A 915,854-nucleotide genomic window follows, 5' to 3' on the forward strand; every position below is an offset into this window, starting at 1 on the left:
AGCCACGGCGGTCAGGTCCGCGATCGGGCTCGGGCTGCGACCCAGGCCGCACGACTTGCAGCCGAGCTCGGCGGCCGCACACCGACGGCCAACGAGATCGGTGTCTTGCGGGCGTGGACGAGTCTGGCGCAATGGGTCGGCACCGAGCGGGGAATGGCGGCGATCGGACGCGTCGAGGAGCACTGGCCCGGCTACGGCGAGATCGCCGCCGGATCGATCCTCAACGCCTACTACACCGACACCGATGTCATCCTCGCGACGTGGGCGTGGCTCGAGCGCCGCGGCGTCCGCGACGGCTATGGCTTCGAGCCAGGTTGTGGCAGGGGCGACTGGATCGCCGCTGCGCCAGAACGCATCCGCTTCGATGCGGTCGACATCGATCCCGTGTCGGTCAAGGTCGCCCGCGCCTTGACGGGCGCCAACGTCACCGAATCGCGTATCGAGGAGTGGCACCTCGCCCGGAGCGACCGCGCAACCGAGAACGGTGGCTATGACGTGGTGGTCGGCAACGTTCCGTTCTCATCTCACAAGCCCGGTGTCGGCAACCCGCACCGCGACAACCTGCACAACCTGGCAATCGCTCGATCGGTGGCGATGCTCCGACCGGGCGGTGTTGCAGCGGTGATCACATCGCGTTTCTCACTCGACTCCAGAGACCGGTCGTGGCGGCAACGCCTCGCCGTCGAGGTCGATCTGGTCGCCGCCATCAGGCTGCCGTCGCGAACCCACCGTGAGGCCGGCACCGACGTCGTCACTGACCTGATGATCCTGCGCCGCCCGCTACCCGGCGAGCAGCGACCGACCCCAGATTGGACCGAGGTCGAAGACCTGAGGCTCGACGAGAAGACCTCGACTCCGGTGAACCGGTACTGGCGCCAACATCCGGATCATGTGCTCGGCGTCGTCGAGCCCGGCGGTGCCTACCGACGAGAAAACTTCACCGTCACCGGCGACCGGCCGGCACACGAATCGCTCGCCGCTGTGCTCGAGCGGGTCGAACTCAAGTGGGCGCCGACCGGACACGCACCTGCCATCGACGAACCGAAACCCATAGCGGCGAGCACGACCGCTGGACGGGCGCTGCCCGCCGGATCGATCGTGACCGACCCGTCCTCATCGACCGGATTCTCTCGCGACGGGCTCGAACATCTATGCGCAGCCAAGAACCGCAACCAGCTGCGGCTGCTGGTCACGATGAGGGACCGAGCGCTCGAATACCTCGACGCACCCACAGATGAGGGCCGCATCGAACTGGCGGACCTGTACGCCAACTACCGCGACACCTATGACCAACCGCTCAACGCCTACGACCTCGTCGCCGTCAAACCGGTCAAACGCCGCAGCGACACTGACGACGACAACGTCGACGAGGCAACTGGGGAACGGACCCAGGTTCGTCGCCGCTACCCGAAGCTCGAAGGTTTCCGGACCGACCCGTCGTGGTGGTCCGTCGCTGCGCTCGAGGACTTCGACGACGACACCGGCCAGGCAACCCCCGCCGCAATCCTGCAACGTCCGATCCTCGACCCAAGCGGTGAACACTGGCCCGCCCGGGCGGCCACCATCGAGCAGGCCGTCGCCAACTCGCTCGCGCGCTGGCATCGCATCGACACCGACTACGTCGCCACGCAACTGGACGCGGATCCAGCGGCGGCGCTCCACCAACTCGCTGAGGTCGCCTTCCACACTCCGGAAGGGGAGTGGGAGCTCGCGGCCCACTACCTGTCTGGCGATGTCGTCGCCAAGCTCGACGCCGCGATCGCAGCAGCTCCTGACGACACCACGTTCGAACGCAACGTCGCGGCGCTGCGCAACGTGCAGCCGACACCGCTGACCGCAGCGGAGATCACTCCCGAGTTCGGCGTCACCTGGCTCGAGCCCGACGACATCGCCGCGTTCATCTCCGATCACGACGGCGGCAGCATCACGGTGAAGTACCACCCACCGACGGGGCAGTGGTCGTACGACGGCTACGGCTCCTCTCTGTCAAGAGGTGGGTTCGGGGTGGGCATATGAGGACGTCTGTTGGCGTGTGCCGTCCGCGTGATCAGCTCGCACCTCGAGGCTGATTCTTCGTTGCGGCCACACCCCGAACCCGACGCCGAGGTTAGACCGGGGTCGGTCGTGGTTGCATCGGCTTGCCGTTCATCCGCAGTGTCGCTGGTGACCGATACGACGGTTCACCTTGTCGTGTCGATGGCCGGCGTGGCCAGGTGTCGTCTTGGGTTTGGTCGTCTTGCCGGTCGACTTGGAGTTGGCGCCACACGGCGTCGGTCACACGTCGTTTCAGACAGCGGAGTGCTTCGAGGCGGCTCTTGCCTTCGGCGATCTTGCGGCGGTAGTAGTCCCGTCCGGGGGTGTCGAATCTGATCTGGGTGACCGCAGCCATGTGGATGGCTCGGTTGAGTTGACGGTTCCCGGAACGTGACAGTCGATGCCGGTTCACATCACCGGATGACACTGCGATCGGGGCGGTCCCGCAGTAGCTCGCGAAGTGATCACGGGTGGCGAAACGGGAGACGTCTTCGACCTCACCGAGAATCAACGCAGCGTTGATCGGCCCGACCCCATACACCCGCGTCAACGTGGTGCCCGACGCCTTCACGGTGGCGTTGATGCGCTTGGTGATCTCATCGATCTTCAGATCCAGCCGGGCGATGTCGTCGATCAACTCCATCGCGAGCTCAACCCGCATCTGATCGGCGACGTTGTCGACCTCAAGTGCTGTGAGCAGGTCAAACGCATGCTCAGCTGACAGTGACAGTCGCGCCCCACCCGAGATCAGTTCGCGCAAGAACCTGTGCAGCCGGCACACCGCGGAGGTGCGTGACCGCACGAGTTCGGTGCGTCGATCCGACAACAGTTTCAACGCCACGTTCGGACCGTCAGGCTGCACCCGACGCAGATGCTTGGAGTGGATCGCAGCACGAGCGATCGCGACCGCGTCGGTGTGATCGGTCTTGGTGCCGTGCCCGGTCGAATACACCCTCACCCGAGTCGACAACTTCGCCGGCACATCGATCACCGTCTCACCCGCGGCGACAAGCCGTTGGGCGATGTTGCGGCCCATCCCATTCGCACCCTCGACCGCCCAGACGAAGCGGCGTGGTTCACATACCAACAGAGCAAGCGGTCGGTTCGGGCGGCCGCTCACGCTCCAGGAAGGGAGGTGTCATGAGCAAGGGCAACACGACGTCGCCGAAGCACACTGCACCCGAGTGGTACGACGTGCCGAGTCTCGCCAACCTCCTTGGTGTGAGTGAGGGGTTCGTCCGCTCGATGGTCTACCGGCGAGAGATCCCTTATGCGAAGATCGGCAAGTTCGTTCGCTTCGATCCCAACGAGATCGACCTGTGGCTCACAGAGCGACGCGTCGACGCGCTTTCATGATCGGGAGCTGTCAGAGCACGTCGCGTTCCGCTGTGATACGGATGTCCATTGCGGCTGCGATCTCCGCATCTCGCTGCGTCGACCTGTTCAGGTAGCGAACCGATGCATCGGACGTGGCGTGCCCCATCCGCGCCATCAGCTCCTTGATCGAGGCGCCAGCGCTCGCAGCCGTCGTGCTCGACAGGTGGCGGAGCGAATGAAACCGAACGTTCGGGTCGACATCGGCGTTCGCCTTCGCCCTCTTCCAGTATGGAGTGAAGTACCGGTAGAGGAGGGGCCGGCCCTTGACCGACGTGAACACCAGGGCATCTCTGTCTTCTTCGGTGAACTCGTCGAGGTGTGCGCGCAGAAGCGCCGCTGTGCTCTCGGGGATGACGACGGTTCGATGAGCTGACGCCGTCTTCGGCTTGCCGAACGTTGCCCCAACGCCCCTCTCGAATGTGAGAGCGCGATCCACTCGGATAGTCGAGTGGTCGAGGTCGACGTGGCGACGAGCCAGACCTGACAGTTCGCCAAAGCGGAGCCCGGATGTCGCGGCCAGCCAGACCAATGCCCGGAATCGAGGCTCGATCTCATCGGCGAGACGTGCAACGTTGCCGTACGTGGGCAGTAGCCCTTCGTAGGTCTCCTCGCGCGCCGCACGCTTGATGTTGACCGGGTTGCTTCGCAAGTGGCCGTCTTCGACCGCTGTGCCCATGATGGTCCGAAACAATCGGTAGACCTTCGCTACCGTGTTCGCGGCGAGGTGCGTCTTGTGCAGTTGCCCGTACCACGTGCGGACGGCGGCTGGAGTGATGTCGCGAAGCCGAACGGACTCGAAGCGTTCGAGGATCCACTTGAGCTGAGAGTCGTACGTATCGCGTGTGCGGGCACGAAGGTCGCGCTCGTCCAGCCATCGTCGTGCGTAGACCCCGAAGCGCTCGGAGCCCGCTGACGGGTTGATGTGTGCGCCACGGTTGAGATCGGTCTCGATCGACGCAAGCCAGACCCGCGCGTCGGCCTTCGTGCGGAACGTGTGATCTGCCGGCACCTGCCGACCGAGGTGCCAGTACCGGGCCTGAAAGCGTCCGCTGGGCATCTTCCGGATGGTGCCGAACTGGCGTGCTCTACTCATCTGTGCCGCCCTGTTGCGGTCTGTTCTAGGCACGTTGTAGGCACGAACACAGGTTAGACCTGGAATCGACGACCGTCCAGGGTTCGTCGAAAACCGCAAGTGACCAGGCACTTTGCCTGGTCACTCGGTGAGAGCGGATGAGGGGAATCGAACCCCCGTATTCAGCTTGGGAAGCTGATGTTCTACCATTGAACTACACCCGCGAGGCCCGCTGGGCGGGCGTCCGACAGGTTAGCGGGCGGTGCCCTCGAGCGGGAATCGTCCGCTGGATGTTCTCCGGTGGGTTCCGTCTGCGCCGATCGCGGGTAGTCCTGAACCCGTCATGTCACCGCCAGCCGCAGATCCATCCGACCCGAACGTGGTCGACGTGACCGCGGAGCTCGCCGATGAGACCCAGGGTGGTGCGAGCGTGCCCGACACGGTCGTCGGCCGAGGTCGTGACGCTCGGCATCCGTTCCAGATCCCCCGCCTCGGCTGGAAGGACATCGCCTTCCGCGTGAAAGACGAGTGGGGCGACGACCACGTCGGGCTCAGTGCCGCAGCCGTGGCGTTCTACTCGTTCCTCGCGCTCATCCCGGCGCTCGCTGCGCTCGTGTCGATCCTCGGCCTCGTGGCACGAGGCAGGAATCCCGAGGAGGTCATCACCGACCTGTTCGGCGCGCTGCCCGACGAAGCACGCAGCTTGCTCACCGATCAGTTGGACACGATCTCGTCGCAGTCGTCCGGATCGTTGTCGTTCGGTCTGATCATCGGCGTCGCGCTGTCGCTGTGGACCGCGTCCGGCGCGATCGGTCAACTCGTCAACACGATCAACATCGCCTACGACGAGGAGGAGACCCGCAGCTGGTTCCATCGCAAGGCGATGGCGCTCGGCCTCACCCTCGGCGCGATCGTGTTCGTGGCGTTCGCCGTCTTCGTGGTCGTCGGCTTCCCCGAGCTGATCTCGCGCACCGGGCTCGGTGTCGGCACCCGTCGCCTCCTCAACATCTTGATCTGGCCGGGCCTCGCGTTGTCGTTCGGTGGCGCGCTCGCGCTGCTCTACCGCATCGCCCCCGACCGGAGCGCCGCGCACTGGAAGTGGGTGTCGGTCGGCTCGATCTTCGCCGTGCTGGCGTGGGTGGCGGTCACCCTCGGCTTCCGCTTCTACGTCTCCTCGTTCGGTTCGTACAACGAGACCTACGGCTCGCTCGCCGCGGTCGTGGTGATCCTGCTGTGGCTCTGGCTCACGGCGGTCATCGTGTTGCTCGGTGCCGAGATCAACGCCGAGATCGAACACCAGACCGAGGTCGACACGACCGTGGGTGGCGACCAGCCGGTCGGCCGTCGCGGCGCGGTCAAGGCCGACACCCTCGGCAAGCTCCGCCACTGAGCAGAGGAGACCGACCCCCGCCGCTCAGGCGTCGTCGTCGGCGATGTCGGGCCCTTCCCAGTAGCCGGCCATCAGCTCGCCGACCCAGGCCGGTTCGACGACCTCGCCGCGCGGGAGGAACTCCCGCATCACCGGCTTGATGTCGAGCACCGGCGTGCCGTCGATCGCGTCGAGCCCCCGGACCCGAACCTCCCGACCGTCGACGCCGACGAGCCGGCAGATCGTGACGGCCAGCCGGTTCGGTCGCTTGCTGCCGCGCTGGGCGAAGATGCCGACCCGCGGCCAGTCGGGGTTGCCACGGGGGTGGCGGGCGTCGGTCGTGACCTCGTCGTCGGTCAGCGTGTGGAACCGGAAGATCACCTCGATGTGCGAGAAGGCGTCGAGCCCCATCAGCGACTCGTCGGTGAACCGGTCGGTCAACGTGATCGTGGCGAACTCACGATCCCAGCCGTCGTCGCGCCGGTCGGTCCGCCCGCCGCCGACGAAGCCGATCGGTTCAATGCGGTGCTCCATGCCTCGATCCATACCGATGCCCGATGCCATGCAGCTCACTCCTCGTGACGTTGTCGGTCCATCGCATCGGCGACCCGATGAGCCCCGCGTCGATCGCCGGACCGTAGCCCGGCGATGGCGCCGTCGAGATCACCTGGCGGTTTGTTCTGGCTCAGCTTCCGCTTGGCGTCGACCCGCGTGACCTCGATCGAGATGCCGACGATCCCTCGGAGCAGCCCGTCGATGTAGGTGTCCGGGGCATCGTCGACCGACCACGGTGACGGCATCTCGGCCTCGTGATGATCGGTGAGGTCACGGACGAGCCGCAGCGTCCATTCGGGATCGTGGGTGACGAGCCGGCCGTGCAGATGCACGACCTCGTAGTTCCAGGTGGGCACGACCTTGCCGTGCTCGGCCTTCGATGGGTACCAACCCGCTGACACGTACGTGTCGCTGACCGGGACGACCAACAGTGCGTCGGCCGGTGCCGCAGCGAGCACCGGGTTCTGCCGGGCGAGGTGCGCTCGTACCAGGGTCGCGTCGTCGTCGATCAGGAACGGTGCGGGCGTGGAGACCAACCCGTCGGTACCGGCCACGGTGAGATGGCCGAACCCTGCCGCACGCGCCATCGTCGCGACGGCGCCGCGGTCGGACTCGGTGAAGTCGCGGGGCATGAACACGCCGTCACCGTACTGACGGCCGGCGACGTGGGTAGACCGGGAATCGGGGTCACTAGAGTCGGCGAGCATGATCCTCTCGGACCGGACCCTGCGCGAACAGTTAGCGGCGGGACGCATCGTGATCGACCCGCTCGACGAGTCGCTGATCCAGCCGAGTTCGATCGACGTGCGGATCTCCAACCTGTTCCGCGTGTTCCGGAACCACACGCGCGCGGTCCTCGACGTGAAGGACGATCTGCAGGACCTCACCGAGTTGATCGAGATCGACGCCGACGACCCGGACGCGTCGTTCATGCTGCACCCAGGGGAGTTCGTGCTCGGGTCGACGTTCGAACGGGTCGCGGTGCCCGACGACCTCGTTGGTCGCGTCGAGGGCAAGTCGAGTCTCGGCCGACTCGGCCTGCTGATCCACTCGACCGCCGGGTTCATCGACGCCGGATTCGACGGCCACATCACCCTCGAGCTCGCCAACGTCGCGAGCCTGCCGATCACGCTCTACCCGGGGATGAAGATCGGTCAGGTCAGCTTCATGCGGATGACCACCCCGGCCGACAACCCGTACGGCAAGGGTGCGGCGGGCTCGAAGTACCAAGGCCAACGTGGCCCCACCCCGAGCCGCTACTTCGAGAACTTCCGCTGACCGGCGGCGCGACGGCGCGTCGTTCCTGGTGGTCCGATCGCCCGGGTCGACGGGCCGAGCGGTTCGGGGTGGTGCCGGTGAGCATGAGCGTTCACCCGGCACCACTGCGACGTCTCGCCCGGGAGCCGCTCCCGTGGCGTTCACTAGTGTTCCACTTCATGGACGGGCAGAACGGAACGATCGCACGGAGTCGTTGCGATGAGTGAATCGAAGTTGGAGGGCGGACCCGGCCCCGACTGGCGCCCGAGGAACGTCGTAAACACCTGCTCGACGTCGCGGCCGAGATCGTCGAGCGCGAGGGTGTCTCGGAGCTCACGGTCGAACACGTCGCGCGGCGGGCGGGCGTCTCGCGCGGGCTGCTGTACGCCTATTTCGACAACCGTGCGGGGCTGTTGATGGCGCTCTGGGAACGGGTGTCGGCATTCTGGAACATCGAGACGATGCCGCCGATCGACGAGCAGCTCGAGGGGCGCACGGTCGAGGAGCTGTTCGAGGCGCGCCTGGTCGACAACACGCGGTGGTTCCTCGACAATATCGAGGAGGGCGGCATCGTCTACTACCGACTGATCTCGGAGCCGCAGCTCGAGAAGGTGTGGGAGGAACGGCGGCGCGAGATCCGGAAAGCCGATCTTGCTTGGTGGACCGAGCTGATCGTCAGGCTCGGGGTGCGGCCGGCGCGAGCGCAGGTCTGGGCAACGCTCTTCACCTCGGTGACGCCGGTCCTGTGGCCACTGATGGTGCGTGGTGAGGTGGAACGCGACGAGATCGAGCTGGTGATGTTCACCGCGGCTCGTTCCTCGCTCCAGGCCTTGCTCGCCGCCGAGCGGGACGACGCCGATCTCTCGGCGACCCGGGCGGGGTAGACCACCGCTGCGGCGTCGGCGCTCCACCTTGCGCGGCCACCGCGCCTTGTTGTACCGTCCGTCAACAATCTATTGAACACGGGTTCAATAGCACGTCAGAGGGGGTTCGATGAGGACTGGAACACATCGTGGGGCGCGTCGTCGCCTGGTTGCATTGGGAATGGCAGCGGGTCTTGCACTCGCCGCGTGCGGAGGCGGTGACGACGACACGTCGGCCGAACCCGACGAGTCGGCGGCAGACACCGGCGAGGCCGAAGACACCGCCGAAGGGAGTGACGACGGCGATGCCGACGCCACGACCTCCGAGCCGGCCACCGAGGACGAAGCCCCGTCGGGCGATGCCGTGCCACTCCGGTGGCGTACACAGGCAGCGAACCAGTCCGAAGCCGACGTCTACACCGACATCAGCAACGAGATCGACGCCGACCTGCCGCATCTCGACATCTCCTACGAGGCCGGCGCCAACGACGGCACGTCGTACACCGACCTGCTGAAGACCGAATTGGCTTCCGGCACGGCACCCGACGTGTTCTGGATCCCCGGCGCCAGCATCGCCGACTTCGCGACGCGCGACCTGCTGTTGGACATGCGTGACATCGCCGACGCGACCGACCACTCGGACAGCGACTTCTACGAAGGTCCGATGTACCACCTGACCTACGACCACGAGGCCGGCGAGCCCGGTGGCACGCTGTGGGGCCTCCCTCGCGACGTGTCCACCTTTGCGCTCTACCTGAACCTCGACCTCATCGCCGAGGCCGGCGCCGAGGATCCGCGCGACCTCGCCGCCAACGGCGAATGGAACTGGACCACGCTGCAAGAGGTGTCCGAGGACATCACCGCCCTCGGCGGCGAAGTGCGTGGCTTCGGTGCCGACGCCTGGTGGGGCACCTGGAGCTACTGGGTCAATGCGGCCGGTGGCGGCATGTACAACGAGGATCGCACCGCGTGTGGCCTCGACTCGGCCGAGTCCCTCGAAGGTCTCACGTTCGCCCGGGACTTCTTCGCCTCCGGCAACACCGTCTCGTGGGGTGAGAACTCCTCCGAGCCGTTCCTCGCCGGTTCGGTCGGCATGAACGTGACCGGTCGCTGGACCGTCCCGGCAGTCCGCAGCCTGGCGGAGTTCAACTGGGACGTCGTGAAGCTGCCCGACGGCCCCGGCGGTCCGAGCAACTGGCTGTTCTGGGGTGCCTACGTCGTCAACGCCGAGACCGAGCATCCCGAAGAGGCCTGGGAACTCGTGCAGGCGCTCACCTCGCCCGACGTGCAGCAGGGCCTGTCCGAACTCGGCACGAACATCCCGAGCCGCAGCGACCAGGAGAACATCGACGCCTTCCTGACCTACTCACCGCCGGAGAACAACCAGGCCTTCATCCAAGGTCTGACGGAGAACCCCGAGACCGAGGGCCCGCTCTGGAACGGTAGCTGGCCGGCGTTCTACGACACCGTGAACTCCCGAGTGGTCGACGTCATCAGCGGCGACGAATCGATCGAGAGCTTCGCCGACACCATCTGCACTGAGGCCAACAACGCCGCCTTCGGGGGCTGAGTCCTCTCGACGAGGGGGAGGGTGGTGACACCCTCCCCCTCGGAGTGCACCCATGAAACTGGAACAAGCGACATCGCCAACCTCGGTCCCTGACCGTCCGTCGGGGCATCGTTACCGATTCGTCGTCACGTGGCACGCTGCGCTCGCGGTCTTCTTCGTGGTGGCCTTCATCGGCGCGATCACCGGCCCCGGTGCCGACCTGGTCGGCCCATTTCGGCACATCCTCGTCGGGCTGTCGGCGTTCGGCATGATCGCCAACATCTTCGTCGTCGCGCCGCTGCACCGGCACCGCGACATGGGCCGCACGGTCTCGATCATGGTCAACTACCTGACGATCGTGGTCAGCGCGGCAGTCCTCCTGTCGAGGGTCGGCGTCTTCGAAGGTTTCGACGAACTCGCGACCCGCTTCGAGGGGGCCATCTACTGGTTGCTCGTGCCCTTCGTCGGTTGGTTGTGGATGCTGTTCTCCGACCGGATCGGGCAACCGCATCTCCGTCGTGGCGGCACGTGGATGGTGCGTGGTGGCGCGGTCGTGTTCATCTTCGCGATGGGCATCATCGACGGTGTCGTCGCGATCGCCGGCGAACTTGTCGACGTCCGCTCCCTCGTGCTCGTGGCGTTGATCGCCGGTGCCGCATACGCGATGCGCGTGATGTGGGGCGCCCGTGCGAGGAATGACTACGGCACGACCAGTTGGCGACAAGAACAGATCGAAGGGTTGCTGTTCCTGTCGCCCAACGTGCTGGGTTTCCTCTTCTTCTTCGCCGGGCCGCTGGTGTTCTCGCTCTTCATCTCGTTCTGGGACTGGGACGCCCTCGGCGACAAGAGCTTCGTCGGGTTCGACAACTACTTCGACCTGTTCCGCGTCGACATCGCGTTCATGGAGAGTTCCACGGCTCCGGCCAGCGAAGCGCTGAAGACGAACTACGCCGAAGCGTTCCGCTTCAACCTGTTCGGGCAGAACATCCTGATCTCGGCGATCGACCGGGCCTTCTGGCAGTCGTTGCGCAACATCGTCATCTTCCTGGCCGTCGCCGTTCCGGCCAGCGTGATCCCCGGCCTGGTCGTGGCCAACCTACTCAACAGCAAGCTGCCCGGGATGAAGTTCTTCCGGGCGGTGTTGTTCATCCCGAGCATCGCCGGCGTCATCGGCATCTCGCTGATCTGGCGGCAACTCTTCAACGCCTCGGTCGGCTGGCTGAACTATCTCCTCACCGTCTTCCTACCCGGCGACTACGAGATCCGCTGGCTCACCGACCAGAGCACGGCGCTGTTCGCCATCGCGATCGTGTTCGCGTGGATGACCTTCGGGTTCAACTCGGTCCTGTTCGTCGCCGGTCTGCAGGGCATCCCGGTCGGGCTGTACGAAGCTGCCCGCCTCGATGGTGCGAGTTCGTGGCAGCAGTTCCGATACATCACCCTGCCGATGTTGAAGCCGACGACGTTCTTCGTCGTGGCGATCACGACGATCAACTCGATCCAGATGTTCGAGATCGTGTTCGTCCTCATGACACCGCCGGAAGGCCCCGGTAACTCGACGCTGACACCGGTGCTCTACCTGTACCAGCAAGGGTTCCAGAACTTCTCGCAAGGCTACGCATCAGCGGTTTCGTGGGTGCTGTTCGGCTTCATCTTCTGCATCACGCTGGTGCAGTTCAAACGGAACAAGAGCAACGGGACGGAGGCCATGGCATGAGCCGTCGCACCTCACCCCCACGGACCCGGAAGCGCAAGGTTTCGGCGGCGCTGACCTACGCCGTGCTGATCGGGTTCAGCGTCATCGTGCTGTTCCCGTTCGTGGTGGCGTTCAGTACGAGCCTCAAGGCTCCTGCCGACGTCTACAACTACCCGCCGACGCTGATCCCGCGTGCGCCGGCGACGGTCGAGGTCACCGGGTTCGACGAACCGGCACCGTTGCTCGACCTCGAGATCGACGGCGAGACGGTCGAGGTCGCACTGGTCGAGGACGGCGTCTCCGCCGGCGTGTACGCCCCGGTCGCGACGCCCGACGACGAATCGACGTACCTCCTGCTCGACGACGACGACTTCGTCGGCAGCGGGGAGCGGATGGCGGTGCTGGTCAACGGTCGCGAGCGCGAACGCGAGATCGGTACGGCAACCTACGAGGACGAATCGATCGAGGTGGTCCGCGTCCGGAGCACCACCGCGGCCCGGTTCGTGGTGCCCGACGACCCGACCGTCGAGTACTTCGGACTGCCGTCCGACGGCGAGCCGGTCAAGACGACGTCGCTGCGGACCGAGAACTTCGGTGAGGTCCTCGAACTCCAGCGCCTCGACCGGGCGCTCACCAACTCCATCCTGGTCACGTTGCTGGTCGTGTTCGGGCAGGTGTTCACCTCGGTGCTGGGCGGATACGCGTTCGCCCGCCTCCGGTTCAAAGGCCGCGACCAGATCTTCATGATGTACCTCGGCTCGATCATGATCCCGTTCGTGGTCCTGATCGTGCCGCTGCACCAGCTCATGGTCTCGATGGGCTGGATCAACGGCATCGTGTCGCTGATCGTGCCGTTCATCTTCTCGGCGTACGGCACCTTCCTGATGCGACAGTTCTTCCTGTCGATTCCGCGGTCGCTCGAAGAGGCCGCACTCATCGACGGCGCGAGCCGATGGACGATCCTGTGGCGGATCATGGTGCCGCTGTCGAGACCGCCGATCGCCGCCCTGTCGGCATTCGCCTTCCTCTACGCGTGGAACTCGTTCCTGTGGCCGGTGCTCACCATCAGCCTCGGCAACGAGGAGAACCGCGTGCTCACGCTCGCGCTGCAGGTGCTGGGCGGACGGGCAGGCGACAACCCACACCTCGTGCTCGCCGGCGTGATGATCGCGATCGTCCCGCCCGTGCTGGCCTTCATCGCCGCTCAACGACACTTCGTCGAGGGCGTCGCTGCCCAAGGAATGAAAGGATGACCGATGTCAACCGATAGTGCCGAACTCATCTCCCCTCACGATCTCGGCTGGGCCGAGCACTCGCCCGACGATCCCGAGGTCGTCGAGCTCCGTGAGCACCTCCTGGAGAACAACGGCATCCACGGTCTCGAGCGGTTCCAGCCGCACGAGATCGACCGCGCCGTCGAGGTGTTCCGACGCGACGGCTTCGTCGTGGTCGAGAACGTGCTCACCCCCGAGCAGACCGAGTTCCTCCGCGCCGGCTGCGACGAGATGATGAGCGAGATCGTCACCCGTGACAACGCCGACCGTGCGGGCAACCGTGGTTCGCACCGGTACTCCTTCGGCGGCACGAGCTCGACGCGCAGCATGCTTCATCGGCCCGAGTGGCAGATGCTGCTCGATCTCCCGACGCTCACCCCGATCATCGAGGCGATCTTCGAGAACGACGACTACATCCTGCGTGCTGCCAGCGGTGACTTCTGCCTCGCCGGCGCGGTCAACTACCAGCCGCTGCATGCCGACGTGCACGACTTCATCTCCAAGGAGCGGTCGCCGGTGTCGTCGTTCCACGACCCGTCCGGTCGTCTGACGATGAGCGAGATCCCGACGCCGTACATGGCGATCAACTTCCTGCCGCAGGACGTGACGCCGCTGAACGGACCGACGCGCCAGATCCCCGGCAGCCAGTACCAGCGCGGCCAGATCCCGTCGCTCGAGACCGAGCCGGAGTGGATGCGTCTCAGCACGGTCTGCCCGGCGCCGGCGGGAGCGGTCCAGATCCGCGACACGCGCGCCTGGCACGGCGGCACCCCCAACGTGTCCGACCGCGCGCGTGCGATCCCGAACCTCGAGATCTACGCGCCCTGGTTCCGCGAGTCGCTGATCCCGGGCATCAATCGATCCGATTGGGAGCAGCTCTCGGAACGGGCGCGCAAGATGACCCAGTTCGTGGTCGCCGACTCGGCGCATCCGATCACGCCCGAGATCATGACGCCCGAAGCGATCCGGATGCAGCGGGCCGCCCGCGCCGCTCGGTCCTCCTGACCCACGGCGTCCGCCACCCTGCGGCGGGCGACCCGACCGATCGACCCGACGGATCGACCCGACGGATCGACTCAGCTGAAGACGATCGTCTTGTTGCCGATCAGGTGGATGCGGTCCTCGGCCCACGCGCGCACGGCGCGAGACAGGACGAGTCGCTCGGTGTCCTGACCGAGGGCGACCAACTGCTCGGCGGTGTGGGCGTGGGTCACGCGGGCGACGTCCTGCTCGATGATCGGACCCTCGTCGAGGTCGGCCGTGACAAAGTGTGCGGTGGCGCCGACGATCTTGACGCCGCGCTCGTGGGCCTGGTGGTACGGCTTGGCGCCCTTGAAACCGGGCAGGAACGAGTGGTGGATGTTGATCGCCCGCCCACGCAGGTGTGCGCACAGGTCGTCGGACAGGATCTGCATGTAGCGAGCGAGCACCACCAGATCGATGTCGTGCTCGGCGACCAGCGCCTTGATCTCCGCCTCCTGCTCGGCCTTGGTGTCGCGGGTGACGGGCAGGTGACGGAACGGGATGTCGTACCGTTCGGCGACCTCGGCGCAGTCGGGGTGGTTCGACACGATCACCGGGATGTCGACGGCGAGCCCGCCGTTGCGCCAGCGGTACAGCAGATCGACCAGGCAGTGGTCGAACTTCGACACCATGATCAGCACGTTCGGCCGTTGGTCGATCGGACGAACGGTGAGTTCGATGGGCCGATCCCCGAGCCGGCCGGCGACGGCATCGCGGAGGTCGTCGCTGCTGTCAGCGGTCGCGACGACCATGCGCATACAGAACGTGTCGGTGTCGGGATCGGTGAACTGGGAGTTCTCGATGATGTTGCCGCCGACGTCGAGCACTCCCGCCGTGACGGCATGGACGATCCCGGGCCGGTCGGCGCAGGTCAGCGAGAGCACGTGCGTGGTGGACATGGACGACATTCGATCGGCCGAACGGCGATCTCGAAACCCGGCTCTTCACCGGAGGGTTGGAGCGCTCTACACTGACGCGGGGCGGTGCCGTCCGGTGGCGCCGAGGGGAGTGTTCGATGCATCTGACCGACGACCGATGGGGCGAACTCATCGCCACACGAGCCGACGATCCCGGGCGCCCGCTCGAGATGCTCCGCGCGCGTCCCCGCCGTCCGCTGCTCACCGACGGCCGGTTGTTCATCGTCGCCGCCGACCACAGCGCGCGAGGCATGCTCGGCGTGCCGGGGGAACCGTTCGCGATGGCCGATCGGCGCCGCACGCTCGAGTCGCTGCTGATCGCGCTGTCGTCCGACTCGGTCGACGGCGTGCTCGCCAGCGCCGACATCATGGAAGAGCTCGCGCTGCTCGGTGCGCTCGACGGCAAGCTCGCGTTCGGCACGATGAACCGCGGCGGGATCATGGGCGCCGACTGGGAGCTCGACGACCGCATGACCGCGTACTCGGCGGCCACGATCGCCGATCACGGTCTCGACGGGGGCAAGGTGCTGCTGCGGCTCGCCGACGACGACGCCGGCACCGCACCGACGCTCGAGGCATGTGCACGGGCGGTCGACGAGTGCGCCGCTGCGGGCCTGCCGATCATGGTCGAGCCCCTGCCGTACCACCACGACCCCGCCACCGGCGCCGCCAAGCTGCTCGACGACGACGATGCGCTGCTCCGGGCGGTCGCCATCGGGTCGGGCCTCGGCGGCACGTCGTCCGCGACCTGGCTGAAGGTGCCGGCAGCGAAGGATCCGGCGCGCATGCTCGCCTGCACCACGCTGCCGGCGCTGATCCTCGGTGGGAGCCCGGGCCCCGACCCCGAGGCGACCTACGCATCGTGGGAGCGGTCGATGGAGGTGCCGAACGTTCGTGGCCTCGTCGTCGGACGCTCCTTGCTCTATCCGGCCGACGGTGACGTCGAGGCGGCGATCGACCGCGCCGCGTCGATCGTGCGGCCGTCGTGAATCGTCCACGGCCGACCGTCGCCGACCTGCGGGCCGGCAGGGGGCAGCGGCAGTTGTCGATGGTCTACGTCACCACGACCGACGAAGCGGCGGCGTGCGCGGCCGCCGGCATCGACGTGCTGTCGATCGAGATGTCGTACTGGGACGCAGCGATGCGCGAAGCAGCCGGTGACTGTTTCGTCCAGGTCGGCCTGCAGTACGGCGTGCTCGCGACCACCGACGACTACCTGCGCGCCGCCCACGCCGCCGTGCTCGCGGGCGGCGACGCCGTGTACTGCGCGGCGAGCACCGAGATCATCGCCCGCCTCGCGGCGGAGGGCATCCCTGTCGTCGGTCACGTCGGTCTGATTCCATCGCGCCGCACCTGGACCGGCGGGTTCAAGGCGGTCGGCAAGACCGTCGAGAGCGCCACCGCCGTGTTCGACCAGGTCAGGGTGCTGGAGGCGGCCGGTGCGTTCGCCGCCGAGATCGAAGTCGTTCCCGCCCCGATCACCGCCGAGATCGCATCGCGCACGTCGCTGCTGCTGTTCTCGATGGGTGCCGGCGTCGGCGGCGACGCGCAATACCTGTTCGCCGAGGACATCCTCGGGTACACCCGCGGCCACCGCCCGCGTCACGCCAAGGTGTACCGCGACTTCGCTGCCGAGCACGATCGGCTCCAGCGCGAACGGGTTGCGGCGTTCGCCGAGTTCCGCGCCGACGTCGACGCGGGCTCGTACCCGCAACCCGAGCACCTGGTGACCGTCGCCGACGACGTCGTCGCCGAGTTCGTCGACCGACTCGACGCCACACCACCACCCTGATCGATTGGAGGTCACCATGACCGATGTTCATCAACTCCCGACGTTCGGCCGGCACCTGTGCCGGATCGACGACTTCGTCGCGATCATCGAGCAGCCGACACCGACACCCGAGTTCGCGTCTCGCCTCGAGCAGCGGGTGCCCGTGTTCGAGGCGTCGCATCTCCGTGACGTGATCACCGACGCGGCCTCCCAGCGCGCGGTGCGTGACGTGCTGGCCGAGGTGCTCGACCGCGGTGCCGGCATCTTCGTGATCGCCGGTGCGTTCGACCACGCCGTTGTCGATCGGGCGACGAGCGCGTTCGAGGCGATGATCGAACAGCAGCATCGTGAAGGCCGCGCGGTCGGCGACCACTACGCCAAACCCGGAGCAAACGATCGCGTCTGGAATGCGATCGAGAAGCTCGCCGTCGAGGCGCCCGACGTCTTCGTCGACTACTACGCCAACGACATGGCCGCGCTCGGAGCGCTGGCGTGGCTCGGCCCGAACTACCAGATCTCGTCGCAGGTCAACGTGGTCAACCCCGGTGGTCAGGCACAGCAGCCGCACCGCGACTACCACCTCGGGTTCATGACCGACGATCAGGCCGAGTCGTACCCGGCGCACACGCACCGGCTCTCGCCGATGCTCACGTTGCAGGGCGCCGTCGCCCACTGCGACATGCCCGTCGAGACCGGCCCCACCATGTACCTGCCGTTCTCGCAGCAGTACGAGCTCGGCTACCTGGCGTGGCGCAACCCCGACTTCATCGCCTATTTCGACGAGCACCACACCCAGTTGCCGCTCGCGAAGGGCGACATCGTGTTCTTCAACCCGGCACTGTTCCACGCGGCCGGCTCCAACGTGACCGCCGACGTGCGCCGCATGGCGAACCTGCTCCAGATCTCGTCGGCGATGGCCAGGGCGATGGAGACCATGGACCGGATTCGGATGACCAACGCCGTCTACCCGGCGTTGCTCGACCGGCAGGCGGCCGGCACCGATGCCGACGCGTTGGGCAACGCGCTGACCGCAGTGGCCGACGGCTACGCGTTCCCCACGAACCTCGACAACGACCCGCCGCTCGGCGGACTCACCCCGCCGTCGCACCTCGACATCCTCCGCGACGCGCTGACGGAAGGAGCCTCGCCCGAGGAACTCGCAGCACGTCTCGATGCGCTCGCGGCCCGTCGCCGCTCGCACTGAGCGCGTTGCCCCGAGCGTTCAGCGGAGCGCGACCAGCCGGTCGTGGGGGATCGCGTGGACCGTCCGGCCGAGGTGGCCCGTCATCGTCTCGGCGGCGCAGAGCGCGTTCCAGATCGACTCCTCGACCGCCTCGGCCGCGGCGTTGAACAGTGGGGTCATCGCGTCGGCCGGCAACGTCTCGACCGAGACCGGCCGCGTCGCTCGCAGCGGCACACGGTTGGCGGTGGAGAACGCGAGGAAGATGTCGCCGCTGCCGTTGCCACCGGTGCCACCGACCCGCGCCAACCCGATCGTGGCGCGGCGCGCGAGCCGCGTGCACTGATCGGCGAGCAGCGGAGCGTCGGTCGCGATGACCACGATGATGGAACCCGCGTCGGCCACGGCCGGGTCGGTGGGGAGCGGCACGGCGTGCTCGTCGATCTCCGCGCCCACCGGTCGGCCGTCGAGTCGGAGTAGACCGCGGGCGCCGTAGTTCGCCTGCACGATCGCGCCGACGGTGTACCTCCCGCCGGCCGTCTCGACCACCCGTGACGAGGTGCCGATCCCGCCCTTGAACTCGTGGCAGACCATGCCGGTGCCACCACCCACGTTGCCCTCGGCGACGGTGCCGTCACCGCGCTCCGCGGCGTCGGTCATGGCGGCCCGCACGTCGTCGGCGGTGAGATGGAAGGCGTCGATGTCGTTGAGGAACCCGTCGTACGTCTCACCCACGATCGGCAGGCACCACGACGCGTCCGGGTCGCGCTCGACCTCGGCCGCGACCAGCGTGTCGCGGACGAGACCGACCTGGTGCGTGTTCGTGATGCCGATCGGGCCGCTGATCAGACCCGACTCGGCGAGCCAGTGCGAGCCGGTCATCTCGCCGTTGCCGTTGAACGAGCAGATGCCGCCGTTCGAGAGATCGTCGGACTCGGACGGCGGGCGCGTGTTCACGATCGTGACGCCGGTGCGTGCGATCCGAGGTTCGTCGCGGACGACGGTTCGGTGGCCGACGGACACACCGCCGACGTCGGTGATCGCGTTCAGTCCTCCGGTCGGGAACGTGCCGATCGTGAAACCGAGATCGCGGAGTCGTGCCATCGGGAGAGACTACGACCGCGAGCGGCCGACCGAGTTGCACGCCGGTGAGGTGGCGCGGGCACGAACTAGCTTGCGGTGATGGGGAATGTACGCCAGGCCGGCCGCCACCTGACCCACTTGGTCCGCAGTCGCGTGCGGTGGCTGCCGTCACCCGAGAACACCGAGTCGCCCCTGCCCTACGTCGCTCGCCGGCCGACGGTGCACCCGGTCCTGCCGGTGCACGACATGGACGCCGCGATGTCCTACTACCGGTCGGTCGGCTTCGCGGTCGTCGCCTACGACGCCGGCTACGCGTGGGTGCGCACGTGCGGCTGGGAGATGTTCCACCTCGTCCTCGCCGCCGGGGCGGCGCCCGGCGGATCGGTGGTCGGTGCGTACCTCCATGTCAGCGATGTCGACGAGTGGCACCGTGCGATTCGAACGAACGCACCCGACGTCCCGATCGGCGCCATCACCGACACCCCATGGGGGATGCGTGAATTCGCGTTGACGGATCCGAGCGGCAACGTGGTCCGCATCGGCCGGCCCCGATGATCGTCACGCAGCAGGTGATGCGGTCGTCTCACGGACGATCAACGACGGCGGGTGCGTCAGGTGGCGAGCTTCGGTACGTCCGTGCTCGATCCGCTCGATGAGCATGTCGACGGCGCTCCGGCCGATTTCGTCACGGCCCTGGTCGACCGTCGTGAGTCCGACGTGGCGGAGCGCCGCGACGAACGTGTTGTCGTAGCCGACCAACGAGATGTCGTCGGGTACCCGGCATCCGGCGTCGTCGAGTGCATCGAGCGCTCCGAGCGCACTCATGTCGTTGCCGGCGAAGATCGCCGTCACCGGACGCGCGTCGGCGAGCGCCGCCTCCGCGGCGGTCACCCCGGCGGCTTCGGTGAACCCGGCACGCACCAGGTGTGGTTCGAGCCCGGCCGCCTCCATCGCCCGCTTGTAGCCGGTCCGCCGCTGACTCGCTCCGGCGCCGCGCCCGCCATCGAGGTGGACGATGTGGCGATGCCCGAGCGTGACGAGGTGCTCGACCACCAGCCGCGCTCCCGCGGCATCATCGTTGTTGACGGTGTCGACGAGCTTCGACGTCATCGGGCGGCTCGCCACGACGACCGGGATCGATCGCGCCACCTTCTCGATCGCCGCGGTGGCGATCCGGGCACCGGTCAGGATGACGCCGTCGACGTCGAAGTCGACGAACGTCTCGAGCGCCGCGACCTCGTCACGGTCGGAGATGAACGCGCTGTTGAGCAGCAGGCGGTATCCCGACGCATCGGCGGCCGCCTTGACGCCGTCGACCACCCCGGCGAAATACGGGTTGTGCAGGTCGTTGATGATCAGTCCGAGCGTGCGCGTCTGCTTGCTGGCGAGATGCCGCGCATTGAGGTTCGGGCGGTACCCGAGTTCGGCCGCTGCGTCGAGCACGGCGGCACGCGACCGGTCGCTCACCTTGTCGGAATCCCGCATGACCAGACTGACGAGCGCCCGCGAGAGACCGGCTCGCTGCGCCACATCGTCCATCGTCGGTTTCGCCATGGTTCCCCTGAACAGCTCTTGACTTCGACCGATACAAGCACAAGGATGAGAGCGCTTCAATCATTGGAGCGCTCTAATGCCGAGGGGAAGCAGTTGAGAAGTTCGTTGTTGGAACGCGTCGGTTCCGCGCCCATCTCGTGGGGGATCTGCGAAGTGCCGGGCTGGGGCGCCCAGCTTCCGGTCGATCGAGTCCTGAGCGAAATGGTCGAGCTCGACCTGACGGCGACCGAACTCGGCTCGATCGGTTACCTGCCGACCGATCCCACGGAACTGCGCGAGTTGCTCGACCGGTTCGGCATGCGGCTGACCGGCGGCTTCAACGCCCTCTGCCTGCACGACGCCGACCGCGCCGACGACATGCTCGCCCGCGCCGCAGCGAGCGCCGATCGTCTCGCCGCCGCCGGTGCGTCGCACTTCGTGACCTGTGCGGTGAGCGACCCCGACGACTGGCAGCGGCCCGAACTCTCCGACGACGACTGGTCGACGCTGTTCGACCATCTCGCCCGCGTCGACGAGTTGTGCCGTGAGCGCGGACTCGTCCAGGCGTTCCACCCGCACGTCGACTCCGTCGTCGAGACCGCCGCGGAGATTCAGCGTGTTCTCGAACGGACTACGGTTGGTTTCGTGCTCGAGACCGGGCACATGCTGATCGGGGGGATGGATCCGCTCACCTTCGCCGTCGACCACGTCGACCGGGTGGTGCTGGTGCATCTGAAGGATGTGAACGTGGGGTTGATCGAACCGCTGAACCGTGACGAGCTCACGCTGATGCAGGCCGTTCAGGCAGGCATCTTCCCGCCGCTCGGCGATGGCGGTGCGCCGATCGCCGAGGTGGTCCGTGCCCTCGAGGGCGCCGGCTACCAGGGCCGCTACGTGATCGAACAAGACGCCGCTCTCACCGACGGTCTCCCGACCCACGGTGAAGGCCCATTCCGCGACGTTGCCCGCAGCGTCGTGTATCTGCAATCGATCGCCTCGGCGATCGCTGCACCATTCGAAACACACAACAAGGGGGAAATTCCAACATGAGGAAACTGCGTACCATCTTGGTGCCGATCGCCGCGCTGTCGCTCGTGGCCGCTGCCTGCGGCGGCGACGACGACACGACGGCCGACGACACCGGTGACGACACCACCGCCGACACCGGGGGCGAAACAGGGGGCGACGACACCGCCGACACCGGGGGCGACGACACGGCCGACACCGGGGGCGACGACACCGTCGACGCCTCTCAGGGTTCCGACTTGACGTTCCACATGATCACCCACTCCGACGACGGACCGTTCTGGTCGGTCGTCAAGCGCGGCATGGACGCGGCGTGCGCCGACCTCGGCGTCGACTGCGTCTGGGCCGGGTCCAACAACGATCCGGGTGTCCAGGTGCAGCTGATCGAGACCGCCATCTCCGAAGGTGTCGACGGCATCGCCTCGTCGCTCCCGAGCCCCGACCAGCTGGTCGGCCCGCTCCAGGACGCCGTCGGCCAGGGCATCCCGGTCATCACGCTCAACTCCGGCGTGAACCAGTACCAGGAGATCGGTGCCATCACCCACGTCGGCCAGACCGAGTTCATCGCCGGCCAGGGTGCCGGTGAGCGGTTCAACGACCTCGGTGCGACCAAGGTGTTCTGCGGTCGTCAGGAAGAGTCGAACGTCGCGCTCGAAGAGCGCTGCGACGGCCTCGAGGACACGTTCTCCGGCGAGGTCGTGTCCGAGTTCGTCGGCCTCGACGCCGACCAGACGGCCCAGCAGGGCGCGATCGCCGCTGCGCTCACGGCCGACCCGGACATCGACGGCTTCATGGGCACCGGCCCGGTCATCGCCGTGTCGGGTCTGAACGCCGCCAACGATTCCGGCCGTGACCTCGTCGGCATCGGTGGTTTCGACATCACGCCCGAGATCATCACGGCCATCGAAGCCGGTGACATCGCGTTTACCGTCGATCAGCAGCAGTACGTGCAGGGCTACATGCCGATCCTGCTCCTCTACTTGAACGTCACGAACCTGAACACCGTGGGCGGCGGCCAGCCGATCCTCACGGGCCCGGGCTTCGTGACACCCGAGAACGCGGCCGAGGTCGCGGCACTCGTCGACGCAGGCACTCGCTGACCTGACGACGGCCGGTGATCTCACCGGCACCCGGTGTGGACGGGGGTCGACCAGGAGGTCGGCCCCCGTCTCCGCACCGAAGACTCGCACCACGATTCGCGACACTGGTCGCGAGATCACGTACAGCAATCGGAATCCGAGGGGAACATCGTCACGATGAGTGATTCGACTGTCGCAGCAGCAACCGGAGCCATGGCCGCCGGCGGGGACGAACGTCTCGCCTATCGAGGCGTGTTCCAGCGGCTCTTCATCCGACCCGAGATCGGCGCCATGATCGGCGCGATCGGCGTCTGGGTCTTCTTCTGGGCGGTCAGTGTGCCGTTCGGCACCGCCAACGGCGCGTCGAACATCCTCGACAACGCCTCGATCCTGGGCATCATGGCCGTGGCCGTGTCGGTCCTGATGGTCGGCGGTGAATTCGACCTGTCGTCCGGCGCCAACACCGGGGCGATGGGCATGCTCGTCATCCTGCTCTCGAAGGAGGCGGGTGAGTTCGGCGGAGCCGGTTTCAACCTGTGGATCGCCGTGCCGCTCTCGCTCGTGATCGCACTGGGCATCGGCTTCTTCAACGGCTGGATGGTCGAGAGCACGAAGCTCCCGAGCTTCATCGTCACCCTCGGCACGTTCTTCGTCCTGCGCGGCATGAAGCTCGGCTTCTCCAAGCTGATCGTCGACCAGATCCAGGTCGGCGACATCCGCGACTCATCGGGTCACGCCTTCTGGCAGAAGGTCTTCGCTGCCGAGTGGGACCGGGCGCAGCACCAGTTCGGGGGGCGCGACGCGGTCTACACGATCGCGGTCCTGCTCGGGATCGCGATCATCGTGCTCGCCGTGTACGAGATGCATTTCGAACATCGCAAGGACGGCCTCAAGCAGATCGGCCTCGTCCAGTTCCTCGTCGGGGTCGGGGCGACGGTCGCCGGCATCGTCACGCTGCACGTCACCGACGGCACCGGAGGCAACTGGCTCGGCGCCGCCATCATCGGGGTCGGCACACTGCTCGCCCTGTTCGGCTACGCCACCTGGCGGTTCCAGCCCAGCGCCACACGCGAGAGCTTCGTGATGGACGCCGGCGTCGCCAAGTTCGTCGGCATCGGTGTCGGGTCGCTCGTGCTCGCGTTCCTCGCCTCGATCCTGTGGGACGCCAACGACGCCGAGAACTTCTTCTTCCCGTTCACCTACCAGGGTTTCCGGGCGACGCTGATGCTGGTCTTCGTGATCGCCGCCGGCACGTCGTTCGCGATCGCCGCCCACCGGGCCCGCGGCACCGGAGCGACCACACGCTTCGCCGTGACGCTGCTGGTCGCCGCCATGGTGACCACGACCGCCTTCGTCGTCCAGGCCCAATCCGAAGCGGTCAAGTTCCGCGCCGAGACGTTCAGCGTCCTGCTGGCGCTCGCACTGATGGTGCTGGTGTGGGGCGTCGTCGGGTTCGTGTTCGACGAGCGCAACCGGGTCCACCCCCAGGCCGATCGTGTCGGCGCCCGTCTCGTCCAGGCCGGCCTCGTCGTCGCGACGATCGGCATCGTCGTCAAGCTGCTCTTCACGACCAACGCCGAGATCCTCGCCGAGATCGCGCCCGCGAAGTTCTCGATGCGCAACGTCTGGTTCATCGTCTTCACCGCCGCCATGGTCTGGCTGCTCGGCAACACCCGGTTCGGCAGCTGGACCTTCGCCGTCGGCGGCAACAAGGAGGCAGCACGCCAGGTCGGTGTGCCGGCCGCCCGCACCAAGACCCAGCTGTTCATGCTGGTGTCCGGTGCAGCATGGCTGGTCGGCATGTTGCTGGCGTTCCGCCTCAACACGATCCAGGCCAACACCGGCAACGGACTCGAGTTCAACTACATCATCGCCGCCGTCGTCGGCGGCACGCTGCTCACCGGCGGCTACGGCACGGCGCTCGGCGGGGCGATCGGTGCCCTCATCGTGGCGATGGGCACGCTCGGTATCCCGTACGCCCGTTGGAACTCCGACTGGCAGTACCTCTTCCTCGGCGTGATCCTCCTGCTCGCGGTGATCGCCAACCGATCGATCCGCACCCGAGCCGAGACGCTCCGACGATGACCGGCCGCACCGACCCGACCGCCTCGACCGAGACCGACCAGGAGAACCGACATGGCTGAACAGCATCTGCTCGAACTCGACAACATCTCGAAGTACTACGGGAACATCATCGCCCTCAGCGATGTGAGCACGTCCGTCAACGCGGGCGAGGTGACCTGCGTGCTGGGCGACAACGGTGCGGGAAAGTCGACGTTCATCAAGATCCTCGCCGGTGTGCACCAGCAGTCGGAGGGCACCATTCGCGTGAACGGCGATGAGGTCAAGTTCGACTCGCCCCGCGATGCGCTCGACAAGGGCATCGCCACCGTGTACCAGGACCTCGCGATGGTGCCGCTGATGTCGGTCTGGCGCAACTTCTTCCTGGGTTCCGAACCCACCAAGGGCATCGGCCCGCTCCAGTGGATCGACAAGGCCGAGGCGAAGCGGATCGCGAAGGAGGAGATGGCCAAGATGGGTATCGACATCCGCGACACCGAGCAGCCGGTCGGCACCCTGTCGGGCGGCGAGCGCCAGTCGGTGGCGATCGCGCGCGCCGGGTACTTCGGCGCGAAGGTGCTGATCCTCGACGAGCCGACCTCGGCACTCGGTGTCAAGCAGTCGGGCGTCGTGCTCAAGCGCATCGTCGAGGCCCGCAACCAGGGTCTCGCCGTGATCTTCATCACCCACAACCCGCGCCACGCGTACCCGGTCGGCAACCGATTCCTCATCCTCAACCGCGGCCAGTCGATGGGGTCGTTCGCCAAGGACGACATCACCGTCGACGAACTCACCCAGCTCATGGCCGGCGGTGCCGAGCTCGAAGCGCTCGAGCACGAACTGCAGACCGCCACCGGCAACGGCGGCTGAACCGCGCCCATGACGATCCCCGAACTCCTCACCATCGGGCGGGTCAGTGTCGATCTCTACGCGGAGCAGGTCGGTGTCTCGATGACCGAGGTGACCACGCTGCGCAAGTCGGTGGGCGGCACCTCGACCAACGTCGCCGTCGCCGCCGCCCGACTCGGACACCACGCCGCTGCCGTCACCAAGGTCGGCGACGACGAGTTCGGGCGCTACATCACCCACGCGCTCGAACACACCTTCGGCGTCGACACCCGCTGGGTCACGTCGGATCCTGAACTCAAGACGCCGCTGGCGTTCGCCGAGCTCGATCCCCCCGAGGATCCGACGATCATCTTCTACCGCGAGCCGCGCGCACCCGACCAGAACCTGCGTCTCGACGACGTCGATCTCGACGTCGTCCGGGAGGTCCCGCTGTTCTGGGTACCGGCCTCCCGATTCGCTTGGGAGCCGAGCCGCTCGACGGTCACCGAGCTGCTGCGCGCACGCGGTCGACGCTCGCACACCGTGCTCGACCTCGACTGGCGCCCGATGTTCTGGAACTCGCCGGCGGAGGCCTCCGAGCAGATCGCACCGATGCTCGACCACGTCACCGTCGCGATCGGCAACCGCGACGAATGTGAGATCGCGGTCGGTACTCGCGACCCCGACGAGGCGGCCGACCGCCTGCTCGAACGGGGGCTCGAGATCGCCGTCGTCAAGCTCGGTGGCGAGGGCGTCATGGTCGCCACCGCCGACGGTGTGCGAGAGCGGATCCCGCCGTTCCTGGTCGACGTGGTCTGCGGCCTCGGGTCGGGCGACGCGTTCGGTGGCGCCTTCTGTCACGGCCTGCTCAGCGGCTGGGACCTCGTTCGCTCGGTCGAGTACGGCAATGCCGCCGGCGCGATCGTCGCCGGACGCCTCACCTGCGCCGACGCCATGCCGACCGCCGACGAAGTCGACGCGTTCATCGCCGGTCGCACGTCCAGCACCACCTCGAACACCACCCCCTCGAACACCACTGGAGCACCATCATGAGTTCCCGCCGCCGACTCGGCATCGGCGTCATCGGATTCGGCTGGATGGGACAAGCCCATTCCCGATCGGCGGCGCGGATCTCGTCGCTGTTCCCCGACCGCAGTTTCGACACCGACCTGGTGATCTGCGGTGACAGCGTCCCGCAGCGGCAGATCGAGGCGGTCGAGGGCTTCGGGTTCCGCGAGGCCACCGCCGACTGGCGCAAGGTCGTCGAACATCCCGACGTCGACGTCGTCTACGTCACGGCGCCGAACATGATGCACGAAGAACTCGCGATCGCCGCGGCCGAGGCCGGCAAGGCCGTGTTCTGCGAGAAGCCGGTCGGCGGCAAGCCCGATCAGACCGTGCGGGTCGACGCCGCAGCGCGTGCCGCCGGCGTCATCACCGGTGTCGGCTACAACTACCGCTGGGCGCCGCTCGTGCAGCACGCCAAGCACCTGATCGACTCGGGACAGCTCGGCGAGATCACGAACTACCGCGGCCGCTTCTTCTCGATGTACGGCGCCGACCCGATGGGGCTGCTGTCGTGGCGGTTCCTCGTCGACGAGGCGGGGTACGGCGTGTCGTCCGACATCCTCTCCCACGCCGTCGATCTCGCCACGATGCTGATCGGCCCGATCACGTCGGTGTCGGGCACGATGGAGACGTTCATCAAGGATCGGCCGCTGCCCCGGGAAGGTGGTACCCACTACGACCGTGGCTCGCCGGCCGACCCGACGGGCACGGTCACCAACGAGGACTACGCGGCAGCGATGGTCACGTTCCACAACGGTGCCCGCGGCACGTTCGAGTCGTCGCGGGCGATCATCGGACCCGAGTCGCAGATGGCGTTCGACGTCTACGGCACCAAGGGTGCGCTGCGCTGGAATCTCGAGACGATGAACGAACTCGAGGTGTTCATCAGCGACGAATCGGGTGCGGCGCCCCGCGGCTACACCAAGGTCTACGCCGGTGACCGGTACCCGTACCACGGTCACTTCGTACCCGGTGACGCCAACTCGATCGGGTACGAAGACCTCAAGGTGATCGAGAACTACGAGTTCCTGTCGGCGGTCGCTTCGGGCGTCCAGCACGAGCCCGGTTTCGCCGAAGCCGTCGACTACGTCAGCTTCCAGGCCGCGTGGCTGCGATCGTGCGAAACGGGCAGCTGGACCGACGTCGTCTCGCTCCGGGAGGGCACCTGATGGAAACCGTTCGACTCACCACCGCCGAAGCGATCGTCCGCTACCTGATCGCCCAGAAGACCGTGATCGACGGCGACACCGTGCCGCTGTTCCCCGGTGTCTACGCGATCTTCGGGCACGGCAACGTCACCTGCCTCGGGCACTCGCTCGAACAGCACCGCGACGAGCTGCCCACGTGGCGCGGCCAGAACGAACAGGGCATGGCCCTCGCCGCCACGGCGTACGCGAAGGCGACGAAGCGCCGGCAGATCATGGTGGCCACATCGTCGATCGGGCCGGGCGCGACCAACATGATCACCGCGGCCGGGGTGGCGATGGCCAACCGGCTGCCGTTGCTGCTGATCGCCGGCGACACGTTCCAGTCGCGTGTGCCCGACCCCGTCCTGCAGCAGGTCGAGCACTTCGGCACGCCGTCGACCACCGTCAACGACGGCTTCCGGCCGGTCGTCCGCTACTGGGATCGCATCACGCACCCGGCGCAGGTCGTCCAGTCGCTGCCACACGCGGTCAACACGATGCTCGACCCCGCCGACTGCGGCCCGGCGTTCATCGGCTTGCCGCAAGACATCGCCGCCGACGCGTACGACTACCCGGTGCGGTTCTTCGACGAGGTCGTGCACGAGCCGCGCCGCCCGCGCCCCGATGACGGCGAACTGGCTCGTGCCGCGGCCGCGCTCGCAGCCGCCGAGAAGCCGCTGATCATCGCCGGCGGCGGTGTGCACTGGTCGGAGGCCGAGTCCGAGCTGCGCAGGTTCGCCGAGCGCCACAACATCCCCGTCGTCGAAACGGTGGCCGGTCGCACGTCGCTGCCACAGTCGCACCCGCTGCACGCCGGACCGATCGGCGTCACCGGCTGCACCAGCGCCAACAATCTCGCCGCCGAGGCCGACGTCGTGCTGGCCGTCGGCACGCGGCTGCAGGACTTCGCGACCGGTTCGTGGACGGTGTTCCAGAACGAGTCGGTGAGGATCATCGGGCTCAACGCCGCCCGGTTCGACGCCACCAAGCACCTGGCGCTGCCCCTCGTCGCCGACGCCCGCGAGGCACTCACCCAGTTGACCGACTCGCTCGGTGCCTACCGGGCGCCCGACGACTGGTCGACGACCTGCGCATCCGAGGTCGCGCAGTACCACGCCTACATCGACAAGATCGCGGCGCCCGACAGCAGCGCCGACAGCGGTCTGCCCACCTACGCCCAGGTCGTCGGAGCGGTCGACCGCCTCGCCACGGCCGACACGTACGCGCTCACCGCGGCGGGTGGCTTCCCGGGCGAGCTCGTCAACGGATGGCGATCCGACGTCGTGCACTCCTTCGACACCGAGTACGGCTTCTCGTGCATGGGCTACGAGATCGCCGGCGCGTGGGGCGCCAAGATGGCGCTGCCCGACCGTGAGGTCGTCGCGTTCGTCGGCGACGGTTCCTACCTGATGATGAACAGCGACCTCTACAGCTCGGTCCTGTCGGGCCACAAGCTGATCGTCGTCGTCTGTGACAACGGCGGGTTCGCGGTGATCAACCGGCTCCAGATCAACCAGGGCGGCGTGCCGTTCAACAACCTGATCGCCGACGCCAAGATCCTCGACGAGGTGCGCGTCGACTTCGCCGCCCACGCGGCGGCGATGGGCTGTCGCACCGAGACCGTCGCCGACATCGCCGAACTCGGGGCGGCGTTCCTGCGAGCCCGTGAGGCTGACCGCACCACCGTCATCGCGTTGCGCACCGATGCGTACTCGTGGACGGAGGGTGGCGCCTTCTGGGAGGTCGGCGTGCCCGAGGTGAGCGACCGTCCCGAGGTCGTCGCCGCTCGCGCCGAGGTCGACGCCGGCAAGTCGGATCAGCGGGTGGGTTGGTGATGAGCGGTCGGTTCCACGAGCGGGTCGCCCTGGTCACCGGCTCGACGCAAGGGCTGGGGCGTGCCCTCCTGCTCCGGATGGCGGGCGAGGGTCTCGCGGGTGCGGTCGTCACGGGTCGCAATGCCGAGCGTGGTGCCGACGTCTGCGCCGAGCTGGGGGAGCTCGGCTGCGAGGCCGTGTTCGTCGCTGCCGAACTCGATTCGGCCGACGACATCGACGCGCTGATCGCCGCGGCCGACGACCGCTTCGGTCACATCGACCATCTCGCCAACTGCGCCGCCGTGACCGACCGCGGCGACGTCTGGACGACCACGCCCGACTTCTGGGACTGGATGATGGCCGTCAACGTCCGTGCGCCGTTCCTCCTGACCCAGGGCGTCGCCCGGATCGCACGCCGCGAGGGCCGGCCGGCATCGGTGGTCAACATCGGCAGCGTCGCCGGGTACGGCGGCCCCGACTTCATCACGGCCTACAGCGTCTCGAAGGGCGCGCTGCTGACCCTCACCAAGTCGCTCGCGTTCCAGTTGATGCGCCACCACATCCGCGTCGTGCAGGTGAACCCCGGCTGGATGGACACGCCGGGTGAAGACCTCATCCAGCGCAAGTACCACGGCGGTGGCGACGACTGGCTCGAGCGGGCCGAGGCCGAGCGGCCGTTCGGTCGGCTGATCAAGACCGACGAACTGGCCCGCACCCTCGCCTTCGTGCTGAGCGACGACGCCGGGATGATGACCGGCTCGATCATCGACTACGACCAGACGGTGCTCGGCGCCGGCGCCGGTGAACTCCCACCCCTGCTCGAACCGGACGGCGACCGGTGACCGACTACAGCCTGACCGGACCGTCGTCGGTCGCCGCGGTCGAGCGCGGCCTCGCGAACGCAGAGTGGTTCGCGCCCGTGATCGACCCGGAGCGACTCCGAGAGCTGCAACGCCGGTCGAACACACGGGCCGCCGTCGACGTCGCGCTGTGGCTGGCGCTGATCGTCGCATCGGGCGTGTGGGCGTACTCGACGATCTGGTCGTGGTGGTCGATTCCCGCGTTCATGGTCTTCGGTGCGCTGTACGGCGGCGCCGCCGACGCTCGCTGGCACGAATGCGGTCACGGCACCGCGTTCCGTTCGCCGCTCGCGAACGACGTGATCTACCACCTCGCCTCGTTCATGCTGTGGCGTGGCCCGACCGTGTGGCGGTGGTCGCACTACCGGCATCACACCGACACGATCATCGTCGGCCGCGACGCCGAGATCGTGTTCCAGCGACCGCCCAGTGTCGGACGCGCGGTGTTCGCGTTCACCCACCTGCAGGGTGGCCCGCAGATGTTCGCCCGTCTCGTCCGGCATGCGGCCGGTCGCCTCGACGACGACGCGAAGAACTTCGTGCCGGAGACCGAGCACCGACGCGTCGTGTGGGAATCGCGCATCATGGTCGCGATCGTCGGGGCCGTCGCGGTGTGGAGCCTCGTCGCCTGGACGATCGTGCCGCTCATGTTCATCGGCCTGCCGACGATCTACGGCGGCTGGCTGGTGGTGTTCTTCGGCATCACGCAACACGCGGGCATGCGCGAGAACGTGCTCGACCACCGGTACAGCACGCGCAGCGTGGCGATGAACCCGGTGTTCCGGTTCCTGTATCTCAACATGAACTACCACGTCGAGCACCACCTGCTGCCGAGCGTGCCGTACCGGGCGCTGCCCGACCTGCACGACGAGATCAGCGATCAGCTCGCACCCCGGAAGCCGAACACACTCGCCGCGTATCGCGAGATCTTCCACGCGCTGCGTCGGCAGTCGACCGACCCGACGTGGGAGATCCCGCTCGACGTGCCCGACGTACCGTCGGCGACCCGGCAACGGATCGACGTCGGTGAGACCAACTGGGTTCGACACGCCGACGGCGGCCTCGACATCGGCGCGGCCGACACGCTCGAGGCCGGGCAACTGCGTCGCGTCGACATCGACGACCGCACCTTCGTCGTCTGTCGCCTCGCCGACGGGCAACTGTCGCTCGCCGACGGTCTGTGCACCCACGCCGAGGTCCATCTCGCCGACGGTGCGATCGTCGACGGGCAGATCGAGTGTCCGAAGCACAATGGACGCGTCGACGCGGTGACCGGCGAACCCACGCGTAAACCGATCCGTACGGCGCTCTGTGTCTACGACGTCGACGAGATCGCCGGTCGGATCGTCACGCATCTCACCGTGAGGAGCAACACCCATGTCTGACCTTCGAATCGGTGTCCTCGGCTGCGGCCGAATCGGCCGGATGCATGCCGAGTTGATCGCGGGCCGCGTCGAGGGCCTTGCGCTCGGCGCCGTGTACGACGTCGTGACGGCGGCAGCGAACGACACGGCAGCCAGGTTCGGTGGTCGCGTCGCCGACACCCCGGAGTCGCTGATCGAGGGCGATGACGTCGACGCGGTGGCGATCTGTTCGTCGACCGACACGCACATCGACCTGCTCGTCGCCGCGGCGGCGGCCGGCAAGCCGGTGTTCATCGAGAAGCCGCTGTCGCTCGACCTCGCACAGGTCGACCGCGGCGTCGCCGCGGTCGACGCCGCCGGCATCTCGGTGCAAGTCGGGTTCAACCGCCGCTTCGACCCGAGCCATCGCGCGGTGCGCGATCGGGTGCAGCGCGGCGACCTCGGCGACGTCCACCTCTGCCGGATCACCAGCCGTGATCCGGCGCCGCCGCCGATCTCCTACATCGAGGTGTCCGGCGGGATCTTCAACGACATGACGATCCACGACTTCGACATGGCGCGGTACGTCACCGGCAGCGAGGTCGTCGACGTCTTCGCCCACGGTGCGGTGCTCGTCGATCCGGCGATCGGAGCGGCCGGCGACTTCGACACGATCGTCGTCACGATGCGACACGAGAACGGCGCGATCACCACGATCGACAACTCGCGCCAGGCGGTGTACGGCTACGACCAGCGCGTCGAGGTGTTCGGGTCGGCCGGTCTGGCGATGTCCGACAACCCCCTGAGCACCACGACGGTGTTCCGCGACGCCGACGGCGGCCACCAGTCGACGGTGCCCTACTTCTTCCTCGATCGTTACATCCCGTCGTACCTGGCGGAGTGGGCGGCGTTCCGCGACCTGGCGCGCGACGGAGGACCGTCGCCGGTGTCGATGGCCGACGGCCGCGCGCCGCTCGCACTCGGCATCGCCGCGCTCACCTCTGCCCGTGAAGGCCGGATCGTCCCCGTCGCCGAGGTCGGTTGATGCGCGCCTACATCACCGGAGCGACCGGGTTCGTCGGATCGAACATCGCGTCGGAGTTCGCGGCGATGCCCGACACCGACGTGCACTGCCCGGTGCGGTCGGCGCACCCCGACCCGGGGCTGTCCACCGAATCGCTCGATCTGCTCGACGACGCGGCGCTGATCGCCAGCGTCGAGCGGTACCTGCCCGACGTCATCGTGCACGCGATGATCCTCAACGACCACGACCTGATGTACGCCGACCGGCACCTCGCCTGGCACTCGTACGTCGGCACCACCGAGGTGCTCGGCGACGCCGCGAATCGGATCGGCGCGACGCTGATCCTGGTGTCGACCGACTGGGTGTTCGACGGCACACAGGGCCCGGCCGCCGAAGACACGCCGCCGAACCCGATCAACCTGTACGGCGTCCTCAAGCTCGCGAGCGAGATGGTCGTGTCGCAGCGCTGCGAGCGCGGGGCGATCGCCCGAGTGTCGGGTGTGCAGGGCCACCACCGGGCCCGGCCGACGACCCCCCGCTCGCAAGATCTGGGCTACGGCTACCTCGCCGCCTCGATCGTCGACGCGCTCTCCACCGGGAACCGGTTCACCGTGTGGGAGGCGCCCGACATCAACAACGTCGCCACCCTCAGTCTGGCGAGCGAGACCGGCCGGATCATGCATGCGATCGCCGGACTCGACGACCCGCGCGACGTCTTCCACTGCTGCGGCTCCGAACCGGTCAGCCGCCGCGAGCTCGCGTACGCGACCTGTGACGTGTTCGGCCTCGACCGGGAACTGCTCGACTTCGGCCCGCCCGACGACGCGGCGATGATGCGGCACGCGGTCCCGTACGACACGTCGTTGTCGACCGACCTGACCACCGCCCGACTGGGCACGACACCGCTGACGACGGTCGAGATCCTCGAACGCTTCAGCGACGAACGCGCACGAACAGGAGCACTCACATGACCAGCACGACCCGATCCGGCCCGATCCGCCCCGCCGACGGGCCGGGCACATTGCTCGACATCACGCCGGAGTCCGCCGGTTGGTCGAACGTCGCGTTCGCGATCCACGACGTACGCGCCGGTTCGCCGCACCGGGGTGGCACCACCGACCGCGAGACCGCGATCGTCACGATCGAGGGTGCCGGCCGCGTGCTCGTCGACGGGCTCACGGTCGACGTCACCCGCACGTCGGTGTTCGACCAGGTCGGCCGCATCGTCTACGTGCCGCCCGGCGTCGACTTCACGATCGAGACCGACGGCGCGCTCGTCGTGGCCGTCGGGTCGGCACCGGCCGAGGGCAAGCTGCCGGTGCGCGTGTTCGAACCGTCCGAGATGCGCAGCGAGATCCGCGGCGGTGGATCGTCCTATCGCCAGGTGGTGCACGCGCTCGCGTACCCGCTGCCCGCCGAGCACCTGATCCTCTACGAGGTGTACGTGCCGCGTGGCACGTGGGCCGGCTGGCCGCCGCACCGCCACGACGGCGTCGACGGTTCGCCGTACCTGGAGGAGGTGTACTACTTCCGCCTGCAGGGTCCGGAGGGGTACGTGCTCCACCGCAACTTCACCGACGGCGCAGGACTCGCCGGCGTCGGCGACGATTTCGACGAGGTCGTCGTCGCCCGCGACGGCGACGCGGTGCTCGTGCCGCAGGGGTACCACACGTCGGTCGCCTCGCCCGGCTCGAACATGTACTTCCTCAACTACCTCGCCGGCGAGCTCGAACTCGACGACCGCAAGACGCCGCCGTGCTTCCACTCCGACCACACCTGGATCGAAGCCGATTGGGACGCCGGTGCCTGGAGCCTGCCCGTCGTCCCCCTCACGTGAGTTGCGTCCGGTGAGTCTCGACGGCCTACGCGACGACCGTGGTGTCTTCCGCGTGCTCGCGGTGGACCATCGCGACTCGTTGCGGCTGTTCCTCGAACCCACCGCGCCCGAATCCGTCCCGAACGAACTGCTCACCTCGATCAAGGCGGAACTCGTGCGAGCGGTGTCGCCGTTCGCGACGGGGGTCATGCTCGAACCCGAGTACTCGATCCCGCAGCTGATCGACGACGGATCGCTCGCCCCCGGTGTCGGCTTCATCGCTGCGCTCGAGTCGCAGGGGTACCTCGGCGACCCGGGTGCCGGCCCGACGACGATCCTCGACGGCTGGTCGGTCGAGCAGGCGGCGGCGAGCGGGGCGTCCGCCGCCAAACTGCTCCTGCCGTACCATCCCGATCGGCCGCTGGCCGCCGCCCAGCGAGCGGTCGCCGCCGACGTCCTGGCCGAGTGTCGACGCGCCGGGCTCCCGTTGGTGCTCGAACCGCTGTTCTACGCCGTGCACGACGCGGCCGAACGAGCCCGGGTGGTGCTGACCACGGTCGAGCACTTCGCCGACACCGGCGCCGACCTGTTGAAGCTGCCGTTCCCGGTCGACCCGGCGGTGGTCGTCGACCACGACCAGCGTGTCGCCGCCTGCGCAGCGGTCACCGCGCGATGCGAACAGCCATGGGCGCTGTTGTCGGGTGGCGGCGGATTCGAGGTGTTCGCCGAGCAGGTCGCGGCGGCGCTCGAGGCGGGGGGATCGGGCTTCATGGTCGGCCGTGCGCTGTGGGGCGAGGCAGCCCGCTGCCCGGCCGAACGCCGCGCCGACGTGATCGCCGACACCGTGCTTCCCCGCTGGCACACACTCGCGGCGATCGCTCCATCGTCGTCCGAGCCGTCCCCCGAACCGCCGTGACCCCGCCTTCCCCGACCGAGTTTCCAGCCACGAACACCCCCAGAGAGAGACGATGATGACCGAGTTCTTCGACACCGTTCCCGAGCCGATCCGCTACGAGGGACCCGACAGCGACAACCCGCTCGCCTTCCGTTGGTACGACGCCGACCGCGTCGTGTTCGGCAAGACGATGGCCGAGCACCTGCGCTTCGGTGTCTGCTACTGGCACTCGTTCGCGTGGGATGGCTCCGACATCTTCGGCGGCGGCACGCTCGATCGCCCGTGGAACCCGATGACCGCGAGCGGCGCTGCCGCCGGTCTCGACCCGATGGCGGCCGCCAAGCTGAAGATGGAGGCGGCGTTCGAGTTCGTGCAGAAGCTCGGAGCGCCGTTCTTCTCGTTCCACGACGTCGACATGGCACCCGCCGGCGCGACGTTCGCGGAATCGGCCCGCAACCTCGACGAGCTGGTCGACCTCGCCGCCGAGCACATGGAGCGCACCGGCATCGACCTCCTGTGGGGCACCACCAACGCCTTCTCGCACCCCCGGTTCATGTCGGGCGCCGCCACCAACCCCGACCCGGCGATGTTCCAGTACGCCGCGGCGCAGGTCGCGCACTGCATGAACGCGACCCACCGGCTCGGCGGCGCCAACTATGTGCTCTGGGGCGGCCGGGAGGGCTACGACACGCTGCTCAACACCGACATGCGCCGCGAGCTCGACCAGCTCGGCCGGTTCATGAACATGGTCGTCGAGCACAAGTACGCGATCGGGTTCGACGGCACGCTGCTGATCGAGCCGAAGCCGATGGAGCCGACCAAGCACCAGTACGACTACGACGTCGCGGCCGTGTTCGCGTTCCTCCAGAAGTACGGGCTCGAGAACGAGATCAAGGTCAACATCGAGGTCAACCACGCGACGCTGTCGGGTCACGACTTCCAGCACGAGGTCGCGACGGCGGTCAACGCCGGGATCTTCGGGTCGATCGACGCCAATGCCGGCGACGATCGGCTCGGCTGGGATCTCGACCTGTTCCCGAAGTCCGTCGAGCAGATGACGCTCGGCATGCTCGAGATCCTGCGCGGCGGCGGGTTCACGACCGGTGGCCTGATGTTCGACACCAAGCTGCGTCGCCAGTCGATCGCTCGTGACGACCTGTTCCACGGCCACATCGGCGGCATGGACACGATGGCCCGCTCGCTGCTGGCCGCGGCGTCGATCATCGAGGACGGCGAGATCGACCGCCGCCGTGACGAGCGCTACGCCGGCTGGAACGACCGGGCCGACATCCTCGACGGCGAGGTCACGTTGCAGCAGCTCCACGACGCCCAGATGACCGGTGCCGAGCCGCAGCCGGTGAGCGGCCGACAGGAGGCGCTGGAGCACCTGGTGGCCCGCCACATCGAGCGGGCTCGCTGAGCGATGGCGCGGCAGTTGGTCGTCGGCGTCGACTCGTCGACCCAGTCGACCAAGGTCGAGGCTCGCGATCTGCAGACCGGTGAGGTCGTCGCGACCGGTACCGCCAAGCATCCGCCCACCGCGCCGCCGGTGTCCGAGCAGGACCCGCAGGCCTGGTGGGTTGCGCTGGTGAGCGCGGTCGAGCAGCTCGGCGACCACCGCGACGACGTCGTGGCGATGTCGGTCGCCGGCCAGCAGCACGGGCTCGTCCTGCTGGACGCGGCCGGGGCGCCGGTGCGCCCGGCCAAGTTGTGGAACGACACCACCTCGTCGCCGCAGGCCGACCGCCTGGTCGACGACCTCGGCGCCGATCACTGGGCGGAGCGGACCGGCAGCGTGCCGGTCGCCGCGTTCACGATCACGAAGCTCGCCTGGGTCGCCGACCACGAACCCGAACTGCTGGCCCGCGTGGCGAAGGTGATGTTGCCGCACGACTACCTCACCTGGCGGCTCACGGGGGAACACGTCACCGACCGAGGGGACGCGTCCGGCAGCGGCTGGTACGACCCGACGAGCGGTGTCGGGCTGTCCGACCTGCTGGCAGCCGCCACCGGCGGCGACGGCGCGACGTGGCTCGGGCGGGTGCCGCGGGTACTCGATCCGAGCGAGCGAGCCGGTTCGCTCACGGCCGCGGCAGCGACCGCGCTCGGCCTCCGCCCCGACGTCGCCGTCGGCCCCGGCACGGGCGACAACATGGGGGCGGCGCTCGGCCTGGGGCTGCAGGCCGGCGACGTCGCGATCTCACTCGGTACCTCCGGCACGGTGTTCGCGGTGTCGGCGAGCGCCACGCACGACCCGTCCGGAGCGGTCGCCGGCTTCGCCAGTGCGAGTGGCGACTTCCTCCCACTGGTCTGCACGCTCAATGCCACGAAGGTGACCGACACCGTGGCGCGCTGGCTGGGTACCGACCCTGCCGGTCTCGCCGACCTGGCACTCGCGGCAGCCGACGACCCGGGTGAGGTCACCCTGGTGCCGTACTTCGACGGCGAACGCACACCGAACCTGCCCGACGCCACGGGCACGTTCGCCGGACTCACCAACACGACCACACGCGAGCAACTCGCGCTCGCCGCGCACGACGGTGTGCTGTGCGGTCTGCTCGACGGGGTCGACGCGCTCCGCGCCGTCGGAGCGACGGTCGACGGTCGGGTGTTCCTCGTCGGCGGTGGCAACCGGTCGGCGGCCTATCGACAGCGCGCGGCCGATCTGCTCGGGCAGCCGATCATCGTTCCCGACACCGACGAGACGGTGGCGACGGGCGCCGCGGCACAGGCCGCCGCCGTCGTGACCGCTTCGTCGTTCCGCGACCTCGCGAGCACCTGGGGTCTGGGCGCGGGTGCCGGGGTCGATCCGGCGAACGATGCCGGTGGGGTCCGCGACCGGTACCGGACGACCGCAGGCTGAGCGCCGCCGATCGATCAGGCAGCGTTGGTGAGCACCTGGACGCGACCGTCCTGGTGGATCAGGGCGGAGAGCTGCGCATGCCAGACCACCTGGAGGATCACGTGACCCTCGGCGTTGCGAGCACGTGCGACCTCGGTGTCGAGCCGTGTCAACACGTCGCGGATCTCGGTCAGGTCGGCCGGCGGGAGGACGCCGACGTCCGACAGTGCTCGATCCAGGTCACAGTCCGAGGCGCGAGCGGCGACACACAGTCGCTGCAGATTCTCGGCCGACGGTGGTCGAAGCATGCCAGCTCATCGGCACCCGGCAACGCCCGCTTGAACGCGTTATCGCGCGAGACGGCAACGCCGCCGACCGACCGATGTCAGCTCTGGTCGCCGCGAGCGACGTCGGTCGGATCGTCGCCCCGCTCGATCGCCTCGACCATCGCGCGCGCCTGACCGATCCAGTCTTCGCGCTCGACCCGGCTGTCGTGGAGGTCTGGCAGGATGTCCTGCAACGACTCGACCGACGAGTTGGCGATCTGGGCGAAGGTCCGGATGCCGGCACCGTTGAGGATCTCCTCGATCGCCGGGCCGATGCCGACGAGCAACTTCAGATCGTCGCCGGCCGCGTCGGAGATCTCGTGTGTCTCGGTGATCTCGTCGCCGGTGGCCTCGGTCGCCGGTTCGAGCGTGGCGGTGCCCGCGGTCGAACCCTGCCCGGAGAAGCCGGGTACCCGCAGCGGGGTCCCGAGCGGCACGTTGAGGTGTGCATCGGGCTGCGCCATCTTCGATTCGCCGTTCTCGATCGCGTCGAGCAGGTGGATGGCGAGATCGGCGACCTTGACCTGGTCTTCTTCGACCCCCGCGCCCTTCACGCCGTCGTCGAGCATGATGTAGCAGAACGGGCAGGCGGTGGCGACACGGCTGGCGCCGGTCGACAGGGCCTCGGCGGCGCGCTCGTCGTTGACCTTGACGCCGATGTCCTCCTCCATCCACATGCGGGCGCCGCCGGCGCCGCAGCACATGCCCGTGGTGCCGTTGCGTTCCATCTCGACGATCTCGATGCCCTTGATCGAACCGACCACCTTGCGGGGCGCCATGTAGACGTCGTTGTGGCGGCCGAGGTAGCACGAGTCGTGGTACGTGATCCGCTCCTCGAGGGTGGCCTGCGACACGTCGAGTCGGCCCGACTCGATCAGCGACTCGAGCAGCTGCGTGTGGTGCACGACCTCGTAGTTGCCGCCGAGCTGCGGGTACTCGTTCATCAGCGTGTTGAAGCAGTGCGGGCACTGCGTGATGATCTTCTTCACGCCCATGCCGTCGAGCATCTCGATGTTCGGCATGGCCAGCATCTGGAACAGGTACTCGTTGCCCGATCGGCGGGCCGAGTCGCCGGTGCACATCTCCGACGGCCCGAGGATCGCGACGTCGATGCCCGCCCGCGTGAGCAGCTTGGCCATCGCCTGGGTGACCTTCTTGTTCTTGTCGTCGAACGAACCGGCACAGCCGACCCAGTACAGGTACTCGGCCTCGAACGGTTCGCCCGGATCGACGACCGTGACCTCGGCCAGATCGTTCGCCCAGTCGCCACGTTCGCCCTGGTTGAGACCCCACGGGTTGCCCTGGTTCTCCATCGCCCGATACGCGTTGCCGAGCTCGGCGGGGAAGTTCGACTCCATCAGCGACAGGTAGCGCCGCATGTCGAGGATCTTGTCGAGGATCTCGATGTTGACCGGGCAGATCTCGTCACACGCCTTGCAGCTCGTGCACGCCCAGATCTCCTCGGGGGTGATGCGCTCGAACAGGCTGTTGGCGCCGATCGTGATCTCGGCGTCGGTGCCGAGCGGGGGGCTGACCTGGGGGTTGCCGGTGGCGGCCATGACCTCGCCGGTCTTCAGCACGATCTCGCGCGGGTCGAGCGGCTTGCCGGTGGCATGGGCCGGGCACACGCTGGTGCAGCGCCCGCACATCGTGCAGGCGTCGGTGTCGAGCAGTTGCTTCCAGGTGAAGTCCTCGACGACGGATGCGCCGAACGACTCGAGTTCGGTCTCCATCAGGTTCGGCATCGGCTTCATCGCGCCCTTCGGACGGTCCTTGTCGCGCAGGTACATGTTGAGCGGCGACGTGAACATGTGACGCAGCATGGTGACCGGCAGGATCGCGAGGAACACGATGAACGAGAGCACGTGCGCCACCCACGACCACTGGTGCCAGGTCTCGAGTGCACCGAGCGACAGGCCGTCGACCGTCTGGGCGAGCGGGTACCCGATGAAGCTGTACCGCTCGTAGCTCGGGGTGCCCTCGACCGCGATCCGGAACATCTCCGACGTGAAACCGGTGACACCCAGCACGAGGAAGGTGCCAAGGATGACGGCGTGTTCCGGCTTGGACTTGATGCGGATCCGATACGGCTTCTGGACGTAGCGGCGCACGATCGCCCAGAGCACACCGACCGTGAACACGAGACCGGCGAGATCGCCGACGAACGAGTACGCCTGATAGGTGCGGCCGTGGAGGAACTTGAGTTCTTCGGGCAGCTGGTGATCGACCTCGAGCACCGTGGTCACGCCGAGCAGCACCAGGAACCCGAAGTACATGAACGAGTGCATCAGGCCGGCGGCCGAGTCGCGCAGCAGTGTCTGCATGTAGACGCCGGCGCGGAAGTCACCGGCCCGCTTCTTGGCGTTCTTGGCGGTGGTCTTGCGCTTGGCCGGTGCGCCGCGCTCCCAGTTCTTCATGCGGTTGGCGAACTGGATCGAGCCCCACACGAGCATCACCGGGATGATCGTGTAGAACGCCACCACCAGGGCATCGGGCACGTTGACGAACACGGTCCGGTGGATCGCGTTGTCGTTGTGCCACCCGGTGATCTGCGGCACGATGCCGGAGATCACCGTGAAGACGGCGATGCCGATCCCGAGCCCGAGGGCCAGGTGATGGGGCTTGATGCGGCCGGGCCCGGAGGTGGCTGCAGCGGTGGTGTCGTCGTGCGCGCTCATGACGCGCCACACGCTACTCGCCGGTACCGCCTCGGCAGAAGGTCGCCGGACGGCTCATGCCCCGCGAACGAGCGGCGGGTCAGCCGAAGGACTGGCGATCGAGATTGCGGATGTGGCCGGCGAGGGTGCCGAGGAGCTTCATCGCGATCTGCGGGTGCTGCTCGATCACCTGCTGGAAGTGCCGCTGGTCGAGCACGAACAGGGTGCAGTCGGTGTCGCAGATGACGCTGGCGGTGCGCGGTCCGTGGTCGAGCAGCGAGAGTTCGCCGACGACGGCGCCAGGGCCGAGCGTGACGACCTTGCGACCGTTCCGGCGGACGGTGACGTCGCCGTCGAGCAGCACGAACGCCTCGCGACCCATCTGGCCCTGATCGACGATCAGCGTCCCGGCGGTCATCACGATCTCGTCACCGGCCTTGAGGATCGCCTGGAGTTCGCGTTTGGAGCACCCGGCGAACATCGGGACGGACTTGAGATGTTCGAGCTGAGCTGCCTTCGACGCCATGCCCGAAGAGTAGCCGCGCCCCGCGACGTCGGCGACGGTCGCGTGCGGGGTCGCCGACGCGTCAGAACTCGATCAGGCTCTGGCGGTAGTCGTCGGGCGCCTCGAAGCCGAGCAGGTTCAGCAGCGTGGCGGCGACGTTGGCGAGGCCGGCGTCGGCGACGGGTGCCATGTGGTACTCGCCGTCGTAGTTCGGGTCGTAGATCGCGAACGGCACCGGGCTGAGCGTGTGCGACGTCTTGACCGAGCGTTCGCCGTTCTGCTCGGTGTACATGATGTCGGCGTTGCCGTGGTCGGCGGTGAACACGAGGACCCCGTCGAGCTCCTCGATGACGGTCGTGAGCTCGGCGACGCACTCGTCGATCACGGCCATCGCCTCGACGGTGGCCTCGAGGTTGCCGGTGTGGCCGACCATGTCGCCGCTCGGGAAGTTGAGGCGTCCGAATCGGTACTCGCCGGATCGCAGCAGGTCGATCACCTCGGCGGTGATCTCGCGCACCTTCATCGCCGGGGTCTCGTCGAACTCGACGTTGTCGCTCGGGATCTCGACGTAGTGCTCGAGCGATCGGTCGATGTAGCCCGAACGATTGCCGTTCCAGAAGTAGGTGACGTGACCGAACTTCTGGGTCTCGCTCACGGCGAAGCTCCGTACGCCCTCGGCACACAGGTAGTGGCTCATCGTGCGCTCGATCTCGGGCGGATCGACCAGGAAGTTGGTCGGGACGTGCAGGTCGCCGTCGTACTCGAGCATCCCGGCGAAGTACACGTCAGGGCGATGGCCGTTGCCGTCGGAACGGTCGAAGTGCTCGAACTCGTCGTCGTCGTACGCCTGCGAGATCTCGATCGCCCGGTCGCCGCGGAAGTTGAACATGACCACGGCGTCGCCGTCGCGCATCGTGCCGACCGGGTTGCCGGCGTCGTCGACGACCACGAACTCGGCGAGGTTCTGGTCGCCGGTGCCGGCACCCGACTCATCGGCCTCTCGGTACATGGTCTCGACCGCGTCGGCGGCCGATGCGAACGGCCGTCCCTCACCGAACGTGTGGCACCGGTAGCCGCGCTCGACCATCGGCCAGTCGGCGCCGTAGCGGTCCATCGTGATCTTCATCCGACCGCCGCCCGAGGCGATCCGGAAGTTGCGTCTCTCGCCGGCGGCATTGATCTCGGCGAGCACCGACTCGGTGCGTTCGACGTAGCGGAGCGCCGAACGGACGTCGACGTCGCGGCCGTCGTGGAGGATGTGGACCGCCACGCTGGTGACACCGTCGTCGGCGGCGCGGCGGAGCAGGGCGTACAGGTGCCCGACGTTCGAGTGCACGTTGCCGTCGGAGTGGAGCCCGAGCAGGTGCATCGTGCCGCCGTGCCTCGAGTGTTCGACGACCTGTTTCCAGGTCTCGGTCTCGAAGATCGCCCCCGACTCGATGGCGCGATTGACCAACTTGGCGCCCTGGGCGAACACGCGGCCCGCACCGAGTGCGTTGTGACCGACCTCGCTGTTGCCCATGTCGTCGTCGGACGGCAACCCGACGGCGGGGCCGTGGGCGGCGAGTTCGGTGTAGAGCTCGCCGCCTTCGAGCGCGTCGAGTCTCGGTGTCTCGGCGACGGTCACGGCGTTGCTGGGCCCGGCGGGAGCCACGCCGACGCCGTCGGCGATGACCAGCAGCACCGGTCCGGGTCGGCCGGCGAACGACGGGAGCTTCGCGAGTTCGAGCGTCATGGCATCGAGTCTACGAACCGCTCACGGCCGCCGTTCCGATGTCGCCGAAGCGCACCTACGCTGCATGGATCGAGGTCATGTGATCGACGACGAGACAAGGAGTGGTCCATGGGACTGTTGAACAAGCGCAACATCGCGAAGGCCAAGGCGCTCGCGGAGAAGAACAAGGACAAGATCGCGTCCAGCGTCAACAAGGCGACCGACGCGATCGACAAGAAGACCGGCGGCAAGCACACCGACAAGCTGAAGAAGATCGACGACGCCGCCAAGAAGTTCGCCGGCGACGACGCGACGGCCGCCGACACGACGAACGACGCCACCGGCAACACCGGCACGAACGACGCCACCGGCACCAACTGAGCGCCGCTCGTCGGCGAGACCGCCCGGCCGTTCACGACGAACGGGCCGGGCGGCCGATGTGGGGGAGTGCTGATGATTCGGTCCCGAGCGTCGTGCGGATGGGACCGGTTCGTGCCGGGTCAGTCGAGCGGGCGGGCGTAGCCGCGGTCGAGCTGGACGAAGCCGGCTCGTTCCCAGAACGGATGCTCGTCGCTCCGGTCGGTCCCGCTCATCACCTGGACCCGTCGGCACCCGAGGTCGCGGGCCCGGCCGACGGCGTGATCGACCAACATCCCGGTCACCCCGCTGGTCCGGTACTCCTCCGCCACCCGGAGGAGCACGATCTGGGCGGTGCGTCCGCCGCGCTCGTGGAGTTGCCGGTAGGCGACGAGTTGCAGGACGGCCACGATCTGACGGTCGTACTCGGCGACGAGCAGGTAGTTGCCGTCCGTGCGGTCGATCTCGGCGAGTGCGTCGCGGTACGAGCCGTTGGTCGAGCCGTCCGGGCCGCTGTCGGCGCCGCTCGATCCGCGGAGCAGCGCGCCGAGCGCCGGGAGATCCGTTCCGACCGCGTCGCGGAAGTAGGCCTGCATCGTGGCTTCATTGTTCCACCTGGGCCCCGTACGATCGGATGATGGCCGGAGATCCGACGATCGAACCCGAACTCTTCGCGGCAGCCCGCATCGTGCAGGACAACGCCCACGTGCCCTACTCGCGTTTCCCGGTCGGAGCGGCACTGCGGACCCCGTCGGGTTCGGTGTTCGTCGGGTGCAACGTCGAGAACGCCGCCTACCCGGAAGGAACGTGCGCCGAGGCCGGAGCGATCGCGGCGATGGTGGCCGCCGGCGAACGACAGATCGAGGCGCTCGTGACCGTGTGCGAGGGCGAGGCGCTCGGCACCTGCTGCGGTGGGTGCCGGCAGAAGATCCGCGAGTTCGCCACCGACGGCACGATGGTCCACAACGCCGGGCCGGACGGCGTGCGCAAATCGTTCTCGATGGCGGAACTGTTGCCCGACTCGTTCGGCCCCGAGCACCTCTCCGGCTGATCCCCCTCGGCGCCGCCGCACTACCGTGCGCCCCGCATGAGAGATCTCACAGGGCAGGTCGTCTGGATCACCGGAGCCGGTACCGGCATCGGGGAGTCCGCCGCCAAGAAGCTCGCCGCCGCCGGATGTGTCCTGGTCGTGTCCGGTCGTCGACCCGAGCCGCTCGATGCGCTGGTCGCTGCGATCGGCGAGGCCGGTGGGTCCGCGTCCGCCGAGGTGCTCGACGTGTCCGACCGGTCAGCGGTCGCCGCGGTCGCCGAACGCATCGGGCACGTTCAGCCGGCGAAGAAGCCCCACATGCCGTTGGCGATCTCGACGTCGCCGAGGAGGTGTTCGTGGCCGTCGGCGTCGACGGCGACGACATCGGTGAACGTGCCCGTCGCGAGCCGGTTGTCGGTCGGGGAGACCTCGAGCGTGCCGCTCACGATGTTCCAGGTCTCGTCGACCAGGGGCTCGGGCTCGCCCTCCTCGATGACGTCGTCGCACCAGTTGGCCATCAGGTCGACGCCGAAGTGGATGGCGCCGTCGAGATCGGCCAGGTCGTACGCGCCGGCGACGGGACCCTGTTCCCAGTCGATGTCGACGAAGCCGACCACCATCGACACGGTCTGGCCGGCGTTCGCCGCCGCGAATCCGTAGCCGCACCCGTAGTCGTCGTCGAGGAAGGCGTCGAGGCTGTCCGTGACCTGCTCGAGGGCGATGAGTTCGTAGCCGAACTCCTCGTCGGCGATCGTCTCCTCGACGTCGATGTAGAGCGACGTGGGCGCCCCGGTCGCGTCGTAGGTGACCCGGATGTCGGCCGCGGTGCCGATCGCCGCGTCGATCTCGTCGAACCACTGCTCGATCGTGCGTGCCCAGTCGAGTCCGCCCGAGTCGACCGTGTGGCCGTCGATGGCCTCGACGGTCACCTCCTGTCGGTCGCAGTAGCAGCTCGGCGTGTACGTGTACCGGTACGAGGTCCAGTTCTGCGCCGTCCAGCGTTCGCGGGCGGCGGCGAGGTCGGCGCGCATCCGTTCGGCGTCGTACCTCGGGGTCTCCCCGGGCGTCGTGCTGGGCGTGGTGATGGGCGTCGTGATGGGTGTGGTGGGCGTGATGGTGGGCTCGGTCGGGTCGGTCGGTGCCGGGTCGATCGAGTTCGGCGCGGCCGGCGACCCACCGGTCGGGTCGGCCTCGCCGCAGGCGGCGAGTGCGAGGAGCGACACCAGGATGACGGAGATCGGCGAACGGCGCATGAGGGTTTGGACGTCGTCGGTCCCGGCGTGGTTCCCGGATGCGCCGACAGAATGCGCCGACAGAAGTTGAGTCATATCGACTCAGGTTTCCTGGCGGCCGCGTTGCCGACGGGATCGCCCCTCCCTAGACTTGAGTCCACTCAACGCAAGTTCTCCCCCGACCATCCGAAAGAGGAGCGTTTCACATGCCCAAGGCAGTCGGTATCGACCTCGGTACCACCAACTCCGTCGTCGCCGTGCTCGAAGCCGGCGAACCCGTCGTCATCCCCAACGCCGAGGGCGGCCGCACCACGCCGTCCGTCGTCGCGTTCTCGAAGGCCGGCGAGGTGCTGGTCGGCGAGGTCGCGAAGCGTCAGGCGATCACCAACCCCGATCGCACGTTCCGTTCGATCAAGCGCCACATGGGTGAGTCGTGGAAGTCCGACGACGTCGACGGCAAGACCTACACCCCCCAGGAGATCAGCGCTCGTACGCTCATGAAGCTCAAGCGCGACGCCGAGTCGTACCTGGGCGACACCGTCACGCAGGCCGTCATCACGGTCCCCGCGTACTTCGACGACGCCCAGCGCACCGCCACCAAGGAGGCCGGCACGATCGCCGGCCTCGAGGTGCTCCGGATCATCAACGAGCCCACCGCAGCCGCGCTCGCGTACGGGCTCGACAAGGGCGCCGAAGACGAGACCGTGCTCGTGTTCGACCTCGGCGGCGGCACGTTCGACGTGTCCGTGCTCGAGATCGGCGACGGCGTGTTCGAGGTCAAGTCGACCCACGGTGACACGAGCCTCGGCGGTGACGACTGGGACCAGCGCATCATCGACTGGCTCGTCCAGCAGTTCAAGAGCGCCCAGGGCGTCGATCTGTCCAACGACCGCATGGCGATGCAGCGCCTCAAGGAGGCCGCCGAGAAGGCCAAGATCGAGCTGAGCCAGACCCAGTCGACGCAGATCAACCTGCCGTTCATCACGGCCAACGCCGATGGGCCGCTCCACCTCGACGAGTCGCTCACGCGCTCGAAGTTCCAGGAGATGACCAGCGACCTCATGGAGCGCTGCCGGATCCCGTTCGAGCAAGCGCTCAAGGACGCCGGCGTCGAGAAGGGCGACCTGCACCACGTGATCCTCGTCGGCGGCTCCACCCGGATGCCCGCCGTCACCGAGTTGGTGCAGTCGATGACCGACAAGGAGCCCAACAAGACGGTCAACCCCGACGAGGTCGTCGCGGTCGGCGCCGCGGTCCAGGCCGGTGTGCTGCGCGGCGACGTCAAGGACGTCCTGCTGCTCGACGTGACTCCGCTCAGCCTCGGCATCGAGACCAAGGGTGGCGTCATGACCAAGTTGATCGAACGCAACACGACGATCCCGACCAAGCGCACCGAGGTGTTCACCACCGCCGAAGACATGCAGCCGTCGGTCGAGATCCACGTCATCCAGGGTGAGCGCGAGATGGCGAGCTACAACAAGACGCTCGGCAAGTTCCAGCTCGTCGATCTGCCGCCCGCCCCCCGCGGCGTGCCCCAGATCGAGGTCACGTTCGACATCGACGCCAACGGCATCGTGCACGTCGCGGCCAAGGACCGGGCCACCAACAAGGAGCAGTCGATGACCATCACCGGTCAGTCGACCCTCGACAAGGACTCCATCGATCAGATGGTCAAAGATGCCGAGGCCCACGCCGAAGAGGACAAGGCGCGGCGTGAAGAGGCCGAGATCCGCAACAACGCCGACTCGCTCGTCTACCAGACCGAGAAGGTGCTCAAGGATCAGGGCGAGAACGTGCCCGACGACGAGAAGGCGGCCGTCGAGGGCCCGCTGAGCGAGCTCAAGGAGGCGCTCGGCGGCAACGACACCGCGGCGATCAAGGAGGCCACGGAGAAGCTCATGTCGGCGAGCCAGGAGTTCAGCCAGAAGCTGTACGAGGCGGCAGCGCGTGATGCGAACGCCACCGGCACCTCGGCCAGCGGCCAGGGCGACGCTGCCGGGTCGGCCGGCGACGACGACATCGTCGACGCCGAGATCGTCGACGAGGGCGAGAGCGAGGAATCGTGAGCGACGTCCCGGGCGCCGTGCCCGGTGACGACGAGCGCGGCAGCGAAGTCGACGACTACACGGGCCAGGTCCCGCGGGTCGACCCCGACGACGCCGTCACCGACGACGAGGGCGCACAGCCGTCCGGTTTCGGTGACGGCGACGTCGCCGACGTCGACGACGATGACGTCGACGGCGAGTTCGACGCGCTGGTCGGTGACCTCGATCTCGACGGTTCGGCCGCGGAGATCGACATCGCGGCGGTGGTCGCCGAGCGCGACCAGTACAAAGACGCCGCGATGCGGTTGCAGGCCGACTTCGAGAACTTCCGCAAACGGAGCGCCAATCAGGCCGCCGGCGACGTCGACCGGGCGACCGGGCGGCTGGCCGAAGCGTTCCTGCCGGTGCTCGACGCCGCCGAGGCCGCCTACCTGCAGCATCCCGACGAGGTCGGACCGCTCCTCAACGTGCTGCTGGGTGAGCTCAAGAAGCACGGTCTCGAGGCACTCGATCTCGAGACCAAGCCGTTCGACCCCGAGGTGGCCGAAGCGGTCGCCCACGAACCCGGTGACGGCGGCGACGTCGTCGTGGCCGAGGTGCTCCGCAGCGGCTACACGTGGAAGGGCAGGACGCTCCGCCCCGCCATGGTCAGAACGAAGGACTGAAGCCCCGGGAACATGGATCCGCCCGGTGACCGCGACGCCGAGCGGAGCTCGGAGCGGTCAGGGTGGGCAGTTGGGACATCAAAGGAGGTGAACACGGATGAGCGCACAGCGCGAATGGTTCGAGAAGGACTACTACCAAGTGCTCGGCATCGCCGCCGACGCGTCGGCGAAGGAGATCACCAAGGCGTACCGCAAGCTCGCCCGTGAACTCCACCCCGACCAGAATCCCGGCGACGCCGCCGCCGAAGAACGCTTCAAGGCGGTGTCGTCCGCCTACGACGTCCTCGGCGACCCGGCCAAACGGGCCGAGTACGACGAGGTCCGACGGCTCGGTCCGATGGCCGGCGGTCGGCCGGGCGGCGGCCCCGGCGGTTTCTCGTTCAACGTCGGCGACATGCAGGGCGGCGACATCGGCGACCTGCTGGGCAACATGTTCGGGCGCGGGGCACGCCAGCCGGGTCACCGGGCGGCCGCACCGCAGCGCGGCGCCGACCTGACGGCGCAACTCACCCTCGACTTCGCCGATGCGGCGACGGGTCTCACGACCACGTTGCACCTCACCAGCGACGCGCAGTGCTCGACCTGCGACGGGTCGGGCGCCAAGCCGGGCACACAGCCGTCCCGATGCGGGGTGTGCGGCGGCCGTGGTGTGCTCGACGACAACCAGGGCATGTTCTCGTTCTCCACGCCGTGTCGCAACTGCCAGGGCACCGGATCGGTGATCACCGATCCGTGTCCGACCTGTCGCGGCAGCGGTGTCGAACGTCGCCCCCGTGAGGTCAAGGTCCGGATCCCCGCCGGGGTCAAGGACGGGCAGACCATCCGTCTCGGCGGACGCGGCGCGCCCGGACGGAACGGGGGCCCCGCCGGCGACCTCCTCGTCGAGGTCGCGGTCCAGGCGCACGAGCGTTTCGGCCGATCCGGCGACAACCTCACGGTGCACGTGCCGGTCACCTTCCCCGAGGCCGCCCTCGGCGCGGAGATCGATGTGCCGACGCTCGACGGCCCCACCGTCAAACTCCGCATCAAGCCCGGCACCCAGAGCGGCTCGCGGCATCGGGTGAAGGGCAGGGGCATCACCACGCAGTCCAAACGCTCCGGCACCTCGACCGGCGACCTCATCGTCACCATCGACGTCATGGTGCCCACCGAACTCACCGACGCCGAACGCGAGGCGATCGAGCAACTCGCCGCCGCGGCTACGGTGGAGACGAGGAACGTAACATCATGAGCCCACGGTCACGAACCCACGCGGTCTACGTCATCTCGGTCGCTGCCGAGCTGGCCGGCATGCACCCGCAGACGTTGCGCATCTACGAGCGGCGTGGCCTCGTGCAGCCGGCACGCACGCAGGGCGGCAACCGACGCTACAGCGACGCCGACATCGAGCGCCTCCAACGGATCTCCGATCTGGCCGAACAGGGGATGAACCTCGAAGGCATCCGGCGCGTCATGGAACTCGAGTACGAGAACAGCCGGCTCCGTGCCGAACTCGCCGAGGCCAAGGCCGCCGCGACGAGCGCGCGTTCCGAAGCCGAACGTCGGCAGCGTCGAGATCTCGTGCCGCTGCGACAGGCGATCGCCGTGTTCGGCGAGCGCCCCGGGTTCCTCGACGATTGATCGCGTCGTTCCGGCGCGTTCCTCGCTGCCGGAGCCGCGGGATCGTTGCGTTGCGGGCGGTCCGGTGCGCTGCGTCCTGACGCTGGGAGTGGCACACTGAGCACGTGAGGTCACAGGCCGTTCCGTGGCAACGGGTGCTGTCGGTGGTGGTCGCGGTCGTCATCGGGCTGACCGGTGTGATCGTGGCCGTTCGTGCCGACGGCTTTCCCGCGCTCGACGCCACCGTGCCGCGCGCCACCCGGTGGTTCGTCGACCAGAGCGACGGGCGCATCGTGCTCGCCGACGGATTCTCGGGCCGCGCCCTCGCCCGGCTCAACACCACGGGGGACGGGCAAGTCCTCGAAGTCGCCCAGAGCGCGAGCGGCGTCGTCATCGTCGACCGGTCGGCGGCGACCGCGCGAACGATCGATGCGTCGGCGCTGCGGCTCGGGCCACCCCAGTCGATCGGACTCGTCGCCGAGCCGACGACGATCGTCGGCGTCAGCCAGGCGGGGCTCGTCGCTGTCGACCCCGCCTCGGCCCAGGGGCTCCTGCTCCCTCCGGGTGGCGACCCGCTCCCGTTCGAGATCGACGCCGGCGGAGCAGGTGACGCCACCAGGATCGCACCCGACGGGGCGGTGTGGACGATCGCGGCCGGCCGCCTGTCGCGAATCACCACGACGGGGCGTCAGACCATCGTCGGCGGCCTGTCCGACGCTCGCTTCAGTCTCGTCGGTGGCACCCCGCTGATCCTCGACGCCGGACGAGGCCGCGTCCGGTTCGGTACCGGCGCGTGGATCGACATGCCCGCCGACGTCGCGATCGACGAACTCGTCGTACAGATCCCGGGCCCCACCGCACCCTGCGGGTGGATCGGTGGCGACGACCGACTGTGGTGCGTGGGCGATGACGGCTTCGACGAGTCGGTGACGATCGACGGACTCGACATCGACGGTGCCGACTCGTTCGCGATCGCCGGCGACGCGGCAGCGCTCGTTCGCCGCTCGCCGTCGGAGATCGTGCGGCTCGACTGGCGCGACGGCACCATCGAGGACGCCGTCGTCGCCGATCCGGCACCCGGCGCCTCGCTCGAGGTCGCCGCCTCCACCGACCTCGTCTGGATCGACGAGGTCAACGGCGGCGTCGTCTGGGCCGTCAACCCGTGGGGTATCACCGCGATCCGCAAAGACGATCAGGCAACCCCACTGCTCGGCGAAGCCGGCGAGCTGCTCGAGGAGGGTGCCGGAGGTCAGGTGCCGAGCGTGCGCGGCGGCGAAGACCGCACCGGCGATGCCGATCGCGAACCCGACGACAACGGCATCGACGACCCCCCGGTCGCGGTCGACGACCCCGTGACCGCTCGCTCGGGCACCAGCGTGCCGATCGCGGTGACCGCCAACGACTACGACCCCGACGGTGAAGCGATCGCGCTGTTCCGTGTCGACCGGCCGGGCTTCGGCAAGGTCGAGATCGCCAACGCCACGACGGTGCTGTATCAACCCGAGCCGGGATTCGTCGGCCTCGACGAGTTCACGTACACCATCGTCGATGGCGACGGCACCGAAGCCACCGCAACGGTCAATATCGAGCTGCTCCCGGTCGACGCTCCCAACCAGGCCCCGATCGGTGCCCCCGACGTCACCGAGACCGGACCGGACGCGGCGGTGATCATCGACGTCCTGCTCAACGACATCGACCCCGAGCGAGACGCGCTCAGGGTGGCGTCGTTCACACCTCCCGATGTCGGCGGCACGATCACCGAGACCAACGCGCCGTCGGGGCTCCCCGGATTGCTGTACCGACCACCGGCGGGCGCGTCCGGAACGGCGACGTTCACGTACCGCCCCGTCGACACGTTCGGAGCGGTCGGCGAGCCGGTCGCGGTTCGCGTCGACATCGCCCAGCCGACCGACGACAATCGGCCACCGATCGTCAAACCGGACGCGGTGCGTGTCCGGCGCGACATCGCGGTCACGCTGCCCGTGCTCGCGAACGACCGCGACCCCGACGGCGATCGCCTGAGCCTCAGCCTCGTCCAGCCGATGCCGCCCGGGATCGACGTCCGGGTGCGGGGCAACGAACTGGAGATCATCGCTCGTGCCGGGGCTGCCGAACTCTCACCGTTCTTCTACTCGGTCGACGACGGGTTCGGTCACGTGGTCAACGGGTCGGTGCTCGTCGCCCTCATCGCCGATCTCGAACCGAATCGCCCGCCGATCGCGAACGCCGACACCGCGTCGGCGGTGGTCGGTAGGACCCAGGTGATCGACGTCCTCGCGAACGACAGCGACCCGGACAGCGACCGGGTGATCCTGGTCAGCGTCGAGCGCGACGCTGACGTGCCGAACGCCGGGGCGATCGCCGTCCAGGGGTCTGCGGTTCTGTACACGGCGGCGCCGATCGCGACCGACGACGACATCGCGATCGACCGATTCACGTACACGATCACCGACGGCAACGGAGGAACGGCGGTGGGCGAGGTCAGTGTCCGCGTGCTCCCGGAGGCGATCGCTGCGCCGCCGTTCGCGCAGGACGACGCGGCGACGACCGACGTCGACGTGCCGGTCACGCTCGACGTGCTCCGTAACGACGGCGACCCGTCGGGCGAGCGTCCGACGATCGTCGGCAGCCCCGGCTGCGCCGGCGGTGGTCGAGCCGTCGTCACCGCCGACGGTCGGGTGACCTTCACGCCGCCGGCTGGTCGGGCCGGGGTGTTCAGCTGCACCTACGAGGTAGGGAACACCCAGGGACTTCGGGATGATGCGACGATCGTCGTCAGCGTGCTCGAGCCGGAGATCACGAATGCCGCTCCGGTGGTCAACGACGAGGACGTCACGATCGTGATCGGCACGACGACCACCGTCGACGTGCTCGCCAACGACAGTGACCCGGACGGACCGCGGTCGGAACTCCGGGTGCTGTCGAGCACTCGACCGACGCTCGGTACCGCCACGCGAACGGGTAGCCGGATCGAGTTCACCGCCGGACCGGTGACCGGGTTCACCACCATCACCTACCAGGTCGGCGACGCGACGACCGGCGTGACGACCGGCCGGCTGGTGTTCCGCATCGTGGAGCCCGACCCCGTTGCCCCGTTCGCCAACGACGACGCCAGAACCATCACCGGTCCCGCCGTCCCGACCACGCTGGCGGTGCTCTCCAACGACGGCGACCCGGATGGCGACGTCGGTGACCTCCGCGTCACGAACGCCATCGTGGTCGCCGGTACGGGCACGGTGACCTTCGACGATGCGTCGGTCACGATCACCACCGAGCCGGACTACGTGGGTGAGGTGGTGGTGCGCTACTCGATCGTCGACGACGACGACCTCGTCGCGAGCGCGCGTGTCGTCCTCACGGTGCTCGAAGAACCCAACCGTCCCCCGGTCGCCGGCGACGATGCGGCGACGGTGCCGAACGGCGGCACGATCTCGATCCCGATCGCGCTGAACGACATCGACCTCGATGGTGACCCGCTCGACTTCTCGATCGTGAGCGCTCCCAACTCGGCGTTGGGTACGGCCCGTCTGGAGTCGGGCGCGCTGGTCTTCGTGGCGGTTCCCGACGCCAGCGGTACCGCCACCGTCGTGTACCGAGTCGACGACGGCGAGGCGACCGACGACGCGACGGTCACGATCACGGTGCTGCCGTGTACCCAATCGCGCCCGACGGCGCCCGATCTCTTCTTCCAGACCGGGTATCAGCAGCCGATCGCGATCGATCTCACGGCGACCGCCGGCAACGGGACGGTCGTCGACGTCGGGGCGCCGCTGTCCGCACCGAGCGGCGTCTACACACCGCCGGCCGGCGAGAACGGCAACATCACGTTCAACTACGCGGTACGGAACTCGTGTCGGATCCAGGCGGTCGGGACCGTCGTGATCGATGTCAACCAGGACCCGCTGGCGACGTCGTACCAGACGGCGATCGGGCGTCGCGAGCAGGTCGTGATCCCGGTCTCGGCGCTGGCATCCGACGCCGAACCCCTGGCCATCGTCGGTTGGGAGAACCTCCCCGAGTGGATCACCGTCGTCGAGGAGCAGCGCGCGCTGTTCGTCGACCCGGCCGGCCGCAGCGGCCGCATCGAGATGACGATCATCGTGGCGGACCCCGGGGGGCTCCAGGCTCGGGTACCCGTCGTGATCGACCTGGTGAATCTGGCACCGGTCGCACAGCCGGATGCCGTGGCGATCACCAACGACCCGGTCGTCGTGTCGCCGCTCGCCAACGACTCCGATCCCGACGGTGACCCGATCAGCCTCGGTGCGGTGCCGGCGAACCTGGTCTTCTCGAACGGCGAGGCCGGCACGATCCAGCAGCTCGCCAACGGTCAGCTCCGCATCGATGCCGCGAGCGGGCTCGGTGTCGCGACGTTCCAGTACACGATCGTCGACTCGCTCGGACTGACGTCGTCGCCGGCGACCGTGACGGTCACCGTGAACCGTTCTCCCGTGGCGCCCACGGTCGAGATCGAGCTCGATGCCGGGACGAGCGTCACGGTGCCGGTGCCTGCGACGGATGCCGAAGGCGGTCCGTTGACGCTCGCGATCATCGGCGACCCGACGCCCCTCACCATCACGGTCGCCGGGCTCTCGGTGACCGTCTCGGCGCCACTGGTCGCCGCCGGGCGGCAGTTCTCGGTCGGGTACCGCGTGACCGACCCGCAGGGTGCGACCGCAACGGGGACGCTCGACATCTCCGTGGAGCTGCCGGTACCGACCACCACGACGACGACCACCACCACGACGACCACCACCACGACGACGACCACCACGACGACCACCACCGTTGCGCCGACGACCACCACGACCACCACCGTTGCGCCGACGACCTCGACGACCTCGACCACGTCGACCACGACACCGACCACGGTGCCGTAGGTCCGGCAGGGCCGGCGTCAGCGGCGGCGGATCTTGAGGGGGTGATCGGCCGAGGTCAGGCAGCGGCCGGTGTCGCAGTCGAACTTCCAACCGTGGAGCGTGCAGACGAGCACGTCGCCGCGACGGCCCGAATCGATCTCGCCGAACACCGTGAGGTCGGCGTTGCGGTGCGGGCAACGGCGCTGCACGACGTAGTCGCCGAGTTCGATCTCGGCCTCGGTCTCGGTCGGCGGGTCGAGCTTGCGGATCGCCTCGGCCTCGGTGCGGCGCATTCGTTCGACCGACAGCGACTTGAAGAAGTTGTAGAGGTACTCGTTGAAGTCGCCCGCGCGCCAACCGGTCCACCGACAGGAGAGGAACAGCGAGTTCGACCAGTCGACCGCCCGATCGGCTGCGACCTGCTCGACGAGCGGTCGTGGGATGTCGAACCGGAACGCGTACGGTTCGCCGTCGAACGGCCGGACCTGTGCGTTGGGGAAGTCGATGACTATCTCGAGGTCCCCGGCGCGGAACAGACAGTTGGCGCCGACCGCGTCGCACAGCGTCGGCGCCATGCGGAGGAGGGGCTCCCACCACGCGGCCAGGGTCGACAGCAGGTCGGTCGATGCGCTCGGCCACGACGCCTTCATGTCGTCGAGCCACGGCATCCAATCGGCTTGGTAGTCGCGTAGGTACGTCCGCTTGTCGTCGAAGATCGCAGCGACCTCGGGCTCGGCGACCGGGTGCCGGGTCGTGATCCCGTCAGGACCGACCTCGAACTCGGTGCCGGGGATGGCGAGTTCGCCACGCCGGCCGCGGTCGGCGAGCAGTTCGAGGAACGCCCGCTGGTCGGGGAAGATCGACATCTCGTCGCCGTCGATCACGTTGAGATGCCACAGGTCCGGGTCGAGGAATGCGGGTGGGCCGGCGCTCGGGACGACCGCTCGGGCGTCGATCGCCTCGACGTACTTCATCGCCCGCGTGAACTGGCTGTCGACCTTGGCTTCGCACAATCGCCGCTTCTCGTCGTCGGGCATGTCGTACACCATCGGGTACCAGATCGCTCCTGAGTACTGGAGCCAGTGCAGGTCGACCGGGCCGTGGGAACGGAGCGCGTCGAGATCGGTGGTCCGACAGTCGTTCTGGTTCACGAGTCGGGACGTCCCGTCGGAGACCATCATCGCCGAGTCGCCACCGGGGCCGTCGGTGATCGACACCTCGGTGTGGATCGCGATCGTCAGACCGGGAGCGATCTCCAGTTCCTCGCCGTCGACGGTCGGCACGAACTCGGTGAACCCGAGCCGACCCAGCGTCCGCCGCTGCTCGCGCGTGGGATAGCCGGGAAGGAGGATCGGGATGTCACGCCGAAGGTGCTCGCGCAGCCACGGCTCGTCGTGGTGGTCGGCGTGCAGATGCGTGACGTACAGGAAATCGGCCTGCTCGATCCGTTCGAGGAGGTCGTCGCTCAGTTGGTCGTTCCGAGGGAAGACGAACCACGAGCCGAAGAATGCGGGGAGGAACCACGGGTCGCACAGGATCGAGCCGCTGTCGGTCTCGACGAGCATTCCAGCGTGTCCGATCGACGTGGCGCGCATGGCTGCGAGGGTATCGGCGTCGAGGAAATGTCAGGTCAGCTGCTCCACGCTAAACGGGAGCGACATGCTGGCCGATACGGCCGGGTACGTCCCGGGTCGATCGGCGAGGCCGGGATCAGGCGACGGGCGGGTCGGTGTACTGCTGACCCGCCCGGGAGACGTGCTCGGTCCACTGGGTGCCGTCCCAGTACCGGAGCTCGAATCGTGACGACGGATCGGCGTACCAGCCGGCGGGTGCGGCACCTGCGCCGGCCGCGGCGCCACCGAGCTCGGTCGGTGCAGTTTCGGCCGCCGGCTCGTCGGCCACCGTGAAGTGGTCGCCGGTGTCGTCGCCCGAGACGGGTTCGTCGGCGGCGGTCGTGGAGACGCCGGCGGCCCACCCCGGTGTCTCGGCGACGGGGTCGCTGGGCGTGTCGGCAGGCTCGTCGGCCGGTGCCGAGTCGGCCCCGGTGTCGATCGGGGTCGGGGTGGCGGCGACGACGGGCATGTCGCGCTGGTTGGAGTGGCCGGTGCCATCGGCATCGCGCGACAGGTACGCGGTGACCGAGCTCCCGGTCGGCACGATCGCGACCACGGTCCACCCGGCCCGCGACTGTTCGGTGAGCTGGTCGGCGAGCGTACCTGCCTCGTAGGACGACACGCTGATCGAGGAGTATTCCTGCATAGGTGGTCACCCTAGTTCGTGCTGCGCATCGTTACTCGGTGCCCCCGTGGCCGCTCTCGCCGACGGTCCGTCGGCGAGGTGTCGACGAGGTGTCGACGAGGTGTCGACGAGGTGTCGAGGGGTGTGAATGGGTCCTTCGTCACGAGTTGACGACGTTGCTGCCATCTGGACGCTTCGGTCGCACATACTGGACGGATGGTCGACACCATGCAGAATCTGACGGCGCTGTTGGCGATCGTCGCGGGGGTCGGCTCCGTGCTGATCCTGGTCGCCCGCGTGCTGGCACCCCGGGTACCCGCTGCGGCGGCGGCCGGGAGGGCCGTCGTGGCGATGCGAGCGCCGTTGACGTTCGCGGTCGCAGCCGTGGCGACCGCCGGGAGCCTCTACTTCTCCGAGAGCGCCGGCTACATCCCGTGCCGGCTGTGCTGGTTCCAGCGGATCGCCATGTACCCGATCGCCGTCGTCGCCCTGGTCGCGTTGCTCCGCCGGGACCGCGCCGCTCGCTGGTACATCCTGCCGCTGGGAACCATCGGGGCTGCCGTGTCGACCTACCACGTCATGATCGAGTGGGGCTGGTTGAACGACTCGGAGTCGTGTGCCCTGTTCGGTCCGTCGTGTGCCGATGTCTGGTTCGAAGCGTTCGGCTTCGTGACGTTGGCGTTGATGGCACTCGCTGGTTTCGTGTCCATCATCGTGCTCAACACCGTGTCGTTCGACTCGGTCGACCCCGAGGAGATCCCGTGAACCTTTCCCGCCGCATCATCACGATCGGGCTGACCGGTGCACTGGCGCTGACCGCGTGCGGGGGCGACGACGACGGTGCGTCGGCGACGAACCCGCCGGCAGCCACCGACGACACGGCCACCGACGACACGACCACCGACGACACGGCCACCGACGACACGGCCACCGACGACTCGGCCGGTCCGGGTGACCCCGGCGATCCGGTGCCCACGATCGCTCCCGATCTGCCCGAGGAGTTCCTCGAAGGTGTCGGCCCGCTCGCGGTCGTCGGCGATCCACTGCCGCCGTACCCCGAGGGCGGTGACGATCCGGCGATCGGGATGACGGCGCCGGTCCTGGTCGGCGAGACGTTCGACGGTGAGCCCGTCCGCATCGACGCAGCCGTCGACGGACCGACCTGGGTGGTGTTCCTGGCCCACTGGTGCCCGCACTGCAACGACGAGATCCCGGTGATCAACCAGCTCCGCGACGAGGGACGTATCCCCGATGGCGTCAATGTCGTCGGGGTGAGCACGGCGTTCAACCCGGGTCGGCCGAACTGGCCTCCGGGCGAATGGCTCGACGATCTGGACTGGACCTTCCCGGCGATCCCCGACGGCATCGACACCGAGCGCGAGACCTACATCGCGGCGGCCGACTTCGGTATCGGCGGGTTCCCGTTCTCGATGCTCGTCGACGGTGACGGCACGGTGACCGCCCGCTGGTCGGGCGGGAGGCCGATCGACGAGCTCGAGTCGCTCGTGACGAGCAACCTCACCATCGGCTGACGCCCGACCGACACCTGGAGCGACGTCGACGTGTCGTCAGTCGAGGGAGCCGAGCTGTTCGGCTCGCGCCAGGACCTCGCGCAGCGGTAGCCCGAGCGATGCGGCAGCGCGCCGGGCGTCGTCGTGCTCGGCCTTGACGCGGTGCCCGCTCACCTTGAGCCGGATCTCGTGGCCGTCGACCTCGACGCTGCGCTCGACGCGCTGCTGCGGCCACCGCCGCACCACCGAGGCCCGTACTCCCAGCGTGCCGGTCTCGTCGATCAGCACCCGACGCGTCTGCTCGAACGCAGCGTCGTCGCACAGCGCGCTGACGGTGTGGGCGGGGCGGCCCTTCTTCATGACGATCGGGGTGACCCACGCGTCGTGGGCGCCGGCGGCGAGGAGCGAGGTGATCGTGTGCGCGAGCACCTCGCCGGTGACGTCGTCGACGTTCGCCTCGAGCAGGTGACACGGTCGGCCGGTCGAGTCGGCCTCGGGCGCGGCCACCGATTCGGAGCTGCCGACGATCGCCTGCACGACGTTGGGACGCCCCGGAGGGTCGGCGGTGCCCGCACCGAACCCGGTTGCAGCGACCGTCATGGCCGGCATCGGCCCGCATGCGTCGCCGAGCACGGTGAGGAGCGCCACGCCGGTCGGCGTCGACAGCTCCATCGTGGTGTCGACCCCGGTCGTCCGGGCGTCGGCCGCGACGAGGAGTCTCGTGACTGCCGGCACCGGGTTGGGTAGCCGACCGTGGGCGGTGTCGACCGTGCCGTGGCCGACCGCGATCGGTGAATAGGTGACTCGCTCGACGCCGAGGTCGTGCAGTGCGGCGCAGACGCCGACCACGTCGAGGATCGAGTCGAGTGCGCCGACCTCGTGGAGTTCGACGTCGTCGGGGTCCATGCCGTGGATCGCTCCCTCGACCTCGGCGAGCCGCCGGTAGACGGCGAGCGCGTTCGCGGCGACCGGTGCGGGCAGGTCGGCGTCGGCGATCAGCGCGAGCACCTCGCTCGCCGGCCGGTGCGGATGGTCGTGGTCGTGGTCGTGGTCGGGTGCGTCGATCGCGATGTTGGTCCACAACGACCCGACGCCGCACCGCTGCACCGGTTCCCACGTCGCGGCGTACCCGTCGAGACCGAGCGCGCCCCAGGCGTCCATCACGGCCAGACGGTCGGCGCCGGCGTCGATCAGCGAGGCGAGCAGCATGTCGCCGGCCACCCCGGCGCAGCAGTTGAACCAGACGGTGGGGGTCATGCCCGCAACATTCGCACGATGGCGGATGCGGCACCGAAGCCGTTGTCGATCCCGACCACGCTGACGCCGCTCGCGCACGACGCGTGCATCGCGAGCAGGGCGGTCACGCCGTCGAGTCCGGCCCCGTACCCGACCGAGGTCGGCACGGCGACGACGGGACACGAGGTGAGGCCACCGATCACGCTCACGAGGGCACCCTCCATGCCGGCGACGGCGATGATCGCGTCGGCGGAGGTGATCTCGTCGAGGTGGGCGAGCAGTCGGTGGAGCCCGGCGACGCCGACGTCGTGACGGCGGTGCGCCTCGATGCCGTAGGCGGCGAGGGTGACGGCGGCCTCGTCGGCGACAGGGATGTCGGCGGTGCCGGCGGTGATGACGAGGACCCGTCGACCGTTCGAGACGGCTGGTCGCCGCCAGAGCAGCGTGGTGCCGTGCTGTTCGGCTCCTGGATGGGCGGCGGTCAGTGCCGTGACCTGGTCGCCGTCGGCGCGGGTCACGAGCACCGGCCCCTCGCCGTGCTCCAGCAGTTCGCCCACGATCCGCACGCACTGTTCGGCCGACTTGCCCGGGCCGTAGACCGCCTCGGGGACGCCCTGCCGCAATGCTCGATGGTGGTCGACGAGAGCGTCGCCGACGTCGGCGAACGGGAGCCGTCGCAGGGTGCGCACGGCGTCGTCGGCCGACACCGACCCGTCGCGGATGCCGTCGATCAACTCACGCAGGTTCGCCTCGTCCACGCCGCCATCGTGCCAGACACATTCCGAATCGGCACAGGTCGCGGCGGGCCGGCCGCGTAGCCTCGTCTCCCATGACCAGCGAACCGTCCGTCGACCCGTCGAGCGCTCCGCCGAGCGTCGGGTTCTTCGGACCGTTCGGGACGTTCACCGAGCAGGCGCTCCGCACCCAGGTCGACCTCGTCCGAGGTGAGGTCACGGCGTTCCGCACGGTGCCCGACGTCCTCGACGCCGTCACGGCCGGCGAGATCGATCTCGGCTTCGTGCCGATCGAGAACTCGACCGAGGGCATGGTCAACTTCACGCTCGACGCGCTCGCGTTCGACCATGAACTGATCATCGTCCGCGAGGTCGTGCTCGACATCCACATGTGTCTCGCGGCACGACCGGGGACCCGCCTCGACGAGGTGACCGAGGTGCTGTCGATCCCGGTCGCGACGGCGCAGTGTCACCGGTTCCTCCGAGAGCACCTGCCGACCGCGGAGATCCGGACCGCGGTGTCGACCGCCGGCGCGGCCCAGGCGGTGAGCGACGACGAGACGCCAGGTCTCGCCGCGATCGCTCCGCAGGTGGCCGCGCAGCGGTACGGACTCGATGTACTGGCCGACAACATCGAAGACCACGAGGCCAATCAGACCCGCTTCGTGGTGGTGGCGCGGAGCGGCGTGCCGGCACCGACCGGGCACGACCGCACGGCGCTCGTGGTCTACCAGCGTGCCGACGAGCCGGGCAGTCTGATCTCGATCCTGCAGGAGTTCGCAGCCCGACGCCTGAACCTGTCGAACCTGATCTCGCGACCGACCAAATCGGGTGGGCTCGGCGACTACTGCTTCATCGTGTTCGCCGAGGGTCACGTCGCCGACGATCTGATGGCCGACACGATGCGGGCGCTGCACGCCAAGCAGGGAGCGGTGAAGTTCTTCGGGTCGTGGCCACGGGCCGATGAGCGAGCCCTCGACGCACGGGAGCACGCCGACGAACGCTGGCGTGCGGCCGACGACTGGGTCGGCGAGATCCGCCGCGGCGTCGGCACCTGAACGCTACGAGGTGACGCCGATCGGGTCGGGCACCGGACCGATTAGGTCGGGTGCCGGACACGGGTCGGGTATGGGGGCGCCGACGGTCCACGGGCGCGGGCACGGCCGGTGTTCGAGCGCGGCGATCCAGCGGGCCACGTAGTCGGTGATCGCGTAGGCGCCCGCTCGCGTGACGTGCGTGCCGTCGTGGAACCAGTCCTGCCGACCGTCGCTGTACTCGAACCAGTCCGCGAGGACCACGTCGGTGTACTGGGGCAGCGTCGTCAGTCGACGGAGGTCGACGTTGTTCTCCTGGTAGGCCCGCCGCGCCGTGTCGCGCCGCACGGTCTCGTTCTGGGTGAACCAGACGATCGTGTGTGCGCCCTTCGCTCTGGCGCCGTCGACGACCGCGTCGAACTCGCGCGGGAAGTCGCTGAACCAGTCGTTGTACCCGGCCTTGACCACGACGATGTCGAGCGTGCCGGGCGTCCCGAGGATCGCCTCGACCGCGGTGTTCGGCGTGCGGTAGGTGACGTTGCTGAAGCACGACGGTCGGAGGAGACGCCGGCACGATTCGGCGTCGATGACCGAGTCGAAACCGCGCAGGGCAGCCCACGAGTCGGTGTAGACGTCGATTCCGGCGAGCGTCGAGTCGCCGACGAGCATCACCCGCGACCGGGTCGGCGTGTTGGGCGGTGGCGGAGTGGTCGCCGCGACGGAGGCCCCGGCGAACCAACCGGCCAGGTCGACGACGAGGTCGGTGCCGGCCAGCGACCAGTACGCGAGTCCGCGGTCGCCGACACGGGTGATGGCGGTGTTGGCGATCGTGTGGTTCCAGAAGGCCGGATTGACCGCTGACGTCGCCGGCCGTGGGGCGCCGGCGGGGTATGCGGTGACGAAGCCGGCGCGGTCGGCGTCGGTGACGGTGACGTTCGTGACGACCGAGGCAGCGGCCCCTCCGGGGACGTGTGCGTCGATCGGGAGCTCGATCGCACCTCCGGGGTGTAGCCGCGGGCGGTCGATGCGTGTGTCGAGCAGCCGTGTCGGGCTCAACGGATGGAAGAGCCCGTCGGTCGTGTCGGCGGCCGTGGGCCCCGTGAACCAACCGGTCAGGTCGACGATGACGTGACCGCCGGTCAACGACCGGATCGTCAAGCCGGCCGGCGACACGGGAGCGATCAGCGATGCCGCCGTGGCCTGGCCGCTGCCGTCGAGGTTCATGAACGACGTGGTCCGCACGGGTGTACCGGCCGGCCGGACCGACAGGTAGCCGGGAGCCGGGTCGCCGACACTCGTCACGTTGACGGCCAGCGCGGTGGCGTCGGGATCGACCCCCGCCGGGAGCGGAATCGTGAGGTCGCCGTTCCGGCCGAGCGGCTTGGCGCCACCGGCGGGGGTGCGGGTGTCGACGAGCCGTCGCGTGGTGACCGAGACCAACCGCCCCGACCGCGACGACTCGGCTCGAACGAACACCCCCGACACGTCGACGACGAGTTCGCCGGGCACCAACTGGAACAGCTCGATCGCTCCGTCGTCGCCGACCGGGACGATCGTCGAATTCGACGTGACGCGATCGGTCCGCGTGTTCAGCGTCGACGCGAGCGGGCGGTCGGCTCCGCCCGGGTAGGCGGTGACGAACGCCGGTGTCGAGGTCGGGAGCGCGGTCACGGTGACGGCGACGGCCGTCGCGTCGGGTGCGATTCCCGGACGGCCCACGATGTCGACCCGGAGTGTCGAGGCGTCGAGGCGGGTGCAGCCGCATGCTCGCTCGCGGGTGTCAGCGAGTCGAAGCGGACCCACAGGCGCGTATGCGGTCGCCGCCGACGTCGCGAGCGCGTTCGCCGGGGTGTCGTCGGACGTTGCCGGAACTGCGCCGACGGAGGCCACGACGGTGGCAGCCGCGAGGAGCGTCTGTCCTACTCTTCCAGCCATGAGTGCAGCCCCCGTCTCCGTCGTCACCGGTGCCAACTCCGGCATCGGGCGTGCCACAGCCTTGCATCTGGCCGAATCCGGTCACAATGTGTTCGGAACGGTCCGATCGATCGCACGGGCGGGCAAGCTGCTCGAAGCGGCGGAGGAACGCGGGGTCGGCATCGAACTCGTCGAGCTCGACATCGCCTCCGATTCGTCGGTCCGCGATGGCTTCGCGCAGATCCTCGAACAGGCCGGCAGCGTCGACCACCTGGTCAACAACGCCGGCATCGGCGGCAACGGTGTCGTCGAGGAGACCTCGGCGGAGCGGCTGCTCGACGTCGTCAACGTCGACCTCTGCGGCGCGGTCCGATGTCTCCAGGCGGTCATGCCGGGCATGCGCGTGCGTGGGAGCGGCACCATCGTGAACATCACGTCGGTCGCCGGGCGACTGGCCGGGATCGCCCAGGCGCCGTACGTCGCGGCGAAGTGGGCGCTCGAGGGCATCAGCGAGCAACTCGCGATCGAGGTGGCCCCGTTCGGTGTGCGCGTCGCGATCATCGAGCCCGGTGTCACCAAGTCGTCGATCTTCGGCAAGAACGCCGACGCACCGAACGAATCGGGTGCGTACGGGCCCCACTACGAACGCATGCTGCAGATGTTCGCGGCCGGCTACCACCACGCGACCGACGCCGTCGAGGTCGCCCGGGTCATCCTGCACGCGATCGAGACCGACGATCCGAAGCTCCGCTACCCGGTCAGCTGGGGCGGACCCGAGATCGTCGCCGGGCGGGCGGCGATGACCGACGAGCAGTGGGTCGAGCTGGGGCGTGCGGAGACACTCGACGATTACGTCGCCCAGTTCGGCGAGTACTTCGGGCTCGACATCTCGCTCTGAGTCGGGGCCGGCGCTGGTTGGCCGACTGATGGCATCGTTGGGGCGTCGCAGGCTGCTCGACGACACGATCGTCGACGTCACGCTCGACGCGTACACATCGTCGGCAACCGCGGCCTGATGTCGAAAGGCACGTTCGTGCACGAGACATCACCCGCGTGGAGATCCACGAGTCATCCAGCGAATGGTGCCGACCCGGCCGACGAGCCGGGCCAGAGACGGGCACTGGGCAACGCGGATCGTGCAGGGACGGCCAGCGGCACATATGGGTCGATCGCGGTCGGCCAGGCCAAGATCTGAACGGCAGAACAGGAACGTGAGGCTCAGGCCGGCGCGTCCGGGAGGATGACATGACGACACGACAGGTACCCAAACCGAGCGACTTCGCCGAGCTGTTGAAGTTCCAACGGCCCACCTTGAACCGCACGCAGGCGCGGTTGGCGCGTGCCCACACGATCGCCGACCTACGCGACATCGCCAAGCGGGTCACGCCGAAGGCACCGTTCGATTACACCGACGGTGCCGCCGAGAGCGAGCTGACGCTCGCACGGGCACGACAGTCGTTCCGGGACATCGAGTTCCACCCGGCCATCCTGCGCGACGTCTCCGATGTCGACACGTCCTGCACCGTTGCCGGGGGCACGTCGGCGATGCCGTTCGGGATCGCCCCGACCGGCTTCACCCGGATGATGCACACTGCCGGCGAGCGCGCGGGGGCCGCGGCGGCCGGTGCCGCCGGGATCCCGTTCTCGCTCTCCACCGTCGGCACGACGACACCCGAGGAGGTAGCGGCCGCGAACCCGAACGGACGGAACTGGTTCCAGCTGTACATGTGGAAGGACCGCGACCGCTCGATGGCCGTGATGGAGCGGGCGGCGACGAGCGGGTTCGACACCCTGCTCGTGACCGTCGACGTGCCGGTCGCCGGTGCCCGTCTCCGCGACCGGTACAACGGGCTGACGATCCCGCCGACGCTGACCGGCCGTACGGTCCTCAACGCGATCCCGCGCGTGCGCTGGTGGTTCGATTTCCTGACCACCGAACCGATCGGGTTCTCGTCGTTCAAGAATTTCGACGGGACCGTCGCCGAACTGCTCGATTCGATGTTCGACCCGACGGTCGACTTCGACGACCTGGTGTGGATCAAGGACCAGTGGCCCGGCAAGGTCGTCGTGAAGGGCGTGCAGACGCTCGACGACGCCCGCCGATGCGTCGAGCTCGGCGTCGACGGTGTGCTGCTGTCGAACCACGGCGGCCGCCAGCTCGACCGGGCACCGGTGCCCTTCGAACTCCTGCCGTCGGTCGTGGCCGAACTCGGTGGCGACACCGAGGTGATGATCGACACCGGCATCATGTCGGGTGCCGACATCGTCGCTGCGGTCGCGCTCGGCGCCCGCTTCACACTCGTGGGCCGGGCCTACCTGTACGGGCTGATGGCGGGCGGACGTGCGGGCGTCGACCGGGCGATCGCGATCCTCTCCGACGAGATCGTGCGCACCATGAAGCTGCTCGGTGTGCGGTCGCTCGACGAACTCGAACCCGGTCACGTGACGCAACTGCGCCGCTACCTCCCGGTCACCGACTCCTGAGGGGTGCCGACCAGCCGGGGTGTGTGGCGGAACGGGGGGGATTCGAACCCCCGGACCCGTGAAGGTCGTCCGCTTTCAAGGCGGGTGCAATCGTCCACTCTGCCACCGTTCCGTCGCCCAGGTTACTGATCCGGCAGCGGCGCGCACCGGGTTCGGTTTCTGGACCGTCCGCACATAGACTCGCTGGCGGAGAAGTGCCAGAGCGGCCGAATGGGATGCCCTGCTAAGGCATTGACCGGGGTAACTCGGTCCGTGGGTTCAAATCCCACCTTCTCCGCCACGAGCCGAACCCCTTGGGGTTCGGCTCGTTTCGCGTTCGGGTCCGTGCCCGCGATGCGCTGCTCAGGCGTTGAACGGGGTGACTCGGTCCGTGGGTTCACATCCCACCTTCTCCGCCACGACGACCGCGAGCACCGCGATCGAGTTGCTTACAACGGTGTCATTTGGTTGCGGTTCGATGACGACGATGTTGCGGTTTGATGACGGAACGAGTAGACCTGGGGTTCGCACGTCGGCAACCGACGGGCGTGACCACACACCGAACACCCCACGATTCGATGCGACGTTCCGACGACACCTCTCCGTTCGATCACGAACACGAGACCAGCGCCGACCTGACCCAGGAGTTCTGGGGTGCCGATCACCGGCACGACCGATGGGCGCAGGGCGACCGGTCGACCCGCCGCAATCGCCGGGTCGACGACACCGGTTCGATGCGGGCGCTGCGAGACGGCGTGGCCGCCTTCCGTCCCCAGCGGGTGGAACTGCGCGACCCGACCGGACAGGTCCGGCGCACACGAGCGCACGGTGCGCCTCGGCCCACAGCTCCGTCGATGTCCGATCGGCGTGCGCACGCCACGATCGGGGATCTCGCCGCCGGCCACTTCGACGATCGTCTCGACCTCGACCGCGACGACGACCGCGACCACGACCATGACCTGCCGCTGACGCCGGTCGGCCCAGCGACACAGCGCCTCGGGCTCGGTGCGGTCGACCCGCTGCTCACCCGCCTCGGCGCGCTCGTACTGGTCGGGGTGCTGCTCGTCCCGCTGGCCCTGGCGCTGCGACCGTCGTCTCCCGAGGGGCCCGATACGTTCCAGATCGACGCGCCCGTCGAGCAGGGCGGCGTCGCGGCGGGTGCCGCCCCGGTCGCCGACACCGCACCGTCAGCGACCGACCCGTCCATCGCCGTCGACGGCGAAGCGTCGGCCCCGACCGACGCGGCCTCGGCATCGGAGACGACCGCCGTCGTCGCCTCGTCGGCCGCGCCGGGCGTCTCCTCCTCGGACACGACGACGTCCACCGAAGCGGCGGCGAACGCCACTTCCTCCACGGCGGTGTCCGTCGGCGACGCGACCGAGAGCGTCGACTCGGGTATCTCCGGTGCGGCCACCGCCGAGGTCGCCGCCGAGCGGATCGTCCCCGAGTGCCCGCAGACCTACACCGCTGCCCCCGGCGACTCGTGGTATGGCATCGCCGACGCCGCCGGTGTCTCGCCCACCGCATTGATGGCCGAGAACTTGGCGACCGTCCACACCGTCATCCTCGCCGGTGACGACATCTGCCTGCCGAGCGGCGCCACCATGCCGACGCCGCCGACAACCACCCCGACGACCACGCCGACCGACACGACCACGCCGACCGACACGACCACGCCGACCGACACGACCACGCCGGCCGCGCCGACCACGACCGACGCGCCGACCACGACGGTGGCGTCGACGACGCCGTCCGGTTCTCCCGGCACCGGCGCCTCGGTCGACGAGGTCAAGGCCGTCATCCGCAGCATCTTCCCGGAGAGCGAGTGGGACACGGCGTTCACGATCGCCGACCGAGAGAGCCGCTTCGTCCCGACCGCCTACAACGGGTGGTGCTGCTACGGGGTGTTCCAGATCTACTGGAACGTGCACCGGAGCTGGCTCGACGATCTGGGGATCACCTCGTCGTCCGATCTGTACGACCCGCTCCTCAACGTGCGGGCGGCGTACGCGATCTGGCAGCGCGCCGGCAACAGCTGGTCCCCCTGGTCGACCTACGACGGCTGACCTGACCGAAGCGTCGCGGACGGTCGTTGCGGATCCGAGTGGGGTTCGTCGTCCGACCGGTCTAGAATCTTCCCCGCTCAGCGCCCGTAGCTCAACGGATAGAGCATCTGACTACGGATCAGAAGGTTTGGGGTTCGAATCCCTACGGGCGCGCTGACCGGATCCACGGATCTACCAGGTCCGATACCGAACGAGGGCCCCGCCGAGAGGCGGGGCCCTCGTGCGTTCTCGCCCAGGGCTTCACGAGGTCCGCAGGACGTGATGCCGAGCGCGCACCCCGGAGGCTGCGATGTGTTGCTGTCGGGGACGCACCATCCTCGAGTCGCGCGTGGACCAACGTGAGCGAGCGCAGACGTTTGCGGGCGCTCGAATCAGGGTACGGAGCGGACGAGGCGGTCGGGCGACGAACCACCGCCCGGCCCTGACCGACGAGGAGGCCCCGATTGGCAGACGTCGCGATCATCACCGAAGCATGCATCGACACGAAGGATCGCGCGTGCGTCGAAGTGTGCCCGGTGCAGTGCATCTACGAGTACGACCCCGGACAAGGGGTGCTGTTCGCCGAGGATCAACCCGACGCGGGGGTGGTGAACACCCATCAGCCGGCCCCGGACGCGATCGGCATCTTCGCCGACACGTTGCTCTACGTCAACGTCGACGAATGCACGGCGTGCACGGCCTGCTACGAACCGGGCGTGTGCCCGGTGGGCGCCATCTATTCCGCCGACCTGGTCCCGGACGGTTCCGCTTCCGCCAAGTACAACGACGACGACCCACATGCCGGACACGACCACACGTTCTTCCTCGAGCACACCCGCGCCGTGTTCGCCGACTGAACTCGTCGGCCGCGGCGAGACCAGCCGGGCACCGGTGTTCTGACGCCGATCACTTCCGCAGACGGGTCACGACGACGGTCGATGGCGCTCCGGATGGAGTCTCGGCGCCAGCGCGAACGAGGCCAACCAGAACGCAACGCCCGTTGCCGCGACGATCGACAGCACGGCGCACGACCGGGAGACCTCCCGACGTCCGGGGTTCGATTTCGGACGGAACATCAGACGTCCCCATCCCCCCGTTCGTCGGGTCCATCGGCGAAGTCGTCTGGGTCGGCCGAGTCGATGAACGATCTGAACTCTTGGGTGATCCGATCGATCTCGTCGTCGGTGAACGGCTGCGACGGGTCCTGCATGATCGCCACCGATGCTGCATCGAACACCTCGCGACGCACCGTCACCGGAGCATCGACCCGCAGCGCCAGCGCCAGACCGTCACTGGGCCGGGCGTCGATCCTCCGATCGCCGTGTTCGGTGTGCAGCCCCAGTTCGGCGATGAACGTCCGTTCGGCCATCGCGACGATCGCGAGATCGCTGACCTCGGCGCCCGCCGCGTCCATCGCAGCGACGAACAGATCGTGGGTGGTGGGTCGAGGAAGCTCGACGTCGGCGAGCGCGAAGCCGATCGCCTGAGCCTCGGTCGGCCCGATGAAAATGGGCAGCACGCGATCGGACGCCTCGAGTCGCCCGAGCAGCACGATCGACAGTCCCGTCGACGGCTCGACCTGCAATCCGAGCACCTCCACGGGCATCGCCTCGCCCGGCGCGTCCCCGTGATCGTGGTCCGGCATCATCCTGTGTCCTCCTCCATACCGCGCGACTACCCCGATCGAGCATCGGGCAGACGCGTCCGGTGATCGCCGACGGGCCCCCGGCCGGACGTCCGAACGGATTCGCCCGGCTACGCGGCGTCGACGCGGACCGCGCTTCGGAGCCGGCGGAGCGCGGACTTGAGCAGGCGCGACACCTGCACCTGGCCGATGCCGAGTTCCGAACCGATGTCCTTCTGGGTCCGATCCTCGAAGTAGTACCAGTAGAGGACCTTCTTCGATCGTGTGTCGAGGTTCTGTACGAGCCTCACCACGTCCAGCCGCTCCACAGGCTCCGGCAGCTGCAGGTTCGTGGCGACCAGGCGGTCGGCGATGTTGCCGTGTTCGCCGTCCTCACGGTCGATCGACGTCGTTCGGTACGCGGCGTTCGCGTGCAGGGTCGTCGTGACTGCGTCCCGGTCGAGGTTGGCACGTTGCGCGATCTCCTCGTCGGTCGGCGGGCGTCCGAGTCGTTGCTCGAGCCGCTCGCTCGTGCCCAGCACGAGCGAGCGGAGGTCCTTCGACGTACGTGAGACCGACAGCGCCCACGTCCGGTCGCGGAAGTGTCGACGGATCTCCCCGTCGATGGTCGGGCGTGCGTAGCTCTCGAACGTGGTCGGACGGTCCGGCTCGTACCGGTCGGCAGCCTTCACCAGACCGAGCCGGGCGACCTGCGTGAGGTCGCTGAGCGGTTCCCCACGTCCGCTGAACCGTCGTGCACACTGTTCTGCGAACCAGTTGTACTCCTCGACGATGCGATTTCGCAGTTCGACATCGCCGGTTCGGCGGTATCGGCGGGCAATTCGGTCGACGTTGCACGACGCCGACAGTGACTTCGTAGGCATTCGGGACCTCCGGCACGGATCTCGGGCGAATGATGCGACGTCAGCGCCGTGCCGTCGCTGCTCGTCGCGTCGACGACGCGATCAAGGTCCAGGACCGGTCGAGGTCTTCAAGGTTCCCCGATGTGCGCCGGCTCAAACCTTGGTGACGCGAACGTCGCGCTGGTGCTCGATGCCGGCGACCACGGTCGACGCCGGCGGCGCCCGGGTCGCGACGTGGGTGCGTGGTCCGTCCGACGGTTGCCGATCCTGCCTGGCGGGTAGGTGTCGGTCCGTGAGCGAGCACACACGCCGATCGACACCGACGTCGACCATGTCCCGGCCCGATGCTGGGAGGACGCGATGACCGGGCCACCGGGCGACGACGACCCGACACTCGACCAACCCGGAGCGGAAGACGGCGCGATCGACGAGACCGAGCGCCGCGCCGTCGAACGTTCGACGTCGGAGGTGCTGGGAGCCGGAGTCCGCCGGGACGGACACGGCGAGATCGTGCCCGACCCCTATCCGTCGGGCGACGAGGATGAACCGGACCACGACGTACTGGATGAGCATCGTGACGACGTTGACGTCGTCACCGGGCAATCCGGTGTCGGACGGCGCGCGGCCGACACGCAGGGCTTGACGACGGCCGACGCAGACACAGAGAGCGCAGACACGCACGACGAGACCGGCGACGCGGTGACGGAGTGAGCGGCTGCCCGGGCGTCCGGTGAGCGAGTGGACTGAACCGCGCGGGCGAGCTGCGGGGTTGTGACCGCCGGATCGCGGGTAGTCCAGTCGACGTGACCGACGCACGACTCGACGCCACCTTGCACGCCACCGACTTCGGCATCACCGTCGTCAGCGACATCGGGTGTCCGTGGGCGCACGTGGCGATCCACCGGCTCGAACGTGAGCGCCTCCGTCGGGGTTTGGACGTCGAGCTGCCGGTCGACCATCGCGCCTTTCCGCTCGAGCTCATCAACGGCCGGCCGACGCCGAAAGAGGTGCTCGACCGGGAGATTCCACTCTGTGAGCGTCTCGAACCCGACGCCGGCTGGGGGCAACCGCTCGACCCGTGGTCGTTTCCCGTGTCCACGTTGCCGGCCCTCGAAGCGGTACAGGCCGCCAAGGAGCAGGGGGCGGCGCAGAGCGCGGCACTCGACCTCGCGCTGCGGCGCGCGATGTTCGCCGAGTGGCGTTGCATCGCCGTCTTCCCGGTGGTTCTCGAGGTCGCGGCCGAGGTCGAGGATCTCGATGTCGACCGGTTGAGCGTCGAGATCCGCACCGGTCGACCGCGTGCCGAACTCTGGGCGGACCTCGACCAGCTCGCGACCGAGGTGCCGGGCAGTCCGACATTCGTGCTTCCGGATGGTTCGATCGTCCACAACCCGGGCGTCGAGATCGGTACCGACGACGACGGATGGCCGACCGTCGAGCGGGACGAACCCGAAGCGATCGCCGACCTGGTCACGGCAGCGCTGGCGGTCGGTCGCGCCGACTGAGCGACAGCCGGCACCTCCCGTGATCGAACACGGTCACGGATCGGTGATCAGCCGAGGTCGGGCTCCGGGACGACGAGAAGTGGCACCTCGCTGACGCGCCGGAGATCGTCGACCACCGAATCGTCGAAGAGGCGACCGAACCACCCGCGCTGGTGGGCGCCGAGCACGACCACGTCGACGTCGTGCTCGCTCGCCACGGCACCGATCGCCGTGGCCGGATCGCCCACTTCACCGACCGGAGCTGCGTCGACGCCGAGTGCTGCGACCTGCTGTGCGGCAACGAGGCGTGCATCGTTGATGGCATCCTGCGTTCCGGCACCCCCGTCGAGCCGCATCGCCGACACGACCGGGACCGGCGGGTAGGGGTAGCCGTAGATCGGACCCCAGCGCGGGGTCGACCCGTGGGCGGCCGGCTCGACGTGTACGGCGAGGTAGGTCGCGTCGGGCCCGAACAGCGACACCGCGGTCAGCGCGGCGAAGTGCGCAGCATCGGTCTCGTCGATGGCCAACAGCACGGTCGTCATGAGGACCAGCTACCCGATTGGAGCGAGTTTGATTCATGGTCCTGCCCGGCCGCCGGCCGTCGCAGCCGCTGAACCCGGTTCATTGGTAGGTGATCAGATCGGGGACGGGAGCGAGATCGAGCACCTCCCATGGCTCGAAGATGTCGATGTCCTCGTCGAAGAACAGCTTGAAGCCGTTGTGCAGCGGCGGGTCCACCGCGACGATGTCGTAGGTGCCCAGCTTCTGGGCCTGCGTGCCGAAGCCGTCCATGTGGATCACGATCGCCACACCCGCCGGTTCCCGGAGCAACTCGCGGCGCGTGAGCATCCGCGCCTGGAACTGGTGAACCACCAGCATCTTCTCGGGCAACGAGTGCTCGGCGACGAGCGAGGCGAGGTAGTCGGCCACCTCATTGACCTCCGTGGCGTCGACCTGCCCGACGACGTCGCCGGGCACCTGACCGGGTCCGACGTTCCACTCCGGGTCGAGGGCCACGTGGACGTTCGGCTCACGGAGGAACGACTCGTATCGACGAAGCTCGCTCAGGAAGTCGCCCTGGCCCGGTTGGATGTCGAGGATCAACAGCAACCCGTGCTCGGTGGCCGCGTCGAGATAGCGCTGGACGTGTTCGGCGCTGGACGGGGATCGATAGAGGCCGGCGTCGCCGGGCGAGCTGGTCGCGATGGTGGCGATCAACTCGAATGCTCCCTGCACCGGCCGGTCACCGGCACCGTACGGCTCGGCGATGGCCGCCAGACGATCGGCGGCCTCGTCCGGGGGCTGCTCGCCCAGGACCCCCAGCCGCGCATCGGTGTCGTTGCCGTAGAGCGCGACCAGTCGGCGGCTCGGAAACAGCGGTTCGGGCGACGGGCAGGTCTGCGACGTCGTCGCGGGCTCGCCGGCGATCCATCCGACGACGTCGACGACGAGATCGGTCGCACCGTGATTGAAGATGCAGGTACGACCGGCCTGGTCGATCGGTGCGATGACCGCATTCGCGACGGTGTCGCCCGCGCCGTAGTTGACAGCTGACGTGACGGGTCGGTCGCCGACGTGCACGGTCAGGAAGCCCGGTTGGCGGGCGCCGACCGCGGTCACGCTGAGGATCGCCGCCGAGGCGTCGGCGGGAACGCCGGCTCTCCCCACCACCTGGACGGCGGTCGACGAGTGCGGCCCACGAACACCGACGCCGGAGGACGCGCCGTCGACCGTGGCTCCGCCCGGGCGCGAGTCGACGAGTCGACCCGAGGAGGGCAGCATCTCCGCCGCTTCGAGCGTTCCCATCAGATCGACGACGAGGTGTGTCGAACCCACGGTCGCGATGCAGATGTCCCCGGCGGCGTCTGGCTCGACGAATGCGGCGACGGCGATCGTGTCGCCGGCAGCGAAGTTCAGGGTGGACGCCGGCTCCGACCTCGCCCCGCAGCGATGCACGGCGAGGTAGCCCGGGGTGGTGGCGTCCACCGCGGCGATCGAGACGATGAGCGGCCCGGTCGGGAGCGTGGTCCGGCCGGTCACCGGTACGCGGAGGATGTCGCCGGTCGCGACCGGGCCGATCGAACTCATCCTGCCGTCGACCGTTCGGCCGCCGGCTCGCGAATCGACCAGGCGGATCGGGACACCTTGGTCCTCGAACTCCTCGTCGGTCAGCAGGTGGGTGAGATCGACGACCAGGTGCGTGGTCGTGAGCACGTAGATGCACGCCCGACCCCGATCGTCGAGCGGTGCCACGGCCAGGACGGCGACGACCTCGCCCGCCCCGTAGTTGAGGTTCGAGGTGTCGGGTCGTGCCGTCCCGCATTCGAACACGACGGCGTGGCCGGGACCGCTGGCATCGACTGCGATCAGGTTGAGGACAGCCGCAGCGGGAGCCTCGATCCGGCCCGCCCGGTCGGCGACGGCCACCTCGAGCACCGTGCCACCGCTCACCGGTCCTGTCGCCTCGAATCGCCCGTCGATCGTCGTGCCGTTCGGCCGGGTGTCGACGATCCTGCTGGTTGCGGACACCGCCGCACCGGCCGGAGCGACCGGCCGTCCGACCGACACCGCCGTGGCGAACAACGTCAACACGATGACGACGCGGGTGAAGCGCATTCGGCGGCGTCGGAGCGAGACGAGTTCCGAACGAGTTGGAGGTGCCATGTCGACGGACCTACCCGACGGTCGTCGACTTCATGCACCGCCGGTCGGTGGCGACCTGGTCGGGACGAGCGCCGATGTCGCCGACCAGTCCGACACGTCACCGGCGATCGTCGCGCGTATGGATGCGCCGAGCGACGGGGTCGCGCGTATGGATGCGCCGAGCGACGGGTAGGTGGGTACCAGGCAGATCGCGACGACAGGAGGTCCACCATGGCTCGACGACACGACGACGCCCGCCGGCATCCGGCATCACGCCCGCCGGCGACGAACATCGAAGCATGCCGTCGGCGAGCGACACCGCGACCTGCTCGGCTCCGAACAACTCGCCTCGCTCACGACGGGCAGGTCCTCGGAACGATCGGCGCGTGATGTCTCCTGAACCGGACCCCGGCACCGAGGACAGCGTCAGCGTTCGCGAGTGGGTCGAGCGACGGATGCCCGTCGCCGACCTCGCTTCGACGTCGGAACCCGAACCCGTCCTGCTCCGGCACAACGCGGTCGCGATCGCGCGTGATCCGGACGCTGCCCGATCGGTGGTGCTCGCGTGGGAACGGATCCTCCCCGAGGATCGCGCCGTCGGCTTCCTCGCCCGAGGTACCTCACCGGAACAACGGGACGTATCCGGTCGCGCCGACGCTGCGGGGGTCACGGGCCACGCCGCTGCTCGTGTCGTGCGCGGGGGTGTCCCCGGAGCCGTCCTCGGGGCGTTCGTGGTCGCCGTCGCCGTCTGGATCATGGAAGGGTCGACCACGGTGCTGATCGGGGCGTTGCTCGGCGGCGCTGCGTTCGGCTTCGTGGCCGGCGGCATGATCAGCTTCGCGACCGGCACCGGGTGGGGCGCCGCGTACCGGGACAGCTTCGTCGACGAGGAGCAGACCGACCTCCTCGTCGTGTCCATCCACTCCGACGACGAGGCACCGATCGCCGAGGCGGCTGACGCAGTCTCCGGTGTCGAGGCGGTGGAACTGTTCTTCGTCGACCGGACGGGTGGGAGTTCTCGGCTGCGTTGAGGCGACGGCCGAGACGACGTCGGCACCGATCATCGACGTCGGCGGGTGATGGTTGCGTGTCCGCCCCCCCAAACTGCGTCGAAGGCGACCGGCGACGCTCGCTGGGGCAGAACTCCGCTGGGTCAGAACACCGCTGGGCAGAACTCCGCTGGGTCAGGACTCGGTGTCCGTCGCTTCATCGACGGTCGTTGTGGGCGGCCGGCGTGCAGTCGCCAGTTCTCGGATCGTGCGACGACGTGCTCCTGACATGTCCTCGTCGCCGACCCTGGGCTCGGCGATGCGGAGCGACAGGTAGCCGATCGTGCCCACCGGGATCGGGGCCCAGAACGACAGGAGGCGCCATGCGAGTACGCCGAGGGCTGCAACCTGGCCAGGCGCTCCGAGCGCGACGAGCATCGGGATCAGTACCGCCTCCACGATGCCGAGCCCACGAGGTGTGATCGGCACGGCGGCGATCACGTTGACGACGCCGAACGCGATGAAGATCGCGAGCGGGCTGCCCGACCACCCGAACGCACCGAGCATGATCCACAGCGCGGCAGCTTCGGCGAGCCAATGCGCTGCGGCCCAGCCGCCGACATGGAGAGCGAGTGGGCGGTCGGACACGAGTTCTCGCACCTGTTGCACGAAGCGATCGACCGGCGGCCCGACCTCGTCTTTCTCGACGCCGGGGATCGCTCCGGCGATCCGGGTGATCGTGTCCACGAGCCGAGCTGCCGACCGCGTCACGGCGGCGGTCAGGAGACCGACGGCACCGAGGGCGACGGCGCCAACCGTCGCGGCGACACCGAAGTTCGCGTGAAACCCGTTCATCGGGATCCACACGGCGAGCGCCGATCCGAGGGCCACATTGAGCACGACGGACGATCCCACGCCCCGGACGGCCACGGCGAAGCCGGCCGAGGTCCCATCGACACCGGAGTCGGTCAGGAGTCGGTACCCCAGTGCCGTCCCGGCAGCCGTTCCACCTGGAACGGTGTGGCTGACAGCGGCAGCTGCCAACTCGATGCGCACGACGTCGAAGAGTCGGGGCGTCTCGTGCCGGGGGAGCACCGTTCGGACCATCTGGGCCTGCGCGACGAATGCTGCCACCACCAGCACTCCGGCCGCGACGACGCGCAGTGGATCGACGTCGGCGACGAGATCGAGGGCGTCTTCGGCTTCGTCGAACTGCGGCAGTACGAACCACCAGACGACCAGACCGACGACGAGCGCGGCGAACGCCCACCGCAACCCGGTGGGCAGCCATCCGAGCATACTCACCGCTCCGGGAAGGGGTGGCCACGAGGATGCATGTCCGGATGCGTACCCCCGAAGGACCGTCGCGCATGCACGGCCCGGGAGCGGTGAACACGCCGCGGTGCGCCTCGTCCGGGGTGAATACCAGTCGCCCGGCTCGGGTATGGATACCGGGAGCCGGGGATGGGACCTCGCCCTCTGGTCTCATCCCCGGAAGGCTCGCTCGCGAGCACTCGGCGAGTTCGGCGGGGCGGCTGGAGGACAGTCCTGAGGTCGACCAGGAAGCTCAGCCGGCGTTGGCGCAGCGCGGTCGCGATTTGCGCACGGCTCGCCGGACCTCGTGTGCCCGCCGGTTTCGCCCTCGATGCAGCCGGAGCGAACTGTGTCGACGACGGCGCTGCCCGCCAGGGTGGTGATGTGCGTCGCACGGATACCGAAAGCCGGGCGATCATCGTGATCCGGCTGGTCGGCGTGACGACCAGCCTGCTGTGAGCCACGGCGACCCGCTGCGCCGAACCCCGGGCTGTCAGACGATCAGGCGCTGCCAGCCGGCGTACCGTTCGCGCACGGCCCCGAGCGGTACTGCCGCAACGGCGACGGCGACGCCAGTCGACGTCACGGCGAGGGCGTAGCCGGTGTCGGTGGCGGCCGGCCAGACGAATCCGGCGACCCCGAGCCCGACCACGACGTTCAACCATCGCATCGCCCGCACCGCCTCGCCCATCGCGATGACGGCGCAGACCGTCACCGCGGCTCCCCCGATGTGGGCGACATCGGCGGCACCGCTTCGGATGTCGACGTCGAACACGGCCGGAGCGAACAGCAGCCAGATGCCGAGCGCGGTGGACACGAGGAGCCACGGCGTCGCCACGAAGCCCCACGTCGCAGCTCGCAGAGCGGCGACCGGTTCGTCCGGGAACCGGTGGACCGCCGGTGTGCGCTCATCGGGCTGGCTGTCGTCACCGCTGCCGCCCAACCAGAAGATCGTCCAGACCGAGCCGTTCCGGTCGCCGCGACGCGCGGAGTCGCGCACGTGCTGACCCATCGCCACGACCTCGTCGATCTCGAGTGGGATCATCGGCAGCATGACTGCGGCCGCGAGGATGCACAGTGTGCACCAGTCGTGTACGACGACCGGTTGCGACATGACGAGCGCGATGTGCGCGAGTCCGAGTGGGATGACGAGGATCCCGAAGATCGTGACCATCCACGGCATCGTCCGCCATCGCGCCGGCCCGCCCATGTAGCCCATCAGGAACTCGAAGCTGTAGGCCACCGCTCCCATGCCGGCGTCGGAGACGGGCCACGTGTGTGACATGTCGCTGTCGAGCACGCGCCCGGTGCCCCCACCGAAACCGAAGAACGGGTCCCAGACCGTGTCGATGTAGCCGAGTTGATATGCGGCGAGGTAGCGGGACACGAGCAGCCCGACGAAGCCGAGTGCGATGAGGATCCAGCGCTGGTCCCAGCTCGACGGGTTGTAGGTCCACCCTGGCGGGCGAGGTGGCCCCATCTGCATGTAGCGCGCCATGTTCGGCATGCCCGGGACGAGGATGGTGAGCGCGATCACGCCCAACCCGATGAACGAATCGTTTGCGAAGGCTGCCGCGCTCGGCGACCAGAACACGACCGGCGCGAAGACGAGCCACACACCGACGCCGCAGGCTGCCCACCACGTGACCGGACGATTGGGGCGCAGCATCGCCCATCCGAAGCCGACCAACAGCGCGCCGCTGACGACGTCGGACCAGGTCATCAGACGAGCCCGCAGGAGATCGTGCGTCCCGTCGGAGAACCAGACGCCGCGTCCACCGCTGGGAACGGCCCAGATCCGCTCGTCGAGGTATCCCAGCGTGAATGGCGACTGGATCAACCAGATGCCGATCACGATGATCGTCCATGGGATCCAGACCGTCAGGCGGTGGTGACGTTCCAGCGGGGTTTCGTCCGAGCGTGACGCGTCGGAGCTCCCCAGGTCGCTGTCGCCCTCCACCTGGGCCATCGGACGGGTGACACCGCGACGGCTCATGCCGCCTCGTCGCCGGTCCCGGATCGTCGATCCAGCGCTCGTGAGATGGGATGCAGCACGGCCAGCGACCCCAGCGCCAGTGCGGCGACGATGAGTGCAGGCTGCCACAGCCCGAGCCCGCACGCGACTCCGATTGCCGCTGCGACCCACAGGGACGTCGCCGTGGTCAGACCCGTGACTTCGCCGCGGTGTTTCACGATCGTGCCGCCGCCGATGAAGCCGACGCCGGCCGCGACGTACGAGGCGATGCGGCTGGGATCGACCTGGATGTTCGGGTCATCGGCATCGATGAAGTCGTCGAACGAGGCGACGGACACCAGGGCGAACAGCCCTGCTCCCAGCGATAGGAGCATGTGGGTTCGAAGACCGGCCTCGTGGCCCTTGAGGTCGCGCTCGATGCCCAGCATCCCGCCGAGCAGGCACGCCAGACCCAGCCGGCCCGCCATGTGCCAGAGACCGACGTCCATCAGGGGCTCGGCTGCGCCGCTGAGTCGAGCGGCGCGAGCCTCGAACATCGCGGCCGTGGCTGCCCGTGCGGACTGCTGTTCGATGGTGGTGACGACAACTCGACTCCCTCGTTTCCTGGGGTTCCTCGCTCATGCGAACCGAGGCCGCTCAGATCCGACCGACGCGTTCCGGCCGAGTCCTTCCCGCGATGGCTCCGCCGTAAACCCCGCGCGGGAGCGAGGAGACTCAGTTGCCCAAGCGTTCGGTGCGGAAGACCTCTTCGTCGTCGACGGTGCCGACGAAAACACCGTCGAGCTCGGTCACCGACGCACCGGGCAACTCGGAGGTAGCGCCCGTCAACGTCGCGAGGCCACCGGCCTGCGTCACGCCCGTGCAGTCGACCTCCACCGCCGTGACGTCGTCGGCCGCGTCTGCTTCACATGCCAGGTCGCCGTCGAGCGGATGCCCGGCGCTCTCGAACTGTTGGGCACCCTGGGTGCTCGCGATGTTGCGGGCCGCCAGCTCGATCGTGTCCTCGGCCAGTTCGTCGGCCGCCTCGCCCACCTCGGACACGACGGATCGCGCGTCGTCTTCGATGGCGTCGCCGTCGTCGCACCCGGCCAGTGCCGCCACCAGCAGCCCGCCCGCCGCGGCGACCCGCCGGCAGCGTGTCGTGGTTCGGCTACCAGGTGGTCGGCGTGCGGACCGAACGGTGGATGTCGAGTTCCTCTGCGTTGGCTCCATGGACATCTCGTTCCCGACATCGGACGCCGGCATACGTGGTCGCGAGGTCGAACGGCTCTGTCGAACCAACTCGTCGCAGCGGGTCGTTGATCGAGATGGACGATCGAGATGGTGGATCGAGATGGCTCATCGCTCGGCTTCCAGCCCCAGCCGGCACTTGGCCTCGAACCACCAGCTCGAATTCGGCGCGAGTCGGGTGATCTGGGAGACAGCGATCAGTGTCATGACGAAGCCGGCGAACGGTACGACGATCGGCAGCCGGCCGAGGGCGGCGAATCCGAGCCCTGCGCTCATCGCTGCGAGGAGGCCCCATGTCCATGTTCTGTTCTGCAGCCTCGTTCGTAGGGTGCCCGCCTGCCGACGTTCACGTATCCGATCTGTGATCTCGTCGAAGCGCCGACGTTCGTCGTCGGTCAGGGGCGGGGAGCAGTGTTCCCCACGAGGGTCGAACGGTCTGCCAGAGCGGCGAGGGTGACCCGGCTCGTCATGCCGATCCACGGCCGCTCCCGATGGTCGAGTCGGTGACATCCACGGACGATGACTACCCGCTCTGCGCAACTGCCAGACGCGTGAGGTGACATCGAGACGATCGTGTCGCAGATGGTGGCCCGGCGCGTGTCGTCGGATGCAGCGCTCATCGGTCGGGGGGCCAGCAACGTGGCCACAAGCGGCAGGAGCGGCGCATTGTGTACCGGAGTTTCGGGTAGGTGACGTGACGATGACCGCGCTCGACGACATGCTTCGGATCGGCCAGCACATTTGGCTGGATGACATCTCGACGACGATCCTCGACGACGGCACGCTGGAACGCCTCCGCGACGAGTGTGGGGTGACCGGCGTGACCGCCAACCCGACGATCTTCGATCGGGCGATTGCCGAGGGCGCATACGACGAGTTCATCGTCGACGCCGAGGGCGACGACCACGAGGTGTTCTGGAATCTTGCGGTACGCGACGTGGGTCGGGCCGCGGACCTGTTCGCAGCGATCAACCGGTCGTCCGGTGGTCGGACCGGCTATGTGTCGATCGAGCTCTCGCCGCGTCTGGCACGGTCCGCAGTCGACTCGGTCCGCCAGGGCGTCGAACTCAGTGACCGAATCGCCCGCGACAACGTGATGATCAAGGTGCCGGGCACGGCGGAGGGCATCGACGCGATCGAGGAACTCACGTTCCGAGGCATCAACGTGAACGTCACCCTGCTGTTCGGGATCAGCCAGTGGCAAGCGGCGCGACGGGCCTACGAGCGTGGCATGCACCGACGTCGCCAAGACGGTCGCTCGATGGGCGTCACGTCGGTGGCCTCGTTCTTTCTGTCACGCATCGACGCTGCTCTCGACGGTGACCTGCCCGACGAGCTCCGCCATCGCGCCGCCGTACTGTCGGCTGCGGCGGTCCAGGCGGAGTGGCGGGACGCGAACGAACGTCGGGAGTGGCGCCAACTCGCCGATGACGGCGCACTCCCCCAACAGTTGCTGTGGGCGAGCACGTCGCCGAAGACGGACGACCTCGCCGAGACCGACTACGTCGCCCAACTCGTCGCCCCCGACAGCGTTGCGACCCTCAAACGGGAGACGCTCGATACCGCGTGTGGCCTCGAGCGCCTGGACATCAGCCGCCTCGATGATCTCGATCGCACGTCGATCATGGAGACGCTCAGCACGATCGAGCGCCGAACCCGTCCACTTGTCGAAGTCGCCGACGAACTCCAGCGCGACGGCCTCCGGAAGTTCACCGACTCGTTCGACTCCCTCCTCTCCACGATTCGCGAGGTTCGTCGCCAGCGGTGACCCTCGCCTCCACGTGTAGGAGCTGCATCGAACAGGCCGCACGTCCCCCATTCGTTCTCAGGCCGAGATGTCGCGCCGCGTGAAGGTGGCGGTGGCCGCAACGATGCTGACCAGCAGCCAAGCGAGCAGCACCACGACCGCCTGCGTCGCGCCGACGAGATCCGAGACGCCGGGCGCTCCTTCGGCGGTTTCGGCGAAGCTTCCCGCGAGCGAACCGGCGTTGGTGCCCGGAAGGACCTTCGCCGCTGCCTCGATCAACTCGGACTCGGCAGCGAAGTTGCGCAGCAGGAGCTCGACCACGAAGAGGTAGACCAATCCGGCGCCGATGACCGTGCCGCCACTACGGGCGATGATTCCGCCTGCCAGTCCGATCCCGGCGCCGACCGCAAGGATCAGCCACGCCGCCGCCAGGCCCCGCACCAGCTCGACGGCGGGTGGTGGCGAGGCGGAGGCCCCCTCGATGGCGGCGATGGTCAGCGCGCTCGCGGCCCCGGCGACGAACGCGGCGACCGCGAGCAACACGACGGAAACGACGAGGGTCAATGCCTTTGCCGCGATCATGGTCGTACGCCCACGACCCCAGAGCGCCAGCGACCGGATCGTCCGCCACTGGTACTCGTTGCCCGAGCTCAACGCGCCGAGCACGAGCGCCAGAGCCAGATAGAACAGGGGGAACCCGCTGATCGCGTTCTCCACGAGGCGTTCCGGGAGGAGCAACTCGAGCGGTACGGAATATCCCTCCCCGGGTTCCGCTTCGGCACCGTTGTTCCCGGCGGCCGAGCCGTCGGTCCCGGGCCCGACGAGGTACGGGATGAGGTATCCGAACACGATCGCCATCACCGCTGCGGCGACGGTCGCCCACCACATCGCCGGTCGACGGAGCAGCTTGCCGAACTCGAACCGGACTGCCTGCTTCACGTGGACGTCAACTCCATGTAGGACTCTTCGAGACTGCGCCGGCGCTCGGAGATTGCGAACACATCCACACCCGCCGCCACCAGCGACCGCGTGATCTCCGGTGCTTGATGCGGTGAGGCGAGGATGACCAGCTCATCGCCGTTCCCGTCGTGTCGTACGTCGACGCCGAGTTCGGCGAGTGCGCGCACCGCCATGTCGACCTGGGCCACACGCGCCACGAGTTCGTCGCCATCGCGGCGGCGCAGCTCGTCGAGATCGCCTTGGAACACGAGTTCCCCGTTGCTGAGCACCGCGACTCGGTCGCACACGCGTTCGATCTCGGTGAGCATGTGACTCGAGACGACGATCGTCCGACCCTGGGCACCGAGTTCTCCGAGCAGCTCGCGGATCTCGACGACGCCCGACGGGTCGAGCCCGGCGCTCGGTTCGTCGAGGAGCAACAACTCGGGATCGTGGATGAGCGAGCAGGCGACTCCCAGCCGTTGGCGCATGCCCGTCGAATAGCCGCCCGCAACCCGGTCGGCTGCCTCCCCGAGCCCCACGACGTCGAGCTGGCGGGTGACGGCCTCGTCGTCGGCGCCGACGAGCCGACCGAGCATGCTGAGGTTCCGTCGGCCCGAGAGGTAGGGGTAGAGCGCCGGTTCCTCGATCATCGCGCCGACGCGCGTCGGCTGGGCTCCCGGCTCGGCGCCGAGTACCACCGCCTCCCCGCTCGACGCCCTGATCAATCCGGCCAGCATCCGCATCGTCGTCGACTTGCCGGAGCCGTTCGGTCCGAGTAGGCCGAAGATCTCACCGGTGCGAACCTCGAGGTCGATCGACCTGACCGCAGCGTGGTCGCCGAACCGCTTCGTGAGCCCGGACGTCCGGAGAGCGACGTCTTCGCCGCCGTTGGACTCATTCGTCACGGGTGCGGGCGACATCATGGGCGTTGGGCGCAGCGGTGTCGGTCGGTGGTGGCGCGAACATCACGGAATCGGACATGCCGGACAACTACCCGAGGCGAACGTTCGACATTCGGAGCCGACACGACCGACTGCCGACGCCGTGCATCGACCGCCGGACAAGTTGCCGTTCACGGTTCGTGTCGGGTGTCGCGGTGGGTTCGGTCGTCTCGATCGAACGAGGTGCACGAGCGACGTGTCGCAAGCACGGTATTCGGGTACGAGCGACGGGGAGATCTCGTATGCGCCGTCGACACACCCCCATCAACGAGAGCGCCGACACTCGTCCGCGCTCGTTCCGAACGATCTGCCGCCGCTACACGAGCCGGATGCTCGTGGCCGTCGGTGTCGGCGTCGGCGTTCTCCTCACAGCGTTCGCCACGTGGTGGCCCCTGACCGCTGCCGTCGTCGCGGTCTTCTTCGTGGTGGCCTCGCTCGCTCGACCGTGGTGCATCGCGGTGCGCGACTCGTGACTGCAGCCGGCGCGATCGCGGCCGCTGTGCCGGCCACCCGAGCCTCCCGCTCGCAGAGTCGGACGAGCGGGTGAAACCAGCAGGGCTGGCAGATGGGCCGTCGCCGCGGCCCGTGCTCGTCCGGGTGCCGCCGGCGCCGGGATCTGTCATCACCCGCCTCCGTCGCCCGTCACGGAATTCTCGAGGGTTCAGTGCCTGTCGGTGCGACGCCAGTAGCCGGTCATCGACACGGCGGTGGCCGGCATGCGGAGTTCGTGGCGGAGGTACTTGCGCACGGCGGTGATCTGCCGGGACTCGGCGGCGCCGAATGCGACGAGTTCCGCTCCGTCGGTGACCGTGGCGCGCACCTCGTCGAGGAGCCGGGCCCCGGTGCCGGGCGCGGCTCCGCCGCGGTGCAGCCACGTGACGTCGACATCGCTGCGGGTGAAGGTGATTTCGTGGTCGGCGTCGATCGTCTCGGCGATCACTCGTACGGGGGCGGTGGGTGGTAGCTCGTCGATCAGCGCGGCAACGGCGGCCAGACCGCTCTCGTCGACGACGAATAGGTGCGGTCGTGCGTCGTGGGTCGCACCGAAGCCCTCGCGAGGCCCCCAACATGCGACGCGGTCGCCGACCTGGCAACGGGCCGCCCACCCGCCGACGCCGCCCTCGTGTCGGTGCAGCACCGCCCAGAGCGTCAGTCGATGCCGGCCGGGGTCCCACGCTCGCACGGTGTAGTACGCCGCGAGCGGAGCGGTGTCGGGGTCGGCGTCCCGGAGGTCGACCATCGAGTAGCCGTCGGGGATCTCCGGACCGCCCCGTCGCGGCACCATGAGGTACACGAACTGGTCGCCGCCGACGGAGGGGAAGTCGCTCAACCCGCCGGCGAGCACGATCTCGCGCAGGTTCGGAGTCAGGTCGCGAACCTCGACGACCCCGGTCACGAACGTGGCGAGACCCGCCACCGCGGCCAGCTCGCGTTCCACGCTGGTCAGCGGGACCGCGGTGCCGGCCGCGGCTCGGGCCCGGGTGATCGTCGCCATGACCTGGGCGCGAACGTCGTCCACCGTGGTCGCAACCGCCTCGAAACCGATCTGCGACCGCGACCGCCGTCCGTCGACGACCACGTCGAGATCGATCCCGGCAGCATCGACGGCGACGATCTCGGCATCGACGACGGCCGCCCAGCCGCCCAGGTGTCGGGCGACGAACAGCACGGTGTCGGCATGGTTGGCGTTGAAGTGCTCGATCGTGAGGTCGAGCGCAGCGGCAACGTCCGGTGCCAGCGCGGTCACCCGGTCACCGCCCGGGTCACGCTCGCCGGCTCGAACGGCCGGCAGGCACACGGCAGCCGAACGCCGATGACGAGCGTCGTCCCGCTCCCGTCGCACATCGAGCAGGTCACGACCCCGAACGCTCGTTCCGCGACCGAGCCCCACGGGAGCGGGTCCACCATCACGACGGGCAGGCGTTGCGGGCCGAGGCCATGAACGTGCAGAACTCGTCGCGCCCGACGGTCCACACGCCGTCGACGCGTGCCATCTCACCGTCGAGGGCGGTGTAGGCGGTGGCGTCGCCGAACAGCACGTCGTACGTCACGGTCGCGACGTCACCGTCGACGCGGACAGCGGTCGGCGCGAGGCCGATGCCGCCCATCGCCTCGCCGGCTGCCGTGTACGACTCGACGGTCGCGCGGAGTTCGTCGGACGACTCCAGGTACGGCGCCTTGACGTCGAACCCGATCGTCGAATCGAACACGGTCGACCAGGCGGCGGCGGCGGCCTGCTCGTCGTCGTCGAGCACGCCGTCGTCCGGGTCGTCGAGTGCGATCGCCGATGGCACGACGGTGGTCGGGTCACCGTCGACGGCGAGGGCCAGTTCCGGCACGAGTTCGTCGATCACGAACTCGAGGCTGAGCGGACTGGCGTGCGAGAACGCGCCGCTCAACAGCGGGTCGGCGACGACCTCACGACCCTCGGTGTAGGCGGTCAGCGTCGGCCGCAACGGCATCGCCCGGACGGCCGCGTAGCCCGACTCGTCACCGAGGATCCAGATCAGCGTGTCGACGTCGAGCGTCGCCAGCTCCTCCTGACTGACGCTGAAGTAGAAGCTGTCGCCTGCGAGCTGGTCGAACTCGGGCGGGATGACGAATCCGAGTTCGGCCATCACCTGGCTCCGGATGTCGTTCGACGAGTATGCGCCCGGCAGTTCCTCGAAGGTGAACGCCACCGCCGTGGTGGCTCCCTCGAACTCCGGGTGGGCGGCGCGGGCGTCGGCGAAACGCTGTTCGGTCTCGGCGAGGACGGCCTCAGCCTCGGCGGTACGCCCGAGCGCCCGACCGGTGACCGCGAGCTGCTCCCGCCACGGCGTGCCGTAGTCGGGGAACTCCCCCGGCTGGGCGATCGTCGGCGCGATCGTCGACAGCGTAGCGTAGTCGCTGTCGCTCATGCCCGACGCGATACCGAGGATGATGTCGGGCCGCATCGCTGCGATCTGCTCGAAGTTGAGCTCGGCGGCGGCGATGACCTCGGGCTCGGCGTCGCCGAGTTCGTCCTGCGCCCACGGCCAGGTCGCGAACGGTTGGTCGCCGTACCAGTCGCGCACCCCGATCGGCGTCACGCCGAGGGCGAGGATGCCGTCGTGCTCCGCGAACCCGATCGACACGACGCGCTCGGGGTCGGCGTCGATCGTCGTCTCGCCGTACTTGTGCTCGATCGTCACGGGGAAGGCGGCCGCCGCCTCCTCGCTCTCGTCGTCGCCGGGCGCCGTCGATTCGGACGACTCGGACGACTCGGACATGTCGGCCGAGTCACTCGATTCGGCGGGCTCGTCCGGCTGTTCCTCGGCGCTCGCGGCGGGGTCGGTCGCCGTCTCGGTCGGTGCCGTGTCGGTGACGGTGTCGTCGCCGCCACACGCAGCGACGAACGCTGCTGCGACGACGACCGAGATCAGGCGGTGGCTGGTGACTCTCACGTGGGTGTTCTCCTGTGTCGGGGGTGATGATCTGGTGGTTCAGTGCTGCGGTTGCCCGGTGGTGTCGGCGATCAGCTCGTCGACGAGGCAGGTGGCGACGAGCCAGGCGGCGGTGGCATCGAGGGCCGACTCACGATCGGGCCGTCGATCGCGAATCCGCACGGCGCAGAGTCCGAGAGCGGGGTCGGGCTTGACCGTCACCGCGATCGACGGGCCGCCGATCGCAGCGTCGTCGGCCGGGCGCCGTCGGACGATCTCGACGATCGCGTCGTCGGGGAGCGAGGTGACGAACCATCGCTCGTCGTCGTCGGTGGAGGACTGGAAGAGGCCGGCGCCGAGGTGCACGAGTCCGCCGACGAGCTCGATGTGTCGTACCGACCGGGTCGCGGTGTCGGCGGCCGCGCTGTGCGCGAGCAGCACCGAACGCAGCCGGCAGGGGGCGATGGTGGCGCCGAGGCAGCTGTGCGACACGAGGATCCGTGCCCCGCTCGCCATCACCAGCCGCAACGAGACGCCGGGGACGGTGTGGGCGAGGCACGTTGCCTCGCGGAGGCGGGTCAGACGGCGTCGGGTGGCGCTGTCGTGAGCGCTCGGATGGTCGTCCCGGTGACGGTCGCCGTCGTACATGGCCGGTGACCATACATGTTAAGGATACCTAACGCAATACGGTAGGGGTCGCGACTACGTGTGCCGCGGTCGGTGTCGCTCCTGGCCGCTGTCCCGATCCCCGGCGGTGGCGGCTCCGGTCCCGACGAGGGCGCGGCCGTCGATCCGGTGATGACGTCGAACTCGACCGGCTCGGCCATGCGGCATCGAGGGGGAGATGCGCCTCGTCGACGGGCTCGTGACCTTCCTCGGTGGCTGAGGTCGCCGCCGAGGGTCTCAGACGTCCTGCGCCTGTTCGGTGAGCCACTGACGTTTGACCTCGCGCCAGGCCTCGTCCGTGTGGTCTCGCCGCCAGTACGGAGAGATCGATGCCGCCGATCGATCGACGCCGCGCTCCGCGATCAGGAAGCGTCGCACGGCGCGCACCTCCGCTGCTTCGCCGTGCACGAACACGTCGGCCCGTCCGGGATGCCACCCGAGGCGCGCGACCGCGTCCGCGAGCAGTTCCTCGGGCGCCGCCGACGTGCACCGGTGAAGCCAGCGTACGGAGGCACCGCCTGGCATCGCGATCTCGTGTTCGGGGCCGTCGACGACGACGATGACCTCGCATCGCCGGTCGTCGTCGAGCACCTCCATCGACGCGGCGATCGCCGGGAGGGCGCTCTCGTCCCCGACCATCAGGTGCCACGCGGCCGTCGGATCCGGCCGGTAGTCACCGCTCGGCCCGGCCATCTGGAGGCGGTCGCCGACGGTCGCCCGCTGTGCCCACCGGCCTGCGTACCCGGCGTCGCCGTGGGCGACGAAGTCGATCGTCAACCGGCGCGTGTCGGGATCCCATGCTCGGACCGTGTACCGCCGGTTGCGGGGCCGCATCGCCGGGTCGAGATCCCGAACCGCATCGGGGTCGAACGGCACCGAGTACGGCACTCCGTCCGGGACGAACGCGGCGTTCACGTACTGGTCGGTGGCATCGGTCCGTGTGAAGCCGGCGAGCCCCGCGCCGCCGAACACGATGCGGATCATGCTCGGTGTCAGTCGATCGACGGCCTCGACGGTGCCGTACTGGACGTGCTGCTGGTCGGTCGATGGCATGGGGCTCCTCGGGGTGCTGGTCGTGCGACAGGGGGCCGTCGCCGGTCGCCGGACCGCTGTCTCGACGGCCCGGCGCGATCACGGACTCGCAATCTGTTAGGCAAGCCTAATATGCTCTGGTCGCTATGCCTACTACGCTTGCCCCTCGGACCGTCACCGCGGCGCCGGACGAATCGCCCGGCACGGCGGCGAGGGTCGACGACGGCCGGTGCGGGTTCGGCCGACGACGTGCCGTCGACGTCGCCACCCTGGTCGCACTGCTGTCGGCCGTCGTCATCGCGTCGCTGGCGGTCGGCGCGAAGGCGGTCCCGGTCGGATCGGTGATCGAGGCGTTCACGTCGTACGACCCGACGAACACCGACCACCTGATCGTGCGCGAACTCCGATTGCCGCGCACGATCGTCGGGCTGCTGGTCGGCGCGGCGCTGGGCGTCGCCGGTGCGCTGATGCAGGCCGTCACCCGGAATCCGCTCGCCGACCCCGGCATCCTCGGCGTGAACGCCGGTGCCTCGTTCGCCGTGGTCGTCGGGATCTGGGCGTTCGGCGTCGGCTCGGTCCTCGGGCTCGTCTGGTTCGCGTTCGCCGGCGCCGCCATCACGTCCGTCGTGGTGTACCTCCTCGGCTCGGTGGGTCGTGGGGGAGCGACGCCGGTGCGACTCGCCCTCGCCGGAGCGGCGCTGAGCGCGCTGCTGTTCGCGTTGACCCGAGCGGTCACGCTGCTCGACACCAGCACGCTCGACCAGTTCCGGTTCTGGGCCGTCGGCTCGCTGTCGGGCCGCGACTCGGAGATCGTGTGGAACCTCGGCGGCTTCATCGTCACCGGCCTCGTCCTCGCCGTGGCCGTCGCACGCCCGCTCAACGTCCTCGCCCTCGGCGAGGACACGGCGGCTGCGCTCGGTACGAAGGTCGGTTGGACACGGGCCGTCAGTGGTCTGGCGATCATGCTGCTGTGCGGCGCCGCCGTCGCTGCGGTCGGCCCGGTCGGGTTCGTCGGTCTCGTGGTGCCGCATGCGGTCCGGCCCCGGTTCGGGCCCGACCAGCGGTGGTTGATCCCGGTCTGCGCGATCGCCGGGCCGGCCCTGCTGCTCGTCTGCGACACGCTCGGGCGTGTGGTCGCTCGTCCCGGGGAGATCCAGGTCGGGATCATGACCGCCGGCATCGGTGGTCCGGCCTTCGTGTTGCTCGTCCGCCGGATGCGGGTGATCCGGCTGTGACCGTGACCACCGTGACGCCGTCGGCCCGGGCGGCGATCGGGAGGACCGACCGCCACTGCCGGTCGCGCTGCCGGGTCGTCCGGACGCGATGGTGCTCGGTCCGGATCGACGTTCGCGCCGTGGCGATTTGCGCCGCGCTCGGAGCGGCGACCCTCGCGGTGACGTGCTGGTCGATCATGGTCGGCGACTTCCCGCTCTCGATCGGACAGGTGCTGGCAGCGCTGTTCGGCGACGGCGGTGAGGATGCCGAGTTCATCGTGCAGACGCTCCGCCTGCCGCGGGCGCTCACGGCGATGCTCGTCGGCGCCGCGCTCGGCATGTCGGGCGCCGTGTTCCAGTCCCTCGTCCGCAACCCACTCGGGTCGCCCGACATCGTCGGCTTCCAGCAGGGTGCGGCGTTCGGCGCCGTGTTCATGATCGTGGTCGCAGGCGGCTCGAGCCTCGAGATCGCCACCGGCGCCGTCGCCGGCGGTGTTGCCACCGCGCTGCTCGTCTACCTGCTGGCGTGGAAGCGCGGCCTGGCGGCATCGCGCCTGGTCCTCGTCGGGATCGGCATCGGCTTCGCGGCATCGGCCGCCGTCGACTACATGATCACGCGAGCGAACATCCACGACGTGCAGCGAGCCGCGGTCTGGCTCACCGGCTCGCTCAACGGCCGCAGTTGGTCGCACGTGCGCACCGTCGGCATCGCCTTGGCGCTGCTCGCTCCGCTCATCGTGCTCGGACAGCGATCGCTCGATCGACTCGAGCTCGGTGACGACGCCGCGGCGGCGCTCGGGATCAGGACCGGCCGCACCAAACTCGTCCTCGTCGTGTTGGCCGTCGGGCTCGCCGCACTGGCCGTCGCCGCCGCCGGGCCGATCACGTTCGTCGCCTTCGTGGCCGGTCCGGTCGCCCGTCGGCTCGTGAAGACCCCGGGCGCATGCGTCGTGCCGGCGGCGTTCGTCGGCGCCTTCGTCATGGTCGTGGCCGACCTCGCCGCCCGCCGGGTGCTGGCCCCGACCGAACTGCCCGTCGGCATCCTCACCGCAGTGGTCGGTGCGCCGTACCTCATCTGGCTGCTGACCCGACGAGCCCGGACGGGGACGTTGTGACACGGCGTCGGCCGACTTCGGCAATCTGGACGATCGTGCTGGTCGCAGCCGCGTGCGGTTCAAACGGTTCGGTCGCGACGCCGGACACTCCGGTCACCGTCGTCGCGCCGGACGCGACGGGTGCGACCACGACTGCACCGACCACGACCGGGCCGACCGCGACGGCGGCGACGTCCGCGACCACCGCTGCACGGGTGGTGTCCCCCAACGGTCACGCCGTGATCGACGACCGGGGAGCGGAGGTCCACGTCGCTTCGACCGAGCGGGTGATCCCGCTCGACGGCGACGTCGCCGAGATCGTGTACGCGCTCGGTCTGGGCGACCGCGTCGTCGCGACCGATCTCTCGGCGACCTATCCGCCGGCAGCGGACGCCCTCCCGCAGATCGGGTATCAGCGTGCGCTCGTCGCCGAGCCGATCCTCGCCTTCGAACCGACGCTGCTGATCGCGACCGACCTCGCCGGACCACCCGAGACGCTCGACGACCTCGAACGCGTGGGTGTGCCACTCGTCGTCGTGCCCGACGAGGCGACGCCGACCGGCGCCGCCGAGAAGATCCTCGCGGTCGCCGAAGCGCTCGGCGTTCCCGATCGCGGTCGAACCCTCGCCGAGCGGGTGCAAGGTGAGATCGACGCCGCCATCGACACCGTCGCCGACGCGCCGACCGGTCTGCGCGTCGCCACGCTGTACGTGCGGGGGAGCGGTACGCAGCTCGTCCTCGGTGAGGCCTACGCGAGTCACTGGTTGATCGAGGCCGCGGGAGCCATCGACGTCGCCGACGAACTCGGCGTCGTCGAGTCGGCGCCGATCACCGACGAGGCGATGCTCGTCGCCGCCCCCGACGTCCTGCTCGTCCCCGCCTCCGGCCTGGAATCGGTCGGCGGCGTGACCGGCCTGCTCGACGCGCTCCCCGCGTTGGCCAGGACCCCCGCCGGTGTGGCGGGAGCGGTGCTGTCGTACGACGACCAGCTGATGCTCGGCAACGGCCCGCGCGCCGGATCGTTCCTCGCCACGTTGATCGCCGACCTCCGCGACCGCGCGCCGACCGAATCGTGATGTCCATGCCGGCAACCCTCGACACTTCCAGGAGACGTACATGTCCGTGACCGATGCCCATGACGCCGGGGCGCCGCCCGTGGCGGGCGATCCCGCCAACTTCCCCTCGCACGCCGAACTCGTCCGCACACTCCTGGTCGCGGCCGGGTTCGGGTCGCTGACGACGATCACCGAGCGCGGCTATCCGTACGGCAGCCTCGCCGCGTTCTCGGTGCTGACCGACGGGTCGGCGCTCATGTGTCTGTCGGACATGGCCGAACACACACAGAACGCGCGCCGGGTCGAACGCGCCGGACTGTTCGTCGCGGCGCCTCGCTCGTCGGACGACACGCACGATCCGCTCGACGAACCGCGGGCGAGCATCGTCGGTGACCTGCGCCCGTTCGACGCCACGCCGTCCGACGTCGAACGACACCTCGCCCGCCACCCGCAGACGGCGAACTACATGGATTTCGCCGACTTCGGCTGGTGGCGACTCGAGATCGTGTCGGCCCGCTTCGTCGGGGGCTTCGGCTCGATGAGCTGGGTCGACGGCGCCACCATCGCCGCCGCTCCGGCCGACCCGGTGCTCCCCCGTGCGCGAGCCGCGATCGACCACATGAACGCCGACCACGCCGACGCATGCCTCGACATCGCCCGCCGGCTCGGCGGTCTCGACACGGCGACGTCCGCGACGGTGCACGCGATCGACCGCCACGGGATGACCCTGTACGTCGACACCGCCGCCGGGTTCCGCGTCGCCCGCCTCGGGTTCCCGGACGGTCCGCTCGACGATGCCGGTCAGGTGCGCGGCGCGGTCGTCGAACTCACCCGTCGCGCCCGCGACGTCGGCGAAGCGTGACCCGACTCGCAGCGAGCCAGGCGACGCTGGCCTACGACGGTCACGTCGTCGCCGACCGTCTCGACATCGAAATTCCCGACGGACGGATCACTGCGATCGTCGGACCGAACGCCTGCGGGAAGTCGACCCTGCTCCGGGCGCTGTCACGTCTGCTGCGGCCGAGCAGCGGCTCGATCTTCCTCGACGGTCGCGAGATCCACCGGCTCCCGACCAAGGAGGTCGCGCGACAGCTCGGCCTGCTGCCGCAGAGCCCGATCGCCCCCGACGGCATCACCGTGGGCGACCTGGTGGCGCGCGGGCGGACGCCGCACCAGTCGCTGCTGCAGCAGTGGTCGCACGCCGACGAGGCCGCCGTGCTGTCCGCACTCGAGGCCACCGGCACCGCAGCACTGGTCGATCGGGCGGTCGATGAGCTGTCGGGCGGACAGCGTCAACGGGTGTGGATCGCCATGGCGCTCGCCCAGGAGACCGAGTTGCTCCTCCTCGACGAGCCGACCACGTACCTCGACATCAGCCACCAGATCGACGTGCTCGATCTCGTCGCCGCGCTCCAGCGCGACGCGGGTCGAACGATCGTGGTCGTGCTGCACGACCTGAACCTCGCCTGTCGGTACGCGCACCACGTCGTGACGATGCGCGGTGGCGAGATCGTGGCGTCGGGCGCTCCGGGGGAGATCATCACCGCAGAGCGTGTCGAGCAGGTCTTCGGACTCCGATGCGTCGTGATCGACGATCCCGTCAGCCACACGCCGCTGGTCGTGCCGATCGGGACCACCAACTCGTCGACACCGGGCTGACCGCCTGGCCGCGACGCTGTGTCAGGTGTCGATGCCGCGCACGGCGTCGACCACGAGTTGCACGTACAGGTCGCCGAGCGCGTCGCGTTCGGCGGTGTCGCTGGTCGGGCGGACCTGCCACATCAACGGATCGAGTCCGCCCCACAACACACGGATCGCGAGGTGCGCCCGCTCGGCGGGCAGGCCGTAGTCGCGCGCGGCCAGGTCGGCGAAGAAGCCGATCGTGCGGTCCTGACGTTCCCGGCGTTCCCGGCGTCCGATCGGTCCGGCCGGGGTCCCGCTCAACGGGTTGAACACGCGGCCCCACACGTCGGTCGCGTCGAGGAGGCCGCGCACCAGTGCCCGCAGTTTCGATTCGAACCCGCCGTCGGCGCCGCGCACGAGTTCGATCAGGTGGTCGTCGAGCCGCTGCGCCTCGCGCCGGTACAGGGCGATCGCCAGGTCGTCCCGGTTGTCGAAGTGCTTGTAGACGAGCGCCCGGGTCACCTCGGCCCGCTCAGCGACCGAACCGATCGAGATCGCCTGCTCGCCGTCCGCTCGGAGGATGTCGAGGGCGACGTCGAGGATCGCGGTCCGCCGGGCTGCTGCCGACAACCGCTCGCCGTGGCGTGCTCGATCCTGGGAGGTGGTGGCGATCCGACGAACCTACATCGGGTGGCGTGCCCGGGCTTGGTGTGGTCCGCGAGCGGGCGCGTAGCCTGCGCGCATGTCCGACCGCGACGAGTTGTACGCACGCTTCGACGTCGACGACCCGGCGTTCATCGCCGATCCGTACCCGACGCTCAACGCGATCCGGGAGGCCACGCCGATCTACCGCGACGAGGCGGCCGGCCACTGGGTCGTCACCCGGTTCGCCGACGTGCACTCGACGCTGCGCGACCGGCGACTCGGCCGCGACTACTCGCACCGGTTCACGCCGGCCGAGATCGGACAGCCCGATCCCGACCCGCGCTGGTCCGACTTCCACCGGCACGAGGCCTGGTCGCTGCTGGCGCTCGAGCCGCCCGACCACACCCGCCTCCGACGGCTGATCTCGAAGGTCTTCACGCCCTCGTCGATCGCCCGGCTCCAACCGCTGATCGAGTCGACGTCCGACACCCTGCTCGATCGGTGCGCCGAACTCGGTGAGTTCGACCTGCTGGCCGACTACGCCCAGCCGTATTCCGTCGCCGTGATCTGCTCGATGCTGGGTGTCCCGATCGAGGACACGCAGCGGCTCCTCGACTGGTCGCACGCGATCGTCAAGATGTACGAGTTGCGCGCCTCCGACGAGGTCAAGCGGTCGGCCGACGAAGCGGCCGGCGAGTACATCGCCTACACCCGCGATCTGATCGCGGCCAAGCGGCGGCACCCCGACGATCGGCTGCTGTCGCAACTGGTCCAGGTCGAGGATGCCGGCGACGTGCTGACCGAGGACGAGATCGTCTCGACCGCGATGGTGCTCGTCGAGGCCGGCCACGAGGCGACGGTCAACACATTGGGCAACGGGTTCCGGGCGCTGATGCACCACCGCGACCAGCGGTGGCGACTCGTCGGTGGCGAGGTCGCCCCGTCGACCGCGGTCGAGGAGCTGTTGCGGTTCGACGCCCCGCTCCAGATGTTCGAACGGTGGGTGCTCGAACCAGGCGTCGAGATCGCCGGACAACCGGTCGAGGTCGGCGACGTCGTCGCGATGCGGTTCGGTTCGGCGCAGCGCGACCCGCGACGGTTCGACCGTCCCGACGAGTTCGACGTCGGGCGCGGCGACGCCGGCCACATCGGGTTCGGCGGCGGTCTCCACTTCTGCATCGGGGCTCCGCTGGCCCGAGCCGAGCTCACGCGATCCGTCGCCGGCCTCGTCGACCGGTTCCCCGATCTCGAGCTGCTCGAAGAACCGTCGTATCACCCGACCTTCGTCATCCGCGGGCTGACGGCGCTGCGGCTCGCCGCCCGGCGCTGACCGGCACGACCGGAGTGTCCGGCTCCCGTGCTGGTACGGTGCGGGCTCTTGGGTGAGTCGTCTCGCTTGGGTTCGAGGCCGTCTCCCACGTCGCCGACCAAGCCGTCTCGCTCGACCAATTCAGAGAGCGAGGAATCATGGCGAAGGCCAAGAAGAAGGTCACCAGGTGGTCGGACGGTTCGATCGACCCCGAGGACCTGGCTCCGAGTGAGCGCATCGCGCACGAACTCGTGAGCGAGTTCGCCGACCTCGCGCCCTCCGTCGAGAAGATCATGGAAGCCGAGATCAGCGACGACGGTCGGATCGAGGCGCTCGAACTGTTCCGTACCTCGCTCGACTCGATCGGCGATCCGAATCGCAACCCGCGCACCGCGATCGAGGCCGCCGGCGGCACACCCCCGCCATACCGCACCGAATAACGTCACCCGGTCGGGCGATCGAAACCCCACGGCTGCGGGGTGATGCCCCGGAATAGCGTTGTCATCGGGTCGGATCTGCAAAGCCCGCCTCAAGATTCGGGTGGGCCCCTCAAGTCGGGTTGCCGCCGCCCGATGACGAACCATGAAGTTGGTTCGAAGGGCGTCGCTGGTGTTCAGCCTGGTGCTGATCGTCGCGATCGTGGTCGGCTACGCCGTCCGGACGTCCGAGCTCGCGCGTGACCGCGATGCGAGCCTGGCCTCGTCCGCCGAACTCGGCAGCGCACGACTGTCGGCGCTCGTCGACGCAGCGTCGGTCGCCTCCCGTTCCGCGGGTGGCGCCGATCCGGCCAACACGGTCGAGATCGCCGAAGCGCTGGCCGCTGTCCACCCCGGCCTCGGGGTCTGCGTGATCACGGCCGGTGGATCCACGTGCGCCGGCGACGGACCGATGCCCGCCGCCGACATCGTCGACGCCGAGCAGGAACGACGCTCCGACCTCGCCGGCCCGGCCGAGGCTGCAACCGGGGTGTCGGTGTACGACTCGCTGATGACGATCGAAGCGACCGGCCCCCACGTCACGGTGTTCGCCGCCGCACCCATCGGGATCGGCATCGTCGACGGCCGCACCGCGCACACGGTGCAGGCCACGACGCTCCTGCCGGCCGATGTCCCGGTGGGCGGGTTCTCCGACGCCCAGGGGCGGCGACAGACGACGGCCGCGGTCGAGGGTGTGCCGAACGTCTACGTGAGCGCGATGGTTCCCGCCGAGGTCAGCCTGCCCGGCGACGAATTCCGCTTCTACCTCATCATCTTCTCGCTCGCCGTCGTGCTCTTGCTGCTCGCCGGCGTGACGCTCGTGGTCGAGCAACGCAACCTGCACGAGCGGGCCAGCTTCGACTCGCTCACCAAGTTGCCGAACCGCGGCGAGTTCGAACGTCGGGCGGCCGAGATCCTCGCCACCGCAGACCGGTCCGAGACCGGTGTGTGTCTCCTGCTGTTCGACCTCAACGGGTTCAAGCAGATCAACGACACCCACGGACACATCGCCGGCGACGAAGTGCTGAAGGTCGTCGGATCCCGCCTCCGCAAGGCGGTCCGCGACCACGACGTGGTCGCTCGATGGGGCGGCGACGAGTTCGTCGTCGTGATGCCCGGCATCGCGACGCCAGAGATGGGCAGCCGTCGTGCGCTCCAACTCGCCGAACAGGTGGGCGGTCGCACCCGTCTCGACGGCATCGAGGCAGCGCTCAGGGTCAAGGTCAGCGTCGGTGTGGCGATCTGGCCCGAGCACGGCGAACAGCTCGACGACCTCGTCGTCGCCGCCGACCAGGCGATGTACGAGGCCAAGCGCGAGGGCGTGACGTGCAAGGTGGCGGCCCCGAAGCCGCCTCAGCCGAGCCTGGTCCATACGCACGCCTGACCGTCGGCTGTCTACGCTGCGAGGCGTGGCCACCGTCGAACACGCGCTCACCTCCAAGCTCGCCGGTTTCGGGACGACGATCTTCGCCCAGATGTCGGCGCTCGCGGCGTCGACCGGCGCGATCAACCTCGGCCAGGGATTCCCCGACACCGACGGCCCGATCGAGGTGCTCGACGCCGCGGTCGAGGCGATCCGGTCGGGCGTCAATCAGTATCCGCCCGGCCCGGGCATGCCCGACCTGCGTGCGGCGATCGCCGAACACCAGCTCAGGTTCTACGGGCTGACCTTCGACCCCGACACCGAGGTGCTCGTCACCGCCGGAGCGACCGAGGCGCTCGCCGGGGCCCTCCTCGGCATGCTCGATGCCGGCGACGAGGTGGTGCTGTTCGAACCCATGTACGACAGCTACCAGGCGTGCATCGCGATGGCCGGTGGTGTGATCAAGCCCGTCGTCCTGGAGCCCGGTGACGACGGCCGGTACGGCTTCGACCGCGAACGGTTCCTGGCCGCGTGCACATCGTCGACGAAGCTGATCCTGCTCAACACCCCGCACAACCCGACCGGCAAGGTGTTCACCCGCGACGAACTGGAGTTCATCGCCGGTGTGGCCCAGGAGCGTGACATCCTGGTCGTGACCGACGAGGTGTACGAACACCTGGTCTTCAGCGGCTCCGAACACGTGCCGATGGCCACGCTGCCGGGCATGGCCGAGCGCACGATCTCGATCTCGTCCGGCGGCAAGACGTTCAACACCACGGGGTGGAAGATCGGTTGGATGTGTGGCCCGGCACCGATGATCGACGCGGCGAAGACCGCCAAGCAGTTCCTGACCTACGTCAACGGTGCACCGTTCCAGCCGGCGATCGCAACGGGTCTGCGGCTGCCCGACACGTTCTTCCAGGCGCTCGCCGCCGACCTCGAGGCCAAGCGCGATCGTCTGGTGCCGGGGCTCGAGGCCGCCGGGCTGATCGCCTACCGGCCGGAGGCGACCTATTTCACCACCGTCGACATCCGTCCCGTGCGCCCCGACGGTGACGGGGTCGCGTTCTGCCTCGGCCTGCCCGAGTCGATCGGTGTCGTCGCCGTGCCCAACCAGGTCTTCTACGCCAACCCCGAACACGGCCGTCACCTGGTGCGGTTCGCCTGCTGCAAGCGGCTCGACGTCCTCGACGCCGCCGTCGAGCGTTTGGCCGGCCTCGCCGACCAGGGCTGACGCCGGAGCCCGGCGGGACCGGATCAGCGGCCGGAGAGCGCCTGGACGCAGGCGTCGAGCAACATGCTGAGATACCCGTAGAGGTGGTATTCGGGTGAGTCTTCGAGGTCCTGGTCGACCTCGTCGCGATCGGGGTCGTCGGAGACGTCGAGGATCACGCCGAGCACCAGTCGGATCGAGTTGATCGACTGCATCACGGCGATGAGCCGGCCCTCGTCGATCGGCGCATCGCCACCGACCGCCTCGTCGATGATGTCGAACGCGGCGAGTTTCGACTGGACGAGTTCGTCGCGCATCAGCCGCTGGTACTCGGCCTCCATCTCGTCGTCGTCCGGATAGGCGACCGGGAAGAGTCGGACGATCAGTGCCTGCGCCTCGGTGTCGGGGTCGTCGTCGGTGAGCACCGCGCGCAGCTGCCCGACGAGCCGTCGGATCAGCGCCGCCTCCTCGTCGTGGAGGTCGATGACGAAACCCGAACCGGACCGCCGGACGGGGCGGCGGAAGATGCCCATCACGGTCGGCGTCGACGGTCAGGCATCGGGTCCGTCCTTCTCCATCGTCGCCCACAGGCCGTGCTCGTGCAGCCGGAACACGTGCATCTCCGCCTGCTCGCGGCTGCCGTTGGCGACGACGGCGCGACCCTTGTGGTGCACGTCGAGCATCAGCTCGGTCGCCTTCTCCGTCGAGTACCCGAACAGTTTCTGGAGCACGAAGGTGACGTAGCTCATCAGGTTGACCGGATCGTTCCAGACCAGCACGATCCACGGGTGGTCGGGCGCGAGGTGCTCGTCGAGGTCAGGTTCTTGGACCTGGGTCGGTTCGAGCGTGGTGGGCACGACTCCATTGTGCCGGAACCATCGGTCAACGGGTCGCGCCGGCACGTTGGCCGGTTCGTCGGCGGGGCCGTACGATGGCGGCACCATGGCAGTCGGCAGCCGACCACTCGTTCCATCCCGGTTGGCGCCGGGCAGCGTCGCTCACGGGACGCGCCGTCCCGCGACGTCCACGGTGGGGTCGTACATCGCGCTGACCAAACCGCGCATCATCGAGTTGCTGCTGATCACCACCGTGCCGACGATGGTCGTCGCCGAGCGCGGCTGGCCGTCCACCTGGCTGGTGCTGATCACCCTGGTCGGCGGCACGCTCGCCGCCGGTGGGGCGAACGCCATCAACATGTTCGTCGACCGCGACATCGACAAGCTGATGGAGCGGACCAAGAACCGGCCGCTCGTCACCGGCGTCATCGAACCGCGCAACGCGCTCGTGTTCGCCGTCGCGCTCGAGGTCGTCGCGTTCGCGGTCCTGTGGGCCGGCGCGAACCTGCTGTCGGCGGTGCTCGCACTCGCCGCCACCGCGTTCTACGTCGGTATCTACACGCTGTGGCTCAAGCGCACGAGCCGCCAGAACATCGTCATCGGCGGCGCGGCCGGCGCGGTCCCCGTGCTCGTCGGGTGGGCCGCGGTCCAGAACGATCTCTCGTGGACCCCGGTGGTGCTCTTCGGTGCCATGTTCTTCTGGACGCCGCCCCACTTCTGGGCGCTCGCCATCAAGTACGCCGACGACTACCGCGCCGCCAACGTCCCGATGCTGCCGGCCGTCGTCCCGTTCGAGCACGCGGTCCGCCAGATGGTCGGCCACACCTTGGCGATGGTCGCCTGCACGTTGATCCTGATCCCGGTCGCCGACCTCGGTTGGCTCTATTCGATCTCCGCGGTGGTGCTCGGGGCGATCTTCATCGCCGCCACCCTCTGGCTCGGTCGGCATCCGACGGCGACCGCCTCGATGCGGGTGTTCGGGTACTCGATCACGTACGTGACGGTCCTGTTCGGAGCGATGACACTCGACATCCTGCTGTGATCGACCCGCGGCTCGCTGCGTTGCTCGACCGGCACGGGTTGACCCCCGACCGTGTGGCCGAACTGTTCGGCATCGCCGCCGAGCGGATGCGGACCGAGGTCGCGGCCGTCGTCGTCGAGTCCGAACAGGGCGCGGCGGTCCCCGTCGTGTCGTTCGCCGACATCGCCGCCGGAACGGTCGACGACTCGACGGTCGACGCCGTCCGACGACGTGGGTGCACGGTCGTGCGGGGCACCTTCGACCGATCCCTCGCCGAGCAGTGGGACGACGACGTGGCCCGCTACCTCGAACAGAACCGCTTCGAACACGAGTACCTCGCCCGCTACCCCGATGGCGGCGGCCGCCGGATCTGGGGCGTCTACTGGTCGCCGTCACAGGTCGCCGCCCGACAGCACGAGCACATGGAGGCGACGCGATCGTTCCTGAACTCGTTGTGGCGGCACGAGTCCGACGGCCGGTCGTGGTTCGACCCCGACGACGACATCGGCTACCCCGACCGGTTGCGTCGGAGGGCACCCGGCGTCGAAGCGAGCGGACTGCCGCCGCACTCCGATGCGGCGTCGTGCCGTGGCTGGCGGATCGCGGAGAACGAACACGTCTTCCGCGAGGTGCTCGCCGGACGTTTCGACGCGTACGACCCGTGGGACGCGGCGTACCGCACCACGGCCGACCCCGACCGTGATGCGCCGTCGTCGGTGTTCCGGACATTCCAGGGTTGGACCGCGCTGTCGGAGATGCGCCCCGACGACGGCGTGCTGCACCTGCTGCCGATCCCGCGGGCGGCGGCGTACATGTTGCTGCGGGGGATCGCCGGCGAGCTGGGCCTCCTGGGGGCCGAGCCCGAGCCCGCGCCGAACCGGTTCGGTGCCGACGAGCTGCTCCTCCCGGCGCTCGTGCCGATCCCGGCCGTCGAGCCCGGCGACACCGTCTGGTGGCACAGCGACGTGATCCACTCGGTCGCCGACGCATCCAACGACACGCGCTGGGGCAACGTCATGTACATCGCCGCCACGCCCAGCTGCGAGCGCAACGACGCCTACCGCGCCTCGATGTTCGAACGGTTCGAAGCCGGGCTCAGCCCCCGCGACTTCCCCGACGAGCACTTCGAAGCCGGGTTCACGGGCCGGCCGACCGTCGACGATCTCGATGCCGTCGGTCGTCGCCATTTCGGTCTGCCCGCCCTCGTGGACGACTGACGTCGACGTCCTGCCGGGAGCGCGACCGCCGCGATCCGATCCGGACGACCCGGCAATGTGCATGTTTCGACGGAATGGGGTATGCCTGTGTCATGACGTCGAGCACGTCCCGTGCCGCACTCGGCGTCGACAGACTCGAACGGAGGACACGACATGGAGGCGACATCGCCACCAGAACCCGTCCGACCGACGGAACGCGGTCGGTCGGGCGACGCCGACTGGCTCGCAGGAACCGGCGACGGCACCGACCCCGACCGTCACGTCCACATGGTCGTGCTCGGTCCGCCCGGCGCGGGGAGTTCGACGGTCGGGCGGATGGTGGCGCACGAGCTCCATCGCCCCTACGTCGACCACGACTCGGTCGCCGGCCTCGACCGCGACCCCGGCGGTGGCGACGGGTCCGGCGTTGATGACGACGGCACCCACGACATCGAGGTGCTGCGGCGCGTCCTCGCGACCCACGGCTCGGTGGTCTACGGCGCCGGTGGACGTGTCGCCGAGCAGGTTCGCCCCGACGACGTCGCCGGCGCGTACCTGGTCTGGCTCGACGCGAGCCCCGAGGTCGTCGTCGATCGGCTCGGTGACCGGGAACACCCCGTACTCGGCCCCGATCCGCTGAGCGCGCTCCGTGATTACGTGGCGCGTGTCGATCCGACAATACGAGAGCGCGCCGACCTGACCGTCTCGGTCGACGACGTCGAGCCCGCCGTGGCGACGGAGCGGATCCGGCAGGCGTGGCGTCGGCATGTCGACGAGATCGAGTCGGCCTCGTGACCGACGCCGAACGTCGGTGGGGGACCGAGACCCAGCACGCGATCGAGAACTTCCGCATCTCCGACCGCACGATGCACCCGTCGCTGATCCGCTGGCTCGCACTGATCAAGTCGGCCGCAGCGACCGTCAACGCCGACCTGGGGCTGCTCGACCGGGACATCGCCGACGCGATCGTCGTTGCCGCCGACCGGATCGTCGACGGCGAGTACCCCGACCAGTTTCCGGTCGACGTGTACCAGACCGGGTCGGGCACGTCGACGAACATGAACGTCAACGAGGTGGTCGCCGCGCTCACCGACCACCTCGCCCACCCGAACGACCACGTCAACATGGGGCAGAGCTCGAACGACGTGATGCCGACCGCGATGCGGCTGGCGGCGTGCGAGATGATCGAACTCCGTCTCGTTCCCGCGACCGACGCCCTGGTCGAGGCGCTGCGGGCCCGAGCCGCCGAATTCGCCGACGTGGTGAAACCGGGCCGGACCCACCTGATGGATGCGGTGCCGGTGCTGCTCGGCGACGAGTTCGCGTCGTGGGCGGTCCAGATCGAGGAGGCGTCCGAGGTGATCCGGTCGTCGCTCGTCCAGCTCGCCCGGGTCCCGCTCGGCGGCACCGCGGTCGGCAACGGACTCGGCTGTCACCCCGACTTCCCCGCACGCGTACTCGACCTGGTCGCCGATCGGGCCGGACTCACGATCCGTCCGAGCTCGCCACCCGACCGGATCGCCCGTCAGGGCGGCCACGACGCCGTCGTCGCCGTCTCCGGCGGGCTCAACGTGCTCGCGACCGCGCTCACGAAGGTCTGCAACGACCTGCGGTGGATGTCGAGCGGGCCCAACACCGGGCTGGCCGAGATCGCGATCCCGGCGCTCCAGAAGGGCTCGTCGATCATGCCGGGGAAGGTGAATCCGGTCATCCCCGAAGCGGTGCTCCAGGTCTGCGCTCGGGTCATCGGCAACCACACGACGATCACGGTGGCCGGGATGCAGGGGAACTTCGAGCTCAACGTGATGATCCCCGTCGTCGCCGACGCCGTGCTCGAATCGATCGGGATCATGACCAACGGGTGCCGAACGCTGGTCGAGCGCTGCATCGCCGATGTGACCGCCGACGTCGAGCACGCCAGGGCGCTGGCCGCGCGCAGCCTCCCGCTCGCGACCGCGCTCAACCAGGACCTGGGCTACGAGCGGGTGGAGGAGATCGTGAACGACGCTCGACAGACCGGTCGCAGCGTGCGCGACGCCGCCCTCGCGCTGGGCGTCGACCCCTCCCTGGTCGATCGGCGCCTCGACCTCGACCGGATCGCGCGCGGGGCCGCGGACCCCGATCGCGCCTGATCGGCGGTCCTGCGGCGACGGTCGTCGGGCGGCTGCGCTGCCCGGATCACCTCGATACGCTGGGGTGTCGACCCGATCCGACCGACCGTCGAGCAGGAGACGAGGTCCGGCCAACCAGCCCGTCGACGTGGTGTGCCGCCCGAACACGAACCCGCGGCAGCCCGCCGAATTTCCTGTTCGGCGTGGCCCGGCCAGTAGAGTTCGCTCGGTAGTGTCGAGGCAGCTCTCCGGACCCTCGGACCCATGTACCAGGCCAGCGAAGTTCAAGGAACTCACAACGTCCCATGACGACGATCGATACACGTGCAGACACGGCGGCGGGCGGCGACGGCTCGTCGGCCCTCGTGTCGTTCTTCGCCGGCGCGGCGAACTGGGTCGTGACCACCGACCACAAACGGATCGGGCGCATGTACCTCGGCGCCGGCATGCTGGCGCTCGCCGCCGCATCGGTGCTGGGCCTCGTGCTCGGCCTCGAACGGGCCGACGAGTCGAGCGCACTGCTCGACGGCGACGCCCTGCTCCAGGTCTTCCAGGCCTATCGAGTCGGGCTGGTCTTCGGCGCCGTGATCCCGCTGGCGCTCGGTCTGGCGATCGCGATCGCCCCGCTGCAGCTCGGCGCCCGCTCGATCGCGTTTCCCCGGGTCGCGCTGACCGGTTTCTACGCATGGCTCGGCGGTCTGGCCCTCACGATGTCGGCCCTCGGTGCCAATGGCGGCATCGGCGGCGGTGACGCCGACGCCGTCGACCTGTTCCTCGCCGGCCACGGTCTGATGATCGTCGGACTGCTCGCCTCCGCCGGCTGCGTCGCCACGTCCGTGCTGACCACCCGGGCCCCCGGCATGACCATGCGCCGCGTCCCACTGTTCGCCTGGTCGTCACTGGTCGGTGCGCTGGGCATGTTGCTCGCGCTGCCGGTCGTCTTCGGTGCGATCGTCTATCTGTTTCTCGATCACCGCTACGCACAGCTCAACTTCGGTGGTTCCGAAGGCATCGCCGCCTGGATCGGCTGGGCGTTCTCGGTGCCGGCCGTCGTCGTGTTCGCCCTGCCGGCGATCGGGTTCGCCGCCGAGACGATCCCGGTCACGTTCAAGGCCCGCCCGGCCGTGCGCGGCGTCGCATTCGCCGGGATCGCTCTCGTCGCGGTCACGGCACTCGCCGCCGTCACCCAGCAGTTCGTCCACGCGGTCACGTTCGACACCTCCGGTCAGGAGTTCCTCGAGGGCGCCGTGCCGATGCTGGTCTTCACCGGTTTGCCGCTGCTCGGGCTCCTCATCGTGATGGCCCTCGGCGCGTTGACCGCCAAGAACGGCCTCGCCGACGGTCGGCCTCGCGTCTCCGCACCGTTCGTGTTCGGGTTCCTCGGGCTCGGCATGATCACCGTCGGCCTCGTCGGCAACCTGCTCCAGAGCATCACCGACCTCGAACTCCTCGGCACCACCTTCGAAGAGGGCGCCACGCTCTACGTCGTCGACGGCACGGCACTGGCCGTCATGGGCGGCGTCGTGTTCTGGGCGCCGAAGCTGTGGGGGCGGGTGCTGCCCGACAAGAAGGTGTTGCCGCTCGCACTGCTGGGCGTGCTCGGCACGATCCTCGCATCCCTGCCGCTGTACATCGCCGGGTTCCTCGACCAGGCCGGCGGCATCCCCGCCAACGACGCCGACGTCGCGACGTTCCTGTCGATCGGCGACGTCGAGGGCGAGGCGCTCTGGACGATCCTCTCGCTGGCCGGTCACGGCCTCGTCGCTCTGACGGTCGTCGCGTTCGTCGGCCTGATGCTCGCGACCTTCACCGGTGACGGCGACGCCGCCGACGACAATCCGTACGGCGGCCACACGATCGAGTGGAGCACGCCCTCGCCGGCTCCCGCCCACAACTACGAGCACGTCGCCACGGTGGCGTCCCCGACGCCCCAGTTCGACCTGACCCACGAAGGGAGCCAGTCGTGAGCACTGCGACCGGCCAGCTGGCACTGCCCCCCGCAGCCCCGGCGGCGCCCCGACGTCAACTGTTCATCGGCACCGCCGTCGCCTGTGTCGCGGCGACGATGCTCATCGGCGGCATGCTCGCGATCTGGGTGCTGCTGCGCGAACGGGTCGTCGACGGCGGCGGCCGTTTCCCGGTCGACCACATCATCCCCGAGGTCGCCAGCAACGTGATGCTGATGACCGTCTGGGCGCTCTGTCTCTTCGCCCAGTGGGCCGTGTACTCCGGTACCCGCGGCGACCGGGCCCACACGGCCCTCGCGCTCGGCGTGACCGGGCTCCTCGCGATCGCCTTCATCAACGCCCAGGCGTTCGTCTACGTCGACATGGGCGTCGAGATCAACGAGACCTATTACGGGGCGCTGTTCTACGCCATCACCGGTGTCATGCTGGCGCTGGTCGTGGCCGGCCTCGTCTACTCGACCGTCGCCGCCTTCCGGGCGCTCGGTGGTCGACTGGCCGAAACCGAGATCCTCTCGGCGCACGCCCTCTACTGGTACTTCATTGCCATCGCGTACAGCGCGGTCTGGTTCTTCGTCTACGTCACCAAGTGAGTCAGCACCCACGATGTTCACCACCGGTTCCAAACTCCTGATCGGCTCCGCCGCCGCCTCCGCCGTCTTCGCGGTGGTGTACGGCATCGCCCAAGGCGGTGCGCTCGGCACCATCGGCCTGATCTCCGCTGCCGTCGCGCTCGCCGGCCTCGCCGGGCTCAACACGTTCGTCAGCGACTCCAACGTCTCGGCGATGGACCACGATGCGTTCGCCACCTCGGCCGCCGCACAGGCGACCGCTCGGCCCAGCCTCTGGCCGCTGCTGGTCGCCCTGGGTGCGACCACCGTCACCCTCGGTCTCGTCACCTCCCGGGCGTTCTTCATCGTCGGTTTCATCGCGATCATCGCCGGCGCCATCGAGTGGCTGTTGCAGGGCTGGAGCGAGCGGGCCTCGTCCGACCAGGGGTACAACGCCGACGTGCGCAACCTGATGGCCGACCCCATGGAGCTGCCGGTCGCCGGAGCCATCGGCGCCGCGGTCGTGGTGTACTCGTTCAGCCGCATCATGCTCGGCCTGCCGTCCAAGTCGGCGACGGTCATCGCGTTCTCGGTCGCGGCAGCGGTCGTGCTGGCGGTCGGCACGTTCGTCGGCCTCAAGCGTGGCGCCTCCAAGACCTCGCTGACGGGGGCCTTCTCGATCGCCGCCGTCGCCCTGATCGGTGCCGGCACGTTCGCCGGCCTCAACGGCGAACGCGACATCCATCCGCACCATTCCACGGCGTACATCGCCGAAGAAGACGAATGCGGCACCGAGGAGACCGAAGCCGACGAGCGAGCCAGCCAGACCGTGGCCGCCAAGTCCAACCTCGCCGCCGAGCTCACGTTCGACGGTTCGACGCTCACCGCCGAGGCGACGGGTTTCGACGGCAGCTTCGACTCGCTGACGCTGCCCCGTTCGAACCCGAGCAACATCATCTTCCGCAACGAATCCGACCACCACGCCCGTCTGGTGATCGAGATGCACCCGGCGATCGTCGACGGCGAACCCGCCGGGCCCGAGCGAATCTGCACGGCGCTGGTCGACGAGGGTGGTGCGCAGTTGCTCACCATCGTGTTCGATCGGCCGAGCATCGCGCTCGAAGACGGCTACGAGTTCACCGTGGCCGGTAGCGAAGCCATCCTCGAAGTGGTCGTGCCGTGAGCCGTCCGGCTACCCTGACCGAGAAAGTACGGACAAGCCCCCTCATGACCGAATCTCGCTCCACCGCCCGTCGTACCGGTCTCGCCGTCGCTGCACTCGGCGCCGCCATGGTGCTGTCGTCGTGCGCCGCCGACGCCCCGCAAGACACGTGGGCACCCGAGGGCCAGTACGCCCAGGAGATCCACGACCTGCAGTGGTGGGTGTTCGCGATCGCCGGCGTCGTCGGCGTGATCGTGTTCGCCGTCATCATCTTCGTGGTGATCAAGTTCCGTGACCGTGGTCAGCCGATCCCCGAGCAGTCGCACGGCAACGCGCTGATCGAGTACGCGTTCATCGCCCTGCCGGCGGTGCTGCTCGCCGTGATCGCGATCCCCACCGTCGGTCTGGTCATCGACCTCAACGACACCGACGACGCCGAGTGTGTCGTCAACGTCACCGGTCAGCAGTGGTGGTGGGAGTACGACTACCCGATCGACGCCAACGGTGACATCTGCGGCTTCACGCCCACCGGCGATGCTGCCCCGATCGTCACCAGCGGCCAGATGATCATCCCGACGCAGGCCAAGGTCGTCATCCGCGGCACCAGCCGTGACGTCATCCACTCGTTCTGGGTGCCGAAGCTCAACGGCAAGCGCGACATGGTCCCCGGACGCGTGCACACCTGGAACTTCCAGGCCGAACGGCCGGGCATCTTCGCCGGTCAGTGCGCCGAGTTCTGCGGCCTCTCGCACGCCAACATGCGGATGGAGATCGTGGCGCTCGACGACGACGATTTCCAGGCGTGGATCGACAACCAGCTCGAGCCGTACCAGGCGCCCGAAGCCGACACGCTCGCCGCCGCCGGCGAAGCGACGTTCATCGCCCAGTGCGCCCGCTGTCACCAGATCGACGGCCTCACCGACGCCGACGGCGAATTGATCGTGGCGCAGCCCGAGAACTTCGTCTGGAGCGGAGCGGCGCCGAACCTCACCAACCTCATGACCCGCAACACGTTCGCCGGCGCCACCTGGGATCTCCTGACCCCGTCGTGCCGCGACGACGTGTGGGAGGCCGATCCCGACGAGTTCGGAGCCAAGTACCTCGAGGGCGTCACCGAGGAATGTCTCAACGAGATCGACCTGAAGGAGTGGTTGCGCGACGCCCCGGCCAAGAAGCCGATGTACGCCGACCCCGAGCTGCTGGAGGAGACCGACGACAAGGTCCGCGGCATGCCGAACCTCAACCTGTCCGAAGACCAGATCAACGAACTGGTCGCCTACCTCCTCGAGCGGAAGTGATCTGAGATGGCTCTGATCGAACGTCCGGCACCCGACACGCTGACACCCGCCGTCGCGACCCCCGAGTCGACCTACGGTGCGTTCCGCCGTCCCGTCCACTCCACCGGTTGGAAGTCGTGGCTCTTCACGATCGACCACAAGAAGCTCGGCATCATGTACGGCGTCTCGGCGCTGTTCTTCTTCCTGGTCGGTGGCCTCGAGGCCCTGCTCATCCGTGCGCAGCTGGCCGGCCCCGAGGGCACGATCCTCTCGGCCGACAAGTACAACCAGATGTTCACGATGCACGCCACCACCATGGTGTTCCTGTTCGTGATGCCGATGGCGGCCGCCTTCGCGAACTACTTCGTGCCGCTCCAGATCGGCGCCCGTGACGTTGCGTTCCCACGCATCAACGCGTTCGGCTTCTGGTGCTTCATCTTCGGTGCGATCTTCATCAACACGTCGTGGCTCCTCGGTGGCGCCGCCGACGGTGGGTGGTTCATGTACGCACCGAACTCCTCGGTGCCCTTCTCACCGACCAACGGCATCGACTTCTGGGGCCTCGGCCTCCAGATCACCGGTATCGCCTCGCTGACCGGTGCGATCAACCTGATCGTCACCGTGATCAACATGCGGGCACCCGGCATGAGCCTGATGAAGATGCCGATCTTCACCTGGATGATCTTGGTCACCCAGTTCCTGCTGCTCTTCGCGATCCCGGTCATCACCGTCGCCCTGTTCCTGCTGATGTTCCAGAGGTCGTTCGACGCCACCTTCTTCTCGGTCGAGGCGGGTGCCGACCCACTCCTGTGGCAGCACCTGTTCTGGATCTTCGGACACCCCGAGGTGTACATCCTGATCCTGCCCAGCTTCGGCATCGTGTCCGAGGTGCTCCCGGTCTTCTCGAAGAAGCCGTTGTTCGGCTACCCGCTCGTCGTGTTCTCCGGTGCGGCGATCGGCTTCGTCGGCTGGGGCGTGTGGGCACACCACATGTTCGCTTCCGGTCTCGGACCGATCTCGGTCGCCGTGTTCTCGGTGTCGACGATGGCGATCGCGATCCCTACCGGCGTCAAGATCGTCAACTGGACCATGACGCTGTGGGGCGGCAAACTCCGATTCACGACGGCGATGCTCTTCGCGATCGGCCTGATCGTGCAGTTCACGGTCGGCGGTCTGTCCGGTGTGACCCACGCCGTCGCACCGTCCGACACGCAGCAGACCGACACGTACTACATCGTCGCCCACTTCCATTACGTGCTGTTCGGTGGCGCGATCCTCGGTATCTTCGCCGGGCTCTACTACTGGTGGCCGAAGATGTTCGGCAAGCTCCTCGACGAGAAGTGGGGCAAGTGGAACTTCTGGATGATGATCGTCGGCATGAACCTCACGTTCGGCCCGATGCACATCATCGGCCTGCAGGGTCAGCCCCGGCGCATGTACGTCTGGACCGAGGCCCGCGCCGGATCCGGCTTCTTCGATCTGGGCTTCTGGAACCTGATCTCGTCGATCGGGTCGTTCGTCCTCGGCATCGGCGTGCTGCTCTTCTTCGTCAACGTGTTCCTCTCGCACCGTCGTCACGGCCCGGCGCCGCTCGACCCGTGGGATGCCCGTGCGCTCGAGTGGCTCACCACGAACCCGCCGAAGGAGCACAACTTCGATCGCGTGCCGACCGTCGGTCATCTCGACGACTTCTTCCACCGCAAGTACGAAGATCGCGGCGAGGACGGTCACCACGACTTCCACCAGGTGGCCACGGCCGAGGAACTGATGGCGGTCGAAGAGGCCAACGCCGATCCCGACATCCACCTGCCGTCGCCGTCGTACTGGCCGATCGTGCTCGCCTTCGGCCTGCCGGTGATGGCCTACGGCGTGATCTACAACTTCCTGCTGATCCCGGCCGGCGCAGTCATCGTGCTGTTGGCGATGTTCGGCTGGAGCCTCGAGCCGCACACGGCGACCGAGGCCGACTACGACCCGCCGACCCCCGAGGGTGGCGCCGAACTGGAGGTCGCCGATCATGGCTGACGCCGCTGTCACCGACACCGCGCCCGAGGCGCACGACGCCCACGGTCACGACGGCCACGGTGCCCACGTCACGTCGACCGGGCTGTCCAACAACAAGCTCGCGATGTGGATCTTCCTGGGGTCCGAGTGCCTGCTCTTCGGCGGCCTCATCTCCACCTACATGCTGTATCGCGGCCGCCACAGTGAGAACCTCGGCCCCGACCAGGTGTGGGACATCCCGTTCACGTCGGCGTCGAGTTTCGTCCTGCTGATGTCGTCGCTCACGATGGTGCTGGCCGTCACGGCTGCGCAGCGCAAGGACGACCGCAACACCCGTTTGTGGCTCACCGTGACGGCGCTGCTCGGTTCGCTCTTCGTCGCCGGCCAGGTCTACGAGTTCACGACGTTCTACCGCGAGGGCCTCGGCTTCACGACGAGCCTGTTCTCGTCGAGCTTCTACACGCTCACCGGCTTCCACGGCGTGCACGTGTCGGTCGGCGTCATCATGCTGCTCGCCACGGTCGGCATGATTCTGAAGAACCGCATTCCGGGCGACAAGGCCGAGGTGGTCGAGTTGGTCGGCCTGTACTGGCACTTCGTCGACATCGTGTGGATCCTGATCTTCACCCTCGTCTACCTGATCCCTGCCTGATCGAGAGCGATATGTCTGACATCACCGAAACGACCGAACTCGGCGACGGCTACGACCAGCCGAACGAAGCGGTGGCCGAATCCGTCGAGCACGGAGAACACACCGTCGACGCCACGCCCGACGACCACCCCGGCGAACACTGGTCGGACCTCAAGTTCGTCTACCTGGCGCTCGGTCTCGCGGTCATCACCGCCGTCGAGGTGGCGCTGAGCTACATGGTCGACGACCTCGGGCCGGTGTTCCTGCCTGCGTTGCTGATCCTCATGCTGGTCAAGTTCTTCGCGGTCGTGATGTACTTCATGCACCTCAAGTTCGACAATCGGCTGTTCAGCCTGATGTTCTACCTCGGGCTGGGTCTGGCGGTTACCGTGTACGTGATCGCCCTGTTGACCTTCCAGTTCTTCAACTCCTGAGAGAGGGGCGCCGACATGGCGCGCACCAACGTGATCGCGGCCGATCTGACGGTCGATCCACTGGCATTCCAGTGGCACCCGGAGGTCTGGCTGCTCGTCGCCTTCCTGACCGCGGCCTACGTGTACATGGTGCGCGTGATCGGCCCGCGGGCGGTCCCCGCCGGTCGTCCGGTCGTGTCGCGCATGAACATGGTCGCCTTCCCGTTGGCGATGCTGACGCTGTGGATCGCGTCCGACTGGCCGCTGCACGACATCAGCGAGGAGTACCTCTACTCCGCCCACATGATCCAGCACATGATGCTGAGCTACTTCCTGCCGCCGCTCGCCCTGATGGCGACGCCGACGTGGCTCGCACGGATCCTGCTCGGCGAGGGCGCGATCCGACGGTCGGTGCAGTTCTTGTCCAAGCCCGTCATCGCCGGGGTGCTCTTCAACGCGATGGTGATGATCCTCCACATCCCGCTGCTGGTCAACGCGTCGCTCGACAACGGAGCGCTGCACTACGCACTCCACGTGCTCGTCGTCGCGACATCGCTTCTAATGTGGATGCCGGTGTGCGGACCCGTCCCCGAGTTCCGGATGGGCATCCCCGGTGCGATGGTCTACCTGTTCCTGCAATCGGTCGTGCCGACGGTGCCGGCCGCGTGGCTGACCTTCGCCGAGGGGGTCGTCTACGACGCGTACGACCAGCCGCTGCGATTGTGGGGCATCAGCGCAGTGAGCGACCAGCAGCTCGCCGGTGCCGTCATGAAGGTCGCAGGAGGATTCTTCCTGTGGTCGATCGTGATCTACCTGTTCTTCAAGAAGTTCGCGGTCCGCGACGACGAGGCGTACAACTTCAGTCGCCGCGGCACCATCCCGTCGGCCGAGATCGTCGGCAACGACGACACGCCGCTCACCACCGCCGACGTCGAGCGTGAGTTCGCGGCGACGACACCGCCCGACGCCTGACCTCGGATGCACCGGCCGGTCGCCATCGCCGATCGCGACACGATCGAACTCGCCCTCGGCCTTCCGGCCCTGGTCCCCCACTTAACCGATGATCCGTCGCCCGGCGCGACGTCTGCGCTGCGGCGGCAGATGGCCCGCTTCAGCGGCCCCGGCGAGCACCCGCAACGGCGTGCCCTCGTCGACGCCGTGATCGCCGGACTCGACGTCGACGACGCCGAGCGTCTCGCTCACGCCACCGCCCTCGAACGGCTCCGGACCGGCACCGTGACCCACGCCGACCTCGCGACCACGATCCCGACCGCCACGCTGATCGAACTGCTCGCGCTCCCGGTCGACGCCGAATCAGCGACCCGCGACGTCGAGGCGATCGTGCGGGTGATCGGCCGAGGTGAAGCGGCTGACGACTCGGCCGACGCCGCGACCGAACGCCTCCTCGCTGCCGTGCCCGACCCGAGTGTCGCGGTCGCGGTCGTGTCGTTGCTCTATCAGAGCTTCGATGCGACGGCCGCGCTCGTCGCGACCACGCTCGCCGCCCGTTCCACGGGGGCAACGCCCGAGCCGGCGGTGCGCGCCACGCGACGCGTCGCGACCGCCCCGACCGACGTCGGTCGACACCGCCTGGAGACCGGCGACGAGGTCGTGCTCGAGATCGGGCCGGCCGGGCTGCCCTTCGGCGCCGGCCCGCACGCGTGCCCGGGGCGCGAGCTCGCCGAGGCGATCGTGCGCGGCATCGTCGCTGCGCACGACGAGTCGGCGCCCGCTCCCGGTTGAGGCAACCTCTTCGGGGCACGGCGGCGACGGGACACTACGCTCGTCCCCGTGATCGACGTCCGACTGCTTCGTACCGACTTCGACGACGTGCGCGCCGCGATCTCGCGACGCCATGACGACAGTGCACTGAGGGCGCTCGACCAGGCCCGCGAGCTCGATGCGCGTCTCCGCTCGATCGGCGCCGAGCGAGACGAACTCCGTTCCCGTATCAACGGGATCTCCAAGGAGGTCGGGATGCTGCGCCGTGACGGCAAGGTCGACGAGGCCGAGGCGCTCCAGGCCGAGAGTCGAGCGATCGGCGAGACCGAGAAGCACCTCGATACCGAACACGACGAGATCGAGGCCCGCCTGCGTGACCTGCTGCTCGTGATCCCCAATCTGCCCCACGCCCACGCGCCCGACGGGGAGTCCGACGCCGACAACCCGATCGTCACCGGACCCTTCGTGCCCGACGGCTTCCCCGATCACCAGCGGGTGCCGCACTGGGAGTCGGCCGTCGAACTCGGCATCCTCGACAACGAACGCGCGACCAAGATCGCACGGTCGATGTTCACGATGCAGCGCGGCGCCGGTGCCACCCTGGCTCGGGCCCTGTGTCAGCTCGCCCTCGATCGCAACGCCGACGTCCACGAAGAGATCAGGGCGCCGTCGCTGGTCTCCACCGCCACGCTCACCGCGACCGGACAACTCCCCAAGTTCGCCGACGACGCCTTCGCGATCGAACGCGACGATCTGTGGTGCAGCCCGACCGCCGAAGTCCCCCTGACCTCGATCTATGCCGGTGAGCTGCTCGACGCCGACGATCTGCCGAAGCGGTTCATGGCGTACAGCCCGTCCTACCGTCGTGAGGCGGGTTCCGCCGGCCGCGACACCCGCGGCATGCTGCGAGCCCACGAGTTCGACAAGGTCGAGATCCTCGCGCTCTCGACGCCCGAGCACGCGCCCGACCTGCTCGACGACATGGTCGCCCGGGCCGAGAGCCTGATCGTCGACCTGGGCCTGCCGTACCGGATCATCGAGATCTGCACCGGCGACATGGGCCAGAGCCATCACCGGAGTTTCGACGTCGAGGTCTACGCCCCCGGCGCGGACGCCTGGCTGGAGGTGTCGTCGATCAGCTGGTTCGGCGACTACCAGGCCCGGCGCGCCAACATCAGGTACCGCCCGGTCGACGCCGACGGCGCGCCGGTCAAGGGCACCCGATTCGTGCACACGCTCAACGGTTCGGCGCTCGCCGTACCGCGGGTGTGGGCGGCGATCATCGAGAACTACCGCAACGACGACGGCTCGATCACGGTGCCCGAGGCACTGCGGCCGTACATGCGCGGTATCGAACGGATCGAGCGCGCGTAGATGGTGGCGTCCGACGATCGCCAGGCCGTGATCCGTGACCGTCGGGTGCAGTACGAGACGGCCGGCCTCGACGTGGGTGACGTGGCCGCCGACCCGATCGACCAGTGGCTGCGGTGGCACGACGAGGCCCTCGTTGCCGGCGTCGCCGAACCCAACGCGATGACCGTGTCGACGGTCGATCTCCACGGTGTGCCCGACGCGCGCATCGTGCTCGCCCGAGGGGTCGATCGGTTCGGTTTCGTGTTCTACACGAACTACGAGTCGGTCAAGAGTCGGCAGCTGAACGCTCGACCCGTCGCTGCTGCGACGTTCGGTTGGCTCGATCTCCACCGCCAGGTCCGCGTCCGCGGGTCGGTCGAACGTGTGAGCGAACAAGAGAGCGACGAGTACTTCGCGTCGCGGCCACGGGCGAGTCAGATCGGGGCGTGGGCGTCGCCGCAGTCAGAACCGATCGGCGATCGCGACGAACTCGATCGGCTGGTCGCGGCACAGCACGTGGCGTTCGAGACGGCCGACTCGGTGCCGCGACCCGCGTTCTGGGGTGGCTGGCGCCTGGTGCCCGACGAGATCGAGTTCTGGCAGGGGCGGACCAGCCGGCTCCACGACCGGATCCGGTACCAACTCACCGACGATCGCTGGCACATCTCGCGCCTCGCGCCGTAGCTGAACGTTCCCGAAACGGTTCGGCCCGGGGTTTGACCTGGGACCGGCCCGCGTCCAACCTGGTGCGATGCAACATGGAGCCACCCGCGTGCTGGTCGTCGACGACGAGCCGACGGTTCGGGAAGTCGTGGTCGGGTATCTGCGGCGCGACGGTCACGAGGTCCGCGAGGCCGAGGACGGCACGAGCGCACTCCGGTTGCTCGACAGCGAGGAGTTCGACCTGGTCGTGCTCGACATGATGCTGCCCGGGGTCAACGGGCTCGACATCCTGCGTCGCGTCCGAGCGGCGGGCGACATGCCGGTGATCATGTTGACCGCCCGCGCCGAGGAATCCGACCGGGTGGCCGGGCTCGAGCTGGGTGCCGACGATTACGTGGTCAAGCCGTTCTCGCCGCGGGAGCTGGCGGCTCGGGTCAACGGCGTGCTGCGACGTGCCGCACCGAAGGCCCCGGCCACGAGTGATCGGCTGGAGTTCGACGGCCTGGTGATCGACCACCGGTCGCGCGAAGTCGTGCTCGACGGCGAGCTGGTCGAGTTGACGCCGAAGGAGTTCGACGTGCTGGCCCATCTCGCCGGCGCGCCGCGGCAGGTGTTCTCCCGCGCCGACCTGTTGCGCGACGTCTGGCAGTCGTCGCCCGAGTGGCAGGACTCCGCAACGGTGACGGTGCACGTGCGCCGGATCCGCAACAAGATCGAGGCCGACCCCGAGAACCCGCGCTGGATCACGACGGTGTGGGGTGTCGGGTACCGGTTCGAACCATGACCCGCCTCGGGATGAATCGCCTCGGCCGCCGCTTCATGTGGGCGTCGATGGGCGTGCTCGCGGTGGCGGTGGTGATGATCGTCATCGCCGCGCAGCAGATGTTCATCAACGACCAGGACCTCGGCTTCCTGCTGTGGATCCTGATCCCGGCGACGGTCGCCGCCGCGATCGTCGCCTGGCTGCTGTCGGCGCCGATCGCCCGTGACGCGAAGCGGTTGAGCGATGCGGCGACACGCGTCGCCGGCGGTGATCTCGGCGCACGCTCCGGGGTGGTGCGCGCCGACGAACTCGGCGACGCCGCGTCGGAGTTCGACCGCATGGTGGTGCGCCTGGAGGCGGTCGAGAAGGAGCGGAGCTTGATGCTCTCGTCGATCTCGCACGATCTCCGGACCCCGCTCGCCGCGTTGCGGGCGTCGGTCGAGGCGATCCGTGATGGGGTGGCGCCCGACCCGGACGCGTCGTTGAAGGGGATGGAGCATCAGGTGCAGGCGCTGGCCGCGCTGGTCGACGACCTGGGACTCCACACGCGGCTCGCGAGCGGCACCTTGGCGATGCGACCGGCGCGGATCGACCTGACCGAGCTCGCCGACGAGGCGGTCGAGACCCTGCGGCCGCTGGCGACGGCGAGCGACGTGCGGTTGTCGATCGTCGCCGCCGACCGCATCGTGATCACCGCCGACGCGGCCCAACTCGGACGCGTCGTCAGGAACCTGATCGAGAACGCGATCCGACACGCCCCGAGCGACAGCACCGTCACCGTCGAACTGGAGGTGCAGTCCGGCGCCGCCGTCGTGCGCGTCGTCGACGAGGGTGATGGGTTCCCGCCCGAGCTGGGCGACCGTGTGTTCGAGCCGTTCACTCGCGGCGATCCGGCCCGCGACGTCCGGACGGGTACCGCCGGTCTCGGGCTGGCGATCGCGGCCGCGATCGTCGCCGCGCACGGTGGCTCGATCTCGATCGTGTCGGCCGCGCGTCCCGGCGGCGCGGTCGAGGTTCGCCTCCCCGCGTGACAATCGCCGCCCCACTCGCGCTCAGAGTGTGTTCCATCACCCGATGGGAACATTTTCTTTACACTCCCATGACTCGCCGTCTAGCTTCCCCAGTGAGCGGTTCGCCGCTCATCGGCTCCTCGCGACCCACCCGCTTGGGACGAGTGAAGCCGACGGGCATCCAAGGTGTGGGGGCGATTCCGCCGATCGCCCCCACACTGCCTGTCGACCGACCGCCCCGACACCCGGATGCGGCGTTGGCGGTTTGCTCGTAGACTGGCCTGAATGCGCACCCTCTCGCAGCCGCCCGACGTGACCCCGCAGGCCAACGAACCGTGCTGGTGCGGGAGCGGGCGCAAGTACAAGCGGTGCCACAAGAAGCTCGAGGGGCGCGTGCTCCCGGGTGAGGTCTCGCCGATGCGTTCGGTGCCCGACCACATCGTCCGACCCAACTGGGCCGAGACGGGTGAGCCGGTCTACTGGGACGAAGAACGGGTCAAGACCCCCGAGATCATCGAGAAGATGCGCCACGCGGGCAGGGTCGGTGCCGAGATCCTCCGTCTGACCGGCGAGTTCATGCAGGTCGGGATGACCACCGAAGAGGTCGACGAGTACTGCCACCAGCTGTACATCGAGCGCGACGCCTATCCGAGCACGCTGAACTACAACCACTTCCCCAAGAGCCTCTGCACGTCGGCCAACGAGGTCATCTGCCACGGCATCCCCGACTCCCGGGTGATCCAGGACGGCGACATCATGAACCTCGACTGCACGGCGTACGTCGGCGGTGTCCACGGCGACACCAACGCGATGTTCCTGATGGGCGACGTCAGCGACGAGCACCGCGAACTCGTCCGGCTCACCGAAGAGTGCACGTGGAAGGGCATCGAGGCGATCCGGCCCGGCCGCCCGATCAGCGACGTCGGCCGTGCGATCGAAGATCACGCTCGGGCCCACAAGCTCGGTGTCGTCAAAGCGTTCGTCGGCCACGGCATCGGCGAACAGTTCCACACCGACATCCAGGTGCTGCACTATTACGACTCCCGCAACTCGATGATCATGCGGCCCGGCATGACCTTCACGGTCGAGCCGATGATCACGCTCGGCACGTGGCAGCACAAGATGTGGGACGACGACTGGACCGCCGTCACCGCCGACGGCAAGTGGACCGCGCAGTACGAGCACACCTGCCTGGTCACCGACGACGGCGTCGAGGTACTCACCGGCGGCGACGGGGCGGTCTCGCCGACGGCGCCCTGGAACCGCTGACCGAAATCGCCGGCGCCGGGAACTCATCGTCCGCTCGGGGCGACCACTCCGTCATGAAGCGATCCGTTTCCGTGCTCCTGACCGCTGCCATCGCGCTGACCGCGTGCGGCTCCGACGACGATGTGACGGTCGCCGGCGCCTGGGCCCGCGCCAGTGCGCCCACCCAGACCTCCGGTGCGGTGTACTTCGATCTGACGGTCGCCGACGACGACGCCCTGATCGGCGCCTCGGTGCCGGCGTCGGTGGCATCGAGGGCGGAGATCCACGAAGTCGTGATGGTCGATGGCTCGATGGACACGTCCGAGGACGCTCACGACATGAGCGGGGACGACATGGACGACACGGAGATGTCGGAGGGTTCCGACGACATGAGCGACACGAGCGACATGGACGACATGGGCGACATGGAGGGTGGTCAGATGAGCATGCGGGAGCTCCCCGACGGGCTCGCGCTGACCGCCGGCGAGACCGTGTCGTTCGAACCCGGCAGCTACCACGTGATGCTGCCGGAGCTCGCCGACCCGCTCGAGGTCGGTGACGAATTCGACCTGACCCTCGACTTCCGGAACGCCGACGACGTCACGATCACGGTGCAGGTCGCCGAGACCGCCCCGTGATGCGCCTGGTCGCCGCCGGCGCGGCGCTCGTGCTGGCATCGTGTGGGGGCGACCCGTCCGAGCCGTCCGCACTCGATGGCGCCGACGTCACCGTCGACGCGCCATCCGACGGCGACCGGCTCCCCGACGTCGATCTCATCTCGCTGGCGTCGGGTGAGGAATCGTCGCTCGCGCAGATCGACGGGCCGGCCGTCATCAACCTGTGGGCGACCTGGTGCGCCCCGTGCCGTGCCGAGATCCCCGACTTCGAAGAGGTCCATCAGGCGCGCGGCGACGACGTCCGGTTCGTGGGGATCAACATCGGCGAAGACCTCGACGACGCACAGGGGTTCATCGACGACATCGGCGCGACCTACGACCAGTTCGCCGACCTCGACGGTGATGTCTCGGTCGCGCTGTCGGCCACGGCGATGCCGGTGACGGTGGTCATCGACCGTGATGGCGTCGTCACGACGCGCCACCTCGGCCCACTCGATCAGAACGGGTTGAACGACGCGATCGACGCGGCGTTGGGCGTCACGACCGGCTGATCGACCCGACGAGCAACGACCTGATCGAGAGCAGCGCGATCGCCGTCCCGCCCGCCAGTGCAGCACCGGTGGTCGCTCGGTCGAACCAGAACACCAGATCGGTCGGCAACACCGGCTTGGAGAACACGTCCCGGCGACCGAAGGCCCACAATGCGAGCTGGAGCCCGCTGAGCGCGAGCAGGCCGCGGATGAGGAGTTCCGAACGCCCGTAGGTGGCGATCGCGGCGAGACCGGCGACGAGCGCGACGGTCGGCATGATCCACCACACCATGAGCGGGCCGGTCTCGCTCGGGAGCGAGAGGTACTGGGCGGCCCCGGTCACCGACGCCGCCAGGGCCACGAGCAGTGTCATGAGCGTTGCGGTCGCGGGACCGAGCCACCAGCCGAGGAGGACGAGCTGCAGACCGAGGAGGATTCCGACCGCCGTCGGCCACCATGACGGAGCGGCCACCAACGTGGTCTCGACGGTGATCCCGACGGGACGGCCGTCGACCGTGATCGGAATCGTCTGGACGGGCAGCGACATGCCGGGCTCGAACCCGATCGGTGGTTCCGGTGCCATCCAGTGCGACCGGTGGTCGTGCCACGCCCAGGTGCGACCCGAGCCGACGGTCTGCCATTCGGGTTCCGCCCGGAAGTCGACGAACGGCGGCACCTCACTGACACCGAACCGGTTCTCGTTCTCGTAGGTGGCGGCCGAGAGCCGGTTGGTCGAAATGGTCCCGTCCGGCGCGAACCTGAGGTACGGCTCACCGGCGTATCCGTACACGATCACCTCGGCGTCGCCTGGCGCGGTGAGGCGGACGAACGAGTCGCCGCCCTCGATCGAGACGACGAGTCCGTCGATCGACGGCGCGACCGACACGATGGTGGTGCGGTAGTCGGTCGGGCCGGCCGCATCGGCGTGCGCGACCGTCGGCGTCATCGCGATGGTGAGGCCGATGGCGGCCGCCAGCCACTTCATGCTCGGACGCGCAGGGTGAACTCGCCGGCGGAGTGCACGGTGCAGCTCCCCGACAGCTCGCCGGGTGCCGTGAACTGTTTAGTGAGCGTCTCACCGGCGCCGACGTAGAACACGCCGACGATGTGCCCTTCGTCGTCGGCGTTGATGATCCGGATCGCTTCGCCGACCTCGACCGTGAGTTCGCGGGGGACGAGGTCGACCTGTTCTCCCTCGTCGATCCGGTCGGCGGTACCGGCCGGGATGAAGTAGTCGTACTCGAAGGCGGTGACGTCGGCGGCGCTGCCGATGCCGACACCGGTGCTGTCGTCGCCCGGTCGGATCGCACGGCCGATCAACAGACCGCCCACCACGACGAGCGGCACCAGGACGACGAGCAGGAGACGCTGCCACCGGGTCACGTCTCACCGTCCAGCAACTGTCGGAAGTCGGCGGCGAGCGCATCCTTCGTCACGCCGAACGGCCAGGTCAGGGCGAGCCGGCCCTGGTCGTCGACCGCGTACAGGTCGGTGCGGTGGCCGACCTCGATCTCACCGTCGGCGTTGGTCGCCACGTCGTACGACGTCCCGAAGGGAGCTGCCACCCGTGCGAGCAGCGAGGCGTCGTCGGTGCCGAGTGCGTGCCCGTCGTCCGGGAAGAAGCCGCCGATGTACTCGGCGAGGATCGGCAGGTCGCGGTCGGGATCGATCGTGATCATGGCGACGTCGATCTTCGACGGGTCGTCGAGCTCGCGGCGGGCCAGCCGGACGTCGGAGAGCGTGGTCGGGCAGAAGTCGGGGCAGTTCGTGTACCCGAAATAGACGACGAGCAGTTCGCCGGGTTCGGCCCGGAGCGCGAACGGCTCGCCACCGTTGGAGAGATCGGGCAGTTCGAACTCGCCGACCTCGGGCGCCGGCTCGCGGACGTAGCCGGCGAGTTCGCCGCCGTCGCCGGCATCGGCGGCGGTGAGGTCGTCGGTGCCCCCGCAGGCGATGAGCAGGACGGCGGATGCAGCGATCGTTGCGATCCGACGGATCACGGGGTCACCACCGCGAGCGCCTCGATGTAGGCCACGAGTTGGTCGACCTCGGTGTCGGACAGATTCGTCGTGGGCATCGGCAGGTTGTAGCCCTCGACCAGCTTGGCGCCCGGGTCGACGATCGACTCGACCAGGTACGCACGGTCGGCGACGACGGGGTCCTGGCCCTGGATCGACGCCTCGGTGCCGAACAGGCCGGCCAACGGCGGGCCGACGCCTCCGCCGGCGTCCGAGCCGTGGCAGGCGGCGCAGCCATTGCTGCGGAACACGTCGCGCCCCTCGGCGGCGGCGGGTGGGAGATCGATCTCGGCCGCCGAATCGTTGGAACCGCACGCGGGGAGGAGTGCGAGACCGAGCGCGGCGAGGCTGGTGATGGTTCGATTCATCGAAGACCCGGTCGTCGGCGACGGTCGTCGAGTTCCGCCTCGTCGGGGTTTTCTGTCGCAGCGAGCGCACCGATCAACTGCTCGCGCGCCCGCGAGACGCGAGAGCGGATCGTGCCGATCGGGACGTCGAGCACCTCGGCTGCTTCGTCGTATCGCAGGCCGTTGATCTGAGTGATCACGAACGCCGCCCGGCGGTCGTCGTCGAGCTGATCGAGGAGTTCCGCCCACTCGGGGTGGAACGCATCGGATGCCGGCGCCGACATGTCGTCGCGAGCCAGGCCGGTGACCCGCCGCTCGAGACGGCGCCGTCGGATCCGTTTACGGGTGGCATCGGCGCACGTGCGCCGGGCGATCGTGAGCAGCCAGTGCTTGGCGGGGCCCTCGGCCCGGAAACGGTGCAGCGAGGCGATCGCTCTGGCGTAGGTGTCCTGGGCGAGATCGTCGGCGTTGTCGCGGTCGCCCAGGTACCGGCACAGGGTGCTCACGTCGTGGTGCGTCTCCGCGATGAACTGGCGCAGCGCCGCCTCGTCGCCGCCCTGGGCGTCGAGCAGGAGTCGCGTGAGCCGGTCCATCAGGCAATCATTGTGCCGCGGGAACCGCGCGGTCGGCAGGGACGACCGTCACATCATGGGACGACACACAGGATCCGATGCCGCCGCCGGGCAGCCGTTGTCGTGCGAATCGGCGCGCGAACTGATCTCCGCGGAGGCCGACGACGCACTGCTCGGCCACGACGTTGACATGCTCGACGTCCACCTCGCTGGGTGTGCAGCGTGTACCTCGTATCGCGCCGACGTGGTGTCGCTCGCCCGTTCGACGCGGGTCCGAGCGGTCGACTTCGACCCCCGCTTCGTCGATGCCGTGATGCAGCGGTCCAGGCCGGCGCGCCTCGGTCGCGGCGGTTGGTTGCGGCCGGCGCTGGCCTGGTGCGGTGTCGTGCTGGCCGGCCAGAGCGTGGCGCCGCTCGTGTTCGGTGAGCTCGACGGCACGCCCACGCACGTGGCGCGCCACGTGGGCGCGTCGACCCTGGCGCTCGCCTTCGGCCTGCTGTTCGTGGCATGGCGTCCGCATCGTGCCGCCGGGCTCCTACCGTTCGCGGGTGCGCTGTTCGGATCGATGTTCGCCGGTGCGATGTTCGACGTGTTCAGCGGCGACCGGTCGCCGGTGTCGGAACTCGCTCATGTCGCCGAACTCGTCGGCATGGTGCTGCTGTGGATGGTCGCCGGGTCGCCGGGGTGGCATCGTGTCGAGCGCGCCGTCAACCTCGGTCGCCGGGGAGTCGTTGCGTCCACCAACTGACGAGGTGCTCGGCCGCCGTCCCGCCGACGCCGAACGCCTCGCACACGGCGCGGCCGACGGCGACGACCTCGCCGGCGCGGAGTGCGTCGACGGCCGGTTCGAGCGACCCGGCCGGCCAGGGCGTCGCGGCGAGCGACGTCGGCCCGATGCGGACCGCGGTGGTCGACAACCCCGTGCCGGCGCCGTGCTGCCACGCAGCGACGGAGGCGATCGGTGAGGTGAGGACGGCGGCGATCTCCCAGACGTCGTGCCCCTGGGTGGGTGTCACCGTCGTGACCGGCACCCCGGGCAACCACGCACCGTCGGGATCGGCGACGGCCTCGATGATCCGGGTCTGGTTGGCGACGAGCACCTTCGGGACCAGCTTGCGTTCCGCCCAGGCCGGGAACCGACCGGTCAGGCGTCCGAGATCGACGCGCGGATGGTCGAAGTCGCGTTTGGCGAACCTGACCGGGCGGCGCCCCCAGTGGCATTCGCCCGGATCGATCAGCCCGCTCGTGACGAGTGGCGGGCCGTCGGCGTCGTCGCTGACGGCGGGCACCAAGGCGTAGTACTCGTCGCGGAAGTTGGCGTTCAGGTCGGCCCGGTCGCCGAGCGTGCCCGATGTGGCCGACGCCGCGATGCCGAGCGACGGCACGCCGAGTCGTTCGGTGACGACGCCGGTCCATGCGGCCGGAGGGATCGGTGACGTCGCCGGGCGCTCGAGCCCGATCGCGCACACGTTCACGCTCGCGTCGAAGTGCCGCTGCGACGGCGACCACCACGACCACGCCAGTCGTGCCATCTCGCCGACCTGACGTCGCACGGGTTCGGCATCGCGGGCACCGAGGACCGATTGTGGGAGGACCAGACCCACCCGGCCGCCGTCGGGCCGGGCGAGGCGCGTCGCCAACGCGAGGAACTCGACCGCAGCGTCGGCGTAGGGGCCACCGCCGTGCCGGCTGCGCCCGCCTCGGGTCGTGTCGACCGCCATCTGCGACAGGAACGGAGGGTTCCCGATCACGACGTCAGCGGTGAACGACCCCCACTCGTGGGTGAGCGCATCGGCGTGGATCCGGCGGATCCGCTCGTCGGTGATCGCTGCGAGGGCATTCGCATCGATGTCGCAACCGACCAGTGCCGAGGTGCCGCCGGCGGCGGCGATGCGGTCGCCGATCGCCGTGAGGAACCGGCCGTCGCCGCACGCGGGGTCGACGACCGTGATCGGGCGATCGCGAGACGCGGCTACTCCGTCGAGCACGCCGTCGAGGACGATGTCGATCAACTCGGGTGGCGTGTACCAGGCGCCCAACTGCTTGCGAGCATCGGTCGGAGCGGGCATCCCGACATGCTGACACGGGGCCGGATCGAATGCGGGCACTACGTTGTGGCGGTGCCCGATCGGTACCTGACGTTCAGCCGCGACGACTGGGCGGTGCTGCGCGCGGCGACGCCCCTCACCCTGCGCCAACACGATCTCGATTCGCTCCAGGGCATCAACGAGCGCATCGACCTCGACGAGGTCGTCGCGATCTACCTACCGCTGTCCCGGTTGCTGAACCTGTACGTGAGCGCCGTGCAGGACCTGCAGCGGGTGTCGGCGACGTTCCTCGGGTCGATGTCCCCGCGGGTGCCGTACGTGATCGGCGTCGCCGGTTCGGTGGCGGTCGGCAAGTCGACGTTCGCCCGCATCCTGCAGGCGCTGCTGAGCCGCTGGCCGAATCATCCGCAGGTCGACCTGGTCACCACCGACGGCTTCCTGTATCCGAACTCGGTGCTCGCCGAGCGCAACATCATGGACCGCAAGGGGTTCCCCGAGAGCTACGACACGCGGTCGCTCCTGGCGTTCCTCCGGGCCGTCAAGAGCGGCGAGGCCGAGGTCGCCGCCCCGGTCTACGACCACGTCGCGTACGACATCCTGCCGGACGAGACCGTCGTGGTGCGCCGTCCCGACATCGTCATCGTCGAGGGGCTCAACGTGTTGCAGGTCGACCGTGAGGGTGCCGAGTTCGTCAGCGACTACTTCGACTTCTCGATCTACGTCGATGCCGACGTGGCCGACATCGAAGACTGGTACGTCCAGCGGTTCTTCGCCCTGCGCGAGTCGGTGTTCCGCGACTCCGGCAGCTACTTCCGCAACTTCGCCGACCTGACCGACGAGCAGGCCGAGATGACCGCTCGACAGATCTGGGCGGCGATCAACGGACGGAACCTGCGCGAGAACATCGCCCCGACCCGCGCTCGGGCGTCACTGATCATCCGGAAGGAACGCGACCACCGGGTGAGCGAGGTCTCGCTCCGGAAACTGTGACCGGGCGTCAGCGTCGTCCGGCGAGGTGGACCCACTCGCGGACCGGGCGATCGGGAGCGTCGCGGACGTCGGCGGCGTCGAACCCGGCGGTGTCGTCGGGCTCGGCCGTCACGCCGACAACCACGACGGGAGATCGCGGATCGATGCCAGTTCGTCGAAACCACCGTCGTGATGTCGGACGACCTCGTGCTCCCAGGTCACGTGATACGGGATGTGGACGCCCTGCGCACCGATCTCGAGCAGCGGGAGCACGTCGGATCGCACCGAGTTGCCGACGAACAGGAACGTCGTCGGGTCGACATCCCACTCGCCGAGCACGCGGCGATACGTGGCCGGGTCCTTCTCCAGCACGACCGACAGGTGTTCGAAGTGGTGCTCGATGCCCGAGGTCGTGATCTTGCGGGTCTGGTGGACGAGATCGCCCTTCGTGATCAGGACCAACCGATGGGTGCGACCGACCGCAGCGAGTGTCTCGGGGACGCCGTCGAGCAGCTCGACCGGTTGCATCAGCATGTCGTGGGCGTGGTCGACCAGCCGACCGATCACCGCCGACGGCACCCGTCCCGATGTCGCCGTGACCGCGGCCTGGACCATCGACAGGGCGAACGCCTTGACGCCGTAGCCGGACACCGAGACGTTGTCGCGTTCGATCGCGTGGAGGGCATCGGTGACGTCGACGCCGTCGGGCGCGTGCGGGGCGACGAGTTCGATGAACATCTCCTCGGCCTCGCGGAACGTCTCCTCGCTCCGCCAGAGCGTGTCGTCGGCATCGAACCCCACGACCTCGAAGGCCTCCCCGCGTGTCATGTCGAACCGATCAGCGGTGGATCGCGTTGAGGTAGTTGTAAATCGTGATGCGGCTCACGCCCATCGCGTCGGCGACGTCTTCGACCGCGCGGCGGAGGATGAAGGCGCCCCGTTCGTCGAGCAGACGGACGGCGCGCTGCTTGTCTTCGCGCGACAGTGCCGGCAGCGGCCCGCCCAGTTCGGCCTCGACGGTGTCGATCAGCCGGTCGAGCGCACCGTGCAGCGGGGGCATCCTGACCGCTCCGATGAGTTCGCCTTCCCAGTTGAGCGGGACGTCGGCCGGTTCTCGCTGGTCGGCCGGCACGATCGTCGCGCCGACGGCGTCGACGACCGGCTTGATCGCCCGCACGACCGGGTGCATCTCGCTCATCCCGCCGCCACGTCGACGTTGATATGGGTGGCGCCGTGCTGCAGCGCGATCCCGACGACGGTCGCGACGACCTCGCCGGCTCGGTCGTCCTCGACGACGCAGGCCGACCCGAACGGGCCGACCTCGATGTCGAGGCCCGTCGCCCGGAGGGCCGCGGCGGGTGCGGTCACGTGCTCGCCGGGCTCGCCTTCGTTGAAGGGTTCGATCGTGAACTCAACCCGCTGCACGGTGTCAGGTTACGTGACGGAGCCGACGGCGTGCGCCAGGAAGCCGACGACGTTGGTCAGCCCGGGCCGAACCCGGCGATCATCGGCAGCAGCATGGCCTCGCAGGCGGGCAGGAACGGCACGGTCGCCATCAGCGCCCGGAGTTCGTCGCTGGTCACGAAACGAACCTCGGCGACCTCGCCGTCGGCGAACTCGAACGGGCCGTCGGAGACAGCGAGGAACACCTGAGCGAGCTCGCTCGACCGGTCGTCGTCGAAGCGGCCGTGGCCGATCGGCATCAGCTCGACGTCGTGGACGCCGAGTTCCTCGGCGAGTTCCCGGGCCGCTGCCACGTCGTCGGGCTCGCCGACACCGACGACACCCCCGGCCCCGATGTCCCACCACCCCGGGTGGAGATCCTTCGTGTCGGCGCGTCGTTGCACGAGCAGCCGTCCATCGGTGGAGACGACGACGATCGCGACCGATCGGTGGAGCAGGTTCTCGCGGCGCATTCGGGCACGGCTGACGATGCCGAGCACGCGCCCGTCGTCGTCGATCCACTCGACGGGTTCGGCCCCCGGGCCCGCTGCGCACGCGTCCACGGGAAGGGCCTACCATGCGGCGATGACGCTGGACACGCTCCGAGACGAAGCCGTGGAGTTGCAGCGCGACACCGTGGCGCTGCGGCGGGCACTCCACGAGCGACCGGAGGTCGGCAACGATCTGCCGCTCACCCGTGAGCGCGTGCTCGAATCGCTCGACGGCCTGCCGCTCGACCTGACGCTGCACGAGACGACGTCGGGTGTCTCCGCACTGCTGACCGGTGGGCGGCCTGGGCCGACCGTGCTGCTGCGCGGCGACATGGATGCGCTGCCGCTGCACGAGGACACCGGGCTCGACTTCAGTTCTCGCGTCGACGGCCGGATGCACGCCTGCGGACATGACACCCACACGGCGATGCTCTCGTCGGCGGCCAAGCTGCTCGCAGCGCACCGGGACGAGATCCCCGGTCGGGTGCTCTTCATGTTCCAACCGGGCGAAGAGGGGCACCACGGCGCCAAGTACATGCTCGACGAGGGGCTGCTCGACGTGCCGCCGCTCGATGACGGCACCGAGTCACCGGTCACTGGCGCATTCGCCCTCCACATCACGTCGACGATGCCGACCGGTCTCGTCGCCACCAAGGGTGGCCCGATCCTCGCGTCGGCCGACGAGTTCACGATCCGCGTGCACGGAGCGGGTGGTCACGCCAGCGCGCCGTCCCAGGCGATCGATCCGGTTCCGATCGCGTGCGAGATCGTGATCGCCCTCCAGACGATGATCACGCGCCGGATCGACACCTTCGACCCGGCGGTCGTGACCGTCGGCCAGATCCACGCCGGGACCACCACCAACATCATCCCGGCCGTCGCCGAGATCAATGGCACGATCCGTACGTTCAGCGAGCAGACCCGGGCCCGCGTGCACGACCACCTTCGTCGGGTCGCCGAGAAGATCGCCGAAGCGCACGGCGCCACCGCGGAACCGGAGGTCGTGCTCGGCTACCCGGTCACCTCGAACCAGCACGAGTTCGCATCGTTCACGCTCGACGCGGCTCGGGCGTCGATCGGACACGAGCGGGTGATCGAACTGCCGAACCCGATCATGGCGGCGGAGGACTTCTCGTACGTGCTCGATCGGATCCCGGGGGCGATGATGTTCCTCGGCGGGACGGCGCACGACCGGGATCCCGCCACGGCGCCGGCGAATCACTCCAACCTGGTGACCTTCGACGAAGACGCCATGACGACCGGTGTGGAGATGTACGCCCAGATGGCGCTCCGCCACCTGGGCGTCAACGACTGAGCGCGGCGTACGTCGACGCCGCGGCGGCGAGGCCGTCGATCAGCGCCTCGGTGTGCGGGGTCAGGCCACCCTCCCAGTCCCACCACAGCGGGCTGGATCCACGCACACGCGGCGGGAGTTCGATCTGCACGCCCTGCTCGACCGGGAGATTCACGGGGTTGCGGTCGTGCACGCCGCGCAGCTCCTTGGGGATCGCGTCGAGGTCGTCGATCACGTCGTAGGCCGGCAACGCCCGCCGGAGGTGGCCCGCGACGTGCCCGGCGAGACGACGGTTCTGTCCGCCGAGCAGCAGCGACGTCATCAGCGCCGGTCGACCGAACCCGTGGACGGTCACGACGATGTCGACGTGGCCGATGAACTCGGTGAGGCGCGCCGAGTCGGCCGGAGCGACCCGGGTCGACGGCAGATGCAGCTCCCAGTGCGGCGGGTGGAGCACCCCGTAGTAGCTGGCGCCGCTCCGCTCGGCGGCGGCGCGAGCGATGACGTCGGTCGTCTCCTCGAGACCGCCGCCGTGGTAGGCCATGAACCCGAACGAGCCCCGCAGTTCGAGCTCCTCCCGCACGCCGTCGAGCGCGAGGAGCTCCGCGAACGTGGGCGTTGCCATGTCGCCATCGTGCCACGGGACCCGTGCGAACCGCACCGGGGCGGTCCAACCCCATCGGTGCTGCCGTTAGAGTCGGCCCGATGCTGGTGTGGATGGATCTGGAGATGACCGGGCTCGATCACACGTCCGACGTGATCGTCGAAATCGCGACCCTGGTCACCGACGACGACCTCGATGTCGTCGCTGAGGGTCCCGACCTGGTGGTTCATCAACCCGACGACGTGCTCGCCCGGATGGATCCGTTCGTCGTCGACATGCATACGAAGTCGGGGCTGCTCGACCAGATCAGGGCGTCGACGATCACGCTCGAAGCGGCGGGCGCGGCGACGCTCGCCTTCATCCGGGAACACGCACCGGTCGCCCGAACGGTGCCCCTGTGCGGCAACTCGATCGGCACCGACCGTCGATTCCTCGCCGCGTACCTGCCCGAGATCGAGGAGCACCTCCACTACCGGTCGGTCGACGTGTCGAGCCTCAAAGAACTCGTGAGGCGCTGGCATCCCGACGTGCTCACCCAGCGCGGCTGGAAGCAGGGGGCCCATCGGGCGCTCGACGACATCCGAGAGAGCGTGTCCGAGCTCCAGCTGTACCGCACGCTGGTGTTCTGCGAACCCGACGAGGTCGCACGGCGGCTCGCCGTGATGCAGGCGGCGCAGGCCGCCGAGGCCGGGGCCGATACCGAGACCGCCGAGCCCGGGGCCGACGCCGCACCGCTCGAGTCCTCCTCCGAGTAGCGAGGGCCCGATCCGACTCCCGACGTCGCCGACCTCGATCGAGTTCGCCACGGCGACCGGTGAGGCGGCACACTGGCGCCATGCGCGCAGTCGTGATCGAGGAGTACGGCGGACCCGAGGTGCTGCAGGTGACCGAGGTCCCCGACCCGGTACCCGGCCCCGACGAGATCCTGGTGCGGGTCGCCCACACGGCGATCAACCGGGCCGACACGCTCCAGCGCTCCGGTGGCTACCCCGACCCGCAACGGCGCTCCCACGAGATCCCCGGGCTCGAGTACGCCGGGACGGTCGAGGCCGTCGGCGACCGGGTCCGGCTCTGGGCGGTCGGCGACCGGGTCATGGGTATCGAGGCCGGGGCGTGTTACGCCGAACTGGTCACCACCCACGAGCGTCAGGCCTTGCCGATCCCCGACGGCATCGATCTGGCCGACGCCGCCGCGATCCCCGAGGTGTTCCTCACGGCGTGGGACGCACTCGTCGTCCAGGGCGGGTTGGCGACCGGCCGCTGGGCGCTGGTGCACGCCGGCGCGTCAGGTGTCGGCACGGCCGCGATCCAGATCGCCTCGGCGATCGGCGCGCGGATCGCGGTCACGTGCTCGGCCGGCAAGATGGACGCCTGTCGTGAGCTCGGCGCCGACCTCGTGCTCGAACGATCGCCGGCCGACTGGTCGTCGGTCCTCCGGGCGGAGCTCCCGGGTGGCGTCGACACGATCCTCGACGTGGTCGGTGGTGCCGAGGTCGACCGCAACCTGAGCGTGATCGCTCCGCAGGGCACGATCGTCCAGGTCGGTCTGATGGGCGGCGCCAAGACCGACGTCAACGTGGGCCTCCTGCTCGTGAAGCGGGTGCACTGGATCGGCACGACGCTCCGGGCCCGCCCGATCGAGCAGAAGGCGGCGCTCTCGCAGCGGTTCATCGCCGAGATGCTCCCTCGGTTCACCGACGGTTCGCTGCGTCCCGTGATCGACTCCCGGTTCTCGCTCGACGACATCGCCGACGCGCATCGCCACATGGAGGCCGACGCGAACGTCGGCAAGATCCTGATCGACGTCTGACCTTCCGGTACGCCGCGAAATCCGCGCGGAAAAGCGCGAGGTGTGCGTCGGATCCCGCTCTGGACCGGTGTGACAACAGCACCGCTCCCACCGCCGACCACCCCACCCCGAACGCCCTCCGCGGCCGTTCGGAAGAAAATCTCGCAGGACGCGTATCAGACAACAGTGTTCTCGTCTCTGTGTGTTCGACCCGAGCGGCAACGGTCCGCTCAGCAACACCGGAGGCAACCATGACGCTGCTCGACATCACCATCACCGATCTGGCCGACACGGAGGTCGATCCGGCGATGGATGAACCAGCCCGGTCGAGCTTTGCCCGCTGCGCCGACGGCAACGGCACGCTGACCCACCTGTTCTTCTCCGACGACGAGTTCGACATCGCCAGGGCGAAGGCGATCTGCGGGAAGTGCGGGCTCGCCCCGACGTGCCTCGACGATGCGCTCGATCGAGCCGAACCGTATGGCGTCTGGGGCGGACAACTCCTGGTCGAGGGGGTGGTCGTGGCGATCAAGCGGGGCCGCGGCCGCCCCCCGAAGCACCCCAAGCCGGTCCTCGTCGTCGACGAGGTCCCGGTGCCACCACACCTGGTGGCCTGAGCGGTCGGTCGGCACCTGGCGGAGGTCCGACCGACCGCCGAGACGTTCCGGGCGGGCGGGCCCGGATCGAAGCTCGGAGGTGTCCGCACGTCCCCCGCGGAAACCTCCTTGACGTGAACGTGCGCAGCGTGCTCCACTGGAGCCTGCTGCGCACGTCCGCGTGCGCTGCACGAACACCCGCCGACACGACAACGACACGACGAGAAAGGACGAACCGATGGTCACGCTGCTGCCGAACCGCCAGGTCCTGGATCGCCCGCGCTCTGCCGTCGCGTCCCACGTCGTCGTCCCGAACACGGGCGGCAACTGGCGTCTCGGTTCGGCCGCTCCGGCCTTCGGCGGTACCACCGGTCTCTTCTCGGGCGCTTGCGCTGCCTACATGGGCGAGACCACCGGCACCCAGGTCGCGAAGCACACGATCAAGCGCCCTGCCCGGCACCTCGGAACGAGGTCGACGTAACGAAACGTCGAACTACCTCACACCGAGGCCGCCGGGTTCCGAACCCGGCGGCCTTTTGCGTTTTTCGGCCACGAGTCCAGGTCATGCATCACCAACCACACCAACCACACCAACCACCGAATCAGCACCACACGAACCAGAAAGACAGCACCATGAACATGATCCAGCTCCAGGCCATCGACGACACCTCCGTCTCCACCGTTCAGGTCGCGCGCTGCGCCGACGGCAACGGCACCCTGACGCCGCTCTTCTTCTCCGATCACGTCCTCGACATCGCTCGAGCCAAGGCGATCTGCGCCAAGTGCGCCCTGGCCGAATCGTGCCTCGACGAGGCGATCGAACGGGAGGAACCGTGGGGCGTCTGGGGCGGAGAACTGCTCTCCGGCGGACGAATCGTGGCCAACAAGAGACCCGGTGGCCGACCTCCCAAGAGGCCGCGGCCTCCGGTCATCGTCGACGAGTTGGGCGTGGTCGAGAACGACGACGACCCGATCCCCGTCGCATAGTCCCCCGGAGCGGCCCCGGAACTCACGCGGTTCCGGGGCCGAAGGGACCCCGTAGCCTGTCGACCATGGACGTGTCGCGCCGCACCGTGCTCGCCGCAGGCGGCGCCGGGTTGGGCGCAGCCGCCGTCGCCGTGCTCGGTGGCGCCTGGTTCGCCGGCGTGCTCGACGACGAGCCTGACGTCGACGGCGAGGTACTGCTCGACGAGCCGGGCGTCTATCAGCAGCCGATCGACGGGGTGAACGCCGACGTGTCGGGTGAGACGGTGCCCGACGTCGTCATGTTCGACACCGACGGAGCCGAGGTGCGGCTCTCCGACCATCGCGGCACACCGATGATCCTGAACCTGTGGTTCGCCAACTGCCCGCCGTGTCGGCGCGAACTGTCCGACTTCGCGGCGGTGCACGCCGAGGTCGGAGATCGTGTCCGATTCATCGGGATCGACCCGTTCGACACCGTCGACGCGATGCAGCGCTTCGCCGGCGAGCGCGGGGTCGAGTACGACCTGTGGCGCGACCCCGACCGCGACTTCACCGCCGAGATCGGCGTCATCGCGTTCCCCGTCACGCTGTTCGTCGACGAGGCCGGCCGGATCCTGCGCCAGACGGGTGAGATCGACGCCGACGACCTGCGAGCCGGCATCGACGAACTGTTCTGACCCGGCTCTCCACCCGGTGGGGGTCTTGGGTACCGTCGCGACGTGACCACCGAACCGTCCGTACTCGCTGCAACGATCCCCGTCCGCCCGGCCGCGACGGTGATGCTCGTCCGCGACGGCGACGACGGGCTCGAGGTGTTCATGCTGCAGCGCACGCACGGCGCGGCGTTCGCCCGCAGCCAGTACGTGTTCCCCGGCGGCAAGGTCGACGACGCGGACCACGGTGACGTGTTCGAGCCGATCTGCGACGGACTCGACGACGGCCCGGCATCAGCCCGGATGGGCATGGACCACGGTGGGTTGGCGTGGCTGGTCGCGGCGATCCGCGAGTGCTTCGAGGAGGCGGGGGTGCTGCTCGCCCGACCGGTCGACGCCGACGACGTGATCCGGTTCGACGATCCCGAGGTGGCCGCCCGGTTCAACGAGGCCCGCCACCAGGTGCACGACGGCAGCCTGTCGCTGGCCGACCTCTGCGAACGCGAGCGCCTGATGCTCCTGGTCGACCGGATGCACCTCGTCGACCACTGGGTCACCCCCGTCGGCGAGCGCCGCCGCTTCGACACCCGCTTCTTCGTCGCGCGCGCCCCTGACGCGCAGGAACCGCTGCACGACGACGGCGAGACGATCGCCAGCCTGTGGGTCCGTCCGGCCGACGCCCTCCGCATGTGGGAGGCCGGTGAGCTGCAGATGTTCCCGCCGACGGTGGTGAGCCTCGAGTTCCTCCGGCCGCACCCGAACGCCGACTCGGCCATGGATGCGGCCGCCGCCGTCGGCGTTCCCGAGACGGTGCTGCCGAAGATCCGACTCGACGACGAGGGCAGGATGGTCGGCATCCTGCGCCGCGGCGACGATGGCTACGACGATCTGCCCGAACCCGAGTTCGTCATCGGTGCACCGCGCTGAGGTGCGGTGTGATCAGGTGGTGGTGTCGTGCTCGTCGAACGCGGCCGACACCGCATCGAGGAGGCGGGCCGAGCATCCGGCCATGTCGACGTCGTCGCCCGCGTCGGGAGGTGCGATGTCGGTGGCGATCCGGTCGGCGATGTCGCGGAAGACCTGCGCGGCGGCGCTCCGGTCGGCGACCGCGACCGGCTGACCGGCGTCGTTGCCGGCGGCGACCGCGGGTTCGAGCGGGACCGAGCCGAGCAGCGGTGCACCGATGTCGTCGGCGAGGGCCTGACCGCCGCCCGACCCGAACAGCGCGTAGGTCTCGCCGTGATCGCACGTGAACGCGCTCATGTTCTCGATCACGCCGACGACGGGCAGGAAGCTGCGCTTGGCCATGTCGGCGGCACGTTGAGCGACCTTCTGCGCCGCGATGGCCGGCGTCGTGACGATCACCATCGACGTGCGTGGCAGGAGCCGAGCGAGACCCATCTGCACGTCGCCCGTGCCGGGCGGCATGTCGATCAACAGGTAGTCGAGCTCGCCCCAGGCGACGTCGGCCAGGAACTGCTCGACCGCCTTGGTGAGCATCAGGCCGCGCCACATGAGCGCGGTCGACTCGTCGACGAGGAAACCGGTCGACACGACCTTGAGCAGGCCGTCGCCGACGCGCAGTTCGTTCGGGATGATCTTGGGTTTGTCGGAGCCGGGCACCGTCTCGGCTTCCATCCGGTCGCTGATGCCCAGCAGCCGTGGAACGGAGAAGCCCCAGATGTCGGCGTCGAGCACACCGACGGTGTGGCCGGCCGCGGCCAGCGCCGCCGCCAGGTTGACCGTGACCGAGCTCTTGCCGACGCCGCCTTTGCCGCTGGCGACCGCGAGCACCTGGCAGGTGAGCGGGATCTCGGTGTCGGGGGCGTTGCCCCGCGCGTTCCAGCGGGCCTTGCTCATGACCTCGGACCGTTCGGTGGCGTTCATCTCGCCCCACTTGATCGTCACGTCGCTCACACCGGGATGCAGGCCGACGCGCTCCTGTACTTCGCGCTTGATGTCGGCCCGGAGCGGGCACGCACCGATCGTGAGTTTGATGCCGACCTCGACGACGCCGTCGTCGTCGACCGAGACGCCGGGCACCATGCCCAGCGAGACGATGTCCGACCCGAGTTCGGGATCGATGACGGTGCCGAGCACGGCCATCACCTCGTCGTGTGTCGGCGGTGCTGCTGACGTGGAGTCGGACATGTCGATCATTTTACCGGCCGGAGCCGTGTAATCTCGGGTCATGGCCGTGCCTCCTGCGCAGATGTCTCCGGACCCCCGGGCCCGGCTCGACCTGTTCAAGACGCTCGGCGACAACACGCGCTACGCGATCTACCTCGAGCTGGCACGGGCGACCAAGCCCTTGACGACCGCCGAGGTCGCCGACACGATCGAGCTGCACCCGAACACGGTGCGCCCGCACCTCGAGCGCATGCGCGACGCCGGGCTGGTCGTCGTCGAGGTCGGCGGTCGCGGTGAGATCGGTCGGCCGCAGCATCGCTATTCGTTGGCAGCCGACGCGCCGTCGCTCGGCCTCGAACCACCGGTGATGCCGGTGCTCGCCCGGATGGTGCTGTCGATGGCCGAGCGGCTCGGGGCGAGCGCCGACGACGCCCGAGCGGTGGGCGACAGCGAGGGCGCGGTGCGGGCCGAGCGGTTCAGCGCCGCGCCATCGAGCCTCGAAGCGATCGTGTCCGAGCTCGACATGCTCGGATTCGACCCGGTGGTGTCCGACGACGCCGACGACCCGGATGCGGCCGTGATCGCCTTCGCGAACTGTCCCTTCGGCGATCTGGCGGTGGCGCACCCCGACCTGGTGTGCAGTCTGCACCACGGCCTGATCGCCGGTTTCGTCGGGCAGATGGGCGACACCGAGGTCCGGTCGTTCTGCACCGTGGTCGACCGAACGCCCTGCCAAGTCACCGTCGGTGACGTCAGCCGGTAGGCTGATCGGTGAGTTTCTACTCGAACCCAGCGACTCCGCAAAGGGGATGACGATGATCACGTTGACCGATACCGCCGCTTCCAAAGTCAAGGAACTCCTCGACGCCGAAGGCGCCGCGGACCTGGCACTCCGTGTCGCGGTTCGTCCCGGCGGCTGCAGCGGCTTCTCGTACGAGATGTTCTTCGACGGCGACATCGCCGGTGACGACGAGCAGGCCAGCTTCGGCGAGGCCAAGGTCGTCGTCGACCCGGCGTCCGCTCAGCTCCTCCAGGGAGCCACACTCGATTACAAGGACGGGCTCGACCAGTCGGGTTTTGCGATCACCAACCCGAACGCGTCGCGCACGTGTGGCTGCGGGCAGAGTTTCTCCTGACCTGATCTGCCGCGTCGGTTCGCCGACGTTTGTGTTGCACTCCGTTGACGAGGTTGCAACCGATGCTGACCCTCTGAGATGGTGACCCCCATGGTGTCCCCGTCCACCCAGCCTGCGTCGCGTTATCGCCGCCGCATCCTCGGGCTCGGGGCCCTCGCGACCGGCGCGCTGTACGTGATCGGTGCCCCGATCTTCAACGGCCGCATCGAATCCGATCTCGAGCAGCGGGTCCCCACCGAGCTCGCTGCCGCCGGTTTCGCCGGCCTCACGGCCTCGTTCTCCGGCCAGGACGGCACGTTGACCTGCACCGCGCCGCTCGACGATCCCGAATCGGCGCGCGCGGCCGCCTACGACGTCCGCGGTGTGCGGGCGATCGAACTCGACCGTTCGTGTCGCGTCAACACGGCCGCTTCGACCGGCGACGACGCCTCGGTCGAGGCCGACGACGCGGTCGCCGAGACGACCACGGCGACGACCCGGGTCGCGACCACGGTCGCGGCGACCGACCCGAGCGACACCAACCCCGACGCCGACCTGGTCACCGTGAGCGACATCGTCGCCGCCAACCCCGACCTGGCATTCCTCTCCGTCCTCCTGGCCGACACCGACATCGGTCGGTCGTCCGACCCGATCACACTGTTCGCGCCGAGCAACACCGCGTTCGACGCCGTACCCGCCGACGTGCTCAGCCGGCTGCAGAACGATCCCACGCTGTTGGCCGAGGTGCTGAGCCACCACGTCGTCGAGGGGACCTACACGACCACCGACTTCGTCGACGGCGACCTCATGGCCGGCGACGGCAACACGCTGCGGATCTCGGCCGACGACGTCGTCACCGTCAACGGTGCGATCCTGGTCTCGACCGACATCCTGGCCAGCAACGGCGTGGTCCACGTGATCGACGAGGTGCTGCTGTCGGCCGATGTGCTCGCCGAGCGCGACACCGAGCTGGCACCTGCCGCGATCACGTACGACGGCAGCTCGATGTTGCTCACCGGCGTGGTCGCCAGCGAGGTCGAGCGCCAGGCCATCGTGGCGGCCGCGGTCGCAGCCGTCGGTACCGGGGGTGTCACGGATCAGCTCACCGTCGACCCCGACACGGGCGTCGAGGCCGGCACGGCGGCCCAGCTCGGTGAACTCGTACGTGCGATGCCCGACAACCTCCTGTCGGGTGAATCCGGGTTCAACGGCACCGACCTCTACGCCAATGGCGTCCCGCGTTCGCCGGCCGGCCGTGACGCCTTCACCGCTGCCGCGGCGGCCGTCGGCGTCGAAGCCGACCTCATCGACCCGCCCGACGCGTCGGAGGACGACGCCGACGACCTCGAGGCGCAGCTCAACGCGTTCGTGACGGAGAATCCGATCCTGTTCGAACCCAGTTCTGCGGTGCTGTCCGAGTCGGCGATCCCCATCATCGATCGGGTCGCCGACGACGCACTGTCGTTCGGCGGCATCTCGATCACCGTCGAGGGCCACACCGACAGCGACGGTCAGGCGATCGAGAATCTGCAACTCAGCCAGAACCGGGCCGAGGCGGTGCGCGCCGCCCTGATCGAGCGCGGGCTCTCGCCCGAGGCGGTCGACGCGGTGGGCTTCGGCAGCGATCGACCGATTGTGGTCGAAGGTGTCGAAGACAAGAACGCCAGCCGCCGGGTCGAATTCCGCGTGGTGACGACAACGTGATGTCGCACCTGGCAGCATGTTGAACGAGACGACCGAGGTGGAGATCTGATGCCGTACACACTGATGAAGGGGCTCGTCTGGGTGCTCCTGGCCGTGCTGCTGGGCATCGTGATCGGTTGGCTCCTGCGCAGCGTCGCCGCCAAACGGCAGGTCGAACGGGCCCGGGCGGCCAACCTCGGAACGGCCGAGCGCGACGAACTCGAACGGCTCCGTCGGCGTGTCGCCGAGTTGGACACCGTCGATGCACCGAGCCGGCCCGTCGCGGCCGAGATCGCCGCCGATGGGCCGGCGTCCACGCCGGTGCAGCAGCTCCTGTCGACCCCGACGCCCGAGCCGGCTCCGGCTCCGGCCGTGCCCGACGTCTCGGCGCCCGATCTCGATGCGGCTGCTGCGGTGATCGGCAGCCGGATCGTGGCCGACGATCTGACCGTCGTCGAGGGGATCGGCCCGAAGATCGCCGAACTCTGTCACGGCATCGGGATCCGAACGTGGTCCGATCTCGCCGAGACCGAGGTCTCGCTCCTGCGCACGATGCTCAACGACGCCGGACAGCGTTTCAAGGCGCATGACCCCGGTACCTGGCCGCAGCAGGCCACCCTGCTCGCCAGTGGCCTCTGGGACGAGTTCGTCGCGCTCACCGATCGGCTCGACGGTGGTCGCCCTGTCGGCTGACCAGGTCGAGTTCGAACTCAACGGCGACCAGGTGCAGGCACCGGCGTCGGGGTCGTTGCTCGACTCGTTGCGGGAGTCGTTCGGCATGCACTCCGTCAAGGACGGGTGCAGTCCGCAGGGTCAGTGCGGTTGCTGCACCGTCTGGGTCGACGGTCAACCACGCGTCTCGTGCGTGACGCCGGTCGCTCGCGTCCGTGGCCGATCGGTCACGACGATCGAGGGCCTACCCGACGCCGACCGCTGGGCGGCGTCGTTCTGCGACCGGGGTGGCAGCCAGTGCGGCTTCTGCACGCCGGGCATCATCATGCGTGCGGCCGCCCTGCCCGACGCCAAGCGGTCGTCGCCCGACGCGGTGCGCCAGGCGATGCTGGCACACCTGTGCCGGTGCACCGGGTGGCAGCCGATCGTCGAGTCGGTGGTGCAGGTTCACGAGCCGGTCGTGGTCGATCGGTCGGAGGTCGATGCGGCGCGTCGAGCCGAGCTCGAGGGTGGCGTCGCTCAGACGGTCGGGCCCGAGGTCGCGCTCGGGCGCGGCGGGTTCGCCGACGACACAGCGCCGCCCGATGCCCTCGTCGCGGTTCGAGCCGTCGACGGATCATGGGTGGTCGGCGACACACTCCACGAGGCACGCCTCGCGAGCGGCAAGGTGCAGGGCCGTCGCACGACCGCGCCGCTGGCCTGGCCGCTCGACCTCCCGACCGGGGAGTGGGTGCGCACGCTGCAGACCACGTGGGTCGAGCCGGGGTACCTCGAACCCGACGCGTCGTGGTGCGAACCCGGAGGCGAGCCGATGAGTTCGCACGGCAACGGTGGCGCCTTCGGTGGCAAGCAGGACGGTGAGCTCGGCACGATCGCTCGCCGTCTGGCCGACGAGCACGGTCGTCCCGTCCGCGTGCTCAGCACCCGCGAGGATGTCGTGATCACCGGGCCCAAACGCCCACCGGTCGCCGCGGGCGTCCGGGCCGACGGCACCGGCGTCATCCACGTGGCGCGGTGCGACGGCATCGTCGAACGCATCCACGCGGCATCCCCCCACCTGGAGGTCGTCGAATTCGACGTCGCCGGTCCGCCGAGTTCGGTCGCGCTGCGCGGCGCCGGATGGGCCGAAGCGGCGACGCTGCTCGCCTCGCTGCAGCCGGGCCCCGAGTTCTCGGTCGAGTCCCCCGACGGAGCTCGCGCGACGGCGGTGCTCGACGACGGCGGGTCGATCCACGTCTCCGTGTCGTGCGGCGCGGTCCTCGACGCCGTCGTGCTGCGGAGCTATTGCGTCGGTGCCGCCCACATGGCGCTGGGTTGGGTGAGGTCCGAGGGGCTGTCGGTCGACGACGCAGGTGTGCCGCACGACCTCACGATCCGCTCGTTCGGCATCCTCCGAGCGGTCGACATGCCCGCGGTCGAGGTCGAGGTCATCGAGAGCGACGCCGAGCCGGTCAACGGCAGCGACGCCGTGGTCGCCGCGGTCGCCGCTGCGGCGTGGTCCGCAACCGGGTTCGCCCCGCGCTGGCCGACCGACCACTGACCCGACGCGCGCCCGGCTCCGGGCCGACTACCGTCGGCGCCATGAGCAAGCCACTCGGTCCGTACACGCCTGCCGTCCGCGCCGGCGACTTCATCTTCGTCTCCGGTCAGCTCGGCATGGCCGACGGCCAACTGGCGAGTGGGGTGGCTGCGCAGACCGCGCAGGCGGTCGCCAACCTCGCCGGGCAGCTCGAGGGCCTGGGGGCTTCGCTCGACGACGTGGTGAAGACCACGTGTTTCCTGGTCGACATGGACGCCTTCGCGACGTTCAACGAGGCCTACATCGGTGGGTTCGGTTCGCATCGGCCGGCGCGCTCGACGATCGCGGTCCGCGAACTGCCCGCCAACGGGCTCGTGGAGATCGAGGCCGTCGCCCACCGTCCGAACGGCTGACCGGACACAGCACCGGCCCGGGCCCGCGAGGGGCACCGGGCCGGAGCTCGTGTGGCGGTGTCGTCGGCGGTGCCGAGACGGGGTGTCAGGCGTTGACGCGGTCGGCGGCGGGGGCCACCAGTTGGACGTCGAGCTCGAGTGCGACTTTGTCGGAGATCATGACCTTGTCGCCACCGAGCGGCATGTTGAACTCGATGCCGAAGTCCTTGCGGGAGAGCTCGCCGGTGGCGGTGAAGCCGGCCCGCGTCGACTGGTCCATCGGGAACTCGCTCGTGCCGAAGAACTCGACGTCGAGTTCGACGGGGCGGCTGATGCCGTTGATCGTGAGTTCGCCGGCCAGCGTGTAGTCCTCGGCCTGACCGGAGACGCCGGTCGACCGGAACGCCATGGTCGGGTTGGCCTCGGCATTGAAGAAGTCGCTCGAGAGCAGGTGGCCGTCGCGGTCGGCGTTCCCGGTCGAGACGCTGCCGAGGGCGATGACGGCCTCGACGGCGGTGCTGGTGACATCGTCGCCGATCTCGACGGAACCCGAGACGTCGCCGAAGCGGCCACGGACCTTGGCCAGACCGAGGTGACGGACGGTGAAGCCGACGTCGGTGTGGGAGGGATCGATCGTCCAGCGACCGGAGGTGAGGGGGAGTTGATTGCTCATGCAAGTAAAAGTATCACGCAAACATTGCTAACGCAACTAAATCGTCCGATCCTCGACGGACACCGTATTCCGGCCGATCACGGCGGACTTCGTTGCCGTCCCGGCGGCGGCTACGCTTCGGGCATGGCCGGAGCGATCGCAATCGTCGTCGTGTTGTTGATCTTTCCCACGCTCGTGCTCATGAGCGGTGGGGTGGCCTCGGCGATCGTCGGCTTCGTCCTGCAGCGTGACGGCGAGGTCCGCCACGAGGGCAGCGAGCTGCTCGACCTCGACGACTGACCGTCGGACGGCTCGCGGTCGCCGATGAACGGTCGGGGCATCTGACACACTCGGGGCATGCATCGGCACGACGCCTCCACCGAAGCGCTCACCGACGCGATCGTCCGGTACTCGGCCGACCGGATCCGACTCGATCCGCCGCCCCTCGACGGGCCCCGCACGGCCGACGAACTGCGGGAGGCGGTCGGGCGTACCGTCACCACCGAAGGCATCGGCGGGCTCGAAGCACTCCGCGTCTTCGGCGAGGTGCTCGCACCGGCGTGCATCTCCGTCGACCATCGGCGCTTTCTGTCGTTCGTGCCGGCAGCACCGACCGAAGCGGCGATCCTGTTCGACCTCGTCGTCGGGGCATCGAGCATCTACGCCGGTTCGTGGCTCGAGGGAGGCGGAGCGATCTACGCCGAGAACGAGGCACTCCGTTGGATCGCCGACCTGGCCGGGCTGCCCGCCGAAGCCGGCGGTGTCTTCGTGTCGGGCGGCACGGCCGGAAACCTGAGCGCGCTGATCGCAGCCCGTTGGAAGTGGCGCTACGACGCCGACGGTGCCCTCGACCGTGTGCGTGGGCTGGTCGTGACGTCGAGCGGTGCGCACTCGTCGGTCGCCCAGGCCGGCCAGGCGATGGACGTCGACGTGATCAAGGTGCCCGCCGACGAGGCCGGCCGGATGCACGGTGACGCGCTCCGCGCAGCCGTCGAGGGCCTCGCCGACGAGGATCGGGAGCGACTGTTCGCCGTGGTCGCCACGAGCGGCACCACGAACGCCGGCGTCGTCGACGATCTCGCGGGTGCCGCCGACGTGTCGACCGAGGCGGGGGTGTGGTTCCACGTCGACGGTGCGTACGGCGGGGCGGCGCTCGCCGCGCCCAGCGTCCGCGACCGGTTCGACGGTGTCGAGCGCGCCGACAGTTTCATCGTCGATCCGCACAAGTGGTTGTTCGCACCGTTCGACTGCTGTGCGCTGCTGTATCGCGACCCCCGCGTCGCACGAGCCGCCCACACCCAGAAGGCCGAGTACCTCGACGTGCTGCAGGGAGCCGACGACTGGAACGCCAGCGACTACGCACACCACCTCTCGCGACGGGCGCGCGGCCTGCCGCTGTGGTTCAGCTTGGCCACGCACGGCACCGACGCCTACCGCGACGCGGTCGAGACGACCCTGGCGGTCGCCCACGGTGGCGCCGACCTGATCCGGGCGAGCGATCACTGCGAACTGGTGGTCGAGCCCGAGCTGTCGGTCGTCGTGTTCCGTCGGATCGGCTGGACGCACGACCGGTATCACGCATGGAGTCGACGACAGCTCGCCGACGAGGAGTCGTTCGTCGTCCCGACCGCCTGGGACGGCGAGACGGTGCTCCGGTACTGCGTCGTGAACCCGCTCACCACGATCGACGACCTCGCCGCCATCCTGGAGTCGCTTCGTGACTGATCTCGTGATCTCCGGCGCCCGCTGCGTCGCCACGCAGGACGACCGCCGTCGTCAATTGACCGGAGGATGGGTCGCCGTCACCGACGGACTCGTCGAGGCGGTCGGCACCGGCGTGCCGCCGGCCGCCGACCGTACGATCGACGCGAGCGACTGCCTGGTCACGCCGGGTCTGGTGAACACGCACCATCACCTGTACCAGAACCTGACGCGGGCGTATCCACCGATGACCGACAAGCCGCTGTTCGGTTGGCTGCAGTCGCTGTACCCGCTGTGGGCGTCGATCGACACCGAGGCGGTGTACGTCTCGACGTGGGTGGGGTTGGCCGAGCTCGCCCTCTCCGGGTGCACCACCTCGTCGGACCACCTCTACCTCCACCCGAACGGCGCCGGCGACCTCCTGTCCGCCGAGATCGAGGCCGCGCGCGACCTCGGGATGCGATTCCACCCGACCCGCGGTTCGATGTCGCTGTCGCACAAGGACGGCGGTCTCCCGCCCGACCACGTCGTGTCCGACGACGACACGATCCTCGCCGCGTCGGAGGAGGCTGTCGCGCGACACCACGACCGGTCGTGGGGCGCGATGACCCGGGTGGCGCTCGCACCGTGCTCGCCGTTCAGTGTGACGGAGGAGCTGATGGTGCGCACCGCGGAGTTGGCCGAACGGCTCGACGTGCGGTTGCACACCCACTTCGCCGAGAACGCCGAGGACGACGAGTTCAGCCTCGCCACCTTCGGGTGTCGCCCCATGGAGTATCTCGAACGGACCGGGTGGGCGACCGATCGAACATGGGTCGCTCACTGCGTCATGCCGAACCCCGATGAGGTCACCCGCCTGGGTCGTGCCGGTGTCGGCGTCGCCCACTGTCCGTCGAGCAACCTGATCCTCGCATCCGGCATCTCGCCCGTCGTCGACCTCCGTGCGGCCGGCGTCCCGGTGGGCCTGGGCGTCGACGGTTCGTCGTCGGCCGACTCCGCCTCGCTGTGGCTCGAGGCCCGGCAGGCCATGCTGCTCGCCAAGCTCCGCAACGGTGCTGCTGCGGGTACCGCCCGGATGGCGCTCGAGGTGGCCACGCTCGGTGGTGCGGCCTGTCTCGGCCGTACCGGCGAACTCGGCGTGCTCGCTCCCGGCGCCGTCGCCGACATCGCGGTCTGGTCGCTGACGGGTCCGGCGTTCGCCGGCGCGATCGCCGATCCCGTCGAGGCGTGGTTGCGATGCGGCCCCGCCTCGGCCCGTGACACGATCGTCGCCGGGCGCTCGGTCGTGAGCGACGGCAGGATCGTGTCCGATCGACTGGACGATCTGCTCGCCGAGCACGACCGGATCAGCCGCCGGATCCAGCAACTCGAGGGATGAACCGCGCGCGCCCGACAGTCGGTGGGGGATCGGTGCAGAATGGGTTCGTGTCGCTGCCGGCCCGCCTGACCCTCCTGTGTGCAGCGGTGCTCGGAGGGTGCGCCTGGGACGGCCCGTCCGTCGCCGTTCGGGTCGTCCCCGAGGTGTCGAGCGACGCCGGTGTCGGCGATGTCGGTGGCGCAGGGCGCAGTACCGATCTCGGCGGTGGCGACGGAGCGACCGCGTCGGGATCCGAGCGCGGTGCCGCGCCCGGCGTCGACGGGGCCGCGCCCGGTGTCGACGGAGCCTCGGACCCCGGGACCGAGATCGAGGTCGTGCCCCCGTTCCCGAACACGGTGGCGGTCGTCGGGGACTCGCTGACCCTGTCGGCCCGCGACCAGATCACGTCCGAGTTGGCCGAGCTCGGCCTCGACGTGCTCGTGGTCGACGGCGTCGAGAGTCGACGCATGATCGCCGGAAGCTCGGTTCGTCCGTCGGGACTCGACGCCATCAACACGATCCGCGACGATCTCGCCGTCGAGCCCGACCTCTGGGTGCTCGCGCTCGGTACCAACGACGTCGGTGCCCAGGTCGACGAGCAGCGGTTCCGTGACGACCTGCGGACCACACTCGCGGGGATCGATCCGGACACCCCCGTGGTCTGGGTCGATCTGTGGATCCGCGACCGGCGCGACGCCGTCGTCGTGGCGAACGGTGTGATCCGCGACGAGATCGGTGAGCGGGACTCGCTCGCCGGGGTCGTCGGGTGGTTCGCGCACGGCGCGGACGACGGCATGATCACCGGAGACGGTGTGCATCTGACCGATCGAGGTCAGGAGGCGTTCGCGACCGCGATCGCCAACCAGGTGCGGTCGATCTACCGCCGCTGACCGGCGAGTTCGTCGGCCAGCCGGCCGAACGCATCGCCGAGCACGCCGCCGACCGTCGGGAACGGCTGCAGCGTCCGACGGAGCCGTTCGACGGGCACATGTCCGTCGATTGCGATCACGATCGCGTGCGACAACTCGTCGAAGCGTGCACCGATGCCGTTGGCGGCGACGACACAACCGGTCGATCGGCGTGCGGCGACGGCGAGGAAACCGGTGGCGTGCTCGTCGGTGCTGTTCCGTGGCGGATCGACCTCGATTTCCACCCGGACGACGTCGTCGTCGCCCTCCAGCTCGGTCCAGCGGGGCCCGACCGTGATCACCGGTGGTTCGATGTAGATGCAGCCGGGGATCACACTGTCGCCGTATCGGCGCGTGCCCGAGCCGACGAGTTGGTCGGCGATCACGGCACCGTGGGCGTTGGCGACGTGTGTGTACTGCTCGCGGCCGGCGGCGTCGCCGGCGACCCAGACGTGGTCGGCACCGACCACGCCACCGCGGTCGTCGACGTCGAGATCCTCGAGGGTCACACCCAGCGATTCGAGCCCGAGGCCCGACAACCGGGGCCGTCGTCCGGTGGCGACGACGAGGCGCTCGGCGCGGTGCACCGTGCCGTCCGCGAGATGCACGGCGGCCTCGTCGTCGGACAGCTCCACCCGCTCGACGGAAACGCTGTTGACGACCTCGACCCCGAGACGGGTGAGGTGTTCGCCGATCAGCCGACTCACTTCGGGGTGGAACGTGTCGAGCGGACGCTCGCTCTCGTCGAGCGTCGTGACCTGCGACCCGAACCCGGCGAACAGGTAGGCGAGTTCGCTGCCGATCACGCCGCCGCCGATCATGACGACCGATGCCGGCCGGTCGGAGGTCGACAGCGCGTCGCGGCTGGTCCACACGCGGTCGTGTTCGAGGTCGAGCCCGTCGATGTCGGGCGCGATGGCCCGAGCGCCGGTCGCGACCACGATGTCGGTCACCGCGTACTCGGCGCCGCCGGCGCGGACGATACCGACGCCGGCGATCTCGGCGCGTTCGCGCACCAATGCGACGCCCTGGTCGCGGAGACCTTCGGCGTGGTCGCTGTCATCCAGGTGCGAGACGATGTCGTCGCGTCGTCGGACGGCGTCGTCCCACGAGCGCCCGGAGCCGGCGTCGTGCAGCATCGACTTGCTGGGCATGCACGCCAAGAACGGGCATTCACCACCGACCAGGTCGGGTTCGAACACCACGATGTCGAGACCGTGTCCGGCCAGATGCCCGACGAGCGCTCCGGCGGCAGATCCGGCGCCGATGATCGCGACGTCGAACTCGCCCCTGGTCACGAGCGGAGCTGTTCGATGATCGCCGCGGAGAAGGCCGGGAGGTCGTCGGGGTTGCGTGAGGAGATGAAGCGACCGTCGACGACGACCTCGCGGTCGACGACGTCGGCACCGGCGTTCCGGAGGTCGGTTCGGATCGACGGCCACGACGTCATCGTCCTGCCGTTCACCAGTTCGGCTTCGATCAGCAGGCTGGGTGCGTGACACACGGCTGCGACCGGGACGTCGCGAGCGGCCATCCGCTTGACGAATTCGACGATGTCGTCGTCCGTGCGGAGATGATCGGGCGAGAACCCGCCGGGGATCACGAGCGCGGCGTAGTCGGCCGGGTCGGCGTCGGTCACGACGGTCGTGATGCTGACCTCGGTTCCGTTCTTGCCGGTCACGACACCGGTCTCGGTGCCGATGACGTCGACCTCGTGGCCGGCCTCGATCAGGGCAGCCTTGGGCGTGCCGAACTCACTGTCTTCGAAGTCGTCCGCGAGGACGAAGGCGATCTTGCTCATCTGAAACCTTTCCGTCACGGTCGTTCCGTGGACATCGGAGCGGTACCCGGTCAGCGCCGATTCATGCGCAGGATGTCGGCGGGCCCCCACGGTCGACCCGCGTGGACCGTCGTCGATGTCGTCAACGTCGTCGATGCAGCGACCGCTACCCGGCGCGGCGACCCTCTGCGATGGCCAGGATCGTCCCACCGCGCGCCCACCGCCCCGGGAGGCAGATCGGTTCGATGTCAGGGCTCACGTCGTGATACGAGCCGTCCGACAGCTTGAACTGGTTCGGCTTGCTCGGACGCAGACGGTACCGGTAGTCGACGACTTGCAGCGGACCGAACTCCTCGGTCGCCCAGGCAACGGTGACGAGGTCGTCGTCGCAGTGTGGACACGCAGCGCCGGGGTCCCCCGACTGAACACCCGCATGCAACTCGCACGGTACCTGCACGGCGTGACGTCGGCGGTCGCGGCGGGTGTTCGCACCAAGCGTGCTCGCGGCGCCGATCGGCCAGTCGACGGGCAGATCCCCACTCCTGCTGAAGTCGAACCAACGCCCGGCAGCCAACCAGCGCTCGACCGCTGCCCGCCCGGGGGTCAACGCGGTCGGCGCAACGTTCGTGGCGACACCTGGATCACGGCCGATGCGGTCGAGTCGCCGCAGTCGCGGCGATCGATCGACGCCGGCCGCGGCGGTGTCGAACCTGCGGTTGTCGAAGTCGCCTGTGAGTTCGATCGCGAAACTCATCCTCTCGTCCCTTCCGTCACGGGTCGGTCATGACGAAGGTCGTGTACCCGTCGGAAACCCGATCCATGCCAGTGCGGGCGTTATTTCAGAGCCATCGCACTCGTCCTCGGATCAGACCGGGACCACCCGGACGTCTAGTCTCTGCTGGCGCCGTCGGATGTCGGCGGCAGGGAGGGGACGGGGTGTACGAGATGGATGTGGACGAGACGGTGGAGGGACGCCCCTGTACCGACGTGTCGTTGTACACACCCGACCTCGATCTGCTCGCCTACATGCTGCAGGACCTCCGCAGCCTGATCCGGTCGAGCGATGCCGGCAAGGTCGAACTCGTCGCCCACGAACCGATCATGTGGGCGGTGCACGGTCTGCGTCGGCGGACGGTCGTGTGCGACCTCGAGCAGATCCGTCGGTACGACCGAGTGTGCACGGTCGGGTTCTTCGCCGAGCGACGTGAGTTGATCGACTACCCGTCGCTCGATGAGCTCGAACTGGGTCTGCTGCTCGAGTTCCGGAACTACCCGGGGATCCTCAGTTACAGCTCGATCGAGCTCGCGAACGATTTCTGGGCCAATCTCGTGATCCACCGGGTGCCCGACGACACCGAGTCGTGGCGGGAGAGTTCGGCTCACGTCCGGGCCGTCGAGGTGTCACCGGAGCTGTACTCGGCCATCCGCATCCACAACGGGCACCTCGAGGGCGGGGTCGCCGGGAGCGGTGCGGTGGCGATCGACCGCACCAAGTACTGGGACTACGAAGACGACCCGGTGTGGCAGGGCCTGCGAACTTTTGATCCGCCGCTCGAACGGATCAGGAAACAGGTCTGACGGCGTCGTCGTTCGCAGCGGTGGCGACGTGCAACGTCACGATCGCGACGTCGTCGCGCTGGTGCCGCGTCGGGTGCAGTTCGCGCACGATGTGGTGCGCGAGTTCGGGAGCCGCACGATCGGCGGAGCCGAGCACGGTTCGGAGCGCGTCGACCCCGATGTCGAGCGACTCGCCCGGGTGCTCGACGAGGCCGTCGGTGTAGAGCACCAGGGTGTCGCCGGGGCAGAGGGTGTGGGTCTGCACGGTGTACTCGTGGTCAAAACCGGAACCGAGCGGCGGGCCGCTGGTCGTGCCGAGGGTGGCCGACGTACCGTCGGCGGCGACGAGCACCGGGAGCGGGTGCCCGGCGGTGACCCATCGCAACTCGAGGGTGGTCTGGTCGAGAATGGCGACGATCGCCGTCGTGAAGCTGGATGCCAGCTCGGTCAGGACGTTCGCCGCCGCGAGAGCGATCTGGTCGGGTTCGTGGCCCAGGAGCGCCAGCGTGTGCACCGTCGAGCGTGCCCGCGCCATCTCACCGACGGCGACCGAGCCGTGGTTCGCGACGTCGCCGATCGCGATGAGCGTCGATTCGTTGCCGAGGTCGATGAGGTCGTACCAGTCGCCGCCGGCCGACGCGACGACGGTTGCCGCTCGGTACACGTGGGTGGTGACGACGCCGTCGATCGGGTCGAGCCGCGCCTCGAAGGCCTGCTCGATCGACCGCAACACCGTGGTCTGCTCGGCCAGCAGTCGGGCGCGCGAGGCCGCCTGTGCGGTCAGGTTCGCCAGCGTGTAGAGCGCGAGCCTGACGGGGGTGTCGAACTGATTGGGCTGGTCGAAGATGACCCCGATCGCGCCGGCGACGTCGTCGTCGGTCCGGAGCGGGAGCACCGCCCAGGCACCGTGTCCGCTGCGCTCGGTCACGTCGGCATGGTCCGGGTACCGTTTGTCGAACGCCTCACGGTTGGAGAAGAACAACGGTTCACCGGTGGAGAGCACGTCGGAGAACGGTTCACGACCGGGCTCGATCGTGAACGAATGCCACTCGGCGACGGTCGCGGCAGCGATGCCGGCGGAGGTCACCATGCCGAGGCGATCGCCGTTCGCGAGGATCAGCGACCCGGCCGACGCACCGACCATCGCCAAGCCGTCGCGCATGACGGCGCGCCCCACCTCGTCGGGATTCGCCGCCCCGACCAGTGACGACGCCAGGTCGTTGAGGTTGCGGAGTCGTGTCACCGCAGCGGTGAACACGTCGTCGACCGCATGTGTCTGCGTGGGCGACGAGGCGGTCGCCGCCTCACCGTCGGCCTGCAGACGGAGACGTTCGTCGATGAAGGCGGTGACCTCCTCCGGGTGGTTCACCACCAGTTCGACGTGGCCGTCGCCATCGAACAGCGGGAAGTTGGTGACGTGCCAGTACCGCGGCTGGTATTCGCCGTCGGTGAGCACGTCGTAGCGCATCAACGGCATCGAATCGATCGCACCGAACGCGAGCACGGCCGTCAGCGAACGACGCAGGCTCGACGGGGAAAGGTCGTCACGTATCGACGGGTTCTCCGGGAAGACCTCGAAGACGTTCCGACCGATGAGATCGGCGGTGCTGCGGCCGGTCACGGCGAGATAGGCCGAGTTGACGGCCACGTAGTCGAAGTCCGTGGTCAGGACGGCGAGCGGCGACTCGATCGTGTCGAAGATGTCGGCCAGCCGCGTGCCGAGCACGCGCCAGGTATCGACGGAGAGTTCGGCGTCGTTCACTGCTCTCAACGTACCCCAAGTACGCGCACGCCGCGTTCGGATCGACGCGGTCGGTGCTCAGCTGCCCCAGCGGGACTGACCGAAGCGGTAGCCGACCGATCGGACCGTCGCGATGAGATTGGCGTACTCCTCGCCGAGCTTGGCGCGGAGGCGCCGGATGTGGACATCGACGGTGCGGGCGCCGCCGTAGTACTCGTACCCCCAGACTCGGGAGAGCAGGATCTCACGGGTGAACACCTTGCCGGGGTTCTGCGCGAGGAACTTCAGCAGCTCGTACTCCATGTAGGTCAGATCGAGCGGTCGCTTCGCGATCGTCGCCTGGTAGGTCTCGAGGTTGAGCAGGAGTTCGCCATACTCGACCAGGTCGCTGCGAGCCTCTGCGACACCGGCATTCGTCCACATCAGGTGTCGGACCCGGGTCTCGAACTCGGCCGGATGGAACGGCGTGAGACAGAAGTCGTCGAACAGTTCGTCGCGCAACTCGAGCTCGCCCAGCTGTGCGCCGCCGATCAGCACCATGATGCTGCCGGACGTGTCGTCTTTGCGGAGGCTGCGAGCGAACGCCCACGCACTCTCGGTCGACTCGGTGCAATCGATGATCGCCCCGGCCCAGCCGTCGGAGGGCTCGATGTCGGACGCCTCGTCGAGCGACCCGATGCCCTTCCACGAGTAGCCGGCCAGATCGAGCACCCGAGCGACATCGGGGGTCACCGCCGCCGAGAACACGGCGATCGGGCGCGGTTCGTCGGTCACCACGCCCCCAGGTATCGATCGAGTTCGAACTGGCTGACGTGCGTCTTGTAGTCGCGCCATTCGCGGCGCTTGTTGCGCAGGAACCACTCGAAGATGTGGTCGCCGAGCGCCTCGTGGACGAGTTCGGACCGTTCCATGGTCCGCAGCGCCTCGTCGAGTGAGTGCGGGAGCTGGTTGATGCCGAGCTTGGCGAGCGCCGCGTCATCCATCTCGAACAGGTTCGCGTCGGCTTCCTCCGGCAGTTCGTAGCTCTCGTTGATCCCGCGCATCCCGGCCGCGAGGAGCAGGCTGAACGCGAGGTACGGGTTGCAGCCCGGGTCGGGTGAGCGGTACTCGAGGCGAGTCGCGACCGGATTGGCGTTCTTCGCGATCGGCACACGGATCAGGCCGCTGCGGTTGTTGCGCGCCCAGCTGATGTGGACCGGAGCCTCGAAGCCGGGGACCAATCGCTTGTAGCTGTTGACGGTCTGGTTGGTGATCGCGGTGATCTCAGCGGCGTGGACGATCAGGCCCGCCATGAACGACTTGGCGAGCGGCGAGAGCTGATGGGGGTCGTCTGGGTCGTGGAAGGCGTTCTCGTCACCGCGGAACAGCGACATGTGCAGATGCATCCCCGAGCCCTGGAGTCCCTCGAGCGGCTTGGGCATGAACGTGGCGTACACACCCTGGCTCGCGGCGACCTCCTTGACGACGAGCTGGAAGGTCATGACGCTGTCGGCCATCGTGAGCGCGTCGGTGTGGCGCAGGTCGATCTCCTGCTGGCTCGGCGAGTCTTCGTGGAAGCTGTACTCGACCGGGATGCTCATCTGCTCCAGCTTGCGGATCGTCTCCTTGCGCAGGTTCCCGGCCGCATCGCGGGTCGTGAGGTCGAAGTAGCTGCCCTGGTCGAGCGGCACGGGACGCTGGCCGGGCCCGGTCGGCTGTTCGAAGTAGAAGAACTCGATGTCCGGAGCGATGTAGAACGTGAAGCCCTCGTCGTGAGCGGCCTGGACGTGGCGGCGGAGCACCTGCCGGGGATCGCCCTGGAACGGGGTGCCGTCGAGGTTCTGGATGTCGCAGAAGACGCGCGCCTCGGCGGCTCCGGGTTCGCTCCAGGGGATCAGCTCGAAGGTGTCGGGGTCGGGGACGGCGAGCACGTCGGATTCCTGGATGCGCGAGAACCCGTCGATCGACGACCCGTCGAACGTCATGCCGTCCTCGAGGGCGTTCTCGAGTTCGGCTGGGCTGATCGCGAAGCTCTTGAGATCGCCGAGCACGTCGGTGAACCACAGGCGTACGAGACGCACGCCGCGCTCCTCGACGGTGCGCAGCACGTAGTCGCGGTGTTGATCGAGCATGGCGGTTCCAGTCTGATGGATCGAGGGCCGAGATGGAAGCGTCGGCCGGGAGAGAACAGAAAGCGAACGGGGGCCTCGCGTGCGAGGCCCCCGTTCGACGAGTATCGGTCGGCCCCGGAGGGCCGAACTCACTTCTTGGTGGCAGCCTTCTTCGCCGCCGTCTTCTTCGCGCCGGGCTTCTTGCCGGCCTTCGGGTCGCCACAGACGACCTCGGTCAGCATGCGAGCCACCACGTACGGATCGCAGTTGGCGTTCGGGCGACGGTCTTCGGCGTAGCCCTTCTTGTCGACGGCGACCTGCCACGGGATGCGGATCGACGAGCCACGGTCGGAGACGCCGTAGCTGAAGTGCTCCCACGACGCGGTCTCGTGGGCACCGGTGAGACGGTCCTTGATGCCGTCGCCGTACCCCTCGAGCAGTTCGAGGTAATTGTCACCGACGGCGTCGCAGGCGGCGATCACGGCGTCGTAGCCGTTCCGCATGGCGTTGTTCGAGAAGTTCGTGTGGCAGCCGGCGCCGTTCCAGTCGCCCTTTTCGGGCTTGGCGGCGAAGCTGATGACGACGTCGTACTCCTCGGCGATGCGGTGGAGCAACCACCGTGCGATGTGCATGTGATCGCCGACCTCGGTCGGGCCGGCCGGACCGATCTGGAACTCCCACTGTCCGGGCATGACCTCGGGGTTCGTGCCGGAGATCTTGAGGCCGGCGTCGATGCAGGCCTGGGTGTGCTCCTCGACGATGTCTCGGCCGCTGATGCGACCGGTGCCGACGCCGCAGTAGTACGGGCCCTGCGGTGCGGGCAGGCCGCCACCGTCGGGGAAGCCGAGCGGGCGCCCGTTGGCGCGGAGCATCGTGTACTCCTGCTCCATGCCGAACCACATGTCCTGGTCGGCGTACTTCTTGGAAGCGGCGCGGGCTGCGGCGCGGGTGTTGGTCGGGTGCGGACGACCGTTGACGAGCATGACCTCGCACATGACGAGCACGTTGCGACCGCCGCGGATCGGGTCGTGGCAGGTGAAGACCGGCTTGAGGACGCAGTCGGACTTGTCGCCCGTGGCTTGGTTGGTCGACGAGCCGTCGAAGCCCCACACGGGCATCTCCGAGGTGTCGTCGTGCATGATCTTCGTCTTGCTGCGAAGCATGGGGGTCGGCTCGGTTCCGTCGAGCCAGATGTATTCAGCTTGGTACGCCACGAGTGGGTCCTTCCACGTCATCAGATAGTAGGGGCAGCGGCACGATGCCACTGGGCGATGACACGACCATGTTCGCAATGTGAACGCCGTGTGAACAAACCCGGGGCTGTGCTGGAACCGGCAGGTGAGCTGGTGACCGAGACGCCACGGGTACTCTCGGGGCATGTCGTTCGAGGCGCGTCGACGCCGACGAACCACCCCGCTCAGCGCCGCCGTGCTGGTGCTGATCGGTGTCGGTTCCGGTTGTTCGTTCTCGGGATCCGATGGTTCGAGCGCTGCCTCGGCGACGCAACCGCTCGACGGCACGGTCGTCGCGACCGACCTGGCTCCGAGCCAGATCGACGCCTCCACCGTGCCGCCGCCGGCCCGCGTCCCGTCGTGCACCGCCGAGGCCGTCGACGTCGTCGCCGGTGAGCGGGTGGACGGCGTCGATCAGGTCGTCGACCTGATCAACCGTGGTTCGGTCAGGTGCGATGTCGACATCAGTGGCACGGCGAACGCGTCGGCCGACATCGAGCCGAGTGTCGTCCTCGGACCCGGCGAGATCGGTCATGTCTGGGTGTCGGATCGCGGTGGGTGCGATCGGACCACGGCCGATCCTCCAGTCGAATTCGATGTGATCGTCAACGGTGTCGTGTACCCGATGGTGACCACCTTCGTCGCCCATTGCGGTGTGGAGCTCTGGGCGTTCTTCACTGACTGATGCGCTCGCTCGGTACCGTCTGGACCCCTTCGGCTCGCGCGCCTAGACATCCCACGGGCGGTAGGTGTCAAGCGGCGAGGTTGAGCCGGTGGGCCCAGGCGGTGTGTTCGTCGTAGATGGTGTGGTGGCGGAGGCAGCCGTGGAGAATGCCGACGAGGCGGTTGGCGAGGGCGCGTAGTGCTCGGTGGTGGGTGTCGCCGGCGGCTCGGCGGGCGTCGTAGAACAAGCGGGCTCCGGGGCTGGCGGTGAGTGTTGCGAAGGCCCACTGGTAGCAAGCGTCGGCGAGGCGCCGGTTGCGGGCGTAGCGGGCGAGCACGACGTGATGTTTGCCCGAGGCGCGGGTGATGGGTGACATGCCGGAGTAGTTCTTGCGAGACTTGGCGTCTGCATAGCGGTTCGGGTCGTCCCCGAACTCGGCGAGCACCCGGGCGCCGAGCGTCATCCCCAATCCTGGCAGGGAACGGATGACCTTGGCGTCCGGGTGTTGTTCAAAACGGTCGGCCAGCTCGGCCTCGAGGCGGTCGACCTGGATCTGCATCTCGACGATCACCGCCACGAGAGCGGCAACGCTGGCGCCCATCGCGTCAGTGACCAGAGCGGGTGCTTCGAGCTGCTCAGTGCGGAGCGCGGTCTGGATCTCGACGCTGCGTTCGTCGATGCGCCGTTGCCGACCACCGCGACGCAAAGCAGCGGCGATCTTCGAGCGTGACAGCAGCTTGCCGGTCATCGGGGTCGGCGCGATCGTCAACACCGCGAGAGCATCGCGTCCGGCCAGTTCATCGAATGCTTCCAGAGCTGCCGGGTAGAACTCGCGCAACGTGGAACGCAGCTGGTTGGTGTGGCGTTGCCGGCTCCAGATCATCGTCTGATGCGCCCGGGCGAGCACTTTGACGGCTTCGGCCAGTTCGCTGTCGCCGGCCACCGGCCGGTGATTGTGAGCGTCGGTGCGGGCCAGGTCGGCGAGCACCTTGGCGTCACCGGGGTCGGACTTGGCGCCCGACGTCGAGTGCCGTTCGCGATAGCGCGACGTCGACATCGGATTCACCGCCAGCACCGTGTACCCGGCAGCCACCAGGGCGCCGATGAACAACCCCCTGTCGGTTTCGGTCGCGACGATCACATCGGCCGGGTCGTCGACGCGACCGGCCACCAACTCGTGGAACCGGGCGACACCCTCCACACCTTCGGGCAGCCGGCCGCCGCCGAGCCGTTGGCCGTTGTCGTCCTCGACGAACACGTCGTGATGGTCCTCAGCCCAGTCCAGGCCGACGAACACCTGCCTCATCGGTCACCTCCTTGTTCAATCGGTTATCGTTCGAGCCCGAGGCGACCAGCAGCTCCCTAATGGTTCAGTGCTCGCAGCACGTCATCCCACCAGCCATCACGAGTCGACCTCACCAACCGACCGGCGCACGATCTAGGCGTAGAGCTCGAGGCTCTGGCTCCAAAAGTGCTGACCGACCGGCGGCTCGGAACCATCCTGACCGATCACACGGCTTCGGACGATCGATCCCCATTAGGTTCTGGGTATGAGTTGGATCGAGCGGTCGGTCGAGGAGCGGCTCGCGAACGCGGCCGCCGGTGGCGAACTCGACACACCCGAACTCAACGGCAAGCAGCTCGACCTCGACACACCCCGGGGCCAGGGGTGGTGGGCCGATCAATTCACGCGCCGTGAGCTGAGCCACGATCGCCGCCGGCGGGCCGAGGCCGCTGCTTCGGCGGCCCGGGTCGGCTTCTGGCGGGCGACGACGCTCGACGACCTGCGCGATCGTGTCCGCGACGCCAACCACGCGATCGTGCGAGCGAACATCAACCTGATCGAGACCGATCGTCTCACGCCGTTCGATCCGGCCGACATCGAAGACCGCTGGCGCCGCCTCCAGGCCTCCTGAACCAGTTGGATCCGACGGGTGTCACACCCCGCTGTCACGCTGACGGGAGTTCGAAGGGAGAACGTCATGCGGGTCCTGATCGCCGTCAACCAACAGCGCCGGGTGCACGAGCACCAGGCGGGAGCAGCCGTCGATGGTGAGCTGGTCACCCCGATCCTGCTCGAGTGCACCGAGCCCGCCCGGTGTCGGTGCAACCGGTCCTGGGCGGGGTTGTCGACCACCGGATTCTCGGGCCTGGCCGAGGTGGCCGATCGTCCGAACCTCGACCGGTCCGAACTACGGCGAGCGATCCACAGTCTTCTCGACGAGGTCGGCTGGATCGCCGATGTGGTGCAGGCGATCGAAGCCGATCGGGCCGACGGAGTGCTCGACGTCGACGACCCCGTGTGGGCGGTCGAGCGGATGATCGACGACCATCTGGCCCAGATCGACGAGATCTGCGCGACGTTCCCGGTCGGCACGGTGTTGTCGCGGCTCGGCGACCTGGTCGCCCCCACCGTCGAATCCCGCTCCGCCGCCTGATAGGCAGTCTCGTGCATTGCAAACGCATTGCGTTCGGAACGATGTGGGAGTAGCAATGGAGACCGTGCAGCAGTTGGTGATTCGAGTACCCGACCAGATGGCGGCCGCAGTCGACGCGTTGGTCGAGGCCGGCGAGTACGACACGCGCTCCGACGCGGTACGAGCGGCGGTCGAGGCGCTGCTCGATCGGCGCCGCCGCGACGAGATCGGTCGTCAGATCGCCGCCGGCTACGAACGATTGCCGACCACCGACGCCGAGATGGCCGAGGCGGACGCGGCTGCCGTTGTGATGATCGAAGCCGAGCCATGGTGAACGTTCGCCAAGGCGAGGTCTGGTGGACGTCGGCACTCGACAAGCGTCGGCCCGTACTCGTCGTGACCCGCAACCAGGTCCTCGATCGACTCGGCACGATCGTCGTTGCGCCGGTCACCAGATCGGTGCGCGGTATTCCGAGCGAGATCGCCGTCGGCTCGCACGAAGGGCTGCCGAGCGATGGGGTCGCGTCGTTCGACAACCTGTTGGCGATTCCACGCCATCGACTCGACGTGCGTGCCGGTCGGCTCGACCGACCGCTCACCAGGATCTGTGCCGCTCTGTCGGCGATGGCTGACTGCTGACTGGCCCGGTTGGAGGCACGGGGTCCGCGACGAGAGCGCGACCAACCCGTCGACGATCTCGGGCACCGAATCGACCCGTGCCTCCGGGTGGAGCCGGTGCCGCGCTGCGATCCGACGGCGACGCTCGTCGTCGGAGACCCGAATCACTCGCTCGGCTTCATCGGCAGCACGGTGCGCCATCCGCCGTCGACCTCGTGCAGCGCCGCGGCGACCGCCGGCGCGGTGGGCACCAGACCGATCTCGCCCACACCCTTGATGCCGTACGGCGACCGGGGTTGCGGCACCTCGACGATGCGGACCTCGATCTCGGGCACGTCCTTCGCCCGCAGGATGCCGAGCGAGCGCAGCGTCATGTTGGTCGGGAACCCGGTCTCGGGGTCGGTCGGGAACTCTTCGGTCAGCGCGTAGCCGAGCCCCATGTGCACGCTGCCCTCGATCTGGCCCTCGACGAGCATCGGATTGACGGCCCGGCCCACGTCGTGCACGGCGACGACTCGTTCGATCGTGCCGGTCTCACGGTTCGCGACCGCCATCTGCGCCGCGAAGCTGAAGCACGAGTGGATCGTCGGGTTCGGCACGTTCGGATCACCGAGCTTCTGCGTCCAGTCGACGACGTACTCACCGGTGTGATCCACGTCGGGTGCGCAGTCGGCGGCGAGCGCGGCCTGGCAGGCCCGCTGCACCGAACCGGCCGCCATCAGCGTGCCACGGGATCCCGTGGTCTGCCCGAAGCCGAGTTCACGTGACGTGTCGACGATCACGTCGATCCGGTCGGGGTCGATGCTGAGTTCCTCGGCCGCGACCTGCAGGGCCACGGTGTGCACGCCCTGGCCCATCTCGGTCCAGCCGTGGCGGACCTCGACGCGGTCATCGGCCGAACGGAACCGCACGACCGCGCCGCACTTCTCGTGGAACCCGTTGCCGAGGCCCGAGTTCTTGAGCCCGAGCCCGAGCCCGACGGCGAGCCCGGCGGCGCGGGCCTCGTCGTAGGTGGCCTTGATCTCGTCGAGGCACGCCTCGGCGCCAGCGGCGCCGTCGTCCATGATCTGGCCCGGGCCCCACACCTCGCCGGGCTTGATCACGTTGCGTTTGCGGATCTCCCATCCGGAGATGCCGGCCTGCTCCGCGAGCCGGTCGAGGACACCCTCCATCGCGAACTGCGCCTGGTTCGCGCCGAAACCGCGGAACGCACCGCACACCAGGTTGTTGGTGCGCACGGCGATGGTCTCGATGTCGATCGCCTCCCACCGGTACGGGCCGCAGGCGTGTCCGGCGGCGCGCTCGAGCACCTTCATGCCGACGCTCGCGTAGGCGCCCGAGTCGCCGACGCCGCGAACGCGCAACCCCGTGAGTCGTCCGTCGGCATTGCAGCCCGCCTGGTACTCGAGCCGGATCGGGTGCCGCTTGGCGTGCATCCGGAAGCTCTCCTCGCGCGACAGCGTGCACTTGACCGGCCGGCCGAGCAGCCACGCCGCCAGCGACGCATGCGCCTGGTTGCTCATGTCTTCCTTGCCGCCGAACGCCCCACCGTTGGAGACCAACTCGACCGTGATCCGGGTGGTGTCGACCCCGAGCACCGTGGCGATGTCGTTTCGGTCGTCCCAGACGCCCTGGCCTCCGGAGTAGACGTGCATGGTGCGGTCGTCGCCTTCTCCCGTCGGCACGGCCAGCGTCGACTCCGGCTCGAGGAACGCATGCTCGATCCGCTGGGTCTGGAACGTCTCGCTGACCGTGAACGCACTGCCGGCGAGGACGTCGTCGACGGCGTCACCGCGCTGGTACGCGCTGACCGACAGCGTGTTCGAATCGGTGCCCCACACCGAGAGCGGGGCGTCGTCGGCCAACGCGGCATCGGCGTCGGTGTTGGGCGGGAGCACGTCGTAACCGACGTCGACGAGGTCGGCGGCAGCTCGCGCCTGCTCGCGGGTCTCGGCGACCACGATCGCGAGCACGTCGCCGGGGCACGACGTGAACCCGCTGATCGGGATCATGACCGGCCAGTCCTTGTAGATGATGCCGACCCGGAGGTCGCCGGCGATGTCGGCGGCGGTGAACGTCGCCACGACACCCTCGGCCGCCTCGGCGGCGGAGGTGTCGATCGCGGTGACCTCGGCACGCGCGTGGTCGGTGAGGCGAAGGGCGGCGTGCAGCATGCCGGGCACCCGGATGTCATCGACGTAGTCGCGGTCGCCGAGGGTGAGGGGCGCGGCTTCGTACTTGGCGCCGCCGCCACCGATCGCGCCCGACAGTGCCGGCGCGCAGGCCGTGCCCTGCGCGACCGATTCGATCGCGTCGAGGATCTTGACGTAGCCGGTGCAGCGGCAGAGGTGGGCGCCGAGATGCGGCTTCATGCCGTCGCGGGTGAGCGACGAGCCCTTCTTGTCGATCTGCGCCTTGGCCCGCATCACGATGCCGGGGATGCAGAAGCCGCACTGGAGGCCGCCGCACGCGGCGAAGGCGTCGGAGAAGGCCTGCCGCTCGGGCTCGGCGACGCCTTCGAGCGTGACGATGCTGGTGCCCTCGACCTTGTCCAACGACTGCTGGCACGACACGACGGCCTTGCCGTCGATCAACACGGTGCAGCAGCCGCACTGGCCCGACGGGGAGCAGCCGTCCTTCGGTGACGTGACGTCGAGCTCCTCGCGCAACGCCGACAGCAGGTGCGGGTGTCGACCGCGAACGGTCACCGGCGTGCCGTTCAGGATGAACGAGTGCGGTGAGGTGGCCCCATCGGTGGTGGCGCGGTCGTCGAGATCAGTCACGCTTGACAGTTTGTCAAAGACGGGGTGGATTGTCAGGCAGCGGCCGTCGACGTCACGCGCCGTTCACGCGGCAGCGACGTCGTTCAGGCCCGGTCGAGCATCACGCCCGGCCGGTCACACACGACGCCAGATGATCGGGAAGAACACCGCGCCGGCGCTGCCGGTGGCGGCCGTGATCGTCAGTTCGTCGCCGGCCTGGACCCCGGCGAGGGCGGTGGTGCCGCCGCCGGGTAGGTCGTCGCTGCCGATCGTCAGTGGTTCGCCGAGCGCCGACGAGCCGACCGAGATGACGTACTCGGTGGCGGAGATGATCGTCCGACCCCCTTCGACGGTCCAGTCGAACGTGCCGCCGCCGTTGATCGCCAGATCGGAGAGGGGTGAATCGACCAGGAAGAGCGTCACGTCCCGGTACTCGAGCGTGCCGGTGCCGCCCTCGTCGAACGTCATCAGCAGGTCGCCCGTGACGGCGCCGACATCGATGGCCGGCGCCTCGGGTCCGAAAACGGACGCCTGCTCGAACATGAACGCGATCGAGTCGGGCTGCGCCCGCCAGGTGCCCGACATGTTGCCACCCGTCTCCGGTTCGGTCGTCGCGACGGTGGTCGGCGTCGGTTCCTCGCAGTCGGCCGTGTCGGGGTCGAAGCGATGGACCGCCACGCCCAGCGTGGTGCTCTCGGTGGAACGTCCGACCAGCGACGCCGTGAGTTCGACGTCGCCGGGTCGGGTCCGCGTCTCCGGGAACGCCGGGGTGCCGTCGGGACACTCGCACATCCCGCGGGCGCGGTCGGGCATGTTGGGCCCGGTCGCGGTCCACCCGCCACCCCATGCCGGCTGCTGCACCGTGCCGGCCGCCAACCAGCTGACCCCGTCACCGAGGCCGGCGACCGCGGCGTCGAACATGGCCGCGTTGTTCGGCGACGCGTCGACGGCGGCCCGGATCGAGTCCCAGACGTCGGTCTGCTCGGCGATGCGCGACCAGAACCCGATCGCGTCGTACGTGCGCGAGTACAGCGGCCACGCCCGGTCGATGTCGAACAGCGGCACGGTGTACCCGGTCCACCATTCGCTGCTGAAGCGGGTGGTGCCACCGATCAGTTCGCCGGCGTAGGCGGCGATGCCCTCCTTCATCCAGTCGTCGGTGGCGTTCAGGCGGGCGACGTCGAGGCCGATCCGCGTGAAGTGCCAGCAGTGCACCAGTTCGTGGACGATGATGCCGCGGAACTCGGCGCTGGTCGTCTCGCGATCGCGGAGCTGCATCTGGCAGTCGATGTCGAGTCCGTCGTCGGCGTAGCCCTCCCGGATCGAGCTGTCGGGCCCCAGGCTGAGGTTCTGCGCGCCGGCGGTGCCGAGCGACGAGCCGTCGACGACCACCACGTGGACCTTCAGCGGCGGTCCGCCGAGCAGGCTGCGGAGCGAATCGGCGACCGAACGCACGGCGAGCTGCATCTCGCTCGACACCGGTGATCGGAAGCCGCGCACGGCCGACTCGTCGGGGTACAGCGTGAACTCGTCGATGATCGCGGCCTCACCGAACACGGCGTCGACCTGCTCGTCGACGAACGCCTGCTGTTCGGGGGTGAGTCGGTCTCGGAGTCGGTCGAGATCCTCCAGCACGTGGGTGGCCGACGGGAGCATCGTGTCGTCACCGGCGACGACCTGCCCACCGGGCACCGGTGCGAACAGCGCGGAGAACTCGGCCAGCGCCAGATCGAGTTCGTCGACCGTCGGGTCGGCCCGGAGCAGCTCGAGCTGCACCCACGCAGATGTGTCGTCGACGCGGTCATCGGCCACGGTGGTCGGCGGCGCGCCGGTCGGAGGCGGTTCGGTGTTCGCCGGTGCTCCGGGGGTCGTCGACGGCACAGGTGCGACGGTCTCCGCCGCGGGGGTGTCGCCGGAGCTGCAGGCCGACGCCAGCAGGGCGCTCACGGCGACCAGGACACTCCGGTGTTTCATCGACCTGTTGTATCAGCCGCCGTCGACGGGCACGGGCTGTTTTGCAGCCGACCGACGGCTCGATGTTCAGAAGCCGGTGATGCAGCTGGGGAGCCGGTCGGCAGCGAAGAAGGCGTCGGCTCGGCGTAGCACGTCGCCGTCGCCGCCCGTGATCCGTCCGGCGCGAGCGAGCAGGCTCGGTCGGACGCCTCCGAGATAGATCGCGCCGAGCGTTGCACGGTTCATGCGGAGGTGGGGCCTCGACCGCACCTTCTTCACCGTGGCGCCGTGGTGATCGCCGTCGATCCGCCACCGTTCGGCTCGGTCGCCGAGATCGACCTCGATGACCAACACGTCGTCGCTGCCGTAGGTGCGTGCCCGGAGCGCGGTACCGGCATCGCGGATGTGGAGCCACAGCATGTCGTTGACCTCGGTCGTGCGGATCGCTCGTTGATCGTCGACGATGTACGGCAGTGCATCGTCGAGGGCCACTGCCCGGAAGCTGCGGATCGGGCCGACCAGGTCGACCGAGAGCACGGTGTGCCACAGCGCGGCGTGCGCCTCCGGTGTGATCGCCACGAGGTCGATCACCGTGAGCTCGTGGGCCGGATGGCCGTCGTTCCAGTTCGACTTCACCTTCCATGCGGCGTAGCCGTCGGCGTGCAGCGCGACCGACACACCGTCGCCGTGATGCTTCCTCGCCAGCGCGTCGGCGGCCGGGTTCCGTTCGATCTCGCCGTTCTTGGCCCGGCGGTACCGGTCGAAGATCCCGGGCAGCGCCGGATCGTCGAGCGTCGTCATACGCACCGAACCGGGGACGGGACGGAACTCGGTGCGGACCTGGGTCCGGCGGCGGTCGATCTCGGTGACCCTGAGGTACGAGGCGATCCCGTAGCCGAAACGCTCGTAGATACCGCCCTCGCTGGCCGTCAGCATCGCGATCGGTTCGTTGCGGGCGTCGATGTCGTCGTGGAGTTCGGCCATCAGGCGGGTGAGGATGCCCTGCCGACGATGGGTGGGCGCCACCGCGACCCAGGTCACGCCACCGGCGCTCACTTGAGCGCCGCCCGGAACGGTCACCTCCTGCCGATAGCTGCCCGCGATCCCGACGAGGTCGTCGCCGTCGTGGGCGACCCGGAAGCGATCGAGGTCGAGCGTGGCGCGGGCGAGTTCGGTCAGGTCGTCGGGCCACGGGTCGCCGAAAGCGATGCCGTCGAAACGGAGCATCGTCGGGAAGTCGTCGTCGGTGGGGACACGGATGTCGATCTGGCCCATCCGACCAGTCTCGACGGCGGGGTGGCCCGGCGTCCACGAGGATTCGCAGGCGGTCCCGGTGCGATGTCAGGGCAGCGTCGTCGCGACCGGCTCGAGGGGCGGCTCGTCGGGCAGCGCGATGACGATCGGTTCGTCGGGTTGCGTGAGTCGGTGCCGGATCAGTTGGGGCACGTTGCCGAGCAGGGCGACTCCGTCGACCTGCACGATCCGGTCCTCGTCGGAGTCGGCGACGTACACGGCGTACTCGAGCAACGTCGGGCGGTCGGAGGGCACGAACTCGCCGACCGGACCGAACGCGTAGATCTGCCACTCCGGCACCACGTCGCCGGCGATCTGTGTCACGAACTCGCGCGCGTCGCCGACGTCGTCGATCGTCACGATCTGGCGGCCGCGTGTCCGCATCGGGTCGTACGTGTCGGGACGGAGCGGGCCGAGCAGGAATCGGTCGAGGTAGTCGTGGATGTCGCCGTCGACACCGGGGGGAAGGATCTGTTCGTTGCGGATCCGTTGCTCGCGCTCGGTGCCGGGCTGGATGTAGGTCGTCCCGGTCGCGACGTCGACGATCACCTCCTCGATGTAGGAACTCGACTCGAACACGAGCCGGTACCGGTCTCGCTCGGGATCGCGTTCGATCGACACGTCGAGGACGTACCCGCCGTAGCCGAGTTCGACGCGGGTGTCGCTGCGGCGGGAGACGTCGTCGCCGAGCCTGGCGACCGCGGCGGCGATGTCGTACTCCACGACGTCGCTCAGGACGGCGCCCGACGCCGGCGGATACGTCGGGACGGCGACCGGCTCCGTCGGCGTGACGGGAGCGACGACCGAGCCGGTGGGAGTTTCGGGCGCTTCGGGCCGGGTCGTCCCCGTTCCGGGTGCCGGGAGCGTCTCGAGCGCTCGCAGCGTCGGCGGTGTCGTGATGCCCGCCGCCGAATCGCCGACCGGCGACGGCTCGGAGTCCGCGGGATCGTCGGCGACGAGGCGGACGACGGCGACGACGACACCCAGCGTCACCCCGACCGCCAGTGCCACGCCGACCAGCCGTCGCCAGTTCGGCGCGGACGGCTCGAGCCCGTCGGGAGAACGCTGCTGGTCGACATCGCTCGTGAGCGGCACGTCGACGACCACGGCGCGGGCATCCACGACACCGTCGACCGCGGGCCGCTCCCAGCCGTCACTCAAGTCGTACCCCGCGCTGCGACGTCAGTCGCGTGTACACCTCGGGGCGCCGGTAGCGCTCCATGTCGAACAGCGTCCCGGTGTACTGCCGGCACCAGTCGAGCTCGCACTCGGCGATCACGAGTTCGTCCCCGGTCGTGATCGACCGGGCCAGGATCTCGCCGGACGGCGCCACGATCAGCGTGTCGGCCAGCGAGTCGACGCCCTCCTCGACGCCACCCTTCGCGACGACGACGACGAACGTCCCGTTCTGGTAGGCGCCCGACTGGGCGACCAGCGCGTTGTGGAATCCCTGGAGCGGGTTCTGGCTCGGGTCGGGCGCGTAGTGCAGCGGGGTGTTGTATCCGCAGAGGATCAGCTCGACCCCCTGGAGGCCCATCTCGCGGTACGACTCGGGCCAGCGCCGGTCGTTGCAGATCATCATCCCGACCCGTCCCCCGAACGCCTCCCACACGCCGAACCCGTCGGGCGAGGGTTCGAAGTAGTAGCGCTCGGCGTGCTGGAACGGACGGTCGGGTTCGTGCTCCTCGTGGCCGGGGATGTGCACCTTCTTGAACGTGCCGACGATTTCGCCGTTGCCGTCGACGAGCGTCTGGACGTTCCAACGGTGGGTCGCGTCGCCGTCGCGTTCGAGGAGCGCGTAGCCGAGGCAGAAGCCGATGCCCAGGCGTCGGGCCTCGTCGAACAGCGGCTGGGTCGCGTCGTTGGGCATCGACGTCTCGTACCAGTGGTCGGCCTCGGTGATGTCGTCGACGAACCAGCGCGGGAAGAACGTCGTCAACGCGAGCTCGGGGTACACGACCAGGTCGCTGCCCGCCGCGGCGGCGTCGCGCAGCAGTGCCAGCAGTCGGTCGACGACGTCGGCGCGGTCGTGGTCGCGCTGGATCGGGCCGAGTTGGGCCGCTGCCACTTTGACGGTTCGGGTCATGGGGCACAGTTTGGCGTGCTGCGGGCAGGCGTACCATGGCGACCTGTGATCGCGCAGCGACGTCCGAACGAGCTCAACGAGTTGGAGACCACCCTGGTCGACCGGATCGCCGCAGCGGCGGGAGGTCCGTCACGCAGCGAGCCGGGGATCGATCCGGATCGCCTCCGGGGCATCTTCACCGCCCAGGTGCAGAGTCGAGTGGTCGACCACGTCGCACGCTGGCTGCGCAGTCGCGGGCACGGCTACTACACGATCGGATCGGCAGGCCACGAGGGCAACGCGGCGATCGCCGCCGCGCTCCGTCCGACCGATCCGGCGCTGCTGCACTACCGATCGGGTGGGTTCTACTGTGCCCGGGCGCAACAGGTGCCGGGCCACGACCCGGTCCGCGACGTCCTCGCCGGCATGCTCGCCCTCACCGAGGAACCGATCGCCGGCGGTCGCCACAAGGTGTTCGGGCACCCCGACCTCGCCGTGATCCCGCAGACGTCGACGATCTCGTCACAGCTGCCACGAGCCCTCGGCATCGCGCTGGCGATCGGACGATCCCGCCGACTCGGTGTCCCGTCGCCGTGGCCGGCCGACGCGCTCGCCGTCTGCTCGTTCGGCGACGCCAGCGCGAACCACTCCACGGCGCAGGGTGCGATCAACGCCACGGCCTACTCGGCGCACGCCGGACTCGCGGTGCCGCTGCTCCTGGTGTGCGAGGACAACGGGCTCGGGATCAGCGTGCCGACCCCCACTGGTTGGATCGAGGCGGCGTTCTCGGGACGACGCGGTCTGCGCTACGTCCAGGTCGACGGCAGCGACCCCGCCGCCGTCCACGCGGCGACGAGCGAGGCCGCCGCCGACATCCGTCGGACGCGCCGGCCCGTGCTGCTGCACGTCGCGACCGTCCGCTTCCTCGGGCACGCGGGCACCGACGTCGAATCGGGCTACCGGACGGCGTCGGCGGTCCGGCAGGACCGTGAACGCGACCCGATCCTCGGCACGGCCCGTGCCCTGATCGAGTCGGGTGCCGCGACCGCCGACGAGTTGATCGGCGAGTACTTCCTGACCACCGAACGAACCCGGGCATTGGCGCTCGAGATGGCGACCCACGGCACGCTGAGGTCGCGCGCCCAGGTCATGTCGCCGCTCGCGCCTCGCGACGCCGCGCGGGTGGCCGAAGTGGCCGGTCGTGCGGCGAACCCCGACGTCCGCGCCGACGTGTTCGGGGCGACGGTGCCCGAAGCCGAGGGGCCGCTCACCCTGGCGGAGACGATCAACCGATCGCTGTCCGACATCTTGGCGTCGACCGATCACACGCTGGTGTTCGGTGAGGACGTCGCGGTCAAGGGTGGCGTGTACGGGGTGACCCGCGGACTCCAGAAGCGCTTCGGCGCGGCCCGGGTGTTCGACACGCTGCTCGACGAGCAGTCGATCCTCGGCAATGCCTTGGGTGCCGGCGTGTCGGGGCAGATCCCGATCCCGGAGATCCAGTATCTGGCGTACCTGCACAATGCGATCGACCAGCTGCGCGGCGAGGCTGCCAGCCTGTCGTTCTTCTCCAACGGGCAGTACCGCAACCCGCTCGTCGTGCGTGTGGCCGGGTACGCCTACCAGAAGGGGTTCGGCGGCCATTTCCACAACGACAACGCGATCGCCTCGCTGCGCGACATCCCTGGGCTGGTGATCGCCTCGCCGGCCCATCCGTCCGACGCCGCACCGATGCTGCGGACGTGTGTGGCCGCGGCGATCGCCGATGGCACGGTCTCGGTCTTCCTCGAGCCGATCGCGCTGTACCACGAGCGCGACCTGCACGAGCCCGGCGACGGCGTGTGGCTGTCGGAGTACGCGGCACCCGACCGATGGGCAGACGAGCACGTTCCGATCGGGTCGGGACGGCTCGTGCGCGACGGCGACGACGTCTTGATCGTCACCTGGGCGAACGGTCTGGCGATGTCGCTGCGCGCGGCGCGCGAGCTCGCGCAGCATGGTGTGTCGTGCCGGGTGTTCGACCTGCGGTGGCTCGCACCGATGCCGATCGACGAGGTGCTCGAGCATGCCGGGCAGGTGGGACGCGTCCTCGTGGTCGACGAGACCCGCGCCAGCGGCGGCGTTGGCGAAGGGATCGTCGCCGGACTCGTCGCGGGCGGCTTCGGCGGCCCGATCCGGCGGGTGGCCGCCGCCGATTCGTTCGTCCCGCTCGGCGATGCGGCGAACCTGGTGCTCGTCGGCGTCGACGAGATCGTCGGCGCTGCGTCGGCGTTGGCGGTCTGACGGGCGGTCGAAGCCTCGCTCGCGCCGCGCACCCACTACGTTCTGTTCCGTGAGTTCGATGCAGGACAAGATCGACGACCTCCAGAAACGCCGTGAGGCGGCACTGGCGGCCGGTTCGGAGCGCTCGGTCGAGCGGCAGCACGCCAAGGGCAAGATGCTCGCCCGCGAGCGGATCGAGTACTTCCTCGACGACGGCAGCTTTCACGAGCTCGACATGCTCGCCCGCCACCGTGCCCACGAAGCCGGGCTCGGTGAGCGGCCGTACACCGACGGTGTGATCACCGGCTGGGGCACCGTCGACGGCCGGAAGGTGTTCGTGTTCTCGCAGGACTTCACCGTGTTCGGTGGAGCGCTCGGCGAGGTGTTCGCCGAGAAGATCCACAAGTTGATGGATCTCTCGCTGAAGACCGGTGCACCGCTGATCGGTCTGAACGACGGCGCGGGCGCCCGGATCCAGGAGGGCGTGGTCAGCCTCGCCAGCTACGGCGGGATCTTCCGCCGCAACGTGCAGGCATCGGGCGTGATCCCGCAGATCTCGGTGATCCTCGGGCCGTGCGCCGGTGGCGCCGTGTACTCGCCGGCGATGACCGACTTCATCTTCATGGTCCGCGAGTCGTCGCACATGTTCATCACCGGGCCCGACGTCGTGAAGACGGTCACGGGTGAGGAGGTCACGCTCGAAGAGCTCGGCGGCGCGATGTCGCACGCGTCCAAGTCGGGTGTGGCGACGTTCGTGGCCGACGACGAGAAGGCGTGCCTCGACGACGTTCGGTTCCTGCTGTCGTTCCTGCCGGCGAACAACCTCGAACAACCGCCGGTGGAGGAGCCGACCGACGATCCCGAGCGGCTGTGTCCCGAGCTGACCGACATCCTCCCCGACAGCCCGAACCTGCCGTACGACATGCACGCCGTGATCAAGTCGGTGGTCGACGACGCCGAGTTCTTCGAGTACTTCCCGCACTGGGCCAAGTCGATCCTGTGCGGGTTCGCCCGCGTCGACGGTCAGCCCGTCGGTGTGGTCGGCAACCAGCCGATGATCCTCGCCGGCGTGCTCGACATCGAGTCGGCCGAGAAGGCGGCGCGCTTCGTGCGCACGTGCGACGCGTTCAACATCCCGATCCTCACCTTCATCGACGTGCCGGGCTTCCTGCCGGGCGTCGACCAGGAGTACGGCGGCATCATCCGGCACGGCGCCAAGCTGCTCTACGCGTACTGCGAGGCCACCGTCCCGCGCATCTCGATCATCACCCGCAAGGCGTACGGCGGCGCGTACGTGGTCATGGACTCGAAGTCGATCGGTTCCGACCTCTCCTTCGCGTGGCCATCGGCCGAACTCGCGGTGATGGGTCCGCAGGGCGCGGTCGAGATCGTCTATCGCCGCGAACTGCAGCAGGCGGCCGACCCGGTTGCCCGCCGCGCCGAACTCGTCGCCGAGTACAGCGAGAAGTACGCCAACCCCTACGCAGCCGCCGAGCGTGGCTTCGTCGACGACGTGATCGACCCGGCCGAGACACGCCGCAAGGTCGTCGCCGGTCTGCGGGTGCTGCGCTCGAAGCGCGAAGACCTGCCGCAGCGCAAGCACGGCAACGTCCCACTCTGATCCGCCGAGGCCGTCCGATCGGCCCATCGGTGGATCGCAGGATCGGTGACGTCGTCGCCGGCAGCCTGGTCAAGGGCTGTCGATGACGAGCGTCGGTGTTGGTTGTACTTGATTCGTGCCGTCGCCGACCTGTCCGGACTCGTTGAAGCCCCAGCACATGATGTCGTGGTCGGTCGTGGTGACGCAGGCGTGGAACCGGCCGCCGCTGATCGAGGTGACCGGAGCAAGACCGTGGACCGGACCGGCGATCTGGGTCGTGTCGGCTGATGTGGATGGGGCCAGCCCGGCAGTCGCGGCCGATTGGGACCCCCAGCAGTAGAGGTTCTGGTCGGTGCGCAGTGCGCACGCCCAGTCGTCACCTCCGGCGATCTCGGTGATCTCTTCGGCTGGCTCGCCGGTCGTTGCGTCCTTGACATCGACGGGCGTCAACGATCGTCCTGTGGTTCCGTTGCCGAGCATCGAGTTTCCCCAGCACGCTGCCTGGGAGTTGGTGCGAACGGCGCAGCCTCGGAGCGAGCCGAGTGAGATGGAGGTGGCGTCGGTCAGGCCGGCGACGAGACGCGGTGCCTCGGAGTCGGTGCCGGAGCCGTCTCCGAGAACACCGGTGCTGCCCATCCCTCCCCAGCACAGGACGCGACCGTCGGACCGTCGAGCGCATGCGTACTCGTCGGCCACCTCGATCTCCGCGATGTCGGAAAGTCCGGCGATCTGGGTTGGCGTCGCAAGAGTTCCGGCACCGAAACCGGCCCCCCAGCAGTGCACCGTTCCGACAGACCGCAGCGCGCACGTGTTCAGGTACCCGGTTTCGACGTCGACGACGTCATCGAGCCCAGGCACCTGGATGGCTATCCAGCGCACATCGGTCTGGCCATCGCCGAGCACAGGTATGACGCCGCCTCCGCCCCGACACCAGACGGTGCCGTCGCTGCGCAGGAAGCACGTGTGGGTCCAGTCGATGGCAACATCGACAGCGTCGTCGAAGATGCCGAGCGGGTATGGAGCGAAACGTGACGGCGGTGTCGCCAGGCCCTGGAAGGCAAACTCGTCCTGCGGGTTCGAACCCCAACACGACACGCGGCCGAGCGAGTCGATCGAACACGTTCCGCGAGCGTCCGCGACGACCGAGCGGATGGCTGCTGGTTCTTCCACGAAATAGCCGGCGACGTCGACGACGACGTCAGGGTTCCCGGCAAGGTTGTAGATGCTCACCTTGCCGCCGGCGCCGAGTTTGGCGATCACGAGGTTCGGCACCGTGTGGCCGCCACCGCGCATGTTGAGATTTGACGTCTCCGGTCGTTGACTGCCGTACGGCCACACCGTCAGGAACGAAGGAGCATCGGCTCCGACTGCCGTCACGTTCAACACCACCGAACTGACACCCGTCAGCGGCACACCACCGATGCCGAGCACCGGAAACTCGAGCTCGTCGCCCTGCCCGACCGGCATGCCCCGGTTCGTCCCGCCCGGCGTCACGGACTCGCCGGGCCGAGTCTCGAGCAGCCGGGCGGGCTGCAAGGGGACAAAGGTGCCCCCAGTTGTGAAGTATCCGGCAACATCGACGATCACGTCGACCGAGCCAGCCAGATTGAAGATCGACACCTTTCCGTCCGTCCCCACCTTCGCGATGACGAGGTTTGCCCGGGTCTCGCCCGGAGCTGTGTTCAGGTTCGACGCCACCGGTCTCGTCTGGCCGGCGGGCCACACCGTGATGAACGACGGCGATGTCGGATTCGTGACCGCCACGTTGAGCACCACTGCATCGACACCGGAAGCGGGCACACCACCCCGACCGAGCACGCCCAGATCGAACCGACCCGCCGCGCCGATCGGATTCCCCGGCAGCTCACGTCCGTCAATGGTCGTCGTTCCCGGCCGGGTGTCGAGCAGACGCGCCGGAATGAGCGGCTCGAACCCATCGGTTTCCGGGAAATACCCCGCGACATCAACAACCACATCGACAGTGCCGAAACGATTGAAGATCGACACCTTGCCGCCCGTGCCCACCTTGGCGACGACCAGGTTCGGAACCGATTGGCCGGGAACGAAGTTGACGTTCGAAGCCTCAGGCCGAGCCTCCCCGGTCGGCCATGCGGTCAGGAACGACGGTGCCGTCGGGCCGGTCGCCGTCACGTTGAGGACAACGGCCGCAACGCTGGCCGCCGGAACACCACCGCGACCCGTCACCACCAGTTCGACCGTGTCGTTCGTCCCGATCGGTCCGCCGGGAAGCCCGAGGCCATCCACGGTCACCTCACCTGGCCGAGTGTCGAGCAACCTCGCCGGTACGAGTGGCGTGAACCACACCGGTTCATCCGTCGGCGGCAACACAGACGGACCACCGATCGCAGTCCCCCCGATCACCACCGACGACGAAACGACCACGACCACGACCGTGGCGAGCCGAGACAGGACTGATCTGATGGTCCGATGGCGCACGGCGGAAACTCTGACACAACGTGCCTCCTCGACCCCCACCCATCACCTACCGTCGGCCACGGGCCCGAGTTGCGGTCTGGACGTCCGGTCGAACGCGCTCCTCGCGCGGGCGCTAGTCCTCGGTGAGGTCGGTCAGGTCGTTGGCGACACCGCCGGGATCGGTGATCGTCGGTGATTCGCCGTCGACCTCCAGTGGGGCACCGGGTCGCTCGGGGCTGTCGTCGCCGCAAGCGGTCAGCGCACCGGTGGCGGCGACGGCGAGCAGCGTCGGGACGAGCCATGTCGTCAACGGTCGCTTGGGTCGGGATCGCGTCGTCATGAACAGGGGCGTGCCCGGTCGACAGGCGGCTCAAACGGCTGCGGCGCGGTTGATCGCCGTCGCAGCGACCGCTGTCAGACCGGGCGCCGGCGCTCTCGGTGTCGTCGCACCTTCGAGCGGCCACCGCAGGCGGACATCGAGCACCATCGCATCGAACGGTTCTTGCTGGTGTCGTAGACCACCCAGCGGCAATGGGCGCATGCCTTGAGGCGGTACCACGTGCCGTCGTCGACGGCGTCGGCGATGCCGAGCAGCACCTGCGCGACCAGGTGTTCGGTCGTGCCGGGAGCTGCTGCAGCTTGCATGGGAACCCCGTCGCCGCGGGGTCCGAACCGGAAAGACACGGACGCGCATCGCCGGGCCAGCGCGGTGGTCGCCTCGTCGTCGGGTTCGCCGTCTCGGTGGGCGATGGTCGCGTCACGAACGAGTTCGCGTACCTCGGCGAGCCGGGCGCGCTCGGCCATGGTGGCGGCGATAGCGGCGCGGCCCTGGGCTCGGAGCCAATCGTCGAAGTCGTCGACGTCGGCGAGCCGATCGGCGCCCGATTCGAGATTGGTGGTGTTGCAGAACCGGCGGACGAACTCGAGGCCCCGCGGCGCATGGCGATCGGCCGGCCAGGCGGAATCAGGGAGCGTCCTGCCCCGCGCGTCGACTGGATGTCCCGCTGCCATGTAACTATCATAACCAGAATGACAGTTACATGGCGATGCGTCTGGCCGGCCACGATCGCCGTGCTGGTGGCGATGCTGCCGGCCGCCGGATGTGGGTCGGACGGGCCGGGTGACGCGGCCGGCGACGAACTTCCCCGGACGTCGACCGACGCTCCGACGACGGTCGATGCAGACGACACCGCGGACGACACCGCGAACGACCGTGCGGACGGGGTACCGCCGACGAACGTGGTCGCGGCGCTCGGCTATCCCCGCGACCTGCTCGACCGCGGCCGGGTCAACATCCGGATCGATCGACCCGACGACGTCGAGTTCGTGCTGCTCGACAAGCAACTCGTGGCTCGGCACTTCACCCCGGCACCGGTCGAATCGCGCCGCACGGTCGTTCCGACGAACGGCCAGGTGGTGGCGGTGCAGACGCTGTTCGGCGACGTATCGGACTGCGTCGACTCGAGCCCGGTCGAGGCAGAGCTCGTCGTGTCGTACCTCGCGGGTGATGATCCGACGGTGCGCCGGACGTCGTTGGAGGTCGATGACGCCACGACGCTCGACCAGATCCGGCTCCAGATCTGTACACAACGGCAGGTGATCGACGGGAACGAGTTCGACTTGCAGGTCGACGAGATCGACGGCGAGACGATGTCGGCACGACTCGTCGTGCGTCGGGTACGGGGGAGTGATCGGCTCGCGTTCGACGCCGTCAAGGGCACCGTGCTGTTCGGCGCCGAGGCCGACGTCCCTCCCGGTTCGCCCGAACGAGTGCTCGAAACCGATCAGGACGAGACGACGATCGGCTTCACGTTCTCGGTCAATCGGTGCGACCCGCACGCCGTTGCTGAGACCACGAGGAAGTACGGCCTCGAGGTCTGGGTCGCCGTCGGGGACGTCGCGGCGCAGCGGATCGACGTGCCGATCGACGATGTCGTCGCGCAACTCGACGAGATGCTCGAGCGCTGCAAGGAGCGCACCGGGCAGTAAATGCCCGAACCCGGCACGGAGAACTGACAATGTGGCCGGGTGAGCAACGTTCCGCCGCCACCACCCGCTTCCCCGCCTCCTCCGCCCCCGGGGAATCTGCCGCCGTCGCCATCACCGCCGCCGCCTCCGCCCCCACCGGGCAATGTGCCGCCGGCCTACGACGCCTCGGTCGGGTCGGTGAGCTACGCCGGATGGTGGCAGCGTGTCGGCGCCCTCGTCATCGACGGTCTCGTCGCGATCCCGTTCGTGATCCCGGGCGTCATCGTGCTGGTCGCCGGGCCGACCGAGGTCAACTTCCGTGAGAACGGTATCGACGGCACCGGGTTCTACGAGGAGCCGACCGGTGGCACGATCGGCCTCGCCGTGCTGTTGTACCTGGTCGGCATCATCGGCTACCTGATCTTCTACTGCCGGCGCGTGAGCCGCACGGGTTCGAGCATCGGCATGAGCGCCACCGGCTACCGCATCATCGACGCCCGCACCGGCGGCAACATCTCGATGGGGAGATCGATCGGGCGATTCTTCGCTCGGTACCTGAGTGGTCTGCCGTGTTACCTGGGTTATCTCTGGCCGCTGTGGGACAGTGAGAACCGCACGTTCCACGACATGATCGTGCAGACGCGAGCCGTGAGGAAGTAGTCGGACCGCGGGTCAGCGAGCCCAGGTCGTCGAGTCGACGCCGAGTTCTTCGAGCCGGCGTTGGAGGAAGACAGGCACGCCGAACGGCTTGCCGGCCTCCAACTCGGCGACGTGCTCGCCGTCCTCGGCCCACATGTGGCACGTCCCGATGTTCAGGCGCCAGCTGTCGTCGTTGCCGGCCGGTCCCACGCCGCCCTCGACGCCACGCTCCCGAGCCGACGCGGCGCGCATCGACCAGAAACACTGCATCGCCACGGGCGCCATCGCCTGCAGCAGCGCGGTCGTATGGGTGCAGCCGCGCGGTCCGCCGAAGAGTTCGCGCACCTTGTGGGTGAAGCCGCGGGCGATCGAGAGCCCGATCAGTTCGCGGTAGTGCTCGGTGATCGTCGGACAGCCGGTCATCGGATGGGTCTCGAACAGGACGCCCGCATCGACGATCTCGAGCGTGGGGAAGGCGATCTCCAGGTCGAGTTGCATGTGGTGGATCGTGAGCGGATCCGGGTCGTCGGCGAGGCACAACCCCGGCGGCTTCTGATCACGCACGGCCCCACGGATGATGATGCGATCCGCCGCCTTGCGGTAGGCCCGGACCCGGTACTCACGATCGTGCAGGATCGGCATGCCAGGGGGGTCGGCGTCGAGAATCGAGTCGGTGTCGAACAGGTCCACGCCCCGATGTAAGCAGAGGGTCGGCGGTCGCGCCTCAGCGAGCGCCGTGGACTAGCGTCGTCGACGTGGGCAACACCGAGATCTCACCGGCACCGACCGACGAGGAAGCCGTCGCGATCATGGCGGCCGTCGAGGCGCTGTGGCCGAAGCCGGCCGCGCCGGTGAGCGGCCTTCGCGACCGCTCCGCCGCCTGGCGGTTCAGCGGCCGATGGTGGCAGCGCGATCGTTTCGCTCCGGCCGCCCGCCCCTGGAACTGACACCGTCGGTGGTGTGGACGCGCGTGGCCCGCACCTGAGCAATCCTGCGGCGCGTCGGACGCGAGCGACCAGCGGGCCACCCACCCCGGCGATCACGACGGCAACGGCTGCGTCCGGATTCTGCTGCTGACCGTCCGATCGGGTCGGCATCCGAGCCGGTGACGTCGTGCAGGGCGCGTCGTTCAGGGCGCGTCGTGCCTGGTCAGGGTGGGTCCGCGAACCGTGTGACACCCTGTGGTCATCATGGGGGCATGGACATCTTGTTGGTCGCCGTGCTCGTGGTCGGGGTCGGGGTCGCCACCGCGCTCGCCGCGGTCGAGTTCACTCGGCGGCGGTACGAAGCGATGGTTCCCGCCGCCGACGAGCCGCCCGATTCCACGGAGCCCGATGTGCCCGAGGTGCCCTTCGACCAGGTCGTGCACGAGGCGATCTCCGCAGCGCTCGCCGAGATGCGCACCCAGACGGCGGCCGATCGCGACGCCGCCGTGCACGCCGCGCTCAACCAGGCGGCCGTGCTGCAGCGCGAGCACCTCGGTTCGGCGGCGCAGCAGGCGCGTGAGGCCTCGTCCGCCGAGCTGACGGCCAAGAAAGACGTCATCGACAGCCGACTCGACCAGGTCCAGGCCGAGATGCGCACCGAGTTGCAGAAGCTCGGCACGATGGTGACGCAGCTCGCCACCACCAGTGCGCAGAAGTTCGGCCAGGTCGACCAGTCGCTGCGGAGCCACGCCGAGATCACCCAGACCCTGTCCGAGTCGGCGCAGGCGCTGCGCGAGGCGATGGCCAGCCCGACGGCCCGCGGCCAGTGGGGCGAACGGATGGCCGAAGACGTCCTGCGGCTCGCCGGGTTCGTCGAGAACGTCAACTACCAGAAGCAGACGCAGCTCGAGGGCGCCACGGGCCGGCCCGACTTCACCTTCCCGCTGCCGAAGGGCCACGAGCTCTACATGGACGTCAAGTTCCCGATGGCCGGGTACCTGCGGTACCTCGACGCCGACACCGACGCCGAACGCCAGGCGCACCGTGCGGCGTTCCTGCGCGACGTGCGGGCGCGGGTCAAAGAGCTCGCCAAGCGCGACTACGCCCGCGAATCGGCACGGTCGTCGGTCGACTACGTCCTGCTGTTCCTGCCGAACGAACAATTGACGGGTTTCATCCACGAAGGTGATCCGAGCCTGATCGACGACGCGATGGGGCAGCGGGTCGTGATGTGTTCGCCCCTCACGCTCTTCGCGTTCCTCGGGGTCATCCGCCAGGCGTACGACAACTTCGTGATCGAGCAGACCAGCGACCAGATCCTGGCGCTGATCGGCAAGTTCGGCAATCAGTGGCAGAAGTACAGCGAACAGCTCGACAAGGTGAAGTCGAGCTTCGATCGACTCGACCGTCAGTTCGACGATCTCGTCGGGACCCGCAAGCGGCAGCTCGAGAAGCCGCTGCAGCAGCTCGAAGCGGTCCGCCGCGAGCGCAACCTGCCCATCGACGGTGAGCTGTTCCCCCACGTGGGCGACGACGACGGTGAGTCCGACGACGCCACCCCCGCCAACGTGCGCCGCCTCGGCGCCTGACCCGCCGGTGGTACCCCACCGACCGGCGGGCGCGAGTTCGGTGGCACAATCACTGCGATGAGTCAGCCAGCCTTCGACTTCGGCGACGAGCCGATCGACGATCCGGTCAACCCGACCTACTCGGTCGGGGAGCTGGCCGAGGCGATCAACGACCAGTTCCGCCGCGGTTTCTCCGACGGGGTGTGGGTGCGCGGCGAGATCGACGGTCTGCGCAACAGCGGGCCGCACACGTACTTTGCGTTGGTCGAGCACGGCGACGCCGGCAAGGCGGTCCTGAACGTCTCGTTGTTCGCGCCGATGAAGCGCAACCTGACCCCGCTGCTCAAGAAGCATCGGCTCGAACTCACCAACGGCATGAAGGTCAGGATCTTCGGCCACCTCGACTACTACGCCCCCAACGGTCGACTCGGTCTCAAGATGGCCGGGATCGACCCGCGGTTCACGCTGGGCGAACTCTCCCAGGCGCGCGACCAGGTGATCCGTCGCCTGGTGGCGACCGGGCTGTTCGATGCCAACCGTCGGCACTCGCTCTCGCCGGTGCCGTTGCGGGTCGGCGTCGTCGCCAGCGTCGGGACCGCGGCCTGGCACGACTTCCACGACGAGATCGACCGGAGCGGGCTCGGGTTCCATCTCCGGGTGTGCGACTCACGGGTCCAGGGCGAATGGGCCGTCGAGTCGGTGTCGGCGGCGATCCGCACCTTGGCGGCGCGGCGCGACCTCGACACCGTCGTCGTCATCCGCGGTGGTGGAGCCCGCAACGAACTCTCGACGTTCGACGCCGAGGCGATCGCCCTGGCGATCGCCACCAGTCCGCTGCCCGTGCTCACCGGGCTCGGGCACGAGGTCGACCGGAGCGTCGCCGACGAGGTCGCCCACACGGCGCTCAAGACACCGACGGCCTGCGCCGGAGCCCTCATCGAACGCGTCGGCGCCTACCGTGACCACACCGAGCAGCGGTGGGCCGCGATCGCCGACACCGCCCGCCGCGACCTGTCCGACGCCCACGGCCGCCTCTCCGACCGAGCCCACCGGGTGGCCCGCAACACGCATGCCGCCGTCGAGCGGGCCGACGAGCGGCTGACCACACGGGTCGGGCGTCTCCGGCTGGCGCCGGGCCAACAGCTTCGTCAGGCCGACGCCGCGATCGACCGTCGGGCCGACCGCATCGTCGAGCGAACGCCCGCCTCGCTCGCCGGTGAACTCCGGCACCTCGAGTCGATCGAGGCGCGAGTGGCGCTGCTCGACCCGGTGAACCTGCTCCGGCGAGGGTGGAGCATCACCCGTGACGCCGACGGCGGTGTGGTCCGCTCGGTCGAACAGGTCGAACACGGTGGCATCGTCACGACCCAGGTGGCCGACGGTACCCTCACGAGCCGAATCGAGAAATCATGACGACCGAGCACGACGACACCCCCACGACCGGTTATGCCGATGCGCTCGGTGAACTCGACGGCATCCTCCGGGAGCTCGAGGGCTCCGACGTCGACGTCGATCGTCTGGCCGACCGCGTCGCCCGCGCCGCCGACCTGATCGCCCTCTGTCGCGACCGGATCGGGAACGCTCGGCTCCGCATCGACCAGGTGATCGCCGATCTCGACGGATCGAGCGTCCCGCTCGACGACGAACCGACCTAGCCTCACCTCGTGCCTGCGCCCGCCAGCCTTCGACGCATCGCCGATCGCGTCACGGCGCGACTCGACGAGGTGCTGGTCCCCGAACTGCAGCGTTGGGTCGAACTCGACGCCGACCTGCGCGAGCCGATGGCCGAGATCTCCCGGCTGGTCCTGAGCGGTGGGAAGCGACTCCGGCCGGCGTTCTGCCATTGGGGCTACGCCGCCGCCGGCGGTGACCCCGACGACCAGATCGTCGCCGACGCGGGTGCGGCATTCGAACTCATGCACGCGTTTGCGCTGTTCCACGACGACGTGATGGACGACGCCGCCAGCCGGCGCGGCGAGCCGACCACCCACGTGGTGTTCGCCGAACAGCATCGGAGTGCCGGATGGGCGGGGGAGTCCCGTCGATTCGGTGAGGGTGTCGCGATCCTGATCGGCGACCTGGCGTTCGTCTACGCGGATCGCCTGCTCGCCGACGCCGGTCCGGCCGCATGGCGGATCTGGAACGAGCTCCGGATCGAACTCAACGTCGGCCAGGTCCTTGACATCCTCGGTTCGGTGCGCGGCGTGCGCGACGTCGCACAGGCCGAACGGATCTGCCGCTACAAGTCGGGCAAGTACACGATCGAGCGCCCGCTCCACCTCGGTGCCGCGCTCGCCTCGCCCTCGGGACTCGACGAGTTGGGCGAGACCCTCAGCGCCTACGGGCTGCCGTTGGGCGACGCGTTCCAGATGCGCGACGACGTCATGGGAGCATTCGGCGACACCGCGTCGACGGGCAAGCCGGTCGGCGGTGACCTCCGCGAGGGCAAGCCGACGCCGTTGTTGGCTCGCGCGATCGAGGCCGCGACACCCGACCAGCGGGCGGTGCTCGCCGGTGTCGGACGCCCGGGTCTCACCGATGACGATGTGGCGTCGATCCAGCAGGTGATCATCGACACCGGGGCGCTTGCCGACCTCGAACGCACCATCTCGTCGCGCACCGCCGAGGCGATCGGGGCGATCGAGCGTGCCGACATCGACGCGACAGCGCGTGCCGAACTCGTCGAGTTGGCGTCGTTCGTGAGCCACCGAGTCAACTGATGCGCGTCGTCGTCATCGGGGCCGGTTTCGGCGGCCTTGCCGCTGCGGCCCATCTCGTGGCAGCGGGTCACGAGGTGCACGTCGTCGAGCGTTCCGAGCGAGCTGGCGGGCGAGCGGCCGGCGCCGCCGAACGGGGTTTCTCGCTCGACCTCGGTCCGACGGTGTTCACGATGCCGCAGCTGCTCGAAGACGCGTTCGGCGCCGTCGGTGCGTCGATGTCCGACCACGTGACCATCCGACCGGCCGATCCGATCTACCGAGCGGTGTTCGCCGATGGCTCGGAGTTGCGTGTGCGCCCCGGCCGGGCAGCGATGACCCAGGAGGTCAGGGAGTTCGCCGGCGACCGTGAAGCCGGCGTGTTCAACGAGTTCTGCGACTGGGTCACCGATCTGTACGAGCTGCAGATGCCGAACTTCATCGACACGAACTACGACTCGTTGACGGGTGCGCTCCGCCCGTGGCGAGCGGTGATCGATCTGGTCAGGGCCGGGGGGTTCCGCCGCCTCGATCGGAAGGTCGCGTCGTTCTTCGAAGACGACCGCCTCCGACGGGTCTTCAGCTTCCAGTCGATGGCTGTCGGTGTGGCCCCGCACCGTGCGCTCGCGCTCTACGCGGTCACGACGTACATGGACGCCGTCGCCGGCGTGTACTCGGTCGACGGTGGCATGCACCAGGCGGCGGCGGCGCTGGCGAAAGTGATCGGCCAGGCCGGTGCCACCTTCGAATACGAGTCCACGGTCGCCCGCATCCTGCGCGACGGGGCCGGCGCCACGAGCGGGATCGAGCTCGGCAACGGCGAGCGTCGGCCTGCCGATGCGGTCGTCTGCAACGCCGATCTGCCGGTTGCGTACCGCACGCTGATCGGTGGCGTCGATGCGCCGCGCGTTGCCCGTCGCGGCACCTATTCGCCGTCGTGCGTGGTCTGGTCGGCAGGCGTCGCCGGGGCTCCACCGCCAGGCGCCGCACTCCACAACCTGCACTTCGGCGCAGGGTGGGGCGAGGCGTTCGACGACGTCACCCGGCGCGGACGACCGATGTCCGAACCGTCGATGCTCGTGAGCATCCCGTCGATCGGTGATGCCTCGCGCGCTCCCGCCGGCTCGTCGACGTTGTCCGCGGTCGAACCGGTGCCGAACCTCGACGGCAAGGTCGACTGGGTGCGCGACGGTGAGCGCATCACCGATCGTCTCCGCCGTCGCGTGGCCGATGCGGGCTATCCGGTCGACGACGTCCGCGTCGAACGCGTCATCGGGCCGCTCGAGTGGGAACGCCAGGGGCTCGAGCGGGGGACCCCGTTCGCGCTCGCCCACACCTGGCGGCAGACCGGTCCGTTGCGTCCCGCCAATCACGACGAGCGGGTTCCGGGCCTGTTCTTCGCCGGGGCGTCCACGTTGCCGGGCGTCGGTGTCCCGATGGTGCTCCTGTCGGGAAAGCTCGCCGCCGAACGGGTCGAACGCTATGCCCGGGACACGTCGACGGTGAAGTGGTGAGCGGCAGCCCGCGTCCCGATCACGCCTGATCGTCCGGACGACCTCGATCATCCGCCCGCCGCTCGCGTCGGGGCCTGGTCGACGTGGCCGAGGCCACGGTCGAAAGCCAGGCGTGACCGCCCGGGCGATGGTGTCACAATCTCGTCGTGGACACCCGCACGATCGCCGCCGAACACGAACTGCCTGCGCTCGCCGAGCTCGCCGAGTCGCTCCAGCGGTGCCCGGAGACGCATGTGATCTTCTTTGGTCTCGATGCGCCCGGCATCCTCGCGGAGCTCGCCGAGGCGACCTGGAGCGACGTGTCGGCGGTGGTGGTCGACGGCGACCACGTGATCGGTTGGATGGTCGGCGACGTCGACCCCGAGATGGGCCGTGTCTGGTGGCTGGGTCCGTTCGTCGCCGCTGACGCGGACGACGAGTGGGAGCCGATCGCCACCGCACTGCTCGCGGCCGGGCGCCGACAACTGTCGGCCGAGGTCGACGAGGAGGAGATCGCGGTCGATGCCCGCTTCGAGCGGTGCCGCGCCTGGGCGCAGTCGGAGGGGTTCGCCGAGGAGGAGGGTTCGGCGGTGCTCCGGCTCGACGTCGACCTCGACCCCGAGCCGGGGTCGGCAACGGTTCGCGAAGTCACCGACGTCGACCACGACGTCGTCGCCCGGCTCCACGAGCAGATGTTCCCCGGCACCCACACGACCGGCCGCGCGCTGGTCACCGGCCACGACGACATTCACCGCCGCCTCGTGATCGAATCCGACGACGAGGTCGTCGGCTACATCGCCGTCGAACGCCAGGCCGACGGTTCCGGGTACATCGACTATCTCGGCGTGGAACCGACCGCCCGCCGGAACGGTCTCGGCGCCGTCCTGGTTCGTGCCGGGGTGGCCGAGCTGCGCCGCCTCGACGTGACCGACATCGGACTCACCGTCCGCGTCGGAAACGAGGGTGCACGGGGGCTCTACCGGTCACTGGGCTTCGACGAGGAGCGGGTCGCGATCCCACTCCGACGCGGTTTTTCGATCGCGTGACGTCGCGATCGCCAGCGCCGACGGTCGCTCGTCTGGTAGGACAGCTGACGTGAAAGCCGTCGTCGTCGGGTCCGGAATCGGGGGGTTGACCACGTCGATCCGGTTGGCGGCGGCAGACCACCACGTGGTCGTGCTCGAGCGGAACCCGATCGTCGGCGGCAAGGTCGCCGATCTCGACGAGGCCGGATACCGCTTCGATCTCGGACCGACCGCGCTGACCCTGCCCCACCTGTTCGACGACGTGTTCCGGCTCGCGGACACGACGCTGGCCGACGAGGTCGAACTCGTTCGGCTCGACCCGCAGATCCGCTGCTGGTGGCCGAACGGGTCGACCCTCGATCTGCGCGACGACCCGGTGGAGACGATCGCCGAGATCGAGCGGCTGGCTCCGGGATCGGGTCTGGCGTGGCACGAGTTCGCCGAACATACCGCCAAGCTCTGGGAAACCAGCGAGCGGACCATCCTGAGCGCCCCGCCGGGATCGTCGCTGTCGAGGGTCACGTCGCCGCTCGAACGTGCCCGCATCGACGCCCGCCGCACGCTCGCCAAGGCGTCGGCGTCGTTCTTCGATGATGAGCGGTTGCAGCAGCTCGTCAACCGGTACGCCACGTACTCCGGCTCGTCGCCGTATCGAGCACCGGCCACGCTCGCCGGAGCGGCGCACATCGAGCAGGCCCACGGCGTCTGGCACGTGACCGGCGGGATCGGCCGGCTGCGCGACGCGCTCGCCCGGGTCGCAGGATCGATGGGCGTCGAGATCCGGACCGATGTCGACGTGGGTCGCATCTCCGTGCAGGGTGGAGCGGTCGCAGGTGTCGAACTCGCCGACGGGGGGTCCGAGCCGGCCGAGATCGTCGTGTCGAACGTCGATGCGTCACACCTCTACGTCGACCTGCTCCCGAGCCCCAAGCAGGCCAGACAGCTCGACAAGGCGGGGCCGTCGACGAGCGCGTTCGTGCTGTGCGCGGCCATCCGAGGACGGACCGAGGGCATTGCACACCACAACGTGTTCTTCCCCCTCCACGACCGCCAGGAGTTCCAGTTCCTCGAAGCCGGCCAACTCGCGATCGACCAGACGATTCATGCCTCCGTGTCGGCGGTGACCGACCCGGGGCAGGCGCCGCCCGACAGCGAGAACTGGTGCATCCGGGTCACGACACCGCCGGCGATCGGGATCGATCGGAAGCTGATGACGGCCGGCGTGCTCAACCGGCTGGCCGAGCGTGGCTTCGACCTCCGGAACCGGGTCGAGTTCACGCGAACGCTGCTCCCGGCCGACTTCGATGCCCGGTACCGGGCGCCCGGAGGTGCGATCCACGGCACGTCGTCGAACGGCAAGCGGGCGGTGTTCTCGCGGCCCGACAATGTCGGCCCGGTCGACGGCCTCTATCTCGTCGGCGGATCCGCGCATCCCGGCGGTGGCCTCCCCTTCGTGGCGGCGGGCGCCCGCATCGTGGCCGACCTCGTTGCCGACCGACACGGCGATTCGTGACGTCGCTCGACACCGCGATCGGCGTCGAGCCGGCGACTCAGGCCTGGTAGAGCTCGAGGCCGGCGCGGATCGAGTCGGCCTCGCCGACCCCCGGCTCACCGGCGACCGCTCGAATCCACGACGGCCGGAATCGGGCGACGACGGTGATCGGCTGGTCGAGATCGGACCCCTGCACCGCCAGACGGCTGAACGCCGTCGCGTAGTCGGGCGGTCGCAGGTCGCGACCCAGCTCGGCGAGGGCGTACGGGTCGGGCGGCGCATCGACCGGATCGAGGGAGAACACCGGCTGCGACGTCGGTGAGCTCGGGCCACCCGACAGACCGGGTCCGTCGGCGAGCACGACCCCGCGCACGAGCGCCGGTCGGGCGCCGGCGATCAGCAGGGCGATGTAGGCGCCGAGCCCGCGCCCGACGATCGTCGCATCCCCGAGGTGTTGGATCGCTGCGTCGGCGTCGGCCATGAGGATCTCGGCCGTGTACCCGCCGCCGACCGGCATCGTCGACGCCCCGTGGCCCGTGAAATCGAGCGCCGTGATCGGACCGTTCCACCCGGCGACGGCGTCGGGCACCTCGCTCGGCGACCGCTCGCCGAGCCCGTGGAGGAGGAGCAGCGGGTGACCGGCGTCGGCCTCGCGCAACGTGTGGAGCGCAAGTCGGACTCGGTTGTGGATCAGGGTCTCGATGCTCATGACGCCCTCCGAACCGGCCCGAGGAAGTCGAGGGTGAGATCGGCCACCATGGCGGGTCGTTCGATGTGGGCGAAGTGCCCGACGCCGTCGAGCACGTCGAGTCGTCCGCCCTCGGGGACGTAGGGGAGGACGTCGTCGGGCGTCGTGCCCCAACCCATCTCCTCCTCCAATTCGACGAGCATGCCGTAGAACGGGACACCGAGACCGGCGAGCCGGTACAGCGACCACTCAGGGCGCCACGGGCCGAATCCGCCGAACCGGATGGCCGGGTCGAGTTTCCAGCGCCACCCTTCGTCGTCTTGGGTGGCTCCGACGGTCACGAGGTAGCGGAGCCAGTCGATCGAGTGGCGCGAGTTCATCCGCCCTCGGCGAGCGGCCAGTTCGTCGATCGTGCCGGGCTTGCGCTGCGCTCCGGCGGTCCGTCCCCGATGGTCGAGCCAGCCGGTGACCTCGCCGGTGAGCATCTTCGTGCGTTCGTGCTCGGCGATGTCGGGGATCCGCCGCTTGGACGGGATCCCGTCGATGTTGACGAGCGCGGAGAAGCGGAACGGTTGCGCATCGACGAGTTGGACGAGCAGTGCGCCACCCTTGCTGTGACCGACCGTCGGCACGGCGGCGCGGCCGGCGACGTGGTCGAACACGAACGCGGCGTCACGGAGGTCGGCGTCCCACGAGTACAGGTGGGCGTGGTCGCTGTCGCCGTGGCCGCGATGATCCCAACTGACGACTCGCCATCCGGCGTCGGCGAGGAGCGGCGCGAACACGTCGAACGTTCGTGCGAAGTCGAACCCGCCGTGGGCGAGCATCAGTGGTGGCGAGTCGGCGTCACCCCACTCGTGCAGCGCGATGCCGACACCACCGGCGTCGATCCGGTACTCCCGATCGGGAACGCGGACACCGGGAACGTCGATGATCGGGTCGGAGGGCACGAGGTGAGGCTAGGCAGCGCGTCTACGCTGTGGCGCATCCAGCGCATCCTTCCTCGTCCGTTCCGGCCCGACCGGCTTACCCTGCTCCCCGCGCTCGCCCTGGTGCTCGTCGCCGCGGCGGCATGCGGCGGTGAGAGCACCGAGGGGCTCGGCACGCTGCCCCCGATCCGCACGACGACCACCAGCAGCACGACGACCACGCTGTTCGACCCGACGATCGAGCTCTACACGGTCAAACGGGGCGAGAACCTGTCGCTGATCGCCCGCAGTTTCGAGGTACCGCTCGAGTTCCTGATCGAGGCGAACGAGGATGTGATCAACGATCCGAACAACGTCCCACCAGGGGTGACGCTGAAGATTCCGCCTTATCGCATCGTCGACGAGCTCCCGACACCCTCATCGACCACCGAGGCCCCCTGACGACGGTTGACAGGGTTCCGGCGCGGGTCTTCGTAGACTCGACAGCATGAGTTTCTGGCCCAACCAGGATCACTGGAGCGTGAAGATTCCGTTGCGGACGCCACATCCGCGACTGGCCGCACTCGACGAGACCGGCGTGGTCGTCCTTCGCGACATGCCGGTCGATGTGCCACGCAGCGAATGGGAGACGCTCGAGTACCTCGACTGGAAGTCCGGTGGCGACACCAACTTCGCCCCGATCGCCTCCGCCGACGGGCAACTCGACTGTCGGGGTTTCTGGGACAAGGGCAAGACCGACAAGGACGCCCTCTGGACCTCCAACGCCGAGATCGCACCCACCCTGCGGTCGTACGTCGACGACGTCGGCGCCAACTTCGGCCGCGTCCGCACGATCAAGCTCGAACCGCAAGACCGCGAGACGGCGATCCGGTCGATCCATCGCGACGACAACAACCGCTTCAACCCCGACGACGAGGGCTGGGTGGTCCGCTCGTGGGTCGAGCTCACCGACAACCCGAACAGTTACATGCTCCTGATGGACAACGACGCCGACGGACTGCCCGACCCTTCGACCGAACGCCGGGTGCCGTTGCACCGCGGCGCACGGTTCGTGGTCGACACGCAACGCCTCTGGCACGTGGTGGTCCACCTCGGTGACGCGCCACGGTACGCACTGATCACCAGCTTCGAATCCGGCCCGGCCCTCGAAGCCTGGATCGAGTCAGAGCGTGTCGCCGTCCCGGCCTGACGGCGCTCGCCGTCACGGCCGGCCGGCCGAGCGGCAGATGCGTCTGCCCGGTCCGATCGACGACCGGCCCGGCCGCTCCCGCCTGCCGTCGGGCATCATCATCGGCATCGGGGCGATCGTCGTCGTCGGTGCCGTGGTGTGGCTGACGCGTGGCTCCGACGCCGGCAGCCCTGCCGGGCAGGCGATCGACGGTTCACCGACGGTGTCGGACCCGTCGGCAGACGCGACCGGCCCGCGAACGGACGGGTCGTTCCTCGCACCGTTGTCATCGCCGGTGCGTCTCGTCGACACCCGGTCCGGACAGACGACCGTCGACGGCCAAATCGCCGGCATCGGCGTGATCGCCGCCGGCAGCACACTCGAAGTGCCGATCAGCGGCCGCTCGGGCGCCGGAACCGAGACCGGCCTGGTGGCGGTGACCATCACGGCCACCGCCGGGCCCGATCCGAGCGAGATCGTGGTCCAACCCTGTGGCGGCGAGATCGATGCGTCGCCGAGCGTTCGGGTCCGACCGTCGCGAACCACCATCCGCAATCTCCTGGTTCCGCTGAGCACCGGCGGGACGATCTGTGTCGTGCCGTCGACGCCGGTCGACGTGGTCCTCGACGTCACCGCGTTCGCGGATCAGGCTGCGGTCCGACCGTTCGCCAACCCGGTCCGAGTCGTCGACACGACCGCTGCCGGGGTCACCGCCGACGGCAAGTTGGCCGCCGTGGGGGTCCGGCCCGAATCGTCGACGCTCCGCGTCCCGCTCGCCTCCCGGTTCAACGGTCTCGGCGACATCGGCGGCCTGGTGGTCAGCCTCTCGGCGGTCGAGCCACTCGAAGCGGGCACGGTGACCGTGTTCGCTCCCGAATCGACGCCGGGCACGCCGGCGATCGAGTACGAGGAGGGGACCACCGAGCACACGATGGCGGTCGTCCCGGTCGGCGCCGGCGGCGAGCTCTGCCTGTCGACGACCGGACGCACCGACCTGGTGCTCCACCTGCTCGCCCTGATTCCGTCGTCGGCGCTCGCCCCGGTCGAGGCCGCAGCGGACGCGTCGTGTCCCGGGCAGACCTTCTTCCCCGACCGTCGTGTCGTCGCGATGTACGGGACCCAGCGATCGGCCCGGCTCGGGGTGCTCGGCGAACAGACGCCGAGCGAGACCGCCGCCCGGCTCGAGGAGATCGCCGAACCGTGGCGGGCCGGCGACGAACCCGTGCTGCCTGCCTTCGAACTGATCGCGACCCTCGCCACCGGCACCCCCGAAGACCGTGACGTCTACAACATCCGGTCGTCGCCCGAGTTCGTGCAGGAGTACCTCGACGTCGCCCGCCGCCACGGGTACTACCTGATCCTCGACATCCAGCCCGGCCAGTCCGACTTCCTCACCGAAGCGAAGTACTACGAAGCATTCCTCCGGCAACCCGATGTCGGCATCGCGCTCGACCCCGAATGGCGCACGCCGGCTCCGGCCCGGCCGAAGGGAGGTGTCGTCGGCCAGGTCGACGCCTCCGAGGTCAACCAGGTCATCGACTACGTGGCGCAGCTCGTCGCCGAGGAAGACCTGCCGGAGAAGCTCGTGATCGTGCACCAGTTCCAAGATCGCATGATCACCAACCGCGACCAGCTCGTCGAACGACCAGGTGTGGCGTTGACGATCCACATGGACGGGTTCGGCGATCGCCCCAACAAACTCGATTCGTACGACGTCGTCCGGGCCGATCCGCCGCTCGACATGGGCCTCAAGCTGTTCTACGACGAGGACACCGACCTCCTGGGTGCCGCCGAGGTGCTCGGCGGCCTGTTCGATCCGCTGCCCCTCCTGATCACGTACCAGTAGACGCCGGTGCCACACCGCGGTGCGTCGCGGTGAGGTCGACGATGTCGTTCATGATCGTCGCGAGTTCGAAGTCCTTGGGGGTGTAGACACGGGCGACGCCGGCGTCGGTCAGACGAGCCCGGTCGTCCTCGGGGATGATGCCGCCGACCACCACGGGGGCGTCGACGCCGTCGGCGCGCAGTCGGGCGACGAGGTCGGGGACCAGTTCGAGATGCGATCCGCTGAGGATCGAGACGCCGATGACGTCGGGATCTTCGTCGCGGGCCGACGCAACGATCTGATCGATCGTGAGCCGGATCCCCGAGTAGATGACCTCCATGCCGGCGTCGCGGGCGCCGACCGCGATCTGCTCGGCACCGTTGGAGTGTCCGTCGAGCCCGGGCTTGGCGACGAGCAGCCTTGTCGGGCCGCCCGGCAGCGCACGCGACCGTTCGGCGACGGCGGCCAGCGGTCCACCCGCGCCGCCGGTCGCTCCGCCGACCCCGGTGGGGCCCCGGTACTCACCGAACACGTCACGCATCACGAGGCCCCACTCGCCGGTGGTGCCGCCGGCCTTGGCGAGCGCGATCGTCGCCGGCATCACGTTCTCGTCGGTGCCGGCCACGCGCCGGAGTTCGTCGACGGCGGCATCGACGGCGGCCTGGGTGCGCTCGCTGCGCCACGCCTGGACGTCAGCTGCCATCTCGGCGCCGACCGCCGGGTCGACCGTGAGGATCGCACCGGAGCCGCCCAGCGGCGAATCGGTGGTCTCGGTGAAGCCGTTCACACCCACCACGATCTGTTCGCCCGACTCGATGCGTCGAGTGCGCTCGGCCATCGAGGTCACGAGCCGAGCCTTCAACGTCTCGATCGCCTCGAACGCACCGCCCATCGCGAGCACGTCGTCGAGTTCGGCCTGGGCCTGCTCGCTCAACTCGGATGTCTTCGCCTCGACCACATGGGACCCGTCGAAGAGGTCGTCGTATTCCAACAGGTCCGATTCGTAGGCGAGCACCTGCTGCATCCGCAGCGACCACTGCTGGTCCCAGGGGGTGGGGAGGCCGAGCGCCTCGTTCCACGCCGGGAGCTGGATCGAGCGGGCGCGTGCGCGCTTCGAGAGCGAGACGCCGAGCATCTCGAGCACGATGCGCTGCACGTTGTTCTCGGGTTGCGCCTCGGTGAGCCCCAGCGAGTTGACCTGCACGCCGTAGCGGAACCGGCGCGCCTTCGCGTCGGTCACCCCGTACCGCTCGAGCCCGATCAGATCCCACATCTCGGTCATCGCACGGAGTTTGCAGATCTCCTCGACGAACCGGATGCCGGCGTTGACGAAGAACGAGATCGACCCGAACACCTGGCCGAACCGGTCGTCGTCGACCTGGCCGGAGTCACGGACCGCGTCGAGCACGTCGATCGCGGTGGCCATCGCGTACGCGATCTCCTGGACCGGCGTCGCCCCCGCCTCCTGGAGGTGGTACGAGCACACGTTCATCGGGTTCCACGCCGGCGCGTGCTCGGCACACCAGGCGACCATGTCGACGATCAGCCGCCGCGACGCCGCCGGCGGGAAGATGTACGTACCTCGCGACAGGTACTCCTTGACGATGTCGTTCTGGGTCGTGCCCCGCAGCTCGTTCGACGCGACACCCTGCTCGTCGGCGTTGGCGACGTACAGGGCCAGCAGCCACGACGCGGTGGCGTTGATCGTCATCGACGTGTTCATCTGGCCGGGCGGGATGCCGTCGAGCAGCGTCCGCATGTGACCCAGGTGGGCGACCGGCACGCCGACCTTGCCGACTTCGCCGCGCGCCATCTCGCTGTCGGGGTCGTAACCGGTCTGCGTCGGCAGGTCGAACGCGATCGACAACCCCGTCTGCCCCTTGGCCAGGTTGGTGCGGTAGAGCGCATTCGATGCGGCGGCCGTCGAGTGCCCCGAGTAGGTCCGCATCATCCACGGGCGGTCACGTTCTGTCGTCACGGGTAGCTCCTCTGGAATTCTGTCTCAAGGTCTGGCGTCGGCGCGTCGATAACACGTTGTCCGACCGACAACGCCGGGCCACAACGATGTGGCGGGAACCTCCGACCGGCATCTGGGACAAACGGTCGGTCAGATCTCGATGCCGGTGGGTGGCGGCCCACCGGCATCGGGTACCACTCCGTGCTGATGGCCTCGACTGGCCGCCGTTCGCTGGCGCTCACTTCGGCTGCTCTCGGCTGTGGCTCGTCGCTGGCGCTTCCCTCGCCCCGTGGGCTGATGGCCTCGACTGGCCGCCGTTCGCTGGCGCTCACTTCGGCTGCTCTCGGCTGTGGCTCGTCGCTGGCGCTTCCCTCGCCACGTGGGCTGATGGCCTCGACTGGCCGCCGTTCGCTGGCGCTCACTTCGGCTGCTCTCGGCTGTGGCTCGTCGCTGGCGCTTCCCTCGCCACGTGGGCTGATGGCCTCGACTGGCCGCCGTTCGCCGGTCATGTCACGGCCTCGTGCAACCGCTCGAGATAGTCGTCGCGAGGGATCTCGATGATGCCGAGCGACGCCAGGTGCGGTGTCTGCCACTGCACGTCGAGCAACGTGACGCCCACCTCGCGCAACCAGCCGACCAGGTGGACCAACGCGACCTTCGACGCGTCGGTCGCGGTGTGGAACATCGACTCGCCGGCGAACAGCCCGCCGATGTGCACGCCGTACAGACCACCGACGAGTTCGTCCGAGCCCGGCCGATAGATCTCGATCGAGTGCGCCCAGCCGAGGTCGTGCAGTCGCTCGTACGCATCGACGAAGTCGCGGTTGATCCATGCACCGGCGCGTCGCGGGTCTCCGCACGCCTCCATCACGGCCCGGAACCGGGTGTTCATCCGCACGTCGTAGCGTCGAACGCTCCGGCGGAGCGACCGGGTGACGCGCAGACCGTCGAGCGGCAGGACACCACGCGGGTCGGGTGAGAACCAGGCGATCCGTCGACGGTCGAACGGCATCGGGAACATCCCGTTGCGGTAGCCGGCGAGCAGGGTGCCGGGTTCCAGGTCGGCACCGATCGCGACGATGTCGCTGTCGTCGACGGGTCCGTCGGACGGCATCGTCCACCGGGTGGGTGGCGGCTCGATCGGGGTGATCGTCCGCTGCCCCGACAAGCCCGTCGACCCGAACGGCCGCTCTCGTCCTTCGCTCACCTCACCATCCTCGCGCTCGCTGCCCCTGCGCACCCCGGTGAGGGTGCTCATCAGTAGGAGTAGAACCCGTGGCCGCTCTTGCGGCCGAGTTGCCCGGCCGCGACCTTTCGACGCAACGTCGGCATGGCGGCGTAGTTCGGATCACGGAACTCTGCGTACAGCGCGTCGAGGATCGAGAGCGAGGTGTCGAGGCCGACGAGGTCGAGCAGTGCGAACGGTCCCATCGGGAAACCGCACCCGCCCTGCATCGCCGTGTCGATCGACTCCATCGACGCCGTGCCGTTCTCACTCAACCGGATCGCGTTGTTGAGATAGGGGAACAGCAGGGCGTTGACGATGAAGCCGGCGCGGTCCTCGACGAGGACGGCGTCCTTTCCGCATCGCTCCGCGAATGCCGTGGCGCGAGCGATCGTGTCGTCGCTCGCCGTGACCGGGCGGACGATCTCGACCAACTTCATCATTGGCGCAGGGTTGAAGAAGTGGATGCCGCACACGAGCGCGGGACGCTGTGTGGCCATCGCCAGTTCGACGACCGGCAGCGTGGAGGTGTTGGTGGCGAGCAGACCTTCCGGCTTGACGATCTGCTCGAGTTCGGCGAACAGGGCCTTCTTGATCGTGAGGTCTTCGACGACGCTCTCGATGACGAGATCGCAGTTGGCGAGCTGACCCAGATGGTCGGTCACCCGGATGTGGCCGAGGATCTCGTCGCGCTCGTCGGCGGTCAGACGTTCTTTGGCGACCTGCCGATCGAGCCCGCTGCCGATCGTGGCGAGGACGGCCTCGGCCCCCTCCATCGTCCGAGATCGGACCACGACGTCGTGACCGGCCCGAGCGGCGACCTCGGCCAGCCCGGCCCCCATGATGCCGGAACCGACGATGCCCACCTCGAAGATGTCTGCCATGACGGCAGGATAGTTACCGCTGGGTAACCCGCGTCAACTCGGAGCGTCGGGCGTGAGGGGGCGGCGTCAGAATCCTCCGCCGGGCTTGACCGTCATCAGGTAGATCAGCGCCAGCACCATGACGCCGAGCACCGGGCCGATGCGCTCGATCTTGGCCATCGCCGATCGGTCGCCACCGGCCAACTGCCGTTCGGCCGGGAACATCGCGCCGTGGAGGACGCCGTTGAGGGCGATCCAGACGAGGATGCTGAGCCACACCCAGGTGTCGCCCCACTCGATCAACCCGTCGCTCATCGAGACGAGCCCGAATCCGATGACGCCGGCGACGACCACCGCGATGGCGTAGATCTGCGCTGACGCGGCGATGCGCTGCGAGAGGGCCACGAGGTCACCGTCGTCCCGCCGCTTCTCGAGTTCGAACAGGATCGGGTGCACGACCGCCGGTGCCATGGCGACCAGGACGGCGACGATGTGGAGGAAGAGGACGAGGTTGTACCCGGTGTCCCGGTACGCAGCGATCAACATGGTCCGAGACGATAGTCCGGATCCCGGAGGTGCCGATCAGCCCCAGGCGAACACCGGTTGCTCGAAGTGATCGACGCGTTCGCCGACCCGTCCGAACAGGCCGACCTCGCGGAACTGGTAGAGCACCGCGCCGGTCGGGGCGTGGATCAGATCGCCACCGAGCGGCACCTGGACGACCGGCCGGTCGCTCTCGGGGATCGAGACGAAGCGGGTCTCGCCGTCGCGCAGCGCATGGAGACCGATCCGATACACCGCGACGACCTCGTCGGGCGACGGGCGCAGATCGCCGTTGCCGCCGGCCCAGAGCACGATCGGCGTGATCACGTAACCCGACCGAGTCGGGTAGTCGTCGAGCCACCCGACGACGGCCTCGTCGCCGAGGCGGAGACCGACCTCTTCGTCGAGCTCGCGGAGCGCCGCGTCGACCGGGGTCTCGCCGGGGTCGAGTCGGCCGCCGGGTAGGGCCCACTGGCCGGCGTGGCTGTTCAGCCGTGACGCGCGTCGGCAGAGCAGGAACGCCGCCCCGCCGGCGACGCCGATCATACGGCCGTCGAGGCCGCCGATGTCGCCGGGCACACGCTCCATGGTCCAGTCGTCGGGCATCTGGGCGTCGAGCCGGTCCTCGCCGACTTCGCTGTCGGTGAGGACGATCGCGACGGCGGCGTGCTTGCGCCCGTCGAGATCGGCCGTCCGACGATCGTGACGCCCGAGGTGATCGGTGAGTCGATCGCGGAGGTCGGCGGAATAGTCGATGGTGTCGGGGACGTTCACGGTGCGACCACTGTCGCATCGCGGTGGCCGCCAGTGCGAACCCGACGAACACCGATCACCCGGCACCGCCGGTACAACGACGACTGGGGCTTCGAGACCAACCTGCTTCGTCTGCGAACCGACGAACGAGCGTCGGCTGCAGATCGAGTTCTTCCACGACGACCGTCATGCGGTGACCGGTCGGTCGCGGGCGTCGGTTCACGCCGCGGGCGGGTACCAGCGCTGTCGTGCCCAGAGTGCGACGTAGACGAGGCCGACGAGAACCGGCACCTCGATGAGGGGGCCGACGACGCCGGCGAGCGCCTGGCCGGACGAGACACCGAACACACCGATCGCCACGGCGATCGCGAGCTCGAAGTTGTTCCCCGCCGCGGTGAACGCGATCGAGGTGTTTCGCTCGTACGTGAGCCCGAGTGCCACACCGACGGCGAAGGCCCCACCCCACATGACGGCGAAGTAGATCACCAACGGGATCGCGATGCGGACGACATCCCACGGTGCCCCGGTGATCGCGTCTCCCTGGAGGGCGAACAGGATCACGATCGTGAACAGCAGCCCGTAGAGGGCGATCGGGCCGATCTTCGGGAGGAAGGTGCCCTCGTACCACTCGGTCCCTCGACGGCGCTCACCGATCATCCGAGTGAGGAAGCCGGCCGCGAGCGGGATACCGAGGAAGATCAGGACGGACTTGGTGATGTCCCACACCGTGACGTCGATCCCGTCGGAGTCCAGGCCGAGCACGCCGGGGAGCAGTTCGAGGTAGAAGTAGCCGAGCAGGGAGTAGGCGGCGATCTGGAACACGGAATTGATCGCGACCAGCACGGCAGCGAGTTCGCGGCTCCCGCAGGCGAGGTCGTTCCAGATCAACACCATCGCGATGCAGCGGGCCAGGCCCACGATGATGAGCCCGGTCCGGTACTCGGGCAGGTCCGGTAGCAGCACCCACGCCAGGGTGAACATGAGCGCCGGGCCGATGAGCCAGTTCAGCACGAGCGACAGGACCAAGGACCGTCGGTCGACCACGCTGCCGATCGAGCGGTACTCGACCTTGGCGAGCACCGGGTACATCATCGCCAGAAGTCCGACGGCGATCGGAAGTGACACCGAGTCGATCTTGACGCGGTCCAGCGTGTCGTCGAGCCCGCTGAAGGTCTTGCCCAGCAGGATGCCCGACACCATCGCCACGCCGATCCACACCGGGAGGAAGCGGTCGAGCGTCGACAGCCGGGCGACCACGTGGTGTTCGTCGGGTTCGGCGCGGACGTCGGTCTCGTGGGTCATGCCGGCGACCGTTCGCCGCCGCCGGCGAGCGCTGCGTCCGCGCCGAGCGCGGCCCGGATCGCGGCCAGACAGCCGGGGTTGAGCCGGAACCATGCCCACTTGCCGCGCTGTTCACGGGTGATCACGCCGGCCTGCACGAGCTGTGAGAGGTGGTGGCTGACCGTCGGTTGCGACTTGTCGACAGCGCTGGGCAGATTGCAGGCGCACATGTCACCGGTCGGCGACGTGGCGATCAGCGAGAGCAGCCGGAGTCGGGTGGGGTCGGCCAGCGCTTTGAGCTGCGCGGCCAGCACCGTCGCGCCGGTGTCGTCGAGCGGTGCTTCGAGCACGCAGCAGTCCGGGGTGCAGGCGATGTCGGTGTCGGTCATGAGAAACATATTGACAGACTTCGATACATCTGGCAACATATCGACATCAGTCGATACGAAAGGAATCACACATGCGTCTCCAACTGGCCCTCAACGTGACCGATCTCGGTGAAGCGGTCGACTTCTACTCCAAGATGTTCGCCACCGACCCGTACAAGGTGAAGCCCGGCTACGCGAACTGGGAGATCGAGAACCCGCCGCTGAAGCTGGTCGTGTTCGAACGGCCCGACGCTGAACCCGGCTCGATCAACCACCTCGGCGTCGAGACCGAGTCGGCCGACGAAGTCGTCGCCGCTGAGGCGAGGGTCGCCGCGGCAGGACTCGCGACCTCGGGGATCGACGACACGATCTGCTGCTTCGCCGAGAAGGTGGAGACGTGGGTGCAGGGCCCCGAGGGGCACCGGTGGGAGTGGTACGTCAAGCAGGCCGACCACGAGACCCAGCTCGAGAACGTGATCGTCGCCGGCGCCGGTGTCGGCACCACCGCCTCGGTCGCCGCTGGCGCCTGCGGTTCCGGCGACTGCTGCTGATCCGTCGTGGAGGAGCCGGTCGGTCCGCCCCGACCGGCTCCTCGCCCGCGACGTGATCGCCGGGCGACGGCCTTCCCGCCTGCCGTCAGATCTGCTTCGGCGCCGATGGCGGCGTGGGTGGGGTGCTGTCGGAGTGCCCGGATCAGGTGTCGTTCGACGGATCCCACTCGACCGTCGGGTCGGGGATCGCATCGATCTCGCGCTCGGCGCGACTGCGGGCCCGTGCCCGCTCGATCAGGTCGTCGACGTCGTCCGGGTCCTCGGGGTCGACCGCCGACCCGCCGGCGGGACCGGTCGGCTTCGCGTTGCCGTTTCGGGTGGCGATCATCTTCTTGACCTTCACGATCAACCAGATACCGCCCACGATGATCACCAGCCAGATGAACACCGTGCCGATCGGGATGCCGCCGCCGCTCGCGGTCGAGGTCGAGGGGTCGGTGGTCTCGGGGAGCACGCCCGACGAAGCGATGCCGTGGTCCGTCGCCGACTCGATGTTCGCCGCCAGTGCCTCGGCAGCCTCGTCGATCGTGGCGTCGCTGCCCTCGTCGATCGCGAAGTGGGAGATCGTGATGCCGTACGGGCCCTGACGCCAGGTGAGTGTCCGGGTCCAGAGACCCTCGTCGGCGCCGAAGAACGCGACGCCTCCGTCGAAGGGCGCCTCGGCCTCGTCGAGCTCGTTCTCGGTACCGACCACGACCGACTGCTCGACGAAGGCACGCGCCGCTTCGTCGGTGGTCCAGAGCGTGATCTCACGCAGGAGGATGTCGTCCTCGCCCGAGGTCCACACGTCGACGGCGGCACGCATCGCCCGGGCCTCGGCGGAGGCGCCGTCGACATGGGCCGTCGCCTGGGGAGCCAGCGGCGCGTATTCCTCGAAGGTGAGATCGGCCGCCGCCCCGTCGGCCAGGTCGAAGCCGGCAGGCACCTCGGTGCCGAGCAGCTCGGCCGGGCTGGTGGTGCCCGTCGCGGTCGCGAGCGCGGCAATGACGATGGCGAGTGGCTTCATGGCTATCCCCTGTATCCGTGGGTGATCGGCATCCGGCGATCCTTGCCGAACGCCTTCGGGCTCACGCGGACGCCGGGCGGCGATTGGCGTCGTTTGTACTCGGCGATGTCGACGAGCCGGGTGATCCGACGCACGATGTCGGCGTCGTTGCCCATCTCGATGATCTCCTGGGCGGTGCGGTCCTGCTCGACGTACAGCTCGAGGATCGGGTCGAGCACCTCGTACGGCGGGAGCGACTGGTCGTCGCGCTGGTCGGGCCGGAGCTCGGCCGACGGCGGTTTGGTGATCACGTCGGGAGGGATGACGTCGCGCCCGGCAGCCCGGTTGACGTACCGGCAGAGTTCGTACACCTCGAGCTTGAGGACGTCCTTGATCACGGCGTACCCGCCGACCGAGTCGCCGTAGATCGTGAAGTACCCGACCGCCAGCTCGCTCTTGTTGCCGGTGGTGAGCACCATCCAGCCGAGTTCGTTGGAGAGTGCCATCAGCAGCTGGCCGCGACATCGCGACTGGAGGTTCTCGTAGGTGAGGCCGGGCTCGCGACCTTCGAACGACGGCCCGAGCATGTCGATGTACGCCTGGAACGCCGGTTCGATCGAGATCGTGCGGAAGTCGATCCCGAGGTTCTCGGCGAGCAGTTCGGCATCGGATTTGCTGTGGTCCGACGAGTAGCGCGAGGGCATCGACACACCGTGCACGTGCTCGGGTCCGAGCGCATCGGTCGCGATGCAGGCGACGATCGTCGAGTCGATGCCGCCGGACAGACCGATGACGACGTCGCTGAATCCGTTCTTCCGGAGGTAGTCGCGCGTGCCGAGCACCAGCGCGTCGTACAGCTCGCGGTGGGTGTCGAGCGGCTCGGCGATCGGCGATTCGATGACGAGGTCCTGGGTGCGTGGCGCGCCGCTGACGTGGACGATCGGGAGTTCGGCGTCGGTGGCCTTGCCGCGCGGATCGAGCAGTCGGCCGCGCCACACCGGCGGCACGGGCACGTCGACGATCATCACGTGGTCGACGAACTGTGGCGCCCGCGCGAGCAGGTTGCCGTCGGCGTCGACCACGAACGACCCTCCGTCGAACACGAGCTCGTCCTGGCCGCCGACCTGGTTGACGTACACGATCGCGGAGTGGGCATCCTGGGCTCGCGTCGCGACCATGCGCTCGCGTCCGGTGTCCTTCTCCCAGTGATACGGGGAACCGTTGATGTTGATGTTGAGTTCGGCGCCGCCGGCGGCTTGGGTCGCCAGTGGGCCGTACGGCGACCAGATGTCTTCGCAGATCGACACGCCGACCTTGATGCCGCCGATCTCGTACAGCTCGAGCGGGTCGTTGTCGGTGCCCGGCGTGAAATACCGCTGCTCGTCGAACACGGCGTAGTTCGGCAGGAGGCGCTTGCGATAGGTGCCGACGACCTCGCCTCGCACACAGACCGCAGCGGCGTTGTACAGGTCGCGGTCGGCGTCGACGAACCCGACGACGGCCGCACACTCGCCCGTGTGGGCCGCGAATGCATCGAGCGTCTCCCGGTTGGCCGTGACGAATCCCGGCTTCAGGACGAGGTCTTCTGGCGGGTACCCCGTGGTGGAGAGCTCGGGGTAGGCGATCAGGTCGCACCCCGAGGCCTCGGCGTGGTCGTACGCCTCGATCAGCTTCGCCAGGTTGCCGTCGAGATCACCGACCGTCGGGTTGATCTGAGCGAGCGCGATACGCAGAACGGTCACCCGTTCAGGGTAGCGACCACCACCATCAGCATCGGCGTTCGGCACGCCCAGCTCGACACCGTCGCGACAGGGGCTCCGACGCGGCGGGCACGCAGGCCGTGCCGCGGTGCTGCGGTCGCGTCGCGAAGCTGGGGCCCACACGGGGATGTCGTCGCGACATGGCCGAACAGGCGGGTGGGTCGGCGCCGGGCGTGTCGCGGCGTTGCGGGTGGGGCGCACGTCGTCGCGACACGGCTTGGGCTTCGCTGCCGGTCCCGACGGCGGTCGGAACCGCTGTCAGTTGGAGAAGTAGCCGACCACGTCGACGACCAGGTCGGTCGCGACGAGGGAGGTGAAGAACGTCGTGTCCGCGTTTGACACGGTGGTGAACGCCAGTGCGGCGCGCGTCTGACCCGACGCTTCGTAGTTCACGCTCGACACGACCGGTGGGTTCGGGCCGGGGTGGGCCGAGATGTAGCCGGGGGCCGACGTACCCGTCGCCGTGATGTTCTGTACGACGGCAGAAGCGCCTGCGGCAGCATCGGGGATCGCGACCTCGCGCGGGTCGAGCGCCGACATCCTGGTCGTGCCGATCTCGAGTCGACTGTCGACGCTGCGGGTCGGGGCGATCGTGTTGTAGAGCCCCGTCGTGGACGATTCGGCCGAGTCGTCGGTGACGTAGCCGAGCACATCGACCACGACGTCGGAGATGTTGAGCGTCTGCAAACTGACGAACGCCGCGCCGTCGAGCGGGATCACCATCATGTTCGCCCTGGTCTCACCGACGAGGACGTTGACGTTCGACGTGCCGGTGTACGCCGTGCCGCCCGGGTGGCCGCCGACGAAGCCGCCAGGGGCCGCGCCGGAGATCGCGCCGACCGAGATCACGATCGCGCCGACGGTGCCGTCGCCGGGAACGTCGGGATGGGCGAGGACCTCGACATCGATCCGGTCGCCTTCGCGTGTCCACGGGTTCGGGCTGCCCGAGTCGATCTCCTCGCCGGCCGGAAGGCGGGTGTCCGCGACCCTGCTCGGGTCGATCGCGACGAATCGCCCGTCGTCGGTCGCTCCATCGGTGGCGACGAACCAGCCCATCACGTCGACGACGACACGGCCGGTGGTCGACGACTCGAGCACGAACGTGCCGTCGTCGGCCAGCGCGACGACGGCACTGTTGGCGGCGGTCGTCCCGGGACGGTCGGCGTTGAGGGCCGACGTTCCCGGCCGCGGTGTCCGTGACGCCCATGCGCGCACGAATCCAGGGCCTGCCGTCCGGTCGTACGTGAGGTTGACGAGCGCAGCTGCGGCGCCGGCGGGCGGGTCGAGGTCGACGACCCGAGTCGTACCGTTGAACACGTCGCCGCCGGCCGCGGCACCCGTCCCATCGCCCGTGTCGTAGGCCCGGAACGGTGTCACCGGCACCAACTTGAGGCCGCTCCCGTCCGGCTGAGCCGGCATCGACGGCGGGCTGATCATGCGGAGGCCGCCACCGACCTCGACGTAGTAGAGGACCATGGTGCCGTCGGCGTCGAACCCGAACGTCATGTCGGTCAGACCGAACGCGCCGGTCGCGAACGGCGTGCCGTAGTCGATGCTGCCGTCGGCCTCGCGCAGCCAGATGCGGCCGCTGCCGCCGTCGCCGAACAGGTACGCCCCGTCGAACTCCTCGGGCCACAGACCGTCGGGCACGAACGCGCCGGCGGTGATGTACGTGCCGAGCGCGCGCCCGTACGACGTGACCGGGTCGGTGAGCGCGGCCGGCGGCGCCGGGCAGTCGGAGGTCTGACCCTGCGGGCACGACCCTTCACGTGTCGGCCACCCGTAGTTCGCGCCGACCTCGCTCGCATTGACCTCTTCGAACGTGCCCTGGCCGACGTCGTTGATGAAGAAGTCGCCGGCACCGTCGTTGCGATCGACAGCGATCCGATACGGGTTGCGGAGGCCGTAGGCGTAGATCTCCTGGCACGTGGTGGTGGGCGAGGCGTTGATACCGCTGGATGCACAGCGGGAGGTGCCGGCGCCGCTGAACGGGTTGCCGGGCGCAGGCGCGCCGGTGCGCGTGATGCGAACGATCTTGCCGTTGAGCAGCGACAGGTCCTGCGCGGCGTCGTTGGAACCGGCGGAACCCGAGTTCCCGCGCGGGTCGGTGCCGGCATCACCGATCGCGACGAGGAGGTTGCCCTCGCCGTCGAAGTCGAGATCGCCACCGTTGTGGTTGCCGCCGGTGGACGCGATGTTGTCGAGCAGGATCGTCTCCGAAGCGGGGTCGATCGAGTCGCCCGTCATCGTGAAGCGGCTGACCCGGTTGACGCAGCCGGCGGCGGTCGACGCCGTGTAGTACACGTACACCCAACCGTTGCCGAGGAAGGCAGGGTCGGCCGTCAGACCCAGCAGCCCACGTTCACTGTTGCTGCACGGGGAGAGGTCGATGGCGGTGGTGAACGCGTCACCCGGTCGAGCGACGCGCACGCGGCCGGTGCTCTGCTCGAGGACGACGATCTGGTCGCTCGGCAACCATTCGACGGCGGTCGCCCGGTCGGCGCCGGCCACGAACGTGTCGGTGAATCCCGCGGGTGGCGTCGCCGCCTGCACCGGTCGGTCGACGGTGGCCGTGACGGCCGACGCGGTGACGAGGGCGCCGACGCCGAGGAGCAGTCGAAGTCGCATGGACCGAACGTACTGCGGCTCGCCGGCCGTGTTCGCGCGGGCCCCGGCCGGTCGGGTGCGGTCAGCCGTGGCCGGCGATGTCGACGACGACGTCGGCGTCGGTCAGCGTGAACACGCACAGGGCGCCACTCGTACTCAGCTTCGCGACGACCTCGTTCGCCCGCACGACACCCGTGTCGTAGTTGAGGCTGCTGGCGGTCGGCACGGTGCCGCACGGGTACACGGTGGCGAACCCCGGGCCGCCGCGCCCGATCACGGTGACGTTGGCGACGACGGTCTCGGCGTCGTCGGGGATGTCGCCGCGTCCGGCGATGTCGATCTCCCAGGTCGTGCCGGCACGCCGAGTGCCGGTGGCGCGGAACACGCCGTCGAACGTCGACTCGGCCCGCGAGTCGGCGTACCGCCGTGGCCCGGTCGTCTCGACGCCGGGGTCCGCAGGGAGATAGCCGACGACATCGACGATCACGTCGACGCCGGTCAGCGTGAACACGCACATCGTGCCGTCCGGCGAGAGTCGGGCGACCACCTCGTTCGGGCGGGTGATGCCCGGCCCGTAGTTCAGGCTGCTGGCGTTCGGCACGGTGCCGCAGGGGTACACGGTCGCGTATCCCGGATCGGTACCGCCGGTCACCGTGACGTTCGCGACGACCGCGGTCGCATCGGCCGGCACCTCGCCGCGTCCGGCGATCTCGATCTGCCAACTCGTACCGCCGCGCCGGGTGCCGGTGGCGCGGAACCCGCCGTCGAACGTCGACTCGGCCCGCGAGTCGGCGTACCGACGCGGCGAGAACGGCTCGTACGGTGACTCGGCGCTGACGTAGCCGACGACGTCGACGATGACGTTCGCCTGCGTTAGCGTGAACACACAGAGCGTGCCAACGGGAGAGAGCTTGGCGACGACCTCGTTCGCCTCGACGCCACCCGGGCCGTAGTTGACGCTCGACGCTGTGGGCACGCTGCCGCACGGGTGGACGGTGGCGAACCCGGGACCGGCGCCGTCGAGCACGGTCAGGTTGACGACGGCGGCCGTCGCGCCGACGGGAACATGGCCCCGGCCGGCGATCTGGATCTCCCACCCCGACCCGGCGGGACGCGGGCCGGTGGCGCGGTGGCTGCCGTCGAACGTGTCCTCGTCACGCGAGTCGGCGTAGCGGGTGGGGGTCAACGGTTCGAATGCGGCCACGGTGGCGGGTTCGCAGACGTCCCCGATGCCGTCGCCATCGGCATCGCCCTGCGACGGGTTGGCGATCGACGGGCAGTTGTCGTCGGCGTCGGCGACACCGTCTCCATCGCTGTCGACGAACGAGATCCTGACGTCGAAACGCGTGGTGGCCGTTCGTCCGCCTGGGTCGGCGACCGTCACCGCGACCTCCACGGTTCCGTCGGCGTCCGCCGGGGCGGTGATCGTCATCGATCGAATCGCGCCCGCTCCGTCGATCGCGATGTTGCCGTCGGGCAGCAGCGACGGGTTGTCCGAGTCGGCGGTGACCGTGAGCGAGCTCGCGGCATCGTCGGCGTCGGCGACCGAGATCGTGATCGGGTCGGTGGACCGACCGGGTGTGACCGTGATGTCGGCGATCGCGCCGATCGTCGGGCGGCACGAGGCTTCGTCGCCGAGCGCGGTGAGCGACGCGACCGCATCGACGCGACCGGCGCCGACGGCATCGACATCGAACGCGCCGATCGGCGCCGCACCGTCGGTCAGGGCCGACTCGATGTCGTCGGCGTCGGCACACGGCCGAGCGTCGGCGAGGACCGCGGCGACGGCGGCAGCGTGCGGTGCAGCGGCCGACGTGCCGAAGAACCGGAAGTCCGGGCCGGCGGGCGACCCGAAGAAGGAGTTGACCGCGCCGTCGGTCGCCGTGATGTCGATGGTCGAGCTGGCGCACGGTGAGATCGCCGGTCGGGGTGACACGCCGGACACCTGCTGCCAGCAGAGTGACGCCGGGCCGCGGCTCGAGAACCTCTCGGGAGCGGTGGTGGTGTCGTACCTGATGGCGGCGACCGACACGGCGGTCGACTCGGCCGAGTGGCCGAAGATCGTCGGTCCGACGATGTCGCCGTTGGCCGACTCGTCGTACTCGACGGCGGACAGCCCGCTCGACCTCACGAGCACGGTCCGCAGTCGGGGTGTCCCGGTCGGGTCGGGGCTCGCTCCGTAGCGGGCGACGACGATGTCGAACGTGCGCGTCTCGCCGGTCGTGTTCCGGTAGCTGAGGAACTCGCCGGCCCGCTGGTTCGCGGCGTTGTCGAGCTCCGACGCGGCGACGATCGTCCCGGTTGCGGTGTCGACGAGATAGAGGTCGAGGTCGGTCGTGACGCCGTACATCGGCTCGCTCCAACCGAGAGCGAGGACGATCTCGCCGCCGTTGACGATGGTGAGTCCGCCGCCGTGGTCGACGGCGGCGCCGCCGTCCATGTCGTGGCACGCGTTCTGGAACACCGGCACGCCCACCGGACAGGAGGACGGTCGGAAGGCCGGCGACTCGTACGAGGCGACATCGTTCCCGCCGACGATCGCGTTGGCGTTGCCGGCGGACGTGAAGTGCATCACGCCGCGGGTCGTCCGGTTCTCGTCGATCGCCTGTGCGATCAACCCGTCTTGGAACATCGGTTCGAGGAGGTAGCCGATGTCGTCGGTGATGATGTCGGCGCCGTCGATCCCGAGTTGTCGGATCTGGGCGGCCATCGCGACCTCGCCGTCGAACCCGCTCGCGAACACCAGGTCGGCGCCGGGAGCGAGGTCGTGCACGATCTGGAGCATCGCTCGCCCCTCGTCGGAACCACCGCCGGCGAACTCGGCCTGCACGGTGACCGGACTCGTCCGGTCGCACGGGTTGCCGGGGCCGGGAAGTTCGCCTTCGGCGATGTCGGCCGTGGCGCCCCCGAGGTTGTCGAACGAGTCGGAGATGACGCCGATGACGACGCCCGACCCGTCGGCACCCGACACCGATCGCAGGTCGTCGGCGCCGAGGTGGGCGTCGCCCTCGCTGATCGTTCGGGTCGTGCACGGGGGATCGCTCGGAGCTGCCGGAGCGCGCCGCTCGGGCGCGACGGATCGGTCGGCACGGAGCGGAGCGACGACCTCGGTCACGTACGTGACCGTCGGCAGATCGGCCAGGCGTCGGAGTGCGCCGATCGGCACCGCAACCGTGGCGAGCACGGGTCCGTCATCGGTGGCGATCAGCTCGGCGCCGACGTCGGCCAGGGAAGCGAGGGCGGCCGCGGTCGGCTCGGCGAGTGTGACGTCGACGACGAGCCGGCCGCGCCCGTCGCGAAGCAGGGAGCCGACCTCGCTGGCCGGGAGTCCGGCGGCGACGGCCAGGCCGTGGGTGGACCGCCCGATCGGCGAGAGCTCGGCGACGGCGGCGAGCCGAGGGCTCAGGCCGTCACCGCGTACGGGCGCGAGCGTCCGGCCGACGGCGGGGGACACGACGGGAAGCGCAACGGAGGGAGGGGGCATCGACATCAGCACGACGGCCGCCACCGCGAACGCGGCGGCCTTCCTGCCTGGCCGGGACATGTGGGCGATCATGCGGCTACGGAGGTCATCCTGGCTTCATCGGTCACCCTTCCGCCGATCATGAGTCGGTATCCGCGGTGAACGTTCCGACCCGACCCGAGCGGAACGCGGCTCCTAGCTTGGGCCGGAGCATCGACGAGGGGGTCGTATGAAGTTCGTCTGGTTCAACCTGCAACCGTGGCCGGACCTGCCGGAGAATTTTCGGCAGGAGCACCGGTCGGTCTGGGTCGACATCCCGAGTTCGCTGTTCGATCCCGAGCGCGCACACGAGGTGTACAACTCGTACCTCGACCAGCTCGAGTTCGCCGACGAACTCGGCTTCGACGGGATCGGCTGCAACGAGCACCACCAGAACGGCTACGGGCTCATGCCGAGCCCCAACATCATCGCCGCGGCGCTGGCGCGCCGGACGAGCAACGCCGCGATCTGCGTGATCGGCAACTCGATCGTCGGCTACAACCCGCCGACCCGGGTCGCCGAGGAATTCGCGATGCTCGACTGCATCTCCGGTGGCCGCCTGATCGCCGGGTTTCCGGTCGGCACGCCGATGGACACCAACTTCTGCCTCGGCCAGATCCCGGCGCTCACCCGCGACAAGTACGTCGAGTCGCACGACCTGATCATGAAGGCCTGGACCGAGCCGGAGCCGTTCGCGTTCGACGGCCGGTACACGAAGTTGCGCCACGTCAACATCTGGCCGCGGCCGGTGCAGCAGCCGCACCCGCCGGTGTACATCCCCGGCGGCGGATCGATCGAGACGTGGGACTTCTGCCTCGACCACGACTACAACTACTCGTACCTGTCGTTCAGCGGGTACAAGGCGGGCAAGTCGCTGCTCGACGGCTTCTGGCAGCGCCGCGAGGAGCGCGGCGATCGTGACGACAATCCGTACCGGGCGAGCTTCGCCCAGATCATCGCCGTCGCCGACACCGACGAAGAGGCCGAGCGGCTCTACGCCGAGCACATCCTCTACTTCTTCAACAACTGCCTGCACGTGTACCCGGGCTTCGCCGACCCGCCCGGCTACCGAACGCTCAAGACGCTCAAGGCCGGCAAGCTGAGCCAGCTCCGCAAGGAGTCGATGGAGCTCTTCCAGAAGCTGACCTGGAGAGACCTGGTCGAGTCGGGTGCGGTGATCGCCGGCAGCCCCGACACGGTCGCCGAGCAGATGGAGACCCTGGCCGCCGATCTGCGGGTCGGCACCGTGTTCTGCCTGATGCACACCGGCAACATGCCCGATTGGAAGGTGCGCAACTCCTCGCAGCTCTTCGCCGAGAAGGTGATGCCGCGGCTGAAGAACATCTGGCCCGATCACGACCCGTCGCCGTGGTGGTGTTCGCCGATGGCCGACCGACGCACGAACGACGCGGCGAGCGTCGACGCCGCCCGTCGGCCCGCCGACATTCCGGCCGACGGCGTGTCCGACATCGAGGGGGCGCTGTGAGCACGATCGCACAGCGCGACGTCACGACCCGGCGCGGCATCGACGCGACCGTGCACGTGCGCGGTACGGACGGCTCGCCGATCGTGTGGTTCCACGGTGCAGGTGGCGTGCAGCGATCCGAGCCGGTGCTCGACGCGCTGGCGGACGATCATGTCGTGTACGCACCCGAGTGGCCGGGTTACGGCGGGCAGGAGACCGAGACCCGGCTGTTCGACATGCTCGACTTCGCGCTGCACGGCCTCGACCTCGTGGAGGCACTCGATCTCGATCGCCCGCCCCACGTCATCGGTCACTCGATGGGTGGCATGATCGCCGCGGAGATGGCGGCCCTGAACCCCTCGACGATGGCGTCGCTCACGCTGATCGGCGCGGCCGGGCTCTGGCTCGACGAGTACCCGGTGCCCGACCTGTTCTCGATGGTGCCGTTCGAGCTGGCCGAGGCACTGTTCGTCGACCCGGTCGCGGGCGAGCAGATGCTCACGGCCGGACGCGACTTCACCGACGACGACGCGCTGATCGACTTCATGGTCGGCAACGCCCGGCGTATGGGCACGGCCGGCAAGATCCTGTTCCCGATCCCGAACCGAGGCCTGGCCGATCGGTTGTACCGCGTCACCTGCCCGACCACGCTCGTGTGGGGTGAGCTCGACCGGATGTTCCCGCTCGTCTACGCCGAACGGTTCCGAGAGCTGCTGACGTCGACCGATGCTCGGCTGGTCACCGTGCCCGATGCGGGCCACATGGCCCCGTACGAGCAGCCCGACGCCGTCGTGGCTGCCGTCAGGCCGACGATCGACTGACGTCACCCGGCATCGCCACCGACGCTGCCATTGGCGCTGTTCTGATCGATGTCGAACAGGCATTTCGGGTCGACCCCATCGTTCAGCCGGACTCCGATGAGTTGTCAGGCGTATCACGAATCGTCATACTTGAGTCATGGCGAAGGCGATCTCGGTTCGACTCGACGAGGAGACGGAGCGGGCACTCCGTACGCTCGAGGCGACCGGGCTGAGTCGTTCCGACGCGATCAGATCCGCGCTGGTCTCGTCGGCAGACCGGCTGCGACGGGGGAGCGAACTTGCTGCTGAAGTGGCCGCACTCGAAGCCGACGAGTCCGATCGCGTCGAGATGCTCGAGGTGTCGTCGCTGATGGAGTCGATGCGTGCGCCGGGGTGAGGTGTACCGCTTCCGAACCCCCAAAGGTGTCGGCCATGAACAGCAGCGAGCGCGGTACGGGGTCGTGGTGCAGGCCGATGAACTGCTTCCTCGTTCGGTGGTCGTCGTCGCCCCGACATCGCGCAGCGCCCGCTCGGCGTCCTTCCGACCCGAGATCGTCGTCGCCGGTGACACGACTCGCGTGCTCGTCGAGCAGATCGGTGCGGTCGACACACAACGTCTCGGCGCCCGAACGGGCTCGCTCTCGGCCGAGGAGATGTGGGCGGTCGACGACGCGCTGGCCACGGTCCTCGGCCTGAACTGATCCCGACGACATCCATCGAGTCCTGACCATCTCGGCTCCGGGAACCGGGCGCTGCGCAGGGCCTGCACGCGCACGCCGGGGTCGAACCGGTCAGGTGCCATTGGCGCCGGCGGCGTTGCCGATGTTCACTGGTGCGGTGACCGAAACGCCCGCGAGCCACCTCCGCCGGTACACCCGGCGTGTGGTGATCGCGGTCGTCGTGGTGGCACAGCTCACCATGATCGTCGTCGCGTACGACTCCGACCACAAGACGTTCGGCTTCCAGATGTTCCCCGAGTCGAGCCGTTGGGGCGCCGAGATCGTGCGGGTCCAGGTCGACGGCTCCCGGGTGCCGATCGACGACGGCTGGGAGTACCGCTGGTCCGACCTCGTCCGGGGTCGGGGGCTGACGTACCCCTCGGGTGAGCAGCACGCCGACTCGGGTCTGCGGAACCAGTTCGGCTACCTCCAAGGTGCGCTCGACTGGGTCGCCGAGAACACGCCGGAGGACACGACCACGGTGTATCTCGAGGCCGAGGTCACGTACACCGACAACGGTCGTGGGCCGTACGAGCGCACGTTCCGCTCCGTCGATCGGACGGACATCGTGGCGCCGTGAGCGGCCTGGTTGCAGCGGCCGGCGATCGCCTGCGCGCGTGGAATCGGCAGATCGACGACATCGGCGACGTGCGCGCACTGAGCGTGCTCCGGATCCTGCTCGGACCGATCGTGCTGCTGCACTTCGAAGCAACGTTCCGGATGGCGGCGGACGGTGTCGTCTACTCCGACCGCTTCTACCTGCCGTACGCGGACTGGTACCCGGAGGCCGGCCGTTCGCTGTACGTGTGGATGCTGATCGCGGCGGGTGTGGCGGCGGTGGCGATGTCGGTCGGGTTCCTCACCCGGGTCGCGACCGCCTACTCGGCGTTGTTCGTCGGCTACCACGTCTTCCTCTCGAAGACGCACTTCGCTCACAACCGAGCGTTCCTCCTGATCCTGCTGGCCACGGTCGCGATCGTGCCCGTCGGCCGGCACTACTCGGTCGACGCCTGGATCCGCCGTCGGCGCCACCCGGACACGAGGTTCGATCAGCGAGCGCCGCTCTGGCCGCTCTGGCTGGTGCGGTTCGAGGTGGCGGCGGTGTACTGCGCCTCGGCGACGTCGAAGGTGATCGACGGGGACTGGTGGGGTGGGCTCATGCTGCAGCGTCGGGCGATCGACGAGCGGGCCCAGGCGATCGACGAGGGGGCGCCGGTCTGGCTGATGGACCTGCTGGCCGACGCCGACTTCCAGTGGTGGTTCGCCAAGGTCGCGGTGCTCACCGAGTACGTGATCGGACTCGGGTTCCTTCACCGGCGGACCCGGTTGCTGGCGATCTGGATCGCGATCCCGTTCCACGTGTCGATCCAGATCGGCGCTCGCGTCCAGGTGTTCTCGTGGGCGGCGCTCGCCGCGCTCGGGATCTGGGTGATGCCGAAGGTGCGCGACCGCGTGCTGGTCGTGCCGCCGGGCCACGCCGTGGAGCGGGCCGTTCGAGCACTCGACTGGTTCGGCCGATTCGAGGTGCGGCACGGCGACACGGTCGAACTGCTCGATCGGCCGGGTGACGACGGCAGACGCGAGCGACGCGTCGGTGCCGACGCGCGGTGGACGGTGCTCAGCCGACTGCCGCCCACGTTCTGGTTCGCGGCGCCATGGTTGGTGGTCGTGCGGCGACGCACCCGTGATCGAGCCGCAGTGCGGGCGGTCACTGATAGCTGACGAACCGTGGTGCCGGCTCGTTCGCCATCGTCTCGGCAGGCGTCGGTGTCGGCTGGTCTTCGTCGTAGAAGTTCTTCCATCCGGTGAACGCGCCCTCCGGCAGTGTCGACACGACCCGCCCCCAGGTACCGCGTTTGAGTTCGAGCGTGCCGAATCCGTCCATGTGGATCACCACCTGGACGTTCTCGGTGCCGCGGATCCGCTGCTTGTCGGTGATCATCGACTCGGCGAACTGGTGGACGATGCACATCTTCGGCGGGAGGCCGTTGGCGGTGATGAGCCCGTCGATGTAGTCGATCGTCTCGTTGACCTCGGTCGCGTCGACGGTGCCGATCCGTCCGCCTCCCGGTTGCTGATCCGGGCCGACCCGCCACTCGGGGTCGAGTGCGATGCTGGCGTGTGGTTGCAGCCAGAGCGCCTCGTACTCGCGGGCCTGGTCGGGGAACCGACTGCGTCCGCTCTGGAGGTCGAACACGACGTGCATGTCGTTGGCCGCCGCGGCGTCGAGGTGTGGTTCGAACTTCTCGAACGAGAACTCGTTGGAGAAGTCGCCGTCGGATCCGGAGTCGGCGCCGGCGACCGAGGCGATGATCTCGAACGTCGGCACGACCCGCCGCCCGAACCCGTCGTAGGCGGCGGCGACGAGGGCGGCGCGGGTCGCACCCGCCACCGCGTCCTGCTCGCCGAGCACGCCGAGTCTGGTGGAGCCCGGGTGTCCGTAGAGCGCGACGTAGAGCGCTTCGGGGTCGTAGGCGCCGGGCGGGAGCGACGGGTCCGTCGGCTCGGTCGGCTCGGTCGTGTCCGGTGGCTCGCTGGTCGTCGGCTCGCTGGTGGCCGGCTCGCTGGTGGTCGTCGTGGAGGTCGAACTGGTCGTACTCGTCGTGGATGCGACGGTCGAGCCGGGAGGCGGGCTCGATCGCGGGGCCGTGGTGCTGCTCGTCGGCGGTGGGGTCGACGGGCGGGGTCCGGCGGTTGACGAGGTCAGTTGTTCGGAGCGTGTGCAGGCCGCGGCGAGGGATGCGAGACCGGTGGCGAAGGCGCCTCGCAGGAGCGCACGCCTGCCGAACGGGGCAGCGAACCTCTCGGGTGTTCCAGGTGGTGGTTCCGTCGGATCTGACAAGCGATCCACCCTGCCACGACTCGGGTGCGGATCGGGCGCGCGCCCCCGAGTGGCTCAGCCGGCGGTGGGCGCCGGGCGGAACAATCCGGAGCGCACGGCGAGTACGAGACCGGTCGCCGGGAACAGCACCGAGACCAGGAGCGCGGTCTCGTACGTGCCGCTGATCGACTCGACGAGCGCGAACAGGGCCGGTCCGATCGCGCTGCCGATCACCATCACGCTCATCTGGACCCCGGCGATGGCCCCGAGGTGGCGTCTCCCGAACAGGCGCGGGAGCGCCGCCGAGGTGAGTGGGGCGTAGCAGCCCTGTGAGAAGCCCCAGGCGGCGATCGCGACGACCGCCCACAGGGTCTGGTCGATGTGCGAGATCGACAGGTACATGATGATCTGGGCGATCGACATGGCGGCCGCTATCACGATCGCCGGGATGACGTCGACCAGCCAGCCGCCGAGCAGGGTGATCGGCACGCTGACGAACGCGATCGGCACGAAGATCTGCACGATGCGGTCGTCGGAGAGGCCGAGTTCGGCGCCGAAGTCGACGATGTGGAAGGTGAGGGCGGTGCTGGTCGCCGCCATCGCGGCAACCGGCGCGGTGACCGCCCAGAACCGGAGGTCGCGGATGGCTTGCGCACGTGTCTGGTCGTCGTCGGTGCCGATCGGCGTGTCGTTGCGCACGCTGCCGTCGGCGTGTGATTCGGCGATGCCGCCGTCGAGCACGAGCCCCGACGCCTCGGGGCTGACCCGGTACAGCACGATGATGGCCGAGCCGATGACGACGACGAGGAACGCTCCGATGATGCGCCAGGCGGTCCGGAAGCCGTCGAGGTCGATCAGCGCCAGCAAGATCGCCGGGCTCGCCGCGAACGCGAAGCTCATGAAGGCGTTGGAGACCGAGCTCACGAGACCGCGCCGACGGTCGAACCATTGCGAGATCATCGTGCGCGACGAGAGGGTCAGCAGGCCCTGTCCGCTGAACCGGAGACAGCCGAAGCCGATGCTCATCACGACCATGCCGACGGGGGTGCTCATCGCGCCGACGAAGCTGAGCCCGGCGACGGTCGCAGCGAGACCGAGGGTCGCCGCCATCGCGACGACACGCGATCCGTAGCGGTCGATCGCTCGGCCGCCGAGCGGCAGCAGGAACCCGCTGGTGCCGGTACCGATCAGGTAGGCGATCGACAGCTGAAGTCGGCTGAGTCCGGTGGTCCCGGTCAGCTCGTCGGTGAACACGCTGACGCCGGCCGTCTGCCCCGGGATCGACGCCATCACGCCGAGCGTGCCGACGGCGAGTACGACCCAGCCGTAGTAGAACCCGACCTTGGCGGGGTCGAACGGCCACCGGCCGGGGGAGCGACGGACCGGTGCGGGCGCGGGAGGGCTCTGAACCGTCACGAACGCCGACACCGGAAACGAAGCACCGAGCCAACCTACGCCGCGCCCGACCGGATCCGAAGTGTGACATCGGGCGAACGGGCCCGACCTGGTCGGGCCCGTGAACGACGAAATCCGGCCCCTGAGGACCGGATCTCGATGTCGTTGGTCGGGGTGAGAGGATTTGAACCTCCGGCCTCCACGTCCCGAACGTGGCGCGCTAACCAAGCTGCGCTACACCCCGTAGCGGACGCTGATGTTATCCGGTGGTTGCCGGTTCTTCCTCGGCTGTGAGGTCAACTTCCGATTCGACGCCGTCACCGTCGACGTCGCCGACCGGTTGTGCGGCAGGCACCGGCGGCAGGCCCTCGAAGTAGGTGCCGCCCTGCGTGACGGCCATCAGGGCACGGCGCAGCCGGAGGGCGTCGAGCGGCTTGATCAGCCAGCCGTCGGCGCCGGAACGCTGGGCGAGGAACACGTCGGCCGACCGGTCGAGCAGCATGACGGCGGGCACGTGCGGTGCCCGACCGCTCGACTCGTCGAGCCGCAGGTCCATGGTGATCGCCATGCCACCCATCGACCCCACCTGGAGATCGAGGATCGCCAGATCGGGCACGCGGTCCTTGACCACGCCGGCGACGAGACGGCCCTCGCGGCACACGGTGAACGTCGTGTCGGGTCCGCCGAGTGCGGCGGTGACCTCGTTGACGATCCAATCGGCATCGGTGGCGAGCAAGATGTGCACGCCCCGACGTTACCCGGCAGGCGTGGATTCGTGGAAGAGATGGGCGCCCAGGAGCTCGAGCGCGGCGACATCGTGCACGTCGCTCGGCAGCCGGGGTACCTCCACCACGACTCGCTCCCCGACCCGTTCGACCAACGGTCGGAGTTGTTCGCGCTCGGCGTCGGCGATGGTGCGGAGTTCGGCCAGGTTGGTCCACAGTGCCGCCAGATCGCGATCGCCACGATCGCGAGCGGTGGCGGCCCGCCGGGTGGCATCGGCGACGGTGCCGTCGCCGAACCGCGGGAGGAGCCGGTTGACGATCGTCGCAGCCACGTCGAACCCCTGCTCGTGCAACTGCTCGGCGAACCACACCGCCTCGACCACCGTGTCGCGCTGTGGCGACGACACGAGCACGAACTTGGTGGCGTCGTCGTGGAGGAGGGCGGTCACCTGTTCGGCGCGCTCGCGGAACCCCACGTCCATCCCGGCGAACGCCTGGAAGAACGCCACGGCGTCGGCCAGCACGTCGGACCCGACGACTCGGCCGATCGCCCGCAGGATCGGCTGGGTCGCGATCGACAGCACCTTCATGCCGGTCCGGGTCGGCATCATCAGCAGTTTGAACGCGGTGTGGTCGAGGAACCGGCTGAGCACGCCGGGCGCCTCCAGGAAGTCGAGCGCGTTGCGGCTGGGCGGGGTGTCGACCACGACGAGGTCGAATCGGTCGTCGCCGTGGAGTTCGTGCAGCGCCTCGGATGCCATGTACTCCTGGGTGCCGCTGAGCGCACCGGCGATGTTCTGGTAGAAGCGGTTCTCGACGATCCGGTCGGCCTGCTCGACGTCGGTCGCGTGTGAACGCACGACCCGTTCGAACATCGCCGGCGTGTCGAGCATCATCGCCCACAGCTCGCCACCATCGGGGCCCGATTCGACGGCGACCCGCTGAGGCACCCCGCTCAACCCGTCGGGGAGCCCGAGTGCGTCGGCGAGCCGGCGGGCGGGGTCGATCGTCACGACGACCACACGGCGCCCGCGCCGGGCTGCTTCGATCCCGATCACCGCCGCCGCGGTGGTCTTGCCGACGCCTCCCGAGCCGCAGCACACGAGCACGCGAGCACCGTCGACGACGGCGTCGAGCCTGCCGGTGCTCATGATGCGAGCTCCGCTGCGATCGCCGCGACGTCGGCGGCGGTGATGTCCGCCGTCGGCCGTGCGGCGAGGTGGACCTGCTCGATCGGCACGTCGGCTGCGAGGCGCGCCAGTTCCGCCTGCTGGGCACCGATCCGCTCGCGGCGGAACTCGGCGGCGGCGACAGCGTCGTCGACCTGGACGTGGGCTCGACCGAAGTCGACGGCGGCCGGATCGGGCAGGTCGACCGCCGGGTCGACCTGGTTGACCACGATCGGTGCGAGCCGCACACCGACCCGCTCCTCGATCGAGAACGACAACTCGACCAGCTCGTTGACCGGTGTCGTCTCGGGCAGGGTGACGAGTACCACCTGGCACCGGTCGGGGTCGGCCAGCAGAGCCTGCACGTCCGTCGCCTGGTCGCGCACCGGACCGCTGCGCACGGCGTCGAGCAGGCCGGGCGCCGCCGTGAGGAACGTGATCGCGTGCCCGGCGGCCGGGCCGTCGACGACGATCAGGTCCCAGTCGCCGGACCGTTCGAGCTGCTTGATCTTCCCGAGCACCACGAGATCGTCGATGCCCGGCGCGGCGGTCCCGATCACGTCGATCACGCCGGTCGACGCCAACCGCTTCGCGATCCGCTTGAAGCCGTGCTCGAACAGGTACTCCTCGAGCAGCTCGGCCGCGGACAGGTGCCGGATCTCGAGATCGGGGACCAAGCCGTCGAGCGTCGGTTTGCCGTCGAGCTCGACCACGAGGACCCGTCGGCCCGCATCGGCTGCGGCGCGCGCCAGAACTGCCGTTACCGTGGTCTTCCCCACGCCGCCCTTGCCCGCCACGATCACGAGATTCGTCGCGGTGAGCTCGGCAACAGTTACGTTCGACACACGATCTCCGGAGGCACCTGTGCGCAGACTACTGATCGGCATGCTCGCTGCCATCGCAGCGTTCAGCGCCGTGGCTCCCGGCGCGGCTGCGCAAGACGAGGCCGAGGCCACCGCGCCGGTCGACGTGCTGCAGGTCAACGGTCTGTTCGACGACATCGTGGTCGCCGAGATCGGCGCGGCGATCGACCGGGCCGACGACCAGGGCAGCCAGGCGCTGATCCTGCAGGTCGACTCGCGCGGCGCGGTCGTGAGCGACGAGGCGATCGCCGATCTCATGGTCCGGATCGACGACTCACCGGTCGCGATCGGTGTGTGGGTCGGCCCGAGCGGGGCTCGCCTGTACGGCACGCCGGCTCAGATCCTCACGGTCGCCGACGTGACGGGCATGGCGCCCGGTTCCCGTGTCGGCAACGTCGGCGCGCCGATCTCCGACTTCGACCTGGGCCCCGGCCTGAACGAGTTGCGTTCGCGCACCGTCGGTCTGTCGGAGGCCCGCTCGCTCGGGGTGTTCAAGCAGCGGATCTCCGATCTCGGGATCGCCACGTTGCCGAACATGATCGACGCACTCGACGGGTACAGCGAGAACGGCGTCGAACTCGACACGACGATCGAGACCCTCACCGACAGTGGCGTCGTGCAGCGTGAGACGATCGCCCCGGTCCGCTTCTCCAAGCTGGGTCTCGTCGACCAGTTGTTCCACACGGTCGCGAGCCCGCCGGTCGCGTACCTGCTGCTGTTGATCGGTCTCGCGCTGATCGTGTTCGAGTTCTACACCGCGGGCGTCGGCGTGGCCGGCGTGGTCGGTGCGGTGTGTGCGATCCTCGCCGCCTACGGCTTGGCGGCGTTGCCCGCTCGCGGCTGGGCGGTCGGGCTCATCGTCGCGGCGATGTTCGCGTTCGCGGTCGATGTCCAGGTCGGCATCCCGCGCTTCTGGACCGGTGTCGGCATCGTGCTCACGATCGTCGGCAGCCTGTGGTTGTTCGAGTCGGTCGACGGCACCTCGCTGCGTCCGTCGTGGCTGTCGTTGCTCGTCGGCATCGGCGGGGTGATGTTGACGTTCATCGTCGGTATGCCGTCGATGGTGCGCACCCGCTTCGCGACCCCCACCGTCGGTCGCGAGTGGATGATCGGCGCAGAGGGCACCGCCGTCACGGCGATCAGCCCCGAGGGCACGGTCAAGGTCGGTGCCGGCGAGTGGCACGCGCGCACCAACCGGGCGACCCCGCTCGAAGCGGGCGAAGCGCTGCGGGTCGCTGCGATCGACGGCGTCACACTCGAGGTCGAGCCGCTCGAAGGTGCCGCCCGTGACTACCGCGAGATGCGCAAGAAGCCCAGTGACGGGAGCGACATGTCCGACGACGCCGGCACCGACGCCGTCGTCGACGGCTGACGCCCCGCCGCTACTGCTGCGGCGGGTGCAACGCGACGAACTGGGCGGTCGCCTCTGCGGCCCGCTCCTCGACTGCCGCCGAGTCGGGGGCCGGCTCGCCGAGTAGGCAGCGGATCTGCGTGTCGCGGATCACGAGACCGTAGAACGTCTCGAATGCCTTCGCCGGATCGTCGATCCCGATCAGGCCGGCGGTGTCGAGACGGGTCAGGTACGCCTCGACGATCGGCCCCACTCGATGGCGGCCCGAAGCGAGCAGTTCGTCGGCGAGCGACGGGATCGTCATCGCCGCCCGGTTGAGCGCGATCGACGAAGGGCTGGTCAGGAGTCGGAGCAGGTTGCCGCCGAAGCCGGTCAGGGTCGCGAGCGATGCCTCACCGCCCGCCAGCGCCTCCTGGACCCGCGCTGCGCTGGTGTCCGCGTTGTGTCGGATCAGCGCGGCGACGAGACCGTCCCGGTTCTCGAACCACGAGTAGAGGGTCTCCTTCGATGCGCCCGCCCGCCTGGCGATCGAGGCCATCGTGGCCGCGGCGACGCCGTGTTCGACCAGTTCGGCGAGCGCCGCCTCGATCACCTCGAGTCGCCGACGTTCCACGTCGGCGGCCTTGGGACGTCCTCGGCGTCGCGTGGTGGGTCGGTCGGGCACTTGACAAGCGTACCAGCGGGTACCATTATGTCTTAATCGAACCAACTGGTTCGATTAATGAACACGATCGAGGAGCCGACGATGACCGACCTGCTGATGACCGACCACGACCGCCGGGACCGCTCGGAACGACCCGAACCCCGGACGGCGCCGGTCGCCGCGGCGAAGAACACCGCGGTCGCGGCATCCTCGACGAAACCCTCGTCGGTCGCCGGGGCGATACTCGGGGTGGCGGCCGTGCTCGCCGGGCTGTTCGCCGGGTTCTTCCTGACCTATTCGGCGTCGGTCCAACTCGGCCTCGCCCGGGTCGACGACCTCACCTACGTCCGGACGTTCCAGGCGATCAACGCAACGATCCGCAACCCGGCGTTCGCCGTCATGTTCTTCGGCTGCGTGCCGTCGATCGCGATGGCCGCAGCCCTTCACCGGCGGACCGACCGTCGCACCGCGTTCGCGCTCGTCGTCGGCGCGGTCCTGTGCACGGCGGTCGTCGTGATCACGTTCTCGTTCAACGTGCCGTTGAACGACGAACTGGCGACGTGGGTCGAGCCAACGGCGGATCAGGCGCGCGTGGCCCGAGCGGACTTCGAGACCGTGTGGAACCGCTGGAACCTGGCCCGGACGATCCTGTCGGTCGCCGGGGCGATCGCCGTGGCCACCGCCGCCGTCACGTCGAGTCGGGCAGCCGCGGACCGGCGATCCTGAGATCACCGCGTCGCCGGGTGACGCCTCGGGCGTCGAGTTCGGCCACGATCGGCAGTGCGAACTTCCGGCTCGCTCCGGTGCGATCGCGGAACTCGGCGACCGTGAAGCCCGCCTCGTCGGCGGCGAGGAGTTCGGCCGCGACGCCGGCCGCCGTGTCGATGGCATCGACGTGGAACACGATCTGGTCCCGCTCGACCAACGTGCCACGGCGGATCAACTCGCGAATCGCCGTGCGGTCGGCGTCGGTGGGCATGTCCGGGGTGAAGCCGCCCGCTCGGATCTGCTCGATCAACGGGTGACCGTCGAACGGGTCGACGGCATCGGCAGCCCGGGCCCGACCCAATTCGACCGCGACACCGTCGAGCGTCTCGAGCAGCGCCCGTTCGTGGTCGGCCAGCGCCGCGGTGTCGAATCCCAGGTCGTCGGCCTCGGCGACCGCAGCACGCAGCCGCTCCTCGGTCGCGGCCAGTTCGTCCGGTGTGGTCACCCAGCGTCCGACGGTGGGCTCGACGACCTCACCGGTCAGCAGTTCGAGGTCATCGACGTCGACCCATCCGCGCTCTCGCACCACACGTTCGACCGACCGGTCGGGCCGGGCGCGCGACGCCCGGGTGATCGGATCGATGTCGAGAACCTCGCCACCGCCGATCGTCTCGTCGCGGCCCGACTCGCGCAGCACGTAGCGGTCACCGGGCAGCAGCGGCAGTTCGGTGTCGAGGAAGAGGCGAACCGAACCCGACGTACCGGGGGCGAGGGCCTCGCCACCGAGCACCCGAACCTTCACGGTCAGTTCGCGCGAGCCCACGTAGGCGGCGTAGGCGCCGCGTCGGGACACGTCGTGGCCGAGCCCGGCGAGTACATCGAGGGAGGCGTCGAACCGGTCGGTGGTCCGCCATCGACCGGGCGTGACCACGGCGTCGCCGCGGGCGATCTCGTCGTGGCCCACGCCGTTGAGGTTCAGCGCGACCCGGTTGCCCGGGCCGATCTCGTCGACCCCGGCACCGAGCGACTGGATCGAGCGGATGCGGGCACTGTGTGCGCCCGGCTCGATCGAGACGGTGTCGTCGTGGCGGAGCGTGCCACCGGTCAGCGTGCCGGTCACGACGGTGCCGCTGCCCTTGGCCGCGAACACGCGGTCGATCCACAGGCGAGGCCGATGTCGATCGGCGCTCGGCGGTGTCTCGGCCACCAGCGTGTCGAGCGCGGACCGCAACTCGTCGAGTCCGTCGCCCGTGATCGACGCGACCGGGACGATCGGGGCGCCGTCGAGGAACGTGCCACCGACGTGATCGGCCACCTCGAGGGTGGCGATCTCCAACCACTCGTCGTCGACGAGGTCGCGTTTGGTCAACGCGATCACGCCGTGGCGAAGACCGAGGAGTTCGAGGATCCGGAGATGTTCTTCCGACTGGGGCTTCCACCCTTCGGTCGCGGCGACGACGAACAGGCACGCGTCGACGCCGCCGACGCCGGCGAGCATGTTGCGCAGGAACCGGACGTGGCCGGGCACGTCGACGAAGCTGACCTCAGCGCCCGAGGGCAGGGCGGTGTGCGCGAAACCCAGGTCGATCGTGAGACCGCGCCGCTTCTCCTCCTCGAACCGGTCCGGGTCGGTGCCGGTCAGCGCCAGCACGAGTGACGACTTGCCGTGGTCGACATGGCCGGCGGTGGCGACGACCCTCATGGCGTCGCGGTGGGGAGCGATGCGAGCGCCGCTGCGACGATCGTGTCGTCGCCGGCATCGACCGATCGGAGGTCGAGCACCGTGCGCCCATCGCGGGTCCGGGCGATCACCGGGGTGTCGTGGCCGCGCAGCTCGGTCAGCCGGTCGCCCGGGACTGCGATGCCGATCGACGGCATGCTGACACCCGGTGCCGAGCCGGCGCCCGGGAGCGCGAGCGTGTCGACGACAGAACCCGCGCCGGCGTCGGTGATGATCTGCTCAGCCCGCCGACGGAGCACGTCGATCGGCTGGTCGACCATCCGCCAGAACGCGACGTCGGTCGCCACCCGCTTGTCGAGGTAGGCGAGGGCGAGGTCCTGCAGGGCGTTGAGCACCAGGCCGCCGCAGCGCAGCGCACGCGCGAGCGGGTGTTTGGCGCACCGCTGGACGAACTCGGCACCGCCGACGATGATGCCCGCCTGCGGCCCGCCGAGCAGCTTGTCGGCACTGAACGTCACGAGGTCGGCGCCGTCGGCGAGCGCCTGGACCGCCGCCGGTTCTCCCGCCAGCCACGCCGGCGGCGCTCCCTGCAACCAGGGCACGTTCGCATCGATCAACCCGCTCCCGATGTCGGCGACGACCGGCACGTCGAGCGTGGCCAGCTCGGCGATCGAGGTCTCCTCGACGAACCCGTCGACCCGGTAGTTGCTCGGGTGGATCTTCATGACCACGGCGACGTCGTTGCCGGGTCGAACGATGGCACGCTCGTAGTCGCTGAGACGGGTGCGGTTGGTCGTGCCGACGTCGACCAGTCGGGCGCCCGACTGCTCCATCACCTCGGGGACACGGAACGCGCCCCCGATCTCGACCGACTCGCCACGCGAGACGGCGACATCGCGACCTTCGGCGAGCGCGGCGACGACCAGCAGCACCGCCGCTGCGTTGTTGTTGACGATGATCGCCGCCTCGGCGCCGGTCAGGGTCGCGAACAACTGCCCGACCGCCCGCTGTCGCGAACCGCGCTCGCCCGTGGCGAGGTCGAACTCGACCGTCTGGGGTCGCGCCGGTTGACGGTGGGCCAGCGGTGCGCGGCCGAGGTTGGTGTGGAGCAGCACGCCGGTCGCGTTGACGACCGGCGTCAGCAGCGAGCGGCGGTACGCGTCGACCCGATGGGGGAAGGCGTCGACGGCGCCGTCGGCGATCGCCGTCCGGGCTAGCTCGACCAGGATCGGGTGGGGGAGTCCGGAGCCCGAACGGGCCAACGCGTCGACGGACGGTGGTCGGCCACTGGTTCCGCTCATCGTCGAAAGCCTACGCTCGACCCTCGTGCCGTCGCCCATCGTCGATCAGAACCCGCCGAATCACCCTCGACGTCCGAGGGGTGTGTCGTGAGCCTGCCGATCGACCTGGTCCGGCTCGACCCCGAGCTCCCGCTCCCGGCGTACGCGCATCACGGCGACGCCGGGCTCGACCTGTACGCCCGTGAAGCGGCGACCCTCCCGCGCGCCGGCGGGCGCCTGCTGATGCCGACCGGCATCGCGATCGCGATCCCGGTCGGGTGGTGCGGGCTCCTGATGCCGCGCAGCGGGCTGGCGCTCAGACACGGCATCAGCGTCGTCAACACGCCGGGACTGATCGACGCCGCCTATCGCGGCGAGATCAAGGCGATCCTGATCAACACCGACCCCGACCACGACTACGAGATCGCTCGCGGCGACCGGGTCGCGCAACTGGTGATCCAGCGGGTCGAGGACGTCGCCTGGAACGTCGTCGACGAACTCGACGGCGTCGACCGGGGTGGCGGTTTCGGTCACAGCGGCCGCTGAATCGCGGGTTGTACCAGGCGCTCAGCGGATTGCGAGTAATCGCGAGTTGTGCCAGGCGCTCAGCGGATTGGTCGCTTCGCTCCCATCCATTCCGCTGCGCTGCCCCGTGACGATGGGTCGCAGTTCGCCTGGCGGCTCACGCTCCAGGCACAACTCGCGATCAGGATTCGGTGATCGTGACCGACTCGATGATGATCGTCTCGAGCGGGGGGACACCGTTGTTGGCCGGGTTCGCCACCGCGTCGAGATCGGCCACGGTGGAGTCGAGCCCCTCGGTGACCTGGCCGAACAGCGAGTAGAGCGGCGGCAACGAGGCGCCGTCGTCGCCGGTGATGATGAAGAACTGGCTGCCGTTGGTGTCGGGCCCGCTGTTGGCCATCGCCAGGGATCCGATCCGGTACTCGCCGGCGACCGGCAGTTCGTCGGGGAACCGGTAGCCGGGTCCGCCGGTTCCGGTGGCGGTCGGGTCGCCGCACTGCACGACGAACCCAGGGATCGCACGGTGGCACTCGGTGCCGTCGAAGTAGCGGTTGCGGGCGAGCATCACGAAGTTGTTGACCGTCTGCGGCGCCTGCTCGGGCAGCAGTTCGATGGTGATCGGTCCGAAGTTGGTGACGATCTCGGCGGTGTAGACCGCGCCGACGTCGATGCAGAACGGTTGCATCTCGTCGAACTGCTGGACCTGGGGTGCCGACTCGTCGATCGCGCAAGCGGCCTCGTCGGCCTTCGGTGGCGCCGTGATCACGGGAGGCTTCTCGATCGCGAGGACGTCGATCACGAACGTCAGAGCGTCACCGGGGCGGATGTCGCCACGGTCGGCGTCGCCGTAGGCCAGTTCGGCGGGGATGTCGAGCTGGCGGCGCGTGCCGACGCGCGCTCCGACGAGGCCGAGGTCCCAACCCTGGATGACGCTGCCGGCGCCGAGCTGCACCGGGAACGGCTGACCGCGGTCGTAGCTGTTGTCGAACTCGAACCCGTCCTCGCTGCGGACGCCGACGTAGTTGACGACGACCGTGTCGCCGGCCTCGGCCTCGGGCCCCGTGCCCTCGATGAGGTCGGTGACGACCAGTTCGGTCGGGAGCTCGTCGGGGATCTGTACCTCCGGCTTGCCGCCGGGGAGCTCGGTGTCGACCGTCGTGGTCGATGCGCCGTCGTCCGCGCCGTCTCCATCGTCGGTGCCGTCGTCGGTGCCGCTGATCTCGTCGTCGTCGGTGCCGTCGACCTCGGCGGCCGGCTCGGCGACCGGGGCAGGATCGTCGGAGGCACCGCACGCCGCGACGAGTGTGACGGACACGAGGGCGAGCCCGGCAGCGCGGGTGACCGGGTGCCTGCGCATCAGTTCGACGCCGGCGTGACCGAGCGGACGTCGATGACGAACGTCAGCGCATCGCCGGGCTGGATCGGGTCGCCCGGCGGGTTGTCGCCGTACGCGAGTTCGGCCGGGATGTCGAGTTGGATCTGCGAACCGGCCTGGGCGCCGACGAGGCCCTCGTCCCAACCCTGGATGACCCCACCTTGGCCGAGCGTGACCGGGAACTGCTGGCCGCGGTCGTAGCTGTTGTCGAACTCGGTGCCGTCTTCGGTGCGCACACCGACGTAGTCGACGAGCACGGTGTCGCCGGCCTCGGCTGCGGGGCCTTCACCCGGCGACAGCACCGTGACGACGAGATCGGTCGGCGCCTCGGCGGGCACCTCGACCTCGGGCTTGGGCAGCGGCTCCAGGGTCACCGGCGGCGTCGTGGGCGTGGTGTCGAGCGGCGGGAGCGTGATCACGGTCTCGGGCTCGTCGTCGCCGCCGTCGAACGCTCCGCCGACCCAGGCGATCAGCACGACCGCTCCGATGGCCGCCACGATGCCCATCGTCCAACGCAGGGCGTTGCGCTTGACGACGTCCTGTCGATCGGCTCGCGCCTCTTCGATCAGACGTTGTTGACGGTTGGCCTTCTGTCGTTCACGCTTCTCAGTACCCACGAGTGCGCGAGGTTAACGGCGCGCCGGCCCGGTTGCGGCGCGCCACCCGGCCCTTCGGTGGGACGAGCGCCTCAAGATGCGTGGCCTCGGACCCGATAACCGTCTCGAACGACGGGTTTCCGTCGCGCGGACTGACGGACAGCAGCCTCATGGCGACACGGGTGAGCACAAGCGGGAGGACGGATGGGGTTCCTCTCACGCGCACCCGCCGACGGGTCGCAGGTTGCCTCCTCGGCCTCGGTGGCGTCGCCCTGCTCGTCTGGCTCGCGTGGAGGGTCGCCACGCTCGACGCCCACCTCGTCGCGATCGTCACGCTGTTGATCGAGTTGTCGGGTTGGACCGGTGGTGTCGCCGTCGCCGTCGGCCTGCTGACCGCGACGACGCCGCGTGCGGTGCTGCAACCCGACGAGACCTACCGGTACGCCGTCGTCGTGGCCGACCGTGTCGGCCGCACCCGGTCGACCGACTTGCACCACGACCTCCGCGCAGCGGTCGAACGCCTCACCACCCGCACCGCCGGTGGACCCGCCGACCGGGCGATGATCGGCGTGCTGACCGACGGGCCGCGGCGGATCGCGCTCGTCGCGACGCTCACGCTCGCGCTGCTGCTCGGTGTCGCACCGCTCGAGGTCCCGCCCGTCTGGGCGCTCGTCGCGTTCGGTGCCGGCACGATGCTGATCGCTGCATCCCACGTCGTCGCGTCCGACGGCCGGATCCGTTTCGGTGACCGGACCCGCTGGTCGTTCGCGACACTCGGCGAGGTGTTCTCGCCCGCCGACCGAGCCGGTCAGGCGCCGCGCCGGTGGGTGGGCACGGTCGGAACGATCGTCGTGCTGAACCTGGCGATCGCACTTCGCGGCATGAGCGACCGTTGGACCCACGGCTTGCCGGCGATGACCGACGACGAACGACTGGTCGCGATGGTCTGGGCCGGCCTGCTGGTACTCGGAGGTCTCTACACCCTGCGCACGACTCCGTCGCCGCAGCTCGGCAACGCCCATCTCGTCTCACGTCGCCTCGAGGAGCGAACGGCTCGTCAGTCAGCGCTCGGCGCTGCGGTGTGCCTCGGACTCGTCGGCCTGTTCGCCGGGGTCCTCCCCGGGAGCGTCGACCCCGGTGCGGACGACCCCATTCGGGTCGAAACGCCGGCGCAGATCGAAGCGGGCGGTGGCGTCGGTGGTTGACGTGTCGACCGAGATCCAGACCCCACCGAGATTCGGGACACGTTCGTCGACCCAGCCGAGATGGCGGATGATGGTGCGGATCACGCCCGAGTGGGTGGTCACGACCACGGCGCCGGTGTCGGGTGACGACCGACGTGCGATCGTGAGGAGCGCCTCGCTCGCGCGCTCGATCACGTGTTCCGCCGACTCGAACGTCGGTGGCCGTCGGTGCTCGGCGAGGAAACCCGGATACGCAGCGTCGATCTGGTCGGGGGTCATGCCCTGCCATTCGCCGGCGTCGGCTTCACGGAGTCGCTCGTCGAGCCGCACGTCGCCGAGCCCGAGATGTGCGGCGATGATCTCGCCGGTCTCGGCGGCCCGGGCGAGCGGACTCGACCACACGGACTGGAACCGGTCGCCGGTCGCCGCCAGAGCGGCGGCTGCGTCGACCGCCTGCCGGCGACCCAGATCGTCGAGCGGTGAGTCGGCGAGACCCTGCCACCGGCGGATCGCGTTCCACTCGCTCTGCCCGTGTCGCAGCAGCAACAACGACACGAACCTGGCGACCATCCCGACGGAGGGTAGCGGTCACAGTACGCTGTGCCAGATGGCTCAGGTTCGCCTCTTCGCTGCAGCGCGTGATGCCGCGGGCACCGGTCGTGACGAGCTGCCCGGTGAGACGGTCGGCGACGTCCTCGAATGTGCGCGGGAGCGATACGGATCGACGTTCGACGCCGTGCTCGGCACCTGCCGAATCTGGGTGAACGGCGAACCGGCCGATGCGCTCGACACCATTGGTGCAACCGACGAGCTGGCGGTCCTTCCGCCGGTGTCAGGAGGATGATCGTGAACGCAACCGACCCACAGGCGCTGTCCCTCGACGAACTGCGAACGCTCCGCAACGAACTGCAGAGCGAAGACGACGTCGTGTCGTACGTCCGCCGGGTCGCGCAGGCGCGGCTCGACCTCGTCCGTGCCGAGTCCCACCGCCGCGAGCGAGGCGAGACCCACGAAGACCTGTCGAGCGAGCTGCGTGTCGTGCTCTCGAGCCATCTGACCGGCGGGCCGCCCCGGCCGCCTCGTCCGGTCGAGAACCTCGACGACAACGAACTCTCCGACCGGCTCGACAAGGTGTGCGCCGAACACGGATTCAGCCGGCTCGAGGAACTGATGCCGAGCGAACTCCAGAACCTCGACGAGCAGTTGACCGCATTCGAGCGCCAGGTCTCCGATGACCGGCGCGAGCGGTACGAACGCCTCGACGCCCTGAGCGCCGAACTCGTCCGTCGCTACCGCGATGGCGAAGCCTCGGTCGACGGTCTGCTGGGCGGCTGACATGTCGCCCGGCGACGAGTCGGACGACGCCGGGCCGTCGTCGGATCACGGACGGTCGCCGATCGATCCGCTCGACGTCGGATCGTTCATCCGCTCGCAGCGCGAACGCGCCGAGATTTCGATCCGCAAGCTGGCCGAACTCGCCGACGTCTCCAACCCGTACCTCTCGCAGATCGAGCGCGGGCTGCGCAAGCCGTCGGCCGACGTGCTGCAGCAGGTCGCCACGGCGCTCCGGATCAGCGTCGAGTCGCTCTACGTGCGCGCCGGGATCCTGCCCGACGAGGGTCGTGGCGTGAGCACGGTGTCCGAGGCGATCGAGCACGACCCCGACCTGACGCCCGAGCAGAAATCCGCGTTGCTCAACGTGTACGAGAGCTTCCTCGCCCAGTAGCCCGGGGTGTTCGGGCCGTTTCGCGCAGATCGCCGCCGGGTACGCCCTCCCGGCCCGCTGAAGCGACCGGGCAGGAGGACCCATGGGCACCAGTCGGACGGGAACGGTGAGTGCCGGACGTCGTGTTCGGCGTCCGGTGATCGGGAATGTCGACCGCATCGGTAGCGTTTGAACTCCTGATGCGTCGCGTTGCTGTCATCTCCCTCCACACGTCACCGCTGCTGCAGCCCGGGTCGGGCGACAGCGGCGGCATGAACGTGTACGTGCGAGAGATGGTCTCGTCGTTGTCGCAGGCCGGGCTCGAGTGCACCACGTACACCCGGGCGGATCGTGACGACCTGCCGCCCGAGGTCTGGGTCGAGCCCAACCACCGTGTGGTCTACATCGAGGCAGGTCCCCACCACCTCCCGAAAGAAGCGCTGCCCGAGATCGTCGACGAGTTCACCGACCGGGTGCTCGAAGATCTCGCCCGCAACGGTGGCGCCGACGTGGTGCACGCCAATTACTGGCTGAGCGGCGTCGTCGCCCACCGGATCAAACACGAGCTCGACATCCCGTTCGTCTCCACGTTCCACACGTTGGCGCGCGTCAAGGCCGAGGGCGGCGACCCCGAACCGGGTTGGCGCGACCGTGCCGAGGCCGAGCTGATCAATTGCGCCGACGCGATCTGCGTCAGCTGCGTCGAAGAAGAGCAGCAGTTCCGGCGGCTCTACGGCGACCCGCAGGGGCAGATCGAGATCGTCGCGCCCGGCGTCGAGCACGCATTCTTCGCCCCGGGCGACCAGGGCGGGGCGCGAGCCGCGCTCGACCTGCCGGCCGATGTCCCGGTGATACTGTTCGTCGGACGGATCCAGCCGCTGAAGGGTCCCGACGTCGCGATCCGGGCGCTGCACGCGCTCGGTCGGTCCGACGCCCTGCTCCTCGTGGTCGGCGGTGCCAGTGGGTCCGACGGCGACACCGAGATCGCACGCGCGCACCAGCTCGTCGACGAACTCGGCCTGCACGACCAGGTCCGGTTCGTGCCGCCCCAACCGCACCACATCCTGTCGACGTACTACCGGTCCGCCGACGTGGTCGTCGTGCCCAGCCGCAGCGAGAGCTTCGGGCTCGTGGCGCTCGAAGCGGCGGCGTGCGGCATCCCCGTCGTCGCGAGCGCCGTCGGCGGTTTGCTGTCGCTGGTCGACGACGGCGAGACCGGTTTCCTGATCCCCGACCGCGACCCCACCCGGTTCGCCAAGGCGATCGGGCAGATCCTCGACGAACCGCTGCTCGCGGCGTCGATGTCGCAGGCGTCGGCCGATCGTGCGGCTCGGTACACGTGGGGCTTCGCCGCAGCCCGCCTGCGTCGCCTGTACTCCGACCTGACCGCCCGTCAACTCGTCCTCGGTGAGTGACCGGCCGCTGATGGTGCCGGCGTGACCGACCTCCACGCGGGCGAACGTCTCGGCGACCTGCGTCGACGGATCGACGGATGGCTCGACGAGTTCGCCGACGGCAATCCGATGATCGCTGCGGTCGACCGGGGGACCAGCGACGACACGTCGTTCGGTGAACCGCGCTGGTACGTGCGGATGATCGGCGAGGAGAAGGACTTCACCACCGTGTGGTTGACGCTCGGCCAGCGGATGTTGCGGTACGAGACCTACGTCATGCCGGCCCCCGAGGAGAACCAGGCCGAGGTCATGGAGTTCGTCCTGCGTCGCAACGACCAACTCGTCGGCGCCCACTTCTCGGTCGGCGCCGAAGACGCGCTCTACCTGCGGGGTGAACTTCCCGACATCGCGGTCACCGCCGACGAGATCGACCGCGTGCTCGGCACGGTGTACACGACGGTCGAGGCGACGTTCCGGCCGCTGTTGCGCCTGGCGTTCGCCAGCCGGTTCTCGGGCTGATTTCCCCTTCCCACTGCTCGTTCCCCCCACTCGACACGTCCGGGTGGCGGATCGGGGAAGTCGGAAACTCCGTGCCACCCGGACACTCGCGTGGGTTCGCCGGCCGGGGCTCGGGGGTTAGCGTTGGGCGGATGTCGTTCGAGTTGGTGGTCGTCGGTGGCGGGAACATGGGGGCAGCACTGCTCGGTGGGATGCTCGAATCCGGCATCGCCGATCCGGCGACCACGGCCGTCGTCGAACCATTCGACGCCCGTCGAGCCGAGCTGACCGAACGGTTCCCCGGGGTGACCGTGGTCGCGGACATGCCGGCGTGCACGTCGGCGATCCTCGCGGTCAAGCCGCCCGACATCACGACGGTCGCCGCCGCGGCGGTCGCGGCCGGAGCCCGTCGCGTCCTCTCGGTCGCCGCCGGTGTGACGACGACGACGATCGCCGCCGCGACCGGATCGGGCGTCGCCGTGTTGCGCACGATGCCGAACACCCCGGCGCTGGTCGGACAGGGTGTGTCGGCGCTCTGCGGCGCAGAGGGCACCTCCGACGACGACCTCGATTGGGCCGAGAACGCGCTGCGCGGCGTCGGGCTCGTCGTCCGGGTGGCCGAGAGCCAGCTCGACGCCGTGACGGGGCTGACCGGTTCGGGCCCGGCGTACCTGTTCCTCGTCGCCGAGGCGCTCATGGACGCCGGCGTCGTCGCCGGCCTGCCACGGGCCGCGGCCGAGCAGATGGTCGCCCAACTGCTCGTGGGCTCGGCCGCGTTGCTCGCCGAACGCGGCAAACCGGCCGACCTCCGAGCGATGGTGACCTCGCCCGGCGGCACCACCGCAGCCGGGGTCCGAGTGCTCGAAGAACGGTCGGTTCGAGCCGCGTTGATCGACGCGGTGCAGGCCGCGACCGAGCGAAGTCGCGAGCTCGGCGCCGAGTGACCGCGAGAAGAATCTTGGTGTGACACTTTTCTCACCAGGTTCCGTGCCCTACAGTGATCTCTGGTAAGCGCATCGGCGAGAGCTGGTCGCGCTGCAGGGCCGGTGCCATCGGGGGGTTGGCACCGGCCCTCACACTTCTCCGGGGCGCCGATCACAGCGTGATCACAGCGTTCGGCGGGTGCGGTCGGCAGGCTCGTGGGTAGCGTCGGCGGCGTGACCCGCTTCGACTCCGTGTCGTTCCTGACCGATTACGGCACCGCCGACGAGTTCGTCGGCGTGGTCAAGTCGGTCATTCGCGACCTCGCCCCGCACGTCGGCGTCGTCGACCTGACGCACGAGATCCCGCCGTTCGACGTCCGAGCCGGATCGCTCGCCCTCGCTCGATGCATCGGGTACGTGCCGTCGGGTGTGGTCCTCGGCGTCGTCGACCCGGGCGTCGGCACCCAGCGTCGAGCCGTGGCGATCGAGGTCGCCGATGGTGCCGGCGTGGTGATCGGCCCCGACAACGGACTGCTCGCACCGGCGGTGGCGATGGCAGGTGGGGCCGAGCGTGCGTTCGAACTCACCAACCCCGAGTACCAGCTGCAGGCCGCCGGAGCGACGTTCGCCGGTCGTGACGTGTTCGGTCCGGCGGCGGCACACGTCTGCAACGGCGTCGACCTCGCCGAACTCGGGCCCGAGGTCGATCCGGTGCTGCTGCTCCCCGGCACGGTGCCGCTGTCGCGCCTGGAGGACGACGAGCTGATCGCCGAGGTGCTGTGGGTCGACCGGTTCGGCAATGCACAGCTCAACGTCGGGCCCGATGACCTGCCACCGACGTGGGGTCGTCAACTCCAGGTCCGGATCGGGATGCCGACCGACCCGTCGGGCGTCACCGCCCGACGCGCCGTGCGAGCGTCGCACTTCGCCGAGCTCACCGGTGGGGCCGTCGGCCTGGTACTCGACTCGTACGGCATGCTGGCGGTCGCGATCGATCAACGGTCGGCCGCCGACGAACTCGGACTCGCCGCCGGCGACCAGGTCGTCATCGTGGCGCTCGACGACGACCCGCCCGTCGAGACGCCGGTGGCCTTCGGCCGACGCTGAACGTCGCCGGATAGCCTGACCCCATGCGCCCAGCAACCACCTTGACCCTCGGCCTGCTGCTCGCGGCGATCCTCGTGGCCGGGGTGATCTCGCTCGTCCGACTCTGAGCGCCCCGGCGGAGTACGCTGCCGACGGTGGGGTCAGAGTCGGAGGGAATGAACATCGCGCGGTTGATCGAGCCGCACCCGGCCGACCGTGTCGCGCTGATCTCCCGGAACCGGGAGACGACCTACGGCCAGCTCCGTGATCAGACCGATCGTGTCCGTGGCGGGCTGATCGCCCAGGGGATCCGATCCGGTGACCGTGTCGTGATCCTCTGCGAGAACAATCGGTACTTCGTGGTGTCGTACCTGGCCGTCGTCGGCCTCGGCGCGATCGCCGTCCCGCTCAATCCGTCGAGCCCGGCCCCCGAGATCGAGCGCGAACTCGTCGCCGTCCGCCCGGCGGCGGCCATCATCGGTCCGGCTTCCGTCGCCGCCTGGCGGGCGATCGATGCCGAGCGGGTGCCGTCGCTGCGGACCGTGGTGCGGGCCGAGGGCGAGACCGGGCCCGGTGAGGTCTCGATGACGGCGCTGCTCGAATCGGATCCGTCGCCCGTCGTCGACGTCGACGGCGACCACATCGCCGTCATGATGTTCACGAGTGGCACGGCCGGGTCGCCTCGCGCCGCGATGTTGAGCCACGCCAACCTGATCAGCAACATCGAACAAGACGTCACGGCGCTCGATCACACACGCGCCGGCGATGTGGTCTACGGGGTGTTGCCGCTCTTCCACATCTTCGGCCTGAACGTCGTGTTGGGCGTGTCGTTCACCGTCGGTGCCACCGTGTTGCTCGTGCAGCGCTTCGATCCGGCCACCGCCGTCGAGTCGATCGTGCAGCGGCGCGTCACCGTCGTGCCCGGCGCCCCGTCCATGTGGGTCGCGTTCAGCCACTTCGACGAGTTGCCCGACGACTCGTTCGCCACGGTCCGGCTCGCGTTGTCGGGCGCCGCGCGGCTGCCGAAGGCCGTGTCCGACAAGATGCGCGAACGGTTCGACGTGTCGATCTACGAGGGCTACGGCCTCACGGAGGCGTCGCCGGTCGTGACGAGTTCGGCCGGTCTCGAGTGCCGACCGGGATCGGTGGGTCGGCTGCTCGTCGGTCAGGAGATGCGTCTGGTCGGCGACGACGGCGACGACGTCCCCGTCGGTGACGCCGGCGAGATCTGGGTGCGCGGCGCCAACGTGTTCCACGGCTACTTCGAGGAGCCCGAGGCCACCGCCAAGGTCCTCGTCGACGGCTGGCTGATCACCGGCGACATCGGCATGGTCGACGACGACGGCTACCTGTACCTGGTCGATCGGGCCAAGGACCTCATCATCGTGTCGGGCTTCAACGTGTTCCCTGCCGAGGTCGAAGAGGTGTTGCAGAGCCACCCGGCGATCGCCGAGGTCGGCGTGCTGGGTGTCCCGCACCCGCATCAGGGCGAAGCCGTCAAGGCGTTCGCGGTCCTGGCCCCCGGCCACGACATCGACGAAGACAGCCTCATCGACTACGCCCGCGACTATCTCGCCCGGTACAAGTGCCCGACCAAGGTGATCTTCGTCGACCAACTGCCGCGCAATGCCGCCGGCAAGCTCGTGCGACGTGAGCTCGAAGGCACGGTGCTCGGTTCCTGACCGAGGTCGACACAGGGCGTCGGCCGACCGTCCGCCTTTGTGAAATCGTGCACAAGGGTTCTAGGCTGTTCGTCGATGCCCCCACACCGCACGCGTCGCAGGATTCCCGAGGCCACGGTCGCCCGGCTGCCCGTGTACCTGCAGATCCTGATCGAGCAGTCGGAGAGCGGCGTCGAGAGCGTGTCGTCGGAGGGCCTCGCCGAACTCGCCGGCGTGAATGCGGCCAAGGTCCGCAAGGACCTCAGCTACCTCGGCAGCTACGGCACCCGCGGGGTCGGCTACGAGGTCGAGTACCTCGTGTTCCAGATCCGACGTGAACTCGGCCTCGACCACGAGTGGCCCGTCGTCATCGTCGGCGCCGGCAACCTCGGTCAGGCCCTGGCCGGCTACGGCGGTTTCAACGGTCGCGGTTTCCCGGTCGCGGGCATGGTCGACGTCGACCCGGCCAAGGTCGACACGGTCGTCGCCGGCGTTCGGGTCCGCCCACTCGACGAACTCCCCAAGATCGTCGGCGCCGGCGGTATCTCGATCGGTGTGATCGCCACGCCGCCGGGGGCAGCGCAAGACGCCGCCGACCGACTGATCGCCGCCGGCGTCACCAGCATCTTGAACTTCGCACCGATGGTGCTGTCGGTGCCGTCGACGATCTCGGTCCGCAAGGTCGACCTCGCCGTCGAACTGCAGATCCTGACCTATCACGAGCAGCGCAAGGCGAGTGCCGCTCCGCGCAACGCCGACCAGGTTCACCCGTTCTCCGCCGACCGCCAGCGCGGTGCGACAGCGTAGGCTGGACTGGTCATGTCGATCCTCGCCATCGGAGTCAATCACCGCAGCGGGCCGCTGAGCGTGCTCGAGCGGGTGACGCTCGCTCCCGACGAGGTGGCCAAGGCCGTCGAGGGGCTCGCCCAGCTCGACAACATCCGCGAAGCCGTCGTGCTGAGCACGTGCAACCGCACCGAGATCTACGCCGTCACCGAGAAGTTCCACGGGGCGTACGCCGACATCCGTGACTTCCTGTGCAACCTCGGCGACATCTCCGCCGACGAACTCCATCCGCACCTGTTCTCGCAGCACGACGACGCCGCCGTGATGCACCTGTTCGAAGTCGCTGCCGGGCTCGACTCCGCCGTCGTCGGCGAGTCCGAGATCCTCGGGCAGCTGCGCCAGGCCTGGGAGGTCGCCCAGCGTGAGGGTGGCGCCCGCACGACCCTCAACCTCCTGTTCCGCCACGCGGTCGAGGTCGGCAAGCGGGCACGGACCGAAACGGCGATCGCACGTGGGACCGCATCGGTCAGCCATGCCGCCGTCGAGATGGCCGTCGAACACCACGGTTCGATCAGCGGTCGCAACGTCGCCCTCGTCGGAGCCGGCGCCATGGGCGAAGGCATCGCCGTCGCACTGCGCGGCGCCGGCGTCGGTGACGTGCTGGTCGTCAACCGTTCACCCGAGCGTGGCCGGGCACTGGCCGAGCGCATCGACGGCAGCGCACTCGGTATCGACCGGTTGTCCGAGGCGCTCGATGCCAGCGACGTCGTCCTGACCTCCACCGGTTCGGGCGAACCGATCATCACCGCCGATCTCGTGCGCGATCTCGACCGGGGCGGCCGCCCGCTGCTGTTCGTCGACATCGCCGTTCCCCGCGACGTCGCACCCGACGTCGCCGAGCTGGCGGGTGTCACGGTGCTCGACCTCGACGACCTGAGCACCTGGGCCGACCGCGGTCGGGCCGAACGGCTGGCCGAGGTCGATCGCGTGACCGCCATCGTGAGCGAAGAGGTCGAACGCTTCGAGCTGCAGTCGGCAGCGCTCCAGGCCGCACCGCTCGTGTCCTCACTGCGTGAGCGGGCCGAGGCACTCCGAGCCGCCGAACTCGAGCGGCACGCCAAGCGGCTCAGCCAGCTCGACGATCAGCAGCGTGAGACGGTCGACATCATCACCCGGGGCCTCGTCGCCAAGTTGTTGCACGAACCGTCGGTTCGCTTGCGCAACCAGGCGGGTACGCCGCAGGGTGAGCGGAACGCGGCGGCGGTCGCCGACCTCTTCGACCTCGGCTGACCGACCGTGATCCGCATCGCGACCCGCGGGAGCCGTCAGGCGCTGACCCAGGCGACGGCCGTCGCCGACCAACTCGTCGTCGCCGGCCATGAGACCGAGATCGTGATCATCGACACCGTCGGTGACCGATCGCAGGCGACGAACGTGCCGCTGCACTCGATCGGCGGCCAGGGCGTGTTCGTCAAAGAGGTGCAGCAGGCCGTGCTCGACGGCCGAGCCGACGTGGCGGTGCACTCCGCGAAAGATCTGCCGACCACTCCGACACCGGGTCTGGTCATCGGCGCGTTCACGCAGCGTCGTTCGGCCGCCGACGCGTTGATCGGTCGGTCGCTCGTCGACCTGCCGTCGGGCGCCACCGTCGCGACCGGTTCGGTGCGTCGCCGTGCCCAGCTGGCCCGGGCGCGGCCCGATCTGGAGTTCGTCGAACTCCGCGGCAACATCCCCACACGACTCGAGAAGGTGCCCGACGGTGGCTCCGTCGTGATGGCCGTGGCGGCGCTCGAGGTGCTCGACATGACCGATCGCATCGCCGACGTCCTCGACACGGCCGAGTTCGTGCCCGCCGTCGGCCAGGGTTGCGTCGCCGTCGAGTGTCGCTCCCGCGACGGCAAGGTGCTCGATTCGCTCGCCGGTATCGACGATCCCGACACGCGCCACGAGGTCGCCGTCGAGCGGGCGTTCATGGCCGAGCTCGGGTCGGGGTGTTCGCTGCCGATCGGTGCGCACGTCGACCACCGGCGGCTGTTCACGTTCCTGGCCAACTTCGACACCGGGGTGACGGTCTCCGACACGATCGAACTGTCCGACGACGACCTCGAGGCCGACATCGCGACTGCACGTCGGGCCGCCGTCGAGGCGCACGAGCACGTTTCGGGTCGGTGAGATGCAGCGACGTCCTCTCTCCGGACGTCGCGTCGTCACGACCCGTGATCGTCGGGGGCACCTCGATGCCCGCCTGGCGGCCGTCGGTGCCGACGTCGTTCACGTCCCCCTGATCTCGATCGAGCCGAGCGCCGACGACCGCATCGACGCAGCGCTGGAGGATCTCGGCGCGTTCGACTGGTTGGTCGTCACCTCACAGCACGGTGCCGAACGGGTCGGTCGAGCGGCCGCCGGCCATCCGATCCGCCTGGCAGCCGTCGGATCGCGGTCGGCGGCGGCGCTCGAACGTCTTGCCGGCCGACCCGTCGACGTGGTTCCCGACCGGCAGACGGCCGCCGATCTGGCCGAGGCGATCGGTGCGGGCGGAGGCCGGGTGCTCGTCGCCCAGGCCGATCGAGCCGACACCACGCTCGTCGACCGGCTCACAGCGAGCGGGTTCGACGTCGAGGCGATCACGGCCTACCGGACCGTGCTGCGACGCCCGACGTGGCAAGAACGGCGGGCGGCGATCGGGGCCGACGCGGTCGGGTTCGCGAGCGGTTCCGCGGCAGCGGCCTGGGTCGCGGCGTTCGGGTCGGACACGCCGCCGGTCGTCGCCGCGATCGGCCCGACCACGGCGGAGGCCGCATCGGCACACGGCCTCGAGGTGACGCACGTGGCGGCCGATCACGACGTGGAGGGCTTGGTCGCCGTCATCGTCGCGGCCTTGGCCGCGCCGTCGTAGAATCTCGGCGACCGCGACGATCACACCATGAGACGACTTTTTTCGACACGGCGGCTCGTCGCCGCCTCGCTCTCGGCGGCAGTGGCGCTGGCCTCCACCGCCCACGTGCCGATGGTCGACGCCCAGGGGCTCGTGCAGCAGGCGTCGTCCGACGTCGCCGATGCGGCCGAGCCGTCGATCAGCGAGGACGGCCGCTGGGTCGTGTTCACCGGCCGGGTCGGCGACCGCACGTCGGTGTTCCGCACCGATCTCGAACTCGACACGACGACCGAGATCTCACCGGTGCCGCCGAGCGTGCGTGCCGGCGACACGATCCACCCTCGCCTCTCACCCGACGGCTGCGTCGTGGTCGCCATCACCGAGATCCCGTACGACCTCTTCCGCGACGACGACCGTGACGAGCGCTGGGATGTGTATCGGTTGCTGGTCCCCGAGTGCGGTGGTCAACCGAACTCGTGGGAGCTGGTGTCACTGTCGAGCCGTACGGGTACCGCGATCGACGGGGTGTTCACCGACTCGGCCCCGGCGCTCAGCGGCTCCGGATCGCAGATCGCCTTCGTGCATCAGGCCGCCGGCGCGTCCGACGGTGTCGGGACGATCACGATCGTCGACGTGTCCGTGCCCACCAGCGCCCCGGGCCGCGAGTCGACCGTGGCCGGCGTACCCGTCGAGGCCCCCAACCGGGCGTACGTCTACGCCGGGTTCCGCCAACCCGTGCTCTCGCAGAACGGGCGCCACCTGGCGTTCGTCGCCGACGCGACCGCCTCGGAGGCCCTGCCAGGGTGGGCCGGTGGTCCGGTGCCCGGGGAGCAGGCGACCTCACAGGTGTACGTGTGGGACCGTCTGGCGGCCGACCAGCGGCGAGCCGTGCACCTCGTGTCGAGCCGCAACGGCGTCCCGACGAGCGCGGGCGCGTCATCGCCGGTGATGTCGGAGGACGGGCGGATCATCGTGTTCACGTCGCGCGACCGCACGCTGGTCCCGGCGGCCCTGCCCACGTGTGTCCCCGAATGCCCGATCCAGATCTACCGCTACGACCGCGACACCGACGGCAACGGCATCTTCGACGAGCCTCCCCGACGCGACCCGCTCGAGATCGTGTCGGCGGTCGATGCCGGCGTCGTGGAGGTCGGTGTCCCGCGTGCCGGCAATGCGTCCTCGTGGGCGCCGGCGGTGAACGCCGACGGAAGCCAGATCGCCTTCGTGTCCGACGCGACCAATCTGCTGCCGAGCCGGCGTGCCGGCGGCGGTGGCGCCGGCGACGGCGATCTGGTCGTCGCAGAGTTCGAACTCGGCCAGCTCCGGCGGGTGCTCGACGGCGCCGACGCGACCGACGTACCCGGGGCGCACGGACGGCCGGCGCTCTCCAAGACCGGCGAGACGATCGTGTTCGAGACGATGGCGGGAGCGAGCATCGACGGGTTGCGCCGCGTCACGACCGGAGGCATGCGGCAGATCGTGACCGTGTCGGCCACCCCGCAGCTGTCGCTCGCCTCGCTCGACTTCGGCACGGTGCTGCGCGGCTTCGAGAGCACCGAGCTCTACGTCCGGGTGTTGAACTCGGGTCCGGCCGCGTTCGAGCCCACCAACGTCATGGTGACGTCGAACTTCAAGATCACGGGTGGAACCTGCAGCCGCGGCGTGCTGGTGGCGGCGGGAACATCGTGCTCGGTGAACCTCACGTTCAACCCGACCGCGGCCAGGGGGTACGAAGGCACGCTCACCGTCGGAGGTGACGGCCCGAATTCGCCGTCGGTCTCGGCGACGGTGCGCGGTGCGGCGGGCGAACCGACGCTCCTCGCGGATCCGGGCGGCGTCGATCTGGAACCTGCCGTCGTCGGCGAGGTGGGGGGCCGTGTCGCGATCGACATCGACAACATCGGCTTCACCCCGACCTCGATCGCGAACATCCGCCTCGGGGGCACACACCCCGACGACTTCGTGGTCCTCGATCAGAGCTGCACCAACCGGGCGCTGAACCCCGACGCGAGCTGCACGATCGAAGTCGAGTTCCGTCCGCGTGGCGTCGGCTACCGGAGCGGGCTCCTGCTGGTCTCCGCTCCATCCGGCCAGTACACGGCGGCGGTGCTCGGCGGCTTCGCTCGCTACGAGCCGACGTTCGAGACCACGGCCGAGACCACCGACGAACCCGCTCGTGCGGGGCGACCGCTCGGTCTCGGCGGTGCCGGCTTTCCGCCCGACACCACCGTCGCGATCGGTTTCGACGACGGGAGTCCGCCGTTCGCCACGGTCGAGACCAACAGCGGTGGCGGTTTCCTCGCGATCGTGAACCTGCCGTCCCGGTTGCGGGTGGGTGAGCGTCGCCTCGTCGCCACCGCCAAGGACGGAGCGGTCGCGAACGTCACCATCGACGTGCTCGGATCGGTGTCGCGACTCAACCCGGCCGTGCCCGGCTACGGGTTCTGACGAGCCGTCCGATCACTCGTCGATCGGGAGGACGCGGCCGCCGAGCAGTACGGCGATCTCGCAACCGGTCCCGGAGGTCTTGCCGGCGGCGAGGCAGTCGACCGCGAGCACGACGTTGTCGTTGGGACCGAAGGGGATGGGCGTCACCCGGGGCTGGAACTCGTTGGCGGAGTTCATCGCGCCCAGGTCGATCTCGTACAGCACGTCGCCGTTGCGGAGCAACTGGGCGGTGCCGATGTCACCGTTCGTGTTCTGGAACACGACGTCGCTCAGCAGGAACTGCGAATCGGGTGGCACCGAGAGCGATTCGCTGCGGTCCTGGTTGATGCCGACGTCGACCGCGATCCGCCACGAGACCGGTTCGCCGGCGTCGGCCGCGGCGACGACCTCGGGTTCGTCGTCGACGGTGTCGTCGGGTCGGGTGCTCGGTGTGTCGGCGAGCGTCGTGGCCGGCGCCACACCGATCTCACGGATCCGGTCGTCGACCGCATCAGCGGCGGCGTCGTCGATCGCCGGCTCGACGACCGCCGACCACAACACGATCGCCAGCACCACGGCGGCGGCTGCCCCGAGCACCCGGGCGAGCGTTCCGGCCGGGATCGTCGGGGGCTGGATCAGCGTCGCCCGGCCGGTCGCCGGGGCGTGATCTTGTTCGGTGGCCTCGATCTCGAAGTCGAGTTGGCGCTCGGAGCGCCGGAGGAAGCTGCGCTGTGCGGTCAGCTTGAGTCGGACGAGGCTGGCTGAACCGGGGGCGACCCCGACGGCCGGCGGATCGAACGCCCCGTCGACGCGCTGACTGGCGTCGACGAGATGGAGCCGACAGCTCGCCAAATTGTTGCCATGGTTCTCGACCATGAACTCGAACGTCGCCCGTCGCCGGCCGCGCTGGAGTGGCTGGAGCGCCGTGATGCGTCGATCATCGAACGCGGTGACGGTGGCGATCGTCTCGGCGATGACCGCTTCGTCGGGGTCGCCCTGGGGGATGACCCGCACGGCGATCGCCGTGGGACCCGCGGACGTGGTGTGGATGGCCGGCGGGCGGACCACGACCTCGACCACGTCGCGAGAGCCGCCGAACAGCGTGATGTTCGGGCGGGTGACGGTGGTCCAGGCGGCCGCGAGGCCGGCCGGGATGACGGTGTACGACTCCGTGTGATCGCCCACGTTCTCGACGGCCAGCGACAGCGACGTGGATTCACCCGGCTGGACCGAGATCTCGTCCTGGGCGAACCACACCTGCACCGACACGACTGCGACGCTACCGCTCCCACCGTCCGCCGAACGCGCACCGCCGGCGGTGGGCCTGTGCGGGCGGTGGGCGCGATGCGTACCATGCCAGGCATGGCCAGCCCCAGCGCCGACTTCCCCCAGCACCGGCCGCGCCGACTGCGATCCACGCCGGCGATGCGCGACCTCGTCGCCGAGACCAACGTCGCGGTCACCGACCTGATCGCTCCGCTGTTCGTCCGTGAGGGCATCGACGAGCGGATCGAGATCACCTCCCTGCCCGGGGTGTTCCAGGAGACACGCGAAAGCCTCCGACGCGAGGTCGCCGGGCTCGCCGAGCTCGGTGTGAAGGCCGTGATGCTGTTCGGGGTGCCCGCAACGAAAGACCCGACCGGGTCGGGCGCTTCGGATCCCGACGGCATCGTCCAGCTCGCGCTCGCAGATCTCGTGGCCGAGGTCGGCGACGACGTGGTGCTGATCGCCGACCTCTGCGTCGACGAGTACACGAGCCACGGTCACTGTGGCATCGTCGGGGCCGACGGCACCGTCGACAACGACGCGACGCTCGACCTGTACGCGGCGGCCGCGATCGCTCAGGCCACCGCCGGCGCACGGATCGTGGCGCCGAGCGGGATGATGGACGGCCAGGTGGGTGTCATCAGGTCGGCGCTCGACGAACACGGCTTCACCGACGTGTCGATCCTGGCGTACGCCGCGAAGTACGCGAGCGGGCTGTACGGGCCGTTCCGCGACGCGGTCGACGTCACGATCCAGGGCGGCGGTGACCGCAAGGGCTACCAGCAGGACTTCCGCAACGCGCGCGAGGCACTGGTCGAGGTCCGGGCCGACATCGCACAGGGCGCCGACATGGTCATGGTGAAACCGGCGCTCTCGTATCTCGACGTGATCCACGAGGTGCGGCGAGAGGTCGACGTGCCGCTGGCGGCATACCACGTGAGCGGCGAGTACTCCATGATCAAGGCGGCTGCGGCGAACGGGTGGATCGACCACGACGTCGTGGCGCTCGAGCAACTCACCGCGATCAAGCGCGCCGGCGCCGACATCATCCTGACGTACCTGACCAGATGGTTCGCCGAACGCGCGACCGGAAAGGCGATGACATGATCCCCGTCTGCGACCCCGAGCGATGCACCGCTGCAGGATGCTCGGCAACCGTGTGTGTCGGTGCCGGCATCCCGTCGAACGACGAGATCTTCGAGCGCTCGTCCGAGGTGATCCCCGGCGGCGTCAACTCGTCGATCCGGGCGTTCTCGTCGGTCGGTGGTCGGCCCTACGTCGTCGCCAGGGCGCAGGGAGCGCACGTCTGGGACATCGAGGGAACCGAGTACATCGACCTCGTGCAGAGCTATGGCGCGATCATCCTCGGTCATGCCCATCCGGCGATCGTCGCCGCGGTCACGGCGGCGGCGGCCGACGGCACGTCCTACGGGGCTCCGACCCCGCGCGAGATGAAACTCGCCGAGGCGATCACCGAGCGCGTCGGATCGTGCGAGCAGGTCCGGTTCATGAACTCGGGCACCGAGGCCACGTCGACCGCGGTCCGGCTCGCCCGTGGCTACACCGGGCGCGATCGGGTCGTCATCTTCCACGGGAACTTCCACGGGGCAACCGACGCGCTGTTGGCGGCGGGTGGGAGCGGCGTCGCCACGCTCGGCCTGCCCGGCACCGCCGGCGTACCCGACGGTGCGGTCGCCGAGACGATGGTCGTGCCGTACAACGTCGTCCCGACACTCGACGAGACCGTGGCGTGCGTGATCGTCGAGCCCGTGGCCGCCAACATGGGTGTCGTCGCTCCGACGACCGGGTTCCTCGAGGGGCTGCGGGCCGAGTGCGATCGGGTCGGCGCCGTGCTCGTCTTCGACGAGGTCATCACTGGTTTCCGGCTCGGGCTCGGCGGTGCGCAGGCGAAGTACGACGTCTGGCCCGACCTGACCACGTTCGGCAAGGTGATCGGCGGCGGACTCCCGATCGGTGCCGTCGGCGGGCGTCGAGACATCATGGAGACGCTGACCCCGCTCGGCAAGGTCTTCCACGCCGGCACGCTGTCGGGCAACCCGATCGCGACCGCCGCCGGACTGGCTGCGCTCGATCTCCTCGACGGCGACCTCTACATCGAGCTGATGGCACGGGCACGACACTTCGCGGCACAGATGCGTGATGCGTGCGCGGCGGCGGGCTTCCCCGCCCAGTTCCCGGTCGTCGGCACGCTGGTCGGCATGGTCTGTGGCGACGTCGACCGCCCGACCGACTTCGACAGTGCCAAGCAGACCGACGAGGCGGCGTTCGCCCGGTTTTTCCGTGCCATGTTGGCCGAAGGCGTCGCGATGGCGCCCGGCGCGTACGAGGCGATCTTCGTGGGTGCAGCCCACACCGACGACGTCATCGCCCAGATCGCGGACCGCGCCCACCGTGCGGCCGCGGTGGCAGCGAGCTGAGTCCGGCGCCGGTCCCGCGAGCGGGGAATCGGTGGTCAAACTGTTCGGCCCGCGCGACGATGGGTCCCTGTGAGTTCCGGGACCGAGTTCGCCGCCGCGCTCGTCGAACCGATCGATCGGACGCTGTCCTCCGCCCGCGAGCCGGGTGAGTTGGGGCAACTCCACCTCGCCAGAGCGATCGCGCTCCAGGGCCGTTCGGGGCGCGACCACGTGGCGGTGGCCGGCGAACGCCGTCGGCGCCGGCTGACCGCCGTCGCCACTCGCTCGACCTGAAGCGGTAGCGTCCAACGCACCATGCGGCAGATCTTCAGCGTGCGCTTCTTTGCCGCGGTCGGCGGCGTGGTCGCCCTGTTCTTCCTGCTCACGACGATCTTCGCCACCCGTGAGGTGATCGAGGGTGGTGACGACGGGCCCGGAGGGGTCGAACTGCACCGGATCGACCTCGTCGAAGAGGTCCAGTCGGTGACGAACCCCCAGTTCGCGCTGACGATCGACGGCGTCGCAGCGAACGACACCGACCTCGTGATCGACCGGTCGCGCACGCTCCGCATCGTCGAGGACACCCCGGGCGTGGATCATTGCCCTCGATTCCCGGCCGCCGGCGCCTGTGCCGTGCTCGCCGACCTGCTCGGGGAGGCGGTGGTGTGGTTCGCCCTGGTGCCGAACGGCGCGAACCGGACCGTCGACCTGCCGGCGATCGACACGCTCGACGACGGTCTGGCGACGCTGGTCAACGGCTGGCAGGTTCCGTTCGCTCCGGTGCTCGACCGTCGCTGCGCCGACGAGTACACGTCGTATCGCGAGTTCCGCGACGTCTTGGGTGACGACTTCACCTCGGTATTCGGTATCGACGAGCGGCGCCTCGTCGCGGTCGAGTGCAACGTCCGCGTCGACTACGCCCCGGTCGTCACCGTCGCCGAGGGTGCGGAGATCGGTGACCCGGACGCCACGATTCCGCCGCCGCCCGACACCGTGCCCGGCGCGACGATCGATGTGCGGGCGGGTGCCGAACTCGAGCCGGCGGTCGAGGACGCCGTGGTCGGTCGGGATCTCCCGGATGCGACCGGGCGGTTGGAGGAGGCGGGTTGGTCGGTCCGCACCGACGATCTCGACGACCCCGACGAGACGTTCACCGCCGACCTCCGACCGGATCGGGTCACGCTGCGCCACCGTGACGGTGTCGTCGTGTCGGTCACGATCGGCTGAGGCGAGCCGCCGCGGCAGCGGTCCGTCGCTCGCCTCTGGTGGACGGTCCGATCGCCGCGACACGTCACGAGGACGAACACGAGGCGAACTCGCGAGCCGCATTTGGTACGTCGCGAGGGCCTGTGTATGGTCGACGACGAGCTACCCCCACGGCGGTGATTCCAGTCCTTACCCCCCTCGACAACGATCCGGTGCACATCACGGTGCGCCCTCCTACCCGCGACGATGCCGCAGACATGTGGCGACTCGCCGAGACTTCGGTCGATTCCAACTCCCCCTACAGCTATCTCATGCTGGTCGAGTACTTGGCCGGCACGTGCGCGGTGGCGGTCGATGACGACGGCGCCCTCGCCGGGTTCGTCACCGGGTTCCGGGTCCCGGACGATCCGTCGACGTTGTTCATCTGGCAGATCGCCGTGTCGCCCGACCGGCGCGGCCTCGGCATCGGCGCGCAACTCCTCGACGGGCTCGCCGGACGCCTGGCCGCGCCCCGACTGCGCTACCTCGAAGCCAGCGTGACGCCGGGTAACGACGCGTCCGCAGCGCTCTTCCGTTCGTTCGCGGAATCGAGACGAACCGAATGTGTCGAAGAGGAACTCTTCGATGCTGCCGATTTCCCCGGCGAACACGATCCGGAAGTGCGCTACCGGATCGGCCCCTTCTGACCTCGCGGTCATCTGCACGGAATCACCAGCACGTCCCGAGCGTCGCTGCGCGCCTGCTCTCGCTCGGCATCGACGATGCCGACGCGCCACCGCACCGAGATCACCGACCGAACACATCGCTTCCGACGAGCGAACCAGAAAGGAAACCGAACATGGCAACGACCGAACAACCGGCCGCCGAGCGACCGCACGGCCACGAGGATCCGGGCCGTCCCGGTGGCGCAGGCGATCTCTCCACGTTCGAACGACTCGAGTCCGACGTGCGCTCATACTGCCGCGGCTGGCCGACCGTCTTCGAACACGCCGAGGGCGCCGTCCAGACCGATCGTGACGGCCACCGCTACCTCGACTTCTTTGCCGGTGCCGGCGCACTCAACTACGGACACAATCCGCCTGAGTTGACCGATGCGCTGGTCGACTACATCACCGGACGCGGTGTGACCCACTCGCTCGACATGGCATCGGTGGCGAAGGAGCGCTTCCTCCTCACGCTCGACGAGGTGATCTTGCAGCCCCGCGGCCTCGACTATCGCGTCATGTTCCCCGGGCCGACCGGCACGAACGCCGTCGAGTCGGCGATCAAGCTGGCTCGCAAGGTCACGGGACGCGAGACCGTCATCAGCTTCACCAACGCGTTCCACGGCATGACGCTCGGCTCGCTCGCCTTGACCGGCAACTCGGTCAAGCGGGCCGGCGCCGGGGTCCCCCTGGGCAACGCGGTCAAGATGCCGTTCGAGAACACGTACGGTGACGAACTCGACACGCTCGACCTGCTCGACTCGTTCCTCACCGACGCCGGCAGCGGCGTCGACCTCCCCGCCGCAGTGATCGTCGAGACGGTCCAGGCGGAGGGCGGCGTCAACGTGGCGTCGGCCGGCTGGATGCGGCGACTCGGCGGCATCTGCAAGCAGCACGGTGTGCTGCTCGTCATCGACGACATCCAGGTCGGATGTGGGCGCACGGGGCCGTTCTTCTCGTTCGAGGACATGGGCTTGGACGAGCAGCCCGACATCGTCTGCCTCTCGAAATCGCTCAGTGCGTACGGCCTGCCCTTCGCGATCGTGCTGCTCGATCCGCGCTGGGACGTCTTCACGCCCGGTGAGCACAACGGAACGTTTCGCGGCAACAACCTCGCGTTCGTGACCGCCGCCGCCGCGATGGAGCGGTGGTGGCGCGACGACGCGCTCACCGACGACGTGCGTCGCCGTGCGGCGATGATCGAGACCGAACTCGACTCCCTCGTCGACGAGCACCCGGGCCTGTTCGAGGAGCGCAGAGGCCGCGGACTGATCCAGGGCGTGTTGTGCTCCGAGCCGGAGGACGCCGGGCGGATCTGTGCTGCGGCGTTCCAGCGAGGGTTGTTGCTCGAGACCGCCGGTCCGGACGACCAGGTCGTGAAACTGCTGCCACCGCTGACGATCAGCGACGAAGAACTCGGTCGCGGCCTCGACATCATCCGCGCCGCCGTCGAACAGACGGTCGACGATCAGGGGCAGCGCCTCCTCGACGCGCCTGCTGCGGCGGGGACGACGTCATGATCGTGCGGACGCTGGGCGAACTCGAGGACACCGAACTCGACGTTCGCGCCGACACGTGGAAGTCGCGGCGCTTGTTGCTCGCGAAGGACGCGATGGGCTTCTCCCTCCACGACACCGTGCTCTACGCGGGCACGGAGACCGAGATGCACTATCAGAATCACCTGGAAGCCGTGTATTGCATCGAAGGGCACGCGGAGATCACCGTTGCCGACACCGGTGAGGTCCACGAGCTTCGTCCGGGCACCGTGTATGCGCTCGACGAACACGATCGCCACGCGCTCCGGGTCTTCGAGGACTTCAGATGTGTGTGCGTGTTCAATCCGCCGGTCACCGGTCGGGAGGTCCACGACGAGCACGGGGTGTACCCGCTGCTCCATGAATCGGAGGAGGACGCGACCGCGCAAATGCCGAAGGACGATCCGACATGAGCACCGTCGACCGGTACCGATCGCGAACCGGTGGCGAGGAGCAGGTGTCCGACCGGCTCGACCCCGTGTTGTGGGGTGGACCCGACGTGCCGGGCCCATTGAGCAGCGAACAGCTCCGACGCTTCGAGACAGATGGTTTCCTGATCCTCGAGGACTGGCTGGATCGCGACACCGTGGCGGCGTGCCTCGACGACGTCGCCGCGCTGGGTCGATCTCCCGAGATCGCCGGCGACGAACGCTCGATCCTCGAACCCGACTCGGGCGCGCTCCGGTCGCTGTTCCAGGTCCACCGGTCGGGATCGGTGGTTCCGGGGCTGGTCGGCGACCGGCGTCTCGCCGGAGCGGCACAGCAGATCCTCGATGACGACGTCTACGTGCACCAGAGCCGGATCAACCTGAAACCGGCCTTGCACGGCAAGTCGTTCTCGTGGCACTCCGACTTCGAGACGTGGCACGTCGAGGACGGGATGCCGGCGATGCGTGCGGTGAGCGCCTCGGTCGCCTTGACCGACAATCACTCGTGGAACGGCCCACTGCTGCTGATCCGAGGCTCGCACCTGCGCTACGTCGCGTTCGGCGGCCGCACGCCCGACGACAACTATCGAACCTCGTTGCGGCGTCAGGAGTACGGCAGCCCCGATCTCGAGGTGCTCGCGGCGTTGTACGAGCACGGCGACATCGTCACGTTCGACGCACCTGCGGGTTCTGTCGTGCTGTTCGATTGCAACGTCATGCACGGGTCGCCCGACAACATCTCGCCGGTGTCTCGAACGAACCTGTTCGTCGTGTACAACGCGATGACGAACGCGCTCCAGGACCCGTTCGGAACCGACCGGCCCCGACCCGAGCACATCGCCGAACGTTCCCCGGAGCCCCTCGTGCTCGGCTGAGCCGACGAGTGGTCACATGGCGGCGACGGCCGACGCGGCGGCGACCCCCGAGTCGAATGCGCCCTCGACCTTCGGTCCGGCGAACAGGTCGCCGGCGAGCACGACGCGGTGCTCCTCGTTCACCCAGCACGGATCGGGCCACGGCTCGACCGGGCCGGCGAACCGCCATTTCTTCACCTGGACGTCGGTCACCGAGGCCTCGCCGAGCCACGGTCGGGCGCGTTCGAGCAGGAGGTCGCGCAGCGAGTCGGTGTCGTCGTCCCAGTGGTCGGAGCTCCACGGTTGCGTGGCGTGGAAGGTCACCGCCGGCACCGGGCTGATGCCCTTGGCGTGGTTGTCGCCGATGAAGCCGAAGGGGGCATCGGCATCGGTCGGGTCGAACTGCACGCCGCCGGGTGACGGAACGGCGCTCGGACCGTCGAGCACGGTCAGGAGACCGATCGTGCGGTGGTACTCGCGGCGGAACAGCGCGTCGGGCACGCCGAGCTGTGCCTGCACGAGCAGCGCCCACGACTGCGGCACCGGACACGTCAGCACGAGTGCGTCGACCTCGTGCACGACGCCGTCGTCGATCACGACGTCCCAACCCGCCTCGGTCGGTCGGCATGAGAAGACGAGCCGGCTCGTCAGGCAGTCCAGGCCCGTCGCGAGGTCCTTGGCGAGTGTGTTCATCCCGGACGTGCCGCAGTAGCGCGGGTGACCGTCGGGTGTGTCGGCGAACCCGTGGCACCAGACCCGGGCGATGTCGCGAGCGACCCAGTCGTCGACCTGGCGCCGGAACGCGTCGCCACGGGCGGTGAAGAACTGCGCCCCGTGGTCGAGCCGCGCCGAGCCGATCCGTCGAGTGGCGAGACGTCCGCCCACCGAGCGTCCCTTGTCGAAGACCACGACCTCGTGCTCCGACGACAGGCGGCGCGCTGCGACCAGGCCGGCGAGTCCGGCACCCACGACGGCGACCCGCATCAGCCGGTCGCGGTCGCGGGCGCCTCGAGCGACGTCGAGGTGGTCACGGCCCGTTCGGCTCGGCGGAGGAAGTCGAGCATGATCCGATTGAACGTGGTGCCGTGTTCGATCATGAACCCGTGGGCGGCTCCGCTGATCACGACCAACTCGGCCGTGGGGATCGCCTCGGCGATCTCTTCGGAGTCGCCACGCGGGGTGAGGATGTCCTGGTTGCCGACGATCACGAGCGTGGGCACCTCGATCTCGCCGAGTCGTTCGGCGAGCTGGTCGTCGATCGACAGGATGCCGGCGACCTGTCCGGCGAAGGCATGGGCGGGCCGCGACAGGGCGAGCGGGCCCATCCAACCGATCGCGGGGGCCAGCCGACGGAACGATCGTGGTCCGATCACCCAGCGGGCGGCGGCCGCGGTCATGGCGCCCATGCCCGAGGCCTGTGCCGTGTCGGCCCACTCGGCGAGGAGTTCCTTTCGCCAGGGATGGTGCCGGCACGCGGTGCAGGCCAGCGTCAGCGAACGCACCCGGTCGGGGTGGCGGAGCGCCATGATCTGGCTGATCACGCCGCCCATCGACGCGCCGACGACGTGGGCCGACTCGACGCGGGCGTGATCGAGCACCGCGGCCGCATCATCGGCCATCTGCTCCATGGTGTACGCCCCGTACGGCTTGTCGCTGCGGCCCGCTCCACGGTTGTCGAACGCGATCGTGCGGAACCACGGCGCGAGCGCGATGCGTTGCAGATCCCAGAGGTGCTTGTCGGCGCCGAGACCCTGGATCATCAGGACGGGAGGCCCCGACCGGCGCCCGGACTCGCGGTAGTGGAGCCGCACCCCGTCGGACGCTCGTACGTACGGCATCACAGGCCCCCGATGCCGCCGGTCGGCAGCCAGTCGAGCGGCGTGCCCGTGAGCGTGCCGCCCATCTCGTCGAGCAGCGCATCGATCCTGGCCTGGAGCAGATCGGCGGTCTCGAGCTCTTCGAGCGGCCCGCGCCGACGTCGCCGGAGCCGGGCGGGGGCACCGATCTCGACCCGCGCATTGCGACGGACCGGCACGGACACCGTCGCAGCGGGGAGGACCCGGACGCCCGCGGCCACGGCCGCGCCCACCAGGCGGTGGTCGATCAACCCGGATCGTTGGTTGGTGGCCTCGTGGTCGGCACCGAGCACGACGAGGCTGCCGGCGCGCAGCGCACTCTCGACCTCGGCCTCGACGGGGAGGAGGCCGCCGAGTCGTTGCATCAGCGGCCCGATCGGAGCGACGTCGGGGCGGCCGACGAAGCGGACCGGACGGTCGACCTCGGCCCCGATCGCCAATGCGGCGAGGATCGGTGCGAGCGCGAACCGTCGGGCGTTGACGACGATCAGCGCTCCGGTGCGTTTGGGCAGGTGCTCGGCGCCACCGACCGAGGTGCTCCAGCGCAGTTGACTGGCCGACCAGATCCGGTTGACGAACGCGTTGTCGCGTCCCCAGTCGTCGACCTCGTTGGCGGTCCAGGCCCGGAAGGTCTGCACCGAGGACGAGGCGAGGTCGGTGGCCGGTTTGCCGACGGCGCGGACGGGCATCGAGATCACGTCGGCGAGTTGGCGGGCGGGATTGGCCATCACGCGACCGCCCGGGCTGCTGGAGTGTGCACCACGCTGGGCCACCGGTAGAGCTGGTCGATCACGTCGCTCGTCGTGGCGGTCGGGGCGAAGCCGAGTACCTCGGCGGCGCGAGCGTTGTCGCCCAACCTGCCGCGCACCAACATCTCGTGCACGTGGTCGGGGAGCGGTGCGCCGGCGAGGTAGGCAGCGGCCTTGGCGGCGGCCCACTGCGGCCCGACGACGGGCACCGGAACACGATGGCCTCGACGGGTCGCCTGATACGCGGTGATCGCTCCCGGAGCGACGATGTTGACCGGCTCGTCGAGCGCCAGCCGGGCTGCGGCGACGAACGCCTCGGCGGCATCGTGCTGGTGGACGACGGCGAACGGAGGGTCGGACAGCGCGCTGAACGGCACCGCGGGCATGCGGAGCAGGCGTCCGAGCGGGCTCGGTACGTGAGGTCCGAGGACGCTCGCGAGACGGAGTCGGCCGACCGCGACCCCGATGCGGGAACCGATCGCCGTGGCGGTGTCTTCGATGTCGAGCAGGGTCCGGCCGTACCCACTGGTGGGGAACGGCACGACGTGTTCGTTGGGGCGGGTCACCGAATTGCGGCGACGGCCGTAGACCTCGAGGCCGCTGCGGACGACGATCGCCTCGAGCGCTCGGCATTCGGCGGCGGCGCCGAGGATCGAAGTGGCGGCATCGTCGGTAAGTTGGCGTGCGTTGCCGGGTGTGGCCCGCGAGTACGGCTCCCACACGGCGATGTGGACGACCACGTGCGGGTTGAACCGTGTGATCTCCTCGACGGTGCGGTCGTGCTGGCCGGCGACGATACGATGGAAAACCGCACGCCGAAGCCGTCGTCGAGGTGGATCGGTGCCGATGCCTTCGAGCGGTCCGACCCAGGGCTCGTTCTCGAGCAACATGGCGACGCGGCATCCGAGTTCACCGCCCATACCGCTCACGAGCACACGCTTGCCTGCCATCATGAATCACGCTAGCCCCGTCCCCAAGGTGTCGACCCGATCCGTCGGGTGGTTCGTGGTGACCCTGGCGCTCGTCGTCGGGGCCTCGGCCGTCGCCGCATCACCGGGCGCGATCGATCGTGCGGCACACGTGTCGTCGCCGGCCGAGCGGATCTTCGTTGCCGGCGAGGGTCTGACCTTCCCGATCGACCCGCTGCCGCGGTGTGAAGTGTTCGACAACTTCGGCGGCCACAGCAAGGCGTTCGGCAGCGGCGGCCACCAGGGTCTCGACATCGGCGCTGACCTCGGCCAGGAGGTGTACGCGGTCGAGGACGGCACGCTGTACCGCCAGTTCACCGACGTGTCGAGCAGCGCCGGCCTGGGCTGGGGTCTGTGGTCGACGACCGACGTGAAGTACCGCTACTACCACCTCGACGGCTTCGCCGAGGGGTTGGCGGTCGGCGACGAGGTCGTCGCGGGCCAGCTGATCGGCTACGTGGGTGACACGGGCAACGCGAGTCCGGGTGGCTGGCACCTGCACTTCGAGGTCCGCCCCGGTCCGCACCCGCGCTACGGGTCGGCCGCGCCGGTCGACCCGGTGCCGCTGCTCGCGATCCCGAGCATCTGCAACGTGTACTGATCAGCCGAAGCCGCGACTGTCCTGCTTGAGCGCCGTGTCGATCGACAGGGCGCTTGCGACCACGAGCGAGTTGAGCGGTTCGGGCGCTCGCTGGGTGATCTGGAGGACGTAGTTGTCGGCGGTGGTGAACATCGTCTTCGCGATGCCCTCGAAGGTCTTGGTGACCCGTGCGATCTCGTGGCCGTCGGCGTTCTCGATCCGGAAGTTCCAGGCCCGCCAGTTCTCCGCCTTGATCGCGCCGAGCTGCTGCCCGTCGGCCATCAGACCGAAGTTGATCTTGCCGATCATGTTCTGCTGCACGACCCGGCCGATCTCCCGGTCGTCGGCGTCGCTCACGATCACCGTCGACTTCATCACCTTGGCCGGCCGTGTGATCTGGAGGACGACGCCGCCGGTCACGTCGGTGACCTGCAACTTGTGCGTCATGAACTGGTCGAGGCTCGAGACGAGGCGCATCACCTTCTTGGCCGTGGACTGACCGACCTGGTTGACGGCGGCGATCTGTGTGCCCTGCTGGTCGAACACGCTGTACTGGTTGTTCAGCTCGATCAGCTTCGCCTTCTGGTTCACGACCAGGATCGGCTCGGTCAGGATGCCGCCGCCCCCGCCCGCCACCGGGCCGTCGAGGCCGATGCCGCGGTGACCGGTGCCGCGCAGCTGTTGATCGATGGTCTCGGCCTTGCCCTCGTTGCCGAGCGTGAGCCCGCTGTCGAGTCGGTCCATCCGGGTGGCCGGTGGCGGTGTCGGTGCGTCGACGGGGTCGGTTCCGGTGATGCCCTGGTCACTGACGTGGTCGGTCCATGCGGCGCCGTCCCAGTACCGGAGCTCGTGCCGCCCGGTCGGGTCGGGGTGCCAGTTCGCCGGAGTGTCGCTCATGTTCCGAGCCTAAGGCGTCGCCGACGCCCGAACGAGTTGTTCGTGTGGCTGCGGGCGCTCAGTGGCGGAGGCCGGCGGCGGCCATGATGACGTCGCGTGCCCACGGGTCGAGCTGACGGCCGGTCAGCCGCTCGGTGACGGCGATCGCCTTCGTGTCGTCGTCGACGAGGCCGGACCAGCGGATGTAGCCACCCATGATGCCGACGAGACGGTCGCCGAGTTCTTCGCCGTGGACGAGCAGCTTGGCACCGTTCTTCAACAGATCGTCGAGCTCGCGGTAGAACGCGGTGAGCCAGGCGTCGCGCTCGTCGGCCTTGAACGGGCGATGGCGGTATGCCAGGTTGAGATCGTCGTAGTTGTGCAGGTTGTGCGGTGCCTGGATGATCGAGATCGCGTAGTTGAAGCCGTTCTCACGGATCCAGATGATCTCCTCCTGGCGTCGGACACGACGGTGGTTGTCGCCGTAGCCGCCGGGACGCTCGCAGATCGCGAGCTTGTCCTTGAGGATCCACGTGAAATGCCGGGGCTTGATGCCCAACGCCCACTTGCCGCGCAGCTTCGGCGGCATCAGTTGGATTCCTGGATTCGATGGGATGAGAACTCGTGATGCGATGGCATTGCGGGGTCCGACTCTACCTTGCCCACGCGAACGAGCAATTCGGAGGTCCCATGTCACACGATCGGGGGCGGCCGCCGGCGGTCCGGATCAGCCTCCGACGACGCGAAGACGCTGGTTCGACCGCTCGACACGGCGCCCACCGGGGAGTTCGCAGGCCACCACGGTGCCGCGAGCCACGGCGAGCACGCGCTCGACGGCCGCCGCGTCGGGCGGGTACCCGGCGTCGAGCAGCCAGCAGCGGATCGCCCGTCGAGCGAGGACCGTCGGCGCGTCGGCGACGGCGAGCGCGTCGGTCGGGTCGATGCCGGCGGCGAGTCGATCGAGGAACTCGCTGTCGTCGCGCAGCAACCCGGCCGTTCGTTCGAGGATCGGTACGAGGTCGCGTCCGGCGATGTCGGTCAGCAGCGGCAGCGCTTCGGCCCGGATCCGGTTGCGCCACACGTCGGGTCGGTCGTTCGAGGCGTCGTGGACGGGGGTGATCCCGAGCGACCGGCACACCGCAGCGGTGTCGGTGCGACGGAGGGAGAGGATCGGGTGGGTCGGTCCGGGTCGCATCGCTCCGAGACCACCGCTGCCGCTGCCACGCACGAGCCGCAACAGCACGGTCTCGGCCTGATCGTCGGCGGTGTGACCGGTCGCCGCATCGGGCGGCAGGGTGCGCCGCCTGGCCTCCCGGGCCCGGGCCTCGAGATTGGGGCCGGGTTCGACGTCGACGGTGTGCAGTACGAATCGGACGTCGAGCCGGTCGGCGATCGCCCTGGCCCGTTCGGCGTCGTCGTGCGACTCGGCTCGGATGCCGTGATCGACGTGGTGCGCCGTGACGGCGAGGCCGGCGTCACGGGCGAGCGCGATCAGCGCCGTGGAGTCGCCACCGCCCGAGAACGCGCAGGCGATCGACGTGGCGGCCGGTGGGAACGTGCAGCGACCGAGCAACTCAGCGAACGCCGGAGCGCAGCGAGGCCCGTCGCCCGATGTCAGAGCTCTTGCTCGCGTTCGCGCTTGCCGCCCGGGAAGCGCTGCGACGACACCGTCTTGAGGTATCCGCCGACCAGCCCGACAGTGGCGCCGATACCGGCGATCAACATCGCGACGCCGATCCACCAGTGCCAGATCTGTGCAGCAAGCATGCCGTCAGCGTAGCGACCCGGGGTGGCCGCCGCTCAAGTCCGGTGGCGCCGGGACCGGCGAACGATCGCCGCAGCTGCCGACCAGGCGAGGTAGCAGAGTCCGGCCGCGGTCGCTCCGGCCCCGATCCCGACGACGTTCGCCAGGGCGTCGGTGGCCTGAACGTTGCGGGTGGTGGCGTAGCGACCCTGTGCCAGTTCGAGCCCGACGCTGATGACGGTGAGGACGGCGACGGCGATCAGCAGGCCACGCCAGGTCCAGATCGCGAAGCCGACCAGGACCGTGACGACGCTCCAGAGCGCCACGTGGACCATGAAGTCGGGTTGGGTGATGTCGGGACCCGAGGCGAGTTCGACCCGGTTCCCGGTGTCGATCCGTTCCCAGAGTCGGCGGGCCCGGTCGCCGAACAGCGATCGCAGGACGCCCGGTGCCCGATCCGAGAGCAGGAGTGCGGCGGTGGTGAGGATCGCGGCGACCCCGAGGAGTCCGACGAAGAGCCGGCCCGAGGCCGGCGGACGGTCGGCCGGTGACCAGCGCCGCTTCGGGGGCGACGGCTGCCGCTCCGGTTCGACGACCGGGATCTCGAGTGTGTCCATCGGACGCGACGCTCAGGTCGGTTCGATGGTGAGGTCGTCGTCGGTCGCCCCGATGATCCCGTCGCCGTCGAAGTCTTCGTCGAAGCACTGTTCGATGCGTCCGAGCAGGCCGGCGGGCATCTCGTCGTTGCTGCACTTCCGCCGGATCGCCAGCTTCAGCTCCGCCTGGAAGTCGAACGCCTGGTGACAGTCGACGCAATCTCCGAGGTGCGCGTGGATGTGTCGGCGCACGTCGTCGGGCAGTTCGTCGTCGAGGAAAGCGTCGAGTTCTCGAATGGTTTCTCTGCAGTTCGCCATGTGTGACTCAGTCGTCGGAGTGTCGGTCGTCGAACGTCGTGGTCAGCCCACGAGCCTTCGCGTAGTCGTACAACGCGCGCTGCATCGCTTTTCTTCCCCGATGGAGCCGTGACATCACGGTACCGATCGGGATGTCGAGCATCTCGGCGATCTCCTTGTAGGCGAAGCCCTCGACATCGGCGAGCAGCACCGGGAGACGGAAGTTGTCGGGGAGGTCCTCGAGCGCCTGTTTCACCTCGTCGTCGGTGAACACATCGAGGAACTGCTCCTCGGCCGACATGCTCGCGGCGGCGGTCTCCATCGAACCGAGGCGGCGGTACAGGTACAGATCCTCGAGTTCGCCGAGGTCGCTCTCCTGCGGACGACGCTGTTTGGCCCGATACCGGTTGATGTAGGCATTCGTGAGGATCCGGAACAGCCAGGCCCGCAGATTGGTGCCCTCCTGGAACGTGTGGAAGCTCCGGAAGCCGCGCAGGTAGGCCTCTTGGACGAGGTCCTCGGCGTCGGCTCGGTTGCGGGTCATCCGGAGTGCTGCGGAGTAGAGCTGCGGTGCGTACTCCATCGCCTGGTCGGCGAACTCCTGCTGATCGGCCACGAGTGGCGACCCTAGTGCTTGGCCCTCACTCGGCCCATGCGGCGTGCCGCAGGGCCGTCGCCGACCCGGCCGGTCGCGAACGACCGGGTCTCAGGGTGAGTCGGCCGCTCGGGTTCGTTCGGCCTCGAGTTCGGCGACGAGTGCGTCGATCGACGTGACGAAGCGCTCCAGGTACTCGGCGAACTGTTCGAGTTCGTCGTCGTCGAACGGGTCGAGCAGACGTTGCATCCCCAGGTTGCGCAGGCGACTCACCTGCCGAATCATCTTCCTGCCGGTGGCGGTGACACGCGCCGTGACGATCCGCTTGTCGGCCTCCGCCGCGACACGTTCGGCGAGGCCGTGCCGTTCGAGCCGCGTGATCGCCCGGGTGGCGGTGCTCGGATCGACCCGGAGTGCGTCGGCGAAGTCGCTCATGCGCCATCCGGCCGGCTCCGACGCGAGGATCTCGAGCGCGTCGAGTTGCGCCTGTTCGAGCGGCGGACCGTCGGGGCCGAGCAGATGTGCACGCAGGGCAGCGCCGGAGGCCCCGCGCCGCAGTTCGCGCCACGACAGGGCGATCCGGCGTGCCGTGGCGTGCTCCGGTGTGCTCATGTGCGGCCGATCATCCGCCGGTCACGGCGCGGTTCGGGTGGCTGCGTCGCCGACGCCGCGCAGCCTCTCGTCGCCGGCGAGCTGCTCGAGATACCAGTCGTAGGTACTGCGCAGGCCGGTCGCCAGATCGATCGTGGACTCCCATCCGAGCGCGTTGAGCTTCGACACGTCGAGCAACTTGCGGGGTGTCCCGTCGGGTTTGGTCGGGTCCCACCGGATGGTGGCGGAGGGGTTGACGAGGTCGCGGATCGTCTCGGCGAGCTCACGGATCGAGAGGTCGACGCCGGTGCCGACGTTGATGTGAGACTCGCCGTCGTAGTTCTCGAGGAGATGGAGGCAGGCCGCGGCGAGGTCGTCGACGTGGAGGAATTCGCGGTACGCCGATCCGGTACCCCACACGTCGACGGTGTTGTCGTCGGTCGCCGCGGCATCGTGGAACTTGCGGATCAGGGCCGGCAGCACGTGAGACGAGTCGAGGTCGAAGTTGTCGCCGGGGCCGTACAGGTTGGTGGGCATCGCCGAGATGAAGTCGCAGCCGTATTGGCGCCGGTACGCCTGACAGAGCTTGATGCCGGCGATCTTCGCGACGGCGTACCACTCGTTGGTCGACTCGAGCGGGCCGGTCAGGAGCGCGTCTTCGGTCATCGGCTGGTCGGCGTCGCGCGGATAGATGCACGACGAGCCGAGGTAGAGCAGCTTGCGGACACCGGTCTCGTAGGCGGAGTGCACCACGGTGCCGTGGATCATCAGGTTGTCGTAGATGAACTCGGCCGGTCGGGCGGCGTTGGCGCCGATGCCGCCGACCGTGCCGGCGACGAGGAACACGTAGTCGGGTCGGTTGGCCTCGAACCATCGCGACACGTCGGACTGGTCGCGCAGGTCGAGTTCTTGGCGGGTGGCGGTGAGGATGTCGGTGAAGCCCTCGGCTTCGAGTCGTCGCACCAGCGCGGACCCCACGAGCCCCCGGTGCCCGGCGACGTACACGCGGGCCGAACGATCGATCGTCGTCATGGGGCGACGATACCCAACCACCGGGCCGGTCGGGAGGTGCCGGACGGGAGAACCCGTCAGCGGGTACCGACGACGAGTTGGTCGACCGGAGCGAAGTCGTCGGTGAGCACGAGCGCGCCGTCGAGGTAGTCGTCGATGTCGGCGACGAGCGAACCGGGGTCGCCGCGTTCGATCCGGGCTCGGTTCCATGCGGCTGCGTCGACGGGCCGGTCGCTGGCGACGACCACGGCGTTGCCGCTGAGCCCGTCGGTCAGACCCTCGCCCGGCATCACGGCGACGAACGGCAGGGCGGACCGGATCGTGGCTGCCTCGGCCTGCAGGAACGACTGTGCCGACCCGTCGATGATGTTGGCGACGTAGAGCCCGCCCGGCCGGAGCACCCGGGCGATGTCGGTCATGAACTCCTCGGTCGCGAGGTGCCAGGGCACGGCGCGGCTCCCGAACGCGTCGCCGACGACCACGTCGGCCGAGTCGGTCGCTCGGTCACGCAGGCTCAGCCGTCCGTCGCCGACCACGATCTCGAATGGGTCGGTGTCGACGCCGAGGTCGTCTCGCACGACGTCGACCAGCGTCGGGTCGATCTCGAGGACGGCCTGTGCGCTCCCCGGCCGCGTCTCGTCGAGGTACCGGGGCACCGTCATCGCCCCACCGCCGAGCGCGACCACGTCGAGAGGACCGCTCGGCGCCAGGGTGTCGATCGCCCCGACGATCTGACGGATGTACCAGAAGTCGAGGTGGGTCGCGTCGTCGAGGTCGACGTAGCTGTGTCGGAGGTCGTCGAGGACCAGGATGCGACCCGACGGGTCGTCGGCGTCGACCTCGATCGAGATGCAGTAGTAGCTCGACTGCACGTCGCACGGCTGTGGCACCAGCGCGTGGCCGCCGGCCGCGACCGCGGCGATCGCGAGCGCGGAGGAGGTCGCGACGTGTCGGGTCGCACGGTCGGTCAGCCAGAGCGCACCGCCGGCGACGACGAGGGCGACCCCGACCGACAGGATCAGCGTGCTGACCGCTGCGAACGCGACGAGGACGAACCCGGCGAGGAACGTGCCGACGATCGCCCCACCGGTGCTCCATGCCGAGAGACGGCCGACGACGTCGCCGGTGCGGTCGAGGTCGCGGAGTTGCAGTTTGATGACGGCCGGCGGTACGGCGCTGAGCACCGCGGCCGACGGCAGGAACCCGACCGCCGCCAACAGCACGCTCGGCAGGCCCTGGGTGTTGGCGCCCGCGGTCCCGCCCAGCAGCCGGACCACCGGGACCGACGCGATCGCGAGCGCTCCGCCGAGCATCAACAGGAGCGGGATCAGGCCGCGCGGGTCGTGCCGGTCGGCGAGCGAGCCGCCGACGCGGGCACCGACCGCGATCCCGGCGAGGATCGTGCCGATGATCGCGGTGTAGGTCTCGAGGTTGACGCCGACGTACGGCGCCATCACCCGACCGGCGAGGATCTCGAGCACGAGGACGGCCCCGGAGGTGCCGGTCACGAGTGCGATCGCGAGCCAGCCGGGCAGGGGGCGGGTGGCGTTCGGGGCGATGGTTCCGGACATCAGTCGTTCGGCACCATGATCCGGAGCGATCGCGGCGCTGCCGCATAGACGAGCGTCGAGGCGGTTTCGCGCCCGTCGCCGTCGCATTGCGCATCGACCGGCCGTGCCCACCTGACGGTGATCCGCTCCGCCTGGCCGACCGACGCCTCGTGCGCCGGCGGCGAGTCGCCGCGCAGGATCGCGACGGCGAACCGCAGGAATCCGGCGATCGAGTGGCGGCGCAGGATCACGACGTCGAGCCGCCCGTCGTCGAGCTCCGCGTCGGGTGCGACGTGGAGTGAGGCCGAGCCGCGCTCGCCGACGTTGAGCACGAGCACCGTGACGGCGCGACCGCGGAACCACGGGGCACCGTCGAGGTCGATCTCGACCGGTGTCGCCCGAGTCCGGACCCAGGTGACGATGCCCGTTGCCACGAAGCCGAGCCGACCGAATCGTTTGGTGGTCTCGTCGACGTGGCTGATGATGGCCGCGTCCCACCCCGAACTGCTGTTGAGCAGGAACGTCTCGGCGTCGGAGTCGTCTGCGGCGATCCGGCCGAGGTCGATCGTGCGGTCGGTGGTGCCGGCAGCTGCGGATGCGGCGAGCTCGAGGTCGTCGACGCCGAGCACCCGCGCGAGCAGGTTGACGGTGCCGCCCGGGACGACGGCCAGGGCGACATCGCTCCCGGCGAGGCGCGCCGCCACGGTGCGCTGGGTGCCGTCGCCGCCGATCGCCGCGACCGCGTCGACGCCCTGCGCGACGAGTTCGTCGACGGCGTCGGCCAGCGCGGCGGGGTCGTCAGGGGTGGTCGTCGTGACCGTGCAGCCGAGGTCGCGCAGGGGCTCGACGAACCCGTCCGCCACATCGGTGCGCTCCGGGTTGACGACGACGCCGATGAGGCGCGTCATCGGCGCAACCAACCGTCGAAGCGGCGGGTGAGCACCGGCATCAGCAGCCACGACAGGATCGCCACGCCGATCACATTGCCGACCAGGACCGCCAACGGGTTCGTGAGGTCGGGGTACAGCTGGTCGCGAAGGACGCCGAGCACCATCGATGTCGGGTACAGCGCCAGCAACACGAGCGCGGCCTGTTTCCATCGTTCGGGCGCCGTCGACGTTTCGCCGGAGAACCATCCGGCGAACCCGCCGACGATGTTGACCGTGCGCTCGCTCTCGAGGATCGGATCGATCTCGGCGAGGACACGGCGGCGTTCCGACGAATCGAGCCAACGATCGAGGGAGGCGCGATCGGTGAACGAGAAGATGATCGCGGTGTCGTCCTGCGTACCGGGCACCGGCTCGACCAGTTCCGACCGGATGAATCCGTCGAACCGGTCGAGCACGTCGTGGAGGCGGCGGTACCACCCGCGGAACTCGACGTTGGCGTTCGGGTCGATGCGGAACGAGGCGACCGCCGTGACCGTCAGTGCGGTGTCGGCCAGCGCGATGACCTGTTCGCGGACGGCGCCGTCGAGCAGCTGTTCGCCCTCGGCGACGAGTTCACGACGTCGAGCCGACATGAGCCAACCGTCGAGGTACTCGGGCGACGCGAACCGGTAGACGATCACCCACTCGTCGGGGTGCTGGACGTTGGGTGGTTGCATCGTCGACTCGACGTGGCCCGGCATGGCCGTGGCGGCGTCGCTCAACCGTCGCAACCAACGTTCGCCCTCACGTTCGCGGCCGGGCAGGAACCGTCGGGCCACGATGACGGTCGGCGGATGTGTGTCGGTCATCGCGACACCGATCGGTTCATGCCGACCAGTGTGCCAGCAGGCGAGATCAGCGCCTGCTCGCGTAGGTTCGGACGATGCCGTTCGCGAGCGTCCGAGGAATCGACATCTGCTACGAGATCCACGGGTCCGGCCCGCGGGTGGTGGTGATCAGCGGCACCGGTGGCGACCTCCGCCAGAACCCCCAGCGGCACCGTCAGCCGTTGGTCGAGGGTCACGAGGTCCTCCTGTACGACCAGCGCGGCCTCGGTCGATCCGGCAAGCCCGACGTCGAGTACTCGATGGGCGACTACGCGGACGACTGCGCCGCGCTGATGGACGAGCTCGGCTGGGATCGGGCCCATGTGGTCGGTATCAGCTTCGGCGGGATGGTCGCGCAGCACCTGGCCCTCCGACACCCCGAGCGGATCGGTCGGCTGGTGCTGGCGTGCACGTCGTCGGGCGGTGCCGGCGGCGACTCGTTCGATCTGCTCGCGGTCGCCGACCTGCCGCCGGCCGAACGCGCCGCGATCGTGATGCCGATCATGGATCGCCGCAACGACATGACGACCGACCCGCCGACGCTGGCGCCGGTGTTCGACATGCTGATGGCGGCGATGGGCGACGGCCGACCGATCAACGCCGACGAACCCGGGTCCGCCCTCGGTGCACGTCGGCAACTCGAGGCCCGGGCCCGACATGATGTTTTCGACCGGCTGGGCGAGATCGTCGCTCCGACGTTCGTGATCGGCGGGCGGTACGACGGTCAGGCACCGCCCGAGAACGTCGAACGGCTCGCCGCGGCAATCGAGGGTTCGCGCATCGAGTTCTTCGGCGGCGGGCACATGTTCCTGCTGCAGGACCCGTCGGCCTGGCGGTCCGTCATCGAGTTCTTGGACCGGGTTGACTGACCCGAGCATCCGGAACGAGGAGCAACCGCCCGCTGTACGGGTGGTCGCCGGAGCCCAGAAGGGGAATTGAACCCCTGACCTACGCATTACGAGGGAGATCTGGACGTTCCGGCGAGTCCCTCGGAGGCCCATCTACCTGGTGTTTCGCGAGGTCGACGTTCCGTCGAGTCCCGCCGTTTCCGCCTCAACCAAGCAGATTTCTTGGTTGGATTCTTGGTTGGGGCCGGGCTACGAGGGGTCACCCTGGAGGTGACGGAATGCTGCACGTCAGTTCGCAGCCACGTCGATGCCACACGTCCGCTCCGCGTCTGTGCTGTTTGGGGCCAGGCTCGCCGCGAATCGATCGATCGACCTGACCCAGTCCTGAACCGTCGCCTCCGGCGCGGCGGCGGCGGCGTGGAGTGCCCGGTGCTCTGGTGCGGCGGCCGCGAGATCGAGGTCGTCGATCACGTGGACGACACCGTCGTGAAGTGCCGCAGGCGGCTCCTGCGGTTCGGTGAAGCGCAGGTCGCAGAGGTCGGCGAGAACGTCACTGAGGTTGGCGTCGCCGCCGAGCGTCGTGTCGAGGACTCCGGCGATCCCGAGACCCATCGACACGCCACAGACACCACCGACCAGAATGACGATCGGGCCGAGTGAGGCGATCGCTCGTGCCCAGGCGTTCGGGTCCGCCGAGTCGGTGCGTTGGTCGACTTTCGCCTTGACATAGAGCAGGGCGAGGCTGAACATCCCGATGACGCCACCAACGTAGGCGAATCCCCACCTGTTGATCAGGTCCGCTCCGGCGTGAGCGACGAGGCTTAACGGGTCTCCTTGCTGAACTGTTGTCCATGTCGTGTCACGCCCACGATTCTGTCGTCTGTTGCGTCGCTCACATCAGGCGGATACCTTCGCATCTATGCAGGTATCGGAGGCGAGTGCGTTGGATGGATGTGTCGTGAAGCGCGTCGATGCCGGGCGCGTCGAATCGGTGTCGAGTTCGTTGATCGAGACCGATGAGGCGGTGGATCTGGCGGAGATGTTCCGGCTCCTCGGTGATCCGACCCGGGTGCGGATCTTGTTCGCCCTGTTGGAGGCGGGTGAACTGTGTGTCTGCGACATCGCAGCCGTGGTCGACACGACCGAGACAAAGGTGTCCCAAGCGATGCGGCTGCTCCGCAACGCCGGCGTCGTGCGGAACCGCCGCGACGGCCGCAACATCTTCTACCGACTCGACGACGCACACGTCCGCATGCTGCTCGATCTCTCCCGCGAGCACCTCGCCCACAGTCGGGATTCGCGCTGATGGGCGGCGATCACGACCACGGCCCCGGACTCGCCCGCGCCGGCGAGCGCCACCGCGGCCGCCTCTCGATTGCGTTCGTCATCATCTTCGTGTTTTTCGTCGTCGAAGCGATCGCGGGATTCGCCACGAACTCGTTGGCGTTGCTTTCCGATGCCGGCCACATGTTGACCGACGTGATCGGGATCGGCATGGCGCTCGCTGCGATCCAGCTCGCGTCACGGTTCGAGCAGCGCGCCGATGACGGCGTTCGGTCGTCGCACACGTTCGGGCTGTACCGGCTCGAGATCCTCGCCGCATTCGTCAACGCCCTGTTGTTGTTCGGGGTTGCGATCTGGGTGTTGATCGAAGCGGTCCGCCGCATCTTCGACGAACCCGAGGTGCTCGGCGTCCCCATGTTGGTCGTCGCCGTTTTGGGGTTGGTCGCGAACCTGGTGGCCTTCGCGTTGCTGCGGGAGGGCTCGAAGGAGTCCCTCAACGTCGAGGGTGCATACCTTGAGGTGCTCGCCGACACGATCGGCTCGGTCGGTGTCATCGTCGCCGCGATCCTGTTGCAGGTGTTCGGCTGGGCGTGGGTCGATCCGGTGATCGGTGCTGCGATCGGATTGTGGATCCTGCCGCGCACGTACCGATTGGGCCGTCGGGCGGTGCGCATCTTGCTGCAAGCCGCGCCCGACCACGTCGACCTCGACGCGCTGTCGGCCGACCTGGAAGCGATCGACGGGGTCGTCGACGTACACGATCTTCATGTGTGGACCCTCACCTCGGAGATGGACGCCGCCTCTGCGCATCTGATGACCGTCGATGGCACCGACGCACACGACGTCCTCGACCGCGCCCGTCACGTGCTTGCCGACTCTCACGGCATCACGCACGGCACCTTCCAAGTCGAACCTGACACCCACGAAGGTTGCCACGAGGTCACCTGGTGAAACGCCAACGACGACCCATACCGACGGCCGTACGGGCGACCATCGACGAACTCGTCCGAAGCGCCCGATCCGCCCGCAACGACAACAACAGTGTCGAAGCGTGGCGATGCCTCGAGGACGCCCATGTCCTGTCACAACCGTGGGTGCGTCCGCACGTGCGCGTCCACCTCGCGATGCTCTCGCTCGGCTGGGCCCAGCGTGACCGACGCGAGATCCCCGGCCAGTTGCTCCGGTTGGTCCTCGCCGGGCCCGGCAGCGCACTCGGCCGATACCCGACGGGCAACACCGGACGCTCCGACGTCACGGCGTTCGAGCCGATGCCTATGCGCGACGACCTCGCCGCACTCCTCGCCGAGAACGACAACGACACGGGCCAAGCCTCCGACGGTGAGGTGCTCGACGCAGGCGAAGTCCGCACGCTGTACGACCGGGTCGCGCCCTTCTACGACATCGCGGCCGCACCCTACGCACCGTTCGGCGGTCGCCGACTTGCACACCGTGCGATCGACGAACTCCACCTCGCACCAGGCGACACGGTCGTCGACCTCGGAACCGGCACCGGCTGGAACCTTCCCCACCTGTCCAACGCCGTCGGCCCCACCGGACACGTGATCGGGGTCGACGTCTCACCCGGCATGCTCGACCGGGCCCGCCGACGCATCAACCGACATCACATCGACAACGTCGAACTCGTCGAACACGACATCGCCACCTACGAGCCACCGACGCCACCCAACGGCGTCGTGGCAACGTTTGCCATCGAGATGCTCCCCAACTACGACGACGTCATCCGCCGCTACATCACATCACTCGCCCCGAAAGGCCGCATCGTCACCACCGGCCTGCGCCACCCCGAACGCTGGCCGGAATGGCTCATCACACTCGGCACCGCCCTGATGCGGGTCTTCGGTGTGTCAGACGCCTACCGGAATCACCGACCGTGGGAGACGATCCAGACCAACACCGACAACGCCACCTACACCGAGCGCTTCGCCGGCGCGAACTACCTCGCCGCCGGGACCCGACTCGACGAGCTCGCAATCGAGCCAACTCCATGACTGTCAGCCGATTCTCCATCCCACGGATGGACTGCGCCGCCGAAGAACAACTCGTCGAGATGGCACTCGCCGGCATCGACACCATCAACCACATCGAGATCGACCTCGACCAGCGCGTCGTCGCCGTCGACCACGACGCCTCACCGCGCATCATCGACGACGCACTACGCCGACTCGACCTCGGCAGCACCCACCTCGACGACCACGACGGCACCCTCGTGCCCAACACCGACCAGCGCTCCGAGCGACCCGCGCTCGTCTTCGCATTCATCGTCAACGCGGCGTTTTTTGTCGGCGAACTCACCGTCGGCCTGTGGAGCAGATCGATGGGGCTCATCGCCGACGCGCTGGACATGGGAGCCGACGCCAGCGTCTACGCACTCAGCCTCGCCGCCGTCGGCACCAGCGTCGCTCGCAAGAACCAACTCGCCCGCACCAGCGGCTACCTCCAACTCATACTCGCCTTCGTCGGGCTCGCCGAAGTCATCCGTCGATTCATCGCCATCGACCAACCACCCGAGACCACATCGATGATCGCGATGTCCGTGCTCGCACTCGCCGGCAACGTCGCCGTCCTCGTCGCGCTGCAACGAGTCCGAACCGGCGAAGCTCATCTCCAAGCGAGCTGGATCTTCACCGCCAACGACATCAAGGTGAACCTCCTCGTCATCATCGCCGCAATCGCCGTCGCGTTCACCGACTCGGCCGCCCCGGATCTCATCGCCGGCGCCATCATTTTCGTCGTCGTCGCCAACGGCGCCCGTCGCATCCTCAACATCACTCGTTGACTTCACGGCGATGCCGGGCGGCAGCGCACCTCCCCAGTGGCCGTTGCCAGGTCGGGAACGCACGACCGACCCGATCGGGCGCGGCACGGCTCGTGCTGTCGCGACCATCCATACTGGTGCCCGTGAGTCGGATTGGCCGCCTGCGTCGCCGCGCCCACGACGATCTAAATCCACCGTTCGTCCACGCCGCGGGCGCTACGGGCGGAGTGGCGCCCCGCTGCGATCCTGCTCAACGCCGTTGGCGCTCAGCTACGCCTGACCTTGATGCCGTTCAGACGACGGAGCGCGGTCATGACGCGACGCCGATTTCGATGGGTCGGCCGGTGCTGCGCCATTCGGGGAAACCGTCCTGTAGTCGTTGTGCGGTTCGGCCTCGGCGACGCAGCATCCGTACGGCGTCGTCGGCGAACACGCAATATGGGCCACGGCAGTAGGCGACCACGTCGACCCTGGACGGGAGCGACTTGACGTGGTTGGCGAGGTCGTCGATCGGGATCGACACGGCCCCGGCGATGTGTCCGGCTGCGTACTCGGCCGACGGTCGCACGTCGACGACGACGACGTCGCCTCCGGCGATGCGTTCGGCGAGCTCGTCGCGCCCGATCTGGTCGAGCCTGGTGCGGTCACCGAGATAGGCGGCGGCGAGTTCGTCGAGCTGTTGGTGGTGGGCGGCGGCAACGTCTCGAAGCGCTGCCCAGAGTTCAGCGACCCGGTCGGAGGCGAGCCGGTAGTAGATCCGCGTGCCATCGCGTCGGGTCGCTACGAGCCCGGCCGTGGCGAGCACGCGGAGGTGGAACGAGGTGTTCGCGACGCTCTGGCCGATCTCATCGGCGAGTTCGTCGACGTGGCGTTCGCCTTGGGCCAGCACGTCGATCAGCTCGGTTCTTCGTCCGTTGCCGAGTGCCTTGGCGACCTCGCCGAACCCGTCGAACAACGCTTCCTTGGCGCGTCGATTACCCATCTCGATCCTCCTTCTCGTCTTCAAAGAACTACTTGACAAGCTAATGACCGACGGGAGTATATTCAAGGGAATACTTGAGGAGAGCGCGATGGCTGGCATCCGGATGTTCGTCGACGATGATCGCCACCTTGATGTGCTCGAGGTGTCGCGATGAGCGCCCCGACCGACACCGACGCGTCGACCCTGCGGCTCGGGCTGCGCGAGAACATCGCCCAGTTCTCGCTCCTCGTCGGTGTCAACGCGCTCGTCGGCGGGATGATCGGCCAGGAACGTACCGTCCTCCCGCTGCTCGCCACCGACGAGTTCGGGTTGACCGCGTTCACCGCGACGCTCACCTTCATCGCTGCGTTCGGCATCGTCAAAGCGGCAACCAACTTCTTCGCCGGCACCCTGTCCGATCGTCACGGCCGCAAGCCGGTCCTGATCGCCGGCTGGCTGATCGGGCTCCCGGTTCCGTTGCTGTTGATGTGGGCGCCCACCTGGGGCTGGGTGGTGTTCGCCAACGTCCTGCTCGGCGTCAACCAGGGGCTCACCTGGTCGACGACGGTGATCATGAAGATCGACCTCGTCGGACCGGCCAAGCGTGGGTTCGCGATGGGGCTCAACGAGGCCGCCGGCTACGGAGCCGTTGCGGTCACCGCCCTGGCCACCGGCTACATCGCCCAGCAATGGGGGCTGCGACCGGCGCCGTTCTTCCTCGGACTCGCCTATGCCGGACTCGGACTCGGCATCTCGGTGCTGTTCGTTTGCGAGACCCGCGCCCACGCCCGTCACGAAGCGGCCAACCACGTCACCACCAACGACGGCCTCCACGACCAGCTCTCGACCCGTGAGATCTTCGTCCTCACCTCGTTCCGCGAGAAGGCACTGTCGGCGGCGTCACAGGCCGGGCTCGTCAACAACCTCAACGACGGCCTCGCATGGGGACTGTTCCCGATCTTCTTCGCCGACGCCGGGCTCTCGGTCGGAAGGATCGGCGTGCTCGCCGCCGTCTACCCCGCCGTGTGGGGCCTCGGCCAACTCGTCACCGGCGGCCTGTCGGACCGGATCGGCCGCAAGCCGCTGATCGCCGGTGGCATGCTCACTCAAGCCGTCGCGATCGCGCTCATCGCCGCCACCACGGGATTCTGGGCCTGGGTGGGCGGTGCCGCGCTACTCGGTGCCGGTACAGCGATGGTGTACCCGACGTTGCTTGCCGCGATCGGTGATGTTGCCCACCCGGCCTGGCGCGCCCGCTCAGTCGGCATCTACCGGCTCTGGCGCGACGCCGGCTTCGCGGTCGGGGCCCTCCTCGCCGGCGTCCTCGCCGACCTCGTCTCGATCGAAGCCGCCATTTACGCCGTCGCCGCGCTGACGGCGCTGTCCGGGCTGGTCGTCATCGTCCGCATGTACGAGACTCATCCGCCCACACATCGCTGATCAACGTGGGTCAGCGGATACGTGGCAGTGCTCTCGACGAACCAACCCAACCGCCCGTGCATCCCGACGCTGCGACGACTTCTCGAAGCTCCGACGCCAGCTCGACGCGGTCCGACTCGACGTTGCGTCCCCCGACGTCGTCGTCAACGCGTCGGCACTCGGCCAACTTCGATCACGCTCGATCTCCGGTGGATCGTCGAAGCCGCCAGCCGTCGCTGTTGAATTTCCGCGCCTTTGCCGCAACACCGACCGCAAGAGCTGCCAGCCACACGCAGCCATCGGCCTCGCCACCACCGTGCATGCCTGGAGGGGCGAACTCCTCGCCTCGCGGGCCACCGGCCTCGGATCCGCTCATGGCCTCGGGTGTAGTCCTACAGCGTGTCGTTTAGGGAGTCGGTGTCACGGGTAGAGGTGCGGTCATGGACGAGAACAGACTGACAACCGACCGCGAGGCGCCCGACGAGCTCGGGGTGGGGCCGGGGGGCGACGGACCGCACCGAGAGACCGGCGACGAGAACGCCGAGGACCATTCGGCTGCGGGAGGTGTTCACATGAGCTACCTCCGGTTCGGGGCGATGATTGCCACTTCCACGATCGTGATGTTCGGGCTGATGTACCTCAACACGTACGCGTGGGACCACGTCAGGTGGAGTGAGACGCGCGCCTACATGGCAGTAGTGATGGGCGCGACGATGGCCGTCATCATGCTCGGTTTCATGCTCAGCATGTACAAGAGCACCATGGTCAACGTCGGGATCGTGGCCGCTGCCGTCCTGCTGTTCGCAGGATCGCTCTGGTTGGTCCGCAGCCAGACGACGGTTCAGGATCGGTCCTACATGCGCGCGATGATCCCGCACCACTCGATCGCCATCTTGACCAGCGAGCGCTCGGAGCTGGCCGACTACCGAGTGTGTGAACTCGCTGTCGAGATCATCGAGGCCCAGCGCCGCGAGATCGCAGAGATGGACTGGCTGATCGAGGACATCGAGGAGAACGGGGCCGTCGCGACCGCGGCCGAAGCCGAGGAGCGCCCCGTCCCCGACTTCACCGGTACCAGCATTCGAACGTGCGGTTGACCGGCCGATGGCCTGAGACGGCGGGCCGGCCGCGCGTTGCCATGCGCGGGGCTCCGTCCGGCCCGACGACCGGAATGTTGGTCGTCAGCGGCTCGTCTGCAGCTGATTGCCGGCCGCCGTCCAGGCGTTCATGCCGCCCTCGAGGTCGACGATGTTCGTGTAGCCGAGTTCGACGAGGGTGTCGGTTGCTTGAGCCGACATGTTGCCCGATCGGCAGTAGAGCGCGATCGGTGCGTCGAGCTCGGCCGGCAAGTCGTCCCACCTGCCGATCTCGTCGAACGCAACGAACGCGTCCGTACCGTCGATGTGCCCCTCGTACGGGACGTGCACGTTCACCAGCACAGCGGAGGGCTCGGCGCCCACGAAGTCGACGAATCCGTCCACGTCGAGGAGTTGGCTCGGAGAGGCAGGGACCGTCGTCGCGACCCCCGTGTCGACAGCCTGGTCCGCGTCGCCGCCGCATGCGACTGCACCCAGTGAGAGCGAGGCTGTCACGGCCGCGACCGGCCAGCGAGACGTCAGGTACGACATGGCGTCGTAGGCTACCGCGATCGATTCGTGCGGTCCGGTCGCGGGGACATGCGGCGCGCGGTTCAGCGCAGGAGCGGGCGGAACGCGACCGGAATGAGGCTGGGTCCGGCTGGCGCTCCGCATGCTGCGTCGACCAGTGGATACGCGTTCACTGCGGCGTCGCCCGGCCGCGCCTCGAAGTGGAGGTGGTCGCCGCGAGCGTTGCCCGTTTGGCCCACGTAGCCGATCACCTCGCCGGCTCGCACCTCCCGGCTCTCACCGGCCCAACCGTCGAGATGTGCGTAGTAGAACCGCTCACCGGTCGAAGCGGTCAGCCAGATGGCGTTGCCGCCGAGGTTGCTGCGCTTGAACTCGGCGGCACCGTCGCGTACTGCGACCACCGGGGTCGCGCGTTCGGCTTCCATGTCCACGCCTTCATGTCGGCGTCCCGACGAGCGGGCGTCGCCCCAGCTGTCGATGAAGCTGCTCGGGCCGGCGACGGGACAGGCATCGAGGGGTGCGACCGTGGCCGGATCCGATGTGGCCGGCCGCTCGTGGGCCGTCGCCACGTGGGGGCCGAGCAGCGAGATGCCCAGTCCGACGAGAGCTGCGGCGGAGTGCTTCCAGGGCGAAGACATTCCGGAATGTTACGAATAGATGTCGATTGCGCAACGGGTACATGTCAATCTCGCGAGTGGCACATGTCACTGTGCCGAGGCACACGTCGACATCGCCCCCTTTCGTGATCTACGACACGGCGTAGCACGATACTTATGTTGCGATAGCGTGTCGGTTCCATGACGGCAGCTTCGTCTCCCATCCGCCGTACCCGGCTCGCGATCGCCCTCCTGATCGCTGCGCTGGTGTCGATCGGTACCGGGCAACTCGCCTCCGCGCACACCGACTTCGACTCGTCCTCTCCGACCGACGGTGCGGTCGTCGACGGTCCACTGAGCGAGGTCGTGGTCAACTTCACGAACCCTGCTCGACCAGCCGGTGAGGGTTTCCAGCTGCTCGATCCGAGCGGAGTAGTGCTGGCGCCCTCGTCGATCGACGAGACCGACGGTACGTCGTTCGTGCTGACGTTCGAACCGCCGCTCGAGGCCGGCACGTACGGCCTCCGCTGGAGTGTGCAAGCTGGCGATGCGCACCCGATCGAGGGGTCGTTCCGCTTTGACGTGGCAGGTGGTGCGTCAACAACGGAGCAGGCAGCGGAGACTCAAGCCGTTCCCCCGCCGCCGACGACAGCAGCGGCGCCACCGACGACGTCGGCTGCGGCGCCGACGAGTTCTGGCGGCATGGACATGACAGATCCCGACCACGTGGCGATGTCCGACAGCACACTTGATGCATTCCTCACTGTCGATTCGGGTGACGACGGGTCCGCCGCCGTGGGGAGCGCGGGCCGGACCGCGTCGATGCTCGGGATGATTTTCGGTGTCGGGGTGCTGGCCGCATTGGTCTGGACGGTGCGAGGCCACAGGGAGGAGCTCGTCTCGCAGCTCAACTGGGTTCGACTCGCAGGGCTCGTGGTCGTCACCGGAGGGTTGATCGAATACGCCGCGCTGACCGAGAACGATCCCGCGGCATCGCTCGGCACATTGCTCAGCACCAAGCCTGGCCTGGCGACAGCCCTCAAGATGGTGGGCGGTCTCGCCGTCATGTTCGGGTTCCACGAGCGCGCTGGGCGGATCATTGCGCCCGCCCGTTCACTCTCGGCTGCTGTCGCCACCGACCTTGCGCCTCGCACCGATGTCGGACCGATCGCGCCAGTGCGACACGGTGACCGCGTCGACGAGCACCGTTGGACACCGACATCGACTGCAGCGTTCGGTCTGTTCGGCTACGCATTGGTGCTGATCTCGTTCTGGTTCGACGGTCACACGGTGAGCAAGGGCCCGTGGGCCGTCCACTCTCTCGTCAACCTCGTACACCTGGGCGCCGCCGCAGTATGGGGCGGCGGCGTGTTCGCCATCACGACGATTGCGTGGATGCGTCGTCGGCGATCAGAGCGGGTCGGTCTCGCTGCGATGGTGGTTCGGTTCTCCTCGATCGCGACCGTGTCGCTCGCGTCGGTGATCGTCGCAGGTCTGGTGATGACCTGGATGGTGCTCGACTCGCCGGGCGATCTGTTCGGGACCCCGTGGGGTCGCATCCTGCTCGCGAAGACTGCCGTGGTCGCGGTTGCGGCCGGCCTCGGCGGGTACAACCACTTCCGGCTGCGCCCGGCACTCGAGGAACGACCTGACGACCCGAACCTCGCCAGGGAGCTGCGCGTCAGCCTCTCGATCGAGTCCGCTGTGTTCGTCGTCATCGTCGTCCTCACCGCGATCCTGGTCGCCTCGGCCACCTGAAGTCCCGGCCACCGCACCGGATCGAGCCGGCACCGCGCACACTCGAGCGACCGGTGAGGTCGCGCCGGATGACGCGACCCCACCGGCCTGGTCACACGTTGATGGTCATCTTCATGCCCGCCTCCCAGTGCCCGGGCTCGTGACACCCGATCATCGTCGCTCCAGGCGACTCGAAGGTGTGCATCATCTCGACGGTCTTGCCAGGCTCGACGACGACCGAGTGGAGCTCGGTCATTTCGCCGTCGTGGGGCATCGAGCCCGTGCCCATGCCGTCGTGAGTTCCGCCCATCTCCGCCATCTCGGCGTGGTGGGCTTCCTGTTCAGCCTGGTTGCCGAAGACCGCTTCGTGACGGACGGCACCGTCGTTGCGGAACACGAATCTGACCGTTTCGCCGACGGTCGCGTCGACATCGGCAGGCGTGTAGGCCATGTCGGTCATCGAGACCTCGATCGTGCGAGGTTCGCCGGAAGAATCTCCGGCAGGGTCGCTGTTGGCGTCGCTCCCGCAGGCTGCGAGGGCGACGGTGGACGCGACGATGAGCGCGAGTGCTCGTTTCATGGTGCTGTTCTCCTTGGTTCGAAAAGTGGATGTTGGGTACGAACGCTCAGGAGAGTCGCGGGACCGGCGGATCCACATCGGCCGGGCAACCGGTGCTCATCGCCGCTGGCTGGGTCTCGTGGGAGTCCGAGACAGCGATCGACGACGGCTCGGGGAAGTGCAGATCGACCGAAACGACGCACGCCATGCCTGGGTGGCTGCCCGCCATCGACGTGCTCCCAGAATGGTCACTGTGGTCCCCGAGTGGTGTTGAGTGCGGCCCTGACTCCGCTCTTGGGTCGACGTGCCCGGGGTGGGCGGTCGGCGGCTCGTCGAACCCGACGATCGACGGCTGGGCCGCGCTGTGCGCACCACCGCCTGCGATGCCGGCAACGCAGGCAATTGCTCCGAACAGCAGCCCCACCGCCACGGCCACCAACACGACCCACTGCGAGAATGGTGTCGACGACCGCGACAGCGCCAGCCGAGGGGTTCGATCGACAACGATGCCGGCCATCGGCGCGAACGCTAGTGCCGCGCTCGATCGGTTCCACCGCGTCCTGGAAGCGCAGCTCCAGCTCATCGGGGCCGAGCCACTACCTCCCTCCAGATGCCCCAACGCCGGAGTTCGACGACATCGAGGTTGGCCTGTGCGATGTTGTCCTCGGTGCGGCGGTTGATGTTCGGGCCGATGAGGCGGCGCACGATCGGGTTGATCCGGTCGAACAGCCACCCGAGCAACAGAGTGCGTGGTCGGACGTGCTCGAGCAGCAGCACCTGACCATCGGCCCGGACCACTCGAGCGGCCTCGCGAAGGCCGGCAACCGGGTCGGCGACCGAGCAGAACATGCACGTCGCCACGACGGTGTCGAAGGTCGCGCCATTGAACGGCAGCCGTTGTGCATCGGCCACCTCGAAGCGGACCGGCACGCCCAAGTGTTCGGCGCGGTTCCGCACTCGGGCGAGCATCCGCACCGAGGTGTCGATGCCCGTCAGGTCCACGCCGGACGGGTAGACACCCAGGTTCCGACCGGTTCCGACGCCCACTTCGAGGGTGGCGCCGTGCGCTCGTGCGAGCAGGCGGTGTCGGCGACGATCGACGCCTCCCAGGCGATCCATTGGCCGATCGATGAGATCGTAGAAGCGAGCGACCCGGTCGTACCGGGCCGTGACGTCGGCCTGGCCGCCGGTCCGTGTCGTCGCTTCGCTCATCTGAGTTGCTCGACCCGTTCCCGGTACTCCTCGGTCGTGAGCTCACCTCGCGCGTAGCGTTCGGCGAGGATCTCACGGGCACGATCGGCCGGGTCCTTGGGCGGCGAGGATGTCGCGCCGTTCCCGGTGGTGGCTCGCACGAGCCACACGATCAGGACGACGAAGAGCGCCATCATCGCGATGCCCCACAACCACATCCATCCGCCACCCCAGCCGTCCATGTGGTCCCAGCGGTCATCGTTGATCGTCGCCAGCAGTCCAACGAACAGAGCCATGTCGTTCTCCTTCCGTCGTAGAGTTATCTACGACATGTTGTCGTGGTTCAACGATCGCGCACTCCCCGCCCTCGGGGTAGGGACCAATGCCCTTACCCCTATGGGGTATGCGTGATGGGCCGTCAGGCTGGTGCCTCGGTCCGTGCGAGCGCTTGGTCCGCTGCGCTGGTGGGCGGTCCGCTCGCGCTGTGGTCCGCCATGCACGGGTCGGCGATGGCTGGCTCGGGATGGACAGCGCCGCGCTCCAACCGGCGACCGTTCGGTCGGCTGTGGGCGCGATCGCTGGGACCGGACGGCGATGCAGTGGTGTTGCTGCACGGTCTGATCTCGACGGGCGATGTGTTCGGGGCCGCGTATGAGCAACTCGCGTCCACACATCGGCTGCTCGTGCCCGACCTGCTCGGGTTCGGGCGCTCGATGGACGAGCAGCGCTCGTCGTTCGGCGTCGACGCCCACCTCGACGCTCTTGATGAGCTCGCAGAGCGCTCGGGCTTGTTCAACTCCTCGCGGTGGACGTTGGGAGCGCATTCGATGGGCGTCTCGCTGGCACTTCGTTGGGCGATCCGACACCCCGATCGCGTGGTTCGTGTGGTCGGCTGGGGAGCCCCGACCTGCCCGACGCCTGAGCGGGCGCGACGGCACGTGGCCGGGAGCGCAATGGCGAGGCTGTTCGCGCTCGATACGCCCATGGCCGCGCGGGCCTGTGCCTTGAGCTGTCGGCACCGAACGGTCGCGGGATGGCTGAGCGCTGTCGCGGAGCCCCAGCTCCCCGTCGCGGTCGCGCGGCAGGCGCCGCTCCACAGGTGGCCCGCCTACCGCGACGCGATTCGATATCTGGTGATCGACGTCGACTGGGAGGAACTCGTGACGACCTGTGCACGCCTTCGGGTCGATATCCGATTCGTGTGGGGGGAGCGCGACGCGGTCGGTGACCGGGTCTACGCCGAGCAACTCACATCAGGCAGGGCTGGGCGCGTCGATGTGCTGGACCACGGCGACCATCGACTGCCGCTGACGAACCCGGCGATGTGCATCTCCCACCTCACCGACGGGCTCGGGTGAGGTCGGTCAACGAGTCATAACCCACTGCCCTGTGTCCGCGACGAGAGCGACGAAGCCGACGAAGTCAAGTATCGACGAAGCCACGGCCGCGATCGGCCGACTGCTCCGATCCTGACCGCGACCGGTCGACGAGCGACGTAGACCGCGTCGCAATCACCGAGCTCGGCTACTACAATCTGTAGCTGGCCGCCACCTGGCCACCTGCGTTTGCCACTTCCCATGCCCGTAGATCCCGCTCGTTCTCCGTCACGGCTCGCCGACGCCCCCCGAACGCCGTTCTGGCGTCTGCACGTCGCCGTGGGAATGATCGCCGTCGTCGCGACCGCTTGTGCCACCACGGTGGCGAGCGGCGAAGCGGTCGAACCTGACCGTCCGGCCACGCAGGAACAGGCTCCGGCCCTCGACGAGTCTGCCGCGACGAGTTCTCCGAGCGAGCCGCCGCCGGGGTCGGGGACGGCTCCGGCGACCACGATGCCGGCCGAATCGACATCGACGGTCGAGACGACGGCAGCCAGCACGACCACCGCACCGACGACCACAACCACGACCACGACCACGACCACGACCACCGATCCGCTCCGCGGCGTTCACGCCCCAGCATGCGTTCGCATCGCCGAGGAGGGCGGCTTTGAGGTCGTGGACGCCGAGGCCGGCCCGACGAGTCTCTGGATCGAGAACGGGTTCCGCGACGCTCCCGCGATCGGCGACTTCGTCGACGTGTGCGTCGACAACGGCATCAACGACATCACCGGCGACCCGGCTCTGCGCCACGACGATCCGGCGGTCATCACGGCTGTCGCCGATGACGTTCGACGGCAACAACAGAAGCTCAACGAGCTCTTCGCACCGTACGCTTCGACGCCGCTCACCGTCGATGGCATCTCGGGACCGCTGACCGGCCAGCGCCTCTGTGCGGCCAGAGTCGCACTCGGGCTGGATCCGTCCGTGACGGACCTGCAGCCGGGCTCCGATGAGCACTCCACGCTGTTGGCCGCCGCCGAGTTGCCGACACCGGCGTCGACAGCGACGGCGTCCGACCGGTGGGTGCTCATCGATCGTACGTGCCAGTGGATGTTCATCGGCTCTGGCTCCGAGCTTGTCTTCGCGTTCCCGACATCGACCGGCACGGAGGGGTTCGAGACGCGCACACAGGACCGAGCCGATGTGTTCCGGTACAACCCCGCCGTCGACAACGGAGGATGGCACGACAGCAGCGAGTACCCGGTGGGCGTCGACAACCCACTCAATGGCAACCTCTACAAGCCGCTGTATTTCGACCTCGGCCAAGCCATCCACGGAGCGAACAACGTGCCGCCGGAGCCGGCCAGCAAGGGCTGCGCCCGGCTCAGTGTGGTCAACCAGGAACGGCTTCTCGACTGGCTCGGCCTGCTCGACGCGACCGAGGAAACCTGGCGGAAGCCCGAGATGAACCTCACGGTGAACGTTCAGGGTGAGTTCGTTCCGCGAGCGCTTCGATCCTGACGGCGCTCACCAGGGCACTGAACGCCGCCGTCAGACCGCCGCCACGGCCACGTCCACTCGCATGCCTGCCTCCCAGTGTCCTGGCACATGGCATCCGATGATCGTGCTCGACATGTCTTTTTCATCGAAGGTCATGGGTCACCTCGCCCATTTCCCCCGGTTCGAGGACGAGTGGTGCAGCCGCGTCTCCGTGGCCGTCATCGCCGTCCCCGTCAGCATGGTCGCCGCTGGGTTCGACTCACCGACAGCGCGGTTCGACAGTTCGTCGGCGCCGGCCGGGACTCACTGTTGCTCTTCCAGGACATCGGGCGAGGCAACGAGACGGCCGCAGCTCGCGTGTACGCCAGCACCGCCAGTGGCTCGCAGCTCGTGCAGGTCGACGACTACGACCAGGCGATCGACGAACTCGACGACGCCCGACACGCGCTCGAGCAGAAGCGATCCGAAACTGCCGACGCAGAGGAATCGTGGGCCGCGCTCAAGGCGGATGCGGAGCAACAAGTCCTCGATCTGCAACGCATCGAGCAGGAGCGACTTGCCGACGCTGAAGTGCAGCACGAGTTGGAGCGGCAGCGTCAGGCGCGCGCCGAACAGGAGCGGCGCGAGCGCGAGCAGGAGGCAGAGCGCGAAGCGGCCGCGAAGGCGGCCGCACAAGCCGCGGCTGCATCGGCTGGAGGAACATCGAACGGGAGCGGCGGCTCCAGTGGTGGCGGGGGCCAGGGCGGCGGTTCGGCGTCGGACGGATCGCCGACACCGGTGGCACCGCCGACGCCGACACCGGTGGCACCGCCGACGCCGACACCGGTCGCACCGCCGACACCGCCTGCGAACGCCGGCAACGGCATGGTGTGCCCCGTCGCCGGACCCCGGTCGTTCGCAGACACGTGGGGCGCACCACGATCGGGCGGACGCAGCCATGAAGGCGTGGACATGATGGCTCCGGGTGGGACGCCGCTGGTGGCCGTGGAATCCGGATCGGCGACGTTCAAGACGAACCGCCTCGGAGGCAACGCAGTGTGGATCACCGGGTCGTCGGGGACCAAGTACTACTACGCCCACTTGAGCGCGTGGGAAGGCTCCAGCAGGAGCGTGTCTCGAGGAGAAGTGATCGGCTACGTGGGCGCCACGGGCAACACGAGCGTGAACCACCTGCACTTCGAGGTCCACCCCAACGGTGGACGCGCCGTCAACCCGTACCCCTACGTGCGGGCCACGTGCTGACGATCAGTCGGGAATCCGTCGTGGCGACGCCGGGTTGACAACTACGACTTGTAGTTTGGAAGCGAGGCGACGCACCGCCGACCCGTGATGATGAAGAGAACCCGACGACACCACAGACACGAACCCGACATGGAGGCGGTCTATACCCGGCGACGCTTCCTCCTGGCCAGCGCTGTCGCCGCAGTTCCGATGGGGGCCTGGTGGGGTTTCGGACGATCAGGCGGATCGAGCGGCAGCGAGCGTCCGATCTCGTCGGTTCCGGCGACGACGCCAGGACGCAGTTCGCCCTCCACCATGCCGGTAACGGACCCGGCGACCACCCCGACGTCGACGTCGACGTCGACGCCGACCTCGACCGTTCCGCCACTGGGCCATGAACTCGTCGAAGGCATGGTCGATCCCAAGATCGGACTCATGCAGCAACGCCTGACCGATCTCGCGTTCGATCCGGGCCCGGTCGATGACTATTACGGATCGGCGACCGTCCGGTCGGTCTGGGCGTTCAAGAAGCTCATCATGGGAATCCCGCGCGAATCGGCCGACGGAACCGTGACCCCGGAGGTCTGGGAGCGCATGTTCGCTCCGGTCGTCGTCGCACCCCGCCGCACGCCGGGCGGTCGCCACCTCGAGGTGTACCTTCCCGAGCAGGTCGCCGTCCTGTTCGACGGTGGCGCGGTACGCGTCGTGTCGCACGTCTCGAGCGGCGAGGGTGTGGAGTGGTGCGACGAGGTCACCGTCGATCTCGATGACGGAACCACCGAGACCAAGGGCATCTGCGGCTTGTCGATCACTCCGGGCGGGGTCTATCACTTCGAGCGCAAGGTCGAAGGGTGGCGGAACGCGAAGCTCGGCCGGCTCTACAAACCCACCTACTTCAACTACGGCATCGCCATCCACGGTGCCTCGAACGTGCCGAGCTATCCAGCCTCTCGCGGATGCGTCCGCTTCCCGATGCACATCGCCGAGTACCTCCAGGACCTCGTCGAGATCGGTGACATGGTCTACGTGTTCGACGGCGTCGAGGAACCCGAACACTACGGAGCGGCACCGATGATCTTCGACTGGCCCGACCCCGACTACACGACGACCACCAGCACCACGTCAACCACCACCACGACGTCAACCACCACCACCACGACGACCGTCCCCGAGTCCGCGACCACGACGCCGCAACCACCGCCGACCACGACGTCGACGAGCGTGCCGAACAGCTCGCCGACGACGACCACCACCGTTTCCCCGGATCCCTAGTTCGGGCGAACCTCCACCCCGCTACGAGCGGGCGCTCGTGTCCGCGACCAGCGCTCGGCGCTATCCAGGGCAGAGGGTGACCAGCAGGGCCACGACGTGATGGGCTTGGACGGCGGCCGACAGCGTCACCGCAACGACACCGAGTCCGATCGCCGAGACCCAGAAGCCCTCGTGTCGGAGCGGCTGCGGGCGCAGCAGCGCTTCCATCCGTGCGACGACCCCGAGCCCGTTGAAGGCCGCAACAGGTCGAGGTGCCTCGGACCGCCCGAGCGCGACCTTGGCCAGCGTCAAGGCAACGCGTTCGCGGTCACCGCCCGCGGCGTCGACCGCCTCTTCGTCCGCCCAACGCTCCAGTGCGAACCGGAGCCGCCGCCGCAACCACTCGAGCGGCGGCACCAGCGACGCTGCCAGCTCGGCCGCCAACAAGTGGCGATCATGACGGTGGCGGGCATGACCCCGCTCGTGTGCCAAGACGACCGCGAGTTCGTCACCATCGAGGGCTTCGACGAGCCCGGAGGACACGGCGATCCGCCGCCCTGGCCCCGGCAACGAGTACGCGAACCAATCATCGCTGTTCACCAGAGCGAAGGCGCCTGCCTCGGCGCAGCGATGACGTCGCCACGCGCGCACCGACCGGGCGAACCGAACCGCTCCGAGAGTGAGTAGGCCTGTCGCGGCGGCACCCAGCCACGGGTCGACTGACGCATGGAAACCGAGCACCGAGCGGCACCACTCGATGCCACCGCCGAGCAACGGCAGGTGCACCAGGAACCCGACCGCGAGCACGACCAGCGTCGGGACCACGGCGACGGTCACCGCCAGGATGCCACCCGTCAGCAACGCGGCGGCTAATTGGGGGCGGACGCGACGGTGCAGCGCAGTGACGACCACCGCGATTCCAAACGCGGTGAGTAGCGGCGACACCGTTGCCAGAGTTGTCATTCGCCCCCTCCGAGCAGACGACGAATCGCGGCGCGATCGCGGTGCGACAAGGCCCCGACGAAGCCACCGAGTGCGCCCTCCCGATCAGTGGTCGACGACAGGACGGCGTTCATCTGTGCGACGGCGAGTTCCGACTCAGACACCGCAGCCGAGTAGGCGAATGCCCGTCCGCGCTGTTCGCGCACCGCTCGGCCCTTGTCGTGAAGTCGCCCCAGCACGGTCATCACGGTGGTGTACGCGAGGTCGACGTCGAGGCGCTCGCTCACTTCGGCTGGGGTCATAGGGCTGTTGGCGTCCCACAGCACCTCCATGATGTCCCGCTCCAGCGCACCATCGGGTCGACGGCTCATCAGAACTCCTCCTCGCTCACCGTGTCATCCTAGGAGACCTCGCTCGGCTCCACCTCGACAACGGGATCGTCATGCTCCCGCGCTCGTTCAGCACCGCGAGGGTTCACCCGAGTCCGGTCGACGATGAAGAACGCGGTTACCCCGACGAGCACGATCATCGACATCCACTGGTTCCAGCGCAAGCCCGCAATCTCCGGTGCGGGGTCGATCCGCAGCCCTTCGACCCACAGCCGACCGAGGAAGTAGCCACCCAAGTAGAACGCGAACAGCCTGCCCGGCCGCAACCACGCACGACGATCCGTCATTAGCAGCACGCCACAGAGGGCAAGGCTCCACATCGATTCGTAGAGGAACGTCGGATGGAACGTAGTCCCGGATGCGTACCCGGCGGGCAGGTGAGCGTCGTCGATCTGCAGCGCCCACGGCAAGGACGTCGGGCGGCCGAACAGTTCCTGATTCCACCAGTTGCCCCAGCGGCCGATCGCCTGTGCGAGCGCAACCGCTGGTGCTGCGATGTCGAGCATGACTCGGATGTCGATGCCACGCCGGTGCGCGGCAACCAGGCCGATGGCAACTCCGCCGGCGAGGCCACCCGGGATCCCGAGGCCGCCTCGCCACAGCGCAGGTATCGCCCAGAGATCGGACGCGAACCGATCCCAGTCGGTGACCACGTGGTAGAGACGCGCGCCGACCAAGCCTCCCGCGACGGCCCACATCCCGACGGCGGCGATGTCGTCCTTGGACGCGGCCTGCCGTTCTTCGGCCCTTCGACCGGCCAGCCAGACAGCGGCGGCCACGCTCAGGCCGATCATGAGCCCGTATGCGGTGACGCGCAGCGGGCCGATGTGCAGCGAGGACGACGGTGGACTGGGAATCGAGGCAACGAACGCATGCATGAAGCTCGAAGTGTACTACTACACTTTGTCGTCGTGACATCAGTGAATCCGAACCCGGCGACACTGCCGCCGACCCGGCGCATGGTCCCCCAGAGTTTCACGCGTCGCAGGTTCCTGAGCGGCGTCGCCGCTGGGGGACTGTCGGCATGGCTCGCGTCGTGTTCGTCGGACGGCAGGAGTTCGTCGCCGTCGACCCTGCCATCGACGTTGTCGGGCTCAAGCACAACTGGTCGTGCCGCCCTCGGCGCGGCGTTCGCTCAGCCGGAGGTGTTCGCCAGCAGTCGCGGCCTCCTCGAGGTCGTGCTCCGCGCCGAAGAGGCTCAGGTTCCGTGGGTGATTCGACGCGCTACTGCCTCACGTACAACGGGACGACGCCGGGCCCGACGCTGCGTGTGCGGCCAGGTGATCGGCTCCAGATCCGACTGGAGAATCGACTCGAGGAATCGACCAACCTGCACACCCACGGCCTCCACGTCTCGCCGGAAGGCGACGGCGACAACGTCTTCGTCGCCGTCGGTCCGGGTGAGGACCGCACGTACGTCTACGACATCCCCGCCGACCACCGCAGCGGCCTGTTCTGGTACCACCCGCATGCACACGGCACGGTCGCCCGGCAGGTCGCAGGTGGTCTGGCCGGTGCAATCATCGTGATCGACGATGTGGACAACGCGCCCGATCTGGTGGGTTCGAACGAACGCATCTGGATCCTTGCCGACCCGCCGATCGGTACGAGCCGCGGGATCCTCGACACGAACGCGATCGACCAGATGACGGGCCGCGAGGGTGACGTGGTGCTCGTGAACGGTGTTCTCGCACCCGAAGTGCCGGCACGCGTCGGCGAGCTCGAGCGCTGGCGGGTGGTCAACGCCAGCGCCTCACGGTATTACCGGCTGGTGGTCGACGACCACGACCTGAACGTCATCGCCACGGACGGCGGGCGTCTCCCAGCTCCCGTCGCGGTGGGCGAAGCCTTGCTCGCGCCGGGAGAACGAACGGAGTTCCTGATCGCGCCGAGCGCCGAGGGCACCTTCGCAATCCGGTCCCTCCCCTACGACCGGGGTGGCGTGGGGATGGGTGGCATGGGCATGGGCGCGTCCGGCGGTACGTCGACCGAGACGATAATTGCCACCATGATCGCCGCCGGCACCGGCGACCCCGCAGCGCTCCCCAAGACGTTGCCGATCACCGACCATCCCCTGCCCGACGCCACTGCGTCACGTGCCCTCGACCTGGGGATGGGTCACATGATGGGACGGGGCGACATGGTGTGGACGATCGACGGGCGGCCGTTCGACCCAGCGCGAACCGACATCGAGGTCGAACTCGGGGTCGTCGAGGAGTGGGAGATCCGGAACCCGACCGGTATGGACCACCCGTTCCACCTCCACGTGTGGCCCTTCCGGGTGGTCGACGGAGCGAAGGCCTCGGGCTGGAAAGACACGGTCAACGTGCCAGCAGGAACATCGGTACGGGTGATCGTGCCGTTCACCGGCATCGCCGGGCGAACCGTGTATCACTGCCACATCCTCGACCACGAAGACCTCGGCATGATGGGCGTCATCGGCACAGGATCGGGGCGCTGATCGCAATGCCGGGATTCGCCGACCGGCAGCGAGCAGTTGCCGGACTTGATCAGGCGCGGAGCACCGGTAGCGTCGGGGCCAAGATGAACGTCGAACCTCGGAACGCGAGACGTGTCCTCGCAGCGATCACGATTGCGCTCGCCGTCGCCGGATGCGGGGGTGGGGGTGATGACGGTTCAGCCGTTGCGCCATCTCCAGCGACGTCCACCGACGTGGAGAGCAGCGAGTTGGCGGGCGTGTACTTCGACGTCCGGCGCGACCCCGGTTGAGGTTGCTGCTCCGGGTGGGTCGTGTACCTGCAGAACCACAGCGCTGAGGTCGAAATGACGGACGACCCCGATCGAGCTGCGTACCGGGCCGAGGTCGGCGTGCCCGACGAAGCTGCCTCGTGTCATACCGCGATCGTCAACGGCTACGCACTCGAAGGCCACATCCCGGTCGGCGCGATCGAACGGCTCCTCCAAGACCGTCCCGACGCAGTCGGTCTGGCCCTTCCGGGAATGCCTACCGACTCCCCTGGGATGGGCGGCGACGTGACCACCTGGGAAAGCCAACCCGTCATGCTCATCGGTCACGACGGCTCCCTTCAGCCATTCGACTACTGAGCCCGAGACGCAGACCGCTCACCGGGAGATCACTCACTGAGCCGAGCCTCGATGACCTGGCAGCGGTGCGCGTCGACACAGTCGGCCGGGTCGGATCGGTCGGCACGCTCCATCAGTTCATGGAGTTCGCGTCGTGCAGACTCCAATCGGTGGATCTGGACGTCGACCTCGGTCAGCTGCCGCTGAATGAGGGAGCGGGTGTGTTCGCAGCTGCGCTCACCCTGGCCCTTCAGCTCGAGGATGGACTTGATCTCGGTGAGCGTCAGCCCAGTCGCCTGGGCATCGCGAATGAAGCGGAGCCGTTCCAGCGTCGTCGAGTCATATGCCCGATACCCGGACGGCGTCCGATCCGGTGTCGGTAGGATGCCGATCGATTCGTAGTAGCGAATCGTCTTGGTCGTCACCGCAGCCTGTTCAGCAACTTCGCCGATACGCATGGCGCTCACCGTCCCGAATCCGTGGCGAGATCGTCACGCGGCCGGAGATCCAACCGCCGGAGCAACTGTGCGTTGGCGGCGACGATGATGGTGGAGAGGCTCATCGCGACCGCCGCCGCTGCAGGCGGCAGGGTGAGCCCGGCAAACGCGAACGCCCCGGCTGCGACGGGGATCGCGATCACGTTGTACGCAGTCGCCCAAACGAGGTTCTGGATCATCTTGCGATAGCTCGCCCGTGAGAGGTCGATCACCCCGGTGACCGCCCGTGGATCGCTCGATGCGAGCACGACACCGGCCGACTCGATCGCGACGTCGGTACCTGCTCCGATCGCGATGCCGACCTCGGCGCGGGCGAGCGCTGGTGCGTCGTTGACGCCGTCGCCGACCATCGCGACGCGTAGACCGCGCTGCTGGAGCTCGGCGACCTTGGCGTCCTTGTCCTGTGGGAGCACTTCGGCCATGACCTCGTCGATACCGAGTTCGGCGGCGACGGCGTCGGCGACCTGCCTGGCGTCGCCGGTGATCATGATCACCTGTTTCCCACGGGCGTGCAGGGCGTCCACGGCGGCTCGTGATTCGGGCCGAATCTCGTCCGCGACCGTGACCGCGCCCACCACCTCGCCGTCGTGGACGACGTACAGGACGGCGCCGCCACGGTCACGCCACGTCGTGATCCGATTGGCGAGCTCGCCGGGTTCATCGAGCGCCAGATGGTCGAGCAGTGCGGGCCCGCCCACGGCGATCTCGTGTCCATCCACGATGGCGGCGATGCCGCGTCCCGTGATGGCATCGAACTCCGACGCAGCCGGCACGTCACCGAGTTCGTCTCCGACGGCGACGATCGCTCGTGCGATCGGATGCTCGCTGTCGGCCTCGGCTGCCGCAGCGAACCGCATCATCTCGTCGGCGTCCCATCCCTCGATCGCTTCGCGATCGATGACGGCGTGGTTGCCCTTGGTGAGGGTGCCGGTCTTGTCGAACATCACGGCGTCGACGGTGCGCATCCGCTCGAGCGCCAGCCGGTCTTTGACCAGGATCCCCGCTCGTGCGGAGGTCGCGGTGGTGATCGAGATGACGAGCGGGATCGCCAGTCCGAGCGCGTGTGGGCACGCGATCACGAGCACGGTGACCGTGCGGATGACGCCGTTTGCGCCGTCGCCGAGCGCCGCCCACACGACCAAGGTCATGACGGCGGCTCCGGTGGCGACGTAGAACAGTGCAGCTGCAGCCCGATCCGCGAGCGCCTGGGTGCGCGAGTTCGAGCTCTGGGCATCGGCCACCAGGCGTTGAATCCCGGCCAGCGCCGTGTCGTCGCCCAGAGCGTCGACGCGGACGCGGATCGCCCGATCCGATGACACCGTGCCCGCCACCACGCGATCGCCCTCACCACGGTCGACCGGACGGGACTCGCCCGTGATCATCGACTCGTCCATTGCCGCCGATCCGTCGATGATTACACCGTCGGCGGGAACTCGACCGCCCGGGCGGACCAGCACGACATCGCCCCGTTCCAAGTCGGCGATCGCGACCTCGATCGGTTCGCCGTCCTCGATTCGCTCAGCCCGATCGGGCAGCAACTCAGCCAGCGCCGAAAGCGCCCCTTGTGCCTGGCCAATTGCCTTCATCTCCTGCCAGTGACCCAACAGCATGATGACGATCAGCGCCGCCAACTCCCACCAGAAGTCCAGTTCACCCCAGCCGAGCGAGCTGGCGAGTGACGACCCGTAGGCGACGGTGATGGCGAGGGCGATCAGGAGCATCATCCCCGGCTGGCGAGCTTGGACCTCGTGCACCGCGCCCTTCAGGAAGGGCTGTCCACCCCACAGGAAGATGACGGTGCCGATCACCGGTGACACCCACGCCGCCCATGAGGCGTCGATGGAGTACCCGAACCACTCCTGGACCATGTGTGAGAAGACGATCACCGGAATCGCCAGCAGTAGGTTCCACCAGAACAGTCGCCGGAACATTGCCGGATCGTGCCCGGCGTGCTTGTCATGGCCGGCATGCGAGTGCTCGTCGTGGCGGGGCGGGTGTCCGCGATCGTGAGTTCCATGCTCGACGTCGGCGTCGGGCGTTGCGCCGTGGCCCTCGTGTCGGCTTTCGGCCGTCGCCTGATCGTGTGTTGCCATGGATCGCTCCCACTTCTCGCTGCTCAGATCGGGGTTCATGAGATTCTTGATGTCCTACCTATACACCTTCCCCCTGGGGGCAAGGTCAACACCTGGTTCGCAGATTCGCCGCCGTCTCTGCGAGCCCCGGCTGCGGGATCACCGTTCGAGGCCGATCTCGGTGGACGACCCGCGTTCAGGGGCATGGAACACCGGTTCGAATCCGTGGTCGGCCGCCCAGTCTTCGAGCGGCGTGGTGAGAGCTTGGACTTCGCTGCGGCCGAGAAGACCCGTACTGCCGAAGGTCGCCAGCGCGTCAGCACTCGCTTCGATGGTGACCGGGAAGCCGTCGGCCCATCGACGCCAGGTGTCGAGCGCTTCGGAGAGCGCGTGGAGTTGGTCGGTGTCGACGTTTCCGAGCAGGAAGTTGCGTCGGAGGGGGAGGTTTCTGATCGAACGCTCGGCGCGTTGGATCTCGTCGTGAGCTGTTGAGATCGCATTGGTGGCCGGGCGGGCGGTTGCTTCGACGGCAGCGAGAAGACCTCTCGCCTGTGCGAGTTCATCATCGGCTCGGCCCGCTCTTCGGCGCGCGGCGGGACGCTTGATCGCCTTGGCTCGGCGGAGGGCTGCGTTGGTCGTCCACACTTGTTGTTGGGCGGATTCGACGTCGGCGCGTGCGTTGTCGAGCGCTGGTCGGTGGGGGTCGAGGAGGCGTTCGGCTTCGAGCAGTTGTTGTTGGGCGTTGTCGAGTTCGGCGTGGTGCCGGTCTGCCATTGCGTCGAGTTGCGCGCGCTTCTCTTCGACGCGCTGGAGACGGCTGGTGATGTTGTTTGTGAGGTCGTCGAACCAGTGCGGGAGGATGCAGCGAGGTTGTGGTGTGGAACGTTGCCGCCCGAGGTGTCGGGTCGTCTCGGCGAGTGCTCGGCGTTGCGCGATCGCGGGTAGGTCGACTCGGTCGTTGGCGATGACGCGTTCGAGGATGTCGCGGGCTTCGTCGAGGTCGTGTGTTTCGGTGACGACGAGCATGAGGTTCTCGGTGCGGCCTCTGGTGGCGCCGACGTAGAGGCCGCGCCTCGAGGTGGCGTCGGTGACGACTTCGATTGCGGCGGCGGTGGTGTCGCCTTGGTTGCCGTGCTCGGTGGCGGCGTAGCCGAGGTGGACGTGTTCGGCGGCGTAGTCGGCGGGCAGTTCGACGACGCCTGTGCCTTCGTTCGACGACGCGGTGACGGTGCCGTCGGCGCCGATGCCGGTGACGGTCCATGTTTCGCGGTTGCGGACGACGTCGCCGGTTGTCGTGGTGAGGCGGCGGTTGTTGCGTCGGGTGACGACGACGTCGCCGACGCACGCGAACTCGGTGCCGCCGATCGGCGCGAGCGTGGTCGGGTCGATGTCGCCGGCGGCCGCTCGTGCTGATTGGATCGCCGTGTTGATCCGGTCGACGTGGTCGTTGCTGGACGCGGTGATCGCGAGGGTCTCGCCCGCGGCGTGGGTCTGGCTCCACCGGTCGACGACGAGCGCGACTTGTTCGTCGAACGTGCCGGGGATGATTCGGTCGTGGGCGATGTAGTCGTCGAGTGCTCGTGGGTCGCCGCGTCGCAGTTTGAGGGACGCGGCTGGCTCCCAGGGTTCGGTGAAGCGGTGGATCCGGTCGAGTTCGTGAACCCGTCCGGTGACGGTGAGTTCGTGGAACATGCCACCTCGGCCAACCGCTTGGAGTTGGTAGGGGTCGCCGACGAGCGCCACCCGCCATCGTCGAGCCGCGGCGAGTTGTGCGAGTTCAGAGAGGGAGTGGGTGCCGACCATGCCGGCTTCGTCGACGATCACCGTCGTGCCGGCCGGGAGTCGATAGTGGTCGAGGGGTGGCCGGTCGGTCCGGTTCCATTCGTGGAGGAGTTTGTCGAGCGTGTCGGATTCGATGCCGGTCTCTCGTTTGAGGACACGGGCGCCCTTCGCCGACGGCGCAACTCCGAACACCGGGCGGCCAACACCGTGGAGGTCGTCGATCGCGGCGCGCAGTGTGGTGGTCTTGCCGGCCCCGGCGGGTCCGACGACGAGGACGAGTTGGTCGTGGCCAGCGACTGCGGCGGCGACGTCGGCCTGCATGACGTCGAGGTGCGCGCCGTCGACGGTCGTTGACGGTCGGGGGTCGTCGGCTTGGGCGGCGAGCGCCCACGATGCGATCAGTTCTTCTTCGGCGAGGATGGCGTCGGTGGTGATGTGCGGACTGATCGGTTCGTGAAACAGCGATCGCCCGTCCGACACACGCCGCGGCGTCGCCGTGTGGTCCGGGTCGAGTTCGATGCAGTGGCCGACGACGGCGTCGGCCCACTGCTCGATGCGCTCCGCCCACTGCTTGCCGGTGAGTGTGGGGTCGGGTCGGGCGACGTCGGCCACGGCGGCGACGATCTGGGCCCGGTTCCACGACGATCCCGATGACGACAACGCGTCGATGAGTTCGGCGACCGTGATCGTCGGCGGCCGCTCGTCGCGATCGACCTGCTGGGTTTGGAGTTCCTCGATCAGCCCGAAAGCGTCCCAGCCGGCTGCCGCGGCCTCGGTGTCCCACCGTGTCGTGAGTTCGGAGACGCCGGTGCCGGATTTGCGCGCCCGCGTGTCGACCGCGGCCTCCCGCTTGAGCGCGCCGATTTCCCACTGGTTGGGGTCGCGTCCCTTCCGCGCGGCGAAGTCGTCGACCTTGACGGCGACAGCTTCGTTGATCTCGTCCGCCCGCTTCGAAAACACGGCGAGCAGATCGTCGGGCATGGCGGCCATCTCGGCCTGGCCGTTGTCGATCGTTGCCCAGTCGATACCGAAACGGTGGGTGAGTTCGTTGCGGAGCACCGACTGGTAGAGGCCGCCCAGCATCCTCTGGTGTCGCTTGAGATAGCGGGCGTCGAGGGCGAGCCAGCGGCCAGCCGCGGTCTGCACCTTCGCCGAGATGACACAGTGGGTGTGGATCTGTGGGTCATCCGCGCGAGATGTCGTCTGGCGGAACGCAGCGATCGTGAGACCTTGCGAGTCGGGGTGGAGTCGGCCGCCGGCGGATCGGATGCGGGTCGTCGAACCGAACCGTTCGAGGTGGCCGAGGGCAGCGTTGACGGCGACGTCGTGCGCGGCGAGGAGTCGCTCGTCTCGGGTGAGCGCCCACAACACACTGAGTGACTTCGGTGCGGAGAAGGTCGCGTCGAACCCGGCGACCGCCTTCACAACCGTGCCGTTCGCGAGTTCTCGGTCCCGGAGAGCTCGCCCGAGCGGTGTCCCAGTTGTGGGGTCACGGCCTTCGAGGACCGACTGCAGATCGTCGGCGATGACGTCACCGACGAGGTCGAGACCCGGTGCTTGGCGGCCGAGCCACTTCCCGGGAACCTCACCGGGCGCCTCGGTGAGATAGCGGGTGTAGTAGTCGACAGCGGCGGCCGCCGAACCGGCGTAGATCGTGCGAACCCGCAACATCACGACCCGCCCAGACGTTTGGGCACTTGTCTGTTGAAGAAAGTGGGAAGTGATCGTGAACTGGTCATGGTGATCCGCGGGGGAGTCAGTCCTCGAAGAGTCGAGGAGTCGTGGGACGGCGAGTGGTGCGACGCGGGTGGCGAGTCGTCGTGTGCGGTGACGGACTCCGCGTGTCGTCGTCGCAATCGGTGTGACCGACCTGGTGGTCGACGGTCGGGTGTTCGGCGATCGGCCAGGTGATCGGCGCGCCGATGTAGTGCTCGAGCCGGACGCGCGGGACACGGAGGCCTCGGCCGACCTTCAGCCCCGGGATCTCGTCGGCGTCACCGGTGGCCCGGTAGCGGTGGATCGACTCGTACACGAAGGTCAGCCCGCAGCGCAGCACGGCGGCGGTCTCGGCCACCGTCAGCAGATCCGGCGGCGCGCTGTTCGACGGTGGAGTGTCGAGTTGTCGTCGTGTCGGCATCGCATCGGTCCTTCATGGGATCACCCCACCCGTGAACCGGACGCTCGACGTCGAGCCGAGTGGGACCCAGCCCGACGACAAAGGCGTCCGATCACCTAATGAAATGCCGACGAAGGCGCTTCTCGTTACAGAATTTCTTGGTCAACCAACTCCGAGCAATCGATCGAACATGGGCAGAACGACCGCCGCCGCCGACCTCGAGACTTCGGCGGTCGTTGGCAAACGATCGTCGGTCAGATGCCGCCGACTGCGGTGAAGCTGGCGCATCGATGTGGAGGCCGACGATCGCGACCGGTCGTAATGCGTGCGTCAGTCGGTGACGCGGTCAGCCCAGTAGAACGGGCGACGGCGTTCGTGATGTACGGCGAGGATCTCGAGGTCCTCGCTGGCGACTCGGTAAACGACAACATACGGGAAGCCGGCGAGAGCGATCTTCCTCTCGAGCTGTTCACTGCTGTCGTCCTGGCGCGTCAGGGTCCCGGCGTTCGGCCAACGCGCCGCGCGCTCAGTCGTTGCTCGGACGGCGCCGAGGAAGCGGCCGCCAAGTCCGTCGACGCGGTTCTCGTACCAGAGTTGTGCTTCCACCACTTCGGCGGTCGCAAGAGGGTGAAACCGGACGGCGCGCGTCACCGGGGACGTCGGGCTTGATCCACCTTCGCAAGGACATCGTCCCAGGAGTCGGTGGTGACCTCGCCGGAGTCGATCTGGCGGGCTCGTCGAGCCGCTTCGTCGGCCCAGAGTCGATCGAGCTCTGCCTGGTCGGTCTCGACCGATCGATCATCGAGGCTGTCGAGGAGTTCGACAGCCAGTTGTGCCCGGGCTGCCTCTGGCAGCGCGAGCGCTTCAGATCGCAGCGCGTCCGTCTGGGCGGTCATGCTGCCACGATACATCGTCGCCGGCCCGCCGACTGGAGCAAGGCGGCCGCTCGCCGAGCGGGGTTCGTTCGGCCTTGAAAGACGTGATTATGGAGCGGCCTCCGTCGGTTCGAAGGCGTGCGATTTCGCCGGCGGTGCGGCGCGGGTTGCCGCGATCCGGCAGGTGATTATCGCTCGGGTGCGACGGCGCCTCTGAAGGGGTCCCGGTTGGAACTGGGCCAGGTGGTCAATCCAGCAGGCCGCCAATTACGTCGGCGGCTTGGCGGTCGCTGGCTTCGAGGAAGTGGGCGTAGACGTTCAGGGTCGTCGCTGCGTTGGCGTGGCCGAGCCGCCCGCTGACGGTGCGGACGGGGACGCCGGCGGCGAGGAGTTGGGTGGCGTGGAGATGCCTCAGATCGTGGAGGCGGACGCTATCGAGACCGGCCTGCTTGCGCACTCGGGTGAAGCGACCGGTGATCGTGTCGGGGTGTAGGGGGTCGGCGCCGTCGGCCGATTCGGTGAACACGTAGCCGTCGGGATCGAGCTCGAGGTCGCACGCGTCAGCTCGTTCCTCGAGACGTCGACGCTGGGCGTCGAGCACGGCGACTGTCGCATCGTCGAGTGCGATCCGGCGTGAGGCGTGGGTCTTGGTGTCCTTGACGACGGTGCCACCCGCGACGGATGCGATTGAGCGCTTGATCGACAGCGTGCGAGTGCTGCGGTCGAGGTCGGACCAGCGCAGTCCGCACACCTCGCCGCGTCGTGCCCCGGTGGCCGTCAGTACTCGGAGCAGTGCGCCGTACTCGGGGTCGTCCTCGTCGGCGAGCTCGAGCATGCGCTTCACGTCGACGATCGAGGGCGGGTTGATCTCGCGCTGACGGAGCTTCGGCGGCGACGCCGCAGCCGCCGGGTTCATCGGAACGATGCTCCACTTCACCGCTTGGCCGAACGCTCCCCGGAACACGGCGTGCACGTGCCGGATGGTGGCAGGGGAGAGGCCGCGCTCCTTCGAGAGCATCGCGTAGTAGTCGTCGAGACGCTTCGTCGTCACTCGACCGAGTCGCAGCGATCCGACGTCGGGTTTGATCAACCGCTCCGTCAAGCGGCGGTACTCGCGCACGGTGGTCGGCGACAGCGAGCCCTCGACGTGGTCGATCCACGAGTCGAGCAGTTGGCCGAGCGTCTTGGCCGTCGAGGTGATCTTGCCCTCCGACACCTGGGCCACGAGTGCGGCGAGCGCCCGTTGCGCCTCGCGTTTGGTGCCGTAGTGGGTGCGACTGAGCTGCTTGCGGAGGCCGGTCTCCGGGTCGCGCGGGAGCTGAACGATCAACTCCCAGTTGCCGGCTTGGCGCTCACGCAATGAGCCCTTCATGCCGACGATCCTAAACCGAATTCTTGGTTAGCTGCTTGGTTGGAGGTTGTTGACTTCGCAACGACTCTCGAAAAACGCCCATCTACCAGGCATTTCTCAGAGCCCAGAAGGGGAATTGAACCCCTGACCTACGCATTACGAGTGCGTTGCTCTACCGACTGAGCTATCTGGGCCGGACCGAACGGCGAGAGCGGGGCTACCCGTGGTCTCGTCATGCGGACTGCGGGACGGGATCGTATCGCCTGAGAACGGCCGCGCCGACCTCGAATCGGCGGAGGGACGGCGAGTCTCGTGACCGGGGCGTGCCCGTCAGATCGTCGACGCCCACTCACCTGCCGTCGCCACGGCGGCGGTCAGGGCCGTGCCCCAGGCCAGGTCGATCGCCGTGATCTTCCACGTGAAGCCCTCGATGGTGGCCATGCTCGTCAGGTCGTACGTCGCGTAAGCCAGGAACCCGACGGCGGCGCCGGCGAGCGCCGCCGTGCCGATGCCGTCGTACCGGTCGACGACGAGGGCCACGACGCCGACCACGTACACGACGTAGAAGACCGCCGCGGCGGCGACGTTCGGCTTCGGGCGCATCAGCTCGCCGATCTCGTTCTCGTAGAGCTTGCGGGCGACGACGCCGAGCCAGAGCTCGTCGAGCACCCCCATGGTCAGCCCGCCGGCGATCAGAGCAGCAATCCAGTTCACGTGGATGCAGTACCCCGTTTCGCCGGGCTGATGCATCGGGCTGACGCATCAGCGCGCGTGATCAGCGCCGAACGCCTCTGATCAGCTGGTCAACACCGGGAGCGACCACAGCAGCGATTGGAGCAGCAACGTCTCGTTGGGGTTGCGCTCGAGCACTTCCATCGCGTCGTGGATGTGCCGGACGGCGTCGGCCGCCGCGTCGGGACGGCTCATCTCGCCGGCGAGCAGTGCGTCCCGATACGCGCCGGCGATGACCGTCAGGCCCGCCAGCAGTTCGTCGGTGCGGTGTCGGCGCAGCTCGCGCTTGTGTCGGTCTTCGAGCGCCTTCTTGCCGCTCCCTCGCTCGCCGTACTGTTTGATGCGGGCGTCGAGCACCTCGACCTCGGAAGCGTGACGGTCGGTCAACGGCGCTGCTGCTGCTTCGATCCTGGCCATGAGGTCGTCGACGAGCTTCAGTGCGGTGGCGCCGGTGCCGTCGAGCTGCCGGGGCACCTCGGCGAAGGCACGTCGGCGGGCCGCCAGCTCGGGGTCGGCGCCGAGGACTCGCGCCCGATCGACGTTGCCGCCGGCGGCAGCCGCCGCCTCGGCCGCAGAATCGGGATCGACCCCTTCGCTGACGAGTTGATCGGCGATGTGCTGCTCGTCGACCGAGCGAAAATCGATCCGGGCGCAGCGCGACGAGATGGTGATCAGATCCTGCGGCACGAAGTCGGCGAGGATCAGGAACGTCGTCGACGCCGGAGGCTCCTCGATCGTCTTGAGCAGCAGCGCCGCGCCCTCGGGGCGCAGCAGATGGAACTCGTCGAGGATCATCACCTTGCGGTCACCCTCGGACGGCGCCAGCGATGCGGTGCGCACGATCTCGCGCGCCTGGTCGAACGAGATCGACGGGCCGACCCGACTGACCTCCTTGACGTCGGGGTGTTCGCCGCGCAGGACGAGCTCGGCGTCGCGGCGGGTCGCGTCGTCGACCCCGCCGATCAGGAGCGCCGCGAACGCGCGGGCGGCCTCCTTCTTGGTCGAACCTGCCGGTCCGACGAACAGGTAGGCGTGGACGGGATCGGCGGCAGCACGCTCGAGTCGCTCGACGGCGTCGTGCTGACCGACGACGGACGACCAGACGGATTCGGCGACGGTCATCCGACACCCAGCCGATCCCGGACGGCGTCGCGGATCGCCGCCGTGACGTCGTCGGGGTCACCCGATGCGTCGATCACGACCCAGTGATCCGGATCGTCGGATGCCATGGTCGCGAACCCGCGGTCGACCCGGCCGTGGAAGTCGTCGCCGGCGAGTTCGAACCGATCGCGGTCGCGCTTGGCCATGCGCCGTGCGGTCACGTCGTCCGGCACGGTGAGCAGGATCACCAGGTCGGGCCAGGTTTCGCCGATCGCCCATTCGTTGATCAGCCGCACCTGCTCGAGCGGCAGGCCTCGGCCGTAGCCCTGATAGGCGAGGGTGGAGTACACCGATCGATCGCTGACCACGTGGCGGCCCGCGGCGAGGGCGGGACGGACGACTTCGGCCAGGTGTTGCGCCCGGTCGGCGGCGACGATCAGCGTCTCGGCGTGGTCGTCGAGGTCGGTGACCGACGTGTCGTGGAGGATCTCGCGGAGCCGTCGACCGATCGCCGTGCCGCCGGTCTCGCGTGTGATCACGGCGTCGAGGTGCTCGGCGAGTCGCGCCGCGTGCGTGCTCTTGCCGCAGGCCTCGGCACCCTCGAACGCGATGTAGAACGGCATCGGGCGGCCACCCTACTGGCGGCGACCCGATCCTTCGATCTCAGTCGTCGTCGCTCCCGGCAGCGTCGCCGCCGTGTCGATCGGCGGTGTCGTGTTCGCCGTCGGCCACTGGGTGGGTCGCGGCGTCGGCGGCGTCATCGCCGGGTCGCGGCGCCGGCTCGTCGAAGTCGTCGAAACGGCTGGTCTCGGGTGCCAGCACCGTGCGAGCGGCCGGTGCCGGCCCCTTGGGAGGCCTGGCCGGTGCGTAGAGCCCCCACAGCACGCCGAGGGCGATGCCGGCCACCACGAGCACGATCGTGGTGACGAGGCTCAGCGAGACGACCTTGGTGACGACGGCGACGACGGCGAGGCCGAGCCCCATCAGGAGGCCCCAGATCGATCCGCGGATCGGATGCCGTTTCGTCTCGGTCTGTCCGGGGGTCATCGTGGTTCGTGTCGATGCGGTCATGTCACACCTTCCAGGTCCGTGCCGGTCGGGCGTTGAACAGGATGCCGAACAGGCCACCGCCCAGCAGGGCGAGTCCGGCCAGCCCGACGGGGTCGGTCAGCCCGTTGCCGAGGAACTCGACGTGGCCCTTCCCCATGCACGGGCCGAGGTTCGCGGAGGTCAGCTCGCCTTCGACCCGCACCTTGGCGCTGAACTTCACCGGCAGGTCGTCGGCGAGGTCGACCAGGCCGGCGTTGCGGTTGTTCCCCGACGAGTTCGGATCGCCACCGGAATCGAGGCTGATCCCGCTCGTCTTCAGTGACCAGCGGTGCTCCATCGGTCCGTCGCCGGAGCGGGGCATGAAGCCGAAGTAGACGACGACGCCACGGGTGTCGACGCGGAACGGGTTGGCCGAGGTGAACGCCTGGTCGCCGTCGAGGAGGTCGATCGGCGGTCCGTCGTCGCCGGTGTCGAACGCGGCGTCGATCCGCCGTCCGTCCTGGTCGAACGAGAAGGCGAAGCCTCCGCACGGGCCGGTCACCTCGCTGCCGGTACCGAAGTCGTCGACGTCGGTCGACAGTTCGGTGAGCTCGACCAGTTGGCCGAAGAGCATGTCGGCCTCGTCGAGGTCGTACTCGCCCGGGTCGCCCTCGGGGATCAGCGCTCGAATCGCCTCGAGCGCCTCGTCGTCGATCGTCGGCGGAGGCGGACTGCCGGCGTCGACGGTGCCGCCACCGATCACGCACATCACCCCGATCACCAGCGCTCCCCAGCGCCATCGTGTTCGTCCCGTCATGACCGCCCCCTTCCAGGTCGTCTCGACATGTGAGACGGTACCTCACCCGATCGGGTGAAGGTACGGAATTGGCCGGGCGCGGCCCACCGGGCGTTCCGGTGGGGGAGGGGTCAGGCGTCGTCGTCGGGAGCGACGGTCGACTTCGCGGCGGCTTGTCGGGCTGCCGTCTTCTTCGCTGCCGTCTTCTTCGCAGCGGTCTTCTTCGCGGCCGCCTTCTTCGCCGGCTTCTTCTTGGCGGCGGCCTTCTTCTTGGTGGCTTTCTTGGCCGTGCCACCCTTGGCCGCGACGACGTCGCGACGGATCGCGAGCAACTCGAACGCACGCTCGGGCGAGATCTCTTCGATCCGGTCGCCCTTGCCGATCGATGCGTTGGTCTCGCCGTCGGTGACGTACACACCGAACCGACCGTCCTTGGCCACCACGGGCCGTTCGCTCACCGGATCGGTGCCGAACTCGCGCAGCGGGCCCTTGGCCGCCATGTTGCGACCACCGCGTTTGAACACCTTCGGCTCGGAGAAGATTTTGGCCGCTTGGTCGAGTGTGATCGTGAGGAGCTGCTCCTCCGAGTCGATCGACCGGAAATCCTTCTCCTTGACCACGTACGGCCCGTAGCGACCGTTGTTGGCGACGATCTCCTTGCCGTCGGCCGGATCTTCACCGAGCGAGCGCGGGAGCTGCAACAGCTTCTTCGCGTCGTCGATCGTGATCGAGTCGAGCGCCATGTTGGAGAACAGGCTCGACATGCGCGGCTTCTCGAGGCCCGGTGGCAGATCGTCGGGTGCGCCCCACTGCACGTACGGCCCGAACCTGCCGCTCTTGGCGAACACCGGGTAGCCGTCCATCTCGCCGATCGGCTCGTCGCTCTTCGGGAGCGCCAGGAGTTCGAGCGCCTTGGCGACGTCGAGTTCGTCGGGCGGCATGTCGTCGGGCACGCTGGCGGTGTCGTCGCCGCGCTTGACGTAGGGCCCGTACTTGCCGGGCTTCGCCACGACCAGTTCGCCGTTCTCGTCGTGCCCGAGCGGGAACGTGTTGATCGCAGCGGCATCGATCTTGTCGAGGTTCTCCTCGACGATCTTCTTCAGCCCCGGCAGCGTCTCGTCGTCGCCGAAGTAGAACCGCTTCAGCCAGTCGTCCTTCTGCATCTTGCCGTTGGCGATGGCGTCGAGGTCGTCGTCCATCTTGGCGGTGAGCGCATAGTCGACGAGGCCACTGAAGTGTTGTTCGAGGAGCCCGACCACGGCGAACGCGGTCCAGGTCGGCACGAGCGCCTGCCCCTTCTTCCACACGTAGCCGCGGTCCTGGATGGTCTGGATGATCGACGCCCAGGTCGACGGGCGACCGATCTCGAGTTCTTCGAGCCGCTTGACGAGCGACGCCTCGGTGTAGCGGGACGGCGGGCTGGTGGTGTGCCCGTTGGGCGTCAACGAATCGACCGGGACGACCTCGCCCTGGGCGAGCGGCGGGAGCAGCGCTTCCTTGGTGCCGTCGCCGTCGTCGTCGGCGGCGACGTACACGGCCCGGTAGCCCGGGAACGTGATCGTGGTGCCCGACGCGGCGAACTCGCAGTCGGTCTGCTCGTGCTCGGAGATCGCGCCGAGCCGGACGCTGACGGTGACACCGGCCGCGTCGGCCATCTGCGACGCGAGCGTGCGCTGCCAGATCAGCCGGTACAGCGAGAGCTCCTGGCTGTTCAGCTCGCCCTCGACCTGCTTCGGCGACCGGTACGGCGTGACCGGGCGGACGGCCTCGTGCGCCTCCTGGGCGTTCTTCGACTTGGAGGTGTACTGCTTGGGTTGCGGCGACAGGAACTTCTGGCCGTACTCGCTCGTGATCGCGTCGCGGGTGGCGGTGAGCGCCTCGGCCGACAGCGTCACGCTGTCGGTACGCATGTAGGTGATGAAGCCTCGTTCGTACAGCCCCTGGGCGACGCGCATCACCTGCGACGACGACAGGCGCAGCTTGCGGCCGCCCTCCTGCTGGAGCGTCGACGTCATGAACGGCGGCTTCGGGGTGGAGCGGTACGGCTTCTCCTCGACCGAGCGGATCGAGAACGTGGCCTGCTCCAGCCCGGCGGTGAGGGCCCGGGCGCGGGCCTCGTCGATCGCGACCGCTCTGCCGCTCGGCGACGCCTTGATCTCACCGCGATCGTCGAAGTCCTTGCCGCTCGCGACCTTGGCGCCGTCGACCGCGACCAGCTTGGCGTCGAACGCGGGGCTCGTCGCGGTCAGCAGGTCGATGTCCCAGTACGACGCCTCGACGAACGCGATCCGTTCGCGTTCGCGCTCGACGATCAGTCGGATCGACGGGCTCTGGACCCGACCGGCGGACAGGCCGCGGTTGACGCGGCGCCACAGCACCGGCGAGACCTCGTAGCCGTACAGACGGTCGAGGATGCGGCGGGTCTCGGCGGCGTCGACGAGGCCGTAGTCGATCCCGCGCGGGTTGTCGATCGCGTGGTCGATCGCGGCCTTGGTGATCTCGTGGAACACCATCCGCTTGACCGGCACCTTCGGCTTGAGGTGCTCGATGAGGTGCCACGAGATCGCCTCGCCCTCGCGGTCTTCATCGGTCGCGAGATAGAGCTCGGAGGCGTCCTTGAGCGCAGCTCTGAGCTCTTTGACCACCGTCTTGCCGCGGTCGGTGAGTTCGTAGGTGGGCTTGAATCCGTTGTCGACGTCGATGTTCAAGCCCTTGCTGGGCAGGTCGGCGACATGGCCGACCGAGGCGCGCACGTCGAAGTCGCTGCCGAGGAATTTCGAGATCGTCTTGGCCTTCGCGGGTGACTCCACGACGACGAGTGGCTTCGCCATTGCTGCCTTTGGCTAGGGGATGGGTGGTCGGGTTGTCAAGAGGTGATCATGGCTGAGTCTGCCGCGAATTCGGTCCATGCCCACCTCGCGCGCGTTCGGCGCGCCGTCGGGAGCCGGGTCATCGACGGCGCCGACCGGACCGCTTGAGTCGACGGGCGAGGTCGTCGTTGTCGACGAGTTCGACCATCACCGACAGCGGTGTGACCGGCGGAGCGGCCTCCGGCTCGGCTCGACGTTCGGCGACATCGACGTCGCGCAGCCCGAGCGCCGATCGCATCCACCCGATCGGCCGTCGCCACCACACGACGGCCCGAAGATGCGGTTCGCCGCGGTCCAGCAACGTGGCCCGGATGTGCTCGACGGCGATGGGGCCGTGGAGGCGCTCGACGATCTCGAACGCCGCCTCGACGGCACTGATGCTGCCTTCGCAGGTGATGACGTTGCCGGACATCACCATCCGGCGGGCGTCGGCATCGGAGCCGTACCGCCGCAGCAGGTCGCCGGCCAGCCAGTGGGTCGCGGCGGGTTCGCCGTGGAGGAGACCGGCCGACGCCAGCACGACGGTGCCCGTCGAACTCGCCGCCACGTAGCGTGCCGACCGCTCCATCCTCACCAGGAAGCGGCGGAGAGCGGCGTCGTCGGCCGCGCGCTCACATCCGATCCCGCCCGGCACGACCGCCACATCGACGTGATCGAGGTCGTCGAAGCCGACGTCGGCGATCTGTCGTCCTCCCGGTCCGGCAAAGGTGCCACGGCGCGTCCCGACGACGACGACCTCGGCGTCGTCCATCGCGCCGAGCACGGACGAGAACGCCTCGCACTCGGCGGCGAGAACGCCGTCGTAGACCACGATGGCGATGCGCACGCATCCATCCTCACACGGCGGGTGACGATGTCAAGCGGCTCCGATGCTGCGCCGACGGGTACCGTCGCGCCGTGGCACCCGATCCCGATCTCGGCTGGAACGATGCGCTCGAAGCGTCGTGGCAGCAGATCGGCGCGCCCGGCCGCCCCGGACGCGTCTCGCGCATCGATCGTGGATGGAGCACGGTGATGCGACATGCCCGTGACACCGAGCCGCTCCGGACGCGCAACTTGTACGTCGACGTCGCGATCGGCGACTGGGTCGTGCCCACCGCCGACGAGGAGCAGATCGAACACATCATCGAACGTACGTCGGCCTTCGTGCGGCGAGCCTCGTTCGACGGCGACCGGTTCGAGGCCGACGCCTTGGCGGCGAACATCGACGTCGTGTTCCTCGTCCACGCACTCGGCTCGACGCCGAACCAACGGCGCCTCGAACGCGAACTGGTGCTCGCGTTCGATTCGGGCGCCGAGCCGGTCGTGCTGCTCACCAAGGCCGACATCGTCGACGACCCGGAGCCCGCCCGGCTCGAACTCGCCGAGGTCGCGCTCGGGGTCCCGGTGCTGGTCGCCAGCGGCCTGGCATCGCAGGGGATCGAACCGATCCGCGAGTACGCCGCCGGCAACCGCACCCTGGCGTTCCTGGGGGCCTCGGGCGTCGGCAAGTCGACGCTGGTCAATGCGCTGCTCGACGACGAGGTGATGGACACAGGTGCCGTTCGGGTCGGTGACCAGCGCGGTCGCCACACCACGGTCGCGGCCCAGCTGCTGCGCATGCGTGGTGAAGGGTGGCTGGTCGACACGCCGGGTGTTCGGGCGGTCAGCCTCTGGCTGAGCGGCGACGGCATCGAGCGGGCGTTCAGCGACGTGTTCACGCTGATGGACGACTGCCGGTTCCGCGACTGCAAGCACGATCGCGAGCCCGGCTGCGCTGTTCAGGCGGCGGTCGCGGACGGCCGACTGGACGCGGCACGACTCGACAGCCTCGAGCGACTCGTCGCCGAAGAGGCGGCGCTCGAGGCCGAACAGGAGCGTTTCCTCAGGCGCGGCGACCGACGCGGCGCACGCAAGCCCCGTTGATCCGAGGGCTGCGCCCGAGCAGGCCGGATACGACATCGAGCGACGTCGCTCACTAAGTTCGACAACGCCCCCAAACACGAAGGAGCGTCACATGGCAGGACTCGAGAGCACCGTCGACATGTTCGATCTCAGGATGTCGGACGACGCTCGTCCGCTCTACGAGAAGGTCAAGAAGTTCATCGCCGAGGAGATCGAGCCGAACACGGCCGAGTTCTTCCGGCTCGGCGAAGGCCGGGCGGAGCGATGGGGCTACGGCGACGGGCAGCTCGAGCTGCTCGAGTCGATGAAGTCGAAGGCCAAGGAGCAGGGCCTGTGGAACTTCTTCCTCCCCGACGCCGAGACCGGCGAAGGTCTGTCGAACCTCGACTACGCGTACATCGCGATGGAACTCGGCAAGAATCCGATCGCGTCAGAATGTCTCAACTGTGCGGCACCCGACACCGGCAACATGGAAGTGCTCGAACGGGTCGGCACGCCGGAGCAGAAAGAGCAGTGGCTGAAGCCGCTGCTCAACGGTGAGATCCGGTCGGCCTACGTGATGACCGAGCCCGACGTCGCCTCCTCCGACGCCAAGCAGATCCGCTGCAGCGCCGTGCAGGACGGCAACGAGTGGGTCATCACCGGCGACAAGTACTACGCGTCCGGTGCCGGCGACCCGCGCTGCAAGATCATGATCGTGATGCTGCAGACCAACCCCGACGGTCCGCCGCACAAGCGTCAGTCGCAGATCCTCGTGCCGATGGACACCCCGGGCGTCGAGATCATGGGCCCGATGCACGTGTTCGGCGAGGACGATGCGCCGCACGGGCACATGCACATCCGGTTCAACGACGTGCGCGTCCCGGCCGAGAACATGCTGCTCGGCGAGGGCCGTGGGTTCGAGATCAGTCAGCTCCGGCTCGGACCGGGCCGCATCCACCACTGCATGCGTTCCGTCGGCGCGGCCGAGCGGGCGCTCGGCCTGATGGTCAAGCGGGGTCTCACCCGCGAGGCGTTCGGCAAGCGGATCTCCAACCTCGGCAAGAACGTCGAGGTGATCGCCAAGGCCCGGATCGAGATCGAGGCGATGCGCCGGATGGTCCTGACCGGCGCCAAGGCGATGGACGAACTCGGCAATGCCGAAGCTCGGGTCTGGGTCAGCGCCGTCAAGGCGATGGTGCCGATCCGGACCTGCGCGATCATCGACGAGGCGATCCAGATGCACGGCGCCACCGGCGTGTCGCAGTGGACGCCGCTCGCTCGGATGTACGCCAGTCAGCGCACGCTGCGGATCGCCGACGGGCCCGACGAGGTGCACTGGTTCGTCGTCGGCCGTGCGGAGATCGCACTCTGGGAGCAGGAGGCCGCGTCGTACGACCCGAAGACGGAGTACTACGACAACCTCGGCTCCCACGAGGCCGGGGTCTTCTCCGGCCCGGGCTGACCGTTCGGCGGCTCAGCAGGTCACATCGTGCTGGGCTTGCGCCACAGACCGTCCTCGTCCCGATCCCACCACGTCGCCGCGACCACGGCCGTGGTCGGGATCGGGCCGTAGACGTGCGGGAACAGCTCGTCGCCACCCTCGACTCCGGGCTCGACGCGTACCTCGGCGTCGATCAGGTCGGGGTCGAGGTGGAGCAGGACGAGCTCGGCCGTGTTCGCGTAGAAGCGGTTCGCGACCCCTTCGACCTGGCGCGGATACGAGCAATGGATGAACCCCTCGTCGTCGAGGGTCTTGCCCCGGGTGCTGATTCGGTACTCGCCCGCGGCCCGGGCAGCTGCCCAGTCGTCCGGGAGAGCGATGTGGAGGAGTTCGTCGCGTTCGTTCATGAGGCGTGCCCTTGTTGCACGCCTGAATCCTAGGAGACCTCGGGGGACCTGTCGGCGACCGTGTCGCCGAGCGAGCCGACGACGTCGACCGCACGATCGAAACGGGTGTCGGCCAGGCGACGACGCAGACGTTCTCCGGTGCACACCACGCGCAGCACAGCGCCACCCGAGCGAGCGGTCGCCGCTGCACCGAGCAGCAGTCCGAGTGCAGCGTCGTCGAGCACGGTGACACCGTCGACGTCGATCGCCAAGGCCGCTCCTGCACGGACACCGGTGAGCAGACGCTGGCAGGCCGCATGGAGTTGTGGCAGCGCTGCCAGGTCGGCGGTGCCCTCGAGTGCGAGCACGCTGTGGCCGGCCACCTCGTGGTGTGTGGTTCGTAGTTGCATCAGCGCGCAGGGTAGCGAGGAGGTCGGAACGCAGCGAACGTCGGCGCTACGGCGGCTCGCGCCGCATCGTCACCGTGGCGTCGAGATCGATGTCGCCGATCACGACGCCGAGCAGTGGGACCCGGCTGCGGGTCGTGTGCCTGACGGTGACCGTCACGTTCGAGGCCCCGACCGCGGTCGTGGTCGCGATCGGGTCGAGGTCGGTCGCGGCAGCGGCGGCGGCAGCGGCTGCCGATGCGGGCGATGCCGAGACCGCAGCCGCCCGCGCGCCGTCGCGCGCCGCCAGTTCGAGCGCGAGCTGGTCGCGCACGATCACCGCGACCTGGACCACGCCGAGGACGAGGACGACCACGAGCGGTAGCGCGATCGCGAACTCGACGGCGGCCTGGCCCCGGTCGCGGTGGGCGCGGGTCATACCCGGTCGGTGACCGACTGGATCACGCGGTCGAACAGGCCGCTGACGGCCGCGGCGCCGCCGCCGGCGGTCGCCCACGCGATCACCAGCAAACCGACGAGTGCTGCCGCCAGCAGGACCAGTGCGTACTCGGTCGTGGCCTGCCCGCGTTCGCTGCGCCATTCGACTCGGCGGGCGAGGGCGATGAGGAGGTCGTACATGATGGAGCTCGTTTCGTTCGGTGATGTCGGACGTTCAGGGCGAGGTGCCCGTGATCGTCGAGATGGCCCCCAACACGGCGGGAGCGATGGCGAGTAGGACGAACGACGGCAGCGTGCAGGCCACCAGCGGGAACGACAGCCGCACCGGCAACGTGCGCGCCTGCTGCTGCGCCTGTCGGCTGCGATCGGTTCGGACGTCGGCCGCCAGCTGGTCGAGGATCGGGCCCAGCGGCAGCCCGTAGCGGTCGGCGGTGATCAACGCGTCGGTGAAGTAGGCCGCGTGGTGGCCGAGCCACGACGGCAGCGCGTCGAGGGCATCCGCGAGCCGGCGACCGCGATGCATGTGGTGGGTGACCTCGTCGAGCAGCGCGGTCAGCTCGGGGCCCGCGTGGGCGGCCGCCATCTCGACCGCAGCGGCCGGGGTCAGGCCGGCACGAACACCGATGATCACGAGCTCGATGAAGTCGGGGAGCTCGGCCCGCGCCGCGGCGCGCGAGCGGCGTTCGGAACGTCGGAGCATCCTCACGCCGAGACCCCGGCGATGATCCGGCGCATCCATCGCCATCCGCCCAGGTTGAGCACCCCGCCGGCCACGATCGCGCTCGCCCCGATCGGCGACGTCGCTGCGGCCCGAGTGGATGTCGACGTGGCCAGCAGGAGCGCGAGCATCGCCACCGGCAGGATCGTCATGACCAGCGCCGACAGGCGGGCTTGGGCGCTCTGGGTCTGCCGCTCGGCCGCGTCGGCAGCGCGGCTGCGCAGTGTCATCGCCGCTCGATCGAGCGGCTCGGCCGGCGGACCTCCGTTGACCGCGCATGCCCTGAGCACGGTCATGGCGAGGTCGAGATGGACCGACGGCGTCGGGCCGGCCAACGCGTCGGCGAGACGACTGCCGCGGTCGAGCGCCAACACGACCGCATCGACGTGCGGGGCGCAGCTCGGCGGTGGTGCGGTCGCTCGGAGTGCGGCGCCGAGCGTGGAGCCGCTGCGAACGATCCGGGCGAGGCCCTCGCACCAGGCCGCGACCTCGGCCGCCGTGATCGGCTGCGAGCGATGGCGGCGAGGACGGAGGACGCCGAGCGATCTCGCCGCTTGCGGGCGCTCCGCTCGCGGGAACCGGCGTGGACCGGGACGGGGCCGCACGGCGGCGCCGAGCGCGACCACCGCGAGCACCGTGCACCAGGCGGCGATCACCGTCGACTCCGGGTGGGGTCGGCGACCTTTCGGCCGGATTCGACGAGGTGTCTCCCGACCGGTTCGCCGTCGCCCTCGACCACTTCGATGATCTCGCGCACGCTGCGGCGTCCGGCGGGGTCGCGAACCACGTGGACGACTGCGTCGAGCGAACGGCTCACCTGGCGACGGATCGCGGTCAGCGGCCAACCGGGAGCGGCCTGGAGCACGAGGGTCTCGACGCGGCGGAGACCGTCGACGGCGGCGTTGGCGTGGCAGGTCGACAACGACCCGTCGTGTCCGGTGTTGAGCGCCTCGACCACGGCGACGACCTCGGGCCCTCGGAACTCGCCGACCACGAGGCGATCGGGTCGGAGACGCAGTGCCGTGCGGACGAGCTGCGCGAGTCCGACGGGTTCGACGCCATCCACACCGGGCGGCCGGGCCTCGAGTCGGACCACGTGCCGGCGATCGTCGAGCACGAGTTCGCTCGTGTCTTCGATGATCACCAACCGTTCGCCGTCGGGGAGGGTGTCGGCCAGCGCGGCGAGCAGTGTCGTCTTGCCGGACGAGGTGGCTCCGGTGACGAGAACGTTGCTCCGTCGGTGGACGAGGTCGCGCAGCACGCCGACCACCTCCGGCGACGCGAACTCGTCGATCGCGACGCGGCGCCGCCGGTGACGTCGGATGGTCATCGTGGTGCCGTCGACCGCGACGGGGTCGACGACGGCGCAGAGCCGTGCGCCGTCGAGGAGCCGAGCGTCGACGATCGGGTTCGTCCGGTCGAGCCGCTTGCCCAGCGGTGCCAACACCCGTTCGAGCACGACGTCGACCGCCCCGGGATGCAGGTCGTCGAGTCGGGTGAGCGTGCCCTGCCGATCGACCCAGACCTCCCGGCCGCGGTTGACCATCACCTCGTCGACATCGGTGTCGTTCACCAGCCCGGCGAGGGCATCGAGACCGTCGAGCCGAGCGACGGCCTGGTCGATCACGACCGAGCGTTCGTCGGCCGGCGACAGCGGCGCGAGGCGATCGACGACATCGGTCACCACGGTGATCACGTCGCCGGGTACGCCCCGTGCGCGGGCGCAGACGTCGTCGACGAGACGGTCGTGGAGCATCACGCAGCCCGACGGAGCTGACGTCGCCATGCGCCGGGGAGCCGGCTCAGCAGCAGACCGGAGTCGACGGCCCGGGCGATGGCAGGATCGAGCAGCACCGTTGCGACGATCGGCGAACCGACCGACGCCTCGACGTCGGCCGGCCGCAACTTGCGCCCTGGTTCCTCGACCAGCACGACCCCGGACGGGTTCGCCCCGAGCGTGGTCGCCCGGGTCAGGGCGAGGTAGCAGGCTCGGGTCACGAGCAGCGTCTGGTCGGCCGCGGCGATCAGCGCGGCGGGTGGTTGGCCGGTTCCGGCGTCGACGATGACGCCGCGGGGCTCGGCCCGGAGGTGCGCCCCCAGCTCGAACCATCGCCGCGGGTCGCGGTCGGGCCCACGGCGCCCGGCCGGGAGCACGGAGAGCAGGTCGGTCGCCGGCTGCTCCAGTCGGGTGAGGCGATCGGGCCCGGCATCGGAGCGAAGCCAGTCGTCGACGCCGGGGCCGTCGGGTTCGGGCAGTCCGAGCACCGTCATCGCCTCGCCGGCGAGATCGACGAGCAACGTCGGGGTGTCGACGGCGAGTGCTCTCGCAACGGCGTACACGGTGGTTCCGCTCCCGCCCTTGGCGGCCCAGCAGATCGTCAGCATGTCGTCCTCCACATCTTGCAGGTGGAGGGGAAGCCGGACATCTCACACTACCGGCCCATTTCGGAACCGACCGTCTCAAGGCTCGTCAAAGTCAGTTCAGGTTTTCCACAAGCCGGTTCAGCTCGGTTGTCGGCGTGTCGATGTCATGTGCACATCCGCAACTTTGCGCCAACTCCCGGAGGCCGCACCATCATGACGCTCACGCTCGACCCGACCTCGTTCGACAACGAGGCCGAAGCCCAGCTCGCGTCCGAGCCTGCCACGCAGGCCCGGACGAGGAAGTTCGTGAGATCCGAGCCTCCGAGCGACGATGGTGTGCGACCGGTCACCCGCTCGTTGATCGCGCTCGCGACTGCGTCGGCGCTGGCCCTCGGCGGTGCGGCCGTCGCCGGATTCGACGACGCTCCGAAGGTCGTCGAACGCCCGGTCGTGGGCATGTCCGACGTCGTCGACCAGGTCGGTGCGCGCGCTGCGTGGTCACAGGGGATCACCGGTTCCGGCGTCGTCGTCGCCGTCATCGACACGGGCGTCGCCCCGGTCGCCGAACTCTCCGATCAGATCATCGCCACCGTCGATACCAGCGGGGAACGGTTCGACCCGACGTTGTCGAGCGGCGACGGGTTCGGGCACGGCACCCACATGGCCGGGATCATCGCCGGCCGCGCTCCGTCAGCCGACGTCGAGTCGGGCTCCGGCTTCGTCGGTGTCGCACCGGACGCCAAGATCGTGTCGGTCAAGGTCGCCGACCGCACCGGTGCGGTTTCGGCCGCCGGCCTCCTCGACGGCATCGATTGGGCGATCGCACATCGCGACGAGTTGGGCATCGGCGTGCTGTCGATCGCGATCGACTCCGACACCGGGGTGCCGTACGAGGCCGACCCCGTCGCAGCAGCGCTCGAACGTGCGTGGGCTGCGGGCATCGTCGTCGTCACGGCCGCCGGTAACGACGGCCCCACGTCGAACGGGCTGAACTCCCCATCGCACGACCCGTACGTGATCAGCGTCGCCGGCCTCGAGTCAGCGTTCGGCGATTTCGAGGTCCCCTCGTGGGCGAGCCGCGGTGATGCAGATCGTCGCCCCGATCTCGCGGCCCCCGGCGCCCACATCGCGAGCCTGCGCGCCCCGGGCAGCGATGCCGACGTCAACCACCCCGAGGGATACGTCGACGACCAGACGTTCCTGGGAAGTGGGTCGTCGCAGGCGGCCGCGGTGGTCGCCGGCGTGGCCGCGCTGTTGCGTTCGGCCGATCCGACGCTGTCGCCAGATGAGGTCAAGGCGGCGCTGATCCGTTCGGCGCAACCGCTCGACGCCTCGCCGGACTTCGTCGGCGCCGGCGTGGTCGACGTGATGGCGGCGCTGTCGGCCGATGTGAGCAACGCGACCCAGACCTGGATGCCGTCGACCGCAGCGTCGATCGTCGCCCCGGCACGGCACGAGTTCACCGCCAACGACCTCTGGACCGGTAACACGTGGACGGGCAATACGTGGACCGGCAACACGTGGACGGGCAACACCTGGACGGGCAACACCTGGACGGGCAACACCTGGACGGGGAACACGTGGACCGGTAACACCTGGACGGGCAACACCTGGACGGGGAACACCTGGACGGGGAACACCTGGACGGGCAACACCTGGACGGGCAACACGTGGACGGGCAACACCTGGACGGGGAACACCTGGACGGGCAACACCTGGACGGGGAACACGTGGACCGGTAACACGTGGACCGGTAACACCTGGACCGGGAACACGTGGACGGGTAACACCTGGACGGGGAACACCTGGACCGGCAACACGTGGACGGGCAACACCTGGACGGGCAACACCTGGACGGGCAACACCTGGACCGGGAACACCTGGACGGGGAACACCTGGACGGGCAACACCTGGACCGGTAACACCTGGACGGGCAACACCTGGACCGGTAACACGTGGACGGGGAACACCTGGACGGGCAACACCTGGACGGGCAACACCTGGACGGGCAACACCTGGACCTGACCCTCGCAGACCGTCAGATGACGGACCGACGGTGACCGGAGGGAGCGGGGACCACCCGCTCCCTCCGGCGCGTTGGGAGTAGGTTGCTCAGCAATGGGTCAGGAGCCCCCGATTGACGCACGACGAGGTTGAACACACCCGGCCCAACGCCGGCGCGGTCGTGCGTGTCCGCCCTGACGTCCAGGTCGCGGCGATCACCCTCGGGATGCTCGCCGTCGCCGTCGGACTGTATGCCCTGCTGAGCGATCCGCGCGACGCCACCGTCGACACCGGGTGGTGGGCGATCGTCTCGGTCGCCGTCGCGTTCGGAGCGTTCGAGTACTCGGTCTTCAACGTCGTATTCCGGCGCCACGGCATCGCGTTCTCGATGTCGGAGATCCCGATGGCGATCGCGCTCGTGTTCGTCTCACCCGCGGCCGCGCTGATCGCCCGCCTCTCGGTCTCGGTGATCGTGCTGTTGACCAAGCGGCGCAATCGTGGCGTGAAACTCGCGTTCAACACCGTGTTGCTCGTCCTCGACCTGATGCTCACGTACACGCTCTTCCGTGCGCTCGTCTCGTGGTGGGGCGACGGTCCGGTCGGATTGATCTGCGGTGCAGTCCTGGCCCCCGTCGTCACCGCGCTGGCCACCTCGGTGCTCATCTCGACGGCGATCTCGCGCTACGAGGGTGACCTGCGCGAGCGGGTCGTCGCCGAGATCAGCGGCACGTGGTGGTTGTACCCGGTCACGTCGGTGCTCGGCGCGATGACGCTCGCCCTCGCGCTGATCGAACCGGTCCTCGTCGTCTTCGCCGTCCTGCCGACGGTGGGGATCTGGTACGTGCTCAACAACTTCGGCGTGCTCAACCAGTCGCTGCGCGACCTGCGCACGCTGCACGGGTTCGCCGGTCGGGTCGGCCGCACCCTCGACCCGCACCAGATCGGCGAGGTGGCGGTCGCCGAACTGTTCCAAGATCTCCGCGCGACCGGGGTCGCGATCGTCCGGTTCACCGACGACGGCGCCGTCGTGCACCAGCGCGGGCAGGTCCCCGTCGACCTCCCCACGTCGGGCGATGACGATCGTTGGGTCGAGCTGATCTCCGAGCCGGCCGCCCAGGTCGTCTCGCCGAGCGCTGCGCGTCGTCTCGGTGCCTCCGGTGCCGAGACACCGCTGCTGGTGGCCGGCATGTCCGACGCCGGTGCCGTGTTCGGCGCGATCGTCGTGTTCGTCCAGTGGAACACCGGGGAGGAGTTCGGCGACGCTGCGATCGTCCGGTTGACCAGCATGTCGGAGCAGCTGTCCTCGAGCCTCCGTAAGGGCGTGCTGCACGAGCGTCTGGAGTGGGAGGCTCGGCACGATGCGTTGACCGGGCTCCCGGGGCGGACCCTGTTCGAGCGATATGTCTCCGATGCCGCTCAGTCGCCGAAGACCGGCGTCTGGGCGGTGATGATGCTCGACCTCGACCGGTTCAAGGAGGTCAACGACACGCTCGGCCACCACGCCGGCGACGCGTTGCTCGTCGAGTTCAGTCGTCGGATGACCGCGGTCCTCGGCCCGCGAGACGTGTTGGCGCGCCTGGCAGGCGACGAGTTCGCCGTGCTGTGTCGGCGGGCGACGAGTGACGAGATCTTCGACCTCGCCCAGACGTGTGTGACCGAAGGCGGCCGGCCCGTCACGCTCGACGGTCTCGAGATCGTCGTGACCGTCAGCGTCGGAGTGGCCGAGATCATCGAGCGCGACGGCGAGGCGACCAAGCCGATGCGGCGCGCGGACATCGCGATGTACAACGCCAAGTGGCAGCGGACCGGCGTCGAGATGTACCGCGACGAGATCGACCGGAGGACACCGGCTCGACTCTCGATGCTCGGCGATCTGCGCACGGCGATCGAGACCGATCAGCTGACGGTCGTGTACCAGCCGAAGCTGAATCTGGCGACCGGACGGGTCGTCGGTGCCGAGGCGCTCGTGCGTTGGGATCATCCCATCCGCGGCACGGTGCCACCCGCCGAGTTCGTTCGCGTCGCCGAGGACACCGGCCTGATCAAGCAGCTGACCGACATCGTGCTCGCCAGCGGCATCAGGATGCTGGCCGAGATCCAACGAGCGGGTCTCGACGTCGACGTCTCCGTCAACGTGTCGACCCACGATCTCTTCGACGCCCGCCTCCCCGACCGTGTCCGCGGCTACCTCGGCTCCCACCACGTCGACCCGTCGAGGCTCACGCTGGAGATCACGGAGTCGTCGCTGTTCGTCGACGCGCCCCGCACTCGGGCGACGATCGACGGGCTCTACGAGGTGGGCCTGCGGATGGCGGTCGACGATTTCGGTACCGGGTACTCGTCGCTGAGCTACCTCCGACGGCTGCCGGTGCACGAGCTGAAGATCGACCAGAGCTTCGTGGCCCGCATGCTCGTCGACCCGCAGGACGAGGTGATCGTCCGGTCGACGATCGATCTCGGCCACAACCTCGGCCTGGCGGTCGTCGCCGAGGGTGTCGAGTCGTTCGACGTGCTCGACCGGCTCCGCGAGTTCGGGTGCGACGTCGCGCAGGGGTATGCGATCTCCGAGCCGATGCACGCCGACGACCTGGTCGACTGGTTGCAGGGAGTGTCCACCCGCGCGTGGCAGAGCGCCGCCGACTGAGCCTCAGTCGGCGGCACCGGTCACGTTGTGCAGCGGCTCGCCGTCGGTGTGACGTCGGAAGTTCTCGATGAACTGCCGGATCGATCGTTGGCGCGACCGATCGGTGTTGCCCGACGAGTGCGGGGTGATGATGACGTTGGGCAGGTCCCACAGCGGGCTCGTCGACGGGAGCGGTTCGGTCGCGAACACGTCGAGACCCGCGCCGCCCAGATGACCGGATGACAGCGCATCGGCCAGCGCGACCTCGTCGACGATCTCGCCGCGACCCACGTTGACGAACCACGCGCCGCGGCGCATCGTGGCGAACGCGTCGGCGTCGAACATGCCGGCGGTCTGCGCGTTCAGCGGCGCGGCGACGACGATCGCGTCGGCCCAACCCAGCAGTTCCGCGAGCTGCTCGTTCGGCCAGGTCTCGCAGGGTTCGTCGCCCCGGACGGTGCGGCGGAGACCGACGACATCCATCTCGAACGCCCGGGCCAGCCGTTCGACCTCGGTGCCGATCCCGCCGAGTCCGACGATCCCGAGACGGAGCCCGTGCAGGTCGCGGGACGGTCCGGGCGACCAGCGCCGCTCGCTCTGGGCCCGGTTGAGCCGAGGGAGATCGCGGCTCAACGCGAGCAGGTAGAGCATGACCGTCTGAGCGATCGACGGCGCCGACGATCCGGCGCTACAGGTCACCGTGACGCCCCGGTCACGGATCGCGCCGAAGACCGGGTGGTCGGTGCCGGCCGAGAACGACTGGAGCCATTCGAGGTGCGGCGCCCGCGTGCAGGCGCCGAGGAACGACCCGGATCGTTCCGGCCACGTGTCGCCGGAGAAGAATGCGATCGTGATGCGTTCGAGATCGGCCGGTGCCACGTGCTCGCTGCCGACCAGTCGGACGACGTCGATCGTCGGGTCGATCGCGACGATGTCGTCGCCGTGGTCGTCCCAGAACGTGTCGGAGCAGAAGAGCGTCGCCATGTCGGTCGACGGTAATCAACCGACCGTCGAAGTTCGGGCTCGTGGTGTGCGAACGGATGGGGCGATCGGGTGGAGTCGGCGTTCGGTCGGCACCCGCCGGTAACGTGCGGGGCACTACCGGGAGGTGTCTGGGTACCTGGTGGGCTCCGCCGCCTTCAAAGCGGTTGGGACGGGCGATCCCCGTCCGGCGGGTTCGATTCCCGTCCACCTCCGATTGCAGTCGAACCCTGGACCGCATGCACCGCCACGTGGGGTGATGCGGCTCCAGGGTCCGATGTCCGGTTCCGGAGCACAGGGTGAGCGCACCGCGTCGGTCAGATCTCCTCGATCGCCAGTGCCAGTTTCATCGCTCTGGCGGTCGGCCACCGCCGATCGGTCGTGATGATTCGGTCGGCGCGGGAGGTCTCCGCGGTCGCAATGACGAGCGCGTCGGGGAGCTTCAACGTGCGATGCCGGGCGCGAAGCCCAGCTGCTCGTGTGGCGATGTCCTCGTCGAGGGGGACGACGGACACGGGCAGCCGACCGATGGCAGTGCGCACGAGTTCGACTGCTGTCGTGCTGCGTCGGGCGGGACCGACGAGACACTCGGCCAGCGCCGATGCCGCTATCGAGAGCCTGTCGGCCTGTCCGAGGGCATTCGCCAGGGCTGAGGTGGCAGCGTCGTGGTGGGTGTCGTCGGCATCGAGGAACGCGATGATGACCCCTGCGTCGAGGTGGGTCAGTCCCATTCGGAACGAAGGTCGTCCAACTCGGTGGGGTGGTAGGTGCCGGTGAGCGCTCCAGCGAACTCGGCGACGACGTCGTGTTCGCGCTGCAGGATGACTCGTCCAGCTCCGTCGGCGTGAGCGACCACGCGGTCACCGACCTCGAGACCGGCATTGCGGAGTGCGTCGGCTGGAATGGTGATCTGATTCTTGGAACTGATCGTGGATGTCCCTCGTCGCCGTTCCTTTACATTCGCCATTCAAGTAAGGGTAACGTTCGAGTCGGCCTTCGGCAAGAGGGAACTCGGCGCCGAGGGAGTTGGGGCGGGCTCTGTTGCGACGTGAGCCGCGAGATGTGTGCTCTCGGAACGGTCGCGTCGGCACACGTCCCGGCGCGCGGCACCGGCTGCACCTCCCATGACGCGGCGAGCAAGCGCGTCGTCGCGCGATGGTCACGGGGTTCTCACTCACCGGCTCCCGCCCGTTCACGTCACGTTCAGGTCGGGTCGATAGGCCGTACCCGTCTGCTCGAAGCCAAACGAAGGAGAACCATGAAGATCCGTTCCGTCACCGCACTTGCGGCACTGTCCCTCGCCGGGTCGGCGCTCGCGATGAACCCGGCGCAGGCGGCGGCGCCCGGCGTCTCCAGCCAGGCCGAGTTCCTCGCGGCCGTCGATGCCGCCAACGCCGACTCGTCCATCGGTGAGATCGTCTTCGCCCCGAACGCCGTCATCGAGTTGACCGACGAGGTCCGCTACACGGGCGTGCAGGACCTCACGCTCGTCGGGCGAGGGGCGACGCTGTCGGGTGTGTCGGTGCCTGCCGACACCGACACCTGGGACTCCGGTCTGTTCGCCTCCGAGTCCGGGGGCGATCTGACGGTCGAGCGCCTGACGTTCGCCGACAGCTTCAACAACGGCCTTGCGGTCTTCCTCCCCGAAGGTTCGGGCACCGTCGAGATCGTCCTGGACCGGGTCACCGTCAGCGACGCCCAGTTCCACGGCGTGCTGATCGACGGCCAGGCCACCACGGGCTACAACACCGACGACTTCATCCATCCGAACTGCGTCGACCCGTATCCGGTCGACTCGGGCACCTCCATCGATGTCACCGTCGACCGTTCCGAGATCACGGGAGCGGGCCGGCTCGTCGGCTATGACATCAGCCAGGCGACCGGCTGCCCCCAGGACTTCGACGGGCTGCGCGTCGACCAGGGTGGCGCCGGTGGCCTCGTCGCCGACCTCGACCGGTCGACCTTCGACGGCAACCTCGCCGACGGCGTGGAACTCGACGAGAAGGGCGTCGGATCCGTCGACGCGACGGTCGATCGATCCACCTTCAACGACAACGGCGACACCGTCGCCATCGAGTGCACGGTCGAGAACCTGTGCGGCGGCGACTTCGGCGACACGATCGAGGACCTCGACGACGGCTTCGACATCGACGAGGAAGACGCCGGCGACCTCGTCGTCGTCGTGTCCCGTTCCGAGGTGAACGACAACCGCGACGAGGGCATGGACATGGACGAGGCCGGCGAGGGATCGATCGTCGGCACCGTCGTCAAGACCGAGGCATCCCGCAACGGCGACGAGGGCTACAAGGCGTCCGAGGCCGATGCCGGCGACAACACGGCCGACATCTCGATGTCGACGTTCCAGGGCGCCGGGAACGATCAGATCGAGGTCGAGTCCGAAGGCGGCGACGGATCGGGCGTCGTGACGGTCGACATCTCCAAGATCACCTCCACGGGTGCCGAGGGGTCCGGGGTCAAGGCCGTCGAGGACGACGGTGGTGCGGTGTTCGTGATCGTCGACAAGTCCATCCTGGCCGACAACGGCGGGTGGGGCGTGGAGGCAGCGGGCGGCTCCGGCTCGGTGAACGTCTCCAAGTCGGATCTGTCGGGCAACGCCGACGGCGAGGTCGACCTCGACGACTGACCCGCAGCGCACCCGACCGCCGCATGCAGCACGACCCGGTCCGCTCTTGACGGACCGGGTCGTCGCCGCGATCGGTCAGCGCCGGTACAGGTCACCGGAGAGGTACTTGAGCCCGGTGTCGCAGGCGAGGGTGACGACGGTCTTGCCGACGCCGATCTCTCGTGCGAGTTCGATCGCGCCGACCACGTTGAGTCCGGTCGATGCGCCGGCGAGCAGGCCTTCCTCGGCGGCGAGGCGCCGGGCCATCTCGAACGCTGCGTCCTCGGAGATCGCTCGGATCTGGTCGAAGCGATCGAGGTCGAGCAGCGGAGGCACCATCCCGATCCCGATGCCCTCGACCGAGTTGACCCCCGGCCGTCCGGTCGAGATCACCGGGCTGGAATCCGGTTCGAAGATCACGACCCGTGCCGAGCTGCCCGCCTCGTCGAGGGCATCCGCCACGCCCGTGGCCATACCGCTCGTGCCGACCGCGCAACAGAAGACGTCGATCGGCTGCTCGAGTTGGTCGAGCAGTTCGACGCCGACCTGGCGGTAGCCGACCAGCGAGTCGGTGTTGTTGAGCTGGTCCGTCCAGTACACGTCGGGGTCCGCCGCGAGTTCGCGTGCCGTTTCGATCATCCGGGGGGTGAGGTCCGGCGTGATCTTGCCGCCGACGCTCGGCACGATGGTCAGGTCGGCACCGAGGGCGGCCATGGTGGCGAGCTTCTCGGGAGCAAACGCGTCCGATGTCACGACCTTGAAGTGGTAGCCCTTCGCAGCGCAGACATATGCGAGCGACGAACCCGTGCTGCCCGCCGTGTACTCGAGCACCGTCATCCCCGGGCGGAGGTCGCCGCGACGCTCGGCCTCGGTGATCATGGCCAGCGCCATCCGGTCCTTGTACGACCCGGTCGGGTTGAACCACTCGAGCTTGACGAACACGTCGGCGGCGTCGTCGGGCACGACCTTGCGCAACTGCACGACGGGGGTGTGCCCGACCACCTCGGTCATCGACTGGCCAACCCTCATGGTGATCCCCCTGTCGCTCGAGCGATCACGACCCTGATCCGCCTACCGGCGTGAGACCCCGCAAACCGCCGCCGGACCATAGACCACATCCGACGACCCGATGAACCAACGGCGCCACGGCTCATCGCGAGGTCGCGACGGGTGCTCGACCTGAACGGGCCAACGATCGCATGTGCCGCGTCGGAGAGATCGGTGCCCGAATGATGGTGACCACGTCATTCGTCGCAGCGATACAGATCCCCGTACACCTTCGAATGTCGGAATTCGGTAAGAATCTCGACGACGGTGCCTCGCCGCAGTCCATCGATCGCACACTGACCGGATGGTCGGTGAGGGGGCGTGCGTGCTGGTCGTCGACGACGATCGCGGCGTACGAGATGCCTTGTTCACCGCGCTGCGGTACGAGGGATACGACGTCGTCGCGGTGCCGAACGGGGGCGATGCGCTGAGCCGCCTCGATGGCGACCACGGCATCGACGCCGTGGTGCTCGACCTCTCGATGCCGGTGATCGACGGCCTGTCCGTGTGCAGCGCCGTTCGGAGAAGGGGCGACCGCACCCCGATCCTGGTCTTGACGGCACGCACCGAGGTCAGCGACCGGGTCGCCGGCTTGGACGCCGGAGCCGATGACTACCTCACCAAACCGTTCTCGCTCGACGAGTTGTTCGCGCGGTTGCGCGCACTCCTCCGGCGCTGCGATCGCGATGGTCCCGTGACACAGGTGTGCGGCGACCTGTCCGTCGACCTGGCGCAGCGCAGCGCGCGGCGCGGTGAGCGGTCGATCGAGCTGACCAAGACGGAGTTCGAGCTGCTGGCGCTGCTCATGCGGCACCCCGGCCAGGTGCTCTCGCGAACGACGATCTACGAGCGGATCTGGGGATACGACTTCGAGACCAACTCGCGCTCGCTCGACGTCTACGTGTCGTATCTGCGCGCCAAGCTGGAATCCGGCGGTGAACCGCGACTGCTCCACACCGTTCGTGGCGTCGGCTTCACGATTCGGGGGGACTGATGACGCTCCGGACCAGGGTGGCGCTCCTCGTCGGGGTCATCGCCGCATCGGCGATGTTCGTCGGTGGCCTCTGGTCGTACGCGGCGGTGAGCGACGAGCAGTACTCGGCCGTCGACCGTTTCCTCGAGCGGCGCAACGAGGCGCCTGGTCAGTTGGACCGCATCCCTGTTCCGCCCCCGGGAACCATTGCGCTCGAGGGAATCCGTCAGCAGATCGACGACGGGGTGATCTTCCAGGTCACGGCCCCCGACGGTGCCGTGTTGGTCACCTCCGACCCCGACGTCGTGCTCGGTCTGCCCGATCTCGGCACGCTGGGCGAGCTACGGACGATCACGATCGACGGCGAGCGGTTCCGCGTGGGTGCCGACACGAACGCCGGCGGCAACATCGTCCAACTGGCGCGCAGCCTGGCGGAAGCCGATGCCACGGTGGGAGCGATCCGTCGGCGGCTCTGGCTGCTCGGCATCGTCGTCTCGGCGATCGCCGCCGGTCTCGGCTGGCTCCTGGCGGCATGGACGACGCGCCCGCTCGAACGCCTGACTGCCGTCGTCGACCACGTGGCCGGCACCCGAGATCTCGACGTGCCGCTCGACATGTCGTCGCCCGGTTCGGGGCGTTCCGAGGTGCACCGGTTGTCGGCCAGCTTCTCGACGATGCTCGCCGCCCTGCGACGCTCGCGCGAGCAGCAGCGGCAACTCGTCGGCGACGCCGGCCACGAGATGAGAACACCGTTGACCACGCTCCGCGCCAATGCCGAACTCCTCCAGTCCGGTCGGCTCACCGACGACGACCGGGCTCGTTCGCTCGATGCGATCGTGCGGGAGGTCGACGAACTGACGAAGCTCACCAACGAACTGGTCGAGCTCTCGGCATCGGACGATGCGGGCGAGTCGGTTCGACCGATCGACGTGTTCGACATCGCGACCGCGGCGACCGAGCGTGGCGCGATCCGTCATCGTCGGCGGATCGAGTTGCTGGGGACGCGCTGCTCGGCCGACGGGCAGCCGGCGGCACTCGACCGGGCCGTGACCAACCTGATCGACAACGCGGCGAAGTTCTCGCCCCCGGACGCCGCGATCACGGTCACCGTCGAGTCAGGGCGCCTCGCGGTCCGCGACCACGGACCTGGCATCGGTGCCGACGACCGTGCCCGGGTGTTCGAACGCTTCTACCGGGCCGATGCTGTGCGAACCCTGCCGGGCTCGGGGCTGGGGTTGGCGATCGTCGCCAAGGTCGCAGCCGACCACGGTGGAGCAGCGTTCGTCGACGACCCGGACGACGGTCAGGGCGCGATCGTCGGTTTCACGTTCGCGACCGCCCGCTGAGTCGGCGCACGCCGACGTTCCTGACGGGGATCTCGCCGGCTTCTAACGGTTCTCTCACCCTGCGCCGGGAGCGTGGTGAGCATGACTCCCACGACGCCTTTGCCCACAAGACGGTTCGTCGCACTGCTGGCCGGCGGAGCGCTCGCGCTCACGGCATGCGGTTCCGGTGCTTCGGCCGAGACCAGTGCTGCCGACGGGCTCGCCACGCTCGAGACGGACAGCGCGGCGACATCCGACCCGTCGATCACGTCGGAAGGCGTGGACTCTGTCGCCGGCGACCTCGCTGCCGACGAGGCGGCACTCGCGCTGTCCGAGTGTCTGCGCGCCGAGGGGCTCGACGTCCCAGACATCGGTGTCGACGCCGACGGCAACATCGACCTCCGCGGCGCCTTCGAAGACCTCGGTCCCGGCGACGACTCGTTCCGAACGGCGATGGACGCCTGCAGCAGTGTGCTCGAGGGAGTGGAGTTCGGCGGCGGCGGACGTGGGGCGGGCCTCGCGGAAAATACCGAGTTGCAGGACGCGTTCCTGGAGTTCTCCGACTGCATCCGGGCCGAGGGTTTCGAAGATGTCGCCGACCTGACCTTCGGCGCCCCGGGCGCGGGGCAGGTCGGCGGTGCCACCCCGCCGACCGGCACCGGCGACGGTGAGGGCCCGGGTCGCGGCCAGCGCGAGGGCGGATTCGGTGACCGGAACGACCAGTTCGCCGGACGTCTCGGTCTCGATCCCGAGGATCCCGAGGTGATCGCGGCGCTCGAGGTGTGCTCGCCGATCATCGACCAGGCCTTCTCGGGCGCCGGTATCGGCCAGCCGGGCGAAGGCGCCTGACATGTCGCAGGACACGTCCGAACGACTCGAAGAGCACGCCGTCGGCTCGCCGTCGACGAACGGAGCAGCTCCGCGGCACTCGTCGCTCGACGACCGCATCGCCCCTCGCCGGCGCCGATGGCCCTGGCTCGTCGTCGGCGCCGCGATCGGATGTGGCGGCACCGCTGCGGTCGCGGTGACCGGCGAGGGTGGTGAGGCCGCCGAGCCGATCGTCGAAGAGACGGTGCAGCTCTCGACCGTGACGGTCGAGACCCGCGATCTGGTCGAAGAGGTCGAATGGTCGGGCACACTGGCCGCCGGTACCTCCACGGTGATCAACGCACAGGAGAGCGGTGTGATCACCGCCGCCCTCGAGGACGGATCCACGGTCGAGCGAGGCGACGTTGTCGCCGTGATCGGAGCCGAACCGGTCGTCGCCCTGTTCGGATCGGTGCCGATGTGGCGCGATCTGCGCAACGGCGATGTCGGTGACGACGTGCGACAGCTCGAAGCGAACCTGGTGCGGCTCGGTTTCGACGTGGACGGCGACGTCACGATCGACGACGAGTTCACCTCGGCCACCGAGACGATGGTCGAAGCGTGGGAGGAGTCGCTGGGCCTCGAGGCGACCGGCACCGTGCTCAGGTCGCGCGTGATCGTGCTGGCCGGACCGTCGGTGGTCACCGACCCTGCGGTGGTCGGCTCGACCGCTCGTGCGGATGCCCAGCTGGCCGTGATCGACACGCTCGCCGAGACGGTCGACGTCGTCGGTTGGCAGTACGACGTCGACGACGAGACCCCCGGTGCCGTGACGTCGATCGCTCCGGTCGGCACACCGATCGAACACGGGACGGTGCTCTATTCGGTCGATGGCGTCGACGTCGTGGCCGTCGTCGACACCGACGACGTCACCGACGCCGTGCTCGCGGCCTTCGAGACCGGTGACGTCGAACAGATCGAGAGCGTGCTCGTGTACATCGGCTTCGATCCCGATCAGCAGATCGTCATCGACGACGAACTCGACCTGGCCACGGCGGCCGCCGTGCAGCGGTGGCAGGGGTCGGTCGGTCTGCCACCGACCGGCTCGACAAACCCACGTGACTACGTGCCGGTACCGGCGGCAGCCTCCGACGCCTTCGCCGTCGACACCCCGTACCTTGCGGTCGGTGACCTGCTCGGTGAGGGTCGCGTGGTCATGAGCCTCGGTGCGCCGACCCTGTCGGTCTCGGCCGACATCGCGGTCGCGGAGATCGACGAGTTCGCAGTCGGTGACGGCGTGACCATCGTCCAACTGGACGAGACCGAGTTCGTGGCCACGGTGGCCGAGATCGCCGACGTCGCCTCCGGCACGACCACGGGACAGGATGCGGAGCCCACGGTCGCCGTGACGTTCGACGTGGTCGACGAACCCGAGCGGTACGTCAGCGGCGCCGTCACGATCGTCACCGAGTCGTCACGGATCGACGGTGCGGTCGTCGTGCCCACCCGGGCGCTCATCACGCTGGTCGAAGGCGGGTTCGCCGTCGAAGTTCGGGACGCCGACGGCAGCACCCGACTGGTCGGGGTGGAACTGGGCACGTTCGACGACGGCGTGGTCGAGATCATCGACGGTTCGCTCGAACCCAGCGTCGAGGTCGTGGTGCCGTCGTGAGCCACGCGGCGCTCGAGCTGAGCGATGTCTCCAAGGTGTACCCCGGCTCTCCTCCGGTTCGGGCGCTCGACCACGTGTCGCTGCGTGTCGAACACGGCGAGCTGGTCGCCATCGTCGGACCGTCCGGTTCCGGCAAGTCCACGATGCTGCACGTGATGGGCACCCTCGACCGGCCGACGTCCGGCACGCTGCACATCGACGGCATCGAGGTGTCTCGGCTCGGCGACCGCAAGCTGTCCGCGGTCCGGTCGCGGCGGATCGGCTTCGTGTTCCAGCAGTTCTTCCTGTTGCAGGGCGCGAGCGCGCTCGACAACGTCGCGAACGGGCTGCTGTACTCGGGTGTCCCGGCCAGGACCCGGCGTCGACGGGCAGCGGAACAACTCGACCGGGTCGGTCTCGGTCACCGCCTGCATCATCTGCCGAACGAGTTGTCGGGTGGCGAACGCCAGCGCGTCGCGGTCGCCAGAGCGCTGGTCAACGAGCCCTCGATCGTGCTCGCCGACGAGCCGACCGGCAACCTGGACAGCCGTTCCAGCGCGGCGGTCATGGAGCTGCTGCACACCCTGCACGAGGAGGGGAGCACGATCCTCGTCATCACCCACTCGCGGGAGATCGCCGCGTCGTTGCCTCGTCAGGTCGAGATGACCGACGGCCATCTCTCCGAACTCGCAGGAGCGAACCGATGACCGCCACACTCGAACGCTCCGTGGCTCCGAGCGCCACCTCGTCGGCACGGCTCGGCGCGAGCCGGCTGCGCCCGGTCGACGTCGCCGCCGTCGCCACCGACGGTCTCCGTCAACGCAAGATGCGTACGGCGCTGTCGGCGCTGGGCATCACGATCGGGATCGCTGCGATGGTCGCCGTGCTCGGTCTGTCGGAGTCCAGCCGGGCGGATCTGAGCAACCAGATCGAGGAACTCGGTACGAACCTGTTGACGATCGAGCCGTCGGGTGGTTTCGGCGGTGGCGACGGCGTGTTGCCGGAGGAAGCCGTCGCGAAGCTGGGCCGGATCGGACCGATCGAGGTCGTCGCCGACGTCGTCGCGCTCGATGAGCTCCCTCTCCGCAACGACGTGATGAGTGTCAACGAGACGAAGGGCCTGACCGCGATCGCGGCCGACGTCGACCTCGTGTCGACGCTCCGCGGGTCGGTGGCCGCCGGTGACTGGCTGGACGGCACCTCGGCCGAGACACCGAGCGTGGTGCTCGGCTCGGTCGCCGCCGAACGTCTGGCGATCACGTCGGTCGCCGACGGGCCGATGATCACGATCGGTGGAGAGTGGTTCACCGTCGTCGGGATCCTCGACGAGTTCCCCTTGGCCGAGAGCTACGACCGAGCCGTGTTCATCGGTAAGCCGGTCGCGCAGTCGACGTTCGATGTCGAACTGAACGCGAGCACGATCTACGTGCGGACCGAACCCGATCAGCTCGACGCCGTGCGCGGGGTCATCTCGGCCACGGTCGACCCGCAGAGTCCCGACGAGGTGTCGATCTCCCGGCCCAGCGACGTGCTGGAGGCGCAGGAAGCCGCCGACTCGGCGTTCACCTCGCTGTTCCTCGGCCTCGGTGCCGTTGCCCTGCTCGTCGGTGGCATCGGCATCGCCAACGTGATGGTGATCGCCGTGATCGAACGTCGCAACGAGATCGGTCTGCGGCGTGCGCTCGGCGCGACCCGGGCCCACATCCGGCGGCAGTTCCTCGTGGAGGCCCTGCTGCTCTCCAGCCTGGGCGGCGTCGCCGGCGTGAGCCTCGGTGCCGCGGTGACGGCGTTCTACGCCGACATCGAGGGATGGGGTGTGGTCATCCCAACGATCGCGCTCGTCGGCGGCCTCGTCGCCGCACTCGCGATCGGCGTCATCGCCGGTCTGTACCCCGCCATGCGCGCCGCCCGTCTGGCGCCGACAGAAGCCTTGAGGTCAGCATGAGTCGCCGCACCACACGCCGCAAGATCGTCTCGTCCGTCCTGGTCGTCGCGGCGATCGGTGGCATCGGCGCCGCAGCCTGGGTCGCGAAGGAGCGTCTGTCGGTCGAGGAGACGGTCGAGGAGCCCGAGCCGGCGATCACGTCGTCGGTGGCAGAGGTGCGAACCCTGTCTGTCGATCACGAAGCGGATGGGACCTTGGTGTACGAGCCATCGATCGCCGTCGTCGCCCCCGCTGCGGGCACCGTCACCGGCATCGTCGATGCAGGTGTCTCGCTGTCGGCCGGCGACGTGATCGGCGTGGTCGACGACGTGCCGATCGTGTGGCTCGACGGTGACGTGCCCGCGTGGCGCACCATGTCCAACGGCGATGTCGGCGACGACGTCGCCCAGCTGGAGGCGTCGCTCGACGCGCTCGGCTACAACGCCGACGACGATGTCACGATCGACGACGAGTACACGTCTGCCACCGCGTCGATGGTCGAGGACTGGCAGGAGGCACTCGGCGCCGCGGCCACCGGGCGTGTCGAACTCGGGACGGTCGTCTTCGGTGGAGGCCGGTCGCGCATCGCCGCCGTGTCCGTCGCCGTCGGCGCCTCCGTCGGTGCGGACACCGAACTGGTCTCGCTCGGGAGCTTCGACCGCATCGCCTCGTTCGAACTCGATCCCGGCGATGCCGTGACCCTCGCGGTCGGCGATCCGGTGTCGGTCCGGCTCCCGGATCGTTCGGTGGTCGACGCCGTCGTCGAGCACATCCAGCAGGCGGCCGACACGTGGACGGTCACCACCACGTCAGGTCAGGTCGAACTGCCCGAGCTCGACGTGGTCGACGTCGGCCTCGAGTGGACCCGCGACATGGTCACCGACGAGTTGACGATCCCGAGCTCGGCGTTGCTCCGACTCGACGACGGCACCTACGTCGTCGACGTCCTGCACGACGACGTCACCGAACGTCGTGTGGTCGAGGTCGGCACCGCGGTCGGCACCCGGGTCGCCGTGTCGAGTGGCCTGTCGGCCGGTGACACCGTCGTCACGCTCTGACCGCGATCGCCGTGGGGGTCTCGTGCCCCGCACAGGCCGAGCGGCCCAGCCTGGCGTGGTCGGCCACCGCCTGACCGCCGGGAGCCTCGCCGTCAGGCGGGACGGATCAACTCGAACAGGTCGGTGCTGTGGCTGTAGAGGTTGCCGACGTGGCGCCCGACCGCCCGGAGGGCGGCCTGGTCGACTCGCGTGCCGTCGAGCAGTTCGGGGTCGACGTGGAACTCGGTCGCCTCGCCGATCACGAGCGCGCTGCCGTGTTCGGGGTGGCCGATGTCGACGATCTGCGTGACGACGCACTCGATGTTCGCCCGGCTCTCGCCGACCATCGGCGGCCGGATCGTCACCGACGGCACGGCGGTGAGCCCGGCGGCCTCGAACTCGTCGACGTCGGCGGGGTGGCTGGCCGAGGTCGCGTTCATCGCCTCCGCCACCTCGACCGTCACGATGTTGATCGTGAACTCGCCGACGTCGCGGACGTTGGCCAGGGTGTCCTTACGGCCGCCGCGGCCGGGTGAGAACACGAACGTCGGGGGTGCACCGCTGACGCAGTTGAAGAACGAGTACGGCGCCAGATTCGGGACGCCATCGGCGGAGATCGAGCCGATCCAACCGATCGGTCGTGGCACGATCAATCCGGTCGCGAGCTTGTACGGGTCGGCGCCGGTCAGTTCGGCGACGGTGAAACGAGTCTTGTCCACGGGGTACTTCCTGGTCGGGGTCGAACGCTCAGTCTGCCGGGTGTCGCCGGCCGAACGTCGGGTCAGTCGGACCGCACGCTGCCGGCGGGGGTGACCTCGGCCTCGTTCTGCAGGGCGGCCTTGAAACTCGGTGTGGCCTGCAGGGCGATGATGTCCGCCGGCATCTCGATACCGGTGTCGTCGAGCCGTCGTTTGACCGCTTTGATCGCCGCGTCCTTGACCCGGATCGAGTCGAACCGACGCGAGTCGGTCCAGAACATGGCAGCGATGTCGACGGTCGACACGTTGAGGTTCTCGACCACGGCGATCGGAGGCGGCTCCATCCGAACGCCGTCGACCTCCCGCAGCGCAGCGGTGACGGCATCGGTCGCCTCCTGTGCGTCGTTCTCGTAGGCGATGCCGACGACGAACCGCTGCCGGTGGTCCTCGTGATGGGTGTGGACCACGATCACGTTCTTGTACACGTCCCGGTTCGGGATCACGACGAGTTCGCCGTCGTACTTGATGATGCGCGTCTCACGGATCGTGATGCCCTCCACGGTGCCCGATTGGTCCATCACCTCGATCTGATCGCCCGATTGGAACGGTTGCCGGAACAGCAGCAGCACACCCGACAGCGTGTTCTCGAGGATGTCCTGGAAGGCGAACCCCACGGCGACCGAGAAGAAGCCCAACCCGGCCAGCAGGTCGACCGGTCGCACCGACGGGAAGGTGATCGCGAGTGCGACGAGCACGATGAGGCCGAGCAGGATCCACGAGATCAACTTGCTCATCACCCGGGCGAAGCTGGGAGTGTGGCGACGCTCGAACGACCGGTGCAGGAGCCAGCGGAGCCCGCGCGCGACGACCCAGCCGAGCAGGATGATGGTGAGTGAGGCTCCGATCCGCGGGAGTGCGTCGAGGGTGTTGTCCCAGAGCGAGCTCGCGGACTGTCCGATCTCCGCGCCGGCATCGTCCACGACTGACTCGAGCATGGGGCGGTGATACCCCCGGTCGGGAGCGCTCAACCGCCGTCCCGGGCGTACGCTGGGTGCAGAGTCCGAGCAGAGGAGTGGTCATGGGTCGGAGCAACACACAGGTCGCCGTCGATGTCGTCGACGCGGCGGGCGATGCCATCGGCGACGTCACCGAGGATCTCGCCGACCTCGCCGAGGCCGCTGCCTCGACCGCTGCGGTCGTCGGTCGCACCGGTTTTCGCATCGTCGGGCGCACGATCCGGTTCGTGGCGCGTCACCCGCGCGAGGTGCTGGCCGGCGTGGTCATCGTGACGGTGGCCGCCGCCGCTGCCAGGTTCGTGCGGTCACGCTCGTCCGAGTCGCCGAGCTGAGGTCGACTCACCCAACGAGGGTGTTGGCGAAGATCTGCCAGCCGAGCGCACTCTTCGCGACCAGGCTGAGCACGCCGTACACGCGCTCGCCGAACACGTAGTCGCTCCACTTGCCCACACGCCGGTACTGCAACCACTGGTTGACGGCGAAGCAGTTGAAGAGCACGAAGATCGACACGAGGATGCCGTACACGAACGTCGGCGGTTGTTCCGATCCGTCGAGGCTGAGGCCGGCGAACAACGCCGCGGCGATCGCGATCCACGGACCGGCGCCGGCGACGCAGCCGAACCAGAACGGGCTCCACCAGGTCGCGGTGCGGTCGGGGGCGTTGGCGACCTCCATCGCCCAACCGAACAGAATCATCGAGGCGTTGACGAACGCGATCGCGATGAGCGCTGCGATGTCGGTCACCCCGGTGATGCCGGCGATGAGGACGATCATGAGCGTGGCGCTGAGCGAGTACTCGACCCACCGGAATCGGTTCCTCCCGTTCCGGAGTTCGTCGAGATAGGTGCCGAAGCCGACCGTGGCCACGACGAAGTGGAACAGCGAGGACAGGAACATGAACGTCGCCGTCCCCCACGCCAGCGGGATGCCGCCGATGTCGGTGAAGTTGCCGTCGCTGATCGGGGTCCCCGGCGGTCCGTTGGTGGAGAACGTGGTGACCGGCAACTCGAACGACCGGTCGCCGAGTACGACCATCAACATGCCCGACACGAGGTGCAGCGCCCCGAGCCCGAGGTTGAGTCGACGGAGGCCGGAGGCGCGTTCGTCCGACACGTGCACGGGCGAACTGGAGGTCATGCGACCAATGATCCCACGGTGCGGACGATTTCAATCCTGTCCCGGGCCCAGCGTGGCGGTCATCGCACGTTTCAGTGGTGCTACCGCCGGGTAACCCAGGGGCATGACGCTTTCCACGATTGACCTCACCCAGCGGCTCGACCAGCTCGAGAACCGCCTGCCCCCGCTTCCCGCGAAGTCGTTCGCGCTCGGCCGCGCCACCGTGCGGCGCACGAACGACGTCGTGATCTCCGTCGTGTCCGACGTGGCCCGACGCATGGACACCGTGGTGAACACCGCTCGCACCGGTGCCCGCACCACCGCCGGTCAGGCCAAGTCCGCGGTCGAGCGCACGGCGAACATGGCCGAGACGACCGCCAAGCAGACCGCCGGTCAGGCCAAGTCGGCCGTCGAGCGCACCTCGAAGATGGCCGAGACGACCGCCAAGCAGACGATCGGCCAGGCCAAGCGCCAGATGGACGCGACCACTGCTACGACCCGCGAAGCGACGGGCGAGCTGCTCGACGACGCGACGGCGACCGTCGACCCCGACGCGACACCTCGGGGTATCGCGTACGAGGAGTGGACGAAGTCCGACCTGTACGACCGCGCGCAGGAGCTCGACATCGACGGCCGCAGCAGCATGTCGAAGCGCCAGCTGATCACGGCGCTCCGGTCGGCGTGAGAATCTCACGGGCCGGAGGTTTGACCCGGTCGACGCAGGGAATGATCCACTCATGAAGTTCTCCACCGGATTCCTCGCCGGGGCCGTCGTCGGCGGATACCTGATCTACAACATGACTCCGCAACAGCGTGATCGCGTTGCGACGACGGCGAGTTCCACCGTCGACAAGGTCCGATCCAGTTCCATCGTGAACTCGATCTCCAGCAACATCAGCGACGTGGCAGGCGCCACGTCCGACCGGGTCGCCGACGTGGTCGACACGGCCGGCTCGGCTATCGCCGACACGGTGGGCACCGACGGAGCCGATTCGTCCACCGAGTCGACGACGCCGGGCTCCGGACCGATCACCGTCTGACCCGACCCCAGACCCCCCGAACACCCCCCAACTCGAATGCCCCGGACAATGATGTCCGGGGCATTCGCAATTCCTCGTGGAGTTTGGTCGACCGGTGTCCCGGGCACCATGTGGTCGTGAACTCGACCGACGGCCCGTCCGACAACGAACTGATCGACCTCGCCCGGTCCAACACCGACCGGGCGTACGCCCCGTACTCGAAGTTCGAGACGGCGGCGGCGGTCACGACCGACGCCGGCGACGTCGTGGTCGGTGTCCTGGTCGAGAACGTCTCCCTCGGACTGGCGATGTGCGCGGAGCGGGCGGCGATGTTCTCGGCGGTGGCCTCGGGTGCCAAGCCGACCCGGTTGGCACTGGCCGCCCCGGACACCGACGGGTCGCTGACCTGGCCGTGCGGCGCCTGCCTCCAGGTCGCACTCGAACTCGGTGGGCGCGAGATGATCGTCGTGGTCGGGGACGACGACGATGGTCCCATCGCCGTGTCGACGGTCGGCGAGCTGTTGCCGAACGGACCGAAGGTCGGCGCCTGACGGCTTCGTTCAGGTGAGGTCCTTGCGGTACTCCACCTCGGGGACCTTGACCTCGCAGTAGTCGTCGAAGTCGGCGGTCATGCCCGACGTCTGCCAGCCGAACTTCTCGTAGAACGCCCGCGCCCGCGGATTGTCGTCGAGCACCCACAACACGGCGCTGTCGAATCCTTCAGCGCGCAGCCGGGTCTCGGTGTACTCCATCATCGTCGCCGCCAGCCCGTTGCCCCACATGTCGGGGTGGAGGTAGAACGCCCACACCTCGCCGCGACCGGTGAAGCCGCGCGCCCGTTCACGTTCGGGGCCGTAGGAGACGAACCCGACCACACGGTCGCCGTCGTCGCTCGCCTGCACCGCGACGGCGACGCGATGGCCGGGAGCGAACCTCCACAGGTTCCAGAAGGAGCGGCGCGACGAGTCGAAGTCGTCGGCGTACAGGACCGACCGCGGGAAGACATGGGCGTAGCCGGCGCGCCAGGACGCGACCTGGACGTCGGTGATGCCGTCGGCGTCGTCGCGCGTCGCTGCCCGGATCTCGAAAGACATCGACCCAGTTTGGCAAACGCGGCGTGTCGCCGCCCGATGGACCGGCGCGTGTCAGACGGCGAGGAGGTCGCGGGCGCCGGTGTCGCTCGACGGGTGGCGCAGCTTGCTCATCGCGCGGGCCTCGATCTGGCGGATTCGCTCACGGGTGAGGTTGAAGTGTTCGCCGACCTCTTCGAGCGTGCGCGGCTCGCCGCGATCGAGACCGAAACGGAGCTTCAGGATTTCGCGCTCGCGTTCGTCGAGTGGGGCGAGCAGCCGCGCGATCTCCTCGGGGAGCAGCGCGGTGGCGGCGACCTCGAACGGCGATTCGGCCGATCGGTCCTCGACGACGTCGCCGAGTTCGGCATCGCCGTCTTCGCGCAGCGGCTCGGAGAGCGAGAGCGGTTCGGCGGCGAAGCGGAGTGCCTCGGTGACCTTCTCCTCGGGCATCTCGACCTCCTTCGCCAGTTCGGCGAGGGTGGCCGGGCGGCCGTACTTGAGCTCGAGTCGAGAGCGAGCCTTCTGTAGGCGGGCGAGCGTGTCGCCGGCGTGCACCGGGAGGCGGATCGTGCGACCGGTGTTGGCGATGCCCCGCGTGATCGCCTGGCGGATCCACCAGGTGGCGTACGTGGAGAACTTGAAGCCCTTTCGCCAGTCGAACTTCTCGACGGCGTGCATGAGACCGAGGTTGCCCTCTTGGATCAGGTCGAGCAGCGGGAGACCGGACGCCTGGTACTTCTTGGCGATCGACACCACGAGGCGAAGGTTGGACTGCACGAACTGACGCTCGGCCTCTTCGCCCTTGCGGGCGAGACGGCGGAGTTCACGCTTCTTGGCCGGCGTCACCTCTTTGCCGCCGGCGTCGAGGGTCTCGATCGCCTCCTTGCCGGCTTCGATCGCTTTCGCGAGACGGACCTCGTCGTCTTTGGTCAGCAGGGTGTACTGGCCGATGTCGGTCAGATACAGGCGGACGAGGTCTTCGTCGTCACGGTCGACGCGATCTTTGGCCACGTTGTTGGCTCCCTTGGGTCCGATGCTTGGACGAGTCGCCGAATCGGCGATCGCTGATGCCTCTCAGGTCGTCTGGTCGGTGCTGACGTTCGGGGTGCCACTCCCGTTCGCCTTGCGGGCTGCACGATCCACCAGGTCACTGAAGGGTTGTGCTAACGATACCGACGCGCTCCAGATGGCCAACCAGCGGGGCCCGTTTCCCCGGCGGATAACTGTGTTCCGTATGGCTGGCCTGGTGGTATCTCATTTTCAGATCGGAACGTATCGCTCTCACGGGGCCCGTCGGGTGGCTCGAAGCCGCCCGATCGGGTGACCTCGGGAGTTCGTCGGGCGGGACGCGGTTTCCGGTACCGGGATGCCCCTGACCGGTATGATTGGAGGTCACTCGTGCCCTCTGGGCACGGAGATTCCGAAGGAGGGATCGATGGCAAATCCGGTTCTGAACGACCGAGCGCTGGCGCAGGCATCCAACACGTGGGCGCCGCCCGAGCCCAACACCGAGTACTTCCCACCCGTGAGCGACGGGCCGAGCAGCCCGTACGTGCGCGAGACCATGACCGTCAACGGCGTGATCAGCGCCACGGCCACCCTGTTCGTGCTGCTGCTCGCGAGCGCCACGTTCGGTTGGCTCTCGACCGGCGCCCCTGAGGAGGTCCTGTTCTCCGACGGCAGCGTCGGCTACCAGAACACGATCCCGATGCTCGCCTGGGGCGGTCTGATCGTCGGCATCGGTCTGACGTTCCTCCTGATGTTCAAGCCGCACCTCGCGAAGTTCATCGCTCCGATCTACGCGATCGCCGAAGGCTTCTTCGTCGGCGCGATCTCGCGGGCCTACGAGAACCTGTACGACGGCCTCGTCGTCCAGGCGGCCGGCATGACGCTCGCCGTGTTCGCCGTGATGCTCGTGCTCTACCGCACCGGCGTCATCAGGGTGACCGAACGATTCCGCAAGATCGTCGTCACCGCCACGATCGGCGTCATGGTCTTCTACGGCATCAGCATGCTGATCAGCCTCTTCGGCGGCTCGGTCAGCTTCCTGTCGAGTCCGAGCCTGCTCGGCATCGGCTTCAGCGTGCTGGTCGCCGGTCTGGCGGCGTTCAACCTGGCGCTCGACTTCGACTTCATCGAGAAGGGTTCGAAGCAGGGCCTCGACAAGAACTTCGAGTGGTACGCCGCGTTCGGACTCCTCGTCACGATCATCTGGCTGTACCTCGAACTGCTCCGCCTGCTCGCCAAGCTCCGCGAGCGGTGACCCCGCTCGGCGAGGCAGTGGCCGCTTCGGCGGCTGGCGCTGCGCTCGCCGGCGCGGTCGGATCCTTGGCCGGGGTCGCCGCGCCCGCCGCGATCATCGGCGGGCTCAACGGGTTCGTCTCCGGCCGGCGCGGCATCTACGACTGGCGTTCGCCCAAGGGTGTCGGCGCCTTCGCGCTCGACTCGACCTGGGCGCTCGCCACCACGTTCTCCGGGGTCGTGTCGCACGGCGTCGCCGCGGTTCGTGGCGATGCGGGCTACTCCGACGAGCTGAGCCGTCGCCAGAACCGTCACGTCTACGCCCGCGGGTTCCAACCGCGGTCGCGGTTCGCGACCACGTTCGGCAACGTGGTCAACGGTGCCGGCGATCTCACGAAGCCGCGCCGGGCCAAGCTGGTGACCGACCACGAGGACGTCCACGTCTGGCAGGCCCGATGGTTCGGGCCCCTGTACCCGGCGCTCTATCTCGGTTGGGCGGTCGGCGGCGGCGTCGGCGGAGCGGCACTCTGGTTGCTGCGCCGACGTGACGAGCCCTTCACCAAGGTGGTCGAATCGTGTGCGTACTACCTCAACCCGTTCGAGTACTGGGCGTACAGCCGCGACGACCATTGGCCGCCGCACGGTCTCGTCGAATCGATCGGGCCGAAGCGACCGATCGTGCGCAGCTTCGTCAGCTTCCGCTGACCGGGACGCCGCTCGGTCGGAACGAACCCCGGTCCGTGCGCTCGTCAGGGGTTGCGCAGGTCGGAGACGTCGCGGCGTACGAGCGTCAGCACCCGGTGGGTGCCGGGGTCGAGGACCGGGTCGGCCCGTCCGGAGAGTCGGTCGAGTTCGTCGAGCAGTCGGTCGATCACCGAGCGGTAGGCCACCGGGTCGGGCCCACTCGGGAGCCGGGTCCGACTCGCGTCGGTGACGGCGGCTTCGAGGTCGACCGGCGGGATCGTGGGGGAGCGTTGCGCCCAGAGTTCGGCGTGCCAGGCGTGCCGGTGGCACGCGGTCGCGTACCACCGCTGGTGCTCGACGTCGGCGTCGGCGACCCACGCGCCGAGTTCGCGGAAAAGGTCGAGGCTCAGCGCTCGCTGCCGGGCGCAGACGTCGCCCAACTCGACGATGCCGAGTGTTCCGGTGCTCACCGGGCCACCGCCCACCACGCCGCTTCGGCGGCTCCGAGATCGGTCGCGGGCTCGCCGTCGGCGACGTACTCGAGCAGCATCCCTCGGAACGGTCCGCCGACCTCGAGCTTGCCGAGGATCGCGTTGACGCCCCAGACGACCCGGTCGAGGATCACGAAGCTGGGCGGCATGTTGAGATGCTCGATCACGTCGGAGTGTGGGCCGTTGACGTCGAAGATCTTGGCGATCGTGTCGATCATCCACTGTCGGGTGAACGTGAACTCGTCGGTCAGGTACGGGACGTAGGGGCTCGAGACGTAGTCGAAGACGTGGTCGGCGTCGAGCCCGTGATTCGCTCGGAGGAATCCGCTCTGCTCCATGGCGGCGACGAGTCGTTCGGGATCGCGGTGCACGATCACGGCGTCGAGGGTCGGTCGCAGCGTCTCCCACTCGCCGGGTGACCAGCGTTTGACCAGCCCGTAGTCGAGGAACGTCACGCTGCCGTCGTGGTGAAACTTGTAGTTGCCGGGGTGCGGGTCGCCGTTGAAGGCGCCGTGGCGAACGACCGCGTGCTGGGAGAACCGCCACACGACCTCGCCGGCTCGCTGTTTCGTGTCGTGGCTCGCGGTGGCGCGGAACTCGTCGAACGACATGCCGTCGACCCACTCGGACGTCAGCACCTTCTCGGTCGAGTACTCGGTGACCACACGCGGAATCCGGACCCAGGGGTGACCGGCGAACAGGCGGGCGAACTCCGCGGCGTTGTCGGCCTCGAGGCCGTAGTCGAGTTCTTCACGCATCCGCGCCCGCAGTTCGTCGACGAGACCCTTCGCGTCGAGCCCCTTCAGCATCAGCGAGGAGAACATGCCGTACATCACCTCGGCGGCGTCGAGATCGGATTCGATCGCCTCGTGCACGCCCGGGTACTGGACCTTCACGGCGACGTCGCGCCCGTCGTGGGTGACCGCCCGGTGCACCTGACCGATGCTCGCCGCGGCGGCCGGCATGTCGGTCCAGTCGAGGAACACCTGCTCGGGCGGACGGCCCAGCGCATCGGTGACGACGCCGGCGGCGAGGCTCGGTGCCATCGGCGCGGCGTCGGCCTGGAGCGTGGCGAGCGCGGCCTGCGCCTCATCGGGCAGCGATTCGAAGATGAAGCTGATCATCTGGCCCGCCTTCATCAGGACGCCCTTCATCTCGCCGAGCTCCTTGGCGACGTCGGCGGCGGTGCGGACGGCGAACTGGGTGTCGAGTTCGGCTCGGCGCTCGGCGGGTGAGCCGACGCCACGCACCTTGGACGCAGCGAACCGGACCGAGTTCCTGGCCGACAGCTTCCAGACCCGTGCCGATCGTCCGAGGCGACCGATCGGTCCCGAGCGTCTGGCGGCGATGCTCGCCGCGGCGACGGACGCGGCGATCGCGGTCAGCGTCGCGATGGAGGCACGGCGAGGGACCATGTCGGCCGAATCAGACGCGGCGTGCGACCGGGTTGGCCGCGAGGACCTCGTCGGGGATCGGATCGCCCGTCACCTCGTCGACCCAGTAGCTCCCGTCGTCGAGCGCGGCCAGCGCGGCCTCGACCGCCGTGAGGTCACGCTCGATCGCCGCCAGGTCGGGCGACGCCGTCGCCGGATCGGCCGGCGTCGGGTCGGATGCTGCTCCCTCGTCGGGTGCATGGTCGGCGTCGGTCACGGGTCCGACGCTACCCGGTCGTCGGCCGACCCCGGAACTCGGTCGGAGACCGAGCCGAGGGTTGAACCGTCGGGAGAACAGAGCGAGGGCGATCTCGACCGATGATGGCGGAATCATCGGGAGCTCGCCCTCGCCGCCCCATTATGACGTCGTCAAGATCTCATCGAACCGGGCGCACCTGTTGCGTCCGTCACACGCCCGCGACGGACGATCGAGACCCGCCGCTCCGTCCGTCGTCCTCGTCGTCCGGGCTTCAATTTGCCGAGAATCTCGGTCAAAAGTATGCAAACTTGCGGGAATACTGTAACGTCGGGCATCACCTGAACGAACGTCCGTGGCGGAAGGGAGTGACGTGACAGGATTCCGACATCTCGGCGACACCGATCGCGTGACGCCTCCCGATCGAGGCATCACGTTCGTCGAGATCCTCGTCACGATCACGTTGCTCGGCACCGTCGTCCTCGGCGTGCTCGCGGCGACGCAGGCGTCGGTCCGCGCGTCGCGAGTGAGCCGCGAAGCCGCTCGCGTCGAGTCGGCGCTCCTGACCGCCGCCGAGCGGATCGAACGGGCCCCACGTTCCGACGCCGCGTACCGGTGCGATCTGAGCGGCCCGGTGTATGCCGCGGCGCAGCTCAAGCTGGGGGTCACCGCAGCACAGGCGCCGTCGTACGCAACGGTCAGTTACCAGCACCTGGCAGCGGGGGTCTGGGTCGACGGCGCCTGTCCTGACGGGTCGTACCTCCCGAACCTGGTGCAACGCATCACGGTCACCATGACGAGCCCGAACAACGGGCTGCAACGAGAAATCGAGGTGCTGAAGGGCGATGCGTAGACACCACGACGATGCCGGCATGACGTTGATCGAACTGGTCGTCTCCGTCGCGGTTGTGGCCCTGATCGCCACGGTGCTCGCAGCGGCGATCACGGTCGTGTTCCGCCAGGCACCCGAGACCACCGCACGCGCCGACACGGCCCGCTGGGAACAGAACCTCGGGACCTGGTTGCCGGCGGACCTGACGTCGGCCGAGTGGCCCGACTCGACCGACCCCGCTCAGGCCGTCGGCTACGTGGCGTACGAGCCGTGTGCCACGGCCGCCTGCACGTTCGGCGACAACATCGCTCATCTGTCGTGGAACGACGAAGGTGTCAACGTCGACGTGAGCTACCGATACGGCGTCACCGCCGACGGCACCTACGAGTTCCGTCGGGTCGAGTGTCGCGGCGGCTCGTGCCGGACCGTCACCCTCGTGCGCGACATGCCGCCGCCGGCGGCCGGTGGCACGCCGCCGATCAGCGTGACCTTCCCGCCGGACGTGCTCGAGACCGACCCGAACGGCAGCGAGATCGTCAACTCGAGCGGGCGCCGCGTCACCGTCAGCGTGTACGGCGCGGCGGGCACCGATCTGCTCACCTTCAGCGGTGGTGGCGTCGAGCGCGTCGACCTCGAACCGGCCGCCATCCAGCCACCCGAGTTCCTCCAGGCACGTAGTGGTTGCGGCGGACCGATCACCCTGATCGTCGACGAGTCGGGTTCGCTCAGCAACGCCGACGTCAACCGCGTCAAGGCCGGCGTCGAGTCGTTCGTCGAGACCTTCGCCGGTACGCCGACGCTCCTCCAGATCGTCGGGTTCAGCAGCCGGGCGCGCGTGCTCGACGACAACCCGAACTCGTCGCCGCATCCCTGGAACTACTGGTTCGATCTGTCCGAACAGTCGGTCGTCGACGACCTGCTCGGCTCGTCGTCACCGATCGACGACCTCGACAACAGCGGTGCGACCAACTGGGAAGATGCGCTGTACCGGGCCTTCTACACCGAGGGTGGCCAGACCTACGAGGCCGTCTCCAACCCGGCGACGCCGCCGGCCGAGCTGGTCGTGTTCTTCACCGACGGCCTGCCGACCAACGACCGCGACACCGACAACCAGACGGGCGCCGAAACCCCGGAGGCGCCATCGGTGCCGAGCCACTTCGACTACGACAACACGACCGATGCCACCCAGTTCAGTCCGCGAGGCTGGTACCGGGCCAGCTGGTTGCTGCAGCAGACGTCGACGCGGGTCATCGGCGTCGGCGTCGGCAATCAGATCGACGACTGGGTCAACCTCGACCGTGACACGACCATCCCCGACTCGGTGATCGCTTCGAGCTGGTCGGCGCCGTACCGATCGGGCACCGGCTTCTCCCACGCCCGTTCGTTCCTGGCCGAGGTGCCGCTCGGAGACCTGATCGCGGGCAACGACCTCAGCAATTTCAGCGGCACGACCTCCGATCGCTATCTCAAGGTCGAGTACGCAGGCGGATGGGACCCCGCTGCGGTCAAGGACGCCGACATCCTGACCACCACCGACTTCACGCAGTTCGGTGGTGCGCTCGAGTCGATCGCCCTCGCCGAGTGCGGTGGCTCGCTCACCGTCCAGACCCGCAAGGCGTCCGACGGAACGCCGCTCCGGTCAGCGGTCACCTACGAGGTGTCGGGCGTCGATCGGCCGCTCACCGAGAGCACGACGTCGGCGGTCAGCAAGACGGCCGTGTTCGACATCTCCACCGAGGGGGGTACCACCGCCGAGGTGCTCCTCCAGCCTCGCACGCTCGAGGGCACCGGCTACACCGCCGACAACTGGGTGTGCCGGAGTCGCAACGTCGAGATCACCGACCCGAGCAAGCTGTCGTTGGCCGATCCGGGCGCGGGAGCGATCGGCGGCATCGACATCACCGTCGCCGCCAACGAGGCCGTGTCCTGCATCCTGTTCGTCGTCCCGGAGTGACCATGTCGAAGCGAGTGACCGTGACCGAACGAACGAGGCGACCGGCCGAGACCACGCGATGGGTCCAGCGGCACCGTGACGAAGGCGCGGTCCTCCCGCTGGTGCTCGTGCTGATCGTGATCGGCGCCCTCGTCGTGATCCCGTTGATGGACTACACGGTGTCGGTCCTGCGGGCCAACAAGGTCGAGGAGGAGAAGACCCGCAACGTCGAGGCGGCCAAGGGTGGGGTGCGCACGGCGCTGCGTCAGCCCGCCTCGCTGTTCGGCGACAAGGACCGGGCGAACGCCGGCTGTCCGGCGAACCCGGCCGATCTGCTTCCGGCCGACGGCACCGTCGCCAACGACATCCCGGTCTCGGTCACGTGTTCGCCCATCCGTGAGCTGAGCGCCAACGAGGTGTTCGGCTTCGAGGTGCCGGTCGGCGCGGCCCAGCTCCAGATCGCGCCCGACCCGACCGGGTTCGCACGCTTCAGCGGGGTCACGGCCAGTTCCGGCGAGGCGCCGCCGTACCCCGTGACCGGACTCGATCCCGAGTGGGCCTGGTGGCAGGGATTCGTGTGGACCAACCCCGCCGACTCGGCCGAGACGAAGACGATCTGGGTGCCCGACCTGCCGAGCTTCACCGACGAGGCCCGCCCGTCGACGCCCCTCACGATGCCCGGTTTCGACTGCCAGGTGTTCCTCCCGGGGCGCTATCCCGATCCGCTCGACCTCGATGCCGGTGGGCCCAGCGCCAACTTCTACTTCGCCAGCGGCGTCTACTACTTCGAGCAGCCCGTGACGATCTCCGGCGACATCGACGTCGTCGTCGGCCAGGGGCTGGCCGACTTCGGCATCACGAACGACTGTGCCGACGACACGCAGGTCGGCGCCAACGTCAGCGTGCCGGCCAACACCGTGTACGGCATCGACGGCAACAGCGGTGGTGCCACCTGGGTGTTCGGCGACGAGGGACGCCTCGAGGTGAGCGATGCCGGCGGTGCCCCCTCGGTGCGGTTCAACCAGCGGTACGCCTCGGAGGATCGCGGCGGCTGGACCAACATCTTGAGCGTCAACGGTGACTGGTCGTTCGACAACGGCGACACCGCCGACGACGACGAGTTCGACGACCCGAACGGGGCCCATACGGCCACCAACGTCAACCACGTCGATCGGAGCCGGGTGCTCCAACTCGACTCCGGTGGTGACGTGCTGCCGGTCGCCCTCGGTGCGCCGGGTGCGGCCTACGTGCCGAGTCATCCCGATCTGACCGACGAGGCGCGGATCCCCGAAGCTCCCACGTCGATCACGGCGGCGGCGCGGATCTCCGGCACCGACGGTGCGATCCTGGTCACGTTCGAGGGCGTCGAAGGGGCCGACACGAACGGCGCGATCATCACCGAGTACGAGGCCGGGATCGAGGCCCGTGCCGCCGAGCCGTCGACGCCGGCACCCACGACGACCTGCACGACGGCGGGTGACCCGGCGACGTTGCTCCCCACGGCCGAGGGCGCGGACGGCGTCGACCCGTGGTCGCGGCCACATCCCGAGAACGCGGCCGACCCCGATCGCTACGCCTGCCTGATCACCGGTGCCACGATCGGGTCGACCTACTGGGTCACGGCTCGTGCCCGCAACGACGCCGGTTGGAGCGAGTGGGCCGACCCCGACCAGGTCGCTGCGGCGGCCTGGTCGTCCGCGACGCCGATCGTGCCGACCGCCGCGCCGAGCAACGTGGACGTGGCGCCGTATGCCGCAGATGCGAGTCGACCGAACGCGGCGCTCGTGACGTGGGACGCACCGACCGCGCTCGGCGAGGCGCCGATCGTCGGTTACGACGTCGAGGTCTATCGCGTCTTCACCGAGCTGGTCGACCCTGCGTCGACGACCACCACCACGACGACGACCACGACGACCACGACGACCACGACCACCACGACGACGTCGTCGACGACGACCACGACGCTGCCGCCGCCACCACCGTCGACGCCGTGTGGCCCGCCGCTCGATTGCGCCTCGATTCCGGCGTGCCCGACCGGACAGGAACCCATGGCTCGGGATCTCGGTTTCACGTCGGGGTGGGGTTGGACATGCGTGCCCGGCTGCCCTGCCACGTCGACCCTGTACCGCAACAGCTCGAACGGTCGGTCGTGTGCCCCGATCGACTGCGACGACGACGACTACCCGGCGGGCTTCTGGATCTTCTGGACGTGCCTACCGCTGCCGAACACGGTCGTCATCAACTCCGGGGTGCCGAACTACATCTGCCCGTCGGGTACCGACCCGTTCTTCGGGTTCGGCGTGATGTTCTGTCGACCCGATGGACCGATCGGATTCATGTCACCGGCTCGCGAAGCGTCACCAGCGCCCGAAGTTCCTGCCGTGGTGCCCGCGACGTCCGGTCCTCCGACGTCGGGCCCACCCGTGCTCGTGCCGATCGAGGTGGAGGAGCTGGTCGACGTTGCCGAGGCGAAGTGCTCGACGGTGGCCCGCATGGAGAAGTTGCCGGAAGACGTCGGCCGAGAGTGGACGCCGCCGCCGACCGAGTGCGTGCTGTCCGACCTCCCCGACCTGCCGACCACCGACACGAACGGTTGGGACAACGTGGGCTACCGCGTCAAGGTGACCGCGCGGAACGCTGCGGGCAGTTCTGCGCCCGGCACGTTCGAGCCGCCGTTCATGACCATCCCCGGGGTGCCGGCCACGCTGTCGCCGGTACCACCCGAACGGGTCTGGTTCCCGCATTACGACACGTCGATCATCAGCATCGACGCGTCGGGTGCGGGTTCCACCGTCGTCGACATCCCCGGCTTCGTGTCGGTGCCGATGGGCCGGATCACGATCTCGAATCCGAACGGTGATTCGATCGGCTTCGCCGGCGGTGTCACCGCCGGCCGCATCGTCATCGACGACGCCCGGGCGACGCTGCCGTTCGGCTACGTACCGTCGGTCGTCATGCAGCGTGAGGTGCTGATCACCGCGACCGCGGGGAACATCACCTCGAAGGCGACCGTCAAGGTCAACTCCGACACCAGCTACGGCATCCTCCGCTGGATCACCCAGTAGCCCGTCGCCGGCGTCGTCTCCGCGGTCGCACCGAAATCCCTTGCGGGCGATCGCGGCGTGCGCAACACTCGGATCACGACGAGTCCGAGGGGAGACGAGTTCATGTCGAAGTTGCGCACGATCGGGATCGGGGTGGTTGCCGCCTTGGTGGTGGCGGGGGTCACGACCACGGCGGCGGCCGCGAGTCCGGCCGCGTCTCCGCCCGGTCCGGCCTGGATGGTCACCGTCGGCGATTCGGCGATCTCCGGTGAGGCGGGTCGTTGGGCCGGTAACACCAACATGTCGTCGTGGCGTCACGACACCGGTGCCGACGCCTACTACGACAACGCTTCGAACACCGCCGAGACCACCGCCGGGTGTCATCGGTCGAAGGCCGCGGAGGCCCACATCGGCGACGTCAACTCGCTCAATCTGGCATGTTCGGGTGCTCGCACCTACACACAGACCGGCGGCGACTTCAAACCGGGGCTCGACTGGTACGACGGCCCCGCCGGCAAGAGCCAGGTCGTGCAGCTCCAGGAGTTCGCCGCCACGAACGACGTCGATGCGGTGACGATCCTGATCGGTGCGAACAACTTCGGGTTCGCCGACATCGTGCAGCAGTGCGTGACCAACTGGCTGACGTCCCCGTGGTGGTGGAAGAACTACTGCAACGACGACCGTTCGATCAAGAACCGGTTCACCTCGAGCGCCGTCGACGCCCGCACGAACGAGGTCGCCGGCGCCATCGCCAACGTGTCGCAGGCCATGACCAACGCCGGCTACACGAGCGACGACTACAGCGTGATCATCCAGACCTACTGGTCGCCGATCCCGCGCGGGAGCGACATCCGCTACTCCGAACGCGGATGGACCCGGCAGAGCATCGGTGGGTGCGGCATCTGGAACCGTGATGCGAACTGGGCCAACGACACCGCGGTCGTGAAGATGAACCAGGCGCTCACCGACGGCGTCGTCCGGAGTGGGATCGACAACTACGTGGTGCTCGACATGTCGCGCTCGCTCGACGGGCACCGGCTGTGCGAGCAGGGCGTTGGCCTGCTCGAGGAGGTGGGGCTGGGCGCCTGGACCGATGCCGGAGCGGCCGATGCCACCGAGTGGGTGAGCCAGATCAGGACCGTCACGACGATCTTCGGGCCGTACCAACTCCAGGAGGGCATCCACTCGAGCTACTGGGGCCAACTCGCGATGCGCAACTGTCTGCGGCAGGCGTACAACGGTGGCGCCGTGCGGGGCGGTACCTGCACCAGCACCGGCGGCGTGAACGGCAACGGCGAACCCAATATGGCGCTGAGCTGACCGAACCCGAACGGAGCGAACCGGGTTCGCTCCGTTCAGCGCAGGTTGCGCAGCGCCCGTTCGCGCTTGCGGCGCTTGTTGTTCCGGGCGATCGCCACGAACGCGATGAATGCGCCGGCGACGACGATCCAGACGACGAGGCCGATCAGCGCCGCCGTCGAGACCGGCCCGGCCCAGGCGCCGCCTTCGCTCGCCGGTCGTTGCACGGTGGCGGTGTAGACGTTGACGGACGAACCGTCGAGCGGTGCCGTCCACTCGATCACCCCGTCGTCGACTTCGGTCCCGGTCTCTGCGGAGATCAGCTCGCCCGGGAGAGACACCCGGAACACGAATGACATCGCGTCGGCCGGCGTCGAGCCGTTCGCGGCGAACTCGTCGGCGAACGGCAGGCCGCCGACCGCCGCGAGGAGATCGGCGTCGGCGAACGACTCGAAACCGTTCGGCAGCCGGAGGTCACCGTCGATCGCATTGGTGGTCTGCTCGTCGGCGGGGGTGCGTGCGGCGCGCATGTCGGTCAGCGGCGGTCCGATGCTCTGCAGGACGTTCGCCAGCTCCTCGGGTGAGGTGAAGTCGTGCGTGAGGGTGATCGTCGAGCTGCCGTCCGCCGCGACGGTCGGGCCGTCGACGACCCAGCCGTTGGCGACCGCGTCGTCGAGGCGAAGGTCGTCGACCAGCCCGGGGACCTGTGCCATCAGTTCGGCGTCGGCAGCCGCGTCGACCGTCACCACGCCGGTGCCGTCGGGCTCCATCGCCACGTCGACGGTCACGTCGAGGCGGCATGCGGTCAGGGCGAGCAGGCTCACGAGGACGAATGCGAGTCGGCGGGTCACGGCGCTCCATCATCGCAGCCGATCGCGTCGCCGCGCGGTCAATGCCCGGCGGAATTCCGGCTTTCCCGGCGGTGGTTCGTGAAACGATGGACCCATGCAGGTGCCGGACGCGATCGACGACGAGCCGAACCGGTTCTTCGACGGTGGCACCGATGGCGAGCCACCCCGGACGCTGCCCGACGCGGCGTACGAGTTGGGTCGGGTCGTCGTGGCGCTCGACGGACAACCCGAACGGGAGTGGTTCCAGCTGCGCCGACGGGTCGGCTATCGCGACCGCCACCATGGTGATCTGCTGGTCCCGCGCGACTGCGCGACGTTCTACAGCGACCTGACGTCGGTGCCGGCGTTGTTCACCTGGTTGGTCCCGAAGTCGGGCGACCACCTCCCGGCGGCGCTGATCCACGACGGGCTCGTCCGAGCCGAGGGAGCACCGCCGGACCACATCGGACCCGACATGAGCCGGGTCGATGCCGATCGTGTGTTTCGCGACGCGATGGCCGATTCGGGCACCGGCCTGATCCGGCGGTGGATCGTGTGGACCGCAGTCACCCTGGCGACGATCTGGGCGCAACAGGGGACCGCCACCTCAGCACGGCTTCGGACCTACTACCGCTGGGTGATGGTCGCGACGCTGGGCTCGATCGCGTGGCTCGGTTACCAGGCGACCGCCGACCTCGTCGATCGGTCGGGGCGGTGGTGGTGCACCTACGAGCTCCCGTGGATCACCGGCGACACGTGGTGGGAGGAGCTGCTGAGCGGTGCCGTCGGTGCCGTCGCCGTACCACTCGTGCTCAGCGTGCCGTGGGGGCGGTTCCGTCGTGCCGGTGCGATCGCCGGGGTCATGCTCGGCGCGCTGTTCCACGTGACGCTCGCGCTCGTGCTGCTGAGCGGGGTCTACACCGTGCTCGAAGCCGTGGCCACCGATGGTCGGTCGGGTCTGCGGCGACTCGGCGCCCGGGTCCTGTCGCGGTGGCGAGCGGTCATCGGTGGAGCGACCGTGATCGCTGCGGCCGTTGCCGCGTGCATCGTGCTCTGACGGGTGGTCGGCGGCCCCACGGCGAGCGGACGCCTGCCCCGCTCGCGATCGTGATCGCGAGCGGGGCGTGGTTCAGCTCTCGTCGTTGGGAGTATCGTCGGCGGTCGCCGTGGTGGCGAGTTCGACGGCGGCCGGCGGCACGAATCCCTCGACGGCGTTGAAGGTGAACACCTTGCGCTCGGCGTCTTCGGGATCGGGTTCGACGTCGACGACGATGATCTCGCCGGCCGAGAAGGTCTTGTAGAGGATCCTCTCGGACAGGACGTCTTCGATCTGCCGCTGGATCGCACGGCGTAGCGGGCGGGCACCCAGCTGCGGGTCGTACCCGATGGTGGCGAGATGCTCCTTCGCCGCCTGGGTGACCTCGATGCCGAGACCCTGACCCTCGAGCTGCCCGATGAGGCGCTTGAGCATGAGATCGACCATCTGGACGACGGCCTCGAGCGGATGCTCGTGGAACACGATCGTCTCGTCGATGCGGTTGAGGAACTCGGGCCGGAAGTGCGACTTGAGGGCGTCGTTGACCTTTTCCTTCATCCGCTCGTAGCTCATCGCGGTGTCGCCGGTGGTGAACCCGACGTTGGCCTTGCGCAGATCCTGCGTGCCGAGGTTGGAGGTCATGATCAGCACGGTGTTGCGGAAGTCGACCGAGCGACCCTGCGAGTCGGTCAGGCGACCCTCTTCGAGGATCTGCAGCAGCGTGTTGAACACGTCGGCGTGCGCCTTTTCGATCTCGTCGAACAGCACGACCGAGAACGGCTTGCGCCGCACGGCCTCGGTGAGCTGGCCGCCCTCTTCGTACCCGACGTAGCCGGGGGGCGAGCCGACGAGGCGGCTCACCGTGTGCTTCTCCATGTACTCGGACATGTCGAGGGTGATCAACGACGAATCGTCGCCGAACAGGAACTCGGCGAGCGTCTTGGCGAGCTCGGTCTTGCCGACGCCGGTCGGGCCCAGGAAGATGAACGAACCGCTCGGACGCTTCGGGTCCTTGAGGCCCGCACGGGTGCGGCGGATCGACTGCGACACGGCGGCGACGGCGTTCTCCTGGCCGATGATCCGCTTGTGCAGTTCGTCTTCCATGTTGAGGAGGCGAGCGGTCTCTTCTTCGGTGAGCTTGTAGACGGGGATCCCCGTCCACAGCGACAGCACCTCGGCGACCGCTTCTTCGTCGACCTCGTCGAACAGGTCGACGCCGGACGCCTTGACCTCGACCTCTTTGGCGGCCTTCTCTTCGAGCAGCGCCTTCTCCTGGTCGCGGAGGCTGCCGGCCTCTTCGAACTGCTGCTCTTCGACGGCACGCTTCTTGGCCTCTTGCACGTCGTCGAGCTTGCGCTCGAGTTCGCGCAGATCGGGCGGGGTCTGCATGCGCTTGATGCGCAGGCGCGAACCGGCCTCGTCGATCAGGTCGATCGCCTTGTCGGGCAGGAACCGGTCGCTGATGTAGCGGTCGGCGAGGTTGGCCGCTGCGACGAGCGCCTGGTCGGTGATCGTGACCCGGTGGTGCGACTCGTACTGGTCGCGGATGCCCTTGAGGATCTCGATCGTGTGGGCGAGCGTGGGCTCGTCGACCTTGACCGGCTGGAAGCGACGCTCGAGCGCAGCGTCTTTCTCGACGTGCTTGCGGTACTCGTCGAGCGTCGTGGCACCGACGGTCTGGAGTTCGCCGCGGGCGAGCATCGGCTTGAGGATGCTCGCGGCGTCGATCGCTCCCTCGGCGGCTCCCGCACCGACGAGCGTGTGGATCTCGTCGATGAACAAGATGATGTCGCCGCGGGTCTTGATCTCCTTGAGGACCTTCTTGAGCCGCTCCTCGAAGTCGCCGCGATAGCGCGAGCCGGCGACGAGTGCGCCGAGGTCGAGCGTGTACAGCTGCTTGTCGTGCAGCGTGTCGGGCACGTCGTTGTTGACGATCATCTGCGCGAGGCCCTCGACGATCGCCGTCTTGCCGACGCCGGGTTCGCCGACGAGCACCGGGTTGTTCTTGGTGCGCCGGGAGAGGATCTGCATGACGCGCTCGAGCTCGCGGGTACGGCCGATGACGGGATCGAGCTTGTGCTCGCGCGCCATCTGCGTGAGGTTGCGACCGAACTGGTCGAGGATCTGGCTGTTCTTCTCGTCGTCGCCACCCTTGGAGCCGACGCCGGCACCGGCCGGCCCCGCTTCGGAGCTGCCACGGCTGCCGGCACCCGACTCGCTGCCGCTGCCGGCGGGACCCTGGTAGCCGGAGAGCAGCTGGATGACCTGCTGGCGCACCCGGCTGAGGTCGGCGCCGAGCTTGACGAGCACCTGGGCTGCGACGCCCTCACCTTCGCGGATGAGGCCGAGCAGGATGTGCTCGGTCCCGATGTAGTTATGGCCGAGCTGGAGCGCCTCGCGCAACGACAACTCGAGCACCTTCTTGGCCCGCGGCGTGAACGGGATGTGACCCGAGGGCGACGAGCCGCCCTGGCCGATGATCTCCTCGACCTGGTTGCGCACGGCCTCGAGCGAGATCGAGAGCGACTCGAGCGCCTTGGCGGCGACCCCTTCGCCCTCGTGGATCAGGCCGAGCAGGATGTGCTCGGTCCCGATGTAGCTGTGGTTCAGCAGGCGCGCTTCCTCTTGAGCGAGGACCACGACCCGGCGAGCCCGGTCGGTGAAACGTTCGAACATGTGTCGCCTTTCCTTCAGATGGCGAATACGTGTGTTCACTCTATCGGGAGGTCATCGACCTGCCCTGGCGTCTTCGTCCAACTGCAACATCGGCACGGTCCGAGCGCGAGATGAATGTCGATGAGGTTTCCCCCAGCTCCGGCCAGCGCCTAGCCTGCAGAGGTGCCCGACGCCCCTGTGACGTCTCCGTTGCTGTCCCTGCCTGGCATGGGCCGCGATCGTGAGCGGATCGAAGTGGCGATGCGCGCGGCCGTACGGACGTCCGACGACTACCTCACCGAGATCGCATCGCACCTGATCGTGGCGGGCGGCAAACGCCTCCGCCCGGTGCTCTCCGTCGTCGCGGGGCGCATCGCCGGCCCGTCGGTCGCCGACGATGTGATCCAGGGTGGCGTCGCGTGCGAGCTCGTGCACCTCGGATCGCTCTATCACGACGACGTAATGGACGAGGCCGAGACGCGGCGCGGTGTCGAGACCGTCAACGCCCGATGGGGAAACCTGCAGGCGATCCTCGCCGGCGATTTCCTGCTGGCGCGCGCCTCGGAGATCGCAGCGTCGCTCGGTACCGAGGTCGCCGGGCTCCTGGCCCGCACGATCGGGTGGCTGTGCGAAGGGCAGATCGAGGAGTTGCGCCACACGTACGACGTGCAACGGCCCGAGGCGAGCTACCTCGCGTCGATCCACGGCAAGACGGCGTCGCTCTACGGAACCGCCGCCCGCATCGGCGGCATCGTCGCCGGGCACGACCGGGCGACCATCGACGCGCTGACGGAGTACGGCAACGCGTACGGCATGGTGTTCCAGATCGTCGACGACGTGCTCGACCTCACGGCCACCGCCGAGCAGCTCGGCAAGCCGGCCGGCCACGACATGGAAGAGGGCGTCTACACGCTGCCGGTGCTCCGCACGATCGGCGCCGGCGGTGCCGCAGCCGACGAGTTGACGCAGCTCCTCGGCGAGCCGCTCGACGCCGACCAGCGCGACCAGGCGCTGGCGATCGTCCGCTCCGGCGCCGGCATCGAGAGTGCGATCGTCGCCGCCCGCGAGTTCGTCGGTCGGGCGGTCAATGCCTGCGACCGCCTCGGCGACGACGATGCCGTCGAAGCGCTGCGGCTCGCTCCCGCCGCGTTGCTCGCCACCGTCCTGAACAGCATCGACAACTGACGCCCACCCGCCGTCTCCGGCGGAAGAGTGTGTGGTGGGGTCGGATCGGGCAAGCTGGTCACCTGTGCATGTCGTGATCGTCGGAGCCGGAGAAGTCGGGTGGTATCTCGCGGAGCGTCTCGGCGCGGAGAATCACGATGTCGTGGTGATCGAGCAGGACGAAGTGATCGCCCGAGCCCTCGGTGACGAGCTCGACGTGCAGACCGTCGTGGGCAGCGGTACCCATCCGTCGGCGCTCAGGGCGGCGCGCGTCGAGCGAGCCGATCTCGTCGCCGGCGTCACCCAGGACGACGAGGTCAACCTGATCACCGCCGCGCTGTCGAAACAGATGGGCGCCAAGCAGACCGTCGTGCGGCTCCAGACCGACGAACTGCGCGGGCCCGACGGTGCCGAGCTGCGCGAACTCCTCGACGCCGACCTCATCATCGACCCCGATGCCGACACCGCCGAGGAGATCCTCCGGCTGGTCAGCGTGTCCGGTGCCGACGAGGTGTATCCGATGGCGAACGGGAACCTGGTGGTGCTCGGCGTCGTGGTGGGCGAGGAGTCACCGATGGTGTCGCAGACCCTCGCGAGCATCGCATCGGTCGATCACTGGAGATTCCTGTTCGGCGCGGTCACACGCGACGGTGAGACGATCATCCCGCGCGGCGATCTCGAGGTGCGGGTCGGCGATCACGTCCGCGTCCTCGCGAACGTCGACCAGCAGCAGACCGTGCTCGAGGCGCTCGACGCGGTCGGCCGGCGGGTCCGGCGGGTCATGGTGCTGGGCGGTGGCTCGGTCGGCGCCCGTGTCGCCGAGCATCTCGTGCACAGCGCCGAGGTCACGCTCGTCGAACGCGACATCGACCGGGCGACTGCACTCGCCGAACGGCTGCGCAAGGTCACCGTCGTGCACGGCGACATCACCGACACCAACCTGCTCACCGAAGAGGCGGTCGCCACCGTCGACGTCGTGATCGCGGCGACCGGCGAAGACACGGCCAACGTGCTCGCCTGCGCGTTCGCTGCCGCCGAGGGCGATGCCTTCACGGTGGCGGTGCTGCACCGTCTCGCGCTGCTCCCGCTCGTCCGCCAGTTCGGCATCGACGCTGCCCTCAGCCCGCGCACGGCATCGGCCAACGCGGTCCTGCGGCAGTTGCGCGGCGGTACGTCATCGGTCGCGACCTTCCTCGAGAGCGACGTCGAGGTCGACGAGTTCGTCATCTCGCCCGGGAGCCCCGCCGACGGCGCGGTCGTCCGAGACCTGCATCTCCCGCGGTCGGTGCTGCTCGGTGCCGTCGTGCGCTCCGACGGCGGGAGCGAGATCGTGCGGGGTGACACGCAACTCAGCGCAGGCGAGAGTGTCGTGCTGTTCGCCCGTCCGGCGGCACTCGACGAGATCCGTCGAGTGTTCACCCCGTGAAACTGGGTCGCGCCTCGCTGGGCGATCTCGGAGAACGGTGGGCTCGCGACACCGAGTCGCTGCTCGGCCATGTCCTCGGACTCACGCTGTCGGTCACCGGCGGGGCGATCGTCCTGTCCGGGTTGATCGGCTGGATGCACGACGGCCCGCACGTGCTCACGCTCGTCGCTCTCGGCTTCGTCGTGGCCCTGGTCGGTCTCCTGCTCTGGCAGGGCACTGCGCTCCCACGTCAGATCCGCATCCTCGACGTGTTCGTGACCGTGACGCTCGCGTGGGTCACGCTCACGGTCGTGGGTGCGCTGCCCTACGTGTTGACCGGCACGATCACCGCATTCGACGACGCGATGTTCGAGTCGATCTCGGGATTCACCACCACCGGTGCGACCGTCCTGCGGCCGATCGAGGGGGCGGCACCCGGCATCCTGTTCTGGCGTGCGATCACGCAATGGATGGGTGGCATGGGCGTCATCGTGCTCGTGGTCGCGGTGCTCCCGACGGTCGGGTCCGGCGGCATGAGCCTGCTCGAGGCCGAGGCGCCCGGCCCCACCGGTGAGCGGCTGACTCCGCGGGTCCGGCACACGGCTCGTCGGCTGTGGGGTGTCTACCTCGGCTTCACCGTCGTGCTGGCGTTGGCGTACATCGGGGCGGGCATGAGCCTCTACGACGGCGTGGCCCACAGTTTCACCACCGTCTCGACCGGCGGATTCTCGCCGTACAACCGCTCGCTCGGACACTTCGACTCGGCGCTGATCGAATGGATCGCGATCGTCGCGATGTTCGTCGCCGGGTCGAGCTTCACGCTGCTGTATCGCCTGATCCGCGGTCAGGCCGGGCCGCTCCTCCGCTCGAAGGAGTTCCACCTCTACACCGTGCTGGTCGTCTCCGTCGCGGCCGTGCTGTTCGTCGTCAACGACGCCACCGGTTCGGTCGCCGAGCGGATCCGCGGGGCGTTCTTCGCGACGACGACCGTCGCGTCGACGACCGGGTACGCGACCGACGACTTCGGGTCGTGGTCGCAGGGGGCCCAGGCCGTGATCCTGCTGCTGCTGCCGATCGGTGCGATGGCCGGCTCGACCGCCGGCGGTGTGAAACTGGTCCGCGTGCTCGCGGTCGGCAGCTACGCCCACCGCGAGGCGCTCCGTCATCTGCACCCTCGACTGGTGCGCCCCGTGCGCGTCGGCGGTGGTGTGATGCCCGACCGCACCGCCAACAAGATCGTCGGATTCCTGATCCTCGCGCTCGCGACGTTCGGCGGGGGAGCGATGGCGATCGCGCTCACCGGCCCCGACATCATCACCTCGTTCTCCGCCGCGGCGACCGCGTTCGGCAACGTCGGCCCGGGGCTCGGCGACGTCGGCCCGACGAGCGACTTCCTCGAGCTGCCGCGGATCGCACGCTGGGTGACGATGGTGCAGATGTTGCTCGGCCGCCTGGAGATCTACCCCGTGATCCTGGCGCTGTCGGTCGTGACGCTGCGGCGCCGGTACCGAGAACTGACGGTCTGAGCGCCGGTCGTCCGGGGCCGGCGGTCGGGTCAGGCGTCGGGAGCGACGAGCGCGATCGCCCGACCGATCCGGTACGCGGTCTCGGGCGGCCCGACGCGAGGCCCCGAACGGAGCGCGTCGGTCGTGATGCGGAGGTAGGCCTCGGCGAACGACGACCGCCGGGTGACGGCGCGCTCGGCCCGCCGAGCGACGGCGGGCCGTCCGAGCAAGCGGGCGGTCAGACGACCCACCTGGTAGTACGAGCCGTACCGCTCGTCGAGCAGCTGCGTGTACCGCTGGAGATGGGCGGCGTCGCCGGTGCGGATCGCCTCGTCGACCACCTCGGCCGCGAACCATCCGGTCTCGAGCGCGGCCTCGATGCCGGTCCGCGAGAACGGGTTGGCCGCGCCGGCGCTGTCGCCGACGAGCAGGTACGTCGGGCCGGCTGACGGGCCCACCGACAGGCCGACCGGGAGGCGGCGACCGCTCGGCGGGTCGACCGGCGGGCCGGTGATCCGCCAGGCATCCGAGCGGTCGTCGACCAGCCGCTGGAAGAGGTTGGCCGGATTGACGACCCGGAACGACGGTGAGGTCGACATCATCACGACGCCGACGGTCACCGTGCCGTCGCCGACGGGATACATCCAGCCGTGGCCGATGATCGGCGTGCCGGAGCGGTCGCGGAGGTCGAGGATCAGTTCGACGGTGTCGGCGTCGTGGGCGTCGGACGGGAAGGCGGCCTGGTGGGCGAGGCCGTAGGGCCAGCTCGGCTCGCGGAACGTGCCGAGCGCCCGACCGAACTGGCTGTTGGCCCCGTCGGCGATCACGGTGTACCCGGCGCGGGCCTCGAACGCGGTGCCGTCGGGCGCGGTGACGAGTGCGCCGCGGACGAAGCCGCGGTCGATGATCGGGGCGGTCGCGGTGTGCCCGGTGAGGATCGTGACCCCGGCCGCCGTGGCGCTCGCGGCGAGGGTCCGGCCGAGGCCGTTGGACACCAGGCCGTGATCGGGGAGATCGGGATGGTCGGGCCACTCGACGCGAGACGAGTGCTCGGCGGTGGTCAGCCGGACGTGGTCGACCCGATGTCCCTCAGGCGCCCCGACCCGCAGTCGTTCGAGCATGTGGAGCGCCCGAGGGTTGAGGAGCGCCGACGCGCGACCGGGCTCGTGGGATGTCTCACGTTCGATGACGACGACGCGATGGCCGCGCCGTGCGAGTTCGAGCGCCGTTGAAGCACCCGCCGGCCCCCCGCCGACGACGAGTGCGTCGGACCGGGCGGACGGGTGGGCGGTCACCCTTGCTCGGGTTGACCTGCGTTGGCCGAGTCGGCGAGTGGCTCGGTTCGGGCCGGACCGGGACCGATCGGGATGATCGTGTCGTCGACCTCTTCGAGCGCGAGGAGCGACTCGCCGCCCTCGAGCGCATCGAACAGCGGCGACTCCTCGGAGCACCACTTCTCGAACTCTTCGTCGTACGCCTCGTTCTCGTCGGCGCCGCCGAGCACGTAGCGCTCGTGGCAGACCACCCCGAGCAGTTCGTAGTCGGTCAGCGCACCGCCGGCGTCGGCACCCTGTGCCGGCATGACGCCCTGTTCGCCGGTGACGCGGGCGCCGCCTTCGCGGTCGGGATCGCCGTAGATCTCGATCTCCGCCAGCGAGTACTCGGCCGAACCCCAGTACACGAACCGGAGCTGGTCTTCGATGTTGGGGAAGGTCTTGAGGACCTCGCCGTCCGTGAACGCGTAGCCGACGCCACCCTGGCCGGCGCCGCCGTGGCAGGAGGCGCAGTTGCCGTAGACGAGTTCGCCCTCGGCGAGCGGGCCGGCGGCCTCTTCGGCCTGCGTGGTGACTGCGCGGGCGTACATGAACGCCCACACGGGCAGGAGCGCCAGCGCGGTCATGGCCCAGAACGGCACCTTCTTGCGCGACTTGTAGGCCGCGACCACGGGGATGTCGGGCTTGGGCGGCTCGGGTGCGGCCGGCGAGGGTGCGGCGGCGCGCTCGACCGGCCCGCTCGGAGCGGCGGCGGCCGGCGCCGACGACGATGTGGTGGCCGGGGTCGATGCCGCGGGGGCGGCATCGCCACCCTCGGCGTCGCCGCCACCCATCGCGGACCGCCGTTCGCGGCTGCGCTTGAGCAGATGTTCGGGGATCTCGGTCATCGCAGGACTCCGCCGGTGGCGTCGGGTGAGATGTTCGTGCTGTCGGTCATCGAGTTTGTCTCCGGTGCGAGTGAGGGAGCGCCAGCGAGTGAGCGGTTGGTCCGTGGCCGTCGTGGCCGGGAACGCTGTGGCAACGATAGACGGCCGGAGGTGGCTTTCCCGAATTTCTCCGGAGAACTCGTGCACTTATGCACAACCTGCCCGGGCCGACAAACTGCACTGCCAGACTGGATGTCTCCCGGCGAGGCCGGGCGACTACAGTACGACAAGTCGACTTCGTGCTGGTGTTCGTGAGGCGCAGCTGTGCCTCCACATCAGGACGGATCGAGATCTAGTTCGACGACAGACGCTTCGATGACGACAGCACCGGCACACGAAAGGGCACGACGATCCAGATGATGATCGCCTTCAACTGGTGGAACCCCCTCGAGGGCAAGGCGGTTCCGGGCATCAACACGGCGTTCCTCGTGTCGTTGATCGCCACCACCGTCATGACGCTCGTGGCGATCCCGTACGGCAAGCGCCGCCCCAAGGGCACGCCCTTCTCGTGGGGCGAGGCCATGCTCGGCTCGGTCTACGTCTTCGGCGTGCTGTTCCTCGCCTTCGGTGTGGTGCCGCACCAGTGGATCGACCACGCCGACAAGAACCTCGGCTGGGACCGCACCAACATCATCTACGGCCCGTTCGACATCCTGAAGCCCGATTCCCTCGGTGGCTGGAATCCGATCACGCTGCAGTACGAGGCGATCCGCGACATCGTCGTCGTGATCATCCACGTCTACTTCTTCGGCCTGATGCTCTTCATCTGGAGCTGGTGGCAGAAGCGCGGCGACGACGCCGGCCAGAAAGAGATCCCGACCAGCACCTACGGTCGCCCCCTGGTGAAGAAGAGCTGACCCATGGCGAAGACCGACGCGAATCCCCCGATGATGCCGTACACCGACGAGTACTCGCTCGTCGAGGTCGACGCGGACTATCTGACGCGGGCGGTCAAGCCGAAGCAGTTCATCCACATCGACCAGTCCGAGTGCATCGCCTGCGAGGGATGTGTCGACATCTGCCCGTGGAAATGCATCCACATGGTCAACACGAGCGCGATCGTCGAAGCCGACGGCACCGAGCAGCCGGGGCTCGACCCGTCCGACGCCTTCATGTTCACCATCGACGACGACATCTGCACCCGGTGTGCGTTGTGCGTCGATCGGTGCCCGACCGGGGTCATCATCCTCGGCAAGATCGGCCAGCCCACCGCGGCCGGCGATTCCCATGCCCGCACCAACAGCCATGGCTACGGCTATGGCATGAGGCTCTGAGCGAGACATTTCATGGCAAAGATCATTGACGACACACCGAAGCCCACGATCAAGGATCGGGTGCAGACCGCGACCGACAACGTGCAGGGCGGTCAGGTCTGGTCGAGCATCTTCCGGCCGGGTTCGATCTTCCGCAAGGGCTACAGCGACAGCCCCCGCAACCGTTCCTACGTGATCATGAACTCGGTGCTGTACCACCTGCACCCGGTCAAGGTGAAGCGACATGCGGTCAAGGTGAGCTACACGCTCTGCCTCGGCGGACTCAGCTTCTTCCTCTTCATCCTGCTCACGGTCACCGGCATCTTCCTGATGTTCTTCTACCGACCCGAAGCGACCGCGGCGTGGGACGACATCTCCAACCTGCAGACCTCGGTCACGTTCGGTCTCCTGGTCAGGAACATGCACAGATGGGGCGCGCACCTGATGGTGCTGTCCGTGTTCCTCCACATGGCGCGCGTGTTCTACCACGGCGCCTACAAGGCCCCGCGCGAGTTCAACTGGGTCATCGGTGTCATGCTGCTCAAGCTCACGCTGCTGCTGTCGTTCACCGGCTACCTGCTGCCGTGGGACCAGTTGGCGCTCTGGGCCGTCGCCGTGGGTACCAACATGATGGGGTACACCCCGGTGTTCGGTCAGGACGTCAGATTCGTGCTGCTCGGCGGTGCCGAGATCGGCTCCGAGACGCTCCTGCGCTGGTACGTGCTGCACGTGCTCTTCCTGCCCTTCGTCATCGTCATCTTCATGGCCATCCACTTCTGGAGAGTCCGAAAAGATGGCGGCATCAGTGGACCGTTGTGATCGGAGTTCGATGTGACTGAAATCCCCGAACATCTGTTGAAGCGGGCCAAGGAGGCGCGCGACAAGTCGACGGCTGCCGAACCGGCGGCCGAGGCGGCCGCGCCCGCCGACGAGCCGGCCGGCGACTCACGCATCCCCGAACACCTGCTGCAGCGCAGCAAGGCGGCCAAGGCCAAGTCCGAAGGCGGCGACGCCGAGGCGGCGGGCGGCGGTGTCGCCGTTGCCGACAAGGTCGCGTCGGTCGTGCAGGCCACCCCCGGCGGTGGTGGCGTCCCGATCGGCGCCGGTCCCGGCGGTCACACGCAGCGGTTGTTGACCGTCGTCAAGTCCGGGTCGATCCAAGACGTCAAGGCCCAGCCGGTCGACAAGGTACACACCTGGCCCCACCTGCTCGCCGCCGAGTTCGTCGCGTCGCTCGCCTGCCTGACGTTCACGTTCCTGTTCTCGATCTGGGTCAACGCCCCGTTGCTCCAGCTCTCCAACCCCAACCAGACCCCCAACCCGTCGAAGGCCCCGTGGTACTTCCTCGGTCTGCAGGAACTCCTCACGATGTTCCACCCGATGATCGCCGGTGTGACGATCCCCGGTGTCGGTCTGATCATCCTGATCTTCGCCCCGTACATCGACAAGAACCCCTCGAACAAGCCCGAAGATCGCAAGTTCGCGATCTCGCTCATGACCGTGCACCTGATGTTCTGGGCGGTGCTCGTCATGATCGGTTCGTTCTTCCGGGGACCCGGATTCAACTTCACGCTGCCATGGCGCGACGGACTCTTCTTCGAGCTGTGAGTGTTGAAGTAGGCAAGGAGGCAACAACATCATGAATGCAACCGCCGTCATCATCATCGCCATCGGCGCAGCCGTCGTACTCGGCGCGCTCGCGTTCCTCACGCTCGCCCGTCGTACCGACGTCCGTGGAGCGGGCGCGCTCAGCGCCGAAACGGTCAAGCGCGACACGTCGGCCCGACGCAGCAGCGAAGCACTCGTCGACGCCCGCTCGGGCGCCGAGGTCGAAGCCGCCGCCGCAGCAGCTCGCAAGCCCGGCGCCGGGCTCGCCCCGGTCTCGTCCGACACCGGCATCACCCCGTGGACCCCGCCGGATCCCGAGGCGCTCGGCGTCAGCCGTCGCCAGTTCTTCAACCGTGCGACGATCTCGCTCATGGCCGCCGGCCTCGGGACCTTCTCGGCCGCGAGCTTCGTGGCGTTCCTCTGGCCGACCAAGACCGGTGGCTTCGGCGGCAAGGTGCCGATCGGCCGGATCGACGACATCCGCTCGGGTATCCGCACCGGCAACGGGTTCTTCTACGCTCCCGAGGCCCGGGCCTGGGTCACCGAGTACCCGTCCGACGCGATTCCCAAGGCCGAGGAGGCGTACGGCACCAGCCTGATGCCCGGCATCGAGCAGGGCTTCATCGCCAGCTACCAGAAGTGCCCGCACCTCGGTTGCCGCGTCCCGCAGTGCGTCTCGAGCCAGTGGTTCGAGTGTGGTTGCCACGGCTCGCAGTACAACCGGGTCGGCGAGAAGAAGGGCGGTCCGGCCCCGCGCGGCATGGACCACTTCCCGCTCGAGTTCTCGGCGGCCGGCGAGGTCACCGTCGACACCGGCACGATCGTCCAGGGCGTCGCGATCGGCGTCAACACGACCGGGCAAGAGGCCGAAGGTCCACACTGCGTCGGAGCCGCTGAGCACTGATGCGCATCCCCTCGATCGTCTCCCCGAACCAGCCTGACGGAGCAGTAGCACGCCGATGATTGCACTCACATCCACCTCGATCGCGTGGCTGCTCTTCGCGATCATTCTCGGCGGTTGGGCCGTCTATGCCGTCCTCAACCTGCGGCAGGCCCACGACGAACTCGGCTCCGAAGTCGAGATGGCCGCGAACCGCAAGAAGTACTACGAAGACGAAGAGCTCGAAGGGCCGCGCCTGACCCGCGTGCTCGGGATCGGCGTGATCCTGCTGGTCATCGTCGTGGTCGGGCTGCCGCTCTACTGGATCCTCGAGCCGTCCCGGTTGGCCGGCGCCACCGAGGCCAAAGAGGAGCAGTTCATCGAGTGGGGTTCGCGCCTGTACGCCCCGACGGCCGACGGTGGCTTCAACTGCGCCGGCTGCCACGGCGCCAACGGTGGCGGCGGCGCCGCTCCGTACAACCTGACCGATCCGGCGACGGGCGACGTGACGGCGGTCAGCTGGGCCGCACCGGCGCTCAACACGATCTTCTACCGGTTCGACGAAGACGAGGTCCGCTTCATCCTCGTGTACGGGCGTCCGTTCTCGCCGATGTCGCCGTGGGGCGTCGAGGGTGGCGGCCCGATGAACGACCAGCAGATCGACACGCTGCTGGCGTACCTCCACAGCATCCAGATCGACCGCGAAGACTGTGGCGTCGGCGAAGACGACGCCGCCACGTGCCCGTCGGGTCACCTGCCGAGCGACATCCAAGACGACATCGATCAGCTGGCGCAGGCCTCGGTCGACGACGGCACCTACGCCTCCTACGGCGAGGCGCTCTACAACCTCGAACTCGCCAGCGGTGCCTACAGCTGCGCCCGGTGCCACACCCCTGGTTGGAGCTGGGGCGACCCCGGCGTCAGTGGCCAGGGCGCGTTCGGTTGGAACCTCACCGGCGGCAAGGCCAACTCGGCGTTCCCCAACGAGGCAGACATGATCGACTTCATCAAGAACGGCTCCGTGCTCGGTGCCAAGTACGGCATCCAGGGCCAGGGCAGCGGCCGCATGCCCGGCTTCGGCTCGATGCTCACCGATGAGCAGGTCCAAGCCATCGTCGAATACGTGAGGAGCTTGTGATGCACGCAGCGCTGCTGGCCATCAACTGGGAGCCCGAGCTCCGCGGCATTCTCACCGTCATCATCGGCACGGTCGTGTGGATGGGTTCGATCTACCTGATCCTCGGCACCAACCTCGGTGCCCGGCTCGGCTTCCTCGTCGCGTTCACCGGCCTCATGGGCTGGATGGCGCTGATGGGCATGGTGTGGTGGATCTACGGCATCGGCCTCAGGGGCGACGTGCCCGAGTGGAAGCAGATCCCCGGCCAGACCGTGATCCAAGAGGTCGATCTGCTGCATCAGGCAGGTGTGCTCGACGACCCGATCGAGATCGACCCGTCCGACCCGGTCGTCGCGTCTGCCGTGGTCAAGGACCAGCTCGAGAGCCAGGGCTGGTACCAGGTCGCCGAATCGGCCCCCGAGTTCGGCCAGGCCGAAGCGTCCGCCGGGGTGTTCCTCGAAGAAGAGGGTGCCCTCGGGCCCGGCGAGTTCGAAGTCACCGCCGTGTACGAGGTCGACCCGCCCCACGAGTCGGCCTACCCCAAGCTCGGCCCGAACGGTGAGTTCGACCAGATCGCCTTCTTCCACAAGCCGTACTACACGCTGGTCGAAGTCGCGCCCTTCGTCGAGCTGCGTCCCGAGGAGGGCCGTGCGCCCATCCCACCCGAGGTCGACGAGACCCAGCAGCGCCAGTACGTCTACATGATCCGCGATCTCGGTTCGCTGCGCGAACCGGCCGCGTACATCACGATCGGTTCGACCCTCATGTTCCTCGTGCTGTGCTTCTTCCTGCACCGGCGTGATCGGATCGTCGCCGAGAACCGAGCCCGAAAGGCGCTGGCGCAAGGCTGATCATGGCCCAGTACCTGCCATTCGTCGTGCTGATGGCGTTGGCCATCGCGTTCGGTGGCCTGAGCTTCGTCGCATCCCGCCTCCTGGCGCCGAACCGTCCGTCGGCCGCCAAGGAAGCGCCCTACGAGTGCGGCATCGTCCCCAGTCGCGAGCCGCCCGAGCGGTTCCCGGTCAGCTTCTACATCGTCGCGATGCTGTTCATCATGTTCGACATCGAGATCATCTTCCTGTACCCGTACGCCGTCGAGAGCGGCACGCTGGGCACGTTCGGGTTCTGGTCGATCGTGATGTTCTCGGTCGTGTTCTTCCTGACGTTCGTGTACGAGGTCGCCCGCGGCGGTCTCGAATGGGGGCCGCTCCACACCTATCGACGCCTCGATCGCGATGCAGCGATGGTGTCGGCCGAGCGCGACTCGACCACCACGATCCGCCGCGTCGGCCTCGAGGGCCGTGTCGACGCCGGCGAATCGTCCACCGAGATCGAAGCTGCCTAGGAGGCCACGTGGGAGTCATCGATGATGTGCTCGCCGACGGAATCGGCGGTCTGAGCCACAACGCGATCACCGGAAAACTCGAAGACCTCGTCAACTGGTCCCGGTCGCGCTCGTCGTGGCCGGCCTCGTTCGGCCTCGCCTGCTGTGCGATCGAGATGATGGCCACCGGCGCCGCGCACTACGACATGTCGCGCTTCGGCATGGAGGTCTTCCGTGCGTCGCCGCGTCAGGCCGACATCATGATCGTCGCCGGTCGCGTCAGCCAGAAGATGGCGCCCGTGCTCCGCCAGGTCTACGACCAGATGATGGAGCCCAAGTGGGTCATCTCGATGGGCGTGTGCGCCAGCTCCGGCGGCATGTTCAACAACTACGCGATCGTCCAGGGTGTCGATCAGGTCGTCCCGGTCGATGTCTATGCGCCGGGCTGCCCCCCGACGCCCGAGACACTCATCCACGCGATCGAGACGCTCCACCAGAAGATCGAAGACGGCGAGATCATGCGTCGTCGGGCCGAGACCGGCGCCGGCGCCAATCTCCACGTCGAAGAGATCGCTGCGACCACGACGCCCGTCCTCCTGGGAACCAAGTGACATGAGCGAAGTGAGCGACGACACCACCCTCGCGGCCGGAGACGGGTCCGACGCCACCACCGACCTGTACGGCTGCATCGCCGGTGACAGCCTCGGGCAGACCGTGCTGCACCCGACCCGCGAGCAGTACGTCGACGTCATCAAGACGCTCGCCGACGAGGGCTTCACGCTCGTCATCGACCTCTGCGGCGTCGACTATCTCCAGCACATGCGGCGGCCGCTGCCCGCCGGCGTCGTCCCCGAGCGCTTCGAGGTCGTCGTGAACCTGCTCGACATCACGCACCGGCGGCGGATCCGCGTCCGGGTCCAGGTCCCCGATTCCGACCCGACGCTGCCGTCGCTGTTCGACGTCCATCCGGGGAGCGAGGCGTACGAGCGCGAGACCTACGACATGTTCGGCGTCGTCTTCACCGACCACCCCGACATGACCCGCATCCTGATGCCGGAAGACTGGGACGGCCACCCGCTCCGCAAGGACTACGCGGTCGGCACGATTCCCGTCCAGTTCAAGGGAGCGAACTCGTGACCGCGACCGACTGGACCCCGTCCCGGGCCCCCGCCCAGACCTCCGAGGGCGCGCAGGAGATGACCGCCCGTTCCGAGATGGGCCCGCGCGAACTGCTCCGCGAGGTCGGCTCGGTGCTGCGCATGAGCGAGGCCGAAGCGGCCCTCCTCGGCGATCTCCCGGAAGATCCCGACGAAGACCAGACCATGATCATCAACATGGGTCCGCAGCACCCGTCGACCCACGGCGTGCTCCGACTCATGCTCGAACTCCAGGGTGAGACGGTGCTCCGGTGCAAGCCGATCATCGGGTACCTGCACACCGGCATGGAGAAGACCGGCGAGCAGCTGACGTTCATGCAGGGCGGCACCAATGTCACCCGCATGGACTATCTGAGCCCGATGGCCAATGAGCTCGTGTTCTCGATGGCCACCGAGAAGTTGCTCGGCATCGACGGCGACATCCCCGAGCGCGCGGTCTGGATGCGGATGCTCCTCGCCGAGCTCAACCGCATGAGCAGCCACCTGCTGTTCATGGCGACCAACGGCATGGACCTCGGCGCCGTGTCGATGATGATCTACGGCTGGCGCGAGCGCGAAGAGGTGCTGCGCTTCTTCCAGAGGGTCACGGGACTGCGGATGAACCACAACTTCATCCGTCCGGGTGGGCTCGCCGCCGACCTGCCGCCGGGTTGGCGCGACGACGTACTGCGCCTCCTCGACCTGATTCCCGAACGGCTCGAGGAGTACGACATCCTCATGACCGGTCAGCCGATCTGGCGTGAGCGGTTGCAGGGCGTCGGCGTGATCACGCCCGACGAGGCCCTCGCACTCGGTGCCGTCGGCCCGATCCTGCGCTCGACCGGCGTCGCCTGGGACCTCCGGCGCGACATGCCCTACCTGCGCTACGACGAGATGGACTTCGATGTCATCGTCGGTACCTACGGCGACGCGTACGACCGGTACGCGATCCGCCTCAACGAGATCCGCGAGTCGATGAAGATCGTCCGCCAGATCCTCGACCGGATGCCCGAAGGTGACTTCCGCATCCAGGACAAGAAGGTCACGCCGCCGCCGCGCGCTCGCATCGACGAGTCGATGGAGGCACTGATCCACCACTTCAAGATCTTCACCGAGGGTTTCAAGGTGCCCGAGGGTGAGGTCTACATGGGGATCGAGTCGCCGCGTGGCGAGATCGGCTGCTACATCGCGTCCGACGGATCGCCCACGCCCTACCGGATGCACATGCGGGCCCCGTCGTTCGCGAACATCCAGTGCCTCCCCCACATGATGCGCGGTGGCCTGGTCGCCGACGCGGTCGCCGTGATCTCGAGCGTCGACCCCGTGCTCGGAGACGTCGACCGATGATGACGACCGTTGCTCGGAGGACCGCATGAGCCGCCTGAACGATCAGAACGTGGCGTTGGCTCGCGAGATCATCGCTCGCTATCCGAAGCAGAAGTCGGCGTTGATCCCGCTCGTGCACCTGTCGCAGGAGCAGAACGGGTACGTGACCGAGGAGGCGATGCGACACGTCGCAGAACTCATCGACGTCACGCCGGCCGAGGTCTACGGAACGGCCAGCTTCTACGAGATGTTCCGGTTCGAGCCGACCGGCAAGTACCTCATCAACATGTGCGGCACGATGTCGTGTGCGCTCATGGGAGCGAACGAGTTGATGCATCACGCCGAACACAAGCTCGGGGTCAAGGCCGGCAGCACCACACCCGACGGCTTGTTCACGCTCCAGCACGCCGAGTGCCAGGCCGCGTGCACCGAGGCGCCGACGCTCCAGGTCAACTACCGCCACCGGTATCGCGTGACGCCGGAAGAGTTCGACCAGCTGATCGACGACCTGTCGTCCGGCAACCTCGACGGCGAGATCCCGCCGCACGGCACGCTCGGCCGCAATCGTCAGCTCATCCCGACCGACAAGGCGGTGGGCGCCGTACATCCCGATGACGTCGACGGTGGTCCGGCGTGGGTCACGATCACGGAGGCCGAGTCATGACCGCCGCCGGTTCCTACGAGTGGGCGCCCGGGTACTACGACGACGGCGACCGCCCACAGATCGTGACGTCGCGATTCCGGTACGACGACTCGTACACGCTCGACCGGTACCTGTCGACCGGTGGTTACGAGGGGCTCCGCAAGGCGCTCGACTCGAAGCCGGAGGACGTCCACACCGAGGTCCGCAACTCGACGCTGCTCGGTCGCGGCGGCGCCGGTTTCCCGGCCGGCGTCAAGTGGGGATTCACCCCGCAGGGCGTGTGGCCGCGCTACCTCGTCGTCAACGGTGATGAGTCGGAACCCGGCACCTACAAGGACCGCCTCCTCATGGAGCTCGATCCGCACCAGCTGATCGAGGGCTGCCTGATCGCCTGCTACGCGGCCGGACTCAGCCAGTGCTTCCTCTACGTCCGTGGCGAGATGGCGCTGGCGCACGAGCGCATCGCGGCCGCACTCAACGACGCGTACGACAACGGCTACGTCGGCAAGAACATCCTCGGCACCGACTTCAGCGTCGACATCGTCCTGCACTGGGGTGCCGGCGCCTACGTGGTGGGCGAGGAGACCGCGCTGATCGAGTCGCTCGAAGGCGAGCGCGGCATGCCGCGCCTCAAGCCGCCGTTCTTCCCCGCCGCCGTCGGGCTGTACGGCAAGCCGACGATCGTCAACAACGTCGAGACGCTCGCCAACCTGCCGTTCATCGCCAAGAACGGTTCGGCCGCGTACACGGCGATCGGCACCGAGACCTCGCCGGGCACCCGCATGATCGCGGTCTCCGGACACGTCAAGCGGCCGGGCGTGTACGAGATCGTCAACGGTTCGACCACCTTCCGTGACCTGATCTACGGCGACGAGTTCGCCCAGGGCATCCGCGACGACAACGACCTCAAGGCGTTCGTCCCCGGTGGCGGTTCGGCACCGTGGTTCCTGCCCGACCAGCTCGACATCGCGTTCGAGGGCAAAGAGGCGGGCCAAGCCGGTTCGATGCTCGGTTCGGGCGCGGTGATGGTCATGGACTCGACCACCGACATCCCCGCGGCCGCCCTGACCCTCGTGAAGTTCTACGCCCATGAATCGTGCGGCAAATGTGTGCCGTGTCGCGAGGGTGGCACCTGGCTGTACCGCATCCTCGAGCGCATCGTGGCCGGCGAGGGCACCGACGCCGACCTCGCGACGATCCTCGAGGTCGGCGAGACGATCTGCCCCGGTGAGATGCCACACGCGGCGAGCGAACGCCTCGGCATCGAGGCCCGGCCGTTCCCCTACAAGATGACGACGATCTGCTTCGTGGGCCCGTCTGCGTACGTGCCGGTCCACTCGGCGATGACCCTGTTCCCCGAGGAGTTCGAGGCGCTCGTGACGAAACGTGAAGTGCGTTCGCTGATCCCGGTCACGGCCGCACCGGTCGGAGGTGGCGCATGAGCGACGAGACCAACGACGTGCGCGACGACGACGGCGACATCATCGAACCCGACACCGCTGCCGCCGACGGCACCGAGGCCGAGCACGACCCCGAGGTCCAGCCGACCGACGACGTTGCCGATGCCCCCACCGACCCCGAGCCCGAGCCCGATCCGAACCTGGTCACGATCACGCTGAACGGCCGCGAGGTGCCCACGCAGAAGGGCGAGCTGCTGATCGCGGCCGCCGAGCGGCACGGCGAGTACATCCCGCGTTTCTGCTACCACCCACGCATGAGCTCGGTCGGCATGTGCCGCCAGTGCATGGTCGAGGTCGATACCGGCCGCGGTCCGATGCTCCAACCGTCGTGCATGATCACCGTCGCTCCCGAGATGGTGGTCGAGACCGAGTCGCCCACCGCCAAGCGGGCGCAGGAGGGCATGATCGAGCTGCTGCTCGCCAACCATCCGCTCGACTGCCCGGTGTGCGACAAGGGCGGCGAATGCCCGCTCCAGGACCAGGCCTACTCGCACGGTCCCGGCGAGAGCCGCTACGTCGAGCAGAAGCGTCACTACGCGAAGCCGATCCCGATCAGCGAGAACGTGCTGCTCGACCGCGAGCGCTGCATCCTGTGCGACCGCTGCACCCGGTTCGCCGACGAGGTCGCCGGCGACAAGCTGATCCATTTCATCGACCGCGGCAACGGCACGCAGGTCAACACGTTCCCCGACGAGCCGTTCTCGTCGTACTTCTCCGGCAACACCGTGCAGATCTGCCCGGTCGGTGCCCTCACGGCGAAGCCCTACCGGTTCAAAGCTCGCCCGTGGGACCTCGAACAGGTCGAGTCCACGTGCACCACGTGCTCGGTCGGCTGTCGTATCTCGGTGCACTCCAGCCGCGACGAGCTGCTGCGTTTCCAGGGCGTCGACGTCGAGTCGGTCAACTGGGGTTGGATGTGCGACCGAGGTCGCTTCAACTTCGAAGCGATCGAGTCCGATCTGCGGATCGCGAACCCGCTCGTGCGTGGCGAGGCCGGCCTGGCCGAGACCTCGTGGAACAGCGCCATGTCGATCGCCGCCCAGCTGCTCGGCGATGCCGACCCCGGTGCGATCGGTCTCATCGGCGGGGCGCGCGGCACCAACGAAGACGCGTTCGCGTGGGCCGCGCTCGCCGATGCCATTGGCATCGAGCGTCGTGACGCCCAACTCGGCGACGGCCTGCCGGCCGAGATCCTCAGCGTGCCCCGGGCGACGATCGCCGAAGCCGCCAATGCGCCGACCGTCATCCTCGTGGGCCCCGACATCAAAGAAGAGTTGCCCGTGCTGTACCTCCGGCTGCGTGACGCGGTCGAGCAGGGGCGCACCAAGGTGATCGAGTTCTCCTCGCAGTCGACCGGCATGACGCGCTACGCCTGGAAGTCGATCCGGCACGCGCCGGGCGTCGCCCCGTCCGAGATCGCCAAGGCGCTCGCCGATCCCGCCGTCGCGGATCAGATCGCCACCGGCGACGTGGTCGTCGTCGGCGGTCGCAACAACCTCGCCGTCTCCGACGAGACCGCATTGTCGGCCGTGACCGCGGTGCTCGACGCCGTGCCCGCCGCTCGGCTCCTGCCCGCCTTGCGTCGCGGCAACGTCGTCGGTGCCCTCCAGCTGGGCCTGGCTCCTGCCACACCCGAGCACGATTCGCTCTCGACGTTGCGGGCCGCCGCCGACGGCAAGATCGACCTGCTGGTGCTGCTCGGCTCCGACCCGATCAACGACTGTCCCGATGCCGACCTCGCCCGCCGGGGTCTGGCCGGTGCCCGACGGGTGCTGTCGATCGACACGTTCCTGTCCGAGTCGACGCAGGTCGCCGACGTCGTGCTCCCCGCCGCAGCGTTCGGTGAACAGACGGGCACGACCACCAACCTCGAGGGTCGCGTCAGCCGGGTCAACCAGAAGGTCACCGCACACGGGATCTCTCGTCCCGACTGGATGATCGCCAGCGACCTGGCCCTCCATCTCGGTCACGATCTCGGATTCGGTTCGCACGACGACGTCACGACCGCGATCGCGTCGCGTGTCGCGGCCTACGCCGCCGCGACACCGGCGGCCGTCGACGCCGATCCCGAGGGCGTGCTCGCCGTCGGCTTCGATCGCGAGCTCCCCAGCGTCGCCGGACACGACGCTCCGCCGAGCGGCTACGACTATCGGCTGGTGGTCAGCCGCAAGCTCTACGATCGTGCGGTGCTCACGTCGATGTCGCCGTCGATCGCGAAGCTGCCGATCGGTGCCGGCGCCCACGTGCACCCACTCGATCTCGACCGCGTCGGCGAAGCCGAAGGTGTCGAGGTCCGACTGGTCAGCTCGAAGGGCTCCGTCGTGATGCCGCTCGTCGCCGACGACACGGTGCAGCGCGGCACGATCTGGGCCCCGTTCAACCAGGCCGGTGCCGACATCACCGAGCTGGTCGACGCCGCGGCAGCCGTCACCGACGTTCGAATCGAGCGCATCGCATGATCGTCTCGCTGCTCGCCGCCGACCCGCTGCTCGACACCGAGATGATCGGGTGTCTCCCATGATCGCCTCGCTGCTCGCCGCCGACCCGCTGCTCGACACCACCGACTGGTGGTGGCAGGTCATCGCGATCGTCGGTGCCAAGGTGCTCGTCGTCTTCGTCCTCGGGCTCGTCAGCACCATGTTCATGGTGTGGTTCGAGCGCAAGATCGTCTCGGGCATGCAGAACCGTGTCGGACCGAACAAGGCCGGCCCGTTCGGTCTGCTCCAGACACTCGCCGACGGCACCAAGTTGTTCTTCAAAGAAGACCTGCTGCCCGAGAAGGCCGACAAGTGGGTGTTCCGTCTCGCGCCGTTCCTGGCGTTCGTCCCCGCGTTCCTGGTCTGGTCGGTGATCCCGCTCGGTGGCGACTTCACCAACGGCAACGACGGCACGGTCACCTGGGGTGACTACACGACCCGGATCCAGCTGATCGACGCACCGGTCGGCATCCTGATCGTGCTGGCACTCAGCTCGATCGGCGTGTACGGCATCATGCTCGCCGGGTGGGCGTCCGGCTCGAAGTACCCGTTGCTCGGTTCGGTCCGCGCCTCGGCCCAGATGATCTCGTACGAGGCGGCGCTCGGCCTGAGCCTCGGTGCCGTGCTCCTCATGTCGGGCACGCTCACGACCTCCGGCATCGTCGGCGGCCAGGACGGCGTGTCGAACTGGAACATCGTCGCCACGGGGTTCATCCCGTTCGTGATCTTCCTGATCGCCATGACCGCCGAGCTGAACCGTCCGCCGTTCGACCTCGTCGAAGCCGAGCAAGAACTCGTCGGCGGTTTCAACACCGAGTATTCGTCGATCCGATTCGCGCTGTTCTTCCTGGCCGAGTTCATGAACGTGATCACGATGTCCGGCGTCATGGTCACCCTGTTCCTCGGCGGCCCGCAGCCGCTGAACCTCGGCAACATCGAGCTCGGCTCGATCGTCGAGGACGGCAACATCTTCGCCTGGGCCGGACCGCTGAGCGGGACGATCTGGGTCACGATCAAGGTGCTCGCGTTCCTCTACGCCTACGTCTGGTTCCGGGCGACGCTCCCGCGGTTGCGGTACGACCAGCTGATGGACTTCGGTTGGAAGCTGCTGATCCCGGTGGCGCTCGGTTGGTTCCTGGTGCTGGCGGCCCTGCAGATGGCGCGTGACGAATACGACGGCCTCGGCCCGGTGCTGCTCGCCGGCGTGATCGCGATCGTCGTGCTGTTCGTGGCCTATGCGCTGTTCAATGCAGCGCTCGTGGTGAGCAAGCGCAATCGAGAGCGCGAAGGAGCGGCGTACTGATGGGTTACCTGGACGGTTTCGCAGTCACCATTCGCCAGCACCGCCTCTTCGGCGGCAAGCAGGTCACCACCGAGTACTCGGGTGGCCGCTACGCCAAGAAGCACGGCAAGGCGAACGATCCCGACGTCGGCGACGACGAGAAGATCCCCAAGCCCGAGCGTCTGCACGGGCGCCATGTCCTCAACAAGTACGAGGACGGCATGGAGAAGTGCATCGGCTGCGAGCTGTGCGCCGGCGTGTGCCCGGCCAAGTGCATCTACGTGCGGGGTCAGGACAACGACCCGGAGAACCCGACGTCGCCGGGCGAACGCTTCGGGTTCGTCTACGAGATCAACTATCTCCGGTGCATCCACTGTGACCTGTGCGTCGAGGCGTGCCCGACCGAGGCGATCACCGAGACGAAGCTGTTCGAGTTCAGCTTCACCAACCGCCAGGACGCCATCTACACCAAGAAGGAGCTCCTCGTCGACGACGAGGGCAAGCCCAAGCACCTGCCGTGGGAAGACTGGCGCGACGGCGAGGACGAGCACACGTCCGGCTGGATGCGCGCCACGTCGCCGTCGGGCGACGCCACGTTCCGCGGCGTCGTCGGCTGGAGCAACGAGCTCGGCCACGGCGAGCGCGCCCCCGAGCCCCCGCAGCCGGAGGCCGACGCATGAGACTCGGCTGCATCCGACCCCTTCGAGACGCGATCAGCGACGGCCTGCGTGGCCGGGGAACCCGGTAATGGAACTGCTCGTCTTCATCCTTGCGTCCGCGATGGTGCTCGCCGGTGGGCTCGGCGTCGTGCTCCGCTCCAACCCCGTGCATGCGGCGCTCTCGCTCGTGCTCACGCTGTTCGGCGTCGCCGTGCACTTCGTCGCGCTCGAGGCCCACTTCCTCGCCGCCGTGCAGATCATCGTCTACGCCGGCGCGATCGTCGTGCTGTTCCTGTTCGTGATCATGCTGCTCGGCGTCGACAAGTCCGAAGACCTGTCGATCGAGCCGTTCCCGATCCAGCGCCCGGTCGCGATCGTGATCGGTGCCGCCGTCGCCGGTCTCGTCATCGCAGCGGTCGTGCGGGCTCGCGACACGATCGCCGAGACCGACACGCCGCTCGCCGCCGACGGCGACAGCAACATCCAGTTGCTCGCCCGCAACCTCTTCAGCGACCACGTGTTCGCGTTCGAGTTCACGTCGATCCTGCTGATCGTCGCGGTCGCCGGCACCGTGGTCCTGACCCGTAAGGACAAGCGGAAGGTGGAGCAATGAGCGCAGCGATGCTCGGCGCCGTCACGCCGACCACGACGTACTACCTGATCCTGTCGGCGCTCCTGTTCGGCATCGGCGCCGCCGGTCTGATGATCCGCCGCAACCCGCTGATCATGTTCATGTGCATCGAGCTGATGCTCAACGCGGTCAACCTGTCGTTCGTCGCCCTCGCGGTCCGCTTCGGCAACATCGACGGCCAGACCGCGGTGTTCTTCGTGATGGTCGTCGCCGCCGCCGAGGTGGTGGTCGGACTCGGGCTGATCATCTCGCTCCTCAAGCGCCGTCCGGGTGCGAACGCCGACGACCTGGCAGAGCTCCGAGGATGAGTAGGAACGTATAACGCATGCTCGACGTCATCTGGTTGATTCCAGCGTTCCCGCTCGCCGGGTTCTTGCTCATCTTGCTGTTCGGTCGCCGCCTCGGCGAGCCGCGCAGCGGCTATCTCGCAGCGACGATGGTGCTGCTGTCGTTCGTCGTGTCGGTCGGTGCCTACTTCGACCTGCTGTCGATGAGCGAAGAGGAGCGCTCGCACGTCGAGTCGCTGTTCTCCTGGGTGCCGGTCGACTCGCTGCAGATCGACATGGCGTTCCTCGCCGACCCGTTGTCGATCACGATGTGTCTCTTCGTCACCGGTATCGGCTTCCTGATCCACCTCTTCGCGATCGGGTACATGCACGGCGATCCGAAGTTCTCGAAGTTCTTCCTCTACCTCAACCTCTTCGTGCTCTCGATGACGTTGCTGGTCCTCGGCGAGAACCTGCTCGTCACCTTCCTCGGCTGGGAGGGCGTCGGCACGTGCTCGTACCTGCTGATCTCGTTCTGGCACACCAAGGACGCCAACGCCTCCGCCGGCAAGAAGGCCTTCGTCACCAACCGCATCGGTGACTGGGGCTTCATGTTGGCGATGTTCCTCGGGTTCCAGGCCATCGGCTCGGTCAGCTACCTCAACCTGAACCTCGCCGCCGAGTCGGGTGCGATCGGGCAGAGCACGGCGACCGGTATCTCGATGCTGCTGTTCGTCGGAGCCGTCGGGAAGTCGGCGCAGTTGCCGCTCTACGTGTGGCTGCCCGACGCGATGGCGGGCCCCACACCGGTGTCCGCGCTCATCCACGCCGCGACCATGGTCACCGCCGGTGTGTTCCTGATGACCCGCATGAACCCGATGCTGGCCGCTGCGGCGCCCGAGGTGAGTGTGCTCATCGCCTGGGTCGGCGCGATCACCGCACTGTTCGCGGCCACGATCGCCGTCGCCCAGACCGACATCAAGAAGGTGCTGGCCTACTCGACGGTGTCGCAGCTCGGCTATATGTTCCTCGCCGTCGGTTCGGGCGCATTCGTCGCCGCGATCTTCCACATGGTCACCCACGCCTTCTTCAAGGCGCTCATGTTCCTCGGTTCCGGCTCGGTGATCCACGGCATGCACCACGAGCAGGACATGCGCAAGATGGGTGCCCTCCGCAAGGTGATGCCGGTCACCGCGGCGACGTTCATCATCGGCTGGCTCGCGATCGCCGGCGTGCCGCCGTTCGCCGGCTTCTGGTCGAAAGACGAGATCCTGCTCTTCACGCTGGCCGAACGCGGCCCGGTGCTCTATGCGATCGGTCTCGTCACCGCGGTGCTCACCGCGTTCTACATGACCCGCCAGGTCATCATGGTCTTCTTCGGTGACGCCCGGTGGGGCAGCCACGCCAACGAGGCGGAGGCCGCACATCTCGAGCACGCCGACGACGAGACCGATGGCGCCGAGGCCGATGCGGTCGACGATGCCCACCCGGTCGAGACGCACGGCGCACACGGCGAGTTCAAGCCGCACGAGTCGCCTCCGATCATGCTCTTCCCGCTCGTCGTGCTCGCCGGTCTGGCGATGGTCGGCGGCATCATCCAGTTGCCGTCGTTCGGGTTCATCCCCTCCGACTGGCGTCACAAGCTCGAAGACTGGCTGCACCCGATCGTCGCTCCCGGCGAAGCCGAGATCACCGGCTCGTCGGCGTACGACGCCAAGGAGCTGCTCGCCGTGCTCGCCATCGCGTGTGCGCTCGTCGGGATCGCCGCTGCGGTCGCGATCTACGCCAAGAAGATGGCCAAGCCCGTCGAGCCCGAGATCCTCGCCGACGGCTGGGGCTACGACCGAGCGATCAGCGCGTTCATGGGCGGACCCGGCCGGAAGGCGTTCGACGCCATCGCCTGGTTCGACAAGACCATCGTCGACGGAGCCGTCAACGGTGCCGCGACCACGATCTCCAAGAGCGCCGGCGTCATCCGGCGCGGCCAGACCGGCAACGTCCGCAACTACGCGGGCATCCTCGGCGCCGGTGTCGTGCTGCTGCTCGTCTGGTTCGTGATCGGTCGAGGGGTGCTGTGATGTCCGCGTTGTTCGCTGCCGAGGCCGGGCAGGGCCCGATCGCCTTCCCGATCCTGTCGATGCTGGTGTTCCTGCCGGTCGCCGGTGCCGTCCTGATCACGGTGCTGTCCAAGCACCGCCGTGAGTACGTTCGCCTCGTCGCGGCGATCACGTCGGTCGCCACCGGCGCTATGAGCGTGTGGCTGCTCACCGAGTTCGACGGTGACGACGCCGGGTTCCAGTTCGTCTCGAAACACCCGTGGATCGAGCAGTGGGGTATCTCGTGGCACCTCGGTGTCGACGGCATCTCGCTGTTCCTGATCGTGCTCACGGGTGTGCTGTTCCCGCTCGCGATCATGGGCATCGATCCGCACAACGACGATCCGGCGCAGGACAAGCCGTACTTCGCGTGGCTGCTGCTGCTCGAGGCCGGCGTCATGGGCTCGTTCATGAGCCTCGACCTGTTCCTCTTCTTCGTCTTCTTCGAGATCGTGCTCGTCCCGATGTACTTCCTGATCGGTGGATGGGGATACGAGGGGCGCGTCTACGCCGCGACCAAGTTCTTCCTCTACACGATGATCGGCTCGGCGTTCATGCTCGTGTCGATCATGGCGACGGTCTTCATCGCGAGTCGCAACGGCGTCGACGGGATCACGTTCGACCTCGTCCAGATCGCCGAGAACGCCGACTTCGCGGCGTCGACGGGACGATGGCTGTTCTTCGGATTCGCCGTCGCCTTCGCCGTCAAGGTGCCGATCTTCCCGCTCCACACCTGGCTGCCCGACGCCCATACCCAGGCACCGACCGCCGGTTCGGTCGTCCTCGCCGGTGTCATGCTGAAGCTCGGCACGTACGGCCTCTTGCGGTTCGGCCTCTATCTGTTCCCCGAGGCGTCGTACTGGAGCCGCCATCTGTGGCTCACGCTGGCGGTGATCGGCATCATCTACGGCGCGATCGCGGCGACGATGCAGAAGGATCTCAAGCGCCTCGTCGCCTACTCATCGGTCGCGCACCTCGGCTTTATCGTGCTCGGCACCTTCGCATTCACCACACAGGCGATCACCGGTTCGGTCATGCAGATGGTCAACCACGGCATCTCGACCGGCGCCCTGTTCCTGATGGTCGGGTGGATCTACGAACGACGCAAGACACGCCAGATCAGCGAGCTGAAGGGCATCCAGTCGGTCGCCCCGATCTTCGCGGCCGGGTTCATGGTCGTGATGCTCAGCTCGATCGGCGTGCCGGGCCTCAACGGGTTCGTCGGCGAATACCTGATCCTGATCGGCGCCTTCATGTCGGCGCGCTGGTACGTCGTGATCGCGGCCACCGGAGTGATCCTCGCTGCGCTGTACCTGCTGTGGGCCTACCAGCGCGTGTTCCACGGCGAGCCCGACGAGGCCAACAAGACCTTCGCAGAGCTCAAGCTCAAGGAGGCGGCGGTGCTGGTGCCGTTCCTCGGGATCATCGTCTTCACCGGCGTGTATCCCAAGCCGATGCTCGACCGGATCGAACCGGCGGTCGAATCGTTGATCGAGAGTGTCTCGTCGCGCGGCGGCTTCACCGCCGAGACGCCGGGTGAGTTCGACCCGTCGACCGTCGTGATCGAACACGAAGGTGACGACCACGACGACGACCACGAGGGCGACGAGGGCGACGAGTCGCACGAGGAAGAGAACGAGTGATGTTGGCGCAAGAATTCCTCGCTCCCGAGGTCGAGTGGTACCACCTCAGTCCGATCCTCACGCTGGTGGCCGGCGCCATGTTCCTGCTGGTCGTCGGTGCGCTGACACCCACGTGGCCCCGCAACCTGTACGCGGCCGTCACCTCGCTCACCGCCTCCGCAGCCGGCCTCCTGGCGTTTCTCCAGTGGCGCACGATCGACGACGACGGTCCGTCCACGCTGCTGAGCCGTGCGCTCGCGTTCGACACGTTCGCGCAGTACCTCACGATCACGATCTGCGTGGCGACATTGCTCGTCTCGCTGGTCACCGCCGACGAGCTGCACCGCACCGGCCGTGACGGGCCCGAGGTGTACGCCCTGTTCCTGGTGGCCGCAACCGGCGCCGTCGTCATGGGTGCCGCCAACGATCTGATCGTGCTGTTCCTCGGTCTCGAGACGCTGTCGCTCGCCCTGTACGTCCTCGCCGCCAGCGATCGTGACCGGTCGGCCAGCCAGGAGTCGGGCATCAAGTACTTCGTGCTCGGCGGCTTCGCCTCTGCCTTCTTCCTGTACGGCATCGCGCTGATCTACGGCGGCACGCAGTCGACCAACATCGGCGAGATCATCGCGTCGTTCCAATCGAGTGTGCTCATCGACGGCCAGGACACGCTCGTCCTCGCGGGCATCGCACTGCTGATCGTCGGACTCGCGTTCAAGGTGGCGGCGGTGCCGTTCCACGTCTGGACCCCCGACGTCTACCAGGGCGCCCCCACGAACGTCACGGCGTTCATGGCCTCGGTCGGCAAGGCCGGAGCGTTCGCGGCGATGCTGCGCGTGCTCGTGATCGCCCTGCCGTTCCACCGCGACGACTGGCGGCCGGCGATCTGGGTGCTGGCGCTCCTGACCCTCGTCATCGGTTCGGTGCTCGCGGTCGTCCAGACCGACGTCAAGCGCATGCTGGCGTATTCGTCGATCAGCCACGCCGGGTTCATCCTGGTCGGCGTCGAGGCGGCGGGGCACGACGCCGGCGAGTTCGTGCTCGGCGACGGCATGCCGAGCGTGCTCACCTATCTGCTGCTGTACTCCGTGCTGACGGTCGGTTCGTTCGCGGTGGTCGCCCTCGTCGGTCGGAGCAACGGCGGCGACACGTCGCTCGATGCGTTCAAGGGGCTCGCCAAGCGCCGCCCGGCGCTGACGCTCGGCCTCACGGTCTTCCTGCTCGCCCAGGCAGGCGTGCCGCTCACCTCGGGCTTCGTCGCGAAGTGGGGCGTCATCCAGGCCGCCGTCGAACAGGAGAGTTACGCGATCGCGATCGTCGCCATGGTCGCTGCGGTCGTCGCGGCGTTCCTGTACCTGCGGATCATGGTGAACGCCTGGCTCGAGCCCAGCGGCGAGGCGACCGAGCAGGAGGCCGTGCCGTTCGCGACCGGCTTGGCCGTCGCCCTCGCCGCCGCGTTCACGATCTTCATCGGTGTTTGGCCCAACTGGCTCCTCGACGCCGCCGAATCGGTCACCCAGTACGCACGCTGACGCTTGACGGACCCCGTGCCGTCGGGCATCGTGGGTGCATGTCGGATCGTCGTCGTGTGCTCGTGCCGCAGGCGCTGGGTGCTGACGAGTTCCTGCGGGTCACCTGGCACGACGGCCGGCGGCTGATGGTCTTCTCGCAGTGGGACGGCGACCGGTGCGTGGCGGCGACGCCCGTCAAGGTCGAGCAGCTCGGTGAACTGGCCGAACTCGTCGTCACGGCGTTCACCCGGTCGGCTGCTCAGGGCCCCGAAGCATGGCCTGCTCCGCTCGGCGCCGACGTCGTGGCCCTCGATCCGTCACCGGCCGAGTGGCGTGCGGACGAGGTCAGGCCGGCTTGATGCCCGGCGGCGGGTTGCCCGTCGCCTTCTCCCACGCTGCCGCAGCGGTGCGCTTCGACACCACGCGGGCGAGACCGGCGCCGATGCCCGATGCGACGCCCCACGCGAGCGCGTCGGTCCAGTTGATGCGCCGGTCGGCAGGGTTCAGCGGGGGTTGATTACTGCCCGGCCACATCGTGCTCAGCAGGTTGCGGACGGCGATGGCGGCGGCGGCGCCCGTCACCAGACTCAGGGCTTTCCAGCTGAACGATTCCATGCCACGGCGGTACCCGGCCGCGGCCACCCCGAAACGACGGGTCAGTCGGTCCCGATCGGCCGGTCGACGACGGTCGGGTCGGGGATTCGTGAGCGGATCGCCCAGTTGAACGACTTCCATCCTTGGGTCGGGTCGGCGATCGAGACCTTGCACCGCTCGGCGTCGTCATCGCTGATCGGTTCGGCGCCGGCCGCCTTCACGTGGACCTCGGCGACCCGCTCGGCCATCAGGAACCACCCGATCGCCTCGTCGATGCTGCCGCCGACGGTCAGGAGGCCGTGGGCGCGGAGGATCGCGAGCTTGGTGTCGCCCAGCGCCGCCGCGATCCGCTTGCCGCCGTCGGTCGACTGGACATCGACCTCACCGTCGGCGAACACGGCGTGGTCACCGTGGAAGGCGACCGCTTCCTGGCAGATGGTGCGGAACGGCTGCCCGTGCGCCGACCAGGGCGTCCCGTAGCCGGTGTGCGTGTGGGCCGCGCACACGACGTCGGGACGCGCCTCGTGCACCGGCATGTGGATGTAGAAGGCGGTCGAGTTGATCTCGCCACGGCCCTCGATGACGGAGCCGTCGGGGCCGACGAGCAGGAGATCGCCGACCGTCGCGTGGCTGAACGGCACGCCGTAGCGCAACAACCAGAAGCTGTCGGTGCGCTCGGGGTCACGAGCCGTGATGTGGCCGTCGCCCTGTTCGCCCCAGTGGTACGCACCGAACAGGCGGTACGCCAGAGCGAGACGTCGCTGCCGGTGTCGGCGGAGCTCGACGAGGTCGTCGATGACCGGTTCGAAGTCGGCCGGAGCCAACGGCGGGTGCGAGTTCACACCGCCATCGTACGGGCCGCACCCGTCGGTACAGTTGCCGCATGGCCGCCCGGCACCCGTTCCGTCTCCTGCTCACCGTGGCGATCGCGGCGCTGATCGGATCGGTGTTCTCCCCGGGGCTCGCCGAGGCGCACACCGACTTCGACTACTCGCTGCCGACCGACGGGGCGTCGGTCGGTGAGCCGGTGCGCGAGATCACGGTCGCCTTCACCACGCCGGTCACGCTCATCGGCAACGGGTTCGCCGTGCTCGACCCCCAGAACAACGAACTCGAACCGTTCGCCGTCACCGACGACGACGCCGTTTTCCGGTTGCAGTTCGACCCGCCGCTCGCCGGTGGCACGGTCGCGGTGAAGTACGAGGTGCGCGCCGAGGACGGTCATGTGCTCACCGGCAACTTCGTGTTCAACGTCGACGCACCCGTACCGACGACGGTGCCTCCGACCACCGAGTCGAGCACCACGCTCGTGACGACGCCGGTCACCGACGCGCCCACCACGCCGCCGACGACGGCACCTCCCTCCACGTCCGATGGCGTCGACCAGACCACGCCGAGCGCGGCCACCACGCAGCCGATCGACGACGTGGTCGATGTGGTCGACGACGACGGTGGATCCGGCAACGGCATCGTGGTGGCCCTCGCAGCCGTGGTCGCCCTGGCGGCCGGCGGCTTCCTGCTCGTCAGGTCACGCACCTCGACGTGATGCGCGGCATCGCCGTCGTCGGGTCGACGCCACTCGACGACTTCCTGAACGATGCGTCGTCCTCCGACAGGGGCGAGCTGCTGCAGCGGGTCGGCCTGTTCGGTTCGCTCTTCGGGGTGACGCTGGTCGTCGGCCTGCTCGTGTTCCTCGCGGTCGTGCATCGGGGGAGTCGGGCCGAGGTCGCGGTCCTCCTCCGCGCCGTCGCCGTCGCCGGTGGGATGACCGTGCTCGGTGCCGCGGTCGAACTCGCGGGCGTGGCGTCGATCGGCGGTCTGTCGTGGTCGGACGCGTTGACCGACGACACGGGCGCCGCGCCGATGGTCCGTCTGCTCGGCGGCCTGCTCGTCGTGCTCGGGTTGTTCGACCACACCGTCCCCGTCGACGAACACCACGACGCTCACCAGGACGCACACCATGACGAACACCATGACGAACACCACGAGGTGCTCAGCGACCGGCCGGATGACCAGCCGACCCTCGGGCCCGACGGTGACGTCCGGTGGGTTCCGGCCTCGGCATCGGCGTTCGGCATCGTCGGCGCCGCCGTCGGCGTGGTGTCGTTCTGGTTCGACGGCCACACCGTGTCGCGCGGCCCTCGGGTGGTGCACGCCGTCGTCGACCTCGTCCACGTCACCGCCGGCGGCGTCTGGTTCGGCGGTCTCGTCGGGCTGTGCGTCGTGGCCCTGCTGCGGCGAGGTTCCTCGGTCGCTCCGATGGTCGTCCGTTTCTCGTCGGTCGCCGCCGGTGCACTGGTCATGGCGACGCTCGCCGGTTCGCTGATGACCCTGATGGTCATCGACGGCTTCGACGACCTGACCGGCACCGAGTGGGGCCGCCTGCTGATCGTCAAGGTGGCAGCGGTCGGGGCGACGACGCTGTTCGGCGCCTACAACCACTTCGTCGTCGTGCCGGCCCTCGAGGCGGCACGATCCGCCCGGGCGATGGAGCGTCGGGCCGTCGCGACCATCGGCGTCGAGGTGGCGCTGTTGGCCCTCGTCGTCGCCGTGACGGTGTTCCTCACGAGCGCGTCGATCAACTGAGGCGGGGGATAACCCCACCCCGGATCCGCCGGGGTGCTCCATGTCGCCGGACGAACGCGATCAGCACGATGGAGGCATGCACGCAACGTCTGTCATCACCGCCGTCCCGGCGGCGCCCTCCGCCGTCGGGACCGCCCTCATTGAGGCCCACGACCTCACCCGTGTCTGGGGCAAGGGCAGTGCCGCCCAGATCGGCGTCGGCGGGGTCGACCTCACGATCCATCGTGGCGAGGTCGTGGCCGTCATCGGACCGTCCGGTTCCGGCAAGAGCACCCTCGGTGCGCTGCTCGCCGGGATCGACCGCCCGACGTCGGGGTCGCTCGTCGTCGACGGCACCCGTATCGACCGGATGAAGACCGACCAGCTCGCGGCCTGGCGCGGTCGCCACGTCGGCATCGTGTTCCAGGATTTCCACCTGCTGCCCACCCTCACCGCCGCCGAGAACGTCGAGCTCGCGATCGAGCTGAGCGGCGCCGGCGCAGGACGGCGTCTTCGCCGGTCGGCCGCCAGGGCGGCGCTCGACCGGGTCGGCCTCGGCGGTCATGCCCGAAAGCTCCCGGCTCAGATGAGCGGTGGTGAGCAGCAGCGCGTCGGGATCGCCCGCGCGATGGTGACGCAGCCACCGCTGATCGTCGCCGACGAGCCGACCGGCGCGCTCGACCAGGCGAACGGGCACGCCGTGTTCGAGCTCCTGACCGGCGCGGCGAAGTCCGGGACCACGGTGGTGTTCATCACGCACGACCTCACACTCGCCGGGGCCGCCGACCGGACGATCTCGATGATCGACGGTGCGGTTGCGTCGAACGTCACCAAGGCAGGTGTGTGATGCGCTCCATGCTCCGACAGTTCCGGCGGGCTCCCGGCCGCATCACGGCGAGCATCTTCGCGCTCGCCCTGGCGGTCGGTGCGATCGGTGTGCTGGCGATCCCGACCGTGGCGGGAGGAACGCTGGATGACGCCGCCGAGCGCGACGGCCTCGCCGACATCGTGGTCGACACCACGCCGCTGGATTCGAAACAGCTCGTCCGGATCAACGGGCTCGACGGCGTCGAGCGGGCCGAGGCGCAATCGACGCTGGCGGTTCGCATGGACGACGGATTCCTCACCCGGATGATCGGTCTCGACTTCGAGACGCAGACGATGGACCGGGTCCAGTTGATCGCCGGTCGGCTGCCGGCCGCTCCCGACGAGGTCGTCACCTCCCCGTCGATGGGAGCGATCGGCTCCGTCGTCACCGCCAACGGTGTGCCGTACGAGGTCGTCGGTCACGGTGGCACACTGTGGTGGTCGGACAGCGACGTGCTGTACGCGCCGGTCGCCACGGTGACCGCGCTCACGGTCGGGGGTGGCACGAACCGATTGGTCGTGACCGCCGTCGACGATGACGAAGCCTCGCTGCGAACGATCTCCGGTGCGATTCGCGCCGAGCTCGACCCCGCCGGCGACACCTACACGACCTTTCCGGTCATGATGCCCGACGGCTCGACGCCGATCGACCAGGACATCAGCCAGGTCAGCTCGCTGATCGGCCTGCTCGGCGTCTTCGCCGGTCTCGTCGCACTCGTGCTGCTCGCCTCGACCACCAACACGCTGATCACCGAACGCACCCGCGAAGTCGCGGTGATGCGAGCCCTCGGCGGCCGCAGCCGTCAGCTGCGCCGGCGCCTGCGTCGGATCGCGCTGGGGATCACCGGTATCGCACTCCTCGTCGGTCTGCCGCTCGGCATCGTCATCAGCAACCTGATCGCGCGGATGGTGCTCGAGGAGTTCGTCGGGGTCACCCCGGCGATCGCCGTCGACTGGCGGGTCGTCGCCCTCAGTGCTGTCGGCGCACTCGTCGGCGCCCGCCTCGTGGCCGCTCGTGCGGCCCGCAAGGTGGTCAAGCTCCCGCTCGCCGAAGCGCTCCGCGACCGCGACGGTCGTCCGTTCGGGCGCAACCGGGCCCACCGCCTGGTGACCAGGATCCCGACGGGCGGTCTCTTCGGCCGGCTCGCCACGCGGGCGTCGGTGCACCGGCCGGCGCACACCGCGTCCGTCGTGGCCCAGATCTCGGCCGCCGTCGGTGCGGCGTTCCTCATCGTCAGCCTCACGGCGTCCGTCAACGGCTTCAACACCGCGGCGTACGCCCCGTGGTCGTGGGAGTCACTCACGATCGCTCGCGATGCCGGTCTGCCATTCGATCGGTCGATCGTCGACGACCGGACCGGCGCCGAAGCCGGCATCTGGATCGACGGTGAGATCGAAGCGTGGGAGGTCGACGTGTTCGGTCTGTCGAACGACACCGAGTTCTTCGACCCCATGATCAGCGACGGGACGTGGCTGCGTTCCGACACCCGCGAAGCGGTGATCAGCGCCGGCTTCGCGTCGCGCAACTCGATCGGGGTCGGGGACACCGTCACGCTCGAGTTGGCGGCCGGCCCGACGAGCTTCGACGTCGTCGGGATGTCCGACGACCACGGCAGAGCGATCTACGTCGATCGGGACGTGCTCGCCGCCGATCTCGGCATGCCAGGACACGCCAACACGGTCTGGTCCGACCGGGCCGACCCCGACGTGGCGTGGGGCGCCGCCGTTCGGACGAACACCGCTGCCGATCTGGCAGCGGACGACAAGGCCGGCCGTGACGCGATCGTCTACATCTTCGGTGCGATCGGGGTGATCGTCGGCGGTGTCGCCGCACTGGCCGTGATGTCGTCGATGACGGTCAGCCTCTACGAACGTCGCCACGAACTCGCGGCGCTCCAGGCGATCGGGGCGCGCAAGCGGCGACTCCGTGGCCTCGTGATCCGCGAACTCGTCCCGATCGCGACGCTCGGCATCGTCGGTGGACTCGGGCTCGGGGCGCTCGGGAACCGTGGCATCATCGCTTCGTTCGAGTCGAGCAATGCGATCGACATCGGCGTCGTCGATGCCGTCGGCTCGATCCCGGTCATCGTGGCGGGGTCGTTCGTCGCCCTCGTCGCGCTCTCGCTGAGCATCGTCCGGACGGCGACCCGGCGTCCGGTCACGGTGACGTTGCGGAGCGCGGCGTGACCACCTCTGCGACGGACCGGACGCCGGAGCGCGACACTGTGTCGGTGAGCGATCTCCCACCGCCGCCTTCTCCGGCGGCCCCACCGCCCGATTCGGGTGGCAGCGGCGACGGGTTCGACTTCGACTGGGATCGGGCGAAGGACCTCGCCGAACGCTGGTTCCGTCCGCTGACCGAACGAGAGGGATGGATGGCGCTCGTCTACCTGTTCGCCGGCGCCCTGGTCTCGCCGTTCCTGTTCGGATTCATGATGGCGGCGGCGGCGCTCACCTTCGGGCTCAGCTTCGTCGTCGTCGGACTCCTGCTGATCGTCCCGACATTCCTGTTGATCGAGGTCTTCGTCAAGCTCGAGCGATCCCTGGCCGCGCTCGCCGGACACCGGATCGAGATGCGGCCGACGGCCACCCTCGAGGGGTCGCGGATCACGGCGCCGCTGCGAGCGCTCACCGACGAGGTGCGGTGGCGGCAGGCCGGGTTCATCGCCGCCAACGTCGTCATCGCGCCGGTGCTGTTCGCGTTCGGGAGCTTCCCGTTCTCGTTCGTGACCCAGGTGCTGTTCGGCGATGTCCTCGTCTTCGGACTCGACTTCGGCATCGGCTCCGACCTCGGAGTCGGGACGACCGGCATCCTGGCGTTGCCACTCGCCGCGTTCTTCGCCGGCGCGATCCCTCGGGTCGCGATCTGGATGGCGGGGATCAAGGCGCAGATCGCCGGCTGGTTCGTCGGCACCGATCGTCTGGCGCTCGCCGAGGAGCGGGTCAGCCTGCTGTCGTCACAGCGCTCCGACATCCTCGACGCGGTCGCGAGCGAGCGGCGCCGGATCGAGCGCAACCTCCACGACGGGGTGCAGCAGCAACTCGTCGCGATCGGCCTCGACCTCGGCATGGCCGAGCAGCAGATCGAGCAGCATCCCGACCGGGCGAAGGAACTGATCGGGAACGCCCGTTCGAAGGTACAGGGATCGATCGGCGAACTCCGCCAGCTCGGGCGCGGGCTGCACCCGGCCATCCTCGAAGACCGCGGGATCGACGCCGCGCTGTCGGCGGTCGTCAGCGGTTCGTCGATCCCGATCTCGGTGCAGGTCGACCCCGATCTCGACCTGTCGACCGACGTGGGCGAGACCGTCTACTTCGTCGCCAACGAAGCGATCGCCAACGTGCTCAAGCACGCGCAGGCGCGTGTCGCCTCCGTCCACGTCGCCAAGGTCGCGGCCAACGTGCGTGTCACGATCCACGACGACGGCATCGGCGGCGTCGACGCGAGCCGGGGGACCGGGATCGCCGGCATCCGAGCCCGCGTCAACGCGGTCGACGGGAGCCTCACGATCACGTCACCCTCCGGTGGTCCCACCACCCTGATCGCGGAGATCCCACGAACATGACCGCCGACCGGATCCGTGCCGTCGTCGCCGACGACTCCGTGCTGCTCCGCGACGGGGTGGTGCGCCTCCTGACCGACGACGGCATCGACGTGGTCGCCGCGGTCGGTGACGCCGACGCGCTGCTCGACGCCGTGACCGAGCACGAACCGGACCTGTGCCTCGTCGACGTGCGGATGCCGCCGACCCACACCGACGAAGGTCTGAAGGCGGCGGTCGAGATCCGCCGCCGCCATCCGGACATCGCCGTGCTCGTGCTGTCGCAGTACGTCGAGGAGCGCTATGCCGGCGAACTGCTGGCCGGTGACGTCGCCGGGGTGGGCTACCTGCTGAAGGACCGCGTGATCGACGTCCAGGACTTCCTCGCATCGCTGCGTCGCGTCGCGGCCGGTGGCAGTGCGGTCGACGCCGAGGTGATCAGTCAGATCCTGGGGCGGTCGCGCAAGACCGGCGAGCTCGATCGGCTGACGCCGCGCGAACGTGAAGTGTTGAACCTGATGGCCGAAGGGCTCTCCAACGGCGGGATCGCGGAGCGGCTCGTCGTGTCGAACGGAGCGGTCGAGAAGCACATCTCCAACGTGTTCATGAAGCTCGGTCTCGACCCCGAGGACGGCAACCACCGTCGGGTCATGGCCGTCCTGACCTTTCTGCGCGCCTGATATCACACGTTTCATGCCGTCCTGACGGGTGACGAGCTCGCCGGGATCTGACACAGACTTGACGCGTGAGGTCTTGAACCCGGTGGGTGGGCGGATGTTAGGTTCGGCCCTCCACGGGTGGATGGAACGTTTGTTTCACCCCGTGTTGTCCACACATCGAAAGGGAGTCAATGAGTAGGAAGCGGTCAATCCTGTTGGCTGCGGCACTGGGTGTGGCCACGGCCATCCCCGTCGGTGTCGCGCAGTCATCCCCCGCCGCGGTCACCGCCGCACCGGTCGTCGAGACGAGCACGAGCGGCAGCTACGTGGTCGTCATGCAGGCCGACCCGTTGCTGGGCGAGTTCGCCCAGGGCGAACTCAACTCGAAGGCGGCGAAGAAGAAGGGTGCGGCGATCGCTCGCGGTCACGCCAAGACCCTCGAGCGGGCCGGCGTCGACGCGAACCGCAAGGTCCAGAGCTTCACCAACGCCGTCAACGGATTCTCGGCCGTGATGAGTCACGACGAGGCCGTCGCGGTCGCGCTGCAGAAGGGCGTCGCATTCGTTGCTCCCGACGAACTGCGGCAGCTCACCACCGACGAGTCCGCCGACTTCCTCGGACTCGACGACGCCGGCGGCATCTACGACCTCGGCTACGACGGCGACGGTGTCGTCGTCGGCGTGATCGACTCGGGCATCTGGCCCGAGCACCCGAGTGTCGCCGACGACGGCAGCTATTCGGCTCCGCCGATCAGCCTCTCCGAGGTCACCGACGATCAGGGCAACGTCTTCCCGGCGTGCGACTTCGGTGGTGGCGACGACCACCTCGCCGACGGGCTCACCGACGACGCGTTCAGCTGCAACAACAAGCTCATCGGCGCCCGTCACATGATGCCGACCTACCTCGCGCTCTCCGGTCTCACCGACGTCGAGTACGACTCGGCTCGCGACGAAGACGGCCACGGTACGCACACCGCCACCACGGCCGCCGGCAACGCCGACGTCGCGGCGTCGGTGTTCGGCGTCGACCGCGGCAGCGTCACCGGTGTCGCCCCGCGCGCCCACGTCGTTGCCTACAAGGCACTCGGCACGCTCGGCGGTTACGGCTCCGACCTCGCCGGCGCGATCGACCAGGCCGTCGCCGACGGCGTCGACGTCATCAACTACTCGATCGGCTCGACCTCGTTCGCGATCGGACCCGACGATGTGGCGTTCATGTTCGCCGCCGATGCCGGTGTGCACGTGGCGACCTCTGCGGGCAACTCCGGCCCCGACGCAGCGACCCTCGGCTCACCGTCGTCGGTCCCGTGGCTCACGACCGTCGGCGCCTCGACGCACAGTCGGACGTTCGAAGGTTCCGTCACCCTCGGCGACGGAGCGTCGTACTTCGGCGCTTCGATCACCGGTGGGACCGACGAGGCCCCGCTCGTCGACGCCGAAGACCTCGGTAACCCGCTCTGCCTCCTCGGCGAAGGGTTCAGCGAGGACGTCGCCGGCAAGATCGTGCTGTGTCAGCGTGGTGCGGTCGCCCGCATCGACAAGTCGCTGGCCGTCTACGAGGCCGGCGGTGCCGGCATGGTGCTGTTCAACACGTTCGACGCCGACAGCGAGGTGACCGACAACCACTGGGTGCCGTCGGTGCACATCAACTTCACCGACGGCTCGGCCGTCAAGACGTACATCGACGACGAGGGTGCCGCCGCGGTCGCCGAGATCGGCGCCGGCGAGTACACGACGATCGATGCCCCGTGGATGGCTGCGTTCTCGTCACGAGGCGAGAACCTGCTGTCGAGCGACATCATCAAGCCGGACGTCACCGCGCCCGGTGTGAACATCCTCGCCGGCAACACGCCGACGCCCACCGCGGGTGCCCCCGGGCAGCTGTACCAGTCGATCTCCGGTACCTCGATGTCGTCCCCGCATGTCGCCGGTCTCATGGCCCTGATCGATCAGGCGCATCCCGACTGGTCGCCGGCCGCGGTGAAGTCGGCGCTGATGACGACTGCGTACACCGACGTCTTGAAGGAAGACGGCGCCACGCCGGCCGACCCGTTCGACATGGGGGCCGGTCACGTCGACCCGAGCGGTGCCGCATGGGCCGAGAACTCGCTCTTCAACCCGGGCATCGTCTACGACGCCGGGTTGTTCGAGTACGCCGGCTATTCGTGCGGTGCCGACCTCGGCATCTTCTCGTCGGGTGACTGTGCGTTCCTCGAAGGAGTTGGTGTCCCGTCCGATCCCAGCGACTTCAACCAGGCCTCGATCGGCATCGGCGAACTCGCCGGTTCGCAGACGGTCGTCCGCACGATCTCCAACGTGTCCGGCCGGGCGCTGAAGTTCGCCGCCGAAGTCGACGCACCCGCCGGGTACTCGGTCACGGTCTCACCGGCGATCATCCACGTCCCGGCCAAGAAGTCGGCCACGTTCCAGATCACGATCACCAACGACTCGGCTCCGGTCGGGGAGTGGGCGTTCGGTTCGATGACGCTCGTCGAGCAGACCCGTGGCAAGGGCAAGGCCTACTCGGCCCGGTCGCCGATCGCCGTTCGTGGCGTGACGCTGGCCGCACCGAGCGAGGTGTCCGGCACGATCGCCGCCGGGGGCACGTCGTTCGACATCGACTTCGGGTACACGGGGTCGTACACGGCGGCTGCCCACGGTCTGGCAGCTGCAGCGACCCAGAGCGGCACGGTGTTCCAGGACGACGACCAGACGTTCAGCCCGGCCGACCAGGGTGTCGGCGCGACGCTCCACACCGTCGACGTCACCGATGCGGCGTTCCTGCGGATCCACGTGCCGCCGGTCGCCAACCCGGACACCGACCTCGACCTGTTCGTGTACGGCCCGGACCTGACGCTCGTCGGCTCGTCCGGCAACGGCGGCACCAACGAGACGGTCGACATCCTGTTGCCCCCCGACGGTACGTACTACATCTTCATCCACGGCTGGGGTATCGGCACACCGGGCGAGGTCCCGCCGGCATCGGCCGACTACACCTTCGACACGTTCGCCGTGCCGTTGGAGGCCAACACCGGTTCGCTCGACATCGTGAGCGCTCCGGCGTCGGCTGAGCTCGGCACCGTCGGCACGGTCGAGGTCAGCTGGCCGTCCGACCTGGCATCGGGGAACTACCTCGGTGCGGTGTCACACACCACCGACGACGGCCTCGCCGGCCTGACGCTGGTGGCCGTCGACGGCTGATTCCACCCCGGCCGCCCTGCGGTCGACGGCGAAGGGGCGCTTCGGCGCCCCTTCGCCGCGTCCGGGATCAGCGCGAGACGTCGCCGGGCGGGCAGTAGAAGACGGGGCGTGAGCCGCCCTGGTGGTAGTCGTACGGGAACCCGTCGAGGCGGAGCACGATCTTGGTTCCGTTCACGATGGCCTGCGTGTACGACATGCCCGGCTGCGGGCAACCGAGGCTGCCGTCGGGCCATTCGACCTCGTCGACGCTCGCCACCTCGATCGCCGACCGGTCGGCGCCGGTCCGCTCGACGAGGTCGTCGATGGCAGCTTGGACGACGTCGCTCGCGATCACGTCGTCGGGGACGGGGGCGTCGGTCGTCATCGGGTCCTCCGGGGTGCTGGTCGCCGGGGTGGTCGCGGGCGGGGTGGTCGCGGGCGGTGTGGTCGTCGCGTCGGTCGACGACACGACCGGTGCGGATGTCGAACTCGGCGGAGCCTCGGTCGGCGTCGGCGGGGTGCCGCTGGACGACGAGGTCGACGAGGGCGACGAGGTCGAGTCGCCGCCGCAGGCGACGATCGCCACCGTGGCCAGCAGGGGCCAGAGTCGGAGACGGCGTGTGGTGGACCGGCGGGACGGCGTGGGTGCCATCACGATGGTCTACACCGAAGCGAGTGCGGCTTCTCGTCGCTCGGCGAGGCGCTTGGCGACCTTCTCGCTCTTGGCCATGCGCTTCATGAGTCGCTCGCGCGCCTCTTCACCTTCCTGGCCGAGGCCTTCGATGCTCTCGACGTTCCAGGTGCGCAGCACGACCGGGACGAGGATCTGCTCGTGGTGCACCGTGAGGTCGTAGATGCCGGCGGCCGCGATCTTCTTGGCGTGTTCGATGAAACCGGGGATGCCGGTGCCCGGCATCGCGAAGTTGCGGACCTCCGCTTCCATCGCGACGACCATGCCGTCGGGGTCGACCTCGATCGCGGCGGCGGCGAGATCGCGGTAGAAGAGCTGGTGCAGGTTCTCGTCGCCGGCGACGCGCATCATCACGTCGTAGCCGGCGGGGTCGCCCATCATGCGGCCGGTCGACCGGTGCGCGATACGGGTGGCGAGCTCTTGGAGGGCGAGGTAGATGAAGCCGTGCTGCAGCGTGGCCGGGTCGGGCGTCTCGCCGAGCGACACCTGCGCCATGCGGCAGCGCTCGAGGTGGTGCGGGTCGATCGCCCGGGTGGCCATCAGGTAGCCGTAGATCGCCATCGCGTGGCGGCCTTCCTCGGCCGTCCATCGACGTACCCACGTGCCCCACGGCCCGTCGGCGCCGAACAGCCCTTCGACCGTGCGGAAGTAGTAGGGGAGGTTGTCCTCGGTCAGCAGATTGACGAGCAGCGACGAACGGACCGCGTCGTCGATCGTGTGCCCGGCGAGATCGGCGTCGGCCTCGGACCAGGTCTCCCCGGCGATCGGGTCGCGACCTCGGCCGTAGGGGACGTGTTCGTGGGGGAACCATTCCTTCGACGCAGCGAGGTGGCGTTCGAGCAGTTGCTCGACGGTCGGTTCGAGTTCGGCGAGGAGTTTGGTCGAGTCCAGCACGGTGTCATGGTAGCTGCCTACCGACCAGTAGGTAGCCCGGGAGCGTGCGAATTCGCGAAGTTCTCACCAATCGCTCCATCGGGTGATGGTGCGACATCGGCAGGGCCGGCCGTCGACGAGACGGCCGGCCCTGCGGCTCACTGGAGGGGTGACGTCAGCTGATGTAGGCGACGACGTCGATCACGACGTCGGTGGCCTTCTCGGTGTACGCCTTCACGGTGCCCGTGGAGCTCAGCGCCACGGTGATGCCGTTGGCGACGAACTCGCCGGCATCGACCCAGTTGATGCTCGACCCGACCGGGGTCGGGCTGTCGGGGGTGTCGCCGTTGAAGACGAGCGCGTAGCCGAGTGCGTCGGTGTCGGCGACCGTGATGTTGATGATCGCCCCCGACGCGTTGGCCGGCAGGTCGGTGAACTCGGTGAGGTCGATCTCGCGGACCTCTCCGGCGGCGTGGCGACCCTTCTGGCCGGCGGGCGCCTCGCCGGCCCGCGAGTCGTAGGCGCGCTGCGAGTCCCACAGCATCACGGTGCCGCCGCCGTTCAGCTTCGTGAAGTTCGCGCCGTCGGCGGTGTTGTAGTACAGGTCCCCGGCGCCGTCGACGAACAGCTCGCCGACGAGGTGCATCTCGTCCTGCGGCGCACCGACGGCCACGTCGTCACTCGGAATGAGTCGGGCCGAGGCCTTGCCGCCGACGAACTCGCCGCCGTAGCCGCCGACGGAGATGCCGCCGATACCGGCACCGGCGCCCCGATGGCGGCCCCACGTGGCGGCGACGGTGTTCGGTGCGTCGGCGGGGGTGTCGCCGGCGACGGAGTGGCCGGCACCGCGCGCTTCGCCGTAGACGGCGTGTGAGCCGTTGGTGGCGTCGAGGACGATGCCTTCGACGCCGCGGGCGGGTCCGGCGAGCGGGACGTCGGTGGCGGTGTTCACGCCGCCGACGCCGGCACCGAGGCCGCCGTGGCGACCCCAGGTGGCGGCGACGGTGTTGTTGCCCTCGCCGTCGGCTCCGGCGGCGTCGGCGGGGGTGTCGCCGGCGACGGCGTGGCCCCCACCGTTGGTGATGCCGAGCACGGCGTGCGAGCCGTTGGTCGGCATCTCGACGATGCCCTTGACGCCGTTCGCCGGTCCGGCGATCGGCTGGTTCTCGGCCAGGCTCTGGCCTTCGGTGGCCGCGGCCGGCCCGAAGTGTCGTCCCCAGGTCGCGGCGACGGCGTCATCGGTCGTGTTGTTGACCACGCCGGCGATCGCGTGACCCTCGCCCTCGGTCACGCCCAGCACGGCATGGCTGTTGTTGTCGGCGTTCGAGAGCGTGCCCTTGATGGCGTTGTTCGACCGGTCGGACGAGGTCCCCGAGTTCACGATCTCGGTGGTGGAGGAGGACTCGTTGACGCCGCCGTCCGATGCGTCGGCACCCAGGACGACGTTGTCGCCGTCGGCTGCACTCGCGGTCGAGGCCTTGGTGATCACGGCCGCACCGGCGAGGCCCGCGCCGGCCAGGAACATCCGTCGACGGTTGATCCCACCCCGTTCCTCGGTCGTCTCGACGGTGGTGTCGGGGTTGAGTTGGTCGGTCATTGAAGATGTCCTCCTGGGGTCATGGTTCTCGGGTGGTTGCCCACCGGCCCTCGGCTGGAACGGCCCGTCGCTGGGAACGACGGCGGTCGCGCCGGAACCGGGATGGTCGTGATTCGGAGTCGCGAAGGAGGTGGATTGGTTCGGACGGAAAATCTTCCCGACCCGCCACTTCTGTTCGTGCGCTCGTGATCCGAGCGCGGGAGAATTTCGACGTCGGAGGGTTTGGGAACCGCTTCACAACCCCTGGTAGCCTCGCTGCTCGATGTCGCTGTTTCTTCGCGATTACCTCACCATCGTCTGGTTCGGCCTCGCGGCCATCGTCCTCGGCGGTCTACTCCTCGGTCTCGCTGCCGCGGTCAGGCCGTCGCGCCCCAACGCGCAGAAGCTGATCGCGTACGAATCGGGCGTCGATCCGGTCGGTATGGGCTGGTCACAGAGCCAGATCCGCTACTACGTGTTCGCGTTGCTGTTCGTCATCTTCGACGTCGAGGCCGTCTTCATCTTCCCGTGGGCGACGTCGATGGAGCGATACGGCTGGTTCGGTCTGATCGCCATGCTCGTGTTCATCGTGCTGCTGCTCGATGGTCTCGTCTACGCCTGGAAACGAGGACTCCTCCGATGGGTCTAGTCGACAAGGGCCGCATGCCGGCTCCGCTCACGAAGCTCTTCAACATGGGCCGCTCGTACTCGATGTGGGTGTACCAGTGGGGCCTCGCGTGCTGCGCGATCGAGATGGGTGCGGCCTTCGCGTCCCCTCGCTACGACGTGATGCGCCTCGGCGTGATCCCGTTGCCAGCGAGCCCGCGCCAGGCCGACCTCGTCGTCGTGTCCGGCACCGTGACCGACAAGATGGCACCGGCCGTCAAGCGCCTCTACGAGCAGATGCCCGAGCCGAAGTACGTGATCTCGATGGGGTCGTGCGCCAACTGCGGTGGCCCGTACTGGGACTCGTACTCGGTCACCAAGGGCGTCGACCAGATCATCCCGGTCGACATCTACGTGCCCGGCTGCCCGCCCCGGCCGGAGGCGCTGCTCGAAGGTATCGTCCTGCTGCAGCAGCGGATCAAGCACGAAGACATGGCGGCCAAGTGGCGCGGCGACGAGTACACCTCGCTGCAGAAGACCGCCGCCATCGAATCGGCCGAGCCGATCGTCGTCGGGGGTGGCCCGATTGAGTGAGACCGACACGCAGGACGAAGCGCCGGCGTTGCCCGGTGACGGCCTGCGCGAGGGCGTCGTCGACGCGCTGCGCGCCGACCTCGGCGACCAATTGATCGACACCCACCTCCTGCCGCAGGACGACCTGTGGGTGCGCGTCGCCCCCGAGGCCTGGACCTTCGCCGGCCAGTCCCTCAAAGCTCAGGGTTTCGACTACTTCTGTTTCCTGTCCGCCATGGACTGGATGCCGTCGCCGTACGGCAAGGGCGAAGACGACCCCGACGCCGAGCCGACCGAGCCCGACACCGAGATCAGGCAGGGGTACGCCGGCGGCGAGAGCCGATTCCAGTTGATCGCCCGACTCACCGACATCGAGCGTCACGTGGGCGTCACGATCAAGGCCGACGTGCCCGACTCGCTCACGATGCCGACCTGGATCCCGTTGTTCGCCGGCGCGAACTGGCACGAGCGCGAGACCCACGAGATGTTCGGGATCGGCTTCGACGGCCACCCCGACCTCCGCAACCTCTACCTGCCCGGCGAGTTCGAAGGGTTCCCGCTGCGGAAGGACTTCCCGCTGCTGTCGCGCATGGTCAAGCCGTGGCCGGGCATCGTCGACGTCGAACCGATGCCCGACTTCGACGAGCCCGAGGCCCCCAAGGCCGACGACACCGCCGCCGGCGACGCCGTCGAGGCGGCGACCGAGTCGTCCGCCGACGCCGACGCGCCGAGTAGCGACACCGACGAGTCGGCGAGCGCAACGGTTGTCGACACGCCGCCGACCGACGACGTCGCCGCGCCCGCGGCCGACGCCGATGCCGCTGCGACGGGCGACGCCGTGGCTGCCGCCGACGCGACGCCCGACGCCGTCGAGCCGACGTCGGCTCCCGACGCTCCCTCGGACGACACCGCAGGCTCGGGCGACGAGCGGCCGGGCGCCGACGGTTCCGTCGAGGCCGACCTCGAGCCCGGCACGACGACCGAGTCGACCGACGCCGATGCCGAGGCGCCGACCCCGGGGCCTGCCACCGAGGAGCATCCCGACGGACTCACCGGCGGCGACACCAACGAATCGAGCGCCTCATGACGATGCTGAACGAGCGTCAGCAGCTCTCCTACATCGCCGGTCAGGCCGCCGATGCCCGACTCAACGTCGAACTCGAGACCGAGGGCATGACCCTCAACATCGGGCCGCAGCACCCGGCCACGCACGGCACCTTGCGCATCATCGCCCGCCTCGACGGCGAGCAGGTCGTGTGGGCCGAGCCGGTCGCCGGATACATGCACCGCGGCTACGAGAAGCTGACCGAGGTTCGCACGTTCCCGCAGGTCACCACGCTGATCAACCGCATCGACTGGCTGGGCAGTTTCGCCAACGAGGTCCCCTTCATCCTCGCCGCCGAGAAGCTGATGGAGATCGAGGCGCCACCCCGCGCCCAGTACATCCGCACGATCCTGTTCGAGCTGAGCCGGATCGCGAACGTCGGTCTGTTCCTCGGCGACCTCGGCGTCCAGCTCGGCGCCGTGACGCCCGTGTTCCTCGCCTTCCGCGACCGCGAGTACGTGCTCAACCTGATCGAAGGCGCCACCGGCGGCCGCTTCCACCCCAACTTCGACCGGATCGGCGGCCTCAAGGACGACCTGCCGAAGGGCTGGGTCGACGAGACCCGTCAGGTCATGCGCAAGCTCCGTGGCTTCTGCGACGAGATGGAAGACCTGCTGTTCGGCAACGAGATCTTCCAGTCCCGGACCCGTGGCATCGGCGTGATCCCCGCCGACGTCGCCAAGTCGTACGGGCTGTCGGGCGCCAACCTGCGTGCCTCCGGCGTCGACTGGGACCTGCGTCGCGACCAGGATCTGCCGATGGTCTGGAACAAGGCCGACTGGAAGGTCTGGACGCACCCCGACGGTGACTCGTGGGCCCGCTGCTGGGTCCGCCTCCAGGAGACCCGCGAATCGTGCAAGATCGTCGAGCAGTTGATCGACGACATCCCCGCCGGCCCGGTCATGGCCAAGGTGCCGCGCATCATCAAGGTGCCCGAGGGCGAGGCCTGGGTGTCGACCGAGAACCCGCTCGGTGAGATGGGCTACTACGTGGTCAGCAAAGGCGATCTCGGCCCGTTCCGCGTCAAGATCCGTTCCGCGAGCTTCAACAACATCTCGATCACCCCGTGGGTACTCAAGGGCGTCTACGTCCCCGACATCATCACGATCCTCGCCAGCCTCTACTTCATCCTCGGAGACATCGACCGGTGATCGCCCAACTCGCTGTCGAGGTGCCCTACTGGGGCCAGTCGCTCCTGCGCGTGCTCGGTGGCATCGTCGCGGTGCTGCTGCCTGCCGGTGGCATCGTCTACCTCTTCCTGTTCAAGATGATGTCGTTCATGCAGAGCCGTCTCGGTCCGATGGAGGCCGGGCCGTACGGCTCGATGCAGCTCATCGCCGAGGTCGGCAAGTGGCTGCAGAAGGAAGACATCATCCCCGAGAACGCCGACGCCAAGATCTTCAAGATCGCACCGATCATCGTGCTGGTGTCGACGTTCCTCCTGATCGTCGTCGTGCCGTTCGGTCCCGACGCGCTCTTCACCAACTTCTCCGCCGGCGTGTTCTACGCGCTCGCGATCGGTTCGGTCTCGGTGATCGGCATCCTCGTCGCCGGTTGGTCGAGTGCCAACAAGTACTCGCTCCTCGGTGGTCTCCGTGCCGGTGGCCAGTTGATCGCGTACGAGCTGCCCATGGTGCTGGCCGTCGTCGGTGTCGTCATCCAGGCCGGCTCGATGAATCTCCAGCAGATCGTCGTCGCCCAGAACACCCAGGAGATCTTCGGGCTCGACTGGATCGGCAACCCGTTCGTGATCACCCAGTTCGTCGGCTTCGTGGTCTTCATGATCGCCGTGCAGGCCGAGCTGACGCAGCCGCCGTTCGACATGCCGATCGCCGAGTCCGAACTCGTGTCGGGGTACATGACCGAGTACTCCGGCTTCCGGTTCCTGATGTTCTTCATCGCCGAGTTCGCCACCGCCGGCGTGTTCGCCTTCATCGCCTCGGTGCTGTTCCTCGGCGGCTGGGGCGTCCCGTTCAGCTGGTTCGGATGGACCGGCATCGACTCCGTCGACAACTGGATGAACGTCGTCGGTCCGATCATCATGATGTCGAAGATGATGGCGCTCGTCGGCATCATCATGTGGGTGCGCTTCACCTACCCGCGGTTCCGCGAAGATCAGCTCCAGCGTTTCGCCTGGAAGGTGCTGATCCCCGTGTCGCTCGCCAACATCGTGGTCACGTCGATCCTGAAAGTCGCGGTGTAACGACCATGCCCAAGCTTCCCGGACTCATCAAAGGCCTCGGCATCACCATGGGCACCATGGCGCGCACGGCCAAGGACGGTGCCAACACCGTCCAGTACCCGCACGCCAAGGAGACGCCGCCCACCCGGGCACGCGGCGTGATCGCGCTGCACAACGACAACTGCACGGCGTGCATGCTGTGCTCGCGCTCGTGTCCTGACTGGTGCATCTACATCGAGGCCCACAAGCAGCTCGCCCCGCCTCGCCGCGCCGGCGGCAAGCCGCGCCAGGTCAACCACCTCGACCGGTTCGACATCGACTACGCGCTCTGCATGTACTGCGGTATCTGCGTCGAGGTCTGCCCGTTCGACGCGCTGTTCTGGAGCCCCGAATACGAGTACTCCGAGCCGCGCATCGCCGATCTGCTGCACGACAAGACCAAGCTGGGCGAGTGGATGGAGACGGTGCCAGAGGCGCCGGCGCTCGAAGCAGGAGCACAGACGAAGTGAGTGCCGTCCTCGCCGCCGACATCAACGTCGCGCAGAACGTCGGGTTCTACATCATCGCCGCGATGATGCTGTGGGGCGCGTTGCGGGTCGTCACCACCAAGAACGTCGTGCACGCCGCCCTGTGGCTGGTCGTGGTGCTCGGCGGCGTCGCCGCCCAGTACATCCTCGCCGCGGCGGAGTTCGTCGCCGTGTCGCAGATCTTGGTCTACATCGGCGCGGTCATGGTCTTGTTCCTGTTCGGCATCATGCTGACCCGGGCCACGATCGGGCAGGAGACCGACCTGAACAACAAGGGATGGGGCGTCGGCATCCCGGTCGCGCTCCTGCTGTTCGGCATGTTCGCCTGGGTCGTCATCGACCAGTACCGCGACGACGTGATCAGCGACCTGCCCGGCGACCGGATCGCCACCAGCACGCAGCGCATCTCCGACGGCTATCTCGGCGACTATCTCGTTCCGTTGATCGCACTGTCGTTCGTCCTGCTCGCCGCCGCCATCGGCTCCATCGTCCTGGCTCGCAAGGACTGACCATGCTGGCTGTCAACTTCTTGCTCCTGAGCGCGGCCCTGTTCAGCATCGGCGTGTTCGGTGTCATCGCCCGCAAGAACGCCGTGATGGTGCTGATGTCGATCGAGTTGATCCTCAACTCGGTCAACCTCAACCTGATCGCGTTCGCACTGATGAACGACGACATCGACGGGCACATCTTCGCCCTCTTCGTCGTCGCCATCGCCGCCGCCGAGGTCGGCGTCGGCCTCGGCATGGTGCTGATGATCTACCGCAACCGCCGCTCGATCGCACTCGATGAACTGTCGGAGATGAAGGGATGAGCGAGCGCAGCGAGGGAGTCCCTGTGGTCGAGCGAGCGCCAGCGAGCCGGGCACCGATGGGGTGCCGGGGGCGCAGCCCCCGAGGAGAAGAGGGCTGATGTTGCTCGCAGTAGAAGAAGCCGCCCACGCCGGCGGTGTCGCATCAGGCTGGTTCCTCGAGAACGCGTGGTTGATCCCGGTCATCCCGGCGATCGCGTTCTTCGTCATCATCTTCTTCGGCAAGCGCCTCCCGCGCGGCGGCAGCGAGGTCGGCATCGCCAGCATGACCGCATCTCTCGTGATCGCGGCCGGCGCCGCGTTCGAGTGGATCGGCGCCGTTTCCGACCAGACCGACGAAGCCGTGATCCGCCAGGTCGTGTGGTGGCAGTCGGGCGGCATCGAATTCGGGATCGGTCAGCAGATCGACGGCCTGTCCGTCATGATTCTGCTACTGGTCACCTTCATCTCCACGTTGGTGCAGATCTACTCCACCGAGTACGTCAAGGGCGATCGTCGCTACACGCACTTCTTCGCTGCCCTCACGCTGTTCTCCGCCGGCATGTTGGCGATGGTCATCGCACCGAACATGGTCCAACTCATCCTGGGGTGGGAGATCATGGGCCTGTGCTCGTTCATGCTGATCGGGCACTGGTGGGAAGAACGGGCCAACAGCGAGGCTGCGCTCAAAGCGTTCTGGACCGTCCGCGTCGGTGACGTCGGTCTCCTGGTCGGCACCGCGATGCTGCTCGGCATCTTCGGAACCCTCGACATCCAGGGCATCAACGAGCTCGCCGCCGCCGGTGAGTTCGAGAGCAAGTCGCTGCTCATGTGGGCGGCGGTGGCCCTGTTCATCGCCTGCATCGGCAAGTCGGGTCAGTTCCCACTGCACACCTGGTTGCCCGACGCCATGGCGGGCCCGACGCCGGTGTCGTCGCTGCTGCACAGTTCGACGATGGTCGTCGCCGGCGTCTTCCTGGTGGCCCGCATCTACCCGGTGTTCCATGTCGGCCTCGAGATCAATGCCGTCGGCCAGTCGTTCAACCTGGTCGCCGTCATCGGCGCCGTCACGCTGGTGGTCGCTGCCGCCCTGGCGTTCGTCCAAGACGACATCAAGAAGGTGCTGGCGTACTCCACCGTGTCGCAGCTCGGCTACATGATGTTGGGTCTCGGCGTCGGCGCCTGGACGGGTGCCGTGTTCCACATCGTCACGCACGCGTTCTTCAAGTGCTGCCTGTTCCTGATCGCGGGCTCGATCAGCCACACGGCGAGCCATCACAGCTTCGACATGAAGAAGGACATGGGCGGCCTGTGGCGCAAGATGCCGGTGTCGTTCTGGTCGTGGATCGTCGCGACCGCTGCGCTGGCAGGTGTCCCGCTGTTCTCTGGCTTCTTCTCCAAGGACGAGATCATCGACTCGGCCAAGCACTACGAGTACACGACGCTCTGGATCCTCTCCGTCGTCGGCGCCGGTATGACGGCGGCCTACATGGTCCGTGCGACGTATCTCACCTGGTTTGGTGAGCCCCGCGGCGCCGCCGCACACTTCATGGGCGTCGATCACGGAGCGGGTCACGACGAGCACTCGGCGCACGCCGACGACGCCGAACACGCCGAGGCTCATCTGCCCGACGCCACCGACGGAGCGGCCATCCACACCGGCCATGGCGACGACCACGGCCACGACGACCATGCGGACGAACATCACGTCGTACACGGCAAACCGTTGCCGTTCGCGCCGCACGACTCGCCGTGGAAGATCACCGTCCCGATCATGATCCTCGCGATCCTGGCGGTTGGCTCCGGCTACCTCAACGCGCCGGCGTTCAACATCCACTGGTTCGAGAACCAGACCGAGTCGTCGATCGGTCTGCCGATCGACCACGGCGACGAGGGTGGCGAAGAGAGTCCAGGCGACCACGACGAGGAAGCCGCCGACATCACCGAGTTCGCGTCGGCCGGTTTCCCCATGGCGTCGGCCGAGGGCGACGAAGCGCTCCATTACGAAGCCTCCGGCAAGTTCAAGGTGCCCGAACCGCCGACGTTCATGTGGAGCGCCGCCATCTGGCCCGGCCTCACGCTGGTCGCGCTCGGCGCCGGCCTCAGCCTCATGCTGTCGCTGGCCGTCTTCGGCCGTCGACGCAACCTGTTCTCGCCGCTGGTCGGTTTGACCCAGCGCAGCAAGCCCATCGGGGCGTTCCACGCGTTCCTGGTCAACAAGCTCTATCTCGACCATCTCTACGAGAAGGTGATCGTCCGTGGCATCGCCCACCCGATCTCCAACGCGGCGTACTGGATCAACCAGCACGTCATCGACGGCGTCGTCAACGGTGCCGGCCGGAGCGGCAAGCGCACCGGTGACTGGGTCTACCGCAACATCGACCAGCGGGTGGTCGACGGCGCGGTCAACGCATCCGGCATGGCCGCCAGCGAAGGTGGTCACGCCCTCCAACCCGTCCAGTCCGGCAAGGTCAACCAGTACGGCGCGCTGCTGTTCGGCGCCGCCGCGGTCGGCGCCATCGTCTTGATCCTCACCAACGTCTAAGGGCCCAAAGGCAACCATGGAAGTTCTCACCAACGACAACTGGCTCCTCACGGTCGGCACGTTCCTCCCACTCGTGGGTGTGCTGCTCATGATGTTCACCCCGGGAGCGGAGGAGCGGCTGCAGAAGCAGATCGCCATCGTGACCGCGGGCGTCACGATGCTGGTCGGCATCTACACGCTCATCCAGTTCGACTACGGGCAGGCCGAGAAGCTGCAGTTCGCGGTCGACGAGACCTGGATCAGCGTGATCAAGTCGAACTACACGATCGGACTCGACGGCATCAGCCTGCCGCTGTACTTCCTGTCGATGGTCGTGACCTTCCTGGTCGCGATCTACACGTGGGACAACATGCCCGACATCGGGAACCCCAAGGCGTTCCTGATGCTCATGCTGGTGCTCCAGGTCGGCATGGCCGGATCGTTCATCGCCCAGGACCTGATCCTGTTCTTCGTGTTCTTCGAGCTGGTGCTGCTCCCGATGTACTTCATGATCGGTGTGTGGGGCGGCGAGGATCGCCAGTACGCCTCGCTGAAGTTCTTCCTCTACACCATGTTCGGCTCGGCGCTCATGCTGGTCGCGTTCCTGGCGCTGTTCTTCCAGGCCGGTGGCGAGAGCTTCGGCTTCGAGTACCTGATGACCAACGGCGCCCTCATCGACAAGGACGTGCAGATCTGGATCTTCGCCGGCATGTTCGTCGGGTTCGCCGTCAAGGTGCCGATGTTCCCGTTCCACACCTGGCTGCCCGACGCCCACACGCAGGCGCCGACCCAGGGTTCGGTGATCCTGGCCGCGATCCTGCTGAAGCTCGGCACCTACGGTTTCGTGCGCATCGCGATCCCGATGTTGCCGCAAGGGGCCAAGGCCTGGGCGCCCGCGATCGCGATCCTCGCCGTCATCGGCATCATCTACGGCGCCCTCGGCTGCCTGGCCCAGACCGACATGAAGCGCCTCATCGCGTTCTCGTCGGTCGCCCACATGGGCTTCGTCATGCTCGGCATCTCGACCCTGACCCCGATCGGCATCAACGCCGCACTGTTCGGCATGGTCGCCCACGGTCTGATCACCGGCATGCTCTTCTTCGTCGCCGGCTCGGTCAAGCACCGGTACCACACGCTCGAGATCAAGCGGCTGTCCGGCATGTTGATCCAGATGCCCCGGATGGGCTGGATCCTCGGTTTCGCCGCCATGGCGTCGCTCGGACTGCCCGGTCTCGCCGGGTTCTGGGGCGAGTTCCCGGCGCTGCTGGCGTCGTGGAATCCCTCCGACGTCTTCTCCAGCGGCCAGGTCGACCTGTTCCGGGTGCTGACCGTCATCGCCGCCCTCGGTACCGTGCTCGCCGCCGCCTACCTGCTCTGGCTCTATCAGCGCACGGCGTTCGGTGAGCCGAACCCCGAGTTCATGTCGCACGGCACGCCCGCCCACTCGCTGAGCGCCGCCGCCAACGCCGATCACGACCACAACGACGAGATCCACGACGTCTCGATCGTCGAGTGGATCGCCTGGACGCCGTTCCTGGTCGCCATCGTCGTGTTCGGTGTCTACCCGCAGTTGATGTTCAAGGTGATGGACCCGGCTGTGACCCAGCTCGTCGAGCGGGTGGGGGCCGGCATCCCGTGATCGCCGCGCTCCTCGCCCAGGCGTCGGACTGGATCCGACCCGATGTCGATTGGCATGCGCTCGCGCCCGAGCTCGTCCTGGTCGTCGGCATCAACCTGGTGCTCCTCATCGACCTCTGGCTCGAAGATTCCAAGAAGTGGATGATGGGCGCCCTCACCGGCTTCGTGATGCTCGGGGCGTTCATCCCGGTCGTCACCCTCGCCGTCATCGGCGACACGCCGGTCCGATCGATGTTCTTCGATCGCTACGTCGTCGACGAGTATTCGCTCATCCTCAAGGCGCTGTTCCTGTTGGTCGGTTACGTCATCGTGCTGATGAGCCAGACCGAACTCGAAGAGGGCGGCTACTACCAGGGTGAGTTCTACGTGCTGCTCCTGGTCAGTGTGCTCGGCATGGTGATGATGGCATCGAGCCGCGATCTCGTGTCGGTGTTCGTCGCCCTCGAACTCCTCTCGATCCCCGCCTACATGATGGCGGCGTGGCGCAAGCGTGACCCGAAGTCGAACGAGGCGGGCGTCAAGTACTACCTGCTCGGTGTGTTCGCCTCCGGTGTGCTCCTGTACGGCATGTCGTACCTGTACGGCACCACCGGCACGACCAAGCTGACCGAGATCGGTGCCTCGCTCGCCGACAACCCGATCACGTCGATGCAGGTCATCGCGGTGGTGTTCGTGATCGTCGGGTTCGGCTTCAAGGTCTCGGCCGTGCCGTTCCACACCTGGGCGCCCGACACGTACGAGGGTGCACCGCTGCCCGTCACGGCGTTCCTGTCGGTGGCCTCGAAGGCGGCCGGGTTCGTCGGTCTGATCTCGATGTTGTTCCTGGCGCTGTACGCCGCCGACGGCGTTTACGAGCCGTTCCTCTGGGTGCTGGCCGCCCTCACGATGACGGTCGGCAACGTGCTCGCACTCCGTCAGACCAACATCGTGCGCATGCTCGCCTACTCGTCGGTCAGCCAGGGCGGCTTCATCCTGATGCCGCTCGCGGTGATCGCATCCGGCGACGCGGCCGATCCGGCACTCAAGTCGGTCGTCATCTACCTCTTGATCTACGCATTCTCGAACCTCGGTGCGTTCGCGGTGATCATGGCGGTCAGCCGCAAGACCGGCAGCGGCCAGATCTCGTCGTTCGGCGGCTTGCTCAGCTACGCCCCGGCCCACGCACTGCTGATGACGCTGTTCCTGGCGTCGCTCACCGGCATCCCGCCGTTCGGTATCTGGATCGCCAAGCTCCAGGCGTTCAAGACCCTCATCGACGCCGGCGACGACGCCGCGTACGCCCTGGCGATCGTTGCCGCCGTCAACACCGTCGTCTCCGCGGCGTACTACATGAAGGTCATGCGCGAGATGTGGATGAAGCCGGTGCCCGACGGCGACGTCGCCCCGATCTCCACACCGCAGCCGATCTGGGCCGCACTCGGCATCTGCGCCGCGGGCACCGTGGTACTCGGCATCCTGCCGGGTCTCGTGCTCCGGTTCGCCGATCTGCGCGACCTCACCGGCGCCTTCGGACCGTGACCATCGCGAGTTGTGCCTGGAGGTCGAGCGGATAGGTGAGGCTCTGTCGAACCTGGCCGCTCGACACTCCCGATGGATACGGGGAGGAATCAGCGGAATGAAAAGGAGCGGAGCGACCTATCCGCTGATCCTCCAGGCACAACTCGCGATCGGACGGCCGGCATGACTGAGCCGATCCCGTTCGACCGGTTCATGGCCGACGCGCTCTACGGCCCCGACGGGTTCTACTCGACCGGCGGCCGCGCCGGCCGGCGCGGCGACTTCATCACGTCACCGGAGGTCGGGCCGCTGTTCGGCGCCGTCGTGGCGCGTTTCCTCGATGCCGAATGGCGCCGGATCGGTGAACCCGACCCGTTCCTCGTCGTCGACGCCGGCGCCGGCCCGGGCACGCTGGCGCGGGCGATCCTCGGCGCATCACCCGCATGTGCGTCGGCACTACGCTACGTCACGGTCGACGTGTCGGGCCCGCAGCGAGAGCAACATCCGTCGGGTGTCGAGTCGCTGGCCGAGCTGCCGGCCGGTCCGTTCGACGGCGTGATCATCGCCAACGAGCTCCTCGACAATCTCCCGTTCCGGCTGGCGGTCTTCGACGACGGCTGGCGCGAGGCATACGTGATCGCGGGCCCGGACGGACAGTGGGCCGAACACCTGAGCGACCGATTCGACCCGCTGCCGCCCGTCCTGCCGTCGGCAGCGCCCCTGGGCGCCAGAGCACCACTCCAGGATGCCGCTGCCGACTGGGTCGTAGCGGCACGCGCCCGACTGCGTTCCGGCACCGTCGTCGTCATCGACTATGCCACGCCGACCACGGCGGGCCTCGCCGTGCGCCCGTGGCGTGAGTGGCTCAGGACCTATCGTGGCCATCAGCGCGGTGATCACTACCTGCGTGAGCCTGGTTCACAAGACATCACGACCGAGGTCGCCCTCGACCAGTTGCCCGAACCCGACGCGGTCCGGTCACAGGCGCACTGGCTGCAGCTGCACGGGATCGATCAACTCGTCGACGAGGGCAAGCGCCACTGGGCGGAGCACGCATCCCGTCCGGACCTCACCGCCCTGCGCATGCGCAGTCGCGTCGCCGAGTCCGAAGCCCTGCTCGACCTCGGTGGCCTCGGTGGTTTCACCGTGTGCGAATGGCGAGCGCGTTCGGCGCCGTGACCTGGCGCTTCGATTTCGCCACCGATCGCGGTCAAGTTCACGCCCGCACCTGCCGATGCAACGTCGGAGAGCCGAGGGAACATGCCAGGCCGTTGGGGCCCAGCCACGGTTCGGAACCGGGAAGTGAAGCGTTGATATGGACAGTTGGTCGAACGGATCGCCGGCAGCACATGATTCGCACGCGGCCGGAGCAGCCCACGACACCGACGTCATGTCGCGCCCGGCAGGCCATGATGCACGTGATGCCGGTATGAGCGATCGCCACGCCACCACGGTCGGCTCCGTTGCGGGCCTCCGAGCGATGCGACGACGACTGGCTGAATGGCTCGGTGAGCTCGGCGTGGACCTGCCCCTCTTCGTCGCCGACGTACAGTTGGCCACCGTCGAGGTCGTCACCAACGCGTTCGTCCACAGCTCGGCCGCCTCGGTCGACGTGTCGCTCGAGATCGTCGGCGACGACGTCGTCGCCACGATCGCGCACCAGTCGGCGATCCCCACCCCGTTGAACGAGCCCACCGCTCTGCCCGGAGACGACAGCGCCACTGGCCGCGGACTCTTCGTCGTCGACCAGATCGCCCGCGCCCGCACGGTGTTCCACACCGCCGGGGCGAGCACGATCCGACTCGACATTCCGCTGCCGTCGGTCTGACGCCGCTGCAGCGTCGGCCGACCGCGCGCTCGGGCACGAACTGTTCAGGGAACCTCAAGAAGCACGAATTCCGGTTTTGCATCGATGCGGGCCGGGGAAGAGTGAACCCACCCATCCCGCGGTGGGTGACAGCGATCGACCCACGAGGCGGTAGACCATGTACGAGACCACGAACCCGATGATCGGACGGCCCGCGCCCGGTCCGTCGTCCGCGCCGACGTCCGACCTGATCCCCGGTGTCGACGAGTTCGTGGGAGCCGAGTTCGACCGGTACCACGACCAGCTGATGACGCTGATGCGGCATGCGAATCGGAACGTCGACTTCGACCCGATCGTGCACCTGCAGACAGGTTCCGTCGTGGGGAGCGAGGCGTTGGCGGCCTTTCCGGGTCAACTGTCGACCCTGGCGTGGTTCCGGGTCGCGCACGCGATGGGCATCGGTGTCGACCTCGAACTGTCGGTGCTCGATGCCGTCATCGAGCGGTATCGCGAAGAGGCCACCGGCTTCATCGGGGTGAACGCCTCGGCGGAGGCGCTGGTCGACCCGCGCTTCCTCGAGCGTCTCCACGACGTCGACGACGATCGTCTGGTGGTCGAGCTGACCGGGCAGACATCGCTGCCGAGCCTCGGCCGTTTGCGTATGACGATCGACAAGGTCCACGCCACCGGGACCCGACTCGCGATCCATGTCGCCGACCTCGGGCCGGCGTCGTTGCGGTCGATCACGAGTCTCGAGCCCGACGTGGTCAAACTCGATCCGGTGCTCACCGCACAACTCGCCGCCGACACCGCCGATGTGGCGGCGGCGCGGAACTTCTTCGAACGCTGCCGCCACGACGGGATCTTCGTCGTCGCCGTCGGCGTCGAGCGTGCCGAGCAGCTGCGGGCGCTCGAGGGCCAGAGCGTCGATGCGTACCAGGGGTGGTTGGCGCGTGCGGAGCGTCCGCCGTCCTCCCTGGACCGCCTGGGATAACGGGGAGATAGCCACCCGTTTCCAGGGCATTCGCCCTCGAAACGAGGGCCGAACGACCCCTCGCGGTCCCAGTTAGTTGTTATAACAACTGTGTTGGTCAAGGCTCGGCGATCACCGGCCGAAGCAACAGCATCGTGACCACTCATCTGACTCGGGCTGCCACCGCGCCCACGACACCAGAGCTGCCACTGCTCCAGCGGATCGATGTCCGCCGCCGCACGCGCGACGCGCTCCTGTTCTGTGTCGTCCTGATCGGCTATGTGGCGGGCGCCTACTTCGCGTTCTACCTCCTCGACCTCTCCGGGCTCGGCGCCGTCTTCTTCGTGCCCGCCGGGATCACCTCGGCGGCCCTCCTGCTGAGCGATCGCCGTCAGTGGCCGTTCGTGCTCGCCGCCGCCTTCCTCGCCGAGTTCTACGTCGACATCGATTCCGGCGGCTTCTCGATGTGGTCGCTCCTCGGTTTCGCCGCCGCCAACACGATCGAACCCGTGGCGGGTGCGCTCATCGCCACCCGGGGGCAACGCCGCCGGATCGACATCCGTCGCCGGTGGGACCTGTTCGGTTTCATGGCCGGGGCGGTCATCATCGGCCCGACGATCGGCGGCGCGATCGGCGGGTTCACGGTCTTCATGGGTGGCGGCCCGTTCCGGAGCATCTGGTGGTCGTGGGGCCTCGGCGACAGCCTCGGCGTGCTGGTCGTCGGTGGCCTCCTCCTCACGGTGTTCACCTACGAACGCGGCTCGGTGAACACCGTGGAGACGGTGGTGCTGATCGGCCTCACCACCGCGTTCGGCTTCTTCCTCCACTGGGTCACCGACCTGCCGATCGGCTTCCTGGCCGTGGTGCCGCTCGTGGTGATCAGTGCTCGGCTCGGGAGCCTCGCCGCTGCGGCCACGAGTGTGCTCGTCGTCGCGGTCGCCGTGACGTCGTGGATCCCAGAGGACGCGCTCGTGGCCGGCATGGAGGGCTCGCGCGGCATCCTGCTCGTCAAGTTGCAGCTGTGGGCGATGGCGGCCGCCGGCCTGCTGGTCGCCGCCGAGTCGTCGGAGCGCCAATCGGCATCCGCGCTCGCCGGCTCCCGACTGCGTGCCACCGAGGTGCTCCGCGAAGCGCTCGCTCCCGACCCGTTGATCCGGTCGGACCATGTCGACGCCGAGGGGATCTCGCAGTCGCCCAACGAGGAGCTGAAGGTGGGTGGCGACTGGTACGACGTCGTCCCGCTCCCCGACGGTCGCGTCGCGATCATGATCGGCGACGTGGCGGGGCACGGCGAGGAGGCGCTCATCACGATGGGCAAGTTGCGCTTCGCCGCATCGGCGCTGTCGATGTTCGCCAGCGAACCGGGCGAGATCGCCGACGCGCTCGACGTGTTCGCCCGCTCGACGATCACACGACCCTACGCGACCGCGTTCTTCGCCATCTTCGACCCGGCGCGACGTGAGCTCAAGTATTCGACCGCCGGGCACCCCCCGGCGATGCTCGGAGCCGCCGACGGCAGTTGGCGGTGGCTCTACGAGGGTCGTTCGACCCCGATCGGCCTGCCGTTCCCACGGGCGCGCCCGTCGGCCACCGTGCAGCTGGACGGACCCGCGACGCTGGTGATCTACACCGACGGTGTGGTCGAACGGGCGGGCGAGATCATCGACAGCGGGCTCGCGAGAGTCTTCGACGCCGTGGTCCGGTCGCCCGATCGGCCGGTCGCCGACCTGGTCGACGAGGTCACGACGTCGACCAACCACGACGACACGTCGTTCGTGCGGATCCGTCTCCGCTGCTGATCCGTCGGTCCGGATCGGGCGTCGAACCGGCGGGCGCCGGATCGGTCACGAGCGGGCTCGGCGAGCACGCCGTCGCCCGCACCGCACGCTCAGGCCAGGTTGAAGAACTCTTCGAGGCTGCTGAGTTGGAACAAGCGCAGCACCGCCGGCGACGGGTTGCGGATGGTCAGCGTGGCCCCCTGCGCTTCGACGGCCTGCTGCGACGCAATCAGGGCTCGGATGCCGCTCGAGTCGATGAACGCGACGCCGGCGACATCGATGACGACATCGCCCTCGCGCTCCGCGATCGCGTCGGCGAGCTGACCGGCGGTGGAGGCGTCGATCTCGCCGACGACCTCGATCACACCGTCGACCTCGTTGAGTTCCAGTTCTTCTGATTCTTCCATGGGGGTTCCTTGTCGTGGGCGAAGGCGCCCAATGGTACTGGAATCGCCGCCGCACGCTCCGGAACCCGGGGTGGTCGCCGTCAGTGCCGGATGGAGAACATCTCCCACGGGCCGATCGTGAACGCGGTGCGGTCGCCGGCGGTCGTCTCGATCTCGACGACCTGCGACGCGTCGGTGTCGTTGTGACCGAAGACGCCGACGGTGCCGTCGGGGTTGACGAACGCCACGGTCGGAAACCGGTCGACCCGGTTGGTTCCCACACGGACGGCACCGGGGTCGGCCGCCCGTGACAGGTGGGCGAGCGTGAAGAACTCGGGGCCGGGTGCGACCGTACCGGCGGCGGGATCGATGGTCAGCAGACCGCGGCAGTTGTCGCAACCGCCCGGCAACGTGACGGTGTCAGGGGTCTGGGCGAGGTTCCACATGAGCAGCCCCGACGCCCCGGCTCGGATCGATTCGGTGACGAGCACCCTGCTGTCCCACCCGAACGTGCTCGTCCAGTTGTCGTCGGTGCCGGTGCACTCGGTCACGACGGCCGGCACCGACAGACCTGCCATCTGGTCGGGGGTGCCCTCGTAGCAGTGGAATGCAGCGGCGTCGAAGTCGGCGCCGTCGATGACGGTGTCGACACGGTCACGGTCGGCCCAGTTGTGGTCGACCGCCCAGAGGTCGACGCCGTTGGCGTCGAGGGCCGGTCGCACCGTGCGAGCCAGGTCGACCAACTGTTCGTCGGAGATCGTCATCGAGGGGTAGTCGGCCAGGTGGCCGGGCTCGTTGGCGAGGCTGATGGCATCGATCGGTGCGCCGGTGGCGAGCAACCACTCGACCTGCTGTCGGAGGAGAGCGGCGTAGTCCGCTTGGGCGTCGGTTGCGAGGCCGCCATCGGAGGCGATCATCGAGTCGGGCGCCGTCCACGGTGTCGCGACGAGGCCGAGGTCGGGCTGCAGCTCGAACGCTGCGATGGTGACGTCGGCGGCCCTGCGGGCCTCGGCCGTCGGCGTGGCGACCCGGGAGCGGGCGTCCCACCCCCAGGTCCACGCGGTCGCGGAGAAGTCGGTGGCGGACAGCGGCAGGCGTCCGAGGTCGAGTTGTGCGCCGTCGGCGCGGCTCGGGTCGAACAGCAGGCCGAGCGCATCGCCGTCGGCGGCGAGCAGGTCGACCGACACGTCGGTGAAGGCCCCGCCCACGCCCATCCACTCCTGGCCGATCTCGTCGAGGTCGATCCGCACCGATCGCGTGGCCGGAGCGGAACTCCCGGTACCGACGGCGGCGAGACGCCGCGAGCCGTCGATCGGCGACGTGGCCGTGACGGTCCAGCTGTCGACCGGAGCGACTCGTTCGATCCCGTCGGCCGAGGCGACGGCGGGGCCGTCGGCGAGCGCAGCCTGCGGCTTCACGTGCAGTTCGAGGACGGCGAGCATGAGCACCGCGACCGCCGTCACGAGGACGGAAAACTCGAGGAACGTGTTCCCTCGTTCGGTCGGCTGCTCGGTCATGGCAGGAACGTCCCCCTGGCGCGCACCGCGTAAACGCGAAACGGCAGGTTGTTTCCTCAAGATCGCGTCTGGTCGGGCGGGCCGGCTCGGCCGGTCGCCACGGCGGCGTCAGCCGAGGTTTCGTCGCACCGATCGGACCGCTTCGTCGGTCGCCGTCGCGTACCCGCCGCCGAACTTGATCGCGTGGACCGTGAGCGGCGCCAACTGGTGCAGCGGGAGCCGTTCGCGCCAGCCGTCGCCCAGCGCGTACTCCTGGTCGTATGCCTCGAAGCACTCGATGCCGAAGCCGCCGAACAGCCGCATCATGGCCAGATCGAACTCGCGATGCCCTCCGTGAGCGGCCGGATCGATCAGCCACGACGTTCCGGTGACGTCGATCAACCGATTGCCGGCCCAGAGGTCGCCGTGCAGACGTGCCGGGGGTTCACGTGGCACGCCGAGTTCGTCGAGGTGCTCGGAGATCCACCGGATCCCCTCGAGTGTCGTCGGAGCCAGTGCTCCGGCGTCGGCCGCGAGCCCGATCAGTGGCTGCAGCCGTTGGGTGGACAAGAACTCGGTCCACGTGTCGCACGGTTCGTTCGGCAGGGCACGGCTTCCCGTCGTCCGTCGATCGGCGCGCCCGAAGTGTGGGGCGCCCGAGCGGTGCAGCCGGGCGAGCGAGCGTCCGAACTCTGCGTCGGAGCCCCGGGAACGGCCCGTCTCGATCCAGGGCAGCGCGAGGTGCGGTGGAACGTCCTCGTCGCCGTCGGACACCGACAGCACCTCGGGCACCGACGCGGCCGCCGCCGCCCGGAGCCACTCCAGCCCGGCAGCTTCGGTGGTGAAGAAGTGCGTCGGCGGGTCGCGATGTGTCTTCACGAAGACGGTTCGACCGTCGGCCAACTCGAATCGGTGGGACTCGGCGACGTCGCCACCCGTGACGCCGGATGTCGCGACGACCGCCACGTCGAGCGTCGCGGCGATGGCCTCGACGAGGCGCATCGAATCAGCCGTGACCCACGGCGTCGACGATGATGTCGGCGGTCGTGAGCGTGAACACCGAGGTCGGACGCGGAACGACGGTCGACGGGGTCATGGTCCATGAGTGTGGCACGCCCGGTGGCGAGGGTCCCGGACGGTGGGGCGCCCAGCTTGCCGATCGGGTGGGAGTGGACCGGACCGAGCTGACGGTGGCTGTTCTACGATGGCATGCCATGACCGAGGAGCACCATGACACGATCGACGCGCTGATGGCGGAGCACCGGAAGTTTCCGCCGTCGGAGGCATTCCGCTCGGGCTCGCTCGTGAGTGACACGTCGCTCTACGACGAGGCCGAGGACGACGAGGGTTTCTGGGCTCGTCAGGCCGGTGCCCTCCGCTGGACCAAGGAATGGGACACGATCCTCGACTGGCAGTTGCCGAACGCCAAGTGGTTCGTCGGCGGCGAACTCAACGTCGCCGACAACTGCCTCGATCGTCACGTCGAGGCCGGCTTCGGGGATCGGGTCGCGATCCACTGGGAGGGCGAACCGGGTGACACGCGCACCATCACGTACTCCGATCTGCTCGACGAGGTGTCGAAGTTCGCCAACGTCCTGAAGGGACTCGGGGCGACCAAGGGCGATCGGGTCATGATCTACATGCCGATGATCCCGGAAGCGGCGGTGGCCATGCTCGCGTGCGCCCGCATCGGCGCGCCTCACAGCGTCGTGTTCGGCGGGTTCTCCGCCCAATCGCTGTCCGACCGCATCGACGACGCCGACGCAAAGCTGCTGATCACCGCCGATGGCGGGTACCGGCGCGGCGAGGTGTTCCCGCTCAAGCCGGCGTGCGACGAAGCCGTCGAGAACACCTCGACCATCGAGCACGTCGTCGTCGTCAAGCGTGGTGGCAACGACGTGACGATGGTCGACGGTCGGGACCACTGGTACCACGACCTGATGGACGGCGCGTCCGCCGACTGCCCGGCCGAGCCGATGGACTCCGAGGACCTGCTGTTCCTGCTCTACACCAGCGGGACCACGGGCAAGCCGAAGGGCATCATGCACACGATGGGTGGCTACCTCACCCACGTCGCCTTCACCCACAAGTACGTGTTCGACCTGCATCCGGCGACCGACGTCTTCTGGTGCACGGCCGACGTGGGTTGGATCACGGGTCACAGCTACATCGTCTACGGCCCCCTGGCCAACGGATGCACCCAGGTGATGTACGAGGGTGTTCCCAACTACCCGGCCAACGACCGCTTCTGGGAGATCATCGAGAAGTACGGCGTCACGAAGTTCTACACCGCACCGACGGCGATCCGCACGTTCATGAAGTGGGGAGCCGACGAGCCGGCCAAGCACGATCTGTCGTCGTTGCAGTTGCTCGGTACCGTCGGTGAGCCGATCAACCCCGAGGCGTGGATGTGGTACCGCGAGCACATCGGCGGCGGGAACTGCCCGATCGTCGACACCTGGTGGCAGACGGAGACGGGCGGCATCATGATCAGTCCCCTGCCGGGTGCGACCACCACGAAGCCCGGCTCGGCCACGTTCCCGCTGCCGGGGGTGACGGCGGAACTCGTCGACGACGACGCGAACACGGTGAGCAACGGTGGCGGCTACCTCACGCTCACCCGGCCATGGCCGGGCATGCTCCGAGGGATCTGGGGTGACCCGCAGCGCTTCAGCGACACGTACTGGTCGCGGTTCCCGGGCCGCTACTTCGCCGGCGACGGAGCCAAGCTCGACGACGACGGCTATCTCTGGCTGCTCGGCCGCGTCGACGACGTCATGAACGTCTCCGGCCACCGAATCTCGACGACCGAGGTGGAGTCGGCCCTCGTCTCGCACCCGTCCGTCGCCGAGGCCGCCGTCGTCGGAGCCACCGACGCCACGACGGGTCAAGCGGTGTTCGCATACGTCATCCTGCGTGGTGGTGCCGACGTCTCGGTCGCGGATCTCCGCGACCACGTCGCGCACGAAATCGGGGCGATCGCGAAGCCGAAGGCGATCTTCATCACCCCGGACCTGCCCAAGACGCGGTCGGGCAAGATCATGCGGCGGCTGCTCCGCGACGTGGCCGAGGGTCGCAACATCGGCGACACCACCACACTCGCCGACGCATCGATCGTCGACGAACTCCAGAGCCGAGCCGCCGGCGGGGGTGGCGATGAGTGACGGTCCCCGACCCGACAGTGGCGAACCCGACGACGAACCCCTCGGTGACTCCGATGCGTCCCGTCGGATCGAGCCGCCCAGCCTCAAGGACCTACTGGGCGATGCCGATGACACTGACGTGCTTGATGGACCCACCGGACGCCCTCGCCTGACATGGGATGCGGTCACCGATTCCGGTGGCGCGCCCGTGGAGACCGATCACCGACCCTCGCCCCAGCCGTCTCGCGGCGACTCGTCGTTCCAGTTCGACCTCGGCGGAGCGCTCGCGCGTCTCGCCGGCGATGCGCCGGCCGAGACGCCCGCGGCCGATGAACACCCGACCCCGACCGAACCGGTTCCGCCCCCGTCACACGAGGCGGTCCCACCGGTCGCCGAGCCGGCCGCTGCGCCCGACCCCGAACCGTTCGTCGCCCCACCCTCGGCGACGCCGCCGCCCCCGTCCCGCCTGACGCGCCCGATCGAGCCGATGACGTACGAATCGGTCGTCCGGGAACCCTCGACGCCGCCCGTCCCGGCACCGCCCGCCGCCACTCCGCCGCCTGTCGCGCCGCCGCCCGCCGAGGCACCGCAGCCCGACTATCCGCGACGGGTACCGGGCACCCACCTCGAATCACAGATGCGGCCGGCGCAGGATGCCGTTCCGGAGATCAGGGAGGCCACGCCGGCCGATGCTGCTCCCCGGCCCTTCAGCCGTTCGTCCGTCTTCGACGATCTGGAGTCGGGCAATGCCACGGGTGCTCCGAACCTGCCCTCGTCGTCCACTGCCGCGGCACCGAGCGTGCCGACCGCTGCCCCGAGCGTCCCGTCGCCGGCGTTCATGCCGAGCCTGCCGGCGTCGAACCCGGCAGCGCCGCCGCCGATCGCCGAACCGGTCAGCTCGGCACCGTCCACCCCTGACATCAATGCGCTCCGTTCGGCTCAGCTCCGGGCCAGCAAGCAGCAGCGCCAGGGCAAGATGTTCGCTCGCTCGCTCCTCGCCTTCGTCGTCATCGGCGGCCTGATCGCCGGAGCCCTCGTATTCGGCCGATCCCTGCTCTTCGACACCGAATGGGATGCCCAACTGACGCCGATCGTCAACGAGATCGAAGCCGAGCGTGGATCCTTCGATCGTCCCGTGCCGCTCGTCGCCGTCCCGGCGGCCGAACTCGGCGAACGTCTGCAGGCCGCGGCGATCGGCGACGCCTGGGTCGAACGCGTCCCGGAATGGCGTGCGCTCGGCGTCGCGACCGGATCGGTCGACGCAACGTCGGTCGGTGCTGCGTTGACCGTGTCGACGACCGCCGTGTACGACCCGACCGGTGATCAGATCTATCAACTCGAAGGTGTCGACCCGGCGGTCGGTGCCGGCGATCTTCGCGTGGCGCTGAACCAGGCCTTCGACGCCCAGTTCGCCGATGCGAACCCTGATGCGAACCCCGATGTGTCCGACGCGTCGGTCGGCGACGACATCGAGCTCGGCAACGGTCTGACCGGAGTCTCCTCGCTCGAATCGATCGCCACCAGAGCCGTCGACGAGGTGCTCGCGACCGGTGGTGCCGTCGGCGCCCGAGAGCCTGCCGACGACGCTCTGCCGCTCCCGATCGCGTACGAACTCGCCGCCGTCAAGGTCCTCGGCGAGCCGATCCTGTCGGCGATCGGGCTCGACCCCGCCACGTACACGGTCGGTGATCCCTATCCGGCCAGCATTGCAACCGTGCTCGACGACGCCCCGGCCACGGCGGCAGGAGCGCTGATCCAACCCGGTGAGGTGTCGCTCGCAGCGCCGCGAGCGCTCGGCAACGACGACTGGTCGTTGGCGTGGGGTGCCCGTCTGCCGGGGGCGACCGTCGATCTGCTGGTCGACCAGGTCGTCGCCGACTCCTACCGGCCGGTCTCGCGGGCCGGCGTGACGTGCTTCGTCGCAGTGTTCGACACCGTCGATGAAGCGGCCGGCAACAGTGTGTTCGCCTCGCTGCTGACCTGGGCGGCGAACGCCCCTGCTGCATCGCAGGCACTGGCCACCTCGGTCGGGCCGACACGGGTGCAGCTCGATGCGTGCGACCCGGGCGCCGAAGCGGCATCGCCGGCGAATGCCGGGACGGTCGATGCGTTGATCGATCGCCAGCAGCGCCGACTCACGAACTGACCGGCCGATCGGGCGTCACGGCCCGAGCCGACCCGTTGGCTCAGTCGCGGAAGTTGTTGAACTGCAGCGGAATGCCGAGATCGCCGTTCTTCAGGAGCGCCATGACATCTTGCAGATGGTCACGCTTCTTGCTGGAGACGCGAACCGTTTCGCCCTGCGTCTGACTCTGCACGCCCTTCGGTCCCTCGGCCTTGATCAGCTTGTTGATCTCCTTGGCCTTGTCGCTGGAGATGCCGACCTTGATCGTGACGACCTGACGGACCGTGTCGTGCGATGCCTCCTGGACGTCGCCGTACTCGACGCCGCGCAGGGAGACCCCGCGCTTCACGAGCTTCTCCTCGAGCACCGTCCGGAGCGCGTCGAGGCGGTCTTCGCTGACGGTGGCGAGCGTGAGCACGAGCTCGTTCTGCTCGATCGACGAGTTCGTGTTCTTGAAGTCGAAGCGGTTCGCGATTTCGCGACTTGCTTGGTCGACGGCGTTGCGGACTTCCTGGCGATCGACTTCGGAGACGACATCGAAACTGGGCATGTCGTCAGGTTAACGGCTGGGGGAATCGGTCTCCTGGCCGGTACGATTCCGGGTCGGTTCGGCGGCAACGTCGAGTCGACCAACAGATTGGGTCGGTGCCCGAGTGGCCAAAGGGAACGGGCTGTAAACCCGTCGGCATTGCCTTCGAAGGTTCAAATCCTTCCCGGCCCACCATTGTGATGTCGCGAGACATCTGCAACACCCGAACCCTCAGGGGTTCGGGTGTTTGTGTTTTCGGGGTGGGTTCTTTGGTTTGCCGGTGGGTTGGTAGTCGCGTGTGGGGTCGAGGGTGAGGTGGCGGAGGAGTTCGCCGGTGGTGGCGTGGATGATGCGGATGTCGAGGTTGTGGATGAGCATGGTGATGGGTGTGCCGGTGTGGGTTCGGCCGATGCCGATGTGGTGGAGGCGGCCGTTGTGGCGGAGGGTGACGCGTCCGGTTGTGTCGACGCGGTCGGTGCGTGTGCGCCAGGTGTGGGTGGGTTGTCCTGGGCTGGCTTTGGGGAGTGTGGTGTAGGCCTGTGTGGGGGTGCGGCGGTTGAGGGAGCGGTGGGGGCGGTGGTGGTTGTAGATGTTGGTGAAGGTGTCGAGTTGGTGCTGGAGTTCGTCGAGGGTGGTGGCGGCTGGTTGTTGGGTGAGCCATTTCTTGAGGGTTTGTTGGAAGCGTTCGACTTTGCCGCAGGTGGTGGGGTGGTTGGGGCGTGAGTGTTTTTGTTCGATGCCGAGGTCGATGAGGTGTTGTTCGAATCGGTTGGGGCCGTTGGTGCCGCCGCGGGAGAACCGGGCGGTGTAGTAGAGGCCGTTGTCGGAGAGGACGCTGGCGGGGTGTTGGTGCTGGTCGCAGGCGTGATCGAAGGTGGTGACGACGATCGGGGCGGTGACGGTGCGGTGGGCGGTGACGGAGAGTGCGTAGCGGGAGTGGTCGTCGAGCCAGGTGAGGATCTCGGCGCCGGTGGTGCCGTTGGCGAGGGGCCAGTGGGTCATGTCGGTTTGCCACATCTGGTTGGGGAGTTCGGCTTGGAACCGGGTGTAGGACGAGCGGGGTCGTTTGCGTGGGTTCGTGGTGATGCGTCGGGCGGCGATCAGGTGGCGGCGGATCGTGGAGATCGATACGTGTGTGTCGTGGTGTTGTTCGAGGTGCCAGCTGATGGTGGCGGGGCCGGCATCGAGACCATTCGAGTCGAGCTGGTCGCGGAGGTTCACGATCAGTTCGATCAGTTCATCTGTGAGCCGGTTCGGTGAGGTGTGTGGGCGGCGTGATCGGGGTTGGAACGCGGTGTCACCGTCGGTGCGGTAGCGGGCGACCCACCGTGACACGGTGGCTGTCGATACCTGGTAGGAGCGGGCGACCTCAGCTTGAGAGCGGCCCTCGAGCACAACGGACAAGATCACCTGCTGACGCTTCGACACCGACCAAGCTCAGCCGAGCCGGCGTTGCAGATGTCGTGATCAGAACCGTTGCACATGTCCTGAACTCACACACTTCCCGGCCCACCATGACAGCCCGTCAGCGTTGCTGGCGGGCTGTTGTCGTTGCCGCAGCCGGTTCGGTGAACCGCAGGCGATCCTGCTCGATCCGGGCGAGCGCCGGCGGTGCGTCACGGGCCTCGGCGAGGGCCCGTTCGAACTCCGCTTCGGCGGTCGACCGGTCGCCGGCGAGGTCGGCGAGCCGGGCGAGGACGTGGGCGGTCGGGCCCCATGACGCGCCGCCACCGCCGTAGCACGCGAGGACCACCCAGTGCGCCCGGTACGGCTCGAGCAACACCCGCAACGATCGACCGGCCGCTTCGTTGCGCACGGTCGCTGCGACGTGACCGAGCAGCGCCAGCGCCAGGAATCGGTTGGTGTCGGTCGGGAGGTTCGCGTACCCCGTGCGGTCGAACCAGCGGAGCGTGTCATCGGCCTGGTCGAGGTCGCCGGCCTCGGCGGCGCAGAAGGCGAGCACCGCCCGGTAAGCCGGGATCTCGGGGTGGCGCTCGACGGCGCCGGCCAACGTCGGCATCATCTCGCCCGGCCGGCCCTGGTACAGGCGAATGTTGACCAGGTTCACCGCGAGACAGGCCTGGGCCTCGGCGACCGTGCGACGGGTGGACGCCGCCGCGTGCGCCAGTTCCTCGGCTCCGTCGAGGTCGCCGGCGTGGAGCGCCCGGAGATATCGCCAGGTCGTGATCACCCAGCGCCAGTACGGCTCCGGATAGCGGTCGGCGATCTCCGACGCGGCGTCGAGTGCCCGGGACGCGCCGGCCAGGTCACCGGTGCGGATCAGATCTTCGTGCCGGTAGCAGTGTGCGGCGATGAGGGTCTCCGACCCGACCTGTCGCCGCGGCATCGCCAGCACCTCGGCGATGTTCGCCAGTCGCGACTCGACCGCCGGGGGATCGAGGTGTGCGTACCGCTCGCCGAGGAGGGCCGCCGCCAAGGGGCGTGGCGAAGGTGGATCGAGTACCCGCATCCGGGTGAGCGAGCGCGTCAGGAGTTCGCAACGCTCCGCGGCGTCGTCGCTCAGCAGCAGGCTGAACGCGAGTTCGCGTTCGAGATCGCTGAGCAGGACGGCGGCCTCGCGCCCGCGCGTGAGGCTCAGGTGCTCGATGGCCTGTCGCAGCGCGTCGTCGATCGACGACCCGCCGGAACCGGACGCCGCGCCGCGCCCGGCTCGCCCGCTGAGCGCCAGCGCGCTGGCTCCCTCGATCATCGGGAGGTCGTCGGCGATCGCCGACAGGCGCGCTTCCTGCAACACCACGGCCGCGTCGTCGAACCGTTCGAGGCACACGAGCGCCCGACCGAGCCCGACGAGTGAGCGGCCACGGGTGCCCGGCGTTCGTACCGCGTCGACCGCGACCCGGAACAACTCGGAGGCGCGTTGCCACGCGCCGTCGGAGAGTTCTTGTTCGGCGGCTGCGGCGGCGTGTTCGGCTGCCGACTCGGAGCACGGCTCGCCGGCCCGGGACAGATGGTGAGCGATTCGTGCGTGATCGGGCGCTCCTGCGTCCGCTCGCTCGATCATGGTCTGGCCGATGTGTCGGTGCAGTCTCGCCCGTTCGAGTGGGCCGATGCCGTCGAGCACGATGTCGCGGGTGATCGCGTGGGAGAACTGCAACGTCGAGACGGTGTCGCCGACTGTGAGGAACCCGTCGGACACGAGTTCGTCGCATCGGGCGGTGACCTCGCCGGGGTCGTACGGGCTGCAGGCCTCGAGGAGCGCCGGATCGACATGCCGCCCGATCACGGCAGCGAGGCGCAGCAGTCCGGCGTCGGCAGGCGGCAGGGCTCGAATGCGATGCGTGACCCATTCCCGGATCGCGGTCGGGATGTTCGCAGGATCGATCGGTGAACCGTGCCGTCGTGCGGCACGCGCGATCTCGCTCACGTAGAGCGACAGGCCCCCGGTCCGATCGTGGACCACCTCGGCGAGCCGGCGGCCGGCCGGCATGTCCGGACGCTCGATCAACGCCTCCACGTCATCGACCGTCAGCGGGTCCAGCCAGATCGTCCGTGTCGGCACGATCCGTTCGAGCGCGCCGATCGCGTCGTCGTTGCCGAGGTCGGTCGGACGGCTCGTGGCGATGACGAGGATCGGGCCCGTCGCCCCGTCGAGGGCCTCCTCGAGCAGCGCGAGCGAATCGGTGGAGGCCCACTGCAGATCGTCGACGAACCAGATCGTCGGTTGCCGGGCGATCGTGCGGGTCAGCTCGACCACCGCCCGACGGAGGTCGCGTCCATCGTCGGGATCGGCCGCGTCGCCGATCCGCCCGGCGGCGAGCCGGATCGTTCGTTCGGTGGCGGCGTGCTCGGCGGCGAGTTCCGGCTCGGACGCGAGCAGTCGGAGGAGGGCCTCGATCAACGCACCGGAGGAGCGTCCGCCGGAGCTGCGATGTCGGCCCCAGACCAGACGTGTCGCAGCGTTGCGTTCGAAGACCTCATGGCAGAACCGGTCGGCGAGCCGCGTCTTGCCGATGCCGGCGCGTCCCTTGAGGATGACGAGCGCCGGCCGCCGCTGCGTGGCGACAGCGTCCCAGGCCTCGTGCAGGTGCGCCAGGGCGTCGGTCCTGCCGACGAACGGTTCGTCGAAGTGAGGGTGCAGCGTCGGTCGGCCGACGGTCGAGGGGTCGTCCGTGTCGGGGCCGTCGGAGTCGGAGCCGAGGATCGTGCGTTCGAGGTCGACGAGTCGATCGCCGGGCGGCAGGCCGACTTCGGCGAGGTGCCGGCGAGCGGCATGGCAGGTCAGCAACGCCTGGCGGCGATCGCCGAGCGTGTGCTGAGCCGTGGCGAGGAGCACCCAGCGCTGCTCCCGGTAGGGCTCGTCGATCACGGCGGCGTGGAGTCGCTGGATCACGTCGCCGTCGAGGCCTCGGGCGACGGCGATCTCCAGCGCTCGTTCGTCGTCGGTGAGGATGCGACCGCGGATGCGTTCGCGTTGCGCCTCGACCTCGGGGGTGTCGGCCAGGTCCGGCAACACGGCGGCGCCGGCCGTCGCCGACGAGTCATCGATGACGACGCTGGGAGCAAGGGCGTATCCGGTGGCCTCGGTCATCACGGCGTCGCCGGCCGCACGCCGGATGCGGGCGATGTGATTCTGAATCGACTTGTGCGCCGAACCGGGGACGGCGTGCCCCCAGATCAGCGAGGCGATTCGGTCGGTGTCGGCCGGCACGGGGTGGGTCACGACGAGTGCGGCGAGGACCGAGCGCTCCTTCGGGCGCAGGTCGACGGGAGTCCCGTCGTGGTCCAGTCGGAGCGGGCCGCGGACGTTGACCGTCCAGCCCACCGTCGCCGGCGGCGTCGTTTCGTCGTTGTCGTTCATGTCCCGCTGACCCCGGTGACGCTCAGCGTCATCGGGACCCAAGCGCACCGTACGCGGTCGGCACAAGGTCCGTCCAGACGGACGCGCGTCGTTGGCGCGGGTGGTGTCGGCCCGCGGTCTCAGAGCAGGAGTTGCATCACGGCCACGTCGAGCCACCGTTTGAACTTGCGTCCGACCTGGCGTTCGATCCCCACGAGTTCGAAGCCGCAGGCGGCGTGCAGTGCTCGTGAGGCCTCACTCGACGCCTCGATGCGGGCGATGATCGAGTGGAACCCCGACTCGCGGGCGACGCCGATCAGGTGGGTCAACATCTGCTTGCCGACGCCGCGTCCACCGAAGTCCCGGTGGACGTAGATCGAATTCTCGACGGTCGTGCGGTACGCAGCACGCTCCTTGTACGGCGAGAGCGAGGCGAAGGCCACCACCTGGCGCGTGGCCGGGTCGACACCGACGATCGCGGCGAATGCGCCGCTTCTCGCAGCGAGCCAGTCGCGCTGTGCCTCGACGGTTCGCGGCACGAGATCGAACGTGGCGGTCGTCTCGGTGACCTCTCGGTTGTAGATCTCGGCGATCGCTGCCGCATCGACGCCGGTCGCCAGACGGATCGTGATCGCAGGGGTCGAGGGCATCGCTCGGAGACTAGCGACCGGCGCCGCCCGTGGAACGTCCGGTTCGGCCCGCTGCGGACGCCGGAAATCCCGGTTTCTCGCGCGGTGTGATCCCCCTCGCGGCCGCTACACTTGCACGCCGGTCCGCGGCTCCGCCGCGCACCGAAAGCAAGAGCGCCCTCTTAGCTCAGTCGGCAGAGCACAGCCATGGTAAGGCTGGTGTCGTGGGTTCGATTCCCACAGAGGGCTCGACCAACCGGTCGGGGTACACACCCCGTCCGGGGGCCAAGGCCTGGCGCCGTAGCTCAGTTGGTCAGAGCATCCGGCTCATAATCGGAAGGTCATCGGTTCGATCCCGATCGGCGCTACCAGGATCCTGCACCCGCAGGATCGTTCAGAACACAGGTCCCATACACCGAAGGCAAAGGGAAAAGGCAATGAGCAAGGCAAAGTTCGAGCGCAACAAGCCGCATGTCAACATTGGCACGATGGGTCACATCGACCATGGCAAGACGACGTTGACGGCGGCGATTTCGAAGACGTTGTCCGATCGCGGTTTGGCTGATTTTGCTGCGTTCGACACGATCGACAAGGCGCCGGAGGAGAAGGCTCGTGGTATCACGATCTCGATTGCTCATATCGAGTACGAGACCGAGAACCGGCATTACGCGCATGTCGACATGCCGGGTCATGCCGACTACATCAAGAACATGATCACGGGTGCGGCGCAGGTCGATGGTGCGATCTTGGTGGTCGCGGCGACCGATGGTCCGATGCCGCAGACGCGTGAGCATGTGTTGTTGGCCCGTCAGGTCGGTGTGCCGGCGATCGTGGTGGCGTTGAACAAGGCTGACATGGTCGACGACGAAGAGCTCCTCGAGTTGGTGGAGTTGGAGATTCGTGAGTTGTTGAACGAGTACGAGTTCCCGGGTGATGATGTTCCGGTGATCCCGGTGAGTGCGTTGAAGGCGCTCGAGGGTGATGCGGATGCTCAGGAGCAGGTGATGGCGTTGATGAATGCTGCTGATGAGTTCATTCCGGAGCCGGATCGTGATCTGGACAAGCCGTTCTTGATGCCGATCGAGGATGTGTTCACGATCACGGGTCGTGGCACGGTGGTGACGGGCAAGGTCGAGCAGGGCATCGTGAACACCGGTGATGAGATCGAGATCGTTGGGTTGCGTGATACGCAGAAGACGACGTGTACGGGTGTTGAGATGTTCCGTAAGTTGCTCGATCAGGGTCAGGCGGGTGACAACATCGGTGCGTTGTTGCGTGGTATCGACAAGGAGAATGTCGAGCGTGGTCAGGTGTTGTGTAAGCCGGGCAGTATCACGCCGCACACGAATTTCGAGGGTCAGGTGTATGTGTTGACGAAGGAGGAGGGTGGTCGTCACAAGCCGTTCTTCAACAACTATCGTCCGCAGTTCTTTTTCCGGACGACGGATGTGACGGGGACGATCGAGTTGCCGTCGGGGACGGAGATGGTGATGCCGGGTGACAACGTCGAGATGACGGTGGAGCTCGGGAAGGCGATCGCGATGGATGAGGGTCTGCGGTTCGCGATTCGTGAGGGTGGTCGTACCGTGGGTGCCGGCCGTGTCACCAAGATCCTCAAGTGATCAACTGACCTGACGAACGATTCCGTGCGGGTGTCGCCCGAGCCGACCATCGGCTCGGGCGCACTCCGTCTCGGAGGACCGAACACACCGAAGCCCCGCTGGGGCCTCGGAAGATGTGGCGCCGGCGTCCTGCCGGCCCCAGTGAGCGAAGCGAGCGAACGAAATGGCCAAGTCCGACAAGCGGGTGAAGATCACCCTCGAGTGCACCGAGTGCAAGCGGCGCAACTACATCACGATGAAGTCGAAGATCAACGACCGTGAGCGCCTCGAGATGAGCAAGTACTGCAGCAACGAACGCAAGCACACGATGCACAAGGAGACTCGCTGACTCGTCAGGGTGCCTGACGAGGGACCGCTGGTACGCTGGTGATCCCATCCGAGGGCAGTAGCTCAGTTGGTAGAGCATCGGTCTCCAAAACCGACGGTCGGGGGTTCGAGTCCCTCCTGCCCTGCCCAGACGAGACGCGTAGAAAGAACCCATGTCACTCGATGACCTGAACCGTGAACAGAAGCGTGCTCTGAAGCGCCAAGGCGCTTTGGACGAGAGCGGCGCGCCCGCGAAGGCACCGCGTGCCCAAGCGACGCGCGAGCGGGTCGGGCCGACGCAGTACCTCCGTGAGGTGCGCGACGAGATGCGCAAGGTGGCTTGGCCGAGCCGCCCTGAAGTGGTTCGCTACTCGATCATCGTCACCGCCACCGTGGTGGTGTACACCGCTTTCGTCGGCGGTATCGATTTCGGCCTCCGGTACGTCGCAGATTGGTTCTACGCATGAGTGACAACGACACCGACCTGGTGACCGACGACGTCCAGGCCGATGGCGACGCCGCGTCCGACTCGACCGAGGCGCCGGCCGACCTCCTGCCCGTCGGCGATGCCGACATCAGCGAGGGAGCCGAGCCCACCGAGGCCGACGTGCCCGTGCTCGACCAGGCCGACGCCGTCGAGGCGAGCGAACTCCTGCCGATCGGCGATCTGGCCGACGTCGCCGATGCGGCCGACGCCGAAGCGACCGACGACGCCGAGACCGGCGGTGCGGCAGCAGCCGCCGAGCCCGACGACGACGTCGAGGTCATCTCCGAAGCCGATGCGGTGGCCGAGACCACCGACGACGTCGAGGAGGACGACCCGTGGACCCGACCGGGTTCGTGGTACGTCGTGCACACGCAGTCGGGCTACGAGAAGAAGGTCACGGCCAACCTCAACGCCCGCATCCAGTCCATGAACATGGAAGACATGATCTACGAGGTCGTGATCCCCATGGAAGAGGTCGTGGAGTTCAAGAACGGCAAGAAGCAGACGGTGCAGCGCAAGGTGTTCCCCGGCTACCTGCTCGTTCGTTGTCGCATGACCGACGAGTCCTGGTACTGCATTCGCAACACGCCGGGCGTCACCGGCTTCGTCGGACAGAGCGACCGCGGTCAGAAGCCCACGCCGCTGCGCCGCCGTGAGGTCCGCACGTTCCTGTCGACCAAGACGCCCGGTGCCGACGCCGAGGCCGCACGCCCCAAGCCCAAGCTCGATTACGAAGAGGGCGAGAGCGTGCGCGTCAAGGAAGGCCCGTTCGCCGACTTCCTCGGCACGGTCGCCGAGATCAACGCCGATCACATGAAGCTGAAGGTGCTCGTCAACATCTTCGGCCGCGAGACCCTGGTCGAGATGGACTTCAGCCAGGTCAGCAAGCTCTGACCCGCCGGGTCGAACGATTTCACCGAGATAGAGAGACACCAAGATGGCAAAGAAGAAAGTCGCTGCGATCGTCAAGATCCAGATCGAGGCCGGCAAGGCGAGCCCCGCGCCGCCCGTGGGTACCGCGCTCGGACCGCACGGCATCGCGATCATGGACTTCGTCAAGGCGTACAACGCCAAGACCGAGGCCCAGGCCGGCACCGTGGTGCCGACCGAGATCACGATCTACGAAGACCGCACCTTCGACTTCATCCTGAAGACGCCGCCGGCCCCCGTGCTGATCCGCAAGGCGCTCGGCCTCGACAAGGCCGCCAACAATCCGGGTTCCGAGACCGTCGGCACGATCACCGACGCGCAGATCGAAGAGATCGCGAAGATCAAGATGCCCGACCTGAACGCGAACGACATCGAAGCCGCCAAGCAGCAGATCCGCGGCACCGCCCGCTCGATGGGGATTGCGGTCGGCTGACGCCGCCGGGGCCGACTTCGTCGGCCCTCCAGCGACTCCGTCGCTGGCAATCCTTTCTCCGGGCTTCGCCCGGAATCGTCGGCTCCGCCGACTCTGCACGTTGGGCACACTCCGGGCTTCGCCCGGAACGTCAGCTCTGCCGACACCGCCGAACGTGCGTCATTACACCAACCACAGCTCGGCCTCGGAGGACCTCGCCGGGGGAGCTCAACCACGAGGGAGACAACCAATGTCCGGTAAGAAGTACACAGATTCACTGAAGAAGTTCGATCGGGAGCAGTTCTACGGCCCCATCGACGCAGTCCGGCTCGCCAAGGAGACCGCCACCGCGAAGTTCGAGGAGAACCTCGACGTCGTGTTCCGCCTCGGTGTCGACCCCCGCAAGGCCGACCAGATGGTCCGCGGCACGGTTGCGCTGCCCTCGGGCACCGGCAAGGACGTCCGGGTCGCGGTGTTCGCGCAGGGTGAGGCCGCCGACGCCGCACGGGCTGCGGGTGCCGACCTCGTCGGTGCCGACGACCTCGCCGCCACCATCGAAGGTGGCGAGATGGAGTTCGACATCGCCATCGCGACACCCGACATGATGCCGACCGTCGGCCGCCTCGGCCGCGTGCTCGGCCCGCGTGGCTTGATGCCGAACCCCAAGACCGGCACGGTGACCACCGACGTCGGCAAGGCCGTCGAAGAGTTCAAGGGCGGCAAGGTCGAGTACCGCACCGACCGTTACGGCAACGTCCACGTGCAACTCGGCCGAGCTTCGTTCGAGCAGGAGCAGCTCGACGCCAACTTCCGTGCCGTGCTCGAGGAGATTCAGCGCGCCAAGCCGGCGTCGGCCAAGGGCCGCTACATCAAGAAGATCACGGTCTCGGCGACGATGGGCCCCGGCGTCCGCGTCGACATCAACCGCCTCAAGGTCGAGCAGGACTGAATCCTCGCCGACACGGCACCCTGAACGAACGGACCCCGGGCACTCGCCCGGGGTCCGTCCGTTTTCAAGCGAGTTCGATCAGGTGAGGCGACCCTCGTTCGCCACTCGCGGTCAGGTGCCGGCGCGCGGATGACCGTCCGAGGACTCAGGCCGTCGCCGCGAGTTCGGCGACCGCGGCGCGCCCAGCCTCGTACCCGCGCTCGGCGATCTCCCTGGCCCGCTTCGTGTCGGTCAGCCCGTAGCCACGCACGTCGGGGGTGATGACCACGTCGGCGTGGTCGGTCGAGTCCTGCCGACCGAGCTCGGTCAGGCGCATCAGCAGTTTCGACAGCGATGCCCCACCCGGAGCGGTGTTCCGGCGTCTGAGCCGGTCCCAGCCGTTGAGGATCCCCGACCCGTCGAGGCCACCGACCTCGAGCCCCGTCGGGTCGCCGACCTCGACCGCGATGAGGCGAGCGTTCGGATGCCGGTTCCGGGCGATCTCCGATGGCATGTTGGCCACCAGCCCACCGTCGACCAGCAGCATGCCGTCGACGGCGAGCGGCGGGAAGAGCCCGGGAACCGAGCCGCTCGCACGAAGCGCCTGCCACATCGGACCACGGTCGTGGACGAACGGCCGAGCGGACACGAGGTCGCACGAGACCGCGGCGAAGTTGATCGGGAGTTCCTCGATGTTCATGCCGCCACCGAGTTCTTGGAGCCCGGTCGTCATCGTGCGCCCCGACATCAGGGCGACGCTGGGTGGTGTGAGGTCGCGCCGCCAGCGGGCGGCTTCGAACCACTGCAGCATCTGGCGTTGGGCGTCGACCGGGTCGCCCAGCCGGGCGAGGAGGCCCCCGACGACGGCGCCGGCACTCGTGCCGATGATGCCGTCGATCGGCACGCCGGCCTCGACGAACGCGCGCGCCACGCCGAAGTGCGCGAAGCCACGGGCCCCGCCGCCCCCGAGCACGAGCACGTTCGAGGTCCCCGTCATCACCCGGGCGAGGCGCGCGAGATCGTCGGCGTCGGTCGCCGAGACGTTCACGTGCGAGACGAGGGTTCGCCGGCGGATCCACTCGGTCGTCGGTGGGCGTCCGGCCGTGCGCATGATCAGGTGGGTCGGCACCTCGGCGATACGGGCCGCGCACGCCGGATCGCGTTCGGTCTCGGTGAGTTCGGCGCTCGCCCTGTCGTTCGCGACGATGTTGACCCGATCCGCGTGGCGCAGACAGAGGCGGGTCCACGCGGTCGGTCCCCGGTCGGCGATGAGCAGCGAGATCTGGACGCGGTTCTCGATCTCGAGGAGCCAGGCTGCCGGGTGGGTGACGCCGACGACATCGTCGGCCCCGAGCACCACCGTCTCGTAGTCGGTCAGCCGTTCAGCGAGTTGGTGCGCGAAGGTCGACAGGTCGTCGTCGTCGACCGGGAGCAACACGATGGTCGCCGGCAGCGAGGGCCGGGCGGGCTGCGTCATCGCGGTGCGGAGTCGATCGACGACGACCGAGGCGAACGGGCGGAGCATCGCCGGGTGGTGCTGGACGAGGCGAGCGAACGACTCGGCCGGGAGCCGGAACAGGTCGGTGTCGCGCATCGCCCGGACCGTGGCGGCCCGATCCTGGTCGGTCATCACGGCCATCTCGCCGACGACTTCGCTCTTGCCGATCTCGCCGACGAGGACGTCGGCGCCGTCAGGCCCCACCACCGTGGCCCGCAATCGACCGTGTCGAACGATGTACAGCTCGGCGGCCGGTTCGCCCTCGACCATCAGCGTCTGTCCGGTCGTCAACCGGACGCCGTCGAAGGCGTTCCGGAGTTCGTCGAGCGCCTCGTCGGTGACCGAGGCGAACAGGCCGCACTCGGCGACGGCTCGCGCGACATCGCTCGGGTCGACGTCGAAACGTTCGAGTGGCTCAGAGGTCGCCATCGTGTCGGATCAGATCGGTGAGGCGCTCGGCGCCGACGTGGGACCGGAACTGTTCGGGTGTGTACCCGGTGACGACCGTGGGGCCGCCGGCGCGGGCGGTGGCGGACCTCGGGAGATCGAACAGTGGGCCCATCTCGCCGAAGTGCTCGCCAGGGCCGAGCGTCGCGAGCAACTCGGTGTGATGGTCGGGCCGCTCCCGCTCGATTCGGATCTCACCGGCATCGATCAGATAGATCAACTGGCCGCGCGATCCCTGCTCGAACAGCAGGTCGCCGGTTGCGAGTTCGGTCACGACCGGCTCGGACGCATGCTCGTGGAAGCGGGGGACCATCTCGATGATCCGGTCGGCCAGGGGGAGCAGTCGGTCGTCGTGGGTGGCCACGACGACCACACGTCCCGGCGCCGCGAGCTCGCGGAGGAGCCGGAGGACGCCCTCGACCTGGATGTAGTCGAGGCTGGCGGTCGGTTCGTCGGCGATGATCAGCGACGGATCGTGCGCGAGCGCCCGTGCCAGCGACACGCGCTGTTGCTGACCTCCCGACAGCTGCGACGGCCGGTGGTGCATCCGCTCGCCGAGACCGACGTGGTCGAGCAACTCGGTGCCGCGGGCGGTCGCCCGTTTCGACGACCACCCGGCAGCTCGCAGGGGTGCGGTGACATTGCCGAGGGCGTCGAGGCTCGGGACCAGGTTGAACGACTGGAACACGATGCCGACCTCGCTCTGCCGGTAGGTCGTGAGCTCGGTTCCGGTGAGGGCCGCCACGTCGGTGTCGCCCCAGCGGATCGTGCCGGCCGACGGCGTGAGGATGCCGCCGAGGCAGGACAGCAAGGTGGTCTTGCCGCACCCGCTCGGACCGAGCAGCACCGCCAGCTCACCGTCGTCGGCGTGCATGGAGAATCCGTCGAGTGGTCGCACGCTGTACTCGCCGGCGTCGTACTCGACCGTCAGGTCGTCGATGATCAGATCGGACATGCCGTCACCTCACCCGAACGCCTGGCTCGGGTCGACTCGGATCGCGCGGCGGACACCCACGATGCTCGACAGGACAGCGATCACCACGGCCACCGGGATGACCGGCCAGGCGACACGGAGTGGGAGCGACAGCAGCCCGGGGTACACCGGCTTCATGAGGTGCGCCAGGCCGATGGAGAGCACGCCGGCGATCGCGCCGACCATCGCCGCCTGCAGCCCGAGCCCGACCACGAGGTCGAGGTCGGAAGCGCCGGTGGCCTTGAAGATCGCGAAGTCGCGAATGCGTTCGATCGCAGCCAGGTAGAGGACAGCACCCACGATCACGATCGCGAGTGCCCACAGCGTGAACGTGAACGAGTCGATCGACCGCTTCGCGGCAGCGGTCCGATTCAGGACGTCGTCGAATCCGTCGGCCCGGGTCTGGACTTCGACGCCGGCGGGAAGTGCACCGATCTCGCCGTCGCCGTCGACGGCGACCGCGGTGACGACGTCGGCGCCGCCGGCGAACAGGTCGAGAGCTTGTCGCCGATCGATGAACACCCCGGCGTTCGCGATGTCCCACGTCGCGTGTTCGGATCGACCGACGACGGTGAACTCCTCGCCGGCCAGGACGAACCGCTCACCGGTCGCGAGCCCGAGGATCTCTTCGTCGACGACGGCCTCGCCGGGGCCGCCGACGCGTCGGCCGTCGACGAGTCGGAAGCCGGGCTCGTCGCCGTTCGACCCCACGACGATGACACCCTGCGGAGCTCCCCCGGTGAGGATCGCGGTCGGGATCAAGAACAGCGAACGGGTCTCGACCCCGTCGGCCTCGGCGATCTCGCCGACGAGCGACGCCGGCAGGGGAGTGGTCGCGGTCATCGGGCCGGAACTCCCACTCGCGACGACGTACCGGTCGGCGTCGAAGACGTCGAGGAGTCGCTCACTGCGCAGCCGGAAGCCTTCGGAGAACGCGGCCAGCAGCAGCGTGACCGCCATCACCAGGGCCATGCCCAGCCCGATCACCATGAATCGCGTCAGGCGTGACCGGAAGTCCGGCCATGCCACCATCCACACGAATCCCCAGTTCAGCACGTCGCCCCTTCCGCCGCACGACGAACTGTAGCCATCACGATCGGACCGTCGTCGCCCCGAGGGCGCTCGAGGGCCCGACGGATTCGATGCACGAGGTCGAGGGAACCGATCGAGCGGTCGGTATCGTTGCCCGCTGACATACATCCGGTTGCTCGCCGAAGACCGCTGGCCCCGCACCCGATCGAAGATCGGGGAACGGAGAATGGGTTCGCCCCACCAGCCGAGGTGCACGCTCCTACGGGAATCGTTCGTTCCACGTGAACGGTCGCTCCTCGTGGCGTCGCCCACCCCGACACGTTCGGGAGCGAGCCACGAGTTGAAGCGAAAGGAGGTGCACACACATGAGTGAAACAGACACCCCGTCGACACGCGAACCACGTGCCGACAAGGTTGCCATCGTCGAGGAGATCACCGCCAAGCTGAACGACGCTCGGGCGGTCTTCGTGACGGAGTATCGCGGGATGACCGTGCCAGCGATGGCCGAGGTCCGCAACGCGCTTCGCCCCGCCGACGCCCAGCACGTGATCTACAAGAACACGCTGACGCGTATCGCGGTGAAGAACGCCGGCATCGAGGGTCTCGACGAACACCTGCTCGGCCCCACGGCCCTGACGTTCGTCAACGGTGACGTCGCCGGTGCCGCGAAGGCGCTGCGTGACACGGCCAAGACCCAGCCTGCCCTGATCATCAAGGGTGGCGTGCTCGGCTCGGCCGCGCTGTCGGCCGACGACGTCAAGGCCCTGGCCGATCTGCCGTCGCGCGAGGAGTTGCTGGCGAAGTTCGCCGGTGCGCTGCAAGCGCCGCTGGTCAAGACCGCCGGCCTGTTGCAGGCCCTGCCACGCAACTTCGCCTACGGCCTCAGCGCCCTCATCGAGAAGCAGGACGCCTGACGCCCCGCCTCTGACACCCATCCGTCAACAACAACCGATTTCCGCACCACCACGGTGCAACCACTTTCAACAAGGAGACCAACACCATGGCAACCAAGGACGAGATTCTCGACGCCATTTCCAACATGACCGTCATCGAGCTCAAGGAGCTCCTCGACGCCTTCGAAGAGAAGTTCGAAGTCACCGCAGCCGCCCCCGTGGCGGTCGCAGCAGCCGGTGCGCCGGCCGCTGGTGGCGAAGAAGCCGCTGCCGAGCAGGACGAGTTCGACGTTGTCCTCACCGAGGCCGGCGGCCAGAAGATCCAGGTGATCAAGGCCGTGCGCGAGCTGACGAGCCTGGGCCTCAAGGAGGCCAAGGACCTCGTCGACGGCGCACCGAAGCCGATCCTCGAGAAGGCCGACAAGGCAGCCGCCGATGCGGCCAAGGCCAAGCTCGAAGAGGCCGGCGCCACCGTCGAACTCAAGTGAGCCGAGCGCCATCGGCGCTCACCTGAATTGACGGAGCCCCGGGGAGACCCGGGGCTCCGCCGCGTCTCCGAGCCGGCCGACCGTCGATTCGGGCCTGCTACCGGGCTGTTACCCGCCGTGTCTACGGTGATCGACATGAATCGGAGCGGGACGACAGGTCGGACTCGAACGCGCGCCGTGCCGGCCGAACGCCACGATCCCGTCCTCGTTGCGGCGACGTGAACGGCGGCGCAGAGTTCGTCGGAGTATTGGCGGCACTCCGGCCGAGCGGATCCCGATCCGGTCGCTCGAGCGCTCGGTTCGCCCTCGGCATGGTCGTCGCGGTGGTCGCGGCTTCGTGCAGCGGTGGCGACGGTGCCTCCCCGTCCACGAACACGCCGGGCTCGACAAGTTCGGTCGCGATCACCGAGCCGGACGCACCTGGGTCATCCACGACGACGCCGACCGACCCGGGGACGCCGACCACGATGCCGGCGTCCACCACCACGGCGGCCACGGCGTCGACGGCGTCCACGACCACGGCGACCACGGTGCCGCCGGAGCCGTATCGGGCTGGTGTGGTGTTCGACGATCCGGTCGAGGTGTTGTCGGTGCGCCCTGGTCTCGTCGGACAGGCGTATTCGGTTGCGATTGCTCCATTTCACATCGCCGATCTGGGGGAAGAACTCTGGGTCATCGGCGGCCGGTGGAACAGCTCGGTCGCGGCCCGGTCGTTCGACGACGGCCGGACCTGGACCGAGGTGTCGTTCGCGGCTCCGCCTGCGACCGGCGAGACGATCGTCGAGCACGTGGCGCGAGGTGCCGATGGGCGCTACGTGGCGATCGCCAGGCGGGAGACGTCGTGCGAACTGTTCGAGGAGATCGAGGGCGGGTTCACCCGCCATTTCGTCTGCAAACAACGCCGCCCGGTCGTCTTCGTGAGCGACGACGGCGCCAACTGGACCGAATCGACTCCGGCAGGCCTCGCACCGCCCGACGGTTCGTCGCTGCGCATCAACGACCTCATCACCGTCGGCGACCGCTTCGTCGCTGCCGGCACGGTCGAAGGCTCGGCATGGCGTGCGGTGCTGTTCTCGTCGCCCGACGGACTCACGTGGACCGCCGAACGCTCGATCGTCGGCGCCGACAGCAACCCGATGAGCTCGAAGGCGCTGGCGTACGACGGCTCGACGCTGGTGTTCATCGCCAACGAGTCCCCGTGCGCCGGGGTGAACTTCAACACCGCCGGCTGGGACCTCGGCGCGGGGGTCGCGAAGCACGGTCGGATCTTCGTGGGCGCCGATGTCGACTCGTTGACCCTGCAGCAGCCGAGTGACCATCCGCTCGCCGCCGCGCCGTTCGTGCCGCCCGACCCTGCGAACCCGTGCGGTCCGGTCGACGGGGTCCCCTTCAACTTCGCGGGAGTCAGCCCTGGGTTCGACCTCGAGCTGATCGACGGGGCGTTGACCGTGTTCGAGAACGGCCGAACGCGGGAACAGCGCGACCAACTCGAAGCCGCGCGCGACGCCGACGACGAGGAGCTGTACAACGAACTCGTGACGAGCATCGGGACGCGTCGCTGGGCCCAGTTGGTCGACGGCGAGTGGGTCGTGACTGACATCGTCGGCGTCAACGTGGACAGGGCGGCCTCCTGGGCGACATCGCTCGGGAGCAACTCGTACACGGCCGTCGTCTCGGGCGGGCCGGCATCCATCAGGACCTTGACGGGCGGCCCCCCGGTGCACGACGTCTTCACCGTGACCGACGACGTCCCCGCACAGGTGCGGTCGACCATCCCGATCGCGGTCACTCGGCCGATCGGCACGGTCGGGGTCGACGGTGGCTACCTGCTGTTCGGTGTTCAGGCCCGCGACCCGTTCCTCCCGTATGTGCCGGGCGACCCGGCGAGGGTGGTCGCGTGGCGCGCCACCTCAGGTGAGGGGCCGCCGCTCGACACGTGCGCCCTCGAACCGGGCGGGTACTGCGTGTTCAGCGACCTGAGACAACACCCGGACTACCCCGACTTCTCGGGCCGCGACCTGTCCGGCGTCGATCTCACCGGTACCGACATCGGCGAGGCGGTCTTCGACGGTGCCGACCTGTCGGGGGCATCGCTTCGGCTGGTCACCAGCGACCGCAATCCCGACGCGAGCTTCGTCGGTGCCGACCTGACCGGCGCGCAGGCGCAGCGTGCCGAGATGGGCGACATCTCGGGTGCGCTGGTCGACGGTGCCAGCTTCGTCGACAGCGAGATACTGCGCGCCGACGGGGTCGACTTCTCCAACACGGCCATGTTCGAAGCGAACCTCTGGGACCTCACCGGGGTGACGTTCGGCAACACCGACCTCACCGGTGCCCGGCTGGATGTCGTCGACACCCTTCCCGACCTCACGGCGTTCAACTACGAGACGATCTGGATCACCGTCAACCCGTCGGCCGAGGGCTCGCTCGAACTCGACCTGTCCGGTCTCGACCTGACGGGGGTGACCGTCAGCGGAGGGCTGAGTTCTGACCCGGCTGTGGTCACCAGCCTCGACGGGACGGTGCTCACCGACACCGTCTTCCGGAGCGTCGACCTGACGCAGATCGACCCGACGATCGATCTCAGCACGGTGAACATGCAGTTCGGCGTGATCTGCCCCGACGGCGGCGAGCCCGACGGCCTCCCGCGCTCGTGTGACCGCGACCCGTGACGCCGTTCGCAACCAGACCGTCGTCGACCGGTCGGGTATCGGTGCGCGGCCGATTCTCCGCGCGACGAGGTCGTCGCGAGCGGTCCCGCCGATGTGCGTCGTTCTGCGTTCGGACGCGATGAACCCCCGGGCTGTACAACCCGGGGGTTCGAGGCGCCGACTCGCAGGCGGACGCGGTCGACGAGTTGGCTCGGTCAGCTGCTGTAGCCGCTCCCTGGGGAGCCAGGGCTGGCCGGGCTGGCCGCACTCTGAGCGCTGACTGGGCTCGCGGGGCTGTCTGCGCTGTCGGTTGCCGGGGTCGGAGCTGGAGCAGGTGCTTGTGTGCCCGGCGTATCGGGAGAGTCAGGGCTGGCAGGCGATGCCGGGCTGTTCACCGAGACGGGACTCTCGGCGCCGGCCGGTGTCGCCGGGCTGGCCGGTGATGTCGGGCTGTCGGGTGTCGCCGGGCTGGCCGGTGAAGCCGGGCTGTCGGGGCTGGCGGGCGTTGTCGGGCTGTTCGGCGAGTCCGAACTCCCGACCGAGTTCATCTCGGCGACGGGCGGCGCCGGCCGCTCGTCCGTGCGGCCGGTCACGGCGGGCGACCGGGGCGACAGGTTCACCGAGGCCGCGGAGGCCAGCGACGTCGACGTCGGCGGGATCACGACCGGGGCCGAGAGCCGGGGTGCACTGTTGGGTGCGTCCTGCAACTCGACCTGACCCGGGGTGAGACCCCCGGTGTCGTTGCCGGCGAGTGCGAACCCGCCGAGGCCGACGCCGGCCACTGTGCCGACGGCGGCGGCGACCTTCCAGTTGAGCCTCGTGGTGGTCGTCGTGCTGGTCTTCGCTGGGGTGTTCATCTCGATCGTTCTCCTTCGAGTTCGGACGGGGTCGATCCGTTCGACCGGCCCCCTGGGGTGTCTCGATCGGGTTGCCCGATCAGGAGTTCATGGTGCGCAGCGGCTCGTGTGAGGGTCGTGAGTCATGTCTGAGACTTCTCTCATCTTCGTTCGCACGTCCCATCTCGTCCGCAGTCACCGATCGGTCCGACCCCCGCCGTGTCGAGCAGCCGCTCGGCGAGGTCGAGCCGTCCGCGGACGACCGTGGCCCAGTCGTCCTGCTGGATGCGGAACGGTCCGGTGGCGAGGCCGACGAGCACGGCTGCGGTGACCGTGTCGAGTTCGACGGGGTCGGTGCGGACCGTGAACCCTCGCCACAGTTCGTCCGCATACCTGTCGATCGCGGGCCCGGTGCCGTCGACGGCCGCGCCGGCGCGATACCGGAGGTGGCCGATCACGGTCGCCATGTCGTCGACGGGGTCGCCGGGACCGACGTCGTCGATGTCGAGCACACCGATGATGCTGTCGGTGTCGACCACCAGTTGCCCCTCGTGAAGGTCGCCGTGCACCGTCGGGCCGTGCCGGGCGAGTGCCTGTTCGGCGAGTGGCTCGAAGCGCTCGATCAACTCGTCGAGGCGGTGCCGTTCGGCCGGCATGACGCTCGCGAGCATGCGGGCATGACCGCCGGCGTCGAGGCACCGTGGCCGTCGGGGAGCGGCATCCGTGAGCTCGACCGATCGAATCCGCTCGATCACGTCGACGAACCCCTCCGGCCGCGGCCAGGGCGGCGTGCCCGTCTTCAGCCGTTCGCGCAACGTCGGTCCTGCGAGTTCGGTCATCGCCAACCAGCCGAGCTCGAGGTCGGCGGCCAGCACCTCCGGGACGGGGACCCCGGCGCCACCGAGTCGGACGTGGCGATCGACGAGCGCGGCCGTCGTGTCGGGCGCGGTGAGCTTGACGTACCGCACGCGTCCCATGGCATCGGTCGTCCGTACGACTGCTCGTTCGGTCGGTCGATAGGCGACCACCTCGAGTGCGACCGGGCCAGAGACCACCTCGCCGAGCAGCGCCTCGGCGCGACCGGGCGTCACGGCACGTTCGAGCGCCGTCAACATGGGGTCGAACGGCCACCGCCAGACCCCGACGATCAGGTGGTCGCCCGCGTCGGTCGTGGCCTCGACCGGCACGGTGCCGGGCGGGGGACCGGCGGCGGTGGTGGCTGCGATCAAGGTGTCGTGGTGTTCCCGACCGTGGCGACGGATCGTGGCGTCGTAGCGCACGATCAGATCGAACCCGGGTCGGTACTGCACGTGGCGTGGGCGGCAGGCGACCAGCTCGGCGCCACTCGACTCGACGGCGGCACCGAGTGCATCCGCCGCTGCGGCACTCGTCAGATGCGCGGCCGCGGGGAGCACGGGGTCATCGATGAGCACGTCATCAGCGTGCGCTGCCGAGATGGGAACGTGGTGACGACCGGATGAGAACTCTCTCATCCGGAGCGGGTGCCGGGCTCGGTCAGGTCTCGAGCCGGTACCCCATCCCGCGGACCGTGTTGATCACGCCGTCGCCGAGCTTCTTGCGCAGGTAGCGAACGTAGACGTCGACGACGTTGGAACCCGGGTCGAAGTCGTAGCCCCAGACGTGACTGAGCAGCTGCTCGCGATCGAGCACCTGGCCGGGATGGCGGAGGAACGTCTCGAGGAGTGCGAACTCGCGTGCGGTCAGCTCGATCGTGCGGTCGTCCGCGGTGGCCCGTCGGGAGCGAAGATCAAGCGACACCCCACCCGCGCTCAGGACGGTGGTGTCGTCGGCCACGTCGTCACGCAGGCGGAGGCGGACGCGAGCCAGCAGCTCCTCGAACCGGAACGGCTTCGTGACGTAGTCGTCGGCGCCTTCTTCGAGGCTTCCGACGGTGTCGTCGACGCCGTTGCGCGCGGTCAGCACGATCACCGGGAGGCGTTCGCCTCGGCCGCGGACGGCGCGCAGCACCTCCCGACCGTCGAGACCGGGCAGACCGAGGTCGAGGATCATCAGGTCGAACGCTTCGTCGCGGGCGAGGGCGGCGGCGTCGGTACCGCTCGTGACCGCGACCGTGCTGTACCCGTTCGACCGCAGTCCTTTCTCGAGGAACGACACGATTCGGGACTCGTCCTCGGCGATCAGGATGCGTGTCATCGGGATGGCTCCTCGGGGGGTTCGATGGGGAGGTGGATCGTGAATCGTGCACCACCGTCGGTTTCGTGCGACGCCGCGGCGTAGCCGCCGTGGGCCCGGGCGATGGCGTCGACGATCGACAGGCCGATGCCCATGCCCTCGGCCCGGCGCGACCGGCTCGCCGCGCCCCGGAAGCGACGTTGGAAGAGTTGTTCGAACGCCGCCGGTTCGATGCCCGGTCCGGTGTCGCGGATCCAGATCCGGACCGGTGTGGCGGCCGGACCGTCGGCCGCCACACCGATGCCGATCTCGTCGCCCGATTCGGTGTGCTGGACGGCGTTGGCGGCCAGGTTGAGGACAGCCTGCACCAGGCGGTCCCGATCGCCGATGATCGCGAGCTCACCGGCCCGTGGCGCCATGTCGATGACCCATCGGCGTTCGTCGAGTCCGTCGACCTTCTGCTCCACCGCCTCGACGAGGTCGGCGAGGTCGATCGGGCCGAGGTGGAGGAACGCGTGCACCTCGGCTGTGGCGAGGAGCAGCAGGTCGTTCACGTACCGGTTCATCCGGTCCAGCTCGTCGGTGATGACGGCGACCGTCTCGGCGCGTTCGTCGGGATCGTCGCCGAGGAGATCGAGATGGCCCTGCGCGATCGTGATCGGCGTGCGCAGTTCGTGGGCGACGTCGTCGAGGAATTGGCGCTGGTGCACGAAGCTCACCTCGAGTCGCTCGACCATGTCGTTGAACGTGGTCGTGAGCTCGGCCAACTCGTCGTCACCCTCGACCGGGATGCGGCGCGACAGGTCCGTGTCCGTCACGCCTCGCGCGGCAGCGGTGAGTTCACGGACCGGGCGGAGTACCCGTCCCGCGAGTGACCAGGCGAGCGCCCCCGAGATCACCAGCACGACACCGCCCGCGATCAGGAGCACACGAACAACGTCCAGGATTTCGCGCCGGTCGATCTCGGGGAAGTGAGCCACCACGAACACGCCGGTGGTCTCGCCGTCGGCGACGAGTGGCGTGGCCAGATACCGCATCTCGCCGACGGCGGTGTCGACGGTCGCGCGCTGCGGACCCGTGCCCGATGTCCATGCCGCGACGATCGCCTCGTCGGTGAAGACCGCCGGCGGTGCATCGAAGCTCGAGAAGTACGGCCGCCCGTCGACGACGGTGTAGAAGGCCTCGTTCTCGGCGGGCACGCTGCGCTTCAGGAACACGTCGAAGATCGCAGCGGCGTCGGTGCCGAACGGCTGGCCGGTCGCCGGGTCGGTGCCATCGGCGAGCAGTCGGAGTTCCTCGACCTCCTGCGCGAAGGCGCGTTCGATCTCGCGGTCGAGCCGGGCGAGCAACACCTGATGGGTGACGAGGATCGAAATGCCCAGCGCCGCGGCGAGTAGGCCGACGTAGCCCAGCACCACCCGGGTCCGAATGCCGATCCGTACCCGGCGATGTCGCCGCTGCTCAACCGTCGTCATCGTCATCGTCATCGTCATCGGGATCGTCGTCATCGGGATCGTCATCGGGATCGTCGTCGTCGTCATCGTCATCGTCATCGTCATCGGGATCGTCGTCGTCGTCATCGTCATCGTCGTCGTCGACCGGTGCCGGCTGCGGCGGCGGCGGGGCGGCGGTCGGCGGGGGTGGGGGCGGCAGACCGATCGTGGTGACGGGGGCGTTGCCGGGCGGCGGTGAGGTGGTGGGAGCGGTCGTGGACGGGGTGGTCGGTGATGTCGTGGTCGCCGCGGGGTTCGAGGTGGGCGCGGGCGAGGACCGCGTGGTCGTGGTGCTGGTTGTGGTCGTGGTCGTCGTCGTGGTCGTGGTCGTGGTGCTGGCGGCGACGGGCCCGACGAGTTCGATCGGGTCGACTGGAGCCGGATCACCCCGGAACGCGCCGAGCGCCAGGTAGACCAGTCCGACACCGAACGCGACCGAGATGGCGAACACCGTGATCACCTGACCCACGCGCATCAGCCCGGAACGGCTCACGACGGACGGCACGCCCGATCGGTCGGATGACCGGTCGCAGGTCGGGACGAACGGAACTGCACCAGGTCGAGTGTGGCGGGTCTCACGGAGGATCCCGTGAGATCCAGATGAGAACCTTCTCATGACGGACCGTCCCGAGCGACTCCCGCGAACGTGGATCCTTGACAGGGGCGGTCGATTTCCGTACCGTGTGCCTCAATTCGGGCAGGAGGCCGGGAGGCCGCCTTCGATCCGATCCAGAGCGCTCCGTTGCGACGGTTGACGATCCTGTGACGATCAGGATAGGCTCGTCTGTTGCCGTGCGTCTCCTTGCCCTTCACCAGAATTCCGGTGTGGCTCTGGCGCGCCCAACAAACCGTGCCAACAACATCGAGGTGATCTGTGGCTACTCGCTCGACCGTGCGTGAACGCTATTCGTTTGCGAATCTGGACGAACCCCTCGAACTGCCGGACCTGATCGCGGTACAACGCGAATCGTTCCAGTGGTTCCTCGAGGAAGGGCTCGCGAACACCTTCCGCGACATCAGCCCGATCAAGGACTTCTCGGAGGCGTTGCAGCTCGAGCTCGAGTTCGACCCGTTCGACGAAGATCTGCGCCCGCCGCCGAAGTTCACGGTGGAGGAGTGCAAGGAAAAGGACATGACCTACAGCGCGCCGATCTTCGTGCGCGCCCGGTTCATGAACCGCAACACCGGTGAGATCAAGGAGCAGACCGTCTTCATGGGCGATCTGCCCGCGATGACCGACAAGGGCACGTTCATCATCAACGGCACCGAGCGCGTCGTCGTGTCGCAGCTCGTTCGCAGCCCCGGCGTCATCTTCGAGCCGGGCGAGCGCTACCGCCTGCGTAACCTCACCAAGCACCAGCTGGTCAAGGGCACGATCCATCCCTACCGCGGTGAGTGGATGGAGTTCGACGTCGAGCACCGCCCCGGCAAGGACGTCACCTGCGGCACCCGCGTCGCCCGCAAGCGCCGGCTCGGCATCTTCATGCTGCTCCGTGCGCTCGGTTACGACGAGGAGAACGCTCCCGGCTTCCTCGACCGGTTCGTCAGCCACTTCGACTTCCTCGAGGGCCAGTGGGAGAAGGAGCGCGACCTCGCGCCGACCCAGGACGAAGCGCTCGTCGAGATCTACAAGCGAGCCCGTCCGGGTGAGCCGCCGACCGTCGAATCGGCCAAGGCCTACTTCCGCAACGCGTTCTTCGAGAACCGTCGCTACGACCTCAGCCGGGTGGGCCGCTACAAGCTCAACCGCAAGCTCGGCGCCGAGGTCGAGAAGATCGGTGAGCAGTTCGGTCTGCTCGGTGCGGTCAACGCCATGGGCGAGCCGCTGCTCGACCTGCCAGAGGAGAGCCAGCACGTCCTGAGCCGCTGCGAGGTCCTCGCCGCGGTCACGTACATGCTCAACCTCGTCAAGCAGGAGCCGGGCTACCGACTCGACGACCAGGACCACTTCGCCAACCGCCGCATCCGCAGCGTCGGCGAACTGATCCAGAACCAGGTCCGCATCGGTCTCAGCCGCATGGAGCGCGTCGTGCGTGAGCGAATGACGACGCAGGACGTCGAGGCGATCACGCCGCAGACGCTCATCAACATCCGCCCGGTCGTCGCAGCGATCAAGGAGTTCTTCGGAACCTCCCAGCTGTCGCAGTTCATGGACCAGGTGAACCCGCTGTCGGGTCTGACCCACCGTCGCCGTCTCTCGGCGCTCGGCCCGGGTGGTCTGTCCCGTGAGCGCGCCGGATTCGAAGTCCGCGACGTCCACTTCAGCCACTACGGCCGCATGTGCCCGATCGAGACCCCGGAGGGCCCGAACATCGGCCTGATCGGTGGACTGTCGACCTACGCCCGTGTCAACGAGTTCGGGTTCATCGAGTCGCCGTACCGCAAGGTCGAAGGTGGCAAGGTCACCGGCGAGATCGTCTACATGGCCGCCGACGAAGAAGAGAACTACGTCGTCGCCCAGGCCAACACGCCGATCAACGAGGACGGCTCGCTCAAGGGCGAGCGCGTGCTCGTGCGTCGGTCGCCGCAGGCCGCCAGCCTCGACGACCTCCGCAAGATGCTCGAGCAGGAGAGCTTCTTCGGTGCGACCACCGACATCGGTTACGTGCCGCCCGTCGAGGTCGACTTCCTCGACGTGTCGCCGAAGCAGATCGTCTCGGTCGCCACGGCACTGATCCCGTTCCTCGAGCACGACGACGCCAACCGCGCCCTCATGGGTGCGAACATGCAGCGTCAGGCCGTGCCGCTGATCCGTGCCGAGGCGCCGTACATCGGCACCGGCATCGAGAAGCGTGCCGCCGGCGATGCCGCCGATCTGATCCTCGCCGACGACGACGGTGAGGTCATCGAGGTCACCGGCGCGTCGATCACGGTGCAGTACAAGAACTCGGGCAAGCGGGTCTACGGCCTGTCCAAGTTCCGTCGGTCCAATCAGGACACCTGCATCAACCAGCGTCCGCTGGTCCGTGAGGGCGACAAGCTCAAGCAGGGCGACGTGATCGCCGACGGCCCGTCGACCGACAACGGCGAACTCGCGCTCGGCAAGAACCTGCTCGTGGCATTCATGCCGTGGGAGGGCTACAACTTCGAGGACGCGATCATCCTGTCCGAGCGGCTCGTGAAGGACGACGTGCTCACGTCGATCCACATCCACGAGCACGAGGTCGATGCCCGCGACACCAAGCTCGGCCCCGAAGAGATCAGCCGTGACATCCCGAACCTGAGCGACGACATCCTCGCCGACCTCGACGATCGCGGCATCATCCGCGTCGGCGCCGAGGTCGGCCCGGGCGACGTCCTCGTCGGCAAGGTCACGCCGAAGGGCGAGACCGAGCTGACGCCCGAAGAGCGCCTGCTCCGTGCGATCTTCGGTGAGAAGGCCCGCGAGGTGCGCGACACCAGCCTCAAGGTGCCCCACGGCGAGTCCGGCAAGGTCATCGACGTCAAGGTGTTCAACCGCGACGACGGCGACGAGTTGCCGCCCGGCGTCAACCAGCTCGTGCGGGTCTACGTCGCACAGAAGCGCAAGATCAGCGTGGGCGACAAGCTCGCCGGCCGCCACGGCAACAAGGGCGTCATCTCCAAGATCCTGCCGATCGAGGACATGCCCTACATGGCCGACGGCAGCCAGGTCGACATCATCTTGAACCCGCTCGGTGTGCCGTCGCGCATGAACATCGGTCAGGTGCTCGAGGCCCACCTCGGCTACGCCGCCCGGTGGGGCTGGACCGACCCGAAGTCGGGCACGCAGATCGGTGACGAACCCCTGCGCGGGACCGAGCTCAAGACCCGGCCGCGGACCAAGCCGTCGACCTTCATCGCCACGCCCGTCTTCGACGGGGCCAACTGGGACGAGGTGGAGAAGTCGGGCAAGCACCCGACGATCCAGCAGATCTTCGAGAGCCTCAACGCCGACGGTGCCGACGGTGAACGCCTGATCGGCATCAACGGCAAGCAGACCCTGTACAACGGTCGCACCGGAGAGCCGTATGACAACCCGATCACCACCGGGTACATGTACATCCTGAAGCTGGCCCACCTGGTCGACGACAAGATCCACGCCCGTTCGACCGGCCCGTACTCGATGATCACGCAACAGCCGCTCGGCGGCAAGGCCCAGTTCGGCGGTCAGCGCTTCGGCGAGATGGAGGTGTGGGCCCTCGAGGCGTACGGCTCCGCGTACTGCCTGCAGGAGCTGCTCACCATCAAGTCCGACGACGTCCTCGGCCGCGTGAAGGTCTACGAGGCCATCGTCAAGGGCGACAACATCCCCGAACCCGGCGTGCCCGAGAGCTTCAAGGTGCTCATGAAGGAGATGCAGGCACTCTGCATCAGCGTCGAGGTGCTCGGCGACGACGGACGCGAGATCGAAATGCGTGATCTCGACGACGAAGTCTTCCGTGCCGCCGAAGAACTCGGTATCGACATCTCCCGGCCCGAACGCGGGACCGACGAAGACGACGCGCGACGTGCCGCTGAGCGCGCCGCACGCTGACCGGAACTGACGAGAGAGACAAAGGAACCCAACAATGCTCGACGTCAACATGTTCGACCAGCTCAAGATCGGGCTGGCCACTGCTGAAGACATCCGCCTCTGGTCACACGGCGAGGTCAAGAAGCCCGAGACCATCAACTACCGCACGCTGCGCCCGGAGAAGGACGGCCTCTTCTGCGAGAAGATCTTCGGGCCGACCCGTGACTGGGAGTGCTACTGCGGCAAGTACAAGCGCGTTCGCTTCAAGGGCATCATCTGTGAGCGCTGCGGCGTCGAGGTGACCCGCTCCAAGGTGCGCCGCGACCGGATGGGCCACATCGAGCTCTCCGCTCCCGTGGTGCACATCTGGTACCTCCGCGGCACCCGGTCGTGGCTGGCCTACCTCCTCGCCGGCATCGAGCCGAAGGAAGAGCTCAAGGCCAAGATGCTCGAGAAGGTCATCTACTTCGCCGCCAACCTCGTGTCGTGGGTCGACGAAGACAAGCGTCACGAAGACCTCGAGAGCCTCGAGGCCGAGTACCTCGAAGAGCGCGACGAGATCCGCAAGGAACTCGAGCTCGCCGTCGACCGCCGCTTCAAGGAGCTCGAGGCCGAGGCCGAGGCGGCCGAGGCCGAGGGCACCGACACCAAGAAGATGAAGCGTGACGCCGACAAGGAGATCGAGGCCCTCCGCGAGCGGTACGAGCTCGAACTCGACCTCGTCGAGCGTGCGTGGGACGAGTTCAAGAGCCTGCACAGCCGCAAGATCATCGAAGACGAGATGCTGTGGCGTGAGCTCAAGGACAAGTACGGCGACTACTTCGAAGGTGGCACCGGCGCCGACGCGATCAAGGGCCTGATCAACCGGATCGACTTCGACGTCGAAGAGGTCAACCTTCGGGCCGCGATCGACCCGCAAGAGGGTCAGAAGCCGCTCAGTGCCCAGCGCAAGCAGAAGGCCATCAAGCGCCTCAAGATCGTCGCGTCGTTCAACCGTCGCAACGAGTCAGGGCGCCGGATCAACGATCCGATGGCGATGATCCTCGACGTCGTGCCGGTGATCCCGCCGGAGCTGCGTCCGATGGTGCAGCTCGACGGTGGCCGCTTCGCCACGTCCGACCTCAACGATCTGTACCGCCGGGTCATCAACCGGAACAACCGCCTGAAGCGCCTCCTCGATCTCGGTGCGCCCGAGATCATCGTCAACAACGAGAAGCGCATGCTGCAGGAAGCCGTCGACGCGTTGTTCGACAACGGCCGCCGCGGTCGTCCGGTCACCGGGCCGGGCAACCGTCCGCTCAAGTCGCTGTCCGACATGCTCAAGGGCAAGCAGGGCCGGTTCCGCCAGAACCTGCTCGGCAAGCGCGTCGACTACTCGGGCCGTTCGGTCATCGTGGCCGGCCCGACGCTCAAGCTGCACCAGTGCGGTCTGCCGAAGCTGATGGCGCTCGAGCTGTTCAAGCCGTTCGTCATGAAGCGGCTGGTCGATCTCGAGTTGGCGCAGAACATCAAGACCGCCAAGCGCATGGTCGAGCGGCGCCGCCCGCAGGTGTGGGACGTCCTCGACGACGTCATCAAGGAGCACCCGGTGCTCCTCAACCGTGCACCGACGCTGCACCGCCTGGGTATCCAGGCGTTCGAGCCGGTGCTGGTCGAGGGCAAGGCGCTCCAGATCCACCCGCTGGTCTGCACCGCGTTCAACGCCGACTTCGACGGCGACCAGATGGCCATCCACGTGCCGCTGTCGGCCGAGGCGCAGGCCGAGGCCCGCGTGCTCATGCTGTCGGCGAACAACATCCTGTCGCCGCAGTCCGGTCGCCCGATCGTGACCCCGACGCAGGACATGGTGATCGGCGGGTTCTACCTGACCGAGCACGTCGAGGGCGCCAAGGGTGAAGGTCGTGTCTTCCGCCATCTGTGGGAAGCCCAGAAGGCCTACGAGGAGAAGGCGCTCGAGCTGCACGCGACGATTCAGATGCGTCCCGGCAACGGCGTCGAGCCGTACGAGACCACGCTCGGACGTGCGCTCTTCCAGGAAGCCCTGCCCGACGGCTATGCCGAGCAGTTCGGCTACATCCAGGGCACGATCAAGAAGCGCGAGATGGGTGTGATCGTCGAGCGCCTGTCCGACAACTACAACGCGGTCGAGGTCGCCAACGCACTCGACAACATCAAGAACCTCTGCTACCGCTATGCGTCGCAGTCGGGCCTGACGGTGTCGATCGACGACGTCAAGACGCCGGCGGCCAAGCGCGAGATGATGGACGAGTACGAGGCGCAGGCCGACAAGGTCGAGACCCAGTTCCGTCGCGGCATCATCACCGACGGCGAGCGCCGCCAGCAGGAAGTCCGGATCTGGACCGACGCCACTGCCGAGGTCCAGGCCGCGATGGAGGCCGAGTTCAAGGCGCAGCGCTTCAACCCGATCGACATGATGGTCGGCTCGGGTGCTCGCGGCAACATGACGCAGATGCGTCAGATCGCCGGCATGCGCGGCCTGGTGGCCAACCCTCGTGGTGACATGATTCCCCGCCCGATCAAGTCGAACTTCCGTGAGGGTCTCGAGACCCTCGAGTACTTCATCGCCACGCCCGGTGCCCGCAAGGGTCTGGTCGACACGGCGCTGCGTACTGCGGACTCCGGCTACCTGACCCGCCGTCTCGTCGACGTCGCCCAGGAACTGATCGTGCGCGAAGAAGATTGCGGCACCTCACTCGGCATCTGGATCCCCAACGTCCACGCGGACACGCCGAACCAGCGCACCTACCTGGAGACGAAGTTGTTCGGCCGTGCGCTGCTCAACGACATCACGCTCTCCGACGGCACGACCATGGCCCGCAACACGATCGTCGGCGACGACGAACTCGTGACGCTCCGTGACGACGACGCGATCGACCGGGTGCGTGTGCGCTCGGTCCTCACCTGCGACGCCGAACTCGGCGTGTGTGCGCTCTGCTACGGCCGGTCGCTCGCCACGGGCAAGTCGATCGAGCTCGGTGAGGCCGTCGGTGTCATCGCGGCGCAGTCGATCGGTGAGCCGGGCACCCAGCTGACGATGCGGACCTTCCACACCGGTGGTGTGGCCGGCAAGGACATCGCCGGTGGTCTGCCTCGCGTCGTCGAGCTCTTCGAGGCACGCACCCCGAAGGGCGCCGCCCGCCTGGCCAAGGCCACCGGCGTGCTGCGTCTCGGCGAAGACGAGGGCAAGGGCATCCCGGTCACCGTGGTCGACGATGCCGGCGAAGAGCACGAGACGCTGCTCCCGCTCGGTGCCCGCCCGATCGTGGCCGACGGTCAGGAGATCAAGGCCGGCGACCTGATCACCGACGGTCCGTCCGACCCGAAGGAGCTCATGGAGATCAAGGGCATCCGCGAAACGCAGGTGTACCTGGTCGAAGAGGTCCAGAAGGTCTACCGCGACCAGGGTGTGTCGATCCACGACAAGCACATCGAGCTGATCGTGCGTCAGATGACGCGCCGGATCGGCGTGCAGGAGCCCGGTGGCACCGAGTTCCTGCCCGGCGAGCGGGTCGACTCCAAGGTGTTCCGCGACACCAACCGTCGCATGGTCGAAGAGACCAAGCGGCCCGCCGAGGGGCGCCCGGAGATCATGGGCATCACCAAGGCGTCGCTGGCCACCGAGTCGTGGCTGTCGGCTGCTTCGTTCCAGGAGACCACCCGGGTGCTGACCGAGGCCGCCATCGACGGCAAGTCGGACAGCCTCATCGGCCTCAAGGAGAACATCATCATCGGCAAGCTCATCCCGGCTGGTACCGGCATGATGAAGTACCGGGAGTTCGGCATCGAAGCCCCCGAGTACGAGCCGATGACGTACTACTCCAGCGACGTCGAGGACGAAGACCCCGCAGCGTTCCTGGCGAACCTGCACGGTTCCTACGAGGGCCAGCCCGCCACCAGCTGATCCCCGACGACCCGAATCGAACGGCCCGGAGCTTCGGCTCCGGGCCGTTTCGCGTTCCCGGGACCGTCAAGTATTCGATGCGCATCGGTCAAGACACCCTCAAGGCGATCACGAACGGCGTCGATAACAGGTGTCAAGCACTTGATATATCGAACGATGACCGACCTGGATCAATCTGTCACGACCGTGTCCCGCCCGGGAGCACGACCTCAACGCGTGGTGATCAACCGCGCCCCGGAGCCGTCCGAGGTGCAGCGGCGGCTCGAGCGGGAACGCAACCGGTTCACGGCCGGTGTCGTCGACCCGGCCGAGTTCGCGATCGAACTCGCCGCCGAGTTCGACCGGCGCAGCCGGGGCGGCCGCAACTGCATGGTCGGGACGATCTCGATCTTCGAGATGCCCGGGCTGCTCCACAAATACGGCCCGGGATACGTGTTCGACCGGGTCACCGACGTCACCGCGCTGCTCCATGACGTGCTGACGCCGATGGACATCGTGACGATCTCGGAGACCGGCGAGATCCTGATCATGGCCCGGGAGTCCAGGCTCTCCGCCGCGATCAGCCGGGTGGACCGGGTGTGCAGGGCGATCGCCGGCCGCCGGTTCGATCCGGACGGGGAGGGCGTGTTGCTCACGCCGTCCGCAGGCGTCGCGACGCTCGACGACGGCACTGATCCCGCCGACGTCGTGCGTCGCGCCGTCGACGCCCGCGAGTTGGCGGCCGGGCACCTCGACCTCCGGGTGCACCGATGGGAGCCGGCGATGTCCGCCGACACCGCACCGGAGGAGCGGCAACCGTTCGACCGCTTCAAGTGGCAGGACATCAAGGAGCGCCTCCGCGCCCCGACGCAGATCCTGTCGACCTACGTGCTCGGGCTCGTGATCCCCTTCTGCTTCTACTGGGGGATGGCGAACGTCGTGGGGCTCGACATCACCTACTGGATGTACCTGACCGTCGTGGCGACGCTCGTCCTCACCGGCGTCATGATCCTCGTGGAGGCGCAGTACGCGGTGCGGCAGAAGGAACCGCCCGAGGTCGACTCGTACCCCGAGGCGACGGCGATCATCTGCGCCTACCTCCCCAACGAAGCGGCCACGATCATGGGGACGCTCGATGCGTTCCTGAACATGGGGTACCCCGGCGGCCTCCAGGTGATCCTCGCCTACAACACCCCGAACTCGATGCCGGTCGAGCGCGAGCTCGCGAAGCTCGCGGAGGAGCACCCCGACCTCGACGTCGTGCGCGTCGAGGGCAGCACGTCGAAGGCGCAGAACGTCAACGCCGTGTTGGCGATGGCGCGCGGCGAGTTCACCGGCATGTTCGACGCCGATCACGAACCGCGACCCGGGAGCTTCGAGCGCTCGTGGCGCTGGCTCGCCAGTGGGTACGACGTGGTGCAGGGGCACTGCATGACCCGCAACGGTGAAGAGACGTTGCTGGCCCGGATGATCGCCGTCGAGTTCGAGTCGATCTACGCAGTGGCGCATCCGGGTCGCGCCAAGCTGCACCGGTTCGGCGTCTTCGGCGGCTCGAACGGCTACTGGCGAACCGAGCTGCTCCACGAGACGCGCATGCGTGGCTCGATGCTCACCGAGGACATCGACTCGTCGATGCGCACGGTCGAACGTGGCCTCAAGATCCGCTCCGACCGCGACGTCGTCTCGCGCGAACTGGCGACCACGACGTTCGAGCAGGTGTGGAACCAGCGGTTGCGGTGGGCGCAGGGTTGGTTCCAGGTGACGATGATGCACACGATCCGCGTGTGGAAGTCGCCCGGGCTGACGTTCCGCCAGAAGTTCGGAGCGTCGTACCTGCTCGGGTACCGCGAGGTGTATCCGTGGCTGTCGCTGCAGATCTTCCCGCTGGTCGCCTACTGGTTGTCCCGTGGCGACACGCTCAGCTACGGCTGGCCGATCTTCCTCTGTACGACCCTCTTCGTGCTCCACATCGGACCGGTCCAGACCTGGTACGCCTACCGGCTCGCCGACTGGGAGATCAAGCAGCACAAGAGTTGGTTCTGGGCCTATCTCTTCTTCTCGACGATCTTCTACACCGAGTACAAGAACACGATCGCCCGCGTCGCTCACATCAAGGAGTTCGTCGGGGAGCGGGCTTGGAAGGTGACCCCTCGCGGCGACGCACCGATCGAATTCGAAGACGAGGACGATGACGACCTCGACGAGGTGACCGACGAAGTCGGCGAGTCGAGCGGGGGCGCGCCCGACCAGGTCGTCGTGGTCACCGCATCCGGCCTCCCGACCCGTGCCCGCGCCGCCGCCGTGCCCGCTCCGGCCGTCGTCGCGCCGGGTCCGGTACCTGCCGGCGTTCGCCGCGCCGAGCGGGTCGGACGTCGAGACGACGCGTCGAACCCTGGCGGGCTGCCGGTCCGTCGTCCCGGGATCGAGGCCGACCCACCGATGCCGAGTCGCCGCGAACCCGCCGCGTTGCGTGCCGACGGGCTGCCACAGCGGACGCCGGTCGAGCCCGGAGAACGCGCGCCGGCGCCGAGCCAAGGCCGTACCGACCTCTTGGGCGGCCGTCCGCTCCCTGCCCGGACGTCGGACCGTGCGGACCGCGATCCCGGCGAGGAACTCGAGTCGGACCGACTGGGTCGTCATGCTGCCGGTCTGCACCCGACGGTCGGGCCCGCCGGCGAACCGTTGTTGGGTCGACGCCCGGGCCGCGGGCCCGTCCCGCGGGCACCCCACCTGGACGAGTCGCTGATCTCCGCCCGTGTGCGTGAACTCGTCGAGCGTCCGTTGCCGCAGTCACCGCCCGTCGGCGAACCCCTGCTCGGAGAGCGACGCGCCGAGCAGATCAAGCCCTAGCCGCTTCTGGCTTCGCTCAAGAATGTGAGTTTTGTGTGAAGTCGCCGGTCAGGCGCTCCGATACACCCGTTATGACACCTGTTCGCCCTCGCGCTTCGATCGTGCTCGTGGCCGTGATCGTCCTCACCGCCTCGGTGGGGGAGGCGGTCGCCGAGGCAGCTCCGGCATCGGTCACCGCACCCGCGGTGGTCGCCGAACCGGTGGTCGACGATCTCGAGCCGTACGCGGAGGTCGATGAACCGGTCTCCGATCTCACCGTCGACCACTGGTTCGACGTGGGCGGGCAGTCCCTGGCCGACGTGCGCCACGGGGTCGAGCCCGACGCGACCGTCGAGCAGCTGGGTGGATTCGAGTCGCCGGTGAACATCGGCGACGCCTACGCCACCCGCATCCGAACACTCCTGACGCCGGAGGTGTCGGGGCGATACCGCTTCTGGATCTCCGGCGACGACGACATGCGACTGTTCATGAACGCCGATGGTGCCGACCCGGCGGGGGCGAGCCGCATCGCCTACATCGCCGGGTGGACCACGTACCGCCAGTGGAACCGCTTCTGGAGTCAGCGTTCGGTCTGGATCGAGCTCGAAGCGGGTGTGTCCTACTACGTCGAGGCGATCGGGAAGGAAGGGTCGGGCGACGATCACTTCTCCGTCGCCTGGGAACTCGCCGACGGATTCGACCGCGAAGTCGTGCCGGCGCGGGTGCTCGAGGCGACTCAGCTCGGCGGGGGTGGCTGGCGGGCGGCGACGCCCGTCGGCCTGCCCGGTCTGCCGGCAGCGATGTCCGATCCCCAATGGACATCGGCCGTCGGGCCCGAGACGATGGTGGTCGGTTGGGCGCCGGTCGACGGTGCCGACTGGTACGAGGTGCGGCTCGAGGGCTCCGGCGAGGCTCGCACCGAGATCGCAGACGGGCCGAGCGTGGTGTTCGACGACCTGGTGCCCGACACCCGCTACCTCATCGAGATCGCTCCGGCGAGCAACGCCGGACGCGGGCGAGAGGTCGGCCGCGTCGTCGTGACGGCGAGCGGACCGTACCCGACCCCGGTCGCTCCGCCGGCCGGCGATTCGCCCGCCGTCACGTACGACCATTGGGACACCGGCTGGTGGACGCTGACCTCGGTGCCGGCCGGTCTCGCCCCGGAGTCGACGACGACGCTCGACACCGGACTCGAGGCCCCGCCGATGCGCGGGAACAACCACGCCTCGCGCCTCCGGGCGGTCATCACCCCGAAGCGCACCGACGCGTACACCTTCCACCTCGCCGGGGACGACGACGCTCGCCTGCTCTTCAACGCCGACGGCGCCTGGGCGCACGGCGCGGTGCCCGTCGCGTACGTCTCGGGTTGGACCGAGCAGTACCAATGGGACCGCTACGCCAGCCAGACCACGGAGAGCTTCGATCTCGTCGCCGGCGAGTCCTACTACATCGAAGCGATCGGCGTTCACGGTCTCGGCCTCGACCACCTCGAAGTCGGCTGGAGCACACCGGGGTCTGCGATCGAGGTCGTGCCGGCGGACGTGCTCGAGCCGACGATGTCGGGCGCAGGCGGATGGCGTGAGGACGCGAGCGGGCTGCAGGCCGCCCCCGGCGCGGTTCGCAACGTCGTCGACACCTGGTTGTCGGAGACCTCCGTGCAGCTCACCTGGGACGCACCGCTCGTGACCGACGAGTTGGGCGTCGCCGCCCACTACGTCGTGAGGATCGCCGGGACGACGGTCGCCGATGCGGTCACCGAGTCGACGATCAGGTTCGACGGATTGGTCCCCGGGGTGTCGTACACCGTCGAGATCGCCGCCGAGAACGACGAGGGCTCCGGCCCGACCGTCGACCACCGAGTCATCCGCGTCGTCCCGACGACCACCACGACCACGACGCCGGCGACGACCACCACGACGTCGGCTCCGATGACGACCACCACGTCGGCTCCGACCACCACGACCACCTCCACGACCACGGCTCCGACCACCACGACCACGTTGGCTCCGACCACCACGACCACGACCACGACCACCACCACGACGTCGGCTCCGACCACCACGACCACGGTGCCGTCCAACCCGCTGCCCGACCTCACCGCCGGGTACACCATCCTCGCCACCGGTGGTGACGAGTGCGAAGCCCGGCTGCAGCTGTCCGGATCGTCGATCGACGTGTTCGGCAACCTCCGCTCGAACGGCGACGTCATGGTGCAGGGCAGCAGCGTCACCGTCGACGGGGTCATCTCGTTCGGCGGCTCGTCGAACGTGTCCCACAAGGTCGTCAGCGACGGTGTGGCGCTCGACGAGACCACCACCGCCTCGGGTCTGACCTGGTCGGTGGCCGACTTCGCCCTCGGATCCCCGGTCGGGTTCGATGTCGCCCACCACCGCCACGACGGGTCCTGGTCGGTCGGCGGCGCCGTGTCGCCGGGCATCCACTACGTCGACGGTGACGTCCAGATCTCGGGCAACGGTGTCGACCTCAGCAGGGTGACGATCGTCGCGACCGGCACCGTCGGCATCTCCGGACCGGGCCTCGTGCTCAGCCCGGCGGCCCCCGGTCTGCCCACGGTGCTCTCGGGCGCGACCGGCTGCTACCGGACCGGGATCAACCTCTCGGCGAGTTCGATCTCCTGGAGCGGCGTGCTCGCCGCCCCGAACGCTCGGGTCCAGGTCAACGGGTCCGACCTCCAGGGCGGCCAGATCCTGGCTGCGTCGGTGCAGATGTCGGGCTCGCGGATCGAGATCGGCCGCTCGTCGCTCGCCGATGCGATCGTCGACTCCGGCGAGCCGGTCGTCTATCTCTCGTCCGAAGCGCTCGATGCCGCCAACCGGGCCGGCAGGGCGATCCGTCGGGGTCTCGGCGCCTGACGTCGCGGGTTGCCGCGACGCAACGCTGCCCATAACATTGCAGGGTCCTGTGAGAGGGAAGGTCCCTCGTCGTGCTGACACGCAGTGACACCGAACCGACGCATCAACACCGTCAACGAAGAAGGTCTGCCTCGTGCCCACCATCCAGCAGCTCGTCCGACAGGGTCGGAGCTCCAAGTTCACCAAGAGCAAGACACCGGCGCTCAAGGGTTCGCCCCAGCGCCGGGGTGTGTGCACCCGCGTGTACACCACGACCCCGAAGAAGCCGAACTCCGCACTGCGCAAGGTGGCGCGCGTCCGGCTCTCGAGCGGTATCGAAGTCACCGCCTACATCCCGGGCGAGGGCCACAACCTGCAGGAGCACTCGATCGTGCTCGTGCGCGGCGGTCGTGTCCGCGACCTGCCGGGTGTGCGATACAAGATCATCCGTGGAGCACTCGACGCCGCCGGCGTCAAGGGCCGCAAGCAGGCTCGCAGCCGTTACGGCGCGAAGCAGGAGCGCTGAGTCATGCCCCGTAAAGGTCCCGCCCCCCGTCGCGAGCTCGTCGCCGACCCGATCTACCGCTCGGTCGTCGTCACCCAGTTGATCAACAAGGTCATGCTGCACGGCAAGCGCAGCATCGCCGAGAAGATCGTGTACGACGCGATGTCGCTGATCGCGACCAAGACCGGCGAAGAGCCGCTCGACACCGTCAAGCGCGCCGTCGAGAACGTCAAGCCGCCGCTCGAGGTTCGCAGCCGTCGCGTCGGTGGCGCCACGTACCAGGTCCCGGTCGAGGTCCGTCCTCGCCGTGCCGGCACGCTCGCCATCCGCTGGCTCGTCGACTTCAGCCGGGCCCGCCGTGAGAAGACGATGGCCGAGTGCCTCGCCAACGAACTCATGGATGCCGCCAACGGCTTGGGCGCCGCGATGAAGAAGCGCGACGACATGCAGAAGATGGCCGACTCCAACAAGGCGTTCGCCCACTACCGCTGGTGACGTCCCGAGTCGTGCCCGTCGCGACTCGCCACGACATCCTCGAACGACCCGCCGGCGACGGCGGGTCGTTCGCTGTTTTCGGCGGAGCAGCGTCGAGGAGTGCCGGGTCGTCCGACCGCTAACCTCCCCGCGCATGAAGCTGCCGTTCCGATCGTCGCCGCTGCGGCGCTACTTCGAGCACAACGACGGTCACCTGATCGACAAGTGGATGCACTACTTCGGCATCTACGAACGCCACTTCGCGCCGTTCCGCCGCACCGATGTGCGGCTGCTCGAGATCGGCATCTCCCACGGCGGTTCGCTCCAGATGTGGAGGAGCTACCTCGGGCGTCGGGCGACGATCGTGGGGGTCGACATCGAGCCGCGGGTCGCCGACCTGGCCGAACCCGGCATCGACGTCCACGTGGGGAGCCAGTCCGACCCGGCGTTCCTCGCCGAACTCGTCGAACGGTACGGCGGATTCGACATCATCATCGACGACGGCAGCCACTGGTTCCGCGACCAGCAGGTCAGCCTCGACGTACTGTGGCCGGCGCTGTCCGAGGGGGGCGTCTACCTGGTCGAAGACGTGCACACGAGCTACCTACCGACCTACGAGGGCGGGCGCGGTGTCGACGAGACGTTCATCGGGGCGATCAAGGAGCGGATCGACGACCTGCACGGTTACTGGATCGAGGGGCAGGCGCCGCTCGAGTCCGAGTCGCGTCGATCCGACGAGCCGGCGGTCAACCGCTGGACGACCACGATCGAGGGCATTCACGTGTACGACAGCGTGGTGGTGCTCGACAAGCGCACCCGCGAGCGGCCGACCCGCCGAATGACCGGGCGGCCGGCGTTCGACACGCTCTACGACCATCCGGTCGAGGGGTTCATCGACGACGCGCACCGGGCACAGCTGGCCTCGCTCGGTCGGCCGATGGCGCGCCTGCGCCGCGCCGTCCGCGAGCCGCGCGCCACGTGGGCACGCGTGCGCTCCCGCTTCGGTCGCTGACCCGAACCGCCCGCTCGAGCGGCCGTCGCGATTGGTTCGGATTTCACGAACGCACTAAGATGGGTGTTCGGGGAACGAACGCGATGGGGGTCGTGACATGAACGTGCAGTCGATCATCGGATCCAAGGGGACCGACGTCGCCACCATCGAGCAGGTCGCGACGCTGGCCGACGCCATCGCCCGGCTCGGCGAGCACGGCATCGGGGCGCTCGTCGTCTCCGGCGACGGCAGCGCCATCGAAGGGATCGTCTCCGAACGCGACATCGTGCGGGCCGCGTCCCGCAGCGGTGCCGACTCGTTCGGAGCCACGGTCGGATCGGTGATGTCGACCGACGTCATCACGTGTTCGCTCGGCGATGGCGTCGACCGCCTGATGAGCCTGATGACCGAGCGCCGCATCCGTCATCTGCCGGTCGTCGACGATCGCGGACGGCTCGCCGGCATCGTGTCGATCGGCGATGTCGTCAAAGCCCGACTCGCCGAACTCGAGCAGGAGAACCAGGCGCTCAGCCAGTACATCTCCGGCCACTGACCCGGCGCCCCTCGACGTCCGTCCGCATCGCGGAGATCGACGGGAATCCTGTCCGTCCCAGGTGGTTGTTGGAACTCGGCCGATTACACTGGCCGATCGTGTTCGTGGCCGGTGCTGACCGGCACGACCGACGTTTTGTTCCTTGAGAGTTCGACCCGAAAGACGGAAGTGATCTGACGATGGCCAAGCGAGAGTTCCCCCTCGAGCGCACCCGCAACATCGGCATCATGGCGCACATCGATGCCGGTAAGACGACGACGACGGAGCGCATCCTCTTCTACACCGGGAAGAGCTACAAGATCGGCGAAGTCCACGACGGCGCCGCCACCATGGACCACATGGCGCAGGAGCAGGAGCGTGGCATCACGATCACGTCCGCGGCGACCACGTGTGTGTGGGACAACCACCGCATCAACATCATCGACACCCCCGGGCACGTCGACTTCACCATCGAGGTCGAGCGCTCGCTGCGCGTGCTCGACGGTGCGGTCACGGTGTTCGACTCGGTCGCCGGCGTCGAGCCGCAGACCGAGACGGTCTGGCGGCAGGCCAACAAGTACAACGTGCCCCGGTTCTGCTTCGTCAACAAGATGGACCGCATCGGCGCCAACTTCTATCGCACGGTCGACATGGTGAAGAGCCGCCTCGAGGCCAACCCGCTCGTGCTGCAGCTCCCGGTGGGCGCCGGCGGCCCCGAGTCGAACGAGCCGTTCATCGGTCTGGTCGACCTGATCAAGATGAAGGCCCTGCTCTGGCTCGACACCGACGAGAAGGACCTCGGCGCCACGTACGACGAGGTCGACATCCCCGACCACATGGTCGACCAGGCGAACGAGTACCGCGAGGCGCTCATGGACACGATCGCGACCGAGGACGAAGGGCTCATGGAGCTCTACCTCGGCGGCGAAGACGTGCCGGTCGACATGATCAAGAAGGCGATCCGTCAGGGCACGCTCAACAACGACTTCGTGCCGATCCTCTGTGGCTCGGCGTTCAAGAACAAGGGTGTCCAGCCGATGCTCGACGCCGTCATCGACTACCTGCCGTCACCGCTCGACGTCGAGCCGGCGCACGGGGTCACCACCGAGGGCGGCGAAGAGGTCGACGTCTATCGCGGCCCGAAGGACGATCCGTTCGCGGCGTTGGCGTTCAAGATCGTCGCCGACCCGTTCGGCAAGCTCACCTACTTCCGGGTCTACTCCGGCGAGATCAACAAGGGCGACGAGGTCTACAACTCCACCAAGGAGAAGCGTGAGCGTCTCGGCCGCATCCTGTTGATGCACGCCAACCAGCGCGAAGACCTCGACATCGCGATGGCCGGTGACATCGTCGCCGGGCTGGGCTTCAAGGAAGTCACCACCGGCGACACCCTCTGCGACCGCGACCACCACGTGATCCTGGAGAAGATGGAGTTCCCCGAGCCGGTCATCCACGTGGCGATCGAACCGAAGACCAAGTCCGACCAGGACAAGCTCGGCAAGGCGCTCAAGTCGCTGTCCGACGAGGACCCGACCTTCCGCATCCGCTCCGACGAAGAGACCGGCCAGACCGTGATCTCGGGCATGGGCGAGCTGCACCTCGAGGTGCTCGTCGACCGCATGATGCGCGAGTTCAACGTCGAGGCGACCGTCGGCAAGCCGCAGGTGGCGTACCGCGAGACCGTGACCAAGAAGGTCGAGGGCTACCAGTACAAGCACATCAAGCAGTCCGGTGGCTCCGGTCAGTTCGCCGTCGTCAAGCTCGACATCGAACCGAACCCGGGCAAGGGCTACGAGTTCGACGACAAGATCACCGGTGGCCGCATCCCGCGCGAGTACATCCAGCCCGTCAACCAGGGCATCCAGGCCGGCCTCGAGTCCGGGGTGCTCGCCGGCTACGGCATGGTCGACGTGAAGGTCAGCCTCGTCGACGGCCAGTACCACGACGTCGACTCGTCCGAGATGGCGTTCAAGATCGCCGGGCAGGCAGGCTTCAAGGAAGCCGCCGCCAAGGCCGGTGCCGTGCTGCTCGAGCCGATCATGGCCGTCGAGGTCGTCACGCCCGACGAGTACCTCGGCGACGTCGTCGGCGACCTCAACCGTCGTCGCGGTCGCATCGAGGGCATGGACGCCAACGGCAACGTGCAGCAGGTCAGGGCCCAGGTCCCGCTCTCCGAGATGTTCGGCTACTCGACCGATCTCCGCTCGTCCACCCAGGGCCGGGCCACCTACACCATGCAGTTCGCCGAGTACCAGCAGGTCCCCGAAGCGATCGCATCCGACATCGTGAAGCGGGTCCGCGGCGAGTGATCGCCGAGGTTCCCCGTTCCTTGACAACCCACATCTGATTCACCAGCGACAGTCGTCGTAGAAAGCACACGAGAGGTAGAGACACATGAGCAAGGCAAAGTTCGAGCGCAACAAGCCGCATGTCAACATTGGCACGATGGGTCACATCGACCATGGCAAGACGACGTTGACGGCGGCGATTTCGAAGACGTTGTCCGATCGCGGTTTGGCTGATTTTGCTGCGTTCGACACGATCGACAAGGCGCCGGAGGAGAAGGCTCGTGGTATCACGATCTCGATTGCTCATATCGAGTACGAGACCGAGAACCGGCATTACGCGCATGTCGACATGCCGGGTCATGCTGACTACATCAAGAACATGATCACGGGTGCGGCGCAGGTCGATGGTGCGATCTTGGTGGTGGCGGCGACCGATGGTCCGATGCCGCAGACGCGTGAGCATGTGTTGTTGGCCCGTCAGGTCGGTGTGCCGGCGATCGTGGTGGCGTTGAACAAGGCTGACATGGTCGACGACGAAGAGCTCCTCGAGTTGGTGGAGTTGGAGATTCGTGAGTTGTTGAACGAGTACGAGTTCCCGGGTGATGATGTTCCGGTGATCCCGGTGAGTGCGTTGAAGGCGCTCGAGGGTGATGCGGATGCTCAGGAGCAGGTGATGGCGTTGATGAATGCTGCTGATGAGTTCATTCCGGAGCCGGATCGTGATCTGGACAAGCCGTTCTTGATGCCGATCGAGGATGTGTTCACGATCACGGGTCGTGGCACGGTGGTGACGGGCAAGGTCGAGCAGGGCATCGTGAACACCGGTGATGAGATCGAGATCGTTGGGTTGCGTGATACGCAGAAGACGACGTGTACGGGTGTTGAGATGTTCCGGAAGTTGCTCGATCAGGGTCAGGCGGGTGACAACATCGGTGCGTTGTTGCGTGGTATCGACAAGGAGAATGTCGAGCGTGGTCAGGTGTTGTGTAAGCCGGGCAGTATCACGCCGCACACGAATTTCGAGGGTCAGGTGTATGTGTTGACGAAGGAGGAGGGTGGTCGTCACAAGCCGTTCTTCAACAACTATCGTCCGCAGTTCTTTTTCCGGACGACGGATGTGACGGGGACGATCGAGTTGCCGTCGGGGACGGAGATGGTGATGCCGGGTGACAACGTCGAGATGACGGTGGAGCTCGGGAAGGCGATCGCGATGGATGAGGGTCTGCGGTTCGCGATTCGTGAGGGTGGTCGTACCGTGGGTGCCGGCCGTGTCACCAAGATCCTCAAGTGACCGACGATTCGAACTGAAGAGAGACTGACATGGCACAGAACATTCGAATCCGCTTGAAGGCGTTCGATCACGAAGTCATCGACCAGTCGACGAAGAAGATCGTCGAGACGGTCAACCGGACCGACGCCACCATCCGTGGCCCGATCCCGTTGCCGACCGACAAGCACCGGTACACGGTCATCCGTGGACCGCACGTCGACAAGGACTCGCGTGAGCACTTCGAGATGCGCGTCCACAAGCGGCTGATCGACATCGTCAACCCCAACGCCAAGACCATCGACTCGCTGCAGCGCATCGAGCTCCCGGCCGGCGTCGACATCGAGATCAAGATCCAGCAAGCCTGAACCGACAGGTGATCCGAGCCGGCCACGTCGCCGATTCGGACACAACATGAACCCCGAGAGCCGGTGGCGTGATGCCACCGGCTCTCGTCGTTGTCGGGGGCATGTGTGAACACTGCGTGTCGAGCCGTCCCCGGCGTGCGAGCGGGGTCGCGAGAGGGGCTATTGTCCGCCCGATGACTGCGGCCGTGTCGATGCGATCGGTGACCAAGCGGTTCGACGATGTCGTCGCGGTCGATGCGCTCGACCTCGACATCGCCGACGGCGAGTTCTTCGCCCTGCTCGGGCCCTCGGGATGCGGCAAGACCACCACCCTCCGCATGATCGCCGGGCTCGAGATCCCATCGGCCGGCAGCTTGAAGATCTTCGGTGACGAGGTCGGCACCCTGCCGCCGAACAAGCGGCCCGTCAACACGGTGTTCCAGAACTACGCACTGTTCCCGCACATGTCGATCGCGGACAACGTCGCGTTCGGCCTGAAGATGCAGAAGGTCCCCAAGGCCGACGTGGCCCGCCGCGTCGACGAGGCGATCGGCCTGGTCCGACTGGGTGGCATGGAGAACCGGCGCCCGAACCAGCTCAGCGGTGGTCAGCAGCAGCGTGTGGCACTGGCTCGCGCCCTCGTCAACCGACCCAAGGTGTTGCTGCTCGACGAACCGCTCGCCGCGCTCGACCTCAAGCTCCGACAAGGCATGCAGATGGAGCTCAAGCAGTTGCAGCGCGAGGTCGGCATCACCTTCGTGTTCGTGACCCACGATCAGGAAGAAGCGCTGTCGATGGCCGACCGGATCGGTGTCATGGGCGACGGTCAGCTCCTGCAGGTCGGCACGCCCGAGGAGATCTACGACGCGCCGGTGAGCCGCTTCGTCGCGGACTTCATCGGACGGTCGAACTTCCTGCCCGGTACCGTCGAGTCCGACGACATCGTCTGCCTCGCCAACGGCACACGCATCGCCGTGAACTCGGCCGGTGCCGCCGGCGATCAGGTCGCCATCAGCCTGCGCCCAGAACGCGTCCAGATGGGTGCGGTGGGAGAGGCGCCCGACGGGCGGCCTTCGCTCGTCGGCACCGTTCAACTCATGACGTTCCTCGGGAGCGCGATCGTGTACCAGATCGCGTTCGACTGGCTGACGATCGAGGTGCGCGCCGAGAACCGGCCGAGCGTGGAGCGCCGACAGGTCGGTGACACGGTCAGCGTCTGGTGGCGCGACGACGCGGTCGCGGTGGTGCCCGGGTGAGTATCGACGCCGCAGAGTTGGCGTCGGGCACCGACGACGCCGACCACGCCGCGATCGGCGCGGACGTCGAGCGTCGTCTGCGCGCCGGTGACCGTCGCCGTGGCTTCCTGCTCGCTCTGCCCGCCTACGCGTACATGGTGCTGTTCTTCGGCGTCCCGTTGGTCATCGTGTTCGCCTACAGCTTCTCCACCCGTTCGCGCACCGGTGATCCGACCTTCTCCGAGCTCAGCTTCGACGCCTACGCGAAGTTGAAGGAGGAACTGGTCCGCAACGTCGCGATCAGGTCGGGGATCCTCGCTCTGGTCACGACCGTCCTGTGCCTCCTGTTCGCGTATCCGTTCGCGTACTTCGTGGCGACCCGCAAGGCGTCCACCCGGAACCTGTTGCTCGTCGCGGTGATGATCCCGTTCTGGACCAACTTCCTCGTCCGCAACTACGCGTGGCGGGTGCTGCTCTCGACGGGCGGGCCGATCTCGTCGGTCACGGAGACGATCGGACTCGGCGAGACCGACCTGCTGTTCACGCGGACGGCGGTCGTGATCGGTCTCGTCTACTCGTTCCTGCCGTTCATGATCCTGCCGCTGTACGCCTCGATCGAACGGATCGACTGGCGGCTGGTCGAGGCGAGCCGGGACCTGTACTGCAGCGGATGGAAGTCGTTCACCAAGGTCGTGCTCCCGCTTTCGCTCCCGGGGGTGATCGCCGGGTCGATCCTGGTCTTCGTGCCGAGCCTCGGTGCGTACGTGACGCCGGCGATCCTCGGCGGCGGCAAGGAGGCGCTGCTCGGTGAGTACATCGTGGGGCAGTTCCTGACGGCCCGCAACTGGCCCGTCGGTGCCTCGCTCTCGTTCGTCCTGATGACCGTCATGCTCGGCGCGACCATCGTGTACTTCCGGTCCGGGGGCAAGAACCTGTGAGTTCGTCCGCGAACCCCCGAGGGATCACCCGATGGCTGCTGGCCGGCAACGGCGGGTTGGTGCTGCTGTTCCTGTACGCCCCGATCATCCTGCTCGTGATCTTCAGTTTCAGCGCCGCTCGTGACCCGGGTGCCTGGGGCGGGTTCACCTTCGACTGGTATCGCGATCTCGGCAACGACGACAACGTGCAGAAGGCGATCGGGATCTCCGTCAAGGTCGCGATCGTCTCGACGATCGTCGCGACCCTGCTCGGCACGATGGCCGCCCTCGCCCTCGAACGGTTCCAGTTCCGGGGCAAGAAGGTGTTCGACGCGCTGCTGTACCTGCCGATCATCATCCCCGACGTGACGATGGCCGTGATGATGCTCCTGTTCTTCACGAAGGCGTTCGACGTCGTCGACCTGCTGTTCGGCATGCGGATCGGCAAGGGGTTCGCCACCGTCGTGGTCAGCCACGTCGCGTTCAACATCGCGTTCGTCTCGGTCGTCGTCCGGGCCAGGATCGCCGGGATGGACCAGACACTCGAGCAGGCCGCGAGCGATCTCTACGCCACGCGCTGGCAGGGCTTCCGGTACGTGACGTTGCCGCAGATCATGCCCGGCGTGCTCGGCGGGGCGCTCTTGGCGTTGACGTTGTCGCTCGACGACGTGGTCGTCACCCAGTTCGTGTCGGGACCCGGCAGCACGACGTTGCCCGTCTACGTCTTCGGCCTGATCCGGCGCGACGTGACGCCGCTGATCAACGCCGTCTCGGTCGTGATGCTCCTAGCATCACTCGTACTCGTCATCGCCTCACTCCTCGCGCAGCGTGCAAGTGCGGGACGACGGCGGCGAGATCTGATCACCACAGGGATCACTACAGGGGAGGAATAGATGAAGAAGCGACTGGCACTACCGCTGAGCGCGGTGCTGATCATCGGATCCGCCGCATGCGGCGGCGACGACGAAGGGACCTCGAGCGGCAGCGATTGTGAGGCCGGCCAGACCGACGGCGACCTCGCGCTGTACAACTGGTCCGAGTACCTCGACCCCGATCTGATCTCGGCGTTCGAAGCCGAGTACGACGTCACGGTCACCCAGGATTTCTACGACTCGAACGAGGCCATGCAGCCGGTGATCGCCGCCGGCAGCTCGGGCTACGACGTGATCGTCCCGTCCGACTACATGGTGTCGATCCTGATCGAGGGCGAGGACATCATGCCGCTCAACAAGGACGCGATCCCCAACTACGACAACCTGCTCCCGGAGTTCGCGTCCGGGCTGCCGTACGACCCCGACGGAGAGTACGTCGCCGCCTATCAGTGGGGTTCCACCGGACTCGGCGTCAACCTCGGCGAACTCGGCGACGACTTCCCGCGGTCGTGGGGACTCGTCTTCGACCCCGAACTGCGTGCCGAGTACGGCCTCGACGGCAAGGTCTCGCTGTTGAACGATCCGCGCGAGACGCTCGGCGCGGCGTTGAAGTACCTCGGCTATTCGCTCAACACCACGAGCGAGGAGGAGCTCGACGAGGCCCGCGACCTGTTGCGAGACACGGTGAGCGCACTCGCCGCGTTCGACTCGGACTCGTACGACGAGAACCTCGGCAACGGGACCACGATCGTCGGGCACGGCTACTCCGGCAACATGTTCGCCCAGTTCATCGACGCCGACGACCCCGAGAACTGGGACTACTTCATGCCGGAGGAGGGTGGCACGCAGTGGGTCGACAACATGGCCGTCGTCGCCGACGCGCCGCATCCGTGTACCGCGCACACGTTCATCAACTTCCTGCTCGATGCCGACAACGGGGCGGCGTTGTCCAACTGGAACTACTACGCCAGCCCGAACGAGGCGTCGCAGCCGATGATCGACGACGCGGTCAAGCCGTTCCTCGACAAGGCGACAGCCGGCGTCGACCCGGACAAGATCGAGTTCATCAGCGACACCGGTGACTTCGAGGTCAACTTCAGCGACGCCTTCACCGAGGCTCGCGGCTGACGTTCCGACCCGTCGGGCGGCGAGGGAGTCGCCGCTCGACGGGTGGATCGCACCCCGGTCGCAGGAATCCCATCCGGTCGGCCGGTGTTGCCACAGGTGTGAAGAAGGTGAGAACCATTCCGTCGCCCGTGACGAATGGTCAGTGTGATTGATAGACCTGGACCCATGACACCGCTGCCTCCCCCCGACAGGCCCGGTTCTTCCCCGGCGTCGACGTGGGCGTCACCGACGATCGTCGAGTTGACACCGAACGGGCCGGATCGGCGCGACGACTCCGCGCCACCGCCGCCTCCCCCGCAGCGCAAGCGGCGTCGCTGGGCGGGCCGTGTCGCCGCCGGTGCCGCGCTCGCGATCGCGATGGTCGGTGCCGGCGTGACCGGAGCGGTGGTCCAGCATCGGCTCGACGAAGACCCGACACCGCCGCAGCGCTCGTCCGGCGAGGCGCTCGACATCGGCGCGGTCCGCGCCGACGACCTCCCGCCGATCGACGTCGCCGCCGTCGCCGCCTATGTCGCACCGTCGATCGTGACCATCAGCGCCGACATCGACGGCCCCGAGGGCGTCGGCGGGTCGATCGGCACCGGCGTCATCACGACGTCCGACGGCGAGATCCTCACCAACGCCCATGTCGTCGAGGACGCCACGGCAATCCGTGTCCGCCTGGCGGGCGAGACCGAACCGCGTCCGGCCACCCTGCTGGCCGCCGACGCCGGCAACGACCTGGCGCTGCTGCGGGTCGCGGGCGACGATTTCGTCCCCGCCACCTTCGCCGACGCCGATTCGATGCGGATCGGCGACGAGGTCGTCGCGATCGGGTTCGCACTCGACCTCGACGGGGCACCGTCGGTCACCCGCGGCATCGTCTCCGCCCTCGACCGGACGATCGTCACCGCCGGGGGTGCACTCGACGGTCTCGTGCAGACCGATGCCGCCATCTCGTCCGGCAACTCCGGTGGACCGTTGGTCGATGCGCTCGGCCAGGTCGTCGGCATCAACACCGCCGTGGCCAGGGGCGATGCCACCGTCGCCGCGACCAACATCGGCTTCGCGATCTCCGTGGGCGAGGCGCTCCCGATCATCGAATCGTTGCGTGAACAGGCCGACGGCGAACCTCGTGACGAGGGCTATCTCGGCGTCGGACTCGACGACCGACGCGACGGCGGCCAGGGTGCGATCATCGCCCAGGTCGAGGAGGGCACGCCGGCCGAGGCGGCCGGGCTGCTGCCCGGCGACATCGTCATCTCCGTCGACGGGGCGCCGATCGAGGGTGGCGCCGGCCTGGTCGCAGCCGTTCGCGACCAGGAACCGGGCGACGAACTCGAGATCCAGGTCGTGCGTGGGAGCCAGGTCGTCACCGTGACGGTCGTGCTGACCGATCGACCCGAAGCCTGATCGCGGGTCGAACCCCGCAGGTTGTGGTGCCTGAACGGCACCGATAGCATTTCCTGGCCGTGTCCTGAGGGAACTCAGTCACGAACATAATCGCAATCGATGTCCATGTGAGCCTGATCCGGGTGACCGGCAGGGACCTCATGGCAACAACGTGACCGAGTGCTCCGCACGCCGTTTCGGCTGCGGAGCATTTGCGTGAGAAATCACCGGTCGCCAGTCAGCAGTGGATAGCCCCGCCGGGGCTCGATCAACAGCAAGGAACAGCCGGTATGGCACAGACAGTGATTCTCGGCGAGAAGGTCGGGATGACGCAGAAATGGGTGGATGACAAGGTCATCCCCGTCACGGTTCTCCGTGTCGAGCCCATGCGCATCGTCCAGATCAAGACCAACGAGCGCGACGGATACACCGCCCTGCAGGTGACCTACGGTCATCGCGAGGCGAAGAAGCTCAACAAGCCCGATGCGGGCCATTTCGAGAAGGCCGGCGTGCAGCCGGGCAAGCGGCTCGTCGAGCTGCGTCTCGACTCGGTCGACGGCTTCGAAGTCGGCCAGGAGATCACCGTCGAGTCGATCGCCGCCGGCAGCCGCGTCGACGTGACGGGCACCAGCCGAGGCAAGGGTTTCGCCGGTGTCATGAAGCGCCACAACTTCCGAGGCATGGGCGAAGGCCACGGCGTGCACCGCACGCACCGTATGCCCGGCTCGATCGGCGCCTGCTCGTTCCCCGGTCGTGTGTTCAAGGGCCAGCGGATGGCCGGCCACATGGGTCACGAGCAAGTCACCACGCTCAACCTCGAGGTCGTCGATTCCGACGTCGAGCGCAACGTTCTGCTGATCAAGGGCTCGGTTCCGGGTCCGAACGGCGGCGTCGTATCCGTCCGCAACGCCGTCAAGGCAACTGCCTCGTCGACCGGGAAGGGAGCCTGATCAACATGTCGCAGATCACCCTCAAGAACGCAGCCGGCAGCGACGCCGGCAAGGTCGACCTCGACGACAACACGTTCGGCATCGAGCCCAACGTGCCGGTCATGCACCAGGTCGTCACCGCTCAGCTCGCCGCCCGACGGGCCGGCACGCAGAGCACCAAGACCCGCAGCGAAGTCCGTGGTGGTGGCGCCAAGCCGTACCGCCAGAAGGGCACCGGCAACGCCCGTCAGGGCTCGATCCGTGCGCCGCACTACAGCGGTGGTGGCGTGGCCCTCGGCCCGAAGCCCCGCAAGTACGACCAGAAGACGCCGAAGAAGATGATCGGCCTCGCACTCCGCTCGGCGCTGTCCGACCGTGCCAACGAGGGCAAGATCATCGTCGTCGACTCCTGGGGTTGGGACTCGCCGAGCACCAAGGCCGCCAAGTCGGCGCTCGCCGGTCTCGGCATCGACGGCAAGGCGCTCGTCGTCGTCGACCGTGACGACGCCGCTGCGGCACTCAGCTTCCGCAACCTCGTCGAGGTCCAGCTGATCACCCCGGCCGAACTCAACGCCTACGACGTGCTCTGCAACGAGTACATCGTGTTCACGCAGGCCACCCTGCCCGCACCCGCCGCACCGAAGGTCACGAAGACCGAGGCCGCCCCCAAGTCAGCCGACGAGGGAAGCGCCAGCGACGAGTCGGAGGACGGGAGCGGTCAAAGCGAAGCGGAGACCAGTCCCGTCCCATCAGAATGGGCCGGATCGGCCAAGGCGCTCCCCGACGACGCGCAGCCCGAGGGCTACGACATCAAGGGCAACGCCGACTCGATGCTCTACCACGTGCCCGGGAGTGCGTTCTACGACCGCACCGTCGCCGAGGTCTGGTTCGACACCGAAGAGAACGCGGAAGCCGCCGGCTTCCAGAAGCCGCCGTCACAGCGTGACGCCGCCGACGAGAACGAGAGCGAAGGCTGATGAAGGACCCACGCGACATCATCATGGCGCCGGTCGTCTCCGAGAAGAGCTACGAGCTCATGGAGACCGGCGTCTACACGTTCAAGGTGCATCAGAGCGCCAGCAAGCCCGAGATCCGCGACGCCGTCGAGGCGATCTGGGGGGTCGAGGTGCTCAAGGTCAACACCCTCAACCGCAAGGGCAAGGCCACCCGAGTCCGAGGCACGAACCGCACCGGTTCCAAGCCGAACACCAAGCGCGCCATCGTCACGCTGGCAGCGGGCGAGATCCCGCTGTTCGAGAACTGAGGTCATCATGGCGATTCGTTCACGCAAGCCCACGAGCCCCGCACGTCGTTTCCAGACGTCGTCCGACTTCTCCGAAGTCACCAAGTCGACGCCGGAGAAGACGCTGCTGGCATCCAAGCCGAAGACCGGCGGCCGCAACGCCTACGGTCGCAAGACCTCGCGTCACCGCGGTGGCGGCCACAAGCAGCGCTACCGCGTGGTCGACTTCAAGCGGACCAAGGATTCGGTGACCGCCAAGGTCGCCGCCATCGAGTACGACCCGAACCGCACCTGCCGGATCGCGCTGCTCCACTACGCCGACGGCGAGAAGGCCTACATCCTGGCGCCCAAGGGCCTCAACGTGGGCGACCACGTCGAGAGCGGCCAGGGCGCCGACATCAAGCCCGGCAACGCACTGCCGCTCCGGTACATCCCGGTCGGTACCACGATCCACAACGTCGAGCTGCGGCCCGGTCAGGGTGGCAAGGTCGGTCGTTCGGCCGGCATCGCCGTCCAGCTGGTCGCCAAGGAAGGCGACTACGCCACGCTGCGTATGCCGTCGACCGAGATGCGTCGAGTCGCCATCGACTGCCGTGCAACGGTGGGCGAAGTCGGCAACTCCGAGCACGAGCTCGTCAAGATCGGCAAGGCCGGTCGCAACCGCTGGAAGGGCATCAAGCCCCAGACCCGCGGTGTCGCGATGAACCCGGTCGACCACCCCCTCGGTGGTGGTGAAGGCCGGACGTCCGGTGGTCGTCCCGCCGTGTCCCCGTGGGGCAAGCCCGAGGGCCGCACCCGTTCGAAGAAGAAGGCCAGCCAGAAGATGATCGTCCGTCGTCGCCGCTCCGGTCGCGGGCGTCGCTGAGGGATAGGGAAGAAGCAGAACCATGACACGCAGTCTCAAGAAGGGCCCCTTCGTCGACGAGCACCTGCTCAAGAAGGTCGATGCCCAGAACGACGCCGGCGAGCGCAAGGTCATCAAGACCTGGTCGCGTCGCTCGACGATCATCCCCGACATGGTCGGTCACACGATCGCCGTCCACGACGGCCGCAAGCACGTCCCGGTGTACGTCACCGAGTCGATGGTCGGCCACAAGCTCGGTGAGTTCAGCCCCACGCGGACCTTCAAGTTCCACGCTGGGCAGGAAAAGGGAGCTCGTCGATAATGCGCGGACCGAAGCTGAACGAAGGTGCCATCACGGCGACGCTCGAGCCGGGCGTCCGTCACGGCACCAAGGCCACCGCCAAGTACGTGCGGTCGTCGGCCTACAAGGCGCGGGTCGTGCTCGACCTGATCCGCGGACTCGATGTGTCGCGCGCCGACCAGGTGTTGCAGTTCACCGAGCGCGGCATCGCCCACGACATCCGCAAGGTGCTCGCCAGTGCGGTCGCCAACGCGAGCAACCCCGACAACACGGGTTCGTACATCGCCGACGCCGACGAGCTGTTCGTGCTCGCCTGTTTCGCCGACGAGGGCCCGACGCTGCGTCGTTTCCGCCCCCGTGCCCGTGGCCGCGCCACCCGCATCCGCAAGCGCACCTGCCACATCACGATCGTCGTCGCTCGCATGAGCGATGACCGACTCGAGGTCGTGCGGGCCCGCATCGACGGCAACACCGCCGGTGCCAGCGCCAACCGTCAGGCACGCGTCGAGCGCAGCCGCAAGCGCGCCGAAGCGGCCAAGGCCGGCGTCGACGCGATCGAGGCCGACGAGGCCACCGAGGATCTCGACGACGAGACCGCCGAGGACGTCGTCGGTACCGACGACGCCGAGGTGCAGGGTTTCGCCGACGTCGCCGATGCGGCCGACACCGCCGACGACAGCGGCGACGACGCCGTCGAAGCTCCGGCCGGTGAGTTCGCCGCTGCCGACTACGCAGGTGCCGTGCTGCCCGATGCCGATGGCAACGGGCCCGACACCCACCCGATCAAGGGCAACGCCGACTCGATGCTCTATCACACCCCCGACAGCCGCTACTACAAGGTCACCAAGGCCGAGGTGTGGTTCGACACCGAAGAGAACGCCGAGGCCGCAGGCTTCGCCAAGCCGGGCACCCAGAAGGACGAGGACTGATTCATGGGTCAGAAGATCAATCCGTACGGCTTCCGCCTCGGCGTGAGCACCGACTGGAAGAGCCGTTGGTTCTCCGAGCGTGAGTACAAGCAGTACCTCACCGAAGACTGGAAGATCCGTGAGGCGATCATGAAGCGGCTCGAGTCCGCCGCGATCAGCCGCATCGAGATCGAGCGGACCCGCGACAAGCTGCGCGTCGACGTGCACACCGCACGCCCGGGCATCGTCATCGGTCGTCGTGGCGCCCAGGCCGACGAGCTGCGCCAGATGATCACCGACATCACCGGCAACCAGAAGATCCAGCTGAACATCGTCGAGATCAAGACCCCCGAGCTCGACGCTGCGCTGATCGCACAGGGTGTCGCCGACCAGCTCGCCAACCGCATCGCCTTCCGGCGTGCGATGAAGCGGGCCGTCCAGAACGCCCAGCGCGCCGGTGCCCTCGGCATCCGCGTGCAGTGCTCCGGCCGCCTCGGCGGCGCCGAGATGAGCCGCACCGAGTGGTACCGCGAAGGCCGTGTGCCGTTGCACACGCTGCGTGCCGACATCGACTACGGCTTCCGTGAGGCGAAGACCGCCAACGGTCGCGTCGGCGTGAAGGTGTGGCTCTACAAGGGCGACATCCTCCCGTACAAGCCGGCCAACGAAGACAAGATCGCTCGTGAGGCGGCCATGGCCGTCGGCGAGACGTCGGGTCAGACCGCCGACGACGGCCCCCGCAAGGTCGTGTCGTCGGCAGCCCGCCAGCGCCAGGTCGCACCCGAGCCCGAGACGCAGCCCCTGATCAAGGACGCTGACCCCGAGCTCGAGAAGTTGCTCGACGAAGAAGAGACCATCGCCCGCAAGACCGGCGAAGGGGAGTGAGGAATCCATCATGTTGATGCCCCGCAAAGTCGCACATCGCAAACACCATCGTGGTCGCACGAAGGGCAAGGCCAAGGCCGGCACCGAACTGCATTTCGGTGAGTACGGCATCCAGGCCCTCGAGCCGGGCTGGCTGACCGCCCGCCAGATCGAGGCCGCCCGTATCGCCATGACCCGCGCCATCCGCCGTGGCGGCAAGGTCTGGATCAACATCTTCCCGGACAAGCCCGTCACGAAGAAGCCCGCCGAGACCCGCATGGGTTCCGGCAAGGGCAACCCCGAATTCTGGGTCGCCGTCGTGCGCCCGGGTCGTGTGCTCTTCGAGCTCTCGTACCCGGACGAGGCCACCGCCAAGGAAGCCATGAACAAGGCGATCCAGAAGCTCCCGATCAAGGCACGCGTCATCACGCGTGAGGAGATGATCTGACATGGCACGCAAGAACAAGCTGGCCGAGATGGACCTGACCGAGCTCGTCGAAGAGCTGCGCGAAACCAAGCACGAGGCGTTGAACCTCCGCTTCCGGAACGCGACCGGTCAGCTCGAGAACACCGCTGAGATCCCGAAGGTGCGCCGACAGATCGCGCGTATCAACACCCTCATCCGTCAGCGTGAGATCGCTGCGGCCGAGGCGGAAGGCTGAGAGACATGAGCGAAACAGACACCACCGCCACCGAGGCGTCGAGCACCGAGCGCACGGCCCGGAAGGTTCGTGAAGGCGTCGTGACGTCGGCCGGGATGGACAAGACGATCGTCGTCACCATCACCGACCGCGTGCGTCACGCCAAGTACAACAAGTTCGTCCTGAAGAGCAAGAAGCTCTACACCCACGACGAGACCAACGACGCCGGAGTCGGCGACAAGGTCCGCGTCATGGAGTGCCGGCCGATGAGCAAGAACAAGCGCTGGCGTCTCGTCGACGTCATCGAGCGGGCACGGTGAACCGATGATTCAGCAAGAGTCGCGACTTCGGGTCGCCGACAACAGTGGTGCCAAGGAAGTCCTCTGCATCAAGGTGCTCGGTGGCACGCGCCGCCGGTACGCCTCGATCGGTGACGTCTTCGTGGCCACCGTCAAAGATGCCATCCCGGGCGCCGGGGTGAAGAAGGGCGACGTCGTCAAGTGCGTCGTCGTCCGAGTCAAGAAGGAAAAGCGTCGCCCGGATGGCAGTTACATCCGCTTCGACGAGAACGCAGCCGTGCTGATCAAGGACGATCTCACGCCTCGCGGCACCCGCATCTTCGGCCCGGTCGGCCGTGAGTTGCGTGATCGCAAGTTCATGCGCATCGTGTCGCTCGCACCGGAGGTGATCTGACATGAAACTCCGCAAGGGAGATCCGGTCCGTGTGATCACGGGCAAAGACAAGGGCAAGGAAGGCGTGGTCGAACACGTCTACCCCAAGGCCAACAAGGTGATCGTCACCGGTGTGAACACCGCGTCGAAGCATCAGCGTGCCGCTCGTGCCAACGAGCAGGCCGGGATCATCGACCGCGACATGCCGATCGACGCCTCCAACGTCATGTTCGTGCACAAGGGCAACACCGTGCGTCTCGGATACACCGAGAACAGCAAGGGTGAGAAGGTCCGTATCGCACGCCCGAGTGGTGAGGAAGTCTGATGAACGCCACCGCAACCCAGCCCCGTCTCAAGGCGCGGTACAACAACACGATCAAGGCGCAGCTCGCCAAGGACCTCGGCATCGAGAACGCGATGCAGATCCCGAGGCTCGACAAGATCGTCATCAACATGGGCGTCGGCCGGGCCACGCAGCAGCCGTCGCTGCTCGAAAAGGCCGTCGACGAGCTCACGCTGATCGCCGGCCAGAAGCCGGTCGTCACCAAGGCGCAGACCTCGATCGCCGGCTTCAAGCTCCGTGAGGGCCAGGCCATCGGCACCAAGGTGACGCTGCGCGGCGATCGCATGTGGGAGTTCTACGACCGCCTGATCTCGGTGGCCATCCCCCGTATCCGTGACTTCCGCGGTCTGCCGGCTCATTCGTGGGACGGCCGGGGCAACTACACGTTCGGTCTCAACGACCAGACCGTGTTCCCCGAGATCAACGTCGACAACGTCGACCACCAGCGGGGCATGGACATCACCATCGTCACGACGGCGGTCACCAACGAGGCCGGCAAGGCGCTGCTCGATGCGTTCGGCTTCCCCTTCAAGAAGGGCGCCGACGCCGACAACGCCCCCCGCAAGAAGAAGAGCCGTGGTCCGTACCGCGGTGGCAAGAAGAAGTGAACGAGTAGGCGAGAGAGAGATACGACATGGCCAAGAAAGCACTCGTCAACAAGGCGGCTGGTACGCCCAAGTTCAAAGTTCGCGCCTACACCCGCTGCCGCCGTTGCGGCCGGTCCCGTTCGGTCTTCAGGAAGTTCGGCCTCTGCCGCATCTGCTTGCGTGAGCTCGCACATGCCGGTGAGATCCCCGGCCTGACGAAGTCGAGCTGGTGAGGGAGGAAGAAACATGCTGACTGATCCCATTGCCGACATGCTGACCCGGATTCGCAACGCGAACACGGCGATGCACGACGAGGTGCGTATGCCCTCGTCGAAGCAGAAGGTCGCACTCGCCAAGGTCCTCGAATCCGAGGGCTACATCGGAGGCTTCGAGGTCGCACCGTCGACCAAGGGCCCCGGCGACGTGCTCACCATCTCGATGAAGTACTCCGACGATCGTGAACGCACGATCTCCGGCCTTCGTCGCATCTCCACCCCGGGCTTGCGCGTCTACCGCAAGTCGACCGCCGTGCCTCGTGTGCTCGGTGGTCTCGGTGTGGCCGTCCTGTCCACCAGCCATGGGCTCATGACCGACCGCGAGGCGCGCAAGCGCAACGTCGGCGGCGAAGTCCTCTGCTACGTCTGGTGAGCCAGAGGATCGAAGGGAAGACTCATGTCTCGTATCGGTAACGCACCCGTCACCGTCCCGTCCGGCGTCGACGTCACGGTCGCCGACGGCAACGTCACGGTCAAGGGCCCGAAGGGCTCGCTCAGCCGCCCCATCCCGGGTGGCATCGAGATCCGTCAGGAGGACGGCGCACTCACGTTCGTGCGCCCCAACGACGAGCGCAAGAACAAGGCGCTCCACGGCCTGACCCGGAGCCTCGTCAACAACATGGTCATCGGGGTCACCGACGGCTACAAGAAGCAGCTCGAGATCGTCGGCGTCGGCTACCGCGCCGAGGCCCAGGGTGCCAATGCGCTCCGGCTCAATCTCGGCTTCAGCCACCCGGTCAACGTGACCGCTCCCGAGGGCATCACCTTCGAGGTCCCGGCCCCGACGCAGGTCGTCGTGTCCGGCATCGACAAAGAGGTCGTCGGCCAGGTGGCCGCCAACATCCGCAGCATCCGCAAGCCCGAGCCCTACAAGGGCAAGGGCGTCCGGTATGCCGGCGAGCGCGTCCTGCGCAAGGCCGGCAAGGCAGGTAAGAAGTAATGAGTGACATCGCCAAGGCACGCCGTGAGGGCCGCATCCGCCGCCATCGTCGGGTCCGCAAGAAGGTGCACGGCACCGCGGCCCGTCCGCGCCTCGCCGTTCACCGGTCGAACAAGCACATCACCGTCCAGGTGATCGACGACGACGCCCGCCGCACGCTGGCGGCTGCGTCCACCAACGAAGCCGACCTGCGCAGCAGCAGCGGTGCGACGGTCGCCGCGGCCGAGCGCGTCGGTCAGCTCGTCGCCGAGCGGGCCAAGGCCGCCGGCATCGACACCGTGGTCTTCGACCGCGGTGGATTCGCCTACCACGGTCGCGTCGCTGCGATCGCCGAGGCAGCACGCAAAGCAGGTCTGGAGTTCTGATGGCGTACAACAACGACAATCGCAACGATCGCGACAACGAGGGCGGGCTGCGCGAGTCGCGCGTCATCACGATCAACCGTGTCGCCAAGGTCGTCAAGGGTGGCCGTCGCTTCAGCTTCACGGCGCTCGTCGTGGTCGGTGACGGCAACGGTCGCGTCGGCCTCGGCTACGGCAAGGCCAAGGAAGTTCCGTTGGCCATCCAGAAGGGCACCGAGGAAGCCAAGCGCAACCTCTTCGAGGTGCCGCTGGCCGGTTCCACGATCATCCACCCCGTGCTCGGCTCGACCGGTGGCGGTCGTGTGCTCATGAAGCCGGCATCCGTTGGTACCGGCGTCATCGCCGGTGGCGCCGCACGCATCATCCTGGAAGAAGCCGGTGTGCACGACATCCTGTGCAAGTCGCTCGGCTCCGCCAACCACATCAACGTCGCCCGCGCCACGATCGCCGGTCTCAAGTCGCTCCAGCGGCCCGACGAGATCGCCAAGCGCCGTGGCATCCCGGCCGACACGTTCGTGCCGAAGGGTCTGCTCAAGGCGTACGAAGAGCGCCAGAAGCAGATGGCTGCCGGCGTCTCCACGAGTCAGGACTGAGGGAACGACCAATGAGTGAGAACACCATCTCCGTCAAGCAGGTGAAGTCCGCGATCGGCGAGAAGCCCAAGGCTCGCGGCACCCTGCGGGCGTTGGGTCTCGGCCGGATCGGCAAGACCAACACCCTTCCCGATCGCCCCGAGATCCGCGGCATGATCCATCGTGTGCCGCACCTCATCGAAGTCACAGAAGGAGCTGAGTGATCATGCGTGTCGACGATCTCGCACCAGCACCAGGTTCGAAGCGGCGCGCCAAGCGCGTCGGCCGCGGTATCGGCGGCAAGGGCGGCAAGACCGCCGGTCGCGGTACCAAGGGACAGCGCGCCCGCAACACGGTCGCGCGCGGTTTCGAAGGTGGCCAGATGCCCCTCAAGCAGCGGGTGCCGAAGCTCAAGGGCTTCACCAACCCGTTCCGCGTCGAGTACTCGGCGGTCAACCTCGACACGCTGAACGAACTCGGCGAGTCGACGGTCGATCCCGACCTGCTCGTCGCTCGTGGCATCGTCCGGAAGGGCGCCTTCGTCAAGATCCTCGGCCGCGGTGAGATCACCGCCAAGCTCGACGTCCACGCACACGCGGTCTCCAAGGCGGCCGAAGCCGCGATCACGGGTGCCGGTGGCACCGTCACGCTGATCACGCTGCCGTTCAAGGAAGAGGGCAAGGCGGGCCGACCCGCCGCCAAGGGCAACCAGTTCACGAACCGGTAACTCCGGTCGACCTGCGACGGCGGCGGCTCCTCGCGAGCCCCGCCCGCTAACCTGCCCGAGTCCCCGAACACGAGGAAAACATCGCCAGTGCTGTCGAATTTGTTGAACATCTTCAAGGTTGCGGATCTTCGGAACAAGATCCTGTTCACCTTCATGATCGTGGCGCTGTACCGCATCGGTGCCGCCATTCGTGTGCCGGGCGTCGACCCGCTCGCGATCGATCAGCTCCAGGAGAGCACCGGCGACGGTGTGCTCGGCTTGTTCAACCTGTTCTCCGGCGGTGCCTTCGAGTCGTTCTCGATCTTCGCGCTCGGCATCATGCCGTACATCACGGCCAGCATCATCATGCAGGTGCTCGGCGTCGTCATCCCCAAGCTGGAAGAACTCCAGCAGGAGGGTGCCGTCGGTCAACGCAAGATCACGCAGTACACCCGCTACGTGACGATCGCGTTGGCGCTGTTGCAGTCGACGGTGCTGGTCTTCCTGTTCGGTACCGGCGGTGGCGGCGCGTTCTTCAGCGCGGTCCAGGCGCCGTCGGTGCCGCTGTTGCCCGACGGCATCTGGCCGCGCGGCTACCTGATCATCCCCACCCTCGTCGCCGGCACCGCCGTCCTGATGTGGATGGGTGAGCTGATCTCGCAGCGTGGCATCGGCAACGGCATGTCGATGGTCATCTTCGCCTCGGTCGTCGCCTCCTTGCCCGGCGGGTTCTACTCGATCCTCCAGGTCAACAAGGTCTTCTGGTTCGTGGTGATGATCGTCGTCACGATCGGGATCATCGTGGCGGTGGTGTTCATCGAACTCGGCCAACGCCGTATCCCGGTCCAGTTCGCGAAACGTGTGGTAGGCCGTCGGATGATGGGTGGCCAGAACACCTACATCCCGCTCAAGGTCAACCAGTCCGGTGTGATCCCGATCATCTTCGCCAGCTCGATCCTGCTGCTGCCGGCCATCATGGTCAGCTTCCTCGGCAACGGCGACGCGAACAGCAGCAACTGGTGGGACAAGGCTCGTGGCCAGGCCCAGGAGTTCGTCGACCAGTACATCCTGAACAGTCAGAACCTGGTGTATGTCACGATCTTCGCCCTGTTGATCATCGCCTTCGCCTACTTCTACAACTCGATCGCGTTCGACCCGGTCCGCCAGGCCGACCAGATCCGCCGTCAGGGCGGGTTCATCCCCGGCGTCCGTCCCGGTCCGCAGACCGAGGCGTACCTCGGCAAGGCCGTCAACCGGATCACGCTGCCGGGCGCCGTGTTCATCGCGATCATCGCGATCCTGCCGTATCTGATCCTGTGGGCCGCCGACGTGAACTCCTTCGCCTTTGCCGGCACGAGCGTCCTCATCTCGGTGGGTGTGGCCCTCGAGCTGATGCGCCAGATCGACAGCCAGCTGATGCTGCGCAACTACGCCGGGTTCCTGAAGTAGTCGCCGTCCCGTGATCCCGGGTGCACGCCTCATCATCCTCGGCCGGCAGGGAGCCGGTAAGGGGACGCAGTGTGTCCGACTGTCGCGCCACTACGTCGTCCCGCACATCTCGACGGGTGACATGCTGCGCGCCGCGGTCCGCGAGGGCACCGAGCTTGGCCTGCTCGCGAAGCAGATCATGGAGGAGGGCGGTCTGGTCGGCGACGACATCATGATCGGCCTGGTCGACGAGCGGCTCGCCAAGCCCGACGCCGACAGTCGCGGCTACATCCTCGACGGGTTCCCCCGCACGGTCGCGCAGGCGCAGGCGCTCGACGAGCTGACCGCCGCCAAACCGATCAACACGGTCATCGACCTCGACGTGCCCCGCGAAATCGTGCGCGAGCGTCTCTCGGCGCGGCGCGTATGCCGTGACTGCGGCACCAACTACACGGCGAGCGACAACGAACCGTCGCCGTGGATCTGCGACGTCTGTGGCGGCGACGTGCAGCAGCGCGCCGACGACACACCCGAGGCGGTCGACCGTCGTCTCGACCTCTACGAGGAGCAGACCGCTCCGTTGATCGAGTATTTCAGTAGCCGCGGTGCACTCGCCGTGGTCAATGGTGTCGGGCATCCCGACCACGTGTTCAAGCGTCTCACCGACGCGATCGAGGCCCGCCGGTAGGCGGCCCACCGCTAGCACATCGCCTCGGAAAAGTGGCGGATCCTGCCATTGGGGATCGCGCCCGCTTCCGATAGCATTGCTAGTCGGTCTGTGTGCAGACCACCAACGAAAGTCCGCTGAGCTGGGGAAATCCTCAGTTCGTACCGAGGAGAGTTTCCCCTGGCAAAGCCCAAAGACGACGCCATCGTGCTCGAAGGCACGATCGTCGAGTCGCTTCCGAATGCAATGTTCCGTGTCGAGCTCGAGAACGGCCACAACGTGTTGGCCCACATCTCGGGGAAGATGCGGATGCACTACATCCGCATTCTGCCCGGCGACAAGGTGCAGGTGGAACTCACTCCCTACGACCTCACCCGAGGCCGTATCACGTACCGATACAAGTGAGCCGAAGAATTGAGATGAAGTCGTGAAGGTCCGACCGAGCGTCAAACCCATGTGCGAGAAGTGCCGCGTCATCCGCCGGCACGGCCGCGTCCAAGTCATCTGTGAGAACCCGCGCCACAAGCAGCGCCAGGGCTGAGAAGAGAGTACGAGAATGGCACGTATTGCTGGCGTCGACATCCCCCGCGAGAAGCGGTTGGAGATCTCGCTCACCTACATCTTCGGGATCGGTCTCACGACCTCCCAGAAGATCTGTGATGAGCTCGAACTCGACCGGAACACGAAGGTGTCCAACCTGACCGAGGACGAGGTCAACAAGATCCGTCAGTACGTCGACCAGAACCTCACCATCGAAGGTGACCTGCGTCGCGATGTCCAGAACGACATCAAGCGCAAGATCGAGATCGGGTGCCTGCAAGGCGTCCGCCACCGCAAGGGCCTTCCGGTCCGCGGGCAGCGCACCCACACCAACGCCCGGACCCGCAAGGGCCCGAAGCGCACGGTGGCCAACAAGAAGAAGGCAGTGAGGAAGTAAGCCATGGCCAAGGCAAAGCCGGGCGGTCGTCGCCCCCGCAAGCGCGATCGCAAGAACGTCTCCTCGGGTGTCGTGCACATCAAGAGCTCGTTCAACAACACGATCGTCACCATCACCGACGCACAGGGCAACGTGATCTCCTGGGCATCGTCGGGTGCCGTCGGCTTCAAGGGCAGCCGCAAGAGCACGCCCTACGCTGCCCAGCAAGCCGCCGAGCGCGCGGCGAACGCAGCGATGGAGCATGGTCTCCGTCGCGTCGAAGTGCAGGTGAAGGGCCCGGGTTCGGGTCGCGACACCGCGGTTCGTTCCATCCAGAACACCGGCATCGAGGTCACGTCCATCAAGGACGTCACGCCCGTGCCGCACAATGGCTGCCGCCCGCCGAAGCGGCGCCGAGGCTGAGGTAGATCATGGCTCGTTACACCGGACCCAAGGTGCGCCTTTCGCGTCGCCTCTCCACCAACATCTTCGAGAACGAGAAGGGCCGCAAGGCGCTCGATCGTCGTCCCTTCCCGCCGGGGCAGCACGGCCGGACCCGCCGTCGCAACGCCGGCAGCGAGTACCTCGCCCAGCTGCAGGAGAAGCAGAAGGCCAAGTACATCTACGGTCTGCTCGAACGGCAGTTCAAGAAGACCTACAACGAGGCGAACCGTCTGCAGGGGCCGACCGGTGAGAACCTGTTGATCCTCCTCGAGACCCGTCTCGACAACGTCGTGTACCGAGCCGGCTGGGCATCGACCCGCCCGCAGGCCCGTCAGTTCGTGAACCACGGTCTGATCAAGGTCGACGGCAAGCGAGTCGACATCCCGTCGTACCGTCTGAAGCAGGGGCAGGTCGTCACGCTGAGCGAGAAGGCCACCAACATGATCGTCGTGCAGCACAACATCGACACGCTCGACCGGTCGCTCGTCGGCTGGCTCGAGACGGGCGATGGTGGCAAGCAGGTCACCGTCCGCAGTCTCCCCCAGCGCGAGCACATCGATGTGCCGGTGCGCGAGTCCCTCATCGTCGAGCTCTACTCCAAGTAGTCCGCTCGCCGCCGCGGCGTGAGCCGCCGCACCTCAACACGTCACCCGCGAAATCAGCGTCATCGGACGCTCAGAAAGGACCCGGCAGCACATGCTCGTCATGCAGCGCCCTTCCGTCGAAGCCCTCGGCGAGGAGAGCAACAACCAGCAGCGCTTTGCGATCGGTCCGCTCGAGCCCGGCTTCGGCCACACGCTCGGCAACTCACTCCGTCGTACCCTGCTCTCGTCGATCCCCGGCGCAGCGATCACCACGGTCCGCTTCGACGAGGCGCTCCACGAGTTCGACACGATCTCGGGCGTCGCCGAAGACGTCACCGACATCATTCTCAACCTGAAGGACGTCGTGCTGACGTCGGTCGCCGACGAGGCGGTCAACCTGCGCCTCGACGTGCGTGGCCCGGCGGTCGTGACCGCCGGCGACATCGAGTGCCCCGCCGACGTCGAGGTGCTCAACAAAGACCTCCACATCGCGACGCTCAACGGCAAGGCACGCCTGTCGATCGACCTCAGCGTCGAGCAGGGTCGCGGCTACGCGTCGAGCCAGCGTGAGATCGAGACCCGCACGATCGGTGTCATCCCGATCGACGCACTGTTCAGCCCGGTCCGCCGGGTGAGCTTCGAGGTCGAGCCGACCCGCGTCGAGCAGTCGACGAACTACGACAACCTGATCATGGAGATCGAGACCGACGGCTCGATCGATCCGGCCGACGCGCTCGCCTCGGCCGGCGCCACGCTCCGGTCTCTGGTCGACCTCGTGGCCTCGATGAGCGAGGAGCCCAAGGGCCTCGAGCTCGGCGAGATGATCGACACCACCACCTCGTCGCCCGACCTCGACCTGCCGATCGAAGACCTCGATCTGTCGGAGCGGCCGCGCAACTGCCTCAAGCGGGCGCAGGTCAACACGGTGGGCGAGTTGCTCACCAAGAACGAGGACGACCTGTTGAACATCACCAACTTCGGCCAGAAGAGCCTGGACGAGGTCAAGGAGAAGCTGGACGAGCGCGGCCTCACGCTGCGCGGCTGACGTCCAGTTCGCACTGATTCGAAAGACACACTGACATGCCTGCAACCCCACGCCGCGCCACCAACTTCGGTGGCAGCTCCCAGCACCAGCGACTCATGATGGCCAACCTGGCCGCGTCGCTGTTCGCTGCCGAGGGCATCACCACGACCGAAGCCAAGGCGAAGGCGCTCCGCCCCATCGCCGAGAAGCTGATCACCAAGGCCAAGAAGGCCCAGGACGGCCCGATGCGAGTGCACCGGATCCGCCAGATCCAGGGCTACCTCGGCGACCGCGAGATGACGCACAAGCTGATCAACGACGTCGCGCCGCGGTACACCGAGCGCAACGGCGGCTACACCCGCATCCTGAAGCTCGGGCCGCGCCCGGGCGACGCCGCCAAGATGGCGCGCATCGAACTCGTCTGATCGACGACCCGGACCGGCGCAGCCCGTCCGAACGGTCCCGACCACATGGTGCAGAACTGACTCGAACCCGGTGCCACGGCACCGGGTTCGAACAATTCGGGGTGGCGGCCGACACGGACGCTCATGGCCTCCCAGGGCGCCTCGGTGCCGGCGATGACGTCGACGGTGTTCCCGTCGTCTGCGGGCCAGGCCGCCCGTAGTCTGGCCGGATGCCCGAGGTCGCATCGTCCGCCGACGCGGAACTGCGTCGCGCCCGGTTGACGGTGGCGTATCGCGGCACCGACTTCCGCGGCTTCGCGGAGAACCGCGGCGTCCGCACGGTGATGGGCGATCTCGTGAGGGCAGCGTCGAAGGTCGCCCGCCGCGATCTGGAGTTCTCGATGTCGGGTCGCACCGATGCCGGCGTGCACGCCTGGGGCCAGGTGATCTCCGGAGACCTCCCGGCCGGTCTCGACCTGGGCGATCTGCAACGGCGGGTCAACAAGATGTGCGCCCCGGAGATCGCCATCCGTTCGGCCGAATGGGCGGAACCCGACTTCGATGCCCGCTTCTCGGCGACCTCCCGTCGGTACCGGTACCACGTGTGGAACGATCCGGCGCCGAACCCGCTGCTCGCCGACATCAGCTGGCACGTGCACCGACCTCTGGACGTCGACGCGATGCAGGCGGGTGCGCTTCCGCTGCTCGGCGAACACGACTTCGGATCGTTCTGCCGCAAGCCGAAGATGCCCGACGACATGGAGCCGGCGAGCTTGGTGCGGATCCTCCGCGAGGCGTCCTGGACCCGCGTCGACGACACGCCGATGCTGCGTTTCGAGATCGCCGGGAGCGCGTTCTGCCACCAGATGGTCCGTTCGATCGTCGGCACGCTCGTCGACGTCGGGCTCGGCCGGATCGCGGCGGCCGCGATGCCCGGGATCCTGGCCGCCCGCAACCGGGAGTCGGCCGGCACCGTCGCCCCGCCGACCGGGCTGGTCCTCTGGGAGGTCGGCTACGACGGCGTCCGCTGGGATGCCGACCGCGAGAGCTGAGGGCGAGAACCTGGCGGGCACGTTGCCGCGCGTGCCCGCGGCCCCATATCATTACCCGGTTCATTTGCGGCCCTGTCGGCTGCCTGGCTGCGACACCGATTGCAGAGAGTTGCGAGAGCGAAGTTCGATGAAGACGTACACACCGAAGTCCAGCGAGATCACCCGTGAGTGGCACATTGTCGACGCCGAGGGCATGGTCGTCGGCCGCATGGCGACCGAGGTCGCCCGCCTCCTGCGCGGCAAGCACAAGCCGACCTACTCGCCGCACATCGACACCGGCGACCACGTCATCATCATCAACGCCGACAAGGTGATCATGACCGGCGACAAGGCCGCCAAGAAGCAGATCTACCGCCACTCGGGTTACCCGGGCGGCATCAAGAGCGAGACGTTCGACAAGTTCCTCGCCCGCAAGCCGGCCGACGCGGTGCGTCGCACGGTTCGGGGCATGGTGCCGAAGGGCCCGCTCGGTCGTCAGCAGATGACCAAGCTCAAGGTCTACGCCGGCCCCGAGCATCCCCACCACGCACAGGCTCCCAAGCCGTTCGAGATCAAGCGCTGAGAACGAGGAAACCATGACTGCTCCGCTCACCCAGACCACCGGCCGCCGCAAGCGCTCGGTCGCCCGTGCCCGCCTGCGCCCCGGCACCGGCACCATCACGATCAACGGCAAGACCTTCGCCGAGTACTTCCCGACCGATGCCCAGCGCATGGTCGTCAACGAGCCGCTCCGTGTCGCCGAGGCCGAAGAGTCCTACGACATCGACGCCTCGATCCACGGTGGTGGCGTCAGCGGGCAGGCCGGCGCGCTGCGCATGGCGATCGCCCGTTCGCTCGTCGAGCTCAACGGCGAACTGCGCGACCCGCTGAAGAAGGCCGGACTCCTCACCCGCGACCCGCGGAAGAAGGAGTCCAAGAAGTACGGCCTCAAGAAGGCCCGCAAGGCCCCGCAGTTCACCAAGCGCTGATCCCGGCACTCGCCAGGATCCAACGCTCGTGCGCTTCGGCACCGACGGTGTCCGCGGTCGGGCGAACACCGAACTCACTCCGGCCTTCGCGCTGAACCTCGGCCGCGCCGCGGCCCGGGTGCTCGGTGCCGAGCAGGCGATCGTCGGCGGCGACAGCCGGATCTCCACCCCGATGCTCGAGGCGGCCTTCGTGGCGGGACTGGCCTCCGAGGGGGTCGAAGTCCATCGACTCGGCGTCACCCCGACCCCGGCGGTGGCGTTCGAGGCCGCACGCCTCGGCGCCATGGGCGCGGTCATCTCGGCGTCGCACAACGCGTACCACGACAACGGCATCAAGCTGTTCGCCCCCGGTGGCACCAAACTCCCCGACGAGGTCGAGGCGCGGATCGAAGCGGCGCTCGACACGCTCGGCGACCCGACCGGTGAACCGGGGCCCATCCACGGACGCGGAGCGTCGGCCGACGGGTACATCACCCATCTGCTCGACGTGCTCGAGGGCCGTGACCTCACCGGGATGGGCGTGGTGGTCGATGCGGCCAACGGCGCGGCGTCGCATCTCGCCGCCGACGTGTTGGAACGTACCGGCGCCCGCACGATCGTGGTCAACGCCCAGCCGAACGGGACCAACATCAATGCAGCGTGCGGCGCGACCGATCCTGCAGGTCTCCAAGCGGTCGTCACCGCAGAACGAGCCCAAGTGGGGATCGCACTCGACGGCGACGCCGACCGCCTGATCGCGGTCGACGAACTCGGTCAGGTCGTCGACGGCGACCACATCATCGCGATCTGCGCCCTCGACCTTCGTGAACGTGGCCTCCTCCGCGACGACACCGTGGTCGTCACCGTGATGACGAACCTCGGCTTCCGACTGGCGATGGAGTCGGCCGGCATCGACGTCGTCGAGACGCCCGTCGGCGACCGGTACGTGCTCGAGGCGCTCAACGCCGGCGGGTACTCGCTCGGCGGCGAACAGTCGGGCCACGTGATCTTCGCCGATCGGGCCACGACGGGTGACGGCCTGTTGACCGGTCTCGTGCTGCTCGACGTGGTGCATCGGTCGGGCAAGCCGCTGTCCGAACTCGCTGCCTCGGCCATGACCCAACTTCCCCAGGTGCTGGTCAACGTGCCGGTGGGGGCGCGGCGCGACGACGCCGTCGAGCTGCTCGCCGCCGACGTGGCCGCGTGGGAGCAACGACTGGGTCACACCGGTCGGATCCTCGTTCGTCCGAGCGGTACCGAGCCGCTGGTTCGGATCATGGTCGAGGCTCCGACCGGCGAGCTCGCGAACGACGTCGCCGAAGCGTTGCGTGACGTGCTCGTGACCGCGACCGCCGAGTGAGCGCGGCCACACCGATCCGCCCCCGCTCGGTAACCTGATCGTCATGTGCGGCATCATCGGTGTGCTCGGTCGGCCGACGTCGCGCCCGGTGCCGGGTCGAGACGAACTGGTGCACCTGCTCGATCAGGCCATCGAGTGTCGAGACGACGTCGCCGGCGCCACCGCGGTCCTGCGACGCATCGACGCACTGCTGCGTGGCGTGCCCGGTGTGTCCGCCCTCGCCGATCACCCCGAGACCGTCGCCCAGATCACGTCGCGACTCGACCGACTCGACGGTGTGGCCGACGAATTCGATGCGTCGATCGAGGCGGCCGCACCCGCTCCCGAGGAGCTCGAGCAACTCAGTGCCCGTTCGATCGAGTTCCGTGACGTGCTGTGGGCGATCCGGTACGACCGGCTGCGAACCGCCCGTGAGGTCGGTGGGCTCGCCGGGCGCGACGCCGGGGCCGGCTCGCTGGCCGGCTATCTCGCCGTGCAGCAGGCGTTCTCGGCACTCGATCGTCTCGAGGTGCGGGGGCGCGACTCGGCCGGAGTCCACGTCTTCGTGAACGAGCACGGACTCGATCTCGATGACCCGGCGGTCCAGGCTGCGATCGCCGATCGGTCCCACGACCTGACGTATCAGTCCGGCTCGGTCCGTGTCGTCGAAGGGGTCCTGTCGTTCGTCTACAAGAAGGCCGCCGAGATCGGCGAACTCGGCGACAACACCCGTGCGCTGCGCGCTGCGGTGGCCGGCGACGACCTCCTTCGTCGGGCGTTGGCCGCGCCGACCGCACGCACCTCGGTACTCGGCCACACCCGTTGGGCGAGCGTCGGCATCATCTCCGAACCGAACACGCATCCACTCAACAGCGACGAGATGGAGCGTTCGCCGGCGACGGCGCCCGAGGGCCCGTACGTCATCGCGGCCCTCAACGGTGATGTCGACAATCACGCCGACCTGCGCGTCGAACACGGCCTCGAGATCCCGCAGCAGGTGACCACCGACGCCAAGGTGATCCCGACGATCATGTCGCACCACGTGGCAGCCGGTTCCGCGTCGGTCGAAGCGTTCCGCCGGACGGTGTCGGCGTTCGAGGGCTCGGTCGCGGTCGGCGCGATGAGCGCCGACCACCCGCACCAGATGCTGCTCGCGTTGCGGGGCAGCGGCCAGGGCCTCTACGTCGGTCTCGCCGACGACTGCTACATCGTCGCGAGCGAACCGTACGGCGTCGTCGAGGAGTCCGACCGGTACGTCCGCATGGACGGCGAAGCGGGCGGAGAGGTCGTGGTACTCGACGCGTCCTCGGCCGGGGAGATCGGTGGCATCACGCGCATCGGTTACGACGGCTCGGCACTCCCCGTCACCGACGACGATGTGACCCCCGCCGAGGTCACCACGCGCGACATCGATCGTGGCGACGCACCTCACTTCCTGCTGAAGGAGATCGGCGAGGCGCCCCAGAGCCTCCAGAAGACACTGCGGGCCAAGATCGTCGAGCGTGACGGACTGTTGGCCGCCGCGGTCGGCGAACGGGCGCTCCCGGCGTGGATCGCCGAGCGTCTCGCGAGCGGTGCGATCCGCCGCATCCGTGTCATCGGCCAGGGCACGGCCGCAGTCGCCGGGCAGAGTGCCGCGGCGCTGCTCGACGAACTCTGCGGAGGTGAACTCGACGTCGATGCGATCGCCGCGACCGAGCTGTCCGGGTTCCACCTCCGGCTCGACATGAGCGACACGCTGGCCATCGCCGTCAGCCAGAGCGGCACGACCACCGACACCAATCGAACCGTCGACCTGCTCCGGGCGCGCGGTGCCGCCGTGATCGGCATCGTCAATCGGCGCGGGAGCGACCTGGTCGACAAGGCCGACGCCGTGTTGTACACGTCGGACGGTCGCGACGTGGAGATGAGCGTCGCCTCCACCAAGGCGTTCTATGCACAGGTGGCAGCCGGTGCGCTCCTCGCGTGCGCGATCAGCGAAGCCGCAGGGTTCGGCACGGCGACCCGCCGCCACGAGCTGCTCGCCGGCCTTCGCACCCTGCCCGACGCGATGCGCCAGGTGCTGGCCAATCGTGAGCAGATCGCCGATGCCGCCCAACGACTGGCGCCGTCGAAGCGCTACTGGGCCGTGGTCGGCAACGGGCCCAACACGGTCGCGGCCGAAGAGGTCAGGATCAAGCTGAGCGAGCTCTGCTACAAGTCGATCGCCGCCGACGTCACGGAGGACAAGAAGCACATCGACCTGTCGAGCGAGCCGCTGATCCTCGTCTGCGCGGCCGGTCTGCGTGGGAGCACGGCCGACGACGTGGCCAAGGAGACCGCCATCTTCCAGGCCCACAAGGCGACGGCGATCGTCGTCGCCGACGAGGGCGAGGTCCGCTACAGCGCCGCGGCCACGATCGCGGTGCCGCCGGTCGACCCGGCGCTCGGCTTCGTGCTGTCGGCCATGGTCGGTCACCTGTTCGGCTACGAGGCAGCGCTGGCGATCGATGCGTCGGCCCGGCCGCTTCGCGAGGGCCGCGAGCTCATCGAGCGGGCGGTCGCCGACCACGACGGTGGCGACGCGGTGCTCGCGTCGATTCGCGCCGAACTGCCGGCCGTGTCGCGCAAGTTCGCGGACGGTCTCCGTGACCGCCTGTACGACGGCCATCTCGAAGCGAGCAGCGCGGTCCGTTTGTCGGGGCTGATGCGCGACGCGCTGGCAACCAATCCGGTCGAGACGTACGCAACGTCGTCGGGCAAGGTCGGCACGCCCGGCGCGCTCATCGACGACCTCGTCGCCGGCCTGACCCAGGCGATCGAAGAGCTCACCCGGCCGATCGACGCGATCAAGCACCAGGCCAAGACCGTCACGGTCGGCATCTCCCGCAGCGACGAAGGCGTGCTCGACCGGGCGCTGGTCCAGGCCACGCTCGCCGCCGGTCCCGGCCGCGATGTGCTCAGCTACCGCACCCTCAAGGTGCTGGCCGACCTCGACCCCGCCGTCATCGAGGTCACCGGGTTCACCCGGTACCGGATCGAGGGCGACACCATCTCGATCGTCGACCGCGGCGGCATCTCTCGCGAGCTGCAGAGCCGGGTCGACCAGAACGCTCGGCTCGTCGGTACCAAGCACCGTGTCGCCGATGCTCGCGAGTTGCTGGTCGCCCGCGGCCGCCGCGACGGACGGATCGTGATCTTCGTGCCCGAGGTGAAGGCCGACGTCTGTACGGGTATCACGTTGCTCCACGTCCGGTTACACGATCGCCTCCCGGCCGACACGATGCGCGCCGTGCTGCAGGGGTACGACCACCGGTTCGATCGCCTGGTCGACTGGGTCTCCGAGACCGAGGGCGAATTCGACCAGAGCAGGCTCGGCGAGCTCCCCGTCGCCGACCTGCTGATCGCGCCGATCTCCGAGACCGCCGACCTCTGGCGAAGCTGACCGCATGATCGGCATCGGGGTTGACGTCGTCGAGATCGAACGGTTCCGCCGGTCGCTCGAACGCACGCCGACGATGCGCGACCGGTTGTTCACCGACGTCGAACTCGCCTACGTCGCCCCGCAGAGCGACCCGGTGCCGTCGCTCGCCGTACGGTTCGCCGCGCGCGAGGCGGTCATGAAATCGCTGGGACTCGGCCTCGGTGCGTTCGGGTTCCACGACGTGTGGGTCGAACGCGCATCATCGGGCGCACCGTCGTTGGCGTTCGCCGGACGGGCAGCCGAACTCGCCACCGAAGCCGGCGTCACCCGATGGCACGTGAGCCTGACCCATTCCGATCTCGTCGCCGTCGCGTACGTGCTGGCGGAGTGAGGCGTCCGCGTCGATGATCCCGGTCGCCACCCCCGACGACAAGCGCTCCGCCGACGAGACGGCCGACGTCGAGCTCGCCACCCTGATCGAACGTGCGGGCGCCGGTGTCGCCGCGACGGCGATCTCGCTGCTCGGTGGCCGCTACGGGCGCACCGTCAACGTGCTCGCCGGGCCCGGCAACAACGGAGCCGACGGGCGTGTCGCCGCGTCCCGGCTCGCCGCCGAGGGCATCCGGGTGAGGGTGTTCGACGCGCTCGACGCGCCGTCGACGCTGCCGGCAGCCGATCTCGTGATCGATGCCGCGTTCGGTTCCGGTTTCCGCGACACGTGGCGGTGTCCCGACACCGGTTCGGCGAAGTTGCTCGCGGTCGACGTCCCGACCGGGCTCGACGCCGCGACCGGCATCGCCGGCGATCACACCCGTCGTGTCGATGCGACCGTCACGTTCGGCGCGCCGGCCCCGGGGCACGTCCTCCAGGACGGGCCGCGCCTCGTCGGTGAACTCCATGTGGTCGACATCGGACTCGACATGCCGACGTCGACGATCCATGTGGTCGAAGCGGCCGATGTCGCCACGTGGGTCCCGGTCCGATCGGCCGACGCCCACAAGTGGGCCGACGGTGTCCGCATCGTCGCCGGAAGTGCGGGGATGACGGGCGCCGCCCACCTCGCGGCGGCCGCCGCGATGCGAGCGGGTTCGGGGATGGTGGCGGTCTCGAGCCCCGGCATCCACTCCGATGTCCCCACCGAGGTGATCGACCGCCGGATCCCACCGTTCGACTGGTCGGGGGCGGTGCTCGCCGATCTCCACCGGTACCACTCGCTCGTCATCGGTCCCGGGCTGGGTCGCGAGGAGTACACGATGCCGTCGGTGGTGACCACGGTGCTCGAGGCGGTGGTCCCCACCGTGGTCGACGGTGACGCGCTGTTCGCGCTCTCGTGGAACGAGGAGGGCAACCCGTCGTTCCTCACCGAGCGCGAGGTGCCGACCGTGCTGACGCCGCACGACGGCGAGTTCGGCTTGCTCACCGGGCGCCGTCCCGGTCGCGACCGCATCGCCGCGGCGCACCACCTCGCCAGGATGGCCGGAGCCGTCGTGCTGCTCAAGGGTCCGACCACGGTGGTGGCCGAGCCGAACGGCCGCACGCTCCTGGTGACCAACGGATCGGAACGGTTGGCGACGGCGGGGACCGGTGACGTGTTGTCGGGCCTCATCGGGTCGTTCCTCGCCCGCGGTGCCCGCGCCTTCGAGGCCGCTGCCGCGGCCGCCTGGGTGCACGCCGATGCGGCGACCCGATGCGGTGCCGGCTTGGTCGCCGGTGATCTGATCCCGCTGATCCCCGACGCCATCGAGGCGTGCCGGTCGGCATGAGGCGTCGTCCACTCGTCCGCCGGGTCGCCGTCCTCGCAGCACTCACCAGTGGCGCGTTGGTCGGTGTCGCTGTAGCTGCCGACGGTATCGACGGCGCGGCCGAGACGCCCACCCAAGCTGCCATCCGGCTCGATCCACCCGACCGGGCGGTCGTGATCGGTGACTCGGCGATCGCCGCGCTCCGATGGGTGCCGGGCGCCGACAATGCGATCGTCGGCTTCGGACACACGCTCGATCTCGAGTCGTGCCGACGCTTGTTCCTCAGTTCGTGCATCGGGCGCGAGCAGCGGCGCCCGCCGACGCTGTACGACGCGATGGACTTCCACGCAGGCAAGTACGGCACCTTGGTCGTCGCCACCGGCTACAACGACGGTCCCGAGGCGTTCGATGCATCGTTCCGGGCGGTGGTCGACAAGGCGCGCCTGCAGGGGTTCGATCGGATCGTGTGGTTCACGCTGCGCTCCGACGTCGACTACGTCTCGCCCGGGTCGGTCGGCAACCACGAGGTCTTCGCCGAGAACAACGCGTCGCTGCACGACCTGCTCGCCACCGGCGACTTTCCCGACGTCGTGCTCGCCGACTGGGGCGGCTACACCGCCGAGCTGAGCCACTGGTTCGTCACCGACGGTGTCCACTACCGCCAGATCGGTGCCTGGGGCGCTTCCGACTACCTCTCGCGCAAGATGGCGTTCCTCGACGGACGCGCCTGCCCGTTCGCCGTCGACCCGTCGCGAGAACCCGAGAACCCGTGCCCCGATCCCGACGTCACCGGCCCGGTCGCCGACATCGAGGCGCTGTACCCGATCGGTGAGGACGGGGTGCTCTGCTACGAGATCGGTGACGACCGCACGATCGAGTGCCGGTCCGACACCCACGTGATCCAGCTCACCCGCGTGCTGCAGTTGGGTGACCACGGCGATGATGTCGAGGCCCTCCAGACCCGCCTCGTCCGGCTGGGGTTGCTCACCGTCGGAGCCGACGGCAGCTTCGGGCCGTCGACCCGTTCGGCGGTCGAGTCGTTCCAGCAATCGAACGGGTTGACGATCAGCGGGGTCGCCGACGTCGCCACCCTGGACACGCTCGGTTTCGACACGAGCGCGGTCTCCGGATGACCGACGAAGACGACCCGGTCGGTCGGTGGGCCTGGGCCGAGATCGAGCCCGACGCGATCGAGCACAACGTGCGGGTGATCCGCGCCGCCGTGGCGCCGTCCGACGTGTGGGCGGTGGTGAAGGCCGACGGCTACGGCCACGGTGCCGTCGTCGTCGCCGAGGCCGCGCTGCGGGGCGGTGCCGCCGGCTTGTGCGTGGCCCTCGTGATCGAGGGTGTCCGGCTTCGAGCCGCCGGGCTCGACGCGCCGATCCTCGTGCTCAGTGAGCAGCCGGTCTCGCAGATCGACGAGATGCTGGCCAACGGTCTGACGCCGACGGTGTACACGCCCGAGTTCGTACGGGCCCTCGCGGCGCGGTCCGCCGATGTCGGCGTGCACGTCAACATCGACACGGGGATGCAACGGGTCGGTGTCCGAGCCGGCGACGTGACCGGGCTCGTCGATGCGCTCGCGTCGTCGGACCTGAGCGTCGAGGGGGTCTTCACCCACCTCGCGTGTGCCGACGAACCACGGGCCGACTCGAACCGGCTCCAGCTCGACCGCTTCGACGCCGCGCTCGCCGAACTGCGCCGTGCGGGAATCGAGCCCCGGCACGTGCACGCTGCCAACTCTGCCGCGGCGCTCGCGTTGCCCGACACCCGACGTTCGTTCGTGCGTTCCGGGATCGCCATCTACGGCGTCTCGCCGGGCGCCGGAGTCGACCACCTGTGCGGCGAGCTCCGGCCGGCGATGACCCTCGCCGCCCGAGTCTCGTTCGTCAAGCGGGTCGATGCCGGGTCGAGCATCTCCTACGGATGGCGGCACCGCTTCGAGCGCTCGACCACCGTCGCCACGGTCCCCATCGGGTACGCCGACGGCGTGCCGCGCCGTCTGGGCACCCTGCCCGATCGGCCGGGCGCCGAGGTGCTGATCGGCGGCCGCCGCCATCTCATCGTGGGCGTGGTCACGATGGACCAGTTCATGGTCGACGTCGGCGACACCGAGGTGCGGGTCGGCGACGAAGCGGTGCTGATCGGTGCCCAGGGCGACGACCGCATCCGCGCCGAAGACTGGGCCGACCGTCTCGGCACGATCGGATACGAGGTCGTGTGCGGAATCGGCGTTCGCGTGCCGCGGGTCGTTCGGACTCGCCGCGAACCCTCGTAGCATCGAGCCGTCATGATGTTGCGCGCCGACTCCCTCGCCGCCACGCATGCGATCGCCGCCGCGATCGCATCGCTGTCGCGGGCCGGCGACATGATCGTGTTGGCGGGCGAGATGGGCGCCGGCAAGACCGCCTTCGCCCAAGGCTTCGGTCGTGCGCTCGGGATCACCGACGCGATCACATCGCCCACCTTCACACTCGTGCACAGCTACCCCTGCCCCGACGGCCGACGGACGCTCCACCACGCCGACATCTACCGTCTCGACCGCACCGGCGACGTCGAAGAGCTCGCGCTGCACGAACTCGCCGAGTTCGGCGGCATCGTGTTGATCGAGTGGGGCGATGTGGCAGCCGGGGGCCTCGGTGAGCACCTCGAGGTCAGACTGCGTCACGATGACGACCTCGACATCGATACGACCGAGGAGTCCGACGACGACTCCGACGACGAGTTCGGACTCGACTCGTCACGCACGATCGAGCTGCACGCCACCGGCTCGTCGTGGGCCGGTCGATGGGACCGACTCCAGTCCGACCTCGAGGCCTACCGGTGGTGACGGCGACATGTTGATCCTGGGGATCGAAACCGCGACCGAGCAGGTCGGTGTCGCGATCGGCGGCCACGAGGGCGTCATCGCCACATTCGAGGTCGCGCGAGGGCGGCGTCACGCCGAGATCCTGACACCGGCGATCGAGTTCGTGTGTCGGCAGGCCGACATCGAGATCGAGGAGATCGGCTGCATCGCGGTCGACACCGGACCGGGTCTGTTCACCGGGATGCGGGTGGGCCTCGCATCGGCGAAGGCCCTGGCACTGGCACTGCGGATCCCGGTGATCGGGATCAGCTCGCTCGACCTGCTCGCGTTTCCGTGCCGGCACACCGACCGGGTGGTCGTGCCGGTGATCGACGCCCGCAAGGCCGAGGTGTTCTGGGCGATGTACCGACAGGTGCCGGGCGGCGTGCAGCAGGTGAGCGCACCCACCGTGGGGCCGGTCGCCGACCTCGTCGCCGACCTGTTGGCGCGCAGCCAGGACGTGCTGTGCGTCGGCGACGGTGCCGAGCGGTATCGCGCCGAGATCATCGACGGGTACCGATGCGAGATCTCGGCGCCGGTCCACCCGTCGGCCGCTGCGCTGGTGCAACTCGCCCACGCGAAGGCCCTGCGCGAGGAATGGGTGCGCCCCGACGAACTCGAACCGGTGTACCTGCGAGCGCCCGATGCGCAGATCAACTGGGCGACCCGCGAGAGCCGACCGTGAGTGTCGTCCCACGCTTCCTCGGCAGCGACCGGGACGCCGAGTCCGAGGCGATCGTCATCGAACCGATGCGACGGCGCCACCTGCGTCAGGCGATGCCGCTCGAGGCCGCGGCCTACCCGACGTCGTGGTCGCGTTCGGTGTTCGAGGGTGAGCTCGACCAGGTGCGTGACGGGTCGCGTCACTATCTCGTCGCCCGCCGAGGCCGAACGGTCGTCGGGTACGCCGGTGTCTGGATCGTGCCCGACCCCGACGGCGACCAGGCCCACGTCACCAACGTGGTCGTGGCACCGTCGGCACGACGGCAGCGCATCGCCAGTCGGTTGCTCGTCGCTCTCGCGACCGAGATCATCGCCCGCGGCTGCGTGGCGTGGACGCTCGAGGTCCGGGCGTCGAGCGAGGGGGCTCAGGGGCTCTACCGAGGGTTCGGATTCGCCCCCGCGGGTGTCAGGAAGAACTACTACGACAACAGTGAGGACGCGATCGTGATGTGGTGCCACGACATCGACACACCCGAGTACGCCGAGCGGCTCGCGAGGTTGGCGGCATGACCCGATCGGTGGTCCCCGACGAGTCGACGCTGGTGCTCGGCATCGAGACCAGTTGTGACGAGACCGCGGCCGCGCTCGTCATGGGCGGCAACGACGTGGTGTCGAGTGTCGTGTCGAGCCAGATCGACATCCACGCCGACTTCGGTGGAGTGGTGCCCGAAATCGCCAGTCGCGCCCATCTCGAGTCGCTCAATCCGGTCATCGCTCGGGCGATCGTCGAAGCGGGAATCGACGAGCAACGGATCGACGCCGTCGCGTGCACGAACGGTCCGGGGCTCATCGGGGCGCTCCTCGTCGGCGTCTCCGCCGCGAAGTCGCTCGCGCTCGCCTGGGACGTGCCGTACGTGGGCGTCAACCATCTCGAGGCGCACCTGTACTCGGCGTTCCTCGAAGACCCGTCGCTCGAGTTCCCGCTGGTCGTGCTGCTGGTGTCGGGTGGTCACACCATGTTCATCGAGATGCGCGACCACGGTCGGTACCGGCTGCTCGGTCAGACGATCGACGACGCCGCCGGCGAGGCGTTCGACAAGGTCGCCCGCTTCCTCGACCTCGGGTACCCGGGCGGTCCGGCGATCGACGCGGCGGCGCTCAACGGCGACCCCGACGCGATCCGGTTCCCGCGCGCGATGACCGACGACCCCGACAACCTCGACGTCAGCTTCAGCGGGTTGAAGACGGCGGTCACCAACTACGTGCGCAAACACCCCGACGTCGGCTCGGCCGACGTGGCGGCATCGTTCCAGATGGCCGTCGTCGACGTGCTCGTTCGCAAGGCGCGGCGCGCCGCCGAGATGGTCGGCGCGACCGGCATCGTGCTCGGCGGAGGCGTCGCGGCCAACTCGTTGCTGCGCGAGGAGATCCTGGGGGCATGCGCCGCCGACGGCATCCGTGGGTTCCTGCCGAGTCGTGCGATGTGCACCGACAACGCAGCGATGATCGCGGCCGCCGGCTGGTACCGATTGAGCAGCGACGGCCCGACCGCGCTCGACTCCGGGGCCACGCCCAACCTCAAGTTGCCACTGCTGACCGACGGCTGACCGACCTCGATGGCGGCCCTATCTCGGGGCGGTGTCGGTGTCGGCCAGGTGCTTCGCTGTTCCGCTGACGGGGACGTCGGTGGCCTGCTTGGGGTAGGTGCCGAACAGACGGTCGCCGGAGTTGGTCGTCACGCCCAGCCAGTAGTGCTCGTTGCGATAGTGGTGTCGTCGGTGGTTGCGGGCGATCCGCCGGTAGTACCGGGTGCGCGGTCGGTAGGTCGTGTGCACCATGAGGTGCACCCACTCGTAGTGGATCAGGCCGATCGCCACGCATGCCCATGCGGTGACGAACGGACCGAGCATCGGCCAGCCGACGATCCACATCAACGGGATCGACCAGGCCGCGGTCACGGCGCCGAACGCGACGACGAAGACAGCGGCGTCGATGCCGCGGAGCAGCAACCAGTCGATGTCGGTCGGATCGAGGTGATGGCGGCGGTGCCCGCTGCCCGTGTCGAGCGTGCGGCTCGTCCAAGAGCTCTCCGGCGCGTGCAAGAGGTGCAGATGGATGATCCACTCGACGGTGCCGGCGATCGCGATCGTGATGGCGATCACCGCGGCGTCTCCGAGCCCGAAGCCGCCGATCGCGAGTCGAGCCACGACCAGTGCGGCGGCCGCGACGAGCAGGACCTGCGCCGACCCACGGCCGACGAACAGCCGGGCGATCTCACGCTTGGTGCCGAGTTCGTTCGAACGAGGGGCGTCCATCAGCGTGCTCCCTGCATCAGCGCAATCCCATGTGGTGGCCCATGGCGGCGGTGGTCGAGCGGAACAGCGCTGCATGGTCGGTGGTCATTCCCCGGGTCTGGTTCGTCAGCTCGAACCCGATCAGCCCGAACAACTGCGTCCAGGCTGCGAGGAACGCGAGCACCGCCGCGTCGGTGGCCTCGACGTCGACCAGTCGAGCGAGCTGGTCGAGATCGTGCGCCAGCTCGGCTCCATGGTCGTCCGGTAGCGGCACCGGTTCCAGTCGGCCGGCGATCGCAGCGTCACGCAGGACGCTCAGGAGTGCGAACGTCACGCGGGTGCCGGGCGCGACCGTGTCGTCGGGCGCCGCATACCCCGGGACCGGCGAGCCGTACAGGAGGAGGTAGTCGTGCGGGTGATCGAGTGCCCAGCTCCGTACGGCGCACGCGGTCGCGGTCCATCGGTCGAGATCGGTGTCGTCGACGTGTTGCCGGGCGGCCTCCTCGGTTGCCGAGCCGAGCGAGTCGTAGGCCTCGATGATGAGGCGGGTCAGCAACTCGTCGCGACTCTCGACGTAGCGATACACGGCGGAGGAGACCATGCCGATCTCTCGAGCGACCGAACGCAGGGAGAGCCCGGAGGCGCCGACCTCGGCGAGCTGCCGGCGAGCGGCATCCATGATCCGTTCGGTGGTCGCCGCTCGGTGTGCGGCTCGGGTCGTCATGGGACCAGTGTGCCCGACGACACGCAATAAACAAGAGCACTGCTCTTGCTTTTGTGTTCGGGTTCGTGTTCACTCGAACGAGAGCACCGCTCTCGAAACTCACAACACCCACCCGATCGACAGGAGATCGCCATGAACACCACGACCGACACCACGACGGGCAGCACGACCGCACCGCGCCGCTACCTCGAGCCCGACTGGGTCAGCCGGCACATCGTCAACCGGATCGTCACGGCACTCGTGAAGCTCGGCGTCGATGCCCGGGGTGCCCGCGAACTGCAGGTCCGGGGGCGCTCGACCGGCGAGTGGCGAACGGTGCCCGTCAACCTGCTGACCCACGACGGTGCCATGTACCTCGTGGCGCCTCGCGGGGACACGCAGTGGGTCCGCAACCTGCGCGTGGCGGGAGGCGGGCGACTCCGTAAGGGGCGCCGCGCGGACGACTTCACGGCGGTCGAACTCGCCGAGGTGGACAAGGTGCCCGTCCTGCGGGCCTACCTGGAACGGTGGGCGTTCGAGGTCGGGAGGTTCTTCGAGGGCGTCGATCACGAGTCGTCCGACGACGAACTCGCGCAGGTCGCACCCGGCTTCCCGGTCTTCCTGGTCACGATGACCTGACGGCGGACGCGGCGTGAGCGGTCGTGCCCGATACCGTTTTCGAAGATGTTGCCCCTCCGGATCGGATCCTTCACGCCGGCGGTGCCGGTCGTGCTCGCTCCCATGGCTGGCGTCACGAACGCGGCGTTCCGGTCGATGTGTCGCGACTTCGGGCCGGACCTGATCTACGTCAACGAGATGGTCATGTCGACCGCGGTGGTCCACCGCAACGACAAGACCCGCCAGATGATGAAGTTCGAGCCCGACGAATCGCCGCGTTCACTGCAGATCTACGGGAGCGATCCCGAGATGCTCGGACGTGCGGTGCACATGGTGTGCGACGAGGGGCTCGTCGACCACGTCGATCTCAACTTCGGTTGTCCGGCGGCCAAGGTGACGCGCAAGGGCGGCGGCGCCGCGGTGCCTGCCAAGCCGGCGCTCCTGCGACAGATCCTGCGCGCCGCGGTCGGCGCCGCCCGTCCGTACGGCGTGCCCGTCACCGCCAAGTTCCGGATGGGCCTCTGGGACGACCTCCGCACCGACATCACCACCGGGTTGATCTCCGCCGAGGAGGGTGTCGCGTGGATCGCGCTGCATGCGCGCACGGTGGAGCAGCACTACGCGGGCGAGGCGCGATGGGAGGCGATCGCCGAACTGAAACAGGCGGTCGACGGCATCCCGGTGCTCGGCAACGGCGACATCTGGGAGGCGAGCGACGCGCTCGACATGATGGCGCAGACCGGGTGCGACGGGGTCGTGATCGGACGTGGCTGCCTCGGGAGGCCGTGGCTGTTCGGTGATCTCGTCGCCGCACTGTCCGGCGGCACACCGCCGCCGACCCGGCTCCTCGGCGACGTCGTCGACACGATGATGGAGCATGCCCGCCGTCTCGTCGCGCACCATGGCGGCGGCGACCAGGAGCCGTTCGCGATGCGCGACTTCCGCAAACACACCGGCTGGTACCTGTCCGGATACCCGGTCGGACCGGCGGTGCGACGCGAGATGTCGATGGTCTCGTCGCTGCGAGAACTCGCCGACCTCGTCGGTCCGCTCGACCGCTCGTTGGCGATCGTCGACGGAGGCGAGCGGATCAAGCGCGGCCACACCAACGGCCCGCGCAAGGTGTCGCTGCCCAAGGGATACCTCGATCACCTCGACGATCTGACGGTGCCCGACGACGGTGCCGTGATGGCGCTGTCCGGCGGCTGACACCGCACGCGAGGGCGTCGGACGCCGGTCCGCAGCGGTTCAAATTGACTCGCGTCGTGTCAGCGGCAAGGATCGGTACACGGTGTTCCCGGTTCCGGCCGGCATGCGCCGTGGGGATCATCGACGACCGATCGACAGGGGAGTTTCGACATGGCCACTGCTGGCTCAATTCTGGGGAACGCCGTGCACCGTCTGGAAGACCCGACGCTGCTCACGGGCGACGGCAAGTACGTCGACGACCTGGTCGAGACCGGAATGCTGTACACCGCGTTCGTCCGCTCAACGGTGGCCCACGGCACGATCGAGTCCGTCGACGTCGGCGACGCCGAGTCGATGCCCGGTGTCGTCGGCATCTACCACGCACGGGGTGACGACCTGGGGCTCGCCCCGGTGCAGGGCTTCGCGATGATGCCCGAGACCTACAACCGTCCGGTGTTCGCCACCGACAAGGTCCGCTTCGTCGGCGACATCGTGGCCGTGGTCGTCGCCGAGTCGCAAGCGCACGCCAACGACGCCGCCGAGGCGGTCATCGTCGACTACGACGTGCTGCCTGCGATCATCCGTGCGGCCGACGGGCTCGCGGCCGACGCTCCGCTGCTGTTCCCCGAGGCCGGCTCCAACATCTGTTTCGCCAGCCAGTTCCCCGAGGGCGGCACCGATGACGACCCGTGCGAAGGGGCCGCCGCGGTCGGTGAGGTGCACATGGTCAGCCAGCGGCTCGCCGGTGTGCCGATGGAGAACAACGGCGTGGTCGCCGTGCCCGAGGGCGACGAGCTCACGATGTGGGTCTCGCACCAGACGCCTCACTCGATCCACGCCGGGTACGCGCCGGCACTGGGCCTCGAGCCCGAGAAACTCCGCGTCGTGTGTCCGTGGGTCGGCGGCGGGTTCGGGCCCAAGGCCGCCGCCTACGTCGAACACATCGCCGCCGGAGCGATCGCACTCAAGCTGCAGCAGCCGGTCAAGTGGGTCGAGGCCCGCTCGGAAGACATGGTGTCGCTCGTCCACGGCCGTGACTACGTGATGAAGGCTCGGCTCGGTGTCGACGGCGACGGCAAGATCGTCGGTCTCGACGCCGAAGTGCTCGCCGCCGCCGGCGCCTATCCCGCGATCGGTGCGATCCTGCCGATGCTGACCCAGATGATGTCGGTCGGCGTGTACGAGGTGCCGAAGGTGCGCTTCGACGCCAAGACGGTCCTCACCAACAACACCACGGTGGGTGCCTACCGTGGCGCCGGTCGACCGGAAGCCACGCAGCTCATCGAGCGGGTGATCGATGCCGCGGCGGCCGAGATCGGTATGGACCCGGCCGAGATCCGTCGGATCAACTTCATGCAGCCCGACTCGTTCCCGCGGGTCACCATCACCGGTGGCGCGTACGACTCCGGCGAGTACGAGAAGGCGCTCGACGCGGTGCTCGAGGCGTCGGGTTACGCCGACCTGCGCGAGCAGCAGGCCGCCCGTCGTGCATCGGGTGATGCCAAGCAGCTCGGGATCGGTGTGTCGGCGTACGTCGAGGTGACCGCCCCGGTCGGCCTCCACGTCGAGTACGGCGCCTGTGAGATCAACGACGACGGGTCCGCGACCGTGTTCGCCGGTACGAGCGTGCACGGTCAGGGCCACCACACGTCGTTCGCGATGTTGGCCAGCAACGTGCTCGGCATCCCGATGGACAAGATCTCGCTGGCGAACTCCGACACCGCCACGGTGCCACGTGGCTCCGGCACGTTGGGATCACGCTCGCTCCAGACCGCCGGTAGCGCGATCCACCTCGCCTCCGAAGGGGTCCTCGAGCGCGCCAAGCAGATCGCCGCCCACATGCTCGAGGCGTCTCCCGACGACATCGAGCCCGGCGACGGTGGTCTCCAGGTCGCTGGTGTGCCGGCCAAGAGCGTGTCTTGGATCGACCTCGCAGCGGCGTCGAAGGATGCCGCGAAGCTGCCCGACGGTCTCGACCCCGAGGCGCTCAAGCACGAGCTCGACTTCGATGGCGAGAACTCGACGTTCCCGTTCGGCGCCCACGTGTCGGTCGTCGAGGTCGACACCGAGACGGGACGCGTCGAGATGCTGCGTCACATCGCGGTCGACGACTGCGGTCGGATCCTCAACCCGATGCTCGTCCGTGGCCAGCAGCACGGCGGTATCGCCCAGGGTGCGGCGCAGGCGCTCTACGAAGAGGTGCTGTACGACGAGGACGGCAACCCGATCACGTCGAACCTGATGGATTACGCGATCCCGTCGGCCGCCGAACTGTGCAGCTTCGAGACCTCGAACACCGAGACCGACAGCCCTCGGAACCCGTTGGGCGCCAAGGGCATCGGCGAGTCGGGGACGATCGGCTCGACGCCGGCCATCCAGAACGCCGTGATCGACGCGGTCTCGCATCTCGGTGTGAAGCACATCGACATGCCGTGCTCGTCGCAGCGTGTCTGGGCTGCGATCCAAGCGGCTCGGTGACGGCGGCCAATCGGCTGGTTCTCGCTTCGGCTTCGCCGCGGCGTCGTCGCCTGCTGACGTCGATCGGTCTCGTCTTCGACGTCTCGCCGGCCGACGTCGACGAGACCGAACTGCCGGGTGAACCGCCCACCCTCTACGTCGAGCGCATCGCGGCCAGTAAGGCTCGCGCCGTCGTGTCGCGCACGCACGGTCCCGAACTCGAACACGCGGCGGTGCTCGCGGCCGACACCACCGTCGACGTCGACGGCGAGATCCTGGCCAAGCCGCTCGACGACGACGATGCCCGCCGCATGCTGCGTCGGTTGTCGGGCCGCACCCATCGGGTGCACACCGCCGTGTTCGGGTGGGGTCCCGACGGGGAGCACGCCGTGACGGTCACGACCGACGTCACGTTCGCTCGCCTCAGCGAGCAGGGCATCGACTGGTACCTGTCGATGGGGGAACACCTCGACAAGGCCGGCGCCTACGGGATGCAGGACGCCGGCGGGGCGCTGGTGCACCGCATCGAGGGCAGTCCGTCGAACGTGATCGGGCTCCCGCTCGCCGAAACGATCGGCGTGCTGCGGGCCTGCGGCGTCGCGGTCACCGGCGGCTGAGGTCGCCATCGGCACATCGGTGCATCGACGCATCCGTCGCGATCGTTAGCACTCTCGGGGGGCGGTTGCTAACGGTGGGGTCGATGGACTAGTCTTAGCAGTCGCCCGAGGAGAGTGCTAACGACCTCGGGTCCACTGTTCAAACCCTTGTGACACGCCAATGGAGGCATGCACCCATGAACCTGAAGCCGCTGGACGACCGCATCGTGGTCAAGCCAAACGAGGCCGAGACCCAGACCGCGTCTGGTCTCGTCATCCCCGACACCGCCAAGGAGAAGCCCCAGCAGGGTGTCGTTCTCGCCGTCGGCCCCGGCAAGCGCGCCGAGACCTCCGGTGAGCTCATCCCCGTCGGCATCGAAGTCGGCCAGACCGTGCTGTACTCCAAGTACGGCGGCACCGAGGTCAGCTCCAATGGTGAAGACGTCCTCGTCCTCAACGCCCGCGACGTGCTCGCGATCGTCGAGAGCTGAACCCCCCGAACGCAACGAAAAGGACTGATATCGCATGGCAAAGATGCTGCATTTTGACGACGAAGCACGCCGCTCGCTGGAGGCCGGCGTCAACAAGCTGGCCGACGCTGTTCGCGTGACGCTCGGCCCGAAGGGCCGCAACGTGGTGCTGGACAAGAAGTTCGGCGCCCCGACGATCACCAACGACGGTGTGTCGATCGCCAAGGAGATCGAGCTCGAGGATCCCTTCGAGAACATGGGCGCCCAGCTCGTGAAGGAAGTGGCCACCAAGACCGACGACATCGCCGGTGACGGCACCACGACGGCGACCGTGCTCGCTCAGGCAATGGTGCGCGTCGGCATGAAGAACGTCGCCGCCGGTGCCAACCCGATGGCCGTGAAGAAGGGCATCGAGAAGGCCGTGGCCGCCGCTGTGGAGTCGATCCAGAGCCAGGCCAAGGACGTCGACGACAAGACCGACATCGCCAACGTCGCGACCATCTCGGCCGCCGACGCATCGATCGGTGAGGTCATCGCCGAGGCGATCGACAAGGTCGGCAAGGACGGCGTGGTCACGGTCGAGGAGTCGAACACGTTCGGCACCGAGCTCGAGTTCACCGAGGGTATGCAGTTCGACAAGGGCTACCTGTCGCCGTACTTCGTGACCGACGCCGAGCGCCAGGAAGCGGTGCTCGAAGACGCCTACATCCTGCTCAACCAGGGCAAGATCTCGACGGTGCAGGCGATGCTGCCGGTGCTCGAAGCCGTGATGAAGACCGGCAAGCCGCTGGTCATCATCGCCGAAGACCTCGAGGGCGAAGCCCTCGCAACGCTGGTCGTCAACAAGATCCGTGGCACGTTCAACGCCGCCGCCGTCAAGGCGCCGGGCTTCGGCGACCGCCGCAAGGCGATGCTGCAGGACATGGCCGTCCTCACCGGTGGCCAGGTCATCAGCGAAGACGTCGGCCTCAAGCTGGAGAACGCCACGATGGACCTGCTCGGCACCGCCAAGCGCGTCGTCATCACCAAGGACAACACCACCATCGTCGATGGTGGCGGCACCTCCGAGGACATCGACGGCCGCGTCAACCAGATCAAGGCCGAGATCGAGAACACCGACTCCGACTGGGACCGTGAGAAGCTCCAGGAGCGCCTCGCCAAGCTGGCCGGCGGCGTCGCCGTCATCCAGGTCGGCGCTGCGACCGAGATCGAGCTCAAGGAGAAGAAGCACCGGATCGAAGACGCCGTGTCGTCGGTTCGTGCGGCCATCGAGGAAGGCGTGGTCGCCGGTGGCGGCACCGCCCTCATCCGTGCCCGTGGCTCGGTCCAGGCGGTCGTCGACAGCCTCGAAGGCGATGAGCAGACCGGCGCCAAGCTGGTCTGGGAGTCGCTGACCGCTCCGGCCCGCAACATCGCCGAGAACGCCGGGCTCGAAGGCTCGGTCATGGTGCGTGCGGTCGAAGCCGAGACCGGAGCGAACGGTCTCAACGCGGCAACCGGCGAGATCGTCGACATGCTGAAGGCCGGCATCCTCGACCCCGCCAAGGTGACCCGTGCGGCGCTGCAGAACGCAGCCTCGATCGCGGCCCTCGTGATCACCACCGAGTGCCTCGTGGCCGACAAGCCGGAGCCGGCCGGCGCCGGTGGCGGCGGCATGGGTGGCATGGACCCGATGGGTGGCATGGGCGGCATGATGTGACATCACGAGTTGTGCCTGGCACAACTCGCGACTGACACCTGGTGTCATCGACGGCCCGGGGCTTCGGCCCCGGGCCGTTGCGCGTCCGGGGTTGACCGACGGTCGACCGGTAGGTTGCAGCCCATGTCCGACCGAGCGATGCGTCCATTCTGGATCCATCAGTTGTCCGAGTACCTGATCGGGATCGCGCTGGTCGCACAGGGGCTGCAGGAGCAGGACCCGCTCGTCCCCGCGCTGGCGGGTATCGCCGTCATGGCCAACGTGGCGATCGTGCGCGGGCCACTCGGCGCATTCAAGTGGGTCGGACGGAGCCTCCACCGGTGGCTCGACATCGTCGTGATGCTCGGCATCCTCGTGGCCGCGTTGCAGCCGTGGTTCGACGTGCCCGCCGGTGGCCGGCTGATCATGCTGGTGATGCTGGTGCCGCTCGGGTTCCTGTGGTTCTACACCGACTGGGCCGAACGCCGCAGTCGCAAGGAGCGCCGGGTCGACCGAGCGAGTGTGAAGAGCGAGGACGTCGGGCGATCCGCCGGACGGATGGCCGGCAACGCGTTCAAGGCGATCAAGAAGAAGTCGGAGTAGCGGCGGCGCGGGCGGCTTCCATCTTCTCGGTCGTCAACTTGGACCGACCGAAGAGGAAGCACGCAGCGATGATCGCGGCCTGGGCGAACCAGGTGGAGCGCAGCGCGAACTCGCGGTCGACCTGTCGTTCGAGTACCCACACGATCGCGCCACCCAGCGCAGCTCCGATCGGGATCATGCCCCACGCGAAGAAGCGGTACACGCTGTTGACGCGTCCGAGCAGACGACTCGGGATGATCGTCTGCCGGAGGCTGACCGTGATGACGTTCCAGAGAATGCCGAGGAACGCTTCGAGACCGAAGATGACGATCACGAGCGGCCACCACGGCACCAGGCCGATGATCACCGGCCCGATGGCCATGCCGCCGAGCGCGATCGCGAGCGCGGTGCCGCTCCCGAGCCGCTTCGAGATCGCCGGGGCGACGTTGCCGCCGATCAGCCCGCCGACCGCGCCGCCGAAGAACAGCACGGTGAACAGCAGGGGCCCGATGTCGAGCACCTCCTGGGCGAACAGCACGATCGTGGCGCCGCTGACCATGCCGGCGGCGTTGAGCAACCCGAGGATGATCGCCATCGGCCGGAGCAGGGTGTGCGACATCAACCAGCGAACGCCCTCGCCGAGTTCGGCGCGGAACGACTTATTCGGGGCCGCCTCGTCGCGGTCGGCACGGAAGGTACCGGGGATCAGGAAAACCATCGCGGCGGCCAGGAAGAACGTCGCCGCGTCGACGAAGAACGGCAGTGCGAACGCGGCCAGCAGCAGGACCGATCCGAGCGGCGGCCCGGCGAACGTGTTGGTGACGTTCTCGATGCTCCAGATCCGACCGTTGGCCTTCTCGAGCTGGTGCGGCTCGACGATGTTCGGCAGGATCGTCTGGTTGGAGTTGTCACGCAACACCTCGGCCATGCCGAGCAGCAAGGTCGCGCCGAGCACGATCAGGAACAGCCCGGTCTGCGTGCCGGTGACCGCGTCGAGTTCGTCGGGGCCCGGCAGCGTGTCGCTTGCGCCGAGGACCGCGAACGCAACCACCAGGGTCAGACATCCGCGCAGCACATCCATCGTGATCATCGCCTTGCGGCGGTCGACCCGGTCGGTGATCACGCCGGCCGGCAGGGTGAAGATCAGCCACGGCAGGCGCTGGGCGACCGCCACGAGCGCGATCAGCATCGGATTGCGGGTGATCGCCGACGCCAGCCACGGGTACGCGACGGTGGCCATGCCATCGCCGAGGTTCGACACGACCGTGCCGGTGAACAGCTTGTAGTACGACGATCCGAGACGCTGGTCGCCGACCGTGACCGGGCTGCTGCCGTCGCCGGTGTCGTCGATCTGGGTGTCGGTGTCGCTCATGTCTCGGCCTCGTCGTCGAGTGTGGTGGATGGTGGTCGGTCGTTACCGGTCGGTTTCCGGGCGGGGAGACGGTTGGTGGGGAACAGGGCGATGTACAGCCCGTACTCCGTGTCACCGCTGCGCGGTTCCTCGGCGAACTCGAGCGCGAGCGCCTGGAGGCGGTCGGCGAATTCGCGTGCGCGGCGTTGGGGGATGCGGGCGTGCCGGTACGTGCTGGTCGCGTGTCTGCCCTCGGCGGCGAGTCGCTCGACGTCCATCTCCGCCAGGACGTCGCGGATGAAGGGGATCTCGCCGGGCCGGTCGGGCAGCACGAACGTGAGGGCGGGGCGACCGTAGAACCGCTCGTCGATCGCCCGCACCCGACGTGTCCGGACGACCCGCAGGAGACCGGCCTCGACGAGGACGTCGACGTGGTACGCCACCGAGCCGCGGGGTCGGTCGAGTCGTTCGGCCAGCTCCGTGACCGACATCGCCCGTTCGAGCACGAGATCGATGATCGTGCTGCGCAGCGGGTCACCCAGCGCCTTGAGCTGGGCGGGCGTGTCGACCTGGAACTCGGCGGCGAGATCGTAGTCGCGTCGTTCGGGGGACGGGGACGCCTGGCGATCGTCCCCTCGCTCCGTCCCGCCCTCGTGGCGTCGATCGTCCGACATTTCCCGAACAATAGGGAGAAGTCGGACGAAAGGCAAGGTCCACCCCAGCCGGAGCGGCCGTAGGCTGTACGGTATGCCGTTCGAGCGTCCAGCCCCCGACCTGACGAAGCTCCTCGCCGCCTGGGAGGAGTTCGAGCGTGGCGAGCAGCAGCCCGGCAAGGTGCTGGCCAACCTGAAGACGGCCGGCCTGCCCGAGGTGCTCACCGAGCTCATCGAGAGCGGCTGGACCCCCTCCGTCACCGCATCGTGACGTGACCGCTGCGGCCGGGCGGCGCCCCGGAGGTCAGCAGATCGTCCCCCGCCCGACCAGGTGGGCGCCCGGCCCGCCGGCGCCCTGGGAGATCGGCGCGAGTCCGTCGCTCGACGAGGTGCTCGCCGCCGTGCCGGAGACCGATCGCCCGTCGCTCCCGTCGTTCCCGAATGCACGCCATTCCGCAGTGCTCGTCACGCTCACCGAAGGCTCCGCTGGGCCGGAGGTGCTGCTGACGCGACGGTCGTGGGAGATGCGCAGCCACCGCGGCGAGATGAGCTTTCCCGGTGGCCGGACCGATCCGGGTGAGACCCCGGTCCAGACGGCGCTTCGAGAAGCGCACGAAGAGGTCGGCCTCGAGCCGTCGGACGTGACGATCCACGGCGAACTCGAACACCTCAACACGGTCGTCAGCCGGAGCTACATCGTCCCCAAGGTCGCGACCGTGGCCCGGCCCCTGGCGCTCGAGGCGCAGACGATGGAGGTCGAACGGGTCATGTGGGTCCCGCTCGCCGAGTTCACTCGCCCGGACACGTACCGTTCGGAAGTGTGGGGGATCGGCCCGACCGACCGCACGCTGCACTTCTTCGAATTGGATGACGAGACCGTCTGGGGGGCGACCGCGCGCATGCTCGTCGACCTCCTCACGCGCACGCTCGGGGTGTCGTTCGATCCCCGCAGCGCCTGACCCGACCGCACGAGTTGCGGGGCCGAGGATTGATCCGTCGACCGAACGGGTAGTCACCCACAGACTGTGGATGCGCCTGTGGAGAACTCCACGCGTGTAACTACATCGACGACGCGCGCCCCGGCGAGCGGCCGGGAGCGAACGGGCCGAGAACGTCATCGTCCCCACCGTCGATCATCGCAGCCACGCGGAATCCGACCGTCGGGCCGATCGTCAAGCCGATCGCTCCGAACCCGGTGACGATCCACGTCGCATCGTCGATCTGCCCGATCGTGGGCCGGTGAGAGTCGGTCGGGAACGGGCGCAACCCGACCCGGGTCTCGATCAGCGACGCGTCGACGAGGCCCGGTGCCAGGTCCAGCGCTCGATCGAGCACCCGCCGGACCCCGTCGGCGGTGACACGTGGGTCGGCCACACCGTCTTCGCGTGTGGCCCCGACGACGATCCGGCCGTCGCCGAACGGCACGATGTAGTGGTCGGCCGGTGGCAACACCGACGGCCAGCGACCGGTGTCGACCCCGGTGAGTCCGAGATGGCAGATCTGGCCACGCTGCGCCGTCACGCCGACCTGCTGTCGCCGTGCTCGGAGGAGTTCGTTCGTCCACGCACCACCGGCGACCACGACGGTGTCGGCGTCGATGGAAGTGCCGTCGACCGTGACCGTCCCCGGGCCGATGTCGACCGTGCCGGCACGAACGCTGCCGCCCAGCCGGCCGACACCGTCGACCAGGCCGGCGGCCAACCGCCGACCGTCGATCCGAGCGCCACCCGGCACGAACCAGCCCTCCCAGCCATCGGCGAGCGGCGGGAACATCGCACGGGCGGCCGCCGCGTCGACACGTTGCGGTGTGCCGGCCACCTGCGACGCGGCGCATCGCATCACCAACCGATCGGCCTTGACCTGGTCGGGGCCGCCGTCCGGACCGATGACGAGTGCGCCGTTCGTGGCGTGCCCGACGTCGTCGATGCCGACCTCGGCGAGGGCGGCGAGCACTTCGGGATACGCCTCGGCCCCGGCGGCGTACAACCGGTACACATCGCCCTCCAGCGCGGTCGCCCACGGGGCGATGATCCCGGCGCCCGCCGCGGTCGCGCGTCCGGTGCGGGCGTCGTCGATCAGCGTCACCGTCGCGCCGGCCCGCGCAGCGGCGAACGCCACCGAGGCCCCGGCGACGCCGGATCCGACGACGGTGACGTCGCTCATGCGCCGACGCGCTCGACGAGCGAGTTCCAGAACGCCTCGACGTGGCGCCGTTCGGTCGTGCGGGCGCCGATGCTGACCCGCATCACCGAACGGCCGTCGAGCACCGTCCGGGTGACGTGCGACTCACCGCTCGCGTTGACGTCGGCGATCAGACGGTCGGTCGGGCCATCGTCGGTGCCGGCGACGCGGAGGCAGAGCAGGTTCAGCGGATGTGGTGCGACGACCTCGAAGCGGTCGTCGGCGGCCACCCACGCCGCCAACTCCTGCGTGAGCGCGACGTCACGTCGGATCCGCTCCCGGATCGATGCCACACCGTCGAGGCGGATCGTGAACCAGAGTTTCAACGCACGGAAGCGTCGTCCGAGCGGCACCTGCCAGTCGCGGTAGTCGATCGCCCGGCCCGACTCGGCCGCCTCGGAGCGGAGGAACTCCGGGAGGATGCTCAGCGCACCGAGCAGCGCTGCGCGGTCGGTGACCCAGAACAGGGTGCAGTCGAAGTTGACGCCCATCCACTTGTGTGGGTTCGTGGCATAGCTGGCGACCCGGTCGAGCCCGTCGTTGACCCACCGGTGGTCCGGGACGAGTGCGGCGATGCCGCTCATCGCGCCGTCGACGTGGAGCCAGATGTCGTGGGCGTCGCACACGTCGGCGATCACCGCAGTCGGATCGAACGCCATCGACGACGTGGTGCCGTGGGTCGTGCACGCGAAGAACGGGACATACCCGCCCTGCACGTCGGCCTCGACCGCTGCCGCGAAGGCGTCGGGTCGCATCGCGAATCGCTCGTCGTGATCGATGATCCTGATCCGATCGGTCCCGATGCCGGCGATCCGCAGCCCTTTCTCCAGCGCCGAATGGGCGTGGGCCGAGATGTACGCGGTCAGCCGGCTGGTGTCACCGGTGGTGTTGACCGTGCCGGCCGTCGCCTTCCAACGGGCGGCGAGGATCGCGACGAGTGCCGCCTCGCTCGCCGATCCCTGGATGACTCCACCGCCGCGTTCGCTGGTCGAGTGGAAGGTGTCGGGCAGGCCGAGCAACTCCTGCATCCAGTCGAGCATCAGCGTCTCGATCTCGGTGCAGGCGGGCGACGTGACCCAGCTCATCCCCTGCACGCCGAGCCCGGCGGAGAGCAGCTCGCCGAGGATCGACGGGTAGGTCGTGTTGGCGGGGAAGTAGGCGAACCAGTTCGGGTGCTGCCAGTGCGTGATCGTCGGCACGACGACGCGCTCGATGTCGGCCATCACGTCGGCCCACGGCTCCGGCTCGGTCGGCGGATGTTCCGGCAGCATCGCCCGGACGTCGCCGGGCTCGACGTCCGGCACGATGCGCTGCTCGCCGACCCCCTCCAGGTAGTCGGCGATCATGTCGATCAGCGCGTAACCGTTGGTGCGGAACTCGTCGGGCGTCACGTTCCCGACGTTAGGCGGTCACGGAACGCGTCGGACCTTCGGCTCTGGCGGCAGCCCGTTGCAGGGCGGACAGTGGTGGCGTGAACGGTTTTCGGTACAGCGTCGTCGCCTCCCCGCTCCACGATCAGCGGTCGGTCGATCGGATCACCGAACCCGTTCGACGACAACTCGTCGCGCTCGGTGGGGGCGCCGCGAACGGCGAGGCGGACGTGGACGTCGAGCTCGACGCCGAACGGCCGCACGTGGTGGTCGTCGCGACCGGTGGGACGGAGCGAGCGGTCCTCGACCTGGTGCGGCGCCGCCGCGCTGTCGTTCCGTGGGAGCCGGTGGTCCTGGTCGCTCATCCACTTCACAACAGCCTGGCCGCTTCGATCGAGTCGATGGCGCGGCTGCGGTCGGACGGGGTACGGGGTTGCGTCGTGCAGGCGACGGAACTGCTCGTCGACCGGGAAGCGCTCGCGGGCGCGATCTCCGATCTGAGCGTGCTGTTCGCCGTCCGGGGATCCCGCATCGGGCTGGTCGGCGAACCGTCCGACTGGTTGGTCGCGAGCGTGCCGACCGCGGTGGACCTCCGCGCTCGGTGGGGGATCGAGTTGGTCGACATCGGCATCGGCGACACCATCGATCGCACACGTCGTGTCGACGCGGCGGAGGCCCGGCCGGTCGCTGTGCGCTTCACCGCCAAGGGTGTGCCGACTGCCGAAACCGTGGCGGCGGCGGCGCTGCACCCGGCACTGGTGGACGGCATCGAGCAGGCAGGGGTCGACGCGGTCGCCGTGCGCTGCTTCGACTTCATCACCGAACTCGCCACGTCCGGATGCGTGGCACTCGCCGAGCTGAACGACACCGGGGTCGTCGCCGGCTGCGAGGGCGACGTCGCATCGACGGTCGCCATGATGCTGGTACGTGAACTCACCGGTCGGCCGAGTTGGATCGCGAACCCGGCGCGGATCGACGCATCCACCAACTCGCTGCTGCTCGCGCACTGCACCGTCGCCCCGTCGATGGTCGACGACCTGGAGTTGCACACGCACTTCGAGAGCGGGCTCGGGGTCGGACTGCGGGGCACCTTCGCTCCCGGACCGGTCACGCTGCTGCGCCTCGGCGGCACATCGCTCGAACGACACTGGTTCGCCGAGGCCGAGGTGGTGGAGGCAGGTGCGTCACCCGATCTGTGTCGCACACAGGTCACGGTACGTGTCGCCGACGACCATCCGGTCGGCCGACTGCTCGACGATCCGCTCGGCAACCACCTGGTGATGGTGCAGGGCCACCATGGAGAGCGCCTGGAGCGGTGGTGGCGCCTCGCCTTCGGCGATCAGTGACCGGCGGCGACGCGCCGGTCTTGGGCCGCCTTGGCCTTCCGGGCGCTCGCCACGATTCGCCACACGATCAGGGCGAGCCCGGCGAGGATCGCGATGAGCACCAGGCTCTGGTGCCAGCCGCCGCGGGCGTCGCTCCCGCATCCTGGCTTCGGCACGGCGCTGATGCATTCGCTGATGTCGCGATCGGCCGGGATGAACTCGTTCACCGGGGTACCGGTGCCGTCGGCATCCCGGACGAGTTCGGTGTCGACGGCGCGGGACGGCTCGGTGGCGCGGTCGGCCAGGGCGTACATCTGGACCGCAACGGCCACCACGCACAGCACCATGAGCACCACCGTCACTCGACGCCGCCGGGGCAGCGATCGCCACGTGCTCATGGGATTGGACACCCCAGTTGTCTACCATCGGAACCTTGAACACCGACGCCGCCCCCGAGCTCGATGCCGCCGCCACCCACGACACCGTGCTCGTGGTCGACTTCGGGGCTCAGTACGCCCAGCTGATCGCTCGCCGCGTCCGCGAACTCGACGTCTTCTCCGAGATCGTCAGTCACCGGATCAGTGCCGCCGAGGTGACCGAACGGGCCCCGGCCGCGATCATCCTCTCGGGTGGGCCGGCGAGTGTCAACATCGAGGGGACACCCCGGCTCGACCCGGCGATCTACGACCTCGGCATCCCGATCTTCGGGATCTGCTACGGGGCGCAGTTGATCGCCATCCAGCTCGGCGGGACCGTCGGGCGGGGAATGGCCGGGGAGTACGGTCGGGCGCGACTCACGCGGACCGCTGATTCCTCGCTGCTCCCGGCCGACCTGCCGGACGAGCACGACGTCTGGATGAGCCACTTCGACGCGATCACGGTCGCGCCGCCAGGGTTCACGCCGACCGCCGGCACGAAGGATGCCCCGGTCGCCGTGCTCGAGAACGACACGCGGAAGATCTGGGGAGTGCAGTACCACCCCGAGGTCGTCCACTCGCCGTTCGGCATGCCGGTGCTCGAACGGTTCCTCCACGATCTCGCCGGGTGCCGGACCGACTGGAGCATGTCGTCGGTGATCGAGGAGCAGGTCGCCGGGATCCGCCAGCGGGTCGGTGACGCCCGGGTGATCTGCGGGTTGTCGGGTGGTGTCGACTCGTCGGTCGCCGCTGCGCTCGTCCATCGGGCGATCGGTGCACAGCTGACGTGCATCTACGTCGACACCGGCCTGATGCGCAAGGGCGAGAGCGAGCAGGTCGTCGAGACGTTCCGGCGCAACCTCGGGATCGAGCTGATCCACGCCGACGAGGGTGAGCGGTTCTTCGATGCGCTCGCCGGTGTCACCGAACCCGAGGCGAAACGCAAGGTGATCGGCGAGCAGTTCATCCGTGTGTTCGAGAAGTACACCGGTGGAGTGTCCGACGCGAAGTTCTTGGTGCAGGGCACGCTCTACCCCGACCTCATCGAGAGCGGTGGGGTCGACGGCACGGCGTCGGTGATCAAGAGCCACCACAATGTCGGCGGACTGCCCGACGACATGGAGCTCGAACTGATCGAACCGTTGCGCGACCTGTTCAAGGACGAGGTGCGCGCGCTCGGCTCCGAACTCGGACTGCCCGACGAGATGGTCTGGCGTCAGCCGTTCCCCGGCCCCGGTCTCGGCGTGCGGATCATCGGCGAGGTCACGCCGGGCAAGGTGGCGCTGCTCCAAGACGCCGATGCGATCGTCCGCGAAGAACTCGCGGCCGCCGGTCTCGAACGTGAGATCTGGCAGTCGTACGCGGCGTTGCTGTCCGACGTCCGGTCGGTCGGCGTGATGGGCGACGAGCGCACCTACGGCAACCCGATCGTGATCCGGGCGGTCACGTCCGACGACGCGATGACCGCCGATTGGGCGCGCATTCCGTACGACGTGCTCGAGAAGATGTCGCAGCGGATCATCAACGAGGTCTACGGCGTCAATCGAGTCGTCTACGACATCACCTCGAAGCCGCCGGGCACCATCGAGTGGGAGTGAGCCGGCGCCGGTCCCGACCGGGTCCTACGGATACGGCCTGACCCCCGAACGGTCAATCGAAACATTGCCGGTCGCGTCGCAACGTGTTCGTAATATTCGGTACACTGCCGACTCGTTCTATGAAGCGTCGAATTTCTCACCTCCTGGTCGCCGCATCGACGGTGGTGTTCGTCGTGCCGACGGCGTTCCCCGAGGCCGCCTACGCCTCCGTGTCCGATCAGCGGCGCGAGGTCGAGCGCATCGTCGACGAACTCGACCGACTCCACACACAGGCCGACATCCTGGCCGAAGACTGGGCCGAGGCCGAGGACAACCTGCGTCAGCTCGACCAGGAAGTGATCGAGGCCGAGGCCAGGGTCGCGGCCAAGGAAGCAGAGCTCGGCGCGTTGCGCGGCGACCTGTCCGAGATGGCCGTGCGAGCGTTCACCGGCGCCGGCGGCGACGTGCTCGGCCCGCTGTTCTCCGATGCCGAGCAGTACGGCGACACGCTGTCGCGCGACCAGTTCAGCCGGGTTGCGCTGAGCGTCGGCACCACGACCACCGACGACCTCGACGAGTTCGTGGCCGAGCTCGACGCCGAACGCGACGACCTCGAAGACAAGCGCGAACAGGTCGCAGCGCTCAAGGTCACGATCGAGCAGAAGCGTCAGCAGACCGAAGAGCTCACCGCTCAGTTCATCGAACGGCGTGCCGATGCCGAAGCTCGCCTCGGTCAGCTGATCGAGGAAGAAGAAGAGCGTCGTGCCGCAGCAGCGTTCGCTCGACTCCAGGCCGAACTCGAAGCGGAGCAGGCAGCTGCCGCGCAGGCGACCAGCAGCGGTGGCGGCAACGGCGGTACCTCCGACTCCGGCGGTACGTCCAACTCCGGTGGCGGCTCGTCCGACTCCAACTCCAACTCGGGTGGTGGCGGCAACTCGAACGCCGGTGGCGGCAGCTCGAACTCCGGTGGCGGCAGCTCGAACTCCGGCGGCGGCAGCTCGACGCCGGCCCCCGCCCCTGCGCCCGCCCCGGCCGTGTCCGGACTCGCCGGTATCGCCGTGCAGGCCGCCATGGCCCAGCAGGGCGTCCGATACGTCTACGCCACGTCGAAGCCCGGCGTGTCGTTCGACTGCTCCGGTCTCACGCACTATGCGTGGGGTCAGGCCGGCGTCTACCTGCCTCGCAACTCGCGGGCCCAGGCGGCAGCGACCCCCCGGGTGTCGCCCGCAGCCGCCCAGCCCGGCGATCTGATCTTCTACTACTCGCCGATCAGTCACGTCGGCATCTACCTCGGCGGCGGCCAGCTCGTGCATGCGCCGAACTCCGGCAGCGTCGTGAAGGTCGCCAGCGTCAGCTGGGGCAAGGTCACCGCCGTCGGCCGCCCCGGCTGAGTCGGGCCGGATCGCCCGATCGCCGCGTTCCGCCTCACCGCTCGCTGTCCGAAGACAGCTCGGGTTCGTCGCGCCTTGCGCTCGAACGATCCGATCCCGACTCAGCTTCGCTGATCCATGGGCGTGGGCGCGCGTGCGTGGGGTGCTCGGTTGCTGATTTGCCGCGTTGCGGCTCATGGCTCGCTGTCCTGAGACAGCTCGGGTTTGTCGCGCCTTGCGCTCGAACGATCCGATCCCGACTCAGCTTCGCTGACTGTGAGTGCGCTGGGTCGGCGTCGTGCTCAGGGTCTTGCGGCTCATGGCTCGCTGTCCTGAGACAGCTCGGGTTCGTCGCGCCTTGCGCTCGAACGATCCGATCCCGACTCAGCTTCGCTGACACCCGTTCGAGGCGTGGTGAGGCAGACTGACCGACGATGATCTTCGGGAGCGACAATCAGGCCGGCGCCTCGGAGCGGGTGCTCGATGCGATCTCCGACGCATACCGCTCACACCACGATGCGTACGGGGCCGATGCGATCACGGCGGCGGCAGTCGACGCGTTGCGCGAGACCTTCGACACCGACCTCACGGCGTGCTTCGTATCGAGCGGCACCGCTGCGAACATGCTGGCGCTCTCCACCATGGTGCAGCCATGGGACGGCGTCGTGTGCCACCACCAGGCGCACATACTGCTCGACGAGTCGACGGGGCCGTCGCTGTTCACCGGCGGTGCGAGCATGCTCCCCGTCCCCGACCGGGATCTCCGCCTCGACCCGGGGCGGTTGGCGACGATGCTCGACCGCCTGCCGAGCGACGGCCCGCACAACGTGCGGCCGAGAGCGCTGTCGATCACCCAGGCGAACGAGTGCGGTCAGATCCACACCGTCGACGAGGTCGCTGCACTGAGCGCGGTCGCCCGCGATCGGAACCTCCGCGTCCACATGGACGGTGCCCGGTTCGCGAATGCGGTCGCGAAGCTCGGGGTGCACCCCGGTGACGTCACCTGGCGGGCCGGGGTCGACGTCCTGTGCCTCGGTGCGAGCAAGAACGGCGCGGTCGCCGCCGAGGCGATCGTGTTCTTCGACCGGGAGCTCGCGGTCGACGTCGAGTACCGACTCAAGCGGACGGGTCACCTGACCTCGAAGGCCCGGCTGTACGGCGCACAGTTCCTCGCGTGGCTCGCCGACGACCACTGGCTCGACCTCGCCCGAACCGCCAACCGCCACGCCGATCGGCTTCGCGCCGCGTTGGTCGGACTCGAGGGCGTCCGGCTCGCCTGGCCGAGCGAATCGAACGAGTCGTTCGTCGTGCTCGACCGCTCGGTCCACGACGCGTTGATGGCCGCCGGCGCATCCATGTACGAGTGGTACCCGAACGCGCTCCCGGAGGGCGAGCACCTCGCCGAGGGCGAAGTGCTCGCCCGGCTCGTGACGTCGTTCGCCACCACCGACGCCCACGTCGACGAGTTCGTCGCCGCCGTGCGTGCTCCCAGCCGGAGCTGAGCCGACTCGGCTGCGGCGGCCGGGTCCGCTCGCACTACGGTCGGAGATCGTGCGGGGACTCGACGACGACCGGGTGAGTCACTGGCTCGCCGAGAACATCGACGGGGCCGTTGGCCCGTTCCGGTACGAACTGATCGTCGGTGGGCGATCGAACCTCACGTTTCGGGTCACCGATGCGTCGGGCACCCGCTACGTCCTCCGCCGACCGCCGACCGGCCACGTGCTCGCAACCGCCCACGACATGGCCCGAGAGCATCGGATCATCACCGCCGTCGGCCGGACCGGTGTCCCCGTGCCCCGGACGCTCGGCCTGTGTCTCGACGAGTCCGTGAACGGTGCGCCGTTCTACGTGATGGAGTTCGTCGACGGACAGGTCCTCGATTCGCCCGAGTCCGGCGCGCTGCTCCCGGAGGCGTTGCGGCCCGTAGCCGGCGAGCACCTGATCGACGTCCTCGCCGACCTCCACGCGGCCGATGTCGACGAGATCGGCCTGGGTGACCTCGCCCGCCGGGAGGGCTACGTCGAGCGCCAGATCAAGCGGTGGTCGACCCAGTGGGAGAACTCCAAGACACGTGAGATCGCGGCGATCGAGGAGGTTGCCCGGCACCTGGCGTCCAACGTCCCCGTGCAGCACGGCGTGTCGATCGCCCACGGCGACTACCGCTTCGGCAACTGCCTCGTCGACATCGGGACCGGCCGGGTGACCGCCGTGCTCGACTGGGAGCTCTGCACGCTCGGTGACCCCCTGGCCGATCTCGGCTACCTGGGCGTCTACTGGGTGCGACCCGACGGTGGCAGCCGCGACAACGACCCGACGGGTGCCGGTGGCTACCCGTCGTTCGCCGACATCGTCGAGCGCTATGCCAACCGCACCGGGCGTGACGTGTCGCAGATCGACTACTACGTGGCGTTCTCGTCGTGGCGTCTCGCCGTGATCAGCGAAGGTGTCTACAACCGCTACCTGCACGGCGCGATGGGTGATCAGAACGACCCGGAGGCACTCGAACGGGTTCGTCTGGCCACCATCGAGTTGGCCGAGCAGGCGCTGGCAGCGGTTCGGCGATTGTCGTGACCCACCGTGGTGCCGACCCGCTGGCCGGCTGGGAGCGCGCCTCGTTCTCGGCGGCGGGTTTCACCCACGACACCTATCGGCGCGGTGCGGGGCCGGGCGTCGTCGTCATCCACGAGATCCCCGGCATCACTCCCACGGTGATCGACTTCGCCGACGACGTGGTCGCGCGCGGCTTCACGGTGGTGATGCCCGACCTCGTCGGTACACCGGGCAGGCCACCCAGTCACCCGTACATCGCCGCGAGCATGGTCAAGGTGTGCATCTCCCGGGAGATCACCGCCTGGGCGCTCGATCGCACCACGCCGCTCACGCCGTGGCTCCGTGCGCTGGCACGTGCGCTGCACGCCGAGGTCGGCGGACCGGGCGTCGGGGCGGTCGGCATGTGCTTCAGCGGCGGATTCGCCCTGGGGATGATGGTCGACGACATCATGCTGGCGCCGGTGCTCTCGCAGCACTCGTTCCCGATCGCCCGCGGTCGCGGCGACGCCGGCGGCAACCTCGGGTTGTCGCCCGACGACGAGGCCGAGGTCGTCCGACGTGCCGAGGAGGGATGTCAGGTGCTCGGCCTCCGATTCACCGGCGACCGCCTGGTGGGGACACGGTTCGACACGCTCCGCGAGAAACTCGGTGACGCATTCATCGCGGTCGAGCTGCCGAGCACGTCGCCGAGGGACCATTCGGTGCTGACCGAGCAGCGCGACGAGCCGAGCGTGCAGCGGGTGCTCGACTTCCTGGTCGAGAAGCTGCACGGTGCGGACGGAGCAGCTGGGTAGCGCCTGACTCGAACGGTACCCCCGTAGGGTATGTGCCGAGTCCCCGGTACACTGGCGACATGGCGCAACCCGGCTACCACGACGACAAGGCGGCGGTGCTCGCACGACTCAAGCGTGTCGAAGGGCAGGTCCGAGGCCTGCAGCGCATGGTCGACGAAGACACGTACTGCATCGACGTGCTCACCCAGGTGTCCGCCGCCACGCGGGCGCTGCAGGGCGTCGCCGTGCAGTTGCTCGACGACCATCTCCGGCACTGCGTCTCGAGCGCGGTGCAGTCAGACGATGATGCCGAGGCCGATCGCATCATCACCGAGGCCTCCAAGGCCATCGAACGATTGGTGAAATCATGAACACGCAGACCCTCACACTCTCCGTCCCCGGGATGACCTGTGGCCACTGCGAAGCCGCGGTCAAACAGGAGGTCGGATCACTCGCCGGCATCGCCGACGTCGCCGTCGACCTCGACAGCAAGGACGTCGTCGTCACGGGCACGCAACTGGACCGCGACGCCATCGTCGCCGCCATCGATGAAGCCGGTTTCGACGTCGCCTGACCTCGTCACGCTCGACGTGACGGGGATGACGTGCGCAGCGTGCGCGTCGCGTATCGAGCGCAAGCTCAACAAGCTCGATGGTGTCACCGCGTCGGTCAACTACGCCACCGAGCAGGCCCGCGTCGAACTGCCGGCCGACGCCACCGACCGCCTCGCGGTCGACGACCTGATCGCGACGATCGAGGCGACCGGCTACGGCGCACACGTGCCGTCGGACGACACCGAAGCGCCGGACCGGCTCGCATTCCTGCGGCGACGACTGATCGTCGCCATCGTCTTCGGGCTGCCGGTGCTGCTGCTGTCGATGATCCCGGCGCTGCAGTTCGACGGATGGCAGTGGGTCGCGCTCGTGCTCGCCACCCCTGTCGCGACGTGGGCGGCGTGGCCGTTCCACCGGGCGATGGTGCTGAACCTCCGCCACGGCCAGACCACCATGGACACCCTGATCTCGGTCGGCGTCACCGCTGCCTACGCCTGGTCGGTCTGGGCGCTGATCTTCACGTCCGCCGGCGACATCGGGATGTCGATGTCGATGTCGCTCGACGTGCGCGGCGAGAGCGGGTCGCACCACATCTACCTCGAGGTCGCGTCGACCGTCGTCGCGTTCATCCTCGCCGGCCGCTACTTCGAGGCCAGCGCCAAGCGCCGTGCCGGCGACGCACTCCGGGCACTGCTCGACCTCGGAGCGAAAGACGTCGCCCTGCTCGCCGACGACGGGACCGAGCGCCGGGTCCCGATCGACGCGCTCCGCGTCGGCGACCGATTCGTGGTCCGCCCCGGCGAGAAGATCGCGACCGACGGCCGGGTGATCGACGGTCACGCGGCGGTCGATCGCTCACTCGTCACCGGCGAGAGCGTCCCGGTCGAGGTCGGTCCCGGCGACGACGTCATCGGTGCCACCGTCAACGCCGACGGACGGCTCGTGATCGAGGCGATCCGGGTCGGTACCGAGACGCAACTCGCGCAGATGGCGCAACTGGTCGAGGCCGCCCAGTCGGGGAAGGCGCCGGTGCAGCGGCTCGCGGATCGAGTCGCCGCGGTGTTCGTGCCGGTGGTGATCGCATTGGCGATCGCCACGTTGATCGGCTGGCTGGTCGTCACCGGCGACACCGAACGTTCGTTCAGCGCCGCGGTCGCGGTGCTGATCATCGCCTGTCCGTGTGCGCTGGGATTGGCGACACCGACGGCGCTCCTGGTCGGCACCGGTCGTGGCGCCCAGCTCGGCATCGTGATCCGCGGTCCGGAGATCCTCGAGAACACGCGCCGGATCGACACGATCGTGCTGGACAAGACCGGCACCGTCACCACGGGTGCGATGGCGCTTGGCGACGTCAGACCCGCCGAAGGTGTCGATGCTGCGGAGTTGCTGACGATCGCCGGCTCGATCGAGGCGGGCAGCGAGCACCCGATCGCCCGGGCGATCACCGACGCTGCGACCCGGACCGCGGAGCTCCGTGCGGTCGACTCGTTCTCGAACGAGGCCGGCAGTGGCGTGCGCGGCACGATCGACGGCGTGGAGTACCGAGTGGGCCGGCCCACCGCTGAGGTCCGGGTCGACGCCGGTGAGACCGTGGTCGAGCTCCGTCGCGGAACCGACGTGCTCGGGCACCTCGCCGTCGCCGACTCGATCAAACCCACGAGCGTCGAGGCGATCCGTCGGCTTCGTGCGCTCGACCTCGAACCCGTCCTGCTGACCGGTGACAACGAGGTCACGGCCCGCTCGGTGGCGGAGGCGGTCGGGATCGACGTGGTCCACGCAGGTGTGATGCCGTCCGACAAGGTCGACGTCGTCAGCGAACTCCAGAGGGCCGGCAAGAACGTGGCAATGGTCGGCGACGGTGTGAACGACGCAGCAGCGCTCGCTCAGGCCGACCTCGGCATCGCGATGGGATCGGGCACCGACGCCGCGATCGAGGCGAGCGATCTCACGTTGATCCGCAACGACCTCATGTCGGCGGCCGACGCGATCCGACTGTCGCGACGCACGCTCGGCACGATCAAGGGCAACCTGTTCTGGGCGTTCGCCTACAACGTGCTCGCGATCCCGCTCGCGATGTCGGGTCGCCTGTCACCGGCGATCGCCGGTGCGGCGATGGCGTTCTCCAGCGTGTTCGTCGTCTCGAACTCGTTGCGCCTCAAGCGCTTCCGCCCGCTCGCCTGAACCGCTCGGGCCTACGCTGCCGCGGTGGGAGAGAGCGACGTGATCGGCCGAACGGCGAGCCCGTCGACGCGGTCGTCGCTGGCCGGTGACCTTCGTGCGATCGGCGTCGAGCCCGGGATGACCCTGATGGTCCACGCGTCGCTGTCGCACCTCGGGTTCGTGGCGGGAGGCGCCCATGCTGTGGTGCTGGCGTTGCTCGACGTGCTCGGGCCGGCCGGCACGATGGTCATGCCGACCCACTCCACCGACCTGACCGATCCGGCGGGTTGGACGAACCCGCCGGTGCCGACCGACTGGTGCGACGAGATCCGAGCGGCGATGCCGGCCTACGACCCGTTGCTCACGCCGACGCGATCGATGGGGGCCATCGTGGAGTGCTTCCGGCACGTGCCCGGTGTCGTCCGGAGCGACCATCCCACGGTGTCGGCGGCCGCCGTGGGCCCGAACGCCGGATTCGTGGTCGCCGATCACCGGCTTCCCGACGGGCTCGGCGATCATTCACCGCAGGCGCGTCTGTACGAGCTCGACGGCAGCGTCCTCCTGCTCGGAGTCGGTCACGGCAACAACACGTCGCTGCACCTCGCGGAGCGGCGGTCGGCCCCGCCGGATGCGCTGACCCGGCGGCAGTCGTCGCCGGTCACGGTCGACGGTGAACGCCGATGGGTGGTGTACGACTGCCTCGTCGACGACCCGAACGATTTCGACACGCTCGGCGGCGCGTTCCGTTCCGCCGGCCACGAACGTTCGGGGTCGGTCGGTGCAGGCGTCGGGCGGCTCATGCGCTCGCGCGACCTCGTGGACTTCGCCACGGGATGGATGGACGAGCACCGCACCTGGATGACGGTCGGCGGCGCAGGCGACCGGTCAGCCCGCGGTTGATTCGGTGGCGAGGTCGCGCGCGGTTCGGTAGTCGGCCTTGCCGTTGGGTGCCCGGGGCACCGTCGCGACGAACACGACGCGCTTCGGCGCCTTGAAGTGCGCCAGTTCCGATTTGACCGACGCGATCACATCGGCCTCACTCACGGAGGCATCCTCGGCGAGCGAGGCGACCGCGGTGACCGCCTGACCGAACTTGTCGTCGTCGATGCCGACCACGAGGCAGTCGACGACGCCGTCGACCCGTTTGACGGCTTCCTCGACCTCCTCCGGGAAGATCTTCTCGCCGCCCGAGTTGATCACCTGGCTGCCGCGCCCGAGGAGGATCAGCGTGCCGTCGGCCGCGACCCGGGCGAAGTCGCCGGGGAACGAGTAGCGGAGCCCTCCGATCGTGCGGAACGTGCGGGCCGACTTGTCCGGGTCCTTGTAGTACCCGATCGGGATCATCCCGCCGGCGGCGACCATGCCGACCTCGTCCGAACCGGGGGTGACCTCGGTGTCGTCGTCCTTGAAGACCTTCGTGTTCGGATTCATCGCGAACTTGGCGGTCTCGGTGGCGAGGCCGCGCATCGTGACCTGGTTGCCCATCGAACCCTCGCTCGAACCGATCGCGTCGAACAGGATCGCCTGCGGGATGCGATCGAGGAGTGCCTCCTTCACCTCGGTGGTCCACATCACGCCGGACGAGAGCATCATCTTCAGGTCGGACGTGTCGTAGGGCTCGCCGCGCTCGATCGCGGCGTCGATCGCGGCGATGATCGGCTTGGAGAACGAGTCGCCGACGATCGTGTTGTGGGTGACGTGGTGCCGCTGCATCGCCGTGAGCATCTCGTCGGCGTCGAGGCTGCGGTTGGTCAGCGTGATCACGTGTCCGCCCGCGAAGTGGTGGATGCAGGCGCCGAGCCACAGCCCGGTGCCGTGCATCAGCGGTGCTCCGGTGATCGACACCGAGGCGTCGCAGCGCCCGTGGAGGTCGCGCACGATCTGCGGCACGTCGTCGGCCGAGTCGGGCACCGGCAGGCCGAGGCCCTGGAACCCGATCGTGCAGAGCCCGCCCGAGATGTCACCCATCGCGTACATGACTCCCTTCGGCAGACCGGTCGTGCCGCCGGTGTAGAGCATGTACACGTCGTCTTCCCGACGGGTGATCCGAGGCATCGGGTCGTGTCCGGCGACGGCGTCGCGGAACGACATCGCCCCCTCGACCCCTTCGCCGGCCGGTGCCGGACCGTCGTCGACTGCGATGAGCAGCTTCAGGTCGGGAAGCCGGTCGACGACGCGCGCGACGCGATCGCCGAGGGAGGTGTGGAACACGATCGCCTCGGCGTCGGAGTTGTCGATCAGGTACCGCAGTTCCTCGTCGAGGTACCGGTAGTTGACGTTGACCGGAACGCCGCGCATCTTGAACGCGCCGTACTGCGCGACCAGGTACTCGTTGCCGTTGTACAGATAGAGCGCCACCTTGGCGTCGGGCCCGAGACCGGCCGACGTGTACGCCGCCGCCAGTCGCGCGGCCTGGTCGTCGTACGTCGACCAGGTGAGCGTGTGCTCTCCGTTGGTCGCTGCCGGGGCGTCGGGGACGACGTCGGCGATCGATTCCCACACGGTGGCGAAGTGCATCTCCATCGCCGGAGCGTAGGACAGTTCTTCGTGTCGCTTTTTCAGCGATCCCGGTGCCGGGTCCCGGCGCCCCAGGTGATCGTGATCACCCGCGCCGGCTCGACGACGTCCATCGTGTGCCACGTGCCGGCCGGCATCACGACGAGTTCGGGTGCCCGCACGACGACGGGATCGCCGGCCTCGGTGTGGATTCGAACGGCTCCGTCGGTGACGAGGATCACCTCGTCACCATCCGGGTGCATCTCCCAGTTGGACCAGTCGGCCGTGACCGGCGTCGCCATCACGAGCCGGCCGTCTTCGAGGTCGGTGCGCTCGTCGATCGTCGGCCAGAAGTGCTCGTCGATCTCGAGCACGTTCAGCCCCGGGCCGCGCTCGAGATGCAGGTAGGTGTCGGTGAGGTCGATCGGTCGCATGCGGTTCCCCGTCGTCATGTGTCGGCGGGTCCGTTCAGTAACCGGGGGCCGGCTGCCAGAGCGTGAACGCTCGACCCTGGTCGTCGACGCAGTCGATGCTGATGCCGGAGTCGGAGCCGGACCGCTCGACGATCCGCCCGTCGAGCTCGACGACCCGGTCGGCCATCGCGTCGGCGTCGTCGACCCGGAAGTACAGGTGGGCCGGTGCGTCGACGCCGCCGGGCGTCATGCCCATCGGCAGCTTCGTGTTGGAGATGTGGGCGTATTGGTCGCCCGCGTGGCCGTCCTCGGTGACCCACCCGAACAGCGATCCGTAGAACGCACGGGCCGTGGCGGTGTCGTCGAACGGGATCGTGAGGTAGCCGACCTCGACCGGAGCGCCACCGGCTGCGGCGTCTGCGGTGTCGGGCGTGACGACCTCGAACGCCCCGCCGAAGCCCTCGGCGATCTCCTCGTTCGACGGGTCGGCGACCTCGGTCTGCACCATCCACTGGTGCCCGTACGGATCGCCGAAGGCACATGCCCGGTGTCCGTACGGCTGGGTCTCCGGTGGGCGCTGCGCATCGGCACCGTTGGCGAGCGCGCGTGCCCAGACCGCGTCGACGTCGGGGACCTGGAGGTTGAGCTTGACCGGCGACCCGCCGACCGTGCGCGGGCTGACCGCCCCGTAGTCCGGGTACTCGTCGGCGAGCATGATCTTGGCCCCGCCGACGTCGAGTTCGCCGTGACCGATGCGGCCGTCGTCGCCGACGTAGCGGACGAGTTCGGTCGCTTCGAACACGACCTGGTACCAGTCCATCGCCGCGGCGGCGTCATGAACGCTGAGGTAGGGCACCAGCGTGTTCGCCGGTGATGCGGCGGTCGCACTCGCCGTGGTGGCGCCGGCGGTCGGGGTGGTGGACGTGTCGGTCATGGCAGGTGTCCTCTCGGGAAGTTCGATCTCGGGTGCGAGCGCGGCGGTCACCCGAGCTCGAAGCTGTTCGGCGAAGCGCCGGTTCGGGGCGACGGGCTCGTCGTCGTGTCGGAGTGCGTCGAAGGCGGTCATCGTGCGACCTCCTCGGTGTCGTCGGGGTGGAGGGATTCGTAGACCTCGCGGAACGCGCGCCGGGCACGGACCAGGAGCGCCTCGGTGGCGTGGACGGTTCGATCGAGCATCGCCGCGACCCGCTGGACGTCGAGATCGTCGACGTAGCGCAACGTGAGTGCAGCCCGGTGATGCGAACCGAGACGTTCGAGAGCATCGCGGGCGGCGAAACCGTCGAGTTCGGCCTCCCACGGGTCATCGTCGTCGGGTGGGGCGTCGACCGCCTGCAGATTGCGGGTGTCGCGCTCGACCCGGCGCCAGTGATCGACGAGTTTGTGTCTGGCGATGCCGACGAGCCACGCCGTGGTGACCGCGGCGACCGCGCCCCGTCGGATCGACTCGACGGCGGCCATGAAGGTCTCGGCCGTGATGTCCTCCGCGACCGTCGAGTTCCGGCACCGGTGGAGGAGGTACCCGTACACCTGGGGGAGCGCGTCGTCGTAGATCGCGAGGAGGTCGTCCCCGTGGTCGTCGTCGCTCGCCGGCAGGCCCATACCCCTCCATCGTCACAGGTCACGGAACTCCAACGGGTCCGACGCAAAATTTTCTCGGCGACGGAACCCCGCCCGGAGTCGTCCGGGGGTGTTCGGCGCGACGACACTGACGGAATGGCAGAGATCCACGGCACCGCAGACGAGTCGTACGACCGGTTGAGCGAGCTGCTCGGCGCGAGCATCGACAGCGGGAAGGACGTCGGTGCGTCCGTCAGCGTGACGGTCGAGGGTGAAACGGTCGTCGACATCTGGGGCGGCTGGTCCGACGAGGCCAGAACCATCCCGTGGGAGCGCGACACGATCACCAACGTCTGGTCGACGACGAAGACGATGACCTTCCTGAGCGCGCTGCTGCTCGTCGAACGCGGACTGCTCGACTTCGACGAGAAGGTGGCGACCTACTGGCCCGAATTCGCCCAGAACGGCAAGGCCGACGTCGAAGTGCGCCATCTGATGGGCCACACGTCGGGGGTGAGCGCCTGGATGCGGCCGGTCACCGTCGACGACATCTACGACTGGGACAAGTCGACCGCGATGCTCGCCGAGCAGGAACCGTGGTGGGAGCCGGGCACGGCGTCGGGCTACCACGCCCTCAACCAGGGCCACCTGATCGGCGAGGTGATCCGCCGCATCGACGGCCGCATGCTCGGCGACTTCTTCGCCGAGGAGATCGCTGGCCCGCTCGATGCCGACTTCCACATCGGGCTCGACCCGAGCGAGTTCGGGCGTGTGTCCAACGTGATCCCGCCGCCACCGTTGCCGATGGACATGACGCAACTCGACCCCGACAGCGTGCTGGTGAAGACCTTCACCGGTCCGGCTCCCGCGGCTGACGTCGCGTGGACCGACGAGTGGCGCCAGGCCTGCATCGGCGCGGCGAACGGCCACGGCAACGCCCGCTCGGTCGCTCGGATCCAGGCGGTGATCGCCAACGGCGGCACCGTCGGCGACGTCGAGTTGCTGTCGGCCGAGACGATCCGGCAGATCTTCCGGGAGCAGGCGCACGGCGTCGATCAGGTGCTCGGACTCCCGGTGCGATTCGGCATGGGGTATGCACTGCACTCCGAGGCGGTTCCGTACCTGCCCGAGGGCAACTATGCCTACTGGGGTGGCTGGGGTGGGTCGTCGATCATCTGCGACGTGGACCGCAGGATCAGCTTCGCCTACGTGATGAACCGGATGGACGAAGGCCTGCTCGGCGACACACGAGGCATCGACCTCGCCACCGAGGTGTTCGGCACCTGATCGCGATCTGCGTCAGGCGAGCATGCTGCGGAGCATCCACGCGGTCTTCTCGTGGACCTGCAACCGCTGGGTGAGCAGGTCGGCCGTGGGCTCATCGCTCGCCCGCTCGACGACGTCGAACATCGAGCGTGCCGTTCGCGCGGTCGCCTCGTGGCCCTTGACCAGCCGTCGGATCATCTCCTGGGCGTCGGGACGGTCGTCGTCTTCCTCGATCGACGACAGCTCGGCGAACTCGCGATACGTGGCCGGTGCCGGTGCGCCGAGCGCCCGGATCCGTTCCGCCACCTCGTCGACCGCCAGCGCCAGCTCGTTGTACTGGGTCTCGAACATGAGGTGGAGGGTGTTGAACATCGGGCCGACGACGTTCCAGTGGTAGTTGTGCGTCTTCAAGTACAGCGTGTAGGAGTCGGCCAGGACCTTGGAGAGCCCTGCCGCGATCTCGGTCCGGTCGGCGTCGCTGATACCGATGTCGATCTGCATTGCGTCACTCATGGAAGTGCCTCTCTGTCGTTCCGAACGAGTCGTTCGCCAGGAATTGTGCGGACAAACAGTACAACCGGACACCCGATCGGGTTGTTCCGATCTCATCGCAATTCGGGTCTGGAGGGTCCTGATCTGGGAAGATGTCGCACCGTGAGCGACATCGACACCGCGACCGACAACACCTGGCTGTCCGACGACGATCTCGAGCAGGTGCGCGCCCAACTGCCGATCGTGTACGTGGAGGCGATTCCGGTCCGGGTCGACGGGCTCGGCCACGTCACCGAGATCGGACTGCTGCTCCGTCAGGCGCCCGACGGCACGATCAGTCGGCTGATCGTCAGCGGCCGCGTCAAGTACGGCGAACGGGTGCGTGACGCGCTGATGCGCCACTGCGAGAAGGACCTCGGGCCGCTGGCGCTGCCGCAGATCCCGCCCGCGACCGCCCCGTTCACGGTCGCCGAGTACTTCCCCGATCCCGACGTCAGTGGGTTCCACGACCCGCGACAGCACGCGGTCAGCCTGGTGTTCATCGTGCCGGTCGACGGCGACTGCGAGCCGACTCAGGAGGCGCTCGACCTCCACTGGTTCACGCCGTCCGAAGTGTGCACACCCGACGTGATCGGACAGATGACCGGTGGCCAGGACCGCCTGTTGCGTCTCGCGCTCGCGCACGTCGGCCAACTCCCGTAACCGCACCTGACGCCCGGAGCAGTATCCACCCGTGGGTGCCTGATGCCGCGTACCCTTTCCCCTCATGCCGGTGGCAGACATCGCTCGCACCGCCAGCGCCATGAGGACCGCGCTGATCGGGCACCCGATGCTGAGGTTCGACGCCCCGAAACTGATCGGGCCCGTGCCGCAGGCCGGCCGGATGGTCGAGACCATCGAGGCGCGCGGCCGCCACCTCGAGGTGATGTGGGACGACGGGATCGTGCTCGACACCCACCTCAAGGGCAAGAGCGAGTGGCACGTCTACCGCAAGGGATCGCCCTGGCGCCGGTCGTGGGAACAGCTGCGCGCATCGATCCAGACCGACGAGTTCGTCGCCGTGTGTTTCGACGCTCCCAACGTCGAGACCTACCGTCAGCCCGACCGGCAACGCCACCCCGGGCGAGGGCGTCTCGGCCCCGATCTGACCCGCGTCGCCGACCCGAGCGAGGCCGTCGACCTGCTGTTGTCGTACCCCGAACGCGAGGCTCGGTTGCGTGACGTGATGGTCGACCAGCACGTGATGCAGGGCGTCGGCAACGTGTACCGGTGCGAGGTGCTCTGGGCCGCCGAGCTCAGCCCGTGGGCACACATCAGCGATCTGACCCATCACGATGCGATGTTGATCGTCAGCACGGCGGCGAAGATGGTCCGTGTCAACCAGGGCCGGGTTCGCCGTGCCACCACGCAGTACACGAGCGCCGGTCTCGCCGTCTACGGCCGCAACGGGCAGGGGTGCATCCGCTGCCACGAGACCATCGAGGCGCAACCGGTCGGCAGGAGTGGTCGCATGCTCTACTGGTGCCCGGGCTGCCAGGTTCGGCTCGATCGCCGATTGCCGCCCGAGGTGCGAGACATGGACCCGCACCCGGCGGCCGTGAAGTACCTCAACGAACTGCCCTGGCGCATCCGCGACACCAACTGAGCGTCGGTCGTCGCCGCACCGTCAGCGGAGCTCGCGACGGAGCGCGAACCGCAGGCCGCTCCACATCTCGTCGATCGCGCACACCTTGTTGTCGACCCAGCCGGTCGGGAGGAACTCGTCGCGCAACACGTCCTCGGTGATGTCGGTCGGTACCTTGCTGGCCTTCTTGGGCCAGGCGAGCCAGACGGTGCCGTTCGGCGCCACCGCTGCAGTGAGCTTCGAGAAGTCGGCGATCATCTTCGAGCGCTTCGTGTAGAAGGCCACGACCACGTCGAGGCCGGGTCGCACCTGCGTGCGCCATTCGGCCGATGACGGGAGTTCGCCGAGCGTCTCGGCGAATCCGTCGGGGGCGTGCTTGGTGGCGAAACGTGTGCCGTCGGTGATCCCCAGCTTCTTCGGCAGCGGGGTCCTCGAGTAGCCGGCCATCAGGCTCGTCCCAGCATTCGGTCGACCCGGATCTCGATCGCGACTCGGTCGTCACGTTCGCGCGGGGCCTGGTAGCGCTCGGTGTACGCGGTGACGGCGGTGGCGACCCGGTCGACGTCGGTGACGACGCGGCACTCGCCCTCGAGCGTGAGCCAGCGGCCGCCGTCGACCTGACTGACGGCGGCCCGCCCGCCGCGCTCGGCGTTGACCACCTTCTGCGATCCGGCGAAGGTGATGATCCGTACGACGCGTTCGTCGTGCGAGTAGCCGAAGCCGACGGGCACCACGTGGGGCGACCCGTCGGCTCGAAGCGTCGTGAGCGTGGCGAGGTGCCGGTCGGTGAGAAAGCCGAGCACGTCGTCGCCGGGGTGGTCGAGGTCGATCGCCATCGGCCCAGTGTGGCCGATGGCGACCGACCTGTCACTCGGAGGAGATCGCGTCGAGCACGTTCATCCGGGCCGCCTTGCGGGCCGGGTAGATCGCGGCGACCACGGCGGCGACCACGGCTCCGAACAGCACGATCACGATCGTGCCCCACGGCATGGTGACTCCGTCGATCACGTTGTCGGGCACGGCGATGCTGAGCGCGGTGCCCATCAACGTGCCCACCACGAGGCCGACGACGACGCCGAACACGGCCACGATCACGGCCTCCCAGCGCACCGCCCGTCGCAGCTGACGACGGCTCATGCCGACGGCCCGGAGCAGTCCGATCTCACGAGTGCGCTCGAACACCGACAGTGCGAGGGTGATCGCGATGCCGAGGAACGAGATCAGGATCGCCATGCCGAGCAGCGTCGTGATGACCACCAGCAGCTGGTTGATCTGACCCTCCTGCTCGGCGCGGAACTCGGAGTTGTCCTGCACCTTGGCCTGGGGGAACTCGGCGACCGACTCTTGCACGGCGGTCCGTGCGGCTTCGAGGTCGACGCCGTCGGCGAGCCGGGCGAGCACGAACTGGTCGCGCGGGGCCTGGTCGGTCACCGACTCGAGTTCGTCGATCGAGATGTACCAACTCCCGCCGAGCGAGTTGTCGTCGAAGATGCCCGAAACGGTGAGCGTGGACGACTTGCCGTTCTGGTAGGTGATGTCGATGCTGTCGCCGACTGCGAGGCCGTAGTCGTCGGCCTTGGTGTCGAGCACCATCACCCCACGACCCGAAGCCAGGCCGTCGAAACCGCCATCGGTGACGTCGAGGTCGGCGAGTTGTGGGAAGGCCACCGGGTCGATGGCTGTGAAGCCTTCGCTGCCGTCGTCGACGGTGCCGGAGATGAACCGGAACGGTGACACGGCACCGAGTTCCGGCAACGCTGCCATCCCGGAGGCGACGCCGGGCGGAAGTCCCTGGAACGACTCGTCGGTCACGATGTAGTCGGCGGTGATCGACCGGTCGAGGATGCGCCCGAACGTGTCGCGCAGCGACGATGCGAACACCGCGGCCGCGCTGATCAGCGCCACGCCGATCATCAGCGCCGAGGCTGTGCGCGCGGTGCGGCGCGGGGAACGCATGGCATTGTCGCGGGCGAGCTTGCCGGGAGCGCCGAACCGCAGTTGGATCGGCGCGCCGATCGCCGCGCTGACCGGGCGAGCGACCGTGGTCGACAGGCTCGTCACGCCGAGGAACGTCATCAGCGCCCCGATGCCGGCGAACGCCGCCAGGCCCACACCGCCGCCGGGGCGGAGGAAGAGCCCGATCAGGAAGAGCACGACGCCGACGCCGGTCACGACGGCGCCGCCGACGAGTCGACGGCTGGCGGCGAGGGCCGTGAACCCCATCTCCGGCCGCATCGCGGCGACCGGCGGGATCTTCGAGGCGCGACGGGCCGGCACGATGACCGACACCAGCGTCACCCCGACACCGACGATCGTGGCGAACACGATCGTGCGTGGCAGCAGCTTCATCGCGATGTCGGGGAACCCGGCACCGGCAGCGTTGAAGATGCCGATGATGCCCTGTGCTACGAGGAAGCCACCGAAGATCCCGACGATCGTGGCAACGACCGAGACGACGAGTGCTTCGACGACGATGAGTCGCCGGACCTGCTTGGCGTTCGCGCCGATCGAGCGGAGGAGCGCCAGCTCGCGCAGACGCTGTCCGATCGTGATGCCGTAGATGTTGTTGATGATGAACGCCGAGACGAACGCGGTGACGAATGCGAAGACGAGCAGACCGGTGCCGAACACGTCGATGATGCTGTTGATGCCGTCGGACGCCTCGTCGGCGACCTGCTGGCCCGTGACGACCTCGGTGCGGGCGGGGAGCATCTGTTCGATGGCGGCCTGCACCGTGGCGACGTCGGCACCGTCGTCGATCGCGATCTCGATCGTGTCGACCGTGCCCCCGGCGTTGAGGATCTCTTGTGCCGAGTCGGGGTCGAACAGGGACGTCGTGGCCCCGCCGAAGCCGTCGCTGTCGCCGAGGCCGACGAAGCCGACGATCGTGAACGACCGTTGGCCGGTGTCGAAGACGATCGAGATCTCGTCATCGATCGCGTAGTCGACCCGGTCGGCCGTTGCCTTGTCGATCGCCACCTCGTCGGGGCCCTGCGGCGCACGGCCGTCTTTGAGGACCACGCCGTCGAGCGCGCTCTCGCCGCCCCACGAGAGACCGAGCGCGGGTGCGCCGTTGGTCGGGATCGGGTCGCCGTCCTGGTCGAGCATCTGGGCGTAACGATTCACACTGCCCTGGACGAGCGCGACACCGTCGACCGCAGCGACCTGGTCGACGAGGTCGGCAGCGACCGGGTCGCGGACCGCCTCGGTCTCGTCGACGCCGATGAGTTCGTTGCGAACCACGAGGTCGACGTCTTCGTTGAGGTCGGAGAAGAGGTTGTCGAACGTTGCCTTCATGCTGTCGGCCAGCACGAACGAGCCGGAGACGAAGGAGACCCCGAGCAGGATCGCGAGCCCGATGAAGATGTTGCGGCCCAATCGGGCGCGCAAGGATTTGCGTGCGAGTGTTCCGATCATCGTGATCAGTGTCCGATCTGCAGCATGCGGTCGATGATGCTCTCAGCGGTCGGTTTGGGCATGTCGTGGACGATGCGGCCGTCGGCGAGGAAGACCGCTCGGTCGGCGTACGCGGCGGCGTAGGGGTCGTGCGTGACCATGACGATGGTCTGCCCGAAGTCGTCGACGGCCGAACGCATGAAGTTCAGGATCTCCGCACCCGAGTTGGAATCGAGGTTGCCGGTCGGTTCGTCGGCGAAGATGATCGTGGGGCGACTCGCCAGGGCGCGAGCAACGGCGACCCGCTGCTGCTGACCGCCGGACAGTTCGCTCGGCCGGTGCTTGAGCCGATCGCCGAGACCGACGGTCGCGATCACGCGGTCGATCCACGCCTCGTCGCCTGAGTCGCCGCCGAGCATCATCGGCAGCACGATGTTCTCGCGGGCGGTCAGTGTGGGAACCAGGTTGAAGGCCTGGAACACGAACCCGACCTGCGTACGCCGCAGCTCGGTGAGCTGCCGATCGTTGAGATCGGAGAGTTGGGTGTCGCCGATGAACACGGACCCGCTGGTGAGCGAGTCGAGGCCGGCCAGGCAGTGGAGCAGCGTCGACTTGCCGCTGCCCGATGGGCCCATGATGGCCGTGAACCGACCGGGCTCGAACGCGATCGACACGTCGTCGAGGGCGTGGACGGCGGCATCGCCGGTTCCGTAGGTCTTGCGGGCGCTGGAGGCGCCGGCAGCGGCGGTGAGCGCGGATGTCGGGGGCGCGGTTTCGGTCATGCCCCCTGTCTACGCTCCGGGTGTCGCAGCGACATCAGACCGCAGGATGATTCGGTGTCGGCCTTTCGGACGAGGTGGGTTCCCCGTCCCACGGACGCTGGGCGGAGGGGTACCATCGGCGTCCTTGCTGCAGTGTCCCTCTTGCTCGGAAACCGTTCCCGACGGCGCGCGTTTCTGTCCGTCGTGTGGGGTGCCGCAGCAGCCGGAGTCGGCAGCTACGACGGCGGCGGTGCTCGAGGAGCGACGGATCGTCACGGTGCTCTTCGCCGACCTCGTCGGGTTCACCGCGCTCTCCGAGCATCGCGACCCGGAGTCGGTCAAGCGGCTCGTCGACCGGATCTTCGAACAACTCTTGCGCGACGTCGAGCAACACGGCGGTGTCGTCGACAAGGTGCTCGGCGACGCGATCGTCGCGATGTTCGGGGCGCCGGTCGCGCACGAGGACGACGCCGATCGAGCGGTTCGGGCCGGACTCGCGATGCAGGGATCGCTGCGCGAGTTCCGCCAGAGCAACCCGGCCGACGCCGTGCGCATGCGGATCGGGATCAACACCGGCGAGGTGCTGGTCGGCTCGCTCGCCGGCAGCGACTACACGGCGATGGGCGACGTCGTCAACACGGCAGCGCGGCTGCAGGAAGCCGCACCGCCGGGCGCCGTGCTCGTCGGCGCCGCCACGCGGGAGCTGTGCAGTCCGACGATCAGGTTCATCGACGCCGACTCGATCCAACTCCGTGGCCGCGAGCAACAGACGGCGGTCTGGCGTGCCGTGGCGGTCGAGACCGCCACGGTGCGTCGCCGCTGGCTCTCCGACGTGGCCTTCGTCGGACGAACCGGCGAGGTGGGGATGCTGCGGGCGATGCTCTCGAGCGTCGTCGCGGGGCGGAGTGCGATCGTGTCGATCGCGGGCGAGGCGGGCATCGGCAAGTCGCGGCTCGTCCAGGAGGGGATCACCGTTCTCCTCGCAGACCACCCCGAGACCTTCGTACTCGAAGGGGCATGCGCGCCGTACGGCGAGACCAACGTGTGGTGGCCGGTGACCGGATCGTTGATGGCGAGACTCGGATTCGACCGCAACGAGTCGGCCGAGACGTCGCGTCGTCGGATCGTCCGCCGGGTCGAAACGGGCGGTGAGTACGCGCCGGGCACCCACGAGTTCGACCGAACGGTCGAGTTGGTGATGCATCTGCTGGGCCAGCCGTCGGGTCTCGACGCGCTCGGTCCGGCCGGCCTGCGCGACGCGGTGGTGGCCGGGATCGTCGACGCGCTGCGTCGGCGTGCCCAGAAGGGCCCGGTGGTCGTGTGGGTCGACGATCTGCAGTGGGCGGCCCCGCTGCTGGTCGACCTGCTCGAATCGGTCGCCCGTCAGTTGGCGGGGCTCCCGGTGTTGATCGTGACTACCTGCCGCCCCGACGACCAGGGCATGGGTGATTGGCCGCCACCGGTCGACCCGGCGCTGACCATGCACCTGTCGCTCGAAGCGCTGAATCCCGAGGAGTCGGCGGCACTCGTGACGCACGCGGCGGGCAAGCAGCTGCCCGATGCGATGGTCGAGCGGATCTCGACTCGCAGTGGCGGCAACCCGCTGTTCCTGATCGAGCTGGCCCGCCTGGCCGCGTCGTCCGACGATCCGAGTGGCGAGACGCTGCCCGGCTCGCTGCGGGCGCTCATCGCGGCACGGCTCGACCAGTTGACCAGCGCACAGCGTCAGATGCTCGACAACGCCGCCATTCTCGGGAACCAGGGCCGGGTCACCTCGCTGCGCGAGTTCGCCGGCGAGTTGGGGCAGGAGTTCGACGACGACGATCTCGACGGCATCGAGTCGCACGGGTTGATGGTGCGGCAGGGATCGCGCTGGCAGTTCCGCAGCGACGTCGTTCGCGAGGTCGCCTACCAGACGCTGACCAAGCAGATCCGGGCGCAGCGCCACGCCGGCGTCGCGCGCTTCCTGGCCTCGTTCGAACCGACCCTGGTCGACCGGCGGGCACATCATGCGGCGACGGCGGCCGAGTTGAGCGAGGAACTGGGTGCGATCCATGAGGTGCCCGACAGCATCGGGGTCGAGGCCGCTCGGCTGCTGCTCTTGGCGGCGAAGCGATGGTCCGAACAGGGTGCTCACCGCCGTGCGCTCGGCCTGGTCGACCGAGCGCTGCGGCTCGGCACCGCCGAGGAGGAGGTGCATCGAGATCTCCTGCTGCTCAGGGTCGAGTCGCTGGTCGACCTGCACGACATGCGTCCGGCCCGCCGCCGTGCGAGCGAGTTGGCCGTGTACGCCGACGAGACCGACGACCGTGTGCTCCGTGGCGAAGCGGCGCGCCTGCTCGGCACGATCGACCAGACCGACGGCGAACTGGTCGCAGCTCGCCAGAACCTGACGGCGTCGGTCGCCGAGTTCCGCAGCATCGGTGACGAGGCTCGTCTCGCCGAAGCGTTGCGCGCCAGGGGATTCGCCGAGGTGTTCGGCGGGTCGCTCTCCGACGCCGATCGGTTCCTCGACGAGGCGGAGCGACTCTTCGTCGGTCTCGACGACGCGCGGGGCACGGCTTGGGTGTACCAGCACCGGGCCTGGGTGTCGTTTCTGTCCGGTGACCACGGCGAGTCCGAGCGCCGGCTCCGCCACGCGATCCAGGCGTTCACCGAACTCGAGGACCGCGCCGGCAAGGCGTGGTCGCTCGGCCTGCTCGGTTACGTGCACCACTTCACCCGACGTGACGACGAGGCGCTCGAGTTGGCCGGAGAGGTGTTGGCCGACGCGAAGCGGTGGGGCGACGAGTGGGGTAGTTCGATGATGCGCAACCTCCAGGCCAGCGTGTGGCTCTGGCGCGGTGAACTCGACGAGGCGCGCCGCCGGGCCGAAGGGTCGCTCGCCGGGTTCCGGCGGATCGACGACCGGTTCGGCATGGTGCAGGCACTCGGCACGCTCAATCGGGTCTACGTGGCGCTCGGTCACCGTGCCGAGGCCGACCGTTCGGTCGAGGAGATCCTGGCGCTGTCGGGCTCCTTCGGCGAGTTGGCGTACCCGCTGATCGCCGCTGCCGGCACGTCGATGCACCAGGGTGACGGTGAGCGTGCCGCCGAGTACGCCGCCGAGGCGGTCGGTCGGCTCGACACGACCGGTGCCAACGTCGACGAGGGCCGGGTCATCACCGCCTTCGGTCGGCTCCTCGCCGGCGACGTCGACGGCACACTCGTGCAACTCCTCGAGGTCGACGTCGATCGGTCACCCTTCGCGCTCGCTGCTCGGGCGACGGCGTACGCGGTGATGGGGGATCGGGAGCGGTCGCTCGCCGACGTGAGCGCGGTCGAGGCGATGGACGCGGTCAGTTACTGGGATCTCGGTGTCGCGAGGGTCGCCGGCGCCGCGGTGTCGTACGGGGCCGAAGCCGAGCGACGCCGGGCCGAACTCACCGACGCCGTGGCCGGCATGGAGGACGTCGTGCTCGCGGCATACACGGCCGACGTGCTCGCCCGGCTCGGCCACGGTGTCGAACGCGAGCGGATGGCGCCGTTCGGTGGCTGGGCCGACGTCGCCGCGGCGGTCGTGCCGGGCGACGTGGCCTGAGCAGGGTCAGCTCGGCTGCTTGGTGACCCGCAGGTACGGCTTCTGCTCGTCCCAGCCGTCGGGGAACAGTTCCTTCGCCTCTTCGTTCGAGAGCGCGGGGACGATGATCACGTTGTCGCCGTTCTTCCAGTTGGCCGGGGTGGCGACCTTCTTCTCGGCGGTGAGCTGCAGCGAGTCGATCACGCGGAGGATCTCGTCGAAGTTGCGCCCGGTCGACGCCGGGTAGGTGAGCGTGAGCTTGACCTTCTTGTCGGCGCCGATCACGAACACGGAGCGCACGGTCAGCGTGTCGTTGGCGTTCGGGTGGATCATGTCGTAGAGGTCGGCGACCTTGCGGTCGGGGTCACCGATCATCGGGAAGTTGACGGCGGTGCCCTGCGTCTCCTCGATGTCGCCTTCCCATCGCTCGTGCGAGTCGACGGGGTCGACCGAGAGGCCGATCACCTTGACGTTGCGCTTGTCGAACTCGGGCTTGATGCGGGCGACGTAGCCGAGCTCGGTCGTGCACACCGGGGTGAAGTCCTTGGGGTGGCTGAACAGCACACCCCACGAGTCGCCGAGCCACTCGTGGAAGCTGATCTCGCCCTGGGTGGTCGGGGCGGTGAAGTCGGGTGCGGTGTCGCCCAATCGGATGGCCATGTCGTTCTCCCTGTCGATCGTTGTGTTGCGGTTGGTCGCGCGTTGCGCGCCGTCCACTGTAACCACGCAATACCCGACATAGTCACTCGGGTTTTGAGCTCATTGACATGTGACCAATGAGTCACCTATGTTGGGCCTCGATGGACGACGTGTTCAAAGCGCTTGCGGACGAAGGACGGCGAGCGCTGCTCGACGCCCTCCGCGAGCGCGATGGGCAGTCGCTGGGCGAGTTGTGCGAGGTGTTGCCCGACATGACCCGGTTCGGCGTGATGAAGCACCTGCGGGTGCTCGAAGACGCCCATCTCGTGCTGGTCGAGCGTTCCGGTCGATCCAAGCACCACCACCTCAACCCCGTCCCCATTCGCGAGGTCCACGACCGGTGGATCGCCCCCTATCGCCAGCCCGTGGTCGCCGGGCTGCTCGCCCTGCGCGACCGAGCCGAAGGAGCATGACGATGGCCGCAACGGCACACCTCTACGAGATCTTCATCCGGGCCCCGCGTGAGCGGGTGTGGCAAGCCCTGACCGACCCGGACGACACGGTGCGCTACTTCCACGGCACACGGTTCGAGTCGACGTTCGAGCCGGGCGCACCGTTCCGCAACCTGATCGTCGACGGCGAGGCGCTGGCGGTCGACGGTGTCGTCGAGACGTTCGAACCGCCCCATCGGCTCGTCATCACCTGGCACGTGAACTACGACGCGGAGATGGCGGCCGAACCGCCGGGGCGCGTCGAGTGGACGCTGACGCCGGCCAACGACGACGGCTCGGTCACCCGGGTCACCCTCCGGCACGCCGACCTCGCGCTCAGCCCGAAGACGTGGGCGCACGTGAAGCTCGGGTGGGTCGGTGTGATCGACAGTCTCAAGTCGCTGCTCGAGACCGGTGAAGCGTTGCCCGCCGTCGACGACGCGGACGGTGACGCGAGCGTCGCCGAGATCGAGGGCAACTGGCATCGTGCACAGGCCGTGACCGCCAACAACTCGGTCTGGGAGCTGCTCGACGGGCGCGAGCACGGCGGCGACGACGCCGATGAGTTGCTCCAGCGTGCCTACGCAGCGGCGTACCACTGGAAGCGGGCGACCGGGAGCACCGCCGTCAACATGGCTCGTGCGTCGTGGCTGGTGTCGCGATCGCACGCGGTGCTCGGCCACGGTGAGGTCGCGCTCCACCACGCGGAGCGCAGCGCCGGATTCCTCGAGCGGGCGGGTTCCGCTGCGGCCGATTTTGATCACGGCTACGTACACGAAGCTCGCGCCCGAGCGCTCGCGTGTCTCGGCCGGTTGGACGAGGCGGCCGGCTCGTACCGGCTCGCGGCTGCCACGGACGTAGCCGACGAGCAGGACCGGTCGATCTACCAGGGCGATCTGGCGTCCGAACCGTGGTTCGGGCTCGAGCGCTGAGCGTGGCGCCCGAGCGAGTCAGGCGGTCATCAGGCGTGCGTCACCGAAACCGACACCGAAACGCACACACCAGATGACGACCTCGTCGTAGACATCGAGGTCGACGTCGGCGGGGATCTCGTAGTTCTGGTCGCCGATGTTGCCCGTCAGGTCGCCGAGATCGATGTAGTCCGACACGTCGCCGGTCGAACTGTTGACCAGGTAGACGTTCAGGTCCGGCCCGTTGTCGGTCGCGAAGTTCTCGAACCGCAGGAAACGCTGACCGGTTCCGTTGCCGAGGACGAGTGCGTCTCCGGAGGTCGGGTGCGCATCGCTCTCGAACGTCCCGACGTACTCGGTCACGATCTCCGGGACCGATGCGACGGTGGTCGGTGGTGTCGTTGGTGGTGTCGTTGGCGGTGTCGTCGGCGCAGCGGTGACCTCCGGCGCCGGGGAGCTCGCGGTGGCGGGCGTCTCGCTCGCCGACCCGGTGTCGGGTGCGTCGGTGCTCGGCGGTGGTGTGGTCGTCGGGCTCGAGTCGGCCGCCGGGAGGGCGGCGGCCGGAGCCGCCGACACGGGGGCGGCGTCGAAGACGGGGCCGGCTTCGTCGACCACGTCGTCGACGAACAGCGTGTGGACGCCGAAGAACCCGAATGCGAGCCACGCCAGTCCGGCGACGAGGGCGACGGCGGAGGCACCGACACCGATGGGGTGTTTGCGGATGAACGACATCATGGTCATGGAACCGGCCTGGCCGCCGGAACGTTCCGGAATGTTCCGGTTTGTGGACGTGTTCACGACTCGTTTCGAGATCCGACACATCTCGCCGTCGCTACGGTGGGCTCATGAGCATCGAGGTGCCCCTTGACGAACTGGCCGGCGAGATCGGGCGCCGGGGGTTCTGCTACCTGCTCACGGTGTCGGAAGGCGAGCGGCCGCACCTCCTGGCGCTGCGTCCCGACGTCGTGGGGTCGGGTGCCGACCACGTGCTGCGCTTCGAAGCCGGCGGCGGCCGCGCGTGCCGTAACGCGGCAGAGCGGCCGAACGTGACGCTCGTGTTCCCGCCGATGCCGCATTCCGACGGCATGAGCCTCGTCGTCGACGGCACGGCCGCGGTCGAGGGCCCGACCGTCGAGGTCACGCCCACCTGGGCCGTGCGCCACCGCGCCGCTCCCTGACGGGCCGCGCGGGGTGCCGACCGGCATCGGGGTTCACGTCGGGCGGGGGAAGGCGGCGACGAAACGGGCGCCGCCCAGGTCGCTGGTCTCGACCGAGATCGAACCTCCGGCGGCGGTGACGACGGTGGCGACGACCGCGAGTCCGAGTCCGGCGCCGCCCTCGTCGCGAATCCGTGCCTCGTCGAGTCGGACGAAGCGCTCGAAGATCCGCTCGCGGTCTCGTGGGGCGACGCCGGGGCCGTCGTCGTCGACGGTGAGTTCGACCCGGTCGTGGATCGTGGCGAGCGACACCTTGACCGTGGAGGTGGCGTGGCGTGCGGCGTTGTCGAGCAAGTGGCTGACGGCCCGTGCGAGTTCGTCGGGCCGCCCGCGTACCTGGCCACCGGACACCTGGCGCGTCTCGATCGGGACCCGCCGTGGACGTGCCGCCGCCGTGATCACGATGTCGTCGAGATCGACGATGGCGCCGGGCGGGGCGAGCGTCTCGTCGTGTCGGGCGAGCGCGAGGAGGTCGTCGACGATCGTGCCGAGTCGCTCGGACTCCGCGAGTACCCCGGCCGCGAGATCGCGAGCGTCGCCGTCGTCGGTGTGGGCGAGGACGACTTCGGCCTGCGTGTGGATCGACGCGATCGGCGAACGGAGTTCGTGCGAGGCGTCGGCCACGAACTGTCGGCGTCGACGGTCGTCGTGGTGGAGGCGATCGAGCATGTCGTTCATCTCGGTCGCCAGCGCCGAGATCTCGTCGTTCGAAGCGGGCACGGGCACACGTTCGTGGAGGGTGCCCGTCCGGATCCGTCCCGTCTGGTCGGTGATCGCACGGACGGGACGGAGGGCACGGCCGGCGAGCAGCCAGGTGACGAGCCCGGTGAGCAACATCGCGAACGGGACCGCGATCCAGATCGCGGATCGCAGGCGTTCGACCGTTCGGTCGATCCCGTCGGTCGATGCCGCCACGATGACATCGACGCCGTCGACGTCGCGGGTGCCGAACACGAAGTGGTCGACCGTGCGCTGTGGCCGACCGAGCCGATCCGTGCCGTCGGCCCCGGGTGGGTCGAGCACGTTGCGTTGTAGGTCGCGCAGGAAGTCGTCGGAGAACAGTTCGTCGCCGATCGACTCGAGGTCGCCGAACTCGCCGAAGTCGCCGAGGTCGCCGAGGTCGAGCAGCGGGCCGAGGTCGGCGTCGAAGCGGTCTTGCAGATCGGTGAGGAAGTCGTCGAGCGAGGTGCCGCCGTCGGCGAAGATGTCGTACGGCGAGCCGAACACCGAGGTCGGGTTGAGCACGTCGGCGAGCTGTTGCAGGCGGGCGCCGGTGATGACGGGGCCGTCGGTGCTCGCCGCAGTGCCGTTGTCGACCCGGACCCGTCCATCGGCGTCGACCTGGCCGACGACGCCGGTGACCGGGACGACGACCAGGGACCCGTCGGCGCGGAACGACCGGAGGCGGTCGAGGGCGCCGACGTCGTCGAGGGACGCGGCGAGATCGGCGATGTCGGGTCCAAAAAGCGTCGTCAGCTGTGGCGACCCGAGCTCGTCACCGGTCGAGGTGGTCACGACCACGCGGCTCTCGAGCGTCGCGACCTCGGCCGGGACCTCGGCGTCGAGCCGATCGTCGATGAGTGCCCGCTCGACCGACCGCGGTGCGAGGAGGGCGGCCGCCACCGCGACGGCACCGACGACGAGCATCGCGGCGACGGTGAGCCGGCCACGGACCGACCCGATCATGTGACGGTTCCCGTGAGCTGGTACCCGACGTTGCGGACCGTGCGGACGGCGGACCGTCCCAACTTGCGGCGGAGGTAGCCGATGTAGACCTCGGCGATGTTGGGGTCCCCTTCGAAGTCGAATCCCCACACGCTGTCGACGAGCGACTGCTTCGCCACGACGTCGGGGGCCCGCCGTGCGAGGTACTCGAGGACTGCGAACTCGCGGGGTGTGAAATCGATGCGGCGCCCGTCGGCGAGACGGCAGGCGAGCTGCCGTGGATCGATTCTCAGGTCGCCGACCACCAGGTCGTCGCCGCCACCGGCTCCACCCCGGCGGAGGAGTGCGCGCAGACGCGCGATCAGCACGACCAGCGAGAACGGTTTCCGGAGATAGTCGTCGGCGCCGAGGTCGAGTGCCTCGGCCTCGTCGTACTCGCCGACCTTGGCCGTGAGCATCAGGATCGGGGTCGTGTTGCCGTCGGCCCGGAGGTCGCGACAGACCTCGTAGCCGTTCTTGCCCGGGAGCATGATGTCGAGGATGATTGCGTCGTAGTCGACTTCGGTGGCCTGCCATGCCGCGTCGAGTCCGTCGTGGACGACGTCGGTGTCGAACCCCTCTGCGTGGAGCGCGCGGGCGACCGAGCGGGCGAGCCGTACCTCGTCGTCGACCACCAGGATGCGCACCTCCACAGTCTGCCGGGTGTGACGAACGGCGCTCGACGGTGCTCCGGCCGCGCACTCAGCTTCGCCTCAGGAGCGTTCGGCATGATGGGCGCATGAATCCGTTCGATCTGCCACCATCCGGTGATCCCGTCTCCGTCGACGGGCCGCATGCGCCCGAGCGGTCGCGGCGTGGACGGACGGCGCTCGTCGCCGTCGTGACCCTCGGTCTCGTCGGCGCCGGCGTCGCCGGCGTGAGTCAGTTCGCGTCGGCCGACCGGCCCGATCTGGCCGCAGCGGCCCAGGACGAACCCGACGACACGATCGCGCCGCCCGATGACCCGGTCGAGGATCCGACGGGTGAACCGGCCGACGACGGTTCGGGTGACGATCCGGCCGAACCGTCGGGATCGACGGACGGCGAGATCGTGATCGACGTCGGCGACGGCGAGCCCGTCGTCATCGACCTCGGTGAACTCGGCACCGACCGGATCACCGATCTGACCGAGTGTGCCGGGTTGCCCTCGTTCGACCCGGATTCCCCGTTCGGGGAGTTCGGTCCGGGCGACTTCCCGCTCGATCTGGGTCGGCTCTTCGATGACCTGCCGCTCGATGCCCTCGACGATCTGGAGGGGGACTGGCTGGAGCAGGACTGGCCGACCGACCTCGGCGGCTTCGACCTCGACGGAGGAAGCGTCACGATCGTCGGACCCGACGGCGTGTCGGTCGTCGACCTCGGCGACAACGGATCCGTCACCGTCACGTCGGACGACGGCGAGGTGACGATTTCGACCGAGGGTGATGCGCAGGTCGACGATCTCGATGATCTGTTCGGTGAGTTCGGCCGGATCTTCGAGCAGGGCTCAGGACGGTTCGGCGAACTCTTCGACGACGAGCAGTTCGATGAGCTCTTCGATGACGACTTCTTCCAGCACTTCGACGACGACGTCTTCGACGGCTGGCCCCGCCTCGAATCGCTCGACGTCGAGGCGATCGAGTCGTGCATCGACGAGGTACTCGGCAACTGAGCTGCTGGGCAGCTCCCTCGGGGAGCGGTCTTCCACGGGCTCGACGCCGACACGGGGGAACACCACCGCCCGACCGCCGGATATCGTGGCCACCGGTCGCGTCCGGCGCGATCGATGCCCCAGTAGCTCAGTGGATAGAGCATCGGTTTCCTAAACCGTGCGTCGCAGGTTCGATCCCTGCCTGGGGCGCTGTAAAACACCTGGTAGATGGCGGTGTGCATCGAGCGCCGAACGGCCACTACCCCTCGTGGTAACGCCGTGGTAACGTGATTTCGTGGCCAGCGGGACGATCTACCGCCGTGAGACGCCGTCGGGGGCGTCGTCGTGGGTCGCCCACGCCACCTGGCAGGAGGGCGGCAAGCGGCGCCAATCCAAGCGCTCCTTCCGCACGAAGAAGGAGGCGCAGGCCGCGCTCACCGAGCTGCTCGCCGCCCACCAGACGGGGACGTTCGTCGCGCCGAGCAGGATGCCGTTGCGCGACTTCGTCGAACCGTGGCTCGCGGCGCTCGAGAACCAAGGGCGCAAGCCGACGACGCTGCGCGGCTACCGCAGGTCGCTCGATGCGTACGTGCTGCCGCGACTTGGCGACGTCGCGCTGCAGGAGTTGCGTGCGTCCGACCTCGACGCGCTGTACGCAGAACTGCTCCGCTCGGGTGGCCGGCGTGGTCAGGGCCTGTCGATGACGACAGTGCACCACGTGCACGCGGCGATGAACAAGATGCTGCACGACGCCGAGCGCAAGGGGCTCGTGATCCGCAACGTCGCCAAGCTCGCCAACGCACCGACGTTGACGACGGCGCGGGCGAAGGGGCCCGAGATGCGGGTGTGGTTGCCCGACGAGCTGGCGAGGTTCCTCGCCTCGATCGAAGGCAACCGCAACGAGATGCTGTTCCGGTTGATGGCGATGACCGGGATCCGCCGTGGCGAGGTCGTCGCGCTGCGATGGTCCGACGTCGAGCTGTCGGGTCATCGGTTGACGGTGAACCAGGCGGCCACCGTGATCGACGGCGATGAGGTGGTCGCCGTGCCCAAGACCCGTCGAAGCCGCCGCGTGATCGATCTCGATCCCGACACGGTGTCGATGCTGCAGCGGCATCGTGCACGCCAGCGGGAACAGTTCCTCATGCTCGGTGTCTCGGCGACGGCGAGCGACCGCGTGTTCACGAACGAGATCGGCGAGCCGTTACGTCCCAACTCTGTCGGCCAGGCGTTCCGTCGGCTCGTCGACGCAGTGGACCTCTCGGTGATCAGGCTCCACGACCTGCGCCACACGCATGCCACGCATCTCTTGATGGCGGGCGTCAACGTGAAGGTCGTCAGCGAGCGCCTCGGTCACTCCTCGGTCAGCTTCACCCTCGACACCTACGGCCACGTCATGCCCGGCCAACAAGCCGAAGCAGCCGCAGCCGCCGCGGCGCTGATCAATCGACCATCGTGACAGCACGTCACATCTACAATCGACGAGTCGATCCGTCCCGACGGTTGTTGGTCGCCAACTCGTGAGCGAGGTTCGGCCCGGGTGAGACACGTTGACCCTCCACTTCCATCCGGACATACTGGACGGAGCCCGAGTCAGTAGACGAGGGAAGTGAGCCCGGCGTTCTCCCCCGTATGAGGAGCCGCCGGGCTTTGCGCTTCAGGTGGCCGCGAGATCGATGTCGACGAGGAGGCCCGACCAGTGACGGCGAATCGCGTTGACATCACGGCTGACCACAACAGCGAGGATGATGCCGGATTCGTGTGGACGTTCCTCGCGAAGCCGAGGACCTGGAGGCCATCTGGCCGGGCGAGGTGGTCGTTGCCGGGTCCCCGCTGGCGCCGGCGGTCTGCGAGGTCGTCAACCTGGTCGAGAAGCCGGTTGGCATGGTGGTCCATCTTCGGGTGCTCCGAACCTCTGTCGAGCGCTACGGCTGACGTCGGTCCCGACGATCGCCCACCAAACGCAGAGGCCCGCCGAAGCGGGCCTCGCGCCCAGCCACCGAAGCGACTGGGGGAATAGCTGACAAGGTAACCGCTCGTCTTGACCGTAGGAACGTCGGATTGGGTCGTCTGGGGGCTTGCGGTTGTCAGACGGGCGGAGCGACGAGTTCGAACGCCGCGATGTTGGCCGGACGGACCACGGTGAAGTGTGTTCGGTCGACCGTCGCGACACGGACGGCTTTCAGCCGTTCAGCGATCGCGACGAGGCTCGCATCGGTGCCACCGAGTGGGAGATCTCGGTACTGATCGACGAGCTCTCGTATGCGTCGCCAGTCGTCGGCGGTCAGGGACTCGATCCTCAGGCCGCCGTCGAGAATGGAGTCATACAGCGCAACTTCGGCGTCCGGGCCGAGTTTGCGGTCGAGGAGGTAGGCGGCTTCTGCGATCACCATCGGGGTGGTGATGAACGGCCCCGGATCCGTGTTGAGGAGGTCGCGGTACTGCGCGTGGTGTCGATCGTCGCGATCTGCTGCTGCGACCAGAGGGCCGGTGTCGACGATCAGCACTCGTCAGCTTTGGCCAAAGCCGTCGGCGAGGAGTTCATCGATCTGATGACTGATTCCGTCGCCGCTTGCGCCGATCCCGACGAACGCGAGCTTCGGCTGTTCGCTCGGAGCGTCGAGGACGTGACCGCGGAGGAGCTCGGTTGCGAGTTCGTCCGCCGTCGTCCCGCGAGCAGCAGCGGCGGCTGCGAGCTTCCGAGCGAGCTCGTCAGGCACGTGAAGCGTGGACGACATGGTTCGAAGTATACGCGGCCCGTTCGTGGCCTTGTCGATCGCTGGTCGTCGAGCACTCTTGGCGTTACGAGGTGGCGAGCAGCTTCTCCATGGCTTGAGCCTGCGACTACAGGCCGATGTCGAGTCCGGGTGGTTCGGGTCGTGGCGGGTGGTGGATGGTCGGCTGCACGGTGGGCGCCGGTTGCCGTGGGGCGAGGTCGTTCTGGTGGATCCATGTGGTGAGGGGTTCGGCGAGGGCTCGGTGGTGGCCGCCGGTTTGGTGGAGGTGGTGGGCGGCGTTGACGAGAGCGGCCGGTGGCGGGGTGTGGCCGGTGGCCCAGGCGTGCCAGGTGTCGAGGGCGTCGAGGCGTTGCTCTGCGGTAGCGAGTCGGTTCTCGTAGCGGTCGAGGGTGCGGGTGAGTTGCCGGTCGATCTTGAGCTGCTGCTGTAGCCGGTGGTGTTCCTGTCGGAGCTGATCGCGTTGGTCGAGCAATGGCCGTGCGCGGCGGGTGAGTTCGTCGAGCGCGGTGCGGGCGGTGGCGGCGTCGTCGTTGGCCTCAGCGAGGTCGCGGCGTGCGATCCTGCGGTGGAGCCGTCCTGTGTTGGCGAGTTCTCGTTCGGCGTCGCGTCGGCGTTGTTCGGCGTGGTGGAGGTCGGTCGTGGTGCGGGCGATCGCGTGGTCGTGTGGTGCGCAGCGGGGTTCGAGGTCGGTGAGTCGTCGGCCGAGCTGGTCGATGCGCTCCCGGAGCTCCGCATCACGTTGCTGTTCGGCAGTGTGCGCAGTGGTGGCGTCGGCGAGTTCGGTTCGGGCGGTCCGGTGGAGGTGGGTGAACCAGTCGGGGATCTCGCATCTTGGCTGCAGCGAAGTCGTCGGAACAGCGGCGGCGAGTTCTTGTCGGGTTCGGGTGGCGGGGTGGTCGGCGCGGTCGGTGGCGAGGATGTGTTCGAGGACGTCGATGGCGTCGGTGATGTCGTGGGTGTCGGTGACGACGCAGACGAGGTTGGTGGCCCGTCCGCGGGTGATGGCGACGTAGAGGCCGCGGCAGGTGGTGGCGGGTGTGGCGAGTGTGATGGATCCGGTGGCGGTGTCTGATTGGTTGCCGGGTTCGGTGGCGGCGTAGCCGAGTTGGACGTGTTCGGTGACGTAGGTGTGAGGGAGGGTGATGGTGCCGTGTCCGTCGATGCGGGTCACGGTCAGATCGCCGGTCGGGGCGATGTGGTCGATGGTCCAGTAGTCGCGGTTGCGGACGGAGTCGCCGCAGGTGGTGTGGAGGAGGCGTTGGTTGTGTCGGGTGACGATTAGGTCGCCGACGAACAGTCGTCCGTCGCCGTGGTGGATGCCGGCGCCGAGTTGTCCGGTCTCGAGACGGTGAGCTTGCACGGCTTGGTTGATGGCGTCGACGTGTTCGTTCGTGGTCGTCGTGACGGCGATGTGTTCGCCACGAAAACGCGCACTCATCCAGAAGTTGGCGATGTTGTCGCAGTGCTCGGCGAAGGGTGCGGGGTGGATGCGGTCGTGGTCGAGGTAGGGCTGGAGGCCGGTCGGGTCGCCGTGTCGCAGCTTGAGGGATGCGGCGGCTTCCCAGTCGTTGTCGAACCGGTGGATGGTGTCCAACTCGATCGTGCGTCCGGTGGCGCAGAGTTCGGCGAACATCCCGCCACGGCCGACGGCTTGGAGCTGTTGAGGGTCACCGATCAGTGCGAGCCGCCAGTGGTGCTCATCAGTCAGAAGGGTGAGTCGATACAGGTCGCTGGTGGCGAGCATGCCGGCTTCGTCGATCACCACCGTGGTGCCGGGAGCGAGGTCCCAGTCGGGTCGGGGTGGCCGGTCCGGGCGGGTGTGTTCGTAGACGAGCTTGGCGACCGTGTCACAGGCCATCCCCGTCCCGGTTTCGAGGACACGGGCGGCCTTCGCGGTGGGGGCGAACCCGACCACCTGTCGGCCGTGTGTGGTGAGGTCGTCGGCGGCGGTGCGGAGCATGGTGGTCTTGCCTGCCCCGGCCGGGCCGACGACGAGCACCAACCGCTCCGTGCCGGCGACCGTGGATGCGCCTTCGGCTTGCATCAAATCCAACCCGGTCGTGTCGATCGTCGGGGACGGGTCGGAGGGGTCGCTCTGCTGGTCGATCGCCCAGGACATGATGTGTTCTTCTTGGGCCAGGATCATCGCGCTGGTGTGGTGGCGGGCGGACGGTTCGATCCACACCGACCGACCATCGCTACGCCGCCGGCGGGGCTGGCCGGTGGGGTCGAGGTCGATGCAGTCGTCGAGCACCCGATCCGTCGCCCGCTCCAAGAGGGCGGCCCAAGAGCGTCCGTCGATGCCGGGTCGGGGGCGGACGGTGTCGCACAGGGCTTGGGTGACGTCGAGGCGATGCCACGCCGACCGCCCCTCGGCCAGTGCGGCGACGACGTCGCCGACGGCGACCCGTTGCGGATCGACGGATGGTGTCTGGGCGGCCGCTGCGATGCCGGCAGCCAGGGTGTCGGCGGTGACACCGACGGTCGCTGCCTCGCGCCGCCACACCGCACGCAGATCCTCGGCTCCGGTGCCTGACTTGCGGCCGCGGGTGTCGGCGGCGGCTTCACGGCCGAGCGCCCCACGTTCCTTCGGCGTCGGGTCGCGTCCCTCACGATCCCAGAACTCGGCCAGCTTCGCCTCGAACGCGGCGTCGACCTGCGCCGCCCTCTTCGAGAAAACGTTCAACAACTCGGCGGAGACGCCGGCAATGTCGGCTTGACCTTTATCGATGTCGGTCCACGCGACACCGAAGCGGGCAGTGACCTCGGCGCGCAGCACCGACTGATACAAACCACCCAGCGCTCGTTGATAGCCCTTCAGGGTTCTCGCGTCGAGGGCCAGCCAGCGGCCGTCGTCGGTGCACACCTTGGCCGAGATCACGACATGGGTGTGCAGCTGCGGATCATCCAACCGGCTGGTGGTTTGCCGGAACACCGCAGCGGTGAGCCCGTTCGTGTCGGGATGCAAACGGCGACCGTTGGAACGGATGCGGGTCGTGGACCCATACCGTTCGAGATAGTCCACGACAGCTCGCACGGCGACGTCGTGGCATTCGGCGAGACGCTCATCCCCGGTGAGCGCCCACCACACCGACAACGACTTCGGCGCCGAGAACGTCGCGTCGAACCCCGCCACCGCCTTGCGCACTTTGCCGGACTTCTTGATCCGGTCGACGAGCGGATACCCGAGCCGTGTCCTCGAGATCGGGTCGCGGCCCTCCAACAAGGATTCCAGCTGCTCGGTCGTCACCTCACCGGTCAGCCCGAGGAGGTCGGCCTGGTGGCCGGTCCACTGCCCGGGCAGCTCGCCGTCGGCCTGGGTCAGATAGCGGGTGTAGTACTGCGCCGTCGCGGTCGCCGATGACGCGTACAAGGTCGTCACACGCAACATGAGGGACCTCCCCAGAGCGCGCGGGCACCTGTCTGTCCTTCAGGGGTTGTCGATCGGGATGAGGAGGTGTGCATGGTGGGGCTCCGCTTCAATCGGTACGTGGGAGCGGCCGGTCGGCGAGGCGCTGCGGGTGACGGGCAGGGTTGCCGGGTCGGGGCTGGTCGAGATCGATCGACGGGTGGCGCGCTGGGGAGGTGACCTCGCTCAGGGCTGTGATCGCGCAGTGGCCAGGGACGACGCGTGATGCCATGCAGCCTTCGACCGCGGTGTCGATGCCGTAGCGGATCGACCTGGCGTCCGAGCGCACGCCGGCGTGGCAGCGCACGTCGAGGCCGGTCACACACGAGCGCAGCGTCGACGACGTTTCATCGTCTGCGGACGGCCCGGGCGACGACGCGACCAGACTCTCGGACCGCGCCGACGCGAACCAGTGGACCCGGCCAGCCGACGGGCCAGCCGAGCCGGCAACGCTGGTGGTATGTGGCTCAGCGCGCACCGGTCACCTCTGCGGCAGCGAGCGCGACGTCGGCGAGGCCGGCGTCGCACAGCCGAACGACACGACCGGTCATCGCCAGCTCGAGCAGCGCCCACTTCGGGACCCGCAGACAGCCAGCGACTCGGATCACCGGGAGCCCTTCCATCCCGCCGGACGCTTCGTAGCGGGCGGCGAGCTGGTAGGCCAGCGACCGTCCGATCCGCAGCACCTGACCGGCCTCTTCGACCGTCAGCACGACGACATCGGGGATCCCGGGTCCGAACAAGGCGTCCATGGACGTCGACGCTGAACGGTCGACGTCCCGGAATAGGTCCCGGATTACCACCCGACCAAGCAAAGACTTCGCGAAATCACAGACCCGCCGATCCGGGAACCACCCCGATTACCACCCGGATCACCACCGGACGTCCGCCGTGCGGTGGAGGAGTTCCCGAATCACTAACCCGGGCGTCCCCGGCCCGACGCAGGGAGCGCCCGAATCACCACCCGGGCGTTCCCGGCCCGAGTCAGGGAGTTCCCGAACACCCCCGGGCGTTCCCGGCCCGACGCAGGGAGCCCGAATCACCACCCCGGCGTTCCCGAATCGACGCCGGAGCTCCGAGCCTGGCCCAACGTCAACTCAACCGTCATGTCGCCCAACAGAAGTGTCAAGGGCCAACAGGATCTGCCCGGTGGCGGACAGTGGAACTGCCCAGCCGTGGCCAACAGAACTGCCCGGCGGTGGCCAGTAGTTCTGCCCGGTAGGTCAGGTGGTCAGTGGTGTCACGGCGGGTTCAGGGGGTGGCTGCAATTTCGGGGTTCCACCGGTTGGTGCGTGTGACGGGCGATGATGCCCGCTGTCAAAACCACACAAATCACCAACCGGTGGAGGTCACAGCATGCCAGGCGAAGCATTGGTAGAGAGCGAACGCGTCGTCATCGAGATCGGAATTCGGGCCGGTCGTAAGAACCTGCAGATCGCGACCGAGCTGGGTCGAGATCCGTCCACGATCTCTCGAGAGATCGAACGCAATGGCGGCCGAGACGGCTACGACGCCGAACGTGCACAGCGCCGCGCTGACAAGAAGCGGAAACGACCCAAGTCACGGTTGGAGGCCGACCCGGACCTTGGTGTGTATGTCGCCGACCGGCTCGGCCTGCGTGATTCACCCATGACGATCTCGATCGAGCTCGCACGAGGCGTCCACGGTGTGGTCGCGTCGATCTCGCACGAGTGCATCTATCAGGCGATCTACAACAAGCGTGGCCTCGACCGTCACGCCCGACGGTGTTTGCATCTTCGCCGCCGCCGCCGCCGCCGCCGCAACCACCGCAACACCGTGTGCGACAAGTACTACAGCCATCCCCTCGGCGACTATCCGACGATTCACAACCGCCCCGAAGATGCGAACGACCGCACTGAGATCGGCCACCTCGAAGGCGACTTGATCACCGGCAGCTACAACCGGTCAGCGCTCATCACCGTGTTCGACCGGGCCAGCCGCAACTGCTGGATCCAACCCACCGCCAACAAGTCTGCCGACGCCGTGTTCGCACTCGTTGCCCTGTTCGAACGGATCCCACCAGCGGCCCGCAAGACGCTGACGTGGGACCAAGGCTCCGAAAGTTGAGTGCCAGGGAGTGGTGTACGACCGGGCGGTGACCTGGTGAGGGTCCACCGGTGATGACGGCCATCGCGTCAGTCTCAAGAAGACAGTTCAACGACTACTTGAGGAGAAGACACGATGACCGTCCCTACCACTATCGACGCGGCTGGCTGGCTGCGCAACTATCTCGAGGCCGATGACGGCGACCAGGACCTGGCGCGTGACATGTTGGCGGCGTTCGTGCAGGCGTTGATGTCGGCCGAGGCGTCGGCTCAGTGCAGCGCCGCGTACAACGAACGCACCGACGAGCGCACGAACAGCCGCAACGGCTATCGGCATCGCGATTGGGACACCAGGGTCGGCACGATCGATTTGGCGGTCCCGAAAGGTGCGTGAGGGCAGCTACTACCCGGTGTGGCTGTTGGAGCATCGCCGCCGCGCTGAACAAGCTCTCGCGTCGGTGGTGGCGCAGTGCTACGTCGAGGGGGTCTCGACGCGCCGGGTCGATGATCTGGTGCGAGCGATGGGGATCGATGGGATGTCGCCGTCGCAGGTCTCGCGGTTGGCCGCCACGCTGGATGCGAAGGTGGCCGAGTTCCGCAACCGACCCTTGGACGCCGGCCCGTATCGGTATGTGTGGATCGACGCCCTGACGCAGAAGGTGCGTGAGGGTGGCCGGGTCGTGAACGTCTCCGCGGTGATCGCGACCGCGGTGAACAACGAGGGGCGCCGCGAGATCATCGGGTTCGACATCGTGACGACCGAGTCGACGGCGTCGTGGACCGAGTTCCTGCGTTCGTTGGTTGCCCGAGGCCTGTCCGGGGTCGAGCTGGTGATTTCCGATGCTCACGGTGGCATCAAGGCCGCGATCGGCCAGGTGCTGGCCGAGGCGTCGTGGCAGCGTTGCCGCACCCATTTCATGGCGAACTTGGCGACGAAGTGCCCCAAGGCGTCGTGGCCGATGGTCGCCACGCTGGTGCGGTCGATCTTCGAGCAACCCGACCGTGACTCGACCTGGTCGCAGCTCTACGACGTCGTCAACAAGTTGCATGGCGCCGGCTTCGCCGAGATCGCCGACAAGGTCCACGACGCCGCCGATGAGATCTTGGCGTTCACGGCGTTCCCGGTCGAGCACTGGCCCAAGATCCGCTCCAACAACCCCCAGGAGCGGCTGAACAAGGAGATCCGCCGGCGCACCGACGTCGTCGGCATCTTCCCGAACAGGGCTGCTGTGATCCGCCTCGTCGGAGCGCTGCTCGCCGAGCAGACCGATGAATGGGCGATCGCCCGGCGCTACATGTCCGCCGAATCGCTCGCCAAGCCCCGCCACACCGAGGAGGTGAACCACGACGAACCCGCCGAGCTCGAAGCCGCCGCTGGCTGAACGAACCCGATCCCAACTGCCGGTCACCGGTCACGCGAATCGGCGGCGACCGGGCAGACGCGCACGCCCCCACACCGACCACGAAACTTCTTGAAGGAGGTGCTTGACACCAGAGCCTGAAACGCGTTCAATGACCGCCGAGCCGAGCAACACAAATCAGCTCACGGCTGACGAGATGACCGTCGACACCGACGCCTCGCACACCACCCCACGGCACTTGACCCGCTTCGAAATGCGCTGGCGCTCATCGATGGCGAACCGTTCGAGGAAGCGGGCTACGAGTGGGCGGACCTCGACGCTCGCCTCTATGAACGGATCGTGGAGGCCGCAGCGCGGCTCTTCGAACTCGCGTGCGAAGCCGGTGACTTTGCGTCGGCGCGGGACGCTCTGGTGCGTGGGCTCCAGGGTGTACCCGGCCACGAAAAGCTCTATCGGCTACGCATGCAACTCGAGCATCGATGTGTCGGACCTACAGCAGTGCATGGCGTCTTCAACGATCTGACTTACCAACTCGATGCGCTCGACTGCGAGCCGTCGGATGAAACGTTGGCCACCTATCACCATCTGACCGGTCGGCGAGCAGCGTCGTGATTGTCCGCTGCTCGATGCGACTGTGACAGCACCGGCCTGTGCCCGATCGAGTGGCGGGACCGTGGTTTCCTCAATCTGACTCGACCAGTAGTACTTCAGGGCGTCGCTGAGCACTGTGTTGCAGGCGTTCCCACCGTCCCCGCCACATCCGGCTCGAGCAACTTGCCGAAGTGGACCGATTGGTCGGTCGCCATTATGGAGCTCGTCGTTGGGGCGTGCTGCGAAGGGTTCGTCAATCACGCTCGTCGCGCTCACCTCTCCGCCACGATCCCCGATCACATCAGGGTTGCGCCGCCGTCGACGAGCAGCATCTGCCCAGTGACATATGACGACAGGTCAGACGCGAGGAACAACGACGCATCGCCCATGTCGGCCGGGTCACCCCATCGACGTAGCGGGATTGACTCCAGCGAGGCTTCATAGACGGCCTCGTCGTAGCGGCTGCGCTCCGTCAGCTTGGTGCTGACCAAGCCGGGCGCCACGCCATTCACTCTGATGGAGTCGCGAGCCCAAGCGTGCGCGAGAGACTTCGTCAGCGTGACCAGTGCCCCCTTGCTTGCGGCGTACGCGGGTTGCCCCGGGGTGGCGATAAAACTCGATGTCGAGCCGATCAATACTACCGACCCGGCGGACTTAGAGAGCAGTGGATGGAACGCCGTACACACACTCATCACGCCGTTGAGATTGACATCGATCACAGAACGAAAGATGTCCATGGTGTACTCGGCGCGGGAGTAGGCGACGGTGCCGACGCTCACGACGAGCACGTCGAGACGATCGAAGGACGCAGCAAGGGCGGTGACCGCAGCGTCGTCGACGATATCGAGTTGGTGGAAGCTCATTCCTCCGAGATCAGTGTCGGCGTACTCATCAGGTGTCGCCCGCGTGCCGGTGACGCTCACCTCGGCGTCTGCGTCGAGGAATCTGCGCGCGATACCCAGGCCGATGCCGCTTGATCCGCCGGCTACGAGCACGCGTCGGCCCATGAGGTCGATTGACACCGTCATTGAAGTCAGTCTTCGGCGGCCACTGGCGGTTTGGTGTCGTCGGTTGGTGCTGAGCTGACCGCATCGGGCACACCGAGCACCATGTTGTAGAGGTCTTCATGCTTTGCACTCGGGCAGGGAAGGCGAATGAAGTAGGTCGAGTGACACATCCCGTGGTCGACCGGTCCGTAGACGTTGTGGCCTCGGTCACGCAATCCCCACCACCTCGCGGGACTCATGCATTGTGTTGCCTCTCGAGAGCGGTTCGTAGTGCAGGACACGACGATTCCGTGGCGGGTGGTCATGACAACAGACGGATGATGTCCGCCGCCAGGTGTTCTGGTACGTGGAGGGGTCCGAAGTGGTGCAGATGGTCGTACTGGATGAGCCGCGCCGATGGCAGTGCCTCAACAAGCGCTGCGGCGTGGTCGGCTGGTCCGGGAGACGTGGTGGCCTTTCCGGCGGCCACCGTGACCTCGGACATCACGTCAGCGAAGCGGTCGAGGGTCATTCTTACTCCGTCCTCGAACGACGCCGCTTCGTGTTCGGCCCGACACGCGAGGCGAACCGTTCCGTCTGCCAGGTCGCGAAAACCGAATTGGACGTATTCGGCGAGCGAGTCGGCGCGCAGCGAATTGAGCGGCGCTCGTCCAGCATAGCGATGGAGTGCCTCCGCCCGAGAGTTGAAGACCTCCCGTCGGTTCCGTGCGGCATCGATCAGGCGCCCCCCGGGGTGGCTGTCGACGGGACCAGCAGGGAATACGATCGGTTCGAAAAGGAAGGCACCTGAGACGGTTCCAGCTCGCATGGCTTCCAGCAGGAGCACCGAACTCCCACCCATCGAATGGCCGAAGGCGCGCACAGGCCCACCGCCGAGTTTGTCCACAACGGCCGACAGATCTTCCGCCATGCGAGACCAGGAGAAGTCACCTGAGTGAGGTGCCTCCGAGTCACCGTGACCCCGGTAGTCGATGGCCCAGACACTGAAGTGTGACGCGAGCGCGGCTCCGAGTGGTCTGTAGCATCGGCCATGGAAGCCGGTGGCATGGCTGATGACGAGTGGTGGTCCATCACCACCAAGGTGATGCATCACGATCGCTGTGCCATCCGCAGATCGGACCATGTGTGCGTTGGGGTCGTCTCGAATTCGCCACTCGGCGGCGTTCAGGTACTCGTTGCCTTCGTGACGAACGACATGAACGATCGAGCTGGGCTCAGATTTTTCGATCGAGACCACCCTGTATAGATCGTCGATGTCAGGTAACCCGATCACCGCGTGGGGATACAGCAGGTCGGCAGTCTGCGACCGGTGGACGATTGTGCCACTTTCGTCATCGAAGAAGATGATCGATTCCACGGCTAGCTCCGTTCTCCTGGGCTGTCCACAGAGTCACAGAATGCGGTGATCATCCCAAGGAGATCCTCCGTGGCCTCTCGATGCGGCCAGTGGTCGACACCGGCGATGCGCTCTAGCTCGACGGCGCCCGAGACTCTGGCAGCAATGCGCTCGAGTTGCTCGTCGGAGCCGAATCTGTCGAGCACACCTTGAACCGCAAGAACAGGGCACGTCACCGCTGCCAGTTCTGCGTCCAGACTCCAGTCCACCGATCCAGCAGCAGTCCACACGGCAGCCCAGTTCTCCAGCAGTGCCTCGGGACGGCGATGCTGTCGGCGGAGACTCTCGAGCAACTTCCCGTGGTTCGCCATCAACCCGGCGATTTCGTCAATTGCCAGCTGTTCTACGAAGACGTGCGCAGCAATCGACACGATGCCGAGCGGTGCCACTGCGTCACCGCGGGCGTATGGGTAGGCCAGGGCGATCGAAGCTCCATCACTGTGCCCGACCAGAATCGGCGCGGCTTCGCCGCGTTCGGTGAGCAGTGACGCGAGCGTTCGAGCTTCGTCGATTAGGAACGTCGTGGGCCAAGGGGCCGGCCGGTCCGGTGACCGTCCATAGCCCAACCTGTCGTACGCGACCACTTTGCGGCAGGTCGCACGGGCGAGAGCAGTAGGGAACTGACCCCACCCGGCCACCGACCCAAGGCCCTCGTGAAGCAGCACGATGGGGGCGCGCCCCAACGTGCCTGCCAACTCGAATTCTTCGATGTGGAGCTGAAACCCCTGTTCAGCGTCCATATCCACCCCCCCCCCCCCCGAAAGCTGTTTCGCAAGAGGCCGCATCGGGAATTACTTGACGTCGACCCCACAACCCGATTATTCTACCCGCTAGTCGATAGAAAAATCAATGATCGACATCATCATCTAGTAGCAGGCAATGAGGGGGCACACGTGCGTAAAGATGCTGTGGGGAAGGTCGTCTACGAGGCGACACTGAGAGTCGAACCGGTCAAGCTCGCGGAACTCTCTGCCGCCATCGGGACTGAAACGGCGTCCGAGACCGCTCGGATTGTCCCGTGGTTCGGTGTGACCATAGGTGGAGATCAGCGCTTGGTTGACACCCTGGACATGGATCTCAGTAGAGCACTTCTGGCTGGCCACCGGTACGACTGGCGCCGGCCCGTCGAGCCGGGCGAGGAAATCCAAGCGCGGGTCACCGTCGATCAGGTTTTCAGCAAGGGTGACAATGACTTTGCCGTGTTGACGACCGAGTTCCGCGACGCCGCGAACGAACTTGTGCAGACGCAGACCACAACCTTTATCGAGAGGGGAGTCGCATGATTGACCGCGCTACCACCAACGCGATCACGAGGGTCCAGATTGCTCGGTACGCCGGAGCAGTTGGGGACTTCAACCCGATGCACCTCGACGACGAATTCGCCCAAGCGGCTGGGCTTCCCTCGGTGATCGCTCATGGCCCGCTCACGTTGACACTCGTGATCGATGCCCTCGTGGCGCAACTCGGTGTTGCCCAGCTGAGGAGTTTCGATGCACGACTGCGAGCCCCGGTCTTTCCCGGCGATGCTCTCGAGATCGTCTCGATCGACGACGGTCTGGAAGTCCGTAACTCGAGCGGCGGCGTGGTCGCCCTTGTTCAGCTCGAGACTACGGACGGAGGGTCAGCCCAGTGACCTACGAATTTCTTCTGGAGGAGGTTCGTGAGGATGGGGTTCGTGTGCTCACGCTCAACCGGCCGGACAACTTGAACTCGTGGAACACTCAGATGCGTCGGGAGATGGGCCAGGCGATCGGTGCCGCTGCGGTCGACCCTGAACTGAGATGTCTCGTGATCGCAGGAGCAGGTCGAGCGTTCTCCGCTGGGGAGGATGTGCGGGGCATGGGGGAGTTGGCCGATATCGGCACCCGTGCGTTCAGAGCGACTGCCCGCGGTATTCATGATGTCTTCGACACCGTTGAGGCCATGGAGGTACCGGTGATTGCGGCTATCGATGGTGTTGCTGCTGGCGGAGGATTCGAACTCGCTCTGTCGTGTGACTTCAGGGTGGTTTCGGAAGCCGGGCGGTTCGTTATGCCGGAAGCCAAGGTTGGCCTGATCCCTGGCAGTGGCGGGTGTTCGCGGCTAGTGCGATACATCGGTCTCGGTCGGGCCAAGGAGTTGGTCATGTTGGGTGGCAGGCTCGACGCTCAGCAAGCGCTGCAGCTGGGCCTCGCCACGGAGACATGCCCGCAGGGCGAGGCCGTCGAGACGGCTGTCGCTCTGGCTGGCCGCATCGGTCAACTTGCCCCGCTTGCGGTCGGCATGGCAAAGCTGGTGCTCAACACCTGTACCGACGTCGACTCTGAGACTGGTCGCCGGCTTGAACGGCTCGGGCAGAGTATTCTGAAGACGACCGAAGACCATCGGGAAGGGGCGCAAGCCTTCGTCGAGAAGCGCCCGCCCGAGTGGCGGGCGCGTTGATGGGGCGGAGATGAGGGGAATGGGGACTCAGCAAATGAATGACGATCAATTCTGGAACCGATGCACGCAGACTGCGCCGCGTGAGGTGCTTGATGCGATGCATCTCACAAAGATCAGGCACCTCGTGGGCTGGGCATATGATCACTCGCCGCTCCATCGGCGCATCTACGACGAGGCCGGAATCAAACCTGCCGACATCCAAACCTGGGACGATTACCACCACCGTTTGCCCTTCACTGACAAGCCCGACTACGTTGCCGACCAAGAGGCGAGCGGCACTTACGGTGGCCTGGCGCTAGGCGCCGAGCAATGGCAGCAGTACTTCCACACGACGGGAACTACCGGTCACTTCCTGAACGAGGTCTTCTCGCGCTACGAGCAGAACAAGGCCGGATCACAGTACTGCTACGGCATGTGGGACCACGGCCTGCGCCCGGGCGATTCGGCGTATTTCTGCTTCGACTTCGGCATGTGGATCGGATTGTGGAGCTATTACTGGGGAGTACGTAACTTGGGCATGACTGTTGTTTCGGGCGGAGGTGTCTCCGGCGTGGAGCGGGTCCGTCAGATACTCGATCGTCGGCCCACGATGGTCATCGGAACACCCACCTATCTCCTTCACCTTGCTGAGATAGCAGATCGAGAGGGCCTGGACATCAGGAAAGCTGGCGTCCGGGTGCTGGCCGGAGGTGGTGAGCCCGGGTTGTCGGTGCCCGTTACCCGGGACCGGCTTCAAGAGGCATGGGGCGTCAAGGACCTCTACGACGCATACGGCGTCGGAGAGGCGCTGTTCATCGGCCAGTCCTGTCAGGAGTGGGCTGGCGGAGTCCACGTCATCGAAGATGTCTGCCACTCCTATTCGGTCGACCCGAGCACTGGTGATCCAGTAACGGACGCAGCGCAAGTCGGCGAGCACGTCATCACCAGCTACACACACTTTGCTCAACCCTTCATCAAGTACCGCACTCACGACCTTGTCCGCATCGATGAGGCACCAGATCACGGCTGTGGTTGGAGCTGGAAACACATGCCGGGCGTTGTCCTCGGACGCACCGACTTCATGGTCACTATCCGAGGCGTCAACGTCTATCCGACGGCGGTCGAGAACCTGATCGGTGAGGTGCGCGGCCTGAGCAACATCTATGAGTTGCACATCAGCCGTCGAGACGGCATGGACAGGATGCTGGTAAAGGTCGAAGCCGTAGAAGGTGGTGCCGATCTCGACGTGCTCAGTACCGAGCTCGCAAGTCACCTCCGCAACAATCTCGGTGTGCGTCTCGAGACCGAGGTTCAGCAAACCGGCACGATGCCTCGCTACGAGTTGAAGACTAAGCGCATTTTCGACAGTCGTTCTGAGAAGGACCGTCCGGAGTTCAGTCTGGGAAGGGCATGACCGTGACCAATGATGCAGTTACTAGTTTTGGGGACGACGTCGACGCACAACTGGAGCGCCTAGCGGCCCTGCGCGGCCAGCTCCGCGAGGAACGTGCTGCTGCGGTGTCGCCGGCAGTTGCGAGGGCGTTGGAACTGGCGGAGATTGAGCTCTTTCTCGGCCTGACGTGTCTTGGCTACTCCGACGAACTCTTCCCACATGAGAAATGACTCCACCAAAGTCAGCGCCTGGGCTCGGGATCTACGTGCTGCCAGGTCGGACGACCGATCCGGCAGCAGGACTCGACGAGGCCCGTGAGGCGGAGCGAGCTGGCTTCGGCGCGGTCTATGTCAGCGAACGCCTCGATCTTAAGGAGGCAGCGGTCACCTGCGGTGGCCTCGTCGCGGTCACTGAACGCGTAACGGTGGGCACGGCGCTGATCCATCAGGGCACGCGCCATCCCCTGACGATCGCTGCCATGTCGGCGACGCTGCAAACCATGAGTGGCGGACGGTTTGTCCTCGGCATAGGGCGAGGCCTCGGTGCGCTCACGCCGTCGCTGGGAGTGCCCAGATCGACGCTTGCCAGCATCGAGCACCTCGTCACGACGCTGCGTCGGCTCTGGGCCGGTGATCGCATCACGGAGACAGGTCCCGCCGGAAGTTTCCGGGGGATGCGTTTCGCCGACATCCCCGAGTCGGCTCCCCCAGTGCTATTCGGCACGATTGGACCACGGGGTCTGGAGTTAGCTGGCCGGGAATTCGACGGTGTGATCCTGCACCCGTTCCTTACCACCGAAGCGGTGAACAGGTCAGTGACCATCGTGAGGGAGAGCGCCGAGCGTGCGGGCCGAGACCCCTCGTCGCTCCACGTGATCACGACGCTCGTGGCCAGTCCCGACCTGCCGTCCGAACGGACCGATTTGGCCGTGCGTTCACGAGCGGTCAGCTATTTCCAGGTGCGTGGGCTAGGCGAGCAGCTCGTCGAGTGGAACGGCTGGGACCCCGCCGTTCTCGATGCACTCCGCAATCATCCGACCTTGAGCGGGCACGGCATTGCAGATACCTCGCTGACGCGTGACGGCCTGGTTGCGGCGTCGGAGAGCCTTCCGGACGAGTGGTTCGAGGCTGCCGCCGCCGTAGGCCCGGCTCGACTGTGCGTGGAACGGGGTCATCAGTATCTTGCTGCGGGCGCTGACGAGGTGCTCATCCACGGAGCGTCACCTGCCGAGGCGGCCGCCATGGTGCCGCTTTGGGCTACGGAACCGTGATCGGCTCAGCGGCAGACCACTCGATTGCGGCGACCCTTCCAAGGGTGGTCGAAGCGGATATCGGTACAACGACGCTGCACCATCTCCAGCGGCTAAAGGGCGGCTACTCGCGGCAGATGTGGGCTGTCGATCTGCTGGACATTTCGGATCGGATCCACGCGTTCGTGTTGTGCATGGACACGCCAGAAGGCGTTGTGCGGGAGGGTGAGCAGACGCTTGATCGGGCAAGCGAAGGGCGATTGCTGCGGGCCCTCCATGCTTCTGGATTGCCAGTACCCGACGCCTTGGCGTGGGGTGACGCGGATAGTGCTTTGGGGCGACCCTTCGTTCTAATGGAGCGCATCGCTGGTTCGACAGCGGTAGGTCCGCTCGCGCGAGATCGATATTTCGTCGAGCGCCATGATCTTCTCGCTCACCAAATGGCCGACATGCTTGCGTCGATACACGCTGCCCACGTCCCAGCGGGATTTCTTGACGCTCCGGTTTCGCCTGCCGCCGACGAGCTGGAACGGTGGCGGCAGGCCGCCACTGCGACGCGCGATGCGCAGCTTCCGATCTTCGGCGCCGTCTTCGAATGGTTGGATCGGAACCGGCCCACCAGCAGCGGGAGACCGGTCCTTGTACACGGTGACTTCCGAACTGGCAACTTGATCTACGACCACACCGGCTTTGTGTCCGTTCTAGATTGGGAGATGGCACACCTGGGCGATGCGCTCGAGGATGTGGCCTGGGCGCAACTCATCTGCTGGCAGCTCGGCACCGGCCGAGTCGGCGGGCTCGTCGACCGCAACACCTGGGCGAAACAGTACGAGCGAGCATCGGGTCGCCGGATCGACGGCGGGTCCCTTAGGTTCTGGGAGGTGCTTGGGTCCTTAAAGATGTCGATCCTTGCGTGGCGTGCAATCCAAGTCACGGCCGACGGCAAGGAGCGGTCGCTTCTCGAACAGCTCCGCGCCGACCTTGCCCGCGAACTGGCAACGCAAGTGGCCGGCTAGCCCACGTCTGTTCAGTCAGCAGGGTGCTGATATCACATCGTGCGTCGATGGTGCGCGTCGTATGTAGCTCTCAGGACCGAGTCGACGATGACACGGATCCCTCGCATCGGCCTGCTTTATCGAGACCGATTAGACGCTTGATGCGCATCGTCGGCGATAGCGCCACTACGGACTTGGTTTCTTGGCCCTGACCCGATTTCTGCCGTTCCGGCCGACGATACGAGAACGCTGAGCCAGACCGACCGGTGACAGCGGTGTAGTTTCTTTGATGTGCCTCGTGCGGAATGGATGAAGTCGGAGTTGCAGGGCAGTCCGTCAGGCTGGGTGTTTGTCTGGACGTCGACCCGAATTCGGTTCCGTTATTCCAACTCTCGAACTCGGATCTGTGACGCAAAATGAGCAGTGAGCAGAGGTCAAGCACTTCGGCAGGGCCAATCGCTCGCAAGCGGGGCCGGCCTCGGCACGAGGAACCTAGCCAGGAGTACGAGACGAAGCGGCGCGAGGTTGTCAGCGTCGCGAGTGAGGTCTTCCGAGTGCAGGGCTACGACGCCGGCACCCTCGAGGACGTCGCCGCAGCAATGAACCTGCGAAAAGCGAGTCTCTACTACTACGTCAAGTCAAAGGCAGACCTGCTGCGCCTGATTTTTGATCGTGCCATCGACAGATCGCTGGAGCAGATCGAGGAGTACCTAGCCATTGAGGATCCACGCGATCGGCTTGAAGCGCTGATCCGTCATCAGGCGGTCACGGTTGCCAAGGATCCGGCCCTGTTCGCAGTGTTCTTCGACCACCGCGCAGGCCTGAACGATGACGATATGGCGGACATCACCGCTAAGGAGAGGCGGTACCTCCGCCACTTCATCGAAGCGGTCGAAGACGCTATGGACGCCAACGTGCTGCCGAAGGCTGACTCGCGCATGATGGCGGCTACTTTGATCGGAATGTCCAGCTGGGTCTACAAATGGATGGATCCAGTTCGCGATGATCCCCTGGTCTTCGCAGACCTGTGTGTTCAGTTGATCCTTCGACCGAGGGGCAACGATGAATACCGCAAGCGAACCGGGTGACATCGCCGGCCCACCGTTGGGTCGGCGCTGTCGCGGCGAGTTGCGGTCAAGAGGACGCACCACAGGCGTCAGACTGCGCGATCACGCTCTCCCACGGTCGACGTATTGATCGGCACGACCGCACGACGATGGATCTCCCGGGGCGGGTTCGGTAGCCGCCGCCGTCGTCGCGGCTGGCGAACCTACACCTCGGAATTTGTTCGACTCACCGGTTGACAGAAATAAGTCTGTCACGTAGTGTTGCTTCGAAAGGGAGGTATGACATGAGTGTCACCATGGAACGACGGGTGTATCAAGAAGGCGATACGGACATCCCCGAAGAGTTCACAGAACTGCTTACCCGGATGCTGACGCATCATCTTGAGAACTCGACGAATCCGCACTACACCCAGCTCTTGAGCCACCTGTGGGACCGTTGCATGACGCTGGCTCCGGATGAGAAGCTCAAAACAACGTTTGCCAAGCTCATGCAGCAGGAAGTTGAGCACGGGGTCATCACGTCAAGGATTCTCGCCGGCCTCGGCGTCGGACCGATCGATGCGCCGATCCGCCAGTATCTTTTCCACTTGCCGATCGACAGCTTCTGCGACCTATCGATGTTCCATGCCCTCGGCGATCGCGTCGGCTGCTACATCGGCGAAACGTGGCACGGCGTGCCGTACGAGCCGCTGCTATCCGTCGCCGACCGGCTCCATAAGGACGAGGTGTTTCACGCTACGTTCGGTCTTAGCAACCTGCGACGGGTTTGTTCCACTCCCGAGGGACTGGCTGAGGCGAATGAGAAGATCAAGATCTGGTGGCCAGCAGCGCTCGATATGTTCGGACGCTCGGACTCAGATTTTTCCGACGCGTACGTGCGCTGGGGACTGCGCGAGCTGAACAACGAGGACCTCCGCCAGCAGTACATCGCCGAGACGCGTCCTCTGCTCGAAGAACTCGGCATCACCGTCCCGGCCGATACCGACAACAGGCGATTCCTTTAGTCGGGATCCAGTCGGCGGCGGGTGACTGACCTATGGCAGCCGAGATGGAAGACAAGTCAACCGGGGGACTCGCATCTGGTCGTAAGCCGGTCGTCAAGTTCACGAGACACAGTGAACATGCGCTGGCCATGGAGGTCGGACTCGGAGACTATCGCGAAGTTTTTTTCGTGTTGATCGGTGAGCGCAGCGTCGCGATCAGTTCCTACGACGAAACGGATCCGACTCATCGCGAGCCGACGGTTTTCGTCTTCCCTAAGCCTTATCAATGGTCTGTCGACCTCGACGACGACGAATTGATGGTCCAGATCTGGCAGGCGACCGGCGTGCAACGGTAAAGGTGACGTGGGGGCAGTGGAATGACAGAAGATGAAGAAATCTCAATCGACACTTTCACCGTGCGAGGTCATCGCAACGGCAGCCTTGTGCACGTCACGTGGACAAGCGGTGCGCTAAGCGGAGATCCTCCGACGGTCGACGCCGTTGAGGTGGAGGCCGAAATCGCTTCGCTCAGCGGTAAGGACCGCATGACGAAGCGCGCGACCTTGACTGCGGGGAGCGATCCACTCGCCGATGTGCTGAGCGCCGCCCGACTAGTTTGCCATGTGATCGATCGCGTTGCGGAAATCTCTCCGGCTGAACTCGAGACCGCACTGCAGGCCGAATCGATCCCACTCGACTGAGTGTCGTTCGCCGCGTCGCTCATACTCAGCCCGTAATCGTCGCCCGGTCCTCGCTGAAGTCGAACCAACTCTTGACGCGTAGCTCGTTTCTCGATATCTTTCTACCTTGCAGTCGATAGAATCGACCACGGACCGGGGGGTACCGATATGGGGAATGCGTTGCGGGGCCGGACACGCCTACAAGCATCGAGTGTCTGGTTGAGCGTGGAGCGCAACCTATGACCCAGGCAATTGTTGGTGGGCTTACTTCTGGAGCCATTTACGCCCTGCTCGGCCTTGGAATCGTGATCGTTTACGGGGTGTCACGATTCGTGAACCTCGCCCAAGGCGAGTACTACGTGTACGGCGCGCTTCTCTCCACAACGCTGGTAGCCGCCGATGTCCCCATTTGGATCAGCGCGTTGCTCGCCATCGGCGCCGTAGCGATCATGTCCGCAGCCCTCGAGCGCATTGTCTTCTCGCGACTCGTTGACGCCCCACATGCCGCACAACTGCTGGCGGGGATCGGCGTCGCCTTCGCCCTGGCCGGGGCTGCCCGCGTCTTCTGGGGCACACAGGAACGAACGCTGCCCGCCTTTTGGGATAGAGACCCAATCGAGGTTCTCGGCGCGCGTATCAGCATGCAGGTCCTCGCCCTCTTGGCGACACTCTGTCTGCTGTGGCTTCTACTGTGGCTCTTGCTTCATCGAACGATGCTCGGAACGATGATGCGTGCCGTCGCGACGTTGTCGGGCCGGGCAGGGCTGCTCTCGGTCAACGTCACGATGGTCACGACCGTGGCCTTTGCCCTGGCCGGCGCCGCAGGCGCCGCAGCTGGCATCGTCGTGACCCCGCTGGTCTTCGTCACGTACCACTCCGGTCTGCTACTCACGATCTACGGCTTTATCGCCGCCGCGTTCGGTGGGATGCGTTCGATCCGGGGCACCGTCGCTGGCGGGCTGCTCATTGGCGTTCTCGAGTCACTGATGGCGTACTACGGCGATTCCGCCCTGAAGACGCCAATGGCATTCGTCCTGCTCGTACTGATCCTCGTCTACCGAGCATCACGGGAGAGCGATAGCGCAGGCTTGCTCTCGGCGGTCCGGTCGGCCAGGACTCGCGCCCAGTCGATGGCGGCACTGCCGCCTGTCGCTCCACCAGCCATGCTGCTCCGACTCACCGGCCTCCGAGCTAACGCGATCGGCGTCGGTCTGGTCGCCCTCTTCGCTGTTGCAGGACCCGTCGTACTGTCACCCTACTGGGTCTCGCTGTTGAGCTTCGTCGGAGTCTTTGTGATCGTCGGCATCGGCCTCGACCTGCTCCTCGGCTACACCGGCCAACTCTCGCTCGGACAGACCGCCTTCATGGGTGTCTCAGCCTACATGGTTGCACTCAGCTCGGAATGGTGGGGCCTGTCCGCATGGCCCGCGGCGCTGATCGCCGTTGCGTTCACGGTCTCGTTGGCAGCAGGGCTCGGAGCTGTCGTGCTCCGTCTGCGCAACTACTACTTCACACTGGCCACGCTCGCGATTGCGATCGCGGCCGAGGCTCTTGTCAGCGGTCTGCCTGCACAGCTCGGTGGTCCCTCCGGACTGCGCGTCCGCACGACTCTGTCCTTGCCCGGATTCGTGCTCGACACGTCGAGTCGGCTGTTCACCGCGACGTGGATAACGGTCTGTGTCGCGTTGGTCGTGGCATTGCGCCTAACGAGATCTCGTGTGGGCCTGGCAATGAAGGCCGTCGGCGCCGATGAAGCGCTCGCTTCGGCAGCGGCGATCACGCCGTTCACCACCAAGCTCAAGATCTTCATCGTCTCGGGTGTCTTTGCGGGGGTGGCTGGGGTGCTGTACGCCCACACCCTGATGTACGTCTCGCCTAGCTCACTAGGACTGCTCGGAGGCTTCGATGCGGTCGTCGGGCTCCTGCTAGGAGGCTTTGGCACCGTGTGGGGCGCAGTCGTGGGTATCCCAATCATCCGGCTCGCCCCGCAGTTCATCGAACGCTTCGCGGAGTATCAGGAGCTGATTTACGGTCTACTCGTCGTAAGTCTCGTCGTGCTGTTGCCCGACGGCCTTGTCGGTGCATCGTCGAAGGCGTATGGACGCGTACGCCGTGGAACATCGGCGCCGTCCGACGTGGCGGACACTGGCCGCGCAACAGCCGCAGTATCGCACGCAGGCCCATCGGACAGGGAGGCGCCTGTGCGGAAGTCCGCCAGCAACGGCCAAGTCGTATCCCTTGAGGTTGGGGAAGCCGCCCAAACCACCGGTCCCGCTCTGCGGGCTGACGGAGTGAGCAAGAAATTTGGAGGAATTCGAGCGCTCAGTGACGTCCACCTGGCGGTGAGTCCGGGACGGATCGTCGGCCTGATAGGGCCTAACGGAGCGGGCAAGAGCACGTTCCTCAGCGCACTCGCCGGGAGCTTACAGCCCGACAGCGGGCAAGTCACGATGTCGGGTCAGGACATTACCGGGTTCTCCGCCGATGCCCGTGCCCGCTACGGACTCGCAAGGACGTTCCAGCTCCCGCGCATCCCCCATCAAATGACCGTGCTCGACGTCGCAATGCTCGGCACCTATCGCCGTGGGCATGTCGGCGTGTTTCGCTCGGTGCTCGGGGCTACCTCGGGCGAACAGCGGGCGATGGAAGCAGCGGCGATGGAGGCGCTTGAACTGACCGGTATCGCTCATCTGAGGCACCTCGAAGCGGATCGGCTAAGCACGGGTGAGCAGAAGATGCTCGAACTGGCCCGAGCGCTAGCCAGTGCCCCGCAGGTACTTCTCGCCGACGAACCGGCCGGGGGACTCTTCGACGATGAAGTCGCCCGGCTCGAGGAACTACTCCGGAAGCTTGCTTCTCAGGGCCTCAGCATCGTGCTCGTCGAGCACCACATGGAGTTGGTGATGAGCGCGTGCTCCGAGATCGTTGTGCTCAACGAGGGGCATGTGATCGCGATCGGCGCCCCGAAGGTCGTCCGGTCCAACCAGGAGGTGCTCGATGCCTATCTCGGTGTCTGACGATGGCCGACTCGACGTCACAGGGCTCACAGCGGGCTATGGCCAGGTCACGGTCGTGCGCGACGTGAACCTGCGGGTGGATCGCGGTGAGTTCGTCTGTCTCCTCGGCGCCAATGGCGTGGGAAAGACGACGCTCCTTCGGGCCATCGTGGGCGACGCCGACGTCAGTAACGGGAGTGTCACCTTCGATGGCCGTCAACTGACCGGAATCTCTTCGCACCGGGTGACCCGGGCCGGGATGGCGATCGTTCCCGAGGGGCGGGGTCTGGTCAGCGACATCTCTGTTCGAGACAACCTCCTGCTCGGATCAATTCCTTGGAACCGGAAATACTCGTCGGCTGAGCTCTCCAGCTCGATGGACGAGATCTTCGATCGATTTCCCATACTTGGACAGCGCCGGTACCAACTCGCAGGTCATCTGTCGGGTGGCGAGCAACAGATGCTCGCGATCGGACGTGCGCTGATGTCTCGCCCGCGACTTCTGGTGTTGGATGAGCCATCGCTTGGACTTGCGCCGCTCCTCGTCCGACAGGTCTTCGACGATCTGGCCGCAGCTAACCGGGACGGATTGACAATTCTCGTTGCAGAACAGAACGCCGCAGCGGCACTACGTGTCGCCGAGCGTTCACTTGTCATGGCGGGGGGTCGGATTGTTCGCGAAGGAACAGCGGATTCACTCCGCGACTCCCACGAGCTTCGAGCGATGTTCCTCGGCACGTCGAAGAACGGCTCGGAACCCGATTCGGCGATCGCTGGGAGCTGTTCTGACGCCGTCAACCAGTCAACACCAACACAGCACCATGAGGGGAACCACAAATGAAATGCAACAATCGACTCACGAAAGCGCTGGCTCTTGTCGCCGTCGTATCGCTCACCGCGAGTGCGTGCGGTAGCGACGACGACGCAGCGCCAAGCACGGACGCAGCGCCAGACACCGCAGTACCCGACACCGCAGCGCCAGACACGGAAGCGCCAGACACGGAAGCGCCCGACAGTGACGACTCGGTTGCCTCCACCGAGCCCGCCGGGAATCTGCCGGGATCTGGCGAGAGTTTCACTGTCGGCGTGATCCTGCCCCTCACGGGGCCCGCCGCATCCATCGGGGCGGACTTCGAAGCTGGGCTCAAGGTCTTCGGGGAAATCGACCCCACCGCGGCGCAGATGGATATCGAATTCATCGTGTGCGACGACGAGACGACGCCTGATGGAGCTTCCTCGTGTGCACTTCGGCTCAGCCAACAGGACAACGTCGACATGATCTATGGACCGGTCATCTCGGGAATGCACGCGGGTGCCACACCGGTGTTGGCTGGCGGGCCACCGTCCGTCACTCCTTCCCCCTACGTCTCGGTGGAAGAGGGCGATCCGATCTTCTCGGCGGCGGGCCGAGCGAGCGACCTCGACCGTACGACGCTCGAGTACGCCGCTGAGCGCGGGTTCGAGAGGGTTGCTCTGCTGGCCACCACCGACACCACAGGTGAGACCGCGGTACAGAACATCCAGGCAGCAAACGAGGATCTAGGACTGGATATTGCGATCGAGCGAATGGGACCCGCCGACGTGGACGTTTCATCGCAAATCAACCGCCTACTCGAGACCGATCCCGAGTACGTGTATATCGGCGCCTCCGGTGCAGCTGTCGGGGTCGCGCTACAGGGCTTCTCGCAGGCCGGTTCCGATCTGCCGACCGCCCTTATCTGGTCGAACACCACAAAGGGATTTCTCGATGCCGCCGGTCCGTTGATGCCCACCGAGACGCTCTACGGAGTCGCACCATCTTGGCTACCGGAGAACATCGACGACCCGGAGCGCGCACAACTCATCCGTGATTTCCAGGAGGCATTCGAAGCAGAGGCCGGGGTTCCGCCGTCGTTCGTGGTGCAAGGTGCATATGACGCATTCCAGTTGATTGCGGCTGCTCTGTTGAACACCGGTGGCGACAGCGAAGCAATCGTCGAGTACATCGAGGGCCTCACGGACTTCCAAGGCCTGAACTGGCTGCTCAGCTACTCCGAGACGAACCGTCTCGGCAGTGAGTCGGGCAACTACGTCATGATGCGCTACGACCCGGACAGCGGTTCCTGGTCCTTGGCCGACTGACGTGATCACCGCGCGGCCGGCAAACCTGCACCGATGCCGGCCGCGCGGTTGATGGGCGATCGCTCTAGTGGCGTGGCCAGTGTCGGAGCAACCGGAGAGAGCGACCTGCCATGGATCAAAATCGGAATCTCGATGCTTCGCTACGCCGTCGTGGACGACCGCGTCATGCCGAACCCAGCCCAGAGTATCGGGCGCGCCTTGACGAGATTGTCGCCGTAGCGACGGAGGTATTCCGCCAGAAAGGTTATGAAGCTGGTTCGCTCGAGGATGTGGCGAAGGAACTCGGCCTGCGAAAGGCCAGCCTGTATTACTATTTCGAGAGCAAGAGTGCTCTGCTTCATCTCATCTTCGAACGAGCGATCGACGATGCCCTCCAGCGCATCGCATCGATTGCGATGATCGAGGACCCGAGAGAACGACTCGAAGCCCTCATTCGCCACCAGGCGGTCCGTGTCGCCAGTGAGCCATCCTTGTTCACGGTCTTTTTCGACCAGCGCCCGAGCCTCAATGCTGTTCATTACAGTGAAATATTGGCGAAGGAACGTGCGTACGTTCGCGCCTTTGCCGACGCCGCTCAATCAGCGCGCAATGCAGGGCTCCTACCTGACGCGGACCCACGGACGCTTGCGGACATCCTGCTCGGCATGACCAACTGGTCGTATAAATGGTTCGATCCCGACCGAGACGACCCAGAGGCCTTCGCCGACATATGTGTCGCTCTGATCTTCTCCGATGTCAGGGACCGGACCGAGGACGATTGATGAGAACGGGTTGATCTCCGACCCTGCCCGGCCTGTACGCATTGAACGCCACCGACCGGAACGCGGTCGACGAGCAAACCCGGACCATGACCTACCGACGCTGTGAACCTGAATCCGAGCGACGTTTGAGGTGGAGCGGGCTGCTTGAGTAGTTTCCTCTTCCGGCGCAGAGTGGCTCTTTGATTCTCGGTGATATCGAAGGCATCGAGCCTCGATGAGCCAATGATGCTACGACTATGCGAGCGTGGCTCACTGGGCCTGCCGAGGGGTGCGTGATCGGCGTCGGCGCAAGTGGCCGACCGGTCGCTGGTCCCCAGCCGAGGTCCGTCGCCTCGGACGCAGCATCGCGAAGTGAGCCGATCAGATCCGCCTTAGCATCGCGCCCACGTCGCCGATGGGCCGACCACCTTGTCCAAGCGCTTGTAGCACGTCGTTCGAGCTCGTCGACCTCCGACAGCACCGAGTCCGCTGCCTGCTCTGTGGCTCCTAGCCCAAATGAGCTCCACGACCCACGACGCAACCCTGAAGCGCGCAGAACCCCTTAACCCGCTGCGATCGCTCGTTCTGGCGATCTACCTCCGCTTGGGTCGGGCGTTATCCGCAACGAACTTAAGGATTGCGATGTGTTTGTCGGTGTCATGTTTCATGATCTCCACCAAGATGACCCACAACGTCGTGTGCTGGAGATCATGCAACTCCTTCTGGAGTCGCTTAAGTTCTTTGGCGTCCGCACGTTCGTGTTTGAGCAGCCGGTGGGTTACTTCGAGTAAATCGGCTGAGTCAACCTGATCTAGGTCGAGACGCGGTATCACTGGATCAGCCCGGGTAAGTTCAGCCTCCGTTTTCAGCGAGGACGCCAATTCCGTGAAATAGCGGTGGTGACGGCGCTCGTCCTCAACCAAGAGATTTATCAGATATGCCAACGCTTTAGAATCTGTAGTCTCGGCGACGCTGACGTACTCTTCCAGGATTTTGCCTTCGTTCTTGGTGTGATCGATGAGATACGAAAACAACTCGCTCTCCCAAACACTTGCTCCTACGGGCGGCTTCATCGTCTCGTCTTCCATGGTGACAAGTATGGCGCGTTTGTCAGTAGTCAGTGTCAGATGGTGCGCTACTACACATCCAACACGTGAATAGCCAATGTGGTCAGCCCAAGTAAGGCCGGCCACAACGTTCGCCGTCTGCGTCTCACGTGCAGAAGTTGGCCTTGTGACCAGTTGAGTGCCAGGGAGTGGTGTACGACCGGGCGGTGACCTGGTGAGGGTCCACCGGTGATGACGGCCATCGCGTCAGTCTCAAGAAGACAGTTCAACGACTACTTGAGGAGAAGACACGATGACCGTCCCTACCACTATCGACGCGGCTGGCTGGCTGCGCAACTATCTCGAGGCCGATGACGGCGACCAGGACCTGGCGCGTGACATGTTGGCGGCGTTCGTGCAGGCGTTGATGTCGGCCGAGGCGTCGGCTCAGTGCAGCGCCGCGTACAACGAACGCACCGACGAGCGCACGAACAGCCGCAACGGCTATCGGCATCGCGATTGGGACACCAGGGTCGGCACGATCGATTTGGCGGTCCCGAAAGGTGCGTGAGGGCAGCTACTACCCGGTGTGGCTGTTGGAGCATCGCCGCCGCGCTGAACAAGCTCTCGCGTCGGTGGTGGCGCAGTGCTACGTCGAGGGGGTCTCGACGCGCCGGGTCGATGATCTGGTGCGAGCGATGGGGATCGATGGGATGTCGCCGTCGCAGGTCTCGCGGTTGGCCGCCACGCTGGATGCGAAGGTGGCCGAGTTCCGCAACCGACCCTTGGACGCCGGCCCGTATCGGTATGTGTGGATCGACGCCCTGACGCAGAAGGTGCGTGAGGGTGGCCGGGTCGTGAACGTCTCCGCGGTGATCGCGACCGCGGTGAACAACGAGGGGCGCCGCGAGATCATCGGGTTCGACATCGTGACGACCGAGTCGACGGCGTCGTGGACCGAGTTCCTGCGTTCGTTGGTTGCCCGAGGCCTGTCCGGGGTCGAGCTGGTGATTTCCGATGCTCACGGTGGCATCAAGGCCGCGATCGGCCAGGTGCTGGCCGAGGCGTCGTGGCAGCGTTGCCGCACCCATTTCATGGCGAACTTGGCGACGAAGTGCCCCAAGGCGTCGTGGCCGATGGTCGCCACGCTGGTGCGGTCGATCTTCGAGCAACCCGACCGTGACTCGACCTGGTCGCAGCTCTACGACGTCGTCAACAAGTTGCATGGCGCCGGCTTCGCCGAGATCGCCGACAAGGTCCACGACGCCGCCGATGAGATCTTGGCGTTCACGGCGTTCCCGGTCGAGCACTGGCCCAAGATCCGCTCCAACAACCCCCAGGAGCGGCTGAACAAGGAGATCCGCCGGCGCACCGACGTCGTCGGCATCTTCCCGAACAGGGCTGCTGTGATCCGCCTCGTCGGAGCGCTGCTCGCCGAGCAGACCGATGAATGGGCGATCGCCCGGCGCTACATGTCCGCCGAATCGCTCGCCAAGCCCCGCCACACCGAGGAGGTGAACCACGACGAACCCGCCGAGCTCGAAGCCGCCGCTGGCTGAACGAACCCGATCCCAACTGCCGGTCACCGGTCACGCGAATCGGCGGCGACCGGGCAGACGCGCACGCCCCCACACCGACCACGAAACTTCTTGAAGGAGGTGCTTGACACCAGAGCCTGAAACGCGTTCAATGACCGCCGAGCCGAGCAACACAAATCAGCTCACGGCTGACGAGATGACCGTCGACACCGACGCCTCGCACACCACCCCACGGCACTTGACCGGCTCCGAATCCGCCAACGACACCGCCGACACCTCACCACCCGTCACCGACCACGGCAACAACACACCCACCGCCAACAACACACGGCCAAGCCCCGCCCCAACACCACACCGCTCAACCATGACGCCTACCTCTCACTCGCTCACTGACGCCCCAGCCCCCTACCCACCACCACGCCGATCCAAACATCACCGTCACACAGCCTCGACAGAGCCTTTCGTGGTAACGCCGTGGTAACGGACGGCGCAGAATCACTCGTCACAAGACAACACGAGATGGACGGCGAATCGGCGTTTCCCCTGGTAGATCACTACGAGCCAACACGAGGCGACACCAGCTGGACCCGTCCGGGGCGTTTCCTAAACCGTGAGTCGCAGGTTCGATCCCTGCCTGGGGCACGTATCGGCGTCGCACGTGCGGGCCGCCCGCACGGCCCGTTCTGCGCTGGGCCGCGGTTGCACGGGTGGTGCGCCCTAAGGTCGATCCGATGGGTTGGCCACTCCTGTCGCGTCACAGGGAACTCGATCACGTCTGCAGATCGCTGGTGGGCGGCTCGGCGCTCGTCGTCCACGGACCGATCGGTGTCGGCAAGTCGACGCTGCTGTCCGAGGCGATCTCCCGGCTCGAACTGCCGAGCCGATCGGTGATCTGGGCGCACGCCACGGACTCGACCGCGGCGATCCCGCTCAGCCCGTTCGCCGGCCTGCTCCCGGCGACACCGTCGGCCGACCCGACCGCGATGCTCCGGTCGGTACTGGGCGAACTCGAGCGGCGCAGCGCTCGTGACGGCGTCATGGTGGCGATCGATGACGCCCACCTGCTCGACGATGCCTCACTGAACCTGGTCGGGCTGCTCCTGACCCAGCCCTGGGCGCGGGTGGCCATGACCGTGCGCACGGGCGACGGTGCGAGTGCTGGGGTGCTGGCGATCACGCGGCACCCCCGTGTCGAACGGGTGGAGCTGGGTCCGCTCGATCGAGCGGCGACCGCCGAGGTCCTGCGCGTCTCGCTCGGACCGGTCCATGCCGACCTCGAAGCCGAGCTGTGGCAGGCCACGCAGGGGAATCCGCTGCTGGTGCGAGAGTTGATCGAACATCCGGAGGGGCGGTTCGAACCGGACTCCGACGGGTACTGGACCCGCGTGGGCATGCTGGTGCCCCATCGGCTCACCGACCTCGTTCGTGAGCGGATGTCCCGGGTCGACGACGGCCGGCGAGCGGCGCTCGAGGTGGTCGCCGTCTCCGCGCCCGCTCCCTACGCGATCATCGAAGCGGCGCTGGGTCGCGACGTCCTCGCGTCGTTGGAGCACGACGGGCTCGTATCGGTGACCGGGTCGGGAGACGACGCCACCGTACGCCCCGCGCACCCGATCCACGGCGAGATCCTGGTCGCGCACACGGCCGACCGACGGCGACGGGATGCCTACGGGCGCGTGGCCCGAGCCACTGCGGGATTCGACCACTTGATCGACCGGCTGCGGGTGGCCGTCTGGCAACTTCGCAGCGGCACGATCGACGACCCCGCCGTGGCGATCGCCGGAGCGTCGATCGCGCTCGGTCGCCACGACCCGGCGCTCGCCGAGGCCCTCCTCGAGCCGCTCCGCACGGAGCCGCCGTCACCCGACGTCGCGATTCCTCTCGGTCGGGCCATGGCGCTCCAGGGCCGACCCGCCGAGGCCGAGGCAGTCTTCGCCGCGTCGGTACCGTCCGACGACACCGTCGCGACGGAGCTCGCGTCCGCACGGTCGTTCAACCTCGCTTTCGGGTTGGGGCGCGCCGATCTCGCGATCGAACACCTCGCGCTCGTCGCCGGGCAGGTCGCCGACGGCTCGCTGCGGAGTCGACTCGACGCCGAACGCGGCGTCGTCGCCGGCCTCACCGGTGACTTCCAGTTGGCGATCCAGGCCTCCGAGGCGGCGCTCGCGTCATCGGCGGGCGAACGGACACGGACCTCGGCGTACGTGAGCCTCACGCTCGCCAACGCGATGCTCGGCCGGTGCGAGGGGTTCGACGATCTCGTGGCCGCCGGGGTGGAGTCCGCGTCGGCCACGCGCGACCAGCTGCCGTTCGCCCGGGCCCAGATGCTCATCATGCAGGCGCACGCGATGATGGCGGCGGGCCAGTTCGCCGACGCCGTGTCGCTCGTGTCCGACGAACTCGACTCGATGGACGCCGACGAGCCGACGCGCGCACCGTGGTTGGGCACGCTCGCCATCGCGCTCGCTCAGCAGGGGCGCATCCCTGCCGCGACCGAGGCCGCGCGCGCTGCGCACGAGGCGGCGCTCGTCGCCGATCCGTTCGCACTGGTCGATCAGGCGGCGACCATGGAGCGATGGTGTGAAGCGATCGCAGGTCGCCGGTCGACGCCTCCCGCGGGCGGCCCGAATCCCGACGTCCGTGTCGCGGTGTGGGCCGGACGAGCCGACGCATGGTCGATCGCCGCCGCCGGTGACCTCGACGACGCCTCGGAGCGAGCGGTCGCTGCCGGCTCGGTCGCCGTCGGTGCACAGCACCTCGCCTGGGGAGCGATGGCACTCCACGACGCGGTGCGGTTCGATCGCCCCCACCTGGTGGTCGACGCGCTGGAGGCGGCGTCCGCGTCGTCGGGCGCAGGGTTCATCGGCTCGCTCGCCCGACACGCTCGCGCGCTGGCCGATCGTTCCGCCGAGGGGCTGGCGTCACTCGTCGAGACGTTCGGGCAGCACCGGTGCCCGCTACTCGCGGCCGAGGTCGCAGCGCAGCTCGGACGGCTCCTTCACGAGTGTGGTGAACCGATCGAAGCGGCTCGCGCGGCGGCGATCTCGATGACGTGGGAATCGCGCTGTGACGGCGCGGAAACGCCGGCGCTCCGAGCCAGACCGACGCTCGTGGGTGAACGCGAGTGGCAGGTCGCGGCCGAAGCCGCCGAGGGTTGGACGAGCCGCGAGATCGCGGAGCGTCAGTTCATCTCCGTCCGCACCGTCGACAACCACCTCGGATCGACGTACCGCAAGCTCGGGCTGGACGGGCGCGCCGACCTCGCCGACTACTTCGCGACCGACCCCGACGACAGTTGATCTCGAAGGACGCCGGCGACATCGGGTGATCGAACCTCTCGGGTGACGACCTGGGCTATTCGCGGATCTGGGACTGTGTGTACAGCTCGATGCCGATGTCGTCGATCATCGTGATCTGTGTGTCGATCCAGTCGAGGTGCGACTCCTCGCCGATGACGAGCCGTTCGAGCAGCTCGCGGGTGCCGGGGTCGCCCTCGTCGACCGCGAGCGCGACGCCGCGGCGGTAGCGGTCGATCGCATCGACCTCGAGCACGCGATCGACGTCGAGCTGCTCGCGAACGGTTTCACCGATGCGCACGCTGCCGAGCCGTTGCAGGTTCGGCATTCCGTCGAGGAGCAGGATCCGGTCGATCAGGAGTTCGGCGTCGCGCATCTCCTCGAACGACTCCTCCCGATACTTCTTGGCGAGTCGTTGCCAGCCCCAGTTCTCGCAGAGCTTCGAATGGGCGAAATACTGGTTGATCGCCGTCAGTTCGGCGGTCAGGGCTTCGTTGAGGAACTCGAGCATCGCTGGGGAACCTTGCATGAGGCGAACCTACCGGACGATCAGGCGACCGCCAGACGGACCGGGGTGACCGATTCGTCGAGCACGCGCTGGATCGATTCGTGGCAGCCGCCGCATCGTCCGCCGGCGCCACAGCGGTCGGCGACCTCGACGCAGCTGCCCGCCCCCGCCATCACGGCGTTACGGACCGCCCGATCGGAGACTCGTTCGCAATGACAGATGATCATCGCGCCGGGGTCCCGTCGAGTGCGAGGACGAGCGGCACGTGACGCAGGCCGAGGGCCACCGCGGTCGACACCGAGATGCGGCGAGTCGTCGGGGTCCGGTGGCCGGTTCCGTGGATCCACGCCGTCCAACCGGCATCGTCGTGCGGTTCGTGGATCTCGACGTGATGCACCCGCTTGAGCGCTCGGGTCCATTTGGACGCCATCTCGAAGTCGGGTCGGGTATCGACGGTCCGTCGCCCGGCGGATGAGCACAGCTCGAATCGTGCCGGTGCGTCGCCGACGGCGACGGTGGCCCACGCTCGTGCGAGCGGTGCTGCGCTGGGCTGTTGACGCATCGAACTCATCGGGGACTCTTCCGGTCGAACGGTAGGACGGGCTGGACATGGATGTTAACCCGACCTAACGGGTCTCGGCAAGTCTAAAGATTGATAAGTTTGCCTGAACGGTGCGGCCAGCCATCGACAGGGCGTCCGGCGACCCGTACCGTGGTGCACATGTGCCGGAACATCACCACCCTGCGTGGACTCGAACCCTCCGCGACGCCCGACGAGATCGAGGCGGCGGCGCGCCAATACGTCCGCAAGGTGAGCGGCGTCCAGAAGACCTCGGACTCGACAGCGGAGGCATTCGAGCGCGCGGTCGAGATCGTGACCGCGGCCACCGAGGAGCTGCTGACCTTGCTCCCTCCCCGCAAGGTGCCGCCGAAGTCCGAACCGCCATTGCGCAGGATCGCGCGAGCCAGGGCCGTCACGTAGCGATTGCCACGTCGCCCATGACGCGAACGAGCCCGGGGTGTCGATGACACCCCGGGCTCGTTCCGTCACCTCGTCGAGATGAGCGTGTTGTGGTCCCGATCAGCTCGTGGCGGCCACGACTGCGGTGGAGATGGCCAGCGCCGAGGACGGCATGTGCTGGGCAGCGTCACGCAGCAGGTCGAAGACCTGGCCGTCGCCGGCGACGAGGGAGTCGATCGTCGCGGTCAGGGTCGAGATGTGCATGTCCAGGTTCATGACCAGGGCGTCGGCGGGGAGCTCACCGGCGGTGATCTCCTCGAAGAACGCTCCGGCGGCCTGCTGGTAACCCGACAGGTCGGTGAGCGCCTGCTCCTTCATGGCGTCGTCGCCGGTGGCGGCGCCGAGTGTGTAGTCGACGAAGAAGCCGATGTGCTCACGCCACAGGCCGAGGAACGCCTCGGCGTTGTCCGGACCGGCAACGGAGCCGATGACCTCGGACAGAGCGACCGAGTTGGCGTCGAGCGTGGCAGCTGCGGCCTGCACGGCCGGGGCTTCCATGTCGCCGCCGGCTTCGACGGCCTGCTCGATGGTGATGCCGGCGAGGTAGACGTGCTCCTGGAGCAGGTTCGTCAGCACCGCGCGGGTCTCGGCCGGGCCGCTCGTGACGTCACCGGGGAACATCTCCGGGACGGCGTTCGAGATACCGGTCGACAGCAGGAGTGCTGCACCGAACATGTGCTGCGCTGCCTCGCGGAGGTTGTCGAACGCATCCGCCTCGCCGGCGACGACCGAGTCGATCGCTGCGGTCAGGGTGGCGATGTGGCCGTCCAATCCGGCGATCAGGTTGTCGGCCTGGATCTCTCCGCCGGTGATCTCCTCGAAGAACGCGCCGGCGGCCTGCTGGTAGCCCGACAGGTCGGTGAGGGCCTGGTCGACCTTGGCCTGGTCATCGGTCGCCTTGCCGAGCGTGTAGTCGACGAAGAAGCCGATGTGCTCACGCCAGAGGCCCAGGAACGCTTCCCCGTTCTCCGGGCCGGCGACGCTGCCGACGGCTTCGCTCAGCGCCACGGTGTTCTCGTCGAGCGCTGCGATGGCGGCGCCGACCGTGGGGTCCTCGAGGTCGCCACCGGCGTCGACGGCGGTCTCGATCGTGATGCCGGCGAGGTAGACGTGCTCTTGCAGGAGGCTGGTCAGCCCGGCCCGCAGCGTCGAGGCGCCGTCGTCGGTCGTCGGAGCTGCATCGTCGGACATCTCGTCCGACGCATCGTCGGACATGTCATCCGACATGTCGTCGCTCATGTCGGACATCTCGTCGCTCATGTCATCGGACATGTCGGACATCTCGTCGCTCATGTCATCGGACATGTCGTCGCTCATGTCGTTCGCGTCTTCGGTGACCTCGGCGGTCGCCTCGGTGGTGACCGGGTCGGCAACGGGGTCGTCGCCGTTGTCGCCACAGGCGGTGGCCACGAGGCTGAGAGCGGCAACAGAGGCCACGAGGTGCTTGGTGAGGGGTCGCATTGGGTGGTTCCTTTCGGGGTGTGTTCACGGAGATGACCGCTTCAGCGGACCATCGACAGCTGATTCGGAACCCCCGACGGACCGGATTGGGCGGTGGTGACATTTTTCGGTTCGGCACGTGTCCGGAGCGTTCGGCGCCGGCCGGCCGGCAGCCGCCGCCCCGCACCCACCCTCGTTCGATCTCCGCACCGGTCCAATCCGGCGGTCGGGGCAGGACGAACCACTGACATGAACCTTCGCTCCCTCCCCGTCATCGCTGTCGCACTGGTCACCCTCGGTGCCTGCGGGGCATCATCCGACGACGTCACGACGGCCACGACCGCGAGCAGCGTTGCCGATGCTGCCGACGGCACCGCTGCCCCCACCGGCGAGAACGTCGTGACGATCTCCAGCTCTCGCTTCGACCGGTTGGAGCTGCGCATCGCCCCGGGAGAGACGGTCACGTTCGTCAACACCGATGCGTTCGATCACACGGTGACGTCCCGGGACGACTCGCCCGTCGAGTTCGACTCGGGCGATTTCGGTCAGGACGAGACGTTCGAGTTCACGTTCGACGAGCCGGGTGAGTACGCCTACTTCTGCCGCATCCACCCCACGATGCGGGCGGTGGTGATCGTCGAATGACCGCGATCATGTCGGTTCACGCCGCACCGTCCGGGTTCGGCCTGATCGAGCGTGTTGCCGCTCGGCGTCCCCGACGTGGGACGATGGCGGGTATGACTTCTGGTGTCCCCGAACGGGACCTGGCCCGACCCGCGCTCAGCGCGATCGAACGCGCTGCATCCGGCGACCAAGCCGCCTTCGCCGAGTTCTACGACGAGGTCTCCCCCGTCGTGTTCGGCACCACCTTGAAAGTGCTGCGCAACCAGGCGATGGCCGAAGAGGTGACCCAAGACGTGTTCCTCGAGCTGTGGAAGCAGGCGCCTCGCTACGACCGCTCGAAGGGATCGCCGAAGGCGTGGGCGGCGACGATCGCACACCGGCGGGCCGTCGATCGCGTCCGCTCCGAGGAGTCGGCGCGAGCCCGCGACGAGGCCGACGCCAACCAGATCGTGGCCGAACACGACGTCGTCGTCGACGAGGTGACCGCCAACTTCGAGCGTGCGACCGTGGTCGCCGCGCTCGCCCGCCTGTCCGAGGCACAGCGCGAGGCGGTGAGTCTCGCGTTCTACGGCGGCCACACGTACCGCGAGGTCGCCGTCATGCTGGATGTACCGGAGGGCACGATCAAGACGCGAATACGCGACGGCCTCATCCGTCTCCGAGACCTCATGGGAGTCACGCCATGAACACCGACCTCCACTCCCTCGCCGCCGCCTATGCACTCGACGCCCTCGACGACGACGAGCGAGCAGCGTTCGAGGCACATCTCCCTTCGTGCGACACGTGTCCGGCGGAGTTGGCCGACTTCGCCGAGGTCGTGGGTGAACTGGCCGACACGACGAGCGTCGCCGCGCCGGCCCAGGTGCGTGAGCAGGTGCTCGCCCGGATCGACCGGACCGAGCAGGTCTCCACGCCGTCGCCCTCGGCACCGTCCGCTCCGGTCGAGTCCGCCGCTGCCCCGATCGTCAGCCTCACCGAACGCCGACGCCGGAAGCTGTCGGTCGCGAACATGTTGACCGCAGCCGCCGCTGCCGTGCTCCTGATCGTGGGTGCGGTCGTCATGTCGGGCCAAGGCGGGGGGAGCGACTACGACGACGTCGCATCGGCCTCTGATGCGATCGTCGCTCAGCTCGCCGGCGATCGTGGCACGGTCGACGTGGCCTACTCGGCCGAACTCGATCGGGTGGCGCTGCGTGGTGAGGGTCTCGATGACCTCGAGCCCGGCCTGCGTTACGCGCTCTGGGCGATCGCCGACGAGACGCCGATCCCGGCCGGCCTGTTCGACCCCGACGACGGAGCGATCGATGACGCCGTCGACCTCACCGACGTCGATGCGCAGGCATGGGGGATCACCATCGAGCCGGAGACGGGTTCCGACGTCCCGACCGGCGAGATCCTGTACTACGCCGAGACCTGACCCGTCGGCGCCGTCGCCCATGGGCGGTAACGTCGCCGCGTGGCTGCAACTGCTGAGTACGACTTCATCATCGTCGGCGGCGGGTCGGCCGGCTGTGCCCTCGCGAACCGCCTGAGCGCCGATCCGGAGCACCGTGTCCTCGTGCTCGAAGCCGGCCGGACCGACTGGAAATGGGACGTCTTCATCCACATGCCGGCCGCGCTGGCGTATCCGATCGGGAGTCGCTTCTACGACTGGAAGTACGAGAGTGAGCCAGAGCCGTTCATGGGCGGCCGACGTGTGTACCACGCCCGCGGCAAGGTCCTCGGCGGGTCGAGTTCGATCAACGGCATGATCTTCCAGCGCGGCAACCCGATGGACTACGAGAAGTGGGCGCAGCGTCCGGGTATGGCCGACTGGGACTACGCACACTGCCTGCCGTACTTCAAGCGGATGGAGACCTGCCTCGCCGGTGCCGACGACTGGCGCGGCGGCGACGGCCCGCTCGAACTCGAACGCGGCCCGGCGACCAACCCGCTGTTCCAAGCCTGGCTCGACGCCGGCGAGCAGGCCGGGTTCCGTCGCACCGACGACGTCAACGGGTTCCGTCAGGAGGGGTTCGCCCCGTTCGACAAGAACGTCCGGCGCGGTCGCCGGCTCAGCGCCGCCCGGGCCTACCTGCACCCGGTGCTCGACCGGCCGAACCTGACCGTGATCACCCGCGCCCAGGCGAACCGGGTCGTCTTCGAGGGCAAGCGGGCCGTCGGTGTGGAGTACCGACGCAACCTCCGCACCCACACGGTGCGGGGGGCCGAGATCATCTCGTGCGGCGGCGCGTTCAACTCGCCGCAGCTGCTCCAACTCTCGGGCATCGGCGACCGCTCCCATCTCGAATCGCTCGGCATCGACGTCGTGCACGACCTGCCCGGCGTCGGCGAGAACATGCAGGATCATCTCGAGGTCTACATCCAGTACGCGTGCAAGCAACCGGTGTCGATGCAGAAGCATCTCGCCAAGTGGCGGATGCCGTGGATCGGGTTGCAGTGGCTGTTCCGGCGAGGCCCGGCGGCGACCAACCACTTCGAGGCGGGAGCGTTCGTGAAGAGCAATCCCGACGAGCCGTACCCGAACCTGATGTTCCACTTCCTGCCGATCGCTATCCGCTACGACGGATCGGCGCCGAGCGGGCCGATGACGACCGGCGACGGCTACCAGGTCCACGTCGGTCCGATGTTCAGCGACTCGACCGGCACGGTGAAGATCTGCTCGACCGACCCGCGGCAGCACCCGGCGGTGCAGTTCAACTACCTGTCGACCGAGCGTGATCGCCGCGAGTGGATCGAAGCGGTGCGGACGGCCCGTCGGATCCTGAACCAACCGGCGTTCGAGCCGTACAACGCCGGCGAGATCTCACCGGGTGCCGACGTCGAGACCGACCAGGAGATCATGGACTGGGTCGCCCGCGACAGCGAGACCGCGCTCCACCCGTCGTGCACGTGCGCGATGGGTACCGACGAGATGTCGGTCGTCGACCCGGCGACGATGCGGGTGCACGGCGTCGAGGGTCTCCGGGTCGTCGACGCCTCGGTGCTTCCCATCGTGACCAACGGCAACATCTACGCGCCCACGATGATGGTGGCCGAACGGGCCGCCGACCTGATCCTCGGCAACGGCGTGCTGCCACCCGACCACGCCGACGTCTGGGTCGCTCAGGACACCCCGTGAGCGAGCAGCCGAACATCCTGTTCGTGATGGCCGATCAGCTGAGCGCGCTTTTCCTGCGGTGCTACGGCGGCGCCACCGCGATCACGCCGAACATCGACCGGCTCGCCGAGTCGGGTGTGGTGTTCGACACCGCGTACAGCAACAGCCCGCTGTGTGCGCCGGCCCGGTTCTCGATGATGAGCGGGCAGTTGAACTCGAAGATCGGCGCGTACGACAACGCCTCCGAGTTCCCGGCGAGCATCCCGACCTTCGCGCACTACCTCCGAGCGGCCGGCTACCAGACCTGCCTGAGCGGCAAGATGCACTTCGTCGGGCCCGATCAGCTGCATGGCTTCGAGGAGAGGCTCACCACCGACATCTACCCGGCCGACTTCGGGTGGACGCCGAACTGGGGCGACCCCGACGGTCGGTTCGACTGGTGGTTCCACAACCTGGACAGCGTCACGAGCGCCGGTGTCGCCGACGTCTCGAACCAGCTCGACTACGACGACGAGGTGGGCTTCCGTGCGGTTCGCAAGCTGCGCGATCTCGCCCGCACGACCGATAAGCGGCCGTGGCACCTCACCGTGTCGTTCACCCATCCGCACGACCCGTACGTCGCCCGTCGGGAGTTCTGGGACCTCTACGACGGTGTCGACATCCCGCTCCCGGCCACCTCGTCGATGGCCGAGGCCGACGTCGATCCGCACAGTGCCCGGCTCCGGAAGGTGATCGCGGCCGACGTCACCGAGGTGGCCGACGAGCAGATCCGAGCCGCTCGTCGGGCGTACTTCGCGAACATCTCCTACGTCGACCGCTGGATCGGCGAGCTGCTGACGACGCTCGCGCGGCACGACATGCGCGACGACACGATCGTCGTGTTCACCGCCGATCACGGCGACATGCTCGGCGAGCGCGGCCTCTGGTACAAGATGAACTTCTTCGAGCACAGCGCACGTGTGCCCCTCGTCATCAGCGCTCCGAAGCGGTTGGCGCCTGCCCGTGTCTCGACGCCGGCAACCCTGCTCGACATCGCCCCCACGCTGATGGACCTCGCCGGCATCGCTGCAGCACCACAGTTCGACGGTGCGAGCCTCGTGCCGTTCGTGTCGAACCCCGAGCCGGGCCGCACGGTCGTGGGGGAGTACCTCGGCGAGGGCGCGGTCGCTCCGATCTTCATGGTTCGTCGCGACCGGTGGAAGTTCGTCTGGTCGGAGGCCGACCCGCCGCAGCTGTACGACGTGGATGCCGATCCGGCCGAACTGACGAACCTCGCCCCGGTCGGCGAGCACGCCGACACGGTGGCGACGTTCACCGCCGAGGTGTTCGAACGATGGGACCCGGAGCGCATCGACGGCGAGGTCCGCGCCAACCAGCGCGCCCGCGCCGACGTCGACCGGGCGCTCCGGCAGGGCCGCTACCAGGCATGGGACTTCCAACCGACCACCGACGCCGCCGAGCAGTACATGCGCAACCATCTCGACTTGAACGACGTCGAGAGTGGACGCCGAGCCTGAGGACTGGCGTCTCAGGTCAGGTGTTTGAGCAACACGTGCTCGTCGTAGCTGACGCCGTGGTCGTCGTCGGAGTGGATCACCCGATCCGTCACCTGCCAACCGGCTGACTCGTACAGACCGATGGCAGGGACGTTGCCGACCATCGTGTGCAGTTCGAACGTGCGGTGGCCGGCCTCGGACATCTGCGACTCGGCAGCGGCGAGCAACGTTCGCCCGATCCCACACCCCGCATGGTCGGGGTCGACGAACAGGTGCAGGAGCTCATTGCCCACGACGGTCGAGTACCCGACCACCTTCCCGTCACGCTCGGCGACGGTCACCCGGGCATCGGACCCCGGCTCGAGCCAGTCGGCAAACCGTGCGAGGTTGCGATTCGGGTCGAGACGGTCGACGGCCTCACGCGGCGTGACGAGTTCGGCGAACTTCGCCATCCAGCAGCGGTGATGTACCGCGGTCATGGCGACGACGTCGCCCGAGACTCCGGGACGGATCAGATCGATGCTCGTCGACATGCCTGCAGTCTGGTCGATCGGACATCCACCATCGGGTCGACGTGCCGTGGGCGCGACCACCTCGCGACTGTTGCGGACCCGACTGAGGTCGCCGGCCGACCCGTCCGTAGTGTGACGCCGTGACCGGCGTCGAGACCCACCGTCGAACGGCCGGTCGGGCGAGTCTGGTGCCGGGTTCGCGCGGGTTCATCATCGTGCTCGCCGCGTGCATGGCCATCACCGCACTCGCGATCGACGCCGCGCTCCCGGCGTTCCCCGAGATCCGCACGTCGTTCGATCTGGCCCCCGGCGCCACGTCGGTCACGGGCATCATCACGTTCTTCTTCATCGGGTCGTCGCTCGGTCTGCTCCCGGCCGGGATCCTCGCCGATCGCTTCGGACGCAAGCCGGTGATGTGGGGTGGGCTGGCGCTGTACGTCATCGGTGCGGTGATGTCGATCTTCGCACCGACCCTGTGGATGATGTTCGTCGCCCGGTTCATCTGGGGTCTCGGTTCGGCAGGACCTCGCGTCGCTGCGATGGCGATGGTGCGCGACGCCTACGAGGGCGAGCAGATGGCCAAGCAGATGTCGCTGATCATGGCGGTGTTCATCCTGGTGCCGGCACTCGCTCCGTCGCTCGCCACCGTCGTGCTGCTCGTCGGCCCGTGGCAGGCGATCTTCTGGATGTGCGCGGGCGTGGCCCTGCTCGTCGGTTCCTCCGTGACGCTGTTGCCCGAGACCTTGGCCGTCGAGTCGCGACGGGCGCTCCACGGTCGCGACATCGGCAACGGTCTGCGGGCGATCGTCACGACACCCGGCACGCTCGGTTACCTGGTGGCGCTCACGGCGATGACCGGGGTGTTCCTGTCGTACCTCGCCAGCTCGGAGATCATCCTCGACCAGGTGTTCGGCCTCGAGGAGTGGTTCCCGGTGTTCTTCGGTGTGATCGCCGTCGCGATGGGCTCGGCGATGTACGCCAACGGCCGCTTCGTCGAGCGGCTCGGTCTCCAGCGCATCATCCGGCTGTCGTTCATCGCCAACCTGGCCTCGGGTGGCTGCCTGCTGGCGGTCGCGATCGTGACGTCGGGACGACCGCCGTTCTTGCTGTTCGCGGTGCTCCTCGGCATCGTGCTGTTCTTCCAGCAGATGTTGATCCCGAACCTCAACGCTGCCGCGATGAGCCCGCTCGGCCACGTCGCCGGCTCGGCCGCCGCGATGCTCGGCATGATCCCGGGCGTGCTCGGCGCCGTGATCGGTGGGTTGATCGATCGACAGTTCGACGGCACCGTCCGACCGATCGCGTTCGGGTTCGTGATCTCGTCGGCTGTTGCGGTGGGCGGCTGGCGATGGGCGGCCCGATCCGAAGCGGCGCCACCGGTCGTGCCGGGTCAGGTCGGCTGATCGATCCGCAGACGCCCTGACTGCCTGGTCGCGACGATCCGGTCGGCGACCTCGTCGGGCGAGCCGACCGCCGAGTCGAACACGTGACGGCGCAGATCGTCGCTGCAGGACTCGGTGAACTGATCGTGCAGCGACCGGGTGGCGGTGGCGTCGTCGAACTCGTGGTCGCGTCGCGCGCCGATGCGGTCGAGGCAGACCTCGACCGGCGGGAGCAGCAACGCGTAGTCGAACGGCCCGGTGGCGGCGACGAACGTGTCGAGGAACCACGGGCCGACGACGCCGTCGTACACGGTCTCGTAGCCGGCGGTGCGATAGTGGGCGGCCGTCGTCGCCTGGATCTGCATGATCGCTTCGTTCTGGTGCCGCGCCTCGACCCGCCAGGGTTCGATCAGACCGTTGCGGAGGAATCGGAAGAACGCGTCGCCCTCGATCAGGGCGCTCGGCGTCATCCGGTCGGCGAGCAGTCTGCCGATCGTCGACTTGCCGGCACCCGGCGGCCCGGAGACGATCAGCAGCGGCCCGGCCTGCGCCGGGCGATGGTCGGTGTCGGGCTCACCGGTCATCGGTCGGCTCCTCGCTGCGTCGGTTCACGGTACGAGACGAGCGCGATCAGCTGGAGCGCCGTCGCTGCGATCAAGAGGGTGGCGTACCCGCCGGTGGCGTCGATCGTGAAGCCGAGGACGAACGGGCCGGCGGCACCGGCGGCGCCGACGACCACCTGCTGCATGCCGAGCAACGATCCGATCCGCCGCTGGCCGTACAGCTCGGCCGAGTAGAGGCCCTGCAGCGGCGAGACCGAACCGAACGCCAGCCCGGTCAACACCACGAACACCCAGATCCAGGCCAGCGAGCCGGCGGCGACCAACGCGAGGGTACCGAGGGTCATCGTGACGTACGTGAGGCGCAGCGCGTTGACGATGCCGACCCGCGACGTCACCGTCGCGGCGGCAGCACGCCCGGGGAGCGAGAGCAGGCCGCGGATGCCTGCCATCGTCGACGCCATGCCGATCGTCACGCCGGTCGCCTCGATGGCGCCGACGTGGTGGACCTGGATCGCTATCAGTCCGGCCATCGCAGCCGAGCTGGCCAGCAGCCAGCGCCGGACCAGCGGCGATCGGATCGCACTGGCGACGTCGGCGAACCCGGCCGCCTCGGCGTGGCCGTCCGGGTCGGCGAGCACCCTGCGGTCGCCGCGCACCCAGATCAGCGCCGGGACGGTGCACACGATCATGAAGCCGACCATCGCGCGGATCGCAGCCCGCCACCCCCACGCCTCGACGAACGCGCCGGCGAGCGGGAATGCGATCGGCGAAGCGAGCCCACCGATCACCGTCAGCCACGTGTACGCCCGGGGCCGTTCGGCCGGCGTGGTGATCCGCGCGGTGACGGCCATCGTGGCGTTGTAGTACAGGCCCGCCGAAGCGATCGCCCCACCCATGCCCCACGAGACCACGAACAGCCAGGCGTCGTCCACCGTGGAGCTGAGGATGAGCAGGGCCGAGCCGGTGACGAGGGCGAACGCCATGACCGGCTGCGCTCCCACCCGGTCGAGCATCCGCCCGGTACCGAGCGACATGACACCGCCGACCACGGTCGAGACCGCGAACGCCGCCGAGATCGACGCGTTCGACCAGCCGGTGTCGTCGCGGATCGGTGACACGAAGGCGCCGAAGCCGTAGAGGATGAGCCCGAATGCGCCGACCGTGACGACGCCGAGCAGCACGACCTGCAAACGCCACGGAGCGGCGGCAGCGTGGGGCGTGGACGTGTGGTTCATCGGTCGGCGCTGGTCCCGGCCGATCGCCCGGTCCGCCGCCGCATCACGATCTGACCAGTTGGCCCAGGACCTCGGGGTGGATGCGCCACTCGACGTAGACCATGAGCATTCCTCCGGCGAGCATGATGCCCCCGCCGACGAGACCGAGCACGGTCGGTGAGATCGCGATCATCGCTCCACCGATCAGGGGCCCGACGACCCGGCCGAACGCCATGACCGACTGGGCGTCGCCGGCGCGCTCCTCGGGGAAACGTGAACGTTCGGCCAGGAGCACGAAGGCCCCCGGCGTGCCCATCCAGAAGGCGAACCCCCAGACGGGCAATGCGATCCAGAACGCTGCCGGGTGATGCACGGTGCCGACGAGCACGGCCATCGCCCCGGTCACGGCCATCCACAGGCCCGGCAGTTTCCGGGTACCCCGGTAACGCGCCGACGGCACGCTGGCGAGCGCGTTGGCCGAGAACACCAGCGACACGGCGAAGGCGCTCAGGCCGACGTCGTCCTGACCGATCACGCCGGCGAACACGAACACGGCCGAACCGCCGCAGGTGCCGAGCCCGAGCGCGAGCAGGATCGCCGCCGCGGCACGGGTCGGGCGATGTCGCTCGGCCTTGGGTCGGGCGGCGGCGTCGAGCCGGGTGGTGCGGATGAAGAACAGAGGAACCAGATGGATCGCGGCGAGCCCGTAGAAGAGCAGGTCGGGGCCCGACCGGTCGATCACGACGGCCACGATCGGCGCGCTGATCGTGCCGACGATCGGACCGATGACGGCGACGTCGCCGGTCTTCTCGTTGTTGCCGAACACTTCGGCCCACGCGATCCACGCGATCAGCCCGAGCGAGATGCCGCTGACGAGCCGGGCGCCGACGAGGAACGAGAACCAGGGTGCCCAACCGGACGCGAGGTTCGCGAGTGCACCGACCAGGACGGCGATCACGAGCATTCGCCGGCGGGCGCGCAGGAACCGGCCGGCCAGCCAGGTGGTGAGGCTGAAACCGATCAGCTGGGCGGTCGAGATGATGCCGACCGTGCTCACGCTCACCTGCTGATCGACCGAGACACCGCGCACCAGGAACGGGGTCGCCGAGAAGACGATCGTGCTCACGGCGGTCGCGGTGAGCACGCCGGCGGCCACCTTCGGTCGCAGCGTCTGGATGACGCGGACGGGGGTTTGCAGCATTGCTAGGCGGCGGCGCGTTCGGCGCGCATCGTCTCGAGGGCCTCGGCGATCGCGGCACGTGTGCGATCACGCAGGGCCGGCACGTCGGCCTTGGTGAGCCCCTCGGTCGGGATCGGGTCGAGCACCCTGACCTCGGCGTCGCTGAACCCGAACCGCCAGTCGTGCTTGACGAGCGCATCGCGGGTGCCGAGCACGGCGATCGGCAGGATCGGGTGACCGGTCTGCACCGCGACGCGGAACGCGCCTTCCTTGAACTCGCCGAGTTCGCCGGTCTTCGACCGTGTGCCTTCGGGGAACACCATCACGGACACCTTCTTCGCGAGACGGTCCTTCATGTCGATGAGCGCCTGCGCGCCCGCCTTCTTGTCGCCGCGCACGAGGCGGATGTCACCCGAGAGCCACATCATCCAGCCGACGAACGGGATCTTGAAGAACTCGCTCTTGCTGAGCCACTTCATCTCGAACGGCAGCTGCGAGATGAGCAGCATGTCGACGAAGCTCTCGTGGTTGCCGACCATGACGTACGGTCGGCGGGGGTCGTCGGGGACGTTGCCGCTCACCGTGAACGTCCACATCGGGTTGAGCTTCTCGTGCACGACGGTCAGCCGACGGAACACGTAGCCCGTGTGATAGCGGCCCGGGTCGAACGGTGCGGTGACGAGCCGGGTGATTGCGGTCAGCGGGGTGAAGATGATCACGACGACGCCGAGGACGAACCACGACCAGATGCTCAGCACGGTGCGGGCGGCGTTCGATTTCAGGAGGGACGTCACGCAGGCGAGTGTACGAGTCGTGGTGCGATCGGTTCCGCACCGGCGCGTCGTGTGCGGTGGCGAGTCGCCGCGGGTGGCCGGGAGACGGGTGACTCGCCCACGCTGGATGGGACGAGAGAACCTGAGACCTCGTTCCGGTCTGTTCGGGGTGGTGCCACTCGAGCCGACGTTGCCGTCGATGCGCGCCGGTGCACGGGATGCATCGGTCAGGCGGTGAGCGTGAGCGTGAGCACAGGGTCGTCGGGTGGCCCGGCGCCGGAGTTGACGTCGTGCGCTGGCTCGTCGGTGTGGCCGGGCGGTCCGGTGCGGTTGGTCGGGCCTGTGCCGCGAGGCCGTTCGAGCGGAACCGTGGCGAAGAGTTCGCCGTCGGATTGTCGAATGGTCAGCGTGCGGTCGGGTTCGAGATGGAGTGACCAACCGCCCTCGTGGACGACGTGGTGGTGCCGGCTGCACAACGGGAGCAAATTCGCGAGATCGGTCGGTCCGCCGTGCTCCCACTCGTGGATGTGGTGGATCTCGCAGCGGTGGTACGCCACATCACACCCGTGGAAGGCGCAAGACCGATACATGGCTCGCAGCGCCCGGCGCTGGGCACGGTTCGCGAGCCGTCGGGCCTGCCCGACGTCGACGGCGACGCCGTCGGCGTCGAGGATGATGGGAACGATGGTGCCGTTGCACATCAACCGGACCACCGACGCCGGCGGGATGGGTGAACCATCGTCGAACTCGCAGATCGAGTGGTCGTGGAGTTCGCCGGTCGAAGCGGTGCGCTCGTCGACGTGGAGGCGGATCTCGGCCTCGGCCGCTCGCTCGGCCTGGTGCCCACCGGTGACGAGGTTGCCCAGCGCCTCGGCGGCGACGGCCGCTCGGTCGACCGACCGGTCGCCGCCGGCCTTGATCAGCGCGGCCGTTTCGGCGTCGAGCGAGTTGAACACGGCATGACCGAGCTCGGGGTGGAGCCGGGCGTTGAGGACGTACATGCCCTCGCGATCGATCTTCTTGGAGAGTCGGGTCTCGCGGCGTTGGCGCTCGGCACGCTCCACACCGGCGTCGCGCTCGAGGTGTCGGATCATGTCGCGGCAGTTGCGACCGAACTCCTCCGGCGTCATGCGGGCGGCGTCGGTGGCGAGTGCAGCCTCGTGCTCGAAGAACTCGGCGAGGATCTCGTCGTCGACCCGCGTGGTGGCGTTGGCGAGCGCATCGGCGTGGCCGGCGGTGACCGCACCGTCGGCGAGTTGGTCGGCCAGCGAAGGTGCATGGCCGAGCGCTTCGGCTCGACGTTCCTTCTGGCGGGCCTCGTTGGCGGATACGCCACCGTTGCGGGTGTGGAGGTCGGTCGCAGGTGCGCTCTGGCCGGCGACGCTGAGGTGCTGCACGTGAGCGGTCAGCCGGGCCTCGTACGAGTCGATGAACCCGCGCACCGCCTTGATCTGGCCGAACACCTGGGCGGCCCCTGCTCCGTCGAGCAGCGCAACGTCGGCCGGCAGCACCGCACGAACGGCGGCTGCGGGATCGACGATGATCGTCATGAGTCCATGATATCGAACATATGTTCGATTATCAACCCGGAGTTGAACCTCTACTGGGCGAACATCCAGTGGGGGCCGTGTCGGCCCTCGGGCACCGTCGACCGGTCTCCGACTCCGAGGCGCGTGCCGGAGGCCCCCGAGGTCGGGCGCGAACCCGTTGAGTAGGGCGCTGCACGTGGTCTCCGGTCCCGACTGGTCGGAAGAGGTGAGACCCGATCGCGGCCTGAGCAGGCGCTGTGGGGCAACGTTGAGGCGCGACTCCTTGTGCCTTGTCGCACCAAATGAAGCGATCGACCAATCTGTCGTTTCGTCGGCAGTGGGCGCCGACAGGTCGCCTGCTGTGGGATGCCGGGACGGCATGATCGAACCGTTCTCGCGCCGCCGGTCCTGCTTCAAGTCTGTTGACGATCGCCACTCCGGGTGTGCCCAGGGTCCGGGCGGGCGCCGGTCTGTCAGGTGATGAGGCTCGGGTTGCAGCCAACGGACGCCAGTCGTGGGCCGTCTGACCACCACCGATCTGCCCGGTATTCGTGGACTGCGTCGTCCGACAGCGCCTGGCTACAACTCGAAGTCGCCGCTCGCGTCGGTCACCCCCTCATGCCGTCGATCGCCCCGTCGACGCAGGGAATGTCGTCCACGGCCGCGTCGCTGACGAAATTGCCAAGCGCTGCACTGGGGCCCGGTGTGGTGCGTTGCGCTCGAGCTGGTCGTCACTACCGAGCGCCGATGTCGGGTGCCCCGAACTGCACTTCGGAGGCAGGCGCTGTCCTTGAACCGGATTGCTCAGTAGGGATCGACGACTGGCTCGTCTGCGTCGCTCGCACCGATACGGGCTGCCGCGGAGTTCTTGAGGTGCCCGACCGGCACATGGCCGGCCGCAGCTGCGAGTCCGAACGCAGGCATGTTGCCATACACAGCTTCGTACTCCCCCGCTCGCACTTTGAACGTCTCGTGCCAGATCCCGACATCGCCCGAGTCACGAACCGCTTTGTTGAACTGTCGCCACGGCTCCAAGTGAGGCAAGTCGGAATCTCGCGCGAAGTGGTCGAGGTCCTCGAAGCTCCGCCAGTACTGGACCAGGACCGTCGTCCGCCCGATCCACTGCTGGTACCCGAGGCAGCCGAGCTCTGGGTGTTCGTCGATCACCCGCAACATCCTGGGCATCGCCGTTGCCACCGGCCACCACTTCCGAACCTTCCACGGATTGTTGAAGCGCATCCCGATCAGGAACACGACGAAGTCGCCCTCGACCTCGGCGGTGAACCGTCCTGCGTGTACACCCATGGGTCGTCAACCTTCTCTCTTGCCGTCAGAAGTTCCGCGAACAGAGTGCATCTTTCCGCACTCGCCCCCCTCGCGTCGAACGCCGGCAACGGTCGCCGAGAGCTAGGCGTCCCAGAACGCCGGATCGAGGCACGCATAGCGACGCGGGCGGCGAGATCCGCCCGGTCGTCAGGTCGAGGTCGCTCGGTTCGGTCGTTCGACGCGAGCCGCTACGCGGTCGGCGTCGGGGGCGACTTGGAGGAGACTGCCGGTGGTGCCGGTCGCGAGTTGTGCCTGGCACAACTCGCGATGTCAGCGCTCTGGCGGAGGTGGTGCGCTGCGAACAGGTCGCTGGCGTTACTCGCACCGGCGATCGCGTCGGCGGCGAGGATCACCGCGGCTGCCGTGTACGACGAGTGCTCGTCTTCGGGGAACACGATCCGGTCGGGGTGCACGATGCCCGTGAGGTACGCACCCGACTCCAACCGATGTGGCCGTGTCCAGCGCAACAGATCGGTCGCGGTGACGAAGTCGCCGATCACGGCGTACGCGAGCGATGCCTCGGCGGTCTCCGAGGCGGTCACCCACGGCTCGTCGGCGACGCAGCGGATGCCCAGATGCTCCATCGAGAAGATGGGCCAGCCGTCGGCCATCCTGGCCTTGGCAGCCTCGTCGACGGTGGCCCCGGCCAGCACCGGGTAGTACCAGTCCATCGCCCAACGGGTCTTCGGCTCGAATGCGTCGGGTCGGCTGTTGATCAGCTCGACCATCGTGTCGGCGGCCTCGACCCAGTCGGGTCGTGGCGACCCGGTGGCACGTCCGGCGGCCGCACCACACCTGAGCGCGTGCTGGATCGACGACGAGCCGGTCAGGAGGGCGTAGTCCCACGGGCGGGTGCCGTCGGCTTCGATCGCCCACAGGACGAGTCCGTCGTCGCGGCGCAGCGAGAGGACGAAATCGAGCGCTCGTTCGACGGTCGGCCACAGGTTGTCGACGAAGCTCCGGTCGCCGGTGCACCGCCAGTGATGCCACACGCCCGTCGCGATGTAGGCGCAGACGTTGGTGTCGATCTTGGCCTCTTCGATCGTGTCGTCGCGTTCGCCGTCGGGCACGTAGTAGTTGTGCCAGCTCCCGTCGGGGCGCTGGATGTCGGCCAGCCACTCGTAGGCCCGCTCGGCCTCGACGTGGAAACCGGCGACGTCGAGGGCCATCGCCGACTCGACGTGGTTCCACGGGTCGCTGTGACCGCCGGGGAACCACGGGATCATGCCGCTCGCGGTCTGCAACGAGGCGAGGTGCTCGCCGGAGGCGATGACCTCGTCGCTGGTGAGTACGCCTGGCAGATCGGGGATCGAGCTCATGTGCGCTGCTTCGTGCCGTAGTGCACCGAGCTCTTGCCGAGCACGGGGGACAGCACCTTCTCGGCGAGCTTGGTGGTCGTCGGCTGCTCGATGATGTCCCATTCGAGGAAGCGGCGATACCTGGCGACGGCGGGATGGTCGTCGTTGCGTGGGCCGACCGCGCACTTGAGCCACCAGTACGGTGAGTGCAGCGCGTGCGCGCGGTGGTAGCCGTCGACGTCGAGTCCGGCGGTGCGCAACTTGGCGCTCAGTTCGGTGCGGCTGTAGATCCGGACGTGACCACCGACGCTCTTGGGGGCGTGGTACTCGTCGCTGAGTTTCCAGTTGATCGTCTCGGGCAGCCAGGCGGGCACCGTGGCGGCGAAGCGGCCACCGGGCTTGAGGACCCGCACCATCTCGGAGACCGCCGCAACGTCGTCCTGGATGTGCTCGAGCACCTCGGAGGTGATCACGACGTCGAATGTCGCATCGGGGAACGGCAGCCGGGTGGCGTCGCCGCGCAGCACGCCGATCAGCTTGTCGGCCGTGATCTCGCCGGCTTCGACCATCGCTGCGAGCGTGTCGCGGGTCTCGACGACCTCGTCGGCCGCGTAGTCGAGTGCGACCACGTGTGCACCCCGGCGGGCGCACTCGTACACGTGCCGACCGAAGCCGGCACCCACGTCGAGCACACGGTCGCCGGCGCTGAGCCCGAGTTGATCGAAGCGAATCGTCAGCATGGGTTCAGAGGCGTCCGTTCCGGCGGAGCTTCTCGATGTTCTGCGGCATCGCCAGCACCTCGCGGTACTGCTCGACGGTCAGCTCGGCACACCGCTTCCAGGTCCACCGTTCGAGCACACGCTGTCGGCCGGCCTCGCCGATGCGGGCCCGCGCCTCGGGGTTGGTCAGCGCGCCGTGGATCGTCGATGCCAGATCGCCGGCGTCGCCCTTTCGGCATCGGAACACGGTCTCGCCGTCGGTGCCGGTGACCTCGGGCAGCGCGCCGCCGTCGGTGGCGACGAGCGGTGTGCCGGAGCACATCGCCTCGATCGCCGGGAGGCTGAAACCTTCGTACAGGCTGGGGACGACCGCGAGTTCGGCTTCGCTGTAGAGCTCGACGATCCGCTCGTCGGTCACGCCCGAGACGAAATCGATGTGGGGAGAGAGGTCGTACTGGTCGATCAGGTCCATCGACTTGCCGGGCTTCGGCTTGCCGATGATCGTGAGCGTGATCTCGTGACCGTCGGCCCGCAGCTTGGCCATCGCCTCGACGAGGAACGCCAGGCCCTTGAGCGCCACGTCGGCCGACGCGGTGGTGATCAAGCGCCCGGGCACCCGGGCCACGCCGTCGACCGGCTTGAACAGGTCGGGGTCGACGCCGACCGGCACCAGGCGCATGTTCTCGAGCGGCACGCCCATGTCGGCGTGGATGTCTTGGATCGAGTTCTCGCTGACGACGACGACCCGTGGCATCTTGGAGGCCACCCGTCCCTGCATCTTGACGAACCCGTACCAGCGTCCGATCGACCACCGTTTGAAGCGGTTGGGTGCGGCCTCCATCTCGAGCATGCGGTCGCGGGTGATCGGGTGGTGCAGGGTGACGATCAATGGCACCTGCTGCTCGAGCTTGGCGATCCCGTAGCCGAGGCACTGGTTGTCGTGGACGAGATCGAACTCGCCGAGGCGGCGCTGCAGGTGGTGGTTGACCCGTGCGCTGAACGCGAGCGGTTCGGGGAACTGACCGGTCGAGAAGATCGCGGTCTCGAGGAAGTCGTACCTCGTCTTGAACTCCCAGTACGCCGGGAAACGACCGGGGTAGTGGTCGTTGAAGAGATCGAGGCTCGGCAACTTCGTGAGTTCGACCCGGTCGTCGAGGACGGGGTACGGCTGGCCTCCCAGGACCTCGACGGAGTGGCCGAGGTCGACCAGCGCCTTCGTGAGGTGGCGGGTGTAGACCCCCTGGCCCCCGACGTGCGGCTTGCCCCGGTAGGTCAGGTAGGCGAGTGACAGCGGCGCGTCGGGGTCGAGGCCGGCCGGTTTGGACATCGTGACAGGCTACCGGTGGGTCATTACCCTGCGGTAACCGAGCCCGGTCACCCGCAGTAGGCCGTCTGGACGTCGGTCTCCCCGGACACGACCGTACGGTTCCCGAACCCGTCGGTCGCCGTGATCGTCCACGTGAAGAGTCCGGTGTCGGGGCCCTGCTGGCCGTCGAAGTCGAGGTCGACGCTCGCGAACCAGTCGGCTCGACGCTGCGTGAGGTTGGCGACCCGGCCGCCGTTGGGTCCGGTGATGCGCCAGAGGGCGGTGATCGGCGGCGACTCGTCGGTGATCACCGCGGTGGCCACGAGCGGGTTGTCGCCGGCACCGACGACGATCGGGCAGTGGGTGGCGCCGGGTCGCCGGACCTCGACCACCGGCGGTCGGGCGATGACCCCGTCGAGATCGACAGCCGCCGAGGTGCCCGGTCCGACGAACGTGAGCCGTTGCGTGGTGAGCGGGCCTTCGACCGACCAGGTCCGGTCGATGGTGACGACCACGTCGAGCTGCGCTCCCGGCGCCAGGGTGCCGTCGCTCGGCGACGCCGAGAACGGGGATGCGACGCCGCGGAACCCGCTCGGTCCGGTGAGGCTCGACCAGTCGACGGGTGATCCGCCGGTGTTGCCCAGCGTGATCGTGGCGCTGTCGCGGGTCGCCCCGAAGTCGATCGATCCGGCCGAGAGCGTCAACGCTCCGGGTGCCACGGTCGTGGTCGTGGCCGGCGGATTCGTCGTGGTGGTCGTGGTGGTCGTGGTCGGCGGTGGGATCGTGGCGGGTGGCAGCGTGACGACGACGGGCACGGTCGATGTCGTGCTGGTACCGGTGGTCGTGCTCGTGGTGCTGGTCGTGCTGCTGCTGGTGGTGGAGGTGCTGCTCGACGCGGTCGTCGTGGTCGAACCGTCGGTCGTGGTCGGCGCCACCGAGTCGACGGCGGTCACAGGTGCGGCGAGGGTCGTCGACGCGTCGTCGATCGGGGAGGTGGTGGTCGTCGTGCCGTCGCCGATGGCCAACTCGGCGTCACCGTTCGCCAGCACCCACGCGGTGGTGCCGCCCACGAACAGCAGCGCGAGGGTCGACAGCGTGATCCAGAGGCCGAGCCGTCGGGCCTGCCGGAGGGCAGCCGGAAAGCCTCCCGGCGCGCCGAACCCGTAGCTCGGCTCCACGCCGCTCCCGGCAGCAGCCAGCACCCGATCGCGCAGGTCGGCCGGCGCGGCGAACGCCGGCGCTGCACCGAACAGCGCGAGCGGCGCCACCTTGCGGCGGGACCGTTCGCAGATCTCGCAGCGGTCGATGTGGCGGGCGACGCGCTTGCGGATGAGCACGGTGAACTCACCGTCCCACCCCGAGAGGATCGAGGCGAGTTCGTCGCAGTCGTCGCGACCGCCGCTGGCGACGCAGTACGCACCGAGGCTTCGCTCGGTCCGCTGACGCATGCGGTGCACCAGGCCGTAGCTCTGCTGGGTCGTCACGCCGAGCGCATCGGCGAGGTCGTCGCCCTCCAGGCCCTGGCGCACGCTCAGTTCCAGCACGAGCTGGTCGCGTTCGTCGAGCCCCACCGCTGCGTTGCGGACGAGTTCGGCGAGTTCTTGGTACTCGAGGCCGGCCGACTCGTCGTCGGTCTGCGGGGGGAGCGCCATCTCAGCCGTCGGCTCCGTGAAGTCGGTCAGGACGACCCGCTTGCGTCTGCCCGAGCGTCGATAGACCTCGTTGCGCAGGATCGCGAAGAGCCACGGCTTGAGCCGCGACGGGTCGCGCAGCTGTGACATTCGCTCGGCGGCGACGACGAACACGTCCTGGGTGATGTCGGCCGCATCGTCGCGGTGGCGCGTCATCGCCGCGGCCGTGTCGTACAGCGTGGCGCCGTAGCGGTCGTAGATCGCTGCGAACGCGGCGCGGTCGCCGGCGAGATGGTCGGTTACGAGCTGGGCGTCCGTCGTCGTCGATGTCATGGGTCATGGGCCTCGTCCTCTGGGGGTCCAGAGGAACGAGGCCCGGGAATCTCGCGATTCTTCCAGAGATTCCGACCGGGTCGCCGGAGCATTTCCGGGCCGAGGGTCGTTAGGCGGCGAAGGCGGCGGCGATCACGTCGTCGTAGGTGTCGGCGAGGTGGAACGTCATCTCGGCACGGACCCGCTCCGGCACGTCGTCGAGGTCGGGTCCGTTGCGCTGCGGGAGGACGACCTCGGTGAGGCCCATCCGATGCGCGGCGAGCACCTTCTGCTTGACCCCGCCGATCGGCAACACCTGACCCTGCAGGGTGATCTCGCCGGTCATCCCGACGGTCGACTTGACCGGTCGGCCGGTCAGCAGCGACACCAGCGCCGTCGTCATCGTGATGCCCGCCGACGGCCCGTCCTTCGGCACGGCACCCGCAGGCACGTGCACGTGGAACCGCTGGCGGAGGGCGTCGTCGGTCAACTGCAGGTCGGCGGCGTGCGATCGCACGTAGTTGAGGGCGATCTGGGCGGATTCCTTCATCACGTCGCCGAGCTGGCCGGTCAGGGTGAGCCCCGGTTCGGTGTCGGGTCCGGTGGGGAACGCCGTCGTCTCGATGAACAGCACGTCGCCTCCGGCGCCGGTGACCGCGAGGCCGGTGGCCACACCCGGCACGTTGGTCCGATCCGGGATGTCGTCGACGACCTTCGGGCGGCCGAGCCAGTCGCCGAGCCCGTCGGCGGTGATGTCGATCGGTGTCGCGGTGCCGGTCGCGACCTTGGCCGTGACCTTGCGCACCAGACGGCCGAGCTCTCGTTCGAGTGATCGCACGCCGGCTTCGCGGGTGTAACCGGCGATGATCGCACTCACGACGCCGTCGCCGAGCCGAACTTCGTCGGGGGTGAGCCCGGCACGTTCGACCTGACGGGGGAGCAGGTAGCGGTCGGCGATGAAGACCTTCTCGTCCTCGGTGTAGCCGTCGAGCCGGACGATGTCCATACGGTCGAGCAGCGGCCCCGGGATGGTGTCGGCCACGTTGGCGGTGGCGATGAACACCACCTGGGAGAGGTCGAGGTCGACCTCCAGGTAGTGGTCGCGGAACGTGTGGTTCTGGGCGGGGTCGAGCACCTCGAGCAGGGCGGCGGTCGGGTCGCCCGACCAACCACCGGCCGTCAGCTTGTCGATCTCGTCGAGCAGGATGACCGGGTTCATCGTGCCGGCCTCCTGGAGCGCCCGCACGATCCGACCCGGTTGCGACCCGACGTACGTGCGCCGGTGTCCACGGATCTCGGACTCGTCGCGGATGCCGCCGAGTGCGACCCGGACGAACTCGCGGCCCATCGCCCTGGCGATCGACTCGCCGAGGCTGGTCTTGCCGACGCCGGGAGGCCCGACGAGCGTGATGATCGCACCGTCACCCCGGCGACCCGACGACGCAGCCACATCGAGATCGCGGTCGCGACGCAGCTTGCGGGTCGCCAGGAACTCGACGATCCGGTCCTTGACGTCGTCGAGCCCGTAGTGATCGGTGTCGAGTTGGGACTGCGCCGCGGCGAGGTCGAGTTCGTCGCTGCTGACCTGCCCCCACGGCATCTCGAAGATGCGATCGAGCCACGTCCGGACCCAGGCGTGCTCGGGCGACTGCGCGCTCATGCGCTCGTAGCGGTCGAGCTCCTTGGCGATCGCGTTGCGGACGACGTCGGGTGCGTCGAGGTCGGCGAGTTTGGCGCGGAACTCGTCGGCCGTGTCGTCGTCGCCCTCGCCGAGTTCCTTGCGGATCGCCGTGAGCTGCTGGCGGAGCAGGAACTCGCGCTGGTGCTGGTCCATGCCCTCGCTCACGTCGTTGCGGATCGTCTCGGCGATCTGGAGCTCACCGAGGTGCCGGCGGGCCCAGGCGAGGATCGCGTCGACCCGATCGGACGGGTCGACCGCTCGGAGCACCCTGGCGAGGTCGTCGCTCGCGAGGTCGGCCCACGTGGCGACCGCATCGGCCAGCGCCCCCGGTTCGCGGATGTTGCCGAGGATGTCGGGCAGGCGACGCGAGCGGCGCAGTTCGGCGATCAGCTCGAGCGTGGCGCGGAGTTCGCGGGTGGTCATCTCGAGCGTGGCCGACGGTGGCGGGTCGTCGATCGGTTCGACTCGCAGGTGCGCGGTGCCGTCGACGTCGAGGCGCTCGACGGCTCGGGCCCGGCCGTCGATGTGAACGATCGCGACCGGGTCGCCGTTGGGCAGGCTGCCGATGTCGGGCACCGAGGCGATGACGACGATCTCGCCGCCCGGGTTGCCGACGTCGGCGGATGCGTCGTGCGTGATCGCGAGCCGTCCGGCGGTGCGGGCGACCTCGACGGCGTGTCGACGGGCGGGGTCGTCGAGGCCGAGGGTGACCGTCGCGCCGGGGAGGACGACGGTGGACAGGGAGATCGTGGGGAGGGTGAGCAGGGTCGACGTGGCAGTCATACGCTCAGGGTAGAGGCATGATTGCTGAGTCGCTACGACTCATGATTACAGTCTTTCGTCACGTCGTGCGGATCGGCGGTGCCGGCCGGTGGGTCCGGCACGTGGGGCCGACGTGGGCTCATGACGGACGCTGTGCCGTGAGCCGGAACGACGCCGTGAGGGACGCACCGGGTTCGACGACCACCGGCCGGATGTTGAACGCATCCGGTGGCCCGGTCTGCGGCTCCACGCAGGTGGCGCCCGGAGGCTCGTCGTAGACGACCCAGTCGGTCAGCGCCGATTCGAGCGTGACGTCGACGCCGTCGATCCGCAGGGTGACGGACTGCTCGTTCACGAAGCAGTCGTCCCACGGCCCGCCCGGCACCTCGATCAGCTCGTCGACCGTGATGTGGTCGCCGTCCCGGCGGTACATCCGGGTCGGATGGAACTCGAGCCGCTGGGGCTTGCGGAACCACGGGTGCCAGCCGAACGAGACCGGGAACGCCCGATCGTCGGCGGTCACGCTCATCGCGCAGGTGAGGGCGTCGTCATCGACCTCGAACGTCTGCAGCGCGGTCCCACCGAACGGCCAGGTGACGTCCCGAGGGAGGTCGAGGCGAAGGTCGAGCCGGCGCTCGGTGTGGGCGGTCACGGTCCACGCCACGGTGAACCCGACGCCGTGCATCGCGTGACCGTCGTGGTTGCGCGGCAGTTCGTACGTCTCGCCGCGGAACTCGAACCGGCCGGCCCTGATCCGTCCGGCCCACGGGACCATCGGGTAGGCGCCCCAGGCGAGCGGGTGGGCGTCGACCTGGTCGCGCCCGACGAGCAGGGCGACGCCGTCGGCGGTGATCTGGGCGATCCGGCCGCCCGCCTCGGGGTCGACCTCGACGTCGATCGACCCGGCGGCGATGGAGGGAAGCGTGGGGAGGTTGCTCACGGTCTCATCATCGCCGATCCGGTCGTCGATGCGCACGGCGTGACAGGCTGCGGGGATGCGTGCGTTGATCCAGCGTGTGATCGAAGCGTCGGTCGACGTCGTGCTCCCGTCCGGCGAGACCGAGCGGACGGGCGCGATCGGGGCCGGCGTGTGCGCGTTGATCGGAGCCACCCACGACGACACCGTGGACGACGCCGAGAAGCTCGCCGCGAAGATCTGGCATCTACGGATCCTCGACGACGACGACGGCGTGATGAACCGCTCGCTCGCCCAGCGTTCGGGTGACGGTGCGCCGGCCGAGGTGCTCGTCGTCAGTCAGTTCACGCTGTACGGCAACACCGACAAGGGACGCCGGCCGAGCTGGGTCGACGCGGCCCGACCCGAGCACGCGGAGCCGCTCGTCGACGCCGTCGTCGAGCACCTGCGCGGTCTCGGCGCCACGGTCGCGACCGGACGCTTCCGCACCGAGATGCGGGTCGGGCTCGTCAACGACGGGCCGGTCACGCTGTTGTTGGAGACCTGAACCGCTCGCTCCAGCCGCCGAACCACAGCGATGCCAGCAGCAGCCCGATCGCCAGCGCAACCCAGGGGGCGTCGCCGAGCGAGGTGTACCAGGTACTCCCCGATCGGAGCGGCACGTCCATGGTGATGACGCGCTGTTCGCTCACGTCGGTGCGCTGGAACACGTCGCCGTCGGGCGACACGAAGGCCGAGAACCCGGTGGGAGACACCTGGACCACCCAGCGGCCGGTCTCCATCGCTCGGAGGCGGCTCGACGCGACCTGCTGCGTCTGCACGATCGTCCCGGTGTAGCTGGCACCGTTGGTCGGGTTGAGGAGGATGTCGGCATCGGCCGCCGCTCGACCGCGATCGCCGAAGAACACCTCCCACGAGATCATCACGCCGAGCCGGGCACCGTCCGGCAGCGCGATCACGGCCGGGTCGCGGCCGCGCAGGGCGTCGGACGGGATCTGATCGAGCGGAGCACCCAACGCCTCGAGCACGCCGCGCAGCGGCACGTACTCGCCGAACGGGACGATCCGGACCTTCTCGTAGTTGCCGGTGACGTCGCCCTCGGGGGTCACGATCACCTGGGCGTTGACGAAGCTGCCGTCGGTCGGGTGCGCGCTGAACTCGGAGTCGACGGTCACGCCGACCGCGAACGGCACATCGAGCCGCGCCGCTTCGGCGGTGATCTCGGCGAACGCCTCGCTGTCGTCGAAGGCGATCCCGTTGACGTCGATGCCGTTCTCCGGCCAGACGACCACGTCGAGTTCGTCGCCCGGTCGAATCGTCGCCGTGGCATCGAGGTGGGCGCGGGTCACCCGCGAACTCGGGACGTCGAGCGCCGACGTCCCCTGTTCGCCGCCACCCTGGACCGCCGCGACGGTCAGCGGCTCGACGTCGCGGTCGGTACCGGACGGAGCGACGAGCGCCACGAGCACGACGACGGCGGCAGCGGCCAGTGCAGCTGCTTCGATCGTGCGCAGGGTGGGGCGGGTCGAGTCGTCGGAGCGGGCTTCGGCCATGAGCCGACGCAGCAGCTGCGCGATCGCGACGCCGATCTGGAACACGAGCCACGTCAGGAGGATCACGCCACCGACCCGGGCGACGGCGAGCAACGGGCCGCCCGCCTGTGAGATGCCGATGGTCGCGAGGGGCACGCCGCCGAACGGCACCAGCATGCGGACGATCTCGGCGAGCGTGTGGGCGGCAGGTCGGCCGATGACCCGCCATCGACCCGTTGGTGCGATCGCCGCGGCGGCCGCGTGCAGCGAGGCGAACAGCAGCGACGTGACGAGATAGCCGGGGGCGGTGAGGAACCACATCCACGCCATCCCGATCACCATCCACGGCAGACCGAACGCCAGACCGGCCCACGCCCGCCGGGAACGGATCGACTCGTCGCCGAGCGCGAGTTCGAAACACACGATGCCGACGAACGCGAGCGGCCAGAACCCCCACGGCGGCATCGCCAGCGCCACGAGCACGCCGGCCCCGCCACAGCCGATGAGGCGCGCGAGGGGCATGGGCGGCGGTGCGGCGGCGGGCATCAGGCGTCGGTGGATTCGACGAGGTCGGCGAACACGACGATCCGCTGTGCCGTCGACCCGGGGGGATGGCACGCGAACAACGTCGCGGTCGCGGTCTCGGTCGGTTCGACGATCCAGACGGCGGTCGGTTCGACCACCTCGACCCGGTCGACGACGTACGTGTGCACGCCGGTCTCGTCGGTGAAGACGATCTCGTCGCCGGCCACGAGTTGGTCGACGTTGCGGAACACGCGATGGCTGCTGGTGCGGTGTCCGGCGACCACGACGTTGCCGGTCTGCCCCGGCATGGCCGAACCCGGCCAGTGCCCCGGGCCGTAGTCGAGTGTGGTCAGGCGGATGCCTTCGTACATGGTCATGTCGACGTCGAGCTTCGGGATCGCGATCGACCCCACCTCGATCACCGGCTCGTGTGCGTACGCATCGACGGGCGGCGCGATCGGCTGCGCAGTGGTGGCCTCGACGACGAGGGTCGACGTGGTCGTCGGCGGCAATGTGGTGGTGGAGGGCGTCGCCGGCAAAGTCGGCGGGACGGTGGTCGTCGTGACGGGGGTGGTCGTGGTCGGCGCCGCCGTGGTCGGTGCCGCGGTGGTCGGCGCTGCGGTGGTCGGTGCCGGTCCGGTCGATGGGGCGGCGGCGACGACGGTGTCGTCATCGGACCCACCGCACGCTGCGAGCGTCAGAAGCGAGGTGACCGCGAGCGCGCAGATCGAGGTGCGCCGGATCGTCTGGGGCGCTGGTGCAGCGGGGCGCATCGGGTCCATCATGTCAGGAACCCATCGGCCGTCCCGGTCGTCTCCTTGACGATTCGGGCGGCACGTTCGCCGTCGGCGATGCACGCCGGGATGCCGATGCCTCGGTAACTGGCCCCGGCGATCGCCAACCCGGGTGGCAGTGCTGCCTCGACGGCCGCGACCCGTTCGTGGTGTCGCGGTCGGTACTGCGGAAACGCGTCGTGCCAGCGGGTGATCGACACGTGACCGGGTTGCAGATCGAGGTCGAGATGGCGGTTCAGGTCGTCGATGCTGTTGGTGATCACCGCGTCGTCGTCGAGGTGGCGAACCGGCAGGCCGTCGCGACCGAGCGAGGTACGCAGGATCTGCGTCCCGTCGGCCGGCCGCCAGTGCGCCCACTTCTGCGACCCGAACGACGCCGCGGTCACGAACCGCTGGTCGGGCTTCGGCACCAGATAGCCGCTGCGACCGTGCAGCCGTTCGGGCCACGCCTCGCCGGCGACCGCCAGCCGGACCATGATCACGTCGGCGAACTCGATCGCCCGGAGCAGCCTCGCCGCGTCGGGCGACGCTGTGTCGAGGAGGCGGGCGGTGCTCGCGGCCGGCGACGCGATGACCACGGCGCCGAAGCGCTCGCCGTCGACCACCCAGCCGTCGTCGCCGGGCTCGATGGCCGTCGCCGCCCGACCGGTGTGGATCGTGCCGCCACGTTGGCGAACGTGGTCGGCCGCAGCGCCGACCAGAGCAGCCATGCCCTGCGTCGGCGCGGCGAAGATCGGGCCGGACGCGGTCGGTGCCGCAGCGCGCGCGGCCCGGCCACCGAGCAGCAGGCTGCGGTGACGCTCGGCGAGCCCGGCGAGTTGCGGCACCGCCGCCAGGCTGGACCGGTCGGTGTCGGTCGCGTAGATGCTGCCGACGAGCGCGTCGACGAGGCGCTCGTGCACCTCGTCACCGAAGCGTTGCCGCATCAGGGCCCCCAGCGAGTCGCCGTGGTCGCGGCGTGGGAGCACCGGTTCGATCGCGGCGCGGGCCTTGCCCCGCCAACTGAGCAGGGAGGTCGTCGCGAACGGTCGGATCGCGGCGGGCATGCCGAGCACGATGCCGCCGGGGATCGGGTGCAGCCGGTCGTGCCACACCGCGGCCGATGCCTCGGTCGGTGAGGTCAGGTCGGTGACGCCGAGCCGCTCGGCGAACGCCACGGCGGCGGGCACGCGGGTCAGATAGGCGTCGGCGCCTTCGTCGATGTGATCGAGACCGGCGAACGGCGACGTCGTGATCTTGCCGCCGACGCGCGGACCCGCTTCCCAGAGTTCGACGGTGAGGTCGGTGCGATCCAACAGCGAGACGGCCGCGGACAGCCCGGCGATGCCGCCACCGACGACGAGGACTCGTCGGTCGCTCATCAGCCGGCGGCGAGGTGGATCCGGTGGGCGAGCGCCGCCATGACCGCCGGCGCGTCGTTGACGCTCGCGGTGCGATCGAACGCCAGGCCGACGCCGTCGGCGCGCTGCTTGGCCTCGATGTCGAGGTCGTAGAGGACCTCGAGGTGATCGGCGACGAACCCGACCGATGACACGACGACGCCGTCGGTCTCGTCGTCGGCACCGAGTTGATCGATGACCTCGAGGATGTCGGGGCCGATCCACGGTTCGGGTGTGCGCCCGGCGCTCTGCCACGCGATCTGCCAGTCGGTGCCCTCGACGAGGCCGAGCCGTTCGGCGACGACCTCCGCCGTGGAGCGGAGCTCGCTCATGTACGGGTCGCCGCCGAGCACGATGCGCTCGGGCAGCGAGTGGGCGGTGAACAGCACCCGGGTGCGTTCTGGCATGTCGGCGAGCCGTGCGCGCAGGTCGTCGGTGATGAAATCGACGAAGGCGGGTTCGACCGCCCACGACTCGACACCGGCGACCTCGATGCCGTGCGGCTCGGCCGCGTCGCGGGCCCGACCGAGGTACTGGCCGATCGAATACGCGGAGTAGTGCGGGGCGAGCACGGCACCGACGATCTTCGAGCACCCGCGGGCGGCGACCTCGTCGACCGCCGCCTCGACCTTGGGGTCGGCGTGCTTGAGGCCGAGCACGACCTCGTACCGGTCGGGCTCGATCGCGTCGAGCGCGATCTGGATCGCGTCGCGCTGCGCCTCGGTCAGCCGCGCGAGCGGCGACACTCCGCCGATCGCCTCGTAGCGCGCGGTCAGGTCGGCCAGGGCCTCGTCGGTCGGTGGGCGTCCACGACGGATGTCGGTGTAGTACGGCAGGATCTCGTCGCGCGACCGCGGCGTGCCGTAGGCCATCAGCACGACGGCGATCCGGTCGGCACTCACGCCGCGGTCTCCGCGTGGACGAAGTCGACGACGGCTTGGAGCACATCGGGATCGGAATCCTTGTCGACGCCGTGACCGAGGTTGAAGATGTGCCCGGGGTGGCCGTCGTTGTCGTCGAGCACCCGCCGGGCGCCCTCGAGCGCAGGTGCGGTGCCGGCGAGCACGAGCGACGGGTCGAGGTTGCCCTGGACGACCGTGTCGGCCCCGAGCCGGGTGCGGGCGTCACGGATCGTGGTTCGCCAATCGAGGCCGATCACACCGGGGCCGGCCGCCTGCATGCGTTCGAGCAGGTGGTCGCAACCGATGCCGAAGTGGATGCCGACGACGCCGGGGTGGCGGTCGGCGAGCTCGCCGAACACCCGCTCGGAGTGCGGGAACACGAACCGGTCGTAGTCGGCGACCGACAGGGAACCCGCCCACGAATCGAACAGCTGGAACGCGCGAGCGCCGTGTTCGAGCTGCAGGTCGATGAACGTGATCGCGCTCTCGGCGAGGCGCTCCATGACCCGGTGCCACAGCAACTCGTCGGTGTACATCATCGCCTTGGTGTGCCGGTAGGTGCGGCTCGGCCCGCCCTCGATCAGATAGCTGCCGACCGTGAACGGCGCACCGGCGAACGACAGCAGCGGCACCTCGTCGGGGAGTTCGGCGACGAGCAGGTCGACCGTGTCGGCGACGTATGACACGTCGTCTGGTTCGAGCGGCCGGAGGCGGTCGAGATCGGCGATCGAGCGCAGCGGCCGCTCGGCGATCGGACCGGTGCCCGGCTTGACGTCGACGCCGAAACCGACGGCGTGCGGGGGCACCACGATGTCGCTGTAGAGCACGGCCGCGTCGACCCCGTATCGGCGGACCGGTTGGAGTGTGATCTCGGTCGCGAGTTCCGGCTGCTTGATCGCGTCGAGGATCGAACCCTCTCCTCGGATCGACCGGTATTCGGGCAGGCTGCGACCGGCCTGGCGCATGAACCACACGGGCGTGTGCGGTGCGGGGCGACCTCGGGCGGCTGCGAGGAACGGTGCCTCGCTGGTGGTGTCGTTGCCGGTCATCTGATGGAGGACGCTACCGGCGCCGCTAGAGTATCTCGACCCCCGATTCGGCGGTTCGACGTGGCCACCGAGACCAAATCACTCTGGAATCGATGACCCAACACCACCCCGATCTCGCTGACGAACAGGCGTACATCGATCACGCCTACGACTGTCTCGAAGAGAGCCGCGTGGTCGCCTGGAAGCTGCGTGACCTGAGTGAGGCCGATCTGGGTGGCACCTTCCAGGCCCGGTTCGAACGCAATGCGTTCGACGAAGCGCTCGTCAAGCGGTTGACCGATCTCGACCTCGGCAATGCCGCGCTCGTGTTCGGGCGGATCGACCGCTACCTCGTCGACGACGACGGCACGCAGGTCGGCGGCGAACTCGAGAGTTTCCACATCGGCCGCCTGGCGGTCGCCGAACAAGACGCCGAACCGGTCGTGGTCGACTGGCGGGCACCGGTCGCCGAACCGTTCTACCGCGCCACCGGCCGCGAGCCGATGGGCCTCGCGCGTCGGCGCCACTTCGCGGTCGAAGGCCGCAAGCTGATCGGCATCGAAGACGAACTCTTCGGCGAGGGGCACCTGGGTGTCGGCCACGACGAAGGGCTCGCCGACTCGGCCGCGTCGGGCGACCTGCGCGGCTACAGCACGTTGATCGCCTCGCTCGAACGCGGCCGGACCGGAACGCTCGGTGACATCGTCGCCACGATCCAGGGTGAGCAGGACGAGATCATCCGGTCGCCGCAGCAGGGCGTCCTGGTCGTCCAGGGTGGCCCCGGCACCGGCAAGACGGTGGTCGCCCTGCACCGCGCCGCCTACCTGCTCTACACGCACCGCTTCCCACTCGAAGACCAAGGTGTGCTGGTCATCGGCCCGAACCGCGTGTTCCTCCGGTACATCGAGCAGGTCCTCCCGTCGTTGGGTGAGGCAGGCATCGAGCAGGTCGTGCTCGGCGACCTCATCCCCGGCGTGTCGCTCGCGGCCCGCGGCGTCAACGACGACTCGTCGCTGGCGGCTCGGGTCAAGGGCGACGTTCGGATGAGCGACGTCATCGACCATGCGGTCAACGATCGGGAGCGACCGTTGCGTGACGATCTCGTCCTGCCGTTCCGGTCGGGGTACGTGCGGTTGCGCGCCGCGGAGACCAACCGGATCGTCCGTCACGCCCGGCGACGCTTCCGCCGCCACAATGCCGCACGCAAATGGGTCGAGGGCGAGTGCTGGGCCGCGATGGCGGCGACCTGGCGTGGCGACGAGGTCACCCCGCGCGACGTGCGCTCCGAGATCCGCTCGCTGCCCGAGATGCGCGAGGCGTTCGAACGCATGTGGCCGGTGCTGGCCCCCGCCGAGCTGCTCCACGATCTCTTCGGGTCGATGGGGTTGCTCCGCCTGGCCTCCGACGGCGTGCTCGAAGATCGTGAGTACAAGTCGCTGTACCGGCCCCGCAGCGAGTCGGTCCACGATGTGCGGTGGAGCCACGCCGACATCGCACTGCTCGACGACGCCCGCGAGGTACTCGGCCCGAAGCCCGGCAAGAACGGCAAGATCGACGAGTTCGACGAGATTCGCACGTACGGTCACATCGTGATCGACGAGGTCCAGGACCTCACGCCGATGCAGCTCAAGATGGCGACCCGCCGTTCGCTCAATGGTTCGATGACCGTGGTCGGCGACCTCGCCCAGGCGACCGGGCCGATGGCCCCCGACGACTGGGAGGACGTGCTCCAGCACCTGCCGGATCGCAAGCCGGCACGCGTGATCGGCCTGTCGGTCGGGTATCGCATCCCGTCGCAGATCATGGAGATGGCCAACCGGGTGATGCTCGCAGCCACCCCGAGCCTCCGGGCGCCGGAATCGGTGCGGGTCGGCGACTCGTCACCACGGGTGATCCGTGCCGACGACCTCGTCGCCGGCGTCGTCGACGAGGTCGCGCACCTGCGTCATGCGATGGCGTCGGGCAGCATCGCGGTGGTCGCGCCCGACGACCGGTGCGATCCGATCTCCGAGGCATTGCAGGCGCGCGGATTCGAACACGGGCGAGCGGTGAGCAGCGGGCTCGACCAGTCGCTCACCGTGGTGCCGGTCAGTGTCGTCAAGGGTCTCGAGCTCGATGCCGTCGTGGTCGTCGAGCCGAGCGAGATCGTGAGCGGGCAGGAGCACGGGCTCCGTGCGCTCTACGTCGCACTGACCCGCAGCACGCAGCGCCTCTCGGTCGTCCACCACGACGACCTCCCGCCCGCCCTCCGTCAGAGCTGAACCCCGGTACAGATCGTCAGCAACCGGCCGGCGAGTCGATCGAGCACCTCGATGCCGTCGTCGACGAATCCCTTCCGTTGCCATCGGAGGCGCCGCTGTGGGACGAGTTCGAGCACGGTGACGACCATCGACGGAGCGGCGAGCAGGTGCAGCGCCACGGGGATGCGGGTGACGTGGTCGCCCGACAGGGCGCCGCGCCAGATCAGGTACCGGTCGCGCTCGGCGGCATCCGTCGCGTCGTGACCGACGTCGAACCCGGCGATCGGTTGGTCGAGCCAACGTCCGGAGACCGCAGCAGCGACGGCGGTCGACGGCCGCACGAGGAGGGGCCGGACGATGTCGGTGTCGCCGCCGCGCCGGGCACCCGTGACCGGGAGCCGTTGCCCCGGCCGGTGCCCGGGTCGAGCCTGGAGGTCGAACATCGCGATCCCCGCCCGGTGGAGCAGGTCGCCCGCGCCGCGGTTCCGGTGCTCGTCGCGATGGCCAGGTTCGCCGCCGTGCCCGCGTTCCGAGCTGTTCGTGGTGCCGGTCGCGAAGACCTCGAGTTCGCCCGGGCGGGCCCACTCGCTCATGGACCGACGGTATCGCAGCGGACCGGTGGGTGTCGTCCGTCAGACGATCACCGGCCGGCGGCGGGGGGTGACGCCGATCCGGGTGAAGATCGGGAGAAAGATCTGGGCGAGGGGGCCGATCGAGATCGCGTAGGCGATGGTGCCGATGCCGAACGTTCCGCCGAGCAGGATGCCCGTGACGAGCACGGCGAGTTCGATCGAGGTGCGCACGACTCGGATCGAACCTCGTCGGCGCGCGATCCCGGTCATCAGACCGTCGCGAGGGCCCGGCCCCATCCCGGCTCCGATGTACATGCCGGTGGCGATGCCGTTGCCGACGATCCCGAGGACGAGCAGGAGCCAACGCAGCCAGAGCTCGTCCACGTCGGGGATCACGACCAGGAACACCTCGACGCCCAGTCCGACCAACACCGCGTTGGCGACGGTGCCGACTCCGGGTCGTTCCCGCAGCGGAATCCACAGCGCGAGCACGGCGAAGCTGGTCAGCACGATCGTCGTACCCAACGACAGACCGACGGTGTCGGCGAGACCCTGGTGGAACACGTCCCACGGGTCGAGCCCGAGGTCGGCCCGCAGCAGCAGCGTCAGGCTGAACCCGTACAGCGCGAGGCCACACAGGAGCAGGGTGGTCCGGCGAGCGAGCACGGCAGCACGGTAGCGAGCTCGGCGTCGACCGGAGCCTCCGGTTCGCCGGGAGGCATCAGGGGGCCGGTTGTAGCGTGCCGGGGTGAGTTCGGAGCCGGTCACCCAGCGCGGCTACAGCGCCGTCGACCGACGAGCGCTGGGTTCGGTCGCCACGCAGTTCTTCGTGAACGGTGCGGCGTTCGCTTCGTTCGTGCCGCGTCTGCCGGAGATCCGGGAGCGGGTCGGGGTGGGGCTCGACGGTCTCGGGCTGATCATGACCCTCGCGATCACGATCGGGACGGTCGGGAGCCTCCAGGCGCCGCGCCTGATCGAACGCTTCGGCACGCGTTGGACCCTGGTCGTCGGCGGGGTGCTCCTGACCTCGGCGCTGCCGACCATCGGGTTCGCGACGGCGCCGGTCGTCTTCGTGTTCGGTGCCGCGGCGATGTTCGTCGCCGACGGGTTGGTCGACGTCTCGATGAACCTGCAGGGCTCGTGGTTGAGCGCCCGGCGGCACGCCCCGGTCATGAACCGGCTCCACGGGCTGTGGAGTCTCGGCACCGTCGTCGGTGGACTCGTCGCTGCGCAGGCGGCGGCGTCCGGGGTCTCGCTGCAGACCCATCTCACGGTCGCTGCTGCGCTGATGCTCGCGTCGCTCACGTTCGTCGGTCGCGGCTTGCTCACGGTCGACGAGGGGCAGACCGACCGGGACGCCGACGCCGATGCGGAAGCGCCGTCCCCGAAGCGCACCGGCGCGGCTCGCTCCGCGCTGATCGTGCTGGCGGTTTCCGGTGCATTCTCGGTGACCGTCGAACTCGTGTCGGGCGACTGGGCTGCGTTCCGGCTGAGCGAGGACTTCGGCGCCACCGCCGGTTTCGCCGGGTTGGGCTACGTCGCGTTCACCGTGGGAATGACCGCCGGCCGACTCGGGGGCGATGCCGTCGTCATGCGGATCGGTGACGCGCGACTGCTCCGGTGGGCGATCGTCGTGTCAGGGCTGGGGCTCGCCGGCGCCGCGTTCGTCCCGAACCGGTGGGCGGTGCTCGCTGCGTACGGCGTCGCCGGCATCGGCACTTCCACGTTCTTCCCGAAGTTGTACGACGACGCGGCCAGGTTCCGAGGCCGTCGAGGTACCGGGCTGGCGTGGCTCCGCACCGGATCGAGCGTGACCGCACTGATGATCCCCACGCTCGTCGGAGTGCTGGCCGCCACCTCGCTGTCGGTCGGCGCGGCGACGGCGATCGTCACGCTGCCCTGTGTGGCCGGCTTGCTGGCCCTCTCGCTGCGTCGGTGAATCAGCTGCGGCCAAGGTAGGCGTCGTTCACGTCGGCGAGGATCTTGTAGCCCTTGCTGGCGTCGGCCGGGCGGCGCCGCTCGACCCCGGTGCGAGCGAGTTCGATCGCCTGCTGGAAGTTGAACAGGTCGTCGGGATCCTCGGCGCGGATCTGACGCTCGGCGACCCGCCACAGCTCGTCGAGTCGGTCGAGGGTCTCGACGGCGTCGTCGTCGTCGATGATCCGTTGATCGAGGTCGAACATGAGTCGCTCGATGTCGGTGAGCAGTTCGCCGATGGGCGCGTCGTCCTCGACCGGCGCGAGCGTGGTGGTGGTGGCGTCGGGTGAGGTGTCGACGGTGGTGACGGATTCGTCGACGAAGGTGGTGCCGCACGCCCCCAGCGTGAGCACGGCGACCAGGGCGAGGGCCCCGGCGGCGGGTCGAGTCACGCGGTGACCAGGATCCGTTCGCTCGCAAAGGCGCCGACCCCCACGTGGCGCCCGTCGATCTCGATCGTCATGGTGCCGTCGGGTGACGACGCCGTGATGACACCGGTGCAGCCCGGACGGAGCGACGACTCCTCCAGGAACTCGAGCAGCCCGGGTGTGAACTCGAGTTCCTCGGGAATGCGACGGACCGTGAACTGCTGCCCGACCGGCTGATCGGAGAGTGGCTTCGAGTCGGGCTCGACGTAGTCGCTGCCCGGGATCGGGTTGCCGTGCGGGCAGGTGGTCGGCGAGCCGAGCATGTGGTCCATCGCCTGCTCGACGTTCTCGCTCATGATGTGCTCCCACTTGCCGGCCTCGTGGTGGGCCTCGGCCCACGACAGTTTGAGGACGTCGGTGAGGAACCGTTCGGCGAGCCGGTGGCGGCGCACGACCCGCTGCGCGAGTTCGAGGCCGCTGGCGGTCAATTCGATCGAGCCGTCGTTCGTGATGAGCCCTTCGTGTTCGAGCTTGCGGATCATCTCGCTGACTGCCGGGCGACTGACCTGCAGACGTTCGGCCATGCGCGCCTGGATGATCTCGACGTCGTCCTCGGCGAGTTCGAAGATGCACTCGCAGTATTCCTCGAAGGCTGGATGATGCTCTCCGGCGGCAGGCATGCCCCCAGTCTACGGGCTCTCGGGAGCGGTGTGTCCGGCGGCCAGAACTCGCAGGTCAGCCGCGCTTGAGGCGGCGATACCAGCTGTCGCCGTAACGCAGGCGCCGTTCGAGCTGATCGACGGTCGCCGAGGCGACCTTGGGCACCCCCGCGAGCCGGTTGAGTTCGCCCTGCACCCGGGCGTGACCCCAGCCGGTGATGTCGACGAGGCGTTTGGCGAGGTCGGCGTTGCGCGTGCGGAGATCGTCCTTCTGTTCGGCGACGCTGAGCGAACTCCACGACACGAGACCGGCCTCGGTCGGGACGTCGGGCAGATCGATCGCGAGCGCGGGGTCTTCCTCGAACACCGGCGACGGCGGATCGGGCTCGTCGTCGAACATCTCCACGCCCGACTCGGTGACGGCGTGGAACTTGATGCCGGTCGCGGTCGACGACACGACGGAGAACAGCGACAGCTGCTCGGCGAGGTCGTCGGCGTGGACCTGCCGGTCGAGTTCGCCCTGCTCGGAGAACTCGTCGTCGTTCTGGCTCGGTGGCCGCAACACGTGACGTCGGGCCTCGGCGATCTGGAACGCATGGTGGCGAAGCCGAGGGTCGTCGGGGACGTACACGTACGCCTTCTGGGTGGCGCGGCCGGCCTGCCACCGCACGAAACGCCCGACCGCCTGCCGGAAGAAGAGCTCGGTCGACGTGGTGGTCGAGTACACCCCGACCCGGAGGCGGGGGATGTCGACGCCCTCGGAGACCATCCGCACCGCGACCAGCCATGGCCGGTCGTTCTGGGCGAACTCGGCGATCTTGCGCGACGCCTGTGGGTCGTCGCTCACGACGACGTCCGCGGTGGTGTTGAACCGGTTGCGGAGCAGGCGGGCGATGCCCTGGGCGTGCTCCTGGTCGATCGCGATCGCGAGCCCGCCGGCGTCGCGCTGCTCCTGGCGGATCTGACGCAGACGGTCGTGGGCCTGCCCGAGCACGGTCGGCAACCAGTCGCCGTCGAGCGACAGCGCGGTCCGGAGCCGCGCAGACACCTGGTCGCGGGCGAGCTCGTCGTTGAAAGTCGCCCGCAGCACATCGCCCGACGGGGTGCTCCACTCCATCTGGCCGTCGACGCGTGGGAAGTACACCGGCCGCACGACGCCGCCGTCGCGGAGCGCGTCGGCGTAGCCGTAGGTGTAGTCCGAGTGCGCGAGATCGCCCTCGGCGGTGACGTCGTACCGGACGAACGGGATCTTGGCGCTGTCGCTGCGGAACGGGGTACCCGACAACGACAGCCGCTTGTCGGCGAGCTCGAACGCCCGGCGGATGCCGTCACCCCACGCTCGCTCGTCGCCGGCGTGGTGCACCTCGTCGAGGATCACCATGCCGCCGGCGGCCAGTCCGCGCAGCGCGTCGGCGGAGGCGGGCATCGAGACCTGCTGGTAGGTGGTGACGATCCCGTGCACGTCGCGGGCGATGCCCTGTCCGGGCCCCCAGTCGGGATCGAGTTGGAGGCCCATTCGGTGCGCCGCGAGCGACCACTGGATCTTCAGGTGGCTGGTGGGAGCGACCACGATCAGGCGTCGCTGTTCCTCGGCCAGGGTGGCGCGAGCGCACGTGAGTGCGAACGTGGTCTTGCCGGCACCCGGGGTGGCGACGGCGAGGAAATCGGGTCCGTCGCTCGCGTTGAAGAGGTCGAAGGCTTCGCGCTGCCAGGGGCGGAGGGTGACGGTGCTCACGGGACCGTCGATTCTGGCCGCTGGGACGTCACTGCCCAACCTTCCCGGAAACTGTCCCCGGAACGAGGAACCGCACGGAGCGAACCCGGTTCGCTCCGTTGGGTCCTGGGAAGTTCACCTCGACCCGGTCCACCCCGTCGTCTCGGATACCGTCGGCGGTATGCCGCGACCCGGGGCGCCCGATCGGTGAGCACGCCGAAACCCATCGCCGAGGCCACGCTGGTGCAGTTGCGGCGGGCCCGCGACCTCGCCGACCGACACTTCTCCGAGCCGCTCGACCTCGATCGGCTCGCCGGAGCCGCGATGCTCAGCAAGTACCACTTCCATCGGCTGTTCACAGCGACGTACGGCCGCACACCGGCGACGTACGTGTCGGAGCGACGGATCGAGCGGGCCCAGGATCTGCTCCGAGCGACCAACCTGACGGTGACCGAGGTCTGCTTCGCGGTCGGCTTCTCGAGCCTCGGTTCGTTCAGCAGCAGATTCCGCGAGATCGTCGGCGAGACGCCGAGCGACTTCCAGCGTCGCTACGGCGGCAACGCGCCCCGAATCCCCGGGTGCTACGTGTTCATGTGGGGATTGGCCGAACGCAAGTCCGCAAGCGGGGAGAAGCCACCGATCGAAGCCGACTCGTAGCGTCGGGCACATGATCACCAACGTTTCCCTCGTCAGCGTCTGGGTCACCGACCACGACGCCGCCAAGACCTTCTACACGGAGACCCTCGGGTTCGAGGTCGGCGACGACCTGATGCTCGGGCCGGACTTCCGCTGGCTCACCGTTTTTCACCCCTCGCAGCCAGAGCTGCACCTGCACCTCACACAGCCCGGCCCGCCGCTGTCGGACGAACTGGTGGCGGCGATGCGGCGAGCCCAGGCCGAGGGAGGATTGCCGGGTGTCGGCCTCAACGTCGACGACTGCCGAGCGACCCATGCCGAGTTGGCCGCCAAGGGCGTCGAGTTCCTCCAGGAACCCCAGGACCGTCCGTACGGGGTCGAGGCGCTGATGCGCGACAACTCGGGCAACTGGATCGTTCTCGTGGAGCCGAAGGCCTACACCGACGCCGACTTCGAGGGCTTCGAGGGCTTCGACCCGAGCTGATCGGCCGCCTCGGCTGGAACACTGGCGAGGAGCGAACCCGGTTCGCTCCGCTCGCCTTGCTCTGGCACACTGGGGGGATGCGCCTGTGACGAGTCCGGTCCGTTTTCGAATCACCTGGAGTCTCTCGCATGTCCGCAACCCTCTCGCTGCACGACCTGACCGTCAGCCGCGGTGCCCGCACGATCCTCGACTCGGTCGATCTCCTCGTCGCTCCCGGTGACCGGATCGGCGTCGTCGGCCCGAACGGGGTCGGCAAGTCGACGCTGCTCGCCGCCGCGGCCGGCGAGCTCGTCCCCGATGCCGGTGAGGTCCGGTTGGCGCCGCCGGTGGCGAACGTCGGCTCGTTGCGACAGGAACCCGATCGCTCGGGCGAGACGGTCAGGGAGCTGCTCCACCGCCGGACCGGTGTCGCCGCCGCCCAGCGCGAGCTCGATGCCGCCACCGAGCGGCTGGTCGACGAGACCGCTGCGTCCGCCGACCGGTACGACCGCGCTTTGCAGCGCTGGCTGGCCCTCGGGGCAGCGGATCTCGACGCCCGACTGGGCGTCGTCGCCGCCGATCTCGGCATGTCCGATCGGCTGCTCGACCAGGCGACGTCGTCGTCGCTGTCCGGCGGAGAGGCTGCGCGCGCCGGCCTTGCCGCGATGCTGCTGTCGCAGTTCGACGTGTACCTGCTCGACGAACCCACCAACGATCTCGACCTCGACGGGCTCGACCGGCTCGAGGCGTGGGTGCTCGGGCTCGCCGCACCCGTGCTGCTGGTCAGCCACGACCGTCGGTTCCTGCACCGTGTGATCACCGGGGTCGCGGAGATCGACGAGTTCACCCACCGGTTGTCGATGTTCGGCGGTGGTTGGCAGGCGTACCTCGACGAGCGCGAGCGGGCCCGCCGGCACGCATGGGAGGCCTTTGCCGATTACGACACGAAGCGACGGGGGATGGCGGAGCGCGCGCAACAGCAGCGCGAATGGGCGCAGCAGGGGCAGTCGAAGGTCAAACGATCGGCCAACGACGAGCCCGACAAGAACATCCGCGCCTTCCGGATGAACCAGACCGAACAGCTCGCCGGCAAGGCAGCTCAGACGAAGCGGGCGTCCGAACGACTCGAGGTGGTCGACAAGCCGCGCGAACCGTGGGAGCTCCGTCTCGAGATCCCGGCCGCGTCACGCAGCGGAGACGTGGTCGCCCGTCTGTCGGGAGCGGTCGTCGACCGTGGGAGCTTCCGGCTCGGGCCGATCGATCTCCTCGTGTCGTACGGCGATCGGATCGCACTGGTGGGTCACAACGGCGCCGGCAAGTCGACGTTGATCGACCTCGTGCTCGGACGGATCGCTCCCGACCACGGCACGGCCGACCTCGGCAGCGGCGTCGTGGCGGGCGAGATCGAGCAGGTCCGCGCCCAACTCACCGGTGCGAACACGCTCGTCCGCTCGTTCGTCGACGCCACCGGGATGGACGTCGGCGACGCTCGCACGCTGCTCGCCAAGTTCGGGCTCGTCGGCGACCACATCGAACGGCCGACGGCCTCGCTGTCGCCGGGGGAGCGCACCCGTGCGTCGCTCGCGCTCCTGATGGCGAACGGGGCGAACCTGCTCGTGCTCGACGAGCCGACCAACCATCTCGATCTGCCGGCGATCGAACAGTTGGAGCAGGCGATCGACACCTTCCCCGGCACCGTGCTGCTCGTCACCCACGACCGTGAATTCCTCGATCGGATCCGGGTCAGCCGGACCGTCCGACTCCACGACGGTCGAATCGACGGAGACCGGCCGCCTTCGGTGAGGTAGGGACAACCCTCGTCGAACGTCGGGGCAGCACAGTTCCCCGGGCATCGCCTCGCGCCGGATACTCGCAGGATGGGACCCGACCGATCAGTAGACCAGAGCACACGTCGATGGACGGCCGTGCTCGTCGCCGCCGCGACGACCGTCGCCGGCGCCCTCGTGCTCCACACGCCCGCCGTCGCCGATGTCGAACCGTCGGGTCAGTTGTGTTTCGGGGTGGATGGGTCGCCGGGTGATGCGGCGATCGTGAATGTGACGCCGGTGGAGGCGTCGGGGTTGGGGTTCGGGTTGTTGGTGTCGTCGGATGTGAAGTCGGATCCGCCGGTGGGGTCGAACGTGAACTTCGGGCCGGGTTCGGTGGATCCGAATGTGGCGGTGGCGCCGATCGGTGTGGATGGTGAGGTGTGTCTGCAGAACTCGGAGCATTCGTCGGTGGATGTGGTGGCGGATCATCTGGGGACGGTCGATGGTGGTGTGTTCACGGCGGCGACGGTGTCGGGTGCGCCGGATCGCAAGGTCGACACGCGTGATGGGTTGGGCGGGGGTCGTCTGGCGCCGTCGGGTCAGTTGTGTTTCGGGGTGGATGGGTCGCCGGGTGATGCGGCGATCGTGAATGTGACGCCGGTGGAGGCGTCGGGGTTGGGGTTCGGGTTGTTGGTGTCGTCGGATGTGAAGTCGGATCCGCCGGTGGGGTCGAACGTGAACTTCGGGCCGGGTTCGGTGGATCCGAATGTGGCGGTGGCGCCGATCGGTGTGGATGGTGAGGTGTGTCTGCAGAACTCGGAGCATTCGTCGGTGGATGTGGTGGCGGATCATCTGGGGACGGTCGATGGTGGTGTGTTCACGGCGGCGACGGTGTCGGGTGCGCCGGATCGCAAGGTCGACACGCGTGATGGGTTGGGCGGGGGTCGTCTGGCGCCGTCGGGTCAGTTGTGTTTCGGGGTGGATGGGTCGCCGGGTGATGCGGCGATCGTGAATGTGACGCCGGTGGAGGCGTCGGGGTTGGGGTTCGGGTTGTTGGTGTCGTCGGATGTGAAGTCGGATCCGCCGGTGGGGTCGAACGTGAACTTCGGGCCGGGTTCGGTGGATCCGAATGTGGCGGTGGCGCCGATCGGTGTGGATGGTGAGGTGTGTCTGCAGAACTCGGAGCATTCGTCGGTGGATGTGGTGGCGGATCATCTGGGGACGGTCGATGGTGGTGTGTTCACGGCAGCGACGGTGTCGGGTGCGCCGGACCGCAAGGTCGACACCCGCCTCGACGACATCCGCGACGAGTGCCGTGGCTCCACCGGCACCAGCTACGAGACCCCGACCGCCCGCACGATGTTCGGGCTGTCGTCGCGGGCCTACGAGGTGGAGCCGGGTGTGGCACGGGCCGGCCAATTCCTGCACCTGATCGGTGACGAGACCGTGCACTACGCGCCGCAGATGTCGTGCTGGCAGCTCGTGACGGCGATCCGTGGCAGCCACGGCCTGCTCGGCGCGCTGACCGACACCGAGGTGATCGTCGCTCGCAACACCGAGACGAACGACCTCGTCGTGTCGTTCCGCGGCACCGAACTGAACCTGGCCGACATCCTCACCGACGTCAGCGCCACCCGGGTGCCGTGGCAGCTCCCGAACGGCCAGATGGTCTCCAATGCCGTTCACAGCGGGTTCGCCGGCGCCTACCTGGCGGTTCGCGATCAACTCCTCGAGGTGCTCCGTGCCAACGAGCAGTCCGGCGAGCCCGACGCTCGGGTGTACTTCACCGGACACAGCCTCGGCGGTGCCCTGGCGACGGTGGCGTCCCTCGACCTGGTCGACGACATGATGAGGCTCGGCTACGCCCGTCACGAGGTGGCGACCTACACGTTCGGTGCGCCTCGATCGATGTCGGAGGAGATGGTCGGCCACCACGCGACGTACGTGCCGGTGTCGTTCGCCGTCGCCAACCCGCGCGACCCCGTGCCACACGTGCCGAGCGCGATCGGCTCGAACCCGTACTCGCAGATCCGCAACATGACCGTGCTCAACGGGCGCGACGACGACACGCGGGTCCGTGTCGACCGTGGTGACGGACGCAACTACGGCGGCTGCGTCACGCTCGTGCCGACGGTCGTCGACCACGGACGCACCGAGTACGCCAAGCGGGTCGGCGCCACCGACTTCCTCGGCGCTCCGTCGGTGTGGATCACGATCTCGAGTGGCAACATCCGGCTCGACTGGGACTCGCCGCTCGAAGGGCCGTGCGACTGGGTCGGCCTGTGGCGCACGTCGGGCACACTCACCAACCCCGCGAACCCGATCCGCGATCGCAATGTGCTGATCGACACGAACGACACTCACACCACGACCGTCGGCAAGGGTGACGACTACTGGATCGGCTACGTCGACATCTTCGGCGACCTGATCGCCACCCGCGAGTACTTCCCGGCGACGCCGAGCGTGTCGCTGCGGCGCAACGAGAACTTCATCGGCGGTGACACGATCGACTTCGTGTGGTCGGTCAGCGACCCCGGCGACCACGACCTGATCGTGCTGTTCGAGGACAATCCGTACATCGTCGGCCCGAACGGCTACTACCGCAGCATCGTCGGTCGGGTCGAGGCGAAGGCGGACACCAACTCGCCGGAGCGCACCCAGATCCGGGTCGGCTCCGACCCCGACCGGTGGTGGGTCGCGTACGTCATGATCGACGACAGCGGGAACCAGCGCATCCTCCGGACGTCGCACGGGGTGCAGGGCTGACGGTCGGCGGGGCGGCGGGGTCGGCGGGCGGTCAGGAGCCGTCCGGATGCGGCGTCTAGCCTCCGGCCATGCCCGACACCTCGCCCGGCACGACGACCGACCCGATGATCGACCGGACGGACGCCGGGGACGACGACGTCGAACTGCTGTCGATCGCCGAATCGGAGATCCCCGAGGTTCGGAGCGAGGCGAAGAACTGGCTGATCGCCAACAACGCGTCCGATCAGCGGGCGATCACGATCTTCGCGATCGGGGTGGCGGTGTTCGCCGTGATCCTGCAGGCGTGGTGGCTGGCCGTGCTCGCCGGTTGCATCCTGTTCGTGCTGCCGTTCCGCTGGATGGCCGGTCCGCACTTCCGGCGCGGCGATCTCCGGCGCGGCATCCTCTGGGCCAATCTCGGCGCGTGGTACCTGCTGTTCCCGCTGGTGATCATCCTCCCCGACACGCTGCCGATCGCCATGCAGAACGTGATCGGTCCGGTCGTGCTGGCTGCCACGTACCTCGATCGTCGACTGGTTCGCCGACTGATCCCGGGCACGATCCTGATCGCGGTTGCGATCTCGTTCATCAGTTTCACGACCGACGGGGTCGGCCTCGACGAGGCGGCGCCGCGATGGCTGTACCTCACGGTGATCCTCGTCTATGTGGGTGCCAACATGTGGCTGGTCATGAGTGACATCCAGGAACTGAACCTCGTGCATCTCCGCAGCCTGCAGCGTTCGGTTCGTCAGAACCGCGAGCTGCAGGCGGCCGACCAGGCGCTGCGCGTGTCGAGACGGCGTCTGCTCGTGGCCGCCGACGAGGAGCGGATCCGCCTGGAACAGGATCTCCACGACGGGGCCCAGCAGCGGTTGGTGGCACTCTCACTCCAGCTGCGGCTCGCGGCCGAACTGGCCGAAGAGGGTCACGCGCCGACGAGCGAGTCGCTCATGGCGATGCACCACGCCGCGACCGAAGCGGTCGACGAACTCCGTGACCTGGCGCAGGGCGTGTATCCGGCCCGGTTGCACGAGTTGGGTCTGGCGCGTGCGTTGCACGCGGTGGCGCGCCGGTCCCCGGTTCCCATCGACGTCGCCGACACGACGTCGGGCGAGATCGATGCGAGCACCTGCCTGGCGCTGTACTTCGTGTGCGTCGAGGCGATCCAGAACGCGACCAAGCACGGAGGCACCGACACGAAGATCGCGATCACCTTGGCGATCGACGGCGGGCATCTGGTGGTCACGATCGCCGACGACGGGCCCGGTTTCGATCCGTCGGTGCACACCGACTCGCGGGGCCTGCTGAACATGGCCGACCGCGTCGGCGCCCTCGACGGCGAACTCACGATCGACACCGCTCCGGGTGCCGGCACCACCGTCATCGCGCGGCTGCCGCACGCATCGGCCGAGCTCGAGGAGGCCGGGGTATGAGGCGAGTGGTGATCGCCGACGACGCACTGCTCCTGCGACAGGGGGTCACATCGGTCCTGGCGACGCTCGACGGGGTCGAGGTGGTCGCCGAGGCCGACGACCATCCGACCCTGCTGGCGGCGGTCGACGAGCACCGGCCCGACCTGGTCATCACCGACGTGCGCATGCCGCCGACCCACACGAACGAGGGCATCCGGGCGGCTCGCGAGATCCGCGCTCGCTATCCCGACACCGGCGTGATCGTGCTGAGCCAGTACCTCGACGCCGACTACGTGATCGAACTGCTCGAGGAGGGGACCGAGGGGCTCGGCTACCTCCTCAAGGAGCACGTCGCCGATCGTCGCCAACTCGCCTCCGCGATCGACGCCGTCTGCTCGTCGAGTTCGTCGATCGACGCCGCTGCGATCGAGGTGTTCGTCCAGGCGCGCTCGCGACGCCCGTCGCCGTTCGACGACCTCACCGACCGCGAGCGTGAGGTGTTGGCGCTGATCGCCGAAGGGCTGCGCAACAGCGCGATCGCGGAGCGCATCCACCTCAGCGAGAAGTCGGTCGAGAAGCACATCAACTCGATCTTCTCGAAGCTCCACCTGAGTGACGAACCCAAGAGCAACCGCCGCGTGCGCTCGGTCCTCCTCTGGCTCGCCGAGCACTGAAGCGGTCGCCGGCACCCGTGCTGCGGCACCTCATCGGACCCGGGTGCGACCGTGGCACACTTCGTTCATGGATCGTCGGATGAAGATCGGGGTGCAGTTGCCGGAGGTCGAGTGGGAGGTGCCGTTCCCCGAACTGCTCGAGATGGCGCGCACCGCCGAGGCGGTGGGGTTCGACTCGTTGTGGCTCGGCGACCACCTGCTGTACGACCTCGAGGTCGGCCCTCGTGGGCCGTGGGAGGTGTGGACCTCCCTCGCGGCGATCGCCGCGGTGACGACGACGATCGAGATCGGTCCGCTGGTCGCCTCGACGAGCTTCCACGCGCCGGCGATGCTCGCCAAGCAGGCCGCGACCGTCGACGCGATCTCGCAGGGTCGTCTGACCGTGGCACTCGGCGCCGGGTGGAACCGGCGCGAGTACGACGCGTTCGGGTTCCCGTTCGATCGACGCGTGAGCAGGTTCGAAGAGGCGTTCACGATCATCCGGACGTTGCTCACCGACGGGTCGATCGATTTCCACGGCGAGTTCTACGACGTCGATCGGTGCGTGCTGCATCCCCGCTCGCCCCGACCGGGTGGCCCGCCGCTGATGGTCGGCTCGATCGGTGACCGGATGCTCGACATCACCCTGCCGTACGTGGCCTCGTGGAACATGTGGTGGAGTCAGTACGGCAACTCGGTCGAGGGATTCGTCCGGGAGCGGGAACGTGTCGACGAACGCCTCGCCGCGATCGGCCGCGGTCCCGGCGAGGTCGCTGCGACCGCATGTGTGCTGGTGCAGCTCGATGGCGGTGCCGGCCGCGTCATGGGCGACTACGACGGGGGCGAAGCGGTTCGGCCCGTGCGCGGCTCGGTGTCCGAGATCGCCGACCGGTTGCTGGAGTTCGAGGCGGCCGGAGCGGCGCACGTGCAACTCGTCGTCGACCCGATCACCCGCGACAGCATCGAGTGGCTCGCCGACGTGATCAGCGCCGTGCGCCGCTCGGACCGCTGATCACCAGAACAGCGTGCCGCGACCGCCCTTGAACGGCCCGGTCACGTTGCCGGTGATCCAGCCGCCGTAGAAGTCGCCTTCGTTCGGATCGACCCGTTCGTCGTCGACCCAGCACTCGTCGACCGACTGCGCGTAGAACGCCCAGTGGTCACGGATCGGAGCGAACGCCGGAGTCGGATCGGTGTAGGACCACGCCGCATCGCGACTGCGCCGGTCGCCGACCACGATGTCGGCGTACCGGGCGATGCCCTTCCACTCGCATCCGGTTCGCTTGTCGGAGGCTGTGAGGTGGTCGTCGTCGACGAACGCCGCAGCGACGTAATAGGCAGGCGCCTGGCTGGTTTCGAGCACCCGCATCGCGTGCGGGGCGTCGACGATCGTGGCACCACCATGGATCACCCTGATCCGCCAGTCGACCCGCTCGACGGCCGGTGGTCGGGGAAACTCCCACACCGACTCGACGGCCTTGCCGTTCGGAGCGGTCGCGCCGGCACCGCCCGCCGCCTCCAACTCCGCCTCGCCACGAACCGCCATGACACGAGGCTAGTGGCGCGTCAGGCGACGTTCGAGCTCACGGATCGGCACATCGGTGACGCTCGCTCACGTGGACGGCCTGTGCACGGGGCCCGCCGACGTGATCAGGGTGCCGGTTCCAGGACGGGTCTGAAGCGTCCCAGCGACGCGAGTATCGAGCATGGCCTACGGGCCGGTCTGTGGCGCGCGCTCCTCGCTGAAGGCAGTGATTCTGCGTGGTGAAGTGTGCGGCCTCACGAACGAGGGTCGTGCTTCAGATCGACCAAGGTCGTAACGAGTTCGGTCAGTCGATCGATCCGCGCTCGACAATCCATTGCGTGGGTTGACCGGTCACGGTCGCAATGTGGTCGAAGTCTGCGTCGTAGTGCAAGACCGTGAGCGATACGGCCTCGGCGACGGCGGCGATGAGGAGATCGGGGACCTTGCGGCCCTTCAGTCCATGGGCGGCCAGCTCGCGTTGAACCTGTCGTGCCCGGTCGAAGTGATGTTCTTCGACATCGATTCGGCGGAACGCCCCGAGCGCCACGATGAGACGGTCCCACTCGTCTCCGTTTCGCGCTGAGTACCCGATTTCGAGGTCGGTCATGGTGGTGCGTGCCAGGCCTTCGCTGTCGAGTTGTTCGATTCGCTGGAGGATCGACGGTGCGCTGATTCTGGTGAGGACGCTCGTGTCGAGCAAGAACATCAGCGCCACGCTGCGGAGCGGTCGTCGAGGTCCGCGTCGGCCAGGACTGAGAGCGCGCTCGCGAGTTGTGTGCTGCGCTGATCGGCGGCGCTACGGAGAGCTTCGTTGACAGTGTCCTTGATCGTGCGGGTGCCGAGTCGGGCGCGGGCGGCATCGAGTGCATCGTCATCTACGTCGATCAGTCGCTTGGTCACGCCGCCAGTATATACGAGACATCGCCGTAGGTATACGCGCAGGGCGAGTGGCGGATGCGATTTGAAAGCACAGCAGTTGGGGCCGAAGCGTGGCGCGATCGGGCCGCCATCGACCGGATTACGGCGCGCGTGTTCTCTGCGGCACGTCGTGGACCTTGGATTCGCGTCACTGACCTTCTGCGTTCGTCACGTCCTTCTACACGCCGCCCACCGCAAGTCGGTTCCCTGACCGTCCACCAAACACGTCGTCGATCAGCAACCTCGGCTGCCCGCAACCTCACTTCCGATCCTTCGACGGGACGTCGGGACCGAGCGGTAATCCCGGATCAGGACACCCAGGTCCGCGGGGTCTGTCAGATCGTTGGAGCGGCCCGGCAACCTCGTCACACCCCGTCGGTAGCCTGCGGTGATCGCTGATCATCCGGTGTTGGAGGCGTTCTCGCCGGCTGTGCACGAATGGTTCGCGTCGTCGTTCCCGTCGCCCACCCCGCCGCAGGTCGAGGGCTGGCCGCACATCGCCGCCGGCGAACACACACTCATCTGCGCCCCGACCGGCTCCGGCAAGACGCTCACGGCGTTCCTGGCGTCGATCGACCGGTTGGTCACGACACCCCGCCCCGACGAGCGCTCGCATCGCACCCGGGTGCTCTACATCTCGCCGCTGCGAGCGTTGGCGTTCGACATCGAGAAGAACCTGCGGGCACCGCTGACCGGCATCGGGTTGGCCGCCGAGCGGATCGGCGAGCCGTTCACCGCCCCCGAGGTCGCGATGCGCACCGGCGACACGCCGTCCAACGACCGTCAGAAGCTGATCCGCCGCCCACCCGACCTGCTGATCACCACCCCCGAGTCGCTGTACCTGATGCTCACGTCGAAGGCCCGCGAGACTCTGGCGGGTGTCGAGACGGTGATCATCGACGAGATCCACGCGATGTCCACCACCAAGCGCGGTGCCCACCTGGCGATGACGCTCGAACGGCTCGAAGAGGTCACCGATCGGCCGCCGCAACGGATCGGTCTGTCGGCCACGCAGCGACCGTTGGAGGAGACCGCTCGCTTCCTCGGCGGCTACGCCGACGCCGACACGCCACGTCCGGTCCACATCGTCGACACGGGTGTTCGCAAGGAGCTCGAGGTGTCGGTCGTCGTCCCGGTCGAAGACATGGGTGCGCCCGGCGACGACAGCGCACCGATGGGGCAGCCCGGCGGAGCCGAGCGGCGCTCGTCGATCTGGCCGAGCGTGTACCCGAGGGTGCTCGAACTCGTGTTGGCGCACCGTTCGACGATCATCTTCTGCAACGCCCGTCGTGCCGCCGAGCGCCTCGCGGCGAAGCTCAACGAACTCGCCGAGGAGCAGGGCATCGGCATGAACCCCGAGACCGGGCTGATGACCGAAGATCTGGTCAAGGCGCACCACGGCTCGCTCGCCCGCGAGCAACGGATCGTGATCGAAGACCAGCTCAAGCGCGGGACGCTCCGGGCGATCGTGGCCACGTCGTCGCTCGAACTGGGCATCGACATGGGCGCGGTCGACCTCGTGATCCAGGTCGAGTCGCCCGGCGCGGTCAGCCGTGGGCTCCAGCGCATCGGCCGCGCGGGTCACAGCGTCGGTCAGCCGAGCAAAGGGTCGATCTTCCCGAAGCACCGCAGCGACCTGATCGAAACGGCCGTCGTGGTGCGCCGCATGCTCGACGGCGAGATCGAGCACACCAAGTACCTCCGCAACCCGCTCGACGTCCTGGCCCAGCAGATCGTCGCCCACACGGCGATCACCGGCGACGTCGCCGTGTCCGAGCTCGCCAGCCTGATCCGCCGGTGCGCGAACTTCCACGACCTGTCCGACGAGCTGCTCACCAACGTGCTCGACCTGCTCGCCGGTCGGTACCCGAGCGAGGAGTTCTCCGAGCTGCGTCCCCGCATCGTCTGGGATCGTGTCAACGACGTCGTGCGCGCTCGCGACGGTTCCAAACGATTGGCGGTCACGAGCGGCGGCACGATCCCCGATCGCGGCCTGTTCGGTGTGTTCCTGCCCGACGGCACCCGGGTGGGCGAACTCGACGAGGAGATGGTCTACGAGAGCCGTCCCGGTGAGACGTTCCTGCTCGGTGCCTCCACGTGGCGGATCGAAGACATCTCGTTCGAGCGGGTCACGGTCACCCCCGCTCCAGGCCAGCCCGGCAAGATGCCGTTCTGGCACGGCGACCGTCCGGGCCGTCCGCTCGAACTCGGGCGGGCCCTCGGCGCCTTCGTCCGCGAGATCCGGGCCCTGTCCGACGACGATGCCGGCGAGCGTCTGCGCGGCCACTACGCGCTCGACGCGTTCGCCGCCAACAACGTGGTGCAATACCTGAGCGAGCAGGCCGAGGCCACCGGGGCGGTACCCGACGACCGCACGATCGTCGTCGAGCGGTTCCGCGACGAGATCGGCGACTGGCGCGTCTGTGTGCTCAGCCCGTTCGGTACGCCGGTGCACGCGCCCTGGGCGATGGCGATCGAGCGCCGTCTGATCGACAAGTACGACCTGCCGGTCGAGACGATGTGGGGCGACGACGGCATCGTCATCCGGCTGCCCGAGGCGGCCGACGAGCTCGACCTCGACGTGTTCATGATCGACCCGGACGACATCGACGAGCTCGTCGTGTCATCGTTGCCGCAGACGTCGCTGTTCTCGGCCCGCTTCCGCGAGTGCGCCGGTCGTGCACTGCTGCTGCCTCGCCGCCGTCCCGACAAACGCACGCCGCTGTGGCAACAGCGTCAGAAGGCGGCCGACCTGCTGGCGGTCGCGTCGAAGTATCCGACGTTCCCGATCCTGCTCGAGACGTCTCGGGAGTGTCTGCAAGACGTGTTCGACGTCCCGGCGCTGCGCGAGGTGCTCGGTCAACTCCGCACCCGCCAGCTCCGACTGGTCCAGGTCGACACGCAATCGTCGAGCCCGATGGCGTCGAGCCTGCTGTTCAACTGGATCGCCCAGTACATGTACGAGGGCGACGCTCCGCTCGCCGAGCGTCGGGCCGCCGCGCTGGCGCTCGATCGCGACCTGCTGCGTGAGCTGCTCGGCGCCGAAGAACTCCGTGAGCTGCTCGACCCGGGTGTGCTCGCCGACGTCGAACTCGAGCTGCAGTGCCTCGCCGACGGTCGCCGGGCGCGGTCGGCCGACGAGTTGCACGACGTCCTGCGCAAGGTCGGCGATCTGACCGCCGCCGAGATCGACGTGCGCTGCGAGGGCAGTGGTGCCGACTGGTTGGCGAACCTGATCGACGAGCGCCGTGCGATCGAGATCGGCATCGGTGACGATGTCCGCTTCGCCGCCGCCGAAGACGCGGCGCGCTACCGCGATGCGCTCGGTTGCTCGGTCCCGCTGGGGCTCCCGATGGCGTTCACCGAGCCGGTCGCCCGCCCGCTCGAAGAACTCGTCGGTCGCTTCGCTCGCACCCACGGTCCGTTCCTGGCCGCCGACGTCGCGCGCCGGTTCGGTGCACCGCCCGAGCGGATCGACGGGGCGATCGCCGCGTTGGCCGGCGACGACCGTGTCGTGCTCGGCGAGTTCCGGCCCGACGGGGTGCAGCGCGAGTGGTGCGACGTCAACGTGCTCCGACAGCTGCGGCGGCGCTCCCTCGCCGTGCTCCGCAAGGAGGTGGAACCGGTCGAACAAGACGCGTTCGGTCGGTTCCTGCCGGCGTGGCACTCGATGCCGGCCGATCGGCGCGGTCTCGAGGCGTTGGTCGACTCGATCGGCATGCTCGCCGGCGCGCCGATCGTCGCCTCGATGCTCGAACGCGATGTGTTGCCGTCACGGCTGCTCGGCTACCGACCCACGATGCTCGACGAGCTGTGCGCATCGGGCGAGGTCGTCTGGACGGGCGCCGGGGCGATCGGGTCGCGCGACGGTCGTATCCGCGTCTGCTTCGCCGATCAGATCGGGCTGCTCGCGCCAGGGTGGGAGACCGGCGACCAACCGGCGGGTGAGGTGCACGAGGCGATCCGTGCCCGCCTCGCCGAACGCGGCGCGAGCTTCTGGGGGCAGTTGCGTGAGGCGGCGCCCGAGGCGACCGACACCGAGCTGCTCGTCGCGCTGTGGGACCTCGTGTGGGCCGGTGAGGTCACCAACGACACCCTCGCCCCACTCCGGGCGCTGATCGCCGGCGGCGGAGTCGTGGCGCCCAAGAAGTCGGGCCGGCGCTCGGGCGGTCGTCCACGCCCCGGTCGGCTGACCCGGCTGGGGCCGCCGGCGGGTGCCGGCCGCTGGAGCCTGGTCCAGCCGCTCCTCGCTCCGGCCCCCACGTCGACCGAGGCTGCCCACGCGCAGGCGATGCAGATGCTCGAGCGGTACGGCGTCGTCACCCGCGAGGCCGTGTTGGCCGAGGGGGTGCAGGGTGGCTACGCCTCGGTGTACGGCGTGCTGAAGGTGCTCGAAGAGCGCGGCCGCGCCCGGCGCGGGTACTTCGTGGCCGGTCTCGGTGCCGCACAGTTCGCGCTCCCGGGCGCGATCGAGCGGCTGCGGGCGACCCGCGACGTCATCGATGTCGAACTCGACCCCGATCGCGCGCCGGCGCCGATCATCGTCGCGGCGACCGATCCGGCCCAGCCGTACGGCGCCGCGCTCGCGTGGCCGGTCACACCGGGCCGACCCGCCCGCAGCGCGAATGCGTTGGTGGTGCTGCGACAGGGTTCACCGCTCGCGTGGTTCGATCGTCGGAGTCACCACCTGGTGACGTTTCCCGACACCCGTACCGACCCGTCGTGGGCGGCCGCACTCGCCGGGCTGGTCGGCACCGGACGCGAGCGGAGCGTCGAGGTGCGCAAGGTCGATGGCGGTCCGGTGGGCGACGAGGTCGCCGAGATCCTCCGGTCGGCCGGCTTCGTCGACGGCTACCGCGGGCTCGTGATCAGGAGCTGATCGTCAGCCGGCGACGAGTTGCTCGTCGGCGTGCACCGCCCGGTCGCGGCCCTGCTGCTTGGCCAGATGGACCGCATGGTCGGCGTGCTCGATGGCGTCTTCCAGTTCGTTGCCGACCCCGCCGGCGATGCCGACCGAGACCGTGACGTTGGCGCCGTTGGGGAGGTCGACCTCACGGGCGGCCTCGACGATGCGGTTGGCGACCAGACGGGCCTCGGCGGCGTCGGCGCCCGGCAGCAGCACGCAGAACTCCTCGCCGCCGTAGCGGTACACCACGTCGTCCATGCGCACGTGGTGCTCGAACACCGTTCCAAGGCGCTTGAGCACGTCGTCGCCGGTCTGGTGGCCGTACGAGTCGTTGACACTCTGGAAGTGGTCGACGTCGATCATGATCACCGAAGTCGGGGCATTGCCGGCTGCGGTCTGCAGGTCATGGTCGAGTCGGCGTCGGGTGGCGAGACCGGTCAGTCCGTCGCTCCAGGCGAGGGCGTCGAGTTCGCCGGGGTCGGTCCGACGCCAGAGCGTGTTGGCCAGCGCGGCGGCTCCGAGGATCAGGAGCGAGACGGCAGCGACCAGCAGCAGGGCGTACGACGGCCCGTTCGAGTCGTCGCCGCCGGCGGTGACGGCCGAGGGCGTCGCCGCGATGCGAACGAGGTCGTCGATCGCTGCCTGGTAGACCACGGGCTCCGGGACCACCGACACCGATGTGGTGTCGCCGGTAGCGAGGTCGGGGAGGCGTTCGAGGGTGGTCTCGATCGCCGGCGTCAACGAGACACCGAGATTGCGGAGCTGCACGAGCACCGACTGGCCCAAGCCGTCGACGGCGCGAAGTTGTGAGCGCACCGCGTCGAGTTCGGCGGGTGAGACGGCACCGGGGGACGTGGCTTGCTCGACCAGGGTCAGTTCCTCGGCGAGAAGATCAGCAGCATCGGTGGCGAGCGTGTGGATGGCTTCGTCGCCGCCGATCGACGCCTGCACGTGCCCGGCGGGGACCAGGGCGACCGCGGCGACGGTGGCAGCGAGAGCGTGGCGTAGGTTCAGCATCACCTTCAAGATCGGCCCGATCCAGCAAATCTTGAGTGTTTCCCGACGCACCCGCCGCACGGCGACCGCGGTCGGTGCCTCGGGCGGTCAGCTGGAGGGGCTGATGGCGCGGAGGCCGGCCCAGGCGAGATCGCTGACCTCGCGGGCGATGACGTCGGGGTCGAACCGCTCGCCGAGGCCGACGAGTCGGCGGCTGGCGCCCTCGGCGAGTCCGACGAGCGCGTGGGCCAGCGTGGTCCGATGCTCCGGCTCGAGATCGACCGAGATCAGCGGCGCGATCGCAGCGGCGGCGTCGTTGGTGATGCGGCGGACCTGGGCGCTGAACTCGCCGTCGTGTCGGGCACTGCCGCCGAAGAGCAGCATGAACTCGTCATGGCGGTGTGCCACCCAGCGGAAGTACGCCCGGAAGCCGAGTTCGGTCTGCTGCTTGCCGCTCGTGCTGTTCGCCGTCGCCTTCGCGATCGCTTCGAGCATGCGGTTGCCGACTTCTTCGAGGAGTGCGCTGTACAGGTCGCTCTTCGAGTCGAAGTGCTGGTACAGCACGGGTTTGGTGACGCCGGCCGCGTCGGCGATGTCGTTCATCGACGAGCCGAAGTAGCCGGATCGTCCGAAGACGTCGATCGCCACGTCGAGGATCTGCTCTCGGCGGGCATCGGCGGACAGGCGGGGCGTGTTCATGAGTTACCGCAGGGTAACCGATTCAGAAGCCACGTTCCACATCGTCGCGCTCGGCTGCTTTGACCGCATATCCGAGCACGATGCTCGGTGCGAGGAGCACGAACGAGACGACGAGGCAGCCCACGATCAGCGACGCCATCGTCGCCGTGAACCCGAACAGGAACGCCAGGATGAACAACGTCATCGCGAGTGCCAGCACGAGATAACCGACCCGGTTGGCGATCAGGGTCCACCGAGCGAAGTGTGCTCGTCGGATCCGGACGGGGTCGTCCGAGCGGGGCGTTGGCGAGGACGCGGTCATAGTCTGCGTAGATGGTACGGGTTGCGGAGCGTTCCGACATCGGTGCGGGTGTGTGGACGATCACACTCGATCGTCCCGAACGCCGCAACGCGGTCGATCATGCGACGCTCCTGCAGCTGCTCGATGCGCAACGAGCGCTCGCCGACGCCCGCGTGGTCGTGCTGACCGGTGAGCCGCCCGCATTCTGTGCCGGTGCCGATCTGACCGGCGTTGAAGCAGCGGCGTTCAACTCGGCCCTCGAGCGAGTGCTGCACGGGTTCACGACGATGGCGGGTCCGGTCATCGCAGCGATCGACGGCCCGGCTCTCGGCGCCGGCGCCCAGCTGGCCGCCGTCTGCGACCTGCGGGTGGCGACACCGGAGAGCATCGTCGGCGTGCCGGCCGCCCGACTCGGCCTGGTGATCGACCGGTGGACGATCGACCGGCTCCGCACCGAGTTCGGTTCGGCCACGGCGCGGGGCATGTTGCTCGCCGCCGAGACCTACACCGGTGAGCGGCTGCACGCGTCCGGTGCGGTGCACCGGCTCGGCGAGCTCGACGACGCGCTCGACTGGGCCGGCAAGATCGCGGCCCTCGCGCCGCTCTCCGTCGCTGCGCACAAGGTCGGTCTCGACCCCGTCCCGACGGCGGAGCACCGTGATCGATTCGAGGCGCTCCGCTCGGCGGCATGGGCCAGCGACGACGCGGTCGAAGGCAGAACCGCCTTCCTCGAGAAGCGTCGGCCCGAGTTCCGTGGTCGATAACGGCCTCGCGACCGCTCTGTGCGCGAGACTCTGAGGGTGTCGACCACCCACGACCACGATGCTCTGGCCGCCGCGCGCACGTCGGGCAACGTGCCCGACGTCGTGTTCCACTACAGCGAGGACGGCACGATCTCCCGGTTCGTACCCCACGTCCCGCAGACGAATCCGAGCCACCCGCCGGCGGTGTGGGCGATGGATGCGGACCACTCGCCGCTGTACTGGTTCCCTCGCGACTGCCCTCGCATCAGCGTCTGGGCCGACGACGCCGCACAGCGAGAGATCTTGCGCAACACGTTCGAGACCGACGCCACCCGCATCTGTGCCTGTGAGTCGCAGTGGGTCGACGGCATGCGCTCGGCCCGCCTGTACCGCTACACGTTCGACGGCGGTCAGTTCGCGCCCTGGACCGGGGCCGACGGTCAGTACATCTCGGGCGATGTCGTGACACCCCGGTCGGTCGACGTGCTCGACGACCTGATGGGGCTGCATGCGGCGGCCGAAGTCGAACTCCGGTTCACGCCCAAGCTCGGCACGCTCATGGACCGCATGCTGGCCTCGGGACTGCCGTTCAGCTTCGTGCGCATCCGCGACGCCCGCCGCTGACCCGTTCGGGCCCCGTCAGATGCCGGGCGGCAGCAGCCGGTTGACGTTCTGGTAGAAGAAGTACAGCGCGACCACGAACGGCACGACGCCGGCCACGAACCCGATCGAGGAGCGGCGGTATCGCTTGGCGAGTTGGTGGGCGAGGAGCGAGATGATCGTGAGCGCCGCTCCCCACAGTGCGATCTGCAGGAACGCGCCCCGGTCGTCGAACCAGCCCCTGCTGAAGGCATCGACCGGATCGGCGGTGGCTGCCGTGGCGTCGGCGAGTTCGTCGTCGGTGACCGCTCGTGGGTCGTCGTCATCCGTGTCGACAACGGCATCCTCGTCGCTCGCGTCGCGCGTCTGCTCGTCGCTCTGGTCCGGGGTCTGGTCCCCGGTCTGATCGGCCGGCCCGTCGGTCGTGTCGGTCGTGTCGGTCGAGTCGGTGGTGTCGTCCAGTGTGCCGAGCGCCGAGTCGGGCTCGGTGATCTCGATGTCGGCGCTGATCACCGGGTCGTCGCCGGGGAGCTGTTCGGCATCGTCTTCGTCGTCGAGGGTGTAGAACGTCGGAAGGCCGACGTTGGACGACTTCTCCGGGTTCAACACGCTGTGCACCACGATCCGTTGGCGGGCGGTGTACTTCGGGTGGCACGAGGTGAGCGTGAGCTCGGCGATGTCGGGGTCGCGGGTGGTGACGACCCAGTAATCGGATGCCGACACGACCTCGGTCGAGGTGACCTCGTAGACGAAACGATCGCCGTTGAGGAGGGTCGTGATGATCTCGTCGCCGGCTTCGAGCTGGTCGACGTCGAAGAACGGGGCACCGTACGTCGTGCGGTGCCCGGCGATCGCGGCGTTGCCGAGCTGGCCGGGCAGCGGCGTGTCCGGATAGTGGCCGGGGCCGTCCTTGAGGTCGTCGACTGCGACACCGGGCACGACGATGTCGTCGCGACCGATAGCGGGGATCTCCAGGCGGAGCAGGGGTTCGCCCCGGATCGGCTGGGGGATGGGTTCCTGGTCGACGACGTCGTCGGACAGATCGACCGGGACCGTGGTGGTGGTCGCCCCGGCGACGATGTCGGGGGCATCGGTCGTGACGGTCACGGCGGCAGCGCCGGTCGTCGGTGGCGTCGTCACCGGTACAGCGGTCGACGTCGGTGCCGAGTCGTCGGTGCGTTCGGCCAGGATCGAACTGAACCGGTCTTCGAGACGCTGTTGCGCCCGCGCCGTCTCGATGCCGGTGCCCCACAGCTGGTAGGCGACGAAGCCGAACATCAGCAGCCCGGTCACGATCAGCACCTTGCCGGCCGTGCCGACGTAGAACCGCCAGTCGTGCGGTTCGGGTGGACGGTCCCACCGGCTGACCCGTTCGCGCGGCCCACGTCGGAAGCGGCCGCCGGGCTCCGGAACGGAAGCGGCGTCGGCGGGCGCGTCGCCGTTCTTCGATCCGTCCGCCGAGAACTGTTCCGTCATGCAGGACACGCTACTGGCGGCGCGCCGGGGTGACCGGGCAGCCGCCGAGAGTGGGCGGTCGACGGGCGGGTGTACACCGATCTGTCGCCAGTAGCGTGGCGGAAGGCCTATGACGGACTCCGACGACGCTCGCCGCCCCGGTTCGAACGCCGTCGCGCTCGATCGGGTGGTGGCGGTGCTGGGCGGCTTCCCGGTCCTCGCCGAGGCGTCGCTCGACGTGGCGGTCGGCGAGATCGTGCTGCTGCGTGGGCCCAACGGGGCCGGCAAGACCAGCCTGCTGCGAGCCTGCGCCGGGCTCCTCCCGATCACCCGTGGCTCCGGGACGATCTTCGATCTCGACCTCGCGACGCAGCGCGAGGCGATCCGTCCACGCGTCGGGTTGCTCGGGCACCGCAACGGCCTCTACGCCGACCTGACCGTCGCCGAGAACGTTGCGTTCTGGGGTGCGACCGTCGGCGCGACCGCTCAGGAGATCGGTTCGGCAATGGACCGGATGGGGGTATCGGGCCGTCTCGCCGATGTGGCGGTTCGCAAGCTCTCGGCAGGGCAGAAGCGCCGCACCGCGCTCGCCTGCCTGGTCGCCCGGCGTGCCGAACTGTGGCTGCTCGACGAGCCGCACGCCGGACTCGACGCCGCCGGTCGTGACGAACTCGACGCGATCCTCCGCCAAGCGGTCGGGTCGGGTGCCACGGTGCTCGTCGCGAGCCACGAGCTCGAACGGGCGGGGTCGTTGGCCGATCGGGTCGTCGACGTCGTCGGAGGTCGGGTCGTGGAGGCGGGCGCATGACGTTCGCGGGTCGATGGCGGATCGCCCGACTGATCGCGGCGAAGGATCTCCGGATCGAGTGGCGCAGTCGAGTCCTGATCAACCAGGTGCTGCCGTTCGCCGGCGTCACGATGGTGATGTTCGCCTTCGCCCTCGACGCCACCAACGTGCTCGAACGGGTCGCCCCGGGCCTCGTGTGGCTCGCCACCCTGTTCAGCCTGCTGCTCCTGGTGCAGCGGGCGTTCGCGGTCGAGAACGACGACGGTGCACTCGACGCGCTCCGGGTCGCGGGCGTCGACCCCCTCGCGATCTTCTGGGGCAAGTCGCTCGCGCTGGCCGCCCAGCTCGCCGTGCTCGAAGCCGTCCTGATCGTGACCGCGGTGGTGCTGTACGGCGCGGTCGTCCCGTTGGGCGGCGTCGTCTTGTTGGTCACAACACTGCTGGCCGCCACCTGTGGGCTCGCTTGCGTCGGTACGCTGTACGGAGGCCTCACCGCCGGTCTCTCGGGCCGCGAGACATTGCTCCCGCTGCTCATCCTCCCGGTGGTGGCGCCCGTCCTGATCGGGGCGACACGAGCGGTGGAAGCAGCGCTCGGCACCGGCGGGGTGGCGCTCTCGGAGGGCTGGCCGTGGATCGGCCTGCTCGCCGTGTTCGCCGTCGCGTTCGGCGTCGGTGGTGCTCTGGCGTTCGGCCCGCTGATCGAGGAGTCCAGTTGACCGAGCAGCCCGATCGAATCGAAATGGAATGACGACGACCCCCACCGAACCGCTCGCCGACACCGCCGCCTCCCATCGGAGCGGTACCGGGACGCCGGCAACCCGTGTGATCGGCATCGCCGCCGTCGTCGCGATGGGATGGCTCATCGCGTTCGGGCTCGGCTTCTCACCGGCCGACCGCGACCAGGAAGAAGCGGTCCGGATCCTCTACGTGCACGTGCCGACCGTGTGGCTCGCCTATCTCGCGTTCATCGTCACGGCCGTGTGTTCCGGGCTCTACCTGTTCACCAAGAAGCACTCGCTCGGGTTCGACCGGGTCGCCGGAGCGAGCGCCGAGATCGGCGTCGTCTTCATGGCGCTCACGCTCGTCACCGGCATGCTGTGGGGTCGCATCACGTGGGGGGTGTTCTGGCAGTGGGACGCACGCCTCACCACCACGGCACTGCTGTTCGTCACCTACATCGGTTACCTCGCTGTCAGGAACCTCGAGGGCGGCCATCAGCAGCGGGCCAAGCGCAGCGCGATCATCGGACTGCTCGCCGTGATGGAGATCCCACTGGTGCACTTCAGCGTCGAGATGTGGCGCAGCCTCCATCAGGACGCATCGGTCGCCGACCCGACCGGCGACGTGAAGATGGATGGCCTGATGCTGTTCAGCCTGTTCGTCGGCGTCATCGCGTTCACGCTCCTGTACGTGTGGCTGTTGCTGCATCGCAGCCGCGGCATGGCGATGCAGGATCTCATCGACGATCGTGGGCTCGACCACGCGCTCGACGCACGTCGCTCCGAGGGGGTGACGGCATGACCGCCCTGATCGACAACGCCGGCTACATCTACGGCAGCTACGCCATCACGTTCGCGGTCGTCGGTGCCTTCGCCTGGCGAGCGGTGCGGCACGGCCGTCAGCTCGGCCGACGGATCGACGACGACGAGAAGTACTGGATGTGACATGAGCGACCTCACCCCCCGCACCGCCGGTGACCCGGGCGTACCCGCCCCTCGTCGCCGCAAGCTCCTCCCGATCATCGTGCTCGGCCTCGTGCTCGTCGCCGGTGGCGTGATCGTCACGCAGTTCCTGCGTTCGGCGGTCGACTACTACTGCAACGTCGACGAGATCGGCGAGCGGTCCGGGTGCGACGCCGACCGCCGGCTCCGGCTCCAGGGTGTGGTCGAGCGGGGCACGGTGGTCTCCGAGGCCGGCGACACCGCCTTCGACATCACGTTCAACGACGCCACCGTCTCGGTGTTCTACAACGGCGAACCCGGCGGCATCTTCAAGGAGTGCATCCCGGTGGTCGTGCACGGCAACTTCGACTCCGCGACCGACACGTTCCTCGGCGACCGCGTCGAGGTGAAGCACTCCGACGAGTACGTGGCCGTCAACGACGAGCGGCTCACCGAAGCCGACGATCTCGCCGACGAGTGCGACACCGGGTCGGTCTGATCACATGCTCGCGGTAAGCGTGAACGGCGCGCTCGGCCACGCCGGCCTGCTCCTGATGCTGGCCGCGTCGTGCGTCGGTGCGCTGTCGACCGGGCTGGCGATCGTCACCGGCAATCGGCGTGGGGTGCGCCAGGCCAGCAACTACGCCTGGTTGATCTTCGCCGGAGCGTTGGTGTCGGTGTTCGCGATGCAGCGGGCGTTGGAGATGCGCGACTACTCCATCGACTACGTGCAGCGCGTCGGGTCGGACACGACGCCCGGCGTCTACAACGTCGCAGCGATGTGGAGCGCACTCGAGGGTTCGATCCTGATGTGGGTGGTGGTGTTGGCCGCGTTCACCGCCGCCGTGGCGTGGCGATTCCGATCGAGGGCCGACGACGAGCTGGTCGCGTGGGCGCTGGTCGTCATGTTCGTCGTGTGCGCGTTCTTCGCCTTGATGAGCTTCGGGCCCGCCAACCCCTTCGCGGCCGGGCCCGACGTCGCACGAGGTTTCGACGGCCGAGGCCCGAACCCGCTGCTCCAGAACCACATCCTGGTGCTGTTCCACCCGCCGATCCTCTACCTCGGCTACGTCGGGTTCACGGTCCCGTTCGCGTTCGCGATCGCGGCGCTGATCACCGGCCGGGTCGGCGAAGGGTGGCTGCTCGAGACCCGTCGATGGGCGCTGTTCTCGTGGGGTTTCCTGACGATCGGCATCCTGCTCGGGGGCTGGTGGAGCTACGAGGTGCTCGGCTGGTCGGGCGTCTGGGCCTGGGACCCGGTCGAGAACGCCTCGCTGCTGCCCTGGCTGACCGGCACCGCGTACATCCATTCGGTGCTGGTCCAGCAGCGGCGGGGCATGCTCCGGGTCTGGAACCTGAGCCTGCTGGTGGCCACGTTCGCGCTCACGATCCTCGGCACGTTCCTGACCCGCTCCGGGATCATCAACAGCGTCCATGCCTTTGCGGCCGGCCAGGTCGACGGGTATCTCCTCGGCTTCTTCGCGGCCGTCACCGTCGTCTCGCTCGGCTTGATCGCATGGCGCGGCGATCGTCTCCGCTCGCCCGGCGTGATGGACTCGCCGGTCTCGCGCGAGGGGGCGTTCCTGGCGAACAACGTGGTCTTCACCGTGTTCGCGTTCGTCGTGCTGCTCGGCACCGTCTTCCCGCTGATCGTCGAGGCGGTGCAAGATCGGCGCACCGTCGTCGGTGCGCCGTACTTCAACAGCCTGTCGATGCCGATCGGCATCGCGCTGTTGTTCCTGATGGCGGTCGCCCCGGTGCTGCCGTGGCGCAAGGCATCCGAGGAGTTGCTGCGCACCCGGCTGTTCTGGCCCGCCTGGTGTGGCGTCGGGGCGCTCGCGCTCGCGGTGTCGCTCGGTGCCGACGGGCTGTCGCCGCTGATCGCGATCGCCCTGTCGGGATTCGCGGCCGGGGCCGCACTCCGACAGATCGTGCTCGCCACCCGGCGTCAGGGTTGGCGGGGGCTCATCGGCCGCGCCAACGGCGGCATGATCGTGCACCTCGGCGTGATCCTCGTCGCGCTCGCGCTCGTGACGTCGAGCGCGTACACCGAGTCGACGGTGCTTGCGCTCGAGGTCGGCGACGAGGTCGAGTGGAGCGGTCACACGTTCGAGCTGTTGGAGGTCTTCGCCGAGAGCGACGCTCGGAGCGAGGCCGTCCGCGCCGACGTCCGGCTCGACGGCGGCCAGGCGTACGCCCCGGCGTTCACGACGTATCTCCAGATGGGCGAGACGCTGCCGACGCCCAGCGTGCGCACCGGTCTGACGCACGACGTTTACCTCACGATCGCCGGCACCAACGTGCCGGCGGTCGGTGCGCAGCAGGTCGACATCGAGGTGTTCAAGAAGCCGCTGATCCTGTGGATGTGGGTCGGCGGTCTGTTGATGGCGGTCGGGACCGTGCTGTCGGCGTTCCCCGGCAACCGCCGCCGGAACCCGCTCGACCCGGTGTCGGCCCGGGTCCCGCTCGATCGCTCCGGTACGACCGGGACGCCGTCGGCCGACGAGCGGGCGACCGACGCAGTGCCCGCCGCTGCGCCAGGATCGGTCGACACGACGCCCGAGGTGGTGACCCATGACTGACTCCGAGACCTCCGATCTCGCCGCCGATGTCGGTGCCGGCGATCCGCCGACGCGCCGCGGTCGTGTCGCGCCGCTCGTCGTCGGCGCCGTGGCGATCGTCGTCGTCGGGCTCTTCGTCATCCTCGTCGGGGCCGATTCGTCGTCGGGCCAGTCGGCGCGGTCGCCGCTGCTGGGCAATCCGGCGCCGGCCGTGTCGGGTGAGTACGCCGACGGCACCACGTTCGAACTCTCTCGACGCAAGGGCAGCTGGGTCGTGCTCAACTTCTTCACCCACAACTGCGTGCCGTGCATCCGCGAACACTCCGAGCTGATCGAGTTCGTCGAGCAGCAGCGGTCGCTCGGCGTCGACGGCGCCGAGTTCTACTCGATCGTGCGCGACAGCACGCAGGACGAGGTCGACGAGTTCTTCGAGCAGCGCGGTGGCGACTGGCCGATCGTGTACGACACCGACTTCGAGTTCGTGAACCGGTTCGGCGTCGCGCTCGTGCCCGAGACCTGGATCATCGACCCCAACGGGTTCGTTCGGCGACGCTTCATCTCCGAGGTCGAAGCCGAGCCGCTCAGCCAGGTGTTGCAGGCGTTGCGTGAGGGCGCAGCATGAATCGCTCCGAGCTCAACCGGCGGGCGAAAGGATGGCCGGGCTGGATCGTGCTGGTGTTCGTCGTCGTCGGTCTCGTCGCGTTCGGCGCGACCCGTGACACCGGGCCGCGCACGCCCGACGAGCGGATCGAGTCGATCTCCAAGCGGCTCGCGTGTCCGGTCTGTCAGGGCGAGAGCGTGTACGAATCGCGCAACACCGCGTCGAACCAGATTCGTGTCGCCGTCCGCCAAGCGGTGAACGAGGGCATCCGGAGCGACGAGCAGATCATCCAGGACATCACGGTCAACTACGAGGGGGAGGAGCTGCTCGTGCCGACGGCCGACGGGATCGAGGCGCTGGCCTGGGCCCTGCCGGCGACCGCCTTCGTGGTCGGTGTGGCCGGGTTGACCGTGGCGTTCCGTCGCTGGCAGCTCGCCGCTCGCCGTCTCGGCGCAGCTACCGATGACGACTACGAACTCGTCGCTGCCGCGCTCGACGAGCATGCCGATGAATCCTGACCGGTTGGCGGCGCTCGAAGAGGAACGCCGCTTCCTCCTGCGTTCGCTCAACGACCTCGAGCGCGAGTTCGAGGCCGGTGACGTCGACGACGTCGACTACCGGGCGTTGAAGGACGGGTACACGGTGCGGGCCGCTTCGACGCTCCGAGCGATCGACGAAGGACGCTCCGCGCTCCCGCCCCGCCCTCCGGTGAACTGGCCACGGCGCATCGGCTCGGGAGCGTTCGTGCTGCTGCTGATCGGCGTCGTCTGGTGGGCGTTGAGCGCATCGTCGGCGCAGCGATTGCCTGGCCAGGAGATCACGGGCGATCCGGTCAACGAGCGCCAGCTCGTGCTGGCGCAGGCCCGTGCGGTGCAGTCACAGCAGCCGGCGGCCGCCGCCGCACTGTACGAGCAGGTCCTGGACGACGAGCCCGACAACGTCGAGGCGCTGACCTACCGTGGCTGGACACTGACCCTGTCGGTGTTCGGCGAGACCGACTCCGCCGTGATCGACGAAACGTTGCGCGAGGCGGTCGACCTCATGGCCGACGCGATCGAGATCGACCCGACGTATCCCGACCCGCACTGCTTCCTGGGCATCGTGCAGGGGCGCTTCCTCGGACAGGCCGAAGCCGCGCTGCCGTTCATCGACACCTGCCTCGAGCTCGACCCTCCCGCCGACATCCGCGGCCTGGTCGAAGCGTTCCGGGAGTCGATGAGCGATGCCGCGACGGCCGACGAATAGGGTGCTCGCATGACCGGGGCACCGCCACCGCCACCGCCGCCGGGTGGGACGCGTCCGCCGATGCCGCCACCGCCGCCCGGCGGGGCACCGCCGCCGATGCCGAACCACGGCGGTGCGCCGGCCGGTCGCAACGGTCTGGCCGTCGCCTCGCTGGTGCTCGGCATCCTGTCGATCCCGCTGTGCTTCGTGTTCCTGCCGGCCGTACTCGCCGTGGTGTTCGGTGGCATCGCACTCGGGCAGATCAAGTCGAACCCCGGCCAGGCGGGTCGCGGTCAGGCGATCGCCGGGTTGGTGCTCGGTGCGATCTCGCTCGCGATCGTGCTGCTGGCGATCGCGGCCGTCGGCTCGGCGACGTTCGAGTTCGAGACGACGATGCTCGCGTCTCGCTGACGCCGAGCCGGCGACCGTCCGCTCAGCAGAGCAGCATTTCGGCGAGGATCTCGCCGGCGGCGTCGCTGATCTCCGGATCGCCCTGGAGGCCGGCGTCGGCCATCGCCTCGGCGTCGTCGTCGCTGATGTCCTGGGCGAGGTCGCGGATGCAGTCGGAGTCGGGTGATGCCCCGGCGTCGTCGGCGGCCTCGATCAGCATGTCGGCGACCTGATCCTGGTCACTGCCGCCACCGCCGCACGCGGCGAGGGTCAACCCGGTGACGAGCGCGATCGAGCGTGTGTGCTTCTTCATGTTGTCTCCTGTTGCTGTGGTGGGGGATCGGGGCGGCGTCAGCCGCCGAAGGCGGCCGGGTCGACGCCGCACGTCTCGGTCGAGGCGACGAGGGCCGCGCCGGTGGCGTCGGCTGCCGCATCGTCGAGCGAGTCGAGTTCGACGAGTCCACCGTCGTCGACGAGGACGTCGGCACCGAGCGCATCGACGATGAGTTCGGCGACGCACGTGGCGCTGGCGGCGTCGAGTCCGAACGTCGTGGCGACTTCGGTCGACATCAGGTCGACCGCGAGATCGCGGTCACCGACGCCGGCATCCTCGCCGGAGTCGGTGCTCCCGGCGTCGGTGCCGCCCGAGACGGCGTCGCCGGACATCGGCAGGATCACGGCGGCGAGATCGCCGGCGGCCGAGCCGTGGAGCAGGATGTGCACTCGCTCGCCCGCCGCCGCGTCGAACGCGAACGGGCCGTCGGTCGGCTCGGCGCACTCCTGGTCGTCGTTGCTGTGGATCGAGAACGACGAGACGCCGGTCAGATCGAACGGCAGGGTCTGGTTGCCACCGATCAGGATGCTGCCGCCACCGATCGGATCGACACATCCGGGCGTGCCGTCGATCGACAGGCGGAGTCCGAAGTCGGTGTCGCCGACGGCGATCGCGGTCACGACGGCGGTCTCCAGCCCGGGCTCGGGCAACGGCATCTCGTTGCCGTTGCCGCGCCGGTCGACCGGCTGTTCCCACAGGTCCATCGCCGAGGGCCCCGAGAACTCGTCGTCGTACAGCACCACGGTGTGGACGGGCCCGTCCTCGGGATAGCCCGTGAGGACCGCGATCAGGTGATCACAGTCGACGACGCAGGTCGGGTCGCCGGCACCCGCGGTCGTGATCACGTACGAGCCTCCTTCCGGGGGCGCCGCGAAGTCGCTGGTCGCGCCGGGAGCGAGGCCGGTCTGGATCTCGAATCCCTCGAGCAGGCCGGTGGTGCGGACGTAGACGTCGACCGGTTCGTCGAGCAGGTTCACGGCGCGGAACTCGATGTCGCCCGCGTCGTAGGTGCCAGAAGGTGCGTCGGTCGTGTCGGCCGCCGGTTCGTCGGTCGCGGTGTCGGCGCCCGAGCCCTCATCGGACGTGTTCGGAGCGTCGGCGGACGAATCGGCGGCGGTCTCGTCCGCCGTCGCCTCGGCCGGTTCGGCCGGTTCGACCGAGGTGTCGTCGTCGCCGCCTCCGCACGCGGCGACCAGCAGGCCGGCGGCCGTGAGCAGGGCGATTCGGGTCGGAATTCGTGTCATGAAGGTCCTCTTCGGTGCGCGCCGCGGCTCACTTGAGTCTCACATGAGTTCCGCCGCATCAAACGTGTACGTCACCCAACCTCGTGACACCGTGCCCGGTGGTCCGGGAATTTGTCGGCGGGCTCAGACGACCGGTGGCGGCCACACGGTGGCGTGCACGATGTCGCCCTTCTTGTTGCGCTTGAGCACCCAGACCGCTGCCTTGCGCCAGTCGGGAGGCGTGTTCATCTTCATGCCCCGTCGGCCGAGCGCCTGCATCGTGGCCGGGATCATGTCGCCGTGCGTCGACAGCACCGAGCCGCCGGGCAGCTCTCGGAGGAGTTCGAGCACCGGTTCGAACGGCTCGTCCTCACACAGGCGCTGGTCGACCTTCACCTTGGTGTCGGTCATCGCGCCGAGCGGCTCGAGCGTCTGGATGCAGCGCACGTACGGGCTGCTGACCAACTTGGTCGGACCGAGCTTGGCGATTCGTTTCCCCACCAGCTCCGACTGCTTCCAGCCCTTCTTGCTGAGTGGCCGTTGCAGGTCGTCGTCGGTCCACAGCCGGCGCTCACCGGCCTTGGCGTGGCGAACGACGTACAGGTGTGCCATTCAGGCCCTCGATTCTCCGGTGAGTCGACAGTGGCGGCGGGTCAGGCCGCGCACGAGCAGGACGTAGACGATCGCTCCGGCGACGGAGACGGCTGCACTGACGATCGCTGCGCCCTGACCGTCGAGCACCTGCTGTGCCATGTCGCGCTCGGATGCACCGAGGGAGAGTCCGCCCGCGCTCTGCCCGACGAGCAGGCCCAGCGGCACGAGGCTGTAGAGCACGAACCACAGCGGGATCAACGGACTGGTGCGGGAGGCCCGCCAATCTCCACCGACGGGGACGGTGGGGTCGGCCGATCTCCACAGTTCGCGGAACATGAGTGCCGGGATCACGAACAGCAGCGGCGGGAGGAACCAGCCGCCGATCGCCCAGCCGGGCGCCCACGTGCCGCCTCGGTGGAGTGTGCGATGGTTGCGCGCCATCCGGAACATCCAGACCATCGTCAGGACGGCGGTCGCAACGGTCGCGACACCCTGGAGGACGCTCATCAACAGGTACGGCGCCGCCCGTTCGACGAACTCCTCGGCGGTGATGGTGTCGTCGAGGAGGTCGCGCGCGTCGTCGCGAGCTGCCCGCGACGCCCAGACCGACACGATCGAGAGCGCGGCCGTCGCGATCGTGAGGATGATGGTCGCGTTCGCGAGCTTGCCGACGTGTCGAAGTGCACCCGACCCGACGGGGACGTTCGGTGTCGCCCGTCCGCCCGGAGGGGCCATCAGGCTCGGAGGAGGAGGTGGCGGCGGAGGGGGTGGTGAAGTGGGTGGCGGCGGCGGTGGGTTCGGAACGGTGCCGCCCGGGTCGGGCGGCGGCGCGTGCGTCACGGCCGCGACGGTAGCTGCCGGACGGGACCTGGCGAAACTTCCTGAACGATTCGTCAGCCCCAACCCATGGCGTGCAGTTCGTCGTCGTCGATACCGGCCGCGTGGGCGATCTCGTGGATCACGGTGACGTAGATCTCTTCGGTCAGGTCGTCGATGTCGTCGCACACATCGCAGAGCGCCGCCCGGTAGATCGAGATCACGTCGGGTGCCTCGTCACCGATCCGCTCGGTGTGCGGTGTGCCCTCGTACAACCCGAGCAGATCCGGCTCGTCCGGGTTGCGGTCGTGCACCTGGATGACGACGTTGTCGAGCACGGGGTGCAGTTCGTCGGGCAGGTCGTCGATCGACTCGGCGACCAATCGCTCGAACTTGTACCGGGGCAGCAACTCCATGCGCCACAGTCTGCCCTGTCGGATGCCGGCCACCCCCGATGTGACCGCCGCGGAACCCGTGGTCAAGAGAAACACAACCGCCCGGTTGGCCCGTTCCTAGACACGTCGCGAACCAGGAGGGCTGAGCGGTGATCGGTTCGTTCGAGCGCAAGGCGCGGTGAGCCCGAGTTGTCTTGGGACAACGAGCGGCGAGACGCAACGCCGCGATCGGGCGAACCGGCGCCGCTCAGGGTCAGATGACTTTGAGTTGGGGGGAGAAGATCTTCTTCGGCTTGAGTTCGACGGCGATCCGTTCGGCGATGGCGCGGAATGCCTGCGCCGACTCGCTGTCGGGGTCGACCGCGGCGATCGGACGCCCCTCGTCGCCACCCTCGCGCAAGGCCGGCACCAGCGGCAGCTGGCCGAGCAACGGGATCCCGAGTTCGTCGGCGAGCTCTTGGCCGCCGCCCGACCCGAAGATCTCGTACTGCTTGCCGTCGTCGCCGGTGAACCACGACATGTTCTCGATGATGCCCTTGACCGGGAGGTTGACCTTCTCGGCCATCGCCGCCGAGAGGCGGGCGACCTTCTGGGCCGCCGGCTGCGGCGTGGTGACGACGTAGACCTCGCCACGGGGCAGGTACTGCGCCAGGCTGATCGCGATGTCGCCGGTGCCCGGCGGCATGTCGATCAGCAGGAAGTCGGGCTCGTCCCAGTAGACGTCGGTGAGGAACTGCTCGAGCGCCTTGTGCAGCATCGGGCCTCGCCAGATGACGGCCTCGTTCTCGGGGGCGAAGTAGCCCATGGAGATACACCGCACACCCCACATCTCGGGTGGCACGAGCATCTGGTCGATCACGGTCGGCGGCCGGTCGGTGCCGAGCATGCGGGGGATCGAGTAGCCGTAGATGTCGGCGTCGACGACGCCGACGGTGTGGCCCATCTGTGCCAGGGCGACGGCGAGGTTGGTGGTGACGCTCGACTTGCCGACGCCTCCCTTGCCCGAGGAGATCAGCAACGGACGGGTGCGTGAGCCCGGCTGGGCGAACGGGATCTCGCGACCTTCGGCGTGGCCGTGGGCCTGGTGGGCGCCGGCCGTGCCGCCCGCGTCGCCGTGGAGTGTCTTGCGGAGCGCCTCGCGCTCGTCGTCGGTCATGACCGTGAACTCGAGGTCGACGGAGCTGACCCCGTCGAGCGTCTGCGCGGCGCCGGTCACCCGATCGGTGATCTCGGCGCGGAGCGGGCAGCCGGCGATCGTGAGTGCGACGAGGATGTGAGCGGTGCCGTGTTCATCGAGCTCGGCCTGCCGGAGCATCCCGAGGTCGACGATCGAACGGTGCAGTTCGGGATCCTGCACCGGGCGAAGTGCTTCGACGAGCTGTGGGTTCATACGGGACCATCCTGTTCGATGCGAGGGAGGGAGCGCCGGCGAGCGACCGGCCGGCTTCGGCCCGGGTGGCCGAGGAACGCCGTCATCCATCCAGTCTGGCGACCACGCCCGGCATTTACACTACGGCGGTAGTAGAATCTCCGCATGGGCACGAACGCCGGGTTCACCGCCACCGTGTCGGCCATCACCGACGCCTTCGGCGACCCGACGCGTCGCAGCATCTACCTGTTCGTGCGCGACCACGGCGGTGCCGACGGTTCCACCACGGCCGCGGTCGCCGACGAGGTCGGGGTCCATCCCAACGTGGCACGCCACCACCTCGACAAACTCGCAGCCGGCGGCTACCTCGAGGTCCACACCGGCAAGGTCGCCGGCGGCGGTGCCGGACGCCCCTCCAAGCGCTACTCCGCCGTGGCCGGGGCGATCACCGAGTTCCCGGTGCGCAGCGACGATCTCGTGTTGTCGCTGCTCGGTCGCGCGCTCACGAAGCTGTCTCCGGGCGTCGCCGAGGAGATGGCCGAGGAGATCGGCGCCGAGTACGGCCGCGCGATGGCTGCCGGGCTCAACGGCGACGCCCTCGAACACGGCAGCCGCTCGATGCGGTCGGCGATCCAAGCGGTCGCCGATGCGCTCACCGCGCATGGGTTCGCCGCTCATGCCGAGAGCCGCAACGACCAACTCCGCATCATCAGCGACCACTGCCCGTTCGGTGACGTCGCGATCGACCACCCCGTGATCTGTGCCGTCGATCGCGGCATGGTGCGCGGGATGCTGAGCGAGCTGACCGACGCGGCCTTCGGCGACGTCACCACCGAGTCGAGCCTCCCGGCCGGCGACACGTTCTGCAGCACCGCCGTCTGAACCGGCCGGCGCGTCAGCTGAGCGAGAACAAGACCTCGGCCAGTTCGGCCGGTCGATTCTGCGGCACCATGTGGTTGCTGTCGATCTCGTGGTACCGCCACGCAGGGTGATCGCGTGCCCGATCGGCGGCCTCCCAGAACGGATCGGGCCGATCGCTCGTCCGCTCGTCCCGGGTGGCCTTGACGTAGGTCAACCCGACCCCGATTTCCTCGAGCGGTCCGGCGAGACGGACCGGTTCGGTGAAAGTGCGCACCGGCTGGGCGGTGCGGCGAGGTTCCCCGAACGTCGCCTCGGCCGGGTCGTCGAACGACCGCGGGCTCGGTGGGATCGACCAGGAGGGGTCGACACCCGGAGGTCCGTCGTGGGGGAGCCCGCCGATGTCGGCCACCGACTGTCCGTCGGTCGGGACGAACGCGTCGAGGTAGACGAGTTCGCGAACACGGTCGGCGATGTGGGTGAGCGCTCCGGTGACGACCATCCCGCCGTACGAGAACCCGAGCAGCACCAGATCGTCGAGATCTTCGTAGACGACCTGGTTGACGACGTCGTCGACGTGAGTCGTGAGTCCGATCTGGGGGCTGATGAGGTGAACCCGTTCGCCGATGCCGGTGAGCGCCGGCGTGAACACGGCGTGTCCGGCCGCGTGCAGCAGCGGCCGCACGGAGCGCCACGTGTGAGCGCCACCCCAGGCGCCGTGGACCAACACGTACGTCGTCATGTGTTCATCTGAGCACGTTCGCGCCCGGGCAGCCAGCGAATCACCAGGAACCCGCTCATGGCGAGTGCGCCCAACACGACGAAGTGTCCGCGGGTCGGGTCGTCGCCGTCCGACATCATGCCGATGACCACGAAGGCGAGCATGCTCACCGTGGCGCCGCCGAACCCGCGGACGCTCGTCACGGTGGCGCGGGTCGACGCCGGTGCGCGCTCCTGCAGACGGGCGTCGATGGCGATCCAGGTCGCCTCGAGTGCCCCGTACCCGACGGCGATCAGCATCAGGGTCCAGACCGAATCGGTCAGGAAGGCGATCGTGGTCACGCCGACACCGCCGACGAGCAGCCATCCCAGGACGTGACCGCTGAGGTCGGTCCGGCGGGCGGCGAGTTCGCCGCCGGCGAGCAGCCCGAGCCACACCACGAACACGATGACGGGCGCGGCGGAATCGTCCGCACCCCGGGCGCGGGCGAGCAGCGGCACGTACTCGTCGAGGATGAACAGTCCTTCCAACATCGCGCCGACGACCACCAGCCGGGCGATGATCGGGGTGTGGCGGGCCGCACCCATCCCGTCTCGTAGCGTGCGCCACCAGGCACCGAACCGACCGGCGGTCGAGTCGAGGTCGGACAGGATCGGTCCGGCCACGGGTCCCGCACCGACCGACGCCTCGACGGGCCGAGGTGGGGGGTCCGTGTCGACGACCCATCGGACGTCGGGGAGGGTCATCACGCCGGTCACCGAGCCGGCGTGGGCGGCGACGGTGATCCAGCCGAGTGCCACGAGCGAGGCGTCGACCTGGAGCAGTGCGGCACCCAGCAGCGTGCCGCCGGCGATGCCGAGGTGACTGAACTGGCCGATCCGCGCCATCGTGCGTTGGTAGTCGGCGGCGTGCCCGACCGCGGTCAGCTCGTCGTGGATCAGTGCTTCCCACGATCCGCTGGCGGCAGCGTCGTGCGCCGCCCACAGGGCGGCACCGATGAGCACGCCGGTGAACGTCGGCCACACGAGCCAGACGCCGATGCCGACGGCCCGGGTGCCGAACGCGGCGGCGAGCAGGTGTCGCCGATCGACCCGATCGGCGAGCGCGCCGCTCGGGATCTCGAGCACGAGCGCGAAAACCGCCCACAGGACGAACGCCGTCGAGATCTGTGCGGTCGTGATGCCGTTGTCGTTGAACCAGAGTGTGTAGACCGCGTAGAGCGGTCCGAACTCGTCGATGAACGAGAGCGCGTACAGCCGCCCTCGCAGCTTCGACGGGCCCATCTCAGCGAGGGGCGTCGACGCGCCCGAGGTCGTTGTTGCACCCCACGGTCGTCAGTGTCGCCGTTGGGCGTGCCCCGTGTCGACCCGGTTCGATGGGTGAGCGATGGCGCGGCCGACACCGGCCGCCGCCCTCAGCGTCGTGTTGCCCCGGGTGTTCGACTACCTGATCGCGTGGGCGGTGATGCCGTCCGGGTCGGCGCCTCCCCCGATGGCGTGCGGTGTCGGGCTGGGCCGCAGCACTGTCTCGGCTCCGTCAGACCGGGGGTGCCGGATCGGGCACCGTGGGTGCCGGTCGGGCCGGAGTCGGCGTCGGGGGCGCGGGCGTCGGCTGCGGTGCCGGTCGCGTCGGCTCGGCGGGCGACGGCTCGGTCGGGTCCGGGACCGGCGGAGCAGGCTGATCAGGGGGGAAGATCTCGGTCGGCGGCTCGTCGGGCAGACCTGGAAGGGGCGATGTCGAACTCATCGGACGACCAACACGGGGCACGGGGCATGGTCGATCACGTAGCGACCGACCGACGGGTCGAACAGGCGGTCCCAGAAGCTGCGGTCGTGGGTGCCGATCACGATCACGTCGGCGTCGTGTTCGGCTGCGTGTTCACAGATCGTGGCACCCGGCGCTCCGGTCTCGACGTCGGTGTCGACCACTTCGGGGAGTCGTTCGGCAGCCTCGGTCGCCGCGTGTTCCGCCGCGGCCTGGGCGGCTTCGAGTTGCATGTTCATGTCGGCGGCGGTGGGCATCGCGACGGCGCCGTACCCACCGACGAAGATCGGTGCACGGTCGCCGACACTGAGCACGCTGTAGGTGGCGTCGGGCCCGAAGAATCCGTATGCGGTGTCGACGGCGTGGCGCGATTCGGCGGTGTCGTCGACGGCGATCAGGACGTTCATCGTTCTCCTCCTCCCGACGCGCCGGCCGGCGCGTCGTGCGCTGCGCGCGTACCCGCCCTGCCCGCTGCCGAAACGTGGACGGACGACCCTGCCGGCTCGCGTCAGCCGAGCGCTTCGGGGTGCGGTGGTGAACCCTCGACGAGGTCGACGGGCACGCCGTCGACCTCGCTGGGGAACAGTTCGCCGTCCGGCACCTGTTCGGGCGGGAGCAGGCGCTCGACCGTCACCCGGATCCCGACCTCGTCGGTCGGCGCACCCTCGCTCCATCGGCGAGCGACCGCGACCGACACCACGCCGTGTCGATCGAGCCACTCGGTCAGGACCGGAGCGAGTGCCGCCTGGGCGGCGAGGGTCGGATCGGGTGCCGGGTGCGTCATGACTCAGCTCGTGACCCCAAGTATGCCGCGATGAGCTGAGCCAGCTGGTGCGGGTCCACCCCGTCCGTCGCGTGGGTTCGGTGGTCGCAGCTGCAGCCCCCGCCGGTCGTCTGCCCGCCGAGCAGGCCGCCGAGTCCGCCGAGCAGACCACCGATGTCGCCGAACGGGCCTCGCGGACGGAACGGGCCCGGGTCGGGGATCGGGAGCCGCGGCCAGCGGAACACGCCCTCGCAGATCCACGGGTAGCGGTCACAGAGGTCGAACAGCGGTGGTCGACACAGCACCGGGAGGAACGAGAAGTTCAACTCGGTGGCGATCGGTCCCATCGGGCTGCAGATGGCGTTCTCGGCCATCGGCGAGGGGTTGGTCTCGCCCGCGAAGTGCAGGCCGATCGCACGGTTGTTCGACTGGTTCATCCACACGCTGCCCGAGTCGCCACCCTTGCTGACCTCGTAGTCGACCGACGGCCAGGGCGGGCGTGGCACGATGTGGATCTGGTCGCTGAAGGCCACGACGCCGGGGTCGCCATAGTTGATCGACACGCTCATGCTGACCCCGTCGACGACGCCTTCCGTGATCGCCGTGGTCCGCCCCGACTTCACTACGTTCATGCCGAGGGTCGGGGTGTCGATGCCGCCGATGGTGCCGAGCCCGAGGATCTCTCGCGAGTGGCCACGCGCTCCGTTGAGCGTCGCCACCGCGGCGTCCATCCTCGAGTCCAGCACCATCGACGAGAGCTGGGCCACGGCCTGGGTGCCGCCGTCGTATTGACCGGGTTGGAGGATGTCCTCGCCGATCGCGGCGGACGATGCGCCCGCGAGCACGTGCCAGTTCGACAGGATCATCGGCTTGCACGTCGTCCGGTCGAAGACGATGGCGCCGAGCGTCCCTGCCGTGATGCGCGGGTTGCCACAACTGATGCCCCCGATGAGCGGGTCGAGCGCGGTGGTGCGGCTGACCTCCTCGAGCGCAGCGGCATCGTCGTAGTCGAGCACGGTCGGTGCGTTCGACGGTCCGTAGGTCGCTTCGATCACGTCGACCGGGAAGCCGCCGAACCGCTTGGGTGTCTTCCCGGTCTCGTTGAACACCTCGCTCCTGGCCAACTCGGCTGCCGGGACCTTGCGGCCAACGTGCACGCGCAACGCGACCGTGTCGGTGAGTTCTTCGTTCTTGATCTTGAATCCGACGTCGACCGCGGTGACCCCCGGTCGTCGGAGCCAATCGCGTCGGACGGAGTCGAGCGCCTCGATGGCGTCGTCGACCTCCTGGTTCTTGGGTCGCTTCGGCATGTCACACTTCCTTCTGTCGCAACGAGCCGGGAATCGACCCGCACTGCACAGAGCGATGCCTCACGCACGAGATACCTCAAGAGTGTCAACGCTTCGCGAATGCCCGATTCACTCGCGTTGCCTGGCGTACTCGAGCGCGCGCTCCATGACGTCAGGGCCGGCCTTGGCGACGCTGCCGGTGTCGAACGGTGGCTGTGGGTCGTACTCGATCATCAGCTGGGCGGCTTCGGCTGCGATGCGATCGAACAGCACCTCGACCAGCCGGAGCGCCATGTCGATGCCGCTCGACACGCCGGCCGCGGTGATGATCCGCCGGTCGAGATGTTCGACCACCCGCTCGGCGGTCGGGGTCGCACCCTGTGCCTCGAGCGCGCGGTAGGCGCCCCAGTGCGTCGTGGCCGTGAGCCCGTCGAGGAGTCCGGCCGCGCCGAGTACCAGCGAACCCGTGCACACCGACGTCGTGAACATGGTCGTCTCGTGTGCGGTGCGAATCCACTCGAGCACGCGCTCGTCGTCCACGAGCGCACGCGTGCCGACCCCACCGGGGAACACGATCACGTCCGGCCGTGGCACGTCTTCGAAGGTCGCATCGCGGATCAGGCCGAGGAGCCCGTTCTCCGAACGCACCTCGCCCCGTTCGTGGCCGATGAACGTGATGTCGATCTCGGGGATGCGCTGGAGGACGTCGTACGGTCCGATCGCGTCGAGCACGGTGAGGCGGTCGAAGAGGGGGATGACGGTCTGGATGCTCATGCGGGGCTCCGTTCGGGTGAGGTTCGGCGGAATCGCCGCCGGTACTGGTCGGGTGAGGTGGACAGGCGGCGGGCGAAGGTCCGACGCATCGTCTCGGCGGTGCCGAATCCGCAACGCGCGGCGATCACGTCGGTCGTCTCGGTCGTCGTCTCGAGTGCTCGACGTGCGGCTTCGAGTCGCACCGATGCGATGTACTGGGCGGGGGTGACCCCGATCTGTTCCGTGAATCGACGGGTGAAGTGCCGTTCGCTCATCCCGACGCGCTCGGCGAGGACGGGGATCCGATGATCGTCACCGGGCGTGGCGTCGATGAGGTCCTGGGCGTGACGAACCGGCTCGAGTTCGGCCCGCTCGGTCCAGACCGGCGCGGCGAACTGGCTCTGGCCACCGGGACGGCGGAGGAACATGACGAGCCACCGTGCCACCGTCTGCGCGACCTCGGTGCCGTGATCGTGCTCCACGACGGCGAGCGCGAGGTCGATCCCGGCGGTCACCCCGGCAGAGGTCCACACGTCGCCGTCGCGGAGGTAGATCGGGTCGTCGTCGACGTCGACGAGGGGGAAGCGGCGTGCGAGCGCCTCGGAGCGCGCCCAGTGGGTTGTCGCCCGCCGCCGGTCGAGCAGACCCGTCGCCGCGACCACGAACGCGCCAGTGCAGATCGCGATCGTGCGGTCGGCGCGCCGGGCGAGATCGGCCACGGCGTCGACCATCGCCGGATCGTTCGACGCGGCACGGGTGCCGGAGCCGCCGGGGATGGCGAGGGTGCCGATCCGATCCGGGAGTCCGGCGACCGGTTGGGTCACGACCTGCAGACCACTCTCGCTCGTCACCGGACCGCCGGTGAGCGAGACCACCGTCGAGTGGTATCGGGCGGCGTCGGGGCGGACGTCGGCGAGCACGGCGTTCGCTCCGGCGAAGACGTCGTGTGGCCCGGTGAGGTCGAGCGTCTGGATCCCGTCGAAGACCACGAAAGCGACGTGGTGGGGCCTCGGTTCGGTCATGTGGCCATCGTCGTCCGATCACGAGATGGCGTCAACGACACCGTCCCCACGATTTCGGCCACTCCGGACGATGTGCCCGGAGTGCGGTCAGACGATGACGAGACCTGCCGTCCGATGGCGGCCGGCCGGATCGACGCCGGCGGCGGAATTCGCTGGCAGCGGTCGGGTCAGTCCCAGATGGCCAGGCGCGTGTCGTAATCGAAGAAGTGGGCGTTCTCGGTCGCGACGGCGATCTGGGCGGTTTCGCCCATGCGGACCGTCGACCGGGGGTTGAAGCGACCGACGGCGTTGGCAGCGGTCTCGCCGCCTGCTTCTTCGACGGCATCGGGGTCGCCGGAATCGACCGTGGTGGCATCGAGCCGGAAGTGGACCATGATCTCCGAGCCGAGCGCTTCGAGCAGGGTCACGGGAGCGGTGAGCACCCGACCCTCACCGCCTCCGCTGGCGAGCGCGGCGTCTTCGAAGTCTTCGGGACGGATGCCGAGCACGACCTTCTTGCCGTCGTAGTTCCGCAGGGCCGGACGGGCCGCGAGCACGGATGCGTCGAGCGACAGGGTCTGCGAGCCAATCGTGACCGTGCCGGCATCGCCGTTGAGCGTGACGGTCGACTCGTACAGGTTCATCGACGGTGACCCGATGAACGCCGCCACGAACACGTTCTCGGGGCGGTCGTACAGGTTCTGCGGTGTGTCGACCTGCTGGAGGTACCCGTCTTTGAGCACCGCGACCCGGTCGCCCATGGTCATGGCCTCGACCTGGTCGTGGGTCACGTAGACCGTGGTGACGCCGAGCTCGCGCTGGAGTGCAGCGATCTCCGCGCGCATCTGCACACGCAACTTGGCGTCGAGGTTCGACAGTGGCTCGTCCATCAGGAACGCCGCCGGCTGCCGCACGATCGCCCGGCCCATCGCGACGCGCTGACGCTGACCACCGGAGAGCTGCCCCGGCTTGCGGTCGAGATTCGCCGTCAACTCGAGGATCTCAGCGGCTTTACGGACCCGCTGATCGATCTCTTCTTTCGGGACCTTCGCCAACTTCAACGCGAAGCCGATGTTGTCGTACACCGACATGTGCGGATACAGCGCATAGTTCTGGAACACCATCGCGATGTCGCGATCCTTCGGCTCCACGTCGTTGACGATGCGCTCACCGATCTTCAGGTCGCCGCCCGTGATCGACTCCAACCCGGCCACCATCCGCAACGCCGTCGACTTGCCGCAACCCGACGGCCCGACCAGGACGAGGAACTCGGAATCCCGGACGTCGAGGTTCAAGTCGTGAATCGCGTGATACCCGTTGTCGTACACCTTGTTCACGTTCTCGAGCTGGACGGTTGCCATGATGATCCCCTTGCGTGTGAGCCGACGGTGCGCCGACGGAAAACTTCGGAGACATCGACCACGTCGATGCTCGTCTGCGAATTCGGGGTCATTCTATGTGTTGTGACGCCTGCCACGTCAACGTACGCAGGCGGCCGAGCGGTCGAACCGACGAATCTCCGGACCCGGCGGTCGCCGGATCGGTACAGTCACCGGGGTGACCGGGCCGCCATCGGAACTGGTATTCCAAGAACTGTCGAGCTTCGCCTACGCGGGTGCGCGTCATTGCCCCGACTGTTCCCGCCTCGAACTGCCCAGTCCGGCCGGTTCGTCCCCCGACGACCCACCGCTCACGTTCGATGTGTCGCGCACGCTCGACGGTGCGGTCGTGGCCAGTGCCCGATTTCGCGAGGCGTGCGACCGGATCGACGGCATCCGGTTCGAACCGGTCATCGGCGCCGACGACCGCTGGGCGATCGAGGTCGATCGCGAAGTGCAGGTCGACCCGTTCGCGAGCCACATCCGGTCGGGACCGACCTGCGAGACGTGCGGGCGGCCACGCTACGTGACCCGGTCGGGGCCGCTGCGGCTCGAGATCGGTGACCCGCTCGAGCCGGGTTTCAGCCGCACCGACGTCGAGTTCGGCGACACGGCCGACTTCGGTCCGTCCCAGCCGATCCGGCTGCGGCCCGATCTCCTGGTCGATCGCGGCACCGCGCGGATGCTCAAGGCGGCCGGCCTGCTCGGCATCCATCTGATCACCCAACCCTGACCGCCGGGGCGTGAGCGCCGACACCGTGTGCGAGGGGCCGGCTCGCGTCGGCGGGTGTCAGCCGTCGATCACGCTCGCGCCGGCGGAGGGCGCACAGATCCACACCCGGGCGGTGTGGCCGTCGAACGCGTAGCGGTCGACGACGTCACGTCGGAAGTCGTCGGCTCGGTCTGCCTCGACGAGCGCCACCGCGCACCCGGCGAAGCCGCCGCCCGTCATCCGGGCGCCGATGCAGCCGGGGGCGTCGTCGGCGACGGCGACGATCGCGTCGAGGCCCGGACCCGACACCTCGAAGTCGTCGCGCAGGCTGATGTGGCTCGCTCGCATCAACTCGCCGAATCGGGCGGTGTCATGACGGTCGAGCGCGTCGACGGCATCGAGCGTGCGCTGGTTCTCGGTCACGATGTGGTGCGCTCGTCGGCGGTCGACAGGATCGGCGATCGTCACGACCTGTTCGACCGTGGCGTCGCGCAGCGCGACGACGCCCAGCGCCTCGGTCGCTCGCCGGCACGAGGCACGTCGGTCGCCGTACGCGGCCTCGGCGAGTTTGCGGCGGGTGCCCGAATCGATGATGGCGACGACCACGTCGTCGGGCAGCAGCGTCGGGGTGAGCGTCAGTGCCCGGCAGTCCATCAGGCTCGCGTGGCCATCGACCGCACCGGCCGAGATGAACTGGTCCATGATGCCGCTGGGGATGCCGACGACCTCGTTCTCCACCCGCTGACCGAGACGTGCCACGTCGATCGGAGACCAGGTCGTGCCGGTGCGCGCCAGCATCGCGGTGATGGTGGCGACCTCGATCGCGGCAGACGACGACAGACTCGCACCGGTCGGGATGTCGGTTTCGACCGTCGCCCGCCAGCCGCCGGTGGGGACATCGTGGCCGGCCAGCACGTGGACCGCGCCGGCGACGTACTGCGCCCATGCCTCGGTCTCGCGCGGGTCGGCGGAGGGATCGATCTCGATCTCGCCGAAACCGGCGGACACGATCGTGACCGGGCCGGTGGTCGGATCGCCGTCGTTGGAGATGGCGAGCACCGTGTCGAAGGGCAGCGCCATCGGGAGCGTGAACCCGTCGTTGTAGTCGGTGTGTTCGCCGATCAGGTTGACCCGCCCGGGTGCCCGCACGACCAGGTCGGGTCGGCCCCAACGGTCACGGTGAGCCGCCTGGGCTCGTTCGACTGCCGATTCGACCTGCACGGGCATCAGGCTACGGTCCCGGTCGGCTCTTGGAAGCCTCGGGTCGCACCACGCCGCGTGCCCGATACGGTCTGTGGCGTGGACGTTCGAATTGGTGTGACCCAGGCCCCCCGCGAGCTCAACGTCGAGGTCGACGACGGCGATCGCGACGATGTGAAATCTCGTGTCGATGCCGCCCTGTCGGGCGCGAGCGACGTGCTCTGGCTGACCGACAAGCGCGGGCGCGAGATCGGTGTGCCCTCCGCCAAGCTGGCCTACGTCGAAGTCGGCTCGCCGGACGGCGATCGCCGCATCGGATTCGGGGGCTGATGACCAGCGGAGCCGGCACGTCGATCCTCGACCGCCGGCTCGTGTTCGTCACCGGAAAGGGTGGTGTCGGCAAGACCTCGGTCGCCGCCGCCCTCGCCCACCTCTCGGCCAGCCGCGGCCGTCGCACTCTCGTGTGCGAGATGGACGCCAAAGGGTCGCTCGCCGACGCGTTCGACGCCTCGCCCCTCGAGTTCAAGCCACGCGAGGTCGAACCCAATCTGTTCGCGATGGCGATGAACACCGAAGATGCCTTGCGCGAGTACCTGCGCCTGTTCGTCAGGGTGCCGTTCCTCGGCAAGATCGGTCCGCTCGCCCGCACGTTCGACTTCGTCGCCGACGCAGCACCGGGCGTCAAGGAGATCCTGACGATCGGCAAGTTCTGCTGGGAGGCGAAGGAGCGGAACTACGACCTGATCGTCGTCGATGCCGAGGCCACCGGGCACATCGTCGCCCAGATCGGCGCTCCGCTCGTCATTCGTGATCTCGTCCAGGTCGGACTCGTCCGTGACCAGACCGACTGGATGCTCGAGGTGCTGCACGACCCGGCCGTCACCGGCGTCGCCGTGGTCACCACCCCCGAGGAGATGCCGGTCACCGAGACCCTCGGCCTGCTCGACCGACTCGTCGACGAGACCGGCGTCGAAGCCACGACCCTCGTCGCCAATCGTGTCCTGCCGGCGCTGTTCGATCGCAACCAGGCCGAACTCGTCGATCGACTCGGCGAGGCAGAACCACTGCTGGTCGAGGCCGCCGGCAAGAACGTGCGCGCCGTCCTCGAGGCGGCCCACATCACCGAGGCCCGTCGTCGTATCGGCGGCGCACATCTCGCTCGGCTCCGGGAGCATTCCGATCTGCCGATGTTGATGGTGCCCGAGCTGTTCACGCGGGCGACGGGTCGCCGTGTCGTGTCGCTGGTCGCCGAGGCATTGGCCGAGGAGCTCGACTGATGGCGACATCGAAGCGTCCCGATCTGCTCGCGTTGCTGGCGGCCAAGGAGATGGTGCTCGTCGTCGGCTCCGGTGGGGTCGGCAAGACGACGACGGCAGCGGCCATGGCAGCCGCTGCCGCGACCGAGATCGGTGGCCGCGTGCTCGTGCTCACGGTCGACCCGGCCAAGCGGCTCGCCGACGCGCTGGGGGTCGGTGAGATCGCCAACGAGGCGACCCGGGTCCCCGACTCGGCGTTCGCCGAGGTCGGCGTCGAGCCGCGCGGCGAGCTGTGGGCGGCGATGCTCGACACCCGGCAGGGCTGGGACGAGCTGATCCGGCACCACGCCCCCGACGCCGAGGTGCGCGATGCGGTGCTCAGGAATCCGCTGTACCAGAACCTGACCGGCCGCTTCGTCCACAGTCACGACTACCTCGCGATGGAGAAGCTGCACGAGCTGCACGCCACCGGCGACTGGGACCTGATCATCGTCGACACGCCGCCCTCGCGGAACGCACTCGACGTGCTCGATGCTCCCCGCCAGATGAAGGAGTTCTTCGGCTCTCGGCTCTTGCGTTGGCTCACGGTGCCGTACCGGTCGCGGCTGTTCACGGTGGCGTCCAAGCCCTTCTACCAGATAGCGGATCGGGTCCTCGGTTCCCGCTTCCTCCAAGACATCGCCGAGTTCTTCATCCTGTTCCAGGCGATGGAGCGCGGGTTCGTCGACCACGCCGACGAGGTCGAACGGCTGCTCGTCGATCAACGCTGCACGTTCGTGGTCGTCTCCACGCTCGAGGCCGCGCCGAGCCACGAGGCGAAGTTCCTCGCCCGCGAACTCCTCCGACGCGACATGAGCCTCGGTGCCATCATCGCCAACCGGGTCATGCCGACCTCGTTCATGGCGAAGGGGTCGGCGACGAGCGCGCGCAAACTCGTGCAACTCGCCGACGACGGCCTCGCGGACGACGTCGGTGCCCAGCTCGACGCCGACCCCGCGGTGGCGAGGGCGGTCCTCACCGAGATCGGATCTCGTTTCCACCAGGTCGCGGTGGTCGCCACCCGAGAGGCCGAACGTCGAGCCGAGCTCGCCGAGCTCGCGCCGTTGCTGGTCGCGGCCCCGATGCTCGACCACGACATCAACGACGTCGCGGATCTCCTCGATCTGGCGGCACACTTCGCTGCATGAGTTCGCCGTTCGACCAACTCCCGACCGTCGGCGGACGCCGACTCGCCGTTCGGGTGACCGCCGATGCGTTGCGCCAGATCCGTGGTGGTAGCCCGTGGTTGTACGACGGTTCGATCACGTCGGTGAGTCACGACGGCGATGCCGGCGACCTCGCCGTGATCTTCGACGATCAACGCAAGTTCGCGGCGATCGGTCTCTGGGACCCGACGTCGCCGATCCGCGTCAAGATGCTGCACGCGGGTTCGCCGACGACGATCGACGAGCACTGGTGGCGTGAGCGGCTCTCGGCCGCCCTCGAACAGCGGCAGGCGCTCGTCGACGACCCCGACACCACCGCATACCGCTGCGTCCACGGCGAGAACGACGGTCTCCCGGGCCTGGTCGTCGACAAGTACGACCGCACGGTGGTCGTCAAGCTCTACTCGCCGGCCTGGTTCCCGCACCTCGGCGTCGTCGTCGACGTGCTGCGCCGCCTCATCGCCCCCGAACGTGTCGTCCTGCGGCTGAGTCGGTCGGTCGCGTCCGGCGAGACCTTCGGTCTGTCCGACGGCGACACGATCGTCGGCGAGTCGCCCAACCAGCCAGTGTTCTTCCGTGAGCGCGGTCTGACGCTCGAAGCCGACGTGGTGCGTGGGCAGAAGACCGGGCACTTCCTCGACCAGCGCGACAACCGCGCCCTCGTGCGCGGCATGGCGGCGGGTGCCGACGTACTCGACGTGTTCGCCAGCACCGGTGGATTCTCGGTGTCGGCAGCGGCCGGAGGCGCTTCCTCGGTCCACCTCGTCGACCAGTCGGAGCCGGCGCTCCAGACCGCCCGTCGCAATCTCGAACACAACCACCGCATCTCCGAGGTCAGGCGCTGTGCCGTGCACACGACCACCGGTGACGCGTTCCAGGTGTTGGCCGACCTCGCGAAGAAGCGCGAATTGTTCGACATCGTGATCCTCGACCCGCCGACGTTCGCCTCCAACCAGGCCGCCGTCCCGCGTGCGTTGGCGGCCTATGCGCGCCTGACCCGGTTGGGGCTGGCGGTCACCAAGCGCGGCGGCACCCTGGTGCAGGCGTCGTGTTCGAGCCGGGTCACCAACGACGACTTCGTCGACACGGTCATGACCGCTGCCGCCTCGGCCGGCGCCGAGGTGGTCGAGACCCGGCGCACGGGCCATGCCGTCGATCATCCGATCGGGTTCGAGTTCGGTGGCTACCTGAAGGCCGTGTTCCTGACGGTCCGCTCGACGCCGACCCGCCTGTAGCCGACTCGAACCGGCCGCTACATGTCGGCCGGGCGGAAGAACTTGGCGATCAGGGGTTCGTAGTGCGAGAGCGGCGCACTGACGTACTCGGGGTCGAACGCCGTCTGGTCGTACTTCGCGCAGAACTCTTCGGTGTAGTCGTAGAACGGCGAGTCGGTGAGCCGATCGCGGGTGTTCCGGTCCATGCCGAGGTGATGCCAGAAGTAGTACCCCTGGAAGATGCCGTGGTGTTCGACCATCCAGTGGTTCGCCTCGGACACGAACGGCTTGACGATGCCCGCTGCGACCGCCGGGTGGTTGTACGGAGCGAGCGTGTCGCCGATGTCGTGGATCAGTGCACAGAGGACGTACTCCTCGTCGCGGCCGTCGTTCTCGGCGCGCGACGCGGTCTGCAACGAATGTTCGAGTCGCGACACCGGGAAGCCACCGTGATCGCGTTCGAGCATGCGGAGTTGCTCGACGATGTTGTCGGCGGCCATCGCCTGGGTGACCGGGAGTTGGCTCACGATCAGGTCCCAATCTTCCTTCGTCGACTGGTCGAAGGCCGTGAAACTGGCGCGCAATTCGGTGTCGCTCATCGCGACAATGTACGCCGATCTTCGGAATGGCAGCGACCTGGGCCACGAATGCGGCAGACTCGGTGATCGTGTCGAAGCTCACCGAACTCGTTCGAGACCACACCTCGTTGGATGCCGCTCAATCCGCGCACCTGAACCGCCTCGTCTCCGAGTGGGGGATGCTCGCCGACTTCTCGTTCTCGGATCTGTTGCTCTACGTCAAGAACCGCTCCGGTGCGTGGATCGTGGTCGGACAGGTTCGCCCCGCGACGGGCAAGACGATCTACCCCAACGACTGGGTCGATGCCGTCGCCAACCCGTCGGAGACGGCGGTGCTCGACCGGTCGTTCGCGACCGCTTCGGTCCAGGAAGGCGACATCGCGGTCGAGGGCGTCCCCGAAGAGACCCGGATGATGGCGATCCCCGTCCTCTACGCCGGCGAACCGGTCGCGGTCCTCACCCGCGAGTGGATCGAGACCTCGGGGCGTGGGCCGGGAGAGCTCGAACGCGCGTACTACGAGGTGTTCTCGAACTTCGTGACGATGATCGCCGCCGGCGACTTCCCGTTCCCGCAGCGGGTCGGCGATTCGAGTGCGGCGCCGCGTGTCGGCGACGGCTCACTCTGGTTGGACGAGTCCGGTCAGGTGCTCTACGTCTCGCCGAACGCCAGCTCGGCCCTCCATCGCGTCGGGATCCAGGCATCGGCGATCGGGCTCCGTCTCGCCGAGCTCGGGTTCTACGACGGCCCGGTGCGGCAGGCGTTCGAGCGGCGCGAGCCGGTGATCGAGGAGTTCGAGCAGGGGCAGAACGTGACGCTGCTCTGTCGCTGCGTGCCGTTCCTGCGTGACGGCGAGGTCACCGGCGGGGTCCTCCTGCTCCGCGACGTCACCGAACTCCGCAAGCGCGACCGACTGTTGCTCAGCAAGGACGCGACGATCCGCGAGATCCATCACCGCGTCAAGAACAACCTGCAGACGATCTCGTCGCTGCTCCGGCTGCAGGCTCGCCGCCTCACGAACCCCGAGGCGATCTCGGCGGTCGGTGAGTCGGTCCGCCGGATTCGCACGATCGCCCTGGTTCACGAGGCGCTCTCGCGCGAGCCAGGCGACGACGTCACGTTCATCGAGATCGTCCGTCCGCTGTTGCGCCTCGCCGAAGAGGGCCTGCAGTCGCCGGACCGCCCGGTCACGTTCGCGGTCAAGGGCGACGGTGGCCGAATCCCGGCGGCGATCGCGACGCCGCTGTCGGTGGTGCTCACCGAGCTGCTCCAGAACGCCGTCGACCACGGGTTCCCGGAGGGATCGGGCGGCGGCTCCGTGCTCGTCCGGCTCGACAACGATGATCATTCGCTCGCCCTGTCGGTGATCGACGACGGCCGAGGTGTGGCGTCGGGTTTCACGCTCGACTCGGCGACCGGCCTCGGTCTGTCAATCGTGCGCACGCTGGTCACCACCGAGCTCAACGGCGAGATCGTGATGCGTCCGCTCGCGCTCGCCGACGCCGAGCGGGCCGGGTTCGCCACCGACCGCCAGCCGCGCGGCACCGTGGTCGAACTGACGGTGCCGATCGTCACCGAGGAGTGACGTGCCCGGCCGGCTGACGCGAGCCAGGGTCGCGCTGGCGGGCATCTTCGCCGGCGCGTCGGTGCTCTGGCTGGTCGGTCTCGTGTGGTTCCGGCCGTGGGTCGCGCACGACGACTTCGCGATCTTCCGGATCGCGATCGAGCGGGAGCTCGACGGTCACATCCGGTTGGTCGGCGCCCACTCCCGACTCGGGGTGTTCCATCCCGGGCCGCTGCGGGAGTGGGTCTTCGCGTTGCCGTACTGGGCGAGCGGCGGGCGCAGCGCGGCGTTGCCGGCGACGGCGCTCGTGCTGAACGCCGGGTGGGTCGTGTGGACCCTGGCGCTGCTCTCCCGGCTGCAACCGCGCCGCTGGGGCGTGGCGGGTGCGATCGGGCTCGTCCTGGTCGTCGTGGCCTTGGGAGCCGACGTGGGCAGCCCGTGGAATCCTCATCTCGCCGTACTCCCCGCGTACCTGGCCTGCTGGTCGCTGGTCACCGTCATCGCCCGCGACGGGCGGAACTGGGCCGCCTGCATCTGTTCGGCGTCGTTCGCGGCGCAGTTGCACGCGTCGATGCTGATCCTCGGTGGTGCGGTGCTCGCCGCGGCGTTGATCTCGATCGTGTGGCAACGTCGGGGTGCGGTCACCGGGTGGGCGGTGGGGCTCGCCGTGCTGCTGTGGTCGGGGCCGATCATCGACCTCTCCAAGGGCACCGACGCCAACCTGATCCGGCTCGGGACCGTCGGCGCCGACGGCGATCCGGTCGGGGTCGGCGCCGCGGTCGGTCACGCGAGCCGGCTGCTGTGGCCCGGCACCGCGTGGAGCCGGATCTCGGTGCGCCCGAGCATCGTCGAGTTCACCGGGTTCCACCGGTGGTGGTTGCTGCTCGTCGTCGGATTGCTCGTGCTGACGGTGGTGGCGCGCCGACCCGGACGGGCCGACCGGCCCGACCGTGCCGTGGTGTCCGGTGGCGACGACGAGTACGACCGCCTCCCGGTGGTGGCGAGCGCCGTCGCGATCGCCGCCGTCGCGCTCACGGTCGTGTCGATCTCGTTCTTCGTCGAGCCGGCGTACCGGTACCTGTACGGGCCGCTCCAGGCGTCTGCCGTGTTCGCTCTCGTGGTGTCGTTCGGCGGCCTGATGGCGCTCGTCGCCTCGACGGTCGAGCTGTCGGTGCCGTCGTGGCTTCCCACGGTGGCGTTGCCGGCGGTCGTCGTCGTCGTGATCCTCGCCGTGTTCGTCTCGGTGCCGAGGGCAGATGGCCCGAGCTCCGCCCGTCGCGCGCTCGGTGTCGAGGGCGCCGTGTCACAAGCGTTGGCGGACCGCCCGGGGTGGCGATCGGTCGAAGCGGTGCCTCTCGACCTCCGAGGTGCGGGTGACCTCGACGCCGAGGTGCTCGACGTGGTGCTCCGGCGGGGTGTCGATGCCCGATCTCGCCGGGTCGAACTGGGCTTGGAGCCGCCCGAACGCGTCGACGGCGTGTTCGCGGTCGCGATGTCGCCGACCCGGGAGTGTCTGCTGGCGGAGGACGACGCCGAGGAGATCGTCAGCGGGAGGTCGGAAGCCGGTGACGAGCTGAGCGTGATCGCGATCGACCGCGACTCGGTGGCCTACGACCGGTGCATCGGGTTGCCGGTCGACTGACCGGGATCGACCGGGTGGTCAGCTGGCGGCAGCGGCCGCGGCGCGAGCGGCGCGCAGCTCGGCGGCGCGCTGGCGGCGGATCGCCCGGCGCTCCTCTTCGGAGAGCCCGCCCCAGATGCCCGAGTCCTGATTGGTCTCGAGGGCGAAGTCGAGGCAGTCACGCGTGACCTGGCATTCCTCGCACACCCGCTTCGCGTGTTCGATCGAGGTCAGTGCGTGTCCGGTCGTCCCCACCGGGAAGAACAGTTCCGGGTCGGTGTCCCGACACAGGGCGTGGTCCCGCCACGTTTCTTCGGCGGCGGCGAGAGCGAGACTGGACGCAAGGATCGACACGAAGGAGCTCCTCGTAGGTGTGTTGGCGACCCGGGGAGGCCGGCGAACCACTGGGGGGTGGCAGGCGGCTCGGTCGCGGCGACGATCGGTCCTGCCCGTGTGGCTTGCGGCCCGTACGTTAGGCGTTGTCCGGACACATATCAAGAAGATCAGATACAACGTCGCTCTCCATCTGTTTTTCAGATGGAGAGCGACGTGGTCGATGCGCCGGCGATGCCGGATCGGCGCATCGGCGCGCATCGGCGTGCGACGATGGCGTCATGACCCGCATCATCGCTCATCGGGGTGCATCCCGCGCGGAGCGGGAGAACACGACGGCTGCGTTCCGACGCGCCGGCGAAATGGGCGCCGACGGGGTCGAACTCGACGTACGACGGACCGCCGACGACCACCTCGTCGTGCACCACGACGCGGTGCTCGCCGACGGTCGCGCGATCCGGGCGATGACGACGACCGAACTGCCCGACCACGTGCCGACGATCCTCGAAGCGCTGGACGCCTGCGTCGGGATGTTCGTCAACATCGAGATCAAGAACGATCCTGACGACCCCGACTTCGATCCGACCGACTGGGTCGCCAACCGGCTCGCCGCGGACCTTGCGGTGCTGACCCCGCACTCGCGCTGGCTGATCTCGTCGTTCCGGTTGGCCACGGTCGACGCCTGCCGTCGGCTGATGCCGAGCGTGCCGACCGCCTGGCTGGTCGGGCCGGCGCCGGCCGACGTGATCGCGACGACCGCATCGCGCGGTCATGGCGCCGTCCATCCGTGGGACCGACACCTCACCTTCGAGATGGTCCGTGCCGCTCACGCCGTCGGGTTGGCCGTCAACACCTGGACCTGCGACGACCCGGAGCGGATGCGCGAGTTGATCGCATGGGGCGTCGACGGGATCTGCACGAACGTGCCAGACGTCGCCCTCGGCGTACGTCGCGAAACCTCACGCTGACCGGGGGAACACCAACTGCACGGCGTCGGGCACGTGGTCGAACTCGAGGCGGTCGACGCTGCCGAGGTGGTCGCCGTCGAGTTGGTACGGGAACGGCTGCCGGTGCGACACGACCATCCGGTCGACGTCGCGCCACTCGACCAGATCGTCGCTCGTGGTCACACCACCGCCGCCGAGCGCGGAACCGAGACCCCGGAGGATCGACGACACCCGCATCGTGCGGAACGTCACGACGACCAGGCCGCGGTCGAGCGTGGCGGCGGGGGAGAGGTCGAGCGGCCGGTTGCCGAGGTACGTGTACGGGTTGGTGTTGAGGACGATCGAGAAGTAGCCGTCGTCGATCACGCCGTGCCCGTCGGCTTCCAGCCGGAAGTGTGGTTCGTCGCGGTCGTAGCCTCTGGCCCACGTGGTCACACCGGCCCAGATGAACAGTGGGTGGCCGAGCCAGCGTTTCAGCGACGCCCGGCGTTCGACGGCGCTCACGACCGCGGCATCGAAGCCGATCCCGGTGTGGAAGCAGAAGAAGCGCCCGTTGACGCGCCCGAGACCGATCGGTCGGAGGTCGCCGGCGTCGAGCCCGCCGGCGAGCAGGTCGGCGGCGGCCACCGGGTCGTTGGGCAGGCCGAGTGTGCGGGCGAAGACGTTGGTGGACCCGCCGGGGAGCACGCCGAGCGCCGTGTCGGTCCCGGCGATGCCGGTCGCGACCTCGTTGAGGGTGCCGTCACCGCCGTATCCGATCACGACGTCGACGCCGCGCCGGGCGGCGTCGTGGGCGAATCTGGTGGCGTGCCCGCGCCGGTTGGTCTCGACGACCTCGACCGCGTGGCTGCGAGCGAGGCGGCGGTGGACCACCACGGTGTTGCGTGCGGTCACCGACGACGCGAACGAGTTGACCACGAGCAGGATCCGCACGACGCGAGACGGTACCAGCGTGACGGATGTCCCCGGATTTGTGCACAGTTTCTGGTGTCCGGCTTGGGTGCGTAAGTGACCGGTCGGTAGCTTGTGAATCCATGAACGTGATCGTGTGTGTGAAACAGATCCCCGATCCGGCCCAGCCGGGTGAGCTGGATCCCTCCGACAACACCCTGAAGCGCGAGGGCAAGTTGATCCTCGACGAGTCCGACAGCTACGGCGTCGAGATGGCGCTCCAGTTGGTCGACACCGCCGGTGGCGGCGAGGTGAGCATCGTCTCGATGGCCCCCAACGGTGAGGTGTCGGGCATGCGCACGGCGCTGGCCATGGGTGCCGCCAAGGGCGTCCTGGTCTCCGACCCCGAACTCGCCGGCTCCGATGCGCTGACCACCGCCAAGGTGCTCGCCGCCGCGGCCCAGAAGCTCGGCGAGGCCGACCTGATCATCGCCGGCACCGAGTCGAGCGACGGCTACACGGGCACCGTGCCCGAGCAGATGGCCGAGGTGATGGGACTCCCGTCGATCACGTTCGCGAAGAGCGTCACGATCGACGGCGGTACCGTCAAGGTGAACCGTCAGACCGAGGCCGGCTACGACGAGGTCGAGTGCCCGACACCGGCCGTCGTCAGCGTGACCGCCGGCGTGGTCGAGCCCCGCTACCCGAGCTTCAAGGGCATCATGGCCGCCAAGTCGAAGCCGGTCGACACCGTCACCGCCGCCGATCTCGGCGTCACCGCCGTCGGTTGGTCCGGCGCCGGTCAGCAGATCGTCGACGTCGCGCAGGCCCCGGCCCGCGAGGCCGGCGAGGTCGTCGAGGACGACGGCGAAGCACACCTCAAGATCATCGAGTTCCTCGAGGGACTCAAGGTCATCTGAGCCGAAGCGACGACAGGAGAAACGAATCATGGGAATCGACAACATCTGGGTCTTCGCCGAAGCAGCCGACGGAGCGCCGACCTCGGCGACCCTCGAACTGCTCACCAAGGCTCGTGGCCTCGGCACCGTGTCGGCGTTCGTCGTCGGCGACGGTGAGAGCATCGCCGCCGCGCTCGGCGAGTACGGCGCGGCCAAGGTCTACTCGACCGGCGACCTCGCCGGGAACCTGCCGGGCGCAGCCGGCGCCGCGGCCATGCAGGCCGTCATCGACGGCGGTGACACGCCCGACCTGATCATGTTCCCGCAGAACTACAGCGGTCGCGACGTGATGAGCCGCCTCTCGGTCAAGCTCGACAAGACGGTGCTCACCAACAACACCGACGTCGCCGTCGACGGCGACGCCGTCAAGGTGACCACGCCGATCTTCGGTGGCGAGAAGCTGGTGACCACCACGTTCACCGCCGGTGGCCCGTACCTCGCGGCATTCCGTCCGAAGTCGTTCGAGCCCGCCGCCGGCGACGCCGGTGCGGGTGAGGTCGTCTCGGCACCGGTGCCCGAGCTCGGTGCGACCGGTGGTGCCAAGGTCACGGCCGTGCACGTCGAAGAGACGCTCGGCCCGAAGCTCGACGAGGCCGCGGTGGTCGTGTCGGGTGGCCGTGGTCTCGGCGAGGCCGACAAGTTCGACATGATCGAGCAGCTCGCCAAGCTCCTCAAGGGGGCGCCGGGTGCGTCGCGCGCGATCGTCGACGCCGGCTGGGTGCCGTACTCGATGCAGGTCGGCCAGACCGGCAAGGTCGTGAAGCCGAGCGTCTACATCGCGGCCGGCATCTCGGGTGCCACACAGCACATGGTCGGCATGAAGGGCTCCAAGAACATCATCGCGATCAACAAGGATCAGGAGGCACCGATCTTCGGTGTCGCCGACCTCGGCATCGTCGGCGACGTCCACAAGGTCATGCCCAAGCTCATCGAAGCCCTCTCCAGTCGGGCCGGATAGCCCGCCGGCTGCGTTCCGTCTCGCCGCTCGTTGCCAGGAGGCAACTCGGGCTCGCCGCGCCTTGCCGGCGAACTATCCGATCCCGACTGGAAACAGAATGGGTCGCTGACGCACACGCGGAGCGACGATTCGGCTCGTGTGAATCATCCTCGGCCCGGCTCGGTCAGAGGATCTGGCTGAGGAAGAGTTTCGTGCGGTCTTCCTGGGGGTTCGTGAAGAAGTGCTCGGGGTTGCCGACCTCGACGATCTCGCCGTCCGCCATGAACACGACACGGTCGGCCACCTCGCGCGCGAACCCCATCTCGTGGGTGACGCAGATCATCGTCATGCCCTCGTTGGCGAGGTCCTTCATCGTGTCGAGGACCTCTTTGATCATCTCCGGATCGAGCGCCGACGTGGGTTCGTCGAACAGGATGACCTTCGGCTTCATGGCGAGTGATCGGGCGATGGCGACGCGCTGCTGCTGGCCACCGGAGAGCTGACCGGGGTACTTGCGGGCCTGGTCGGGGATCTTGACCCGTTCCAGCAGTTCCATCGCGGTCGTCTCGGCGTCGGCCTTCGGGATCTTCCTGACCTGGCGCGGTGCGAGTGTGATGTTGTCCAGCACGGTCAGGTGGGGGAACAGATTGAACGACTGGAACACCATGCCGGTCTCGCGTCGGATCTCCTGGATGTTCCGGACGTCATCGCCGAGTTCGACGCCGCCGACGACGATGCGTCCTCGATCGTGCTTCTCGAGTCGGTTGATGCATCGGATCAGCGTCGACTTGCCCGAGCCCGACGGACCGATCACGACGACGACCTCCTGCATCCCGACCTTCATGGAGATGTTCTTGAGCGCCTGGAAGCTGCCGAAGAACTTGTCGACCTCGGAGACCTCGATCATCACCTCCTTCGACTGTCCCATCACCTGGGTGGCATCCGCGAAGACGGCGTCGGTGCCGGTCGTGGTATCGCTCATGAGAGTGCTCCTTGATCGAGTGGAGAGAATCGGGTCGGCGCGGTCATCGCGTACCGACCCCCAGGGTGCGTTCGAGTCGCTGCGACTCGCGTGACATCGTGAACGAGATCGCCCAGAAGCCGAAGGCGACGAACACGAGGGTTTCGGCGATCCCGACCCCGCGGAAGTCGGCTTGCGAGTGGACGACATCGCGCACACCGAGGAACTCGAGCACACCGATGATGAACAGCAGGGTGGTGTCCTTGAAGAGCGAGATGAACTGTCCGACCATCGCCGGGATCACTGCCCGCAATGCCTGCGGCAGGACGAGGAGACGGGTGATGCCGGCTGCACCGAGACCGAGCGCCTGTCCGGCCTCGGTCTGGCCGGTCGGGACGGCCTGGAGGCCACCGCGAACGATCTCGGCGATGTAGGCCGCGGAGAACAGAGTGATCGCTGCGATCGCTCGCGTGGGGAGCGACAGCGGATCGTCGGTGTCGAGGAAGAACCCGAGGAAGAACCGTGCCATCAGGAGCAACGTGATCAGCGGGACACCGCGGATGAGCTCGATGTAGATCGTCGACATGATGCGGACGACCGGCAGGCTCGACCGGCGGCCGAGCGCCAACAGGAGCCCGAGCGGGAATGCCAGGACGATCGCGGCGACGGATGCCACGAGGTTCATGTACAGCCCGCCCCACTCGATCCAGTCGATGTTGGTGATGTCGAGGGCCTTGCCCACCTGCCAGGTGACGACGCCGGCGATCGCGATCGAGCCGATCTGGACGCTGGTCGACACGTTGCCCATACCGGACGCCACGAAGGCGACGCAGGCGAGCGCGATGACGAGCACGGTGAAGAGGTTCACGCCGCGGTCGACCACCAGAAAGCCGCCGATGGCCATCGTCACGATCGCCGCGACCCAGCCGGCGGCCCCGGGCAGACGGTCGCTCCGGCGGCCGAGCAGGTCGAACAGCAGCGGCATCAGCGCGAGCGTCAGGAAGATCCAGGCGAACCCGTGCGTACCGCTGAGCGTGAGGAAGCCGGCGACACCGGTCAGCGCCGCGAGCGTCAGCGTCGCTGCCCGGAAGGCGCGCGGCATCCTCGATGCCACCGCGAAGCCGATGGCGAACACTGCGATCGCTCCGGCGAGCAGCAGCCACGGCCCGAGCGTGCGGACGCCGACGATCATCAGCGCGAGCACGAACACCGCGAGCGCCCAGTAGCTCGACAACAGGTCGCGCGGGGACGCCTTGGTGGGCTCGACGCCGGCGAGCTTGGCGCGATCGCGCGAGGAGGCTCGGCCCCAACCGAGCGCCAGACCCGCAGCACCGGAATAGAGCAACAGGTTGACGACCAGCCGGGTGCGTTCCTCGCGCGGGAACCGTCCGACCATGAACAGTTCCAGGTTGACGCGCACCGGCGACCATTGACCGGTCACGAACACGAAACGGGCGGCGAAGAACGCGAGTACCAGCGTCACCGCGCTGAACAGGATCGTGAACAGACTGCTGTACCAGTTGGCGAAGAGGTTGTCCTTCACCCACTCCCGCGCCGTCGTGTCGCCGTGCCGCGGTGCGTCGGCCTCGGCGAGCGCGTGTGCGACGTCGCCGCTCATCTGCTCCGGTGGGAGCGTGTGACCCCATTCGCCGGCTCCACTCATGACGTCACCTCCCCACCACTTGGAATCGTCGGTTGACGATGTTGAGGACGAGCGATGTCAGGAGCGAGAACGTCAGGTAGACCAACATCAGGGCGAGAATCAGCTGGGTCGCCGGCTGGCCGTTGCCGATCGCGGTTCGGATGGCCTGCGTGACGTCGGGATAGGCGACCACGACGGCGAGCGATGTGTTCTTCGTGAGATTGAGGAACTGGTTGATGATCGACGGAATCGCGATCCGGAACGCCTGCGGCAGGATCACGAAGCGATACCGCTGGAAGCCGCTGAGCGCCAGTGCGTTGGCGGCCTCGCTCTGGCCCCGGTGTACGGCGAGGATCGAACCGCGGATGATCTCGGCGATGTGGCTGGCCGTGTAGAGGCCGAGCGCGAGCGTGAGGGCGACGTAGCCGTCGTTGGTGGTCAGACCGCCCTCGATCAGTCGCCCGCTCTCGGAAACCGCCGGCCACGACCACCGCAGTGGACCGCCGAGGGCGACGAACGCCACGACGCCGATGACCAGCAAGGTGACGAACGAGTAGGCCACCCGATGATGGGGTTGTCCCGTTTCGACGTTGTACCGCGTGCGCCAGACCCACACGCCCACAGCGGCAGCGAGTGCGACGAGCATGATGATCCAGAACAGCCCGGTGTTGCCGTCGTTGGCGAACGACGGGAAGCCCAGACGGCTGCGCGACAGGATCATGAAGTTGGAGTCGCTGCCCGGGATCTTGAAGAGGTTCGGCTCGCTCCCCGCGGTGAACGCGTTGAGCCGGGCATTGTTCACGAACAGTGCGCTGCCGACGAAGATGATGATGACCAGCGGGGGAATGTTGCGGAACGTCTCGACATAGAGCGCAGCGAGCTTCTTGACGATCCAGTTGTCCGAGAGCCGAGCGACGCCGATCAGGATGCCGAGCACCACGGCGATGGTGATGCCGACCACGGCCGACGCCAGCGTGTTCTTCACACCGACGAACACGATCAGTTCCCAGATCGGCTGCGTGCGTTCGAACGACGAGTCGCGGACGGTGAATCCCGCCGGGTCGTCCCAGAACCCGAGCCCGAACGGGATGCCCTGCTCGTCGAGGCCGGTCAACAGGTTGTTGATCAGCCACCACAGCAGCGCGACCACCCCGGCGACGGCACCGATCTGCGCCAGGACGCGCAACACGTTCACGTTGCGCCAGAACGGCGGTTTCGCCGATTGTGTCGACGCGCTCATGCGTCAGCCCCCATGTGATGCCCCCATCGGTCGGTGTCGTGTGGACGAGGGGCGGGTCGCCGACGGCGACCCGCCCCTCGTATGAACGGTGTCAGTACTCGATGCTCAGCGGAGCGGCGGTACGTACATGAGGCCGCCGTTGGTCCACAGGTCGTTGGGAGAACCCTCGAGTGTGAGGCCGATCGGAACGATGTTGCGATCGTAGATCTCCTTGTAGTTGCCGACCTGCTCGACGACGTCGACCGCGAAGGTGGGATCGAGACCCAGCCCGGCGTCGAAGCCCTCTTCCTGACCGGTGAAGCGCAGGATGTTCGGGTCGTCGCCCGAGTAGCTCCCGATGCTGCCCGAGTCGAGGCCGAACTCCCAGGCCTGCACGGTGGCCATCACGGCCCAGTTGACGGCCTGTGCCCACTCGGTGTCGCCGTCGGCGACCACCGGGCCGAGCGGCTCCTTGGAGATGACCTCGGCGAAGATCGACTGCTCTTCGCCGCCGCCCTCTTCGATCGTCGCCTTGAAGGCGGCGAGCTGCGAGGCGTCGGAGGTCCAGGCTTCGCACTGCCCCGACTCGTAGGCCGGCTGCAGCTGCGTGTTGTCCTCGAACACGACCGGCGTGAAGTTGATGCCGCGAGCACCCATGACCGAGGTCAGGTTCAGCTCGGTCGTCGTGCCCGACAGCACACAGATGCTGGCATCGGCGAGGTCCTCCAGCGTGGTGAAGCCAGTCGATGCGGGCACCATCATGCCCTGGCCGTCGTAGAAGGTGGTGAACAAGAAGTTCGAGCCCTCGACCCCGTCGCGGGTGGCGGTCCAGGTGGTGTTCCGCACCAGGACGTCGATCTCACCCGACTGCAGTGCGGTGAAGCGTGCGTCAGCATTGAGCGGCACGATGTTCACGGCGTCGGCGTCACCGAGGATGCCGGCTGCGATCACGCGACAGAACTCGATGTCGAAGCCCGAGTAGTCGCCGGCCGAGTCGACGACACCGAACCCCGGGAGGGTTTCGTTGCCGCCGCAGTTGAGTTCGCCGCGGTCGCGTACGGCTTGGAGTGTGCCGCCACCCTGCACCGCGTCGACGGTGTCGTCGGCGGTGTCGCCGGCGGTGTCGTCGGTCGCGTCGCTGCCCGAGTCGTCGGCCGTGTCGACGACCTCGTCGTCGTCGGCGGAGTCGTCGTCACCGCCACAGGCGCTCACGACGAGCGCCAGTGCGGCGAGTGCTCCAGCGGCCTTCTGCCATGTCTTGGTTGTCCCTTTCGGGGTCATACTTCCTCCTGAAATGGAATGGGCGCTCGCGAGAGCGTCCGGGTTGTTCACGCTGCGCGCCGAATCGATCCGGCGAAGCGATGGATCGACACTAACAGGGGTCAAAGTGGCGTCGGTCACAGTGACCCTTTCGCAACATGGCATTCACAGGTTCGGTCCTGACGCGCCAGAATGGGGGGATGTCGTCACAGGTCCCGTCCGTCTCCACCGTCCGCTCGATCCCGAAGGGCGTCGATGCCGTCGGACTCGCAGTGGCAGCATCCGGCGCCGTGCCGCGTCAGCTGGGTCTGACCCGCGCCGGTCTGGAGACGCTCGGATTCACCGGCAAGGTCGGCCAGACGCTGGTCGTGCCGGCGAAGGACGGCCCGACCCTCGTCGCGGTCGGTGTCGGCGAGCAGTCGACCACCACGACGCTGCGAAATGCGGCAGCCGCGTTCGCCCGCGCCGCCGGTACCGCTGCGACGCTGGCGACCAACCTGGCCGACGATGCCGCGGTCGACGCCGAAGCGGCAGCCCAGGCCGTCGTCGAGGGTGTCACGCTCGCCCGGTACCGCTACGTCGGGCAGAAGAACGACACGTCGATCTCCCATCCGGTCGACTCGCTGGCGCTCGTCGTCGGGTCCAAGGCCGACTCGGCCGCTTCCAAGGGAGCCGCTCGGGCCGCGGCCACGTCGCGCGCAGCGATGCTCGCCCGCGAGTTCGCCAACACGCCGCCGAGTCATCTCACCGCCCGCGACCTGGCCGACCGTGCGACCGAGCTGGCCGCCGAGCACGGTCTGCAGGTCGAGGTCTTCGACAAGGACGCACTCGAGGTGCTCGGTTGCGGCGGCATCCTGGGCGTCAACGCCGGGTCGGTCGAACCGCCGCGGATGGTCAAGCTGTCGTACACGCCCCGTAACCCCAAGGCGCACCTGGCGCTGGTCGGCAAGGGCGTGATGTTCGATTCGGGCGGCCTGAGCATCAAGCCGAGTGGCCCGATGACCAACCTGATGAAGATGGACATGTCGGGTGCCGCCGCCGTGCTCGGGGCGATGACCGCGCTGAAGGACCTCGGCTGCCGCAACCGGGTGACCGCCTGGCTGATGTGCACCGACAACATGCCGTCGGGCTCGGCGATGAAGCTCGGCGACGTCCTCCACATCCGCAACGGCAAGACCGTCGAGATCCACAACACCGACGCCGAGGGTCGGCTGATCCTGGCCGACGGCCTGTCGCTCGCCGCCGAAGCGGGACCCGATGCGATCGTCGACATCGCCACCCTCACCGGTGCGGCGATGGCCGCGCTCGGTCAGGAGATGGCGGCGGTCATCGGTTCCGACGATTCGTTGATCGCTCAGGTGCAGACCTCGGCCGAGCAGGCCGATGAGCCGGTGTGGCAGCTGCCGCTCGCGAAGGACCGCTATCGCAAGCTGCTCGACTCGGTCGTCGCCGACATGAAGAACATCGGCGGCCCGTACGCCGGTGCGACCACCGCAGCGATCTTCCTGTCGGAGTTCGTCGGCGACGTGCCGTGGGCCCACCTCGACATCGCCGGGCCGATGAACGTCGACGCCGACACCAGTTGGAAGTCGAAGGGGGCGACCGGGTTCGGGACGCGCCTGCTGATCGATCTCGCGACCACCTTCACGCCTGCATGAGCGGGGCAGGGGCGGCGCGCCCGAACTTCGTGTTCGTCATGAGTGACGATCACGCCGCGCACGCGATCTCCGCCTACGGCAGTCGGATCAACCGGACGCCGCATCTCGACCGCATCGCCGACGGTGGTATGCGGTTCGACGCGTGCTTCTGCACGAACTCGATCTGCACGCCGAGTCGGGCGTCGATCCTCACCGGCACGTACAACCATGTCAACGAGGTGACCACTCTCGACACGCACATGGACAACCGGCTGACGACGTTCCCGAAGTTGCTGCAGGCCGCCGGGTACCAGACGGCCGTGTTCGGCAAGTGGCACCTCGGGCACGGTCCGGAGCACGACCCGGCGGGTTTCGACACGTGGCGGGTCCTGCCGGGCCAGGGCCACTATCACAACCCCGTGATGCTCGACCACGAGCGGGGCGTCGTCGAGCGCGGCGGTTACGTGACCGACCTGATCACCGACGACTGCCTCGACTGGCTCGACCGACGCGACCCCGACCGACCGTTCATGCTGCTGTGCCATCACAAGGCGCCGCACCGCACGTGGGAGCCGGCCCGCGAGCACTTCACGATGTACGACGACGTCGACATCCCCGAGCCGGAGACGATGTTCGACGATCACGCGACCCGTGCGGCCGTGGTGCAGGCGATGCGGATGCGGCTCCTCGACCTCGACCCGATCGTCGACCTCAAGGCACCGGTGCCGCCCGGCCTGTCGGAGGACGAGGAGGTGCGCTGGCGGTACCAGCGCTACATCAAGGACTACCTGCGGGTGATCGCGTCGATCGACGACAACGTCGGGCGCATGCTCGACTGGCTCGATGCCGAAGGTCTCGCCGACAACACGGTCGTCGTCTACACGAGCGACCAGGGATTCTTCCTCGGCGATCACGGGTGGTTCGACAAGCGCCTCATGTACGAGGAGTCGCTGTCGATGCCGTTCCTCGTCAGGTACCCGGCGATGGTCGCCGCCGGATCATCGTGCGACGAGATCGCGCTCAACGTCGACGTCGGCCCGACCTTCCTCGAACTCGCCGGCGTCGAGGTGCCCGACGAGATGCAGGGTGCGTCGATCGTGCCGCTCCTGCGCGGCGAGTCACCCGACGACTGGCGGCAGTCGATGTACTACCGCTACTGGATGCACCGCGACGGGGCCCACAACGTCCCGGCCCACTACGGCGTGCGGACCCGGACCCACAAGCTGATCTGCTACTACAACGATCCGCTCGATCAGCTCGGCGCCAACGGGCCGGCCGACCCGGTCGAGTGGGAGTTGTTCGACCTGGTCGTCGACCCGCTCGAGACCACCAACGTGATCGCCGATCCCACCTACACGGCGATCGTCGCAGAACTGCGGGCCGAGCTCTCCCGGTTGCAGGCCGAGCTCGGCGACGAACCGCATCCCGCCGCGGTCTGAACCGGCCGCGGCTCGGCCGGACTCACGACGCGATCGCAGCGGCTTCGCAGGCGCGGGCGGCGGCGTGGGCCGAGATGCCCGCTTCGATCAGTCGGCGTTCGATGTCGCGTCGGTCGATCGTGATCGTGCGTCGAGCCCACTCGTCGTGCGTGGCCTGGAGGTCGTCGGGCAGTCGTTTCAGGTGGCGCTGGGCGACCGTCGGGAACTTGCGGCGGACGGCGAACCCGTCACTCGCCGGCTGCGCGAGCCCGAACATCACGCACCGGTGCAGCGCCTTGCCGAACGGTGAGTTCTGCCCTTTCGAGAACGAGAGTCCCATCGACGTCGCGGCGTGCTGGAGGTCGAGCGTGAAGCCGTCGGGTTCGTGGTCGAACTCGTCGGCGAACCTGCGCATGATCCACGTCGCCGTCGGGCCGATGACGCTCAGCCAGAACCGTTCGACGTAGGCGCTGCGTGGGTCGTGGCCGCGGGCGTCGAGGACCGGATCGGCCCAGGGCCTGATGGTGGCGGGTGATGGGATGAGTTGGATGACGTCCACGGTGTGCTCCGTCCTGATGCGATGACAGAGGGAAGCCGGACGTCGTGAGTGGGGGGACCGGACGCCCCGAACCGGAAAGTCCGGCCCGAGAACGCTGATCAGGCCGAGTCGCGCAGCCAGGTGCGGGGTCCGATCGCGAAGTGGGGCGAGAGGGCCGGGTCGATGCTGCGGATCGTGCCGACGAGGTCGTCGTAGCCGAGTGAGACGCAGCCGCTCGTGGGCTTGCCGGCGCCGCTCGACGTGTAGCTCGTGCGGTGCAGGAAGATCGCCGCGGCATACGGGGTCTCGCCGGGTTCGTCGCCCGAGATCGGATCGAGGTTGGCGCCGATCACGGCGGCGTGCGAGTACGCCTCGCCGTAATTCTGGAGCCATTCGTCGGGGCCCGAGCATCCGTACCGGGAGATCACGTGCTGGTAGCGCGACGTGTTCGGCGTGGCGCCCCAGCAATCCTCCGGCCGCACCGACCGGTACGGGGCGAGCGCACCCGGGTCGGGCCGGTTGCCGAACATGCTGAACGTCTGCCCGTCCCAGGCGGTGACCTCGCCGAGCGGGAACACGCCGGCCGGGGTGGTGCCGTCACCCGACCGACGGTCGACCAGCGGCCGGGTGCCGCTGCGCCCGAACATCGCCGGTTGGGCACCCCGGCGGCAGCGCCAGTCGCCGCCCGTCGTCTGCACGGCGACCTCGACCGTGCCGTCGACGTCGCCGAAGCCGTCGGTCGCCATCACCACGAACTGCCGGACGCCGGGATGGCGCGAGGCGAGTCCGGCGACGGTGGCGAGGTCGCACTCGGCCTCGACGGAGAACGCCACGTCGCGAGCGGCTGCCTCGTCGACCGTTGCCCCCGACGGCCCGAATGCACCGGCGACGAAGCCACTGCTCGCGACCGTCGCGACGATCGTGAGGGCGATGGTGCGCGCGAGATTCACGCCCCCGAGTCTGGTCGCTGGCGCGGAGCGGTAACAATCACCCCATGGGAGACACACCGGTCGGAGTCCGCGCCGCGGCAGAACGGGTCGCCGCGGCAGAGCGCATCGTGGTCCTGACGGGTGCCGGGATCTCGACGGATTCGGGCATCCCCGACTTCCGCGGACCGAAGGGCGTCTGGACGAAGAACCCGGCTGCGGAGAATGCAGCGACGATCCAGAACTACCTCGCCGACGCCGAGGTGCGACGGCGTGCGTGGCTCGGCCGTCTCGACACACCGGTCTGGACGGCCGAACCCAACGTGGGGCACGAGGCGGTCGTGGCGCTCGAGCGGGCCCGCAAGTTGCACGCGGTCGTGACCCAGAACGTCGACGGTCTGCACCAGGAGGCGGGCCACGATCCCGACAACGTGATCGAGGTGCACGGCACCGTGCGATATTCGCGGTGCTGGGAATGCGGCGATCGCCGACCGATGCGCGAGACGCTCGATCGGGTCCGCGCCGGCGAGTCCGATCCGCCATGCCTCGTCTGCGGCGGCATCGTCAAGTCCGACACGATCAGCTTCGGTCAGTCGTTGGTGCCCGAGGTGATCGACCGCGCGCTCCGGGTCAGCGAAGAGTGCGATCTCCTGATCGCCGTCGGGTCGACACTGAGCGTGTACCCGGTCGCGAACTGTGTACCGATCGCGAAGCGGGCGGGCGCGCCGGTGATCATCGTCAACGGTCAGCCGACCGAGATGGATCGTCATGCCGACCATCTCCTGATCGGCCAGATCGCCGACATCCTGCCGGCGATCGTCGACGGCTGAGCGCTCGGGTCCCGATGCGGCGGCGGGTCAGAGCCTGGTCGGCGCGTCCGACCGCTCGGTCGACGTCCCTGCGCTGCCGGGCTCGAGCCGGAACGACGGGTCCCCGATGACGATGCGGTCGCGTCCGTCGGACTTCGCCTGCATCAGCGCCCGGTCGGCGAGGTTGACGAGTTCGCTCAGATCGCTGCCGTACGACGAGTCGACCAGGCCGATGCTGACGGTGAACGTCGGGAGTTGCGCGTCGGTCAGCGCCTCGGCGAGTCGTTGCTGCAGTCGGTGCAGCACCGGCGCCGAACTCGTGACGTCGGCCTCGGGGAGGATGATGACGAACTCCTCGCCGCCGTGTCGGGCGACGATGTCGGCATCGCGGACCGCCGATTGCAGCACCCGAGCGAAGAGACGAAGGGCACGATCGCCGGTGTCGTGGCCGAAGGTGTCGTTGAGGTCTTTGAAATGGTCGAGATCGGCCATCGCGACCCCGAACATGCTGTGCTGGGTCCGCATCTCGCGGGCCTGGTTCTCCATCGCCCGACGATTCAGCAGGCCGGTCAGCGGGTCGGTGTCGGCCTGTAGCTGCGACTGCGACATGGCACGCATCATGCCCAGGCGGGCGCCGAAGCGAACGGCGACCCCTTCCAACGCCGCAACTTCTTCGGCGAGATCGACGGACGAGACGTCGGTGTTGTCGCGCACGGCGTGCAGGACCGCAGACGGTGTTCCCAGCACGTTGACCGGGACGCACAGCGCGACGTGCCCGTCGTCGAGGGCGCGTTCACGAAGCCTCGGACACGATGCGAGCGCGTTGGGGTTCGAGAAGCGCAGCGACTGGCCGTTCCGTACGGCTGGACAACTGCGCGGTGTCGTGACACCACAGCCCGGAGCAGGGTGCCCGGACGTGGTCACGACCCGCGCCAGGTGTGCGTTGCTGGAGTCGGCGACGAGGACCTCACCGGGGTGATCGGACGCCTCGCTCAGCGCGACACCCGCGATCTCGTACAGCTCCTCTTCTCGTTCGGCCATGTCGAACGCCGATTGCACCTGGCGAAGGAACCGCAGTCCGCGGCTCCGCTGCGTCAACTCGTGCTCGTGTTCTTCCACGAGCCGGTGGATCCTGCGGAGATCTGCCCGAATCGGGAGGGCGGACGTCACGGTGAGCGCCAATGCTGCCAGCAGGAGGAACAGACCGAGTTCGAGCGCCAACCGGCCGGTCGCGATGTCGCCGCCGCCGGACGCCTCGTGCATGATCCGGTGGGCCCCGATGAATGCGATCGACAGACCGATGAGCGCGCCGGCGACGCGGATGGCGATGCTTCGCATCCCGGTCTGTCGGTTCAGGAGGTCTCGGCCCTGGTTGGTGGGTTCCCCGGTCACGGTGGTGTATCGACGGAGCGTGGCGACTTCTTGAGCCGGCCGAGACACAACGGGCCCGCCGAACGGGAATACCCGACCCAGTTGGTAGGTTTTGAGTTCTATGGCAACGTTTCGTGATCTGTTGACGTCAGCGAAGGCCGAGATCACCGAGGTCTCGACCCAAGAGGCGGCGACCCACATCGGCGAGGGCTTCACCGTGCTCGACGTCCGTGAGCCCGACGAGTATCAGGAGGGCGCGATCCCCGGCGCGATCCACATCCCTCGGGGTCACCTCGAGGCGCAGATCGAGGGCCGACTGCTCGACAAGACCGCCCCGGTGGTCGTCTACTGCGCCGGCGGTGTGCGTTCGGCGTTCGCCGCCAAGACGATGCAGGACCTCGGCTACGAGCAGGTCGAGTCGATGGACGGCGGGTTCGGCCGGTGGAAGGACGAGGGTCGCGACTGGAAGCAGCCCGCATCGCTGACCGCCGAGCAGATGAACCGCTACAAGCGCCACCTGCTGCTGCCCGAGGTCGGGATCGAGGGGCAGAAGCAGCTCCTCGACGCCAAGGTCCTGATGCTCGGCGCCGGTGGCCTCGGGTCACCGGCTGCGATGTACCTCGCCGCGGCAGGGGTCGGCACGATCGGCATCGTCGACATGGACGACGTCGACGCGTCGAACCTCCAGCGCCAGATCCTCCACAACGTCGATCGCATCGGCGACCGCAAGGTCGACTCGGCCAAGAAGACGCTGACGATGCTCAACCCCGACGTCGACGTCGTCACCTACGACGCCCGCCTCGACGCGTCGAACATCATCGACATCATCTCCGGTTACGACGTGATCGTCGACGGCGCCGACAACTTCCCGAGCCGCTATCTGCTCAACGACGCCAGCGTGAAGCTCGGCATCCCGGTCGTGCACGGGTCGATCTTCCGGTTCGAGGGCATGGTCAGCGTGTTCCACCCGACCGAGGGGCCCACCTATCGCGACATGGTGCCCGAGCCGCCCCCGGCCGAACTCGCACCGTCGTGCGCCGAGGCCGGCGTGCTCGGTGTGCTGCCCGGCATCGTCGGGTCGATCCAGGCGCTCGAGACGATCAAGGTCATCCTCGGGCTCGGCGAGCCGTTGATCGGCCGGATCCTCTCGGTCGACACGACCGAGATGGAGTTCCGGGTGTTCAACCTGCGCAAGGACCCGAACAACGAGGTCACGTACGAGAACCGCGACCGGATCATCGTGCAGGAGCTCGACGGGCTCTGCGCCCCCGGCCTCGCCCACTGAACCGTCTGCGGCAGCGGCCGGCGCCCCTGCCGGTCAGAGGTGGTAGCCCGTGACGTCGATGATGGAGTTCGTCGCGCCTCCGCAGAAGACCTTCACATTGCGATCGTCGTCGAGTTCGACGATGCCGGCATTCGCCAGCGCCAGACCGTTCGCTGCCCCGTTGTTGGTCGACGCGGGCGACGACGTCGCGAATCCGGCCGCACGCACGGCCGACCGTCGTCAGGCGCTGCGGGTTCGCGTCTCGAGTTCGGCCACGAGCGAGTTCAACGATCGAGCGGTGACGCCGGCCCGGGCGACCGCGACGCTCGGGACGCCGGTGGCGTCGAGGAGCGACTCGTACCGCTCGCGGAGCATCTCGAACGTGGGTGGGAGCCGGTAGCCGGCAGCACCGAGTGCGTGATCGATGCTCGCCCACGCCTCGATCGCCCGGTCGTGATCGCCGCTCCGGACGAACGAGTGCGCGGCGAGTTCGACGCTGAGGCACACCGACCACAGATGGCCGGCTCGACGCGCCGACGCGAGCGTCGCCGCCCACCACCGGTCGAGCACGTCGTGTGCGTCGGCCAGGTCGAACGCGGCGGCGGCCTGGCAGACGGCCACCGAGGTCCGGAACTGGAGATCCTCGTCGAGCAGGCGACCGAGCGCGCGATCCATCGCGTGCACGTCGTCGGCATGGTCGCCGCCGCGCCCCCGCAGCTGGATGGTCGCACTCGTTCGGAACACCGTCGCGTAGTCGTCGAACCAGCCCTGCCGCGGCGGCGGCACCTGTTCGGCGCCGCGGTAGTACTCGAGCGCGTCGTCGGGGCGGTCGTCGTACGCGGCGCAGGAGCCCGCCGTCATCAGCGCCTGGCGTTCGGCGTCGCTCGACACCCCGTGCGCCGAGGCGGCCGCGAGGCGGAACATCTCCTCGCCCTCGCGGAGGTCGGCCCTGCTGATCGCAGCGAAGCCCAGCGCGAAGTAGATCCCGATCGAGCCCGGGTCGGGGGTCGCGTCGGCGAACTCGACGAGGGTCGCCTCGAGACGGGGCGCCTCGTCGAGGCGTCCGGTCATCGCCCCGTACGAGACCGCCAGACCGACGACGGCCAGCCAGAGCCGCGAGCCGCGATCCGGCGGGTCGGAGAGCCGTCTCGCTTCGTCGAGGCCGACGTGGAGCCGTCCGGTCTCCTCCCAGTACGTGTGCAGATGCATCGCCAGACGACGCGCGTTGCGGACACCGCGGTCGCTCGAGACGTGGCGGAGCGCGGTCAGGTAGTTGTCGTCGTCGAGTTCGATTGTCAGGATCGACGCGGCCGTCGCCTCGCGGTCGAACCGGCCGGTGAGGTCCTCGGCTCGACGCAGGAAGTGCTCCTGGTGCCGATCGGCGGTGGCCCCTCCGTCATCGAGACCTCGCAGTGCGAACTCCCGAACGACCTGGAGCAGCCGGAACCGGTTGCCCGATTCGTCGAACACGGTCGACACCAGGGAGCGCTCGATCAGCGAACGCAGCACGCCGGGGATCGTGTCGGCATCGACGGTCTCGTCGGTGCACACGGCGATCGCGGCGTCGAGGTCGAACGACCCGGCGAACACGCTGCACCGGTCGAACACCGCCCGTTCCTCCTCGTCGAGCAGCTGCGTGCTCCACTCCACCGCGGCGTCGATCGTGCCGTGGCGGCCCGCCGCGCCGCGCCGCGCCCGGCGGTTCGGCGTGGCGAGCAGATCGAACAACCGGGCGTCGATCTCGCCGAGTGAGAGGAACTTGAGATTGGACGCCGCCAGCTGGATCGCGAGCGGGAGCCCGTCGACGCGTCGACAGATCCGCGACACGAGTGCCGGGTCGAGGGCGCCGAGTCGCGCGACGGTCGAACGGGCGTGACTGACGAACAGCGCCTCGGCCGGAGCGAAGTCGCCGTCGTCCCCGACCACGAGCGGTTCGACGGGGAGCACACGCTCGCCGGACAGATCGAGTGGTTCGCGGGTCGTCGTGAGGATGTGCACCTGAGCGCTTCGTTCGAGGAGTTCGCCCACCAGGTCGGCGACGTCGTCGAGCACGTGTTCGCAGTTGTCGAGCACGATCAATCGCGGGGCCCTGGTCTGGTCGACGATCCGGTCGAGCGCGCTGCCGGGCCGGGCGATCGCGTCGGGTCCGAGCACCGTCTCGGCGACCCGGCCGGCGAGATCGTCACCGCTCGACGCCGGCGTCAGGTCGACGACGTGTACACCGCCGGCGAACCGGCCGGCAGCCGCGGTCGCGACCGACACCGAGAGGTGCGTCTTGCCGGTGCCCCCGGGGCCGAGCAGGGTGACGAGACGGTGGGCGTCGATGGCCGCAGCGGTCTCGGCCAGCTCCCGCTCACGGCCGATCAGGTCGTTGAGCATCACCGGGATCCGGTTGCCGGCCCCGGTCGCCGACCGCAACGGCGGGAACTCGTCACGCAGCCCGTCGATCAGGATCGTGACCAGATCGACCGGGGCGGTGATGCCCTTCAGGTGATGTCGACCCTCGTGCCGAACGCGGACATCGTTCGGCAACCGTCCGCCGGCAGCGTCGAGCGCGGCGCTCGACGCCAGGATCTGTCCGCCGTGGCCGGCATCCATGACCCGGGCGGCCTGATTGAGCGTCGGTCCGAAGTAGTTGTCGTTCCGCGTGACGGCGGGCCCGACGTGCAGCCCGCTGCGGATCGCGATGCGGCACTCGGCCGGCCAGTCGTGGGCGGCGAACGCTCGTTGGGCGTCGACGGCGGCGGCGAACCCGGAGGCAGCGTGATCGAAGGCGGCGACGATGCCGTCGCCGGTCTGGGCGAACAGGTGCCCGTCGTGGTGGGCGACCGCGCCGACGAGGAGTCGATCGTGGACCTGCATCGTCGAGGCCATCAGGGTCGGGTCCCGTTCCCACAGCGGCGTCGACCCGACGATGTCGGTGAACAGGAACGTGCGCTCGGTGATGCGGTCGAGCTGGGGATCGTTCACGGCTACCCAGTGTGTCAGTTGGGTCGAGCGCGGCGAGCACCCGCTCGGCACCCGCGAGCGGTGTGGCAGGATGCGGTCGCCGCCAGCAAGGAGACGGACATGACCGACGAATCCACGCCATCGACCGTGCACGTGTTGGGAGGTGGGCCGAGCGGGCTCTCCGCTGCGTTCCATCTCGCCCAGCAGCGGCGACCCGATCTGCGCATCGTCGTGCACCAGATGGGATGGCGTCTGGGCGGCAAGGGTGCCACCGGTCGCGATGCCGCAGCCGGGAACCGCATCGAAGAGCACGGGATCCATCTGTTCGGCAACATGTACGCCAACGCGCTCCACATGATGAACGACGCGTTCGGAGCGCTCGACGACGGACGCACGATCGAGACCGAGTTCGAGGTCTCGAACTTCCAGATGGTCACCGACTTCTCGGGCGGTCGCTGGCACGGATTCGAGAGTTCGCTCCCGCACAACGACGAACTCCCGTGGGAGCACGGCACCGTCGCCGACCCCGCCGCCCTGGTCACGTCGATGCTGACGACGATCGAGGGGATCCTCTCGAGTCAGGAACTGCCGATCCCCGGCACGCCACCGGCGACGTCGGCGGCGAGCGACCGCCCGTCCCGGCTGCGTTCCGCCATCGACTTCGTGCGTCACCACAGTCCGGGTGGGCTGGCCGAACGGCTCGCGGGGCTGCTCGGCGGACTCGAGGCTGCCAAGGCCGCCGTCGGCGACGACCTCCACGCGGTGTCGCACGGCTCCCTGCTCGAGATGCTCGAACACTTCGCGGCACTGATCGAGCAGGCGATGTCCGAGATCGGTGACGAGGGCGACCTGCTCGGCTGGATCTTCGTCGAGCTCGACCTGCTGGCGACGATCATGCGCGGGTGCATCGCCGACGAGATCTTCGTCAAGGGGATCGACTCGATCGACGGGCCGTCCTACCAGGACTGGCTCCGGTCGCACGGAGCATCCGATGCGCTGATGCGCTCGTCGATCCTCTTGGTCGTCCCGAACACCTGCATGAGCTACGCCGACGGCGACAGCACCCAGCCGCCGACCATGTCGGCCGCCGCGTTCGTGACGTTCATCCTCCGGCAGATCGTCGCCCCCGGCAACGCTGCGTACTTCTTCAAGGTCGGCACGGGCGAAACGGTGATCCTGCCGCTCTACGAGGTCCTGCTCCAATGGGGTGTCGAGTTCGAGTTCTTCACGAAGGTCCTCGACGTCGTGCCGTCCGATGACGGCAGCCGGATCGGTTCGCTGGTGATCGAACGTCAGGCGGCACTGGCCGACGGCGTCGGTGCGTACGAGCCGCTGGCGGTGATCAGCGGCGGCACGATGTACATGCCCTCCGAAGCCGGATACGAACATGCCAAGCAGCAGCCCGACGCCGAACTCGTGTGGCCCAACGTCGCCGACTTCGGCCAACTCGCCGACGGTGCAGAGCTGCGCGCACGCGGGATCAACCTCGAGTCGTGGTGGGCCGACTGGGCCGGTACCACGTCGACGCTGACGCTCGGACCGGACGACGCCGTCGTCGTTGCGATCCCGCCGCGGGCCCAGGCGGCGGTGTGCACGTCGGCCCTCGCCGGGTCGCCGGCCTGGGGCACGATGATCGACCACGTCGAAACGGCCGCGACCCAGGCACTCCAGATCTGGCTCGACCGCTCGACACCGGAGCTGGGATGGCGCGAGCTGCCCGGCACCGATCGCTGGCTCGGACCGTCGTACACCAATCCGATCAGCGCATTCGCCGACTTCACCCGCACCCTCGCGAGCGAGTCGTGGCCGGCCGAGGGCGGACCGAAGGGACTGATCTACTTCTGCGGTGTGCTGCAGGATCCGATGGAGATCCCCGGCTTCGACGACCATGCGTTCCCCGATCAGCAGACACAGCGGGTGCGCGACATGGCGGCCCAGTACCTCCGCCAACTCGGCGGTCTGCTGCCGTATGCGGCCGGGGGCGGGAACGACGCCAACACGCTCGACTACTCCGTGCTGCACTGCTACGACGAGACGGGTTCGCCGACGGGTGAGAACCGGGTCGATCAGCAGTTCTTCCGGGCGAACATCGACCCCAACGAGCGCTACACGGTGTCGGCGCCCGGCACGCTCCAGTACCGACTCAACTCGTGGGAGTCCGGCTACGCCAACTGTGCGCTGTGCAGCGACGCGATCTTCAACGGCTTCAACATCGGCAGCTTCGAGGCCTCCGTGGCGGCCGGCAAGTTGGCGTCGCTGACCGTGTCGGGTCTGCCCGACCTCGACCACGTGTACGGCTTCGAATTCCTCCGGCCCGATCCGCCGCAGCCGCCACCGCCGATCCTGCCTCCGCCGAGCTGACCGACGTTCGCTACCGTTCCGGCATGGAGATCGACGTCGAACCGACCGGGCAGGCGTGCGGGGCGACGGTGCGCGGCGTCGACCTCACCCGACCGCTCGACACGGCGACGGTGGCCGCGCTGCGCGCGGCGTGGCTCCGGCATCACGTGTTGGTGTTCCCGGAGCAGCCGATCGACGACGACGACCTCGAACGGTTCACGCTCGCGTTCGGTGGGTTCGGTGACGACCCGTACATCGCGCCGATCCCCGGACGCGACCACGTGATCGCCGTCCGTCGTGCCGCCGACGAGACGTCGCCGCTGTTCGCCGAGAACTGGCACAGCGACTGGAGTTTCCAGGCCCGTCCCCCGGCGGGGACGTGTCTGCGGTCGGTCGTCGTGCCGCCGACCGGCGGCAACACCCTCTTCGCGAACCAGCACGCAGCACTCGAGGCGATGCCCGCCGAGATGCGGTCCCGGTACGAGGGCAAGATCGCGATTCACTCCGCTCGCGGTGGGTACGCGCCGTCCGGTTTCTACGGCGATCGCGAGTCCGAGGCCGACCGGAGCATGGACATCCGTCCGTCCGACGCGGCGATGGCGACCCAGGAGCACCCGCTGGTGCGGGCGCATCCCGAGACCGGGCGACTGGGATTCTTCAGCTGCCGCGGGTACATCATCGGCCTCGTCGGTGTCCCCGACGACGAAGCGCTCCCGCTGTTGAACGAACTGTTCGAGTGGCAGGGCCGCGACGAGTTCGTGTTCCGGCACGTGTGGGAGCCGGACACGCTCGTGATGTGGGACAACCGGTCGGTGTTGCACAAGGCGACCGGTGGCTACGACGGCCACGAACGCGTGCTGCACCGCACGACGATCGCCGCCGCCTGACGGCGGCGGCCGCCGCCGTCAGTCGAGGAATTCTGGTTCGCGAGCGACGAGCTCTTCCCACAGCGGCTGGAACTGGAACCAGCCGGCGATGTCGCTGCCCTGGGCCTTGAACCCGTCTTCGCAGTAGCCCTGTGGGATCTCGATCGGGTCGCCGGCCGACTCCGCGAGGAGCTGTGACTGGCAGCAGCGCTCGAGTGCGATGAACCACCACACGGCGGCATCGACCGAACCGCCGGTGGTGATCAACCCGTGGTTCTGATGGATCAGCGCTTTCCGGTCGCCGAGCGCCTCGGCCATCTTGCGGCCGACTTCGAGGTCGAGCACGACGGCACCGCTGCCGTCGTTGCAGAGCGCGACGTCGTTGTAGAACATCGTCGCGTCCTGGGTGATCATCCTGAGCGGCTTGCCGAGCGTCGAGAACGTCTTGCCGTACATCGAGTGCGAGTGCGCTGCCGCCATGATGTCGGGGCGAGCCTGGTGGATCTGGCCGTGGATCGCGAAGGCGGCCTGATTGAGCGAGCCCTCACCCTCGACGATCTCGCCGGTGTGGTCGACGCAGATCAGGTCGCTGACCGTCATCAGCTTGAAGTTCTTGCCGAACGGGTTGACCCAGAAGCGATCGGGGAACTCGGGATCGCGGACCGTCACGTGTCCGGCGACGCCCTCGGCGAGGTGGAGGCGCCCCATCGTGCGGAGACCGGCAGCGAGCCGCTGCTTGCGGTGCAAGCGCTCGGCGGCGAGGTCGTCCTGGTTCGCGGCGGCCTGCTGCTCGAGGTCGTCGAGTTGTTCGTCGATCGTGTTGGCCATGGTGGGGCTCCCGTCGTGTTGCGTGGATTCCGATGGTACCCGTCGCCCGTCGGGTGGTGCGAGGTCAGGCCGGGTCGGTGCGGACGACCGCTTCGACCCGATCGATGCGGTCCCGTTCCTGCACCGCGACGCCGACGAGGACCAGCGCGATGCCGACGACGTCGATCCGGGAGGGCTGCTGCCCGAGCCCGATCCAGCCCACCAGTGCCGCCGTGACCGGCAGCAGCGCGAGCAGCAGCGAGAACCGCCGGATCGGGATCCGACGCATCGTGAACTGGTCGATGCCGTAGCCGATCGCGTTGGAGAACACGCCGACGAGCAGGCACAGACCGAGCAGGCGGGGGTCGAGCCAGACGTCGCCGCTCCAGGGCGCACCGATCGGCGTGACGACGATCGCGCCGATCGCGAGGCCGAGGCCGAGCCCGGCGAGACCGCGGTCGACCTGTGCGACCCGGGCACCGACCACGATGTAGGCGGCCCACATCGCCGATGCGAGCAGGATGAACACCAGACCGGCGAGATTGTCGTCGACCTCGACGCCGCCGAGGACCACCACGCCCGCGAACGCGAACAGGAGCGCGATCGCGTTGCGAGCCGACCTGGTGGAGATCGCGGCGACGGCGATCGGGCCGATGAACTCGATCGTCACCCCCTTGCCCAGGTCGAGACGAGCGATGCCCAGGTAGAAGAACACGTTCATCAACGCGGTCGCGACGCCGAACACGGCGACGCCGATCAGCTGACGACGCGTCCAGCCGCGGTGCCAGCTGCGTGAGATCGCGAGCACCGCGACGGCGGCTCCGATGACCCGGAACCATGCGACGGTCTGCGGTTGGACCTGGTCGAAGAGCGACACCGCGATGGCAGCGCCGACGTACTGCGCGATCGCCGAGATCAGGAACAACCCCTCGGGCGGCGCAGCGGTCAGGGTGCGTCCGATCGACGGGCGGTGGCTCACGGCACGATTCTGGCGCGTCGCGTCCGTTTTGCCATCGGCGCGAGCGCGATGCTGTGCCGGTGAACGACTCCCACGTCTTCGATCGAGTACTCGGCCGACCTCGAGCCGTCAGCGCGACGGGATGCACGGTCGTCGACGGCGCTGGCGTCGAGTACCTCGATGGCGCCGGGGGTGCGATTGCGAGCTCGATCGGTCACGGCCGCCGCGAGGTCGTCGATGCCATGGCGGGCCAGGCCGCGTCGGTCGAGTACGTCCACGCCACCCAGTTCAGCACCGAAGCGGTCGAACGGTTCGCCGATCGGTTGGCGGCGGTCGTCCCGGTCGACGACGCGCGTGTGTTCCCGGTCAGCGGTGGGAGCGAAGCGAACGAGACCGCACTCAAGCTCGCCCGATCGTTCCATGTGGCGCGTGGCGACCATGAGCGGCACGTCGTGCTCGCCCGGGTGGGCGCCTATCACGGCAACAGTCGCGGTGCCCTCGACGCATCCGACCGTTCGGGTCTCCGGGCGGCATATGAGCCGTGGCTGGGCCAGACGGTCAGGGTGCCGATGGCGAACCCGTACCGGGATTGCCGCTCCGGCGCCGACCACGCGGCCGAGATCGATCGGATCATCCGCCTCACCGGACCCGACAGGGTCGCCGCCTTCATCGCCGAACCGGTGAGTGGAGCGACGCTCGGTGCGGTCGTGCCGCCGGCCGACTACTGGCCCGCCGTCGCAGCGGTGTGCCGGGAGCACGGGGTGCTCCTGATCCTCGACGAGGTGATGACCGGCTTCGGTCGCACGGGCGAGTGGTTCGCCGCCGACCACTGGGGCGTGCGGCCCGACATCGTGACGGCGGGCAAGGGCGCGTCGAGCGGCTACTGGCCACTCGGGGTGTGCGTCGCCTCCGGCGAGGTCTACGACACGGTGACGGCGGCCGCCACGTTCGCCCACGGGTTCACGTGGTCGCACCACCCGGTCGGCGCAGCGGTCGCGTCCACCGTGATCGACGTGATCGAGCGCGAGGAGCTCGTGGTGGCGGCCCGTCGCGCCGGTGATCTCGTTCGCGATGCGCTCCGCTCCGCCCTGTCGGAGCATCCGAACGTCGGTGACATCCGTGGCCTCGGACTCTTGAACGCGGTCGAGTTCGTCGCCGACCCGGTCACGAAGGCGCCGTTCGATCGTTCGGACCGGGTGATCGAACGGATCACCACCGCCGCCTTCGATCGACGACTCACGGTCTACCCGTGCTCGTCGGCGGTCGACGGCGCGGTCGGTGACGCGGCCCTGCTCGGCCCGGCGCTGTGCGCGACCGACGACGAGCTGCACGAGATGGTCGCCCGACTCGTGGCGGCGACGCTCAGCGTGCTGCCGGCGTGACGGCCTCGCGGGTCAGACCATCCAGGCGGCGCGGCTGATCGGTTGCGACAACGCCGGTCGGTCGATCGCGAACGGCGCGAGTTCCGGGCCAGGTGTGCCGCCCGTCGCGAGGTCGGCCAACGTGCGCCCGAACCACGCCGCGAACTTGAAACCGTGGGCGGCACCGAGGCCGACGACGACGTTCGGGTGGTCGGGGAGTCGGTCGACGACGAAGTCACGATCGGCCGTGAGCGTGTACAGGCACGTCGTCGACCTGGGTGCACCGAAGCGGTCGCCGAGCAGTCCGCTCATGAAGTCGCCGAGGGTTCGCTCCATCTCCGGATCGGGGTCGAACGAGCGGGTGTCGGGGTCGACCTCGCCGCCGCCGCAGTCCTCCGAGCCCTTGACGTGGTCGGCCAGGTCGCCGGGGCCGTAGGTCGGGAAGCCGTAGTAGCTGGGGTCGTGCATCCAGATCCAGACGGGGAGCCGCCCCGGCCGGAGGTCGTCGATGTCGCCGGTGGGGAAGTAGCTCACCTGTTCGCGGGTGACCGCCATGCTCACGTGGTGGCCGAGCGGGCCGATCAACCGGTTGGTCCAGGCGTCGGCGCACACCACCACCGATCCGCACCGCACCGGACCGTCGTCGGTCGTCACCTCGACCTCGCCGTCGACCGGGCGGATCGAGGCAACCGGTGTATCGGCCCTCAGGGCGGCACCGTGTTCGGCGGCCAGCCGCTGCAGGATCGCAGTCGCCGGCCCCGCCGGCACGATGCCCGTCTCCTCCGACGCGATGCCGCTCACGTCGCCGCTGACGACCGAGCCGCGGGCGAACGCCGGCCACCGGCGCCGGATCTCGGTTGCGTCGAGCCACTCGTACGGTACGCCGATCGCGTCGAGGCTGGAGGTGTAGGGCGTCGGGTCGATCGCAGCGTCCGGCGGGAACAGATCGACGCCACCGGTCCTCGTGATGATCGCGTCACCGCCGTCGCGCTCGACCGCCGCCCAGGCGTCGTACGCGCCCGCCGTCAGATCGACGTAGCCGGGTGTGTGGTACGAACGACGGATGATGCGCGAATGGTCGTGCGACGCACCGCGAACGTGCCCGAGCTCGAACTGTTCGAACCCGACGACATCGACCCCGCGTGAGGCCAGCCAGTAGGCGGTCGCCGACCCGAGCCCGCCGAGGCCGATGATACCGACGCGGTGATCAGCCAAGGTCGCTCTCGGTCTCGGTCGCCGTCGCATCCATCGCCGTCGCATACCAGCGGGTGATGTCGGCGGTGTCGTCCTCCATCGGTGCGAACCATCCGCCGGTCCATGCCCGCGAGGACATGCCGCGCTGCACGCTCTCGCAGATCGCCCAGTCCTCCCGGTTGACCGGGTCCCAGAGGTCGCCTGCGTCGGACGGATCGAAATCGCTTGCTGCCATCGCCTCGGGGTGGAACAGCAGGTCGCAGACGATCGTGGTGTGCGCCGGACCGGTCGGCATCAGCCGGAACGCGGCGACGTGTTCGGCCGACAGGCTGAGCAACAGGTTCGGATACACGAGCTCGCCTTTGTGCTTCACGCGCTCGTCGGCGTCGAGGTCGGGGAACGGTGCCCGGTTCGAGGTGCCGGTCGTCGTGAACGTCCAGGCGCCGTCACGGTGCGGGATGCCGTTCACCCACTCGAGGTCGGACCCACCGCGTCGGAACGACGGCACCAGATCGCACAGCGTCGGGTGCACGGGTCCGCAGTGGTAGCACTCGTTGTAGTTCTCGGCGATGATCTTCCAGTTCGCCGCGACCTCGTAGCGGAACGTGAGACCCGGCCGGAGGTCGGCGAGTGGGTACCGCTCGATGCGCTCGGGGATCGGCCCGAGCTGCTCGCGGAGCGGGCTCGCTGCGTCGGGGCTCGAGTTGACGAACAGGAAGCCGCCCCACGACCCGACCGCAACCGGGTTCAACGAGACGTCGGGCGTGTGCTCCGGGTCGAGGAACGGCGCGCGCTTCAGGTGCCCGTCGAGGTCGTAGGTCCACGAGTGGTACGGGCACCGGATCGCAGCGCCGAACGAACCGCACGGGGGTCCGGACGGGTCGACGAGCTCGGCCCCACGGTGACGACACACGTTGGAGAACGCACGGAGCTCACGGGTGGCGTTGCGGGTGATCACGATCGACTCGCCGGCGACGTCGACGACGAGCCGGTCGCCCGGATCGCGCACGTCGTCGACGCGCCCGACGACCACCCACTGGCGGAACCAGATGCGTTCTCGCTCGTCGGCCCACACCGCCTCGCTGCGGTACGCGTCGGGGTGCATCGTCGGCACGAGCGGCTGCGTCGTCGACCGGTCGGCCAGTTCCACGCACGAAACATACAGCGCCCGTGCGGTCTGGCTAACGTTCGGCGGTGCCCACCGAGATCGTGGTCGAGACCGCCGACGGTGAACGCCTCGCGTGCACGCTCTACCTGCCCGACGGCGACGGCCCGCACGCGGCGCTGATCGAGGCGCTGCCGTACCGGAAGGACGACGTCACGCAGTCGTACGGGGCGACCTACGAACGATACGCGGCAGCCGGATTCGCCGTGCTGCGGGTCGACCTCCGGGGCACCGGCTCGTCGAGTGGGGTCGCCACCGACGAGTACCCGGACGCCGAGCGAACCGACCTGCGGAGTGCGATCGAGTGGCTGGTCTCGCAACCCTGGTCGAACGGCAAGGTCGGCATGTTCGGCACGTCGTACTCGGGTTTCAACGGCCTGCAGATGGCGGTGGAGATCGGACGTCTCGGCATCCCCGCGCTGGCCGCCGTCGTGGCGACGTACGCGACCGACGATCGGTACACCGACGACGTGCACTACTGCGGCGGCGTGCTGCGGGCGGTCGACCTGATCGACTACCCGCTGTACATGGTGGCGATGAACGCGCTGCCGCCTGTGCCCGCCGTGTTCGACGGCGACATGGACGACTGGCGGGCGGCATGGCAGCGGCGGGTCGACGAGACACCTCCGTGGTTGCTCGAGTGGCTGGACCACCCGATCGACGCCCCGACCTGGCGGCGGGGCTCGGTCCGTCTCGGCCCCGACGGCGCCGGCTACGAGCGGATGGGCTGCCCGACCATGATCATCGCCGGCTGGGCCGACGGCTACCGCAACAACACGTTCCGGGTCATCGAGCAGTACGAGCGCAACGGTCTGCCGTGGCGACTGCTCGCCGGGCCCTGGGTCCACAAGTCACCCGAGGTCGCACGGCCGGGGCCGAACGTCGACGACGACGCCGAGATCATCGCCTTCTTCGACGAGCACCTGCGCGGCGGTCCGGCGTCGGCCGGCGCGCGAGGTCAGGTGTACGTGCGCCGCCCGGCGGCACCCGAACCGGATCTGGCGTTCCACCCCGGCGTGTGGCGCGATGTCGAGACGTGGCCGCCCGAAGGACTCCGCGAGGTCGAATACCGACCCGCGCTCGGCGGGATCGACTCGCTCCTCGTGCGTGGGGACGTCGGCATCGCCGCGTGGAACTCGTGCGGCGGCGAGCTGCCGTGGGGTCAGCCGCTCGACCAGCGCGACGACAACGTTCGTTCGATCACGACCGACTGGCCGGTCGACACGGCCGCCGAACTGATCGGGAACGGCCGCGTCACGCTCCGGGTCCGCACCGACCGGAGTTACGGGCACGTCAGCGTCAAACTCTGTGACGTGTTCCCCGACGGCACGTCGGCACTCATCTCCCGCGGCATGCTCGACCTCACCCACGTCGGCTGTTGGCCTGTCGACGGAGGCGGCGAGGTCGGTCGACCCCCGACGCCGCTCACCCCAGGCGAATGGATCGACGTCGAGATCGGTCTCGAGGCCACGACGTGGACGCTCGAACCCGGCCACACCCTGCGGTTGGCGATCGCCGGCACCGACTGGCCGAACTGCTGGCCCCCACCGGGGCCGGTCACCCTCGACGTCGACCGCGACCACGTCGCGTTGACGCTGCCGATCGTCGACGGTCTCCCCGCGTCGTCGCATCCGTTCACGCCCGGGAGCGGTCCCTCCGACACCGATGCCGACGGCACCGTGTGGCGCATCGAGCACGACGTCCTGGGCCGCGAGACGCGAGTCGTGACGCGGTACGGCGGCACCTACGACGGCAACCACCGCGCGGTGATCACCGACGACTACCGAGGTGAACTCGGTGTGTCGACGGTCGACCCGGCCGACGCGTGGGCGCGCGGGACATCGAGTTTCGAGGTCCGCTGGCCGGAGGTGAGCGTCCGCACCGAGGCATCGCTGTCGGTGCGGTCGGATGCCGACCACTTCGCCGTCGAGATCCTGCTGACGGTCCACGAGGGTGAGACCGAGATCGCCCGGCGCCGGTGGGAGTCGACCGTGCCGCGCTGATTCCCGCCCGGTCGTCCGGCGTCAGGGGAGTGCATGGCACGCCGACCAGTGCTGCTCGCCGCGCGGGAGCAGGTCGACGTCGACTCCGGTGCATCGGCCGAGGATGCCGAGCCGCTCGGCCTCACCGGAGGCGACCACGGGGCAGCGGGGGTGGAAGCGGCACCCGGTCGGGACGCGGCTCGGGTCGGGCGTCTCGCCGGTCAGGATCTGCTGCTCGACCCGCTCCATCTCGGGCACGACCGACAGCAACGCCTTCGTGTACGGGTGCTGTGGGTTGGCCAGCACGTCTTCGGCCTCGCCGATCTCGACGATCCGACCCAGGTACATCACGGCGATCCGGTCGGCGATGTTCCACGCCAGACCGAGGTCGTGGGTGACGGCGATGATCGACAGGCCGTGATCGTCGACCAGTGCCCGGAGCAGGGCGAGGATCTCGCCGCGGATCGATGCGTCGAGCGACGCGACGGGTTCGTCGGCGAGGAGCAGCTTCGGACCGAGTGCGATCGCTCCGGCGATCAGCACTCGTTGCCGCTGTCCACCCGACACCTCGTGCGGATAGCGCGGCATGTACCGCTCGGCAGGCCGCAGGCCGGCGCGTGACAGCGCGTCCGCGACCAGACCCGGTTCACTGCCCTCAATGCCGTGGATGCGGATGCCCTCGGCGACGGCGTCGTAGATCGAGTGGCGGGGGTTGAGCGCACCGGTCGGATCCTGGAAGATCATCTGGACGCGCCGCCGCAGGTCGCGCAGCGTTCGCTGTCGCTGCGTCACGGCCTTGCCCTCGAACACGACGGTGCCACCGGCGAGTGGCTCGAGGCCCAGGATCGAACGGATCAGGGTGGTCTTGCCGCAGCCCGATTCGCCCACGAGCGCGAGCACTTCGCCCGGTCGGACGTCGAGCGACACGCCATCGACGGCGCGCACGGCACCCCGGCGGCTCGGGAACGTCACCGAGACGTCGCGGAGTTCGAGCAGCCCGTCACTCATGGTGCGCGCCCATCTCGTCGGCAACGTGGATGCACGCGGCGTGCCGGCCGATCCCGACGGGACGTAGGTCGATGTCGTGCTGCGAGCATGCATCGACGGCGCGGTCGCAACGCGGGTGGAACGGACAGCCCGAGGGCAGGTCGGACGGGTTCGGCGGATCGCCCGCCAGTCCGCTCGGGGTCAGCCGCGACGCCGGGTCGCCGATCGTGGGGAACGCCCTCGCCAGCGCGGCCGAATAGGGGTGCTGCGGTGTGCCGAACACATCGTGACTGGGGCCGTCTTCGACGACGCGGCCGGCGTACATCACCGCGAGGCGCTCACAGGTGGAGGTCAGCACCGACAGGTCGTGGGTGATGAACAGCAGCCCCAGCCCGCGGTCGCGCTGCAGCTCGGCCAGGAGTTCGAGCACCTGGGCCTGCACCATCACGTCGAGTGCGGTCGTGGGTTCGTCCGCGATCAACAGTCGTGGCTCGCACGCGAGGGCGAGGGCGATCAGCACCCGTTGGCGCTGGCCGCCCGACAGCTGGTGCGGATAGGAGCGGGCACGGTTGGCAGGGAGCCCGACACGTTCGAGCAGCTCGCCGACCCGGCGGTCGGCGTCGTGCCTGCTCTGCTTCGAGTGCAGCAGGATCGCCTCGGCGATCTGCCTGCCGACACGCTGCACGGGGTTGAGCGCGTGCAGGGCGCCCTGGAACACGATCGCCGCCGAGGTCCAGCGTGCCGCTCGGAGTTCGCCGGGTCGCATGGCGTAGACGTCCTGGCCGTCGATCAGGATCTGCCCGTCGACGACGGTCTCCTTGGGAAGCAGGCGGAGCACCGCACCGGCGATCGTGGACTTGCCGCATCCCGACTCGCCGGCCAAGCCGACGGTTTCGCCGGGGTCGATGGTGAGGTTCACGCCGCGCACCGCCGGGACGTCGCCGCGCTCGGATCGGTAGGTGATGTGGAGGTCGCGCAGTTCGAGCAGGCTCACAGGCCGCCCTCCCGCAGACGAGGATCGAGGATCTCCTCGATCGCGCGACCGACCAGCGTGAACGCCAACACGACGATCACGATGCCGGCACCGGCGGGCAGGTAGTACCACCAGGCATTGCGGCTGATCGCGCCGGCGTTGAACGCCTCTTCCAAGGTCTTGCCCCACGACGGCCGTGTCGGATCGCCGAGCCCGAGGAACGCCAGCGTCGTCTCGGTCAGGATAGAGATCGGCACGGCGAGGGTGAGGTTGGCGAGGATCAGGGGCGCGACGTTGGGCAGCACGTGACGTCGAATGAGATGTGCCCGATTGGCGCCGAGCGCCCGCGCCCGGTCGACGTACAGCCGCTGCTTCACCGTCAGGACCTGGGAGCGCACCAGTCGAGCGGTGCCCGGCCAGGTGGTGATCGCGATCACCAGGATCACGTTGCGCAGCGACCGGCTGAGCACCGAGGCAAGCACGATCGCGAGGGGCAGGAAGGGGATCACGAGGAACCAGTCGGTGAGCCGCATCAGGGCGGCGTCGGTCCACTTGCCGAAAAAGCCGGCGGTGACCCCGACGGCCGATCCGATCGCGATCGTGAGGACAGTGGCGGAGAGGCCCACCCACAGGCTGACGCGAGCGCCCCACACGAACTGGGCCGCCACCGAACGTCCGAGGTTGTCGGTGCCCATCGGGTAGCCGGAGCGTGGCGTGGCCCAGGTGGGGTTCTGGATCGAGTCGACGGCGCTGAGCCCGCCCTTGGGCGAGATCCACGGGGCGATGATCGCCATCACGATGAAGGCGACGAGCACGGCGAGCCCGAACAGCGCGAGGCCGTCGCCGCGAAATCGCTTCCAGAAGTCGGCTGCGGCGGCGCGTCGACGAGCCCAACGGAAGGCGCGCGGGGAGAACGTGGTCGTGGTCGTGGTCGGGGTGTCGGTGCTCATCGGCCACGCACCCGTGGGTCGAGGACGCCGTAGACCAGGTCGACCGCGAGGTTGGCGAGGATCATCGATCCGCTGAGGAGCAGGAACAGGCCCTGCAGCATCGGGAAGTCGGGCCCGCGAATCGCCTCGAGGGTCGCTTGGCCGATGCCGGGCCACGAGTAGATCGCCTCGACGGCGATCGCTCCCGACAGGATGTAGCCGAAGTTGAGCGCCGACAGGCTGACGACCGGCAACAGCGCGTTCGGCACGGCATGGCGCCGTCGGACGACGGCGTCCCGCAGACCCTTGGCGCGCGCGAGCTGCAGGAAGTCCTCGTTCACCGTGTCGAGCAGTGAGGATCTCATCACGATCATGTACTCGCCGATGTACGCCAGGGTGAGCGTGATGCACGGCAGCGCCATGTGGTGCGCCTGATCGAGCAGGGCGCTGAGCCCGGTCGCCTGGCTGCCGGCGTCCTCGAACCCGCCGGTCGGGAACCACGGCCACTTCACGGCGAAGAACGCGAGCAGGACCATGCCCAGCCAGAAGTCCGGCACCGAGTACGTGAACATCGAGAACGTGGTCGCTCCGACGTCGACGCCGCTGCGGCGCCGCCACCCGGCCGCGATCCCGAGCATGATGCCGATCAGCATCGACAGCACGGTCGACGTGCCGACGAGCGCGATCGTCGGCCACAGTGCCTCTCGGATCTCGGTGGTCACCGGGCGGCGACTCAGGAACGAGTCGCCGAGGTTGCCTCGCACTGTCTGTTCGACGTACGCGATGAACTGATCGAACTTCGAGCCGTCGAGGTTGAACTCCCTGCGTCGACGGTCGAGCTGTTCGGCGCTGAGGTTGCGGCCGCGGAACAGCTTTCCGGTCGGGTCGTCGTTGACGACCCGGAACAGGAAGAAGTTGAACACGAGCACGAAGACGAACGTGCCGGCAGCGCCGATCAGCTTGCCGGCCACGAACCTGCCTCGCATGCGGCCCTACTCGCGGTCGTCGACGGAACCCCGGCGCCTCGCCAGGAACAACCCGCCTCCACCGACGATCACGACGGCGGCGATGATGCCGACGATCAGTCCGGTGTTCGATCCACCGTCGTCGTCGCTCGGAGCGGTGGTGCCGTCCGGAGCGGGGGCCGCGGTTGCCTCGGAGCCGTCGGCCGTCGTGTCGGCAGGCGCCGCCGAACCGTCGGGTGACGTGTCGGCCGGCGCCGCGGTGTCGTCCTCCGTGTCCGGCGGCGGTTCCGCCCCGATGACCCGAAGGTTCTCGTACGTCGGTGACGAGTTGGTGAACAGCACCGGGCCGGTCTCGGCGGGCTGACGCAGCCAGCCCTCGAACCGGTCGGTCCGGTATGCCTGCAGATCGGCGTCCTGCAGCAGCACGAGGTAGGTCGACTCGCGGTTGAACAACCGCAGCATCTCGGCGACGATCTCGCGGCGTGTGGCCGGGTCGAGCTCGACCTTCTGCTGTTGATAGAGCTCGTCGTAGGCGGGATCGCACCAGTTGGCATCGTTGTAGCCGGCCTCGTCGACGTCGTAGGTGACCTGATCGCAGGTGAAGTACGACAGCATCGGATCCGGGTCGACGTAGGGGGTCCAGCCCCAGACGAACATGTCGTAGAGCCCGCCGACCTGCGCGTCGTAGAGCTGGGTGTCGTCCATCACGGTCGTCTCGGTGCCGATGCCGACGGCGTTGAGCCAGCCGGTGATGAACTCGGAGATCGGGGCCGCCTGCGACGACTCGGACCGGACGATGTAGCGGAGCACGAGCGGCTCGCCGTCGGGGGTTTCGCGGATGCCGTCACCGTCGCTGTCGACGTAGCCGGCGCCCTCGAGCAGCTGGTTGCTCCGATCGGGGTCGTACGAGAACGCCTCGTCACCGAGATCGGGGATCCACGACGGGTCCGCCGACGGCGACAGCGTGGTGCCCTTGGCGCCGAGGCCCAGGGCCACCCGGTCGAAGAGCACATCGCGGTCGATCGCGTAGTAGATCGCGTGACGCACGTCGATGTTCTGGAGCGCCGGGTGCCCGTCGCCGATGCCGCCGGCGTTCGCGTTGAGCGCCAGTTCGGTGAAGCCGCCCTGCATCCCGACCACGACCTCGATGTTCGGGTCGCCTTCGAGCTGCTCGACCGAGTTCGCGCTGAAGTTGTGGGCGACATCGATCTCGCCGCGCTGGAGGGCGGCGACCATCGCATCGGGGTTGGAGAACACACGGAACACGAGCCGGTCGATGCCGTTGTCCGACCCGAAGTAGTTCGGGTTCTTGACCATCGTCCAGTCCTGGCCCGAGCGCCATTCGGTGAGCGAGTACGGACCCGAGGCGACGCCGTCGAGGGCCTCGTACGACTCGAGGTCGTCGAATGCGATCGGCTCGTAGACGTGCTGGGGAACGATGTAGACGTCCATCGTGGGCAGCTTCGGGTCGGGTACCGAACTCGTGATCTCGATGGTTCGGTCGTCGATGACGACGGCGTCGAGGTTCTCGACCGTGGAGAAGTGGTTGTACCACTCCTCGTCCCGTGACCGGTTGATCGTGTAGGCGATGTCCTCGGCGGTCAGCGGCTCGCCGTCGGACCACTGGAGGCCCTCGCGCAGGGTGTACGTGTAGGTCAGCCCGTCGTTGGACTCGACCCACGACTCGGCGAGGTTCGGGATGGTGGAGAAGTCGTCGGCGGCCTTGCTGGTGAGCGACGCGTACTGAAGGTTCCAGACCTCGAACTCGGGCACGAGGTAGCCGACCGTGACGTTCGGTGACGACATGTCCTGCAGCAGACCGATCGTCATCGTGACCTCGTCCTGCGCGGTGGCCGGACCGCCCGCAGCACCCAGTAGTACGGCGCCGGCGACCACGCCGACGCCCAACAGACGCCTCAACATCGAAATTCTCCCGGAACCGTTGAAAGGGGCGCCTGTGCGCCGATTGATTGTGTCGAGATTCTCGACCCTTCGCGGCTGAAACGCAAGTCCCAGTTCGACGGAACGAGCGGTATGGCTGTTCCGCCGGCGCGGTCCGGGCGTACAGTCCGGCGATGAGTCGTCGATCCATGCTGCCGTCCGACATCGCACGGATCGTCGTGATGGAGGAACTCGACGTGTCGTCGGACGGTGCAGTCGCCGTCGTCGGCACCCGCGTCGTGCGGCGCGGCCGGTACGAGTCGCACCTCGCCACGGCCGATCCGTCCCGCCGCTCGCGGCCGGTGGCGATCACATCGGGCCGGGTGCGCGACTCGTCGCCGCGCATCTCGCCGGACGGGTCCCGGGTCGCATTCCTTCGCGCCGATCCCGGTGACGACGACGCACCGGCGCAGCTGTGCACCGTGCCGATCGGCGGAGGTTCTGTCCACCGCTGGGCCCCGATCGGGTCGACACCCGGGTTCGGGGCGATCGGCGAGATCGTGTGGTCGCCCGACGGGAGCACGATCGCGTTCACGGCCGAGGTGGAGCCGCCGCGGTTCATCGTCGGCCGGCGGCCGCAGATCGGCTCGGTCGCGTCGCGGGCGGCGACACTGCCGTCACCGACGGCTCGGCGGATCATGCGGACCGACTGGCGGTGGGACGGCGTCGGGCACCGTGATCACTGGTCGCACCTGTTCGTCCTCGAGTTGACCCGCGGCGCGCGCCCCCGTCAGGTCACCAGCGGTGATTGGGGTGTCTCGGACATCACGTGGCATCCGAACGGCCGCACCGTTGCCTTCGCGTCCGTCCGCGGTGACGATCCCGACCTGGAGATGTATCCCCAGATCTGGACCGTCGACGTCGACGCCGGTCCGCGGACCAGGCGATCGACGCCACGGTTGGTCCTCGCCGCCGGGGGCGGTGTGACCAAGCCGGCGTTCTCGCCGAACGGTCGGTGGCTCGCGGCGGTCGGCATCCTGCAAGCGCAGCCGCCCGACGATGTCAGTGCCGGTCTGTTGCTGGGCCGCGCCGATGGATCGGGTTCGCCGGTCGCGTTCGGTGCCGACCTCGATCGTCCGTGGGGCAACTCGGCCGACACCGACCTCAACGGTTGGATGGTCGACGGTGAGTCCGGTCCGATCTGGGCCGACGACCGGACGATCGTCGGCGTGATCTCGGATCGTGGCCGGAGCCTCCCGGAGCGTTGGGTGATCGACCCGAAGTCGGGCGCCGTCGTCGAGGGGCCGTCGGCGTCCGCGAGGTCGGGACCCGGCCCGTGGGCGGACGCCACCACGCATTCGATCGCGTCGCTCGGCGGGGGTGTCGTCGCGACGCTCGGCACGCTGCACGGCAGGGCGATGGACCTGATGACCGTCGACCTGAACGATGCGCCGTCGGACCGCTCGTTCGGTACGCGGACCACGACCGGGTCCGCCTGGCAGCGGCGGTTCGTGCAGCCGGAGATGCGGCGGGTCGACGCGCCGGGTGCCGGTGGCCCGATCGAGACGTGGATCGCGTCGCCGCCGGGTGCGGGCGACGCGGCCCTGCCGACCGTCGTCGACGTGCACGGCGGACCGCTCGGCTGCTGGGCGCCCGCTCCCCACATCGAGGTCGCGATGCTCGTGGGCGCCGGCTACCGCGTCGTGTTGCCGAACATCCGCGGCTCGGGTGCCTACGGTGCCGAGTGGATCCGGCCGCAGCTCGGCGACTGGGGCGGCGTCGACGCCGACGACGTGCACGCCGCGCTCGACCACGTCGTCGATCTGGGGCTGTCCGACCCGGCTCGCCTCGGCGTCATGGGCCTGAGCTATGGCGGCTTCATGGTCAACTGGCTGGTCGCGACCTCCGATCGGTTCGCGGCCGCGATCTCGGAGAACGGGGTCACGAACCAGGTCGCCGCCTGGGCGAACTCCGACAGCGGGCCGTTCTACTGCCGGTCGTCGCTGCTCGGCGATCCGTTCACGCCGGAAGGCGTCGAGCAACTCTGGCGGCAGTCGCCACTGAAGCACGTGTCGAACGTGCGCACGCCGCTCCTGATGTTCCAGGCCGAGGATGACCACCGCTGCCCGCCGAGCGACAACGAGCAGTTCTTCATCGCACTGCGACACCTCCACCAGACCGTCGAGTACGTGCTGTACCCCGACGAGTGTCACGTGTTCTCGTCGGCCGGTCGACCGGATCGACGGATCGACCGCATGGAGCGGATGCTCGACTGGTTCGCCACGCATCTGGCCGAGTGACCCGGCTCCCGTCCTCGCCGCCCACCGTTCGACGAATCGGCGGTGTCCGGCACGGCCGAGCGGGCGGTCGTGATCACCGACGCTCGGCACATCGCTCGTGCTCGTCGGAGCTGCGTTCGTCGTGCCCGGTCAGTGGGGGGCGGCAGCGAGGACGACGCGTTCGATGGCGGTTCGCGCTCGGGTGAGCACCGCCGCGTCATCGTGGAGGACGTACGCCGTGTTCGCGGCGATGACCAGCGCGTTGAGCTCGAAGACGAGGGTCGCAACGTCGGTGTCTTCGTGTAGTTCGTTGCGCGACACCGCCTCGTCCGCTGCCTCGGTGAGCACGCCGATCCAGTCCTTCTGGTTCGCCGCGACCCGTTCGCGCAGCGGGCCGGGCCGACCGCCGAGCTCCGCAGCAGCGGCGGCGAAGAAGCAGCCTCCCGGGAGCGTGCCGTTCTCGACGTACGCCAGGAACGACTCACACAGCGCTCGGAGACGGTCGAGACCTCCCAGCTCGAGGACGGGAGCCACGACGACGTCGATGAACAGTGCGCGGGCGCTGTCGATGGTCGCGAGCTGGAGCGCCGCTTTCGAGTCGAAGTGCGCGTAGACACCGCTCTTGCTGAGCTGCGTCGCGTGGGCGAGTGTGCCGATGCTGAGCCCGTCGAGCCCCTCGACGGTAGCGAGCCGAACCGCGGTGTCGAGGATCAGTCGCCTGGTCCGCTCACCGTCGGCTCTCACTCGGCGCACGGTTGCTCGCGGGGTCTCGGACATCGGTTGACAAGTTAGCACGATCGGTCGTACTCTCCGAGATAGTACGACCGATCGTGCTGCTGAGGAGTGATGACATGACCGACACGACCGCGGCCAGCGTGAGCGACGCTCCCGACCAGGACATGTGGATCGAGGCCGGCCGTGGCTGGGGAGCGCGTGCCGAGGAGTGGGCGTACCTGTTCGAGCCGTATGCGCTCCCCGCCAACCAGTTGGTGCTCGACCGCGTCGCGGTCGGCCCGGCCACGCGCTACCTCGACGTCGCCTGCGGATCCGGTTTCGCCGCCAATCTCGCTCACCGTCGCGGCGCCACCGTCAGCGGGCTCGACGCCTCCGAGGACCTGATCGACATCGCGAGGGCCCGCACACCCGACGGCGACTTCCGTGTCGGCGACATGTTCGCGCTCCCGTTCGCCGAGGGAACCTTCGATGTGGTGACGAGCTTCAACGGCATCTGGAGCCGGTGCGACGACGCGCTCGATCAAGTCCGAACGGTGCTCACCGATGACGGACGACTCGGATTGACGTTCTGGGGAGCACACGAACGCATGGGGCTCATGCCCTACTTCCTCACCGTCATCCAGCACTCACCACCGAGCCACCAAGCGGCCAACATCGAGATCGGCGAAACCAGCAAGGTCATGGCAGACATGCTCGTGGCGGCGGAGTTCGAACTGCTCCAACACGGGACCGTCGAGGTCGTCAACGAATGGCCCGACGTCGACACAGCCGTCCGAGCGCTCGCAGCAGCGGGACCGTCCGTTCCCGCGATCGCAGCCGTCGGCTACGACGACTTCTGCGAGGCGCTGCGCGAGGTCGTGGCCCCGCTGCACGACCGGACAGGCCGCGTCGGCGTACGCATCTCATCCGAGTTGGGATGGGTGACCGCCCGCCCGGCCTGATCTCCCCACCGCCTCCCGCCGGGGTGGCACGGAGGACGCGAACGCCCATGCGTCAGGATGTCTCGACGAGGGCGGCGAGGCCGTCGAGGTTCCTCTGCATGTTGGCGGCGTGCTCCGCGAGGCGACGTTCGACGATCTCGTGCTCGCGGTCGGGCATCCGCTCGATCGCGGGGCTGAGTCCGCTCCGGCCCGGACCGATCTGACACCACTGGGTGAGTCGAGTGCCACCCTCGACCGGCTCGAGGGAGAACCTCCAGCGCGCCGCCGGGTCGGCCGGGTCGGCGACGACCCAGCCGAGCGCGCGTTCGGGTTCGAACTCGACGATCGTGCAGTCAACCTGCCAACGGCCGACGACGGGATGCTCGTTGGTCCCGCGGAACCGAGCGCCCAGTGCCGGCTCCGTCGCACCGTCGAGCCACTCGGCGCCCTGGAACTCCGCCGAGAACCTGGCAGGCAGATCGATGTCGGCGACGTACACCCAGAGGTCGCCCGGCGACGCCGCGATCACTCGCGTCACCTCGGTCGTCGGTCCGTCCGCGTACCGCAGTCGTTCCCTCATCGATCCCTCACATCCGGTGACCCGGGTCGCTCGCACGGCGGCGTGAACCACCGCCTACTGTCGATCGTATGCAGGTCGGGGTGAGCGCGGTGGTGTCGTCCGACGAAGACGTCGAGTTCGTCCGCGGGTGCGAACGGGTCGGCGCCACCTCGGTCTGGGTGCCGGAGGCGTGGGGGTACGACGCGCTGACACCGCTCGCCCATCTCGCGGCGGTCACGACGACGCTCCGGCTCGCGACCGGCATCGTCCAGGTGGGCGCCCGTTCGCCGGCGATGCTCGCGATGCAGGCGATGTCGGTACAGCGGCTGTCGGGAGGTCGCCTCGTGCTCGGACTCGGATCGAGCGGCCCGCGGATCATGGAGTCGTGGCACGGGGTGCCGTTCCGGAAGCCGGTCGCGACGATGCGGGAGACGATCGAGATCGTGCGGCAGATCGCCCGAGGCGACCGACTCGAACACCACGGTGAGGTGTACGACCTGCCGCCCGATGGGGCGGGTCGCGGGATCCGCTCGATGGTGCCGCCGGTCGAACCGATCCCGATCGTGGTTGCGGCGCTCGGGCCCAGAAATCTCGAACTCACCGGCGAGGTCGCCGACGGATGGCTGGGCAACGCGTTCATGCCCGAGCACGCCGACGTCTTCCTCGATCCGATCCGCGCCGGCTGCGAACGCGCCGGCCGGACGATCGACCAGCTCGACCTCGTCATGCCGGTCTCGGTCGAGATCACCGACGATCTCGACGAGGCGGGTCGACGTCATGCCGACGGGTACGCGTTCACGATCGGTGCGATGGGAGCACCCGGGAAGAACTTCTACAACCGGGCGTTCTCGGCGCAGGGCTATGGCGACGACGTCGCAGCGGTGTACGAGCTCTGGCAGGCCGGCAAACGCGAGGCGGCCGCGGCCCGCGTGCCCATCGACCTGGGGTCCAAGACGAACCTGCTCGGGCCACCGGAAGTGATCCGCGAGCGGCTCCGGCTCTATCGAGACGCCGGTATCACGACGTTGCAGGCCAAGGTGACCGGCCCCGAACGGCTCGACACGGTCGCGCAGCTGGTCGACCTCGTGCGTGAAGTCGACGAGGAGCGGGCAGAGGACTGATCCATCGGACACCCGGGAACTCTGGCAGCTTGCCGCTGCCTCGATCTGCGGTCCGCGGCCGCGTTCTGAGCGCTGCCCGGTCGCCGGCGCAGATGAGATCAGATCAGATCAGATCAGATCAGTGTGCTGCTTCGAACGACGTGAGCACGTCGAGCACGAGTGACACGAGACGCGACAGGTCGTAGCCACCCTCCTGCACGAACACGGTCGGCAGGTCGAGCCGGGCGAGCGCAGATCCGGCCGCCCGGAACCCCTCTGGCGTGATCATCAGCGGGGCGGCCCGATCGTGCTCGGCAGCGTCGACACCGAGCGAAACGACGAGCGCCTCCGACCCGTGCCGATCGACCGACCCGATCAGCGCGTCGAGCGCCGCCAGCCACCGCTCGTCACCGGAGCCGGCGGGGATCGGCTCGTTGTGGTTCCACCCCTCACCGGCGCCGCCGCCACGTTCGTCGGCGTAGCCGACCAGGTGGGGGAACCAACCGTCGCCCGGGTCGACGTGGACGCTGGCGTACAGCACGTCGTCGCGTTCCCAGAAGATCTCCTGCGTGCCGTTCCCCTGGTGGGCGTCGATGTCGATCACCGCCACCCGACCGACGCCCGACTCCCGCAGACGTCGCGCCGCTGCGGCGGCGTTGTTGAAGTAGCACGAGCCACCGAAGAACGCGGGCCCGGCGTGATGCCCCGGCGGCCGAATCGCGGCGTACGCGGCACGAGCCCCGCCCGACACCAGGTCGGCGGCATGGGCAGCTGCGTGGACGGCGCCCGACGCCGCGTCGAACGTCCGCTCGCTCATCAGCGTCATCGTGTCCATCGCGTAGAGGCCGAGTTCGGCGCGGATCGTGGCCGGCCGTCGATCGGTTCGATACCTCGCTGCGTAGCCGGGGTTGGCGAAGAGGTAGCCCACGACGTGGGGCTGTCCGGGGTCGGTCAGGTGGCCCGCTTCGACCCAGGCCGGGTACACCCGCGACATGAAGTCGACGAAGTCGGGGTCGTGGACAGCGAGGATCGGATCGAGACCGAGGTCCGGTGCGTCGACGATGGTCGCGCCGGCGTCGATCAATCCGTCGCGGAGGAGGTCACCTCGCTCCGGTTCCTCGTCGCCGGTCTCGCGAACACCGAGCCAATATCCACCGTGCGGTGCGTGACCTCGGTGCCGATCGGTCCAGACCACGGGCATCCGTACCGTCGTATCGGGCGTCATGGGCGGACAGTACTGCGCAGTCAGCGAAGGGTGTCGATCACCTCGTCGACGATCGTGTCGGTGGTCAACGGGTGGAGGAACACCAGACGACCGACGGTCTCGCCCTTCCACGTGGTCGGTGCGACGAACGCGATCCGGCGGGCGAGCAGGTCGGCCGACCATTGCTGCCACCGCGCCCGGTCCCAGCCCGCTTTGCGGAACAGCACGACGGTGAGTTCCGGCTCGAGGATCACCTCGACGTCGGGGATCGCTCGTAGCTGCGTGACCGCGTATGCGGTCGTCGTCATCGGCGCCCGGACGGCGTCGGCGAGGGCGTCGGTGCCGTGGAGCACCAGGGTGAACCAGAACGGCAGCCCCGACGCCCGACGTGTCAACTGGAAGGCGTAGTCGGACGGGTTCCAGGCCGCAGCCGCGTCGGTCGTGTGGAGCACGTCGATGTACGGGCCGTGCTGGGTGTGGGTCGCGGCCGCCAGCTGCGGCTGGCGGTACAGCACGGCGCACGAGCCGGCGGTCGAGAACAACCACTTGTGCGGGTCGATGATGAGGGAGTCGGCATCGGCGAGCCCGTCGAACAGACGGCTGCACTCGTCGAGGAGGAGCGCAGCGCCGCCGTACGCGCCGTCGACGTGCACCCACGCGTCGTGCCGGTGGGCGATGTCGGCCAGCCCCCGCAGGTCGTCGACGATGCCGGCGTTGGTCGAACCCGCCGACGCCACCACGATCGCGAGTTCCCCGGCGCGGCCGCTCGCCGCCAGGGCGTCGGCGAGCGCACCACCGACGAACCGGCCGTCGTCGCCGGTCGGCACCACGAGCGCTTCGAGCCCGAGCAGGCGGAGCGAATTGTCGACCGATGCGTGCGCGGTGTCGGCGACGGCGACGAGTCGGCGACCGTCGGCGACGTCACGGCCCACCGCCAGCGCCGACAGATTCCCGATCGAGCCGCCGCTGCAGAACGCGCCACCCGACCCCTCCGGCATCCCGGCGAGTCGGCGTAGGTGGTCGAGCGCCTGGTTCTCCGCCGCGACCGCCCCGGCTGCCTCGAGCCACGACTCCGCGGCGAACGACGTCGCTCCGACCACGGCGTCCATCCAGATCGCGGCGGCGGCCGGCGACATGGGGATGAACCCGAGGTATCGGGGGCCGTCGAGTGCGACCGTGTGAGCGGCGACGGCGTCGGTGAATCGTTCCCACGCTCGGTCGACGCCGAGCCCACCCGGCGTGATCGCTCCCTCGAAGAGCGGTAACAGATCCGACGGCGTCGTCGTCGCCCCGAGTTCGGTGTTGCCGAGGCGCTCGCCGATCAGTCGTGTGACACGTTCCGGCAGGTCACCGATGGCGGCGTCGGAGCCGTGCAGGTTCATGGTGTGGACGGTAGCCAGCTGCGGCCGTCGTCAGCCGCGCATCACCCGGGTGCGTGACTGCTCTCGCAGGTACTGCTGGAGGTAGTGCGGGCCACCGCCGAGCTTGCCGGCGGTGCCGCTGCGCTTCCAGCCGCCGAACGGCTGCACGCCCGGCCAGGCACCCGTCGTGGCACCGGCGGCTCGATTGACGTAGACGACGCCGGCTTCGATCCGGTCGAAGAAGCGCTCGATCTCGTCGGCATCCTCGGCGAACAGCCCGGCGGTCAGGCCGAACGGGGTCGCATTGGCGCGTTCGAGCCCCTCGTCGAGCCCGTCGACCGCCTCGACCGCGATCAGCGGGACGAAGAGTTCGGTGGTCATGATCGTCGAGTCGGATGGCACCCGGACGACCGTGGGCTCGACGAAGTAGCCGGACGCGTGGTCGCCGTCGGTCAGCCGGTTCCCGCCCGTCAGGACTTCGCCCGTGTGGCGGACCTCGGCGACCGCGGCCTCGAACCGCTCGACCGCCGCCTGGTTCACGACGGGGGAGAGGAAGCCACCCTCTTCGAGTGGGCCGGTCCCGGGAATCGCTTCGGCCCGGGCGACCAGGCGGGTGATGAATTCGTCGGCGATCGAGGCGTCGACGAACACACGGGACGCAGCCGAACACTTCTGTCCGCCGAACCCGAACGCACTGCGGGCCGTCCCCTCGACCGCGAGGTCGAGATCGGCGGTGGCCGACACGATGACCGGGTTCTTGCCGCCCATCTCACAGATCGCCGGCTTCGGATGCGAGGCGGAGAACGACTCGATGATCGACATGCCGACCGCGCTCGACCCGGTGAACGTCACACCGCCGACGCCGGGGTGGTGCACGAGCGCCGAGCCGACGTCGCCGCCGCCGGTGAGGATGTTGACCACCCCGCGCGGCACGCCGGCATCGACGAAGGCCCGGTACACGAGGTGCCCGGAGTACGAGCCGATCTCCGACGGCTTGGCGACCACGGTGTTGCCGGCCACGAGCGCCGCGCCGGCCGGCCCACCGATCAACGCGTTCGGATAGTTGAACGGACCGATCACGACCCACACGCCGTACGGGCGCATCACGTCGCTGGTCACCTCGGCGTCGCTGAAGCGCTCCATCGGCATCGCGAAGCCGTCGTGCTCGCGCATCGCATGGGTGTAATAGCGGATCAGATCGGCGGTCTCCTCGACCTCGCCGATGGCTTCGAGCCGGCTCTTGCCGTTCTCCCATCCGAGGGCGGCGGCGTCGACGACCGACCGTTCGGAGATCAGATCGGCGGCACGTTCGAGGATGTCGCAGCGTTGCTGCCAGGGCGTCGCCGCCCATGCCGGCTGCGCCGCCGTGGCGGCGGCGACGGCATCGTCGACGTCATCGGCATCCGCGATCGTGAAGTGACCGATCTCGACGGAGGTGTCGACCGGGGAGACCGTGGTGAACGAGTCACCGAACACTTCGTCGTCGCCGATCCACAGTGGGTGATGGGCACCCAGTTCTGACTTCACCGCCGCCGACGCCGTCGTGTACGACGCCTGCAGTTCCTGATCGTCGGCGGACAGGGTTGCGTAGGTGACGCGGAAAGCGGCCATGGCCGCGAACATTGCCACAGACGACGCCGCCAGTACAGAGCGAGGGCCTGTCCGCCCGGACACGCTCTGCCGGCCGACGTCAGCCGGCGCGGGCGCCGAGGGCGCGAAGCATCGCAGGGGTGTCGATGGAGAAGTGGGCGGCGACGGCGCGGCCGTCGCGAATCGTCCAGCGATGGACCTCGTCGATGTCGAACTGGGTCCGGGTGTCGATGGTCCTGCCGGCGGTTCGACCGACCTGGATCACATCGCCGTCGGCGGCGAACAACGCGGAGGTCGTGACGGTGGATTCGATGTGTCGACGGAGCCGCAATCCGAAGTCGGCGAAGCCGTCGTGTCCGATGTAGCGGCCTCCCCAGGGGAGCCGGGCATCCTGGTCGACGATGCACTCGGCGTTGAGCAGCTCGAACAGGCGGGCGATGTCGGCGTCCGCCATCGCGGAATAGATCGCGCGGACGACATCGACATCATCGGACTCCGATCCAGTGTGTCGCTCGTTCATCGCCGGATCGTACGCCTCGCACGGGTCGTCAGGTCGAGCGGTCAGGTCGAGCCGGTCAGATCGGGGCTCGCAAACCCCTTGGTGGCGATCGTCGCCGAACTGGGAGCATGGGTGGATGGCGTCGACGCCGCCCCGTGATTCGCACGCACTCGTGCGGTTGCTCCGCCCGCACGCGCGGCGCTGGGCGGGTCTCGCCGCGCTCGTCGCGACCAGTTCACTCCTCCTGCTCACTGGTCCGCTCGTCATCCGTCGGATCGTCGACCGGGCGACCACGGGTGCGACGACCGGCGAACTGCAGCAGCTCGCGCTGCTGTTCCTCGCGATCGTGGTCGTCGGTCAGATCGTCGAGATCGTCGTCGTCCGTTCCGCGACGGTCGGGGCATGGCGGACGACCAACCAGCTCCGTCTCGACATGACGAGTCACGTGCTCGGCCTCGACCACGAGTTCCATCGTCGTCACACGCCCGGTGAGCTGATCCAACGCGTCGATGGCGACGTGACGTCGGTCTCCGACCTGTTGGGTCGGGTGGTGCCGAAGGCGCTCGGCGCCGCGCTGTTGATCGCCGGCATGGTCGTCGTGGTGACGGTGATCGACTGGCGGATCGGCATCGGGATGGCGGTGTACGTCGGTGCCGCCGTCGGTCTCGTGCTGGTGCTGCGCGAACGGGCGGTGGCCGAGTCGTCCGAGGAACTGTCGTCGTTCGCCCGCCTCTACGGCGGGATCGAGGAACGGCTCAACGCATCGGAGGACCTTCGTGCGAACGGTGCCGGTGGTCACGCGATGTGGCGGTTCGTCGAGGAGAGCGCCGACTCGCTCGACACCTCGGTTCGGCGGGAGTCCGCGTTCCTCGGCATGTGGTGGCTCGTGCGCGGCATCGTCGTGGCCGGCTCTGTGATCGCCGTCGTCGCCAGCGCGCTGCTCGTTTCCCGCGACATGATGTCGATCGGCACGGCGTTCCTCCTGTTCCAGTACGTCTTGCTGATCGAGCGCCCGCTCGACGAGGTCGTCCACGAACTCGAGACGGTCCAGAAGGCGACCGGCGCGATGCGGCGCGTCGCGGAGCTGCTCGACGTCCGACCGACGATCGTCGACACCGGGCGGACCTCGCCGCCGCCCGGGCCCATGACGATCGACTTCGTCCAGGTCGGCTTCGACTACGGCGACGACCAACCGGTGCTGTCCGACGTCACGTTGGCGATCGGCGCCGGCCGATCGGTGGGCATCGTCGGCCGGACCGGCAGCGGCAAGACCACCTTTTCGCGGCTCGTGCTGCGCCTGGTGGAAGCGTCGTCCGGCAGCGTGAGGTTGGGTGGCGTGTCGATCGAGCGGATCCCCGTGCCGGAGCTCCGCCACCGCGTCGCGCTCGTGCCGCAGGAGGTCGAGCTCGTCGGTGGCACGATCCGCGACAACGTGACCCTGTTCGACCCGACCCCGACCGACGACGAGGTCGCCGACGCCCTGCGTGCCGTCGGGCTCGGAGCGCTCGCCGACGGAGGTGTCGGCCGTGCCCTCGGCGCCGGGGGCGCCGGGCTGTCGGCCGGCGAGGCGCAGCTGCTCGCGATGGCGAGGGTCTGGCTGCGGAACCCCGACATCGTCGTGCTCGACGAGGCGACGGCGCGGGTCGACCCCGAGACCGAACGCCGGTTGGAGGCAGCCGTTCAGCGCCTGATGCGCGGGCGGACGACGCTGATCATCGCTCACCGGCTGTCGACGCTGCGCGAGGTCGACGACATCATCGTGTTCGATGCCGGCCAGGTCGTCGAGCACGGTGACCGCGACACCCTCGCGAGCGACGAGCACAGTCGGTTCGGTCGGTTGCTCGGGCTCGCGTTGGAAGACGGCGACGACCGTCCCGAGCGGGAGTTGCTGCGATGAGCGTCTGGAGCCTCGCCTGGAAGGTGAGCCAACACGAGCGCAAGTGGTTCTGGTCGGGATGGGCGATGTTCGTGCTGTTCTTCGCCATGCCGCTGGCGTCGGGGTGGGCGCTCAGCCGTGCCTTCGACGCCGTCTCCACCGGTGACACGACGTCGGTGCTGCGATGGATCGGCGGGTTCATCGTCGCCGAGATCAGTCGCATGGCCACGCTGCACTGGGCCGTCATGGTGTGGACCAGGGTCTGGATGCACATGCAGACCTTCCTGCGGGCGAACCTGCTGGTCGCACAGATGGCGAGCGGTGGACCCGAAGCCGGGCAACCGGTCGGGTCGGCGGGCGAGGCGGTCACACATTTCCGTGACGACGCCGAGGACGTCGCCCGGCTCGTCGATGGTCTGGTCGACGTGTCAGCGGGCCTGATGTTCACGATCGTCGCCGCATTCGTACTCGGTTCCGCCAACCTTGCCGGAGCGCTCGTGTTGATCGGACCGCTCGTGCTCGTCGCCGTCGCGACGAAGTCGATGGACGCCCGTATCAAGCGATACCGGGCCGCCGACCGGGCGGCGACCGCCGCGGTCACCGGATTCGTCGGCGACGTGATGGCGGCAGCCACCACCGTGAAGGTCAACGACGCCTCGACGGCATCGCTCGACCGTCTGCGCGGTCTCGTCGACCGGCGGCGCGTCACGGCGGTGCGCGACCGCGTGCTCGAGGAAGCCGTCCAGGCGATCAGCCGAGGTGCCGCCGATGCCGGCCTCGGGCTGGTGCTGCTGGTCGGTGCAGGTGCACTCGCCTCGGGTCGCTTCGACGTCGGCGAACTCGCGCTGTTCGTCGCCTACCTCGGCTGGCTGAGCTTCCTGCCTCGGATGGTCGGCAGGGTGCTCGCCCGCCACAAGCAGGCGGCGGTGGCGTTCGACCGGATGAGCCACCTCGTGGCCGACCGCGATGTCCGCAACACGGTGCGGCCGCGAGACCTTCCGATCAACACGGGGCAGTCGCGTGACCGTCCCGACGCGGTTCGTCCCGCCCGGGTCCCACTCGAGCGACTCGACGTGGTCGGACTCAGCGCCCACTACGAGTCGGGCGCCGGCATCGACGAGGTCACGGTGTCGGTCGCGAAGGGCGAACTCGTCGTCGTCACCGGCCCGGTCGGATCGGGCAAGAGCACGCTGCTGCGGGCGGTACTGGGCCTCGCCTGGCAGGCCGACCTGTCGGGTGAGGTCCGTTGGAACGGTGTACGTCTCGACGACCCGGCCGGGTTCCTCGTGCCGCCGAACGCGGCCTTCCTGCCGCAGGTGCCGCAGCTGATCTCCGACTCGCTCGCCGACAACATCGGTTTCGGAACGGCGTCGTCGGTCGATGTCGACCAGGCGATCTCGTTGGCGGCGATGGAGGCCGACGTGGCGATGATGCCGGACGGTTCGGCCACGCTGATCGGTCCGCGCGGGCTGCGCCTGTCGGGCGGCCAACGCCAGCGGCTCGCCGGGGCTCGAGCGGTCGTCCACCGACCCGAACTCGTCGTGCTCGACGACCTGTCGAGCGCGCTCGATGTCGAGACCGAACTGCAACTCTGGCGGAATCTCGCCGACGCGGGCATGACCGTGCTCGCGGTCTCTCACCGGGCGGTCGCCTTCGAGCGCGCCGACCGGGTCGTCCGCCTCGAGGGTGGTCGGGTCGCCGAGATCACCGAGACGTGAGGCCGCCGGGCACCCGCGCCCGGCATCGTCGGTCCGTGTCAGAATCGCGACGTGAACCGTTCGATCAACCCCGCTTCGATCGCCCCACCGGCCGCCAACTACGCCCACGCCGTCCTCACCACGCAGGCGACGCGCTGGTTGCACACCTCCGGCGTCGTGCCGACGGCACCCGACGGCACGGTGCCCGAGTCGATCGACGAACAGGCGGCGGTCGTCTGGTCGAGTATCGGGGCGATGCTCGCCGAGGCCGGGATGCAGCCCTCGGACGTGGTGTCGGTCACCACGTACGCGGTCGTCGGACACGCGCTCGGGGGAGTGATGGCGGCCCGCGACGCCTTCCTCGACGGGCATCTCGCCGCGTCGACGCTCGTGACGGTGCCGGCGCTCGCTCGACCGGAGTGGAAGATGGAGATCGCGGTCGTCGCCGCAGCCGACTGATCGTTCAGCCGTCGTCGACGAGGTGGGCGTGGTCGCCGAACGCTTCGACGAACAGGTCGGGTTCGTCGGTGTAGTTCCGCTTGCGGAGCGTGGCTTTCAACATGGTCGCCGAGACCAGGCGGGTCCCGTCGGGGAAGTCGAGATGGATCACCCGGTTCGACAGGCCGAGCCCGCCGACGTCGAAGTAGTGCAGCGTGACGCCGCCCCGTGGGAGTTCGGTGATCAGCTTGCCTGGCGTCGGACGGATGTTCCACGGGTGCGGTTCGTGGAACAACAGCCGTCGATCGGTGATCGTGCACCACGACGACATCAGATCGCTCCGGTGGCGCGGATCGGTGAGGTCGATGCCGAGTGCCCTGGCGTACGGCGTCCCGAGCGCGCTGCTCGTCGACGCCCGGACGGAGCCATCGGAGGATGCCGACGAGGCACCGATCTGGTTGGCGAGGCCGACCGCCGCCTCGATCGTCTCGCCGGGAGCGAGTTGGTCGGTCAATCGTCTCCGGACTCGGTCGTTCAGTCGCATCGAGCGATGATCGCGCACCGATCTTCCGACAACCTTCACATTCGGCGACGACCAGGCCGGTGGCTCGGGGACGCGAGACTGTGCGTCGTGAGCACGACCGAACCGTACGATCCGGCCGACGACGGGGCGCAGATGTCGTTCGACGGGCGCATGTCGTACGCCGACTACCTCGGCCTCGACAGCGTGCTCGGCGCCCAGCACCCCCTGAGCGGGGCGCACGACGAGCTGTTGTTCATCGTGCAGCACCAGACGTCGGAGTTGTGGATGCGGCTGGCGATCCACGAGTTGACACATGCGCGAGTGGCGGTCCGGGAGGACCGGCTGCAGCCGGCGTTCAAGATGCTCACTCGCGTGGCGCGCATCTTCGAGCAGCTCAACGGCGCGTGGGACGTGCTCCGCACGATGACGCCGAGCGAGTACACCGAGTTCCGCGACGACCTCGGTCAGTCGTCGGGCTTCCAGTCGCATCAGTACCGGCAGATCGAGTTCATCCTCGGGAACCGCAACCGGGCGATGCTCCGCCCGCACGAGCACCGCGACGAGACGTACCAGCTCCTGCTCGACGAGCTCGGGCAGCCGAGTCTGTACGACGAGGCGGCGCGGCTCCTCGCCCGGTCGGGATTCGACGTGCCGGCCTCGGTGCTCGGTCGTGACATGACGGTGCCGCACACCGTCGACGAGGCGATGGTCGAGGTGTGGCGGCAGGTCTACGACGACCCGCAACGGTGGTGGTCGCTCTACGAGCTGGCCGAAAAGCTGGTCGACGTGGAGGACTACTTCCGTCGGTGGCGCTTCAACCACGTCACGACGGTCGAGCGGGTGATCGGCTTCAAGCGCGGGACGGGTGGCACGGGTGGCGTGAGCTATCTCCGGCGGATGCTCGAGGTCGAACTGTTCCCCGACCTGTGGCGGGTTCGCACCGTGCTCTGAGGTCGTCCAGGTCGGTCAGACTGGGGTGATGAACGACGCGGTGCCCGTCGCTGGTCTGGCTCGCGCCGATCTGACGCTCGACGAGTTGGGCTCTGGGGCGGGCACGATCGTGCTCGTCGAAGGCGACAGCGACGCCGCTGCTGTTGCGACGATCGCTGCCCGACTCCGCACGATCCGCGAGCTCGAGGTCCTCTCGGCGCACGGCGTCACCAACTATCGACATCTCCTCGCCCGACTGCGTGCCGACCATCCGGGGCGCCGGGTGGTCGGGCTGTACGACGCTCCGGAGGAAGGGGTCGTCCGCCAAGCGCTGGAACGATCGGGCATCGGTCGCCCGATCGATCGTGTGGCCATCGAGCGACTCGGATTCTTCGCCTGCGTCGCTGATCTGGAGGATGAGTTCATCCGCGCGATCGGCGCCGATCGCGTCGAGCAGGTCATCGATGAGCAGGGTGAACTCGAGGCGTTTCGGATCCTTCAGCGACAGCCGGCACAGCGCGGGCGGCCCGTCGTCGCCCAGCTCCGCCGGTTCATGGGCACGAAGTCGGCGCGGAAGATCCGCTACGGACGACTGCTCGCGGCGGCGGTCGATCTCGATCGGTGCCCGTTGCCGTTGCGCCGGGTCGTGTCGGGCGAGTGAGAGCGCACCACCGGCGGCGGAAGATCACGCTGTCGTGACGGCCCTCGTCGTGCGGCGGAGGAGCGGCGCCGTGACGGCGGTGGTCATCAGCGCCATCACGACGATGATCGTGTAGGCGGTCGTGTCGATGATGCCGAGGGTCAGTCCAACCGTGGCGACGACGATCTCGAGGGCGCCGCGAGCGTTGAGCACGGCTCCGACGGCGAGCGCGTCGGGGTGGCCGATGCCGCCCGCTCGTGCTCCGAGGTAGGAGCCGAGGGCCTTGGCCACGGTGGCGACGACCGTGACGGCGATCGCCCACGACGCCACGTCCCACGAGGCGAGTTCGGTCAGGTCGACGCGGATCCCGGCGATCGCGAAGAACAGCGGCGCGAAGATCGCGTTGGTCGTGACCTCGATCGCCTGGAACCCCGAGGACCGCGCGAGCTTGCTGCCTCCGATGGCCACGCCGGCGATGAACGCGCCGATCACCGCCTCGACGCCGACGGCATGCGTCACCGCTCCGACCGCGACGATCGCCAGCACCGCCACACTTGCCTCGGCGGCCGGGCCGCCCTCGCGTCGGTGGACGGCGGTCGTGACCCGGTCGAGGAACGCCGGGCCGAACCGGAGCACGATGCCGGCGACCGCGGCGACGACCAGGACCGCCACGATCAGTGGGCTCGGCGAGAACGATCCTTCGTCGACGACGCTGATCACCACGCCGAGCAGCAGCCACCCGACGATGTCGTTCGAGGTCGCGACGCCGAGCGCGAGCTGGGCGAACGGGCGTGACAGCAGTCCGAGGTCCGACAGCACCCGCGCGGCGACGGGCAGCGACGAGATCGCGAAGGCGACGGCGAAGAAGGCGACGAAGATGCTCCGGGTGCCGTCGCTGCCGATGAACGTCGCAGGGATCAGCGCGGCGATGCCGGCGCCGAACGCGAGCGGCACCACCAGACTCCCGATACTGGTCGTCCGCCGCTCGGCCGAACGAACGGATGACGCCCATGTCGACCTCGGCGCCGCTGAGGCCGAGGAGGAAGACGATCCCGATCCAGGCCAGACCGAGCAGTAGCCCAGCCTGGCGTTCGCTGGGCGGGAACAACCATTCGAACGTGCCCGGCGAGACCTTGCCCAGCAGTGACGGGCCGAGGGCGACGCCGGCCAGCAGTTCGCCGACCACGCGCGGCTGACCGAGCCGCCGGGCGGCGTATCCGCCCGCTCGCGCCGCGGCGAGGACGACCAGGATCTGACACCAGAACACGAGCAGCGAGTGCTCGTCGAGCGGCGGCAGCGGTACCCCCGTACTCGCGATCATGACGAACCGTACCCACGCGGCGATGGTCGAACGCGTCGGGCTCGCTCATCGACACGAATCCGTCACGAGGGGTCGACGAGCGTCGGCGCGATGACTGTGCCGCCGGCCGGACGGGGGCGGATCAGGACCCGGTCAACGCCTCCCGGAACGGGCGCGTGCCACCTTCGAGCGGCGCACTCGTGAGGACGAACTCCCGGATGACCTCGACGAGATGGGCCGGCTCCTGCACGTGGGGGAAGTGCCCGCAACCCTCGAGGATCTCCAGCCGGCTGTGGGGAATCGCCGCGTGGGCGGCGTCGGCGTGCTCGACGGGGATGATGCCGTCCTGGTCGCCCCAGATGATCAGGGTCGGCATCGCCGCGGCGAGGTACAGCCGGTCGGTCGCGTTGACGGTTTGGCCGCCCGGATCGATCACCGCCCGGAGGGTCTTGACGAACGCCTTGCGGTTCTCCGCCTGGCCGAGCGAGGCGTACGCCCTCCACATCTCGCCGACGTGCGGCAGGCTCCAGCCCCGATCGTGGATCGCCTTGCCCAACTCGTTTCCTCCGTCGACGACGAACGGCGGGAAGAAGAGGGGCATCAGGTACTCGGCGCCGGGCAGCGTGAGGAGACGAAGCAACCAGCTGACCTCGCGTCCCAACCCGCCGCTGCCGATCAGCACCAGACGGTCGACCAACTCCGGGTGTTGGTAGGCCAGTTGCATCGCCACCCCACCCCCGAACGAGTGACCGATGACCGTCACCGTGTCGATCTCGAGCTTGGCGAGCAGGTCCCGCAACCCGCTCGCGAATGCGCCGAGCGAGTAGTCACCCATCGGTTTCGCGGATTCGCCGTGGCCGAGGAGATCGGGCGCCAGCACCGTGAACTGCTCGGCCAGACCGGGCATCACGTCTTTCCAGGTGCGCGAGTTCCCCGCCAGGCCGTGGATGAGCAACAAGGTGGGCGCCGTCGGCTCGGCCTCGGCCAGTCGGTAGGTGACGTCGTGCCCGTGCAAATCGATGTGACGGAGGGGGATGCCCATACCCTCAAGTTACCAATTGGTAACTTGGACTCGTAGGGCCCGAGGTCCCACGCCCGACGCCTTGCAGCGCGGCAGCCGTCGATCGGGCCGGAGTGGGGCTGGGTGCTCGACGATCGAGCGACCTACGCTGAACACATGGCTGATGACGTCCGTCGCACCGACTCCGGCATCGAGATCAAGCCGCTGTACACGGCCGACGATCTCGCCGACTGGAATCCCGAGGAGAAGCTCGGTCTGCCGGGCGAGGCCCCGTACACACGCGGGGTGTACCCGTCGATGCATCGCGGTCGCAACTGGACGATGCGGCAGTACTCCGGGTTCGGCGACGCGGCATCGACGAACCAGCGGTTCCACTTCCTCCTCAACGCAGGTCAGACCGGCCTGTCGTGCGCATTCGACCTGCCGACGCAGATGGGCTACGACTCCGATCATCCTCGTGCCGAGGGCGAGGTCGGCAAGGTCGGGGTGGCGATCGACTCGCTCGACGACATGCGGGCCCTCCTGAAGGACCTGCCGCTCGACCAGGTCACCACGTCGATGACGATCAACTCGACGGCGGCGATCCTGCTGCTGATGTACGAGCTCGTCGCCGAGGAGCAGGGCGTGCCCGCCGACAAGATCTCCGGCACGATCCAGAACGACCTCCTCAAGGAGTACATCGCCCGGGGCACCTACGTGTACCCGCCGCGGCCGTCGATGCGGATCATCACCGACATCTTCGAGTACTGCTCGAAGCACGTGCCGCGCTGGAACACGATCTCGATCTCCGGCTACCACATCCGAGAGGCCGGTTCGACGGCCACGCAGGAGATCGCCTTCACGCTCGCCAACGCGATCGCCTACGTGCAGGCCGCGGTCGACGCCGGCCTCGACGTCGACGAGTTCGCGCCACGGCTCAGCTTCTTCTGGAACGGCCACAACGACTTCTTCGAGGAGGTCGCCAAGTTCCGAGCCAGCCGCCGCATGTGGCACACGATCATGACCGAGCGGTTCGGCGCCAAGGACCCGAAGTCGACGATGCTGCGGTTCCACACGCAGACCGGCGGCTCCACGCTCACCGCGCAGCAGCCGGTCAACAACGTCGTGCGTGTGGCGCTGCAGGCGCTCGCCGCGGTGATGGGCGGTACGCAGTCGCTCCACACCAACGGCTACGACGAGGCACTCAGCCTGCCGACCGAGGAAGCGGCGCGGCTTGCGCTGCGCACGCAGCAGATCATCGGCTTCGAGTCGGGCGTGACCGGCACGCCCGATCCGCTCGCCGGTTCGTACCTGGTCGAGTCGATGACCGACGAGGTCGAGCGGCTTGCATGGGAGTACATCGAGAAGATCGACGAGCTCGGCGGCGCCGTTGCAGCCATCGAGGGCCATTACCAGATGGACGAGATCGAGCAGTCCGCCTACGAGTACACGAAGTCGATCGACGACGACGAGCGCGTGATCGTCGGGCTGAACCGGTACCAGATCGACGACGAGCCGGAGCCGAGCGTGTTCCCGATCGACCCGTCGCTCGAACCGGCGCAGCAGCAGCGCTTGGCCGCCTACAAGGCGGACCGTGACGCCGCCGATGTCGCCGCCCGGCTCGAGGCGATCCGAGAAACCGCCAAGGGCGAAGACAACCTGCTGTACCCGATGAAGGAAGCGCTGCGAGCCGGTGCCACCCTCGGCGAAGTCAGCGACGCGCTGCGAGACGTCTTCGGCCAATACCAGCCGTGAGTTGGCTCGACGATCACGCCGCGGTCGAGTGCTGCGACATCGTCACGACGGGGCGGGTGTCGGGGAACCCGCACGAGATCGAGATCTGGTTCGGGGTGCTCGACGGTGCGATGTACCTGATCTCCGGCAACGGGCCCGGCGCCGACTGGTACCGCAACATGTTGGCGCACCCCGAGGTCACGGTGAAGCTGGCGGGCGACGAACACGTGGGCTCGGCTCGCGACGTCACCGACGTAGCCGAGCGTCGGCGCTGCGGCGACCTGATGGGTGCGAAGTACGTCTGGGGCGGCGACCCGTCGATCGGGCTCACATACGACGCATGGTGCTACGACGTGCCCGCGATCGCGATCGAGTTCCAGCCGTAGGCTTCGAGCGATGGACACGACGCGGCGGGTCACGCCAGGTCGCCTCCGGCGACTGACGGAGGAACTGCTCGAAGAGCAGCTCGGCGTCATCGAACGGTCGTCGGTCCCCGAGGCGCTGGTCGACGAGATCGACTACGCGCTCCGCCCGCCCCGTCACGAACGTCGCACACCGAGCTACGGGTCGTTCGTGCTCCCCGAACGGCCGATCCAGGCGTGGCACGAGGTGACCGGTCTCGACATCGTCACCAGCAGCACGGTCAACGACCTCGACGACGAGGTCCGGCGCTACGCCGACGGCCTCACCAGTTGGACGATCCGCACTGCGAGCGGCGTCGACTCCCTCGTCGTGTTCGACCGTTCGACCGGCTCGGAGCGCGACCTCGTCGTGCTCGCCTCCGCCAGCGGAGCGATGGTCGTGCAACGTCACCCCAACGGTGAGGTGCGGCTCGTCGGCTCGTTCGGCGTCGCCCGGTGGGACGGCCTCGGTTGGCACGTCGAACCGCCCGTCGACTCGTGGGTGAAGTGGGCCACCAGCGGACTCGACGAGTTCGACACGGTGTACCTCGGCCATCTGATCCGTTTCGCCGTGCACGACCTCGGCGCGAAGGGCGTCGGCGCACTGATCGTGTTCCGGCCGGGCGCCGACTCCGAACTGGCTCGCGAACATCGGATGAGCCCGCCGCCGCCGCTCCGCATCCACCTGCCCGCCGACCTGGCACCGCTCCGCCACGTGTTGTCCCAGACCGACGGCGCCGCCCTCTTCGACGCGTCGGGCACGCTCGTCCAGCTCGGTGTGCGGTTGATCCCGACACCCGAGGCCGAGCTCTCGATCGACGCACGTGGTGGGACCCGTCACATCTCGGCGCGGCGCTACAGCTTCGACGATCCCGGTGCCGTGGTGATCGCGGTCAGCGAGGACGGACCGGTCACGGTGTACCGCGGCGGCGAGGTGATCGGCCGGTCGAGATCGACCGATGCCGACGGGGGATCGGCGCAGTCGCCCCCGGGCTGAGTCGTGCGAATCCCGACCGTCACGGTGTCTCCTGCTCTGCTAGAAGCTCTCCCGAGGACGGAGCCGACATGCGGGTACGAATCGGGATCGCGGTGGCAGCGGCGTTGGCCCCGATCGCCGCGTTCCCAACGATGCCGTCGGCCGATGCGGGGCGCTTCGGCTCCGAACCCGTCGAGGCGACAGTCGGCGCCGATGCATTCACGGCCGGATCGGTGTGTCTCACCGATCTCGAACCCGAGACGTTGAACCGGCTGTTCGACACCGAGCCCGGCGGGGTGGTCGGGGCCGACTACCAGCGGGCCCTCGCGTTGCCGGACGGGCGTGTGTTCTGGACGTTCCAGGATGCTGCGATCCGTCTGGGCCCGGACGAGATCACGATCGTCCACAACATCGCCGTGATCCAGACCGATCGGTGCTTCGACGTGCGGTACCGGGGCAGTCGGGCCGCGCCGCGGCCGATGTTCTTCGCCGATCGGACGGTGCCGTACGCACGATGGTTCTGGCCACTCGACGCGTCGGTGGGTGACGACGGACGGGTGTACGTGTACGCCGCCGAGATGGAAGAGCGCGGCGAGGCGTACCTGACCACGACCGTGGCGGTCGGTACCTGGGTCGCGATCTACGACCCGGTGCTCGACGCCGTCGTCGACGAGCTCCGCCCACCCGACTCGTCGGCCGACCTCTACGGCTGGTCGACCACGAGCGACGATCGGTGGACCTATCTGTACGCGCAGTGCTACCGCCAGTTCGGGTTCGACGAGTACGCCATGGTGGCGGCGTTCGACCGGTCGTGCTCGCCGGAGATCACCGTGGCCCGGGTCCCGGTCGGGAAGCTGTTCGAGCCCTACGAGTACTGGGACGGCGCGGCATGGGTCGGCGATCCGACCCGCGCCGTTCCGATCATCGAGACGCGTGGGCGCCGGATCAATGCCGACCAGATCGAGTGGACCGGTTCCCGCTTCGTCTCGGTCAACAAGGAGGGAGACTGGTGGGGCGACACGATCCTGCTCTCCGAGTCGGCGTCGGCGACCGGTCCGTTCCGGGTCTACGACGAGATCCGGGCACCGATCAAGTGCGGGGAGTGCAACTCGTTCTTCGCGAGCTGGGTTCCCGCTGCCGCGAGCCGGCGGACCGATGGGTCGTTCGTGATCTCCCTGGGGCACAACCGATGGGACGGGGTCGTCTCGGCGTTCTACCGGCCCACCTTCCATCGGGTCATGGCACCGACGCACGCCCCCGCTCGGTCCACGTTCGAGTTGACGCTCCCGGTCGGAACGGGCGCTGCGGCGCTCAACGTCGCGGCGGTCGGTGCGGCCGCACCGGGCTTCCTGACGGTGTACCCGTGCGACGCAGGCCGCCCGGTCGCATCGAACGTGAACCACGTCGACGAACCGGTCGTGTCCAACCTGGTGCTCACCCGGCCCGACGCGTCCGGCAGGATCTGCATCTACACGCTGGCGTCGACCGACCTCGTCGTCGACATGGCGGGCGGCTTGGGCGGCGCCGCCTTCCGTCCCCGAGATCGTCCGGAGCGGGTCGTCGACACCCGCATCGGCACCGGGGCGCCGGCCGAGCGCATCGGAGCCGGCGAGGTGCTCAGGTTCGAGCTGCCGACGTCGGCGGCGACCGCTGCGCTCGCCCTCAACGTGATCGCGATCGAACCCACGGCTCCCGGTTTCCTGACCGCCTACCGCTGCGACCGGGAACGGCCCGAGACGTCGAACGTCAACTACGTCTCGGAACCCGTGGTGTCGAACCTGGTCGTCCTGCCGACGGGCGGAGGAGCGACGGCCACGACCGAGGTGTGCATCTTCTCGCTCGCGGAGACCGACATCGTCGTCGACCTCTCCGGGTCGTTCACGACCGGCGGGTACGTACCGCTCGACGACGCGCTCCGGCTGCTCGACACCCGCGACCCGGGCCACGATCGTCTGCCCGCAACCGGCACGATCGCCGTCGACGTGGGCTCGGGTTCACGGGCCGCCGTCCTCAACGTGATCGCCGCCGAGCCATCCGAGCCCGGGTTCATCACGGTGTACGCGTGCGACGAACCGGTGCCGACGGCATCGAACATCAACTTCGTCGGCGTCCCGTTCGTGTCGAACCTGGTCGTCGCCAGGCCCTCGGTCGACGGCCGGGTGTGCATCACGAGTTCGGCGGAGACCGATGTCGTGGTCGACCTCGCAGGCGCTCTCGGATCCGGCTACGAGCCGCTGAGGGTGCCGGAACGTCTCGTCGACACCCGCATCGGAACCGGGGTTCCCGGTCAGCTCGGACGCGGGTGACGCGTCGGCTCAGTCGTCGATGTGCGTGATCGACGGCGCCGGCCGGACCGGTGTCTGGACCGAGCCGGTCGGCCAACCCAGGTAGATGATCGCCAGGATCCGGTCGTCGGGCGCGAACCCGCACAGGTCGAGCGCCCGTGGCGAATCGATGATCGGCGCGGTCGACCAGAACGAGGCGAGCCCGGCGGCGGTGGCACCGAGGAGGATGTTCTGGATCGCCGCCGACACGGCGTCGCGGTTCTCGTCGTGGAACGTCGGGTGCTCGTGGGGCTCGCACCCGACGACGAGGGTCGTGGGGGTGCGCGTGTACTTCGTCATCGTCTTGAGGCGCTTGGCCTCGTCACCGATGCTTCGTTCGCACATGTCGTCGACGAACGCCTCGCCGAGACGAGCGCGGCCGTAGCCCGTGAACGCGGCGAACTTCCACGGCCAGGTCTTCTTGTGACACGGGGCCCACGTGGCCAGTTCGCAGAGTCGGTCGACCAGTTCGACCGGGACCGCACGTTCGCGGTCAACGAGCATGTGGGTGCGGCGCGAGCGCACCAGGTCGCCGAAGTCGTCGAGGTTCATCGTCACCCGCCCCAGGATGTCAGCAGACCGCCGGGATCCACACGTCGACGGCGCCGACGAGCTGCCGTCGCCCGTTCGGATGAATGCGAGACGAAGCCCTGGCGAAGTTCGGAGGGTCGCGACGGATGCCCCCTCGAAATCGTGATAGACCGACCCCGGGTGGGCGAGTCACATCACAGAATCCTTGGAGGATCTCATGTCTATGGTTGATCGTTCTGATGTCCGCGTGCGGCGCGGCCGAAGAGGCAAGTCATTGGTTGCCGGCTTCGCCGCGCTCGCTTGCACCTCGACCGCGCTGGTGGCGAGCACCGATACTCCGGTGACCGCTGCTCCGGGCGACGAGACCGTCCAGATCCTGTCGTTCAACGACTATCACGGCCATGTCGAGTCGGGTACACCCGGCTCGATCGACGGATCGTTCGGCGGCCCGGCAGCCGGTGGCGGCGAGTATCTCTCCGCCAAACTGACCGAGCTGCGCGATGCGAGCACGGCCGACAACTCGTACACGGTGGCCGCCGGCGACCTCATCGGCGGTTCGCCGTTCTTCTCCGGGTTGTTCCATGACGAGCCGTCGGTCGAGTCGCTCAACGAGATGGGCCTCGACTTCTCCGGTGTCGGCAACCACGAGTTCGACGAGGGGGTCACCGAGCTGCTGCGCATGCAGAACGGCGGCTGCCACCCGGACGACGGCTGCTACTTCACCGACTACGACCCCGACACCGTCGGCGACCAGGAGTTCGCGGGAGCCAACTTCCAGTGGCTCGCCGCCAACGTCACCAAGACCGGAGGTGTTCTCCCGGACATCGAACCGGACATCCCCGACTACGCGATCGAGGAGACGGCCGACGGGAACTTCATCGCCTTCATCGGCATGACGCTCGAGGGCACCGATGCACTGGTGTCCGCTTCCGGCGTCGCCGGGTACACGTTCGAGGACGAAGTCACCGCCGCCGACGCTGCGGTGACGGCGATCCAGCTCGAGAATCCGGACGTCGAGGCGATCGTCCTGATGCTTCACGAGGGCGGGATCCCCAGCCCGTTCGCGATCAACGGCTGTGAGGGGATCTCCGGCCCGATCGTCACGATCGCCGAGAACCTCAACCCCGAGATCGACGCGATCGTGACCGGGCACACACACCAGCCCTACACCTGCTCGATCGACGACCCTGACGACAACCCGCGGCCGGTGACGAGTGCGTTCTCGTTCGGTCGGGTGGTCACCGAGATCAACCTCGAGATCGGTGACGATGGCGAAGTCGACCGCGAGACGTTCACCATGGTGAACCACGAGGTGCTCCAGTCGGAGCTGACCGCCGACCCCGCCGTGACGGCCGTCATCGACAAGTGGACGCCGCTCGCCGAGGCGCAGGGCAACGAGCCGGTCGGTGAGATCACCGAGACGATCACCCGCGGCGGAGGCTTCGGTGTCGACAACCGCGGGGTCGAGTCGGCCGCCGGCAACCTCGTCGCCGATGCACAGTTGGCCGCCACCGAGGAGCTCGGCGCACAGATCGCCTTCATGAACCCCGGTGGACTCCGCTCCGACCTCGAGTTCGACGAGTCGGACGCGGGCGAGGGTGACGGCGTCGTCACGTACGGCGAAGCGTTCACCTTCCAGCCATTCAACAACACGTTGTTCACGCTGCCGATGACCGGCGAGCAGATCGTGTCCGTGCTCGAGGAGCAGTGTCAGCCCGGCGACAGCAGCCGGCCGGTGTTGCACCTCGGTGTCTCCGACGGGTTCACCTACACGCTCGACATCACGCAGCAGGATGGCGTGTGCATCGACGTCGAGGTCACCGACGTCCAGCTCGACGGGGTCGACATCGAACCCGCGACCGAGTACCTGGTGACGGTGAACATCTTCCTGGCCGACGGCGGCGACAACTTCGGCACCTTCGCCGAAGTCGCACCGACCGACCGGATCCCCGGCCCGCAGGACATCGATGCACTGGTCGACTACTTCGAGGCCGAGTCGCCCATCGATCCGCCGTCGACCGATCGCGTCGACGAGGTCGGCAACGTGCTGCCCGGCACCATCCAGTCGCTGACGCCCGCCCGCTATCTCGAGACCCGGGTCGGTCCCGGCAACACGACCTTCGACGGTGAGTTCGAGGGTGAGGGTCGCATCGAGGCCGGCGAGACCGTGGAGTTGGTGGTCGCCGGTCGAGGCGACGTGCCGGCAGGAACCTCCGCCGTGGCGCTCAACGTCGGCGCGATCCTGCCGTCCGAGCCCGGCTTCCTGACGATCTGGCCGTGCGGCGAGGACATGCCGAACGCATCGAACGTCAACTACTTCGGCGGCGACGTCGTGTCGACCAGCGCCTTCGCCCAGGTGGGCGAGGACGGCAAGGTCTGCATCTACTCGCTGGCCGAGACCGACATGATCGTCGACGTCAACGGCCTCGTTCCCCAGGACGGAACGCCGGTGCCCGTGGTGCCGGCCCGTCTGCTCGAGACCCGCGACGGCGAGGGGAACACCACCGTCGACGGTGACTTCGAAGGTGAAGGCCGCGTCGCCGCCGGTGCCACGGTCGAGTTGACCGTCGCCGGCCGCGGCGGTGTCGACGCCGACGCCGAGGCGGTTGTGCTCAACGTCGGTGCGGTGTTGCCGAGCGATCACGGGTTCCTGACGATCTGGCCCTGCGGCGACGACATGCCGCAGGCCTCGAACCTCAACTACCTGTCGACCGACCTGGCGATCTCGAACTCGGTGGTGGCGCAGATCGGCGACGAGGGCAAGGTGTGCATCTACACCCTGGCCGAGACCGATCTCATCGCCGACGTCAACGCGTTCGTGCCCGTCGGTGGATCACCGGACTCCCTGGTGCCCGCCCGCCTGCTCGAGACGCGTGACGTCGAGGGCTACGAGACGATCGACGGTGAGTTCGAGGGTGAGGGGCGCGTCGCCGCCGACAGCACGCTCGAGCTCGACGTCGCCGGCCGCGGTGGTGTGGCCGACGATGCCTCGGCGGTCGTCGTCAACGTCGCTGCGGTGTTCCCCGACGCCCCCGGCTTCCTCACGGTGTACCCGTGTGACGAGGAGCGTCCGAACGCGTCGAACGTCAACCACCCGGCCGACGACGTGGTGTCGAACCTGGTGCTCGCCAAGCTCGACGGCGAGGGCAAGCTCTGCATCTACTCGCTGGTCGCGACCGACCTGATCGTCGACGTGCTGTCGACGTCGTCACCGGTCGTTCCCTACCGCTGAACGGTGCGGCAATCCGGCTGAGTCGTTCCGACTGAGCCGGTTCAACTGACACGAGCGAACGGGGCTCGGCCGATCGGCCGGGCCCCGTTCGACGTGTGGGGGGGGAACTGCGGGTGCCGTCAGGCGGTGGCCCAGATCAGCACCTCGGCGCCGTCGTCGCCGGCGGTGAACCGGAGACCGTCGGCTTCGACGAGGCGCGCCGCGTCACCGGTGCCGAGCCGCCCACCCGGATCGAGGTCGCCGGAGCCCCGGGCGACGAACACGTGGACGTGACGGTCGTCGGGCACGTCGGCGCTCGCGCCGGCGTCGAGCCGAGCGGCCCACAGCACGGCCTCGCGCTGATGGATCGTGATCGCGGCGTCGTGGCCCTTGCCGGATGCGACGGGGACCAGCCCGCCGCTCGCCAGCTCGGCGCCGACGTCGAGCTGTTCGTAGCCGGGGTCGATGCCGTCGGTGTCCGGCGGCACCCACATCTGGAGGAAGTGGACGTCGGTCGTCGAACTCGGGTTGCGTTCGCTGTGACGGATGCCGGTGCCGGCCGACATGCGCTGCGCATGGCCGGGCACGATCACGCCGTGGTTGCCCTCGGAGTCGCGGTGTTCGAGTTCGCCCGAGAGCACCCACGTGACGATCTCCATGTCGCGATGCGGATGGGTGCCGAACCCGGTGCCGGCTCGCACGATGTCGTCGTTGTGGACGAGGAGCAGCCCGTGGTGCGTGTTGCCGGGGTCGTAGTGGGGCCCGAAGCTGAAAGAGTGCTTCGAGTCGAGCCAGTCGATCTTGGTGGCGAAGCGCTCACCGGCCCGGCGGATGTTGATCTGCGTCATACTGAAACAAACCCTTGTGCCCGCAATGATATTCCGAGAGTCAGATTACGAGTTGTGCCAGGCACAACTCGCGATCGTGCGGCATGCCGGGCCACGTCGTCACACCGGCCATCTACAGTCGCGGTCGTGGTGGAAGTCGAGTTCGCCAAGGCCTTCCGGCGTCACGTCGACTGCCCGAGCGCGTCCGTCGACGCGGGGTCCGTTCGTGAGGCGTTCGAGGCGTACTTCGCCGCGCATCCCGCCGTGCGCAGCTACGTGCTCGACGACGCCGGCGCGGCCCGCCAACACGTCGCGGTCTTCCTCAACGACGACCTGATCGTCGATCGGTCCACGCTGACCGACACGGTCGTCGACGGCGACCGACTCCACGTCTTCCAAGCACTCTCCGGAGGTTGCACATGAGCACCCAGGCACTGATCGGCACCCGCAAGGGCCTGTTCACGGTCACATTCGACGGCGACAGCGCGTCGCTGGCCGCGCCCGCCTTCCTCGGGGCGCCGGTCACCAACGCCGTCCATGACCCGCGAGACGGAGCGCTCTACGCATCGCTCGACCACGGGCACTTCGGTGTCCACCTCCACCGCAGCGACGACGGCGGAGCGACCTGGGTCGAGATCGCGGCGCCCGAGTACCCGGCCAAGCCCGATGGCGTCACCCACGTGAATCCGATGTCCCAGCAGGAGATCGCCTGGACGACGAAGCTCGGATGGGTGATCGAGCCCGGTCACGCCGACGAGCCCGGCGTGCTCTGGTACGGCACGATCCCCGGCGGCCTGTTCCGCTCGGACGATCGCGGTGACTCGTGGCAGTTCGTCGACTCGTTCTGGGATCTCCCGGCGCGTGTCAAGTGGTTCGGTGGCGGATTCGACGACGCCGGCATCCACTCGATCGCGATCGATCCACGTGGGCCGGGTCGTGTGGTCGTCGGTATCTCGTGCGGCGGCGCGTGGCGCACCGACGACGGGGGAGCGACCTGGACGGTGGCGGCGAAGGGCATGCGCGCTGACTTCGTGCCGCCCGGCCTCGAGGACGACCCTGACACGCAGGACCCACACCGCGTCGTCCGGTGTGCCGACGCGCCCGATGTGCTCTGGACCCAGCACCACTGCGGCATCTTCAAGTCGGTCGACAATGGCGACTCGTGGTCGGAGATTCCGGAGGCCGGCCCGTCGACCTTCGGGTTCGCCGTCGCCGTCCACCCGCACGATCCCGACACCGCCTGGTTCGTGCCGGCGATCAGTGACGAAGTGCGTGTGCCGGTCGACGGCAGGCTCGTGGTGACGCGCACCCGAGACGGCGGCGAGACGTTCGACGTTCTTTCGCAGGGCCTGCCCAGCGACGCCGCGTACGACCTCGTCTACCGGCACGGCCTCGACATCGACGAGACCGGCGAGCGCCTGATCATGGGCTCCACCACCGGCAGCCTGTGGTGGAGCGCGAACGGAGGCGACGACTGGCAGACCATCTCCACGGGTCTGCCACCCATCGCCTCCGTCCGTCTCTGCTGACCATTGGTGTCGGACACCAGGGTCGCTGACCCGATCGCTCAGCCCGTGACGGGAATCGCGAGCAAGAACGTCACACGGGCGGTGTAGACCGGCTCGGGGCCCGATTCGTCGGGCTGGTCCAACGCGGTGATCATGCGGCCGGTGATACCGGTGAAGTCGCCGGTCGCATCGGTGATCGTCGTGGTGAACGAGATGTCGCCGTTCGCACTGCCGGTCCACTCCTGGTACATCGTGAGTGTCCCGGTGCCGATGCCGTCGATCGTGCCCGTGAACACGAGGTCGTCGTAACCGTTCGCCGGCGTGAGTTCGATGCCGGTGGAAGCGATCTCGCCGGTCAGGTCGCCGGTGATCGTGAAGGTGCCGGAGCGCTCGATCGTCCCGTCGGCCAGCTCGGTTCCTTCGCTGCGCGGCGTAGTGTACGAAGCGAAGAACTGCTCCCGCAGCGGCACCCGAGCGGTGCCGCCCTCGATCACGGGTGCCGGCTCACCGAACACGATGCTGTCGACGATCGGCTGAACGATGTCGGCGAACCATGCTTCCTCGTCATCCAGGTTGGGGATCGCCAGGATCACGACCGGTTCGAACTCGCCCATGTCGACGAGCCAGATCGAATGCAGTCGGTCACGGGCGAACGGCACCGGCGTCTGGTCGTCAGCGACCAGGTCGGCTGATCCATTGGCTGCCCACAGGCACGGCACCTCGCTGGGCGGGCACCAGTCGGCGGTCGCACCAGGTGTGGTGTCGAGCCGGACCTGGCGGTACTTCGCCGGCCGGCCGCCGACCTCGACCTCGGCGCTGTCGACGACGATGACCCCGTTGGCCGCGATCCAGCCGTCGAGGTCGTCGCCAGGAATGCTGCCTGCGCCCCGATGTTGCTCGTCGCGGGCCTCGTCGAAGTTCATCCATGATCCGATCCGTCCGAGCGCGATGAATTCTCGGGCGGTGTCGTCCGACCAGATCTGGACGCCGTTCTCGTCGTTCGAGATCACGGTCCACGGTGCGGTGGAGCCCTCACCCAACTCGATCGTGAACGGCGTGCCGATGGCAGCGCTGGCGTACACGCCCGGATCGACCAGCACCCCGACAGCCGGGAACGGCGGTGCCGAGGGCTCGGCGATCGGTTCACCCGTGAGCTGCCCGTCGGCGGTCTGCTCGTCGGGTGTTGCGGAATCGGTGGTCTGTTCGTCGGCGCCGTCGGGAGCGACGGTCGGTGTGGGTACGTCGGCAGGGAGTTCCTCGCCGTCGCCTCGATTGACGAGGGCGATCCCGGTGATGGCCAGCGCAGCAACGGCGGCGGCCGCCGCGACGAGGGGCCAACGTCGCTTGGTGAGTGTGTTGTCCGTGAGCATGATGATCTCCGTTTCGGTGTTGGGTGCCCGGTCGGCGATCCGCTGTTGGATCTCCTCCCAGGCAGTCGGAGATGGAGAGACCCGCTCGGCGATCACGCTGAGGTCGTGGTCGAATTGTTCGTCGAAGCGACTCATGGCGTGAGCTCCTTTCGCATGGTGGCCAACGCTCGTCGCAGATGTGACCTGACGGTCGCCGCTGGCTGCTCGGTGATCCTGGCGATCTCAGAGGCCCGGTAACCGCCGTAGTACTTCAACACCACGACGATGCGTTGATGCTCGGGAAGGATGTGCAGCACGTCCCAGAGCAACTCGGCCGACGCTGGAAGGTCGGCCGGTGGCTCCGGTGGGTGCATCTGCATCAGCCGTCGTCGTCGGATGACCGACCCGCACCTGCCCACCACGATGGTGCGGAGATACGCGCCGGGCTTCCCAATCCGGGTGTCCGGGTCGTCGAGTCGGATCGAGATGTCCACGAAAGACTCTTGGACGACCTCTTCGGCTTCGGCAGCATTCCCGATGAGCGTGAATGCGAGACGCACCATGCCGGTGTACTCGGCGCGGTACAGCACCTCGAGCGTGGCGGCGGGCCCCTGTCGGACCGCCACGTTCTCGGACTGTCGCATTCTCTCCATCACCCTCTACGTCGTCCGAGACCGAAGAAGTGATGCAAAGAAATTTCCGGTGTCGACGATCACGGCACGAACCGAGCCGCCTCAGTGTTGCACGTGGGCCGCGGTGTCGACTCGCGGGCCACGCGAGGCCGCCGTCGAGATCCGTCAGATCCCGACGGCGACGCCGCGTCAGTTCGGTGTGTTCAGGGGAGGTGCAGCTCGACGGTGGCCGTGGCCTCGAGCTCGGACCCCTGCGCCAGCATCCATCCGCCGGCGCCCAGGAAATCGCCCGTGCCGCCGATGATGGCGGCCGCTTCCGACCGGTACCCCGACTCGTCGACGCGAGACACGGTGCGGAGTACGAGCGTGCCGGTGCCGACGCCTTCGATCGTGCCCGAGAACGGCCGGTCGATGTTCGTGGTGTCGATGCCGTTGTCCGAGACGCTGGTCCCGACCCAAGGTGCCTGGCCGGTCAGCTGCCCGGTGTAGGTGGTCACGCCGGTCCGCAGGAGTGACCCGTCTTCCTGCACGCTCTCGACGATGTCGGAGTCGCTGGACGACGTCGTCAGCTCGAACACCCTCGACGGTTCGGCCGGGACGTCGGGAACCTCGATGTCGAGCTGGTAGCCCCCGGTCTCGAACTGCACGAAGCCGCGTGCTCCCGCCAGGTCGCCGGTTCCGTCGGTGATGGCGGCGACCGAGAAGAACGGTCCGGTTCCGGTCGAGTAGATCTCCCGGAACGTCATGGTCCCCTCGCCGATGCCGGCCACCGAGCCGGTGAACTCGACGACTGCACCGCCGTCGCTGCCGGTGTCGGTCTCGTGCGGTGTGCGCGTCCCGGTGCCCTGTCCGATGCCGTCCAACACGCCGACGAACGTGGTCGTGTACGTGACATCCAGCGTGCTGTCGCCAGTGCGGGGTGTCTCGGCGTACCCCTCGTCTGACCAACTGCCCGTCGCCGTGACGTGTTGCATCCTCGGCCCCGGCACGAGCGTCGTGACCCCCGACCAATCGACGTCGATGCCCGCGGGGCCTCCGTAGGCGATCAAGCTGCCCGTGTAGCCATCGAATGCGCCCGTGGCTCCGGTGAGGTAGTGCCGGCTGGACAGGTGCGGGTCTTGGCTCCAGAAGACGACCCATTCCAGGGTGCCCGTGCCGAAGCCGTCGAGTGTCAGCTCCTGGGTGTCGCGGCCGATCCCGAACGAGGTCCTCGAGTCCGGGTCCACCCGGTGGCCGACCCCGCGCCGGGCGACGGCCCCGCCAGCGTCGGTGTGGGTGGCCGTGGACACCGACGTGACGGTGTCCGGGTCGCCGTCGTCGATCGGTGTGAACGTCGTGATCGAGCGCGAGGCGCCGCCGATGGTGATGACGCCGCCTTGGTCGACGGTCCAACCCCGGTCGGCGTCGGCCTGTGATGGAAGGGTCAACTCGAGCGAGTAGTCGCCGGCCGTCTCGACTTTGTCGGTCGCGGGGTTGTCGCGGCCGTCGGGGGCCAGGTAACTCCAGGTGCCGGTCGCACCGAAGAAATCGCCGGTGCCGGCGGTGACGACGCCGGTGTGCTCGGAGGCCCCGGTGTACTTCGATGTCCATTGCTCGTCGATGATCAGCCGGCCCTCGCCGATGTCGGTGATCCTGACATCGAGGACGAGGTGGTTGTTCCCGACGAGGCCGTCGTCGGCATCGTTGATTCGGTAGCTCCCTTCGGCGAGGGCGGTGCCAAGGAGGTCTCCGGTGATGACGTCGTCGCCGCTGAAGCTGCCGGCACCGTCATCTCCCGACGGGACGAAGTCCAGGACAGCGGACAACGTGCCGGCGAGCGACATCGAGCGCGGCACGGTCGCTGCTGCCGCCTCTCCCGCCGCATTCTGATCGGTCTCCGCCTCCGGTGTCGGTGTCGGATCGGCGCCGTCGGTGTCCGGCCCGGTGTCGGGCCCGGTGTCGACATCGTCGTCCGGTTCGGGGATGGCGATGGTCTCGGGCGTCGGCGTGTCGGCCGGGTCGTTGGCGTCGTCATTGCGGTTGACGAGGGCGACGCCGCCGATGACGAGCGCCAGTACCGCGGCTGCCGCCGCGAGCACGGGCCAGCGTCGGGGCCTGGTGGTGTTGTCCGTGAGCATGATGATCTCCGTCTCCTGAGGTGGGTCCTGGTCGATGATCCGGCGTTGGATCTGCTGCCAGGCGTGGGGTGACGGGGCGGCTCGGTCGGCGATCACGTGGAGGTCGCGCTGAAGCGTGTCTTCGAAGCGACTCATGGTGTGAGCTCCTTGCGCATCGACTTCATCGCCCGTCGCAGGTGCGATCGGACGGTGGCGGCGGGCTGGTCGGTGATCTTGGCGATCTCAGCGGCCCGGTATCCGCAGTAGTACCGGAGTACGACCGCGATGCGTTGATGTTCGGGAAGTTGCTCCAGGACGTCCCACAGCGACTCGACCTCCGGAGGAAGGTCCGACGGTCGAGTCGGTGGGTTCTGGCGCATGAGGCGGCGGCGTCGAAGTACTGACCGGCACCTGCTCACCACGACGGTGCGCAGGTAGGCGCCGGGTTGTCCCAGGTCGTCGAAGCGTCGCGAGATCTCCAGGAACGAGTCCTGAACGACCTCCTCCGCCTCTGCGTTGTTCCCGATGAGCGTGAATGCGAGCCGTACCATGCCGGTGTACTCGGCGCGGTACAAGACCTCGAGCGTGGCGGCGGGCCCCTGTCGGACCGCCACGGCCTCGGTGTCTCGCACGTACCCCATCACCATCTACGGCGCCCGACGGCGCGAAAGCGTTGCACCCACCCCAGAAAAGATCGCGAGTTGTGCCTGGAGGATCAGCGGATAGGTCGCTCCGCTCCTTTTCATTCCGCTGATTCCTCCCCGTATCCATTGGGAGTGTCGAGCGGCCAGGTTCGGCAGAGCCTCACCTATCCGCTCGACCTCCTGGCACAACTCGCGATCACGGGTCAGTCCGACTGCTTGGCGCGGCTGGGCTGGACCCTCGGCGCCTCGTTCGGCATCTTCGGGTACACCGGCGGCCACGGTGCGTCGGGGATGCCGTCGGCGATGTCGTCGGCGAACCGCTCGACGAGTGGACCGATCTCCTGCGGCTCGTCGTCCATGTCGGCCCACGGGTCGCCGCGCTCGGCGAGACGGTCGGGCACGGTGAGCATCGTCAGCTCGTCGGGCATCACGTCCATCAACTCGTCCCACTCGAACGGGGTGGACACCTGGGCACCGACCCGTGGACGCACACCCCACGCACCGAACACGTTCTTGTGCGGAGCGTTCTGGTTGAAGTCGACGAACACCCGGCCGTCGCGCAGTTCCTTCCACCACTCGTCGGTGATCAGGTCGGGGTGCCGACGGGCGAGCTCTCGAGCGACGGTGACCGAAGCGCCCCGCACGGCGAACGAGTCGTATCCGTCGACGACGCGCACGTAGATGTGCAGCCCCTTGCTGCCGGTGGTCTTGACGTACGAACGGATACCGAGTTCGGCGAAGTACAGCCGGACGTGCATCGCTGCCTCGCGGATGTGGTCGAACGTCTGGCCCGGCGACGGGTCGAGGTCGATCCGCAGCTCGTCGGCCCACTGTGGCTTGTCGGCGGTGTACTGCCACACGTGGAGGCCGAGCACACCCTGGTTCGCCGCCCACAGCACATGTGCGAGGTCGGCGATCACGAGGGCTCGCGATTCGGTGCCGTTGATGGTCTGCACCGTCGTGGTGGTCAGCCAATCGGGCGCCGAGTCGGGGATCCGCTTCTGGAAGAACGACTTCTGCCCCACCCCGTTCGGGTACCGCTCGAGGAGCACCGGCCGGTTGCGAATCCAACGCATCAGCGGCTCACCGACCGCGAGGTAGTACTCCGCGAGGTCGAGCTTGGTCAGGCCGAGCTTCGGGAACAGCACCTTGTCCGGGCTGCTGATCGTGACCGGGCGGCCATCGGCCACCAGTTCGACCGGTTCCCCGTGATCCTCCTTCGGCATGACCGAACCCTACGCCCGACGTGGGCGGCGACGGACACCATGCGCGCCGTGACACGATGCGGCATGGACGCAGGCACCACCTCCGAGATCGTCGAGCGAGATCGACGGCACCTCATCCACCCGTACCAGGTGTTCGACACCGTGATGGTCGACGACGTGCTGCCGATCGACCGCGGTGCCGGTGCCCATCTGGTCGACTCCGACGGGCGCGAGTACCTCGACGCGGTCGGCGGCATGTGGTGCACCAACATCGGCCTGGGCCGCGACGAGATGGCCGACGCCATCGCGCAGCAGGTGCGCGAGCTGGCGTACGCGAATCCGTTCGTCGACATGACCAACGGTCCGGCAGGGCTCCTGTGCGAGAAGCTCGCCGAGCTCGCGCCCGGAGACCTGAACCGGGTCTTCCTGTCGACCGGCGGTTCGACCGCCGTCGATGCGGCGTACCGGCTGATCCAGTTCTACCAGTACGTGCGCGGTACCCCGGAGAAGCGCCACGTCCTAAGCCGCGTCGACGCGTACCACGGCACCACCTACGCCTCGGTCTCGATCGGCGGCAAGCCCGGCGACCGTGTGCCCGGGTTCGAGTACATCGAGGACACGATCCATCACCTGTCATCGCCGAACCGGTACGCGTACGGCGACGGGCGCACCGAGCAGGAGTTCGCCGATGATCTCGTCGCCGAGTTCCGGGCGAAGATCGACGAGCTGGGTCCGGCGAACATCGCGGCCTTCTTCGCCGAACCGATCATGGGGTCGGGTGGCGTGATCATGCCGCCGGCCGACTACCTGCAGCGGCTGCACGCGCTGTGTCGCGAGCACGACATAGTCTACGTCTCCGATGAGGTGGTCACCGGGTTCGGTCGGCTCGGCGAGTGGTTCGCGTCGGAGTCGGTGTTCGGGATCGTGCCCGACATCATCACGAGCGCCAAGGGGCTGACCTCGGGCTACCTCCCACTCGGGGCGACGATCGTCAGCGACCGGATCTACGACGTGATCGCCGAGACCGGGCACGATCGCTACTTCGCGGTCGGGTTCACGTACTCGGGGCACCCGGTCTCGTGTGCCGCCGCGCTGAAGAACATCGAGATCATCGAACGGGAGGGCTTGCTCGAGCACGTCCGCGAGATCGGCCCGTACTTCCAGGAGCAACTCGCGACGCTGGCCGACCTCCCGATGGTCGGCGACGTGCGCGGCTCGCACCTGATGGCGTGCGTCGAGTTCGTCGAGGACCGGGAGACGCGACGGCACTACCCGGAGGAGCTCGACGTCGGCAAGCTGGTCGCGAACGCGTGCGAGCCCCGCGGCTTGATCGTGCGGCCGATGGTGCACCTCAACGTGATGTCGCCACCGCTCGTCATCGACCGGGACGACGTCGACCGGATCGTGGCGACGTTGCGCGACGCGATCGTCGAGGTGCGTGCGCAACTGAGCTGATCCGCCGAGCCGGAGGGTCGACCGCTGGTCGGGCATCTTGCCGAACGCATGCGAATGTGCTTATATGTCGTTCGTGGCGAACGACGACGGATTCAGAGCGCTGGCCAGCCCGACCCGGCGCACGCTCCTGCGCCTCGTGCGCGACGAGGCGCAGCCGGTCGGCGCGCTCGCCGAACAACTGGCGATCTCACAGCCGGCCGTCAGCCAGCACCTCGCCGTTTTGCGCGACGCCGGGCTCGTGTCGGTCGAGCCAGATGGTCGACGGCGCCTGTACCGGGCCGACACCGATGCGCTGTTGGAGCTCCGTGGCTACTTCGACGGCTACTGGTCGGACGCTGTCGACCGCTTGGCCGATGTCGCGGAGCGAGCTGCCAGGCAGCGGCAGGCGGCATCGTGATCCTCGCGGGGTGCGATCGACTCATCGCGGCGCCGGTCGATCTGGTCTGGGCGCTCGTCAGTACCGCCGACGGCCTGCGTGAGTGGATGGCCGTCGAGGCCGAGGTCGACCTGCGAGTCGGCGGCACGATCCGCTGGGAGCACGACAACGGGTGGATCGTCGCCGGCACCGTTCGGGAGGTCTCGCCGATGCGGCGACTGTCCTACACGTACGGCTGGGAACGCGGCGGGTTCCCGGTGCCGATCGACTCGAGCGTCGTCACGATCGAACTCGCCGCCCGCGGTGCAGCGACCCGGCTCACCGTTCGCCACGAAGGACTCACGCCCGAGATGGCCGAGCAGCACACCGGGGGGTGGCGAACGTTCACCGATCTGCTGGCCGAGCGGGCCGAGCGCGGGTCGGTGGCCGGAGTCGGGGGTGAGCAGTGAACTTCACCGGATTCGACCCGGCCGCGATCGCACTGCTCGGCCGGCTCCCGGGGATGTCCGTCGAGGCGTACGCGGCGCACAAGGCCGAGCTGGCGGCCGGCGTCACCCGACCGGGTGCGAGCCTGATCGCGGCGGTCGCCGACCGGCTCGACGCCGACCTCACCGTGGTGCCACGCAGCTCGGTCTCGCCGCTCCACCGCGACCTCCGATTCGCTCCCGCCGGTGCCGCCCGGTACAAGGACCATCTCCTGCTCACCGCCTGGGAGGGTGCCGACAAGAAGGCGTCGCCGATGGTCTGGATCCGGGTCGACTCGTCGCGGGTCGGATTCGCGAGCGGCATCGGGTTCACGCCTACGGTGCGGGAGCGGTGGCGTCATGCGATCGGCGGTGATGTCGGCGCGGCGCTCGAACTCGAACTCGACGAGCTCGAGCGCGAGCGAGCCGCCGAGGTGGCCGGCGATCAGGTCAAGAAGGTTCCGGCGCCGTTCGCTGCCGACCATCCGCGGGCCGACCTCCTCCGACACACCGGATTCCAGGTCCGGTTCATCGACGACCTGCCCGACTCGGTCGATACCCCCGACTTCACCGACTGGTGCGCCGATCGGCTGGCGGCACTGCTGCCCGTCCACCGATGGCTGATCGCCAACCTGGTCGCCTGACCCGACGAGAGGAGACGTCATGCCACAGACCGACGAAGATGTGTTCTGGGAGCTGATCGAGGAGCTGCAGCTCGAGGACCCGAGGGTCGAGGAGGGAACCATCATGAACGGGCGCTGCGTCCGCGTGGCGGGTGAGTTCCTGGGTCTGGTCGGCTACCGAGGGTCCGGCATGGTCGTGAAGCTGCCGCGCACGCGCGTCGACGAACTCATCGCAGCGGGCATCGGCGAGCCGTTCGCGCCCGCCAAGAAGGTGTTTCGTGAGTGGGTCTCGATCCCGAAGCGCGATCGCCGCCGCTGGCGTTCGCTCCTGCGCGAGGGCGTGGCCTTCGTCGCTCCCGGGTGAGTCGGTGGGTCCCACCCCTGCCGCAGCGCCGTTGGCACACTGAGGTGGTGAAGCGGAAGATCTCGGTGGTCGGCAGTGCGGTGGCGTCGGTGGAGCCCGACGTCGCGAACGTGAACTGCGGCGTCGTCACACGCGGTGCGTATGCGCAGGAGGTGCTGGCACGCGCCAACGAATCGCTCCACCGGATCATCGAGGCCGCCGTCGCGGCAGGCGTGGATCGCTCCGACCTGCGGACCCGCGGCCCGAACCTCCACCCGACCGAGCACGGCTACCAGGGCAGCAACGACCTCGTCGTCGTCGCCCGCGATCTCGGGTTGCTCGGTGGCGTGATCGACGCGATGGTCGCGGCCGGTGGCCCCGACGTGACGCTGCACGGCGTGAACTTCTCCGTCGCCGATCCGAGCGAACACCTGCCGCAACTGCGGGCGGCGGCGATGGCGGCGGCGCTCGAGATCGCGACACAACTGGCGTCGGCGGGCGGCGCAGCGGTCGGCGAGGTCCTCACGATCGACGAATCCAGCGGGTACCAAACACCCACGGTGATGGCGATGGAGAGCCGGGGGTTGCGCGGCACACCCGTCGAGGCCGGGCAGCAGCAGGTGCGGATCGACGTCAACGTCACCTACCGACTGATCGACCCGAGCTGACCCCGGCGCCTGTCAACCGGAACGGCACGGGTACCGCCCGACCGCTCGGTTCCGGGCGGGTCAGCTCGGTGGCAGGCGCGGTCGTCGGCCGCCGACGGTGCCGGCGAGCACGGCTCCCAACACGATCACGCCCCCGAGCACGGTGGTGGTCGATGGGCGCTCGGAGAAGAACAGCCACGCCCAGAGCGTCGCTGCGACCGTCTCCACCGGGGTGAACAGTGCGACCTCGGCGGTCGGCGCATACCGCGGCGCGGTCGTGTACGAGAGCCGACCCAGGGGGTTGAAGATCAACCCCATGAGCCCGGCCGCCACGAAGACCCGCATCGGAGCCGATCCGACCGACGCGAACGGGGCGGTGACGAGCGCCATGGTGGCCGAACTGAGCGCCAGCGCCAACGGTCGGTCGATGCCGGGGGAGCGGCGCCACAGCACCAGGCTGAGCGAGACGAGCACCACGGCGAGGATCGCCAACAGGTCGCCGTCGAGCGTCGGGCTCCCGAACGATCCGCCGACCACGATGACGACTCCGGCCACGGTGGCGACGATCGCTGCCGCGACGCGCCGGCTCGTGCGTTCCCGCAACAGCAACCAGGCGAGTCCGGCCGAAACGATCGGCGTGGCCGCGACGATCACGACGACGTTCGCGACAGCGGTGTGGTTGATGGCGGCGACGAATGCGATCTGGGTGGCGCTCGACAGGAGGGCGAGGCCGGCCAGCGACCACGGCTCACGTCCCAGCGTCCGGCGGATCGGCTCGCGGGTCGAGACCAGGAAGTACGCACCGAGCGCGACCGTCGACGCGCAGGCGAAGAGGAACGAGATCGTCCACGAGTCGAAGTCGGCACGCCGGACGAAGAACGAGTCGGTCGACACCAGCAGCATGCCGATGCCGGCCAGCGCCCAGCCTCGCTCTCGACCGTCGATCACCCGGCCAGTATGACGGCTCCGGCGATCGTCGTCCGGGTGCTGTCGGCACCCGGACGACGATGTCGATCGACTACGGACAGGGTGCTGCGAAGGTGTGGAGCGACAGGTCCGGGTCGCTGAAACGGCAGCCGAAGTCGTCGGCGGCGACCGACTTCGGGTGCCGGACGTCGTCGCCCTCGGGCCGCTGCCCGGTCTCGACCCAGTGGGTCAGGTCGTCGAATGCGGTGGTCAACTCCAGTGGCGTGAAGTCGCAGTGGCCGACGCCACGGATCGCGCGCTGGACCAGGAGTTGCTTGTTGCCGTTCCGGCGAACGTCCTGTTCGTAGTCGATCTCCATCGAGAACGGCACGAAGAGATCGCCCAGGTTGTGGAGGCTCAGCACCGGGACGTCGATATCGCCGGTGATCGCCTCGCCGTTGTCGCGCGCCCCGGCATCGGGGGCGACGCGAGCGATGTCGCGATCGAGTGCTCGCTCGGCGGCGTTGCGCCCGGGTGACAGGTCGAGCTGGTAGCGGGTCGTCGAGTTGTCGACGACCGATGCGCCGTCGGTGTTCGGCAACGAACCGTCACCGTCTCCGAGGTCGAACAGGAAGTTGCCGAAGCCGGTGGCGGTCGGGAACCCGTTCCAGTAGGCGAACGCCTCGTCGAAGTTGGGCCGGTCGCCGCCCGAGCGGAGCTCGACCAGCTGTTTGAACTGCTCGCCCGTCTCGCTGAGCAGGAAGGGGAAGCCTCCCGGGACGCCTTCCAGTTCGGCCTTGATCGTCGGCACGGTGGTGCCGAAGTACTCGGCGGTCTCGACGGGATGGTTGCTCTCGCCGAGCGCGAGCTGCTGCGCCGCGAGGTTGAAGTCGAGGAAGTAGTCGAACAGTTCGAAGTCGCCCATGACGCCGCAGATGGGCATCGCGCCGTCGTAGATGTCGTACCGCTCGATCGAGACGCCCGTGATGTGCCCGCCCATCGATGCCCCGGCCAGATACGTCCGAGCCGGGGCCGACGGCAGGACCTCGTCGCTCGCGAACCTGGCGAGTGTCTCGGTGCTCTCGACGCCGGTCAGGATGTTGTACGAGTTCTCGGCGTAGCTGGACGCTGCCCAGGCGTAACCGCGTTCGACGAGGTGCCGGCGGATCGGCGGGTTGTCGACGGTGAGCTCGAAGCCCTCGCCTCGATACCCGTGTGCCCACATGACGAGTTCGCCGTTCCAGTTCTCGGGCACCTCGATGCGGTAACCGGCATGGTCGAGCACGCCCCAGGTCGCCGTCGCTCCGGTCAACGGAGTGAACGGCAAGGTGGTCGGATCGACGAACCACGGGCCGTGTTCGTCGGCATCGGCGACGTGTGGCACCAGCGCCGTCGTGATCAGCATCGGCACCAGCGCCGCGATCTTCCACGTCAGTGATCTCTTCATGGTCATGACCCCCCAGTCGTGATGGGATGCCACGGTACCGCTCGGTCGGATGGCTGTCGACCCCCGCTCGACGGGTCTCGGCTCGCCGTCAGCCGAGGGCGGCGATCAGGCCCGATGGATCCTCGACCGAGACCCGGACCTGCTGGACCCGGACCGGGAATCCGGCGACTCGGCCGCGTGTCGCCGGTTCGACCGTGAGCCGCACGATCTGCGTGGACGAGCCGTTGACGAGCCACTTGCCGCGCCAGCCGTGGACACCCCAGCCGAGCACCCGATCGTGGTCGTCCTCGGCCGCCGTGATCGAGGTCCGTGGGATCGACGTGTGGAACGCCCACCCCATGTGGATCGTCACGTCGGTCGGACCGACGACGACGTGGCTGTTCGACGGTCGGAGCCCGATGAGGGCCATCGCCTTGTTGGCGCCGGTGTACCGGATGGCGAATCGTCGAGTCGACTCTGGTGCTGTGTTCACGTGACTCCTGTGGTCTCGATGGTGGTTCAGTCGTTGGCGTGGAGGTCGGCGTTGAGTTCGCCCCACGATCGTGACCTCGGGCGGGCGCTGACCTGACCGGTCTGGCCGTCGCGGATGAACATCACGCTGCTGATACCGGAGAGCTCGCGAGCCTTGACCACGCCGTCGGGCGTCAGGACCGGCGTCGCCGCCGTCACGTACAGGCCGGCCTCGACCACGCAGTCGTCGCCGAGGCTGATGCCGATGCCGGAGTTCGCTCCGAGCAGGCAGCGTTCGCCGACCGAGATCGTCTCGGTGCCGCCGCCCGACAACGTGCCCTGGATCGAGGCACCGCCGCCGACGTCGGAACCGTCGCCGACCACCACACCGGCCGAGATGCGTCCCTCGACCATCGAGGTGCCCAGCGTGCCGGCATTGAAGTTGCAGAAGCCCTCGTGCATCACGACCGTGCCCTCGGCCAGGTGGGCGCCGAGCCGGACCCGGGTCCCGTCGGCGATCCGCACGCCCGACGGCACGACGTAGTCGAGCATGGCCGGGAACCGGTCGACACCGTGGACGCGCACGGTCTGGCCGGCCTTACGAGCCCGTAGCCGAACGGCCTCGAGCTCGCCGATCGCCACCGGGCCGAGGCTGGTCCACGCCACGTTCGTGAGCGCGCCGAAGATGCCGTCGAGGTTGAGCGAGTGCGGGGCGGCGAGCCGGCCGGACAGGAGGTGGAGCCGCAGGTAGCCGTCGGCGACGGATGCCGGAGCCTCGTCGACGTCGATCGAGAGCCGGATCGGGCGGATCGTCACGTTGCGCAGTTCGTCGCGCTCGTCGCGCAGACCGAGCTGTTCGTCGATCGCGTGTTCGCGCATCATCTCGTCGTCGCCGTACTCGCCCCAGCCGAACCATCGGAACCAGGCGTCGAGCACCGTTCCGTCGGCGTCGACGGTCGTCAGACCGGCACCCCAAGCCATCCGTGTCATGAGTCGTCTCCTTCGTCCGCGTCGTCGTGCGGGTCGTCCGTCGGGCCGTCCTGTTCGTGACGCAGCGTCGGGAACAGGATCACTTCCTTGATCGAATCGACGCCGGCGATCAGCATCGCGACGCGGTCCATGCCGATCCCGAGACCGCCGGTCGGCGGCATGCCGTACTCGAGCGCCCGCAGGTAGTCCTCGTCGACCGTGCCGGCTTCGGCGTCACCGGCTTCCTTGGCGGCCTGTTCGTCTTCGAACCGGGCGCGCTGTTCGACGGGGTCGTTGAGCTCGGAGTAGCCGTTGCCGAGCTCACGCGAGTCGACGAAGATCTCGAAACGCTCGGTCAACCACGGGTCGTCGCGGTCGGTGCGGGCCAGCGGCGAGATCTCGGTCGGATGGCCGGTCACGAAGGTGGGACGCACGATGTCGGCCTCGCACAGCGCCTCGAACAGCTCTTCGACGAGCTTGCCGCCACCCCACCGGTCCTCGTATCGAACGCCGTGTTCACGTGCGAGCGCACGGAGTTCGTCGATCGGTTGGGAGGGATGTACCTCGCGGCCGATGGCGTCGCCGACGAAGTCGATCATCCGTTTGCGTGGCCACGGCTCGGCGAGATCGATCTCCTGGCCCCGGATGGTCAGCACGGTGGTGCCGATCGCATCGCGGGCGGCCTGGGTGACGAGCTCCTCGGTGATGTCCATGACCTCGTTCCAGTCGCCGAACGCCTGGTAGAGCTCCATCATCGTGAACTCGGGGTTGTGCCGCGTCGAGATGCCCTCGTTGCGGAAGATCCGCCCGATCTCGAACACTCGCTCCATGCCGCCGACGATCAGCCGCTTGAGGTGCAGCTCGAGCGCGATCCGCAGGTACAGGTCCATGTCGAGCGCGTTGTGGTGCGTGACGAACGGTCGCGCGTGGGCGCCGCCGGCCTCGACGTGCAGCACCGGTGTCTCGACCTCGATGAACCCGTGGCCGTGGAGCGTGCGGCGGAAGCTGGCGATGACCTCGTGGCGGATCTCGAATGCGCGCCGTGCCTCGTCGTTGACGATCAGGTCGGCGTACCGCTGCCGGAACCGGGTGTCGGTGTCGGTCAACCCGTGCCACTTGTCGGGCATCGGGCGCACGGCCTTCGACAGGAGCTGGACCGTGACCGCCTTGACCGACAGTTCGCCCTTGCGGGTCGTCATGACCGTGCCGCTGACGCCGACCCAGTCGCCGAGGTCGAGCGCCTTGACATCGGCGAAGTGGTCGTCGCCGGTGACGGCCTTGCTGACGAACAGCTGGATCTCGTCGCCACGGTCGCGAATCGTCGCGAACACCAACTTGCCGGTGTCGCGCTTGAGCATGACACGACCCGCGACGGCCACCTCGTGCTCGGTCTCGGTGCCGGCTTCGAGGTCGCCCCATTCGGCCCGGACCTCGGACAGCGTGTGCGAACGGTCGAAGCGGTAGGGGTACGGCTCGACGCCCTGGTCGCGCAGCTCGGCGATGCGTTCGAGACGCCGTGCCTTCTCGGCGACGAGTCCGCTTCCGGTCGACTGGTTCTGGTCGTCGGTGCTGTCGCTCACGAGTCAGAGACCGTAGCGGTTCGCCTGCGGGGCGACACCCGTGGTTGGCGAACAGTTCGTACGATGACGCGCCATGTCCGCCCGCCCGTACTCCCGTCGCGTCGTCGCGACGGTGATCGCCACCGCCTCGCTGCTCGGCGGATCGATCGTGTGGGCGGCCGCGCTCGACGCGCCGGCCACGGTGACCGCGCCGGCCGAGCGCTCGGTGCAGCCCATGGGCGATCTCGCCGTCGTGTTCGACGTCGGCGACGTCGACCGGGCCGTGGTCGAGGCGTCCGATCGTGTCGCCCGCCGCATCGGCGGCACGGCCTCGGTCGGGCGCAGCGGTTCGCTCGGCATGCGAGCGATCACCCGTGACGGGGCGACCGTGCACGCGCCACCCGGCGGGTACCTGATCCCGATGGTGTACATCTCGATGCCCCGTGGGTCGATCGGGCGGGTCATGGGCGCCGACGTCACCGCCGTGCTCGGACCCGACGAGGTCGTGATGAACGAGGTGACGGCCGAGCTGACCGGTGCCGAGGTGGGTGACGTGGTGGTGATGCAGTCCGCGGACGGTTCGGCCGTGCCGCTCACGATCGGCGGCATCCGGCCGTACGACCAGGTCGGCTGGGCCGAGCTCGTGTTCGCGTACGACGTCGCCGATCAGCTGGGTGCGACCAACGACACCCGGGCCGTGATCTACGGGTTCGACGACCGTGCTGCGTTCGATGCCGCGGTGGAGGCCGAGGGTCTGGTCGGTCGCCAGGACACCAAGGTCAACCGGAGCTGGGACCCGCAGGATCCCGACGACACGCTCAGTACGGCGCGCACGAAGGTCGCGCTCGGCGAACCGTGGTACCGCTTCACGGCGGACGGTTCGGTCACGATGCACCCGACCTGGAAGGCCGAGAACCTCACCGACGGGCGGGTGCTCCTCGACGAGTCGATCCCGATCCGGGCACAGTGCCATGTCGAGGTCGTCGACGACCTACATGCCGCGCTGGCCGAAGTCGCGGCGGCCGGGCTCGGGGGCGCGATCGACGTCGCGAACGCCAACTCGGCCGGGGGCTGCTACGTGCCTCGCTTCAGTCGGGTGAGCGGCCAGATCGGGTTCCTCTCGCGGCACACCTACGGCATGGCGTTCGACACGAACACCACGCCGAACTGCGCCGGGTGCCGTCCGCAGATGCACTGCGACGTCGTGCGCATCTTCCGCCGTCACGGGTTCGCATGGGGTGGGAACTTCCGCCGCCCCGACGGCATGCATTTCGAGTGGGTCGGCGAACCGCGCGATCAGATCGACTTCCCGTCGACCTACTGCCCGAACGTGGTCACCGGTGCGGCACTCACGGCATCCGGACCAGGAAGCGTCGCCATGGGCCGCGGGGTGCTGATCGCGGGGTCGACGGATGGCGTGGGCGACGAGGGAATGTCCCACGACCACGCAGCATCCCCGTAGCCTGTCGAGCGTGACAGTGCGATTTCTCATCATCGGCGGTGGGCCGGCCGGCAACCAGGCCGCCACGTACGCAGCTCGTCTCGGCGCGAAGGTCACCGTGGTCGAGCGCGACGTCATCGGCGGCGCCGCTCACCTGTGGGACTGCATCCCGTCGAAGACGATGATCGCCACCGGCGGGGCGATGAGCTTCTCGCGCCGGATCCGCGGCATGGGCCTCGAACAGGCCGATCCCGAGGTCGACATCCACGCGTTGACCGAGCGCGTCGAGGGCATCAAGAACCAGATGCAGCACGACGTGACGCGGTTGCTCGACAGCCAGTCGGTGCGCCTCGTCTCGGGGACGGCCCGGTTCACGAGCCCGCACTCGGTCGAGGTCGTCGGGCCGGCCGGCACCGAGTCGATCGAGTTCGACGCAGCCCTCATCGCCACCGGTACCCGCCCTCGTATCCCAGAGTGGTGCGAGCCCGACGGCGATCGCATCCTCACCACCCGCGACTGCTACCCGCCGAAGGTCTTCCCGGAGAGCGTCACCGTGATCGGGTCGGGTGTCACCGGCGTCGAGTTCGTCCACATGTTCTCGTCGTTCGGTACCCGGGTGAACCTCGTGGTCAGTCGCCAGCTGGTGCTGCCGGGCAAAGACCCGGAAGCGGCGTCGATCCTCGAAGAAGACTTCCTGCGCCGCGGCGTCAAGTTGCTCAAGGGCGCTCGCGCCGTGGCGATCGATCGCGAGGGCGACGAGGTCGTCGTCAAGTGCGACGACGGTCGGATCGTGCGATCGAGTCACGCCGTGCTCGCGATCGGCTCCGTCCCCAACACCGAGCACCTGGGCCTCGAGTCGGCGGGCGTCGAACTGAACGACTGGGGCTACCTCGACATCAGTCACCACTGCGTCACCAACCAGCCGCACATCTATGCGGCCGGCGACGTGAGCGGCAAGCTGCCGTTGTCGTCGGTCGCCTCGATGCAGGGTCGCAAGGTGGCCGAGCACGTGATGGGCCTGCACACCGTCGAACATCGTCACCTCGACTACGACAAGGCGGCCTCCGCGATCTTCACCGAGCCCGAGATCGCCGACGTGGGGCTGGCCGAGGCCGAGGCGTTCGCGTCCGGCCGCAAGATTCGTGTGACGAAGGTGCCGTTCTCGACCACGCCCAAAGCGCTGATCAACAACGATCCACGCGGGTTCGTCAAGATCATCTCCGACCCGGCGACCGGTGAGGTGCTCGGCGGTTCGATCGTGGGCAGCCACGCCGCTGAATTGATCTCGGTCATCGCGTTGGCCGTCACCGCCAACCTGCGGGTCAGTGACATCGTCGAGAGCCTGCTCGTGCATCCGGCCCTCGCCGAGGCGTTGGCCGAAGCCGCGGAGTAGCCGGCCGGTCGCCGGTGACCCGTTATCCGCCGACCTCGTTGCGTGACAAATCGTGTGCACCAGACACCCAGAGTGACACTCAGCGTGGCACGTTGATGATGTTCCGTGGCCAAGTAGCATGCGTGTCATTACGAAGAGATGGAGTCCGAGGTGAGACAGCACGACCAGGTGAGTGAGCGGCTGTTGGAGAGCGCCACTCGTGTGCTCGAAGACGACGGCATCCATCGGATCTCGGTGCGCCGCATCGTGCTCGACGCCGACATCAGCACGATGAACGTCTACTCCCGGTTCGGCAGTCTGTCGGGCCTCCTCGACGAGGTGGTCGCGGCGGGCTTCGCCGATCTCGAGGCGGCCGTGATCGCGTTCGAGGCATCCGACGACGCCGTGTCAGACCTGGTGCGGTTCGCCGGGGCGTACCGGTCGTGGGTGCTCGCCCACCCGCAGAAGTACCGGCTCATGATGACGACCGGAGCGTCGGAGTACGAGGCCGGTCCGACGGCGCTCGAAGCGCGACGCCACCTGATCGACGCGCTCGTCCAGGCCGTCGAAGCAGCTCGCTCCACCCGCGGCGACGACACGGCACCGATGTCTGCTCAGGAGGCGGCTCGGATCGTGCTGTCGATGCTGCACGGCATGTTGATGCTCGAACTCGACGGTGTCGTGCTCGAACTCGACGAACCCGCCGAGTGGGCCGAGCGATTCGCCGTCGTGATCCGCTTCGGGCTCAGCCGCTCGGCCAGCGACGCCGCCTGACGCCGGCGTCGGTCACGCGGTCGGCTGCTGCGCCGCGAAGATGATCTCGTCGAGCGCGTGCCGAGCGCCGAGCCAGAAGCGGCCGATGTCGGCGCGCGACGCCGAATCCGTCGGTCCGACATGTTCGACGCACACGTTGGTCCCACGGTCCGTCGGCTCCAGATCGATCGTGACGTCCGACTCGATGCCCCCGAGCGACTCGCTGATCCACTTCGCCACGATGCGGCGGTTGTGGCGCAGCTCGACGAACCGCCCGTAGTGCGCTCGGCCGCCCCACTCGAGACCGGCGTCGATGCAGAACGTGGCCCCTGGCTCCAGCAGCGACGTCGTCGCGGCTGCGTCGCCGAGCCAATCGGCGAGACCTTCGGTCAGGGCCCAGAACAGGTGTCCGGAGTCGGCGGTGGTCGACCATTCGGTCCGAACCGCGTGAGGCGTGTCGAGTTGGGCGTTTACGAGCTTCATGGGGCTCCTTCGGTTCGGAATCGCTGCCAGGGGCGGCGACTGGACAGCTACAACCCGTGGCTGTCGCATGTTTGGCTCATCGGCGGGGTGCGGCGACCACGCAGCGTTGGTGAGTTCCCGCGCTCGACTTCGACGAACTGCATGTCACGAGTTCGACAAGATCGGCGGCCAGTGCGGGGACATCCGGGACATCCTGGCACACGCGCAGTGGTAGAACGTGGCAATACCACACGTAGGGTGAGATTCCTGGCGCGGGCCGGAATCCCACCCGACGGTGGGCGTCAGGCGACGCGGCTGAGCAGGACCCGGGCGCCCGACCCGGCGACGAACAGATCGCCGGCTGCCGACATCTTGGTGACGTAGTCGGCATCGTCCCGGGTGGCTGCCGCAGCGGCATCGACGGCGGCGGCGTCAGCGCCGATACCGATCCACGTCAACATGCCGAACGGGCCGTACTCCTGCATCATGACCCCGACGGGCATGCCGCTGGTCGAGGTGACGTGACTCGCGATGTCGATCGCCCAACCAACGGCCTCCGCGAACTTTCCGTTCGCGATCTGTGCGTTGGTCACCACGGCGAACGAGCCCACGGGAGGCGGGTCGCCCAACTCGCCGTGCAGCGGCGTCGCGAGACTGTCCTGCGGCGGCGCTGCCATCAGTTCGGCTCCCTTGGCGAGGAGTGCCCCGTAGGCGGCGTCCTCCAGCATCGGAGCCGCTCGCTCGGCGAGATCGGCGATGCCTTCGACGCGGGCGGTGAACGCCATGGCGCCGATCGGCACGCCGAAGCTGCCGGCCCACAGACTCACCTCCGTGCCCATGCTCGCCGACGCGACGGCTCGAATCTCGGTGGCCCATTCGACGGCCGCTCCCGGCGGGCCGGCGGTCATGACCTGGCGTGTGAACAACTGCATGTGATCCCCATTTCGTCGTGATCCGCCGCGAGGCGAATCCCCCTGATCATCACCCGGTCGGGTGACGACGGGTTTCACGATCGCGCGAAGTGCGCGAAAAGTCGACGGGCCATTGGTCACGTTGCGTTGCCCCGGACGCCGGACGCGCGCGGAACGTGGCCGCGGTAGTGCGCAGCGGGAGAACTCAGCCGAAGCGGGTGCGGTGTCGACGAGCTATGCGATGACCGCGACCACGTCGCCGCCGCCGACGGTGTCGCCGGCAGCGACCTTGATCTCGGTGACCGTGCCGGCCTTCTCGGCGTTGATCTGGTTCTCCATCTTCATCGCTTCGAGCACGACGACGCCTTGGCCGACCTCGACCTCCTGGCCGACCTCGACCAGGAGCTTGACGATCGTGCCCTGCATCGGCACCGTGACATCGCCGGACGCGGCGGCACCGCCGCCGCTCGACGCAGCCCGCTTCTTCTTGGCCTTGGCGGCCGGGGCCGCGACACCTGCCGACTCGGGCACCCACATCTTGACGGCGAAACGCTTGCCGTTGACCTCGACGGTGGTGGTGCGCTCGATCATCGGTTCGTCGTCGTCGGCGGGCGGGTCGGCGGTGGTACCGCCGACGCCCGAGAGGTCGAGCGTTTCCTCGACCCACTTGGTGGAGTGCTCGACGGCTTGGAAGTCGGGGTGCCGGAGGATCGCCAGGTCGGCCGGAACGGTGGTGGCGACACCTTCGATCACGAGTTCGTCGAGTGCGCGGATGGTGCGGGCGATGCAGATGTCGCGATCGCGACCCCACACGATGAGCTTGCCGACGAGGTTGTCGTAGTACTGGCTGATCTCGTCACCGGACTCGTACCCGGAGTCGAAGCGCACGCCGAACCCGTCGGGGGCGGTCAGCTTGCTGATCGGCCCCGGTGACGGGAGGAACTTGCCGCCCGCCGGGTCCTCGGCGTTGATGCGGATCTCGATCCCGTGGCCGTATCGACGGGCTGCCACCTGGTCTTGGCTCATGGGGAGCGGCTCGCCCGCGGCGACGCGGATCTGCCACTCGACCAGGTCGATGCCGGTCACGACCTCGGTGACCGGGTGCTCGACCTGGAGTCGGGTGTTCATCTCGAGGAAGAAGAATTCGCCGTCCTGATAGATGAACTCGACCGTGCCGGCGTTGTAGTAGCCGACCGCCTTCGCCGCCTTGACGGCTGCCTCGCCCATCGCGTCTTCGACGCCGTCGGGCAGGCCGGGCGCCGGTGCCTCTTCGATCAGCTTCTGGTGCCGGCGTTGCGCCGAGCAGTCGCGGGTCGAGACCCACACGACATCGCCCTGCTGGTCGCCGACGATCTGGACCTCGACGTGTCGGGGCCAGGTGAGGTATCGCTCCACGTAGACCTCGTCGCGGCCGAAGAACGACTTGGCCTCACGCTGCGCCGATGCGTACGCATCGTCGACCTCGCCGGCCGACTGCACGACCTTCATGCCGCGACCGCCACCGCCGTACGCCGCCTTGATGCAGACCGGCCAACCGAACTCGTTGCCGAAGTCGCGGATGTCGTCGGGTCCCTTGGCGAACTCGGTCGTACCGGGGACGATCGGTGCGCCGCCGCGCTGGGCTGCGAGGCGGGACGACACCTTGTCGCCCATCTCGTCGATCGCCTCGGGCGGGGGGCCGATCCAGGTGACGCCTTCGGCCATGATCGCTCGGGCGAAGTCGGGGTTCTCCGAGAAGAAGCCGTAGCCGGGGTGTACGGCGTCGGCGCCGCTGTCGCGGATGGCGGTCAGGATGGCGTCGGTGTTCAGGTAGCTCTCGGCGGCCGTTTGTCCGCCCAAGGCGAACGCCTCGTCGGCGAGACGCACGTGGAGCGCGTTGCGGTCGAGCTCGGAGTACACGGCGACGGTCGAGATACCGAGTTCGCGAGCGGCACGGATGACCCGCACGGCGATCTCGCCCCGGTTGGCGATCAAGATCTTCTTCAGCACAAGTGCCAATGTAGGTGTCGTGGACTCGCCGGACCATGTTCGTGGACCAGAAACCGATGAACCGGCACACGTGGCGTGGCCCGACGGCTGGTCGGTCGAACACGTCGCGGAGACCGGGAGCACCAACGCCGACCTGATCTCGGCGGCCGAGCGTGGCGCGCCCGATCGCACGGTTCGGTACGCCGACCATCAGACGGCGGGGCGTGGTCGGCTCGATCGTGTGTGGTCGGCTCCGCCCGGTTCGAACCTGCTCGTGTCGATCCTGTTCCGCGACGTGCCGGCCGATCCGGGTGAGCTGACCCGCCGCGTCGGCCTCGCCGCCGTCGACGCCGCGCGACGGGTCGCGGGGGTGACGGCCGTGCTCAAGTGGCCGAACGACGTGCTCGTCGGCGACGCCAAGCTCGGGGGCATCCTGGCCCAGCGATCGGGTGACGGCAGTGTGGTGATCGGTATGGGGCTCAACATCGGTTGGGCGCCCGACGGGGCGGCCCGGCTCGGCGGCGGCATCGCTCCCGCCGACGTGCTGCGCGCGGTGTTGGACGCGTACGACGCGCTGCCCGGCCGCATCGACGAGCGGTACCGGGAGGCGCTCGGCACACTCGGGCGCCGCGTCAGGATCGAACTGCCCGCCGGCGAACTGGTGGGGACGGCGGTCGACGTCGAGCCGGACGGACGGCTGGTCGTGCTCGACGACTGCGCGATCTCACATCGGGTCTCGGTGGGCGACGTCGTCCACCTGCGACCGGCCTGACGGGGTGAAGGCCCGCCGGGCCGGTACCGTTTCGTCGGTGTCCCAGGTCGCGTCACCCACCCCCTCGCCGGCGAGGCGCCGTCGCGTCCGCTCGCCCTTGCCGTGGATGCTCGCGATCGCCGGTGTGATCGGTGGAGTCGGTGCTGCCGGGGTGCTGCGAGCGGCCGACGAACGTACCGCCGACGTCGCCCGGATCGAGGGCCTCGAGTCGGTGCTCGCCGAGATCCCCGACGCGGACGACTCGACGATCGAGTACCCGGCCGAGAACTACCTGCTGGTCGGTTCCGATTCGCGCGAGGGCGTCGATCCGAGCGACCCCGACTTCGGCGTGATCGGAACCGAGGCCGAGGTCGGTACCGCTCGCCGGAGCGACACGATCATGATCCTCCGACAGGAGCGCAACGGCGGCGCGGCACTGATGAACCTGCCGCGCGACCTGTGGGTCGAGATCTCCGGCACCGGCACGAGCCAGCGCATCAACACCGCGTTCAACGGTGGCGCCGAGCGGCTCGCCGCCACCGTCAGCGAATCCCTGGGCATCCCGGTCCACTACTACGTCGAGGTCGACTTCGTCGGCTTCAAGAACATCATCGACGATCTCGGCGGCGTCGAGGTGTGTGTCGGCTACGGCGCCCGCGATGCCAACAGCGGTCTGCAGATCAATCCGGGCTGCCAGGTGCTCGACGGAGTGCAGGCGCTCGCCTTCGCCCGCAGCCGGCACTACGAGCAATGGGACGGCACGAACTGGGTCGAGGACCCCCGCGCCGACCTGGGGCGGATCGAACGTCAGCAGTTGTTCATGCGTGCGGCCGTCGACGGGGCGCTCCGCAAGCTGCGATCGTCGCCGTTCGGTTCGGGCGACGTGATCGGCGCCGTCATCGACGCGGTCCGCATCGACGACCGCCTCGACCCGATCAAGGCCGGCGAGGCGCTCCGCCAGGCAGCCGAAGAGGGCCTTCGCACGTACCGGCTGCCGGTCGTCGACGACCGGGTCGGCGATGCGGCGGTCCTCCGCCTCGGCGACGGCGCCGACGAGGTACTGGCCTACTTCCGCGGCGAGGGGCCGGCTCCGGTCGAGTTCGAGACCAGCGAGTCGACCGCCACCGGTGCGGCCGATGCCGAGACCGACGCGGCGAATCCCGACGGCTGAGGGCCGCATGCCCGACCGGATGACGGACGCGGCCGCCTCGACCCCGTAGTCTCGACCTCGCATGAAGGCGCTCATTCTCGCCGGCGGCGCTGGGACACGGCTGCGGCCCATCACCCACACCCGCGCCAAGCAACTCGTCCCGGTCGCGAACAAGCCGATCCTGTTCTACGGGGTCGAGGCGATGGTGGCCGCCGGAATCACCGAGATCGGGGTGATCGTCGGCGACACCCGCGACGAGGTGATGGCGGCGTTGGGTGACGGCGGTCGGTTCGGCGCTGCGATCACCTACATTCCCCAGGACGACCCGCTCGGGCTCGCTCACTGCGTCCTGATCGCAGGCGACTTCCTCGGCGACGACGACTTCGTCATGTACCTCGGCGACAACCTCATGGAACAGGACCTGGCGTCCTTCGTGGGAGCGTTCGAGGCGGCCCGGACCGGTGACGAACCTCCCGCTGCGCAGATTCTGCTCAAGCAGGTGCCCGACCCCCACCGGTTCGGGATCGCGACCCTCGACGACGGCGGCAACGTCGTGCGGCTGGTCGAGAAACCCGCCGACCCGCCGTCGGATCTCGCGCTCGTCGGCGTCTACCTGTTCACCCGACGGGTGCACGACGCCGTGGCTACGATCGAGCCGTCGCCGCGAGGCGAACTCGAGATCACCGATGCGATCCAGTGGTTGGTCGACGAGGGTGAACGGGTGCGGTGTGAGCTGCTGACCGGCTGGTGGATCGACACGGGCAAGCTCACCCCGCTGCTCGAGGCGAACCGCCTCCTGCTCGAGAAGATCGAGACCGACATCGTCGGCGTCGTCGACGACGCGTCGCTGATCGACGGTCGGGTCGTGATCGCCGAAGGGGCCGTCATCACCAACTCGACGATCCGCGGGCCGGTGGCGATCGGTGAGGGCACCACGGTGACCGACAGCTTCATCGGGCCGTTCTCCGCCGTCGGTGCGCAGTGTGTCGTGGCGCAGTCGGAGATCGAGCACTCGGTGATCATGAACGGATCATCGGTCGTCGACATCGCCCGGCTCGAAGACAGCCTGATCGGTTCCGACGCCCAGGTGAGGCGGTCCAAGCAGCGTCCTCGCGCCCTGCGACTGATGGTGGGTGACCACTGTCAGATCGACGTGGAGTGATCGCGGTGGGTGTGGAGATCATCGACTTCGATCTGCGCGAGGGCTCGATCGACGGGCTGCACGTGGTCACGGTCAAACAGGTCATCGACGAGCGCGGCACGATCCGTGAGCTGTTCCGCCGTTCGGCCTTCGAGGCCGCCGGTGTCACCAGTCTCGGCGAGCTGTCGCAGATCAACGTCACCGAGAGCCGCCGCGGTGCGATCCGCGGCATGCACGCCGAACAGATGACCAAGCTGCTGACGCTCGCTGCGGGCGAGGCGTTCGGCGCCTACGTCGACACCCGTCCCGGCTCGCCGACGTACGGCGTCGTCGAGACCGTTTCCCTGCGACCTGGTGTGCAGGTGTTGCTCCCGCGCGGTGTGGCGAACGGATTCCAGACGCTGAGCGACGTCAGCCAGTACGTGTACTGCTTCGACGAGGAGTGGCACCCCGGCATGCCCGGCGTGGCCGTCAACCCGCTCGACCCGGCGCTCGCCATCCGGTGGCCGATCGAGATCGACCCCGACGAGTCGACGGCGCTGTCGGCCAAGGACCGGTCGGCGCCGATGTTCGCCGACCTGGAAGGTGCCTCATGAAACTCTTCGTCACCGGCGCTGCCGGCTTCATCGGGTCCAACTACATCCGGTGGGTACTCGACAACAGCGACCACGAGATCACCGTGTTCGACAAGCTGACCTACGCCGGCAACCTGTCGAGCATCGAAGATGTCATCGACGACCGGCGGGCGAAGTTCGTCCGCGGCGACATCTGTGACCAGGACGCCGTCGCGCAGCACCTTCCCGGCCACGACGCAGTCGTGCACTTCGCCGCCGAGTCGCACGTCGACCGATCGATCGACGATCCGTTCGCGTTCGTGACCACCAACACGTTCGGCACCAGCGTGCTGTGCGACGTGGCGCTGCGGGCCGAGGTGTCGAAGTTCCTGCACATCTCGACCGACGAGGTCTACGGCACGATCGACGAGGGCTCGTACTCCGAGACCGACGTCCTCACGCCTCGCTCGCCGTACTCGGCGGCGAAGGCCGGCAGCGACCTGCTCGCACTCAGCTACCACACCACGTACGGGCTGCCGGTCGTGGTCACCCGCTGCTCCAACAACTACGGCCCGTACCAATTCCCCGAGAAGCTGATCCCGCTGTTCACCACCAACCTGCTCGACGGCAGGACGGTGCCGCTGATGGGCGACGGCGGCAACGTGCGCGACTGGATCCACGTCGAAGACCACAACCGGGCGGCACACCTGGTGCTCGAGCGCGGAGCGCCGGGCGAGATCTACAACATCGGTGCCCACAACGAACTCACCAACAGCGACATCACGAGGCGCCTGCTGACCCTCACCGGTCGCGACGAATCGGCGATCGAATGGGTGCCCGACCGGCTCGGGCACGATCGTCGCTACAGCGTGAACATCGACAAGATCACGGCCCTGGGATGGGAGTTGCAGCGCGATTTCGACGCCGGTCTGGAGCACACGGTCGAGTGGTACCGGTCGCACCGCGACTGGTGGGAGCCGCTCAAGCAGCGCGTGGGGCTCTGATGCGGATCCTGATCACCGGCGCGGCCGGCCAGTTGGGTGCCGATCTCGTCGCGGACTGCACGCGCCACGGCGACGACGTCATCGGTCTCGATCGGGCCGGCCTCGACGTCGCCGACCGCTCGGCGGTGCTCGGCACCGTGACCTCGTTGCGTCCCGACGTGATCGTCAACGCGGCGGCATGGACCGCCGTCGATGCGTGCGAGGGCGACCCCGATCGCGCGTTCCAGGTCAACGCGCTCGGACCGCGATGGGTTCGCGAGGCCGCCGCCCTCGTCGATGCCCACCTCGTGCAGATCAGCACCGACTACGTCTTCGACGGCTCGCTCGACCGGCCCTACCGGGAGTGGGACGAACCCGACCCGGCGACGGTCTACGGGGCCTCCAAGCTGGCAGGCGAGCGAGAGGTCGGCCCGGAGGCCACGATCGTCCGCACGTCGTGGGTGTGCGGGGCCAACGGCAACAACATGGTCAAGACGATCCTGCGACTCGTCGAGGAGCATCCGCACCTCACGTTCGTCGACGACCAGCGCGGGTGCCCGACCTTCACCGCCGATCTCGCGCCGATGGTGCGTCGCCTCGCGGTCGAGCGCCGGAGCGGTGTCCATCACGTGACCAACGACGGCGCCGTGTCGTGGTACGAGTTCGTCAGGGAGATCGTCGCCGAGACCGGTCGCGACCCGTCGATGGTGCACCCGATCTCGACCGCCGATCTCGATCCGCCCCGGCCGGCGCCGCGTCCGGCCAACAGCGTGCTCGACAACGCGGCGCTCCGGCTGGCCGGTGTGCCGTTGCTCCGGCACCATCGCGACCCGCTGCGCGAGCTCGTCGCCCACCTGCTCAGCTGAGACCGAGCAGTTCCCGGGCGGCGTCGGCGCCGACGATCTCGATGTCGTCCCGGTGCACGTTGGCGAGGTAGTGCTGACGGTCCATGTGGAACCCGACCAACGTGTCGGCCCGGTCGCGGCGCACCGCCCGGCGGGTGCCCGAGCGTTCGTAACCGAGCGACTCGGTGACGCCGAGCGACGGCCGGTTGTCGTGCCAGGCCCCGGTCGTCGCCCGTTCGGCACCGAGACCGATGAACCCGAACGCCAGCGTGGCGATCCGGAGTTCCTTGCCGAGACCTCGACCCTGGAACTCGCGACCGAGCCAGGAGCCGGTCTCGAACTGGCGGAGCGTGGGGTAGTCGACCGCAGCCAGATCGGTCGACCCGACGATGTGTCCATCTGCCTCGACCGCGAACGGCACGCGCCAGTCGGTCGGGGTGGTGTCGGCCCGACTCCTCCAGTGGAACTGCAGCACGCCACGCTGCAGGTCGGGCGGATCGAGGTCGGTCCAGGGTACGGAGAACGGGGTGAACGCCGGATCGTGGACGCCGCGGGCGGCGAGCGTCGCGAGCTCGGTCGCCATCTCGTCGGTGACCGCCAGCAGCCGGAGGCGGGGAGTGCGGACCTCGACGTCGAACAGCGGCCAGTAGGGGTGCGGCATGTGGCCATGATGCCGGACCGATCTACCCTCGTGCCCATGGGTTTCAGCCGCGCCGAGCTCGAAGCAGCACGCGACGTCACCGTGTCCGACCTGATCGGCCCCGACCTCCGGCTCCTGTTCGTCGGCATCAACCCCGGTCTGTGGACCGCGGCGACCCGGACACACTTCGCCCACCCCGGCAACCGGTTCTACCCGGCGCTCCGGCTCGCCGGCATCATCGACCGGGACATCGATCGATCGGACGGCATGTCCGACGATGATCGCGCTCATCTCGTCGATCGAGGTGTCGGCATCACCAACGTGGTCCAGCGTACGACCGCCAAGGCATCGGAGCTCACGACGGCCGAACTGCGCGCCGGCGGCGTGCGATTGCGGGCATTCGTCGATGAACACCGACCGGCGGTGGTGGCCGTCGCCGGCATCACCGCGTACCGAGCGGCGTTCCGGCTGCCGAAGGCGACCATGGGGGAGCAGCCCGAAGGGTGGGGCCCGGCGCGACTCTGGGTGGTGCCGAACCCGAGCGGGCTCAACGCGCACGAGACCGTCGAGTCGCTGGCCGACGCGTACCGGGAACCGGCCGTCGCCGCCGGCATCGTGTCGGCCGTCTGAGTCGACCACAGCGAACCCCGGATCGTGAGGACCCGCCCGAAGGCGCCGCCGATTGGGCATGATGGAGCGGTGCCCGAGCCGTTGCGTGTCGCCTACACCCTCGAGCAGTGCTGGCATCGTGTTCCGGGTGGCACCGCCACGGCGACGCTCGAGGTGGCGCGGCGGCTCGTCGAGCGTCCGGACATCGAGGTCGTCGGCGTCGCCGGCCGCCACCGTCGCCCTCCGGTGCCCCCGTTCGTGCCGCCCGGCGAGGTGCGCTCCCTCCCGTTCGGCCGCCCGCTGCTGTACGAGACGTGGAACCGGTTCGAGTGGCCGCGGGTCGAGGGGGCGACGGGTGCCGTCGACGTCTGTCACTCGACCACGGCGATCCCGGCGGCGACGTCACGGCCCCATGTCGTGACCGTCCACGACATCGCCTTCGTCGACACACCCGAACGGTTCACCCGACACGGGGCCCGTGTGATGCGGCGCGGCCTCGACCGGTGCCGGTCGGCCGACCTCGTGCTGTGTCCCAGTCGGACGACGTCCGATCGCCTGGTCGAGTACGGCTTCGCTGCCGAGTCGATCCGGGTCGTGCCGTGGGGCGTCGCGGCCGAGCCCGTGGACGACGCCGATCGAGCGCGCGTCCGGTCGCGCTACGACCTGCCCGACGACTTCGTGTTGTTCGTCGGCACGGTCGAGCCCCGCAAGAACCTGTCGGCGCTGGCCGCGGCGGCCGAACGACTCGGTCGAACCGTCGTGGCGGCCGGGTCCGCCGGTTGGGGCACTGCGGGACGGGCCGACGGCGACGTCCGGTTCCTCGGGTTCGTGCCCGCCGCGGATCTTCCCGCGCTGTACCGGCTCGCCACCGTGTTCGCCTATCCGAGCCTGGCCGAAGGCTTCGGACTCCCGGTCGCCGAGGCGATGGCCTACGGCACGCCGGTGGTCACCAGTGCGGGAACCTCCACCGAGGAGGTTGCCGCCGGTGCCGCCGTCCTGGTCGACCCCACCGACGCCGGGTCGATCGCGACCGGGATCGACGAGGCGATCGCCCGGGCCGGCGAACTCTCGCAGCTCGGCTTGGCGCGGGCTGCCCAGCTCTCGTGGGACCACACGGTCGACGCCACCGTCGCCGCCTACCGCGAGGTGACGGCGTGAGGGGGCTCACGTGAAGGTCGCGGTCAACCTCACCTGGTTGACTCCGGGCCGGGTCGGGGGCTCCGAGGAGTACCTCACGCGCCAATTGCTCGGGGTCGACGCGTCGGCGTTCGAGGTCGACCTCTACGCCGAGCGGGCGTTCGGTCCGGCACATCCCGACCTCGTCGACCGGTTCGGTTTCCGTCCGATGCCCGTCGCCGGCAACCGCGCCACCCGGATCCTGCTCGAACACACGTGGCTCGCGATGCAGGCGCGCGGGGCCGACGCGATCCATCACGGTGGCGGCACGATGCCGGTCGCGGTCGGCCCGTCCGGGGCGGCATCGGTGCTCACGGTCCACGATCTCCAATACCTGCGTCACCCCGAGTACTTCAGCGCCGCCCGCCGTCGCTACCTCGCGGCGATGGTGCCGCGATCGGTCCGTCGCGCCGACGTGGTCACCGTTCCCTCGACGTTCGTGCGTGACCATCTGTGCGAGGTGTTCGACGTGGACGTCGATCGTGTCGTCGTCGTCCCGCACGGCGTGCCCCCGGTCGCCGTGCCCGGACCGGAACGGATCGCCGCGGCGCGGGCCCGCTACGGGGTGCACGAACGGCCGTACGTCGTGTACCCGGCGATCACCCATCCGCACAAGGGGCACGGCCTGCTGGTCCGCATGCTCGACCATCTCGACGACGACACGATGCTGGTGCTGATCGGCGGCTCCGGCTCGGCCGAGGCGGCGCTGGCATCGGTGATCGAGGCGAGTTCCCAGCGGGAGCGTGTGGTCCGCCCCGGACGCGTCCCGCACGCCGACCGCGACGCGCTGCTCGCCGACGCCGACGCGCTGCTGTTCCCGAGCGAGTTCGAAGGGTTCGGCGCACCGGTCGTCGAGGCGATGGCGCTCGACACCCCGGTCGTGTGCAGCTCGGCCGATGCGCTCGTCGAGGTGGTCGGCGACGCCGGTGTGGTGGTCGACGAACCCGACGGGGCTGCGTGGGCCCGGGCGGTCGACGAGGTGCGTCGGACGCGCACCGAGCTGGTGGTCAGGGGACGGCGCCGACGCGAGCGGTTCACCATCGAGGCATCGGGCGCCGCCATCGCCTCCGCGTATCGAAAGGCGGCCTCGTGAAGATCGTCGTGCTCTGCCCCCACTTCGAACCCGACACGGCGCCCACGGGCACCGTGATGACGCGGATCGTCCACGAGCTCGCCGACCTCGGACACGAACTCCACGTGGTCTCGGCGCTGCCCTGGTACGCGGACCACGCCGTCGCTCCCGGATGGTCGGGCCGATGGATACGAACGGCGACGACCCCGTGGGGATCGGTGACGCGGGTGCACCCGTTCCCCGGCGCCGACAAGTCGAATCTGCTCCGGCGGGCGATCGGGTTCCTCGCGTTCTCCGTGCTCGCCGGGATCGGCGCACTCCGGGCCGGGGGTTGGTTCCGGCGGGTCGACGTCGTGTTCGCGATGTCCCCACCCCTGACCCTCGGGCCGACCGGTTGGCTCGTCGGCCGCCTCCGACGGGCCCCGCTGGTGTTCAACATCCAGGACGTCTTCCCCGATGCAGCGGTCCGGACCGGTGCGATCACGAATCGGCGCATCATCGCCGCCGCGTCGGCGCTCGAACGGTTCGCGTACCACCGCGCTGCCGCCGTCACCGTGCTGAGCGAGGACCTCCGCCGGAACGTCGCCGGCAAGATGACCGCGTCCAAGCGTGAGCGGGTCCACGTGATCACCAACTTCGTCGACACCGACGTCATCCGGCCGCTCGATCGCTCGACGACGTACCGGGCCGAACTCGGGATCGGTGACGAACCCGTGGTGTTGTACGCCGGCAACGTCGGCTTCTCGCAGTCGCTCGACCTCGTCGTCGAGGCGGCGCGCCGGTGCCCCGACATCACGTTCGTCGTCAACGGCGACGGCGCGGCCCGATCCACGCTCGAGGCGTCCGCCGTCGGCGTCGCCAACCTGCGCTTCGCCGGCTACCAGCCGGTCGAACGACTGCCCGAGGTGCTCGCGAGCGGCGACGTGCACGTCGTGCCGCTCCGCGCCGGGCTCGGCGATGTGAGCGTGCCGTCCAAGACGTACTCGAGCCTGGCGGCCGGACGACCGGTGGTCGCGTCGATCGACGCCGACACCGAGATCCCGCGCCTGCTGGCCGCAGCGAGCGCCGGTGTGGCCGTCCCGCCCGACGACGTCGACGCCTTCGTCGACGCCCTGCGCGACCTCGTCGACCACCCCGACCGGGCCGCCGAACACGGCCGGTCCGGCCGGAGCTGGGTGGTGGCCGAGGCCTCACCACGCGCCGTCGGAGCCGCATATGCCCAGCTCATGGGTGTCATCTCGCGTCGCGGGTGACTGCCACGGCATGCAGCCGTCCCCCCGATAGCCTGCCTGCCGTGGCAAGTACCTCCTCGTCGACCAAGAAGGCCGCCAAGCTGGCAACCAAGGGCAAGGGCAAGAAGGTCCGCTTCCAGGGCGGCACCATCTTCCCGCTCGCCGTCGCGGCCACGCTGATCCTGGGCCTCGCGCTGATCGTCTACGCCCGGCAGAGCCTGCCGGCCGCCGACTCGTCCGAGCCGTCGATCAACGATCACTGGCACGTCGCGTACGGCTTCTACCTCTGTGACGGCTGGGTGCAGCTCAACGGCAACCTCGAAGAGCGCGACTCGCGCGGCCAGTTCACCAACGTCAACTTCGTCCGGACGGGCATCCACAGCCATGACGACGGTGTGATCCACTGGCACCCGTACAACTCCCGGGGCGTCGGCAAGAACGCCGTGCTCGGTGTGTTCCTCGACACCTACGAGGTCGAGCTCGACAACGACTCGCTGAAGTTCCCGTCCGCGGGGAGCTACGGCCCCAACCCGAACTACCTCGGCCAGGCTCCCACGGTCGGCGGCGTCGAGTTCATCGAGGGCGAGACGCAGTGCGACGGCGAGGACGCCGAGGTCTCGGTCAAGGCCTGGGGTGCGTTCACCGACACCGACGGCGGCACGCGCTACGTCGCCAACATGGACAACATCCATCTCGACAACGACGGCATGGTCTTCGCGATCTACTACACCGCCGACGATGCGCCGCAGACGATGCCCCCGTGGGCGCAGCAGCTCCCGCAGCTCGGCGCGATCGACAGCGGGCAGATCCTGCCCGACGATCTCCTCCAGGGCGACGTCACCCTGCCGGGTGGCACCGTGGCGACCGACGACACGACGCCGACCGACGACACGACGCCGACCGACGACACGACGCCGACCGACGACACGACGCCGACCGGGGACGACGACGGCGAGACGGACACCACCGACGGCTGATGTTCGCGGTCGTCTTGGTGGGCGGGTTCGGCACCCGGCTGCGCCCCCTCACGAACGACGTCCCGAAGCCGATGCTGCCGGTCATCGACCGGCCGATGATCGTCCATCTTGTCGACCGACTGGCCGCAGCCGGAGTCTCCGACGTCGTGCTCGCGCTCGGCTTCAAGCCAGAACCGTTCCAGGCGGCGTTTCCCGACGGTGCCCACGGCGACGTTCGCGTGCACTACGCCGTCGAACCCGAACCGCTCGACACCGGTGGAGCGATCGCCTTCGCCGCCCGTGCCGCCGGGGTCGAGGGCACCTTCCTCGTCGCGAACGGCGACGTCGTCTCCGACCTCGATTTCGGTGCGCTCGTCGAGGCCCATCGGGCGTTCGGGGCTGAGGCGACCCTGCACCTGACCGCGGTCGACGATCCGTCGGCGTTCGGGGTGGTCGAGACCGATGCCGATGGTGCCGTGCTGCGATTCGTCGAGAAGCCGGCGCCGGGCGAGACCGATTCCAACCTGATCAACGCCGGGACGTACGTGTTCGAACCGAGCGTGCTCGACCACCTACCGCCGCTCCAGCGGGTGTCCGTCGAACGCACGGTGTTCCCGGCGCTGGTCGACGCTGGCCGGTTGTACGGCATGCCGTCCGACGACTACTGGCTCGATGCCGGCAGCCCCGAGCAGTTCCTCCAGGCCAACCTCGACCTGGTCCGCGGTGTGCGGGGCGACGGCGTCGACGGGGTACACGTCGACGCCGTGGTCCACGACGACGCCATCGTGATCGAGAGCGTCGTCGGTCCCGGGGCGAGCGTCGCGACGGGTGCACGGGTCACCGATTCCGTGCTGCTGCCCGGTGGTGTCGTCGAAGCAGGCGCCGTCGTCGACCGTTCGGTGGTGGCTGGTGTGGTCGGATCCGGCTCCGTGGTCACGGCGTGCATCATCGGCGCCGACTACTCGGTGGCGGCCGACACCGTGGTGACCGCGCAGCGGTTGCCCGAGCCCACCTGAGCCGAACGTCACCGAAGGTGCACTGCAGGGGCGGCCACGGGCCATGATGAACACATGAACGTCGTCGTCGTCGGTGGGGCAGGTTTCATCGGGTCCCACCTCGTCGACCGGCTGATCGCCGACGGCGAGACGGTCGACGTGGTCGACGACCTGTCGCGCGGCAGCCTCGCGAACCTGGCCGAGGCTCGTTCGATGGTCGGGTCGCTCAAGATCCACCACCTCGACGCGGCGGCCGACGAGTTCTCGTCGCTGATCGGCATGCGTTCGCCGGACGTGCTGTTCCATCTCGCCGCGATCCCTCGCGGCGACCCGAACCCGGCGTCGCTCGCGCAGGCGTTCTCCACGACGATGGCCGTGATCGAGGCCGCTCGCGCGCACCGCGTCGGCAAGATCGTGGTCGCGCTCCCTGCGTCGGCGCTGTACGGCCGGCCCGCCAGCCGCGACCTCCCGCTCAAGGAGCAGTCGCTCGAACCGCGGGGCGCGCGTGGGGTCGTCGCCCGTGCGACGGTCGATCTGCTCGCCGTCCACCGCGAGCACGATGCGCTCGAGTTCACGGCGCTCGCGTTCGCTCACGTGTACGGGCCGCGGCAGCGCCCCGACGGTGGTGTCGTCGCCGCCTTCCGTCATGCCGCCGCCGAACGTCGAGCGCCGACGATGTTCGGCGACGGCCGACAGACCCGTGACTTCCTGTTCATCGACGATGCCGTCGACGCGCTCGCCAAGGCGGGCACGAAGGGCAGTGGTCTGGTCGTCAACGTCGGCACGGGAGAGCAGACGTCGATCTCGTCGCTGTGGGAGACGATCGGCGGCTCCAACGGCCAGGCGCCCGTTCATGTCCCGTCGTCGGCCACGGAGATCCAGCGGTTCGCGGTGTCGCCCGTACGAGCGAGGATTCACCTCTCGTGGTCGCCGTGGACCGAGCTCGCCGACGGACTCGCCCAAATCGACTGACGCCCGCCGAGTCTGCCGATCACCCCTCGACGGCGGCGAGGCACACCCGGGCGAGCGCCTCGGAGCGTTCGGGTGTCGTCATGATCGACGGAGCGACCACGCAGCGCATCCCGGCCGCCTCGACGGCCGGTGCCAGGTCGGCGTCGACCACATCGATCACGAGCACGGCGGCGACCGGGGCGTAGTGCCGGGCGACGCCGACGACCGACGCCTCCATGCCGAGTTCGGTGAGCATCCGATCGGCCGGGCCCTTGAGGGCGGCGCCACCGACGATCGGTGACACGGCGACCACCTGCTCGCGCCGGGCGGTCAGCGCCTCGTCGACGCCGGGGAGCGACCGGATGGGGCCGATCGAGACGAGCGGGTTGGACGGAGCGACCACGACGGCCTCGGCGTCGCCGATCGCAGCCATCGTCTGCTCGGTCGGTGTCGCGTCGTGGTCGAAGCGCACGCCGGAGATCTCGACACCGTGCCGGAGCCGTACGAAGTAGTCCTGGAACGAGATCTCCTCACCGGTCTCGGCCAACTCGATGCGCGTGCGGAACGGGTCGTTCGTCATCGGGAGCAGCGTCAGGTCGAGCCCCCAGGCGCGAGCGATCTCCATGGTGACGGTGGCCAGATCGGCGCCCTCACCGAGTCGTGCCGTGCGATAGAAGTGGGTGGCGAGATCTCGATCCCCGAGGTTGAACCAGGTCGGCGCCGCCGTCGATCCGGCCGGGCGCACCGCGGTATAGCGCTCGAGCGCCTCCATCGCCCGCCACGTCTCGCCGGCGAGTCCCCATCCGCGCTCGGGGTCGATCGCCTCGGCGAGCGTGTAGGTGATCGTGTCGATGTCGGGCGAGATCGCGAGGCCGTGGAGCTCGGTGTCGTCGCCGGTGTTGACGACGGCGGTGACCTCCGACGGGGTGACGGCGCGCACCATCCCGCGGAGGAGGCGGGCGGCGCCGACCCCACCGGCGAGCACGGTGACGGTCATCGATCCTCGATCATCGTTCGTGCACGGCCCGGCGGTAGAGCGCCACCAAGGCGTCGGCCGTGGCCGCCCACGAGAATCGAGCGAGGTTCTCGTGGCCGGCGGAGATCAGCATGAGTCGCGATGTCGTCCCATCGACCACGGCGGCCAGTTGCTCCGCGAATCGCTCGGGGGTCCGTCCGTCGACGAGGACAGCCCCGGCTCCGGCGACCTCTCCGACCGAGCCGACGTCGCTGGCGACCACCGGCGTGCCGGCCGCCTGCGCTTCGAGGATCGGGAAGCCGAATCCCTCATCGAGCGATGGATACGCGAGGACCGAAGCGTGGCGCAGCAGCCAGGCCTTGGTCGCGTCGTCGACCGGTCCGAGCCGGTGAACGCGGCGGCGAGCATCGTCGGGCAACGCGGCGATCGCGGTGTCGACCTCGGACGACTGGTCGCCCTGGGCACCGGCGAGCGCGAGTCGGATCGCCGGGCGATCGGCCGCCAGCCGGCCGAACGCGACGACGAGCGTCGGGAGGTCCTTGCGGCGCTCCTCGGTACCGATCGCGAGCACGAAAGCCGGCCCGGCCAACGGTTCGAGTCCCTCGGGGGTCGACGTCGGAGCGGCGTCCGACCGCGGGGGAGGGCCCAGGTGGATGCTCACGACGCGGTCGGTGTCGAGGAGGCTGCGGGCGCGGCGGGCGGTCGCCTCGGAGCTGGTGTGGATCCACGCCCCGTCGGCCACGCGGCGGCGGAGGGTCTGTCCGGCGCGCCGCACGAGTGGACTGGCGCCGTCGGGGTGCTCGAGGAACCAGCAGTCGTACACCGAGATCACCGTCGGGTGTGCGGTGGGTGGTGCGACGTAGTTCGTGCCGTGCACCACGTCGACCGGTCCGAGCCAGCGATCGGCGCTCGGCCGGTCGGCCCGTGACCACACGTGCGACGCGACGTTGCCGGGGACCGGGAGTTTGCGGTGGCCGGCGTCGGCACTCGACCGGAAGCTCACCAGGTACGGCGACAGGCGGACGTCGTCACGTTCCCGCAGCGAGGTGACCAGACCGTCGACCGCGACGCCGACCCCGGTGCGGTGCCCGTACAACGGGCCGATGTCGATGGCGAGGTCGAGAGCAGGCGTGGTCATCATCGGGCTCGTTCAGCACCGTCACGCTAGATGACGACGGGTCGTCCTGCACAGGCCGCCTCGGCGGGGCGCGGTTGCGTTCGGGACGATGGCGAGTCGGTGCCCGTGCAGATCCGTAGACTCGGGCCGTCCGACGACGAAGGAGACAGCCGACCGTGCCACGCGCGTTCATCACAGGAATCACCGGCCAGGACGGTCAACACCTTGCCGCGTTCCTGCATTCGAAGGGGTACGACGTCTACGGGATGGTCAAGGGGCAGAGCAATCCCCGGGTCGCAGCCGTCCTCGAGGAGATGCCCTTCATCGAGATGGTGCCGGGCGACCTCGCCGACCTCCCGTCGCTGGTGGCGGCCCTCAACATGGCCCAGCCCGACGAGGTGTACAACCTCGGTGCGATCAGCTTCGTGGCGCTCAGCTTCAACCAGGCCGAGCTCACCGCCAACATCACCGGCCTCGGCGTGCTGCGCATGCTCGAGGCGATCCGGATGGTCGGCGGCAGCCAGAACAACCCGATCCGCTTCTACCAGGCGTCGTCGTCGGAGATGTTCGGCAAGGTGCGCGAGACCCCCCAGACCGAACTGACCCCGTTCCACCCCCGCAGCCCGTACGGCTGCGCCAAGGTGTTCGGCCACGACATCGTCGTGAACTACCGCGAGAGCTACGACCTGTTCGCGTGCTCGGGCATCCTCTTCAATCACGAGGGCCCGCGGCGCGGCATCGAGTTCGTGACCCGCAAGGTCACCAACGCGGCCGCTCGCATCAAGCTCGGTCTCCAGCACGAGCTCGTGCTCGGCAACCTCGACTCCAAGCGCGACTGGGGCTACGCCGGCGACTACGTCAAGGCGATGTGGCTGATGCTCCAGCAGGACGAGCCCGACGACTACGTGATCGCAACCGGCGAGACGCACTCGATCGAAGAGCTCGTGCAGCGCTCGTTCGCCGAGGTCGGCATCGACAACTGGCAGGACTACGTGCGCCAGGACCCGAAGTTCTACCGCCCGGCCGAGGTCGACCTGCTCATCGGCGATTCGTCGAAGGCTCGCGATCAGCTGGGCTGGGTGCCGGAGGTCGACTTCCCGACCCTGATCAGCATGATGGTCGCCAACGATCTGGAGATCGAGGCGGCCAAGGCCGGGATCAGCCTCGACTGACCACGGTTGATCGCCGGGGTGGCGGGCCGGTCAACTCTCCATCGGCATGTCGGTGATGGCGTCCATGAACGAGCCGGACGTCGGCGTCGCATTGCTGGCCAGCTTGTGTCGCAGTGCGAATGCGAAGCAGGTGAGCGAGGCGATGCTCGACAGCAACAGTCCGATCTCGATCCGCCGGAACAGCAGGTCGCTCGACAGCCAGGTTCCGAGCAGGAACACGACGACCCCGACGCCCCAGCCGGCAGCGACGAACGCGTGGCCGCGGAGTGCGATCACGGCCTGTGCCGTGGCCAGGCCGGCCATGTACGTCGCGCTCGACAGCGCCAGCATGGCCAGGGTTCGTCCGGAGAGCTCGGCGCCGTAGAACTGCTCGATCACGAAGGGCCCGAGGGTGAACGCCCCCGCGGTGCCGACGACCCCGACGAGGATGACGAGCTGCATCAGGCGTTTCAGGCCGCTGCGGAACTCGTCGAGTTCGTTGCGGGCGGCGAGCCGTGACAGTCGGGGGAGCAGGGCGGCCTGGACGGCCTGGAACAGGAACAGGGGGATCCGCGCCAGCAGCACGCCGTAGCCGAACTGGGTGACGAGTTCTTCCTGGCCGTCGTCGGCCATCAGGTTGGCGGCGACGGGGCCGGCGTTGAGGAGCCCGGCGGCGAAGACGGTGCCGAGGAGGAGCCAGCCCAGGTTCTGGGTGACCTCGTTCCACTCGGCCGGCGGGCCGGGCTCGGTACGCAGGCGTCCCTTGGCCCCGACGACCACCACCGCGACGAGCGGCGACAGCGCCACGGCGAACGCGTACGGGGCTGCCGACGAGATGCCGATCGCGGCGAGGACCACGCACACAGCGATCCGGATCACGCCGTCGGACCCCATCACGAAGGCGTAGGAGTGGAATCGGCCGGTGCCGGCGCAGACCCCACGCGCCAGGTGGGCCGGCGCGTAGGCGACGAATGCCGTGGCGAGCGCGGCGAGCATCCACCAGTCGCCCTTGAAGTACTTGGAGGTGATGATCGGGCTGGCGATCAGGATGACGGCCAGCACCACGCCGGTGATGATCCCGCCGAGCACGAGAATGCGCTGCACGACCGGCAGGCCGCCTTCTCCCTGTGCCTTTCGATGTGAGAGGGCACGCCCGAGTTCTTGTTCGAGCGGGAGGAAGAAGCCCGGGGCGAGGGAGAAGGTGGCGAACCACATCGCCACGATCGGTGCAAAGGCCTCTTCGCCGCCCAGGGCCACCTCGCCGACCTTGAAGAAGGCGTACGTGGCGATGCCGGCGACGAGCAGCGCGGCGCCGACGGGAAGGGTGCCCTCCGGGAGCGGTACGCGACGGAGCGCGGGGGTGGCGGGCGAGGACACGAGGTCCCGAGTTTACCGGCCAGCCCCGCGCTCGTGCGGGAGCGGGTCACCGGGGGGAGTGACCCGCGAGGGGTGGGTTCGAGCGGTCAGGCGACCGACTCGACGACCTTGCGCACCTGGGCGGTGACCTGGTCGGTCAGTTCGCGACGCTGGGCGTCGAGCTTCTGCACCGTGACGACGGCGACGCCGACACCGGCGTACGCGGCGTCACGGGCGAACCCGATCACGCGGTCGGCGTCGACGGGCAACTCCGGCACGTCGAACTTCGGCAGGTCGATCTTGGGCATCTCGACCTTGGGCAGGTCCATCTTGCGGACGTCGAAGCGGGTGAGGTCGATCTTGGTGAGATCGAGATCCTTGACGTCGAGGTTCTTGAGGTCGTTCCAGTTGATCATGATGGGTGCTTTCTGCGTGGCGATCCGGGCGGATCTCGTCGTGGTCCGGCGGTTCCGCCGGGTTGATTGCAAGTGTGCCAGCAACTGCTAACTATTGCAAGCAAGTTGCCGTGATCAACGCAGGTTCGGCATGTGATGTCCGTCACAGCAGTCCGGCGGCAGTGACCGACTCCGGACCGGCCTCGCCGCTAGCCTCGATGCATCGTGGAGACGGACACCCAACTTGCGCCGTCGGTCGTTGCCGTCATGGTCGTCCACGAACCGGGCGACTGGTTCGATGAGACCCTCCAAGCCCTCGCCGATCAGGACTACCCCAACTTCCGGACGCTGTTCCTGCTGACCTCCGACGAGGGCGACGGCGAGCTGACCGAGCGCATCCGCGCGGTGATTCCCTCCGCCTTCGTTCGTTCGCTCGACGGCAACCCGGGTTTCGGCCCGGCGATCAACGAGGTGTTGCGGCTCGTCGAGGGCGACAACGGGTTCTTCCTGCTGTGCCACGACGACATCGCCCCGGCCCCCGACGTCGTCCGCCTGCTCGTGGCCGAACTGTTCCGTTCCAACGCCGGCATGGTCGGCCCGAAGCTCGTCGAGTGGGACCACCCGAAGATGCTGCAGCACGTCGGGCTCGGGCTCGACCGGTTCGGCGAGATCGATCCGATCGTCGATCCGGGCGAAGCCGATCAGGAGCAGCACGATGCCGTCCGCGACGTGTTCGTGCTGCCGTCGGCCTGCTTCCTCATCCGGGCCGACCTGTTCCGGACGCTCGGCGGGTTCGATCCGCAGATCTCGTTCCACGGCGACGACCTCGACCTCTGCTGGCGAGCGCACCTCACCGGCGCCCGCGTGATCGTCGCTCCCGACGCCGGCGTCCGACACATCGAACAGCTGCCACTGCGTCGGCCCGATCTGAGCCACCGCACGCTGAGCGCCCGCCATCGCATGCGTGCGGTCGCCACGCTGACCGGCGGCTCACGCCTGCTCGGCCGATCGGTCCAGATGGTGTTGCTGACCTTCGTCGAGTTGATCGTCGGTCTGTTCACCGGACGGTTCGGCGAGGCGCTCTCGTCGGCCCGTGCGCTCGGTGGGCTGATCCCGCGAACCGGCTCGATCATGGCTCGTCGCCGTGCGATCCGTGGCCAGCGCGTGGTGCCCGAGCGCGAAGTGCTCGGCCTCCAGGACCACGGCAGCTCCCGGCTGACGTCGTATCTCCGGGGTAAGGACACCGAGACCTACGTCGGGGCCGATTCGACCGTCCGACGGTGGCGCGAAGCCTCGTTCGGTCCGCTCCTGGCATGGCTCTGCGTGGTGCTGGCGGTCGTGATCGGGAGCCGCGAGTTCATCCGCAACGGCGTGCCGCCGGTCGGTGAGTTCCTCCGGTTCCCCGGCAGCCCGCGCGATCTGTGGGCCGAGTACCGCGGATCGTACGACTCCCGTGGCTTCGGAGCGACGGCAGCCCTGCCGACGGGCTACGTGATCCTCGCCGTCCTGAGCGTGCTCACGCTGTTCAACATGGCGCTGCTGCAGACGCTGTCGATCGTCGGGCTGTTCCTGCTCGGAGCCGTCGGTGCCTGGCGACTGGCGACGGTCTTCCCGATCAACCGGGCTCGAATCGCCGGCATGGCGATCTATGTGGGCACGCCGCTCGTGCCGGGGCTGCTGAGCCGCGGCGACATGTCGGCCCTGATCTGGTTCGCGGCCCTGCCCTGGCTGGTCCACCTGCTCCGTCGGGCCGCCGGTATCGAGACCGCCGACCCCGACGCCGACGCGCTCGACCTCGCCGACGGGGTCGTCGTGGTGGGGCTCCGGCACCGTGCGCGGGCGCTCGCCTTCCTGACGCTCGTCCTCGCCGCCGCGGCCGCCTTCGTGCCGATCGTGGTGGTCCTCTGGGCCGTCGTCGGTGGACTGCTCGCCGTCGCGACGATCCTGGCCGGGAGTTCGTGGCGGGTCGCGGTCTGGCTCGCCGTCTCGACAGCCCTGTCGACGGTCGCCGCCTTCGTGCTGAACATGCCGTGGTCCCTGGACTGGACGTGGGCCTCGATCGTCGGGCCCGAACCGGCGCGACCCAGCGGGCGGGCGCTCGTCGAGATCTCGACGTTGGCCCCGACCACCGACCGATTCGCGGTGCTCGCCCTCGCGCTGTACCTGCCCATGCTCGCCGCCGTCGCGATCAGCCGGGCGTGGCGGCTCACCTGGAGTGTTCGTGCGGGTGCTCTCGTCGTGGGCTTCGGCTCGTTGGCGGTGTTGTCCGAGCGCGGATCGATCGACGTCGCGCTGCCCGGGACCGCGATGCTGGCGGCGCCGATCGCGCTCGGGCTCGCACTGTCGGGTGCAGCCGTGGCCGGCGGGTTCGGTTCGGATGTACTGCGGCGCGGCTTCGGCTGGCGTCAGCCGATCGGACTGCTCGCCAACGCCGGCATCGTCGTCGGACTGATCCCGGGTGTGATCGCCGTCGGCAACGGCGCCTGGCACACGCCGGAGACGCCGATGATCCGCCTGCTCGAGACGCAGCTGCCGGTCGATCCGATCGCCGGCGACTATCGGGTGATGTACCTCGGCGATCCGAAGGTGATCCCGGTCGTCGACGGTGAGTTCTCCGACGGCATCGCGTACGGCATCGCCGACGCGGGTGCCTTCGACTTCACCGATCGGTTCATCCGTCCCCGGACCCTCGCCCACGACGCGCTCGAGCGGGCGCTGCGGCTCATCGCCGACGGTTCCACGCTGCGCGCCGGGCGGATCCTGGCGCCGCTCGGCGTGCGGTACGTGGTCGTGCCGAAGACCGACGGCGTGGTGTCGACGGTCGACGACCCGGTACCGGTCGCGAGCGGACTCGTGCCGGCATTGCAGAACCAGCTCGATCTCGGTTCGGTCTACGGCCCGCCGACGCTCGAGATCTTCGTCAATCAGGCGTGGATCCCCGCCGGGGCTCAGCTGACCGGTGCGACCGCCGACGCATCGCGGCTCGCCGGCGAGGATTCGCTCGCACGTGCCGACCTCTCGGCCGCGCTCCCGTCGATGGTCGGCGCCGATCTGCACGAGCCGTCCGGCGTCAACGAGGTGGCACCGGGTGTCCTGCACCTGGCGATGCCGTACGACGAACGGATCCAACTCGAAGTCGACGGCACCGCGACCCCGTCCCGCCCGGGTTTCGGCGTGACCACCGCATTCGACATCACGCAGGCCGGGACCGGCGTCCTCTCGTACCGCGACGATGCCAACCGGGCATGGTGGCGCGTCGCCCAGACGATGCTCTGGCTGGCCGTCCTGATCGTGGCCGCCGGTGCCCGCTCGCCGTTCGGCCGTCGTCGCTCGGTCGAACTGCACGACGAGACCCTCATCGACCTCTCCGAGTCGCCGAGCGGTGTGATCGCCGGCGAGGCGCTCGCCGGCCCGGTCTGGGGTGACGACGCCGACGTCGTTGTCGACCACGTCGGCCTCGTTGACGATCCGCTCCCGCCCGAATCGACGACCGATGACCCGGTCGGTTCGGCCGAGCTGTCGGACCCACCATCGACGACCGCACGGCCATCGGCCCCACCGGCGAGCGACGCGGCCGACGCCGACGGCGAGGTCGACCTCGCCGGCCTGGTCGCTCAGGTCGACGAGAACGACACATCCACCGACGACGACGGAGGCCGGTCGTGAACCGCCGTGTGCCCGCACTCGTCGCCTTGCTGGTCGCCGTCGGTGCCCTGGTTGCCGGCACGCGGTCCGAGCTCGGCGCCGCGACGCCGACGTTCAGCGTGTCGGCGAACGGCTGGATGCCGTCGGCTCCGCCGATCGGTGGTCTCACCGAGACGTGGTTCTGCCCCGGTGTGCCGGCGACCGGTGTCGACGGAACCGAGGGTGAGATCGTCATCGCCAACCGCACGCCCGACCGGATGGTCGGCACCGTCCTGCTGGTCAACACCGATTCCGAAAGCCTTCGTCTGGCGCTCGACGTCGACGGCTGGGCGTCGGCCACGGTCGACGTCGACGACCTGCTCCCTGGCGCGGTCGTCGGCGCGGTCGTCGAGATCGACGGTGGCGGCGGCGTCGTCGAGCAGCGTTCACTCCAGTCGTCCGGCGACAGCGTGGCCGCATGCGCCAACGCGACGTCCGACACCTGGTACCTCGCCGACGGTTTCACGGTCGAAGGGAGCCTCGACCAGGTCATCCTCACGAACCCGTTCGAACAGACCGTGGTCGCGAACCTCGAGTTCGCCACGCAGGAGGGGTCGCGCCGCCCGCAGTCGTACCGCGGCCTGACGGTGCCGCCGCGCAGCATCCGGGTCATCGACCTCGGCGCTCCCGGTGCCGGTGCCCAGAGCGAACCGATCCTGGCGGTCACCGTCGAGGCGACCCGCGGTCGTCTCGTCGTCGGGCGGGCCCAGTCGTTCACGGGCGGCGGCCGGACGGGCAGTCAGGTCACCCTGGCCGCACCGGCGCTGCGCGACCAGTGGTGGTTCGCCGACGGTGCCAAGGGCCCCGACGTCAGCGAGCGGTTCTCGATCTACAACCCGACCGACGAGCAGGTCGAGGTCGACGTCATCTTCGTCGGTATCGACACGCCGGTGCTGCTCGACCCGATCGTCGTCCCGGCGCGCGAGGTGGTCACCTACGACCCGGGTGACGAACCGGATCTGCCAGACGGGCGCCACACCACGGTGTTCGCCCAAGCCGAGTCGACGATCGTGGTCGAGCGAGCCGTCACCCGCACGGTCGGCGACACGACGGCCACCTCCGTGCTGCTCGGTGCCACGCCTCGCCAGGACGCCTACGTGGCCAGCACGTGGTACCTGGGTGTCAGCCCCGACGAGCCGGTCGACGATGCGGTGATCGTGTACAACGCCGACAACACGCCGGGCACGGTGACGGTCTCTGCGGTGGGTCAGTCGGGCCCGGTCCCCGTCCCCGGTCTGGAGGATCTCCCGATCGACGGCGCGGCCGTGATCACGATCGACCTCCTCGATCCGATCGTGCTCGGACGTGAACTGATCCTCGAGAGCTCCTCCCGGGTGTTCGTCGAGCGGTCGTTCCCGACGGGGCGCGGCGACACGCGTTCGTCGTCGTGGGCCGTTCCCGCCGGCTGAACCGGCTGATAGACAGATCACCGTGGCTCGTCTCCTGCTCGCCATCGCCTTGGTCGCCGTGGTCGCCGTCGTGGCGAACATCGTGCGCCGCCGCCGTGAGGTCGACCCGCCGACCCAGGTACGCGGGGAGATCCCGGCCCAACTCGACCGTGGCGACTTCGACGGTGCCGGATGGCTGGTCGCGGTGTTCACGTCGGCGACGTGCTCCACGTGCGCCGACGTCGTCCGCAAGGCCGAGGTGCTGCGCAGCGACGAGGTGACCGTCGTGAACGTCACGTTCCAGGAGCAGCGTGCCGTGCACGAACGCTACGACATCGACGCGGTGCCGTGCCTGGTGATCGCCGACGGCGCAGGCGTCGTGCACGCCGGCTTCCTCGGCCCGGTCACCGCCACCGACCTGTGGGCGGCGATCGCGAACGCGAGGGAGCCGGGCTCGATCGAGGGCGGCGGCTGCGACCGCCACGAACACCCGACCGCCTGAGCCTCGCTCAGTGGGGGCTCGACGAGTCGGCAGCGCTGGTACGACGAGATGTCGGGACCCCCGAGGTCAACCGCACTCCCAGACCATCCGGACCGCTCCGGAAACGGCCCACCCGATCGCTCGGGCCCCGCTCCGGATCGCGCAAGGATCAGGTCGGGTCGCGAACAGTCAGGCAGCCGTCGGTCAGTCGGGGGAGCCGAGGACGTTGGCCTCGACGTGTTCGTCGCTGCCTTCCTCGATCAGACCCTGCTGGATCAGCTTGCCGACGGCCGGGCCGTCGATCGTCTCGTGCTCGAGGAGCGCCTCGGCGATCAGTTCGAGGCCACGGAGGTGCTTGGTGAGCATCTCGTACGCCCGCTGCTCTTGTGTGGTGAGGATCTTGGCGATCTCCTCGTCGAGCATCTTGGCGGTGTCCTCGCTGTACTCGCGGCCCGACGACATCAGGTCTTCGCCGAGGAACACCTGCTGCTGTCCGGAGCCCCACGCCATCGGACCGACCTCGTCGCTCATGCCCCACTCGCGGACCATGCGCCGTGCGATGCCGGTCGCCTGCTCGAGGTCGTTCGCGGCACCGGAATTGAGGTGACCGAAGACGATCTTCTCGGCGACGCGACCGCCCATCGCCTTGCAGATCGTGTCCTCGAAGTACTCGCGGGAGTAGGTGTGCCGCTCCTGCGGGAGGCTCCACGTGACACCGAGCGCCATGCCGCGCGGCAGGATCGTGACCTTGTGGAGCGGGTCGCCGTGGGGGAGCACCGTGGCGAGCAGCGCGTGCCCGCCTTCGTGGTAGGCGGTGGCCTTCTTCTCCTCGGCGTTCATGATCAGCGACTCGCGCTGCGCGCCGAGCACCACGCGGTCACGGGCGTTCTCGAAGTCGATCCGTTCGATCTGCTTGGAACCACGACGCACGGCGATCAGCGCTGCTTCGTTGACCAGGTTGGCCAGGTCGGCACCGGCCATGCCGGGTGTGGCTCGGGCCATCGTGTCGAGGTCGACGTCCGGGCCCATGCGCTTGTCGCGGCTGTGCACGTCGAGAATCGCCTTGCGCTCCTCGTGCTCGGGCAGCGGCACGACGATCTGGCGGTCGAATCGGCCCGGGCGCAGCAAGGCCGGGTCGAGGATGTCGGGCCGGTTGGTGGCGGCCATGATGACGATGCCCTCGGAGGTCTCGAAGCCGTCCATCTCGGACAGCATCTGGTTGAGGGTCTGCTCGCGTTCGTCGTGCCCGCCGCCGAGGCCGGCGCCACGCTTGCGGCCGATCGAGTCGATCTCGTCGATGAAGATGATCGCCTTGCCCATCCGCCGGGCCTGCTGGAACAGGTCGCGCACGCGGCTGGCGCCGACACCGACGAACATCTCCATGAAGTCGGAACCGGTGACCGAGAGGAAGCCGACGCCGGCCTCGCCGGCCACGGCGCGGGCGAACAGGGTCTTACCGGTGCCGGGAGGGCCGACGAGCAGGATGCCCTTGGGCACCCGGGCGCCGATCTCCTTGAACCGTTCCGGCATGCGCAGGAAGTCGACGACCTCGTTGATCTCGGTCTTGACACCCTCGTAGCCGGCGATGTCGGAGAACGTGGTCGACGGCTTGTCGGCGTCGTACGACTTCGCACGGCTCCGGCCGATCGACATGACGTTGCCCATCTGGCCCTGCGCCCGGCGCTGCATCCAGACGAAGAAACCGATGATCAGCAGGACCGGCAGCATCAGGCCGAGGATGTTGAGGAGGAAGTTCGAACTGGGGTTGTCGAACTTGTAATCGACCGCGTTCGACTTGAGCAGTTCGGTCTGGGCGTCGTTCGGGCCGTCGGCGCTGCCGACCGTGACGAACTTGGTGCCGTCGGTCAGTTCGCCGGTGATCTTGCCGGTGCCGTTCTCCCACTCGGCGTTGGCGACCTCACCGGCGGCGACGTTGTCGATGAAGTCGCTGAAGCTGACCTCTTCGCCCTCGTCGCCGGAGAGCAGCGACGGCACGAGGAAGATCGCGAGGAACACACCGATCGCGACCCACGGGAGCCAACGACGCCACGAGTTGGGCGTCGGGCTGCCGTCGCCGGACCCGCCGCCGGATCCGGGCAGGCTCGGCTTGCGGTCTCGCTCGGGACGAGGACCGGAGGACCGGCCGCGCCCCGGCGGGGGAGGAGGGGGCGGAGGAGGCAACTTGTCCATGCAACCATGCTACGGGTATGGGCGACGCTTGCCAGGTCGCAGCGCATGCCAAAGGCGGTGCGCTGCCGTCGCACGTTCGCAACGGGATCGCAACGTCGAGGTCCACGTTCCGGCCCGTACGGCGTCCTACGGTGTTCGACGTGACGAGGCAGTGCTCGAGGACGGGCTGCAGCGAGACTGCGGCGGTGACGCTGACGTACCAGTACGCGCACGCGCAGGTGTGGCTCGACCATCTCAGCCCCGAGCGGGATCCGCACGCGTACGACCTGTGCGCCCGGCATGCCGGGCGGCTGACGGCACCGCAGGGCTGGCAGGTCCTCGACCGCCGTGCGGTCGTGCGCCCCGACCTGATCGCCGTCTGACGCCGTTCGACCGATACCATCCGCGGCCGTGACCGCGACCGAGCCACCGCGTTCCGACGCGGCCGACCCTCCCATCGAGGTCGGTCGGGCGCTCGGCACGTGGTCGGTGGCGTGGGTGGCCGGCACGCTGATCGCTGCGCCGGCCATGATCGCGCTGCTCGGTGCCGAGCTCGGCGGCGATCTCACGATCCCTCAACTCGCGGCGGCATCGGCGGCGACGTGGACGGTGATGGCTGCAGCGCTGCTCGTCGCGAGCCGACGCTTCGGCACCGGTGAGCCGGTCGTCGACTACGGGGCGACGTTCCGGCCGATCGACCTCGCCGGCATCCCGCTCGGCGTCGCGACCCAATTGCTCGTGATCCCGCTGCTGTACGTCCCGCTGCGCGGTCTGTGGCCCGACACCTTCTCGAACGAACGGATCGAGGAGCGGGCGCAAGACCTGGCGAACCGGGCCGGGGGCTGGCTCACGGTGCTGTTGGTCCTCGTGGTGGTCGTCGGTGCGCCGCTCATCGAGGAGTTCATGTACCGCGGTCTGCTGCAGCGGTCGGTCTCCGCCGCGGTCGGCACCGGCATCGGCCTGGTATCGACGTCCGCGTGGTTCGCGCTCGTGCACTTCAGCCCGGTCGAGTACCCGGGGTTGTTGGTCGCCGGACTCGCGTTCGGCGGGTGTGTCGCCCTGACCGGACGGATCGGCCCCGCGATCGTGACGCACGCCGCGTTCAACGCGACCGGCCTGGTCGTCGTCCTGCAATCGGTCGGGTGACGTCGTCCGCGACGGCCCAGCTGACACAATGACGGGCGCCCATGACTGACGACCTGGACACCCCACGCCGCGACGCCGACCTCGCCGACTCGATCTTCGACGAGCCCGGCCACGCAGCGGTCTCGACCGATGTCGCCGACCCCGCCGACGGCTCCGTGGGCGGTGCCGACGACGCTCCGAGCGCCGACGCGATGGCATGGGAGCCGGCGCCGGTCCCGTTCGCCACCCGGGTCTGGGAGCGGGCGATGCGCCGGCCGCTCGACTGGGCAGCGCGTCCGTGGCCGCGCGACCGGATCGTCCGGTACCTCGTCACGTTCGTGTCGCTCTCGGTCACGACCGTCATCATGATGAAGGTCGTCCACTTCAACCCGTTCCTCCCGAACACCGACCTGATCTTCGACGACACCACGCCGACGGGCGGTGACTTCGGAGCGCACGTGTGGGGGCCGGCGTTCCTGCGCGACAACCTCCTCGGGTCGTTCCGGCTCAACGGCTGGACGATGGACTGGTACAGCGGCATGCCCGCCTACCGGTTCTACATGGTGCTCCCGGCGCTCGCGATCCTGCTCGTCAACGTCGTGCTGCCGTACGGCGTCGCGATGAAGCTCGTCAGCGTGCTCGGCCTGATCACACTGCCGGCCGCGTGCTGGGCGTTCGGTCGCCTGGCCGGGTTCAAGCACCCGATCCCCGAGATGTTCGCGTGCGGTGGCCTCGCGTTCGTGCTCGACGAGAGCTTCAGCATCTACGGCGGCAACCTCAAGTCGACGATGGCCGGCGAGTTCTCGTTCTCGATCGCCCTGTCGCTCGGCGTGCTCGCGCTCGGCCTGCTCGCGGCCGGGCTCCGGACCGGCAAGTACCGCGTGTGGACGTCGGTGATGATCGCCGCGGCGTGTGTGTCGCACGGCATCGTGCTGATCTTCGTCGCGTTGGCCGCCGTGATCTTCTCGCTGGTCTGGGTCGACCGGACACGCCTCTGGTACTCGGTGACGGTCGGCGTCACGAGCGTGCTGCTGCTGATGTGGTGGGCCGGTCCGTTCCTGCTCGACCACGAGTACATGACCGACATGAAGTACGGCGCACTCACCAACTGGTGGGAGATGTACTTCCCGCTCACCGCACCGCTCGACATCCTGATCACCACCTTCGCCCTGATCGGGTTCGGCATGTGCATCGTGCGGCGGCAGCTCAACGGTGCCGCGCTCGGCGTGCTCGGTCTCGTGCTGGTCGCCGGTGTGTATCTGGCCCAGGACAGCCTCCCCGTGATCGGTCTGCTGTGGAACCCGCGCCTCCTGCCGTTCCTGTACCTGGTGCGCTACCTGCTGATGATGATCGGCATCTACGAGGTGCTGTCGATCGGCTGGAACGTCGTGAAGGACCGGCGGGCCAAGGCGGACCCCACGGCGATCGAGAGCTCGGTGTTCGCCGGCATCGGTGCCGTCGGCGTGCTGCTGGTGCTCGGCTTCATGTTCCAGGAACTCCCGTTCGACGGCACGACCACGGTCGACGGCGCCTCGCGGTATTCGTGGGGTCCGATCACCGCCACCGCCACCAACGCCGACGCGCAGGGCGACGGTTGGTCGCGCTACAACTTCCTCGGCTACGAGGGTCGCGACCAGTACTACACCGAGTACCACGGCGTCGTCACGACGATGGACCGCCTCGGCAACGACCCGAACCACGGTTGCGGGCGTGCCCTGTGGGAGAACAGCAGCGACAACGGTAACTACGGCACCACGATGGCGCTGATGCTGCTGCCGCACTGGACCGACGGCTGCATCGGTTCGATGGAGGGGCTGTTCTTCGAGGCATCCGGTACGACCCCGTACCACTTCCTCGCCACGGCGGCGATGTCGAAGCAGTCGTCCAACCCGGTCCGTGAGTTGCGCTACACCGACAACGACGCCTCGGTCGGCGTGGGCCATCTGCAGGCGCTCGGTGTCCGCTACGCGATGGTGCGCACACCGGAAGCGAAGGCCGAGGCGGCGAGTCAGCCCGAGCTGACCCTGACCGCCACGTCGGGTCCGTGGGAGATCTACGAGGTCGCCGGCAGCGACATCGTCGTGCCGCTCGCCACCCAACCGGTGGTCGTCGGCGAACGTGGCGGCGACACCCGCGAGCGATACCTCGAGCTGGGCACGAGCTGGTTCCAGCATCGTGACGAGTGGCAGGCGATGCCGGCGAACGACGGTCCCGACAGCTGGCAGCGGATCGAGGTCACGCCCGACCTGTCCCGTCGCGAGGGCGAGGAGGGGCAGCCCGGGCGACGGGTCGACATCGTGGTGCCGACGTCCCCGATCGAACCGGTCCCGTTGCCGGCCGTCACCGTGAGCAACGTCGACATGGGTCAGGACTCGATCGAGTTCGACGTCGACCAGGTGGGGGTGCCCGTGCTCGTGCGCGTCAGCTACTTCCCGAACTGGAACGCCACCGGCGCCGAGGGCCCGTTCCGGGTCGGCCCGAACATGATGGTCGTGGTGCCGCAGGACACCCACGTCGAGTTGCACTACGGGCGCAGCATGGTCGACTACCTCACCGTTCTGCTGACGCTGATCGGTGTCGGGCTCTGCGTCTACTGGCGCAAGGTCGGCGACGTCCGCCACGACGACGTCGTGCCAGCGGGGTTCGGCCAGGGGACGTCGACCGACGCGGCGGATGCTCCGACACGTCCGATCGACGACTGGAGCCTCAGGTCGTCGCAGCCCGATGCGGTATGGCCGCCCGCGGCGCCGCACGTCGACGACAGCGACGTGCCGCGCGGCCCCCGAGACGACGGTGCACCGAGTGCACCCGACGACGAACGACCGTCCGGTCCGACCGACGACGTCTGGCGCTCGCCGGGACCTTGACCCCGCCCTGAGGGCGGCGGTCGATACATCCCGATAGCTTTGAGTACCGCTTATGTCAGTACTGGATGAAATCGTCAAGGCGTACGACATCCGGGGCACGGTGCCCGACCAGCTCGATGGAGCGGTCGCGTATGCCCTCGGTGTCGGATTCGCGAAACTGGTCGACGCCGATCAGGTCCTGGTGGCGCGCGACATGCGCGAGTCCGGGATCGAACTGGTGGCCGAGTTCTCCCGCGGTGTGATGGACCAGGGGCTCGACGTCGTCGACCTGGGCCTTGCCTCGACCGACATGATGTACTACGCCGCCGGCGTGCTCGATGCCCCGGGTGCGATGTGGACGGCGTCGCACAACCCGTCGCAGTACAACGGCGTCAAATTCTGCCTCGCCGGTGCCAAGCCGGTCGGGATCGACAGCGGCCTCGCCGAGATCCGAGCGACGTCGTCGACCGTGCTCGACGGTGTCGGCCCACGTCCGACCGAGCACACCGGCCGCCGCACCGAGCGCGACGTCCTGCCCGACTTCGTCGAGCACGTGCTGTCGTTCATCGACGTCGATGAGCTCACGCCGATGCGTGTCGTCGTCGACACCGCGAACGGCATGGGAGGTCTCGTCGTTCCTGCGGTCTTCGATCGCCTGCCGATGATCGAGCTCGAGGTCATGTACGGCGAGCTCGACGGGATGTTCCCCAATCATCCGGCCGACCCGCTGCAACCCGCCAACCAGCGCGACCTGCGGGCGCGTGTGGTCTCCGGCGGATTCGACGTCGGGTTGGCGTTCGACGGCGACGCCGACCGGGTGTTCGTCGTCGACGAATCCGGCGAGGGCCTCAGCGGCTCGACCACCACGGCACTGTTGGCGGCCGCGGTGCTGCGCTCGAACCCGGGGTCGACGGTGCTCCACAACCTGATCTGTTCGCGTTCGGTCCCCGAGGTCGTCAGCGAGCACGGCGGCATCCCGATCCGGACCAAGGTCGGCCACTCGTACATCAAGGAGCAGATGCTCGAGACCGGCGCCGTCTTCGGCGGCGAACACTCCGCGCACTACTACTTCACGGGGAATTTCCGGGCCGACAGCGGGCTGATCGCGTCGATGCTCGTGCTCGCCGAACTCAGTCGCGCCGACGAGCCGTTGAGCACGCTGCGCAAGCCGTTCGAGCGGTACGCGGCGAGCGGCGAGATCAACACGCAGGTCGACGATCCGGCTGCCGTGATCGACCTCGTGAGCGCCGAGTTCGCCGAGCACGACCAAGACCGTCTCGACGGCCTCAGCGTCGATTGCGGCCGGTACTGGTTCAACCTGCGACCGTCCAACACCGAGCCGCTGCTGCGCCTCAACCTCGAGGCCGTCGATCGAAATGAGTGCGACGACCGGGTCGCCGACCTACTGTCACTGATCACGCAAGCCTGACGGAGCCAACATGAGTCTCGATCCCGCCCTCCTCGCCATCTTGGCCTGCCCCGAAGACAAGGGGCCGCTGTACCACCTCGACGCCGAGGCGGTGCTGTACAACCCGCGCCTCAAGCGCACGTACGAGATCCGCGACGGCATCCCCGTCATGCTCGTCGAGGAGTCGACCGGCCTGTCCGACGACGACGCGGCCCGGCTCGACGCGATCGTCGCCGAGCGCGGCCTCGCACCGACGTTCGACGTGTGATCGACGCGACCCCCGACGCCGATCGTGACGAAGTACGCTCCTCAGCCGTGAGCAACCGGTCCGTTCGTTCTCTCTCGCGCGCCGCGATGACGGCGGCCGCCGTGATGGCCGCTGCCGTGCTCGGCGTCGCGATCTCGCCCGATGCCGACCGCACCGTCGAGGCCGTCGGCGGTGCCCTGGGCGCCGGCGGCGAGTTCCAGCAGATCACCCCGTCCCGCATCTTCGACTCACGCGAGTCGGGCGGTGCCCGCTCGATGAGCGCATCCGAGACCGATCCCACGATCGACGTCCAAGTCGTGGGCGAGGGCGGGTTGCCCGACTTCGTCGACGACCTCGACGGCGACGGCCAGGACGATAACGTGCTCGCCGTCGTGGTGAACATCACGGTGATCGAGCCGACGCGACTCGGCTTCCTCCGAGCGTTCGGCACGGGTGCCGAAGAGGGCAACACGTCGGTCGTCAACTTCTTCCCCGGCACGTTCATCCCGAACACCGCCATCATCCGGCCCGGCGACGACGGCAAGATCTCGCTCCGGCTGGTCAGCCCGACCGGCCCCGGCACCGCTCACGTCGCGGTCGACATCACCGGATGGTTCTCGACCAGCTCCTACGAGGAGCGTGGCGATCGTGTGATCGACATCGATCCGATCCGTGTCTACGACAGTGAGCTCGAGCAGTTCGGCGGCGACACCCTCACGGGCCGCACGCAGATCGAGGTGCCGATCCGCGGCGCCGCCGAGGTCTCCAAGCCCAACACCGCGGTCATCCCCGACGGCGACGACGTCGTCGGTGTGATCGCCAACATCACCGGCGTCAACGTGTTCCCGGGCAGTCTGCCGACGTACATCGCGGCGGTGCCCGACGCCGTCGCCGACGGCGCGGTTCCCGACACCAGCACCGTCAACCTCGTCAACGGGCAGATCCGTGCCAACATGGCGATCCTCCCGGTCGACGACGACGGCTCGATCCATCTCTTCAACCTCCAGGGCGAGGTGCGGATGGTCGTCGACGTCGTCGCCTACCTCGAACGCAACGTGTCGGTCGACACCAAGGCCGGACGCGTCGTGCCGCTCGTCGCCCCCTTCCGGGCGTTCGACACCCGGTCCGACGACTTCGGTGACGTGCCGCTCGGCCCGGCCGAGGCTGAGGACTTCAGCTTCGAGAGCTTCGTCAACGACGTCCGGATCGACGGCGAACCGGTCGGCGCCCAGTCGGGGCTGATCGGGAACCTCACCGCGACCGACCTCCAGCGTCAGTACGAGTGGGCGCCCGTGGCGTCGTTCGTCACGGCGTACCCGTCGCCCGGCGACAGCACGGCGGTGCCGCTCGTGTCGAACGTGAACATCCTCGAGAACGACACGGTGCCGAACCTGGCGCTGATCCCGTACGGCACGTCGAGCCAGGGCCCGAACTCGATCCGGTTCTACAACCGGGCCGGCTACGTCGACTATCTCCTCGACGTCTACGCCGTCATCCTCGACGACGACTGACGACGCCGATCGCGGCGTTCCGCCTCACCGCTCACGGCCCGAAGGCTGTTCGGGTTCGTCGCGCCTTGCGCTCGACGCCGTCAGCCGCCCTGGATCCTTCTTGTTGGTCGGGTCGAATGATCGGTTGTCTCGAGTGAGGTGTTGCGTACGGGTGTGATGCTGTCTCCGCGCGACCGAACGCCGGACGCAGCGTCCGGCTCGCTGGTCGACGGTGGTGACCGGGTTGGTGAGGGCCCGGCGGTAGCGTTGTTCCTTCATCCACGCGGGCTGACCCGATCGGCGCCAGCAGGCCCCGGCTCGCTCCATCCGAACTTGCCGGCGGCCCGCCCGGGCCACGGAGGAGAACAACATGACGTCAACACTCGCCGCGCGGAACGACTTCCGAGTCGCCGACCTCAGCATGGCCCCGTTCGGCCGCAAGGAGATGCTCCTCGCCGAACACGAGATGCCGGGCCTGATGGCCATCCGCAAGGAGTACGGCCCGAGCAAGCCGCTCGCCGGTGCCCGGATCTCCGGGTCGCTCCACATGACCATTCAGACCGCGGTGCTGATCGAGACGCTCACCGAGCTCGGTGCCGAGGTGCGCTGGGCGAGCTGCAACATCTTCTCCACGCAGGACCACGCTGCCGCGGCGGTCGTCGTCGGCCCGAACGGCACCGAGGACGACCCACAGGGTGTGCCCGTGTTCGCCTGGAAGGGCGAGACGCTCGAGGAGTACTGGTGGTGCACCGAGCAGATGATGACGTGGCCCGACGGTGCAGACGGCACGGTCTACGACGGTCCGAACATGATCCTCGACGACGGCGGCGACGCCACCCTGCTCCTGCACAAGGGCGTCGAGTACGAGAAGGCGGGCGAGGTCCCCGATCCGACCGAGGCGTCCAACGCCGAGTTGGCGATCATCCTCGGCCTCCTGCAGCGCACGCTCAAGGACGACGACCAGAAGTGGACGCGGATGGGTGCCGGCGTCAAGGGCGTCACCGAGGAGACCACCACCGGCGTGAAGCGTCTCTACAAGATGTTCGCCGACGGTGAGCTGCTCTTCCCGGCGATCAACGTCAACGACTCGGTCACCAAGTCGAAGTTCGACAACCTGTACGGCTGTCGCCACTCGCTGGTCGACGCGATCAGCCGGGCGACCGACGTCATGCTCGGCGGCAAGCTCGCCGTCGTGCTCGGCTACGGCGACGTCGGCAAGGGCTGTGTGCAGTCGCTGCGTGGCCAGGGTGCCCGCGTGGTCGTCACCGAGATCGACCCGATCAACGCGCTCCAGGCGGCCATGGAGGGCCTCCAGGTCGTCCGCCTCGAAGACGTCGTCGGCGAGGCCGATCTGTTCGTCACCGCCAGCGGCAACTACGGCCTGATCACGGCCGACGACATGCAGCAGATGAAGCACAACGCGATCGTCTGCAACATCGGCCACTTCGACAACGAGATCGACATGGAGGGCCTCGCCCGCTCCGGCGCGACCCGCGACGAGCTGAAGCCCGGCACCGACGTCTGGAAGTTCGACGACGGCCACCAGATCATCATCCTGGCCGAGGGTCGCCTCGTGAACCTCGGTTGCGCCACCGGCCACCCGAGCTTCGTGATGAGCTGCTCGTTCTCCAACCAGGTGATCGCCCAGATCGAACTCTTCAATCGGACCGAGGACTACCCGCTGGGCGTGTACGTGCTGCCGAAGCATCTCGACGAGAAGGTCGCCCGGTTCCACCTCGACGCCCTCGGCGTGCGACTCACGACGCTCACCGACGAGCAGGCCGAGTACCTCGACATGGACCCGGCCGGCCCCTTCAAGCCCGAGCACTACCGCTACTAGTCAGCGGCGCCGGCTGCGGCGCTCGCTGCGTTCGGCCTCGCGCTGCGGGCCCTCCGGTCGCTGCGTCCCGCGTGCCGGTGGGCCCCGGCGTGTCGTGTTCACCGGCAAGACCTCCTCAATTCGCTTGCGGTGATCGGGCTGCCGTGGAAGGGTCCTCCCGACGGCGGGAACTGTCACCACAGCAGTTTGGGGGTCGCCGATGGCGACGAAGCGGTCCACGAGATGGGCGCAACGGCCGTTGGCCGTCGCGCTCTCACTCACCATGATCATCACGCTGGGCGTCGTCGCTCGCCCCGAGGTCGCGCAGGCGGCGACGCCTGAAGAGCAGGTGGTCAGCGACGGGCTCGAGCAGCTCATGGCCGCGCTCGGAGGGCTCGACAACCTCGACGAGCTGAGTCAGCCACTCCCGCTCACCGAACTCCTCCCGACCGGTGACGACGGCCTCGATCTGGCCGCGACCCTGATCGAAGCGATCGCCGACCTCGACGTCGGCTTCGACAACGGGGCCCTCGAATCCCACCTGGAGTCGCTGTCCGGCACGACCGCAGGAGGTGTGGTCGTCGACGTCGATGCCGACGTCTCCGGCGGTGTCGTCACATTCGGTACGTTGACATTCAGTCGATCGGTGAGCTCGCCGATCGACTTCTTCGAGGGCGGCGTCGACCTCGGTGGCGGCGCGATCGGGGGAGCGCTGACCCTCGACATGTCGGGCCTGGTGGTCGAACTCGACGAATCGGGCGCGCCGCCCGAGCTGTTCCTCCCGATGCCGAACACCACGGGTCACGTCACGGCCGATCTCGATGTCGACTTCGGTTCCGGCGTCGACATCCGCCTCGGGATCCTCGATGTCACGGTGACGGGCACGGCCTCGGCCGACGTCGACTTCACGATCGACCTCGTCGACCCCGACGCCGACGGTCGACTCTCGCTCGACGAACTCGCGTCGGCAGCCGCGATCGACCTGTTCGACATCCAGTACTCGAGCTCGAGCGCGGCGATGAACGCGTCGCTGGCGGTCGCCGACGGCACGCTCCTCGCCGGGGCGGGGCTCACGGGCACGGTCGTGTACGCCGACGCCGACCTGTCGGATGACACGGTCGACACGCTCGAACTCGATCTGCCGGAGCTGGGCGACTTCACGAACATGGGCGCCCCCGAGATCCTCGTCTCGATCGCCCAGCTCGCGGTGTCGCTCCAGGCGATGCAGACCCGCGTGGCCAACCCGAACCTGCCGATGCTCGGCGCGCCGGCGCCGGCCCCGGGAGAGACGCTCGACAAGACCGTCGAGAACCTCGCCGACCTGCTCGATGTCAACGCCGCGATCGGTGACTTCTTCGTCGCGAAGGGACTGTCGCGCCCGGAGAGTCCGTTCGAGTTGCTGATCGGCGATACCGACGGCGACGGAGTCCCCGACGTCGACCTCGACGCCCTGGGCCTCGCGACCCTCGACGGGATCATGGCCGAACTCGAAACCGCACTCGGTGACGCCGCCGACCTCGCGTACGCCGACGGTGCGATCACCTTCGACCTCGCTTTCGGTGCGTCGTACACGCCTCCGCCGGCCGAGGTGAAGCTCAACGACCAGCTCGCGGAGCTCGGCCTGTCCGGGCTGGTGTCCGCGAATGGGTCGGCCGGCATCGGCGTCGTCGCCGACTACGACGTCGACGTCACCTTCGGCATCGACCTGGCCGACTTCGACATCGCCGAGCCGATCACCGACTTCCTCTTCATCGACACCGCCGGTACCGAGATCACGGGCAACGCCCTCGCCTCCGCCGACCTCGCACTCGGCGGCACGATCGGTTTCCTCGAGGTGGCGCTGTCCGATCAGAACACGGCGTCGGGCGCCGCAGGGTGGGTCCCCATCCTGGGCAAGCGAGCCGGCGACACCACCGACATGGTGACGATCGACGTGGCGAGCGACGACGACACCTTGACGCTGACCGAGTTGTACCAGGGGCTCGCCGGCCTCGACACCAATATCGTCGACGGCAACCAGTTCGTCATCGACGGCGGCCCCGATCTCTCGGTGACGGGCACGATCAATGCCGCCGTACCCGACACGACGCTGACCGCGGTGGCCACGATCGGTTCGACCGAACTCGCCGGCGCGGAAGTCACCTTCGGGTGGCCCGACATCCTCGACGAGGCCCCGACGATGAGCGGCAACGCCGCCTTCAACGACGACCTGCTGTCGTTCAACATCGATCCCGACAACCCGCTCGCCCTGTTCAACCAGATCATCGACGCCGTCGACGTCGCGATCGGGGCGGTGGCGACGATCGACGAGGGTGGTGTCGTCGACGAGGAGTTGCCGATCATCGGCACGAGCCTCCGCGACTCCGTCTCGTTCCTCGACGACGTGCGCGACACCGTCAACCAACTCTCACAAGACCCTGCCGGCAGCCTGCAGCGTTTCGAGACCGAGCTCGAGCTCGCGATCGCGAGTGCGTTCGGCGTCGACATCTCGTCGATCGGTGACGCCCCCGACCCGAACGATGCCGGATTCATCGACGACAACGGGACCCCGGGCGATGCGACCGACGACTTCTTCGACGATGCGGTGTTCCAGGCTGCGCTCGACCAGTACATCGCCGACGTCGCGGCGTTCCTGGCCGCGAACGACTACGTGCAGCTCGAGTACCTGGCCGTGCCCGGTGAACCGGGCACGATCCTGCTCACCCTCGACCTCGGCGTGTGCTCGGACGTGGCGACGTACGGAGGCGTCGGATGCACGCAGGAGATTCCCCTGACGTCGGAGTTCAACTTCGACACCTCTGGGTTCGGTGACCTCGCCGGACTGATCGCGGCCGAGGGTGAGGGCTCGGTGGCGCTCGACTACAACGCGAGTGTCACGGTCGGCCTCGGCGTCGAACTCCCCGACGTGTTCGAGGGAGACGTGACGCCCAAGCCGTTCGTCCTCGACTCCTCGGGCGTCGACCTCCGGGTCGCCGGCCTGTTCGACGGGGCGTTCAACGCCTCGATCGGCCCGTTCGAAGTCGAGGTCGGTGCCGTGACGAGCGCCGTGGAGGACTGCTCGAACGACATCGACGACGACGGTGACGGAGCGGTCAACGACGGGTGCGAGCAAGTGGGCGACACCGTCGACCCGGACTGCGCGAACGACATCGACGACGACCCGGACGACGACGACCTCTCCGACACCGTCGACGACGACACACCGTCGGTGGTCAACGACGGCTGCCCGGAGGTGAGCACCACGGTCCAGGCGAGGGCCGGCGCGGCGTTCACGGTCAACGGTGACGTCGCCGGCGACCGTGCCTACCTCTTCCCGGCAGGTGGCGAACCGGGTGTCGGCGACCTGTTCGCGTCGATCGACCTCGGCACCGCACTCGGCACCAACGACGTGGTCGACTGCGGCGACGGCGTGCGCTACGCATGTGCGTCGCTGCCGCTGCGGGTGAACGCCGGCGGCGCCCCGATCCACCTCGGCACGATCGAGTTCGAGGTGACCGAGCTGAGCCCGTTCACGGCGACGGTCGGTCCGCCGGGTGTGATGGACGAGATCAAGGCGAACCTGTTGGACAATGCCGAGACGCTCGCGTGGCAGCTGATCGGTCAGGGCCTCCAGGACTTCGGTGACTTCATCGAGGAATCGACCGACGGGGCGTCGTACGACGTCGACATCCCGGTCGTCGGCGACGTCCTCGACGGTGGCGCCGAGATCGGCGCCGCGTTCAATGATTCGTTCGCCACGCCGGTCGGCGCCTTCCTGCAGTCGTTCGACCCGACCGACGTCGACTCGATCGCCGGCCCGCTGCAGTCGGAGATGTACGACCTGATCGGACCGGGCGGAGCCGGCCTGCTGCTCGACACCCAGGCGCCCGCCGGCGTCGACCCCGGCGACATCGTCGTGGTCGTGCTGTGCGGCAACGACGCCCACGAGTGTGTCGATCCGGCCGACGGTGTGCTCGACATCGTCGACCTGAGTCTCCAGTTCAGCATCGGTGAGAACATCGCCGAGGCACCCGAGATCCCCTTCGACTTCGGCTTTCCCGGCCTCCGGCTGGCGACCGCCGACGGCCCGGATGCCGGTGACGATCCCGACGGGATCACGGCGAGCGTCGACTGGTCGATCGACGTCGGGTTCGGCCTGTCGCTGACCGAGGGCTTCTATCTCGCGACCGGCGGCGACGACGAGATCTCGCTCGACGTCAGCGTGAACACGCCCGACTTCCTGGCCGACATCGCGTTCCTCGGCGTCGACATCGACGGTGACAACTCCGACACGCCCAAGCCGGCCGGCCGCCAGGCCGACGAGCTCAACCTGTCGATCGCGATCGACCTGCCCGATCCGAGCGGCACCGGCAAGCTGGCCCTGTCGAACCTGCTCAACGTCGACCCGGTCGATCTGCTCCCGACGATCTCGGCCGACGTCGACATCTACTGGCGGCTCGCCACCGCACCCGAGTTCGGTGGGAGCGAGGCCGGCGACGGCTCGCTGCCGACGGTGTACGCCACGCTCGACATCCAGTGGAGCGCCACGCTCGGGGTCGACGGACTGAACTTCGGCGACCTCGACATGTCGTTCGAAGACGTCGAACTCGACCTCGGCAGCTTCATCAACGACTTCCTGGCACCGATCCTCGACGAGGTCACCAAGTTCACCGAACCGCTCCAACCGATCATCGACGTCGTGTCGGCCCCGATCCCGGGGGTCAGCCAGCTCGCCGAGCTCGTCGGCGAAGACCCGGTCACCATGATCGATCTCTTCGAGGCGATCTCGGGCAACGACCTCACGCTGATCAAGACGCTGCTCGACGTCGTCACCTTCATCAACGCGGTCGCCGCGCTCGGTGACGCCGGCGAGATCATCATCCCGATCGGCCGCTTCGACATCGGAGGTGCGGCGATCGGTGACAGCGAGTTGCCGGCCAATCAGAAGAGCAGCCTGATCTCCGGCGAGACGGTGACCACGTCGTCGATCACCGATGCGATGAGCGGTCTGAACTCGTCGTTCGACGCGTTCGTCGCGTCGTTCAACGAGAACCTCGCCGACGGCGCCGAGTTCTCCGACGACGAGCCGGGTTTCACGTTCCCGGCGTTCGAGGACCTCAGCAACATCTTCAACCTGCTCGTCGGCGAGGACATCACGCTCGTGCGGTTCGCCTCCGGCCCGTTGAAGGCGGAGTTCGGATTCAGCCAGAGCTTCGGCCCGATCGCCGTCGGCCCGATCCCGGTGTCGATCGTGATCTCCGGGTCGGCGTCGATCGAAGGTCGCTTCGCCGTCGGCTACGACACGAAGGGCGTCCGCCAACTGGTGCAGGCGATCACCGACGACGACGGGCCCGACGTGAGTTTCCTGAAGGGTTTCGGGTTCCTGTTCAACGGCCTGTTCCTCGATGACCTCAACTCGGCCGGCCAGGACGTGCCGGAGATCCGACTGGTCGTCGAGTTCGCCGCCGGCGCTGCGGTCGACCTCGTCGTGGTCTCGGCGGGCGTCGAGGGCGGCGTGCGCGCGACCCTCGATCTCAACCTGCACGACGGTGGGTTCTTCAACCCGATACCGCCGGAGAACCTCGACGGAAAGCTGCGACTCGACGAGATCGCGAGCTTCATCTTCAACAATCCGATCTGTCTGTTCGACGTGAGCGGCAAGCTCGAGGCGTTCGTGCGGATCTTCGTCGAGATCGACCTCTTCCTCTTCTCGAAGCGGTTCCAGTTCACCGTCGTGAACATCACGCTGCTCGAACTCGAGAACATCACCGCCGACCTGTGCGAGCCGCCCGATCCGGTGCTCAGCGAGCTGGACCCGACCGACGGCGTCCTCCACCTCAACATCGGCACGAAGGCGGGCGACCGCGGCTTCGCCGAGACCGAGCCCGACGAGAAGTTCGTCGTCCGCCAGCTCGACGAGGATTCGGTGCTGGTGAGCGCGTTCGGCTTCGAAGAGACGCGCCACGGCGTGAGCAAGGTCGTCGGTGACGCCGCCGGCGGCGACGACAGCGTCCGGTTCGAGCCCGGCTCGATCGAGTCGGTGGTCCTGGTCGACGGCGAGGAGACGGTCGTCTCCGAACAGGTGCCGTTCGTCATCCCGACCGTCATCTGTGGTGGTCCCGGTGACGACAAACTCTCCGGCGGAGAAGGACCCGACCGGCTGGGCGGCGACGGGTCGCTCGTGCAGGAGTCGGGCGATTGGACCTGCTCGACCGGTGAGAGCGGCGATGACGGTCTCGATCAGATCAGCGCCAACGGCGGCCTCGACACGGTATGGGGCCACGGCGGGAGCGACCAGCTCGGTGGCGGCTCCGGCAACGACGTCATCGACGCCGGCGGTGGCGACGACCAGGTCAACGGTGACCTCGGCGCGGACACCATCTTCGGTGGACCGGGTGCCGACAACCTGAAGGGTGGGGCCGATGCCAACCCGTCGACGTTCGACACCGACCCGTCGACCCCGAACGTGATCGATCTGCCGCCACCCGGGTTCTCCGACGACGTCATCCACGGCGGACCGGGCCCCGACTCGATCGAGGGCGACTGGGGCGACGACACGATCGACGGCGACGAGGGCGACGACGTCATCGTCGGCGGATTCGGCGACGACACGATCGACGGTGGTCCCGACCAGGACATCATCTACGGCGACGACGGCGATGATCCGATGCTCAGGGGCGGAACCGGCGACGATTCGATCTTCGGGATGAACGGCAACGACACGATCGAAGGCGACGAGGGCGACGACAACCTGATCGGCAACGACGGCGACGACGCCATCGGCGGTGGCGACGGTCTCGACATCATCCTGGGCGACAACGGCACGATCAACCGCGCGCCACTCCAGGGCAACCTGCTCCCGACCGACCCTGCGCTCCCGCTCGTGACGACCATGTCGTCGGCCGGCGCCGCGGGCGACACCGATCTCGACGGCGACGGTGACGACGACGTCATCTACGGCCAGGCAGGCGCCGACACGATGAACGGTGGCGGCGGCAACGACCTCATGTTCGGCGACAACGGCGGCGACACGATGTCCGGCGACGCCGGTGCCGACACCATGTTCGGTGACAACGACGCCGACGTGATGTTCGGTGACAATGCTGCAGCCTCGAACGGCTGCGCCGACGGGGCCGACCTGATGCGCGGCGGTCCGGCCGCCGACCTCATGTCGGGCAATGGCGCCGGCGACACCATGTTCGGCGACAGCGGCGAGGACATCATCTACGGCGATGCTGCCGTGGCCGACGAGCCGTGTGACGGTGTCGACATCATCCGCGGTCTCGCCGACGGTGACGACATCTGGGGCAACGGCAAGGGTGACGACATCCAAGGCGACGGCGGCAAGGACCAGATCGTGGGTGGCAACCGCGAAGCGGGCGTCGCCGACGGCACCGACTTCATCGACGGCAACGCCGACGACGACGTCATCGCCGGCGACAACGCGGTGATCACGGGCGGTGCCGATCCGGACACCGACACGTGGCTCGTGGAGCTGCGGGTCGACGGCGCGGGAGCGCTCGACGTGATCGGCGGTGATGCCGGCGACGACCGGATCTACGGTCAGGCCGGGGGCGACGCGCTCGACGGCGACGCCGGTGACGACTCGATCGAAGGCAACAGCGGCGCCGATCTCATCAACGGCGGCAACGGCGACGACGACCTCGTCGGCGGGAGTTCCGCTCTCGACGGTGTCAACGACGACGGGCGGTCCGGCGACGGACGTCTCGACGGCGGCGACACCATCCACGGCGACGACGGAGTGGACTGGATCGCCGGCGACAACGCCTGGATCAGCCGCAACGTGCCGAGCGGTGCGCCGGCACTGATCGTGCTGTTCGACGTCGGCACGACGGCTTCCACACCCGCCCCGGGAACCAGCGGTCCCGACACGATCTTCGGCGACGCGCTCGGCGACCAGATCTTCGGACAGGGAGCGCCCGACACCATCGAGGGCAACGACGGCGACGACTACATCGAGGGCAACGACGGCAACGACACGCTGTCCGGCAACGACGGAGCGGATGACATCGTCGGCGGCGGCTCCGCCAACGACGGCGTGATCGACGCAGATCGCATCGGCGACGGGCTCTCCGACGTCGGGGAGACCCTGATATCGGGTGGTTCGGGCGCCGACTACATCGCCGGCGACAACGCGCTGATGAGCCGTGTCGTCCCGTCGAGCGCTCCGGTACCCGTCGTGCTGTTCGACGTCGAGATCGTGACCCTCGGAACGCTCCCGGGCACCGGCGGCCCCGAAACCTTGATCGACGGTGGCGGCGACGACGACCTCATCTTCGGCCAGACCGGCGGCGACACCATCGAGGGTGGGCCAGGCGCCGACTACGTCGAGGGCAACAACGGTGCCGACTCGATCGACGGCGGTATCGGTGACGACGACCTGGTCGGTGGTGGTTCGGCGAGCGACGGTGTGATCGACGACGACCGGAACGGCACGTCGCTGCTCGATGACGGCGACGACATCCGTGGTGGCTCCGACGAGGATTGGATCACCGGTGACAACGCGCTGATCAACCGCTCGGTGCCGGCGCTGGGTCGGGCCGGCATCGAACTCTTCGACGTCGAGGTCTACGACTACGAACTGTCGGTGTCGCTGACGAGCCCGCAGACGGGCGGCCCCGACACGATCACGGGCGACGGCGCCCCCGACCGGATCTTCGGACAGACCGACGACGACGACCTCAGCGGCGGGGGCGGGAACGACTACATCGAGGGCAACAACGGTGTGGACACCATCGACGGCGGCGGCGGTGACGACGACCTCATCGGTGGCGGTTCGGCGACCGACGGTGTGATCGACGGAGAACGTCGCGGCGACCGGTTGCTCGACCAGGGCGAGAACATCGTCACCGGTGGGTTCGGCGACGACTGGATCACCGGCGACAACGCGCTGATCAACCGCAATCTCCCGGCCGTCAACGGCCCCAACGGCTCGCAGCGTGCACCGATCGAACTCTTCGACGTCCAGGTCGCGGGCGGATCGGCGATCTCACCGAGTGTGAGCGGCGGTGACCTGCTGCAGGGCAACGAGGGCGCGGATCGGCTGTTCGGCCAGGGCAACGGAAGCCAGCCGGCGGGCCAGACCGATCCCGTCGACGGTCGGAACAACGACTACAACAGCGGAGCTGAGGCTTCCCCGGACTTCGATCGCCTCACCGTCGACCCGGCGGGCGTCGACGAGGACGGTGAGCACAACGACGGTTGGCTCGGCGACACGATCATCGGCGGCGACGGTGACGACGAGATCGAGGGCAACCACGGCAACGACCTCATCTTCGGTAACGGCGACGAAGACGACGTCGCCGGTGGCGGGTCGGCCGACGACGGCAAGATCTGGGACGCGATGCGTCTCGCCAACGGGGCCAACCTCCTGGACGGTGCCGACGTCATCCACGGCGACGATGGCGACGCCACCGTCGGGGACCACGATGCGATCGTCGGGGACAACGGATGGGTCGGTCGCACGGGCAACGTGATTTCCGGTGACGGCCCGGACGGCGTGTCGATGACGCTCACGCAGCGTCTCGTCCTGATGGTCGGTGTCCAGACTCCCGCCGGCACGTTCGGCGACGACTTCATCGCAGGAAATGGCGGCCACGACGAACTGTACGGGCAGGCCGGAGCCGACATGGTGGAGGGTGAGTACGGATCCGACGCGATGGTCGGTGACCTCGGATCGGTCACCACCGAACTGCTCGGCGATGGCGACGCCAACGTCCTGTGCGGTGACCCGCAGTTCCTCGAGCCGCGGCAGCCGTTCGTCGGCGAGGACATCTGTGTCGACGGCACCCTGTTCCGAGAGGTGGAACTCTTCGCGTTCGACGACACCCAGGTCGATGTCGTCGATGCTTCCGACGTGATGATCGGCGGTGACGGAGACGACTGGATGCACGGTGGTGCCGGAGCAGACCTGATCCAGGGAGACGGCGACGGCGGCGCCGAGATCGTCGACCCCGATGCCGACTACACGACCGACGTCACCGACCCGAACCCGGCGTCGGCGGACAAGGACCGGATCTTCGGGGGTGACTCGAACGGTCACGGCACGGTCGACACGGTGTCGGGTGGCGACGGAGATGTCACCTGGGGTGGTCGCGGTGACGACTACACGTGGGCCGGCAACGGCGACGACATGATCGACGTGCGGCCCGACGGAACCTATCCGGCGACCTGGGCGGCGTGGGCCGAGGCCGACGTGGAGAGCTACCACGGCATCGACGTGTCGTACGGTGGCTGGGATCAGGACGCTGCTCAGGCGAACGTCGCTGCGAACGGACCGATCGCTGGCGACCGGGTGCTCGACTGGGCGGGTGTGTACAACGTCACGTATCTGTGCCCGGCGACGTACGGCGCGTACGTCACGGTGCGGGGCCAGCCTCCGCAGCTGATCCAGTGGGTGATCGACCTCGCCGCAGCCAGTGGCGCCGTCGACCCGGGTGATCCGGGGTCATCGGGCTACAACGAGGTCGCCATGGTGTACAAGACGGACGTCAAGAACAACACGAACCCGATCTACCCGGGGACCCCGGGCCATTTCACCTGCGATCCCTGACGTCCGGAAACACTGCAACACCCCTTCGTCATGCTGAACGCATGATGTTCCAGACTCGTTGTGCAGGGTGTGACCGGGCCGGTGCCGTGCTGTGCCGGCCGTGCCGATTCGCGCTCGCCGCCCCCGCCGGACTGCCGGTGGGAGGCGACGTGATCGCCGCGGTGCCGTTCGCCGGGCGGGCCCGCGACGTCCTGCTCGGTTTCAAGTACCGCAACCGCCGTCGGTTGGCTCATCACTTCGCCGGCCTGCTCGTCAACCGGCTCTTGGCCGAAGGCGTCCGCCCGCACGACATCGACGTCGTCACCTGGGCCCCGACGAGCCGCCGCCGCCGGCAGCAGCGGGGTTTCGACCAGGCCGAGGTGGTCGCCCGGCGACTCGCAGCCCAGCTGGGGCTGCCGTGCCATCGCCTGCTCGAGCGCGATGCGGCCAGTGTCGCCCAGACCGGACTCGACCGGGCCGCCCGGCTGCACGGCCCGACGTTCCGGTCGTCACCGCGGGCGGCCGGCCGACGCGTGCTGCTGATCGACGACGTGGTGACCACCGGGTCGACGCTGCGCTCCGCTGATCGGGCGCTCGCCGACGCGGGTGCCGTGTCGGTCACTCGAGCCGCGATCGCCACCACGCCGGCGCTGGTGCACCGCACCCGCAGCTCGCGCCCGGCGCGCCGTCGGACCCCGAACCACGGTGTCGTGGTCCAGGGCCCGTGGGCGGCCTGATCGCTCGGTCGTTGTCGCTCAGTCGATCCGCACCCGGATGCGGCCATCGTTCAGGCGGACCTCGATGCGGGCATCGTCCTCACCGTCGAAGTCGACCCGGATCCGATCCCATGCGTGATCTTCGATCTCCGCCCGGAAGCCGGCAGCCGGGCTCACTGCCTGCAGCGTGAACGACGTGCCCGACCACGAGACGGTGATCGATCCACCCGTCGACGAATAGGTCTCGGTGAACGGACCTGGCAGCGGGGCGCTCGGCACGCTGCTCGACGACCCGGGGAGGCTGGTGGAGGTCGTGCTGTCGTCGTCGGGGACGCTGGTGGAGGTCGTGCTGTCGTCGTCGGGGACGCTGGTCGAGGTCGCACCGTTGTCGTCGGGGAGGCTGGTGGAGGTCGTGCTGTCGTCGTCGGGGAGGCTGGTGGAGGTCGCGCTGTCGTCGTCGGGGACGCTGCTCGACGTCCCGGGGACGCTGGTCGAGGTCGCGCTGTCGTCGGGCGCGGAGGTCGAGGTGGTGTCGTCGTCGACGAACACGGTGGTGGTGGACGACGACCCCGCCGACGGTTCGGGGACCGAGAGATCGACGATCGTCGCCGGTGGTCGGGTCGTCGTGCTGGTGTCGTCGTCATCCGGCGCCGGATCGGTCGTGCCGACCGAGGTCGCGGAGGCGATCGACGTCGTCGGGCCGTCGTCGGGGCCGATCTGGGCGGCGGCGAAGCCGCCCGCCCCCACCAGGAAGCCGGCGGCCGCGGCGGTGACGACGGCGGTTCGGGTGCCGAATCGGCGTCGAAACTGTTGCCAAGTGTTCATGGGTGTCTCCTGAGCATCGTGGATGTGTGCCAGAGACACGACCGACCGCCCCGGTCGGTTGGGTGTCGGTCAGGAAATGTCGACGGTGAGTTGTCCGTTGTCGACCCGCGTCTCGATCCTGGAGTCATCGTCCTCGCCGCGGAAACGCACTCGGATGCGGGTGGGCTCCTGGTCCTCGATCTCGGCGTCGAACCCGGCCGCCGGCGCGACCGACAGCAGGGTGAACGCGTCGCCGTCCCAATCGACGGTGATCGACCCACCGAGGGAGTCGTAGGTCCGCGTGAACGGTGCGACCGACGGTGGTGTCGTCGTCGGGCTCGATGTCGTCGACGACACGGCTTCGGTGGTGCTGGGAGTGACGGTGCTGGGAGTGACGGTGCTCGGAGTGACGGTGCTCGGAGTGACGGCGGTGGGAGTGGCAGCGGTGGTCGGCGCCGCAGCGGGAAGGGTCGTCGAACCCGGCGGCGGCGTGACCGTGACCGGAGTGGGAGCCGGACTGGGGGCCGGGCCGGGCCCCGGGGCGTCGGTGTCGTCGTCCACGGTGGGCGTGGGCCCAGCCTCGGAGGAGGTCGGCGTTCCGGATGTCGCGGTCGGTGTCGTCGTCGTGGCCGCGAGCTCCGAGGTCCCGTCGTCCAGGGAGTCGGCCACGCTCGGGATCGGCTGCCCGGAGACGGCCGGAGCCAGCGTGTCGCCGTCTCCACGCGGCAGCACGAGCAGTCCACCGACGACGAGCACGACCAGCGCGCCCGAGCCGACGACGGCCCGGCGTCGTCGGACTCGGCCGGATCGCTCGAGTACGGCCTGGTGGGCCGAGGTCGTTGACACGCCCCGACCGGAGCGTCGGTTGAGTTCGGCCCGGAGTCGATCGTCGTCGAAGTCGTTCATGCTGGGTCCTGGAGGTTCGAGGTCGGAGGAGCGAGGAGCGGACGCAGACGCCGGCGAGCGTCGTACAGGTGCGACTTGACCGACCCTTCCGCGATCTCGAGGATGTCGGCGATCTCGGCGATGCCGAGACCCTCGACATAGAACAGTGCGGTCGCGGCGCGCTGTTGTCGGGGGAGGGTGGCGAGGATCTGATCGAACTCGTCGATCTCGGGGTCGAGGTGTTCGACCTCGGTCCGGCTGGCGAGGCGCCGGAGGACCCCGCGCCGACGTTCGTGCGACCGGTGGACGTCGCGCAGCCGATTGATCGCGACGCGCCGGATCCAGCCGACAGGGTCGTCGTATCGGCCGATCTTGTGCCATCGGAGGTGGGCCTTGACGAACGCTTCCTGGACGGCGTCCTCCGCCGTCTCACGATTGCCGGCGACCACCGTCAGTGCCCGGACCAGTCGCTCGTAGTGCTCGGCGAAGAGTTGGTCGAAGTCGGCTCGGACGCGCGTGGTCACCACGACCTCGACCTCTGATCGGTCGGATCCGGTCAAGTCCGGGGACGCGGCGAGTGCATTCACTGACGTCGACACGTCCGGTGGTGCGCCGTGGTTGGGTCGTCGACGAAGTTTTCGGCCCGGACGGGGCCTGGGCACGCTCACGGACCCACGCTAGGTGTCGCCCACGACCCGTGGTGGGTCGCCGGTAGGCTGCTCGGTTGCATGGGCATTCTCGATCGCATCCTCCGCGCGGGAGAAGGTAAGAAACTCAAAGCTCTTCAGGGCATCGTTCCTGACATCAACGCGCTGGAGGACGAGTTCAAACGGCTGTCCGACGCCGAGTTGCAGGGCAAGACCGCCGAGTTCCGTCAACGGATCGACAACGGAGCAGGCCTCGACGACCTGCTGGTCGAGGCGTTCGCCACCACCCGCGAGGCCGCTGACCGCGTCATCGGGCAGCGCCACTTCGACGTCCAGATGATGGGTGGCGCCGCACTCCACTTCGGATGGGTCGCCGAGATGAAGACCGGCGAGGGCAAGACCCTCGTGTCGACCCTGCCGATCTACCTCAACGCCCTCGAGGGCAAGGGCGTCCATCTCGTCACCGTCAACGAGTACCTCGCCCGGTTCCAGGCCGAGTGGATGGGCCGGATCTACAAGTTCATGGGTATGGACGTCGGGCTGATCGTGCCCGGTTTCAAGTCGCAGCCCGCCGAGAAGCGCCGCAACTACGCGGCCGACATCACCTACGGCACCAACAACGAGTTCGGTTTCGACTACCTGCGCGACAACATGGCGCCCCGGCTCGACGCCAAGGTCCAGCGCGGCCACAACTTCTGCATCGTCGACGAGGTCGACTCGATCCTCATCGACGAGGCTCGCACCCCGTTGATCATCTCCGGTCGGGTCGGTGACGCCGCCAAGCTGTACTACCGGTTCGCCTCGATCATCCGCTCGCTGCGTCGCGACGAGGACTACGAGGTCGAAGAAGACAAGCGCGTAGTCGTCCCCACCGAGGAGGGCATCGAGAAGGTCGAGGCCGCACTCGGCGTCGACAACCTCTACGACGACGTCTCCGCCAACCTCGTGCACCAGTTCACGGTGGCGCTCAAGGCCAAGGAGCTGTACAAGCGCGACAAGGACTACATCGTGCAGGGCGGCGAGGTGAAGATCGTCGACGAGTTCACCGGCCGCATCCTCGAGGGTCGCCGCTGGTCGGAGGGCATCCACCAGGCCGTCGAGGCCAAGGAGGGCGTGAAGATCAAAGAGGAGAACCAGACCCTCGCCACGATCACGCTCCAGAACTACTTCCGCATGTACGACAAGCTCGCCGGCATGACCGGCACCGCCGCCACCGAGGCCGCCGAGCTGATGAACACCTACGGGCTCGGCGTCGTGCCGGTGCCGACCAACCGCCCGATCGCACGGGCCGACCAGCCCGACCTGATCTACAAGGGCGAGCTCGGCAAGTTCAACGCCGTCATCGAAGACATCGCCGAGCGACACGAGACCGGCCAGCCGGTCCTCGTCGGCACGGTCAGCGTCGAGAAGTCCGAGTTGCTCTCGCGTCTCATGAAGCAGCGCGGAATCCCGCACGAGGTGCTCAACGCCAAGCAGCACACGCGTGAGGCCGACATCGTCGCCCAGGCGGGGCGGCTCGGCGCGGTCACCGTCGCCACCAACATGGCCGGTCGAGGTGTCGACATCCAGTTGGGCGGCAGCCCCGAGTTGATGGCGCGCCAGGAGGTCCACAAGGAGGGCTTCTCGCCCGACCTGATGGTCGACGACTTCACCCTGCCCCGTCCCGTCTCCGAGATGCCGGAAGACTTCCAGGAGGAGCGCGCCAAGGCGTTCGCTCGCTACGAGGAGCACCTCGCCGCGTTCAAGGCCCAGTGCCGCGCCGAAGGCGAGCAGGTGCGTGCGGCCGGCGGCCTGTACGTCATCGGTTCCGAACGCCACGACTCGCGCCGTATCGACAACCAGCTTCGCGGCCGCTCCGGCCGTCAGGGCGACCCGGGCGAGAGCCGCTTCTACCTCAGCCTCGACGACGAACTCATGCGCCTGTTCGCCACCGGCGCCCTGCAGTGGGCGATGGGCCGATTCGACGACGACGAGGCGATCGAGGCCAAGATGGTGACCAAGGCGATCGAGCGGGCCCAGACCACCGTTGAGACCAAGAACGCCGAGATCCGCAAGAACGTCCTCAAGTACGACGAGGTCATGAACGAGCAGCGCAAGGTGATCTACCAGCGCCGCGACCAGATCCTCGAGGGCGAAGACCTCAAGTCCGCCGCCGCCGAGTACCTCGCCGACGCCGTCGATGCACTGATCCAGTCGCACTGCGCGTCGGTCGCGACCGACGAGTGGGACGTCGACGGGTTGGCCAAGGAGCTCACCCTCTTCTGGCCGACGACACTGAGCGCCGACGACCTCGCAGGCGTGCGCAACTCCGACGAGTTGTACGACGTGATCATGGCCGAGGCCACGAATCACTACGAGCAGCGTGAGACCGAGATGGGTGACCAGGTCATGCGCGAGGTCGAGCGGCAGGTCATGCTGCGCATCATCGACCAGCGCTGGCGCGAACACCTCGAGGAGATGGACTACCTCAAGGAGGGCATCAACCTCCGGGCCATGGGCCAGAAGGACCCGCTCGTCGAATGGCAGCGTGAGGGCTTCGAGATGTTCGGCGGGATGATGAAGGGCATCGCCCAGGACTTCGTCCGCTACGTCATGCACGTCAAAGTCGTCGAGAAAGACCAGGAGCAGCCGAAGCTCGGTACGCCGCAGGTGCTCAACATGCAGACATCGTCGAGCGACGACCAGCCGACATCGAGTGGTTTCGATCGGGCGGCCGCCCAGGTCGCCGCCGACGACGGCGCCCCGGCCCCTGCCCAGCCCGCGCCGAGCACCAAGCCGCAGACGGTCCAGAAGGATGCGTTCGACAAGACGCCGCGCAATGCGCCATGCCCCTGCGGGTCCGGCAAGAAGTTCAAGAACTGTCACGGCGCCGCCTGAGGCCCCATGCGTGACTTCACCGATGAGCTGCGAGAGCAGCGTCGACGCCTCGTCGAGGCCGCCGGCTACCTGAAGATCGCCGACGGTCGCGACCGACTCGTCGAACTCGAGTCCGAGATGCAGCGGCCCGACCTCTGGGACGACGCCGAACTCGCGAAACGGGTCAACACCGAATACGCCAACGTCAAGGACGACCTCGACACCTACGACGGTCTCGCGAGCAAGCTCGACGACGTCGACGTGCTGCACGAGATGGCCCGCGAACTCGACGACGAGTCCCAGGAGGCCGACATCGCCGCCGAGTTGGGGGAGATCAAGTCGACGCTCGATCAGCTCGAGTTGCGCAGCCTCTTCACCGGCGAACACGACGACTCGCCGTGCATCGTCCAGATCAACGCGAAGGACGGTGGCGTCGACGCCCAGGACTTCGCCGAGATGCTGCTGCGCATGTATGCCAGGTGGGCCGAACAGCGCGGCTTCGACATCACGCTCAACTACGAGTCCGAGGGCGTCGAGGCGGGGATCAACTCCGCCGAGTTCACGCTCAAGGGCCGGTACGCGTACGGCTTGATGACCAGCGAACGCGGTACCCATCGCCTCGTGCGGATCAGCCCGTTCGACAACCAGGGGCGGCGTCAGACCAGCTTCGCTGCGGTGCAGGTGTGGCCCGAGCTCGACGAGCCCAACGTCGACATCAACGAGGCCGACATCCGCATGGAGGTCTTCCGGGCGTCGGGCGCCGGCGGTCAGCACATCAACAAGACCTCGTCCGCGGTGCGTCTGATCCACGAACCGACCGGGCTCGTCGCCAGCTCGCAGGAAGAGCGGAGTCAGCTCCAGAACCGCGAGCGGGCCATGAACCGACTCAAGTCGCTCCTCGCCGCCAAGATCGAAGAGGAGCATCAGGCCGAACTCGACTCGATCGCCGGCAAGCAGGCACAGGTCGGCTGGGGCAGCCAGATCCGCTCCTACGTGATGCAGCCTTACCAGATGGTGAAGGACCTGCGCACCGAGGTCGAGACCGCGGCGGTCGACGCCGTGTTCAACGGCGACCTCGATCAGTTCATGGAGGGGTACCTCCAGTGGAAGCGGGCCGAGGTCGACGAGGCCTGACGCCGCCGACCCGTCGGTGCCGGCACTGCGGCGTTCCCACCTGGCCTGCCGCCATGTGACCGTTTGATGACGATACGCTCGGGTCGCCATCCCGGCAGGAACCCCACATGATCCGACTCGAGAACGTCACCAAGAGCTATTCCGCCGACGTCGTCGCGTTGCAGGACGCGAGCTTCGACATCGCCAAGGGTGAGTTCGTCTTCCTCGTCGGTCCCTCCGGCTCGGGCAAGAGCACGATGTTGCGGTTGCTCAACCGACAGGAGCGCCCCGAGCGTGGGGCGGTCTGGGTCGCCGGGCGCAACATCATCGACATGCCGCCCGGCCGGGTGCCACACCTGCGACGCAACATCGGCAACATCTTCCAGGACTACAAGCTCCTCTCGAACAAGACCGTGTTCGAGAACGTCGCCTTCGCCCAGGAGGTCATCGGCAAGCCGAAGCACGTGATCCGCCAGCAGGTGCCCGCCGTGCTCGACCTCGTCGGGCTCGCCGGCAAGGAAGAACGCTTCCCGCACCAGCTCTCCGGTGGTGAGCAGCAGCGCGTGTCGATCGCGCGCGCCTTCGTCAACCGACCGTTGATCCTCATCGCCGACGAGCCGACCGGCAACCTCGACCCGACCACGGGCGAGGGCATCATGCGACTGCTCGACCGGATCAACAAGACCGGCACCACCGTCGTCATGGCCACCCACGACCAGCGGATCGTCAACACGATGCGCAAGCGCGTGATCCAGCTCGACCGCGGCGTCATCGTCCGTGACCAGGCGCGAGGCGTCTACGAATAGGACCCGCTGATGCTCTCCCGCCTCGCATACACCCTCCGCGAAACCCTCGCCGGCTTCCAGCGCAACGTCACGCTCACGGTCGCGGCCATCATCACCGCGGCGATCTCGCTGCTGATCTTCGGTCTGACGCTCCTGATCCAGGACGGTTTCGACAACTTGCTCGCCCGCTGGGAGGGCGGCGTCGAGATGATCGTGTTCGTCAACGCCAACACGGCTCCCGACGGCTTGCAGCTGATCGAGGACACGCTCGACGACCAGGTCGGCACCACGATCGACTCGTACACCTACTGCGACGTCGAGTGCTCGCTGGCCGACGCCGACCGGGTGCTCGCCGGTGATCCGACCACGCGTGAGCTGCTCGGCCCCGAGAACATCCCGACGCTGTACAAGATCGTCCCGAACGAGGCCACCGACGTCCCGTACCTGCGGGGGTTGAAGGAGAGCTACCTCACCCTGCCCAGCGTCAACACGGTCACGCTCGCCGAGGAGCAACTCGATCTGATCAGCAAACTCCAGGGCTTCGTGAGCGTCTACACGACCGGTCTGTGGATCGCGCTGATGTTCGCATCCGGCCTCCTGATCTGGAACACGATCCGCACCGCGATGTTCGCGAGACGTCGTGAGATCGAGGTGATGAAACTCGTGGGTGCGACCGACTGGTTCATCCGCGTCCCGTTCATGCTCGAAGGGCTCATCCAGGGTGTGCTCGGCGGAGCGTTGGCGGTCGGCGCGATGCAGTTCATCAACTGGCGATGGACGCTCGGCGTGGAGGACTTCCCCGACTCGTCGGGCATGACCGCGCTCGTGGTCGTCGACGGCTACCAGTGGCAGGTGTCGATCCTGATCGTGGCGTTCGGCGCCTTGATCGGCATGGTGGGGTCCGGCATCGCCGCCTCCCGCTTCCTCGACGTCTGAGCGAAGCCGGCCGCCGCCCGTTCGGCGTTGCATCTCGCCGCGCGCAGTCCGACTCCGGAGAGCGATGGCGATGGGAAGAAGTTCTCCGATCCTTCCTGGTTCGTCCATCTCATCAACGGTGGGTGTTCACCCGGCTGTCTTACGTTTCTGTCGACCATCATCCCGACAGATCACGGAGACCGCCATGCTCGACGACGAATCCACCAGCAACCCCACCGACAACCGCCCCTTCGAGGACGTCCTCGACGCACGATTCTCCCGACGGACCCTGATGGTCGGCAGTCTCGCCGGAGCTGCCGTGGCGTTCGTCGGCATGCCGAGCGTGGCCGAAGCCGGCCGAGCCGCCCATGCCACTCCCGCGTCCGGCGGCGGACGACGTCGCACCTCGATCGGCTTCACGTCGATCCCGTTGCAGGACGGGTCGATGCCGACGATCGCCCCGGAGTACCAGTTCGCGCCGCTGATCCCGTGGCTGGAGAAGCTCGACGGCAGCGGCGACTCGTACGCGCTCGAGACCCTGACCGCTCGCGAGCAGGAGTCCGCCATCGGTATCGGCCACGACGGCATGTGGTACTCCGGCGACGACCGGCGCGGCCTGCTCTGTATCAACCACGAGTTCGGCGACAATACGCACGTGCTGGGCGTCGCGTCCCCCACGACGCTCGAACAGGTCCGGCTGAGTCAGGCCGCCCATGGCGTGAGCGTCGTCAAGATCGAGCGTCGGAGCGGGAGCTGGAAGATGCGTCCCAGCTCGCTCAACCGCCGCATCCATGTCAACACGCCCATGAAGTTCGGTGGGCCGGCTGCCAAGAGCCCGCTGCTGAGTACCCCGGCAGGGAACGCTCCCGCCGGCACCCTCAACAACTGCTCGAGCGGCCACACCCCGTGGGGGACCTACCTGACGTGCGAGGAGAACTTCAACGGCTACTTCGGCTCGACCGGTGACTGGACCCCGACCGAGATGCAGGCCCGGTACGGCTTGTCGGCGGGCGGGTTCGGCTACGCCTGGCACGAGTTCGACGAGCGTTTCGACCTGGCCAACCCGGCATACACGAACGAGGAGAACCGGTTCGGTTGGGTCGTCGAAGTGGATCCCCGACGTCGAAAGACGAAGCCCGTGAAGCGGACCGCCCTCGGTCGGGTCAAGCACGAAGGTGCGGCGGTCACCGTCGGCCGTGGCGGGCGCGCGGTCGTCTACATGGGCGACGACGAGCGCTTCGACTACATCTACAAGTTCGTGTCGAGCGGCAACTGGCGCTCGATGATCCGGCGTGGCATCAGCCCGCTCGACGAGGGGACGCTGTACGTCGCTCGTTTCGACGATGACGGCACGGGCACGTGGCTCGAGCTGTCGACGGAGAACCCGGCGCTCGCCGGCTGGTCGACCGATGAGATCCTCGTGTACACGCGTGCGGCCGCCGACGTCGTGTGCGCCACGCCGATGGACCGCCCGGAGTGGACGTCCGTCGGCCCGAACGGCGAGGTGTACTGCACGCTCACGAACAACAGCCGCCGCACCGAGGCCGACGCCGCCAACCCGCTGGCCCCGAACCCCGACGGACACATCATTCGCTGGACCGACTCGGATCGTCACGTCGGCACGACGTTCCGCTGGGACATCTTCGCGATCTCCCGAGACGTCCAGGACGCTGACGGTCAGATGTTCGGGTCGCCCGACGGGCTCTGGGCCGATCCGGACGGTCGGGTTTTCGTGCAGACCGACGGCAGTCAGCCGAACGGCAACAACGACCAGATGCTGGTCGCCGGGGCCGACGGCGAGTCGTTCCGTCGCCTGTTCACCGGCGTCGCCGGCTGCGAAGTCACCGGCCTGACCGTGACACCGGATCGACGCACGATGTTCGTCAACCTGCAGCATCCCGGCAACGGTGACCCGTCGCTGACGAACTGGCCGGTGCCGTTCAGCGGTGCCGATGGTCCGGTGCCCCGGGACTCGACGGTCGTGATCACCCGCCACGACGGCGGCGTCATCGGCAGCTGAGGCGAGCAACAGAGTGGACGACGTCGGTCCGTCGAGACGCTGGTGGCCTGGCTAGCGTCTCGGCGTGCCCGACCCGTCACCATTCACACAGATCCGCTACGACGTCGACGATCGGATCGCGACGATCACGCTGGACCGGCCCGACAAGATGAATGCCTTCACCGGCACCATGATGCACGAGCTGCTCGACGCGCTCGATCGCACGGACGCCGACGACGACGTGCGGGCCGTGATCGTCACCGGCTCCGGCGACCGCGCCTTCTGCGCCGGTGCCGACCTGTCGGCCGGCGAGCAGACGTTCTCCCGTGGCGGTAGCGACATCCAGACCGACGCCGGTGTTCCTCGCGACGGTGGCGGCATGGTGTCGCTGCGGATCTTCGAATCGAAGAAGCCGGTGATCGGGGCCTTCAACGGCGCGGCCGTCGGCGTCGGCGTCACCATGACGCTCCCGATGGACATCCGGATCGCCAGCACGGCGGCTCGCTTCGGATTCGTGTTCGCTCGGCGTGGCATCGTCCCCGAGGCGGCGTCGAGCTGGTTCCTGCCGCGCGTCGTCGGGATCAGCCAGGCACTGGAGTGGAGCTTCTCGGGGCGGGTGTTCGGCGCCGACGAGGCGCTGGCCGGCGGACTGGTGCGCAGCCTGCACGAGCCCGACGACCTGCTGCCGGCCGCACGCGCGATCGCCACCGAGATCGCCGAGAACACCGCACCGGTCTCGGTGGCGCTCACCCGCCAGATGATGTGGCGCATGCTCGGCGCCGATCACCCGATGCGTGCCCACTCGGCCGACAGCCGGGCGATCCTCGAGCGGGGGCGCAGTGCCGACACCCGTGAGGGCGTGGCGAGCTTCCTCCAGAAGCGACCCGCCGTGTACACCGATCGTGTCAGCAGCGATCTGCCGGACGTGTTCCCCGGCTGGGTCGAACCCGACTTCGAGTAGGCGCTGCGTGACGCCACCTTCTCGCCTTCGGCAAGAAGGTGTGTCCTAGGACACAATTCATGTCAGGAATATCTCATGTCGCCCGGGGTTTGATCCGATAGAAGTCGTGGAACCCTTTCCACCACACGACCTTGACGAGACGAAGAGAAGACGATGACCACCCTCCTGAACGAACAGATCGACACCGGCGACGTGATCGAGATCACCATGGGCGACGACGTCGTTTCCGCCCTGGTGCTGCTCGCAGCCGACGAAGCACTGATCCTCGACGCGTGCGACGGCTCGACGCCGTTCGTCGTCAAGCGCGACGAACTGGTCGAGTACCGCAAGTTCAACCCGACCTTCTGACCCGACGGTCGGCGACCGATCCGGTCGGACACACGGGTGGCGACGCCGCCCGACCCCATCCTCCCCTACAGCGAGCGCCGTGACTCTTCGAGTCCACGGCGCTCGACTGATTTTCCGGCACGAACTCCACCGTGGCGCGCTCGGTCGACGGCATAGGCTGGCCGCCGTGACCGCCGACCCAGCGAGCGACGCCGCGACCGAACCAGCCAGCCTGTACGAACGTGTCGGCGGTGCGGACTTCTTCGAGCGGCTCGTCGATGCGTTCTACGACGGGGTCGAAACCGACGACGTGCTCGCCCCGCTCTACCCAGAGGCCCCCGACTTCACGGGCGCACGGCATCGCCTGACGCTGTTCCTCGTTCAGTACTGGGGTGGGCCGACTACCTACATGGACGAGCGCGGCCACCCGCGCCTGCGGATGCGGCATTTCCCGTTCCATGTCGGCCCACTCGAACGCGACCACTGGCTGGCGCACATGGCGGCGGCGGTCGAAGCGACCTGTTCGCCCGAACAATCCGACGTCGCCGCCGAACTCATGCAGTACTTCGTGCCGGCCGCGGAGCATCTTCGCAACGACACCGGCCTGCCGATCACGTCGTCGACGTTCAACCGTGGCTGAGGAGCGAACGTGACCGCCATCGTCGTCGACGAACTCCGCAAGCAGTACGGCACCGTGGCCGCGGTCGACGGTGTCTCGTTCCGGGTCGAGCAGGGCGAGGTGTACGGCCTCCTGGGCCACAACGGCGCCGGCAAGTCGACCACGGTCGAGATCCTCGAGGGACATCGAACCGCGTCGTCCGGCGCCGTGTCGGTGCTCGGACTCGACCCGTCGTCGGCCGGGCGCGAGATGCGCGACCGCATCGGCATCGTGCTCCAGGCCTCGTCGGTCGAGACGCAGCTGACCGTCCGCGAAGCCTTGCGCTTCTACGGGTCGTGCTATCGGCGACCTCGCTCGATCGACGACGTCGTGGAGATGGTCGGGTTGACCGAGAAGGCCGACGAGCGCATCGGGACGCTGTCGGGCGGGCAGCGGCGGCGTCTCGACCTCGGTCTCGGGATCATCGGGTCGCCGGAGCTGCTGTTCCTCGACGAGCCGACGACCGGCTTCGACCCGGTCGCCCGACGACAGTCGTGGGAACTCGTCCAGCGACTCTGCGACGGGGGAACGACCGTCCTGCTCACCACGCACTACCTCGACGAGGCCGAGCACCTGGCGGATCGTGTCGGTGTGTTGGCGAACGGTCGCATGGTCGCCGAGGGGACGCCCGAGCAACTGATGGCGACGGCGCCCGACGCCACCGTCGCGTTCGACCTGCCGCCCGGGTTGGCGGCGTCCGATCTCGCGGTGCCCGCCGGCGCGGAGGTCACCGACACGTCGGTGCGGATCGACACCGAAGCGCCCACTGCGGCGCTGGCGCCGATCATCGCCGCCGCGACCGAGCGCGGCGTCGAACTCGTGAACCTGACCGTTCGGCGCCCGTCGCTCGAGGACGTGTTCCTGCGCATCGGAGAATCCGACGGGAGCGACTCGTGAACTGGCCCTCGACGGCGGCACTGGTCGCCGAACAGACCCGCTACCAGGTGCTGACGTTCGTGCGCAGTCCGGTCGGCATGTTCTTCACGCTCGGCCTGCCGATCTTCATGCTCGTATTGTTCAACTCGCTGTTCGGCGGCGGCCTGGTCGAGACCGATGCCGGCGAGTGGTCGGTCCAGCAGTTCTACACGGGCGGCCTCGCGGCGTTCACGGCCGTGTCGGCGACGTACACCAACCTCGTCAACGTCGTGCCCATCCGGCGTGACGAGGGGATCCTGAAGCGCTGGCGTTCGACACCGATCCAACCCGGCGTGTACCTGTCGGGGTGGATCATCGGCGCGCTGGCGATCGCGGTGTTGGGTGTCGTCCTCCAGCTCATGCTCGGGGTGCTGGTCTACGACCTGACGATCGAGGCCTCGAAGATCCCGGCGATGATCGTCACGTTCGTGGTCGGCGTGTCGGCCTTCGCGGCGCTGGGCCTGGCGATCGCCGGCGTCGTGCCCAATGCCGACTCCGCTCCGGCCGTGGCGAACGCCACGATCCTGCCGCTCGCGTTCGTGTCCGACGTGTTCATCCCACTCGACGATCCGCCGCGCTGGCTCGATCTGGTCGGTGACGTGTTCCCGCTCAAGCCGTTCGTCAACGCCTTCCAGAACACGCTCAACCCATTCGTGGAGGCACCGGGGTTCAGCTGGTCGAAGCTGGCGGTGGTTGCCGCGTGGGGTATCGCCGGCGCGGTGCTGGCCACCAAGACGTTCAGCTGGGAGCCGTCGACCGGTGCGGGCCGCTCGCGGAAACGCAGCCGTCGTTCACGGGGCGATGCCGGCGACCCGGCTCAGGCCAACGCGTAGCAGGCCACGGCCGCGGCCGCGGCGGCGTTCAACGAGTCGACCGAATCGGCCATCGGGATCCGGACCGGGGTCGCAGCCGCGAGCACGTCGTCGGACAGCCCTGACCGTTCGGCACCGATCACAAGAGCCCGTCGACCAATCGGTCGCACCGTCCGGATGTCGTCCGCGTCGGGATGGGGCGTGAGGGCGAACACCTCGCAGTCCGATCGGACGAGTGCCTCGATCTCACCGACCAGGTCTCGGGTCCGCGCGTGGGGGAGCACGAACGCGGTGCCCATCGCGACGCGGAGCGCCCGCCGGGCGAGCGGATCGGCGCTCGTGTGGTCGAGGAGGAGCCCGTCCCATCCGAGCGCTGCTGCGTTGCGCACGATCGAGCCGATGTTGACCGGGTTGTCGACGCCCTCGACCACGACGAGGCGTTCGCACCGGGCCGCCAGATCGCCGGCCGAGGGGCGTGGTGGGCGATGGAACAGCGCGACGATGGGCTGCGGCATGCCGAGCTGCGTGACGAGCCGACGCACGTCGTCGCCGCCGACGTAGACGGGGGCGTCCGTCTCGACGATGCGATGCGCGACCTCGGGCAGCCGTTCGCCGTCGGCCAGCGCCGCGAACGGGCGACAGCCGGCCGCCAACGCGCGCTCGACGACCAGGTCGCCCTCGGCGAGGAACAGGCCGGCGCCGGCGTCGTCGCGCTTGTCGGCCCGCGAGGCGAGACCGCGCTCGTTGAGCCGGAACGGAGCGAGTCTCGGGTCGTCCCCCTGCTCGATGGTGATGAACCCCACCGTGACCGCTCGTCAGTAGTAGTACGGGAAGTCGGACCAGTCGGGCGTCCGCTTCTCGAGGAACGAGTCGCGTCCCTCGGCTGCCTCGGACGTGCCGTAGGCGAGACGCGTGGCCTCGCCCGCGAAGATCTGCTGGCCGACCAGGCCGTCGTCGACGAGGTTGAACGCGTACTTCAGCATGCGCTGGGCGGTGGGGCTCTTGGCGCAGATCTCGCGGGCCCACTCGAGCGCGGTGGTCTCGAGTTCGGCGTGCGGGACGACCGCGTTGACGCCGCCCATCTCGTGCATCTGCTGGGCGGTGTACTCGCGTCCGAGGAAGAAGATCTCGCGGGCGAACTTCTGGCCGACGAACTTGGCGAGGTACGCCGAACCGAACCCACCGTCGAAGCTCGCCACGTCGGCGTCGGTCTGCTTGAACCGGGCATGCTCCTCGCTGGCGATGGTGAGGTCGCTCACCACGTGCAGGCTGTGGCCACCACCGGCCGCCCAGCCCGGGACGACACAGATCACGACCTTGGGCATGAACCGGATCAGTCGCTGGCACTCGAGGATGTGGAGCCGTCCGGCCCTAGCCGGGTCGATCGTGTCAGCCGTTTCTCCCTCGGCGTAGCGGTAGCCGTCGGTGCCCCTGATGCGCTGGTCGCCGCCGGAGCAGAACGCCCAGCCGCCGTCGCGCGGGGACGGGCCGTTGCCGGTGAACAGCACGCAGCCCACGTCGGCCGACATCCGGGCGTGGTCGAGCGCTGTGTACAACTCGTCGACGGTGTTCGGTCGGAACGCGTTGCGGATCTCGGGCCGGTCGAACGCGATGCGCACCGCCCCGACGCCCTTGGCTCGGTGGTAGGTGATGTCGGTGAAGTCGAAGCCGGGGACCTCGGTCCACAGCGTCGGGTCGAAGATCTCGGAGACGGCCGAACTCATACCGACATGTTGCCCGCTGGAGGGTGGCCGCGCCCCCATCGACGACGATTCACATGCGTTGGCGCCGGAACGTCGCCATGTCGTACGCGCCGGCGATGACGAGGCCGACGCTCACGGCGACCAGGATCACCCGGCCGTAGGTGAGGTCGGCGAGACGGCGCAGGGCGCCGTCGAGGCCGACCGCATCGCTCGGGTCGAACTGGATGGCGGCCCTGATCAGGAACCAGCCGCTGAGCCCGAGGACCACACCCCGAGCCACGAAGCCGCCGACCCCGAATCGGCCGAGCCACCGCTCTTCGTCGTCCGTGAGGTCGTCGGTGTCGAGGTCGTCGATGAAGTCGTACGTGACGCCCTTGCGGAGGTGGTAGCCGGCGATCACGATGATCCCGACGCCCACCCCGGCGACGATGAGGCGACCACCCGGGAGATCCAGGAACCGGGCGGTGAGAGCTTGCGGAGACGCGTCGCCGCCGGACGACGAGCCGGACGACGAGCCGGAACCCGGGCTCTCGAACGCGAGACGTGCCGCCGTCCACGCCAGCGCACCGTAGAAGATGCCCAGACCGGCCCAGCCGATTCGTTTCGCCAGGTTGAGCGGCCCGACGTCGCCGCTCCGGCCGGCGAACGCCTGCACGAGCTTCCAGATCGTGAAGATGCCGAGGCCGACGGCGAGCGCGACGAGGAGCACGGTCCCCAACGGCTCGTCGGCGATCGATCGCAGCGCCCCTTGCTGGTTGGCTGCCCCCGTCCCGTCGGCACCCGAGCCGGTCGAAGCGGGTTCCCACTGTTGCACGGCGATGCGAAACGCGAGGACGCCGACGACCAGATAGACGAAGCCCTTGCCGATCCACCCGAACCGTGTGATCCGCTCGATCCAGTCGACGGCGTCTTCGGCGTCGACAGATGTCGGTGTCGTGCTCATCGCCTCGGCTCCTGCCCGATGGCCGACCTGGGCACCGCGGTCGCTCGTCGTTGTCGGTCGGCTGTGCGCATGGTCGTCGGCGGTCGTTCGTGCAGGTGGTGGTTGTCGATGCGGGGCGTACCTCCGGACGCGAGCTTCCAAACCCGCCGCCGCTACGGTGACCGTTCGTGTCGAACCCGTTGACGATCCTGCCGGTTCACGGCCTGCCCGAGATCGTGCCCGGTGACGATCTGGCCGAGCTGATCGCGGCGTCGGCCCAGCTGAACGACGGCGACATCGTGCTGATCACCTCGAAGATCGTCTCGAAGGCCGAGGGCTGCGCGATCGAACTCGACGAGATCGAGCCGTCCGGCTTCGCCCGCGAGTGGGCCGAGCGTTGGGACAAGGATCCGCGAGTCGTCGAGGTGGTGCTCGGGGAGTCGAAGCGGATCGTGCGACAGATCGGCCCGGTGTTGATCACCGAGACGCGGCACGGTTTCGTGTGCGCGAACTCGGGTGTCGACCAGTCGTCGAGCGGTGCACACGGTCGCATCCTGGTGCTGCCGCGCGATCCCGACGCTTCCGCTCGCCTCGCCCGGGCCCGCTTCGCCGAGCTCGGTGTCGACGTGGCCGTCGTCGTCACCGACACGTTCGGGCGGCCGTGGCGTGAGGGCCAGACCGACATCGCGATCGGCGTGGCCGGCATCAATCCGCTGTTCAGCTACATCGGCCAGCACGATCCGCACGGCCACGAGTTCCGCGTCCAGGAGATCTGCGTCGTCGACGAGTTGGCGGCTGCCTCCGAGCTGGTGAAGGGCAACACCTCGCGTGTGCCGGTGGCGGTCGTGCGCGGGTTCGAGTGGGAGGTCGACGACGACGCGTCGATGGCACCGGTGATCCGCGACTCCAGTCGCGACCTGTTCCGCTGAGCCGGATACCGTCGCGCCATGGCCGGACATGGAACCCACGCTCACCCGTCACCCGGGGTCTCGATCGACTACTTCGCGGCGGGGGAGGGCCGGCCGCTCGCGCTGGTCCACGGCATCACCGAGAGCCGTCGGACGTGGGACCCGCTCCTCGCCCCGCTGATCGCCGCCGGCTACCGGGTGATCGCGGTCGATCTCCGCGGACACGGTGGGTCGTCGCGCGTCGCCCCGTACGACCTCGCGACCATGGCCGGCGACCTGGGTGCCGTGTTGCAGGCCGAGGCGGCCGACGACGCGCTGCTGGTCGGTCACTCGCTCGGTGGTGCGGTCGTGTCGGCCTATGCCGCCGGTGGGCCGTGTCGGGGGGTGATCAACGTCGACCAACCGCTCGCACTCAGCGGATTCCAGGAGGTGCTGCAGGAGCTGCAGCCCATGCTCCAGGGCGATGCCGAGTCGTTCCGGGGAGCCGTTGCGGCGATCTTCGACCAGATGGCCGGCCCGCTCGCCGGCGCCGAACGCTGGCGCGTCGACCACATCCGCGCGGCCGAGCAGGAGGTGGTGCTCGGTGTGTGGGAGATGATGTTCACCGCTGCTCCCGCCGATCTCGACGCCGTGGTCGACTCGCTCGCTGCGGCGATCACCGTGCCCTACCTGTCGTTGCACGGCATCGACCCGGGTCCCGAGTACGGCGACTGGTTGACCGGCAAGATCCCGACGGCCACCGTCGAGGTGTGGACCGACCAGGGGCACTACCCACATCTGATCGAACAGCAGCGGTTCGTCGACCGGGTCGTCGAGTTCGACCGGTAGGCGTCGCCGGTCCGGCCGTTCAGGCGAGCGGGTCGGGTCGGCCGATCGAGGTGACGACGGTCTGCCACGCGAGATCGACCTGCGCCGGCGACAGGGTGTCGGGGCCTGCGGTCGCCGCCCACGTGGCGAGGGAACGGCCGTCGACCGCGATGACGCCGGGCATGAGGTCGACCTTGATCTCGGCGGTGTCGTTGACGCCCCAGTGGACGACCACGAGTCGGTCGCTCGACATGGCGCATCGGCGGAGTGCGTCGTCGACGCCGCCGCGAGCGATGGCGGCCTGGGCGATCGCCGACGCGTCGGCGTCGACGGCCGGCGTCTGGGGGAGCGGGTCCATGGTCGTCCGCAGGGCGAAGACCCCCGCCGGGCCGATCAGCACGTGGCCGATGCCGCCGAGCCTGCCCGGTGCCACCTCGTAGACCACCCGCCACGGTGGCGTCGAGAGTTCGCGCAGTGCATTGCTGGTCAGCCGGTCGCTCGGTGGGACGGCGACGTCGTCGTGGTCGTCGCCGACGCGGTCCTTGAAGTTCTTCTTGGCCCACACGATCGCTCCCGGCACCAGCACGGCGACGACGATCACGGGGATGATGATGTCGGGTCCCATCGGTCGACGAGTTTCGCAGCTTCAGCCGGTCGATTCGGTGACCTCGATGAAGGTCTGCATGTCGTGGACGGTGAGGTGATCGTCGACGAGACAGTTGAGGCGGAAGAAGCCCGCTTCGTCGAAACGTGCGGTGATGCTGAGCCGGCCACCGGACACGATCGGTGGAGCGAGCGCGATCTCGTCGCCGTCCGGGTCGACGATCTGGAGGTCGTGTGGGAGCGAACCCGTGTTGTGCAGTTCGAACGTGACTTCGTCGCCGACCCGGATGTCGACGTCGCCGGTCGCGACGTAGCGGTAGCGTTCGCCGCTGTCGTCGACTTCGAGACCGAGCGTGTAGGCCCGGGTCGGCTCCGACGTGGCGTTGCCGCCACACGACGCGGCGCCCAGCATGGTGGCGCCGACGGCAGCGAGACGAGCGAGACGCCTCATCGAGAATTCCCGGTCGCGGTCCCTAGGGTGTCCCGATGCGTCTCGGAATCGACCTCGACGGCGTCGTCGCCGACTTCAACACTGGCTGGATGCAACTGCATGCTCAAGAGTTTGGCAGCGTCCTGCACCCCGACATGGTCGACTCGTGGGACTGCCTGCACCGGCTCGGTGGTTTCGCCGACATGCGTGAGTTCTGGGCGTGGGCCAGTCCGAACGAGCAGCGTCGTTCGATCTTCCGTCACCTCGAGCCGTATCCCGCCGCGGTCGACTCGCTGCGCCGGTTGTCGTCGGCGGGACATCACGTCGTGATCGTCACGACCAAGCCGCACTGGGCACACACCGACACGTTCCGGTGGCTGGCCGACAACGAGATCCCCACGACCGAGGTCCACCTGAGCGAACGCAAGTACGAAGTCGACTGCGACGTGTACCTCGACGACGCCCCCTACGTGCTCGAGCAACTCGTCGAGCATCGTCCCGAGGCGACCATCTGCCGATTCGTGCGACCGTGGAACCTTCCGGTCGCCGGCACCCACAGCATCGAGAGTTGGTCGGAATTTCTCGAACTGGTCACACAGCGTTCCTGAGATCGTTCGCGTCGCCGGGCGTCGGGCTTCCGCGAGCGCAGTATGGTATGGGCGTCCCACCGGCAGGGACCGGGCGATCGCTCGGTTCCCCGGTTTGCCACCAGGCAGTCGTGAACTGACGGGATCACTTCACCACATCCCCGAAAGAAGGAACAGAATGAAGCGACGCTCATTGATCGCAGCGTTCGCGGCGAGTGCACTCGTGCTCGCGGCGTGCGGTGGCGACGACGACACCGCCGACGACATCGCCGATGTCGCCGACTCGGTCGCCGACGAGGCCGAGGACGTGGCCGACTCGGTCGCCGACGAGGCGGAGGACGTGGCCGACTCGGTCGTCGACGAGGCGGAGGACCTGACCGACGAGTCAGACGACATGACCGAGGAGTCCGAGGAGATGTCCGATGACATGTCCGACGAGATGACGGTGCCGGAAGGGTGGCCGGAGTCGATCGTCTTCACGCTGACCCCCTCGCAGGAGACCGGTGGCCTCATCGAGACCGCACAGCCGCTCGCCGACTTGCTCTCCGCTGAGCTCGGCATCGGCGTCGAGGCGCTCGTGCCCACCGACTACGCCGGCGTCATCGTCGCGCTGCAGTCGGGCCAGGCGCAGGTCGCCGGTGGTCTCGGACCGGCACAGATGGTGCAGGCCGCCGACGTGGCGGGCGCCGACCTGGTGCTCCAGGCCGTGCGCTTCGGCAACAACCAGTACGTCACGCAGTGGTTCACGAACAACCCCGACGAGTTCTGTGCACCCGACACGCTCGTCGAGATCACCGACGAAGAAGACGGCACGATCAGCACCTACTGCAACGGCGTCGACGCCGCCGAGGGCCCGACCGACGGCCCGATCGGCACCGACTTCATTCCCAACATCGCCGGCAAGACGGTGTCGTTCGTCGACCAGGGCTCGACCTCGGGGTACCTGATCCCGTCGCTCGGTCTCCTCGAGGCCGGCGTCGACCCGCTCGACGACATCGAGTCGCTGTTCGCCGGCGGCCACGACTCGTCGGTGCAGGCGGTGTACGACGGTGACGCCGAAGTCGGCGTGTCGTTCAACGACGCCCGTGGCGGTCTGTTCGAGACGGTGCCCGACGTCGGCCAGAAGGTCGTCGTCTGGGGCTGGTCGGCTCCGATCCCGAACGACGGTTTCGCCGTCGCCGGTGACGTGCCCGACGACCTGCGGGAAGCCATCACGCAGGCGTTCATCGACATCGCAGCCACCGAGGACGGCGCTGCCCTCCTCGACGAGCTGTACGAGATCGACGGTCTGGTGCCGGTGCCCGAGGGCTCCTACGACATCATCCGCGACCTCGAGACCGAGTTGGCCGACCTGCTCGGCTGATCCGCCACGAGAACCACGTACCGAAGACCGGGTCCCGTCCGCACCGCGGACGGGACCCGGTCCGCGTTCGGGCTCCGACTAGGGTCCCACCCCAACCACGTCACCCCCCGGGCGCCGTCAGGTCGTCCCGCTGCCAGGAAGCGTCCCACATGATCCGATTCGAGCAGGCCAACGTCACCTACGACGGCGGAGTGTCCGCCATGAAGGATCTCGACCTCGAGATCGACGACGGTGAGTTCGTGGTGATCGTCGGCTTGTCCGGCGCAGGGAAGTCGACGCTGGTCCGAGCGATCAACGGCCTCGTTCCGCTGACGAGCGGTGGCCTCGACGTGAACGGTCACGACGTGCCGAACCTCAACCGTTCGGGCATGCGCGCCCTCCGGTCGGAGGTCGGGATGATCTTCCAGGGCTTCAACCTGGTCGATCGCACGAGCGTGCTGAACAACGTCTTGATGGGGCGCCTGCACCAGGTGCCGACGTGGCGCACACTGATCGGCAAGTACCCCGAGGCCGACATCCAGATCGCGGCCCGGGCGTTGCAGCGGGTCGAGATCCTCGACCGGGCCTACGTGCGCGCCACCAACCTGTCGGGCGGCCAGCGCCAGCGTGTCGGCATCGCCCGAGCGTTGGCTCAGGAACCGAAGATCGTGCTCGCCGACGAACCGGTCGCGTCGCTCGACCCGCCCACCAGCCACGTCGTGATGAAGTACCTCCAGCAGATCAGTCGTGAGCTCGGCATCACCACGATCGTCAACCTGCACTTCCTCGACCTCGCCACCCAGTACGCCGACCGCATCATCGGTCTGCGCGCGGGCGAGCTCGTGTTCGACGGGCCTGGTTCGGCGGCCGACGAGACGACGTTCCGCGACATCTACGGGCGCAGCCTCACCGCCGACGACACGATGGAGAAGCAGGCCGCCCTGTGACGGCACCGATCACTCCGTCGGGCCGCAAGTTGCAGCTGCCGTCGAAACCCAAGCCGTCGGCGTTCGCGATCGGCGTGTGGGTGCTGGCGCTCGTCTTCACGGTCGTCACGGCCCGTCGCGTCGAGTTCTCGTTCACCGGCGTGATCGAAGACCTCCAGCGCCCGAATCCAGCGCTCGACGGTCTGTTGAACCTGCGATGGGGTGAGATGTTCTCGACCCGTTCTCGCAATGCGTTCATCGAGACGCTCCAGCTGGCCGTGCTCGGTACGACGGCAGGAGTCATCGTCTCGCTGCCACTGGCGCTCTGGTCGACCGAGGTCGGCAACCCGTTCCGTGGCCTGCGATTCGTCCTGCGGATGTTCAACAACGTCATCCGTTCGATCCCCGACCTCATCTGGGCAGGCATCTTCGTGCTCGGCGTCGGCATCGGCGCGCTGCCCGGTCTGCTGGCGCTGTTCTTCTTCTCGATCGCCGTCATGGTCAAGCTCACGACCGACACCCTCGACGGTATCGACATGGGGCCGGTCGAGGCCGCCCGCGCCTCCGGAGCTTCTCAGACGCAGGTGCTCCGCACCGCCGTCGTGCCGCAGATCCTGCCGGCGTTCAGCTCGTACGCGCTGTACGACTTCGAACTGAATCTCCGTGCGTCGGCGGTGCTCGGCCTCGTCGGCGCCGGCGGCATCGGCCAACGGATCGGGTTCTTCCAGAGCCGAGGCCAGTGGGACAAACTCTGGGGCCTCGTCTTCATGTTCTTCCTCGTCGTGTTCGTCGTCGAGTACGTCTCGGTGCGCATCCGGAGGCGGTTGGTGTGACGTCGCCGATTGATCACACCATCGAGCTGCCCTCGAAGGCGCGCGACACGATGAAGCTCGTCTTGTCGACGGTGTTCGTCGTGCTGTTCGGATGGTCGGCGATCAGCGTCGACCTCAAGTGGAGCCGGTTGATCGACGCGCCGGCCGACATGTATCGCCTCGCGACCGTCATGTTCGACGACATGCCGTGGGGCGACTTGGGTCGGTTGTCGGGACTGATGTGGGACTCGATCGCGATGGCGTGGATCGGCACGCTGATCGCCGCGGTGTTCGCGATCCCGCTGTCGTTCCTCGCCGCCGAGAATCTCGTCGGGCGGCCGGTCGCCTGGGTCACCCGCCAGGTGTTCAACGTGCTGCGGGCGGTGCCCGAGGTCATTCTCGCACTGCTCTTCCTGCCGGTGTTCGGCCTGACCCCGATGACCGGCGTGCTGGCCATCGGCGTCGGCTCCATCGGCAGCCTCGGCAAGCTGTTCTACGAGATCATCGAGAACGTCCAGAGCGGCCCGATCGAGGCCGCCGACGCCGTCGGCGCGTCGGCGGTGCAGCGGTTGCGATGGGGTGTGATCCCACAGGTCGCACCCGAGCTCACGTCGTTTCTCCTGTACCGCTTCGAGATCAACATCCGAGCGTCCGCCGTGCTCGGGATCGTCGGCGCCGGCGGCATCGGCGGCGCGCTCTCGGGCGCGTTCGACTTCAAGGAGTTCGATCTCGCCGGGCTGGCGCTGATCGTCGTCATCGTCGGCACGATCACCGTCGACACGATCTCGGGGGCGATTCGCCGCCGCATCGTCGCCGGGCGCTCGGTCGATGTCGTCGTCGCTGACGTGACGCTCGAGACGGCAATGGCCGACGCCGACGTGAAGGGTACGCATCTCTGATGGCGACCGATCGGCAGTTCATCCTCGGTGTCGATCTCGACGGCGTGGTCGCCAACCACACCTGGCGGTTCCGCGAGATCATGGCCGAGTTGCGAGGTGTCGACGCGGAGACGATGCCGCTCGAACGTTCGTGGGATTTTCACGAATGGGGGTTCGGCCCCGACGACTACGCGCAGTACCACCGCACTGCGGTGATGGAGCACGCGATGTTCCGCACCATGCCGGTGATCGAGGGTGCCGCCGATGCGCTGTGGCGGCTGTCCGACGCCGGCATCTGGATCCGCATCATCACCCATCGTCTGTACGTGCACTGGGGGCACGAGAAAGCCGTGGCCGATACCGCTGCCTGGCTCGACATCCACAAGATCCCGTACCGCGATCTGTGCTTCCTCGGAGCAAAACCCCAGGTCGAAGCCGACGCCTACATCGACGACGCACCCCACAACATCGAACAACTCCGAGCGGCCGGGAACACGGTGATCGCGTTCGAACAGCCCTACAACCGCGGCCTCGCCGGCGACCCTCGGGCGCGGTCGTGGGAGGAGGTCGAATCGATCGTCACGGACCTCGCCACGGCGCACTCCGGGGCCCTCGAGGTGCAACTGCCGGGCATCGATGCAGGTGCCGATCGACTGGCTCGTCGACACGAGAACGGGCCGGGCATCTAGGCAATTCTTGGTACACCTGTACCAAATCGGACGTTTGACCCACCCCCTACCTCTAGGTATGGTCGAAGTCCTGGGTGGAACCTCCCGGGGTTCACCAGACTCATCTACCCAAGGGGAGACACATGGATTGGAAGCGTTTCGATCGAGCGCGCGAGAGCGCGTCGCCGTTGGAACTCGACTTGGTCGAGAACTATGCGAAGGGCCGAATCAGCCGTCGCAATTTCGTCAAGCGTGGCACGATGATCGGCCTGTCGGTGCCGTTCATGGGCTCGATCATCGCCGCATGCGGCGGCGACGACGACGACGCAACACCCGCCGACGACACCGGCGGTGAGGACACCGCCGACGCAACGAACGACGGCACGTCCGAGACGCCCGCCGCCGGTGGCGGCGACATCATCGCCGGTATCCAGACCGGTGACGCCACATCGGGTCTCGACCCGCTCAACATGCTCGACCTGGGTACGTACTGCGTGCTCTCGCAGAGCTTCGAGTACCTCGTCGGCCTCGGCGACGACGGCAACATCGCCGCGACCGGCCTCGCCGAGTCGTGGGAGCCGAACGAAGACGGCAGCGCCTGGACCTTCACCCTCCGCCCGGGAGTTCAGTGGATGGGCGGCGGCACGCTCACGTCGGCCGACGCGACGGCGACCATCGACCGCATGGCTGCGGTCGGAGCCGGCCTCGCCGGTGTGGTCAGCGAGGGCAACACCGAGACGATCGACGATCTCACCTTCGTCGTCAACCTCGATTCGCCCAACGGCAACCTGCCCGTGCTCCTGTCGTTGTTCAACCCGCAGTCGCTCATCACCCCGGCCGACTACGCCAGTGGCACCGTGCTCAACGAGCGCACCACCGGTACCGGCGCCTGGATGCTCGACGACTTCGACCCGGGTGCCTTCCGTGCCCGGTTCGTGCCCAACCCCGACTGGTGGGGCGGCAGCGTCAACCTCGACTCGGTCACCCTGCAGGGATTCGACACCGGTGGCACCAAGGTCGCCGCGCTCGCCGCCGGCGAGATCGACGTCATCCAGGACTTCACGATCAACGACGGCGCGACGCTGCTCGACGATCCCAACGTCGTGGTGATGCGTCCGCCGTCGGCCAACCACCGTCAGCTCTGGTTCAACACCCAGCTGCCCGAGGGCGGTCCGTTCACCGACCCCCGCGTGCGTCAGGCCGTCTGCTACGCGGTCAACCGCCAGCAGATCGTCGACACGATCTACGAGGGTCAGGCCGTGATCGGCAACGATCACCCCATCTCCGAGACGCTGCCGTTCTTCGACGAGACGCAAGAACAGCGTCCGTACGATCCCGAAATGGCGCGGCAGCTGCTCGCCGATGCCGGCTACGACGGCGGCGTCGAGGACGTGCTGCAGGTCGGCGAGATCGGTGAGGTGCCGCAGTTGGCCGCCATCGTGCAGGCCAACCTCGCCGAGGTCGGTATCAACGTGCAGGTCGGCGTGTCGCCGAACTCCGACTTCTACGGCGAGTACTGGTGCACCGAGTCGACCGGCCCGACCCAGCCGTGTGGTACGTCGGCGTCGATCGGCATCGTCGACTACGGCCACCGGCCCACGCCCGACGTGTACTTCGGTCGTGCGCTCGCGACCGGCGGTGACTGGAACTCGTCGAACTATGCGTCGAGCGAGTTCGACACGCTGTTCGGTGAGTACCAGGCGTCGCTCGACGTCGAAGGACAGAAGGCAGCGGTCGGCAAGATCCAGCGACTCCTCCACGAGGATGCGCCGGCGTGCTACCACTCCTTCTTCAACTACCTGGCTGGACACAGCACCGAGGTCGACGGCATCCAGACCACCGCACTCGGCCACCTGTACTTCCAGAACGCCACCAAGGGCTGACCGCACCTCGCGGTCCACACCGACCGGTCGGGCAGGACCCCAGTTCGGGGTCCTGCCCGTCAGGTCTGACACAATGTTGCTAGAGCACAACCCTGGGGGGCTTCACTCGTGGTGAAATTCATCGTTCGTCGACTGCTGTTCGCGGTGGTGACCCTGGTGATCCTCCTCGTGATCGTCACCTTGATCCCGAACATCGCGCCCGGTGACCCGGCTCGCAAGATCGCGGGCGGCACGGCGTCGCCCGAGCGATTGGCCGAAGTGACCGAGGACCTCGGCCTCAACGATTCGGTGCCGACCCAGCTGGCGAAGCTGACCAAGTCGACGGTCACGTTCGACTTCGGCGAGTCCTCGTCGGTCGCCAGGGGCGAACCGGTGATGAGTCTCGTCGTCGACGCGCTCGCCAACTCGTCGAAGTTGGTGATCCTGTCGCTGCTCGTGATGGTGCCGCTGGCGATTCTCGGCGGCCTCGTGGCGGCGTACAAGAAGGACAGCTGGATCGATCGGACGATCGTCAACACCGGTCTCGCGTTCTCGGCGATTCCCGACTTCGTCGCCGGCGTGTTCCTGCTGGCATTCCTCGGGGTCAGGTTCGACTTCTTCAAGGTCCAGGCGGCGGCACCACCCGGGTCGGGGATCCCGACCCAGATCCAACACCTCCTCCTGCCCGTCCTCGCGATCCTGATGGTGTACTTCGGGTACATCGCCCGCATCACCCGTGCCGGAACGATCAACGCGCTCGAGGCCGATTACGCCCGCACGGCGTTCATGCGCGGGCTGACGACCGGTTCCGTCTTCCGCCGGCACGTGATGCGAAACGCCCTCCAGCCGACCGTCGCCGTGCTCGGTACCCAGCTCGGCTACCTGTTCGGCGGCATGGTGGCCCTCGAGATCGTGTTCCAGTACCAAGGCATCGGCAACCTGATCATCCGAGCGGTCGACCGTGCCGACTATCCCGTGCTCCGGGCCGGCGTGCTCACGGTGGCGATCATCTACATGATCGCCACGCTCGCCGCCGATCTCCTGATCGCCTGGATGAATCCGAGAGCGCGACTGACGATCGGGGAGGGCTGATCCAGCATGACCGAAGGACCTGAAGACGCCGCACCCGGACTCGACGTCGACACGGCGACGGCCGGCGGGGCCGCCACCCCCGTCGACGAACCCGGACCCAAGGCAGCGACCCGCAAGCAGGTGCGTCGCGAGCAGACGATGGTGCTGGTCAAGAGCCCCGGCTTCATCATCGGTGTGATCATCGTGGGCTTCTGGCTGATCGCCGCGATCGTCCCGGGCCTGCTGAGTTCGGTCGGCCCCAAGGAGTTCACCGATGCCGGTGCTCGAGCCAACCCGGGTGACGGCGCATGGCTCGGGACCGACGGCCGTGGCTTCGACGTGTACGCCCGACTGATCTACGGTGCCCGCCCGATCCTCATCGTCGCTCCGATCGCGACCGCCCTCGCGATCGTCGTCGGCACCACCCTCGGCCTGGTGATGGGTTACTACCGCGGGTTGGTCGACGAGATCATCAGTCGCGTCATCGAGGCGATCCTGTCGATCCCGGTCATCCTGATGGCGATCCTCGTCGTGTTCACGTTCGGGAGTTCCCGGGCGGTGATCATCGGCACGATCGCCGTGCTGTTCGTCCCGGCGATCACCCGCACCATCCGCTCGGCGGCGATCGCCGAGTCGGAACTCGACTACGTGACCTCGGCGAAGATGCGTGGTGAATCGGGCTTGTTCATCGTGCTCCGTGAGATCCTGCCGAACGTGACCGGGCTCGTCGTGGTCGAGTTGACCGTGCGCCTCGGTTATGCCGTGTTCACCTACGCCACGTTGGCGTTCCTCGGATTCGTCGGTGCCGACCTCACCGATGCCGACTGGGGGATCGACGTCGCCGGCAACTACACGCAGATCGTCCGCGACATCTGGTGGCCGTCCATCTTCCCGGCGCTCGCGATCGCCAGTCTCGTGATCGGCGTCAACCTCGTGACCGACTCGATCGACAAGGCATTGAAATCATGACCGTCACCGACGATCCTCGCACCACCGCGGCCGCACTGTCGGTCGACAACCTCCAGATGTCGTACATCGTCAGAGGTACGCCGCGCGAGGTGTTGCGCGGCGTCTCGTTCGAAGTTCGTGAAGGCGAGGCGTACGGACTCGTCGGTGAGTCGGGCTGCGGCAAGTCGACCACGGCGTACGCCGCGCTCCGGTACCTGCCCGGCAACGGCCGCATCGACGGTGGCAGTGTCACCGCGGGCGACCGCGAACTCACCACGATGTCGGCTCGCGACCTCCGGTACTTCCGTGCGCACGAGGCGTCGATGGTGTATCAGGATCCGGTCCAGGCCGTGAATCCGGTGCTGAAGATCGGTCGGCAGGTCGCCGAGTCGTTCGAGGTGCTCGGCCAGTCGAAGAGCGAAGCGAAGAACTCGGCGATCGAGGCGCTCAAGCGGGTGCACATCGCGGCGCCCGAGAGCGTGATGGAGCGCTACCCGCACCAGCTGTCCGGCGGCATGCTGCAGCGCGTCGTGATCGCCATGGCACTCGCCGGTGATCCGAAGCTGCTCGTGCTCGACGAGCCGACGACCGGCCTCGACGCCACCGTCGAAGCCGAGGTGCTCGACCTCGTCCGCGAGCTGCGCGAAGAAACGGGTGCCGCGATCCTCCTGATCGCTCACAACCTCGGCGTGATCCGCACGATGTGCGACCGCGTCGGCGTGATGTACGCCGGCAAGGTGATCGAAGAGGGCGCCGTCGCCGACGTGTTCGACAACCCGAGCCACCCGTACACGGTCGGGCTGCTCAACTCGATCCCCCGCCACGGCATCCGCAAGACCGACCGCGAGCTGTTCGCGATTCCCGGCAACCTGCCGCAGATCGGTGATCCGCTCCCGACGTGTGTGTACGTCGCCCGTTGCCCGCTCGCCACCGATCTGTGCCGCACCGAGGTGCCGCCGGTGGTCGACCGTGACGAAGACGGACACTGGACCCGCTGCCACTATCCCGACCGCATCGACGAGGTGCCCGAGCCCGAAGACACCGACTGGGATCACGAGATCGGCACCGAGGAGATCATCGGTGTCCACGGTGTGTCCAAGACCTTCCAGCAGCGCGGCCACGACGTGCCGGCGCTCGTGAGTGTCGACCTGGGGTTCGCCGATGGCGAGACGCTCGGACTCGTCGGTGAGTCGGGCTCCGGTAAGTCGACGCTGGCCAAGACGATGCTGGGTGTGCACGAGGCCGACGAAGGCGGTGCGATCACACTGCGCGGCCGCAAGATGAAGGGCAAGTCGACCGAGCGGGTCGACGAGTCGATCCAGGCCATCCAGATGGTGTTCCAGAATCCCGACTCGGCGCTGAACCGGGCGTGGACGGTGCGCCGCATCCTGGTGCGCTCGATCACCAAGCTCACCGGGCTCAAGGGCGACGAAGCCGATGCCCGGGCCCAAGAGGTCGCCGAAGCGATGCGACTGTCGCCCCGCCACCTCGACATGCGTCCCCGGCAGTTGTCCGGTGGCCTCAAGCAGCGGGTGGCGATCGCCCGTGCGTTCGCCGGCAACCCCGAAGTCGTGGTCTGTGACGAACCGACCTCGGCACTCGACGTGTCGGTGCAGGCCGCGATCCTCAACCTGCTGGCCCGACTCCAGCGCGACGTGCGCACGAGTTACCTGTTCATCAGCCACGACATCAGCGTGGTTCGGTATCTCGCCGACCGCATCGCCGTGATGTACGTCGGCCGCATCGTCGAAATCGGTACGACCGACCAGATCTTCGAGGGCCCGAACCATCCGTACACCGAGGCGCTGCTGTCGGCCGTGCCGAACGTCGACGGGGTCGTCCGCGAGCGGATCCCGCTCAGCGGCGAGATCCCGAGCCCGGCCAACCCACCATCGGGCTGCGTGTTCCACACCCGATGCCACCGGTTCATGCCGGGGCTCTGCGACGTCAAGGAGCCGCCGATGGTCGAGCTGGCGCCCGGCCACGAGTCGCTCTGCCATCTCAGCGCCGACGAGCTCCGCGAGACACCGGTCGTCATCGATCACAATCCCGACGTCGTGCCCGAGTTCGCCGACGACTGAGCGCTCCCGAAGCTGCCGATACCCTGACCCGAGTGATCGAGGCCGCCCGCTACGTACCGCAGCGGGTGCGCGCGCTGACCGAGGCGCTCGCCGAACATCCGTGGGATCACGCCGAGGCGCCGACCGGATCGCCCGATCGCTTCCGGGAGTTCTCGAGGCTCGTCGCTGCGCTGTACCACTTCGAGTTCCATGATCGGGAGCAGACGATCGTCGAGCTCTGGGAGCATCTCGCCGACGGCGGTGACGTCGCCGACCGGTTCAGCAGCGAGCTGAGCGGTCTGCTCGACGGCGCCAACTACGAGACGCTGTCGATGGCCGAGCTCGAAGACGCGCTCGAACGCGAGTCGCTGCTGAAGGTGAGTCTCGACGTCGACCTCGACGACTACGACGAGCTGATGGTGTACCACCGCGGTGCCCACGTCGACACCGTCGAACTCGAACGATGGAAGGGCCTCCGGTCACCCGAGCGCAAGGAGATCACGATCGACGATCGGGTCGTCGTCCACACCCGGGTGAAGGACGCGGCCTGGTTCGACTCGCGCGGGATCGATCCTGCCGACCGGAACCTGGTGCCGGGCCACGCGTCGCTCAAACAGTTCGTCGATGTGCCACGTGCCGACATCGAGATGCTGCTGCCATCGGTGCAGGTGAGGTTCCGATTCGTCGACCGACTCGTGCTGGGGGTGCCGGCCATCGCCTCCGGTGTCGTCGTGCTCGCCACCAAGCTCCTGCCCACCTTGGGTCTGATCCTCCTGCTGTTCGCGGCCTGGCTCGGGCTGCGCGACGACGAGCCCGAACTCGATCAAGCCGCGCTCGTCCTGCTCGCCACGGGGACGTTCACGCTCGGCGTGTTCGTGGTTCGACAGTGGACGAAACTGAAGAACCGCCGGATCGAGTACTGGAAGACCCTGACCGAGAATCTGTACTTCCGAACGTTGGGGACGGGCGGCGGCGTGTTGCACGAGTTGCTCGCCTCGGCCGAGGAGCAGGAGGTCGTCGAGGTCGTGCTGGGCGCTCGGTTCCTGTTCGACAGTGCGACGCCGATCTCAGCGGACGAACTCGACGAGCGCGTCGAACGCTGGCTGCGACGGCACTGCGAACGTGAGATCGACTTCGAGGTCGATGACGCCGTCGGGAAGCTGGAGCGGCTCGGGGTGATCGCTCCGGTCGCGCCGGACGGGCTGCTCGTCGCGGTCCCGGTCGATGACGCGCTCGCCGCCCTCGACGACCGCTGGGACCACCTCTTCGAACACGGACGCGCCCACCGGACCGACGAACCAGCGCTTCCCGAGGCGGCCGGGACGGCGGTGTCGGCGACGCGCGAGCCCCTGATCCGCCTCCGCAGGGTGATGGACCGCTTCCGCAGTCGCCTCGGCGACCGACGGATCGAACGCGAAGGAACCTGAGCGAGTTCGTCCCACGCGAGGACGAAGGCGGAGCCGGCCCGTCGCAGCGGTGCAGCACGTCTCGCCGTGCGGGGGTACCTTCAGTCGGGCAGGTTCTGGGCGTGCTGGAACCCGAAGCGGCCCTTGACGCACAGGTTGCCGTGGGTGATCTCGCTGTCGGGCGGCGACGAGACCTTCACGATCGTGTTGTCCTGCACGTGCAGCGTCAGGTTGCAGCCGACACCGCAGAACGCGCAGATCGTGTCGGTCGTGGTCTGCGCCGCCTCGTCCCAGGTGCCCGCCTCGCGCATGTCGTGCTCGGACTTGAACATGAGCGCCCCGGTCGGGCAGACCTGGATGCAGTTGCCGCAGTAGACGCACGCCGAGTCGGGGAGTGGCACGTCGTTCTCGGTCGACACCCGGGCGTCGAACCCGCGTCCGGCGATCTCGATCACGAAGCTGTTCTGCCACTGCTCGCCGCACGCGTCGACGCACTGGTAGCAGAGGATGCACTTGGCGTAGTCGCGCACGTACAGGTCGTTGTCGATCTTGACCGGTTGATCGGCGACGGTGGCGGCATCGCTGCCGTACCGGGTGGGGTCGGCGCCGTACTCGGTGTTCCAGTCGTCGACGCCGTCGGTGAGCGACAGATCGACCGACGACCCCAGGAACTCGAGGACCATCTTGCGGGAATGGTCGACCCGCTCGGACCGTGTGGTGACGACCATGCCGTCCTCGACCTCGCGGGAGCACGACGGCACCAGGACCCGGGAGCCCTCGACCTCGACCATGCACACCCGGCAGGCGTTCTTCGGGGTGATCGTGTCGCCGTAGCAGAGCGTGGGGATGTCGCCACCCTTCCCGCCGCACGCATCGAGGATCGTCGAACCCTTCGGCACGCTGACGTCGCGGCCGTCGATGTTCAACTCGACCGCATCGCGAGTTGTGCCTGGCACAACTCGCGATGTGGTCATGAGAACACCCCCAGGCGGACGACGGCGGATTCGATCGCATTGTAGGCGGTCTGACCGAGTCCGCAGATGCTGGCGTCCTGCATGGCGGTGCCGATCTCCTGGAGCAGTGCGAGGTCGACCTCGCGGTCGGTGCCGGCGATGATCCGGTCGATCGCCTCCTCTTGCCGCACGGTGCCGACCCGACAGGGGACACACTGTCCGCACGACTCGTCGCGGAAGAAGGCAGCGATCCGTTTGACGAGGTCGACGAGGTCGGCGTGTTGGTCGACGACCATCACCACGCCGGAGCCGAGCGACAGGCCGGCAGCGCGCACGTCGTCGGGCGACAGCACCAGGTCGAGATCGTCGGGCCCGACGAAGTTGCCGGCGGCGCCACCGAGCAGCACGGCTCGGAGTTCGGAACCGTCGCGCAGCCCGCCGGCGAGTTCGACCAGGTCGCCCAGCGTCTCGCCGTACGGCACTTCGTACACGCCCGGCCGGCGCACGGCGCCGGACAGGCAGAACACCCGGTGCTCCGCCGCGTGGCCGTCGAGCAGGATGTACGGCACGTTCATCAGGGTCTCGACGTTGTTGACGACCGTCGGCTTGCCGAACAGGCCGGCCTGGAACGGGAACGGCGGCTTGTTGCGCGGCTCGCCGCGATAGCCCTCGATCGAGTTGAAGATCGCCGTCTCTTCACCGCAGATGTACGCCCCGGCCCCGAGGAAGAGCGCGAGGTCGAACCCGGTGTCGCCGCCCAGCAGGCCGCGCTCGTAACAGGCCGCGATCGCACACTCGAGGGTTCGGCGGGCGCGCGGGTACTCGCCGCGGAGGTAGATGTAGCCCTGCTCGCAACCGGTGGCGTGGGCGGCGATGCAGATCGCCTCGATCAGGGTGAACGGATCGTTCTCGATCAGCACGCGGTCCTTGAACGTGCCGGGCTCCGACTCGTCGGCGTTGCACACGAGGTAGTGCGGCCCTGCCTCTTGGGTGCGGACCGCCTCCCACTTGCGGCCGGTCGGGAAGCCGGCGCCGCCCCGACCGATCAGACCGGAGTCGGTCACGGCGGCGATCGTCGCCTCCGGACCGAGTGCCTTCGCACGGGTGAGGGCGGTGAAGCCGCGATCGGCGAGGAAGCCGTCGAGATCGAGCGGATCGATGCGGCGGGCGCGGTGGAGCAGGACGAGTTCGTCGCCGCCCGCCTGGGGGACCGCGGCAGCGGGGTCGTCCTCGGGGTCGGGGAACCCGCCGTCGGCGAAGCGCTGCACGTCGACCGGGGTCACGTGGCCGGCGACCGCCTGACGGCGCGGTGCGCCGGCTTCGGTGACGAACGCCGCCGGCGCCCGCTCACACATCCCGAGACACGGCGACGGGTGGGCATCAGCGGGCAGGTCGGGTGCGGTGAGGCCGCCGCCGGATCGGCACGCGACGTCGACGCACACATGGGTCTGGTGGGCGGCTCGCTCGTCCATCGAGAAGAGCGCGTAGAACGAGGCGACGCCGTACACCTCCGCCGGACCGAGGTCGAGCCGCTCGGCGATGTGGTCGATCGCCGGTTGGCTCAACCACCCGACCCGATCGTTGACGGCATGCAGCGTGGGGAGCAGCAGGTGCCGTTGCTCCCGGAAGGTGTGCCCACCGACGCCGTCGTGAACGTCACGCTCCGGGGCTGGGCCGAGTACCGATGCGACCGCTTCGCGCTCGGGGGTGGTCGGGGGAACGCCCCGGGTCACGACGTCCATCAGCCGGAGACGCCGACGGGTGAGACGAACTTGTCGATCCGCACCGCGGCCGCCTTGAACTCGGCGGTTCCGGAGCGCGGGTCGGTCGCGTCGATCGTGAGCTGGTTGACGTCGACCTCGTCGGGGAAGTGGAACGTCATGAAGACGAGCCCGGGACGCAGACCGGGGTCGACCCGGGCCGGCGCGTCGATCGTGCCGCGAGGCGACGACACGCGGACCATCTCGCCGTCGGCGATCGCCAGCCGCTCGGCGTCTTCGGGGGAGATGTCGACCGTCTCGCCGAGTCGGTTCGGGCTGCGGTAGCCGCCCGACTGCACGCCGGTGTTGTAGGAGTCGAGGCGCCGGCCGGTGGTGAGGCGGAGCGGGAACTCCTTGCTCAGCGACTCGACCGGCGGGTCGTCGACGACCACGGAGAACGGCGCAGGACGGCCACGGTCGGCGGGGTCGTCAGCCCACAACCGACCGTGGAGGAACGGCGGCTCGATCGTGTCGTCGGACGGGCACGGCCACTGGATGCCGCCGAGTTCGTCGAGCCGGTCCCACGACATGCCGGCGTGCATGGGGGAGAGGCGGCGCAGTTCGTCCCAGATCTGCTCGTGGTCGTCGTACTGCCACTCGTGGCCGAGACGGGTGGCGAGGTCGAGCAGGATGTCGATGTCGTCGCGTGCCTCGCCCGGCGGGTCGAGCGCCTTTCGGACGCGCTGCACCCGTCGCTCGGAGTTGGTGACGGTGCCGTCTGACTCGCACCACGACGCACTGCCGGGCAGCACGACGTCGGCGAGCTCGGCCGTCTTCGTGAGGTAGATGTCGAGTACGACGAGATGGTCGCGGCTCGACAGCAGATCGATCGCCTTGCTCACGTCGGCCTCGGACTGGGCCGGGTTCTCGCCGATCACGAAGACCGAGCGGAGCTCGCCGTGCTCCATCGCTTCGAACATCTCGGTCAGGTGCCAGCCGTTCCGTGGCGGCACGGCAGCACCCCATTCGGCCTCGAACTTGGCGCGGGCCTCGTCGTCTTCCACGTCTTGAAATCCGGGCAGCTTGTTCGGCAGGGCGCCCATGTCGCCGCCGCCCTGCACGTTGTTCTGGCCGCGCAGCGGTGTGAGCCCGGCGCCGAACCGGCCGACCTGACCGGTCAGGATCGCCAGGTTGCACAGCGCGAGCACGTTGTCGACGCCGTTGTGGTGCTCGGTGATCCCGAGCGTCCAGCACAGCTGTGCGGCATCGGCGGTGGCGTAGGCGTGGGCCAGCTCACGGATCGCGTCGGCCGGCACGCCGGTGACCTGCTCGCCCCGCTCGAGCGTCCAGTCCTCGACCGAGGCGGCGTACTCGTCGTAGCCGGTGGTGGCCCGTTCGACGAACGACAGGTTCGCGAGGCCGGCGTGGATGATCTCGCGAGCGATCGTGTTGGAGAGCGCGATGTCGGTGCCGACGTGGAGGCCGAGCCAACGATCGGCGAACTGGGCCGTCTCGCTGCGGCGCGGGTCGACCACGTACAGCTTCGCGCCGTTGTGGATCGCCGTGAGCACGTGATGGAAGAAGATCGGGTGCGCATTGCGCGCGTTGGAGCCCCACATGACGATCACGTCAGCGGCCTCGGCCTCTTGGTACGACGACGTACCGCCGCCTGCTCCGAAGACAGTGGCCAGACCGACCACGGAGGGAGCGTGTCAAGTGCGGTTGCACGAGTCGATGTTGTTGGTCTCGAACACGGTGCGGGCGAGTTTCTGGGCGACGAAGTTCATCTCGTTGGTCGACTTGGAGCAGGAGAACACCCCGATCGAGCCGCCGCCGTGTTCGTCGAGTGTCCGGCGGAAACCCCAGGCGGCTCGATCGAGCGCTTCGTCCCACGATGCCGGGCGCAGCACACCGTCGTCACGCACGAGCGGGCGGGTGAGGCGAGCCATCGGGCGGTGCGGTCGACGTCCCATCGCGCCGAGACTAGCCGCGACCCCGGAGGCGGTGGTTCCACCAAGCGGAACCATTCCGTATTGTGGAACGACTGGATCCGTGCGACACTGTCCGACGTCGTTGTCCGGTACTGAGCCATGGGGGTTTGCCAGATGTCCTTTCCCACCGATCTCGAGATCGCCCGTCGAGCGTCACCCAAGCCGATGTCCGAAATCGCCGCGAAGATGGGGATCGGGGAGCATCTGCTGCAGCCGTACGGCAGCGAGCTGGCGAAGATCAAGCTCGACGCCATCGAGGAGTTGGACGGTCGGCCGAAGGCGAAGTACGTCGTGGTGACCGCGATCACGCCGACCCCGCTCGGCGAGGGCAAGACCACGACCACGGTCGGACTCGGCCAGGCGATGCAGCACGTCGGCAAGAACGCGGTGATCTCGCTGCGGCAACCGTCGATGGGACCGACGTTCGGGATCAAGGGCGGCGCCGCCGGCGGCGGCTACAGCCAGGTGATCCCGATGGAACTGCTCAACCTGCATCTGACCGGCGACTTCCACGCCGTCACCGCGGCGCACAATCTCCTGTCGGCGATGATCGACAACCATCTGTTCCACGGCAACGACCTCGACCTCGACATCGACAACATCACCTGGCGTCGGGTCATGGACGTCAACGACCGGGCGCTCCGCAACATCGTGGTCGGGCTCGGCGGCAAGATGGACGGCGTCGTCCGTCAGACCGGGTTCGACATCACGGCGGCATCCGAGGTCATGGCGATCCTCGCCCTCGCCACGTCGCCCGACGACATGCGGACCCGCCTCGGCCGGATCGTGGTCGGGTACACCCCCGACGGCACGCCGGTCACCGCCGAGCAGCTGAGCGGTGCCGGTTCGATGGCGGTGATCATGCGAGAGGCACTGGCACCCAACCTCCTGCAGACGCTGGAGAACACGCCCGTGATCGTGCACGCCGGCCCGTTCGGCAACATCGCGCACGGCAACTCGTCGGTGGTCGGCGACCTGATCGGCATCCACGCCGGCGACTACCTCATCACCGAGGCCGGGTTCGGGGCCGGCATGGGTGCCGAGCGGTTCTTCAACATCAAGTGTCGGGCGAGCGGACTGCGACCCGACGCCGCGGTGCTCGTCGCGACCGTCCGGGCGCTCAAGGCGCATTCCGGCAAGTACAAGATCGTCGCGGGGAAGGATCTCCCCGACGACCTCCTCGCCGAGAACCCCGACGACGTCGCCGCCGGAGCCGCGAACCTGCGCAAGCAGATCGAGAACGTGAAAGCCCACGGCGTCACCCCGGTGGTGGCGATCAACGCGTTCCCGACCGATCACCGGAGCGAGCACGACGAGATCCGCCGGATCGCCGAGCAGATGGGTGCCCGCGTCGCGGTGTGCACGCACTTCAGCGACGGCGGCGCCGGCGCGACCGATCTCGCCCAGGCCGTGATCGAGGCGTGCGAGGAGGACAGCGGGTTCCACTACCTCTACGACGACGACGACAGCCTGAAGTCGAAGATCGAGTCGGTCGCCACCACCATCTACGGTGCCGAGCGGGTCGAGTACACGCCAGCGGCCAGCAAACAACTCGCCAACTACGAGGCGAACGGCTTCGGCAACCTGCCGGTGTGCATCGCCAAGACCCACCTGTCGATCTCGGGCGACGCCTCACTCAAGGGTGCTCCCACGGGGCACACGCTCACCGTCCGCGAGGCGCGTGCGTCGGTCGGCGCCGGGTTCGTCTACCCGATCTGTGGCGAGATGCGGACCATGCCGGGCCTCGGCAAGTCGCCGGCCGCATCTCGCATCGACTTCGACGACGATGGCGAGATCGTCGGACTCAGCTGAATCACGAGTTGTGCCAGGCACGACTCGACATGGAGACTGGGCAGATCATGAGTGACGATTTCGAACGGACGCCCGGCGGTGCGGTGCTGATGGACGGCAACCGATTGCGCGACGAGACCGTCGCCCGGATCCGCGCCGAGCTCGACGGGATGGGGAACCCGGCGGTGTGCCTCGCCACCGTGCTGGTCGGTGCCGACCGCCCCAGCCAGATCTACGTGCGGATGAAGCACAAGAAGGCCGAGGAAGCCGGTCTGATCTCGAAGGGTGTCGAACTCGCCGACGACGCGACCCAAGCCGAGGTCGAGGCCGCCGTCCAGGCACTCGTCGACGACCCGGAGGTGCACGGCATCCTCGTGCAGTTGCCGCTTCCCGGGCACCTCGACCCCGAGCCGGTCCTGGCGCTGGTCCCACCGGAGAAGGACGTCGACGGCCTCACCGAACGGTCGATGGGCCGACTCGTGCGCGATCTGCCGGGGCACGTGCCGTGCACGCCGCTCGGCGTGATGCGCCTGCTCGAGCGGTACGGCGTCGAGACGTCGGGCAGACGAGCGGTCGTCGTCGGTCGATCGACGCTCACCGGATTGCCGCAGGTGTTGCTGCTCGGACGCAAGGGCACCGACGCCACGGTCACGCTCGCACACTCTCGTACCGCCGACCTGGTCGCGGTCTGTCGGGAGGCCGACATCATCGTGGCGTGCGCCGGCCAGGCACGGATGATCACCGCCGACCACGTGAAGCCGGGCGCGGCCGTGGTCGACGTCGGTGTGTCGCGGTCGGAGTCGGGCATCGTCGGTGACGTGGACTTCGACGCGGTCCAGGAGGTCGCCGGTGCGATCACACCCATGCCGGGTGGCACGGGTCCGATGACCATCGGCTGCCTGCTCGAGAACACGGTGTCGGCTGCCCGCATGCAGGGCGCCATCTGACCGACCCGCCGGGGGGACCGCTCGACGACCGAGCGATCGGTCGACACGACGGCGAGCGCCGGTCACATGCAACGGAGTCGGGTGCGACACGGTCGCACCCGACTCCATCGCGGCCCGCCGATCTCAGACGCCGGAGGTGACGTCGCCTTCGCCCTGGACGTTCTTGCCCTTGTCGGTCATGTCGTCGTAGTGCTCGGCGACCTGGTCCAGGTCGACGTCCTGCTCCGCACGTTCGGCGGCCGCTTCCTCCGCGGCGGTCGGCTCGGGACCGGCCGACACCTCCGTGAACTTCTCGGCCTGCTGCTTGCTGGTGTCGGTGTTGATCTCGGTCATGGGCCGGTCGTACCCGGTCACCGAACGTCCAAACACCTCGGCGCGAGCCGGTCGGCGCCCGTCCGGGCGGCCGGTCCACGCGCGAGACTGGGCCGTGCATGACCCACGCAGCGATCGACGGCACCGGCTGACCCGATGGACGGACTCCACGACATCACGATCCTCGACGCGGCCGACGTCGCTCGCGCCGCGCCGTACGCCGATCTCGTCGATGCACTGTACGACGGGCACCAGCGTCCGCCGGCGGTGTGCGAGCGGATCGTCTACGGGCCGGACGGCGCCGACGAGAGGTTCATGGCGTTGCCGGCATGGCAGCCCGGTGCGTCGATCGGGATCAAGCTGGCGACGATCTTCCCGGACAACCCCGAACACGGTCGCCCGTCGGTGCAGGCGCTCGTGCTGCTTTTCGACGGCACCGACGGCTCCCCGCTCGCATTGATCGACGGAACGGAACTGACCTATCGGAAGACGGCTGCCGACTCGGCGCTCGGAGCGCGGATGCTCGCTCGTGACGATGTCCGCACCCTCCTCATGGTCGGCGCCGGTGGACTCGCTCCACATCTGATCGCAGCGCATCGAGCGGTGCGGCCGTCGATCGACCGGGTCGTCGTGTGGAACCGCACGGCCGCCAAGGCGCGTGCGCTCGTCGACGCCGGGATCGCCGACGACGTCGTCGACGATCTCGAAGCTGCCGCCCGAGCGGCCGACATCATCTCGACCGCCACGATGTCGAGGGAACCGCTCGTCCTCGGTGGGTGGCTGCGCCCCGGGACCCACCTCGACTGTGTCGGGGCGTATTTGCCCGAACTTCGCGAAGTCGACGATCGCGCCGTGCTCCGGTCAGAGCTGTTCGTCGACTCGCGCGGGGCGGCGATCGACGAGGGCGGCGACATCGTCGGTCCGATGCGGGCAGGCTTGATCGACGCGTCGCACGTCCGCGCCGATCTGTACGAACTGTGTCAAGGGCTCCACTCGGGCCGGACGGACGACCGCGCGATCACGCTGTTCGAGAACGGCGGCGGAGGACACCTCGACCTGATGACGGCGCAGCACGTCTGGGCCGCCCGATGACGGGGCCACGTCCGACCCGAGACGCGACGAGCCGCGGGCAGCTCTGAGCTGCCCGCGGCTCGTCGAACCGGTTCGGTCGGCTCAGCCCCCGATCTCGCGGAAGACGCCCTCGACGTCGACCACGATGTGGGCCGCGATGCTCGAGAACACGCACACCCTGCCCTCGCCGTCCACCCGGACGGTCACATGGTTGCTGGCCGTCTGGTCGGCTCGATGGAAGTTCACGTTCGAGGCGAGCGGCAGGTCGGCGTCACACGGGAAGACCGTGAGGAAGCCCGGGCCGGCGGTCTCGGTGGCGACGACGTTGAGGGCGGCGGCAGCCACGCCGTCGGCGATGTGGTACTCACGGGTCTCACCCGCAGCCAGTTTTCCGTCGGGGCGGGTGTCGGCCACCCGACCAGCCACGACCGACTCGAAGTCGAGCGAGCCGGTCGGCTCGAACGTGGCGTCGAGGTCGACGACCACGTGCGCCGCGGTGAGTGAATAGATGCACACGGTGCCGTCGTCGCCCGGCTCCACGAACACCTCGTTGCTCACCGTCTGATCGGCCATGAAGTTGAGGTTGGAGGCGAGCGGAAGATCGTCGCCACACGGGAACACCGTGAAGAAGCCGGGACCTTCGGTCTCGGTGGCGGCGATGTTGAGCACGACGACCGTGGCCGACGACGATGCCTTGTTCTTGCCGACGACGTCGACCACGCGGGTCTCGCCGGCGCCGAGCTTGTTGCCCGGGCGGGTGTCGACCAGACGGGTCGCTGTGCGGGGCACGATGCGGCTGTCGTTGGACGGGCTGTAGAAGCCCTGGACGTCGATGATCGCATCGGTGTCGACGAGACTGTAGAGGCAGATGTCCGATCCGGCCGTGAACGGGACGTCGACGACGTTCGCACGCGTCTCGCCCGTCGTGTAGTTGGTGGCCGAGGCGAGCGGGCGATCGACCCCACACGGGTACACCGTGATGAAGCCGGGTGCGCTGGGTTCGGTGACCGTCAGGTTCACCGTCAACGTCGTCGCGTCGGCGCCGACCAGGCCGGCGGGAACCTCGACCCGGTACTCGGTGTCGGCGACCAATCGGCCGGGCACTTCGCGGGTATCGAGGATCCGGGTGGCGTCGACCGCCGTGTATCCGCCGCCGTCGGCTTCACCGTCGGTGTCGGAGAACGAACCCGACCAGTCGACGAAGACGTGCTCGACGGTGGTCACCGGCGAGTCGTCCCACGCCGTGCCCGACACGCTGATCGTGTGCGAACCCGGTGTGATGTCGTCGGGCAGCTCGACGACTGCACGGTACGTGCCGTCGCTGCCGACCTTGACCTTGGAAGCGCCGAGCGGGCTGCCGTCGAGCTCGATCGTCACGAACGAACCAGGCAGGAGGCCGGCGCCGTCGACGGTCACGGACCCACCGGCCGCCGGGCGGCTGGTGTCGATCTCGATCGTGAGACCGATCTCGGCGTCGGGTGCGACGTCGTAGCGAGTCGTCGAGCTGAACGGGGCGCGCGTGCCGTCACCGGGTTGCGTGGCCGTGACCGTGCATCGGCCGCTGCCGACGATCACGAGGTTGCCGCCGCTGATGACGCAGACCGAGGACGGACCCGCGGTGTACGTGACCGGCAGACCTTCGGAGGTCGTCGGCGGCAGCGGGAAGGGCATGCCCACGTCGGGGACGCCACCGAGCACAGGGAGCGTGACCACCTGGGCGATGCGGGACACGACGAACGTGTCGGTCGCCTCGGCCGGGAGGAACTCGGCGGTGCCGGCCTGCGTGGCCGTGACCTCGCAGGTACCCGTTCCGTGGAGCGCCAGTGACGCGCCGGTCACCGAGCACACGCCGGCCGGACCGGCGACGTACGTCAGCGGCCGACCGTCGATGACGGGGGAGAGGGCAATCGGGCCGTCGGCCAGCGTCACATCGTCGAGCGACAGCAGCACCGTCTGGGCGCTGCGGGTGAGCTCGAAGATCTGATACGCCGGCGTCGCGGCTCCGACGTTGATGGTGCCGGTCTGTGATGCGACCAGGATGCACTCGCCGGCGGCGTCGAACGTGACCATGCCGGCGTCGATCGAGCAGATGCCGTCGCTCGACTCATCGACCGTGATCGTCACCGTCAGGTCGGCCGACGACTCGGCAGCGGGGACGTAGGTGTGGCCGACGAGCGCCGGGTCCGGTGCGCTGGTCGTGAAGCCGACGGTCTGATCGAGCTGGGCGATCGTCACCTCGGTCGTGTCGGCGATCGTCGGTTCGTAGTTGACGGCGTCGTCGCCACTCAACAGCTCACCGTCGACCACGATGTCGACCTCCTTGTCGATGCCGGCGTCGGCGTCGGCCATCTCTCCGGACACGCTGGCCGAAACGGCCGCCACGTCGTCACCTTCGATGACGCCATCGAGATCGAGCGTCAACTCGACGTCGACCGTGCCGTCGTAGTCGCGGTCGACCGCGGTCACGAGCACGTCGATCGGCTTGGGCTCGATCGTGAGGGTCACCGTCTCCGAGGCCTCGAGTGTTTCGTCGGCGGACACGGTCGTCATCTGGTACGTGCCGACATCGGTGGGCGGGGTCGACGAGCTCGGATAGACGGTGCCGTCGATGCCGACGAACGTCCGGGTCACTACGAGGTCGGCCGGGTAGGTGGTCGCCTCGACCTCGACCGGCTCGCCGGTGTAGGTCGGGGTGAGGTCGTCGGTCACGATCGATGCGTCGGTTGTGAAGGTCACGACGGCGCCGTAGACCGTCGCATTCGATGTGGTGGCGACGGCACGCATCGAGTACTCGGTGCCCGGCGTCAGGTCGGCGACCGTGGCGCTGATCGCCTCATCGCTCCCCGTGACCGGGTCGGGGGTGCCGGCGACGGACTCCGACGACACGGTGCCGAGATCGGCGGCGTCGGCGGCGTACTCGAACGAGGGGGTCGCCGATCCGCCGTTGGCGTCGACGGTGCCGGACAGGTCGGCGGCGCTCGTGGTCACGCCGCCGGCAGGGCCGGTGGAGACGGTCGGCGGGGCGATCGTGGCGAACGCCCCGGTGCCTGCTGCAGAGACCGCAGCGACCCGCAGGGAGTACGTCGTCGCGGCCGACGGCAACTCGAACGACGCCGAGTTGGCGGATGAACCGGATGCCAGCGTGGTCCACGAGGAGCCGTCGCCCGAGAACTGCACGAGGTAGCTCGAGGTGGAGTGGCTGCCGGTCGAGCCGGCGGTCCAGGACAGATCGGCATCGCTGCCGTCGACGACGACGCCGAGTGCGGTCGGTGCCGACGGGAGCGTCGAGCCGACGATCGCGGTGGTGCGAGGAGTGCTGCGCGGGCCGGTACCGGCTCCGTTGGTGGCCTCGACCGTGAAGTAGTACGTGCCGTTGCCGAGGCCGGACAGGGTCAGGCTGGTGCCTGTCGGCTGATAGCTGGCGATGATCGAGCCTTCGTTCAACGCGCTCCAGCGGATCACGTTGTAGCTGGTGATCGGGCTGCCGTTGGCGGCAGCGGGATCCCACTCGAGGAGCACGTTGCCGGCGCCGGGAGTGGCGCGGAACCCGAGGATCGCACCCGGCAGGCCGTACGGCGTGGCCGACACGGTGGCCGACGGCGTACCGCCGCCCACCACGTTGACGGCGCGGAGTTCGACGTCGTACTCGGTGCCGTTGGTGAGACCGGTGATCGTCGTCGGCGACGACGTGCCGGCCGTGTTCTTCCACGCACCGCCGTCGAGTCGGTACTGGTAGCCGGTGACCGCCGAGCCGCCGTTCGATCCGGGTGCCGTGAAGGCCACCTGCAGGAAGCCGGTGCCGGGGGTGATGCCGGTGATCGTCGGCGCGCTGGGGGCCGCGAGTGGCGTCGTCGACGCCAACGGCGAGTTGGTGCCGGTGCCGGCGGGGTTCTTGGCGGCGACCCGGAAGAAGTAGTTGGTGGCGTTCGTGAGCCCGGTCACCGTGGCGCTGGTCGCGGCGCTCGTGCCGTCGGCGAACGTGGTGAACGGTCCACCGGCGCTCGTCGCGAACTGCACCACGTAGTCGGTTATGGCTTCTCCACCGTTCGAGGCCGGGGCGGTCCAGCTGAGCGCCGCCGAGCCCGGGCCGCTGTTGGCGATGAGCGCGGTCGGTGCGCCGGGCAGGCCGTACGGTGTGGCGAGCACGATGTCGGACGGGTCACTCGTGCCGCCGGGGCCGGTCGCACGGATGCGCACCGAGTACTCGACGCCGGTGGAGAGGCCCGGGACGGGGAACGGGCTCGAACCGCTGGCTGCCGACACCCAGGCGCCGCCATCGAGCTGGTACTCGTAGTTCGACACCGGGCGGCCGCCGTCGTCGACCAGGTCGACGACGACACTCAGCGAGGTGGCCGCCGACGTGATCGAGCCGATCTGCACGCTCGGGACACCCAGCGGGATCGCCACGGCACGTGGTGCGCTGGCGGCGCCGGCGCCGGCCTCGTTCTCGGCGACGACGTCCGCGTAGACGGTCACACCGTTGGTGAGGCCGGTGACGACGCAGGAGAGGTCGCCGGTGGTGGTGCAGGTTCCGATCGGCGAGCCGCCGGTCGCCTGCTCGAACAAGCGGACGGTGTAGCCGCTGATCGCGGCGCCGCCGTTGTCGGCGGGTGCCGACCACGTGACCGAGGCCTGACCGGACGCACCGGTGGCGGCAGCGGCGGTCGGGGCGCCGGGCACGGTGCGTGCCGTGCCGCTGACGACCGGGGTCTCGGGGCTGGCGCCGACGGCGTTCCGGGTGCGGATCTCGACGTCGTAGGTGGTGCCGTTGTCGAGGCCCGGGATGTTGAACGGGCTGTTCAGCGAACCGGCGTCGACCCAGTCGCCGCCGTCGAGTCGGTACTCGACCGCGGTGATCGGCGAGCCGCCGTCGTTGCCGGCGACGAATGAGATCACGAGCGCCGAGTCGGCACCGGTCACCGTCAGGCCGGTCGGCATCGACGGGTTGCCGCGGGGAGCGGCGAGCCGGCTCTCGCTGGCGCCGCCCGGACCGGCAGCGTTGACCGCACGGATCTGGACGTCGTAGATGGTGCCGTTGACCAGCGGTGCGTCGTCGCTGCTCTGCGAGTCGATCGCGAGGGGTGAGGCGGTGCTGCCACTGGCGCGCTCGCGCCAGGTCTGGCCACCGTCGGTCGAGTACTCGTACCCGGTGATCGGGGAGCCGCCGTCGTCGCCGGCCACGAAGGCGACATCGAGCGTCTGGTCACCCGAGGTGATCTCGTCGAGCGTCGGTGCGCCCGGCGTGGTGAAGACGTCGATCACCGCGGGTGCCGACGGGTCGCTTTCACCGACGCCGTTGACGGCGCGCAGTTCGAGCGAGTAGCTGGTCGCGTTGGTCAATCCCGTGACGACGAACTCGCTGGCGAGGGTATCGGTGTCGACCCACGGGCCCCCGTCGAGACGGTATTCGTATCGGAGGATGGCGGAGCCGCCGTTGGCCGGCGGGGCGAACCGGACGTTCGCCTGTCCGTTGCCGCCCTCGGCAGCGATGACGACGGGAGCGTCGGGGGCCGTGGTCGGGATCCCGGTGGCGACCGCTGACGCGCTGCCCGGGCCGGCGGCGTTCACGGCACGGAGCTCGACCGGGTAGGTCGCGCCGCCGGTGAGCGGCGTGACGCCGTCGGAGGATTCGGTGGTGATGACGAGCGGGCTCTCCACGGTGTCGCCGTCGTCACGGTTGCGCCAGGTCTCGCCGGCGTCGGTGGAGTACTGGTAGGTGAGGATCGCACTGCCGCCGTCGAACTTGGGAGCGATGAACGTCGCGGTCAGCGAGCCGGTGCCCCCGGCGACCGTGTCGCCGTCGATGACCGGTGCGCTCGGAACCGTGCGTGGGGTGGCGGTGGCGGTCGCCGACGGCGGACTGAAGCCGACGACGTTGACGGCGCGGAGTCGGACGTCGTACGAGGTGCCGTTGGTCAGGCCGGCGATCGTCAGGGGGCTGGTGGCCGCCGGTGCGTGCGTCACCCAGTTCGAGCCGTCGTCGATCGAGTATTCGTAGTTGGTGATCGGCGACCCGCCGTTGGCGGGAGCGGCGAACGTGACCACCAGCGCGCTGTCGGCCGGTGTGACGATGATCGCCGGTGCCACGGGGGTGCCCTTCGCGGTCACGGACGACGTGTTCGACGGTCCGCTGGCTCCGGCGTCGTTGACGACGCGGAGCTGGATCGGGTACGTGACGCCGCCGGTCAGCCCGCTGACGGTCAGCGGGCTGGAGGTCGAGGCCGGGTCCCGGGTGATCCAGGTCTCGCCACCGTCGATGGAGTACTCGACGTTGGTGATCGGGCTGCCGCCCGTGGCGCCGACCGAGAAGGTGACGCTGACCGCACCCGTGTTGAGCGCCACAGCGGAGATCGAGGGAGGGGAGGGGACGGTGCGCGGCGTGGCCGACGCGGTGTCGGCTGCGTCGCCGATGCCGGCAGCGTTGACGGCGCGGACGCTGATGTCGTAGCTGGTGGCGTTGGTGAGACCGAAGACGGTGAACGCTTCAGCGAGGGAGCCGGTCGAGATCCAGGCGCCGCCGTCGAGCTGGTACTGCCACGCGGTGACGGCGCTGCCGCCGTCGAAGCCGGGGGTGATGCCCACGGTGAGCGAACCGTCGCCTGGGGTGATGTCGATCGCAGGTGCGGACGGGGTCGTGTACGGCGTGGCCGACACCGGCGCCGACCACGGGCCGGTGCCGGCTGCGTTGACCGCACCGATCCGCACGAAGTAGGTGGTTCCGTTGGTGAGGCCGGTGATCTGATGGGTGGTGTCGAGGGAGACGCCGTCGACGACCGTGGTGTACGCACCGTCGATCGAGGTCGCCCACTGGATGACGTAGTCGGTCACGGCCGAGCCGTTGTTCCCGGCAGGAGCGATCCAGCTCGCGTCGATCGTCCCGTCGCCGGCGCTGAGCAGTGTGCCGGTCGGTTCCTGCGGCACGTCGATCGGTGTGACGGTCACCGCAGGGCTCGAGGGGAGGCTCGGACCGATGTCGTTGATCGCTCGGATCTCGACCGAGTACGTGGTGCCGTTGGTGAGGCCGGTGATCGTCATGCGATCCTCGTCGACCGATCCGGTCTGCCAGGCTCCGCCGTCGAGGCGGTACTCGTACGAGTTGATGTCGATGTCGCTGTCGCCCGGTGTGAAGTCGATGTACGCGCCGCCGCCGAATGCGGTGGCGTCGTCGATCGTGGGCTGGTCGGGGACGTCGCTCGGCACGATGCCGACGACCGTCGTCGCCGAGGAACCGGAGCCGACGCTGTTGATCGCGGTGACGCGGAGGAAGTAGCTGACGCCGTTCGTGAGCCCGGTGACCTCGGTCGAGGTGGACGTCGAGACGCCGTCGTCGAAGATGGTGAACGGGCCGCCGGCGCTGGTGCCGTATTCGACGCGATAGTCGGTGATCGGGGACGAACCCGGTGCCGACGGGGTGTCCCACGCGAGCTGGACGGCGTTGGTGGCCGACGTGCCCGCGAGGTTCAGCGGGGCGCTCGGCGCGCCGTCGCTGTAGGTGATCGTCAGCGAACCGTGGGCACTGTTGCCGGCGTAGTAGCTGTAGTTGGCGCTGAGGCCGGGCAGCCCGGCCGTTGCGTTGGCACCGGGGAAGCCGCCGAAACCGAAGTATTCGGTCGCACTCGCTCCGCCGTACTGGATGGTGCCGCGGTCGCCGCCGACGGCACCGCCGCCGCCGGCGCCGGACGCACCACCGTCGCAGGAGGCCACGGTGCAGGCGTCAGCGGTGTTCCAGCCGGGGCGGCCGGTGGTCGAGACGAGGTCGGGTCGTGCTGTGTGCGTGGGCTCGGCCCGCCGACCGACGATCGGGGCGAACTGACCGTTGCCGCCGTTGCCGCCGGCACCGCCGGCGACGATCGGTGTGCCGTCGACGATCAGCACCGTGGCGGCACCACTGCCGCCACCTGCGCCCGACGAACCGGCGTTGCCGGCGTTGCCGCCGCGTGAGCCGTCGTAGCCCTCGAGGGGGTTCAGACCGGGCGAACCGCCGCCGGTGTTGTTCACGCTCGACGCGCCGGTTCCGCCACCGCCGCCGACCGCCACGGTGATCTCCTGGCCGGGGGTCACCGCGATCGTGCCCGTCACGACACCCTGGTAGCCGCCGGGTGTCGGCGACCCCTGGGAGTCACCGCCGCCGCGACCGCCCTGGGCGCCCTGGAGCGTGACCTCGATCGAGGTCACACCATCCGGCACGGTGAAGGTCTGTGTCGAGCCGGTGTAGCCGAATGTGTTCGTGATCGTCGACGCGGCGTCGACCGTGGCGGCCGTCGGCAGCGTGATCACGCCGGCGACGGCGAGCATGAATGCCTGCGTCAACGCGACGCGAGAACGTTTGGCGGAGGTTCGGAGTCTGAGCACGGTGTTCGATCGGCACCGCCAGACAAAAACTTGAGGCTGATAACACCCTCTGTTATCGAACTTCGCACCAGGCTCACCCGATGGGGTGATCTGGGATCAGTCGGCGACGCTGGTCGGTACGGTGTCGTCGGCCGGCGGGGCGGTCAGGAGATCGGAGCCCGGGAGTGGAACCCGTCGATTTCTCGTCTCGCGGATGCGGCGGCCCATCCCCACGGCGGTCGCCGGGAGGTAGAAGACCCGGCCGGCGAGCGCGACCTCGTTCCACGGCTTGGCCCGCAACGGAGCGCGAATCCTGATGATGCGGTAGAGGAGGTAGCTGCCGATCGTCGCGTGCACGATGACGACGGTCCACGCGAAGCCGCTGTTGCCGACCGCCGCCATGATCACCGAGGCGAGGAAGGGCCCGCAGAAGGCGCCGGCGCCGAACAGCACCACCAGCTGTGACGCTGCCGCGGTGAGCTTCTCGGTCGGCACCCAGTCGGTCGTGTAGGCGCCGGCGATCGAGTACAGCGGGTAGGTGGTGCCGCCGATCAGCACCATGGCGATCACGCTCGGCAGCGAACCGACGTCGGAGGCCACCAGCAGGACCGCCGCCCCGGCGGCGATGAAGGCGGCGAGCGCCCCGACGGCGCGACGGTCGATGTCGTCGGAGGCTGCAGCGATGGGGACCTGGAGCAGCAGACTGCCCAGCGTCGGCAACGCCACGAACAGTCCGATCCGGCCCTCGGTCAGCCCCCCGCGGGTCGCGTACACCGCCGCCAGCCCGAGGAACGAGCCGTGGGCGACGCCGACCAGCACGGAGGTGATCACGCCGGTCGGCACGATGGTGAACAACTCTCGCAGCGACATCCGTTCGGGGATGCCGACGAGCGGTGGCGCTGCCTCGGCCGACAGCGCGACCGGTGCGACGGCCAGCGACGTGACGATCGCAGCGATGCCGAACACGGTGAGCGTGTTGGGATCGACGAGTCCGACGCTCACCTGGCCGAGTCCGTAGGCGACGATCGTGACGAGTGAGTACAAGCTCAGGATCCGGCCGCGGTTGGCGTTGGTGACGAGTTGGTTGAGCCACGATTCGGCGACGACGTACTGACCGGCGAGGCAGGCACCCGAGACGAACCGGAGCGCGATCCAGGCGTACGGCGTGACGACCATGCCGGTGACGAGCACGGCCGCAGCCAACATGGAGGCGAGGGCCGCGTAGACACGGATGTGACCCACGGAGCCGAGGAGCCGGAGGGTGACACGTGATCCGGCGAGGAACCCCAGGTAGTAGGCCGCGGTCACGAGACCGATCAACACGGTCGGGAAGCCCTCGGTCTCGCTGCGGATGCCGGTGACGGTGGCGAACAGGCCGGCACCGGTCAGCATCAGCCCCAGCCCGACGAACAGCGCCCAGGTCGCCCACGCGATCGAGTTCGTCAGCGGGCCGCCCGTATCGGTCGTGTCGTCGGAGTGCGCCGTGTGCACGGGCGAGACGCTACCGCTTGGCACCTGGCGGTCGACGGGATCAGTTGTGATTTCGTTCCGCATTGTGGAATGCTTCGAGACGAAGGAGTTGGTAGGGAATGTCGACGGTGCAATCGGTCGAGCGCGCATTTGCGGTGCTCCAATGTCTGGCGAGCGGTCCGGCGGGGGTGTCCGACGTCGCCGAACGGACCTCACTGCCGAAGAGCACCGTGTCGAGGTTGCTCGGCACACTCGTCGAGCTCGGCGCGGTCGAACAGAGTGAGGCGCTCGGGGTGTACTCGCTCGGTGAGCTCCTCATCGACCTGTCGTCGGCGGCCAGTCCGGGGCGCAACCTGACCGCGCACGCACGGCCGCACCTCGTCGAGCTCGTGCAGCAGATCGACGAGGCGGCCGGCCTGGGCGTGCTCGACGGCCCGACGGTCTACTACCTCGATCAGGTCGACGGCGACCACCAGGTCCAGGTTCGTGACTGGACCGGCGAGAGCGTTGACGCCCACGTGGTTTCGGCCGGTCTCGTGCTGTTGGCGTTCTCGCCGCCGGAGGTGCAGGACGACTACCTGGCGCGCCCGCTCGAGGCGTGGACCGACCAGACGGTCACCGATCCGGGTCTGATCCGACAGCGCCTCGAAGACATCCGCCGGGCTGGGTTCGCGTGGGTCTTCGAGGAGATGTCGGAAGGGCTCAACTCGGTGGCGGCGCCGGTGTTCAACCCGGCCGGCTCGGTGATCGCGTCGATCTCGGCGCACGGGCCGTCGTACCGGTTCCCGGCGCCGGGTGCGTCGGCGTCGGTCGCCGCGTTCGTGATCGAAGCCGCGGGTCGGGTGACCGATCGACTCGCCGGTCGCCATCACCCGGCGACGGCGCGCTGACCCGACGCCCGCACGGCGATGGCGGGCCTCGGCTCGAGGTGGTGACGTGGCGCTCGGCGTCTGGTACCGTTCCACAATGCGGTCGCGTTCCGCATCATGGATACTGCAAGCTTGGATGACCGGGGGGCCACGTGAGCGACGAGAACGACGACATCGACCTGGCGGCCCTTCCGGACGACGAACTCGTCCAGCAGATGCACGACGACCTGTACGACGGTCTCGCCGACGAGATCGTCGAGGGCACGTCGATCCTGCTCGACCGCGGCTGGGGCGCCGACAAGGTCCTCAACGACGCGCTCGTCGAAGGCATGCGGATCGTCGGCATCGACTTCCGCGACGGCATCCTGTTCGTTCCCGAGGTCTTGCTCGCGGCCAACGCCATGAAGGCGGGAATGGAACTGCTCCGGCCGCTCCTGGCCGAGACCGGCGCCGAATCGGTCGGGAAGATCGTGATCGGCACCGTCAAGGGCGACATCCACGACATCGGCAAGAACCTGACCGCGATGATGATGGAGGGCGCGGGCTTCGAGGTCGTCGATCTCGGTATCAACTGCGACGTCGACAAGTACCTCGCAGCGCTCGAGGAGCACCAGCCCGACATCCTCGGCATGTCGGCGCTGCTCACGACCACGATGCCGTACATGAAGGTCGTCATCGACACGCTCGACGAAAAGCAGCTGCGGTCGAAGTACATCGTGCTCGTCGGCGGCGCGCCGCTCAACGAGGAGTTCGGGGAGGCCGTCGGAGCCGACGGGTACTGCCGTGACGCCGCCGTCGCTGCGGAGATGGCCAGAGCGTTGGTCTCGGCCCGTCGCCTGAGGACGGCCGAGCCTGCGGGACCGTCGGTGCAGTGACCGGTCCGCTCGTGTTGGCGTGTGGTGCGCTGGTGCGCGAGCTGCGCGCCGTGCTCCGCCACGACGGGCTTGCCGACCGGCTCGATGTCGACTACCTGCCGGCGCCGTTGCACAATCGGCCCGAACGAATCGTGCCGGCGATCGAGGCCCGGTTGGCCGACGTTCCGCGCGAGCGTCCGGTGTTCCTCGGCTACGCCGACTGTGGAACCGGCGGCATGCTCGACACCTGGATCGCCTCGTGCGGTCGGGTGATCTCGCGCCTCCCGGGTGCCCACTGCTACGAGTTCTTCGCCGGCGTCGACCGCTTCGACGAACTCCAAGCCGAAGAGATCGGCACGTTCTTCCTCACCGACTTCCTCGCCAGGAACTTCGACGCCCTCGTCTGGCAGGGACTGCGCATCGACCGGCATCCCGAGTTGCTCGACCTCTACTTCGGCAACTATCGGCGTGTGTTGCTGCTCTCGCAGGCCGACGACCCGGTCGTGGTCGACGCGGGCAAGGCGGCCGCCGCACGACTCGGGCTCGAGTTCGCGCACGTCCACACCGGGCTCGGCCCGTTCGGCGAATCGGTCCGGGTCGAACTCCGGGCGGTGGGTGCCTGATGGCCCGCCGCGGCGAGGCGTCCCAGGTCGTCACGATCTTCTGGCGCGACATCCCCGCCCAGGTCAACGGCCAGTCGGGTCGCGACCGGCATCAGGTCGTGCTGTCCAACAAGTTCCAGCGGGCGATCGATCGAGCGAAGCGCAAGGCGCAGATCTACACCGCCGACGAAGACATCGCCCAGTGGCGGCGGGAGAGCTCGCCGTGTCGAGGCGACGCGGCTGCCGCCGCGGACGCCGAGGCCGCGCGTCTGGAGCGGGAGACGACTCGCGAATACCTCGGTCGGCTCGCGTACGCCGGCGGATTCGCCGCCGACGTCGACGGCGAGGTCGGCGAGGTCGGTCGGCGCGAGCTGCTCGCGCTCGAAGAGCTCGACGACGATCCCGACCGATCGCCCGGTGTCGACACCGCGGCGGTCACCGACCAGGAGGCGACATGACCGACACCGTGGTGAGTTCCGCGACGCGAGAGGTCGTCATCGGGTTCGACCGGCCGTTCGTGATGATCGGCGAACGGATCAACCCGACCGGGCGAAAGCTGCTGGCGGCCGAGATGAAGGACGGCGACTTCTCCCGGGTCGAGGCCGATGCGATCGCCCAGGTCGAAGCGGGCGCACACATGCTCGACGTCAACGCCGGGATCCCGCTCGCCGACGAACCCGCCCTCCTGGCACGAGCGATCGAGCTCGTCCAGCGCGTCACCGACGTTCCGCTCTCGATCGACTCGTCGATCATCGAGGCGCTCGAGGCCGGGCTCGCGGTCTACCAGGGCAAGCCGCTGGTCAACTCTGTCACCGGCGAGGACGAGGTGCTCGAACGGGTGCTGCCGCTCGTCGCTCGGTACGGCGCAGCGGTGGTGGCGATCTCCAACGACGAGACCGGGATCTCCGAGGACCCCGACGTGCGGTTCGCCGTCGCCGAGAAGATCGTGCACCGCGCGGCCGATCACGGCATCCCGGCCTCCGACATCGTCGTCGACCCGCTGGTGATGCCGATCGGGGCGATGGGCGCGGCCGGACAGCAGGCGTTCCGGCTGCTGCGGCGGCTTCGCGAGGAGCTCGAGGTGAACACCACCTGCGGTGCGTCGAACGTCAGCTTCGGGCTGCCGAACCGGCACGTGATCACCGGGACGTTCCTGTCGATGGCGATCGCGTCGGGCATGACCTCGGCGATCATGAACCCGCTCCATCCCGAGGTGAAGTCGGCGGTGATGGCCGCCGACGTGCTGATGGGCACCGATCGCGACTGCGGGGCGTGGATCCGTGCCAACCGTGATCCCGACGCGCCGGCCGGCGGGCGCGGCGCACGCGAGGGCCGGCGCCGCCGGCGTCCGGCGGAGTGACACGATGGCCGCCGGCGAGCACCAGGTCGTCTTCACGCCCTCGGGTCTGAGCGGACTCGTCGAGCACGGCACGACCGTCCTCGAGGCCGCCAGACTGCTCGGCGCCGACCTCGACACGGTGTGCGGCGGACGCGGCATCTGTGGCCGTTGTCAGGTGATGCCCAGCATCGGCACGTTCGCCAAATGGGGCGTCACCGTCACCTCCGATGCGCTCGGGCCACCGACGGCGATCGAGACGTCGTACCACGGTGCGCGTCCCTTCGCCGAGGGCCACCGGCTCGGGTGCGCTGCAACGATCCGTGCCGACGTCGTCGTCGACGTCCCGGCCACCAGCCAGGTGCACCGCCAGGTCGTCCGCAAGGACCTCGACCTGCCACCGGTCACGATCGACCCGTCGTTCACGCTGTGGTACGTCGAGGTGCCCAAGCCCGAACTGGGCGACGAGGCCAGCGCCGCCGGTTCGCTGTCGCTGGCGGTCGCCGAGCAGCACGGCCGATCGGCGCCGTTCGTCCCCTTCGGTTCGCTGGCGGCGCTCCAGCCGGTGCTCGCACGCGCCGGGGGACAGGTGACGGTCGCGATCGACGAGCTCGACTGGGTCGTGGCCATCTGGCCGGGTTTCGTCGACCGAGCACTCGGCGTCGCCGTCGACATCGGTTCGACCACGATCGCCGGCCACCTGTGCGACGTGACGACCGGTGAGGTCCTGGCGTCGGCGGGGCGGATGAACCCCCAGATCCGATACGGCGAAGACCTGATGAGCCGGGTGTCGTACGTGATGATGAACCCGGGCGGCGACCGCGAGTTGACCGTCGCGGTCCGCACCGCGCTCGACGGTCTGATCGGCGACCTGGTCGACCAGGTCGAGAGCTTCCGCGAGGACGTGCTCGAGATCGTGCTCGTCGGGAATCCGATCATGCACCACGTGCTGCTCGGGATCGATCCGACCCCGCTCGGGCAGGCTCCGTTCACGTTGGCGACCAACCGGGCGATCACGACCCGCGCGGCCGACCTCGATCTGCTCGCGCCCAACGCCCGCTGCTACGTCGGACCGTGCATCGCCGGTCACGTCGGCGCCGACACGGCGGCGGCGATCCTCGCCGAGGGCCCGCACCGGTCCGACGGCATGCAGCTCCTCGTCGACATCGGCACCAACGCCGAGATCGTGCTCGGCAACAGTGTTCGCCAGTTCGCTGCGTCGAGCCCGACCGGGCCGGCGTTCGAGGGTGCGCAGATCAGCTGCGGTCAGCGGGCGACGGCGGGGGCGATCGAGGGGGTGCGGATCGATCCCGTCACGCTCGAACCGCGACTCAAGGTGATCGGCATCGAGGTGTGGAGCGACGACTCGTCATTCGATGCGTTCGCCACCACGACGGGGATCTCGGGGATCTGTGGTTCGGGCATCATCGACGTCGTCGCCGAGATGTACCTGGCCGGCATCGTCGACCGCGACGGCGTGATCCGGGGCGAGCTGGCCGAGCGCACGGACCGCGTCGTGACCGACGGGCGGACGTTCTCGTACGTGCTCCACGGCGGGAGCGGCGCTGCCGATCGGGTCGCCGTCACCCAGAACGACATCCGCGCGATCCAACTCGCCAAGGCGGCACTCCGGGCGGGCATCGACCTGCTGATCGAGCGCGCCGGCCGCCCTGAGGTCGTCGACATCCGGCTCGCCGGAGCGTTCGGTGCCCACATCGACCCGCTCCGGGCGATGGTGTTGGGCCTGGTGCCCGACTGCCCGCTCGACTCGGTGCGTGCGGTCGGCAACGCCGCGGGCACCGGGGCGGTCCAGGCCCTGCTCTCGCGGACGCTGCGGGCCGAGATGGAACACGCGGTGCGCGAGGTGGTCAAGATCGAGACCGCGACCGAGCCCCGCTTCCAGGAGCTGTTCGTGTCGGCGATGGCGTTCCCCCACGCGACGGCGTCGATGCCGAACGTGAGCGCCGTCGTGCAGTTGCCCCAACCGATCGAAGCCGGCGCCGCCGGCGACCGCGGCCGTCGACGACGGCGAGGAGGAACCGTCCGATGAGTGACGACACGGCACCCACGCCCAGCCGCAGCGGTCGTCGGGGAGGCGGCCGCGAGGCCCGCCGAACTCTCCGCGCCGGTGGGGTGACCGATGCGGCAGCGTTCCTGACCCGCACGATGCGGCCGTTCGAACTCGTGTCCGACGAGGGCATGGAGCTGCTCGAACACAACGCCGACACGATCCTCGAACAGGTCGGGGTCGAGATCCGTGACTACCCGTCGGCGCTCGAACGGTTCGCCGACGCCGGTGCCGACGTCACCGGGACGCGGGTCCGGTTCCCACGTGGGATGTGCCGGCAGATCGTCCGGGCGTCGACGCCGGCGGTCTACACGCAGCACGGCCGCAACCCCGAACGCAACGTGCAGATCGGCGGCGACGCCACCGTGTTCGCCCCGAACTACGGATCGCCGTTCGTTCACGATCTCGACCAGGGTCGGCGCTACGCCACGATCGCCGACTTCGAGAACTTCGTGAAGCTCAGCTACGTGTCGCCGTACCTGCATCACAGCGGCGGGACCGTGTGCGAGCCGGTCGACGTGCCCGTCAGCAAACGGCACCTCGACATGGTGTACGCCCATCTGCGGTACAGCGACAAGCCGTTCATGGGGTCGGTCACCGCGGGTGAACGGGCGGCCGATTCCGTGGAGATGGCGCGCATCGCCTTCGGCGGCGACCTGCAGGATCGAACGGTGATGACCAGCCTGATCAACGCCTCGTCGCCGTTGATCTGGGACGGCTCGATGCTCGAAGCGGCCGAGGTCTACGCCGCCGCCAACCAGGCGTGCATCATCACCCCGTTCATACTGGCGGGAGCCATGTCGCCGGCGACGTCGGCCGGGGTCGCGGCACAGACCCTGGCCGAGGCGTTGGCGGGCATCACCTTCACCCAGCTCGTGCGTCCGGGAGCACCGGTCGTGCTCGGCTCGTTCGCCAGCTCGATGTCGATGCAGTCGGGGGCACCGACGTTCGGGACCCCCGAACCGGCCGTGGTCCTGTACACGGTGGCTCAGCTCGCCCGTCGACTCGGGGTGCCGTTCCGGTCCGGCGGCTCGCTCTGCGCTTCGAAGCTGCCGGATGCCCAGGCCGCGTACGAGTCGGCATCGACGTTGCTGCCGACCGTGATGGGCGGTGTCAACTTCGTGCTGCACGCGGCCGGTTGGCTCGAGGGTGGGTTGGCGATCGGCTACGAGAAGTTCGTGCTCGACTGCGATCAACTCGGCGGCATGGCGACGTTCGTGAAGGGGCTCGACCTGTCGCCGAACGGACAGGCGATCGACGCGATCCTCGAACACGAGCCGGGTGAGCACTTCCTCGGCACCGCCCACACCCTCGCCAACTTCGAGAGCGCGTTCTACCGATCGACCACCGCCGACAACAACAGTTTCGAGCAGTGGTCGGAGGAGGGCGGTCTCGACGCCGCACAGCGGGCCAACGCCGTCTGGAAGGAGCAGCTCGCGTCGTACACGGCACCGCCGATCGACGACGCCGTCGACGAGCAACTCCGCGAGTACGTCGATCGACGCAAGGCCGAACTGCCGGACGCGTTCGCGTGATGACGGGCCGACGATGATCAGCCTCTTGAAGAAGATCCTCCCGTTCGATCTCGCCGGTTCGAGCGACCCGCTCGACGCGACCGACGTGGTCGACGTGATCGAAGCCGCCGATCCCGACCTGCGCGACGCCATGCGTGACCTGGTCGAGCACCTCCACTACGAGATCGTGCCGATGGCGTCGATCGACGAGGCGATAGAGGCGCTGCCGGACGGCTCGCGCGTGTCGGTCACCTGCTCGCCCGTGAAGGGCATCATGGCGACCCGCGAGTACACCGAACGTCTGCTGACGCTCGGGCACCGACCCATCCCCCACGTCGCCGCCCGTCTCGTCGCCGGTCCGGACGAGACACGCGAGCTCGCTCGCTGGGTCCGCGACTGCGGGCTGTCGGAGGTGTTCGTGATCGCCGGTGACGCTCCCGAACCGGCCGGGCCGTACGACGGTGCGCTGCCGTTCATGCGTGACTTCCTCGCCGCCGACCCCGGTGTCGGGCGGATCGGCGTCACCGGCTATCCCGATGGACACGCACTGATCGACGACGCCGATCTGCACATGCAGCTGCGGGCGAAGCAGTCCCTGCTCGCCGAGTTCGGCGTCGGCGGCTGGATCTCGACGCAGATGTGCTTCGATGACGGGATGGTGCGTGACTGGATCGACCGGGAACGTTCGGCCGGCATCACGCTGCCGATCAGACTCGGTGTGCCCGGTGTCGTCGACCGGGCGCGGCTGATGAAGATGGGGACCCGCCTCGGGATCGGCGCCTCGATGCGGTTCCTCGCCAAGAACCGGTCGACCGTGATGCATCTGATGGCCCCTGGCGGTTTCGACCCGACCGACCACGTGGTGGCGTTCGCCGACGATGCGGACGCACTCGGCATCGAAGCCCTGCACGTCTTCACGTTCAACTCGGTGGCCGACACGCGGGTGTGGCAGGAGGCGATCGTCGAGGGGGCCGCGACATGAGCGAGTACGGCGCGATCGTGATCGGCGCCGGCGTGATCGGGTCGTCGGTCGCGCTCGAGTTGGCGCGCGGTGGCCGTTCGGTCGTCGTGATCGACAAGGGTCCCGGAGCAGGTGCCGGTTCGACCAGCGCATCGTCGGCGATCATCCGCTTCAGCTACTCGACACGCGACGCGATCCTGACCGCCTACGAGGCAGCCGCGATGTGGCACGACTGGGCCGGCCATCTCGGCATGTCCGATCCCGACGGCATGTGCCGCTTCATCCCCACCGGCAACCTGATCCTGCGCACGACCGGCTACGACGGGGTCCGCATGATGGAGCTCTGGGACGAGTTTGGGATCGAGCACGAGGATCTCGACGCCGACGCACTCGCCGGCCGATTTCCCTGGCTCGACACCGGCAAGTACCACCCACCGAAGCGGATCGACGATCCCGCCTTCGCCGACGCTGCCGACGGGCGTCTGAGCGCGATCCTCAGCCCCGACGCCGGCTTCATCGACGACCCGATGCTCGCCGCGAAGAACCTCGCGTACGCGGCCCGCCGGCACGGAGCCGAGTTCCGGTTCCGGACCGAGGTCGTCTCGATCGATCGCAGCGGTGACGAGGTCGCCGGTGTCACGCTGTCGGACGGTTCGTCGATCACGTCGCCGATCGTGGTCAACGTCGCCGGCCCGCACTCGAGCTCGATCAACCGGATGGCGGGCGTGACCGACGACATGACGATCGGCCACCGAGCGCTCCGTCAGGAGGTGTTCGCCGCGCCGGCGCCGTCGGGTGCCCGGCTCGAGGACGGCGCACCGCTGGTCGCCGATCTCGACGTCGGCCAGTACTTCCGGCCGCAGCCCGGCGGCACCGTGCTGATCGGCGGTACCGAACCCGAGTGTGACGAACTGCACTGGGTCGACGATCCCGACACCAACTCCGATCACCCGACCGTCGAGGTGTTCGAGCGGTACATGATGCGGTTCGCCCGGCGGGTTCCGGACTTCGGGGTACCGAGTCGACCCTCGGGGATCGCCTCGCTGTACGACGCATCCGACGACTGGGTGCCGATCTACGACCGGTCGTCGCTCGACGGGTACTTCATGGCCTGTGCGACGAGCGGGAACCAATTCAAGAACGCGCCGATCGCCGGGCAGTTCATGCGCGAGATCATCGACGCCACCATGTCAGGTCACGACCACGACGCCGATCCGGTGCAGTTCACCGGATCGCGCACCGGCCGTACGATCGATCTCGGCGCGTTCTCGCGGCGTCGCGAACGGGCGGTCACGTCCGGCACCGTCATGGGGTGACGGTGTCGCCCGGCGATCGGTCGATGTCGTCGTCCAGGGCGCGCGCGACGTCGGCCGGTGCCCGTGCCGAGGGTGTGCCGGGCAACACGAGGTAGGGCTGGTCGGAGCTGCTGCGGAACGTGCGCAGGCGCGCCGACTTCGGCTCGCGGTCCGGTTGGGGGTCCTCGCACATCGTGTGGAACACGCCGCGCGAGGTCGCCGCGGGGGACACCGCGCAGCACCGGAGCGTCAGCAGATGCGTCGATCGGTGGGATCGAGGGCGTCGCGGAGGCCGTCGCCGACGAAGTTCACACACAGCACCGTGATCAGGATCATCAGACCCGGGAACCAGACCAGCCACGGTGCGGTCTGCACGAAACCCTTGGAACCGGCGAGCATGTTGCCCCACGTTGGCGTCGGTGGCTGGATTCCGAGGCCGAGGAACGACAGCGCCGACTCGAGCAGGATCGCCGCCGCCATCGTGAGGGTGAGGTTGACCACCACCGGCCCGACGGTGCTGGGCAGCACGTGTCGGATCACGATCCGGGTCGGGCCCGCCCCGGTCGCCCGGGCGGCCGTCACGAACTCACGGTCGCGCAGCGACAGCGTCACGCCCCGCACGATCCGAGCGAGGGGCATCCACGTCACCGCGGCGACGAGGAACACCACGGTGACGATCGAGTCGCCGAACACGCGGGCGGCGACGATCAGGAAGATGAGGGCCGGCAACGCCAGCATGAAGTCGGTGAAGCGCATCAGTACGTTGTCGATCCACCCGCCCAGGTAGCCGGCGATCGAACCGACCAGCGTCCCGAACACCCCGCTGACGACGGCCACCCCGAATCCGACCGCCAGCGACACCCGGCCGCCGTACAGGAGCCGAGAGAGTTGGTCACGGCCGAGCGAATCGGTGCCGAGCCAGTGGTCGCCGTCGGGCGACGCGAAGGTGGCCGACAGGTCCTGGTCGGTGGAGCCGTGCGGCGCCAGCAGCGGGGCGAGGGCGCACAGCGCCACGAACACCCCGAGCACGACACCCGACACGACCGCGAGTCGATGTGTGCGATAACGACGCCAGGCCATCGCAGCCTGCCCTTCCGGTGGGCGGGCGAAGCCGCCGTCCACGGGTGCGTCCGAGCGGACGGCATCGATGGGGTGGGCCATCTCAGCCGTACCTGATCCTCGGGTCGAGCACCCCGTACGCCAGGTCGGCGATCAGGTTGAACACGACGACGGCGAATGCGGTGATCATCAGCCACGGGAGGATCACCTGGTAGTCACCGCTCTGCATGGCGTCGAGGAACAGTGGACCCATGCCGGGCCACTGGAACACGGTCTCGGTGATCACGAGCCCGCCGAAGATCGCGCCGACATCTCCGGCGAGTTGCGTGGTGACCGGGATCATCGCGTTCCGCATCGCGTGGTGCGTCACGACGTGGCGCTCGGTCGCTCCCGACGCCTTGGCGGTCCGGATGTAGTCGGTGCCCATGACCTCGATCAGCGACGCTCGCATGTACCGGCTGTAGACGGCGATCAGCTGGACGGCGAGCACGAGCGCGGGCAGCACGAGGTGGCGTGCCCGGTCGACGAGGTCGAAGCCGGTGGTGCCGGGCGATCGGGCGCCCGCGGTGTAGAAGAACGGTCCGTCCAAGGCCAGCCAGTCGACGAGGTACACCCCGAAGAAGAGCTGGAGCATGATCGCGAACCAGAAGTTCGGCATCGAGAGCCCGAAGAACGCCAGACCGGTGCTGCCGTAGTCGAACGCCGAGCCGCGCCGGATCGCCGCGACCGTGCCGATCACGACGCCGATCGCGAAGCTGAACACGATCGCCGTGATGCCGAGCACGGCGGTGTTCCAGAGCGCCCTGCTGAGGATCGGCCACACGTCGCGGTTCGACACGAGCGACGTTCCCAGGTCGCCGCGCACGATGTTGCCCAGCCATCGCAGGTACTGCACGGTGGCGGAGTCGTCGAGTCCGAGCTGCTCGCGGTAGCGCTGGATGTCCTCGGCGGAGACGCGTGGGTTGCTGCGGATGCCCGCCTCGGGGCTCGTCACCGCTCGTGTCGCGGCGAACGACACGACGCTGAGCAGGAACAGGACGGGCACCGAGAAGAGCAACCGGCGGACGGCGTACGCGATCACCGACTCAATCCCCATCGATCGGTGACCGCGTACGCCGCAACCCGTCGCCTCACTCGATCAGGTACCAGTCGTACATGTTCGAGAAACCCCCGTAGGAGCTGGCGGTCCAGTCGCCGATCGGTCCGTCGAGTCGGTCGGACCGCCAGGCGGTGAGATTCGGCAGTTGGTACAGCGGGATCCAGGCCATGTCCGCCCGGGCCTCGGCGCCGATCCGCCGGATCAGGTCGAGGCGTTCGGCCGGGTCGAGCGCCCGGTCGGCCCTGCGGGTCAGGTCGGTGACCGTCGCGCTGTCCCAGGCGATGCTGTTCTGCCCCGAGAACCCGTTCGCCTCGGACGGGATCTGGTCGGCGTCGTACAGCGTCGACACCGACGGGTCCGGGCTCGCCACCTGGGCGTACAGGCCCATGCCGAAGTCGAGGGTCGGCAGACGGTTCTGGAACAGTTCGCCGGCGTCGAGGTTGTTGATCTCGAAGCGAATGCCGAAGTCGGCCACCTGCTCCTGCACGAGCGCCTGCACGTCTTCGCGACGGGAGTTCCCGGCGACCGTGTTCCATTCGATCACCAGCGGTGCACCGTCCCGCTCCCACACGCCATCACCGTTGCGGGCCCACCCGGCGTCGGTGAGGATCTGCTCGGCCCGTTCGAAATCCTGCGTGACATCGGCGAAGTCGTCGCCGCACCAGTCGCCGACGGTCGGCACCCAGCCGGCGCACTGGAGCACCTCGCCGTTCGGGTAGATCGGCTTCATCACCGTGTCGAAGATCTCCTGTCGGTCGATGGCGAAGGCCAGCGCCTCACGGACCGCGAGGTCGGCGAGGATCGGTGACTGCGGTGACCGCTGGTTCGGCCAGAGGCCCTCGAACACGACACCGCCGTCGACGACGACATCGATGCCGTCCTGGTCGAGCCGTTCGTTCACACCGGGTGATGGCTGCGGGAAGATCGCCGCCACCTCGCCGGTCTGGAGCGCGATGATCTCGGTGTCGGTGTCCTCGCGCGGGACGAACGTGACCTGATCGAGCAGCGGGACCCGGTCGGCGTCCCAGTACTCGTCGTTGCGGACCAGCACCGCCTCGTCGGTGCCCCACGACTCCAGCACCCACGGCCCGCCCGACCACGCGATCGCCTCGAGCATCTCGTCGGCGAGATCGGTGGTGTCGCCGAACTCGCCGGACTTGAGCAGGAAGCCGGTACCACCGCCGAACAGGTCGGCCCACGGTGCGTAGGGCTCGCTGAAGGTGAGCACGGCCGTCTTCGGGTCGGAGGCGTCGACGTCGGTGATCAGGTCGACGCCCGACGTCGAGAGCGTGCCGGTCGTGTCGAGGATCGCGCGCCAGGTGAACCGGACGTCGTCCGACGTGATCGGCGTGCCGTCGTTCCAGACTGCGTCGTCGCGGAGGTGGTAGGTGACCGTGAAGGGGTCGGCCGTGATCAGCCCGTTCTCGATGCTGGGCGCCTCTTCGATCACCGGCGATGCCCGGTAGTTCCCGTCGACGTCGAGCTCCATCAGGCGCGGGAGGATGTGGGCGGAGACCGACCACACCAACCACGAGGCGTTCGCGCACGAGGTGATCGGGTTCAGGCAGTCGGGCCATTGCTCGGCGGCGAACACGACGTTCCCGCCTCGATCCTCGGAGGGCGCGTCGGACGGTTCGGCGGCCGTGTCGTCGTCGCTGTCGGCTTCGGCCGTGGCGTCGGGCGCTCCGCTCGACGGTGCGTCGTCGTCACCGCCGCAGGCCGCGGCCATCAGTGCGACCGCTGCGAGCGCTGCGGTGGCTCGCGCGGCGCCGCGAGCGGCCGTGGTCCGTTGCATCTGTTCCCCCTGTGTTCGATGTTCGGGAGGAACACGCAACGCCGGAACGTCGCGGGGGACAGCCGGCTTCGGCCGGCGGCGTCAGATCGGGCCGATGAGACCGGCGGAACGTTCGGCCGGTTCGGCCGTCGGGGGCGACGCCGCGTCGGCGGAAGGCGTCGGCCGCTCGTTGATCAGTGCCGCGATCATCTGCAGCTCGTCGAGCACCGACGGGGCCTCGACGGTCGGCGCATCGACGTCGGCAGCGTCGGGATCGCCGCCGGCCGCGACCGCCGGTTCATCGCCGGACGAATCGGCGGCGACGGCAGCCGGGATGTCGCTGTGCATCGGTCGGTGGACGTCGGGCCGCATGGCCCCGATCGCGAACAGCGCTCCGGCGACGAACAGCATCGGGATCAGCGCCGGGGTGGCGAGCACGTGGAGGCGGGACCTCGCGCGGGTCGGCGCGCACGAGCCGAGCGGGGGCACCTCGATCGGGAGCTCGCGGAGTTCGCGTGCAGCGTGTTGCAGGCGATGTTCGAGGTTCATCGCACGTGCCCCATCTCGTCGAGTTTGGCGGCGAGTGCGGCCCGCCCCCGCTTGAGATGTGTCTTGACGGTCTCGGAGCCGAGTCCGAGGATCTCGGCGACCGCGCTCATCGGTTGATCTTCGACGTAGAAGAGCGCGAGCACTTCGGCCTGTCGGGGCGAGAGTTCACGCATGGCCTGCCAGACGACTTCGTCGCTGAGGGTGGGCTCGGTCGTGTCGCCGACGTCGGGGTGGAGCCGTGCCACCGCCTTGCGCTCGATCGTCTCCCGCCGCCGGTACGAGATCGAGCGGTTGATCACGACCCGACGAACCCACAGGTCGGGCCGGTCGAAGCCGACCACGCGCCGCCAGCGGGTGTGGGCCGAGACGAACGCCTCCTGGGCGAGTTCTTCGGCGATCTGCATCGACCCGCACAACGAGTACGCGAGCCGGACGACCGACGGATAGTGAGCTCGGTAGAAGGTCTCGAACTCGAGTGCCGGCTGGGTGAACGTGTCGGGCAACGAGCCGGGCGATGCGGCCTCGTCGAGCCGTTCGTTCGCCCGACGCGCGACCAGGCGTCGGCGGATGTCGATCGGCGTGGAGAGGGCCATGTGGAGTACACGCACCATGCTGCGTCCGCGGGGGACATCGCTCGGCGATCCCGTCCGGGGCGCGACACGGCCCGGACGACGGTGGTCGGCGTCGGCGTTCCCCACGGACCGAGACTACTGCCCGCCGCTCACGGCGTGCCGGTACGAACTCGGCGTGACCCCGATGTGGACGCGGAACTGTCGTGTCATCTGACTCTGGTCGTAGTACCCGCAGTCGGCCGCGATACGGGCGATCGGTAGCCGTGTGGTGGCGAGCAGCGCCGCCGCTCGCTCGGCACGGATTCGCAGGATGTACTGCTTCGGCGAGATGGCGAGTGCCCGTTGCATGGCTCGCTCGAGTCGGTCGGTGCTCATACCGGCGGCTCGGGCGAGGTCGTCGACCAGGAGCGGCCGATCCCATCGATCATGGACCAGCTCGATCGCGGCGCGCAGGCCCGTCGCGGCGTCGGCGCGATCGCCGAGCTGAGCATCGACCGAGGTCACGACCACCATCGGGCCACGGTCGGCTCGACCGGTGCGGTCGGGGCGGTCGGGGCGGTCGTGGCGCACCTTGGTGGTGAGATACCAGCGGCCGTCACCCGGATGGTCGGCGTCGGCGATCGGTTCGAGTTGGTTGCGGACGGCTTGGCCGGTGGCGAGCAGCGCACGGTCCTGGGCGTCGTACGAGGCAGCCAGGTCGGCCGGGAAGAGGTCGTGCGCCCGACGACCGAGCACGTCGCTCGCGTGCCGTCGTCGGGTGCGTCGGACGAACGCACGGTTCACGCCGACGTACACCCCGTCGTCGTTCTTCACGCACACCATCACATGTGGCACCGAACGGAACAGTTCGAGCAGCAACTCGATTGGACGTCCCAGGTCGTTCATGGTACGAATGGAGCGTAGTCGTCGTGCGTTCGTGCTAGCGGCCGGACGCCGGACGACGTTGACTGGAACTCGTGAGCAGCCAACGAGCGCCTGGTGATGACGGCATCGGCCCGGACGGCGATGCGTCGTCCGACGGTGCCCGGGCCGACGACGAACAGCGCGTCGAGACCGCCGTGGCGCTGGCCCGCCGGTGGGTCGACGACGCTGCACTGCTCGACGAACGCAGTCCGCGCTCGCAGCGGCGACGTCGCCGTCGGCTCGCCGCGCTGGTCGAAGCACCGAGTGCCGCCGACTTCACGGTCAGGTTGACCGACGAGGTCAGCCGGATGTCGCTCGCGTCGCGGGCCGCTCGTCGCTTCGCCGAGCTCGTCCACGACGCCGACCTGAGCGCGATGCCGCTCGCCGACCGGCTCCTGCTGCGTGTCGGCGCCAGGGTCGCGCCGATCGCTCCTCGGGTCGTGATGCCGCTCGTGCATCGTCGCCTGCGGGCGGAGGCCGACGGCGTGATCCTGCCGGCCGACGACCCCGGACTGGCCGATCATCTCCGCCGTCGCACGGAGGAGGGGATCCGGAGCAACGTCAACGTGCTCGGCGAGGCGATCGTCGGCGACGGCGAGGCTCGTCGTCGGTTGGCGATGGTGACCGAGCGGCTCCGGCGACCCGACGTGGACTACGTCTCGGTCAAGATCTCGGCGGTCTGCGCGTCGATCAGTCCCGTCGCGTTCGACGACACGGTCGAGCGGGTGGTCGAGCGGCTGCGGCCGCTGTATCGCTGTGCGGCGTCGTTCGATCCGCCGAAGTTCGTCAACCTCGACATGGAGGAGTACCGGGACCTGGATCTGACGATCGCCGTCTTCCGTGAGCTGCTCGACGACGAGTTCGTCGAGCTCGATGCCGGCATCGTCCTGCAGGCCTATCTGCCGGACTCGGCTGCTGCCGCGCTCGACCTCGCCACGTGGGCGCTCGAACGGCGGGAACGAGGCGGCGGACGGATCAAGATCCGCATCGTCAAGGGTGCGAACCTGGCGATGGAACACGCCGCCGCCGAACTCGCCGGGTGGCCGGCGGCGCCGTACGGGACCAAGGCCGAGGTGGACGCCAACTACAAGGCCGTGCTCGACATCCTCCGTGCGCCTCGGTTCGACGACGCCGTTCGGATCGGCGTGGCGAGTCACAACCTCTTCGACGTCGCCTGGGCGCTCGGCCTGCGAGACGAGCAGCTCGCCGCCGGGCGACCCGCCACGATCGAATTCGAGATGCTCGAAGGCATGTCACCGTCGCAGTCGGCGGTGGTGCGTGCGGCCACCGGCGACCTGCTGCTCTACTCGCCGATCGTCGGCAGCGACGATTTCGCTGCGGCGCTCGCCTATCTCGTGCGTCGGCTCGACGAGAACACCGCGCCCGACAACTTCCTCGCGCACATCATGGAACTCGCGCGCGACAGCGAGGTCTTCGCTGCCGAAGCGGCGAGGTTCGCCGCTTCGGTGCACGAGCGGCATTTGGTCTCGCACGTCAGTCGCCGGCGCGGCGACCGGGCACGTCTCGCACCACGGGGGACCACCGGAGCCTCGTCGGGTGCGTTCGTCAATGCTCCCGACACCGACTGGACCAGCGCGGCCAACCGGGCGTGGATCGCCGACGCACTCGCGGCCGACCACGGAGGTTCCGGCGGCCGCGCGATCGAGGTCGTGACCACGGCGCACGTCGACGCCACGGTCGAGCGCTCGCTCGCCGCTCACGCCCGCTGGGCGGCCACCGCCCCCGCCGCCCGGGCCGACCTCCTCGAGCGGGTCGCCGATGAGTTCGAAGCGGCCCGCGGCCGAGTGCTGGCGATCATGGCCGCCGAGGCCGGAAAGATCGTGACCCAGGGCGACCCCGAGGTGTCGGAGGCCGTCGACTTCGCTCGCTACTACGCCCGCGATGCCCGCCGCATCGTCGCCGTCGACGGGGCGACCGCTGCGCCGCGCGGTCCGATCGTCGTGACGCCGCCGTGGAACTTCCCCTTCGCGATCCCGGCAGGTGGTGTGCTGGCGGCGCTGGCCGCCGGCAACACCGCCATCCTCAAACCGGCACCCCAGACCCGTGAGACCGCCAGGGCGATCGTCGAACTCTGCTGGGCGGCGGGGGTGCCCGACGACGTCGTGCAGTTCCTCCCGGCCGCCGACGACGACGCCGGACGACGGCTCGTCACCCACCCGGACGTCGCTGCGGTCATCCTGACCGGCGCGTACGCCACCGCCGAACTGTTCCACTCGTGGCGGCCGGACCTGCGCCTGCACGCCGAGACGAGCGGTAAGAACGCGCTCGTGATCACCGCTGCCGCCGATCTCGACGAGGCGGTCGCCGATCTCGTGGCGTCGGCGTTCGGGCATGCCGGGCAGAAGTGTTCGGCCGCCAGCCTCGCGATCGTCGAAGCGCCGCTGTACGACGATCCACGCTTCCTCGAGCGCATTCGTGACGCCGCGGCGACCTTGCGGGTGGGGCCGGCCGATGACGTCGCCACCGATGTCGGTCCGCTCATCGAACCGCCGGGACCGGCGCTCGAGCGCGCGCTGACCGAACTCGACCCCGGTGAGCGCTGGCTGCTCCGTCCCGAGCTTCGCTCGGACGATCGGCGGTCGTGGACGCCTGGCGTCCGGGTCGGTGTGCGTCCGGGTTCGTGGTTCGCGCGCACCGAGTGCTTCGGCCCCGTGCTCGGCATCATGCGCGCCGACGATCTCGACCACGCGATCGTGCTCCAGAACGGCACGGAGTTCGGGTTGACCGCCGGGTTGCACTCGCTCGACCCGGCCGAGATCTCCACCTGGGTCGAGCAGGTCGAGGCCGGCAACCTGTACGTCAACCGGGGGATCACCGGCGCGATCGTGCAGCGGCAGCCGTTCGGAGGTTGGAAGCGATCGGTCGTCGGCCCGACCGCGAAGGCGGGCGGCCCGAACTACGTCGCGACCCTCGCCGGATGGAGTGATGACCCCACCGTGGCGATCGAGACGGTCGAGGCCGCATTCGCCACGTGGTGGCGAACGATCGGCCGCGCCGAGCGCGACCTCACCGGGCTGACCGTCGAGCGGAACGTGTTCCGATATCGCCCGCTGCGGGGCGGGGTCGCGGTCCGATTCGGACCGATGGCGACGGCCCGCCAGCGGTCCCTGGTCGCCACGGCCGCCGGAACCGTCGGATGCCGTCTGGTGAGCAGTGAGGCAGCGGACGAGTCGGAGCAGGAGTTCGCCGCGCGGGTGCCGGACCTCGCCGTCGACCGGTATCGCTCCGTCGGGCTGGCGGTCGAATCCGACGTCGTCGCAGCGTGTCATCGGGCGGGTGTGACCGTCGACGACGCCGACCCGGTCGCCGCCCCGGAGATCGAACTGCCGCGTTGGCTGCGCGAGCAGGCGGTGTCGACGACGATGCATCGACACGGTCGCGTCGATCACCGGGCACGACGAGCCTCCGAGCAGCCCGGCGACCGACCCGCCGGGTGATGCGCATCACCCTGCCGGGCGACGTGAACCGACCTCCCGGGGGCCCGACTCGGGCCTCCGGACCGTGTCGTTCGGGTGTTCTCCCGTTATCACGAGCGGTATCTCGTTCGGACTGTTCACGCCGGCTCGGTCGCTGCCGATGGAGATGCGATGTCGGAACCAACACTGCGCGCGAGAAGCCTCGCCATCGTGTCGTTCGCGGCAGGAATTTTGATCCTCGGCCACCTGGCCGTGGCACTCGGACCCGACGGCCACGTCGCTGCCTGGTGGCCTGCGGCGGGTGTCGCCGTCGCTGTGGTGGCGAAGTACCGGCGTGACCGCTGGTGGCTCCTCGCCGCGCTCGCGACCGCATCCGTGATCGCCAACCTGACCGGTGGACGGCCGTGGGCCGTGGCGCTCGGATTCGCCGTGGGCAACACGCTCGAGGCCGGTGTGGCCGCGGCCGTCATCGCCGGTCGTCGCGGGGCCGTCCTCGACAGTCTCGGCGACGTCGGTCGATTCGTCACGGGTGTGGTCGCCGGCGTGTCGACGATCGGGCTCGTCGCGGCGCTGACGGTCCACGCCTTCACGACCGGCGACCCGATCGACGTGCTGGTGTCCGTCGTCCCCTCGCACGCGACCGCGATCTGCCTGATCGCCCCCTTCGCGCTCTCCCGTCCGTCGCGACTCGTGCGCAACTCGGTCGAGTACGTGCTGATCTGGTCGTGTATCGCTGCGGCGACGATGCTGATCTTCGCCGTGGCCGACCGTCAGGAGTACTCGTTCCTGCTCATCCCGCTCCTGCTGTGGAGCGTCGTCCGTCTCGGGATCCGCTCGGGCACCGCACAGTTGCTGGCCGTCGGGATCGTCGCCACCACACTGACGGCGTGGGCCTCGACCGACCGGGTCGAGGTCGACGAGTGGCTCGTGCCGTTGCAGCTGTTCATCATCGCCTGCTCGGTGATGGTCATCACGGTCGGTGCGATGCTCGCCGATCGCGAGCGAGCGCTCCAGCGATCGCGAGCGAGCGAGTCGATCTACCGTGCAGGCTTCTCCGAGGCGGTCGTCGCGATGATGCTCGTCCGGGTGGAGGGCGGCATGTTGCGCGTCGCCGAGGCGAATGGCGCGGCGCGGACCTGCTTCGGGTTGGGCATCGGCGACGCCTGCACCCACATGCTCTCCGACGAGTCCGGCACCTCGATGGTCGACGTCGTCGCCCGACTCGCCCCCGGCGACGGCACGCGCGCCGAGATGCGCGGTACCGACGGCCGGCGGTGGTTCAGCGTGTCGATGAGCCGTCTCTCGGGAGCCGCCGACGACGCCACCGTCTCGCTGCAGATCGTCGAGACGACCGAGCGTCGCGACGCCGACCGCCGCCTCCGTGAAGCGGCGATCATCGATCAACTGACGAGACTGCCCAACATGACCGCCGTGCGGGCGACGCTCGCCGACGAGATCGATCGGTCGACACGGGTCGAATCGCGCGTGGCGGTCGTCGCGATCGACATCCGTGGATTCGCCTCGGTGAACGAGGTCTTCGGTCACGTCACCGGTGACCAGGTCCTGACCGCCTTCGCCTCGCGGCTGCGAGCGATGGCACGGGACGGCGACACGGTCGCGCGCGTGGGTGGTGACCGGTTCGTGATCGTGAGCCCGGTGATCGAATCGGCAGCCGCCGCGATCGAGGTCGCCGAATGCGTCTTCCAGGTGACCGAGATGCCGATCCATCTGCAGGCGCTCGACTACGAGGTGAACCTCAGCCTCGGGGTCGCGCTCGGAGAGCCGGGGATCGACGCCGAGCAGTTGCTCGCCGAGGCCGACCTGGCCGTGAATGCGGCCAAGCGCGAGGGCGCCAGGACGATCACGCTGTACTCACCCGAGCTGCGCGACGGTGCCGCCAAGCGTGTCCGCACCGTCGCCGAGCTCCGGCTCGCGATGGCGCGCAAGGAGCTCCAGGTCTTCATGCAGCCGGTGGTCGAACTCGCGACCGGTCGGGTGACCGCCGCGGAGGCCCTGGTCCGGTGGCGGCTGCCGAGCGGAGTGCTGCGACCGCCGAGCGAATGGCTGCCGCTCGTCGAGCAGACCGGCCTGATGCGGGAACTCGGGGCATGGATCCTCGACGAGTCGCTCAGGCAGGCGACCGAGTGGCTCGACACGGTCGGTCCGGCGGCAGCGCCGGCGGTCCACGTCAACGTGTCGGGGAGCCAGTTCGAATGCGACGGTTTCGCCGACCTCGTGATGTCGACGCTCGAACGTCACGGCTACCCGCCCGAGTTCCTCGTGCTCGAACTCACCGAGACCTTCCTCGCTCGGACCGGCGACACGCTCCGTAAGGAGTTCGCGACGCTGGCGAGCCGCGGCGTCAAGCTGGCCGCCGACGACTTCGGCACCGGATACAGCCCACTGTCCCGCATCGTCGAACTGCCGATCCACATGATCAAGATCGACCGACTCTTCGTCGAGGGGTTGGGCGGCGACGGTCGGTCGGCTGCTCTGGTGTCTGCGCTGATCGGGATGTCGAACGAGATGGGTATCGACGTCGTCGCCGAGGGGATCGAGACCGACGAACAGCGAGAGATCCTCGCCCGCCTCGGCTGCCGCGTCGGTCAGGGGTTCCTGTGGAGTCCTGCCGTCGATGCTCGATCGTTCCAAGATCTGGTGCTCGCACCGATCGCCATGGCGCAGCTCGAGGCGTCGGTCGAACGCTGACCGGACCGGTCAGTTCGGACGATCGCGTTGGCGCGGCGCGGCCGGGAAGTTCGGCTCGGTCAGGCCGGCGCTCGTCCAGACGACCTGTTCGAGACGAGCGAGCCCCACCTCGAGCGCCCGGGTGAGTCGGGCCTTCTGGCCGGTCGCGAGGAGATCGACGACGAGGCCGGTGAACATCGCCTTCGCCAACGAGGCCTCGGTGACCGCCGCGTCGCGCGGCACGCCTTCGTCGACGAGGCGGGTCTCGATGTTGGACCGCCAGAGCCCGACCTGTTCGCTACGCACCTGCTTGGGGAGGCCGCTCAACGTCGCCTCCATGGCGGCGGCCTCGATCCCGAGCCGGACGATCGCGAGGTTCTGCGGTGACGCGGTGATCCACCGCCACCACGAGCGCAACAGGTCGGCTTGGGACATCCGGGGCTGTCGTTCGAGCCAGCGGCGCTCGACCTCCTGCTGCACCGCTCCGGCGCGGCGCAACGCGGCGATGATCAGGTCGTCCTTCGAGCCGAAGTGGTGCACGAGCGAGTTGACACTCACCCCCAAGGCGGCGGCCATCGGGCGGAGTGACACGTTGGCGAGTCCGTGTCGGGCGAGGTGTGCAACGACCTGATCGAGGAGTCGGCCTCGACGTTCGAGATCCACGAAGCGGGCCATCGTCAGCTCCTCATCCGGTGGCCACCGGGGTCGAGCACCGGCTCGCGGAGCAGGGTGGCCGGCCGCCGCCGGCCGATGATCTCGATCTCGAACGCCCCGTCGCCCGGATCGTCAGCGACCTCCGCGTCGACGTAGCCGAGGGCGAGCGAGCGGCGGCTGTAGTGGGCGTATCCGCCGGACGTCACCCAGCCGACGACGCGCCAACCCTCCGAGCTCCGGTACCAGATCGGTTCGTCGCCGATCACATCCGCCGGGTCGTCGGGTTCGGGCACGACCTCGAAGTAGGAGAGGAGTCGGCGTGGAGCGGCACCTCGCTCGAGCGCGGTGCGGCCGATGAAGTCGTGATCGAACTTCACGTACCGGTCCATGCGCGCCTCGATGGGGGTGAAGATCGGGCGGTACTCGCGGAACCAGGTGCCGAACATCTTCTCCAGGCGCATCGTCAGGAGCGCACGAACACCGAACAGGCGGAGGCCGAGTGGCTCGCCGGCGGCCATGAGCGCGTCGAAGACGTGGCGTTGGTACTCGGGCGCCATCCAGAGTTCGTAGCCGAGGTCGCCCGTGTAGGTCATCCGGCCGACGCCGCACGGTGCCATGCCCACGTCGAAGTACCGGAAGTCCATGAAGCGGAAGTTGTCGTTCGACACGTCGAAATCGGTGACGGCCTGCAGTACCTCGCGGGAGCGCGGGCCGGCGAGCGACAGGCCGACCATCCGCTGGCCCATGACCTCGAGCGTGAACCGGGCGTCGGTCGGCATGTGCTGCAGGAACCAGCGATGGTGGCTCTCGGTCGCGCCGAGCGAACTGAAGAGGAAGAAGTCGTCGTCACCGAAGCGGCCGACGGAGAACTCGCCCATGATCCGGCCGTGCCGGTTGAGCATCGCCGTGAGGTTGATGCGACCGACCTTCGGCAGGCGGTTGGTGAACAGGCCCTGCAGCCACTCGGCAGCGCCGGGGCCGACCACCTTGAACTTCGAGAAGTTCGAGATCTCCGTGAGACCGACACCTTCGCGCACGGCGAGCGATTCTTCACCGACCAGGTCGAAGGCGTTGGAACGCCGGAAGGTGACGTTCTCGACCGGTTCCTCGCCGGGCCGCTGGAACCACAGCGGCGACTCGAGACCGAAGTCGGCGCCCCAGACGGCGTTGTGCTCGGTGAGCCGGTCGTGGATCGGGACGTGCTGGAGGTCTCGGCCTGCCGGGAGCTCTTCGTTGGGGAACGTGATGCGGAACCGCCGCCGGTAGTTCTCCTCGGCCTTCACGCGCGTGTAGGGACGCGTCGCGTACCTCCCGAACCGGGCGACGTCCATGCCCCAGATGTCGAAGCCGGGGTCGCCGTCGGTCATCCAGTTCGCGAGCGCCAGCCCGACGCCGCCGCCCTGCGAGAGGCCCGCCATGACGCCGCACGCGGTCCAGTAGTTGCGGAGACCGGGCACGGGGCCGACGAGCGGGTTGCCGTCGGGTGTGAACGTGAAGGGGCCGTTGACGATGGTCTTGATGCCGGCGGTCGCCATCGCCGGGTAGTGGCGGAATGCGACGCTCAGCTCGGGCTCGATCCGGTCGAGGTCGGGCGGCAGCAGTTCCATGTCAAAATCCCACGGCGTGGTGTGCTCGGACCAGGCTCGCGAGTTCTGCTCGTACGTGCCGAGCAGCATCCCGTCGCCTTCCTGGCGGATGTAGATCTCGCCCGTGAAGTCCATCGCCATCGGCATCTCGCGTCCGGTCGCCGCCATGTGGGCTTGCACCTCGGGCATCGGCTCGGTGACGAGATAGTGGTGCTGCATCGCGAGCACCGGGAGTTCGAGACCCGCCATCCGGCCGACTTCGCGGGCCCAGAGACCGCCGGCGTTGACGACGTGTTCGGCGTGGATCTCGCCCCGTTCGGTGATGACGGTCCAGGTGCCGTCGGAGCGCTGTTCGAGCGCACTCACCCAGTTCTGCTTCGAGATCTCGGCGCCGGCCTGGCGGGCACAGATCGCGTATGCGTTGGTGACACCGGTCGGATCGACGTGGCCCTCGACCGGATCCCACATGGCACCGAGGAAGTACTGCGTGTCGAGCAGGGGGAAGAGTTCCTGTGCCTCTTTCGGGGAGATGAGCTCGAGGTCGTCCATGCCGAGGTATCGACCGCGGGCGACCGCCATGCTGAGCCAGTCCATCCGGTCGCGGTCGGAGGCGAGCGTGATGCCGCCGGGCAGGTGGATCGAGCAGTTCTGGCCCGATCGTTCCTCGATCTGCCGGTACAGCTGCACGGTGTACTGCTGGAGCTGTGCGACGTTCGGATCGCCGTTGAGGGTGTGCATACCGCCCGCCGCGTGCCAGGTCGATCCGGCGGTCAGTTCCCTGCGTTCGACGAGGAGCACGTCGGTCCAGCCGTTCTCGGTGAGGTGGAACAGCACGGATGCGCCGACGACGCCGCCGCCGATCACCACGACCTGTGCAGACGATTTCACGTTGGTTCCTTCGTGCTCAGTAGTCGACGGGGACGCCGCCCTCGGCGGTGCGCCGGGCGACGAAGTCGGACAGTTCGGACAGGACGGCATCGGCGATCGGAGGCGGCTCGTAGTCGGCGAGCAGCTGCTTCACGAGCTGGTTGGCCTTCCGGGGCGCATCGGGGGAGCCGGCCTCGATCCACGACTCGTAGTTGCGCCAATCGCTGATCATCGGCCGATGGAACTCGGTGCGGAAACGGGCCTGGGTGTGATCGGTCCCGAAGAAGTGCCCGCCGGGACCGACCGAGGCGATCGCCTCGAACGCGAGTGTTTCGTCGTCGACGACGAACGGGTCGAGTGACGCCGACACCATGTGGAGCAGGTCGGCGTCGATCACCATCTTCTCGAAGCTCGCGTGCAGGCCACCCTCCATCCAGCCGGCCCCGTGCATCAGCAGGTTGCACCCGCCGGCGATCGCTCCGGAGATCGAGAACATCGACTCGTACGCCGCCTGGGCGTCGACCGCATTGGCCGCGCAGGTGTTGGAGCTGCGGTAGGGGACGCGATAGCGGCGGGCGAGTTGACCACCGATGATCGCCGTGCGCCAGTACTCGGGGGTCCCGAACGCAGGGGCACCTGACTGCATGTCGACGTTGGACGTGAAGCTCCCGTACACGAACGGACTGCCGGGCCGGACGATCTGGGTGAGCATCAGACCGACGAGGGCCTCGGCGTTCTGTTGGCTGAGCGCGCCGGCGAGGGTGATCGGCGCCATCGCTCCGGCGAGCGTGAACGGAGTCACGCACACCACCTGATTTCGGCTCGACATCTCGATGATCCCGTGGCTCATCGGGACGTCGAGCGTCAGCGGCGAGTTCGTGTTGATGATCGTGAAGAGACTGGGCTGCTCGTCGAGTTCGGCCTCGCTGATGCCACGTGCGATGCGGACCATCTCGATCGCGTCGCGGTTGCGTTGCCGGCCGAGCGAGTAGACGTGCAGCGCCTTGTCGGTGAGGGTCAGCAGGTCGAGGGTGGCTTCGAGATGCCGCACCGATCCGTGGATGTCGACCGGCTCGACCGGGTACCCGCCGGTGAAGTGGATCGAGTTGAGCGACTGGACCAACCGGAGCAGGTTCCGGAAGTCGTGCCGGTTGCCGGTGCGCCTCCCGCCGTCGAGGTCGGCGACGTTCGGGGCGCTCGCGACCGACCCGAACGCCAGGTGGTCGCCGCCGATCCGGAGGTCGTGCTCGGGGCGGCGAGCGTGCAGCGTGAACTCGGCGGGAGCGGTGACGATCAGTTCGTCGACCATCGCCGGGTCGAACCGGACCATGGTGCCGTCGACCGCCGCCCCGGCTTCGGCGAACAGCGAGCGTGTCTCGGGGTCGAGCACGTTCATGCCGAGTTCGCCGAGGATCCGGAGCGAGGCCCGGTGGATCGCTTCGACCTGGTCGGCGTCGGCCAACTCGGTCGGGCCGTGCAAGAGTCGCGGCTGGGCGAACGGGCGCTGTTCGGGCAGTGCCGATCGCTGACCGGTGCCGCGGCGATCGCGACCTCGCCGACGAGCCCTCGGTCCGCCCCCAGATTCGATGTGATCAACCACCACGCCCCCAGCGTCGGGCGAAATTCCCGGTACGAACGTTCCGGACACTACCCCAGCCGCCGATCGGTCGGGATCACCTGTGCGAACGACGCTGCGGCGGGTCGACGTGGCGCCCGGCCGCGTTGTCGATCGTCCGGGAACCGATGTCGATCTCGCGACGTCGAATCCTCCGATCGGCCACGGAGGTCGAGATCGATACTCACCGAGGTGGATCATGAACATTTCCAAGGGGCTGCTGCACCGGAGTCGGCCGGGTGCCGTCGACGGGCCGTCATCTTCGATGGGCGGCTCCGTGCCGCCGGCGCCCGAATCGCCCACCCGGCACGCCGGCGCGCGCTGGCCGACCGACGCCAAGGTGCTCGTCGCGCTGTTGCTCGTCGCGACCGTCGTCGCGACGATCGCTGCGGCGATCGGGGCGAGGTCCGGCGACGACGACGCCGCGACCGTCCGGTCGCTGCACGAGGAGGTCGCTTCGCTGACGGCCGCTCGCAACGAGGCCGACGCCGACGTTGCTGCGCTCGACGCCGAACTCGTGATCCTGCACCGCCAACTCGACGAGGTCGAGGCCGCGAACGACGCACTCGACGCCGAGTCGGCCGACCTCGAGGCGCAGATCGCCGCGCTGACCGAGCAAGCGGCCGGGCTGGAGGCGCAGATCGCGTCGGTGGCAGAGGAGCGCGATGCGGCTACCGCGAAGGTGGAGCAACTCGACGCCGCCCTGGTGACCGAACGCCAACGGACCACCGCTGCCGTCGCGGAACGAGACGCGTTGGCGGCCCTGTTCCCGATGACGTTCGACTCGCCGTTCGGTCTCGATGCGGCCGTCGGGGTCTACGACGTGAGCGTCTCGCGTGTCTACTGCGCCGGTCTCGCCACGTGCGCTACGACGCCGGCGCTCGCCGATCTCACGATCGCGAAGGCGTCGGGCGACAACGCCCGGTTCTCGATTCCGGAGTTCGCGTCCGGCGACATGTTCTGGGCCGACGGTGCGTACCACGCCGTCGTCGACTCGACGACGGTGTTGCCCGGGTGTGACGGCGTCGCTCGCACCGGACGGGTGTGGATGACGATCTTCCCCGGGACGATCGAGGTCGAGCGCGATCGGGTTCCCCGCGCCGTCGCCCTGCAGGGCGTGATCAGCATCGAGGCGGCGCCGGTCGGGACCTGCTCCGGTGTGCTCGCCTTCTACAGCACCGAGTTCTCACCCCACGCCTGAAGGCTCGAACGGCACGCGAAGACTCTCTCCGGTCAGCTGGGTGTGAAGTCCGTTGCGGATCGCGTGAACTGATGTGAGGAGTCGGCAAAGCCGCTCAAGCGATGCCCGTCATCGTTCGATGAACGGAGTGAGCCGCAACGAGCGGCCCACAACTCGAGAGACCGCCAACGAAGCGCCGCCGGAACCGCCTCCGCCGGCGCTTCGTCGCGTCGGTGCGTCGTCGCGTCGACTACGGCGTCGGGCCGAGCGGCAACGTGGCCAGGTAGTCGTCGAGACCGAGCCGGGCGAACCCGCTGATGTGCAGCGCCGTGCGCGCCGAAGTGGTCGCCGGTGACCGGAGCGCATCGTCGAACGCCTCGCGCAGCTCGTCGACCAGCCGATCGCCGATCGACGCGCGTGCGGTCAGCGCCGGGGTGGGGATCCGGGGGCCCACTCCGACCCGATGGAGGCCGCGGACCAGGCCGGGTTCCTCGGTCGAGATGAGCGAGAGACTCCAGGAATCGATCGACGCGAGGTCGGCCTCGCCCTTCGCCAGTGCCCGAAGGCTGTCGTGGTGCGCGGAGGTGAACGTGACCGTGCCCGGCCACGCCGCGCCGGGTCCGACGGTGGCGGCGCGCAGGCTGAGCCATCCGGACAGGCTGTCGGCGGAGTTCGCGACCGCGTGGGTGTCGGGGCTCACGAGCTCGGACAGCGGACGGTCGTCGGCGCTGAGCAGCACCGAGTGGTAGTGGCCGGGACCCTCGGCGTCGGGCAGGTCGAGCGAGAACGCCCCGACCACGTGCATGTCGTTGCGGTGCAGGGCGGCGAACGGCCACCCGCAGACGTGGGTCACGATGCAGGCGTTGTCGTACCAGCGGGCGTGGACGTCGCCGGACCGGGTCAGCGACGGGGGTGTCCACGGTGCGCGTTCGTGCACCGCGGCCCAGATCTCGTCCCAGGCCCAGGCCACCGAGGCGAAGGGATACATCCCGAGTTCGACGTGGGGGAGACCGGTCACGCGTGCGGTTCCCGGGCGGTCGGCGTCATGCCCCGATCCTAGGGAAGCGAGTGGGTTGCGCCCGGCTCCGGCGACGCCACGGTCAGTCGGTTGCCGGAGCCATGTCGTACGTGATCCAGGTCGTGCGGGTGGCGAGTTGGTCGTACACGGCTCGGGCGCGGTAGTTGTCGTCGGCGGTCGTCCACCGGATGATCGGCCAGCCGCGTTCGTGGGCGAGTTGACGCATGGCGACGAACAAGGCATCGACCGCACCGTGACCACGGTGGTCCGGGTCGACGAACAGATCGTCGAGGTAGCCCGCGACCACGCCACGCAGCGGACGCACCCACTCACGGAGATGGGCGAGAGCCTGCGGTTCGCCGACCTCGTTGCCATCGATGTCGATCGGGGCGGCGACGAGGCACTCGAGCGACCGGACCTCGTGGATCCACGACCAGATCTGTCGCTGGTGCTCGTCGGACGTCGGTGTCTCGTAGAACTCGGCGTAGCCCCGGTAGAGCCGGGTCCACGCGCCGAACTCGTCGTCGCGGACCGGCCGCACGAGCCATGTCGTCGCAGTGGTCGTCATGCGCGAACGGTACCCCGGCTCAGCCGGCCCGGCGGCGACGGATCTCCTCGGTGATCGCCGGAATCATCTCGTGGAGGTCGGCGATCACCGCGTAGCCCGCCTTGGTGACCATGTTCGCCTGCGGGTCGGTGTTGACGGCGATGATGTGCTTGCTCGCCATCGCCCCGACCCAGTGCTGGATCGCCCCGGAGATGCCGCACGCGAAGTAGACGTCGGGAGCGATGCGGGTGCCGGTCTGACCGACCTGATCGGTGTGGTTGCGCCACCCGTTGTTGGTGACCGCCCGCGAGCAGCCCACGATGCCACCGAGTTCGTCGGCCAGTTCCTGGAGCGCAGCGAAACCGTCGGCCGAACCGACACCACGACCGCCGCCGACGACGACCGGTGCGGTCGCGAGCGTCACGCCGGCCTCGCGTTCGACTCGGGCCACGATCCGGGTTCGTGCGACGGACGGATCGAGCGTGACCGTCAGCGTCGAGAGGGCTGCGGCGCTCGGGGTCTCGGCAGGCGATGCATCGGTCGAATGGTGGGCGACCGAGGCGAGGTGGACGTCGGCGGTGACCGTCGCCGACTCCAGCAGCGAGCCGCCCCAGCGGACGCGGGTCACCTCGAAGGTCTCGCCGCGCCGGAACTCGGTGACGTTCGCGCAGAACGGTGCGTCGAGCCGCGCCGCCGCCTGTGCCATGAACTCGTTGCCGCGATCGGTGCCCGTGGCGAGCACCACCGATGGCCCGAGCGCCACGACGGCCTGGGCGATGACCTCGCCCCACGCCTCGGGGCCGTAGTCGTCGAGCAGTTCGTGGTGCACCCGATGGACGACGGCTGCGCCGTACGCGCCGAGTTCGGCGGCGATGTCATCGGCCGCGGCGCCGATCGTCAACGCCTCGACGTCGACGCCGGTCTGCCCGGCCAGCGTTCGGGCGGCGGTCATCGCCTCGAGCGTCGCGGGTGCCGGCGATCCGCGGTCGTGTTCGACGACGACGAGGACGGATCCCATCACAGCACGCCGATCTCTTCGAGCACGTCGACGACGGCGGGAGCGGCGTCGGGTCCGTGACCGAGCACCACGGTCTGCGACACCCGTTCGGGCGGCGATTGCAGTCGGTCCGTGACGAGTCCGCCGGGTTCACCGGTCGGCTCGATGGTGGCGACCTCCGCCTTTTTCGACGCCAGGCGGCCGCGCATCGTGGGGTAGCGCGGCAGGTTGAGACCCTCCTTGACCCCCACCACCGCCGGGAGCGGGAGTTCGTACGCCTCGCGGCCGGCGTCGGCCTCCCGCTCGACGTGAGCGACGCCGTCGGCGACCGTCAGGCCCTTGGCGCCGTTGACCATGGGGCGACCGAGGGCGTGGGCGACGCGGATGCCGACCTGGAAGCCGCCCGAATCGGCCGACTCGTTGCCGAACAGGAGCAGGTCGAACGGACCGTCCGCGGCTTCGAGTTCGCCGACAGCGGCAGTGATCGCCCGTGCGGTACGCTGCGGATCCCAGTCGTCATCGGTGATCGGCAGGACCACGCCGCGCTGCATGCCGACGCTCACGGCGTACCGAACCTGTTCCTCGGCCTCGACGGGCCCGAGGGTCAACACGGTCGCCTCGCCACCGTGCTGTTCGACCAGCTGGGCGCCGGCCTCGACCGCACACTCCTCGTGGGGGCTCATCGTGAACCCGAGGTTGGCCGTGTCGACGTGCCGGCCGTCAGCGGTGACGTTGATCTTGGCCCCCGGCGCGGGCACCCGCTTCACGCAGACCAGCACCCTCACGACGCACTCCCCGGCCGTACGAGCGAACGGAGCGAACCCGGTTCGCTCCGTTCGGGCTCGCCAGGTGGCGGACGGTGTCCGGCGTCGACGGTCACGGCTTGAGCCTCGTGTTGTCGGGGTCGAAGGGGCCGTCGGTGCCGACGACCTTCACCGGGAACAGTTCGTTCATGTACATCACCTGGAGATCGGTACCGGGGGCGGCGAACGCGGCCGGGAGGTACGCCATCAGCAGGTGTTTGCCGACCGACGGGCCGAAGCCGGCCGAGGTGACCCGGGCGACCCGGCCGTGCGAGTCGAAGATGACGTTGCCGTCGAGATCGCAGATCGGTTCGTTGCCGCCCTGCATCCAGCGGGTGCGACCCTGCGCATCGGTCTGGTCCTCGACGGTGAGCGAGCACATGTGGACCTCGGGCTCGCCACGCTCGCGGGCGGCCAGGTAGGCCTCTTTCCCGATGAAGTCCGCTGCCTTGACCTTGGGGCGAGCGAGGCCGGCCTCGAGCGGGTTGTATTCGCTCTCGAGTTCGGCGCCCTGCAGGCGATACCCCTTCTCGAGGCGGCCCGAGGTTCCGTACACGCCGCCTCCCGTCGGGCGGATGCCGTGCTCGGCCCCTGCCGCCATGAGCGCGTCCCACAGCTTCGGCGCGTCGTCCCAGTCGACGTAGATCTCCCAGCCGGTGTCGCCGACGTACGAGATCCGGAACAGCGCTGCGTCGATCGTCTCGTCGCCGCACGCGATCCGGACCTTGACGATCGATCCGTACGGCGAACCGTCGTGGCTCAGGTCGGCGTCGGTCAACCGGCCGAGCACCGCCGGCGCCTTCGGGCCCCACAGCCCGAGGGTCGAGAACTCGAGCGTCTTGTCGGTCACGGTGACCGATCCGTCCTTCGGCATGTGCTTACGGATCCAGTGCAGGTCGCGACCGCCGTCGAACACGCCGGTGACGACGTTGACCGTGTCGTCGGCGACCCGCTGCATCGTGAGGTCGGAATGGAAACCGCCGTCGGGCGTCAGCCACGGGGTGTACGTCGCGCGCCCGACCGGTCCGATCTTGTTGACCGAGAGGTAGTCGGCGAACTCGACGGCACCCGGGCCGGTGAGCTGGAAGATCTGGAACGCGGACAGGTCGACGAGGCCACAGTTGGAACGCATGTTGAGGTGTTCGCCGACGGTGATCGGGCTCCACCAGCGGTTGTCCCACTCGACCTCGCGCTGGGCGACGTCGTAGCGCTCGATCAGGTCGGCGTTGCTCTCGTACCACTGCGGCCGCTCCCAGGTGCGGGCCTGGAAGAAGAACGCGCCGAGCGCCTCCTGGCGGGAGAACAGCGGCGACACCTGGAGGTTGCGTCGTCCCTCCCACTGCTCGGCCGGATGCACGATGCCGTACGTCTTGTTGAAGTGCTCTTCGGCGCGGGCCCAGATGTGTTCGTCGTTGCGTTCCTGGTCGTAGAAGCGGGCGATGTCGGCACCGTGGGCGTCGATCACGCGCGGGTAGCCGTACGTCATCCATTCAGCGACGACCTGTGCCATACCGGGGCCCTCCTTCACCCAGACCGCAGCTGCCGACCACAGGTTGCGCACCTCGGCGGTCTCGCCGAGGCATGGCATCGCATCGGGGGTGAGGGACAGCAGACCGTTGATCGCGTACTTGATCTCGGCGTCGCCGAGCATGTCCATCAACTCGATCGCCTGCTCCATCTGGTCGTCGAAGTCGTCTTGGGTGAACGGCATCTCGGTGGGGGAGAGTGCGGCTTCCTCGTTGGAGGGGATGTCGTCTGGGTGGTGGAGGATCGGGCGGTGGGCGTAGGAGCCGACCTCCATCGACCCGGCAGACTGCCGCTCGTAACAGAACGTGTCCATGTCGCGGACGATCGGGTACCCGATCTCGCTGTTGGTCTCGACGAGCACGTCCATCGGGCCGACGTCGGCCATCTGGTGCACGGCGGGGACCAGCGGGATCGTGGCGCCGGCCATGTTGGCGATCCGGTTCGACCACACGCCGCAGGCGATCACGACGTACTCGGCCTCGATCCGTCCCCTGTCGGTGACGACCGCCGTGACCTTCCTGAGCCCCGTCCCGGGTTCGTCGTCGGTCTCGACGTCGAGCACCTCGGTGTTGGCGAACACCTGCATGCCCGTTCGTTCGATCGCCTCGTTGCGGAACAGGGTGCCCGTGTCGAGTGAATCGACCACCGACACGCTCGGGCAGTAGAACCCCCCGAGGATCACGTCGTCGTTGATGAACGGCACGAGCTCTTTGACCTCGGCGGGGGTGAGCAACTCGGCGTCGACCCCCCAGGCCGCGGCCGACGTCATCCGCCGCTGGAACTCGTCCATGCGCTCCTGGCTGCGGGCGACCTCGATGCCGCCGCAGTCGACCGATCGTTCGGCGGCGCGGTACTGATCGGCCGACTGCACGCCGAGTAACGCCATCTCCTTGTTGTGGTCGACCGGGAAGATGAAGTTCGACGCATGACCGGTGGAACCACCGGGGTTGGGCAGTGGGCCCTTGTCGAGCAGCACCAGATCGGTCCAGCCGAGGCGGGCGAGATGCCCGGCCAGGCAGTTGCCGACGATGCCGGCACCGATGATGACGCATCGCGCCGTCGATGGAACGGTGTCGCTCACGTGAGACCCCCGAGACTCGATCACGGGTTGTGTCAGGCACAACTCGTGATGGTTGATATATCATGAATGTATCACGACCGAATCGCTGAGTACACAGGCCTATGAACGCGTGCGCCGGATGATCGTCCGGCTCGACCTCGCGCCCGGAGCAGTGCTGCACGAGCACGAACTGCAGGCCGCGCTCGGTATCGGTCGGACCCCGATCCGTGAGGCCTTGCAGCGGCTCGCCCGCGACCAGTTCGTCACCGTGCTGCCGAGGCGCGGGATGTTCGTGTCGTCGATCGACGTCGACGACCTGTCGACGCTGTACGAGACGCGAGCCGTCATGGAGCCCTACGCCGCCCGACTCGCCTGTCGCCGTGGCACCGCCGAGCACTGGTCGGAGATGAGCGACCTGATCGAACAATCGCTCCGGCCAGGCGTCGCACCCGACGAACTCCTGGCCGTCGACCGACGTTGCCACGAGATCATCTGGGCGGCCGCCGGGAACCGGTTCCTCACCGACACGCTCGACAACCTGTACGCCCACAGCGATCGTGTGTGGCACATGTACCTGGCCGAGGTGGCCGACACCCGGCACGCGGTCGACGAGCACATCGGGATCCTCGAACTCCTGCGCGCCGGTGATGCCGATGCCGGCGCACGCGCGGTCGAAGCGCACGTGCGCTCGTTCGACCAGCAGGTGCGTGACGCCGTCACGAGTCGCCTGGCCTCGCCCCTCGCCGGCGCCTGAGGCGGCTCACCGTCGTGGCCGGCGCGCCCGCAGCGGCGACCGACGGACGATCGTGATGATGCACGTGTCGATGCGCGGCCGCGGGCGGAACGCCGACCGTGGCAGCGGCGTGACCGTCGACACCGCCCACCGACCCTCGGGACGGTCGAGCCGTCGTCGCCACACCGAGGCGACCGAACGGGGCACGACCAGATCGGCGCGCTCGAGTCGGCTGCCGGGCGACGTGAGCCGCACGAGGATCGCGGAGATGCCGTCGAACGGCGGATTTGCGACCACGCCGAACGGGCGGGTCGGCAGGCGGAGATCCCGGACGTCGGCGCGGACCACCTTGACGTTCGATCCCGTGCAGGTCCGGCGGAGCAGTTCCGCCCGGTCCGGATGGAGTTCGAACGCGATCACACGAGCTCCGGTGGCAGCGAGCCGGTGGGTGATCACACCGTCGCCCGCACCCAGATCGAGCACGATGTCCCCCGGTCCGACGGCGCTCCGCTCGACCAGGGTCTGGGCGACGTGGTCAGCGAGCCGGTGCCAACCCCACGACCGTCGCAGCGGACGGCCGGACACGGCGGAACACGATCATGATCGACATGTCGACCATCGTCGCGTGGTCGAGGAGGCGCCGGCGGGTGGGTTTCAGGTCTCTTCGAGGCCGGCGACGGAGAGGGCACCATGGTCGGTGCCGGGATCGGACGCCTCGAACGTGGTTGCGAGCGCTCGAGCGATCTCCGCGTAGCGAACCAGGAAGCGGCGCTCGTCGAGTCGCTTGCGCCGCATCCACGACGTGACCTCGTCGTTGCACTTGCTCGCGTTGCACGACCGGCACGCGGGCACGATGTTGTCGAGCGTGTAGCGGCCGCCCCGGGAGAGCGCCATGACGCAGTCCTTCTGCAGCGGCCGGTCGGTCTCGCCGCAGTACGCGCAACCGCCCCACGCGTCGACGAGTGCCGACCACTGTGCTGCGTCGAGGTCGTGCTCGACGCGCTGCATCCGACGCTGCCGTTTGCGCGAGGCCCGCGCCCGACGGGTGTTCTTGGCGGCCACGTCGGCAGGCTACGACGTCACCGACTGCCGTCGGGCCATACCGCTTCGGTGGTCAGTTCGCGCAGTACCGCAGTTCGGTGAAGCGCCCACGGAACTCGCCGACCGCCGCCGCGACCGTCTCGGGGTCGTCGTCGCCGGTCCAGGCGCGGGCGACGAGCTCGGCCAGCTCCGGCATCGTGTCGGCGTCCATGCCCCAGCGGACCGTCTCGTTGGTGCCGACGCGGACGCCGGCACCGGCGTCGTCCGGGAGACCGATCGCGGACGTCAGCAGATTCGACCGCCGGAGCCGCCGGGCAGCGCCGTGTCCGTCGTCGTCGGGAGCGCGCAGTGCGAACGCGTGCGAGCGCGTGGCGGCGCCGTCGTCGGATCGGTGCACCGGGAGACCACGACGCCGCAGCTCGTCGGCCAGTCGCTGTGCGGCGTCGACCATGCCGGTGGCGTACTCGGTGCCGCACGCGAGCCAGTCGCCGAGCGTGACCGCGAGCGCAGCGGTGTTCGCGGCATCGAAGTTCGCGGTCAACCCGGGAAACGCGATCGAGTCGACACGTTCCGCGATCGCGGCGTCGTTGGTGACGAGCAGCCCGGCGGGCGGACCGGCCAGGCTCTTGTAGGCGCTCATCGTCATCACGTGGGCGCCTTCGTCGAGCGGATTCGGCCACACACCGCCGGCGATCAGCCCGGACAGGTGGGCCGCGTCGAACAGCAGCACGGCGCCGACCTCGTCGGCGATCTCGCGCAGCCTCCCGACGGGGTGGTGGGTCAGGTTGAGGCTCCCGCCGATCGAGATCAAGGAGGGTCGTTCACGACGGGCCAGCGACCTGACGCCGTCGACGTCGACGGTGTACCTCCCGGGATCGACCGGTGCTTCGTGGATCTCGAGCCCGAACCACCCGGCGGCACCGGCCGTGTTGTGGGTGACGTGTCCGCCGATCGTCGCCCCCGGGACGATGATCGGGTCACCTGGCCGGCACGTCGCCATGAACGCGTAGAGGTTGGCGAGGGCACCCGACCCGACGCGCACCTCGGCGAACGCCGCGTGGAACACCCGGGCGGCCAACTCGGCGGCGATGACCTCGATCTCCTCGATCGCCTCGAGGCCCATCTCGTACTTGTCGCCGGGGTATCCGAGCGACGGGCGCGATCCGAGACCCGATGCCAGCAGCGCCTCCGCCCGGGGATTCATCGTGTTCGCCGCCGGGTTGAGGTTGACGCAGTCGACGTCGTGGATGCGGCGATTCGCAGCGGCCAGCGACTCGATGCGGGCGGCGATGCCCGAACCGTCGTGCGCGCCGTCGACCACCGACTCGGCGATCCGCTGTACGAGCCGTTCACTGGATTCCGGAACCCATGATCGATGAGCGAGGTTCGCCATGCGACGGAAACTACCGTCAGCGGCCCGCGGGATAGCGTTCGCCGCCATGCCGCATGCACTCGTCCGACGTCCCGGGCCACGCCTCGCCGACGGACTCCTCACCCACCAAGCCCGTGTCCCGGTCGACGTGGAACTCGCCGAGCGCCAGTGGCAGCGATACGTCGAGGCGCTGCGGTCGGCCGGATGGGATGTCACGGAGGTGGACCCGGCCGACGACTGCGCCGACGCCGTGTTCGTCGAGGACGCGTTGGTGCTGTTCGGCGACCTCGCCGTCGTCACGCTGCCCGGTGCGCCCTCCCGTCGCCCCGAGACCGAGGCTGCCGAACGCGCCGCCGCGCAACTCGGTCTCACCGTCGCCCGGATCACACAGCCGGCCACGCTCGACGGCGGCGACGTATTGAAGATCGATCGGACCGCCTACGTGGGCGTCGGTGGTCGCACCGACCACGCGGCCGTCGAGCAGCTCACGTCGCTGCTCGAGCCGCGCGGCTGGACGGTGGTCGGTGTACCGATCTCGAAGGTGTTGCACCTGAAGTCGGCGGTCACCGCCCTGCCCGACGGCACGGTCATCGGTCACCCGGACTTCGTCGACGACCCGTCGGTGTTCCCGAAATTCGCCGAGGTCCCCGAGCCGTCCGGCTCCCACGTCGTGCTGCTCGACGAGCGCCGACTCCTGATGGCCGCCGACGCCCCGCGGTCGGCCGAACGGTTCCGGTCGATGGGATACGACGTGGTCGAGGTCGACATCTCGGAGTTCGAGAAGCTCGAGGGATGTGTCACCTGCCTGTCGGTGCGCCACCGGGGTTGACGTCCGGCCAGAATCGACGGATGGACAACCCACTCGATCAGTTCCGCCTCGACGGTCAGGTCGCGCTCGTCACCGGGGCATCGGCCGGCCTCGGCGCCCGGTTCGCCCGGGTCCTGCACGCCGTCGGTGCGACCGTGGTGGTGTCGGCACGTCGCGCCGAACGACTCGACGCGCTGGTCGCCGAACTGCCCGGCGCGGTTGCGATCACCGCCGACATGGCGGTGGCCGCCGACCGCGAACGGCTGGTCGCCGAGGCACTCGAGCAGGCGGGCCGCATCGACGTGCTGGTCAACAACGCCGGCATCAGCTACACGGTCGGACTGGCCGACGAGACGCTCGAACAGTTCGAACAGGTGATGCAGGTCAACACGGTCGCCGTCTGGCACCTCACGAAACTGTGCGCGGCCGGCATGGTCGACCGTGGGAGCGGGTCGATCGTCAACGTGGCGTCGATGCTCGGACACGTCGGGTCGGCCCCGATCAAGCAGGCCAACTACTGCGCCAGCAAGGGGGCGGTCGTCAACATGACCCGCGAGCTCGCCCTGCAGCTGGCCCGCAAGGGCGTGCGGGTGAATGCGCTCTGTCCCGGCTACTTCCCGTCGGAGATGACCGAACCGATGCAGGGCGACGAGGGCAGTGATCACTACATCCGGACCTACTCCGGCATCCCGCGCATGGGCGAGGAGCACGAGCTCGACGGCGCGCTGCTCCTCCTGGCATCACCCGCCGGGTCGTACATGACCGGCCACTCGCTGCTGGTCGACGGCGGATTCACCGCCCGCTGACCCTCAAGCCGAGGCCCGTTCGTCCCGATGATCTGACAGCATGGGACCACACATGGATGTGACGGAACGCGCCACCATCGAGCACCAACCGACCAACGGGGACCAGGCTCCCGAGCCCGCTCGCGCCGTCGCGCAGGTGGCGACGATGGCGAGCCGCATCTCCGACGCGGTCGCGTCGGTGCTCGCCGGGCGCGCCGAGGCGACCTCGACGTCGCTCGCCTGCCTGTTCTCGGGAGGCCACCTGCTGATCGAAGACATCCCGGGCGTCGGCAAGACCCTGCTCGCACAGACCCTCGCTCGATCCGTCGGCGGGTCGTTCCACCGCATCCAGGGCACCCCCGACCTGCTGCCGGGCGACGTGACCGGCACGATGGTGCCGCAGGGGGATGGTTTCGAACTCGTCTTCCGGCCCGGACCGATCTTCTCCAACCTCGTCGTGTTCGACGAACTCAACCGCGCCAACCCACGCACCCAGTCGGCGCTCCTCGAAGCCACCGAAGAAGCTGCGGTCACCGTCGACGGCGAGACGCGGGCGTTGCCGTCGCCCTTCCTGCTCGTCGCGACGCAGAACCCGATCGAGATGACCGGCACCTACCCGTTGGGAGAAGGGGCGCTCGACCGCTTCGCCGCGGTGGTGACACCCGGTCGGGCGTCCGCCGACGAGGAGGTCGAGGTGCTGACCGGGCGCCGCGGCCGATCCGCACTCGCAGCGGTGCAACCGGTCGTCGACATCACCGACGTCGCAGCCGCCCGCACGATCGTCCGTGACGTCTACCTGGCCGACCCGATCGCCCGATACGTCGTGTCACTGTTGGATGCGACGCGCGAGCACCCGCGGGTACGGCTCGGCGCGTCGACCCGAGGTGGCGTCGCACTGATCGGTCTGGCCAAGGCGCGCGCTGCGATGGCCGGGCGGCACTATGTCATCCCCGACGACATCACGACCCTCGCCGGCGCAGCGCTGTCCCACCGGGTCATCGTCGCCGGTGGTTCGGGGTCGGTTCAGGCCGGTCGCGCCGTGGTGAGCGAGTGCCTCGACACGGTGCCGCCACCGACGGCGTGATGCCGTGATCCGTCCGGTCGGCATTTCCGCAGGCGGTCTCGGCCTCGCGCTGGGATGGATCGGCGGCGTCGCGATCGCACAACTCACCGGCGCCACGCCGGTCGTCATCGTGCTCGCTGCCGGCGTCGTGCTCATGGCAGGTGCCGTGCTCGACGGGTGGTTCAGCGCGCTCCGGACGAAGGTCGGTGACGCGGCGCTCCCGCACGCGTCCGACCAGGGCACTCCGGTGCCGCTCTCGATCGACGTGGCATCGCCCCGCCCCGTGTTCGTCGAGGTCCTCGTCCGCGGTGAACGGGTCGCCCAGGGCTGGTCGGGTGCAACCCGATTCGCCGACGAGGCCACGTTCCGGCGCCGCGGCGCGGTCGACGAACTGCACGTGCGCGTCAAGACGGCCGGCCTCCTCGGTCTGGTCTGGTGGGGACGCCGCGTCGTCGTGCCGATCGGCCGCCACCTCGTCGCACCGCCGATGCACGATGGTCGCGTCCCGATCGAACGGGCCGGCCGCGCCGCCGACGGCGACCTGGCCGGTGCCAGCGGTGCGATCAGCGGCGAGATCGACGGCATTCGCCCCTGGCGCGACGGCGACAGCGAGAAGTTCGTCCACTGGTCGTCGTCGATCCGCTCGGGTGAACTCATGGTGCACGACCGACGACAGAACGCCGACCAGCAGTGGATCGTGCGAGCGAGGTCGGGAACGGCCGACCCGGACGAGGAGGCCGGAGCTGCTCGCCGGGCGATCGCCGGTGGGCTCCGGTCCGGTGTCGCAGTGCTCGCCGCAGTCGATCAGGAGGTTCCCGCACCGATCGACAATCTCGACGCTGCGACCGAGTGGGTGGCGCTCGCCCCGCTGGGCGTGGCGCGTGCGCCGTCTCGAGGCTGGCGTGATCGATTCCGGCGGGTCGAGCCCGACGCCACGGCAACACGGCAGGCGCGCTGGTGGGCCGCGGCGGCCACGCTGGTGTCGTTGCTGATGCTGACGACGTCGTTGTCGTACACGAACGTCGCCCACGGATTGGTCGTCCTCGGTGTGCTCGCGGGGGCAGCGGTCTCGGCCCGGTCGCTGGAGACGGGCGAGCCGCCGTCGGTGTTGATCCGCACGCTCGTCGGGCTCGGTGCGCTGGCTGCGTTCGTGCTGGTGGTCGCCGCGTCGGGTCGCCTCGACGGGCTGCTCGCCGTGTTGCGCGGACCGCTGCCGCAGCTCCTGATCCTGCTGATCATCCTGCACGGGTTCGAGTGCCGGGATCGACGAACGGCCAGGGTCGGGCTCGGCATTTCGGCCGTCGTCCTGATGTACGCCTCCGGGCTCCGTGTCGACGGTGCGATCACGTGGTGGTTGCTGGCGTGGGCGTTCACCTTCGGCGTCGCCATGGCCAAGCTGTCGGTGCCGACCGCCCGCGCGACGTCGCCGGGTCGTCCACGCCGCAGCTTCGTCCGCACGTGGGCGGTCAGGACGTCCGGCGTCGGCGTCGCCGGGGTCGCGACCGTCGCGCTGCTGGCCGTGGTGCCGATCCCCGACGGCCCGGCGCGGCTGACGCTGCCGACACTGATCGAGGACGCCGACAACGTCCCGACGACGGGCGGGATCGCCGGGCCCGACGGTGAGTCGCGCGGTGCCGGCGACGCCACGGTCGAACCCGGTTCGGATCGTGCGCCGGCGGGTCAGGCGGGCGGCTACACCGGATTCGCCGAGACCATGGACACGTCGGTGCGCGGCAATCTCAGCGACGAGATCGTGATGCGTGTCCGAGCGCCCGAACCCGACTACTGGCGCGGGCAGACGTTCTCGCGATTCGACGGCCGGCGCTGGTACGCCGATCCGCAGATCGGCACGCCTCGACGCGGGCCGACGATCGACGTGCCGCCCGCCGACGGTGTGATCCCGGTCGGGAGTGGCATCGTCGTCGACCGGTTCGTGCAGACCTACTTCCTCGAAACCGACATGCCCAATGTGGTGTTCCACGCCGGCCGGCCGACCCAGGTCGTCGCCGAGACCGATGTCTGGACCCGACCGGACGGGGCGCTGCGGGCGACGACCGTGCTGCCGGACGGCTCGATCTACACCGTGGTGTCCGATCGGGTTCGGGTCGACGCCGCGATCCTCCGACGGCAGGGTCTGATCGGCCCGCGGCTGAGCGACCTCGGGCGCGAGGTGTTCGCCCGCTATCTCGAGGTGCCGGCATCGACGACGCCCGAGACGATCGCGCTCGCGAACGAACTCGCGGCCGACGCAGGGTCGACCTACGACGTCGTTCGGGCCTACGAGGGCTGGTTGGAGGCCAACGTCGAGTACGACCTGAACGCACCGCTGCCCGACGCCGGCGAGGATGCCGTGCACGACTTCCTCTTCGACTCGCAGCTCGGATTCTGCGAACAGATCGCCTCGGCGCTCACGATCATGCTGCGGACACAGGGTGTGCCGGCGCGGTTGGCGACCGGCTACGTGTCGGGTACACGCGACGAGGTCGCCGGAGTGTTCGAGGTCCGTGCCAGCGACGCACATGCGTGGGTCGAGGTCTGGTTCCCCCAGACCGGTTGGCAGGCGTTCGATCCGACGGCCGGCGTCCCGCTCTCGGCCGACGCCGAACGGGGATCGGTCGGCGCCGATCTGGCCGGCGCCCTCGGTGGCTTCGTCGGAGACCATCCGCTGCGGGTCGCCCTCACCGTGGGCGGACTGTTCGCCGCCGTCGTGGCCCTGCAGCTCCTCCGTCTCGCAGTCGAGCGTCGACGTCGTGGACGGTGGGGTGTGCTCCAGGATCGCTTCGCCGCGCTCGCAGCGCGACGAGGTGCCGCCGGCACCGCGCCGAACCCGGCGCTCGCCGCTGCCTGGTCGGGCGCCGACGACGAATCGGTCGCCCGCGACGTCGCCGACCGGCTCGACAGGATCGCGTTCGACCCGGCCTTCGCCGACGAAGATCGCATCTTCCGCGACACCCGCAAGCTCGTCAGCACGTTGCGCTCGTCCGATCGGTAGTCTCACCGCGTGAAGCGGTCTCGGGTCCTCCAGTTCGGGTTCATGACCGCCCTCCTCGCCTCCGGGTACGGCGTGATGTTCACGGTGCTCGACGACTTCCGCGACGAGTACGGCATCGCCGCCCACTGGCTCGGGCTGATCGTCGGCATCGGGTTCCTGTCGGGCTTCCTGTCACAGGTCTTCATCGCCCCGATCGCCGACCGCGGCCACGCCAAGCACATGGTGATGCTCGGTTTGGTGCTCAACCTGGTCGGCCTGCTCGGCATGGCCGCCGGCGAGACGTTGGAGGTGCTGCTCATCGCCCGGTTCGTCTCCGGCATCGGCATGGGGATGGCCGTGCCGGCGGTTCGCCGCATCGTCGTCAACGAAGACCCCGGGAACCTCGGCTCGAACCTCGGGCTCCTGCTCGCCGCCGACGTCGGCGGGTTCGCCGCCGGCCCGGCGATCTCGGCTCTGCTCGTCCCCACGTTCGGGATCCCGGCGCCGTTCCTGTTCATCGCCGGGGCGACCCTGCTGTGCCTGCCGTTCATGTGGCGTGTCCAGGTGACCGAGGCCACGGAGGCCCCTGTTCGCCGGTTCGCGTTCGACCTCCTCCGCGACCCGCCGATGATCGCCGGGCTGATGATGGGTGCGGCCGTCTTCTTGATGATCGGCACGTTCGACGCGCTCTGGGCGATCGTGCTCGACGACCTCGACGCCAGCGAATGGGTCGCCAACATCGGGATCACGCTGTTCGCGCTGCCGCTGGTGTTCCTGAGCTCGTGGGGTGGACGCCTCGCGCAGCGCATCGGTCCGTTCCGACTCGGTCCGATCGGGCTGCTGTTCGGCGCCGTGTTCATGTTCTCCTACGGGCTGCTGCCGACCGGGATCGCCATGTTCTGTGTCGGGATCCTGCATGGCATCAACGACGGCATCACCGTGTCGAGCACCGGCGTCGCGGTCGGTCTCGCAGCCCCGGCCGACCGCCAGGCGGGCGCCCAGGGCATGCTCGGGGCGGCGGAAACCCTGACGGCGGGCATCACCGCCGTGGCCGCCGGTGTGTTCTACACGGTCGGTGGCCGCACGCTGGCGTACACGCTCTGCGCGGTCATCATGGTCCTGCTCGCCGTCGGCGCATACGTGCTGGTCGGCCCGGAGTACCGCAACCGCCAGGCGCTCCACCTCGACGACGCCGTCGTGAACGATCCGGCGTCGGCGGTCACCGGCCACGCCTGACCCCGACGGTGACTCCCTTCACGCCCCTCGAGCCGCTCGGGCCACTCGACGGTCGCTTCGGGCAGCGGTTTCAGTCGGCGGCGTCGTCCATCGGGTCGGCGGTGACCTGGCCGTCGATCCGTTCGCGCAGCAGATCGGCGTGGCCGTTGTGCTGGGCGTACTCCTCGATCATGTGGATCAGCACCCATCGCAGGGAGAGCGGACCGCGCCACCGTTCGACGCCGGTCATGTCGAGATCGACCGCCTCGGTGACGAACCGTTCGGCGAACTCGACCTCTTGCCAGAACGTCCGCCACGCCTCGTCGACCTGGTGCGGGTCGGCCGCAGCGTCGTGGATGTCGGCGTCGGGATCTTCGGCGGTGCCGTAGTAGCGGGGGACCGATCCGCCCGCCATCACGTTGCGGAACCAGTTGCGCTCGACCTCGGCCATGTGGCGGAGCAGACCCAGCAGTGAGAGCGCCGACGGTTCGGCCGAGCGGCGGGCGAGTTGCTCGGCGTCGAGCCCGTCGCACTTGCCGGCGAGGTAGCGCCGTTGGAGGCCGAGGAAGTGCGTGAGCGCAGTCCGCTCGTCGCCCGTCGCGACCGGATCGAAGTCGGGGTAGGGCCAGTCGTCGGGGCGTTCCATGTGATCAGTGTCTCACGCGGTTCCCTCGTCGGGTTCCGAACCGGAGCGGGTGAGCCGTGGGAGCAGGAATCCGAGTCGGAGCAGGCCGATGCCCACCAGGAAGAACAGACCGGCGCGCCACAGGGTGTCGACCTCCTGCAGATCGACGGTGAGGAGCTTGCCGACGGTCAGGGCGAGCACGGCCAGACCGGTGGTCGCCGCGTCGGCGCGCTTGCGCACCGCCCCGGTGACGAACACGGCGGTGCCGACCGACGCCCAGATGACCGACACGACCGCCTGGCCCTGGGGAACGTGGACGAACACCGAACCGACCCACACGAGGAACAGGGTGAGGGTCGCGACCGCGCCGGCGCGGCGGACGTCGCGTTCTCCGATGAACCGGATGCCGACCGCCAGCGCCACGACCACCAACAGGTGGGCGAGGTCGTCGCCCCACGCAACGTCGTCGGCCCACGCGTCGATCGTCGCGGCGAGGGTGTCGGCGGTCGCGATCGTGGCGAGCACGGCAGCGTTGACGAGCACTCGGATGTTGCGCCCGAGCGCCCTGCTCAGGAGGATCAACCCGGCGGCCTGGACGGCCAACGCCACGAAGACCGCCGTCGCCGACAACAGCACGGTGATCCCGATCGAGCACGTGACGCTCGCTCCGAGTGCCAGCGACACCGAGTGCGGCCGTCCGATGCGGAGGACGATCGCCGCCCCGGCGGTGACGGCGGCGATCGCGAAGGCGGTCATCGCGATCGGCGTGTCGCTGTGGTCGTCGAGGAACCCGATCAGCGTGATCATGAACGCCCAAGGCGCCGCGAGCGCCGCGAGCTGGACCTCGAACTGCTGCCACCGCGACGTCATGTCGCCGATGCTGGGGACGACGAACAGCGAGCCGACCAGCAACACCGTGGCCGCCGCCACCACGGATGTTTCGCCGATGCCGGCCGACTCGCCCGACAGCACCAGGAGGGCGATCATCCCGACCGCGTGCGCGAGCGGACGGACCGCGAACCAGCGACGCTCGATCGACAGCGCGATGCCGGCGCCGACGACCACGACGAACCAGACGGTCGTCGTGACGAACGGAGCGTCGTCGGCGTGAGCGCCGATGACCGCCCACGCGGTCGATCCGCCGGCGAGGGTCGCTGCCGCGACCCATTCCGATCGGATCGATCGAGCGAGAACGAGTCCGCCGGCTGCGATCACGGCGGTGGCGGCGAACGCGGCCGCCTCGTCGGCGCGGTCGAGGAACAGGTCGGAGGCGAACGTGGTGAAGAACGCGAGCACCCCTCCCGAACAGAGCGCGTGTGTCCAGGCAGGTCGCGTCGACCGGAGACGGAGTCCGGTCGCGATGAACGCTGCCGACACGAGCAGTGCTCCGGCGAGCTGCAGCTCCGGCCCGATCCAGTCACGGCTGATCGCGGTGCTGACGGCGAATCCGACGGCGAGCACGACGAGGCCGACGCCGCCCCACTTGAGCACCGACTCGCTGTCGATCCGCAGCGGGGCCCGCGCCGCCCGTCGCTCGGGGACCGGTGCCGTGGGTGCCTTCGGCCGTGGTGCCGGCCATGGCGAACGCTCGGTCGTCGGGGGCACCTGGACGGGCGTCGTGGCACCCTCCAGTCGGGTCCGGAGGCGTTCGACCTCCTGGTCGAGGCGGGCGACGCGCAGTTCCAGCTCTGCGACACGATCGACCCCGTCGTCGTCCATACGTCCATCCTGACACTCGGCCGGAGGCCACACACGGGGCGGAGGTCCCGACGCCGTGCCGGCGGCGCCGAGTGACGGCGCTGGCGTCGTCGTGATGGTCAGTGGCGTTCTTCGGCGAGCAGACTCCGGCGAACCTTGCCGGCGTCGTCACGTACGGGCTCGCTCACGAACTCGTACGTCGAGGGGGCCTTGTACGACACGAGCCGCTCGGCCACGTGCACGCGCAACTGGGCCTCGTCGACGCCATCGGGTACATCGACGATCGCGTGCACGCGCTGGCCGAGATCCTCGTCGGCGATACCGATGACGGCGCAGCTGCGCACGGCCGGGTGCTCGTCGAGCGCCGCCTCGACCTCGGCCGGATACACATTGGCGCCGCCACGCAGGATCAGGTCCTTGCGGCGGTCGGCGAGGTAGACGTATCCGTCGTCGTCCATCCAGCCCAGGTCGCCGAGACTCTCCCATTCGGTGTCGGCGAGGGCCTTCGGTTCGGCGCCGATGTACGCGTACGTCGAGCCGGGGCCGGCGTCGGCGAGCATGTAGATCTCACCGATCTCGCCGGCCGGCAGGTCGTTGCCGTCGTCGCCGACCACCTTCATCCTGCCGACGATCGGCCTGCCGACCGAGCCGTGATGGTCGAGCCACTCGCGGCCGGTGATCCAGGTGATCGCCTGGACCTCGGTGCCCGCGTACAGCTCGCACAGCACGTCGGGTCCGACCCAGTGGATCCACTCCTCCTTGAGCCACGGCGGACACGGAGCGGCCATGTGCACGGCGACCTCCAACGACGACATGTCTGCCGCGGCGCGCACTTCGGCCGGCAGCTTCCAGATCCGTGCCATCATCGTCGGCACCATGTAGAGGTACTTCGGACGGTGTTCGGTGATTGCGTCGAGGACCTGCTCGGGGACGAACCGCGGGAAGTTCACGACGTGGTTGCCACCGACCAGGGCGAGCGCCGAGATCGAGAACGGGGCGTTGTGATACAGCACGCCAGGGATCACGCACGCCGAACGGTGGGGGAGCCCGAACCCGGCGCGCTCGGGGTCGAAGGCGCCGGGCGTCGTCGCCAGGATGATCTTGGGGCGACCTGTACTGCCGCCTGAGGTGGGGGCCTTCCAGCAGCGCGTGATCGCGTCGGGGAGTTGGTCGTCGCTGATCGACCCGTCGGGTTCGTACCCGATCGGGATGCAGGTGCGGTGGGGGATGCGGCCGTCGTCGACCCCGACGACGATGCGCGAATCGGCGAGTTCGACGATCTCCTCGAGCTCGCGGCCGGGAAGTTTCGCCGACACCGGCTGGGGGGTGGCCCCGAGTTTCCACAGTGCGAACGCGGATTCGAAGAAGGCGGTCGAGTTGGGGAGCGCGATCGTGACGAGGTCGTCGGCGACGACGCCCAGGTCGGCGAACGCTCGCGCCAAGCGGTTGGTCCGGCGGTCGAACTCCTGCCAGCTGAGCGTGACGTCGCCGCAGGTCAGCGCCGGCTCGTGCGGCCGTTCGGCCGCGTGCATCGAGATGGCCCGTGACATCGACATCGCTTCCATGCCGGGAGCGTAGGCAACCGGGTCGTGCGGAGAACCACCGAGGGGTCGTCAGGCCGGTGGTGGAGCCGGCACCGTCGCGTAGTTCGCGTCGGCGGTGATCCACCGGACCTGCAGGGGGCCGACTCGCCACGGATGACGATCGTCGGGTGCGAGGACGTCGACGGCACCGGTCAGGGTGTCCGGTCGGGCGACGATGTCGACCGTGTCGTCGCCGACGTTGGCGAGGCCGACGAGCTCGCCGAACCGCGGGTGTGAGCGATGCCAGGCGAACACCGACCGGAACCCGGGGTCGAACGTGCGGATGGTGGCGTCGTCGTCGTGGAGCGCCAGGCACGATGTGCGCGCCTGGACGAGGTGTCGGATGCCCGACCACATGCGCCCCGTCGGCGTCGTGGTGTCGTGTCGGAGTGCGGCGAGGTCGTCGTCGAACGCCGGGCGATGCGTCCAGCGGCTGTCGCCTCCGTGGGTGGGGCCGGCGGCCCAGTTCATGTCGTCCTGCTGGCCGAGCTCGTCGCCCATGTAGATGATCGGGATGCCGCCGTACCCGAATGCGATGCCGTACAGCAGCAGAACCCGCCGGATGGCCAGGTCGAGTGCGTCGGGATCGTCGGCCCCGAGCGCGGCGGTGACGCCGGCGAGGGTTGCGGACATGCCGCTGGTGCGTTCGTCTCCGGTCTCGGTGTTCGTTCCGAACGGCGTACCGCGTGCGAACGACTGCCAGAAGTCGCCGCGGTAGAACGCGGCGAGGAACTCTCGGTGTCCGGCGCCGCTGAGCCCGAGGTGGGCGGCGTCGGCGTCGTCGATGGCCCACCCGATGTCGTCGTGACAGCGCACGTAGGTGAACCACGTGGATCGTCCGGGGATGTCGGCGAGACGCGAGATCGCGTGTCGGGCGAGGTCGGCGCGGCCCGACGCCAACATCGACCAGCCCTGCACCATCAGCTGGTTGTGGTAGGCGAGCTCGCATTCCCGGCGCTCTCGGCCGTGCTCGTGTCGGCCGAGGTAGGCGACCAGATCGTCGGGCGCGACGATCGCCTCGGCGAGCAGCACGGTCGAGGGCGCGGCCATCGCGAGGACGGCGCGCAGCGCCTGCGCGATCAGGTGCGCCTCCGGCTGGTTCTGGCAGTTGGTGCCGAGCCGTTTCCACGTGAACGCGATCGCGTCGAGTCGGAGGATCTCGACGCCGAGGTTCGCGAGTCCGAGCGCGAGATCGGCGATCTCCAGCATGACGTCGGGGTTCGACCAGTCGAGGTCCCATTGGAACTCGCGGAAGGTCGTCCAGACCCAGCGTTGGAGTTCGTCGTTCCAGGTGAAGCTGCCGGGTGCCAGGTTCGGGAACACCTCGGGCAACGTGGCTTCCCAGGCGTCGGGCTCGGTGCGGTCGGGATACATGCGGTACAGCGCCTGGTGGTACTCGGAACCGTCGACGGCCGCCCGGGCCCACTCGTGATCGTCACTGGTGTGGTTGAGTACGAAGTCGACACAGAGGCTGATCCCGTTCGCCCGAAGATCGGCGATCAGTGCGCTCAGGTCTTCGACGGTGCCGAGTCGTGGGTCGGGGCGGTGGTAGTCGCGGATCGCGTAGCCGCCGTCGTTCTCGCCGGCGCGGGGCTCGAGCAACGACAGGAGGTGGAGCGTGTCGACGCCGAGTTCGGTCAGGTATGGGATGCGACGGCGGACACCGGCCAGGTCGCCTCCCAGACGGTCGACGTAGGCCATGTACCCGATCCGCTGCCGTCCCTGGTACCAGTACGGCGACGCCGCTCGGGCCCGATCGAGGTCGACCAGCTCGGACGGGCGCGCGGCGTCGGCCGCGCGGGCACGCTCGACGAGGGCCTTGCCGACGGTGCCGGCCTCGTCGCCGTACAGGCCGGCCAACGCGGACTCGAGGTCTCGACGCCACTCGGCGACTCGCAGTTCGAACTCCTTCGCCACCTGAGCCAGCGTACGTGCGCTTGCTATCGTGCGCCGCATGCTGAATGGCGTCAATCAGGCTGATCGGGCTCGCTCGGGGCGGAGCGCCTCATGACGGTGCGTCTCGGTCTGGTCGCGGCGTCACGGATTGCCGTGGCAGCGGTGGTCGAGCCGGTCCGCGAGGTCGACGGCGTCGACCTCGTCGCCGTCGCGGCCCGCGATCTGGGTCGGGCGCAGGAATCGGCGGCCGAGTGGGGTGCCGACCGCGCGTACGGGTCGTACGAGGAGCTGATCGCCGACCCCGACGTCGACGCCGTGTACATCGGCACACCGGCATCGCTGCACCGCGAGTGGGCGATCGCCGCGATCGAGGCGGGCAAGCACGTGCTGTGCGAGAAGCCGTTCGCCGCCAACGCGGATGATGCGCGGCTGATCGCCGATGCGGCCAATGCGTCGGACGTGGTGGTCATGGAGGCGTTCCATTGGCGCTACCACCCCTACGCAGCGCAGATCCGCGACGTGCTCGATTCGGGTGTGCTCGGCCGGATCGATCGCATCGACGCCGTGTTCGACATTCCGGAGGGCCGCATCGACCGCGACGACATCCGTTGGAACCTGCCGTTGGGCGGCGGCGCCACCATGGATCTCGGCTGCTACCCGATCCAGTGGGTGCGATTCGCCGCGGCCGCAGACCCCGACGTGGTGTCGGCCTCGGCGGTGTGCCCGGTCGAGGGGATCGACGCGTCGCTCACGGCCGAGCTGCGCTGGCCGTCGGGCGTGACCGGATCGATCTCGTCGTCGATGATCTCGGACGGCGACCAGGTGGTCGCGTCGCTCACCGTGACCGGCGAACGCGGCACGATGCTGGCGAACAACCCGCTCGCACCCCAGATGGGCAATGCCGGTATCACGGTCGAGACCGCGGACGGCACACAGACCCACGAAGTCGCCACGTCGGCGACCTACTTCCATCAGCTCGTTGCCTTCCGTGACGCGATCGTCGACGGGACCGCGTTCCCGACCACGGCCGACGACGGTGTGCGCAACATGGAGATCGTCGACGCGTGCTACCGGGCAGCCGGCCTCGAGCCTCGCCCCGCCATCGACTGACAGCGAGCCGGTCGGGGGTCGGGCGCGTCGATCCGTCCCGACGACCGGCGTGTCGGTAGCGGCTGGGGCCGCGCCGGTTCCATTCCGTCCTGAGCCCGCTCGTGCGAGGGCAGCCGCGGTCGTCGGATCGAGATCGCAACGGTCGGGCTCGAGCGGCGTGCGTCACGCTGCGGTTCTTCGCCGGCCGTTTCGCTGCCGAGTGAGGTCGGCGAGGTCGGGTCGGGTTCGGCCGAACTCGGCGCCATCGGGTTGTCGGATCACGAGTGTCCGGTCGGGCTCGAGCGTGAGCGACCAGCCCGATTCGTGGACCACGTGATGGTGCCGGGAACAGATCGGGATCAGGTTGTCGAAGTCGCTCAGCCCGCCGTGCTCCCACGGGACGATGTGATGGATCTCGCAGCGGTCGAACTCGACGTCGCAGCCGTGGAATGCGCAGGTTCGGTACATGGCATGCAGGGCGCGGCGCTGGCGGCGGTTGGCGTGGCGGATGGTGTCGCCGGCGTCGAGGGCGTTGCCGTCGGCGTCGACGATGATCGGGGTGATGCGCCCGGTGCAGAGCAGCCGTTGGACGGATGCAGGTGGGAGGTCGAGCCCCTGGCTGGTCTCGCACACCGAGTGATCGTGGAGGTCGCCGGATGCCGCGGTGGCGGCGTCGATGATGACGGTGATGTCGGCCTCCGCTGGCCGGATGGCCTGGTGGCCGCCGGCGACGAGTTGGCCGAGTTCTTCGGCGGCGAGTTGGTTCCGGTTGACGGTGCGGTTGACGAACGCGGGGTCGCGCCGGTGCTCGCCTTCGGCGATCATGGCGGCGACCTGCCGGTCGACGGCGCCGAACACCTGGTCGGCGAGTTCGGGGTGCAAGGCGAAGCGGCCCTCGATCATGCCGGTCGCGGCGTTGAGCTTCCGGGACAGGTAGGTGTCGCGTCGTTGCCGGACGTTGCGGGCGAGACCGTTGTCGCGCTCGAGGTTGCGGGCGCGGTCGCGGATGTGGCGGCCGAACCGTTCGGGCGACATGGTGGTGGCTGCGCCGAGCAGGTCGGGGGCTTCGTCGAGGAGTGATGCCTTGACCTCGTCGTCGAGCCTGGCGGTGGCGTTGGCGAGTGCATCGACGTGCTCGGCGCCGATCGCGCCGTCGGCGAGGGCATCGCCGAATGCGGGCGCTTCGTCGAGTGTCTTCGAGCGCCGCTCCTTGCGCTTGCCCTCGGCTGCGGACACACCACCGCAGCGAGTGTGGACATCGGCCGCGGGTGCGCCGCCGGCCGCGTCGTGGAGCACGGTCATGCGCGACGTGATGCGGGCCTCGGCGGCGTCGAGCCAGCCGCGTGTGAGGCGGACGTCTCGGAGCAGATCGGCGCATCGCGCCGAGTCGGCCGCGGTGACATCGCCGTCGATCGCCTCGATCGCCATGATCACCCCGTTCCGATTCATGCTCCCATCATGCGCACGAGGCTGTGACAGAATTCCGAGACGAGGACACAACGGAACGAGGTTTCCCGCGCCGTCGAGTGTTGAGCGGTCGCGCCGTCGGCCACCGCACCGGAGTCGAAGTGTGGCGCGTCTCGCTCGATCTCGGTCGTGATGACCGGGCGCAGATATCGGGGCCCATGAACTGCACATCGGGCGCCGGCTCCCTCTGGGGTCTTGTTGGGGCACCCTCTCGGCAATGCTGAGGATCCCGTCACGTCCGCGATGTCGACGGAGAGGAGAGCGTTCCGTTTCTCGACGAGGCCTGCCCCGAACTCTCGGCAGGACCAAGGGGGTTCGGTGTACCCACTGCTGCACCGGGCGAGCTCGGCTCTGCCGATCCTGGGGCCTCCTGTCACGCAATCCGGCGGCCTCGTCGGGCGACCTCAGGGGGTGTAGTAGCCGAACACGTCGGCGAGCACGTGAGCTCCGGTGTGGCTGAAGACGGCGAGCCGTCCGGTGTCGTCGACCGCGAGGATCGCGGCGTTCGCCCGTGTCTCGCCGGCCTCGGTGACGTTGACGTTCGACACCTCCGGTTGGTCGGAGGCGCTCGGCCATGCCGTGATGTGGCCTGGGCCCGATGGGCCGGTGACGGTGAGATTGAAGACGGCCGCGGCGGCATCGGCTGGAATGCCCGCCGCGGGTGCCACGAGCGCCGTCATCGTCTCGCGGCCGCCGATCTGGCCTGATGGTTCGGATTCCGAGCGGGTGTCGAAGGTGCGCTCGGGCGGCAGGGGCACGAAGAGGCCCGACGTCGGTTCTCCGCCGTGACCGTCGCTGGTGAAATACCCGAACACGTCGACGATCAGGTGGGTTCCGTTGTGGGGGGAGACCACGAGGTCGACGGTTCCGTCGGGGGCCACGGGTGTGATCACCAGGTTGGCGGCGGTCTGGCCCGGCTGGTCGACGTTGAGGTTCGATGTACCGCCGCCGTCGCGGTCGTGGGGCGTCACGGTCACGAAGCCGGGTCCGGTGGATTGGGTGGCGGTCAGGTTGAGTACGACTGCACTGACGTCATCGGCCGACAGGTCGGCCGCCGTGAGCACGTCGATCCGGCGGGTGTCTCCGGGTTCGACGAAACCTTCGGGCGACTCGGGGGTCCGGGTGTCGGCGACACGCTGCGGATTCACGGTGCGCATCCGACCGGCCTGTGCCGTCTCGGACTCCTCGTAGTACCCGAAGACGTCTGCGATGAGGTGCGTCCCTGACAGGGTGTAGAAGCTGATCCGCCCTTCGACTCCGACCGGTACGGTGACGAGGTTCGGCACGGTCTGGCCCGATCTGGTCGCGTTGACCGACGACACGGTCGGTCGAGGCGTTCCCGTGGGCCACACCGTCACGAAGCCGGGATCGACGGTTTCTGTCATCGTCACGTTCAGCACCACGGCGCTCACGCCGTTGTCGGGCACCTGGCCGATACCGGCGATCCGGAAGTCGAACTCTTCCCCGGCGCAGAGAGGCCCGTGAGGGGAATCGTCGGTTCGCGTGTCGAATGCTCGCGCCGCGTCGACGGGAACGAAACGTGATGGGCCGCCGGCAGGCTCCGCGCGTTCGGGTGGGACAGCGGACTCGTCGGCGTCGAGGTCCGGCTGGAAGCCACCCTCGCCGCGGCAGATGATGGTGCGCTTGCCGACCCACACGTACTCCCACGGCTCGGGCACCGGCCCTTGGTCCCGCGCACCGGGCGGGTAGCTCGGCACGAACCCGTGCTGCTTGGCATTGTGGTAGTTGTCGGCGGAGAGCCAGTCGAACCCCCGTGTGTCCGCGAAGTCCGACAGGTCGAAACCCTGCATGGTGATGTCGATCGCGTAGCCGGTGTGGTGCTTCGAGTATCCCGGGATGGAGTGGTAGCGGAGAACGGAGTCGATGGCGCTGTCCGCGTCGCCGGCAGCAATCTCGGACAGTGTGTACGGGCGCCCGATCCGCGCCGTGCCCTCCGAGTCCAGCTCGGTTCGGAAGATGCCCCGTTGATCGTCGACGGAGCGGTATCCCGACACCAACTCGAGGTCGATGCCGTCGCGAGCGGCAGCGCTTCGCAGCGAGGCCCAGGCGTCGGCGACGAGGCCGTGCAGTTCCTCGCCGTCGATCCACTCGACGCCGGCGACCATCTCGGGGCGCAACTCGTAGCCTCGGCCCTCGGCGATCGACCGGATCCGGGAGTCGGCATCGCCGTCTCCGGTGATCGAGGGTGGCGTGCCCACCGGGTCGGTGCCGGGAAGATCGAGTCCGCCGAACAGGTCGGTGAACTCGTCACCGGTGAAGACCGGGAACGGCTCCGATGCATCGACCCGACGGGTCTCCGCGGCGATCAGCAACGGCACCACGGCCGCCATGAACGCGAAGATCATGAGCCGACGACGCATGGACAGCGCCTTTCTTCGATGCATGGCGAGAGCTTCCTTTCTCTGGACGAAACCGAGATGTGCGTTCTTCGCAGGGCTGATCTCGTGGCCGCCAGCCGTCGCCTACCCGAAACGGGGGTCGCGTCAATCATCGACACTCACCCGCGCAGGTTTGCGGTCGACCGTTGCCTCGGAACGAGTCGGCACGCGGCCACCACGACACCCCCACGAGGGGCCGCCTGTCGTCAAGCCTGCGGCGAGAGGTTCACTTCGATGCGGTCATAGTGGATCGAGGTTCGTCCTTCGAAACCCGAGTCGGTTCCCACGAACAGCCAGAGATTCCCCTCGTCGTCGGTGGTTGCCTCGATGGCGGCCGAATGTTCGACCATGGCGAAGGGCGGTCGGTCACTGTCGAGGGCTTCCTCGCAGGGGATGCCGTTGGCGACGTCGCCGGCGATCACAGCCGCCGGCCCGGCCTGCGACTGGTTGCCCTTGTCGACGCTGAGGCGTACGTCGCCGTCGCTGTTGACCGGGAGAGGTTCCTCGGCGGTTGCGCCCACCTTCAACCAGACCGACTCGCCCGGAGCGCCGCCGATCCCGGCACAGCCTGTCGGGGCGTCGGACGCGAACTCCACCGTGTAGCCGATCTCGTAGTCGGTCGACGGCTCGAGTCCGTCGTCTGGTCCGACCTGGCGACGGAGAAACATGAAGACGTCGTCGGAGGTGTTGGTCGCGGCGAGGTGGACGAAGCCATCGGCGGCATCGAAGCCCGGGGGTGCGCTTCCGGTCTCGGACAGGAAGTCGTCGGGCCGGGTGGCTTCGCTGAAATCGCTCATGTCCGAAGCCCAACCGTCCGAGCCGTTCTCGAAGTCGTCGACGAGGGTGACGTCCCCGCCGGGTCCGGAAGTGGTCGTGGAACCGTTCGTCGAGTCGTCTTCGTCGCTACACGATCCGATCACCACCGCACTCAGGGCGATGGCGATCACGGCTCGTCGACGTCGTGCTGTCATACGACTGGTGTACCCAGACCGGTCGGCACCGATACGCGACCAGGGTGCTCCGACGGCAACGGTGCCGCACGTACGCCGTCTCGCAACAGGTCGGTGAGGACGGGACCTCGCACGCGAGGGCGAGGTCGGAGCGTGGGTGGTCCGAGGGTGGGAATCGTCGTCGTCGAGGAGTGTCAGAATGCAGCGATGACGGTCTACTCCGGTACCGATGAGTTCGAGGGTGCGACGTTCGTCAGGACGAGCTTCAAGGGCGCCACCGTCAGATCGTCCGACGTCAGCGGCGTGACGATGCGCAGCGTCGAGGTGAACGGCCTCGACATCGACAGCCACGATCTGTTCTTCGGCAGCCTCATCGTCAACGGCGTCGACGTGGTGCCGTTGGTCGACGCCGAACTCGACCGACAGTTCCCCGGTCGCGAGCTCCAGAAGGCGCAGACGCCCGAGGGCCTGCGGGACGGCTGGTCCGCGGTCCAGGCCGCGTGGCACACGACGATGACCGACACCCCGCCGCACCTGGTTGATGCCCACGTCGATGACGAGTGGTCGCTGGCCGAGACACTGCGTCACCTCGTGCTGGCGACCGACGCCTGGCTCCGCGGCGGGATCATGGGGATCGAGCAGCCGTTCCACGAGATCGGTCTGATCTTCACCGGCGCGGCCGACATGGGTTTCGACACGTCGATCTTCCGGGCCGACGAGCCGGCCTTCGAGGACATCCTCGCGGTACGAGCCGGGCGGCAGCAGATGGTGACCGACTTCCTGGCCACCGCCACGCCGGAGCTGCTCGCCGAGGAGCGCGACAACCCGTGGGGCGGCGGGGACTGGCATCCCACTGTCGGCGACTGCGTGCGCGTGATCCTCGAGGAGGAGTGGGCGCACCTGCGCTACGTCCAACGAGACCTCGCCCTCGTGGGGTGAACGGAGCCCTCGGCCCGCCGTCGACATCGACCGACGCCGCGAGCTCGTCCTCGACGTCACGAGGACGAGCTGCGACCGACTTACTCGGCGGGATCGTCGTCGGTGAGATCTTCGACGTCCAGGGCGATGCCCGAGCTGGACGCGAGCTCACCGAGCGAATCGAGCACGGCATCGAGGTCGGTGCCGACCGGCACGGTCATCTGGACGGTGATCTCGAACCGTGAGCCACCATCGGTCCCGGGCAGATCGGTGACCGTGCCCAGCCGCGAAATGCTGATGCCGTGGGCGCCGATCGCCGAGGAGATCTCGTGGACGACGCCGGGGCGGTCATCACCGGTGAGCCGCAGCCGCACCTCGTCGGTGTCCGGGACGGCGGTCGGTTCTTCGACCTGCTGGGCGGTGACGTGCAGACCCTGGTCGCGGAGCACGAGCAGGTTGGTGAGGAGCTCGTCGACCCGGTCGTCGCCGACTTCCACGACGACGACGCCGGCGAACGTCCCGCCGATCTCGGCCAACTCGCTGCGCTTCCAGTTGCCGTCGTGGAAGCGAACCACGTCGGCCAACGAGGCGACGACGCCCGCCCGGTCGCGCCCGATGATGGTCAACACCAGTTCGATCATCCCGCCACTATGTCATGCACGGCTCGGCGAGGAGCCAGGCGCCCGTCGTCCGGGTGGGGTTCATTTCGACCCCTCGTCGGTCAAGCGAGGCCGGCCGTGGAGCCGGCGAGCCTCACGGGGCGGCCGCAACAGTCGTTCGCCAACAGTTCCGCCATCGTGTCGGCATCGGTCGACTCGGCCCAGTGGCGGCTGCCCGCCGGGTCGAGGCATGCGAGAATCGCCCGTTCGGGCTGCATGTTGCGGTCGAATGTGACCGTGTAGGTCTCGAGCGTCGCGCGGTCCACCGGTGCGGAGGGCGACGGACGTGAGGGCAGCGCGTCGACCTCGGCCTGGGCGTCGGTCGTGCGGAAGCCGACGGCGGGTGGTTCGCCCGACAGCACGAGCGCGCTGTGGTTCGTGAACACGCCGCCGTTGCCGGTGAGCAGGGCGCGCTCGGTGGGAGCATCGCGCAGCAGCCGAACGGCACGGGTCAGCGGGAGGATGCAGTAGCAGTTGAGCGGACCGGCGGCGAACGTCAACCCGCCGGTGATCGTGAAGTCGCGGGCGGGGTCGATGCCGAGCTCACGTTGTGCGAGCTGCACGGCGACGGGGAAGCACGAGTACAGGTCGATCAGCGCGCAGTCGTCGTGGCCGATCCCGGCCAGCTCGAGGGTGCGGGAGCCCGACACGCGCATGCCGGGTGTCTCGTCGAACGCCCACCGGTTGGTGGCGTGCCACTCGTCGGCGACCCCCACGCCCGACCACGGGAAGATCCAACGATCCGACGGAACGCCCGCGGCCCGGGCGGCCGCCACCGAGCACATGACGACCGCTCCACCCTGGTCGACGTTGAGGTTCGACGTCATCAGCTTCGGGTACGGGCTCGCCACCGGCCGATTCGACTCCGACTCGGTGGCGATCGCCGCGGCGTCGAGCGGGGTGCGGCTCCACGCGTCGGGGTTGTCGGCGGCGACCAGGCTGGCCCGAGACCACAACCCCGCGATCCGCATCCGGTGCTCGTCGAGATCGTCGCCGAGGCGGTGCCGGAGCGCGGTCTCGGCCATCGCGTAGAACCGTGAGACCACGTTGACGCCGATCTCGTTCTCGACCTCGGCGAACATGTCGCGTTCGTTGCCGAGCAGCTCGTCGGGCGCCGCATCGTCGCGCTCGGTGAGGTAGTCGGTGGTCGTGCCGCGAGCCCGGTCGCTCCGGCGGGTACGCAGTGACTCCGCGCCGCACACCACCGTCGTGTCGATCTGGCCCGACTGGATCCGGGTCGCGGTGTCGATGACGAGGTCGTACAGCTGGTTGCCGCCCGAGGTGGTCATCGTGGTCCGTGCCGTCGGCGTCCCGATCCGCTCGGCGACGAGTCGGCCGGGATCTCGGTACGGCCAGACACCCCACACGACCCGGACGTCACCGATCGTCGGTCGGACGGCGGCGGCGGCGGTGGTGTCGGTGAGCGCCTCCTCGACACACCTGGCCATCAGGTCGATCGGTTCGCACCCGTAGTCGCGGTCGTTGATCTGCCCGGCCCCGATGATCACCGGGGTCCGCGGGTCGACGCGGCTCACGCCTGGTCGCTCGACAGTTCGTCGACGAATCGTCGGTGGTGGCCCGATGTGTCGGCGACGTCGGTGATCGCCAACTTCGTCCGCTGCTCGCCCCGCAGCACGGCCAGCGGATCTTGCTGGTCGCCGACGTAGCCGAGCGCGAAGGCGCCCTCCTGGTACCCCATCATCTTGAGCAGTTCGTCATCGAGTCCACGGGCGACCTCGGGCGAGCACGCGAGGTACTGGTTCTCCTCCTGGCGCACCCAGCCGACCGAGTAGGTGATGTTGACGCCGCGCCTGACCGAGGTGCTGCGGTTGGCCCCGCCGCCGTGGATCACCTTGCCGTCGTAGAACAGCACGCTGCCCCGGGGCATCTCCGCCTGCGCGGTCTCGACGACGGCCGCCTCGTCGTCGGGCATGGCGGAAGTGCCGGGGGCGATGTGCGTCGCCCCGTTCTCCGCGGTGAAGTCGGTCAGCGCCCACATCGTGTTGCACTGGACGTGGTACTCGGGTGGGAACGGGAAGAAGTCGAACGCCATCTGGTCGCGATGGAGCTTCTGCTGCGTCTCATCGGGCTCGATCGAGATGATCTGCGTCAGGTGCAGCTGCACCGAGGTGACGTGGTCGAGGAACGCCCGCACGGTGCCCACCACCGTGGGGTGCATGATCAGCTCGCGCGACGTGGGGCACCGCTCGATCAACTGCCCCGTGCGCCGGGTGTGGCGCCCGTCGTACTCGTCGCGCCCCGCTGCCGACGCGTCGATGTACGGCGCCGCCTCGGCGTCGAGCCGGTCGAGTGTGGCGTCGTCGGCGAGCCCTTCGACGATCGCGTAGCCGTGCGTCCGGAGGTGGCTGGAGATGCCATCGACAGGAGTGTCGGGCGGAAGTCGATGCAGTCCCATGGCGGCATCGTAGGCGTCGGGTCGGTGAGCGATCTCGCCGGAGCGGTACCGTCGTCGGATGACCAGGATGGTGATCCACGCCGACGACGTCGGCATGTGTCACGGCGCGAACGCCGCCTTCGTCGAGCTTGCTCGGAGCGGCGTGATCTCGGCGGGGTCGGCGATGGCGCCCTGCCCGTGGTTCCCCGAGATCGCGGCGCTCGCCGCCGACGACCCGACGCTCGATGTGGGCGTGCATCTGACCCTCACCGCAGAGCAGCGGGGCTACCGGTGGGCCCCCGTCGGTCGTCATCCTGCGTCTGCGGGGCTGACCGACGACGACGGGTATCTGTGGCGCTCCGTGGCCGAGGTTCGGGCCAACGCCCACCCGGACGCAGTCGAGGAGGAGTGGCGCGCGCAGATCGAGCGGACGCTCGCCGCCGGCGTCGACGTGACCCATCTCGATGCCCACATGGGTGCTGCCCTCGCGCCCGAGTGGTGCGACCGGTACGTCGCGCTCGGCATCGACTACGACGTCCCGGTCCTGATCACCGACACGCTGGGCGTGTACGGCCCCAACGACCACCTCGCGGGCGTCGGCGAGCAGCAGTTCGAGCCGTTCGTCGTAGCGGCCCGCTCGGCGGGCATGCCGGTGTTCGGTCGGGTACTCGAGACGGATTTCTCGCGGCGGCGCGGCGCTCCGCAGAACTATCCGGCGATGCTCACCTCGGCGACCGAGGAGTTGGTGTATTGCGCGTTCCACCCGTGTCGGCCGGGCCCGGGTGAGATCGAGGCGATCGAACCGGACGCTCATCACGTGCGCGTCGACGAGTACGAGTACTTCGGGACCGCCGGGTGGCGACGGTGGTTGGACGCCTCACCGATCGAGGTGATCGGCATGCGCTCGCTGCGCGACGGCTGGCGGGATGCCCGCCGAGGGTCGGACTAGACCTGCAGCTTGCTCAGGAGCTCCTGCTTGGTCTCCTCGAACTCGTCGAACTCGATCTTGTCGTCGGCGAAGTCCTGGTGGAGCTTCTCGAGCTTGGCCATCACGTTGCCGGCATCGACATCGGGGGCCGGAGCATCGGCAGATTCGGCCGCTTCCTCCTGGCGCTCCTGCTTGCGCGCCTCTTTGGCCTTCTTCTTCTCGGCCCGCGCCATCTCCCGCTGTCGTTTCTGGAACTTCGCCTGGCTCATTGGAACTCCTCGCTCTGGTCTCAGGCCGGTACGACCAGCCTGGAGGGGATGAGCGGCAGCACCTGAGGGTGTCGACCCTACCAGTGGCCCTGCCAGAGTTGGTCTCGGGGCAGTGGTGAGGCCGTGGTGTCGAGGGGTCGACCGCTACGGTTCGCGGGGCCGAGAGCGCGGCCCGACGGGAGGACTGACATGGGCATCATCGACGATCGAATCGCAGACCTGGGGCTCGAACTGCCACCTGAGATCGTGCCCCCGCCGGGTGTCGTCCTGCCGTTCGCGTTCGTTCGTGTCATCGGTGACCGGGCGGTCTTCTCGGGTCACGGGCCGCAGTCGCCGGACGGCTCGGTGGCCGGCCCGTTCGGTCGCGTCGGCGACGACGTCACGGTCGACGAGGCCTACGCTGCTGCGCGGCTGACCGCCCTGTCGATCCTCGGGAGCCTCCGTCGGGAGCTGGGTGACCTCGACCGCATCGCCGGGTGGGTCCGGGTGTTCGGCATGGTGAGTTCGGCGCCGGGATTCGACCGGCAGCCGGCGGTGATCAACGGGGCATCCGACCTCCTGATCGACGTCTTCGGACCCGACGTCGGCGCGCACACCAGGAGTGCGGTCGGCATGGCGGCGCTGCCGTTCGGCATCCCGGTCGAGATCGAGGGCGAGGTCGCCCTCCGCCGATAGTGGGCGTCCCGTCGTGCGTCTAGTGTCCAGCCGGTGGGGGAGCAGCGGCGGACGCCGGCGATCGGGATCATCGCCACGCTCGTCGTGGGTGGCCTCGTCGTACTCGCCGGCAGCGACGGCAGCGTCGAGGCGGGCGGCGTCCCCGTGTTCGCGCTGTGTGGCGCTCTGGCGTTCGTCATCAACTGGGTGGTGTTCGTTCCCTCGAACGCCGCTCGGACCGAGCACTACTTCGATCTGACCGGCGCCGTCACCTACATCACCGTCGTCCTCGTGGCGGCGGCGCTCGCCGACGATCTCGACACGCGCGGTGTCGTGGTCACGTCGATGGTGGTCGTCTGGGCGTTGCGGCTCGGTTCGTTCCTGTTCCGGCGCGTCAAGCGTGATGGGCGCGACGGCCGGTTCGACCGGATCAAACTCGACCCGCTCCGCTTCTTCATGACCTGGACCCTGCAGGGGCTCTGGGTGTTGCTCACGCTGGCATGTGCGCTGGCGATCGTCACCGGAACAGATCGTGAGCGGTTCGGTGTCCTCGCGGTCGTCGGCACCCTGGTGTGGGCCGTCGGGTTCGTGGTCGAGGTGGTCGCCGATCAGCAGAAGTCGACGTTCCGGCGGGACCCGGCGAACGCCGGCCGGTTCATCTCATCCGGCCTGTGGCGTTGGTCGCGGCACCCGAACTACTTCGGCGAGATCACGCTCTGGACCGGGATCGCGATCATCGCGGTGCCGGTGCTGTCCGGGTGGCGCTGGGTCGCGCTCGTGTCGCCGGTCTTCGTCGCGGTCCTCCTGATCCGGATCAGCGGGATCCCGGCACTCGAGCGGCGCGGCGCGAAGCGCTGGGGCGACGACCCGACGTACCAGGAGTACGTCCGGACGACGTCGCTGTTGCTGCCCCGCCCGCCGGGTGCGTCGCGGTAGCGGCCGGTATCGGCCGCCGCGAGCGTTCCGGACGCCCCCGAGGAGCGGTGAAACCACCCGAGCGCGCGAATTCTCGCAAAAGGTGATTGTATTAGTCGGGAATTCCGCTAACGTCCCAAACCTGACCTACCTGGTCGGGTATTGGAGATGGCAGCATGACACATTCGGACGTCGAAGCGCTCAAGGCCGACAGCGCTCATCTGCGCGGCAGCCTGTTCGCCGAACTCGCCGACGACGGCGCCTCGTTCTCGGGTGGTGCGACCACCCTGCTCAAGTTCCACGGGATCTACCAGCAGGACGACCGTGACCGCCGCCGCGAGCTCGCTCGGGCCAAGGAGGAACTCGCCTACTCGTGCATGGTGCGCTGTTCGGTCCCCGGCGGGGTCCTGACGCGTGACCAATGGTTCGAGATCGACCGGCTGGCCGACGTCGCCGCCGACGGCCGACTCCGGCTCACCACCCGCCAAGGTGTGCAGTTCCACTTCGTGCACAAGGGTGACCTCCATCGGCTCGTCTCGGAACTGAACCGTGGACTCGTCACGACCTATGCGGCGTGCGGTGACGTGGTCCGCAACGTCATGGTCACATCGGCGCCGGAACAGGGCCGCGACCTCGATCGACTCGACCGGTTCGCCCGTTCACTGTCGAGCCGGTTCCGCCCGCAGTCGAACGCCTACTGGGAACTCTGGGTCGACGGCGAGCGAGCGGTGACCGGTGAAGCGGCCGCCACCGAGACCGACGAGTCCGAGCCGATCTACGGCGACGCGTACCTCCCGCGCAAGTTCAAGATCGGCGTGGCGTGGCCGGGCGACAACTCGGTCGACGTGTACAGCCACGATGTCGGACTCGTGCTCGCCCCCGGCCCCGACGGCACACCCGGCGCGATCGTGCTCGCGGGCGGCGGCCTCGGCCGCAGCCACACCGACGACACGACGTTCCCGTGGCTGGCCGAGCCGCTCGCCTGGGTGAGCGACGACGAGGCCGGCGCCGTCGTCGAGGCGATCGTCACGACGTTCCGCGACGAAGGCAACCGCGACGACCGGAGCCACGCCCGCCTGAAGTACCTCGTCGCCGAGCACGGCATCGGCTGGCTGCGCGACCAGGTCGAGACCCGACTGGGTCGTCGCCTCGCCGATCCGGTCGCCGTGCCCGACTGGGGCGGCCCGCGGGACCATCTCGGCTGGCACCGGCAGGACGACGATCGCTGGTACCTCGGTGTGCCGATCCCGACCGGGCGCCTCGAGGACACCGACAACATGCAGCGCCGCACCGCCGTGCGCACGGTTCTCGAGCGTCATGCCGGCGAGATTCGGTTGACCCCGCACCAAGACCTGCTCCTGTGCGGCATCGCCACCGCCGATCGCGACGCCGTCGAGGCGATCTTCGCCGAGCACCACGTCCCGCTCGCCCGGAACCTTCCGCTCACGGTGCTGTCGTCGATGGCCTGCCCGGCGCTGCCGACCTGCGGCCAGGCGCTCGGCGAGGCCGAGCGGATCCTGCCCGAGCTGACCGATCTGATCGACGGTCTCCTCCGCGAACGTGGCCTCGGCGATCTCCGGATCGAGACCCGGGTCACCGGCTGCCCCAATGGATGCGCCCGCCCGTACGTCGCCGAACTCGGCATCGTCGGCCGGACCAAGACCGCCTACGACATCTTCGTCGGTGGTGACGCGGTCGGGACCCGCCTTGCGTCGCTGCTCGTCGAATCGGTGCCGCTGACCAAACTCGGCGACGTCCTCGCGCCGCTGCTCGACCGGTACCGCAGCGAACACACCGACGGAGAGGGGTTCGGCGACTGGACCGATCGGATCGGCACGTCCGCACTCGCAGCCGATCTGCCCGACGTCGCCACCCGTCGCCGTGAACGGGTCGGTGCATCGTGAGCGCTCCCGCACCGATCGCGATCGTGCCCGTCGGTCTTCGAGTCGCCGGACGATCGGTCCTCGTGGTCGGCGCCGGCCGCATCGCCGCTCGCAAGGCGAAGGCCTACCTCGATCAGGGCGCGGTCGTGACGGTGGTCGCGCCTGTGCACGGCCCGGAGATGGCAGCGCTCGACGTGGAGCGCCGGATCGTCCGCGAGTTCCGGCCGCGCGACCTGCGGGGTCGGTGGCTGGTCGTGACAGCGACCGGTGACCCGGCGGTCGACGGAGCGGTATTCCGCGCCGCCGAGCGGCGGCGCATCTGGTGCAACGCCGCCGATGATCCGGCGAACTGCTCGGTGATCCTGCCGGCCGTCGCCCGCGCCGGCGACGTCACGGTCGCGATCAGCAGCGGTGGACGGAGCCCGGCGACCGCCTCGTGGCTCCGCCGCCGGATCGAGTCGATGCTCGACGCCGACACGCTCGACGTCGCTACGACCTGCGCCGAGGTCCGCGCCGAGGTCCGCGCCGCCGGTCTGTCGACCGAGGTCGACGGATGGGCCGACGTGCTCGACCGTGACGCCCTCGACCTGGCCGCCACCGGCGAGGTCGACGTGCTGCACGACCGATTGCTCGACGCCGTCGTCGGGGGCCGGGCATGACCGTGTGGATCGTCGGGGTCGGCCCGGGCGACGCCGAGTTGATGACCGTCAAGGCAGCGCGACTGCTGCGCGAGGCCGATGTTGTCGTGTACGACCGTTTGATCGGCGCCGACGTGCTCGCCGAGGTCTCCCCGCTCGCCGTCCGACACGACGTCGGCAAGGTGCCTGGCCGACCCGGCCCGACCCAGGAGCAGATCAACGATCTCCTCGTCGATCTCGGCCGACGGTACGACACCGTGGTGCGGGTCAAGGGCGGCGACCCGTTCGTCTTCGGTCGCGGCATCGAAGAGGTCCGGGCCTGCGAAGCCGCCGGCGTGGCGGCGTCGGTGGTCCCCGGTGTCACTTCGGCACTCGCCGGTCCGTTGGCGGCCGGGGTGTCGGTGACCGAGCGCGGTGTGTCGAGCGGCGTCTGCATCGTCACGGCCCACCAGGACCCCGACTCCGACCCGCTCGACTGGGCGTCACTCGTCCGTTCCGGACTCACGATCGTCGTGATGATGGGGGCGCGACGCGCCGCCCACATCCGCGACTCGCTGATGTTCCACGGTCTCGACCCGGCGACGCCGGCCGCCGTGGCGACGAGTGCGACCCATCCTGACCAGCAGACCTGGCGCGGACCGCTGGAACAGCTCGGCGTCGAGCCGGTCGCAGCGCCGTCGGTCCTGGTGATCGGGGCAGCAACCGCAGCTACCGCAGCACCCCTCGCCGACACCCGGCCGTCGCTCGCCGCTGCAGGAGTGCCGACATGACCGCCGACCACCACCGCAACGCGCACCGACCCCCCGAGCATCGTGAGAGGCACCGATGACCTGCGACACCGCATTCGCTCCCGACCTGATGGCGATCCACCGAGCGTCGACCGAACTCGGCGACGCGTCGCCGGCCGAGATCCTGCGTTGGGCAGGCGACCGCTACGGGGATGATCTGGTGGTGACGGCGAGCTTCGGCGACGCCACGCTCGTTCACCTCGCGGCCACGACGATCCCCGGTGTCGAGATCGCACTGATCGACACCGGCTACCTCTTCGCCGAGACGCTCTGGTACGCCGAGCGGCTCCGTTCGCAACTCGATCTGAATCTCACGATCATCCAGCCCCGTCTCGAGGAGTCCGATGCCGACCGGTGGCAGCACGATCCCGACGGGTGCTGCGGCGTCCGCAAGGTCGAGCCGCTGAACCGAGCGCTCGAGGGTCGGGCCGCGTGGGTGAGCGGTTTGCGTCGGTCCGACAGCGACGAGCGCGCGCATGCACCGGTCGTCAGCTACGACGTCGACCGCCGGATCACGAAGATCAACCCGTTGGCCTCGATGTCCGACACCGACGTCGCGGAGTACCACCGGGTGAACGATCTGCCGCACAACCCGCTCACCGACCGTGGGTACCCGTCGATCGGCTGCTGGCCGTGCACCCGCCCGGTGCAGCCGGGCGAGGATCCGCGCGCCGGCCGGTGGGCCGACACCGAGAAGACCGAGTGCGGCCTCCATCTGTGAACGGCTGAGCCGGCCGGTCGTCGGCCGTCAGCCCTGACGGCCGACGTCGCGGAATGGTCGATCGCGATCGACGCTCGGATCTCGGGGGAGCCCGAGCACGTTCTCGCCGATGATGTTGTGCTGGATCTCGTCGGTGCCGCCGGCGATCGATTGGGCCGGCGTCGACACGAGCACTTCGGCGATGACGTCGTCGAGCGGGTGCTCGCCGTCGCGAAGCATGCCCTGCGCTCCGGAGATCGTCGAGTGGACCCGGTTCGACCGGCGGGCGACCTCCGACAGCGCCAGCTTGCCGATCGACCCCTCGGACCCGGGCGGCCGTCCGAGCGCACGTGCCGCTGCGGCGCGGTCGGCGGTCAGCTGGGCCGCCCGCTCGTAGCTCCACAGATCGGTGATCTGCTGACGCACGACCGGGTCGTCGGTCATGCCGAACGTCGCAGCGCGCTCGGGTGCGAGTTCGGCCCGACCGCGCCGTTGCGGGTACCAGCGATAGGTCTCGAGGTACGCCTCGGCTTCGGCCCGCGCTTCGTCGAGCACGCGGCCGCCGGCCGTGGGGGAGACGTCGATCGCTCGGGCGACCGAGTAGCTGCGCTCGTGGGCGAGCGTGGCGCGGGCCACCCGCCATCCGCCACCCTCGCCGCCGACCAGATCGGTGTGGGCGATCGTCGCGTCGGTGAGGAAGACCTCCATGAACGACCGGTGGAAGTTCATCTGCAGGATCGGTCGTGCCTCGACCCCCGGTTGGTGCATGTCGAGCACGAAGTACGACAATCCGGCGTGCTTGGGGACGCCCCAGTCGGTGCGGGCGACGAGGATCGCCAGATCGGCGTGGTCGGCGCTGGTGTTCCAGACCTTCTGACCGTTGACGACCCACGTGTCGCCGTCGCGTACGGCGGTGGTCTGCAACCCGGCGAGGTCGGAGCCGGCGACCGGCTCGCTGAACAGCTGGCACCAACTCACCGCGCCCGTCAGCGTCGGCCGCAGCACCCGCGACCGGAGGTCGTCGCTGCCGTGTTCGTAGATGGTGGGGGCGGCCAACCCGGCACCGACACCGAGGGGAATGTGCACACCGCCGGAGGCGACGATCGTCGACCGCGCGACCCCATCGGCCCATGTCGGCAGATCGCGTCCGTACCAGTCGCTCGACCACGACGGCACCGCCCATCCCGAGTCGACCAGCCGCGTGCGCCACTCGACGAGTGGGAGTTCGGGGTCCCATGCCTCGGTGAACCATGCCCTGACCTCGGAGGCGACGGCGTCTGGAGTCATGTCACGCTCCGGTGAAGCGAGGCGGGCGACGCTCGGTCATCGCGGCGACGCCTTCCCGCCAGTCGGCCGTCCGGCGGAGACGATCCTGTTCGGATCGTTCCCGGTCGGTCGCGATCCGAATCCGGTCGGTGAGATCGCCCCGCATCGTCTGCCGGATCGACGTGACGGCGAGCGGGGCCGATGCAGCGATGTCGGCGGCGAACGCGTGTGCCTCGGAGCGGACTTCGGCGAGCGGCGCGAGCCGGTCGGCGAGCCCGATCGCGGTGGCCTCCTTCCCGTCGATCCGGCGCCCCGTGTAGAGCAGGTCGAGGGCACGCTGTTGACCGACGAGCGCCGGCAGCGTGACGGTGAGACCGAAGCCGTGGTGGAATCCGAGCCGTGCGAAGTTGGCGCTGAACCGCGCTTCGGGTGCTGCGATCCGGAAGTCGGCGAAACAGGCGAGCCCGAGTCCACCCCCGATCGCAGCGCCCTGGACCGCGGCGACGACCGGTGTGGCCGTGGCGAACAGGTCGACGGCAGCGTCGTAGAGGTGGCGATCGGTGGCAGGAGCGTCGGACGGCGAGCTGAAGTCGGCGCCGGCGCAGAAGTGTTTGCCGGCCGAGCAGAGGACGATCGCGCGACATCGAGGGTCGGCGTCGAGTTCGGCGATCCCCGCAGCGAGCGCGTCGATCAGGCCGATGTCGAAGAAGTTGTTCGGCGGCCGGCGGATCTCGATCGTCGCGACGGAGTCGTCACCGATCGTGACGTCGATGTCGATGCCGCCGCCTGCCATGATTCCATGCTGCCCGACGGCCGGTGTCCCGCACGAGGTGAACGTGAGGGGACACGACGCGGGCTCATGTGTCCGATTTGCCAAGCGAGATTGTATGCAATAGTGGTGAAGAGGTCAGCGAACCGACTACAGTGCAGACATGTGTGACATTCCGGCCAGTTCCGTGGTCGTCGGATGAGTCAGCTCGCGACCAAAGTTCCGGCCGAAGCGACGCAAGATCGCCGAGGCACCGCCCCGGAAGACATCGCCGGCGAGATTCGTGACTCCATCGGCCGTGGCGTGCTCGCCCCGAACCTCCAGCTCCGTCAGGAAGAGCTCGCATCGCGCTTCTCGGTCAGCCGGGTCCCCGTTCGCGAAGCCCTGAAGATCCTCGCCGCCGAAGGGTTCGTCAATCACGACCCGCGACGCGGTTTCTTCGTCGCCCCCGTCTCCAGTTCGGAGATGCAGGACCTGTACCTCGCTCGCCGCCTCCTCGAGTCCGAGCTGCTGCGCACGCTCGAATGGCCGTCGGCCGAAGAAGCCGATGCGCTCCGCCGGCACCTCGACGACATGCAGTCGGCCGCCGAGGCCGAAGACGTCAACCGCTACGCGGTCGTGCACGCCGAGTTCCACAACGCCGTGTTCGACCTCTCGCCGCGCAAGGTGCTCAAGCGCGAGGCGATGCGACTCTGGTCGCTCACCGACCGGTACCGGTCGCTGCGCCCCCGTCGCGTCGGCCCGCAGTCGGTTGAGTGGGAGCGTGAGTTGCTCGCGCTGATCGAAGCCCAGGACCGCGAAGGTCTGCTGGCCCTGTTCGAAGAGGACCGCAAGGCGATCGAAGCGTCGCTCGCCCAGGTCCTCGCCGAACGCGAACTCTGAGGCGCTCGCACGCCTGACACCCTCGGGTCTCAGTCCGACCCGGCGAGGAACGACGCCATCGCGTCGAGTTCACGCGATCGCCAGTCCGTTCGGATCTCGACGGTGTCGAGGATCTCGAGGTGATGCTCGTCGGTGGTCGTGTACCGGGGCCAGTCTGCAGATGAGTCGGTCGGCGCCCCGGTCCTCGCGAACCTGACCCAGGCGTCGCGGATCACGTCGGACGTCGCACGCCTCCTCGGTCTTGGTTCCTGACCGGCGCCCCCGAGTCGACCCGCACGGGTCGTTGGACCCTGGCGACGTTGCACACGCTGCGCCAGCATGGAACTCGGAAGGAGCGGTGATGGACACCACCGACAAGAGTTCCGACCCTCTGCCGCCGACTCGCCGGGCCGAAGGTGGCCGAAGGCGAAGGACCCTGGCATGGCTGTTGCTGGCCGCCGTGGCCGTGTTCGCCCTCGGGAGTTGCGGCGGTTCCGATGTGGCTGACGACGCGGGCTCGTCCGAGCCGTCGAGCATCGTCATCCCCGGCGCTGCCGACATGCTGACCGTGGGCGAACTCCTGGATCGCGAAGACCAGGGACGGGCCGGCCAGAACGTCGTCGTCGCCGCCATGTTGATCGACGACGGGTCCGGAATGCTGATGTGCGAGGCGCTCGCGGAGTCGTTTCCGCCGCAATGCGGCGGGCGCAGCATCGAGGTGATCAACCCGGATGTGATCGACGTCGAGCTGACCGAGGAGCAAGGGGGCCGATGGAGCGAGGGTCAGGTGTCGCTGCTCGGCTGGGTCGAGGGCGAGGCCTTCTTCGTGTCGTGAGCTCGCCCGTCGGCGGGCGGGAAGGCCGACCGGCCGGCGAAACTACTGCGTCGAGAGGTCGATGATCGCCCGCAGATTGTTGCCGACGACGACACCCATCAGCACGAGGCTGAACGCGAGCGCCCATGCCGCATTCCGGCGGATCTTCCAGGCCGGACGCTTGCGGAGCAGCAGGTTCCGGTTGAGCCACTCGAACTTGTGGCCGCGCTCGGCCGTGGTGGCGAGACGCCACATCATCGCGACGCCGATCAGCACCTTGAGGATGCACGTGCCGGCCACCCCGATGTGTTCCATCGCCCACACCGCGATCGGATTGCCCTCGCGTGCGCCGGCTTCGGCGTGGAGGGTCAGCGCGATGTACGTGGTGAGACCGTCGAGCATCATCATCAACGCGCCGACGAACCAGAAGGGTCGGAGGATCTGTCGATAGGTCGGCTCGCGCTCGGCGGCCGATCGGCGCTCGAGGGAAGTCGAGATGGTGGTCATGATGTCGCCCCAATCACTGCTCAGATGTCGGCTCGGTTGACCAGGGTCTGGCGGGGCCCCGACTGGGCGGCGGCGTCCTCCGCCGTCGCCACACGACTCACGATCGCGGCTGTTCACCGTCAGGGCCAGTCGCTGCGCGTCAAGATTCGGAGAGCGCGCGACAAATCCGAATCAGATGCCACGCTGGCGATCCGGCCGCCCACCGAGGGTCGTCGCGATGTCGATCAGCGCGACCGGCCCGAGCCGTCCGCAGGACCGTCCGCTGCGGCGAGGATCCGACCCAACGCAGCGGCCATCTTGGAGGCGCGACGCTTCGCCAACTCGGCGGTGTGGCCGACGAAGTGCTCGTCGATGGTGCTCGAGAACAGTCCGAGCCAGCGCTCGAAATGGGCCGGGGTGAACGGTGTGACGGCGTGCGCAGGCAGGTGGGCTCGCAGCGGATTGCCCTCGTAGCCGGGGAGGCCGAGCAGCTGCCATGCCCAGAAGTCGGTCACGGTGTCGATGTGCGACGGCCAGTCGACGTAAGCGGCACGGAACACCGGCCCGAGGACCTCGTCCATCGCCGCGTATCGGTAGAAGCTCTGCACGAGCAGATGGATGTCGGCGCGGTCACGCAGGTCGGTCCGCTTCGCGAGGTCGTCGTCGATGAGCGGGCGGACGATCACCCGGTGACCCCGGCGGGTGGTTGCGAGTCGAGCGTGGCGCACGGTCGGTGGCGCGCCCGCCCAGGGGCGAGGTGGAGCAGGTCGGCGCCTCCGAGTCCCATCGTCTCAGACTTGTGGATGCTCGTCGGGAGCGGTAGGGCCCAACGTCCCCGGTCTCGCTTCGGCGTGCCGCGTCAGGCGAAGCAGCTGTCGACGAACCGATCGAAGCCGTCGGGGTCGGCGGTGATCCGGAGGTGACCTGCGGCGTCGCGGCTCACGTCGAGCGCCGGACAGAAGAACCCGCCGGCCGGCGTGAAGAAGTGGGGAGACCCGGTCACGTCGCGGGCTGCGCCGGCCGTGTGGTCGGCGCGCACCAGGGTGGTGTCGGCGAGGTCGACCGGCACCCCGTGCTCGTCGGCGAGGCGCCGGAGCACGGCGGCATCGGCGATGTCGACGCCCTGTTCGAACAGGGTGTCGCGCAGCGCGAGGCTGACGCGCTCACCGGTGACGAGGTCGTGCTGGTAGGCCGCGGCGGCGAGGGTGAGGGCCGGGATCGACGTCGAGGGGAAGGACGCCTCGGTGAACCCCTCGAACAGGTCGGGTGCGACCTGATCTCGGATCTCGTCGACCTCCTCGGCGATGAACGCCGGGTCGAGCGGCTTGCCGTTGATGATCTCCAGCGGCCAGGCCCGCACGCGTAGCACGACGTCGTCATGGCCGAGTGCGGCACGACGTTCGACGAACCTTCGCAGCCCCACGTGGGTGAACGGGCACCCCACGTCGGCGAAGACCTCGATCACGGTTGGCTCCACACACCCGATCGTACCGACCCGCCTCACGGTTGGTGCCAGGCGCCAACCGTCATGCGGCGGCCGTTCGCCGAGCCCGTCGAAGCGTTGACCGATCGTGAGATGGCGCTCCTGCGGATGCTGCCGGGCGACCTGACGCAGCGCGAGCTGGGCAACGCATTGCACATGTCGTTCAACACGGTGAAGACGTACAACCGTCAGATCTATCGCAAGCTCGGCGTGTCGTCGCGCGACGACGCGATCGCAGCGGCTCAGGCTGCGGGGCTCCTGTAGATCGCTGTCGTTCCGTTGGCATCGCCAGGCCCTCGACCGGCCGGTGCTCCGTCGCGGACGTCAGCCGGGTGGACGCCGTTGGCCGAGCCACCCGCTCCGTCGGAACTGCCACCACAGGCCGGTGGAGGTGAGCACCATGACCGCGATGGCCAACGGGTAGCCGTAGCGCCAACTCAGCTCGGGCATCGACTCGAAGTTCATGCCCCACACGCCGGCGAGGAGACTCGGAACCAGGAAGATCGCGGCCCAGGCCGACATCGTCCGCATGTCGTCGTTCTGCGACACGGAGACCTGAGCCAGGTTCGCCTGCAGGACGTCGCTCAGCACGTCGCTCACGGTGTGGAGCTGCGCGACGAGGCGTCGGACGTGGTCGCCGACGTCGCGGAAGTATTCGGCGAGTCGATCGTCACCCTCCGGATGCCGACCCGCGGCCAACGCGTCGAGCGGCTCGACCAGCGGCTCGACGTTTCGGAGCATCTCGATCACATGCCGCTTGAGGGCGTAGATGCGCGGTGCGGGATTCGACCGGTCGATCGAGAAGACCTCGTGTTCGATCTCGGCGATGTCGATCGTGAGCTCGTCGATGATCGGTCGGTAGCCGTCGACGACGGCGTCGAGCAGTTCGTACACGACGTCGGCGGGACCGCGATTCGCCAGTGGCGTCTCGCCGGGCGACAGCGAGAGAGGCAGGTCACGGGCGACGCCGTGTCGGACGGAGACCACGAAGCCAGGTCCGAACGCGACCAGCAGCTCGCCGATGAGGATGGTTTCGCGCTCGTCGTCGTACACCGCAGGCTTGGCGACGACGACGACCGTGTCGCCGTAGCGCTCGAGCTTCGGACGTTGGTGTGCGTGGTGCGCGTCTTCGACCGCCAGTTCGTGGAGCCCGAATCGAGTGCCGACTTCGTCGAGTCGCTCCAACGTGGGCTCGACGAGGTCGATCCAGCAGCCGTGCTGTCCTGCCTCGGTCGGATCGAGATGTGTGGCGATGGTCTGCCCCCATGGCGGTCGGGTTCGCCGACCGGTGACCGGTCGGCGAGCGATTCGTCGGACGTGACGCATCGGTGGTACCCGATCGGACCACGCGGTACACCCGTCGCGGCCCACCCGGCCCACGGCGACGGAGCTTCGTTCTGGTCGGCGTGGATGCCGCGGATCAGTTCGCTTCGGGCTTCGGCGCGCCGCACGCTTCGGCACCGTCGGCGCCGAACCATCCGTGAGGACCCAGGAGGAACTCCAGTTCGCACAATTCGAACGTGCGCCGGACGGCCGAGGAGCCGATGACGAGATTGTGCGGTCGCAGTGGCCACGCCGACTCGACGAGGCATCGGACACCCGCCGCGTCGAAGAAGGTGACGGCGGTCAGATCGAGTGCTTGGACGATGGGATCCTCGTCGCACCATCGCACGGCCCGGCGGAACTCCGAGACCGACGCGGCGTCGACCTCTCCGGCGACGCGCACGACGGTCGAGACCCGCTCCACCGTCAGACGCGGGCCGCGGACGGTCGGGCGGAGACTGGTTGAGCGACTCGGCATCTTCGACCTCCCCGGTGCGGCGACAGAACGGCGCAATCGCGGGGCCCGGGCGATGCAGTTCCGAAGTTAGGACGGCCTCGAGTCGTCCGCAAGCCCGCGCCGAGTTCCCTTCGGTGTTTGTTCGAGATTTCACCCACCCGGGTGACGTCGCGGGCCTGGTGCTGCACCGAGCAGGTATCGATGTCGACCTCCCTGGGTAGTCGGCATCGGACGCTCCCGACGGCGGCGGGGGTGCACCGGTCCTGCCTCGCCTGCGGCGCGTGGGCGAGGCAGGACTGCTTCGGGCACATTTCGGGTAGCGGTCTGGCGTGCGCCGACTGAACGTGATCCGTCGAATCGAAACCACTCACCGTCTCGATGGTTGGTCGTCCGGTCTCTCCCGCTTCGCCGACCGGGTCATCGGCGGCCCACGCCGTCGGGACACGCTGACCGGCCGCTGGCTCGGGCACCCGGTGCATCCGATGACCGTCACCGTTCCGATCGGCTGCTGGCTGGGTGCCACGGTGCTCGACGTCGTGGGTGGGGAGGCCGGCCGACCACTCGCCCGGCGCCTGACTGCGCTGGGGCTGGCGGCGGCGGTACCGGCGGCAGCGAGCGGGACGGCGGATTGGGCGGACACGCAGGGTGCGGAACGGCGGGTCGGCGTCGTGCACGCCGTGGCGAACATCGCTGCGTCGGCGGCGTTCGGTGGTTCGTGGCTGGCTCGGCGAGCCCGTCGCCACGCGCTCGGACGCGTGCTCTCCGGCATGGGCCTGGTCACCGTCGGCGCAGCCGGCTACCTCGGAGGGCATCTTGCCTACGTGCGTGGTGTCGGCGTGAATACCACGGCGTTCCAGTCGGGACCGGACGACTGGACCCCGCTGGCCGATCTCCGCGACCTCCCCGTCGATGAGCCGGTCTCGATCCGTTCGGGCGGGATCGGTTTGGTTGCGGTGCGCCGGTCGGAACGTGACGACGCGGTCGCCGTG

General features: G+C 68.4%; 861 protein-coding genes, 12 tRNA genes and 5 pseudogenes (1 of these 878 running past the window's edge). 520 read left to right on the top strand and 358 right to left on the bottom strand.

Annotation, left to right across the window (positions count from 1 at the left end):
• Positions 1 to 105 precede the first annotated feature (105 nt).
• Complete coding sequence (locus R8G01_17095; protein MDW3215719.1) at positions 106 to 2,016, top strand: hypothetical protein; 1,911 nt, start codon at positions 106 to 108, stop codon at positions 2,014 to 2,016.
• A gap of 91 nt (positions 2,017 to 2,107) precedes the next feature.
• Here the strand turns inward: R8G01_17095 and R8G01_17100 are convergent, their stop codons facing one another.
• Positions 2,108 to 3,154, bottom strand: a complete 1,047-nt coding sequence (locus R8G01_17100) for an IS110 family transposase (GenBank protein MDW3215720.1) — start codon at positions 3,152 to 3,154, stop codon at positions 2,108 to 2,110.
• A 20-nt stretch (positions 3,155 to 3,174) separates the two neighbouring features.
• Here R8G01_17100 and R8G01_17105 point away from each other — a divergent pair, with 20 nt between their 5' ends.
• Positions 3,175 to 3,390 carry a helix-turn-helix domain-containing protein gene (locus R8G01_17105; GenBank protein MDW3215721.1) on the top strand — a complete coding sequence of 72 codons (216 nt, stop codon included), beginning with the start codon at positions 3,175 to 3,177 and terminating at the stop codon, positions 3,388 to 3,390.
• 10 nt (positions 3,391 to 3,400) lie between these two features.
• Here R8G01_17105 and R8G01_17110 read toward each other — a convergent pair whose 3' ends face one another.
• Both R8G01_17110 and R8G01_17115 read right to left on the bottom strand, forming a co-directional pair.
• Positions 3,401 to 4,468: a tyrosine-type recombinase/integrase gene (locus R8G01_17110; protein ID MDW3215722.1), complete on the bottom strand. Its 1,068-nt coding sequence runs from the start codon at positions 4,466 to 4,468 to the stop codon at positions 3,401 to 3,403.
• A gap of 168 nt (positions 4,469 to 4,636) precedes the next feature.
• Positions 4,637 to 4,707: transfer RNA gene (locus R8G01_17115), tRNA-Gly, on the bottom strand.
• A 164-nt stretch (positions 4,708 to 4,871) separates the two neighbouring features.
• Between R8G01_17115 and R8G01_17120 the strand changes: the two genes are divergently transcribed.
• Positions 4,872 to 5,873, top strand: a complete 1,002-nt coding sequence (locus R8G01_17120) for a YihY/virulence factor BrkB family protein (GenBank protein MDW3215723.1) — start codon at positions 4,872 to 4,874, stop codon at positions 5,871 to 5,873.
• Positions 5,874 to 5,897: 24 nt separating this feature from the next.
• On the opposite strand, the gene R8G01_17125 is transcribed toward R8G01_17120, so the two are convergent.
• Together R8G01_17125 and R8G01_17130 are read right to left on the bottom strand one after the other, a co-directional pair.
• Complete coding sequence (locus tag R8G01_17125) at positions 5,898 to 6,386, bottom strand: SAM-dependent methyltransferase (protein MDW3215724.1); 489 nt, start codon at positions 6,384 to 6,386, stop codon at positions 5,898 to 5,900.
• A 35-nt stretch (positions 6,387 to 6,421) separates the two neighbouring features.
• Positions 6,422 to 7,039: an FMN-binding negative transcriptional regulator gene (locus tag R8G01_17130; GenBank protein ID MDW3215725.1), complete on the bottom strand. Its 618-nt coding sequence runs from the start codon at positions 7,037 to 7,039 to the stop codon at positions 6,422 to 6,424.
• Positions 7,040 to 7,112: 73 nt separating this feature from the next.
• On the opposite strand from R8G01_17130, the gene dcd reads away from it, so the two are divergent.
• The 6 genes from dcd (at position 7,113) to R8G01_17160 (ending at position 14,051) form a co-directional block, all read left to right on the top strand.
• Complete coding sequence (gene dcd, locus R8G01_17135) at positions 7,113 to 7,685, top strand: dCTP deaminase (protein MDW3215726.1); 573 nt, start codon at positions 7,113 to 7,115, stop codon at positions 7,683 to 7,685.
• A gap of 395 nt (positions 7,686 to 8,080) precedes the next feature.
• Positions 8,081 to 8,548 carry a hypothetical protein gene (locus tag R8G01_17140; protein ID MDW3215727.1) on the top strand — a complete coding sequence of 156 codons (468 nt, stop codon included), beginning with the start codon at positions 8,081 to 8,083 and terminating at the stop codon, positions 8,546 to 8,548.
• Between the two features lie 160 nt (positions 8,549 to 8,708).
• Positions 8,709 to 10,097, top strand: a complete 1,389-nt coding sequence (locus R8G01_17145; GenBank protein MDW3215728.1) for a sugar ABC transporter substrate-binding protein — start codon at positions 8,709 to 8,711, stop codon at positions 10,095 to 10,097.
• Positions 10,098 to 10,149: 52 nt separating this feature from the next.
• Positions 10,150 to 11,793 carry a sugar ABC transporter permease gene (locus tag R8G01_17150; GenBank protein ID MDW3215729.1) on the top strand — a complete coding sequence of 548 codons (1,644 nt, stop codon included), beginning with the start codon at positions 10,150 to 10,152 and terminating at the stop codon, positions 11,791 to 11,793.
• Complete coding sequence (locus tag R8G01_17155) at positions 11,790 to 13,025, top strand: carbohydrate ABC transporter permease (protein MDW3215730.1); 1,236 nt, start codon at positions 11,790 to 11,792, stop codon at positions 13,023 to 13,025. The genes R8G01_17150 and R8G01_17155 overlap by 4 nt, the downstream gene beginning before the upstream one ends.
• Positions 13,026 to 13,028: 3 nt before the next feature.
• Positions 13,029 to 14,051, top strand: coding sequence for a phytanoyl-CoA dioxygenase family protein (locus R8G01_17160; protein MDW3215731.1), 1,023 nt, complete (start codon positions 13,029 to 13,031; stop codon positions 14,049 to 14,051).
• 71 nt (positions 14,052 to 14,122) lie between these two features.
• Here R8G01_17160 and purU read toward each other — a convergent pair whose 3' ends face one another.
• The gene (gene purU / locus R8G01_17165) at positions 14,123 to 14,968 is read right to left on the bottom strand and encodes a formyltetrahydrofolate deformylase (protein ID MDW3215732.1); all 846 of its coding nucleotides are present in this window, start codon (positions 14,966 to 14,968) and stop codon (positions 14,123 to 14,125) included.
• Positions 14,969 to 15,084: 116 nt separating this feature from the next.
• Here purU and R8G01_17170 point away from each other — a divergent pair, with 116 nt between their 5' ends.
• Genes R8G01_17170 through R8G01_17180 form a run of 3 tightly spaced genes read left to right on the top strand, consistent with a single transcriptional unit; the run spans position 15,085 to position 17,961 of the window.
• Positions 15,085 to 15,975: a deoxyribose-phosphate aldolase gene (locus tag R8G01_17170; protein MDW3215733.1), complete on the top strand. Its 891-nt coding sequence runs from the start codon at positions 15,085 to 15,087 to the stop codon at positions 15,973 to 15,975.
• Positions 15,972 to 16,778, top strand: a complete 807-nt coding sequence (locus tag R8G01_17175) for a 3-methyl-2-oxobutanoate hydroxymethyltransferase (GenBank protein ID MDW3215734.1) — start codon at positions 15,972 to 15,974, stop codon at positions 16,776 to 16,778. Before R8G01_17170 ends, R8G01_17175 begins: the two co-directional genes overlap by 4 nt.
• Before the next feature lie 16 nt (positions 16,779 to 16,794).
• On the top strand, positions 16,795 to 17,961 hold the full coding sequence (locus R8G01_17180; protein MDW3215735.1) for a phytanoyl-CoA dioxygenase family protein: 1,167 nt from the start codon (positions 16,795 to 16,797) through the stop codon (positions 17,959 to 17,961).
• An 18-nt stretch (positions 17,962 to 17,979) separates the two neighbouring features.
• Here R8G01_17180 and R8G01_17185 read toward each other — a convergent pair whose 3' ends face one another.
• A complete protein-coding gene (locus R8G01_17185) occupies positions 17,980 to 19,041 on the bottom strand; it encodes a P1 family peptidase (protein ID MDW3215736.1) in 1,062 nt (353 codons plus the stop codon).
• 78 nt (positions 19,042 to 19,119) lie between these two features.
• On the opposite strand from R8G01_17185, the gene R8G01_17190 reads away from it, so the two are divergent.
• Positions 19,120 to 19,575, top strand: coding sequence for a VOC family protein (locus R8G01_17190; protein MDW3215737.1), 456 nt, complete (start codon positions 19,120 to 19,122; stop codon positions 19,573 to 19,575).
• Between the two features lie 3 nt (positions 19,576 to 19,578).
• Here R8G01_17190 and R8G01_17195 read toward each other — a convergent pair whose 3' ends face one another.
• Entirely contained in the window at positions 19,579 to 20,463 is an 885-nt protein-coding gene (locus R8G01_17195; GenBank protein ID MDW3215738.1) for a LacI family DNA-binding transcriptional regulator, read from the bottom strand.
• On the opposite strand from R8G01_17195, the gene R8G01_17200 reads away from it, so the two are divergent.
• The 15 genes from R8G01_17200 (at position 20,359) to xylB (ending at position 38,417) form a co-directional block, all read left to right on the top strand.
• Positions 20,359 to 21,603, top strand: a complete 1,245-nt coding sequence (locus R8G01_17200; GenBank protein MDW3215739.1) for a sugar phosphate isomerase/epimerase — start codon at positions 20,359 to 20,361, stop codon at positions 21,601 to 21,603. The two genes, R8G01_17195 and R8G01_17200, sit on opposite strands and share 105 nt — an antisense overlap.
• Positions 21,600 to 22,679 carry a sugar ABC transporter substrate-binding protein gene (locus R8G01_17205; protein ID MDW3215740.1) on the top strand — a complete coding sequence of 360 codons (1,080 nt, stop codon included), beginning with the start codon at positions 21,600 to 21,602 and terminating at the stop codon, positions 22,677 to 22,679. The genes R8G01_17200 and R8G01_17205 overlap by 4 nt, the downstream gene beginning before the upstream one ends.
• 156 nt (positions 22,680 to 22,835) lie before the next feature.
• Complete coding sequence (locus tag R8G01_17210) at positions 22,836 to 24,743, top strand: hypothetical protein (GenBank protein ID MDW3215741.1); 1,908 nt, start codon at positions 22,836 to 22,838, stop codon at positions 24,741 to 24,743.
• 51 nt (positions 24,744 to 24,794) lie between these two features.
• Entirely contained in the window at positions 24,795 to 25,589 is a 795-nt protein-coding gene (locus R8G01_17215; protein ID MDW3215742.1) for an ATP-binding cassette domain-containing protein, read from the top strand.
• A gap of 9 nt (positions 25,590 to 25,598) precedes the next feature.
• A complete protein-coding gene (iolC, locus tag R8G01_17220) occupies positions 25,599 to 26,600 on the top strand; it encodes a 5-dehydro-2-deoxygluconokinase (GenBank protein MDW3215743.1) in 1,002 nt (333 codons plus the stop codon).
• Entirely contained in the window at positions 26,597 to 27,784 is a 1,188-nt protein-coding gene (locus R8G01_17225; GenBank protein MDW3215744.1) for a Gfo/Idh/MocA family oxidoreductase, read from the top strand. Before iolC ends, R8G01_17225 begins: the two co-directional genes overlap by 4 nt.
• Positions 27,784 to 29,637: a 3D-(3,5/4)-trihydroxycyclohexane-1,2-dione acylhydrolase (decyclizing) gene (gene iolD / locus R8G01_17230; protein MDW3215745.1), complete on the top strand. Its 1,854-nt coding sequence runs from the start codon at positions 27,784 to 27,786 to the stop codon at positions 29,635 to 29,637. Before R8G01_17225 ends, iolD begins: the two co-directional genes overlap by 1 nt.
• Entirely contained in the window at positions 29,637 to 30,458 is an 822-nt protein-coding gene (locus tag R8G01_17235) for an SDR family oxidoreductase (protein MDW3215746.1), read from the top strand. The genes iolD and R8G01_17235 overlap by 1 nt, the downstream gene beginning before the upstream one ends.
• Entirely contained in the window at positions 30,455 to 31,861 is a 1,407-nt protein-coding gene (locus tag R8G01_17240) for a fatty acid desaturase (protein ID MDW3215747.1), read from the top strand. The genes R8G01_17235 and R8G01_17240 overlap by 4 nt, the downstream gene beginning before the upstream one ends.
• A complete protein-coding gene (gene iolG, locus R8G01_17245; protein MDW3215748.1) occupies positions 31,854 to 32,864 on the top strand; it encodes an inositol 2-dehydrogenase in 1,011 nt (336 codons plus the stop codon). Before R8G01_17240 ends, iolG begins: the two co-directional genes overlap by 8 nt.
• Entirely contained in the window at positions 32,864 to 33,814 is a 951-nt protein-coding gene (locus R8G01_17250; protein ID MDW3215749.1) for a sugar nucleotide-binding protein, read from the top strand. The genes iolG and R8G01_17250 overlap by 1 nt, the downstream gene beginning before the upstream one ends.
• On the top strand, positions 33,811 to 34,680 hold the full coding sequence (gene iolB / locus R8G01_17255; GenBank protein MDW3215750.1) for a 5-deoxy-glucuronate isomerase: 870 nt from the start codon (positions 33,811 to 33,813) through the stop codon (positions 34,678 to 34,680). The genes R8G01_17250 and iolB overlap by 4 nt, the downstream gene beginning before the upstream one ends.
• 10 nt (positions 34,681 to 34,690) lie before the next feature.
• On the top strand, positions 34,691 to 35,575 hold the full coding sequence (locus R8G01_17260) for a hypothetical protein (GenBank protein ID MDW3215751.1): 885 nt from the start codon (positions 34,691 to 34,693) through the stop codon (positions 35,573 to 35,575).
• A gap of 52 nt (positions 35,576 to 35,627) precedes the next feature.
• A complete protein-coding gene (gene xylA / locus R8G01_17265; GenBank protein MDW3215752.1) occupies positions 35,628 to 36,974 on the top strand; it encodes a xylose isomerase in 1,347 nt (448 codons plus the stop codon).
• 3 nt (positions 36,975 to 36,977) lie between these two features.
• The gene (gene xylB, locus R8G01_17270) at positions 36,978 to 38,417 is read left to right on the top strand and encodes a xylulokinase (GenBank protein MDW3215753.1); all 1,440 of its coding nucleotides are present in this window, start codon (positions 36,978 to 36,980) and stop codon (positions 38,415 to 38,417) included.
• Between the two features lie 14 nt (positions 38,418 to 38,431).
• Here the strand turns inward: xylB and R8G01_17275 are convergent, their stop codons facing one another.
• The 4 genes from R8G01_17275 to gpmI all read right to left on the bottom strand — a co-directional run bounded on the left by R8G01_17275 (position 38,432) and on the right by gpmI (position 43,619).
• Positions 38,432 to 38,704 carry a hypothetical protein gene (locus R8G01_17275; protein MDW3215754.1) on the bottom strand — a complete coding sequence of 91 codons (273 nt, stop codon included), beginning with the start codon at positions 38,702 to 38,704 and terminating at the stop codon, positions 38,432 to 38,434.
• A 77-nt stretch (positions 38,705 to 38,781) separates the two neighbouring features.
• The gene (locus tag R8G01_17280; protein ID MDW3215755.1) at positions 38,782 to 41,400 is read right to left on the bottom strand and encodes a heterodisulfide reductase-related iron-sulfur binding cluster; all 2,619 of its coding nucleotides are present in this window, start codon (positions 41,398 to 41,400) and stop codon (positions 38,782 to 38,784) included.
• Between the two features lie 79 nt (positions 41,401 to 41,479).
• Positions 41,480 to 41,905: a cyclic nucleotide-binding domain-containing protein gene (locus tag R8G01_17285; protein MDW3215756.1), complete on the bottom strand. Its 426-nt coding sequence runs from the start codon at positions 41,903 to 41,905 to the stop codon at positions 41,480 to 41,482.
• Positions 41,906 to 41,966: 61 nt separating this feature from the next.
• The gene (gene gpmI / locus R8G01_17290) at positions 41,967 to 43,619 is read right to left on the bottom strand and encodes a 2,3-bisphosphoglycerate-independent phosphoglycerate mutase (GenBank protein MDW3215757.1); all 1,653 of its coding nucleotides are present in this window, start codon (positions 43,617 to 43,619) and stop codon (positions 41,967 to 41,969) included.
• Positions 43,620 to 43,727: 108 nt separating this feature from the next.
• Here gpmI and R8G01_17295 point away from each other — a divergent pair, with 108 nt between their 5' ends.
• On the top strand, positions 43,728 to 43,979 hold the full coding sequence (locus tag R8G01_17295) for an antitoxin (GenBank protein ID MDW3215758.1): 252 nt from the start codon (positions 43,728 to 43,730) through the stop codon (positions 43,977 to 43,979).
• Positions 43,980 to 44,098: 119 nt separating this feature from the next.
• Here R8G01_17295 and R8G01_17300 read toward each other — a convergent pair whose 3' ends face one another.
• Positions 44,099 to 44,551: a GNAT family N-acetyltransferase gene (locus tag R8G01_17300; protein MDW3215759.1), complete on the bottom strand. Its 453-nt coding sequence runs from the start codon at positions 44,549 to 44,551 to the stop codon at positions 44,099 to 44,101.
• 41 nt (positions 44,552 to 44,592) lie between these two features.
• Between R8G01_17300 and R8G01_17305 the strand changes: the two genes are divergently transcribed.
• Positions 44,593 to 45,006, top strand: coding sequence for a cytidine deaminase (locus R8G01_17305; GenBank protein MDW3215760.1), 414 nt, complete (start codon positions 44,593 to 44,595; stop codon positions 45,004 to 45,006).
• 275 nt (positions 45,007 to 45,281) lie between these two features.
• Here the strand turns inward: R8G01_17305 and R8G01_17310 are convergent, their stop codons facing one another.
• A complete protein-coding gene (locus tag R8G01_17310) occupies positions 45,282 to 46,313 on the bottom strand; it encodes a DUF6174 domain-containing protein (protein ID MDW3215761.1) in 1,032 nt (343 codons plus the stop codon).
• Between the two features lie 110 nt (positions 46,314 to 46,423).
• Here R8G01_17310 and dnaK point away from each other — a divergent pair, with 110 nt between their 5' ends.
• From dnaK to R8G01_17335, 5 genes are all read left to right on the top strand, one after another.
• Entirely contained in the window at positions 46,424 to 48,283 is a 1,860-nt protein-coding gene (gene dnaK, locus R8G01_17315; GenBank protein ID MDW3215762.1) for a molecular chaperone DnaK, read from the top strand.
• On the top strand, positions 48,280 to 48,927 hold the full coding sequence (locus tag R8G01_17320; GenBank protein MDW3215763.1) for a nucleotide exchange factor GrpE: 648 nt from the start codon (positions 48,280 to 48,282) through the stop codon (positions 48,925 to 48,927). Before dnaK ends, R8G01_17320 begins: the two co-directional genes overlap by 4 nt.
• 97 nt (positions 48,928 to 49,024) lie before the next feature.
• Positions 49,025 to 50,158, top strand: coding sequence for a molecular chaperone DnaJ (gene dnaJ / locus R8G01_17325; GenBank protein ID MDW3215764.1), 1,134 nt, complete (start codon positions 49,025 to 49,027; stop codon positions 50,156 to 50,158).
• Positions 50,155 to 50,547, top strand: a complete 393-nt coding sequence (locus tag R8G01_17330; GenBank protein MDW3215765.1) for a MerR family transcriptional regulator — start codon at positions 50,155 to 50,157, stop codon at positions 50,545 to 50,547. Before dnaJ ends, R8G01_17330 begins: the two co-directional genes overlap by 4 nt.
• Before the next feature lie 104 nt (positions 50,548 to 50,651).
• The gene (locus R8G01_17335; protein ID MDW3215766.1) at positions 50,652 to 55,406 is read left to right on the top strand and encodes an Ig-like domain-containing protein; all 4,755 of its coding nucleotides are present in this window, start codon (positions 50,652 to 50,654) and stop codon (positions 55,404 to 55,406) included.
• A gap of 17 nt (positions 55,407 to 55,423) precedes the next feature.
• On the opposite strand, the gene R8G01_17340 is transcribed toward R8G01_17335, so the two are convergent.
• Positions 55,424 to 56,980, bottom strand: coding sequence for a Rieske 2Fe-2S domain-containing protein (locus tag R8G01_17340; GenBank protein ID MDW3215767.1), 1,557 nt, complete (start codon positions 56,978 to 56,980; stop codon positions 55,424 to 55,426).
• A gap of 115 nt (positions 56,981 to 57,095) precedes the next feature.
• On the bottom strand, positions 57,096 to 57,644 hold the full coding sequence (locus R8G01_17345; GenBank protein MDW3215768.1) for a DUF2510 domain-containing protein: 549 nt from the start codon (positions 57,642 to 57,644) through the stop codon (positions 57,096 to 57,098).
• Between the two features lie 207 nt (positions 57,645 to 57,851).
• Here R8G01_17345 and R8G01_17350 point away from each other — a divergent pair, with 207 nt between their 5' ends.
• The gene (locus tag R8G01_17350; protein MDW3215769.1) at positions 57,852 to 58,388 is read left to right on the top strand and encodes a disulfide bond formation protein B; all 537 of its coding nucleotides are present in this window, start codon (positions 57,852 to 57,854) and stop codon (positions 58,386 to 58,388) included.
• Complete coding sequence (locus tag R8G01_17355; protein ID MDW3215770.1) at positions 58,385 to 59,155, top strand: TlpA disulfide reductase family protein; 771 nt, start codon at positions 58,385 to 58,387, stop codon at positions 59,153 to 59,155. Before R8G01_17350 ends, R8G01_17355 begins: the two co-directional genes overlap by 4 nt.
• Positions 59,156 to 59,191: 36 nt before the next feature.
• Here the strand turns inward: R8G01_17355 and larC are convergent, their stop codons facing one another.
• The gene (gene larC / locus R8G01_17360; protein ID MDW3215771.1) at positions 59,192 to 60,391 is read right to left on the bottom strand and encodes a nickel pincer cofactor biosynthesis protein LarC; all 1,200 of its coding nucleotides are present in this window, start codon (positions 60,389 to 60,391) and stop codon (positions 59,192 to 59,194) included.
• Entirely contained in the window at positions 60,388 to 61,128 is a 741-nt protein-coding gene (gene larB, locus R8G01_17365) for a nickel pincer cofactor biosynthesis protein LarB (protein ID MDW3215772.1), read from the bottom strand. The genes larC and larB overlap by 4 nt, the downstream gene beginning before the upstream one ends.
• Before the next feature lie 71 nt (positions 61,129 to 61,199).
• On the opposite strand from larB, the gene pheA reads away from it, so the two are divergent.
• Complete coding sequence (pheA, locus tag R8G01_17370) at positions 61,200 to 62,162, top strand: prephenate dehydratase (protein MDW3215773.1); 963 nt, start codon at positions 61,200 to 61,202, stop codon at positions 62,160 to 62,162.
• Between the two features lie 3 nt (positions 62,163 to 62,165).
• Here the strand turns inward: pheA and R8G01_17375 are convergent, their stop codons facing one another.
• On the bottom strand, positions 62,166 to 64,073 hold the full coding sequence (locus R8G01_17375; GenBank protein ID MDW3215774.1) for a hypothetical protein: 1,908 nt from the start codon (positions 64,071 to 64,073) through the stop codon (positions 62,166 to 62,168).
• Between R8G01_17375 and R8G01_17380 the strand changes: the two genes are divergently transcribed.
• Positions 64,072 to 64,950 (top strand): SDR family oxidoreductase, encoded by an 879-nt coding sequence (locus R8G01_17380; protein MDW3215775.1) that lies wholly within the window; start codon positions 64,072 to 64,074, stop codon positions 64,948 to 64,950. The genes R8G01_17375 and R8G01_17380 overlap by 2 nt on opposite strands.
• 347 nt (positions 64,951 to 65,297) lie before the next feature.
• Entirely contained in the window at positions 65,298 to 66,536 is a 1,239-nt protein-coding gene (locus R8G01_17385) for an alpha-hydroxy acid oxidase (GenBank protein MDW3215776.1), read from the top strand.
• Between the two features lie 24 nt (positions 66,537 to 66,560).
• Here R8G01_17385 and R8G01_17390 read toward each other — a convergent pair.
• A tRNA-Ser gene (locus tag R8G01_17390) sits at positions 66,561 to 66,648 on the bottom strand.
• A 76-nt stretch (positions 66,649 to 66,724) separates the two neighbouring features.
• Between R8G01_17390 and R8G01_17395 the strand changes: the two genes are divergently transcribed.
• The 4 genes from R8G01_17395 (at position 66,725) to R8G01_17410 (ending at position 69,417) form a co-directional block, all read left to right on the top strand.
• Positions 66,725 to 66,816: transfer RNA gene (locus R8G01_17395), tRNA-Ser, on the top strand.
• A gap of 277 nt (positions 66,817 to 67,093) precedes the next feature.
• Complete coding sequence (locus R8G01_17400; protein MDW3215777.1) at positions 67,094 to 68,581, top strand: LysM peptidoglycan-binding domain-containing protein; 1,488 nt, start codon at positions 67,094 to 67,096, stop codon at positions 68,579 to 68,581.
• Between the two features lie 80 nt (positions 68,582 to 68,661).
• Positions 68,662 to 68,734 (top strand) — tRNA-Arg (locus R8G01_17405).
• A gap of 290 nt (positions 68,735 to 69,024) precedes the next feature.
• On the top strand, positions 69,025 to 69,417 hold the full coding sequence (locus R8G01_17410; protein MDW3215778.1) for a ferredoxin family protein: 393 nt from the start codon (positions 69,025 to 69,027) through the stop codon (positions 69,415 to 69,417).
• Positions 69,418 to 69,635: 218 nt separating this feature from the next.
• On the opposite strand, the gene R8G01_17415 is transcribed toward R8G01_17410, so the two are convergent.
• Together R8G01_17415 and R8G01_17420 are read right to left on the bottom strand one after the other, a co-directional pair.
• Positions 69,636 to 70,208 carry a bifunctional nuclease family protein gene (locus tag R8G01_17415; GenBank protein MDW3215779.1) on the bottom strand — a complete coding sequence of 191 codons (573 nt, stop codon included), beginning with the start codon at positions 70,206 to 70,208 and terminating at the stop codon, positions 69,636 to 69,638.
• 107 nt (positions 70,209 to 70,315) lie between these two features.
• A complete protein-coding gene (locus R8G01_17420; protein MDW3215780.1) occupies positions 70,316 to 71,068 on the bottom strand; it encodes a sigma-70 family RNA polymerase sigma factor in 753 nt (250 codons plus the stop codon).
• 339 nt (positions 71,069 to 71,407) lie between these two features.
• Here R8G01_17420 and R8G01_17425 point away from each other — a divergent pair, with 339 nt between their 5' ends.
• A complete protein-coding gene (locus R8G01_17425; protein ID MDW3215781.1) occupies positions 71,408 to 71,758 on the top strand; it encodes a hypothetical protein in 351 nt (116 codons plus the stop codon).
• 92 nt (positions 71,759 to 71,850) lie between these two features.
• Positions 71,851 to 72,552, top strand: coding sequence for a hypothetical protein (locus R8G01_17430; protein ID MDW3215782.1), 702 nt, complete (start codon positions 71,851 to 71,853; stop codon positions 72,550 to 72,552).
• Positions 72,553 to 72,599: 47 nt separating this feature from the next.
• On the opposite strand, the gene R8G01_17435 is transcribed toward R8G01_17430, so the two are convergent.
• Both R8G01_17435 and R8G01_17440 read right to left on the bottom strand, forming a co-directional pair.
• Positions 72,600 to 73,076, bottom strand: a complete 477-nt coding sequence (locus R8G01_17435) for a universal stress protein (GenBank protein MDW3215783.1) — start codon at positions 73,074 to 73,076, stop codon at positions 72,600 to 72,602.
• A 79-nt stretch (positions 73,077 to 73,155) separates the two neighbouring features.
• On the bottom strand, positions 73,156 to 75,198 hold the full coding sequence (locus R8G01_17440; protein ID MDW3215784.1) for a hypothetical protein: 2,043 nt from the start codon (positions 75,196 to 75,198) through the stop codon (positions 73,156 to 73,158).
• Here R8G01_17440 and R8G01_17445 point away from each other — a divergent pair.
• Together R8G01_17445 and R8G01_17450 are read left to right on the top strand one after the other, a co-directional pair.
• On the top strand, positions 75,197 to 75,370 hold the full coding sequence (locus R8G01_17445; GenBank protein MDW3215785.1) for a hypothetical protein: 174 nt from the start codon (positions 75,197 to 75,199) through the stop codon (positions 75,368 to 75,370). The two genes, R8G01_17440 and R8G01_17445, sit on opposite strands and share 2 nt — an antisense overlap.
• A gap of 196 nt (positions 75,371 to 75,566) precedes the next feature.
• Positions 75,567 to 76,208, top strand: coding sequence for a hypothetical protein (locus tag R8G01_17450; protein MDW3215786.1), 642 nt, complete (start codon positions 75,567 to 75,569; stop codon positions 76,206 to 76,208).
• Positions 76,209 to 76,361: 153 nt separating this feature from the next.
• Here R8G01_17450 and R8G01_17455 read toward each other — a convergent pair whose 3' ends face one another.
• Entirely contained in the window at positions 76,362 to 77,465 is a 1,104-nt protein-coding gene (locus R8G01_17455; GenBank protein ID MDW3215787.1) for a lysylphosphatidylglycerol synthase transmembrane domain-containing protein, read from the bottom strand.
• A gap of 324 nt (positions 77,466 to 77,789) precedes the next feature.
• On the opposite strand from R8G01_17455, the gene R8G01_17460 reads away from it, so the two are divergent.
• Positions 77,790 to 77,939 carry a hypothetical protein gene (locus R8G01_17460; GenBank protein ID MDW3215788.1) on the top strand — a complete coding sequence of 50 codons (150 nt, stop codon included), beginning with the start codon at positions 77,790 to 77,792 and terminating at the stop codon, positions 77,937 to 77,939.
• 34 nt (positions 77,940 to 77,973) lie between these two features.
• Here the strand turns inward: R8G01_17460 and R8G01_17465 are convergent, their stop codons facing one another.
• From R8G01_17465 to R8G01_17480, 4 genes are all read right to left on the bottom strand, one after another.
• Entirely contained in the window at positions 77,974 to 79,476 is a 1,503-nt protein-coding gene (locus tag R8G01_17465) for a vitamin K epoxide reductase family protein (GenBank protein MDW3215789.1), read from the bottom strand.
• Positions 79,473 to 79,991 (bottom strand): MgtC/SapB family protein, encoded by a 519-nt coding sequence (locus R8G01_17470; protein MDW3215790.1) that lies wholly within the window; start codon positions 79,989 to 79,991, stop codon positions 79,473 to 79,475. Before R8G01_17470 ends, R8G01_17465 begins: the two co-directional genes overlap by 4 nt.
• A gap of 178 nt (positions 79,992 to 80,169) precedes the next feature.
• Positions 80,170 to 80,556 (bottom strand): hypothetical protein, encoded by a 387-nt coding sequence (locus tag R8G01_17475; protein ID MDW3215791.1) that lies wholly within the window; start codon positions 80,554 to 80,556, stop codon positions 80,170 to 80,172.
• Positions 80,557 to 80,793: 237 nt separating this feature from the next.
• Positions 80,794 to 80,961: a hypothetical protein gene (locus R8G01_17480; protein ID MDW3215792.1), complete on the bottom strand. Its 168-nt coding sequence runs from the start codon at positions 80,959 to 80,961 to the stop codon at positions 80,794 to 80,796.
• A gap of 424 nt (positions 80,962 to 81,385) precedes the next feature.
• On the opposite strand from R8G01_17480, the gene R8G01_17485 reads away from it, so the two are divergent.
• A complete protein-coding gene (locus R8G01_17485) occupies positions 81,386 to 82,453 on the top strand; it encodes a transaldolase family protein (protein MDW3215793.1) in 1,068 nt (355 codons plus the stop codon).
• Positions 82,454 to 82,510: 57 nt separating this feature from the next.
• Here the strand turns inward: R8G01_17485 and R8G01_17490 are convergent, their stop codons facing one another.
• The gene (locus R8G01_17490; GenBank protein MDW3215794.1) at positions 82,511 to 83,371 is read right to left on the bottom strand and encodes an ABC transporter permease subunit; all 861 of its coding nucleotides are present in this window, start codon (positions 83,369 to 83,371) and stop codon (positions 82,511 to 82,513) included.
• Positions 83,368 to 84,279, bottom strand: a complete 912-nt coding sequence (locus tag R8G01_17495) for an ABC transporter ATP-binding protein (protein MDW3215795.1) — start codon at positions 84,277 to 84,279, stop codon at positions 83,368 to 83,370. The genes R8G01_17490 and R8G01_17495 overlap by 4 nt, the downstream gene beginning before the upstream one ends.
• Before the next feature lie 278 nt (positions 84,280 to 84,557).
• Here R8G01_17495 and R8G01_17500 point away from each other — a divergent pair, with 278 nt between their 5' ends.
• Positions 84,558 to 84,788, top strand: a complete 231-nt coding sequence (locus tag R8G01_17500) for a hypothetical protein (GenBank protein MDW3215796.1) — start codon at positions 84,558 to 84,560, stop codon at positions 84,786 to 84,788.
• A gap of 188 nt (positions 84,789 to 84,976) precedes the next feature.
• On the opposite strand, the gene R8G01_17505 is transcribed toward R8G01_17500, so the two are convergent.
• The 4 genes from R8G01_17505 to R8G01_17520 form a co-directional block, all read right to left on the bottom strand.
• Positions 84,977 to 86,062, bottom strand: coding sequence for an SIP domain-containing protein (locus R8G01_17505; protein MDW3215797.1), 1,086 nt, complete (start codon positions 86,060 to 86,062; stop codon positions 84,977 to 84,979).
• Between the two features lie 160 nt (positions 86,063 to 86,222).
• Positions 86,223 to 87,740 (bottom strand): iron-siderophore ABC transporter substrate-binding protein, encoded by a 1,518-nt coding sequence (locus R8G01_17510; protein ID MDW3215798.1) that lies wholly within the window; start codon positions 87,738 to 87,740, stop codon positions 86,223 to 86,225.
• Positions 87,741 to 87,779: 39 nt separating this feature from the next.
• The gene (locus R8G01_17515) at positions 87,780 to 88,367 is read right to left on the bottom strand and encodes a hypothetical protein (protein MDW3215799.1); all 588 of its coding nucleotides are present in this window, start codon (positions 88,365 to 88,367) and stop codon (positions 87,780 to 87,782) included.
• A 255-nt stretch (positions 88,368 to 88,622) separates the two neighbouring features.
• The gene (locus R8G01_17520) at positions 88,623 to 89,438 is read right to left on the bottom strand and encodes a siderophore-interacting protein (GenBank protein ID MDW3215800.1); all 816 of its coding nucleotides are present in this window, start codon (positions 89,436 to 89,438) and stop codon (positions 88,623 to 88,625) included.
• A gap of 125 nt (positions 89,439 to 89,563) precedes the next feature.
• Between R8G01_17520 and R8G01_17525 the strand changes: the two genes are divergently transcribed.
• The 5 genes from R8G01_17525 to R8G01_17545 all read left to right on the top strand — a co-directional run bounded on the left by R8G01_17525 (position 89,564) and on the right by R8G01_17545 (position 94,439).
• On the top strand, positions 89,564 to 90,652 hold the full coding sequence (locus tag R8G01_17525; GenBank protein MDW3215801.1) for an iron chelate uptake ABC transporter family permease subunit: 1,089 nt from the start codon (positions 89,564 to 89,566) through the stop codon (positions 90,650 to 90,652).
• A gap of 119 nt (positions 90,653 to 90,771) precedes the next feature.
• The gene (locus tag R8G01_17530) at positions 90,772 to 91,746 is read left to right on the top strand and encodes an iron chelate uptake ABC transporter family permease subunit (GenBank protein ID MDW3215802.1); all 975 of its coding nucleotides are present in this window, start codon (positions 90,772 to 90,774) and stop codon (positions 91,744 to 91,746) included.
• A 35-nt stretch (positions 91,747 to 91,781) separates the two neighbouring features.
• Complete coding sequence (locus tag R8G01_17535; protein MDW3215803.1) at positions 91,782 to 92,801, top strand: ABC transporter substrate-binding protein; 1,020 nt, start codon at positions 91,782 to 91,784, stop codon at positions 92,799 to 92,801.
• A gap of 40 nt (positions 92,802 to 92,841) precedes the next feature.
• A complete protein-coding gene (locus R8G01_17540; GenBank protein ID MDW3215804.1) occupies positions 92,842 to 93,642 on the top strand; it encodes a DUF2470 domain-containing protein in 801 nt (266 codons plus the stop codon).
• Positions 93,639 to 94,439, top strand: coding sequence for an ABC transporter ATP-binding protein (locus R8G01_17545; GenBank protein MDW3215805.1), 801 nt, complete (start codon positions 93,639 to 93,641; stop codon positions 94,437 to 94,439). Before R8G01_17540 ends, R8G01_17545 begins: the two co-directional genes overlap by 4 nt.
• Before the next feature lie 21 nt (positions 94,440 to 94,460).
• Here R8G01_17545 and R8G01_17550 read toward each other — a convergent pair whose 3' ends face one another.
• Entirely contained in the window at positions 94,461 to 95,033 is a 573-nt protein-coding gene (locus R8G01_17550; protein ID MDW3215806.1) for a TetR/AcrR family transcriptional regulator, read from the bottom strand.
• Between the two features lie 112 nt (positions 95,034 to 95,145).
• Between R8G01_17550 and R8G01_17555 the strand changes: the two genes are divergently transcribed.
• From R8G01_17555 to R8G01_17570, 4 genes are all read left to right on the top strand, one after another.
• Entirely contained in the window at positions 95,146 to 96,378 is a 1,233-nt protein-coding gene (locus R8G01_17555) for a cytochrome P450 (protein ID MDW3215807.1), read from the top strand.
• A gap of 137 nt (positions 96,379 to 96,515) precedes the next feature.
• Positions 96,516 to 96,797: a hypothetical protein gene (locus tag R8G01_17560; GenBank protein ID MDW3215808.1), complete on the top strand. Its 282-nt coding sequence runs from the start codon at positions 96,516 to 96,518 to the stop codon at positions 96,795 to 96,797.
• Between the two features lie 142 nt (positions 96,798 to 96,939).
• Positions 96,940 to 98,217: a GGDEF domain-containing protein gene (locus tag R8G01_17565; GenBank protein MDW3215809.1), complete on the top strand. Its 1,278-nt coding sequence runs from the start codon at positions 96,940 to 96,942 to the stop codon at positions 98,215 to 98,217.
• A gap of 25 nt (positions 98,218 to 98,242) precedes the next feature.
• Complete coding sequence (locus R8G01_17570) at positions 98,243 to 99,430, top strand: pyridoxal phosphate-dependent aminotransferase (GenBank protein ID MDW3215810.1); 1,188 nt, start codon at positions 98,243 to 98,245, stop codon at positions 99,428 to 99,430.
• Between the two features lie 23 nt (positions 99,431 to 99,453).
• Here the strand turns inward: R8G01_17570 and R8G01_17575 are convergent, their stop codons facing one another.
• The gene (locus tag R8G01_17575; protein MDW3215811.1) at positions 99,454 to 99,942 is read right to left on the bottom strand and encodes a DUF2017 family protein; all 489 of its coding nucleotides are present in this window, start codon (positions 99,940 to 99,942) and stop codon (positions 99,454 to 99,456) included.
• A gap of 18 nt (positions 99,943 to 99,960) precedes the next feature.
• A complete protein-coding gene (gene clpS / locus R8G01_17580; protein MDW3215812.1) occupies positions 99,961 to 100,266 on the bottom strand; it encodes an ATP-dependent Clp protease adapter ClpS in 306 nt (101 codons plus the stop codon).
• Positions 100,267 to 100,351: 85 nt separating this feature from the next.
• On the opposite strand from clpS, the gene R8G01_17585 reads away from it, so the two are divergent.
• From R8G01_17585 to R8G01_17680, 20 genes are all read left to right on the top strand, one after another.
• Positions 100,352 to 101,287, top strand: a complete 936-nt coding sequence (locus R8G01_17585; GenBank protein ID MDW3215813.1) for a heme o synthase — start codon at positions 100,352 to 100,354, stop codon at positions 101,285 to 101,287.
• Complete coding sequence (locus tag R8G01_17590; protein ID MDW3215814.1) at positions 101,284 to 102,483, top strand: DUF1479 family protein; 1,200 nt, start codon at positions 101,284 to 101,286, stop codon at positions 102,481 to 102,483. The genes R8G01_17585 and R8G01_17590 overlap by 4 nt, the downstream gene beginning before the upstream one ends.
• Positions 102,484 to 102,636: 153 nt before the next feature.
• A complete protein-coding gene (locus tag R8G01_17595) occupies positions 102,637 to 103,257 on the top strand; it encodes a shikimate kinase (GenBank protein MDW3215815.1) in 621 nt (206 codons plus the stop codon).
• Complete coding sequence (locus R8G01_17600; protein MDW3215816.1) at positions 103,254 to 104,594, top strand: class II fumarate hydratase; 1,341 nt, start codon at positions 103,254 to 103,256, stop codon at positions 104,592 to 104,594. Before R8G01_17595 ends, R8G01_17600 begins: the two co-directional genes overlap by 4 nt.
• Positions 104,595 to 104,878: 284 nt before the next feature.
• On the top strand, positions 104,879 to 106,540 hold the full coding sequence (locus tag R8G01_17605; protein ID MDW3215817.1) for a cbb3-type cytochrome c oxidase subunit I: 1,662 nt from the start codon (positions 104,879 to 104,881) through the stop codon (positions 106,538 to 106,540).
• Positions 106,537 to 107,130, top strand: coding sequence for a cytochrome c oxidase subunit 3 (locus tag R8G01_17610; protein ID MDW3215818.1), 594 nt, complete (start codon positions 106,537 to 106,539; stop codon positions 107,128 to 107,130). The genes R8G01_17605 and R8G01_17610 overlap by 4 nt, the downstream gene beginning before the upstream one ends.
• Before the next feature lie 13 nt (positions 107,131 to 107,143).
• Positions 107,144 to 108,271, top strand: a complete 1,128-nt coding sequence (locus tag R8G01_17615) for a hypothetical protein (GenBank protein ID MDW3215819.1) — start codon at positions 107,144 to 107,146, stop codon at positions 108,269 to 108,271.
• A 44-nt stretch (positions 108,272 to 108,315) separates the two neighbouring features.
• Complete coding sequence (gene coxB / locus R8G01_17620) at positions 108,316 to 109,548, top strand: cytochrome c oxidase subunit II (GenBank protein ID MDW3215820.1); 1,233 nt, start codon at positions 108,316 to 108,318, stop codon at positions 109,546 to 109,548.
• 6 nt (positions 109,549 to 109,554) lie between these two features.
• Positions 109,555 to 111,552, top strand: coding sequence for a cytochrome c oxidase subunit I (ctaD, locus tag R8G01_17625; GenBank protein ID MDW3215821.1), 1,998 nt, complete (start codon positions 109,555 to 109,557; stop codon positions 111,550 to 111,552).
• Positions 111,545 to 112,183 carry a cytochrome c oxidase subunit 3 gene (locus R8G01_17630; protein ID MDW3215822.1) on the top strand — a complete coding sequence of 213 codons (639 nt, stop codon included), beginning with the start codon at positions 111,545 to 111,547 and terminating at the stop codon, positions 112,181 to 112,183. Before ctaD ends, R8G01_17630 begins: the two co-directional genes overlap by 8 nt.
• Positions 112,184 to 112,194: 11 nt before the next feature.
• Positions 112,195 to 112,596, top strand: coding sequence for a cytochrome C oxidase subunit IV family protein (locus R8G01_17635; GenBank protein ID MDW3215823.1), 402 nt, complete (start codon positions 112,195 to 112,197; stop codon positions 112,594 to 112,596).
• 15 nt (positions 112,597 to 112,611) lie between these two features.
• On the top strand, positions 112,612 to 113,547 hold the full coding sequence (locus R8G01_17640) for a cytochrome c oxidase assembly protein (protein MDW3215824.1): 936 nt from the start codon (positions 112,612 to 112,614) through the stop codon (positions 113,545 to 113,547).
• A 6-nt stretch (positions 113,548 to 113,553) separates the two neighbouring features.
• Positions 113,554 to 114,318 carry a hypothetical protein gene (locus R8G01_17645; GenBank protein MDW3215825.1) on the top strand — a complete coding sequence of 255 codons (765 nt, stop codon included), beginning with the start codon at positions 113,554 to 113,556 and terminating at the stop codon, positions 114,316 to 114,318.
• Positions 114,319 to 114,366: 48 nt separating this feature from the next.
• Positions 114,367 to 115,671: a serine--tRNA ligase gene (gene serS / locus R8G01_17650; protein ID MDW3215826.1), complete on the top strand. Its 1,305-nt coding sequence runs from the start codon at positions 114,367 to 114,369 to the stop codon at positions 115,669 to 115,671.
• Positions 115,672 to 115,698: 27 nt separating this feature from the next.
• Complete coding sequence (gene pdxH / locus R8G01_17655) at positions 115,699 to 116,334, top strand: pyridoxamine 5'-phosphate oxidase (GenBank protein ID MDW3215827.1); 636 nt, start codon at positions 115,699 to 115,701, stop codon at positions 116,332 to 116,334.
• A gap of 67 nt (positions 116,335 to 116,401) precedes the next feature.
• Positions 116,402 to 117,097, top strand: coding sequence for a response regulator transcription factor (locus tag R8G01_17660; protein ID MDW3215828.1), 696 nt, complete (start codon positions 116,402 to 116,404; stop codon positions 117,095 to 117,097).
• Positions 117,094 to 118,107, top strand: coding sequence for a HAMP domain-containing sensor histidine kinase (locus R8G01_17665; protein ID MDW3215829.1), 1,014 nt, complete (start codon positions 117,094 to 117,096; stop codon positions 118,105 to 118,107). The genes R8G01_17660 and R8G01_17665 overlap by 4 nt, the downstream gene beginning before the upstream one ends.
• A gap of 264 nt (positions 118,108 to 118,371) precedes the next feature.
• Positions 118,372 to 119,355, top strand: coding sequence for a type I methionyl aminopeptidase (gene map / locus R8G01_17670; GenBank protein ID MDW3215830.1), 984 nt, complete (start codon positions 118,372 to 118,374; stop codon positions 119,353 to 119,355).
• Between the two features lie 53 nt (positions 119,356 to 119,408).
• The gene (locus R8G01_17675; protein ID MDW3215831.1) at positions 119,409 to 119,972 is read left to right on the top strand and encodes a copper chaperone PCu(A)C; all 564 of its coding nucleotides are present in this window, start codon (positions 119,409 to 119,411) and stop codon (positions 119,970 to 119,972) included.
• Positions 119,972 to 120,502, top strand: a complete 531-nt coding sequence (locus R8G01_17680) for a TlpA disulfide reductase family protein (protein ID MDW3215832.1) — start codon at positions 119,972 to 119,974, stop codon at positions 120,500 to 120,502. The genes R8G01_17675 and R8G01_17680 overlap by 1 nt, the downstream gene beginning before the upstream one ends.
• Here R8G01_17680 and R8G01_17685 read toward each other — a convergent pair.
• From R8G01_17685 to R8G01_17705, 5 genes are read right to left on the bottom strand one after another with little or no spacing between them, the layout of a single operon-like run.
• The gene (locus tag R8G01_17685) at positions 120,489 to 121,466 is read right to left on the bottom strand and encodes a hypothetical protein (protein ID MDW3215833.1); all 978 of its coding nucleotides are present in this window, start codon (positions 121,464 to 121,466) and stop codon (positions 120,489 to 120,491) included. The two genes, R8G01_17680 and R8G01_17685, sit on opposite strands and share 14 nt — an antisense overlap.
• Complete coding sequence (locus R8G01_17690) at positions 121,463 to 121,864, bottom strand: hypothetical protein (GenBank protein ID MDW3215834.1); 402 nt, start codon at positions 121,862 to 121,864, stop codon at positions 121,463 to 121,465. Before R8G01_17690 ends, R8G01_17685 begins: the two co-directional genes overlap by 4 nt.
• Complete coding sequence (locus tag R8G01_17695) at positions 121,861 to 122,481, bottom strand: SCO family protein (GenBank protein ID MDW3215835.1); 621 nt, start codon at positions 122,479 to 122,481, stop codon at positions 121,861 to 121,863. The genes R8G01_17690 and R8G01_17695 overlap by 4 nt, the downstream gene beginning before the upstream one ends.
• On the bottom strand, positions 122,478 to 122,867 hold the full coding sequence (locus tag R8G01_17700; protein ID MDW3215836.1) for a cytochrome c: 390 nt from the start codon (positions 122,865 to 122,867) through the stop codon (positions 122,478 to 122,480). The genes R8G01_17695 and R8G01_17700 overlap by 4 nt, the downstream gene beginning before the upstream one ends.
• Positions 122,864 to 123,439 carry a sigma-70 family RNA polymerase sigma factor gene (locus tag R8G01_17705; protein ID MDW3215837.1) on the bottom strand — a complete coding sequence of 192 codons (576 nt, stop codon included), beginning with the start codon at positions 123,437 to 123,439 and terminating at the stop codon, positions 122,864 to 122,866. The genes R8G01_17700 and R8G01_17705 overlap by 4 nt, the downstream gene beginning before the upstream one ends.
• A 55-nt stretch (positions 123,440 to 123,494) precedes the next feature.
• On the opposite strand from R8G01_17705, the gene R8G01_17710 reads away from it, so the two are divergent.
• Positions 123,495 to 124,166, top strand: a complete 672-nt coding sequence (locus R8G01_17710; protein ID MDW3215838.1) for a zf-HC2 domain-containing protein — start codon at positions 123,495 to 123,497, stop codon at positions 124,164 to 124,166.
• Here R8G01_17710 and R8G01_17715 read toward each other — a convergent pair.
• Positions 124,126 to 125,487 (bottom strand): N-6 DNA methylase, encoded by a 1,362-nt coding sequence (locus R8G01_17715; GenBank protein MDW3215839.1) that lies wholly within the window; start codon positions 125,485 to 125,487, stop codon positions 124,126 to 124,128. The genes R8G01_17710 and R8G01_17715 overlap by 41 nt on opposite strands.
• Before the next feature lie 51 nt (positions 125,488 to 125,538).
• Between R8G01_17715 and coaA the strand changes: the two genes are divergently transcribed.
• Positions 125,539 to 126,456: a type I pantothenate kinase gene (gene coaA / locus R8G01_17720; protein ID MDW3215840.1), complete on the top strand. Its 918-nt coding sequence runs from the start codon at positions 125,539 to 125,541 to the stop codon at positions 126,454 to 126,456.
• A gap of 108 nt (positions 126,457 to 126,564) precedes the next feature.
• On the opposite strand, the gene R8G01_17725 is transcribed toward coaA, so the two are convergent.
• The 4 genes from R8G01_17725 to R8G01_17740 are packed head-to-tail and all read right to left on the bottom strand — an operon-like array spanning position 126,565 to position 128,441.
• Positions 126,565 to 127,263 carry an HAD family hydrolase gene (locus R8G01_17725; GenBank protein MDW3215841.1) on the bottom strand — a complete coding sequence of 233 codons (699 nt, stop codon included), beginning with the start codon at positions 127,261 to 127,263 and terminating at the stop codon, positions 126,565 to 126,567.
• A gap of 10 nt (positions 127,264 to 127,273) precedes the next feature.
• A complete protein-coding gene (locus R8G01_17730; GenBank protein ID MDW3215842.1) occupies positions 127,274 to 127,633 on the bottom strand; it encodes a helix-turn-helix domain-containing protein in 360 nt (119 codons plus the stop codon).
• Positions 127,630 to 127,860 (bottom strand): hypothetical protein, encoded by a 231-nt coding sequence (locus R8G01_17735; protein ID MDW3215843.1) that lies wholly within the window; start codon positions 127,858 to 127,860, stop codon positions 127,630 to 127,632. Before R8G01_17735 ends, R8G01_17730 begins: the two co-directional genes overlap by 4 nt.
• Positions 127,861 to 127,916: 56 nt before the next feature.
• On the bottom strand, positions 127,917 to 128,441 hold the full coding sequence (locus R8G01_17740; protein ID MDW3215844.1) for an NUDIX domain-containing protein: 525 nt from the start codon (positions 128,439 to 128,441) through the stop codon (positions 127,917 to 127,919).
• A 22-nt stretch (positions 128,442 to 128,463) separates the two neighbouring features.
• Between R8G01_17740 and R8G01_17745 the strand changes: the two genes are divergently transcribed.
• A complete protein-coding gene (locus R8G01_17745; protein MDW3215845.1) occupies positions 128,464 to 129,684 on the top strand; it encodes a M20 family metallopeptidase in 1,221 nt (406 codons plus the stop codon).
• On the opposite strand, the gene R8G01_17750 is transcribed toward R8G01_17745, so the two are convergent.
• Positions 129,674 to 130,288, bottom strand: a complete 615-nt coding sequence (locus tag R8G01_17750) for a poly-gamma-glutamate hydrolase family protein (GenBank protein MDW3215846.1) — start codon at positions 130,286 to 130,288, stop codon at positions 129,674 to 129,676. The two genes, R8G01_17745 and R8G01_17750, sit on opposite strands and share 11 nt — an antisense overlap.
• Before the next feature lie 80 nt (positions 130,289 to 130,368).
• On the opposite strand from R8G01_17750, the gene orn reads away from it, so the two are divergent.
• The 7 genes from orn to R8G01_17785 all read left to right on the top strand — a co-directional run bounded on the left by orn (position 130,369) and on the right by R8G01_17785 (position 135,198).
• On the top strand, positions 130,369 to 131,022 hold the full coding sequence (gene orn / locus R8G01_17755; protein MDW3215847.1) for an oligoribonuclease: 654 nt from the start codon (positions 130,369 to 130,371) through the stop codon (positions 131,020 to 131,022).
• Between the two features lie 80 nt (positions 131,023 to 131,102).
• The gene (locus R8G01_17760) at positions 131,103 to 132,077 is read left to right on the top strand and encodes an NAD(P)H-quinone oxidoreductase (protein MDW3215848.1); all 975 of its coding nucleotides are present in this window, start codon (positions 131,103 to 131,105) and stop codon (positions 132,075 to 132,077) included.
• Positions 132,078 to 132,307: 230 nt separating this feature from the next.
• Positions 132,308 to 132,673: a WhiB family transcriptional regulator gene (locus R8G01_17765; GenBank protein ID MDW3215849.1), complete on the top strand. Its 366-nt coding sequence runs from the start codon at positions 132,308 to 132,310 to the stop codon at positions 132,671 to 132,673.
• 217 nt (positions 132,674 to 132,890) lie between these two features.
• Entirely contained in the window at positions 132,891 to 133,133 is a 243-nt protein-coding gene (locus tag R8G01_17770; GenBank protein MDW3215850.1) for a hypothetical protein, read from the top strand.
• A gap of 152 nt (positions 133,134 to 133,285) precedes the next feature.
• Positions 133,286 to 133,639, top strand: a complete 354-nt coding sequence (locus tag R8G01_17775; GenBank protein MDW3215851.1) for a WhiB family transcriptional regulator — start codon at positions 133,286 to 133,288, stop codon at positions 133,637 to 133,639.
• Positions 133,640 to 133,704: 65 nt separating this feature from the next.
• Positions 133,705 to 134,295 (top strand): TlpA disulfide reductase family protein, encoded by a 591-nt coding sequence (locus tag R8G01_17780; protein MDW3215852.1) that lies wholly within the window; start codon positions 133,705 to 133,707, stop codon positions 134,293 to 134,295.
• 42 nt (positions 134,296 to 134,337) lie between these two features.
• A complete protein-coding gene (locus R8G01_17785; GenBank protein MDW3215853.1) occupies positions 134,338 to 135,198 on the top strand; it encodes an NUDIX domain-containing protein in 861 nt (286 codons plus the stop codon).
• Between the two features lie 12 nt (positions 135,199 to 135,210).
• Here R8G01_17785 and R8G01_17790 read toward each other — a convergent pair whose 3' ends face one another.
• On the bottom strand, positions 135,211 to 136,422 hold the full coding sequence (locus R8G01_17790; protein ID MDW3215854.1) for a P-loop NTPase: 1,212 nt from the start codon (positions 136,420 to 136,422) through the stop codon (positions 135,211 to 135,213).
• A gap of 40 nt (positions 136,423 to 136,462) precedes the next feature.
• On the opposite strand from R8G01_17790, the gene R8G01_17795 reads away from it, so the two are divergent.
• From R8G01_17795 to R8G01_17820, 6 genes are all read left to right on the top strand, one after another.
• Positions 136,463 to 137,164, top strand: a complete 702-nt coding sequence (locus R8G01_17795) for a helix-turn-helix domain-containing protein (GenBank protein ID MDW3215855.1) — start codon at positions 136,463 to 136,465, stop codon at positions 137,162 to 137,164.
• A gap of 52 nt (positions 137,165 to 137,216) precedes the next feature.
• Positions 137,217 to 137,537, top strand: coding sequence for an iron-sulfur cluster insertion protein ErpA (gene erpA / locus R8G01_17800; protein ID MDW3215856.1), 321 nt, complete (start codon positions 137,217 to 137,219; stop codon positions 137,535 to 137,537).
• Positions 137,538 to 137,627: 90 nt separating this feature from the next.
• Complete coding sequence (locus tag R8G01_17805) at positions 137,628 to 139,220, top strand: fasciclin domain-containing protein (GenBank protein MDW3215857.1); 1,593 nt, start codon at positions 137,628 to 137,630, stop codon at positions 139,218 to 139,220.
• Between the two features lie 48 nt (positions 139,221 to 139,268).
• Positions 139,269 to 139,892 (top strand): hypothetical protein, encoded by a 624-nt coding sequence (locus tag R8G01_17810; GenBank protein MDW3215858.1) that lies wholly within the window; start codon positions 139,269 to 139,271, stop codon positions 139,890 to 139,892.
• On the top strand, positions 139,828 to 141,411 hold the full coding sequence (locus R8G01_17815; GenBank protein MDW3215859.1) for a 2Fe-2S iron-sulfur cluster-binding protein: 1,584 nt from the start codon (positions 139,828 to 139,830) through the stop codon (positions 141,409 to 141,411). Before R8G01_17810 ends, R8G01_17815 begins: the two co-directional genes overlap by 65 nt.
• A gap of 41 nt (positions 141,412 to 141,452) precedes the next feature.
• Entirely contained in the window at positions 141,453 to 141,803 is a 351-nt protein-coding gene (locus R8G01_17820) for a Rid family hydrolase (GenBank protein ID MDW3215860.1), read from the top strand.
• An 85-nt stretch (positions 141,804 to 141,888) separates the two neighbouring features.
• Here R8G01_17820 and R8G01_17825 read toward each other — a convergent pair whose 3' ends face one another.
• Positions 141,889 to 142,455 carry a YceI family protein gene (locus R8G01_17825; protein ID MDW3215861.1) on the bottom strand — a complete coding sequence of 189 codons (567 nt, stop codon included), beginning with the start codon at positions 142,453 to 142,455 and terminating at the stop codon, positions 141,889 to 141,891.
• A 123-nt stretch (positions 142,456 to 142,578) separates the two neighbouring features.
• On the opposite strand from R8G01_17825, the gene R8G01_17830 reads away from it, so the two are divergent.
• From R8G01_17830 to R8G01_17845, 4 genes are read left to right on the top strand one after another with little or no spacing between them, the layout of a single operon-like run.
• Positions 142,579 to 142,734 (top strand): hypothetical protein, encoded by a 156-nt coding sequence (locus tag R8G01_17830; protein ID MDW3215862.1) that lies wholly within the window; start codon positions 142,579 to 142,581, stop codon positions 142,732 to 142,734.
• Positions 142,735 to 142,791: 57 nt separating this feature from the next.
• Complete coding sequence (locus R8G01_17835; protein MDW3215863.1) at positions 142,792 to 144,159, top strand: aminotransferase class V-fold PLP-dependent enzyme; 1,368 nt, start codon at positions 142,792 to 142,794, stop codon at positions 144,157 to 144,159.
• Positions 144,152 to 145,513, top strand: a complete 1,362-nt coding sequence (locus R8G01_17840) for an 8-oxoguanine deaminase (GenBank protein MDW3215864.1) — start codon at positions 144,152 to 144,154, stop codon at positions 145,511 to 145,513. The genes R8G01_17835 and R8G01_17840 overlap by 8 nt, the downstream gene beginning before the upstream one ends.
• 47 nt (positions 145,514 to 145,560) lie before the next feature.
• Positions 145,561 to 146,382, top strand: coding sequence for an SGNH/GDSL hydrolase family protein (locus tag R8G01_17845; protein ID MDW3215865.1), 822 nt, complete (start codon positions 145,561 to 145,563; stop codon positions 146,380 to 146,382).
• Here the strand turns inward: R8G01_17845 and R8G01_17850 are convergent.
• The 3 genes from R8G01_17850 to R8G01_17860 all read right to left on the bottom strand — a co-directional run bounded on the left by R8G01_17850 (position 146,370) and on the right by R8G01_17860 (position 148,934).
• Complete coding sequence (locus R8G01_17850) at positions 146,370 to 147,698, bottom strand: NAD(P)/FAD-dependent oxidoreductase (GenBank protein ID MDW3215866.1); 1,329 nt, start codon at positions 147,696 to 147,698, stop codon at positions 146,370 to 146,372. The two genes, R8G01_17845 and R8G01_17850, sit on opposite strands and share 13 nt — an antisense overlap.
• Positions 147,695 to 148,201, bottom strand: coding sequence for a type 1 glutamine amidotransferase domain-containing protein (locus tag R8G01_17855; GenBank protein ID MDW3215867.1), 507 nt, complete (start codon positions 148,199 to 148,201; stop codon positions 147,695 to 147,697). The genes R8G01_17850 and R8G01_17855 overlap by 4 nt, the downstream gene beginning before the upstream one ends.
• A gap of 145 nt (positions 148,202 to 148,346) precedes the next feature.
• Positions 148,347 to 148,934: a hypothetical protein gene (locus tag R8G01_17860; GenBank protein MDW3215868.1), complete on the bottom strand. Its 588-nt coding sequence runs from the start codon at positions 148,932 to 148,934 to the stop codon at positions 148,347 to 148,349.
• A gap of 191 nt (positions 148,935 to 149,125) precedes the next feature.
• On the opposite strand from R8G01_17860, the gene R8G01_17865 reads away from it, so the two are divergent.
• Complete coding sequence (locus R8G01_17865) at positions 149,126 to 149,758, top strand: hypothetical protein (protein ID MDW3215869.1); 633 nt, start codon at positions 149,126 to 149,128, stop codon at positions 149,756 to 149,758.
• Here R8G01_17865 and R8G01_17870 read toward each other — a convergent pair.
• The 4 genes from R8G01_17870 to glnII all read right to left on the bottom strand — a co-directional run bounded on the left by R8G01_17870 (position 149,742) and on the right by glnII (position 154,782).
• Positions 149,742 to 151,499, bottom strand: a complete 1,758-nt coding sequence (locus R8G01_17870) for a SpoIIE family protein phosphatase (protein MDW3215870.1) — start codon at positions 151,497 to 151,499, stop codon at positions 149,742 to 149,744. The two genes, R8G01_17865 and R8G01_17870, sit on opposite strands and share 17 nt — an antisense overlap.
• Before the next feature lie 57 nt (positions 151,500 to 151,556).
• Entirely contained in the window at positions 151,557 to 152,252 is a 696-nt protein-coding gene (locus R8G01_17875; GenBank protein ID MDW3215871.1) for a response regulator transcription factor, read from the bottom strand.
• Positions 152,249 to 153,589 carry a type I glutamate--ammonia ligase gene (gene glnA, locus R8G01_17880; protein MDW3215872.1) on the bottom strand — a complete coding sequence of 447 codons (1,341 nt, stop codon included), beginning with the start codon at positions 153,587 to 153,589 and terminating at the stop codon, positions 152,249 to 152,251. Before glnA ends, R8G01_17875 begins: the two co-directional genes overlap by 4 nt.
• Before the next feature lie 128 nt (positions 153,590 to 153,717).
• Positions 153,718 to 154,782 carry a glutamine synthetase GlnII gene (gene glnII, locus R8G01_17885; protein MDW3215873.1) on the bottom strand — a complete coding sequence of 355 codons (1,065 nt, stop codon included), beginning with the start codon at positions 154,780 to 154,782 and terminating at the stop codon, positions 153,718 to 153,720.
• A 163-nt stretch (positions 154,783 to 154,945) separates the two neighbouring features.
• On the opposite strand from glnII, the gene R8G01_17890 reads away from it, so the two are divergent.
• Positions 154,946 to 155,485 carry a hypothetical protein gene (locus R8G01_17890; protein ID MDW3215874.1) on the top strand — a complete coding sequence of 180 codons (540 nt, stop codon included), beginning with the start codon at positions 154,946 to 154,948 and terminating at the stop codon, positions 155,483 to 155,485.
• Between the two features lie 67 nt (positions 155,486 to 155,552).
• Here the strand turns inward: R8G01_17890 and R8G01_17895 are convergent, their stop codons facing one another.
• Positions 155,553 to 156,770 carry an IS110 family transposase gene (locus tag R8G01_17895; protein MDW3215875.1) on the bottom strand — a complete coding sequence of 406 codons (1,218 nt, stop codon included), beginning with the start codon at positions 156,768 to 156,770 and terminating at the stop codon, positions 155,553 to 155,555.
• Between the two features lie 244 nt (positions 156,771 to 157,014).
• Between R8G01_17895 and R8G01_17900 the strand changes: the two genes are divergently transcribed.
• From R8G01_17900 to R8G01_17915, 4 genes are all read left to right on the top strand, one after another.
• Positions 157,015 to 157,380, top strand: a complete 366-nt coding sequence (locus tag R8G01_17900) for a hypothetical protein (protein ID MDW3215876.1) — start codon at positions 157,015 to 157,017, stop codon at positions 157,378 to 157,380.
• A 66-nt stretch (positions 157,381 to 157,446) separates the two neighbouring features.
• A complete protein-coding gene (locus R8G01_17905; GenBank protein MDW3215877.1) occupies positions 157,447 to 157,902 on the top strand; it encodes a hypothetical protein in 456 nt (151 codons plus the stop codon).
• Between the two features lie 55 nt (positions 157,903 to 157,957).
• A complete protein-coding gene (locus tag R8G01_17910; GenBank protein ID MDW3215878.1) occupies positions 157,958 to 158,215 on the top strand; it encodes a ribbon-helix-helix domain-containing protein in 258 nt (85 codons plus the stop codon).
• Positions 158,209 to 158,520, top strand: a complete 312-nt coding sequence (locus R8G01_17915) for a type II toxin-antitoxin system PemK/MazF family toxin (GenBank protein MDW3215879.1) — start codon at positions 158,209 to 158,211, stop codon at positions 158,518 to 158,520. Before R8G01_17910 ends, R8G01_17915 begins: the two co-directional genes overlap by 7 nt.
• Before the next feature lie 143 nt (positions 158,521 to 158,663).
• On the opposite strand, the gene R8G01_17920 is transcribed toward R8G01_17915, so the two are convergent.
• From R8G01_17920 to R8G01_17940, 5 genes are all read right to left on the bottom strand, one after another.
• The gene (locus R8G01_17920; GenBank protein ID MDW3215880.1) at positions 158,664 to 161,282 is read right to left on the bottom strand and encodes a molybdopterin cofactor-binding domain-containing protein; all 2,619 of its coding nucleotides are present in this window, start codon (positions 161,280 to 161,282) and stop codon (positions 158,664 to 158,666) included.
• Positions 161,283 to 161,396: 114 nt separating this feature from the next.
• Positions 161,397 to 163,235, bottom strand: coding sequence for a hypothetical protein (locus R8G01_17925; protein MDW3215881.1), 1,839 nt, complete (start codon positions 163,233 to 163,235; stop codon positions 161,397 to 161,399).
• 66 nt (positions 163,236 to 163,301) lie between these two features.
• Complete coding sequence (locus R8G01_17930; GenBank protein MDW3215882.1) at positions 163,302 to 164,489, bottom strand: GNAT family N-acetyltransferase; 1,188 nt, start codon at positions 164,487 to 164,489, stop codon at positions 163,302 to 163,304.
• Positions 164,490 to 164,555: 66 nt separating this feature from the next.
• A complete protein-coding gene (locus R8G01_17935; protein MDW3215883.1) occupies positions 164,556 to 165,668 on the bottom strand; it encodes a hypothetical protein in 1,113 nt (370 codons plus the stop codon).
• Complete coding sequence (locus R8G01_17940; GenBank protein MDW3215884.1) at positions 165,661 to 166,593, bottom strand: nitrilase-related carbon-nitrogen hydrolase; 933 nt, start codon at positions 166,591 to 166,593, stop codon at positions 165,661 to 165,663. The genes R8G01_17935 and R8G01_17940 overlap by 8 nt, the downstream gene beginning before the upstream one ends.
• A 45-nt stretch (positions 166,594 to 166,638) precedes the next feature.
• Here R8G01_17940 and R8G01_17945 point away from each other — a divergent pair, with 45 nt between their 5' ends.
• Both R8G01_17945 and R8G01_17950 read left to right on the top strand, forming a co-directional pair.
• Positions 166,639 to 168,855: a thiamine pyrophosphate-dependent enzyme gene (locus R8G01_17945; protein ID MDW3215885.1), complete on the top strand. Its 2,217-nt coding sequence runs from the start codon at positions 166,639 to 166,641 to the stop codon at positions 168,853 to 168,855.
• Between the two features lie 58 nt (positions 168,856 to 168,913).
• Complete coding sequence (locus tag R8G01_17950) at positions 168,914 to 170,455, top strand: acyl-CoA carboxylase subunit beta (protein MDW3215886.1); 1,542 nt, start codon at positions 168,914 to 168,916, stop codon at positions 170,453 to 170,455.
• Positions 170,456 to 170,524: 69 nt separating this feature from the next.
• On the opposite strand, the gene R8G01_17955 is transcribed toward R8G01_17950, so the two are convergent.
• From R8G01_17955 to R8G01_17965, 3 genes are all read right to left on the bottom strand, one after another.
• On the bottom strand, positions 170,525 to 172,705 hold the full coding sequence (locus tag R8G01_17955) for a hypothetical protein (GenBank protein ID MDW3215887.1): 2,181 nt from the start codon (positions 172,703 to 172,705) through the stop codon (positions 170,525 to 170,527).
• Between the two features lie 298 nt (positions 172,706 to 173,003).
• Entirely contained in the window at positions 173,004 to 173,210 is a 207-nt protein-coding gene (locus R8G01_17960; GenBank protein ID MDW3215888.1) for a hypothetical protein, read from the bottom strand.
• A 74-nt stretch (positions 173,211 to 173,284) separates the two neighbouring features.
• A complete protein-coding gene (locus R8G01_17965) occupies positions 173,285 to 173,881 on the bottom strand; it encodes a CGNR zinc finger domain-containing protein (GenBank protein MDW3215889.1) in 597 nt (198 codons plus the stop codon).
• Positions 173,882 to 173,899: 18 nt separating this feature from the next.
• Here R8G01_17965 and R8G01_17970 point away from each other — a divergent pair, with 18 nt between their 5' ends.
• Both R8G01_17970 and R8G01_17975 read left to right on the top strand, forming a co-directional pair.
• On the top strand, positions 173,900 to 174,859 hold the full coding sequence (locus tag R8G01_17970) for a hypothetical protein (GenBank protein MDW3215890.1): 960 nt from the start codon (positions 173,900 to 173,902) through the stop codon (positions 174,857 to 174,859).
• A gap of 177 nt (positions 174,860 to 175,036) precedes the next feature.
• Complete coding sequence (locus R8G01_17975) at positions 175,037 to 175,498, top strand: RDD family protein (GenBank protein ID MDW3215891.1); 462 nt, start codon at positions 175,037 to 175,039, stop codon at positions 175,496 to 175,498.
• Between the two features lie 12 nt (positions 175,499 to 175,510).
• On the opposite strand, the gene R8G01_17980 is transcribed toward R8G01_17975, so the two are convergent.
• Positions 175,511 to 176,167, bottom strand: a complete 657-nt coding sequence (locus R8G01_17980; protein ID MDW3215892.1) for a DUF2889 domain-containing protein — start codon at positions 176,165 to 176,167, stop codon at positions 175,511 to 175,513.
• A 65-nt stretch (positions 176,168 to 176,232) separates the two neighbouring features.
• Between R8G01_17980 and R8G01_17985 the strand changes: the two genes are divergently transcribed.
• The 8 genes from R8G01_17985 to crtI (R8G01_18020) all read left to right on the top strand — a co-directional run bounded on the left by R8G01_17985 (position 176,233) and on the right by crtI (R8G01_18020) (position 184,698).
• Complete coding sequence (locus tag R8G01_17985) at positions 176,233 to 176,424, top strand: hypothetical protein (protein ID MDW3215893.1); 192 nt, start codon at positions 176,233 to 176,235, stop codon at positions 176,422 to 176,424.
• 251 nt (positions 176,425 to 176,675) lie between these two features.
• On the top strand, positions 176,676 to 177,992 hold the full coding sequence (locus R8G01_17990; protein ID MDW3215894.1) for a DNA recombination protein RmuC: 1,317 nt from the start codon (positions 176,676 to 176,678) through the stop codon (positions 177,990 to 177,992).
• A 57-nt stretch (positions 177,993 to 178,049) separates the two neighbouring features.
• Positions 178,050 to 179,384, top strand: a complete 1,335-nt coding sequence (gene xseA, locus R8G01_17995; GenBank protein ID MDW3215895.1) for an exodeoxyribonuclease VII large subunit — start codon at positions 178,050 to 178,052, stop codon at positions 179,382 to 179,384.
• A complete protein-coding gene (xseB, locus tag R8G01_18000) occupies positions 179,381 to 179,626 on the top strand; it encodes an exodeoxyribonuclease VII small subunit (protein MDW3215896.1) in 246 nt (81 codons plus the stop codon). The genes xseA and xseB overlap by 4 nt, the downstream gene beginning before the upstream one ends.
• A 9-nt stretch (positions 179,627 to 179,635) precedes the next feature.
• The gene (locus R8G01_18005) at positions 179,636 to 180,691 is read left to right on the top strand and encodes a polyprenyl synthetase family protein (protein MDW3215897.1); all 1,056 of its coding nucleotides are present in this window, start codon (positions 179,636 to 179,638) and stop codon (positions 180,689 to 180,691) included.
• Complete coding sequence (crtI, locus tag R8G01_18010) at positions 180,691 to 182,181, top strand: phytoene desaturase family protein (GenBank protein ID MDW3215898.1); 1,491 nt, start codon at positions 180,691 to 180,693, stop codon at positions 182,179 to 182,181. Before R8G01_18005 ends, crtI (R8G01_18010) begins: the two co-directional genes overlap by 1 nt.
• 146 nt (positions 182,182 to 182,327) lie before the next feature.
• Positions 182,328 to 183,206, top strand: a complete 879-nt coding sequence (locus tag R8G01_18015) for a GNAT family N-acetyltransferase (protein MDW3215899.1) — start codon at positions 182,328 to 182,330, stop codon at positions 183,204 to 183,206.
• Positions 183,207 to 183,255: 49 nt separating this feature from the next.
• A complete protein-coding gene (crtI, locus tag R8G01_18020; GenBank protein MDW3215900.1) occupies positions 183,256 to 184,698 on the top strand; it encodes a phytoene desaturase family protein in 1,443 nt (480 codons plus the stop codon).
• A gap of 37 nt (positions 184,699 to 184,735) precedes the next feature.
• Here crtI (R8G01_18020) and R8G01_18025 read toward each other — a convergent pair whose 3' ends face one another.
• Both R8G01_18025 and R8G01_18030 read right to left on the bottom strand, forming a co-directional pair.
• On the bottom strand, positions 184,736 to 185,386 hold the full coding sequence (locus R8G01_18025) for an alpha/beta hydrolase (GenBank protein MDW3215901.1): 651 nt from the start codon (positions 185,384 to 185,386) through the stop codon (positions 184,736 to 184,738).
• Positions 185,383 to 186,315, bottom strand: a complete 933-nt coding sequence (locus tag R8G01_18030) for an alpha/beta hydrolase (GenBank protein MDW3215902.1) — start codon at positions 186,313 to 186,315, stop codon at positions 185,383 to 185,385. Before R8G01_18030 ends, R8G01_18025 begins: the two co-directional genes overlap by 4 nt.
• A 3-nt stretch (positions 186,316 to 186,318) precedes the next feature.
• Between R8G01_18030 and R8G01_18035 the strand changes: the two genes are divergently transcribed.
• The 3 genes from R8G01_18035 to R8G01_18045 are packed head-to-tail and all read left to right on the top strand — an operon-like array spanning position 186,319 to position 189,308.
• Positions 186,319 to 186,735: a LysM peptidoglycan-binding domain-containing protein gene (locus R8G01_18035; protein MDW3215903.1), complete on the top strand. Its 417-nt coding sequence runs from the start codon at positions 186,319 to 186,321 to the stop codon at positions 186,733 to 186,735.
• A gap of 46 nt (positions 186,736 to 186,781) precedes the next feature.
• Positions 186,782 to 187,483, top strand: a complete 702-nt coding sequence (locus tag R8G01_18040) for a hypothetical protein (GenBank protein ID MDW3215904.1) — start codon at positions 186,782 to 186,784, stop codon at positions 187,481 to 187,483.
• A 37-nt stretch (positions 187,484 to 187,520) separates the two neighbouring features.
• Positions 187,521 to 189,308, top strand: a complete 1,788-nt coding sequence (locus tag R8G01_18045; GenBank protein MDW3215905.1) for a hypothetical protein — start codon at positions 187,521 to 187,523, stop codon at positions 189,306 to 189,308.
• Here the strand turns inward: R8G01_18045 and R8G01_18050 are convergent.
• The 7 genes from R8G01_18050 to R8G01_18080 form a co-directional block, all read right to left on the bottom strand.
• Complete coding sequence (locus tag R8G01_18050; GenBank protein MDW3215906.1) at positions 189,295 to 191,265, bottom strand: protein meaA; 1,971 nt, start codon at positions 191,263 to 191,265, stop codon at positions 189,295 to 189,297. The genes R8G01_18045 and R8G01_18050 overlap by 14 nt on opposite strands.
• A gap of 484 nt (positions 191,266 to 191,749) precedes the next feature.
• Positions 191,750 to 192,502 carry a leucyl/phenylalanyl-tRNA--protein transferase gene (gene aat, locus R8G01_18055; protein ID MDW3215907.1) on the bottom strand — a complete coding sequence of 251 codons (753 nt, stop codon included), beginning with the start codon at positions 192,500 to 192,502 and terminating at the stop codon, positions 191,750 to 191,752.
• The gene (locus tag R8G01_18060) at positions 192,502 to 193,353 is read right to left on the bottom strand and encodes a 3-hydroxybutyryl-CoA dehydrogenase (protein ID MDW3215908.1); all 852 of its coding nucleotides are present in this window, start codon (positions 193,351 to 193,353) and stop codon (positions 192,502 to 192,504) included. Before R8G01_18060 ends, aat begins: the two co-directional genes overlap by 1 nt.
• Positions 193,354 to 193,419: 66 nt before the next feature.
• Positions 193,420 to 193,878 (bottom strand): hypothetical protein, encoded by a 459-nt coding sequence (locus R8G01_18065; GenBank protein ID MDW3215909.1) that lies wholly within the window; start codon positions 193,876 to 193,878, stop codon positions 193,420 to 193,422.
• A 36-nt stretch (positions 193,879 to 193,914) separates the two neighbouring features.
• Positions 193,915 to 194,649: a CoA pyrophosphatase gene (locus R8G01_18070; GenBank protein ID MDW3215910.1), complete on the bottom strand. Its 735-nt coding sequence runs from the start codon at positions 194,647 to 194,649 to the stop codon at positions 193,915 to 193,917.
• A gap of 198 nt (positions 194,650 to 194,847) precedes the next feature.
• Positions 194,848 to 195,930 carry an ACR3 family arsenite efflux transporter gene (gene arsB / locus R8G01_18075; protein ID MDW3215911.1) on the bottom strand — a complete coding sequence of 361 codons (1,083 nt, stop codon included), beginning with the start codon at positions 195,928 to 195,930 and terminating at the stop codon, positions 194,848 to 194,850.
• On the bottom strand, positions 195,927 to 196,298 hold the full coding sequence (locus tag R8G01_18080; GenBank protein ID MDW3215912.1) for a metalloregulator ArsR/SmtB family transcription factor: 372 nt from the start codon (positions 196,296 to 196,298) through the stop codon (positions 195,927 to 195,929). The genes arsB and R8G01_18080 overlap by 4 nt, the downstream gene beginning before the upstream one ends.
• Positions 196,299 to 196,369: 71 nt before the next feature.
• Between R8G01_18080 and R8G01_18085 the strand changes: the two genes are divergently transcribed.
• On the top strand, positions 196,370 to 196,828 hold the full coding sequence (locus R8G01_18085) for an ArsI/CadI family heavy metal resistance metalloenzyme (protein ID MDW3215913.1): 459 nt from the start codon (positions 196,370 to 196,372) through the stop codon (positions 196,826 to 196,828).
• A 142-nt stretch (positions 196,829 to 196,970) separates the two neighbouring features.
• Here R8G01_18085 and R8G01_18090 read toward each other — a convergent pair whose 3' ends face one another.
• The 4 genes from R8G01_18090 to R8G01_18105 all read right to left on the bottom strand — a co-directional run bounded on the left by R8G01_18090 (position 196,971) and on the right by R8G01_18105 (position 205,724).
• Positions 196,971 to 197,834, bottom strand: coding sequence for a hypothetical protein (locus tag R8G01_18090; protein MDW3215914.1), 864 nt, complete (start codon positions 197,832 to 197,834; stop codon positions 196,971 to 196,973).
• A gap of 2 nt (positions 197,835 to 197,836) precedes the next feature.
• On the bottom strand, positions 197,837 to 199,555 hold the full coding sequence (locus R8G01_18095; protein MDW3215915.1) for an NAD+ synthase: 1,719 nt from the start codon (positions 199,553 to 199,555) through the stop codon (positions 197,837 to 197,839).
• 276 nt (positions 199,556 to 199,831) lie between these two features.
• Positions 199,832 to 202,201, bottom strand: coding sequence for a PQQ-dependent sugar dehydrogenase (locus R8G01_18100; protein ID MDW3215916.1), 2,370 nt, complete (start codon positions 202,199 to 202,201; stop codon positions 199,832 to 199,834).
• A gap of 61 nt (positions 202,202 to 202,262) precedes the next feature.
• The gene (locus R8G01_18105) at positions 202,263 to 205,724 is read right to left on the bottom strand and encodes a S8 family serine peptidase (protein MDW3215917.1); all 3,462 of its coding nucleotides are present in this window, start codon (positions 205,722 to 205,724) and stop codon (positions 202,263 to 202,265) included.
• A 148-nt stretch (positions 205,725 to 205,872) separates the two neighbouring features.
• Between R8G01_18105 and R8G01_18110 the strand changes: the two genes are divergently transcribed.
• From R8G01_18110 to R8G01_18135, 6 genes are all read left to right on the top strand, one after another.
• Positions 205,873 to 207,168 (top strand): LLM class flavin-dependent oxidoreductase, encoded by a 1,296-nt coding sequence (locus tag R8G01_18110; protein MDW3215918.1) that lies wholly within the window; start codon positions 205,873 to 205,875, stop codon positions 207,166 to 207,168.
• Positions 207,165 to 207,968: an alpha/beta hydrolase gene (locus R8G01_18115; GenBank protein MDW3215919.1), complete on the top strand. Its 804-nt coding sequence runs from the start codon at positions 207,165 to 207,167 to the stop codon at positions 207,966 to 207,968. Before R8G01_18110 ends, R8G01_18115 begins: the two co-directional genes overlap by 4 nt.
• A gap of 136 nt (positions 207,969 to 208,104) precedes the next feature.
• Positions 208,105 to 208,344: a hypothetical protein gene (locus tag R8G01_18120; protein ID MDW3215920.1), complete on the top strand. Its 240-nt coding sequence runs from the start codon at positions 208,105 to 208,107 to the stop codon at positions 208,342 to 208,344.
• A complete protein-coding gene (locus R8G01_18125) occupies positions 208,331 to 208,648 on the top strand; it encodes a type II toxin-antitoxin system PemK/MazF family toxin (GenBank protein ID MDW3215921.1) in 318 nt (105 codons plus the stop codon). Before R8G01_18120 ends, R8G01_18125 begins: the two co-directional genes overlap by 14 nt.
• A gap of 136 nt (positions 208,649 to 208,784) precedes the next feature.
• Positions 208,785 to 209,246, top strand: a complete 462-nt coding sequence (locus tag R8G01_18130) for a hypothetical protein (protein ID MDW3215922.1) — start codon at positions 208,785 to 208,787, stop codon at positions 209,244 to 209,246.
• Complete coding sequence (locus R8G01_18135; protein MDW3215923.1) at positions 209,243 to 210,388, top strand: HTTM domain-containing protein; 1,146 nt, start codon at positions 209,243 to 209,245, stop codon at positions 210,386 to 210,388. Before R8G01_18130 ends, R8G01_18135 begins: the two co-directional genes overlap by 4 nt.
• On the opposite strand, the gene R8G01_18140 is transcribed toward R8G01_18135, so the two are convergent.
• From R8G01_18140 to R8G01_18165, 6 genes are all read right to left on the bottom strand, one after another.
• Entirely contained in the window at positions 210,375 to 211,508 is a 1,134-nt protein-coding gene (locus R8G01_18140; protein MDW3215924.1) for a hypothetical protein, read from the bottom strand. The genes R8G01_18135 and R8G01_18140 overlap by 14 nt on opposite strands.
• Positions 211,509 to 211,562: 54 nt before the next feature.
• Positions 211,563 to 212,903, bottom strand: coding sequence for an MFS transporter (locus tag R8G01_18145; GenBank protein MDW3215925.1), 1,341 nt, complete (start codon positions 212,901 to 212,903; stop codon positions 211,563 to 211,565).
• Between the two features lie 145 nt (positions 212,904 to 213,048).
• Positions 213,049 to 213,126 (bottom strand) — tRNA-Pro (locus R8G01_18150).
• A 15-nt stretch (positions 213,127 to 213,141) separates the two neighbouring features.
• Positions 213,142 to 213,627 (bottom strand): hypothetical protein, encoded by a 486-nt coding sequence (locus tag R8G01_18155; protein MDW3215926.1) that lies wholly within the window; start codon positions 213,625 to 213,627, stop codon positions 213,142 to 213,144.
• Positions 213,628 to 213,636: 9 nt separating this feature from the next.
• Positions 213,637 to 214,758 (bottom strand): ArsA-related P-loop ATPase, encoded by a 1,122-nt coding sequence (locus R8G01_18160; protein MDW3215927.1) that lies wholly within the window; start codon positions 214,756 to 214,758, stop codon positions 213,637 to 213,639.
• The gene (locus R8G01_18165; protein MDW3215928.1) at positions 214,755 to 215,621 is read right to left on the bottom strand and encodes an ArsA-related P-loop ATPase; all 867 of its coding nucleotides are present in this window, start codon (positions 215,619 to 215,621) and stop codon (positions 214,755 to 214,757) included. The genes R8G01_18160 and R8G01_18165 overlap by 4 nt, the downstream gene beginning before the upstream one ends.
• A gap of 19 nt (positions 215,622 to 215,640) precedes the next feature.
• Between R8G01_18165 and R8G01_18170 the strand changes: the two genes are divergently transcribed.
• Positions 215,641 to 217,011 (top strand): NfeD family protein, encoded by a 1,371-nt coding sequence (locus tag R8G01_18170; GenBank protein MDW3215929.1) that lies wholly within the window; start codon positions 215,641 to 215,643, stop codon positions 217,009 to 217,011.
• Between the two features lie 10 nt (positions 217,012 to 217,021).
• Here R8G01_18170 and R8G01_18175 read toward each other — a convergent pair whose 3' ends face one another.
• The gene (locus R8G01_18175) at positions 217,022 to 217,654 is read right to left on the bottom strand and encodes a TetR/AcrR family transcriptional regulator (protein MDW3215930.1); all 633 of its coding nucleotides are present in this window, start codon (positions 217,652 to 217,654) and stop codon (positions 217,022 to 217,024) included.
• A 57-nt stretch (positions 217,655 to 217,711) separates the two neighbouring features.
• Here R8G01_18175 and R8G01_18180 point away from each other — a divergent pair, with 57 nt between their 5' ends.
• Entirely contained in the window at positions 217,712 to 218,359 is a 648-nt protein-coding gene (locus tag R8G01_18180) for a DUF1772 domain-containing protein (GenBank protein MDW3215931.1), read from the top strand.
• On the opposite strand, the gene selB is transcribed toward R8G01_18180, so the two are convergent.
• Both selB and selA read right to left on the bottom strand, forming a co-directional pair.
• Complete coding sequence (selB, locus tag R8G01_18185; protein ID MDW3215932.1) at positions 218,322 to 220,043, bottom strand: selenocysteine-specific translation elongation factor; 1,722 nt, start codon at positions 220,041 to 220,043, stop codon at positions 218,322 to 218,324. The genes R8G01_18180 and selB overlap by 38 nt on opposite strands.
• Entirely contained in the window at positions 220,040 to 221,323 is a 1,284-nt protein-coding gene (gene selA, locus R8G01_18190) for an L-seryl-tRNA(Sec) selenium transferase (protein MDW3215933.1), read from the bottom strand. The genes selB and selA overlap by 4 nt, the downstream gene beginning before the upstream one ends.
• Positions 221,324 to 221,410: 87 nt before the next feature.
• On the opposite strand from selA, the gene dut reads away from it, so the two are divergent.
• A complete protein-coding gene (dut, locus tag R8G01_18195; GenBank protein MDW3215934.1) occupies positions 221,411 to 221,848 on the top strand; it encodes a dUTP diphosphatase in 438 nt (145 codons plus the stop codon).
• Positions 221,849 to 222,008: 160 nt separating this feature from the next.
• On the opposite strand, the gene R8G01_18200 is transcribed toward dut, so the two are convergent.
• From R8G01_18200 to R8G01_18210, 3 genes are all read right to left on the bottom strand, one after another.
• A complete protein-coding gene (locus tag R8G01_18200; protein ID MDW3215935.1) occupies positions 222,009 to 223,184 on the bottom strand; it encodes a peptidylprolyl isomerase in 1,176 nt (391 codons plus the stop codon).
• Entirely contained in the window at positions 223,184 to 223,819 is a 636-nt protein-coding gene (locus R8G01_18205) for an FKBP-type peptidyl-prolyl cis-trans isomerase (GenBank protein ID MDW3215936.1), read from the bottom strand. The genes R8G01_18200 and R8G01_18205 overlap by 1 nt, the downstream gene beginning before the upstream one ends.
• Before the next feature lie 1,040 nt (positions 223,820 to 224,859).
• Positions 224,860 to 225,552 carry a histidine phosphatase family protein gene (locus R8G01_18210; GenBank protein MDW3215937.1) on the bottom strand — a complete coding sequence of 231 codons (693 nt, stop codon included), beginning with the start codon at positions 225,550 to 225,552 and terminating at the stop codon, positions 224,860 to 224,862.
• A gap of 37 nt (positions 225,553 to 225,589) precedes the next feature.
• On the opposite strand from R8G01_18210, the gene R8G01_18215 reads away from it, so the two are divergent.
• From R8G01_18215 to R8G01_18275, 13 genes are all read left to right on the top strand, one after another.
• Entirely contained in the window at positions 225,590 to 225,826 is a 237-nt protein-coding gene (locus tag R8G01_18215; GenBank protein MDW3215938.1) for a MoaD/ThiS family protein, read from the top strand.
• A 2-nt stretch (positions 225,827 to 225,828) separates the two neighbouring features.
• On the top strand, positions 225,829 to 226,317 hold the full coding sequence (locus tag R8G01_18220; GenBank protein MDW3215939.1) for a hypothetical protein: 489 nt from the start codon (positions 225,829 to 225,831) through the stop codon (positions 226,315 to 226,317).
• Between the two features lies 1 nt (position 226,318).
• A complete protein-coding gene (locus R8G01_18225; GenBank protein MDW3215940.1) occupies positions 226,319 to 226,708 on the top strand; it encodes a helix-turn-helix transcriptional regulator in 390 nt (129 codons plus the stop codon).
• A 179-nt stretch (positions 226,709 to 226,887) separates the two neighbouring features.
• Complete coding sequence (locus tag R8G01_18230; protein MDW3215941.1) at positions 226,888 to 228,102, top strand: glycosyltransferase; 1,215 nt, start codon at positions 226,888 to 226,890, stop codon at positions 228,100 to 228,102.
• A gap of 21 nt (positions 228,103 to 228,123) precedes the next feature.
• The gene (locus R8G01_18235; protein MDW3215942.1) at positions 228,124 to 228,600 is read left to right on the top strand and encodes a YbjN domain-containing protein; all 477 of its coding nucleotides are present in this window, start codon (positions 228,124 to 228,126) and stop codon (positions 228,598 to 228,600) included.
• Positions 228,601 to 228,731: 131 nt separating this feature from the next.
• A complete protein-coding gene (gene proC, locus R8G01_18240) occupies positions 228,732 to 229,523 on the top strand; it encodes a pyrroline-5-carboxylate reductase (GenBank protein ID MDW3215943.1) in 792 nt (263 codons plus the stop codon).
• A 213-nt stretch (positions 229,524 to 229,736) separates the two neighbouring features.
• Positions 229,737 to 230,609 (top strand): SAM-dependent chlorinase/fluorinase, encoded by an 873-nt coding sequence (locus tag R8G01_18245; GenBank protein MDW3215944.1) that lies wholly within the window; start codon positions 229,737 to 229,739, stop codon positions 230,607 to 230,609.
• Between the two features lie 155 nt (positions 230,610 to 230,764).
• Entirely contained in the window at positions 230,765 to 232,270 is a 1,506-nt protein-coding gene (locus R8G01_18250; protein ID MDW3215945.1) for an AMP-binding protein, read from the top strand.
• A gap of 75 nt (positions 232,271 to 232,345) precedes the next feature.
• Positions 232,346 to 233,056: a redox-sensing transcriptional repressor Rex gene (locus tag R8G01_18255; protein ID MDW3215946.1), complete on the top strand. Its 711-nt coding sequence runs from the start codon at positions 232,346 to 232,348 to the stop codon at positions 233,054 to 233,056.
• Positions 233,057 to 233,068: 12 nt separating this feature from the next.
• Positions 233,069 to 234,325 (top strand): glutamyl-tRNA reductase, encoded by a 1,257-nt coding sequence (locus R8G01_18260; protein ID MDW3215947.1) that lies wholly within the window; start codon positions 233,069 to 233,071, stop codon positions 234,323 to 234,325.
• Positions 234,326 to 234,331: 6 nt separating this feature from the next.
• Complete coding sequence (gene hemC / locus R8G01_18265; protein ID MDW3215948.1) at positions 234,332 to 235,207, top strand: hydroxymethylbilane synthase; 876 nt, start codon at positions 234,332 to 234,334, stop codon at positions 235,205 to 235,207.
• Between the two features lies 1 nt (position 235,208).
• On the top strand, positions 235,209 to 235,931 hold the full coding sequence (locus R8G01_18270) for a uroporphyrinogen-III synthase (protein ID MDW3215949.1): 723 nt from the start codon (positions 235,209 to 235,211) through the stop codon (positions 235,929 to 235,931).
• A gap of 27 nt (positions 235,932 to 235,958) precedes the next feature.
• Positions 235,959 to 238,358 carry a choice-of-anchor D domain-containing protein gene (locus tag R8G01_18275; protein MDW3215950.1) on the top strand — a complete coding sequence of 800 codons (2,400 nt, stop codon included), beginning with the start codon at positions 235,959 to 235,961 and terminating at the stop codon, positions 238,356 to 238,358.
• Between the two features lie 12 nt (positions 238,359 to 238,370).
• On the opposite strand, the gene R8G01_18280 is transcribed toward R8G01_18275, so the two are convergent.
• On the bottom strand, positions 238,371 to 239,606 hold the full coding sequence (locus R8G01_18280) for a hypothetical protein (protein MDW3215951.1): 1,236 nt from the start codon (positions 239,604 to 239,606) through the stop codon (positions 238,371 to 238,373).
• Positions 239,607 to 239,699: 93 nt separating this feature from the next.
• On the opposite strand from R8G01_18280, the gene hemB reads away from it, so the two are divergent.
• The 8 genes from hemB to thpD all read left to right on the top strand — a co-directional run bounded on the left by hemB (position 239,700) and on the right by thpD (position 246,768).
• Positions 239,700 to 240,710: a porphobilinogen synthase gene (hemB, locus tag R8G01_18285; protein MDW3215952.1), complete on the top strand. Its 1,011-nt coding sequence runs from the start codon at positions 239,700 to 239,702 to the stop codon at positions 240,708 to 240,710.
• Positions 240,707 to 242,041 carry a glutamate-1-semialdehyde 2,1-aminomutase gene (locus R8G01_18290; GenBank protein ID MDW3215953.1) on the top strand — a complete coding sequence of 445 codons (1,335 nt, stop codon included), beginning with the start codon at positions 240,707 to 240,709 and terminating at the stop codon, positions 242,039 to 242,041. Before hemB ends, R8G01_18290 begins: the two co-directional genes overlap by 4 nt.
• Before the next feature lie 69 nt (positions 242,042 to 242,110).
• Entirely contained in the window at positions 242,111 to 242,314 is a 204-nt protein-coding gene (locus R8G01_18295; protein MDW3215954.1) for a hypothetical protein, read from the top strand.
• Positions 242,315 to 242,335: 21 nt separating this feature from the next.
• The gene (locus R8G01_18300; GenBank protein ID MDW3215955.1) at positions 242,336 to 243,247 is read left to right on the top strand and encodes a hypothetical protein; all 912 of its coding nucleotides are present in this window, start codon (positions 242,336 to 242,338) and stop codon (positions 243,245 to 243,247) included.
• Between the two features lie 155 nt (positions 243,248 to 243,402).
• Positions 243,403 to 243,912, top strand: a complete 510-nt coding sequence (gene ectA / locus R8G01_18305; protein ID MDW3215956.1) for a diaminobutyrate acetyltransferase — start codon at positions 243,403 to 243,405, stop codon at positions 243,910 to 243,912.
• A 152-nt stretch (positions 243,913 to 244,064) separates the two neighbouring features.
• Complete coding sequence (gene ectB, locus R8G01_18310) at positions 244,065 to 245,450, top strand: diaminobutyrate--2-oxoglutarate transaminase (GenBank protein MDW3215957.1); 1,386 nt, start codon at positions 244,065 to 244,067, stop codon at positions 245,448 to 245,450.
• Positions 245,447 to 245,878, top strand: a complete 432-nt coding sequence (locus R8G01_18315; protein MDW3215958.1) for an ectoine synthase — start codon at positions 245,447 to 245,449, stop codon at positions 245,876 to 245,878. The genes ectB and R8G01_18315 overlap by 4 nt, the downstream gene beginning before the upstream one ends.
• The gene (thpD, locus tag R8G01_18320) at positions 245,875 to 246,768 is read left to right on the top strand and encodes an ectoine hydroxylase (GenBank protein MDW3215959.1); all 894 of its coding nucleotides are present in this window, start codon (positions 245,875 to 245,877) and stop codon (positions 246,766 to 246,768) included. Before R8G01_18315 ends, thpD begins: the two co-directional genes overlap by 4 nt.
• Positions 246,769 to 246,780: 12 nt before the next feature.
• Here the strand turns inward: thpD and R8G01_18325 are convergent, their stop codons facing one another.
• Genes R8G01_18325 through R8G01_18340 form a run of 4 tightly spaced genes read right to left on the bottom strand, consistent with a single transcriptional unit; the run spans position 246,781 to position 250,302 of the window.
• Entirely contained in the window at positions 246,781 to 247,731 is a 951-nt protein-coding gene (locus R8G01_18325) for an NAD(P)-binding protein (GenBank protein MDW3215960.1), read from the bottom strand.
• Complete coding sequence (locus R8G01_18330; GenBank protein MDW3215961.1) at positions 247,731 to 248,585, bottom strand: alpha/beta fold hydrolase; 855 nt, start codon at positions 248,583 to 248,585, stop codon at positions 247,731 to 247,733. The genes R8G01_18325 and R8G01_18330 overlap by 1 nt, the downstream gene beginning before the upstream one ends.
• Complete coding sequence (locus tag R8G01_18335) at positions 248,585 to 249,331, bottom strand: hypothetical protein (GenBank protein MDW3215962.1); 747 nt, start codon at positions 249,329 to 249,331, stop codon at positions 248,585 to 248,587. Before R8G01_18335 ends, R8G01_18330 begins: the two co-directional genes overlap by 1 nt.
• Positions 249,331 to 250,302, bottom strand: a complete 972-nt coding sequence (locus R8G01_18340) for an NAD-dependent epimerase/dehydratase family protein (GenBank protein ID MDW3215963.1) — start codon at positions 250,300 to 250,302, stop codon at positions 249,331 to 249,333. Before R8G01_18340 ends, R8G01_18335 begins: the two co-directional genes overlap by 1 nt.
• 1 nt (position 250,303) lies before the next feature.
• Between R8G01_18340 and R8G01_18345 the strand changes: the two genes are divergently transcribed.
• Positions 250,304 to 250,921, top strand: a complete 618-nt coding sequence (locus R8G01_18345; GenBank protein ID MDW3215964.1) for a M23 family metallopeptidase — start codon at positions 250,304 to 250,306, stop codon at positions 250,919 to 250,921.
• On the opposite strand, the gene R8G01_18350 is transcribed toward R8G01_18345, so the two are convergent.
• The 12 genes from R8G01_18350 to R8G01_18405 all read right to left on the bottom strand — a co-directional run bounded on the left by R8G01_18350 (position 250,922) and on the right by R8G01_18405 (position 259,898).
• On the bottom strand, positions 250,922 to 251,797 hold the full coding sequence (locus tag R8G01_18350; GenBank protein ID MDW3215965.1) for a phospholipid scramblase-related protein: 876 nt from the start codon (positions 251,795 to 251,797) through the stop codon (positions 250,922 to 250,924).
• A 58-nt stretch (positions 251,798 to 251,855) separates the two neighbouring features.
• On the bottom strand, positions 251,856 to 252,365 hold the full coding sequence (locus R8G01_18355) for a hypothetical protein (GenBank protein ID MDW3215966.1): 510 nt from the start codon (positions 252,363 to 252,365) through the stop codon (positions 251,856 to 251,858).
• A 138-nt stretch (positions 252,366 to 252,503) separates the two neighbouring features.
• Complete coding sequence (tilS, locus tag R8G01_18360) at positions 252,504 to 253,349, bottom strand: tRNA lysidine(34) synthetase TilS (GenBank protein ID MDW3215967.1); 846 nt, start codon at positions 253,347 to 253,349, stop codon at positions 252,504 to 252,506.
• A 41-nt stretch (positions 253,350 to 253,390) separates the two neighbouring features.
• On the bottom strand, positions 253,391 to 253,543 hold the full coding sequence (locus R8G01_18365; protein ID MDW3215968.1) for a hypothetical protein: 153 nt from the start codon (positions 253,541 to 253,543) through the stop codon (positions 253,391 to 253,393).
• Between the two features lie 33 nt (positions 253,544 to 253,576).
• Positions 253,577 to 254,137, bottom strand: a complete 561-nt coding sequence (locus R8G01_18370) for a hypothetical protein (GenBank protein MDW3215969.1) — start codon at positions 254,135 to 254,137, stop codon at positions 253,577 to 253,579.
• 12 nt (positions 254,138 to 254,149) lie between these two features.
• Positions 254,150 to 254,434, bottom strand: a complete 285-nt coding sequence (locus tag R8G01_18375) for a zf-HC2 domain-containing protein (GenBank protein ID MDW3215970.1) — start codon at positions 254,432 to 254,434, stop codon at positions 254,150 to 254,152.
• A 7-nt stretch (positions 254,435 to 254,441) separates the two neighbouring features.
• Positions 254,442 to 255,029, bottom strand: coding sequence for a sigma-70 family RNA polymerase sigma factor (locus tag R8G01_18380; GenBank protein MDW3215971.1), 588 nt, complete (start codon positions 255,027 to 255,029; stop codon positions 254,442 to 254,444).
• 90 nt (positions 255,030 to 255,119) lie between these two features.
• A complete protein-coding gene (locus tag R8G01_18385) occupies positions 255,120 to 255,620 on the bottom strand; it encodes a MarR family transcriptional regulator (GenBank protein MDW3215972.1) in 501 nt (166 codons plus the stop codon).
• A gap of 21 nt (positions 255,621 to 255,641) precedes the next feature.
• A complete protein-coding gene (locus R8G01_18390) occupies positions 255,642 to 256,631 on the bottom strand; it encodes a GDP-L-fucose synthase (GenBank protein MDW3215973.1) in 990 nt (329 codons plus the stop codon).
• A 56-nt stretch (positions 256,632 to 256,687) separates the two neighbouring features.
• Entirely contained in the window at positions 256,688 to 258,181 is a 1,494-nt protein-coding gene (locus tag R8G01_18395; GenBank protein ID MDW3215974.1) for a fused MFS/spermidine synthase, read from the bottom strand.
• The gene (locus R8G01_18400) at positions 258,181 to 259,068 is read right to left on the bottom strand and encodes a diacylglycerol kinase family protein (protein MDW3215975.1); all 888 of its coding nucleotides are present in this window, start codon (positions 259,066 to 259,068) and stop codon (positions 258,181 to 258,183) included. The genes R8G01_18395 and R8G01_18400 overlap by 1 nt, the downstream gene beginning before the upstream one ends.
• Positions 259,065 to 259,898, bottom strand: coding sequence for a hypothetical protein (locus R8G01_18405; protein ID MDW3215976.1), 834 nt, complete (start codon positions 259,896 to 259,898; stop codon positions 259,065 to 259,067). The genes R8G01_18400 and R8G01_18405 overlap by 4 nt, the downstream gene beginning before the upstream one ends.
• A gap of 74 nt (positions 259,899 to 259,972) precedes the next feature.
• Between R8G01_18405 and R8G01_18410 the strand changes: the two genes are divergently transcribed.
• Positions 259,973 to 260,785: an alpha/beta hydrolase gene (locus tag R8G01_18410; GenBank protein ID MDW3215977.1), complete on the top strand. Its 813-nt coding sequence runs from the start codon at positions 259,973 to 259,975 to the stop codon at positions 260,783 to 260,785.
• A gap of 267 nt (positions 260,786 to 261,052) precedes the next feature.
• On the opposite strand, the gene R8G01_18415 is transcribed toward R8G01_18410, so the two are convergent.
• Complete coding sequence (locus R8G01_18415) at positions 261,053 to 261,514, bottom strand: hypothetical protein (protein ID MDW3215978.1); 462 nt, start codon at positions 261,512 to 261,514, stop codon at positions 261,053 to 261,055.
• Between the two features lie 208 nt (positions 261,515 to 261,722).
• On the opposite strand from R8G01_18415, the gene R8G01_18420 reads away from it, so the two are divergent.
• The 4 genes from R8G01_18420 to R8G01_18435 are packed head-to-tail and all read left to right on the top strand — an operon-like array spanning position 261,723 to position 264,845.
• Positions 261,723 to 262,070: a metalloregulator ArsR/SmtB family transcription factor gene (locus R8G01_18420; GenBank protein MDW3215979.1), complete on the top strand. Its 348-nt coding sequence runs from the start codon at positions 261,723 to 261,725 to the stop codon at positions 262,068 to 262,070.
• Positions 262,070 to 262,999, top strand: a complete 930-nt coding sequence (locus R8G01_18425) for a cation diffusion facilitator family transporter (protein ID MDW3215980.1) — start codon at positions 262,070 to 262,072, stop codon at positions 262,997 to 262,999. The genes R8G01_18420 and R8G01_18425 overlap by 1 nt, the downstream gene beginning before the upstream one ends.
• Complete coding sequence (locus tag R8G01_18430; protein ID MDW3215981.1) at positions 262,996 to 264,057, top strand: DUF3703 domain-containing protein; 1,062 nt, start codon at positions 262,996 to 262,998, stop codon at positions 264,055 to 264,057. Before R8G01_18425 ends, R8G01_18430 begins: the two co-directional genes overlap by 4 nt.
• Complete coding sequence (locus tag R8G01_18435; GenBank protein ID MDW3215982.1) at positions 264,054 to 264,845, top strand: cation transporter; 792 nt, start codon at positions 264,054 to 264,056, stop codon at positions 264,843 to 264,845. Before R8G01_18430 ends, R8G01_18435 begins: the two co-directional genes overlap by 4 nt.
• Positions 264,846 to 265,134: 289 nt before the next feature.
• Here R8G01_18435 and R8G01_18440 read toward each other — a convergent pair whose 3' ends face one another.
• Positions 265,135 to 265,806, bottom strand: a complete 672-nt coding sequence (locus R8G01_18440; protein MDW3215983.1) for a metalloregulator ArsR/SmtB family transcription factor — start codon at positions 265,804 to 265,806, stop codon at positions 265,135 to 265,137.
• A 150-nt stretch (positions 265,807 to 265,956) separates the two neighbouring features.
• On the opposite strand from R8G01_18440, the gene R8G01_18445 reads away from it, so the two are divergent.
• Positions 265,957 to 267,225, top strand: coding sequence for an MFS transporter (locus R8G01_18445; GenBank protein MDW3215984.1), 1,269 nt, complete (start codon positions 265,957 to 265,959; stop codon positions 267,223 to 267,225).
• Between the two features lie 419 nt (positions 267,226 to 267,644).
• Positions 267,645 to 268,301, top strand: a complete 657-nt coding sequence (locus R8G01_18450; protein ID MDW3215985.1) for a DUF305 domain-containing protein — start codon at positions 267,645 to 267,647, stop codon at positions 268,299 to 268,301.
• Between the two features lie 84 nt (positions 268,302 to 268,385).
• Here R8G01_18450 and R8G01_18455 read toward each other — a convergent pair whose 3' ends face one another.
• Positions 268,386 to 268,832 (bottom strand): rhodanese-like domain-containing protein, encoded by a 447-nt coding sequence (locus R8G01_18455; protein MDW3215986.1) that lies wholly within the window; start codon positions 268,830 to 268,832, stop codon positions 268,386 to 268,388.
• Positions 268,833 to 268,894: 62 nt separating this feature from the next.
• Positions 268,895 to 269,449, bottom strand: a complete 555-nt coding sequence (locus tag R8G01_18460; protein MDW3215987.1) for a M23 family metallopeptidase — start codon at positions 269,447 to 269,449, stop codon at positions 268,895 to 268,897.
• A 159-nt stretch (positions 269,450 to 269,608) separates the two neighbouring features.
• On the opposite strand from R8G01_18460, the gene R8G01_18465 reads away from it, so the two are divergent.
• Positions 269,609 to 271,165: a CopD family protein gene (locus R8G01_18465; protein MDW3215988.1), complete on the top strand. Its 1,557-nt coding sequence runs from the start codon at positions 269,609 to 269,611 to the stop codon at positions 271,163 to 271,165.
• A gap of 91 nt (positions 271,166 to 271,256) precedes the next feature.
• On the opposite strand, the gene R8G01_18470 is transcribed toward R8G01_18465, so the two are convergent.
• The 3 genes from R8G01_18470 to R8G01_18480 all read right to left on the bottom strand — a co-directional run bounded on the left by R8G01_18470 (position 271,257) and on the right by R8G01_18480 (position 273,190).
• A complete protein-coding gene (locus R8G01_18470) occupies positions 271,257 to 271,724 on the bottom strand; it encodes a plastocyanin/azurin family copper-binding protein (protein MDW3215989.1) in 468 nt (155 codons plus the stop codon).
• A 558-nt stretch (positions 271,725 to 272,282) separates the two neighbouring features.
• The gene (locus R8G01_18475; GenBank protein ID MDW3215990.1) at positions 272,283 to 272,915 is read right to left on the bottom strand and encodes a class I SAM-dependent methyltransferase; all 633 of its coding nucleotides are present in this window, start codon (positions 272,913 to 272,915) and stop codon (positions 272,283 to 272,285) included.
• Complete coding sequence (locus tag R8G01_18480) at positions 272,912 to 273,190, bottom strand: SHOCT domain-containing protein (GenBank protein ID MDW3215991.1); 279 nt, start codon at positions 273,188 to 273,190, stop codon at positions 272,912 to 272,914. The genes R8G01_18475 and R8G01_18480 overlap by 4 nt, the downstream gene beginning before the upstream one ends.
• A 306-nt stretch (positions 273,191 to 273,496) precedes the next feature.
• Here R8G01_18480 and R8G01_18485 point away from each other — a divergent pair, with 306 nt between their 5' ends.
• The 5 genes from R8G01_18485 to R8G01_18505 all read left to right on the top strand — a co-directional run bounded on the left by R8G01_18485 (position 273,497) and on the right by R8G01_18505 (position 278,206).
• The gene (locus R8G01_18485) at positions 273,497 to 274,252 is read left to right on the top strand and encodes an alpha/beta hydrolase (GenBank protein MDW3215992.1); all 756 of its coding nucleotides are present in this window, start codon (positions 273,497 to 273,499) and stop codon (positions 274,250 to 274,252) included.
• 219 nt (positions 274,253 to 274,471) lie between these two features.
• On the top strand, positions 274,472 to 275,734 hold the full coding sequence (locus tag R8G01_18490) for a L,D-transpeptidase (protein MDW3215993.1): 1,263 nt from the start codon (positions 274,472 to 274,474) through the stop codon (positions 275,732 to 275,734).
• 288 nt (positions 275,735 to 276,022) lie between these two features.
• A complete protein-coding gene (locus tag R8G01_18495) occupies positions 276,023 to 276,955 on the top strand; it encodes a peptidoglycan DD-metalloendopeptidase family protein (protein ID MDW3215994.1) in 933 nt (310 codons plus the stop codon).
• A 200-nt stretch (positions 276,956 to 277,155) separates the two neighbouring features.
• Positions 277,156 to 277,332, top strand: coding sequence for a hypothetical protein (locus R8G01_18500; protein MDW3215995.1), 177 nt, complete (start codon positions 277,156 to 277,158; stop codon positions 277,330 to 277,332).
• Positions 277,333 to 277,369: 37 nt separating this feature from the next.
• Positions 277,370 to 278,206, top strand: coding sequence for a L,D-transpeptidase family protein (locus R8G01_18505; protein ID MDW3215996.1), 837 nt, complete (start codon positions 277,370 to 277,372; stop codon positions 278,204 to 278,206).
• A gap of 60 nt (positions 278,207 to 278,266) precedes the next feature.
• Here R8G01_18505 and R8G01_18510 read toward each other — a convergent pair whose 3' ends face one another.
• From R8G01_18510 to lgt, 3 genes are read right to left on the bottom strand one after another with little or no spacing between them, the layout of a single operon-like run.
• On the bottom strand, positions 278,267 to 279,148 hold the full coding sequence (locus R8G01_18510; GenBank protein ID MDW3215997.1) for a M56 family metallopeptidase: 882 nt from the start codon (positions 279,146 to 279,148) through the stop codon (positions 278,267 to 278,269).
• Positions 279,145 to 279,498, bottom strand: a complete 354-nt coding sequence (locus tag R8G01_18515) for a BlaI/MecI/CopY family transcriptional regulator (GenBank protein ID MDW3215998.1) — start codon at positions 279,496 to 279,498, stop codon at positions 279,145 to 279,147. The genes R8G01_18510 and R8G01_18515 overlap by 4 nt, the downstream gene beginning before the upstream one ends.
• A 29-nt stretch (positions 279,499 to 279,527) precedes the next feature.
• Positions 279,528 to 280,394: a prolipoprotein diacylglyceryl transferase gene (gene lgt / locus R8G01_18520; GenBank protein MDW3215999.1), complete on the bottom strand. Its 867-nt coding sequence runs from the start codon at positions 280,392 to 280,394 to the stop codon at positions 279,528 to 279,530.
• A gap of 329 nt (positions 280,395 to 280,723) precedes the next feature.
• Between lgt and R8G01_18525 the strand changes: the two genes are divergently transcribed.
• From R8G01_18525 to R8G01_18535, 3 genes are all read left to right on the top strand, one after another.
• On the top strand, positions 280,724 to 281,977 hold the full coding sequence (locus tag R8G01_18525; protein MDW3216000.1) for a multicopper oxidase family protein: 1,254 nt from the start codon (positions 280,724 to 280,726) through the stop codon (positions 281,975 to 281,977).
• Positions 281,978 to 282,060: 83 nt separating this feature from the next.
• Positions 282,061 to 282,246, top strand: coding sequence for a hypothetical protein (locus R8G01_18530; GenBank protein MDW3216001.1), 186 nt, complete (start codon positions 282,061 to 282,063; stop codon positions 282,244 to 282,246).
• Between the two features lie 54 nt (positions 282,247 to 282,300).
• Positions 282,301 to 282,582, top strand: a complete 282-nt coding sequence (locus tag R8G01_18535) for a DUF411 domain-containing protein (protein ID MDW3216002.1) — start codon at positions 282,301 to 282,303, stop codon at positions 282,580 to 282,582.
• 29 nt (positions 282,583 to 282,611) lie between these two features.
• Here the strand turns inward: R8G01_18535 and R8G01_18540 are convergent, their stop codons facing one another.
• From R8G01_18540 to R8G01_18610, 15 genes are all read right to left on the bottom strand, one after another.
• Positions 282,612 to 283,019 carry a heavy metal-responsive transcriptional regulator gene (locus R8G01_18540; GenBank protein MDW3216003.1) on the bottom strand — a complete coding sequence of 136 codons (408 nt, stop codon included), beginning with the start codon at positions 283,017 to 283,019 and terminating at the stop codon, positions 282,612 to 282,614.
• 5 nt (positions 283,020 to 283,024) lie between these two features.
• Entirely contained in the window at positions 283,025 to 284,989 is a 1,965-nt protein-coding gene (locus tag R8G01_18545) for a copper-translocating P-type ATPase (GenBank protein MDW3216004.1), read from the bottom strand.
• A gap of 300 nt (positions 284,990 to 285,289) precedes the next feature.
• The gene (mobF, locus tag R8G01_18550; protein MDW3216005.1) at positions 285,290 to 288,583 is read right to left on the bottom strand and encodes a MobF family relaxase; all 3,294 of its coding nucleotides are present in this window, start codon (positions 288,581 to 288,583) and stop codon (positions 285,290 to 285,292) included.
• Positions 288,584 to 288,668: 85 nt separating this feature from the next.
• Positions 288,669 to 289,049, bottom strand: coding sequence for a helix-turn-helix domain-containing protein (locus R8G01_18555; protein ID MDW3216006.1), 381 nt, complete (start codon positions 289,047 to 289,049; stop codon positions 288,669 to 288,671).
• A 309-nt stretch (positions 289,050 to 289,358) separates the two neighbouring features.
• Entirely contained in the window at positions 289,359 to 289,679 is a 321-nt protein-coding gene (locus tag R8G01_18560; protein ID MDW3216007.1) for a type II toxin-antitoxin system RelE/ParE family toxin, read from the bottom strand.
• A complete protein-coding gene (locus R8G01_18565) occupies positions 289,676 to 289,924 on the bottom strand; it encodes an addiction module protein (GenBank protein ID MDW3216008.1) in 249 nt (82 codons plus the stop codon). The genes R8G01_18560 and R8G01_18565 overlap by 4 nt, the downstream gene beginning before the upstream one ends.
• 226 nt (positions 289,925 to 290,150) lie before the next feature.
• Positions 290,151 to 291,275: a tyrosine-type recombinase/integrase gene (locus R8G01_18570; GenBank protein MDW3216009.1), complete on the bottom strand. Its 1,125-nt coding sequence runs from the start codon at positions 291,273 to 291,275 to the stop codon at positions 290,151 to 290,153.
• A 100-nt stretch (positions 291,276 to 291,375) separates the two neighbouring features.
• A tRNA-Thr gene (locus R8G01_18575) sits at positions 291,376 to 291,448 on the bottom strand.
• Between the two features lie 136 nt (positions 291,449 to 291,584).
• On the bottom strand, positions 291,585 to 292,004 hold the full coding sequence (locus R8G01_18580) for a DUF2177 family protein (GenBank protein MDW3216010.1): 420 nt from the start codon (positions 292,002 to 292,004) through the stop codon (positions 291,585 to 291,587).
• A 45-nt stretch (positions 292,005 to 292,049) separates the two neighbouring features.
• Positions 292,050 to 293,108: a hypothetical protein gene (locus tag R8G01_18585; protein ID MDW3216011.1), complete on the bottom strand. Its 1,059-nt coding sequence runs from the start codon at positions 293,106 to 293,108 to the stop codon at positions 292,050 to 292,052.
• A complete protein-coding gene (gene tmk, locus R8G01_18590; protein ID MDW3216012.1) occupies positions 293,105 to 293,710 on the bottom strand; it encodes a dTMP kinase in 606 nt (201 codons plus the stop codon). Before tmk ends, R8G01_18585 begins: the two co-directional genes overlap by 4 nt.
• A 40-nt stretch (positions 293,711 to 293,750) precedes the next feature.
• On the bottom strand, positions 293,751 to 294,158 hold the full coding sequence (locus tag R8G01_18595; protein ID MDW3216013.1) for a hypothetical protein: 408 nt from the start codon (positions 294,156 to 294,158) through the stop codon (positions 293,751 to 293,753).
• Between the two features lies 1 nt (position 294,159).
• The gene (locus R8G01_18600; GenBank protein ID MDW3216014.1) at positions 294,160 to 294,933 is read right to left on the bottom strand and encodes a hypothetical protein; all 774 of its coding nucleotides are present in this window, start codon (positions 294,931 to 294,933) and stop codon (positions 294,160 to 294,162) included.
• Between the two features lie 110 nt (positions 294,934 to 295,043).
• The gene (topA, locus tag R8G01_18605) at positions 295,044 to 297,743 is read right to left on the bottom strand and encodes a type I DNA topoisomerase (protein MDW3216015.1); all 2,700 of its coding nucleotides are present in this window, start codon (positions 297,741 to 297,743) and stop codon (positions 295,044 to 295,046) included.
• 118 nt (positions 297,744 to 297,861) lie between these two features.
• Positions 297,862 to 298,608, bottom strand: coding sequence for a DJ-1/PfpI family protein (locus R8G01_18610; protein MDW3216016.1), 747 nt, complete (start codon positions 298,606 to 298,608; stop codon positions 297,862 to 297,864).
• A 71-nt stretch (positions 298,609 to 298,679) separates the two neighbouring features.
• Between R8G01_18610 and rsgA the strand changes: the two genes are divergently transcribed.
• Together rsgA and R8G01_18620 are read left to right on the top strand one after the other, a co-directional pair.
• The gene (rsgA, locus tag R8G01_18615) at positions 298,680 to 299,687 is read left to right on the top strand and encodes a ribosome small subunit-dependent GTPase A (protein MDW3216017.1); all 1,008 of its coding nucleotides are present in this window, start codon (positions 298,680 to 298,682) and stop codon (positions 299,685 to 299,687) included.
• A gap of 91 nt (positions 299,688 to 299,778) precedes the next feature.
• Positions 299,779 to 301,110: an acyl-CoA dehydrogenase family protein gene (locus tag R8G01_18620; protein MDW3216018.1), complete on the top strand. Its 1,332-nt coding sequence runs from the start codon at positions 299,779 to 299,781 to the stop codon at positions 301,108 to 301,110.
• A gap of 20 nt (positions 301,111 to 301,130) precedes the next feature.
• Here the strand turns inward: R8G01_18620 and R8G01_18625 are convergent, their stop codons facing one another.
• Genes R8G01_18625 through R8G01_18660 form a run of 8 tightly spaced genes read right to left on the bottom strand, consistent with a single transcriptional unit; the run spans position 301,131 to position 305,423 of the window.
• Positions 301,131 to 301,496 (bottom strand): DUF952 domain-containing protein, encoded by a 366-nt coding sequence (locus R8G01_18625; GenBank protein ID MDW3216019.1) that lies wholly within the window; start codon positions 301,494 to 301,496, stop codon positions 301,131 to 301,133.
• A 29-nt stretch (positions 301,497 to 301,525) separates the two neighbouring features.
• Positions 301,526 to 301,885 (bottom strand): STAS domain-containing protein, encoded by a 360-nt coding sequence (locus R8G01_18630; GenBank protein MDW3216020.1) that lies wholly within the window; start codon positions 301,883 to 301,885, stop codon positions 301,526 to 301,528.
• Positions 301,886 to 301,931: 46 nt separating this feature from the next.
• Positions 301,932 to 302,300 carry a TadE/TadG family type IV pilus assembly protein gene (locus tag R8G01_18635; protein MDW3216021.1) on the bottom strand — a complete coding sequence of 123 codons (369 nt, stop codon included), beginning with the start codon at positions 302,298 to 302,300 and terminating at the stop codon, positions 301,932 to 301,934.
• Positions 302,297 to 302,500 (bottom strand): hypothetical protein, encoded by a 204-nt coding sequence (locus R8G01_18640; protein MDW3216022.1) that lies wholly within the window; start codon positions 302,498 to 302,500, stop codon positions 302,297 to 302,299. The genes R8G01_18635 and R8G01_18640 overlap by 4 nt, the downstream gene beginning before the upstream one ends.
• A 34-nt stretch (positions 302,501 to 302,534) precedes the next feature.
• Positions 302,535 to 303,020 carry a type II secretion system F family protein gene (locus R8G01_18645; GenBank protein ID MDW3216023.1) on the bottom strand — a complete coding sequence of 162 codons (486 nt, stop codon included), beginning with the start codon at positions 303,018 to 303,020 and terminating at the stop codon, positions 302,535 to 302,537.
• A 2-nt stretch (positions 303,021 to 303,022) separates the two neighbouring features.
• Positions 303,023 to 303,694 (bottom strand): type II secretion system F family protein, encoded by a 672-nt coding sequence (locus R8G01_18650; GenBank protein ID MDW3216024.1) that lies wholly within the window; start codon positions 303,692 to 303,694, stop codon positions 303,023 to 303,025.
• The gene (locus R8G01_18655) at positions 303,691 to 304,824 is read right to left on the bottom strand and encodes an ATPase, T2SS/T4P/T4SS family (protein ID MDW3216025.1); all 1,134 of its coding nucleotides are present in this window, start codon (positions 304,822 to 304,824) and stop codon (positions 303,691 to 303,693) included. Before R8G01_18655 ends, R8G01_18650 begins: the two co-directional genes overlap by 4 nt.
• Positions 304,794 to 305,423, bottom strand: a complete 630-nt coding sequence (locus tag R8G01_18660; GenBank protein MDW3216026.1) for a hypothetical protein — start codon at positions 305,421 to 305,423, stop codon at positions 304,794 to 304,796. Before R8G01_18660 ends, R8G01_18655 begins: the two co-directional genes overlap by 31 nt.
• A gap of 192 nt (positions 305,424 to 305,615) precedes the next feature.
• On the opposite strand from R8G01_18660, the gene R8G01_18665 reads away from it, so the two are divergent.
• Both R8G01_18665 and R8G01_18670 read left to right on the top strand, forming a co-directional pair.
• Positions 305,616 to 307,427: a S8 family serine peptidase gene (locus R8G01_18665; GenBank protein MDW3216027.1), complete on the top strand. Its 1,812-nt coding sequence runs from the start codon at positions 305,616 to 305,618 to the stop codon at positions 307,425 to 307,427.
• Between the two features lie 112 nt (positions 307,428 to 307,539).
• Complete coding sequence (locus R8G01_18670; GenBank protein ID MDW3216028.1) at positions 307,540 to 310,050, top strand: bifunctional diguanylate cyclase/phosphodiesterase; 2,511 nt, start codon at positions 307,540 to 307,542, stop codon at positions 310,048 to 310,050.
• A 3-nt stretch (positions 310,051 to 310,053) separates the two neighbouring features.
• On the opposite strand, the gene R8G01_18675 is transcribed toward R8G01_18670, so the two are convergent.
• Entirely contained in the window at positions 310,054 to 311,013 is a 960-nt protein-coding gene (locus R8G01_18675) for a D-2-hydroxyacid dehydrogenase (protein MDW3216029.1), read from the bottom strand.
• Positions 311,014 to 311,133: 120 nt separating this feature from the next.
• On the opposite strand from R8G01_18675, the gene R8G01_18680 reads away from it, so the two are divergent.
• Positions 311,134 to 311,227, top strand: a tRNA-Sec gene (locus tag R8G01_18680).
• A gap of 100 nt (positions 311,228 to 311,327) precedes the next feature.
• Here R8G01_18680 and R8G01_18685 read toward each other — a convergent pair.
• On the bottom strand, positions 311,328 to 311,741 hold the full coding sequence (locus R8G01_18685) for a PIN domain-containing protein (protein ID MDW3216030.1): 414 nt from the start codon (positions 311,739 to 311,741) through the stop codon (positions 311,328 to 311,330).
• On the bottom strand, positions 311,732 to 311,977 hold the full coding sequence (locus tag R8G01_18690) for an AbrB/MazE/SpoVT family DNA-binding domain-containing protein (GenBank protein ID MDW3216031.1): 246 nt from the start codon (positions 311,975 to 311,977) through the stop codon (positions 311,732 to 311,734). Before R8G01_18690 ends, R8G01_18685 begins: the two co-directional genes overlap by 10 nt.
• Positions 311,978 to 312,268: 291 nt before the next feature.
• On the opposite strand from R8G01_18690, the gene R8G01_18695 reads away from it, so the two are divergent.
• Positions 312,269 to 313,654, top strand: coding sequence for a hypothetical protein (locus R8G01_18695; protein ID MDW3216032.1), 1,386 nt, complete (start codon positions 312,269 to 312,271; stop codon positions 313,652 to 313,654).
• Positions 313,655 to 313,729: 75 nt separating this feature from the next.
• Here the strand turns inward: R8G01_18695 and R8G01_18700 are convergent, their stop codons facing one another.
• The gene (locus R8G01_18700; protein MDW3216033.1) at positions 313,730 to 314,662 is read right to left on the bottom strand and encodes a cysteine synthase family protein; all 933 of its coding nucleotides are present in this window, start codon (positions 314,660 to 314,662) and stop codon (positions 313,730 to 313,732) included.
• A 322-nt stretch (positions 314,663 to 314,984) separates the two neighbouring features.
• Here R8G01_18700 and R8G01_18705 point away from each other — a divergent pair, with 322 nt between their 5' ends.
• From R8G01_18705 to R8G01_18735, 7 genes are all read left to right on the top strand, one after another.
• The gene (locus tag R8G01_18705; GenBank protein ID MDW3216034.1) at positions 314,985 to 315,674 is read left to right on the top strand and encodes a response regulator transcription factor; all 690 of its coding nucleotides are present in this window, start codon (positions 314,985 to 314,987) and stop codon (positions 315,672 to 315,674) included.
• Positions 315,674 to 316,999, top strand: a complete 1,326-nt coding sequence (locus R8G01_18710) for a HAMP domain-containing sensor histidine kinase (GenBank protein MDW3216035.1) — start codon at positions 315,674 to 315,676, stop codon at positions 316,997 to 316,999. The genes R8G01_18705 and R8G01_18710 overlap by 1 nt, the downstream gene beginning before the upstream one ends.
• A gap of 81 nt (positions 317,000 to 317,080) precedes the next feature.
• Positions 317,081 to 317,827 (top strand): hypothetical protein, encoded by a 747-nt coding sequence (locus tag R8G01_18715; GenBank protein MDW3216036.1) that lies wholly within the window; start codon positions 317,081 to 317,083, stop codon positions 317,825 to 317,827.
• 1 nt (position 317,828) lies between these two features.
• Positions 317,829 to 319,457 (top strand): peptidoglycan-binding protein, encoded by a 1,629-nt coding sequence (locus R8G01_18720; GenBank protein MDW3216037.1) that lies wholly within the window; start codon positions 317,829 to 317,831, stop codon positions 319,455 to 319,457.
• Positions 319,454 to 320,143, top strand: coding sequence for an ABC transporter ATP-binding protein (locus R8G01_18725; GenBank protein MDW3216038.1), 690 nt, complete (start codon positions 319,454 to 319,456; stop codon positions 320,141 to 320,143). Before R8G01_18720 ends, R8G01_18725 begins: the two co-directional genes overlap by 4 nt.
• Positions 320,140 to 321,381, top strand: a complete 1,242-nt coding sequence (locus R8G01_18730) for an ABC transporter permease (GenBank protein MDW3216039.1) — start codon at positions 320,140 to 320,142, stop codon at positions 321,379 to 321,381. The genes R8G01_18725 and R8G01_18730 overlap by 4 nt, the downstream gene beginning before the upstream one ends.
• Positions 321,378 to 322,418: a peptidoglycan-binding protein gene (locus R8G01_18735; GenBank protein MDW3216040.1), complete on the top strand. Its 1,041-nt coding sequence runs from the start codon at positions 321,378 to 321,380 to the stop codon at positions 322,416 to 322,418. Before R8G01_18730 ends, R8G01_18735 begins: the two co-directional genes overlap by 4 nt.
• 92 nt (positions 322,419 to 322,510) lie before the next feature.
• Here R8G01_18735 and R8G01_18740 read toward each other — a convergent pair whose 3' ends face one another.
• Positions 322,511 to 323,116 carry a flavin reductase family protein gene (locus R8G01_18740; protein MDW3216041.1) on the bottom strand — a complete coding sequence of 202 codons (606 nt, stop codon included), beginning with the start codon at positions 323,114 to 323,116 and terminating at the stop codon, positions 322,511 to 322,513.
• Between the two features lie 62 nt (positions 323,117 to 323,178).
• The gene (locus R8G01_18745) at positions 323,179 to 324,090 is read right to left on the bottom strand and encodes a mechanosensitive ion channel family protein (protein MDW3216042.1); all 912 of its coding nucleotides are present in this window, start codon (positions 324,088 to 324,090) and stop codon (positions 323,179 to 323,181) included.
• 83 nt (positions 324,091 to 324,173) lie between these two features.
• Here R8G01_18745 and R8G01_18750 point away from each other — a divergent pair, with 83 nt between their 5' ends.
• Positions 324,174 to 324,443 (top strand): hypothetical protein, encoded by a 270-nt coding sequence (locus R8G01_18750; GenBank protein MDW3216043.1) that lies wholly within the window; start codon positions 324,174 to 324,176, stop codon positions 324,441 to 324,443.
• Positions 324,444 to 324,450: 7 nt separating this feature from the next.
• Here the strand turns inward: R8G01_18750 and heR are convergent, their stop codons facing one another.
• A complete protein-coding gene (gene heR / locus R8G01_18755) occupies positions 324,451 to 325,248 on the bottom strand; it encodes a heliorhodopsin HeR (GenBank protein ID MDW3216044.1) in 798 nt (265 codons plus the stop codon).
• 103 nt (positions 325,249 to 325,351) lie between these two features.
• Between heR and R8G01_18760 the strand changes: the two genes are divergently transcribed.
• The 3 genes from R8G01_18760 (at position 325,352) to R8G01_18770 (ending at position 326,797) form a co-directional block, all read left to right on the top strand.
• Positions 325,352 to 325,912, top strand: a complete 561-nt coding sequence (locus R8G01_18760) for a hypothetical protein (protein MDW3216045.1) — start codon at positions 325,352 to 325,354, stop codon at positions 325,910 to 325,912.
• A gap of 52 nt (positions 325,913 to 325,964) precedes the next feature.
• Positions 325,965 to 326,267, top strand: a complete 303-nt coding sequence (locus R8G01_18765; protein ID MDW3216046.1) for a hypothetical protein — start codon at positions 325,965 to 325,967, stop codon at positions 326,265 to 326,267.
• A gap of 116 nt (positions 326,268 to 326,383) precedes the next feature.
• Positions 326,384 to 326,797, top strand: coding sequence for a cytidine deaminase (locus tag R8G01_18770; protein ID MDW3216047.1), 414 nt, complete (start codon positions 326,384 to 326,386; stop codon positions 326,795 to 326,797).
• A gap of 9 nt (positions 326,798 to 326,806) precedes the next feature.
• Here the strand turns inward: R8G01_18770 and R8G01_18775 are convergent, their stop codons facing one another.
• Both R8G01_18775 and R8G01_18780 read right to left on the bottom strand, forming a co-directional pair.
• Positions 326,807 to 327,340, bottom strand: a complete 534-nt coding sequence (locus tag R8G01_18775) for a GNAT family N-acetyltransferase (GenBank protein MDW3216048.1) — start codon at positions 327,338 to 327,340, stop codon at positions 326,807 to 326,809.
• A gap of 51 nt (positions 327,341 to 327,391) precedes the next feature.
• Positions 327,392 to 328,330 carry a sigma-70 family RNA polymerase sigma factor gene (locus R8G01_18780; protein MDW3216049.1) on the bottom strand — a complete coding sequence of 313 codons (939 nt, stop codon included), beginning with the start codon at positions 328,328 to 328,330 and terminating at the stop codon, positions 327,392 to 327,394.
• Positions 328,331 to 328,754: 424 nt separating this feature from the next.
• Between R8G01_18780 and R8G01_18785 the strand changes: the two genes are divergently transcribed.
• Entirely contained in the window at positions 328,755 to 329,582 is an 828-nt protein-coding gene (locus R8G01_18785; protein MDW3216050.1) for a Bax inhibitor-1/YccA family protein, read from the top strand.
• Positions 329,579 to 330,265 (top strand): hypothetical protein, encoded by a 687-nt coding sequence (locus R8G01_18790; GenBank protein MDW3216051.1) that lies wholly within the window; start codon positions 329,579 to 329,581, stop codon positions 330,263 to 330,265. The genes R8G01_18785 and R8G01_18790 overlap by 4 nt, the downstream gene beginning before the upstream one ends.
• A 44-nt stretch (positions 330,266 to 330,309) precedes the next feature.
• On the opposite strand, the gene R8G01_18795 is transcribed toward R8G01_18790, so the two are convergent.
• Genes R8G01_18795 through R8G01_18805 form a run of 3 tightly spaced genes read right to left on the bottom strand, consistent with a single transcriptional unit; the run spans position 330,310 to position 332,385 of the window.
• On the bottom strand, positions 330,310 to 330,714 hold the full coding sequence (locus tag R8G01_18795; GenBank protein ID MDW3216052.1) for a hypothetical protein: 405 nt from the start codon (positions 330,712 to 330,714) through the stop codon (positions 330,310 to 330,312).
• Positions 330,711 to 332,150, bottom strand: a complete 1,440-nt coding sequence (locus R8G01_18800) for an AarF/ABC1/UbiB kinase family protein (protein MDW3216053.1) — start codon at positions 332,148 to 332,150, stop codon at positions 330,711 to 330,713. The genes R8G01_18795 and R8G01_18800 overlap by 4 nt, the downstream gene beginning before the upstream one ends.
• Positions 332,151 to 332,160: 10 nt before the next feature.
• A complete protein-coding gene (locus R8G01_18805; protein ID MDW3216054.1) occupies positions 332,161 to 332,385 on the bottom strand; it encodes a hypothetical protein in 225 nt (74 codons plus the stop codon).
• A gap of 352 nt (positions 332,386 to 332,737) precedes the next feature.
• On the opposite strand from R8G01_18805, the gene R8G01_18810 reads away from it, so the two are divergent.
• From R8G01_18810 to R8G01_18825, 4 genes are all read left to right on the top strand, one after another.
• Positions 332,738 to 333,217, top strand: a complete 480-nt coding sequence (locus R8G01_18810; GenBank protein MDW3216055.1) for a hypothetical protein — start codon at positions 332,738 to 332,740, stop codon at positions 333,215 to 333,217.
• Positions 333,210 to 335,150, top strand: a complete 1,941-nt coding sequence (locus R8G01_18815) for a VWA domain-containing protein (protein ID MDW3216056.1) — start codon at positions 333,210 to 333,212, stop codon at positions 335,148 to 335,150. Before R8G01_18810 ends, R8G01_18815 begins: the two co-directional genes overlap by 8 nt.
• Before the next feature lie 20 nt (positions 335,151 to 335,170).
• Entirely contained in the window at positions 335,171 to 338,194 is a 3,024-nt protein-coding gene (locus tag R8G01_18820) for a hypothetical protein (protein ID MDW3216057.1), read from the top strand.
• A gap of 102 nt (positions 338,195 to 338,296) precedes the next feature.
• Positions 338,297 to 339,493 (top strand): hypothetical protein, encoded by a 1,197-nt coding sequence (locus R8G01_18825; protein MDW3216058.1) that lies wholly within the window; start codon positions 338,297 to 338,299, stop codon positions 339,491 to 339,493.
• A 35-nt stretch (positions 339,494 to 339,528) separates the two neighbouring features.
• On the opposite strand, the gene R8G01_18830 is transcribed toward R8G01_18825, so the two are convergent.
• Positions 339,529 to 340,323, bottom strand: a complete 795-nt coding sequence (locus R8G01_18830) for a hypothetical protein (protein ID MDW3216059.1) — start codon at positions 340,321 to 340,323, stop codon at positions 339,529 to 339,531.
• A 94-nt stretch (positions 340,324 to 340,417) separates the two neighbouring features.
• Here R8G01_18830 and R8G01_18835 point away from each other — a divergent pair, with 94 nt between their 5' ends.
• Positions 340,418 to 341,359 carry a DUF1353 domain-containing protein gene (locus R8G01_18835; GenBank protein ID MDW3216060.1) on the top strand — a complete coding sequence of 314 codons (942 nt, stop codon included), beginning with the start codon at positions 340,418 to 340,420 and terminating at the stop codon, positions 341,357 to 341,359.
• Positions 341,360 to 341,431: 72 nt separating this feature from the next.
• Here R8G01_18835 and R8G01_18840 read toward each other — a convergent pair whose 3' ends face one another.
• Positions 341,432 to 344,014: an ATP-dependent Clp protease ATP-binding subunit gene (locus tag R8G01_18840; protein ID MDW3216061.1), complete on the bottom strand. Its 2,583-nt coding sequence runs from the start codon at positions 344,012 to 344,014 to the stop codon at positions 341,432 to 341,434.
• A 162-nt stretch (positions 344,015 to 344,176) separates the two neighbouring features.
• Between R8G01_18840 and R8G01_18845 the strand changes: the two genes are divergently transcribed.
• The 3 genes from R8G01_18845 to R8G01_18855 all read left to right on the top strand — a co-directional run bounded on the left by R8G01_18845 (position 344,177) and on the right by R8G01_18855 (position 348,088).
• Complete coding sequence (locus R8G01_18845; protein MDW3216062.1) at positions 344,177 to 345,178, top strand: polyprenyl synthetase family protein; 1,002 nt, start codon at positions 344,177 to 344,179, stop codon at positions 345,176 to 345,178.
• Between the two features lie 64 nt (positions 345,179 to 345,242).
• Positions 345,243 to 346,583 carry a Trk system potassium transporter TrkA gene (trkA, locus tag R8G01_18850; protein MDW3216063.1) on the top strand — a complete coding sequence of 447 codons (1,341 nt, stop codon included), beginning with the start codon at positions 345,243 to 345,245 and terminating at the stop codon, positions 346,581 to 346,583.
• The gene (locus R8G01_18855; GenBank protein MDW3216064.1) at positions 346,580 to 348,088 is read left to right on the top strand and encodes a TrkH family potassium uptake protein; all 1,509 of its coding nucleotides are present in this window, start codon (positions 346,580 to 346,582) and stop codon (positions 348,086 to 348,088) included. Before trkA ends, R8G01_18855 begins: the two co-directional genes overlap by 4 nt.
• A 29-nt stretch (positions 348,089 to 348,117) precedes the next feature.
• Here R8G01_18855 and R8G01_18860 read toward each other — a convergent pair whose 3' ends face one another.
• Together R8G01_18860 and R8G01_18865 are read right to left on the bottom strand one after the other, a co-directional pair.
• Positions 348,118 to 349,362 (bottom strand): NAD(P)/FAD-dependent oxidoreductase, encoded by a 1,245-nt coding sequence (locus R8G01_18860; GenBank protein ID MDW3216065.1) that lies wholly within the window; start codon positions 349,360 to 349,362, stop codon positions 348,118 to 348,120.
• Positions 349,359 to 350,228 carry a hypothetical protein gene (locus R8G01_18865; protein ID MDW3216066.1) on the bottom strand — a complete coding sequence of 290 codons (870 nt, stop codon included), beginning with the start codon at positions 350,226 to 350,228 and terminating at the stop codon, positions 349,359 to 349,361. Before R8G01_18865 ends, R8G01_18860 begins: the two co-directional genes overlap by 4 nt.
• A gap of 398 nt (positions 350,229 to 350,626) precedes the next feature.
• On the opposite strand from R8G01_18865, the gene R8G01_18870 reads away from it, so the two are divergent.
• The 22 genes from R8G01_18870 to R8G01_18975 all read left to right on the top strand — a co-directional run bounded on the left by R8G01_18870 (position 350,627) and on the right by R8G01_18975 (position 371,914).
• The gene (locus tag R8G01_18870; GenBank protein ID MDW3216067.1) at positions 350,627 to 351,124 is read left to right on the top strand and encodes a hypothetical protein; all 498 of its coding nucleotides are present in this window, start codon (positions 350,627 to 350,629) and stop codon (positions 351,122 to 351,124) included.
• Between the two features lie 3 nt (positions 351,125 to 351,127).
• Entirely contained in the window at positions 351,128 to 351,541 is a 414-nt protein-coding gene (locus R8G01_18875) for a 4Fe-4S dicluster domain-containing protein (GenBank protein MDW3216068.1), read from the top strand.
• A gap of 12 nt (positions 351,542 to 351,553) precedes the next feature.
• Entirely contained in the window at positions 351,554 to 352,339 is a 786-nt protein-coding gene (gene extP, locus R8G01_18880) for a selenite/tellurite reduction operon b-type cytochrome ExtP (GenBank protein ID MDW3216069.1), read from the top strand.
• Positions 352,340 to 352,351: 12 nt separating this feature from the next.
• The gene (locus R8G01_18885) at positions 352,352 to 353,128 is read left to right on the top strand and encodes a menaquinol-cytochrome c reductase cytochrome b subunit (GenBank protein ID MDW3216070.1); all 777 of its coding nucleotides are present in this window, start codon (positions 352,352 to 352,354) and stop codon (positions 353,126 to 353,128) included.
• A 31-nt stretch (positions 353,129 to 353,159) separates the two neighbouring features.
• Positions 353,160 to 354,032 carry a Rieske 2Fe-2S domain-containing protein gene (locus R8G01_18890; protein ID MDW3216071.1) on the top strand — a complete coding sequence of 291 codons (873 nt, stop codon included), beginning with the start codon at positions 353,160 to 353,162 and terminating at the stop codon, positions 354,030 to 354,032.
• A gap of 55 nt (positions 354,033 to 354,087) precedes the next feature.
• Positions 354,088 to 355,146 (top strand): c-type cytochrome, encoded by a 1,059-nt coding sequence (locus R8G01_18895; GenBank protein ID MDW3216072.1) that lies wholly within the window; start codon positions 354,088 to 354,090, stop codon positions 355,144 to 355,146.
• Positions 355,146 to 355,976, top strand: coding sequence for a hypothetical protein (locus R8G01_18900; protein ID MDW3216073.1), 831 nt, complete (start codon positions 355,146 to 355,148; stop codon positions 355,974 to 355,976). The genes R8G01_18895 and R8G01_18900 overlap by 1 nt, the downstream gene beginning before the upstream one ends.
• A 2-nt stretch (positions 355,977 to 355,978) precedes the next feature.
• Positions 355,979 to 356,470 (top strand): NADH-quinone oxidoreductase subunit A, encoded by a 492-nt coding sequence (gene ndhC / locus R8G01_18905; GenBank protein MDW3216074.1) that lies wholly within the window; start codon positions 355,979 to 355,981, stop codon positions 356,468 to 356,470.
• Positions 356,471 to 356,487: 17 nt separating this feature from the next.
• Positions 356,488 to 357,060, top strand: coding sequence for an NADH-quinone oxidoreductase subunit B family protein (locus R8G01_18910; protein MDW3216075.1), 573 nt, complete (start codon positions 356,488 to 356,490; stop codon positions 357,058 to 357,060).
• A gap of 1 nt (position 357,061) precedes the next feature.
• Positions 357,062 to 357,586, top strand: a complete 525-nt coding sequence (locus R8G01_18915; protein ID MDW3216076.1) for an NADH-quinone oxidoreductase subunit C — start codon at positions 357,062 to 357,064, stop codon at positions 357,584 to 357,586.
• Positions 357,583 to 358,932: an NADH dehydrogenase (quinone) subunit D gene (gene nuoD / locus R8G01_18920; protein ID MDW3216077.1), complete on the top strand. Its 1,350-nt coding sequence runs from the start codon at positions 357,583 to 357,585 to the stop codon at positions 358,930 to 358,932. The genes R8G01_18915 and nuoD overlap by 4 nt, the downstream gene beginning before the upstream one ends.
• Before the next feature lie 25 nt (positions 358,933 to 358,957).
• Positions 358,958 to 359,575 carry an NAD(P)H-dependent oxidoreductase subunit E gene (locus R8G01_18925; protein ID MDW3216078.1) on the top strand — a complete coding sequence of 206 codons (618 nt, stop codon included), beginning with the start codon at positions 358,958 to 358,960 and terminating at the stop codon, positions 359,573 to 359,575.
• Positions 359,572 to 360,996, top strand: a complete 1,425-nt coding sequence (gene nuoF, locus R8G01_18930; protein MDW3216079.1) for an NADH-quinone oxidoreductase subunit NuoF — start codon at positions 359,572 to 359,574, stop codon at positions 360,994 to 360,996. Before R8G01_18925 ends, nuoF begins: the two co-directional genes overlap by 4 nt.
• The gene (gene nuoG, locus R8G01_18935; protein ID MDW3216080.1) at positions 360,993 to 363,473 is read left to right on the top strand and encodes an NADH-quinone oxidoreductase subunit NuoG; all 2,481 of its coding nucleotides are present in this window, start codon (positions 360,993 to 360,995) and stop codon (positions 363,471 to 363,473) included. The genes nuoF and nuoG overlap by 4 nt, the downstream gene beginning before the upstream one ends.
• A 58-nt stretch (positions 363,474 to 363,531) precedes the next feature.
• Positions 363,532 to 364,794, top strand: a complete 1,263-nt coding sequence (nuoH, locus tag R8G01_18940; protein ID MDW3216081.1) for an NADH-quinone oxidoreductase subunit NuoH — start codon at positions 363,532 to 363,534, stop codon at positions 364,792 to 364,794.
• Positions 364,794 to 365,453, top strand: a complete 660-nt coding sequence (locus R8G01_18945) for an NADH-quinone oxidoreductase subunit I (GenBank protein ID MDW3216082.1) — start codon at positions 364,794 to 364,796, stop codon at positions 365,451 to 365,453. The genes nuoH and R8G01_18945 overlap by 1 nt, the downstream gene beginning before the upstream one ends.
• A gap of 67 nt (positions 365,454 to 365,520) precedes the next feature.
• Positions 365,521 to 366,045 (top strand): NADH-quinone oxidoreductase subunit J, encoded by a 525-nt coding sequence (locus R8G01_18950; GenBank protein ID MDW3216083.1) that lies wholly within the window; start codon positions 365,521 to 365,523, stop codon positions 366,043 to 366,045.
• Complete coding sequence (gene nuoK, locus R8G01_18955) at positions 366,042 to 366,371, top strand: NADH-quinone oxidoreductase subunit NuoK (GenBank protein ID MDW3216084.1); 330 nt, start codon at positions 366,042 to 366,044, stop codon at positions 366,369 to 366,371. The genes R8G01_18950 and nuoK (R8G01_18955) overlap by 4 nt, the downstream gene beginning before the upstream one ends.
• A 17-nt stretch (positions 366,372 to 366,388) precedes the next feature.
• Complete coding sequence (nuoL, locus tag R8G01_18960; GenBank protein MDW3216085.1) at positions 366,389 to 368,407, top strand: NADH-quinone oxidoreductase subunit L; 2,019 nt, start codon at positions 366,389 to 366,391, stop codon at positions 368,405 to 368,407.
• On the top strand, positions 368,407 to 370,068 hold the full coding sequence (locus R8G01_18965) for an NADH-quinone oxidoreductase subunit M (GenBank protein ID MDW3216086.1): 1,662 nt from the start codon (positions 368,407 to 368,409) through the stop codon (positions 370,066 to 370,068). Before nuoL ends, R8G01_18965 begins: the two co-directional genes overlap by 1 nt.
• The gene (locus tag R8G01_18970) at positions 370,068 to 371,576 is read left to right on the top strand and encodes an NADH-quinone oxidoreductase subunit N (protein ID MDW3216087.1); all 1,509 of its coding nucleotides are present in this window, start codon (positions 370,068 to 370,070) and stop codon (positions 371,574 to 371,576) included. The genes R8G01_18965 and R8G01_18970 overlap by 1 nt, the downstream gene beginning before the upstream one ends.
• A 38-nt stretch (positions 371,577 to 371,614) precedes the next feature.
• On the top strand, positions 371,615 to 371,914 hold the full coding sequence (locus R8G01_18975) for a hypothetical protein (GenBank protein MDW3216088.1): 300 nt from the start codon (positions 371,615 to 371,617) through the stop codon (positions 371,912 to 371,914).
• Here the strand turns inward: R8G01_18975 and R8G01_18980 are convergent.
• Entirely contained in the window at positions 371,901 to 372,170 is a 270-nt protein-coding gene (locus R8G01_18980) for a DUF4235 domain-containing protein (protein MDW3216089.1), read from the bottom strand. The genes R8G01_18975 and R8G01_18980 overlap by 14 nt on opposite strands.
• Positions 372,171 to 372,211: 41 nt before the next feature.
• A complete protein-coding gene (locus R8G01_18985) occupies positions 372,212 to 372,991 on the bottom strand; it encodes a class II aldolase/adducin family protein (GenBank protein ID MDW3216090.1) in 780 nt (259 codons plus the stop codon).
• 41 nt (positions 372,992 to 373,032) lie between these two features.
• Here R8G01_18985 and R8G01_18990 point away from each other — a divergent pair, with 41 nt between their 5' ends.
• The 7 genes from R8G01_18990 (at position 373,033) to R8G01_19020 (ending at position 382,982) form a co-directional block, all read left to right on the top strand.
• Positions 373,033 to 373,695: a copper resistance protein CopC gene (locus R8G01_18990; protein MDW3216091.1), complete on the top strand. Its 663-nt coding sequence runs from the start codon at positions 373,033 to 373,035 to the stop codon at positions 373,693 to 373,695.
• Positions 373,695 to 374,735 carry a CopD family protein gene (locus R8G01_18995; protein MDW3216092.1) on the top strand — a complete coding sequence of 347 codons (1,041 nt, stop codon included), beginning with the start codon at positions 373,695 to 373,697 and terminating at the stop codon, positions 374,733 to 374,735. The genes R8G01_18990 and R8G01_18995 overlap by 1 nt, the downstream gene beginning before the upstream one ends.
• A 76-nt stretch (positions 374,736 to 374,811) precedes the next feature.
• A complete protein-coding gene (locus R8G01_19000; protein MDW3216093.1) occupies positions 374,812 to 375,561 on the top strand; it encodes an ABC transporter ATP-binding protein in 750 nt (249 codons plus the stop codon).
• Between the two features lie 8 nt (positions 375,562 to 375,569).
• Positions 375,570 to 377,768, top strand: a complete 2,199-nt coding sequence (locus tag R8G01_19005) for an ABC transporter permease (protein ID MDW3216094.1) — start codon at positions 375,570 to 375,572, stop codon at positions 377,766 to 377,768.
• Between the two features lie 44 nt (positions 377,769 to 377,812).
• Positions 377,813 to 379,147, top strand: a complete 1,335-nt coding sequence (locus R8G01_19010) for a histidine kinase (GenBank protein ID MDW3216095.1) — start codon at positions 377,813 to 377,815, stop codon at positions 379,145 to 379,147.
• Positions 379,144 to 379,803 carry a response regulator transcription factor gene (locus R8G01_19015; protein MDW3216096.1) on the top strand — a complete coding sequence of 220 codons (660 nt, stop codon included), beginning with the start codon at positions 379,144 to 379,146 and terminating at the stop codon, positions 379,801 to 379,803. The genes R8G01_19010 and R8G01_19015 overlap by 4 nt, the downstream gene beginning before the upstream one ends.
• Before the next feature lie 170 nt (positions 379,804 to 379,973).
• Positions 379,974 to 382,982 (top strand): S8 family serine peptidase, encoded by a 3,009-nt coding sequence (locus tag R8G01_19020; protein MDW3216097.1) that lies wholly within the window; start codon positions 379,974 to 379,976, stop codon positions 382,980 to 382,982.
• A gap of 67 nt (positions 382,983 to 383,049) precedes the next feature.
• Here the strand turns inward: R8G01_19020 and R8G01_19025 are convergent, their stop codons facing one another.
• From R8G01_19025 to R8G01_19035, 3 genes are all read right to left on the bottom strand, one after another.
• Positions 383,050 to 383,613 carry a hypothetical protein gene (locus tag R8G01_19025; GenBank protein ID MDW3216098.1) on the bottom strand — a complete coding sequence of 188 codons (564 nt, stop codon included), beginning with the start codon at positions 383,611 to 383,613 and terminating at the stop codon, positions 383,050 to 383,052.
• Positions 383,614 to 383,622: 9 nt separating this feature from the next.
• Positions 383,623 to 384,546: an acyl-ACP desaturase gene (locus tag R8G01_19030; GenBank protein ID MDW3216099.1), complete on the bottom strand. Its 924-nt coding sequence runs from the start codon at positions 384,544 to 384,546 to the stop codon at positions 383,623 to 383,625.
• Positions 384,547 to 384,700: 154 nt separating this feature from the next.
• On the bottom strand, positions 384,701 to 386,122 hold the full coding sequence (locus R8G01_19035; protein MDW3216100.1) for a hypothetical protein: 1,422 nt from the start codon (positions 386,120 to 386,122) through the stop codon (positions 384,701 to 384,703).
• 262 nt (positions 386,123 to 386,384) lie between these two features.
• On the opposite strand from R8G01_19035, the gene R8G01_19040 reads away from it, so the two are divergent.
• The 15 genes from R8G01_19040 to R8G01_19110 all read left to right on the top strand — a co-directional run bounded on the left by R8G01_19040 (position 386,385) and on the right by R8G01_19110 (position 402,119).
• On the top strand, positions 386,385 to 386,750 hold the full coding sequence (locus R8G01_19040) for an NADH-quinone oxidoreductase subunit A (protein MDW3216101.1): 366 nt from the start codon (positions 386,385 to 386,387) through the stop codon (positions 386,748 to 386,750).
• On the top strand, positions 386,741 to 387,301 hold the full coding sequence (locus R8G01_19045) for an NADH-quinone oxidoreductase subunit B family protein (protein MDW3216102.1): 561 nt from the start codon (positions 386,741 to 386,743) through the stop codon (positions 387,299 to 387,301). Before R8G01_19040 ends, R8G01_19045 begins: the two co-directional genes overlap by 10 nt.
• Positions 387,294 to 388,367 carry an NADH-quinone oxidoreductase subunit C gene (locus tag R8G01_19050; protein MDW3216103.1) on the top strand — a complete coding sequence of 358 codons (1,074 nt, stop codon included), beginning with the start codon at positions 387,294 to 387,296 and terminating at the stop codon, positions 388,365 to 388,367. The genes R8G01_19045 and R8G01_19050 overlap by 8 nt, the downstream gene beginning before the upstream one ends.
• Complete coding sequence (locus R8G01_19055; GenBank protein MDW3216104.1) at positions 388,364 to 389,536, top strand: NADH-quinone oxidoreductase subunit D 1; 1,173 nt, start codon at positions 388,364 to 388,366, stop codon at positions 389,534 to 389,536. The genes R8G01_19050 and R8G01_19055 overlap by 4 nt, the downstream gene beginning before the upstream one ends.
• A complete protein-coding gene (locus R8G01_19060; protein MDW3216105.1) occupies positions 389,533 to 390,588 on the top strand; it encodes a complex I subunit 1 family protein in 1,056 nt (351 codons plus the stop codon). Before R8G01_19055 ends, R8G01_19060 begins: the two co-directional genes overlap by 4 nt.
• Before the next feature lie 5 nt (positions 390,589 to 390,593).
• Complete coding sequence (locus R8G01_19065; GenBank protein MDW3216106.1) at positions 390,594 to 391,076, top strand: 4Fe-4S binding protein; 483 nt, start codon at positions 390,594 to 390,596, stop codon at positions 391,074 to 391,076.
• Complete coding sequence (locus tag R8G01_19070; GenBank protein ID MDW3216107.1) at positions 391,073 to 391,603, top strand: NADH-quinone oxidoreductase subunit J; 531 nt, start codon at positions 391,073 to 391,075, stop codon at positions 391,601 to 391,603. The genes R8G01_19065 and R8G01_19070 overlap by 4 nt, the downstream gene beginning before the upstream one ends.
• A gap of 2 nt (positions 391,604 to 391,605) precedes the next feature.
• Entirely contained in the window at positions 391,606 to 391,905 is a 300-nt protein-coding gene (gene nuoK, locus R8G01_19075; protein MDW3216108.1) for an NADH-quinone oxidoreductase subunit NuoK, read from the top strand.
• A gap of 97 nt (positions 391,906 to 392,002) precedes the next feature.
• A complete protein-coding gene (locus R8G01_19080; GenBank protein ID MDW3216109.1) occupies positions 392,003 to 394,426 on the top strand; it encodes an NADH-quinone oxidoreductase subunit L in 2,424 nt (807 codons plus the stop codon).
• Between the two features lie 16 nt (positions 394,427 to 394,442).
• Positions 394,443 to 396,044 carry an NADH-quinone oxidoreductase subunit M gene (locus R8G01_19085; GenBank protein MDW3216110.1) on the top strand — a complete coding sequence of 534 codons (1,602 nt, stop codon included), beginning with the start codon at positions 394,443 to 394,445 and terminating at the stop codon, positions 396,042 to 396,044.
• Positions 396,041 to 397,561, top strand: a complete 1,521-nt coding sequence (locus R8G01_19090; GenBank protein MDW3216111.1) for an NADH-quinone oxidoreductase subunit N — start codon at positions 396,041 to 396,043, stop codon at positions 397,559 to 397,561. Before R8G01_19085 ends, R8G01_19090 begins: the two co-directional genes overlap by 4 nt.
• A 162-nt stretch (positions 397,562 to 397,723) precedes the next feature.
• A complete protein-coding gene (locus tag R8G01_19095; protein MDW3216112.1) occupies positions 397,724 to 398,719 on the top strand; it encodes an SAM-dependent methyltransferase in 996 nt (331 codons plus the stop codon).
• A 250-nt stretch (positions 398,720 to 398,969) separates the two neighbouring features.
• Positions 398,970 to 399,368: an ATP-binding protein gene (locus R8G01_19100; protein MDW3216113.1), complete on the top strand. Its 399-nt coding sequence runs from the start codon at positions 398,970 to 398,972 to the stop codon at positions 399,366 to 399,368.
• A gap of 157 nt (positions 399,369 to 399,525) precedes the next feature.
• Positions 399,526 to 400,341 carry an EAL domain-containing protein gene (locus tag R8G01_19105; protein MDW3216114.1) on the top strand — a complete coding sequence of 272 codons (816 nt, stop codon included), beginning with the start codon at positions 399,526 to 399,528 and terminating at the stop codon, positions 400,339 to 400,341.
• Between the two features lie 134 nt (positions 400,342 to 400,475).
• Entirely contained in the window at positions 400,476 to 402,119 is a 1,644-nt protein-coding gene (locus R8G01_19110) for a SpoIIE family protein phosphatase (GenBank protein MDW3216115.1), read from the top strand.
• Positions 402,120 to 402,208: 89 nt separating this feature from the next.
• Here the strand turns inward: R8G01_19110 and R8G01_19115 are convergent, their stop codons facing one another.
• The 3 genes from R8G01_19115 to R8G01_19125 form a co-directional block, all read right to left on the bottom strand.
• Complete coding sequence (locus tag R8G01_19115) at positions 402,209 to 402,505, bottom strand: STAS domain-containing protein (protein MDW3216116.1); 297 nt, start codon at positions 402,503 to 402,505, stop codon at positions 402,209 to 402,211.
• 80 nt (positions 402,506 to 402,585) lie between these two features.
• Positions 402,586 to 404,001 (bottom strand): glycoside hydrolase family 30 beta sandwich domain-containing protein, encoded by a 1,416-nt coding sequence (locus R8G01_19120; protein MDW3216117.1) that lies wholly within the window; start codon positions 403,999 to 404,001, stop codon positions 402,586 to 402,588.
• 108 nt (positions 404,002 to 404,109) lie between these two features.
• Complete coding sequence (locus R8G01_19125; protein MDW3216118.1) at positions 404,110 to 404,982, bottom strand: fructosamine kinase family protein; 873 nt, start codon at positions 404,980 to 404,982, stop codon at positions 404,110 to 404,112.
• Between the two features lie 212 nt (positions 404,983 to 405,194).
• On the opposite strand from R8G01_19125, the gene acs reads away from it, so the two are divergent.
• Complete coding sequence (acs, locus tag R8G01_19130; GenBank protein ID MDW3216119.1) at positions 405,195 to 407,144, top strand: acetate--CoA ligase; 1,950 nt, start codon at positions 405,195 to 405,197, stop codon at positions 407,142 to 407,144.
• Positions 407,137 to 409,269 carry a hypothetical protein gene (locus R8G01_19135; protein MDW3216120.1) on the top strand — a complete coding sequence of 711 codons (2,133 nt, stop codon included), beginning with the start codon at positions 407,137 to 407,139 and terminating at the stop codon, positions 409,267 to 409,269. Before acs ends, R8G01_19135 begins: the two co-directional genes overlap by 8 nt.
• A 40-nt stretch (positions 409,270 to 409,309) precedes the next feature.
• Here R8G01_19135 and R8G01_19140 read toward each other — a convergent pair whose 3' ends face one another.
• Positions 409,310 to 409,798, bottom strand: a complete 489-nt coding sequence (locus R8G01_19140; GenBank protein MDW3216121.1) for a YajQ family cyclic di-GMP-binding protein — start codon at positions 409,796 to 409,798, stop codon at positions 409,310 to 409,312.
• An 89-nt stretch (positions 409,799 to 409,887) separates the two neighbouring features.
• Between R8G01_19140 and R8G01_19145 the strand changes: the two genes are divergently transcribed.
• Positions 409,888 to 409,972: transfer RNA gene (locus R8G01_19145), tRNA-Tyr, on the top strand.
• Positions 409,973 to 410,008: 36 nt separating this feature from the next.
• Here the strand turns inward: R8G01_19145 and R8G01_19150 are convergent.
• The 3 genes from R8G01_19150 to R8G01_19160 all read right to left on the bottom strand — a co-directional run bounded on the left by R8G01_19150 (position 410,009) and on the right by R8G01_19160 (position 415,225).
• A complete protein-coding gene (locus tag R8G01_19150) occupies positions 410,009 to 411,205 on the bottom strand; it encodes an IS481 family transposase (protein ID MDW3216122.1) in 1,197 nt (398 codons plus the stop codon).
• A gap of 97 nt (positions 411,206 to 411,302) precedes the next feature.
• Positions 411,303 to 414,596, bottom strand: coding sequence for an AAA family ATPase (locus R8G01_19155; protein MDW3216123.1), 3,294 nt, complete (start codon positions 414,594 to 414,596; stop codon positions 411,303 to 411,305).
• A gap of 119 nt (positions 414,597 to 414,715) precedes the next feature.
• Positions 414,716 to 415,225, bottom strand: a complete 510-nt coding sequence (locus tag R8G01_19160; protein ID MDW3216124.1) for an N-acetyltransferase family protein — start codon at positions 415,223 to 415,225, stop codon at positions 414,716 to 414,718.
• 155 nt (positions 415,226 to 415,380) lie between these two features.
• On the opposite strand from R8G01_19160, the gene R8G01_19165 reads away from it, so the two are divergent.
• From R8G01_19165 to rplA, 9 genes are all read left to right on the top strand, one after another.
• A tRNA-Thr gene (locus tag R8G01_19165) sits at positions 415,381 to 415,453 on the top strand.
• Positions 415,454 to 415,498: 45 nt separating this feature from the next.
• A tRNA-Met gene (locus R8G01_19170) sits at positions 415,499 to 415,575 on the top strand.
• A gap of 66 nt (positions 415,576 to 415,641) precedes the next feature.
• Positions 415,642 to 416,826, top strand: coding sequence for an elongation factor Tu (gene tuf / locus R8G01_19175; protein MDW3216125.1), 1,185 nt, complete (start codon positions 415,642 to 415,644; stop codon positions 416,824 to 416,826).
• 163 nt (positions 416,827 to 416,989) lie between these two features.
• Positions 416,990 to 417,154, top strand: a complete 165-nt coding sequence (gene rpmG, locus R8G01_19180; GenBank protein ID MDW3216126.1) for a 50S ribosomal protein L33 — start codon at positions 416,990 to 416,992, stop codon at positions 417,152 to 417,154.
• Between the two features lie 51 nt (positions 417,155 to 417,205).
• Positions 417,206 to 417,278 (top strand) — tRNA-Trp (locus R8G01_19185).
• Positions 417,279 to 417,305: 27 nt separating this feature from the next.
• Positions 417,306 to 417,599: a preprotein translocase subunit SecE gene (gene secE, locus R8G01_19190; protein ID MDW3216127.1), complete on the top strand. Its 294-nt coding sequence runs from the start codon at positions 417,306 to 417,308 to the stop codon at positions 417,597 to 417,599.
• Entirely contained in the window at positions 417,596 to 418,513 is a 918-nt protein-coding gene (nusG, locus tag R8G01_19195) for a transcription termination/antitermination protein NusG (GenBank protein MDW3216128.1), read from the top strand. The genes secE and nusG overlap by 4 nt, the downstream gene beginning before the upstream one ends.
• Positions 418,514 to 418,556: 43 nt before the next feature.
• Positions 418,557 to 418,982, top strand: a complete 426-nt coding sequence (gene rplK / locus R8G01_19200) for a 50S ribosomal protein L11 (protein ID MDW3216129.1) — start codon at positions 418,557 to 418,559, stop codon at positions 418,980 to 418,982.
• 229 nt (positions 418,983 to 419,211) lie between these two features.
• On the top strand, positions 419,212 to 419,910 hold the full coding sequence (gene rplA / locus R8G01_19205) for a 50S ribosomal protein L1 (protein ID MDW3216130.1): 699 nt from the start codon (positions 419,212 to 419,214) through the stop codon (positions 419,908 to 419,910).
• A 145-nt stretch (positions 419,911 to 420,055) separates the two neighbouring features.
• On the opposite strand, the gene R8G01_19210 is transcribed toward rplA, so the two are convergent.
• Genes R8G01_19210 through R8G01_19220 form a run of 3 tightly spaced genes read right to left on the bottom strand, consistent with a single transcriptional unit; the run spans position 420,056 to position 423,863 of the window.
• Positions 420,056 to 421,816: a patatin-like phospholipase family protein gene (locus R8G01_19210; protein MDW3216131.1), complete on the bottom strand. Its 1,761-nt coding sequence runs from the start codon at positions 421,814 to 421,816 to the stop codon at positions 420,056 to 420,058.
• On the bottom strand, positions 421,803 to 422,789 hold the full coding sequence (locus tag R8G01_19215; GenBank protein ID MDW3216132.1) for an ATP-binding cassette domain-containing protein: 987 nt from the start codon (positions 422,787 to 422,789) through the stop codon (positions 421,803 to 421,805). The genes R8G01_19210 and R8G01_19215 overlap by 14 nt, the downstream gene beginning before the upstream one ends.
• Before the next feature lie 9 nt (positions 422,790 to 422,798).
• Complete coding sequence (locus tag R8G01_19220; protein MDW3216133.1) at positions 422,799 to 423,863, bottom strand: ABC transporter permease; 1,065 nt, start codon at positions 423,861 to 423,863, stop codon at positions 422,799 to 422,801.
• A 341-nt stretch (positions 423,864 to 424,204) separates the two neighbouring features.
• Here R8G01_19220 and rplJ point away from each other — a divergent pair, with 341 nt between their 5' ends.
• The 4 genes from rplJ to R8G01_19240 all read left to right on the top strand — a co-directional run bounded on the left by rplJ (position 424,205) and on the right by R8G01_19240 (position 428,588).
• Positions 424,205 to 424,753, top strand: coding sequence for a 50S ribosomal protein L10 (gene rplJ / locus R8G01_19225; protein ID MDW3216134.1), 549 nt, complete (start codon positions 424,205 to 424,207; stop codon positions 424,751 to 424,753).
• Between the two features lie 86 nt (positions 424,754 to 424,839).
• Entirely contained in the window at positions 424,840 to 425,220 is a 381-nt protein-coding gene (gene rplL / locus R8G01_19230) for a 50S ribosomal protein L7/L12 (protein MDW3216135.1), read from the top strand.
• Between the two features lie 218 nt (positions 425,221 to 425,438).
• Positions 425,439 to 427,892 (top strand): pentapeptide repeat-containing protein, encoded by a 2,454-nt coding sequence (locus R8G01_19235; protein ID MDW3216136.1) that lies wholly within the window; start codon positions 425,439 to 425,441, stop codon positions 427,890 to 427,892.
• A 321-nt stretch (positions 427,893 to 428,213) separates the two neighbouring features.
• Positions 428,214 to 428,588, top strand: coding sequence for a hypothetical protein (locus R8G01_19240; GenBank protein MDW3216137.1), 375 nt, complete (start codon positions 428,214 to 428,216; stop codon positions 428,586 to 428,588).
• Positions 428,589 to 428,868: 280 nt separating this feature from the next.
• Here the strand turns inward: R8G01_19240 and R8G01_19245 are convergent, their stop codons facing one another.
• The 4 genes from R8G01_19245 to R8G01_19260 all read right to left on the bottom strand — a co-directional run bounded on the left by R8G01_19245 (position 428,869) and on the right by R8G01_19260 (position 432,847).
• Positions 428,869 to 430,140, bottom strand: a complete 1,272-nt coding sequence (locus R8G01_19245; protein ID MDW3216138.1) for a phosphotransferase — start codon at positions 430,138 to 430,140, stop codon at positions 428,869 to 428,871.
• Positions 430,141 to 430,222: 82 nt separating this feature from the next.
• Entirely contained in the window at positions 430,223 to 430,882 is a 660-nt protein-coding gene (locus R8G01_19250; protein MDW3216139.1) for a response regulator transcription factor, read from the bottom strand.
• The gene (locus R8G01_19255) at positions 430,879 to 432,402 is read right to left on the bottom strand and encodes a HAMP domain-containing sensor histidine kinase (GenBank protein ID MDW3216140.1); all 1,524 of its coding nucleotides are present in this window, start codon (positions 432,400 to 432,402) and stop codon (positions 430,879 to 430,881) included. The genes R8G01_19250 and R8G01_19255 overlap by 4 nt, the downstream gene beginning before the upstream one ends.
• Positions 432,323 to 432,847 (bottom strand): hypothetical protein, encoded by a 525-nt coding sequence (locus tag R8G01_19260; GenBank protein MDW3216141.1) that lies wholly within the window; start codon positions 432,845 to 432,847, stop codon positions 432,323 to 432,325. Before R8G01_19260 ends, R8G01_19255 begins: the two co-directional genes overlap by 80 nt.
• Positions 432,848 to 433,246: 399 nt before the next feature.
• Between R8G01_19260 and R8G01_19265 the strand changes: the two genes are divergently transcribed.
• The 58 genes and pseudogenes from R8G01_19265 (at position 433,247) to tsaD (ending at position 487,592) form a co-directional block, all read left to right on the top strand.
• Complete coding sequence (locus R8G01_19265; protein ID MDW3216142.1) at positions 433,247 to 436,849, top strand: DNA-directed RNA polymerase subunit beta; 3,603 nt, start codon at positions 433,247 to 433,249, stop codon at positions 436,847 to 436,849.
• A gap of 34 nt (positions 436,850 to 436,883) precedes the next feature.
• On the top strand, positions 436,884 to 440,750 hold the full coding sequence (locus R8G01_19270; protein MDW3216143.1) for a DNA-directed RNA polymerase subunit beta': 3,867 nt from the start codon (positions 436,884 to 436,886) through the stop codon (positions 440,748 to 440,750).
• Between the two features lie 216 nt (positions 440,751 to 440,966).
• A complete protein-coding gene (locus tag R8G01_19275) occupies positions 440,967 to 443,579 on the top strand; it encodes a glycosyltransferase (protein MDW3216144.1) in 2,613 nt (870 codons plus the stop codon).
• Positions 443,580 to 443,686: 107 nt separating this feature from the next.
• Positions 443,687 to 446,431, top strand: a complete 2,745-nt coding sequence (locus R8G01_19280; protein MDW3216145.1) for a fibronectin type III domain-containing protein — start codon at positions 443,687 to 443,689, stop codon at positions 446,429 to 446,431.
• A 133-nt stretch (positions 446,432 to 446,564) separates the two neighbouring features.
• On the top strand, positions 446,565 to 446,936 hold the full coding sequence (gene rpsL, locus R8G01_19285) for a 30S ribosomal protein S12 (protein MDW3216146.1): 372 nt from the start codon (positions 446,565 to 446,567) through the stop codon (positions 446,934 to 446,936).
• Positions 446,937 to 446,939: 3 nt separating this feature from the next.
• Positions 446,940 to 447,410: a 30S ribosomal protein S7 gene (rpsG, locus tag R8G01_19290; GenBank protein MDW3216147.1), complete on the top strand. Its 471-nt coding sequence runs from the start codon at positions 446,940 to 446,942 to the stop codon at positions 447,408 to 447,410.
• Between the two features lie 133 nt (positions 447,411 to 447,543).
• Entirely contained in the window at positions 447,544 to 448,401 is an 858-nt protein-coding gene (locus tag R8G01_19295; protein ID MDW3216148.1) for a class I SAM-dependent methyltransferase, read from the top strand.
• Between the two features lie 97 nt (positions 448,402 to 448,498).
• Positions 448,499 to 448,933 (top strand): CBS domain-containing protein, encoded by a 435-nt coding sequence (locus R8G01_19300; GenBank protein MDW3216149.1) that lies wholly within the window; start codon positions 448,499 to 448,501, stop codon positions 448,931 to 448,933.
• Between the two features lie 179 nt (positions 448,934 to 449,112).
• The gene (gene fusA / locus R8G01_19305; protein MDW3216150.1) at positions 449,113 to 451,221 is read left to right on the top strand and encodes an elongation factor G; all 2,109 of its coding nucleotides are present in this window, start codon (positions 449,113 to 449,115) and stop codon (positions 451,219 to 451,221) included.
• A gap of 85 nt (positions 451,222 to 451,306) precedes the next feature.
• On the top strand, positions 451,307 to 452,491 hold the full coding sequence (gene tuf / locus R8G01_19310) for an elongation factor Tu (protein MDW3216151.1): 1,185 nt from the start codon (positions 451,307 to 451,309) through the stop codon (positions 452,489 to 452,491).
• A gap of 29 nt (positions 452,492 to 452,520) precedes the next feature.
• On the top strand, positions 452,521 to 452,835 hold the full coding sequence (gene rpsJ, locus R8G01_19315; GenBank protein ID MDW3216152.1) for a 30S ribosomal protein S10: 315 nt from the start codon (positions 452,521 to 452,523) through the stop codon (positions 452,833 to 452,835).
• A gap of 173 nt (positions 452,836 to 453,008) precedes the next feature.
• Entirely contained in the window at positions 453,009 to 454,070 is a 1,062-nt protein-coding gene (locus R8G01_19320) for an ABC transporter ATP-binding protein (protein ID MDW3216153.1), read from the top strand.
• Complete coding sequence (locus R8G01_19325) at positions 454,067 to 454,987, top strand: ABC transporter permease (protein ID MDW3216154.1); 921 nt, start codon at positions 454,067 to 454,069, stop codon at positions 454,985 to 454,987. The genes R8G01_19320 and R8G01_19325 overlap by 4 nt, the downstream gene beginning before the upstream one ends.
• The gene (locus tag R8G01_19330) at positions 454,984 to 455,859 is read left to right on the top strand and encodes an ABC transporter permease (protein ID MDW3216155.1); all 876 of its coding nucleotides are present in this window, start codon (positions 454,984 to 454,986) and stop codon (positions 455,857 to 455,859) included. The genes R8G01_19325 and R8G01_19330 overlap by 4 nt, the downstream gene beginning before the upstream one ends.
• Positions 455,860 to 456,966, top strand: a complete 1,107-nt coding sequence (locus R8G01_19335) for a spermidine/putrescine ABC transporter substrate-binding protein (protein ID MDW3216156.1) — start codon at positions 455,860 to 455,862, stop codon at positions 456,964 to 456,966. It begins immediately after the preceding gene.
• Positions 456,967 to 457,206: 240 nt separating this feature from the next.
• A complete protein-coding gene (locus R8G01_19340; GenBank protein ID MDW3216157.1) occupies positions 457,207 to 458,358 on the top strand; it encodes a trypsin-like peptidase domain-containing protein in 1,152 nt (383 codons plus the stop codon).
• 269 nt (positions 458,359 to 458,627) lie between these two features.
• Entirely contained in the window at positions 458,628 to 459,287 is a 660-nt protein-coding gene (gene rplC, locus R8G01_19345) for a 50S ribosomal protein L3 (protein ID MDW3216158.1), read from the top strand.
• Between the two features lie 5 nt (positions 459,288 to 459,292).
• The gene (rplD, locus tag R8G01_19350) at positions 459,293 to 460,243 is read left to right on the top strand and encodes a 50S ribosomal protein L4 (protein ID MDW3216159.1); all 951 of its coding nucleotides are present in this window, start codon (positions 459,293 to 459,295) and stop codon (positions 460,241 to 460,243) included.
• Complete coding sequence (gene rplW / locus R8G01_19355; protein MDW3216160.1) at positions 460,243 to 460,530, top strand: 50S ribosomal protein L23; 288 nt, start codon at positions 460,243 to 460,245, stop codon at positions 460,528 to 460,530. Before rplD ends, rplW begins: the two co-directional genes overlap by 1 nt.
• 7 nt (positions 460,531 to 460,537) lie before the next feature.
• Positions 460,538 to 461,374 (top strand): 50S ribosomal protein L2, encoded by an 837-nt coding sequence (gene rplB / locus R8G01_19360; GenBank protein MDW3216161.1) that lies wholly within the window; start codon positions 460,538 to 460,540, stop codon positions 461,372 to 461,374.
• Positions 461,375 to 461,396: 22 nt separating this feature from the next.
• Positions 461,397 to 461,675, top strand: coding sequence for a 30S ribosomal protein S19 (gene rpsS, locus R8G01_19365; GenBank protein ID MDW3216162.1), 279 nt, complete (start codon positions 461,397 to 461,399; stop codon positions 461,673 to 461,675).
• Positions 461,676 to 461,704: 29 nt separating this feature from the next.
• Positions 461,705 to 462,073: pseudogene (rplV, locus tag R8G01_19370) on the top strand (50S ribosomal protein L22).
• A gap of 513 nt (positions 462,074 to 462,586) precedes the next feature.
• Positions 462,587 to 463,219: pseudogene (gene rpsC, locus R8G01_19375) on the top strand (30S ribosomal protein S3).
• A 238-nt stretch (positions 463,220 to 463,457) separates the two neighbouring features.
• The gene (gene rplP, locus R8G01_19380) at positions 463,458 to 463,874 is read left to right on the top strand and encodes a 50S ribosomal protein L16 (protein MDW3216163.1); all 417 of its coding nucleotides are present in this window, start codon (positions 463,458 to 463,460) and stop codon (positions 463,872 to 463,874) included.
• A 1-nt stretch (position 463,875) separates the two neighbouring features.
• Positions 463,876 to 464,088, top strand: coding sequence for a 50S ribosomal protein L29 (gene rpmC, locus R8G01_19385; GenBank protein ID MDW3216164.1), 213 nt, complete (start codon positions 463,876 to 463,878; stop codon positions 464,086 to 464,088).
• A 5-nt stretch (positions 464,089 to 464,093) separates the two neighbouring features.
• A complete protein-coding gene (rpsQ, locus tag R8G01_19390; protein ID MDW3216165.1) occupies positions 464,094 to 464,387 on the top strand; it encodes a 30S ribosomal protein S17 in 294 nt (97 codons plus the stop codon).
• A 4-nt stretch (positions 464,388 to 464,391) separates the two neighbouring features.
• Positions 464,392 to 464,760, top strand: coding sequence for a 50S ribosomal protein L14 (gene rplN / locus R8G01_19395; GenBank protein ID MDW3216166.1), 369 nt, complete (start codon positions 464,392 to 464,394; stop codon positions 464,758 to 464,760).
• Between the two features lies 1 nt (position 464,761).
• Entirely contained in the window at positions 464,762 to 465,064 is a 303-nt protein-coding gene (rplX, locus tag R8G01_19400) for a 50S ribosomal protein L24 (GenBank protein ID MDW3216167.1), read from the top strand.
• Positions 465,064 to 465,690: a 50S ribosomal protein L5 gene (gene rplE, locus R8G01_19405; protein ID MDW3216168.1), complete on the top strand. Its 627-nt coding sequence runs from the start codon at positions 465,064 to 465,066 to the stop codon at positions 465,688 to 465,690. Before rplX ends, rplE begins: the two co-directional genes overlap by 1 nt.
• 26 nt (positions 465,691 to 465,716) lie before the next feature.
• Complete coding sequence (locus R8G01_19410) at positions 465,717 to 465,902, top strand: type Z 30S ribosomal protein S14 (GenBank protein ID MDW3216169.1); 186 nt, start codon at positions 465,717 to 465,719, stop codon at positions 465,900 to 465,902.
• Positions 465,903 to 465,915: 13 nt separating this feature from the next.
• A complete protein-coding gene (gene rpsH, locus R8G01_19415; protein ID MDW3216170.1) occupies positions 465,916 to 466,317 on the top strand; it encodes a 30S ribosomal protein S8 in 402 nt (133 codons plus the stop codon).
• A gap of 24 nt (positions 466,318 to 466,341) precedes the next feature.
• Positions 466,342 to 466,884, top strand: a complete 543-nt coding sequence (gene rplF, locus R8G01_19420) for a 50S ribosomal protein L6 (GenBank protein MDW3216171.1) — start codon at positions 466,342 to 466,344, stop codon at positions 466,882 to 466,884.
• Positions 466,884 to 467,249 carry a 50S ribosomal protein L18 gene (rplR, locus tag R8G01_19425; GenBank protein MDW3216172.1) on the top strand — a complete coding sequence of 122 codons (366 nt, stop codon included), beginning with the start codon at positions 466,884 to 466,886 and terminating at the stop codon, positions 467,247 to 467,249. The genes rplF and rplR overlap by 1 nt, the downstream gene beginning before the upstream one ends.
• On the top strand, positions 467,249 to 467,839 hold the full coding sequence (gene rpsE / locus R8G01_19430; protein ID MDW3216173.1) for a 30S ribosomal protein S5: 591 nt from the start codon (positions 467,249 to 467,251) through the stop codon (positions 467,837 to 467,839). Before rplR ends, rpsE begins: the two co-directional genes overlap by 1 nt.
• A gap of 11 nt (positions 467,840 to 467,850) precedes the next feature.
• Complete coding sequence (rpmD, locus tag R8G01_19435) at positions 467,851 to 468,042, top strand: 50S ribosomal protein L30 (protein ID MDW3216174.1); 192 nt, start codon at positions 467,851 to 467,853, stop codon at positions 468,040 to 468,042.
• 2 nt (positions 468,043 to 468,044) lie between these two features.
• Positions 468,045 to 468,545, top strand: a complete 501-nt coding sequence (gene rplO / locus R8G01_19440; GenBank protein MDW3216175.1) for a 50S ribosomal protein L15 — start codon at positions 468,045 to 468,047, stop codon at positions 468,543 to 468,545.
• A gap of 87 nt (positions 468,546 to 468,632) precedes the next feature.
• A complete protein-coding gene (gene secY / locus R8G01_19445; GenBank protein MDW3216176.1) occupies positions 468,633 to 469,973 on the top strand; it encodes a preprotein translocase subunit SecY in 1,341 nt (446 codons plus the stop codon).
• A 10-nt stretch (positions 469,974 to 469,983) separates the two neighbouring features.
• Positions 469,984 to 470,640 (top strand): adenylate kinase, encoded by a 657-nt coding sequence (locus R8G01_19450; protein ID MDW3216177.1) that lies wholly within the window; start codon positions 469,984 to 469,986, stop codon positions 470,638 to 470,640.
• Positions 470,641 to 470,799: 159 nt separating this feature from the next.
• On the top strand, positions 470,800 to 471,024 hold the full coding sequence (gene infA, locus R8G01_19455) for a translation initiation factor IF-1 (protein MDW3216178.1): 225 nt from the start codon (positions 470,800 to 470,802) through the stop codon (positions 471,022 to 471,024).
• Between the two features lie 22 nt (positions 471,025 to 471,046).
• Positions 471,047 to 471,160 carry a 50S ribosomal protein L36 gene (gene rpmJ / locus R8G01_19460; GenBank protein ID MDW3216179.1) on the top strand — a complete coding sequence of 38 codons (114 nt, stop codon included), beginning with the start codon at positions 471,047 to 471,049 and terminating at the stop codon, positions 471,158 to 471,160.
• Between the two features lie 15 nt (positions 471,161 to 471,175).
• The gene (rpsM, locus tag R8G01_19465) at positions 471,176 to 471,556 is read left to right on the top strand and encodes a 30S ribosomal protein S13 (GenBank protein MDW3216180.1); all 381 of its coding nucleotides are present in this window, start codon (positions 471,176 to 471,178) and stop codon (positions 471,554 to 471,556) included.
• A 3-nt stretch (positions 471,557 to 471,559) separates the two neighbouring features.
• Entirely contained in the window at positions 471,560 to 471,958 is a 399-nt protein-coding gene (gene rpsK, locus R8G01_19470; GenBank protein MDW3216181.1) for a 30S ribosomal protein S11, read from the top strand.
• An 8-nt stretch (positions 471,959 to 471,966) separates the two neighbouring features.
• Complete coding sequence (rpsD, locus tag R8G01_19475; GenBank protein MDW3216182.1) at positions 471,967 to 472,584, top strand: 30S ribosomal protein S4; 618 nt, start codon at positions 471,967 to 471,969, stop codon at positions 472,582 to 472,584.
• 100 nt (positions 472,585 to 472,684) lie between these two features.
• The gene (locus tag R8G01_19480) at positions 472,685 to 473,608 is read left to right on the top strand and encodes a DNA-directed RNA polymerase subunit alpha (GenBank protein ID MDW3216183.1); all 924 of its coding nucleotides are present in this window, start codon (positions 472,685 to 472,687) and stop codon (positions 473,606 to 473,608) included.
• Positions 473,609 to 473,643: 35 nt separating this feature from the next.
• The gene (rplQ, locus tag R8G01_19485; protein MDW3216184.1) at positions 473,644 to 474,012 is read left to right on the top strand and encodes a 50S ribosomal protein L17; all 369 of its coding nucleotides are present in this window, start codon (positions 473,644 to 473,646) and stop codon (positions 474,010 to 474,012) included.
• 209 nt (positions 474,013 to 474,221) lie between these two features.
• On the top strand, positions 474,222 to 475,043 hold the full coding sequence (truA, locus tag R8G01_19490) for a tRNA pseudouridine(38-40) synthase TruA (protein ID MDW3216185.1): 822 nt from the start codon (positions 474,222 to 474,224) through the stop codon (positions 475,041 to 475,043).
• 127 nt (positions 475,044 to 475,170) lie between these two features.
• Positions 475,171 to 475,605: a 50S ribosomal protein L13 gene (rplM, locus tag R8G01_19495; protein ID MDW3216186.1), complete on the top strand. Its 435-nt coding sequence runs from the start codon at positions 475,171 to 475,173 to the stop codon at positions 475,603 to 475,605.
• A 13-nt stretch (positions 475,606 to 475,618) separates the two neighbouring features.
• Positions 475,619 to 476,011, top strand: coding sequence for a 30S ribosomal protein S9 (rpsI, locus tag R8G01_19500; protein MDW3216187.1), 393 nt, complete (start codon positions 475,619 to 475,621; stop codon positions 476,009 to 476,011).
• Positions 476,012 to 476,039: 28 nt separating this feature from the next.
• The gene (gene glmM / locus R8G01_19505) at positions 476,040 to 477,350 is read left to right on the top strand and encodes a phosphoglucosamine mutase (GenBank protein ID MDW3216188.1); all 1,311 of its coding nucleotides are present in this window, start codon (positions 476,040 to 476,042) and stop codon (positions 477,348 to 477,350) included.
• A 43-nt stretch (positions 477,351 to 477,393) separates the two neighbouring features.
• The gene (locus R8G01_19510) at positions 477,394 to 480,753 is read left to right on the top strand and encodes an SIS domain-containing protein (GenBank protein ID MDW3216189.1); all 3,360 of its coding nucleotides are present in this window, start codon (positions 477,394 to 477,396) and stop codon (positions 480,751 to 480,753) included.
• A gap of 4 nt (positions 480,754 to 480,757) precedes the next feature.
• Positions 480,758 to 481,123 carry a holo-ACP synthase gene (locus R8G01_19515; GenBank protein ID MDW3216190.1) on the top strand — a complete coding sequence of 122 codons (366 nt, stop codon included), beginning with the start codon at positions 480,758 to 480,760 and terminating at the stop codon, positions 481,121 to 481,123.
• 13 nt (positions 481,124 to 481,136) lie between these two features.
• Entirely contained in the window at positions 481,137 to 482,495 is a 1,359-nt protein-coding gene (locus R8G01_19520; protein ID MDW3216191.1) for an NAD(P)H-hydrate dehydratase, read from the top strand.
• Complete coding sequence (locus tag R8G01_19525; protein MDW3216192.1) at positions 482,492 to 483,607, top strand: peptidoglycan-binding protein; 1,116 nt, start codon at positions 482,492 to 482,494, stop codon at positions 483,605 to 483,607. Before R8G01_19520 ends, R8G01_19525 begins: the two co-directional genes overlap by 4 nt.
• Positions 483,604 to 484,752, top strand: a complete 1,149-nt coding sequence (alr, locus tag R8G01_19530) for an alanine racemase (protein MDW3216193.1) — start codon at positions 483,604 to 483,606, stop codon at positions 484,750 to 484,752. Before R8G01_19525 ends, alr begins: the two co-directional genes overlap by 4 nt.
• A gap of 12 nt (positions 484,753 to 484,764) precedes the next feature.
• A complete protein-coding gene (gene tsaE, locus R8G01_19535) occupies positions 484,765 to 485,304 on the top strand; it encodes a tRNA (adenosine(37)-N6)-threonylcarbamoyltransferase complex ATPase subunit type 1 TsaE (GenBank protein ID MDW3216194.1) in 540 nt (179 codons plus the stop codon).
• A gap of 7 nt (positions 485,305 to 485,311) precedes the next feature.
• Positions 485,312 to 486,007 carry a tRNA (adenosine(37)-N6)-threonylcarbamoyltransferase complex dimerization subunit type 1 TsaB gene (tsaB, locus tag R8G01_19540; GenBank protein MDW3216195.1) on the top strand — a complete coding sequence of 232 codons (696 nt, stop codon included), beginning with the start codon at positions 485,312 to 485,314 and terminating at the stop codon, positions 486,005 to 486,007.
• Positions 486,004 to 486,555, top strand: coding sequence for a ribosomal protein S18-alanine N-acetyltransferase (rimI, locus tag R8G01_19545; protein MDW3216196.1), 552 nt, complete (start codon positions 486,004 to 486,006; stop codon positions 486,553 to 486,555). The genes tsaB and rimI overlap by 4 nt, the downstream gene beginning before the upstream one ends.
• Positions 486,552 to 487,592, top strand: a complete 1,041-nt coding sequence (gene tsaD / locus R8G01_19550) for a tRNA (adenosine(37)-N6)-threonylcarbamoyltransferase complex transferase subunit TsaD (protein MDW3216197.1) — start codon at positions 486,552 to 486,554, stop codon at positions 487,590 to 487,592. The genes rimI and tsaD overlap by 4 nt, the downstream gene beginning before the upstream one ends.
• An 18-nt stretch (positions 487,593 to 487,610) precedes the next feature.
• Here tsaD and R8G01_19555 read toward each other — a convergent pair whose 3' ends face one another.
• The gene (locus tag R8G01_19555) at positions 487,611 to 488,300 is read right to left on the bottom strand and encodes a sterol desaturase family protein (protein ID MDW3216198.1); all 690 of its coding nucleotides are present in this window, start codon (positions 488,298 to 488,300) and stop codon (positions 487,611 to 487,613) included.
• Positions 488,301 to 488,316: 16 nt separating this feature from the next.
• Entirely contained in the window at positions 488,317 to 489,003 is a 687-nt protein-coding gene (locus R8G01_19560; GenBank protein MDW3216199.1) for a TetR/AcrR family transcriptional regulator, read from the bottom strand.
• Positions 489,004 to 489,135: 132 nt separating this feature from the next.
• Between R8G01_19560 and R8G01_19565 the strand changes: the two genes are divergently transcribed.
• The 7 genes from R8G01_19565 to R8G01_19595 all read left to right on the top strand — a co-directional run bounded on the left by R8G01_19565 (position 489,136) and on the right by R8G01_19595 (position 496,592).
• A complete protein-coding gene (locus R8G01_19565) occupies positions 489,136 to 489,621 on the top strand; it encodes a nitroreductase/quinone reductase family protein (GenBank protein MDW3216200.1) in 486 nt (161 codons plus the stop codon).
• 45 nt (positions 489,622 to 489,666) lie between these two features.
• Entirely contained in the window at positions 489,667 to 490,809 is a 1,143-nt protein-coding gene (dusB, locus tag R8G01_19570) for a tRNA dihydrouridine synthase DusB (protein MDW3216201.1), read from the top strand.
• 150 nt (positions 490,810 to 490,959) lie between these two features.
• Positions 490,960 to 493,266, top strand: a complete 2,307-nt coding sequence (locus R8G01_19575; GenBank protein MDW3216202.1) for a xanthine dehydrogenase family protein molybdopterin-binding subunit — start codon at positions 490,960 to 490,962, stop codon at positions 493,264 to 493,266.
• A complete protein-coding gene (locus R8G01_19580) occupies positions 493,263 to 493,862 on the top strand; it encodes a Maf family protein (GenBank protein ID MDW3216203.1) in 600 nt (199 codons plus the stop codon). The genes R8G01_19575 and R8G01_19580 overlap by 4 nt, the downstream gene beginning before the upstream one ends.
• 176 nt (positions 493,863 to 494,038) lie before the next feature.
• A complete protein-coding gene (gene groES / locus R8G01_19585; protein MDW3216204.1) occupies positions 494,039 to 494,332 on the top strand; it encodes a co-chaperone GroES in 294 nt (97 codons plus the stop codon).
• A 34-nt stretch (positions 494,333 to 494,366) separates the two neighbouring features.
• Entirely contained in the window at positions 494,367 to 496,010 is a 1,644-nt protein-coding gene (groL, locus tag R8G01_19590) for a chaperonin GroEL (protein ID MDW3216205.1), read from the top strand.
• A 123-nt stretch (positions 496,011 to 496,133) separates the two neighbouring features.
• Positions 496,134 to 496,592 (top strand): hypothetical protein, encoded by a 459-nt coding sequence (locus tag R8G01_19595; protein ID MDW3216206.1) that lies wholly within the window; start codon positions 496,134 to 496,136, stop codon positions 496,590 to 496,592.
• On the opposite strand, the gene R8G01_19600 is transcribed toward R8G01_19595, so the two are convergent.
• Positions 496,573 to 497,943, bottom strand: a complete 1,371-nt coding sequence (locus R8G01_19600) for an MFS transporter (GenBank protein MDW3216207.1) — start codon at positions 497,941 to 497,943, stop codon at positions 496,573 to 496,575. The two genes, R8G01_19595 and R8G01_19600, sit on opposite strands and share 20 nt — an antisense overlap.
• Positions 497,940 to 498,596 (bottom strand): winged helix-turn-helix domain-containing protein, encoded by a 657-nt coding sequence (locus R8G01_19605; GenBank protein ID MDW3216208.1) that lies wholly within the window; start codon positions 498,594 to 498,596, stop codon positions 497,940 to 497,942. Before R8G01_19605 ends, R8G01_19600 begins: the two co-directional genes overlap by 4 nt.
• A 73-nt stretch (positions 498,597 to 498,669) precedes the next feature.
• Between R8G01_19605 and R8G01_19610 the strand changes: the two genes are divergently transcribed.
• Positions 498,670 to 498,846 (top strand): hypothetical protein, encoded by a 177-nt coding sequence (locus tag R8G01_19610; protein ID MDW3216209.1) that lies wholly within the window; start codon positions 498,670 to 498,672, stop codon positions 498,844 to 498,846.
• 1 nt (position 498,847) lies between these two features.
• Positions 498,848 to 499,534 (top strand): CoA pyrophosphatase, encoded by a 687-nt coding sequence (locus tag R8G01_19615; GenBank protein MDW3216210.1) that lies wholly within the window; start codon positions 498,848 to 498,850, stop codon positions 499,532 to 499,534.
• A 100-nt stretch (positions 499,535 to 499,634) separates the two neighbouring features.
• On the opposite strand, the gene R8G01_19620 is transcribed toward R8G01_19615, so the two are convergent.
• Entirely contained in the window at positions 499,635 to 500,738 is a 1,104-nt protein-coding gene (locus R8G01_19620; GenBank protein MDW3216211.1) for an FAD-dependent oxidoreductase, read from the bottom strand.
• Positions 500,735 to 502,147 (bottom strand): pyridoxal-dependent decarboxylase, encoded by a 1,413-nt coding sequence (locus R8G01_19625; protein MDW3216212.1) that lies wholly within the window; start codon positions 502,145 to 502,147, stop codon positions 500,735 to 500,737. Before R8G01_19625 ends, R8G01_19620 begins: the two co-directional genes overlap by 4 nt.
• Positions 502,148 to 502,227: 80 nt before the next feature.
• Between R8G01_19625 and R8G01_19630 the strand changes: the two genes are divergently transcribed.
• Positions 502,228 to 503,472 (top strand): hypothetical protein, encoded by a 1,245-nt coding sequence (locus R8G01_19630; GenBank protein MDW3216213.1) that lies wholly within the window; start codon positions 502,228 to 502,230, stop codon positions 503,470 to 503,472.
• On the opposite strand, the gene R8G01_19635 is transcribed toward R8G01_19630, so the two are convergent.
• A complete protein-coding gene (locus tag R8G01_19635) occupies positions 503,466 to 503,849 on the bottom strand; it encodes a hypothetical protein (GenBank protein MDW3216214.1) in 384 nt (127 codons plus the stop codon). The two genes, R8G01_19630 and R8G01_19635, sit on opposite strands and share 7 nt — an antisense overlap.
• A gap of 35 nt (positions 503,850 to 503,884) precedes the next feature.
• On the opposite strand from R8G01_19635, the gene guaA reads away from it, so the two are divergent.
• From guaA to R8G01_19680, 9 genes are all read left to right on the top strand, one after another.
• Positions 503,885 to 505,465, top strand: coding sequence for a glutamine-hydrolyzing GMP synthase (gene guaA, locus R8G01_19640; GenBank protein ID MDW3216215.1), 1,581 nt, complete (start codon positions 503,885 to 503,887; stop codon positions 505,463 to 505,465).
• Between the two features lie 119 nt (positions 505,466 to 505,584).
• Positions 505,585 to 506,835, top strand: a complete 1,251-nt coding sequence (locus tag R8G01_19645; protein MDW3216216.1) for an NlpC/P60 family protein — start codon at positions 505,585 to 505,587, stop codon at positions 506,833 to 506,835.
• Between the two features lie 413 nt (positions 506,836 to 507,248).
• A complete protein-coding gene (locus R8G01_19650; GenBank protein MDW3216217.1) occupies positions 507,249 to 508,316 on the top strand; it encodes a beta-eliminating lyase-related protein in 1,068 nt (355 codons plus the stop codon).
• Positions 508,317 to 508,365: 49 nt separating this feature from the next.
• Entirely contained in the window at positions 508,366 to 509,388 is a 1,023-nt protein-coding gene (locus R8G01_19655; GenBank protein MDW3216218.1) for a phosphotransferase family protein, read from the top strand.
• Entirely contained in the window at positions 509,385 to 510,161 is a 777-nt protein-coding gene (locus tag R8G01_19660) for a dienelactone hydrolase family protein (GenBank protein MDW3216219.1), read from the top strand. The genes R8G01_19655 and R8G01_19660 overlap by 4 nt, the downstream gene beginning before the upstream one ends.
• 59 nt (positions 510,162 to 510,220) lie before the next feature.
• Complete coding sequence (locus R8G01_19665; protein MDW3216220.1) at positions 510,221 to 510,511, top strand: metal-sensitive transcriptional regulator; 291 nt, start codon at positions 510,221 to 510,223, stop codon at positions 510,509 to 510,511.
• Positions 510,508 to 510,714 (top strand): cation transporter, encoded by a 207-nt coding sequence (locus tag R8G01_19670; GenBank protein MDW3216221.1) that lies wholly within the window; start codon positions 510,508 to 510,510, stop codon positions 510,712 to 510,714. Before R8G01_19665 ends, R8G01_19670 begins: the two co-directional genes overlap by 4 nt.
• Complete coding sequence (locus R8G01_19675; GenBank protein MDW3216222.1) at positions 510,689 to 512,875, top strand: heavy metal translocating P-type ATPase; 2,187 nt, start codon at positions 510,689 to 510,691, stop codon at positions 512,873 to 512,875. The genes R8G01_19670 and R8G01_19675 overlap by 26 nt, the downstream gene beginning before the upstream one ends.
• Positions 512,876 to 512,899: 24 nt before the next feature.
• Positions 512,900 to 513,754: an AAC(3) family N-acetyltransferase gene (locus R8G01_19680; protein ID MDW3216223.1), complete on the top strand. Its 855-nt coding sequence runs from the start codon at positions 512,900 to 512,902 to the stop codon at positions 513,752 to 513,754.
• Here the strand turns inward: R8G01_19680 and R8G01_19685 are convergent.
• Genes R8G01_19685 through R8G01_19700 form a run of 4 tightly spaced genes read right to left on the bottom strand, consistent with a single transcriptional unit; the run spans position 513,740 to position 517,362 of the window.
• Positions 513,740 to 515,377, bottom strand: coding sequence for an AMP-binding protein (locus R8G01_19685; GenBank protein MDW3216224.1), 1,638 nt, complete (start codon positions 515,375 to 515,377; stop codon positions 513,740 to 513,742). The two genes, R8G01_19680 and R8G01_19685, sit on opposite strands and share 15 nt — an antisense overlap.
• A 35-nt stretch (positions 515,378 to 515,412) precedes the next feature.
• Entirely contained in the window at positions 515,413 to 515,784 is a 372-nt protein-coding gene (locus R8G01_19690; GenBank protein ID MDW3216225.1) for a cupin domain-containing protein, read from the bottom strand.
• 34 nt (positions 515,785 to 515,818) lie between these two features.
• A complete protein-coding gene (locus tag R8G01_19695) occupies positions 515,819 to 516,829 on the bottom strand; it encodes a VOC family protein (GenBank protein ID MDW3216226.1) in 1,011 nt (336 codons plus the stop codon).
• Positions 516,826 to 517,362: a sigma-70 family RNA polymerase sigma factor gene (locus R8G01_19700; protein ID MDW3216227.1), complete on the bottom strand. Its 537-nt coding sequence runs from the start codon at positions 517,360 to 517,362 to the stop codon at positions 516,826 to 516,828. The genes R8G01_19695 and R8G01_19700 overlap by 4 nt, the downstream gene beginning before the upstream one ends.
• Before the next feature lie 114 nt (positions 517,363 to 517,476).
• On the opposite strand from R8G01_19700, the gene R8G01_19705 reads away from it, so the two are divergent.
• Positions 517,477 to 518,607: a serine hydrolase domain-containing protein gene (locus R8G01_19705; GenBank protein ID MDW3216228.1), complete on the top strand. Its 1,131-nt coding sequence runs from the start codon at positions 517,477 to 517,479 to the stop codon at positions 518,605 to 518,607.
• Between the two features lie 12 nt (positions 518,608 to 518,619).
• Here the strand turns inward: R8G01_19705 and R8G01_19710 are convergent, their stop codons facing one another.
• On the bottom strand, positions 518,620 to 519,099 hold the full coding sequence (locus R8G01_19710) for a Dps family protein (protein ID MDW3216229.1): 480 nt from the start codon (positions 519,097 to 519,099) through the stop codon (positions 518,620 to 518,622).
• A gap of 141 nt (positions 519,100 to 519,240) precedes the next feature.
• Between R8G01_19710 and R8G01_19715 the strand changes: the two genes are divergently transcribed.
• Both R8G01_19715 and R8G01_19720 read left to right on the top strand, forming a co-directional pair.
• Positions 519,241 to 519,780, top strand: a complete 540-nt coding sequence (locus R8G01_19715; GenBank protein ID MDW3216230.1) for an NUDIX hydrolase family protein — start codon at positions 519,241 to 519,243, stop codon at positions 519,778 to 519,780.
• Between the two features lie 64 nt (positions 519,781 to 519,844).
• Positions 519,845 to 520,723, top strand: coding sequence for a hypothetical protein (locus R8G01_19720; protein ID MDW3216231.1), 879 nt, complete (start codon positions 519,845 to 519,847; stop codon positions 520,721 to 520,723).
• 21 nt (positions 520,724 to 520,744) lie between these two features.
• Here R8G01_19720 and R8G01_19725 read toward each other — a convergent pair whose 3' ends face one another.
• From R8G01_19725 to R8G01_19740, 4 genes are read right to left on the bottom strand one after another with little or no spacing between them, the layout of a single operon-like run.
• On the bottom strand, positions 520,745 to 521,149 hold the full coding sequence (locus R8G01_19725) for a DUF3052 domain-containing protein (GenBank protein MDW3216232.1): 405 nt from the start codon (positions 521,147 to 521,149) through the stop codon (positions 520,745 to 520,747).
• Entirely contained in the window at positions 521,149 to 521,538 is a 390-nt protein-coding gene (locus R8G01_19730) for a TIGR03618 family F420-dependent PPOX class oxidoreductase (protein MDW3216233.1), read from the bottom strand. Before R8G01_19730 ends, R8G01_19725 begins: the two co-directional genes overlap by 1 nt.
• A gap of 31 nt (positions 521,539 to 521,569) precedes the next feature.
• A complete protein-coding gene (locus R8G01_19735; protein MDW3216234.1) occupies positions 521,570 to 524,119 on the bottom strand; it encodes an FtsX-like permease family protein in 2,550 nt (849 codons plus the stop codon).
• 5 nt (positions 524,120 to 524,124) lie between these two features.
• Positions 524,125 to 524,880, bottom strand: a complete 756-nt coding sequence (locus R8G01_19740; GenBank protein MDW3216235.1) for an ABC transporter ATP-binding protein — start codon at positions 524,878 to 524,880, stop codon at positions 524,125 to 524,127.
• A gap of 190 nt (positions 524,881 to 525,070) precedes the next feature.
• Here R8G01_19740 and R8G01_19745 point away from each other — a divergent pair, with 190 nt between their 5' ends.
• A complete protein-coding gene (locus tag R8G01_19745) occupies positions 525,071 to 528,439 on the top strand; it encodes an adenylate/guanylate cyclase domain-containing protein (GenBank protein MDW3216236.1) in 3,369 nt (1,122 codons plus the stop codon).
• Between the two features lie 6 nt (positions 528,440 to 528,445).
• Here the strand turns inward: R8G01_19745 and R8G01_19750 are convergent, their stop codons facing one another.
• Positions 528,446 to 529,078 carry a peroxiredoxin gene (locus R8G01_19750; GenBank protein MDW3216237.1) on the bottom strand — a complete coding sequence of 211 codons (633 nt, stop codon included), beginning with the start codon at positions 529,076 to 529,078 and terminating at the stop codon, positions 528,446 to 528,448.
• 140 nt (positions 529,079 to 529,218) lie between these two features.
• On the opposite strand from R8G01_19750, the gene R8G01_19755 reads away from it, so the two are divergent.
• A complete protein-coding gene (locus R8G01_19755; GenBank protein ID MDW3216238.1) occupies positions 529,219 to 529,530 on the top strand; it encodes a helix-turn-helix domain-containing protein in 312 nt (103 codons plus the stop codon).
• Between the two features lie 2 nt (positions 529,531 to 529,532).
• Entirely contained in the window at positions 529,533 to 530,480 is a 948-nt protein-coding gene (locus R8G01_19760; GenBank protein ID MDW3216239.1) for an SRPBCC family protein, read from the top strand.
• 18 nt (positions 530,481 to 530,498) lie between these two features.
• Here the strand turns inward: R8G01_19760 and R8G01_19765 are convergent, their stop codons facing one another.
• Positions 530,499 to 531,200 carry a DM13 domain-containing protein gene (locus R8G01_19765; GenBank protein ID MDW3216240.1) on the bottom strand — a complete coding sequence of 234 codons (702 nt, stop codon included), beginning with the start codon at positions 531,198 to 531,200 and terminating at the stop codon, positions 530,499 to 530,501.
• A gap of 104 nt (positions 531,201 to 531,304) precedes the next feature.
• Here R8G01_19765 and R8G01_19770 point away from each other — a divergent pair, with 104 nt between their 5' ends.
• On the top strand, positions 531,305 to 531,637 hold the full coding sequence (locus tag R8G01_19770) for a pyridoxamine 5'-phosphate oxidase family protein (protein MDW3216241.1): 333 nt from the start codon (positions 531,305 to 531,307) through the stop codon (positions 531,635 to 531,637).
• A gap of 33 nt (positions 531,638 to 531,670) precedes the next feature.
• On the opposite strand, the gene R8G01_19775 is transcribed toward R8G01_19770, so the two are convergent.
• On the bottom strand, positions 531,671 to 533,362 hold the full coding sequence (locus R8G01_19775) for an ATP-binding protein (GenBank protein ID MDW3216242.1): 1,692 nt from the start codon (positions 533,360 to 533,362) through the stop codon (positions 531,671 to 531,673).
• Positions 533,359 to 534,027 (bottom strand): response regulator transcription factor, encoded by a 669-nt coding sequence (locus R8G01_19780; protein MDW3216243.1) that lies wholly within the window; start codon positions 534,025 to 534,027, stop codon positions 533,359 to 533,361. Before R8G01_19780 ends, R8G01_19775 begins: the two co-directional genes overlap by 4 nt.
• 92 nt (positions 534,028 to 534,119) lie before the next feature.
• Between R8G01_19780 and R8G01_19785 the strand changes: the two genes are divergently transcribed.
• From R8G01_19785 to R8G01_19800, 4 genes are all read left to right on the top strand, one after another.
• The gene (locus tag R8G01_19785) at positions 534,120 to 535,031 is read left to right on the top strand and encodes a hypothetical protein (protein MDW3216244.1); all 912 of its coding nucleotides are present in this window, start codon (positions 534,120 to 534,122) and stop codon (positions 535,029 to 535,031) included.
• Between the two features lie 116 nt (positions 535,032 to 535,147).
• Positions 535,148 to 535,220: transfer RNA gene (locus tag R8G01_19790), tRNA-Arg, on the top strand.
• Between the two features lie 85 nt (positions 535,221 to 535,305).
• Positions 535,306 to 536,469, top strand: coding sequence for a tyrosine-type recombinase/integrase (locus R8G01_19795; protein MDW3216245.1), 1,164 nt, complete (start codon positions 535,306 to 535,308; stop codon positions 536,467 to 536,469).
• 302 nt (positions 536,470 to 536,771) lie between these two features.
• A complete protein-coding gene (locus R8G01_19800; protein MDW3216246.1) occupies positions 536,772 to 536,945 on the top strand; it encodes a hypothetical protein in 174 nt (57 codons plus the stop codon).
• A gap of 152 nt (positions 536,946 to 537,097) precedes the next feature.
• Here the strand turns inward: R8G01_19800 and R8G01_19805 are convergent, their stop codons facing one another.
• From R8G01_19805 to R8G01_19825, 5 genes are all read right to left on the bottom strand, one after another.
• Positions 537,098 to 537,517, bottom strand: coding sequence for a PIN domain-containing protein (locus R8G01_19805; protein ID MDW3216247.1), 420 nt, complete (start codon positions 537,515 to 537,517; stop codon positions 537,098 to 537,100).
• Between the two features lie 3 nt (positions 537,518 to 537,520).
• Positions 537,521 to 537,748 carry a hypothetical protein gene (locus tag R8G01_19810; GenBank protein ID MDW3216248.1) on the bottom strand — a complete coding sequence of 76 codons (228 nt, stop codon included), beginning with the start codon at positions 537,746 to 537,748 and terminating at the stop codon, positions 537,521 to 537,523.
• Between the two features lie 106 nt (positions 537,749 to 537,854).
• Positions 537,855 to 541,139, bottom strand: coding sequence for a MobF family relaxase (gene mobF / locus R8G01_19815; GenBank protein ID MDW3216249.1), 3,285 nt, complete (start codon positions 541,137 to 541,139; stop codon positions 537,855 to 537,857).
• 88 nt (positions 541,140 to 541,227) lie between these two features.
• Positions 541,228 to 541,479: a hypothetical protein gene (locus tag R8G01_19820; protein ID MDW3216250.1), complete on the bottom strand. Its 252-nt coding sequence runs from the start codon at positions 541,477 to 541,479 to the stop codon at positions 541,228 to 541,230.
• Between the two features lie 145 nt (positions 541,480 to 541,624).
• On the bottom strand, positions 541,625 to 541,909 hold the full coding sequence (locus R8G01_19825; GenBank protein MDW3216251.1) for a hypothetical protein: 285 nt from the start codon (positions 541,907 to 541,909) through the stop codon (positions 541,625 to 541,627).
• A gap of 604 nt (positions 541,910 to 542,513) precedes the next feature.
• On the opposite strand from R8G01_19825, the gene R8G01_19830 reads away from it, so the two are divergent.
• The 3 genes and pseudogenes from R8G01_19830 to R8G01_19840 all read left to right on the top strand — a co-directional run bounded on the left by R8G01_19830 (position 542,514) and on the right by R8G01_19840 (position 545,196).
• Entirely contained in the window at positions 542,514 to 543,245 is a 732-nt protein-coding gene (locus R8G01_19830; protein MDW3216252.1) for an IS30 family transposase, read from the top strand.
• A gap of 186 nt (positions 543,246 to 543,431) precedes the next feature.
• Positions 543,432 to 544,605, top strand: a pseudogene (locus R8G01_19835) (IS256 family transposase).
• A 201-nt stretch (positions 544,606 to 544,806) separates the two neighbouring features.
• A pseudogene (locus tag R8G01_19840) lies at positions 544,807 to 545,196 on the top strand (bacterial transcriptional activator domain-containing protein).
• Positions 545,197 to 545,471: 275 nt separating this feature from the next.
• Here R8G01_19840 and R8G01_19845 read toward each other — a convergent pair.
• From R8G01_19845 to R8G01_19855, 3 genes are all read right to left on the bottom strand, one after another.
• Positions 545,472 to 546,203 carry an SDR family oxidoreductase gene (locus R8G01_19845; GenBank protein ID MDW3216253.1) on the bottom strand — a complete coding sequence of 244 codons (732 nt, stop codon included), beginning with the start codon at positions 546,201 to 546,203 and terminating at the stop codon, positions 545,472 to 545,474.
• Between the two features lie 280 nt (positions 546,204 to 546,483).
• Positions 546,484 to 547,539 carry an alpha/beta hydrolase gene (locus tag R8G01_19850; GenBank protein ID MDW3216254.1) on the bottom strand — a complete coding sequence of 352 codons (1,056 nt, stop codon included), beginning with the start codon at positions 547,537 to 547,539 and terminating at the stop codon, positions 546,484 to 546,486.
• A gap of 2 nt (positions 547,540 to 547,541) precedes the next feature.
• Entirely contained in the window at positions 547,542 to 548,318 is a 777-nt protein-coding gene (locus R8G01_19855) for an alpha/beta hydrolase (GenBank protein ID MDW3216255.1), read from the bottom strand.
• A gap of 168 nt (positions 548,319 to 548,486) precedes the next feature.
• Here R8G01_19855 and R8G01_19860 point away from each other — a divergent pair, with 168 nt between their 5' ends.
• The 15 genes from R8G01_19860 to R8G01_19930 all read left to right on the top strand — a co-directional run bounded on the left by R8G01_19860 (position 548,487) and on the right by R8G01_19930 (position 562,223).
• On the top strand, positions 548,487 to 548,861 hold the full coding sequence (locus R8G01_19860) for a MaoC family dehydratase N-terminal domain-containing protein (GenBank protein ID MDW3216256.1): 375 nt from the start codon (positions 548,487 to 548,489) through the stop codon (positions 548,859 to 548,861).
• Positions 548,858 to 549,211: a MaoC/PaaZ C-terminal domain-containing protein gene (locus tag R8G01_19865; protein MDW3216257.1), complete on the top strand. Its 354-nt coding sequence runs from the start codon at positions 548,858 to 548,860 to the stop codon at positions 549,209 to 549,211. The genes R8G01_19860 and R8G01_19865 overlap by 4 nt, the downstream gene beginning before the upstream one ends.
• Positions 549,208 to 549,999: an enoyl-CoA hydratase/isomerase family protein gene (locus R8G01_19870; GenBank protein ID MDW3216258.1), complete on the top strand. Its 792-nt coding sequence runs from the start codon at positions 549,208 to 549,210 to the stop codon at positions 549,997 to 549,999. Before R8G01_19865 ends, R8G01_19870 begins: the two co-directional genes overlap by 4 nt.
• A 19-nt stretch (positions 550,000 to 550,018) precedes the next feature.
• The gene (locus R8G01_19875) at positions 550,019 to 551,392 is read left to right on the top strand and encodes a hypothetical protein (GenBank protein ID MDW3216259.1); all 1,374 of its coding nucleotides are present in this window, start codon (positions 550,019 to 550,021) and stop codon (positions 551,390 to 551,392) included.
• On the top strand, positions 551,389 to 551,601 hold the full coding sequence (locus tag R8G01_19880; GenBank protein MDW3216260.1) for a hypothetical protein: 213 nt from the start codon (positions 551,389 to 551,391) through the stop codon (positions 551,599 to 551,601). Before R8G01_19875 ends, R8G01_19880 begins: the two co-directional genes overlap by 4 nt.
• A 35-nt stretch (positions 551,602 to 551,636) precedes the next feature.
• Complete coding sequence (locus R8G01_19885; GenBank protein MDW3216261.1) at positions 551,637 to 552,641, top strand: TIGR03857 family LLM class F420-dependent oxidoreductase; 1,005 nt, start codon at positions 551,637 to 551,639, stop codon at positions 552,639 to 552,641.
• Between the two features lie 44 nt (positions 552,642 to 552,685).
• The gene (locus tag R8G01_19890) at positions 552,686 to 553,636 is read left to right on the top strand and encodes a phosphotransferase family protein (protein MDW3216262.1); all 951 of its coding nucleotides are present in this window, start codon (positions 552,686 to 552,688) and stop codon (positions 553,634 to 553,636) included.
• 395 nt (positions 553,637 to 554,031) lie between these two features.
• Positions 554,032 to 554,703: a TetR/AcrR family transcriptional regulator gene (locus R8G01_19895; protein ID MDW3216263.1), complete on the top strand. Its 672-nt coding sequence runs from the start codon at positions 554,032 to 554,034 to the stop codon at positions 554,701 to 554,703.
• A gap of 263 nt (positions 554,704 to 554,966) precedes the next feature.
• Positions 554,967 to 555,686, top strand: a complete 720-nt coding sequence (locus tag R8G01_19900; GenBank protein MDW3216264.1) for a Phenylacetic acid catabolic protein — start codon at positions 554,967 to 554,969, stop codon at positions 555,684 to 555,686.
• Positions 555,687 to 555,718: 32 nt separating this feature from the next.
• Positions 555,719 to 556,021, top strand: coding sequence for a hypothetical protein (locus tag R8G01_19905; protein ID MDW3216265.1), 303 nt, complete (start codon positions 555,719 to 555,721; stop codon positions 556,019 to 556,021).
• A gap of 21 nt (positions 556,022 to 556,042) precedes the next feature.
• The gene (locus R8G01_19910; GenBank protein ID MDW3216266.1) at positions 556,043 to 556,366 is read left to right on the top strand and encodes a hypothetical protein; all 324 of its coding nucleotides are present in this window, start codon (positions 556,043 to 556,045) and stop codon (positions 556,364 to 556,366) included.
• Positions 556,367 to 556,584: 218 nt separating this feature from the next.
• Positions 556,585 to 559,362, top strand: coding sequence for a branched-chain amino acid ABC transporter permease/ATP-binding protein (locus R8G01_19915; GenBank protein MDW3216267.1), 2,778 nt, complete (start codon positions 556,585 to 556,587; stop codon positions 559,360 to 559,362).
• A complete protein-coding gene (locus R8G01_19920) occupies positions 559,343 to 560,182 on the top strand; it encodes an ABC transporter ATP-binding protein (protein MDW3216268.1) in 840 nt (279 codons plus the stop codon). The genes R8G01_19915 and R8G01_19920 overlap by 20 nt, the downstream gene beginning before the upstream one ends.
• A 245-nt stretch (positions 560,183 to 560,427) precedes the next feature.
• The gene (locus tag R8G01_19925; GenBank protein ID MDW3216269.1) at positions 560,428 to 561,462 is read left to right on the top strand and encodes an ABC transporter substrate-binding protein; all 1,035 of its coding nucleotides are present in this window, start codon (positions 560,428 to 560,430) and stop codon (positions 561,460 to 561,462) included.
• Between the two features lie 110 nt (positions 561,463 to 561,572).
• Positions 561,573 to 562,223 (top strand): TetR/AcrR family transcriptional regulator, encoded by a 651-nt coding sequence (locus R8G01_19930; protein MDW3216270.1) that lies wholly within the window; start codon positions 561,573 to 561,575, stop codon positions 562,221 to 562,223.
• A gap of 572 nt (positions 562,224 to 562,795) precedes the next feature.
• Here R8G01_19930 and R8G01_19935 read toward each other — a convergent pair.
• On the bottom strand, positions 562,796 to 563,290 hold the full coding sequence (locus tag R8G01_19935; protein MDW3216271.1) for a hypothetical protein: 495 nt from the start codon (positions 563,288 to 563,290) through the stop codon (positions 562,796 to 562,798).
• A 343-nt stretch (positions 563,291 to 563,633) separates the two neighbouring features.
• On the opposite strand from R8G01_19935, the pseudogene R8G01_19940 reads away from it, so the two are divergent.
• Positions 563,634 to 564,807: pseudogene (locus R8G01_19940) on the top strand (IS256 family transposase).
• Between the two features lie 710 nt (positions 564,808 to 565,517).
• Entirely contained in the window at positions 565,518 to 568,085 is a 2,568-nt protein-coding gene (locus R8G01_19945) for a LuxR C-terminal-related transcriptional regulator (protein ID MDW3216272.1), read from the top strand.
• 55 nt (positions 568,086 to 568,140) lie between these two features.
• Here the strand turns inward: R8G01_19945 and bfr are convergent, their stop codons facing one another.
• Genes bfr through R8G01_19960 form a run of 3 tightly spaced genes read right to left on the bottom strand, consistent with a single transcriptional unit; the run spans position 568,141 to position 569,161 of the window.
• A complete protein-coding gene (bfr, locus tag R8G01_19950; protein ID MDW3216273.1) occupies positions 568,141 to 568,611 on the bottom strand; it encodes a bacterioferritin in 471 nt (156 codons plus the stop codon).
• Positions 568,612 to 568,631: 20 nt separating this feature from the next.
• The gene (locus R8G01_19955) at positions 568,632 to 568,817 is read right to left on the bottom strand and encodes a (2Fe-2S)-binding protein (protein MDW3216274.1); all 186 of its coding nucleotides are present in this window, start codon (positions 568,815 to 568,817) and stop codon (positions 568,632 to 568,634) included.
• The gene (locus R8G01_19960) at positions 568,814 to 569,161 is read right to left on the bottom strand and encodes a hypothetical protein (GenBank protein ID MDW3216275.1); all 348 of its coding nucleotides are present in this window, start codon (positions 569,159 to 569,161) and stop codon (positions 568,814 to 568,816) included. Before R8G01_19960 ends, R8G01_19955 begins: the two co-directional genes overlap by 4 nt.
• A gap of 150 nt (positions 569,162 to 569,311) precedes the next feature.
• On the opposite strand from R8G01_19960, the gene R8G01_19965 reads away from it, so the two are divergent.
• Positions 569,312 to 569,572: a DUF2277 domain-containing protein gene (locus R8G01_19965; GenBank protein MDW3216276.1), complete on the top strand. Its 261-nt coding sequence runs from the start codon at positions 569,312 to 569,314 to the stop codon at positions 569,570 to 569,572.
• Between the two features lie 99 nt (positions 569,573 to 569,671).
• On the opposite strand, the gene R8G01_19970 is transcribed toward R8G01_19965, so the two are convergent.
• On the bottom strand, positions 569,672 to 571,072 hold the full coding sequence (locus tag R8G01_19970) for a hypothetical protein (GenBank protein MDW3216277.1): 1,401 nt from the start codon (positions 571,070 to 571,072) through the stop codon (positions 569,672 to 569,674).
• A 228-nt stretch (positions 571,073 to 571,300) separates the two neighbouring features.
• Between R8G01_19970 and R8G01_19975 the strand changes: the two genes are divergently transcribed.
• The 5 genes from R8G01_19975 to betC all read left to right on the top strand — a co-directional run bounded on the left by R8G01_19975 (position 571,301) and on the right by betC (position 576,292).
• Complete coding sequence (locus R8G01_19975) at positions 571,301 to 571,696, top strand: plastocyanin/azurin family copper-binding protein (protein ID MDW3216278.1); 396 nt, start codon at positions 571,301 to 571,303, stop codon at positions 571,694 to 571,696.
• A gap of 92 nt (positions 571,697 to 571,788) precedes the next feature.
• The gene (sigK, locus tag R8G01_19980; GenBank protein MDW3216279.1) at positions 571,789 to 572,361 is read left to right on the top strand and encodes an ECF RNA polymerase sigma factor SigK; all 573 of its coding nucleotides are present in this window, start codon (positions 571,789 to 571,791) and stop codon (positions 572,359 to 572,361) included.
• Positions 572,358 to 573,092, top strand: a complete 735-nt coding sequence (locus R8G01_19985) for an anti-sigma factor (GenBank protein ID MDW3216280.1) — start codon at positions 572,358 to 572,360, stop codon at positions 573,090 to 573,092. The genes sigK and R8G01_19985 overlap by 4 nt, the downstream gene beginning before the upstream one ends.
• Before the next feature lie 39 nt (positions 573,093 to 573,131).
• A complete protein-coding gene (gene betA / locus R8G01_19990; GenBank protein ID MDW3216281.1) occupies positions 573,132 to 574,796 on the top strand; it encodes a choline dehydrogenase in 1,665 nt (554 codons plus the stop codon).
• Positions 574,793 to 576,292: a choline-sulfatase gene (gene betC / locus R8G01_19995; protein ID MDW3216282.1), complete on the top strand. Its 1,500-nt coding sequence runs from the start codon at positions 574,793 to 574,795 to the stop codon at positions 576,290 to 576,292. Before betA ends, betC begins: the two co-directional genes overlap by 4 nt.
• A gap of 11 nt (positions 576,293 to 576,303) precedes the next feature.
• Here betC and R8G01_20000 read toward each other — a convergent pair whose 3' ends face one another.
• Positions 576,304 to 576,804 (bottom strand): GNAT family N-acetyltransferase, encoded by a 501-nt coding sequence (locus tag R8G01_20000; GenBank protein ID MDW3216283.1) that lies wholly within the window; start codon positions 576,802 to 576,804, stop codon positions 576,304 to 576,306.
• A gap of 119 nt (positions 576,805 to 576,923) precedes the next feature.
• On the opposite strand from R8G01_20000, the gene R8G01_20005 reads away from it, so the two are divergent.
• A complete protein-coding gene (locus tag R8G01_20005) occupies positions 576,924 to 578,186 on the top strand; it encodes a multidrug effflux MFS transporter (GenBank protein MDW3216284.1) in 1,263 nt (420 codons plus the stop codon).
• Here the strand turns inward: R8G01_20005 and R8G01_20010 are convergent.
• The 12 genes from R8G01_20010 to R8G01_20065 all read right to left on the bottom strand — a co-directional run bounded on the left by R8G01_20010 (position 578,174) and on the right by R8G01_20065 (position 593,399).
• Positions 578,174 to 578,749 carry an AAA family ATPase gene (locus R8G01_20010; protein MDW3216285.1) on the bottom strand — a complete coding sequence of 192 codons (576 nt, stop codon included), beginning with the start codon at positions 578,747 to 578,749 and terminating at the stop codon, positions 578,174 to 578,176. The two genes, R8G01_20005 and R8G01_20010, sit on opposite strands and share 13 nt — an antisense overlap.
• On the bottom strand, positions 578,746 to 579,963 hold the full coding sequence (locus R8G01_20015; GenBank protein MDW3216286.1) for an MFS transporter: 1,218 nt from the start codon (positions 579,961 to 579,963) through the stop codon (positions 578,746 to 578,748). The genes R8G01_20010 and R8G01_20015 overlap by 4 nt, the downstream gene beginning before the upstream one ends.
• A 43-nt stretch (positions 579,964 to 580,006) precedes the next feature.
• Positions 580,007 to 581,143: an MFS transporter gene (locus R8G01_20020; protein ID MDW3216287.1), complete on the bottom strand. Its 1,137-nt coding sequence runs from the start codon at positions 581,141 to 581,143 to the stop codon at positions 580,007 to 580,009.
• Between the two features lie 2 nt (positions 581,144 to 581,145).
• The gene (locus R8G01_20025; GenBank protein ID MDW3216288.1) at positions 581,146 to 581,916 is read right to left on the bottom strand and encodes a lysophospholipid acyltransferase family protein; all 771 of its coding nucleotides are present in this window, start codon (positions 581,914 to 581,916) and stop codon (positions 581,146 to 581,148) included.
• A gap of 206 nt (positions 581,917 to 582,122) precedes the next feature.
• Entirely contained in the window at positions 582,123 to 583,445 is a 1,323-nt protein-coding gene (locus R8G01_20030) for a DUF222 domain-containing protein (protein ID MDW3216289.1), read from the bottom strand.
• 783 nt (positions 583,446 to 584,228) lie between these two features.
• On the bottom strand, positions 584,229 to 584,729 hold the full coding sequence (locus R8G01_20035; protein MDW3216290.1) for a DUF4188 domain-containing protein: 501 nt from the start codon (positions 584,727 to 584,729) through the stop codon (positions 584,229 to 584,231).
• Between the two features lie 209 nt (positions 584,730 to 584,938).
• Complete coding sequence (locus tag R8G01_20040; GenBank protein ID MDW3216291.1) at positions 584,939 to 586,069, bottom strand: prenyltransferase/squalene oxidase repeat-containing protein; 1,131 nt, start codon at positions 586,067 to 586,069, stop codon at positions 584,939 to 584,941.
• On the bottom strand, positions 586,066 to 586,788 hold the full coding sequence (locus R8G01_20045; protein ID MDW3216292.1) for a class I SAM-dependent methyltransferase: 723 nt from the start codon (positions 586,786 to 586,788) through the stop codon (positions 586,066 to 586,068). Before R8G01_20045 ends, R8G01_20040 begins: the two co-directional genes overlap by 4 nt.
• A 4-nt stretch (positions 586,789 to 586,792) precedes the next feature.
• Positions 586,793 to 588,094: a glycosyltransferase family 4 protein gene (locus R8G01_20050; GenBank protein ID MDW3216293.1), complete on the bottom strand. Its 1,302-nt coding sequence runs from the start codon at positions 588,092 to 588,094 to the stop codon at positions 586,793 to 586,795.
• A gap of 47 nt (positions 588,095 to 588,141) precedes the next feature.
• The gene (locus R8G01_20055; protein ID MDW3216294.1) at positions 588,142 to 590,037 is read right to left on the bottom strand and encodes a sigma-70 family RNA polymerase sigma factor; all 1,896 of its coding nucleotides are present in this window, start codon (positions 590,035 to 590,037) and stop codon (positions 588,142 to 588,144) included.
• A 109-nt stretch (positions 590,038 to 590,146) separates the two neighbouring features.
• Complete coding sequence (lon, locus tag R8G01_20060; protein MDW3216295.1) at positions 590,147 to 592,480, bottom strand: endopeptidase La; 2,334 nt, start codon at positions 592,478 to 592,480, stop codon at positions 590,147 to 590,149.
• Positions 592,481 to 592,598: 118 nt separating this feature from the next.
• Positions 592,599 to 593,399: a hypothetical protein gene (locus tag R8G01_20065; GenBank protein ID MDW3216296.1), complete on the bottom strand. Its 801-nt coding sequence runs from the start codon at positions 593,397 to 593,399 to the stop codon at positions 592,599 to 592,601.
• 55 nt (positions 593,400 to 593,454) lie between these two features.
• On the opposite strand from R8G01_20065, the gene dtd reads away from it, so the two are divergent.
• Positions 593,455 to 593,922, top strand: a complete 468-nt coding sequence (gene dtd, locus R8G01_20070) for a D-aminoacyl-tRNA deacylase (GenBank protein ID MDW3216297.1) — start codon at positions 593,455 to 593,457, stop codon at positions 593,920 to 593,922.
• On the opposite strand, the gene lnt is transcribed toward dtd, so the two are convergent.
• From lnt to hemE, 5 genes are read right to left on the bottom strand one after another with little or no spacing between them, the layout of a single operon-like run.
• Entirely contained in the window at positions 593,900 to 595,453 is a 1,554-nt protein-coding gene (gene lnt, locus R8G01_20075; protein MDW3216298.1) for an apolipoprotein N-acyltransferase, read from the bottom strand. The two genes, dtd and lnt, sit on opposite strands and share 23 nt — an antisense overlap.
• Positions 595,453 to 596,205 (bottom strand): class E sortase, encoded by a 753-nt coding sequence (locus R8G01_20080; GenBank protein ID MDW3216299.1) that lies wholly within the window; start codon positions 596,203 to 596,205, stop codon positions 595,453 to 595,455. Before R8G01_20080 ends, lnt begins: the two co-directional genes overlap by 1 nt.
• An 8-nt stretch (positions 596,206 to 596,213) precedes the next feature.
• Positions 596,214 to 597,587 carry a protoporphyrinogen oxidase gene (hemG, locus tag R8G01_20085; protein MDW3216300.1) on the bottom strand — a complete coding sequence of 458 codons (1,374 nt, stop codon included), beginning with the start codon at positions 597,585 to 597,587 and terminating at the stop codon, positions 596,214 to 596,216.
• A complete protein-coding gene (gene hemH, locus R8G01_20090) occupies positions 597,587 to 598,507 on the bottom strand; it encodes a ferrochelatase (GenBank protein MDW3216301.1) in 921 nt (306 codons plus the stop codon). The genes hemG and hemH overlap by 1 nt, the downstream gene beginning before the upstream one ends.
• A complete protein-coding gene (hemE, locus tag R8G01_20095) occupies positions 598,504 to 599,556 on the bottom strand; it encodes a uroporphyrinogen decarboxylase (protein ID MDW3216302.1) in 1,053 nt (350 codons plus the stop codon). Before hemE ends, hemH begins: the two co-directional genes overlap by 4 nt.
• Before the next feature lie 92 nt (positions 599,557 to 599,648).
• Between hemE and R8G01_20100 the strand changes: the two genes are divergently transcribed.
• Positions 599,649 to 601,796, top strand: coding sequence for an ATP-binding domain-containing protein (locus R8G01_20100; protein MDW3216303.1), 2,148 nt, complete (start codon positions 599,649 to 599,651; stop codon positions 601,794 to 601,796).
• Here the strand turns inward: R8G01_20100 and R8G01_20105 are convergent.
• Together R8G01_20105 and R8G01_20110 are read right to left on the bottom strand one after the other, a co-directional pair.
• Complete coding sequence (locus R8G01_20105; protein MDW3216304.1) at positions 601,787 to 602,368, bottom strand: hypothetical protein; 582 nt, start codon at positions 602,366 to 602,368, stop codon at positions 601,787 to 601,789. The genes R8G01_20100 and R8G01_20105 overlap by 10 nt on opposite strands.
• Positions 602,369 to 602,407: 39 nt before the next feature.
• Positions 602,408 to 603,013 (bottom strand): hypothetical protein, encoded by a 606-nt coding sequence (locus R8G01_20110; protein ID MDW3216305.1) that lies wholly within the window; start codon positions 603,011 to 603,013, stop codon positions 602,408 to 602,410.
• Positions 603,014 to 603,095: 82 nt separating this feature from the next.
• Here R8G01_20110 and R8G01_20115 point away from each other — a divergent pair, with 82 nt between their 5' ends.
• On the top strand, positions 603,096 to 604,286 hold the full coding sequence (locus R8G01_20115; protein MDW3216306.1) for an MFS transporter: 1,191 nt from the start codon (positions 603,096 to 603,098) through the stop codon (positions 604,284 to 604,286).
• A 1-nt stretch (position 604,287) separates the two neighbouring features.
• Here R8G01_20115 and R8G01_20120 read toward each other — a convergent pair whose 3' ends face one another.
• The 3 genes from R8G01_20120 to R8G01_20130 are packed head-to-tail and all read right to left on the bottom strand — an operon-like array spanning position 604,288 to position 607,086.
• A complete protein-coding gene (locus R8G01_20120; GenBank protein MDW3216307.1) occupies positions 604,288 to 604,716 on the bottom strand; it encodes a hypothetical protein in 429 nt (142 codons plus the stop codon).
• A complete protein-coding gene (locus tag R8G01_20125) occupies positions 604,713 to 605,372 on the bottom strand; it encodes a metal-dependent transcriptional regulator (GenBank protein MDW3216308.1) in 660 nt (219 codons plus the stop codon). Before R8G01_20125 ends, R8G01_20120 begins: the two co-directional genes overlap by 4 nt.
• A gap of 55 nt (positions 605,373 to 605,427) precedes the next feature.
• Positions 605,428 to 607,086 carry a DEAD/DEAH box helicase gene (locus tag R8G01_20130; protein ID MDW3216309.1) on the bottom strand — a complete coding sequence of 553 codons (1,659 nt, stop codon included), beginning with the start codon at positions 607,084 to 607,086 and terminating at the stop codon, positions 605,428 to 605,430.
• 186 nt (positions 607,087 to 607,272) lie between these two features.
• Between R8G01_20130 and R8G01_20135 the strand changes: the two genes are divergently transcribed.
• The 7 genes from R8G01_20135 (at position 607,273) to R8G01_20165 (ending at position 615,755) form a co-directional block, all read left to right on the top strand.
• Complete coding sequence (locus tag R8G01_20135; protein ID MDW3216310.1) at positions 607,273 to 607,722, top strand: AraC family transcriptional regulator; 450 nt, start codon at positions 607,273 to 607,275, stop codon at positions 607,720 to 607,722.
• Between the two features lie 10 nt (positions 607,723 to 607,732).
• Positions 607,733 to 608,185 (top strand): VOC family protein, encoded by a 453-nt coding sequence (locus R8G01_20140; GenBank protein ID MDW3216311.1) that lies wholly within the window; start codon positions 607,733 to 607,735, stop codon positions 608,183 to 608,185.
• 128 nt (positions 608,186 to 608,313) lie between these two features.
• Positions 608,314 to 609,972 (top strand): ABC-F family ATP-binding cassette domain-containing protein, encoded by a 1,659-nt coding sequence (locus tag R8G01_20145; protein ID MDW3216312.1) that lies wholly within the window; start codon positions 608,314 to 608,316, stop codon positions 609,970 to 609,972.
• Between the two features lie 117 nt (positions 609,973 to 610,089).
• Positions 610,090 to 612,699 (top strand): lipase family protein, encoded by a 2,610-nt coding sequence (locus R8G01_20150; GenBank protein ID MDW3216313.1) that lies wholly within the window; start codon positions 610,090 to 610,092, stop codon positions 612,697 to 612,699.
• Positions 612,700 to 612,767: 68 nt separating this feature from the next.
• Positions 612,768 to 614,111, top strand: a complete 1,344-nt coding sequence (locus tag R8G01_20155; GenBank protein ID MDW3216314.1) for a histidine kinase — start codon at positions 612,768 to 612,770, stop codon at positions 614,109 to 614,111.
• Positions 614,108 to 614,764 carry a response regulator transcription factor gene (locus tag R8G01_20160; GenBank protein ID MDW3216315.1) on the top strand — a complete coding sequence of 219 codons (657 nt, stop codon included), beginning with the start codon at positions 614,108 to 614,110 and terminating at the stop codon, positions 614,762 to 614,764. Before R8G01_20155 ends, R8G01_20160 begins: the two co-directional genes overlap by 4 nt.
• A 67-nt stretch (positions 614,765 to 614,831) precedes the next feature.
• Positions 614,832 to 615,755: an LLM class flavin-dependent oxidoreductase gene (locus tag R8G01_20165; GenBank protein ID MDW3216316.1), complete on the top strand. Its 924-nt coding sequence runs from the start codon at positions 614,832 to 614,834 to the stop codon at positions 615,753 to 615,755.
• On the opposite strand, the gene R8G01_20170 is transcribed toward R8G01_20165, so the two are convergent.
• The 3 genes from R8G01_20170 to R8G01_20180 all read right to left on the bottom strand — a co-directional run bounded on the left by R8G01_20170 (position 615,756) and on the right by R8G01_20180 (position 617,168).
• Positions 615,756 to 616,289: a DUF427 domain-containing protein gene (locus tag R8G01_20170; protein ID MDW3216317.1), complete on the bottom strand. Its 534-nt coding sequence runs from the start codon at positions 616,287 to 616,289 to the stop codon at positions 615,756 to 615,758.
• 283 nt (positions 616,290 to 616,572) lie between these two features.
• On the bottom strand, positions 616,573 to 616,974 hold the full coding sequence (locus R8G01_20175) for a PIN domain nuclease (protein MDW3216318.1): 402 nt from the start codon (positions 616,972 to 616,974) through the stop codon (positions 616,573 to 616,575).
• The gene (locus R8G01_20180; GenBank protein ID MDW3216319.1) at positions 616,974 to 617,168 is read right to left on the bottom strand and encodes a type II toxin-antitoxin system VapB family antitoxin; all 195 of its coding nucleotides are present in this window, start codon (positions 617,166 to 617,168) and stop codon (positions 616,974 to 616,976) included. The genes R8G01_20175 and R8G01_20180 overlap by 1 nt, the downstream gene beginning before the upstream one ends.
• Before the next feature lie 406 nt (positions 617,169 to 617,574).
• On the opposite strand from R8G01_20180, the gene R8G01_20185 reads away from it, so the two are divergent.
• Complete coding sequence (locus R8G01_20185) at positions 617,575 to 622,065, top strand: DEAD/DEAH box helicase (GenBank protein ID MDW3216320.1); 4,491 nt, start codon at positions 617,575 to 617,577, stop codon at positions 622,063 to 622,065.
• A 3-nt stretch (positions 622,066 to 622,068) separates the two neighbouring features.
• On the opposite strand, the gene R8G01_20190 is transcribed toward R8G01_20185, so the two are convergent.
• From R8G01_20190 to R8G01_20200, 3 genes are all read right to left on the bottom strand, one after another.
• A complete protein-coding gene (locus R8G01_20190; GenBank protein MDW3216321.1) occupies positions 622,069 to 623,109 on the bottom strand; it encodes a GGDEF domain-containing protein in 1,041 nt (346 codons plus the stop codon).
• A gap of 87 nt (positions 623,110 to 623,196) precedes the next feature.
• Positions 623,197 to 623,787: a TetR/AcrR family transcriptional regulator gene (locus R8G01_20195; GenBank protein ID MDW3216322.1), complete on the bottom strand. Its 591-nt coding sequence runs from the start codon at positions 623,785 to 623,787 to the stop codon at positions 623,197 to 623,199.
• 22 nt (positions 623,788 to 623,809) lie between these two features.
• Positions 623,810 to 624,088: a hypothetical protein gene (locus R8G01_20200; protein ID MDW3216323.1), complete on the bottom strand. Its 279-nt coding sequence runs from the start codon at positions 624,086 to 624,088 to the stop codon at positions 623,810 to 623,812.
• A gap of 11 nt (positions 624,089 to 624,099) precedes the next feature.
• Between R8G01_20200 and R8G01_20205 the strand changes: the two genes are divergently transcribed.
• Together R8G01_20205 and R8G01_20210 are read left to right on the top strand one after the other, a co-directional pair.
• The gene (locus R8G01_20205) at positions 624,100 to 624,831 is read left to right on the top strand and encodes an enoyl-CoA hydratase-related protein (protein ID MDW3216324.1); all 732 of its coding nucleotides are present in this window, start codon (positions 624,100 to 624,102) and stop codon (positions 624,829 to 624,831) included.
• A gap of 36 nt (positions 624,832 to 624,867) precedes the next feature.
• Complete coding sequence (locus tag R8G01_20210) at positions 624,868 to 625,434, top strand: hypothetical protein (GenBank protein ID MDW3216325.1); 567 nt, start codon at positions 624,868 to 624,870, stop codon at positions 625,432 to 625,434.
• A gap of 15 nt (positions 625,435 to 625,449) precedes the next feature.
• Here R8G01_20210 and R8G01_20215 read toward each other — a convergent pair whose 3' ends face one another.
• Positions 625,450 to 626,886 carry a sortase gene (locus R8G01_20215; protein MDW3216326.1) on the bottom strand — a complete coding sequence of 479 codons (1,437 nt, stop codon included), beginning with the start codon at positions 626,884 to 626,886 and terminating at the stop codon, positions 625,450 to 625,452.
• A 109-nt stretch (positions 626,887 to 626,995) separates the two neighbouring features.
• Here R8G01_20215 and ccmA point away from each other — a divergent pair, with 109 nt between their 5' ends.
• The 10 genes from ccmA to R8G01_20265 are packed head-to-tail and all read left to right on the top strand — an operon-like array spanning position 626,996 to position 634,110.
• Entirely contained in the window at positions 626,996 to 627,673 is a 678-nt protein-coding gene (gene ccmA / locus R8G01_20220; protein MDW3216327.1) for a heme ABC exporter ATP-binding protein CcmA, read from the top strand.
• Complete coding sequence (locus R8G01_20225; GenBank protein MDW3216328.1) at positions 627,670 to 628,368, top strand: heme exporter protein CcmB; 699 nt, start codon at positions 627,670 to 627,672, stop codon at positions 628,366 to 628,368. The genes ccmA and R8G01_20225 overlap by 4 nt, the downstream gene beginning before the upstream one ends.
• 28 nt (positions 628,369 to 628,396) lie before the next feature.
• Positions 628,397 to 629,173, top strand: a complete 777-nt coding sequence (gene ccsA, locus R8G01_20230) for a cytochrome c biogenesis protein CcsA (GenBank protein MDW3216329.1) — start codon at positions 628,397 to 628,399, stop codon at positions 629,171 to 629,173.
• Positions 629,170 to 629,316 carry a heme exporter protein CcmD gene (gene ccmD, locus R8G01_20235; GenBank protein MDW3216330.1) on the top strand — a complete coding sequence of 49 codons (147 nt, stop codon included), beginning with the start codon at positions 629,170 to 629,172 and terminating at the stop codon, positions 629,314 to 629,316. The genes ccsA and ccmD overlap by 4 nt, the downstream gene beginning before the upstream one ends.
• Before the next feature lies 1 nt (position 629,317).
• On the top strand, positions 629,318 to 629,812 hold the full coding sequence (locus R8G01_20240) for a cytochrome c maturation protein CcmE (GenBank protein MDW3216331.1): 495 nt from the start codon (positions 629,318 to 629,320) through the stop codon (positions 629,810 to 629,812).
• 4 nt (positions 629,813 to 629,816) lie between these two features.
• Complete coding sequence (locus R8G01_20245; protein ID MDW3216332.1) at positions 629,817 to 631,895, top strand: heme lyase CcmF/NrfE family subunit; 2,079 nt, start codon at positions 629,817 to 629,819, stop codon at positions 631,893 to 631,895.
• Complete coding sequence (locus R8G01_20250) at positions 631,888 to 632,496, top strand: TlpA disulfide reductase family protein (GenBank protein ID MDW3216333.1); 609 nt, start codon at positions 631,888 to 631,890, stop codon at positions 632,494 to 632,496. The genes R8G01_20245 and R8G01_20250 overlap by 8 nt, the downstream gene beginning before the upstream one ends.
• The gene (locus tag R8G01_20255; GenBank protein ID MDW3216334.1) at positions 632,493 to 632,993 is read left to right on the top strand and encodes a cytochrome c-type biogenesis protein CcmH; all 501 of its coding nucleotides are present in this window, start codon (positions 632,493 to 632,495) and stop codon (positions 632,991 to 632,993) included. The genes R8G01_20250 and R8G01_20255 overlap by 4 nt, the downstream gene beginning before the upstream one ends.
• Positions 632,983 to 633,720, top strand: a complete 738-nt coding sequence (locus tag R8G01_20260; GenBank protein MDW3216335.1) for a hypothetical protein — start codon at positions 632,983 to 632,985, stop codon at positions 633,718 to 633,720. The genes R8G01_20255 and R8G01_20260 overlap by 11 nt, the downstream gene beginning before the upstream one ends.
• Before the next feature lie 9 nt (positions 633,721 to 633,729).
• Positions 633,730 to 634,110 carry a DUF4190 domain-containing protein gene (locus R8G01_20265; protein MDW3216336.1) on the top strand — a complete coding sequence of 127 codons (381 nt, stop codon included), beginning with the start codon at positions 633,730 to 633,732 and terminating at the stop codon, positions 634,108 to 634,110.
• A 22-nt stretch (positions 634,111 to 634,132) separates the two neighbouring features.
• Here the strand turns inward: R8G01_20265 and R8G01_20270 are convergent, their stop codons facing one another.
• The 6 genes from R8G01_20270 to R8G01_20295 form a co-directional block, all read right to left on the bottom strand.
• Complete coding sequence (locus R8G01_20270; protein ID MDW3216337.1) at positions 634,133 to 634,402, bottom strand: hypothetical protein; 270 nt, start codon at positions 634,400 to 634,402, stop codon at positions 634,133 to 634,135.
• 38 nt (positions 634,403 to 634,440) lie between these two features.
• Positions 634,441 to 635,667 (bottom strand): hypothetical protein, encoded by a 1,227-nt coding sequence (locus R8G01_20275; GenBank protein MDW3216338.1) that lies wholly within the window; start codon positions 635,665 to 635,667, stop codon positions 634,441 to 634,443.
• Positions 635,668 to 635,790: 123 nt separating this feature from the next.
• Entirely contained in the window at positions 635,791 to 636,258 is a 468-nt protein-coding gene (locus R8G01_20280; protein ID MDW3216339.1) for a phosphoglycerate mutase family protein, read from the bottom strand.
• Positions 636,259 to 637,080 carry a DUF4328 domain-containing protein gene (locus R8G01_20285; protein ID MDW3216340.1) on the bottom strand — a complete coding sequence of 274 codons (822 nt, stop codon included), beginning with the start codon at positions 637,078 to 637,080 and terminating at the stop codon, positions 636,259 to 636,261.
• Positions 637,081 to 637,133: 53 nt separating this feature from the next.
• Complete coding sequence (locus R8G01_20290) at positions 637,134 to 637,472, bottom strand: metallopeptidase family protein (protein ID MDW3216341.1); 339 nt, start codon at positions 637,470 to 637,472, stop codon at positions 637,134 to 637,136.
• Positions 637,473 to 637,704: 232 nt separating this feature from the next.
• Positions 637,705 to 638,841 (bottom strand): P-loop NTPase, encoded by a 1,137-nt coding sequence (locus R8G01_20295; protein MDW3216342.1) that lies wholly within the window; start codon positions 638,839 to 638,841, stop codon positions 637,705 to 637,707.
• A 144-nt stretch (positions 638,842 to 638,985) separates the two neighbouring features.
• Here R8G01_20295 and R8G01_20300 point away from each other — a divergent pair, with 144 nt between their 5' ends.
• Entirely contained in the window at positions 638,986 to 639,702 is a 717-nt protein-coding gene (locus tag R8G01_20300; protein ID MDW3216343.1) for a helix-turn-helix domain-containing protein, read from the top strand.
• A gap of 13 nt (positions 639,703 to 639,715) precedes the next feature.
• Here the strand turns inward: R8G01_20300 and R8G01_20305 are convergent, their stop codons facing one another.
• From R8G01_20305 to ugpC, 8 genes are all read right to left on the bottom strand, one after another.
• Positions 639,716 to 640,420, bottom strand: coding sequence for an alpha/beta hydrolase (locus tag R8G01_20305; GenBank protein MDW3216344.1), 705 nt, complete (start codon positions 640,418 to 640,420; stop codon positions 639,716 to 639,718).
• Entirely contained in the window at positions 640,417 to 641,682 is a 1,266-nt protein-coding gene (locus tag R8G01_20310) for an MFS transporter (protein MDW3216345.1), read from the bottom strand. Before R8G01_20310 ends, R8G01_20305 begins: the two co-directional genes overlap by 4 nt.
• A gap of 459 nt (positions 641,683 to 642,141) precedes the next feature.
• A complete protein-coding gene (locus R8G01_20315) occupies positions 642,142 to 642,570 on the bottom strand; it encodes a universal stress protein (protein MDW3216346.1) in 429 nt (142 codons plus the stop codon).
• A gap of 101 nt (positions 642,571 to 642,671) precedes the next feature.
• Positions 642,672 to 642,947 carry a hypothetical protein gene (locus tag R8G01_20320; GenBank protein ID MDW3216347.1) on the bottom strand — a complete coding sequence of 92 codons (276 nt, stop codon included), beginning with the start codon at positions 642,945 to 642,947 and terminating at the stop codon, positions 642,672 to 642,674.
• Complete coding sequence (locus tag R8G01_20325; protein ID MDW3216348.1) at positions 642,944 to 644,236, bottom strand: hypothetical protein; 1,293 nt, start codon at positions 644,234 to 644,236, stop codon at positions 642,944 to 642,946. The genes R8G01_20320 and R8G01_20325 overlap by 4 nt, the downstream gene beginning before the upstream one ends.
• A 108-nt stretch (positions 644,237 to 644,344) precedes the next feature.
• A complete protein-coding gene (locus R8G01_20330) occupies positions 644,345 to 644,989 on the bottom strand; it encodes a DJ-1/PfpI family protein (GenBank protein ID MDW3216349.1) in 645 nt (214 codons plus the stop codon).
• The gene (locus R8G01_20335) at positions 644,986 to 645,990 is read right to left on the bottom strand and encodes a GlxA family transcriptional regulator (protein ID MDW3216350.1); all 1,005 of its coding nucleotides are present in this window, start codon (positions 645,988 to 645,990) and stop codon (positions 644,986 to 644,988) included. The genes R8G01_20330 and R8G01_20335 overlap by 4 nt, the downstream gene beginning before the upstream one ends.
• Positions 645,991 to 646,157: 167 nt before the next feature.
• Positions 646,158 to 647,330, bottom strand: a complete 1,173-nt coding sequence (gene ugpC, locus R8G01_20340; GenBank protein ID MDW3216351.1) for a sn-glycerol-3-phosphate ABC transporter ATP-binding protein UgpC — start codon at positions 647,328 to 647,330, stop codon at positions 646,158 to 646,160.
• 196 nt (positions 647,331 to 647,526) lie between these two features.
• Here ugpC and R8G01_20345 point away from each other — a divergent pair, with 196 nt between their 5' ends.
• Entirely contained in the window at positions 647,527 to 648,081 is a 555-nt protein-coding gene (locus R8G01_20345) for a hypothetical protein (GenBank protein MDW3216352.1), read from the top strand.
• A gap of 57 nt (positions 648,082 to 648,138) precedes the next feature.
• On the opposite strand, the gene galK is transcribed toward R8G01_20345, so the two are convergent.
• The gene (gene galK, locus R8G01_20350; GenBank protein MDW3216353.1) at positions 648,139 to 649,281 is read right to left on the bottom strand and encodes a galactokinase; all 1,143 of its coding nucleotides are present in this window, start codon (positions 649,279 to 649,281) and stop codon (positions 648,139 to 648,141) included.
• A gap of 78 nt (positions 649,282 to 649,359) precedes the next feature.
• Here galK and R8G01_20355 point away from each other — a divergent pair, with 78 nt between their 5' ends.
• From R8G01_20355 to R8G01_20370, 4 genes are read left to right on the top strand one after another with little or no spacing between them, the layout of a single operon-like run.
• Entirely contained in the window at positions 649,360 to 649,590 is a 231-nt protein-coding gene (locus tag R8G01_20355) for a DUF3107 domain-containing protein (GenBank protein MDW3216354.1), read from the top strand.
• The gene (locus R8G01_20360; GenBank protein MDW3216355.1) at positions 649,590 to 650,537 is read left to right on the top strand and encodes an ArsA family ATPase; all 948 of its coding nucleotides are present in this window, start codon (positions 649,590 to 649,592) and stop codon (positions 650,535 to 650,537) included. Before R8G01_20355 ends, R8G01_20360 begins: the two co-directional genes overlap by 1 nt.
• The gene (locus tag R8G01_20365; GenBank protein ID MDW3216356.1) at positions 650,537 to 651,703 is read left to right on the top strand and encodes an ArsA-related P-loop ATPase; all 1,167 of its coding nucleotides are present in this window, start codon (positions 650,537 to 650,539) and stop codon (positions 651,701 to 651,703) included. The genes R8G01_20360 and R8G01_20365 overlap by 1 nt, the downstream gene beginning before the upstream one ends.
• Entirely contained in the window at positions 651,700 to 652,956 is a 1,257-nt protein-coding gene (locus tag R8G01_20370) for a class I SAM-dependent rRNA methyltransferase (GenBank protein ID MDW3216357.1), read from the top strand. The genes R8G01_20365 and R8G01_20370 overlap by 4 nt, the downstream gene beginning before the upstream one ends.
• Before the next feature lie 17 nt (positions 652,957 to 652,973).
• Here the strand turns inward: R8G01_20370 and R8G01_20375 are convergent, their stop codons facing one another.
• Positions 652,974 to 653,534, bottom strand: a complete 561-nt coding sequence (locus tag R8G01_20375) for a phosphohydrolase (protein ID MDW3216358.1) — start codon at positions 653,532 to 653,534, stop codon at positions 652,974 to 652,976.
• A 68-nt stretch (positions 653,535 to 653,602) separates the two neighbouring features.
• Between R8G01_20375 and R8G01_20380 the strand changes: the two genes are divergently transcribed.
• Complete coding sequence (locus R8G01_20380) at positions 653,603 to 655,096, top strand: histidine kinase N-terminal domain-containing protein (protein MDW3216359.1); 1,494 nt, start codon at positions 653,603 to 653,605, stop codon at positions 655,094 to 655,096.
• Between the two features lies 1 nt (position 655,097).
• Positions 655,098 to 656,717, top strand: coding sequence for a hypothetical protein (locus tag R8G01_20385; GenBank protein MDW3216360.1), 1,620 nt, complete (start codon positions 655,098 to 655,100; stop codon positions 656,715 to 656,717).
• A gap of 18 nt (positions 656,718 to 656,735) precedes the next feature.
• Here the strand turns inward: R8G01_20385 and R8G01_20390 are convergent, their stop codons facing one another.
• Complete coding sequence (locus R8G01_20390; protein MDW3216361.1) at positions 656,736 to 657,050, bottom strand: WhiB family transcriptional regulator; 315 nt, start codon at positions 657,048 to 657,050, stop codon at positions 656,736 to 656,738.
• 260 nt (positions 657,051 to 657,310) lie between these two features.
• Between R8G01_20390 and R8G01_20395 the strand changes: the two genes are divergently transcribed.
• Positions 657,311 to 657,997 carry a glycerophosphodiester phosphodiesterase gene (locus R8G01_20395; protein ID MDW3216362.1) on the top strand — a complete coding sequence of 229 codons (687 nt, stop codon included), beginning with the start codon at positions 657,311 to 657,313 and terminating at the stop codon, positions 657,995 to 657,997.
• Here the strand turns inward: R8G01_20395 and R8G01_20400 are convergent.
• Positions 657,989 to 658,909, bottom strand: coding sequence for a diacylglycerol kinase family protein (locus R8G01_20400; protein MDW3216363.1), 921 nt, complete (start codon positions 658,907 to 658,909; stop codon positions 657,989 to 657,991). The genes R8G01_20395 and R8G01_20400 overlap by 9 nt on opposite strands.
• A 101-nt stretch (positions 658,910 to 659,010) precedes the next feature.
• On the opposite strand from R8G01_20400, the gene R8G01_20405 reads away from it, so the two are divergent.
• Positions 659,011 to 659,787 carry an electron transfer flavoprotein subunit beta/FixA family protein gene (locus R8G01_20405; GenBank protein ID MDW3216364.1) on the top strand — a complete coding sequence of 259 codons (777 nt, stop codon included), beginning with the start codon at positions 659,011 to 659,013 and terminating at the stop codon, positions 659,785 to 659,787.
• 28 nt (positions 659,788 to 659,815) lie between these two features.
• Positions 659,816 to 660,784 (top strand): electron transfer flavoprotein subunit alpha/FixB family protein, encoded by a 969-nt coding sequence (locus R8G01_20410; protein ID MDW3216365.1) that lies wholly within the window; start codon positions 659,816 to 659,818, stop codon positions 660,782 to 660,784.
• A gap of 163 nt (positions 660,785 to 660,947) precedes the next feature.
• On the opposite strand, the gene R8G01_20415 is transcribed toward R8G01_20410, so the two are convergent.
• The 4 genes from R8G01_20415 to R8G01_20430 all read right to left on the bottom strand — a co-directional run bounded on the left by R8G01_20415 (position 660,948) and on the right by R8G01_20430 (position 665,866).
• Positions 660,948 to 661,745 (bottom strand): amino acid ABC transporter ATP-binding protein, encoded by a 798-nt coding sequence (locus R8G01_20415; protein ID MDW3216366.1) that lies wholly within the window; start codon positions 661,743 to 661,745, stop codon positions 660,948 to 660,950.
• A 43-nt stretch (positions 661,746 to 661,788) separates the two neighbouring features.
• Positions 661,789 to 663,387 (bottom strand): amino acid ABC transporter permease, encoded by a 1,599-nt coding sequence (locus R8G01_20420; protein ID MDW3216367.1) that lies wholly within the window; start codon positions 663,385 to 663,387, stop codon positions 661,789 to 661,791.
• Positions 663,388 to 663,391: 4 nt separating this feature from the next.
• Positions 663,392 to 664,606: an ABC transporter permease subunit gene (locus R8G01_20425; GenBank protein ID MDW3216368.1), complete on the bottom strand. Its 1,215-nt coding sequence runs from the start codon at positions 664,604 to 664,606 to the stop codon at positions 663,392 to 663,394.
• A 105-nt stretch (positions 664,607 to 664,711) separates the two neighbouring features.
• Positions 664,712 to 665,866: an amino acid ABC transporter substrate-binding protein gene (locus R8G01_20430; protein ID MDW3216369.1), complete on the bottom strand. Its 1,155-nt coding sequence runs from the start codon at positions 665,864 to 665,866 to the stop codon at positions 664,712 to 664,714.
• Between the two features lie 179 nt (positions 665,867 to 666,045).
• Here R8G01_20430 and R8G01_20435 point away from each other — a divergent pair, with 179 nt between their 5' ends.
• Both R8G01_20435 and R8G01_20440 read left to right on the top strand, forming a co-directional pair.
• Positions 666,046 to 667,503, top strand: coding sequence for a leucyl aminopeptidase (locus R8G01_20435; protein MDW3216370.1), 1,458 nt, complete (start codon positions 666,046 to 666,048; stop codon positions 667,501 to 667,503).
• A complete protein-coding gene (locus tag R8G01_20440) occupies positions 667,500 to 668,921 on the top strand; it encodes a sulfatase (protein MDW3216371.1) in 1,422 nt (473 codons plus the stop codon). The genes R8G01_20435 and R8G01_20440 overlap by 4 nt, the downstream gene beginning before the upstream one ends.
• 22 nt (positions 668,922 to 668,943) lie before the next feature.
• Here R8G01_20440 and R8G01_20445 read toward each other — a convergent pair whose 3' ends face one another.
• The gene (locus R8G01_20445) at positions 668,944 to 669,459 is read right to left on the bottom strand and encodes a hypothetical protein (protein MDW3216372.1); all 516 of its coding nucleotides are present in this window, start codon (positions 669,457 to 669,459) and stop codon (positions 668,944 to 668,946) included.
• 98 nt (positions 669,460 to 669,557) lie between these two features.
• A complete protein-coding gene (locus R8G01_20450) occupies positions 669,558 to 670,388 on the bottom strand; it encodes a hypothetical protein (protein ID MDW3216373.1) in 831 nt (276 codons plus the stop codon).
• Between the two features lie 44 nt (positions 670,389 to 670,432).
• On the opposite strand from R8G01_20450, the gene R8G01_20455 reads away from it, so the two are divergent.
• On the top strand, positions 670,433 to 671,194 hold the full coding sequence (locus tag R8G01_20455) for a Sir2 family NAD-dependent protein deacetylase (GenBank protein ID MDW3216374.1): 762 nt from the start codon (positions 670,433 to 670,435) through the stop codon (positions 671,192 to 671,194).
• Positions 671,195 to 671,221: 27 nt separating this feature from the next.
• Here the strand turns inward: R8G01_20455 and R8G01_20460 are convergent, their stop codons facing one another.
• Positions 671,222 to 672,511 (bottom strand): GGDEF domain-containing protein, encoded by a 1,290-nt coding sequence (locus R8G01_20460; GenBank protein MDW3216375.1) that lies wholly within the window; start codon positions 672,509 to 672,511, stop codon positions 671,222 to 671,224.
• A 154-nt stretch (positions 672,512 to 672,665) separates the two neighbouring features.
• On the opposite strand from R8G01_20460, the gene moeB reads away from it, so the two are divergent.
• Positions 672,666 to 673,829 (top strand): molybdopterin-synthase adenylyltransferase MoeB, encoded by a 1,164-nt coding sequence (gene moeB, locus R8G01_20465; GenBank protein ID MDW3216376.1) that lies wholly within the window; start codon positions 672,666 to 672,668, stop codon positions 673,827 to 673,829.
• Between the two features lie 33 nt (positions 673,830 to 673,862).
• Here the strand turns inward: moeB and R8G01_20470 are convergent, their stop codons facing one another.
• Positions 673,863 to 674,036: a hypothetical protein gene (locus R8G01_20470; protein ID MDW3216377.1), complete on the bottom strand. Its 174-nt coding sequence runs from the start codon at positions 674,034 to 674,036 to the stop codon at positions 673,863 to 673,865.
• Positions 674,037 to 674,048: 12 nt separating this feature from the next.
• Positions 674,049 to 676,778 (bottom strand): adenylate/guanylate cyclase domain-containing protein, encoded by a 2,730-nt coding sequence (locus R8G01_20475; protein ID MDW3216378.1) that lies wholly within the window; start codon positions 676,776 to 676,778, stop codon positions 674,049 to 674,051.
• Positions 676,779 to 676,877: 99 nt separating this feature from the next.
• Here R8G01_20475 and R8G01_20480 point away from each other — a divergent pair, with 99 nt between their 5' ends.
• Both R8G01_20480 and R8G01_20485 read left to right on the top strand, forming a co-directional pair.
• Positions 676,878 to 679,118 carry an NAD(P)-binding protein gene (locus R8G01_20480; GenBank protein ID MDW3216379.1) on the top strand — a complete coding sequence of 747 codons (2,241 nt, stop codon included), beginning with the start codon at positions 676,878 to 676,880 and terminating at the stop codon, positions 679,116 to 679,118.
• 23 nt (positions 679,119 to 679,141) lie between these two features.
• Positions 679,142 to 679,984 carry a TauD/TfdA family dioxygenase gene (locus R8G01_20485; protein MDW3216380.1) on the top strand — a complete coding sequence of 281 codons (843 nt, stop codon included), beginning with the start codon at positions 679,142 to 679,144 and terminating at the stop codon, positions 679,982 to 679,984.
• Between the two features lie 18 nt (positions 679,985 to 680,002).
• On the opposite strand, the gene R8G01_20490 is transcribed toward R8G01_20485, so the two are convergent.
• A complete protein-coding gene (locus tag R8G01_20490) occupies positions 680,003 to 680,791 on the bottom strand; it encodes a class II aldolase/adducin family protein (GenBank protein MDW3216381.1) in 789 nt (262 codons plus the stop codon).
• 64 nt (positions 680,792 to 680,855) lie between these two features.
• Positions 680,856 to 681,749: an EamA family transporter gene (locus tag R8G01_20495; GenBank protein ID MDW3216382.1), complete on the bottom strand. Its 894-nt coding sequence runs from the start codon at positions 681,747 to 681,749 to the stop codon at positions 680,856 to 680,858.
• A gap of 59 nt (positions 681,750 to 681,808) precedes the next feature.
• Between R8G01_20495 and R8G01_20500 the strand changes: the two genes are divergently transcribed.
• Entirely contained in the window at positions 681,809 to 683,110 is a 1,302-nt protein-coding gene (locus R8G01_20500) for an aminotransferase class III-fold pyridoxal phosphate-dependent enzyme (GenBank protein MDW3216383.1), read from the top strand.
• Positions 683,111 to 683,122: 12 nt separating this feature from the next.
• Here R8G01_20500 and R8G01_20505 read toward each other — a convergent pair whose 3' ends face one another.
• Positions 683,123 to 684,304: an FAD-dependent oxidoreductase gene (locus R8G01_20505; protein ID MDW3216384.1), complete on the bottom strand. Its 1,182-nt coding sequence runs from the start codon at positions 684,302 to 684,304 to the stop codon at positions 683,123 to 683,125.
• Positions 684,297 to 685,433, bottom strand: coding sequence for an aromatic ring-hydroxylating dioxygenase subunit alpha (locus tag R8G01_20510; GenBank protein MDW3216385.1), 1,137 nt, complete (start codon positions 685,431 to 685,433; stop codon positions 684,297 to 684,299). Before R8G01_20510 ends, R8G01_20505 begins: the two co-directional genes overlap by 8 nt.
• Before the next feature lie 44 nt (positions 685,434 to 685,477).
• On the opposite strand from R8G01_20510, the gene R8G01_20515 reads away from it, so the two are divergent.
• Positions 685,478 to 687,451, top strand: coding sequence for a CocE/NonD family hydrolase (locus tag R8G01_20515; GenBank protein MDW3216386.1), 1,974 nt, complete (start codon positions 685,478 to 685,480; stop codon positions 687,449 to 687,451).
• 21 nt (positions 687,452 to 687,472) lie between these two features.
• Here the strand turns inward: R8G01_20515 and R8G01_20520 are convergent, their stop codons facing one another.
• From R8G01_20520 to R8G01_20540, 5 genes are read right to left on the bottom strand one after another with little or no spacing between them, the layout of a single operon-like run.
• Positions 687,473 to 688,438, bottom strand: coding sequence for an ABC transporter ATP-binding protein (locus R8G01_20520; protein MDW3216387.1), 966 nt, complete (start codon positions 688,436 to 688,438; stop codon positions 687,473 to 687,475).
• On the bottom strand, positions 688,431 to 689,411 hold the full coding sequence (locus tag R8G01_20525; protein MDW3216388.1) for an ABC transporter ATP-binding protein: 981 nt from the start codon (positions 689,409 to 689,411) through the stop codon (positions 688,431 to 688,433). The genes R8G01_20520 and R8G01_20525 overlap by 8 nt, the downstream gene beginning before the upstream one ends.
• On the bottom strand, positions 689,408 to 690,340 hold the full coding sequence (locus tag R8G01_20530) for an ABC transporter permease (protein MDW3216389.1): 933 nt from the start codon (positions 690,338 to 690,340) through the stop codon (positions 689,408 to 689,410). Before R8G01_20530 ends, R8G01_20525 begins: the two co-directional genes overlap by 4 nt.
• On the bottom strand, positions 690,337 to 691,305 hold the full coding sequence (locus tag R8G01_20535; protein ID MDW3216390.1) for an ABC transporter permease: 969 nt from the start codon (positions 691,303 to 691,305) through the stop codon (positions 690,337 to 690,339). The genes R8G01_20530 and R8G01_20535 overlap by 4 nt, the downstream gene beginning before the upstream one ends.
• Positions 691,306 to 691,311: 6 nt before the next feature.
• The gene (locus R8G01_20540; protein ID MDW3216391.1) at positions 691,312 to 693,207 is read right to left on the bottom strand and encodes an ABC transporter substrate-binding protein; all 1,896 of its coding nucleotides are present in this window, start codon (positions 693,205 to 693,207) and stop codon (positions 691,312 to 691,314) included.
• A 152-nt stretch (positions 693,208 to 693,359) separates the two neighbouring features.
• Between R8G01_20540 and R8G01_20545 the strand changes: the two genes are divergently transcribed.
• A complete protein-coding gene (locus R8G01_20545; protein ID MDW3216392.1) occupies positions 693,360 to 695,465 on the top strand; it encodes a S9 family peptidase in 2,106 nt (701 codons plus the stop codon).
• Positions 695,466 to 695,594: 129 nt separating this feature from the next.
• Here the strand turns inward: R8G01_20545 and R8G01_20550 are convergent, their stop codons facing one another.
• Complete coding sequence (locus R8G01_20550; protein ID MDW3216393.1) at positions 695,595 to 696,221, bottom strand: TetR/AcrR family transcriptional regulator; 627 nt, start codon at positions 696,219 to 696,221, stop codon at positions 695,595 to 695,597.
• Between the two features lie 74 nt (positions 696,222 to 696,295).
• Here R8G01_20550 and R8G01_20555 point away from each other — a divergent pair, with 74 nt between their 5' ends.
• The gene (locus tag R8G01_20555) at positions 696,296 to 697,120 is read left to right on the top strand and encodes a class I SAM-dependent methyltransferase (protein ID MDW3216394.1); all 825 of its coding nucleotides are present in this window, start codon (positions 696,296 to 696,298) and stop codon (positions 697,118 to 697,120) included.
• A 52-nt stretch (positions 697,121 to 697,172) separates the two neighbouring features.
• On the opposite strand, the gene R8G01_20560 is transcribed toward R8G01_20555, so the two are convergent.
• On the bottom strand, positions 697,173 to 697,679 hold the full coding sequence (locus tag R8G01_20560) for an SRPBCC family protein (GenBank protein ID MDW3216395.1): 507 nt from the start codon (positions 697,677 to 697,679) through the stop codon (positions 697,173 to 697,175).
• A gap of 68 nt (positions 697,680 to 697,747) precedes the next feature.
• Here R8G01_20560 and R8G01_20565 point away from each other — a divergent pair, with 68 nt between their 5' ends.
• Positions 697,748 to 698,779 (top strand): LLM class flavin-dependent oxidoreductase, encoded by a 1,032-nt coding sequence (locus tag R8G01_20565; protein MDW3216396.1) that lies wholly within the window; start codon positions 697,748 to 697,750, stop codon positions 698,777 to 698,779.
• Between the two features lie 118 nt (positions 698,780 to 698,897).
• On the opposite strand, the gene R8G01_20570 is transcribed toward R8G01_20565, so the two are convergent.
• The 4 genes from R8G01_20570 to R8G01_20585 all read right to left on the bottom strand — a co-directional run bounded on the left by R8G01_20570 (position 698,898) and on the right by R8G01_20585 (position 703,433).
• Entirely contained in the window at positions 698,898 to 699,983 is a 1,086-nt protein-coding gene (locus tag R8G01_20570; protein ID MDW3216397.1) for a hypothetical protein, read from the bottom strand.
• Between the two features lie 20 nt (positions 699,984 to 700,003).
• A complete protein-coding gene (locus tag R8G01_20575; GenBank protein MDW3216398.1) occupies positions 700,004 to 701,344 on the bottom strand; it encodes an aminotransferase class V-fold PLP-dependent enzyme in 1,341 nt (446 codons plus the stop codon).
• A gap of 30 nt (positions 701,345 to 701,374) precedes the next feature.
• The gene (locus R8G01_20580; GenBank protein MDW3216399.1) at positions 701,375 to 702,934 is read right to left on the bottom strand and encodes an aldehyde dehydrogenase family protein; all 1,560 of its coding nucleotides are present in this window, start codon (positions 702,932 to 702,934) and stop codon (positions 701,375 to 701,377) included.
• 79 nt (positions 702,935 to 703,013) lie between these two features.
• Complete coding sequence (locus R8G01_20585) at positions 703,014 to 703,433, bottom strand: nuclear transport factor 2 family protein (GenBank protein ID MDW3216400.1); 420 nt, start codon at positions 703,431 to 703,433, stop codon at positions 703,014 to 703,016.
• Between the two features lie 115 nt (positions 703,434 to 703,548).
• On the opposite strand from R8G01_20585, the gene R8G01_20590 reads away from it, so the two are divergent.
• Genes R8G01_20590 through R8G01_20600 form a run of 3 tightly spaced genes read left to right on the top strand, consistent with a single transcriptional unit; the run spans position 703,549 to position 707,444 of the window.
• Positions 703,549 to 705,309 (top strand): ABC transporter ATP-binding protein, encoded by a 1,761-nt coding sequence (locus tag R8G01_20590; GenBank protein MDW3216401.1) that lies wholly within the window; start codon positions 703,549 to 703,551, stop codon positions 705,307 to 705,309.
• Positions 705,306 to 707,006, top strand: coding sequence for an ABC transporter ATP-binding protein (locus R8G01_20595; protein ID MDW3216402.1), 1,701 nt, complete (start codon positions 705,306 to 705,308; stop codon positions 707,004 to 707,006). Before R8G01_20590 ends, R8G01_20595 begins: the two co-directional genes overlap by 4 nt.
• A gap of 51 nt (positions 707,007 to 707,057) precedes the next feature.
• The gene (locus R8G01_20600) at positions 707,058 to 707,444 is read left to right on the top strand and encodes a RidA family protein (protein MDW3216403.1); all 387 of its coding nucleotides are present in this window, start codon (positions 707,058 to 707,060) and stop codon (positions 707,442 to 707,444) included.
• Between the two features lie 4 nt (positions 707,445 to 707,448).
• Here the strand turns inward: R8G01_20600 and R8G01_20605 are convergent, their stop codons facing one another.
• The gene (locus tag R8G01_20605) at positions 707,449 to 707,967 is read right to left on the bottom strand and encodes a hypothetical protein (GenBank protein MDW3216404.1); all 519 of its coding nucleotides are present in this window, start codon (positions 707,965 to 707,967) and stop codon (positions 707,449 to 707,451) included.
• Between the two features lie 87 nt (positions 707,968 to 708,054).
• Between R8G01_20605 and kynA the strand changes: the two genes are divergently transcribed.
• A complete protein-coding gene (kynA, locus tag R8G01_20610; protein MDW3216405.1) occupies positions 708,055 to 708,897 on the top strand; it encodes a tryptophan 2,3-dioxygenase in 843 nt (280 codons plus the stop codon).
• A gap of 28 nt (positions 708,898 to 708,925) precedes the next feature.
• The gene (locus tag R8G01_20615; GenBank protein ID MDW3216406.1) at positions 708,926 to 709,537 is read left to right on the top strand and encodes a hypothetical protein; all 612 of its coding nucleotides are present in this window, start codon (positions 708,926 to 708,928) and stop codon (positions 709,535 to 709,537) included.
• A gap of 24 nt (positions 709,538 to 709,561) precedes the next feature.
• Here the strand turns inward: R8G01_20615 and R8G01_20620 are convergent, their stop codons facing one another.
• A complete protein-coding gene (locus R8G01_20620; GenBank protein ID MDW3216407.1) occupies positions 709,562 to 710,473 on the bottom strand; it encodes a cation:proton antiporter in 912 nt (303 codons plus the stop codon).
• A 485-nt stretch (positions 710,474 to 710,958) separates the two neighbouring features.
• Entirely contained in the window at positions 710,959 to 711,858 is a 900-nt protein-coding gene (locus R8G01_20625) for an alpha/beta fold hydrolase (protein MDW3216408.1), read from the bottom strand.
• Positions 711,859 to 711,993: 135 nt separating this feature from the next.
• On the opposite strand from R8G01_20625, the gene R8G01_20630 reads away from it, so the two are divergent.
• The 4 genes from R8G01_20630 to R8G01_20645 all read left to right on the top strand — a co-directional run bounded on the left by R8G01_20630 (position 711,994) and on the right by R8G01_20645 (position 717,233).
• Complete coding sequence (locus R8G01_20630) at positions 711,994 to 713,571, top strand: methylmalonyl-CoA mutase family protein (protein ID MDW3216409.1); 1,578 nt, start codon at positions 711,994 to 711,996, stop codon at positions 713,569 to 713,571.
• Positions 713,568 to 713,936: a nitroreductase/quinone reductase family protein gene (locus tag R8G01_20635; GenBank protein ID MDW3216410.1), complete on the top strand. Its 369-nt coding sequence runs from the start codon at positions 713,568 to 713,570 to the stop codon at positions 713,934 to 713,936. Before R8G01_20630 ends, R8G01_20635 begins: the two co-directional genes overlap by 4 nt.
• Before the next feature lie 10 nt (positions 713,937 to 713,946).
• Positions 713,947 to 714,948, top strand: a complete 1,002-nt coding sequence (locus R8G01_20640; protein MDW3216411.1) for a diadenylate cyclase — start codon at positions 713,947 to 713,949, stop codon at positions 714,946 to 714,948.
• Between the two features lie 68 nt (positions 714,949 to 715,016).
• Positions 715,017 to 717,233 (top strand): hypothetical protein, encoded by a 2,217-nt coding sequence (locus R8G01_20645; protein ID MDW3216412.1) that lies wholly within the window; start codon positions 715,017 to 715,019, stop codon positions 717,231 to 717,233.
• A gap of 9 nt (positions 717,234 to 717,242) precedes the next feature.
• Here the strand turns inward: R8G01_20645 and R8G01_20650 are convergent, their stop codons facing one another.
• A complete protein-coding gene (locus tag R8G01_20650; GenBank protein ID MDW3216413.1) occupies positions 717,243 to 717,803 on the bottom strand; it encodes a nitroreductase in 561 nt (186 codons plus the stop codon).
• 319 nt (positions 717,804 to 718,122) lie between these two features.
• Between R8G01_20650 and R8G01_20655 the strand changes: the two genes are divergently transcribed.
• Positions 718,123 to 721,014, top strand: coding sequence for a bifunctional metallophosphatase/5'-nucleotidase (locus tag R8G01_20655; protein MDW3216414.1), 2,892 nt, complete (start codon positions 718,123 to 718,125; stop codon positions 721,012 to 721,014).
• 119 nt (positions 721,015 to 721,133) lie between these two features.
• Here R8G01_20655 and R8G01_20660 read toward each other — a convergent pair whose 3' ends face one another.
• Positions 721,134 to 721,841 (bottom strand): pirin family protein, encoded by a 708-nt coding sequence (locus tag R8G01_20660; GenBank protein MDW3216415.1) that lies wholly within the window; start codon positions 721,839 to 721,841, stop codon positions 721,134 to 721,136.
• 126 nt (positions 721,842 to 721,967) lie between these two features.
• On the opposite strand from R8G01_20660, the gene R8G01_20665 reads away from it, so the two are divergent.
• A complete protein-coding gene (locus R8G01_20665; protein MDW3216416.1) occupies positions 721,968 to 722,243 on the top strand; it encodes a MoaD/ThiS family protein in 276 nt (91 codons plus the stop codon).
• Entirely contained in the window at positions 722,240 to 723,349 is a 1,110-nt protein-coding gene (locus tag R8G01_20670) for a hypothetical protein (GenBank protein MDW3216417.1), read from the top strand. Before R8G01_20665 ends, R8G01_20670 begins: the two co-directional genes overlap by 4 nt.
• A 38-nt stretch (positions 723,350 to 723,387) precedes the next feature.
• Here R8G01_20670 and R8G01_20675 read toward each other — a convergent pair whose 3' ends face one another.
• The 5 genes from R8G01_20675 to ligD form a co-directional block, all read right to left on the bottom strand.
• A complete protein-coding gene (locus R8G01_20675) occupies positions 723,388 to 724,833 on the bottom strand; it encodes a hypothetical protein (GenBank protein ID MDW3216418.1) in 1,446 nt (481 codons plus the stop codon).
• Positions 724,830 to 725,321, bottom strand: coding sequence for a sigma-70 family RNA polymerase sigma factor (locus tag R8G01_20680; protein ID MDW3216419.1), 492 nt, complete (start codon positions 725,319 to 725,321; stop codon positions 724,830 to 724,832). Before R8G01_20680 ends, R8G01_20675 begins: the two co-directional genes overlap by 4 nt.
• 191 nt (positions 725,322 to 725,512) lie before the next feature.
• Positions 725,513 to 727,561 (bottom strand): hypothetical protein, encoded by a 2,049-nt coding sequence (locus R8G01_20685; protein MDW3216420.1) that lies wholly within the window; start codon positions 727,559 to 727,561, stop codon positions 725,513 to 725,515.
• Positions 727,558 to 728,037: a sigma-70 family RNA polymerase sigma factor gene (locus tag R8G01_20690; protein ID MDW3216421.1), complete on the bottom strand. Its 480-nt coding sequence runs from the start codon at positions 728,035 to 728,037 to the stop codon at positions 727,558 to 727,560. Before R8G01_20690 ends, R8G01_20685 begins: the two co-directional genes overlap by 4 nt.
• Positions 728,038 to 728,252: 215 nt before the next feature.
• Positions 728,253 to 729,275, bottom strand: a complete 1,023-nt coding sequence (gene ligD, locus R8G01_20695; GenBank protein MDW3216422.1) for a non-homologous end-joining DNA ligase — start codon at positions 729,273 to 729,275, stop codon at positions 728,253 to 728,255.
• 63 nt (positions 729,276 to 729,338) lie between these two features.
• On the opposite strand from ligD, the gene R8G01_20700 reads away from it, so the two are divergent.
• The 6 genes from R8G01_20700 to R8G01_20725 all read left to right on the top strand — a co-directional run bounded on the left by R8G01_20700 (position 729,339) and on the right by R8G01_20725 (position 733,183).
• Complete coding sequence (locus R8G01_20700) at positions 729,339 to 730,709, top strand: aminotransferase (protein ID MDW3216423.1); 1,371 nt, start codon at positions 729,339 to 729,341, stop codon at positions 730,707 to 730,709.
• A gap of 64 nt (positions 730,710 to 730,773) precedes the next feature.
• Positions 730,774 to 731,106 carry a metalloregulator ArsR/SmtB family transcription factor gene (locus R8G01_20705; protein ID MDW3216424.1) on the top strand — a complete coding sequence of 111 codons (333 nt, stop codon included), beginning with the start codon at positions 730,774 to 730,776 and terminating at the stop codon, positions 731,104 to 731,106.
• The gene (locus R8G01_20710) at positions 731,103 to 731,534 is read left to right on the top strand and encodes an SRPBCC domain-containing protein (GenBank protein MDW3216425.1); all 432 of its coding nucleotides are present in this window, start codon (positions 731,103 to 731,105) and stop codon (positions 731,532 to 731,534) included. The genes R8G01_20705 and R8G01_20710 overlap by 4 nt, the downstream gene beginning before the upstream one ends.
• Positions 731,531 to 732,193 (top strand): DUF2461 family protein, encoded by a 663-nt coding sequence (locus R8G01_20715; protein ID MDW3216426.1) that lies wholly within the window; start codon positions 731,531 to 731,533, stop codon positions 732,191 to 732,193. Before R8G01_20710 ends, R8G01_20715 begins: the two co-directional genes overlap by 4 nt.
• A 19-nt stretch (positions 732,194 to 732,212) precedes the next feature.
• Positions 732,213 to 732,536 carry a hypothetical protein gene (locus R8G01_20720; GenBank protein ID MDW3216427.1) on the top strand — a complete coding sequence of 108 codons (324 nt, stop codon included), beginning with the start codon at positions 732,213 to 732,215 and terminating at the stop codon, positions 732,534 to 732,536.
• A gap of 47 nt (positions 732,537 to 732,583) precedes the next feature.
• Positions 732,584 to 733,183: an SIMPL domain-containing protein gene (locus tag R8G01_20725; GenBank protein ID MDW3216428.1), complete on the top strand. Its 600-nt coding sequence runs from the start codon at positions 732,584 to 732,586 to the stop codon at positions 733,181 to 733,183.
• A gap of 60 nt (positions 733,184 to 733,243) precedes the next feature.
• Here R8G01_20725 and R8G01_20730 read toward each other — a convergent pair whose 3' ends face one another.
• The 5 genes from R8G01_20730 to lysS all read right to left on the bottom strand — a co-directional run bounded on the left by R8G01_20730 (position 733,244) and on the right by lysS (position 738,514).
• Positions 733,244 to 734,110: a DMT family transporter gene (locus R8G01_20730; GenBank protein MDW3216429.1), complete on the bottom strand. Its 867-nt coding sequence runs from the start codon at positions 734,108 to 734,110 to the stop codon at positions 733,244 to 733,246.
• 70 nt (positions 734,111 to 734,180) lie between these two features.
• Positions 734,181 to 735,515, bottom strand: a complete 1,335-nt coding sequence (locus R8G01_20735) for a hypothetical protein (GenBank protein MDW3216430.1) — start codon at positions 735,513 to 735,515, stop codon at positions 734,181 to 734,183.
• 88 nt (positions 735,516 to 735,603) lie between these two features.
• Complete coding sequence (locus tag R8G01_20740; protein ID MDW3216431.1) at positions 735,604 to 735,987, bottom strand: hypothetical protein; 384 nt, start codon at positions 735,985 to 735,987, stop codon at positions 735,604 to 735,606.
• A 26-nt stretch (positions 735,988 to 736,013) separates the two neighbouring features.
• Positions 736,014 to 736,955 carry a 2,3,4,5-tetrahydropyridine-2,6-dicarboxylate N-succinyltransferase gene (gene dapD, locus R8G01_20745; GenBank protein ID MDW3216432.1) on the bottom strand — a complete coding sequence of 314 codons (942 nt, stop codon included), beginning with the start codon at positions 736,953 to 736,955 and terminating at the stop codon, positions 736,014 to 736,016.
• Complete coding sequence (lysS, locus tag R8G01_20750) at positions 736,952 to 738,514, bottom strand: lysine--tRNA ligase (GenBank protein MDW3216433.1); 1,563 nt, start codon at positions 738,512 to 738,514, stop codon at positions 736,952 to 736,954. The genes dapD and lysS overlap by 4 nt, the downstream gene beginning before the upstream one ends.
• Positions 738,515 to 738,587: 73 nt before the next feature.
• On the opposite strand from lysS, the gene R8G01_20755 reads away from it, so the two are divergent.
• The 3 genes from R8G01_20755 (at position 738,588) to R8G01_20765 (ending at position 742,080) form a co-directional block, all read left to right on the top strand.
• Positions 738,588 to 739,955 carry a M15 family metallopeptidase gene (locus R8G01_20755; protein ID MDW3216434.1) on the top strand — a complete coding sequence of 456 codons (1,368 nt, stop codon included), beginning with the start codon at positions 738,588 to 738,590 and terminating at the stop codon, positions 739,953 to 739,955.
• 10 nt (positions 739,956 to 739,965) lie between these two features.
• Positions 739,966 to 741,327, top strand: coding sequence for an FAD-dependent oxidoreductase (locus R8G01_20760; protein MDW3216435.1), 1,362 nt, complete (start codon positions 739,966 to 739,968; stop codon positions 741,325 to 741,327).
• 150 nt (positions 741,328 to 741,477) lie between these two features.
• Positions 741,478 to 742,080 (top strand): TetR-like C-terminal domain-containing protein, encoded by a 603-nt coding sequence (locus R8G01_20765; protein MDW3216436.1) that lies wholly within the window; start codon positions 741,478 to 741,480, stop codon positions 742,078 to 742,080.
• Positions 742,081 to 742,092: 12 nt separating this feature from the next.
• Here the strand turns inward: R8G01_20765 and R8G01_20770 are convergent, their stop codons facing one another.
• The 3 genes from R8G01_20770 to R8G01_20780 all read right to left on the bottom strand — a co-directional run bounded on the left by R8G01_20770 (position 742,093) and on the right by R8G01_20780 (position 745,421).
• The gene (locus R8G01_20770; protein MDW3216437.1) at positions 742,093 to 742,542 is read right to left on the bottom strand and encodes an SRPBCC domain-containing protein; all 450 of its coding nucleotides are present in this window, start codon (positions 742,540 to 742,542) and stop codon (positions 742,093 to 742,095) included.
• Positions 742,543 to 742,823: 281 nt separating this feature from the next.
• Positions 742,824 to 743,453 carry a hypothetical protein gene (locus R8G01_20775; protein MDW3216438.1) on the bottom strand — a complete coding sequence of 210 codons (630 nt, stop codon included), beginning with the start codon at positions 743,451 to 743,453 and terminating at the stop codon, positions 742,824 to 742,826.
• Positions 743,454 to 743,666: 213 nt separating this feature from the next.
• Complete coding sequence (locus tag R8G01_20780) at positions 743,667 to 745,421, bottom strand: acetyl-CoA carboxylase biotin carboxylase subunit (protein ID MDW3216439.1); 1,755 nt, start codon at positions 745,419 to 745,421, stop codon at positions 743,667 to 743,669.
• A gap of 70 nt (positions 745,422 to 745,491) precedes the next feature.
• Between R8G01_20780 and R8G01_20785 the strand changes: the two genes are divergently transcribed.
• The 6 genes from R8G01_20785 to rfbD all read left to right on the top strand — a co-directional run bounded on the left by R8G01_20785 (position 745,492) and on the right by rfbD (position 750,845).
• Entirely contained in the window at positions 745,492 to 746,172 is a 681-nt protein-coding gene (locus R8G01_20785) for a biotin--[acetyl-CoA-carboxylase] ligase (GenBank protein ID MDW3216440.1), read from the top strand.
• 37 nt (positions 746,173 to 746,209) lie between these two features.
• Positions 746,210 to 747,322: an LCP family protein gene (locus R8G01_20790; GenBank protein ID MDW3216441.1), complete on the top strand. Its 1,113-nt coding sequence runs from the start codon at positions 746,210 to 746,212 to the stop codon at positions 747,320 to 747,322.
• Between the two features lie 61 nt (positions 747,323 to 747,383).
• Complete coding sequence (locus tag R8G01_20795; protein MDW3216442.1) at positions 747,384 to 748,463, top strand: glucose-1-phosphate thymidylyltransferase; 1,080 nt, start codon at positions 747,384 to 747,386, stop codon at positions 748,461 to 748,463.
• A 5-nt stretch (positions 748,464 to 748,468) separates the two neighbouring features.
• A complete protein-coding gene (gene rfbC, locus R8G01_20800; GenBank protein ID MDW3216443.1) occupies positions 748,469 to 749,038 on the top strand; it encodes a dTDP-4-dehydrorhamnose 3,5-epimerase in 570 nt (189 codons plus the stop codon).
• Complete coding sequence (gene rfbB / locus R8G01_20805) at positions 749,035 to 750,000, top strand: dTDP-glucose 4,6-dehydratase (GenBank protein MDW3216444.1); 966 nt, start codon at positions 749,035 to 749,037, stop codon at positions 749,998 to 750,000. The genes rfbC and rfbB overlap by 4 nt, the downstream gene beginning before the upstream one ends.
• A complete protein-coding gene (gene rfbD / locus R8G01_20810; protein MDW3216445.1) occupies positions 750,000 to 750,845 on the top strand; it encodes a dTDP-4-dehydrorhamnose reductase in 846 nt (281 codons plus the stop codon). The genes rfbB and rfbD overlap by 1 nt, the downstream gene beginning before the upstream one ends.
• Here rfbD and R8G01_20815 read toward each other — a convergent pair.
• Positions 750,838 to 751,485, bottom strand: coding sequence for a GNAT family N-acetyltransferase (locus tag R8G01_20815; GenBank protein MDW3216446.1), 648 nt, complete (start codon positions 751,483 to 751,485; stop codon positions 750,838 to 750,840). The genes rfbD and R8G01_20815 overlap by 8 nt on opposite strands.
• A 36-nt stretch (positions 751,486 to 751,521) precedes the next feature.
• Here R8G01_20815 and R8G01_20820 point away from each other — a divergent pair, with 36 nt between their 5' ends.
• The 7 genes from R8G01_20820 (at position 751,522) to R8G01_20850 (ending at position 758,476) form a co-directional block, all read left to right on the top strand.
• Positions 751,522 to 752,094, top strand: a complete 573-nt coding sequence (locus R8G01_20820; GenBank protein ID MDW3216447.1) for a mismatch-specific DNA-glycosylase — start codon at positions 751,522 to 751,524, stop codon at positions 752,092 to 752,094.
• Positions 752,095 to 752,163: 69 nt separating this feature from the next.
• Positions 752,164 to 753,231: a glycosyltransferase family 1 protein gene (locus R8G01_20825; GenBank protein MDW3216448.1), complete on the top strand. Its 1,068-nt coding sequence runs from the start codon at positions 752,164 to 752,166 to the stop codon at positions 753,229 to 753,231.
• A 10-nt stretch (positions 753,232 to 753,241) separates the two neighbouring features.
• Positions 753,242 to 754,342 (top strand): glycosyltransferase, encoded by a 1,101-nt coding sequence (locus tag R8G01_20830; protein MDW3216449.1) that lies wholly within the window; start codon positions 753,242 to 753,244, stop codon positions 754,340 to 754,342.
• Complete coding sequence (locus tag R8G01_20835) at positions 754,339 to 755,574, top strand: glycosyltransferase family 4 protein (GenBank protein ID MDW3216450.1); 1,236 nt, start codon at positions 754,339 to 754,341, stop codon at positions 755,572 to 755,574. The genes R8G01_20830 and R8G01_20835 overlap by 4 nt, the downstream gene beginning before the upstream one ends.
• A gap of 41 nt (positions 755,575 to 755,615) precedes the next feature.
• Positions 755,616 to 756,530 carry a hypothetical protein gene (locus R8G01_20840; GenBank protein ID MDW3216451.1) on the top strand — a complete coding sequence of 305 codons (915 nt, stop codon included), beginning with the start codon at positions 755,616 to 755,618 and terminating at the stop codon, positions 756,528 to 756,530.
• The gene (locus tag R8G01_20845) at positions 756,530 to 757,525 is read left to right on the top strand and encodes an NDP-sugar synthase (GenBank protein MDW3216452.1); all 996 of its coding nucleotides are present in this window, start codon (positions 756,530 to 756,532) and stop codon (positions 757,523 to 757,525) included. Before R8G01_20840 ends, R8G01_20845 begins: the two co-directional genes overlap by 1 nt.
• A gap of 54 nt (positions 757,526 to 757,579) precedes the next feature.
• Positions 757,580 to 758,476 (top strand): NAD-dependent epimerase/dehydratase family protein, encoded by an 897-nt coding sequence (locus tag R8G01_20850; GenBank protein MDW3216453.1) that lies wholly within the window; start codon positions 757,580 to 757,582, stop codon positions 758,474 to 758,476.
• 19 nt (positions 758,477 to 758,495) lie between these two features.
• Here the strand turns inward: R8G01_20850 and cofD are convergent, their stop codons facing one another.
• Both cofD and R8G01_20860 read right to left on the bottom strand, forming a co-directional pair.
• The gene (gene cofD, locus R8G01_20855; GenBank protein MDW3216454.1) at positions 758,496 to 759,452 is read right to left on the bottom strand and encodes a 2-phospho-L-lactate transferase; all 957 of its coding nucleotides are present in this window, start codon (positions 759,450 to 759,452) and stop codon (positions 758,496 to 758,498) included.
• A gap of 10 nt (positions 759,453 to 759,462) precedes the next feature.
• Complete coding sequence (locus R8G01_20860) at positions 759,463 to 760,569, bottom strand: glycosyltransferase family 1 protein (protein MDW3216455.1); 1,107 nt, start codon at positions 760,567 to 760,569, stop codon at positions 759,463 to 759,465.
• A gap of 155 nt (positions 760,570 to 760,724) precedes the next feature.
• On the opposite strand from R8G01_20860, the gene gmd reads away from it, so the two are divergent.
• Positions 760,725 to 761,720, top strand: a complete 996-nt coding sequence (gene gmd, locus R8G01_20865; GenBank protein ID MDW3216456.1) for a GDP-mannose 4,6-dehydratase — start codon at positions 760,725 to 760,727, stop codon at positions 761,718 to 761,720.
• 30 nt (positions 761,721 to 761,750) lie between these two features.
• On the opposite strand, the gene R8G01_20870 is transcribed toward gmd, so the two are convergent.
• A complete protein-coding gene (locus tag R8G01_20870; protein ID MDW3216457.1) occupies positions 761,751 to 763,076 on the bottom strand; it encodes a hypothetical protein in 1,326 nt (441 codons plus the stop codon).
• A gap of 86 nt (positions 763,077 to 763,162) precedes the next feature.
• Positions 763,163 to 763,471, bottom strand: a complete 309-nt coding sequence (locus R8G01_20875; GenBank protein ID MDW3216458.1) for a hypothetical protein — start codon at positions 763,469 to 763,471, stop codon at positions 763,163 to 763,165.
• A 204-nt stretch (positions 763,472 to 763,675) separates the two neighbouring features.
• Between R8G01_20875 and R8G01_20880 the strand changes: the two genes are divergently transcribed.
• The 3 genes from R8G01_20880 to R8G01_20890 are packed head-to-tail and all read left to right on the top strand — an operon-like array spanning position 763,676 to position 769,024.
• Entirely contained in the window at positions 763,676 to 767,116 is a 3,441-nt protein-coding gene (locus R8G01_20880) for a glycosyltransferase (GenBank protein MDW3216459.1), read from the top strand.
• Positions 767,113 to 768,543 carry a DUF5719 family protein gene (locus tag R8G01_20885; GenBank protein ID MDW3216460.1) on the top strand — a complete coding sequence of 477 codons (1,431 nt, stop codon included), beginning with the start codon at positions 767,113 to 767,115 and terminating at the stop codon, positions 768,541 to 768,543. The genes R8G01_20880 and R8G01_20885 overlap by 4 nt, the downstream gene beginning before the upstream one ends.
• Positions 768,544 to 768,565: 22 nt before the next feature.
• The gene (locus tag R8G01_20890; GenBank protein MDW3216461.1) at positions 768,566 to 769,024 is read left to right on the top strand and encodes a hypothetical protein; all 459 of its coding nucleotides are present in this window, start codon (positions 768,566 to 768,568) and stop codon (positions 769,022 to 769,024) included.
• Positions 769,025 to 769,207: 183 nt separating this feature from the next.
• Here R8G01_20890 and ftsH read toward each other — a convergent pair whose 3' ends face one another.
• Entirely contained in the window at positions 769,208 to 771,193 is a 1,986-nt protein-coding gene (ftsH, locus tag R8G01_20895; protein MDW3216462.1) for an ATP-dependent zinc metalloprotease FtsH, read from the bottom strand.
• 17 nt (positions 771,194 to 771,210) lie between these two features.
• On the opposite strand from ftsH, the gene R8G01_20900 reads away from it, so the two are divergent.
• The 9 genes from R8G01_20900 to R8G01_20940 all read left to right on the top strand — a co-directional run bounded on the left by R8G01_20900 (position 771,211) and on the right by R8G01_20940 (position 791,375).
• Positions 771,211 to 771,555, top strand: a complete 345-nt coding sequence (locus tag R8G01_20900; protein ID MDW3216463.1) for a DUF3499 family protein — start codon at positions 771,211 to 771,213, stop codon at positions 771,553 to 771,555.
• A gap of 28 nt (positions 771,556 to 771,583) precedes the next feature.
• The gene (locus tag R8G01_20905) at positions 771,584 to 772,318 is read left to right on the top strand and encodes a type II CAAX endopeptidase family protein (protein ID MDW3216464.1); all 735 of its coding nucleotides are present in this window, start codon (positions 771,584 to 771,586) and stop codon (positions 772,316 to 772,318) included.
• A 41-nt stretch (positions 772,319 to 772,359) separates the two neighbouring features.
• A complete protein-coding gene (locus R8G01_20910; protein ID MDW3216465.1) occupies positions 772,360 to 775,164 on the top strand; it encodes a hypothetical protein in 2,805 nt (934 codons plus the stop codon).
• A 52-nt stretch (positions 775,165 to 775,216) separates the two neighbouring features.
• Positions 775,217 to 776,572 (top strand): phosphomannomutase/phosphoglucomutase, encoded by a 1,356-nt coding sequence (gene manB / locus R8G01_20915; protein ID MDW3216466.1) that lies wholly within the window; start codon positions 775,217 to 775,219, stop codon positions 776,570 to 776,572.
• Between the two features lie 10 nt (positions 776,573 to 776,582).
• Positions 776,583 to 776,819, top strand: coding sequence for a Trm112 family protein (locus R8G01_20920; GenBank protein ID MDW3216467.1), 237 nt, complete (start codon positions 776,583 to 776,585; stop codon positions 776,817 to 776,819).
• Between the two features lie 47 nt (positions 776,820 to 776,866).
• The gene (locus R8G01_20925) at positions 776,867 to 778,309 is read left to right on the top strand and encodes a hypothetical protein (protein ID MDW3216468.1); all 1,443 of its coding nucleotides are present in this window, start codon (positions 776,867 to 776,869) and stop codon (positions 778,307 to 778,309) included.
• A gap of 349 nt (positions 778,310 to 778,658) precedes the next feature.
• Positions 778,659 to 780,128 (top strand): adenosylhomocysteinase, encoded by a 1,470-nt coding sequence (gene ahcY, locus R8G01_20930; GenBank protein ID MDW3216469.1) that lies wholly within the window; start codon positions 778,659 to 778,661, stop codon positions 780,126 to 780,128.
• 199 nt (positions 780,129 to 780,327) lie between these two features.
• Positions 780,328 to 790,659 carry a calcium-binding protein gene (locus tag R8G01_20935; GenBank protein MDW3216470.1) on the top strand — a complete coding sequence of 3,444 codons (10,332 nt, stop codon included), beginning with the start codon at positions 780,328 to 780,330 and terminating at the stop codon, positions 790,657 to 790,659.
• 41 nt (positions 790,660 to 790,700) lie between these two features.
• Positions 790,701 to 791,375, top strand: coding sequence for a phosphoribosyltransferase family protein (locus R8G01_20940; protein MDW3216471.1), 675 nt, complete (start codon positions 790,701 to 790,703; stop codon positions 791,373 to 791,375).
• Positions 791,376 to 791,393: 18 nt separating this feature from the next.
• Here the strand turns inward: R8G01_20940 and R8G01_20945 are convergent, their stop codons facing one another.
• The 3 genes from R8G01_20945 to R8G01_20955 form a co-directional block, all read right to left on the bottom strand.
• On the bottom strand, positions 791,394 to 792,179 hold the full coding sequence (locus R8G01_20945; GenBank protein ID MDW3216472.1) for a hypothetical protein: 786 nt from the start codon (positions 792,177 to 792,179) through the stop codon (positions 791,394 to 791,396).
• Positions 792,180 to 792,248: 69 nt separating this feature from the next.
• The gene (locus R8G01_20950; GenBank protein ID MDW3216473.1) at positions 792,249 to 793,064 is read right to left on the bottom strand and encodes a hypothetical protein; all 816 of its coding nucleotides are present in this window, start codon (positions 793,062 to 793,064) and stop codon (positions 792,249 to 792,251) included.
• Complete coding sequence (locus R8G01_20955) at positions 793,061 to 793,570, bottom strand: RNA polymerase sigma factor (protein ID MDW3216474.1); 510 nt, start codon at positions 793,568 to 793,570, stop codon at positions 793,061 to 793,063. The genes R8G01_20950 and R8G01_20955 overlap by 4 nt, the downstream gene beginning before the upstream one ends.
• A gap of 201 nt (positions 793,571 to 793,771) precedes the next feature.
• Between R8G01_20955 and secA the strand changes: the two genes are divergently transcribed.
• The 10 genes from secA to R8G01_21005 all read left to right on the top strand — a co-directional run bounded on the left by secA (position 793,772) and on the right by R8G01_21005 (position 805,052).
• Positions 793,772 to 796,567: a preprotein translocase subunit SecA gene (gene secA, locus R8G01_20960; protein MDW3216475.1), complete on the top strand. Its 2,796-nt coding sequence runs from the start codon at positions 793,772 to 793,774 to the stop codon at positions 796,565 to 796,567.
• 6 nt (positions 796,568 to 796,573) lie between these two features.
• Positions 796,574 to 797,680, top strand: a complete 1,107-nt coding sequence (prfB, locus tag R8G01_20965; GenBank protein ID MDW3216476.1) for a peptide chain release factor 2 — start codon at positions 796,574 to 796,576, stop codon at positions 797,678 to 797,680.
• Positions 797,681 to 797,787: 107 nt separating this feature from the next.
• On the top strand, positions 797,788 to 798,465 hold the full coding sequence (ftsE, locus tag R8G01_20970) for a cell division ATP-binding protein FtsE (GenBank protein ID MDW3216477.1): 678 nt from the start codon (positions 797,788 to 797,790) through the stop codon (positions 798,463 to 798,465).
• A gap of 9 nt (positions 798,466 to 798,474) precedes the next feature.
• Positions 798,475 to 799,380, top strand: a complete 906-nt coding sequence (locus R8G01_20975) for an ABC transporter permease (protein ID MDW3216478.1) — start codon at positions 798,475 to 798,477, stop codon at positions 799,378 to 799,380.
• A 184-nt stretch (positions 799,381 to 799,564) separates the two neighbouring features.
• Entirely contained in the window at positions 799,565 to 801,379 is a 1,815-nt protein-coding gene (locus R8G01_20980) for a PhoX family phosphatase (protein ID MDW3216479.1), read from the top strand.
• Positions 801,380 to 801,443: 64 nt separating this feature from the next.
• Positions 801,444 to 802,319, top strand: a complete 876-nt coding sequence (locus R8G01_20985) for a crotonase/enoyl-CoA hydratase family protein (GenBank protein ID MDW3216480.1) — start codon at positions 801,444 to 801,446, stop codon at positions 802,317 to 802,319.
• Positions 802,320 to 802,472: 153 nt separating this feature from the next.
• Positions 802,473 to 802,667, top strand: coding sequence for a hypothetical protein (locus tag R8G01_20990; GenBank protein ID MDW3216481.1), 195 nt, complete (start codon positions 802,473 to 802,475; stop codon positions 802,665 to 802,667).
• A 166-nt stretch (positions 802,668 to 802,833) separates the two neighbouring features.
• Complete coding sequence (locus R8G01_20995) at positions 802,834 to 803,286, top strand: globin (protein MDW3216482.1); 453 nt, start codon at positions 802,834 to 802,836, stop codon at positions 803,284 to 803,286.
• 9 nt (positions 803,287 to 803,295) lie between these two features.
• The gene (locus tag R8G01_21000) at positions 803,296 to 804,201 is read left to right on the top strand and encodes an ABC transporter ATP-binding protein (protein MDW3216483.1); all 906 of its coding nucleotides are present in this window, start codon (positions 803,296 to 803,298) and stop codon (positions 804,199 to 804,201) included.
• A complete protein-coding gene (locus tag R8G01_21005) occupies positions 804,198 to 805,052 on the top strand; it encodes an ABC transporter permease (GenBank protein MDW3216484.1) in 855 nt (284 codons plus the stop codon). The genes R8G01_21000 and R8G01_21005 overlap by 4 nt, the downstream gene beginning before the upstream one ends.
• Here R8G01_21005 and R8G01_21010 read toward each other — a convergent pair.
• Genes R8G01_21010 through R8G01_21020 form a run of 3 tightly spaced genes read right to left on the bottom strand, consistent with a single transcriptional unit; the run spans position 805,037 to position 807,677 of the window.
• Positions 805,037 to 805,834 (bottom strand): RNA methyltransferase, encoded by a 798-nt coding sequence (locus R8G01_21010; protein ID MDW3216485.1) that lies wholly within the window; start codon positions 805,832 to 805,834, stop codon positions 805,037 to 805,039. The genes R8G01_21005 and R8G01_21010 overlap by 16 nt on opposite strands.
• Positions 805,835 to 805,846: 12 nt before the next feature.
• Entirely contained in the window at positions 805,847 to 806,755 is a 909-nt protein-coding gene (locus R8G01_21015) for a 1,4-dihydroxy-2-naphthoyl-CoA synthase (GenBank protein ID MDW3216486.1), read from the bottom strand.
• Between the two features lie 49 nt (positions 806,756 to 806,804).
• The gene (locus tag R8G01_21020) at positions 806,805 to 807,677 is read right to left on the bottom strand and encodes a DUF1206 domain-containing protein (GenBank protein ID MDW3216487.1); all 873 of its coding nucleotides are present in this window, start codon (positions 807,675 to 807,677) and stop codon (positions 806,805 to 806,807) included.
• A gap of 167 nt (positions 807,678 to 807,844) precedes the next feature.
• On the opposite strand from R8G01_21020, the gene cofE reads away from it, so the two are divergent.
• Together cofE and R8G01_21030 are read left to right on the top strand one after the other, a co-directional pair.
• A complete protein-coding gene (gene cofE, locus R8G01_21025; protein ID MDW3216488.1) occupies positions 807,845 to 808,585 on the top strand; it encodes a coenzyme F420-0:L-glutamate ligase in 741 nt (246 codons plus the stop codon).
• Between the two features lie 18 nt (positions 808,586 to 808,603).
• Complete coding sequence (locus R8G01_21030) at positions 808,604 to 809,392, top strand: alpha/beta hydrolase (protein MDW3216489.1); 789 nt, start codon at positions 808,604 to 808,606, stop codon at positions 809,390 to 809,392.
• A 19-nt stretch (positions 809,393 to 809,411) separates the two neighbouring features.
• Here R8G01_21030 and R8G01_21035 read toward each other — a convergent pair whose 3' ends face one another.
• Both R8G01_21035 and R8G01_21040 read right to left on the bottom strand, forming a co-directional pair.
• Complete coding sequence (locus R8G01_21035; protein MDW3216490.1) at positions 809,412 to 809,996, bottom strand: hypothetical protein; 585 nt, start codon at positions 809,994 to 809,996, stop codon at positions 809,412 to 809,414.
• 21 nt (positions 809,997 to 810,017) lie between these two features.
• The gene (locus R8G01_21040; GenBank protein ID MDW3216491.1) at positions 810,018 to 810,425 is read right to left on the bottom strand and encodes a hypothetical protein; all 408 of its coding nucleotides are present in this window, start codon (positions 810,423 to 810,425) and stop codon (positions 810,018 to 810,020) included.
• A 35-nt stretch (positions 810,426 to 810,460) separates the two neighbouring features.
• On the opposite strand from R8G01_21040, the gene R8G01_21045 reads away from it, so the two are divergent.
• From R8G01_21045 to R8G01_21095, 11 genes are all read left to right on the top strand, one after another.
• Positions 810,461 to 811,012: a hypothetical protein gene (locus tag R8G01_21045; GenBank protein MDW3216492.1), complete on the top strand. Its 552-nt coding sequence runs from the start codon at positions 810,461 to 810,463 to the stop codon at positions 811,010 to 811,012.
• Between the two features lie 157 nt (positions 811,013 to 811,169).
• Entirely contained in the window at positions 811,170 to 812,354 is a 1,185-nt protein-coding gene (locus R8G01_21050) for a phosphate/phosphite/phosphonate ABC transporter substrate-binding protein (protein MDW3216493.1), read from the top strand.
• Between the two features lie 149 nt (positions 812,355 to 812,503).
• Entirely contained in the window at positions 812,504 to 813,280 is a 777-nt protein-coding gene (phnC, locus tag R8G01_21055; GenBank protein ID MDW3216494.1) for a phosphonate ABC transporter ATP-binding protein, read from the top strand.
• Positions 813,277 to 814,092: a phosphonate ABC transporter, permease protein PhnE gene (gene phnE / locus R8G01_21060; protein MDW3216495.1), complete on the top strand. Its 816-nt coding sequence runs from the start codon at positions 813,277 to 813,279 to the stop codon at positions 814,090 to 814,092. The genes phnC and phnE (R8G01_21060) overlap by 4 nt, the downstream gene beginning before the upstream one ends.
• Entirely contained in the window at positions 814,089 to 814,970 is an 882-nt protein-coding gene (gene phnE / locus R8G01_21065) for a phosphonate ABC transporter, permease protein PhnE (protein MDW3216496.1), read from the top strand. The genes phnE (R8G01_21060) and phnE (R8G01_21065) overlap by 4 nt, the downstream gene beginning before the upstream one ends.
• A complete protein-coding gene (locus R8G01_21070) occupies positions 814,970 to 815,638 on the top strand; it encodes a hypothetical protein (GenBank protein ID MDW3216497.1) in 669 nt (222 codons plus the stop codon). Before phnE (R8G01_21065) ends, R8G01_21070 begins: the two co-directional genes overlap by 1 nt.
• 122 nt (positions 815,639 to 815,760) lie before the next feature.
• Positions 815,761 to 817,500: an ABC transporter substrate-binding protein gene (locus tag R8G01_21075; protein ID MDW3216498.1), complete on the top strand. Its 1,740-nt coding sequence runs from the start codon at positions 815,761 to 815,763 to the stop codon at positions 817,498 to 817,500.
• A 111-nt stretch (positions 817,501 to 817,611) separates the two neighbouring features.
• Complete coding sequence (locus R8G01_21080) at positions 817,612 to 818,571, top strand: ABC transporter permease (GenBank protein ID MDW3216499.1); 960 nt, start codon at positions 817,612 to 817,614, stop codon at positions 818,569 to 818,571.
• 6 nt (positions 818,572 to 818,577) lie between these two features.
• Positions 818,578 to 819,519, top strand: a complete 942-nt coding sequence (locus R8G01_21085; protein MDW3216500.1) for an ABC transporter permease — start codon at positions 818,578 to 818,580, stop codon at positions 819,517 to 819,519.
• The gene (locus R8G01_21090) at positions 819,516 to 821,579 is read left to right on the top strand and encodes an ABC transporter ATP-binding protein (protein ID MDW3216501.1); all 2,064 of its coding nucleotides are present in this window, start codon (positions 819,516 to 819,518) and stop codon (positions 821,577 to 821,579) included. Before R8G01_21085 ends, R8G01_21090 begins: the two co-directional genes overlap by 4 nt.
• Positions 821,580 to 821,611: 32 nt before the next feature.
• Positions 821,612 to 822,985, top strand: a complete 1,374-nt coding sequence (locus R8G01_21095) for a TMEM143 family protein (GenBank protein ID MDW3216502.1) — start codon at positions 821,612 to 821,614, stop codon at positions 822,983 to 822,985.
• An 80-nt stretch (positions 822,986 to 823,065) separates the two neighbouring features.
• Here R8G01_21095 and R8G01_21100 read toward each other — a convergent pair whose 3' ends face one another.
• Genes R8G01_21100 through R8G01_21110 form a run of 3 tightly spaced genes read right to left on the bottom strand, consistent with a single transcriptional unit; the run spans position 823,066 to position 827,590 of the window.
• The gene (locus tag R8G01_21100; GenBank protein MDW3216503.1) at positions 823,066 to 823,938 is read right to left on the bottom strand and encodes a 2Fe-2S iron-sulfur cluster-binding protein; all 873 of its coding nucleotides are present in this window, start codon (positions 823,936 to 823,938) and stop codon (positions 823,066 to 823,068) included.
• Entirely contained in the window at positions 823,935 to 825,659 is a 1,725-nt protein-coding gene (locus tag R8G01_21105; protein ID MDW3216504.1) for an NADH-ubiquinone oxidoreductase-F iron-sulfur binding region domain-containing protein, read from the bottom strand. Before R8G01_21105 ends, R8G01_21100 begins: the two co-directional genes overlap by 4 nt.
• Positions 825,659 to 827,590, bottom strand: a complete 1,932-nt coding sequence (locus R8G01_21110; protein ID MDW3216505.1) for a molybdopterin-dependent oxidoreductase — start codon at positions 827,588 to 827,590, stop codon at positions 825,659 to 825,661. Before R8G01_21110 ends, R8G01_21105 begins: the two co-directional genes overlap by 1 nt.
• A 132-nt stretch (positions 827,591 to 827,722) precedes the next feature.
• Here R8G01_21110 and R8G01_21115 point away from each other — a divergent pair, with 132 nt between their 5' ends.
• Positions 827,723 to 829,420 carry a formate--tetrahydrofolate ligase gene (locus R8G01_21115; GenBank protein MDW3216506.1) on the top strand — a complete coding sequence of 566 codons (1,698 nt, stop codon included), beginning with the start codon at positions 827,723 to 827,725 and terminating at the stop codon, positions 829,418 to 829,420.
• A gap of 47 nt (positions 829,421 to 829,467) precedes the next feature.
• A complete protein-coding gene (locus R8G01_21120; GenBank protein MDW3216507.1) occupies positions 829,468 to 830,346 on the top strand; it encodes a bifunctional 5,10-methylenetetrahydrofolate dehydrogenase/5,10-methenyltetrahydrofolate cyclohydrolase in 879 nt (292 codons plus the stop codon).
• 123 nt (positions 830,347 to 830,469) lie between these two features.
• Here the strand turns inward: R8G01_21120 and R8G01_21125 are convergent, their stop codons facing one another.
• Complete coding sequence (locus tag R8G01_21125) at positions 830,470 to 830,679, bottom strand: hypothetical protein (GenBank protein MDW3216508.1); 210 nt, start codon at positions 830,677 to 830,679, stop codon at positions 830,470 to 830,472.
• Between the two features lie 135 nt (positions 830,680 to 830,814).
• Between R8G01_21125 and R8G01_21130 the strand changes: the two genes are divergently transcribed.
• Complete coding sequence (locus tag R8G01_21130) at positions 830,815 to 831,750, top strand: ornithine cyclodeaminase family protein (GenBank protein MDW3216509.1); 936 nt, start codon at positions 830,815 to 830,817, stop codon at positions 831,748 to 831,750.
• An 81-nt stretch (positions 831,751 to 831,831) separates the two neighbouring features.
• Here the strand turns inward: R8G01_21130 and R8G01_21135 are convergent, their stop codons facing one another.
• Both R8G01_21135 and R8G01_21140 read right to left on the bottom strand, forming a co-directional pair.
• Positions 831,832 to 840,081, bottom strand: a complete 8,250-nt coding sequence (locus tag R8G01_21135) for a fibronectin type III domain-containing protein (GenBank protein MDW3216510.1) — start codon at positions 840,079 to 840,081, stop codon at positions 831,832 to 831,834.
• A 96-nt stretch (positions 840,082 to 840,177) separates the two neighbouring features.
• On the bottom strand, positions 840,178 to 841,551 hold the full coding sequence (locus R8G01_21140; protein ID MDW3216511.1) for an MFS transporter: 1,374 nt from the start codon (positions 841,549 to 841,551) through the stop codon (positions 840,178 to 840,180).
• A 98-nt stretch (positions 841,552 to 841,649) separates the two neighbouring features.
• On the opposite strand from R8G01_21140, the gene R8G01_21145 reads away from it, so the two are divergent.
• The 9 genes from R8G01_21145 to R8G01_21185 all read left to right on the top strand — a co-directional run bounded on the left by R8G01_21145 (position 841,650) and on the right by R8G01_21185 (position 851,050).
• On the top strand, positions 841,650 to 842,420 hold the full coding sequence (locus R8G01_21145) for an IclR family transcriptional regulator (protein ID MDW3216512.1): 771 nt from the start codon (positions 841,650 to 841,652) through the stop codon (positions 842,418 to 842,420).
• A 131-nt stretch (positions 842,421 to 842,551) separates the two neighbouring features.
• Complete coding sequence (locus tag R8G01_21150; GenBank protein MDW3216513.1) at positions 842,552 to 843,274, top strand: corrinoid protein; 723 nt, start codon at positions 842,552 to 842,554, stop codon at positions 843,272 to 843,274.
• The gene (locus R8G01_21155) at positions 843,271 to 843,876 is read left to right on the top strand and encodes a DUF1638 domain-containing protein (GenBank protein MDW3216514.1); all 606 of its coding nucleotides are present in this window, start codon (positions 843,271 to 843,273) and stop codon (positions 843,874 to 843,876) included. The genes R8G01_21150 and R8G01_21155 overlap by 4 nt, the downstream gene beginning before the upstream one ends.
• Positions 843,876 to 844,313: a virulence factor gene (locus R8G01_21160; GenBank protein ID MDW3216515.1), complete on the top strand. Its 438-nt coding sequence runs from the start codon at positions 843,876 to 843,878 to the stop codon at positions 844,311 to 844,313. The genes R8G01_21155 and R8G01_21160 overlap by 1 nt, the downstream gene beginning before the upstream one ends.
• Entirely contained in the window at positions 844,310 to 845,215 is a 906-nt protein-coding gene (locus R8G01_21165) for a dihydropteroate synthase (protein MDW3216516.1), read from the top strand. The genes R8G01_21160 and R8G01_21165 overlap by 4 nt, the downstream gene beginning before the upstream one ends.
• Positions 845,216 to 845,219: 4 nt before the next feature.
• Complete coding sequence (locus R8G01_21170; GenBank protein ID MDW3216517.1) at positions 845,220 to 847,241, top strand: ASKHA domain-containing protein; 2,022 nt, start codon at positions 845,220 to 845,222, stop codon at positions 847,239 to 847,241.
• Complete coding sequence (locus tag R8G01_21175) at positions 847,238 to 848,794, top strand: trimethylamine methyltransferase family protein (protein MDW3216518.1); 1,557 nt, start codon at positions 847,238 to 847,240, stop codon at positions 848,792 to 848,794. The genes R8G01_21170 and R8G01_21175 overlap by 4 nt, the downstream gene beginning before the upstream one ends.
• A gap of 13 nt (positions 848,795 to 848,807) precedes the next feature.
• On the top strand, positions 848,808 to 849,755 hold the full coding sequence (locus R8G01_21180) for a hypothetical protein (protein ID MDW3216519.1): 948 nt from the start codon (positions 848,808 to 848,810) through the stop codon (positions 849,753 to 849,755).
• Entirely contained in the window at positions 849,752 to 851,050 is a 1,299-nt protein-coding gene (locus R8G01_21185) for an FAD-dependent oxidoreductase (protein ID MDW3216520.1), read from the top strand. Before R8G01_21180 ends, R8G01_21185 begins: the two co-directional genes overlap by 4 nt.
• Here R8G01_21185 and R8G01_21190 read toward each other — a convergent pair.
• From R8G01_21190 to R8G01_21220, 7 genes are all read right to left on the bottom strand, one after another.
• Positions 851,040 to 851,261 (bottom strand): hypothetical protein, encoded by a 222-nt coding sequence (locus R8G01_21190; protein MDW3216521.1) that lies wholly within the window; start codon positions 851,259 to 851,261, stop codon positions 851,040 to 851,042. The two genes, R8G01_21185 and R8G01_21190, sit on opposite strands and share 11 nt — an antisense overlap.
• A 17-nt stretch (positions 851,262 to 851,278) precedes the next feature.
• Positions 851,279 to 852,190, bottom strand: coding sequence for an ABC transporter permease (locus R8G01_21195; protein ID MDW3216522.1), 912 nt, complete (start codon positions 852,188 to 852,190; stop codon positions 851,279 to 851,281).
• A 1-nt stretch (position 852,191) separates the two neighbouring features.
• On the bottom strand, positions 852,192 to 853,184 hold the full coding sequence (locus R8G01_21200) for an ABC transporter permease (protein ID MDW3216523.1): 993 nt from the start codon (positions 853,182 to 853,184) through the stop codon (positions 852,192 to 852,194).
• 34 nt (positions 853,185 to 853,218) lie between these two features.
• Positions 853,219 to 854,982, bottom strand: coding sequence for a peptide ABC transporter substrate-binding protein (locus tag R8G01_21205; GenBank protein MDW3216524.1), 1,764 nt, complete (start codon positions 854,980 to 854,982; stop codon positions 853,219 to 853,221).
• Positions 854,983 to 855,063: 81 nt separating this feature from the next.
• Positions 855,064 to 855,510 (bottom strand): hypothetical protein, encoded by a 447-nt coding sequence (locus R8G01_21210; protein ID MDW3216525.1) that lies wholly within the window; start codon positions 855,508 to 855,510, stop codon positions 855,064 to 855,066.
• Positions 855,507 to 856,121, bottom strand: coding sequence for a SigE family RNA polymerase sigma factor (locus tag R8G01_21215; protein ID MDW3216526.1), 615 nt, complete (start codon positions 856,119 to 856,121; stop codon positions 855,507 to 855,509). Before R8G01_21215 ends, R8G01_21210 begins: the two co-directional genes overlap by 4 nt.
• Before the next feature lie 96 nt (positions 856,122 to 856,217).
• Positions 856,218 to 856,967: an AraC family transcriptional regulator gene (locus R8G01_21220; GenBank protein MDW3216527.1), complete on the bottom strand. Its 750-nt coding sequence runs from the start codon at positions 856,965 to 856,967 to the stop codon at positions 856,218 to 856,220.
• Positions 856,968 to 857,038: 71 nt separating this feature from the next.
• Between R8G01_21220 and R8G01_21225 the strand changes: the two genes are divergently transcribed.
• Together R8G01_21225 and R8G01_21230 are read left to right on the top strand one after the other, a co-directional pair.
• The gene (locus tag R8G01_21225; protein MDW3216528.1) at positions 857,039 to 860,443 is read left to right on the top strand and encodes a proline dehydrogenase family protein; all 3,405 of its coding nucleotides are present in this window, start codon (positions 857,039 to 857,041) and stop codon (positions 860,441 to 860,443) included.
• 150 nt (positions 860,444 to 860,593) lie between these two features.
• On the top strand, positions 860,594 to 863,131 hold the full coding sequence (locus tag R8G01_21230; protein ID MDW3216529.1) for an EAL domain-containing protein: 2,538 nt from the start codon (positions 860,594 to 860,596) through the stop codon (positions 863,129 to 863,131).
• Between the two features lie 9 nt (positions 863,132 to 863,140).
• Here the strand turns inward: R8G01_21230 and R8G01_21235 are convergent, their stop codons facing one another.
• The 3 genes from R8G01_21235 to R8G01_21245 are packed head-to-tail and all read right to left on the bottom strand — an operon-like array spanning position 863,141 to position 868,039.
• Positions 863,141 to 863,785 carry a TetR/AcrR family transcriptional regulator gene (locus R8G01_21235; protein MDW3216530.1) on the bottom strand — a complete coding sequence of 215 codons (645 nt, stop codon included), beginning with the start codon at positions 863,783 to 863,785 and terminating at the stop codon, positions 863,141 to 863,143.
• Positions 863,786 to 863,787: 2 nt separating this feature from the next.
• Entirely contained in the window at positions 863,788 to 866,238 is a 2,451-nt protein-coding gene (locus R8G01_21240; GenBank protein ID MDW3216531.1) for an FAD-dependent oxidoreductase, read from the bottom strand.
• Between the two features lie 16 nt (positions 866,239 to 866,254).
• Complete coding sequence (locus tag R8G01_21245; protein ID MDW3216532.1) at positions 866,255 to 868,039, bottom strand: trimethylamine methyltransferase family protein; 1,785 nt, start codon at positions 868,037 to 868,039, stop codon at positions 866,255 to 866,257.
• On the opposite strand from R8G01_21245, the gene R8G01_21250 reads away from it, so the two are divergent.
• On the top strand, positions 868,032 to 869,033 hold the full coding sequence (locus R8G01_21250; GenBank protein MDW3216533.1) for a hypothetical protein: 1,002 nt from the start codon (positions 868,032 to 868,034) through the stop codon (positions 869,031 to 869,033). The two genes, R8G01_21245 and R8G01_21250, sit on opposite strands and share 8 nt — an antisense overlap.
• A gap of 229 nt (positions 869,034 to 869,262) precedes the next feature.
• On the opposite strand, the gene R8G01_21255 is transcribed toward R8G01_21250, so the two are convergent.
• From R8G01_21255 to R8G01_21275, 5 genes are all read right to left on the bottom strand, one after another.
• The gene (locus R8G01_21255) at positions 869,263 to 870,030 is read right to left on the bottom strand and encodes a PhnD/SsuA/transferrin family substrate-binding protein (GenBank protein MDW3216534.1); all 768 of its coding nucleotides are present in this window, start codon (positions 870,028 to 870,030) and stop codon (positions 869,263 to 869,265) included.
• A gap of 82 nt (positions 870,031 to 870,112) precedes the next feature.
• Entirely contained in the window at positions 870,113 to 870,598 is a 486-nt protein-coding gene (locus R8G01_21260; protein ID MDW3216535.1) for a GNAT family N-acetyltransferase, read from the bottom strand.
• Between the two features lie 19 nt (positions 870,599 to 870,617).
• Entirely contained in the window at positions 870,618 to 871,595 is a 978-nt protein-coding gene (locus R8G01_21265) for an electron transfer flavoprotein subunit alpha/FixB family protein (GenBank protein MDW3216536.1), read from the bottom strand.
• The gene (locus R8G01_21270; GenBank protein MDW3216537.1) at positions 871,595 to 872,341 is read right to left on the bottom strand and encodes a hypothetical protein; all 747 of its coding nucleotides are present in this window, start codon (positions 872,339 to 872,341) and stop codon (positions 871,595 to 871,597) included. The genes R8G01_21265 and R8G01_21270 overlap by 1 nt, the downstream gene beginning before the upstream one ends.
• Positions 872,342 to 872,450: 109 nt before the next feature.
• Complete coding sequence (locus R8G01_21275) at positions 872,451 to 874,985, bottom strand: FAD-dependent oxidoreductase (protein MDW3216538.1); 2,535 nt, start codon at positions 874,983 to 874,985, stop codon at positions 872,451 to 872,453.
• Between the two features lie 52 nt (positions 874,986 to 875,037).
• Between R8G01_21275 and R8G01_21280 the strand changes: the two genes are divergently transcribed.
• On the top strand, positions 875,038 to 875,718 hold the full coding sequence (locus R8G01_21280; GenBank protein MDW3216539.1) for a GntR family transcriptional regulator: 681 nt from the start codon (positions 875,038 to 875,040) through the stop codon (positions 875,716 to 875,718).
• A 6-nt stretch (positions 875,719 to 875,724) separates the two neighbouring features.
• Here the strand turns inward: R8G01_21280 and R8G01_21285 are convergent, their stop codons facing one another.
• The 3 genes from R8G01_21285 to R8G01_21295 form a co-directional block, all read right to left on the bottom strand.
• On the bottom strand, positions 875,725 to 876,282 hold the full coding sequence (locus R8G01_21285; GenBank protein ID MDW3216540.1) for an rRNA adenine N-6-methyltransferase family protein: 558 nt from the start codon (positions 876,280 to 876,282) through the stop codon (positions 875,725 to 875,727).
• Between the two features lie 69 nt (positions 876,283 to 876,351).
• Positions 876,352 to 876,759 (bottom strand): HNH endonuclease signature motif containing protein, encoded by a 408-nt coding sequence (locus R8G01_21290; GenBank protein ID MDW3216541.1) that lies wholly within the window; start codon positions 876,757 to 876,759, stop codon positions 876,352 to 876,354.
• A 52-nt stretch (positions 876,760 to 876,811) separates the two neighbouring features.
• Positions 876,812 to 878,131 (bottom strand): aminotransferase class I/II-fold pyridoxal phosphate-dependent enzyme, encoded by a 1,320-nt coding sequence (locus tag R8G01_21295; GenBank protein MDW3216542.1) that lies wholly within the window; start codon positions 878,129 to 878,131, stop codon positions 876,812 to 876,814.
• Between the two features lie 46 nt (positions 878,132 to 878,177).
• Between R8G01_21295 and R8G01_21300 the strand changes: the two genes are divergently transcribed.
• The 5 genes from R8G01_21300 to R8G01_21320 are packed head-to-tail and all read left to right on the top strand — an operon-like array spanning position 878,178 to position 884,973.
• Complete coding sequence (locus R8G01_21300) at positions 878,178 to 878,939, top strand: arginine deiminase family protein (protein MDW3216543.1); 762 nt, start codon at positions 878,178 to 878,180, stop codon at positions 878,937 to 878,939.
• A 20-nt stretch (positions 878,940 to 878,959) separates the two neighbouring features.
• Positions 878,960 to 879,724, top strand: coding sequence for an SDR family oxidoreductase (locus tag R8G01_21305; protein MDW3216544.1), 765 nt, complete (start codon positions 878,960 to 878,962; stop codon positions 879,722 to 879,724).
• Positions 879,725 to 879,776: 52 nt separating this feature from the next.
• On the top strand, positions 879,777 to 880,787 hold the full coding sequence (locus R8G01_21310) for a MoxR family ATPase (protein ID MDW3216545.1): 1,011 nt from the start codon (positions 879,777 to 879,779) through the stop codon (positions 880,785 to 880,787).
• Between the two features lie 4 nt (positions 880,788 to 880,791).
• Positions 880,792 to 883,758 (top strand): transglutaminaseTgpA domain-containing protein, encoded by a 2,967-nt coding sequence (locus tag R8G01_21315; protein ID MDW3216546.1) that lies wholly within the window; start codon positions 880,792 to 880,794, stop codon positions 883,756 to 883,758.
• Between the two features lie 9 nt (positions 883,759 to 883,767).
• On the top strand, positions 883,768 to 884,973 hold the full coding sequence (locus R8G01_21320; protein ID MDW3216547.1) for an MFS transporter: 1,206 nt from the start codon (positions 883,768 to 883,770) through the stop codon (positions 884,971 to 884,973).
• A 70-nt stretch (positions 884,974 to 885,043) separates the two neighbouring features.
• Here R8G01_21320 and R8G01_21325 read toward each other — a convergent pair whose 3' ends face one another.
• The 4 genes from R8G01_21325 to R8G01_21340 all read right to left on the bottom strand — a co-directional run bounded on the left by R8G01_21325 (position 885,044) and on the right by R8G01_21340 (position 890,775).
• A complete protein-coding gene (locus tag R8G01_21325; GenBank protein ID MDW3216548.1) occupies positions 885,044 to 885,598 on the bottom strand; it encodes a DinB family protein in 555 nt (184 codons plus the stop codon).
• A 12-nt stretch (positions 885,599 to 885,610) separates the two neighbouring features.
• The gene (locus R8G01_21330; GenBank protein ID MDW3216549.1) at positions 885,611 to 887,296 is read right to left on the bottom strand and encodes a DUF2339 domain-containing protein; all 1,686 of its coding nucleotides are present in this window, start codon (positions 887,294 to 887,296) and stop codon (positions 885,611 to 885,613) included.
• A gap of 98 nt (positions 887,297 to 887,394) precedes the next feature.
• On the bottom strand, positions 887,395 to 888,840 hold the full coding sequence (locus R8G01_21335; protein MDW3216550.1) for an AMP-binding protein: 1,446 nt from the start codon (positions 888,838 to 888,840) through the stop codon (positions 887,395 to 887,397).
• Between the two features lie 48 nt (positions 888,841 to 888,888).
• Positions 888,889 to 890,775 (bottom strand): alpha-amylase family protein, encoded by a 1,887-nt coding sequence (locus R8G01_21340; protein MDW3216551.1) that lies wholly within the window; start codon positions 890,773 to 890,775, stop codon positions 888,889 to 888,891.
• A gap of 90 nt (positions 890,776 to 890,865) precedes the next feature.
• Between R8G01_21340 and R8G01_21345 the strand changes: the two genes are divergently transcribed.
• Positions 890,866 to 891,864, top strand: coding sequence for a Gfo/Idh/MocA family oxidoreductase (locus R8G01_21345; GenBank protein MDW3216552.1), 999 nt, complete (start codon positions 890,866 to 890,868; stop codon positions 891,862 to 891,864).
• A 162-nt stretch (positions 891,865 to 892,026) separates the two neighbouring features.
• On the opposite strand, the gene R8G01_21350 is transcribed toward R8G01_21345, so the two are convergent.
• The 3 genes from R8G01_21350 to R8G01_21360 all read right to left on the bottom strand — a co-directional run bounded on the left by R8G01_21350 (position 892,027) and on the right by R8G01_21360 (position 896,680).
• Positions 892,027 to 893,292 carry an HNH endonuclease gene (locus tag R8G01_21350; GenBank protein ID MDW3216553.1) on the bottom strand — a complete coding sequence of 422 codons (1,266 nt, stop codon included), beginning with the start codon at positions 893,290 to 893,292 and terminating at the stop codon, positions 892,027 to 892,029.
• 422 nt (positions 893,293 to 893,714) lie between these two features.
• Positions 893,715 to 895,715, bottom strand: coding sequence for a D-alanyl-D-alanine carboxypeptidase family protein (locus R8G01_21355; GenBank protein ID MDW3216554.1), 2,001 nt, complete (start codon positions 895,713 to 895,715; stop codon positions 893,715 to 893,717).
• 200 nt (positions 895,716 to 895,915) lie between these two features.
• Positions 895,916 to 896,680 carry a hypothetical protein gene (locus R8G01_21360; GenBank protein ID MDW3216555.1) on the bottom strand — a complete coding sequence of 255 codons (765 nt, stop codon included), beginning with the start codon at positions 896,678 to 896,680 and terminating at the stop codon, positions 895,916 to 895,918.
• A 186-nt stretch (positions 896,681 to 896,866) separates the two neighbouring features.
• On the opposite strand from R8G01_21360, the gene R8G01_21365 reads away from it, so the two are divergent.
• Positions 896,867 to 897,598: a DinB family protein gene (locus R8G01_21365; protein MDW3216556.1), complete on the top strand. Its 732-nt coding sequence runs from the start codon at positions 896,867 to 896,869 to the stop codon at positions 897,596 to 897,598.
• Between the two features lie 80 nt (positions 897,599 to 897,678).
• Here the strand turns inward: R8G01_21365 and R8G01_21370 are convergent, their stop codons facing one another.
• The 3 genes from R8G01_21370 to R8G01_21380 form a co-directional block, all read right to left on the bottom strand.
• A complete protein-coding gene (locus tag R8G01_21370) occupies positions 897,679 to 898,218 on the bottom strand; it encodes an ACT domain-containing protein (GenBank protein ID MDW3216557.1) in 540 nt (179 codons plus the stop codon).
• A gap of 80 nt (positions 898,219 to 898,298) precedes the next feature.
• The gene (locus tag R8G01_21375; GenBank protein MDW3216558.1) at positions 898,299 to 899,771 is read right to left on the bottom strand and encodes a hypothetical protein; all 1,473 of its coding nucleotides are present in this window, start codon (positions 899,769 to 899,771) and stop codon (positions 898,299 to 898,301) included.
• Positions 899,768 to 900,652, bottom strand: coding sequence for a phytanoyl-CoA dioxygenase family protein (locus R8G01_21380; protein MDW3216559.1), 885 nt, complete (start codon positions 900,650 to 900,652; stop codon positions 899,768 to 899,770). Before R8G01_21380 ends, R8G01_21375 begins: the two co-directional genes overlap by 4 nt.
• Positions 900,653 to 900,710: 58 nt before the next feature.
• Here R8G01_21380 and R8G01_21385 point away from each other — a divergent pair, with 58 nt between their 5' ends.
• Positions 900,711 to 901,580: a ChbG/HpnK family deacetylase gene (locus tag R8G01_21385; protein ID MDW3216560.1), complete on the top strand. Its 870-nt coding sequence runs from the start codon at positions 900,711 to 900,713 to the stop codon at positions 901,578 to 901,580.
• Here R8G01_21385 and R8G01_21390 read toward each other — a convergent pair.
• A complete protein-coding gene (locus R8G01_21390) occupies positions 901,577 to 901,828 on the bottom strand; it encodes a hypothetical protein (protein ID MDW3216561.1) in 252 nt (83 codons plus the stop codon). The genes R8G01_21385 and R8G01_21390 overlap by 4 nt on opposite strands.
• 189 nt (positions 901,829 to 902,017) lie before the next feature.
• On the opposite strand from R8G01_21390, the gene R8G01_21395 reads away from it, so the two are divergent.
• The 6 genes from R8G01_21395 to R8G01_21420 all read left to right on the top strand — a co-directional run bounded on the left by R8G01_21395 (position 902,018) and on the right by R8G01_21420 (position 907,427).
• Positions 902,018 to 902,503 (top strand): RidA family protein, encoded by a 486-nt coding sequence (locus tag R8G01_21395; protein ID MDW3216562.1) that lies wholly within the window; start codon positions 902,018 to 902,020, stop codon positions 902,501 to 902,503.
• A gap of 33 nt (positions 902,504 to 902,536) precedes the next feature.
• Positions 902,537 to 903,418 (top strand): DUF1295 domain-containing protein, encoded by an 882-nt coding sequence (locus tag R8G01_21400; GenBank protein MDW3216563.1) that lies wholly within the window; start codon positions 902,537 to 902,539, stop codon positions 903,416 to 903,418.
• A 155-nt stretch (positions 903,419 to 903,573) separates the two neighbouring features.
• Positions 903,574 to 905,301, top strand: a complete 1,728-nt coding sequence (locus R8G01_21405; GenBank protein ID MDW3216564.1) for an NADPH-dependent assimilatory sulfite reductase hemoprotein subunit — start codon at positions 903,574 to 903,576, stop codon at positions 905,299 to 905,301.
• A complete protein-coding gene (locus R8G01_21410; GenBank protein MDW3216565.1) occupies positions 905,298 to 905,939 on the top strand; it encodes a bifunctional precorrin-2 dehydrogenase/sirohydrochlorin ferrochelatase in 642 nt (213 codons plus the stop codon). The genes R8G01_21405 and R8G01_21410 overlap by 4 nt, the downstream gene beginning before the upstream one ends.
• The gene (cobA, locus tag R8G01_21415) at positions 905,936 to 906,688 is read left to right on the top strand and encodes a uroporphyrinogen-III C-methyltransferase (GenBank protein ID MDW3216566.1); all 753 of its coding nucleotides are present in this window, start codon (positions 905,936 to 905,938) and stop codon (positions 906,686 to 906,688) included. The genes R8G01_21410 and cobA overlap by 4 nt, the downstream gene beginning before the upstream one ends.
• A gap of 55 nt (positions 906,689 to 906,743) precedes the next feature.
• A complete protein-coding gene (locus tag R8G01_21420; GenBank protein ID MDW3216567.1) occupies positions 906,744 to 907,427 on the top strand; it encodes a phosphoadenylyl-sulfate reductase in 684 nt (227 codons plus the stop codon).
• 27 nt (positions 907,428 to 907,454) lie between these two features.
• Here R8G01_21420 and R8G01_21425 read toward each other — a convergent pair whose 3' ends face one another.
• Together R8G01_21425 and R8G01_21430 are read right to left on the bottom strand one after the other, a co-directional pair.
• Positions 907,455 to 908,693: an acyl-CoA dehydrogenase family protein gene (locus R8G01_21425; GenBank protein ID MDW3216568.1), complete on the bottom strand. Its 1,239-nt coding sequence runs from the start codon at positions 908,691 to 908,693 to the stop codon at positions 907,455 to 907,457.
• A 1-nt stretch (position 908,694) separates the two neighbouring features.
• A complete protein-coding gene (locus tag R8G01_21430) occupies positions 908,695 to 909,465 on the bottom strand; it encodes an enoyl-CoA hydratase/isomerase family protein (protein ID MDW3216569.1) in 771 nt (256 codons plus the stop codon).
• 174 nt (positions 909,466 to 909,639) lie between these two features.
• Here R8G01_21430 and R8G01_21435 point away from each other — a divergent pair, with 174 nt between their 5' ends.
• Positions 909,640 to 910,323, top strand: a complete 684-nt coding sequence (locus R8G01_21435; GenBank protein MDW3216570.1) for a GntR family transcriptional regulator — start codon at positions 909,640 to 909,642, stop codon at positions 910,321 to 910,323.
• A 29-nt stretch (positions 910,324 to 910,352) separates the two neighbouring features.
• Here the strand turns inward: R8G01_21435 and R8G01_21440 are convergent, their stop codons facing one another.
• Positions 910,353 to 910,538: a hypothetical protein gene (locus R8G01_21440; protein MDW3216571.1), complete on the bottom strand. Its 186-nt coding sequence runs from the start codon at positions 910,536 to 910,538 to the stop codon at positions 910,353 to 910,355.
• A gap of 125 nt (positions 910,539 to 910,663) precedes the next feature.
• Between R8G01_21440 and R8G01_21445 the strand changes: the two genes are divergently transcribed.
• Positions 910,664 to 911,137 carry a hypothetical protein gene (locus R8G01_21445; GenBank protein ID MDW3216572.1) on the top strand — a complete coding sequence of 158 codons (474 nt, stop codon included), beginning with the start codon at positions 910,664 to 910,666 and terminating at the stop codon, positions 911,135 to 911,137.
• A 42-nt stretch (positions 911,138 to 911,179) separates the two neighbouring features.
• Here R8G01_21445 and R8G01_21450 read toward each other — a convergent pair whose 3' ends face one another.
• The 3 genes from R8G01_21450 to R8G01_21460 form a co-directional block, all read right to left on the bottom strand.
• Entirely contained in the window at positions 911,180 to 911,623 is a 444-nt protein-coding gene (locus R8G01_21450) for a DUF5658 family protein (protein ID MDW3216573.1), read from the bottom strand.
• Between the two features lie 224 nt (positions 911,624 to 911,847).
• Positions 911,848 to 912,288, bottom strand: a complete 441-nt coding sequence (locus R8G01_21455; protein ID MDW3216574.1) for a group III truncated hemoglobin — start codon at positions 912,286 to 912,288, stop codon at positions 911,848 to 911,850.
• A 173-nt stretch (positions 912,289 to 912,461) separates the two neighbouring features.
• Positions 912,462 to 913,079, bottom strand: a complete 618-nt coding sequence (locus tag R8G01_21460; GenBank protein MDW3216575.1) for a DsbA family protein — start codon at positions 913,077 to 913,079, stop codon at positions 912,462 to 912,464.
• Between the two features lie 51 nt (positions 913,080 to 913,130).
• Here R8G01_21460 and R8G01_21465 point away from each other — a divergent pair, with 51 nt between their 5' ends.
• Entirely contained in the window at positions 913,131 to 913,349 is a 219-nt protein-coding gene (locus R8G01_21465; GenBank protein MDW3216576.1) for a LuxR C-terminal-related transcriptional regulator, read from the top strand.
• 60 nt (positions 913,350 to 913,409) lie between these two features.
• On the opposite strand, the gene R8G01_21470 is transcribed toward R8G01_21465, so the two are convergent.
• Together R8G01_21470 and R8G01_21475 are read right to left on the bottom strand one after the other, a co-directional pair.
• Complete coding sequence (locus tag R8G01_21470) at positions 913,410 to 914,411, bottom strand: magnesium and cobalt transport protein CorA (protein MDW3216577.1); 1,002 nt, start codon at positions 914,409 to 914,411, stop codon at positions 913,410 to 913,412.
• A 94-nt stretch (positions 914,412 to 914,505) separates the two neighbouring features.
• Entirely contained in the window at positions 914,506 to 914,886 is a 381-nt protein-coding gene (locus tag R8G01_21475; GenBank protein ID MDW3216578.1) for an STAS domain-containing protein, read from the bottom strand.
• A gap of 452 nt (positions 914,887 to 915,338) precedes the next feature.
• On the opposite strand from R8G01_21475, the gene R8G01_21480 reads away from it, so the two are divergent.
• Positions 915,339 to 915,854 carry the 5' portion of a Rieske (2Fe-2S) protein gene (locus R8G01_21480; protein MDW3216579.1) on the top strand. Its footprint extends 237 nt past the window's final position, so 516 of the gene's 753 nt are visible here — the first part of the coding sequence; it begins with the start codon at positions 915,339 to 915,341; the stop codon falls past the right edge of the window.

The sequence above is a fragment of the Ilumatobacteraceae bacterium genome (assembly GCA_033344875.1).
Lineage (GTDB): Bacteria > Actinomycetota > Acidimicrobiia > Acidimicrobiales > Ilumatobacteraceae > Ilumatobacter.

What these genes read in the sequence shown, in the direction of transcription:
- R8G01_17105 (MDW3215721.1), top strand. Translation starts at nt 3,175, where the DNA reads ATGAGCAAGGGCAACACGACGTCGCCGAAGCACACTGCACCCGAGTGG.
- R8G01_17110 (MDW3215722.1), bottom strand. Translation starts at nt 4,468, where the DNA reads ATGCCCAGCGGACGCTTTCAGGCCCGGTACTGGCACCTCGGTCGGCAG.
- R8G01_17125 (MDW3215724.1), bottom strand. Translation starts at nt 6,386, where the DNA reads ATGGAGCACCGCATTGAACCGATCGGCTTCGTCGGCGGCGGGCGGACC.
- R8G01_17130 (MDW3215725.1), bottom strand. Translation starts at nt 7,039, where the DNA reads ATGCCCCGCGACTTCACCGAGTCCGACCGCGGCGCCGTCGCGACGATG.
- dcd (MDW3215726.1), top strand. Translation starts at nt 7,113, where the DNA reads ATGATCCTCTCGGACCGGACCCTGCGCGAACAGTTAGCGGCGGGACGC.
- R8G01_17140 (MDW3215727.1), top strand. Translation starts at nt 8,081, where the DNA reads ATGGCGCTCTGGGAACGGGTGTCGGCATTCTGGAACATCGAGACGATG.
- R8G01_17145 (MDW3215728.1), top strand. Translation starts at nt 8,709, where the DNA reads ATGGCAGCGGGTCTTGCACTCGCCGCGTGCGGAGGCGGTGACGACGAC.
- R8G01_17150 (MDW3215729.1), top strand. Translation starts at nt 10,150, where the DNA reads ATGAAACTGGAACAAGCGACATCGCCAACCTCGGTCCCTGACCGTCCG.
- R8G01_17155 (MDW3215730.1), top strand. Translation starts at nt 11,790, where the DNA reads ATGAGCCGTCGCACCTCACCCCCACGGACCCGGAAGCGCAAGGTTTCG.
- R8G01_17160 (MDW3215731.1), top strand. Translation starts at nt 13,029, where the DNA reads ATGTCAACCGATAGTGCCGAACTCATCTCCCCTCACGATCTCGGCTGG.
- purU (MDW3215732.1), bottom strand. Translation starts at nt 14,968, where the DNA reads ATGTCCACCACGCACGTGCTCTCGCTGACCTGCGCCGACCGGCCCGGG.
- R8G01_17170 (MDW3215733.1), top strand. Translation starts at nt 15,085, where the DNA reads ATGCATCTGACCGACGACCGATGGGGCGAACTCATCGCCACACGAGCC.
- R8G01_17180 (MDW3215735.1), top strand. Translation starts at nt 16,795, where the DNA reads ATGACCGATGTTCATCAACTCCCGACGTTCGGCCGGCACCTGTGCCGG.
- R8G01_17185 (MDW3215736.1), bottom strand. Translation starts at nt 19,041, where the DNA reads ATGGCACGACTCCGCGATCTCGGTTTCACGATCGGCACGTTCCCGACC.
- R8G01_17190 (MDW3215737.1), top strand. Translation starts at nt 19,120, where the DNA reads ATGGGGAATGTACGCCAGGCCGGCCGCCACCTGACCCACTTGGTCCGC.
- R8G01_17205 (MDW3215740.1), top strand. Translation starts at nt 21,600, where the DNA reads ATGAGGAAACTGCGTACCATCTTGGTGCCGATCGCCGCGCTGTCGCTC.
- R8G01_17210 (MDW3215741.1), top strand. Translation starts at nt 22,836, where the DNA reads ATGAGTGATTCGACTGTCGCAGCAGCAACCGGAGCCATGGCCGCCGGC.
- R8G01_17215 (MDW3215742.1), top strand. Translation starts at nt 24,795, where the DNA reads ATGGCTGAACAGCATCTGCTCGAACTCGACAACATCTCGAAGTACTAC.
- iolC (MDW3215743.1), top strand. Translation starts at nt 25,599, where the DNA reads ATGACGATCCCCGAACTCCTCACCATCGGGCGGGTCAGTGTCGATCTC.
- R8G01_17225 (MDW3215744.1), top strand. Translation starts at nt 26,597, where the DNA reads ATGAGTTCCCGCCGCCGACTCGGCATCGGCGTCATCGGATTCGGCTGG.
- iolD (MDW3215745.1), top strand. Translation starts at nt 27,784, where the DNA reads ATGGAAACCGTTCGACTCACCACCGCCGAAGCGATCGTCCGCTACCTG.
- R8G01_17235 (MDW3215746.1), top strand. Translation starts at nt 29,637, where the DNA reads ATGAGCGGTCGGTTCCACGAGCGGGTCGCCCTGGTCACCGGCTCGACG.
- iolG (MDW3215748.1), top strand. Translation starts at nt 31,854, where the DNA reads ATGTCTGACCTTCGAATCGGTGTCCTCGGCTGCGGCCGAATCGGCCGG.
- R8G01_17250 (MDW3215749.1), top strand. Translation starts at nt 32,864, where the DNA reads ATGCGCGCCTACATCACCGGAGCGACCGGGTTCGTCGGATCGAACATC.
- iolB (MDW3215750.1), top strand. Translation starts at nt 33,811, where the DNA reads ATGACCAGCACGACCCGATCCGGCCCGATCCGCCCCGCCGACGGGCCG.
- xylA (MDW3215752.1), top strand. Translation starts at nt 35,628, where the DNA reads ATGATGACCGAGTTCTTCGACACCGTTCCCGAGCCGATCCGCTACGAG.
- xylB (MDW3215753.1), top strand. Translation starts at nt 36,978, where the DNA reads ATGGCGCGGCAGTTGGTCGTCGGCGTCGACTCGTCGACCCAGTCGACC.
- R8G01_17275 (MDW3215754.1), bottom strand. Translation starts at nt 38,704, where the DNA reads ATGCTTCGACCACCGTCGGCCGAGAATCTGCAGCGACTGTGTGTCGCC.
- R8G01_17280 (MDW3215755.1), bottom strand. Translation starts at nt 41,400, where the DNA reads ATGAGCGCGCACGACGACACCACCGCTGCAGCCACCTCCGGGCCCGGC.
- R8G01_17285 (MDW3215756.1), bottom strand. Translation starts at nt 41,905, where the DNA reads ATGGCGTCGAAGGCAGCTCAGCTCGAACATCTCAAGTCCGTCCCGATG.
- gpmI (MDW3215757.1), bottom strand. Translation starts at nt 43,619, where the DNA reads ATGACGCTCGAACTCGCGAAGCTCCCGTCGTTCGCCGGCCGACCCGGA.
- R8G01_17295 (MDW3215758.1), top strand. Translation starts at nt 43,728, where the DNA reads ATGGGACTGTTGAACAAGCGCAACATCGCGAAGGCCAAGGCGCTCGCG.
- R8G01_17300 (MDW3215759.1), bottom strand. Translation starts at nt 44,551, where the DNA reads ATGCAGGCCTACTTCCGCGACGCGGTCGGAACGGATCTCCCGGCGCTC.
- R8G01_17305 (MDW3215760.1), top strand. Translation starts at nt 44,593, where the DNA reads ATGGCCGGAGATCCGACGATCGAACCCGAACTCTTCGCGGCAGCCCGC.
- R8G01_17310 (MDW3215761.1), bottom strand. Translation starts at nt 46,313, where the DNA reads ATGACTCAACTTCTGTCGGCGCATTCTGTCGGCGCATCCGGGAACCAC.
- dnaK (MDW3215762.1), top strand. Translation starts at nt 46,424, where the DNA reads ATGCCCAAGGCAGTCGGTATCGACCTCGGTACCACCAACTCCGTCGTC.
- dnaJ (MDW3215764.1), top strand. Translation starts at nt 49,025, where the DNA reads ATGAGCGCACAGCGCGAATGGTTCGAGAAGGACTACTACCAAGTGCTC.
- R8G01_17330 (MDW3215765.1), top strand. Translation starts at nt 50,155, where the DNA reads ATGAGCCCACGGTCACGAACCCACGCGGTCTACGTCATCTCGGTCGCT.
- R8G01_17340 (MDW3215767.1), bottom strand. Translation starts at nt 56,980, where the DNA reads ATGCGCGCCACGTCGATCGGACACGCTGGAATGCTCGTCGAGACCGAC.
- R8G01_17345 (MDW3215768.1), bottom strand. Translation starts at nt 57,644, where the DNA reads ATGCAGGAATACTCCTCGATCAGCGTGTCGTCCTACGAGGCAGGTACG.
- R8G01_17350 (MDW3215769.1), top strand. Translation starts at nt 57,852, where the DNA reads ATGCAGAATCTGACGGCGCTGTTGGCGATCGTCGCGGGGGTCGGCTCC.
- larC (MDW3215771.1), bottom strand. Translation starts at nt 60,391, where the DNA reads ATGACCCCCACCGTCTGGTTCAACTGCTGCGCCGGGGTGGCCGGCGAC.
- pheA (MDW3215773.1), top strand. Translation starts at nt 61,200, where the DNA reads ATGACCAGCGAACCGTCCGTCGACCCGTCGAGCGCTCCGCCGAGCGTC.
- R8G01_17380 (MDW3215775.1), top strand. Translation starts at nt 64,072, where the DNA reads ATGAGTGCAGCCCCCGTCTCCGTCGTCACCGGTGCCAACTCCGGCATC.
- R8G01_17375 (MDW3215774.1), bottom strand. Translation starts at nt 64,073, where the DNA reads ATGGCTGGAAGAGTAGGACAGACGCTCCTCGCGGCTGCCACCGTCGTG.
- R8G01_17385 (MDW3215776.1), top strand. Translation starts at nt 65,298, where the DNA reads ATGACGACACGACAGGTACCCAAACCGAGCGACTTCGCCGAGCTGTTG.
- R8G01_17400 (MDW3215777.1), top strand. Translation starts at nt 67,094, where the DNA reads ATGCGACGTTCCGACGACACCTCTCCGTTCGATCACGAACACGAGACC.
- R8G01_17415 (MDW3215779.1), bottom strand. Translation starts at nt 70,208, where the DNA reads ATGATGCCGGACCACGATCACGGGGACGCGCCGGGCGAGGCGATGCCC.
- R8G01_17420 (MDW3215780.1), bottom strand. Translation starts at nt 71,068, where the DNA reads ATGCCTACGAAGTCACTGTCGGCGTCGTGCAACGTCGACCGAATTGCC.
- R8G01_17425 (MDW3215781.1), top strand. Translation starts at nt 71,408, where the DNA reads ATGACCGGGCCACCGGGCGACGACGACCCGACACTCGACCAACCCGGA.
- R8G01_17435 (MDW3215783.1), bottom strand. Translation starts at nt 73,076, where the DNA reads ATGACGACCGTGCTGTTGGCCATCGACGAGACCGATGCTGCGCACTTC.
- R8G01_17445 (MDW3215785.1), top strand. Translation starts at nt 75,197, where the DNA reads ATGTCGACGGACCTACCCGACGGTCGTCGACTTCATGCACCGCCGGTC.
- R8G01_17440 (MDW3215784.1), bottom strand. Translation starts at nt 75,198, where the DNA reads ATGGCACCTCCAACTCGTTCGGAACTCGTCTCGCTCCGACGCCGCCGA.
- R8G01_17450 (MDW3215786.1), top strand. Translation starts at nt 75,567, where the DNA reads ATGTCTCCTGAACCGGACCCCGGCACCGAGGACAGCGTCAGCGTTCGC.
- R8G01_17455 (MDW3215787.1), bottom strand. Translation starts at nt 77,465, where the DNA reads ATGCTCGGATGGCTGCCCACCGGGTTGCGGTGGGCGTTCGCCGCGCTC.
- R8G01_17465 (MDW3215789.1), bottom strand. Translation starts at nt 79,476, where the DNA reads ATGAGCCGTCGCGGTGTCACCCGTCCGATGGCCCAGGTGGAGGGCGAC.
- R8G01_17470 (MDW3215790.1), bottom strand. Translation starts at nt 79,991, where the DNA reads ATGTTCGAGGCTCGCGCCGCTCGACTCAGCGGCGCAGCCGAGCCCCTG.
- R8G01_17480 (MDW3215792.1), bottom strand. Translation starts at nt 80,961, where the DNA reads ATGAGCGCAGGGCTCGGATTCGCCGCCCTCGGCCGGCTGCCGATCGTC.
- R8G01_17485 (MDW3215793.1), top strand. Translation starts at nt 81,386, where the DNA reads ATGACCGCGCTCGACGACATGCTTCGGATCGGCCAGCACATTTGGCTG.
- R8G01_17500 (MDW3215796.1), top strand. Translation starts at nt 84,558, where the DNA reads ATGCGCCGTCGACACACCCCCATCAACGAGAGCGCCGACACTCGTCCG.
- R8G01_17515 (MDW3215799.1), bottom strand. Translation starts at nt 88,367, where the DNA reads ATGTACGACGGCGACCGTCACCGGGACGACCATCCGAGCGCTCACGAC.
- R8G01_17520 (MDW3215800.1), bottom strand. Translation starts at nt 89,438, where the DNA reads ATGCCATCGACCGACCAGCAGCACGTCCAGTACGGCACCGTCGAGGCC.
- R8G01_17525 (MDW3215801.1), top strand. Translation starts at nt 89,564, where the DNA reads ATGCCTACTACGCTTGCCCCTCGGACCGTCACCGCGGCGCCGGACGAA.
- R8G01_17540 (MDW3215804.1), top strand. Translation starts at nt 92,842, where the DNA reads ATGTCCGTGACCGATGCCCATGACGCCGGGGCGCCGCCCGTGGCGGGC.
- R8G01_17555 (MDW3215807.1), top strand. Translation starts at nt 95,146, where the DNA reads ATGTCCGACCGCGACGAGTTGTACGCACGCTTCGACGTCGACGACCCG.
- R8G01_17560 (MDW3215808.1), top strand. Translation starts at nt 96,516, where the DNA reads ATGGCGAAGGCCAAGAAGAAGGTCACCAGGTGGTCGGACGGTTCGATC.
- R8G01_17565 (MDW3215809.1), top strand. Translation starts at nt 96,940, where the DNA reads ATGAAGTTGGTTCGAAGGGCGTCGCTGGTGTTCAGCCTGGTGCTGATC.
- R8G01_17575 (MDW3215811.1), bottom strand. Translation starts at nt 99,942, where the DNA reads ATGGGCATCTTCCGCCGCCCCGTCCGGCGGTCCGGTTCGGGTTTCGTC.
- R8G01_17585 (MDW3215813.1), top strand. Translation starts at nt 100,352, where the DNA reads ATGGCAGTCGGCAGCCGACCACTCGTTCCATCCCGGTTGGCGCCGGGC.
- R8G01_17595 (MDW3215815.1), top strand. Translation starts at nt 102,637, where the DNA reads ATGGAGGCGACATCGCCACCAGAACCCGTCCGACCGACGGAACGCGGT.
- R8G01_17605 (MDW3215817.1), top strand. Translation starts at nt 104,879, where the DNA reads ATGACGACGATCGATACACGTGCAGACACGGCGGCGGGCGGCGACGGC.
- R8G01_17615 (MDW3215819.1), top strand. Translation starts at nt 107,144, where the DNA reads ATGTTCACCACCGGTTCCAAACTCCTGATCGGCTCCGCCGCCGCCTCC.
- coxB (MDW3215820.1), top strand. Translation starts at nt 108,316, where the DNA reads ATGACCGAATCTCGCTCCACCGCCCGTCGTACCGGTCTCGCCGTCGCT.
- ctaD (MDW3215821.1), top strand. Translation starts at nt 109,555, where the DNA reads ATGGCTCTGATCGAACGTCCGGCACCCGACACGCTGACACCCGCCGTC.
- R8G01_17630 (MDW3215822.1), top strand. Translation starts at nt 111,545, where the DNA reads ATGGCTGACGCCGCTGTCACCGACACCGCGCCCGAGGCGCACGACGCC.
- R8G01_17635 (MDW3215823.1), top strand. Translation starts at nt 112,195, where the DNA reads ATGTCTGACATCACCGAAACGACCGAACTCGGCGACGGCTACGACCAG.
- R8G01_17640 (MDW3215824.1), top strand. Translation starts at nt 112,612, where the DNA reads ATGGCGCGCACCAACGTGATCGCGGCCGATCTGACGGTCGATCCACTG.
- R8G01_17645 (MDW3215825.1), top strand. Translation starts at nt 113,554, where the DNA reads ATGCACCGGCCGGTCGCCATCGCCGATCGCGACACGATCGAACTCGCC.
- R8G01_17660 (MDW3215828.1), top strand. Translation starts at nt 116,402, where the DNA reads ATGCAACATGGAGCCACCCGCGTGCTGGTCGTCGACGACGAGCCGACG.
- R8G01_17665 (MDW3215829.1), top strand. Translation starts at nt 117,094, where the DNA reads ATGACCCGCCTCGGGATGAATCGCCTCGGCCGCCGCTTCATGTGGGCG.
- map (MDW3215830.1), top strand. Translation starts at nt 118,372, where the DNA reads ATGCGCACCCTCTCGCAGCCGCCCGACGTGACCCCGCAGGCCAACGAA.
- R8G01_17675 (MDW3215831.1), top strand. Translation starts at nt 119,409, where the DNA reads ATGAAGCGATCCGTTTCCGTGCTCCTGACCGCTGCCATCGCGCTGACC.
- R8G01_17680 (MDW3215832.1), top strand. Translation starts at nt 119,972, where the DNA reads ATGCGCCTGGTCGCCGCCGGCGCGGCGCTCGTGCTGGCATCGTGTGGG.
- R8G01_17685 (MDW3215833.1), bottom strand. Translation starts at nt 121,466, where the DNA reads ATGAAGTGGCTGGCGGCCGCCATCGGCCTCACCATCGCGATGACGCCG.
- R8G01_17700 (MDW3215836.1), bottom strand. Translation starts at nt 122,867, where the DNA reads ATGAATCGAACCATCACCAGCCTCGCCGCGCTCGGTCTCGCACTCCTC.
- R8G01_17705 (MDW3215837.1), bottom strand. Translation starts at nt 123,439, where the DNA reads ATGGACCGGCTCACGCGACTCCTGCTCGACGCCCAGGGCGGCGACGAG.
- R8G01_17710 (MDW3215838.1), top strand. Translation starts at nt 123,495, where the DNA reads ATGGGACGACACACAGGATCCGATGCCGCCGCCGGGCAGCCGTTGTCG.
- R8G01_17715 (MDW3215839.1), bottom strand. Translation starts at nt 125,487, where the DNA reads ATGCCCGCTCCGACCGATGCTCGCAAGCAGTTGGGCGCCTGGTACACG.
- R8G01_17725 (MDW3215841.1), bottom strand. Translation starts at nt 127,263, where the DNA reads ATGACACGCGGGGAGGCCTTCGAGGTCGTGGGGTTCGATGCCGACGAC.
- R8G01_17730 (MDW3215842.1), bottom strand. Translation starts at nt 127,633, where the DNA reads ATGAGCGAGATGCACCCGGTCGTGCGGGCGATCAAGCCGGTCGTCGAC.
- R8G01_17745 (MDW3215845.1), top strand. Translation starts at nt 128,464, where the DNA reads ATGACGCTGGACACGCTCCGAGACGAAGCCGTGGAGTTGCAGCGCGAC.
- R8G01_17750 (MDW3215846.1), bottom strand. Translation starts at nt 130,288, where the DNA reads ATGGCAACGCCCACGTTCGCGGAGCTCCTCGCGCTCGACGGCGTGCGG.
- orn (MDW3215847.1), top strand. Translation starts at nt 130,369, where the DNA reads ATGCTGGTGTGGATGGATCTGGAGATGACCGGGCTCGATCACACGTCC.
- R8G01_17760 (MDW3215848.1), top strand. Translation starts at nt 131,103, where the DNA reads ATGCGCGCAGTCGTGATCGAGGAGTACGGCGGACCCGAGGTGCTGCAG.
- R8G01_17765 (MDW3215849.1), top strand. Translation starts at nt 132,308, where the DNA reads ATGACGCTGCTCGACATCACCATCACCGATCTGGCCGACACGGAGGTC.
- R8G01_17770 (MDW3215850.1), top strand. Translation starts at nt 132,891, where the DNA reads ATGGTCACGCTGCTGCCGAACCGCCAGGTCCTGGATCGCCCGCGCTCT.
- R8G01_17775 (MDW3215851.1), top strand. Translation starts at nt 133,286, where the DNA reads ATGAACATGATCCAGCTCCAGGCCATCGACGACACCTCCGTCTCCACC.
- R8G01_17780 (MDW3215852.1), top strand. Translation starts at nt 133,705, where the DNA reads ATGGACGTGTCGCGCCGCACCGTGCTCGCCGCAGGCGGCGCCGGGTTG.
- R8G01_17790 (MDW3215854.1), bottom strand. Translation starts at nt 136,422, where the DNA reads ATGTCCGACTCCACGTCAGCAGCACCGCCGACACACGACGAGGTGATG.
- R8G01_17795 (MDW3215855.1), top strand. Translation starts at nt 136,463, where the DNA reads ATGGCCGTGCCTCCTGCGCAGATGTCTCCGGACCCCCGGGCCCGGCTC.
- erpA (MDW3215856.1), top strand. Translation starts at nt 137,217, where the DNA reads ATGATCACGTTGACCGATACCGCCGCTTCCAAAGTCAAGGAACTCCTC.
- R8G01_17805 (MDW3215857.1), top strand. Translation starts at nt 137,628, where the DNA reads ATGGTGTCCCCGTCCACCCAGCCTGCGTCGCGTTATCGCCGCCGCATC.
- R8G01_17810 (MDW3215858.1), top strand. Translation starts at nt 139,269, where the DNA reads ATGCCGTACACACTGATGAAGGGGCTCGTCTGGGTGCTCCTGGCCGTG.
- R8G01_17820 (MDW3215860.1), top strand. Translation starts at nt 141,453, where the DNA reads ATGAGCAAGCCACTCGGTCCGTACACGCCTGCCGTCCGCGCCGGCGAC.
- R8G01_17825 (MDW3215861.1), bottom strand. Translation starts at nt 142,455, where the DNA reads ATGAGCAATCAACTCCCCCTCACCTCCGGTCGCTGGACGATCGATCCC.
- R8G01_17830 (MDW3215862.1), top strand. Translation starts at nt 142,579, where the DNA reads ATGGCCGGAGCGATCGCAATCGTCGTCGTGTTGTTGATCTTTCCCACG.
- R8G01_17835 (MDW3215863.1), top strand. Translation starts at nt 142,792, where the DNA reads ATGCATCGGCACGACGCCTCCACCGAAGCGCTCACCGACGCGATCGTC.
- R8G01_17855 (MDW3215867.1), bottom strand. Translation starts at nt 148,201, where the DNA reads ATGAGCAAGATCGCCTTCGTCCTCGCGGACGACTTCGAAGACAGTGAG.
- R8G01_17860 (MDW3215868.1), bottom strand. Translation starts at nt 148,934, where the DNA reads ATGAGTTTCGCGATCGAACTCACAGGCGACTTCGACAACCGCAGGTTC.
- R8G01_17865 (MDW3215869.1), top strand. Translation starts at nt 149,126, where the DNA reads ATGGATGTGGACGAGACGGTGGAGGGACGCCCCTGTACCGACGTGTCG.
- glnA (MDW3215872.1), bottom strand. Translation starts at nt 153,589, where the DNA reads ATGCTCGATCAACACCGCGACTACGTGCTGCGCACCGTCGAGGAGCGC.
- R8G01_17890 (MDW3215874.1), top strand. Translation starts at nt 154,946, where the DNA reads ATGTCGTTCGAGGCGCGTCGACGCCGACGAACCACCCCGCTCAGCGCC.
- R8G01_17895 (MDW3215875.1), bottom strand. Translation starts at nt 156,770, where the DNA reads ATGAGGCAGGTGTTCGTCGGCCTGGACTGGGCTGAGGACCATCACGAC.
- R8G01_17900 (MDW3215876.1), top strand. Translation starts at nt 157,015, where the DNA reads ATGAGTTGGATCGAGCGGTCGGTCGAGGAGCGGCTCGCGAACGCGGCC.
- R8G01_17905 (MDW3215877.1), top strand. Translation starts at nt 157,447, where the DNA reads ATGCGGGTCCTGATCGCCGTCAACCAACAGCGCCGGGTGCACGAGCAC.
- R8G01_17910 (MDW3215878.1), top strand. Translation starts at nt 157,958, where the DNA reads ATGGAGACCGTGCAGCAGTTGGTGATTCGAGTACCCGACCAGATGGCG.
- R8G01_17915 (MDW3215879.1), top strand. Translation starts at nt 158,209, where the DNA reads ATGGTGAACGTTCGCCAAGGCGAGGTCTGGTGGACGTCGGCACTCGAC.
- R8G01_17925 (MDW3215881.1), bottom strand. Translation starts at nt 163,235, where the DNA reads ATGAAACACCGGAGTGTCCTGGTCGCCGTGAGCGCCCTGCTGGCGTCG.
- R8G01_17930 (MDW3215882.1), bottom strand. Translation starts at nt 164,489, where the DNA reads ATGGGCCAGATCGACATCCGTGTCCCCACCGACGACGACTTCCCGACG.
- R8G01_17940 (MDW3215884.1), bottom strand. Translation starts at nt 166,593, where the DNA reads ATGACCCGAACCGTCAAAGTGGCAGCGGCCCAACTCGGCCCGATCCAG.
- R8G01_17950 (MDW3215886.1), top strand. Translation starts at nt 168,914, where the DNA reads ATGCAGGACAAGATCGACGACCTCCAGAAACGCCGTGAGGCGGCACTG.
- R8G01_17960 (MDW3215888.1), bottom strand. Translation starts at nt 173,210, where the DNA reads ATGACGACGCGATCCCGACCCAAGCGACCGTTGACGACATGGCTCGTC.
- R8G01_17965 (MDW3215889.1), bottom strand. Translation starts at nt 173,881, where the DNA reads ATGGCAGCGGGACATCCAGTCGACGCGCGGGGCAGGACGCTCCCTGAT.
- R8G01_17970 (MDW3215890.1), top strand. Translation starts at nt 173,900, where the DNA reads ATGACAGTTACATGGCGATGCGTCTGGCCGGCCACGATCGCCGTGCTG.
- R8G01_17990 (MDW3215894.1), top strand. Translation starts at nt 176,676, where the DNA reads ATGGACATCTTGTTGGTCGCCGTGCTCGTGGTCGGGGTCGGGGTCGCC.
- xseA (MDW3215895.1), top strand. Translation starts at nt 178,050, where the DNA reads ATGAGTCAGCCAGCCTTCGACTTCGGCGACGAGCCGATCGACGATCCG.
- xseB (MDW3215896.1), top strand. Translation starts at nt 179,381, where the DNA reads ATGACGACCGAGCACGACGACACCCCCACGACCGGTTATGCCGATGCG.
- crtI (MDW3215898.1), top strand. Translation starts at nt 180,691, where the DNA reads ATGCGCGTCGTCGTCATCGGGGCCGGTTTCGGCGGCCTTGCCGCTGCG.
- R8G01_18025 (MDW3215901.1), bottom strand. Translation starts at nt 185,386, where the DNA reads ATGAGCATCGAGACCCTGATCCACAACCGAGTCCGACTTGCGCTCCAC.
- R8G01_18040 (MDW3215904.1), top strand. Translation starts at nt 186,782, where the DNA reads ATGAGTTTCTGGCCCAACCAGGATCACTGGAGCGTGAAGATTCCGTTG.
- R8G01_18045 (MDW3215905.1), top strand. Translation starts at nt 187,521, where the DNA reads ATGCGTCTGCCCGGTCCGATCGACGACCGGCCCGGCCGCTCCCGCCTG.
- aat (MDW3215907.1), bottom strand. Translation starts at nt 192,502, where the DNA reads ATGAGCACCCTCACCGGGGTGCGCAGGGGCAGCGAGCGCGAGGATGGT.
- R8G01_18060 (MDW3215908.1), bottom strand. Translation starts at nt 193,353, where the DNA reads ATGGCAGACATCTTCGAGGTGGGCATCGTCGGTTCCGGCATCATGGGG.
- R8G01_18065 (MDW3215909.1), bottom strand. Translation starts at nt 193,878, where the DNA reads ATGTTGATCGCTGCGTACCGGGACACCGGGTACAACCTCGTCCTCTTC.
- arsB (MDW3215911.1), bottom strand. Translation starts at nt 195,930, where the DNA reads ATGACCCACGAGACCGACGTCCGCGCCGAACCCGACGAACACCACGTG.
- R8G01_18080 (MDW3215912.1), bottom strand. Translation starts at nt 196,298, where the DNA reads ATGACCGACACCGACATCGCCTGCACCCCGGACTGCTGCGTGCTCGAA.
- R8G01_18085 (MDW3215913.1), top strand. Translation starts at nt 196,370, where the DNA reads ATGCGTCTCCAACTGGCCCTCAACGTGACCGATCTCGGTGAAGCGGTC.
- R8G01_18090 (MDW3215914.1), bottom strand. Translation starts at nt 197,834, where the DNA reads ATGAAGCCACTCGCCATCGTCATTGCCGCGCTCGCGACCGCGACGGGC.
- R8G01_18100 (MDW3215916.1), bottom strand. Translation starts at nt 202,201, where the DNA reads ATGCGACTTCGACTGCTCCTCGGCGTCGGCGCCCTCGTCACCGCGTCG.
- R8G01_18105 (MDW3215917.1), bottom strand. Translation starts at nt 205,724, where the DNA reads ATGTCCCGGCCAGGCAGGAAGGCCGCCGCGTTCGCGGTGGCGGCCGTC.
- R8G01_18110 (MDW3215918.1), top strand. Translation starts at nt 205,873, where the DNA reads ATGAAGTTCGTCTGGTTCAACCTGCAACCGTGGCCGGACCTGCCGGAG.
- R8G01_18120 (MDW3215920.1), top strand. Translation starts at nt 208,105, where the DNA reads ATGGCGAAGGCGATCTCGGTTCGACTCGACGAGGAGACGGAGCGGGCA.
- R8G01_18160 (MDW3215927.1), bottom strand. Translation starts at nt 214,758, where the DNA reads ATGAGCACCGGCAGGCTCGACGCCGTCGTCGACGGTGCTCGCGTGCTC.
- R8G01_18180 (MDW3215931.1), top strand. Translation starts at nt 217,712, where the DNA reads ATGAACACGATCGAGGAGCCGACGATGACCGACCTGCTGATGACCGAC.
- selB (MDW3215932.1), bottom strand. Translation starts at nt 220,043, where the DNA reads ATGAGGGTCGTCGCCACCGCCGGCCATGTCGACCACGGCAAGTCGTCA.
- selA (MDW3215933.1), bottom strand. Translation starts at nt 221,323, where the DNA reads ATGAGCGGAACCAGTGGCCGACCACCGTCCGTCGACGCGTTGGCCCGT.
- R8G01_18200 (MDW3215935.1), bottom strand. Translation starts at nt 223,184, where the DNA reads ATGCGCAGGCACCCGGTCACCCGCGCTGCCGGGCTCGCCCTCGTGTCC.
- R8G01_18210 (MDW3215937.1), bottom strand. Translation starts at nt 225,552, where the DNA reads ATGGTCGCCAGGTTCGTGTCGTTGTTGCTGCTGCGACACGGGCAGAGC.
- R8G01_18215 (MDW3215938.1), top strand. Translation starts at nt 225,590, where the DNA reads ATGGCTCAGGTTCGCCTCTTCGCTGCAGCGCGTGATGCCGCGGGCACC.
- R8G01_18225 (MDW3215940.1), top strand. Translation starts at nt 226,319, where the DNA reads ATGTCGCCCGGCGACGAGTCGGACGACGCCGGGCCGTCGTCGGATCAC.
- R8G01_18230 (MDW3215941.1), top strand. Translation starts at nt 226,888, where the DNA reads ATGCGTCGCGTTGCTGTCATCTCCCTCCACACGTCACCGCTGCTGCAG.
- proC (MDW3215943.1), top strand. Translation starts at nt 228,732, where the DNA reads ATGTCGTTCGAGTTGGTGGTCGTCGGTGGCGGGAACATGGGGGCAGCA.
- R8G01_18250 (MDW3215945.1), top strand. Translation starts at nt 230,765, where the DNA reads ATGAACATCGCGCGGTTGATCGAGCCGCACCCGGCCGACCGTGTCGCG.
- R8G01_18255 (MDW3215946.1), top strand. Translation starts at nt 232,346, where the DNA reads ATGCCCCCACACCGCACGCGTCGCAGGATTCCCGAGGCCACGGTCGCC.
- R8G01_18260 (MDW3215947.1), top strand. Translation starts at nt 233,069, where the DNA reads ATGTCGATCCTCGCCATCGGAGTCAATCACCGCAGCGGGCCGCTGAGC.
- R8G01_18270 (MDW3215949.1), top strand. Translation starts at nt 235,209, where the DNA reads ATGCAGCGACGTCCTCTCTCCGGACGTCGCGTCGTCACGACCCGTGAT.
- R8G01_18275 (MDW3215950.1), top strand. Translation starts at nt 235,959, where the DNA reads ATGAGACGACTTTTTTCGACACGGCGGCTCGTCGCCGCCTCGCTCTCG.
- hemB (MDW3215952.1), top strand. Translation starts at nt 239,700, where the DNA reads ATGGCCAGCCCCAGCGCCGACTTCCCCCAGCACCGGCCGCGCCGACTG.
- R8G01_18290 (MDW3215953.1), top strand. Translation starts at nt 240,707, where the DNA reads ATGATCCCCGTCTGCGACCCCGAGCGATGCACCGCTGCAGGATGCTCG.
- R8G01_18300 (MDW3215955.1), top strand. Translation starts at nt 242,336, where the DNA reads ATGCGGCAGATCTTCAGCGTGCGCTTCTTTGCCGCGGTCGGCGGCGTG.
- ectB (MDW3215957.1), top strand. Translation starts at nt 244,065, where the DNA reads ATGGCAACGACCGAACAACCGGCCGCCGAGCGACCGCACGGCCACGAG.
- R8G01_18315 (MDW3215958.1), top strand. Translation starts at nt 245,447, where the DNA reads ATGATCGTGCGGACGCTGGGCGAACTCGAGGACACCGAACTCGACGTT.
- thpD (MDW3215959.1), top strand. Translation starts at nt 245,875, where the DNA reads ATGAGCACCGTCGACCGGTACCGATCGCGAACCGGTGGCGAGGAGCAG.
- R8G01_18325 (MDW3215960.1), bottom strand. Translation starts at nt 247,731, where the DNA reads ATGCGGGTCGCCGTCGTGGGTGCCGGACTCGCCGGCCTGGTCGCAGCG.
- R8G01_18330 (MDW3215961.1), bottom strand. Translation starts at nt 248,585, where the DNA reads ATGCCGTACGTACGAGCGTCCGACGGGGTGCGGCTCCACTACCGCGAG.
- R8G01_18335 (MDW3215962.1), bottom strand. Translation starts at nt 249,331, where the DNA reads ATGGCCAATCCCGCCCGCCAACTCGCCGACGTGATCTCGATGCCCGTC.
- R8G01_18340 (MDW3215963.1), bottom strand. Translation starts at nt 250,302, where the DNA reads ATGGCAGGCAAGCGTGTGCTCGTGAGCGGTATGGGCGGTGAACTCGGA.
- R8G01_18345 (MDW3215964.1), top strand. Translation starts at nt 250,304, where the DNA reads ATGAATCACGCTAGCCCCGTCCCCAAGGTGTCGACCCGATCCGTCGGG.
- R8G01_18350 (MDW3215965.1), bottom strand. Translation starts at nt 251,797, where the DNA reads ATGAGCGACACTCCGGCGAACTGGCACCCCGACCCGACCGGGCGGCAC.
- R8G01_18355 (MDW3215966.1), bottom strand. Translation starts at nt 252,365, where the DNA reads ATGCCGCCGAAGCTGCGCGGCAAGTGGGCGTTGGGCATCAAGCCCCGG.
- R8G01_18365 (MDW3215968.1), bottom strand. Translation starts at nt 253,543, where the DNA reads ATGCTTGCTGCACAGATCTGGCACTGGTGGATCGGCGTCGCGATGTTG.
- R8G01_18370 (MDW3215969.1), bottom strand. Translation starts at nt 254,137, where the DNA reads ATGGACACACTCGAGATCCCGGTCGTCGAACCGGAGCGGCAGCCGTCG.
- R8G01_18375 (MDW3215970.1), bottom strand. Translation starts at nt 254,434, where the DNA reads ATGGCGAACTGCAGAGAAACCATTCGAGAACTCGACGCTTTCCTCGAC.
- R8G01_18385 (MDW3215972.1), bottom strand. Translation starts at nt 255,620, where the DNA reads ATGAGCACACCGGAGCACGCCACGGCACGCCGGATCGCCCTGTCGTGG.
- R8G01_18390 (MDW3215973.1), bottom strand. Translation starts at nt 256,631, where the DNA reads ATGACGACGATCGATCGTTCGGCCCGCGTGTACGTCGCCGGGCACCGG.
- R8G01_18395 (MDW3215974.1), bottom strand. Translation starts at nt 258,181, where the DNA reads ATGTCCGGAACCATCGCCCCGAACGCCACCCGCCCCCTGCCCGGCTGG.
- R8G01_18400 (MDW3215975.1), bottom strand. Translation starts at nt 259,068, where the DNA reads ATGACGCGCCTCATCGGCGTCGTCGTCAACCCGGAGCGCACCGATGTG.
- R8G01_18405 (MDW3215976.1), bottom strand. Translation starts at nt 259,898, where the DNA reads ATGACCGACACACATCCGCCGACCGTCATCGTGGCCCGACGGTTCCTG.
- R8G01_18410 (MDW3215977.1), top strand. Translation starts at nt 259,973, where the DNA reads ATGCCGTTCGCGAGCGTCCGAGGAATCGACATCTGCTACGAGATCCAC.
- R8G01_18415 (MDW3215978.1), bottom strand. Translation starts at nt 261,514, where the DNA reads ATGTTCAGCCTCGCCCTGCTCTATGTCAAGGCGAAAGTCGACCAACGC.
- R8G01_18425 (MDW3215980.1), top strand. Translation starts at nt 262,070, where the DNA reads ATGGGCGGCGATCACGACCACGGCCCCGGACTCGCCCGCGCCGGCGAG.
- R8G01_18435 (MDW3215982.1), top strand. Translation starts at nt 264,054, where the DNA reads ATGACTGTCAGCCGATTCTCCATCCCACGGATGGACTGCGCCGCCGAA.
- R8G01_18440 (MDW3215983.1), bottom strand. Translation starts at nt 265,806, where the DNA reads ATGGGTAATCGACGCGCCAAGGAAGCGTTGTTCGACGGGTTCGGCGAG.
- R8G01_18445 (MDW3215984.1), top strand. Translation starts at nt 265,957, where the DNA reads ATGAGCGCCCCGACCGACACCGACGCGTCGACCCTGCGGCTCGGGCTG.
- R8G01_18450 (MDW3215985.1), top strand. Translation starts at nt 267,645, where the DNA reads ATGGACGAGAACAGACTGACAACCGACCGCGAGGCGCCCGACGAGCTC.
- R8G01_18455 (MDW3215986.1), bottom strand. Translation starts at nt 268,832, where the DNA reads ATGTCGTACCTGACGTCTCGCTGGCCGGTCGCGGCCGTGACAGCCTCG.
- R8G01_18460 (MDW3215987.1), bottom strand. Translation starts at nt 269,449, where the DNA reads ATGTCTTCGCCCTGGAAGCACTCCGCCGCAGCTCTCGTCGGACTGGGC.
- R8G01_18465 (MDW3215988.1), top strand. Translation starts at nt 269,609, where the DNA reads ATGACGGCAGCTTCGTCTCCCATCCGCCGTACCCGGCTCGCGATCGCC.
- R8G01_18470 (MDW3215989.1), bottom strand. Translation starts at nt 271,724, where the DNA reads ATGAAACGAGCACTCGCGCTCATCGTCGCGTCCACCGTCGCCCTCGCA.
- R8G01_18475 (MDW3215990.1), bottom strand. Translation starts at nt 272,915, where the DNA reads ATGAGCGAAGCGACGACACGGACCGGCGGCCAGGCCGACGTCACGGCC.
- R8G01_18480 (MDW3215991.1), bottom strand. Translation starts at nt 273,190, where the DNA reads ATGGCTCTGTTCGTTGGACTGCTGGCGACGATCAACGATGACCGCTGG.
- R8G01_18490 (MDW3215993.1), top strand. Translation starts at nt 274,472, where the DNA reads ATGCCCGTAGATCCCGCTCGTTCTCCGTCACGGCTCGCCGACGCCCCC.
- R8G01_18505 (MDW3215996.1), top strand. Translation starts at nt 277,370, where the DNA reads ATGCAGCAACGCCTGACCGATCTCGCGTTCGATCCGGGCCCGGTCGAT.
- R8G01_18510 (MDW3215997.1), bottom strand. Translation starts at nt 279,148, where the DNA reads ATGACAACTCTGGCAACGGTGTCGCCGCTACTCACCGCGTTTGGAATC.
- R8G01_18515 (MDW3215998.1), bottom strand. Translation starts at nt 279,498, where the DNA reads ATGAGCCGTCGACCCGATGGTGCGCTGGAGCGGGACATCATGGAGGTG.
- lgt (MDW3215999.1), bottom strand. Translation starts at nt 280,394, where the DNA reads ATGCATGCGTTCGTTGCCTCGATTCCCAGTCCACCGTCGTCCTCGCTG.
- R8G01_18530 (MDW3216001.1), top strand. Translation starts at nt 282,061, where the DNA reads ATGAACGTCGAACCTCGGAACGCGAGACGTGTCCTCGCAGCGATCACG.
- R8G01_18535 (MDW3216002.1), top strand. Translation starts at nt 282,301, where the DNA reads ATGACGGACGACCCCGATCGAGCTGCGTACCGGGCCGAGGTCGGCGTG.
- R8G01_18540 (MDW3216003.1), bottom strand. Translation starts at nt 283,019, where the DNA reads ATGCGTATCGGCGAAGTTGCTGAACAGGCTGCGGTGACGACCAAGACG.
- R8G01_18545 (MDW3216004.1), bottom strand. Translation starts at nt 284,989, where the DNA reads ATGTTCCGGCGACTGTTCTGGTGGAACCTACTGCTGGCGATTCCGGTG.
- mobF (MDW3216005.1), bottom strand. Translation starts at nt 288,583, where the DNA reads ATGTTGCGGGTTCGCACGATCTACGCCGGTTCGGCGGCCGCCGCTGTC.
- R8G01_18555 (MDW3216006.1), bottom strand. Translation starts at nt 289,049, where the DNA reads ATGCCGACACGACGACAACTCGACACTCCACCGTCGAACAGCGCGCCG.
- R8G01_18565 (MDW3216008.1), bottom strand. Translation starts at nt 289,924, where the DNA reads ATGACCGCCCAGACGGACGCGCTGCGATCTGAAGCGCTCGCGCTGCCA.
- R8G01_18570 (MDW3216009.1), bottom strand. Translation starts at nt 291,275, where the DNA reads ATGAAGGGCTCATTGCGTGAGCGCCAAGCCGGCAACTGGGAGTTGATC.
- R8G01_18580 (MDW3216010.1), bottom strand. Translation starts at nt 292,004, where the DNA reads ATGCATCAGCCCGGCGAAACGGGGTACTGCATCCACGTGAACTGGATT.
- R8G01_18585 (MDW3216011.1), bottom strand. Translation starts at nt 293,108, where the DNA reads ATGACCGTCGCCGAATCCGTCTGGTCGTCCGTCGTCGGTCAGCACGAC.
- tmk (MDW3216012.1), bottom strand. Translation starts at nt 293,710, where the DNA reads ATGCCGTTCTACATCGCGTTCGAGGGTGCCGAGGCCTGCGGCAAGAGC.
- R8G01_18595 (MDW3216013.1), bottom strand. Translation starts at nt 294,158, where the DNA reads ATGACCGCATCGACACGAACCACGATGACCCCCGGACAGACCGAGACG.
- R8G01_18600 (MDW3216014.1), bottom strand. Translation starts at nt 294,933, where the DNA reads ATGACGGGACGAACACGATGGCGCTGGGGAGCGCTGGTGATCGGGGTG.
- topA (MDW3216015.1), bottom strand. Translation starts at nt 297,743, where the DNA reads ATGGCGAAGCCACTCGTCGTCGTGGAGTCACCCGCGAAGGCCAAGACG.
- R8G01_18620 (MDW3216018.1), top strand. Translation starts at nt 299,779, where the DNA reads ATGGCAGGACTCGAGAGCACCGTCGACATGTTCGATCTCAGGATGTCG.
- R8G01_18625 (MDW3216019.1), bottom strand. Translation starts at nt 301,496, where the DNA reads ATGAACGAACGCGACGAACTCCTCCACATCGCTCTCCCGGACGACTGG.
- R8G01_18630 (MDW3216020.1), bottom strand. Translation starts at nt 301,885, where the DNA reads ATGCAACTACGAACCACACACCACGAGGTGGCCGGCCACAGCGTGCTC.
- R8G01_18635 (MDW3216021.1), bottom strand. Translation starts at nt 302,300, where the DNA reads ATGACCCGCGCCCACCGCGACCGGGGCCAGGCCGCCGTCGAGTTCGCG.
- R8G01_18640 (MDW3216022.1), bottom strand. Translation starts at nt 302,500, where the DNA reads ATGTACGACCTCCTCATCGCCCTCGCCCGCCGAGTCGAATGGCGCAGC.
- R8G01_18645 (MDW3216023.1), bottom strand. Translation starts at nt 303,020, where the DNA reads ATGCTCCGACGTTCCGAACGCCGCTCGCGCGCCGCGGCGCGGGCCGAG.
- R8G01_18655 (MDW3216025.1), bottom strand. Translation starts at nt 304,824, where the DNA reads ATGGCGACGTCAGCTCCGTCGGGCTGCGTGATGCTCCACGACCGTCTC.
- R8G01_18660 (MDW3216026.1), bottom strand. Translation starts at nt 305,423, where the DNA reads ATGCTGACGATCTGCTGGGCCGCCAAGGGCGGGAGCGGAACCACCGTG.
- R8G01_18665 (MDW3216027.1), top strand. Translation starts at nt 305,616, where the DNA reads ATGACGCTCACGCTCGACCCGACCTCGTTCGACAACGAGGCCGAAGCC.
- R8G01_18675 (MDW3216029.1), bottom strand. Translation starts at nt 311,013, where the DNA reads ATGGCGACGCTCTTCTGCTCCGACACGTTCTGGGACGACCACGGCGAC.
- R8G01_18685 (MDW3216030.1), bottom strand. Translation starts at nt 311,741, where the DNA reads ATGGGACTGACCCACCTCGACGCAGGGGTCATCATCGCGTTCCTCGAT.
- R8G01_18690 (MDW3216031.1), bottom strand. Translation starts at nt 311,977, where the DNA reads ATGGCGAATGTAAAGGAACGGCGACGAGGGACATCCACGATCAGTTCC.
- R8G01_18695 (MDW3216032.1), top strand. Translation starts at nt 312,269, where the DNA reads ATGAAGATCCGTTCCGTCACCGCACTTGCGGCACTGTCCCTCGCCGGG.
- R8G01_18700 (MDW3216033.1), bottom strand. Translation starts at nt 314,662, where the DNA reads ATGAGGGTTGGCCAGTCGATGACCGAGGTGGTCGGGCACACCCCCGTC.
- R8G01_18705 (MDW3216034.1), top strand. Translation starts at nt 314,985, where the DNA reads ATGGTCGGTGAGGGGGCGTGCGTGCTGGTCGTCGACGACGATCGCGGC.
- R8G01_18710 (MDW3216035.1), top strand. Translation starts at nt 315,674, where the DNA reads ATGACGCTCCGGACCAGGGTGGCGCTCCTCGTCGGGGTCATCGCCGCA.
- R8G01_18715 (MDW3216036.1), top strand. Translation starts at nt 317,081, where the DNA reads ATGACTCCCACGACGCCTTTGCCCACAAGACGGTTCGTCGCACTGCTG.
- R8G01_18720 (MDW3216037.1), top strand. Translation starts at nt 317,829, where the DNA reads ATGTCGCAGGACACGTCCGAACGACTCGAAGAGCACGCCGTCGGCTCG.
- R8G01_18730 (MDW3216039.1), top strand. Translation starts at nt 320,140, where the DNA reads ATGACCGCCACACTCGAACGCTCCGTGGCTCCGAGCGCCACCTCGTCG.
- R8G01_18735 (MDW3216040.1), top strand. Translation starts at nt 321,378, where the DNA reads ATGAGTCGCCGCACCACACGCCGCAAGATCGTCTCGTCCGTCCTGGTC.
- R8G01_18745 (MDW3216042.1), bottom strand. Translation starts at nt 324,090, where the DNA reads ATGCTCGAGTCAGTCGTGGACGATGCCGGCGCGGAGATCGGACAGTCC.
- R8G01_18750 (MDW3216043.1), top strand. Translation starts at nt 324,174, where the DNA reads ATGGGTCGGAGCAACACACAGGTCGCCGTCGATGTCGTCGACGCGGCG.
- heR (MDW3216044.1), bottom strand. Translation starts at nt 325,248, where the DNA reads ATGACCTCCAGTTCGCCCGTGCACGTGTCGGACGAACGCGCCTCCGGC.
- R8G01_18760 (MDW3216045.1), top strand. Translation starts at nt 325,352, where the DNA reads ATGACGCTTTCCACGATTGACCTCACCCAGCGGCTCGACCAGCTCGAG.
- R8G01_18765 (MDW3216046.1), top strand. Translation starts at nt 325,965, where the DNA reads ATGAAGTTCTCCACCGGATTCCTCGCCGGGGCCGTCGTCGGCGGATAC.
- R8G01_18775 (MDW3216048.1), bottom strand. Translation starts at nt 327,340, where the DNA reads ATGTCTTTCGAGATCCGGGCAGCGACGCGCGACGACGCCGACGGCATC.
- R8G01_18785 (MDW3216050.1), top strand. Translation starts at nt 328,755, where the DNA reads ATGGCAAATCCGGTTCTGAACGACCGAGCGCTGGCGCAGGCATCCAAC.
- R8G01_18800 (MDW3216053.1), bottom strand. Translation starts at nt 332,150, where the DNA reads ATGGTCCCTCGCCGTGCCTCCATCGCGACGCTGACCGCGATCGCCGCG.
- R8G01_18815 (MDW3216056.1), top strand. Translation starts at nt 333,210, where the DNA reads ATGCGTAGACACCACGACGATGCCGGCATGACGTTGATCGAACTGGTC.
- R8G01_18825 (MDW3216058.1), top strand. Translation starts at nt 338,297, where the DNA reads ATGTCGAAGTTGCGCACGATCGGGATCGGGGTGGTTGCCGCCTTGGTG.
- R8G01_18835 (MDW3216060.1), top strand. Translation starts at nt 340,418, where the DNA reads ATGCAGGTGCCGGACGCGATCGACGACGAGCCGAACCGGTTCTTCGAC.
- R8G01_18840 (MDW3216061.1), bottom strand. Translation starts at nt 344,014, where the DNA reads ATGTTCGAACGTTTCACCGACCGGGCTCGCCGGGTCGTGGTCCTCGCT.
- R8G01_18865 (MDW3216066.1), bottom strand. Translation starts at nt 350,228, where the DNA reads ATGACCGAGATCCCCGAACATCTGCTCAAGCGCAGCCGCGAACGGCGG.
- R8G01_18870 (MDW3216067.1), top strand. Translation starts at nt 350,627, where the DNA reads ATGATCGCCTTCAACTGGTGGAACCCCCTCGAGGGCAAGGCGGTTCCG.
- R8G01_18875 (MDW3216068.1), top strand. Translation starts at nt 351,128, where the DNA reads ATGGCGAAGACCGACGCGAATCCCCCGATGATGCCGTACACCGACGAG.
- extP (MDW3216069.1), top strand. Translation starts at nt 351,554, where the DNA reads ATGGCAAAGATCATTGACGACACACCGAAGCCCACGATCAAGGATCGG.
- R8G01_18890 (MDW3216071.1), top strand. Translation starts at nt 353,160, where the DNA reads ATGAATGCAACCGCCGTCATCATCATCGCCATCGGCGCAGCCGTCGTA.
- R8G01_18895 (MDW3216072.1), top strand. Translation starts at nt 354,088, where the DNA reads ATGATTGCACTCACATCCACCTCGATCGCGTGGCTGCTCTTCGCGATC.
- R8G01_18900 (MDW3216073.1), top strand. Translation starts at nt 355,146, where the DNA reads ATGCACGCAGCGCTGCTGGCCATCAACTGGGAGCCCGAGCTCCGCGGC.
- ndhC (MDW3216074.1), top strand. Translation starts at nt 355,979, where the DNA reads ATGGCCCAGTACCTGCCATTCGTCGTGCTGATGGCGTTGGCCATCGCG.
- R8G01_18915 (MDW3216076.1), top strand. Translation starts at nt 357,062, where the DNA reads ATGAGCGAAGTGAGCGACGACACCACCCTCGCGGCCGGAGACGGGTCC.
- R8G01_18925 (MDW3216078.1), top strand. Translation starts at nt 358,958, where the DNA reads ATGAGCCGCCTGAACGATCAGAACGTGGCGTTGGCTCGCGAGATCATC.
- nuoF (MDW3216079.1), top strand. Translation starts at nt 359,572, where the DNA reads ATGACCGCCGCCGGTTCCTACGAGTGGGCGCCCGGGTACTACGACGAC.
- nuoG (MDW3216080.1), top strand. Translation starts at nt 360,993, where the DNA reads ATGAGCGACGAGACCAACGACGTGCGCGACGACGACGGCGACATCATC.
- nuoH (MDW3216081.1), top strand. Translation starts at nt 363,532, where the DNA reads ATGATCGCCTCGCTGCTCGCCGCCGACCCGCTGCTCGACACCACCGAC.
- R8G01_18945 (MDW3216082.1), top strand. Translation starts at nt 364,794, where the DNA reads ATGGGTTACCTGGACGGTTTCGCAGTCACCATTCGCCAGCACCGCCTC.
- R8G01_18950 (MDW3216083.1), top strand. Translation starts at nt 365,521, where the DNA reads ATGGAACTGCTCGTCTTCATCCTTGCGTCCGCGATGGTGCTCGCCGGT.
- nuoK (MDW3216084.1), top strand. Translation starts at nt 366,042, where the DNA reads ATGAGCGCAGCGATGCTCGGCGCCGTCACGCCGACCACGACGTACTAC.
- nuoL (MDW3216085.1), top strand. Translation starts at nt 366,389, where the DNA reads ATGCTCGACGTCATCTGGTTGATTCCAGCGTTCCCGCTCGCCGGGTTC.
- R8G01_18965 (MDW3216086.1), top strand. Translation starts at nt 368,407, where the DNA reads ATGTCCGCGTTGTTCGCTGCCGAGGCCGGGCAGGGCCCGATCGCCTTC.
- R8G01_18970 (MDW3216087.1), top strand. Translation starts at nt 370,068, where the DNA reads ATGTTGGCGCAAGAATTCCTCGCTCCCGAGGTCGAGTGGTACCACCTC.
- R8G01_18975 (MDW3216088.1), top strand. Translation starts at nt 371,615, where the DNA reads ATGTCGGATCGTCGTCGTGTGCTCGTGCCGCAGGCGCTGGGTGCTGAC.
- R8G01_18980 (MDW3216089.1), bottom strand. Translation starts at nt 372,170, where the DNA reads ATGGAATCGTTCAGCTGGAAAGCCCTGAGTCTGGTGACGGGCGCCGCC.
- R8G01_18990 (MDW3216091.1), top strand. Translation starts at nt 373,033, where the DNA reads ATGGCCGCCCGGCACCCGTTCCGTCTCCTGCTCACCGTGGCGATCGCG.
- R8G01_18995 (MDW3216092.1), top strand. Translation starts at nt 373,695, where the DNA reads ATGCGCGGCATCGCCGTCGTCGGGTCGACGCCACTCGACGACTTCCTG.
- R8G01_19000 (MDW3216093.1), top strand. Translation starts at nt 374,812, where the DNA reads ATGCACGCAACGTCTGTCATCACCGCCGTCCCGGCGGCGCCCTCCGCC.
- R8G01_19005 (MDW3216094.1), top strand. Translation starts at nt 375,570, where the DNA reads ATGCTCCGACAGTTCCGGCGGGCTCCCGGCCGCATCACGGCGAGCATC.
- R8G01_19015 (MDW3216096.1), top strand. Translation starts at nt 379,144, where the DNA reads ATGACCGCCGACCGGATCCGTGCCGTCGTCGCCGACGACTCCGTGCTG.
- R8G01_19020 (MDW3216097.1), top strand. Translation starts at nt 379,974, where the DNA reads ATGAGTAGGAAGCGGTCAATCCTGTTGGCTGCGGCACTGGGTGTGGCC.
- R8G01_19025 (MDW3216098.1), bottom strand. Translation starts at nt 383,613, where the DNA reads ATGGCACCCACGCCGTCCCGCCGGTCCACCACACGCCGTCTCCGACTC.
- R8G01_19035 (MDW3216100.1), bottom strand. Translation starts at nt 386,122, where the DNA reads ATGACCGACCAACTCAACCCCGACACCACCGTCGAGACGACCGAGGAA.
- R8G01_19040 (MDW3216101.1), top strand. Translation starts at nt 386,385, where the DNA reads ATGTCGCTGTTTCTTCGCGATTACCTCACCATCGTCTGGTTCGGCCTC.
- R8G01_19045 (MDW3216102.1), top strand. Translation starts at nt 386,741, where the DNA reads ATGGGTCTAGTCGACAAGGGCCGCATGCCGGCTCCGCTCACGAAGCTC.
- R8G01_19055 (MDW3216104.1), top strand. Translation starts at nt 388,364, where the DNA reads ATGACGATGCTGAACGAGCGTCAGCAGCTCTCCTACATCGCCGGTCAG.
- R8G01_19065 (MDW3216106.1), top strand. Translation starts at nt 390,594, where the DNA reads ATGCCCAAGCTTCCCGGACTCATCAAAGGCCTCGGCATCACCATGGGC.
- nuoK (MDW3216108.1), top strand. Translation starts at nt 391,606, where the DNA reads ATGCTGGCTGTCAACTTCTTGCTCCTGAGCGCGGCCCTGTTCAGCATC.
- R8G01_19080 (MDW3216109.1), top strand. Translation starts at nt 392,003, where the DNA reads ATGTTGCTCGCAGTAGAAGAAGCCGCCCACGCCGGCGGTGTCGCATCA.
- R8G01_19085 (MDW3216110.1), top strand. Translation starts at nt 394,443, where the DNA reads ATGGAAGTTCTCACCAACGACAACTGGCTCCTCACGGTCGGCACGTTC.
- R8G01_19095 (MDW3216112.1), top strand. Translation starts at nt 397,724, where the DNA reads ATGACTGAGCCGATCCCGTTCGACCGGTTCATGGCCGACGCGCTCTAC.
- R8G01_19100 (MDW3216113.1), top strand. Translation starts at nt 398,970, where the DNA reads ATGAGCGATCGCCACGCCACCACGGTCGGCTCCGTTGCGGGCCTCCGA.
- R8G01_19105 (MDW3216114.1), top strand. Translation starts at nt 399,526, where the DNA reads ATGTACGAGACCACGAACCCGATGATCGGACGGCCCGCGCCCGGTCCG.
- R8G01_19115 (MDW3216116.1), bottom strand. Translation starts at nt 402,505, where the DNA reads ATGGAAGAATCAGAAGAACTGGAACTCAACGAGGTCGACGGTGTGATC.
- R8G01_19120 (MDW3216117.1), bottom strand. Translation starts at nt 404,001, where the DNA reads ATGACCGAGCAGCCGACCGAACGAGGGAACACGTTCCTCGAGTTTTCC.
- R8G01_19125 (MDW3216118.1), bottom strand. Translation starts at nt 404,982, where the DNA reads ATGCGCCTCGTCGAGGCCATCGCCGCGACGCTCGACGTGGCGGTCGTC.
- acs (MDW3216119.1), top strand. Translation starts at nt 405,195, where the DNA reads ATGACCGAGGAGCACCATGACACGATCGACGCGCTGATGGCGGAGCAC.
- R8G01_19135 (MDW3216120.1), top strand. Translation starts at nt 407,137, where the DNA reads ATGAGTGACGGTCCCCGACCCGACAGTGGCGAACCCGACGACGAACCC.
- R8G01_19140 (MDW3216121.1), bottom strand. Translation starts at nt 409,798, where the DNA reads ATGCCCAGTTTCGATGTCGTCTCCGAAGTCGATCGCCAGGAAGTCCGC.
- R8G01_19155 (MDW3216123.1), bottom strand. Translation starts at nt 414,596, where the DNA reads ATGAACGACAACGACGAAACGACGCCGCCGGCGACGGTGGGCTGGACG.
- R8G01_19160 (MDW3216124.1), bottom strand. Translation starts at nt 415,225, where the DNA reads ATGCCCTCGACCCCTGCGATCACGATCCGTCTGGCGACCGGCGTCGAT.
- tuf (MDW3216125.1), top strand. Translation starts at nt 415,642, where the DNA reads ATGAGCAAGGCAAAGTTCGAGCGCAACAAGCCGCATGTCAACATTGGC.
- rpmG (MDW3216126.1), top strand. Translation starts at nt 416,990, where the DNA reads ATGGCCAAGTCCGACAAGCGGGTGAAGATCACCCTCGAGTGCACCGAG.
- secE (MDW3216127.1), top strand. Translation starts at nt 417,306, where the DNA reads ATGTCACTCGATGACCTGAACCGTGAACAGAAGCGTGCTCTGAAGCGC.
- nusG (MDW3216128.1), top strand. Translation starts at nt 417,596, where the DNA reads ATGAGTGACAACGACACCGACCTGGTGACCGACGACGTCCAGGCCGAT.
- rplK (MDW3216129.1), top strand. Translation starts at nt 418,557, where the DNA reads ATGGCAAAGAAGAAAGTCGCTGCGATCGTCAAGATCCAGATCGAGGCC.
- rplA (MDW3216130.1), top strand. Translation starts at nt 419,212, where the DNA reads ATGTCCGGTAAGAAGTACACAGATTCACTGAAGAAGTTCGATCGGGAG.
- R8G01_19210 (MDW3216131.1), bottom strand. Translation starts at nt 421,816, where the DNA reads ATGGCGACCTCTGAGCCACTCGAACGTTTCGACGTCGACCCGAGCGAT.
- R8G01_19215 (MDW3216132.1), bottom strand. Translation starts at nt 422,789, where the DNA reads ATGTCCGATCTGATCATCGACGACCTGACGGTCGAGTACGACGCCGGC.
- rplJ (MDW3216134.1), top strand. Translation starts at nt 424,205, where the DNA reads ATGAGTGAAACAGACACCCCGTCGACACGCGAACCACGTGCCGACAAG.
- rplL (MDW3216135.1), top strand. Translation starts at nt 424,840, where the DNA reads ATGGCAACCAAGGACGAGATTCTCGACGCCATTTCCAACATGACCGTC.
- R8G01_19250 (MDW3216139.1), bottom strand. Translation starts at nt 430,882, where the DNA reads ATGACACGCATCCTGATCGCCGAGGACGAGTCCCGAATCGTGTCGTTC.
- R8G01_19255 (MDW3216140.1), bottom strand. Translation starts at nt 432,402, where the DNA reads ATGACGACGACGACGATCCCGATGACGATCCCGATGACGACGATCCCG.
- R8G01_19270 (MDW3216143.1), top strand. Translation starts at nt 436,884, where the DNA reads ATGCTCGACGTCAACATGTTCGACCAGCTCAAGATCGGGCTGGCCACT.
- rpsG (MDW3216147.1), top strand. Translation starts at nt 446,940, where the DNA reads ATGCCCCGTAAAGGTCCCGCCCCCCGTCGCGAGCTCGTCGCCGACCCG.
- R8G01_19295 (MDW3216148.1), top strand. Translation starts at nt 447,544, where the DNA reads ATGAAGCTGCCGTTCCGATCGTCGCCGCTGCGGCGCTACTTCGAGCAC.
- R8G01_19300 (MDW3216149.1), top strand. Translation starts at nt 448,499, where the DNA reads ATGAACGTGCAGTCGATCATCGGATCCAAGGGGACCGACGTCGCCACC.
- fusA (MDW3216150.1), top strand. Translation starts at nt 449,113, where the DNA reads ATGGCCAAGCGAGAGTTCCCCCTCGAGCGCACCCGCAACATCGGCATC.
- tuf (MDW3216151.1), top strand. Translation starts at nt 451,307, where the DNA reads ATGAGCAAGGCAAAGTTCGAGCGCAACAAGCCGCATGTCAACATTGGC.
- rpsJ (MDW3216152.1), top strand. Translation starts at nt 452,521, where the DNA reads ATGGCACAGAACATTCGAATCCGCTTGAAGGCGTTCGATCACGAAGTC.
- R8G01_19320 (MDW3216153.1), top strand. Translation starts at nt 453,009, where the DNA reads ATGACTGCGGCCGTGTCGATGCGATCGGTGACCAAGCGGTTCGACGAT.
- R8G01_19335 (MDW3216156.1), top strand. Translation starts at nt 455,860, where the DNA reads ATGAAGAAGCGACTGGCACTACCGCTGAGCGCGGTGCTGATCATCGGA.
- rplC (MDW3216158.1), top strand. Translation starts at nt 458,628, where the DNA reads ATGGCACAGACAGTGATTCTCGGCGAGAAGGTCGGGATGACGCAGAAA.
- rplD (MDW3216159.1), top strand. Translation starts at nt 459,293, where the DNA reads ATGTCGCAGATCACCCTCAAGAACGCAGCCGGCAGCGACGCCGGCAAG.
- rplW (MDW3216160.1), top strand. Translation starts at nt 460,243, where the DNA reads ATGAAGGACCCACGCGACATCATCATGGCGCCGGTCGTCTCCGAGAAG.
- rplB (MDW3216161.1), top strand. Translation starts at nt 460,538, where the DNA reads ATGGCGATTCGTTCACGCAAGCCCACGAGCCCCGCACGTCGTTTCCAG.
- rpsS (MDW3216162.1), top strand. Translation starts at nt 461,397, where the DNA reads ATGACACGCAGTCTCAAGAAGGGCCCCTTCGTCGACGAGCACCTGCTC.
- rplP (MDW3216163.1), top strand. Translation starts at nt 463,458, where the DNA reads ATGTTGATGCCCCGCAAAGTCGCACATCGCAAACACCATCGTGGTCGC.
- rpmC (MDW3216164.1), top strand. Translation starts at nt 463,876, where the DNA reads ATGGCACGCAAGAACAAGCTGGCCGAGATGGACCTGACCGAGCTCGTC.
- rpsQ (MDW3216165.1), top strand. Translation starts at nt 464,094, where the DNA reads ATGAGCGAAACAGACACCACCGCCACCGAGGCGTCGAGCACCGAGCGC.
- rplN (MDW3216166.1), top strand. Translation starts at nt 464,392, where the DNA reads ATGATTCAGCAAGAGTCGCGACTTCGGGTCGCCGACAACAGTGGTGCC.
- rplX (MDW3216167.1), top strand. Translation starts at nt 464,762, where the DNA reads ATGAAACTCCGCAAGGGAGATCCGGTCCGTGTGATCACGGGCAAAGAC.
- rplE (MDW3216168.1), top strand. Translation starts at nt 465,064, where the DNA reads ATGAACGCCACCGCAACCCAGCCCCGTCTCAAGGCGCGGTACAACAAC.
- R8G01_19410 (MDW3216169.1), top strand. Translation starts at nt 465,717, where the DNA reads ATGGCCAAGAAAGCACTCGTCAACAAGGCGGCTGGTACGCCCAAGTTC.
- rpsH (MDW3216170.1), top strand. Translation starts at nt 465,916, where the DNA reads ATGCTGACTGATCCCATTGCCGACATGCTGACCCGGATTCGCAACGCG.
- rplF (MDW3216171.1), top strand. Translation starts at nt 466,342, where the DNA reads ATGTCTCGTATCGGTAACGCACCCGTCACCGTCCCGTCCGGCGTCGAC.
- rplR (MDW3216172.1), top strand. Translation starts at nt 466,884, where the DNA reads ATGAGTGACATCGCCAAGGCACGCCGTGAGGGCCGCATCCGCCGCCAT.
- rpsE (MDW3216173.1), top strand. Translation starts at nt 467,249, where the DNA reads ATGGCGTACAACAACGACAATCGCAACGATCGCGACAACGAGGGCGGG.
- rpmD (MDW3216174.1), top strand. Translation starts at nt 467,851, where the DNA reads ATGAGTGAGAACACCATCTCCGTCAAGCAGGTGAAGTCCGCGATCGGC.
- rplO (MDW3216175.1), top strand. Translation starts at nt 468,045, where the DNA reads ATGCGTGTCGACGATCTCGCACCAGCACCAGGTTCGAAGCGGCGCGCC.
- rpsM (MDW3216180.1), top strand. Translation starts at nt 471,176, where the DNA reads ATGGCACGTATTGCTGGCGTCGACATCCCCCGCGAGAAGCGGTTGGAG.
- rpsK (MDW3216181.1), top strand. Translation starts at nt 471,560, where the DNA reads ATGGCCAAGGCAAAGCCGGGCGGTCGTCGCCCCCGCAAGCGCGATCGC.
- rpsD (MDW3216182.1), top strand. Translation starts at nt 471,967, where the DNA reads ATGGCTCGTTACACCGGACCCAAGGTGCGCCTTTCGCGTCGCCTCTCC.
- R8G01_19480 (MDW3216183.1), top strand. Translation starts at nt 472,685, where the DNA reads ATGCAGCGCCCTTCCGTCGAAGCCCTCGGCGAGGAGAGCAACAACCAG.
- rplQ (MDW3216184.1), top strand. Translation starts at nt 473,644, where the DNA reads ATGCCTGCAACCCCACGCCGCGCCACCAACTTCGGTGGCAGCTCCCAG.
- truA (MDW3216185.1), top strand. Translation starts at nt 474,222, where the DNA reads ATGCCCGAGGTCGCATCGTCCGCCGACGCGGAACTGCGTCGCGCCCGG.
- rplM (MDW3216186.1), top strand. Translation starts at nt 475,171, where the DNA reads ATGAAGACGTACACACCGAAGTCCAGCGAGATCACCCGTGAGTGGCAC.
- rpsI (MDW3216187.1), top strand. Translation starts at nt 475,619, where the DNA reads ATGACTGCTCCGCTCACCCAGACCACCGGCCGCCGCAAGCGCTCGGTC.
- R8G01_19510 (MDW3216189.1), top strand. Translation starts at nt 477,394, where the DNA reads ATGTGCGGCATCATCGGTGTGCTCGGTCGGCCGACGTCGCGCCCGGTG.
- R8G01_19515 (MDW3216190.1), top strand. Translation starts at nt 480,758, where the DNA reads ATGATCGGCATCGGGGTTGACGTCGTCGAGATCGAACGGTTCCGCCGG.
- R8G01_19520 (MDW3216191.1), top strand. Translation starts at nt 481,137, where the DNA reads ATGATCCCGGTCGCCACCCCCGACGACAAGCGCTCCGCCGACGAGACG.
- R8G01_19525 (MDW3216192.1), top strand. Translation starts at nt 482,492, where the DNA reads ATGAGGCGTCGTCCACTCGTCCGCCGGGTCGCCGTCCTCGCAGCACTC.
- alr (MDW3216193.1), top strand. Translation starts at nt 483,604, where the DNA reads ATGACCGACGAAGACGACCCGGTCGGTCGGTGGGCCTGGGCCGAGATC.
- tsaE (MDW3216194.1), top strand. Translation starts at nt 484,765, where the DNA reads ATGATGTTGCGCGCCGACTCCCTCGCCGCCACGCATGCGATCGCCGCC.
- tsaB (MDW3216195.1), top strand. Translation starts at nt 485,312, where the DNA reads ATGTTGATCCTGGGGATCGAAACCGCGACCGAGCAGGTCGGTGTCGCG.
- tsaD (MDW3216197.1), top strand. Translation starts at nt 486,552, where the DNA reads ATGACCCGATCGGTGGTCCCCGACGAGTCGACGCTGGTGCTCGGCATC.
- R8G01_19555 (MDW3216198.1), bottom strand. Translation starts at nt 488,300, where the DNA reads ATGGACGCCCCTCGTTCGAACGAACTCGGCACCAAGCGTGAGATCGCC.
- R8G01_19560 (MDW3216199.1), bottom strand. Translation starts at nt 489,003, where the DNA reads ATGACGACCCGAGCCGCACACCGAGCGGCGACCACCGAACGGATCATG.
- R8G01_19565 (MDW3216200.1), top strand. Translation starts at nt 489,136, where the DNA reads ATGAACACCACGACCGACACCACGACGGGCAGCACGACCGCACCGCGC.
- dusB (MDW3216201.1), top strand. Translation starts at nt 489,667, where the DNA reads ATGTTGCCCCTCCGGATCGGATCCTTCACGCCGGCGGTGCCGGTCGTG.
- R8G01_19575 (MDW3216202.1), top strand. Translation starts at nt 490,960, where the DNA reads ATGGCCACTGCTGGCTCAATTCTGGGGAACGCCGTGCACCGTCTGGAA.
- groES (MDW3216204.1), top strand. Translation starts at nt 494,039, where the DNA reads ATGAACCTGAAGCCGCTGGACGACCGCATCGTGGTCAAGCCAAACGAG.
- groL (MDW3216205.1), top strand. Translation starts at nt 494,367, where the DNA reads ATGGCAAAGATGCTGCATTTTGACGACGAAGCACGCCGCTCGCTGGAG.
- R8G01_19595 (MDW3216206.1), top strand. Translation starts at nt 496,134, where the DNA reads ATGTCCGACCGAGCGATGCGTCCATTCTGGATCCATCAGTTGTCCGAG.
- R8G01_19600 (MDW3216207.1), bottom strand. Translation starts at nt 497,943, where the DNA reads ATGAGCGACACCGACACCCAGATCGACGACACCGGCGACGGCAGCAGC.
- R8G01_19605 (MDW3216208.1), bottom strand. Translation starts at nt 498,596, where the DNA reads ATGTCGGACGATCGACGCCACGAGGGCGGGACGGAGCGAGGGGACGAT.
- R8G01_19610 (MDW3216209.1), top strand. Translation starts at nt 498,670, where the DNA reads ATGCCGTTCGAGCGTCCAGCCCCCGACCTGACGAAGCTCCTCGCCGCC.
- R8G01_19620 (MDW3216211.1), bottom strand. Translation starts at nt 500,738, where the DNA reads ATGAGCGACGTCACCGTCGTCGGATCCGGCGTCGCCGGGGCCTCGGTG.
- R8G01_19635 (MDW3216214.1), bottom strand. Translation starts at nt 503,849, where the DNA reads ATGAGCACGTGGCGATCGCTGCCCCGGCGGCGTCGAGTGACGGTGGTG.
- R8G01_19645 (MDW3216216.1), top strand. Translation starts at nt 505,585, where the DNA reads ATGAAGCGTCGAATTTCTCACCTCCTGGTCGCCGCATCGACGGTGGTG.
- R8G01_19650 (MDW3216217.1), top strand. Translation starts at nt 507,249, where the DNA reads ATGATCTTCGGGAGCGACAATCAGGCCGGCGCCTCGGAGCGGGTGCTC.
- R8G01_19665 (MDW3216220.1), top strand. Translation starts at nt 510,221, where the DNA reads ATGGCGCAACCCGGCTACCACGACGACAAGGCGGCGGTGCTCGCACGA.
- R8G01_19670 (MDW3216221.1), top strand. Translation starts at nt 510,508, where the DNA reads ATGAACACGCAGACCCTCACACTCTCCGTCCCCGGGATGACCTGTGGC.
- R8G01_19675 (MDW3216222.1), top strand. Translation starts at nt 510,689, where the DNA reads ATGAAGCCGGTTTCGACGTCGCCTGACCTCGTCACGCTCGACGTGACG.
- R8G01_19685 (MDW3216224.1), bottom strand. Translation starts at nt 515,377, where the DNA reads ATGGAGATGCACTTCGCCACCGTGTGGGAATCGATCGCCGACGTCGTC.
- R8G01_19690 (MDW3216225.1), bottom strand. Translation starts at nt 515,784, where the DNA reads ATGCGACCGATCGACCTCACCGACACCTACCTGCATCTCGAGCGCGGC.
- R8G01_19695 (MDW3216226.1), bottom strand. Translation starts at nt 516,829, where the DNA reads ATGACCGCCTTCGACGCACTCCGACACGACGACGAGCCCGTCGCCCCG.
- R8G01_19700 (MDW3216227.1), bottom strand. Translation starts at nt 517,362, where the DNA reads ATGGGCCTGCCGGCGAGCGACGACGACCACGGGGACGACCTCCTCGCG.
- R8G01_19705 (MDW3216228.1), top strand. Translation starts at nt 517,477, where the DNA reads ATGGCAGAGATCCACGGCACCGCAGACGAGTCGTACGACCGGTTGAGC.
- R8G01_19710 (MDW3216229.1), bottom strand. Translation starts at nt 519,099, where the DNA reads ATGAGTGACGCAATGCAGATCGACATCGGTATCAGCGACGCCGACCGG.
- R8G01_19720 (MDW3216231.1), top strand. Translation starts at nt 519,845, where the DNA reads ATGCCGGTGGCAGACATCGCTCGCACCGCCAGCGCCATGAGGACCGCG.
- R8G01_19725 (MDW3216232.1), bottom strand. Translation starts at nt 521,149, where the DNA reads ATGGCCGGCTACTCGAGGACCCCGCTGCCGAAGAAGCTGGGGATCACC.
- R8G01_19730 (MDW3216233.1), bottom strand. Translation starts at nt 521,538, where the DNA reads ATGGCGATCGACCTCGACCACCCCGGCGACGACGTGCTCGGCTTTCTC.
- R8G01_19735 (MDW3216234.1), bottom strand. Translation starts at nt 524,119, where the DNA reads ATGATCGGAACACTCGCACGCAAATCCTTGCGCGCCCGATTGGGCCGC.
- R8G01_19740 (MDW3216235.1), bottom strand. Translation starts at nt 524,880, where the DNA reads ATGACCGAAACCGCGCCCCCGACATCCGCGCTCACCGCCGCTGCCGGC.
- R8G01_19750 (MDW3216237.1), bottom strand. Translation starts at nt 529,078, where the DNA reads ATGGCCATCCGATTGGGCGACACCGCACCCGACTTCACCGCCCCGACC.
- R8G01_19755 (MDW3216238.1), top strand. Translation starts at nt 529,219, where the DNA reads ATGGACGACGTGTTCAAAGCGCTTGCGGACGAAGGACGGCGAGCGCTG.
- R8G01_19760 (MDW3216239.1), top strand. Translation starts at nt 529,533, where the DNA reads ATGGCCGCAACGGCACACCTCTACGAGATCTTCATCCGGGCCCCGCGT.
- R8G01_19765 (MDW3216240.1), bottom strand. Translation starts at nt 531,200, where the DNA reads ATGACCATGATGTCGTTCATCCGCAAACACCCCATCGGTGTCGGTGCC.
- R8G01_19770 (MDW3216241.1), top strand. Translation starts at nt 531,305, where the DNA reads ATGAGCATCGAGGTGCCCCTTGACGAACTGGCCGGCGAGATCGGGCGC.
- R8G01_19775 (MDW3216242.1), bottom strand. Translation starts at nt 533,362, where the DNA reads ATGATCGGGTCGGTCCGTGGCCGGCTCACCGTCGCCGCGATGCTCGTC.
- R8G01_19785 (MDW3216244.1), top strand. Translation starts at nt 534,120, where the DNA reads ATGAATCCGTTCGATCTGCCACCATCCGGTGATCCCGTCTCCGTCGAC.
- R8G01_19810 (MDW3216248.1), bottom strand. Translation starts at nt 537,748, where the DNA reads ATGTCGTCCACGCTTCACGTGCCTGACGAGCTCGCTCGGAAGCTCGCA.
- mobF (MDW3216249.1), bottom strand. Translation starts at nt 541,139, where the DNA reads ATGTTGCGTGTGACGACCTTGTACGCGTCATCGGCGACCGCGACGGCG.
- R8G01_19825 (MDW3216251.1), bottom strand. Translation starts at nt 541,909, where the DNA reads ATGGACGCCTTGTTCGGACCCGGGATCCCCGATGTCGTCGTGCTGACG.
- R8G01_19830 (MDW3216252.1), top strand. Translation starts at nt 542,514, where the DNA reads ATGCCAGGCGAAGCATTGGTAGAGAGCGAACGCGTCGTCATCGAGATC.
- R8G01_19845 (MDW3216253.1), bottom strand. Translation starts at nt 546,203, where the DNA reads ATGACGGTGTCAATCGACCTCATGGGCCGACGCGTGCTCGTAGCCGGC.
- R8G01_19855 (MDW3216255.1), bottom strand. Translation starts at nt 548,318, where the DNA reads ATGGACGCTGAACAGGGGTTTCAGCTCCACATCGAAGAATTCGAGTTG.
- R8G01_19865 (MDW3216257.1), top strand. Translation starts at nt 548,858, where the DNA reads ATGATTGACCGCGCTACCACCAACGCGATCACGAGGGTCCAGATTGCT.
- R8G01_19875 (MDW3216259.1), top strand. Translation starts at nt 550,019, where the DNA reads ATGGGGACTCAGCAAATGAATGACGATCAATTCTGGAACCGATGCACG.
- R8G01_19880 (MDW3216260.1), top strand. Translation starts at nt 551,389, where the DNA reads ATGACCGTGACCAATGATGCAGTTACTAGTTTTGGGGACGACGTCGAC.
- R8G01_19895 (MDW3216263.1), top strand. Translation starts at nt 554,032, where the DNA reads ATGAGCAGTGAGCAGAGGTCAAGCACTTCGGCAGGGCCAATCGCTCGC.
- R8G01_19900 (MDW3216264.1), top strand. Translation starts at nt 554,967, where the DNA reads ATGAGTGTCACCATGGAACGACGGGTGTATCAAGAAGGCGATACGGAC.
- R8G01_19905 (MDW3216265.1), top strand. Translation starts at nt 555,719, where the DNA reads ATGGCAGCCGAGATGGAAGACAAGTCAACCGGGGGACTCGCATCTGGT.
- R8G01_19910 (MDW3216266.1), top strand. Translation starts at nt 556,043, where the DNA reads ATGACAGAAGATGAAGAAATCTCAATCGACACTTTCACCGTGCGAGGT.
- R8G01_19915 (MDW3216267.1), top strand. Translation starts at nt 556,585, where the DNA reads ATGACCCAGGCAATTGTTGGTGGGCTTACTTCTGGAGCCATTTACGCC.
- R8G01_19920 (MDW3216268.1), top strand. Translation starts at nt 559,343, where the DNA reads ATGCCTATCTCGGTGTCTGACGATGGCCGACTCGACGTCACAGGGCTC.
- R8G01_19930 (MDW3216270.1), top strand. Translation starts at nt 561,573, where the DNA reads ATGGATCAAAATCGGAATCTCGATGCTTCGCTACGCCGTCGTGGACGA.
- R8G01_19935 (MDW3216271.1), bottom strand. Translation starts at nt 563,290, where the DNA reads ATGGAAGACGAGACGATGAAGCCGCCCGTAGGAGCAAGTGTTTGGGAG.
- R8G01_19945 (MDW3216272.1), top strand. Translation starts at nt 565,518, where the DNA reads ATGGGTTGGCCACTCCTGTCGCGTCACAGGGAACTCGATCACGTCTGC.
- bfr (MDW3216273.1), bottom strand. Translation starts at nt 568,611, where the DNA reads ATGCAAGGTTCCCCAGCGATGCTCGAGTTCCTCAACGAAGCCCTGACC.
- R8G01_19955 (MDW3216274.1), bottom strand. Translation starts at nt 568,817, where the DNA reads ATGATCATCTGTCATTGCGAACGAGTCTCCGATCGGGCGGTCCGTAAC.
- R8G01_19960 (MDW3216275.1), bottom strand. Translation starts at nt 569,161, where the DNA reads ATGAGTTCGATGCGTCAACAGCCCAGCGCAGCACCGCTCGCACGAGCG.
- R8G01_19965 (MDW3216276.1), top strand. Translation starts at nt 569,312, where the DNA reads ATGTGCCGGAACATCACCACCCTGCGTGGACTCGAACCCTCCGCGACG.
- R8G01_19970 (MDW3216277.1), bottom strand. Translation starts at nt 571,072, where the DNA reads ATGCGACCCCTCACCAAGCACCTCGTGGCCTCTGTTGCCGCTCTCAGC.
- R8G01_19975 (MDW3216278.1), top strand. Translation starts at nt 571,301, where the DNA reads ATGAACCTTCGCTCCCTCCCCGTCATCGCTGTCGCACTGGTCACCCTC.
- sigK (MDW3216279.1), top strand. Translation starts at nt 571,789, where the DNA reads ATGACTTCTGGTGTCCCCGAACGGGACCTGGCCCGACCCGCGCTCAGC.
- R8G01_19985 (MDW3216280.1), top strand. Translation starts at nt 572,358, where the DNA reads ATGAACACCGACCTCCACTCCCTCGCCGCCGCCTATGCACTCGACGCC.
- R8G01_20000 (MDW3216283.1), bottom strand. Translation starts at nt 576,804, where the DNA reads ATGTCGACGAGCATCGATCTGATCCGTCCCGGAGTCTCGGGCGACGTC.
- R8G01_20010 (MDW3216285.1), bottom strand. Translation starts at nt 578,749, where the DNA reads ATGACCGGTGAGCCCGACACCGACCATCGCCCGGCGCAGGCCGGGCCG.
- R8G01_20015 (MDW3216286.1), bottom strand. Translation starts at nt 579,963, where the DNA reads ATGAACCACACGTCCACGCCCCACGCTGCCGCCGCTCCGTGGCGTTTG.
- R8G01_20020 (MDW3216287.1), bottom strand. Translation starts at nt 581,143, where the DNA reads ATGCTGCAAACCCCCGTCCGCGTCATCCAGACGCTGCGACCGAAGGTG.
- R8G01_20030 (MDW3216289.1), bottom strand. Translation starts at nt 583,445, where the DNA reads ATGACGATCATCGTCGATCCCGCAGCCGCCGTTCGTGCGGTGCTGCCG.
- R8G01_20035 (MDW3216290.1), bottom strand. Translation starts at nt 584,729, where the DNA reads ATGGGTGTACACGCAGGACGGTTCACCGCCGAGGTCGAGGGCGACTTC.
- R8G01_20040 (MDW3216291.1), bottom strand. Translation starts at nt 586,069, where the DNA reads ATGAGCTCGATCCCCGATCTGCCAGGCGTACTCACCAGCGACGAGGTC.
- R8G01_20045 (MDW3216292.1), bottom strand. Translation starts at nt 586,788, where the DNA reads ATGCTGACGATTCGCTTCGATCAACTCGGGCTCAGCGCCGGCGACCGT.
- R8G01_20050 (MDW3216293.1), bottom strand. Translation starts at nt 588,094, where the DNA reads ATGTCCAAACCGGCCGGCCTCGACCCCGACGCGCCGCTGTCACTCGCC.
- R8G01_20055 (MDW3216294.1), bottom strand. Translation starts at nt 590,037, where the DNA reads ATGACATCGACGACGACGGACGCCCAGCTCGTAACCGACCATCTCGCC.
- lon (MDW3216295.1), bottom strand. Translation starts at nt 592,480, where the DNA reads ATGACTGCCACGTCGACCCTGCTCACCCTCCCCACGATCTCCCTGTCC.
- dtd (MDW3216297.1), top strand. Translation starts at nt 593,455, where the DNA reads ATGCGTGCGTTGATCCAGCGTGTGATCGAAGCGTCGGTCGACGTCGTG.
- lnt (MDW3216298.1), bottom strand. Translation starts at nt 595,453, where the DNA reads ATGCCCGCCGCCGCACCGCCGCCCATGCCCCTCGCGCGCCTCATCGGC.
- R8G01_20080 (MDW3216299.1), bottom strand. Translation starts at nt 596,205, where the DNA reads ATGCGCCCCGCTGCACCAGCGCCCCAGACGATCCGGCGCACCTCGATC.
- hemG (MDW3216300.1), bottom strand. Translation starts at nt 597,587, where the DNA reads ATGAGCGACCGACGAGTCCTCGTCGTCGGTGGCGGCATCGCCGGGCTG.
- hemE (MDW3216302.1), bottom strand. Translation starts at nt 599,556, where the DNA reads ATGACCGGCAACGACACCACCAGCGAGGCACCGTTCCTCGCAGCCGCC.
- R8G01_20100 (MDW3216303.1), top strand. Translation starts at nt 599,649, where the DNA reads ATGACCCAACACCACCCCGATCTCGCTGACGAACAGGCGTACATCGAT.
- R8G01_20105 (MDW3216304.1), bottom strand. Translation starts at nt 602,368, where the DNA reads ATGAGCGAGTGGGCCCGCCCGGGCGAACTCGAGGTCTTCGCGACCGGC.
- R8G01_20125 (MDW3216308.1), bottom strand. Translation starts at nt 605,372, where the DNA reads ATGCCTGCCGCCGGAGAGCATCATCCAGCCTTCGAGGAATACTGCGAG.
- R8G01_20140 (MDW3216311.1), top strand. Translation starts at nt 607,733, where the DNA reads ATGATCACCAACGTTTCCCTCGTCAGCGTCTGGGTCACCGACCACGAC.
- R8G01_20145 (MDW3216312.1), top strand. Translation starts at nt 608,314, where the DNA reads ATGTCCGCAACCCTCTCGCTGCACGACCTGACCGTCAGCCGCGGTGCC.
- R8G01_20155 (MDW3216314.1), top strand. Translation starts at nt 612,768, where the DNA reads ATGCCCGACACCTCGCCCGGCACGACGACCGACCCGATGATCGACCGG.
- R8G01_20160 (MDW3216315.1), top strand. Translation starts at nt 614,108, where the DNA reads ATGAGGCGAGTGGTGATCGCCGACGACGCACTGCTCCTGCGACAGGGG.
- R8G01_20165 (MDW3216316.1), top strand. Translation starts at nt 614,832, where the DNA reads ATGGATCGTCGGATGAAGATCGGGGTGCAGTTGCCGGAGGTCGAGTGG.
- R8G01_20170 (MDW3216317.1), bottom strand. Translation starts at nt 616,289, where the DNA reads ATGGCGGTTCGTGGCGAGGCGGAGTTGGAGGCGGCGGGCGGTGCCGGC.
- R8G01_20175 (MDW3216318.1), bottom strand. Translation starts at nt 616,974, where the DNA reads ATGTTCTTGCTCGACACGAGCGTCCTCACCAGAATCAGCGCACCGTCG.
- R8G01_20190 (MDW3216321.1), bottom strand. Translation starts at nt 623,109, where the DNA reads ATGCTGAACCTACGCCACGCTCTCGCTGCCACCGTCGCCGCGGTCGCC.
- R8G01_20195 (MDW3216322.1), bottom strand. Translation starts at nt 623,787, where the DNA reads ATGAACACGCCCCGCCTGTCCGCCGATGCCCGCCGAGAGCAGATCCTC.
- R8G01_20200 (MDW3216323.1), bottom strand. Translation starts at nt 624,088, where the DNA reads ATGACCGCGTCCTCGCCAACGCCCCGCTCGGACGACCCCGTCCGGATC.
- R8G01_20205 (MDW3216324.1), top strand. Translation starts at nt 624,100, where the DNA reads ATGGTACGGGTTGCGGAGCGTTCCGACATCGGTGCGGGTGTGTGGACG.
- R8G01_20215 (MDW3216326.1), bottom strand. Translation starts at nt 626,886, where the DNA reads ATGACGGAACAGTTCTCGGCGGACGGATCGAAGAACGGCGACGCGCCC.
- ccmA (MDW3216327.1), top strand. Translation starts at nt 626,996, where the DNA reads ATGACGGACTCCGACGACGCTCGCCGCCCCGGTTCGAACGCCGTCGCG.
- R8G01_20225 (MDW3216328.1), top strand. Translation starts at nt 627,670, where the DNA reads ATGACGTTCGCGGGTCGATGGCGGATCGCCCGACTGATCGCGGCGAAG.
- ccsA (MDW3216329.1), top strand. Translation starts at nt 628,397, where the DNA reads ATGACGACGACCCCCACCGAACCGCTCGCCGACACCGCCGCCTCCCAT.
- ccmD (MDW3216330.1), top strand. Translation starts at nt 629,170, where the DNA reads ATGACCGCCCTGATCGACAACGCCGGCTACATCTACGGCAGCTACGCC.
- R8G01_20240 (MDW3216331.1), top strand. Translation starts at nt 629,318, where the DNA reads ATGAGCGACCTCACCCCCCGCACCGCCGGTGACCCGGGCGTACCCGCC.
- R8G01_20245 (MDW3216332.1), top strand. Translation starts at nt 629,817, where the DNA reads ATGCTCGCGGTAAGCGTGAACGGCGCGCTCGGCCACGCCGGCCTGCTC.
- R8G01_20250 (MDW3216333.1), top strand. Translation starts at nt 631,888, where the DNA reads ATGACTGACTCCGAGACCTCCGATCTCGCCGCCGATGTCGGTGCCGGC.
- R8G01_20255 (MDW3216334.1), top strand. Translation starts at nt 632,493, where the DNA reads ATGAATCGCTCCGAGCTCAACCGGCGGGCGAAAGGATGGCCGGGCTGG.
- R8G01_20260 (MDW3216335.1), top strand. Translation starts at nt 632,983, where the DNA reads ATGAATCCTGACCGGTTGGCGGCGCTCGAAGAGGAACGCCGCTTCCTC.
- R8G01_20265 (MDW3216336.1), top strand. Translation starts at nt 633,730, where the DNA reads ATGACCGGGGCACCGCCACCGCCACCGCCGCCGGGTGGGACGCGTCCG.
- R8G01_20270 (MDW3216337.1), bottom strand. Translation starts at nt 634,402, where the DNA reads ATGAAGAAGCACACACGCTCGATCGCGCTCGTCACCGGGTTGACCCTC.
- R8G01_20275 (MDW3216338.1), bottom strand. Translation starts at nt 635,667, where the DNA reads ATGACACGAATTCCGACCCGAATCGCCCTGCTCACGGCCGCCGGCCTG.
- R8G01_20280 (MDW3216339.1), bottom strand. Translation starts at nt 636,258, where the DNA reads ATGGCACACCTGTACGTCGTTCGCCACGCCAAGGCCGGTGAGCGCCGG.
- R8G01_20290 (MDW3216341.1), bottom strand. Translation starts at nt 637,472, where the DNA reads ATGGAGTTGCTGCCCCGGTACAAGTTCGAGCGATTGGTCGCCGAGTCG.
- R8G01_20295 (MDW3216342.1), bottom strand. Translation starts at nt 638,841, where the DNA reads ATGAACCCACAGCTCGTCGAAGCACTTCGCCCGGTGCAGGATCCCGAA.
- R8G01_20300 (MDW3216343.1), top strand. Translation starts at nt 638,986, where the DNA reads ATGGGCACGAACGCCGGGTTCACCGCCACCGTGTCGGCCATCACCGAC.
- R8G01_20305 (MDW3216344.1), bottom strand. Translation starts at nt 640,420, where the DNA reads ATGACGACGTACGTGTTGGTCCACGGCGCCTGGGGTGGCGCTCACACG.
- R8G01_20310 (MDW3216345.1), bottom strand. Translation starts at nt 641,682, where the DNA reads ATGGGCCCGTCGAAGCTGCGAGGGCGGCTGTACGCGCTCTCGTTCATC.
- R8G01_20315 (MDW3216346.1), bottom strand. Translation starts at nt 642,570, where the DNA reads ATGAACGTCCTGATCGCCGTCGACGACACCGCCGAATCGCGCCACGCC.
- R8G01_20320 (MDW3216347.1), bottom strand. Translation starts at nt 642,947, where the DNA reads ATGACGCACCCGGCACCCGATCCGACCCTCGCCGCCCAGGCGGCACTC.
- R8G01_20325 (MDW3216348.1), bottom strand. Translation starts at nt 644,236, where the DNA reads ATGCCGAAGCGACCCAAGAACCAGGAGGTCGACGACGCCATCGAGGCG.
- R8G01_20330 (MDW3216349.1), bottom strand. Translation starts at nt 644,989, where the DNA reads ATGAGCATCCAGACCGTCATCCCCCTCTTCGACCGCCTCACCGTGCTC.
- R8G01_20335 (MDW3216350.1), bottom strand. Translation starts at nt 645,990, where the DNA reads ATGACCGAACCGAGGCCCCACCACGTCGCTTTCGTGGTCTTCGACGGG.
- ugpC (MDW3216351.1), bottom strand. Translation starts at nt 647,330, where the DNA reads ATGGCAACCGTCCAGCTCGAGAACGTGAACAAGGTGTACGACAACGGG.
- R8G01_20360 (MDW3216355.1), top strand. Translation starts at nt 649,590, where the DNA reads ATGACCAGCGGAGCCGGCACGTCGATCCTCGACCGCCGGCTCGTGTTC.
- R8G01_20365 (MDW3216356.1), top strand. Translation starts at nt 650,537, where the DNA reads ATGGCGACATCGAAGCGTCCCGATCTGCTCGCGTTGCTGGCGGCCAAG.
- R8G01_20370 (MDW3216357.1), top strand. Translation starts at nt 651,700, where the DNA reads ATGAGTTCGCCGTTCGACCAACTCCCGACCGTCGGCGGACGCCGACTC.
- R8G01_20375 (MDW3216358.1), bottom strand. Translation starts at nt 653,534, where the DNA reads ATGAGCGACACCGAATTGCGCGCCAGTTTCACGGCCTTCGACCAGTCG.
- R8G01_20395 (MDW3216362.1), top strand. Translation starts at nt 657,311, where the DNA reads ATGACCCGCATCATCGCTCATCGGGGTGCATCCCGCGCGGAGCGGGAG.
- R8G01_20405 (MDW3216364.1), top strand. Translation starts at nt 659,011, where the DNA reads ATGAACGTGATCGTGTGTGTGAAACAGATCCCCGATCCGGCCCAGCCG.
- R8G01_20410 (MDW3216365.1), top strand. Translation starts at nt 659,816, where the DNA reads ATGGGAATCGACAACATCTGGGTCTTCGCCGAAGCAGCCGACGGAGCG.
- R8G01_20415 (MDW3216366.1), bottom strand. Translation starts at nt 661,745, where the DNA reads ATGAGCGATACCACGACCGGCACCGACGCCGTCTTCGCGGATGCCACC.
- R8G01_20420 (MDW3216367.1), bottom strand. Translation starts at nt 663,387, where the DNA reads ATGAGTGGAGCCGGCGAATGGGGTCACACGCTCCCACCGGAGCAGATG.
- R8G01_20425 (MDW3216368.1), bottom strand. Translation starts at nt 664,606, where the DNA reads ATGAGCGCGTCGACACAATCGGCGAAACCGCCGTTCTGGCGCAACGTG.
- R8G01_20430 (MDW3216369.1), bottom strand. Translation starts at nt 665,866, where the DNA reads ATGACCCCGAAAGGGACAACCAAGACATGGCAGAAGGCCGCTGGAGCA.
- R8G01_20435 (MDW3216370.1), top strand. Translation starts at nt 666,046, where the DNA reads ATGTCGTCACAGGTCCCGTCCGTCTCCACCGTCCGCTCGATCCCGAAG.
- R8G01_20440 (MDW3216371.1), top strand. Translation starts at nt 667,500, where the DNA reads ATGAGCGGGGCAGGGGCGGCGCGCCCGAACTTCGTGTTCGTCATGAGT.
- R8G01_20455 (MDW3216374.1), top strand. Translation starts at nt 670,433, where the DNA reads ATGGGAGACACACCGGTCGGAGTCCGCGCCGCGGCAGAACGGGTCGCC.
- R8G01_20460 (MDW3216375.1), bottom strand. Translation starts at nt 672,511, where the DNA reads ATGCGAAGCATCGCCATCCGCGTCGCCGGCGCGCTCATCGGTCTGTCG.
- moeB (MDW3216376.1), top strand. Translation starts at nt 672,666, where the DNA reads ATGGCAACGTTTCGTGATCTGTTGACGTCAGCGAAGGCCGAGATCACC.
- R8G01_20480 (MDW3216379.1), top strand. Translation starts at nt 676,878, where the DNA reads ATGACCGACGAATCCACGCCATCGACCGTGCACGTGTTGGGAGGTGGG.
- R8G01_20485 (MDW3216380.1), top strand. Translation starts at nt 679,142, where the DNA reads ATGGAGATCGACGTCGAACCGACCGGGCAGGCGTGCGGGGCGACGGTG.
- R8G01_20490 (MDW3216381.1), bottom strand. Translation starts at nt 680,791, where the DNA reads ATGGCCAACACGATCGACGAACAACTCGACGACCTCGAGCAGCAGGCC.
- R8G01_20520 (MDW3216387.1), bottom strand. Translation starts at nt 688,438, where the DNA reads ATGAGTGACGGGCTGCTCGAACTCCGCGACGTCTCGGTGACGTTCCCG.
- R8G01_20530 (MDW3216389.1), bottom strand. Translation starts at nt 690,340, where the DNA reads ATGAGCACCGACACCCCGACCACGACCACGACCACGTTCTCCCCGCGC.
- R8G01_20535 (MDW3216390.1), bottom strand. Translation starts at nt 691,305, where the DNA reads ATGCGAGGCAGGTTCGTGGCCGGCAAGCTGATCGGCGCTGCCGGCACG.
- R8G01_20540 (MDW3216391.1), bottom strand. Translation starts at nt 693,207, where the DNA reads ATGTTGAGGCGTCTGTTGGGCGTCGGCGTGGTCGCCGGCGCCGTACTA.
- R8G01_20545 (MDW3216392.1), top strand. Translation starts at nt 693,360, where the DNA reads ATGAGTCGTCGATCCATGCTGCCGTCCGACATCGCACGGATCGTCGTG.
- R8G01_20550 (MDW3216393.1), bottom strand. Translation starts at nt 696,221, where the DNA reads ATGTCCGAGACCCCGCGAGCAACCGTGCGCCGAGTGAGAGCCGACGGT.
- R8G01_20555 (MDW3216394.1), top strand. Translation starts at nt 696,296, where the DNA reads ATGACCGACACGACCGCGGCCAGCGTGAGCGACGCTCCCGACCAGGAC.
- R8G01_20560 (MDW3216395.1), bottom strand. Translation starts at nt 697,679, where the DNA reads ATGAGGGAACGACTGCGGTACGCGGACGGACCGACGACCGAGGTGACG.
- R8G01_20565 (MDW3216396.1), top strand. Translation starts at nt 697,748, where the DNA reads ATGCAGGTCGGGGTGAGCGCGGTGGTGTCGTCCGACGAAGACGTCGAG.
- R8G01_20570 (MDW3216397.1), bottom strand. Translation starts at nt 699,983, where the DNA reads ATGACGCCCGATACGACGGTACGGATGCCCGTGGTCTGGACCGATCGG.
- R8G01_20575 (MDW3216398.1), bottom strand. Translation starts at nt 701,344, where the DNA reads ATGAACCTGCACGGCTCCGACGCCGCCATCGGTGACCTGCCGGAACGT.
- R8G01_20580 (MDW3216399.1), bottom strand. Translation starts at nt 702,934, where the DNA reads ATGGCCGCTTTCCGCGTCACCTACGCAACCCTGTCCGCCGACGATCAG.
- R8G01_20585 (MDW3216400.1), bottom strand. Translation starts at nt 703,433, where the DNA reads ATGAACGAGCGACACACTGGATCGGAGTCCGATGATGTCGATGTCGTC.
- R8G01_20590 (MDW3216401.1), top strand. Translation starts at nt 703,549, where the DNA reads ATGGCGTCGACGCCGCCCCGTGATTCGCACGCACTCGTGCGGTTGCTC.
- R8G01_20595 (MDW3216402.1), top strand. Translation starts at nt 705,306, where the DNA reads ATGAGCGTCTGGAGCCTCGCCTGGAAGGTGAGCCAACACGAGCGCAAG.
- R8G01_20605 (MDW3216404.1), bottom strand. Translation starts at nt 707,967, where the DNA reads ATGCGACTGAACGACCGAGTCCGGAGACGATTGACCGACCAACTCGCT.
- R8G01_20615 (MDW3216406.1), top strand. Translation starts at nt 708,926, where the DNA reads ATGAACGACGCGGTGCCCGTCGCTGGTCTGGCTCGCGCCGATCTGACG.
- R8G01_20625 (MDW3216408.1), bottom strand. Translation starts at nt 711,858, where the DNA reads ATGGGCATCCCCCTCCGTCACATCGATTTGCACGGGCACGACGTCACC.
- R8G01_20630 (MDW3216409.1), top strand. Translation starts at nt 711,994, where the DNA reads ATGGCTGATGACGTCCGTCGCACCGACTCCGGCATCGAGATCAAGCCG.
- R8G01_20640 (MDW3216411.1), top strand. Translation starts at nt 713,947, where the DNA reads ATGGACACGACGCGGCGGGTCACGCCAGGTCGCCTCCGGCGACTGACG.
- R8G01_20645 (MDW3216412.1), top strand. Translation starts at nt 715,017, where the DNA reads ATGCGGGTACGAATCGGGATCGCGGTGGCAGCGGCGTTGGCCCCGATC.
- R8G01_20650 (MDW3216413.1), bottom strand. Translation starts at nt 717,803, where the DNA reads ATGAACCTCGACGACTTCGGCGACCTGGTGCGCTCGCGCCGCACCCAC.
- R8G01_20660 (MDW3216415.1), bottom strand. Translation starts at nt 721,841, where the DNA reads ATGACGCAGATCAACATCCGCCGGGCCGGTGAGCGCTTCGCCACCAAG.
- R8G01_20670 (MDW3216417.1), top strand. Translation starts at nt 722,240, where the DNA reads ATGAGCACCCAGGCACTGATCGGCACCCGCAAGGGCCTGTTCACGGTC.
- R8G01_20675 (MDW3216418.1), bottom strand. Translation starts at nt 724,833, where the DNA reads ATGAGTCGCTTCGACGAACAATTCGACCACGACCTCAGCGTGATCGCC.
- R8G01_20680 (MDW3216419.1), bottom strand. Translation starts at nt 725,321, where the DNA reads ATGCGACAGTCCGAGAACGTGGCGGTCCGACAGGGGCCCGCCGCCACG.
- R8G01_20685 (MDW3216420.1), bottom strand. Translation starts at nt 727,561, where the DNA reads ATGAGTCGCTTCGAAGACACGCTTCAGCGCGACCTCCACGTGATCGCC.
- ligD (MDW3216422.1), bottom strand. Translation starts at nt 729,275, where the DNA reads ATGCCGAAGGAGGATCACGGGGAACCGGTCGAACTGGTGGCCGATGGC.
- R8G01_20700 (MDW3216423.1), top strand. Translation starts at nt 729,339, where the DNA reads ATGGACGCAGGCACCACCTCCGAGATCGTCGAGCGAGATCGACGGCAC.
- R8G01_20705 (MDW3216424.1), top strand. Translation starts at nt 730,774, where the DNA reads ATGTCGTTCGTGGCGAACGACGACGGATTCAGAGCGCTGGCCAGCCCG.
- R8G01_20720 (MDW3216427.1), top strand. Translation starts at nt 732,213, where the DNA reads ATGCCACAGACCGACGAAGATGTGTTCTGGGAGCTGATCGAGGAGCTG.
- R8G01_20735 (MDW3216430.1), bottom strand. Translation starts at nt 735,515, where the DNA reads ATGAAGAGATCACTGACGTGGAAGATCGCGGCGCTGGTGCCGATGCTG.
- dapD (MDW3216432.1), bottom strand. Translation starts at nt 736,955, where the DNA reads ATGACACGGATGGCTTGGGGTGCCGGTCTGACGACCGTCGACGCCGAC.
- R8G01_20755 (MDW3216434.1), top strand. Translation starts at nt 738,588, where the DNA reads ATGTCCGCCCGCCCGTACTCCCGTCGCGTCGTCGCGACGGTGATCGCC.
- R8G01_20770 (MDW3216437.1), bottom strand. Translation starts at nt 742,542, where the DNA reads ATGAAGCTCGTAAACGCCCAACTCGACACGCCTCACGCGGTTCGGACC.
- R8G01_20775 (MDW3216438.1), bottom strand. Translation starts at nt 743,453, where the DNA reads ATGCAGTTGTTCACACGCCAGGTCATGACCGCCGGCCCGCCGGGAGCG.
- R8G01_20795 (MDW3216442.1), top strand. Translation starts at nt 747,384, where the DNA reads ATGAAGGCGCTCATTCTCGCCGGCGGCGCTGGGACACGGCTGCGGCCC.
- rfbB (MDW3216444.1), top strand. Translation starts at nt 749,035, where the DNA reads ATGAAACTCTTCGTCACCGGCGCTGCCGGCTTCATCGGGTCCAACTAC.
- rfbD (MDW3216445.1), top strand. Translation starts at nt 750,000, where the DNA reads ATGCGGATCCTGATCACCGGCGCGGCCGGCCAGTTGGGTGCCGATCTC.
- R8G01_20815 (MDW3216446.1), bottom strand. Translation starts at nt 751,485, where the DNA reads ATGCCGCACCCCTACTGGCCGCTGTTCGACGTCGAGGTCCGCACTCCC.
- R8G01_20820 (MDW3216447.1), top strand. Translation starts at nt 751,522, where the DNA reads ATGGGTTTCAGCCGCGCCGAGCTCGAAGCAGCACGCGACGTCACCGTG.
- R8G01_20845 (MDW3216452.1), top strand. Translation starts at nt 756,530, where the DNA reads ATGTTCGCGGTCGTCTTGGTGGGCGGGTTCGGCACCCGGCTGCGCCCC.
- R8G01_20850 (MDW3216453.1), top strand. Translation starts at nt 757,580, where the DNA reads ATGAACGTCGTCGTCGTCGGTGGGGCAGGTTTCATCGGGTCCCACCTC.
- cofD (MDW3216454.1), bottom strand. Translation starts at nt 759,452, where the DNA reads ATGACCGTCACCGTGCTCGCCGGTGGGGTCGGCGCCGCCCGCCTCCTC.
- R8G01_20860 (MDW3216455.1), bottom strand. Translation starts at nt 760,569, where the DNA reads ATGACCACGCCTGCTCTCGACCTCGCCATCGACATCGGCCCGTTGTAC.
- R8G01_20875 (MDW3216458.1), bottom strand. Translation starts at nt 763,471, where the DNA reads ATGATCAACTGGAACGACCTCAAGAACCTCGACGTCAAGGATCTCGAT.
- ftsH (MDW3216462.1), bottom strand. Translation starts at nt 771,193, where the DNA reads ATGGACAAGTTGCCTCCTCCGCCCCCTCCTCCCCCGCCGGGGCGCGGC.
- R8G01_20900 (MDW3216463.1), top strand. Translation starts at nt 771,211, where the DNA reads ATGGGCGACGCTTGCCAGGTCGCAGCGCATGCCAAAGGCGGTGCGCTG.
- R8G01_20910 (MDW3216465.1), top strand. Translation starts at nt 772,360, where the DNA reads ATGACTGACGACCTGGACACCCCACGCCGCGACGCCGACCTCGCCGAC.
- manB (MDW3216466.1), top strand. Translation starts at nt 775,217, where the DNA reads ATGTCAGTACTGGATGAAATCGTCAAGGCGTACGACATCCGGGGCACG.
- R8G01_20920 (MDW3216467.1), top strand. Translation starts at nt 776,583, where the DNA reads ATGAGTCTCGATCCCGCCCTCCTCGCCATCTTGGCCTGCCCCGAAGAC.
- ahcY (MDW3216469.1), top strand. Translation starts at nt 778,659, where the DNA reads ATGACGTCAACACTCGCCGCGCGGAACGACTTCCGAGTCGCCGACCTC.
- R8G01_20935 (MDW3216470.1), top strand. Translation starts at nt 780,328, where the DNA reads ATGGCGACGAAGCGGTCCACGAGATGGGCGCAACGGCCGTTGGCCGTC.
- R8G01_20940 (MDW3216471.1), top strand. Translation starts at nt 790,701, where the DNA reads ATGATGTTCCAGACTCGTTGTGCAGGGTGTGACCGGGCCGGTGCCGTG.
- R8G01_20945 (MDW3216472.1), bottom strand. Translation starts at nt 792,179, where the DNA reads ATGAACACTTGGCAACAGTTTCGACGCCGATTCGGCACCCGAACCGCC.
- R8G01_20950 (MDW3216473.1), bottom strand. Translation starts at nt 793,064, where the DNA reads ATGAACGACTTCGACGACGATCGACTCCGGGCCGAACTCAACCGACGC.
- secA (MDW3216475.1), top strand. Translation starts at nt 793,772, where the DNA reads ATGGGCATTCTCGATCGCATCCTCCGCGCGGGAGAAGGTAAGAAACTC.
- prfB (MDW3216476.1), top strand. Translation starts at nt 796,574, where the DNA reads ATGCGTGACTTCACCGATGAGCTGCGAGAGCAGCGTCGACGCCTCGTC.
- ftsE (MDW3216477.1), top strand. Translation starts at nt 797,788, where the DNA reads ATGATCCGACTCGAGAACGTCACCAAGAGCTATTCCGCCGACGTCGTC.
- R8G01_20975 (MDW3216478.1), top strand. Translation starts at nt 798,475, where the DNA reads ATGCTCTCCCGCCTCGCATACACCCTCCGCGAAACCCTCGCCGGCTTC.
- R8G01_20980 (MDW3216479.1), top strand. Translation starts at nt 799,565, where the DNA reads ATGCTCGACGACGAATCCACCAGCAACCCCACCGACAACCGCCCCTTC.
- R8G01_20990 (MDW3216481.1), top strand. Translation starts at nt 802,473, where the DNA reads ATGACCACCCTCCTGAACGAACAGATCGACACCGGCGACGTGATCGAG.
- R8G01_21015 (MDW3216486.1), bottom strand. Translation starts at nt 806,755, where the DNA reads ATGAGTTCGGCCGTCTCCGAGATCTTCGACCCGACGCTGTGGACCGAG.
- R8G01_21020 (MDW3216487.1), bottom strand. Translation starts at nt 807,677, where the DNA reads ATGAGCACGACACCGACATCTGTCGACGCCGAAGACGCCGTCGACTGG.
- R8G01_21030 (MDW3216489.1), top strand. Translation starts at nt 808,604, where the DNA reads ATGGCCGGACATGGAACCCACGCTCACCCGTCACCCGGGGTCTCGATC.
- R8G01_21035 (MDW3216490.1), bottom strand. Translation starts at nt 809,996, where the DNA reads ATGGGACCCGACATCATCATCCCCGTGATCGTCGTCGCCGTGCTGGTG.
- R8G01_21040 (MDW3216491.1), bottom strand. Translation starts at nt 810,425, where the DNA reads ATGAGGCGTCTCGCTCGTCTCGCTGCCGTCGGCGCCACCATGCTGGGC.
- R8G01_21045 (MDW3216492.1), top strand. Translation starts at nt 810,461, where the DNA reads ATGCGTCTCGGAATCGACCTCGACGGCGTCGTCGCCGACTTCAACACT.
- R8G01_21050 (MDW3216493.1), top strand. Translation starts at nt 811,170, where the DNA reads ATGAAGCGACGCTCATTGATCGCAGCGTTCGCGGCGAGTGCACTCGTG.
- phnC (MDW3216494.1), top strand. Translation starts at nt 812,504, where the DNA reads ATGATCCGATTCGAGCAGGCCAACGTCACCTACGACGGCGGAGTGTCC.
- R8G01_21070 (MDW3216497.1), top strand. Translation starts at nt 814,970, where the DNA reads ATGGCGACCGATCGGCAGTTCATCCTCGGTGTCGATCTCGACGGCGTG.
- R8G01_21075 (MDW3216498.1), top strand. Translation starts at nt 815,761, where the DNA reads ATGGATTGGAAGCGTTTCGATCGAGCGCGCGAGAGCGCGTCGCCGTTG.
- R8G01_21085 (MDW3216500.1), top strand. Translation starts at nt 818,578, where the DNA reads ATGACCGAAGGACCTGAAGACGCCGCACCCGGACTCGACGTCGACACG.
- R8G01_21090 (MDW3216501.1), top strand. Translation starts at nt 819,516, where the DNA reads ATGACCGTCACCGACGATCCTCGCACCACCGCGGCCGCACTGTCGGTC.
- R8G01_21100 (MDW3216503.1), bottom strand. Translation starts at nt 823,938, where the DNA reads ATGACCACATCGCGAGTTGTGCCAGGCACAACTCGCGATGCGGTCGAG.
- R8G01_21105 (MDW3216504.1), bottom strand. Translation starts at nt 825,659, where the DNA reads ATGGACGTCGTGACCCGGGGCGTTCCCCCGACCACCCCCGAGCGCGAA.
- R8G01_21115 (MDW3216506.1), top strand. Translation starts at nt 827,723, where the DNA reads ATGTCCTTTCCCACCGATCTCGAGATCGCCCGTCGAGCGTCACCCAAG.
- R8G01_21120 (MDW3216507.1), top strand. Translation starts at nt 829,468, where the DNA reads ATGAGTGACGATTTCGAACGGACGCCCGGCGGTGCGGTGCTGATGGAC.
- R8G01_21125 (MDW3216508.1), bottom strand. Translation starts at nt 830,679, where the DNA reads ATGACCGAGATCAACACCGACACCAGCAAGCAGCAGGCCGAGAAGTTC.
- R8G01_21130 (MDW3216509.1), top strand. Translation starts at nt 830,815, where the DNA reads ATGGACGGACTCCACGACATCACGATCCTCGACGCGGCCGACGTCGCT.
- R8G01_21145 (MDW3216512.1), top strand. Translation starts at nt 841,650, where the DNA reads ATGTCGACGGTGCAATCGGTCGAGCGCGCATTTGCGGTGCTCCAATGT.
- R8G01_21160 (MDW3216515.1), top strand. Translation starts at nt 843,876, where the DNA reads ATGGCCCGCCGCGGCGAGGCGTCCCAGGTCGTCACGATCTTCTGGCGC.
- R8G01_21165 (MDW3216516.1), top strand. Translation starts at nt 844,310, where the DNA reads ATGACCGACACCGTGGTGAGTTCCGCGACGCGAGAGGTCGTCATCGGG.
- R8G01_21170 (MDW3216517.1), top strand. Translation starts at nt 845,220, where the DNA reads ATGGCCGCCGGCGAGCACCAGGTCGTCTTCACGCCCTCGGGTCTGAGC.
- R8G01_21175 (MDW3216518.1), top strand. Translation starts at nt 847,238, where the DNA reads ATGAGTGACGACACGGCACCCACGCCCAGCCGCAGCGGTCGTCGGGGA.
- R8G01_21180 (MDW3216519.1), top strand. Translation starts at nt 848,808, where the DNA reads ATGATCAGCCTCTTGAAGAAGATCCTCCCGTTCGATCTCGCCGGTTCG.
- R8G01_21185 (MDW3216520.1), top strand. Translation starts at nt 849,752, where the DNA reads ATGAGCGAGTACGGCGCGATCGTGATCGGCGCCGGCGTGATCGGGTCG.
- R8G01_21195 (MDW3216522.1), bottom strand. Translation starts at nt 852,190, where the DNA reads ATGGCCCACCCCATCGATGCCGTCCGCTCGGACGCACCCGTGGACGGC.
- R8G01_21200 (MDW3216523.1), bottom strand. Translation starts at nt 853,184, where the DNA reads ATGGGGATTGAGTCGGTGATCGCGTACGCCGTCCGCCGGTTGCTCTTC.
- R8G01_21205 (MDW3216524.1), bottom strand. Translation starts at nt 854,982, where the DNA reads ATGCAACGGACCACGGCCGCTCGCGGCGCCGCGCGAGCCACCGCAGCG.
- R8G01_21210 (MDW3216525.1), bottom strand. Translation starts at nt 855,510, where the DNA reads ATGAACCTCGAACATCGCCTGCAACACGCTGCACGCGAACTCCGCGAG.
- R8G01_21215 (MDW3216526.1), bottom strand. Translation starts at nt 856,121, where the DNA reads ATGGTGCGTGTACTCCACATGGCCCTCTCCACGCCGATCGACATCCGC.
- R8G01_21220 (MDW3216527.1), bottom strand. Translation starts at nt 856,967, where the DNA reads ATGAACGACCTGGGACGTCCAATCGAGTTGCTGCTCGAACTGTTCCGT.
- R8G01_21230 (MDW3216529.1), top strand. Translation starts at nt 860,594, where the DNA reads ATGTCGGAACCAACACTGCGCGCGAGAAGCCTCGCCATCGTGTCGTTC.
- R8G01_21235 (MDW3216530.1), bottom strand. Translation starts at nt 863,785, where the DNA reads ATGGCCCGCTTCGTGGATCTCGAACGTCGAGGCCGACTCCTCGATCAG.
- R8G01_21250 (MDW3216533.1), top strand. Translation starts at nt 868,032, where the DNA reads ATGAACATTTCCAAGGGGCTGCTGCACCGGAGTCGGCCGGGTGCCGTC.
- R8G01_21245 (MDW3216532.1), bottom strand. Translation starts at nt 868,039, where the DNA reads ATGTTCATGATCCACCTCGGTGAGTATCGATCTCGACCTCCGTGGCCG.
- R8G01_21260 (MDW3216535.1), bottom strand. Translation starts at nt 870,598, where the DNA reads ATGACGACCACTGCGACGACATGGCTCGTGCGGCCGGTCCGCGACGAC.
- R8G01_21265 (MDW3216536.1), bottom strand. Translation starts at nt 871,595, where the DNA reads ATGGGATCCGTCCTCGTCGTCGTCGAACACGACCGCGGATCGCCGGCA.
- R8G01_21295 (MDW3216542.1), bottom strand. Translation starts at nt 878,131, where the DNA reads ATGGCGAACCTCGCTCATCGATCATGGGTTCCGGAATCCAGTGAACGG.
- R8G01_21300 (MDW3216543.1), top strand. Translation starts at nt 878,178, where the DNA reads ATGCCGCATGCACTCGTCCGACGTCCCGGGCCACGCCTCGCCGACGGA.
- R8G01_21305 (MDW3216544.1), top strand. Translation starts at nt 878,960, where the DNA reads ATGGACAACCCACTCGATCAGTTCCGCCTCGACGGTCAGGTCGCGCTC.
- R8G01_21310 (MDW3216545.1), top strand. Translation starts at nt 879,777, where the DNA reads ATGGATGTGACGGAACGCGCCACCATCGAGCACCAACCGACCAACGGG.
- R8G01_21325 (MDW3216548.1), bottom strand. Translation starts at nt 885,598, where the DNA reads ATGGAACGCCCCGACGACTGGCCCTACCCCGACTTCGATCCGGTCGCG.
- R8G01_21330 (MDW3216549.1), bottom strand. Translation starts at nt 887,296, where the DNA reads ATGGACGACGACGGGGTCGATCGTGTCGCAGAGCTGGAACTGCGCGTC.
- R8G01_21335 (MDW3216550.1), bottom strand. Translation starts at nt 888,840, where the DNA reads ATGGAAGCGATGTCGATGTCACGGGCCATCTCGATGCACGCGGCCGAA.
- R8G01_21345 (MDW3216552.1), top strand. Translation starts at nt 890,866, where the DNA reads ATGACGGTGCGTCTCGGTCTGGTCGCGGCGTCACGGATTGCCGTGGCA.
- R8G01_21350 (MDW3216553.1), bottom strand. Translation starts at nt 893,292, where the DNA reads ATGAATCGGAACGGGGTGATCATGGCGATCGAGGCGATCGACGGCGAT.
- R8G01_21355 (MDW3216554.1), bottom strand. Translation starts at nt 895,715, where the DNA reads ATGCATCGAAGAAAGGCGCTGTCCATGCGTCGTCGGCTCATGATCTTC.
- R8G01_21360 (MDW3216555.1), bottom strand. Translation starts at nt 896,680, where the DNA reads ATGACAGCACGACGTCGACGAGCCGTGATCGCCATCGCCCTGAGTGCG.
- R8G01_21365 (MDW3216556.1), top strand. Translation starts at nt 896,867, where the DNA reads ATGACGGTCTACTCCGGTACCGATGAGTTCGAGGGTGCGACGTTCGTC.
- R8G01_21370 (MDW3216557.1), bottom strand. Translation starts at nt 898,218, where the DNA reads ATGATCGAACTGGTGTTGACCATCATCGGGCGCGACCGGGCGGGCGTC.
- R8G01_21380 (MDW3216559.1), bottom strand. Translation starts at nt 900,652, where the DNA reads ATGGGACTGCATCGACTTCCGCCCGACACTCCTGTCGATGGCATCTCC.
- R8G01_21385 (MDW3216560.1), top strand. Translation starts at nt 900,711, where the DNA reads ATGACCAGGATGGTGATCCACGCCGACGACGTCGGCATGTGTCACGGC.
- R8G01_21390 (MDW3216561.1), bottom strand. Translation starts at nt 901,828, where the DNA reads ATGAGCCAGGCGAAGTTCCAGAAACGACAGCGGGAGATGGCGCGGGCC.
- R8G01_21395 (MDW3216562.1), top strand. Translation starts at nt 902,018, where the DNA reads ATGGGCATCATCGACGATCGAATCGCAGACCTGGGGCTCGAACTGCCA.
- R8G01_21405 (MDW3216564.1), top strand. Translation starts at nt 903,574, where the DNA reads ATGACACATTCGGACGTCGAAGCGCTCAAGGCCGACAGCGCTCATCTG.
- cobA (MDW3216566.1), top strand. Translation starts at nt 905,936, where the DNA reads ATGACCGTGTGGATCGTCGGGGTCGGCCCGGGCGACGCCGAGTTGATG.
- R8G01_21420 (MDW3216567.1), top strand. Translation starts at nt 906,744, where the DNA reads ATGACCTGCGACACCGCATTCGCTCCCGACCTGATGGCGATCCACCGA.
- R8G01_21425 (MDW3216568.1), bottom strand. Translation starts at nt 908,693, where the DNA reads ATGACTCCAGACGCCGTCGCCTCCGAGGTCAGGGCATGGTTCACCGAG.
- R8G01_21430 (MDW3216569.1), bottom strand. Translation starts at nt 909,465, where the DNA reads ATGGCAGGCGGCGGCATCGACATCGACGTCACGATCGGTGACGACTCC.
- R8G01_21435 (MDW3216570.1), top strand. Translation starts at nt 909,640, where the DNA reads ATGAGTCAGCTCGCGACCAAAGTTCCGGCCGAAGCGACGCAAGATCGC.
- R8G01_21445 (MDW3216572.1), top strand. Translation starts at nt 910,664, where the DNA reads ATGGACACCACCGACAAGAGTTCCGACCCTCTGCCGCCGACTCGCCGG.
- R8G01_21450 (MDW3216573.1), bottom strand. Translation starts at nt 911,623, where the DNA reads ATGACCACCATCTCGACTTCCCTCGAGCGCCGATCGGCCGCCGAGCGC.
- R8G01_21465 (MDW3216576.1), top strand. Translation starts at nt 913,131, where the DNA reads ATGCGGCGGCCGTTCGCCGAGCCCGTCGAAGCGTTGACCGATCGTGAG.
- R8G01_21470 (MDW3216577.1), bottom strand. Translation starts at nt 914,411, where the DNA reads ATGCGTCACGTCCGACGAATCGCTCGCCGACCGGTCACCGGTCGGCGA.
- R8G01_21475 (MDW3216578.1), bottom strand. Translation starts at nt 914,886, where the DNA reads ATGCCGAGTCGCTCAACCAGTCTCCGCCCGACCGTCCGCGGCCCGCGT.